This window comes from Bacillus sp. FJAT-14266, assembly GCF_001719225.1.
Classification (GTDB): Bacteria; Bacillota; Bacilli; order Bacillales; family Bacillaceae; genus Bacillus; species Bacillus subtilis.
Genome location: NZ_CP017072.1, coordinates 553084 through 1222500, shown reverse-complemented (window position 1 = coordinate 1222500; position 669417 = coordinate 553084). Strand labels below are relative to the sequence as shown.

The following is a 669417-nucleotide window of genomic DNA, read 5'->3' as shown; positions in this document are numbered from 1 at the left end:
GGTTTCCCCATTCGGAAATCTCCGGATCAAAGCTTGCTTACAGCTCCCCGAAGCATATCGGTGTTCGTCCCGTCCTTCATCGGCTCCTAGTGCCAAGGCATCCACCGTGCGCCCTTTCTAACTTAACCGTTAAAAAGAATCACTATGTGATATCTTGTGTTACTAATTGAATGTGATGTCTACTGTTATCTAGTTTTCAAAGAACACGTTTCGAAGGAATGATCCTTCAAAACTAAACAAGACAGGGAACGTTCTGTTTATAAGACCCAAGGTCTTATATTCCGTATAATATCCTTAGAAAGGAGGTGATCCAGCCGCACCTTCCGATACGGCTACCTTGTTACGACTTCACCCCAATCATCTGTCCCACCTTCGGCGGCTGGCTCCTAAAAGGTTACCTCACCGACTTCGGGTGTTACAAACTCTCGTGGTGTGACGGGCGGTGTGTACAAGGCCCGGGAACGTATTCACCGCGGCATGCTGATCCGCGATTACTAGCGATTCCAGCTTCACGCAGTCGAGTTGCAGACTGCGATCCGAACTGAGAACAGATTTGTGGGATTGGCTTAACCTCGCGGTTTCGCTACCCTTTGTTCTGTCCATTGTAGCACGTGTGTAGCCCAGGTCATAAGGGGCATGATGATTTGACGTCATCCCCACCTTCCTCCGGTTTGTCACCGGCAGTCACCTTAGAGTGCCCAACTGAATGCTGGCAACTAAGATCAAGGGTTGCGCTCGTTGCGGGACTTAACCCAACATCTCACGACACGAGCTGACGACAACCATGCACCACCTGTCACTCTGCCCCCGAAGGGGACGTCCTATCTCTAGGATTGTCAGAGGATGTCAAGACCTGGTAAGGTTCTTCGCGTTGCTTCGAATTAAACCACATGCTCCACCGCTTGTGCGGGCCCCCGTCAATTCCTTTGAGTTTCAGTCTTGCGACCGTACTCCCCAGGCGGAGTGCTTAATGCGTTAGCTGCAGCACTAAGGGGCGGAAACCCCCTAACACTTAGCACTCATCGTTTACGGCGTGGACTACCAGGGTATCTAATCCTGTTCGCTCCCCACGCTTTCGCTCCTCAGCGTCAGTTACAGACCAGAGAGTCGCCTTCGCCACTGGTGTTCCTCCACATCTCTACGCATTTCACCGCTACACGTGGAATTCCACTCTCCTCTTCTGCACTCAAGTTCCCCAGTTTCCAATGACCCTCCCCGGTTGAGCCGGGGGCTTTCACATCAGACTTAAGAAACCGCCTGCGAGCCCTTTACGCCCAATAATTCCGGACAACGCTTGCCACCTACGTATTACCGCGGCTGCTGGCACGTAGTTAGCCGTGGCTTTCTGGTTAGGTACCGTCAAGGTACCGCCCTATTCGAACGGTACTTGTTCTTCCCTAACAACAGAGCTTTACGATCCGAAAACCTTCATCACTCACGCGGCGTTGCTCCGTCAGACTTTCGTCCATTGCGGAAGATTCCCTACTGCTGCCTCCCGTAGGAGTCTGGGCCGTGTCTCAGTCCCAGTGTGGCCGATCACCCTCTCAGGTCGGCTACGCATCGTTGCCTTGGTGAGCCGTTACCTCACCAACTAGCTAATGCGCCGCGGGTCCATCTGTAAGTGGTAGCCGAAGCCACCTTTTATGTTTGAACCATGCGGTTCAAACAACCATCCGGTATTAGCCCCGGTTTCCCGGAGTTATCCCAGTCTTACAGGCAGGTTACCCACGTGTTACTCACCCGTCCGCCGCTAACATCAGGGAGCAAGCTCCCATCTGTCCGCTCGACTTGCATGTATTAGGCACGCCGCCAGCGTTCGTCCTGAGCCAGGATCAAACTCTCCGATAAATGGATCACAGGTTAAGTTCACCGCATCCGCGGCGACACCTGTGTGACCTGCGTCGTGCAGGCCCTAGTTTGACTGACTACGCACATCGCTGTGCGATTTATAAAAATGAATTAACAGGTACGTTTTGTCTTGTTTAGTTTTCAAAGATCATTTCGTTACTTCTCAATGAAGCAGCTTTACTAATATAACATTCAGCTTCTTTTTTGTCAATAACTTTTTCAAGTTGTTTTGAAGCATCTAGTTTGTGTCCGCTGTGCATCAGCGACGTTTAATAATATAACACCTGTATTTATTTATTGCAATAGTTTTTTTAAAAAAATCTATAAAACAAATAAACTATAATCCTCGCCATGATTTCTAAAGCGTGTGTATCATATAACTTTCTTAAAAGAACATATACATCAGTCATGTGATCTTGTTGTTTTTTTCGTTTTCTTGTATAGTAGAAACGAACTAAATACTGATGACCACAAGGGGAGCATTAAAGCTGAGAGTGAGCGGTTTCGTTCTGACCCTTTGAACCTGTTAGTTAACGCTGGCGTAGGGATGTGGCAAAGTCAAATGAATTGCAGATCGTAAAGCAGTGCGTGGAACTTTTCTCATCCTTCCGCGTGCTGCTTTTTTGTTGTCCTTTTGGTTGTCTGTCAATGGAAGGAGATAGATATGAATCAATCTAAGCAACTGGTTCGCCTTATTGAAATTGCCATTATGACAGCGGCAGCCGTTATTTTAGACATTGTCTCAGGAATGTTTCTTAGCATGCCTCAAGGAGGCTCGGTCTCCATCATGATGATTCCGATCTTTTTAATTTCGTTTCGCTGGGGTGTCAAAGCAGGTCTTACTACAGGTTTGTTGACAGGTCTAGTACAAATAGCAATCGGAAACTTGTTTGCTCAACATCCTGTACAGCTATTGTTAGATTACATTGTCGCTTTCGCAGCAATCGGCATAAGCGGCTGTTTCGCTTCTTCAGTCCGTAAAGCCGCTGTATCAAAAACAAAAGGGAAATTGATTGTTTCAGTGGTAAGCGCAGTTTTTATCGGCAGTTTGCTGCGCTATGCCGCGCATGTCATTTCAGGAGCTGTGTTTTTCGGCAGCTTTGCTCCAAAAGGAACACCGGTATGGATTTATTCTTTAACTTATAATGCGACTTACATGGTACCTTCATTCATTATTTGTGCAATTGTCCTATGTTTATTATTTATGACAGCACCCCGTTTGCTTAAAAGTGACAAAGCGTAAAAGTAAAAATCCCCCAGCGAATTCCGCTGGGGGATTTTTCGTTATCTGTTAAGAAGCGTTTTTAAAGCTGAAAGATCCGGCCAGCCAAGACCTACTTCTTTCAGCCTTACTCCGGCAATTTCAAAGTTGTCCTCCGCTACTCTTTCAGGTGAATAGGCCTGATAAAATATAATCGAGGGATTCTGCTCAATAACCCAAACAAACATACTTGAAAAACCATGTTGAAGCAAAAACTCCGCTCCTTTTGCTAAGAGCGCCCTGCCTGCACCTTGCCGCTGGCGCTCTTCCAGAAGATAAATAGCGTATAACTCGCCGTCATAGCCTTCTTGTTCAGAGCGAATAGGTCCAAATGAAGCAAAGCCGAATACTGAACCCATTTCGTCCTGAGCAACAAATACCCCCTTTAACGAGCGACTTTTCCATTTGTCTTCAAATTCCTTATAGTTCAGGCTGTTTAAATAATCAATCGGGATAGTTTCGTGGTATGTTGTCCTCCAGCTGTCTACATGCACTTTTGCAATACCCTTTATATCCTCTAACTTCGCTTCACGTACAGTTACCATACGGTTCTGTCCTTTCCTTACTCTGATTTTTGGACCGTTTTGGCTTCTTTGATTTCATTTGTTAATTCATTGATGCTTTGTTTTACGTTTCCTTTTCCTGAAAAGTTCTCAAGCATTTCTTTTACATCGATTCCCGAGGATGCTTTTAAACTTTCTTGCAGACTTGACATTAAGTTCGTCGCATAGCTGGTTACTTTGTTTGCTCCGCTTGATTCACCGCTTCCTCCTGTATCGACAACGGTGATTTTATCAATATTTGAAAGAGGTGCCGCTGCTTGTTTCGCGTATTCCGGAAGCATTTTGACAATCATATCGAAAATCGCCGCCTGCCCGTACTGTTCAAAGGCAGCCGCAATTTTCTCTTTTGCTTCCGCTTCTGCAAGACCTTTCAGGCGGATAACCTCTGCCTCTGTCTCTCCTTTCGCTTTTTCTGCTTCTGCTTTTGCTAGCCCGTCAATTCTTACTTTTTCCGCCTCAGCCTTTGCCATTGCTTCAATACTGTACTTCTTGGCATCGGCTTCCGCGAGCTGTTTGGCTTTCTCAGCTGCTGCGGACTGCTCAACAGAATAACGGTCTGCATCGGCTTTTTTCTTTACCTCTGAGTCGTATTGACGTTCACGGCGAAGAATTTCTTTTTCTTCTAGCTCTATTTGTTTTTGGCGTTCGATAATTTTAACCTGCATTTCCTGCTCTGTGACTTGCTGGCGCGCTCTGGCAGTCTCTAAATCATATGCCTGATCGGCATTCGCTTTTGCCGTATCTTGTTCTCTGCGGAATTCAGCCATCTTGAGCTGATTGATTTTTTCAGCTTCAGCGATTTCCGTCGCCCGTTCAAGTTCTGATTTTTTTGCGTCTTTATCGGCTTCTGCCCGCTTAATTCGGGTTTCTTTATCAGCCTCTGCTGTTGCGATATCAGCATCGCGTTTTACTTGGGCAATTCTCGGTTTCCCTAATGATTCAAGATAACCGTTTTTATCACGAACATCTTTAATGGTAAACGAGACGATTACAAGCCCCATTTTCGCGAGATCCTGTGAAGCGACACGCTGCACCTCTTGAGAGAATTTTTCTCTGTTTTTATAGATTTCTTCTACTGTCATTGAGCCGAGAATGGAACGAAGGTGGCCTTCTAAAACCTCCCGCGCTTCCTGCTCACGGTCGTCTTTTGATTTCCCTAAAAATTGTTCGGCCGCTGTAGCGATTTCTCCTATAGAACCGCCGATTTTAATAATCGCAGTTCCATCGGCCATTACTGGCACTCCTTGTTCTGTATAGACTTCAGGTGTCGAAACATCGAGTTTGCTTGATAATAAGCTTAGCGGCTCTGCCTGCTGGAAGACGGGAAGGACAAAGGTTCCTCCGCCGCGGACGATTTTAATACGGTTGCCGCCTTCATCGACATGAACATTTTTATTGCCCAGATAGCTCCCTGTTACAATTAACGCTTCATCAGGCCCTGCTGTACGATACTTCGTAATAAACACAGCTATTAGTGCAATTAATAAAAAGAATACAACTCCGATGATCATTATAATCGGCATTGTCATATCAAATTCCTCCTTTTATGTTAAATGGGTTCATGCGGAGTAACCGAAAGAACTCCGTTGTTAATATCTACGACTAACACCGTTGTCCCGTAACTGATCTGCTGATTATCAAAACTGACCGCTGATTTTGAAATGGTCCCGCCTATCCCTTCTATGACCACTTCACCAAACCCGTCAACCGGCACAGCTGTAATCACTTTACCGAGTCTTCCTCTGAGATCATCTTCTCTATATGCCAATGATTCTTCTGCAGATGATAATGGCACCAGTACAAAGATGTGAAGCAATACCACCAGCATGATCGAAAGGATGCAAGATAAAAGCGCAATCAGCAAGCTTGACAGAGGCAATACGAGTTCACCTATATATCCGCCCGCTGAAAAACATGTGAAAAATGAGAGCACTAATGTCGGATTAAGAAACGGAATGCCTTCTGGCAGCCCTGCAAATACATCTCCGAAAAACAGGAATAACAGCGTAAGGCTGCCCGCAATAATAAGCGTATAAAGATAAATTGTTTGTATAGGTACTCCAAATAACTCCAATTTCCTCATCCTTTCTTCATCAATGCATTGATGAACGGCTGCCGTTACCATTAATACGAGACACCCCGGGAAAAGTTTCAAAATTTTAAGACAAGTAACTCATTTGAAGTGCTTTATAAATGATAATTGCTTATATATATGGTAATGTCATTTTAGGAGGAGATATGATGAGTATCTTTAATGAAGCCAGATTAGAAACGTGGAACGAATTGAAAGGACTTTCTGACGAAAAGCTGAACCAAAAGCCTTCTGCTGAAGAATGGAGCATACGGGAAGTTCTTGACCATTTGAAAAAAATCGATATGACCGCACAAAAAATGTTGAAGGAACGTGTACAGGACGCTCCGATTAAAGAAATTGAAGAAAAACCGCTTGAGGTAGCACAGGACAGAAATAATAAACGGAAAGCCCCGAGTCATCTTGAGCCTGCGCATGATTTTATTTCAGGCAGCCAAATGAAACGTGAGCTTGATGTGGTAAGAGAGCAGCTGACTGCTGCGATTGCCTCTCTGAAAGAAGAAGATTTTGAAAGAGTGCTTCCGCATCCTGTGTTTCAAGAGCTGACTGTCAGACAGTGGATCGATTTTATCGGCCATCATGAAAAACGGCACCTCAGCCAAATGAAAGAAATTAAAGAAAAGATAGAAAGGGCCTGATTTAATCAGACCCTTTCTGCTTTTCGTTTGACTTTTCGCTGATAGGAATGAACTTCTATTTCATCACCTGTGTAAACAGCACCAGGTCTCTCCACAATACAGACAATCCCTCTAACGCCCAGTGCGTGGCGGACGAAAGCCGGCGCCAGCTTCGGTTGGTCCGGATAATAAGACTGAATGACTTCTCCCGGCTGGATACACGGATCATTTTCGCCCTCACACAGCAGAGCCGCTCCGCTCGGAAAAATAATCCGGCTTCCTTCTTTTAATGAAGTAAGATCTGGCATACCGCTGACTGCCACATTCGCCCCGAGCCATTCCGGCAAAATCCTCGGCACTCCCATTTTTAAAGCGATTTCGTTGCATTCCTCTATTGAAACAATTGAAATTTGTCTGCGGTTGAAAATTTCAGTCCCTCTTGAAAACATTGGTTCTCTGGCTCCCGCTTTTTTGGTCAGGCCAAAATGCAAGTCGCCGGGGATGCCGCCATAATCAAAATCAAGCTTGTCCATTTGCTTTGTTACGAAGCTTTCTGTATTTGCGATATATAAGCCTTCCGCTTTTGCAGTCATACGCTTCCACATCAGCTGGCACCTTCCTTCTTATCTAAAATTTCCGCCTATGCTTCATTATCCCAAAAAATCCCGCTCTGTAAAGGAGCGGGATTTTGATTATACCGTTTTAGGCGTAAGGTTAAAGCAGCGCTTGTAGATCCAGTTGTATGCTTTTTCATTTAAATCTCTAGGGTTTCCGAAGGTTTGCGGATCTTTCATTGCTTCTTTAGACAAGCGTTCGATCATATCAGGTGATACTCCCTGCTCTTCTAAAGTCGGCACTTCTAAATCTTCGACCAGATCATACATCCAATTGACAGATGCTTTCGCAGCTTCTTCTGTTGTCATCTTGCTTGTATCAATACCGAACGCTTTCGCAATACGCGCAAACTTCTCAGGATAGCCCTTCCAGTTGTATTCCATGACAGGGCCCATCATCGCCGCTACACATTGGCCGTGAGCGACTGGGATAATACCGCCAAGCGTTTGGCTCATCGCATGAGCCGCGCCCGCTGATTCACTTCCGTAAGAAAGACCGGCAAGCATCGCTGCCTGCGCCATTCCGTACCTTGCTTCCAGATCCTCTCCGTCAGCAAATGCCCTCTTAATGTAATGAGCGGCATACTCAATCGCCATTAGGGCAACCGCATCCGTGATTGGCTGTGCAAATTTCATTGTATAGCACTCAATGGCATGGGCGAGCGCATCAATTCCCGTCATAGCTGTTACATGCGGAGGCATTGAAACATGAAGCTCAGGATCAATGATGGTCAAGTGCGCTGCAATCAGCGGACCGCCCGTGTTGAATTTGAATTCTCTTTCTTCATCTGTGATAACCGCCCATTGAGTTACTTCTGATCCTGTTCCAGCTGTAGTGGGAATTGTCGTCAGCGGAGGAATGCGGTTTTCCAGCGGTTTTTTCCCATCTGCCGCTTCATAATCAAGCACGCTTCCTTCGTGAGTCGCTTCTACTCCGATTGCTTTAGCTGTATCCATGGAGCTTCCGCCTCCGACTGCCACCAAACCATTACAGTTCTCTTTTTTGTAAAGCTCAGATCCTTCATTCACCAGACGGACAGGCGGGTTTGGCTCAACTTTATTAAAGAGCACCACTTCAATGCCTGCTTCTTTAAGTGATTCGATTACAGGATCAGCAACACCGGCTTTATAAATCCCTGGGTCTGTGACAAGGAGCGCTTTTGAAACGCCCAGTGCAGCTACTTCCTCACCCGTATGCTTGATGGCTCCGATTCCATGCTTAATCACAGTCGGAATTTCAAATGTGTGGAATTTCTGCATGCTTTCTACCTTCATATTTAATGTCATCATCAATCTCCCCCTCTTATGAATTAAACCAGTTAACCGCTGCCGGTTTTGTATTGCGGTATACATGTTTGACTTCTGTGTATTCTTCAAGGCCTATTTTTCCAAGCTCGCGTCCGAACCCGGATTGCTTATATCCGCCCCATGGCGCTTGTGCAAAGTACGGATGAAAATCGTTGATCCAAACGGTTCCCATTCTCAAGCGGGCTGCTACCCGTTCGCACTTTTCAATGTCTTTTGACCATACCGCTCCAGCCAAGCCATAGATGGTATCATTCGCAAGCTCGATTACCTCTTCTTCAGAGCTGAAGGTTTCGACTGTCAATACAGGACCGAAAACCTCTTCCTGAACGATTCTCATGTCAGAATTACAGTTTGAGAAAATAGTAGGTTCATAGAAAAAGCCGTTTTGAAGCTCAGGATCTTCCGGGCGTTTGCCTCCTGTCTCCAGCTTCGCGCCTTCCTCTATTCCGATCTCTACATATTTTTCTACCTTTGCCCTGTGCTCAGCCGAAATAAGCGGACCGCTTTCTGTCTCAGCATGAAAACCGTTTCCGAGTTTTATGCGTTTTGCCCGTTTGACCAGCTCCGCCAAAAATTGATCATGAATGGCATCCTCAACAAGCAAGCGGGAACCTGCAGAGCATACTTGGCCGGCGTGGAAAAATACAGCGTTTAAGGCCTGATCAACCGCAACTTCTAAATCCGCGTCCTTGAAAACAATATTTGGGTTTTTCCCGCCAAGTTCAAGGGCGATTTTTTTGACGTTTCCGCTTGCCGCCCGCATGATTTTTTTGCCTGTTTCAATTCCGCCCGTAAATGAAATCAAATCGACGTCTTTGTTTACGGCAAGCTCGTCGCCCACTGTGGCTCCCGGTCCAAGAACAAGATTTGCGACACCTTTTGGAACACCGGCTTCTTCCATCAGCTTAAAGACCTTAATTGTCGTCAGCGGCGTGATCTCACTCGGTTTCATAACAATCGTATTACCTGCGGCAAGTGCGGGTGCGATTTTCCAGCTCGCTTGAAGGAGCGGATAATTCCATGGAGTGATCTGGCCGCAAACCCCGATTGGCTCCCTAATAATTTTGCTTTCTGAATCAGGAATTGGAGATGAAATGATCTCTCCGCCATCTTTGTCTGCCAAGCCGGCGTAATATTGAAAAACATTGGCGATATCGTCCATATCGGCCTTGCTTTCTTCGAGTGTTTTTCCTGTATCAAGAGATTCAAGCTCAGCCAGCTCCTCAAGATCGCGTCTGATTAATTCCGCAATTTTCAGAACAATTTTTCCGCGTTCAAGCCCGGATAGCGAAGACCATTCTCCTTTGTCAAATGCTCTGCGTGCGGCTGCGATTGCTTTGATGGCGTCCTCTCGCCCTCCCTCGCTTACAGTTGCAATTTCTTCTTGATTAAATGGGTTGATAATACTGCGGATCTGTTCTTTTTCGGCACTGATCCATTCTCCGTCAATGAATAATGTTTGACTCATATAAGCCTCCTTGACGTAAATAAAGTTTGTTAAATAAAAATTTAATGTTTTTAACAACCTTAATCTAACATATGGTTTTTAAACTGTCAAAGTCCCATTTTGATTTTTCTTTTTGACTTTTCCTCATGTTTCGTTAAGATAAAGAACATAAAGAAATAACTTAACGAATTTAATTTTCTAAAGGAAAAGAGGGTCAGTATGGATGAAAATCCAGAATTTGCAGCTATAGAACAGGCTCGGGATCTTGTTATTGACTCCATTGCTGAAACGATGGATCTTTACGGAATTACCCGCAGTGTCGGGATTTTATATGGGACGATGTATATGAGGGATGAGATGACGCTTGACGAAATGCGTGAGGAGTTGCAAATGAGCAAACCAAGCATGAGCACTGGCGTCAAAAAGCTTCAAGACTTAAATGTAGTGAAAAAAACATTTCACCGGGGCATCCGCAAGCATACATTTGTGGCTGAGAAGGATTTCTTTAAATTTTTCACAAATTTCTTTCCACCTAAATGGGAGCGGGAGGTTCAAGTGAATGTAACAGCGATCGAGGAAGCTCAAGCTGATTTACAAAAGGTTTTATGCAAGGAAGATCTCGATGAGGATATCAAAAATGAAGCACTGCAGTTATATGATCAGCTGGAAAGCTCTAAAGCTTACTATGACTGGCTGAAACGGCTTGCTGAATCGGTGCAGACCGGAGAAATTTTTAAATTTATACCGGTCGAAACAAAGTAAAGCAGAAAACGCCTGGGAAACCAGGCGTTTTTTTGATGTAACTACTACAAATTTGAAAAATACGGGAAAAACACCCCATTTACTTCCAAAATATTTGATGGTAATTTTATGTAGGTAAAATTTGTATTTGGCCTTCAGAGGAGGTGAAAAGCGGGCAGGCCTGTTTAATTTATCATTTTTTAGGGGGAATTTTGTTATGAAACGCAAATTATTATCTTCTTTGGCAATTAGTGCATTAAGTCTCGGATTACTCGTTTCTGCACCTACAGCTTCTTTCGCGGCTGAATCTACATCAACTAAAGCTCATACTGAATCTACTATGAGAACACAGTCTACAGCTTCATTGTTCGCAACAATCACTGGCGCCAGCAAAACGGAATGGTCTTTCTCAGATATCGAATTGACTTACCGTCCAAACACGCTTCTCAGCCTTGGCGTTATGGAGTTTACATTGCCAAGCGGATTTACTGCAAACACGAAAGATACATTGAACGGAAATGCCTTGCGTACAACACAGATCCTCAATAACGGGAAAACAGTAAGAGTTCCTTTGGCACTTGATTTGTTAGGAGCTGGCGAATTTAAATTAAAACTGAATAACAAAACACTTCCTGCCGCAGGTACATATACTTTCCGTGCAGAGAATAAATCATTAAGCATTGGAAATAAATTTTACGCAGAAGCCAGCATTGACGTGGCTAAGCGCAGCACTCCTCCGACTCAGCCTTGCGGTTGCAACTAATGTAAAAGACCGGTTAACGCCGGTCTTTTTTGCGTTTTACCCTCCCCTTTTTCTCTAATTCCCGTTATCTTTTTTCTGGTTTAAAATTTAAATTGACAAACACTAGAAACAGGAGTAAATTCTTGAGTGTTCAATTTCATACAGTCTCTTTTACCGCTTAATCAAACACGAACGGGGGAACCAACGATTGGCTGTTTTTTTAACAGCCTTGGGGTGAATCTTACTAAGTGAGAGGGGGTACTCTGAATCCCTAATCCGACAGCTAACCTCGTAGGCGTATACAGAGAGGAGGTCTATTATCGGCCATTCTTTGCAATGGTCTTTTTTGCTTCAAAAACGTTAATTCACTAAGGGAGATATGAACATTGGGAAGAATTAAAAATAAGCAATTTGCCGTGATCGGGCTGGGCCGGTTTGGCGGCAGCATTTGTAAAGAACTTCATAGAATGGGGCATGAGGTCCTTGCGGTTGATATCAACGAAGAAAAGGTCAATGCATATGCTTCTTACGCCACTCATGCGGTAATTGCCAACGCCACCGAAGAAAACGAATTGCTTTCATTAGGAATACGCAATTTTGAATATGTGATTGTTGCCATCGGAGCAAATATTCAAGCGAGTACGCTGACCACCCTATTATTAAAGGAGCTTGATATTCCAAATATTTGGGTGAAGGCTCAAAACTATTATCATCACAAGGTGCTTGAAAAAATCGGCGCTGACCGGATTATTCATCCTGAAAAAGATATGGGAGTTAAAATCGCACAAAGCCTTTCAGACGAAAATGTTTTGAATTACATTGATCTATCTGATGAATACAGTATTGTCGAGCTGTTGGCTACGCGCAAGCTTGATTCAAAATCGATTATTGACCTGAATGTAAGAGCAAAGTACGGCTGCACGATCCTGGCCATCAAACATCATGGAGATATCTGTCTTTCCCCCGCGCCTGAAGACATCATTCACGAGCAAGATTGCCTGGTGATCATGGGCCACAAAAAGGATATTAAACGTTTTGAAAACGAAGGGATGTAGACAAAGGTGACACTTCAAAAGGATAAAGTGATCAAATGGGTTCGGTTTACACCGCCTCAAGTGCTTGCCATTGGTTTTTTCCTTACCATTATCATCGGGGCTGTCCTATTAATGCTTCCGATTTCCACTACGAAGCCATTGTCATGGATAGATGCTCTTTTTACTGCGGCTTCCGCTACAACTGTTACAGGGCTTGCTGTTGTCGATACCGGTACTCAATTTACGGTATTCGGGCAAACAGTTATTATGGGGCTGATTCAGATTGGCGGGCTTGGATTTATGACATTTGCGGTCTTGATCGTCATGATATTAGGAAAAAAAATCGGCTTAAAAGAACGAATGCTCGTCCAGGAAGCCTTAAACCAGCCGACAATCGGCGGTGTCATTGGCCTTGTCAAAGTCCTGTTTCTGTTTTCGATCAGTATTGAATTGATAGCAGCACTCATTTTATCCATCCGGCTTGTACCTCAGTACGGCTGGTCATCCGGCTTGTTTGCAAGTTTGTTTCACGCAATATCTGCTTTTAACAATGCCGGGTTTTCGCTGTGGCCTGATAATTTGATGAGCTACGTTGGCGATCCTACAGTGAACCTCGTGATTACTTTCTTATTTATTACAGGAGGGATCGGATTTACGGTTCTGTTTGATGTGATGAAAAATCGGCGTTTTAAAGCTTTTTCTTTACATACAAAGCTCATGCTTACAGGAACGCTGATGTTGAATGCGATTGCTATGCTTACGGTCTTTATTTTAGAATACAGCAACCCCGGCACGCTCGGCCACCTGCATATAGTCGATAAACTGTGGGCGTCCTATTTTCAGGCAGTGACGCCGAGAACCGCAGGCTTCAATTCTCTAGATTTTGGAAGCATGAGAGAAGGAACAATTGTATTTACTTTATTATTGATGTTTATCGGAGCAGGAAGCGCATCAACGGCGAGCGGCATTAAGCTGACTACGTTCATCGTGATTTTAACATCTGTTATTGCTTACTTGAGAGGTAAAAAAGAAACGGTTATTTTCCGCCGTTCCATCAAATATCCGATTATCATTAAAGCTTTAGCTGTGAGCGTCACCAGTTTGTTCATCGTGTTTTTAGGGATTTTCGCCCTGACGATCACAGAACAAGCGCCATTTCTTCAAATTGTGTTTGAAACCTTTTCCGCATTCGGAACTGTCGGCCTTACGATGGGGCTTACTCCTGAACTGACAACAGCTGGCAAGTGTATCATTATTGTCATCATGTTTATCGGAAGAATTGGTCCTTTAACGTTCGTGTTTTCATTCGCAAAAACAGAGCAATCAAATATCCGTTACCCTGATGGCGAAGTGTTTACAGGGTGATATCAAAAAAATCCGGCGTGCAGTCGCCGGATTTTTTTATGATTCGATATGAGATTGATTTTGTCTTTTTTCCTGTTCCGCGATGATTTCATTATCCTCCGCGTTATCACGGGTTACTTTTTGTGTAAGAATCGCACCAACTGCTACAAGTATCATAACAGCGATGTAATAACCTTTTTCATTGAGTTCCAGGTTATCAGCATTATAGAGTCCGATACTAAACAAAAATACTCCCGCAAAAAAAGTAAAATAAGCTAATACTGTAAAGGCAACCGTGTTTCTGCGTCTATATTTCTGCACCTTTGTTCCCTCCCGAAAGCATAGTTAAAAAGTGATAACTTCCGTGGAATATTATACCTCAAATTCCCCGTAATGGAACAAAGAATTAAAAATACCAGTAAAAAGGGCTTAGGTTGCCTCCTTTATTTCAACAGCTGAATCATCAATCCAGCCGATAAGTTTATCATTGATTTGGAATTGGTACCATACAGACTGGCCTTTCTGTTTTTTAGACACAACCTTTATGTCTTTGCCGACGTAAGATTGGGCAGAGGTAAGCCTTATGGACCGATCATCAGTAGAGGGCTTGGACCATACGTCTTGAACGGCACTGTCTTTAATAGAGGCGTTTAAATCCACAGATTTGAGGGATGGATTTACCTCATCGTACTCATCTAAATCGTATTTTTCCACAATAGCGCTGATTTTGTCAGCGTAGTCAGGGTCTGTAGCATATCCTGATGTTTGCAGGGCGGTTGCCGCTTCCTTATAATTCCCTGCCTCAAGCACCGGTTTATACTTCTTTTTATTCCACGATGTGCCACGAACGAACAATTGGGCGTGATCATCCATAGATTCAAAAAACGTGCTGTATTTTCGAAACTTCGCGCGAATGGTTTTTCTTTTCCCTTTTTCAACTTCGTCCGTTTCCATCGTGACATGATGGCCTTTATAATTCCCTTTTACGCCAAAAAGGTTGTTGGCCTTAGCAGCCAGTTCACTGTTCCCCCAGTCCGATTCGAGAATGGCCTGAGCAATTGTGATGCTGGGGAGAACATGGTATTTTTCATACAAAATTTGGGCATGTCCGGACAGACTGTCTATAAATACTTGCTGTTCATCGATTTCTTCAGTTTCTTTGGATATTTCAATCGGTTTTGATAAAGTTGTCGCTAAAACAAACAGAGCTAGCGGAATCGATACAAGGAAAAATAGTGAAATCAAGAGTTTACGTTTTTTAAGTTTTTTACGGGCCATGAAAACCTTCCTTCGAATTAAAAGATTACGAATGTAAAAGAATCTACCTTTTAGAATTTTACTTGCACTTCTAATATTTTTCAATTCTTTAGGGATAAAGTTGGGAAAAGATTGCAAAATAAAAACCTTTTCGCTCAATGAAAAGGTTTTTACCATGTTTCTATTTTTGTAAATTTCTGAGTGCATTACGATATTCCGTATCATTTATTACTTTATATGATTTGACAGTTGCCTTCGACAAACCTTCTGCTGAAACGGCCGGTTTTTCCGGAGCTGTTTTCGCTTTATCATGTGGTTTATGTGCCAGCTTGTGCCCCATTCCAGTGGCATTCATACAAAATGACAGGCAGACGAGCAGCACGCTAAGGATAAAAGAAATGAAGAAGAGATCATGATAAGCAGTCATCATAGAATCCTGTTCCGAACCGCTTTGTCTGGCAGCATCTTTTTTCGTGAAAAAGCCGATGAGAATGGGAACTCCCATATAGACAAACAATCTTAAAAACTGAACAGCTGTCATTCTCTTGACCAAATCAGGCAGCGGGCCTCCCATGGCAGCTCCCATCAGCCCTGCGGCGACTGTCAGGCCTGTTCCCGCTGCAAGCATGATAAACAGTGCCGCGAACATATAAAGAGATGATCGATCCTGTATATGCAGCCATTGAAAATTCACAAAAACGAGAATGAGTCCGCCGATAATACCGAGCATCCCTGGTCCGACTTTATCATATAACAGAGCGCTTAAAATGGCCGCGATCGCCACTCCGATTAAAAGAGTCAAGTTTAAAAAAATGAGATGCTCCTGAGAAATATCATACATTTGACGGAGCAAGCCTTGAAAAGCAGACAGGCTGACAGCTACCGTTATCGTCCCTGCAGCTATGATCAATAAGCCAAGCACCGGTTTTGGCAGCAGCATCAGTTTAATAGATATGAAGGGGTTTTTCACTTTATATTCCACAATCAATAGACCAATGAGCAAACATAACGTCACCCCGAAACCAATCCATACATAACCCGATGACAGCCCCCATTTTTGCAGAAAAATGAATGAAACCGCTGAGGCTGCGGCAAGGAAGACAGATAAAAGAATTCCCGCACGATCAAGCGGCTGTTCTTGATCCGCCGCTCCGTGATGCTCATCATGAAGAAAGAAATAGCTCACCGCGACACCGATCAGGGACAAGGTGCCAAAGATGATAAACAGCCATCTCCAATGCCCGCAGCTTGTTGCAATGGTTCCCAGGATTGTACCGATGATAACAGAACCATAGAATCCCCCGATCAGCACAAGCAGTGCATAGTTCCTGCGTTCAATCGGGAATGACAGTACAAGCATTGGAATCATAATCATCAGCATGACGCCTGTTGCCGCCCCCTGTAAAAAGCGCCCTGCCGCCATCCATGCAATATCGCCTGAACATGCGATGAGCAGTGAGCCTAGTATAAAGACAGGTAATGAAGCCAGATAGACGGGACGCGCACCGAATTTTTTCCTCAGCAGCGGTCCTGCCGGAACTAACAAGGCAAAGGCCATATTGCCGATCAATATCGGGTTTACTAATGTGAAGACACTTGTTCCAACCGCTTTCTGAACAAGGCCTTGAACTGACGACAATGCCGTGTTAGACATCAATCCCGGCCCGACCGCTAAGACGGCGAGCAAAGAAATCACCCAATAGTGTTTTGTCTTCATGTTGTCATTCCTTCCTATATGAATACATGCGAAACACATCATTTTTTGAAAACAAAAGAAGCTAATAGATTTTGCATACCATTAGCTTTCATTCTAATATTCTCCCTTTCAGGGGAAATGATATTATTTTATTATAATTATGTGAATGAATGAGCATATAATCAAATATTATTTCAAATCGATTGTGTTTTGTCAATGGAGTAAATTTCAAGCACAACATAGAAAGCTTGAAAGCTTTTCCCCGATATTGTGTCTAGAACTGCACTTATGAATCCCTGCTCGTTCCCTCAAGCGAATTAAAGCAGGCCGTTTTAATCCTTTCAATCCACTATTCCCACTAATAAACTCGAATAAGTTGGTGATAAGACAACATTTTGCCCCCACATTTTTTTGTGTTCACTGGGCGTTTGCCGCCTCTAAATTGTATATGGGTAAATACCATGAATTAACCTATGAAATACCAATGTAAGGAAATTCTAAATATTCCGGGAGGCAAAAACGAATGGAACTGTATGAGTGTATCCAAGACATTTTTAGCGGCTTGAAAAATCCATCGGTTAAAGATTTAGCAACGTCTTTAAAAAAAATTCCAAACGCAGCAAAATTAAGTCAACCGTATATTAAGGAACCAGACCAGTACGCTTACGGCCGAAATGCCATCTATCGAAATAATGAATTGGAAATTATCGTGATTAACATTCCGCCAAACAAGGAGACAACAGTACACGATCATGGTCAATCCATTGGTTGTGCAATGGTGTTAGAAGGAAAGCTTCTTAATTCTATTTATCGCTCAACCGGCGAACACGCAGAACTCTCCAATTCATACTTTGTCCACGAAGGAGAATGCCTTATTTCAACCAAAGGTTTAATTCACAAAATGTCCAATCCCACATCCGAACGAATGGTGTCTCTTCATGTCTACTCCCCTCCTTTGGAAGACATGACGGTCTTTGAGGAACAAAAGGAGGTATTGGAAAATTCATGATTGACAGATAAACTGCTCACTTTGACTTCGCTCAACTGGAGGATTCAGAGAATGAAACCTTTTCCTCAAAACAAAAAAACCCTTATAGAATAAGGGTTTAAAGGTATGGAGCCAAGGGGGCTCGAACCCCTGACCTCTACGCTGCCAGCGTAGCGCTCTCCCAGCTGAGCTATGGCCCCGTATGTAACGTCATGTTTATTATAGATGATTTTATTTTGAAAAACAAGCTGTTTCCTCTTGAATTGACAGAAAAAATAAGGCTCGGAAAAGAGCCTTATTTTTCGACTTACATCATGATCAAAAGTAAAATCACACCGAGAATAATTCGATAGATTGCAAATGGGACAAGTTTGATTTTGTTAATCAGCCTTAAGAAGAAACGGACGACAAACAGTGCGACCACAAAGGCACAGATAAAGCCGACGATGAAAAACGGCATCAGATCCGAACTTAAGCTGTCCCAATGCTTCACGAGGCTTAGAAAGCTGGCTCCCATCATGATCGGCATCGCCATAATAAACGTAAAGTCGGCTGCAGCTCGGTGGTTTAATCCGAGAATAACACCGCCGGAAATGGTTGAACCCGAACGCGAGAAACCAGGCCAAAGGGAAAGACATTGGAATAAGCCGACGGCTATCGCCTGTTTATAGGAAATGCGGTCGAGTGTGTCTGTCGCTGTTTTCCGTTTATTGACCCAGTCAGCAAAAAGCATGAGGATTGCCCCGGCAATTAAACCGATGGCCACAGTTTTAACGGAAAATAAATATTCATCAATGTAATCTTCAAACAAAAAGCCGAGAACAGCTGCAGGCACGAGTCCGACGGCAATTTGGGCAATGCTTAATTTATGTCCCTGCTCCTGGTCGCTTGTAATATTTTTTTTCAAGCCCAGTAAATTTAAAATTCGGTCTTTAAACACGATAGCTACTGCTAAAATGGAGCCTAGCTGAATAACCACCTTGAATGAGTTAGCAGCTTCTTCTGACATCAGATTACTTGATTTTAGCCAGATGTCGTCTACTATGATCATATGTCCTGTCGAAGAAACCGGCGCGTACTCTGTTAATCCTTCTACGATTCCTAAAATGGCGGCTACAAACAATTCCCATAGAGTCATGATTTTGATTCTCCCCATTAGACATTTATTTTTTTACATAACGGGAGCTTCCCATAAATGGAAAGCCCGTCTTATATAACTATAAACGAAAATCACACTTTATGCCCCGGCGTATTTTCATTTTTTTCTTCATCGTATAAATGTGACTGCATTTTAAACCAGTCAAATAAATGTGTCGTAATGACTTTGGCAACCGCATAGCCGGGAATCGCAAGAATGATTCCAACAACGCCAAACAGCTTGCCGGCTGTTAACAGCAGAAAAATAATCGTAATCGGATGGATGTGAAGGTTTTTTCCCATAATTTGCGGAGAGATCAGCTTCCCTTCAATCAGCTGAACAATCGTCCAAACGATCACCAGCTTAAGCAGCATGAGCGGCGATGTCACTATGGCAATGATAATCGCAGGCGTAATGGCAATCGTTGGCCCTAAATATGGAACGATGCTTGTGCAAGCCGCAATGACTGCAAGCAATGAAGCATAATCCAGCCCGATAATCAAATAACCGATAAACAGCAAAAACCCGATACAGAAGCTGACAATGATCTGGCCTCTGATATAAGAGCTTAACCGATGATTCATTTCGCTTAAGACTGTATATGTCTGTTCTTTCAATCGAGTCGGCACAAACTTCAGTATGTAGACCGGTAATTTTCTTCCGTCTTTTAGCAAATAAAATAGAATAAACGGAACCGTGACGATCGAAATGATAATCTCAGTCAGTGCGCCGATAAAATTCCCAACACCGGTAAAGGTGCTGTTCACGATCGTCGCTGCCTGATCCGAAACCTTTGTAGCAAGATCAGATATATTAATGTTCATCGTTTGCTGGGCCTGATTGACGAAGTTGCTGCCAATCAGCTGTTTCGTCTGATTTTCTACGACGTCCACATATCTCGGGATATTGTCAATCAAACTCATAATTTGTTCTTTTAAGAAGGGAATGATCGACACGATCGTGATCGTGATCAGCCCGATAACCAATAGGTATAGCAGCAATATAGAATAGATTCTTCTTATTCTTCTTCTCTCCAGAAAATCGACGACTGGGTTTAACAGATAAAAAACAATGCCTGTCAAAATAATCGGAAGTGATATCGTTTTGAGCAGAACAATAATCGGGGTGAAAATAAATGATGTTTTTGTAAATACTAGAATATTTAAACCAATCAGCAGCAGCACAAGCAAAAATAAAACAAACTTATTATCCAAGAAGAATCGCTTGAATCTGCCGCTCCATGTTTGCAACGTCTCCACTATCGTTCCTCCGTCATACATAGTTTAATTAAATTGTACACTATCGTCCCTATAATGAAAAATAAAAACCGTTAATTGCTGGAAAAGCTTTCACGGTTTTAACATTCTATTTATATCTATCATGTGATTTTGTTCTTTTTAAGCTATAATTTAGCTATATCATGCAAAAGGAGCGATACGAGTGATACGTTTTGCAATAATAGGAACCAACTGGATTACAGACCGCTTTCTTGAGTCAGCAGCGGATATCGAAGATTTTCAGCTGACTGCTGTTTATTCAAGATCGGCTGAACGCGCTGGCGAGTTTGCTGCTAAACACAACGCTGCGCATGCCTTCTCAGACCTTCAGGAAATGGCGGCGAGCGATTGCTTTGATGCCGTATACATAGCGAGCCCGAACGCTCTTCACAAGGAACAAGCCGTTCTCTTTATGAACCATGGCAAGCATGTGCTTTGTGAGAAGCCGTTTGCTTCGAATACAAAAGAAACAGAAGAGATGATCTCAGCGGCTAAGGCAAACGGCGTTGTTCTCATGGAAGCAATGAAGACCACTTTCCTGCCGAATTTCAAAGAACTGAAAAAACACCTGCATAAAATCGGCACTGTCCGCAGATTTACCGCAAGCTACTGCCAGTATTCCTCACGATATGACGCGTTCAGAAGCGGAACTGTTTTGAATGCGTTTCAGCCTGAGCTTTCCAATGGGTCATTAATGGATATTGGCGTCTATTGTATTTATCCGGCTGTTGTGTTGTTTGGCGCGCCGAAGGATGTAAAAGCAAACGGATATGCTTTATCCTCCGGAGTGGACGGAGAAGGAACTGTCATTCTGTCTTACGACGGGTTCGAAGCTGTTCTGATGCATTCCAAAATCTCTACTTCCTATGCCCCGGCTGAAATCCAGGGTGAAGACGGGACGATTGTAATCGATACGATTCACCGGCCTGAACGTGTTGAAATCCGCTACCGGGACGGCCGCCTTGAAAACATCGCGATCCCTGATCCTAAACCGGCGATGTTCTATGAAGCAGAAGAATTTGTCACGCTTATAAAAGAGAATAAGCTGGAATCTGAAGAAAATACATTTGAACGGTCTTTGACCACCGCAAAAATTATGGAAGAAGCAAGAAAGCAAATGGGGATTGTATACCCTGCTGATCAAGCTTAAAAAAATCCGCCCGCGTGCAAATGCCGCGGCGGATTTTTTATTAGACAATCGGAGAAGATGCCTTCCTTTTTAAAAGCACCTGTTGCTCATATTCTTTGATGTCATAAAGCCATGCCTCTTTTACCGGAACGCCCATTTGCTCACAGTAGGAATCCCAGATGGCTCCGAAAGGATATGTTTTGAATTCCTCCATCAGGGCCAGCCTTTCTGTATAGCGGCCCTCTTCCTGCAATTGTTTTAAATATCCGTTCGGGAGAAGCAGGGCATACAATAAAGCTTTGATCATATTTCTCGTTCCGATGGTCCAGGCGGCTACACGGTTAATGCTGGCATCGAAAAAATCCAGACCGATGGCTACCTTCTCAAGAGCATGATTTCGTACAATTTCAAGAGCGATTTCTCTCAATTCATCATCCAAAACCACTACATGGTCGCTATCCCAACGAACAGGCCGCGATACGTGCAAGGCAAGCTTGTCTGTGTAAAGCAGCATGGACGAGATCTTGTTTGATACCGTCTCAGTCGGATGGAAATGGCCTGTATCAAGTAAACAAAGCTTATGATTCGTCAAAGCATAAGCTAAATAAAATTCATGAGATCCGACAACATATGATTCGGAGCCAAGCCCGAACAGCTTGCTCTCGATTGAATCAAGATTGTGTTGTTCACTGATCTCCTCTGAGAAGATCCGATCCAGTGATTCTTTTAGTCTTTTACGCGGTGTCAGCCTATCACTCGGGATATCCTTATAGCCGTCGGGAATCCAAATATTCGTCAAGCAAGGTGTTCCTAATTCTTTCCCGAAGTATTCCCCGATACGGCGGCAAGCGATGCAATGCCTGATCCAAAATTCTCTGATGTCCGGATCAGGGTGTGAAAGGGTGAGTCCGTCAGCCGCTTTCTCATGCGAAAACAAGGTTGGATTAAAATCTAAACCGAGACCAAGGTTTTTTGCCCATTTCACCCAGTTTTCAAAATGCTGCGGCTTCAATTCGTCACGTTCTACCGCTTCCCTGTTTGTTTCTGCGTATATCGCATGCAGGTTTACGCGGTGCTTTCCAGGAATGAGAGAAAGAGCCTTCTCCAAATCTCTTCTTAATTCTTCAGGAGTTTGCGCTTTTCCGGGATAATTGCCGGTCACGTCAATTCCGCCTGAAAGCTCGCCCTTATTTACTTCAAAGCCTTCAATGTCGTCACCCTGCCAGCAGTGGATCGAAATGGGCACTTGCTCTAATTGCCGAAGCGCCTCTTCAACATCAATTCCCCATTTTTCATATGCCTGTTTTGCACTGTCATAATTGGCTTTTATGGTCATACGGCTCTCTCCCTTTATCAGTTTTTCAATCCAAATAAAAAACTTCCTTTAGATCTATCGCAACAGGACTGAAATCCGAATTTGTTTTCATTAATGGCGCCATCGATTTCCACCATCTTTGGCAAACTTCCGTGTCCGCCATCTTTCTCCATTTCTCTTCATCCTCTATTTCTAAATATGCAAAAAGCCTGCCTGTTTCCTCGTCTAGAAAAATGGAATAATGGTGTGCTCCATGAGCTTTGAGTGCTTCTGCCATCTCAGGCCAAATGTCATCATGCCGCTGTTTGTATTCTTCGTACTTGTCTTGATGGACAAACATGATACTGGCTTTTCTTTTCAAACCTTTTCACCTCTTCATCATTTAGATAGCGCTTTCAAAACAGTTTGCTGAAATGACTGAATGATCGTGCTTCTATCAATGTCTTTAGGTGTAAACACTTTGATCGGAAAGGAATTTCTGACGACTTGCCGGGCTTCTTTTATGTCTTTGACTTCTTTGGCAGCAATCATTTGCATCAAAAGATTTCCGGTGGCAGTTGCCTCTATCGGCCCTGCATATACCGCTTTTCCACTCATGTCTGCCGTTAATTGATTTAAGAAATCATTCCGGGCTCCGCCGCCGATGATATGAAATTGCTCGATCGGTTTTTCTGTGATTGTTTCGAGCTCTTTGATGGCTATCGCATAGATGATGGCTAAATTGCTGTAGATGCAGCAGGCAAGTTCGCCTGCAGTACGGGGAATCTTTTGGCGGGTTTGTCTGCAATAATGTTGTATTTCCTTTATCATGTTTTCTGGATTCAGGAAACGTTTATCATTTAAGTTTATAAATTGCTGGAATGGTTCTGTTTTTTTGGCTTCTTCTGCAAGCTGCTGAAAAGAATAATCTGCTTGTAGCTGCTGTTTGACTTCTTGTATCACCCACATGCCGATAATGTTTTTGAGAAAGCGAATGGTGTTGTTTGCGCCGCGTTCATTTGTATAGTTGTTTTCTAAAGCAAGATCAGTTATTATCGGTGTTTTGTTTTCAACCCCGATTAACGACCATGTTCCGCTGCTGATATACGCCCAGCCATCATTTACGCCTGGCGCCGCAATGACGGCCGAGGCCGTATCATGTGTTGCGACTGTCATCACCTTGCACGCCGGGAGATCATAATCCGGGAACCACTCATTTCTTAGCTTCCCGAGTTCACACCCCGGTTCAGTGAGCGGCGCAAATTGCTGTTCCAGAACAGACACGGCTTCAAGCAATTCAGGATCAAGATTTCCCGTTGAGACGTTTAAAAGCTGTGTTGTGGACACGTTTGTGATTTCCGTTACAGCTTTTCCGGTTAAACAATAGCCTAAATAATCAGGAATCATCATAATTTTGTCTGTCTTTTTCAGCAGCTCACGGTCTTCTTCAAACAATTGATAGATCGTGTTGAAAGGCTGAAATTGTATTCCTGTTTTTTGATAAATTGCGGCTTTTGAGAGGGTATGTTCCAGTTTGTCTATTGTGTGATCTGTTCTTCTATCACGGTAGGAGATTGCTTCCCGCAACCGATCGCCTTTTTCGTCCAGTAAGACATAATCGACTGCCCATGTATCAATGCCTACGGTGCAGTGTTCATACCCAAGCGTCTTTACTTTTTGCAGTCCTTGCAGGATTTGTTTTAGCAAATGATCAATATCCCATAAGCAATGCCCGTCTCTTTGACTGAAACCGTTAGCGAACCTGTGAATCTCTTGTATGTCAAGCTTCCCTTCATTCAGTTCACCTACCATGATTCTCCCGCTTGATGCGCCTACATCAATGGCAGTATAAATCATCCTTTCACCCTCTCTTCGAAAGAGGAACAGCTGTCACCTTCACCTTTTTGTCCTCAAGAGCTTTTACCGATGCCGGATCAAGTCCAGAATCCGTAATAAGGCGGCTGACATCTTGCAGCGAGGCAATATGTGAAAACTCGCGGTTCCCCCATTTGCTTGAATCGGCCATCAAAATGGTCTGGTCCGACCTTTCGATCATCCGTTTTTTGAGCAGCGCCTGCCACTCATTTGAATCACTCATCCCGTTGTGTACGTCAAATCCCTTACATGACAGAAAGGTTTTATTGACATGATAGGTCTCAAGTGAACGCTCTGCTAACGGGCCGGCAAACGATAATGATTTTTCCAGCAAAATGCCGCCTGTTGAAATGACTGATATGTTTTCTTTATTGCTGAGTTCAATAGCTGCTTTCATTGAGTTTGTAATCACGGTGAGCTCAATGTCAGGGAGTATTTTTGCCATGTACCAAGCGGTTGTGCTTGCATCGAGAATGATTCGGTCTCCGCTTTTTACATATTTGGCCGCTTCGTGAGCGATGGCTTTTTTTTCGATGACATTCGTGATTTCCCGTTCAGAAAAATGAATTTCTGATTCCTTCTGCTGAATACTGACCGCTCCTCCGTGGCTCCGGCTCAGTTTATGTTCTTTTTCAAGCTTTTCAAGATCACGCCGAATGGTTTCCTCTGTGACTGAAAATATGTCACTTAATTCGGAAACGCGGATGCTTGAACGCATATTTACTATTTCCACTATTTTTTGCTGCCGTTCTGCTACTAGCATCGGTAACGCCCTTCCTCATATCGTAGTCCGTCTTATATTTTTTATCATAGCATATTTCTAACGCGTAAAAGCAGCAGGGACGCCGCCGTCTACCGTGATCATGCAGCCCGTTGTTTTTTCGGCTTTGGAAGAAGCGAAGAATGCAATGGCTTCGGCAATATCCTCCGGGTAAATATTGACGAGCAATGCTGTCCGTTTCCGGTAATGTTCCTCCAGCTGATCCGGTTCAATCCCGTACGCCGCGGCTCGTTCCTCCCGCCAGCTTGAACCCCAGATTGCCGATCCTTGAAGAACCGCATCAGGCAAAACAGAGTTGACCCTAATGCCGAATTCTCCACCTTCTGCAGCAATGCATCTTGCTAAATGGGTTTCAAGCGCCTTAACAGAGCTGTAGGCAGAGGCGTTTTTTCCCGCATAAACTGAATTTTTCGATCCGACAAATACCATGCTTCCGCCTCTATTTTGATGTTTCATCTGTTTAAACGCTTCACGGGCTACAAGGAAATAGCCTGTTCCTAAAACATTCATATTAAGATTCCATTCTTTTAGACTTGTTTCGTCAAATGGGCTTGATGTGGCCAGCCCGGCATTATTGACGACGATATCAATGCCGCCGTAAGCAAGCGCCGCTCGTTCAAAAGCTGACTGTACGTCTTCCTCCTTTGTCACATCCATTTTGACAGCCATTGCCCGTCCTTTTCCGTATGCATCGTTTATTTCCCCGGCAATTTTCTGTGCGCCTTCTATATTCAGATCAGCTACGATCACGTGCCCTCCCTCAGCTGCAAATCGGCGGCATGCCGCACTGCCGATTCCGCCGGCTCCTCCAGTTATCAGCGCTACTTTTCGGGAAAATTCTGCTTCCGGCGGGGCCAGCGTGAGTTTATATAGTTCGAGCGGCCAATATTCGACATGGTAGGACTCATTTTCATGTAAAGAAACAAATTGCCCCAGAGCGGTTGCTCCTTTCATCACGGCGATGGCCCTCCGATATAAAGCCCCGCTTACTTTAGACATGGCATAACTTTTTCCTGTATTCACCATTCCGATTCCCGGAATCAATATCACCCGTGGGGAGGATTCAAAGATTTGATCCCCATCCTGCTGATTTCGTGTAAAGTAAGCCTGATACTCTGATGTAAAGGTCTCGACTCCTGACTTGATCAGATCTGCAAGCTTGTGCACATCTTGAGTTTCCGGATTCCAATCAATGTACAGCGGAACCCGTTTTGTGTGAACAAGGTGATCCGGGCATGCCGCACCGATTTGCGAAAGTGCTGGCGCTTGGACACTGTTTACAAATTCCAAGACATCGTCATGATCATCATAGGAAAGGATCATTTTCTTTTCTTCACTTACTGCTCCTCTGATCACAGGCATGATGCCTGCCAAGATTTGTTTTCTTTTATCCTCCGGCAGCGGCTGATACCTTTTGCCTCCGAATACCTCATGCTGATTGATACGATCGTTAACATACTGCTCGGCTTCTTGAATGATGGATATCGTTTTTTGATAACATGTTTCAGACGTCTCTCCCCAAGTGACTAAGCCGTGTTTCTCCATTAATATAAGCTCGGCGTGGGGATTGTTTGCTACGCCTTCAGCGATCATTTTAGACAAAGTAAATCCAGGGCGAACGTATGGCACCCATACAAATCGGTTTCCGTAAATGTCTTCAGCGATTTGTTTTCCATTATCTGCACAGCATATGCTGATAATCGCATCTGGATGGGTATGGTCAACATGTTTGTATGGCAGAAAAGCGTGTAATAGCGTTTCAATTGAAGGGCGGGGATGTTTGCTGTCTATCATACAATGAGACAGGTAGTCTACCATTTCTTCATTTGGCATTTGGTCCCTTTTAATCAGCGGGCGGATATCATCTAATTTCAAACCGGTAAAGTTATGCGTTTTCATTGTTGCCAAATCCGAACCGCTTCCTTTTACCCACATGACTTCTATTTCACGGCCTCTAAAATCCTTTTCCGTTGTTTTCATAGATGTATTCCCCCCGCCCCAGTTGCAGACAGTGCGGTCTGACCCGATCAGATTGGACCTGTACACCAATTCCTCTACACCTTTAGGCAGCTGTGCAGCTCGCTCTGAATCCCATATATGTTTCACCATATTTGATATTCCTCCATCCCCTTTTATTTGTATCCGTTTTCATTATACATGATTTCTGTTTGTTTTTGAATTGTTTTTGTTTATTTTTGTTTTCAACAAAAAAGAAAGCAGCAGATATGCCGCTTTCTTGTTTTATTAAGATTCAATTTTAAATTTCTTCGTAATGTCCTGAAGTTCTTCCGCCATGTTTGCCAACGTTTCCGCTGAAGAGCTGATTTCTTCCATGGACGCAAGCTGTTCTTCCGCCGAAGCTGCGATATCCTGAATGCCTGCTGAGCTTTCTTTCGCCACTGCAGAAATATCTTCAACAGCACTTGACACTTCCTGTGATCCGGCTGACAGTTGTTCAACCGTCGCGTTCAAGTTTTGCAATTCGCCGGAAATTTGGGTTGTCATCTCATAGATTTGTTTAAAGCTTTCCGCTGTTTGATCCGTAATCTGCAAGCCTTCTTTCACTTCATGATTCACGGATTGGAACATTGAAAGTGAGGTACTGATTTCCCTGACAATCTCTTGAATTAATCCTTCAATTTCCTTGGCGGAGTCTGCTGACTGTACAGCAAGTTTTCTAACCTCTTCCGCAACTACTGAGAAACCTCTTCCGTATTCTCCCGCTCTTGCCGCCTCAATCGCAGCATTTAATGCAAGCAGGTTGGTTTGATCAGCAATGCCATTAATCACATTCAAGATGCTTGTGATGTCTTGCGATTTTGTTTCAAGACCCTTCACAACCGCTTCCGCTTTTTGAACGGATTGGTCAATTGTTTTCATCTGGCCGACTGTATGCTCCACCAGCTTTTCTCCGCTGCCCGCTGCCTCAGAGGACTGAATCGATGATTTCGTAATGGTTGAAGAGGCCTGAGCCACTTTTGAAATCCCCTCGTTCATTTGAGAAAGATGATTTGAGCTTGTTTCCAGTTTCTCGCTTTGCGCCTCGTTGCCATCTGAGAACTGTTCGATGGCAAGTGTAATATGCTCAGTTGCCTTGCTCGTTTGGGCTGCGCTTGCCGTCAGCTCCTCAGAAGATGAAGCAACGTTTTCTACAGACGTTTGAATAACCCCGATTACAGAACGCAATGATGCAGACATTTCATTAAAGCTTTCGCCAAGCTGGCCAAACTCGTTTTTCGAGTGAATGTCAATGACTTCTGTGAGATCTCCGCTGCTGATTTTTGCAGACGTTGAGACAAGTTTTTTTAACGGCTTGGTGATGGCACGAATAATATAGAGTATGAGTATGCCGCCGATTACAATTGACACGCATAGAATGATAACCGCAGTGTTCAGCACCGGACTTGAAGCATCTTGCAATTCACTGACAAAATATGTGCCTGCGATTTTCCAGCCAGTCAGTTTATTTGTCGTAAAGGCCATTTTCTTTTCTTTGCCTTCGAATGTATATTCAAATGAGCCTTCTTTTTTGGAATATACTTGGTTTGTCCAATCGCCGGATCCGGTTGTCCCCGGCTTAATTGTCGGATGGGCGATATATTTTTTGTTGCCAGTCGTAATAAATGCAAAACCTTCTTTACCGATTTTGATTCTTTGTGATGCAGTAAGCACTTCATCCAGGTTTAAATCAAGCGCTATAACCCCTGAACCGTCTTTTAATTGTTTTGAAATTGTGACAACGATATCTCCTGTCGCTTCATCAGTATACGGTTCTGAGAAAACAGCTTGTCCTTTTTCCGCAACCGCCTGTTTGTACCAGTCACGTCCTGTCGGATCAAAACCTTTCGGAACACCGCTATCCGGATATTTATAAAGCTTCTTATCTTCTGAAGCAGCATAGATTGCGCCTACATCGTCGTTAAGTGTCGTGTACTGCTTAAATTTCTCTTTCAGTAATGTTTTGTTTTTGCCTAGCAATATGTCTTTATCGACTGTCTCACTATAATAATCTATTGCTTTTACTTTATCTTCTAATTTATTTTGCAGCGTACTGTTTAGTTCTTCAACATTTCCCTTCGCACTGTTTATGAGCTCTCTGTCTAACGCGTTCCAAGCTGATTGATAACTGAAATATGCTAAAACCCCAACCGGCAAAATAAGCACTGCCAGAAACGCAGCGATTAGCGGTTTGCTGATCGATGGCTGTTTGATCCATTGTATGAATTTTCCCATTCTCGTTGACTCCTCCTTTAAGATAAATCTAATATCGTCAAACTAGGATAAAAGGTTTAATAAAAAAACTAAAAAAAACACCCAAGCGCAACAAGCTTGGGTGTTAAGGCTTATTATTCAATTTTAAATCGTTTGGTCATATCCCGAAGCTCTTCCGCCATAGAGGAAAGGGTCTCTGCAGACGAGCTGATTTCTTCCATGGAAGCTAGCTGCTCTTCAGCTGACGCCGCGATATCTTGTATATGCGCTGAGCTTTCTTTTGAAATCGATGCAATGTGCTCAGACGCTCCCGAAACTTCTTCGGAGCTGGCAGAAAGCTGCTGAACCGTCGCACTCATATTTTGCAGTTCGCCGGCGATTTGGTTCGTCATTTCAGAAATGCGTTTGAAGCTCATTTCTGTTTTATCTGTGATGTCAAGTCCTGTCTGCACCTCTTGATTGACAGATTGGAACATGCCGAGTGATGTATTGATTTCCTTCACAATTTCGATGATTAATCCTTCAATCTCTTTTGCTGAATCTGCTGACTGTACTGCCAGTTTTCTTACTTCTTCCGCTACAACGGAGAAGCCGCGGCCGTACTCGCCTGCGCGCGCTGCTTCAATTGCTGCGTTTAAGGCAAGCAGGTTCGTCTGGTCTGCGATGCCGTTGATCACACGCAAAATGTTTGTAATATCTTTCGATTTCGTTTCCAATCCGCGTACGACTTGCTCCGCTTCTTTAACGGACTTGTCAATGACATTCATTTGGCCGACGGTTTGATGAACAAGCTTGCCGCCTTCACTTGCAATTTCTGTCGATTGAACAGATGAATCAGTGATCACTTCAGAAGCTTGAGCCATATTCGTCAACCCGTCATTCATTTGATAAATGTGCTCTGCTGCCGTTTCAATGTTTTCGTTTTGTTTTTCATTGCCGTTAGAAAATTGTTCAATCGCCAATGTAATGTGCTCTGTTGCCTTGCTCGTTTGCGCAGCTGATGCAGTCAGCTCCTCAGAGGAAGCGGCAACATTGTCTACCGAATCCTGGATGGCGTGTATGAGAGAACGAAGTGACGACGCCATATTGTTAAAGCTTTTGCCGAGCTCGCCCAATTCATCTTTTGAACGGATATCAATGGTTTCCGTCAAATCTCCCTCGCTGATCCGCTTAGAGGAACCGACAAGCTGTTTCAGCGGTGTTGTAATCGACCGAATGATCAATGTCATGACGATAATCCCTATGATAATAGCTGCGGCCAAGACAATTAAAGCAAGGTGAAGGACAGGCTGGGCTGCCTCATGGATTTCATCCAAATACATGGTGCCGCCGATCTTCCATCCCGTCAACTTGTTTGTGTCAAAGGCCATTTTTTTCTTATCGCCATCCATGGTGTATTGAAAATCGCCTTTATCAGCACTCAACATCTTATCGAGCCAGTCGCCTTTTAATTCAGTTCCTGATTGTTCATTAGGGTGTGCGACAACTTTTTTGTCCTTCGTCATGATAAATGCGTAGCCTTGTGTGCCGATGTTGACTTTTTTGGTTGTTTTCAGCAGATTTTCAATCGTCATGTTGATTGCGATAACGCCTGAACCATCTTTTGTCTGCTGGGCGATTGTCACAACCATCGTATTTGTCGACGCGGTTTTATAAGGGTCTGTGATCACGACTTTCCCTTTATTTGCAACCGCTTTTTTGTACCAGTCGCGTTCAACCGGATTATAGCCGCTTGGCATCGGAAGATCCGGATAGCGGGTAAAGTGCCCTTTTGTGTCACTTGTATAAATGGATTCTACATCCTTGTTAATGCTGATATATTGTGAGAATTTCTCTGCAATGCTTGCATTGCTTTTTGCATTGTATTTCTCTTTTGTCAGCCATTCGCTGAAATAATCAGCACTGTTTTCTTTTTCGCCGATGCTGGTGTTAATGATTTCGTTTAATTGCTGTACATTTTCCAATGCGCTCCCCATCATCTGTCTGTCGAGTGAGCTGCTAGCCGATTGATACGCAAAGATCGCCAATATGACAACCGGTATGATGAGGATCGACAGAAAGGAAACGAGAAGCTTCCGTGTAATTGATCTTTGTTTTATGAGTTGGAGTATTTTTTTCATCATTCATTTCTCCTTTTTTATGCTACCCTTCATATCGGCTGGAAATGGGTAAATATATACAGCAAAAAAGAAGAAATTTAACAAAAGTAACTAATTTCCCATAAATAAATAGTATTTTAGACCTATTATTTGTCTACTTTAAATTGTTTTGTCAGATCACGGAGTTCTTCAGACATTCTTTCAAGCGTCAGTGCAGATGAACTAATCTCCTCCATGGATGCCAGCTGTTCCTCAGCTGAAGCGGCGATATCTTGGATGCCATCCGAGCTTTCCTTAGAAATGGCAGTGATATCATTTGAAGCTGCGGAAATTTCTTGAGCTCCCGCTGACAGCTCCTCAACCGTCGCATTCATGTTTTGCAGCTCGGAAGCAATTTGATTGGTCATTTGCGATATATGTTTGAAGCTCTGTTTAGTTTCATCCGTCATGACAAGCCCTGTTTCAACTTCTTTGTTTACGGACTGAAGCACGTTCAGTGATGTGTGAATTTCTTTTACTATTTCACTGATCAGCGATTCAATTTCTTTTGCTGAGTCAGCCGACTGTACCGCGAGCTTTCTCACTTCCTCAGCGACGACTGAGAAGCCCCGGCCGTATTCACCCGCTCTGGCAGCTTCAATGGCGGCATTTAAAGCCAAAAGATTGGTTTGATCCGCAATGCCGTTGATGACACGCAAAATATTCGTGATATCCTTTGATTTGATCTCCAGCCCTTTCACCACTTGTTCCGCTGCTTTTACGGAATGGTCAATTGTGTTCATTTGGCCGGCTGTTTTCTGGACGAGTGTCTCCCCTTTGCTTGACACTTCGGTTGAATCTGCGGATGTTTCTGTAATCACTGCTGCAGCCCGCGCCAGCTCTGCCAATCCGTCATTCATTTCATTAATTTGTTCGGTTGTCGTTTCTATTTTCTCGCTTTGGCTTTCACTGCCGTTTGAAAATTGCTCGATAGCCATCGTAATGTGCTCAGTGGCTCTGCTTGTCTGGTCTGCCGATGCAGTCAGCTCTTCAGACGAGGAGGCAACGTGTTCTACTGAGTCTTTGATCCCGTGAATGAGCGAGCGAAGCGAGTGTGCCATATGATTGAAGCTCTCACTCAGAACGCCGAGTTCATCTTTTGAATTGATTTCAATCGTTTCGGTTAGATCGCCTTCACTAATTTTTTCAGCGGATGCGACAATGCGTCTCAATGGCTTTGTGATGGATCGAATCACAAAATAAATCGCCGTCATTCCAGCTCCGATGGCAATCGCCAGAACGATTGAAGCCATGATCAGAACCCTGCTTGCAGCATCGTGAATCTCGTTTGCATACATCGTGCCGCTGATTTTCCAGCCTGTTGTTTGGCTTGTTGCAAATGCCATTTTTTTCTTTTTGCCTTTGTACGTATATTCAAAGTCCCCGCTTTTATCCTTGTAGAGCTTATCAACCCAGTCCCCTTTTAGCTCTGTTCCCGCTTTTTCTCCGGAGTAGGCGATGACTTTCTTGTTTTGGCTCAAAATAAAAGCATAGCCTTCTTTTCCGATATTGATTCCTTTCGCGGTAGTGACTAAGTCATCAATTTTCATATCAATGGCGACAACGCCTGACCCATCCACCGTTTGACGGGCGATGGTGACGACCATTTTTCCTGATGAAATCGATTCATAAGGCTCAGTGACAATTGTTTTGCCTTTATTGGCCATTGCTTCTTTGTACCAATCTCGTTCCAAAGCATTAAAGTCGCTTGGCATGTCAGCGTACGGATAACGTGTGAAGTCCCCGTCTTTGCCGCTTGAAAATACCGCAGCGACATTATCATTCATTTGGATAAATTGTTTAAATTCCTGTTTCAGCTCTGTTTTCTTTTTATCCTGAAATTTTTCTGCTGTAGCCCAATCGCTGAAATATGCGAGGCTTTTTTCAGTAGTGCTGATTTTATCATCAATGATGTGATCTAATATCTGAACATTTTCCTTTGCGCTTTGCGTCATCTGTACATCAAGTGAGGCAACTGCTGATTGATAAGCGCTAACCGAAAGGGCGGTTATCGGAACAATTAAGATCAGCAGGAAAGAAATAATAAGTCTCCTTGCAATTGATGATCTGCGAATAGTGGTGAGTGTTTTTTTCATTTCCTTTTGAACCTTCTTTCAATAATTTACAAATTATATCGGCGGATCTTCCTTTAAATTACATTGAAAATGGAGGAAAAAATGAAAAATAGTTCTAAATTCACCTGTTAAACTAGGACTTTATTATTGTTTACCATATAAAAAAACAGCGCTTTGATAGCGCTGTTTTTCGGTTTTTACTCGATTTTAAATTGTTTCGTCAGATCGCGAAGCTCTTCTGCCATCTGCGCAAGAGTCGTCGCTGAGGAACTGATTTCTTCCATGGAAGCAAGCTGTTCTTCAGCTGATGCGGCAATGTCCTGGATGCTTGCCGAGCTTTCTTTCGACACGTCTGCAATGCCGCTGACTGCTGCTGAAACATGCTGTGAACGGTCTGACAGCTGCTCGACGGTGGAATTCATCGTCTGCAGCTTGCCCGCGATTTCGTTTGTCATGCTGAAAATGCTCTGGAAGCTTTCTTTTGTATTGTCTGTGACAACAAGTCCGGACTGTACTTCCTGATTGACCTCTTTAAACATGTGAAGAGAGGTGTCGATTTCTGCGACGATTTCTTGGATCAGCTTTTCGATTTCTTTCGCTGAATCGGCTGATTGGACAGCCAGCTTGCGCACCTCCTCCGCTACGACAGAGAAGCCGCGTCCTGACTCTCCGGCACGCGCCGCTTCAATGGCTGCATTTAGTGCAAGCAGATTTGTTTGGTCAGCGATTCCGTTGATGACTCTCAAAATGCTTGTGATGTCTTTTGATTTTCCTTCTAAGCCTTTGACAACAGCTTCAGCCTGCTGAACAGATTGATTAATCGAGTTCATTTGTCCGACTGTCTGCTGCACAAACTTCTCACCCGTTCCGGCGATTTCCGTTGATTGGATAGATGCCTTTGTAATATCTGACGATGTTTGTGAGACTTGCTGGAGTCCTTCATTCATTAAGTTCAGCTGATGAGAGCTGGATTCAACCTTTTCGCTTTGCTCCTCGTTTCCGTTTGAGAACTGCTCAATCGCCATCGTAATATGCTCGGTGGCTTTACTCGTCTGCCCGGCAGATGCGGTAAGCTGTTCGGAAGATGCGGCCACATTGTTCACCGAGTCCTGAATAGCGCTGATCAGAGAGCGGAGAGATTGTCCCATTTCATTGAAGCTTTCCCCAAGCTCTCCAAGCTCATCCTTTGAATGGATTTCGATCGTTTCGGTCAGATCCCCCTGCTGATCGTTTTCGATGATTGAACAAGACGTTTTAACGGTTTTGTAATCGAACGAACGATAAACAGAATTAAAATTCCGCCTGCCACAATGGAAGCAATCAGCACAATCATTCCTGTTGTCAGCACAGACTTTGAGGCATCCTTAATTTCATCCATATACATTGTGCCGGCTATTTTCCAACCAGTCAGTTCGTTTGTAGTATAGGTCATCTTTTTATCTTCGTTATTAAGAGTATACTGGAGTTCACCGCTGTCATTCGCATACATTTTGGCTACCCAGTCGCCTGAAAGCTTTTCTCCAGCCTTATGGTTCTTGTGGGCGACATAGGTTTTGTTTTTTGTTGCAATGAAAGCATAACCTTCTTTTCCGACCTTGATTTGTTTCATTTGTTCTAACAATTTATCAATGGTAATATCCATGGCGACAACGCCAGATCCGTCCTTCAGCTCCTGTGCAATGGTAATGACCATGCTTCCGTCACTCGCAGCCACGTAAGGATCTGTCACGACAATTTCACCGCCGGCCTTCATCGCATCCTGGTACCAAGGCCGTTGTCTCGGGTCGTATCCTTCCGGCAATTTTTCTTTTGGCGCTTGTACATAAGTGCCGTTATCTGCGCCCCCATAAATTCTGGCTACTCCTTGATTAATAGATACATATTGTGAAAATTTAGCTTTGATCTCTTCTTGATTTGATTTCCCTTTGAATGCGGATCTTTTAAGAGATTCACTGAAAAAGGTGACTGCTTTCGCTTTTTCTCCCAGATCATTTGTAACAGTTGTATTAAATGTATCGACACTGTTTTTCGCATTTCCCATAATTTCCTGATCCAGCTTTCCGCTGGCGCTTCGGTAAGAGCTAAATTCTAATATAAGAATAGGGATAATGAGAATCGCAATAAATGAGACGATTAATTTCTTTGAAATAGACGGTTTCTTCAGCCAATTGATAAAAGTCTTCATGTCACTTGCTCCTTCAGGTTTGATACAGTATATATCGGCTGCTTAAAAAAGTTTTAAAATAAAAAATGGAAGAAGTTCTTTTTGGCTGTCTTCTGCCTTTTTAACTTTCATTGCCCAAGCTCTTTGCATATCTTATAAAAAACAAGGGGGGCTAAACATGATTATTGTATCAGGACAATTGCTCCGTCCCCAGGATATTGAAAATTGGCAGATTGATCAAGATCTGAATCCGCTCTTAAAAGAGATGATTGAGACGCCTGTTCAGTTTGATTATCATTCAATTGCTGAACTGATGTTTGAGCTTAAACTGCGGATGAATATTGTAGCAGCGGCAAAGACGCTGCACAAAAGCGGGGCGAAGTTTGCCACTTTTTTAAAAACATACGGGAATACAACGTATTGGAGGGTTTCACCGGAGGGCGCCTTGGAGCTGAAATACAGAATGCCGCCTTCAAAAGCGATTCGGGACATTGCAGAGAACGGCCCGTTTTATGCGTTTGAATGCGCAACCGCAATCGTTATCATTTATTACTTGGCCTTAATCGATACAATCGGAGAAGATAAATTCAATGCCAGCTTTGACAGAATTATTTTATATGACTGGCATTATGAGAAATTGCCGATATATACGGAAACAGGACACCACTTTTTCCTTGGAGATTGTTTGTATTTTAAGAATCCTGAATTTGATCCGCAAAAGGCGCAATGGAGAGGCGAAAATGTGATACTACTGGGGGAAGATAAATATTTTGCCCATGGTCTTGGAATCTTAAACGGAAAGCAAATTATTGATAAGCTGAATTCTTTTAGGAAAAAAGGAGCCTTACAGTCAGCCTACCTTCTGTCTCAGGCGACCAGACTGGATGTTCCGTCTCTTTTCCGCATCGTCCGCTAAAAAGCCCCATCGCCTATTTTCCGGACGATGGGGTTTCAAATGCCTTTCGTTTTCGATAGAAGGGGGCTGTGCCAAAATATTGGTTCGCAGCCCACTCCATTTTTTCAAGGTCATTTCTTGTCACGATTGGATCCTGGCTGCTCCATTTGATAAAGCGGACAAAATAGTAGCCTTTGATAGGAACCATTGTAACTTTTGAGTGAGGCCAGCCTTCAAATACAAACTCAATTTTCCCTCTTTTTTTATAAGAATATTGAAGAATGTTCATATCTGTCACCTCAGTTTATCAAGTTACGTTCGGCAAAGCTCGGTACGTTTACATCCATTGATTAACTATCCCTCATGCAGGCTTTCCGGAAAACAAAGGGTGAGGCGCGTGTCTCTTTCCCTCGCTTTTTATTTCGCATATGGACGAATGCCAAGCACGCCTTCATTCGATAAAGCCGCAGCGTGGGCGGGTGTGACAAGCCCTCCGGCTATCGGCGCTTGTTCAGCGATCATGCTTTTGTCATAAAAAACAGCCTATTATCCCATCATTTTGATATAGCATGTCCGGGTGCGAGGCCCGTCAAATTCGCAGAAATAAATGCCCTGCCACGTTCCAAGAATAAGCCGGCCGTTTTCCACAATGACATGCTGTGAAGCTCCGACCGTACTCGACTTCATGTGTGCAGCTGTATTGCCCTCCATATGGCGGTCCAGCTCATGTTCCCACGGATATACCTCATCAAACCTTCTGAGCATATCTTTTTTGACGTCCGGATCGGCATTTTCATTAATTGTAATGCCCGCAGTCGTATGCGGACAGTAAATCAGCGCTGCGCCGCTCGTTATACCTGTTTCTTGAAGAAACGCTTCCACCTCCCGGGTGATATCTATCATTTCATCTCGTTTGGTTGTTTTGATTTGCAGTGTTTTCAGCATTTGTTTCTCCTTTCGTTTGTCCGCTCTCATCGCTTAATTCGTTCTGTGTTCTTTTTTTTCCTGTTAAACCGCTCTCATAAACCCGATAAAACAAAAAAACTCCAGTCTAAGGCTGGAGTTTAGCACCATAGATATATTCTTGCTTCATACGGCTTTAAGAGTACTGATGTCATATGCTTGTGCGGCTCTGTTTCAATATTTGACAAGACGAGTGCATCTGATGACAATGGCAATCCAGAGTGCCTGAACAACGCCGGTGTTCCTGTCAGATTGGCCGCAATCAGTGCAGTATGGCTCTCGTTTTTCCGAAGATATGCAAAGATTTGCTGATCTTCCGGTAAAATGAGCTCGTATGTCCCGTTAATAAAAACATCATATGTTTGGCGCAGCTTGATCAAGCTTTTGTAAAAATGGTAAACGGATGTTTTATCGTTTTTTTGCGCCTCGGCATTCAGCCATTTGTAATTGTCATTGATTCCGATCCACGGTTTGGCCTCAGAAAATCCGGCGTATGGACCAGCATTCCATTGCATCGGCGTTCGCGAATTGTCTCTTCCCTTTTTCCAGACAATCTTCATCACATCCTCGTGTGATGTGCCTTTCGCTGTTTTTGTTTCATACAGGCGTTTCAATGCGACATCATCATAGTCCTCAATAGATGGAAAAGCCACGTTCGTCATCCCGAGTTCCTGTCCCTGATAAATAAACGGTGTGCCTTTCATGAGAAAATAAACAGCGGAAAGCGCTTTTGCACTTTCTTTCAGGTACACTCCGTCGTCTCCCCACACAGAAACTGAACGGGGCTGGTCGTGATTCTCCATAAACAAAGCATTCCAGCCGATCCCTTCCAGACTGTCCTGCCAGTCAGTTAAAATTCGTTTAAATGCAACGATATCAATACTTTCATTGATCTCTACATCCCACAGGCCGAGATGCTCAAATTGAAAAATCATGCTGAATATGCCGTTTTTTTCTCCAGCCCAATCAGCTGCTTCTTTTGCAGCGACGCCGTTTGCTTCACCAACTGTCATAATCGGATAGCGGGAAAATGTGTTTTCCTTCAGCTCTGTTAACAAATCCATAATGCCGTCAGCATTCATATGATAAGGAAAGGAAGGGACATAGTCCAGTCCCTTTGGATTCGGCATGTCAGGAAACCCTTCTTTTTTCTTAATATGCGTAATGGCATCCACCCGAAATCCGTCAATTCCTTTATCAAGCCACCAATTGATCATGTCATAAACGGCATTCCTCACCTTTTCATTTTCCCAATTCAAATCAGGCTGTTTTTTATCAAAAAGGTGCAGATAATACTGGCTTGTCTTTTGATCATACTCCCAAGCCGGCCCGCCGAAAATGCTTTCCCAATTGTTGGGCGTTTTTCCGTTTTTGCCGTCTTTCCAAATATACCAGTCGCGCTTTTCCGAGTGTATGGATGAACGGGATTCTATGAACCATGGATGTTCGTCGCTTGTGTGGTTCACAACGAGATCCATAATCAGCTTCATATCCAGATCATGAATGTCACCAAGCAGCTCATCAAAATCTTCCATCGTGCCAAACTCGCTTAATATGTTTTGATAATCCCTGATATCATAGCCATTATCGGCATTCGGTGAATCATACAGCGGGCAAATCCATATGACGTCAGCGCCCAGCTCTTTTATGTAAGAAAGCTTGGTTCTGATTCCTTGAATATCCCCGATTCCGTCGCCATTTGAATCTTTAAAACTGCGGGGGTAAATTTGGTAAACTACGGCTTCCTTCCACCAAGCCTTTTTCATACAGCCACTCCTTCCCAGTGTACCGTTCTTATATATCCTATGTAGAAAAAGGTCTTTACAGCATTGCTTTTTAAGAAATGACTTGATGACACAAAAAACAGCCGTTTGTTCCCCGGCTGTTTTTTATCAAAAATCAGTTTTTTTTATTTCTACAAAACGGATGTGGTGATCTTCGGCGTCGAGGATTTTAAATTCACAGCCCTCCGCGTGTATCACATCCCCTGCTTTCAGCTCCATTTTTTGCGTTAGAAGCCAGCCTGCAATCGTATCAATTTCTTCATTTTCAATCGCAATGTCGAGAAGGTCATTCACTTCGTCTATTAGCGCTTTTCCATCCATCACATAATGGTGCTCGCCCTTTTTCAGGATGTGCGGTGTTTCATCCTGATCATACTCATCGCGGATTTCCCCGACGATTTCCTCGATAATATCCTCTACAGTGACAAGCCCCGCCGTTCCCCCGTATTCATCGACAAGAATCGCCATGTGAATCCGCTCCTTCTGCATGCGGATTAAAAGCTGCTGAACAGGAATGCTTTCAATGACTCTGATAACGGGCCTCATGATTTGCTCCAGCTTTATCGGCTGGCCGAGAAAATAAGCTTTAAACATATCTTTGCTGTTGATGATCCCTAAAATATGATCCTTGTCATCTTTGATGACAGGGTAGCGTGTATACCGTTCATTAATGATGTGATGAATTGCCTCTTCAAGCGACTGCTCCAGAGAGATAACCGCAATTTCTGTCCGCGGAATCATAATCTCTCTCGCTACCCGGTTGTCAAATTCAAAAATCTTATTTACATAGCGGAATTCAGACTGATTGATTTCTCCCTTTTCATAGCTTTCAGAAAGGATCAGCCTTAGTTCCTCTTCGCTGATGACAACCTGATGCTCCTTTACCGAATGAAAGCCAAACAATTTCACAAGAAAACTTGCAGAGCCGTTTAATGCTTTAATAAACGGGTACGTGATTTTATAAAACCAGATCAGCGGCTTTGCAATCCATAAGCTTACAGCTTCAGCTTTTTGAATAGAAACCGTTTTCGGGGCAAGCTCCCCCATCACCACATGCAAAAAAGTGACGATGATAAATGCAACTACAAATGTGACAATGTGGTTAAACGGTTCCGGTATGCCTGTCATTGTAAATAAGGGATGAAGAAAACGTTCAAATGTAGGTTCACCAAGCCACCCAAGGCCGAGGGCTGTAATCGTAATCCCGAGCTGGCAGGCTGATAAATACTCGTCAAGATTGGAGATGATTTTATGTGCGGCTAGTGCTCGGCTGTCACCGCTTTCGATGAGCTGATTGATTTTTGAACCTCTGATTTTGACGATCGCAAATTCCGCTGCAACGAAAACAGCCGTAATGCCAATCAAAACAAAAATGGCGATCAATTGTAAAATAAGCAAAAAAAGCCCTTACCATAAATGGTAAGGGGCCACCTCCTTAACGTTAATTCTCATCACGACCGTTTAAGAAAATCATCACAAAACGAAGTAGTTCAAACAGGGAAACCAGGGCGGCGGCCACATACGTTAAGGCAGCAGCACTCAGCACTTTATTTACCCCATTTTCTTCATTGTTTCGGATGAATCCTTCTGACACAATAATCTGCTTCGCACGTGAACTTGCATTGAATTCGACAGGCAATGTAATCAGCTGGAAAAAGACAGCCGCTGAAAACAGTATGATGCCAAGCCCGATCAAATTCAGGCTGCCGAGAAGCATGCCTCCTAAGAAAAGCAAAGGAGCTACACCGGATGCAAAATTCACGACTGGGAAGATTTTATGTCTCAGCACAAGCGCACCATATGACTCCTGATGCTGCAAGGCATGTCCGACTTCATGGGAAGCTACGGATATGGCGGAAATTGAGCGGCCGTAATAGACCGGCTCAGATAAACGCACCACCCGTCTTGTCGGGTCGTAATGGTCTGTTAAAGTGCCTCTTACCGGTTCGACCGGCACGTCGTAAAGACCGTTTATATCTAAAATCCGTCTTGCCGTTTCTGCCCCTGTACGTCCGCTTGAGGCTTCCACTTTTGAATATTTTTCAAAGTTGCTCTTTACTTTAAATTGTGCCCAAAACGACAATCCCAATGCGGCTATTGTTAAAAATATAAACAGCATTTTTTCATCATCCTTTGTTCATGATCATTTCTCTATTACGATTATTTTAATGAGTTTTCTTTCTCGTGTACAGAAATGCGCTTTTTCTTCCGGCTTGGAGCACACAATCCAATCAGCAAAAAGAACAGGCCTGCTGAAAACAAATAAAAGGCGAAACTGCCGGCCAGTTCTTTCAGAAAATGAAGCCAGGAGAAGCTTCCGGAAAAGTGATTATATGAATTCAAATCGAAAATAAACAAAATCACCGCGGATGCCGCCAGCTGCGTACCGATTAAAACCACGATCGTTCTTTGAAAGATCGTCATCTTTTTCATCCTTTTTGTTTTAGTTTATGGAGAAATCCGGTTTTATATGTTTTGTACATTTTTTGAAAAACATCACCGGAAGTGGGACATACTGTTAGAAAAAAGCACGGGTGTGATGGAAGCTATGAAAGTGACGAGTGAGGAAAAGGAACAGCTGAGCACAGCAATCGACCGAATGAATGAAGGACTGGACGCGTTTATCCAGCTGTATAATGAATCGGAAATTGATGAACCGCTTATTCAGCTTGATGATGATACAGCCGAGTTAATGAAGCAGGCCCGAGATATGTACGGCCAGGAAAAGCTAAATGAGAAATTAAATACAATTATTAAACAGATTTTATCCATCTCAGTATCTGAAGAAGGAGAAAAAGAATGAAATCAAATCGGATATTTATTTCATGGCTCAGGTGGCCGTTATTTATCCGAATCGGGGTTATTATTTTATGTCTGATTCTTTTGTTCGGCCAAATCATTTATATACTTGAGCCTAAGCAGTTCACTTCGGTATTCGAAGGTATTTGGTGGGCTGTCGTTACGGTTTCTACAGTCGGTTATGGAGACTATGTGCCGCACACTCCGCTGGGACAGGCAGCCGGAATACTGCTGATTTTGAGCGGAGCAAGCTTTGTCACAGCGTATTTCGCTACGTTATCAGCGGCCGCATTCAGCAGACAGCATCGCTACATTGAAGGAAAAGTTGCTTACAAAGGCCGGGACCACATCATTCTGATCGGGTGGAATGAAAAAACAAACCGGCTTTTGAAGGACCTTCAGCTTGCCGCCCCTTCCAAAACAGTCGTACTAATCGATGAATCCTTAACAGAAGGCCCGCTTATTGAAAACGTTCATTTCATACGCGGGCACGCTGCCGATGATGGGACACTGAAACGGGCCAATATTACTGAAGCGGAATCAGTGATGATTACTGCCGATCAGTATAAAAGTGAAACTGATGCTGATATGCTGTCAGTGCTGACTCTTTTATCTGTTAAAGGTCTTAATCCCCTTGCTTACTGCATCGTCGAGATTTTAACTGACCGTTTTGTCACCAATGCGGAACGGGCAGGCGCAAACCAAATCATCGGAACTTCAGAATTTATCAGCCGGGCGATGCTGCAGCATTACCAAGTCAAGTTACGGCCGTCTAAACAGCAGAACGGAATCAAGCTGACACTTGATCAGCATGTGGAGCTTCTTGCTGTTCCTGACGAACTAAAGGGAGCGGCTTACAAAACCTGTGTTCTCTATTTCCTTGATCACAACACAACAATTATAGGCATACAAAAAAAGGAGGGGCCGATGCTTTCCCCTCCTCTTACATACAAGGTGCTCGAAACAGATCAATTCCTTGCCATCTAGTGTAACAGAACATCCTCCAATTCTTTCACGAGAGAGGCGCCGATATCCAAAAATGCCGGATCAATTTCCGCGTCCCGCCTTTCCGGTTCGGAAAATTGATTAAACAGTGATTGGAAAGGCCCTCCCTCGGCGTGATCGTCAACATCCGCCTGAAACACCTGTCTCAGCATAAATGGCGTTCCGATCCGGACGGCCGCCCCTCGTTCATCGAGACTGCCCTGTACCGCATTGACGGGAATTCTTAAAAATAAATAGCCGTCTCTATCATCAATTTTATAATCAAAGTAGCCATGATCGTATTCCCAGCCGCCGTTTATCACATAACCGAGCGGCTTCATCACTTGTTCCAGTTCTTGAAGCAGAAAAGACTGCCCATCTATCGCGGAAGGTATTGGTATCATCAGAATGCCCCTTTTTTCACTTATCCTGTCCCGCCGAACAAGACTTCATTCAGAGGCGCCTACATGGAAATCGTTGTTTCTTTCGCGCGGCCAACAGGAAAGAAAGCGCATTCAATTAAGAAGTAAACAGCCATTGCCGCTGCAAGCCATACAGCTGAATCCCAAGACACATAAACAACCGTTGCATAGAGTCCTAATTTAGTGAAAAGAGTATGGGTTCGTTTTAAATGCAAAATCCGATGTACCGCATCGGTAAAAAGGGCAAGCGGCAAACCAATGAGAAGAAAGGAGTGGATGAAAAAATGTGACAGCGTGCCGCCAAAGCTTGAAGAAAACTCTGTATACACGGCATCAAAGGAGATAAGGAAACTTAAAATAGCTGCAGAAAAACCGGCAATGATGAGATGTTTAACCAATTGTTTCATGAACATCAGCACCTTTCTGATTTTATAAAAAGCCGACCGGCAAATGCCAGTCAGCTTTCTCACATTAATCTTCCAGACGTTTTTCAAGCTCTGCTTTTTTCTCTTCAAAGCCAGGTTTGCCGAGTAACGCAAACATATTGACTTTATACGCTTCTACACCAGGCTGGTCAAACGGATTGACGCCAAGGAGGTAACCGCTCATCGCGCAGGCTTTTTCGAAGAAATATACAAGGTATCCAAAAGTATATGCATTCAGCTCAGGAATGTTAACGATTAAGTTCGGAACATTTCCGTCTGTATGGGCAAGCATTGTACCTTGGAATGCTTTTTTGTTAACGAAATCAACAGTTTTACCGGCTAAATAGTTCAAGCCGTCAAGATCGTTATCCGCTTCCTCAATTGTCAGTTCATGTTTAGGCTTCTCTACGTTCAGGACCGTTTCGAATAAATCTCTGCGGCCTTCTTGTACATACTGGCCTAAAGAATGAAGGTCTGTTGAATAGTTCGCTGAAGAAGGATAAATGCCCTTCTCATCTTTCCCTTCGCTTTCTCCGAACAGCTGCTTCCACCATTCCGCAAAGTATTGAAGCGCCGGTTCGTAGTTGATGAGCATTTCAATTGTTTTGCCCTTATTATAAAGGACATTGCGAACAACCGCATATTGGTATGCTGGGTTATCTTCCAGTTCAGATGTTGCAAAATCTTTGCTCGCATCCAGGGCGCCTTTCATCATGTCGTCAATGTTGACGCCGCTGACAGCAATCGGCAAGAGACCTACAGCTGTTAAAACTGAATAACGGCCGCCGACATCGTCAGGAATTACGAATGATTCAAAGCCTTCTTCGTTAGAAAGCGTTTTTAATGCGCCGCGCTCTTTATCAGTTGTTGCATAAATCCGCGCTTTCGCTTCTTCTTTACCGTATTTCTCTTCAAGAAGCTTGCGGAAAATACGGAAAGCGATTGCAGGTTCAGTTGTCGTACCTGATTTAGAAATCACATTAATAGAGAAGTCAACATCTTCAAGAAGATCCATGACGTCTCTCATATAAGATGAACTGATGTTGTTCCCGATAAAAATGACTTGCGGATTGCCGCGTTTTGCTTTTGGCAAAGTGTTATAAAACGCGTGATTCAGCGCTTCAATCGCTGCCCGCGCTCCAAGATAAGAACCGCCGATGCCGACAACAAGCAAGACATCAGAGTCAGATTTGATTTTTTCCGCGCTTTTTTTGATGCGCGCGAATTCTTCTTTATCATAATGTTCAGGGAGGTCCACCCAGCCTAGAAAATCGCTGCCCGCGCCTGTTTTCTCATGGATATTATGGTGTGCTGTTTTTACAAAGTCCCGCAGGTATGTAAGTTCATGTTCGTTGAAGAAAGTCAACGCTTTTGAGTAGTCAAAGCGTACATGCGTCATTGCTTGTCCCTCCATAACGGTATAATGTTTTCATCTTTCACTTTATATGAACTTATCTGTGAAATCAAGTCAAGAAGAAAGGGCGGAATGACTGGATTCCGCCCTTTGGGTTTATAGAGACGCGCGAAGGATGGCAAGCACGTCATCTTTGTTCAGTTTTTGGAAGTTGCCGAAGCCCCCGTGTTCCATTTCCTTGGCTGCGATATCAGCAATCAGTTCAAGCTTTTCTTCTCCAATATTGTAATCAGCAAGACGAGAAGGCGCACCGAGGCTTGTCCAGAACGCAGACAGTTTATTGATTCCTTCAAGCGCAATTTCTTTATCTGTTTTGCCTTCAGTATCAATGTCAAACATGTTGAGCATGAGGTTTTTGAAGCGGCCTACATTTGTATCAAGCGTATATCTCATCCAGTTTGGGAACAGTATCGCCAAACCGCCCGCGTGCGGAATATCATACACAGCTGAAACGGCGTGTTCCATTGTATGAGAAGCCCAGTCACCAAAGTAGCCCATTTGGAGCGTGCCGTTTAAAGCGATTGTACCAGCATACAAAATCGTTTCACGAAGCTCGTAGTTTTCCAGATCTTCAAGAAGCTTAGGAGCTGTTTCGATGACCGTCTGCAAAACAGCAAAGCACATTCTATCCTGAAGCGGCGTGTTTTCAACATTATGGAAATATTGTTCGAATACGTGGCTCATCATGTCAACCATGCCGTATACTGTTTGATTTTCTGGAACGGTGAACGTATTTTCAGGGTCTAAAATAGAGAAACGCGGATGAGTGACATTGCTGCCCCATACAAATTTCTCGTTTGTTTCCCAGTTTGTAATCACGGAATCTGGGTTCATTTCAGACCCTGTTGCAGCAAGAGTTAAAACAGTGCCAAACGGCAGCGCATCCTCCGCTGTTACTTTTTTGCTGAAAATATCCCAAGCGTCGCCATCGTATTTGACGCCAGCTGCGATTGCCTTTGTACAGTCAATCACACTGCCTCCGCCGACAGCAAGCAGAAAATCAATGTCATGCTCTCTGCAAAGTCCTATGCCTTTTTCCACTGTTGCAAGACGCGGGTTCGGCTCTACACCTGACAGCTCATGAACAACAGCGCCCTCTTCTTTTAAAATGCCTGTGACTTGATCATAAAGGCCGTTGCGTTTAATGCTGCCGCCCCCGTAAACAAGCAGTACATTCTTGCCGTATTGTTTGAATTCTTTTCTTAATTGATCAAGCTGACCTTTTCCAAAAATCAGCTTTGTCGGATTATAATAAGTGAAATTTTCCATAGTAAAACCTCCAAATGATGCTGGTAAAAAACAGATTTTCCATTGTAACATAAGTTGACAAAAAGAAAAAGGGAAGCAGCCAAACGGCTATTTCCCCTTTTTTATAGAGATGCTTTCAAAATTGACAGCACATCTTCTTTGTTGAGTGATTTAAATTGGCCGAATGTACCGTTAGCCATTGCCTTGTCAGCAATTGTGTCAAGCTGCTCATCATTAATATCATAATCAGCAAGACGGTTCGGAGCGCCAAGGCTTGTCCAGAATGCGGACAGCTTATCGATACCTTCAAGGGCAATTTCTTCATCCGTTTTACCTGCTTCTTCAACATCAAACACGCGAACTGCAAGCTGTTTCATGCGGGCAGGGTTTTCAGACAATGTGTGTCTCATCCAGTTCGGGAACAGAATCGCCAGTCCGCCGGCATGCGGAATATCATAAACGGCTGATACTGCATGTTCAATATTATGAGTAGCCCAATCCCCTCTTGCCCCCATAGAAAGCATGCCGTTTAATGCGATTGTTCCTGTGTACAGGATCGTCTCACGCAATTCGTAATTTTCGAGATCATTAATCAGCTTAGGCGCTGTTTCAATGACTGTACGCAGAAGTGATTCACACATGCGGTCCTGATACGGCGTGTTTGATACATGATGGAAGTATTGTTCGAATACGTGGCTCATCATGTCAACCATCCCGTAGATCGTATGGTTTTTAGGTACTGTGAATGTATTCACCGGATCAAGAATCGAGAATTTAGGGAATACGAGCGGGCTGCCCCAGCCATATTTTTCCTTTGTTTCCCAGTTTGTAATAACAGATCCTGAGTTCATTTCTGAACCAGTCGCAGCGAGAGTCAATACCGTTCCGAATGGCAAAGCATCTTTTGGCTGATGCTTTTTCGTAACGATATCCCACGCATCACCATCATACTTTGCTCCTGCGGCAATCGCTTTTGTACAGTCGATTACGCTTCCGCCTCCGACAGCCAGCAAGAAATCAATGTTTTGTTCTTTACAGATGGCAACACCTTTATTAACAGTCGACACACGAGGATTCGGTTCCACACCTGCTAATTCATGCACGGTCGCTCCGGCTTTATTCAGCTGTTCAATCACTTGATCATACAGGCCGCTGCGTTTAATGCTGCCGCCTCCGTACACAAGTAATACGTTTTTTCCGTAAGGTTTGAGTTCCTCCGGAAGTCTTTCCACTTCGCCGCGCCCGAAAATTAATTTGGTCGGATTCCAGTATGTAAAGTTTTGCATGACATCTCCTCCTTAGATTTTTTATTATGCAGAATGTCCTCACCACATGTAAAGCAATCAGCTCTCACCGATCAGCATACCAGATGGTTTTATTTTGCAAGTTGCTGGGAAAGAAGCTGATATAAGCGAGGGCAGGCCAGCTTCCCTCATATGGAGAATGCATGTATAGATTCTCCAATATGTCACAATCTATAACTGTTTTAATAATTCATGGAGGAGGTTGCAAAACATGAGTACCATTCAAAGAATTTGTCTTGTATTAACCATCATTGGCGCCATTAACTGGGGACTGATCGGATTTTTCCAATTTGACTTAGTAGCGGCTATCTTCGGCGGCCAAGGGTCAGCTCTTTCCCGAATCATTTACGGACTTGTCGGAATCGCCGGCTTAATCAACCTCGGTCTGCTATTTAAGCCAAACGAGGAAAGATCACGTGAAGAAGCAGCAAATCCTGAAATGCGATAGGATATCAATCACGCTGAAATAGGATTTTGCATGAAATCAAAAGCACCGAACATTCCTGTCCGGTGCTTTTTTTCATGCTTATTTTTTGATAAGGTCTTTGCGGTTGGACATTTCGATCCACTCTTCAAGCTTATCTTTTAATGTGTTGAAACCTTGTGGTGTAGAAGCTTCTTCGCTTACTTGAGCAGCTTTAGGTTTTCTTGGTTTGCTTTCTTTTTTCTCAGGCGCAGCTTGTGTCGCACGAATTGAAAGGCTGATTTTGCCTTTTTCTTCATCAACAGCAAGTACTTTTACTTGTACTTCGTCGCCAACTGAAAGGTGCTCGTTGATATCTTTTACGAAACCGTGAGTCACTTCAGAAATGTGTACTAAACCTTGAGTTTCTTCATCTAATGCAACAAACGCACCATACGCTTGTAATCCTGTAACTTTACCAGTGTAAACACTGCCCACTTCAAATTTTGCTGCCATTCATAACAACTCCTAAGTTAAATTAAATATCTGTTTATACGCAATTTAAAATTATATCACACATGTCTTATTTCCGCAAAGAAAACTTTTTCATAAAAAATCAGGTTTATACACAGCAAAAAGGGGGTAAACTGAAAATACCAAAGGCTTTCTAGTATTCCCCCCTTTTATTGGATGCGAACAAAAGGTTCGTATCTTTTTTTATGTTGTTTTGTGCAGGAAGCGTTTCATTCTGACTAACGCTTCTTGAAGCTGTTCAATCGAGGTTGCGTATGAACAACGGATATATCCCTCACCGCTCGGACCAAACACACTTCCAGGAACAACTGCCACTTTTTCCTGCGTCAGTAGCTCCTCGGCAAACTGTTCTGAACTCATTCCCGTGCTTTTAATAGATGGAAAAGCATAGAAAGCGCCGCCCGGATGATGACAGCTGAGACCGATTTCATTGAGCGATTCTACAAACAGATTCCGTCTTCTTCGATAGCTTTTTTTCATATTTTCTACGTCTTCCATGCCGTTCTTCAGGCCTTCAAGGGCGGCAAACTGCGCCATTGCGGGCGCGCACATCATCGCATACTGATGAATTTTAAGCATGGCATCCCGAAGCAAGGATGGTGCCGCGGCAAAACCGAGCCTCCAGCCCGTCATTGCAAATGCTTTTGAAAAGCCTGAGATGACTACCGTCCGTTCCTTCATTCCCGGTAATGCCGCTATACTTGTAAATTCCTCATCATATGTCAGCTCCGCGTAGATCTCGTCGGCTAAGACGATGACATCATGTTTTTTGGCAAACTCAGCAATCTCATTCAGCTCTTCCTTCGAATAAACCGAACCTGTCGGATTCGATGGTGAGCAGATGAGAATAGCCTTTGTTTTTTCAGTGACTGCCGCTTCAAAATCAGCAGCCGTTGCTTTAAATCCTTTGTCTGCCGTTGTATGAACGTGAACCGGGATACCGCCTGCCAAAGAAACAAGCGCATCATACGCCACAAAACACGGCTCAGGAATGATGACTTCCTCACCTGGATTCACAATGGCGCGGATCGCAATATCCAAAGCCTGACTTGCCCCCACTGTCACAATCAGCTCATTATCTGGCGAGTAGCTAAGATCAAACCTGTTGCTCAAATAACGGCTGATTTCCTCCCGCAATGAGTATAAACCCGCATTGGCCGTGTATGACGTATATCCTTGTTCAAGAGAGAGAATGCTTGCTTCGCGGACATTCCACGCGGTAACAAAATCAGGCTCGCCGACGCCTAAAGAAATGACGCCTTCCATCGTTGCCGCCAAATCAAAGAATTTGCGGATGCCGGATGGTTTTATTTGTTGTACATAGTCTGATAAATACGAAGTCATTTACGGTGACACCACGATTCTTTTGTCGTCGTCTCCTGTTTCAAACACTTTGCCGTCATGCTTGTATTTTTTCAGGATAAAATGGGTTGTCGTAGATACAACTGAATCAAGCGTTGAGAGTTTATCCGAAACAAAACGCGCTACGTCAGACATCGAATTGCCGCGAATCACGACAGACAAATCGTATACGCCTGACATCAGGTAAACTGATTCAACCTCTTGGAATCGGTAAATCCGTTCCGCCACTTCATCAAAACCGACGCCCCGCTTCGGCGTTACTTTGACGTCGATCATGGCCGTAACGCCCTCATGTCCGTCTACTTTTCGCCAATCAATCATAGCGGAATAATCGATAATAACCTTTTCTTTTTCCAGTTTGTCAATAATTGTTTTTACTTCATTTACAGGGATGCCCGCCATCTTTGCGATTGTTTCTAAATCGGCGCGGCTGTTTTCGTCTAAAATTTCTAATATTTCTGTTTCTTTTTCTGTCAGTTTCATTTGATTCACACCTTTGCAATGTCAAGAAATCTCATGACATTATATCACGTTTTTTGACGAATGCTAAGAAAAAACGAGGAGAAACTTCCGCTAGAATTTACAATTTCAGGGCATAATACAACCATCAAAAAAAGGGAGTGACACAGAATGGAGGCGGTTTCACCAATAAGGCGGTTTACGGTCGATGGAGTCAATGTATACTACGAACATTATCAAAATCCCGGCAGGCAAACGCTGGTTTGCGTACACGGTTTTTTATCATCTGCATTCAGCTTCAGAAAAGTAATTCCTCTCCTTCGGGACAAGTACGACATCATCGCGCTTGATTTGCCTCCTTTCGGCCAATCTGAAAAATCAAGAACGTTTATCTATACCTATCAAAACCTTGCTAAGCTTGTCATTGGGATTTTGGAGCACTTGCAAGTGAAACAGGCTGTGCTTGTCGGGCATTCTATGGGCGGGCAGATATCGCTGTCTGCTGCTCTCCAAAAACCTGAGCTTTTTTCAAAGGTTGTGCTGCTTTGCAGTTCAGGGTATTTAAAACGTTCACACCCGACGATCATTTTCGGGACCCATATCCCGTATTTTCATCTTTATATCAAACGCTGGCTCTCGAAAGAAGGCGTGATGAAAAATTTATTAAATGTGGTGCATGACAAATCGCTGATTGATGAGGAGATGATTGACGGCTATGGCAGACCGTTTCAGGACGAGCAGATTTTCAAAGCCATGACAAGGTTTATCCGCCACAGAGAAGGAGATTTAGAACCCGAGCAATTGAAGAAAATGAACAAGCCTGCTCTATTGATTTGGGGCGAGGAGGATCGAATTGTCCCAATGGAGATCGGTAAACGGCTGCACGCAGATTTGCCTAATTCCGTGCTGTACTCACTTGGCCAGACCGGACATCTGGTGCCTGAAGAACGGCCTGAACTTGTTTCTGAACACATTGCTGATTTTATCAATTAAAAAAACCGGTGCTGAACCGGTTTTTTTAAGGCGTGCAGGAGCTGCTGTTTTTAATGAATAAAAGCTGGCCAGCCACTTCCCGGCAGCTGTCGATCGGCAGCGTTTGTTCAAAAGAAGTTTCAAATATTTGCTGAATGCTTTTCGCCAGCACGTCAGGATCGTCTTCATCATAGACTGCCTGCACGACATCAACAGCCTCCGTTTCGTAAAACTCTTCTCCATATTTAAACGGGTCCCATTTGGCAATGATCTTAATCATTTCCCTGACCGCTTGACTTTCTTCCATATTCATCACCGCTTATAATAAAATTTGCAGTTCTATCTTATCATAGTGAAGCTTAGAAGAATAAACATACATGAGGGGGTAACAGAATGAACTTTGATAAACGAGAAGAACGCCTTGGCACCCAATCGGTCAAATGGGACAAAACAGGCGAATTATTTGGCGTGACAGACGCACTCCCGATGTGGGTGGCGGATATGGATTTTCGCGCGCCAGAAGCGATAACTGAAGCGTTAAAAGAGCGTCTTGACCATGGTATTTTTGGTTATACAACTCCAGATCAAAAAACGAGGGATGCTGTGTGCGGATGGATGCAAAACAGGCACGGCTGGAAGGTGAATCCGGAAAGCATCACATTCAGCCCCGGCGTTGTAACGGCTTTGAGCATGGCGGTACAAGCTTTTACGGAGCCGGGCGATCAAGTAGTTGTTCAGCCTCCAGTTTATACGCCTTTTTACCATATGGTGGAGAAAAACGGCCGGCACATTTTACATAATCCGCTGCTAGAAAAAGACGGCGCATATGCAATGGATTTTGAAGATTTGGAGACGAAGCTTAGTGACCCAAGTGTTACATTGTTTATTTTATGCAATCCTCATAACCCTTCTGGGCGTTCATGGGGCCGGGAAGACTTACTGAAGCTAGGCGAATTGTGCCTTGAGCATGGCGTCACAGTTGTATCGGATGAAATCCATTCTGATTTAATGCTGTACGGACACATACACACGCCGTTCGCTTCGCTCTCTGACGATTTCGCTGATATTTCTGTGACATGTGCTGCTCCAAGCAAAACATTTAATATCGCCGGATTGCAGGCTTCAGCAATCATTATTCCGGATCGCCTGAAGCGCGCCAAGTTTTCCGCAAGCCTTCAGCGCAATGGTTTAGGCGGACTGAACGCGTTTGCCGTCACTGCAATCGAAGCCGCGTATTCAAAAGGGGGACCGTGGCTTGATGGATTGATCTCTTACATTGAGAGAAACATGAACGAAGCGGAAGCCTTTTTGAGCACCGAGCTGCCAAAGGTCAAAATGATGAAGCCGGATGCATCATACTTGATTTGGCTCGACTTCAGCGCTTACGGCTTGTCCGATGCAGAGCTTCAGCAAAGAATGCTAAAAAAAGGAAAAGTTATTTTAGAGCCCGGGACGAAATACGGGCCTGGCGGAGAAGGATTTATGCGCCTGAACGCAGGATGCTCTCTTGCAACCCTGCAGGACGGCCTGCGCCGCATCAAAGCCGCATTATCGTAAATATAGCTGTTAAACGCCTTTACGTCTTCATTTGTAAAGGCGTTCTTAATAAAGGAATTTTATATTTTACTTCTAATATTTAGTGTTATAATAGATTCATATTTTATACGAAAGGATTTCACACGAATGGAAATTCTAAAAGACTATCTTCTGCACATCTGCTTTATTTTGTTTCCTATTCTTCTTTACCAAGTGTTTTGGCTTGGAAAACCTGCGATTCTTGTGCCAAAAATAAACAGCGGTTTAGTCACGCTCTTCGCCTGCGGCGCCTCCGTTTTATGCATTATTTTCCCGATTCATGAAATGGACTACATACAATACGGCCTTCAGATGATTCCCGTTATCATTTGTTTATTTTACATTAGTACCGCTTCCGGACTTACAGTCGCCGCATCTGTCCTATGTTTTGAACTGCTTTTTTACGAACCTTCCGCAATGTTTGTTTTCACTTTGCTGCCTTTTCTTATCATTATCCCAATCTTATTTCAGAAAAAATGGCCATTCATGTCCAAAGCGAAAAAACTGCTGCTGTCTTTATTGATCAGCTGCGTGGAGATTTTCCTATTTTTCGCCTCAAGCTGGATTCTTTCCGCCTTGAATATTTTAAATTTTCAAAAATCAGGAATTTTCGTTTACGAGGCGGCAGTCTCAGGGCTTTTCCGCTCCAGTGTTCTTCTATTAAGCATCTATATTATCGAAAGCATCGCCGAAAATATCGCCCTGCGCTCACAGCTTATCCATTCTGAAAAAATGACGATTGTGAGTGAACTGGCAGCGAGCGTCGCTCATGAGGTCAGGAATCCGCTGACAGTTGTCCGCGGGTTTGTCCAGCTGCTTTTTAATGATGAAACCTTACAAAACAAGTCGAGTGCAGATTACAAAAAGCTTGTACTGTCAGAGCTTGACCGGGCGCAAGGCATTATTACAAACTATCTCGATATGGCCAAACAGCAATTATACGAAAAAGAGGTTTTTGACCTATCTGCCCTTATCAAAGAGACAAGCTCCCTTATGGTGTCGTACGCCAATTACAAGTCAGTAACCGTCGAGGCTGAAACAGAACCGGACCTTTTGATATACGGAGACGCAACAAAGCTGAAGCAGGCTGTCATCAACCTGATGAAAAACAGTATTGAAGCGGTTCCTCACGGTAAGGGGATGATCCACATATCAGCCAAAAGAAACGGCCATACGATCATGATCAACATCACAGACAATGGGGTCGGGATGACAGACCATCAAATGCAAAAACTCGGCGAACCTTATTATTCCTTAAAAACGAACGGAACGGGACTCGGCCTCACCGTAACCTTTTCCATTATTGAACATCATCACGGGACCATTTCATTTAACAGCAGCTTCCAAAAAGGCACTACGGTGACCATTAAGCTTCCCGCTGATCTTCCTCACTAGCAAATCGATTGGAACTTTAATAGAATAAATGCGAGGTGATGACAGATGAGCACGTTTGAAACAGGCTCTATCGTTAAAGGATTTTACAAAACAGGTGTATACATAGGAGAAATCACGGCTTGCAGGCCGCAGCACTATTTAGTGAAAGTGAAAGCGGTTCTTACCCATCCCGCTCAAGGAGACCTTCATCATCCAAAACAGGCGGATGTGCCATTTTTTCATGAGAGAAAAGCGCTTGCATATGGTGAACAGACCAATATCCCCCACCATATGGTGAAGCCTTATGATGGTGAAGTGCCGGATTATACAAAATCTCTGCGGGAGGCGGCAGCACAGCTGAGAGCCAAATTGAATGAGGATGGTTCGGAGTGGGCAAAGCGCTCCCTTCATAATCTGAACATTTTAGAAAAAGAATATTTTAACCGGCCATAACCCAGTCTGACAAAAGATTGGGTTTTTTACGTCGCGCGCTTCAACAGTTCGGTTAAATCGATTCTCTCGCCGATTGTGGGCGGTTTTGGCTTTTCGAGATACTGCTTATCCTGCTCAACAAGCTTAAAAAGTTTATATGCTGTAAGAGCATCATCAAGCGCTTTATGATGGGTGCCGGTTCCGGAATCTCCATACTCTTCGGCAGCTTTCCATAAACCCGTCAATGTCCGGTCTCCAAAAAAGTTTTTGTATTCAAGCGATAAATCTCTCATTTCTCCCTTAAACGGGAAAGGGATATGGTTAAACATACAGTTTTGCTTCAGCACTTTCATATCCATGTTTCCCCACGTAATAATTGTGCTGTTTTTCTCAGGATCCAGCTCGTTTAGTTTACGGATGAAATCCTCGAATCTCATTCCTTCGTCTACCTGTTTTTGGGTTATTTTTAAAAATGATTTGCAGCGTTTCGTAAGCTTCGGGAACTTTTTCGGTCTAACATAGCTAGAAAACGTCTCAACCACTTCATCATCAATCGACTTTACAATTCCGGCTTCAATGATTTCCGGGAAGAAGTTTTGAGGACTGTACTTTCCATCGGGCATTGTAAATTCGAAATCAATAATGAGTAAGCTGTTTGTCGTCACCTTTTTACACCTGCCTTTCCTCCGATCAGAAAATGCTATCTTTATAGTATATCAATTCCCCTTCTCGACATTTCTTCATTTTCTAAAAATAATGAATTTTCCCAGCCGCTTCGTTTCTTTTAAATTGTGAATCGTTTCTTTATAATTAGTAAGGAACCCGAAATAATAAGAAGGTGATGTTATTTCTATCCGTAAGAAAAACTTTGTCATTGTGTGGCTGGCGAACTTTTTTGTCTCCGCTAGCACAACGATGATCGTTCCTTTTCTCTCCTTATACATTGAGACGCTCAGCTCTTTTTCAAACGGCTTTGTGCAAAGGTGGAGCGGCTATGTGTTCGGCATTACATTTCTCATGGCGTTTTTGGTATCCCCGTTTTGGGGACGGTTCGGAGACAAACGCGGATACAAGAAAATCCTTATGGCAACCGGAACGGGCATTGCCCTCAGCATTTTCTTCATGGGCTTTGTTACATCGGTGTACCAATTGTTTTTTCTGCGTATGGCAATGGGTCTTGTAACCGGATTCATCCCGACTTCTCTTGCGATGATTTCGGCACAGACTCCGAAGAGCTCAGCCGGCAAAACACTTGGCACGCTGCAAATGGGGCAAGTGTCCGGAAGCTTGTTCGGCCCGCTTTTGGGAGGCATGCTTGCTGATCATTTCGGCTTTACGTATACCTTTTTTATCACATCCTTTGTGATTTTCTCGTCTGTTCTTCTCGTGTTATTTGGTGTCAAAGAAAAGCCTCTTGCAGAGAAAACAGCCAAACGTACGTCTTACTCGAGAAAAGAAGTGCTCTCCTATATTTTTCACCAGCCGGCGCTGTGGGTCATGATGCTGTTAACCATGCTGATTCAAACAGGCAATTTCAGTATCCAGCCCCTGCTCGCTTTATATGTAAATGAGCTGCACGGACCTGTCAATCTTGCCTTTTTCTCCGGCATGGCATTTTCAGCAACGGGGCTCGGAAGTTTGCTGCTGGCTAGAAAATGGGGTGATCTGGGCGACCGCTACGGCCACCGCCGCATTTTAATCGGACTTTTGCTCGCCGCCTCTTTCTTTTTTATTCCGCAGGCGCTCGCGTCCTCACTCAGCGTGCTCCTTGTTTTCAGATTTTTATTCGGAATGGCGATGGGCGGTTTGCTGCCATGCATTACGGCAGCGATCCGCGTTCAGGCTCCCGGCAGCATTCAAGGTGAAGTTCTCGGCTACAATGTCAGCTTTCGCTTTTTAGGAAACGTGCTCGGGCCTCTGCTCGGCGGAATCATATCGAGCCACTTTACCATTTCGGCCACCTTTTACGTCACAGCGTTTCTCTTTTTCGCCGGCGCCTGCATGCTTTGGATCATGCAGAAACTTCGGAAAGATTCTTATGCCAAAGCAAGCTGATTCCGAGAAAAAACTGAGGAATCTTCTAAATTTAACCTTCTCGTAATCTCAAAAGAATGGTACGATATGGCTAGAATTTAGGAGAAAAGAGAGTGACCATGTTACGAAAAATAATCGGATGGATTTTGCTCCTTTGCATAATCCCATTGTTTGCATTTACAGTTATCGCTTCCGGAAAAGAAGTAAAACAAATGAAGTCCCTGGATCAGGTGCTTGATAAAAATATTAATCTGAAAGATATCAGCCTTGTTCAGAACAGCTACATGTATGACAGGGACGGCTCCCTTGTCTCGGAAATCGTCAGCGACCACGAAAACCGTGTGCTCGTTCCATTTAACAAGATTCCCGAGGAAGTCAAACAGATTTTCTTAACATCTGAGGACCGCCATTTTTACGAGCATAAAGGCTTTGACTTTATGGGAATGGTGCGGGCTACTGCTTCTAACGTAAAAGACAAGAAAATTGACCAGGGTGCCAGCACCATCACACAGCAGCTTTCAAGAAACTTATATTTGAGCCACGAACGCTCCTTCAGCCGCAAGCTGACAGAGCTCGCGTATTCCTATCAGCTGGAGAAAAAATATACGAAAAATGAAATTCTTGCAGCTTACTTAAATACCATTTATTTTAACAATGGTGTTTATGGCGTCGGTTCAGCAGCTCAATTCTATTTCAGCAAACCGCTGAAATCTCTCACAGTGGGAGAAATGGCTTTTATCTGTGCTATACCTAATAACCCTACATTATATGATCCTCTCAAGCATTTTGACTACACGAAAAGCCGTCAAGAACGTTTGCTTAAAGGGCTAAAAGATGCCGGGGTCATTACGGACAAAGAGCTGAAAAAAGCCGTAAAACAAAAAATCAAACTGGATGTTGAAAAAAGAGAAGACAAATATCCTGACTACGTTTCCTACGTCAATGATGAATTCACTCAGCTGGTGTCTGAATCAGAAGGCTTTGATAAACGCCTTCAAAAAGCATCAGGAAAACAAAAAGAAAAGATCGAGAACGAGCTGTCCGCAAGAGTCAGCACTCTGATGAAAGACGGCGTGAAAATTTATACTGCACTTGATCCGTACATGCAAAATCAAGTTGTGGCACAAATGAATTCCAAGCTCCCGTATGCGGACGTACAGGGCGGAGCGGCTGTGATTAATCACCAGACGCATCAAATCATCGCTCTATCCGGCGGGAAAAACTATCAAAAATATGACTTTAACCGCGCCTACCAGGCGTACAGGCAGCCGGGGTCTTCCATTAAGCCGCTTCTTGATTACGGCCCTTATATTGAACAGACCGGCGCGACAACAAGCAGCACCATTGATGCCAGCAAGTTTTGCAGCAAAGACTACTGTCCGCAAAACTACAATAACCGCACTTACGGCACAGTGACGCTTGATACGGCGTTTAAAAATTCATATAATACCCCGGCTATTAGAATGCTCGACCGCGTCGGCATCCAAAAGGCATTCAGTTATATTGAGCCGTATCATTTTGCCAAACTTGTCGACAGTGACTATCTTCTTCCGGCGGCACTTGGCGGATTTACAAACGGCATGACGCCTCTTGAGATGACAAAGGCTTATACGACATTCGGAAACAGCGGAAGCTATACGCCGAGCCATGCGATTACAAAGGTGACAGACCTTAAAGGAAAAACACTTTATAAATGGAATGATAAAGCGACTCAAATATTCAGCGTCCGCACGAACATGCAGCTGAAAAAACTGATGTCTTCCGTTGTGAAAAGCGGAACAGGGAAAAAAGCATATTTCAATGCGCCTTACATCGGCGGTAAAACCGGAACATCAAATGATTATCACGATATGTGGTTTGTCGGCCTGACTGATACGTATACAATGGGTGTCTGGGTCGGAAAGGATACACCGACCAGCGTTGAATATCTTCACAGCATCAGCCCTCAGCTTTCCATCTGGAAAGGAACGCTGCAAGCGGCTTATTAAAGGATCGGAGGGGATATGGAGTGACTTCAGAACAAATTCCAAATCGCGTTTTGCTGTTTGACGGTGTCTGCAATTTATGCAATGGCGCCGTGCAGTTTATCATTAAACGTGATCCGGACGGATTGATTTCTTTCACATCGCTGCAGTCGGAAACAGGACAGAGCCTGCTGAAAAAAAGCGGGCTTCCGACTGATCGGTTTGACAGCTTTGTCTTTATTGAAGACGGCCAAGTGTACACAAAGTCAACTGCAGCCATTAAGGTTTTCAGGCATCTGCGAGGCCCATGGCGGCTCTTCGTCCTTTTTTTCGCAGTGCCGAAGCCTGTCAGAGATATGGTCTATTCTTTCATTGCCAAAAACCGCTATAAGTGGTTTGGCAAAAAAAATGAATGTATGCTCCCCTCCCCTTCCATTAAAAAAAGATTTTTACCGTAAATAAAAAATGGCTAGGAAGCTAGCCATCACAGATTGTTGACAAAATCCTAAAACGGCTTCGTTTTAGGATTTTGTCATCTATTCAGCGTGATTGAAAACTTTTGAAGTTGTGAAACGGCGGAAACCTGAGAATCTAGCCGCCGTTTTATTGCGTACAGAGCACGAAGCGCAAATCTGACCACCAAACGCTGAAATGGCTAGCTTACACAGGTAAGCTAGCCATTATGCTATTATAAAGCTTGATAAATATGAACAGAATACCGATAACAAAGGTAAACCAAAACAGCAGTTCCAATAGAATGAATCCAACTAATGACATGAGAGAAAGCGTCGAATAAATCCGGTATACGGTAAACACAAAGTAAGCGAGCGTGACGACCGCAAACCAGATCACAATCCAAATGACATTTTGCAAGAGCACAAAGGATAAAATCCCGCCGCCCAAATAAATCATGGAACCCATTCTGAGTTTTTTCAGGTTGTTCCCTTCCGGATCATTAGCAAAAAACAGCAATGACAGCTCGGTCACGGTATTTGCAATTAATTTCAGAGCGGACAGAACCATAAAATATAAAAGTGCAAAGGCAGCAAATAACGCAAGCCTGATTCCTTTCTCTGAAAAATAATCGAGCATTCCATCATACATTCCAAATGAAGACAGCATCTTTAACGCATAAAGTGAAGTTGAGATGGATAAGGACGAACTAAAAAGCAGGATCGCAATCAGCGGAAAATATCCTGTCAAATAAGTATTTTTCATATAAAAAAGTCCCTTTCTATAATCTACCTCATTTATTATGGAGGACTTAAAACACATTGACAAGATAAATTATTCCATTTTTTCTCCTTTTTACGAATTACGGGCCCAAATCTTCACAAAGCAGCATTTTGAGAGTAAAGTAGTACGCAGGAATCATAAAACGTAAGGAAGTTTTATATGAAAAAAACATTAAAACTGCAAACCAGACTCACCATATTTGTTTGTATCGTTGTATTAATCGCATTGCTCATTACGTTTTTTACAGTCGGTGCCCAAACCACCAAACGAATTAGAGATCAGGAAAAGGCCACTGCGCTGCAGACTGCTGAAATGGTAGCTGAAGCGCCGATGACAGCCGCTGCTTTAGAAAGCGGAAAAAAACAAAAGGAACTGCAGAGCTACACAAAGCGGGTTCAGAAAATTACCGGCACGGAATTTGTTGTCGTCATGGATATGAACGGTATCCGCAAAACTCATCCTGACCCGAGCAAAATCGGAAAAAAATTCAGAGGCGGTGATGAGTCCGAGGTATTAAAAGGGCATGTCCATATCAGCACAGCCTCTGGCACGCTCGGGAAATCGCAGAGAGCGTTCGTCCCTGTCTACGCGGAGAATGGAAAACAGGTCGGTGCAGTCGCGGTCGGCATCACCGTAAATGAAATTGATGAAGTGATCAGCCATAGCTTACGGCCGCTTTACTTTATTATTTGCGTCAGCATCTTCGTCGGTGTGATCGGAGCCGTTATCGTCGCCCGTACAGTGAAAAATATCATGTACGGACTTGAACCTTATGAAATTGCGACTCTGCTTGAAGAACGGAGCGCGATGCTGGAATCGACGAAGGAAGGAATACTCGCTGTCGATGAACATGGCAAAATTAAACTTGCCAACGCGGAAGCAAAACGCCTATTCGTCAAAATGGGCATCAACACAAATCCCATTGATCAGGATGTAGACTACATCTTGCCGAAAAGCCGCTTGAAAAAGGTCATTGAGACAAAAAAACCTCTTCAAGACAGAGACGTCCGCATTAACGGGCTGGAGCTTGTGTTTAATGAAGTTCCTATCCAGCTGAAAGGACAAACTGTCGGAGCGATTGCAACATTCCGCGACAAGACCGAGGTAAAACATTTAGCTGAACAGCTTTCCGGTGTTAAAATGTATGCAAACGCACTGAGAGCGCAGTCTCATGAATTTATGAACAAACTGCATGTGATATTAGGTCTCGTCCAGCTGAAAGAGTATGATGATCTTGGAGATTATATTAAAGATATAGCCATACAGCAAAAATCAGAAACAAGTGAAATTATAAATGATGTCAAAAGCTCCGTACTGGCCGGTTTTCTGCTTGGAAAGCAAAGCTTTATACGTGAGCAGGGCGCAAATCTTGATATTGAATGCAACGGTGTCATCCCGAACGCGGCAGACCCTTCTGTCATCCATGAACTTATTACAATCATCGGAAATCTCATCAACAATGGCTTAGACGCCGTTGCCGATATGCCGAAAAAACAAATCACCATGTCCATGCGCTTCCATAACAGCATACTGGACATTGAAATTACCGATACTGGAGCAGGCATGTCTGAAGAAGACCAAGCCAAAGTATTTGAACAAGGCTATTCAACAAAGGGCAAAAACCGGGGATTCGGCCTTTATTTCACACAGCAAAGCATCGAAAATTTAAAAGGCCAAATGATCCTCACAAGCGAAAAGAATGAAGGAACGACATTCAGTATTCGCATCCCGTACGAACCGAAGGAGGAAAATCATGATTAATGTACTAATAGTTGAAGATGACCCCATGGTGGGTGAATTAAATAAACGATACTTAAGCCAAATAGATGGCTTTCAGCTGAAAGGCATCGCTTCTTCCTTTCAAAGCGCTCTGCATATTTTAGGCGAGCACCATATCGACCTCATTTTGCTTGATATTTATATGCCGGGAAAAAACGGGCTGGAACTGCTGACGGAATTGAGAGCCCAAAATGAAGCGGTTGACGTGATTGTCATCTCAGCGGCCAGCGAGCTTGACGTAATCAAGAAAACACTTCGGTACGGAGCTGTCGATTATTTAATCAAACCGTTTGAATTTGAACGTTTCCAAACGGCTCTGTCTGATTACAGACGAAAACAAAAGGTGTATTCAACCCATCGCAACATGAGCCAAAAAGAACTGGACGCCGAGCTTTTTCAAAAGAAAGAAGCAACAGAAAAAGTGCAGCTTCCTAAAGGCCTGACAAAAAGCACGCTGAAGCTGATCTGGTCCAGTATCCAGTCATTTGAAAATGAATCTTTTACGACAGAAGACTTGGCAAAGCACACAGAAATCTCTCAAGTATCCATACGAAAATACTTAAAGTTTCTTGAAGATATACAGGTTCTGAATGTAGAAATGGCGTACGGAACGATCGGAAGACCTGTGTTTCAGTACAACGTCAACAACAGTAACCTTAACGGAATAAAGCAATATCTATAAGAAAAACGCACTGCTTGCTTTGAGCAGTGCGTTTTTCTGTCATATCTCTTGCCAAGATGCTTGATTCTATTGTTGATAAGTTATACAAGAATAACAAAGGGCCTTTCACATTTTTAAGCAAACAATTCTAAAAATATATACTTTTTAAAAAATTATGCGAAATTCTATTTATTTCTTATTAGTTAAATGATAAATTATGATTGGTTAGTTGATCCCGAAAAACTAAGTCATAAGTCTTACTTCAGAAAACGATGTCACGGTTTTCCGCCCGGAACGCCTTCCACATCCTTCTCTTCCCCGCCTTTCGAAGGAAATACTCACACCACGCTTATTCAGGGAAGAATAGAACTGTCTCAGCGCATTCCATTTGTTATTATCAGAAAATTTTATCGATTCTAAGAAATTGTTCAGGACAGCCCATCACATGACTGGCCGGATCAGCTTTGAACCAAATTTTTCTGGGGGGTTATATCTTGAATAAACGAAAAATCGGATTGGCGATGTCACTTGTGATCGCAGCAGGCACCATATTAGGAGCATGCGGAAACAGCGAAAAAAGCAGGGGCTCCGGCGAAGGCAAAAACAAATTCAGTGTGGCGATGGTTACTGACGTAGGCGGAGTGGATGACAAATCCTTCAACCAATCAGCCTGGGAAGGCATCCAAGCCTTTGGGAAAGAGAATGGGCTGAAAAAAGGCAAAAACGGTTACGACTATCTTCAATCCAAATCAGATGCAGACTATACAACGAACTTAAATAAATTGGCGCGTGAGAATTTTGACTTAATTTACGGCGTCGGCTACTTAATGGAGGATTCAATCAGCGAAATTGCTGACCAGCGCAAAAATACAAACTTTGCGATTATAGATGCTGTTGTCGATAAAGACAACGTCGCAAGTATTACGTTTAAAGAGCAGGAAGGCTCATTTCTCGTCGGAGTGGCCGCAGCCCTATCAAGCAAATCAGGAAAAATCGGCTTTGTAGGCGGCATGGAATCAGAGTTAATCAAAAAATTCGAGGTCGGCTTCCGTGCCGGCGTGCAAGCAGTTAACCCTAAAGCCGTTGTAGAAGTGAAATACGCAGGGGGTTTCGATAAAGCCGATGTCGGTAAAGCAACCGCCGAAAGCATGTATAAATCAGGCGTAGATGTTATTTATCACTCTGCGGGCGCCACTGGCACAGGCGTCTTTACTGAAGCGAAAAACCTGAAAAAAGAAGATCCAAAACGCGATGTCTGGGTCATCGGTGTCGATAAAGACCAATACGCAGAAGGCCAGGTAGAAGGAACAGATGATAACGTCACCCTCACTTCCATGGTGAAAAAAGTAGATACAGTCGTTGAAGATGTAACGAAAAAAGCGAGTGACGGAAAGTTCCCGGGCGGCGAAACACTTACCTACGGGCTGGATCAAGACGGAGTCGGCATTTCTCCATCTAAACAAAATCTATCGGATGATGTGATCGAAGCGGTCGATAAATGGAAGAAAAAAATCATCGACGGATTGGAAGTCCCGGCAACTGAGAAAGAGCTGAAAACCTTCAAAGCTGAATAAGAATCGCAGGGATAAGGAGGTCGAGCCCTTATCCCTTGTTTTCTTTTATTTTGAAATAAAGGAGCGGTCAATCAATGGAATATGTCATTGAAATGCTCAATATCCGCAAGGAGTTTCCAGGTATCGTCGCCAATGACAATATCAATCTTCAAGTCAAAAAAGGCGAAATACACGCGTTGCTCGGTGAAAATGGAGCGGGGAAATCAACATTGATGAATGTCCTTTTCGGGCTGTATCAGCCGGAGCGGGGTGAGATTCGGGTGCGCGGCGAGAAGGTGCACATCAACAGCCCGAACAAAGCGAATGACCTTGGAATTGGAATGGTGCACCAGCACTTTATGCTTGTTGACACCTTTACAGTTGCTGAAAATATTATTCTCGGGAAGGAGCCAAAGAAGTTTGGCAGAATTGACCGGAAGCGTGCTGGCCAAGAGGTGCAGGACATTTCCGATCGATACGGCCTGCAGATCCATCCTGAAGCAAAAGCAGCTGACATATCAGTCGGTATGCAGCAGCGCGCAGAAATATTAAAAACCCTCTACCGCGGTGCCGATATTCTGATTTTTGATGAACCGACGGCTGTTTTGACGCCTCATGAAATTAAGGAACTGATGCAAATTATGAAGAACCTAGTCAAAGAAGGGAAGTCCATCATCTTAATCACCCATAAGCTGAAAGAGATTATGGAGATTTGTGACCGCGTTACGGTTATCCGTAAAGGAAAAGGCATCAAAACCCTTGATGTCCGTGATACAAACCAAGACGAACTCGCCAGTCTAATGGTCGGCCGCGAGGTATCGTTCAAAACTGAAAAGAGAGCTGCTCAGCCGGGAGCGGAAGTGCTTGCGATTGACGGCATAACTGTAAAGGATACCCGCGGAATAGAGACAGTCAGAGATTTGTCTCTTTCTGTCAAAGCGGGAGAAATAGTCGGCATAGCAGGCGTCGACGGAAACGGGCAATCAGAGCTGATCGAAGCGGTGACAGGACTCCGCAAAACAGATTCAGGAACAATCACCTTAAACGGAAAACAGATCCAAAACCTGACGCCAAGAAAAATCACTGAATCCGGGATCGGGCATATTCCTCAGGATCGCCATAAACACGGTCTCGTCCTTGATTTTCCAATCGGAGAGAATATCCTGCTGCAAAGCTATTACAAAAAGCCGTATTCTGCATTGGGCGTTTTACATAAAGGCGAAATGTACAAAAAAGCACGCAGCCTGATCAGCGAGTACGATGTCAGAACGCCGGATGAATATACACACGCGCGGGCATTGTCAGGCGGAAACCAGCAAAAAGCGATTATCGGGCGGGAAGTAGACAGAAATCCTGATTTATTAAATGCCGCCCAGCCGACTCGCGGCCTTGATGTCGGAGCGATTGAATTTGTCCATAAAAAGCTCATTGAGCAGCGTGATGCCGGGAAAGCCGTTCTTCTCCTCTCGTTTGAGCTTGAAGAAATTATGAATCTCAGTGACAGAATCGCCGTTATTTTTGAAGGACGCATTATCGCCAGCGTTAATCCGCAGGACACCACTGAACAGGAGCTTGGTCTCTTGATGGCAGGAAGCACGCAAAAGGAAGCGGGGAAAGCAAATGGTTAAACGACTCTCTCATTTACTCGTGCCGCTCATCGCAATCATCCTTGGTCTTGCGGCCGGCGCGTTGATTATGCTTGTGAGCGGCTACAGTGTGGCCAGCGGATATTCGGCTTTGTGGAATGGGATATTCGGAGAAATCTATTATGTCGGTGAAACAATCCGGCAAATTACGCCTTATATTTTATCTGGATTGGCTGTCGCCTTTGCATTCCGAACCGGACTCTTTAATATCGGCGTCGAGGGCCAGCTGCTCGTCGGCTGGACAGCAGCGGTTTGGGTCGGTACGGCGTTTGACGGACCGGCATATATTCACTTGCCGCTCGCATTGATTACAGCGGCAGCTGCAGGAGGATTATGGGGGTTTATTCCCGGCATTTTGAAAGCGCGATTTTACGTTCATGAAGTCATTGTCACCATTATGATGAATTATATCGCGCTGCACATGACCAATTACATCATTTCAAACGTCTTGACAGATCATCAGGACAAGACGGGGAAAATTCACGAATCCGCCTCCCTCCGCTCTCCTTTTCTTGAACAGATCACCGATTACTCACGGCTGCATTTGGGAATCATCGTTGCCCTTCTCGCAGCAGTTATCATGTGGTTTATCATCAACAAAACTACAAAAGGATTTGAGCTCCGGGCGGTCGGGTTTAACCAGCACGCTTCCCAGTATGCCGGCATGAGCGTGCGGAAGAATATCATGACCTCCATGCTTATCTCCGGCGCTTTTGCAGGCCTTGCCGGAGCCATGGAGGGGCTAGGAACATTCGAATACGCCGCAGTGAAAGGCGCATTTACTGGCGTAGGCTTTGACGGTATCGCTGTCGCTCTTCTCGGGGGAAACACAGCCATCGGCGTTGTACTGGCAGCATGCCTGCTTGGCGGGCTGAAAATCGGCGCATTAAATATGCCGATTGAATCAGGCGTTCCATCAGAGGTCGTTGATATTGTGATTGCTATTATTATTCTGTTTGTGGCTTCAAGCTATGCGATTCGTTTCGTCATGGGCAAATTGAAGAAAAAGGGGGCGAACTAAGTGGACATTGTGCAGATTTTATCTATCGTTGTCCCTGCCACACTCGTCTATGCGGCCCCGCTTATTTTAACTGCTCTCGGCGGCGTGTTTTCCGAGAGATCAGGTGTGGTGAATATCGGCTTAGAAGGCCTCATGATTATCGGGGCGTTCACCAGCGTGCTATTTAATTTATTTTTTGGCCCGGAATTAGGTGCCGCCGCACCTTGGCTTTCGCTCCTTGCCGCCATGGCAGCAGGCGCCCTGTTTTCACTGATTCACGCGGCAGCGGCGATTTCGTTTCGCGCCGACCAGACAGTCAGCGGTGTCGCCATTAACATGCTGGCGCTTGGGGCAACTTTATTTATCGTCAAACTGATCTACGGCAAAGCGCAGACAGACAAAATTCCAGAGCCTTTTTATAAGACGAAAATCCCCGGTTTGGGCGATATTCCCGTCTTGGGAAAGATCTTCTTTTCGGATGTCTATTATACGTCTATTCTTGCAATAGCACTTGCCTTTATTTCCTGGTTTATCTTGTTCAAAACGCCGTTCGGCCTTCGTATCCGTTCTGTCGGAGAGCATCCGATGGCGGCCGATACGATGGGAATCAACGTATATAAAATGCGCTACATCGGCGTGATGATCAGCGGATTGTTCGGCGGTCTCGGCGGCGGCGTATATGCCTCTACAATTGCGCTTGATTTCACGCACTCTACCATCTCCGGGCAAGGCTTTATCGCCCTGGCAGCGCTTGTATTCGGAAAATGGCATCCGATCGGAGCACTGGGGGCCGCCCTGTTTTTCGGATTCGCCCAAAGCTTAAGCATCATTGGATCGCTGCTCCCTCTTTTTAAAGACATACCAAATGTGTATATGCTGATGGCTCCTTATGTCTTAACGATTCTCGCTTTAACCGGCTTTATCGGGCGGGCAGATGCGCCAAAAGCCAATGGCGTGCCTTATATTAAAGGAAAAAGATAAAACATTCTCCCCTGGGAAGACGATTCTCAGGGGTTTTTTTCTAATCCAAAAGACCCTCTTAATTTAATTGTTTATTAGTTTTTTAACTTAAAAAAATATGAAGTGTTAACGCTTTCTTGTAGACTGTAACAAACAATACATGGGGGTGTATGACATGGGAGCAATTCCAAAAACGGGGACAATTTCACCTGAGCAAAAAGACTCACAGGAGAAAAACCTGTTTCAAAAAATTTGGTCTTGGGAAATCGGTGTGATTCCTTTGCCTTTATACACAGTATTAGCTGTTATTATTATTCTTGCAGCCTATTACAATGAGCTGCCGGCAAATATGCTTGGCGGGTTTGCCATCATTATGATTCTTGGTGTGTTTCTCGGAGACATAGGCCAACGCATACCGATATTGAAGGATATTGGCGGCCCTGCTATTTTATCTTTGTTTGTTCCTTCATTTTTAGTCTTTTACAATTTACTGAATTCAACATCTTTAGACGCTGTAACCAACTTGATGAAAACGTCTAACTTCCTTTATTTCTATATCGCTTGCCTTGTTGTGGGAAGTATCCTCGGTATGAACAGAATTGTTTTAATACAGGGGTTTATCAGAATGTTCGTTCCACTGGTTGCAGGAACGATCGCGGCCGTTGCAGCCGGCATCCTTGTCGGATTTATTTTTGGCTATAGTGCCTATGATTCCTTTTTCTTTGTTGTTGTCCCGATTATTGCCGGGGGAATAGGCGAAGGAATTTTGCCGCTTTCAATCGCCTACTCACAAATACTGGGCTCATCTGCTGATGTATTTGTGTCTCAGCTGGTTCCAGCCGCAATTATAGGAAACGTTTTTGCTATCATATGTGCAGCCTTAATGAAAAAGCTTGGCGATAAGCGTCCAGATCTAAATGGGAACGGACGTCTCGTAAAATCTAAAAAAGCAAATGAGATTTTCAATCAAAAAGAAGCCGAAGCAAAAATTGATTTCAAATTAATGGGAGCAGGAGTTCTGCTCGCGTGTACATTCTTTATTTTTGGCGGGTTATTGGAGAAATTCATCTTCATCCCGGGCGCGATCTTAATGATTATTTCAGCTGCGGCTGTCAAGTATGCAAATATTCTTCCGAAAAAAATGGAAGAAGGCGCTTACCAGCTTTATAAGTTTATTTCTTCAAGCTTTACATGGCCGCTGATGGTCGGTCTCGGCATCCTCTTTATTCCGTTGGATGACGTAGCGTCTGTGATTTCTATTCCGTTTGTCATCATCTGTATTTCAGTTGTTATCGCGATGATTGGTTCTGGATATTTCGTAGGCAAGCTGATGAACATGTATCCGGTTGAATCCGCAATCGTTACCTGCTGCCACAGCGGCCTCGGCGGAACGGGTGATGTTGCCATTTTATCGGCATCAGGAAGAATGGGCCTTATGCCGTTTGCCCAAATTTCAACCCGTCTCGGCGGTGCAGGCACAGTTATTTGCGCGACAGTGCTGCTTCGTTTTTTCACTTCATAAACAGAAAGAGTTCCGTTTTATGCGGAACTCTTTTTTTATTTATTCACAATCCGAATATACTCTCGGGGACCAAACGGCAGATCCTTTGATTCCATCTCACTCATTCTGGCTGACAGGTGGTGCTCCAGTAAATACAGCTCCCACTCATCACTAGCCGCCACACCGCTGCGCCCGTCATATTGATTCAACATGAATGCCCCTGCAAATACTGAGCAGAATAAACCTGAGCACATCACGACTTTTCTTTTCACATGACCAGCTCCTTTCCTTCAGCTTGATCAGGATTGATTTTAAATATACAAATAACCTCTTTTTTGTTAGACTTATTTTGAGGTCAAAAGAACTCATAAAAACCCATTACAGCAGTTCGAAGCGTGGCAGCTTGCAGAAAAGTGCGATATAATTTGGACTAGGTCGTTTGACCGTATATTTCATACATAGCGCATTTTTCAATTGAGAACGAGAAAAGGAGGTCTTATCTTTGCAGCTCTTACATCTTGCTATTTTATCGCCTTTTTTATTTGCTTTTATCATTCCCTTCTTGGCAAAATACGCAAAAAGAGTGCATACGGGCTGGTTTGTGTTGATCTTGCCCGTCTTGCTATTTATATACTTTCTCCCAATGATCAGGATGACACAATCTGGAGAAACACTTCGATCGGTATTAGAGTGGATTCCGTCACTCGGCATTAACTTTACCGTTTATATAGACGGCCTCGGGTTATTATTCGCCTTACTGATCACAGGCATTGGCTCTTTGGTCACTCTTTACAGCATTTTTTATTTATCGAAAGAAAAAGAACAGCTTGGGCCCTTTTATGTCTACTTATTGATGTTCATGGGCGCCATGCTCGGCGTCGTTCTAGTAGACAATGTCATGGTTCTCTACATGTTCTGGGAGCTTACAAGCCTTTCATCCTTTTTGCTGATCGGCTATTGGTATAAGCGGGAAAAGTCGCGCTATGGCGCAGCCAAATCACTTTTGATTACGGTCAGCGGCGGGCTGTGCATGCTCGGCGGATTTATTCTCCTTTATTTGATAACGGATTCCTTCAGTATTCGAGAGATGGTTCATCAAGTTCAATTAATTGCCGGCCACGAATTGTTTATCCCGGCTATGATTCTCATTTTATTAGGGGCTTTTACAAAATCAGCGCAATTTCCTTTTTACATCTGGCTCCCTGACGCAATGGAAGCTCCGACGCCTGTCAGCGCTTATCTCCATTCAGCTACTATGGTAAAAGCCGGCATTTATGTGATTGCGAGATTCAGTCCTATTTTCGCCTTTTCAGCTCAGTGGTTTTGGATCGTGTCCCTCGTTGGCCTCTTTACGATGGTTTGGGGTTCATTCCATGCCGTGAAACAAACTGATTTAAAATCGATTTTGGCGTTTTCAACCGTCAGCCAGCTCGGCATGATCATCTCCATGCTCGGTGTCAGTGCTGCGGCCCTTCATTACGGCCATACAGAATATTATACAGTTGCCGCTATGGCTGCCATTTTCCATTTAATCAACCACGCAACCTTTAAAGGAAGCTTGTTTATGGCAGTCGGGATTATCGATCACGAAACAGGCACACGGGATATCCGGAAGCTAGGCGGCCTGATGGCGATTATGCCGATTACATTTACCATTTCCTTAATCGGGACATTTTCAATGGCCGGCTTACCGCCGTTTAACGGATTTTTGAGTAAAGAAATGTTTTTCACAAGCATGCTTCGCGTGACACATTTTGACCTGTTCAACGTGCAGACATGGGGCGTTCTGTTCCCTCTTTTCGCCTGGATCGGAAGTGTATTTACGTTTATCTACAGCATGAAATTGCTGTTTAAAACATTCAGAGGAAATTACCAGCCTGAGCAGCTTGAAAAACCGGCTCACGAGGCGCCTGTCGGCATGCTCGTACCACCGGTCATTCTTGTCGCTTTGGCTGTCAGTCTCTTCTTTTTCCCGAATATATTGTCGTACAGCCTGATAGAGCCTGCGATGAACTCAATCTATCCGACACTGCTTGCCGGCCATGAGAAATTCCACGTTCACATTTCACAGTGGCATGGGGTTACAACGGAATTGCTCATGACTGCGGGTATTGTTGTGATCGGAACAATTGGTTATTTGTCGCTGAATAAGTGGAAGGGAATCTATAAACTGTTTCCTTCGAAACTCACACTCAACCGGTTATATGATAAGCTTTTGACTCTGATGGAGAAAGGCTCTTACCGGGTCACAAAACAATATATGACCGGGTTTTTAAGAGATTATTTGCTGTATATCTTCGCTGGTTTCATCATTCTGATAGGCGGAGCTTTTGCCATTAAAGGCGGATTTTCATTTAAAACGGAAGGCATGGCTAAAATCGGTGTATACGAAATCATTTTGACGCTTGTCATGATCAGCGCCACAGTGGCGACTGTTTTTGCTAGGTCAAGACTGACGGCGATCATTGCACTCGGCGTTGTCGGTTATACGCTTGCATTGTTTTTTGTCATTTTCAGAGCGCCGGACTTGGCATTGACTCAGCTCGTCATTGAAACGATTTCTGTGGCACTGTTTCTGCTTTGCTTCTACCATTTGCCGAAACTGAGGCTGAAAACAAAAACGAGAACGTTCCGGATGACGAATTTTATCATTTCTTTAGGCGTCGGTGTTATCGTTACTCTGCTCGGTATCGCATCCTCAAGCCAGCGGACAAAAGACAGCATTGCGTCCTTCTTTGTCAAACACAGCCACGATCTCGGCGGAGGGGATAATGTCGTCAATGTCATTCTCGTTGATTTCAGGGGATTTGATACAATGTTTGAGATTACGGTATTAACGATAGCCGCTCTCGGCATTTACAGCATGATTAAAACAAAAGTAAAAGAGGAGGGGAAAAGCGGTGAATGAACAAAAAACAAATGACTTGATTCTTCAAACCGCGACAAAGCTTGTATCCTTTATCATTTTGCTTTTCTCTTTCTATTTATTTTTATCAGGGCATAACGCGCCCGGAGGAGGCTTTGTCGGCGGACTGATCACGTCCTCTTCCATCGTTCTCTTGCTTCTGGCATATGATTTAAAAACCGTGCGTTCCCTTTTGCCGGTCAATTTCATTTATGTCGCGGGAGCCGGCCTTCTGCTCGCTGTATTAACAGGCGTTGGCTCCTTTGTCTTCGGGGCTCCTTTTTTAACCCACACATTCGGATACTTTCAGCTGCCGATCCTTGGGAAAACGGAGCTCGCCACAGCGACGATATTTGATTTAGGCGTTTATCTTGTTGTCGTAGGCATAACGATGACCATTATTCAAACGATTGGAGAGGAAGAATAATGGAAATCTTAATGGCTGTATTAGCCGGTATTATTTTTATGGCTGCCACGTATTTGCTGCTGTCTAAAAGCCTGCTTCGCGTCATTATCGGAACAGCACTGTTAAGCCATGGCGTTCATTTAATGCTTTTGACTATGGGAGGATTAAAGAAAGGCGCCGCTCCGATTTTGAGCGAGCATGCCAAATCATTTGTCGATCCGCTTCCGCAAGCCCTGATTTTGACCGCAATTGTCATTTCTTTTGGCGTTACGTCATTCATCCTCGTCATGGCCTTTCGCGCTTATCAGGAATTGAAATCGGACGATATGGATCAAATGAGGGGAAATGATCAACATGAATAATTTTGTTATTTTGCCAATCCTGATCCCGCTTTTGTCGGCTATTCTTCTGATTTTCAAGACGAAGAATCTTATGCTCATGAGAATCTTCAGCACGGCGGCATCGGCCATCGGGATTGTGATTAGCGGCATACTTGTACAGACTGTCTTCACAAAAGGCATCCAGACACTCAGCCTAGGCGGATGGAAAGCGCCGTACGGCATTGTGCTTGCCGCAGACCAATTCGCCAGCCTTCTCGTTCTCACAACAGCGATCATCGGTTTATTGGTTGGGCTTTATTCCTTCCGTTCTGTTGGTGAAAAACGGGAGCGCTCCTTTTACTACTCCGGCGTTCAGTTCTTGCTTGCCGGCGTCAGCGGAGCGTTTTTAACAGGCGATTTATTTAATATGTACGTATTTTTTGAGCTTCTGCTTATTGCTTCCTATATGCTGATTGTATTAGGCGGCACAAAAATTCAGCTGCGGGAATCCCTTAAATATATTGTGTTTAATATCGTATCGTCTGCCCTGTTTGTCATAGGGGTCGGCTTTTTATACGCTGTAACCGGTACGTTAAACATGGCGGATCTTAGCGTGAAAATCAGCGAATCAGGACAAACCGGGCTGATCACTGTGATTGGTGTCCTGCTGCTTTTGGTATTTGGCATGAAGGGCGGAATCTTCCCCCTCTACTTTTGGCTTCCAGGCTCTTATTACGCGCCACCGGCGGCAATCTCCGCGTTGTTCGGCGCTTTGCTGACAAAAGTCGGGTTATATGCGATTACGAGGGTTTTCACATTGATTTTTATTCACGATACTGCCTTTACCCATCAGCTGATGATTTGGCTGGCGGCGCTGACTGTGATTTTCGGTGTGATCGGTTCACTCGCTTATTCGAATGTCATGAAAATTGTGATCTATAACATTATTACCGCTGTCGGCGTGATTTTGTTCGGTGTGGCAGTACACACCCCCGCATCCATTCAGGGCGCGATCTACTATCTGATTCACGATATGCTGATTAAGGGTGCTTTGTTTATGCTGGCAGGTACGCTGATCGCATTGACTGGAACCGCGAGCCTGCATAAAATGGGCGGGCTGATCAAACGCTATCCTGTTCTTGGATGGATGTTTTTCATTTCCGCTATTTCTCTTGCAGGCATTCCGCCACTGAGCGGATTTGTCGGCAAATTTAAAATTGCAGAGGGCGGCTTCGCAGAAGGTGAATTTACGATATCCATGCTGATTCTGCTTTCGAGTCTGCTTGTACTGTACTCTGTGCTGAGGATCTTTATACATGCGTTTTGGGGCGAAGAAAAAGAAACGCCAAAACCAAATCATCGAACAGCTAAAGGACTTCTTTATCCTGCAGCTATTTTTCTCTTGCTGTCTCTTCTCTTCGGGTTGGGTACAGAATGGGTGTCGCCTTACGTTGATCAAGCGGCCGAGACGCTGCTGAATCCGGAAAAATATATCGAAGCTGTTCTGAAGGAGTAGATCGCATGGCATTTCAAATTTTATTAAATGTGTTTCTCGCTTTTTGCTGGATGTTCTTGAGCAACAGTCCAAGCGCCGCAGGATTCATTACAGGCTATATTCTGGGAATGCTCTCTCTCTTTTTCTTCCGGCGCTTTTTCACTCGCCAGTTTTATCTATGGAAATTGATTTCTATCATCAAGCTCTGTTTCATTTTTATAAAGGAACTGTACCTTGCCAATGTCAGTGTGATGAAATCAGTCTTATCTCCAAAACTGAATATCAGACCGGGCATTTTTGCTTTTAAAACTGAACTGACGAAGGACTGGGAAATCACCCTGCTTTCTCTGCTCATTACATTAACGCCGGGAACCTTGGTGATGGATATTTCAGATGACAGAACAATACTTTATATTCATGCAATGGATATCGAGGATGCGGAAAAAGCGATTTTTGACATTCGGGAGTCATTTGAAAAAGCCATACAGGAGGTGAGCCGGTGATGTTTACGCTGATCCTGCAAATCGCGCTCGGCATTATGGCAGTGTCTACCTTTTTGTATGTCATTCGTGTCATTAAAGGTCCGACTGTGCCTGACCGGGTCGTGGCTCTGGATGCAATCGGCATCAATCTGATCGCAATCACGGCGCTTGTCTCCATTTTGCTGAAAACAAGTGCGTTTTTGGATATTATTTTGTTGCTGGGGATTTTATCGTTTATCGGAACGATCGCATTTTCCAAGTTCCTGGAGAAAGGAGAGATTATCGAAAATGATCGAAACCGCTAAGGTCGTTGTGGCTGTATTCATTTTGCTGGGTGCTCTTATATGCCTCATTGCTTCATTTGGCGTACTTCGCCTTCCCGATGTGTTTACACGCGCTCATGCTGCTTCTAAAGGCTCAACATTGGGTGTCAATATGATTCTGCTCGGTGTCTTCTTCTATTTGTGGTTTGTGACGGGGGAGCTCTCCGCTAAAATCCTGCTTGGGATTCTCTTTATCTTTATTACGTCGCCTATCGGCGGGCACTTGATCTGCCGTGCTGCGTATAACTCCGGCGTCAAGCTTGATGAGAGAAGCGTACAGGATGACTATAACGGAATCAGAAACTTTGTGATTAAACGAAAAGAGGATTCTTATTTATAAAAATAAGCAGCCGGACAGGCAGAGTTCCGGCTGTTTTTTTATTTCTTGATGACAGCCAGCGTGCATCTGGATATACAGATCAGCCTCTCTTGCTCGTCATATATGTGAATGTGATAGACAATCGTCGTTCTGCCGATATGAACGGGCTCGGCTATCGCCTTTACCGTTCCTTCCTTTACAGATTTTAAATGGTTGGCGTTAATCTCCAAACCGACACAAGCCTGTGTTGAATGATCAATCAGGTTCTGTGCACCTGCGCTCGCCGCTGTTTCCGCCAGGGCCACTGAAGCGCCCCCATGCAAATATCCGAATGGCTGAACTGTCCGATGATCCACCGGCATGACCGCAACGCATCGTTCCGCTGTGTTTTCAACAATCTCTATACCAAGCGCTTCAAGCAATGTGTGTTTCGTATCCATCATCTACACCCCCAACATTTAAAGTACACCGTCTGATTTCGCAATCAAAACCGCTTCCGTCCGTGAACCGACATTCAGCTTATTAAAAATCGATGTCAAGCTGTATTCAATGGACCGCTTGCTTAAATGAAGGGCATCTGCGATTTCTTGGTTTGTAAATCCCTTTTCAACTTCTTGAAGAATCAGGCATTCTCTAGGTGTGAGCACATCTTGTTCTTTTTGAGAGGAAGGAGCCGGCTTTGTTTTTTGCTGAGTCATCAGCTGTTTAAAGTAAGCAAAATCGACTAAAATTTCTCCGTTGAGTACGTGGTATATGTATTGGGTGATCTTTTCTTTAGATTCCGTTTTGCTGATGGCACCGTGCAGACCCGCACGAATCGCTTCCTCGAAATAATCCTCGACCTCATAACCGGTATACACGATAATTTTACAATGAGGATTCTCTTGTAAAATCTGTTTAGAAAGCTCCATCCCATTGACCTCGCCGCCTAGATTCAGATCCATTAAAATGAGATCATATGACGAGAAATCATGCTGCTTGATAAACTGTTCGCTCGGTTCAGGACTGAGACAATCAACAGACAAATTCGAATCCGTTTCCAAAATTGTCTTGGTGCCTTCCATGACAGCCGGATGGTCATCAATCACTAGTATCTTTTTCATGTTTTCCTCCCTTTTACTCACTCTTTTCCATTTTATAAAAAAGACTTGGCCTGTGCCAAGTCGTTTCCGTTATAAATCCATTACAATTCGATTTCAATATCAGCCTTAAAGCCCTTTCCTTCACTTGTTTCAATCCGAAGGCGCCCATCTAAAGCCCTGACTCTCTCCTTAATGCCAGAAAGCCCCATGCTCATGGAATGCTCAGTATTCTTTTCCTGATCAAACCCAACGCCATCGTCCTCATAATGAAGAACGATTTTGTTTTGAATACTGATGAGCATAATCAGCACATCCGTCGCCTGAGAGTGCTTGACCGCATTAGACAGAAACTCTTGAATGATCCGGTACAAATTCAGCTGCGAATCCAGATCAAGGGAAGCCGTAAATCTCCCGGTATTTAAACGAATATGAAACGGAACCCGCTCCTGCTGCTGCGCCACCAGCTTCGACAGCGCCTTGACCAGCCCAAGATCATACAGAAGCTGCGGCCGCAGCTCATGACACGTCTCCCTCGTCATCGAAATCACATCAGACATCTGCTCATTCATCTGTACAAGCTTGTCCTGCACCTCTTCACGGCACGGATTATCATCCTTCTTGAAATCACCCAAAAACAGCTCACACTGGCGTTTTAAGGAAATCAAATCCTGAAGAACCGAATCGTGGAGATCGCGGGCGAGATCCGAGCGTTGTTTTTCCTCGATCGTGTACATGAGTTTTTTGAGCCATACGGGGTTGGATTCTTGTTGTTTTAAATCCTCAAGATGCACCATCAATTCTTCGATTTTCATAACGTTTTCCAATGAGACATTTGTATAAAATGCTAATGTTTGAAGCCATGCAATTTCATCCCTTGTTAACTTAAAAGTATTATAACTTGAGAAACAGAGTACTAAAAATGATCTGTCTCCTCGTTCACCTATTTTAATAATAAAACCTTGTTTAAACTCTTTAATTTTACCGATATCACCAGAAAAATTTTTCACATATTGCTCATGATTTTTATAAGTCAGATCTTTAAAGTTGTTCTTACTAAGAAGGGTGATTTCCCCTTTAGAATTATCATACACGCAAGCATTATCTATGTTTAATACTTCTAGGATTGTATTTTTAAAGTGATTAAGTACTTGATCTACTGATGATGCTTGCTTAATCAACTGAGTAAATTTAAAAATCCCATCTTGATAATTAAATTTCTCTGTAAATCTTTTCAACTTGAAACGAAAATCAATGATTTCTTTAAAGTAAAAAACGGCAAACATAAGAACATATATTGCAATTGTTAGTTTAACTAAATAAAAGATATCCTTTGGTTGCTGAATGTAATTAAAGATGGTCACTACGATAATAGTAGGTGTAATGGCTAAAAAACCGTAGTACTTAAGCCGCCCCACAACAAAGTCGATATTATAAAGTCTATTAGTCATAAATTGATATACTAAAGAAAAAGGTATAACAAGTGTAAAAGCAGCCAAACTAAAAGGTGAGACATACTTCTCGAAAAACACATATGGAACAGCAAAAAAGACAATAAACGGACTGAAAGAAAAGATATTTGTATAAGCAAGGACTTTCAAAATTGACTTTTGCTCTTTTTGTTTAAATTTTCTTATCCCTTTATGGATAAGAATCGATACAGTAAGAACTAGGACAAAAAATGAAATCAAATTCAGATTAGACAAAAAAGCCGAAGATTTTAATCTATTACTCAGAACGTCCTCTAATAAAAGATTTATTAGCGGGAGCATATACATAATGATTAAAATCTTCTTTTCGAATAACTTTGTTCCTAATTCTATAAAGTATTTATATATAAAATGAATATATAACACCGGACAACTGACTAAAGTAAGAACAAGCAGATAAGTGCTTATCTCTTCACCTCTTCTTGCTCCACATGCACTTACATACGCTACTGATACAAATAACAAAAATAAAATTAAAATATAAGCAGAAGTTGATTTTCTTACTTTATTTATTCTATAAATAAAAAATATACAAAATAAACAGATTGAATAAGATATTACAGGAATGAGATACATAAATAAATTTTCTTCACTGATTAGGCTTACATTTTGTAAATGAAATGATTTATTATCTCTCTCAACAATTAAACTTTCTACATTGACCAATCTTCCACTTTTTAATTGAATATCACTGCCTTTCTCCCCATTTACTTCAAGAATGATATCTCCCTTTTTCACACCTGAATAATATTCATCTGTATAATCTAAAACATTGGTGACCTCTAACTTACCCTGTTCATTTATCTTTACATCCGCACCTACGAAGATGTTAAAAGCAAAGCTATACGAGAGGTATATAACATAAATAAAACTTAAAATGATAAAAACTAGAGACAAATATTTATAGACGTTAATATATCTGTACATCACATCATCCCGTAATTAAATCAAACTTTTTCTTTTATCATCCTCAAAAAAATTACTAATAGCTTCTATTGGAGGCCACTTGCTTGTTCTTGGCACCTCTCCTTGTTCAAACGCGTATAATATTGCTTTCTTTTCTTTTTCATTTATATTTAGCAAGGTTAAGTTCCCATTCTTAAATTGATCAAACGCTTCCGGGTTGTTTACTAGATGGCTAATGATTTTATCAATATGTTTCAAATTAAATCCCCCTTAATAATTGAATAAGTAATTTATTTTTTCTTTGTTCATCTAATCTCAGTTTTTTGAATGATTCCTTAAAATTTTCCACTGCTAAATTTTTTATAACATTCAAATATTGTATTACACCTGATTCTCTTAACTTTCCCTTCAAATCTTCCAAATTATTTATCATATGATTTTCTTGCGCATAAAAATTTAATAAGTCAATTGATGATTGGTTAAATTTATTTTTAAGATAATTGAAGGCAAGCGTATGTCTAGTTTTGAAGTCATTATTGTTAGGGTAATAAAGTCCATAGTGATCATTTGCAATTTGCTCGACTATACCTAAATAACGTGAATACTCCTCAACTGTTTCATTATATTCTCCAGTTGCCAGATATACACCAAGAATACTGGGCAATGTTACCAGAGAACCCGACTTAAGTTTAATCATTTCAATATACTCTGATTCTGATGAGGCTGTTAAATTCAAATCTACATGTTGTCCTTGTAAAGATTGGAGTGAATATTGCAAAGTAAGGCTTAAAAGTTTTGGATGATTTGAGACTGAACCTATTACTTGCAGACTTAATGTATAAAGTGCGGTAGCTGCGTTAGTTGCTATAGAAGGATCTAATTTCATCCAAGAAGCCTGAAGATTGTCCTTATCCTCAATATCGTCAAAAATGTCCGCAGATAAAATTAAAAGTTCTATACCTGACGCCAATAACTCAATTGCTTTGTCGTTTTTTCCATCAAATGCTATGTAATGGTAATAAGCCAGTTCTGCAAATGAAAATTGTTTTTTTTCTTTGATAAAAGAAATGAGCTTCACTTTTAAGTCCTCATTTAAAATATTTTCATCCACAATCTCCTTCATTTTCTCCTTGATCCGGACAGAATCTAAACATATCTGCTCAATAACGACTTCCCCCCTCCCATTCCATTTTACTAAATGGGACATTTAAAGGACAGCAGGTTTTTCGTTTTTTAACAATCATATAATACTTTATCCATTTATTGTATCGGTAGAACGAAAAAAAAGACTTGTTTCCAAGTCTTTTTCACGAAATTTTCATTGCATAATTGTATTTATCGAGTTGATCAATGCTTTTGTTAATGTTTCGTAATGAATCTGTCGTTTCTTTAATATCAAGTTCGAGTCGGAATAACAATTGTTTTACTTCTTCAAGTTTCTTTTCCATCGTTTCCACACTCCTTTTTTTGAAAGATCAATGAATTGTGTATGGTGAACGAGTCCTAGGTATTTGATCTGTTACTAATAGTGTATCTGCTTTCGGCTTATTTTTCACCGAAAAGTATACAAAAAAGTCCTGCGTGACACCGCAAATCTAAATAGGTCCTTATACTCAAAGGAATCACAACAAGAACGGGACTATCTTTCTATGTGAAAGAGCGTTTATATGTGCTGAAATTGAGAAAGATTCTTAATCTCCTTGATTTTAACGGGTTTCGCATTTTCACTAAGCAAGACTATAGTCCTTCATACCGTATTTTCAAAATTGAATATGCGATTCTTGGCGTTTCCTGACCGACAAACACCGAAAAAGACCGCAACGCTAAAGTTGTGGCCTTTTCGCTTTGTCATATTCGGCAATTAGGGATCTATACATATAGAAACATCCTTTTTTGCGAGGTGCTCCCATGAGATATCGTTATCCCTGGTTTTACGTGTATCCGTATGAGGTACGCCGTCCGCCCGCTCCTGCCAACAATATTGATACCTTTATCCGTTCAGCGAGGCAGGCCGCAGGGATATTTGCGGATGCCCAGCTCGTTCTCGGCCGCATTGCGGGCTCGCGGGAGCTCTCGCGCCGCATTCTGACCGCAGCCGAGCAGTCCGATAAACAAACCATCAAGCGCCTGATCAAACAAATGGGCGTCCGGCATGAAGTGGATACGGTCTTTAATCCCGACGGCATCTATATCAGCCTTATCGGAACGCAAAGCCGAATCATTCTTGCTTTGCGGTGGTCAGAGGACCGCAATCATTTTGCGTCCATAAGATTATGACACCATTCCAGAGCCTCAAGATAACATTCATACGCTTCTTCTTTGTCGAGTTGATTGCCTAATTCCGAGCAAGTGTCCCAGTTGTTGCTTTCAATTAATTTCACAAGCTCAAGCATTTGGTAGTAGTCGTTTTGATGGCCTAATAATGCTTGCCCGACTTCATCTTTTAAAGGCAATTCTTGAACAATTTCCTCTATTTCTCTATGCAGGAGGGTGTCTATGAGAGAAAACATTCCGATCAGCATATAAGAAGCTGGCTGCGGCCGGGATGTCTTTCTCGCCAGCAGTTCGCAAAGCTTTGCTCTTATCAGAGAAATCTTAATGATTTCGTGCTTGCTGGAATGCCCTTTCCTGCTTAAATCCTTAAAGGAAAGAATATATATCCACCGTTTGATTTCATTAAATCCCAGCAGCATAATGGCCTGTTGAATGCTTTCAATTTTCTGGCTCAAACGGCTGTGGGATGAGTTTAAAAATTTTAAAATTTGATAGGACAGTGATAAATCCCGCTCTATGTACTCTGTCACACGCTTTATGTTAGGCTGCTCTTTACTCAGTTCGTTAAGCAGTTCATAGTAAGAATAGAAATGAGTCGATAGGTCATGCCCGCTGATGATGCGCGGCTCGCTGAAAAAGTAGCCTTGGAATAATTGAAAGCCGTCTTGGACCGCCTGTTTATATTCTTTTCGGGTCTCTACTTTTTCCGCTAAAAAAATCAGGCCGCGGCAGCCGTAGGTTTGCAAAATTGTTCTGCGTTCCATTCGTGTTGTTTTGAGAAAATCAATTTTCAATATATCAATATAGCTCATGAGTTTTTCCAGTAAGTCCTCATCTTGCGGATTTATTGCATAAAAATCATCAAGCGCCAGCATATACCCCATTTTTTTCAATTCTTTGCATCTAGAAATGAGGGCCGGCGTGATCGGTATATCTTCAAGGATTTCAATGACAAGCTGTTTCGGATTGAAGGAGGTGGGAAGATTCGAAAACATCAGGCTTTCCGTAAAATTAACAAAACAGCGTTTCCCTTCCGTCAGCTTCTCAATTCCGATGTTTAAAAAGCTGTTGATCACCAAATCTGTTGTTGCCTGATCGCCGTCTTTAGCGCTATACACGTTCTCTTCGCTTTCTCTATACAGCAGTTCATAAGCAACAACCTGTTCTTTTCTATTAAAAATAGGCTGTCTTGCAACAAACACCCTCATTGATTTATCCCCCTTACAATACGCGCGGCTTTCACCCCTAAGTATATCAAATAATTTGACGAAAATTGTCTAAACATGAAAAATAATATATACATAAAGAAAACTGGCCCTTCGCGAATGAAAGGCCAGTTTTTCTTTATTCTTCCTCAAGCTCTTCTTCAATTCTGCTTTTCACTTCGTGGATCCGCTGCATTTTATTGCTCCAGCAGTCCTCGCTTAAATCAACCGGGTATTCCTCCGGCTTGCTGATTCTCTTATATTCCTCCCAAAGCAGGCTGAGGTTATCCTGCACATACTGCTGTATGTCTGAAATCTCAGGGTTTTGGTAGCAAAGAATACCCTTCTCAAAAATCAGCTCATGAAGATCCTTCGCATAAAAATTCGTGACAAATTTGCTGATGAATGTATGAACCGGGTGGAACATTCTGAGCCGCTTCTGATCATTCACCTGCTCATCATAAAGCGCAATATAGTCGCCTTCAGAATGATGGTTGGACTGATTAATAATGCGGTAGACTTTCTTTCTGCCCGGTGTCGTCACTTTTTCAGGATTGGACGAAATTTTGATCGTGTCAACCATTTTCCCATCTTCTTCAATGGCAACGAGTTTATAAACTGCGCCGAGAGCCGGCTGGTCATAGGCAGTGATCAGCTTCGTACCGACACCCCAGACATCAATGCGCGCTCCCTGAGCCTTTAAATTCATAATGGTGTGCTCATCCAAATCGCTTGAAGCAATCACCTTCGCATCTGTAAATCCTGCTTCATCAAGCATTTTCCGGGCTTTTTTTGACAGGTACGCCAAATCGCCGCTGTCCAGACGGATGCCAATGAAATTAATGCGGTCGCCGAATTCCTTGGCAACCCTAATCGCGTTCGGCATGCCTGAACGAAGCGTGTCATACGTGTCAACTAAGAAGACGCAATCCTTATGTGTTTCCGCGTATTTTTTGAAAGCTGTATATTCATCGCGGTAAGCCTGCACAAGCGCATGCGCATGTGTGCCGGAAACCGGGATGTTAAAGCGCTTTCCGGCTCTTACATTGCTTGTCGCGCTAAAGCCGCCGATTAAGGCTGCTCTCGCTCCCCACATGGCCGCATCCATTTCGTGCGCCCGTCTTGTTCCGAATTCAAGCGCAACTTCATCACCGATGACGCCTTTAATCCGGGCAGCCTTTGTTGCAATTAATGTTTGATAGTTCACAATGTTGAGCAAAGCTGTTTCAATCAGCTGCGCTTCTACCAGGGGTGCCTCCACCCTCATAATCGGCTCATTGTTAAAAACGAGCTCTCCTTCTTTCATGGAGTAAAGTGAACCTGTAAAAGATAAGCCGCGCAAATATTCAATAAAATCTTCATGATACCCGAGTTCATCCTGTAAATAACTCAAATCGCTATCCGTAAACTTGAAATTTTCCAAGTATTCAATGGCTTTTTCCAAGCCCGCAAATACGGCATAGCCATTTTCAAACGGAAGCCTTCTGAAAAACAGCTCAAAAATCGCTTTCTTTTCATGAATGCCGTCTCTCCAGTACGTTTCCGCCATATTGATCTGATAAAGGTCTGTATGTAATGACAGGCTGTCATCTTTAAATCCGTACTCTAACACTGTTTTTCCCCTTCCTTACTCTGCCACTTGCGCTCCGATGCTGTTTGCAAAATGGGAAAGAGCCCATGCGTGCCCCTCCTGATTAAAGCTGGCGACAGCTTGTTTATGCACAACAATCCGAAAACCTTTGTTGTATGCGTCAACAGCTGTATGCAACACACAAATATCTGTGCAGACACCGGCAAGGTGCAGTTCGCCAATCTGCCGCTCTCTGAGTTTGAGCTCTAAATCAGTTCCCGCAAAAGCAGAATATCTCGTTTTTTCCATGTAGTAAACATTAGGCTCATGTTCATGTTTCTGATATAGAGGCAAAAGCTTTCCGTACAGATCTTTTCCTTCCGTGCCTTTTATATTATGCGGAGGAAAAAGACGGGTTTCAGGGTGATATTGATCCCCTTCATCATGAGAATCTACTGCTAATACGACGTAATCACCGTTTGTGATGAATTCTTCAGTTAAATTGACGATCGCCTCTTCAATCATTCTGCCGGGCTCCCCGCAGGTCAATTTTCCGTCACTCGCCACAAAATCATTCGTATAATCAATACAAATAAGTGCTTTTTTCATAGCCGGCCTCCCCGCCATCAGTATGAGAACATTATATCTTATCTCCAGTTGTAAGTGAATTGCCATGAACAAAAAGACAAACGGTCCGTTTGTCTCTTAAGATTTCAGCACTGACCGATTATAAATGTCGTCCTGAATATATATCAATTCACGATTCACAGCGATGTCAGCCGCAATGACGATGCCTAAAGGCGTATGAAACTGAAGATCAGATACAATCTTGAAGGGCACTCCGTACCGGTTCGCCATTTGGATATAAGGAGAGTAAGACTGATACTGAAGCTCTCCATTAATCAAAAGGGTGACGTTATGGCTGTTTTTCAGCTCGTGCTCCGCCTCTTTATACGGTTTGCTTCTAAGCACCTGTCCTTTCGTCAGTGCCAAAACGACTCTTTCTCTTAGAGAACCTAAAAACAAGTGGCGCTCGTCAGGCTTTGTCTCCAAAGGCCCATACATTCCTTGCTGCAAATAGAGATCCATTTTATCTTCACTCAAAAGCCTGTCCTCCCGTCTTGTTTGTCTTCATTATCACCTGATCAGGCAGGAGCTAAACTTTCAAGCGCCGTTTACATTTCTGTTACCCAATGAATGATTTTTTTGGCCAGCTCACCAGCAGGGATTTCCTCTGTATGCCGGCGCAACGACGCTTCCAGCCGTTCAGGCAGAGTTGCTTTATCTTCTTCATAGGAAATGATCGTGCTCCACTCCAGCTGCGGTACCGCTACAAGCGTGCGCAGTTCTTTTCTGTTTTCATGCAGATACACGTCCGTGATCATTCCGGTTTGCGTATTGATATTTGCTTTTCTGATTTTCATAACATGACCTCTCTATTCAAAGACTACCCATATTATACAATAAAAAAGCAACAGCCTCTTGTGAAAAGGCTGTTACCCGTTAAACGAAACTGTTTCATCAGTGATATCGGCATCTTTGAAGAGAGTTTTACTCGTTTGGTTGTTAATCTTCACAAAATCACCAAGCTGAAATGTGCCTGACCCCGCCCCTGAATGAGCGACGCTTTTGGGCGAAATCGCAAATACGTCTCCAAAGCTTGCCGCGGCATTACCCGTAACTGACATGATATAAATCGGCCCCACAATTGCAGGCATTTCCCCACCTCCGCATTGATTTACAGCATCATATGCAAAGAGCCGCTAATGGTGCCCGCCTATTCAGCTGGCTTTGCGTTTTCCTCGAGTCGTGACCGCTGGCGCAGCTTGATCAAGCGGACAATATTCAGGAAGAACGCCTTCACTACCGCATAAACCGGCACCGCTAAAATCATGCCGAGAATTCCGCCGAAGCTTCCCGCTCCGATTAATAGCAAAATAATCGTAAGCGGATGGGTATTCAGCCGCTTTCCGATCACAAGAGGAGACAGCAGGTTTCCGTCCAGCTGCTGAACGATGACGACCACAATAATCGCAAACAGCGCTTTGGCCGGCGAGTCCATAAAACCGACAATGACAGCCGGCGCGGCACCGAGAAAAGGCCCGACATAGGGAATGATATTGGTAATCGCCATGACAATCCCAAGAATCAGGGCATACGGCAGTCCGGCAATTAAATAGCCGATAAAACACGCTGTTCCGACAAAAAGACAGATTAACAGCTGCCCCTGGAAATATGCCGCAAGCGTATCGGATAAATCTTTAAAAATCTTTAAGCCTTCTGTCCGATAAGAAGCCGGTAGAATTTTTACTGCCAAATGCGGAAAGCGGTGTCCGTCTTTCAGCATGTAAAAAAGGATAAATGGAACAGTAATAATAACAAGCGTGATGTTTGTCACGACACCAAACACCGCAGATAAACTGGACGTGATATTTTGCGGCAGGTTTTGGAGAAAACTTGTCAATGACTGTTCAATTTTTGATATCGATACATAATCCTGGTTCATCATCCAGGTAAACCATTGAGAATGGGACAAATCCTTTGTCAGCGCCTGAATCTGTTTTATATAATCAGGAAGGTTGTTAAACAGCCCTGTCACCTGTGAGGTGATGATAGGTCCGACTGACGCTGAAATAAAGGCAAGCAAACCGATAAACAGTAAATAGATCAATAGGATGGATAATGTCCGCGGAATTTTTTTCTCAAGCAGGCGGACGACCGGATTAAATATGAAATACAAAATTCCCGCAATTAGCATCGGGAAAAACAATGTCGAGATAAAAACAATAAACGGCTGAAATACAAATGAAACTTTTGTTGCTACATAAATAATCAGCAAAACAAATAAAATCTGCAATGTCCAAAAATGGACTTTTGATTTCAACAAGCTTTGTTCCTCCTAGTTTTTCTTTGTCTGTCAGATAAAAGAACTTATACCCCATCATTGTAACAAAAATGAACCCATATCAGAACTCTTAATATAATGAAAGGAGTGTTGGTGATGAAGGCCGTGACATACGATACAGATTCAGAACTGGCTTATATCTATGTTCTTCCTCCGAAAAGGAACAGGAATATACGGTCTGAGGAGCTTAAAGTCAATGATTGTATCCTGCTGGATATCAGCCAAGATGGCAAAATTGCCGGATTCGAATGTTTTGGTGAGGCAGCACACCTCTGTGCCCCATTTGCCGGGAAATCCCGGCTATATGTAAAAGATTCAGACGGTTATCATTTTCGGGTCTGCCAGCATGCTTCAGTCCGTTCCTGCTATACAGTGTACGGCGTCACTTTCTGTTTTTCAGATGGTGACTATCAGGAATTTGCCGGTTTTGACCTTGACGGAACAATGTATCATAGTGCGTTTTTACAGCGCTTAACTGAAAAATAGGACGTCCCGGTGTACGCCTATTTTTCATGCGCAAGCACTGTTAGACCCGCTCACTGTAATCTGGGGTGACGGAAATCATGTGCTGGATTCTGATCAAACAAACAGAATTTCGGGCTCCTTCAATTGTGATATGGTCAGGTTTAACATCGATCAGTCTGCCTCTGACCGTATCTCGTACTGTCTGTATAACGAACCTTGAGCCGATGAGCTTTTTAATGGTCTGATAGACATAAGGATCGACTAAAGAGACCAGTTGCGGACTACCTTGGTTGACCATATTTTTATCCCCTTTGTGTGTTTTATCTCAGCTTATGCCGCGCTTATGGATAATGACACAGGCTTACCTGATAAAACAAAGGGGTGCGGAGATTTTAGGAGAATACGTTTGGAAGCGGTGTAAAGGAAGTATCGATGAAGCGGAGACAGCGAAGAAAGCTGGCGCTGTTCCGTACTTATACAGGCTTTATCACGGATGCCTGGGCTTGGTCGATTAATTGGTCCAGCTTTTCTATTTTTTTTCGTGCGGTTGAAGGATCAATTTGGCGGTAATGATGATGGCCGCCCGGCTCTTCATCCAGTTCGTCCGCTTTTTTGACAATCTGCTGCAGTGTGTTTTTATCTAATTCGCCTTCAGGCAAATAGGAATCTGTATGAAGCAAAATGGCTAGTGCAATCTCTTTTGCTGCTTTCGGTTCCTCGCCAAGCCGAATCAGAAGTTTATGCGCCCGTTCCGCCCCTTTAATGGCATGAATGTCATTTCTTTTGTATTTCTCATAATCCCACTTTCCGTCTGTATACCATTCATAATGGCCAATGTCATGAAGCAGTGCCGCTTTTGCTGCTAAATCAGGATTAATGTCAGCCTTCACAGACAGCCTGTATGCATGATAAGCGCAGGCAATCGCATGTGCCACGCCGGAACGCTGAAGATATTTTTGTGCAATTGGATGGGTGAAAACATCCATTAATGTAACCTTTCTCATGGAAACCCCTCCTTTAGATATTTTTAGAATCCTAACATAATTTGCAGAGAAACTCAATTCTTATGTCACATCATTTTGATCTTCTTATCATCATTGTTATACCCTAAAAGCAACGTTTCAGTCAGTATATGCGGCTGTTCAATAAAATGCGCTGGCTGTAGCCTTTTGTATAAAAAAAAGAGCAGAAAATATCTGCTCTACAAAAACTCTTTAATATCATAAATGCGGCCGTTTTCCGTCCCTTTTTCTAGTAAAGAAAGCAGCGTGCCGGCAATAAAGTCCGGACTGCGAAGGCTTCCTGTTTCATTTAATTTCCGGAATCGTTCAATGTGGTGAAAATCCTTTTTCGATGAAGAACGGATGACGGCCTGCATCTCAGTGTCCATCACTCCAGGTGAGAACGAAATCATGTTCACCGGCAGCTCTTCATCCTCCTGTTCAAATCCGAATGTCCTCGTAAACATGTCGAGCCCGGCTTTTGAACTGCAATACGCGCTCCATCCCTTATATGGATTTTTGGCGGCTCCTGAAGTAATGTTGACAACCGTCTTTTTGCCGCTGTATGAAGCAAACCGTTTTGTAAACAGCTGACTCAAAAGCACGGGCGCAGTCAGGTTCAGCTGATAATGGCGCTGAAGCTCGTCAAGAGACGCTTCGCCGGCACGTTTGATCGGCGTTACCATTCCGGCGTTATTGATAAGGGTAATACCAGAATAACGCTCTGGATCGATGGATGAGAGCAATGTTTCAAATTGCTGTTCAGCTTCTTCAAGATTGATGAGGTCTATTTGATGCTGCGTTAGTTTTTCATGAGAGACATCTGTTTTCGTTCTGGATAAGGCATGGACTTCATGCCCCTTTTCTAAAGCCTGTAATGCAACGGCTTGACCCAGCCCTTTTGACGCTCCGGTGATGATATAAAGTTCCATTGGAAACCTCCTTTTCCGTTATTATTGTACGGCACTGCTTTTACACAACACAAGCACGCGGCCTACGCCTTCTTGTTTTCCTGCGCTGTGACTTTTGGGATGAGGAACACGATGCCTGCAATTCCGAGCAGGATCAGTACGACATAGATCATCGGCAGCAGCAATGATGATGTTTCTTGTTCATCTTCTGTTTCCGTTGATGATGTCTTTGTTATTGGTTTTTCTGCAAATGTAATTCCAAGCTGTTTCGACTGGGCCGCAATCGTGTTGGAATCCTCGGCATTTGTTGATGTAAACAAATCTTTTATCAGCTCGGCGTCCTTGTCCTTCGGTTTATCAAAAGTGATATCCTTTTGTTCCTCAGGCAGTTCTGTTTTTTCTTCATAGTAGGTATCTTCATGCAAATAATTCGTATCGATTTCGATGTCTTTTTTCTCATACTGGTTTGGCGCGACATCTGTATTTTCTTCAGTTTGGGCAGCCGCTGCAGAGGGTATGAAAAGGGAAAAGGAGAGCATACAAATCATGATCCCCTTTTCCATGCTGCGATCACGCTTCATACGTTTCATCGCTTTCTGCTGTGTGTTCAGCCATCAGCCGGATAATCAGCGGCAGAGCCGCGGCAATCACCGTAATGATCAGCAGAACTGTTATTCCCATTGTAAACAAGTGCCCAGTACCGTACTGGATGTCGATATATACTTTCGAAACCGGATCTTCAAATGTAAAGTTCGGCATGATCAAATCAATAAGCGGTGCGACATAGAATAGAATCATTGCCGCTGAAGCAACCCAGCCAGGGATTGATCCGAATCTGAATGCCGTCCGGATGAAGGCAGAGCTTGCGACCAGCAATAGAATCGTAAACACCGACCACTTAATCGTCTGATCGTCCGGCAGTGAATAAATATTCAAGCCGAACAAGCTGATCATAAGTCCGACAAGGATATTCAGAATTCCGAATAACGCTCCTTTGACGAGAAGCGGTGCGTTTTGGTAATACGAGCTGAAATAGCCGATTAATAGACTGCTGATCAACACAATGACAAGGATGACAACCGGAGGTACCGTCTGAATTTTTTCTTCCGGAACCTCTCCGCTGATTTTAAGCGGATTCGCTAAGTAATCATATACATAGCCATTGTTTTGCCCGTCTACTAATGTATTTCCGAGTATGCCGTATACGTCATTTCGCACGAGTTTCGTGGAGGCGACATTTTTCCCCCAGTTGTTGTTTAAGGTATCGGCTTTCGCTTGAACATCATTGACGCTTTGCTGCATGTTGGTTGTGTAATCAATGATGCCGGACTGGCGATCAGACAATGAACCCATCATGTCTGACATTTGCAGCACTTCCTGGCCGACCGTATCTTGGACACTCAGTGCCATGGTGCCAGACAGCCCATCGTTGCTGAACGTCGCAGATTCCTGTGTTGCGCCCGTTACAAGCTGTTCTGACGTTTTTGCGGCACTTTCAGAGATTTTCGTCAGTTCGTCGAGAACACCTGCTTGAGAGTCACGGATATAGCCGCTGTAGTCGTCCGCAAATTTGGTCATGCCGTCGATGAAGCTGTTAATATCCTCATCTGTTTGCATCGTGTTGTTTTTGAGAGCTTCCCAGCTGGCTGATTCTTCAGGTGTGAGAGCCAGGACTGATTTGACGTTGCCCTGCTGGCCGTCAATAGCGCCGGCTTTTGCAGCACTGTCAATCGTACCGGATAATACAGAGTCATAAACAGACAAATATTTATAGTATCTCATTAAAGCGGAGATGCTTTCTGTATTGATTTCTCCTGAAAATTGAAGCTGATCTTTATTTTCAAGCTCGCGAATCGCACTGTAAATCCCTTCAAACTCCCGCTTCCGTTTCGCTTCGAGATTTTCAAGCTTACCTTCGAGCTTTTTCACTTTGTCTTTCAGGTCTTCAATTTCATCATTAAGACCTTCCATTTGTACTTTTATTTCCTCTAACTTCTTTTTCAGCTCTTCGTTATGGGCAGTTTCTTTTTCTTTGAGCTCTTCTTCAATTTGCTTGATTCGCTCAGATGCTTTGCTGAGCTGTTCCTTTGCTTTGGCGATATCAGAAATGCCGCCGTTTCCTGGTTGATCTTGGTCCCCAGGCTCCGTCGTATCTTCGCCGCTACCGGTATCTCCTGAATCTCCGGTACCGCCTTCATTTGCCAGCTTGATAAATTGAAGGGCTGAGTCAGATGAAGCAGTCTGTTCGGCAGATGTGCCCGTTTCAGTTTTTCCGCTGTCTGACGCATCGCCGTTCTGCTCCTGACCGTCTGTTCCCTTCTGCTGGTCTTGATCCTGAGTACTGCCGTCCGTTTGTCCGTCATTACCGGTATCACTGCTGTTATTGTCGTTCCCTGTGTCGCCCTGTGTATCATCGGGCTTTGTACTGCCCCCGTCATCAGGTTTTTCTGGATTATCAGTGGACGGATCGTCTGGTTCAGTACCCGGGTCCTCCGGTGTTGGGTCCTCTTTTTCAGGCTCCTTCAGATTGTCTGAAATATCCTGAATATCAGCAGCGATATTTTTCAGTTCTTCACGCTGTTTTTCAAGATCAATTTTGAGTTCTTCAGGATCTTCTTCTTTAGGGTCTTTATCTTTATCATTGTTGTCAGAACCATCGTCTATGACTGGGTCGTCCCCTTTCGCAACTGTCAATGCCTGACGTGCCGGGACAAGCAATTGGTACACCTGATTTAGTGCAGCCTGTCTTGATGCGGCCTGATATTGTTCGATTAAATTACTTTGGATTTTTGCCATGCCAAGTTCCTGCTGGGACACTTGCCCTTCCCTAATTTCCTGGGCGTTTGCCAGCACATTACTGGTTTGTCCGAGCTGTGTCTTCGCTTGGCCGATCCCGGTTGCCAATCCGCTCATGCGTTCACTGAACTGATTCGCCTTTTGCTGTGCCTGGATGGCATCCAGACCTGTCCGGATTTGCTGCTGTGTTGAATCCTGGGCTGCCAAAAGCAGCTTTTTCTGATTCTCTTGATATTCTTTGTACCTTTCAACTGTATCAATGAATTCTTTCAGCGTGTTTTTGGCTTCCTCCGCCGTAGAAGCTTTTTCTTTTGTCGTGCCTTGCGCTTCATTCATTGATTTCTTCAGCTCATCGATTAAGTCTTTTTGCTGTTTGATTTCACCTGCTAAATCATTAGAGCTTGGTTTGTAAAAGTTGTACATGACATTCTGGAATTCAGATTCTTTATTGACGATCTTGTCAAATTCTCCTCTGATGTTGTCCACTTTTTGCGAAACAAAGTTCCAGTATAAGGCCGACATTTTTTTGTTCATTGTCTTTTGGGCATCCTCAAGCTCCCGCTGAACTTTTTCTTTGTTAACCGCATTCAGGTTATCTTGAATGCTGAATTCGAGCGTTGCTTTTTGAGGATGGTCTTTGTCATAGCTCAAAATGTTTTTTGAGAAGTCTGAGGGAATGTAGACGATCGCATCATATTTCTTTGAAGCGAGACCGGTCTCGGCCGCGCTTCGGTTTACGACCGTCCACGAATAATCAGGACGTTCACCCAGAACGGCCGCTACTTCCTTGCCGAACTGGGCGGATTTGTCCTCTTCATCAGACTTTACCTCATCACTCAATACGCCTGTGTCTTCATTCACCACCGCGATTTGCCGGGTGGAATTGACTGCTTTTTTCGTTGGGTCGTCTCCGATAAATCGGAAAAACAACACCGGCAGCAGCAAAATGATAATGACGGCGGATATTAACTTGATCAAGCTTTTTCGTTGTTCTGTCATCTAGCACTCTCCCTTTCAGCAGAACATAAAGGAATTTGAACTTTTTGCTCCTTCCCGTTTTCCACAACATATCCGAAGCCCGGCTGAATCTCCGGCTCCTGTCTTTGGTACGGGAGAGGAATGACATTTTGCTCAGACTTTTTCATCAGCAGAATCGCGTGGCGGATTTGCTTCATCTCAGTCGTCAAGGAGTCATAGCCTTTTGAGAATTCGCTGTGGTTACCACCCGGGATAAAACTGAAGCCAAGATGAGCGTATGATTTCATGAAGTTAGCGAGACGGTCTTGTATTCTCGTATCAATCGTCTGCTGGAATCTCGTTATCCCGTCAATCATCAGCACCACTTGTGAGAATCGAAGATTTTGCGCGTCTCCTTGGCGGACGGCTTCTACATACATGGCTTCTCTTGTTTTGAAAATGTCTTCTGCTGTTTCAATCCACTGCTCAATATCTTCTTTCGTTTCCAAATATGAAACATCTGATTCCTTCGCATAATGAGATAAGCCGCGGTCAATCGAGTCAAACAGGCCGATCATTTCGGTTTCATCATCAATCAGATGTTCGAGCATGACTTTTAGGACGTTTGTTTTCCCGCGCTGAGTCTGGCCTAAAATCAGGCAGTGCTTATGCTTGCCCAAATCAAAATAGACTGGGCTGACTGTTTCTTCATGAAGCCCGATCGGTACAGATAAAGGCTTGCGTTCCAGCTTGAAGCGGAGAGACAATTCTCTCGTAGACAAGCTCTCAGGCAGCATCGGAATCGGTGCCGGCTGCTCCATTGAAGCAAATCGCCCTTGAAGTTTCTGTACGTCTGATTTCAGCTCGTTGAACATGCCGATATCATCATCGGCGTCAACAGGCAGGAACATTTGCGCGAAATAAAGCTCTTCCTTTTGAATGATGACGCGTCCCGGAATCGGCTCAAGATTGAATTTCGGACGGCCGTAAATGGAATATCCTTCTGATTGATCCATGAGATAATGGACAACCTTTGTTTTCAAGTTATTTAACAATGACTGGCGGACAGCATTCACCCTCGTTGCTGTCAGCATAAAGTAGATACCCAAGCTTTGTCCGTCTCTGGAAAGCTGGACAAATTCCGATTCAAGCTCATGCATCTCATCCTTGACAATGTCAAAGTTGTCAATGGTGATAAAAATGAACGGGAGCTCTTCTTCGCTCAGCGCATTGTACATTTTGATGTGGCTGATTTCTTTTTCCCGGAACAAACGTTTACGGCGGTCAATTTCTTCTTTGATGCGAATCATGAACTTTTCAATTTTTCTTGACTGGTCCATCAGGAAGTAATCCGCGGTATGCGGGAGCTTCGCTAATGGCAGCAGCGTTCCGTTTCCGAAATCAAAGATATAGACATGAAGCTCTTCAGGTGTGTATACGTCCGCAAAACTCATCAGGAACGTTGCGGCTGCAATCGATTTTCCGTAGCCCGAAGAGCCGAAGATGCCGATATTTCCATCTTCCATCATCTTATAAGCAATTGGCGCCTGTCTTTGCAGATCAGGTTCATCGACATACGCAAAGTGGAAATGGTCTTTTTCGTTTGAAGGGAAAAGAGTGCGCGGAATACGTTCCGCAAGCGGCGGCAGCCAAGGGCTTGGCAGCTTCTCGATTCCCATTTCATCTTGGATGCGTTCAATTTCGTCAACTACAGCTTCGATTTCGGTTTGAACGTCTTTTTTCGCGTTATCTTCGGTATCAACCTCAGAAAGCGGGATCAGACCCGTATCTGTAACAATCGCGATTTCATCCTCAGTACCGTAGACTTCCTCTAAGTAAGGCGCCCCGCTCCATGCAGATTGGAACAGCTCATACACTTCATTGTTTCCGACCTGCAAATAGCCGCGGCCTGTGACGGTAATGTTTGCGGCATCGCTGTTTTTCAAAATTTCTTTACTGTCGGTGGCATCCTGGACCTTGAGCGCTACTTTAAAGCGCGAGTTACTCCAGATCTGGTCGTCGATGATGCCGCCTGGCTTCTGTGTCGCCAAAATCAAATGAACGCCGAGGCTTCGTCCGATACGCGCGGCACTGACAAGCTCCCTGATAAAATCAGGCTCCTCGCTTTTCAGCTCGGCAAACTCATCAGAAATTAAGAACAAGTGAGGCATCGCCACTTCTGCTTTCCCTTGCTTGTATAGCTTTGTATAGTCATTGATGTGATTGACTTGATACTGGTCAAACAGGCGCTGCCTTTTTTTCAGCTCGCTTTTAATGGAAGCAAGCGCACGCATACTGAAGTTTTTGCTTCCTTCAATATTTGTGATCGTGCCGAGGAGGTGGGGAATGTTGCGGAACGGCTGCGCCATTCCTCCGCCTTTATAGTCAATTAGTAAGAAAGCCGCTTCATGCGGATGAAAATGCACTGCAAGTGACAAGATGTAGGTCTGGAGAAATTCACTTTTCCCTGATCCCGTTGTCCCCGCAAGCAAGCCGTGCGGACCGTGTGCTTTTTCGTGAAGGTTCAGATACACAATGTCATCTTTCCCTTTATAGCCGATCGGCACTGACAGCGACTTCGACGATTCACTTGTCAGCCATCTTTGCTGAATGCCGATTTCTTTTACTTCCTTCGCATGAAAAAGCTCCAGGAACGATACCGTTTCCGGAATGGAATTCGTAATGCCGACCTGGTGGTTCAGCGTCCGCAGTGTGCGTGAAAACCGTTCGTTGTCCTCACGCTGATGATGATCGAGACGGAACGGAATTCTTACCGCTTTTTTCTTTTGTATTAAAATGTCGCCTTCATGCTCATTGATGTAGCGGACAAGAGTCGTAATGTTTTCCGACAAGCTTTCCTTTGTTTCCGCAGCGACAATTGTCGAGATGCCCAGATGCTCATGCTGCCCTTCTAAATATTCGAGAATGACATGCTCAGAGATCAGCTGCTGATTCGTGATGACAAATACAAAATGCGGTTTGAACTGCAGTTTTTCTTTGTCATCTTCGAGATCACGCTCTCTGATCAATTCGTAAAGTGAAGACAGGAGCTGATCTCGGGTTTGCTCATTATAAATAAATCCTTTTGCATAAATATGGGGCATTTGAAATTGCGGAAGCCACTTCATCCACTCCCAGTCTTTATACTCTTCTTCATGAAAAATAAATACAAAACGCAAATCGTGATAGCTGTTAAAGAACGACAGCTGTCCGATCAGCTGGTGAATCTCATTTTTCACAATTTGTGATTTACCGACAAGCCCCATCGGACCTTCTGCCAAATCGACCGTCACCGGCGCATTGCGGATATCTTTATAGACGCGCTGCATGTGCTGCGATTTCTCCATGAGGTCATCGATATCACGATTCGCCAAGTCTCCGCCGCTCATATTGATTTCATAGCTTGACGGAACTGTTCCCGTCCCAAGCCGCAGCTGGAGATAATCCTTGCTTTCAAGTGATTTTTCCCAGATCCGGTCACTGATTTCACTTGTTAAGTATTTCATTTGTTCAAATGAAGGAAAGTGAAATTCAAGAACCTGCTTTTGCTTTTCAGCAAGTGCCTGAAGCTCTTTCCGCTTATTGTCTAAGTAAAGCTTATATACACGCTCCCGTTTTTCCTCGCGTTTTTTCCGCTGGTTTTTATCCCGGAAATATTGCACTGTCGAGGTAATGAGAGTCATCATAAACATGGCCAAAGAAACGAGTATAAATATGCCGCGCGGCTGGATGATGGCAACTACGCCCATCACGATCAGCATCACAAGCGGAGGCAGGATGACGAGCCACAGCCCTCTGTTGGTTTGATCGCTCTCCTGAGAGGGAAAACTGAAAGAAACGCGGTCATCCGGCAGATCGTATACCATCCGCGGCGTTCTTCTGTACTGCGGATATTTTTTCTGCATTTCTGTACTCGGTTTGACCGTTTCTGTTAACGCTGTTTCAAACTGGGCATAATGAACAATTTCTAAAAGGTCTTGTTCCGTCACCCTCATTTGCGTGAAGTTCCAGAATATTTCATCCCCCGGCTTGAGCGGCGTATTGGCGTTGATTTTCTCTCCGTTCAAGAAGATCGTTCCGCTTTCAGGTCGGACCGACCAGCTGCCGCCTGCACGAAGCAAAGAAAACGTGCTTTGTTCTGCAAATGCAAAATCTTGCGGATTCAGATAAATATCTGCATTCTTTTTTTCTGAGGAACATACAATTTCATCCCGATTTCCCGTAAAATATACGGATTTCTCAGGTTCACTGCCCGTCAATATCAAGCGTATATCCTGCTGATCCGTTTGGAGAGTAAATGATATATCCGTCTCAATCGTGCCGAGACAATCATTTCCCAGGAAAACTTCGTATTGGCCGCCGGATTCCTTTCTTTTAAGAGAAACCACTCCGCTATTAAATGGAATGGTGCTGATCGTAACAGAATCCTTCACATCAGGCCCTATGGTCACCGGATGAGACGACAGGAGGTTAGACAGATTTAATTTTTGAACGTTATTTTGGTAAAAAACCCATAATAGACTCAAATGGCGAACCCCCTTACGGTCGAATGGCAGCATGCGATGACCTGCGCTTCATGTCTCACGTTATTTGTCATCTTTTTTCTCATCTTTCTTTTCTGTTTCTTTTTTCTCGTCTTCTTTTTTCTTCTGTTCTTCTTTTTTCGCTTTTTCCTCGACTGCGGCTTTTTCTTCTGCCGCTTTCTCTTCTGCTTGTTTTTCTTCGTCTGTTTGTGTCTGTTCTTCGCTTGTATCGACTAACGATGTTTCAGAATTAGACTGTTTATTTTCTTGACGTTCTTTTTGGGCTTTTTCAAGCTCACTATTTACTGAGTCAAGTTCTTTTTGTATGTCTTCATCATTTGTATCCTCAGATAAAAGCTGCTGTTTATATTTAGCTAGGGCAAAGTAAATATAATCATTGTATTCAAGCTTACGGCCGATACTGATCGCTTCTTTGTATTCTCCTCGACCATAATCAATCCAATACAAGAAATGCTGAGGGTCTGATTGAAGGGTGACTAAGTTATTTTCTATATTTTTGGTTTTTGCACTCCCCAGGTTTTCGACCTCAACATAGGACGTCGCCAGCTGATACTGCACCGATTCAGGCAGGCTTTCCGCATCGTACTTGGACAGTGTGCTGATGACTTCACTGTACTGCTTGTTTAAGAACGCACGGTTGCTGTCCACTATCGCCTGGTGCTTTGGCTGCGCGAAAAATAAGGCGTACATCGAATAAATAAGTGCCGGTACAAGCAAAACAATGAGCCCCAGGCCGATATATCGCTGGATGTTCCACTTCTTTCTCGGGATATGTATGTATGTTTTTGCTTTGGCTTCGAGCTCATCAATATGGGTTCGAATCAGCTCGAGCAAATCATCATAGGATTCAGCATCTAATATCGCCTTTGCCTCTGCGGAGAACGTCAGCGTTTCATTGAATTTCAGGTAGTCTTCAAACGCAAAAGCGCCGTCAACTGCCAAAGCCGCTGCCGCTTTCAGCTCCTGCCATACTCTTTCCTCATCACGCTCGTAAGGAGGAATGCTTTCTTTTACTCCATAATGGAGAAAATAAGGCGTAAGCCCTTTATCGAATACAATGTTTTCAGGAGCGACAATCAAATTCAGCCTCGACAGATTGTGCTGCTGTACGGCTTGAACAAGCTGATAGGCAAACTGCCATTTACTTTTTTTATCCTTAGCTTTCATGAAGCGGAATGCTTTATAGGAGGAGGGAGGTTGGATTGTGATGATTACTTCATCATCCGTCACATCGATTTCTTTATGAAAAAATGGATTTATATCTTTGATCACGTTAGCTTCAAGACCGTCGAGAAGCTTTATTTTTTCCCGTTGAAAGGTAAATGTATAGCCGGCATCTGTTTTCTCGGCAACAGCTTCTAATTGGTTTTCTAAATATGATTTTTGTTTACCTGACATTCAACCAGATCCTTTCATAATATTTCAAGCCGGTCTCCGTTTGTAATGCCGCAATCAGACAGCTTGCATTCTCCGGAAAACACCTTATCCTTGTTCACCACTCTGATCCAGTGCCCTTCGCGCGGAGGCATAGATACGCTTTGGGCCTGCCAAGCAATATCAATTACTTTTTTCACCGGGTGGTAATCTGACAATCTGAGATCAAAGACACTGCCGTTATAATGTTTCAAATCTATTGTAATATCAATATACATTTAGGATCACCCTTACATAGAAAGAGCGCCGTCTTCTTTTGAATCAGGCGCTCCTTCCCTTTCATACTGTTATCCGCGGATTTGATTTGCGATGTCTTGGTCAGTAGACTCAAGTGTATTTGCTGTTTGATCAAGCTGCTGATTCACATCTTGAAGCAAATCTGACATTTTGATAAATGAAGGTTTGAGCTGCTCGTATTGATCTGCGAACGCTTCGCTTGAAGCACCTTCCCACATGCTTTTCAAATCAGAGATCATTCGGTTTAAACGATCAACCTGATTTAATACTTCTTGGCTTTCAACGCCGTATTGCTTCGCCATCGCTCTTAGCTCTTCGGGTGTGACACGAATTAATCCTGCCATATTCCTCATTACCTCCTGTGCCATCAGCCTAAATATGGGCTAATTCACTTATTTTTAGAACGTCATTATTATAAAAACAGTTTTTCGGCATAGTCAAACAAATATGTTTTAATTTTACAAAATGAGTCCAATGGTTTACCCCGAATCACTTAAAAATGACATATACTGTAAAGTAAATAGGTTTATTTTCTTAATCTTCTCTTCATTCTCCGAATAATCCAAAAGACCCAAATAACGCTCCAACTCCCAAAAAAAACCTTTCAGAAAATTTGATGCTACAGCACCATTTCTGAAAGGTTCAGTTTTTTCTTTCCTTAATTAGTCTCGCCTCCGATGACTTTCTTAGAAGATTAATAGGATAAGCTGTCGTATTATATGAGGCATACAACTGTCCTGCAAAAAGGCGATTACACCGCCAAATGTATATAGAACGTTTCTCTCATGAAATTGTTTTTTTGCTTCTGTTCTTTGTTGTTGATTTTCACAAACAACAACAATCATAATAAAAGGAAGGGGATGAGATGTCAAAGAGAAATCAAGCACGAAAAGTAGGGAGATTTATGACCATGCCGAATGATCCGTTTAAATATAGTTTTGACAGACTTGAAGATGTGGCTGATCATATCAGCGACGTTCTGCAGTGCCCGATCACCATAGAGGATGTTAACCACAAGCTGCTTGCCTACAGTACACACAGCGACTGCACAGACCCTGCCCGGACGTCTACCATTATTGGCAGAAGGGTACCGGAGAAGGTGATTAACAAGCTGTGGAAAGACGGGACAATTCCTGCTCTCTTAAAAACGGACCAGCCGATCAGAGTCAAGCAAATCGATGAAGTCGGGCTGAGCAATCGCGTCGCTATTTCGATTTGGAAAAACAAGCAAGTACTTGGCTTCATATGGGCGCTTGAGATCCAAAAAACATTGTCCGATGAAGATCTGCTGACATTGCAAATGGCAGCAAAAGCAGTGAAAAACAAGCTTCTCAAACTTCAAATCAGAAAAACGAAAAATGAAGAACGCAGCCAAGAATTTTTCTGGAAAATGCTGACCGGACACATCCATCAGGAGGATGATATGGCGGATGGGTTCCATAAGCTTGGAATGGCCGCTCCTTCAGAGTTCTCCGTTATGATCATCCGCATAAATGGCGAGCTGACTGAAAAAATCGAACAGCAGCTGCAATATTTACAGGAAACGACCCAGCAGGTTTACGTGCTGCTGGCGACCGTAGATTCCAATGAACTTATTATATTAACCTCACCCAAAACAGATCATCCTTTTCAAGATTTAAAACAGTTTGCTTTAAGTACGCAAAAACAGCTGAAGGAGCGGTATAAAATAGAAGACGTTTCTATCGCTTTTGGCGGAATATACAACTCTATTTCTTTTGTCTCCCGCTCCTATCAGGAAGCATTGTCCGTCTTAAAAACGAAGGAACGGTTCGCTGAAGAGACCAAACATCTTTTCAGCTTTTCTGAGTTAGGCATTTATCAATACTTAGATGTCTTAAATGAAAAACGGAAACAGGCGGGCCATTATAATTACTCGCTTTCCAAACTGGAACAATATGACCAGGATCACCAGTCAAATCTGGTAGAGACGCTAGAGCGCTTTATTGAAGCGGACAGCAACGTGAATACCGCTTCTAAGCTGTTAAATATACACGTTAATACGTTGAATTACCGCCTTAAGCGGATCAGCCAGATCGCTGAAATTGATTTGAAAAATGTGAATCAAAAATTCACCATCTATTTAGATATCAAACTTCGGCACATGGATTTGTGAAATTTCACAAATCCATGTTTTTTTATTTTCTTAATCAAACAAAGAATTTTCCAAAATATCAAGCTACACTAAAAATATCACAGGATACAGGAGGAGACAGATATGATCATAGGGGTTCCTAAAGAGATAAAAAACAATGAAAACCGTGTCGCATTAACACCTGGGGGCGTTTCTCAGCTCATTTCAAACGGCCACCGGGTGCTGATTGAAACAGGCGCGGGCCTTGGAAGCGGATTTGAAAATGAAGCCTATGAGTCAGCAGGAGCGGAAATCATTGCTGATCCGAAGCAGGTCTGGGACGCCGAAATGGTCATGAAGGTAAAAGAACCGCTGCCGGAAGAATATGTTTATTTCCGCAAAGGACTTGTGCTGTTTACGTACCTTCATTTAGCAGCTGAGCCTGAGCTTGCACAGGCCTTGAAGGATAAAGGAGTAACTGCCATCGCATATGAAACGGTCAGTGAAGGCCGGACATTGCCTCTTCTCACGCCAATGTCAGAGGTTGCGGGCAGAATGGCAGCGCAAATCGGCGCTCAATTCTTAGAAAAGCCTAAAGGCGGAAAAGGCATTCTGCTTGCCGGGGTGCCGGGCGTTTCCCGCGGAAAAGTAACGATTATCGGAGGAGGCGTTGTCGGGACAAACGCGGCGAAAATGGCTGTCGGCCTCGGTGCAGATGTGACGATCATTGACTTAAACGCAGACCGCTTGCGCCAGCTTGATGACATCTTCGGCCATCAGATTAAAACGTTAATTTCTAATCCGGTCAATATTGCTGATGCTGTGGCGGAAGCTGATCTCCTCATTTGCGCGGTATTAATTCCGGGCGCTAAAGCTCCGACTCTTGTCACTGAGGAAATGGTAAAACAAATGAAACCTGGTTCAGTCATTGTTGATGTAGCGATCGACCAAGGCGGCATCGTCGAAACTGTCGACCATATCACAACACATGATCAGCCAACATATGAAAAGCACGGGGTTGTGCATTATGCTGTAGCGAACATGCCGGGTGCTGTCCCTCGTACATCAACAATCGCCCTGACTAACGTTACTGTTCCATACGCGCTGCAAATCGCGAACAAAGGGGCAGTGAAAGCGCTCACAGACAATGCGGCACTGAGAGCGGGTTTAAACACCGCAAACGGACACGTGACCTATGAAGCTGTAGCAAGAGATCTAGGCTATGAGTATGTTCCTGCCGAGAAAGCTTTACAGGATGAATCATCTGTAGCGGGTGCTTAATTCACAATGAGCTTGCAGAAAGATTTCTGCAGGCTTTTTTATTTTTTAAAAGGAAAAAAGAGACCATTTCACGAATTATGACTATGAAGTTGATCATAAAGGAGGATTCATATGGCTGTTCAGCAATATGGCGTGTTAAAAGGCATAGTCTTAGACATGAAGCGGGAAACAGATGATGACAGTCCTCATTTCCAAGTCAAAATGCTCGGTGAAGAGAATACGTATTACAGGTGCGCCATCAATGTGATGTCCAGTTCTGAGGAATCTGAAGTATTGTATTTGGCTGACGATCAGTTTGATTCGGGCTCAATTACCATCCTTCCGAACATGCCGTATGGATATACAAGGATCAATGAAGCAAACCGTGAAGTGGCACTGGATTATGTGCGGGGCAATTTGTTTGACCCGCGGGAAATGAAGCCTTTGCCTCATGAAATCACAGGACCTGATAATGATTTAAATGATTTTATTGAAACCTATATGAAGAAAGCACAAGATGAGAAAGCGCCGGTTTATATATTCGGTTCAAAATTCGGCCCTGAACAGGCTGCAGATAAAATATTCGGCTTTACCCCGACTAACGGAATGCACAATATCCATATGAATCAAGGGAATGCAATGGATACGCGCTGGAAAAAAGACAACGGCTCTTGGCATGACGGGGGTATTCTGATTCAGTTTGCAGATCAGTGGGCCGCTGTGTTTTTAGCGTTTTTATCCCAATCTTGGTGTACCGATGAAAACGGAAACCCGGTCAGAGATTGTGATCATACCCAAACGTCTGCGTAAGATTAGAAAAAGAGACTGCGGCGAGCAGTCTCTTTTTGATACGATTACACATTTTCAACAGTCTTTAGGCTGTTTGGCCTCATATCGCTCCAATGCGATTGGATATAGTCCAAACAAGCTTCACGCCCTTTTTCCTCATGAACGACTGTCCAGCCGCTCGGCACATCTATAAAACCCGGCCATAGGGAATATTGGCCTTCTTCATTGACCAGCACCAAATATGTGCCATCCGCATTTTCAAAAGGATTTGCCATTCTATTTCTCCTCCCTTATTTATTCAACTCTTCCAATTTGACAGCGAGAACCTTGCCGATTTGAGCCAGAGGTTCCGGCTGACATAAATCTTTATGACGGCAGTCGATGTCGATTTGTTCAATCTGTCCGTTAATATAAGGCTTCCAAGAGTCAGGTTCAATCGGGTCAAACCATTCAGGAATGATTGTTGATCTGAAAAACAAAACATTTCCACGGAAGGTTTTCGGCTTATAGGAACCTAAAATGCCGACAGAATTGACATACGTATTCTTCAAATTTAAAATGACCGTTTCATCCAGGCTCGCAAGCGCACTGCCGTCACGGCGAAGAATCTCAATCGCCGCTTCAAAATCTAGCGGTTTGTCCCCTAAGCTGTCTGGATCGTACCCGCCTAACGCCAGAAGGGCAATAAGCGCTTCCTCATCATCCGGTGCCTCTTTTATAGGAAGGAAGTGGTTCGGATAGGCGTCCAGCATCACCAACAGGGATACTTCTTCTCCTTGATTTTGCAGCTGGGTAGCCATCGCTTGAACGACATTCCCGCCCAGGGACCAGCCCAGCAGATGGTACGGGCCTTTTGGCTGGACCGTTCGGATTTGTTTAATGTAATCGGCAGCCATGTCATCAAGTGTTTTCGGAAGCTCCTCGCGCTGCCCGATTCCCCGTGCCTGCAAGCCGTAGATTGGATAATCTGTTCCTATATTGGTCATCAAACCGGCATAACACCAGCTGAGCCCCCCTGCCGGATGAACACAGAATAAAGGAGGCTTGTCTCCGCTTGTTCGGAGCGGCAGCAGAACGTCAAGAGCGCTTTGGCTTGATCCCATTTCAAGTCTTTCAGCGAGCCCGGCTACAGTAGGTGCTTCGAACAAGTTGCCGATGCTGAGTTCAACGCCGAGCGCTTCACGAATGCGGCTCATGAGCTGTACAGCAAGCAAGGAATGTCCGCCTAAATCAAAGAAACGGTCATCAATGCCGACACGTGGCAAGTGAAGCACCTCCATAAAGAGGTCACAGAGAATTTCTTCCTGCGGCGTTCTCGGTCCTCGTCCTGTCACTGCCGCTGCGAAATCCGGAGCGGGCAGCGCTTTACGATCAAGCTTTCCATTCGGTGTCAGCGGCAATTCTTTCATCGTCACAAAGGCAGCAGGCACCATGTAATCCGGCAGTCTCTCAGCAGCATATCTGCGCAGTTCCGCCGTATCAAATGTTTCTTCCGAAGGGATGACATAAGCTGCTAACCGTTTATCTCCCGGCTGATCCTCACGAACGATCACTGCCGCATCTTCAAGCTGCGGATGCTGAACAAGCGCGGCTTCAATTTCTCCCAATTCAATCCGGAATCCCCGAATTTTCACTTGATGGTCTGCACGGCCGACATAGTCGAGAGAACCGTCAGCGCGGAGGCGGGCCACATCCCCAGTGCGGTACATCCGGGTGCCTGGAGGACCGAACGGATCAGCTATGAAGCGTTCAGATGTTAAACCAGGCCGGCCTAGATAACCTCGTGCTAACCCCGCTCCTGATACATACAGCTCTCCGGCAACACCCGGCGGGACCGGCTGCAGGCGTTCATCCAGCACGTATACACCAAGATCGGGAATGCCGCAGCCGATCAAGCTGTTTGCCCGTAAAGCTGCCATGCTTCGTTCTAATTCGATATAGCTCACATGCACCGTCGTTTCTGTAATACCATACATATTGATAAGCTGCGGTCTATTTTCAGGGTGGCGGTTGTACCAATCCTCTAAACGGCTGAGTTCAAGCGCTTCTCCGCCAAAAATGACATAGCGCAGACTGAGTGCCTGTCCGAGATCCGGCTGTTCCCGTTCCGCCTGCATAAACTGATAGAAAGCAGACGGTGTCTGGTTCAGAACAGTCACCCCCTCTTTGACAAGCAGGCGCAGAAACGCTTCTGGCGATCTGCTGACGTGGTGAGGCACGATTACAAGACGTCCGCCATGCAGCAGAGGACCCCAGATCTCCCACACCGAAAAATCAAACGCATAGGAATGGAACATGGTCCAGATATCACCTGAGCTGAAACGGAACCAGTGCTCGGTCGCTGCAAATAAACGTGTTACATTTTGGTGAGGAATCATCACACCTTTTGGAACACCTGTTGAGCCGGATGTATAAATGACATATGCCGTATTCAAAGGGGAAAGCGGCTGAGTCCTATCCTTATTTTTTGGATTACCTGCAGGGTACGTGTTTAGTTTCTCTGCCAGCTCGGGATCATCCAGCACGATTTTCGGCACGTTTTCAACTGGCGGAATGTGATTTGCAGCTTTAGTGTTCGTCATGATAAACGCAGGCTGTGCATCTTTTAGCATAAAAGCAATTCGATCAGCCGGATAATCCGGATCAAGAGGGAGATAAGCTGCCCCGGCCTTTAGCACCGCCAATAGGCCGACAGCCATTTCCAACGATCGGGGCAGTGCCAATGCCACAAATTGCTCCGGCCCGACACCTTCACTAATCATCATTCGGGCAAGCCGGTTTGCTCTTTCATTCAGCTCTGCATAGCTCAGTTCCTGATTTTCATATACAACGGCAATGGCATCAGGACGTAAAGCAGCCTGCTTCTCAAATTGCTCTGGCAAACATGCGTGCGGAATCTTTTCAGATACACTTTGCCAATCAGTCACCATGCTGCTGTGTTCCTCTGGCGCAAGAATATCCAGATTTCCGATTTGCTCGTCAGGATCAGACTCGGCAGCCTCCAACAGGCGCATCAATCGGTCAGCAAGAGCCTGAGCAGTTTCCCGTTTGAAAAGATCAGTGCTGTATTCAAGCAGTCCTTCCATTCCGTTTGGTGTCCCGTCAGCAAGGCGATCTTCACTAATTTCCAGCGTCAAATCAAACTTGGCAGAACCGACACTGTTGATTCGCAGGCTGCTCTCCATATCAGGAAGATGCAGTTCAGCGTCCGGTGTGTTTTGGAACGCAAGCATGATTTGGAATAAAGGATGCGTCGCACGCGAACGAGCCGGATTGAGCACCTCTACAAGTCTCTCAAACGGCAGATCCTGATTGTCATAGGCGGCCAGATTCACTTCCCGTACTCTGTCTAGAAGCTCACGAAAGCTTGGGTCACCGGACGTATCAGTTCTGAGCACCAATGTATTAATGAACAGCCCTACAAGATCGCCCAGCGCATCATCATTCCGTCCCGCGATCGGACTGCCGATCGGAATGTCGGTGCCCGCCCCGAGCCTTGTCAATAAAGCGGCGAGACCGGATTGAAGCACCATAAACAGGCTCACCCTATTTGCGCGAGCCAGCTCCTGCAATCGCTTGTGAAACTCGGGCTCAATACGAAAATGAATCGTATCTCCATCATGACTCGGCTCAGCCGGACGTGAATAATCGGTTGGCAGTTCAAGCTGATCAGGCAGGTTTTTCAAGGTTTCTTTCCAGAAAGCAAGCTGTCCGGCAATCAAGCTATTTGGATCATCCTCGTTTCCAAGCAGTTCTTGCTGCCAAAGCGCATAGTCTGCATACTGCACAGCAAGAGGCGCCCATTCGGGAGATCGTCCGTGGCAGCGAGCCGCATAAGCTGTCCCAAGGTCTCTGGTCAGCGGTGTTAAGGACCAGCCGTCCCCGACAATATGATGGACGAGAAGAAGCAGCACGTACTCGTCAGGACCGATCACAAAAAGCTCGGCACGAAAAGCAGGTTCAGCTGCAAGATCAAAGCTGTAGCGTACAGCTTCGGCAAGCCGATCAGAAAGCTCCTTCTCAGCAATTTCAGTAACATGTAACTCGGGACAGGCTCGATCGGCATCTAAAATATGCTGATAGGATGTCCCCTGTGATTCAGGGAAGATCGTCCGAAGACTTTCATGACGGCGGACGAGGTCATAAAGTGCCGCTTTCAGCAATCCTTGATCCAACTCACCTGACAAACGGACAGCAACCGGAATATTATAAGTAGGACTCGGTCCTTCCAGACAATGCAGGAACCATAGCCGGCGCTGGGCAAATGAGAGCGGGATCTTTTCAGGCCGCTCAGCTCTCTGCAAAGCGGGACGTGCACTCTGCGCCAAATCAAGATGGGCAGCGAGTCCGGCTACTGTCGGTTCGTCAAAGAGCTTGGCGATACCAAGTTCGGCTCCCATTACCTCGCGAATGCGGCTCATCAGACGGGCTGCAAGAAGAGAATGGCCCCCAAGCTCGAAGAAACTGTCATCGATACCGACGCGTGCCAAACCGAGAACCTCTGCAAACAAGTCACACAATATCTCTTCCTGAGGAGTCCGCGGGGCCCGATCACTGACAGATGTGCTGAAGTCTGGTGCCGGCAGTGCTTTCCGGTCAAGCTTGCCATTAGGTGTTAACGGCAGCTCGTCCATCTCCACAAACGCCGACGGTACCATATAATCAGGAAGACTAGCCCCCATATAACGACGAAGCTCTGCAGTATCAATAGCAGCATCAGCGACTACATAAGCCGCCAATCGTTTGTCTCCCGGCTGATCTTCCCGTACGACAACCGCGGCCTGTTCAATGTGCGGGTGATTGGCAAGCACGGCATCAATTTCTCCAAGTTCAATTCGGAATCCGCGAATTTTGATTTGATGATCCGCCCGCCCGATATAATCCAAAGACCCATCGGCGCGCCAGCGGGCCTGGTCTCCGGTCCGATACATCCGAGTTCCCGGCGGTCCGTATGGATCTGCAACGAAGCGCTCCGCCGTTAAATCAGGACGATGGAAATAACCTCTGGCCAAGCCGGTTCCTGCAATATAAAGCTCTCCGACAACGCCCGGCGGCACCGGCTGCAATCCATTATCAAGCACATACACCTGCGTGTTCCAAATCGGTTTCCCAATCGGAGGAACGCCCTTCAGCCCTTCTTCAAGAAAAGCTGCGGCAGACCAAATCGTTGTTTCAGTGGGACCGTATAAGTTCGTGACTGAACAATGAAGGTCTTGAAGCGCCTGCAAAAGACCGCTCGGCAGCGCCTCGCCTCCTACAAGCACTCTAAGCCCCCGAAGTTTCTCAGGTTCACTCGTTACCAAAGCGTGCCACAGTGTCGGTGTCGCCTGCATAATGTTAATATCGAAATTTTCAATCATTTGAGCTAATGCCTGCGGCTCACGGATCGTTTCTTTCTTTGCGATCACAATTTGCGCTCCGCTAATCAGCGGAAGATATAACTCCAATGCTGAAATATCAAAAGCGACAGTCGTCACAGCCAACAGCCTGTCTTCTTCTCCTAGAGAAAACGCCTCCTTCATGGACAGCAGAAAATTGCTTAAGCTTTTCTGTGTCACAACGACTCCCTTCGGTCTTCCTGTTGATCCTGAGGTATAGATGATATACGCAGGATGGTCAAGAGAAACCGATACATCCGGATTTTCCGGCGAATAGCGTTTTATAATCTCCTGTGTAACAGCCTGATCAAGCACAAGCTCCGGTACAGCCAGGTTATCAGGCAGACTGGCTGCTATTTCCTCAGTCGTTATGATGCATGAAGGTTTCGCATCCTCCAGCATGTAAGAAATGCGGTCCGCTGGAAACTCCGGATCAAGTGGGAGATACGCCGCACCAGTCTTGAGCACACCAAGCATTGAGGCCACCATCTCAGGGGAACGCGGCAGCGCCAAAGCGACAAATTGCTCCGGACCAATCCCTTTTTCGATCAACAGACGCGCGAGGCGGTTTGCCTCTTCATTGAGCTTTCGATAGTTGACTTGAATGTCATCACACATGAGAGCGATACGTTCTGGCGTAAGAACTGCCTGCTTTTCGAACATGTCCTGAAGGCTGACCAGCTTCTCGGATTTTGCCGTCTCATTCCATTTAGAAATGACTTTTTCTTTCTCCTCTGGCAACAGAAGCTCCATTTGCCCAATCAGCATGTCCTCTCCGGCAGAAGCCGTTTGCAGCAGCTGCAAAATACGCTGCTGATGAAGCTTAATATCAGACTCACTGTATACCTCGGAATTCGCATCAACATCAATTCGCAGCCCGCTGCCGTCTGTTCTGTCATATACATTGATTGATAGATCATCAACAGGACCGGCTGAAAGATTATGCGTTGTGCCCCGGACGCCGGCAAAGTCGAGACCGTAATCAAACGGCATAAGATTGATTTGAGGGCCAAATAATCTATGATTTTCTCCTATCAATTTCAGATCGCGCCTAAGCTCTTCATGGCGATACTTATGATGTCGCCGAATACTGCGGATTTCCCGGGAAATTTGCTGAATCAGTTCAGAAAAGCTCATCGAAGAGCTTACCGTCAGCCGGAGCGGGAGAAGGTTCATCACCATAGCCGGTACATTCAGTGACGCGGACCCTATCCGACCCATCATGGGCAGGCCGAGCACAACATCCTCAGAGCCGGTCATACGGTGCACATAAACAGCTGACACCGCAATCATGACTTCATGCCAGCTTCCTGAGAAATAGCGCGCCGCTTCTTTTAACGCGTTTACATCAGACGGAGGCAGATATGCCGTATGACGAAGAAAACTGTTAGATGTTCTTGGCGCCCGATCAGCCAAGCTCACAACTTCAGGTGCATCTGCAAAACGGTCCAGCCAGAATTGACGATCCTTCTCATACTGCTCTGATCCGCGATAATCTGTATCCTCCTCCAAAATGGCCTGGAGAGACCCAAAGGAACGGCTTTTAGCTGTTTGTCCTTTTATAAGGGCAGTATATGTACTTGCCACACGCTGGGCTATCAGGGAAAAACCGAAGCCGTCGATCGCTATATGGTGAATGCGCTGATACCAAAAGAAACGATCAGGCCCGGCAATAAACAGAGCTTCATTGAACAAAGGGTCATACCCTAAATCAACCGGCTTTGCTAAATCAGCTTTCATCCAGTTTAATGCTGTTTTTTCCGGATCAGGCTCAGAGCTGACGTCAATGACGTGCAGCTGTACATCCGGAGACGGGTTTATCATCTGCCAAGGCCCGTCCATATTTTCACCGAAGCGGACATGCAGCGATTCCGCTTCCTTGATCACGTGCCGCAAAGCTTCTTCAAAAAGAGCAATATTGATTGGTCCATTGATTTCTATATATTCCGCTGTATTGTAGATTGGATTGTCCGGATCAAGCTGCTGAGCAAACCATATGCCAGTTTGCGCCCCGGTCAAAGAATATTGAAGATCTTTTGTATCAGGCATCCGTTTGTTTACCCTCCTTTTATAAATAATCCGCGTTTGGTAGCACTTGCTGGCTGCGGGTTGTGAGCAATTTCTGCCATTCTTCGATCGTTGGGCGTTCAGCCAATTCCACGAAAGTCACCTCTGCCCCTTCACGGCGCCATTGTTCCACCAATGTCATGATCCTTACCGAATCAAGACCACGATCGAGCAAATCCTCTTGATCTGTGATGTCTTCCGGTGTTTCTTGTAGAAGCTCTGCAATTTGTTTACGGATATTCTCACATGTAAACACGTTCTTTTTGTCAGTGTTTGCTGACGTTTTTTGAACGTCTGCCGGCGCATTCTGCAGCTGATCAAGAAGACTGTCAGTCATCACGGTAAACGCACAGCGTCCAGCCGCATAGTCCAGCGCCATTTGATGTTTTTCTAATGAAAAATCAGCAACTGCATCTCCCACAAAAAAGACTTTAATATCCTCCATAAATGCTTCACATGCTGTAACAAGACAGCCGATATGGGCGTAAATTCCTGTAATGATCAGCTGATCGCGTCCCTCTTTGCGCATCATTTCAAGCAGATTCGTTCTCTTAAACGCGCTGTATCTCCATTTTGTCAGCACAAGATCATCATCCTCTGGTGCCAGCTCGGTTATAATTTTCTCCTCATAAGGACCGCTGTTTAATCCCGGGCCCCAAAAGTCTGTCAGCAGCGCACGGTCATCCGGATTTTGGCTTCCCGGCTGTGCGGTATAGACAACAGGAATCCCAAGCTGAACACATTGATTCTTCAGCTTTCGTATATTCGCTGAAAGCTCTGTTACCGGAGACGCTCCCGCTGTGAAAGCATCGACAAAATAGTTTTGCATATCGTGTATTAACAAGACAGCCCGATTCGGATCAGGCACCCATGATACTTTGTTTTGCGGCATATCAGATGCTGTCGGCATTTGATACGGCTGAATGGCAGGTATAGCCATATGAACACTTCCTCTCAAATTGTTGTTTTATTTTTTTAATCCTGCAAGAAGCTTCTCGGAAATGGCTTCACGGAGCGCTTTTTTGCTGACTTTTCCTACTCCTGTCTGCGGGAAGGATTCGACAAATTCAACTCGATCAGGGATTTTATATGCCGCCAGTCCGCGCTCTCTCAAAAATGCTTTAAGCTCTGCGGCTTTTGGGGCTTCATCCCGGGGAATAATGAACACACAAGATCTCTCGCCAAGAAATTGATCAGGCATGGAGACCATTGCCGCATCATGGACAGCCGGATGCGCCAGCAGATGATTTTCCACCTCTTCAGCCGCAACCTTTTCTCCTCCACGGTTAATTTGATCCTTCGCCCGGCCTTCAACGACAATATACCCGTCTCGTGTCAGCCTGACGATATCACCCGTACGGTAAAAACCGTCCTCAGTAAATGAAGCGGCGTTATGCTCTTCTGCCTTATAGTAACCTCGAATTGTATACGGTCCCCGCGTCAGCAGATGGCCTGTTTCACCAGGTTTTACGTCGCGATCATGGTCATCCCAAACACGCACTTCATCATATGGGGACATCGGTTTTCCTTGGGTGTTGACAATGATCTCCTCAGGATCATCCAATCTCGTATAATTGACGAGACCCTCTGCCATTCCGAACACCTGCTGCAGCGTGCAGCCGAAAACAGCTTTTACTCTGCGCGCGGCTTCAGCACTAAACTTGGCACCGCCGACCTGCAGCACTTGAAGGCTGGACAAATCATCACGGCGTGAGGATGCCGCATCCATCCATACCATCGCAAGAGGCGGAACAAGAGCGGTTATCGTGACCTTTTCCCGTTCAATTAAAGGAAATGCGTCATCTGGACTTGGAGAAGGAGATAATACCACTCTTCCTCCAGCGTATAATACGCCGAGAACGCCAGGTGAGCTCAGCGGATAATTGTGTGCCATTGGCAGCGCGGCCAAGTACACCGTGCTGTGGTCGAGCCAGCAGACCTCCACACTCCGCTTCAGGCTGTATATGTAGTCATCGTGGGTCCTCGGAATCAGTTTCGATAGCCCGGTGCTCCCGCCAGAAAGCTGGAGGAACGCCACATCCGATGATTTGACTTCAGGCAGTTTTACAGGTTCTGCATGCAAATCCTCCAGCGGTAAAAATTCCTCTGCCTCACCTGCGACAATGATGTTTTTCAAAGTCGGCAGCTTGCTTTGAACCTGTCTGGCAAGCGAACGGTAGTCAAAACCGGAATAAGCGTCGGGAATGATATATGCAGCCGCTTCAGCAAACTCGCAAAAATATGTAATTTCACTGCTTCGATGAGAAGGCAGTGCGAAGACTGGAAGCGCCCCCAGACGGAATAGCGCGAAAATGACTTCAAAAAACTCTTTGATATTTGGCAGCTGCACCACAACACGATCCATCTGTTGAATGCCGAGCTTTTGAAATCCGGCAGCCAGGCGATCAGCTCTTGTGTCAAGCTCTCGATAGCTCCAATGGGTGTTTCCGCATGTAATGGCAATGCGATCACCATATTTGGCTGCCCGGTCCCTTAACAAATCTCCAAACGTCTCACCGGCCCAGCAGCCGTTCTTTCGATAGGTCTCAGCTAACTCATCAGGCCAAGGCGTAAATCCTTTCAGCATGTTGTATCCCTCCAGCAATTCATTCTGTTCATATGTGATCCACGCCCATTGCCCGCAGCATTGTCCGAAACTTTGCGGACGTCTCCTGAAGCTCGTCCTCGGGCTTTGAACCGGCCACAACACCAGCTCCAGCATACAGGCGGAGTGAGCGTTCTTCTGCTTCTGCACAACGGATGGTCACGATCCATTCTCCGTCACCGGCATCGTCACACCATCCGACCATGCCGGTAAAGAAACCGCGGTCAAATGGTTCAATGCTGAGAATCGCTTCTCTTGCAAGATCAGTCGGTGTTCCGCAGACTGCTGGCGTCGGGTGGAGAGCCGCTGCCAATTCAAGTGCGGTTACAGACGGGTCGGAAAGCTCTCCCTTAATCACGCTGGACAGGTGCCACATCGTTTCCGTTTTGATCAGTGAAGGCTTCTCCGGAACCTCCAGCGTCCGGCAGAAAGGTCTCAGCGCTGCCGCAACCGCGTCAGCGACAACCGCGTGCTCATGAAGATCCTTTGCGGAAGAAAGCAATTCAGCTGCCCGGCGCTGGTCTTCAACAGGATCATTACTGCGCGGCCTTGAGCCGGCTAATGGGTTGGAAACGACCTGTGTTCCCATCCTTGAAACGAGAAGCTCCGGACTTGCTCCGAGCAATGTTCGGCGGGGAGACGTTTCCTCCTGACTGGACACGTCTGCGGCAAACGTGTAGCCATGCGAGTTATGCTGAGCCAGATGGCGAAGCAATTCATCCGTCTGAATCGGTTCAGGCGATGTCAAATGCAGCGACCTGGACAGAACGATTTTGCTGAGTGTTCCATCGGCAATGCGTGCCAGCCCTTGTTCAACACCATTTTTATAATCCTCAGGTTCAGGAACAGGCTTTATGTGATATGTATGCCCAGCCTGCTGTTCCTTTTCCTCATGATCAAATTGAAGCGGTCCTGACCAGCGCACTTCTTCAGGTACAACGAGCCGCGCTGCTTTTACTTGATCAAAAGGAACGGCCCCGACAACAAGCGGCCGGCTTTGCCCTGATTGTTTTGCCTGACGTAACGCCTCTGCAATTCGGCCAGAAAGGGTTTCCATTTGGTTTTGCCCGTCTGCCTCCGGTACGATTTCACATATGCCTTTCGCTAACAGTACACGATGAGGAGACGCTAAGAAAAAGGCGCCCGGCTGATATTCATGAAGCAAATGCTCCGCTTTTGTTTCTGTTATAACGTTTTGATCCAACATTCTCATGAACCTCCTTTAAATTCAGTTACACGCCTAAGGTCGCGCCGCCATCTACGCATAAATTATGCATCGTAATATGCCCTGCCTGGCCAGAAACCAAAAAGAGCACCGCATCCGCAATATCCGAAGGCTTGGCTAGTTTTTTGAGCGGGATCCCTGTTTTAAATGTCTCAAGTGATCCTTTTATGACTTGCTCCGCTCCATTCTCGTCGGCCCATAATGACCACTGCATGTCTGTTTCCGTTGATCCGGGAGATACAATGTTGCAGCGAATATTGTATTCTGCAAGCTCAAGGCCAAGGCATTTCGTAAACATCACAGCCGCAGCCTTTGAGGACGCATATGCCGCCATAGATGTTCTTGGTACACCGGCAGCATTCGATCCGACTGTTACAATCGAACCCGATCTTCGGTCCATCATATATTTGCTGACTGAACGCGAGGCGTTAAATACGCCAGTCGAATTCACTGAGAACGTCGCCTCCCATTCCTCATCGCTAAGCGAATGGATCAGTCCCGGGCGAAGGACACCCGCTACATTCACTAAAATATCAATCGGCCCCATTTCACGTTCGATGCGCGCCGTGATCTCATCAATCGCCGCGCTGTCTCTCACATCCGCAGGAAAAGCTTCTGCATGGCGGCCTTCTGCTTTGAGGCTGCTCACAACCTTTTCCAGCTTTTCAGGATTATAATCAACCGCCGCAATATGTGCGCCTTGACTAGCAAGCGTCCGCGCAACAGCTTCGCCTATTCCTTGGGCAGCCCCTGTTATAAAAGCAATTTTTCCCTCTATACTCTTTGCATTCATATCATCAATTCCTTTCTTCGCTCTAAATGCCGAACAGACATCCAGCGAAAAAGACTGCTGCGCCTTGAAAAACGCAATCTATTGATAATGATTATCATTATCAATTATAAAAATAATCATATCCAAATGTCATGTGACAGTCAAATATAATTTCAGTGACAAATATTTTTTTAAAGGCAAGGCTGAGTATGTCTCAGCCCATTGATAGATGCGGTCCGTCAGGGTGAAGCGCAAAACGCAGCGCCCTGCTGACCAAAACAGGAAGAACTGAAATATGTCCTTCTCCTGAAAACTCGCAAAATTCTGCCCGTATGCCTTGTTCAGATAAAACGGCCAGCCGCTCATAAAGCTCCCTTGCATTATCATTCATCCGGCTTTTATGATGCTGCTCTAATTCTCCTGCGGCAAGCAGGATATTGATAGGCTGATTGTTTTTCTTGGTGAGAGAGACGAAATGGTCCGTTTTCTCGAGAATAAACGGTTTATTCCAATGAATGGACGGACTTCCTGCGATATACGTTTGAAACGCATCGGGCTTTGTTAGCAGCACCTGCAGCACGAAAAGCCCTCCGAGCGAATGGCCAAAGATTGTTTGTCTTTTTTTATCAATCTGGTAATCTCGTTCTATCTCCGGTTTTAAATCCTCTTCAATAAATCTGAAAAAGCCCTCCGCTCCGCCATGCTCCGGCCATTCTCTGCCGTCGGGCCTTTCCGGCAGCTTCGATTGGGCTGTTGGCATTGTAAAATCCCGGTGGCGTGCTGAAGAGAACGGCTCCGCTGTCTCATAGCCAATGCCGACGATCACTGCAGGGATCACCCCGGTTTTTTCGGGTCGGCGTCCCTGTATTCGAACGGCTTCCGTCATCGTTCCGAAGACAGAATTGGCATCCAGCAGATAAATCACAGGATAACCAGTGGGTGGCGGCGGCGTACTAGGTTTCGAGATAAAAATGTGATAGGTACGGTTTTCATTGCGTGAAGACATCATACGCACTTCCGTACCAGGAATCGTAAATGCGTTTGATGTCCCGCTATTTGTCCGGTCTGTTGTTTGCTCTTTCATGCAGTACGACATTCCTCTCCTTAAACTAAACCGCAATGTATGATAATGATTTTCACTATCAACTAGACACCTCAAATAATAGGTTTTCTTCCAAAGAAAGTCAACTTTTTCCCGAATAAAAAAGGCACCTTGATCAAATAAGGTACCTGCAGACTATCAATATGGAAGTAAAAACCTAATAAAGATGCGGATTGTCCTATTTGAAATAGAACCTTAATCCCATGTAAACCTTTGATTTTGCCAAGGGTCGCCTCTCATGTGATAGCCATTCCGCTCCCAAAAGCCAGGGTGATTTTCTTTCGTAAATTGGATGCCGCGCAGCCACTTGGCGCTTTTCCAAAAATACAGATGCGGAAATACACCCCGCAGCGGAAAGCCGTGTTCAGGGGTTAAAGGTTCGCCATTATGCGCATAAGCCAGAAGGGAAGTTTCCGCTAAGAAATCATCAAGCGGCAGATTGGTCGTCCAGCCCTCTTCAGCATGTAAAATGACGTAGCCCGCTTCTTCTTTTACACCCGCTTTTTCCGCTATATCACAAGCCCGCACGCCTTGCCACACATTATCAAGCCTTGACCATCCCGTGACGCAATGAATGTCGTTTTTCGATTCATACCGTGGAAAGGCTTTGACATCTTCAAAGCTTAGCAGCATCGGATGGTCAACCAAACCGTATACTTGAAGATTCCATTTCGTCATATCTTCGTAATATGGGACATCTCCGGTATGAAGCACAGGAAATGAAGTGGTGACGTTTTGATTTGGCGGCACTCTTCCAGATTGATCGGACTGTCTTGTTTTTCCGAAATACATATGGGCCTCCTTTTTGTTAACCTAATTTAAAATCATGTTGACAATCTTTTTGTTCTTTATTACTCTATGATTGTGTATGTCAACCTAAGGGGGAACAACGATGAAACAACGTAAACTTCGTGCGGGAGATATGGCGCTGATTGGCATGTTCGCCGCACTTATGGCTGTCGGGGCCAACATTACATCAGTAGCACCCTTTTTACAAGTAGCCGGCATTCCGCTTTCGATGCAGCCGTTTTTCTGTCTCTTGGCAGCTTTGCTTCTTGGCAGCAAACGGGCAGCGATTGCCATGATTGTATATGCACTTGTGGGATTGGCCGGAGCGCCTGTGTTTGCTCAATTTTCAGCAGGCTTCGCACCGTTTGCAGGGAAAAGCGGCGGGTTTATTATCTCATACATTCCGGCAGCATTTGCAGCGGGATGGTTTTTAGAACGAAACATTCAGCCAAGTAAAATTCGATTTCTCATTGCTTCACTTATCGGAACGGCGATCATGTATCTCATCGGCACTACCTATATGTATCTTGCACTGAAGCTGTGGATTCATACGCCAGTGAGCTACGGCACGGCTTGGGGCTTTATGATTTGGTTTATGGTAAAAGATACAGCGCTGGCTGTGATACTGTCGTTTATCGCACCAGCAATCTACCGCTCTATTCATAAAGCAACCGGCTTTAACAGAAATCACATATCATCTACGTAAAAACCGTTCTATTGGACGGTTTTTTTATCATAACGAGAAAAGGCTCCCCAGTAAAGGGGAGCCTTTTTCCTATAAAACAAGCGCTGCAATCCAGCCAAAGATGACAAGCGGAATATTATAAAATATAAATGTCGGCACACAAGTATCCCAAATGTGGTGATGCTGGCCGTCCGCACTCAAACCTGAAGTCGGCCCAAGCGTACTGTCACTGGCAGGTGAACCGGCATCGCCGAGGGCAGCAGCAGCTCCGATAATCGCAATCGTTGCCATCGGGCTGAATCCTAGCTGCATGCATAGAGGCACGAAGATGGTTGTGATAACAGGAATCGTCGCAAAAGAAGATCCGATCCCCATTGTAATTAATAAGCCGACAATGAGCATCAGCAATGCGCCCAAGGACTGACTGTGTCCGATAAAACCAGCTGACGTTTTGACCAGTGACTCGACATCCCCGGTTTTCGTCAATACGTTCGAAAATCCGGCTGCAACAAGCATGACAAAGCCGATAAAGGCCATTAAAACCATTCCATCAGTAATCAGTGAGTCCGCTTCATCACGCTTCATCACACCGCTGACAAACAGAACAATCAGACCAGCGAGCGCCCCCATAATCATTCCTTCTACTCCCAAAGTCTGAGATAAGTAAAGCTGGACGCCGAGTGACACAACAATGGCTAGAACCGCGATACCAATGCTTTTTCTCGTATATGGCGATGCTTCTGCACCTGAAATGTCTTTTGTTTCATATTGTTTCGGTTTACGGTATACGATCACTGATAAAATAAGACCGACAACCATACCTGCAACTGGAATAATCAGTGCGTACGGAATATCAGCAAGCGGAACGTTTAACCCGGCATCCGCCATATTGTCCTTCAGCATGCCTTGGAAGATTTGGCCGAAACCCACCGGAAGCAAAATATAAGGAGCCGTTAAGCCAAATGTAATTACACACGCGATCAGACGGCGGTCCATTTCAAGTTCATTAAAGATTTTCAAAAGCGGCGGAATCAGCACCGGGATAAACGCGATGTGAACCGGAACGACGTTTTGCGAAAAACAAGATACAATTAAAATAATCAGCACAATCAGCACCTTAGACAGTGCTTTTTTTCGAGAATCTTCTTTATTTCCGATTAATTTAACGGAGGCTTCCACCATTGCGTCCGGAAGACCCGTTTTCGTCAAAGCGGCGGCAAACGCGCCAAGCATGGCATAGCTAACTGCAACGGTGGCATTTCCGCCGAGACCGTCTGTGAAAGCTTTAACCGTTTCGCCAAGACCGAGCCCGCCTGTTAACCCGCCGGCCAAGGCGCCTATAATTAATGCGATAACAATATTGACACGCAGCAGGCTTAATACAAGCATAAGCAGGACTGCGATGACGACTGCATTCATGATGATACCCCTCCAAAAATCCTTTAGTTTGCTAATGTAGTAGATAAATAAAGTACGAACGTATCGTATCATAACCGATCCACTTTAGTCAACTAAAGATTTCGGAAGAAAAAATCCCTGCCGCATCATACAGCAGGGATTTTTCATTACTCGTTTTTATCTTCTTCCAATGTAAATCGCTCCGCAAGTGTAGCCAGTGTTCTTGCCATAACGCCAGTAGCCCCGGCCGGCCCGAAGCAGGTTGCTTTATTGGCAGTCGCTGTTCCTGCAATATCAAGGTGAACCCAAGGTGTTGACTCAGCGAATTCACCAAGAAACGTTCCTGCCATAATCGCATGTCCCTCGCATCCCGGTGAATTGTTGAGATCCGCCATTTGGCTGCTTTTCACGCGTTTTTTATCCTTCTCTGTTATCGGCAGCTGCCAGATCGCCTCGCCGCACTCTTGTGCAGCATCAGCTACCTGCTGGTAAAAGCTTTGATCATTTGTCATTGCACCGGTTGTTTCTGTTCCTAATGCCACAACGACGCCGCCGGTAAGCGTAGCTACATCGACAAGAACTGACGCGCCATGCTGTTTCGCGTATGTAATGCCATCTGCAAGCACTAGCCTTCCTTCAGCATCCGTATTAAGGATTTCTATTGTTTTTCCGCTTAAAGATACGATCACGTCATCCGGCTTCATGGCCCCGCCGGAGATCATATTATCGGTTGATGGAATAACGCACAGCACGTTTTGCTCAGGACGAAGCTCTCCGATCGTTTCCATAGCCCCGAGAACCGCAGCTGCTCCTCCCATATCTGATTTCATGCCGACAATTCCAGATTTCGTTTTAATGGAGTAGCCGCCTGTGTCAAAGGTAATTCCTTTCCCGACTAGTCCGACGACGTCTTCCCATTCCTTTTTGCCCTGATATTTCAACACAATCATTTTCGGCGGTTCGGTGGAGCCTTGGTTTACCGCAAGTATTCCGCCCATACCGAGCTCTTCCATCTCTGATTTCTCCAATATCTCACACTCAAAATCATATTTCGCCGCAAGCTCTTCAGCATACGAAGCGAGGTCAGTCGCTGTCAGCATGTTTCCCGGCATATTCACAAGCGTTCTAGCCGAATTTGTCCCTTGTCCGTATGCCTGGCCGACGCGAAGCCCTGCCTGCACTTCCTGTGTATCTTCATCTGTTACAACATACACGGCTTCAATTTGTTTGTCAGGCTCATTTGATTTGTGCTTATAATCCTGCACCTCATAGGAAGCAAGCAGGCAGCTCTCAGCTAAAGCATGAGCGGCATCGGCTGGAGGCACGTCTTCCGAAATAAACGTATCAAGCAGGACAGCAGTTTCTTGTTTTCGATCTTTATGAATGGCTTGAAAAACATGAGCAAAACGTTCCTTCGCCTGTTCAAACGAATAATTTGCTTCTCTCCCCAGGCCAACGAAATAAATCCGTTTCATACCCGCAGAAGATGGAGGGAATACTTTTGATACTTGATTCGGTTTCGCAGAGACATCACCCTCTTTTAAAAGCTGTGTCAGATGGCCTTCGAGCATTTCATCAATTTCCAGCGCTTTTCCTGTCAGCTGGCTTTTTTGAAAAAGCCCGACCACAAGGGTTTCTGTATGCTCTGATTGTTGAACCGCATAAAACATGAGGCTTACACTCCTAACGTAATGGGTATTTGAAATGAACAATGGTATAATAGGAAAAACATTCTTTCCACTATACTTATTTTAACAAACAACAGTCTAAGACTTGCTTTTTTCTTTTGAAACACGAAGGATTTTTCAAATAGAAAGGATGTCGCCGATGGAACTTTTAACGAATTTTCCTTTATTATCAAGCCTGGCCGCAATTATTTTTGCTCAGGTCATCAAAGTGCCCATACAGTTTATCGTGTCCAGAAAACTGGACTGGTCGCTGGTCACAAGCACAGGCGGCATGCCCAGCTCTCACTCCGCAGCGGTCACTGCACTTTCAACAGGCGTAGCCTTGGAGCATGGATTAGACTCCTCACTCTTTGCGGTTTCCGCCATTTTCGCCGTCATAACCATGTTTGACGCAACTGGCGTCAGACGTCACGCCGGTGAGCAGGCAACAGTCATTAATAAGCTTGTTATTGATTTTAACCGTTTCGTAAATGAAGCGAAGGACTTCCCTAAGGCTGCAGAGAAAGAAAAGCAAAAAAAGCTGAAAGAGCTTCTCGGACATCAGCCGATCGAAGTCTTTTTCGGAGGATTAACAGGTATTTTACTGACATTGGTACTCGCTTACTTTTTCATGTAAAAAAAACGCTCCTGCTTTCGCTGGAGCGTTTTATTCTTTCACAGTTTTATATTGATTTCTGAACACTTGCAAAGATTTTGTTTCATTGAGCTTCTCAAGCTCATCCTCGGTAATCTTTCCCATTCCCTTTTTAATCACATATACATCAAGGGTTTTTTTGCCCCATTCATTGTATACATCTTTGACTGTCTCAAAGTACAGATCAAGGCGGTTTCCCTTAATAGCTGATCCTGTGTCGGCCACAACTCCGAGACCGTAGTTCGGAATGAATAAAATTGTTCCGATCGGGAAAACGGACGGGTCAGCAGCAACCGTGGAATATAAATCCCGTTTCACTTTCACACCTGAATATGTAAGCCCGTATAATGGATCACCGGGATTTTTGCCCGTCGACTCAGCTCCTGCTGTGTAGCCTGTTGCTGTTACTCTTTGGACTGGATATTCATCCCAATCAAATGCCTCTTCTAACGGTTTTGTTTTATCCTCAGCCGCGGACGTGGTTTGTGTTTGTTTCTGCTGCAATGCTTTTAATGTCAGTCCTGCATGCTTCAAGTGCTTTTCCTGATGTTCCTGCACCCATTTTGACAAGTCCTTCGCTTCAATTCCTGACACTGATAAAAATGTCGTGCCAAATGCAAGCAGAAATAAACAGGTCATCAGCAAACGTCTGATCATATTCAACATCATTCACCTCTCCTCCGAATCATTGTTCCCAAGTGGAGAGAGCATTATTCAAAATGGTGAATGAGCTGAACGCATAAAAAAAGCTTTCTTTAGAAGAAAGCGGCATTTAAAACATTTGATATCCTCTTTTTCTGAGCATGTTGATCGCTATACCGGACACGATGGCGCCGGCCAAACCGCTGGCTAAAATCAGCACATCGGCAGCCGCTAATGATAAGACACGATGAAACAGACTGGCAAAGGATTCTCCCGGCGACTGGACATAGCTGATCAGCTTTTCTTTGCTGATAATGAAAAGGCATACAATCGGATAAATCACAGCCATAATCCAAGACATTCTCAGCAGCATGTTTAATAAGAAACCGATTCCAAAAAACAAGACAAAAAACAAAACAATTGAGATGATTACGACTGGCAGACTAATCAACCTATTCCACCCCCCTGCGTTGTTTTTAGTGTAACGCGGGGGCTGAAATAAAGTCAACGGCTGGAAAAAGAATGACTGTCTTTTCCTGTCCCCTGGCAAGACGGACAAGTCTCTGAACCGCCGAGAATCAATTGAAAATATCCTTTCCCTGAACAAAATGGGCATGCATGTGAAGCGGTTGTCGTTGCAGTTTTCATCTAATCATCACCCTTTTTTCTCAATTTTCTGATAATATACCATATCAAGCTGTCAACAATAAAGTCAGATCATGTGACAAATCTTTTGATGTAAGCGGAAACATACTTGTTTTCCTCTCGTTCTCTTTTTATTTTGGCGTTTTTTAATAAAGAAAACCCGCTTCCGCGGGTTTTTAGAAAAACTTGAACTTGCCTTTTTTCAATGTCAGTCCGAGTCCGCCAATCATAAACAGCGAGCGGTTATCAATGACTTTTTTCATAAACGAAGCGGGCGTGCCTTTCAGCTTTCTGCCATAAACAACCCCAACCGCGTTATGCTCGCCAAGAGAAGCCACTGTTCCCTTAATGTCCGGCTTGAATTCCTCAAGCTCTCCGCCTTTAATAAGCCTGCCAAGGTTTTTAGCGACCGTTATGCCCTGCTGCATTGCAATTTGCGCAGTAGGCGGATACGGACGCTCTGTATCTTCATTCATAAACAGCGAGCTGTCGCCGAGAATAAAGACATTGTCATGTCCCGGGGCGCGAAGATCAGGGTTGACTTTCACCCGGCCGCGCATATTTTCAAAACCGGCTTCCTCCACAATCGGATGGCCGCGGACACCTGCCGCCCAAACAACGGTTTGCGATTTGATCTGCTCTGGTTCCTCATCTTTTTTGCCGACTCTGACTCCTTCCGGGGTACATTCTTGTACAGCCGTGCCGATCTTGAACTCAACTCCGTTTTCCTCAAGATAATGTACGGCGTAATCAACAAGTTCCGGATCAAAGCCCGGCAAAACGGTCGGCGCTGCTTCCACACAAATGATGCGGACAAGGCTTCTGTCAACGTCATATTCCTTACAGAGCTCCGGCACGCGAGCAGCCAGTTCGCCAAGAAATTCAATTCCCGTAAATCCGGCACCGCCAACAACGATCGTTAACCTGTCCGGCCGTTTTTCCGCTTCCGTATTGTAAGTCGCAAACTGCAGCTCAATATGTTCCCGCAGCAGGCGCGACGTGTTGATGTTGGCAATCGGAAACGCATATTCTTTTAAGCCTTTAATGCCGAACGTTTCAGGCACGGCGCCGAGCCCGATGACTAAATAATCGTACTGCAGTTCTCCATTCGCAAGCACAACTTTTTTCTCATCAATTTTGATTGCCTTTACGGTATCCTGTACAAAATTCACCCGTGACTGGTTGATTACATCTTTTATCTGATAACGGCAGCGGTCATGATGGAGCGTACCCGCGCTCGCTTCATGCATCCATGTCGTTTCATAATGATAATTGTGTTTATTTACAAGCGTAATGTCAGCATCATTCGGCCCGACATACTTCGTCAGCCTTGTCACCGTCATCAATCCGCCATATCCTGCACCTAAAATCACGATTTTGGGCTTATTCAATGCCATCACATCCACCTTCTCTTTTTTTGCTTTTGTTAGACCCATAATAAAATCATCATTTGTGTTAGCTTCAGCTTATTGGCGGGATTTTATGAAATATATTGAAAAGTTTTTTGTGAAGTCCTTACCCGTAGCACTATTATCATGTTTATCCGGCTGGCCCAAGAAACATTCAGAAAAAGATCATTTCATTTGGTTATTATCGTAGCGGCCTGCGGAAATATTTTCAAGAACGGATGGGCACGTTAGATCCTTACGATTTTTTCTGCTGACTCGTCAATTTGAACGGCAATATGGTATAATTAATAACAATTTTCATTTAGGAGGCAATTTTCGTATGCGAGAGGATACAAAGGTTTATGATATTACAATTATAGGCGGGGGACCGGTCGGCTTATTCACCGCTTTTTACGGCGGGATGAGACAGGCAAGCGTCAAAATTATCGAAAGCCTGCCTCAGCTCGGCGGACAGCTTAGCGCCCTATACCCTGAGAAGTATATATATGATGTAGCGGGATTCCCGAAAATCCGTGCGCAAGAGCTTATCAATAACTTAAAAGAGCAAATGGCGAAATTCGACCAAACCATTTGTCTGGAGCAAGCGGTTGAATCTGTTGAGAAACAAGCGGACGGCGTGTTTAAGCTTGTAACAAATGAAGAAACCCACTACTCTAAAACGGTCATCATCACTGCAGGAAACGGCGCATTCAAACCGAGAAAGCTGGAACTTGAAAATGCCGAGCAGTATGAAGGCAAAAACCTCCATTACTTCGTTGATGATCTGCAAAAATTCGCCGGCAGACGCGTTGCGATCCTTGGCGGTGGAGATTCCGCGGTTGATTGGGCGCTTATGCTTGAGCCAATCGCAAAAGAAGTATCGATCATACACCGCCGCGACAAGTTCCGTGCGCACGAGCACAGTGTGGAAAACCTTCATGCGTCGAAGGTTAATGTCCTGACACCATTCGTCCCTGCGGAGCTGATCGGCGAAGACAAAATCGAACAGCTAGTGCTTGAAGAAGTGAAAGGCGACCGCAAAGAGATTTTAGAAATTGATGACTTAATCGTCAACTACGGTTTCGTTTCATCTCTTGGACCGATCAAAAACTGGGGCCTGGACATCGAGAAAAATTCCATTGTCGTGAAATCAACAATGGAAACAAATATCGAAGGCTTCTTTGCAGCAGGTGACATTTGTACATACGAAGGAAAAGTCAACCTGATTGCCAGCGGCTTCGGTGAGGCACCGACAGCAGTGAACAACGCCAAGGCTTACATGGACCCGAAAGCCCGCGTACAGCCTCTTCATTCAACAAGTCTTTTTGAAAATAAATAAAAAAAAGGAGCTTGTGTCTGCGACACAGCTCCTTTTTTATTTGAAGATATTTATATAATTCAATGCAGTTCCTACAACCAGCGCAATCACAAGGGCTGCGACTACCCAGATCATTGCCATAATAATGCGGTCCTGAATCTTTTGGGACTTCGGTGTTTTTTCTTCGTTTTGGGCCATCTTATTCGCTCCTTTCCTATGTCCATGCCATAAAGAAAGCCTGGTGCTGAACGACCAAGCTTTGCTGAACGTATATCATTCGCGTTTTGATCCGCTCTCTAAGACCATTCGTTAAAACTATGATACCTAAACTCACCCTGCATGACAAGCTTCGGCACTTGCACCACACCTGCCAGCAAATCATAATGTTTGACATCCTAAATAAAACAGAGTACATTATAGAAGGCGAACATTTCATATATTATACTTTTAAATATTCGTTTTTAGGAGTGAAAACCATGGAAAACGTATTTGATTACGAAGATATTCAGCTAATTCCTGCAAAATGCATTGTGAATAGCCGTTCAGAATGTGATACATCCGTACGTTTAGGCGGACGTACATTTAAATTGCCCGTCGTCCCTGCCAATATGCAGACGATTATAGATGAGAAGCTAGCGATTCAATTAGCCGAAAATGGCTACTTTTATGTCATGCACCGATTTGAGCCTGAGACACGAATTGATTTTATTAAAGATATGAACGCACGCGGGTTATTCTCTTCTATCAGCGTGGGCGTCAAAGATGAGGAGTATGAATTTGTCCGCCAGCTGGCAGAAGAAAATCTGACTCCTGAATACGTGACAATTGACATTGCTCACGGGCACTCAAATGCTGTCATTGAAATGATCCAGCACCTTAAAAAACATTTGCCGGACAGCTTTGTTATTGCTGGCAATGTCGGAACGCCGGAAGCGGTCAGAGAGCTTGAAAATGCGGGAGCGGATGCCACTAAAGTCGGCATCGGACCGGGAAAAGTATGTATTACGAAAATCAAAACCGGCTTCGGCACAGGCGGCTGGCAATTAGCGGCGCTGCGCTGGTGTGCCAAGGCTGCCAGCAAACCGATTATCGCGGATGGCGGCATCCGCACCCATGGCGACATCGCAAAATCAATCCGATTCGGCGCAACGATGGTCATGATCGGTTCACTATTTGCCGGACACGAAGAATCGCCAGGCCAAACGATCGAAAAAGACGGAAAGCTTTACAAGGAGTACTTCGGCTCAGCCTCTGAATTCCAAAAAGGCGAAAAGAAAAATGTCGAAGGCAAAAAAATGCACGTGGCGCATAAAGGCTCAATCAAGGATACACTGATTGAAATGGAGCAGGATCTTCAATCTTCTATTTCTTATGCAGGCGGAACAAAACTTGACGCCATCCGCAATGTGGATTATGTGATTGTGAAGAATTCCATTTTTAATGGGGATAAATATTAATCATAAAAAAACGCCAAGTCAGCGGTTCTCCGCTTGACTTGGCGTTTTCTGCTACTTCTTCAGCAAAGTAAGCTTATATTTGCTTTTTGAATTTATTTTCCATCAGTTCTGCCATTTGTTTTGCATTTGGATTTTCTTCATTTTGCAACTGTTCAATGATGTTCATATAATCCGTTTCATTTCGGTTCTGGCTTAATTTATATGCCGCTTGAATGTCTTCCACCTTAATCTTAAATCCAACGATACCTTTCAATTCACGTTCTAAGAGTTTTGGAGAAAGCTTATCCCATAAAACAGGATTGTCACGATGTTTTTCGTATTTCTCCAGCATGATTGTTAATTCTTCTGCTAATTCATCTTTCTCTAACATACTTGCTTTTCCATACATGTGGACAGCCTGATAATTCCACGTCGGAACATTTTCGCGCGAATACCAGGAAGAAGAAATATAAGCGTGCGGTCCCTGAAACATCACAAGCACATCTTCACAGGCTTCAAACGTTCTCCACTGAGGATTTCCATAAGCGAAATGCCCCGTAATATAGTAATGATCATCTTTTTTATTGAATCCTAACGGCAAATGTGTGGCAATTGGTTTTCCTTGTTCTGTTGTGACAACCGTACCAAAGGAGTTTTCTTGTACAAAATTCCAAATTTCTTCAGCATTTGTGACTTTAAAATATTTTGGAATATACATCATCATCCACCCTTCGAAAAATATTATATGAGTGTTTTAGCCATGATTAAATCCGTTTGTTCTTCATCACCCATATAAAAAGAGTGGGCGCCGGTCTGAACAAACCCCATTTTCTTATAAAAGGCAATGGCATTTTCATTTTTTTCCCACACACCTAGCCAAATGTTCGTTTTATTACGTTCCAGCGCAATTTCTATAGCTTTATTCAACAGATGTTTGCCAAGCCCATGTTTTTGAAAGCTGTTCTTTATATAAATTCTCTCGATTTCAAGTGATTCAGCACCCATTTCTTCAGACTGAGCATCATCGATATTGACCTTTACATATCCAGCGATTTCATGATCAAAGTAAATAAAAAAGAATTGCGAAGACATATTGGATAACTCTTTTTCCAGCTGCTCAGTGTTAAATGCGCTTTCTAAATAGGCTTTCATATTTTCAGGTGAGTTCTGTTCTTTAAAAGTGTCATTGAATGTTTCAATACTCAATTGTTGAAGTGTTTGTAAATCTTCCCGGCTGCATTTTTTCATTTTTACACTCATTGTTCGGATTCAGCCCCTTTATTTAAAATTCAATTGTCTTGTGTCCCTTTTTAATATATTTAAACACGGAACAGATACTGACCTTGTTACCATTCCAAAAATCTTCTTCATCATCAACTCCCTATCGTGATTTTGTTGTAAATGCAATAAAATATACTCCGCATTAAATATATCGTAACTTTGCTGTATTTACAACAAAAATCAAACAACAAAGCAGCGTTTCTCTTGCCGAAGTTCCCGGAACTCTCTGCATCATTTCCCCATAATAAAAACGCCTCCCTTAACGATGATTTATCGCTAAGAAAAGCGTCAGTAATAGTTGCTATCCGTTTTTAGTGCTTAGCACTCTTCAGGCTTGCCTGCATTCGTTGCTGTTCTGAACGAAGAACCGCAGCCGCATGAAGCGATGGCGTTTGGATTGTCGATGGTGAAGCCGCCGCCGAGCATGGATTGTTTATAATCAATCACGGTGCCGTTCATGATGTCAAGGCTTTCTTTGTCAACTAGAACAGTGATGCCGTGCTGATCAAACACACTGTCTGATTCACTCTTTTCATGCTCAAAGCCCATGCCGTAAGAAAGTCCGCTGCAGCCGCCGCCTTTGACGCCTACACGCAGAAACGCGTTTTCTTCTTCATGCTCTTTCATCATATCTTTTATATGCAAAGCTGCTGCTTCTGTAATTGTTACCGGGTTGCTCATCATTGTGAACCTCCTTTTAAAAACCGGTTGCTGTCTTTTATTATAAACATGATCGTTCCAATTCTCAAACAAGGTGTTTTACAAGAAATAGACACCCTCACAAACGGTTTCAGCCGGCCCTGTCATCATTACATGGCCGTTATCTTTCCAGTTTATCACCAAATCCCCGCCTGCTAAATGCACCGTGATGTCTTGATTTCGCTTTGATACGCCGTTTAATACAGATGCGACCGCCGCTGCACATGCTCCTGTCCCGCATGCCTGAGTAATCCCTGATCCCCGTTCCCAGACGCGGAAATGCAATTCTTGTTCATTCACGGTTTCAACGAATTCCACATTGATGCCTTCCGGAAATCTCGGATCTTTCTCAATCACCGGCCCCAGTGTCGTTAAGGGTGCCTGTTCAATGTCTGCGATCGGAAAAACGATATGCGGATTTCCCATTGAAACGGCAGTGCCTGTTAGTTCTACTTCACCAAATGCCATCGTTTCATTGATTGTGTGCTCTTCCCCGCCGTCAAGCATCGGGAGCTCGGATTTTGTCAAGCGCGGTTCGCCCATATCGACAGTGACCACATTCACTTTTCCGTTTTCGACTTGAACCTCCGCTTTCACAAGCCCGGAGAGAGTTTCAATCAGAAAAGATGTTTCCTCAACCAGCTTATGCTCATATGCGTATTTTGCGACGCAGCGCAGGCCGTTGCCGCAGTTTTTCCCTTCAGATCCGTCATTATTAAAAATCCGCATTTTAACAGGCGCTTGGTCTGATGGGCATATCAGGATCATTCCGTCGGATCCGATCCCTGTATAAACAGAAGAAACCTGAATTGCAATCTCTGACAGTTTTTCTTCTGGAAGCTGTTCTTCAAATTGATTCACATAAATATAACTGTTTCCCAGGCCGTGCATTTTGGTAAATCGAAATGAGTTCATAGGTGCCTCCAACTTTTTTTCTTTTTCTTAGTATAAAAGCTATTATAAGCGGACACAATACAATTATCCCCCGTTTTTCATACATAAAAGCTCCTTGCACTGACGCAAGGAGCTTTTATCGTTTATATAAACATGCCGGCAATGGCTGCGCTGAGCAGATTGGCTAATGTTCCTGCAAGAACAGCCTTCAGGCCGAGACGCGCGATATCTGAACGGCGGCTGGGTGCTAATCCGCCCAGCGTACCAAGCATAATCGCAATTGATGAAAAATTGGCGAATCCGCATAACGCGAAACTGATAATGGTAGCAGTTTTCTTAGAAAACTCGCCGATGTGCGGACCGAAGTTAGAATAAGCGACAAACTCATTCAGCACCAATTTCTGGCCGATATAGCTTCCCGCCTGCAATGCTTCATGCCAAGGCACGCCAATCAAAAAGGCGATAGGAGAAAACACATAGCCGAGAATGGATTCTAATGTTACGCCTTTTAAACCGAACAAGCCGAAAGCCCCGCCGAGAATACCGTTTACTACAGCGATTAACGCAACAAACGCAAGCAGCATCGCCCCAACGTTTAACGCAATTTGCAGTCCTGTTGACGCTCCCTTTGCAGCTGCGTCAATGACATTGGCTGCGCCTTCGCCTTCATCCATTTTGAAATCGCTTTTTACGGTTTGCGTTTTTTCCGTTTCGGGTATAATCAATTTACCAAAGACTAGTCCAGCTGGAGCAGCCATAAAGCTGGCCGCCAGCAAATATTCAATCGGAATACCAAGAAGCGCGTACCCAAACAAGGTAGATCCCGCAACTGCCGATAGACCGCTCGTCATAATCGTAAACAACTCAGAGCGCGTCAGCCCGGCAATCAGGGGTTTGATCACTAACGGAGATTCTGATTGTCCTACAAAAATATTGGCAGCAGCCGCCAGAGATTCCGTTTTGCTTGTTCCAAGGAGCTTCGACAATCCGCCGCCAATGACACGGAAAACGAGCTGCATGATTTTCAAATGATATAAAACTGCAATCAGTGCTGAGAAGAAAATGATAACGGGCAGTACACTTAATGCAAAGGCCGGACTGTCTCCGACCTTTAGAAGCGGTCCAAAAATAAAACTGATGCCTTCATTCGCATAGTCAATCAGAAGCTGTACACGGCTTGAAAACCATAAAAAAACAGCGCGTCCCGCTTCCCATTTCAACACGATGTATCCAAACGCCACCTGTGTGCATAAACCAACGATGACGGTTCTTATCTTAATATTGCTTTTCTTTTCTGAAAATAAAAACGCGATAGCAATGATCGCAACTGCGCCCAGCAGCCCCCACAGAACATTCATGAATACTCGTACACCTCTTAAATTTTATTTAAAAAAATATCTTTTATACGATAACAATAATATTTTTTGATGTCTACACATTTTTTTAGTTCTTTTGTACGGCAAAATAAAAAAGGGCCCGTCCAGGCCCTTTTCTTTAAAACATTGGATTTTCTTCAATAAAGGTATATATATTCTCAACAAGCTCAGCAGGCGTTTCACCCATGACGACTTCTCCGTTTACCAGAGCGAAAAGCGATTCCATGCATGTCCCGCAGTAGCTTAAGCAGCCATATTCAAGGACATCAAGGTTGGGATCCTTCTCCAAAATCGCCCGGGCTTCCTGAGAGCCGTGAGCCAGATTGCTGACACAAAATTCAATCATTGGATTCATGCGGTTTCACCTCACATATGTCCATTATCGCGAATTTTTCACTATTCGTCAAAGACAACGGATGATTCAAAATTTATTATCGTAACATATTATTTCTCAAATAACGTTTTACTAATTTGTGTTTTCAGGCTAAATTGTAGGTTATTTTGAAACTATTATTGTGATTTTAGATCAAATTCGATATAATTCTAGATGTTATTTTACATAGTTCGTATTTTCTTCAATGTATCTATCATACTCTTCGGATTAAAGGGGAATTCAAATGAAAAAATTGGTCTTGATCGGCGGAGGTTACGGGAACATGCGCGTTCTTCATCGCTTATTGCCAAACCAGCTGCCTGATGATGTTTCAATCACGTTAATTGACAGAAATCCTTATCACTGCTTGAAAACAGAATATTATGCCCTTGCCGCAGGCACAATTTCTGACCATCATATCAGAGTGTCATTCCCAGAGCACCCTCGCCTGGATGTCCAATACGGTGATATCACATCAATTGATATTGTACAAAAACAAGTGCTGTTCCAAGATCGTGAACCGATTTCTTACGATGACGCCGTAATCGGGCTCGGCTGTGAGGATAAATATCACAACGTGCCGGGAGCGCCTGAATTCACCTACAGTATTCAAACCATCGATCAGTCCCGCGAAACCTACCAAAAGCTGAATAATCTGAGCGCTAATGCCACCGTCGCCATTGTCGGAGCGGGCTTAAGCGGCGTTGAGCTTGCAAGTGAATTGAGAGAAAGCCGTGATGACCTGAACATTATTTTGTTCGACCGCGGTAATCTCATTTTATCAAGCTTTCCCGAGCGTTTAAGCAAATATGTGCAAAAATGGTTCGAAGAGCACGGTGTCCGCATTATTAACAGGGCAAATATCACAAAAGTAGAAGAAGGCGTTGTGTATAACCACGATGATCCGATTTCTGCAGACGCCATCGTGTGGACAGCCGGCATCCAGCCAAACAAAGTCGTCAGAGACTTAGATGTGGAGAAGGACGCACAAGGGCGTATTGTATTAACGCCTCATCATAATCTTCCAGGTGATGAACATCTGTACGTTGTCGGCGATTGCGCCAGCCTTCCTCATGCACCGAGCGCCCAGCTGGCAGAGGCTCAAGCAGAGCAGATTGTCCAAATCTTGCAAAAACGATGGAATGGAGAAGCCCTGCCTGAATCAATGCCGCAGTTTAAGCTGAAAGGCGTCCTCGGTTCACTCGGAAAAAAAGCCGGCTTCGGGCTTGTTGCTGACCGTCCGCTGATCGGCCGTGTTCCGCGTATGCTGAAATCCGGCTTGCTGTGGATGTATAAACACCATAACGGTTAATGATAGAGAAGAACCGCTGATCAAGTCAGCGGTTTTCTGTATACCCATGCTTCTCCATTTCCTCATAAACGTCTTTTAATTTTGGATTGCCTTCACCGACAATTTTGTCTTCTACGAGCACAAGCGGATAAAAATACTCGTCATTTCTGATTTTTTCCGCAAGCTCTTTCGCATGTTCATTGTCAGGCGGCTCATAAATATCGATGTACTGCATCTCAAAAGGCTGATTTGGATATTTTCTTTTCAGCGCAGCCTCAAGCCACTCGTATGTATCCTTGGCTGTCGGCATATTGACACAGCTCGCACAAACGGTTTCTGCTCCGTACACGCTTAGCATGACTGGTTTCATCACTTGTAAACGCCCCCTTCTCCTATGTAAGTCCTTTCTTTTAAGTATACAGAGCCAAAGGGCGTTTTTATAGAAAAAAACCGTTTTTGTGTTGAAGTCTGAATGTGCTATAATAGGGAGAGCAACTTTGCAAACCAAACAATAGATTTTTATTGTTACACTGAATATAATGGTTTTATGACGACGAAAGGAGCGAATGTCATGACTGAAGTTGAAATGAAAGAACAGGTGCAGGAAGTACTGGACAAACTTCGTCCGTTTTTACTTCGTGACGGCGGTGACTGTGAGCTTGTAGACGTAGATGAAGGTATCGTTAAGCTTCGCCTTCTAGGCGCATGCGGCAGCTGCCCAAGTTCAACAATTACGCTGAAAGCCGGAATTGAGCGCGCTCTTCTAGAAGAAGTGCCGGGTGTCGTTGAAGTAGAACAAGTCTTTTAATAAAGCAGCCAGGCGGATATTTGATCAGCCTGGCTTTTTTTATTAGAGATATTGGTCAAACCATGAGCTGATATAATTCAGGCGCTTGATCCGCTGTCTTGGGTGTCCGGTGCGTGACAAATTGTGCGATGCTTTCGGAAAACGGACAAGCATGGTTTCCTTGCCCATTTTTTTCAGAGCGATAAACAGCTGCTCCGCCTGCTCGATCGGGCATCGGTCATCCCGCTCGCCATGAAGTATCAAAAGCGGTGTCTCCACGTTTGCTGCGTATTTTAAAGGAGACCGGTCCCAGAGCTTTTCTGTGTCCTCAAACATGTCATGCTCAAGCTGCCAGTCTGTAAAGAAATAGCCGATATCACTGACGCCGTGAAAGCTGATCCAGTTTGATATCGAGCGCTGGGTAACGGCAGCTTTAAAGCGGTTCGTCTGCCCGACGATCCAGTTGGTCATAAAACCTCCGTAGCTTCCGCCCGTGACACCGAGCCGCTTAGGTTCAATATGCGGATCTCGCTTGATAGCCTCATCCACAGCTTGCATCACATCGTCATAATCCTTTCCTCCATAATCTCCTCTGACCGCATTCACAAATTCCTGCCCGTAGCCGTGGCTTCCTCTCGGATTGATATAAACGACCGCGTATCCTTTCGCCGCCAGCACCTGAAACTCATGAAAATATGTATGTCCGTACATCATATGCGGACCGCCGTGTATGTTGAGAATAAGTGGATATGTTGTCTCACCTTCCATTTGTGCAGGCTTCATCAGCCAGCCGTTCACCGTCACGCCGTCTTCTGTAGCATATTGAATCTCTTCAGGTATTGATATCATATGCTCACTGGCAAACTTGTCATTCGCGCCAGTCAGCTGTTTCTCTTCCTGTCCAAGCGGGATACTGTAAAGCTCACTCGGTCTGTCCGGCTTTGTCACACTGGCAATAAAGTGCTGTTCATCAGGTGAAAGAGAAAAGCTATTGATGTACTCTTTTTCCAGACGAACTGCATACACAAGGCCTTCAATCGAAATATAATAGATGCCCGTACTGCCTTGATCTGTGCCGATGACATAAAACCCTTGGCTGTCCTTTGTCCAAATCGGGCGCTGTTCAGCACCACCGATCAATGAATCTCCAATCAGCGCATCCGCTAAATGAACGTCCAGCATCTCAGTCAGACATGTGAGGCGGCCTTGTTCGATATCAAAGAGCCACGCCTTTGAGAGCGTTGCATTCTTATATTCCTTTTCATTTCCAAGCAAAGCAAGATACCTTCCGTCTGGTGAAAATGAACTAGATCCGAATGAGCCGCGATGAGGTGTAACCTGCTTAAGATCTCCAGACTCCAGTGACATTATGTAAACATCATGCGGCTTGCTGGCATCATCTGTTTCAGTTAAATTAGCTGAGAAAACAAGCCATTTGCCGTCAGGAGAAAAAGCAGGATCACCATGATCAGCTTTGTGACTTGTCAGCTCCTTCATCTCACCCGACTTTACGCTGACAAGCACAAGCTGGGCATACGCGCCTCTCGTCAGCCCTTTGCCGTCCCGTTTGTAGGAGAGGCTTTGCACCTCAACAGGTTCATAGCTGTCCTGCTCTGTTTTTTCTCGGTCATCAATGCTTTCTCCCTCTCCCAAACTGACAGTGACCAGAATCGATTCGCCATCCGGGGACCATATTGGCTTTGACACGCCATACGGGATATCAGTCAGTTTTCTCGCTTCTCCGCCTTCAGCGCTCATCATATACAGCTGTGCCGCATCGCCTTCTCGATCAGAAATAAAGGCAAGCGTGCGCCCGTCCGGAGACCATCTTGGGTCGGTGCTTCGCTTTTCTCCATGTGTCCAAGGAACAGACCCGCCCGTTTTCGTTTCATAGATCCATATATTTGATGTATACGAATCTTTCTCTTGATTTACTTGTGATTTTACATATGCGGCACGGGTGCCGTCTGGGGCGTATTGAGGATCGGTCACAGAGACAATCGCTGTGATGTCGTCTGCGGTTATCAGCTTTTTCATATTCATCTCCTCCTTTTTACATGTATTTCGTTTTTCTAAATAAAAACTCCTTTATCTCCAGCAAAAAAAAGCGCCCTCTGCTGACGCTGAGGAACGCTTGGCATGATCTATACACTTTTTACTTGATATAAAGGATTTCGCTCTATTATACTTCCCTCTTTCGGAACGGTCAAAGCGTCTACTTCACAATGAGGGAAATGAAGCGCGAGCTGTTCTTTTAGCTCTTCTCCCTTTCCTTTTTCGGTCATGACGAGAATCGTCGGGCCTGCTCCGCTGAGAGCCGTTCCATATGCGCCCTTCATCTCGGCGACGTGCTCTACTTTTGACAGCTCAGGCACAAGCATCGCCCGGTACGGCTGATGGAACATATCCTTCTTCATGATTTTCCCGACGAGCGGCCAATCCTTGGACATGATCGCAGCAATGAGAATATTGCTGACAGCACTTGCTTTTACGGCGTCGGCATATGGAAACTCCTTCGGAAGCACGTCTCTCGCGTCTCTTGTCAGCACTTCGTAAAAAGGAATGACAACGACTACGTCAATGTCAGCATTCGGGACGCGGATCATTTGGGTCTCGTCATCCTCATGCAGGCCGATCACAAGTCCGCCGACGAGAGAAGCGCCAGCATTGTCCGGGTGTCCTTCTTCTAGACTGGCTAAATGCAGCTTGTCCGCTTCAGACAGCTTTAAGCCGCATAATTCATCAGCCAGTTCAATGGCCGCTACAATCGCCGCGGCGCTGCTGCCAAGGCCGCGTGCAAGCGGGATGTCGCTCCACACCTTCACATGGACAGGAGGCATTTCTTTTCCGTACAAGTCTGCGGTCCGTTTAGCCACTTGATAGATCAGGTTATCTGTACCCGCCGGAATTCCGGCGACTGTTTCTGTTTCAGCCTCAAAAGACCATTTGTCGCTTTCAAAGACGGTCAGCTTCAAATATCTGCTGAGCGCCATTCCGACTGAATCAAAGCCGGGGCCTAGGTTAGCTGTGCTTCCGGGAACAGTGACAGAGAACAGCATGTCGGCTTCGTTCATACACGGGCCGCTCCTTTTACATATTCAAGGATGCTGTCTTCATCAGTCGGCAATGTGACAGGCTTGATTTCTGAAATGTCGACCGCTGTGTTCGGATCTTTCAGTCCGTTTCCTGTTAACACAGCTACGACCTTGCTGCCTTTCGGAATTTCTCCGGATTTCACCTGTTTCAGCACTCCTGCGATAGACGCGCAAGAACCCGGTTCTGCAAACACGCCTTCTACACGGGCGATCAGCTGATATGCGTGAAGGATTTCATCATCAGTGACTTCGTCAATTTTCCCATTGGATTCCTCGGCTGCCTTTACAGCTTTGTCCCAGCTTGCCGGGTTTCCGATACGAATGGCTGTCGCTATTGTTTCCGGATTTTCAATCACTTCATTGCGCACGATTGCCGCCGCACCCTCAGCTTCAAAGCCGCGCATTTTCGGAAGGCCTGTGCCGTTTTTCTCATGATATTCCTTGAAGCCCTTCCAGTACGCAGTGATGTTTCCCGCGTTTCCGACCGGGATCGCTAAAACATCAGGCGCTTCCCCCAGCTGTTCGCACACTTCGAAGGCAGCAGTTTTTTGGCCTTCAATGCGGTAAGGATTGACTGAGTTGACAAGGGCAATCGGTGATTTCTCACAGATGGAACGAACAATTTTAAGCGCATCGTCAAAGTTTCCGTCAATTGCGATAATCTCGGCTCCGTACATGACAGCTTGAGCGAGTTTTCCAAATGCAATTTTTCCGTTCGGGATGATGACAATGCATTTCATGTTAGCGCGGGCTGCATATGCTGCCGCAGCAGCGGAAGTGTTACCTGTTGACGCGCACATAATCGTGTCATTGCCTTCTTCTTTTGCCTTTGCCACAGCCATAACCATTCCGCGATCTTTAAATGATCCCGTAGGATTGACGCCTTCCGTTTTGACATGAAGCTCAATTCCGAGCTGCTCAGACAGCTTCGGCAGGTGAATAAGAGGTGTGTTTCCTTCATGTAAAGTTAGCGCCGGTGTTTGATCTGTTACAGGTAAAAATTCTTTATATTGATGGATAAGTCCTTTCCACATTAGCTCCAACCGTTCCCTTCTACACGATATGTGCTTTTGACTTCTTGAACGACTTCCAAATCATTTAGGTTTTGCAGGATATCACTGAAATCAGCTTCTGATGTATGATGTGTGACAATTACGATTTCAGCTAACTCATCATGGCCTTTAATTGGCAGCTGAAGGATTTTTTCAAAGCTCACGCCCCGCTCTGAGAACACAGATGTAATTTTCGAGAATGAACCGACCTCATCTTTCACATGAATTCTTAAAAACTGCTGTGCATAAATGTCAGACGGCGATTTCATGTTTTTCTCATATTGCGGTCCGACAAAGCTGTTGCCGGTTACACCGAGGCGCATATTTTTCATGACAGCGACGAGGTCAGAAACAACGGATGTCGCTGTCGGCATGCTTCCGGCTCCCGGCCCGTAGAACATCGTCTCACCGACAGCCTCGCCGTATACATAAACAGCGTTAAACTCATTATGAACAGCAGAAAGCGGATGATGGTCAGGAAGCAGTGTCGGCTGTACGCTGACCTCGATTTTGCTGCCGTCACGCTGAGCAATCCCGATCAGCTTCATTGTATAGCCGAGGCGTTTGCTGAAGCTGATGTCCTCGTCTGTAATTTGGGAGATCCCCTTTACTTTGACGTCTTCCAGATCCACGTTCATCGAGAAGCCGAGGCGCGCCAATATCGCCATTTTCCGTGCGGCGTCAAGCCCTTCCACGTCAGAAGTCGGATCAGCTTCGGCAAAACCGAGATCCTGCGCTTCCTTGAGCACTTCCTCGTATGGGCTTTTCTCTTTGATCATTTTGGTTAAGATAAAGTTTGTTGTGCCGTTCACAATTCCCATCATTTTTGTAATTCGATCTGATGAGAGGCCTTCCTCTAACGTGCGCAGAATCGGAATCCCGCCGGCAACACTGGCTTCAAAGTAGATATCGCATCCATTTTCCTTCGCTTCGGCAAGCAGCTCGGAGCCGTACACAGCCATTAAGTCCTTGTTTGCTGTGACAACATGCTTTTTCGATCTCAGCGCGTCGACCAAATATTGTTTTGTCTGTTCAACGCCGCCGATCACCTCGATGACGACATCAACATCTGGATCATCAATGACATCATACACTTCTGTCGTGAGCACTTCCTTCGGCAAATCTACTTCTCTCTTTTTCTCTAAATCTTTTACAAGCACTTTTTTTATCGTAACCGGACAGCCGACCTGATGCATAAGCTTATCCTGATGGTCTTGAATAATTTTAACGACACCGCTTCCGACGGTACCTAAACCTAAAAGCCCTACACGAATCGCTTTCAAAAAAACTCCACCTTTCTTTTGGTTGTCCTCTTGAAAAAGACAATTGTTAACTCAACACAGACATATAAGTTACAAACATTATATAAGCCCGCTCCTGTTTTGACAAGACAGCATTAGGCTGAATTTTGCGAATGTAAACGCTTAACGCATTGATATGACAAGATTCTTTATTTTCTAATTATTTTTGTCAGATTTTCTCCTCACCCTGAGCTGCCTTTGCCGAGCCAGCTGACGCGTGGAACAAACAGCTTCTGCGCCCGCATATTCATGAATTCCTGCGCTGTATTGAGAAATTGTTCATAACGCCCACAGTCATTAAGAATGAAGTTAAGCTGTTCTTCAAAATAATGCTTTTCTGATTCTGATGACATGTAATAGCTTTCTACGATTTCAAAATAATGAAGCGGGAAAAGCAGACGGCTGTATAAAAGGCGTTTCGAAAATGAAGACAGCGGTGTGACTTGCTCGTATTCCTGTAAAAAGAGAAAGCCCTGCTGATTAAAATCTTGTCTGTGATGCAAAAACGTATGCCTCATATATTCAGCCAAATCACGGGAAGCGTGGTCAAACACCCAATCGGCCGGAATCCTGATCAATGATTCCGGTGACCATGTATGCCTTTCCATCCGCTGATGGCATATCGTTCCTGAATCAGCGGCTTGGGGCTTGTCATCCAGCTCAGTGTCCACTAAATATTGTATCGCGTTTTCTGACAGTCCTAAATAATATGGAAATGATTCGATCATTTTTTTATCGAATGGCTCATGCGGAGGGGTCTGAACCTTTCTCTGCCAAAATGCTTCCAGCTGATCAATTCGTTTTCCCCACAGATCCTTCCACTGGCCGATTCTTCCGGCCGCCTTCACCTCATATGGATATCCTCGGCCTTTTCGGTGAAATTCCGCCAGCTCCGCTCCAATGGAGAACGCCCTGTTTGAATAAGGGGGGGCCGCCTTCAGCAGAGCGTACGTTTTTCCCTCATGTTCAAATGTCAATTCACCTTCTTTTGTAAAGATAAAAACCGAAACGTATGGGTCACTTTGTTCTTGTAAATACTGACTCATGTAATAAAGCTCCGCCAGCTCTGTTTCTGAGAATTGGGAAACGGGGACAATCAGAAAGTATGAATTAGGCGTCTGAAAGCATTGATATGTGTGCTGATACATGGAAAGCTGCCTGATGTGAATGCCGTATTTTTCTTTTATTGTACCTTTCACCATGATCACCTGCCTGTTGAATTTGGGCTCATCACATCGTAGTCATACACAGCCGGAATTATGAATACATATTTTAATCCGAAGAAGGCGCAAGAAAAAGTCGTAAACTTCTCAAGCATTTTGTATAAACTAGTAAAAAAGATTGGGTGAAGCTGATGTCAGAAAACGAACAATTCAGTCAGATGGAAGCTAAAGCAAGAGCACGGATGAAGGAGCGCGGCATTGAGGTATCAGACATTGCCGAGCTTGTCTTTTTTCTGCAGAAAAAATATCATCCGGATTTAACCATTGATGAATGCACGCTGAACGTCAATCGTGTTCTCGCAAAACGCGAGGTGCAAAACGCGATTTTAACGGGCATTGAATTGGATGTTCTTGCTGAGCAGAAAAAACTGTCTGAACCGCTGCAAACGATGCTGGAAATAGATGAAAGCCTATATGGAGTAGATGAAGTTCTGGCATTTTCCATTGTGAACATTTACGGATCGATCGGGTTTACGAACTACGGTTACATCGACAAAGAAAAACCCGGAATCCTTAAACGATTGAATGATAAATCAACCGGTGAATGCCATACCTTTTTAGATGACATCGTCGGAGCGATTTCTGCCGCGGCTTCAAGCAGACTTGCTCACCGCGCGCGGCATACAGAATAAGGGCACCCTTTTAGGGCGCCCTTTTTTCAAATGTATGGAATCCATTCAGTCAGAGAGTCAATGGCGCGAGTCGGTTTTTCCATATCGTCTGTTATATGTTCTCTTTTCGTTACGCCTGTGTGAACGAGCAGCGTATCCATACCCGCGTTAATGCCGGCCATAATATCAGTGGCGTAGTTGTCGCCGACCATGAGTGTTTCAGACACATCTGTGCCGAGAACGCGCATCGCCTGCTCCATAATAATTGATTCCGGCTTGCCGATAAATACAGGCTGTACACCTGTAGATACGGTTAACACCGATGTCAGTGAGCCGTTTCCCGGCAGGAGCCCTCTTTCAGTCGGAATCGCAATATCTCCGTTAGTGGAAATAAAGCGGGCGCCATTTCTGATTGCCAGGCAGCCGACAGCAAATTTTTCGTATGTAATGGAACGGTCGATGCCAACAACGACAAAATCCGCGTTTTCTCCGCCAAATGTCAGGCCGTTTTCTTCAATCGCCTGGCGGATTCCTTCCTCCCCAATCACATACACAGACGCGTCTTTTTTCTGCTGTGCAATGTGCTGGGCAGTTGCCATGCTGGTCGTGAAGACCTGCTCTTCTGTTGCCGGAATATCAAAAGACACGAGCTTGTCCGCTACCTGCTTCGGTGTGCGCGAAGAGTTGTTTGTCACGAAAAGATAAGGAACGCCGCGATCTTTCAGCGTTCTGACAAATTCACACGCCTCCTCGATTTTTTCCGTGCCATTGTACATTGTTCCGTCTAAATCAATTAAATACCCTTTATATGTTTTCATATCCAACACTCCTGTGGCTTTCCAGTTGTTATTTAAACGCGGAAACAGGTCCTAGCTCTGTTTCCAAATAGCTTCTGATCCGTTTCGGGAAGTCCTGAAGAGCTGTTTGATGCGCCTTGATCAGCCTGTAAAGCTCGCCGCTGTCAGCGAGCAGATACTGTTGAACCAACGTTTTGCGGTAGGCGATCAATTTTTTGAGCTCATCACCCTCTTTTTCCGTGACAACTTTCTCATCAACAAGTATATCCATAATGTCGTCATAGCTGCCCGGGTCCCGCATAATAAAGCCGTCAATCATGTCATTGCCTGTATCCAAAATGCATTCGATTAACAGATGGCCTATACGCTGAAGTGCCAATTCCCCGATTTCAGACTGCCAGTCTGTTTGTGAGTCAAATAGCGCCAGCTGGTGCTCGAAGAACCCTAGTGTTTTCTCGATTTTGCTTCTGTCAACAAAATACATGACAGCATCCCCTTTGTGTATATTTATTTTCTGATCCGTTTCAAGACAAAATACGCACAGCCGAAATTGCAGTATTCGTAAATATATTCATCTAATGTGCTGATTTTCGTTTCGAAGGTTGCCTTTTGATTCTGGTCGTCAAAGAAGCCCTTGAGCCTTAACTGACCGTATCCCCAGTCTCCCACAATATAATCGTATTTATTTAATATATCGGAGTAGCGGGCTTTAAAAGCCTCTTCGTTGAAGCCGTCTTTGAAATTGTGCACCAATTCAAATTCGGCATTTTGAATAAGAATCATGATCTCACCTCTTTTTCACTCATTCCTATCATAATTCATTGCCCCGTCCCCATCAATTGCTAAAGAATAAATCATGCGATTTGGCTACCCTACACATGAGGAGGGATTGATAAATGAAACGAACCGCTGTCAGCCTCTGCCTTCTGACCGGACTTTTATCCGGGTGCGGAGGCGCAGGATTGGATAATGCCCAAAATGTCCGGAATCAGACGCAGAATCAAACCAAACCCATTCATGTGTCGGACCGCAACGAGGCTTTTAACAGGCATAATGAGAACGAACAATTTGGCTATGTCCGCTATCAAAGAGAACAATTTGACGGAGACCAGCAGAAAACGCCGGTGATGAACCGGGAAGAAACCGCTCACATGATATCAAGTTTAACGGTTCAGCTCCCCCATATTCAAGATGCTGCGACATTGGTGACTGACCGAGAAGCGCTTGTCGTATACAAAACCGATTCTAAAAACCGGGAGCTGACCGCCGATCAAGTGAAGAAAACAGCGGCTTCTGTGATCCCGCGATACTATCATGTGTATATTTCAGATAACCCAAACCATATGCAGTCGATCGAAAATTACAGCAATCTCGGCTCTGGTTCAAGGGATATCAGAGAGATCATGTCGGGGACGATTCAAGAAATGAAAACCTCCCCGCAAGGAAGCCCTGTCTCAGAGAATGAAAATGCCAATGGAGAAACGCGTCAGGACATGAAAATCGATAGGAATGACAAAAACGCCAGATGATCTGGCGTTTTGGCATTATGCTTGTGCTTGACGCTTTTTAGATGCTTCGTTTACTTGTTCATCCGCATGGTAAGAGGAACGGACAAGCGGACCGGCTTCACAATGGCTGAAGCCTTTTTGCATCGCGATTTCTTTTAATTCTGCAAATTCATCAGGATGGTAGTATTTTTGGACTTTCAAGTGTTTCTTCGTCGGCTGCAGATATTGGCCGATTGCCATAATATCCACGTTGTTCGCCAAGAGGTCGTCCATTACTTCAATAATCTCTTCTTTTGTTTCGCCGAGCCCGATCATGATACTTGATTTTGTCGGAATGTCAGGCTGCATTTCCTTCGCACGGCGCAAAAATTCCAATGAACGGTCGTACGTCGCACGCGCACGGACTCTTGGCGTCAGGCGGCGAACCGTTTCGATATTGTGATTCAGGATGTCTGGGCGTGTATCCATTAAGGTTTTTAGGTTATCGTAGTTTCCGCCCATATCAGACGGCAGCACCTCAATTGTTGTGAACGGGCTTTTTCTGCGGATCGCTCGGACCGTTTCCGCGAAAATGCCTGCCCCTCCATCTTTCTGATCGTCACGCGCAACAGCCGTAATGACCGCGTGCTTCAGATTCATAAGCGCGACTGAATCCGCTACGCGTTCCGGCTCTTGCAGGTCAAGCTCAGTTGGAAGGCCTGTTTTGACAGCACAGAAACGGCATGCTCTTGTACAAACAGAACCTAAAATCATAAATGTCGCTGTACGTCTGACCGCCCAGCATTCATGAATATTCGGACACTTTGCTTCTTCGCATACGGTATGCAGGTTGTTTTCCCGCATGAGTTTTTTGAGCCCTGTATAGTTTTCATTTGTATTTAATTTAATTTTAAGCCATTCGGGCTTTCTGAGGTGTTCGTCTTTCTTTGCCAATTCCCATCATCTCCAATATCCAATATACTCAATTTCTGACACGAAACATTCTGAAAACGAGAAAGGTGCAGGTTTTAGTTCTGCAACAAAAATAATGTTTTTCTAACTAAAGAAAGTCTTTTCTTTAGACACTTTAACATAGGAAAAATTTCTCGACAAGGGAAGATGATTACTGACATTTTTAAGCCGGGTTGCCGCAAACTATGTGTATTCAATATGAAAGGAGATTATTTTGTGAAACTTTTGTTATCCGCTCTTCTTCTCCTTTTGTTTGCATTTGAGCCTTCTGCGTCTGGAAAAAAACTTTCAGATCCAGTGCTGTCGAAACGGATGGAATTATATCATAAAATCGAAGCTGTGACGCAGATCCCTTGGTATGCGCTCGCCGCTGTTGATCAATACGAAGAAAACGTGCGGAGCAACCGGAAAGATCTGCCTGACAAGGCGGGAATCATCAGCATCTATATACCCGATGACATCTGGAGCGGGCCTGAAAACCCGAATCCGAAAGACGATGCGCCGTTAAGCATTAAAGTGTTTGACGGAATCGGAATGGATGGCGATGGAGACGGGAAAGCCGAGGTCAGCAACGATGAAGATATTTTGTATACGTTCAGCCAATACTTACTGTCGTATGGCACAGATGAAGACAACATCCGGATCGGGCTTTGGAATTATTACCGGCGTGATCAGACAGTGGGGATCATATCTGAATTCATGAAGCTGTTTAAAGCCTACGGCCATATTGATCTGGGCGAGCATGCATTCCCGCTTCCGATCAGAACCGATTACAGCTATCGAAGCACGTGGGGAGATGCCCGCGGCTTCGGAGGAAGGCGGATTCATGAAGGTACGGATATCTTTGCCCATTACGGCCTTCCTGTCAAATCCACATGTTACGGCGTAGTTGAAATGAAGGGCTGGAACCGCTTCGGAGGATGGAGAATCGGCATCAGGGACATTAACAATACGTATCATTATTTTGCCCATCTCAATGGGTTTGCCAAAGGGATTAAAACAGGACAAATCGTTGAGCCTGGCCAAGTGATCGGATCAGTCGGCAGCTCCGGATACGGCCCGCCGGGAACCGCCGGGAAGTTCCCGCCGCATCTGCACTATGGCATGTACAAAGATAACGGAAGAACCGAATGGTCATTTGATCCATACCCGCATTTGAGGGCGTGGGAGCGATATGAATACCAAAAAAAGAAGTAACAAAAGCCGCCTCTTCAACAGGCGGCTTATTTGCTGCTTTTTTCTTTTTTTGAATCGGCACCGTCTTCTTTGCTGCTCGGAAGCTGGACAGAAGGCGTGACACCCGAGCCGCCGCTTCCATTATAAAACTGCGGCACTTCGCCCTGCACTGCTTTAATTGATACAGGAACATTATTTGTGACGACAGCGGTTTTGCTGGCAAATGGAATGATGACCTTCACTTTAATTTCGACAAAGATGCTGATATCAATAAGTGCGTTATTTATGCCATACGGCTTGATTTTGGTTTTGACATCTGTAAAAGCGTCACCGATTAAATTGAACCGGACCGGGATTTTCGGCCCGAGGTTTCCAAGAAGGCTGTTGCCGGTTACCTGTCCCAGCGGAATGTTGATCATAATGTTTTCACTGGCGCCGCTGTGTCCGGTATGGGTTTCCATCTCTTTCAAATGAGCCTGAAGCTGCTTTGTCACTTTTGTTTTCACACTGTTTACAACCTGTGTATTAAAATCGATTGTCGTTAAGTTTCCGTTTTCATCAGAATTCATTTGAAACATATCTTTCATATTTTCACTGTCAGACATATAGTCCTCAATCGAATCCTGGATCACCTCTGTCGCTATACGCTTCGTTTCCATCTCGCCGATGTCCATTAAAACAGGTTTGATCGAGCCATTGATCATCCAAAGGCTGACCGTTGTTGACAGGATAAAAAAGACAACGGACAGGAGCATCACGTAACGGAAAGGCAAAGGTCCTCTCTTGCGAAAAGGGCCGCGATATCTTGGCAAGAAAATCCCCCCTTACATATCACAATGTATGCTTGTAAGAGGGGACATAGTAATAGCCGGGGCCAATTTATTTTATTTCATCATTTTTAAAAGCGCTTCTCTGCCGCTCATGCCGACTTTGATGCCAAGATCTTCCGCAGCGTACGTGACGGATTCTAAAGGTGCGTCTAACAGCTGGTCAATGGTGCGGACACCAACTGCGCGTCCCGCCACGATGCCGCGCTCCTTTAATTTTTCATTCAGCAGTGCCACATCAAGCGCGCCGCACATAATGTATCCGTGATCATTGGCGACGGCCATAAAATTCGTTTTGGGAAGCTTTACTGTCACAGCTGTAAAAGGCTGTCCTTCTATCATGATCGGTGTCAGGTTTACCACGTCAACCACTCCCTTCATTCATCACTTTATGATGAAGGGCACAGCTTGTTGTGGGCTGACTGCCTTATTGTGCAAGCTTCCAAGCAAGCAGATCCCGCAAAAATTCCGGCATAAAATATTCTTTTTCTGCAGCGTCGCGAATCAACGGAAACAGTTTGCCGAGCGTAAACATATCAAGCACCGCAACGGAGTATTGTTTATGTTTTTCAATATCTTCCCCGTTCAGTGTGATCCGAGTGACGTGGGTGATCCCGTCATCGAGCCGTTTCGTTTCTACCTCAACGCCGGCATACACCATTTTCCCCATCACTTCTCCGCGGAAGCCGAGTCCTTTGATCCGGAGCTGCTCCATTTGTTCGGAAGCGGCATGGACAATGGTTTCCTTCAGTTCTTCTCCCGTCAGGCGGACAGCCACCGGGTTGATCGGATGCGGACAGATGCGGTGCAGATCCAGCTTTGTCACAGGACCTGCTTTTAGCGGACCGAGAATGACACCTGAATTGACCATACTGATGTCCGTCTCGCACCATTCCTTTAAGGCGTATGCCAAAAGCAAAGGCAGCTCTGATTCTTCAAACCACTTCACCTCAGCATCTTGTGCAAGCTCTGCAACGGCATCGGACAGTTTCTCCTCGGCTTCACGTTCTTTTTCATTGAGAAACGCTTTTGTTTCTGCGGATTCTCCTGTCCATTCCGCCATGTTCTGCACAGAAGCCGTTTTGCTGATGATGCTTCGCTGTACGCTGTCCACCGTGATTTCTACACAGCCGACATAATGCCCGTATTTCTCGGCGCTGGCCAGCAGTACCCCATTCACCACTTGTCCATCTTCAAGCAAATGATGGGTATGTGATTCGAGGATTACATCAATCTCAGGTACCGCTTCAGCCACTGCCTGATCATCTAGAATGCCTAAATGCGACAGCAGAACGATAATATCAGCCTGCCCTTTCACTTCCCGAATGGTTTCCTTTATGCTTTCAAGAGCATCCGTTACTGTCCATCCCAGCTTGTCATATACAGGATAATACGGCACAGTTACACCTAAGAAAGCAATGGACATACCGTTTTTCAATGATTTGATATGGTAAGGCACCGCCCAGGACGGACGGTTTCCATTTTTATCAAACAGGTTAGAGACGATGACAGGAAATTCAGCATGATCATATAAGGCAGCAAGCTCTTCATGCGGAAGCGTAATCCCTTCGTTATTGCCGATCGCCGCTCCATCAATGTGAAGGCGGTTTAAGAGATCGACATTCGCTTTTCCGAATGTCGCCTCTGTCACGAATTGAAAACGATCAAGATGATCGCCAATATCAAAAACGAGCGTCTCTTCACCGTCTGACTGATGCTCTTTTCTTTTCTGCTCGATATAATCTACAATTTTCGGCCAGTTTTCAAAATGGCTGTGCAAATCATTTGTATGATATAAGCGGAGCTTCTCCTTCATAATATCTCTCCCTAATCGTTCAGCTGAAAATGCCTTCATAAATGAGCTGGCAGCCGATCAAAATCAATACGATCCGCATGATCATAACGATCGTTTTCGTCTGCATTTTTCTGTTGATGGCGGCGCCAAGCTTTCCGCCGAACCAAGCGCCGGGCACAAGCGCGAGGGCGTACAGCCAATTGACGTGCCCGGAAATCATATGTGAAACAGACCCTGTCATAGAAGACAGGAAAATAATAAACATGGACGTTGCCACCGCAACCTTCGGCGGAAACAGAAATAACAGCATCATCGCCGGAACCATCAGTGATCCGCCGCCTATACCGAAAAGTCCGCCTAAAAAACCGACAACAAAGGCAATGGCAATACCGACAGAGGCCTGATATGAGTACGTATAAGGCTCACCGGCATCATCCTGAAATGTCCGGATAATTCCTTTGTGCGCTTTGTTGATTGGCCGGGCTTTCGCTTTCAGCATTAAGGATAATGAAATCAGAATCATAAAAATGCCAAACCAAACGGAAAACGAGTTTGAATTGAACAGCTTTGACACGTAAGCCCCGATCATGCTGCCGGGACCCGAACCGATAAAGAAAATGAGCCCGCTCTTATAATCAACTGTTTTATATTTAATATAAGCCAAAGTTGAAGAAAGGCCCGTAAAAATAATGACCAAAAGCGAAGTTCCAATCGCAACCTGCGGCGTCACATCCTGAAACAGCTGCGTCACTGTGCTTAAAAACATCAGAGATGGCACAATGACAATTCCGCCGCCAAGCCCGATCAGACTTCCTACCGTACCTGCGATTAATCCCAGTACGACCAAAATCACAAACGACATCAATCAAAACCTCTTTTCTAAAATAAATCGAGCTGTCTCGGAGCAAGTCCGCTGTACTCGATATCAAGCAGTTCAAGCATCTGCTTGCCATTATCCGCAGCGTCACCGCCGGAATTGTTGTTGAACAGGACAAAAACATCCTTACATTGCTGCTGCAATTCATTCAGGTGCTTTTTCCAATCCTCCAGCTCCTGTTGGTTGTAGCGGTATAAGTACCTGACCTCCCGCCAGTTTTTCCCGCCATCAGGCTTCATCCAGCCCTGCTTGTTGCGTCCGTGAAACCTGACGAGCGTTTTGTTTTCATCGGTCGCGCGCAACACGGTCGGAACGCTGCCTTCTCCGATTTGCGGTTCATCACAGACACTGTGAATCCAGCCTTCCGCTTTCATAAATGAAAGCGTCTGCTCATAAAATGGCGGCGAGAACCAGGAACGGTTTCTGAATTCAAGCGCGCAAGGAATATCTCCCATTTGGTGCTTACACCATCTCAAATAGGCGACATTCTCCTTCTTGCAGTCAAACCACGGCGGAAATTGAAACAGCACCATGGCGAGCTTATTGCTATGTAAATATGGCGTTAAAGACACCTTAAACGCATCAAACATCTCCTCTTTTGAGTCAAAGGGAATTTCGCCGCGCTGATGCCCTGTCATGCCCTGATATGCTTTCACGATAAATTGGAAGGTTTCGGGCGTTTCCTTCACCCACTTTTCATTATTGCGCGCCGGCTGAATCGCGTAAAAGCTCGCGTCTAATTCCACGATCGGAAAATGGGAGGAATAGGCCTGCAATTTTTTCTGGCTGGCCGTTTTCGGCGGATAGATGCTGTCATGATCCCCCCATCCCGTCAGTCCGATATAAATCACACTCATTCACCTCTCTTCCAGTTTATCACACGTGTTTTCAGGTTTCCTCGGAAATGCTGTTCATATGGCGGGAAAATGCCTCACGCAAATGCTGATATTGTTCCTCATTCGTATCTAAAAACGCCTCTTCTCTTGAGGAAGGAATGTGCTGATATTCAATAGGCGCCTGAAACTGCTCACTCGTAAAATCGTACACCACACCATTGATGCTGTTATAAAAATGCCAGCTCTCATCGACTCTTGTTTTGAAAATCGTGCCGCCGAAATGGTCTTGAATCACCAATGCCGTCACGCCGCATTGGCCGCATGACGGGCATTCTTCCGTCCATTTAGAGCTCGAATGGCGCGACCAGGATTGCTTAAGTATGTATTTGACATGCTCCATTGCCTCCGCCTCCTTTAAAAAAAGATACCACGTTGATGAGATTTTAAAAACTAGAACGGAGGAAATCAAAAAACCCGGCGGTAAAATCCGCCGGGCTTACGAAGGAACGACCAGAGCTCCGTCAATTTCAGTGATTTTTTCCCCATCATTGTACACGCACCGGCCTTTGCTGTAAGTGGCCGAAATGCTGCAGGGAAATGTATGTCCTTCGTAAATGCTTTTTTTATGCTTTGCAAACATCGATTCTCTTGTAACAGTGTACGGCTCCATGCTGACGAGCACGAAATCTGCATCATACCCCGCCTCAAACCGCCCTTTTTTCTGAAGGCCGAATCGTTTTGCAGGGGCCGCCGCTGTCCATTCTGCGATGGTTTCAAACGGAATCTGATGCCCAAGCGCCAGTTCCAGCATTCCTAATAAAGTGAACTGCCCGCCGCTGATTCCGCCCCATGATAAAAACATGTTATCCTCCCGCTTCAAGGATGGACGGCAGGGGGAATGGTCTGAGGAAACCATGTCAATGTCCCCGGCAATAAGCGTCTCGATCAGCGTCTCTTTTGATTGCCGCGACCGGAGCGGAGGCGCGCATTTTGCGACAGAGCCCCTTTGCCGTAAATCGTCATGGCTAAACAAGACATAATGCGGGCATGTTTCAACCGAAACATCAAGACCTTCCTGTTTCGCCTCTCTGATCAGCCGGACCGCTTTCGCCGTGCTGATATGGACAAAATGAACCGGACAGCCTGTCACCTTCGCATACTGAATCGTGCGATACACCGCTTCAACTTCTGCTTCCTCCGGGCGGGAGGCGGCGTACGCATCCGCATCCACCTTTCCTTTATTGGCCAAAACCATCTGCAAGTAGCTTGTGATCGCGTCGCTTTCCGCGTGGAGAGCGAGGATTTTTCCTGCAGCCGCGATTTCTGCCATGCCTTTGAGCAATGTCCGTTCATCAACAGAGCGGAACTCATCAGTACCTGACTTTGATAAAAACGCTTTAAACCCGATCGCTCCCGCTTCAGCCATCGGACGGATGTCCTCGATATGGCCTGGCACAAGGCCGCCCCATAGCGCAAAATCCACGGCAGATTTTTGCCTGCCTAGCTCAGCTTTTGCGAGAAGATGCTCTGCCGTCACGGTTGATGGAATACAGTTGAGCGGCATATCAAAATAGGTGGTGCAGCCGCCTGCGGCCATCATTTGAGAACCTGTTTCAAACCCCTCCCAATCCTCCCTGCCCGGTTCATTAAAATGAACATGGCAGTCTATCACACCAGGAAACACGTATTTCCCGTCTGCCTGGATGATTTCCGTCCCGCTTGCTTCAATGTCAGAACCTATCTCGGCAATGACACCGTTTTGAACTGCAATATCAGCTTCTATAACGCCATCTGGCGTAACTGCCTTCGCACCTTTTATCACCATATCGTAAGCCATATTGATCCCCCCATGTAAGGATGACGATTTTTCATGTCAGTTTATGTAACACAACCAGTTCTATTTTCAACAGCTTACTGCTACTATGATCGTATTACATCAGCAAAACCGCTAGAATTCCTATTGAAAATTATTCACCTTAACCAATGTTTTTATAGAAAAGGAGAATGCGCTATGAATATTTTTGATGTGATGAAAATACCGGCTTTTGAAAACGCCAATTTAATTGCTGGTAAAGCAGGAGGAGAAAGAGAGGTTCAGCATGTCAATATGATGGACGCTCCGGATATCGCAGACTTTTTGCATAAGAATGAATTGCTCGTCACCACCGCCTATCACCTGAAGGATCACCCGCATCAATTATCTGAACTGATTCAGCAAATGGCAAAACGGGGCTGCGCGGGCCTCGGCATTAAAACAAAGCGCTATCTGGAAGATATCCCGAAGGAAATCATCGAACTGGCCGATTCATATGCGTTTCCGATAATTGAGCTTCCGGAACACATCCGCCTCGGCGATATTGTGAATGCCACACTCAGCCATATTCTCGATATGCGTTCTAACGAGCTGCAGCAAGCCATTTACGCGCACAAAAAATTCACAAACCACATTATGAGCGGCAAGGGGCTGCAATCCCTCCTCAAAAAGGTGTCAGACCTCCTTCAGCTTCCCGTGCTGCTGCTTGACCAGCATGCCAAAATGCTGTCTGCGTCTCATCAGATTTCAGTTGAGACCGAAAAGCTGAAAGGCACCCTGAATACCGTATCCGGGCCATTTTTCACTTGTTTCTCTACAATCTCAGATCAGAAAACATATTCTGTCCTGCCTATTTATAATCACGAAAAAAACTGCGGATACCTGCTGATACCGGACATGGTCCAGGCCGGCGATAAAGGATTGATCCTCACGATTGAACAAGCGGCCAACGTCATTTCCTTTGAACTGCTGAAGGAAAATGCGCTGAAGCAGTTCAGCCGGCGGGCCCGCAATGAGTTTTTCAGCAATTTTATTGAGCGGTCCTTTTCTTCAGATGACGAAATCAAAAACCGGGCGAAAGAATTCAAGCTGCGCTGGGATCAAAAATACATGTGCATTGCCGGCAAACTCGATCGCAATGACGAATCAATCAGCTTTACAGAAAATCAGCTCGCTTCCGACAGCGTATTCGAATTTCTTGAAGGTGAATTATCAGCCTTCCCATTTCCGCCTCACTTCTTTATGAAAGGAAATGTCGGCATTATTCTAATCGAGGCGACAGACAGCTGGAGTGAAATGCACGCCTCGGTGATCAGCTTTTTAGAACAGTTTCAAACACAGGTCAGCACTCAATTTAAACGAACCGTGTCCTTTGGCATCAGCAATATCTGCCAAAAGCTCATTGATGTTCCCGACGCTTTCACAGAAGCTTCTGATGCTCTGCAATCGGGGCATTTGTCAAGAAGCACCGCATTTATCCAGGTGTATCACGCCAAAGATGTGCCTGAGCTTCTGCGCTTGCTCCCGGTTGAGGATTTGAAGAAATTTTACAACTCCACGCTTCAGAGCCTCGCTGAAAAACAGCAGGAGGATCAAAGCCTGCTTCATACGCTTTCCGTCTATTTAGAGACACACTGCCAAATTTCAGAGACGGCAAAGCGTCTGTACGTTCATCGCAATACGGTCATATACCGCCTTGAAAAATGCGAAGAGCTTCTGGGTAAAAGCTTAAAAGATCCTGAAACAACGATGCGTTTGCGGCTTGCCTTACGTATGCAGCGGCTGATCAGCTAATGTTTGTTACATTTTCTTACAAAATGAATCATTTTTCGTCACTTTCAGCAATCACACCTGTCTTTTTCAGCTACTGTATCCAATGACACCCCTCGATCGGCACGATATCATGTTACTAAAGTTCACATACAGGGAGGGACTATAGTGAAAAAAAGATCGTTTAAGGTGTTTACGCTTAGCCTGCAGCATGTGCTCGCCATGTATGCAGGTGCGATTTTGGTGCCCCTGCTTGTCGGCAGGGCGCTGAATGTAACAACTGAACAGCTGTCCTACCTATTGGCGATTGACCTGTTAACATGCGGCGTCGCGACGCTTTTGCAAACCTTGCGCGGAGCATACATCGGCATCGGGCTTCCCGTCATGCTTGGCAGTTCATTTGTGGCCGTCACCCCGATGATTGCAATCGGCAGCAATTACGGCATTCACGCGATTTACGGTTCCATCATCGCGGCCGGTGTGTTCATCTTTTTGTTTGCGCGTTTTTTCGGCAAGCTGACTGTGTTATTTCCTCCTGTCGTAACAGGTACCGTTGTGACCTTGATCGGCCTTTCACTTGTTCCGACAGGTGTGAAAAATATGGCTGGCGGCGAAAAAATAAACGGCAGCGCCAACCCCGAATACGGTTCGCTCGAAAACCTTCTTCTCTCTGTCGGTGTCCTTGTTCTGATCTTAGTCCTCAACCGCTTTCTCAAAGGATTTGCCCGCACACTGTCCGTTCTGATCGGCATCGCCGCCGGAACAGCGACAGCAGCGATCATGGGCAAAGTCAGCTTTTCTTCTGTTACAGAAGCACCGTTCTTCCAAATCCCGAAGCCTTTTTACTTCGGAGCCCCCACGTTTGAAATCGGTCCGATCTTAACGATGCTGATCGTCGGAATCGTCATTATTGTGGAATCAACCGGCGTTTTTTACGCAATCGGAAAGATATGCGGCAGACCTTTAACTGAAAAAGATCTCGTCAAAGGCTATCGAGCGGAAGGAATCGCCATTCTCATCGGCGGGCTGTTCAATGCCTTTCCTTATAATACCTTTGCGCAAAACGCCGGCTTATTGCAGCTGACCAAAGTGAAAACAAGAAACATCGTCGTTACCGCAGGCTGTATCCTTGTCTGTCTCGGACTGATTCCGAAGATTGCCGCCCTTGCATCTGCCGTTCCTGCTGCTGTACTTGGCGGCGCGACCGTCGTCATGTTCGGCATGGTGATTGCCTCCGGCGTCAAAATGCTCAGCACAGCGGATCTCAAAAATCAATACCACCTCCTAACCATCGCATGCTCAATCGCACTCGGCATCGGCGCCAGCACGGCCCCCGGGATTTTTGCTGAATTCCCCGCTCCGATTAGAATTCTGGTCAGTGACGGCACCATCACTGGCAGCCTGACCGCCATCTTTTTGAATCTATTTTTCAGCTTGCGCGACAAAAAAGAATTAACAGCACAGCAAACAGAACTTCCGGTATTAGAACATACACTCGCATTAGAAAAAGAGGTGTAAAAAAGATGAAGGAACAGCACAATGCCTTACAGCTAATGATGCTGGGGCTTCAGCACATGCTTGCCATGTATGCGGGAGCCATTCTCGTTCCGTTGATCGTCGGAGCAGCGATCGGGCTGAATGCGGGGCAGCTGACGTATTTAATCGCGATTGATTTGTTTATGTGCGGGGCGGCAACTCTTTTGCAGCTCTGGAGAAACCGATATTTCGGCATCGGCCTTCCCGTTGTGCTCGGATGCACGTTTACCGCAGTCGGCCCGATGATTTCCATCGGAAGCACTTACGGTGTCCCAGCGATATATGGTGCCATTATCGCCGCAGGACTGATTGTCGTCTTAGCCGCGGGCTTCTTCGGGAAGCTTGTCCGTTTTTTTCCGCCTGTCGTAACCGGATCAGTCGTCATGATCATCGGCATCAGCCTGATTCCAACGGCAATGAATAACCTGGCCGGAGGTGAAGGAAGCAAAGAATTCGGCTCACTGGACAACGTGCTCCTCGGGTTTGGCGTCACAGCATTTATCTTATTGCTGTTTTATTTCTTTAAAGGCTTTATCCGCTCCATAGCGATTTTGCTCGGTCTTATCGCAGGAACAGCGGCTGCATATTTCATGGGAAAGGTCGATTTTTCTGAGGTCTTGGAGGCGTCTTGGCTTCATGTTCCATCTCTGTTTTATTTCGGACCGCCAACCTTTGAGCTGCCGGCTGTTGTCACGATGCTTCTCGTTGTGATTGTCAGCCTCGTTGAATCGACAGGTGTTTACTTTGCGCTTGCCGATATCACAAACCGCAGGCTATCGGAGAAGGATCTGGAAAAAGGCTACCGGGCAGAAGGCCTTGCGATTTTGCTGGGCGGCTTATTTAACGCGTTTCCCTATACAGCTTTCTCGCAGAATGTCGGCATCGTTCAGCTTTCAAAGTTGAAAAGTGTCAACGTCATCGCCATTACAGGAATCATGCTGATGGCGATCGGGCTGGTTCCAAAAGCAGCGGCCCTGACAACAGTGATCCCCACCCCAGTTCTCGGCGGCGCAATGATCGTCATGTTCGGCATGGTCATTTCTTACGGGATCAAAATGCTATCCAGCGTTGACCTTGATTCGCAAGGCAACTTGCTGATTATCGCCTCTTCCGTCAGCTTGGGGCTTGGCGCTACAACAGTTCCCGCGTTGTTTTCATCTCTTCCGGGCGCGGCCTCTGTCTTGGCAGGAAGCGGAATTGTGATCGGCAGTTTGACGGCCATTGCACTGCACGCTTTTTTTCAAACCAAACAGCCGAATGGCACAGACATAAAAACGTAAAGGAAGATGCCAATGTTCACAATGGATGACCTGAACCAAATGGATACACAAACACTGACAGACACACTTGGCTCTATTTTTGAACACTCTTCATGGATTGCGGAGAGATCCGCAGCACTACGGCCGTTTTCGTCCCTTTCTGATCTTCACCGCAAAATGACTGGCATTGTAAAAGCCGCGGATCGCGAGACACAGCTTGATTTAATCAAAAAGCATCCCCGGCTCGGAACAAAGAAAACAATGAGCGGTGACTCGGTACGAGAGCAGCAGAACGCGGGGCTCGGCAAATTAGAACAGCAGGAATACGAGGAGTTTCTCATGCTGAATGAACACTATTATGATCGCTTCGGCTTTCCTTTTATTTTAGCGGTGAAGGGAAAGACGAAACAGGACATTCACCAAGCCCTGCTGGCAAGGCTTGAGAGCGAACGAGAAACGGAGTTCCAGCAGGCCCTTATCGAAATTTACCGAATCGCCCGCTTTCGTCTGGCTGACATCATCACTGAAAAAGGAGAGACGCAAATGAAAAGAACCATGTCTTATGGCAAAGGAAATGTATTTGCATACCGAACGTTTTTAAAACCGCTCACTGGAGTGAAGCAAATCCCAGAATCATCTTTTGCCGGGAGAAGCAATACCATTGTCGGCGTTGATGTGACATGCGAAATTGGCGGAGAAGCCTTCCTGCCATCATTTACAGACGGAGACAATACTCTCGTCGTGGCAACGGATTCAATGAAAAACTTTATCCAGCGCCATCTCGCATCCTATGAAGGAACGACAACCGAGGGGTTCCTACACTATGTAGCTCACCGATTTTTAGATACTTATTCTCATATGGACACGATCACTCTGACTGGCGAAGACATTCCGTTTGAAGCAATGCCTGCATACGAGGAGAAAGAGCTCAGCACAAGCCGCCTCGTCTTCAGAAGATCGCGTAATGAACGAAGCCGCTCTGTGCTGAAAGCAGAACGAAGCGGGAATACCATAACGATTACCGAGCAATACAGCGAAATCATGGATCTTCAGCTCGTCAAGGTGAGCGGCAACTCCTTCGTCGGCTTCATCCGGGACGAATATACGACTCTCCCGGAAGACGGCAACCGCCCGCTGTTTGTCTATTTAAACATCAGCTGGCAATATGAAAATACCAATGACGCATACGCTTTTGATCCAGCCCGCTACGTTGCGGCTGAACAAGTCCGCGACTTGGCGAGCACCGTTTTTCACGAGCTCGAAACCCCTTCAATCCAAAACCTAATCTATCATATCGGCTGCAGAATATTAGCGAGGTTCCCACAGCTCACTGATGTCAGCTTCCAATCTCAAAATCACACGTGGGATACGGTTGTCGAAGAAATCCCGGGCTCAAAAGGAAAAGTCTACACCGAACCGCGCCCGCCATACGGTTTCCAATATTTTACCGTGACAAGAGAAGACGCCGAGAAAGAAAAACAGAAAGCCGCTGAAAAATGTCGGAGCCTGAAAGCCTGATGGGAAAACTGACAACCCATATTTTAGATTTAACCAGCGGCAAACCAGCGGCGAACGTAAAAATTGAATTGAAGCGGCTGGGCGAAAGTATTTTGAAAGAGGTTTACACTAACAATGACGGCAGAGCCAATGTCCCTCTGCTGGCTGGTGAAGAGCTGGTGTCCGGAGAATATGTGATGGAATTTCATGCAGGAGACTATTTTGCGAATAAATACGTGAATACGGTCGACCAGCCGTTTTTAACCATAGTTACCGTCCGTTTTCAGCTTGCAGATCCAGATGCACATTATCATATCCCGCTCTTGCTGTCGCCGTTTGGTTATCAGGTGTATAGGGGGAGTTAAGAAGGAAGCCCGCCTCACCGGCGGTCTTCTATTTGCACTTCAATAAACTTTTGATCAGTACTTGCAGTAATCCCACGCTTAGTGAAACAACAGCTAGAATAAACATTCACCTATATTTTTCAGGATAATTGCCTACGACAAAAATATCCTGTAGTCCTTTCATTTATAAATCGAGGTTTCAAACTAATAAGTCAGCTCTTAGCAGCCGAGCTCCCTTCTCCAATCCTATAAACAGACCGCGTTTTTTCTCGAAAAAATACTCTGAAGACAATTGCTGCGTTTTTAATAGTTTTGATAACGCGTTCTCTCTTACACCTTTAGACAAAATATTCATTTTTTCTTTTTTAGACTTAAATCTATGTCGAAAATGATCGTTGGCATATCTTATACTATCTCCACTAAGGAGGTGACATTATGGGATTCTACAATTCTGGTGGATACAGTGGAAACTCTGGTTACTCAAACGGTTTCGGGAGCTCCTTCGCTTTGATCGTGGTGCTATTCATTTTGTTGATCATTGTTGGAGCAGCTATCTTTAATTATTAAGTTTAACTTTCCTTGCCTAAGCCGTATCCAACACCTCCCTGTCCGACAGACGCCATAAGAAGTTTTTATGGCGTCTGTGCTATGTGCTCACTAATCTTTTTGTAATTCAGAAGCTGTCAAGTTCTACGAGATTTATCGTGTGTTTTCCCACAACGCTTCTGCGTCTTGATCGCGCTGTCTGACTGAGGCTAAAAAAGTCCGGCTTTTAAAAGCCGGACTCCCGTCTACCCCCGTTCAACTCTCTTCTAATCCTGCAAGCTGACCGCATAATCCCGCCATACCCGGTACACCGGCACAAATTCCCCGCCAGCCCTTCTTCTATATCTTCGTCAGAAGGTTGAGGGGTTTCCCGAAACAGTGCTTTAAGCGCAATTATCATTCCTGGGGTACAGTAGCCGCATTGGAAGCCTCCTTCTTCCAAAAAAGCGGTTTGGCAGATATCCAGTTCCTCTTTTTGTACGCCCTCGATTGTTGTAATGGAATGGCCGTCCACTTGATAAGCCATGGTCATACACGCATTGGCCAGCTTTCCGTCGATTAAAATAGAGCAGGCTCCGCAGCGGCCGATTCCGCAGGACACCTTTGTCCCGGTCAGCTGAAATTCCTTTCTAAGCAGGTCACTCAGATGTGTCGTAGGAACGGCAGCAACCTCCCGCTCCTGCCCATTCACGGTCATCCGGAACTGTTCCTTTTTTACAGGAAATGGCCCGGCCTCTTTTACGTCCATTGCTTCAGCCCCTTTCTGTCTATCGCTTCAAGCAGCTCTTCTCTTGAAATTGGCAGCTTGTTTATCCAGCATCCGACCGCATCATGTACTGCCTTTACAATCGCCGGAGTGATGGCGATTGTTCCGATTTCGCCAACACCGCGCGGTCCATATACGTCTCCCTTCATTAAGTCTTCTATTGCAATCACCTTCATGTCAGGAACATCTTTGATTCCGGGAATCAAATAGTGATCGAGATTTTCCGCAGCATAACGGCCATCCGTCATTTTCGCTTCCTCCATCAGTGTGTAGCCGAGTGCCATGGCAGCGCCGCCTTCAATTTGACCTCGATATCCCTGCGGACTGATAACCGGACCTGCCGCAATAGCGTGCTCACAATCTATCAATTTGACATCGCCTGTTAACAGATCTACCTCCACCTCAACGGCAGCCGCTCCAAATGAGTAGAGGAAATGGCCGCCCACCACAGGATCAGGCGTTGTTGGAAAGTCAAATGCCGTTTCCTCTGCCAAAGGGCCTTTTTCAGCCAGCTCCTTATACGTCACCACGAGCGCCTTTGTGTTTTTGTCACGCAAGCCTGCAGCGCCGGGAATAAGATTTTCCGCTGAACAGCCGCTCCATTCTGCCGCCCGTTTTTTCAACTGAGCTAGAAACGGCTTCTTCAAACGCTGGATCGCGTGCCACACCATGCTTGTGCCGCGGGATGCTGTGGAGGAGCCTGACTTCGGCACTTTTGCGGTATCCCCAATAACAATGGAAATATCCTCTGCGGCACAACCTAACTCCTCCATGACAATCTGTTCAATCGCTGCTAGAATCCCCTGTCCGCATTCTTCAAATCCAAACGAAGCAGTGATTTTGCCTTCACTCGAAAGGGACAAACGGCCTCCTGCCGCATCCATTCGGCCAAACCCCAGCCCGCCGCCGTGCATTGTAATTGCCGCTCCCGTGCCTCTTTGCAGATACCCGCAGTTCCGGCTTGTTTTTTTAAGAATGGGAGATTTAGATATGGCATTCAACACCTGTGCCGCTCCGTCAGTTGGTGCAATTCGATGCTCAAGCGGCCCCAAGTCATGCGGTTTTCTGATATTTTTTCTTCTCAGCTCGAGCGGGTCGATGCCAAGCATGCCGCTGAGACGATCGAGATGGGTTTCGAGTGCAAATGTGATTTGGTTGCCGCCAAAGCCCCGAAATTCCCCCGCCACCCCGTTGTTCGTAAATACTGATATTCCTTCAGTCCGGATATTCGGAATACGGTACGGCCCCGCGGCATGCTCGACAGAAAAATCAAGAACAGCCGGTCCGAGCGTAGCGTAAGCGCCTGTGTCCGCCACAATTTTCACGTCGTGCGCCAATAGATTTCCCGAATGATCTGCACCCGTTTTTATCGTAATCTTCATCGGATGGCGCTTAATGCCAGAACGTACAGATTCCTTTCGTGTCTGATGAATTTTGACAGGGCGTCCGCTTTTCAGGGCCAAAAGCGCAGCATACGGCTGAATATTCAGCTCATCCTTCCCTCCGAACGAGCCGCCCATCGGACTTGACACAATTCTGATCTTCTCTTCAGGAATATCAAAAATACGGGCAAGCTGGAAACGGTCTTTATAGCCGTGCTGGGTTCCTGCATACATCGTAAAACCCCCGTCGTCTTCCGGAACGGCTACACCTCCCTCCGTTTCCATATACGTATGCATCTGCCGCGGCAGCTCATAGGTTTCTTCAAAGACTGTGTCAGATGCTTGAAACCCTTCTTCCACATCACCGTTTGAAAAAAATGCGCGGTGCAGGATATTCCCGTCCTCATGCAGTCTTTGCGCATTCGGCCGAAGCGCTTTTTCTGGTGAATCCATGACTTCCAGCTCTTTATACTCAACTCGAATCAGCTCCAGCGCCGCTTCCGCGATTTCTTCCGTTTCCGCAGCAACTGCGGCGATCGCATCCCCGACATACCGCACCCTGTCCTCACATAAAACCGGCTGATCAGGGATGACAATGCCAAATCGGTTTAAGCCGGGAACGTCTTTATGTGTGACGACGGCCTGCACGCCTTCCATTTTCTCAGCTTTTATGGTGCAAACCGACACAATCTCTGCATGAGGATAAGCACTTCTCAGCACCTTGCCATACAGCATTCCTGGAAAGCTGAGATCGGTCATATATTTCAATTCCCCTGTGACCTTATCCCTTCCATCCGGTCTGACTCTTGACGGTTTGTTGATGATCATTTATTCCCCTCCCTCAGCCATCAGCTCTGCCATGATGACGTTGGCAGCGGCTTTTTTTCTGTATGCCGCTGACATAAAAGCATCTGAGGAAAACGACAGCTCATGAATAAGTGTTTTGTACAGCTCATGCGAGTCCCACCCTGGTGCCATCCATTTCGCTTCGCTGTCCAATAATCTCCTAGGAGTGATATCGGCATGGCCAGCGGCGAGGCGAATGCCGCCGTCTTTCAAAAAACGTCCAGCTGCAACAGCAACCGCTCCTGTAAAAGCCTGACGCCTTCCAAGCTTGTGATAAAATACACGCTCTCCCTCCGCCCGCGGGATGATGACACGCGTGACGATAGCCGTTCTAAAGTCTTCCTCAATGAGCCAAGCGCCAAGCGGCAGCCTGATTAGCTTCTTTTGATATACGATAAGATCAGCATCAAGCACAAGCAGAAGCGGAATGAAATCACCGATTTTACTCGCTATGTTGCCGCCAATCGTGGCACGGCTGCGGATTCCCGGTGCGGCGACAGCGGAAGCAGCGTCACTGAAACAGCCAAGCGTGCTCTTGATCAAAGGGTTCTTTCTGCATTCACTCAGTGATGTGAGCGCCCCGATCGACACGTGGGTGTCACTGGCGCTGATCCCTCGCATCTCGTCAATCCCTTCAAGGCTGACAAGGTGCTGTTTCGGTAGAGTTCCTTTGTCCCACTGAAGCTGAAGCAGCGTGCTTCCCGATGCGGCACACACATCCGGAGCAAGCTTCTCTAAAAGCGAATAGGCCTCATCAAGCGCTGCCGGCCTCCATAATTGAATATTCATCCTTGCTTTTGTCACTTGGCCGTTCAAGCCATCGCCCTCCTTACCATGTCATATTCCTCGGGTGTATCAATATCGTCCAACTCGCCGCTATCCTTTGCCTCCAAAACCGCTCCTGCTCCAAGCTGTCCGCTTTTCAGGAGCCTGCGAGCCCCTTCATCTCCCGTTAACCCCTTTACATAAGGAAAACAAGCCGACGAGAAGTAGATTGGCGGGGTGAACGCCCCTAAAAACGATGACACGGCAAATGGCTCAGGGGCCAGTGCCACAAGGGCATTGAGATGATCGACGGAAAGCTGAGGCTGGTCGGCTAACAAAATGACAACGCCGTCCGCCCCCATGCTTTCTGCTTTTCTCACCCCGCTGCTGACTGAATGCCCCTGACCCTTTTCTGCGTCTTGGCAAACGTGCAGGCTCCAGCGTTTTTGAAAAGGCGGAGCGTGATACGGCGCTCCTATCCACTCAAGGGAGGCATGTTCTGTCCGCTCGACGACCAGCACGTGATCAAGGCGGGACGACAGAGCAGTTTTCAAGGAAAGTGAGCCGATGTTTTCTCCTTTTAGCGGCAAAGCCAGCTTGTTTTGACCCATTCTTCTGCTTTTGCCGGCAGCGAGAAACACGCCGATCAGATAGGGGCTTCTCATACAACCGCTATTCGTTTTCTTGTTTGAATGATTTCTGCAACTACACTTACCGCAATTTCCTCTGGACCTTCCGCACCGATTTTCAGCCCGACCGGACTGTAAAAGTGAGACGGAGGATGTTTTCCGTTCAGCAGCCGTTTCGTGCGGTTTGCCGAACCCAACAGTCCAATATAATGGAGGTTTTGAGAAAATAAGAAGTTGATGATCGTTTGATCGTGCTGATAATGATGGGTTGCCACAACAGCTGCATCATGCGGAAAAAATTGAAATTTGCTAAGCATTCGTTCCGGAAAAGCGGTGATCAGCTGATCCGCTTTTGGAAAAAGAGAGGATGTACAATAAGCGGGCCGCCAATCCGTCACGATAACAGAAAACCCTGTGTCAGCCGCCAAATTGGCCAGCGGTACAGTATCCGGTCCCGCCCCAAACAGAATGAGGCGCGGCTTCGGTTCAATTCGCTGAATAAACATGTTAGTGGGTGGATCGAAATGCGGTAAATGAAGCGTTGAAACAGTACGTTGAATATCTTGCAGAGGCGCGTCCGGCCAGTTGCCAAAATGCCCGTTCTCCGTCAGAAATAAATAATGGGAGGATTCAATCTTTATAACAGAAGTGACAGCTTTGCCTGAATGAAGGCAATCCCTCACTTTCTCATAGTGCCGCCTTTTTTCCTGAGTGATTCGCTCTGCATGAACATGAATAATGCCATTGCACCCGGCTCCCATGCCCCAAGAAAGATCGTCCTCCGACCGCATGTCGTAGGGAATCAGCGTTGATGTGAGCTGATCGCCCAGCGCACTGATTCTTTGGAATACATCTTCTTCCACACACCCGCCGCTCAGCAAGCCAATCCGTCTGCCTTTTTTCTTAAAGAGCATAGAGGCGCCTGCTTTTCGATACGCGGAGCCTTCAACTTGAACAATTGTCGCCAGTACAGCCTCCTCCTGGTCTTCCAGGAGCGCATCTAACATCGTGTGAAAATTCCCCAATGCCGCATCCTCCTCTCGAAAATTGCCGTGAGAAACAACTAGTTCAGCGTGATTTTATAGGTAACTTGTATAAAGAATAGACGATGGAAGAAAAAATGACTCATGATTTGTCAGAAAATGAAACACATAGAAAGAGGATTTGTAAAAAGAGTCAAACGAAGAAAATCAGATTGGAGAAAACACGAAATCATATCGTTAAAAAGCTTGCGGAGTTCCGCAAGCTTTTCTTTACACCGCTGCCTGGCGGCCAGCGTTTTCATACACATCCAGCGCTGCTTGGAGCGCTTTTCCTGCTTCGATTCCTGCGTTATGTCTGAGAAGCACAGCCTCTAACCCGGCAAGCACGAATAGCACGTTTTCTTTTCTGCAGCTGTACCCCATCGTGCCGATCCTCCAGATCTTCCCTGCAAGCGGGCCGAATGAGCTGGCGATTTCAATGCCGAATTGTGCCAGCAGCATGTCACGGACAGACTCGCCGTCAATGCCGCCGGGAATTTCGACACAGGTGACAACAGGCATTTTGCAGCTGTCATCTCCAAACAATCTTAGCCCCATTGCCTTTATCCCTGCTGCTAATGCGGCTTCATGGTGCCGATGCCGCTCGAAACGCGTCTCAAGACCTTCTTCAAGCACCAGTCTGACTCCCTCACGTAAGGCGTACAGCATTGTCGTCGCTTCTGTATGATGATTGAGCCGTCTTTCGCTCCAATAATCCTCAAGCTGGCTCAAATCAAAGTAGTTGCTTGTAATTGGCCGATTTCCCGAAAGTGCTGCCCTGTCAGCTTGTGTCGCAATCCCGCGTTCCACCTTTTTGCGAGCTGCAATCACGTCCGCCACCCGCTCATTATATGTAATCGGCGCCATTCCTGAAGGCACAGACAAACATTTTTGCGTTCCGCCGATGGCAGCGTCAATCTTCCATTCATCGACTTTAACCTCGCAGCCCCCAATCGTTGCGACTGCATCGACGATAAACAATGCATCCTCGGTGCGGCAGGCTTCGCCGATGGCTTTCAGCGGGTGAATCCTTCCTGTCGATGTTTCTCCATGCACCATGGCCACAATTTTCGGCTTCACTTTTTTTATCTCCCGTATGATGTCCTCCGGGTCAAAAACCGTTCCCCATTCGCACTCCAGCATATGAACATTTGCCCCATATCGCTCGGCGATTTCAGTCAGCAAATAACCGAAACGGCCGTAAATGGGAATGAGCACATCATCTTCCGGCTCTATCACACTAGCCAGCACTGCTTCAATTCCCGCCCGTGAAGTGCCGTCAATCGGGTATGCCCAGCGGTTTTTTGTTTGGAACAGCTCCCGAAGCATCTCCATCGTTTCATTCATAATACCTGTAAACGCCGGATCAAATTGGCCGACAACCGGGGTGCTCATTACTCTTAATACACGCGGATCAACCTCAACAGGCCCCGGCGTCATAATCGTTCTTAACGGGGTGCATAATTCTCTTCTGCCTGACACAGCCATTCCTCCTTTATCAGTAAGCCAGTTTGTATAATAAATCAGTCAGTGCGCGGACGCCGATCTCAAGCTGTCTGGCTGACGTATATTCCTTCGGTGAGTGGCTGACGCCGCCTCGGCTCGGCACAAACAGCATACAAGCAGGATAGCGCCTTCCGATCATTTGCGCGTCATGCCCTGCTCCGCTCACCATTTCCTCACAGCTGAAGCCGTTTTCTAATGCTGTTTCAAAAGCCGCAGCCTTCAGCCTTTCGTCCATCGGCACAGGCTCTATCCGCATATATTCATCAATCACAGCGCGAATTCCTTTTTGTAGGCAAATGCCGTTGATCAAAGCAACCATGTCTTGATGAAACTGTTCCAGCACATGCTGATGCTGATGGCGAATATCGATTGAAAACTGGACGCGGCCCGGTATGACATTGGCTACATTGGGCTCTGCCGTTATTTTTCCGCATGTCAGACGGAGCTCATCCGGCAGCTCCTCCGACCGCAGCAGCAGCTCATGAATGATACGGCTGCTGGCTGCGAGCGGGTCCTTGCGCCATTTCATGGAGGTGGTTCCTGCGTGATTGCATTCTCCTTCGAGCGTGACGAGATATCGTCTCTGCCCCGCAATACTTGTCACGATGCCGAGATCCCGGCCTGACATTTCCAACGTCTTCCCCTGTTCAATATGCAGCTCAACAAACGCGCTGATATCTGTCCTATATGCTGACTGAAACACACCTTTGCCAAAACCGCTCTCATGCATCGCTGTTTGGAGGGAGACTCCCGACTCGTCTCTTGGCTCTTTTGCATCTTGTTCTGAAAAAACACCCGTCATATTCCCCGACCCCCAATAGGTCATTGGAAAACGGCTGCCTTCCTCCTCACATAAGGAGACCGCCTCGAGCGTTTTTTTTGGCGCTCCGTATGTCTCTTTGAGCCGCTTTATCGCAAGCATCGCCGCCAGAACGCCATAGGCGCCGTCGTATTTTCCTCCATTGATGACAGTATCGATATGTGAACCGGTTACAATGACTTCATCCGGAGACTGGGTGCCCGAAAGCCTTCCAAACACATTGCCGACATCGTCGAATCTTGTTTCAAGCCCGAAAGAAGACATTTCCGTTTTCACAGCAAGCTGTGCGTCCATCCACTCTTTTGTGTATAAAAGCCTCGTTACGCCGCCATCCGCAGACGCACCGTATTGGGCGAGCCATTCAATATAATCTGTGATGCTGTTTTTTACTGAAAGCTTCTGCTTTTCCATGTACTCCCCCCTCTGGCCGCTATGGTGACTTCATTATAGAAGGAAGAACATGATAGTTCATTGACAGATTAACCAAAAAAACGTTTATTTTTTAGTCGCAGTATCTATCCAACAACCAGATTCACCCTATATGTCACAACTATTTTAGTGTAAAGGTCAAAAGAAAACACGGTAAGGAAGAGAGCCAGCAAGAGCGAAAGAGAGGGTCAAGCTCAGCTTGCCAGAGAGGCGATGTTTGCGGAACGGATGAAAACGGAAATGCCGGCAGCTCGCAAAAACAGGACCTAAAGATATGGAACAGGAGATTTCCGCCTCCTCCAAAGGGACTAATTTACAATTTTAATGAAAAATATACAAAATGACACTTCTATCCTTTATTTGAATTTTAGATAATAGACATGATCTGATAAAAGGAGGGCAAGTGATGACAAAAAAAGCATGGTTTCTGCCGCTCGTCTGTGTATTACTGATTTCCGGATGGCTTGCGCCGGCAGCTTCAGCAAGCGCGCAAACCGCATTAAGCCTCAATGACCGATTGGCGTCTTCCCCTTCAGGAACAGGAAGCCTTCTCTCATTAGCCGCCCCCGCTGCACCCTATGCTGACACAGATACCTATTATGAAGGGGCTGAAGGTAAAACAGGAGACTCGCTAAAAAGCACCCTGCACCGTATTATCAGCGGACACACGATGCTGTCCTACAGCGAAGTGTGGAACGCGCTGAAAGAAACGGATGAAGACCCGAGAAATCCGAATAACGTCATCCTGCTCTATACGAATGAATCGCGGTCCAAAAGCCTGAACGGCGGCAATGTCGGCGATTGGAACCGCGAGCACGTCTGGGCGAAATCCCATGGCGATTTTGGTACGAGCAAGGGACCTGGTACTGATATTCATCATTTACGCCCAGCCGATGTTCAAGTTAACAGCACAAGAGGAAATATGGATTTTGACAATGGCGGCACTGAATATGCGAAGGCACCCGGAAATTATTATGACGGCGATTCATGGGAGCCCCGCGATGATGTGAAAGGCGATGTTGCCCGCATGCTGTTTTACATGGCTGTCCGTTACGAGGGTGATGACGGCTATCCTGATCTTGAGCTTAATGATAAGACAGGCAACGGCTCAGCTCCTTATCATGGCAAACAATCTGTCCTGCTCGAATGGAATAAGCAGGATCCGGTTGACGACCGCGAGCGGAAAAGAAATGAAATCATTTATGAAAAATATCAGCACAACCGCAATCCATTTATCGACCACCCTGAATGGGCGGATGAGATTTGGCCGTAAGAAAAAGGTGCTCCTTTTGAGGAGCACCTTTTTCTAATACACAGCCTCTTCCGTTTCCGCATCGAAAAAGACGACGTGGTCCATTTTCACTGAGAGCTGGATTGAATCGCCTGCATCGATTCGCGTGTTTCCGTCCAGGCGGACCTTGAGCCGCTCGTCCCCAGCCATGACATGCACTATGAGCTCCGAGCCCAGATTTTCATTCACTTCCACCTTCGCTTGAAACACTGAATCAAACAACTGGTCATTTCCTGTCATTTGTGTGATGTGCTCCGGCCGTACACCGGCAATCATCTGTTCTCCGGCATATCCCTTTTCCTTCAGCCGCTTTGCTTTTTCTTCAGGAATATGAAGCCGGATCGAAGAATTTGTGAAAAACAGCTCGCCATGCTGCTGTTCTATGATGCCTTTCAAAAAGTTCATCCCAGGAGAGCCAATGAAGCCTGCGACAAACAAATTGGCCGGGTAATGATAAATGTCATGAGGTTTCGCCACTTGCTGGATTTCCCCTTCATTCATGACGACAATCCGATCTCCCATAGTCATTGCTTCGGTCTGGTCATGCGTGACATAAATGATCGTTGCCTCTAATCGCTGGTGCAGCTTGCTGATTTCTGTCCGCATCGTCACTCTTAGTTTTGCATCCAGATTAGAAAGCGGCTCGTCCATTAAAAAGACCTTCGGCTCCCTCACAATCGACCTGCCAAGCGCCACCCTTTGCCGCTGCCCGCCGGAGAGCGCCTTCGGTTTTCTCTTCAGCAAATGTTCAATTTCTAAAATTCTGGCTGCCGCATGAACCCGCTCGGCAATTTCCTGTTTCGCCATCTTTCTGAGCTTTAATCCAAACGCCATATTATCAAAAACCGTCATATGCGGATAAAGCGCATAGTTCTGGAATACCATCGCAATATCACGTTCTTTCGGCGGAAGATCATTGACCCGCTCCCCATCAATAAGAAGATTTCCTTCAGAAATGCTTTCTAATCCAGCCACCATCCGCAGCGTTGTTGATTTTCCGCATCCTGACGGCCCCACCAGCACCAAAAGCTCCTTATCCTTTACATCTAAATCAAAGTCCTTCACGGTTAATTGTGAGTGATATGATTTTTTGACGTGTTCAAATGTTAATGAAGCCATCAGAAAAGTCCCCCTATCTTTTGACCCGTTATTTCGTCACTGGAAACAACTTGGTCTTTCTGTTATTTTTAGAGTAATCGATTCCCATTTTTGCTATATTTCTAAAATAAAAAATGTAAATTTGTATTATAACGTCATAATACATTATAATATAAATAATAGGTTAAAAGGAGGCTACCCTTTGTTAAACAACGGAAGTTCTACACCTTTATACATTCAGCTAAAACAAATCATCACTGATGACATCAAAAAGGGCGTATATTCCCCAACCGCCAAGCTGCCTACCGAAAACGAGCTTTGCACCAAGTATAACGTCAGCCGCATCACCGTCAGGAAAGCCATTCTCGATTTAGTCGAAGAAGGCTATCTGATCAGGCAGCAGGGAAAGGGAACGTTCGTTAAAAGCCCTAAATTAAAACGAGAGCTGATCGCTGTAAACGGCTACTCGGAATTTATGGAATCAACCGGCAAAAAACCGAAGCATCATGTGCTGTCCCATGACATCATTCCAGCGTCAAAACCCATCGCCGAAAAGCTTCAAATCCAACCCGAGAGCCCTGTGGTTGAATTAAAACGGATTTTATATAATGATGATCAGCCTCTCACCTTTGAAGTGACGCATTATCCGCTTGATTTGTTTCCCGGCATTGATACCTTTATTGCTGACGGCGTATCCATGCATGATATTTTGAAACAGCAATACAAAGTTGTACCCACGCACAATACGAAGCTATTAAACGTTGTATATGCCCAACAGGAGGAAAGCAAATACCTGGATTGTGATATCGGGGATGCGCTGTTTGAAATTGATAAAACGGCTTTTACATCAAACGACCAGCCAATCTATTGCTCATTGTTTTTGATGCACACAAACCGTGTCACTTTTACCATCAACAGCCCCTACACATAACAGGCATAAAAAACGAGACACTGCTTATAGTATTCTCGTTTTTTCACTGCTTCCCCCGTCCTCCAAGCGATAAGGATAGCCATAGCCGAAAGCTCCGTACACACCGCATGTTTTCGCAGCCGTTTCGGCGGCCTGGCGCAAAGCGTACGTTATATCCTGCTTCACGCAAAAGGCAGTCAAAAAGCCTGCTATAAAAGAATCTCCCGCTCCAAGTGTATCTATTATATCAGCTTCCACAATCGGCTGATGATAGACTCGATCACCCGCAGACAGGATTGCTCCTTGGCCCCCTCGGGTCATACAAACCATTTTGGCTCCGTATCCATGAGCTGTTTTGGCAAGCTCACCGCATTCCGACTCACTCAAATCGCTTCCTGAAAAAAACGCATACGTCACATAAGGACAGACCCTCCTCAAATAATCATCCTCCCGATTGGTTGAAAAATCAAATGAGACCGGGACAAGCCCGCACAGCTTCGGAAGATCGTTCTCAAGCCTGCTGTACACGCTCGTATGCAACAGATCATGTCCGCTGATAAAGGCTATATCTTTCTCCTGGAACACGAGCCGAAGCCGGGACTGAATGCCGCCTTTATTTGACCTGACAAAAATACGGTCCCCCTGTTCATCAAGGGTGACAATCGCCATCCCGTTTTCCCCGTGCGCCTGGCGGATATAATCTGCATTGACCTGCTCCAGCTTGAGAACGTTCAACAAATGTGCCGCGGCTTCGTCATTGCCGACGATTCCGATATAGGAAGACTCATACCCGAGCCGCTTGGCAAGCACAGCAACGTTTAAGGCATTTCCTCCCGGGTAGAATGTTTCTTGATCCTGGTAATAATCTACAACATTATCTCCAACCGCAATCAATTTCATAGCGCTTCCTCCTTTATCCTTTTACACTGCCGCTTGCAATTCCGCGGACAAAATATTTCTGCATCAATAAAAATAGAATAATAATCGGCGCGGCTGAAATCGTTAACCCTGCCAGCAGGACGCCCCAGTCTGTCTGCAGCGCGTCTCTGAACTGCATCAGCCCGGCTGGAATGGTCCGCAAATTCTCATCATCTATGAAAATAATCGCAAACATAAACTCATTCCATGTATGGTAAGCCGTCAAAATGCCGGATGTCACCAAAATCGGCACGCTCATTGGTAAGAAAATTCTGAAAAATACTCCAAAACTTGTACACCCATCCAAATAGGCCGCCTCCTCCAATTCTTTTGAAATAGAAAGAAAATAAGAGCGGATCAAAATGATGGTGAATGGGATCCGATAAGCCGCATACGGCAGGATTAACGCCCAATACGTATTGTACAGGCCAAGCGACTGAATAATAGAATAAAGCGGCACAAGACTGACCTGCGGCGTCAGCATCAATCCGCCAAGACATAGCACCAAAAAGAATCCTTTTCCTTTAAACTCAAACCGGGAAAGGCCATACGCTGCCCATGCACTGATAAAGACAGTGATCACACACGTCAGCGCCGTAACGATGACACTGTTCATAAAATAAGAAGAAATCCCCTGGTTCCAGGCGGAAACAAAATTTTCCGGATGCCACGAAGACGGCAGCGACCAGCTGTGCTCAAAAATATCGTCAGAGTTTTTAAAGGCGCTCATCACCATCCAGAGAAGCGGATAGGCAATCGCAATCAGATAAAGAAACAGAAAAACCCACACAGACGTTTCTCCGATATACCATTTTCGTCTAGGCTTTCTTTTCACCTCAATGTGCTGGTCAGGCACAGGCTCCAATCTGAACGAATCTGTCTTCTTCTGAGGCAGCATCAGTTACTCCTCCTTTCCGGTTTTAAAGAACTTCATTTGCATGAGCGATAATGCAAGCGTAATGATTAACACGACAGTGGCAATCGCTGAGGCGTAGCCCATCATATCCTTTGTAAAGGCGCTTTTATATAAAAACGTGCTCAAGACTTCTGACGCGTTTCCCGGCCCGCCGCCTGTCAAAATGTACGGCTCATTAAAGACCGTAAAGGCCCCGGTCAGCGTCATGACCACCGCAACAAAAGACATCTCTTTCGTCTGGGGAACAGTAATATGAAAAAACTGCTGAATTTTACCCGCGCCGTCAAGCCGGGCCGCTTCATACAGTTCATCCGGTATTTTTTGAATCGACACAATGTACAGCATCGCAATATAACCGACAGATTGCCACTGGGACACAAAAATGACAGAAAGCATAGCTGTGCTGTCATCCCCGAGCCAGGCCCTCGTCAGCTGATCAAGACCGATGGCCTGAAGCAGCTGATTCAAAAGCCCTGTCTCCGGATTGTAAATAAAATCAAACAAAAGCGCGATCACAGTCATTGAGATGACAACCGGCAAAAAGAAAACGGTACGAAAAAACGGCGACCATTTTCTGACCAGCTTATCCTCAAGCACCGCCGCCAAAATCAAACCGCCAAATACCTGGCATACAATTGAGATCACTGCATAAAGCACATTATTGGTAAGTGCCTGATAGAAGACAGGATCATGAAATAATTCAACATAGTTTTTTAAGCCGATAAACGTTTTTTCCGGAGAAAATGAGCTCCATTGAAACAGGCTGAGGAATACATTCTCAAAAATCGGGATATAAACGAAAAGTAAAAAAACGAGAGCGGGCACCAAAAACAAATAGGGGATTACTTTATTCTGATTGACCAAGGGTATCTCATCTCCTTTATAAAAAGAAAAGGTGCGAAGCTTCACCTTTTCTTTGATTTATTCAGCTGACGCCCTCACCTGCTTTGCTGCCTTTTGAACGGCTTTCATCACCTGCTGCGGTGTCATGTCGCCGCCAAGCATTTGCTGGACACCCGTTAGGTACGCATCTGCGACTTCAACATCGACATCCATATCAAACCATGGAACCATTGATTTGGCATCAACAATATGCTGAACAGCTTCACGCTGAATGGCTGTTGCATTTTCTTCAGTAGCCGTACCTTGCACTGCACTGTATTTCCCGACATCTTTCACGAGCTTTTCGCCCATTTTTTTCGACGTCAAGAACTGCAAAAATTCCATCGCTTCCTTCGGATGTTTTGTTCTTGAGGAAATCATGAATCCTTCCGGCGCTCCCGTTAACGCTTCTGAAGATCCTTTCTGCCCGCTGATTTCAGGAAATGGGAACATCCCAAGATTAACCGGTTCAACCAGCTTGATTTCCGCTGTTTCCGCATATATCATCGCCGACTTTCCGCTCTTAAATTGCTGTCTCACATATTCGTGGTCGACGGAGTTTACATGTTTATTAAAGTAAGGCATCAGCTCTTGAAGCTTTTCAAGTGCTTTTACGTAGCCTTCATCAGTAAATTCACCCGTTTTGGCGTTATAGTCCTTTTCCCGTGTTTTTTCATCGACCATCCGCTGATTAAGCGTGCCGATATAGTGCGAGATTGTCCAAGTCGCCTTTGTTCCGAAGCTGATCGGTGTGTAGCCATGTTCTTTCAGCTTTTTTGACACATCGATTAATTCATCCCACGTCTTCGGGGGATCAAGATTCAGCTTTTGGAAAATGTCTTTATTATAGAAGAATGATTTAGCGTCCATTTGCCACGGCACGCCATATTGCTTGTTTTCATAAGTAAATGGTGTAATTTGCGATTGAACGAGCTGTGATGACCAATCGGTGTCATTTTTGTAGTAGGACGAGAGATCAAGTGCTTTATTGCCTCTGATAAATTTAAAAGCAAACTCATCGCTCCAAGAGAAGTAAATGTCAGGAGGGCTGGTGGTTCCCAGCATGACCTTAATTTTATCTTTATAGGAGTCATTTAAAACGGCTTCAATTTGAATATCGATATCCGGGTGTTCTTTTTCAAATTCCTTAACAACCTCTTCAAAATAACTTTTTTCCGGCTCCTTTGGCCATCTGTGGAAAAATTTCAATGTCACCTTTCCGTCCGCTGAACTGCTTTGGCTCGAACAGCCTGCGATGGTGAGCATACTGACAGCTGCAATGATCAAGAACAACAACATTTTCTTCAAAGGGTTGGCCTCCTCTGGACATTAGACTATAATGTTATATAACATTATAGTCTAATGCATAATGGTTCCTCATTTTCAGATCAATACTCAACTTTCCACATATATCTTCTATGAGATAAAGGATGATTTCTCGCCTCTGCCAGCTCGTCTGCATAGCTTCTCAGCACACGATTGAGAACGAGCGGAGCAAGATAGCCTTTAACTGAATCGTCAATTGCAGTGAAGTCGTAAGATGCAGCATCAAGCACAGTGAGCTTTTTGCCATACTTTTTCGAGAAGGTAAGCGCCCGCTCTTCAAGAGGTCTTGTTTCATCTAAACCGAGCAGGATGATAAACGGCACGGATTCATCAATAATTTCAAACGGTCCGTGAAAATATTCTCCGGCATGAATGGCGTGGGAATGAATCCATTGCATTTCCATGAGAATGCAGATGCTGTAGGAGTAAGCGACACCGTAGTTTGCACCGCTTGCCATGGTATAAATAATACTTTCTTTTTCATGGGCTTTTGCAAATTGCTTGGCGTTGTCAGCTTCCTGCTTAAGGGCTTTTTCATATACAGCCTGCAATTGATCTAAGCCTTCAATTGCTTGTTGGAATTTCGTATTGTTTTCTAATACTTGCAGGGTTCCAAAAACGATTTGATACAAAACGCCATAGTTTGTATTGATCGCAAGCGCCTCATCACCCCAATCGTACTGGGCAACATATTGCGCTTCCTGCGCTAAAGGAGACTCCGGTTTAAACGTCATCGCAATCGTAAGTGCACCCTTGCCCCTTGCAAACGCAGCAGCTTTGACTGTCTCCGGGGTATTTCCCGAATGCGAGCACAAAATAACAAGAGACTTTTCACCAAGCTGAACAGGGTTGCGCTGAATAAATTCGTTGGCGCTGTAGAGGTCGGAGTTTATTGATTTTGACTCTCTGTCAAACACATACTTACTCGGATACATAATGGCAGAAGACCCTCCGCATGCGACAAAGAATACATGATCAATGGTTTTCCCTTTCAAATCCTGCAAGAAAGCTTGAACCTCACGATTTACTTTTGCTGTGGCCTGACTCAAATCCTTCACTCCCCGTTTTTATTATATAACGTTATATAACATTATATATTGTTATATTAAAGTCCGCGGGTGGGATTGTCAATATTATTTTCTGAAATTTCTCAATAATTTATTCGAATGATAGACAAAGGGTCTATATGCGAAAAAATGCCCAAATCAAAAGCCAGAACTTGACTTAAGCTCTGGCTCGCTGTTCAATCCGCAGACTGACGTCTTATTTAAAAAATACCTTGTCTATGTTGTACTTCGAGTGCTGTGTATTGATGATATATGTTTCGTAAATCTCTCTTTCCATTGGATCATCAACTACACATACCTCAATTTTATATACTTCGTCTCTGTGATGTTTGATCGGTGAAACAGTGTCTTCGAAATGCTTCTTAATTCTCTGTCTTAACTTTCTGGCTTTACCGACAAACAGCAGCTCGTCATGAATGTTGTAAAACATAAAAATGCCGCCTTTGTCCCTTGGGATCTGGTGAAAGTCGATGAATCCGTGAATCGGTTTTATCTTCGGCTCGTTATCATTAGCTGACTGCTGTCGTTCAGTGATGGTGACATTCGGTGCGGGTATATCAATTTTTATCAAAATCAGTTCACGTCCTCTTTTTCATTAAAGATAAATGCTAACACATACAGAAAAGAAAAGCTAGAACAGCTTTATTATATTTGTTTGTTATGCTCTTACTTATTATGCAAGTGCTTCGGCTGGATGATAAGGACTAAGGTCTAATTCTGTCTGCTTTCCAAGAACTAGCTTTGCGAGCTCTGCACCCAAGAACGGCCCCATCGTCAGTCCAGAAGCACCCAAACCGTTTGCAGCATATAGGCCTTGAACATTCGGCACGGCCCCTACGACCGGCAGAAAACCCGGTGTAAACGGCCTGAAGCCCACTCTTGTTTCAACAGCAGCCGCATCAGCAAGACCCGGTGCAACGGCTAACGCTTTGCTCAATACTTCGTGCTGGCCTCCGGCTGTCACACGAAGATCATCAAGACCGGCATCGTTTTCGTGTGTGGCGCCGGCTACAATTCTGCCGTTATCAAACGAAAGAATGTACTGATCACTCGGCGGCATTACAACCGGCCACGATCCTGTATCTGCATCTGGCATTTCAAAATGCATAATCTGCGCTTTTTGAAATGACACTTGAAAATGAATGCCAAGAGTCTTCAATATCTCATTGGCCCATGCTCCCGCCGTCACAATGACCGCGTCAGCCGCAAACTGCTTTGTATCTGTTTGCACGCCGGTGACTGTTCCGTTTTCAAAAAGCAAATGCGCATTTCCTTTGATGACCGTTGCGCCGCGTTTCTCTGCAGCGCTTAAAAGCGACCGGCACAGCGCTCTTCCGTTTACACGGGCGGCACCGCTGATATGAACCGATTCATAGCCGTCAGCTAAAATCGGAAACAGCTTTTTCGTTTCACTTGCAGACAAGCGGGTAATGTCGCCGATTTCCGGCGCATCCTCCCGTCTCTTATACGCCCTTTCCTCCATTTTATCGAGTTTAGACGCGTCAGTATGAATGCTGATGGCACCGACACGTTTGTATCCTGTATCCGATTCACCGTCTTTTTCCAATTGATGGATTAAATCCTTATAGTACCGCGCTCCCCCCTTAGCAAGCTGGTACCAATCCTGATTACGGCGTTGCGAGAGCCATGGACAGACGATCCCCGCCGCCGCATCAGTCGCTTGTCCCGGCTCTTTCCGATCAATGACAGTAACGCGAGCGCCTGATTTTGCGAGATGATAAGCCGTCGACGCGCCCAGAATCCCTGCGCCGACGATGATGTACGATTTCATATGCAAACACCTTTTCTATTATAATGTCTATTCATTTTACCAAATAGAATGCTTTCCTTCGACCTTTTGCCCTAATGTGGAAAAACCGCGAAGTTCGTCCAATCTCTTTACTCTCCTATCGAATATCCTGTCACTATCAATAGAGAAAGGATGATACCATGAGCGAAAATCGTCATGAAAATGAAGAAAACAGACGCGATGCGGCAGTCGCAAAAGTCCAAAACAGCGGTAATGCAAAAGTCGTGGTCAGCGTGAATACAGATCAGGATCAGGCACAGGCGCAGTCACAAGACGGAGAAGACTAATGAACGAAAACATCATTCCTCTCAACAGACATACTCAAGAGATACCCACTACTGAATCTGTTATCAAAAACAGCGGCAACTCAGAGGTCCATATCGACATTCACATTGATACAATGCCAATTGCTTTTGCTATATTATGCTCTGCATTAGCCGCAAAGCAGATGACAAAAGAGGAATTCGATATGGCTTATACTCAATTGCGGGAGATGAACAGAGAAAATAACAGCAGATCATCTGTAAAGCAAATTATCAATCAAGAGACAGAAGAAGAGTAAAAAACCGCGGCCCCTCGGCCAGCGGTTTTTCTTCTGCATACAAAAAGGACGCGACTGAAAACCAGTCACGTCCTTTTTATAAAAAAATAATCGATTGAACCTTCCATTTCGAACTTGATTATTTTTATAAAATGGTACGGAATGATTTATAAAAGGGTCACCCAAACCCTTGATTTAAAGCCATTTCTTCAGATGGTTTAAATGATGATAATCTTAACTTGGCACCGTGTTGGCATGAGCTGAAGCCGCATGATATAAGGGTTTACAGTCATAATTCACTGGTGCCGTAAGTTTCATATCTTTTGAAAGTTCTTATTGAAGTAATGCACCTGTTAGTTGAACTATTCCACGGCTTATTTAAACTGTACTAATCTTTTGAAATAGAAATACCGTTCTCAATAAAATGCTTTATTCATATTTAAATTTTTGAGGCTACTAGGCATACATCCAAACCAAGTTTTGACCCTGAGCGTAAACTAGTTAAAAGTCTAATTGCAATAAGGAGTGAACCTCGAATAATGGTATATCAAAGACAAATGACACCCTATGCCCTGAATCCCCGGGATTTACAAAATTGTTTGTATCGTTTCACATATTTGTGGCTTAGAAATAATGATAATTTCTGGTATTTCTTAACGGCTATCGGAGAATCAAGAGTTTATGGATATAGGTTTTTCGGTGGAAGATGGAATAATTATTCCGTTGATTTAAGAGATATTGTTTCCTTCTATTGTTCTCCTCCGACTCCAACTCTATATTAAAACACTGAGCCTGATATTTGCATATGAAGAAAATATTTGTGAATTAAAAAAGGTCAAAGCAAAATGAATTGAATCTTGAAATATCCAGGATTCAAAAAAACAAAGATGTAATCATTTTCTAAAATTACAATAGGCACTATCTTACACATTCGAAACTATCACAAGCTTCAGGGGTTGAATATAGAGGCTTACACGCTTTCAGACACGGTTGGACACTAGAACACTAAAACAATAAGTGAAAAATATTCACACATAACTAAAAAAATCGAACAAGATGAGCTTGCAAAATTTGCTTCTTACTCATCAAGATAACAAAAAGCTTGGCATAAAAATTGGCACAATAGAAACTTGGCATGTGTCGAAAATAAGAAAAACCCTCGATAAACAAGGGTTTTTCGTTAGTTATCCAATAGAACCTTCCATTTCGAACTTAATCAAACGGTTCATTTCTACTGCGTATTCCATTGGAAGCTCTTTTGTGAATGGCTCGATAAAGCCCATTACGATCATTTCAGTTGCTTCTTCTTCAGAAATACCGCGGCTCATCAAGTAGAAGAGCTGCTCTTCAGATACTTTAGACACTTTCGCTTCGTGCTCCAATGAAATGTTATCATTTAAGATTTCATTGTAAGGAATTGTGTCTGACGTTGATTTGTTATCCATAATGAGCGTATCGCACTCGATGTTAGAGCGAGCGCCTTCCGCTTTGCGTCCGAAGTGGACGATTCCGCGGTACGTTACTTTTCCGCCCTGTTTTGAAATCGATTTTGATACGATTGTAGATGATGTGTTTGGTGCAAGGTGAATCATTTTCGCACCTGCATCCTGATGCTGGCCTTTACCCGCAAGAGCGATAGAAAGCGTCATACCGCGCGCGCCTTCGCCTTTTAGGATACAAGCCGGATATTTCATTGTCAGCTTAGAACCGATGTTGCCGTCGATCCATTCCATTGTTGCGTTTTCTTCACAGACTGTACGCTTTGTTACAAGGTTGTAAACGTTGTTCGCCCAGTTTTGGATCGTTGTATAACGGCAGTAGCCGCCTTTTTTCACGATGATCTCAACGACCGCACTGTGAAGTGAGTTTGTTGTGTAAACAGGCGCAGTACAGCCTTCAACATAATGAACGCTTGCTTCTTCGTCAACAATGATCAGTGTACGTTCGAACTGACCCATGTTCTCAGAGTTGATACGGAAGTAAGCTTGAAGCGGTGTTTCAACCTTCACGCCTTTAGGCACGTAGATGAAAGATCCGCCCGACCAAACAGCTGAGTTAAGCGCCGCAAACTTGTTATCAGTCGGCGGGATTACTTTTGCCCAGTGCTCACGGAAAATATCTTCATTCTCTTTCAGCGCGCTGTCAGTGTCTTTAAAGACAATACCTTGCGCTTCAAGATCTTCTTTCATGTTGTGGTATACAACCTCAGATTCGTACTGAGCAGAAACACCCGCAAGGTATTTTTGTTCAGCTTCAGGAATACCGAGCTTGTCGAATGTTTGTTTAATTTCTTCAGGAACTTCATCCCAAGAACGCTCTGAACGCTCAGACGGTTTTACGTAGTACGTAATTTCGTCAAAGTTCAGTGAGTTTAAATCTCCGCCCCATTGAGGCATCGGCATGTTGTAGAAATGCTCAAGTGATTTCAAGCGGAAGTCAAGCATCCATTGAGGCTCTTCTTTCATGCGAGAAATTTCTTCTACGATTTCTTTTGTCAATCCGCGCTCTGAACGGAAAATGGAAACGTCCTTGTCGTGAAAACCATACTTGTATTCACCAATATCAGGCATTTTTTTAGCCATCCATTTTCACTCCAATCCTTTTAATTGCCGCCTTCTTCTTTCGCGACTCCTTTTTCAAGTGCTTTCCATGACAGGGTTGCACATTTGATACGGGCCGGGAATTTTGAAACGCCTTGAAGGGCTTCAATATCCCCGAGATCTATAGAATCATCATACTCTTTCCCTTGCATCATATCCGAGAAAATCTTAGACATGGAAAGGGCAGTTTCAATATCTTTCCCTTTAATCGCCTGAGTCATCATCGAAGCGGATGCCATTGAAATGGAACAGCCTTCCCCTTCAAACTTCGCATCTTCCACGATGTCTCCGTCAAGCTTCATTGTCAGTCTGATGCGGTCGCCGCATGTCGGATTGTTCATATCCACGACAATGCTGTCATTCAAAACCCCTTTATTTCGCGGGTTTTTGTAATGATCCATAATCACCTGTCTGTACAATGTATCTAAGTTTGCATTAAAAGACATTTGTAAAATACTCCTTTGTCTTTTGAAGAGCTTCCACAAGCTTATCAATCTCTTCCTCTGTATTATACAGATAAAAGCTTGCTCTTGCAGTAGCAGTTACATCCAGCCATTTCATCAGCGGCTGCGCACAATGGTGGCCGGCTCTGACTGCGATTCCCTCCGCATCAAGCACAGTCGCCACATCGTGCGGATGAACATCATCAAGGTTAAATGTGACAAGCCCGGCACGCTCTTCCGGCCCGTAAACCGTTACGCCGTCAAGCTGGCGGAAGCGTTCAAGCGCATAAGCAGCAAGCTTGTGCTCATGGCGGGAAATCTCATCAAGACCGATTTCTTCGAGAAAATCAATGGCGGCACCGAGGCCGATTGCTCCTGCAATAATCGGCGTACCCGCTTCGAATTTCCACGGAAGCTCTTTCCAAGTTGATTCATAAAGCCCGACAAAGTCGATCATTTCACCGCCGAATTCGGCAGGCTCCATGTTTTCCAGCAGGGCTTTCTTTCCGTACAGCACACCAATACCAGTAGGTCCGCACATTTTATGGGAAGAAAGCGCAAAGAAGTCGCAATCGAGATCCTGCACGTCAATTTTCATGTGAGGCGTGCTTTGTGCACCGTCCACCACAATGACAGCCCCATTGTCATGAGCGATTTTCGCCATTTCTTTAATCGGGTTGACCGTGCCGAGAACATTAGATACATGAGACACCGCAACAATTTTTGTGTTGCTTGTGACCGTTTCTCTGACGTCTTCTAAAGAAATCGTTCCGTCTTCCTGCAGCGGAATATATTTTAATGTGGCGCCAGTTGCTTTTACAGCCTGCTGCCACGGAATGATATTCGCATGATGCTCCATGTAGGTGATGACCACTTCATCACCAGGTTTCAGGTTGGCGCGCGCATAGCTTAACGCCACCATATTCAGTGATGTGGTCGTGCCTTTTGTGAAAATAATCTCAGCCATTGACTTCGCGTTAATAAACTTGCGGACTTTTTCACGCGCTCCTTCATAACCATCTGTCGCTCTGGTTCCAAGTGTATGGACGCCCCGGTGAACATTGGAATTGTATTGGTTATAATACTTATCCAGTGTTTCAATGACAGCACGCGGCTTCTGGGAAGTCGCCGCGCTGTCGAGATAAACGAGATCATGTCCGTTCACTTGCTGATGAAGGATCGGGAACTGTTCACGTATATCTGTGATATTCATTACTTCACTTTCCTTTCGATAACAGAAACTAATTGTTTCTTAACGCCTTCAATCGGAAGTTCATTTACTACCGGTGCAAGGAATCCGTAAATGACTAAGCGTTCTGCTTCTTCTTTCGGAATTCCGCGGCTCATCAGGTAGTAAAGCTGAATAGGGTCCACACGGCCGACAGATGCCGCATGTCCTGCAGTTACATCGTCTTCGTCAATTAAAAGAATAGGGTTTGCGTCTCCGCGTGCTTTTTCGCTGAGCATCAGCACGCGTGATTCTTGCTCCGCATTCGCTTTAGAAGCGCCATGTTCGATTTTGCCGATTCCGTTAAAGATAGAAGAAGCGGAATCCTTCATCACACCATGCTTCAAGATATAGCCTTCAGAAGCTTTACCGAAATGGATGATTTGTGTTGTGAAGTTTTCTGTTTGCTCTCCTCTTCCGACAACAACCGTTTTCGTATCGCCGTATGTGCCGTCACCGTAAAGGTTTGTTGTGTTTTCGGAAATCGTGTCGCCATCGTTCATCAGGCCGAGAGCCCACTCGATTTTGCTGTCGCGTCCGCGCGCAGCACCGCGGCGGTTCACATAAGTTGTCACACCGCTTGACAGATTATCCACCGCACCGTATGTCACGCTGGCATTATCACCTGTGATGACCTCACTGATAATATTGAAGACAGCGTCTTTCGGGTTTACAGTGCTGATGTAGTTTTCTACATATGTTACAGAGCTGTGGTCTTCAGCCACAATCAGCACGTGGTTGAATAGAGCTGTATCATTACTTTCGTGGACATAAACAGCCTGAACCGGCGTCTCCACCTGAACATTTTTCGGAACATAAAGGAATGCTCCTCCGTTAACAAGAGCCGCGTGAAGTGCAGTTAACTTATGTTCGTCAACCTTCACGCCGTCCTTCATAAAGTATTTCTCCACCAAGTCGCTGTGCTCGCGTGCAGCAGTCAGAATATCAGTGAAGATGACGCCTTTGTCTTTCAATTCTTGAGAAAGAGAAAGATGTGCCGGCGTCTGGTCACGCTGTACGTATAATGTTTTATCTTCGTTTTCAATGTCGATCAGCGCTTTTACTTCATCAGTCAAATCTTCTAATGAAGAAAGCGGTTCGTTATCTACTGTATGCTTCGCGAAATTCGTGAAGTTCCAGTTTGTGATTTTTGTTTTGTCAGGTTTCGGCATCGGCAGATCCTCAGCTTGTTCAAGAGCCTGTAAGCGCAGGTTCTTCAGCCAGGCAGGTTCTTGGTGCTTTTCGGAAAAGCTTTTGAGATACTCCTGATCTACGGATAGTTTTGTACCTAGTGTCATATTAATCCCCCTAACGCTTACGCTTCTTGGCCAACAGTTTCGTCTTCAATGCCAAGTTCTTGTTTGATCCAGTCATAACCTTCTGCTTCAAGACGCTGTGCAAGCTCTGCACCGCCGGATTTGACAACGCGGCCTTGCATCATAACGTGAACAACATCCGGAGTGATGTAGTTTAACAGGCGCTGATAGTGAGTGATCATCAAGCAGCCGAAGTTTTCGCTGCGCATTTTGTTGATCCCTTTTGATACAACTTTCAAAGCGTCAATATCAAGACCTGAGTCAATTTCATCAAGGATGGCGATTTTCGGTTCAATCATCATTAATTGAAGGATTTCGTTGCGTTTTTTCTCCCCGCCTGAGAAGCCTTCGTTAAGATAGCGCTGAGCCATTTCAGGGTCCATTTCAAGGAACTCCATGTTTTCGTCCATTTTGCGGATGAATTTCATGAGAGAAATTTCATCGCCTTCTTCTCTGCGCGCGTTGATTGCTGAGCGAAGGAAGTCGGCATTTGTCACACCGCTGATTTCACTTGGGTACTGCATCGCAAGGAATAAGCCTGCCTGCGCACGCTCGTCCACTTCCATCTCCAGTACATCTTTGCCGTCAAGCGTGATGCTGCCTTTTGTTACTTCATATTTAGGATGCCCCATAATAGCAGCTGATAAAGTGGATTTACCAGTTCCGTTCGGGCCCATTACTGCGTGGAATTCTCCACCTTTTATTTCAAGGTTTACACCCTTTAAGATCTCTTTCCCTTCGATTTCAACGTGAAGATCTTTGATCGTTAATGTTGAAGCAGCCATATCTATACCTCCAAAAATATATAATCATTATTCTCATTTTATTCTCATTCTAATTTTATAACAAATGAAAAGTAAATACAACTTTTTATCGTGCCTTGCACATTCCTCAAGTTTAACAAAGATCAGCACTTTATTAAAGCGATTGAAAAAGAAAAAGAGTGGATTCCCACCCTTTTTTAAAAGATTGATTTTCTCAATAAGCTCCCGCAGAAATCCGCTTGCTTTTTTCATAATCAAGCTCTCTCTGCCGCTCTACTTTCATTCTTGTTTCCAGCCGGCGTCCATATTCCTCGTATCCAATTCCGTGTGACAGCTGCATCGCTTTTTCCATTTCTGACGTATAATCGAGGTTCAGTCTGTCCTGGCTGCTGCAAATAATGAATCAATCCCTTCATATATTTGCTTTTTATTGTACCAGTGCTGCGTTGGATGCCGCAAAAACGATTTGGCGTGAAATAGCGGCAGATGAGACGAAAGCATCCTTTCAGAACAAATGAGAATGGTTTTTCGGAATATTCCTTCTCTTAATGCGTGGTGTTTCCGAATTCCTCAATGCACTGTTGAACGACTGTCACGCCTTGGCTGAAAGCTGCGCCGCCTCCAAATGCCGCTGCCACACTGACGGCTTCGAGAATGTTTTCTTCTGACGCTCCCTGATCAAGACAGCCTTTTGTATGATAGATCATGCAATATTCGTCCTGAGCATTGATGGCAATTCCGAGGGCGATCAGCTGTTTTTCTCTTTCAGTCAGAGAATTCCCGGCAAAGCACTGTTCAGTAAATTCGTTAAATTTTCTTCCCATCAGCGGCATCTTTTGTTCAAATGTACCTAAACCATGTTTATATTGTTTTAACGCGTCCTGCATGCTTCCTCTGTCTTGATTCAAAGAAAATCCCTCCATCTGTTTAACATTCCTTTTTATTATGAACAGCTTTTAGGAAAATACGCGAAAAAACCCCGGATTTCTCATCCGGGGTTTCAGTCTTATTCAGATACAGGAAGCACAGCTCCGTCGTATTTTTTCTCGATGAAGTCTTTGATCTTTTTAGAGTGAAGAACTTCCATCAGCGCTTTGATTTTTGCAGAATCTTCTTCGCCTTTTCTTACTGCGATGATGTTAGCGTATGGGTTGTTTTTCGTTGATTCTACTTCAATTGCGTCTTTTTTAGGATTTAATTTATTTTGGATCGCATAGTTTACATTGATGAAGACCGCGTCTCCTTCTTTGTTTTCATATGCTTTTGCCGTTAATTCAGGCGCTACTTTTTTGAATTCAAGGTTTTTCGGGTTTTTCTTAATGTCTTTCAATGTTGCGTCAACTGTTTCCACTTTAGAATCAAGAGTGATTAATCCAGCGTTTTCAAGCATTGCAAGCATACGGCCTTGTTCAGCAACGTTGTTTGTCAGAATGATTGTCGCACCGTCTGGAAGGTCTTTCAGTGATTTGTATGTTTTAGAGTAAATACCGAATGGCTCTAAGTGAACAGCACCGGCATTCACAAGTTTGTAATCTGTGTTTTCTTTCATTTCTTGCTCAAGGTAAGGAATGTGCTGGAAGTAGTTCGCGTCCACTTCTTTATCAGCTAAAGCTTTATTGTACATTTTGTAATCACTTAGCACTTTCACTTTCAGCGTATAGCCTTTTTCTTTCAGCAATGGTTCAGCTTCTTTTAAAATTTCTGCATGCGGTGTTTTCGTTGCCGCAACGACAATTTCTTTCTTGCCGGATTCAGCGCCGTTATTCGAACCGCAGGCAGCCATAACTCCTGCAAATACAAGCAGTAATGCACCCAAAAATAGCCTTTTCAATGTAAATCCTCCCTTATCGTTTGTCTATAATATTTGTTATTAGATCACCGATGATTTGAATAATAAACACGATGATTAAAATAAACACAGTAGCAACGAAGGTAACATCAGCGTTATTAGACTGATATCCTTCTACGTACGCAAGGTTTCCAAGGCCTCCTGAACCAATGGCTCCGGCAATTGCCGTTGAGCCGATCAAAGCGATGGCAGTAACCGTAATGCCAGAAATAAGAGCAGGCATTGATTCCGGAATCAGCACTTTGAAAATAATCGTAGACGTTTTCGCGCCCATTGATTTAGCGGCTTCAATCACACCTTTATCCACCTCACGCAGCGCGATTTCAACAAGGCGCGCGTAAAATGGTGCCGAGCCGATTACCAGCGCCGGCAATGCGGCGTTTGGCCCTAAGATCGTGCCGACTAAAAATTTCGTAAAACCTAATAGTAAAATAATTAAAATAAGGAACGGAATCGATCTGAATATGTTAACAACGGCCGCAATCGCAGAGTTGACCGCTTTATTCTGCCAGAGGCTTCCTTTGCTCGTCAGAAAGAGCAGCAAGCCGAGGATGACCCCGATGACAAAAGCAAACAGTAAAGAAATCAGCGTCATATAAAGTGTTTCATATGTCGCGTTCCATAATTCAGTTAAATCAACATTCGGGAAGTATTTTTCAAACATTCGTGATCACCTCTGCTTTCACCTGTTTGTCATTAATGAAACGGATCACGTTTTGCACTTCTTCCTCGTCCCCGTCAATGTGGATGAACAGTGAACCGTAAGCCCCATCCTTCGTCTGCGAAATTTTCCCTTGCAGAATATTGACGCTGACATTGAAGTTTCTGATCATCTCTGTAATCAGAGGCTGTTCAGCTGACTCACCGACAAATGTGAGCTGAACCATTTTTCCTGATGCTGTATCATCAAGAAGGTGCTGAAGCGTCTCTTTCGTTTCTTCCGGCTCTGTCACCTGCTGAACAAATCGTTTTGTCATTTGTTCCTTTGGATTTTTAAAGACATCGAGAACCTCGCCTTCTTCGACCACCTTGCCGTTTTCCATGACGGCGACTCTGTTGCAGATTTTGCGGATGACATGCATTTCGTGCGTAATCAGCACAATCGTTAAACCGAGTCTTTCATTAATATCGGACAATAGATCCAGAATTGAATCTGTCGTTTGCGGATCTAATGCTGATGTCGCTTCGTCACAAAGAAGAACCTTCGGATTGTTTGCAAGCGCTCTGGCAATTCCGACACGCTGCTTCTGACCGCCGCTCAGCTGGGACGGATAAGATTTTTCTTTTCCTTCTAAACCTACCAGTTTAATCAGTTCATTGGCGCGCTTGATCCGCTCGCTCTTTTTCACCCCGGCAATTTCTAAAGGAAACATGATATTATCTCTGACGGTCCGCGACCAAAGCAAATTGAAATGCTGGAAAATCATACTGATCTCATGGCGTGCTTTTCTTAAACCGCGTCCATTTACTTCATTAATCTTGGTTCCCGCCACTTCCACGGTTCCTGAGGTTGGTTTCTCAAGGCCGTTCAGCAGACGGATTAAGGAACTCTTACCAGCTCCGCTATATCCTATAATTCCAAAAATCTCACCTTTTTTAATGGAAAGCGAGACATTTTGGACAGCATTGACATCTCCATGTTTCGACTTGTAAACTTTTGAAACATCCTGAAGATTGATCAAAGCAATCACCTGCCTTAACACTATTCTAAGAAATCTTCCGGTTTTTTCTGCAAAAGAAAAGCCTTTCTGCACACTTGAGCAGAAAGGCTTATATAAAATGCCTTTCTCTCATCTTTCAAAGCTGAACGCTTCGTGTGAATTGGCACCATTTCAACAGTGTTGATGGTTGCCGGGCTTCATAGGGCACTTCCCTCCACCTCTCTTGATAAGAGAAATATATAGTCTTTTTCGTCCGGAAATTCTTAATGTAGAATAGCACGGCGAATGATTAAATGTCAATAAAATAAATGATGTCAACTTTTACTATTATAATAATTTATTATTTTTTAATTTTTTATAATCCTCTGAAAAAATCCATTTGTCAGCCAGAGAATGGCTTCCAGTTTTAACAGGGCCCTGAATGACCCCTTTACTTTGAGGCTTCCGCTCTGAATCAGGTGCTGAAGGGAAATGTCTCCGTGCAATAAATCAATAATTTCCGTTTGGTTTCCGTAAAAGGTCAGGTTGGACGTTTGGGGCGGAGAAACTTTTTTCATTTCTCCCTGTTCGTTTATTGAGACGGTTAAGGCTTCTGCTTCTCCTTGGAAGGTAATGAGCAATGTTGAGGCATTCAAAAGGGGTTTTAAAAACAGATGCTGATACTCATCCTCTAAAACTTCCGCTTTCTCCATATGTACAACCTCCTATTTGTTGGTCATACATACACATTTCTCTCTTTGTCGCAAGAACCCCTTTATAAAACGAACGACAATTTCATTGGATATGCTGAGAAATATGTCATAAATGGGATGCGGAAGATGATTTTTGTTTGATCAGCTCATATAAATAAGCAACGGAATGAAATGCATATCCTCTTTCGACCATCTTTCCGCCTTTAAACAGCAGAAAACAAGGGACGCTTTCAATTTGATACGCTTTTGCGAATGTCGGAGAGTAATTGACATTGTTTTGATAGAAGGCGACATCCGGCAGCATTTCTTTCACCACTGTCAGCATTTTGCTTGCAAGCTGGCAGGTGCCGCAAAACGGAGTATATAAATATAGAAGGTACACATCATCTTCAATGTGATCAAGTTCGTGTTCTTGGAGTTCTTTCATGCTATACACCTCGGGACTTTCTTTCAAGAAAAATAGTATGGACATTCAGATTCGCACGCAGTAATACAGAAGCGACATGGTGCCTGGGCGCAGCCGCTACTTCCTTATAGGCTCTGTCGATATGGAGATGGCAGGCTTCATTAAATTCACGCTTCAGCTGTTTTCTCAATTTCTCACCTGATTCATCAGCATCAACTAATATATAGACGTCTTTATCATAAAGCTCGTCAGCCAATTCCTCGAGCCTCAGCTGGCTGATTGTTCCGTTTGTGCAGATAATGCGCACCGGTTCATTCAGGACGCTTTCGATTTTCTCTTTATCTGATTTCCCCTCGACAATCATAACCTTTTCCAGCTCATCCATCTTCATCTTGTTCACCTGCCGCGTCAAATTTGAAACGTTCAGATTGTAAAAGAAGGCAGTGAAATTCACCGCCAACATTAACACCAGCCGTTTTCGTAGTCACAATCTACATATTTTGCGTCGTCTCCAGAGACCACATCGGCTGTCTTATAAAATTTCTCATTTTCAAAGGAATAACCGGACTTAAGCTCATATTCATTCATGCTTGTCATTTGGCCGATCATCTCATTATCATGATATAACGAGAGCCGGCCATTTTGAAAGCGGCCTGTCACGTCATTGGTGACATCGAGCTTTTGTTTGTCGAAAGCCATATTGGACACCTCCCATAACGTTAGCGTGTCCAATTGCTTTTACGGCTATCCTGTTTTAGTCTTCTTGTGTCATCTCTTCGTATTGCTCTGCTGTCATCAGTTTTTCAATTTCAGAAGCGTCAGATGGCTCAACGACGATCATCCATGCTTTTTCGTACGGAGATTCGTTGACGAATTCCGGACTGTCATCAAGATCTTCGTTAACTTCCACAACCGTTCCGTTAATCGGTGCATAAAGCTCAGATACCGTTTTAACGGATTCAACACTGCCGAATGGCTCGTCCGCTTTGATTTCAGCGCCCACTTCAGGAAGTTCGACAAACACGATGTCGCCTAGTTCGGACTGGGCAAAATGCGTAATTCCGATTCTGGCTTTTTCTCCTTCAACTTTTACCCACTCGTGTTCTCCTGAGTAACGCAAATCTTTTGGTATGCTCAATTGAATCCCTCCATTTTTTACAGCACTACAATAAGAAGATACCACACTTTTCAAAAAAAATTTACATTAAGCCCAGTTTTCTTCAAATTGGTCTTCTTTAAATCCGACAGTCACTTTTTCGCCGTCTGTTGTAAGCGGGCGTTTGATCAGCATACCATCTGAAGCCAGCAGCTCGAGCTGTTCGTCCTCTGACATGTGATACAGCTTTTCCTTGAGATTGAGCTCGCGGTATTTCATGCCGCTCGTGTTGAAAAATTTCTTGAGATCCAGCCCGCTTTTTTCATAAAGCGCTTTTAATTCTTCTTTGCTTGGCGGCTGCTCAGCAATATGTATTTCGTTTATTTCTTTCCCATGCTCTTCAAGCCACTTCTTTGCTTTGCGGCACGTTCCGCATTTAGGGTACCAGTAAAAAGTTAACGACATCTTCTTCCCCCTCAATAAAATAATCGAGGTTATTTTAACACAGTTTGTTTTAAAAACCTAAAACAGTGCTTCTTAAAAAAGAGCTCCGCGCATGCGGAGCTCATGGCCAATCAGACAATATATTTCTCAGCCTCAAAAATGCCTGCCGCCGCCTCGCGTTTTTTCTGAATCACGTTTTTAGGCGTTACGCGTGTCAGCTTGCGCAGAGCGGAAAGCATCATGCGGAGTGAATCTCCTTCTTCCATTGCGATAAGGGATTCCTTCGCATGCGCTTCAATTTCGTTAAAGGCCTCTTGAACGAAAATTTCTGTGTACAGCACCTTTTGCGCTGCTTTTTCAGCGCCTTGTGCGGCAATGGCCTTTTCCGTTCTGAGCACGGCTGATTCCATTGCGTATACATTGCTGACGATATCCGCTACGTTCACGAGAATTTCTTGCTCACGATCGATCGCTTTTCCGTATTTTTGCGCGGCTAGGCCGGCAGCAAACAACGCAATTTTTTTGGCTTGCTTGACGATATATTTCTCCTGCTCTAAGACGCCGCTTCCAGGCTCTTCAGGCATAAGCATCATGAGTTCTTCCTGCAGCGACTGCGCTTTTTCGAATAAAGGCAGCTCGCCTTTAAGCGCTTTTTTCAGGAAGGTGCTTGGCACGATTAACCGGTTGATTTCGTTTGTGCCTTCAAAAATCCGATTGACCCTTGAATCCCTATAGGCCCTTTCTACTTCGTACTCCTGCATAAAGCCGTAGCCTCCATGAATCTGCACGCCTTCATCAACGATATAATCAAGCGTTTCAGAGCCGAATACCTTATTCAGAGAGCATTCGATGGCGTATTCCGCAATCGATTTGGCGATTTGCCGGCCGTCCTTGAGATCTTCTGCCGTGAACTGGCTCATATTGTCTTCAAACAGCCCGACGGTTCTGTATACAGAGCTTTCCATCGCATACAGCCTTGAGGCCATTGTCCCGATTTTTTCCTGTGTTAATGAAAAACCAGCAATCGGCGTTTTAAATTGGCGGCGCTGATTTGCGTATGCCGCAGACAGCTCGATGACGCGTTTAGATGCGCCGATTGTGCCAACCGCCAGTTTGTAACGGCCGATGTTTAAAATATTAAAGGCGATGACATGCCCTTTGCCGATTTCTCCGAGCAGGTTTTCCTTTGGCACTTCAGCTTGATCCAGAATGAGGGTTCTTGTCGATGATCCCTTGATTCCCATTTTCTTTTCTTCCGGTCCCGTGGAGACACCCGGGAACTCTTTTTCTACAATAAAGGCTGAAAACTTGTCGCCGTCTACCTTAGCGTAAACCACAAATACATCGGCAAAAGCAGAGTTGGTAATCCACTGTTTTTCCCCTGTTAATACATAATGGGTTCCTGCTTCATTCAGCACAGCTGTTGTTTTTGCTCCAAGTGCATCAGACCCAGAGCCAGGCTCAGTCAGAGCATAAGCGGCGATCTTTTCGCCTGAAGCGAGTCCAGGCAAATATTTTTTCTTTTGTTCTTCTGACCCGAAAAAGACGATCGGCAAGGAACCGATACCGACATGCGCGCCATAAGAAAGAGAAAAGCTTCCCGCACGCGAAAATTTCTCAGTGATGAGTGCCGAGCTGATTTTATCAAGGCCGAGCCCGCCGTATTCTTCCGGCACATCGGCGCCAAGCAGCCCTAGTTCGCCCGCTTTCTTCAACAGTCTGACAGAATGCTCGAATTGATGGTTTTCGATATCATCTATATGAGGGAGAACATCTTGCTCGATATAATCCTCTGTTGTTTTCGCAATCATTTTATGCTCGTCAGTGAATTCCTCCGGTGTATACATTTGATCGTATGTGACATCCTCGATTAAAAATCCGCCGCCTTTTTGTACTTCAGCCGCTTTTTTTGCCATTTGTTTTTCCCCCTTTAGCATAATTCAAATACACCGGCCGCTCCCATCCCGCCGCCGATACACATGGTCACGACTCCAAATTGCTCGTTTCTCCGTTTCATTTCATGGATGAGTGAGAGTGTAAGCTTTGTGCCCGTACAGCCAAGCGGGTGTCCAAGCGCGATTGCGCCCCCGTTGACATTCACTTTTTCTTCATCAATTCCCAATTCCCTGATTACTTGAATGGCCTGTGAGGCAAAAGCTTCATTCAGTTCAAACAAGCCGATGTCCTGCAGCTGAAGTCCGGCAAGCTTCAAAGCGCGTGGAATCGCTTCCACCGGTCCGATTCCCATCACTTCCGGCGGCACGCCGCCTACTGCAAAGGAACGGAATTTCACAAGCGGGGCCAGGCCAAGAGCATCGGCTTTTTCCCGGTCCATCAGCATGACAGCCGCCGCTCCGTCACTTGTCTGCGAGGAATTGCCCGCAGTCACCGTCCCGTCAACGGAAAAGGCCGGGCGCAATGTCGATAAGATGTCTGCAGTCGTTTGCGGGCGAACACCTTCATCCTGAGAAAACACAAACTGTTTTTCCATAGGCTTATGGTCTTCTCCGATTTCTGTCACCGTCACTTCTACGGGTACAATTTCATCTTTAAATTTTCCTTCTGCAAGGGCTTTAGCAGCGTTTTGATGGCTGCGAACGGCAAACGCGTCTTGATCCTCACGGGAGACGCCGTATTTTTTCGCGACTTGCTCGGCTGTGTGGCCCATGCTCATATAATATTCCGGTGCCTTTTCTGCCAAAGCAAGGTTCGGACGGGTAACATGCCCCATCATCGGAACTTGCGACATGGATTCTGCTCCGCCGGCGATCGCTGTATCGTAGGCGCCCAGCATAATTTTTTCTGCTGCATATGCAATAGACTGAAGGCCTGAAGAGCAATAACGGTTAACTGTAATCGCTGGAACCGTGTACGGCAGGCCCGCGAGCGCACCGATATTTCTCGCCATATTAAGCCCCTGCTCCGCTTCAGGCGTTGCACAGCCAATAATCAAATCGTCAATATTGCCTTCGTAACCGCCTGCCCGTTTCAGTGTCTCTTTGACACAAATCGCTCCCAAATCATCCGGGCGAACGGTGGCCAACGATCCTTTTTTTGCTTTTCCAACCGGTGTTCTTGCACCTGACACAATGACTGCCTCTTTCATAAGCTCCCTCCTAATTCCGTAAAGGTTTACCTTTCACAAGCATATGCTGCATTCTCGCTTGAGATTTTGCCTCTCCTGCCAAACTCAAAAACGCTTCTCTTTCGATCTCCAATAAATACTCTTCATCAACCTCTGTACCAAACGGCACTTTTCCGCCCGCAATGACATAAGCGAGTTTTTTCGCGATCTTGAAATCATGCTCAGATATATAGCCGGACAGCTTCATCTGCTCAGCGCCAAGCAAGAGTGCCGCATAACCGGTTTCTCCCGGCACCTTGACCTTTTCTTTTACAGGCGGCCGCCAGCCGGTATCGTATAAAGATGCGGCCAGCTGCTTCGCATCGTATAACAGGTGGTCTTGATTCACGCTGATCTGATCCGTTTCTTTTAAGATGTTCATCTCACGAGCCTCTTGAGCGGAAGCGGACACTTTCGCCATCGCAATCGTTTCAAATGTTTTCATTGCCGCATTCATCGGATCAAGGCCGCGGCGAAGATGATTGATGTACAGCTCTTTGTTACCTCCTCCGCCAGGGATGAGGCCGACACCTGATTCAACAAGGCCCATATAGGCTTCGCTTGCCGCTTGAGTACGCGCCGCAGGCAGGCATACTTCCGTTCCTCCGCCGAGCGTCATGCCAAATGGCGCGGCGACGACCGGTTTCGCACTGTATTTGATCTTCATCATCGTCTCCTGAAAACGGCGGATCACAAAATCAACTTCCAAAAAGTTGTCATCTTGGACTTCCATTAAGATCATGGCGAGATTCGCGCCGACGCAGAAATTTTTCCCTTGATTGCCGATGACAAGCCCCTTGTAATTCCGTTCTGTTTCCTCTAATCCTTTGTGGATCATTTGAATGATATCAAGGCCGATCGCATTGCTTTTCGAATGAAATTCAAGAAGGGCCACATCATCTCCAAGGTCAATTAAGCTTGCTCCGCTGTTTTTCGCAATCACGCCTTTTGTTTCTTTAAGTGCTTGTAAATGAATTCGTTTTTTGTTTTCTTTCACGGCTCTGTATTCGCCGCGGTCATAATAAAATACCGTTCCGTTCTCTTTGATGTAGAAGGTTTCATTTCCTTTGTCCAGCATCTCTTTTATCCAGCCAGGCATATCTGCTCCAAGCTGCTCGAGCTTTTCCGCTGACTGCTTGAGGCCGATGGCGTCCCACATCTCAAAAGGTCCCAGTTCCCAGCCGAATCCCCACTTCATGGCTTGGTCAATCGCATGAATATCATCGGCAATCTCGCCAAGCAGCTCGGCTGAGTAAAGCAGGGTTTGAGATGTGATATTCCACAGCAATCGGCCGGCTCTGTCATCCGAATAAATAAGCGCTTTCATTTTGGCTTTTGTCCCTTTTGCCTGTTTTGCCGCTTCAAGTGCCGGTGTTTTCATTTTTGTCCGCTCGCCGTAAGTAAGCGTCACTGGGTCAAGCTCATAAATCGTTTTTCCTTCTTTTTTATAAAAGCCTTGGCCGGCCTTGCTTCCGATCCACCCTTTTTCCAGCATATCGTTCATGAAGCTTGGAAGGCGAAACACTTCTTTTTCATCGCCATCAGCTTTGTCATACACATTTCGGGCAACGTGGGCGAATGTATCGAGACCGACCACATCAAGCGTTCTAAAGGTAGCGCTTTTCGGCCTGCCGATCAGCGGTCCTGTGATCGAATCAACCTCCCCGACCTGATAGCCGCCTTTCAGCATTTCTTGGACTGTCACGAGAAGCCCGTACGTCCCGATGCGGTTTGCGATAAAGTTCGGTGTGTCCTTTGCTGTAACAACGCCTTTCCCGAGGACATTTTCTCCGAAAGCTGTCATAAACTTTAAAATATCAGGATCCGTTTCCTTAATCGGAATGATCTCCAGCAGCTTTAAATAGCGTGCGGGATTAAAAAAATGCGTTCCGAGAAAATGGGCTTTAAAATCATCCGACCGGCCTTCAGCCATTTCCTGCACTGATATGCCGGATGTGTTGCTTGAGACGATGCTTCCAGTCTTTCGATGTTCATCCACAAGAGCGAAAATTTTCTTTTTGACTTCAAGGTTTTCGACAACGACCTCAATAATCCAATCTGCTTCTTTCAGTTTTTCTGCATCATCCTCCAGATTGCCCGGTGTAATATAGGAGGTATTTTTCGCTGATGTGAGGGGAGCGGGCTTTTGTTTCAGCAGTTTTTTCACCGCCTGCCGGCTCAGCCTGCTGCGCACCTCCGGACTGTCCTTCGTCAGCCCCTTTTTTTCCTCTTCCTTTGTCAAATCGTTCGGCACAATATCTAGCAGCAGGACAGGAATTCCGATGTTAGCCAAATGCGCCGCAATCCCGGAACCCATTACCCCCGATCCTAAAACGGCTGCCTTCCGAATGTGTTTGTGCATGAGATATCCCCCTTGAACATTGAATGAATAGTCATTCATTTTTTGACTAAAAAAAATGAAACCCGTTTCTTCTTTTATCTTAAAAGATTTCCGGTTCGACTTCAATAGCTAATTTGTTATTTTTTTGTATGAAGCCTATAAAAGTCGGGCAACTTAAGCCCGGAGGTGAAGGGAATGGTACGAGAGAAAAAAAATCCGTCTTCAGCGGCAGTCAGCGCGGCGAGCGTAAAGGGAGATGCCGGTCCGACTCAGCATTACGGCGGCGGAAAACGGACAAGTCAAAATCAGCAGTATAAAAAACATAACATGGAACAATCATAATGCAGCTGCTTCCCGCGGCTGCTTTCACTTTTTCAAAATTCCTTTTAACACAAACGCTGCATTGGCAGGCCGCTCGGCAATTCTTCTCATAAAGTAGCTGAACCAGTCCGTTCCATATGGGACATACACACGCATTCTGTAGCCTTCCTTGGCGAGTTCCTTCTGACGCTCCGGCCTGATGCCGTATAGCATTTGAAACTCAAATTGCGACGCGGGGATTTGATGTTCGGTGACAAGCTGTTTCGTAAATGCAATGATGTCATCGTCATGTGTGGCGACAGCCGTGTAGTTCCCGCTTAACAACTGCAGCTTTATTAAGCTCTGAAAATGAAGGTCCGTTCCTCTTTTGTCGGGAAACGCTACAGCCGGAGATTCTTTATAAGCTCCTTTTACAAGTCTGAGATTCGGCTTTAAGTCCCGCATCTTTCTGATATCTTCTGCCGCCCGGTACAAATACGCCTGAATGACCGTGCCGAGCTTCTCAAATTCCTGTTTGCATTGCCTGTAAATAGAAAGTGTCTGTTCATAATGAGAATAGTCTTCCATATCAATGGTCACAGCAACATCATATTGCTTCGCAACGGAAAGAATGGCGCGCAAATGAGTAAGAGCAAGTTCTTCTGAAAGATCGAGCCCGATTGAGGTCAGCTTAAGTGAAAGCTCTGAGTCCAATTGATGTTCGGCAATGGCTTGAATGGCTTTCTTGCATTCCTCTGCGACTTGGTTTGCTTCTTTTTCCGAAGCTGCATACTCGCCTAAATAATCAATTGTTGCACACAAACCGGATCTGTTTAGCCTTTTGACGGTCTTAACCGCCGATTCAATCGTATCCCCTGCGACAAACCTTCGTGCTCCAAGCCGCGTTCCGTATGCTTTTGCGAACTTGGTAAGTGTTTTATTTTGAGATAAGAATAAAAACACATGTCTCAACATCCGACTCCCTCCCGCCGTCATCTTCAAAACACCTGTATATAACTCCCAGTCTGAAGGAAACTATAAAATGAACAGAAACCAAAGGAGGATCACAATGGATAATCAGCAGCAATCTCAAATGCCGCCTTCCGTTATTTCGACAAAGGATCATTTGTATCTCAATGACATGCTGAACTGGAATTTGCTCGCGATGAAGAAAGCGCATTTCATGGCGCAGCAGTGCCAGGATCAAACGTTAAAGCAAGAACTCGACCGCGTCGGACACATGCATCATGATCACTATCAAAGAATATTAAAGCACCTGCAGCCAGGCCAGCAGCAGTCCGGCTACATCCAATAAGGAGGCGCCAGAATGAATCAGCAAAATCAAAAAATCAGCAACCCGCAGACACCTGTACCGACAACATCGGAAATGAATGACAGAGATTTCGTCAACGAATTGCTGACAACCGAAAAATACATGACAACAGCTTATTGCACTGCCTTGCACGAATTCAGCCACGAGTCTCTTTATCAGGATATTCAATCCATTTTTGATGAGTCACAAAAAGCGCAAAGAAAACTATATGATCTCATGTTCCAATATGGATGGTATTCTGTTGAAGCGGAGGATGCACAAAAGCTGCAGCAGTCCTATCAAAAATTCCAGCAGACCATTCAGCAGCAGTCTCCTTATCAGCAATAACAACATTAGTAAAAAGGATACGATGTTCTTTCGGGCATCTATCCTTTTTTTGTGTAAAATCAGTTGACTTTTCATTTACGCTTATTTATATTTAATAAGCATTAACTATTTTGTCATTAAAATATATATACAGTGTATGTAACAGAGGGGAAATGAATATGAAGAGTGCGGATCAGTTAATGTCCGATATTCAATTATCGCTTCAGGCGCTCTTTCAAAAGATACAGCCTGAAATGCTGGAAAGCATGGAGAAACAAGGTGTCACCCCAGCGCAGCTGTTTGTGCTGGCCAGCCTAAAGAAACACGGCAGCCTCAAAGTTTCTGAAATTGCCGAGCGTATGGAGGTGAAGCCAAGCGCGGTGACGCTGATGGCAGATCGCCTTGAACAAAAAAATCTTATCGCCAGAACACACAACACAAAAGACAGGCGAGTGATTGATCTCAGTCTTACTGACGAAGGAGACAGAAAGTTCGAGGAGGTTTTGGCGGGCAGAAAAGCCATAATGGCGCGCTATCTTTCCTTTTTGACGGAGGAGGAGATGCTGCAGGCGGCGCATATTACAGCAAAGCTCGCACAAGCAGCAGAAACGGATGAAAAGCAAAACATGAAAAGAGGAAACGGATGAAAATGAGTAAAGAAGGCAAACAATCAAAACGAACGTTATTAATAACAGGCTTAATTATTGCCATGTTTTTTTCAGCCCTTGACGGTACCATTGTCGGAACGGCCATGCCGAAAATTGTCGGTGATCTGGGCGGTTTGAGCATGATGACCTGGCTGACAACTGCATATTTGTTAACATCAACAACCATTGTTCCAATTGCCGGTAAACTGGCTGATTTATTGGGACGCCGCATTGTCTATGTATCAGGTTTGATTATTTTTATGGCCGCTTCTGCTTTGTGCGGAATGGCCAACAACATGACGGAATTGATTATCTTCCGTGGACTGCAGGGCATCGGCGGAGGCATCATGATGCCGATGGCGATGATTGTCATCGGTGACTTGTTCACAGGAAAACAGCGTGCTAAATTCCAAGGTGTCTTTGGCGCAATTTACGGGCTGGCTTCAGTGATTGGGCCGCAAATCGGCGGCTGGATTGTAGACTCGTTAAACTGGAAATGGGTTTTCTATATTAACCTGCCAGTCGGAATTATTGCGGTTATTTTTATTGCCAGAGGATTACAGGGACGCCAGCAGACTGGTCCGATCAACTTCGATATCGCTGGTATTTTCACAATGATTGTCGGTGTGGTCAGCCTCCTGCTCGCCTTAAGCTTTGGCGGAAAAGATTATGCATGGGATTCATGGCAGATTCTTGGGTTGTTCGCTCTCGCACTGATCGGCATTGTCAGCTTTATCATCGTAGAATCAAAAGCAAAAGAGCCAATCCTGCCAATGTATTTATTTAAAAACAGAACATTTACATTTCTAAACTTGATCGGCTTCTTTATGAGTATCGGTATGTTTGGCGCCATTACGTTTGTTCCTTTCTTTATGCAGGGAATTGTCGGTGTAAGTGCGTCTGAATCGGGTACAATTATGACACCGATGATGATTTCTATGATTATTACAAGTATCATCGGCGGACAGCTTGTTTATAAAATTGGGATTAAACCGCAAATCATTACAGGCATGCTGGTTATGGCCGGCGGATTCCTGCTGTTAACGACATTGGATCTCGACACGAGCAAGCTTGTCGCTACATCTTTTATGGCGATTATTGGTCTGGGAATGGGTCTTGTTATGCCGATTCTGACATTGGCTTTACAGGAAAGCTTTTCGAAGGAGGAGCTTGGAGTTGTCACTTCATCCAGCCAATTCTTCCGTTCTATCGGCGGAACATTCGGCATTACCATGCTGGGAGCCGTAATGAATGCGAGATCAGGAAATCTATTAACAGATAAATTGGTGCCATATTTAGACTCTCTTCCGGCACAGGCAAGCTCGTTTGCCGCCCAGCTAAAGGGTATGATTGATACAAATCCGCAAGGGCTGCTGCAATCGCTGTTCAGTCCGGACGCGGTCAAACAAATCCCTGCGGCTTTCTCATCCCATATTGTGCCGATTTTAAAAACATCGTTGATGGATTCGCTCCACAGCGTGTTTTATACGGGCCTGATCTTTATCGCAGTCGGAGCCGTATTCACCTTGTTCTTAAAACCTATCAAGCTATCAAATAAGAAAACGGAAGACCAACAAGAAAAAGAGAAAGCGGCAAAAGCCGTTGAATCACCTTCCCATTAATAGAGCACCCCGCGGGTATCAATCCGCGGGGTTTTTTATTCAATCATCTGGGCTCTTCCATTTCCGAAAGACCAATCCTCAGCCTGATTTCCGGCCAGCATGATAAACACATCTTCTTTTCTGACGCCAAGCTCGGAATGAATCCGGCTCGCGATTGAGCGGTAAAGTGCTTTTTTCTGTTCAGTTGTTCTTGACTGTTTCAGTGTAAAATGAATGTATATCAGTTCATCAGTACGCTCGACTTGGAGATAAAATGGATCATAAAAAAATTCGCTTTTTTCATATTGTCTGATGACTTGGAAATAGTCATCTTCCGGCACATTGATTTCTTCAATCATCGATTGGTGGATAGTCCTGCTCAGTTTTTGAAGCCACACTTCGCTTCTTCCCGACCGTAAATGAATCTGTACAAATGGCATCTCCCCGCATCCCTTTCTTTACAGCGTCTGTCCGCTGTCAATTGTGATAATTTGGCCTGTGAGTGATTCCTGTTCAATTAGTGAACAAATCAATTTGGCAACATCATCTGGTTCAGCAATACACTGCAGCGGCAAAGAGCCGATCATGCTTTTCATTTTTTCTTCCCGTCCGGCCCACCATCTCGTTGCCACAGCTCCTGGTGCTACACCGCTCACTCTGATTTCAGGCGCTAAGGCGTGGGCCAATGATTTCGTTAAACCGTGCACCGCTGATTTTGATACTGCGTAAGGCATAGATGAGCCGACACCAGTTATCCCTGCGATGCTGCCGACGTTTACGATCGCCCCGGCCTTGCTTTTCTTCATGAACGGAACCACTGCTCTCGCGCAAAAAAACATCCCTTTCACATTGACGGCATACAGCTCATCCCAGACGTCTTCTGTCGCAGCCTCAAGATCATCCATTGGAATATGCCGTGTAATGCTGGCATTGTTGACTAAAATATCAACCGTGCCGTGTGTGCTCACGATTGTTTGAACCATATCCTGCACGTCGCTGTTTTTGGATACATCTGCTTGGATGGCGAAGGCTTGCCCGCCAGCTTTTTTAATCATTTCCACTGTTTCCTCCGCTTCTGATTGCGAGCGTGAATAATTCACCGCCACAATCGCCCCGCGCTTTGCCAATTCCATACTGGCTGCTTTTCCGATTCCTGTGCCGCCCCCCGTTACGAGAGCTATTTTGTTCAAGACATTCATTGCCGCCACTCCTTGCTGTTGACTAAAGTATATTTCTGATTCCATTGTAATCCAGCTTTGATGTTACGTATAATGATTGTTAAAGATACTAGATATCACTTAGATTGATAGCAAACGAACGGAGGAGTTCAAAATGGAAAGCGGAGATTTACGTGTGTTTCAAATGGTAGCTCGTGAAGGAACCATTACGAAAGCAGCCCTGCAGCTTGGCTATGTACAATCGAATGTCACGGCCAGAATTCAGCAATTGGAAGCTGAGCTGGGTACCACACTGTTTTTGCGCCATAATCGGGGCATGACACTTTCTGCAAGCGGAAAATTGCTGCTGGACTACGCAAATAAAATTATCGGCCTGCTTGATGAAGCGTCTAAAGCGCTCTCATCCTCCGCAGAACCAAGCGGGCCGCTTATGATCGGCTCCACTCAGACAACCGCCGCGGTAAGGCTTCCAAAGCTCCTGGCATCTTATTATGAAGAACATCCAAACGTCCAGCTATCTTTAACAACAGGACATACGCAATTTCTCCTTGATAAAGTTCTTCGTTATGAATTGGATGGCGCGTTTATCGGATGCGAATGCCATCATCCTGAGCTCGAATCCTATCCTGCGTTTGAGGAAGAACCAGTAGTTGTTTCGGCTGCCTCCGTGCCCGATGTTGAGGAAGCCATCACAAAGCCGATTCTCGTTTACAGCACAGGCTGTTCGTATCGAGAAACACTTGAAAAATGGCTGCGCTCCGTCGGTGTCACACAGCCGGTCATTATGGAATTTGGGACGCTTGAAGCAATTATCGGCGGGGTTACAGCAGGTCTTGGCATCTCGTTGCTGCCAAGAACGGTTGTGCAGAAACATGAAGCAGAAGGATCAATTCGATTGTACCCGCTGCCTGAAGCGCTCAGCCAGATGAAAACAGAGTTTATTGTTCGAAAAGATTCGTTTATCAGCAGCGCGCTGAGAACCTTTATGGATTCCTTTACGCCAGATAAAACGGCTGAATCACAAAAAAGCAGTCTGCTATAATGAACAGACTGCTTTTTGGCTATTGTTTGTTTCGATGCGCTTCATTTAATTCCTTAATATGCTGAATGATCTCTTTAATGCCCTGCTTCGCGTCGGGGTATGTCGCATTCCAATGCTTAGCGAGCGGAGGCATGCTTTTGGCTATATGGGTGTACAAAATCCATTGCTTCACTTCTTCTTTTAGCTCATCGTTTGTTTCACCAAGCAGAAGCTCAGTATACTTCTCCAGCAATCCATCAAGCTGCTCCTGAAGTTTTTGTTCCATTTTCCATCTTCCTTTCGAAAAAACAGCAAGGAGCTTTCTCAATTGAAAGCTCCTTCGCTGCGTTATTTATCCATGTGATGTGAAAGCCGCTTCCTGGACAATGCATCTGCCCCTGCCATGAGGAATGCAAAGAGGCGTTCCGAAGAGCGGGTCCTGTGTAACCTGACAGTTCATAGAAAACACATTTTGCACAAGATCACAAGTGATGACCTCTTCCGGACGGCCTTCTGCATAAATCCGTTTATCTTTTATGGCCACAAGATGATGCGCATAGCGGCACGCCAAGTTTAAGTCATGGAGAACCATAACAATCGTCCGGTCTTCCTTTTCATTCAGCTCAAACAGCAAATCAAGAATTTCAATTTGATGCGTCATGTCTAAATACGTCGTCGGCTCGTCAAGAAGGATGATATCCGTTTCCTGGGCAAGCGTCATCGCGATCCAAGCCCGCTGGCGCTGTCCGCCTGACAAAGAATCAACGGCACGGTCAGCCATGTCCTCAAGCTTTGTTGCTTTAAGCGCTCTTTCAACTGCTTCCTCATCCTCTTTTGACCACTGCTTCAGCCAGTTTTGGTAAGGATATCTTCCTTGCTTCACCAGCTGATGCACCGTCAGCCCCTCTGGAGCCGAAGGACCTTGGGGCAGGATTGCGAGCTCTTTTGCGACTTCCTTCGTCGGAAGCTTGGCAATCGCTCTTCCTTCCAGCAGCACTGAACCGCCTCTCGGCTTCATCAGGCGCGCTAATGAACGTAAAAGTGTCGATTTTCCGCAGCCATTGCTGCCAATAAATACGGTAATTTCACCTTTGGGAATTGTTAAATTCAACTCATCAATAATAACGGCATCCCCGTATCCTAAGCTCAGCGTTTCTGTAGAAATTGCACTCATACCCATAACCGCTCCTTTTTGCTGGCTTTTTAGCAGCACTATGTATTGCACGTTTTCTATATACATGCTTTTAAGTCAATTGTCATCAATGCAAATGATTCCGATATTCAGCCATTTGATATGGTCATATATCCCTCATTGTAGCAGAAAACACTGACTTTGAAAATCATTTTCAATTAGTTTTATGGACATAATTGACGTTTATGGGTTTTTTATCACAAGATTACTTCTTGATTTCTCTGATGGAGCCGTCCTTCAGCTTCAATTTTAAATCGATATGATCATAATGACTGTCCAGATTAAATGCTGCCAGCACACTGTGTATCACTTCTGTTTCAGCCATTTGGTCTGTCACGGAAAGCTCGCTCAAAATCATTTTCATCTCATCTAACGCTTCTTCTCCTTCCTGATTGACACCGGAGAGCTTATCCTGTATTTCCGCTTTTTCCTGAGTCCCGTTCTTTGTATAGATTCCTTCATAACGGTTATGCTCACCATCCCCGTAGCTCACACGAAGCGAAAAATTACTGTAGGGAACGGACTTCAGCTGGGTGACGGCTGTATTTTCTCCTTCTGCCTGATGCTGGTCTTCATTGAAACGGCAGCCCGCAATCAGAACCACTGCGAGACATACAGCCCCGGCTGCTCTGACCAAATGCATATGTTTCCCCCCTGTAGGATTCCATTTATTTTAGGTATATCCAGAGAATGAAATCCTCATTCAGAGAAGAATTGAAAAAGCCGGGGCATTTAACGCCACGGCTTTTTCTTTAAGATTCGGTCATTTGCAAAAAGGTTTCGGCGTCACGCACAGCCAGCTTGATGGCATTCTCCCAAAAATCACGCTTCGTGATGTCAGCGCCCAAATGCTTCATCGCCAAATCCTCCACTGTCATAGAAGCAGTATCGCGCAATAGCGCCATATACTTCTCTTCAAATGCGTTTTTTTCTTCAAGCGCCAGCGCGTAAATGCCAAGAGAAAATAGGTAGCCGAATGTATAAGGGAAATTGTAAAACGGCACCCTCGTGATGTGAAAGTGAAGTTTTGATGCCCAAAAAAGCGGATGATATTCTTCTAACGCATTGCAGTATGCCTCTCTTTGTGCCTCTTCCATCAGCTCATTCAAGCGGCTGGCCGGTACCACTCCCCGCTTTCGTTCCTCGTAGAATCTCGTTTCGAATAGAAATCTTGCGTGAATGTTCATGAAGAACGCAACACTTCTTTGCACTTTATCCTCCAGAAGAACAAGCTTCTCTTCCCTCGTCTCGGCCTGCTGGACAGTCGCGTCCGCGACTATCATCTCTGCAAACGTTGAAGCTGTTTCTGCAACATTCATGGCGTAGGAGCGGTTTAACGGCCTGACGTCGAGCATTGCTTCCTGATGGAACGCGTGCCCGAGTTCATGCGCAAGAGTAGAGACATTTGAGGCGCTGCCCGAAAATGTCATGAAAATCCGGGATTCCCCGCTGTCAGGAAAACTGGTGCAAAAGCCGCCGACTCTTTTTCCGCTCCTGTCTTCCGCCTCAATCCAGCCGTCCCGAAACGCTTTTTCAGTGAATGAGGACAGCTTTTTGCCAAACGTTGAAAACTGGCTGGTAATGATATTTGCGGCTTCATCATACGAATAGACCTTTCCGTCAGAACCGATCGGTGCCTCGACATCGTACCAGCTGAGTTTTTCAAGGCCGAGCATGGATGCTTTCCGGTTCAAAAACTGAACGAACGGCTTCTTGTTTTCAGTGATGACCTGCCACATCGTATCAAGTGTTTCTTTTTTCATCCTGTTAATTTGCAGCGGTTCCTTCAGGATATTCTCCCAGCCGCGCGCTTTATAGGTTTCAAGCCGGAATCCCGCCAAATGATTCAGCGTGCTGCTGAAAATATCTTGCTTGCTCTCCCAAGCTTGGCGGAAACGTTCATATACTGTTTTTCTGACAGTACGGTCTTGATGGTCCATCATATTCTCCGCCTGACCGACAGACAATTGCTTGTTTTCACCGTTTTCCTCATAGGGAATCGTCATTTTCCCGACAACCATATTGTAGAAGTCACTCCAAGCGTGATATCCGTCCACGGCAAGGTTCCCGATCAGTTTTTCTTTACCGGGGCTAAGCTTTTCGGCAACCCTCTGTCTTCTTTCATTTAATATGTAAGAAACATCGCGCAATCCCGGTTTTGTTAACAATTCATTCCACACGTCTTGATCAATGTCCACAAGTTTATGATCTAATGTAACGAGCGACGATTGAAAATCTGCGGAAAGCCGGTTCATGAGTGCCTGATGCTCTATAGCCTTTTGATCATTGATATTCTGGGCCTGGAGGCAAGCAACAAAAGCGCCGGCCTGCTGAAGCTTGACGGATGTCTGTTCGAATAAATCAAGCAACGCGGTCAGCCCTTCAGCCTCTTCAGGCGATTCAGGCACCTGAAACGCATCAGTCCTGTCTTGAAATGCACGCAGACTTTGTGACAGCTTCTCAATATAACCTTTGAATTCTTCTGATTGGCTCCCGCCCTTAAAAAATGAATCAAGATCCCATCTTTGGCCTACCCCTTGCAGCGCCATATCACAAAACCCCTTTCGTTCTTTCGTTCTATTATAGAACAATTCTGAATTGTTGTATAAAAATTTCTTTTTACAGGCGTCATTTCCTGTTCAGGATTGTACAATAGCTGTAGCAGTTTAATAGGAGGGATAGGATGAATAAAAAAATAGCAATCGTAACGGGAGCGTCCAGCGGCTTCGGTCTGCTGGCAGCTGTAAAGCTCGCCCGATCATTTTTCGTGATAGCCACATCAAGACAGCCTGAAAAAGCGGAACAGCTTCGCGAATTGGCTGCAGCACACAATGTGTCTGATTCTATTCACATTACAGCTCTCGATGTCACCGATGAACAATCTATAGTCTCATTCGGAAAAGCCGTTAGTGCTTACGCCCCGATCGACTTACTCGTTAACAACGCCGGAACGGCTTATGGAGGATTTATCGAGGATGTGCCGATGGAACATTTCAGACAACAATTTGAAACGAATGTCTTCGGTGTGATCCATGTGACAAAAACCGTTCTGCCTTACATAAGAAAGCATGGCGGCGCAAAGATTATAAACGTGAGCAGCATCAGCGGACTGACCGGATTCCCAGCGCTGTCACCATATGTTTCTTCGAAGCATGCATTGGAAGGTTTTTCTGAAAGCCTGCGCATCGAGCTGCTTCCGTTCGGTATCGAAACCGCTTTGATCGAGCCGGGCTCATACAAGACATCGATCTGGTCAACGTCATTATCAAATTTTATGTCGGTGCCTGCTGACGATTCAGCCTATCATCAATACTATAAAAAGATCCTTTCCTATGTTCAAAAAAACGGAGAAGAAAGCGGAGATCCCCAAGAGGTTGCCGACCTCATTTATCAATTGGCAACAAAACAGCACATAAAGAAATTGCGATACCCGATCGGAAAGGGCATCAAGCTCACCCTGCTATTCCGATCGCTTTTTCCTTGGTCTGCGTGGGAGTCTATCCTGAAGAAAAAGCTATTCAAATAACCTGAATTATAATAATTATAATTTAGTATTGATTTTTATTTAGTATATGATATAATTAAAACAACAGATCACAAGGAGGACGTTATCTTATGAAAACTGAAAACGCAAAAACAAATCAAACATTAGTTGAGAATTCACTGAACACACAATTATCAAACTGGTTTCTTTTATACTCTAAGCTCCACCGTTTCCATTGGTATGTGAAAGGGCCTCATTTCTTTACATTGCACGAGAAATTTGAAGAACTTTATGACCATGCGGCTGAAACAGTGGATACCATCGCTGAGCGCCTGCTGGCGATTGGCGGACAGCCTGTTGCCACAGTGAAAGAATACACTGAGCATGCATCTATCACAGACGGCGGAAACGAAGCATCAGCTTCAGAAATGGTACAAGCATTGGTAAACGACTACAAACAAATCAGCAGCGAATCTAAATTCGTGATCGGCCTGGCTGAAGAAAATCAAGACAATGCGACAGCGGACTTGTTTGTCGGATTAATTGAAGAAGTTGAAAAACAAGTGTGGATGCTTTCCTCTTACTTAGGATAAAAAAAGCTGAACCCTATTTGGGTTCAGCTTTTTGTTTTTTTCTTAGCTTGAACTGCTTTCTGTCTGCTTGGTCAGTGTCGCGTTCAACGTTTTCGTTTTTCCCTTTCGCAGCACTTGGATTGTTGTTTTATCTCCGACTTTTAAGTCTTTGTAAAGGATCTGACGGATATCCGCACTGCTTTCCACGTCTTTACCGTTTAGTTTGACAATGACATCCTCAGATTTAATACCTGCTTTTTCTGCCGGCGAATTTGCTTGAACTTCTTTTACATAAACACCTTTGCCCAATTGATCTCCAAACAGGCCGAGCGTATTTTCCTGATAGGTTTCAGGAACTTGTGACATGTCAATCATCTGCACGCCTAAAAACGGACGGTCCACCTTCCCGTTTTGCAGCAGCTGGTCAACAATTGGCTCGACATCATTGCTTGGGATCGCAAATCCAAGTGATTCCACGCCGCTTTCGCTCACCTTCAAGCTGTTGATGCCGATGACCTGGCCGCTTGCATTGATTAATGGGCCTCCGCTGTTCCCCGGATTGATCGCTGCATCGGTTTGCAGCACGTTCATTTCCACCGTCCCTTGTGTTGTATCCACATCAATTGTCCGGTTCAGTCCGCTAATGATGCCTTGTGTCACCGTACCGGAAAACTGCTGTCCGAGCGGGTTACCGATAGCGATTACCTTTTCGCCAGTGCGCAGCTGCGAAGAATCACCAAAGCTCGCCACTTTTTTGACGTTCTTGCCGCTGATTTCCAAAACTGCCAAATCAGTAATGGTATCGCTGCCGACAAGCTTGGCAGTTTCCGTTTCTCCGTTGTATAGCGTAACAGTCAGCTTGTTCGCGCCTTCAACGACATGGTTGTTTGTAATGATATACGCTTTATCGCTGTCTTTTTTGAAAATGACACCTGAACCGGTTCCGCTTTCACTTTCTGAGCTGGAGCCTCCTCCCGTGCCGAATGTGTTATTTTGAGAGGTTTGGATATTTGAGATTCCGACAATCGTAGGCTCTAAATCCTCTACCATATCAGCGATGTTTGATGCGTTCGTTATCGGCGCCGTTGTAAAATTATCAGACTGCACCTGTTTATTTGCGGAAGCGGTCTCGGTCGTCTGATTTTGGTCTGACGGCAGATAAGGCGCGATGCCAAGCATGAGGCCCCCGCCGATAATACCGCCTAAAATCGGGCTCAGCCATGCGGCTCTCCGTTTCTTTTCTTTTTTCACAGCCGTTTCTTGCTTTTCCATTTCTAAAGCAGAAGCCGTTTCCTGCCGTCCCGCTTCATACGACACAGGCGCGTCAAGCAATTCTTGTTCAGAATGTCCAATCAGCTTCTGGTTTTCTGTATTCTGCTGTTCTGTATGTGAAGGTTCAGTTTGATGTTGATCGTTTTGGCCATCACGTCGATAATCCAAGTTCTTACACTCCTTTAACGGTTATTCATTTATCGTTACATATTCATCGCATGTACAAGTTCAATTGTCCCAATAATGAGGAGAAAAGCAAAGCACCAAAATAGAATATGTTTGATCATCCTACATCTTCCTCGCTCTTTTTCTCTTCCTTTCTTCCCTTATACATATCATAAACAAACATTGTGGGATAAAAATGAAAAGAATATGTGAAATTATGAAAATTGCCTGCCGTATGTTAAAACTAGTTTATAATGACGTTGAAAGGATGTGAAGAGCCTTGTCATACACCATTTATCTAGTTGAAGATGAGGATAACCTGAATGAACTGCTGACGAAGTATTTAGAGAATGAGGGCTGGAACATTACATCTTTTACGAAAGGTGAAGACGCCAGAAAGAAAATGACACCGTCTCCCCACCTATGGATTCTCGATATCATGCTGCCGGATACCGACGGCTATACATTAATAAAAGAAATCAAGGCGAAAGATCCTGACGTGCCGGTCATTTTTATTTCCGCCCGAGATGCGGATATTGACAGAGTGCTTGGCTTAGAGCTTGGCAGCAATGACTACATTTCAAAGCCGTTTCTGCCGCGGGAGCTGATTATCCGTGTGCAAAAGCTGCTGCAGCTCGTATATAAGGAAGCTCCTCCTGTCCAAAAAAATGAAATTGCCGTCTCCTCGTATCGGGTCGCTGAAGACGCCCGCGAGGTCTATGACGAAAACGGAAATATCATCAATTTGACGTCAAAGGAATTTGATCTGCTGCTATTATTTATCCATCATAAAGGGCATCCATACTCTCGTGAGGATATCCTCCTAAAAGTGTGGGGACATGACTACTTCGGAACAGATCGGGTCGTTGATGATCTCGTCCGGAGACTGCGCAGAAAGATGCCTGAATTGAAGGTGGAGACGATTTACGGTTTCGGCTACAGGATGATGTCATCATGAAAAACAAGCCGCTCGCGTTTCAGATATGGGTTGTCATATCCGGCATCCTGTTAGCGATATCGATTTTACTGCTTGTGTTATTTTCAAACACGCTGCGAGATTTTTTCACTAATGAAACGTATACGACGATTGAAAATGAGCAGCATGTGCTGACAGAGTACCGCCTGCCAGGTTCGATTGAAAGGCGCTATTACAGCGAGGAGGCGACGGCGCCGACAACTGTCCGCTCCGTACAGCACGTGCTCCTTCCTGAAAATGAAGAGGCTTCTTCAGACAAGGATTTAAGCATTCTGTCATCTTCATTTATCCACAAGGTGTACAAGCTGGCTGATAAGCAGGAAGCTAAAAAGAAACGTTACAGCGCCGACGTCAATGGAGAGAAAGTGTTTTTTGTCATTAAAAAGGGACTTTCCGTCAATGGACAATCAGCGATGATGCTCTCTTACGCGCTTGATTCTTATCGGGACGATTTGGCCTATACCTTGTTCAAACAGCTTCTGTTTATTATAGCTGTCGTCATTTTATTAAGCTGGATTCCGGCTATTTGGCTTGCAAAGTATTTATCAAGGCCTCTTGTATCATTTGAAAAACACGTCAAACGGATTTCTGAACAGGATTGGGATGACCCAGTAAAAGTGGATCGGAAAGATGAAATCGGCAAATTGGGCCATACCATCGAAGAGATGCGCCAAAAGCTTGTGCAAAAGGATGAAACAGAAAGAACTCTATTGCAAAATATCTCTCATGATTTAAAAACGCCGGTCATGGTCATCAGAGGCTATACACAATCAATTAAAGACGGGATTTTTCCTAAAGGAGACCTTGAAAACACTGTAGATGTTATTGAATGCGAAGCTCTTAAGCTGGAGAAAAAAATAAAGGATTTATTATATTTAACGAAGCTAGATTATTTAGCGAAGCAAAAAGTGCAGCACGACATGTTCAGTATTGTGGAAGTGACAGAAGAAGTCATCGAACGATTGAAGTGGGCGCGGAAAGAACTATCGTGGGAAATTGATGTAGAAGAGGATATTTTGATGCCGGGCGATCCGGAGCAATGGAACAAACTCCTCGAAAACATTCTGGAAAATCAAATCCGCTATGCTGAGACAAAAATAGAAATCAGCATGAAACAAGATGATCGAAATATCGTGATCACCATTAAAAATGACGGTCCGCATATAGAAGATGAGATGCTCTCCAGCCTCTATGAGCCTTTTAATAAAGGGAAGAAAGGCGAATTCGGCATTGGTCTAAGCATCGTAAAACGAATTTTAACTCTTCATAAGGCATCTATCTCAATTGAAAATGACAAAACGGGTGTAACATACCGCATAGCAGTGCCAAAATAGACTGTAGATGTTTTGCAGTCTATTTTTTTATGTGAAAGAATAGCCGTTAAAATCTCTGTAATTTGTTTTGAGCGGCTGTTTGCATTGATGAACCCATTTTTTCTCTGACAAGGTCTGCTTCGGATATTTGACTTTCTCCACTTTGATTCCTCTGTTTCGCAAGCGGCTGATCATTTCGTCCAATTCTCTCATTCTAGATTCACCCTTTCGCTTGAGCTTTGACCATTCGGTCATCTCAATTTATAATATAAATAATACATGATAAAAAAACAAGTTACAATAAGGTTAATTTTATAACAGACGGTGTGACTATATGGTCATATCCTAGCAGGCCTCCGGGCTCCGAAAGGGTGGAACCATTGAAGGAAAAAGAAAAACTGATTATTGAAACAGCCTTAAAACTATTTGCCCAAAAAGGATACAACTCAACATCAGTCCAGGAAATCGCAAAAGAATGCAAAATATCTAAAGGCGCTTTTTATATTTATTTTCCTTCGAAAGAAGCGCTTCTTCTCTCTATGCTGAACTACTATTATGATAAAACGTTTACCCGAATTTTAAATATTAAAACGAAGGGCGACAGCCCCAGAACGGCTTACCGTAAACAGCTGACCGTCCTCTATGAAAACATTCTTGAACACAAAGATTTTATCAGCATGCAGTTGAAGGAGGGTTCTCTGCCTTACACAGAAGAAGTGGAGCAATGCGCAAAAAAAATCCGCCAGTCCTCACTTCAATTTCATATCGACAGCCTGCTGAACATCTATGGAAAAAAAGCGGAACCCTACACTGCTGAGCTTTGTTTTTTAATAGAGGGCATCAGCCAGATTTACCTGGAATGCATGATTTTGCTCGGGTACACTGTGAAGCCGTCTCAATTAGCTGATATCATTATGAATCGAATTGATGATATGGTAAAAGGCATGTCTGAACGAAACGATAAGCCTTTCATTACATTGGAAGAGGCGAGCTCTTTATTCGGGCCTCTTACGCACGGACGGCCTGACCCGCTGACTGAATCGATTGTGAAAAGCCTACGTGACAAAATAAACAGCTTAAACACAAACTCCTCTCTTGAATTATCGGAGAGCTTGGACATACTTGAAGCAGAAATGAAGAAAAAAACACCGAAGCTGGCGATCATAAAAGGAATGATTCATAATCTGACGGAGTCTGAAGCTCTCGCCAAAGATGCGGAGCAGCTTAAATATTTATTAAAACAGCAACATATTTAGAAGAACGGCTGCTTAAAAAGCAGCCGTTCTTTCTTTCTATTACGCCTTTGGTTTTACCATGTCTTCCGGCTTAACCATTTCGTTAAATTGCTCCTCTGTCAGCAATTCAAGCTTCAAAGCTGCTTCTTTGAGCGTCAATCCCTCTTTATGGGCAAGCTTGGCGATTTTCGCCGCGTTTTCATAACCGATATGCGGGTTCAGCGCCGTAACAAGCATTAATGAATTTGACAGGTTTTCCTGAATGGTTTCTTTATTAGGCTCAATACCGACAGCACATTTATCATGGAATGAATTCATGCCGTCACTGAGCAGCTGCACAGATTGCAGGAAGTTGTAAATAATAACAGGCTTAAACACGTTCAGTTCAAAGTTCCCCTGACTCGCCGCAAAGCCGATTGTCGCATCGTTCCCCATGATTTGCGCTGCGATCATTGTTAACGCTTCGCTTTGTGTCGGGTTGACTTTACCAGGCATAATGGAGCTTCCCGGCTCATTTTCAGGAATGACGATCTCCCCGATGCCGCAGCGAGGTCCGCTTGCGAGCCATCTGACATCGTTCGCGATTTTCATTAAGTCAGCCGCAAGCGCTTTTAATGCGCCATGCGCATAAGTGATTTCGTCATGGCTTGTCAGCGCGTGGAATTTATTCGGCGAGCTGCTGAACGTTTGGCCGGTCAGCTTAGTGATCTCTTCTGAGACAAGCTCTCCAAACTCTGGGTGAGCGTTGATACCCGTTCCGACAGCCGTTCCACCAATTGCAAGCGCACGCATTTTATCTGTCGCTTCCAAAATCATTTCCTTCGAACGGTCCAGCATGTGAACCCATCCGCTGATTTCCTGTCCGAGGGTCAGTGGCGTAGCATCCTGAAGATGCGTGCGTCCGATTTTGACAATATCATTGTATGCTTTTGCTTTTTCATCCAGTGTATTGCGAAGCTGATCAAGCGCCGGCACAAGCTGCTCGTAAACAGCCAAAACAGCGGCAACATGCATCGCAGTCGGGAATGTGTCGTTTGAGCTTTGGCTTCGGTTCACGTCATCATTTGGATGAATCGTTTGATCAGAGTTCTTCTCTTTTAATAAAGCAGTCGCACGGTTGGCTACCACTTCGTTCATGTTCATATTGCTTTGTGTGCCGCTTCCGGTCTGCCATACGACAAGCGGGAAGTTGTCATCGTACTTGCCTTTGAGCACATCATCACAAACCGCTGCAATCGCTTCTGCTTTTTCAGCATCCAGATTGCCGAGGCGTTTATTAGCTAGAGCAGTGCTTCGTTTTAAAATTGCAAACGCCTTCACAACACGCATCGGCATTTTTTCAGAACCGATCTTAAAGTTCTCCTTGCTTCGCTGTGTTTGGGCGCCCCAAAATTTATCAGCAGGAACTTTTACTTCTCCCATGGTGTCTCGTTCAATTCTGTATTCCATTTATGTATCCCTCCATAACGGTTGCTTCAATAGATCATAATTCGCCAATGACACAAAAAATCCTTTTTATTTTTCGATCTTGGCAGATTTTAATTTTAATTCAAGATATACGCGGGAATCCTTTGAATATTTGTATTTTGGATTTGTCCTGCCGTACTCCTTTGATGTATAAGAGACATCATAATGCTGTTCAAATGATCTAATGAGCTGTTCAATTTCTTCTTGTTTTCCAGCTAGCCTTACCTGTGCCACTTCGTATCCTCCGCTTTCATAAAAAAACTTACTCCATGAAATACTCTAACACAGTATATCATTTTTTTAACAGGAAAAGATAACCTCTACTAAGGTTTTGGATAAGAGGTGACCTCATTGGAACAAACAGAGTTTAAGGAATATATACACGATAATTTAGCATTGGTGCTGCCAAAATTAAAAGAAAACGATGATCTGGTGAAAAACAAAAAAATGCTTGCGAACGGACTGGTTTTTTACTATCTCTATTTCAGTGAAATGACTGATGAGAATAAGGTGTCAGAAGCCATTAAAACTTTGATTAAAGATGAGGAGACCTTAACGCTTGACCAGGTCAAAAAACGCCTTGACCAGCTTGACGCAAGACCTGTTGAAACTGCAAAAAAAACGATTGAATCGATTCTCAACGGCAATTGTGCTGTGTTTATCAACGGATTGGATAAAGCCTATATTCTGACCACAGGAAAGAAAAAAACAAGAAGCCTGACAGAGCCGACAACTGAAAAAGTGGTTCGCGGCCCAAAAGTAGCGTTTGTAGAGGATATTGATACAAATCTCGCTCTGATCAGACAAAGAACCTCTCATCCGAAATTGATCACCAAAAAAATCATGATCGGCGAAAACAAGCTGAAGCCTGCAGCCATTATGTACATTGAAGGCAAAGCAAAAAAGTCCGTCATAAAAGAAGTGAAGGCGCGGCTTAAAAATATCCAGCTGGAAGATATCCAGGACAGCGGAACGCTCGAGGAGCTCATTGAAGATAATAAATATTCACCATTTCCGCAGATACAAAATACGGAAAGACCTGACAAAGTATCTTCAGCCCTGTTTAACGGCCGTGTGGCAATTTTGGTCGACAGTTCACCATTTGTGCTGCTGGTGCCGGTTTCTCTCGGCATCCTGATGCAATCCCCGGATGACTACTATGAACGCTGGATTTCAGCATCTCTTATCCGGTCGCTGCGCTTTGCTTCTATCTTTATCACCTTGTTTTTGTCATCGATTTATATAGCACTTGTTTCCTTCCATCAGGGGCTGCTGCCGACCGCACTCGCCGTCACGATTTCGGCGAACAGGGAAAACGTGCCGTTCCCTCCGATATTTGAAGCCCTGCTGATGGAAGTAACCATCGAGCTGCTAAGGGAAGCCGGACTGCGACTCCCCAATCCGCTCGGACAGACGATCGGCCTCGTTGGGGGCGTAGTCATCGGACAGGCTGCTGTAGAAGCGAATCTCGTCAGTTCGATTATGGTCATTGTCGTCAGTGTCATTGCCCTGGCATCCTTTACCGTTCCTCAATACGGAATGGGTCTGTCTTTCCGGGTGCTGCGTTTTATTTCGATGTTTTCCGCCGCTATTTTAGGGCTATACGGCATTATTTTATTTATGCTTGTCGTTTATACGCACTTAACGAGACAAACGAGCTTTGGGTCTCCGTATTTTTCGCCAAACGGATTCTTTAGCCTGAAAAATACGGATGACTCCATTATCCGTCTCCCAATTAAAAACAAACCAAAAGAGGTGAATAATCCAAATGAGCCAAAAACAGACTCCACTGAAACTTAATACCTTTCAAGGTATTTCTATTGTTGCAAATACAATGCTTGGGGCCGGACTTTTAACATTGCCGCGAGCGCTGACCACTAAGGCTAATACGCCTGACGGCTGGATCACGCTGATATTAGAAGGTTTCATTTTTATTTTCTTCATTTATTTAAACACGCTCATTCAGAAAAAACATCAATACCCTTCACTCTTTGAATATTTGAAGGAAGGGCTTGGGAAATGGATCGGCAGCATCATCGGCCTTTTGATCTGCGGCTATTTCCTCGGCGTAGCCAGCTTCGAGACACGGGCAATGGCTGAAATGGTGAAGTTTTTCCTGCTGGAGAGAACCCCAATTCAAGTCATTATTTTAACGTTTATTTGCTGCGGCATTTATTTAATGGTTGGGGGCTTAAGCGATGTGTCGCGGCTGTTTCCCTTTTATTTAACGGTAACCATTATTATTTTGCTGATTGTGTTCGGGATCAGTTTTAAAATTTTTGATATCAATAATTTGCGTCCTGTTTTAGGCGAAGGCCTTGGACCCATTGCAAACTCCCTTACCGTCGTTTCCATCTCTTTTTTAGGAATGGAAGTGATGCTGTTTCTTCCTGAACATATGAAGAAAAAGAAATACACGTTCAGATATGCGTCTCTAGGATTTCTGATTCCGATTATCTTATATATCCTTACGTATATTATCGTTGTCGGAGCTTTGACCGCTCCCGAGGTGAAAACGCTGATTTGGCCGACTATTTCTCTCTTTCAGTCCTTTGAGCTTAAAGGCATATTTATTGAACGGTTTGAATCCTTTTTACTGGTGGTCTGGATTATCCAGTTTTTCACCACATTTGTCATTTACGGATACTTTGCCGCTAACGGGCTAAAGAAGACATTTGGATTATCGACTAAAACAAGCATGGTGATTATCGGCATAACGGTCTTTTATTTTTCTCTCTGGCCGGATGACGCCAATCAAGTCATGATGTATAGCGATTATCTTGGCTATATTTTTGTCTCCCTGTTTCTGCTTCCGTTCATTCTCTTTTTCATTGTAGCTCTCAAGAGGAGGATTACAACAAAATGAAAATCCGGATTTTATGTATGTTTATATGCACCCTATTGCTGTCCGGATGCTGGGACAGTGAGAATATCGAGGAATTAAGCTTAGTGATCGGAGTAGGGCTAGACAAGCCTGACGATGAAAATTTAGAGCTGACACAGCAAATTCTCGTGCCGAAAATAATCAGCGCCAAGGAGGGCTCTTCATCTGATCCGACACAGCTTTCTATCACAAAGGGTAAAACTGTCCATCAAATGATGAGAACCTCTGCATTAAAGCATAAGCCTACGTTTTCACAGCATTTGCGTCTCATTCTGCTTTCCAAAAGCGTGATTGCGGATCAAATTGGAATGGACGCCATTATTAACCAGTTTGTCAGAGACAACGGAACAAGGAGGAGTTCCTACGTCTTTATCACCAACGGCCGAACTAAGGATATATTTAACATGAATGATGAAGGCGAACCCGCATCCAACGTGATATATGATCTGACAGAGAATAATAAGGTGACGATCAGAACGATGGAGCCAGTTACATTGGGGGAGATCTCAGAACACTTAACCTCTGACGATTCATTCCTCATCCCTCATGTCGGTAAGGAAAACGGCAAGCTCGCGATAAACGGAGCCTCTATCATAAAAAATAAATTATGGCACCGGGACCTCACCCCGATTGAGGTTCAAAATATCAGCTTATTTTCAGGCACTGTCGAGGGAGGCGTCATTGACTTGAAGCGCGATGGCCATCTCTTTTCTTATGAAGTATATTCAAGCAATCGGAAGATCAAGACGGCATACAAGGACGGAAAGTTCAAATTCACCGTTACCCGCAATATTGAAGGTCGTCTATCTGAGGACTGGAATCCCAATGAAGACTCGTTTAAGGATTCATATATTAAAAGTATTGAAAAGACAGTCGAAAAACGAGTACACGAAACAGTAACGTCATTTATTACAGAGAAGCTGCAGAAAGAGATCAAAGCGGACGTAACCGGGCTGGGAAACGAGGTCAGAATTCATTATCCTCAAAAGTGGAAAAAGATTTCAAGAAAATGGGATGATGATTATTTCAGCAATGCGGAAATAGACTACCGGGTCAATGTGATTGTCAGAGACTTCGGAACGAAAGGCGCAAACAAATAGCAGCCGCCTAATTCACGAGATGATTTCGGTGTGCGTACACCGCCGCCTGCGTCCGGTCACTGACATCCAGCTTTGATAAAATATTCGTAATATGTGTTTTGACTGTTTTAATCGTAATAAACAGTTCCTCGCCTATTTCTTTGTTTGTCTTTCCTTCTGCGATCAGGCAGAGTATTTCGAGCTCCCGTTTTGTAAGCGATTCATGCGGGAGCGCGTTTTCACCTGAGTGGCGCAGCCTGGATAATACTTTTCCCGCCACTTTTGACTCCAGCTTCGGCTCTCCCTTGCTTGCGGCGCGGATGGCATCGGCGATTTCTGCCGCTTTTGAGGTTTTCAACAGATAGCTGAGCGCGCCAGCTTCAATAACCGGGTACACTTTGTCATCATCAATGAAGCTAGTGAGCACAATAATTTTCGGGTCGGAAAGCTCCCGGCAAATTTGCTTTGTAGCTTCAATGCCATCCATGCCCTCCATGACAAGGTCCATTAAAATGACATCAGGCGACAGTTCCACAGCAAGCCGAACACCTTCGCTGCCGTCCGATGCTTCGCCGATGACTTCAATATCGGGCTGCGCCTCCAAAAAAGCCGCGAGCCCCATTCTGACCATTTCATGATCATCAATCAATAATACTCGAATCACGTTCGTTCTCTCCTTTTTCTTCCGGAAAAATCGGGACCTTCACTTCGATTTGGGTGCCTTTTCCTTCTACTGAAATCACTTCGGCGACACCGCCGATTTCACTTGCACGTTCTTTCATAGAATTCAAGCCGTATGAGGATGCTTTCACCTGGTCCATTTTAAAGCCTTTTCCATTATCAATCACCTTCAGACGGAGCTGGCTGTTCTTTATGCCCAGAATCACGGTTACTTTTGACGCTTTTGAATGTCTAAATACGTTTGAAAGGGCCTCCTGCACGATTCTGAACAAGTGGTCTTCAACACCCTTGGATATCGCTGTGTCCTGTATATCCCACTCAATATCAATCGGCTGCTTTTTTCGGAACTCGTCCAAAAGCTCCGTAAGGCCCTCCTTCAGCCCTTTTCCTTCAAGGGTAACAGGCCGTAAATGGAGCAGCAGCGCCCTCATCTCATTTTGGGCTTCGCCTGCCATATGCTCGACCATCCTGATCCGCTTGACTGTTTTGTCATCAGCATCCTTGACATGTTCCAGCACGGCTGATGTCATCATCGATATGGCAAAGAGCTGCTGGCTGACCGCATCATGAAGATCTCTAGCCAATCGCTGGCGTTCTTCTGAGATAACCGACTTCTTCATTTGAGCCTGCCATTCCGCACGTTCATTGGAAAGTTTCTGGAGGGATGCGACTTGAAGCTCCACGCGCTTCGCCATTTCGTTCAGCTGATCGGCGGCCAGGCCGATTTCATCATCACCGAGCGGCGGTATCCGATAAGCGAAATTGCCGTTTTCAAAGGTTAAAATGGATTCAATTAATGTATCAATCCTTGTCTTCAACCGGTTGCCGTACATATACCCTGAGGCGAAACCGACGGTCACGCTGATCAGAAGCAAAATCAGGATAAACGGAATTCCGAACCAGCTAGATGACAGCAAAACAAGCGGATCGAGCCGATAGTAAAACATCATAAAGGAAATCAGGCAAACAAAAAGGAGCAGGCTGATTCCCGTTGTCATGCGGATGGCGCGCCATTGGAGGCTGGCAAGCATTTTTTTTCTCATACGTACTTCACATCCACATCACCGATAAATAAGGAAACGGACACTTTTACCCGGCGCTTTGACTCGCTAAAATCAGTTGACGCGGCATATACCTTCGTGCTTAATCCGCTTTTCTTCGAGCCGATCAGATTAATGTCTCCTATAAAAACAGCCGAGCTGACAGCCACTTCAAGGTCCGATGGTACATAAATATCAACGTTACCAATGACTCCGCTAATGACGATTGTACTTTCTCCCTCGGGAATCATCGCTTTAGATAAATCGATTTTGATATCACCGATAAAACCAGAGACATTTAAATCATTCAGGTCAAACGGCTGCTTCATCATTTGCAGCTCACCGATAAAAAAGCTGCGCATGTCGGGATGTTTTACATCTTTTGGCGGATCATGATGTTCTTTTTTATTGAGATTGACCTGTTTCTCATTCGGTTCAAATATCGGCTTCCCTTTGATAAGCCTGTAGCCGGCGTAAATCAGAAATGCGGCAAACGCATAGCCGAATAAATTAAAGGTGATGCTGAAGAGGTTTTTCAAAAATAGAAACGCGGCAAAGATATACATGACGGAGCCAAGCCAATCACGGGAATATTTTTTAAGGAAATAGCCGGCAATCAGAAAAAAGAGCGGCCAAAACAGCAGATCGCCTATTCCGATAATTTGCAAAAACATACTGATGCCGAATAAAGCAATGATCAATCCGAGAAGCTGTTTTTTTGTCATTCCTGGTGTCCGCCTCCTTTCTTCTGCCTAGTGCTACCGTATCGCTAGATCCCCGCTGTCCGTTTTGATGTCGATTGGATGCCGGCCGCTTCCTTGCGTGCCTGTGATGTGATGCTGTTCTTTATGTCCTTTATCAGCAAATGAATACGGCGAACTGACGTCACCGCTTGCTGATAAAGCATTGACTGCAAAGCTGCCATTTTGGGGAAGGCTTACATTAGCATCACCGCTTGTCAGCGTGACAGATACGGGACCGGTTACCTTTTTCAATACAGCATTAAAATCTCCTGAAGTCATTTTCACATCAAGAGAGCCTGATACATGAACCAGATTTGCGTCCCCTGAAGCTAAATCAATGCCGGCTGTTTTGGAGACGGTATTTGAAATGGAAACATCCCCCGATGATGCCTTCACTTTCAGATCTTGAATGCGGACGTCCGTCACGCTCGTATTTCCGCTCGCAGATACTGCGTTCAGCCCGGAAAGCGCAAGATGGTCATTCCCGGCCACAGACACGTCACCGCTTGAGGTTCGTACTGCCAGATCACCTTTATAATCATACGGAAGCCTGACGATAAGAGTTGAACGGTTAAATCCATTCAAAAATTGAAATTCTTTTTCCTTTACGGTCAGCTCCAGTTTTCTTTTGTTTTCAGTAACAAATAACTTTCCTGAGTCTCCTGAAATGCCTGCCGATATGTCACTTCGTTCTTCCGCTATAATCCGGACATCCTTGCTATCCGACTCAATGACCATGCTGTCAATGTCCCGCGGCGATGCGCTGGCTGAATCAGCTTCTGTGCCATTTATGAAACCTAGGCCTGCAGCAAACACATCTTTTACGACGACGGCGAAAAAAACCAGAATACCGGCAGTGATCAACAGTTTGCCAAGCATTTTTTTCATTCGGTTTCATCCTTCTCATTCATTCTATTATAAAGGAAAAGCTTGCGAATTGATACGTGCGGAAGGGAAGGACTTGACCGCAAATCCTTCCCCGTTCCGCTTATTCATTTGCCGCTTTTGTCTGGTCTGATTTTTGCAGTGAAAGTGTCCGCATTTTTTCAATCTCCGCTTCCACATCGTCTGCGAATTCTTTACGTGTAAGTTCTGTGCCGGCTTCCGCTGACTTTGAATAATTCGCGCGGATTTCCATTTCTTCAATACGATTTTCAATACGTAAAAATTCACGATACGCGCTTTCACTGTCAATTTTGTCAAATGTCGTATTCATATGCTCTTTAGCTTTCGCCGCATTTGCCCGCGCAATCAGCGCCTGTTTTTTATCCTTTACGTCCTGAAGCTTTGTTTCAAGTGCAGCCAGCTGCTCTTTCAGATCAGCCAGCTGACTGTTTGCCTGTTCATAGGAAGCTTTATGCTCAGCCGCCTTCCCTTCTAAATACTTCATTTCAGTCAGCGCCTTTTTCGCCAGTTCTTCTTCACCTGCGTCAAATGCGAGCTGTGCCTGATTTTTCCGTTTGCCAGCCACTTCAGCGGCTTCTTCATATTTTTTCTTAAATTGATAGGCAATCGTGTGCTGTTTCACAATTGTTTGCTTTGCTTTTGCGATGTCGCTTTCCATATCGCGTACATATTGATTCAGCATCACCTTTGGATTCTCCATTTTATCAAGTCCTTCATGAACTGACGCAACAAACATGTCTCTGATTCTTTTTAATACCATACCTGATTCCTCCTAATATATTGATATTATTTTTTCTTCAAAAATTCTTCCCATTCGTCATCAAAGTGAGATTGGTAGGCAGCAGAAGCCGGTTCAGGATCAAAAGATGATACACCGTTATCAGCTGATCCGTTTTTCATCAGCTTCCAGCCGTAATACACCATAGCGGCCGCCAATGCGATTCCGACGACAAACGGAAGTGAGCAGATGAGCATAATGGCTCCGATACCGCCCACGATGATTCCCGTGATGGTTTTTCCCGCGGCAAACCTTTTGATTCCTGCGTATGTCATCAAGCTCCCGATGGCGAGCGGGATGATAAAGCCGAAGCTTCCTCCTCCAAAAAAGACGGAGATCCCAAATACAATTAATAAGAATCCGCCTATTGTTTTCTTGTTTATTTTCATGCAGATCCTCCTTTCGTTTTCCTTGTCTTCATCTTATACAAGTTGGAAGATATGCAAAACGAATCAGAGATTGATTTTTATATAAGACCGGAGTCGTATCTCGCACCGGACCCATTGGCACAAAAAAACGCCATGCACGAGGCATGGCGTTTTAAAACCCTTTACAGATGAACACTTGCTTCCCTTTCTTTAATTAGGTCGGACCTTTCTGCTTTGGCCAATTTTGTAAACAGCAAGATTCCGATACCCGCAATAATTTCGACAATCCCACCGACAGCGATCACTTTACCTGAGCCGAAAGCATTAGCGGCATACCCGCAAATGACAGCTCCGGCAGGGATCGAAATATTTGAGATCATATGTATAACGGCGTAAACCTGCGGCTGATCCTCACTATCCACAGACGTCTGGATAATCGTGTACTCAGGAACATTAACAGCACTGACTGCGGCACCAAAGGTAAAAGCAGCGAAAAAGACGAGCGGCAAAAAGGTATTCATCCCGGTAATAAAGAAAGCAAATCCTTCAATAATGCCGGCAGTGACGAATAACAAGCCGTACCTGTTTACCTTGACTTTCGCCAGCACAAACCCTAATAAAAACGCGCCCGCGGCGGTGGTGGCCTTTAAAAGCGAGTATACGATCGGCTGGCCGTTTAAATCTTCCGCAACGTATACGGCAGAGAGCGCTTCCCATGGGGCAGCCGCGAAATTCATAAAGATACAGTAAATGGCGAGCGGATATAAAATCTGGTGTTTTCTGACGAGCCTAAAGCCGCGTTTCAGTCTTCCGATATATGTGCCTCTCTGTGTAACAACCGCAGACTCTGATTGAGATTCAACCGCAGTGTACTTAATAAAAAGAACGAGAAAACCTGACACCAAATAGAGCACAAGTGCGATAAGCATGGTATAAGAAGGACTAATAAATGTAAGAAAAGCGCCGCATAATGTGACAGCCCCAAGCCGGACAATTTGAGCGGAGGATTGCAGCACAGCGTTTGCTTTTTGAATGCCCTGTTCATTGACGATTTGAGGAATCAAAGCGATAGAGGCGGGATTGTAGGCAGCTCCAGTAGCTGAATGCACAATCATAAGCGTCATGACAAACCACAGCGGAGAGAAGCCCGCAAAATGACATAGAGGGATAATCAAAACAATCGCCGCCCTTGTCAGATCTGAAAAGTACATCCAAAATTTCAGCGTGGTCTGTTTCATAAAAGGCCCCGTCACAGGCGCCAGAACGGCTTCCGGCAAAAACGTGACAGCAATCAATAAAGCAGTGCCGATCGCACCTTTGCCGTCATAAATTAAAAACCATAATATTGAATTAAATGCGAACATATCGCCGGATATCTTGACTATTCTTGAGAAAAACAGATAATTGAAATTTCTCTTCCAGATGCTATCACTTTCAATTAAATTCACCATCCATCAGAGCCCCCCGTTGCCTATTTTTTACATCTATTTATTACAATATCTCATTTTTCCATTTTTCAGTCAATAATTCATAAGGTTCATTTTTTGTCGTAAAATGGGAAATTGACAGAGTGAAAAACAAAAAAAGCCGGCATGTATTTGAACACGCCGGCTTTCCTTTTCACTTTTTATGATTCGCTGCTGTTTCGGTCCCGAAACACAATGGCACTTCTTTCATATTCTACATCGCCAATACCGCTTCTTGCATTCACAACCCGGGCGGCGGCAAAGAAATAATCGGACAGACGATTGAGATAACGCAGCACTGTTTCATGAATCTCCTCCGATTTCATCAGCGCCACCACTCTTCGTTCTGCCCGCCTTGTAATGGTGCGTGCGATATGGAGAAGCGAAGCACACTTTGATCCGCCTGGAAGAATAAATTTCTTCAGTTCCGGCGCTTCTGCTGTATAGGCATCAATGCGCGTTTCTAAAAAGGAAACAGATTCTTCCGTTAGTTTATAGTCTTTTCTTTCTGTGACGATTGCCAGATCGCCTCCGCAGTCAAACAGCTCATGCTGGATGGTCAGCAGCTCGGCTGTCAGATCTTCAAAGCCGGGCTGCCCGGAAAGCTCTGCCAAAGCAAGCCCGATAAAGCTGTTAAGCTCGTCAATCGTGCCGTAGCTTTCGACGCGTAGGCTGTCCTTGTCCGTTCTGCCCCCGACTAAGCCCGTTTGTCCCTTATCGCCTGTTTTTGTATATAGTTTCATACCCTGAATCTCCTTTACAGACTTATTCAAACAACTCAGCAGCCTCTTTTATACATTCAGCTGTCCCTTTCTTTATCAATTGGTTCAGCCGCTGTTCTATGTTTTCTGATTGCTGAGTTTGAGTCGCGGCGATGAGAATATCACCTGTGCCTCCTCCGTCTCCCAGCACTTTCGTCCGTTCTGCTTCGGCAGCCATAAGAGCTTTGATGAAGAATTGATCTGCCGCATAGCCGTTAATCAAAATCCAAATCGAAAAGCCGGTCTGAACGCATATGAAAACGGATAACTCTCCGTCTTCATATGTTCGATACACGAAACGGTCAAGTCTTTCTGAAGAAGCCATCGCACACGTCTCCTGCAGTTGAAAACCGCTTTCTGAAAGACAGGCCGTAAGTCCTTCTATCGGATCTGGCTGATCTGGCAGCCGTTTATGGATCAGCGTCCTGCTCCACGAAAACCCTGCACCGATAGGCGTGGAGGACAATGTTCGAAGCGGGATTTCCGTTTGCAGAAGAATGTCATCACGCCCCGCTTGGAGCAATGCTTCAAATGGGATAGACTGCCGCTTCACGCTATCTTTTTCAGGCTGAATCACAATCATCGGTTTAGGTGAGCTTTGATGAACCAAGGCGGTGACATCTGTATCGTACACCGCCTTTATGCTTTGTTCTGTAACAGCATATTCCGGTTTTTGCTTAGGCCCGGCGGTACCGTTTTTCATAAACATGAGCCCATCACAGTACAGGCTTGCGGTGTTCAGATCATGAAAAACGCTGACAGCTGCCAATCCGCTTTCTCTCGTCAGGCGTTTGATCAGATCAAGCAGGTCTTTTTGATAAGCCAGATCGAGAAAATTAGTCGGCTCGTCCAAAAATAAAATACGCGGCTGCTGCGCCAAAGCTTGTGCCAAATACACCCGCTGCTGTTCCCCTCCGCTTAGTTCGCGAATCGGCTTTTGCGCAAAATCGGCCACTCCTGTTTGCTCCATTGCTTCCTGTACAATGGCTTCACCCTTTTCAGTCTGCTGTCTGAACAGCCCCGTTTGGAATGGATATCTGCCAAAGGCTACAGTTTCTTCGACAGTAAAGGTGAAGGCTTGATCCATTTTTTGCGGCAGGACAGCCATGATTTGCGCCAGTTCCTTCGGTTTATAGTCCGCCAGCAGTTTTCCGGCCAGATAAACGCTGCCTTCCTTGGCCGGCAGCGTACCTGTCAGCAAGTGCAAAAGCGTGGTTTTTCCGCTTCCATTAGGGCCAAGAATTCCGAGAAATTCTCCCTTCTCCACGGTTAAGCTGATATTGTTAATTAGGCGGCTGTCGCCGTATCCTCCCGACAGCCCTTCTGCCTTCATCATAAGCTTCTCCCCCCGCGGTGCTGCCGAATTAAAATAAGAGCGAACACAGGCGCTCCCGCCAAGGACGTAATGATCCCGATCGGCAGTTCAATCGGCTCAATGATGGTTCTGGAAAGCAGGTCGGCTAAAACGAGAAATCCTGCCCCGAGCAAGGCGGACAGCGGCAGTAAATGCCGATGGTCCGTTCCCCACAAAAGCCTTGTGATATGCGGAATCACAAGGCCGACAAAGCCAATCGTACCCGATACTGCCACAGCGCTTCCCGTCAAAAGAGATCCGGCTATTAGAATCAGCATCTTCCTCTGCTGAACGCTGACTCCAAGAAGCTTTGCTTTATCTTCTCCATATGTCATCACGTTCAGTTCCCTTCCGTTTATAATCAATAAAATGGTTCCCAAAAGAAAAAACGGGAGAAACAAAATAACATAGCTCCAGCCCCTCATTGAGACGCTGCCAAGCAGCCAATGCACAATCGGAAGCAGGTTGTCTCCTGTCAAGGCGATGATAAGAGAAATAAATGCGCCCAAAAAAGAGTTGGTGATGACACCGGTCAAAATGAGGGTGGAAACAGACATCGAAGCATGAACGAGGCGGCTGAAGAAAAGGACTGCCGCCATCGTGGCAAGTGCCGCGGCTACACTCACAACCGGGAGTGTAAACTCTCCGATGACAGGAAGGTGCAGACCTAAGAACAGAGTCACAACAGCTCCGACTGAAGCACCGGATGACACACCTAGCGTATAGGGATCAGCAAGTGGATTTTTCAACAATCCTTGAAAAGCGGCCCCTGCAATAGAAAGAGCCGCCCCCACAAGGGCGGCCAGCACAACTCTCGGCAGTCTGATATTCATCATAATATTAGTGTACATCGGATCATCAGAACCGATAGAGCCGCCGAAACCTTGATGCCAAAAGATACGAAAAACAGCGGGAATAGGAATATGCAGGCTGCCGCAAGAAATTCCTAAGATGATGCTCACGGCTAAAAATGAGAAACCAATGATATATGCGGCATAACGATTATTCCTTAAACGTATCCGGGTAAATGCTTTCCGCAAGTTCTTCGACCCCTTCGATCAGACGGGGACCGGAACGTGTCACAAGATCAGGGTCCACATCATATACACGATGATGTTTCACAGCATTGATTTCGCTCCAGCCATCGCGTTTTTCCACAGCTTTCGCTTTCACACCGTCCGTTGTAACAATTGCATCAGGATTGAGTTTTACGATCGCCTCGTCTGTCATTTGCACCCATCCTGTCTGATCCGCAGCTGCGTTTTTAGCATGGATGACATTCAGCATTTCATTCATAAACGTATCTTTTCCGGTTGTATAAATGTCAGGATCAGGAGAAACCTCGATAAATACGCTTTTCTCCTCGTCTTTTGAAATGGTTTTCGCTTTTTCTTGAATATCCTTTAGATCTGATTTCATGCTTTTCACGAGCTGATCGGCTTTTTTCTCCGCCCCGCCAGCTTCTCCGATCATTTCGATTGATTTGTACACCTCGGAGAATGATTGTGCATCATTGACAGTCAGCACTGTAATGCCCGCGTCCTTCAGCTGTTTGATGGCATCCGCTGATGCTGACATGGAAGACTCATGGGCCAGAACGAGATCTGGTTTTAGAGAAATGACTTTTTCAACGTTTACATTCATATCTCCGACTTTCTCAACCTTTTTGACTTCCTTTGGATAGGTATCGTTTGTGGTGACACCGACCACTTTGTCACCAAGGCCAAGTGCGTATGTAATTTCTGTGTTGCTCGGCATTAATGAAACAATCTTTTTTGGCTCTTTTTTGATGGTTACATCTTGGTTTGACGCATCATCAATGGTGACAGGAAACGCTTCTGTTTTTTGTTTTGTCTTTGAATCCTTCTGATCCGCAGGATTGCCGCAGCCTGCCAGCATAACAGCAGCCAACAGGAGCGCAGTCCATATCCCGGCTCGTTTTTTCATAATATTTTCCTCCTAAACGAACTAAAAAAGCATCTCTACGACGGTAAAGATGCTGTAAACAACACAAAAAAGCCTATTGTTTACACATCATCTGTCCTCGCAGAATTCGTGCTGATCAAACAGGCAGGTATCCTGGCTCTTGGCGCTTGGCCAATTACAGTGGCGGGACCGCACCGGCTTTTACCGGTTTCCCTTTTAAGCCGGCTGTTGTTCACGGACCGGCACCTATTTGACATTCGTATCCTTTTTTCGGAGTAATTATACTATATGACTGACAGGCTTGTATATGTGTCCTGAATGACTTTTCCCCGTATTGTGTATGGGAGCAAAATCCTCGTAAACACTAAATTTGATCTTGTATACTTAATACCACATCAATCAAAAGGAATGATTCTTATGGATTTACAGCTAAAAGACAAACTCGTCTTAATCACCGGCTCGACGTCCGGCATCGGGAAAGCCGCCGCAAAAAGCTTTCTGCAAGAGGGTGCGGCAGTCATTGTCAACGGACGCAAACAGGAGACTGTCGATCGCACCATTGAAGAGCTTTCTGGCTATGGAACAGTGCACGGTGCTGCTGCCGATTTGTCAAAAACAGATGAAGCAGCGGCTTTTATCGAAAAAGTAAATGAAATCGGTGATATCGATATCCTTGTCAACAACCTTGGTTTCTTCGAGGTAAAAGACTTTGCAGATGTGACAGATGAAGAGTGGAATCAATATTTCGAAGTGAACGTGATGAGCGCCGTTCGGACATGCCGTCACTTCCTTCCAAAAATGCTTGCCAAAAACAGCGGCCGTATTTTAAATATTGCAAGTGAAGCAGGCGTCAAACCGCTGCCAACGATGATTCCATATTCAATGACAAAAACGGCGCTGATCAGCCTTTCAAGAGGAATGGCTGAAATGACAAAAGGCACAAATGTGACGGTTAACTCAGTGCTCCCGGGACCTACTTGGACAGAGGGCGTGGCATCCTATATGGAAGGCGCCGCACAAGCAGCCGGCCAGGATACAGATACATTTATCAAAGACTATTTCAAGGTCAATGAGCCAACTTCGCTTATTCAGCGATACGCGACAGCAGAAGAAGTCGCCAACACAATCGTATTCCTCGCGTCTGACGCCGCATCCGCCATTAACGGCACGGCACAGCGTGTGGAAGGCGGCATTATCCGTTCTCTGTAGTATAAAAAAACGCATCCGTGTTTCGGATGCGTTTTTTTTATACGTCTCCAGCAAATGGTACCGGCTGATATCCGCCTGTTTCCAGTTGTGCTGAAAACAATCCTCCAGCGTGAGGCTGCTCGTATCTCTCTTTTTCTGTCATTTGTTCTGTTGCCGTTGTAATGTAAAGGGTTTTTAAGTCTCTGCCGCCGAACGCGCAGCACGTGACATATTTAGCCGGCACGCTGATTGAATTGATTTCTTTTTTCTGAAACGGGTCAATGTGAACAACGCGGCTGCCGCCAAACAGCGCCACCCACAACATGCCATTTTGGTCAATTGTCATGCCGTCCGGCAATCCGTCTGACTGATCAAAACGATAGACAGGTTCTGGATTCAAAACATCTCCGCTTTGAGGATCATAGCTGTAACGCACAATCTCCTGCGTCGGCGTGTCGATGTAATACATCAAATTCCGCTCGCGGTCCCAATCCAAACCGTTTGATGTGGAGACTTGATCCTTGATTTTGACAAGACTGCCGTCTAGATTCAAACGGTACAGCGACGCCTGTTTTTGCTCGCCTTCCATGCTCGTCGTCCCCGCCCAAAGCCTTCCGTACGGGTCACATTTAGCATCATTAAATCTCAGGCTCTCATGCATGTCCTTCGGCTGTTTAATTTTTTCCAAGCTGTCATCCCGAAGATGATACAGGTAAAACCCGTCCTTCATCGTCATAATCAGTTCATCCTTTGAATATTTCGCAAGCGCCGTCACAAAGGATTTGAATTTGATTGATCGGTTGATTTTTTCTTCAGGGTCAAAGATGTGGAGCTCGCTCCCCAGGATATCAACCCAATATAAACGGCCGTTTTCTTCATCCCATAATGGGCCTTCACCAATCACTGCCCGAGTGTCTGCTTCCAATACTGCATCCATGTGTTACACCTCTTTAGCTTCAGTCTATATATTGTTATTCCCGGCAAAGAGGTGTCCAAACCACTTGATGTTTATTGTTTTTTAAAAAGGATGGTAATGACCGTTCCAATGTTCATTCTGCTGTTCACATGTATCGTTCCGTTATGCAGATGGACAAGCTCCTTGGCAATCGCGAGCCCGAGACCCGTTCCGGCAGTTGAATCTTTTGTGTTCGTCCCTCTGTAGTAACGGTTAAACAAATGGGTAATCGTTTCTTCATCCATTCCTTTCCCATTGTCCTTCACCTTTAAAGATATATGATTTTTTGTTTGCTCCAGAATGACTTGAATCTCTGTTCCTTTGCCGTTGTGCTTCACGGCATTCCCAAGGAGGTTTTCTAATATGCGCCTGAACCACGCTTCATCAAGGGCAAATTCAATATGCTCTTCTTTGGATACAAACGAGATATCATAGCCTTCAGAAAACGGATTTTTCTTAAAATCCTCAATGACATTTTTAAAAAACGGGATAAGGCTAGTGAGATTTCTCTCAATAGGAAGAGCATCATTTTTCAGCCGATACGTTAAATTTAAGTCTTCAATCAGCTTAGACATGTATTCAGATTTTTCTCTGACAACCTGCCCCATTTCTTTCACTTCTTCCGGCGACCAGTCATACTGCTTCGACTCGAGCATCATGCTGTAGCCGTAAATGCTGCTGAGCGGTGTTTTTAAGTCATGTGACAAACCGGCAATCCATTCTTCCCTTGTCGCCTGGATTTTTTCTCTGTTTCTTTTATCCCTTCTCAGCGTTTCAGTCAGCTGATCCATTGATTCAAATATCTCACCGAAGAAGCGGTACGGCTGTTTGATTTTTCCCTTTTTATTTTTGCTGACAGGACGGCCTTCCCGGTTTCTAGGTTCCTCAAGCTTCCCTTTTGACAGATTGACCAGCCATCTAATCGTGTGAAAAATCGGCAGCCCGAATCGGAACATATACCAAACGGTCATCCAAATGATATACATGAACAAAACGGCCATCACGAGAAACATCGCTTTTAATACAACCTTCAGGAATGATTTGTTAAACTCCTGATCGGTTACATAAACTGGGTTTGGCACCGTAGCGACCATCCATCTGTCTTTATTGAGGATCTTAACGGAAATTTCCCGCTTATAGTTCCAAGGCTTAGAGCTGTATTTAAGCAGCTCCAGCTGGTTCATCGTTTTTCTTTCGCTTTTTGTGCTGTTGATGCTGTCGAGAATCTTTCCATTGCTGTCTAACAGGTAAATGGCGCCTTTTTTCCGTTTAATATAGTCGATGGTACTAGACTTATAGTGCGCTAGTGAGTCTATCTTTTGTTCGCGCTTTTCAACGGAAGTCAGGAGCTGTTCACTTTTTGATTTCCAGCCGGACAATAGAAGATACGACTTATCTTCAATATTGATGGCCCAATAATTCAGTTTATAGTTATGAAGCTTTTTGGTTTTATAAATAGACAAAAGCTCTTTCTTGGTATAGGTGCCAGGCACGTCTTTTGGCACGCCGTAGGAATAATCAGTGTTTCCTTCCGAATCAATGATTTGCATCCAGCCGTGCTGTTTATCAACAGATTTCTTCAGGAAATTATCCACTTCCCATGTCCCGTCTTCGTTTACATCGAGATATGCCTCAAGTGTGTCGGTCGTTGCCTTCGTCAGCCCTGAATTGGATTCCGCATCGCTAAAACGAGCGTCTAAATAGAAAAACGACGCAACAAGCATAACCGTAAGCAGCAGGATCACAATCAGCATCTGGCCGAAAAAGTGAAACAAAAACTTCCATCTTAACCTCATGACCGCTTGCCTTCAGGATTTGGGATAAAACGATAGCCGAGACCTCGAACGGTTACAATATACTCCGGATTGCTCGGATCGCGCTCAATCTTCTCCCTAAGCTTGCGAATATGAACCATGACGGTGTTGTTGTCACCGTAGGAAGGATAGCCCCATACTTTTTCATATATTTGATCTTTGGAAAGCACCACGTTAGGGTGTTCACAAAAATACTGCAAAAGCTGCAGAAGCTGGGCTGAACAGGCAACGGCTTCCCCGCCTACGATCAACTCGGCATTTTGCGGAGAAAAAGTAAAGTAATCATATGTGTAGGTTTGATTTGAACTCGTTTCTTTCGATTGATATGTACGCTTGAGATGCGCTCTGATCCGCGCCGCTAATTCCAGCGGATTAAATGGTTTTGTGATATAGTCATCAGCTCCAACCGCAAAGCCCGATAATTTGTCCGCGTCGGATGATCTTGCCGTCAGGAAAAAAATCGGAGCGTCTGAATACTCTCTGATCAATGTGCAGGCTTCAAAACCGGACATTCCGCCCATCATGACATCCAGCACAATCAAGTCAACCTTATTGGCCTTCACAACGGGAATCGCTTCTTCTGCGCTTGCCGCATCCAGTATATTTCGATAACCTTCTTTTTCGAGAACGCGTTTGATCATGTCCACAATCGCTTTCTCATCGTCTACGATTAAAATTGACGCATTTTCCACTTTTATGTTCCTTTCTGTCACTGTTTTTTTCATCTTATCATTATATCGTTTATTTATGGTACATTTTTGAATACATTGGAGCTTGGCAAATCAAAACAGCAAAAAAGGAGCAAACAAGCGCTCCCTTTTGATGTTTTTTCATATGAAAATATTATGAGTTCTCATCTACCATGTACAAAATAAACTCCCAAAACCCCGGTACATCCTGACACAAAAGCATATCAGCCTTTTCAAACATTTTGATCTTCAGCTCTTGCTCTAAATCTTCTCTTTCTTGATAGGACGTATTGCTGAGTTTTTTTCTGATCATCGGTGAAAAGCATGCAATCAGGTGCTCAATGTCATAAGTCTCGTCTTTTTGTTTCTTTTTTTGTTCAAACTGGCCGTTCACAGCTTACTTTTCCCCCTTTTTTTGCGCCGCTAGCTGCTTTCTGATATTCTCCAGCCCCTTTTTATGAATGTTGGAGATGTTTTGTCGGGACTCCCCTAATGAATCTGCAATCTCCTGCATCGTGGCACCGTGAAGATACACTTTCGTCAGCACACTTTTTTGTTTGTCAGTCAGCTTCTGAATCGCTTGGTAGAGCTGATAATCCTGAACATGCTGGCTCAAATCATCCTGCCTGTCTAAAAATTCTTCAAATGCATCGCTTCCTGTTTCGGAAGGAAGCCGGTCTCCCGCCTCCGGATGATCAACCGTCAGCGGATACCGTTTTTGATTTTTGCGAACCCGCTTATCAAAATCAATAGAAAAGATGCGAATCATTGAATTCATATACTTGACGATGCGGATTTCTTTATAAAACTGCTTAAATAGCTCGTCCAATGATTTTGCATCTTTTTCGTTAGGGCTTTCCATTACGTTTTTGAACAAACGGTAATGCTGAGGATTGCTCAAAAAATGCTTCACGATGGGATGCTTCATTATCTCCTTACATTTTGACCGTAAAAGACTTTGATAGTCCATCAAACCGCCTCCCTACTAAATTAAATGAAGGAAAGCAAAAAAAAGTAAACTACTACTTTCCGACTAGTGTCTTCCAAAATACTTTGCAGCAGTTTACGTTTTATCGGTTTTCCTTCACTTACATACATGACTGCAGAAAAAGAAGGGAGGTATTTTCCTATGGATCAGGTTTTTATAGAGGAAGTCGTAAAACAGATCGGCAATTTGGGGTTTCCCGCGCTGATTGCAATGTATCTGCTGACCCGATTCGAAAAGAAGTTTGATCAACTAATAGAACTAATGACAGAACTGAAAGATCATGCAAAAAAATAATTTTTCAATCGAAGTTGACTTTTCACTGTTTTTTTTCACTTAACAAAACAGAAGGGAAAACGAAAGGCCTTTCACCTTCTCTTTCTGCTATCACATTTAAATGTAAGGAGGAAACATTTCATGAAAAAACAAAATGACATTCCGCAGCCAATTAGAGGAGACAAAGGAGCAACGGTAAAAATCCCGCGCAATATTGAAAGAGACCGGCAAAACCCTGATATGCTCGTTCCGCCTGAAACCGATCATGGCACCGTCAGCAATATGAAGTTTTCGTTCTCTGATACACATAACCGATTAGAAAAAGGCGGATATGCCCGTGAAGTGACAGTACGTGAATTGCCGATTTCAGAAAACCTTGCATCCGTAAATATGCGGCTGAAGCCAGGCGCGATTCGCGAGCTTCACTGGCATAAAGAAGCTGAATGGGCTTATATGATTTACGGAAGTGCAAGAGTCACAATTGTAGATGAAAAAGGGCGCAGCTTTATTGACGATGTAGGTGAAGGAGACCTTTGGTACTTCCCGTCAGGCCTGCCGCACTCCATCCAAGCGCTGGATGAGGGAGCTGAGTTCCTGCTCGTGTTTGACGATGGATCATTCTCTGAAAACAGCACGTTCCAGCTGACAGATTGGCTTGCCCACACTCCAAAAGAAGTCATTGCTGCGAACTTCGGCGTGACAAAAGAAGAGATTGCCAATTTACCTGGCAAAGAAAAATATATATTTGAAAACCAACTTCCTGGCAGTTTAAAAGATGATATTGTGGAAGGGCCAAATGGCGAAGTGCCTTATCCATTTACTTACCGCCTTCTTGAACAAGAGCCGATCGAATCTGAGGGAGGAAAAGTATACATTGCAGATTCGACAAACTTCAAAGTGTCTAAAACCATCGCATCAGCGCTCGTAACAGTAGAACCCGGCGCCATGAGAGAACTGCACTGGCATCCGAATACCCACGAATGGCAATACTACATCTCCGGTAAAGCTAGAATGACCGTTTTTGCATCTGACGGCCATGCCAGAACATTTAATTACCAAGCTGGTGATGTCGGGTATGTACCATTTGCAATGGGTCATTACGTTGAAAACATCGGGGATGAACCGCTTGTCTTTTTAGAAATCTTCAAAGACGACCATTATGCTGATGTATCTTTAAACCAATGGCTTGCCATGCTTCCTGAAACATTTGTTCAAGCGCACCTTGACTTGGGCAAAGACTTTACTGATGTGCTTTCAAAAGAAAAGCACCCAGTAGTGAAAAAGAAATGCAGTAAATAAAAGACTTGCGGCTTGCAGAGAGCACTTGTTCTCTGCAAGCCTTCATAAGGAGCTGAACCAGTGAAACATCAAAACCCTTCAAAACGCTTATTGCGGCTCTCCATAAAGTACTTGCTGGCCGCATCAGCAGTGGTGTTGACCTATTTTGCTGTCATCTATATATTGTTTTCTTTAGCGGGAACGAGCTACCGCTCAGCAGCTCATGTCCTGCTTTTTGCCATGGTATTCCTTGTTCTCGGATTATGCTTTGAACCATTTGAACGGCTGATGATACATAGCTTTACATTTTTCAAGACAGGAAAACGTCTATTCATTCTCCTTGCTGGCATCGTACAGCTGCTGTTTTTGTGGATGACTGCTCATACAACAGACCAATTGATCAGCGACATCTGGCTGTCCACCACAGAGGAAATGATTGTCGCAGCCGTTTTTTTGATTTTAGACAAATGCAACTCGGCTCTTCCCAGCTAAAAAAAGAACGCATTCCAATTGGATGCGTTCTTTTTATTCATAGCGAAGCGCGTCTACAGGCTGAAGCTTCGAAGCCTTAATGGACGGAAGCAAGCCGAAGATAATGCCGACTGCCATTGAAAAGATGAGTGCTCCGACAACAGCTGGAATGGAGACGATAAAAGGCATCGGAAAAATGACCGTCAGCAGCTTGGCGATGCCGAAGCCTGCCAGCACACCGAGTATTCCTCCAATGCTTGTCAGCACAACAGCCTCGGTTAAAAATTGAAATAAAATCACACGCCGCTTAGCACCGAGCGCTTTCTTAATTCCGATTTCCCTCGTGCGCTCCGTTACGGAAACGAGCATAATGTTCATGACGCCGATACCGCCCACCAAAAGTGAAATACTGGCGATTCCGCCAAGCAGCAATGCAAATGACTGATTAAAGGACTCCACTTCCTGCGCGATCTCCTGAAGATCCATTACACTGTACTCTGCTTTTTCCAGCTCAGCTTCTGACAGTCCCTGATTTAAAAGATCTGCAGCCATTACACCCGCTTCTTGGATATGCTCAGAAGAATCAGCCTGCACGGCAATCTGCGTTGGCGCGTCAAACCCTTCAATAAGCGGCCACACTTTTTTCGGCACGTACAAAACCGGGTTCGCGTAGTCGCCTTCAAACATGCTTTCCTGTTGATTTTTTTCTTTAAAAACACCGACGACCTTAAACGGCACACCATTCATCTCAATGTTTTTATGCAGAGCTTCTCCGTCTGGAAACAGTTCATCTCTGACAGCTTCATTGATCATCACTACTTGGTGTGTGCTGTTTAAATCGTTTTCCGTCAGCTTTCTCCCTTCGGTTATTCGGATTGGAAACATGTCGAAGTAATCATCGTCCACTCCATACACTTGGGGATACGAAACGTTTGTTAAATGAAAAACGCTCGCGCCTTCTGACAAGTAATATAAGGATAATCCTTTGACCATCGGATCTGATTTGATCGCCTTTACTGTTTCTTCCGCTACAGGCGGCGCGGACGCATACGACACCTGAGGGCCGCCGCTCTCCTCTTCTCCGCCAGACGGCTGGTAGACAACGTTGATCGCGTTGTTTCCCATGCCGATCATACTTTGCTTTAATTGCTCACTTTGGCCCTTCAGCATTGAAACAATCGCGATGATTGCCGCTATGCCGATAATCACGCCGAGCATTGTCAGAATCGATCTTAATTTATGAGAAAAAATGGATTGAAAGGAGATTCGAATATGTTCAAGCATGGCTGATATCCCCTCTCTCATCTAATACCAGCTCTCCGTCTCTGATAAAAACGGTTCTGTCAGCTTTTTTGGCGACGTCCGGGTCGTGGGTTATCATAATAATGGTCTTGCCTTCCCGATGCAGTTCAGAAAACAGTGACAAAATTTGTTCACTTGATTTGGTATCAAGCGCCCCGGTCGGTTCATCAGCTAAAATAAACCTCGGCTGATTGACAAGGGCCCTCGCTATCGCCACCCGCTGCTTTTGGCCGCCGGACAGCTTAGGCGGTTTGTAGGAGACCCTGTCTTTTAATCCGACCTTTTCCAGCGCTTCATATGCCCGTTGCCTTCTCTCTTTTTTCTTCACTTTATTGTAGATCATCGGCAGCTCGACATTTTGCAGCGCGGTGAGACGCGGCAGCAAATGGAAAGTTTGAAACACAAACCCGATTGATTCATTGCGAATTTCGGCTAAAGCCCCGTCTTTCCCTTTCAATATATCGATCTGGTCAAGCGTATAGGTTCCTGAGGTTGGCCTGTCCAAACAGCCGATAATATTCATTAGCGTTGACTTTCCAGAACCGGAAGGCCCCATAATAGCTAAAAACTCCCCCGCCTGAACAGTCAGATTGATATGTTTCAAGATTGGAACTTCTTCTTTTCCCAGCTTGTACGACTTCGAAATATTATTCAGTGTCAGCATTGACTGTAACCTGCTTTCCTTCCTTGACCGCGGGATCAGGATAGATCACATAATCTTCCGGCGTCAGGCCGCTCTTAATTTCCACCATGTCATTTTCATCAGTCTCTCCGATTTCAACAGGCTGCTTAACCGCTTTCTGATTCTCATCAGCTTTCCACACATACGGTTCGCCGTCATCCTGAATGACCATGTCGGACGGCAGCTTGATCGTATCCGCATCAGCATTATCACTCATCACTTCGATATTGACATGATAGCCGACTTCAAGACCTTTATGGCTGTCTAATAAAATGGTGAAAGGATAGTTAGAGGACTGGGGATTCATTTCTTCATCAGCAAAGCTTTCTGATTCTTCACCCTCGCCTGCTCCCGCTGGAAGCTTGCCGATCGAGGTGACCTTTCCTTTCCACTCGCCCTCACCGCCTGTTTTCAGCGTGACCCTGACTTTGCTGCCTTTTTTGATCGTGTCCATTAACAGCTCATTGATTTGGCTTTTGACCAGATATTTGCCCGTCGAAACAATCTGGATATACGGGCCCGTTGCCTGGTCACCTGTTGCACCGTCAGCGATATCCTGATTGACGCTTTGAACGATTCCGTCATGCTTGCTTGTAATGACATTGGAACCTTTGTTTTTCGTCAGGCCAGCCAGTTCTTTTTGATGCTGCTTCAGTTCAAGCTGGCTTGTTTTCAAATCGAAATTGGCTTGATCAAGTTCATCTTGAAGCTGGTTTTTCTCTTCTTTTCCTGCAACTTTCAGCTTTTTTTCCGTTTCCGTTATTGATTTTTGCAAACGGTTGATTTGCAGATTTGTCATTTCAATTTGCAAATTGGCTTGCTCCACTTCATCAGAATGATCCTCGCCCTCATACTCAAAAAGTTTATCGCCCTTTTTAACCTGATCGCCTTCTTTGACGTATGTTTTTTTAATGCTGCCTTTTTCTGAATCTATGTATACTTTCTGCTGTTTCTCAGGTTCAACCTTTCCAGAAAACGTTTGGCCTGATTCTGAATCTCCTCCCATGTATACCGCGACCGATTCAGCATAGGGCTCTGATGATACGGCAACTTGGTTCATGTGGGTAAAAAAGTAAAAACCGCCAGCGCTGATCCCAGCCAATACAAGCACACCGGCACATATCGCACCGCCAATAAGCCATTTTTTCTTCTTGGACACAACGATCTCCTCTTTCTGTAAACTATGTAATATTTTCGAAACATTCTAACCAATATTATCTATTAATTCAAAAAGACTTGCAATCCTTTTATTGAAATGACGGAATCAAATAGAAAAATTGTATTTTCAAAGCCGAATAAAAAAATCCCGGCTTCAAACCGGGATTTTTTCATACAGTAACTAGCTCTTTTTCACTTTTAATCAAGTCATATGTCAAGCATACAGGTTTATTTGTACGGGGATCAGTCACGATTTCTGCATCAATCTGAAATACCTGCTTCAAAATGTCTGGTGTCATGACCTCCAGAGCAGTTCCTTCCTTGATGACCGTGCCTTTTTTGAGCGCGATCATATAATGAGAAAAACGAGCTGCATGGTTAAGATCATGAATGACCATTAAAATCGTCCGCCCTTGCTCTTTGTTGAGTCTGTCAAGCAGCTGCAGAATTTCAAGCTGATGTGCAAGATCAAGATACGTTGTAGGTTCATCCAGCAGAAGCAGTTCCGTCCCTTGCGCAAGCGCCATGGCAATCCACACGCGTTGACGCTGTCCGCCTGACAATGCCTCAATCGGCCGTTCAGCATATTCAGCCATGCCTGTTTCTTTAAGCGCCCATTTGATAATCCGGCGGTCTTCGTCATTTAATCTGCCGAATCCTGATTGATGCGGAAACCTGCCGTACGACACCAATTCGTGCACTGTTAGGCCGCTCGGCGCTTCAGGTGTCTGTGGAAGAATCGCCATATCTTTTGCAATGTCCTTTGTAGACATTTTATGAATCGCTTTGCCGTTTAAATAGACGGCACCTGCATGTGAACGCATAATTCTGGACATTGTTTTTAAAATCGTTGATTTCCCGCAGCCGTTCGGGCCAATTAAGGTGGTAATTTTCCCTTTAGGAATCGATATATTTAAATCCTCTACAATCACCCTGTCGCCATAACCGATACCAAGCTGTTCCGTTGATAATGAATTCATATTCGGCCCCCTCCTCTAATTCGCTTTCATCAATAAATAAATAAAGTAAGGCGCACCTAGCACGGAAATGACAAGTCCGACCGGAATTTCTGATGGTGCCAATACATTTCTCGCCAGCGTATCAGCAAGCAAAAACAGGAATGAGCCGATGAAGGCGGAGACCGGTATCAGCGTCTGGTGACGTGGACCGGTCAGCCTTCTAGCCACATGCGGCGCGATCAATCCGAGAAACGCAATGCCCCCCGCAGCTGCCACGCATGAAGCGGCAAGAGTGACCGCTGCCAGAAGAAGAATCCGTCTTTCCTTTTCAACAGCGGTGCCCAGCCCGGTCGCCAATTGGTCTCCGAGCTGCATAATGTTCAAATAGCGTGCCTTATATAAAGTAAACAGAAGCAAGATCACAATCCAAGGGAGAATCGCCCAGATCATATTCCAGTTCGCCCCCCATATTGAGCCGGATATCCAAACCGCGGCTTGCATAAAATCATGAGGGTCCATCTTAAGCTGAAAAATCAGCAACAGGGCATTGAATCCGGCATTCACCCCTATGCCGACTAAAATCAGCCGAATCGGTGTCACGCCTTTTTTCCATGCCAGAATATAAATGAGAAACGCAGCGAGGATTGCTCCTGCCAAAGCACTGAACGGCAGCATAAATGTTCCGAAAAAGCTGAGATCTGAAGCTGACCCTTGAAAAAAGTATATAAAAAGCACTACAGCAAGTGAACCGCCGGCGTTAATTCCGAGAATACCAGGCTCGGCAAGTTCATTTTGAGACACGCTTTGCAAAATGGCTCCAGCTACGGAGATCCCTGCTCCAACAAGCAAAGAAAGGATGATCCGGGGCAGCCTGAACTCAAATAAGACAAGTTCATCACGCGCCGTTCCTTGGCCGAAAAAGACCTGAAGCGTTTTAAGCGGTGCAATTTTGATAACGCCCAAATTGAGACTGATAAAAAAGACCACCACGATAAGCAAAAAGGTCACAGCCATTACAACGAGCGGTTTGTTTGTTTTTGTTTTCATTACAGCCCTCTCCTTTCACGACGTGCCAAATAAAAGAAAAAGGGAACGCCGATCAAAGAAGTCAGCGCGCCGACAGGCGTTTCAAAGGGCGCATTTACGAGTCTGGCCGCTATGTCAGCAAAAACAAGCAAAACAGCACCGAGCACCGCCGAGCAAGGAATGATCCACCGATAATCCACACCGACCAAAAAACGGGTAATATGCGGAATGATCAGCCCGATAAATGCAATGGTGCCGGCAATGGAAACCGCAGCTCCGGTCAGAATTACTACAATAAGCATGCCCACCAGTTTCACTGCTGATGTATATTGTCCAAGCCCTTTCGCCAGATCGTCACCGAGACTTAACACTGTCACAGATCGGGCGATAAAAAACGCGAGCGTTAAACCGACAGCCCCTGCAATAAGCAAAAGCTGGACCCCCGACCATTTCACACCCGCTACCCCGCCAGCGTACCAAAAGCTGATATCCTGAGCGACATCAAAGCGGATTGCAATGGCAGTTGAAATGCCGGTAAAGAAATAAGTAACTGCCGTACCCGCCAGAGCAAGCTTTACAGGCGTAAGTCCGCCCCTTGAAAACAAGCCGATGCCCATTACCGTCGATGCCCCCAGCCCCGCTCCCGCAAAGGACCATAGCACAAGCCCCATTGCAGAAAGTCCGGGAAAAAAGGCAAACGCAATCGAAACCGCAAACGCAGAGCCTGATGTCACACCCATAATCGAAGGCTCTGCCAAAGGGTTTCTCGTCATCCCCTGCATGATTGCTCCCGACACTGCCAACAATGCGCCTACAAGCGCGGCAGCCGCCGTTCTCGGAAGCCGAAGATCATGTATAATTTGGTGAGATGTCTTTGTCGGCTGATAATGAAAAATGGCGTCCCATACAGTGCGCAAATGAATATCCGCTGCACCGAGGGATATGGATAAAAATGCGCCAAGGCAAAGCAGGCATAGACCTGCAATAAGGACGATGACCGCGCCATATGTCCTTGACGTCCATTGGATTTCTTCTGATGCAGTCCGTATATTTTTATGTTGACTCAACTGCCGTACTTCCTTTCTGTTACTGATAATGATTATCAATTGCTGTTTCAGTATATCACTTTTTTCAGCTGATTTAATAGAGTGTTTTGAACAAAAATGAAAATGCATTTGCAAAAATATCGTGTCAACCGGCACTTGCAGTGGTATAATCACAGATGATAATGATTCTCTTTTTCATCTATTTTTTAGAAAGAAGGTATGAGATATGACCCATATATACAAGAAACTCGGAGCCGCGTTTTTTGCCCTGTTATTGATTGCAGCGCTGGCAGCCTGCGGGAATAACTCAGAAAGCAAAGGTTCTGCCTCTGATTCAAAAGGCGCAGAAACCTTTACATACAAGGCTGAAAACGGAAATGTAAAAATCCCGAAGCATCCTAAACGGGTGGTTGTCATGGCAGACGGCTATTACGGCTACTTCAAAACACTCGGCATCAACGTTGTCGGTGCGCCTGAGAATGTATTTAAAAACCCTTACTACAAAGGAAAAACCGACGGCGTTGAAAACATCGGAGACGGCACTTCGGTTGAAAAGGTCATTGATTTGAACCCTGACCTGATTATCGTCTGGACAACACAGGGCGCTGATATTAAAAAGCTTGAAAAAATTGCGCCGACTGTCGCAGTAAAATACGATAAGCTCGACAACATCGAACAGCTGAAAGAATTTGCAAAAATGACGGGAACTGAAGATAAAGCTGAAAAATGGCTGGCCAAGTGGGATAAAAAAGTTGCGGCCGCTAAAACAAAAATCAAAAAAGCGGTCGGTGACAAAACCATTTCCATTATGCAAACGAACGGAAAAGACATTTACGTATTCGGTAAAGACTTTGGAAGAGGCGGAAGCATCATTTACAAAGACCTTGGCCTGCAGGCTACAAAGCTGACAAAAGAAAAAGCCATTGACCAGGGGCCAGGTTATACAAGTATTTCATTAGAGAAGCTCCCTGACTTTGCCGGGGATTACATTTTCGCGGGCCCATGGCAATCAGGCGGTGATGATGGCGGCGTTTTTGAAAACTCCATTTGGAAGAACCTGAATGCCGTTAAAAATGGCCATGTCTACAAGATGGATCCGATCGGTTTCTATTTCTCTGACCCGATTTCATTAGAAGGACAACTGAAGTTTATTACGGAAAGCTTGACTAAATAAACAAAAGAGCCGCCTGCCCGCGGCTCTTTTGCAAATTTATAAGGAACAGCTCAATTTGAATCATATCAGATATTTTCTTTGAGCCATTCATATTAAGCTGCATCCTCATCGCGATCAGTTTTTTTATGCTGGAGAGACTGAAAAACGTTTTTTGCATATTCGATTGTGCCTTAAAGTTTTTCTTTCGATTTCAGCTTTCCTGTCAGCTAGGTTAACGAACGGATTCCTAACAGGAGAAATTGTGATTTTATAAAAAAGACACCTGAGCAAATCAGGTGTCTTTTCATTATGCTTGTTTTTCTTTCTGGAACTTTTTACTCACAAATGGATAAACGATTAAGCCGACAAAGAATAAACCGATGCCGAGGATAAATGTCGTTAAATCTGCTGTGCCTGTTACGATAACAAACACGGAGTATGCACACGCCAGTATCGCGATCAATCCGTCTCTTACACGGGAGCCTTTCAGCTGGTCATACGTTTCACCTTTGATGACTACCTTCAAGCTGTAGATTGCAGATACCAGATACGGAATTAAATATGCGAGTGTAGCCGCTGTCGTTAAAAATGTAAATGCGTCACTTATTGTCCGGGAAATAACCGAGAAAATGAAGACCTGTGACATGACGTTTGTAATAATGAGTGCAATGACCGGACTTCCCTTTTTATTTGTTTTTGCAAAAAATGCCGGAAAATCTCCTGCTTTAGCGGCTTGGTATGGCACCTCAGAGCCGAGCAAAATCCAGCCGAGCATCGTTCCGAATAAACAAAGGATAGCCAAAAGCGCCATAATCACGCTTCCCGCGTTTCCAACAATCGCATAGAGTACATCAACAAATGGTTTTTCAGAGCCGACAAGCTTATCATGCGGCAGAACACCCATCGTAATTAAAGTCACAATAATATATATGCTCAAGGCAATCAACAAGCCGGTAATTGTCGCACGTTTCACATCACGCTGAGAGCGCGCACGGCCGGACAGGATCACCGCGGATTCAATCCCGACAAACGCCCATAGTGTAGAAATCGCGGCGTTATGAACCTGGCCGCCAATTCCAATGCTTGTGCCGTTTTCCCCTTGAACCGGGAAATAAAAATGACCGAATAATGCCGTTTGAAACACAAATAAACCGGCAACGATAAAGAAGACAAAACCTAATACTTTAGAAAGCGTTGTGACAAAGTTTAATTTACTTGCGCCGTTAATGCTGGCAACAAGAATCGCGTGCGTTCCCCATAACAAGATCGTACATACGGCAAACGTCAGTAATTGGCCGAGTGTCACCTCTTGCCCGCCGATCGAAAACATCTCACGTTTATCAACCAAGATCGGGAAGAACGAAGTCAAGTAACCGGCGAGACTTGTGATGATCGCCACGTTACTGATCCAGCTCGCCACCCAGTAGCCCCACACCATTGTGAAACCGGCAGCGTTGCCTTTTTTCGGGTCAGAAAACAGCGCTCTTGCATAACTTTGCGGTCCCGCTGTCAGTTCAGGCTTGCGAATGGACAAGTGTCCGAACACAAGTGCAATCATCAGCACGCCGGCACCTGTCAAAAGCCAGGCGGACGTAGCTCCAAACGGACTCGCAATTGAAGCAAGCGAGCTCGGCAAGGAGAAAATTCCTGATCCAACCATATTTCCAACGACAAACGCCGTTAATAACCAAAAACCCCATTTTTTTGTCTGTTCCATTCCAGTACCTCCATGATTCTTTGTACGGACCAGACCCCGAGATCATATAAACGCAAAAAAAGCCTGAACAAAAGTCCATGCTTAAAGAAACACACACCCTTGATCTCCGGATAGCCCTCCGCGAAAAAGCACGCGGCAGTCCTGCACTTATTCAGATACAGTCCCAGCATAGAGAAGGATCGGCTTTCTCCACACTTCGGCGCTGATGCCTTTTACACATGTTTAACAGCCCCTGTCAGCCTGGCATGTGTGACTTATCATCCGCGCAACCTCTACCTCACTGAGAAAGAGTGAGGATTTAATTATTCAGTTACTCCCAGAAGGTTATCAAAGAAAGGATGATCTGTCAAAGGGAACAGATGGAAAATACGGATAGAGCCAAGCTCTATCCGCATGTGGTTATCGATTATTTTTCTTTTTTTGCACAGCTTCTTGAAGCGGATCATCTTTTAGAGCTGAACCAGCATCTTCAAGAGCTCCTTGGATTACGTTTTTTTCTTTTTCGGAACGTTTTCCTTTATCTTTATTAAAGAAACCCATTCGTATCACCTCTTTTAAAAAATAGGTACATGTTTAAGATGCCTCTTTCCTGAAAAATTATGCGGGATATTTTTTATCGTCCAAAGTCCTGTTGATCAAACATACATTCTCTTGATATATTTGTAATTCAGAGATTTTTTGCAAAAGATAAAAGGAGAAGCGGCAAATGACAGGAAAAACACACATCATGGGAGGCATCGCTTCTTGTACGGCAGCGGCTTATTATTATGGATTTGATCCAGTGCTTATGGCTGCGTCAGGCGCGGTTGGAGCATTAATACCCGATATCTGCCACACACAAAGCAAAATCGGGAGAAAATTTCCTATTTTATCGAAAGTGGTCAGCTCCGTTTTTGGCCATCGCACATTTACACACAGCTTGCTGTTTATGCTCATCATGTTTTTTATCACTTCTACATACATTCCAGATAAAAACATATCAGCCGGCCTGATGATCGGAATGGCGAGCCACTTGATTCTTGACGCTTGGACGGTGAACGGAATCAAATTATTATTCCCTTCAACGATCCGCGTTCGGCTTCCATTATATATGAAGACAGGCAGTTTTTCTGAGCAGCTCGTGCTAGCCGGCCTGACCCTTGCTTCATGTTACTACTTTTATATGCTGTTTCATGGGCGCATGTTTTAAACACATGAGTGCTGAGACTTGTCTGAACCGGCTGTTTTTAGTAGGTTTTACTTAAGAAGCATTTCATGCAGATGATCAAGAAAACGTGAGGAGTCATATTGATGAAAGGAACCTTTTTTCACAATCAGCGGTTTTTATGTTTTTCGATCTTATTTATGTGGATCAAAACGTATGTGATATATAAACTCGGCTTTGATTTGCAAATCGATACTCTGTTGGAGGAGCTAATGCTGCTGGTCAACCCGCTCAGCTTTATTCTTCCTTTATTCGGTATCGGCCTGCTTCTAAAAGAAAACAAGCAGCGGGCCTTTTTGCTGATTGCCAATTTGGTTCTGACTGTTATCTTGATCTCTAATACGATTTTTTACGGCTTTTATATCGATTTTATTACCATTCCGGTTTTATTTCAGGCCAGCAACATGAGCGATATGGGCAGCAGTGTAAAAGAACTGTTCCATCCTCTGTTTATCGCCCTGTTTGTGGATTTGGTTTTTCTGCTGCTGTTCGCCAGAAAAACCAAACACCCACAGACAAAAGCCGCTCCCCGCACGATCAAACGGTACTATGCAGCTTCCTGCGGCATGCTTTTATGCACGCTGGCACTTGCAGAAGTACAGCAGCCGAAGCTTTTGGCACATTCTTTTGACCGAGAAATGCTAGTCAAAAGCATCGGCCTGTTTCAGTTCCATATTTACGATACAATTTCTCAGACTGTTAATATCAGCGCGAAAGCTTTTGCCGATGAAGACAGTATAACTGCCATTAAAAACTACACAGAGGCTGATTACAGCAAGCCTGATCAAAGCAAATTCGGTCTTGCAAAGGGGCGCAATGTCATCTTTGTAACACTTGAATCGACCCAAAGCTTTGTTCTGAATGAAAAAGTAAATGGAAAAGAAATTACCCCATTTATGAATGATCTCATTAAAAAAAGCTATTCCTTTGATCATTTCTATCAGCAAACAGAACAAGGAAAAACATCAGATTCAGAATTTATCGTCGCTAACTCACTGTATCCTTCCCTTAGCGGCGCCGTCTTTTTCACGAAAAGCGACCATCAATTTCATACGATGTATAAATCGCTGAAGCAGCACGATTATTATTCAGCCGTCTTTCATGCTAACCATAAAACATTTTGGAACAGAGATGTCATGTACGATACATTTGGCATTGACCGCTTTTTTGATGTTGATGATTTTCATGTCACTCCCGGGACATCGACAAGCTGGGGCTTAAAAGACAAAGAATTTTTAGAGCAGTCCGCCGAAAAGCTGAAAAGCCTGCCGCAGCCGTTCTACAGCAGTTTTATCACGTTAACGAATCATTTTCCGTTTGAGATTGATGAAAAGGATCAGCTGATAGATGAATTCGATTCAAGCAGTGATCTGTTAAACCGCTATGTGACCACGGTTCGCTATGAGGATGAGGCATTAAAGCATTTTATCAAAAAACTGAAGGACGAAGGCTTATACGAAAATTCGATGATCGTATTTATGGGAGATCATTACGGCATTTCTGAAGCCCATAACGAGGCAATGGCTGAGTTTTTAGGGAAAGATGAAATCACACCGTATGACAACGTTCAGCTCCAGCGGGTGCCGTTTATCATACATATCCCGGGAATCACCGATCAACAGCCGGAAACCATCTCTGATGCCGGGGGGCAGGTCGACGTCAGGCCGACACTGATGCATTTACTCGGCGTTGAGACAAAAGGCGATATCCAATTCGGCAATGATTTGCTGTCCAGCGACCGCACCCCATTCGCCGTTCTGCGAAACGGCAGCTTTATTACGAACGATTATATATACACAAAGAACACGTGCTATAGCCAAAAAACAGGTGAAGTGCTGGAAAATCAGGATGCGTGCCTCCCTTATAAGGAGAAAGCAAACGAAGAACTGTCTCTCTCTGATAAAATTTTAAATGGTGATCTGCTCAGGTTTTCCGAATGAAAAAAATCCCTCTATCAAGAGGGATTTTTTACGTTTCCAATATCACCTTGCCAGTCAGCTTCGTTTCATAGCCGTTTAATTGAGACAAATTCGCCTTGTATTCCTCAGAATTCAAAATCTCCTTCACGGCCTTCAGCAGCTGCTCATGTTTTTTCAAAACGACAATATCATATTGTTCGTCGATGAGCGGGATAAAATCAACACTGCCCATATGTGCCGCGTGCTGCGCCCCGATTCCCGCGTCAGCCTGTCCGCTTGAAACTTGTGAAGCGACAGCGTAATGATCAGTCACGATATCGCCATATCCCACTACATCAGCCGGATTCACACCAAGCAAGCCAAGCTGTTCATCAAGGAGCACCCTTGCGCCAGAACCCTTTTCCCTGTTGATGATCCGGATATCGGCTCTTTTCAAGTCTTTCCAGCCTTGAATGTTTTTCGGATTCCCTTTTTGCACATACAGTCCTGCTTTGCGGAGAACGACATTGATGAGACAAAACGGTTCACCTGTCAAGATCCGTTTCACATAAGGCGCGTTATACTGGCCAGTTTCTGCATCGTACAAATGGAGGCTGACAATGTCACACTTGCCTTGATACATATCAATCAGGCTGTTTAAGCTTCCTTTGTATTTACGGAGCGGCGTCTCCTGAATGGCATTCTCCAAATGCTTGCTGAGAAGATCCATCGAAATGTCCTGTCCGCTGATCATGACATTCCGTCTGCCGTCCGGCTCAGCCTCCTGCACCTGTTTCGGCGCTTCTGTTGCAGCGATGGGCTGAGACATTCTCATATTCGTTTTATATTGCTTTAAATCTTCTTCATCCACACGCATCTGCCTTCCGACACGATAAGCAGGCAGCACGCCTTTTTTAATCAAATCATAAACGGTCAGCTTTGATACCTTCAGCAGACCTGCAACTTCTTCTATCGTATAGGAAGAGGTTTCATTCATCATCATCACTCTCCTATTTTATTATACCTTTTCGCCGAATGTAAAAAAACCCACATAAACCAAACATAATCAGTTATAATTAGTTATATCTAATGATAAGGGGTGCAATCATGTTTAAGAAGTATTCTATTTTCATCGCAGCCTTAACTGCCTTTCTCCTTGCAGCAGGCTGTTCTTCAAACCAGTCTTCAACGGACAGCGAGAAAAAAGTAACGTTAACCATCTCAGCTGCCGCCAGCGCGCAGGATGCACTTGAGGAAATCCAAAAAAATTATGAAAAAGAGCATCAAAATATTACCATCCAAGATAACTATGGCTCTTCCGGCGCCTTGCAAAAACAGATTTCTCAAGGAGCAGGAGCAGATCTGTTCTTCTCAGCTGCTGAGGATAAATTTAAAAAGCTGGTGGATGATGGAGATATCGCAAAAAAAGACAGCACTGATTTAGTCGGTAATGAAATTGTGCTGGTCGTACCGAAAAACGGAGATTCACCTGTGACAAGCTTCAGCAATCTGGCTGAATCAGAAAAAATCGCCCTTGGCACTCCGGAATCCGTACCGGCAGGAGCTTATGGGAAAGAATCACTGACAAAGCTGTCTTTATGGGACAAAGTGAAGGATAAAATTGTGTATGGAAAAGACGTTCGCCAAGTTCTTTCTTATGTTGAAACCGGCAATGTAGACGCAGGTATTGTTTATAAAACAGATGCCCTGGTCTCGAAAAAGGTCAACATTATTGACGAGGCAAAAGCAGATACACACAGCCCAATTGTCTATCCGTTAGGAATCGTAAAAGATACAAAACACCGTAAGGAAGCGAAGGAATTTTACGAATACCTGCAATCTGATGAAGCAATGAAAGTATTTGAGAAATATGGCTTTACTGCCGAGTAGCATAAGCGCTTCAGAATTTTTCACACCCGTTGCGCTTTCCTTTCAGGTGGCGGCAGTTGCCGGAATTGTTGTCATTATTCTCGGAACACTTGCTGGAGCATGGATGTCACGGGCATCATTTTTCGGAAAAACGGCACTCGAAACATTTTTTATGCTTCCGCTCGTTCTTCCGCCTACTGTTGTCGGTTTTATTTTGATCGTCATTTTCGGAAAGCACAGCCTCATCGGACAAGCCATCGAGTGGATTTTCCAGCAGCCTGTCATTTTCACCTGGTGGGCCGCTGTGATCGCCTCGGCTGTTGTAGCCTTTCCGCTTATGTACCAATCAGCCAAAACCGGATTTGCTGACATTGATCCCGATATACAAGGTGCGGCAATGGTAGACGGCGCTAGCAGATGGAAAGTGTTTATCCATATCTCCGTCCCGCTTGCCTATCCTTCGTTACTGACCGGAAGCATCCTCAGCCTTGCGCGGGCGCTCGGAGAATTTGGCGCAACACTCATGTTTGCAGGAAACATCCCCGGTGTTACGCAAACACTGCCGACGGCGATATATGTCGCATTGGATTCCGGCAACAATACCCTTGCTTGGGCGTGGGTCGTCTGTATTGTTGTCATTTCCTTTTTGATGCTGTTTTTCATTCAACAGAAAAAAACGCACTAAAAAAACTCCCCGTAACGGGGAGTTTTTTGATTAAAACAGAAGCTCATCAGGATTTGGACCGACACGCTCATCTTTATTTAATGCGTCAATTTTGTCCATGTCTTCTTGAGACAATTCGAAATCAAAAATATCAGCGTTTTCGATGATACGGTGTTCTTTAATGGATTTTGGAATGGTTACAACTTCATGCTGCAGATCCCAGCGCAAAATCACTTGAGCCACAGATTTATTGTGTTTTTCAGCAATCTGTGTCAGCACTTCGTTATCCAAAAGCTGTCCCTGCATGAGCGGAGACCACGCTTCCAGCTGAATGCCTTGCGCTTTGCAGTAATCTCTTAATTCTTTTTGCGTCAAACGAGGGTGAAATTCAACTTGGTTCACCATCGGTTTGATTTCAGCATCTTTCAACAGCTCTTCTAAATGATGAACTTGGAAGTTGCTGACGCCGATCGCGCGAATTTTGCCATCTTTGTACAGCTTTTCAAGCGCGCGCCATGTATCTTTATATTTATCTTTGCCAGGCCAATGGATCAAATATAAATCTAAGTAATCAAGCTGTAATCTTTCCAGGCTTTTTTCAAAGGCAGCAAGCGTTGTTTCGTAGCCTTGATCTTCATTCCACACTTTTGATGTGATGAAGAGCTCTTCTCTTGCCACACCGGATTCTTTAATCCCGATGCCAACGCCTTCTTCATTTTTGTAGATCGCTGCTGTATCAATACTGCGATAACCATTTTTAATTGCCGCTTTCACTGATTCAGTCGCTTCATTACCATTTTCTACTTTAAAAACACCCAGACCGAACCAAGGCATTTCAACTCCGTTATGTAACTTTACAGTATCTTTTAAACTTGTTGGCACTTGAACATCCACCCTTTCACTGAAATGTAAGCGTCTATATTATCTCACATTCCTCTCAGCCGATACCAATAATACGCTTAAGACCCTCTTTTTGCTTCTTTTTTCACAGCACACGCAAAGTCAAACACTATTTTTTTCCTATTTTAACAATATTGAGATTACAAATACATTGAGCAGGGTATGCGTGTAGTGTAACCAAATGAAAACAAAGGAGGAAACAACTTGAAACGTATTCGTATCCCAATGACACTTGCTCTTGGTGCCGCTTTGACAATTGCCCCTTTGTCCTTTGCTTCCGCTGAAGAAAATCCTGCTCCGAAGATGTCGCAGACAACTACTGCTGGAACAACTGCCGCTGATGTAGGTTTAAACGTCAACCTGGATGTACTTGGAATTGCCAACCAGATCGCTGATGCCATCAAATCCGCACAGAATAGGGATGGCTTTGTGAAAAACCTCATGGAGTCTTCCTTCTACGCGTCCGGCCAAAAATATAACGTCATGGTCTTTAATTTAAGCCAGGAATATGAAGATCATTTGAACGGTGTGCAATTTTACGGCTCAGCCGTTTACGACGGCATTACGTATGGCATTTGGGTATTTGAAGACGGAACCTTTACAAACAAAGGCGATGGCGGCTGGATCAACTGGGCCTTCAGAGGCTGGTTCGACCGGGATGGCAGCACTGTCGCATTTCATCGCCCTTAATATAGAAAAAAGCTGGCGCTCTAACGCCAGCTTTTTTGCTGCATTTATTCGCCGCCTTCAAGCATGGCGGCTTCGACATCATTAATGTATTGGCGAAGCTCATGGGAGATGTCCCGGGAAATTTCTCTTTCCTCGAAAAGTGTTTGAATTTCATTTCTGATCGCCTGTACAGCCTTCAGCTTCACTTCCAGCTTCTGATTTTCAAAATGGGCGCTTGATTTCAGCTCATGATGGCTGTGCTCCAGCCTGAAAATTAACTGCTTATAGAATGTAATGACAGATAAAAACACTTCTTTATGCTCTTCCGTCTTGTGTTTTTCCAGATATTCTATCGCTGCTTTTGCCGTTTTCACTCTTGTTGCCCGTATCAATCCCGCTTCATTTAAAATCGACATCTCCGGCTTTTTATGTTCACCGAAGAAAATCCAATACATCAGCCTCTTGAGCCTTGTTTTTGATAATCCGACTTTAAACGGGTTCGCATACAAAATTTCCAACTCGTTAAATCGTTCTTGCAGCACATTTGCTGTTTCTTCCGGGATGTCTCCCCGCTCCAGCATTTTCATCAGCGCCTCTTGCTCTGCCTTAACCCCTTGGGCACGGACTTTACGCTCGTGCTTTTTGATGCGATTAGACGATGTATATTGCTGAAAACGAAGATTTTTCATTTTCTCATTGTATTCAGCTATCACCGCAAGAGAGGCCGTTTTGTTTGTCTCATTCATGTCCTCTTTAATCGTTTGAAGGGCTGTTTTGATCAATTTGCGTCTCGCCGTCAGCAGCTTCTTGTTTCGTTCCTCGTCCTCTTCTTCTTTTTCAGTCAGAATCGGCAGCACAACGGTAGCAATGACAAGCGTGCATAAAATGACGCCGGCTGCTAAAAAGAGAATCAGATTTCTTTCCGGAAACGGCGTGCCGTCCTCCAGGAAATACGGAATGGAAAAAGAACCTGCAAGCGTTACTGCTCCACGCACACCGGAAATCGAAATTAACAGCGTCGAACGAAGACCCGGTTTATAGATGTTCTGATCTTTATTAAAGAACCATTTGCCGTTCCAGAAGAACAGCACCCACAGGAATCTCAGGAGCATTAACGTAAATGTGATGACTAGGATATAGCCGATCACCTTCATGTTGCTGATGGCAGTGTCGTTAAAGATAACAGAAATAACATCAGGGATTTGCGTGCCGAGAATAACGAAGACCAGGCCGTTCAAAATAAATAAAATAATGTTCCACGTACTTGAGGAGACAATTTGCAGCTTGATCATCGTTGATTCCAGACGATCCTGTTCAACCGCATGGGTAATACCGCCAGCTACAACAGCTAAAATGCCGGAAACGCCGATTTCTTCAGCTGCCAAATAAATCACAAACGGCGTCAGAATTTGAATCAGCATATGCATCGTGACATCCTGCATGCCAAGGCGGCGCAGAAATAGGCGAAAACGAATAATCAAAAATGAAATGACAACCCCGCACAGCAAGCCTCCGAGAGAAATAAAGACAAAGCTAACAGCCGCTTGTGCTAATGAAAATGCACCAGTCACTGCCGCTGCAATCGCAAACTTAAAGGCCACCAGACCTGATGCGTCATTCATCAGCCCCTCACCTTCCAGCAGGCGAAGAATCCCTTTTGGCATTTTCACTCTTCCTGATAATGCGCTGACAGCGACGACATCAGTCGGTGAAAGAATGGCCGCAAGTCCAAAGGCCGCTGCCAGCGGAATAGCAGGAATCATCCAGTGAATCGTGTAGCCGCCTACAATCACAGTCGCAAATACAAGGCCGAGTGCAAGCAATAAAATCGGAGCCCTTAAATTCCAAAGCTCTGCCCGCGGTGTCCTCTTTCCATCATTAAATAGCAGAGGCGCGATAAACAGAACAAAAAACAATTCGGTATTTAATTCAAAATGAAGACCCTGTGGAAATGAGGCGGCAAGAATCCCAAGAGCCACTTGAATCAGCGGCACCGGAATAAACGGAATAAACCGGTTCACGATATTAGAAATCGCAATAATCGTTAATAATACGAGCACAACTAAAAATATGTCCAAATGCATGACCTCCTTCGTCTGTTGTGTGTCGGCATGATGAGCCAAAAAATCTGTTTGTCTAAAAGCCCTTGAGCTAGGGTGGCCTTGCATACGCTATGTGGTTTCGCAGGAGTTCTCTCCACACTTGTCTTCTTTTATAGTACCCTTTTTAGGGTATTTTTTCTCATAATATGCTCACAGTGAACTTTTTTGCAGCAGAGCAAATTACAGAAAAAAGAGACAGGAAGCTACTCCCTGTCTCTCATCTTTCTTTCTCAATCATGAAAATTCGTACCGTCAGTTGTTGCTTTGATAATGCCCGCGCGGATGACAAAGTCACCGAAGTGCTCGCCTTCCTCACGTTCTTTCGCATAGCGGGAAAGAAGGATGCGCAGCTCGCTTAAAATGTCTGCTTCACCGATGTTTTCACGGTACATTTTGCTTAAACGGCTTCCGTCAAACGCAGCGCCAAGATACATATTATATTTGCCCGGCGCCTTTCCGATAAATCCGATCTCACCGAGTGCATGACGTGCACAGCCGTTCGGACACCCTGTCATGCGAATGGTGATTTCCTGATCACGAAGGCCGTTTTCGTCAATAATCTCTTCAATCTTATCTAACAGGGTCGGCAAATAACGTTCTGCTTCGGCCATTGCCAATCCGCAGGTCGGAAGAGCGACGCATGCCATCGAGCTGCGGCGAAGTGCTGAATAGTGCTTGCCGTCAGTTAGTCCGTACTGTTCAATTAAAGCACTGATTTCTTCTTTTTTATCGCTTGAAACGTTCGCAATCATTAAGTTCTGATTGGCTGTCAGCCGGAACTCACCTGTATGAACTTTGGCGATTTCCCGCAAGCCAGTCATCAGCTTATAATCACCGTAATCCGTTATACGGCCGCCTTCGACAAACAGCGTGAAATGCCATTTATCCTCGATGCCTTCCACCCAGCCATAGCGGTCGCCGTTATGATCGAAATGATACGGCTTCGCTTCTTCCAGGCTCCAGCCGAGACGGTTTTCCAATTCTTCTTTTACGTTTTCTAAACCGAGGCGGTCAACTGTGTATTTGAACCGCGCATTTTTACGGACAGAACGGTTGCCGTAATCACGCTGAATCGTAATCGTTTTTTCAGCAACGTCATACATTTGCTCAGGCCGGCAGAAACCGATCACCTTGGCTAATTGCGGATATGTCGCAGTATCGCCATGCGTCATTCCCATACCGCCGCCGATTGCCACGTTAAAACCGATCAGCTTGCCATCCTCGACAATCGCAATGAATCCCAGATCTTGTGAAAAGACGTCAATATCATTAGACGGCGGAACGGCAATACCGATTTTAAACTTCCGCGGCAGATAGAGCGGTCCGTACATTGGCTCGACTTCTTCCTCCGGCGTGCCGGCAACTCTTTCCTCATCAAGCCAAATTTCATGATATGCTCTCGTCCGCGGCAGCAGATCATCACTTAATTTTTTAGACCACTCGTATACCTCTGAGTGGATTTCAGATTGATAAGGGTTTGATGCACACATGACGTTACGGTTTACGTCTCCGCAGGCTGCGATCGTATCCAAAAGTGCTGAGTGGATCGTCTGAATGGTTTTCTTCATGTTCCATTTCAGAATTCCGTGCATTTGGAATGTTTCACGTGTCGTCAATTTTAATGTGCCGTTCCCGTATTTCTGGGACAGGTCATCCATGACAAGCCATTGTTCAGGCGTCGAGACGCCCCCTGGCATACGCACGCGCAGCATGAACTGATATGCGGGCTCAAGCTTCTGCTTTTGGCGTTCATTTCGGAGGTCGCGGTCATCCTGCAAATAACTGCCGTGGTGTTTCATCAGGCGGTTATCATCATCCGGAATTCCCGCACTGATTCGATCGAGCATCACTTCTTTCAGCGTGCCGCGCAAATAATCACTTTCTTTTTTAATGCGTTCAACATCACTTGGAGAGCCGTCCGGTGCTTTTAGAATTTTGGTCACCATGTTGAAAAACTCCTTTCAAGTCAAATCAATATACATCACGCTGATAGCGTTTTTGCTGCTGCATATCGGCAAGATAAGCCTCCGCCTCTTCGCGGCTCATATTGCCTTCTTTTTCGATAATTTCAAGCAATGTGTGATGGACGTCATGCGCCATGTGCTTTTCATCTCCGCAAATGTAAACAGCCGCTCCTTCTTGAAGCCATTCAAACAATTCTGCGCTATGTTCAAGCATGCGGTGCTGCACATATACTTTTTCTTCCGTATCACGTGAGAACGCCACATCCATTTTTGTCAGCACACCGTCTTTGAGCCAATTCTGCCACTCTGTCTGGTAAAGGAAATCCGTGACAAAGTGCTGATCGCCAAAGAACATCCATGCCTTTCCTTCCGCTCCCGTCTCCTCACGCTCCTGCATAAAGGAACGGAAAGGTGCGACGCCTGTCCCAGGGCCCACCATGATAATCGGTGTTTCAGGGTCTTTCGGAAGCTTAAAGTTTTGATTGTGCTGTACATAAACCGGCAGTGTGTCTCCTGGCTGCAGACGTTCCGCGCACAAAATCGAGCAGACGCCTTTTCGTTCACGGCCGTGCGCATCGTAGCGGACTGCGCCGATTGTTAAATGCACTTCATCCGGATTTGCGGATAAACTGCTTGCAATCGAATAAAGGCGGGCAGGCATTTTTCGCAAAATCGAGACAAACTCCTGCGCAGATACACTAAATGGGCCATAGTCACGGACGAGATCAAGCAAATCGCGCCCTTCAATATAGGCTTTTACATTCTCCTCATTTCCCGGGGCTAAAAGCTCTCTAAGCTCATCGTTCCCTGTCAGCTGGGCTGCCTGTTCAAGAAGCGGTTTTGTGAGAACGGTAATCTCATAGTGAGAAATCAGCGCTTCTTTCAGCGGTCGGACATCACCTTGCTTATTAAGCGTCACAATTTCTTCCGGGTCCCAATTCATTTCCTTAAGGAGCAGCTCGACAAGTTCCGGATCGTTTTCCGGATAGACGCCGAGGCTGTCACCAGGCTCGTAAGTCAGGCCAGATCCTTCAAGAGACAGCTCCACATGGCGTGTTTCTTTATTTGATCCTCTGCCGTTTAAATTTAAATTTTCTAACACTTCAGCCCGAAACGGGTTTGTTCTGGAATACGAAGACTCACCGGTTTGTGACGCAGCCGCCGGCGCAGGCGCGGCGCTTCCGCCCCCAGCTTCATTTAATCCTTTCAATACACCCTCAAGCCATTCGGCTGCCGGTTCATCATAGTCAAGATCGCAATCAACGCGCGGAGAAATCCGTTTTCCGCCGAGTTCTTCTAAGCGTTGATCAAATTCTTTCCCTGTCTGGCAGAAAAATTCGTACGAACTGTCACCAAGCGCCAAAACGGAAAAGCGCAGGTCTTCAAGCTTAGGCGCCCGTCTTCCGTGCAGAAATTCATGAAACGACAGCGCGTTATCAGGCGGCTCACCTTCTCCATGCGTACTGACGACGATTAAAAGATTGGTTACCTTCTTCAGCTGATTCGGCTTAAAATCGCTCATGGATGAGACGGTCACTTGAAAACCGCTCTGTTCAAGCTGCTTGCCGGCATTTTCTGCAAGCCCCTGTGCGTTTCCCGTCTGTGAACCATAAAGAACGGTCACTTCTTTTGAAACGGCTGATGCCGCCGCTTCCGCAGACACAGCTGCCGCCGGCGCACCCGCAGATTCTTGGGCGGAAACAGATTGAGCGGATAAATATCCGCTCAGCCATATTTTCTGGGATTCGGTCAAGGTCGGCAGAAGGCGGTTAAGGAGCTCTGCCTGCTCCTGATTAAACGGACTGTTCATTACCTGAAGTTGCAACGTATCCACCTCACAAAGTTATAAACTGATCGAAAATTGCATCTAATTGAACTTTACCGGAATACTAGGCTTAAGTAAAATATATTTACATGATGATAACTATTAAGAATCCTAATGATAAAACGGCTATGCTTCATGTAAATAGAAAAAAGAGAAGGACTCCCTTCTCTTCATTCAGCCATCTGATATAAGTGAGGCGGCACAGCGGTTACAAACGGACTGGCTTCACCTGTATAAAATACTGCCAGCATGTGCATCGCACGGGTGCACGCAGTATATAAAAGCCTGCGGTCGTGCTCTGTATGATAGTGTTCTTCAGATGCATCATAGACAAGCACTGCGTCAAATTCAATTCCCTTCGCTAAATACACCGGAATCACGCAAACACCCTTTTGAAATGGTTGATTTTCTTTATGAATCAGGCGAACATCTGTATATTCACTCATGTGGGCGTGCGCCTGTATGCATTGCTGCGCAGTCTTGCAGATGACGGCTATTGTTTCGCGCCCTTTTTTCTTGAGCCGGCCAATTTCTTGCGCGAGCTTTTGGCAAAGGCTCTCATGTCCTTCAGTTTTGACAACGAGCGGCATTTCCCCGCTTCTATTAAACGGCTCAATATCCGCTCCATCTTGAAGCATCGCTTTGGTAAACTCGACAATCTGCCTTGTTGATCTGTATGTTCTCTTTAAACGAACATACTCAGCAGGATCATCCTCAAAGCACGCATCCATACGCTGATCCCCGTGTATGGTATGCGCGTAGATGGACTGATTGATATCACCGAGCACTGTCATGCTGGCAGCCGGAAAAATACTTCTCATGTAAGCCATCTGAAACGGTGAATAGTCCTGGGCTTCGTCAATAAATAGATGTTTGATCTTCGTATTTTTCTTTCTGCCCTCAATCAGATCCTGCATATAAAGAAACGGTGCCGCGTCCTCATAGAGCAATTTATTATCCGTAAATGCCGAACGGGTCAGCTCACCTATCACGGCCATCTTCTCATGCTGAAATTTCCCTCCCCAGCCAGAAAACAATTGCAAATACAGCTGTGAAACATCAAGAAATGCAAGGAGCCTGACTGCCTGCTTGAGCGGTTTGAAAGCTTTTTTCACAATGATGGCGGCAAGCAGCTGCTGCTCTCTTTGATAATCGTTAAACGTACTCTCGCTGAACCGTTTCCTTTCCTGCAGTTTTTTGTACACGTCCAGGTAGTCCTCTTTGTCAAGCAGCTCAGCTTCATGAACAACCCAATCCTTTCGCCGTTCCTTTTTCTCAAGCTTGTTAAGCTCACTCAGCAGCCACTTCGCGGTTTGCTCCATCCGATTCGGAATGGAGTGATTTTGATCCAATGAGTAAAAATAGGATTGAATTTGCTCCTTTGTGATCAGCTTTTGTCCGCGGAATATGATATTTTTAAAAATCATCCCTTCAGAAGAAAGCCGTGTGACGTATTCATCAATGAATTGCTGAAAGGATAAACCCGCCTTCCATGTGATTCCCGCAAGCCTTGTTGGAAAATCGCCGTCCTTTGTTTCCGTCAGGCAATATTCGAGCTGATCAAAGGGGCTTTCACATTTGAACTTGCGGCCAAGACGATGCTCGATATATTCCTGAAACGTCGCCTGCTCCATATTCTCTTCTCCTAACTCAGGCAAAACAGAGGATACATAGCTGTTAAATAAGAAGTTGGGAGAAAACAAAACGATTTGTCCGGCATCAATGACGCCGCGGTGCCTGTATAACAAATAAGCGACACGCTGAAGCGCAGCCGATGTTTTCCCACTGCCAGCCGCTCCCTGCACGAACAGGATCTTGCTTTTTTCATTACGGATAATCTGATTTTGTTCTTTCTGAATCGTAGACACGATGTTTTTCATTTGGGTATCGGAGTGATGGCTTAATACCTCTTGCAGCATTTCATCGCCAATCGTCATATCGGTATTAAACATCGCCTTGAGAGTGCCGTTTTTGATCATAAACTGGCGTTTCAGCACCATTTCCCCTTCTATCGTTTCACCGGGCACCTCGTACTCCGCTTTTCCTGGAGAATAATTGTAGTACAAACTTGATATCGGCGCCCTCCAGTCATAGATCAGAAAGTGTTCCTCTTTCTCATCCAAACAGGAAGCTAAACCGATATAAATTCGCTCTGCCTCCGCCTCGCCGTTTTCAATAAAATCAATCCGGCCGAAATAAGGCGATTTTTTCAATTGATGAATTCGTTTGAGCTGCTGATCCATGCGCCGATGATTCTGTTCCCGATCAGACAGCAGCTCTGCCTGCTGCTTAATGCTTGCCATCGTTTCAATCGCTTCATGGGCATCATCAAAATTAACCTTAACATCCTCCCAAAAGCTTTTTCTTAATCCGATGATATCATGCTTCAACCCGCCCGCAGACGTTTCCAGAAACCGCTCTTTTTTTTCGAGCTCCTTCAGCACCTCATCTATTCTCGACTGCTCTTCCTTCCATTCCTTATCCTGCTGATTCATGAACGGCACCTCCAGAAAATAGTTGACAAACATAGATGAAACACTGTAAAATATAATTGGGTACGTATATTAAATATATGATGAAAACTGGCAAATACAATTTATCTTAACACATTCACCCAATACCAATCAAGGTTTGGGTTATTTATATGCAGAAAAAACCGATTTCAACTCGAAATCGGTTTTTTCTCTTATGATTTCACATTGATCACTGTTGGACGTGCTTTTCTTAGGTTGCGAATCTTCTCTTTCATCAGTATCGATTCCTTATTCCTTTCAATCTTCGATATAATATATCTTTTTCATTTTAAAAACACCGCAGAGCTTTACCGTGTTTGTCTGTTCATCTAACGTGAAGAATGACTAAACTTGTTATTGTCATCTTCCATAAAGCGACTACATCCTTGCTATCGTATCTATAGTCGCAGTAAAATAGTCATTTTTCATCCAATTTCGACATATTTCAACAAATTAAAGTTTTTCATTTGGGAGAATAGGACGATGTTACATTATTTCTCTCGGTTTATGATATGAACATGAAGAAAGAACCAGAATTAGTTAGGAGGAAATACTCAGTGAAGAAAAAGCTATCTATGATGTTGCTGGCATTCGTCGTAGCCGTAACAAGTTTTACGGCTATTGACCTAGTAAACAACAAAGCGGAAGCTAAAGATTGGGTTAAAAAAGGTCAAATATGGAGTACTCATTACCATTCGGGCTCATTTAAAAACTATACTTACTCGCCAACTTTTCATATTTATTATCCAGGACAAGGAACTTGGGCCAACATGACAGCAAACGGATCAGGCAGCGGGAAAATTACAGCAACTCTGCAACTAAAGACAAATAAAGGCTGGAAAAATGTTAAAACTTTTTATGCAACGAAAAAAGGCTCTACAAATTTAAGTTACAAACAAGCTTCTAAAAGCTACAAAACAAAATACAGATTCAAATTCACTAACACAGGAACTAAAAAAACCATCAGCTATACCTTTTGGGCTACCTATTAATTTCAAATAGCTTTGTTCTGCGCGGTTTCGAAAAGGACTTTTTTTTGGTCCCGGCAGGCTACCATAAAAGAAACCTCTCCGTCATGGAGAGGTTTCTTTTATTTTACTGACTATCTAAGCGAAAAGAACGGTTTGGCAGCTTCCAATTAAACATATAGGAACAAACCCGGCAAACAACGAGCACGAAAAACAGAACGTATAAGCCGAACGAGTTCCCCAGCCAGCCCAAGCCGACGATTAAACCGCCGAGAGCCGCCCAGACTGCATAAATTTCCGCCTTCAGCACAAGCGGTTTGCGCCCGGCAAGAAGGTCACGGATGATTCCGCCCCCGCTTCCCGTCAGCACAGCAGCCACGATCACGGCACTAAGCGGATGGCCCATTTTGACGGCATACAGTGCGCCTTGGATAGCAAAGGCAGCGAGGCCGATCGCATCTGATAAATTGCCCCACTTATTCCAATGCTTCAGCAGCAGCTTCGGAAACAGAAACACAATTGTAATAGATAAAAGCGCGATTTGAAAGTACGCTCCCTGCTCCCATAGCGCTGACACCGGAACACCGATCAGCAAATTGCGGATCGCTCCTCCTCCAAAAGCTGTGACAATCCCTAATATATAAACTCCTAAAATATCATATTCCTCTTCCATCGCAACAATTGCGCCGCTGACTGCAAACGCAATGATGCCAATCACACTGAGCAGCTCCCAAGCCATTCTGATGACTCCCTTTTATGTTTGTTAAATTTTCTGACGACCTCTAGATTTTATAATCGCTCAAGCGTAAAATCAATAACATTTTTATGAGAAAAAAAGATAAATTTAGAGGCGGCTATTGCTGATGGACATGAGTTTGCGAAATTAAAAAAGCGCCCGGCATACGCGGGCGCTTTTTTTGTTATTCAGATTTTTCGCCTTTCAGCAGGCACATAAAAATGATAATCAGGATAAAAGCAATCAGGGCCAGGAATGGAATCGTAATAAAACCAAACCAGTTAATATATTGGCCCGAGCACGGCACGCCGCTGACACATGGCTTAATGCCGCTAAAGCCGGGCACTTTTTGCTCTAAGTAATGCATGATCGAAATGAATGCCCCAATAATCGCCATCGGGAGCACATATTTTTTCACTCGTGTGTCCCCTTGAAAGGTGGCGATGCCTAAAATCAGGACGAGCGGATACATGAGGATACGCTGGTACCAGCACAGTTCACATGGAATAAACTTTCTGATTTCACTGAAATACAGGCTGCCCAGCATAGCGATAAGAGCCACAACCCAGGAAGCATATAAAAATACGATTCTATTTTTCATATTGTTACTTCCCTTTCAGCTCTTTTTCTATTGTCTCTTTGATTTCATCATAATCCGCAAAATTTTTGATCACTTTATCATTGACATAAATCGTCGGTGTTGCCTGTATGTTCATTTTTTGATTAAGGTCAGAATCCTTTTCCACTTGAGAAGCGAATGTTTCCTTATCAAGATTTTCCTTGAGCGTCTCAGGTTTTATCTTTGTGGTGCTTTTTGCAAGATCACCAAGGAGGCCTGGGGTTACCCATTCCTGTTCCGTATCCGGCTGTTTTTCGAACAGCTTTTCATGGAAATCCCAGAAAGAGTCAGGGTCTTCCTTCCATACTTCTTCAGATGCAAGAGCCGCTAACCTTGAACCTTTTCCATGGAACATGACGTTCACGAAAGAAAATTTCACATCGCCCTTATCAATAAAGTCTTTTTGTATTTTTGGAAAGATGTCACTGTTAAACACCTTGCAAGACGGACATTTGTAATCTCCGAATTCTACTACAGTTACCGGTGCATCGTCCTTGCCAAGCACAGGCTGCCCTTTGATAGACGGCTGTCCGGAAACCGCATCATTGCCTTGTTCCGTTTTGTTATTAATGATGACAATGGCTGCTAGCAATACAACAACCACAACCGTAAGGATGACCGCGAATTTCGCAGAAGACTGCTGTTTCTTTTTCACTCCGACACCTCATCGTTTTAAAATTAAAAAAGAAGCGGATCGCAATTGATCCACTTCTTTATTTTAACAAGACAAGCGCCGATAAGAAAACCCCGAAAAAATGAATTCTCTCCGACAATTTATTTGTTTTTGAGACGCATGACGCGCATAGCGTTTGCCACAGCGAGCAGTGTAACACCGACATCTGAGAAAACCGCTTCCCACATGGTTGCAATTCCAAATGCTCCAAGAATGAGAAAGATCGCTTTCACACCTAAAGCAAAGCCGATGTTTTGCCACACGATTCGCCGTGTCCGTTTCGCAATCCGAATCGCTTCTGCTATTTTTGACGGCTGATCTGTCATCAGCACGATGTCTGCGGCTTCTACCGCGGCGTCTGACCCAAGGCCTCCCATCGCGATCCCTATATCTGCGCGTGCAAGCACCGGCGTATCATTGATGCCGTCACCGACAAAAATGAGTTTTTCACTAGGCAAAAGCTTAGCTTCTAATGCTTCGACCTGCGCGACTTTATCTTGCGGCAGCAGCTCTGCATATACCTCACCAATCCCAAGCTGTTTTCCGACGGCTTCTCCCGTTTGTTTCGAATCACCCGTCAGCATAGCTGTCTGTTTGATCCCAAGCGACTTCAGATCAGCAACCGCCTGTGCTGCGTCTTCCTTTACTTCATCCGCTATGATGATTGCTCCGGCATAGTGTTGATCAACAGCAACGTGTACGATTGTTCCAGCATTTTCATCCGGGACATCCTCAATTTGTTCTCTTTCCATGAGCTTTTTATTCCCGGCAAGGATCTCAGTTCCATTTACCTTTGCAAAAATGCCGTGACCGGAGATTTCTTCGTATGACTCAATCTCATCGGAGGAAAGCATTTTCCCGTAAGCTTTACGCACAGATTCAGCAATCGGATGCTGTGAATGAAGCTCAGCGTATGCCGCCGCTTCAAGTAATCTATCCTTTGTAAAACCTTCCGCAGGTTTGATTTCTGTCACTTCAAAGCTGCCTTTTGTTAGTGTTCCCGTTTTATCAAACACCGCGTATTTGACTTGATTCAAGGCTTCTAAATAATTGCTTCCCTTTACAAGCACTCCGGCCTTTGAGGCCGCTCCGATTCCGCCGAAGAAACCGAGCGGAATGGAGACAACAAGCGCACAAGGACAAGAAATCACTAAAAAGATAAGCGCGCGGTACACCCAATCGGAAAGCGCGGCGCCAGAAAGAACAAGCGGCGGAACAAAGGCCAGCAATACCGCGATGATCACAACAGCAGGTGTATAATACTTGGCAAACTTCGTGATAAAGTTTTCTGTCCGGGCTTTACGGCTGCTCGCATTCTGAACCAAGTCTAATATTTTTGATACTGCTGATTCCTGATAGCCCTTTGTGACTTCAATATGCAGAACGCCGTTTTGATTGATAAAGCCTGACATTACATCTTGTCCTTCCTGAGCTTTTCTCGGAACGGACTCACCTGTTAAAGCAGATGTATCAACCATCGCTGACCCTTGCACGACCTTACCGTCCAGGGGTATGCTTTCTCCCGGATTAACCACAATGATGTCTCCTGTCTGAACGTCCTCCGGGGAAACCTGTTCGATGCCGTTCTTTGTTTTGAGATTGGCGTAATCAGGCCGTATGTCCATTAACGCACTAATTGATTTTCTGGAACGGCTTACCGCGGCTCCTTGAAAAAGCTCACCGATTTGATAAAACAGCATAACGGCGACCCCCTCAGGGTATTGCTGAATCAGAAAAGCGCCGATTGTGGCAAGGGCCATTAAGAAATGTTCGTCAAACACCTGACCGCGGATGATGTTTTTGACTGCGCGGATTATAATGTCACCGCCGATAATCAAATAAGCACCGAGGAAAAGGAAAAATTCAATGGTTCCCGAATGAACCAAATATGCTGCTGCGCCGAGAATGACAGCCGCCGCCATTCTGATCAGCATATTGACCATTCTATTACGATAGCCATCATCAGCTGATTTCTTTATATGCTTTTGGCGAACCGTTACATGCGGATCAATTGATTTCACTTTTTTCTCTACTTTATTCGTGACCCATTGCTCTTCTTTCCCATCGGCTGAGACAGTTAAGGTGCTTGCCGCAAAATTTACCGCGCATCCGTCAATGCCTTTTATGCCTTTGACTCCATTTTCGATTTTTCGGGCACAATTGCTGCAATCCAAACCGTCCAGAACGTATTCCTGTTTCACTAGTCTCACCTTACCTTCCGATTTAGGGTTCCCTTTTCAAAGCGTATCAATGAGTATTCTATTTACTTTACATATATGAGCATATACTCATATATAAGTTACACCTATTATATGTTGTTTTCCAAGAAAGTGTCAATGAAAAACAAAAACCGGCATATAGCCGGTTTTTCATTTTACTTTTTGCAGGCGAAGAGCATTCAGAACAACGGAAACGGAGCTGAATGCCATTGCTGCTCCTGCTATCCACGGTGCTAAAAATCCAAGTGCTGCGATTGGGATGCCGAGGCTGTTATAGCCAAGCGCCCAGAATAAGTTTTGTTTAATGTTTTTCATTGTCAATCTGCTCATGCGGATTGCGTCTGCAATGCTGTTTAGATCGCCGCGAATCAGTGTAATGTCTGCTGTTTCCATGGCAATGTCCGTGCCAGTTCCAATCGCCATGCCGATGTCAGCTGTGGCAAGCGCCGGCGCATCGTTAATTCCGTCGCCTACCATTGCTGTCTGGCGGCCTTCTTTTTGCAAGCGGGCGATTTCCGCCGCTTTTTGTTCAGGAAGGACTTCCGCAATGATATTCGCAATTCCCGCTTCCTTCGCAATGGCTTCTGCGGTTCTGCGATTGTCTCCTGTCATCATGATGACATCAAGGCCCAACTCTTTCAGACGGGCAACAGCCTTCCGCGACGTATCCTTAATCGTATCTGCAACTGCTACTAGCCCCGCTGCTTCTCCATCAATGGATACAAGCATAACTGTTTTCCCTTCGGCCTCTAGCTCTTCCATTTGGGCGAGAAGAGCCCCATGCTCAACCTGTTCGCTCTCCATTAATTTTCTTGTGCCGACGAGAATGCTTTTTCCTCCCGCTTCAGCCAAAATGCCTGCGCCGACTTTTGCTTCAAAGCGGGTAAGTTTCGGTATCTCAAGCCCTTTATCTTTCACGCCAGCAATAATCGCTTCGCCAAGCGGATGCTCTGATCCCGTTTCCGCTGCCGCTGCAAATTGAAGCAAATCTTTTTCTTCAAAACGGCCGAATGGAATGGCATCTGTCAGACGCGGCTTCCCGTTTGTCACGGTTCCGGTTTTATCAAGAACAATTGTATCGAGACGATGTGTTTTTTCTAAATGCTCGCCGCCTTTAAATAAAATCCCGAATTCAGCAGCGCGTCCAGATCCAGCCATTATGCTCGTCGGAGTGGCAAGACCGAGGGCGCAAGGACAGGCAATGACAAGAACCGCAATGAACTTGCTGATCGCTTCAGCAAAATCGCCAGGAGCCGCCCAAAGGTACCAAATGAGAAAAGTGAGAACGGCAATCCCCAATACAATGGGCACAAAAATGCCTGAAATCTGGTCAGCGAGACGCTGGATCGGCGCTTTTGACCCTTGTGCTTCCTCAACAATTTTGATGATATGAGAAAGCGCAGTATCCTTTCCGACGTTGACAGCTTTAATTTTCAGAAAGCCGTTTGCGTTAACGGTTGAACCTGTCACGCTGTCACCAGGATTTTTGTCAACAGGAAGACTTTCTCCTGTAATCATCGATTCGTCAACCGCTGAGCGGCCTTCAACCACTTCTCCGTCGACAGGAATTCGTTCGCCAGGTTTGACGTAAACAATGTCATTAACAAGCACTTCGTCGATCGGGATGATTTGCTCCTGTCCGTCTCTTACAACAGTAGCTGTTTTCGCTTGAAGCTTCATCAGCTTTTTAATCGCATCCGAGGAACGGCCTTTTGCTTTTGTTTCAAACAACTTGCCTAATAAAATCAGCGTCAGCAAAATCGCGCTTGTTTCATAGTAAAGGCCGTCTGTATGCCCGTGAGAGCCAAGGCTTTGAAAAGTAAGATAAAGACTATAAGCGTAAGCAGCCGTCGTACCGAGGGCGACCAATACATCCATATTGGCGCTTTTATTTCTGAGCGCCTTATAAGCACCCACATAAAACGGCCAGCCGATCAGAAACTGGACTGGTGTCGCCAGCGCAAACTGCATCCACGGATTGAGAAATATATCCGGTACCCAAATGAATGATGTAAATGTAAAATGGCTCACCATCGCCCAAAGCAATGGAAACGACAGGACAGCTGAAAAAATCAGTCTCGCCGTTTGCTTCCGTTCTTCTTTCTTTTTAGCAGCAGCCTCACTGTCCTGTTCCCCCTTCAACTTTAGCTTATATCCAAGCTTATCTACCGCTTCTTTCAAATCGCCGACAGACGCTTCTTTTGGATTGTATTCGACCGTAACTGTTTCTAAAGCGAAGTTTACTGGTGCATTTGCGACGCCTTCTATTTTGTTAAGCCGTTTTTCAATCCGATTGGCGCAAGCCGCACAGGTCATGCCTTCAATATCGAATTCAGCTTTTTCTGTAACAACGTGATAGCCCAGCTTTTCTATTTTTTCTTGAATCGCTGCAGTCCCTGTTTCAGCAGGATCGTAGATTACATTTGATGTTTCCGTTGCCAGATTAACATTTGCATCCGTGACACCGGGCATTCGCTTCAGGCCTTTTTCAATTCTGGCAGCACATGCCGCACAGGTCATACCAGAGACCTGCATCGCGATTTCCTTTTGTTCACTCAACATACTCACTCCTTTATATACACCTGGGGGGTATATAAAAATGAAAGAAATATCGCGCCTCCCTAAAGGCGCGATACCTTGAATCACTCAGCTACGTCATAGCCCTGATCTTCTATCGCATCCGCAATATCTTTGACTGATACTTTGTCAGCATCAAACGAAACATCGACTTTACCCGCTTCCAGATTGACATGAACGGCACTGACGCCGTCCAGTTCTCCTACGCTTGTTTCTACTGCTTTGACGCAGTGCTGACAAGACATTCCTTCAACTTGCAATGTTTTTTGTTCCATAATCAATTCCTCCTGTTTATTCTTTCTATTTTCATCCTACCATACCCCCGTAGGGTATTACAATAAAAAAACGCTTTATGATTTTGTGAACTTTTTAAATACGTCCAAAAGCTCAGAAATGGCCTGTTCCCCGTCTCCGCTTTTGATGGCATCTGCTACACAATGATGGGCATGATCCTCAAGCAAATGAAGCGCCACATTTTTCATTGCCGCCTGAACAGCTGAAATTTGCACAAGAATATCTACACAATATCTGTCGTTTTCCACCATGTTTTGAATGCCTCTGACCTGGCCCTCAATCCGCTTAAGCCGGTTTGTAATCTGATCTTTTTCTTTCGAGCTTTTATGGTTTAATGTTTTATGTTCGTTATGCTTTTCCATGCGTACACCTCTGTTTAATGATATTAATTCCCATTATACTGATTGTCCAAACGGTTGTCTAAGCATGCCGACGCAAAAAATGAATCAGTTAGGTTTTACCATTTGATTAGGAGGGTATATACTTCTGTTGATAACGCTTTTAAAGGGGAGAAGGAAAGTGGATACGATCAAGGTTGGAATATTAGGATACGGATTGTCCGGTTCTGTTTTTCACGGGCCGCTGCTGGATGTTCTGGATGAATATCAAATCAGCAAAATCATGACATCTCGGACAGAAGAAGTGAAACGGGACTTTCCAGATGCTGAGGTTGTACATGAGCTTGAGGAAATCACAAATGACCCTGCCATTGAGCTTGTCATTGTCACCACCCCGAGCGGCCTTCATTACGAGCATGCTATGGCATGCATACAGGCCGGAAAACATGTTGTGATGGAAAAACCAATGACAGCAACAGCCGAAGAGGGGGAAACATTAAAAAGGGCTGCAGATGAAAAAGGCGTATTATTAAGCGTATATCATAACCGACGCTGGGATAACGACTTTTTAACGATTAAAAAGCTGATCTCTGAGGGATCTCTTGAAGATATCAATACATATCAAGTTTCCTATGACCGCTACAGACCTGAAGTTCAAGCGCGGTGGCGGGAAAAAGAAGGCATTGCCACTGGTACGCTGTATGATCTCGGCTCCCACATCATAGACCAAACCCTGCATTTGTTTGGGATGCCTAAAGCCGTGACTGCAAACGTGATGGCCCAGCGGGAAAATGCCGAAACGGTTGACTATTTTCATTTAACCCTGGACTATGGCAAGCTTCAAGCCATTCTATACGGAGGATCAATCGTTCCGGCAAACGGACCTCGTTATCAAATCCATGGAAAAGATTCCAGCTTTATCAAATACGGAATTGACGGACAGGAAGACGCACTCAGAGCGGGAAGAAAACCAGAGGATGACAGCTGGGGTGCAGATGATCCGGAGTTTTACGGACAGCTTACAACCATTCGTGGCTCCGACAAAAAAACAGAAACGATCCCATCAGTAAATGGCTCCTACCTTACTTATTACCGCAAAATAGCGGAAAGCATACGGGAAGGTGCTGCGCTGCCAGTCACTGCTGAGGAAGGTATTAATGTCATCCGCATCATTGAAGCCGCGATGAAAAGCAGTAAAGAGAAACGAACCATTATGCTGGAGCACTAAAACAAAAGCCTCCCCAAATAAGGGGAGGCTTTTTCATTAGAATGTTTTTCCTGCTTCTTTCGCACGCGCAATCGCGTCTTCTTTGATTTGCTGTGCTTTATCAGGCTCCGCATTATGTCCCTCTACGAAAATGCCTTCGAATGATGGTACGCCGAAGAAGTTCATCATGATGCCGATGTAGCGGTGTCCCATTTCCATCTCAGCCGCAGGGCCTTCTGAATAGTAGCCGCCGCGAGCTTGGATATGAATTGCTTTTTTATCAGTCAACAAGCCGACAGGACCTTGTTCTGTGTATTTGAATGATTTTCCTGCAACAGCAACAGAATCGAGATACGCTTTCATCACTGGCGGGAATGAGAAGTTCCATAAAGGAGTAACAAATACGTACTTATCAGCTGATGCAAATTGATCGCTAAGCTCTCCCAAACGGCCTACTTTCGCTTTTTCGCTTTCAGAAAGCTCTTCAAAGCCTGTACCTGACTGAAGCTTTCCCCATCCGCTAAATACATCTGCGTCAATGTGCGGAATGTTTTCTTTGTACAAATCGATATGTACAACTTCATCATTTGGATTTGCTTCTTTGTAAGATTCGATAAATGCTTTACCTGTTGCCATACTGTACGAAGTTGCTTCGTCATGCGGATGAGCAGTGATATATAATACTTTTGCCATTTTTACCAGCCCTTTCGTTTTTAAAAATCACACATCAATTATTATCATACAGATGCATAATGATTATTCTGTCTCTCTTAGACTTTATTATAGAGACAAAGAAATTTACTTTCAAGTAAAACATCTCGAATTAAAGATTATTTAACTTTCCAAACAGCTTTCTTTTCAAAAGCTGTTCTCAAGCCGGAATACAGCGCGGACAGTTCTTTACTGATCCGAGGATAATGAGGGACATGCGGCACTTGAATATCCGCAGGCATCCTTTTCATGATAAAGGATTGCTCAGCCTGTTCAAAAAACGCCCGCAGCTGGTTGATCTCTTCATCAGAAAACGGAGCAGGCGGACGGCGGTGAGCTTGCGCCGAGAGCAAATAGTACCCTAAGTGCTGAGCACCGGAAATGGCAGGCCAGAGCGCCTCCGCATTCGCATGAGGAAACTCTCCAAGGGCCTTGTCATACGCATCCCGAAGCCTGACAAGACTCACCCTTAACTTGTGTTCGTCGGCATTCTGCCCGGTTAACAGTTTCTCCATAAACTGCCCTTCCAGCCGGATGACGTTCCTCATCAGTTCAGGCAGTCGCTTCGTTGAAAACCGCCGCCACAAAAGTATTGTTCCCAACAGCCCGATCACGCTGCCGACAGCTACATCAGTCAGCCTCGCTATCATAAAATAACCGGCACCCGCGCCGCCATGCATACTTTCTGTGATAACAAGCGCATTTGCGGTTAAAAAGGGAACAGCCAGCGCATAATTGCGGACGATCAGCATCTCAAGAAGACATTGCAGCGCTGCAATACAAAACGCAATATAAACACCGCCCGGCTTAAAAAACAGGATTGCGCCTGCCAGCATAACACCGATCACCGTTCCGGCCGAACGCTGAATAGCCCTGTGAAGCGTAAAAACAACAGTAGTGCCAAGCATGACCGCTGCTGCCGAAAGCGGAATCCAATAGGAGCGTGCAAAGCCGAATGCGAGGGCAAACATATCGGCGGCAAACAGAACAATTCCGTACTTTAACGCTCTAATTAAAACTGGAGACTTCCAGTCAAAAGCATTTCTCAAAAAGTAAAAAGAGGATGGCAGGCGGCTCGGCTCCCCGTCAAGCTGCTTATCAAAACGTTCTGAAGCGATATTCAAAACCTCATTGATTTCTTCAAACAGCTTCCGCCTAGGCTCAGATTCGTTCTCATTAATCTGAAACGTACCGGAAACCCGTGCATGCGCAAGCATATCTCCGGTTTGGCGAAGTGCCTTTTCAATCTGCGCGGTCTCTCTGTCCGGCGTTTCAGCTGAAAAATGAATAATGGCAAGGAATATGTCGTCAGCTTTTTCAAGGAGGCGGAAAAATCGTTCATCATGCCGCGATTTTTTCCGTCTGTTCCCTTTCCCAAGAACTGTTTGGCGGGCTGTTCTAAGCATGAGCACCGTCTGATGCTGTGCGTTATGAAAACCTGGCGTTCCGACGGCTGAAAGACATGCAGCCAGCTGATGATATGTTTTTTGCAGCACCGCTCCCTCCGGTCCATGTTTGTTCCATAACCATCCGATTAAAGCGATACCCATGGCGAAAATGCCGCCGAGAAACGTCAGTCCCGCTCTGAACAGCGCTTGTGAAGGATCGGGCTGCAAACCGGAACTGACTAAAAAGGCAAGGACAAAAAACATCGGCGCAGGGCCTTGAATGCCGAGCGCGCTAAAAATAAACATCGCCGCTGCACCGATCAGCCCCAAAACAGCCGCCATCATCCAAAGCGTCCCGGACAAAAGCGTCCCTAAACCAAATGAGAGGGCGATCCCAATAGAAACCAAGAGCAGCTTCAAGGCGCGCTTTTTGTACGATTCACCGCCCGCATATAAATAAACAAAGCCTCCGATACTTGCAATTAATCCGTAATCCGTGTGACCTGCCAATGCACCGACCAGCACAGGAAACCCTGAAGCGAAACCTGATCCGATAGCCTTTTTCCAAGGAAATGGATTTGCATGAATGCGAAAGGCATCCTTCACGATAGGCATGATTCTTTGATTGTTCGCAGCAGTTTTGTTCATTTGACAAAATCCTTTTCAATGAATGTGTAGAACTTTTCCCGTTTCTTCGCTTTAGTATGCCCAAAAACGCGGTTAGCTTCTCAATTGGTGCGCACGATAAAAAAACAGAGACTTATACCGTCTCTGCTTCATTACATCAGTTTATTATAAAAGCGGCACCTGTCAGGACTGTTTTGTCCTTCTGCCTTCCTTCAAGAGCAGGTGAATAAAAAATAAAGGATAAATCAATAGATACCCATTAAACAGCCACCACACAAGATCAAAGTCACTGCTGAATGTCCAGAATGATAGCGCCTGCAGACCTGAACAACAGGTCAGCACAAGAGAAATCAGCGCCATCAGCTTCCAGTCAGCTCGATTCACCCGCTGTAGGTACAAGCTGTACAACCCTGTGACAGAAATCAGGATATCCAGCGGAAAAAAAGACCAGTTCCATGCGATCATAAACGGATGGTCATGATGTTTAAAAGCCCAGCTTTCCGGTATGAGCGAAAATCCGGCTGACAGCCAGTACAAGATAAAACCGATATCAGTCACGAGAAAAAACAGCTTCATATATCTCATTTGTACTGCCCGCTTTTATGTACCGGCTCAGACACCGCAGCATGCTCGATCAGGTTTAAAGACACAACACCGGCAATAATCAATCCAATTGAAATGACTTTCATGACACTCACATGTTCTTGAAAAAACAAAAAACCAACGACTGTAATCAGGACAATTCCCATCCCTGACCATACAGCATAAGCAACAGATACATCAATGGATTTAAGCGTAAGCGTCAGAAAGAAAAGACTCCCTCCATAAAAGAAAATCAACAGCAAACTGGGAATAAGCTTTGTAAAACCAGACGATAGCTTCATGCTGACCGTTCCCGCAACCTCAAACAAAATCGCCAAGCATAGAAACACCCAATTCACGTGGCATCAGCCTCCTCATCAGCTGTTATACCGTTAAACAAAACATCTACAATTGATTCAAGCACCTCTCCTGTCGTGAACTGATGTTTCAGTGGATATTCAGGGTCATACACTTGGTTGATGCTCCCTATATACATGTGAACAAACAGGTCCGGATTGATGTTTCTGATTCTCTTTTGCTGTTTGCACTCGTTTAATAATGCTAGGACAATGGCCCATTCTGCCTTAATAAACGTGTCTAATGTAAGCCACGCATCGTAATGGTATTTCTTTAGTTCATTTAATAATCCCATGTTCAGCAGTTCCATCCCCTGTGGAAGGCTGATCAGCATTTTTTTCACCTTTTCAAGCACATTTAAACTTTCATTTTCATAGATGTCTCTTTCTATTTGCTTCATTTCAGCTATAAATTGTTCGACAACCGCCTCAACAAGCTGATCTTTAGATGAATAATATGCATAGAGCGTCCGCTTGCTCGTTCCCAGCGCTGCCGCCAAATCATTCATCGTAAATGAAAATCCTTTCTGCTTAATCAGCCGGATGGTTTCCGCCATAATTCTTTTTTCCACATTAATCCCCCGCTTTCGGTACCAAGAAAACTATTTAGGTACCAATATTATACGGCAGAAATTTATGGAAATCAACAATATATAAAAAACCTCTCCTGTTGGGAGAGGTTTAAAAGACACTGCGGACCAAACCGCCGTCCGCCCGAAGTGCCGCACCATTGATCGCAGAGGAAAGCGGGCTGCTTAAAAATGTAACGAAGTGGGCGATTTCTTCCGGACGGATCAGTCTTTGAATAATAGATGTCGGCCGGTTTTCTTTCATAAAACGTGCCTCAGCTTCTTGAACAGTCAGGTTTTCACCAGGATACAGCGAGTTCAGCATGGTTTCCACACCCTCTGTTAAGGTAGAGCCCGGCATGACGGTGTTGACTGTGACATTCGTGCCGGTTGCCAGCTCCGCCAAACTGCGGGAAATGGACAGCTGCATCGTTTTTGTCGCACTGTAATGCGCCATTTCCTGTGACGGCATAATCGCCGCTTCACTGGCAATGAAAATCACACGCCCTTCCTTTTTCTCTATCATGTTATGCAAATACCTGCGTGTCAGCCTTACACCGCTCATAATATTCACTTCAAAAAAACGAAACCATTCATCGTCGGGAATATCAAAGTACTCCGCCTGTTCAAAAATCCCTAAATTGTTGACCAAAATATCAACCTCTGGATATGCCTGAAACAGCTCATTGCAGCCTTCTTCTGTTCCCAAATCAAATGCAGCCGGATAAAGAACCGCTTCAGCATGTTGTGTTTTCAGTTCATCTATCGTCTGATTCACTTTCTCTTCCCGGCGTCCGTTAATGATCACTGCCGCACCTTCTTCAGCTAACGAAGAGGCAATAGCTTTTCCGATCCCAGATGTCGAACCGGTCACCAGTGCGGTTTTTCCTTGTAAATTCAGTTTCATTATTCATCCCTCCGTTTTTGATTCCTCTTATTTATTGACAGAAATCTGATTGGTGAAACATCTGCTCTGCAATCAGTATGAAACAGCTGGGATTGAAATGGAAGTACGCACTTTTTGGTGCCTGTGGTTTGGAGAATAAATAAAGCAGAACCTCTTGAGAGGTTCTGCTTTATTGTCAGTATGTATGGAGACGGTGGGAGTCGAACCCACGTCCAGAAACATCGATTACTTAAGCGTCTACGAGCGTAGCCTGCATATTTATGGTTTCACTCATCTTCTTGCCTGCGGGCGGGCCTTCCGAGAGCTAGTCTGTTCATCTCTTCTTACGTTCTCAGACAGGAACGCAAGCGTAGCCTACTTGGATGTGCTCTTCACAGACACATAGGCAATGTCAGGAAGAGCTCGCTGCGCTTATTAGGCAGCTAATGCTACGTTTTGGTTAAAACTGTTAGTTTTGCCAGTTATATTTAAGTGCGTGTTTACGAGATCGCCTCTCGGCTCGCAGCTCAAGCTCGATCCATCCCTGTCGAATCCGTAACGTCCCCTTGGTATAAGGGAAATACGGGAGAAAATATCAAGCTCTCACTCAAACTGGCTATAGTCTTATTATAACATGATCACGGCTCTTTTCAATTGTCAAATCCTTCAAATGAATGGCGTCGTGATCTGATCGTGAACACAGTATAGCACAGGCCTGATTTTCGAATCAAGCACTATGCCTTTAGAAGCCTTTTTGACTGTCTCTGAACGCTCTTTCGATTTCCCGCTTCGCGTCCTTGCGCTTCAGATCTTCCCGTTTGTCATAGTTCTTCTTCCCTTTTCCAAGGCCTAGAAGCACTTTGGCAAAGCCGTTTTTTAAATACAGCTTCAGCGGAACGAGAGAATAGCCTTTTTCCTTTGTTAACCCGATCAGCTTATTAATCTCCTTGCGGTGCATTAACAGCTTTCTTGTCCGGAGCGGATCGTGGTTATAGCGGTTTCCCTGCTCATATGGGCTGACGTGCATATTGTGGAGAAACACTTCTCCCCGTTCGATTTTGGCGAAGGAATCTTTAAGGTTTACGCGGCCGGCGCGAATCGATTTGATTTCGGTTCCTTGCAGAACGATGCCTGTTTCATAGGTTTCTTCTATAAAATAATCGTGGTTGGCTTTCTTATTTTGAGATAATACTTTTCCTGACCCTTTTGGCATGCCAGAACCTCCTCTCTCTAAGGAAAAACTGTCCACCTTTTGCGATACGCTCTATTTTACCAAATGTCACGTACCGCTACAATGAAAAGCTGTTTCCGAAAGAAAGCAAATAGAGCGCTGCGGCCCTATTTGCTGGTTGAGCTGCTATTTCTTCTTTTTCCGTTTCTGTTTCGGAGCATTCTGGAAGCCGCGTTTTTTCTTTTTCTTCTTCGGCTTAGTGAACCACTCCCCTTTTTCCTCAGACGGAGCTGGAGAAACAGGTGTATTGGTGCTTTGAACACGTTTTCTGGCAGGCTTTCCGCGTTTTCTGCTCCGGCTGCTGTCCAATTCTCTCGGACGCCGCGGAGTGCCCTTCATGCCGACAATTTCAAAGTCGATATTGCGCTCATCTTTATTGACATCGACAACCTTGACTGTGATTTCATCCCCGATGCGGAAGACGTTGCCTGTCCGCTCGCCAATCATTGCGAAATGCTGTTCGTCAAAGCGGTAGTAGTCATCTGTCATAAAGCTGACATGGACGAGTCCTTCAATTGTATTCGGCAGCTCGACGAACATTCCGAAGTTTGTCACAGAGCTGATCATGCCGTCAAACTCTTCACCGATTTTATCAAGCATGTATTCCGCTTTTTTCAGATCATCCGTCTCACGCTCGGCGTCAACTGCACGGCGCTCCATTGATGATGTATGTTCGGCGATATCCGGCAGTCGTTCAGCCCACTTTTCCTGTGTCGCTTCATCGACTTTGCCGTTGATCAAATACGTTCGGATCAGACGGTGAACGATTAAGTCCGGGTAACGGCGGATCGGCGATGTGAAATGCGTATAGAATTCCGTTGACAGACCGAAGTGCCCCAAGCTTTGCGGGTCGTATTTCGCCTGTTTCATCGAACGGAGCATAACAGTAGATATAACCGTTTCCTCTGGTCTGTCACGCACAGCGTCCAGAATGCTTTGCAGCGCGCGCGGATGAATATTCCCCGCCGTTCCTTTCACCACATAGCCAAATGTCGTCACAAATTCTAAAAACTTTTGCAACTTTTCAGCATTCGGCTCTTCGTGAATCCGGTATATAAACGGGACGTTCATCCAATGGAAATGCTCCGCCACTGTTTCGTTTGCCACAAGCATAAATTCTTCAATCAGCTTCTCGGCGACAGAGCGTTCTCTGATCACAACGTCTTTAACCGCTCCTTCGTCATCAACAAGCACCTTTGCTTCTTTGAAATCAAAGTCAACGGCGCCGCGGTCCATCCGCTTATCGCGAAGAATTTGAGCCAGGCGCTCCATGTCTTTGAACATCGGAACAAGAGGCTCGTATTTTTGCTTCAGCTCTTCATCATCATCAACAAGAATTTTATTCACATCTGAATATGTCATTCTTTCCGTTGTTTTGATGACACTTTGGAAGATCTCGTGCTCTGTCACCTGTCCCTGACTGTTAATTGTCATTTCACAAGAAAGCGTCAGGCGGTCAACCTTTGGATTTAAGGAGCAGATGCCGTTTGACAATCTGTGCGGAATCATCGGGATGACACGGTCAACCAGATACACACTTGTCCCTCTTTCAAGCGCTTCTTTGTCAATCGGCGAGTTTTCGGTTACGTAATGGCTAACATCAGCTATGTGAACGCCAAGCTTGTAGCTTCCATCATCAAGTTTCGTCACGGTAACTGCATCATCCAAATCCTTCGCATCCGCACCATCAATGGTGACAATCACCTGGTCACGGAGATCACGGCGGTCTTTCAGATCTTTTTCATCAATCGTGTCAGGCGTACTTGATGCCTGTTCCATCGCGTCAGCTGGAAATTCTCCCGGCAGGCCGTGCTTATGAATGACCGATAAAATATCAATGCCCGGGTCGTTTTTGTGGCCGAGAATGGTTTCAACCTCACCCTCAGCGTTCATGCGGCCTTCAGGATAGCTCGTCAGCTTGACAACAACCTTATGCCCTTCCGCAGCTCCGTTTTTCCCATTTTTCGGAATGAAGATGTCACTCGTGATTTTTTTGTCATCCGGAATGACAAAGCCGAAGTTTCTCGTTTCTGTATACGTGCCGACAACCCGCTGAATCGCTCTTTCTAAAATCCGTATGACGGTTCCTTCCTGCCTGGAGCCGCTTGACTGTGAATTTAGACGCACCATGACGATATCGCCGTTCATTGCCGTATTTAGCTCATTAGGCGGAATAAACACATCACTTAACGACGTATCCTCAGGCAGCAAAAAGGCGAATCCTTTCGCATGGGCTGAAATCTTTCCTTTTATTAAGTTCATCTTCTCCGGAATGCCGTAGCGGTCGCTTCTCGTCCGTACAATAAGCCCTTTTTCTTCCAAGGCGACTAACGCTTTGACGAGCTCTTTAAACTCCTCGGCTTCCGTAATATTTAACATCTCCTCAAGTTCCTGAACGGTCAGAGGTTTGTACGCCTCTTCCTTCATAAACGAGAGAAGCTTTTCCATAAATGCTTCTTTTTCCATTATCCGACCTCCTGTTGATTACCAATCGAGCTTCTCTAAAAATTCATACACATCCTGATGGACGAGGTCACGTTCTTTGTCGAGTGTAATGACATGCCCTGATTCCTCGTACCATTTCAGCTGTTTATCATCAGTTTCCACTTCGTTGTAAATAATATTGGCGCTTTCGGTATTAATCATGTGGTCATGACGGGCCTGCACCACAAATGTCGGTGAATAAATCATATCGACATTATTCCGCACATCAGCAATTAAGTCTTGCAGCGCCTTGAGGGTATTCATCGGCGTTTTTTCGAATTCTTTCATTTCCTCTTCAATTTGCTCCGGGCTTTTCCCCTCAAACTTTTTGTAATTGCGAGCGTATGAAAGAACGCCTTGATACATGACCTCTTCACTCTTAATATGCATCGGTGCGCACATTGGGACAATTCCCTTTATGGGTACAGTGTAACCCAATTTCAGCGAAAAAACCCCGCCAAGCGACAGTCCGCAGGCCGCAATGCTCTCATAGCCTTCAGATTTTAAGTATTCATAGCCATCCATTACGTTTTTCCACCAGTCTTCGGGCCCCGTATGTACAAGTTCTTCAGGCGGGACGCCATGTCCTTCATATTGAGGCGCGTGGCACGTATAGCCGCGTTCATTCAAATATCGTCCCAGCATCCTTACATCCGCTGTATTGCCTGTAAAGCCGTGCAGCAAAAGCACCGCTTTGTCTCCGCCTTTAAATGTAAATGGTTTTGGTGTCACAACTTTCATGCTCATGTCTCCCTTTCTATCTGCACGATCATTATAGTTTTCCACAGTTTAATCAGAAAAAAACGTTTTGAATATCATCCAGAAACGTGAAAAAGGCCTGACTTCACATCAGACCTTATACAAACATTGCCCTATAGGATATAAGCAAGCGCAATCGTTAACACGAAAAACAAGACTGCCAGCACTACCGTAATGCGGTGCAAAATTAAATCAAGACCTCTTGCTTTTTGTTTCCCGAAGAGCTGCTCCGCTCCACCTGAAATCGCACCAGATAATCCGGCGCTTTTACTGGATTGAAGCAAAACGACAATAATAAGTGCAATGCTGACGATAACCAACAAGGTAATCAAAACTGCGTGCATCCCATACACCTCCAGACTCACTGGCTACATTACTTCTATTTTACATGAAAAGGGTTGGCATGTCACGCTGTATCAGACGCCAAAAGGCCGGATAAGACGTTTTATCTTGGTTACCCTATTCATATGAAAAGGTCAAAGGAGAAAAGCGATGCCGCTTATCAGCATAGACAGCAGGAAACATCTTTTTTATGAAGAATATGGACAGGGAATCCCTATCATTTTTATCCACCCGCCGGGCATGGGACGCAAGGTTTTTTATTATCAGCGCCTTCTATCCAAGCATTTCAGGGTGATTTTTCCCGATTTAAGCGGCCACGGTGATAGTGATCACATCGATCAGCCAGCGTCTATTTCCTATTACGCAAACGAGATCGCGCAATTCATGGACGCTTTGCACATTGATAAAGCTGTGTTATTCGGGTATTCTGCCGGAGGCTTAATCGCGCAGCATACCGGCTTTAACCGCCCGGACAAAGTGTCACACATTATTCTGTCCGGCGCCTACCCCGCTGTTCATAACGTAATCGGCCAGAAGCTGCACAAACTGGGAATGTATCTGCTTGAAAAAAACCCCGGTTTGCTCATGAAAATCCTCGCTGGCAGCCACACAAAAGACAGACAGCTTCGCAGCATATTAACAGACCATATGAAAAAAGCAGACCTGGCCCATTGGCATCAGTATTATCTGGATTCGCTTGGCTACAACTGCATTGAACAGCTGCCCCGCCTAGACATGCCAATGCTGTTTATGTATGGCGGCCTGCGGGACTGGACCTTTACAAACGCAGGCTATTACCGAAGATCGTGCAGACATGCCGAATTTTTCAGATTGGAATATCAGGGACATCAATTGCCGACAAAACAATGGAAAACGTGCAATGAGCTGGTGACAGGGTTTGTGCTGACACATCATTCATAGGAATAGAAAACGCTTGGCTTCCTTGCGTTTTTTGTTACTTTATTGACTTTTGTCAACAAAATCATAGTAAAAAAGATCCTCAAATTTCAAATTAAAATAGTGAAGCATTTTACCGATCACAAGCTGCCCCGGCCGTCTTTCTCCATTCAGCACGCGGCTCAGTGTGGCGGGTGAGACTCCGATTTCCAGCGCAAGCTGATTAAGGGAATAATCGTTATTAACCATATACTGCAAGACATAATCACGTCTAATCTGTATCTTTTCTACTGGCACTTTCCTCACCTTCCATTCCTGAAAAACTTTTTTCTATACTTTTACATTACGGCTTATGTTAACTTTTGTCAATACATTTCCAGTCTACCTATTCCCTTTAGTCAATAAACATACTAAAATATGAGTAACAGTGAGGGACGGGGTGAGATATATGGAAAGCTTTGGCGAACAATTACGGGCATTGCGTGAAGAGAGAAAGTTAACAGTCAACCAGCTGGCGACTTATTCAGGCGTAAGCGCGGCCGGCATCTCCAGAATCGAAAACGGAAAACGGGGCGTTCCCAAACCTGCCACCATCAAAAAACTGGCAGAGGCCTTAAAAATTCCTTATGAGGGGCTTATGTACAAGGCTGGTTACATCGAAGAAGTGCATGAAGCCAGGGCCCCTTACGAAACGAAGTGCAAGCTGCTTGAAAAAGCGGAGGCCTATGACCTGAAAAACCTTGCGCTTCTTGAGAACGAAAAGTGGCAATATCTCAATAAAGAAGATTTGCTCATGCTGGATCATTATTTTTCGTTTATATCAGACGAAGCCAAAAAACGGTCTGCTGATGACTGACTCTTGATAGAAATGTGAGGCGATAGACCATGTCACCGTTCGGACAGCAATTACGGGAGCTGCGCCGCGCCCGCAAACTGACAGTGAATCAGCTTGCGGTGTACTCAGGCATCAGCTCGGCCACCATTTCAAAAATTGAAAACGGCAAACGCGGGACGCCAAAACCCGCCACGATTAAAAAACTGGCAGCCGTCCTGAAAGTGCCGTACGAAAACCTAATGGCCGCCGCAGGCCATATTCAGGCCTTTCCTGAAGAAATCCGCGAAGCATCTGAAAGCTATCAATCCGTTTATAAAATTTACCAGACGGCTGTCACTCGCGGAGCGGAGCACCTCCCGATTTTCAATAGTCAAAAATGGGAACATCTCTCAAAGCAGGATATTGAAAATCTCAGCAAATACTTCGATTTTTTGTCTTCAGAAGCAAAAAAACGCGCCTCTTCCTCATAATCCCCTGTTTCTCTTTCTATATTTTATCAATCACGCTTGCATACCCTCCCTCGTTATTTGCGTTATAATAGTGACAGACGAGGTGAAAAGTATGAACCAATCAGAAATGTGTCCTAGATTTGAAAAAGCAGTCGACATCTTAAGTAAACGCTGGGTCGCTTTAATCGTATTTCAGCTCTTGAACGGGTCTCAGCGATTTAGCGAAATTGAAGCAGCACTTCCAAATCTAAGCGGCAGAGTTCTGTCAGAACGGCTGAAAGAACTTGAGCTTGAAGGAGTAGTGAAGCGGGATGTCATCCCTGAGACTCCGGTTCGCATCGAATATTCATTGACTGATAAAGGAAAGGCACTGGCACCCATTTTAGGTGAGATTTCTAAATGGGCGACTGAATGGATTGACCCTTCCTTTCTTGACTAATTGCTAAAACGGTTCTGATCTCAAAGACGAGAAAAGAGCCGTTTTTTATTTTTTCCCAGGTGAAAAAACGATTTCTCAGCCGATATATAGTACATCCACACATTACGTTTTTAAAGGAGACCACTATATGCGACTGACGATTTCCCGCAAATTCAGCCTGGTATTTTTGACACTGATCCTGATCAATTTACTTGTAGGCGGAATAGGCGTTCTTAATATGCAGCATATCATTCAAAAAACAGATGAAATCAACACAAAATGGATTGACGGCATCAAAGGAATCACTTCAATTAATTATGTAACCGAGCACCTGTCTTCTAAAGAAAAGGACTTTCTGATTTATACAGACAAAAGCAAAATGGATACACTTGATCAAGAAATGAATCAAATCATGGAAGACATTAACCAAAAGCTCGATAACTACGAAAAAACGATCTCCACTGATAAAGAGCAGAAACTGTTCGAGCAGCTTCAAACTGAAGTGAATACCTATATGGATATTCATGCGCAAATTATTGAAAGCGGCCGCACGAATGACATGGACAAAGCAAGAGGTTTATTGGTCCAAACTGAGGCCAGCTTTGAGGATATGAAAAAAACAATCACTCAGCTTGTTGACTTAAATCAAGAAGGCAGCAACACAGCGGTAAAAGAAACGAAGGCCGTCTATCATAAAGGGCTCATTTACACTGCTTTGCTTGCGGCAGCATCGATCCTCATCAGCATTTTCATCTGGCTTTATATCACGCGAAACATTGTAAAGCCTATCATTCGCATGAAGGAATCTGCCAATCATATTGCCGAAGGCGATCTGTCGAACGATATGGAGCCGCTCAACTCAAAAGACGAGCTGGGTGATCTGAATGAAGCGCTGCAAAAAATGGTAGGGAATCTGAGAGATATTGTCGGATATTCTAAAGACATATCAAGCCGGGTTCTTTCTTCTTCGCAGGTGCTTGCTACCGCAACGAATGAAACAAGATCCGGCAGCAAACATATTACTGAAACGATGAACGAAATGGCTGAGGGCTCTGAACAGCAGGCCCAAGACGCGGTGACGATTGCCGAATCGATGAATGAGTTCACTGAAAACATTGATAAAGCCTATAATCACGGCATCACAATCAGCGATACGTCTCAAAACGTTCTCGAACTCGCAGTAAGCGGAAACGAAAATATGGCTACGTCATTACAGCAAATGAAAACCATCCATCATATTGTTCAAGAAGCCGTGCATAAAGTGAGATCACTGGAACAGCATTCTCAGGATATCAACAAGCTCGTTCAAGTCATCAACGGAATTGCCGAGCAAACGAATTTGCTGTCCCTTAACGCCGCGATTGAAGCTGCCCGCGCTGGAGAAAGCGGCAAAGGCTTCGCCGTTGTGGCAGAGGAGGTCAGAAAGCTGGCTGACGGCGTTTCTGATTCCGTGCAGGACATTACCCGGATTGTAAACGGGACACAGCAGGAAATCCACTCCGTTATTAAGTACTTGGAAAGCAGCTTTACAGAAGTCGAAAAAGGAACGGAAAACCTGACAGACACCGGACAGGCTATGCAGCATATCAAACAATCCGTCACCCATGTTGCAGACAGCATTAAGGAAGTAACGGATGGCCTGAAGCAGTTAACAAACCAATCGATTACCATCAATCAATCGATTGAAAATATCGCTTCTGTATCCGAAGAGTCTGCCGCCGGCATTGAAGAAACATTTTCAATTACCGAGCAATCCGCCCATTCGATGGATCAAGTGCTTCTAAATGCTGAGGAGTTGGAGCAGCTGGCCAATGAGCTTAATGAGAAGATGGGTCAGTTTACGATTTAAATAGAAAAAAGAGGCTGGACTCCAGCCTCTTTTTCTATTCTATGCAGCTGATTGAACATGTTTCGCCCCGGTTCTTTTTTTCTTCACCGGACTTAATGCCCGCTCCAGCCAAGCCATGAGCAAATCCGCCCCTACCGCCATCACCGCAGTTGGTATCGCTCCGGCTAGAATAATGGCTGTTCCGTTTGTCGCGTTTGAGCCGCGGACGATCATGTCCCCAAGGCCTCCGGCACCGACAAATGTGCCGATCGCTGTAATTCCAATGGCAATGACGAGAGCCGTGCGAAGGCCCGCCATAATGACAGAAAGTGCGAGCGGGAGCTCAACCATTCTGAGCACTTGGAATTTCGTCATGCCCATTGCTTTCCCCGATTCTAAGTAGGCATGCTCAATACTGATAATGCCTGTGTACGTGTTTCGAATAATCGGCAGCAGGGAATACAGAAATAATGATAGAATCACGGTATTTGCGCCGAGCCCCATAACAAGCATTAAGACGGCCAGCATAGCGAGCGCCGGGATTGTTTGAATAACGTTTGTTACGGCAAACACCCAGGCTGACAAACGGCGAAAATGCGCGATGAGGATCCCGACCGGAACCCCGACGACAGCGGCAAACAATACGCCGTAAGCCGACATCAGAAAATGGCGGCCGAATTCATCCATGACGTAACTGCCATTCTGCGCGTAATACGTCATTAACTGTTCAAGCACGTTCATTGACCTCTTCCCCCTTTCACGATTCGAAATAGCGATGTTTTTCTAAATATTCCTTGGCAACGACAGACGGTTCTTTGAGATTGCCGTCGACTTCATAGTTAAGCTCCTGCATCGTGGCTGTGTCGATTTTTCCGAGCATTTTCTTGATGATGCCTTCAAGCTCAGGATGTTCTTTGAGCACCTTTTCCGGAACAACCGGAGAGCAGTCGTACGGCGGGAAAAATTGTTTATCATCCTTTAGCATTTTGAGACCATAGGACTTGATTCTTCCATCGGTTGAATACGCAAGCACAATGTCCATTTTTCCGCTTTTCACCGCGTCGTACACAAGGCCGATCTGCATCGGATACGTGCCGCCGAATGTCATGCCGTAGGTTTTCGTAAAATCCTGATAGCCGTTTCCTTTGAGCTTCATCCAATAGTTGTCAACGCCCAGCTTTAATTGCGGCGCCCATTTTTTAACGTCTGATACGGTCTCTAAATGGTATTGGTCGGCCAGCTCCTTGCTGACTGTAAAGGCATATGTATTATCAAACCCGTAGGAGTCATACCACTTTAAATCATATCTTTTTTTAAACTCCCGCTGAGTAAGCGCCAGCGCTTTGTCCGGATCTTTTTCAGGTTCCATTCTCAGCGTGCCTGTCAGCGCGTCTCCCGTATATCTTGTGGCCGCAATGTCGATTTCATCATTCATTAAAGCCTGCTGCTGCACCGCGTTGGAGCCAAGATTTTTAATCGTTGTTGTTTTGAGATCAGTATGGTGTTCGATCAACTGGCCAAGCATGCTGGCGATGATTTCTGATTCGCTCATGCTTTGCGCGCCGATTTTAATGGTCTGGTCTGCAGCAGCGCTGAGACCAGGAAGCGAACAGCCGCTCAGCGTCAGCGTTGCCGCAAGTGCCAAACCTATCATTAATTTGAGATATTTTCTTTTCATGAGCCGCCTCCTTATGACAATTCCTTCAATCTCTGCATGCCGGCAGGTGTCAGTTTTCGTTCAGCAACTGCCAGCACATAATCAATCACAATTGCCAATATCGTGACAGGTACCGCGCCCCCGATGATATATTCCGGCTGATATAAATTCAGTCCGATAAAAATGTAATCACCCAATCCGCCGCCTCCGATAAAGGAAGCAAGCGTGGCCCAGCCGATTAAGTAAATCGTCGATGTTCTGATTCCCGCCATGATCACTGGTGCGGCAAGCGGCAGCTCCACCAAGCGGACTTGTTCAGCCGGCGTCATTCCGATTCCTTTACCAGACTCGAGCAGATTTTTGTTGACGCCGCGAATGCCGGTATACGTGTTGCGAAGAATCGGCAATACGGAATAGAAAAACAAAGCCACAATGGCCGGAACCTTCCCTACACCAAGGAGCGGAATAAAAAAAGCGAGGATGGCCAGACTCGGCAGCGTCTGAATGATATTGACAATGCCGATAATGGTGCCGGCTCCTTTTTTCATTCTGGTAAGTACAACTCCGAGGGGGACGGCAACCAGCACGCCCAGGATCACAGCAATGAGCGATATCGTAATATGCTCGTATGTTTTATAAAGAAGCTCGCCCCCATTGGTTTGCAAAAATTGAACAATATGATGCATGACTTATCGCCCCTCCCTATGACAATGCTGCGAGCTGCTTTTCTTCTCCCCAGAGGGAGTCATACACGATGTCGACCAGACTTGCCCTCGTCACAATTCCGATCAGGCGTCGGTCTTCATCCACAACGGGAACATATTTGACACCCCGTTTTAAAATTTTGCGGACCGTGTCGCGCAGCAGTGTGCCGCCCAGTACTGTGTATATATTTTCATGTAAAACCTCACCTACGAGATTGGCCTTTTTCCGGCATTGATCAATGATTTCAACATCGACATAGCCTTGCAGAACGTGCTCGTCATCGACGACCAGCAATGAATCGACCCGTTCCTGCCTCATCAGCTGAATGGCCTCAGAAAGCGTTTTATCCGCGGTGATCGTTACAGGCTGTGTGTTCATAATCTGGTCAACCCGTTCAACATCCGGGCTGGATGACTGAATCAGCCGCTCCTTGCCGATAAATTCCTCAACAAATTCGTCTGCCGGATTTCTTAAAATGTCATCGGGCGTTCCAACTTGAACGATTTCTCCCGCTTTTAAAATCACAATCCGGTCTGCCAGCTTAATCGCTTCATCCATATCATGGGTAACAAATACGATGGTTTTATGTAAGGTTTTTTGCAGTTTTTTAAATTCTTCCTGGAGGGAATCCCTCGTAATCGGGTCGAGTGCCCCAAACGGTTCATCCATTAAGATAAGCGGCGGCTCCGCGGCAAGTGCCCGTAATACACCAATTCGCTGCTGCTGCCCCCGCTTAATTCATGAGGGTAACGGTCTACATATTCTGGCCCCATATCGACCAATTTTAAAAGCTCACGCGCCCGCTCTTTCCGCTGCTGCTCCGGCCATTTCAGCAGTTTTGGGACGAGTGAGATATTCTGCTGAATGGTCATATGGGGAAACAGGCCGATCTGCTGAATCACATAGCCAATTTTGCGCCTGAGCTCTACAGGATCCTGGTCCATGATGTTTTCGCCGTCAATGAAAATCTTTCCGGCGGAAGGCTCAATTAATCGGTTAATCATTTTCATTGTTGTCGTTTTTCCGCAGCCGCTCGGCCCAATAAAGCAGATAAATTCGCCTTTTGCAATCTTAAGATTTACGTTGTTCACAGCTTTTTTGCCGCCCTTGTATGTTTTCGAGACATTTTCTAATGTCAGCAAACATCGCACCTCCAAAATTAAGTTTATTCAATTTGTTCAGTTTAAATTTAATTTTTCAGACAATTGAATGCTTCCCATTATAGAATAAAGTTTATAAAATAAAAAGTTTACAATTTGTTCATATTATTTATAAAGTATGTGTAAACGCTGATTTACCCGCATTGACGTGTGTTGATCTCCTTATTGCTCCAATTTCCTGCCAAATTCTCTTTTGACAGCATTTTCGCCGTATCAAAAATGTGGTATATTGACATCGGAATTGTTAGCTGAAAGGATGAAACCGTTGGAGAAAGATCCGTTAACGATCATTGAACAAGCCGAGGACCATTTTATAGAAAGAATCGCGGAAAACATGCATGCATTTGGAATGCCCTCTACCGTCGGACGAGTGCTGGGCATTATTTATATGAATCGAAAACCGATGACGCTTACGGAATTATCTGAGGCTACCGGCATGAGCAAAACACGCATGAGCCAGGTAGTGCGGGAAATGCTTGATGCCAACATTGCCGAGAAGGTGTTCGAAAAAGGCGTGCGAAAAGATTTATATGAGGTTGAGCAGGACTACTATCAAACATTTATCACGCTGTTTTCAGCCACCTGGAGCAAAGTCGTCAGCAAAAACAAAATGATGCATAAAAAACTCAATCGGGAACTGCTTAGCGTGTTGGATGAAGAGCTTACTCCTGAAGCGGAAGAAAAAGTGAATGAACTGCTGAAAGAATTAAAGGAATGGCTTGATTATTATAATTGGCTCAGCCGTTTGATTGAGTTTTTTGAGAGCGAAGAAATTTTTAAATATGTGCCGAAGCCGTAAAAAACGCCCTGTCATTACAAGGCGTTTTTTCTTATGCGGCACCTGCCAGATTTTTCTTCTTTCTCTTTTTAATCGGGCTTAATGCTCGTTCAAGCCAGCCCATGACCAAATCGGCAATCACCGCCATCAGAGCTGTGGGGATCGCTCCCGCTAATATAATCGCGGTTCCGTTTGTGGCGTTTGATCCTCTGACGATGATGTCCCCGAGACCGCCAGCACCGACAAATGTCCCGATGGCCGTAATGCCGATGGCAATGACAAGCGCGGTGCGCAGGCCGGCCATTATGACAGAAAGCGCAAGCGGAAGCTCGACCATCCGCAGCACTTGAAATTTTGTCATCCCCATTGCTTTTCCGGATTCAAGATAGGCGTGCTCAATACTGATAATCCCTGTATACGTATTTCTGATAATCGGCAGAAGAGAATACAGAAATAATGACAATATCACCGTATTAGCGCCCAGCCCCATGACAAGCATCAGCACGGCGAGCATGGCGAGAGCCGGGATGGTCTGAATGACGTTCGTGACCGCAAAAACCCATCCGCTTAATCTTCTGTATCTGGCTATCAGGATGCCGAGCGGAATCCCAACAATGGCGGCAAATAAAACGCCATACACCGACATCAGAAAATGGCGGTAAAATTCCTGCAGCACGTAACCGCCGTTTTGCGAATAGTATGTGCCAAGCTGCTGTAGTACTTCCATATGATCCACCTCTTTTCTTAGTCAAAATAATGATGTTTCTCTAAAAATTCCTTTGCTACGACAGACGGCTCCTTCAGCTTGCCATCCACCTCATAATTAAGTTCCTGCATCGTTTCCGTGTCGATTTGCCCAATCAGCTTATTGATCACACCCTCAAGTTCCGGATGCGCCTTAAGCACCTTTTCCGGAATCACCGGTGAACAGTCATACGGCGGGAAGAAACGCTTATCATCTTTTAAGATTTTCAGATCATATGCTTTAATCCGTCCATCCGTTGAATAAGCCAAAACGGCGTCCATTTTCCGGTTTTTGACTGCGTCATAGACTAGCCCGATCTGCATTGGATAAGTTGTGCCGAACTCAAAGCCATATGTGCTGACAAAGCCTTTATACCCGTCGCCTTTTCGTTTCAGCCAAGCATTGTCGACGCCTAATTTATATTGGGAAGCATTTTTCTTCAGGTCAGACACGGTGTTAATATGCTCCTTTTCCGCAAACTTTTTTGTTACTGTGAAGGCATATGTGTTATCAAAGCCGTAGGAATCAAACCATTTATAGGAAAAGCGCTTTTGAAACTCGTTCTGCACAATGTTCAGCGCTTTTTTCGGATCTTTCTCCGCTTCCTTGCCGAGGGTGCTTGTTAAATCTGTTCCGGAATAGCGCGTGGCTGAAATATCAATGTCACCGCCCAGCATCGCTTGGTGCTGAACATAGTTTGAGCCGAGGTTTTTCACTAAAGCGGTATTCAAATCTGTATCATGTTCAATAAGCTGCGCGATCATATTCGCTACAATTTCTGATTCTGTCATGCTCTGCGCCCCGATTTTGATCGTGTCGTCAGAAGCGCCGCCGAGACCCGGCAGAGAGCAGCCGCCTAGCAGCATGACAAAGACGAGAGCAAACGCGCCCAGCCATTTGATTTTTGTCATTTTCAACAGTGCCAACTCCTTACGAAACTTCCTTCATCCCTTGCAAGCCTTTCGGCGTCACCTTTCGTTCTGTCACAGCCAGCACATAATCAATAATAATTGCCAGAATTGTGACAGGCACGGCACCGCCAATGATATATTCAGGCTGGTATAGGTTCAGTCCGATAAAAATATAGTCCCCGAGGCCGCCTCCCCCGATAAACGACGCAAGTGTCGCCCAGCCAATTAGGTAGATCGTTGATGTGCGGATCCCCGCCATGATGATGGGAATCGCCAGCGGGATTTCGACGAGCCGAATCTGCTCCCAGCCGGTCATGCCAATCCCTTTCCCCGATTCCAGGAGGTTTTTATTTACACCTTTAATGCCGGTATACGTATTGCGCAGGATCGGCAGCACCGAATAGAAAAATAAAGCGACAATCGCAGGCACTTTTCCTACACCGAGAAGCGGAATAAAAAAGGCTAAAATCGCCAGACTCGGGAGGGTTTGCACAATGTTTACGAAACCGATTACCGCACCTGCGCCTTTTTTCATTCTGGTAAGAGCAACGCCGAGCGGCACTGCAACGATAATGCCCAATACAACGGCTATGAGTGAAATATATAAATGCTCTCCTGTTTTATACAACAGCTCTCCGCCGTTCGTTTGCAAAAAAGTCATCATTTGATTCATCTTAAAAGAGCTCCTCCCCTGGTCAGATCGTCATGAGCTGGTTTTCCTCGTCGCCCCAAATGGAATCGTATACGATATCAACGAGGCTCGCTCTTGTCACAATCCCTGCTAAATGGTTCTGTTCATCGACCACCGGAACATACTTGATCCCCTGCTTCAAAATTTTTCGGACTGTATCGCGAAGAAGCGCCCCTTTTTGAACGGTATATATATCTGAACGGTATACATCGCCAACGATGCTCGCTTTTTTGCGGTTTTGATCAATCATTTCCACATCAACATAGCCCTTCAGCACGTTTTGCCGGTCCACAACGAGCAGCGAGTCAACACGTTTTTCTCTCATCAGCTGAATCGCCTGAGAAAGCGTTTTGTCCGCAGATACCGTCACCGGCGTTCTGTTCATCATTTGCTCTACCCGCTCGATATCCGGTCTTGACTGAATCAGGCGCTCTTTCCCGATAAATTCTTCAACAAACTCATTTGCCGGGTTTCGAAGAATCTCATCAGGTGTGCCGACTTGAACGATTTCTCCCGCTTTTAATATCACAATCCTGTCAGCAAGCTTAATTGCTTCATCCATATCGTGGGTTACAAACACAATCGTTTTGTTTAAGGTTCTCTGCAGTTTTTTGAATTCTTCCTGAAGGGAATCACGCGTAATCGGATCAAGCGCTCCGAACGGTTCATCCATTAAAATGAGAGGGGGTTCCGCTGCCAGGGCGCGCAGCACGCCGATTCTCTGCTGCTGTCCGCCGCTGAGCTCATGCGGATAACGGTCTAAATACTCTGGGCCCATATCCACAAGCTTTAACAGCTCGCGCGCCCGTTCTTTCCGTTTTTCCTCAGGCCATTTCAGCAGCTTTGGTACGAGTGAGATGTTCTGCTGGATGGTCATATGGGGGAACAAACCAATCTGCTGAATCACATAGCCGATTTTTCTTCTCAGCTCAACCGGGTCCTGTTCCATAATATTTTCTCCGTCGATAAAAATCCTTCCAGACGATGGTTCTATCAGTCTGTTGATCATCTTCATCGTCGTCGTTTTTCCGCAGCCGCTCGGGCCGATAAAACAGATAAATTCACCTTTGGCAATATCTAAATCAATGCTGTTCACAGCTTTTTTGCCGCCTTTATATACTTTTGACACTTGTTCCAATTTCAGCAATCCGTGCACCTCCGCAGGTTTCCTTTAAATTTTCTGAAAAGTATAATCCTTATTATAGTTTGAACTTTGTAAAATAAAAAGTTTACAATGTGTTGAAATTATATGTTATTTATAGATTATTTATTGTTATGACCGAGACGGAAAGGGTGTTCTTACAATTACGCCGGATACCTCCCACTTCCTCTGCATTCAGCTATTTTCAACACTAGGAAGAAATATGATATATTGACACCATCAATTGCCATTTGAAGGGATGATCATCTGTGAAAAAAACCGCTCTCGACATCATTGAACATGCTGAAGAGCATCTCATTGAGAAGATTGCCGAAAATATGCATACGTTTGGAATGCCTTCAACTGTCGGACGTGTGCTCGGAATTATTTATATGAATCGAAAACCAATGACCTTAAGCGAGCTCTCTGAGGCAACGGGCATGAGCAAAACACGGATGAGCCAGGTTGTCCGGGAAATGATCGATGCCAATATCGCCGAAAAGGTGTTTGAAAAAGGCGTACGAAAAGACCTTTATGACGTCGAGCAGGATTATTATCAAACCTTCATTTCTTTATTCGCGGCGAATTGGACAAAGGTCGTGAGCAAAAACAAAGTGCTGTATAAAAAATTAAACCGGGAGCTGAGTGATCTTTTACAAAGGGACGGGCTTACCCCGGAAGCGGAAGAGAAAGTTAATCAGCTGCTGAATGAATTAAAAGAATGGCTTCATTACTATGATTGGCTGAGCAGGTTGATTGAATTTTTTGAGAGTGAGGAAGTCTTTCGGTATGTGCCGAAAACAAAAGAAAGCAGCTCTCTAAAATAAGAGAGCTGCTTTTTGCATCATGAGGTTAAGACCGGAAACATGCCTTTCAGCCCGGCACCAATCATCCCGACCGCAACCACGGCTAAGATTAATCCCATCAGTCTGGTAATCACATTCATCTCGGTTTTTCCGAGTTTGCTGCTGATAAAAGCAGAATAGTGGAAAAAGAGAAAGGTCAGGGCAATAACGGCGGCTATGCCGATCGTGACAGCCGCATAATGACCAATGCCGCTATGACCGGCGGAAAGGCTCATTACTGTTGCAATCGTTCCGGGCCCAGCAATGATCGGAATGGATAAAGGTGTGACTGATATATCCGCTTTTTCCTTGCTTTCCTTATGTTCATCATGGTGAAGAGATTGCACGTGTGATTCTTTCGCATTCAATAGATTATAGGCAATGCCGAAAATGAATATGCCGCCCGCCACTCGGAGCGCGTGAATGTTGATATCAAACAGTTTAAAGATAAGATGGCCGAAAACCAAAAAAGCCGCGAGAATAAAAAAGGATAAAATAGCTGCCTTCCGGGCAATCGCTTTTCTTTCCGCTGCAGTATAGCCTTCTGTCAGCGTCAGAAATATCGGTACGTTTCCGATCGGATTCGATACTGCGAATAAAGAAATGAAGACGTGAACGATGAATGAGAACATCTTATACCTCCTTGTTGATAGTCTCTGCACAGGAAATAGAATGATTCTCCACCCTTTTACCCGGAGGCGATTTCCCGGTAAACCTTTATAGCCTGTCAGAAACGCGCCATGCTACAATGAAGTGACAAATTGAATAGGAAGGACGTATACAGATGTTCAAAAAAATTGCGGCAGATGCCTTGGGCTTATCTGATATCGGAAAAATTATCGAACCTCAGGACTATGACAAAACAGACGCAGATGATTATGTCATGCATGAAGATAATGAGAAAATTTATTTCTTGATTAAAACAAAAGCAGACGAGTATTGCTTTACGAACCTGGCCCTGATCCATGTAGACGGCGAACGCGCCACTTCCTCGAAACGAACGTTGAAACGCTATCCTTATTCGCAATATAAAATCTCTGACGTTTTTCTTGAAACTGCCGGAAAAGTCGATTTGGATGTTGAAATAAAGTTTAAGCTAGGCGGAGAACAATTCGACATTGATGTCCACAAAGACCAGATTGAAAAGTTAAAAGACCTTTATAAAGCACTGCTTCGCATCGCTGAAACAACCTATGAAAATGACATTTTAATCAATCAAGCGGAGCAAAGCTTAGATAAAGCAGTGACGATTCTTCACCATACCCGCCCTGAGCAAGTCAATATTGAAACGCAATATAAAGAACTGACCGAATTCGGATTCACTTGGCTGACATCCGTTCGCTCGCAGTATCATATCAAGGATTTTGGGGATGTATTTGAGAAATATAGGAATAACTAGATAAAAAAAGACACAGCTGCTATCGGGCACGTGTCTTTTTTTGTATGAATATTGATTACTTTACAACTTTTTTCTTTTATAATAAAACTATTAGTCTATTTTCCCTATATTACATGTAAAGGAGTTATTTTATGTATTGTCCTCAATGCGGCCATCAAACAGATGGCGGAAATTTTTGTGAGAAATGCGGATCACCGCTCCCCGGTCAATCAGGCCACCAGCATCCAGCTCAAACTGGAGCCGCTGCAAAGCAAGCAGCAAAACAGTTCGGTTCATTTGTCTTATCCGTCCTGAAACGCCCTTATCAGGAATGTAAAGCAACAGGCGGAGAGCAGCTGATCAGCGCAATCATTACGATGGTTCTTTTCAGTTTGCTGACCCCTTTGATGTTTTATATTCTTTTTTCAGACGGTCCCGGAAGCGTAAGCTTTACAGCAATCTTCTTAGAGCCAACCCTTTATTTTATTTTATTTCTATTTGGCCTGCATGCATGCATCTTTTTCGCCCTGAAAATCGCGGGAAACCAAGTGTCTTTCAAGGATTCATTCTCAAGATTCGGAGCATTTCTTATTCCTTTTACGGCTATTTTGATTCTTGCCCTTTTCTTCTTTTTATTACATACAGACATTTGCTTTACTATATTAGCCATTGGTTTAATCGGTGCATTTTTCGCCATTCCTCCTGCGATGCTGAGCAGTTACCAGCATTCATATAAAGGGAAAATTGATGTCATTTACTCAACGATTGTGATTTATCTGATCATCTGCGTTACATTTCAGCTTATTATCGAACACTATGTCAAAGAAATTTTCCGTTATATGCTCTTTTAAAAACAATCCCATCACCTGCTGGTGATGGGATTGTTTTATTGAATAGACGTTAAGTAAATTCTTCCGTTCTTCACTACGCCGGTGTAGGTCCAGTTATATGTTCTGAGCTTTGGACTGCCGCCTGATTTTGTGATATAGAATTCTTCATACGTCTTAATCGTGATAGCCGACCCATTTTGGCTCCAGCTTTTCACTTCATAGTTATTAAAGTCTTCTGTTGTCCCCTCTTTATTTAATTTCGACACGAGATGCTGCTGGTCGGAATAAAGGGAACTGCCTTTTTCAAGGCTGTCTTCCATCAGCGAGAAATTATTTTGATTCACGGCATCTGCCTGACTTTGCAGATAACTGCCCATAAATAATGTCACTTGTTCATCTGTAACATCGCCGCTTGCAGAGCTTTCACTGCCTTTGTTTTTCGAGCCAGCCCAGGCGGAAGTGTATGTCTCTGGTTTATCATTTTTGATTTTCTTTATATTTGTGCCTGCAGATTCGAATGTTGATTCTGCATCTTCGAAAACCCATTTTTTCTGTTTTTTATCATATGAAAGAAGATATTCATAACTCGGACTGTCGTCAGTCATTTCAGATTTTGTATAGTTGTTATACGAAGAAGACTGGTGAAGTTCTTTTCCTGTTACGGATACCTGCCACGTTCCGTCATTTTTCTGAGAGAGAGCAAATGTGTCCAGGTCAAAATCAGTTTCCAAGTATCTATCTTTTAAGTATGAATCCGCGCTTTTCATAGAATCGACGGTGTCCTTCGTCTCCGCCTTCCAATTGGCACTTGCCTCTGTCATCTGGGCTGTATTCCCATCAGATAGAGCTTTGGAGTATTGTTTTGTTGTTTTGACAATTGTGTTCATAATCTGTTCCTGTGTATCTTGATCAGGAATTAACGTTAACTCCATTTCTTTATCATCGATCGGAACGCCGGCAGTTTTTGTTTTTCCCCACGGAAATTCTGCCTCGACTGAAGCTGTCATTGATCCATCTGTCAGCAGCGGACCGTATGTTACGGATTTGAATGGGTCTTTATGAATCGACTTGCCGTTAATCAGCAAATCTCCCTTCCCGCTCTTGATGTCATCCGCTAAGCTGAATGTCACATCGTCTGCTTCCAATGAGAGATCAACACGAAAGCTGTTATCGCCAACCGCCTGAATGTCTTCCTTTTTCACAAGGTCAACGACATCGTTTTTCAGTTTGGCTGAGACTGTATATTCGCCGGGAATGTACGGACCGAGGGTTTGTGCTTGATCTGCTTTCTTTACAGATCCGGCTTCCTCTTTATTGACATATAAATCGGTATTTTTATAATTGCTGCTCACTTCAAAATAAACAGGTGCTACCTTTAAGTCGTAATGGTCAAATACCAGCAGGCTTTTTCCGTCTTTTTCTGCGTATACGATATCCTTCTGGGCTGTTTCCTCACGGAGCGATGCAAAAAGTTCATCTTTTTTGTCTGGATGATCCTTCAAATATGTAAGAAACGGTTTTACATTATTTTTAGTGAGTTTAAGATTGTCATTTACCGGTGTAAGCAGAGTCGCGATTTGGTCCTGATCCCCATCATTTACGGCCTGTTCAAACTTGTCTACTAACCTATCCTTTGAAGTAAAATACGCTCCGGTTTTATATGCGGCGAATAATATAACGCACGCCGCGGCAATGCTGCTCCATAAAATGATGGTTTTCTTAGGGATCGGTTTTCGCGGAGCCTGCCTCGTTTCTGCAGTGCTAGCTGTTTCTTGATTTGCCTGTTTGCTGCCCCCTCCGATCGGGGTGCCGCATTGTTTACAAAACTTGGCTCCTTCATTATTCTGGGAGCCGCAATTCTTACAAAATAACATGACTTTCCTCCTATTCTACTAATTTGATAACATTTACTGCTTTTCATATTTTATAATAAAACAGAATGAAATTGGGAACGAATGAAAAAATTAAATGTCTATCAGACTAAAAAGGTGGAATGAATATGCAAAAGCTCAGGATTGAATTAGGAGAAGAAACAAATGACGAATTATATGATCTATTGCTGCTCGCCGATCCATCGAAAGACATTGTAGATGAATATCTTGAGAGGGGAGAATGTTACACAGCTTGGGCCGGTGATGAGCTTGCAGGGGTTTATGTATTGCTAAAAACAAGGCCGCAAACAGTTGAAATTGTAAATATTGCGGTAAAAGAATCTCTTCAGAAGAAAGGCTTTGGCAAACAGCTTGTACTTGACGCCATCGAAAAAGCGAAGAAGCTGGGGGCGGACACGATTGAAATCGGCACAGGGAATTCCAGCATTCATCAGCTTTCCCTCTATCAAAAATGCGGATTCCGCATTCAGGCGATCGACCACGATTTCTTTGTCAGACATTATGATGAGGACATTTTTGAAAACGGGATTCAATGCCGCGATATGGTGAGGCTTTATTTGGATCTCTGAAAGCATAAAAAAGCCGCCGAGAGAAAATCCCGGCGGTCTTTTTATTACTTGTTTAAGTTGTAGAAAGAGTTGATACCATGGTATTGAGCAGTTTCAGCCAACTGATCTTCGATGCGAAGAAGCTGGTTGTATTTCGCAACACGGTCCGTACGAGACGGAGCACCTGTTTTGATTTGTCCTGCGTTTGTTGCCACAGCGATGTCAGCGATTGTGCTGTCTTCCGTTTCACCAGAACGGTGAGAGATAACAGCTGTGTAGCCTGCGCGTTTCGCCATTTCGATCGCATCGAATGTTTCAGTCAATGTACCGATTTGGTTTACTTTGATCAGGATAGAGTTGCCTACGCCGTTTTTAATACCTTCAGAAAGTTTTTTCGTGTTTGTAACGAAGAGGTCGTCACCAACAAGCTGAACTTTTTTGCCAAGACGCTCAGTAAGAAGCTTGTGGCCTTCCCAGTCGTTTTCGTCAAGTCCGTCTTCGATAGAGATGATTGGGTATTTAGAAACAAGCTCTTCATACCAGTCAACCATTTCAGCAGATGTTTTCACAACGCCTTCGCCAGACAGATGGTATTTGCCGTCTTCTTTGTTGTAGAACTCAGAAGATGCAGCATCCATAGCAAGTTTAACTTCTTCGCCAGGTTTGAAACCGGCTTTTTCGATTGCTTCAACGATTGTTTGAAGCGCTTCTTCGTTAGAACCAAGGTTTGGAGCGAATCCGCCTTCGTCACCTACAGCAGTGTTTAAGCCTTTTGCGCTTAATACTGATTTCAGGCTGTGGAAGATTTGAGCGCCCATGCGAAGTGCTTCACGGAAGTTAGGAGCACCTACAGGCATGATCATGAATTCTTGAATATCCACGTTGTTATCAGCATGCTCTCCGCCGTTTACGATGTTCATCATCGGTACAGGAAGCGTTTTTGAGTTGAATCCTCCAAGGTATTGGTAAAGAGGAATCTGTAAGAAATCAGCAGCAGCACGCGCACAAGCCATAGATACGCCAAGGATTGCGTTCGCACCAAGTTTGCCTTTGTTTTCAGTACCGTCAAGCTCGATTAAAAGCTGATCGATTGCGTTTTGTTCAGTTACATCAAAGCCAAGAAGCTCTGGAGCAATGATTTCGTTTACGTTGTTAACAGCTGTTAACACGCCTTTTCCAAGGTAACGGTCTTTGTCGCCGTCACGAAGCTCAACCGCTTCGTATTCACCTGTAGAAGCTCCGCTTGGCACTAATGCGCGGCCGAAAGCTCCTGTTTCTGTATATACTTCAACTTCAACTGTTGGGTTGCCGCGGGAGTCTAATACTTCGCGTGCATAAACATCAACAATGTATGGCATGAGTTTTGTCTCTCCTTTTGATTTTCAAATTATTTTTGAATTAAAGATGTTCCTGTCATTTCTTTCGGTTTTTCAACACCAAGAAGGTCTAATAACGTTGGTGCAAGGTCGCCTAGGATTCCGCCTTCACGCAGCGTAATGCCTTCTTTCGTTACAATCACAGGGACTGGGTTTGTTGTATGCGCAGTGTGCGGTTCGCCTGATTCTGTAATCAGAATGTCAGCATTACCGTGATCAGCGGTAATGATGGCGTGTCCGCCTTTAGCAAGGATCGCGTCAACGACTTCGCCCAAGCATTCGTCCACTGCTTCAATTGCTTTAATTGTTGGTTCAACCATTCCGGAGTGGCCGACCATATCAGGGTTTGCGAAGTTAAGAATGATCGCGTCATGCTTGTCAGCTTCAATTTCTTTGACAAGCGCGTCCTTCACTTCATACGCACTCATCTCAGGCTTCAAGTCATACGTTGCAACTTTAGGCGAGTTGATGAGAATACGCTCTTCACCCGGGAATTCAGCTTCACGGCCGCCGCTCATAAAGAACGTGACGTGCGGATACTTTTCAGTTTCTGCAATTCGAAGCTGTTTTAACCCGTGCTGAGATAATACTTCTCCGACTGTGTTATCAAGATTTATCGGTTTAAACGCTACATAGCCGTCAACTGTTTCACTGAAGTGAGTCAGGCAGACGAAATACAGGTTCTTTGGATAATTCTCGCCGCGGTCGAAGTCACGGAAGTCTTTGTTTGTGAACGTGTTGGAAATCTGGATGGCGCGGTCCGGTCTGAAATTATAGAAAATCACAGAATCGCCGTCTTGGATTTTCGCAACAGGCTCACCGTTTTCTTTTGTAATGACAGATGGAATCACGAATTCATCGTAGATACCATTTGCATATGAATCATCAACAACATCCAGGGCGCTGCGGTAAGATGGGCCTTCGCCGTACGCCATTGCGCGGTACGCTTTTTCTACACGGTCCCAGCGTTTGTCGCGGTCCATAGAGTAGTAACGTCCGGAAATGCTGGCGATTTCACCCACACCGATTTCCTTGATTTGATCGTTCAACTGGTTGATGTACGTTTTCGCTGTCTGCGGACCTACATCACGGCCGTCAAGGAAGCCATGGATATAAACCTTTGTCAGCCCTTCTTTTTTCGCAAGCTTTAACAGTGCGAATAAATGGTTGATATGGCTGTGCACGCCTCCGTCAGATAAAAGACCGAACAGGTGCAAGGCTTTGTTGTTTTCTTTCGCGTTGCTGATCGCGTCAAGGAATGTTTGATTGCGTTCGAACTCTCCTTCGCGAATGGCAACATTTACGCGTGTTAAGCTTTGGTACACAATACGTCCCGCACCGATATTTAAGTGACCTACTTCGGAGTTCCCCATTTGCCCTTCAGGAAGACCTACAGCCTCGCCTGAAGCAGTCAATGTTTGATGAGGATACTGGTTCCAATAGCGGTCAAAATTCGGTTTTTTCGCTAAAGCGACTGCGTTCCCTACTGTTTCGTTACGTAATCCGAACCCATCAAGAATGATGAGTGCAGCTGGTTTTTTACTCATATTGACCTTCCTCCAATAATTGAACGAATGACTGTGGCTCAAGGCTCGCGCCGCCGACCAAAGCACCGTCAATATCGGACTCTGCCATATATTCTTTAATGTTTGCAGGCTTTACGCTTCCGCCATATTGGATGCGAAGCTTGTCTGCAGCTTCTTGGCTGAAGCTTTCAGCGACGGTTTTACGGATATGCGCACACACGTCATTCGCATCTTTCGCTGTAGAAGATTTGCCTGTTCCGATTGCCCAGATTGGCTCATACGCAATAACAGAAGCAGCAACTTGTTCTTCAGAAAGACCAGCAAGGCCTTTTTTCACTTGGTCAGCAACAAGATCATTTGTTTTGCCGGCTTCACGCTCTTCAAGCGTTTCACCTACACAGATGATCGGCACAATGCCGTGTTTGAAAGCTGCGTGTGCTTTTTTGTTAACTGTTTCATCAGTTTCAGCGAACATTTCACGGCGCTCAGAGTGGCCGATGACGCAGTAGTCAACGCCAAGGTCTTTCAGAGCAACCGGGCTGATTTCGCCTGTGAACGCGCCGCTTTCTTCGAAGTGCATGTTTTGAGCGCCGACTTTTAGGTCAGTGCCTTTCACAGCAGAAGCAAGCTTTTCTAAGAAAAGCGCTGGCGCGCAAACAACAGCTTCAGCTTTGTCTGCTGCTGGAATGGAAGATTTCACTTCTTCAACGAAGCTGACAGCTTCGCCGAGTGTTTTGTTCATTTTCCAGTTACCGGCGATAATTGGTTTTCTCATCTGTTCCACTTCCTTATAGCAGTTTTGAGATTATTTATCGTTCAGTGCAGCTACCCCTGGAAGCTCTTTGCCTTCCATAAACTCAAGGGATGCGCCGCCGCCTGTTGAGATGTGGCTCATTTTGTCAGCAAGGCCGAATTTTTCAACCGCTGCCGCAGAGTCTCCTCCGCCGATGACAGAGTATGTATCTTTCGCCTCTGCCAATGCTTCCGCAACCGCTTTTGTTCCTTGAGCGAACAAGTCGATTTCGAATACGCCCATTGGTCCGTTCCACACGACAAGTTTGCTGTTTTTGATGACGTCAGCATACGTTTCGCGTGTTTTCGTACCAATGTCGATTGCTTCTAAATCACTAGGGATTTCAGAGATCGGCACAATTTTCACGTTTGCATCGTTAGAGAAATCATCTGCAACGAGTACATCTTCAGGCATGTAGAAGTTAACGCCTTTTTCTTTAGCGCGGTCCATAAATGATTTCGCAAGCTCGATTTTATCCTCTTCAAGAAGAGATTTACCGACTTCATAGCCAAGCGCTTTTACGAAAGTATAAGCAAGACCTCCGCCGATGATCAGGTTGTCTACTTTATCAAGAAGACTCTCGATTACACCGATTTTGTCTTTTACTTTCGCTCCGCCGATGATCGCTGTGAACGGGCGGTCAGGATTGGAAACCGCTTTTCCAAGTACATCAAGCTCTTTTTCCATTAAGAAACCTGCAACTGCTGGCAGATGCTCGGCAATTCCAGCTGTAGATGCGTGAGCACGGTGGGCAGCACCGAATGCGTCATTTACATATACATCTGCAAGCTCAGCAAATGCTTTTGCAAGCTCAGGGTCATTTTTCTCTTCACCAGGATAGAAACGTACGTTTTCCAATACAAGAACGTCTCCGTCCTTCATCTCGGAAATTTGTGCTTTTACAGCATCGCCGTATGCTTCATCCGCTTTTTTCACTTCTTTTCCAAGCAGTTCGCCGAGACGTGCAGCGACAGGAGTTAAACGAAGCTCCTCAACCACTTCGCCTTTCGGGCGGCCTAAGTGGCTCGCAAGAAGGACTTTTGCGCCTTGGTCTGCAAGGTGTTTGATTGTTGGAAGCGCAGCACGGATACGTGTATCGTCTGTTACTTCCCCGTCTTTCATTGGAACGTTAAAGTCGACGCGGCAGAATACAACTTTGCCTTTTACGTCGATGTCTTTGAGAGTTTTCTTATTCATGCCTAGGAGATCCTCCTTCAAAATGGTTTGCATACAGCACGAAAAACGTGAAACCGTCTGTTCAAGCGATAACTCCGCTAGGGCAGATCGCAGTCTTTTTCGGCACAGGGCAGTTCGTCTAAAAGCCAGGGCAGCGGCCTTAGGCGAAAGCGCCGGCAAAGCTGCTTAAAACGCGGTCGTTTCTCTATCACAGAGCGTTTTCTGAAAGCCGGTCTTCATGGAAAAAGGGAAAGGGAGTCCGTCCCCTTCCCTTGTCCGCTTTCATTATAGCGCTTCTATTCGAAAGAACCAAGTCAGGTCCTTTTTCAGCTATAAATTAAAGACCTTTTTTTGCGATGTAAGCTGCAAGGTCAACAACGCGGTTAGAGTAGCCGCTTTCGTTATCGTACCAAGAGATTACTTTTACCATGCTGCCTTCCATAACCATTGTAGAAAGAGCATCGATTGTAGAAGAGTTTTTGTTTCCGTTGTAGTCGCCAGAAACTAATGGCTCTTCGCTGTAGCCAAGGATTCCTTTAAGGTCGCCTTCAGCCGCTTCTTTAAGAGCTGCGTTTACTTCTTCAGCTGTTACTTCTTGGTTCAGTTCAGCAACCAAGTCAACTAGAGAAACGTTTGGAGTTGGAACACGCATTGCTCCACCGTTCAGTTTGCCTTTTAGTTCAGGAAGAACTAGAGAAACTGCTTTAGCAGCACCAGTTGATGTTGGGATGATGTTTTCAGCTGCTGCACGCGCACGACGGTAGTCTTTGTGCGGAAGATCAAGGATTTGCTGATCGTTTGTGTAAGAGTGAACAGTTGTCATCATACCGCGTTTGATGCCGAATTTATCGTTAAGTACTTTTGCAAACGGCGCAAGGCAGTTTGTTGTGCAAGATGCGTTAGAGATAACATCGTGGTTAGCCGCATCGTATTTATCTTCGTTAACACCCATAACGATTGTGATATCTTCTTCGTTAGCAGGAGCAGAGATGATTACTTTTTTCGCGCCAGCTTCTAAGTGTTTCGCAGCGTCTGCGCGTTTTGTGAAGAAACCAGTAGATTCAACTACGATTTCAACGCCTTGTTTGCCCCAGCTAAGTTTAGCAGGATCGCGTTCTGCAGAAACTTCAATTGTTTTGCCGTTAACAACAAGGTTGTTACCGTCAACTGAAACTTCAGCGTCTAATTTTCCGTGTACAGAATCATATTGTAAAAGGTGAGCCAGCATGTTAGCATCTGTTAAATCGTTAACCGCTACTACCTCAACTTCAGGATTGTTTAATGCTGCGCGGAATACGTTACGTCCAATACGACCAAAACCGTTAATACCGACTTTTACTGCCATGATTGTTTCCTCCTTTAAATAAGTGAGAGATATTTATATTGAGGGATTATTCATCCCTTAATAACTTCTTTGCGGCTCCTTCGTCTGTGACGAGAACCGTGTTGCGTGGCTTTTTAAAGTAAGCCTCGATCGCTTCGGCTTTTGATGATCCGCCCGCTACCGCAATAATATCGGGAATGGCGTCTATGTCATCCAGCTGCATTCCGACAGAATGCACTTTGTGAACCACTTCGCCGTCCGCGTTAAAATAGTAGCCGAACGCTTCTGTCACCGCGTCGTTATCATCTATTTTCTTTAAGTCTTCTAAAGGCGTGTTTCTGCGCTGAGCCATAGTTTTAGCTTCGCCGATTCCGTGAACCAGCATACTCGCTGATTTAATGGTGTTCAGCACCTCTTTGACTGAAGGCTCTTCAATAATAGATGAATAGGCGCCTTGTGACAGCTGCCCCGGAACAAACAAAAGCCGGTAAGTGCCTGAAGCCTTCTCCGCCATATGCGCGCATATGGTGTTCGCCTGGTTTTTCACGTCTTCGCCTAAACCGCCTCTTGCAGGCACAAACAAAAGCTCGCGGTTTTTAGAATCCGGCGTCATCATTTCGGCGACAGCTTCAATTGTCGTACCGCCAGTTACAGCGACGATATTTTGGCCTGAAAATCTTTTTTTCATACATGCGACAGCCGCTCTTCCCATTTCTTTTTTGACCCATGGGGATTGATCGCTGTCTCCGGATACGATAATGGCATCCTTTAGATTTAAACGTTCTTTTAATGTCTTTTCCAAAAGAGTCAAACCTAAAACATCTTTCATCGTATCTTCCAAAACAGAAAGCAGTTCATAGCCCTCTTCTGTCAATGTCATGCCGTTTGTCTTAATATCGACCAGGTTCTGTTCCTTTAAAAACTGAACCTCGCCCCTCAGCACACGCTCGCTGATTCCGAGACTGGCAGACAGGCTTCTTCGCCCGATGGGTTCTGTCAGCCTGATATACTGCAAGATTTCAAACCTCTTTTGCATAACGAGCAGAAGATCAGGCAATAATTTTTTTTGAGCTTGTATTAACTGGTTCATGACTCAAACGTTCCTTCCTTTTTTGCTGGACATCATATGTCCCGCTATGACAAAAAACGTCCCGTCATAGCCAAAAAAAATCATTTCTGCTTTCTTTAATTATTTTAACAGGGTGGAATTGTTTATTCAACTGTTAAGAGCCAATTCATCGACAATATTCGCAGAGTTTTCATGCCGCGTCGTTTTATCCAGCAATATTTTATCCTATATATCTTTATCTTATACAGAAAGCGCCAAATGGTGCATCCCAATATAAACAGCCCTTCCCGTAGAAAGAGCTGTTTCATTAAAGCGTTTTCATTTTATCCAAAGCTTTTCAATTTCCTCGAGCGATTTGTTCTTCGTTTCCGGACAGATCGTAACGACAAACAGGAAACAAAGGATGTTAATCACCGCAAAGATCCAAAATGTATAGGCGAGCCCGAAAGAATCGATCATCATTGGCACAAACTGTCCGATCGCCCAGTTTGCTCCCCATAAAAAGATGGTCGCAATGCCCGCGGCCCGCGCACGCAGATGGTTCGGGAAGATTTCAGAAATCATAATCCATGTGATCGGTCCGACCGAGACACAGAAAGCAGCGACAAAACCTAATATAAGGACGATCATCATGATCCCGCTTGTTAACTCAAAATAAAACGACGTCCCGATTAAAATCATAAAAATAGCCATAAAAGCAGAACCGATGGACATCAGTTTTTTTCGTCCGACTTTATCAATCAGCAACACCGCAATAACGGTAAAAATAACTTCTACAACCCCGACGATACAAGTCGTCACAAATCCGGCGTTTTGCCCGAATCCCATCATTTTAAAGATTTCCGGCCCGTAGTAAGTAATCGCGTTCATGCCGATGACTTGGTTAAACAGCGCCAGCAGGATTCCAATGACAAGCGCCTTTCTGAGACCCGGCTTAAACAGCTGGGAGAGCGACCCCATTTGTTCTATTTTTAAAGAGTTCTCAATGTTCTTTAATTCTTCTTTTGCAACAGTTTCTCCATTAATACGTGTCAGGATCTTTAAAGCTTCATTTGTTTTGCCCGCTTTCGCCAGCCATCTCGGGCTTTCCGGGACGACGAGCAGGACAAGGAAAAAGATGACGGACGGCACCATTCCGTAAGCAAGCATCCATCTCCAGCCGGTGTGCACGCCCCATTCATATGTTCCAGAACGCTGCACAGCTAGATTAATAAAGTAGGTAGCGGAAATACCCAGTATCGTAAAGAGCTGATATAACGAAGATAAACTTCCGCGTATGGCGGGCGGTGCCGCTTCTGTAATATACGTAACAGAGAGCGATGAGCCCATCCCGATTCCCAGCCCCCCGATAATCCTTGCAATGATTAAGGTGGACACATCTTGAGAAAGCGCTGAAACGATTGCTGATATCGCAAATAACAAAGCGGCTGTCATTAAAATTTTTCTCCGGCCGAATCTGTCACTTAAAAATCCGGATATCCCGACGCCCACAACTCCTCCAATCATAATGCTTGAAATGACAAGTCCCTCCATAAACGGACTCAGGCTGTATAAATCTTTCAGAAAACCGATGGCGCCAGAAATCACTGCCGTGTCATAGCCATACAATAAGCCGCCAAGCCCCGCCGCACATGAGATCAAAATGACAAATCCCATAGAATGGCTTCGTGTTACAGGAACATTTGGTTCTAATTGAGTTGGAGTATTCTTCATTTCCCTGCCCTCCCGAATGTTGAGTAAAGCGTTTACATTATACTTTTCAATTGTACGTACTTATATTAAAATTTAACGAAAATTACATTTAATTAGTACGTACAAATATAGAATAATCTTGTTTGCATTTTCTGTCAATGTTTTCTTACAAAGAACGCTGTGATATACTGAAATTTGTCCGTATACATTTTGGAGGAATGGATATGTTACCAAAATACGCGCAAGTAAAAGAAGAAATCAGTTCTTGGATTAATCAAGGCAAAATACTGCCCGATCAAAAAATCCCTACCGAAAACGAATTAATGCAGCAATTCGGCGTCAGCCGGCATACCATCCGCAAAGCGATCGGAGACCTCGTATCACAAGGTCTGCTGTACAGCGTGCAAGGCGGAGGCACCTTTGTCGCTTCACGCTCTGCTAAGTCAGCGCTGCATTCCAATAAAACGATCGGTGTTTTGACAACCTACATATCAGACTATATTTTCCCGAGCATCATCAGAGGAATCGAGTCCTATTTAAGCGAGCAGGGGTATTCTATGCTTTTGACAAGCACAAACAACAACCCGGACAACGAAAGAAGAGGCTTAGAAAACCTGCTGTCCCAGCATATTGACGGACTCATCGTAGAACCGACAAAAAGCGCCCTTCAAACCCCAAACATCGGCTATTATCTGAACTTGGAGAAAAACGGCATTCCTTTTGCGATGATTAACGCGTCATATGCCGAGCTTGCCGCGCCGAGTTTTACCTTGGATGATGTGAAAGGCGGGATGATGGCGGCGGAGCATTTGCTTTCTCTCGGCCACACGCATATGATGGGTATTTTTAAAGCTGATGACACACAAGGCGTGAAACGGATGAACGGATTTATACAGGCGCACCGGGAGCGTGAGTTGTTTCCTTCTCCGGATATGATCGTGACATTTACAACGGAAGAAAAAGAATCAAAACTTCTGGAGAAAGTAAAAGCCACACTGGAGAAAAACAGCAAGCACATGCCGACAGCCATTCTTTGTTATAACGATGAAATTGCGCTGAAGGTGATTGATATGCTGAGGGAGATGGATCTTAAAGTGCCGGAAGATATGTCTATCGTCGGGTACGATGATTCACATTTCGCCCAAATCTCAGAAGTGAAACTAACCTCTGTCAAACATCCGAAATCAGTGCTTGGAAAAGCAGCCGCCAAATATGTCATTGACTGCTTAGAGCATAAAAAGCCGAAGCAAGAGGATGTCATATTTGAGCCTGAGTTGATCATTCGCCAGTCCGCACGAAAACTGAATGAATAAAAAAAGCAATGTATGGGTCTCCCCGCTACATTGCTTTTTTTATAGTTGTTATCTGTTTTTCCAAACGTCAGCGATGATTTCAAACGAACGCATTCTGTCTGCGTGTTCAAAGGTTTCTGAGTTAACCATAATTTCGTCAGCCTGTGTCGTTTTGACGAAATCTTCAAGCTTCGCCTTCACTTCTTCCGGACCTCCGACAATCGTGGAGCTCAGCTGCTCATTGACCATCGCTTTTTCATACGGGCTCCAGATTTGGTCCATATCCTCAACAGGCGGTTTAAGCTGGTTCGGCGTACCGCGGACAAGATCAAGAAACCTTTGATAATGCGAAGTCGCAAGGTGCTGCGCTTTCTCGTTTGTATCTGCCGCGATAATGGTGACACCGACCATCGCATACGGTTCGTCGAGCACGTCTGACGGCGTGAAGGAATTGCGGTACAGCTCCAAAGCGGGAACCGTATTCGCCGGTGAGAAATGAGCGGCAAAGGCAAACGGAAGACCTAATTCACCTGCCAGACGGGCGCTGAAGCCGCTTGAGCCCAGCAGCCAAATCGGCACGTCTATGCCCTCTCCGGGAATGGCGCGAACTTGATTGCGCACATTTCCTGACGGTTTAAAATAATTGCGCAGTTCCTCTAATTGTTCTGGAAAATCCTCCCCGCTGTTGATGTTTCTGCGGAGTGCTCTGGCTGTCAACTGGTCTGTTCCCGGCGCACGTCCAAGCCCCAGATCAATCCGCCCGGGATACAGTGTTTCCAGTGTGCCGAATTGTTCAGCAATGACTAATGAAGAGTGGTTCGGGAGCATAATGCCGCCGGAACCGACGCGGATTTTCTTCGTGCCTCCGGCAATATGGCCAATCAAAACTGCGGTGGCAGAGCTTGCAACACCTTCTATATTATGATGTTCAGCAAGCCAGTAACGGTGATAGCCCCATTCCTCTGCCCGGCGCGCCAAGTCCATGCTGTTTCGGAATGATTCTGCAATCGTTCCTCCCTGAACAACCGGAGATAAATTCAAGACAGAAAGCAAGGTATCTTTGCGTTGGTTGTTAGACATATTGTTCTCCTTTGCAAATGTGTTATCAGTAAACAGCCCAAAGCTGTCAGGTCATGATTGAAAGAACTTCTATCACACCATAACACAACTGCATTCAGGAATAAAAGAATTTGATTCGATGAAATTCGAACAATGTAAAAAGCATTTATTATACAAATAAATAAAAACTAAAAAATTGTTTCTTCAAACTCACTTTGATTACCAAACTTAAACTAAAAACAGTATCTTCTATTTTTGTTATATATATTTAGTTGTTGATAACCAGAAAACCCCATGATATATTATGGTATATATTAAATAAAAAGGAGATATTTCCTATGAAAAAAACAAGTATAAAAATTTCAGTTATTACAGCATTTACCCTGGCTATTATGTTGTTTTTCGGAAGTTCTAATGCATTAGCAGCCGGCTTTGATTCTGGTAAAATGGAAGATATAAACGTTTGGGGTTATACCGACGCTTCTCATTATACTAAAAAAGCCACATCCGTAGATTTTCTTATCGGTACCAGCTATCCATTTGGTCATAAAAAGGGAACACTATACCTCCAGCGCAAATCAGGGAAATCATGGAAAACATGCAAAAGTAAAACATTTGATTTTGTATATCATGTTGAAAAGTCATTCCCATTAAAAGGATGTTCAACTGGTTATTACAGAATCAAAGCTAAAATTACATATTCTTATAGCAAAGATTATTCATATAATTATTCGAATTCATTCAAAGTAAATCGATAAATTATTAAGCTGTCAGGTAAACTCGACAGCTTTTTATATTATTTAAAAACCATTCGTGTTAGATTCAATTTGTTTTATTACTCCAATATATAGAAGAAACTTCATTAACCAATTTATTGAATTCATTGTTAATAGAAACTAATATAATTAGTGATTTATTTTCCAAACAACTCCTTAGCCATCTCAATAAAGAGCTTAGCCGCCAGAGAAGCCTCCTTTAGCGACGGAACAGCAAGCTGCACATCACGGTATACCTGCGGGTCCAATTCCCGGGTCACCACATGCTCCGGCAGCGGCATCCCCGACATGGACATTTCTGATAAAATGGCCAGGCCCAGTCCTTCTCTGATCATACTGATCGAGGTGTTGATGTTATAGACCGTGAAAGCTGGGTGCAGCGTAGCGCCCGCCTGCCTGAACATATCGACAAATGGTGATTCATAGCCTCCGTCACAGACGATCATCGGTTCATGGTCAAGATCTTTCAGCGTAATGGCCGAATGACTGGCAAGCGGGTGATCGTCCCTGAGCACGACAGCCATTTTGTCTTTTTTCAAATGAATGTACTCCATCTCCTCTGTTGGATACAGAAGAATCCCAACATCTATCATCCGCGTATGAAGCCACTCCTTGACTTCATTTACAGTTCCCTCGTGCAGCACAAGCTCAAGTTTCGGATATTTTTGTTTAAATTCACTGATCAGCTTCGGCATAAAATAAGCCGAGGCAGTTGAGAATGTGCCGATATGGATCGTTCCCAGTTCAAGCCCTTTTTCCGCTGCTGCTACCTGCTCAACTTTTTCAATGCCTTTTAAGACTTCTCTAATGTGTACTAAGATCTGTTTTCCCGTATCTGTCAGCATCAGGCCATTGCGGCGGTCACGAATGATCAGCTTTACATCAAGCTCAGCTTCGATCGCAGAAATCGCATGGCTGACAGCCGGCTGTGTCATGTTCAGCGCCTGACCCGCTTTTGTAAAGCTTCCCGTTTCAGCTATTTTCACAAAAACCTTTAATTGTGTAATGGTCATAACAATTTACTTATGCTCCTTATAAAAAAGATTCATTTTATTTATCTTATGTTCTACCGTATCATATGATGGAAAAGTTCTACAAGGAGTGAATAAACAATGAAGCAGCTCTCAAAAACGCGGACAGCTCTCCTGCTCGCATTTCTCGTCATCATGTGGGGCGTCAATTGGCCGCTGTCCAAAGCCGCGCTCGCCTATTCTCCGCCATTATTGTTCGCGGGCATCCGAACGCTGATCGGCGGGCTTTTATTAGTCATTGTCGCACTGCCGCGTATTCATAAATTACGCTTAAAAGAAACGTGGCCGATTTATCTTGTTTCTGCTCTTTTAAATATTACGTTATTCTACGGCCTGCAAACGATCGGGCTGAATTATCTTCCGGCCGGCCTGTTTTCTGCAATCGTCTTCTTCCAGCCTGTTCTGATGGGTGTATTTTCTTGGCTGTGGCTCGGCGAATCCATGTTTGTAATGAAAGTGATCGGACTCATCCTCGGTTTTGCGGGAGTAGCCGTCATTAGTGCTGCGGGCTTTGGCGGGCATATTTCTGTCATTGGGGTTCTGCTGGCTCTCGGCTCCGCAGTCAGCTGGGCGCTCGGGACGGTATATATGAAAAAAACAGGCAGCCGCGTCGATTCCATCTGGATGGTCGCTCTGCAGCTGACGATCGGAAGCGTGTTTCTGCTTATATCCGGCTTTTGGACAGAAAGCTTTTCGGCGATCCAATGGACAGCTCCGTTTATCACGAGCCTGCTGTTCATCTCCGTATTCGTTATCGCGCTCGGCTGGCTTGTCTTTTTTACGCTTGTCGGTTCAGGAGAAGCAAGCAAGGTCGCATCTTATACTTTTTTGATTCCGCTCATATCAATCGTGGCCAGCTCCATTTTCCTGCATGAACCGCTCACCCTTAGCCTCTTGGCAGGGCTGATGCTGATTGTCACGAGCATCTGTCTCGTGAATACAAAATCAAAAGCGCAGAAAGCTGCGGCGATTGGTATAAACGAGAAAGCTGCACAATAATAAAAACCCTCTTGCCGGATGCGGCAAGAGGGTTTCTTATTTACTGATGCTTGCGTCCTTTGACCAAATATGCAACTGTAATCAAAAGGTAGATCGCCGCAGTAATGCCGGTAATGACAATTGATGTTGTCATGATGACCCCGATTAGAATGGCGAGTAATGCCACAATCGCAAACCATGTCGTGTACGGGAACCATTTTACATAATAGGCCGGTGTTTCCGTTTGCTGTTTTCTCGATTTTAAATGAGCGAATCCGATGATCAGCCAAATGAATAAAACGGTATATCCCAATGATCCCATTAAATAATTAAATGTTTGGCTTCCTGCGAACAGAGAAATCAATACGCCAATATAGAGAGAAGAAGTGCACATCAGAATCGCAAACATCGGTACGTTTTTCGATGAAAGCTTCGAGAAGACCTTTGGAAGCCTTCCGTCACTTGCCTGTGTATACAAAATGCGTGATGATCCGTATAAACCTGAATTCATAGAAGAAATGATCGCCAGCAGGATGACTGCATTCATGATATGATCCGCGCCCGGAATGCCTACCATTTTAAAGACCATCACGAAAGGACTTTCCGGAACGGAATTGACTTGGTTCCATGGAATCAGGCTGACGATGATGAAAAACGGCAGCAGGTAAAACGCGACAATCCGTGTCAGTGTGCTGCGGACAGCTTTCGGGACAACCTTTTCCGGATTTTTTGTCTCTGCAAGCGTTACACCGATAATTTCTGTACCGCCGTAAGAGTAGATGACGACAAGCATCGCCGTGATCAGCCCTGTGCCGCCGTGCGGGAAAAATCCGCCGTGGTCTGTCAGGTTGGAAAATCCGGATGCTGTATGATCACCGAATGATACAAATAAGAGCAGCAATCCCAGAATAATAAAGATAATAATAACGGTAATCTTGATCATTGCCAGCCAATATTCAGTTTCGGCGAAGATTTTAACAGAAAGCAAGTTTACAATCGTGACGATAAGAGAAATTCCTAATGCCAACACCCAGATCGGGCAGCCCGGCAGCCAATATTGAATGAAAATCGCAGCTACAACAGCTTCAGCCGCAATGTTAAGCACCCACATTTTCCAGTAGATCCAGTCCAAAAAGTAAGCGGCGTAATTTCCCAATACCTGCTGGACAAGATCACGGAAGGTTCTGGCGTTACGGTTTCGAACAGCCATTTCCGCCAGCCCCTGCATAATAAACAGCAAAATAATCCCGCCGAGCAGGTATGCGATAATGACAGATGGCCCTGCCACATCGATCGCTGAGCTGCTCCCCTTAAATAAACCTGCGCCGATTGCTCCGCCCAGCGCCATCATCATAATATGGCGGGACGTCATCGTGCGTTTTAACGTTTGATTGTCGTTTTTCATCCTCTTCTACCTCTCCTTCTCGTTTTCAAAAACAAAAAAGCCCGCCGTCTCCTACCTAATCTAATAGATAAAGAGACGACGAGCCTTCGGCTGACCGCGGTACCACTCTTGTTGATTCTTCATAAAGAATCCTGCTTTTGACCTGTAACGAAGGTTAGCCGTTAAAACATAGGGAATATTCAATCTATTCCGTTCCGTCTTACCACTCCCGGGCGAGTTCAAAGAAGAATCAGGCTGCGTCGCACCACCCCGCAGCTCTCTGTTCTGATCACTTTCTTTTACTGCTCCCAATCTATGTGTTTTAGTTTTCTGAAAAACTCAAATTTTATGATCTGAATATATTAACATAATATACGTGCTTCTCTTTTAACTGTCAATAACTTCAGAGAAAAAAGAAACTGTTATTTTGTCCCTTTTCGAATGGCTTTCCAAAAGGATTCTGATTCGTTTCCTAATGCGTAAACTGAAACACCTGCTATTTTATATTGCTTTGCCAGATGGCTTTTCGTTTGAACGGTTTTTTCGTTTTCATACCACACGACATGTTTATGCTTCTTTTTGTCAACATAAGAAAACGTCATCGAGCCTGATTTTTTGTTGAATGCCGGCTTTGCTTTTTGTTTTTTGATGAGGGATTTGAGCTCATTCCATTCCCTTATTGTGCTGGTACTTCCGTCTTTTACATCCCAGTCATAGCCGTACGCAGGGATTCCCATGATGACTTTATTGGCTTTGATCTTTTTGACTGAAAACTGCAGAGAGCTTTTGATCCAGTTTGTGCTTGCCACTGACCCCGGCTCACCCCAAATGCCGTGTTCATCGTAGGTCATGACTTGTACGAAGTCGGCATATTTGCCGATTTTCGCATAATCATACGGCCAGCTCCAGTCATCATTTTTATCATCGGCGCTTTTGGCCGGAACGGATACCATTGTTTTAATATGTTTCTTATTCAAAGCCTGTGAGACATATTGAATGAAGTTCGAGTATGCAGCGCGGTCTTCTGGATTTACTGCTTCAAAATCGATATTGATTCCGTAATATGAGTGCTTTTTGGCCAGTGTAATTAACTGATCTGTGAATCGTTTTTTCGCTGTTTTATTACTCATGACTCGACTCGCTAAATCTCCGTCAAAGTCATAAATGGCATCATTATAGTTTGAAATGACAGCCCATGTCTTGATTTTTTTCTTTTTCGCATATGTCAGCTGCTTAGTTGGGGCATCGCCAATCACATGTCCGTTTTTTTCAAACGCAAATGTATCGGTTGCGATGGCATTCATGTATGTATGATATTTCGTGAGAGAATTGTATGAAGCCGTATCCCCAGTCGTGTAGCCTAGTGTCATTCCGGCTGCCTTCGCTTCTGTTTTTGTATACATAAACAGAACAATCGCAATCGCCAGTGAAACCGCTATGATCAGCCACTTTTTCATCGCATTTCCTCCTATTTCAAGTCATACTCTTCTCATCGGCCAAAAAATTGGAAGTTGAAGTTTTTTCAAGCAAAAAGCCCGGCATATGCCTGCCGGGCTTCCTGAGTTCAGCGGTCAGAGACGAGAATATATGCTGCCTTGACTGGTCCATGCACCCCCACAACTAAATCCATTTCAATGTCGGCTGAGTTACTCGGTCCGGTAATGTAGTTGATACATGAAGGAACAGTGACACCGTTCGCAATGTTTTGGCGGATGATATCACTGGCTTGTGTCATTCTCGGTACAATGCTTGATTTCGGCACGATCGCAATATAAGTCGTTGGCAAAAGGCTGACAGAGCGGCCGATGTCTTTTGAGGAGAAGAGGACAACCGTCCCCGACTCAGCCAATGTAATTTCGCTGAATGTAATCCCTACATTGGCTTGCTCCGCTTTTTTAATATTTTCCTCGCCTTTGTCAGCATCCCACTCCCAGACCGGCGTTCCTTCACTCGGCCAGTCCTTGGTGACCAGGCTTTTCAGTCCGTATTCTTCAAAGCGGGGGTCCTTCGGAATGATGACAGGGCCTCCAGAAAAGCGGCTGACTTGCTCGCGCAGGGCATCGTAAAGGCCGGTTGAATCCGTTTCAATCAGCTCTGTATGGATTTTGACACAATGGTTTTTGAGCACTGTGACTAAGTCATCCGCTGAATAACCTTCAAGTGTTTTATATTGCGGCTGATGCGCCCATTCAGGGACTGCCACGCCTCCTGTTCTTCGTTCACGGCCCAGGCTGGATGCGATTCGGTTTAAAAAGCTCTCTTGATTCTGAATAGTTCCCTTCGTCATCACTGCTCCTCCTTCGTGCGTTCACTTGTTTCTCTGTCCGCAAACCAGTCTCTGAATCTCGATTTATGCGGTGCCGGGAAGTCGCGAATCTGGGTCCAATTTTTAAGCGGGCCGGGCCCTTTCGAAATTTTTTCGTCCTCTGTAAAAGGCGTCATGGCGGCCGGCGCCCATTTTGAGCCCATTTTGTAAAGCGATAAGGAGGATGCGCCAAGTCCGAATGCTTTCATTGCAAGCTTTTCACTGATCGGCGCCCTGCCTTCTTTTTCGACGATATTCTGACGATGCTTGAGTAGCAGCTCATGAAGCGGGATTTTGACCGGGCAGGCTTCTGAACAAGCAGCGCACAGTGAAGATGCGTACGGCAGCTCCTTATAATCGTCATAACCGCCGAGCAACGGTGATAAAACAGCTCCGATCGGCCCCGAGTAGATTGAGCCGTATGAATGTCCGCCGACATGGCGGTACACAGGACAGACATTGATACAGGCGGCACAGCGGATACATTGCAGCACAGACTGGAATTCCGTTCCAAGGATATTGGATCGTCCATTGTCAACGATGACAAGATGGAATTCTTCCGGACCGTCCACTTCACCTTCCAGCTTCGGACCCGTCAAAGCTGTAATATAACTTGTCAGCCGCTGTCCGACAGCACTTCTTGTCAGCATGCTGACAAGCACTTCAAATTCAGAAAATGACGGGACAATCCGCTCCATTCCCATGACGGTAATTTGTGTTTTCGGCAAGGTGCTCACAAGCCGTCCATTTCCTTCATTGGTCACAAGGCTGACAGAACCCGTGTCAGCGATGGCGAAGTTACAGCCGGTAATGCCGATATCCGCTTTCAGAAACTTTTTCCGGAGAATGGCGCGCGCATGCATCACCAGCTCTTCCGGTTTTTCTGTATGTTGATAGTCCAGCCTTTCTTTAAACACATCGCGTATCTGCTCTTTATTTTTATGAAGGGCGGGCGCTACGATATGTGACGGCGGATCGTGATCATCGATCTGCAAAATATACTCGCCGAGATCGGTTTCTACGACTTCACAGCCTTCCTTCTCCAGCACCTCATTCAGATTGATTTCCTCTGTGACCATTGATTTAGATTTCACAATTTTCTTCCCGTTCTTCTTTTGAATGACATCACGAATATAAGAAGACGCCTCTTCCGCTGTTTCCGCGAAATAGACATGTCCGCCTCTTTTCGCCACATTTTCGGCAAGCTGTCCGAGATAGAAATCAAGGTTTTCAAGGACATGCTGCCTGATTTCCTCTGATAATGAGCGCCACTCCTCCCAGTTTCCCAGTTCTTCCGCTGCCTCTAGGCGCCGCGTCCGCAGACGCTCCTGTGCACCTGAAACAGCGCCTCTCATAAATTCATTATCAATCCCCTGTGATACCCGCTCTTTAAAAGCGTCAGTACCAATTTTCATCGCCATGATCCTTTCCCCCTCTGAATCCAGTTTTATCTGCTGTTGAGCACTTCGGCGATGTGCATCACTTTGACATTCTTATCTTTTCGGCCAAGCCGTCCCCCGATATTCATCAAACAGCCGCAGTCAGCACCGATCAGCACCTCTGCTCCCGTTTCCTCCACACATTCGACTTTTTCATCGACCATCTGCTCAGAAATCTGCGCCATCTTGACGGAGAACGTTCCTCCGAATCCGCAGCAGTTATGTTTGCCCGGAAGCTCTGTAAACTGCAGGCCCTTCACATGGCTCAACAGCTTCATCGGCTCCTCCCGAACACCCAGCAGCCTAGTCATATGGCACGACGTATGTAAGGTCGCTTTTGTATGAAGGGTCGCGCCGACATCCTCTACCCCAAGGACGTTCACAATAAAATCTGTCAGTTCATACGTTTTATCCGCCAGCTTTTGCGCTTTATCGGCCCATTTCGGATCATCCTGAAACAGGTGCGGATACTCCCGGAACATCGTTGTGCAGGAACCGGAAGGACTGACAACATATTCGGAATCCTGAAACGTTTCGATCATCCGTTTCATTGCTTTTTTGGCGTCATTTACATAGCCGCTGTTGTAAGCCGGCTGTCCGCAGCAAATCTGCCCTTCCGGAAAATCAACCTCGCACCCAAGCCGCTCCAGCAGCTCAACCGTTGCTTTTCCGACATTTGTTTGAAACATATCAACAAGACAAGTGACAAAAAGTGAGACTTTCATGATGAACCCCTCTCTCATCCCCAATATATGATCAGGTCATCTGATGACCTGAGTTAAAATAACTATATGAATATCGTACACTATTCTGACAATGGAAGGAAAGAGTTTTCTAGGGATATTTTCATTTGTGGCATATCAAAAACACTCCCGATCTCCCAGGAGTGCAGTATATGGTTAGATCCAGCCCTTTTCCTCAGCAATGCTGGCGGCTTCTGTCCGATTTTTCGCATTAAGCTTTTGGATGATTTCTGAGATATAGTTTCGAACTGTGCCTTGAGATAAATAGAGCTCCAGCGTAATGTCTTTAGTTGTCTTGCCTAAAGCCGCAAGCCTCAGAATTTCTTGTTCTCTAACGGTTAGCGGATTTTCGTCTCGCATCATATTAAACGTCAGCTCGGGGCTGAAGACACGTTTTCCCTTTACACATTTTCGAATGGCATCGGCCAGATCGTCAATTTCGCCGTCTTTCAGCAGATAGCCATGTGCACCGGCCTTTACGGCGCGTTCAAAATATCCGGGGCGGGCAAAGGTGGTTAAAATAATGACCTTGCTGACGCAGCCTTTTTTCATTAATTCCTCTGCCACATCCAGCCCGCTTCGAACCGGCATTTCAATGTCCATAATGCATACATCCGGCTCCAGCTTCAAAATAGCATGTAGCGCCTCTTCCCCGTTCAATGCTTGTCCGATGACTGTCATATCCTCTTCTAAATCAAGCAAGGATCCCAAAGCGCCTAAAAGCATGCGCTGGTCCTCAGCAATAAACAGACGAATCATTCTTTTCGTCCTCCAATCATTCTGCTTTTTTAATAAGCGGAATCGTCAGTGCCACAACCGTTCCGTTATGATCTGAAACCGTTAATCCCCCTTCAATGAGCATGAGCCGTTCTTCCATTCCCCACAGGCCATTCCCAAACATTTTCTCCTTCGGCGCTCCCTTTCCGTCATCCCGTATTACGATCCTCATTTTGTCAGCAAATTGAGAAATGGTGATGGCACAGTGGGTTGCTTTGCTGTGCTTGATAATGTTAGTCACGGCTTCCCGCATACACATACTGATAATATTTTGAGTGACGGGAGATATCACTGAAAAGTCGTCGGCTCCTTCGTATTGAAAGGTAATGTTCCCCGCTCTTAATATGTGCTGAATGTTTACGAGCTCCTCTGTTATCGTGACCGTTCTCATATCAGAAACCAGCTCTCGAACTTGCTTGAGTGCGGAGCGTGAACTGGTTTCCATTTCTTTTGCCTCAAGCTTGGTCCGTTCTGGATCAGATGCAGCCAGCCGCTGAATGAGCTGGCTTTTTAATGTAAGCAGCGACAGAGTGTGGCCAAGAGTATCGTGAAGATCACGGGCGATTCGAACACGTTCCTCCCTTTTAGAGAGTTCTTTTATCTGTTCGTTGGCTTGTGCAAGCTTAGCTTCAAGCTCAATCCTCCGAAACATAGAACGAATTCCGAATGGAGAAATGAGCATAATGACGAGAAACGGGAGAACAGAAAAAAGCTCCCGAAGCGAGACCGAATTCGCGATAAATTGGTATAGGCATGGAAAAAGCAGTATAAAGATTAAAGCGCAGAACGCACGGTTAAAATTCGTTTTCTCTTTGTAATAACCAACAAAGTTTGCCGGAAAAAAACCTAAGTATATATAGGTGATATTGTAAAACACACTATACATCAAAATAACCGCCATTTGCACGATAAGCCAATATGTAAACGAAGCTTTGCCCACGCTGCAGAATAACTGGCGATATGCCGCTACAAAAAGGAGCAGCATACCATATCCGATCCCCTGTTTGACCCCTGATTCTTTTAATAAAGAGAGGAACGGCATAATCGTATACACCAGAAAGATATAAGGGAAAAACCCGAATTCCTTCGGGAAAATAGATATTGCCTTTTTCATGTATTACACCGCTTCTTGTTTTCTTCTTATATATTTAGATAGTAGCATGAAGAGCATCATATAAGCGATTAATATCAGAATATTTTTCCAAGTCGGACTCCCCCCTCGGACAAGTTCCCACGCTCCGCTCCCGAAATGATAAGACGGAAGCCACTGGCCAATGCTCTGCATCATGTCAGGCATGACCTCAAACGGCATCCACATCCCTCCGCCTAAAGCCAGCAGCATATAAAGCACATTACTGATTCCGGCCGCTGTTTCTACTTTTCTCATGAGGCCGATTAGTGTGCCTAATGCTAAAAAAGGCAATGCGCCAAACAAAATCCACAGTCCGCTCATCATCCATTCAAACGGTGACAAGGCAATATCATTGATGATTGCGCCGAACAGAAATATGACGGTAATCGATAAAACGTGAATGACACTCTGGCCGATCATCTGAGCTGATAAATAGATATGATCCTGAAGAGGCGTTAGGCGGATAAAGGCGGCCCAGCCTTGTGACCGTTCTTGTACCATTCGGATGCCAAGCGTCATGATAGAGGAACCCATCACGCTGAAGACTGTCATCGACATCAGGTAATGGACTTCCCATGCACGTTGATCAGGGACGTTGGTATTCACTACATTTGTAAAGAAATAATAAAAGGCAATCGGCATGATCAGAGACCAAAGCACAAAGTACTTGTTCCTAAGCACCCTTTTCATTTCAGCGATGCTTTGCTTTTGCAGCATGTTCACTCACATCGCCTCCCTGTTGCCGTCAGCCAGCTGGCGAAATGCCTCATCGAGCGTTGCTTGCTCAATTCGAATATCCCGTGCATGTATGTTTTCTTGAAAGATCAGCGCCAACACTTTGTCTGTATTTGATGTCTGGATGATGGTTCTCTCATGCTCGTGGATCACTCTCTCGACTTCCGGGTGACAAGACAGCCTTTCCAATGATTCACTTGAATGAAGCGTAAAGGAAACAGACTGTTTTTGAATTCTTGAGCGGATTTGCATTGGTGAGCCGTCTGCAACAAGCTGTCCTTCAGTAAAAAATAGGATTCGCTGTGCGGCATCATCTGCTTCCTGTAAATAATGAGTTGAAAAAATAATCGTTTTTCCTTGGTCCGACAGTCCGTGAATGGTCTGCCAGAATCGGTGTCTTGATGAAGTGTCCATGCCGACTGTCGGTTCATCAAGTATAAGCAGCTCCGGGTTCCCGGCAAGAGCCAAAGCAAAGCTCAAACGGCGTTTTTGTCCGCCGGATAATTTTTCTGCTCTTGTTTTCAAATCTTCTTTGGTGAGTGCTGTTAACGAAACGAGTTCTTTCATGGACAACGGATTCGGATAATAGCTCCGGAAGAGTTCAAGGATTTCATCCACCTTAAGGCCCGGCATGACACTTACTTCCTGAAGCATTACACCTATTTTTTCACGAACCTGTTGATCATCGGGAACCCGGTTAAATAGTTTGATTTCTCCCTCACTCGGTTTCAGCAATCCTAATATCATCGAGACGACGGTCGTCTTCCCTGCCCCATTTGGCCCGAGAATGGCTGCAATTTCTCCTTTTTCAATACTGAAGCTGATGTGGTTTACAGCGGTTTTTCGCTGGAAATGTTTTGTCACGTTGCTTACTGTTACTGCTTCTTTCATCACATGAGCACCTCCTGATCGTTTACATTGATTGTAAAATGACGGAGAAGACGATGTTAGTATGGGGTGTCATGATGATGGAGTGACAAATGTCATTTTTTTCTCACCCCGGTGTCTAGGCAATCCTCCTCCTGCATCTTCCAATTCATCCATCTTTTCTATCTCCCATGTCCTCTTTCTTTTAAACTGCTGTGACATTCATAGAAAGATACACTCTTCAAACCATCCGAGTGTTATGATAGAAATATTGAACTTTATATTACTTTCCGGCTGAAAGGAGCCAATCATGAACGAAGCGATTTTGTCTAGAAATCATGTGAAGGTGAAAGGCAGCGGCAAAGCATCTATCATGTTCGCACCTGGTTTTGGATGCGATCAAAGCGTGTGGAATGCCGTGGCACCTGCCTTTGAAGAAGATCATCGGGTGATTTTATTTGATTACGTCGGTTCGGGACATTCAGATTTGCGCGCATATGACCTGAATCGTTACCAGACACTTGACGGCTATGCCCAGGATGTTCTTGATGTTTGTGAAGCTTTAGATCTGAAGGAAACCGTGTTTGTGGGTCACTCCGTCGGGGCCTTGATTGGGATGCTTGCATCCATCCGCCGCCCGGAGCTTTTTTCCCATCTGGTGATGGTGGGGCCTTCTCCTTGCTATTTGAATGATCCGCCTGAGTATTACGGAGGATTTGAAGAGGAGCAGCTCCTTGGCTTGCTGGAGATGATGGAGAAAAATTATATCGGCTGGGCGACTGTATTTGCGGCAACCGTTCTGAATCAGCCAGATCGGCCTGAAATTAAGGAAGAGCTTGAAAGCCGTTTTTGTTCTACTGATCCTGTCATTGCCCGCCAATTCGCGAAAGCGGCGTTTTTTTCTGATCACCGAGAGGATCTTTCGAAGGTAACGGTTCCCTCTCTTATTCTCCAATGTGCAGATGATATCATCGCACCTGCAACAGTAGGTAAGTATATGCATCAGCATCTGCCTTATAGCAGTCTGAAACAAATGGAGGCTCGCGGACATTGCCCTCATATGAGCCATCCAGATGAGACGATACAGCTGATCGGCGATTATTTAAAAGCACACGTGTGATATAGGAACGAAAGGGATAGAGGTGACCCTCTTAGATGGACAAACAATTGAATGATGCACCATGCGGTTTCCTCGCTTTGTCAGAAGAGGGGTCGATCATAGCTGCCAACCGCACCCTTATCAAGATTCTGGATTATGAACCGGAGCAGGTTATCGGCCAGCACATGAATATGATGTTGACCATTCCCGCACAGCTTTTCTGCCAGCTTTATTTTTTTCCGCTTTTGAAATTGGAGCATCACATCGAAGAAATATACATTTCCTTGAAAGCAAGAGATGGAGAAGAAATTCCCGTCCTTATCAATGCTATTGCCAGACACGATAGCGGGGCTTCTGTCTTTGATTGTGTTCTTATTCCAATGCGAAAGCGAAATGAATATGAAAATGAGCTGCTGATAGCCAGAAATGAGGTTCAGGAAGCTTTGCTTGCCAAACAGAAAGCCAATGCGGAGTTAGAAATTGCCTTGGAAACGCTGAAAGCAAAGCAAGAAGAACTTCTTGAGATCAACAAACAAAATCAACAATTTAAATTAAACACCAAAAGAGAGCTTGAACTCGCCAGAAAGATCCAGAAAAACTCGTTGACTGAACCGATTGTAAACGATCAGGTTCAGATTGACTCTTATTACAACGCATCGAGTGAATTGTCAGGTGATCTTTACGGATATTATCAAATCGATGAACACCGTTACGGCATTATTATCCTTGATGTGATGGGGCACGGAATTTCATCTGCATTGATTACGATGTCTCTTCATCCTTTGTTCCAGCGCCAGATCACGCAAGGTCTCAGCCCCGTTAAAGTTATGAAGGAATTGGACCGGCACCTTCACAGCTTGTTTCAAAATGATGAGGAAGCAAGACATTATTGCACTGCTATTTATCTCGAGATTGACATAGCACGGCAAAGAATTGATTATGTCAACGCAGGGCATCCGCCGGCACTTTGGCAGGACGATAGCGGAACTCAACATCTGCTTCACGCGACCTCGCCTCCGATCGGGATGTTTGAAGACTTAGAGTTTCAGTCAAGCAGCCTTTCATACACGGAGGATGGAAGATTGCTTCTGTATACGGATGGCGTGATGGATCCTACGGCTTCATGTTATTTATTTGATTTACTAAAGGATCATCCTGATTCGCCAATCGCTGACCTGAAGGAGAAAATCCTTACATCACTGCAGCATCAAAAGGAAGCTCATCATAAGAGTGATGACGAATGTTTTATATTAGTTGATGTAAAATAAAATGATCCATGAGACATAACAATGATTTGTTACATCTCATGGATTTTTTTGTTTCAGCGTTTCTTTGGAATATGTCCTGACTCCGCATATTGAAACACCTGCAAGGAAGGCAGCGGGTGTCCATTAAAATCAAATAAAGCTTGATTATCTACAGCACTTCCCCCATACCACTTCCCGGCGTCTTCAGGGTCGTATTCAGCAGCATAGCTGGACGCCCACCCTGACCCGTATGTTTCCCATAACACTTTGTTTTTCTCTATCTGTGTCTTCGGCCCGACTGGAATCCACGCCGGCTCCCAGTAGAAAACACCAAGTCCTGCTTTGCCCGTATTCGCCACTGCCTCCATTACATCTCTTACTGCAGTTGCCTGGCCTTGAACAGAAATTGGATATGGCAGCGTCTGCCCGCTTTTTGGTGCTGTATTTCCATGCCCATCGCCATCCTCGGCGGTATAGGTGTACGATGTCTCCGCCACCATGACTTTTTTGCCGTACGTATTGGCAACAGCCTTCAGCACGGAGGTCAAATTTTGTAATGTCCCATGCCAGAAAGGATAATAGGAGCTCGCAAACACATCATAATCCACTTTGTTTTTGCTGAGTGTTTCCGCAATAAATGAATACCTTCCAGCCGTTTCAGGATTGGTAAAATGCAGGGCGACCAAAATATTTGAATTTGTCTCCCTGACCGCTCGGCTTCCTTCATTAAATAATTGGCACATCTTCGTCCAATCAGTCTCACCGGCAAATCCTCCTGTTGTTTCATTTCCGACCTGAACCATGCCGATGTCAACGCCTTCCTTGATCATCTTTTGCAGGCTTTGTTTCGTATACTCATAGAGCTTTGCTTTTTTTGCTTCAAAGCTGAGATTCGCCCAGGCTTTGGGCACCTTTTGTTTCGCTGGATCGGCCCAGAAATCAGAGTAGTGAAAGTCGGCCAGCACCTTCATTCCGTTCGCTGTCGCTCTTTTTCCGATTTCGATGGCTTTTTGAACATCATTGTTTCCCCCGCCATACCCGTTGCCATTTGAATCATACGGGTGATTCCAGATGCGGACGCGAACATAGTTGACCCCAGCCTGTTTTAAAGTTGTAAAGATATCCTGGCGTTTTCCGTTTGTATTGTAAAAGGTGACACCGCTGTTTTCCAAAGCAATAACGCTGGATACATCTGCCCCTTTGATAAAATCCTTGTTCATCCCCTCTACTTTTTTAACAAAAAGATCCTCTGCCCGAAGCTCTGACACGTGCTTCTCCTTCTCAATGGCAGCGGCATATCCTGTTGAACTACATGCACTCCACACGATGGCAGCCGCAAAGAACATTTTCACTTTGCTTTTCATGATTTCATCCCCCCAAGACTTAGCAAGCGTTTTCATTCTATAGAAAAAAGAATCCGCCCATATCGAGCGGAGCATCAGCCTAATGTGTGTTTACGACAATTCTCACTTCATACTTTTCCATCGTCAGGTCGCCTGACAATATGTCTCCTGTCATTATGTCCTTCACACTCTGATCAAACGTGACCAGCTGTTTTTCTTCCGTGAAATTCATGACAAAAATATAATCATTGTCCTGATCCTGCCTCGCTTGTACGGAGACGCCTTTTCCGTGCCGAACCGGAAAAACTGGAGAGAGAGACAGGTCTGTGATCAGACCCTCATAGAAATCACGCTGAAATTGATCCTCCAAACGCGCGCCGATAAAATACGCCTTGCCCTGCTGATACTCATGGCTTGTGACCGCTGGCGTGCGCGCATAAAAATCTTCTTGATACACCGCTTCCACTGAAGCTGTCTTTACATCAATCACGGTTGCATAATCCTTCATTTCATATATTTGGCTGCGGTAGCTGACAGCGTTTCGATCCTTCGGATACAGGGTGTCCGTTTCAAGAGGCTCAACTCCAAATATAGCTTGAAGATCCGGATGCCATCCGCCTGTGTATGTTAAGTCATGCTCATTCACAACCCCGCTGATATACGTCATGACTAAGGTGCCGCCGTCAGCCGTAAACGCTTTTAAACGGGAAACGGTGTCCTCGCTGATTAAATACAGCATCGGGACGATCAGCAGTTTATATGGTGAAAAGTCTTGTTCTTTCGTGATGACGTCGACAGGGATATCGTGTTCCCAGAATGTGCGGTAATGCTGCTGAAGCGTTTGCGGATAACGTTTTGTCGCCTTCGCAAACCCCTGAGCATCCTCGAGCGCCCAATGATTTTCCCAGTCATATAAAATCGCGGTTTGAGCCGGCCTCTTCGTTCCGACAACTTCGGACAGCCGTTCCAATGTCTCGCCTACCTTGGCCACTTCTTGAAAGACGCGGTTCTTCGGGCTATTGTCATGATCCACAACCGCTCCGTGTAATTTTTCTGATGACCCCCGTGATTTGCGGTATTGGAAATAGAGAACGCTGTCCGAGCCGTGGGCAATCATTTGCATGGATGACAGCAGATTCATGCCCGGGCGCTTTGCCTTGTTGACGTTATGCCAATTGACCGCGCTTGGCGTACACTCCATTAATAAGAAGGGCTGCTGCTTCAAGCTTCGGTACAGATCATTGATAAAGCCGACCTTCATCGCCAAATCAGCTGTGCTTTCCCAGTCATTGTGCCAGACAGGATAAGCGTCCCAGCTGATGGCATCGACATGCTTTGCAAATTTGCTGTAGTCGAGGCCCTGATACGGGATCAAATCCGGTGTGTCAGCCATAAAATTCGTTGTGATAGGGATATCAGGCGTCAATTCTTTCAGCGGAATGATTTCATTTTCATAAAACGAAATCGTTTGATCGGTGACGAACCGGCGCCAATCTAAATTCAGGCCATGCAAGCCATTTTCACCGATCGGCGAAGGGCTTTCAATTTGTGACCAGTCATTGAACGTATGGCTCCAAAAAGGGGTCCACCACGCATGGTTCAATGTCTTGAGGCTGTTGTCATATTTCGATTTCAGCCACTCCCGGAAAGCATGCTGGCATAAATCACAGTGGCAATCTCCCCCGTATTCGTTTGAAATGTGCCACATTAACAGCGCCGGGTGATGTCCGTATCGTTCTGCTAATAAGCGGTTGATGTGCCGTGTTTTTTCTCGGTAGACTTTAGATGTGAGGCAGTGGTTGTGCCTTCCGCCGTGCAGCTGTTTGACGCGGGAGGCATTGACGCGCAAAACTTCCGGATAGGTTTGCGACAGCCAGGCCGGACGGGCTCCGCTCGGCGTTGCTAATATGACCCGGCCGCCTATACTGTGAATCCGCTCAAAAATATCATCCAGCCATTCAAATTGATATACGCCCTCCTCCGGCTCAAGTGCGCTCCATGCAAAAATGCCGACAGAAAACGTATTCGTATGAGAAAGCTTCATCAGTTTGATATCGTCAGCTAAAATATCGGGCCGATCCAGCCACTGATCGGGGTTGTAGTCTCCCCCATGGAGCATAAATTTTGCTTTTGTTACGTGCGTTTTTTCAAGCTTTGACATCACATTCTCCTCCTTGTTCTCTTAGCCCTTCGTTCCGCCTGCGGTTAATCCGGACACAAAATTCTTTTGCAGCATAATAAAGATGACGGCAACCGGTATGCTGATAAGCAGGGCTCCGGCCGCAAATGTCGTATAGCTGGCCCCCATGACATCATTCACTAAATTGAATAGACCGACGGGCAATGTATATGATTCAGGCGTTCTCAATATGGTTGAGGACAGCACAAAATCTCCGAGCGGACCGGTAAAGCCGTTCATGGCCACGACTGCCGCCATCGGTTTTGATAATGGCAGAATGATCTGGAAGAAGATTCTGGTGCTGCTGGCTCCGTCAATCTTGGCGCTTTCGTCTAAATCCATCGGAATGGAATCCATGTACCCTTTCATCAAATACGTATTCATCGGGATCAGGCCGCCGATATAAAGCAAGATTAGCAGCCAGTGGCTATTGATCATTCCCAAGATTTGCGCCAGCACAAACAAGGCAATTAAAGCTGAAAACTGAGGAATCATCTGCAGCAATAAAAAGAGCGTTAAAGCGTATTTCCTCCCTTTAAACCGAAAGCGCGAAAACGCATAGGCCGTAAACGTCACACAGAGCAAAGACCCTGCCATTGTAAACAGGCTGATCTTCATAGAGTTGACATACCACTGCACATATTGAAGGCTTTCCTTGCCCGCAAATAATTCCTTGTAATGATCGAATGTCGGATGCTTCGGAATGATGGATGTACTGATTAAGCTGTTGCCGGGATTAAAGCTTGCGCCTGCCGTCCAAAGGAGAGGATAAACAATGATGACCGCCATAAAGGCTAGCAACAAGTAAGAGAAAAGGAGACGGATATATCTTCTGACTTTCATATCTGCCAGCATACCTTATGCCTCCTCTTTAAAAGACTTTGTCTGTCTGAACTGCCACAATGCGATGGAGATAACAAATACAGATAATAAAATGGTTAAAGCCGCAGCAAGTGAATATTGGCTGGACTGCATTGTCAATTTATAAATCCATGAAACGAGGATATCTGTCCCGCCGGCTGTTGATCCGGTTACAGCCGGACCTCCGCCATTGAATAGATAGATAATATTAAAGTTATTAAAGTTAAACGTAAACTGAGTAATGATAATCGGAGCCATTGCAATGAACACCATCGGAAGCGTGATGTATCTCAGCTTTGAAAAGACAGAAGCGCCATCAATCGTAGCTGCTTCATACAGATCGTCCGGGATGGATTGCAATACGCCTGTTGAGACGAGAAAGATGTACGGAAATCCGAGCCAGCCCTGCATGAGAATCAATGCAAGCCTCGACCAATTGGCATCTGTCATCCACGGAAGCGGATCTATCCCGAAGAAAGCCAAGATGTCGTGATTCATCGCACCGAAGCTATCATTAAACAGTCCCGCAAAAATTAAAATCGTCACAAAACCGGGAACGGCCCATGGCAAAATCAGAATCGTCCGAAAAAAACGTTTAAACCGAAGGTCTTTCTGGTTAACAATGATCGCGAGAAAAATCCCCAAGGTGACTTGCAGTGTGGATGCAGCAAGTGTCCAAACCACCGTCCAAGCCAGTACATCAAAAAAAGTCGACCTCCAAATATCAACTGTGAAAATATTTGCGAACGTTTGAAAACCGACCCAATCAATTAATTTTGCAGGAGGAGAATGATACAAATCATAGTTTGTAAACGCTAATGCAAAGCTGAATAAGATAGGAAAGATCACGGCGAAAATTAAAATAAACAAAGATGGGCCGCTGACGACATAAGGATAGCCCTCAGAAATGATATGCTGGTATTGTTCCTTTAAGGAACTTAATGGCTTATTTTCATCACGCTGTTTTCCGCTTTGGAACGCATCGCGAAGATTTACATAATACACCGCAAGGCCAAAGCAGGTCACGATGACAGCAATAATCCCTTCCGCCAGCAGAAAAACGGAATTATCCCGCGGCACTTCTGTTCCCAGTGTAAAGATTCCCCAAAACCCCATATTGAGCAGATCTCCAAAGACCGCAAAAAACGATGCGCCTAAGAAAAGAAAGACAATACCTTTTATCCATTGCTTGTTATAAAATTGCCCGAGTCCCGGAATGATAGAAAGCAACAAAGCGACTTGACGATGCTGCACCGTTTTCACCTCTCTTACAATACAAATCTAGCTTTCTCTTTATTTTCCGCTGTGCTTTGCCTTAATTTGTCCTTTGGCCGTTTCAGCTGCTTGATCCAATGCTTGTTTCGGATCTGCCTTCCCTGTTGCAACCGTCTGTAATGCTGAATCAGCCGGCGTCCATATTTCATTCATTTCCGGAATATTTGGTGTTGGCTCTGAGAAACGGGATTGTTCAGTAACAGCCCGTGCCGCCTCGCTTTTCATAATAGCCGGGTCATTGGCTAGGGATTTCACAGCAGGAACTTCTTTCGTTTCTTCATATCGTGTTTTAGAATTTTTTTCATTTGCCAGGAAAACGGCTAATTCTTGCGCCAGCTCTTCATTCTTTGAAAATGCACTGACGTTGTAGCTTTTGACGCCGATAAAGGAGCTCATGTTTTTCCCATTTTCCAGCTTCGGCAGTTTCGTAATGCCATAATTGATTCCTGCATTCGAAAAGGCTTCTACATTCCATGGACCAGAAATAATTGCGGCGGCTTTTCCTTCTGTGAACAGCGATTCCAACACGTTAATCCCTTGTTCTCCAATAATGCCAGCCGGGAACAGGCCATCTTTGTAAAACTTCTGAATCAGCGCCGCACCTTTGACAGCTCCTTCATTATTGATTCCAATGTCTGACGGGTTATAGCTCCCATCTTTGGCCTTTCCAAAAATGTATCCGCCATATCCGCTCATCACACTTTCTGCATAATAAATTTGATCGAATAGGGCTAAAAAGCCAAATTTGCTGCCGTCAGCAGTCTTTTTGGAATAGTCGTACCACTCTTCCAGCGTTTTGGGCAATTCCTTTTCTGTGATGAGATCTTTGTTGTAAAAAAGCACAGTCGTTTCGACCGCTTTTGGCAGTCCATAAAGCTTTTGATCTACCATTTGAGACTGAATGGAAGCGTCAGTATAAAGTGATTGAACGTCTTTTTTGACATGTAATTCCTTGAGTAATCCTTCCGTGACAGCGGTTCCGATTTGGTCCCCTGGCATTGTTAACACGTCAGGGCCTGTGCCGGCCGGTCCATCCATTCGCAAATCTTCAATCTGCTTGGCATACGGTTTTTCAACGACTTTGACCTTCACATCATGCTCTTTTTCAAATGCAGCCACAGCGTCTTTAATGCCGTTGCTCTTTTCTTTATCCTCCCATACAACAAGCTCTGACCCTTTTGAACTCGATTTGGCGCTGCTGCTTTCCTTTGGGCCGCAAGCCGCCAAGGATAAACTGACAGCTGCGCAGAGCATGAATACGGAACACTTTTTTGCCATTTTCATTGATTGTCACCCTTTCGGTAGGAATGAAAGCGCTTTAAAGATAATATAGCATGCCTGAGAAAATGTGTAAACAAACTATTTACTTCATAGAGTAAATTTTTTTACCTAAATAAAAAATGACTTAGTGTCCTAAGTCATCCTTAATTCATACTCTTCCTGACGATTAATTCTGCGCCCACATATAATGTTTTTACCGTTCTTCTCTTGTCCTGCACTTGTTCAAGCAGTAATTGAACAGCATTTTTACATAATTCATGTATATCAATATGAAACGTCGTCAGAGGAGGCGAGACATACTTCGCGAAGCTGATGTTGTTGATACTCACAATGCTTACCCTGTTTGGTATGGCAATTCCTTTTTCGTTCAGGGCTTGCAGACAGCCCACTGCAATCGGGTCCGCTGCAATCATAAAAGCAGTCGGAAGCTGATCGCCTAATGTGTCGATCGCTGCTGACATCAGGCGGTAGCCGTTTTCTACAGAGAATCCGCGATGACAGAAAATATAGCGCTCGTCCAGCATGGCTTTTTCCCTCATATAGGATCTGAAGGTTTGTTCACGGATGTCCATTTCATCCTGATTGGTATTCGGATTTTTGTATGTGCCGCCGATAAAACCGATGCTCTTATGCCCCTTCTCAGTCAAGATGTTTACCGTCTTCCTTGTCATTTGTGCCAAATCGGGCCTTACCGAGTCAAAATGATCGGGATCAGGAGTTGAATCGATGAACACGCCGTTTTCAGTGAGATTTCTGAGGAAAGCCAGCTCTTCATCTGAAAATGTGCCGACGGCAATAAACCCTTCCGTATGTTCAGGAATGCTCTCGATTCCATCCGCTATTTTATAAGTGGTCATATCGACATTGAATGCTTTCGCCAGTTTCTCTACTTCTAATCTCATCGTTTTAAAATAGACATCTTCTAATTCTTCTTTATCTGTCAGCCAATATAAAAACGCAATATGTTTCACCAGCGGCCTTACTGTTTTTTTGCGGTAATTGAGCTTTTCCGCCGCTTCATAGATTTTCTCCCGTGTTTCATCAGGAACAGAAAGGCTTTCATCGTTATTTAAAACGCGGGAAACGGTTGAGATTGAAAATCCCGCTTCCTGCGCGATATCTTTAATTGTCGCCATTGCATCTGCCTCCATTATTCAGCTCGCATTGTTTTAGTAAAATATTTTACTTTCTTTTTCGCAAATGTCAAGTGCACAAAGCCCTCTGGCTGCCTCATGTAAAAAGACTGAACCATTTGCGGCTCAGTCTCAGTTGTTCGTATCATTCGGAACCGGCGGAATTGCCCGGGAAATGAGTTGGTTATTGCACATTTTCCTCGAAATATCCCGAAAGCACATCTTCCACATTCGTCAAATGCGCCAGCATGGCGGCTTCCGCCTCTGCACCGTTCCCGGCAGCCACAGCATTGTAAATCCGTTCGTGCTCCTCATACAGCCGCTGAACGGAGGTCTTCTTGGAAAACAGCCAGATTTTCCTCGTTTCCCTCATTGTTTCCAGCAGCAATGATGACACGTGATTCATCAAGTGTTTAAGAAGTTCATTTTGAGAAGCGTCCGCAAGCGCAAGATGAAATGCAAAGTCTGCTTTCTCTCCCAGCTCCCCGTCCGCTTCAATGCTGCCCATTTCCTTTAGTGCATCATGAATTCTTTCGAGATCTGCTTCTGTCCTTTTTTCAGCCGCTAGTGAAGCTACGCCGATTTCAAGCAGTTTTCTGACCTCGAGCAGCTGCTTGACGTCCTCTTTTTTCATCAGAAGGGCGGCTGAGAGCGGCTGAGAAATTTGATTGAGCTCAAATTCCTTCAGATACGTGCCTTCTCCCTGTTTCATTTCGACAAGCCCCATCGCTTTTAGCGCAGAAAGTGCTTCGCGAACCGCTGAACGGCTGACTTGAAAGCTCTCAGCAAGCGCCTGAACAGAGTCCAGTTTATCCCCCGGCTTCAATTCGCCGTTTTTGATCATATCTAATAGGGCATCCGCTACTTCTTCATATATTTTTTTTGTTTTAATCTGTTTATATTTCAATGCAATTCACCCCGTAACTTGTAGGTCTGGCTGTTTACGATCTATTATACTCTGTTTTGTGGGCCGCCAAAAGATTTTGACTATTTTGTCAAAAAGTCTTGTACTTTGATTTTTTTCAAAATATAATGCTAGGTAACTGGTCTTATTACCCAGTCATCAGATGATCATATCATCTATAGAAACCGCTTACATATAGCGCCAGTTTATGTTTCAAGGAGGGGTTTGGGATGCAATGGACACAGGCATATACGCCTATAGGGGGAAATTTGCTATTATCAGCGCTTGCCGCACTTGTACCGATTATTTTCTTTTTTTGGGCACTCGCGATTAAACGGATGAAGGGGTATACAGCAGGCTTGGCCACATTGGGGATCGCCCTTATCATTGCTGTATTGGTTTATCGTATGCCGGCGGAAAAAGCGCTGATGTCCGCGACACAAGGAGCCGTATACGGATTGTTGCCGATCGGCTGGATCATTGTGACGTCTGTTTTTTTGTATAAAATCACTGTGAAAACGGGACAGTTTGATATCATTCGCAGCTCTGTTCTCTCGATTACTGATGACCGACGGCTTCAAGCTCTCTTGATCGCTTTTTCATTCGGGGCTTTTTTAGAAGGGGCAGCAGGCTTCGGAGCGCCGGTCGCCATTTCTGCCGCGCTGCTGGTCGGTCTCGGCTTTAATCCTCTTTATGCTGCGGGGATCTGTTTGATCGCCAATACGGCGCCGGTTGCCTTTGGGGCGATTGGGATTCCAATTACAGCCGTAGAAGGGCCGACAGGGATTCCGGCGATGGAGATTTCGCAAATGGTCGGGCGGCAGCTGCCGTTTTTATCCGTATTTATTCCTCTTTATTTAATCATCATCATGAGCGGTTTCAGGAAAGCCTTGGAGGTCTGGCCGGCGATTCTCGTATCCGGTGTTTCCTTTGCCGTTGTTCAATATCTCAGTTCCAATTTTTTAGGACCTGAGCTGCCCGATGTTTTGTCAGCTCTTGTTTCAATGGCTGCACTTGCTGTGTTTTTGAAATGGTGGAAGCCGAAAACAACATTCCGGTTTGCCGGTGAACAAGAGTCGGCCGCCTCAATTGAAACGGCGCGCACAAATCCGGCGGCGCCTGCATACAGTGGCGGACAGATTTTTAAGGCTTGGTCGCCATTTCTGCTGCTGACAGCGATGATTTCCGTATGGGGCATTCCATCTGTCAAATCTGCACTGACCGGGCATTATGAAGGCTCTGCGGTGTTCTTGAAGTGGCTCAATGCAGTTGGAGAAAAACTGACTTTTGCCCCCGGTGTGCCTTTTTTGAACAATCAGATTGTCAATGCTGACGGTACGCCGATTGAGGCGGTTTACAAGCTTGAGGTGCTTGGTTCAGCCGGCACCGCGATATTGATTGCCGCAGTGCTGTCAAAGTTCATCACGGCGATTTCGTGGAAAGACTGGGGAACCGTTTTTAAAGAAACAGTCCAAGAATTGAAGCTTCCGATTTTGACCATTGCTTCTGTCGTTGGTTTTGCCTATGTCACCAACTCCTCGGGAATGAGCACGACACTCGGGATGACACTCGCGCTGACAGGTTCGATGTTTACCTTCTTTTCGCCCGTCCTCGGCTGGCTCGGCGTCTTCATTACCGGCTCGGATACTTCCGCCAACCTGCTGTTCGGCAACCTGCAGAAAGTCACCGCGTTATCGGTCGGTATGGACCCTGTTCTGTCTGTCGCCGCCAACTCTTCAGGCGGTGTCACAGGAAAAATGATTTCGCCGCAGTCGATAGCGGTGGCGTGCGCCGCGGTAGGACTCGCCGGAAAGGAGTCAGATCTTTTCCGCTTTACCATTAAACACAGTCTGTTTTTGCTGCTGCTCGTTTGTATCATCACCTTTTTGCAGCATCACGTATTCAGCTGGATGATTCCTTAAAAAAATCCTCCCGTCTAGAGAGGATTTTATTTATATCGCTTTCTCGCTGCCGATGAAGGAATATTCATTTGATCGCGATATTTTGCCACGGTGCGTCTCGAGATTTGGATGCCGTGTTGTTCATACAGCAAATCGACAAGCTTTTGATCTGAAAGCGGTTTTGTTTTGTCCTCTTGATTGATCAGGTCTTCAAGATGCATTTTGACTGCATAATTCGACGCATCTCCCTCTCCTGAAGCCTCGGCTTTTGCTGAGAAAAAGAGTTTCATCTCAAACAGCCCGTAAGGCGTTTGTATTGTTTTCCCTTTAATGGCCCGGCTCACAGTTGATTCATGAAGGCTTAGACAGTCCGCCACCTCTCTGAGAGTCAGCGGCTTCATTGCGCTTCGCCCTTTCAGAAAGAAATCCTTTTGGCGTGTGATCAGTTCATTGATAATTCTCGTGATTGTCTGTTTTCGCTGCCGCAGCGCGCGGCTCAGCCAGCGCCACTCCTGATATTTCGCAGATAAATAGGAGACAGTATCCTGACAGGAGCCGGATGATAAAAGCGTTCTGTACTGCGGATGCAGATCGATCTCGGGAAACGAGCGGGTATTCAGTTCCGCTGCAATGTGCCCGTTTTTTACGGTGATAAAAATGTCAGGCTCAATATACACATCTTGCTCTGGCCGGGCAAACAGAAGGCCAGGTCTAGGATGAAGAGCCGCGATATCATCTGAGATATCTTGAATGGTATGAAGCGGAATTCCCGTCTCTACTGAAAGCGCTTTCCATTTTTTTTGCGCAAAAGCATCAAAATGAGCTGAAATCAGCATTTCCGCTTGTTCATTTCTGTTCGGCAGCCGCTGTAATTGAAGAAGGATGCATTCCTGCAAAGATCTCGCGCCAATTCCAGCCGGTTCTAATGACTGGAGTTTTGCCAAAACAGCCTCCGTTTCCTTAGCCGATACAGATAGGCGCCGTGCTGCCTCCTCCACATCTTCTTCCAAGTACCCGTTTGAATCAAGCGAATGAATCAGATAATTAAAAATCTTTTTTTCAGTGTTGGTCAGATTCATATCGAGTGACTGCTGTTTTAACGCATCCTGCAATGTTTTTTGCGGATCACTTAATTGAAGGCCCGCTTCCTGTGCATTCATCCTGTTTTTGTTTGTTTTATGGTAAGATAGTGGCGGTGTGTCTGTTTCCTTTCGTTCAATAAGAGGGTTTTCCAGTGAGAGCTCATCAATGTACTCGGCGAGTTCTGCCGAATGATAGCCAAGCAGCGTGATGGCCTGCCTGAGCTCCTGTGTCAGTTGAGGCTTTAATACTTGTACTTGCTGAAGTTTCATATCCATCATGCTCACTCCCCTTTCTTCATTGTACATGATTGAGATCACACCGTATACATTTATGAAAAAGGAGCTGCCAAAGAAATGTCTGAACTTTTTTCCGTCCCTTATTTTATTGAGAATTTAAAACAGCATATTGAAATGAATCAGTCTGAGGATAAAATCCACGCGATGAACAGCTACTACCGTTCCGTTGTTTCAACACTAGTGCAGGACCAGCTGACGAAAAACGCAGTTGTCCTGAAACGGATTCAGCATTTAGATGAAGCATACAACAAAGTCAAACGTGGAGAATCAAAATAAACCTTCCGCTCACATGTGAGCAGGAAGGTTTTCCTTCTTTGAGGCGTGCTGGATGAGACGGGTGCTTGGCACGCCTTCCATCCAGGTATGAAAGTAATTGGCGTTTTTCCCGTAGGAATTATCAATGACCGTGTTTTCTTTTTGAAGAAGAGAAGACAGAATGTGGCCGTGCAGCCTTGATGTTTCCACCGATTCGTAACGGCTGAAAAACCGAATCGCTTTTTGGACGATATAATCCGAGTATTTTTCCCATATATACGCAATGGGCAAAGGGTTGCCTGCTTTTTTATTCAGGACGTTCAGCGTTTGCAGAAAAGCAATCGTCCGGCGGTCTGAAGCTGACAGCACCGTGCGCCAGTCGTAGCTTTCCGCTTCTGCGTGTTCCTGAAGCGCCTGGTTTGCTTCATGATCTGTTCGGATAAATCTCAGCTTTTGATTGGACGGCTGCTGCGTGGGAATGACGGGAAACAGCTGATGAGCCATATCAGGCAGAAGCTGAATGTGATTTCTTGTAAAATAAGCCTGTGCCGTAGCATAGGAGGCTTTTTCCCTTGTCATAATGTGAAGGTTCGCATGCTTAGAAAATATCTCTGCCGTCCGTTTGAGGTTGTCTTTGTTTTGAAAATAAATCGATTGCGGCAGGATCACAATTTTGTGGTTCGGATAGGTTTGGACGATTTTCTCTCTAAAGCCTTGATAATACGGATACAGATCCCCGAAGTTTCCGCCTCCCTGGCAGACGATGATGAGATTAGGATCCAGCTTTCGCCCGACTGGAAAATTGTCAGGATTCCAGCGTTTTCTGACCCGAATCCCGTGTTCTTTAAAGAAGGCTTCTGTTCCTTTCATAATAAATAAATCCCCTACATTCCCATATAGAGGATAGTCAGCATATATAATCTCTGATTGTTTCGGAATGACGTCGAGCAGCCCGGACAGTTTCTGTTTCAGGCTGATCATCGAATGCTTGCTGTCCATTTCTTCACCTCGGCAGTTTGGAATAAGTGCAGTAGCACTTCAATGACCCGGTCTTGCTCATCTTCTGTCATATTGGACCCCGATGGGAGACAGATTCCTCGCTTGAACAAATCTTCGCATACGCTTCCTGTATCTTCATGAGAATAAAATAAAGCCGGATCGAACAGCGGCTGGGTATGGAGCGGCTTCCACAGCGGACGGGCTTCAATGTTTTCTTCAGCAAGACGTTGAACTACGTCATATGGGCTGAGCCCGTTATCAAGTGTGAGCGTGGTGAGCCAGCGATTGGATACGCCTGCTGCGTACTCCGGCATAAAGCGGACGCCGTCTAAGTGACCGAGCGCATTTTTGTATCTCGTGAAAATGGTCCTTCTTTTCTCCACTCGCTCATCCAGCACCTCAAGCTGGGCAATGCCGACGCCGGCTAAGATATTGCTCAGCCTGTAATTATGTCCAATTTGACTGTGCTGATAATGAACAGCCGGCTCTCGTGCCTGCGAAGCGAGAAATCTTGCTTTTTCAATTGCGGCTTCATCATTTGAAACGAGCATCCCTCCCCCTGATGTGGTAATGATTTTGTTCCCGTTAAATGAAAAAATGCCGAAGCGCCCGAATGTTCCGCTTTGCTTCCCTTTATAGACTGTTCCGAGAGATTCGGCTGCGTCCTCAATGACAGGAACTCCGTATGCATCGCACAGGCTTACGATTTCATCCATTTTCGCGCTCTGCCCATATAGATTGACGGCAATAACCGCTTTTGGCAGTGTTCCATTTCTTTTCGCTTCCTCCAATGCTCTTTCAAGGGCTGTCGGCGACATATTCCACGTATCAGGCTCAGAATCAATAAAAACGGGCACCGCTTTTTCATATAAAATCGGATTGGCGGTTGCTACAAATGTGAAGGACTGGCAAAACACGCTGTCACCTTCTTTTACCTCAAGCAAACGCAGGGCGAGATGAATCGCCGCCGTTCCTGAGCCGACCGCAGCTGCTGCTTTTACACCGACTCGTTCTGCCAGCTGTTCTTCAAATGAATTCACGAGCGGCCCAAGCGGCGCGATCCAGTTTGAGCGAAAGGCTTCTGAAATATAGTGCTGCTCCCTGCCGCTCATATGAGGGGGAGATAAGTAGATTTTTTTATGCATAGAATCATCCTTTGTTTGATGTTTGAATGGAAGAAATGATGCGTGCCGGAGCACCGGCCGCCGTTACCCTGTCCGGTATGGGATGGATCACCGCGGAGCCGGCGCCGACAATGCTCCAAGCCCCGATTGTGATCTGCGGTATGACGGATGCACCAGTTCCGACGTGAGCGCCTTCCTGAACGGAAACCGCTCCTGACAGCGTGACACGCGGGGACAGATGAACGTAATCGCTGATTTGATTGTCGTGCTCTGCCACTGCACCCGTATTGATGATGCAATGAGCGCCGATGCGCGCATCCGCCTGAATGATCGCGCCCGCCATAATCACTGTCCCTTCCCCGATGACAGCCGACTTGCTGACGATGGCTGACGGGTGAATCAATGTAATAAAATCATCTTTCCTCAGTCCCAGTCGCTCCGCCAGCTGTTTTCTGACACTGTTCTTCCCAACAGCAATCAGAAACAGCACATCAGGAATGAGCCTGCGCAGTTCAGTAACGGCTTCCGGCGGTCCTGTGTACCATTCTTTTCCGCCTTCGAACGTTTTGAATTTATCATCCAGCACCGCGGCTAAGCGCGTATCTGAGCGGGCGTTTATCAGCTCTCTGATCACCTTTCCGTGTCCGCCGTCACCCACAATGGCCACGTTTTTCATGAGGACACATCTCCGCTTCCGGTAAACCGTTCTGCGGTCACATGATTGGTTTGCTGAATCCCTTCTGAAACAAGGACCTTTCGCACCGTCAAACATAAAATTTTCAAATCGAGAAAAAATGACCGGTTGTCAACGTACCATACATCTAATTCAAATTTCTTTTCCCAGGAAATCGCGTTTCTGCCATTGATTTGCGCCCAGCCTGTGATACCCGGCTTCACCTCATGGCGCCGTGCCTGTTTTTCTGTATAAAGAGGCAGATAGTCCATCAAAAGCGGCCGTGGCCCGACAAGGCTAAGATCGCCCTTCAGGACATTCAGGAGCTGCGGAAGCTCATCAATGCTCAGCTTTCTGATCAGCCTGCCCGTTTTCGTCAGCCGGACTTCATCTGGCAGCAGATTTCCCTCACTGTCCCGTTCATCCGTCATTGTCCGGAACTTATATAGGGTGAACGGTTTGCCGTGCAGGCCTGGCCTTACTTGCTTAAAGAAGACAGGTGATCCTATTTTCAGCCTGACAACGGCGATGGTGAACAGAATGATCACACTCGTACAGCACAACAAAAAAATGGCGGCCGTCAGATCAAAAAGTCGTTTCAGGATCAAAGATTCACAGCTCCTTTCGTTTTTCGAAACCGTTTTAATACCAGCTGTCTTTCCTCTTTTGTACAAACGAGCATAAAAGCGAAAACAGCGTAGAAAAAGCTGACTGTCACTCCCGTCGCTATCAATGACGGCCAGCTGTCAATCTTCACAATGAACTGAATTGCCTTACAGACCGTCCAGGCAAATACAGCGGCTGAAAGAGGCCCGATTATGCCTTTAAAGAACACGTGCTTTTTGTAGCCTGTAATGCGGGATACGTAAAGCGGCGTAAAGATGGCATTTTTTAAAATAAGAGAAATGGCCCCTGCCAATGTTATGCCGTACAGACCGAGATGAGCCGGCCCGCTCAGCGTGACCGCCAGCACCACATTCACCGCACCTAACAGCAGGGTAACAATCGCCGGTGTTTTTTGTTGATTAAAAGCGGTCCATATATAAAACAGCGGCATAAAGGCGAGGCTGACAACCAAGTATCCGGCATGAATAAATAAAAGCGGTGCTATCGTTGAAAAGGACGGTCCGAGCCAGATTGTCAGAAAAGGTCCCGCCAATCCGCCCAATAAGGCAGCAGGAAGTGCAAGCAAAAGACCATTGAGCCTTACTGCCTTATTGGCGTAATTCATCAATCCTTCCATATCGCCTTTTGAATAATATGAAGTCATGATGGGCGCAAACAGGGATGCGACCGTTCCGGCCAAGCTGCGCAAAAGCAGCGGAAACTGGATAATCGCCGCGTATTTCCCGGATGCAGACGCCCCCAGCATCAAATTGGCGGTTAACAGATCAATCTGCAAAAAAAGCAGGACGCCGATTTGATTGACGGAGCTCCATGCGCCCGCTTGAAACAGCTCCTTGCTTGTACGGAATGAAAGATCCTTCATACGAAACGAAAACCACGGAATCAGCTTTTTGAAGAAATAGAAAGACAGCACAGACGCAATAACAGCACCAGCTAAAGCTGCAAGCTGGATCTGCCAGATTTTCGGCGCAAAGCATGCAAACAGGAGCAGCACAGACAGCACCCGTATAAGCATTTGCACCGCCTGAATGGAACTGGTGATATAAAGGCGGTTGGCATAAAATGGTGCAGCGCCGAAGCCCGCCATCAGAAACGTTAAAATAAACAGCAAACTGCCGATTAAAATCGACAAACGCACATCAGCCAAAAGCGCTTGCGGCACATTCATGACGCGGTCAATAAAAAAAGCCGAACCCGCAAGCGGCAGCAAGAGCAGCAATGAAATCAAAACAGAGGCCGCTAAATAATTGCTGATATACGCATTTGCTTTCTCCCGCTCTCCCCTGTGGGCAGCAACAGAAAAGAATCGAACGACAACCGAGCTGAGCGCCACGGTAATAATCGAAAAGTAATTAATCACATTTTGTGTCAAGTGAACAAAGCCAAACGCTTCCACACCGAGCGTTTTGACAATAAAAGGCGTCATCCAAACCGATAGGAAAACGGACAAGAGAAAAGCCGTGAGATTAGCGCTGAAGTTTATTGTGAATTTCATGCTTGCTTCGCACTGCCTTTCATTATCCCCCGATGCTCGAAAAACAGCTTGATAAGAAAAGTGAGCCGCCATTTACACAGTGCTAATACCAAGCGCTCTCCTCTTAATAATTTCTCATGCTGAAACGGTGTATGTCTGACAGCCTGCCGCACCATGTCATAGGATAAAATCTGTCTGATCTTCTTTTTGATGTCTTTCGGCGAATTCGGAGAAGCACAGGCATTTGCCAAAAGCATCGGAAGCTGGTGCCTGCAAATATACACATTCAAATCTTCTTGGCATGCGCCTGCTAAGCCATAGTGATTGTAGAATGCGATTTTAGCTTGATATTGTTTTTGAAGATGTTCATCCATCGCCGGCTTATAAGGGATTTCTGTCAGGCTGTTCGGGTTTTCACGATAAATGTACAATCCTTCATCAAGCATTTTCACCCGCTCCGCTTCGCAAAAAGCGGACAAATTGAAGGGAGAGTCTTCAGCAAAACGGATGTCTTCATCAAACATCAGATTCGCCCTATCAAAAAGCTCACGGCGGTAAAGATAACGCCATACATACCAGATAAATCTCGTTTCGTGAGCATGTTTAAGCCGTTCAGTCATTTCTCGTTTTGTCAGCACGCGGTTTGCCTCAAGCTGCGGCGGCACATAAGTCCGCCTGTCCGATGACTGCTTGTAAAAACCACATCCGACGATGTCGAGCCGATTTTCCTCCGCTTCTTCAGCCAGCCTCTGGAACATGGCGGAAGATACATAATCGTCTCCGTCTACAAAGCCGATGTAAGTGCCCCGCGCGGCCTTTATTCCCGTATTTCGCGCTGAACTAAGCCCGCCGTTTGCCTGATGAATGACCCGGATTCTCGCATCCCGTTTTGCATAATCCTCTGCAATTTCGCCTGAACGATCCGGTGTTCCGTCATTCACGAGGATGATTTCAATATCAGAAAGCGTTTGACGAAGCAAAGAATCCATGCACTCTTCTATAAATGGTTCAACATTATACATCGGGACAATAATGCTGACGAGCGGGGTCATTGCGCTTCACCGCTGATTTTGTCACGCAGACCTTTAAAATACACATCTCTCGGAAAGCCTGCACGGGATGTTTCTTTTGTTAAAAGCTCATTGACTGCGGCTGTTACGCGCTCTGGCTCCGGATGTTCTATCAGCTTCATGAACGGGATGTCTTTAAGCCATTGATAGCCCTCCATCACCTTATGGTCAAAGGAGCGAATGACAACACACGGCGTTCCTGTCAGCGCGCAAAAAATCATGCCATGAAGCCTGTCAGTGACGACGGCTTCTGCGCTTTGCAGCTTAGACCACAGCGCTTCAAGTTCATGTTCGCGTGTATCGCGGCTGACCCGGCGGCCGATCGTTGTCGTAAAGGATTTGATCTCGCCGAATTCCTCACATAGCGCAGCCTTGACCCGGTTCCTCTGCTCCTCCTGAAGCACGCTTTCCTGATCCTCGCGCAAACACATATAAACCCCTTCGCGTTCTGCGGGAGCCTTGCTTCTGTCTAAATACAGCACCATGTCCGGCTGCTTCAAAATTGTTTTTTCTTGAAAATGCTGTTTCATAAATTGATACGTTGTTTCATCCCGCGCCATCAGCAATAGGCCGGGGTGCGCATTATAAATTTTCTGTGCCCGTTTCAGCTCTTTGCGCCCCTTTTTCGTGTCAGAAAAATGAGCCGTTGCCGGAAGCTGGACAACCCGATAGTCATGGAATGTTTTAATGATGAAGCGGCGCGTCCACTCCTCATAACGGTATAAATCCCCCATGTTTCCGCCGCCGATGATAAAGACCATATCCTCCGGATGGCGCGAGCGGATCAGGTTTTTTGCTGATTTGTAAATGTCCTTCATATCGACCTCGACGATGTCAAAGTCCGGGTATTCTTGCTCAAGAAATGCCTTGCTGGCATAAGCAATTGCGTGATCTCCCAAATTGTCATGGGACGGCAGCAGGGTCAGTATGATTTTTTTCTGATGTGCTGCGGCCTTTACCGGTTGATCTGCCGCTCCCAGCCAATATTGGGACGGGTATTTGACCTTTAGCAGCAGCCATTCTGCAAAATTGATTTTCAACGATTGTAACGACATGTCCTCACCCTCTGTTTCTCATTTTGTACTCGATCACCCGCTGATACACAGCCGATGCCATAGCGACGAACGGAATCATTCTGTATTTCGCCATCAGAAGCAGGCATGACCGTTTTGCGTCAAAAGGAGCGGTACCCGTTTTTGAAAGACTTTCTTGAAACACCGGGTCCGCGCATATCACGCCAACATTTCTAAGCTTTTCAAACAGCCGGCGGCTGCCGCTCGTTTTCCATTCATTCAGCATACAGATGCTGCTGTGAAGAACGATAAAGGTATCAAGCTCCTTGCGATACTCCTCCAGTTTGTTGTTCTCCTGTAAAAACGCCGCATTCGCCTCATACAGCGCAAGTCCTGATTCAAACAATTTTTTCTGATAGCGCTGCACAATGGAGGAAAGGTGAATTCGATAATGATAGAGCGGCGTTTTTACGTAGGATACTGAGCGGGCGAAAAAGTGAGCCCTGAAGCTGAAAAACTGATCCTCGACATGCTCCAGCTCGCCTCGGAGCGGAAACGACAGCCGATGGGCTTCAATCATGCTTCTTCTGTACAGTTTGTTCCATGAAAACCCTCTGACCTTCCCTTCGAATAACGCCTTGATATAGTGCTCCTTCGGCTGATCCTGATAGGTTTGGGCAATGTCAGAGTCCATGGTTTTGCCAGTGTACTCAAACTCTGCGGCGTAATTGCAAATGACCAGATCAGTTTCATCGCCTGCTGTCCGGAGCATCTGCTCGCAATAATCAGGCTCAATCCAATCGTCTGAATCGATAAACGCGATAAATTCGCCGCGTGCAGCTTCAATGCCTTTATTCCGAACCGCACCGAGTCCCTGGTTTTCCTGATGAATCACCTTGAACCTGTTGTCCATTTTGGCGTATTCTTCTGCGATATCCGGGCTGGCGTCAGCTGAACCGTCATTGACAATGATGATTTCAATATTGTCCACTGTCTGGTTCCGCAGTGATTCGAGACACGTTCTGATATATGTTTCTGTGTTATAAACAGCGACTAACAGACTAACCGCAGGTGTTTCCATAATGACCGGCTCCTCGTGCATAAATTACCGGGAAAAAATCGTTCTGTAAGGCAGAACCGATGAATCAACCGGCATAAGCAAATAACTGTAAAGAAAATAACAAACAACGATAGCGATATAGATAAGAGCGTTCGATTTTTCATCAAATATCCTGACAAAATAAGGGACTAAGATCATTTGATACAGACCGAAATAAATATTGAATCTGGCAAAAATCACGTCCTTTGTGGCCAAAAGGCCGAACAAAAAACCAAGCAGGCACAAATTAACGACAATATCGATTTGCGGCCACAGACTCCGCAGTCGTTCTTTATAGCAAAATGCAAGGAACAGCGGCAGAACCAACACAGCGATTTTGATCACATTCATTCCATTTGTGTTCGTCATGAGCCATTTTTCATAATGGCTGTATGAGCTGTTTTCAAGTACAACGACAAACACAGAAATAAATTTTTGATATAAAAATGTCATGCCGAGAAATAAAGCGGATAGGCCGAATATCGCCGGTGACCAGGCTTTTCTTCTGACAATAAAGTACACTGGAATCATAATCAGCGCCGACGAATGAAAGAGAGAGCTGACCAGCACAATCAGGAAATATCGCTTCCAGTTCCCGCTGATGATATAACGGATCGCCCAAAACAAAGCAGCTGCGACCATGTATTGCCTGATGCCGTTAAAAGACGCGTAGTAATGAAAGGTTCCCAAAAACAAAAAGACACTCAGCTCAAACGGCCTGCCATAGTCGGCGAGTGTCTTCATAATAAAGCTGTAGGTCACGACCGCCACCGTAAAATACATGATTTGAGGATCTTCCGTGATGAAATTCATCAGCCAAAGGAGTGCGGTAAACCCCGGATCTGTCGCTGTTTTCGCAGTGCCGAAACCGAATATCTGCCACACATTTTGATAATCGCCCGCCAATTCGTACAGCAGCGTGTACGTCTGAAAATCCGTGCCGACTCGATAGCGGAGACCTGACACGAGCACAAGTGAAGCGAGCGGAATCCAGATCAAAAGCTTATTCGGCCGATACCCCGTGGCAAGCGAATCGTCACGGCCGCCGCACATTTTAGCGAACCAAGACCAAATAAATACAATCCCCATATTGACGGCATATACAATCATCGGTCATGGTCCTTTTCCGTGCTGATGTTGTATACATTCAGCAGCGCTCCTACATTTTGCTGTGCATCGTAGCCAAGTTGAGCAAGTGTTTCTTTGATGAACTCACGCTTCGGCCTGCCTGCGGCGGCCGCCCTTGCAATGGTTTCAGCCCAGACGCTGATCGGCTCAGAAAGACTTAATCTTGTGACAAGCCCGAGACCGGCGTCGACTTTTTCTGTAATGCTGTCTGAAATGATGCATGGAAGCCCCGACGCCTGTGCTTCCACAAGCACAACCGGCAAGCCTTCGTACAGAGACGGCATGACAAATACATCAAATGTGCGCATCAATTCATGGATCCGTTCTTCCGTGCCTAAAAAGAGGACGTCTGAAAGCAAATTCTGCCGGCGCGCCTCCTCCTCTATCTCCCCGCGCAACGGCCCGTCTCCCGCCAGAACGAGCTGAAAGCGAACGCCTCTTTCTTTGAGATGTGCGGCAAGTTTCAGCAGGAACGCGTGGTTTTTCACTTCATGAAACCGGGCCACATGGCCAATGATGAGCCGGTCGGCTGCAATGCCGCGTGCTGCTTTTTCTTCATCAGCCGCCTGCCCATTTGGGGCGAACAACTCAAGGTCAATCCCGTTAGGAAGAAGGTGAACACGCTCCCGCTCCATATTGGACTGTCCAAATAAAAACCTGCCCGCATCCTCTCCGCAGGCACACAGCGCTGTCGCATTTGCCAAAATGAGCCGCCTGAACACGAGCAGCTGCAATCGATCCTTCCAGTTGAAGCCGGTCTTCCAAGACGTATTGTGGGAGTGGCATACCCTGACCGGCACTCCGGCGAGCCTTGCCGCAAGGGCGATAAAACCCGTTTGGAAATCCGTGTGCGCATGAACGGCGCTGAACGGCCCATTTTCTTTTATCGCGTTTCTCACATTCCTCACAAATGTAAGGGGATTGCTTTGCCCAATGCTCGGGACATAAAAAAGCCGCCCGCCTAATGATAAAATCTCTTCATCATAAGCGCACGGATCATTTCGATACGTTAAAAAATCAAATTGCACTTTGCTTTTGTCCATCTTCCGATATAAATTCATTACCATGGTTTCCGCGCCGCCCCTGTTCATGCCGCTGAGAACATGGAGCACGCGCTTTTGGCTGCTATTCATGCTTGACAAGCCCTTCCTTTTGGTTCATCACTCTTTTTTTGTGGTAGCGATTCATCACAGCTGCAGGCATAAAGGCGCGAATTAACGGTTTTGCGATATATATGTAATCAGATAAAGGAAGCTTCAAGCGTCTGCACGCCTGATAGACAAGAATGGCATTGTCGATTGAATACGTAAATGACCGCCGTTTGAATGCATCGCTGTCTTCCCTCACTTTATACAAGGCTTCCTGAAGATTATAGCCCCTGAAGCCCTCTTCAAAAAAGCGAAGCCACAAATCAATATCTTCCATTCGTCTCGTCCGCCGCACCGACCGGTAGCCTTTCAGCGTGCGGTAGGCACTCGCTCTCATCATAATCGTGCCGTGGCAAAATGGAGTCCCTTTTGCCATGATGCCCGGCTCCGGAACAGAAGGCAGAATGCGGGTGCCTCTTACGCCAAATTCATCAAACACAAGCATGCCGGTGCCAACCACCTGATAGTGTCGGTGCTTTTCTAAAAACGCGACCTGCTTTTCCAGACGGCGCGGAAACGAAAGGTCATCTCCGTCCTGACGTGCGATATAATCGCCTGTCGCATGCGAAAGACAATGATTTAATGATGCGGCAAGCCGCTTATTTGTTTTGTTTTGAATCAGTTTGATGCGGTCGCTGTAATGAGCGGCATACTGCTTCGCGATGCGGAGCGTGCCGTCTGTTGACGCATCATCGCACAAAATCAGCTCCCAATTTTTATAGGATTGGCTGAGTATGGATTCTATGCTTTCTGCCAAAGTGCGTTCGCAATTATAAATGCCCATAATGACAGAAACTTTCGGTCCTGAGTTCATACGCTTTTCTCCTTTGTATCCATATCCATGTACGCGGAATAAATATCTGCCATTTCTTCCACCGTTCGCGCCTCCGAGAAGCGCAAGGCTGTTTTTCGGCCTTCCTGTCCCAGCTTTCGGCAGAGCTCCGGCTTATGGTAAAGCTGTTCAATCCGGCGGGCAAAAGCAGCACTGTCACCGATTTTGATCAGAAAACCGTTTTCTCCGTCGCGAATGATTTCCCGATGCCCGCGATTATCTGTAGCGATCGCCGGTTTTTCTGCCGCCATTCCCTCAAGCACATTCATACCGAGGCCTTCTCTAATGCTGGATGCGACAGATACATCCGCAAGCTGAATCAACTCATGTATGTCGCTGCAAAAGCCGTAAAAACAGACATTGGCGGAGGCACCAAGCTTTTCAGCTAACGTTTGATACGTATGTTCCATTGCCCCTTCCCCGGCAAACACAAGGCGGAGTGAGGGAATTTTTTCTTTTAGCAAGGCTGCGGCTTCAATTAACTGCTTCTGGTTTTTGTTCAGATTGAGCTCAGCCGGATAAACCAATATAAAATCATCTTCACGGAACCCGTGCTTTTCTCTGAGTCTTTGCTGCTCTATCGGACTGACAGGCCGGAAACGCTCGGTGTTGACGCCAATGCCGTGAATTTTCTGCGTCCTTCCGCCCGGCCTTTGAAGTCCTTTCGCCCGTATGTAATCCTCTTCATTAATCGTAATCAGGCAGTCTGTATATGCTGAAAGCCATTTCTCAACCGGATAGTAAAGAAGCCAATTTTTCATCGGTGCCCCTTTGCAGAAGTGAAATCCGTGCGCTGTGTACAGCACCTTTGTTCCGTGCCGCCGTGCCTGCCTCGCCGCCAGTCTGGCGAGAACGCCGCCGACCGGTGTATGGCAATGGACAATGTCGTATTCATAGGTGTCAATCACTTTCTTCAGCTGCCTATAAACGGCCAGGTTCTGAGGGTGAAAAGGTGACCTGCGAATCGGGATGGAGAATTTCTCATCCACATACGGCAGCTTGGTTTGTCCGTTCGCGGCGACATGAACCTCCCAGCCCATTCGCTTGAACCATTTAAAATAAGGGAGGTGAAAGGCCTTAAAATGATAATCAACAGTCGCACAAAACAATATCTTTTTCGTCATTTTCACTCCCCCTAATGAACGCTGGCAGCCGTCATTTCTTCTGATGTATTGATTGCCGCAAACAGCCTCGCTCTCAGGTCGGCTTCCGGCAACTCATGAAAATCCTCGATAAATCGCATCAGCACCGGCCAATCGCCATCTACCGCTTTACCGATGTGAATTTTTGGAAAGATTTGTTCAGCATGGACTTCATTTTTGTTCAGCAATTCTTCATACATTTTTTCGCCCGGACGAATGCCAGTGAATTCGATTGGAACCTGCTCAGTCGTGTAGCCGGACAAATGAATGAGGTTTTTGGCAAGATCCACAATCTTTACGGGCTCTCCCATATCGAGAACGAAAATTTGACGCCCTTTCGCCAGTGCCCCAGCCTGAATCACAAGCCTTGATGCCTCGGGAATCGTCATGAAATAGCGGGTCATTGCCGGATGTGTTACTGTCACCGGGCCGCCTTTTTCAATCTGTTTTTTAAAAATTGGAATGACGCTGCCGCGGCTCCCGAGTACATTGCCGAAGCGAACAGCAACAAATTTGGTTCTGCTGACTTTCCCAAGATTCATAATAATCATCTCTGCGAATCGTTTTGTCGCCCCCATTACGTTGGCTGGGTTCACCGCTTTGTCCGATGAAATCAGCACGAATGTCTCAGTTCCCGACATATCGGCTGCTTCCGCGACATTTTTTGTTCCGATAATATTGTTTTTGACCGCCTCTTCTGGATTGTGTTCCATTAAAGGCACATGCTTATGGGCAGCTGCATGATAGACAACATGCGGCTCGTATTTTTTCATCAAGGTAAACATTTTATCGCGGTCCTGCACATCAGCGATTTCCGTATGGAACACAATGTGTTTGCCGAATCGTCCGTTCAGCTCTGTATAAATCGAATGAATGCTGTTTTCCCCATGGCCGAGCAGAATAATTTCCTTAGGCTGAAACGCGCTGATCTGACGGCAGATTTCCGAGCCGATTGATCCGCCCGCTCCCGTGACGAGAACTGTTTTTCCTTTGATGCGGTTCGAAATTTCGCTAGTGTCGAGGGTTACCGGCTTTCTGCCGAGCAAGTCCTCAGCTTTTACATCTCTGATTTGTCCTGCAGTTCGTGTGCCAAGCAGCATTTCATCAAAATGAGGCATAATTTTAATGCTTACTCCGGTTCGCACACATTCTTTATATAACACCTGAAGCTCATGGGTGCGGAGTGAAGGAATGGCAATAATAATATAATTAATTTTGAGCTTTTGCACCGCAGGCATGATACTTTCTTTACCGCCGATTACGGGCAGTCCCATAATTTCTAATTTATGCTTCGTTTGGTCGTCATCAATAAAAGCGACAGGTATGATATCAGGTTCATCTTTCGAAAGCAGCTGCCTGACCATCAGAGTCCCACCTGAGCCCGCCCCGATAATCAGCGCGCGGGACGAGGCGCAGCGTTTTTTCCTGATGCTTTCGTTTAATACTCTGGATAAAATACGGGTCCCTCCAATAGACAAAAGCTGAAGCACCCAGCACGCGGTTAACAGACGGAAGAACATCGTGTGATACACAGCATACTGAATGATACCGGTCACAGCGGCGGAAAGCGTAATGCCCTTAAGCAGGACAATCAGCTCGCCAAGTCCGGTGTATGTCCACACCTGTTTATACTGATTGAACAGGAAAGCACACACATGATAGCTGAGGAGCAAGCTGACAGCGGTAAGCAGTAATGCTCCGGAGTCATAAAATTGATAGGAATCTTTTAAAAATTGATATCCTGCAATAACTGAATTTAAAACGAGGTAAGTATCCAGCGCAATAATCATTGACAGTCTTCTCCGGTAACTCAACCTTTTCCCCCCTAATTCTTTTATCGGTTTAGCTGCGGCGGTTTTCGTCTCTCCAAAAAATCGGCAGCAGCTAAACCGACAACACGTCCTATGTATATATCAGATAAGTGGGCATTTAACCCATCCTCACGCCCCGCCAGCGACGACCAGCATCTAAGGCAGCAACTTCAGCTGCCCACAGCAGAGCCGAGTGCCTCCATTGATACAGGTCAGGAGACATCACCTTTACAAAAACTAGTAGGAATAGTGTTCCGATTTTTTCATTTTCTTTTTGTTTAAAAGAGCGCCTAACAGCTTCGCATTGGATTGTTCCAGTGCATCTTTTGCTTTCAGAACGGTATCGGTTTTTGTTTTTCCGCTTAAAACGACGAGCACGCTGCCGTCTGTCTGATTTGCTAGAATCTGAGCATCTGCAACAGCCAAAAGAGGAGGGGAATCAAAGATGACGAGGCTGAATTGTTCATAGATCTCAGATATTAAATCTCCCATTGCTTTTGAAGACAACAGTTCTGCCGGGTTTGGCGGGGTCGGCCCGCTTGTCAGTACATATAAGTTATCGATCGGCGTCTTTTGCACCGTCTCACTGAGTGAAGCATTGCCGACCAGCACATTTGTCAGCCCGGTTACATTATCAACCTGAAACGTCTGATTGATGGTCGGCTTTCTTAAATCGGCATCCACCAGCAGTACTTTCTTTTCCTGCTGCTGCGCAAAGACAGCCGCAAGATTCGCTGCACTGAACGATTTACCTTCACCAGGCACAGAGGAGGTGACGAGGATAGATCGCAAGTTGGTCTGGACAGATGAGAACTCAATGTTTGTCCGAATGGTGCGATATTGTTCCGCAACAACTGATTTATTGTGTAAAACAGATATTTGAGCCAAACCTCGCCTTGCTTTCTTTTTTCTAAAGATCACTCGCTTCACTCCCCGAAATGTTTTATCCCACGATTCCGCCCTTTGTGGACATCAGGAACGGAGCCTAAGCATGGCAATCCGGTTCTCTCGCTGAGCTGCCGTGCGCTTTTGCAAGTATCATCGAGAAAATGCAGAAAAAATGCCAGTGTAATGCCGCCCATGACAGCAGCGCCAAAAGCCATGACCATATTTCGCAGCCTGGCCGGCTTGATCATCGGGCTTTCAGAAGCCTTCGCCTCTGATAATATATGTACGCCTTGTACATTCATTCTTTCATCTACTTCTTTTTCAAACTTGTTCACTAACGTGTTCGCAATCTCAGCCGCTTTCGCCGGGTCGTGATCCTGGACGGCAACGTTGATAATTTCTGATTCATTTTCACTGCTGGTAACCACTTTTCCTTTCAGCGAGGAAGCCGATTCAGATAGGTGCAATTCCGCCTTAACTTCTTCCATCAAGGCAGTGCTTTTCATAATCGATTGGAACGTGCTGCTATACTGAAGATTTCGCTGGATGTCACTGAGATTCGAGTTTTCTTCACCGTCTGATTCATGAACCAGCACCTGTGTCGACGCCTGGTAGGTCGGTGAAATGACCTTAAATTGCACAAAACCCATAATAAGGGTGACGCCGATTGTGATGAGCAGAATCAGCACGAATCTGTGTCTGACAATCGCATATAATTCTTTGAAACTCATATTCTCATTCATGTATTCATAGCCTTCAGCCTTCCCGCGGCTGGCTTCCCGCGCCCCTTTCTGTTAATGATTGGATTATAAAAGAAAACGTTATTATTTAAAAATTGCAAAATAAGCCAATAAGTTCTCTTTAGAGAACAAAATCATGATTTTCCTCTAATTTACTGCACTTCCCTTATTATTTTAAATTTTATAAAGAACGAAAAATTCTTTATAATGAACAAAATAACGACAGGAATAGAGGAGAATTTCATATTATGATTGGAAGAATTATCCGTTTGTACCGTAAAAGAAAAGGCTATTCTATTAATCAGCTGGCTGTTGAGTCAGGCGTATCCAAATCCTATTTAAGCAAGATTGAAAGAGGCGTTCACACGAATCCGTCCGTTCAATTTTTAAAAAAAGTTTCTGCCACACTGGAAGTTGAATTAACAGAATTATTTGACGCAGAAACAATGATGTATGAAAAAATCAGCGGCGGTGAAGAAGAATGGCGCGTACATTTAGTGCAAGCCGTACAAGCCGGGATGGAAAAGGAAGAATTGTTCACTTTTACGAACAGGCTAAAGAAAGAACAGCCTGAAACTGCCTCTTACCGCAACCGCAAACTGACGGAATCCAATATAGAAGAATGGAAAGCGCTGATGGCGGAAGCAAGAGAAATCGGTCTGACTGTCCATGAAGTCAAATCCTTTTTAAAAACAATGGGAAGATGATGATCGGTTAAGGGCTAACGTTCGCATCTATAGGGTAAATCTGTTTATAATGGGGGAAAAAGGGAGAGAACACAATGACTCATCAAATAGTAACGACTCAATACGGCAAAGTAAAAGGCACAACGGAAAACGGCGTACATAAGTGGAAAGGCATCCCCTATGCCAAGCCGCCTGTCGGACAATGGCGTTTTAAAGCACCTGAGCCGCCTGAAGTGTGGGAAGATGTCCTTGATGCCACAGCGTACGGCCCTGTTTGCCCGCAGCCGTCTGATTTGCTGTCACTTTCGTATACTGAGCTGCCCCGCCAGTCCGAGGATTGCTTGTTTGTCAATGTATTTGCGCCTGACACTCCAAGCCAAAACCTGCCTGTCATGGTTTGGATTCACGGAGGCGCTTTTTATCTCGGCGCGGGCAGTGAGCCATTGTATGACGGATCAAAACTTGCGGCGCAGGGAGAGGTCATTGTCGTTACACTGAACTATCGGCTGGGGCCGTTTGGCTTTTTGCACTTGTCTTCGTTTGATGAGGCGTATTCCGATAACCTTGGGCTTTTAGACCAAGTCGCCGCACTGAAATGGGTGCGGGAGAATATTTCAGCGTTTGGCGGTGATCCCGATAACGTAACAGTATTTGGAGAATCCGCCGGCGGGATGAGCATTGCCGCGCTTCTCGCTATGCCTGCGGCAAAAGGCCTGTTCCAGAAAGCAATCATGGAAAGCGGCGCTTCTCGAACGATGACGAAAGAACAAGCGGCGAGCACCTCGGCAGCCTTTTTACAGGTCCTTGGGATTAACGAGGGCCAATTGGATAAATTGCATACGGTTTCTGCGGAAGATTTGCTAAAAGCGGCCGATCAGCTTCGGATCGCAGAAAAAGAAAATATCTTTCAGCTGTTCTTCCAGCCCGCCCTTGATCCAAAAACGCTGCCTGCTGAACCAGAAAAAGCGATCGCAGAAGGGGCCGCTTCCGGCATTCCGCTATTAATCGGAACAACCCGTGATGAAGGATATTTATTTTTCACCCCGGATTCAGACGTTCATTCTCAGGAAACGCTTGATGCAGCGCTCGAGTATTTACTAGGGAAGCCGCTGGCAGAGAAAGCTGCCGATTTGTATCCGCGTTCTCTGGAAAGCCAAATTCATATGATGACTGATTTGTTATTTTGGCGCCCCGCTGTCGCCTATGCATCCGCACATTCCCATTATGCCCCTGTCTGGATGTACCGGTTCGATTGGCACCCGGAGAAGCCGCCGTACAATAAAGCGTTTCACGCATTAGAGCTTCCTTTTGTCTTTGGAAATCTGGACGGATTAGAACGAATGGCAAAAGCGGAGGTTACGGATGAGGTGAAACAGCTTTCTCACTCGATACAATCAGCATGGATCACATTCGCCAAAACAGGAAACCCAAGCACCGAAGCTGTGAATTGGCCGGCGTATCATGAAGAAACGAGAGAGACGCTGATTTTAGACTCAGAGATTACGATCGAAAACGATCCCGAATCTGAAAAAAGGCAGAAGCTATTCCCTTCAAAAGGAGAATAAATATGGGGAAAACAGGATACATTGGTGCTGCCATTGTTGTGGCAGCTTGTATCATTATTTTGTCGGCCGTGGTATGTTTACGGGACACAGTCTATTACCAGCCTATGCGCTGGACTGGCATCATACTGTTTTTCGTGGGAATTGTGATGGTTCCCGCATACTCAGCAAAAAGAAAACCCGGAAAAGAGAAGTAATTCTCTTTTCCGGGTTTTTATGTTTATTATAATCTTCCCGCGCGAATATCGTCTGTCATTCCCTCATAAGGAGCCTTCGAAATCACTTCTTCGTTGTCGACTCCTTCATTTTTCAGAAATGTAATTTCCGCAAATTCAGGTACAACGTATTTTGGATACGTTTCATATTTTTCGCGGGATTCTTCCATCAAATCAATGTGGTCATTTTGGTAGCAAACCGTAATTTCAGGATGTTCATGCACCCATTTCGGGAAGAAAATAATGCCGTGCATGCGTTTTTCATTTGGCATAAAGTTTAATGAAACATCCGTGCCAGTCGGCTCTGTCCAAGACACTTTATATACGCCTTCTGTCAGTTTGACAATATTCACTTCCTGATCCCGAACCCAGCGTCCGGCAACCATTCCGCTATGAATTCTATAATCAATTGTATGGTCATTTTTAATATAAATCTCGTATTCCCAGCCGTTTTCATACGTATAAATCATGTGGCTTCCGATAAAGTTTTCCATTTTTCACACTCTCCTTAGTCTTTTACTGCACTTCATAAATGTCTAGTCGAACGTAATCAGGGGTTCTTTCTGCGGAACCGATAAACAAGCGGTCATGGAGCCATTGATAGACTTTACTGCCTGTTTCAAACGTCGGTACCGTACGAAAATAAACATGCTCCGGATCAATGATTTCCCCGGCTGCCGCTTGTTTTCGAAACGGCTCGCTGACTTGCCGTATTCCATTGTTTTCAATGTAAATCAGTTCATGATCTGCTGTTTCGATCACATACCTGGCAGATAAATCGTTTCTGCCGTCAGCGCGAATCATTTGCGAATCGGCACCGCTCGGCAAAATACGTCCCTTTACTTCCCCGGTTATTGTTCCCGAACGAATCGGAATGAATCGTCTCAGTCCCAGGCCTGTCTCACCAATCGTGATAGGCGGATCAACCTTGATTTCTAAAGAGGCGAATGGTTTTAAAACCGGCTTCTTCACGAGAACCACCTCACCTCCAGAAAAAATCATGTAACTATTTACATGTTTAATTTAACACTATTGCAGTTAACTGTCAAACAATAGGAACATAAAAAAACAAGGACTGTTTGAAGACAGTCCTTGTCTGAAGCTAGCTTTGATATGCAAGATATGTGCTGACAGTGCTTTTTGCAAGACAGGCAGAGGAATCTATAATTGGAATCTCACTTTGAATATGATCTAACACCGCATTTAAATCCGTGCAGGCTGAAATGATGATGTCTGCATGCTGACTGATTTCTTCATATAGCGTCTGCCACAATGCTTGTGTATGCTCCATATGATTAGGCTGTTTGATTGCGGCGATAAGCTGGTTCACAACCTGCTGCCAATGGTCCTTGTGAACAACTTCTTGTCCATTTGCCTTCAGAACTTTTTGGTAGATGGCGGATTGGATGGTTGGCTCTGTTCCTAAAACCACCGCTTTTTTTGCAGGATGCGGAATCTCTTTTATCGTTTCCTCAACGATATGCAACATAGGAACCGACAATGCCTGCTGAATCTCTTCATAGTAGACATGCGCCGTATTACAAGGCAGCGCAATGAAATCCACTCCTGTTTTCTCGAGCTTTACCGCTCCGTCGATAATCGCTTTTTTCATCTCGTCATGGTCAATTGGACGATCTGCATAGAAGGGCGTCGGGCATGAATAGATCATCATGTGCGGGTAGTCAATATCGTTTGAAGCCCCATACAGCTTCTGACAGTAATCAATCACCTTATCAATAAACGGCGAGGTCGATTTCGGCCCCATTCCGGCTAATATTCCGATCATCAAATTCATTCCTTTCTAATTTGTACGGACCGCTTCTTCTTCTGAGCCATCCTCATAGAGGATAAAGCTTTTCGCAGCATCCCCGCCTAACATAAACTCGACTTCAACAGACAATGCTCGCAGAAAGAAACGGGTTTCCGAGGAAGGAAATAACTCCAGTCTCAGCTGTCCGGTGATCTCCAAATAAAGCCGTTCATTCTCGGCTGTCACCTGTGCAGCCGTTCCATCCTGCAACAGGTAGCTGCCAACATAGCGGCTGTATATCGCCGTATCAATTGCTTTTTTCTTTTTATCAGCAGGACGTTCCGGGACCTCATATGGCTGGCCAAATAGAATATGTTCCGCCGCCTTCAGAATCGCTTGTTCATATTCAGTATCCTCTTCCTTATTACTCAAATAGATCAGTGTTTTACGATGATCGATATATCGGATCATCAACGTCGAATAGCCGGGCCATCCTCCGCTGTGGCTGACAATCCGCCCTTTTTCAGGACTATTTTGCAGTACCCAGCCAAAGCCATAATCAATTGTTTCTCCATTGTTGAGGCGCACTGGAGAAAACGCAGATTCCTTAGAAGCCTTGCTGATGAAATCGTCCTGATATAAAGCCTGATCAAATCGAAACAAATCGCTTGTGACAGAGTTCACCGTCCCATCTCCCTGTATGCCATCGAGATACACAACATAGTTCGTTTCCTCCAGCTCATCAGGGAGGACGTATGTTTCGGAATGTACATCATACACATATCCATATGCATAATGATCAATTCGCTCAGGCGAAAGCCTCCTGTTATACACTCTTGTTTCATTCATGCCGATCGGTGAAAAAATACTTGTTTTCATAAAATCCGCATAGCTCATGCCAGATGCTTTTTCAATGATAACCGCCAGCAGCACATACCCCGTATTGCTGTACATCCAGCCTTCATTCGGTTCAAAATAACCAGATAGCCCCTCATTCATCAGCATATCGACAATATCCTGATTCACCGCAATCTTGTGTGAATCCCAATTGGCAAAAAACCATCCCATATAATCAGGAAGCCCTGACGTATGGTTCAATAAATGCCGAATCGTTACGCCCTGATACGGAAAACCGGGCAGCCAGCGATCCACTTTATCCTCATAGCCAAGAATCCCCTTCTCCTCCAGCAAGATGATTCCCAATGCTGTAAAAGGCTTTGACAAAGACGCTAACTCAAACAAAGAGTTGGTTTTCAACGGGCGTTTTTCCGTCATTTCCGCATAGCCAAAAGAGTGGTGATATAAAATATCGCCACCCTCCGCAGCCAGAACCGTCCCGTTAAACTGATGTTTTTCGCCTAATGTCTCAAATAATGTCTGAAGATGCTTTCTTTTATTCTGTTTCATTCCTCCACCTCCCATATCTCTGTACGTTACTAACCTACTAACGTTTCAAATATTTTGAAAAACCCTTCAGTTAGAGATCCTTTTTAACCCATCACATATACCTGCGGTTCACTACTATTTAGTGAAATGAGATATTATGATATTTTCTGAATTATGATTAAAAAGGCAACTTTATGCCCATGCAACAGAAGCTATAAAAAATACAGAGAATGAAAAGAAACAGATAGATTTTTTAGTTCTTTAGGCCCGTAGACCGCAAATCCTTTTATGATTTTCTATCAAACAAAAGAGGAAAATAGACCAGTTGCAATCCAAACGAGAGTCTAATAGAATGAGGTCGAAAAGTAAATCGCGCGGGTTTGTTACTGATAAAGCAGGCAAGACCTAAAATGTGTAAAGGGCAAAGTGTATACTTTGGCGTCACCCCTTACATATTTTAGGTCTTTTTTTATTGTGCGTAACTAACTTGCCATCTTCAAACAGGAGGGCTGGAAGAAGCAGACCGCTAACACAGTACATAAAAAAGGAGACATGAACGATGAACATCAAAAAGTTTGCAAAACAAGCAACAGTATTAACCTTTACTACCGCACTGCTGGCAGGAGGCGCAACTCAAGCGTTTGCGAAAGAAACGAACCAAAAGCCATATAAGGAAACATACGGCATTTCCCATATTACACGCCATGATATGCTGCAAATCCCTGAACAGCAAAAAAATGAAAAATATCAAGTTCCTGAATTCGATTCGTCCACAATTAAAAATATCTCTTCTGCAAAAGGCCTGGACGTTTGGGACAGCTGGCCATTACAAAACGCTGACGGCACTGTCGCAAACTATCATGGCTACCACATCGTCTTTGCATTAGCCGGAGATCCTAAAAATGCGGATGACACATCGATTTACATGTTCTATCAAAAAGTCGGCGAAACTTCTATTGACAGCTGGAAAAACGCTGGCCGCGTCTTTAAAGACAGCGACAAATTCGATGCAAATGATTCTATCCTAAAAGACCAAACGCAAGAATGGTCAGGTTCAGCCACATTTACATCTGACGGAAAAATCCGTTTATTCTACACTGATTTCTCCGGTAAACATTACGGCAAACAAACACTGACAACTGCACAGGTTAACGTATCAGCATCAGACAGCTCTCTGAACATCAACGGTGTAGAGGATTATAAATCAATCTTTGACGGTGACGGCAAAACGTATCAAAATGTACAGCAGTTCATCGATGAAGGCAACTACAGCTCAGGCGACAACCATACGCTGAGAGATCCTCACTACGTAGAAGATAAAGGCCACAAATACTTAGTATTTGAAGCAAACACTGGAACTGAAGATGGCTACCAAGGCGAAGAATCTTTATTTAACAAAGCATACTATGGCAAAAGCACATCATTCTTCCGTCAAGAAAGTCAAAAGCTTCTGCAAAGTGATAAAAAGCGCACTGCTGAATTAGCTAACGGCGCTCTCGGTATGATTGAGCTAAACGATGATTACACACTGAAAAAAGTGATGAAACCGCTGATTGCATCTAACACAGTAACAGATGAAATTGAACGCGCGAACGTCTTTAAAATGAACGGCAAATGGTATCTGTTCACTGACTCCCGCGGGTCAAAAATGACGATTGACGGCATTACGTCTAACGATATTTACATGCTTGGCTATGTTTCTAATTCTTTAACTGGCCCATACAAGCCGCTGAACAAAACTGGCCTTGTGTTAAAAATGGATCTTGATCCTAACGATGTAACCTTTACTTACTCACACTTCGCTGTACCTCAAGCGAAAGGAAACAATGTCGTGATTACAAGCTATATGACAAACAGAGGATTCTACGCAGACAAACAATCAACGTTTGCGCCAAGCTTCCTGCTGAACATCAAAGGCAAGAAAACATCTGTTGTCAAAGACAGCATCCTTGAACAAGGACAATTAACAGTTAACAAATAAAAACGCAAAAGAAAATGCCGATATCCTATTGGCATTTTCTTTTATTTCTTATCAACATAAAGGTGAATCCCATATGAACTATATAAAAGCAGGCAAATGGCTAACCGTATTCCTAACCTTTTTAGGAATATTGCTGTTTATCGACTTATTTCCAAAAGAAGAACATGACCAAAAAACAAAATCAAAACAGAAGCCGGACTACCGGGCGGCATATCATTTTACGACGCCGGATAAATGGAAAAATGACCCTCAAAAACCGATCTATTTTGATGGCAAGTATCATTATTTCTATCTATATAACCGGGATTACCCAAAAGGCAACGGCACAGAATGGCGCCATGCCGTCTCAGAGGATTTGGTGCACTGGACCGATGAAGGCGTGGCGATTCCGAAATATACAAACCCGGACGGTGACATTTGGACCGGTTCCGTCGTGGTTGATAAAGAGAACACAGCCGGCTTTGGGAAAAATGCGCTTGTCGCGATTGTGACACAGCCCTCAGCCAAAGACAAAAAACAGGAACAATATTTGTGGTACAGCACAGATAAGGGAAAATCATTCAAATTCTACAGTGGCAACCCCGTTATGCCTAATCCGGGTACAGACGATTTCAGAGATCCGAAAGTCATATGGGATGACCAGGATAACAAATGGGTCATGGTCATGGCTGAAGGATCAAAAATCGGCTTTTATGAATCCGATAATCTTAAGGACTGGCATTACACAAGCGGATTCTTCCCAGAACAGGCGGGAATGGTGGAATGTCCCGACCTCTACATGATGCGGGCAAGCGACGGAACGAATAAGTGGGTTCTCGGTGCCAGCGCGAATGGCAAACCGTGGGGCAAACCAAATACGTACGCCTACTGGACCGGAAGCTTCGACGGAAAAGAATTCAAAGCGGATCAGACTGAAGCCCAATGGCTTGACTATGGCTTCGACTGGTATGGCGGTGTGACGTTCGAAGACAGCAAAAGCACAGATCCATTAGAAAAGCGGTATGCGCTTGCCTGGATGAACAATTGGGATTATGCCAACAACACCCCGACAATGAAGAACGGCTTTAACGGCACAGATTCTGTCATACGCGAACTCCGGCTGAAGGAGCAGGATGGAACATACAGCCTCGTCTCACAGCCGATTGAAGCTTTGGAGCAGCTGACTGTTTCAACTGACGAAATAGAGGATCAGGATGTGAACGGATCAAAAACATTGTCGATAACAGGTGATACGTACCAGCTTGATACGGATCTTTCTTGGTCAGAGCTAAAGAATGCAGGCGTCAGGCTCAGAGAATCAGAAGACCAAAAACGCCATATTGATGTCGGTATTTTCGCTGAAGGCGGCTATGCTTATGTCAATAGAGCAGCCACAAATCAGCCTGACAAAAGCAATACCTATGTCGAAAGCAAAGCTCCTTATGATGTAAACAAACGTAAGGTGCATTTGAAAATACTTGTCGATAAAACAACGATAGAAGTATTTGTTGGCGACGGGAAAACCGTTTTTTCAAATGAAGTCTTCCCAAAGCCTGAAGATAAAGGAATTACCCTTTATTCTGACGGCGGCACAGCCTCCTTCAAAAATATAACAGTGAAACACTTTGATTCGATTCATGAATAAAAACAGGGGCAGCGCAGGCTGCCCTGTTTTTTTATTAGGAGCGGTATTCTCTGTTACATATTGGGCATTGTAAGAAATATAAGGCTGGTTTCAAAGGAGGAAGCGAATGTCTAAACAAGGAAATTTTCAAAAATCAATGTCGCTGTTTGATCTGATTTTGATTGGGATGGGAGCCATCTTTGGATCAGCGTGGCTGTTCGCTGTCAGTAATGTCGCTTCAAAAGCAGGGCCCTCCGGCGCTTTTTCCTGGATCCTCGGAGGAGCCATTATTTTGTTAATCGGGCTCGTATATGCGGAGCTCGGAGCCGCTCTGCCCCGTACCGGAGGCATCATTCGATACCCCGTTTATTCACATGGCCACCTTGTCGGCTACTTAATTTCGTTTGTCACGATTGTCGCTTATACAAGCTTGATTTCAATTGAAGTGACAGCTGTGCGCCAGTATGTGGCCTATTGGTTTCCCGGCCTGACCATTAAAGGGTCTGATTCGCCGACCATTTCCGGCTGGATCTTGCAGTTTGCCCTATTATGCTTGTTTTTCCTGCTGAATTATTGGAGCGTCAAAACCTTCGCTAAGGCGAATTTCATCATATCGATTTTTAAATATATTGTGCCGATTACCATCATTATTGTGCTGATCTTTCATTTTCAGCCGGAGAATTTATCCGTTCAAGGATTTGCACCGTTTGGATTTACAGGTATTCAGGCTGCAATCTCGACAGGCGGCGTCATGTTTGCGTATCTCGGCCTGCACCCGATTGTATCTGTAGCAGGTGAAGTCCAAAATCCAAAACGCAATATCCCGATCGCTTTAATCATTTGCATCATCGTTTCAACCATCATTTATACTGTTTTGCAGGTCACCTTTATTGGTGCAATCCCGACAGAAACACTGAAACATGGCTGGCCCGCAATTGGCCGGGAGTTCTCATTGCCGTTTAAGGATATTGCGGTCATGCTCGGATTAGGCTGGCTTGCAACGCTTGTCATTTTAGACGCCATTCTGTCTCCCGGAGGAAACGGGAATATCTTTATGAATACGACATCCCGCCTTGTTTACGCCTGGGCGCGTAACGGCACATTATTTGGCATATTCTCAAAGGTCAATAAAGATACGGGGACACCCCGCGCATCGCTTTGGCTTTCGTTTGCCCTGTCCATTTTCTGGACACTTCCCTTTCCTTCGTGGAATGCGCTCGTCAATGTCTGTTCAGTCGCGCTCATTCTTTCATATGCGATTGCACCCATTTCTTCAGCTGCGCTGAGGGTCAACGCGAAGGACTTAAACAGGCCGTTTTATTTAAAGGGAATGAGCATTATCGGGCCGCTTTCCTTTATATTTACAGCGTTTATCGTGTACTGGTCAGGATGGAAAACAGTCTCCTGGCTGCTCGGTTCACAACTCGTGATGTTTTTGATCTATCTCTGTTTCAGCAAATATACGCCTAAAGAAGATGTCAGCCTCGCTCAGCAGCTGAAATCAGCCTGGTGGCTTATCGGGTTTTATATTATGATGCTGATCTTTTCCTACATCGGTTCTTTCGGACATGGTTTAGGGATTATCAGCAATCCCGTCGACCTCATTTTAGTCGCGATCGGCTCACTTGCGATTTATTACTGGGCAAAGTATACCGGGCTCCCAAAAGCCGCCATTGATTACGATAAATAAAGAAGCAAGAGGTTTTCTTGCTTCTTTATTCTTTACAAACATACATACACGCGATAAAATGAATGAGAGTCAGTCATTATCGGAGGTGTTCCTCATGCCAAAACAAACATCGGGCAAATACGAAAAAATTCTGCAGGCTGCCATAGAAGTCATTTCTGAAAAAGGCCTCGACAAAGCTTCTATTTCTGATATTGTCAAAAAGGCCGGCACTGCCCAAGGAACATTCTATTTGTATTTTTCATCTAAAAATGCCCTCATACCGGCCATTGCAGAAAATCTCCTCACCCATACACTTGATCAAATCAAAGGTAGGCTGCATGGGGACGAGGATTTTTGGACCGTTTTAGATATATTAATTGATGAGACATTTCTCATTACAGAACGCCATAAGGATATTATTGTCCTCTGTTATTCCGGGCTTGCGATCGACCACTCCATGGAAAAATGGGAGACGATCTATCAGCCTTATTATTCCTGGCTTGAAAAAATCATCAACAAGGCCATTGCAAACCACGAGGTAACGGAAGGAATCAATTCAAAATGGACGGCCAGAACGATTATCAACTTGGTCGAGAATACTGCGGAACGATTCTATATCGGATTTGAACAAGATGAAAATGTTGAAGTGTATAAAAAGGAAATTTTCACTTTCTTAAAACGGAGCTTAGGTACTGCTTAAAAAATGACTGGGTAACACCGCTCATTTTTTAATGCCCTAAAAATGACTGACGTTCATTCATAAAATAGAGAGGTGTTTCATTTGAATTGGGTTCTTGTTTTTATTGCAGGGCTTTTAGAAGTTGTTTGGGCCTCTTCCCTCAAACATGCCGATTCGCTTTTGGATTGGATCATCATTTTTATCTTAATCGCGGTCAGCTTTATCCTGTTGATCCGCTCTTATCAAAAAATCCCGATGGCCGCGGCGTACACTGTGTTTGTGGGAATCGGAACCGTCGGAACATATCTGACTGGAATTGTTCTGGGCGAATCCTTCTCAGCAGCCCAAATGTTCTTTTTAGCTTTATTGCTGGCTGGCATTTTAGGAATGAAATTATTTACGAAAGAAAGCAAATCTCAGCCGGGAGGTGAACAATAATGGCATGGTTTTTATTAGTGATTGCCGGCATAGAAGAAATTATAGCTGCCATTGCCATGAAATATATAGACGGAACAAGAAAAAAATGGCCAATCATTGTGATGACTGTTGGATTCGGCTTATCCTTTTACTGCCTTTCCCAAGCGATGATCGTCCTGCCTGCCGGAGTCGCATATGCCGTCTGGACTGGCATTGGAAGCATTGGTGTTTCGGCGGTCGGGCTCATCTGGTTTAAGGAGCGGTTTCAGCTTTCACAGGTGATTTCACTTTGCCTTATCCTAGCCGGCGTCATCGGCCTGCGTCTTACGTCATCTTCATAAAATCAAGGCATATACAGCTGTATATGCCTTTGCCATTAAGCTTCGTGATGTTTTTGAAGATGAAGCGGCGGTGGGATGAGCCAGCCTTTGTTTTTTAGCAGCCTTAAGTATTTTGCGCCGGTTGCCGCTTTCGACATATGAAATTGCCCAAACATCATGGCAATATCCTCACGAATCGATTGCCCCATCATTTTGCTGCATGTCACCAGACCTGCAGCATTTTCTGCTGCCGCGGAGGCCGCCACATCCGGATCGAGAAACCGTGCGCCAGGCGGAATGTCGTTAAGATCTGCTGTCGGCGGTTCAGGAGAAGCCGGCGGCAGCGCCACCCCGTTTTCTTTCAGGATCGTGCTGACCTGTTTGATTTCATCTTGGCATTTCTCAATAGACTCACGAAGCAGTTTCTTCAGGTCGTCATCACCGACATGATTCAATAGCATTTGGTAATTGCCGACCATTTTATTGCCCGCCATCACATAACTCCACAAGCCGAATACCTCACCGTAATGCATCGGTTCATCCTGCGGATTTCCGCTTAAAATACCCATGTTCATCCTCCTCCCATATTCAATATTGCACATTTCATAACGTGCCCAAGCGGAGGAACATTTATGTTTCAGCGGAAAAGATTTATGAAATGAAACAAAACAAAAAAGACAAGAGTGGCAAGTTGCCAAACCATTGTCTTTCCTGTTGTTTGATTGGACGCACTGAAGGGATTCGCACCCCGACAGACAAGATACCGGAAACTATTCAAGTGCTTTTTAATATGAGTCATTGATTCTGTCTTTAATAAACTTTAACGAGATGGCGGGATGCTTTGCGGAAAACGAAATACATTTTCGGGGTCATATTTCGCCTTTATTTCTCGAAGCCGCGCAAAGTTTGCGCCATAATATTCTTTTCCGAAGTTTTCAATGTTTTGATCTGGAACATTAACATATGAACCTGCTACATATGGTTGCATCAGCTGACGCACTCTTTCAACTGATGCAAGATTTGAATCTTCTTGTGATTTATTTTTCCAACTAGCCGTCCATTCCGTATAAAATAATGGATGGCGCCAAAAAAAGGCAGTTTCGTCTTTAGGGACTCTGCTTATAGCACCACCCCAATTGATAAAAAAGAAATTGGCTTCTGTTCCAGTAGCATCTTCCAAAAATTTTCTCATGATTGAAATGGGTTCGTCAGACCAAAAATCATGACCCCATGCCGAGGAGAATTTAACACTCTGATCATTTCTGCCAGGGATGGGTTCGTCAGGGTCTAAGAAATCTATAGCATCTGGATAGTATAATGTTTTGATATCTGCTTCTGTTGGAGTTCCCGCATGTAATAAAGGTTTTAATAATCGAATCAATTCAGTTTTCGAACCGAGGAAAATTCCTTCTGCATGACACAAACCATTTATTTTGCTGTAAATTTCAAGGTAGCATCCTAATCGTTCATCTACAAACGGAGCCCATTTCTGCCAAGCTTTAAATACCGTTTCTAATTGTTCCCACGGCCAGATAATATTGAAGACGGTTGCAGTTTTAGGGGCACGATGAACTTTGAATGTATATTGGGTATTATATCCAAAGTTACCTCCTCCTCCGCCTCTAGAAGCCCATAGCAAATCCTCATTGTGAGATTGATCTGCGTGAATAATCCTTCCTTTTGCATCTACCGTTTTCAGCGCGAGAAGGTTATCACTTATAAGGCCAATCGATCGTGAGAGTACACCAAATCCGCCGCCCATCGTAATTCCCCCGATTCCAACTGTTGGGCTATCTCCAAACGGAGCCATAAAACCGTCTCGAGCTAATCCCTTTACAAGCGGGCCAACGGGAATACCAGTTTGAACGGTTGCAATCGCGTTTTCTTCATCTAAGAAAACTTTATTCATGTCACTCACATCAATAACAATTCCTCCACTTACTACTGAAAGGTTCTTATCTAAAGCATGGCGACCGCTTCTGACACGTAAGGGCACTTTATTCTCACGAGCCCATTTAATGGCATTACTTACATCGTATGAATTTTGCGCAAAAACAAAGACAAGAGGATAGACATCCACATAAGGGTTCCAATTCTTAATAGCCTCTGTATAGCCGGGGTCTCCTTTGAAGATTACACGCCCTGTCAACTGTGTTGATCCCATATATTATTTCACTCCCAAAGAAATTCGATTCAGATACTAAAATATGCAGGAGCTGGATAATCGCATAGACAAATGATCTACGAACTATAAATATAATACGCTAAGGCCTTTTTCGTCGGTGAGGTCTGCTGAGAAACATTTTTCAAACAATTTTGAGCAAACTTCCTGTCCAATCCTCCAACAAGCGTTTTTTCTTATCGTTTTTAGGAGCAGTGTCCAGTTTTTTTCGGAGTGAATATTCGTTTAGGCCAAAAGAAAAGAGAGATGAAGAAGTGTTTAGTACCAGAGGTATACATCCATACAACAGACTCTAGATCATCATATACTGAATGTATGTAGAAAGGAGACATCAGCTTTGGCAAAATATCGGATTATGACCTTTGACGGCGGCGGTACCTTAGGTGCTTTAAGTTTACAACTATTAAACAGATTGGCTAGGCAAAACCCGAAGTTAATTAGTCGAACCCATGTATTTTCGGGAAATTCAATCGGTTCATTTACTGCCCTTGCATTAGCAAGCGGAAGATCTCCGAGGGAAACACTTCAGTATTTTGAGGATGAAATCCTGCCCGCATTCAGCATTTCCCGGCCAGGCGGACCTGTTTTCAACCAACAATTACCCTATTCCGGTTTTATTAAAGCGGTAAGAAATTTTTTCCCAGCAGATCTTCAACTTATAGATTTAAGAAAACGAATTGTTGTCCCATCATTCAAATTATACTCTCAAAAACTGGACCGTTGGACTCCTGTCTTATTTCACAATTTTCCCGGCTCTCCCTATTTAAATGAAAAAGTGAGTGATGTCATACTGCGGAGCAGCGGTGCTCCCGCGACGCAACGCGCCTATCAAAACTACGTGGACGGATATGTAGTAGCAACGAATCCCAGTACAGCCAGTATCGCGTTTGCAGTTGGTAAAGCCAACGTGCCATTGGATCAAATTGCGGTATTGTCCATCGGAACAGGTGAAGCCCCGACTCGGTTAAGAAGAGATACGAGGGGATGGGGAATGGTAAGTGCAGATAACATACGTCCCGAAAATCTGAAGAACCTTCCTCCAAATTGGGGAGTCCTTTTGGACAGGTCGCCTAATGAACCTTTACTGCCATTTCTTCAGATGATTGCTGGCGGTAATGGGTACTATGAATCCATGGTCAGTGCGAATCTTCTGGGAGATCGTTTTTTCCGGTTAGATCCGCGGATTCCGAACTTCTCCAAAACGGACCCTGCCGTCGTTCCCGCTGTCATTGAAATTGCGAACAAAACCAACTTACAGCCTGCAATTCAATTTATAGAGAAGAACTGGGGAAGCAAATAAATTTTTATTTTAAAACTATTCTCGCTTATCCAATTTTGTCCGAGAGAAGATTCTCAAAATAAATACAGGCAATGGGTAGAACCGGATTTTTTTAAAGGTTTGTTAATCACAAGCTAATAAGATGAATGAAAAACTCAATTCATACTTCTTCTTTTGAAAGTGAGGGTTCAAACTAAAGAATATAATTGAAATGTTACTCTAAGGTATGCAATTCCCTTTTTCACACAAAAAAGACAAGAGCGGCAAATCGCCAAACCCTTGTCTTTCCTGTTGTTCTATTGGACGCGCTCGGAGGGATTCGAACCCCCGACAGACGTGGTACCGGAAACCACCGCTCTATCCAACTGAGCTACGAGCGCAGAATGACTGCGTTATGAGAACGTCAGCACAACTAATTATACGATAATTCCATTCAAATAACAACCCTCTATTTCGAGAGGCCGTTTTTTAAATAGACAAAGCATCTTAATTGGCAATCTGACATACGATGGTTTGAACCCCTGTATTTTTGGGGAAAATGGGAAAAAGAGACGACTTTGCATATCAGGCCAGCTTTTTGTTTGACCTTTATTGACCAAAAATGTATCATGTAACTACATACTTACCTAAAAGGTGAAGGAGGAGCATTATGAATTTAATACCTACAGTCATTGAACAAACGAACCGCGGGGAAAGAGCGTATGACATTTATTCTCGTCTATTAAAGGATCGTATCATCATGCTTGGATCTGCGATTGATGACAACGTTGCGAACTCCATCGTGTCACAGCTTTTATTCTTAGCAGCAGAAGACCCTGAAAAAGAAATTTCTCTTTACATCAACAGCCCGGGCGGCTCTATTACAGCCGGTATGGCGATCTATGATACCATGCAGTTTATTAAGCCGAAGGTATCTACAATTTGTATCGGTATGGCTGCGTCAATGGGCGCGTTCCTGCTTGCAGCCGGCGAAAAAGGCAAACGCTATGCGCTTCCAAACAGTGAAGTCATGATTCACCAGCCACTTGGCGGTGCGCAAGGTCAAGCGACAGAAATTGAAATTGCTGCGAAACGCATTCTCTTGCTTCGTGACAAATTAAACAAAGTCCTAGCTGAACGTACTGGCCAGCCGCTTGAAGTGATCGAACGCGACACAGACCGTGATAACTTCAAGTCTGCTGAAGAAGCGCTTGAATACGGCCTGATTGACAAAATTTTGACTCACACAGAAGACAAAAAGTAATAACACAACCTGCAAGAGCTGCGTCTCTTGCAGGTTTTTTTCATTTCAAGGAATTGACTCCCTTAAACACTTTTTATTCTATACTGCTCCCATTCCTCATGTAACAGCTCAAGCGTCAAATCACTCGTCTGCCTCACAACCAGATCAGCACCAAGCATCGGCTGTCCTTGACCGACACCAACCGCAAACATCCCCGCAGATTTGATTGCAGAAATGCCTGCTTCTGCGTCTTCTATTGCCGCGCAATCAGCAGGGGAAACATCGAGCATCGCTGCAGCTGTTAAAAAGATGTCAGGATCAGGCTTCCCCTTCGCAAGAGTCGTCGGATCAACAATGGCATCAAAATCATCGATAATTGCCAAGCGTCTTAAAATCTTAGGAGCATTGCGGCTTGAAGATGCTAACCCGATTTTTATATTTTCGTTTTTCAATTGACATAGAAGCCTGCCAATCCCCGGTAAAAGATCTTCCGGCGTCAATTTGCTGATCAGCATTTGATAATCGCGATTTTTCCGATGCATAAGCTCTTGTTTCTCCGCATTTGTATACTTTGTTTCCGCACCGCCAAAGATCAATATGCTTTCAAGTGACTCTTCTCTGCTGATTCCTTTTAGCCTTTCATTCATGTCTCTGTCAAAAGGGATATTGATTTGTTCTGCGATGTGCTTCCAAGCGAGAAAATGATATTCAGCAGTATCTGTTATCACTCCGTCTAAATCAAAAATGACCGCTTTCATATACTAATGCCCATCACAGCTTCATAAGGTTTGAGGCTAATACTCTTTAAGTCAGCCCGCTCCTGCGGATAGTTTGAAATCAGCACTTTCCAACGCTCATGAATCAGTTCTGGAGGCGCTTCGAACAGAGCCTTTTCTTCCGATAAATTCACAACGACAAGAAGCTTTTCCCCTCGATATTCTCGAAGGTAAGAAAAGACCTGCGGATCATTCTCCTGCAACAGCTGATAATCGCCATATATCATAATCTTATATTGCTTTCGTAATTGAATGAGCTTCTGATAGTAAAAGAAAATCGAATCTTGATCTTCCAAAGACTCTTTCACATTGATATCTTGATAGCGGGAATTTACCGGTATCCACGGGTCTCCGGCTGTGAATCCCGCATGTTTTCCGGCATCCCACTGCATCGGTGTTCTCGCATGATCCCTTCCTTTTATCATCACGGCTTTGACAAACTCTTTTTCTGACATCGTTTTGTTTTCGACGACTAGTTCACGATATGCATTCTTTATTTCAAGATCATCATACATCTCCAGCGGCATATCGCTGTTGACCATGCCGATTTCTTCTCCCTGGTAAATAAACGGCGTTCCTTTCATGCCGTGCAGAACCGTTGCAAATGCCTTCGCACATTCTTTACGCAGCTTCCCATCATTGCCCCAGCGGGAAATAACCCTCGGCTGGTCATGGTTCTCAAAATACAGGGTATTCCAGCCGACATTCATTAACCCGGTCTGCCACCTTGTCATCGTCTTTTTTAAAGCAATCAAATCAAACGGCTTGATCTGCCATTTCCCATTTGGCGAGTTTTGTTCTGTATCAATATCCATATGTTCAAATGTAAAGATCATATTCAGCTCTTGCCTGCTTGCATCTGTGTACTTTTTCGCCTCTTCAATATCAGAGCCGTTTGCCTCTCCGACTGTCATGCAGTCGTAATGAGAAAGCACTTCCCTGTTCATCTCTTGAATAAACTCATGAAGACGTGGGCCGTTAGAGTGATAACGGCCGACAATATAGCTGCGGCTGTGATCCGTTTCGTAGTCCGGAAAATCGGTGTATTTAGAAATAGAGCCGATCACATCCATCCGCCAGCCGTCAACGCCTCTATCCATCCAGAATCTCATTACATCATAAACTTCCCGGCGAACGGCTTCGTTTTCCCAATTTAAATCAGGCTGTTTTTTCGAAAAGTAGTGCAAATAATACTGCCCTGTTCCTTCATCGTATGTCCACGCTGAGCCTGAAAAGATCGATCCCCAATTATTCGGCTCTGAGCCGTCCGGTTTAGGATCTTTCCAAAAATAATAATCCCGGTAAGGATTGTCCTTCGACTTGCAGCTTTCAGCAAACCAAGCATGCTCATCTGATGTGTGGTTCACGACCAAATCCATGACGATTTTCATTCCGCGTTTATGGGCTTCATCAATCAGCTGAAACATATCTTCATTTGTCCCAAACTTTTCGTACATGTTTTTGTAATCGCTGATATCATATCCGTTGTCATCCTGCGGGGAATCAAATACCGGGGAGAGCCAGATGACATCCGCCCCGAGATTTTTGATGTAATCCAGCTTTTGAATCACACCTTGCAAATCCCCGAATCCATCTCCATTGGCATCATAAAAACTGCGCGGGTAAATTTGATAAACGACAGCTTCTTTCCACCATTCACTCATTAGGCGTTCTCCTTTCACATCGTCCCTGTAGGACAACTGGTTCCTCATAAACGTTCATGTGCAGCGGCTCGCCTTTTACAAGCTCAAAAATAACGCGCTTTTCGTCAACCGTCACATTGATTAATCGATTTCGATAATTGATGTTGAATGAATATTCGTCCCATTCTTTCGGCAAAAACGGAGCAAATGACAGCGTCTCATTCGCGGTGCGCATGCCTGCAAAACCATGAACGATTGCCAGCCAGCTCCCCGTCATTGAAGTAATATGCAAGCCTTCTTCCGTATCATGATTGTAATTATCAAGATCAAGCCTTGCTGTGCGCTTATATAATTCGAGCGCTTTCTTTTCCAGCTTGAGTTCGGCTGCGAGAATCGCATGGACAGAGGGCGATAGGCTTGATTCATGAACAGTCATCGGCTCATAAAATTCAAAGTTTCTCCGTTTTTCTTCCATTGTAAAACGGTCATTAAAAAGATAAATGCCTTGGAGAACATCTGCCTGCTTAATAAAATTGGAGCGGAGAATCTTGTCCCATGACCATTTCTGATAAAGAGGCCGCTCCGCTGGATCTAATTCGTCAACTGCTTGCAGATCTTTGTCCAAGAACGTGTCATGCTGAATGAAAATTTGCAGTTCTTCACTATACGGATAGTACATGTGCTGGATGATTTCTCTCCAGACTTTCAATTCTTCTTCCTGCACATCCAGAAGGCGGCGTTTCTCCGCTGAGATACTTTCGAGACTTTGTAGAGTATACTCCAACGTCCAAGCCGCAATGACATTCGTATACCAATTGTTGTTAACGTTGTTTTCGTATTCATTCGGCCCAGTGACGCCATGGATCATATACTTATTTTTTCGTTTCGAGAAGTGAACACGGTCGGCCCAAAATCTGCTGACTGCCACAAGTACGTCTATCCCGTATTCTTCCATATAGTCTCGGTCGCCTGTATAATTGATATAATTGTAGATCGCATAACAGATCGCGCCATTGCGGTGAATTTCTTCAAAGGTGATTTCCCATTCGTTGTGGCATTCATCACCGGTGAACGTCACCATCGGATAAAGTGCCCCCTTCATCCCCAATTTTGCAGCGTTTCGTTTGGCAGCCTCCAACTGATGAAAGCGATACAAAAGCAGGTTTTTCGTCACCTCCGGCTCGGCTGTCGCCAAATACATCGGAACGGCGTACGCCTCAGTATCCCAATATGCGGCACCTCCATATTTCTCGCCAGTAAATCCTTTCGGCCCGATATTCAAACGGGCATCGCCCCCGTAATATGTCGAGAATAACTGAAAGATATTGTAGCGGATTCCTTGTTGAAGCTCCTCATCTCCTTTAATCTCAATGTCCGCTTTTGCCCATCTTTCCTTCCATCGATCAGTGTGCCTCCGTTTTGCATCTTCATAGCCGTTCTCTACCACATCCGACAAAAGCTCCTTGGCTTTCGATAAAAGCTCTTCCTCCCGAAAATCACGGGAAGTCGTGACAATCACAAACTTTTTCAATGATGCTTTCGTTTGATAACTGTAGCGATTCTCGACATACATTTCATTCGTTTTAAAGCTTCCATTGACAAAACCCTCCGTCTCGTTTGCCATCGCGGCTAAAACCGTGAAGCGCGGTGTTCCAAATGGATTTTCGATCGTTTTTGCCGCTAAATGGCCGCTGTGAGAATCAGCACCTTTCGCTTCCTCCTGCCAAAACTGTTCTTGGTAGTTAGAATCTTCATTTGCCACATTTCCATCCAGGTAAGGAACAAGCGTAATGACAGCATGTCCCGTCAGGCACTCCGCTTCATAATGAATCGCACAGAGTTCTTTTACAGCAAGGCTAAGAAACCGCTCTGACCTGATTCTGACGGTTTTATCTTGAATGCGGACAACAGCTTTTCGCCGCAGAATCCCCTCTTTCATATTGAGTTCTACCTCAAATGATTCGATTGGGTTTTGATGGAGATCGATTTTTTCACCGTCAACATATAGGCCTATGCCCATAAAGTTCATCGCATTGATCACTTTTCCGAAATATTCTGGATACCCGTTTTTCCACCAGCCTACTCGCGTTTTGTCGGGGAACCACACGCCTGCAATATATGTGCCTTGGTGACTGTCGCCTGAATAGCCTTCTTCAAAATTTCCTCTGACCCCCATATAGCCATTGGCAAGAGACGTCAGGCTTTCCAGCAGCCGTGTATGCTCCTTATTAAATGTATTTGTTTTGATTTTCCATTCATCAATCTCAAATAACCGCTGATTTATCATCATTTCCTCCCGAATGTAAGTTTCCATTATCACGGCGGGTTTTGGTCAAATATCTAAATGCAAAAGAAATCATCAAAGTAACGCCACACGAATGGATCATCAATACAGTAATCAAATCAAAATGAACCATGCCGATAGCAGCTGCCGCAAATGCCGGCAGTGCCGAGGCGCAAATCGCCGTAGATACTGCTTCCTTGAATGACGCAATAGAGATCATGTTTGATATTTTTGTGATCCAGAGGCCACCTGCAAGAACAAACGTTAACAAAAGCTGGATCATAAAGATTACCGCATATGCCAGCATCATGATCAGCGGCTTATACTGTGCCAACCATAATGTATCGATCAAAACCTCTACATCATGGACGTTTGGTTTCTCGAGCTTAACGTCCATTTTCGCATAGCCAACAGAAAACCCCGTTTCGTTTTGATCGGTGATCACCAGTTGATCAGGTTGAAATATGACGGCGTTTTCAAATCCAGTTACTTTCAATCGCCCATTTTCACCGCTTGTCTCATATTCATGCTTCATATCAACTGCCATCACATTCTGCCCATCTTCAATCCTCTCAGAGCTCTTCCCGCCTGTTAGTTTTCCGTTCCTGATTTGAAAACCCTGCAATTGATCAGCAAATTGATCATTAACTCCTTGAATCGCTGACGGCATGAAAGATGAAACGCTGAAGCGATCCATTTTCACAAACGAAACCGCTAACGGCGCCATTAAGCAGGCCGTTAAAAACATAAAGAGAAAAGAGAGCTGCAGCCAGCTGAAGGTATTCCCATAGCTGCAAACACCTGATGGAGATGCAGCCGCCTTCAGGCAGCGGATGATAAAGCTTTTATTCTCGGAATTCTTCATTGAATTACCCCTTTGTTCCGCCGGCTGTCAAACCGGACACAAAGTTCTTTTGGAGAAAAAAGAATAGAACGCATATCGGCAGTGCGGCAAGGATGGCACCAGCCGCAAATAGAGCTACTTTTTGCTGCTGCGGATTAGAAATAAAGGATTGTAATCCTACAGCAATGGTCAGCCTTTCCGGTGAGCGAAGCAAAAACTTTGCCAGCAAATAATCGCCAAACGGTGCCATAAATGCCCAAAGCGCTTGTACCGCGAGCATTGGCTTAACAAGCGGCAGAACAATTGAAGCGAAAATCCTCAGATGTCCCGCTCCGTCAATTCGCGCGGCTTCATCAATTTCTCTCGGCACAGTATCAAAATAACCTTTCATCAGCCACGTGTTCATCGGAATTCCGCCGCCGATATAGATCGCTGTTAAAAACCAGTATTGATCGAGTGCGCCTATCAGCATCGCCAAGACATAAAAAGCAGTCAGCGCCGCCATTGTCGGCACCATTTGAATGATTAAAAAGAATATCAGGCTCTTTTTTCTGCCTGCAAACCGATAGCGGCTGTACGAGTACCCGGCAAGTGTCACGATTGTAACCTGCAAAACCATGACCGATAGCGCGATGACAAGTGTATTGCTGTACCAATTGAGATAAAGCGTTTCGTCAAATAGCCGCTTAAAATGATCCAACGTCCAAGAACCCGAAAAATCGAGCTGAAAAGCCGCCGAATTTCCCACACGGAAGGCTGATGATGCCGTAATCAGCAACGGATATATAATGACAATACTTAAAAGCGTCAAAAATAAATACGTACAGATTTTATTAAGCATTCTGGCAGTGCTCGCGTTCACCTACATAACCTCCTCATTGCCAAAAGCATTCGATTTTTTGAAAGCAATCAGTGAAATTCCAATGACAATTAAAGAAATTAACAGTGTCACAGCCGCCGCAACGGAATATTGGGGTGATGTGCCTGTTGTCAGTTTATAAATCCACGAAATTAAGATATCGGTCGATCCGGCCCCGGCTCCCGCACTGCCTGGCCCTCCCTCATTAAATAAATAGATGATCGAGAAATTATTGAAATTAAACGTATACTGAGTAATCATCACGGGTGCTGTGGCAAATAAAATCATCGGGAATGTAATATGCCGAAAACGCTGAATAAAAGTGGCCCCGTCAATCTTTGCCGCTTCATACAATTCACCTGGAATCGCCTGAAGCACTCCCGTTACCATGACATAAATATATGGAAAGCCGAGCCACGTCTGAATCATAATGAGGGCTGTCTTTGTCCAGAAAGGATCAGTCTTCCACGCGATCGCAGGCAGCTCAAGAAACGGCAGGTGATTGAATAATGGTATCACCTGTGCATTCACCGCTCCTATGCTGTCGTTAAACATGTTGGAAAAACTCATGATTGTAATAAACGCCGGAACAGCCCATGGAAATAAGAAAATCATTCGAAATATCCGCTTGCCTTTTATAAAATCCTGATTGACGAAAAGTGCCGTCACAATACCTAAAATGATTTGCAGCGTTGTTGCACAGATTGTCCAGATAACCGTCCAGCCCAGTACATTCACAAATGTTTCACGATAGGAGCCAAGGAAAAAAATATTTAAGAAATTTTTAAACCCGACCCAGTCAATCAGACGATTAGGCGGAATATGATAAAAATCATAGTTTGTTAATGCAACAAACAGAGTCACCAAAACCGGAAAAATAATCACAAACACCATCATGATATATGCCGGAAGTGTAAATAGATATGGAAACCCTTTATCGCCCGCATGACAGATCATATCCTTGGCTGTTGTATTGACTTCCAAACCCGCCGCTTTCATAGCGGCGGTCTTACGCGAATCATGGATATTAAAGATATAGAACATGAGGAAAATCACCGTCACGATCAATTGCAGCGTGCCTTCAATCAGCATAAACAGCGAGTGATCTTCACCGGGAACACTTCCCAATGTCATCAATCCGGTTAGCGCCTGTATACCGAAAACGCATAATTCAAAAGCAAACAAGCCTGTGATGGCAAGAAATAAGAGCCCCTTTGACAATTGCTGATTCGCAATCTGCCCAAGTCCTGGAATGATCGATAAAAGCCCTGCCTTTCGTTTTTGCTTTGCAAGTGTGTGATGTTTATTCATTTTTTCCGCCCTCTATTCTTCCGGACGCTATCCCGCCGTTTTATTTCACATACTTTTCTTTAATATTTTCCTTTATGACGTTTACAGCATCATTCGCTGATGTTTGTGTCGATTTTTTTCCTGAAGCTGCATCAAAAATTAAACTTTCCGCTCCTGTCCATACTTCAGCCATTTCCGGAATATTTGGAGTCGGCGTTGCTGTTTCATATTGTTTAATTACAGCTGACGTCAGTTCATTCTTTTGCTCATCGGCTTTCTTCCTTGCAGCCGTGTTGGCCGGAACTTCGTTTGTATCCTCATAAAAAGCGTAAGCATTGGCATCATTTGCAGCATACTCAAGCCATTTTTCAGCCAGCTCGGGCTCTTTTGTATATTTCGAGGCAACCCAGCCCTTCCCGCCAGCAAAAGGGGCGTATTCTTCTCCATTTGGCAATGTCGGAATGGGAGCCGCTCCGTAGTTCAATTTAGCCTCTTTATAGTTGGCAGCTGACCAAGGACCGCCAATGATCGCGGCCGCTTTGCCTTCTAAAAACATCTGCTGAATAAAGTCTTCTGCGCTTGAATTGTCTTGCATTCCTTTCGGCCAATATGTTTCAAACCATTTCTCCGCATATTTCACCGCTTCTACAGCTCCTTTATTGTTCAGGCCGATGTCCCCGGAATCTGTGCCGTTTTTTCCAAACACATATCCGCCGTATCCAGCCAATAAGCCGTACGACATATAAAAGTCAGTCCATTTTGCTAAAAATCCGGTTGATTTTCCTTTTTCCGAAGCAAACGCGAATCGAGGATCTTCCGTTAACTTTTCAAGGTCTTTAAATGTTTTTGGCGCTGTTTTTAAAAGATCTTTGTTGTAATACAAAATAAGTGTCTCAATGACTAGCGGCATTCCGTACACTTTGCCGTCAACTGTCACCTGCTGCATTTCTTTATCACCAAAGCTTTTTGTATGAGATGGCTTAATGTCAAGCAAATGTCCTTGCTGTCCCAAACCGCCGATCCGGTCATATGCAGCAAGCATAACATCAGGCGCATTACCCGCCGGGCCATCAAGAGGAAGCGCCTCCAACTGTTCGAACATTTGCTTTTCAACAATTTTTACTGTGACATCATTCTCTTTTTCGAACTTTGTTTTTATGCTTTCAATGTATTCTTTATACGTTTCTTCGACAGACACAGTCAGCACCTTTTTGCCATCAGCGCTTGCTGGATTTTTTGAACTTGAGCAGGCGGCAAGGCCGATTGCCAGAAATGATGCCGCCAATATGGCGAACCCCTTTTTAAAAAGAACCATCTCTTTTCCCCCTTCTATTTACGAAACTATAACAATTGTATTGTCCTAGAGAAAGCGGTTACAACAACTTTCGATTTGTTACCGATAACAGAATGTTATACAGGGGCGGCAGCACTCAAAATCAAAAATTCTCCCGGCTGAACGGCAATGACATCGTGATGCTGAAGCGGCTGCTCTGTCCATGCATCACAGATCCTCTTATTCCTTTCAATATTCAAATCCAGTAAACTGACATGTTGAACCGCATTCCCTTGATTAAAGAAATAAATCAGTATTTTTTCATCAAGAGTCCGTGAAAAGCTAATAAAATCGTTTTGGTCATCCAGCAGATTCCACTCAAGATGTCCTTCAGTCAATAAAGTGTTTTCCTGCTTGCGTAAAGCAATTAACCGTTTCATAAATTGCAGCATGTCTTGGTTTTGCTTCTCTTTTTCCCAAACCATACATTTTCGGCATAATGGATCATTTTCGCCGTTCAGCCCGATTTCCGTTCCGTAATAAATGCATGGTGAGCCTGTCTGGGCAAACATAAAGGCCAGCAACGCGCGTGCTTTCTTCTCATCATTGCGGCATCTGGTCAAAAGGCGCTTTGTATCATGGCTATCCAGTAAATTAAACATCACCTCATTGGCCTGCTTCATTCCATTCATCAAATGTGCATTGACACGGTGAGCCATACGTGAAGCTGAGATCGTCTGGTCAGCAAAGTATTCAATCATAGGCTCTGTAAAAGGGTAATTCATCGCCGCATGAAATTCATCCCCTCTAAGCCAGGGTTCGGCAGAATGCCAGATCTCACCTAAAATATAAACATCAGGCTTTTCAGTAGATACAGCCTGCCTAAATGTCTTCCAAAAAGCGTGATCCACTTCATTTGCGACATCCAAACGCCAGCCGTCAATGTCAAATTCGCGAATCCAGTACAAAGCAATATCAAGCAAATATTTCTGCACCTCGGGATTAGCCGTGTTTAGCTTCGGCATATCAGCTGTAAAAGCAAACCTGTCATAATTGTCGTCTGTGACGGGAAAAGAGTGAATATGGAACCAGTCTTTATAGCGGGATTGATCTCCGTTTTTGACGACATCCTGCCATTGCGGAGACGCGCTTCCTATATGGTTAAAAACCGCATCAAGCATAATTCTCATCCCCCGCTGATGCAGCTGGCTGACCAATGTACGAAAAAGCTCAGGATCCCCGAAATGCGGATCAATAGAAAAGTAATCCAGCGTGTCGTATTTATGATTAGAAGGCGCGGAAAAGATCGGTGTCAGATAAATGCCGTTCACCCCTAAATCCTCTAAATAATCAAGCTTGTCAACAATTCCTTGTAAATCCCCTCCAAAAAAATCATTGACGCCCGGGTCCTTGCTCCCCCACGGCAATGCATTCTTCGGTGACAAGTCTTCTCTTCCATTTGCAAAACGCTCCGGAAAAATTTGATACCAAACCGTTGACTTGACCCATTCAGGCGCTTGAAATGTATCAGCCTCGTGAACAAACGGAAATTTAAAGTAATAATGAATCGTTTCCAGTGTTTTTTCGTTATAAGGGCATACACCCGAACTTCCGAAAAAGATGTCTTCATGATCGTCTGTTACAACAAACGCATATTGTAAACGCCTAAATGGCGGCACCACTTCAGCAAACCAATAGTCATGCATTTCTGTAGCAGCAATTTTCCTCATCGGCTGCTCGTTTGCCGACCACTTGCCGTCGTTGTACTCATAGGGATCACCCCAAATGAATCGAATGTGATCTGCATCACCTTTTTTTGTCCGAATCTTGATATGCACAGCCCGCCCATCATAAGAATAAGCATCTGTGCTGAATGGCTGGTGGTGAATCGCTGCATATTCCATCATGTTTCCCCCTTTGATTTCCGTTTTATTGAAGCCGGCTCATAGTTTGAAAGTATCATGATGAAATTGTGGGAACAATCCTTTTCACCCTGTTACCGATAACAGAATAAGGCGCTTACAGCGTTGATTCTCGTACAATTAACTCTGGTTCAAAAAATAGACTTCCTTGTGCAGCACCGTCTTCATTCATTTTTTTCAGCAACATTTTCGCACAGGCTTCCCCCATTTCAACAACAGGCTGTCTGACCGTAGTCAAGCGCGGCGAGGAGATGCGATCAAGAAACACACCGTCATTCCCGGTAACCGCAACGTCTTCCGGAATTCTCTTTCCAAGGGATTGCGCCGCACGAATGACGCCGAGCGCGATTCGATCAGATGCGCAGACAAATGCGGCTTGATTGTCCATGGATTTCAGCAGTTCTCTTGCAAGGCCCTCACTTTTCTTAGAACTGTTGTCGATCCGAAACATATTCGATTTTTTAAAGCTTTTATTCATCGCCCGTATATACCCCTGTTCTCTTGCACGTTCGAAAGGCTCATCTAAATCAATGCCAAAAAAGACAACTTCCCGCTCCCCCAGCCCCATAACATGGCGGGTTGCCATAAAAGTGCCTTTCTCGTTATTCACATCGATAAAGTCATAGCCCATTTCATTTTGTCCAAATACGACGAGCGGCTTCTCAAACGCTTTTATTACACCTTCAAAATCGTTCTTTCTCAAGCCGGTGGCAATAATGCCGTCACATTGGCCAATATTAAGAGAATTTCTTGTCACAAGCTGGAGAGCATAGTGATTGCGATCCAGCTCCCTGCTGATTCCTGTCAGCAGGTTCATGTAATATGGTTCTGTCGTATCCATTTCCTCAAGTATCAATAGTTTCACAACCTGTGTTCTGTTTTGCACGAGCGCTCTCGCCGCATAATTAGGGATGTAATTCAGCTCTTTCATCGCAGAATGAACAAGCTTTTTCAATTCATCTGTCACCGTCTCAGGGTGATTGATCACTCGTGATACCGTCATTTTCGAAACATTTGCTTTTTTTGCCACATCTGACAATGTTGCCATTTTCATCCCCTCCTTATCTGTGCTTATTATCCAAACTAGTGATAAAGTCCTCTATTACTGTTAAATATACGATGCAGGCAAAAGAGAAATAAAAAAGAGATTTCCCTTAAGGAAACCTCACTTTGTTAAAAACTCTCGATTTTTCATGGATTCATACGCTAGGTGGCAGACTCATTCTCTCCACTTCCATGAGAAAGTCTCTTTTTTAAATTTCTGTCCACTTTTTTTCTAAAATCGGATAAGAATAATTTTGCATTTGCTCAATTAACTCATCCGGCCGTGACGAGCTGTGAATCAGTTTTAGGTGCGATTCGTTAGAAAACCCTTCTTGAATGCTGTATTTCACCATTTTCATCATTGGTTCAAAATATCCGTTTACATTGTACAGTCCGATTGGCTTTTGGTGGATGCCGATCTGTGCCCAGCACAGCACTTCAAATAATTCTTCATATGTACCAAAGCCGCCCGGCATCGAGATAAAGCCGTCCGCCAGCTCGCTCATTTTAGCCTTTCGTTCATGCATCCCGTTTACTTCAATCAGCTCAGTCAGATTCTGATGGACAACCTCCCCGCTGAACAAACCGCTCGGCATGACCCCGATTGCAGTTCCGCCGTTTTCCATAATCGCGTCGGCAATCGTGCCCATCAAGCCGACGCGGGAGCCCCCATAGACAAGGCCGATTCCCTGCTCAGCCATATACACGCCAAGCTCTGCCGCTTTTCTTTTATACGCTTCATTTCCCCCAGGGTTTGATCCCGCAAATACACAAATGGTTTTCATCTTGTCATCTCCGCATCTATATATCGTGTTAAACATTCAAAAACACACTATATATTGTCCCATCTTCATGTGATAATATCAATATGAAATACATAAAGAATGCAGGAGTGATGAGGTTGCAGCTGGCTGATGCAGAAAAATGGATGAAAGAGTTTTACGAAAAAAGAGGCTGGACAGAATACGGACCTTTTATTCGCGTCGGCTTTTTAATGGAGGAAGCCGGAGAATTGGCCCGGGCTGTCAGGGCGTATGAAATCGGCAGAGACCGGCCGGATGAGAAAGAATCGTCACGCGCTGAGCAAAAACAAGAATTGATTGAAGAAATGGGAGATGTCATCGGAAATATCGCCATTCTTGCTGATATGTATGGTGTCTCTTTAGAAGACGTCATGAAGGCCCACCAAGAAAAACTGACAAAACGATTTGAGCATGCATAAAAAAGCGGCCGCGATGGCCGCTTTTTTTAACCTGTGATTTCATCATGGTGATCAAAGAAATGCTGCTTTCCTATTTTGTGAAAAAGGCCTGTTTTATGCAGCAGCTCCTTTGGCTGCGATTGCAATCCTACAATCATCAGCTTTCCATTGTGGCGTTTAATCCGATTCATAATGTTCCCAAGCACCGCTTCAGCTGACGTATCCATATAGTGCACCTTATTCATGAGCAGAATGAGGGTTTTCGGTTTTTTCTGTACATGCTCCAGCAATGACGATTCAAGGGAATCAATTGATCCGAAAAACAACGGTCCTTCTATGGCATACATGCTGACAGATGGATCTTCTCTCTTCGCCAGAACAGGATGCGATTCCTGATTGTGGATGCGGGTCGCTTCGCTCATTCTTCTGATAAAGAACACAAATGCAAGCAGCAATCCGGTTGCCACACCGATGATTAAGTCAAACAGAACCGTAAGGGCGAAGGTCGCCGCCAAAATAAAGGAATCAGCGTTTTTCAGTCTCAGCATGTTTGCGACTTCCTTGCGCTCACTCATATTCCATGCGACCACCATGAGAATCGGTGCCATACTGGCGAGCGGCACATGGGACGCATAAGGCGCAAATACAAGCAGGACAAGGAGAACGACTACGCCGTGAACGACGCCGGAAACTGGGGAAACCGCTCCGTTTTTTATATTGGTCGCCGTTCTCGCAATCGCTCCTGTAGCCGGGATTCCGCCAAACAGGGGCGCTGCCATATTCGCAATTCCCTGGCCGACAAGCTCCTTATTGCTGTCATGCTTTGAGCCCTTCATGTTATCAGCGACCATTGCGGACAAAATCGACTCAAGTCCTCCAAGAAGCGCGATGACAAGCGCAGCCGGAAACAGCATAACCATTTTATCCAAAGTAAGCTCAGGAAACTGAAATTCAGGCAAATGGCGGGGGATTTCTCCATAAGTTGACCCAATCGTTGCCATGCGGTCAGGGAAAAAGACAACCGCGACCACTGTGGAAATAAGAAGCGCCAACAAAGCGCCCGGCACTTTAGGCATCACCTTGGCGGATACAAGCAAAATGACGAGCCCGATCACAGCTGTCAAAATGGCATATACGTTAAAGGTGCCGAGCTGCTGTACAATTTCAAACATGTTGTGGTGAAAGTTCTCATGTTTTTCAACATTTCTCAATCCGAGAAAATTAGCGATTTGTTCCGTAAAGATCAGCACGGCAATTCCGGCTGTAAAACCGACGATAACGGGTTTAGGCACGAATTTCATTATTTTTCCGAGCTTAAACAGCCCAAACAGCACCAGCATTACCCCTGCCATAAACCCTGCGATCAGCAGATTCTCTAATCCGTACTGCATGATAATGCCGAACAGTATCGGGACAAAGGCGCCTGTCGGACCGCCAATTTGATATTTAGATCCCCCGAACAAAGAGATACAAATCCCCGCTATAACAACAGTGTACAGCCCGTATTCGGGCTCGACTCCCGAGGCAATGGCAAACGCCATTCCTAAAGGAATTGCCACGACACCTACTACGATACCTGCAATTAAGTCTTTCTGAAATTTCTGTAAATTGTATCCCTTGAATCTCCCTGAGAATCGCATATTTTGTTATAACCTCCCTTATGAGTGATTGTTTATTAGCTCAGTTTCATAACCGTTAATGACCACATCAAGTTTTCCTGTTTCAGGGTGAATGACAAGCCCGTGAACCGGCACTTTTTTCGGAAGCAGCGGATGGTTCTTAATCATGTTCACACTGTGGGAAACGCTTTCTTCCACGCTGTGAAAACCAGTCAGCCACGTTTTCAAATCGAGTCCGGCACTCGTCAGCAAATTCAGGCAGCTATCCTCCACCCCGCGTTCCTTTGCTTTCTCAAGAATCGAGGACGCATTCAGCCCTGACATTCCGCATTCATGATGGCCGACAATGCATACCTCTTCAGCCTGCAATTCATAAATCGCGACCAGTATGCTTCGCATCACGCTTCCAAATGGGTGAGAAACGATGGCTCCCGCGTTTTTTACAATTTTAGCATCACCGTTTTTAAGCCCCATTGCTTGCGGAAGAAGTTCTGTAAGCCTTGTATCCATACAGGTGACAATGACGAGCTTTTTCGAAGGAAACTTTGTCGTTTTGTACGGTTCATACTTCTTCTCACTGACAAACCGCTGATTGTGTTCCAAAATTGATGTTAAAGAAACCATTTGATTCATCTCCCATCCATATGATTTTGCAAGCCTTCTTACCCAGCTTACAGTAAGGAATTATAGCATAGGAATAAGCCAAGAAAAGGCTTTCAAAAAAAGACACTATAATTGGACTGTAGAATCAAAACATAAACATTTATATCTTTCAAAGATAATAAAATTTATATTTAATGAATCCTATAATCCGGCTGCAGCTCGCATATTGATGATTTGTCTGACAAAAAATATGGGTGAATTCTGATAATTAAAAAACTTTTTTAAGCAGATATAGCTGTTCGATCTTCATTTTAAGTTCAAAAGAACCAGAAACTAAAAAAACGCAGCTATATTTTTAACACCTATTTATTTTCGATATAATGAAATAGACAACAGCCATAAAGGGGGAGCCTTGTTGAAACCATTTGTATTTATCACAAAACCGATTCCTGAAGAGATTGAAGCATTCATCGGTGAACATTGCCGTTATGAAGTATGGCAGGAGGATACGCTTCCGAGTGACGTGCTATTTGAAAAATTAAAAGAAGCGGAGGGACTTTTAACATCAGGGACGTCCGGGCCGTCAATCAATCGTGAGTTGCTGGAACACGCGCCTAAGCTCAAAGTGGTCAGCAACCAATCAGTAGGCTACGATAACTTCGATATAGAAGCAATGAAAGAAAGAGGAGTCGTCGGGACTCATACACCTTATACACTGGATGACACAGTTGCAGATCTGGCTTTTTCACTGATTCTGTCTTCCGCCAGACGTGTTGCCGAACTGGACCGTTTTGTCAGAGCAGGAAAATGGGGAACCGTGGAAGAGGAAGCGCTTTTCGGAATTGATGTTCATCATCAAACGTTAGGCATTATCGGCATGGGCAGAATTGGAGAACAAGCAGCGAGACGCGCCAAATTTGGTTTTGATATGGAAGTGCTTTATCATAACCGACATCGCAAACAAGAAACAGAAGACAGCATCGGCGTTAAGTATGCAGAGCTTGATACATTGCTGGAGCAATCTGATTTTATTCTTCTCATTACGCCGCTGACTGATGAAACCTATCACATGATAGGAGAACGCGAATTTAAGTTGATGAAGGATTCAGCAATTTTCGTCAATATTTCCCGGGGAAAGACAGTTGATGAAAAAGCACTGATTCGCGCTCTTCAGGAAGGCTGGATCAGGGGAGCCGGCTTAGATGTATACGAAAAAGAGCCTGTCACCCAAGATAATCCGCTCCTGCAGCTGGATAATGTCACGCTGCTTCCTCATATCGGTTCAGCAACAGCTAAAGTGCGCTTCAACATGTGCAAACAGGCCGCCGAAAATATGCTCGCAGCGATCCAAGGGCAAACACCGAAAAATCTTACAAGAGAATTTCAATAAATCAAAAATCCGGTCTGATAACAGACCGGATTTCATATTACATACGCTGAAGAACAGCACGCTTATAAATATGACGGGTGACGATATAATAAAGAGCCTGGAATACAAAATAAATGAAGATGACAATTACGGCCTCAAGAAATAAATTGGAATTCAGCATATTACTTAACGCTGCATACGCAAAGCCCGCGTGAATCGTACCTGCGATAAATGGGATGAAGAATAAAAATCCTATTTGCTTTCCAAGGATCGAGTGAATCTCTTTGTCCGTAACCCCTATCCTCTTTAACGCTAACACCTGCACTCTCGTATCTTCTATTTCCGTAAACATCCGCAAATACAGCATGCTTCCTTGCACGATAAAAAACAGCACGCTGACAAACAGACCAATAAACAGCATTAATGCAACTCCCTGCTTCACAATTTGATAACTAGGAGCACGTGTTTGAAAATCAGATGTATGTTCTTTCGGCACCATGTTTTCAAGCTTTTCAGAGACATCCACCGTCTCCTGCCAATGCTCAAGCTCATAACCTACCATTCTCATCTGTTCCTTCAGCGGCACATCCTGTGACAGACTGTCAAAGCTCTTTTCGCTGACAACCAATAAACGGCTGACTCCATCGACAGACATCAATATCCCTTTGTTTTGCTGCTTTTTCATGACATAGGAAAGGGTTTTTCCTGACTTCATATGAAATGCTGCTGTTTCCCCTTCTCCAAATGTGTCTTTCACCATCATTTGAAAAGAAACATTAATAAATGCTTCATTTTCTTGTAAATGAATAACTGGGAACCCTTTTTCCTTTGCGACTTGATTATAGACTTTTTCTGAAATCAGCAAAGCTTCAGCTTCCATCTTCTTATTTCCATACGGCAAGTCTGACTGAAAAGTGACAGGAATCCCTGTGGCATCCACCTTATACTTGATAACAGCATGAGCTTTTTTCAATGTATTCTCAGCTGTCTCAGGCTTCATGACCTGAAAGCGGGAAGCATCCTTTTCCACCCAGGAAACAGACTGAGGAATGCTTTGCTCCTCCTGCCTTTGTAAATCGGAATAAAACATATAGATGACACCTGTAGCTGTTAGTATGACCGCTGTAATGACAGAGGTTAAAAACAGCATGCGTGCATGATCCTTCAGCCTGAATATCATGTTGGAACGCACAATGATATTCGTGCCTTTGTAGAAGCTGTGTTTCTTTCGGTACAGCATGCGGAAAAACGCCACACTGCTTTGTGTAAAAAAGAAATACGTGCCAACTAACACTAAAATCAAAATTGGAAATACCCGAAACATCATGTCAATGGCATTGGCTGTTGCAGATAGATAATAACCGCTGCCAAGACATAGCAAAGACAATACAGTGAGCCATTTCGAATAAACCGGCAAACTTTTCGGCTTTTTGGCCGATTTAATCAGTTCAATGATTTCCAGCTTCCGAATCCGTCCCAGTGATAAAATGAGCAGCGTCTGAAACAGGATGAGAAAGCCGGCAATTGTCATCACAAACGCTTTCGGCACAATGGCAAACGAAATCGGCACCTTCACGCTGAGCATCCATGTCATAATCATAAAAAACAGTTTTGAAAATAACAGGCCTGCTCCAATGCCGGCCGCAATCGCCGCAAGAGAAATAAGTGACTGCTCATAATAAATCATCTTGCGAAGCTGCTGCTTTGATGTGCCAAACAGTGTCAGCAGCCCAAACTCTTTCTTTCTTGCCTGCAAAAACGCTGAATTGGAATATGTGATGAAAAATATACAAAACACAATGATGACGACAAGAGCTGCGCTCAAGCATGTTTTGACAAGGCTTCCGCCATATATATTGTCTTCATTGACATCAGGATGAAAAATAAATGATGTGAAGACAAAAAACACCGAAACGGCAAACACACAGCTTAAAAAGTAGGCCACATACCGTTGCAGATTCCCAAGAATGTTTTTACGGGCGATAGTTCTCAAATTCATGAAAATCGCCTCCCAACACACTCAAGGTATCCAATATACTTTGATAAAACACCTGCCTGTTTGTTCCTCTGTGAATCTCTGAAAAGAAACGTCCGTCTTTAATAAAAACAATTCGTTTACAGAAACTTGCTGCTGTGGCATCATGCGTAACCAACAGAATCGTCGCTTCCTTTTCCTCATTCAGCTGAGCCAGTGTGTTCATCACTTGCTTTGCCGATTTTGAGTCGAGGTTTCCTGTCGGTTCATCGGCAAGGATGAGCGCCGGATTGTGAATAATCGCTCTGGCACAGGCTGCCCGCTGCTGCTGTCCGCCCGAAACCTCATATGTGCGATGATCGAGAATGTGCTTGATTTGCAGCGTATCCGCCAGTTCATCCAATCGGGCTTCCATTTCTCTCAGCTTTACCTTATCCAATGCGAGCGGCAAGAGAATATTTTCACGAATCGTCAGCGTATCAAGCAGATTAAAATCCTGAAAGACGAAGCCGAGTTCTCTTCTGCGAAACAAAGCCAGCTCTTGGTCCTTTAACGTTTTCGGCTGAATGCCGTTGATCATCATCTCGCCCTGGGTCGGCTTATCAATGGTAGCCAGCAAATTCAAAAGCGTGGTTTTTCCGCTTCCCGACGGCCCCATAATCCCGACAAATTCCCCTTTTGACACACTGAGATCAAAGGCGCTGAGCGCTTGGTATGATATTGTTCCTTTATTTGAATAGTACGTTTTCGATAGGTTCGTTGTTTGCAACACGTTCATGTTCTGCTCCTCCTTTTTCTTTATTATAAAAAGGAAGTCAGCATCCTCCCATCGAACTTTCTTGCAATTCCGCTCCCCAACCTTACAATGCTGTCACATTCACGAGGGTGTCACTTGAAAACACGATGGTCATCACAGTGCCAGCCCCTTCTTTTGATTCCGCATACAGCTTATGGCCGAGACGGCTGCACACCTGTTTTGCTAAATAAAGGCCCATTCCAGTTGCCTCTTTCATGGTTCGTCCGTTTTCTCCGGTAAAAAACGCGTCAAAAATCCGCGGCAGATCCTGTGGCGGTATGCCGATTCCTTCGTCGGCAACCGACAATCGCGTCTCATGTCCCTGTGTTTCAATCCGGATTGTAATAGGGTCTCCCACACCTTGCTTTGAATATTTTAAGGCGTTGAAAAGGATTTGCTCGACAACAAAGGAAAGCCACTTTTGATCACTGGAAATCTGAACGGCATTTGGCGGCACATGTAATGTTGGAAAAAGGCGCCGTTTAATAAACTGACGTTTTTCCTGATTGATCAGTGAACGAACCATTTCTGCCAAATCAAAGGTTTGCGGCTTTACATCAAATGCAAATTCCTCCAGCCGAGCCGTTTGCAGCATCATATCAAGACCGTAACGAAATCTCTCATTCTCATCCTCCAGCTCCTCTAAGAACGTCGGAAAAGAGGATGAGGTTCCGTTTTTTCCTTCCTGAATCATTAAGGATATGACGGATACCGGTGTTTTCATATGGTGGACCCATTGGTTGGTGAAGGTGTAATGCTGTTTTTGCTGATTGATATATTGTGAGAGCCTGCTTTCGTATTGCTGCCCGAGTGCGTTGATCATCTTCGTCCAAAGCACTTGCTCTCCTGTTCTTGGCTTTCTGGCTTTCAAAGACTGTCCGATGTCATTCGAAGAAGAGGCTTGTTCTGCAAGCTTTTTAACATATGTGAGAAAGGAAATTTGCCGAACATAATCAACAGCAAAACCTGCGGCTAAAAGAGTACCGGGCAAAATCCATATGTACATCATATTTTCTTTGGAAGGTTCTGCGCCGCTCTCTACAATGCTTAAATACGCAATCAGCATGGCGGACCCTATCCCTAATAATGAAAATAGAATAATGGCTAAGCGGTCGATGAGATAAGTCTTTAACACTCCGCTTCATCCTTCCGATTGACTTGAAATTGATAGCCTTGTCCTCTGATTGTGGAAATGCAATCTGTCAGTCCTGCATTCTCCAGTTTTCTCCGCAGCCGGTTGACATTGACCGTTAACGTATTGTCATCGACAAAATCAACGTCATCCCATAACGCCTCCAATAGTTCATCACGAGAGACAATTTTTTTATGCTCCCTCACAAAAATAGAGAGAAGCTGAAATTCTTTTTGGGAAAACAGAATACGGACGCTGTTCCATTCGGCCTCATTTTGATCAGGATAAATCGTCAGCCCGCCAAGCTCCACTATTCTAGATTCCTGCGGCAAAGAGGGCGAGTATTCACCATATGTGCGGCGCAGGACGCTTTTGATTTTGGCCATCACTACCTCTAAATGGAACGGTTTTGTGATATAATCATCGCCGCCATTTTCAATCGCCATTACCTGATTCAGCTCATCGGTCCGTGCCGATATAAAGATAATCGGCGCATTGGAAATGGTACGGATTTGCCTGCACCAATAAAACCCGTCAAAAAAAGGCAGGTTGATATCAAGCAGCACAAGATCAGGCTTCATTTCTGCAAATTCCAATTTTATATCATTCAGCTGTTCAGCAATTTTCACTTCATATCCGTATTTTTGAAGATGACCGCCCAGCAAAGAAGCAATCCGCTCATCATCTTCCACAAGCAAAATCCGATACACGTTGATCCCCCTTATATGTACATCACGATGATTTTTCTAGAAGATTCCAAAATTATTATAGCATGTGCGGAATAGTAAATCGGTCTTTTTCTTTTTGTTATGATAGAATGATAAAGGTAAAATTTTCATAATAGGCAGGTGTCGTGATGAAGAAAATCATGCTGTTTCTGGCAATGACGTCAATTCTTTCAGCATGTCAGCCCAACTATACCGGGAAATACATAGAAATTGGGGATACACTAACTGACTATACCAAAGAGTGTTTTAAAGAGAATGAAATTCCTTATAAATACGAAAAGGGAAAACTGTATATCCCAGAAGATGCATTTGATACAGCGATCTACACTTGTTCATAAGAAAAAGCTTGCAGATAACCTGCAAGCTTTTCACGTTACAAAAAATGAGTATTTAATTTCTCTTCAAATCCTGAAGGGCCGATGTCGCTTTTTTGAATGTCACCGCCGTTTTCATGAATCGTAAAATGGCGCTCTGACATGACCATCCTTCCGCTCGGCGTCAGCTTTGAGGCAAGCAGGGATTTGTTAAAAGGAGATTTTTCATGAGAGTGAATGATGTCCTTCATGTTATCTAAATCACCGAGATCACTCTCTTCAAGAGTAAAGGCGTACCCGATTTGCCAGCCTTCTCCCTTGTCCATCAGCAGAACATGGCTGCCCTTTTCTGTCTCTTCTCTTTTGATTCGGAATGACCCGACTGGTGACTGTACCGTTTCTCCGGAAAGCGGTATCGGCTGGAGCGCCAGGTTGATGCCGAAACCGATATCAACGAGGTAATCGCCGTTTTCCGCAGACAGCCATACAGCAGCATGCGTCCCTTCTAGTGCCCATCCCTCTTGATTGCCTGCATAAACCGTTCCTCGAATGAGCTTCACGTGAAACCCGGCCTCACGCAAGACAAAATAAAGGAAACCATTTAGATCGTAGCATAGGCCGCCGTGCTGATCTTTGAGCAGACGTCGCCATAGCTCTTCTTTTGTGATCTTATAATTCTCTTTTGCAAGTACGGCACGGTTTTCGAATGGAAAACGGTATGCCATTGCTTTGAGAAAAAGGGGAAGATCGCCGAAGCTGACATGATCTTTCTCCCAGCCAATTTTCTGAAAGCAGTCTTTTAGAAAGTCACTCATTTTTATCACCTAAACTTCTTCTTGAACGTAAGCAGCCAGCTTCTCCAGCGCCTCTTGTTCATCTTCTCCCTGGGCAATCAAGGTAACCTCAGTGCCTGTGCTTACCGCAAGGCTCATCAGCCCCATGATGCTTTTGGCGTTTACTTTTTTCCCATCCTTCTCAAGAAACACATCTGACGTAAACCGGTTTGCTTCTTGTACAAACAAAGCAGCAGGACGTGCTTGCAGTCCTGTCTTTAATCGAACTTCCACTTTCTGTTGAACCATAAGATCTCCCCTTTTCTTTACGGTTATTTTAAAGTGACGGTTTGCCCTGTCCGCAGCTGTTCTGCGATTTCGTCAAGTTTTCTCAGCCTGTGATTGATCCCTGATTTGCTGATTTTCCCGCTTGCTACCATTTCCCCCAGCTCTTTCAGCGTCACTTCCTGATAATCAATCCGAAGCTGCGCAATTTCCCGAAGTTTTTCAGGCAGCGCCTCCAGGCCGATTCTTTCATCGATGTATTTAATATTTTCCACCTGTCTCAGCGATGCGCCGATCGTTTTGTTTAAGTTGGCTGTTTCACAATTGACGAGGCGGTTGACCGAATTTCTCATGTCCCGAACGATTCTGACATCCTCAAATCGCAGAAGCGAATTGTGAGCACCGATTACGTTTAGAAACTCTGTAATCTTTTCAGCCTCTTTTAAATAGGTAATGTAGCCTTTTTTCCGTTCAAGCGTTTTGCTGTTTAACTGAAACTCATTTAACAGGTCACATAATGAATCGTTATGCTCCTTATAAAGAGAGAAGATTTCTAAATGATACGAGGAGGTTTCCGGGTTATTGACCGAACCTCCTGCCAAAAATGCTCCTCTCATATAAGAACGCTTGCAGCATCTCTTTTTGACCAGCTCTTTCGAAATACTTCGTTCAAACACAAAATTCTCCCCGAGTATTTTTAAATCCTCTAAGATCGCTTTTGCATTTTCTGAAAAACGCACAATATAGACGTTATTCTTTTTCAGCCGCATTTTCTTTCTGACCAGCAGCTCGACCGACACATCATATTGTTTTTTCAGCAATGTATAGATGCGGCGGGCAATCGCCGCGTTTTCGGTTTGAACATCGAGTACGAGATGGCGGTTTGTAAATGATAAAGCTCCATTCATCCGAATGAGTGCAGACAGCTCGGCATTAATGCAGCAGTCCTTCACTTCCAGATTCGTTAATTCTTTTTTTGTTTCTGATGCAAATGACATATAGCCACCTCATTTCAAGGCTTCATTCTTTCAGTAAATCAACAAGAAGAGAGGCCACTTTATGTGTATCGTGACGTATTACGTCATTTTTATACGTTACAATTTGATCTCTGATGACTTCAAGCCCCATCGCTTTCAGCTCTTCGATATCAAAATCAACAGGACGCGCCGATTCCATTTCGTACTTACGTTTTATTTCGTCGGGAATGTCTTCACTGTTCACTAATATCGTATCAATAAAACCGCAGCCCATATGCTGATTGAGCGCTTTCACATGATCAGCAGCGGTGTAATGGAGCGTTTCGCCGGGCTGAGTCATCACGTTGCAAATGTATACTTTTTTCGCCGGCGCCTTTATCACTTCTTCCCCGATTTTTGGGACGAGCAAATTGGGAAGAATGCTGGTATAGAGGCTTCCCGGGCCGATAATAATCAAATCCGCTTCCCTGATTACGTCTATTGTTTCCGGCAGCGGATCAATCTGTTCAGGCGTGAGAAAAACACGCTTAATGCGCTGTCCGTATTCTGGGATCGTTGACTCGCCTGAGACCACGCGGCCATCTTCCATCTCAGCATGCAAAACGACACTGGCATTGGCAGCCGGCAAAACCTTTCCTCTGACATTCAGCACCTTGCTCATTTCTGTGACAGCGTGAAAAAAATCACCGGTTATATTTGTCATCGCTGCCAAAATCAAATTCCCGAGAGAATGGCCTGTTAAGTCATTCCCTTTATTGAAGCGGTGCTGAAAAAGATCTTCAACAAGCGGCTCCACATCGGATAAAGCGGCAAGCACATTTCTGATGTCTCCGGGAGGCGGAATTTTCAGTTCATTCCGCAGACGGCCAGAGCTTCCGCCATCATCGGCAACTGTTACAATGGCCGTGATGTCAACAGGTTTATGCTTTAGGCCCCGAAGCAATACAGAAAGACCTGTACCGCCGCCAAAGATTGCAATTTTCGGCTTTTGTCCCATCTTATTTCCGGCTTCTCTTTTCAATGTCCCGGTGAGTAACATGAGTATAGTAATCCTTTTTGAAATAATCAGCTAAATTCTCGGCTAATGTCACAGAGCGGTGCTGGCCCCCTGTGCAGCCGATCGCAATGACAACCTGGCTTTTTCCTTCTCTTTTATAAGATGGAAGCATAAAGCTCAGCAGATCAATTAATTTCTCATTGAACTTTTGTGTTTCATTCCACTTCATGACGTAAGAGGAAACTTCTTTATCCTTGCCAGTCAGCGGCCGCATGCTTTCGATATAGTACGGATTCGGCAAAAATCTGACATCAAAGACGAGATCTGCATCAATTGGAATACCGTATTTAAAACCAAATGACATGACATTTACGGTAAATGTCTCTCCTTGGTTTGTCGCAAAGTGCTTCACGATTTTTTCACGCAAATCACGCGGCTTCATGTCAGACGTATCGTAAATGATTTGAGAGCGGCCTTTTAATTCCTCAAGCAGCTCTCGTTCCAGCGCAATGCCTTCAAGCGGCAGGCCAGTCGCTGCCAGCGGATGCGAGCGTCTCGTTTCTTTATATCTCGTGACGAGAATGGAATCCTTCGCGTCCAGGAATAAAATTCGCGGTGTGATCCACGGATTTTCGGCCATTTCATCCAGCGCTTCAATCAGCCGGTCAAAAAATTCGCGGCCGCGCAGATCCATCACGAGCGCAACTTTGCTCATTTTCGAATTTGATTCCTTCATCAGCTCTAAAAACTTCGGAAGCAATGAAGGCGGAAGATTATCGACGCAGAAATAGCCCAGATCTTCAAAGCTTTGGATCGCGACAGTTTTCCCCGCTCCCGACATTCCAGTTATAATGACAAGCTGAATATCATGTGATTCACTAACACTCATCTTTCTCCCCCCTGACTTGTCTTTCTATTTGATGTGCTGCGGGTCTAAACGATAACTGAGTAGCTCAAATTCCGGTGTATACGTAAATGTGCCGTGCAGCAGCCCTTGTCCCTTCATCATAAAATCAAGGATATGGCCGTCTCCAGGGGCCATAGGCAGGTTCTGAATGTCATTGACATCGTGCCACTGCAGTTTGCCCTCCTCTGATTCAGACACATTTTGTCCTGTATAAGAATCAGCGACAAACGTAAACATCATCCACTCGGAGACAATGTGGTCACCGTCTTTAATAATAAAGGTAAAAACGCCTTTTAATTGAGGATTTATGATATAGATACCAGTCTCTTCTCTGTACTCTCTGATGACGGAGTCTCTGACTGATTCTCCGCTCTCCATCTTGCCGCCCGGCGCGACCCACCAGCCGCGTCTCGGCTTTTGAAGCAGAAGAACTTTGTCATCCGTCTGAAGCACACAATTTGTCACTCTTTGCAAGTACGTCACCTAACCTTCGTCCTGTCATCGTCTCTTTATTATACCGCTTCAAGATGCCTCCCACAATGAAGAGACATTGACAATCTTTTCTTCTATTTTACAGCATATTCATTCCTTAATTCAGATGATTTTGCTGTAACTGGAATTCTCTTTTATTTATGGACAAAAAAAGGACACGGATAACTGGAGAATCCGTGCCAAAAAAGTGTATTCATTATAAAAAGGGGGTCAATTACTTTATTAATCATAACCGAAAAGCATTACACATGTGTTACAGCGGAATTAAAACCCAGTAACGTAATGTGAAACTCGTATGACAGCCCTTTTTATTTTAAGGTTTTCAGCGTTTCTTGGAGCTCTTCGACATAATGCTGTACGCTTTGTGCCGCAATGCTTCCGTCTCCTGTAGCCGTTACGATTTGGCGCAGTGATTTTTCGCGGATGTCTCCGGCAGCGAAAATCCCTTCAACCTTAGTTTCCATGCGGTCGTTTGTTTCGATATAGCCTTCTTCATTCGTAATGCCCAGGTTTTCAAACGGTTTAGACAGAGGAAGCATGCCGATGTAAATGAATACGCCGTCTGTTTTGAATTCACTTTCTTCACCGGTTACCGTATCGACAAGCGTTACGTTACCGACTTTGCCGTTTTCCTCATGAATTTCCTTCACGGTTTTGTTCCATAGGAAGTCAACTTTTTCATTATCAAATGCTCTCGCTTGAAGAATACTTTGAGCACGGAGTTTATCACGTCTGTGAACAATCGTTACTTTTGAAGCGAAACGAGTCAGATATACGCCTTCTTCAACCGCGGAATCTCCGCCGCCAACAACGACTAGTTCTTTGCCTTTAAAGAAAGCGCCGTCACATACTGCACAATAAGATACACCGCGTCCGCCCAATTCTTTTTCGCCAGGCACGCCGATTTTTTTATACTCCGCACCTGCAGCAATGATGACAGCACGGGCTTTATATTCTTTTGAACCAGCTTTGACTACTTTGTACTCTTTGCCGTCAACGACTTCTTTAATATCGCCATAAGCGTATTCAGCGCCGAATTTTTTCGCGTGTTCAAACATTTTGTTAGAAAGCTCAGGCCCAAGGATACTTTCGAATCCAGGATAGTTTTCTACATCTTCCGTATTGGCCATTTGTCCGCCAGGAATTCCTCTTTCAATCATTAATGTCGATAAATTCGCTCTTGATGTGTATACAGCGGCCGTCATCCCAGCAGGGCCCGCGCCGATTATAATCACGTCATAAATTTTTTCTTCTGACACACTATTCACTCCTTAAACCATCTTTTCAAGTTTGGGCTCTTTCTTATAAGATAAGAATCCCCATCAAACGTATTCCTTACCCATATCCTATAAAATCTCATGGTGATACGCTATTTTTTTGCTCAACACGATTAAATGTATTCGAAAAGGGTATATGTTAATAAAGAAAGAGCCTTCTGTTTTAGAAGGCCCTTGTCATATTTATTATTGAACAACACGTCTTACAACGCCTTTAAATGCTGCTTTCCAGTAAGGATTGCTCATAGAGTCAACAGATACGCCATGAGATGTATTGTCGTTTAGGAAAGTACCGTTTCCTAAGTAGATTCCTACGTGTCCATTTGTTTTGTAAGTGTCAAAGAACACAAGGTCTCCGCGTTTCATTTCAGACGCGCTGACAGCTTGTCCTCTGCCAACTAACGTATCAGTAGTTGTCCCGCCTACAGGTCCAAGGTTAACACCTGCAGAAGCGTATGCCCAGCGTACGAATGATGAGCAGTCAAAAATACGGTTGTTGATATCAGATTGGCTGCGTCCGCCGCCAAACTTGTACGGAGATTGTCCTACAATGCTTGAACCAACGCTGATCGCGCCTTCAATTCCGCCAGAGTTGCTGATAACAGTGCCGCCTGAATTGCTGTTTGAGCCGCTGCTCTTCTTAGAAGATGAGCCGTTTGACGAACTGTTTGATGAACCGTTAGAAGAATTGTCTGAAGAATCATCAGATGAGCTTGCTTTTGCTGATTCAGTTGTCGCCGTTTGACTGTCATCTGTTTGTGTTTCATCAGATGCTTTTTGTGCTTCTTCCTGCTTTTTGATCAAAGCAGCCGCTGCTTCTTGTTCTTTTTTGATGCGTGCTTGTTCAGCTTCAGTATTTGCTTTTTGATTTGCAAGTTCAGATGCCTCTGATTTTAATTCAGAAATCGCTTTAGCCGTTTTCTTTTGGCTTGCTTTTGCTTCGTCGAAAAGCTTGTCTTTTTCATTAAGCTGTTTATCAAGGTCTTTTTGCATTGTTTCTAATTTAGCCAATGCAGCTTGAACTTCTTTCAGCTTGTCATTCAAATCCGCTTCAGAATCTTCGAGCTTCGCTTTATCCTGCTCTTGCTGTTTGATTAAATCTTTGTCTGCGTCCACAATAGATGAAACCGCAGTCGCACGAGAGATAAAGTCACCAAAGCTTGTTGATCCTAAAAGAACATCTATGTATCCTTGAGATCCGCCGCTTTCCTGTAAAGAACGAACGCGTTTTTTCAGGATTTCATTGCGTTTTTCGATGCGTGCTTCAGTTTCTTTAATCTCTTTTTTCAGTTTTTTGATTTCTTCTTTTGTTTTATCATTTTCTTCTTTTTTATCTTCGATCTTGTTGCTTGTATCAAGCGCCTTAGCGTTAATGTCTTTCAGTTCTTTTTCAATCTTTGATTGATTTTCCTGAAGCTCAGTTAATTCTTTTTCCTTCGCTTCAATGCTGGAAGCAACCTCAGATTGCTTGCTTTCGATTTTTTGTTTCTTTTCATCTAATGTTTCCGCCGATGCAGTTTTACTTGTAAATGGGATCAAAAAACTGCTTGTCCCGATGACGGAAGCCAAACCAAGTGTAATTAAACTCTTTCTCACTTTTTATATCCTCCCTTTTACTGTGAACCTGTCCTCATTTGGAATCGTATTTTGAACATCAAGTTTCGTTCCTCATACTCTACGAGGAATGATGGTTGTTTATGGTTAATTATTCTGTGCATCTCTTATTCTGGTTGTATAGCGTTTATTTCACATCATATGTAAAAAACACTAATTCCTTATGTACGAGAATCATTATACCATCAAGTTTCGACAAATTAGCGATAAATTTTATTACATTTATGTTTCAAACAGATGTCAAGTCACACATCATTTGTCATTTTTCTTAAGCGTGTAAAAAAACTGTCGATATTATTTTCTCAATATAATCTATCAAACAAAAAAAGAGTCGATTAAATAAATCGACTCTTTAAAATTTACTATTCTAGAATATCATCAATATATTTCATATATTTCGTCAAAGTTGCCGGAGAGATGCCGAATCGGGCCGCTGTGTCTTTTTTCGTGTCTTGCTTGCCATGGGCTTCTTTCCAAATATAACAGATGGCTGCTGCCCAGCCTTTCTCATTCTTCAACGGAGCAGCTGCACGAATTTGCTGGATGACATGGAAAACCCAGCAGCTCATGACTTCTGTTTTCATCTCTTCTTTTTCAGCTTGCTCTAATAATTTGACCGTTTGATAAGCGAAAAGTGCATCCTCTGAAACGTCAGCAGCAGCAGAATCTCCATTCAGAAGCAGCTTTACAAAATGATTTTCAAAAGGAGCGGTAATTCTCTTTGAGCGTATCACCGCTTCAAGATGCTCCGTTTCTCCCTTTGTGCTGCTGATATAATAGGCTGCGAGACGCTGCTCCACAGATGAAGGAAGAGCTTCCCTCCGCTCAATCCAAGGCGCCGGGCGGTCTTCGCCGGGATATTGCGACTCGACTTTTCTCCAGATCGTCTCGGCAAAGTCGGTATGTCCCGTAAAATAAGCAGAGCAGGAAAGCCAGTAAAAGAAGGTGTCGTCACCTTCAAAGCCGGTTTTATATAATGATTTGAGCCATTTATATCCGATCTCGTAGCGGCCGACAAGCGCCAAAGTAGCACCCAATTTATAACGCTGCTCCAATAGCATCGGATAGACATTGGAGAGCTGATCACTCAATTCCGCCACTTTTTCGTCTTCTCTTTCATAATAGTAGAAAACGAGAAGATTGCATAAGGCGTGAAGATTTCCTTCATTATGAGAAAGCACTTCATAAGCGGTTTGCTTCGCTTTTACAACGTTTCCTGAATAGAAATAGGCAAGCGCGAGATTGTTGTATGCTGACCAAAGCTCCGGATATTCAGCTGTGATTTCCTCAAGCGCCGCAACCGCTTCAGCAAGCTGGCCGCTTTCCAGCAATGACTTTGCCCGATCCTGTTTCACCAGCAGTTCATCCTGATCATACAACGAATCTTCAATGCCGTCGTCTCCTAAATCGAGCAAATCAAGCAGACTATCGTTTTCTTCGGCGAATTCACCATCCGGGTCCGCATCAGAATAAGCGGCCGCTTCTTTATAAGCTTCCTGGAAGAGCCCCAGATGGGCAAAGTTATTCGCTTTAAAGTAATGGCACTCCGGCATTTCGGCCTCCAGATTTGCCATGATATAGTCAAGAAGATCGTTCGACTCTTGATACTGGCCCATTTCCGAATAAATGACCGCAAGCTGTGAAAGCATCTCTGAATCCTCCGGCTCCAAATGAACCGCGCGCTGAATCAGTTTGCTTGCCCGTTTTAGATTGCGCTCTTTATAGGCTTTCAAGCCTTTATGAAAAAAATATTGTCCATCTTGAAGCAGCTGGACAATTTGTGCGTGATTTTTATGTTCAGAAGTGTGTTTTCCCACAACTACCCTCCGTTTTATACAATATTACCGTCAGTAGTATACCATAAATCGTAAGCCCCTCAATAGTTCAAAAGGAAGGATTAGGAAAATCCCTCCTCTTTTTTATTGGCTGATTCGACCAAAATTTACCCGGCTTTGTTTTCTAAGTCCGCATTCATTTTCAGCTGCTGTTCAGCAAAATCCCTATAAAGACCATGGGAAGCCATTAACTCATGGTGTGTTCCACGACCGGTAATTTCCCCTTTTTCAACAAACAAAAGCTGGTCCGCATCTACAACGGTAGATAGGCGGTGAGCGATCACAATCGTTGTGCGGCCCTCCATCAGCACCTCAAGCGCCTGCTGAACTGATTTTTCAGATTGGCTGTCGAGACTTGAGGTCGCTTCATCGAGCATAAGAATGCTTGGGTTACGGAGAAGCGCTCTCGCAATTGCGATTCTCTGCCTTTGTCCGCCTGACAGCATAATGCCGCGTTCGCCTACTTCTGTATCAAACTGATTCGGCAGCTCCTTTATAAAATTGAGCGCATATGCCATCTCCGCGGCTTTTTCGATCTCAGCATCCGTCACATCACGTTCTAACCCGTAGCAAATATTTTCTCTGATTGTCCCGGACATTAACGGGCTTTCCTGTGATACATACCCGATGTGCTCCCGCCACGATTCAAGCGAATAAGTATCAATCGGCTCGTCCCCCAGCCGAATGGACCCTGCAGTCGGAGAATAAAAACGTTCAAGCAGCTTAAACAGCGTCGTTTTCCCCCCGCCGCTCGGACCGACAATCGCTGTGACTTTACCTGCTTCAATGACAGCGCTGACCTCTTTTAAGATCAGCTGATCAGGCTTATATCCAAAAGACACGCGATCAAGCTGGATAGGGAGATGCGCATTTTCAATTTGTTTTCCTGTCACTGTATCTTCCTCTTCCTCTGCCAAAATCTCAATCATTCGTTCTGTTGCACCGATTGATTTTTGCAGCTGTGTGAAAAACGTTGTAATCTGGCCCATCGGCATAATAATTTGAAACAAATATAAAATAAAAGCCACGAGCGCTCCGGCTGTGAGCTCGCCTGATGAGACCTGCATGCCGCCATATCCGATCACTGCGACAAGCGCTGCCATTAGCACGAGTGAGATAAGCGGGCCGACAAGTGATTGAACCTTGGCTTCACGAACGCCAAGCTTAAATAATGAGGAAATCCCCATCTTCCCGCGCCCATATTCGACATCCTCCGCATTTGAAGCTTTGACAAGTCTGATTTCCGGAAGAATTTGATTCAGCAGGCCTGTAAAACGGGCTGTTTCATCTTGCGTTTCTCGTGAGATAGAAAACATCTTGCGGCCAATCGGCATTAAGATGAGAGCGGCCAGCGGAACGACCACTAACACTAGCAGTGTCAGCTTCCAGTTCATAATAAACAAGATTGTCAATGATCCAATGACAGAAATGATGCCTGTAATAAATCCGCTGATATGGGTTGTAATCAATTCTTTGACAACCATCGTATCGTTCGTTACACGGCTGACTGTTTCTCCGGAAGCATTTGTATCGAAATAAGAGACAGGCAGCTTAATTAATTTCTTCCATAATAAATCCCGCAGCCCGGAAATGATTTTTTGTCCATTATAGTTAAGCGCATAGGTGGCATAAGCGCTTAAACCCGCCTGAACGAAAAACACCAGCGCGATCAAACCGATTTGCGTGCCTGACAGATTTGACATAGAAAAACCATCGACAAGCTGCTTCGTTAATAATGGAATGAGCAGGCTGACCAGCGTGGTTACTACACTGAGGGCAAGCGCAAAGGCGAGCTTTCCATAAGAAGGATTGGTCCGTCTTACTAAGGCAAAAAAGGGTTTCAATTTACTTTTAGATTTTTGTTTCTTGTTTGGCATATATTTTCCTCCTGTTTCAGCGTTCAGAAAGGTGAAAAGTCATAGCAAAAGGATGATTTTTACTCTTTCTCAATCATATCAATGGCGAGAGACTTTTTCAGTATATTTTTGCCGTGATGAAAATAAAAGATCTCCCACTCATTGTTTGAATAGGAGATTTTTTATGTTAGAGCACTGGCTTCTTTTTTCTGTAAGTCAATGTTACATCCTGCTGCCGCAGGTCTTCTATTATCATTTTGTACCGATCAACTTTTGCGGTATGTTCTTCTTTTATCATCTCAAGGGCAGCTTTTCGTTTTTCGCTATTAGACTCAAGCTCTTTTTTTATTTTTTTTACAATCAACCCTTTTTGCCCTTTGATTTCCTCTTTTAATGAAGACTCAAATTTCTTTGTCAGGCTGAGAAAGTCGTTGATCGGTTGATTGAGGGTGCCCGCTTTCCCCTTCATTTCATCTTGGGTAAGAAACATATAGGTCGTTGATACAATTTCTGTTTCACTTTCTGAAAATAAGGAAGTCACTCTTCATATTCCTCCTAAGGCTGAAAATCAAATAACTGAGAAATCATTTCTTCTTTTTCAAACAGCTTTTCAATACTCTCGCGGATATTTTTGATAAAATCTCTTTTTTCTGTTGTCTGTTTTTTTAATTCAGCAACAATTCCATCATTAGCAGGAAGCGCACCTGTGTGGAATGATTCATGAACTGAGATTTTCTCCAATTTATCGAATGTGTGGCTGAAACCAGCTGCAAGCCGGAATTGAAGATCGAAGGCATAATGCAAAGGGTTTTCTTCCATATGATGAATAGCCGTGATGATCGCCTGCTTTTTGTCTATGAAGTCTTCATCGATTTCCTGACTGTAAACCTTCTGGTACTTAGAAATCGCATCTTCCATATCTTCAACGATTTTCATACCGTTTTGATAGATTCTGACAGCGGATGAGAGATTGACTTGAATCGTTTCTCCCGAGCCGCTCTTCCCTGTAAAATAAATATCGGAGCCTTTATAGCTGAAGCCTTTTTCCTTTGACAAGGCGTTGAGCATTTGAACGATACTGTGGCCGTCGACGATAAGTTTTAGTGCGTCTTTTGTTTCTGTGTCGAGTGTTTTCAATGAGGATAGAATTGATTTTACATAGTCCACTATTTCACCAACGTCTTTTAAAGCTTGCATAAATTGGCCATGCTTTAAATGGTCAATGAAATGTTCGTACCGTAATTCTATGCCTCGCATACTCGCATTAATATTCGTTAATTCTTTTTTGATGACTTTCTTTTGCGTTTCATCAATATAACCGTTTTCAGCTAACTGATCTACGACCGGTCCGCTGTTTCTCAACAAGGTATGAAGAAAACCTAAAAACGACGGCAGTTCCTCTTTTATTCGGCCATACATTTGCTTAACATCATCAAAATGCTCATATAGGACACTTACTTTCTTTAAAGCGCCGTCTGTGTTTTTCACTTTTTCAATCAGGTCTATGTCTATCCCGCTGGCTGCCTTTATAAAACCGTTCAAGCCGTCTTTTTCATAGTCATCCTTATATTTTTGAAGGAATTTTTGAATTGACCTCACATCTTCGTCAGGAACCCCATCCATAATATTTCGAATGCCTTTTACACTTGTATTTGTATCTGCCATCTTCACATCACCGAATGTAATGAAATCGGCCTTGCCGCTGACTCCATACAGCGGGTCATCTTTTGAGATGCGTTGGGTGATGTTTGCTGTTACGCCTTTGTCTTCATAATATTTTTGGATTTCTTTTTTTAACTTTTCTGGCGGGATGGAATCTATATCTTCATATTTATAACTAAATTTCCTAATAACATATCTATATAAACTTTCATCAGTTTCAAGTAATTGATCAATATTGACTTGAGCTCCATTTACCCCATAAACTCCATCATATTCTCCATCAATCAATTGCACCATAACTTGGTTATTATTTGCAAGTGAATGTCCTAAGGCGAATGTTTTTAAATCCTCAGAGTTACCTGCTGCTTTCTTTGCTTTGTTAGTAAACTCCTTTGTAGCCTCATACTGACTATGATCAATTCCTAAAAAAAGACCAAAAAAGTTATATGACCAATCCTTATTATCGGCACTACCTTCTGAAATAATCTGAAGCTGATCAATATGTTTTTTCTCATCTATTATATGGATTGCCGTTCCATCGTAACCTGATTCTCTGGTCGAACTTTGTATACTTGTATTCTGATTTACAAGTTCATTGGAGGTGTAAATTTCAATTTTCATATTCTCAGGAAGATCGTGGTGGGTTTCCTCTTTATAAATTCTGCGTATATCTGCTTCGAAATCCTTCTTAGCTTTCTTAACTTCACTCGCAATAGTTGAGGCAAACTTTTGTTTATAGTCATATTCTAAATCAATTAACCTTAACTTTACGTTCTCATTCTCAAATACATTTTTATTTCCCATCTTATTTCTCCTTTTTATCTATTAAAAAGGTGATAGAATTAATTAATTTCTCAACTTTATTTTTAGCCTTTTCTTCATCTAAGGAGCATGGTTGATTTTCATTTTTGCATCCAAGGGTAAAGGCGTATTCTACTCCTAGGTTATCTTCCTCTGTAGACTTAACATATCCAAAATAACTGTATGAATAATTATATTTTCTATCAATATCGTCAAAGATGTCTTTTTTCTTGGCAGTGTAAATATCCGTTTTCTTTTTGCTGCTTTTTTTGTATTCGCCTTTATAATCATTTTTTCCACTAACAATATCTAGCATTGTCTTAGGTTCATTCGCAAAACTTTCTTCTTTGTAATATGTTACATGGCCATCAAACATTACATTGGTGTCTTTATCATAACTATTAAATCCAATACTTTCTTTGTTTTTCCCGGTTAACGATGATCTTCTTGATAGATACTTTCCATCCTCCGGAAACAACATCCTAAACCCTTTCAGCTTAGATTCCAGCAAATAATATCCTGGTTCCTCTTCTTTTGTTGACACCATGTACTCTCTCGTTTTCTCGTCCTGAAACGCAGGTACTTGAGGCAGATCCTTGGGATCCATGTCTTTTGGTTTTACCGCTTCTGTTTTATTGTCATTTGTGCTGTTTTTATCATTGTCATTCATACTGCATCCTCCTGTCAGGGCAAGTAATAAGCTGAAGCAAATAAAGATGATCTTTTTCATTACGAACCTCCACGGGTTTTGTGAGAATAGTATTCTATTTTTATATCAAAAATAATTCTATTGACCTGGTTAAGAGATGATTATTTCATCCTTTTTCATGTTACATCATGGCGGAATTTGGATAAATAGGAAATGAGACTCGGTTTTGATCTCCTTTTATTAACTAATCATATATAACACCCAATATAAATCTAAATACCTATTACTTTTTTCACAAAACAAAAAGAGCCGTATCATCCGGCTCTTTACTCTTCAATCTCAGAATGGCGTTTTTTCAATACGTCAAGCACATCATCCAGCGGCAGGGATTGTTCTCTGAGCAGGACAAGCAGGTGATACAGCAGGTCTGCCGCTTCCCATTTGAGTTCCTCATGATCCCGGTTTTTCGCGGCGATGATGACTTCGGATGCTTCTTCTCCGACTTTTTTCAAAATCTTATCGACGCCTTCACGGAAGAGGTACGTGGTGTAAGCTCCTTCAGGCATTTCCGCTTGGCGTTCCGCGATCACCCGCTCCAGTTCGTTCATGATGCCGAATCGGTCCGCGGCCTGTTCTTCTGTTTGTTCCTTTGTAAAACAGCTGTAGCTGCCAGTGTGGCATGCCGGGCCTGACGGTTCTACGAGTACGAGCAGCGCGTCTTGATCGCAGTCATACCGGATACCTTTGACGGCTTGCGTGTTCCCTGAGGTTTCTCCTTTATGCCATAACGCTTGGCGTGAGCGGCTGTAAAACCATGTTTCCTTCGTTTCCAGCGTTTTTTCGTACGATTCCTTGTTCATATACGCAAGTGTCAGCACTTCTTTGCTTGCCGCATCCTGCACGATAGCAGGAATTAATCCGTCCTCGTTAAAACGCAGTTCATCTGCCTGTTTCATCTCACATTCACCCCGTACTCTTTCAAGTATGATTTCACTTCTTTAATCGATGTTTCTTTATAATGAAAAATTGAGGCGGCCAGCGCGGCGTCGGCTTCTCCTTTTGTAAAAGCCTCAAGCATATGCTGTGCGTTTCCCGCGCCTCCCGAAGCGATAACAGGGACGGGGACAGCTTCGGAAACAAGCTTTGTCAGCGTGTGGTCGAAACCTTTTTTCTCACCGTCGGAGTCCATGCTTGTCAGCAATATTTCTCCTGCCCCGCGTTTGACGCCTTCTTTTGCCCACGCGGTGACCTCCCAATCTGTTTTCTTTCTGCCGCCGTGCGTATAGACCTTATATGTGTCAGATTCTTTGTCATACTTGGCATCAATGGCAAGAACGATGCATTGCGAACCGAAAAACTCGGCTCCTTCTGCAATCAGCTCAGGGCGGAGAACAGCTGCCGTGTTCACCGACACTTTGTCCGCTCCGGCACGCAGTATCGTTTTCATATCACTGAGCTGATTGATGCCGCCGCCGACTGTAAACGGAATGGCAAGCTTCGCGGCAACCTGCTCCACAACGTCAACCATCGTTTTGCGTCCTTCATGCGAGGCAGAAATATCAAGAAAAACGAGTTCATCCGCGCCTTCCCGGTCGTACACTTCCGCCAGTTCAACTGGGTCACCGGCATCCTTCAATTCGAGAAATTGAATTCCTTTGACAACGCGTCCTTCTTTGACATCAAGGCATGGAATAATCCGTTTTGTGATCATTTGCGCTTCACCCTTTCAAGCGCCTCACACAGCGTAAACTGATTGGTATACAGCGCTTTTCCGATGATCGCTCCAGAGACGCCGTCCGCCTCAGAGCGGGCGAGAGCTTCGAGATCCGCGACGGAGCTGACTCCGCCGGAAGCGATCACCGATTTCCCCGTTTCCTTAGCAAGCTCGACCGTGCTTTTAACATTGGGGCCTGACAGCATTCCGTCTGTCGCGATGTCAGTAAAAATAAAGACTTCCGCACCTTCATTGGCTAGCTCTTTGCCCAGTTCAGTTGCCTTAAGGGTTGATGTTTCCAGCCATCCCTCTGTTGAAACAAAACCGTTTCTCGCATCCAGTCCGATTGCAATTTTCTCGCCATATTGTTTCAGCATTTTTTTGACAAACGGAGGGTTAGAAACTGCTGAGCTTCCCAGGATCACCCGATCGACTCCTGCTGATAAATATTCATAGACGTCATTTTCGGAACGGATCCCGCCACCGATTTCGACTTTCAGGTTCAGCTTTTGCGTAATCTCAATCACATGGCGGTCATTCACTCTTTTCCCTTCTTTGGCCCCGTCGAGATCAACGAGATGGATCCATTCGGCACCCTCTTTCGCAAATAACTCAGCCATGTCGTACGGTGAATCGCCATATATCGTTTCCTTATTATAATCCCCTTGAACAAGGCGGACACATTTGCCGTTTCTCATATCAATTGCCGGATATAATGTAAAAGCACTCATTTTTTCACCTTCTGTTCTGCTGCCATTTTCGTAAATTGAGTTAAAATAGACATTCCGACCGTGCTGCTTTTTTCCGGATGAAATTGGGCGCCGAAGACGTTTCTTTTTCCGACTACAGCAGGCACTCGTACACCATAATCGGCGCTTGCCAGAAGCGCGTTCTCCTCCATCCCGTCAATGTAATAGGAATGAACGAAGTAAGCGTAGCCTTGTTCTGTTTCAGACAGCAGCGGAGATTCGTTATGAAAGGAAAGGAGGTTCCAGCCCATATGCGGAACCTTCAGCTTGTTTCCTTTTTCATCTTCTGCTTTCAGCCTGACTGCTTTTCCTTTTAACAGCCCGAGTCCTGAAGCGGTGCCGTTTTCTTCGCTTTCTTCAAATAAAAGCTGCATGCCGAGGCAGATCCCGAGAAGCAGCCTTCCCTCTGAGACCATATCGTGAATCAATTGATCAAGCTTCGTGTAGCGCAAATTGTCCATCGCGTCTCCAAATGAACCAACTCCCGGCAAAATGAAGGCATCAGCTTCTTTCAGCTCCTCCGGCTTTTCAGAAACAAAATACGGCACGCCGACACGTTCAAGCGCCTTTGAGACACTGTATAAATTCCCCATTCCGTAATCTATCACGCCGATCATTTACAGCATCCCTTTCGTTGACGGTATTCCTTTAACTCGCGGATCGATCGTTGTCGCTTCATCAAGCGCACGTCCCAGTGCTTTAAAAACGGCTTCAATCATGTGGTGGGTGTTTGTGCCATAATGAACGATGACGTGCAGGTTCATTCGAGCTTCGAGCGCCAGCTTCCACAAAAATTCATGTACAAGCTCCGTATCGAAAGTTCCGACTTTAGCAGCCGGGAAATCAGCGCGCATTTCTAAGTGCGGCCGGTTGCTTAAATCAATCACAACTTGAGCAAGTGCCTCATCCATCGGCACAAACGCCGATCCGTAGCGTTTGATTCCTTTTTTATCGCCCAACGCTTTGAGCAGCGCCTGCCCTAAGCAGATGCCGATATCTTCAGTCGTGTGGTGATCATCTATATCAACATCGCCTTTTGCGTTAATGGAAAGATCGAATTGGCCGTGTTTCGTGAATAAATCCAACATATGTGTCATAAACGGCACATCTGTTTTGATATCCGCTTGTCCCCCGCCGTCTATTGTAAATGCCAGTTCAATATCTGTTTCGTTTGTTTTCCTGACGCGTTCCGCTTTTCTCATTTAGAAATCCTCCGTTCTCTCGCTTCAATTGATCTGGCATGGGCTTCTAACCCTTCCAGTCTGGCAAAAGCCGCGATGCTTTCGGCATGTTCTTCAAAGGCTGATTGACTGTAAGAAATAATGCTCGATTTCTTTTGAAAATCAGTTACGTTTAATGGACTTGAAAATCTGGCTGTTCCGTTTGTCGGAAGCACATGGTTCGGTCCGGCAAAATAATCACCGACAGGCTCAGGGCTGTATCTGCCTAAGAAAATTGCACCCGCATGTTTGATACTGCCAAGCAAAGCTTCCGGAGACTGTGTTATGATTTCTAAATGCTCTGGCGCGAGTGTATTGACAGTATTAATCGCTTCCACCATTGTTTCCGCCACATATATACAACCGTAATCTCTCACTGAAGCTTCCGCTATTTCTCTTCGCGGCAAGGTTTTCAGCTGCTTACTCACCTCGGCTGAAACCGCCTCGGCCAGCGCCATGGAATCTGTGACAAACACACATGAGCTGAGCTTATCGTGTTCCGCCTGTGACAGCAGATCGGCTGCAATTTCGCTCGGAATCGCTGTTTCATCAGCCAGCACGACGATTTCACTAGGTCCGGCAATCATATCGATATCGACATCGCCGAACACTTCTCGTTTGGCAAGCGCGACATAAATGTTGCCCGGACCCGTGATTTTATCCACCGGTTCAATGGTTTCTGTTCCGTATGCTAACGCCGCAATCGCCTGAGCGCCGCCCATTTTGTAAACATCTTTTATGCCCAGCTCGGCTGCTGCAACCAAAACTCCAGGAGACAGCAGACCGTCTTTTCCCGGAGGCGTGACGAGAACGATTCTTTCAACGCCCGCTACGAGCGCCGGAATCACATTCATCAAAACAGATGAAGGATATGCGGCCGTTCCCCCCGGCACATATACACCGGCGGAATCCAGCGCCGTCACTTTCTGCCCCAGCATTGTGCCGTCCTTTCTGTGATAAAACCAGGAGGATTGCAGCTGTCTTTCGTGATATTCCCTAATATTTTCGATTGCCTGCCTAATCACCTGAAGAAGACGTGAATCCAGTGAGGTGTATGCCTCCTCAAATTCTTCTTTTGTGACCAGCGGACTGTCTATTTCGATGCCGTCAAATTTCGCCGTGTAGCTGCGAACCGCCTGATCACCGTTTGCTTTAACATCTTCTATAATGGACCGGACCGTCTTTCTTTGCTCTTCCGTTCCGGCATCGATGGAACGCTTGAGAGAAAGCCGTTCCGCTCCGCTGATGGTTTTGATCTTCATTTTGCCGTCTCTCCTTCCACAACGAGAGATAGGCGGGATGCCATTTCGTCAATCACATCGTCTTTCATGCGATAGCTTACCGGGTTGACAATAAAGCGAGAGGTAATGTCACAAATGTGCTCCGTTTCAACAAGCCCATTTTCTTTCAGCGTCTGTCCTGTGGAAACAATGTCCACTATCCGATCTGCAAGCCCAATGAGCGGAGCCAGTTCAATTGAACCGTTGAGCTTAATAATCTCGACTTGTTCTCCCTGCTCTCTGAAATAACTGGAAGCCACATTCGGATACTTTGTCGCGATTCTTGGCGCTACTCCGCTCCAGTCTGTATTCGGAAGTCCGGCGACAGCTAAGTGGCATTTGCTGATTTTTAAATCCAGTACCTCATACACGTCGCGTTCCTCCTCCAGCATGACATCCTTGCCCGCAATTCCGACGTCTGCCACGCCATGCTCCACATACGTAGTTACGTCCATCGGCTTCGCTAATATGAAACGAAGATTTTCCTCCGGCACATCGATGATCAATTTTCTCGAATCTTCAAACTCCTCAGGGAGCCTGTAGCCTGCCTGCCTCAGCAGCCCTGCCGCTTCTTCAAATATCCGGCCCTTTGGCATCGCCATTGTGAGTAACTTACCCATTTTGCTCTTCCTTTCTGGCACCGATAAAATAAGTGACGTTTGCAAAAGATTTTGTCATCTGGTCGATATTTTCTATTCCCGATAAATCTTGAAGAACCACTTTGTTCCCTTTCATGCGTTCTTCATTCGCATAAGCGATGGCTTGCGCCCGCTGCTCTTTGCTGAAAATAACAGCGTCTATATCACAAGATTCTTCTTTCATATGAAGGGCTTCAATCAGCCGGTCGATCCGAAGCCCGAAGCCTGTTGCCGGTGCAGGTGAATCAAAATGGCCCAGCAGCTTGTTGTAACGGCCGCCGCTTCCAATGACAAAACCGACATTCTCGGCGTACACTTCAAATAAAATCCCTGTGTAATAGCTCATGTGGCTGACCATATTCAGATCCAGGCGGACATTTTCCGTACATCCGTAATCCTCAAGAATGTCCCACAGCGCCTTCAGCTCATCAACCACGCTTTTTCCTTGTGCAGAATCGACGATTTCCTCAGCACGTCCGCATACTTCTATGCCGCCCCGCAATTCGAGGAGCTCAAGCAGTCTGCTTTTATCAATGGAGGAAAGCGGGAGAGACTTGACATGCTCTCTGTAGCCGACGTAGTTCTTTTCATATAAGAACCTCCGCAGCACATCAGCTCGTTCAACGTTTCCGAGCACCTCAACAAACAAAGCATCCGCAATGCCGGCATGGCCGATGGCAATTTTAAAGGATGCCAGCCCAGCGTTTTTTAATGCCCCGACGACTAAAGCAATGACCTCCGCATCCGCGCTCGTCGTGCCGTCACCGATTAACTCCACTCCGACCTGCTCGAACTCAGCCGGACGTCCGCCTTCACGCTCCTGAGCCCTGAATACATTTGCCGCATAGCCGACTCTTAGCGGATGACCGTGTTTCAGAAGCTTCGATGCCGCCACCCTTGCAATCGGCCCCGTCATATCCGGGCGAAGCACCAATGTCTTGCCGTCCTGATCAAGTAGCTTAAACAGCTGCTGCTCTTCAATTGCTGACTGGACGCCAACGGTATCGTAAAACTCCAGTGTCGGCGTTTCCATAAATTGATATCCCCATTTATCAATCAAATCGGTTAACGATCGTCTCACCTTTTTTTTCGTTTCGTATAAACCGGGCAGTGTATCTCTCATGCCGTGCGGTTTTTCAAACATAAACATCAACCCGAGCACCTCCGCTGTTATCTTATGAAGGAAAATTCCGAATCCTTTAGTTCGCTAATATGATAATATGTTAGCAGATGAAAGAATGAAAATCAACGCTTAACTTCAGTAAGGATATTTTTAGTTCAAATATCCTTCTCCTCATTATGAAAAAATCATGAATAATGTATTAAAGGTACGTAATATCTCAAATTCTTTATGTTTGGCATGCTATAATACAAATCAAATAGAGAACAAGGAGATAAAGATGAAAACACTGCGAACTCTATGTGTCCTGATGATTCTTTCAGGCGTTATTTTTTTCGGACTTAAAATAGATGCAAAAGATATAGATATTCCTTTTTTGAACAGCCTTAAAAAAGTGGTTTCTGATAGCGATACAGACTCAGCTGCGAATAGCAAAAAGGAGCTGAAGGGAAGCGCAAAACCGCTGGATGTCATCCTTTACAATCAAATGGACGCACCCCGGCTCTATAACGGCTGTGAAGTAACAAGCCTTGCGATGGTGCTGAATTATGCGGGATACGACGTGACAAAAAATACCCTGGCAAATCAGGTTGCCACAGTGCCTTTGACATACAGCAGCGGATTAAAGGGTGATCCGAATGACGGATTTGTCGGGGATATGGCGAATGGCCCTGGTCTCGGTGTCTACCATCGACCGATCTATCAGCTGGCGAAAACCTATGCGGGAGACAAAGTGTCTGATCTGACTGGAAAAAGTATTTCCGCTGTTTATCAGCAGCTTGAAAAAGGCAATCCAGTTTGGGTTATTACGACAGCCAACTTTACGCCAGTTGACAACATGCAGACATGGAAAACGCCAAACGGAACGATAGAGATTACGTACAGCGAACACAGCGTCGCCGTTACGGGATATGATGATAAATATGTGTATCTCAATGATCCGTATGGCTATAAAAACAGAAAAACCGATAGAACAAGCTTTGAAAAAGCGTGGAAACAAATGGGCAGCCAGGCCGTGGTTATTCAAAAGTAAACACCTGAAGCCTCACTATGCTCTATCCTGAGCAAATACGACAATATTCATGCTTTTTGTTTCAATCGGTAAGATTGATTCATTTTCCATTTATCATCCAGAATTATCTTTACTTTCAGGCTATCTGTTTTTATGATTAAAGCAGATTCAGCCTTGCCCCGATCTATGCGAGAGAAGCCGGTGCAAGTCGCTGACGCTTCTCTTGCAAAAAATGAAAGATATCCGGGGAGGATTTATCATTGAAAAAATTCGTGTCTATCCTATTTATGTTCGGTTTGGTTATGGGGTTCAGCCAGTTTCAGTCATCAACCGCTTTTGCAGCAGACAAAGTGGTGCACGAAACAATTATCGTACCAAAAAATACAACATATGACGGGAAAGGACAGCGGTTTGTGGCAGGGAAAGAATTAGGCGACGGAAGCCAGTCAGAAAACCAAGACCCTGTTTTTCGTGTGGAGGATGGTGCAACCCTGAAAAATGTGGTGCTTGGCGCCCCTGCCGCTGATGGCGTACACACTTATGGAAACGTTAACATTCAGAATGTGAAATGGGAAGATGTTGGTGAGGATGCGTTAACGGTGAAGAAGGAAGGAAAAGTGACGATCGACGGCGGTTCTGCACAAAAAGCGTCAGATAAGATATTCCAAATCAATAAAGCCAGTACATTCACAGTGAAAAACTTCACGGCAGACAATGGCGGAAAGTTCATAAGACAGCTTGGCGGTTCAACCTTCCACGTTGATGTGATCATCGATAAGTGCACCATCACAAACATGAAGGAAGCGATATTCCGGACGGACAGCAAAACAAGCACGGTCAGAATGACAAATACACGCTACTCTAATGTCGGTCAAAAATGGATTGGTGTTCAGCATATTTACGAAAACAACAACACTCAATTTTAACCAAAAAAGTCCGCTGATGTTATTCAGCGGACTTTTTCAATCTTTCTTGCATTTCTTCCTTCGTATAGATGATCCTCATCGGATTTCCGCCGACAAATGCGCCGGCAGGCACGTCTTTATGGACAAGTGTTCCGGCGGACACAACTGCGCCATCTCCTATTTTCACCCCGGGCAGAATGGTCGTGTTGGCACCAATCATCACTTCGTCTCCGATCAGAACTGTGCCGATCCGGTATTCGTGAATCAAATACTCATGGGCCAGAATGGTCGTATTGTACCCGATGATTGTATTTGTTCCGACTGAGATCTTTTCCGGAAACATGATATCTGGCATCACCATGAGGGCAAAGGATGTCTGATTTCCAACCTTCATCCGCAGAAATGTACGGTACAGCCAGTTTTTCATCCCTATAAACGGCGTATATCTCGCAATTTGAATGACAATGAAATTTTTGACGACCTTTAAAAAAGGTACCGTTTGATAGACATGCCACAGTGAGTTGGCCCCCGAGACCGGATGACGATCTGTTTTTCTCACAGATTACTTCACTCCAACGATTTGTAATAGATCACTCATTTTCTCAAGCATAAAATCCGGCTCATGCTTCGCCAGCATTTCCGGCCCTTTAATCGTCCATGCGACTCCTGCCGTTTTTGTACCGGCGTTTTTGCCTGCCAGCACATCGTGGTAATTATCTCCGACCATAATGGCTTCCTCGGGCTTGCTTCCTAACTGTTTCAGCGCTAACAGCACAGGCTCGGGATCAGGCTTTGCATTTGTCACATCATCAAGGGTGACAACTGTTTCAAAGAATTCGCCGATTCCCGTGAGCTTGAGGCCCATATTGACAGTATCTCTTAATTTTGTTGTCACAATTCCTAATGTAAAGCCGGCTTTTTTTAATGCATCCAGGGTCTCATATACCGTTTCATATTCAGTCACGAGTGAATCATGCATGTCATGATTGTACGCTCTGTACATAGCGATCATATCCTCGCATTTATCAGGGTCCATCGAAGAGAACGTTTCAAAAAGAGACGGCCCGATAAATGCAAGGACATCTTCTCGTTTATACTTGCTCGGATAATAATGCTCCAGTGTATGCAAAAAGGACGCGATAATTAATTCATTCGTATTAATAAGCGTTCCGTCTAAATCAAACAGAATCGTCGTTACTTGTTTGTCACTCATATTGCTTCCTTTCCAACCGCTGAGGGTTTCCATTTTTTCCACGTGTGCGCAATAGCCATTGTCAGCAGAACTGCTGTGGTGACACGAATCAAAAGAAGCGGCCAGACTGGTATGCCGAGCGGAATAAAGACAAGTGTATCTTCCACGACCGCGTGGCAGGCAACGAGAAATATAAATGCCAATGTCATATCCCGCTTGCTCACGCCGTCATCCTCGACAGCTTTGATCATGACACCCGCTCCGTAGGCCAGACCAATCGTCAGTCCCGCCACCATCGTCATAGACGTATTTTTATTCATGCCAAGCAGCTGCGTAAACGGCGACAGCCACCTGGAAAACCGATGCAGCCAGCCTAAATCTCTTAAAAACTGGATGATAATCATCAGCGGGATCACTATTGCCGCCAGCTGCAAAACACCAAGTCCGGCTTTCGTTAATGCTTCTGCCAACATTCCTAGCCAGCTGTCTGGCGCCGCGCTCTTCGCAGCGATAAAACCGTACTGCGCCGTTTCCTTTCCGCCATGCCAAATGAGGTTGATGACGATGGCTGACACAGCGGCCAAACCGATGCGCACGGCCAATATGACGCCAATTCTGATACCAACCTTTGCGGCAACTGTCGATTCGATAATCAAGTTATGACAGAAAGAAAGCATAACAGCTAAAATAAAGACTTCTTTCACAGATAAATCCAATGTTAAAATCCCGGCAATTCCCGCATACAGATTCAGCATATTTCCCAGTACAAGCGGAATGGCCGCTTCACCAGAAAGCCCGAAGAGACCCATTACCGGTGTGATCAGCCGTACAAGCCAATCCATGACAGGGGTATGCTGAAGCAAAGTGACCAATAGCGTTACCGGGAAAATCACTTTACCCAGCGTCCATGTTGTTTGAAAACCTGCTGCAAGACCGGCCAGAAAGATCTTCTTCATCCCTCATCCCCCTTTGTTGACGTCTACTCCGCGTACCGCTCCTTCGAATATCCCTTGACGCGTCTGAAGATGATGGCTGCCACAGCCAAAACAATCAATACGATTGAAATCACCTGAGCGATGCGAAGTGAATCAGTCAGCATTAAGCTGTCAGTCCGCATTCCTTCAATAAAGTATCTTCCGATTGAATACCAAATGATATAGATCAAGAACATCTCGCCTCTACGCAAATTCACTCTACGCAGCAGCAGTAAAACAATGACGCCGACAAAGCTCCATAGTGATTCATATAAAAAAGTAGGATGATAATATTGCCCATTGATATACATTTGATTGATGATAAATTCAGGCAGGTGCAGGTTTTCTAAAAAGGCTCTGCTGACAGCCTCGCCGTGCGCTTCCTGATTCATGAAGTTCCCCCAGCGCCCGATCGCCTGGCCGAGCAAAATGCTGGGCGCGGCAATGTCCGCAAGCTTCCAGAACGAAAGTTTTTTCACTCTCGAAAACACATAACCCGTTAAAATGGCGCCGATTAATCCGCCATGAATGGCAATGCCGCCCTTCCAAATCTTAATGATTTCTCCCGGATGTGCCGCATAATAGTCCCATTCAAAGGCAACGTAATAAATTCGCGCGCAAATAATCGCAATTGGAATGGCAAACAGGACAAGATCAATAAACGTATCTTTCTGCAGCCCCCGTTTTTCACTTTCCCTCATCGCAATCCACAGCCCGAGCAAAGCACCGAGACCGATAATGATTCCGTACCAATGGACGGCTAACGGCCCCAGCTGAAATGCTATCGGATTGAGTGGTTCTATCGCTTCATTCATTTAACGCCAACTCCTATTCTTCTTGTTCACCGTCTTCAATGACGTCCGCCAGCTTGTTGGTAAATTGTTCAGCGGCATTCAGCCCCATCCGCTTCAATCTGAAGTTCATTGCTGCCACTTCGATGATGACTGCAAGATTTCGGCCTGGGCGGACGGGAATCGTCAGTTTTGTAATTTCTGTATCAATGATTTTCATGGTCTCTTCCTCAAGTCCGAGCCGGTCGTATTGCTTGCCCTGCTCCCAGAGTTCAAGATTCATGACAATCGTGATTCGTTTATTGCTTCTGACCGCGCCAGCGCCAAATAGCGTCATCACATTGATAATGCCAAGGCCCCTGATCTCAAGAAGGTGCTCAATTAATTCCGGAGCGTTTCCCACAAGAGTATCCTGATCCTCCTGCCGTATTTCAACGCAATCATCGGCAACAAGGCGATGCCCTCTTTTCACAAGCTCCAGCGCTGTTTCGCTTTTTCCGACGCCGCTCTTTCCTGTGATCAGCACGCCGACACCATATATATCGACTAGAACGCCATGAATTGCTGTGGTAGGCGCCAGCCTGCTCTCAAGGAAGTTGGTTAAACGGCTTGACAGTCTTGTCGTTTTCAGCGGCGATCTGAGGACAGGCACCCCATTTTTCTCGGAGGCGTCAATCAGCTCCTGCGGGATGGGCATATCTCTAGAAAGAATAATAGCTGGTGTTACATCAGTGCACAGAGAATCCATTCGCTGTTTTTTCTCCTCTTCAGGAAGCTGTTCAAAGAAAGAAAGCTCTGTTTTTCCGAGAAGCTGCACGCGCTCTCTCGGGTAATATGTAAAATATCCGGCAATTTCAATGCCTGGTCTTGATAGGTCACTCATTGTAATCGGGCGGTTAATTCCTTCTTCTCCGCTGATTAATTCCAAATTGAACTGTTCCATTACGTCTTTTGTGCGAACCTTTGCCACGATATGTTCCTCCTGTTCCGGGCTGCCCCGAGCTTGCTCACAATACTTTCATTTTATCACTTTCAGGCTTGAACCTAAAACAGATTTTATAAAAGGCGGGAAAACACCTCAGCTGGTCTAGATCACTAGTCTGAAAAAGAGTAAAATAAAGGTATTCAAATTCCAGAAAGGCGGATCATCTATGGCAGAGAGTCTTCTTATCAAAGACATTGCGATCGTGACAGAAAATGAAGTAATCAAAAACGGCTATGTCGGAATCAATGACGGAAAAATCAGCACAGTCTCAACAGAACGGCCCAAGGAGTCATATTCAAAAGAAATTCAAGCACCTGCGAATTCCGTTTTGCTTCCCGGCATGATTGACATTCATATCCACGGCGGCTATGGTGCAGATACGATGGATGCAAGCTTTTCTGCGCTCGACATCATGTCGTCAAGACTGCCCGAAGAAGGCACGACGAGCTTTTTAGCCACAACGATTACCCAAGAGCATGGGAACATTTCTCAAGCTTTGGTGAACGCAAGAGAGTGGAAAGCGGCTGAAGAGTCCTCTTTATTAGGTGCAGAACTGCTCGGCATTCATTTAGAGGGCCCCTTTGTTTCGCTTAAAAGAGCCGGAGCGCAGCCAAAGGAGTGGATTAGGCCTTCGGATGTTGCGCTTTTCAAAAAGTGGCAGCAGGAGGCAGGCGGACTGATCAAAATTGTTACACTTGCGCCGGAGGAGGATCAGCATTTTGAACTGATCCGCCATTTGAAAGACGAATCGATTATCGCATCCATGGGGCACACGGATGCCGATTCCGCATTGCTGTCGGATGCCGCAAAAGCAGGGGCGAGCCATATGACCCATCTGTACAACGCGATGAGCCCGTTTCATCACCGAGAGCCCGGAGTGATCGGAACGGCGCTGGCCCATGATGGGTTTGTGACAGAGCTTATCGCCGATAGCATTCACTCCCACCCTTTAGCTGCAAAGCTTGCTTTTTTGGCGAAAGGCAGCAGCAAGCTCATTTTAATTACCGATTCCATGAGGGCAAAAGGCCTGAAAGACGGCGTATATGAGTTCGGCGGCCAAAGTGTGACGGTAAGAGGACGAACAGCTCTTCTTTCAGACGGAACCCTTGCCGGTTCGATCCTCAAAATGAACGAAGGCGCACGGCATATGCGTGAGTTTACAAATTGCTCTTGGACGGATATAGCTAATATAACTTCTGCAAACGCGGCCAAACAGCTGGGCATCTTTGACCGAAAAGGCAGTGTGACTGTGGGAAAAGATGCAGATTTGGTGATTGTCAGCAGTGATTGCGAGGTGATTCTCACCATTTGCCGCGGAAACATTGCATTTATATCCAAGGAGGCTGACCAGATATGAAAGTAATGGAATGTCAAACGTATGAAGAGCTAAGCCAAAAAGCAGCCAGAATAACGGCAGATACAATCAAAGAAAAACCTGATGCCGTTCTCGGGTTAGCGACGGGCGGCACACCGGAAGGCACTTATCGCGAGCTGATCCGCCTGCACCAAACTGAGAATCTCTCATTTCAAAACGTCACTACAGTTAATTTGGATGAGTACGCCAGACTTTCAAGCAATGACCCGAACAGCTATCACTTCTATATGAATGACCGTTTATTTCAGCATATCGACAGCAAGCCTAGCCGGCATTTTATTCCGAATGGAAATGCAGACGATTTGGAAGCCGAATGCAGACGGTATGAACAGCTAGTCGAGTCCCTCGGCGGCACTGACATTCAGCTTCTCGGCATCGGCCGAAACGGACACATCGGCTTTAACGAACCGGGAACCTCTTTCAAGTCGCGAACTCATGTTGTGACATTAAATGAGCAAACCCGCCAAGCGAATGCCAGATATTTTCCTTCCATAGACAGCGTTCCGAAAAAAGCACTGACAATGGGAATTCGAACGATTCTCTCAAGCAAACGCATTCTGCTGCTCATTTCTGGAAAAAGCAAAGCGGAAGCTGTTCGTAAGCTGTTAGAAGGAAACATAAGCGAAGATTTTCCCGCATCTGCTTTGCACCTGCATTCCGATGTTACGGTTTTGATTGATCGTGAAGCCGAGTCATTAAGACCTTGAAAGGAACATGCTGACTTATGAATATCAATAAACAATCGCCTATTCCGATTTACTATCAGATTATGGAGCAATTAAAAACCCAAATTAAGAACGGAGAGCTGCAGCCGGATATGCCTCTTCCTTCCGAGCGCGAATATGCCGAACAATTCGGGATCAGCCGGATGACAGTTCGCCAGGCGCTTTCTAATTTAGTTAATGAAGGCTTGCTCTATCGCCTGAAAGGACGGGGCACCTTTGTCAGCAAGCCAAAAATGGAACAAGCACTTCAAGGGCTGACAAGCTTTACCGAGGATATGAAAAGCCGCGGGATGACACCGGGCAGCAGGCTCATTGATTATCAGCTTATTGATTCAACTGAGGAGCTCGCGGCTATATTAGGCTGCGGGCACCCCTCCTCTATCCATAAAATCACTCGGGTGCGGCTGGCAAATGATATTCCAATGGCGATTGAGTCCTCACATATTCCGTTTGAGCTTGCGGGTGAATTGAACGAATCGCATTTTCAGTCGTCGATCTATGATCATATTGAAAGGTACAACAGCATACCGATTTCCCGTGCAAAACAGGAGCTTGAGCCAAGCGCTGCCACCACGGAAGAAGCGAACATTCTTGGTATTCAAAAGGGAGCGCCGGTCCTATTAATCAAACGAACAACATATCTGCAGAACGGAACTTCTTTTGAGCATGCAAAATCTGTATACAGAGGCGACCGTTATACATTTGTCCACTATATGGATCGTCTTTCATAAAAAAAAAGCCTCCAACCCTTTTTAAGGATTGGAGACATGGCGAAAATCAAACTGGTCTGGTGCTGGACGATATGTCTCTTTTTTCGTCTTGAACTTCCAGATCGGTGATTTCGTTTTGCCATTAAAACTGTCTTCCACTATAATGTACCAATAATAAACAGACTGCGGTTCAAGATGATCCCAGCGGAATTCAGCTGTATCCCCGCTCTTCACTTGCTCCCGTTTTCCGAGCTCTTCATTGGTATATACGTTACATTCAAAATAATCGGTTTCCACCTTTTTGATTCTTGGCTTCAAATCAAGCGAAAGGGAAAATTCATCCTTGTTGCCATAGGTATCCGTATCATAGTAATTCTTATCCTTTACATACGGAGAATACGTCGATACGTGCACCATGTCATTGGCCTGGTCAAATTGAAGCAAACGCAAATACCCTTGACCGCCTTCTGGCCCGCCCTGATAATCGGCCAGCATTTGATGCACAAGACGATCCGGCTTCCCATCACCATCATCATCCAGCTCATCTGTTTTTCTCATCGCACTATGATAATGCCCGCTCAATACCATCACGACATTCGGGTTCGGCTTTACGATTTCTTTGAATATTTTCTCTCCGATTGGGCTTCTGTTTCCGCTGACCAGCAAATACTCATGAAAAGCTAAAATGGCCATCCGGTCAGGGTGTTTCTTCAGCACCTGATTCATCCACGCGATGTCTTCATCCGTAATGCCCCATCCCATGTACAGCATGATATAATCATTGCCGTTGCTAGAAATCAGGTCATAATGTCCGCGGTTATTTTTATAGGAACCGCCATAATGCAATTTTTTATCAAAACGATCGCTGCCAAAATATTTGCCAAACACCCTGTAGGAGCCGTCCTTATGTCCGACATCGTGATTGCCGGCCAGCACTCCGTAAGGAATTCCGCTCTTATCCAGAACGGACATTGACCGATCAGCGTTTTTCCACTGTCTGATATCGGCGGAATCATCTACAATATCACCCGTGTGGAACACATATTTGATATTGAGCTGCTTTTGATTATCTTTTATCCATTCGGTCTGTTTATCAAAAATATGCGGATAGCTTTCGGCGTAATACTGTGTATCAGACATCCAGACAAATGTGTACATATCCTTCGCAGGAGGAATTTCATCCTGTACAATCACATTCATTTTCGACTCCCGTACAAAATCGGCGGCAATCACAGACGCTTTCAGCGTAAACGGTTTGTCATCCTTCGCGACGAAGCTGTCAACAGGCTGCCATTCGTTTGTCCGATAATTCCAAGCATACATCGTCACCTTTCTCCCCGGCAAAGAACTGCCCTTCCAGACCGCTTCTGCCAGATCATTCTCATCAATTGATGGATCAACCGTCACTTCAAAGCGATGATAAGGGAAAAGCTCTTTGTTTTCTGTCGATACTGTTTTTCCATCAGCAGCTGATACCCGCTCCAATTCTTTATTCGTAAATGGGGTCTCCCTTTCCGGCACAAAGCTTTTCGGCGGTTCAGTCAGTGACGCGTGCTTAAATATTTTCACATGATTGCGCGCTGTATATTGAAATCCCCTATAAAAACCAACATCCATGGCGTCATTCGTCGGATCTTTCACCCGTACAGAAAGCTTGGCCTTATGCGTGTCGGCTTCGCTGTCTATAACCTCCGGCTGGTCCGGATGCTCTCGTTCGGTTTTAAATATCCTCTCAATCACTGTTTTATTGCCCGCGAGATCCGTTGCTGTCACTTTTAGAGAATGTTTTCCCGGCAAAAGGTCAGAAGATGATGTATGATATGGGAGTGTAATGCTTTCTCCATCTAAAGACGCTTCCGCTTCCTCAATTTTGCTCCATTTATCATACATATCCGCCTGCAGGATAAGGTTTCCTTTATACGTTTGCCCCTCGGTGATATTCGGCTCAATGTGAGGTCCTGAATTATCTACCCGTACAACCAGGCTGACATTTTCCTTGCCGTCGCTTGCTTGAATATGGTGAGCGCCTTCAGAAAGCTTTGATGTATCCCACTCCAGCAGCTGTGATGTAAATAGTCCGTCAGGCAGATTGAACTGAAATTGCCAGCTTTTATTCGAGCGCTGATTATCGCCAATAAAGAGTTCCTTCTCAGGAGACACCCTCTGATCTCTGATCACCGTTCCATCCGATAACACCAATCGGGCGTTTTTGACTAAGAAGTCATCACGGTTTTCAGCCGTATCAAACGGAGACACCTTCGAACCTGAACGTATCGTAATACGCTGCAGCTGCTTCCCTTTCCGAAGCAGTGTCTCTGGCAATGGAACAGAATAGGTGCGGTATTTATTTGTTGTATCATCGAACACCTTCAGCACTTTGCCTTCCATCGTTACCGCGTTTTTAAAATAAAGGTTCGTTTTCCTCGTATCGAATGCAAAATATACTTCTTTTTCCATCGCGGGCTCTGTCACTTGTTTTTTCCCGTCAATCCACAGCTTAATGCTGTCAGCTCGCCCTTCTGTCGTGGCTTTGAGAAATTGAGTTCCCGACAGCGTGTCTCTGTTTTCAATATTCATCCGCAGACCGTGCGCCTTGCTTGTTTGTTTAATATCAATCATTTTGACCGGCGTTCTCGCTTCATTGATCCCGTCCCCGGCCGCCACATAATACTCTAGCTGATCCTTCCCGATCAATTCAGGCGAATACACAATATAATGGAAGAGATTATCGTTGCGGTCTTTTTCAGCAAGAATTCGCTTAAACGGTTTGTTCTCATCCGTCCGGTAGTAAAAGGCCGCTGTTTTCACTAGGCTTCGGTCCCGTATGTCAGCCCGCAGCTCAATGCTTTCAGCAGGGCGGACAGGCTTGCGGTCAGTCCAATCCTCAATGACCGGCTTTTCTTTATCGAGCTTGATTTTCCGTTTCTGCTCGGGCACCTGTGCCTGTAATACGGTTCCGGGAGACGGATTCTTTTCTCCGATTGAAATGTTCAGAAGTTCTGCGGTTCCGTTCAACGGATACTTATAAAGCACTGATGACAGCCGGCGCAGCGCATGTTTCCGATAATGCGCAACCGAAATGTCCTTTCCTGTATTCGTTGATATCACAACGGCCCGCGGCCTCGTATTGGCCATACCCTCTGTCTCGTCTATCACCGCGAGATTTTTTCCTTCCGTTAATTGTGTCTGGTAATATCGATTGAAATCCTCCGCCGTCAATTCTGGATGCCCGGCAGGCTTCAGCCAGACGACAAACGTTTCGCCGGATGGTATCAAGATCCTTTCATCAGGTCTCCAAATCAGATCGGAGTCAGGCCCTTCTTTTGGGTAGCGGTAACGGATATGGTAGTCTTTAAAATCAATCGTTCTGTCAGTCGTATTAAAAATCTCAATAAATTCATAACCGTCTGCGCGTCCTATATTCTTCGTATCAACCGCCAGCTCTGTGATCAGAAGCTCCGGAATATGGGCAAGGTCAGCCTGGTATCCTTCAAGCTTCAGTTTCTTCGTCTCCGACTCAACCCGCTGCTTCCCATTCGACATCACAATGTAATACTCAAGCTCGCTGTTCCAAATCAAACGTTTCGGAATTTGTGCCAAAAACTTGCGGACCGCTCCGGGGGTCGGGTCCATCGGCACCATTTTGTAGCCCAGCTCATTACTTTGTTTATAAAAAAGAAAGGCGGAAAATGCTTGATACGAATTATCGCGAACTTGAGCCTCAATCATTAGATTGCTTCTCATTTCAGCTTTCACATCAATTTGAGGAGGATTTTCAAGCAAGGGTATGTAATGAGGCGTCTGAAATGGTTCCTGCTGAACAACAGGAAAAGCTTTCGATTCATGATGGCCGCCAGACAAAACGGAAAGAAAAGACAATAATATAGAAGCAATAACCGTGTATTTCCTCATCAAAGCACCTCCCTTTTCATGTATTTTGCGTCTGAACAGGGAAGCTTATGAGTTCATTTTTGTGCATAAAGAACAAAAAAACGTCTGTCTCTTGAAAATTCCACTATTACCCAGTAAACTAAGGATAGTTAACCAGTTAACAATTAAATCAGAGAGGCAAATTGATGGACAACAGCATTCATGATGAATTATTTCAAGCTATACAACAATTCGCATTAAAAAGGGATAAACGCGTCTGGCAAAAGGTGCAGATACCATCCATTGGCATATCCTCACAACATCACGATCACCTCAAAAAAGACTGGACTTTGACCCAGCTTCACATTGTTTCCTGCATACATACCAGCCAAAATGTGAACAACAGCTTCTTAGCATCCCGTTTACACATCTCAAAAGCCGCTGTTTCAAAAGCGGTTCATGCTTTGTTGAAACACAATATCATTACAGTGACAAAAAAGCCTGGCAACAAAAAAGAAATTTTTTATACGCTAACTGATAGCGGCAGAAAATTGGCGGCATTACATGAACAGCTTCATGAGAAAGCAAAGGAGCAATATAAACAGCTTTTCAATGAATTTTCAATTGATGATTTAAAAACAGTGACTGCGTTTTTCAACTTGTGGATCAAATATATGTAAAAAGAGTCTCACCCGCATGGGAGAGACCTTTGGAATTCTATTATGCCCCGTCAAACGCAACGAGAAGTGAAACAGGTCCGCGTGTATACAGACCGGACTCAGCATAACAAAAATCTTCCTCTAATCTGATATTCCGCATCTTATCCAGCACAATATTAGCTACAATTTCGATTTCGTTTTTGGCAAAAGCTGCTCCTACACAGTTATGAATGCCGGATCCGAAAGCGAGATGCCGGGCGGCGCCGCTAAAAGCGCTCTTGATACCAAGATCTTCCCGATGAATATTAAACACGTCAGGCTGTTCAAATGCTTCAGGGTCCCGGTTAGCCGCACCGATCATACAAAAAACAATCGTATCTTTTTTGATTTCCATACCGCCGACCACTGTATCTTGGGACAGCTGCCGCGGAATCAGCTGAACCGGCGGTTTATAACGCAATGTCTCCGCAATGGCTCTCGGAACTAACGAACGGTCAGCCAAAACATCATTCATCTGCTCAGGATTGTTGAGCAAATGGTAGATCATCAGTGCCAGCGTCTTATCAGCCGGTTCCGTTGCGGCTAACAGCACATTAAGAATCAGTGCGAGTATATCCTTGTCCGACAGCGCCATGCCTTCATATTCAGAAGTACATAGGATCGAAATTAAATCTGATCCCGGATTGACGCGACGTTCTTTAATGACCGGCATCAAGTATTGGGAAAGCTGTTCGCTGCACCATAACGAATGTGCCCGCGCTTCAGGAGATTGAGAGATACTCGTGATAAAATCGGCAACTCCGCTGTGCCACTCAGAGATTTTTTCATGGTCTCTTTTATCCAGCCCGAGCATGTCCATCGTGACGCACACCGCAAACGTCTTTCCAAAATCATTGACGAGATCAATTTTCCCTCTTTCAAGATAAGGCGCTAACAAGTTTTCTGCATTTTGTTTAATCAATGGAGACAGATGATCCAGTGCGTCACCGATAAAGCTTCTCACTACAATTCTTCTTTTGGCAGAGTGTTCTTTTCCATGCATTTGGGCCAGCACAGGGCCTCGCATGACTGGTTCGGCACGCTCAACAAGTGATTTCGTCGTGAAGATATCCGGATGCTGAAGGATATAGCGGACATCATGATAGCGGCTGATAAAATAACTGTCTATCGACTCTTCATAATGAACCGGATCTTCCTCCCGCAGTTGTGAAAAATAAGCATATGGATTGTTTTGAAATTGATCAGAAAGCACACTAAACAATTTAATCGATTGGCTCATGTTTTACTCCCCCTATCATCCTTCAGATGTGATCCGTTTCTCAGAAAGCATCTGCGCCATTTCCTGTACAATGAGATACCCTTGATTCGGCCGCATACAAATAGAAAATTCATGGTTACTGATCTTCTCACCCAGCTTCCACGGACGATGATAAGCAAGGAGTGTCTCTTCCACCTCTAAAATATCCGGAGCTCCGATAAAAAACGGCAGCTCAGCTATGACATATTCCACAGCCAAATTCAGCATATCCTCACTGACTTCTTCCATCATCAAACTGACGCCCCGCGCACGCCCGATTATCGCTTCACGAGACATGTCCAAACAAGCATGTCGAAAATGAGGCTGCTCAAAAAATGCATGTTCAACTTCTTGTCTCAACAGCTGGTAGGCTTTGTTATCTATAAAATCAGAAAATGTATGAATCGCCTTCGGATCCCCGCCATGAGCCACAAGGGCTCTTTCTGCAAATCTCCTGTTTCGTGATACCTCTTTCCTTACTTTTCGTTCAGCCTTTCCTCTCGGAGTTCCAAGCGCTTCTAGAAGATTAGCGGCCTCATGCCCCGCAAGTAAAACAGAAACGCTTTTAAATTGAGCTTTCGCCCATCCAATTAATCTGTAAATATAATCCTCTGAAAACCTGCTGTTAAATGGGCTGATCCCCACCAAAACATGCCTGCGCCGTTCAAATATTTCTCTGCAGTTTTCCGTTAATGGCTCAGCAATAAAATGCACAGACCTTCTTTCCGTTACCATTCCGGTCATCTCATTCACCCCTAAAACTTATCCCGCTTTAAGTCATCACCCTCAAATACAAGATGGAATAGCTAGAACAACTGAACAAGACGAATGGCAGGCATCACTTAAAGTTTCCAAATGTTTTTTAAGATTTTAATAATCATTTTCAATACCCATATCATGATAAATGTTTACTAGTAAACATTAGTCATTTTATCCCTTTTCCTTCCAAACGTCAATATGATCTGTGCCCAAATATTTGAAAATAAATGTAAACATCACATTTTCCACACACTTTTTACACGCATATTCAGCATGACATATCAACAAATAGTCTAAACACCAACAATTGACAACGAAAACAAGAAAAGATAAAATAAAATTGTTCACCAGTAAACGATTTGTTTTATTGTTTCATCGTAAACTATTATTCCTAAGAAAGAAGGTAGCCTATGTCTGATTTGACAAAACAGATGATATACGACATATACGTGAGACTGCTGCACCTTAATGAACAAAAAGCGAACACTTCACTTCAGCAATTTTTTAAGGAGGCCGCAGAAGAGGATGTAGCTGAAATTCCCAAAAATATGACAAGCATTCACGTCATTGACTGCATCGGCCAGCATGAACCCATTAACAATGCGGGGATTGCCAGAAAAATGAACTTATCGAAAGCGAATGTAACGAAAATCAGCACAAAACTGATCAAGGAAGAATTCATTAACAGCTATCAGCTGACAGATAACAAAAAAGAAGTTTATTTTAAATTAACCCGTAAAGGCAGACGGATTTTCGACTTACATGAGAAACTGCATAAAAAAAAGGAGCTGGCTTTTTACCAATTCCTCGATTCATTTTCACAAGAAGAACAAAAGGCTGTATTGAAGTTTCTAGAGCAGTTGACGTCAACACTTGAAGCAGAACAAACCGATGGGACTCCGGACAAACCTGTAAAGTAAACAAAAAGGCGGTGTACACTTTGGCTCATACAAAATCAAAGGCAGTATTGATCTTATACACTGTTTGCTTCAGTGCATTATTTGCATCTTTAAGCCAGAACATTTATTCACCTATTCTTCCGATCATTAAAGAATCATTCCATGTTTCCACAGCTATGGTGAACCTGTCAGTCTCAGTTTTTATGATTGTGACAGCAATAATGCAAATTATATTAGGAGCGATCATTGATTTTAAAGGCGCTCGGATCGTCTTGATTACCGGTATTCTGGCAACGGCAGCAGCCAGCATCGGCTGTGCGGTGACTACTGACTTTACTTTGTTTCTGATATTCAGAATGATACAGGCAGCCGGTTCCGCAGCACTGCCTCTTATTGCTGCCACAACGATCGGACAGCTGTTTACAGGCAATGAACGCGGGAGTGCAATGGGAACGTATCAAATGCTCCTGTCTGTCGCACCGGCTATTGCCCCAGTTCTAGGAGGATTCATAGGCGGAGCAGCCGGATACGAAGGGATTTTTTGGATACTTGCGGCCATCTCGATCGTTTTGCTGGTGACAAACAGCATCACCTTTCCTAAAGATTCTCCAACTGAATCTATGCAGCAAGCCAAAGGCAATGTGTTCGCTCATTATAAATCAATATTTACAAATCGAACAGGGAACGTCATTTTGACTTTAAGTTTTGTTCTCTTTTTCATTTATTTTGCAGTAATTGTCTACCTCCCAATATTGCTGACAGAGCATTACCATATAGATGTGGGTATAGCAGGACTGTTATATTTGCCGCTGGCGCTGAGCACGATTGCAGGTACGTTTCTGTTTAAAAGAATACAGGCAAAAATCGGGCTACACACCTTGTTTATCGGAAGCAATGTGATTGCCGCCTGCAGCATCATTTTATTTGCTGTTACACATTCCGTTTCTCTCGTTCTCATGGCTCTGACGCTGGCACTGTTTGGCATCTCGATGGGGGTTATTCCTCCCTTGTACTCTACAATGATTACTAATGAATTTGAGCACAACAGAGGGAGTGCAATCGGAATGTTTAACTTTATCCGATATACAGGCATGGCAGCAGGTCCGATGGTATCTGCCTACTTGCTCACAATGATGCCGTCTGCCATTTCCTTTAGCCTCCTAGGCCTTGGATTTGCCGCATTGAGCTTTTGCCTTCTTCCGCCAATGTTTTCGCCGCAGAAGCGCACGAAACAAAAAAAGCACCACATGTAAAAAAGCTGCCTTTGCGGGCAGCTTTTTTTATTTTTTTCTAAGCGGCTCTAAAATGCCTTTTTGAATCAGCAAATGGAAGACCGACAGGATAACGGAGGCCCATATCGCTGTGCCGAAGCCGTCGATTTGAAAGCTGTCACCCATAATGGACGCGGTCATCATAAGCGTGATGGCGTTAATCACAAACAAGAAGAGTCCAAGCGTCACCATCGTGACCGGCAGTGTAAATATAATTAAAAGCGGTTTAATCAGCACGTTTAAGATCGATAAAATGAGGCTGGCGATAATCGCTGCCCCAATGCTGCTGATATGGATGGAGTCAATATATCCATCAATGACGATTAATAACAATGCATTGACTAAAATGCTGACTGCCCATTTTACCATGTCATTTCATATCCCTTTCTGACGGGACGATAAAAATCCAAATGATATAAATGAGCAAAACCGGCAAGACACTTGTCATAATGGCTAAGATGACAGTTATGACTCTGAGGAGTGATGCGTCCCAATTGAAATATTCCGCGAGACCTCCGATAACACCGGCGATTTTCTTATTTTTTTCTGAGCGATAAAGCTTATTCATTCGATCACCTCTGTGAGTACTTTAGTTTGATGGCGCCTGTTAGTGATTCTGAGAAGACGGTGATGTTTTGATCATGTGCCTGATTTGAAGTGAACATCATTTCTTTTTGAATCGTATCATTTTTTTCCTTCAGCATCTCTACATCCATTAATTCATGGGACAGCGTACCAAGATTGCTTTTCAGCTCTGCCTTCACTGCGAGATCGTCCGGAATTGCAAGCTCTACATTTCCAGTCGTTGTTTTTGCATAAATGGAGCGGCAGTCTGATTCTGTTACGTTAATCGCAATATTTCCGTTAAAGCTTTGAACGTCAATGGATTCGCTTTTCCCTCGGAGATCGATCAATCCGTTAATGGTTTCCGCTTCTATCGTACCGCAGCTGTGGCTTGCGAGCTTAATTTGCCCGTTGGCCGTTTCAGCTATGGCTTTTTCGGCTGTTAAATACGAGAACGACAGCACGCCGTTTGTCGTTTTCGCTGAGAACTCTTTTACATGTAAATGTTCCCCTCTGACCGGACCGTTAAACAGCTTCACCCGAATCTTATCATACTCCTTCTGAGGAATATACAAAGTGACATTCGTTTTCATCGTCTTTTTCTCAGTACGGATAAAAAACTTATTACCTTTGATTTCACATTCAATATGCTGAAGAAATGCGTGTCTCGCCGCATCCTGGTTGTCAGCGCGATATACCTTCGCCTGGCATTCCGCTCTGATATCGTCATCTTCCCAAGGGACGATATTTACGCTGCCATTGGCAATTTGCAGCTCAACACTGGAAAAGTCAGTATCTTTAAATTGAAAAATGTGCTGAACATCATACGCATGGCCAAAGTTTAAATCAAGGTCAACTTCCTTGACCTTTTTCACAGCAGAATCAATCCAGTCAAACAGCTTGGCTCCTAAAGACGGTTTACCGCTTTCTTTTTTTGCCGTTGTAAATGGCTCTTCCTCGTCATGAACGTGAACTGAGAGCGCTGTGATTTTCTCTTCTTTTTCCTTGTAGTCGCTGTCAAGCTTTTCAATCAGTGTCAAAGCTTCTTGTGCTGTAAGCTTTCCTTCCTCAACAAGCTTAAGGATTCGTTCCTTTTCTTGCTTCATTACGATCTCCTCCCCATTGTCTACTTATGCTGCACGCAGGACCTTAATGCCCTGAATCACATTCCAAATGATAATGCCAATGACAACTAAGAAATAAATAACCGCTCCCCCGATGATTACAAATACAGGAAGCAAGCTGTCTCCATCAATCGCAACGGCTCCGCCAAGTAAAGCAATAAAAAGGAACAGCCAGCCGACAAACGGAACAATGTGAGAAATAAGAGAGCGTATCGCATGGCGTTTTGTTTCTTTCTCATTTACAACAAAATATGCGACAATCGGCACAATGATTGGCGCAATGAACACACTGAAATAACAAAGTGATGCAATAATAGCTTGATTACGGTTCAATTCATTCCACACTCCTATTGTGAATTGTCCATGACAAAAGATCAGGGACGTTTTACTTATTTATACGTTTAAAATCTCTTCAGGTTTCAAATTCATTCTTTAGACATGCTCCGATTTACGGAAATTGGATTTTAAAAAGTTTTAGAAGTAGAATCTTCCGGCTATACCGATTACAATATGTAAAAAGCTTACGGCAACCAAGGAGGCTGGACAAGCAATGGAGAAAGATCCCAGTGACTATACAGTAACACAAGAATCAGTGTTAAAGCTGATTCAGGAACAAAAAAGAATGAATCGTGAAATGATCACCGAGCTTGAGCAGATTCACGGACCCTTCCCGATCTCTCACGATATCCAATATATAAAAGTGCTGCTCGACAGCAGCAACACACATATTGTTCAAGATTTAATGAGTGTAAGTAAGCAGCTGTATAAGAAGACTTTGTAATTGCGGAAAACATATCATTCATTATAACTGAAACAAAGCTAAAGGTTAGATGACAATATCTTGCCTTTTTTGTTTTGAAAAAACAAGTGATTCCCTGGCTGTCACAAAATGATTGTAACAAAAAAAGCCTGCCGGCACATCCAGTTAATGGACTCTGTCGGCAAGCTGTAACTATCAGAAAGAGATAGCCGTTCAAAATTAACGTAACAATTGAAGCACGTTTTGCGGCTGTTGGTTTGCTTGAGCAAGCATCGCTTGAGAAGCTTGAGAAAGAATGTTGTTCTTTGTGAAATCGCTCATTTCTTTCGCCATGTCAACGTCACGGATGCGAGACTCAGCAGCTGTTAAGTTTTCAGAAGAAGCACCAAGGTTGTTGATTGTGTGCTCTAGACGGTTTTGTACCGCACCAAGTTTAGCACGTTGGTTTGAAACACTTGTAATTGCACTATCGATTTTAACAATCTCAGTGTCAAAACTAAAATCATCTGCTGAAACATCGATACCTTTTACTCCTAAAGTTGTTGCATCCATGTTACCAATTGTAACATTAATATTTTGGCCAGCATTTGCACCAATTTGGAATGTAAATCCTGCTGTTTCACTACCGTCTAAAAGTTTTTTTCCGTTAAATTCAGTACGTTGAGAAATTCCATCGATCTCTTCAGTTAAAGCATCCATTTCATCTTTAATTGCAGTTAAATCTTCAGTTTGCTGTGTACCTGTGTTTCCTGCTTGAACAGTAAGTTCACGCATACGTTGAAGGATTGCATGGGTTTCAGTCAATGCACCCTCAGCTGTTTGGATAAGAGAAATTCCGTCTTGAGAGTTTTTAGAAGCCATTTCAAGACCTCTGATTTGTCCTCTCATTTTTTCAGAGATCGCTAGACCCGCAGCGTCATCTCCCGCACGGTTGATGCGAAGACCTGAAGAAAGTTTCTCCATGTTTTTTGAGCTCGCACTGTTGTTTGAAGACAAACGGTTTAGTGTGTTAAGCGCTGCAATATTGTGGTTGATTCTCATGTGAAAAATACCTCCATGTGTATATGTTTTTGAAATCAAAGACTTCCTTTTCTTTGATTTCTGGCGTATCAGATTCCAATAAAGCTTCTAACCTATGTAGATTCAGTTATTGCTTAAGGATGCCTTTAAGCCCCTTAATAGGGTTTGTCTGCTTAATTTGGAAATCATCATCCGCCTTTCAATTCATATATCGACAGCAATTTGTAAATGTTTAGGCGTTTTCCCAAAGAAATTATACCAAAGACGAATCTAAACCTATTATGCCGTAAAGAAAAAGCTTGCCTGCTAAGCCCAAGGATGGACTTGCTGACAAGCTGTCCCCTCTTAACAGAGGTTTTTTTAAGATGTAGCTGTTTCTTTCGCTTTCAAGAGCGATTTCATGCGTGTTTTGTCACGTTCGATAACAGGCTTCAAATAACGGCCTGTATACGATTCTTCCACTTCAGTGATTTCCTCAGGCGTTCCAGACGCGACAATGGTTCCGCCTCCGGCTCCGCCTTCCGGGCCCAAATCCACAATGTAATCGGCCGTCTTAATGATATCAAGGTTGTGCTCAATAACCAGTACAGTGTCTCCGTTGTCTACCAACCGTTGCAGCACGACAAGAAGCCTGGCGATATCGTCGACATGCAAACCTGTCGTCGGCTCATCTAAAATGTAGAGCGTGCGTCCGGTTGAGCGTTTGTGCAGCTCTGACGCGAGCTTCACGCGCTGCGCTTCTCCGCCTGACAAGGTCGTCGCCGGCTGGCCGAGCGTAATATAACCTAAACCAACATCATAAAGGGTTTGGAGCTTGCGTTTGATTTTCGGGATATTTTCAAAGAAAGAAAGAGCATCTTCAACCGTCATATCAAGCACATCAGAGATGCTTTTTCCTTTGTACGTCACTTCAAGCGTTTCACGGTTATAGCGTTTGCCGTGACACACCTCGCATGGAACGTATACGTCAGGAAGGAAGTGCATTTCAATTTTAATAATCCCGTCTCCGCGGCAGGCTTCACATCGTCCGCCCTTCACGTTGAAGCTGAAACGGCCTTTTTTATAGCCGCGGACCTTCGCTTCATTTGTCTGCGCGAATACATCACGAATGTCATCAAATACACCGGTGTATGTCGCAGGGTTGGATCTCGGCGTTCTTCCGATTGGCGCCTGGTCAATGTCAATGACTTTATCTAAATGATCCAAACCTTTAATCTCTTTATGGCTGCCGGGCTTCGCTTTCGCTTTATGAAGCTTTTGCGCCAGCGCCTTATGCAAAATTTCATTAACGAGTGTACTCTTTCCTGAACCGGAAACACCTGTAACTGCTGTAAACGTCCCAAGCGGGAACTTGGCATTCACTTTTTTCAGGTTGTTTTCTGAAGCACCTTTAATTTCAATGTAACGTCCGTCCGGCTTTCTTCTTTCAGGAGGCAATGGGATAAACTTTTTCCCTGATAAATAGCTGCCCGTTAATGAGTTTGGATCTTCCATCACTTCTTCCGGCGTACCCGCAGATATCACCTGTCCGCCGTGAATGCCGGCTCCCGGTCCAATGTCTATTAAATAATCTGCTGCCATCATCGTGTCCTCATCATGTTCGACAACAATCAGCGTGTTCCCGAGGTCTCTCATATTTTTCAGAGCGCTGATCAAGCGGTCGTTATCACGCTGATGCAGACCGATAGACGGCTCATCTAAAATATAAAGCACACCGGATAAACGCGAGCCAATTTGTGTCGCCAGCCTGATGCGCTGCGCCTCTCCCCCGGACAATGTACCCGCTGCCCTGCTCAATGTCAGGTAATCGAGGCCGACTTTGTCCAGAAAGCTTAAGCGCTCCACAATTTCGCGCAAAATCAAATTGGCGATCTGCATATCCTTCTCAGAAAGGGTAAGGTCTTTGAAAAAGGCAAGTGCGTCGGCGACAGACAGCTCGGTAATTTTTCCGATGTGGCGGCCGTCAATCAGTACGGCAAGCGCCTCTTTCTTTAACCGATAGCCTTTGCACGTTGGACAAGACTTCTGAGACATATACTGCTCCATTTGCTCACGTATGAAATCGGAGCCTGTCTCCTTATAGCGTCTTTCAATGTTGCGCAATACGCCTTCAAATTGAATTTCACCTTCGCGGATTTGTCCAAAATCATTTTCATATCGGAAATAAATCAGGTCATCTCCGCTGCCGTACAGCACTTTATCCAGTTGATGCTTCGGCAAATCTTTGACCGGCACATCCATATCAATCCCGTAGTGGGTGCAGACTGCCTCAAGCAGCTGAGGATAATATTGTGAGCTGATCGGTGTCCAAGGGGCGACCGCATTCTCCTTCAATGACAAATCTTGATTGGGGATGACAAGATCGGCATCCACTTCAAGCTTCATTCCGAGACCGTCACACGTCGGACACGCCCCGAACGGACTGTTAAACGAAAACAGACGCGGCTCAAGCTCACCAATTGAAAATCCGCAGTGCGGACAGGCATGATGCTCGCTGAACATCAGCTCTTCCTCACCGATGACATCGATCATAACCCGTCCTTCACCTAAACGGAGCGCCGTTTCCAATGAATCTGATAGCCGGGCTGCCACTCCTTCTTTCACGACAATCCGGTCAATGACAACCTCAATGGAATGCTTCTTATTCTTTTCTAATTCGATATCGTCAGAAAGCTCAGCCATCTCGCCGTCAATTCTGACTCTGACATAGCCTTGTTTTCTAATCTGTTCAAGCACTTTGACATGAGCGCCTTTTCGGCCTGAGACAATCGGCGCCAGCACCTGAAGCTTCGTCCGTTCCGGGTATTCCAGAATTCTGTCCACCATTTGCTCGATGGTCTGGGATGTAATCTCAATTCCGTGCTCCGGACAATGAGGCTTCCCTACTCTCGCATATAAAAGACGCAGATAATCATAAATCTCAGTTACCGTACCGACAGTAGACCTCGGATTACGGCTTGTTGTTTTCTGATCAATGCTGATGGCGGGAGAGAGCCCCTCAATTGCATCCACATCAGGCTTATCCATTTGCCCTAAAAACTGGCGGGCATAAGCAGACAGCGACTCGACATACCGTCTCTGTCCTTCAGCATATATCGTGTCAAAGGCAAGGGAGGATTTACCTGATCCGGACAAACCCGTGACAACGACAAGCTGATCTCTCGGAATCGTTACATCTATATTTTTCAGGTTATGCGCCCTGGCTCCCTTCACCTCTATCCGATCCATAGCCATTTGTTCATCATCCTTCCGCTTTTAGCTCTAAAAGTAAATCGCGAAGCTCCGCGGCTCTCTCAAAGTCAAGCGCCTTGGCGGCTTCCTTCATTTCATGCTCCATCTGTTCAACGACTTTCTGGCGTTCTTTCTTCGTCATTTTCGACAGCTTCGGCGCGGCTTTTGTTTTGTATTCCGCTTTATCCTCAGCTGCTACTGTGGCACGAATGACATCGCGAATTTCTTTATTTATCGTTTTCGGCGTAATGCCGTGCTCTTCATTAAACCGCTCCTGCTGCTCGCGGCGGCGTTTTGTTTCATTAATCGCAATTTCCATAGACTTCGTTATTTTATCGGCGTACATAATGACGCGGCCTTCCGCATTTCTCGCTGCCCGTCCGATGGTCTGGATCAGCGACCGCTCCGAACGAAGGAAACCTTCCTTATCCGCATCCAAAATCGCAACAAGGGATACTTCGGGAATGTCCAAACCTTCCCTCAGCAGGTTGATGCCGACAAGCACATCGTACTTGCCAAGGCGCAGGTCGCGGATAATTTCAATCCGTTCAAGCGTCTTGATCTCAGAATGCAGATAGTTTACTTTAATGCCGATTTCCTTTAAATAATCGGTCAGATCCTCTGACATCTTCTTCGTCAAAGTTGTCACAAGCACCCGTTCATTCCGCTCGATTCTAGCTTGAATTTCGCCGATCAAGTCGTCAATCTGACCTTCGATTGGACGGACGTCAATAAGCGGGTCAAGAAGCCCCGTCGGACGAATGATCTGTTCGACCATTTCATCTGTATGTTCAATCTCGTACGGCCCTGGTGTTGCTGATACATACACGATATTGTGCATATGCTTTTCAAATTCCTCAAAACGAAGCGGACGGTTATCAAGCGCTGATGGAAGCCGGAAGCCGTGATCCACGAGCACCTGTTTCCGCGCCTGGTCTCCGTTAAACATGCCGCGCACCTGAGGAATTGTCACATGCGACTCATCCACCACGATCATAAAATCGTCTGGGAAATAATCAAGAAGCGTATACGGCGTTGAACCTGGAGGCCGCAGCGTCAAATGTCTTGAATAGTTCTCGATGCCGGAGCAGAAACCCATTTCACGCATCATTTCAAGATCATATCTTGTCCGCTGCTCTAAACGCTGCGCTTCAAGGAGCTTTCCGTTTTCATGCATGACCTTCAGCTGCTCCTCAAGCTCCTTCTCGATATTTTGAATCGCCTTCTCCATTTTCTCGGCTCGCGTTACGAAGTGGGATGCCGGGAAAATCGCAACATGATCTCGGTCGCCGAGAATTTCTCCTGTCAGCGCATCCACTTCCCGAATCCGTTCGATTTCGTCACCGAAAAATTCAACTCTGATACAATGCTCATCACGGGATGCCGGAAAGATTTCCACTACATCCCCGCGCACACGAAATGTACCGCGCTGAAAGTCGATATCGTTGCGGGCATATTGGATGTCTACAAGTTTTCTGAGCAGCTCGTTGCGCTCAATTTCCATTTCAGTCCGCAGTGACACGACCATTTCCCGGTATTCCTCAGGCGAACCGAGGCCGTATATACAAGACACACTCGCAATAATAATGACATCTCTACGCTCAAACAAAGCTGATGTGGCGGAGTGTCTCAGTTTATCAATTTCATCATTAATACTAGCGTCTTTCTCTATAAATGTATCCGTTTGAGGCACATACGCCTCCGGCTGATAATAATCATAGTAGCTGACAAAATACTCGACAGCATTGTTCGGAAAAAATTCCTTGAACTCACTGTAAAGCTGTCCAGCAAGGGTTTTGTTATGGGCAATCACGAGAGTCGGCTTATTAACTTCTTTAATCAAATTAGACACCGTAAATGTTTTCCCAGTTCCTGTTGCACCCAGCAGAGTCTGATGCTTCTTGCCCTCCTGAATTCCTTTCACAAGCTTTTCAATGGCTTTCGGCTGATCTCCCTGGGGCTGATATTTCGAGACTAACTCAAAGCGATCTTTCACAAAAATAAGCCTCCGTTTCTTTAACGAAATCTTCCTATAGATATAGTAACACAATGGAAAGCAAAATCACTAAAAATACGAACTAAAGTTCGGTGGTTTTTTATTTCCAGCTGTTTTTGTGTATAAAAAACCTGCTTTTAAAACGTAAAAGCAGGTATTCGGTCTTTATATTCATTATGTCCGATTTATTCTTCTTTTTTCTCTGCAGCTTTTTTGGCCATATACAGTCCGCCAGCCACAAGAGACACAACATCCAATCCTACAATAAAATACGTTTCTGTATAGCCTTTTAAATAAGAGGCAAACAGCAATGCAGCTGTTAAAGCGATCGCCACATAATGATTAAAGGTGACTCTAGTAAATAGAACAACAAGCATAAAAGGGAAAAACAATGCAAAAACGGCTTTTGTAATCAACAAAAACCCTCCTCAGGGATTCTTCATCTGATCTGATTATAGTAAAAAATGAAGAATCGGACAATCGTGCATTCGCTCCCTCTACTACACCATACCCCTTTTCAGCCAAAATCAATCACCATATTTGCATTTTGGTGCCGGTCAAAACTTATTCCATGGTGCCGCTGTTCTAATCAGCGGCACTTTTTTTATTACATCATCAAGTCCGCCGCCAGATTCCGAGAATAAAAGAAAATAGGCATACAGTACCAGTACGGCCGCATTTTTCATGATAATCTAACTAACTTAACTATTCATTTTATTTAGGACTTTCTGCGTTTGACAGCATTTTCCTGAAAACCTACAATTGAATGATAGTGTTTACTATCATTTTTTAAAACACAGGCTCCGCAATAAAAAGACTAGAGAGAAAAACAAAATGAATGAAGAAAAGAGGGGTTTCAAATATGTATTCTGTTTTATTTCGCCAGGCAGAAGAGTCCAGCCAGCTGGCTGGAGCAAAAGGAATGAATTTGATTAAATTGACCAAACACGGTCTTCCTGTTCCGGACGGGTTTATTATTCAAACGAATGCGCTCGCACGTTTTATGGAGGACAACCAGCTTCAAGAGACTAGTGAAAACGTCGAAGGCGGGATCATTTCCGGAACATTTTCGGATGAGCTGAAAGATGAGCTGACTAGTTCCTTTTATAAGCTTAGAGAATCATATCGATCCGTAGCCGTGCGTTCTTCGTCTGCTTCGGAAGATTTAGAAGGCGCCTCATTCGCGGGTCAATATGAAACCTACTTAAATATCAAAACAGAGGAAGAGTTTCTGGCTAAAGTGAAAGAATGCTGGGCCTCATTTTTTTCTGTGCGGGTCAGCAGCTATAAGAAAAAAATGAACAATCAAATCGCAGAGCCGTTAATGGGAATAGTCGTTCAGGGGCTGATCGATTCAGAAATGTCAGGTGTTATCTTCAGCCGCAACCCTGTTACCCATGATGATAGAGAGCTTTTAATCAGCGCCAGCTACGGGTTGGGTGAAGCTGTTGTTTCAGGAAGTGTTACCCCAGACACGTTCATTGTTAATAAATCTTCGTTTGAGATTCAGAAAGAAATAGGTGCAAAGGAAATCTACATGGAGTCTGCGGCAGAAGGAATTGCTGAAAAAGAAACGAGTGAAGACATGCGCAGCCGTTTTTGCCTTACAGATGAACAAGTGATTGAATTGGCTGAAATCACAAAAAAAACCGAAGACCTGTACGGATATCCTGTTGATATAGAATTTGGAATTGCTGATCATCAAATATACCTTCTGCAAGCTCGCCCGATTACAACCATTGATCAGGACAAAAAGGCGGCAGAAGAAAAACGCAGCTTCATGATTACCGACACTGATATGAATGATTTCTGGCTTAACATGGAGTCTAATATTGAAGGTCCGGTGAGTCCGTTATTTTCATCCTTCATCGTGCCGGCATTGGAATATGGCTTGAAGAAGAGCATGCAAAAGTTTCCGATTGGTGTAGTTGTTGATGAAGTAAAACTTTATCGCGGACATATTTATTCCAAAAACCAAGGTGGACAGCAGCCTCCTTCTGAAGACTGCGGCAAAGAGCTTTTCCCGATTTTATCGGAGCATATGTATGACATCATCAATCACACATACCTCCCTTTTTACCGGACACTGGACCAGCTCGCACAAACTGAGCATACCGCAGAAAGCGCACTGGATGCTTTTCAAAAACTAAAGGCCTTTTATCTCACGGCTTATGAAGAGCACTTCAATATCGTTTTCCCGCAAATCCTTTTAACAAACAAACTGCAAGCGATGTATCAGGACATTCAAGGAGAGTCCGAAAACGCTCATTTTTACGAGATGCTGACAGGAAAAATGAACAAATCACTGGAAACGGACCGTTGCTTATGGCTATTTTCTGTGGAAGTTCAGGAGAACCCGAACCTTCTGACCATTTTTGAAAACAACAAGCCTGAACAGCTCCTGGAGAAATTAGAACAAACAGATGAGGGGAGACACTTCCTGAAGAACGTCCATGAATTCTTGCAAGAATACGGATGGAGATCTGTTAAAAGTCATGATCTGATTGAACAAATCTGGGTGGAAAATCCGTATTTCGCTCTGGCTAATATTCAAAATTATGTCCGTAATGGCTATCATTTTGACAATGAATTTCAGAAAACGAAAGAAAAACGAGAGAAATTATACAATGAATTCTTGGAAAACATAGAAGATCCCGGTTTGCGCACCGAATTTGACCGCTATTATCAATGGACACTGAACTCTGCAAATATAAAAGATGACCACCACTTTTATATTGACGCCATGCTGGATGCCAAGGCGAGAATCTTTCTGCTGAAGATAGGTGAATTGCTGGCGGAAAACGGTGTCATTCAAGATCGTGAGGACCTTTGGTTCTTATATGATGACGAAGTGGAACAAGCGCTTCTTCACCCTGTATCCCTGCAAGAAAAGGCTGAAAAACGCAGACAGATTTTTCATGAGTATGAGCTGGCCCAAGCCCCGGCCTACCTCGGCACCCCGACAAAAGAACAGCTCAAAGCAGCTGAAGAAATTGTCGGCGCTGTGATAGAGGATGAAAAAAACACAGAGAATCATATTTTTGGCATTGCGGCATCAAGCGGCATTGCGACAGGTCCGGTGAAAATCATTCGGGACGCCAATGAATTTTCTCAATTCGCGCCTGGGGACGTACTCGTTTGCAAGATGACCACACCGCTATGGACCAGCCTGTTTCAAGACGCCAAAGCGATTATTACAGACACAGGCGGCATTTTATCTCACGCTGCGATTATTGCCCGTGAATACGGCATTCCAGCCGTTCTCGGCACACGCACGGCAACCGAAAGACTGCGAGACGGTGACATCATCACTGTTGACGGAAGCAGCGGCAAAATCACAGTTGTCAGCCGGTCCTGATGCGTCCCCCTCTTTCTTATACAAGCGGGGCGGGTGTATACTTGTCCTGCCAGTATACTCGTGAGGTGAAACGTATTGAGACCGACAAACAAGAGAATCCTTGACGCTGCCATGCAGCTGCTCGTCAAAAAAGGATATCGCGCAACAACTACAAAAGAAATTGCAGAAAAAGCAAATGTAAGTGAAGCGACGATTTTCAGGAACTTTAAAAACAAACAAGGACTAGTTGAGGCTTTGCTTTCTCAGCATTCTTCAAACAGAGGCAGCATTTTGGAACAAACAGAAGGGGATTTGTACAAAGACCTGCTTCATATCGGAACCTGTCTCTTGGAGGAGCTCGACCATAGAAAAGATATCATTAAAATCAGCTTTCGTGAACCGGCCATGTTTCAGGATGTCATTAACCACGTCACTGAATATCCCCAATCTATGAAACAGCTATTGGTTGATTATCTCAAAACAATGGGTGAGAAAGGGGTTATTCAGACAGGAAATGAAGCGGAGCATGCCGACGTGTTCATGTCGATTATCTTCGGTTATTTCATTCACCGTCTCCACTTAGGAGACCGGGTCATATCAATGCCCCAGGAAAAAATGCTGGAGCACAGCACAGCTCTATTTGTCAAAGGAATTTCTGCTGATTAACTCCTTGGCATAATAAAAAGGAGGATCCCAATGAGCTCAAGAAAAGAATGGGCGCTGATCGTCTCGCTATTATTGGGGGCCATTCTAGTTCCCATTAACTCAACGATGATCGCGGTCGCGCTCTCATCTATTTCCCATACGTATAACGAGTCCATCGCAAGCATCACTTGGGTGGTTACCGTTTATTTAATCGTGATGGCAGTCACACAGCCGATTGCAGGGAAGCTCGGTGACATGTACGGCAATAAAACAATGTACTTATGGGGAGTCGGCCTTTTTCTAATCGCATCTCTAGGCTGCGCCCTTTCACCGAGTCTGCTCCTGTTAATTGTCTTTCGGGCATTGCAGGCTGTCGGCGGGGCATTGCTTACGCCAAACAGCATTGCCATTATCCGGCATGTTGTTTCTGAAAAACGCCTACCGAAAGTGTTTGGATTTTTCGGACTGGGTGCGGGACTTGGTGCAGCACTCGGGCCTTTTATCGGCTCTATACTGATTGACAGCTTCAGCTGGCATTCGATTTTTTGGGTCAACATCCCGTTCCTCGCCATTGCTTTATTTACGGCATTAACGATGTTTCCTCAATATAAAGAAAATAAATCTGACGCGCCGCTGGATATCATCGGCTCTCTCTTGCTTGCAGGCAGCATAGTTTCAATTATCCTGCTGACGAAAAATGAGGCTCCATGGGGATATGCGGTATACAGTGTATTGATACTTCTTTTTGTTCCGCTTTTTTTCAGAAGAGAAAAACGTACCAAGCACCCCATCATTGACTTTGCACTGTTTAAAAGCTCAACCTTTACAAATGCGAATCTATCAGTCTTGTTAAGCAATTTGATGATGTATGCCGTCTTATTGATTATGCCGTTATTTATGACGAACCAATTTGGGCTTAATACGTCTAACAGCGGGATGGCGCTTTCTGTATTTTCGATCTTCATGTCAGCCAGCAACTGGGTGGGCGCGCAGCTCCATCACAAATGGGGAGCCAAAAAAATCATTTTTCTTTCATTTGCCATGATGGCTGGTGCGAATCTATTATTTTTGCTGTTAAGCAGCTCGCATTCTGTCTTGTTCCTCATGGTCTCTCTTATCCTTGGCGGGCTCGCTTCCGGAGTCGGTCTGACCAGCATGCAGGTTTCATCCCTTGCCACAGTAGACCCCGGTATGTCAGGAGTGGCATCTGGGATTTTCTCGACCTTCCGTTATTTCGGAAGCATCATTTCATCAGCCTTAATTGGCCTGATTTCGGGATATCACATCCTATTTATGATTCTCTTTGCTGTATCCATCATCGGCGTTTTTGTTTCATTGGGCATCAAATCTGATGAAACGGCACGGATAGAAAAAAACTCAGCGTAACACAAAACAGCCCGGCATCGCATCTTCCTGCGGTGCCGGGCTGCCTTTTATGATCCCGAAGCGGCTGCTTCGTCTTCACGGTCATCCTTTACGAAGAGGATGCCCAATTCATGATGTTCTCCTTCATAAGAAGCTCGCTGGTCAAAACGAATTTCTCCATTCAAACCGATAATTTCAAGCTTTACATATGCACGGTTATGCTGAAGCGCTTCATAGAAATCAGAAACGTTCTTAACCGGTATGCCATTGACTTTCGTTATGATTTCCCCGATTTTCAATTCCAGATCCTCAGCCGGCGTATTGGGGATAATCCCAAGCACCATTAAGCCCTGATCCCTTTTCGAGAAATAAAACGGAGCCGCGTTATCATTCACTCTTTGCTTTATGGACAGAAAAATGCGCCCTAACAAAGCAGTACAGACCGCTGCACCCGCAAGCGGCGTCCACAGTAAGCTCGCTGCACCGAGAACTGCAACGGCAAGACCGAGAATACAAACGCGTTTCGCTGTGATCCTTATACTCGTTTCAGGCAGCGATCCCTGTACCCTTTGTCCAAATCCGACAAAGTAAGGAATCCATAGAAAATGGAATGAGCCGCCGGGAACAGTAAACACGGGCCACCAGCTAAGGTGCGATTCTAAACCATTGCCGGGCACGAGAAGGAACAGCGGCAAAAGCCAAACCCGGTTTGCCAGCTGCTGTCCGATCGGCAAACCACGGCTGCTTACGACAAGTGCCGGTGATGTTCTCACATGCGCAGAACGATAAGCAACCGCTCCTTCAGTGATAATCAGCAGACCTAGGAACACAGCCACAGCCGGCCAAACAACTGCAAATCCTTGCGGAAATCTCTCCAGAAAGGGCTCCGCCTGATATATTTGCAGTCCAAAACCTATCAGCATACTCACACTGACGATATATGCAGCAGACATCCAGTTTGCGCGAAGAGTGAACGCTGCCGCTGCAGTGATAACGGCAATAATCGCAAGTAAACCGAGAGGAATCGATATTCCGAGTCCACCTAAAATAACTGACAAAAGAAGACCTGGAATCAGTCCCTTAGTATATGTAAATTTCAGATCATCATAAATATCTGCTATTCTTGTATGAAAGGTTTTTCGTTCCCGTTTGATTCTTACATAGCCGAAAGCCAGGGTTATGATGATAAAAAACCAGAAAAGCGGGTGTAAGAAGAACAAGCCCGCGCTTTTTAACAGTTCAATTCCCCATTGAACAGACACTATCTCTCACCGCCTCAAGCCAAACATGTTACTCATATTCTATCAAATATTAAATGGCTTGGATATCCTCAGGAGAGTTTATCTCTCTTGCGTCATCCACAGCGTGACATTCGATAGTGAAAAATCCTTTAAATAGTGGTTTACATCCACATCCAATAACCCGCTGATTAGATGCATCGACCTTTTTATATCTGTCAGATTAATTCCTAATCGCTTATGGTTTTTCATTAAGTAGTTAAAATAATGTTTGGCGCATTCCTCATTAATGTCATTTACTGATTCGACATTGGTGTAATTGACCAAATATCTGCTGAACAGCATAAGAAGACTTAGTGCTTTTGTAGCTGAAAATGTTACGTCTTGTGTTCTGTCTTTTAATTGTTCCACTAATTCATAATATTTTTTTTCACGCACAATACTTGCCCTCTTCAATTGTGAACCCCCATTTTCTTTATACAGATAAGCACGGGCCAGTATAAGCAGCAGTACTGGAGTGCTAACAAGCATTCTCGCTAACGTTACTCTTTAAATACCTGTCGTTCAGCTGCCATTAACCTGATTACTGTTCTTTTTAGAACCTTCTTATATTGTATGAAGTAAACAAAGACTAGGCAACTTGCAAAAGTTTCATTTTAAATGCATATTAACTCGTTAGAAAGTCTCTCTCATATATTGATATCGGGTAATAACAGTCCTTTATAAATGTTTATTTGTGAAAATTTTTTTAATTTCTTGTCAAAAACTCATTTTTTATGTGACTTATGATCCATAATCTCTTTAAGCACAAAGAAACAGGAGATGGAATACCATCTCCTTTAATTGACAAATAATGATTTCAATGCTGTTTGAAGCTGCAAATCATTTTTTTCATCTGATTTTTTCTTTTCTATCTGCTGATTTAATGTCTCTGCAGTGCGAGTGTCGATCACACCGGTTTTATTCAGCTTGTTTTGATCCTGAAAAGCCATAACCGCTTTTTTCATGTCTTTGCTGAAATAGCCATCCTCACGTCCCGGATCAAAGCTGAGACCTTTTAACAATACCTGCGCATGCTTGACGTCTTCATTGTTCATGTCCACTTTAAGCGGCTCTTTCAGCTGTAAAGGCCCGGCGGAAAAATAATCGGGCTGCTTAATCGCAATGGTCGGTTCAATTCCTTTCTTATGAATCCAGTTTCCATTTGGCGTCAGCCACTTGTAAAGCGTTAATTTGATGTTGCTGCCGTCCCCCATTGGCACAGCCTGTTGAACCGTTCCCTTTCCAAAAGACGTATCGCCTACAACATCATAATGGCCAGCTTCCTTTAATGCGCCGGCAAGAATTTCTGATGCAGAGGCACTTCCTTTATCCGTAATCACATTGACAGGGTACGCTTTTTTATGGGTCAATGTTGAAAAATAACGTTTTTTATCCCCATTGCGTTCAGCAATCTGAATATACGGCTGATCCTTTGTAACGAAATGCTTAAGAATTTCTTCCACACTTTGAAGATATCCGCCCGGGTTGCCGCGTACATCAATGACAAGTCCTTCTATTTCTTTTTTCTCAAGCTCCCTCAGCGCTTTTGCAAAATCCTCTGCGGTGTGCTCAGAAAAAGTAGAGATGGCAATATATCCGACAGAATGCCCCTGTACTTTTTTCTCTGATGCAAAAACCGTTTCGAGCGGAATCTCAGCTCTCTTGATCCGGAATGACAGCTGCTTCTTCGTTCCAGGCCGCTGAATCTTCATTGAAACGCTGGACCCTTTTTTTCCTCTTATTTTTAACACAGCGTGGTTTAAATCCTTGCCGGCCATCGATTCTCCATTGATGCTGATAATTTCATCATTAGGCTTCAACCCGGCTTTTTCCGCTGGCGATTTCTTGAATGGGGAAACAATAATAATTTTGCCGTCTTCCATGCCAACCTCAGCCCCGATGCCTTCAAATGAGGAATCAAGAGAATCAGAAAATTGCTTAGCTGTCTGCTTGTCCATGTAAACAGAATAAGGATCATTTAGCGTAGACAGCATTCCCTGGATGGCTCCCTCGAGCAGCTTTTCTCTATCTACTTTTTCTACGTACTCATTCGAAATTAACTCATACGCTTTTTCGATTTTGTCCATAGCTTTATCCCGTTCAGAGTCAGCTTGTGCCGTCGCGGGAACTGCTGCAGTCTGGGGCTTATCCATCTCAAGCAGGTTGATTCCCGCATATACACCGGCGCCTCCGAACAGCATGCTCCCTGCTGCTATCACAGCCATTATTTTTTGATTCATCCTTTACTCCTCCTGTATGCCAGACTGTCTTTACCAAAACCTAGAGATAGTATATGTAAAGGATGGAGATTTCATGTAATCATAGAAGAAAAAGAAGGCAAATGAAAAGCCGTCCCGAAAACGGAACGGCTTTTTCACTTTATACTCGCAGAAACTTGCGGATGGAAGTCAGACTTCCCCATACTCCAATTACTGCGCCGATTGCAATCAGCACTAGCGAAACTTGGAATACAAATGGATTATAAGGAAGAAGAGAGACAAATGATCCTTGAACCTTTGGAACGACCCATCCGATAACGTATTGGTAAGTGCTCAGCACCAGTGCAATCGGAATCACAGAACCGAATACGCCTAGCAGCAATCCTTCAAGGAAAAACGGCCAGCGGATAAACCAGTTTGTCGCACCGACAAGCTTCATGATTTCAATTTCTTTTCTTCTTGCGAAAATTGTAATTTTAATGGTGTTGGAAATTAAGAACATCGCCGTAAATACCAGACCGATAATTAACGCGATTCCAATGTTGCGGGAAACGCCGACCACTTTAAACAAACGGCTGACCTCTTCTTTTCCATAAGTGACTTTATAAACATGATCCATTTTTTCGATCTTTTTCGCCACGTTCGGCGTATCATGCGGATCTGTCGTTTTGACGACAAACGCATCATTAAGCGGGTTTTCCTGATCCTTCATTGTCAGGGATTTTCCGCTGTCACCAAAACTGTCAACCAGCTGGTCAAGCTCTTTTTCTTTAGATGAAAAAGTGACACTCTGAATGCCCTTCAGTTCCTTAATATCGTTCTGAAGCTTGTCCTGTGCCTTCTGATCTGCAGTCAGATCAACCAGCACTTTGATTTCGACTTGTTTTTCTGCATTCGTGGCCATGTTATTCAAATTCAGCATAATCACTAAAAACACGCCGACTAAAATCAGCGTAACGGTTACAGCACTAATGGATGCAAATGTCATCCATGTGTTTCTCCCGAGAGATTTAAAACTCTCACGCAAGTGGCGCCCGAGAATTTTAATCATATGAACCATACTCCCCTCTTGACTCATCACGCACAATGATACCATCTTCGATTGCAATGACACGTTTCTTCATGGTGTTTACGATTTCTTTATTATGTGTCGCCATCACGACTGTTGTCCCGCGGTTGTTAATTTCCTCCAGCGTCTTCATGACTTCCCAGGACGTATCCGGATCAAGGTTTCCTGTCGGTTCATCAGCAATGACAACATCAGGGTTGTTCACAATTGATCTGGCAATAGATACACGCTGCTGCTCCCCGCCTGAAAGCTGGTCAGGAAATTGTCGCGCTTTATGCTTCAGCTGCACGAGATCAAGCACTTCAAGCACCCGTTTCTTAATAACAGACGGCTGTTCTCCAATCACTTCAAGGGCAAATGCCACATTTTCAAAAACAGTAAGTTTCGGAAGAAGCTTGAAATCCTGAAAGACAACGCCTATTTTTCGGCGCACGAAAGGAATCTCTTTTTCTTTAATTGTCGCGAGATCTTTATGATTGATTAAAATTTGTCCTTTTGTCGGTTTTTCTTCTCTGTAAATCATTTTAATAAAAGTAGATTTACCTGCTCCGCTCGGACCAACAACATACACAAACTCGCCGGGATGAATGGTAACAGAAATCCCATTGAGCGCTTTTACGCCGTTCGGATAGGCTTTATATACTTCCTTCATCTCTATCATGAAATCACCTAATCTTTTTATATCATTTTATCTATCACACGGTCATACTCTTCGAATGCATTCGACAATTTATGACCCATTCATTTGTAAAAAGATGAAAAATCTGAAAGTTCCCTTTTTCAATACACTTCATTATACGTCAAATTTAGACATAATACTATTACAGTTTCTTTTCATTCATATTGTCAAGGCATAAAAACATCCTTGCCGGCACTCGGCAAGGATGTTTTTATCTTACTTTTTTTCTGACAGCCATTTGGCAATAACAGCGGCTTCGTTATCATCTACAAGCCCCTTTGGCATATTGCCGCGGCCGTTTTTAATAATGCTTTCAATTTTGTGTTCATCGTATTTGCCTCCGACCTCTTGGAGATTAGGCCCTGACACACCTTCTAAATCCTTGCCGTGGCAGCCTACGCAGCTTTGCTGATATAATTCTTCCCCTTCAGATGCAGTGGCTTCCGTCTTGCTGCCAGTGTCTGTCTTCTCTTCTTTTGCATCGTTTGATCCGCAGGCAGCCAACAGAACAGAAAGCGCAAATCCAATCATTAGTATCGATAACTTTGATTTCATGTTGAGAAGCACAACTCCTTTACGATCTCTTCCATATTATAACCTCGTTTAAGCGCGTTTGAAACCCTCGCCCAGCACCTCGCTCGCGTCTGCTACAATTACAAAAGCTGACTCATCAATCTGTTTGACGATTTGTTTCAATTTGGTGAATTCAGTTTGCCCAACCACGCACATTAAAATCGGACGGTCATCGTCAGTATATCCGCCGACTGCAGAGATTTTTGTCACGCCTCTGTCAATCTTCTGTAAGACAGCCTCCTTGACAGCCTGCTCCTGCTTTGTAATGATGAGCGCCATTTTTGAACGATTAAAGCCGACTTGCACAACATCAATGGTTTTGCTGGATACATAGACGCCAAGCATGGCATATAAGCCTTGCTCAATATTAAATACAATCATAGCCGTAACAACGATCATTCCGTCAATGATGGCGAGACACTTCCCCAATGACAGACCGGAGTACTTATGAATGATCTGTGCAGCCAAGGCTGTTCCTCCCGTCGATCCTTTCCCTAAGTACACAATACCAATTCCGATACCTATCCCGACACCGCCAAAAATCGCCGCCAGGAGTTCATGATGAGTGGCGGGCTGAATATCCCTTGTCAGAAACACTACTAGCGGCAAAAACACAGAACCTGCAAGCGTCTTTAGCCCAAATTTCCCACCGAGCAAAATGACGCCAGCAATAAATAAAGGGATATTAATAATCCACTGTACATACGCTGCTTCAAAACCATATGATTGTAAAATCGTACTGATCCCGCTGACACCGCCGGCGGCAATCTTGTTCGGAAGCAAAAATACATTAAAGGACACGGCCGTAATCGCTGCTCCTATCAATATGTATACATAATCCCGCAAAATCCACAATGTTTTATTCCGTACGTCCATCATATATCCTCCGTTTCTTCCAATACTCTCCGATAGCATTTTAATCCTTCCCTGATTAGATGTAAATAACACCCAAATACAGTGGTAATATGCTAAAGCAGCAGTGAAATCAAGGATATAAGGAATTAAAAAAACACACCCGTATGCATCAGGTGTGTTTTTCAGCTTATGAAAGCTTAGAACGCAGGTAGGCATCAATAAACGTATCAATGTCACCATCCATTACAGCTTGAACGTTCCCCATTTCTGTATTGGTCCGATGATCTTTTACCATGGAATACGGATGGAATACATAAGAACGGATTTGGCTGCCCCAGCCGATTTCTTTTTGTTCACCGCGAATTTCATCCAGCTCTGCCTGCTGCTCTTCAATTCTGCGCTGATACAGCTTGGCCTTCAGCATTTTCATGGCTCTTTCACGGTTTTTAATTTGTGAGCGCTCCGTTTGGCATGTCACAACTACGTTCGTCGGCAAGTGAGTAATCCGAACAGCTGAATCCGTCGTATTGACGTGCTGTCCGCCCGCGCCGCTTGCACGGTACGTGTCAACTTTAATATCCTCCGTACGAATATCAATATCAATTTCATCGTTAAATTCAGGCATGACTTCACATGAAACGAAAGATGTGTGGCGGCGGCCTGATGAGTCAAATGGTGAGATCCGCACAAGACGATGGACACCTTTTTCTGCTTTGAGATACCCGTAAGCGTTGTGTCCTTTGATGAGCAATGTCACTGACTTGATTCCCGCCTCGTCACCTGGAAGGTAATCGAGTGTTTCTACTTTAAAGCCGCGGCGCTCTCCCCATCTTGTATACATTCTAAGAAGCATAGAGCCCCAGTCCTGTGACTCTGTACCGCCAGCACCAGGGTGCAGTTCTAAAATCGCGTTATTTTTATCATACGGCTCGCTGAGAAGAAGCTGAAGCTCAAACTCATTGAACTCTTTTGTTAATGATTTTAGTTCTTTTTCAAGCTCAAGCTGGAGATCAGTGTCCGGCTCTTCTTTCAAAAGATCATGAGTCATTTGTAATTCTTCGTGGGATTCATTCAATTTTTTATACGAATTGACATAATCCTTTAAACCGTTTGCTTCATTTATAACCGTTTGAGCTTTTTGCTGATCATTCCAGAATTCCGGATCAGCCATTTGTTCATCTAGCTCAGCAATGCGGGCCTCCTTTGATTCGAGGTCAAAGAGACCCCCTAAAGTCCGCTAAACGAGAAGCCATATTTTCGAGCTCTGCTCTAATTTCTGATAATTCCATTTCATTCACCTCATTAAAAGATCCGCAGGCGCCTGCAGGCGCCGCGGTCAGTAAACTTGCCGGGGCGAACTATTCAGTACGGCCGCAGCAATTTTTATATTTTTTCCCGCTTCCGCAGTGGCATGGGGCATTTCGTCCGATATCAACCACTTTGCGAACCGGTGCTTTCTTTGCTTTTTTGTTATCGTCGCCTTCTTGCGGCTGATGAGCTGTTGTTTGACCTTGTACAACCTCTTCACGCTCCAGATTGTTTTCAATCTCAGCTTTCATCACAAATTTTGCGACTTCGTCCTCAATTGATTCAATCATATGCTCAAACATCGCAAAACCTTCCATTTGATACTCACGAAGCGGGTTCGTCTGCGCGTAAGCACGAAGGTGAATCCCTTGGCGGAGCTGATCCATCGCATCAATATGATCCATCCATTTAGAATCAACGGCACGAAGAACGATAACTTTTTCGAATTCGCGCATTTGCTCTTTGCCGAATTGCTCTTCCTTCTCATTATATTTTGTGATGATGCGATCCATAATGAGCTCAAGCATTTCATCCGGTTCTTTGCCGAAGATATCGCTCTTCTCAAGCGCACCTTCATCAAGATAAGTTGTGTTGATAAGATCAACTAGACCGTCAAGCTTCCACTCCTCAGGAAGCTCTTCTCTTGGCGTATAGGCTGCAATTGCGCGTTCGAGAGAAGACTTGATCATATTTTCAACGATTTCACGCAGGTTTTCAGAGTCAATGACTTCAAAGCGCTGCTTATAAATGACCTCACGCTGCTGGCGGAGAACATCATCATATTGCAGAAGCTGTTTACGCGAATCGAAGTTATTGCCTTCGACGCGTTTTTGAGACGATTCAACCGCGCGAGATACCATTTTGCTTTGGATTGGAGTAGAGTCGTCCATGCCGAAGCGGTCAAGCATCGCCATTGTCCGCTCAGCTCCGAATCTGCGCATCAATTCATCTTCCATAGAAAGATAAAATTGAGTAATCCCCGGGTCTCCCTGACGTCCGGAACGACCTCGAAGCTGATTGTCAATCCGGCGTGATTCATGTCGTTCTGTTCCGACAACAGCGAGCCCGCCAAGCTCTTTTACACCTTCGCCAAGCTTAATGTCCGTTCCGCGCCCCGCCATGTTAGTCGCAATCGTAACTGCGCCTTTTTGGCCGGCCTCTTCAATGATCTGCGCTTCACGTTCATGGTTTTTGGCATTTAACACTTGATGCGGAATTCCTTTGTTTTTAAGCAGCTTAGAAATCAATTCAGATGTTTCAACGGCAACCGTACCGACTAGAACAGGCTGTCCCGTCATGTAACGCTGTGCGACATCCTCCGCAACTGCCTTAAACTTTCCTTCCATCGTGCGGTAAATTAAATCCGGGCGGTCATCACGGACAACAGGCCTGTTGGTAGGGATCGTGACAACCTGCATGTTGTAGATGTTGCGGAATTCTTCTTCCTCTGTCTTAGCTGTACCCGTCATACCGGCAAGTTTTTCGTACATTCGGAAGTAGTTTTGGAACGTAATCGTCGCCAAGGTCATGCTTTCGTTTTGAATCTCAAGCCCTTCCTTTGCTTCAATCGCTTGGTGAAGCCCCTCACTGTAGCGGCGGCCTTTCATCAGACGTCCCGTGAAGGAATCAACAATAACAACCTGTCCGTCTTCCACTACATAGTCAACGTCCTTTTGCATCGCAACGTGAGCTTTTAAGGCCTGGTTGATATGGTGGTTGAGCGCGACATGCTTCACATCAAAGAGGTTATCGATGCCGAACGCTTTTTCCGCCTTCGTCATTCCTTCTTCAGTAAGCTGTACAGCTTTTGTTTTGATATCGTACGTGTAATCCTTCTCCGCTTTTAACGTGCGGACAAAAGCATTTGCCTGTACGTACAGCTTAGTGGATTTTGCAGCTTGTCCAGAAATGATAAGCGGTGTTCTCGCTTCATCAATTAAAATAGAGTCAACTTCATCTATTACCGCAAAATGAAGCGGGCGCTGAACCATCTGCTCTTTATAAAGAACCATATTGTCACGCAAATAGTCGAAGCCAAGCTCGTTGTTTGTGGAGTAAGTAATATCAGCGGCATAAGCTTCCCTTTTTTCGTCTTTTGACATTGAGTTTAAATTCAAACCGACAGTCAAACCGAGAAACTCGAAAATTTTCCCCATTTGCTCAGCGTCACGGCTTGCCAAGTATTCGTTGACAGTCACGACGTGTACGCCTTTACCGGTTAACGCATTTAAATAAACAGGCAAGGTAGACGTTAATGTTTTCCCTTCCCCCGTTTTCATTTCCGCTATATTTCCGTCATGAAGCGCCACGCCCCCCATGAGCTGGACTTTAAACGGAAACATGCCTGTTACGCGGCGTGAAGCTTCTCGAACAACAGCGAAAGCTTCAACAAGAAGATCATCCGTTGTCGCCCCTTTTTCAAGACGCTCTTTAAATTCAATTGTTTTATGTTTCAATGCGTCGTCAGAGAGATTTTCATAGTCTCCGCGAATCGCATCAATATCGTTAGCAATTTTTTCGTATCTATTCAGCGTACGTTTTGTTGGATCAAACATTTTATTTAAAATTCCAAGCATTTATAACGCTCCTCTATCATCACATGCCTATTTTAGAGGCATGTATAAATAATTTACTAGTCCATGTATACCTCTCATTATCATATCATACCTTTTGTTATTTCCAAAGAATTTGCAAATAAGAAAAACAAAAACCTTCCGCGGACATCACGGAAGGCTTCTCTTCATTATTCAGTCGGTTCAATTAAGCCATATTTCCCGTCATTTCTGCGGTACACGACATTTGTAAGGTTTGTTTCCGCATTTGTGAAAACAAAGAAATTATGGCCGAGCATATTCATTTGCAAGATCGCTTCTTCACTATCCATCGGCTTTAAATTAAAGCGTTTCTGACGGACGATGTCCAAGCTCTCCTCCTCTTCTATGTCATCCTGAACCGCAATATCTGTATCAGAGCCAAGACCGTTTGCCAATAAATATTTTGGAGAGCCCTGCTCACGGAATTTACGGTTTACTTTCGTTTTATGCTTACGGATTTGACGTTCCAGTTTGTTTGTTGCGAGATCAATTGCGTTGTACATATCCTCGTTATGCACCTCGGACCGAAGCGCCAGATCTGTCATCGGAATCGTAACCTCAACCTTAGACTCCTTGTCATTGTAAAACTTCAAGTTGACGTTCACATCAGCATCCACGCTATGGTCAAAATAGCGCTCCAGCTTGCCGATCTTCCTCTCGACATGATCCTTTAACGCGGGTGTCACTTCAATATTTTCTCCTCTGATGTTATAGTTCATCAAAGAACGCCTCCCTTTTATTAAGGATATGTATCTATTTCTCTTTTACCCTTTACAATTCCTGCTGAAACATAAATCTTTTGTGAAAATTCAGTGAACTTTGTCGAATTTTGTTTGTATTTGCTCTGTTATTGGCGGTTCGGAGGTATATGTATATGCTGATTGAACGAAACAAATACCTCACACACGCCTAATTGATTAAAAAGGGTTCCATACATTGATGAATAGACAGCATCCATTTTCTATAATGAATCAGAAAATGTTCCTTTAAATACTCACAGAACTCATGAGAGGGAAAAGAGAAAGAGACCAATTGATCAAACTCCGCAAAAATTTGGTCAAATGCTTTCACACAAATTTCAGCACACCGCGAATCCATAATGAAGAGAAGTGTTGAATGTGTTGAATCCAAATAAAAAAAGGCTTGGATCAGATCTTGGTAGATCCGATCCCCTTCTGTTTTTGATAAATTCTCTTCAGCCTCTATCAAATAACACAACCCCTCTTCGATGGTAAAAAGAAGATGATAATAAGCTGATAAAAGCGTATAATCTTCAATGCTCTTCAAGGCACTCACCTATTTACGCTTGTCATAATATGTGCCGTCAATCGTAATGTTGTTATAAGGGTTTAAATACGTCGTATGCATCACACGTTTTCTTTTCATCTGCTGAAGTTCTGTTGCGATTGACTGCTTCAGTCTTTCCATTTCCTTCACAATCAGCTGATCCCATGTCAAAATAAGTTTCATCTGCTTTCGCTCTTCTTCTGAAAGCGGCAGAGATATCTCCTGAATCAGTTCAGACCGTGTAGCCACAAAGTCTTCAATTTGCTTTAAAAGTTCATCGCTTTCCGGCGTATTTTGTATGTGTGACAGCATACTCTTCGTCTCAGTGTATAGTTGATCTATATTATTCATGCGATCCCGCCTGATCCGTGCCGGTCCTTCCGTTCACTTTGAATGGCTTGTTTCCAAGCATCGCGAAAATCTGTTACATAACCTTCAACCTCAGCCAGCATGCCCGTATCATTTTTGATATTTGCCTGTACCAATCTGCGATACATATAATCGTACATCGCACCCATAGAAACGGAAAGCTCTATGTTACGGTTAAGTGTAAAATTTAATTCCTGAATAATATTTTGCGCTTTAATCAGATTTTCATTTTTACGTTCCATATCATCATTCTCAATGGCCTGAGCGGCAAATCTTATAAATTTCAAACAGCCATTATACAGCATAAGCGTCAGCTCACCGGGTGTAGCCGTATTCACTGAATTTTGCTGATAGGCTGTATAAGGATTTTGGATCGCCATGTGTCATCCTCCAAATTACATTTATTGTGCTAGAAGCTGTGATAAATAGGACGATTGTTCGTTCATTTTTTGAATCGCAGAATCCATTGCACTGAATTTTGAATAATAGCGGTTTTCTATTGTGGTCAACCGGTCCTGCATTTTGGTAATATCAGTGCTGATCGTATTTAAATTTTTACCGATTGAATAATCATTGGTTCCCATTGTCGAGTTGCCGGCTTTTGCTTCAATGCTCTTCACCGTACTTTTCAGGGTGTCACCGATGCGTTTCATAATCCCTTTATCACTATAGGCGCTGCTGTTCGATCCACTTGTAAATAAAGCGGCGACACTTTGCGGATCTTCTTGTATTTTAGCTTTCAGTTTGTCTTCATTAATTTCTAGATGTCCTCGCATTTGGTAAGCACCAGACGTTGTGATGCCAAATTCAGTTAATTGATAGGTTTTTCCATCCGCACTAACTTGAGAATAAAAATCAGTCCGCATTTGATTCGTACCAGTGCTTATGCTGGTATCATTTTTCAGCAAACCGCTTTTTGCCTTCTCTTCCCAGAGTTCTATCTCTTTATCGGACATGGCTTCTTTTTGTTCACTCGTCAGCGGCGCATAGTCTCTGTATTTTTCTTCTTTCAACTTTTCATTCAGGCTGTCAACCAGTTCATTGTATTTATTCACAAACTCTTTAATTTGGTTGTAAATCCCGTCAACATCAGTAGATACAGATGTGGTAACAGGGCCTGTGGCTGCAGTTGTATTTTTGATCGAATAAGTAACGCCATTCACTGTGAAGTTGTTTGACAGCTTCTCCATTTCAAAGCCGTTGATGGTGACTTTTGCATTCGTTCCTTCTTTGTAAGCAGTAATCTTATTATCAGTGTCCAAAGAAAAACCTAGCTGGCCAGACATAAAATCTGCTGTAGCAGAGTCTGCTGCTTGTATACTGCCTCCTGCACCTGTTGCTTTAGAAGAAAACGCAATGGTTTCCACATACTCTGTACCATTCCAAATTTTATCTTTAAAAGCTGATACTCCTAGATCTGAGCTGTTAAGTTTAGAAATCACATTATCAATCGTATCAGCGCTCGTCACACTAATGTTCACTGTTTTTGCGGCTGTCTCACCAGGCGCAACAACGTTAAATGCCAAATTATAATCGCCCTGTGTGTATCCTGTATAATTGTTTGCCTTATATGTCGCAGCAGTTGCCAAACTTGCTACTTCAATAGTAGATGAAGAGTTTGCTGCACTTGCAGTTCCTGTAGCAGTTAACACAGATTCGTTTGAGCTTGATACGGTTTTACTCTGAAACGTACTCGGATATGTCAGCTTATTATTAGACATATAATCTTGGAATTCTTTTATTTTCGAGTTTACTTCACGATAGCTATCACGCTGCCATTCAAGAGTCTGCTTTTTTTGTGTTAGCTTATTAAGCGGTGCTCTTTCTGTCTGCATCAGCTTTGATACAATATCATCTATATCCATTCCTGACGCCAGACCTGTTATTCTCGTGACCATTTCAAACCACTCCTAATCTACTTTTTTTCATCTACAAATAACCCAAGAAATTCAGTCATAGCTGCATAAAAATCTAGCCACCGCCTTGGCGGAATTTCACGGATCACTTCATTTGTAGAGTCCTCTATTACTTTTACATAGTATTCATTTAACTTCTCATGGAGCTCAAACTTCAGATGAACTTGCGAAGGTTCCAAAAACTTGTTCATTCCCTCTACCATTTCAGCAAGGTCGGTATATGAAACTTGATGAACAGGAACCTCACTCTCATGATCTTTCTGATTATGTATTTGAGTATCATAACGATCCCAAACAGGTTGTAACGTAGTGAGCCTTTCAATGTTCAATTGATCATCCCCTATGCCCCAATCTATCGTTTATATCGACTAAATCGAGATAACATTACACATATTTTTGGAAAAAATCTCATCCGTTTTAGATTTCTTAGTTTGGAAATACGTTTATAAAAAGTAAGTGGAGAATCCGGTTATTATATCATGATTTAATAACAGCAAGTGGAATGATTCGGAGTTAGAAATATAAATAAAAGACCTTGGCAACGCCAAGGTCCTCTCTAAAATTAACGTAACAATTGAAGCACGTTTTGCGGCTGTTGGTTCGCTTGAGCAAGCATTGCTTGAGAAGCTTGAGAAAGAATGTTGTTCTTTGTGAACTCGCTCATTTCTTTCGCCATGTCAACGTCACGGATACGAGACTCAGCAGCTGTTAAGTTTTCAGAAGAAGCACTAAGGTTGTTAATTGTGTGCTCTAAGCGGTTTTGTACCGCACCAAGTTTTGAACGTTGGCTTGAAACGCTAGTAATTGCAGTATCGATTTTCGCGATCTCAGTGTCAAAACTAAAAGTAGCTGATGAAACATCGATCCCTTTTACTCCTAAAGTTGTTGCATCCATGTTGCCAATTGTAACATTAATGTTTTGGGTAGCATTTGCACCAATTTGGAATGTAAATCCTGCTGTTACACTACCGTCTAAAAGTTTTTTTCCGTTAAATTCAGTACGTTGAGAGATACCATCGATCTCTTCAGTTAAAGCATCCATTTCATCTTTAATTGCAGTTAAATCTTCAGGTTGCTGTGTACCTGTGTTACCAGCTTGAACAGTAAGTTCACGCATACGTTGAAGGATGGCATGAGTTTCAGTCAATGCACCCTCAGCTGTTTGGATAAGAGAGATTCCGTCTTGAGAGTTTTTAGAAGCCATATCAAGACCTCTGATTTGTCCTCTCATTTTTTCAGAGATCGCAAGACCAGCTGCGTCATCTCCCGCACGGTTGATACGAAGACCTGAAGAAAGTTTCTCCATGTTCTTTTGTGCTGCACCGTTGTTTGAAGACAAACGGTTCAGTGTGTTAAGCGCTGCGATATTGTGGTTAATTCTCATTTTTATTTCCTCCCTGAATATGTTGTTTAGGCACGTCCTTGTGCCTCAATTTTGTAATCGGCGAGCCATTTGTGCCCTCTCCCGGCTACATCATTAATATCGGATTGTCTCTGATTTTGTTAATATAAAAATAAAAAAATCCTCACTTTTTTTGTGAGGATAATGCGGAGATCACATCGCTGGATAACGACGCCGCACGGTTATTTTCTTCCTGAATGGTTAAATAAATCTCTTTCCGATGAATATCAATATGCTTTGGGGCTTCAATTCCAAGCTTCACTTGATCCCCCTCAACCGCAATCACTTTTACTTCAATATCAGCACCTATTTGAATCGCTTCGCTTATTTTCCGCGATAAAACTAGCATGATTCTCCTCCAATCGGATGCTTTGTCGTATATGAGGAGTCGTGTAAAACGACTTGCTTAGCCATCATGTTCTTGCGATTCACAATAATGGGAGCCAATAAATTAGCAGTAGATTTTTCGAATGGCTCTGCCATGGTCAATATTGTCATGACTTCTACGTCTTGAATATTATCGATCTCCAAAAGTTCAGCAGTTGATTCATCAAGATCAAATTCATAATTCTTAAAAAAGATAAACGGACTGACGACGATAAACGCAAGATTTTCTGAAGTGACGGACTGCAGTGCCACGAATGGAGAGTCTTCTGAAAGCGGAAGTATGACAAATTGTTTTTCTTCTAAAAAGCCTGGAATCCCGCTTTCAAAAAGAATGATTTGTTCTTCTTTTATGTTCATTTGGCCATGGTACTTCGTATGAATGATCATTGTTCACGATCCTTTTCTTTTTACTTTTCGGGTGATTCTTTCGGGTATTCTACATCTATATTTAAATCAGGGTATTGGAGCATGTCAACCTTAACATTTCCTGGCGTATATTCAACAATTGGCTTATGCGGCTCAGCCTGAATAACAGGCTTTCGCGGCGTAATCTGAACATCAAGCTGTGACGGAGTATATTGTATTTTCACCCTAGATAGAGAAGGAGCATAATTTTCGCCTAATTGAATTTGGTGCATTTCAGAGTTCCTCCTTGCTTGTGAAGCGATTGGGTTCCCCTTATTTTCAATCCTCATAAGCTCGTCGCCTTCTTCTGCCGTGCGCGCTATTCCCTTCATTACATCCTCATGCCCTTGTTGGGCGGCTTCTTCAATTCTCTTGAAAACATGCTTTCTGTCTAATTCTTCCCATGCTTGTGTCTGGTCAATCGTGAGTTTTCCAGGTGTCACCGATATTTCCATTTCCGCACTCGGCTGTTCGATCTCTAGATCAGCTTGAGGCTGCTCCATTTTTAAGCTGGCAGGCGTCGTTGTTAAACCAATTTTTCCTTGAACACTATGCATAATCAATCTGGGAATCTGCATAACTCTACCTCCTGAACTATAAAAAAAGCGAACTCCTAAGAGCCGCTTACTTTAAAAAGTCAATCAATGTAGGCTGAACAATTTGCGCATTAACAGCCAGAGTAGCCCTGTGCACACTTTGCTGCGCAATAAATTCAGTTATTACTTCTTCCAGTTCTACATCTTCATTGTCTGATAACACTTTGGTAGCTGTTTCTTCTTGCGCTGACAGTCTTGTATTAACCAGTTCAAGACGATTATATCTCGCTCCAAGATCAGATCGTTCAGCGCTCATGCCGTCAGAAAAATGATCAATATCATCTAAAACACTGTCCATGCCATCTAGCGAACCAGAATTTAGTGCTTTCTCAAAAGAATCAAGCATTTCAAATACATTCTGCCCGCTTTCAGAAGTGCCTCCAAAAGCTGACTTTGGATCTGAATTCACTTTCAATGACATATTATTTGATATATTGACTACGACATCAGCTGTATCAGAAATTGTATAAGTTCCGTCTCCGTTATCTGTAACCGGAGGCTTATCTGAATTTGTGCCATTAAAGATATATCTGCCGTTCACTTGTGTATTCGCAATATTTAAAAGCTGTTCCTTTAACTGCTTTACCTCTACGCCAATCGCTTGCCGCTCCGACTCGCCGTTTGTATCATTTTGAGCTTCAACCGCTAATTCTCTGACCTTTGACAAGATGTCAATTCCTTCTGTAATGTTTGTTTCTGTGTTTTCGAGCCAGGTAAAGGCTTGAGAAGCATTGCTTTTGTACTGCTGCACTTGAGACAGTTGCGTATTATACTTTAAGCTTTTCATTGCTACTACAGGATCGTCGGAAGCTTTTGAGATTTTTTTCCCTGAAGAAATCTGCGACTGGAGTTTATCCAGCTTCGAGTAGCTCGAACCGATATATCTCAGTGAGTTTTGCTGTATCATGCCTTGTGTTACTCTCATGTGACTCTACCTACCTTCCTCCAACACCCATGCCGTTGATCACTTTATCAAGCAATTCGTCTTGTAAAGTCACCATTCTTGCAGCTGCATTGTATGCGTGTTGGAATTGAATCATATTCGTCATTTCTTCGTCTAAAGAAACTGCGCTCATTTGCTGACGGTTTATGTCAGCATCATTCAGCTGTGTTTCTGTATTAGACGCCAGTCGATTAGCCTCTTGAGCTTCGATCCCTAGCTCGCCAATCAGACCCGCATAATAATCTAAAACACTAGTTTCTTTACCGTTAATGGTTATTTTACCGGTTAAAACATTTGCTAATTTTGTAGCATTTGCGTTATCGTTGGCTGCGCCAGTCAGTGAGAAAGCAATGTTTGCGCCTTTTGAATCTATTATGCTGTCAGCCACTTTGATCTTGCCCGCCGCGCCCTTGGCAGGTTCAGTTTCACCGCCAGTAAAATCAAAAAAGTCTCCGCCTTGTTCACCGCTCTTGGTCACACCATTTCTGTGCACTTCATTGAAAGCTTTCGCGAATTCAAGCGCCATATTGTCAAGATCAGAAAGCATTTCCGGGTATACGCCCTTTTCTTGGCCATCTGCTGTTATATACCCATAAGACTCTATAAACCCTAAAAGGGATCCCTTGCTGCTAAAGGACTCCGCCTGCACAGCTGTATCCCCGATTGAAATACTTGATACTAACCCAGTTTCATTATCATAGTTGGCTGCAAGTTCTGAAACCTCGTAATTTTTACCGTCCAAAACAGTTCCTAGCGACTGTTTATTTTTATCAAGGATTTCAATTGATACAGTTCCTTCAGCAGATGCAAGTGCATTCCCGCCTGATTTGTTGTAGCTGACTTTGATATCAACCATTGAGGATAATTTATCGATCAGCAAATCTCGCTGGTCATATAAGCCATTCGGAAGAAGCCCGACCGGCTCTACTTGTGCAATTTGCTTATTTAAACTGTTTAACTGAGAAAGCAGAGAATTGACATCCAACACAGTTGTATTTAGCTCTGCTTTTAAATTCGATTGGACATTTGTAAGTGATTCAGAAATATAATTAAACGTTTCAGCTACAGCTTGTCCTTTTCGAGCAACAACAGAACGTGCACTTTCTTCATTTGTATTATTCGATAATTCCTGCAGAGAATTCCAAAACGAATTGAGCACACTGTTCAAGCCGCTGTCATCCGTTTCATTTAAAACGCCTTCCATTTGGGACAGCGCTTTTGCCTTCGTGTCATAGTATCCGGCACTGTTGTTTTGAAGACGGTATTGGTAGTCAAGAAAGATATCTCTTATTCTCTCAACTGATTTTCCTTGAACGCCCGTACCCATTTGTCCCGCTGTTTTTTCTGCGTTTTTAGATACAGCAGGGAAATAGTCCGTTGCCTCCAATGAGACCCGCTGTCTTGTATAACCATCAGTATTGGCATTTGCCACGTTATTTGCAGTAGTGCTTAAAGCTGCCTGCTGAGCGCTTAACGCCCGCCTTGCAGTTTCAAGCCCCATAAAGGTAGATGTCATTTTCTGAATTCCTTTCTGCTAAGCTTTTGAATCAAACAGTTTCATTTGGCTGCTTTTCGGCAGCTCAGCTTTAATTGATTTGCTGTAATTGAAGTTATTTTCCTTAGGAACCAGCATATCGTACGAAATAGAGATGAATTGCAGCGCGTCTCTTGTCAGCTGCCTATTCATCTCATTTACTTTTTTCAGACGTCCGAGAACTTGAGAAAGAGATTCGTATAGTTGTTCCAGCTCTTCCTTTTCACTGCCTGAGGTTTTGGCGATACATGCGGAAATAGTATTATTTTCGCTATATCCGAGAAAGGCCGAAGTTGTTTTGATCCGGTCATCTTCTGTCTGCGTGATTGCTTGAATATATTTTTGCTCTTTTGTCAAAATGTTAGAAAGCTCTTTTGTTTTGCCGGCTTTGAGCGCTTCCGTCTTTTCTTCAGACAGCGTGAGCAGGTGCTCATGCAGAACGCAAAGTCGCTTCAATTGTTCAATAATTGCCTTCGCTGACATGGGCTTTCTCCTTTTTTATTGCTTTTTATAAAAATTAATCATATTTTTCGCAATATGATTTGCGTCTACTTTGTATGACCCGTTTTCAATTTGCGCTTTAAGCTGCGCAATTTTTTCCTGTCGTGAACCAGTGACTGCGTCGGATGCATGTTGCATTTCTTTAGCCTGTGATGAAATTTCAATTTTATCTTGAGGCTGTGCAGCAGTTTTTTGCACCGCTTGCTTATCATAATTTTTTTGATATGGATTAACGGATTGTGTTCCAAATTGATTGATTTTCATAGGATTCCTCTCGCTTTCCGTTGCAGTCTTTAAACAATCTTAACCCTTTTATCGACTGCGTTTTCAGTTAGTTTAGGGAATCAGCTGTTTTTGGTATTATAGGCATAGTATGTGTCTTTTTTACTATTTTCTTTCTCGATTTTCAGAGCATCCTCGTGGTTCAAATGATCCATTTGATCCTTAATATCGGACTGGCAAGCCTTGCAGAATTTGCCTTCTCTAATCGATGTCCCGCACCTTTCACAAGGGTATGCCAAATTAGGAAGATGAGTGATCTGAATTCGCTTCTGCCTGATGAATTTCAATATCAGCTCTTCTTCCACACCTGTTTCTTCAGTTATCCGGCTCAAAGTTGATTGCCGGTTTTCCTGTTTTCTTAAAAATTTATAGACAGTCTCAAATGATTTTTCTTCTTCCTTAATACACGCCTGACATACGGTTTGCAGCTTTGTTTTTAAAAATAAAGCATTGCATTTCGGACAATTAGCCAGTTCTCCCATCTTTTTTTCTCCTTATTAGATAATATGCCTGTGTCAATTTCTAGTGATTATATCGGCATAAAAACAGAATCATTTAGCTTCTGATCAAGGTAAAAGATGACACTGAAGCGGCTTTTCCTTTTTCTAATAAGCAGCGGGCTGCGAAGTGCAAGGTGGCACCTGTTGTATAAAGATCGTCTATTAAAATGATATTCATACCTGCTGCTGAATTATTTTTTGTATCAAAAATGCGCTCTGATAGCAGGCGTTCTGTTTTCTTTTTCTTTGACTGTTTCTCATTATTCAGGCGAATGAGGGGATGGTGGGAAGGCCGGTCTAAACATTCTGCCAAGAGCTGTGCCTGGTTAAAACCGCGCTCTTCTTCCCGTTCCTTGCTCAGCGGAATAGGTACAAGAACAAAATGCTTATCGGGGTAAACCTTAGAAAAGGTTGAAGAAAAATCACTTTTAAATGCATTTATGATTTCTGCATCTCCTCTAAATTTAAAACGGGAGAGCGCTTCTTTCATCATATCATTATATGTGTAAACTGAACGGTTTTGACGCAATAGCAAACTGTCTCTGATCCTTGTTCTCCACACCTCGCAATCCCTGCATACGGCATGAACAGATTGAGGTCTGCCGCACAGGGGGCAGATATGTCCTGTGATTTTCTTTAATTTGCTTCTGCAAGAATAACAAACCTTTTCATCAGGCTTTAGTAAAAAAAGGGCTCTCCATGTAACATCTTGAGAAAATTGCGAATCACATAATAAACAGATCAGTTTATGAATGCCTCCTCCTGCTTCGTTTGACATAAATCGCTTGGACTCTCTGAAACTACTGCAGCAGATTCAGCCAAAATGACAAGCATTGCTGTGTTTTTTTGTTTATCTACCAGCTCAGCTTTCGTATATGCGATCTTTTTAAGATCAGTAACGTAGGATGGACTCACTTTGTTTAAAGAAAGTGCCAATACATCGTTTTGGCATACTTGGCAAGTACAGGCCATATGAAGCTGGTCCATATATCGGTCGAGCAGTTCTTTCATTACGATTTCTTTTGAATTGACAAGCATTTTTACAGCTCCTCATCATCGGTTATATGAGTATACTGTACCACGTTTTCAAATAATGGCTAGTCTGTACATTCAACTTTTGCTGCCAATTTATTCATTTCTTTTATATGCTTTCTTGCATCGAGCATACTCTTTGTTTTGCCGAAGTGAAAGTAAATGACATCGCCGTCCGCATATTCTTTATGCCGGCCGGTTCTTCCTGCAATTTGAACAAGTGCGCTTTCCGTAAAGATAGACGATTCCGCTCCTAGTACACCCGTTTGCACCTTGGGGACTGTGACGCCTCTTTCCAGTATTGTTGTTGTGATTAATAGATCGAGCTGACCATCTCTGAATTGCTGCACTTTCTCCTTTCTATGCTTGTCTTCCGCGTGCACAGATGCGGTTCGGCAATGAACACCTTTAAAGCACGCAGCAGCCTTTTCCAGAATAGAAACGGAAGGAACGAATAAAAAAACAGGCCTCCCTTCTTTTACATGAAACTCTATCCATCTTTTCACCGCTGGCGGAATTTTATTTCGGTTTAATTTCTTCTTCCAGTTTCCACACCATACAAAGCGCGGTTCGGGTAAAGGTTTCCGGTGGTGTCTTGCGGGGATGCGAACTGAATGTAACTGTCCGTTCAATGCTTTTCTTTTTAATTCTTTAGGAGGTGTTGCACTTAAATAAACGAGGGTGCTGTTTTTCTTTCTTGCTTTTTGAACAGCGAATTGAAGGGTTTGATCAGCAGAATATGGAAAAGCGTCAACTTCATCAATGATCATAACATCGATTGCATCTTTATATCGCAAAAGCTGATGCGTAGTGGAAATCATAAGCGGCGATAGCCGCCCTTTGTCATCGCTTCCTCCGTAAAGCGCTGAAATGTCAGCACCCTGAAAGGCAGCCTTGAGTCTTGGAGCAAGCTCTAATACAACATCGGTGCGAGGTGTTGCAATACATACACGCAGTCCTTGATTTAACGCTGATTCTATACCAGGAAACAGCATTTCTGTTTTGCCAGCGCCGCAAACCGCCCAGATGAGGAGCTCTTCTTTTTTTGATATTGCTTCAATTAAAACATTGGCGGCTTTTTGTTGTCCGCTTGAAAGCTTGCCGTCCCATGTCAGTTTAATTGACTGCCAGTTTGGTTCATTTTCCTCTTCCCATGAATATAAGGGAACCTCCTCACTCACTCTGCCCATCATGACACAGGAACGGCAATACAGCTTATTCTTTCCAGATGAGTGATAAAAAGAAAAATACCGCTGATCAGTTTGTCCGCACCTATTACATCTATATCTCCGTTTATTTATGGATATAGAATTTTCAGCAGTGATATATCCATTCTTGATATGCCATTCAATCATCTCATCGGAAAATGAGAGCTCAGTCCTGAGCAAATGACGGCTTCGAAGCGTCTGCTGCAATTCTTTTGAAAAGGAACTGTTTTTTTCAACTGGCACATTCACATAGCACGCCTCCTTTCGAGACAGTATGCCTGAATGAATATTTTCTGTCCAACTATTAAAATAAGAATATAAAAAAATCTCCGCTCTAAAAACGGAGATTTGGCCTTATTTAAAACACCAGCAAATTCCTAACGCACCTTCACCCAAATGAGTGCCGATTACCGCGCCAAAATAGCTGTTATAAAATTCAACATGAGGATATTTTGCAGAAAGCTCTTCAATGATTTTCGCTGCTTCTTCCTCTCGATTAGCGTGGATAACAGCAGCTCGCATAGGCAACCCTTTACTCGCATCTTCGTCTAAAAGCTCATAAATTCGCGAAATTGCTTTTTTACGTGTGCGAATCTTCTCAAAAGGCACAATTACCTTATTGTCAAAATGAAGGATAGGCTTTACCTTTAGAAGACTACCAATGAAGGCTTGGGCGCTGCTTAATCGCCCGCCGCGCTGAAGATGAGCTAAGTCATCTACCATAAAATAAGCTCGAACTGTTTTTTTCATTTCTTCCAGTTCTTTTATAATATCTTCCGGCGATGATGCTCCGTTTTTGATTAATTCAGCAGCTTTAAGGGCATAAAAGCCTTGAGCCAAGCAGCTGATCTCTGAGTCAAATGGATACACATCAATATTGTCGACCATCGAATCAGCCGCTGCTGCACTGCTGAATGTTCCGCTGATCCCGCTGGAAAGATGGATACTGATAACCGCATCATAAGACTTGCCAAGCTCTTCATACAACGCAACCAGCTCGCCGATTGGCGGCTGAGAAGTCGTCGGGAGCTCATTATGTTTTTTCACTTCTTCATAAAAGCTTTTCCAGTCCAACTCAATTTCTTCACGGTAAGTCTCCTCCCCAAAAACAACCTGGAGAGGGATCATATGTATCTGATGTTGTTCACGCATTTCTTTCGGAATATATGCCGTGCTGTCTGTTACGACTGCAATATTCATAGCTTCGATACCTGCCTTATTGCTTTATAACTCTATTGTAAGGGAAACGGCAGCCTAAAAAAAGACCTGCCTAGTAAAAGGCAAGTCTCCTATTATACTATCTCATTTCTACCCAGCCATTTTTAATTGCGACCACAACGGCTTGCGTCCGGTCGTTTACATTCATTTTTTGTAAAATATTGCTGACATGGTTTTTAACGGTTTTCTCACTGATAAACAATGATTCACCAATACCGCGGTTGCTTTTTCCGTCTGCAAGCATCTGCAGCACTTCACATTCCCGCCTAGTTAAAATATGTAATGGTCTGCGGATTTCAGGGTAAACCTCATGTTGAGGGTGTGCAGAAACTCCGCTTGTTGCAAGGCGGCGGAATTCGTTAACGAGGTTGTGAGTAACCTTCGGATGAAGGTAAGATCCGCCCTCAGCCACTACTTTAACCGCTTCAATTAATGTATCAGCATCCATCTCTTTCAGCAGATAACCTCTTGCACCTGTTTTCAGGGCATGTGTTACATAATTTTCGTCATCGTGAATTGATAGAATAATTACTTTAGATTCAGGATACAGCTCTACAAGCTGTTTTGTAGCTTCCACACCATTTACGTTTGGCATATTGATATCCATGATCACAACATCAGGATGATAGTGCTCAACAATACGAGCCGCTTCGTCTCCGTCATCACCTTCGGCTACCACTTCAAAGGTAGGTTCAAAATCCAATATCCGTTTAACACCTTCACGAAATAACTGATGGTCGTCGATAATAACAATGTTTACTTTAGTCACAAGCCACGCCTCCTTGTATTATTGTTCTATATACTCTAGCATTCGGTCAATATGCCTTTTGGCTCTATTTTACAAATCATAGTCAAAGAGATAACGGAACCTTAATCATAATAAATGTCCCAAGACCTATTTTCGAATCTATTGTCATCGTTCCTTCCAATAAATCTACTCTTTCTTTCATGCCCAGCAAGCCGAATGATTTGTTTTTCTTCTCTTTCGCTTCCTTCAGGTCGAACCCTTTACCGTTATCTTTTATCATTAAAATCACAAAATCCTTTGTGATCTCAACTTTGACTGTAATTTCTTCAGATTCAGAATGCTTTAGCGCATTAGACACAGCTTCCTGTGCGAGCCTGAAGAGCGCAACCTCAAACTGAGGCGCTAGCCTCTGATCCTCTGTTTCTCCAATGCACTGAAAATGTATTTTGACCTTCCCGTTATATTCCTCGGTTGTATATAGATATTTTCTTAAAGTTGGAATCAGGCCTAGGTCATCAAGGGCCATCGGTCTTAAATCATATATAATCCTTCTCACTTCGTAAAGGGCATTCCGAACATTTTGGCGTAGATTTTTAATTTCTTGGAATCCGTCCTCTGCGCCCCGGTCACGGAAAATCCGCTCGATTAATTCCGATCTCATCATAACATTCGCCAGCATTTGAGCGGGTCCGTCATGGATTTCTCTTGAGACTCTTTTTCGCTCTTCTTCCTGCGCCTCAATAATTCTTAAGCCGAAATCCTGTTTTGCCTGAGCATCAGCAAGAAGCAGTCCAACTTCGCGCAAATCCTGATTCAAGTAGTTGAGCACAACTGTAATTTGGCTTACTAATGATTCTGACCGCTCAATGATTTCCTGAAGCCCTAGCAATCTGCGCTCCAAATCGTCCCGCCGTTCGCGCAATTGCTTCTCACGCTGCTGGATCATCGTCAATTCTACCTGCAGCTTATGGGCTTTTTCATAAGCATTGCGGATTTCCTCTTCACTGAATCTATGAAAATTACGGCTGACCTCGGATAAACGGTTTCTCGCATGGCGAGTTTGCACTTCAAGTTTATCGCCAAGCTCGATCACTTCATACACCTGCTGTTTAATTTGTTTCAGTTCTTCGACCAGCTGTTCATACTGCTGGCGTGACTGCTCCCCGATTTGAAAAACCTCGTCCTTGCTCCCGTCAACGGTTTTCAGCATCTTCATCAAAATAGAATCCAGCACTTTGGAATCCATCTTTGTTTTATTCATAATTTCCCTCCGTCACGGCGTTGTCATATATTTTTATTATAAATGTAATTGATCTGCAAATTATGTCGAATTATAATGAAAGAATGCGTATATTCTAGAAAAAAACATTTTTATATACTATCTACTCTTTATGATACCAAAATACGCACAAAAATTCTAAAGACTGTACGAATTTGTATAGGCAGTCTTTTATGCTTAGCAGGAGGGTCAGCTAGCATGCTGCACAGCTATTTTACTGTGAAAGAAGCAGGAGAACACGAGATTGTTATAGAAAAATCGCGTTTTATCTGTCATTTAAGCCGTGTTTCTACCGAACAAGAGGCACAGGAATTTATACAGAAAATAAAGAAACAGCACTGGAATGCGACTCATAATTGCTCGGCTTATGTTATTGGCGAGAATGATCATATCCAAAAAGCCAATGATGACGGGGAACCAAGCGGTACAGCGGGAGTGCCGATGCTCGAGGTTTTAAAAAAACGCAGGCTGAAGGATACTTGCGCCGTCGTTACACGCTACTTCGGAGGCATTAAGCTTGGTGCTGGCGGATTAATTCGCGCTTATGGGAAATCAGTGTCTGAAGGATTAAATCATATAGGTGTTGTAGAACGGAAGCTTATGCGAATCATGCATACTTCTGCAGATTACACATGGCTTGGCAAGATTGAAAATGAATTAAGGGAGTCACAATTTCTGTTAAAGGAAATCCATTATTCAGAAAATGTTGAATTCGAAACATACGTGGAAGAAAAGGAAACAAATGCTTTTTCTGAATGGATGACAGAACTGACAAATGGAAAGAGTGATATTAAAGAGGGAGAGTTGACGTATCTTGAAAAAGCCGTCAATCACATAAAGGAGACTGAATAATGGCTGAACGCGTTAGAGTGCGTGTGCGAAAAAAGAAAAAGAGCAAACGCAGGAAAATTATAAAAAGAATAATGTTATTGTTCGTCCTCGCATTATTAGTAGTTGTGGGGCTTGGCGGGTATAAACTTTATAAAACCATTAACGCTGCGGATGAATCGTACGATGCCCTATCCCGCGGGAATAAATCAAATCTTCGCAACGAAGTTGTCGACATGAAGAAAAAACCGTTTTCTATTTTATTTATGGGAATAGAGGATTACGCGACTAAAGGACAAAAAGGGAGATCAGACTCTCTTATTGTTGTTACCCTGGATCCCAAAAATAAAACCATGAAAATGCTGAGCATTCCGCGTGACACACGTGTGCAATTAGCTGGTGACACAACGGGAAGCAAGACGAAGATTAATGCCGCTTACAGCAAAGGCGGTAAAGATGAGACAGTTGAAACTGTTGAAAACTTCTTGCAAATCCCGATTGATAAATATGTCACAGTTGATTTTGACGGATTTAAAGATGTGATTAATGAAGTCGGCGGTATTGATGTTGACGTGCCTTTCGATTTCGATGAAAAAAGTGATGTAGACGAAAGCAAACGGATTTACTTCAAAAAAGGCGAGATGCATTTGAACGGCGAAGAAGCCTTAGCATATGCCCGGATGAGAAAACAGGATAAACGCGGAGACTTTGGCCGTAATGACAGACAAAAACAAATCTTAAACGCGCTGATTGACCGCATGTCAAGTGCAAGCAACATTGCTAAAATTGATAAAATCGCAGAAAAAGCCAGCGAAAACGTTGAAACCAATATTCGCATTACTGAAGGTTTAGCGCTTCAGCAGATTTACAGCGGCTTTACCAGCAAAAAAATCGACACATTGAGCATTACAGGTTCTGATTTGTATTTAGGGCCTAACAACACATATTACTTTGAACCTGATGCTACAAATCTCGAGAAAGTCAGAAAAACGCTTCAAGAGCATTTAGATTATACTCCTGATACAAGCACTGGCACTTCCGGTACCGGAAGTGCAACAGACGGGACTGACAGCTCAAGCAGTTCTGGCAGCACTGGCACAACAACTGACGGGACGACGAGCGGAAGCAGCTATTCGAATGACAGCAGCACAAGCTCAAACAACAGTACAACGAATTCAACAACTGATTCATCCTATTAAAAAATGCCCGGTCCTTTTAAAGGATCGGGCATTTTTGCGCAGAAAAAAACTCCGGCACATAAGCCGGAGTTTTTAATTCCTTTTCACCAGCCGTTTATAAAACTTTGTAAACGGCTTAAATTTTTCATTCACGAGTCCTGTCACTTCTGCTATGATTTGCATAAAAATAATCAAAATGAAGATAATAAACAAAGAAAGCCAAATTGTGGCACTTTTAAGTACAATCGCACTGATACTGAAAATAAATCCAATTAAATAAATAACTAAGACCGACATCCGATGTGAAAGGCCAAAGGCCATCAGTCTATGGTGAATATGCGACTTATCAGGCGCTGAAATCGGCTGTTTGTTTAATATTCTCCTGATGATAGCAAAAGTTGTATCAAAAATCGGGACGCCTAATATAATAATCGGGATAACGATACTGAACAATGTGACACTTTTATACAGGCCTAATAATGAAAGAATCGAAATACTATACCCTAAAAACAGTGATCCCGTATCTCCCATAAAGATTTTTGCCGGATGGAAGTTGTAAAACAAAAACCCCAGCGTGCTGGCAATAACGACTAATGAGAGTGACAGAATGAGTACTTTTCCGCCGGATAGCGCCATGACAGCAATCGTTGACAGGCCGATAACAGAAAGACCGGCAGCAAGGCCATCCAATCCATCAATCAGGTTAATTGCGTTCGTGATGCCGACAATCCATAATACCGTCAGCGGATAAGCCATCCATCCTAACTCAAATCGTTCTGTTAAAAAAGGTACTGAGAAAAAGTCCATTTTTAAGCCAGTGCTTACAATCATAATGGCTACACCTAATTGAATCAAAAACTTAACTTTTGCACTTAATTGATATTTATCGTCAAGAATACCTAACACAATAATGATGAATGCTCCGACTGTAATTGCCGTCATCCTTGTTTCTGTGTAAATACCGGATGCAAGCACGCCTGCAACCACCCCGATAAATATGGCCAGCCCGCCCATGCGGGGCATGATTTTGTCATGTACTTTTCGATTGCTGGGCTGGTCAACTGCACCTATTTTAATCGCAATCCTTTTTACGATTGGGGTTATGATTAAAACTGTCAGCAGCGAGACAATAAACGCAACAACAATGCGAATCATGCGTTCGTCAAGCATAAAGAAGTCTCCTTTGGAATTAAATGAAGTCTTTATTTATATAGAGAACCGTTCCTTCCATTATACCTTCTCCTTAGTTATTATAACAAGCTTCATCAAAAAGAAACACGTATAATCAAAAAACGCGCATCCCAATTTATAGGACTACGCATGTTTTTGAATCCCTGTATATTTCATAATTTGTCTAAATAAGCAATTCCAATCTTGTGTGCGAGCGATGTTTCGGCGCATTTCTTTATAGGTTTCGTCTCCGTTTTGTCCGAGAACTTTTTCACAAGCTGCTATAAAATCAATTGGATGATCACCTTCTACATATTCGTATACATACGGCTTTTGCATTTTTGAGGTTGACGGAAGATTAGTGCCTACAACAGGTTTTCCTGCCGCTAAAAATTCAAATAGTTTCAGCGGAAACACAGCTTGATTATACGGTGATTGTTTATATGGCATGATGCCAATGTCGATAAGCTCCATATAATGAGGCACTTCTTTTGGATCTGCCGGACCGGTCCATATGACATTGGGAAGCCTCAGCAGCTCTTGAAACGAAACATCACCATTGGTGGCATCCGGGCCAACCCATAAAAATGTCCAATCAGGCTTTTGCAGTGCCGCTTCTTTAATCATTTTAAAATCGAGCTTCGGTTTAATCCCGCCAATAAAGCCTAACACCGTTCCTTCTCTCCCCTGCAGTATACTGCGATCGGGAGCTTGTTTATGTGCAGAAAACAGCTCATACTCCACACCGTTTTCCACAGTATGAACCTTTTCTCGTCCTGCAGTCAGTTTTTTGTCTACTTCCTTGTGAAGATAATCTGATGAACAGGTTATTGAATCTGCTCGTTGTATAATTCTCAGCTCTGCCGTTTTAATGACTTTTCGCCGGAATTCAGACAGCAGATTTGATCGGCCGCTGATCGGCGCCGCCCATAAGTCACTGCAGTCATAAATGACCTGATCCCAAGGATACAGCGAAGACAGCAGCGGGAATCCAGGAAACGTGTACCATAAACAGCAGCGTTCACCGTTTGCAGAAGCAGGTGTAAGCTCATCGAGTAATGGGGAGAGCTTATGTCTGTAAAAGACATCTGTATATCGTCCGAAACGAAACATTTTTTTCTGCAGCAGGTCTTTGACAGCGAATTGCCTGATGCCAGAATGGACTTCCTGAAACTCTTTCCCTTGGGCACGCGGAGCCGGGCATACCCAAATAACTTCCTTCGTTTCCTCCTGAGCAGCTAAAAATTCTGCCAGCCGGTGCCTTCTGTATCTCAATTGGTCTTTTCCCCATTCAGCAGTGGCAACGATGACATGAATGATTGCTTCTTTTGTTTCCACCTTCATCACCTTTTCTCTCTGTTTGCGGCTATAATCTTTTTTTCACCGCGTTTTTTGCATATTGAACAAAACACCATGTTGCTTTCATAAAATGAAGCCGTTCGATCTCCCTGTAGACAAACCACGTTTTTTTCGCAGCCTTCCATTTGTTGCTGGAAATTGAGTTATTGACAAGCCGATATTCAGCCAGGCATTCATTCATTCCATAGGCAGTAAATCCTTTTTTTAAAAGAGACAGCCATGTGGCTAAGTCCTGTCTCGTTCTGATATTCGGCATTTGGATCTGTCCCGTTTGCTCCCTGTCAATCATCACCGTCAAGCAGCCGATAATTGTATTTTTCAGGGCATCATCGTACGTCAGGCTTTCCGGCGCATGAATAAATTTATCGAGTGGGGTCCCGTCCTGCGCCATTAAGCTGTAGCCCGTGAAAGAAAACGCACAGGAGCGCTCCATCATAAATTCAAGCTGCTTTTCCAGTTTGTCTTTTTTCCATTTGTCATCACTGTCCAAAAATGCTACGTAGCGCCCTTGAGCGCGTTCCAACGCTTTGTTGCGAGCAACCGCAGCTCCGGAGTTCTCTTCCAGATACACCACATGAATTCTTTCGTCTATTTTTTCATACTGCTGTAAAATGTCGCGGGTCCCATCCGTTGAGCAATCATCCACGATAATCATTTCCCAATGAGGATGGCTCTGATCTAATACCGAATGAACCGTGTCTTCAATATAGTCACGCGCATTATAGGAAGGTGTAATGACAGATACGAGAGGTTTCCAATTGGTCATGATCACATCTCCATCGTATGATTTTAAAAGGATTCCCTGAAAAATTCAGGAATGACAACGAACATAAAGGCAATCGTAAGGCCAATCATAACGCCGAGAACTGCTTTCTTTTTCGGAGACATTCCGCCGCCTGCTGTCTCACTTACGGTTTCGGAATCAGTAATACTTGCCGCTTTCAGGTTAAGCTGTGTGTTTTTGAGCTCATACAAAAATCTCTCTTTATCCACTTTGGAATCCTCGCTCACCGACTCGCCTTCAAGCGCGTCTATGCTGCTGCGGATGACGGCTTCTCTTTCTGCATACAGCTTTTGATCGTTTTTGAGGAAGGTGGAGGATATGGCGTTTAAGACAGATTCCGTTTTATCCTTATCCTCGTCACTATAGCTTAAAGTCAGTAACGATTTGGATTCCGTTTTGATGGTAAGCTTCTCTTTGATTTCTGCTACATCTTCATCCTTTTCATCAGGAAGCGCCTCCTTCAAAAAAGAGTCGCTCTTAAGCAGAAGCGGAATCTCTTCTGTGCTGTTATAAACCGGATGATCATAGCTCCCCACAGCCAAAGTATCTTCAGCTGTATAGCTCTTTTGATCAGCGATCTGTGACGGCAGGATATACCCCGCCGCACCTAATATAATTGGCACCGCTATGATCCAAATGATATTTTTTTTTATGCGACGGGCTATTCTTATCAATATATCGTTCATATAAGTCTCCCTGCTTTTTGTAGTCTGTTTATCTGTACATCGGCTCAGGCATTTGTCTGGATCGCCTTAACACATTCACGGCGGCGATGACGAGCGCCATAAACACCCAATGGAAAAATAAATTTGAAACAGAGCTTGGGCTGATACTTGATACCAGGAAACTGACCATAGCGGTAATAAGTCCTTCTGTGATCAGTTTTGACTGATTTTCTAATTTTCTTTCATAAAACTTGTAAAGCACCCATATGAGGTAGGCATAAACGGACAGATATCCCAGCATGATGAACAAGCCAAAATTAGCAAGAATTTCAACAAGCCAGTTATGCACCTCTGCCACATTGTCAGTATCATATACAGCATAATGCTCAAGATAATAGGATACATTTCCTGCTCCGACTCCGAATCCGTATGAATCAAGGAAAAAATGCCAAGCGTTTTTCAGCAGATTTGCCCGAGCCACATTTGATGGAAGCCTGTCATGAAATGAATGCAGCGTCTGCGGGGCCAGAAACAGCTCCCAAAACTTTGAATAGATTTTGCTGGCGAAAAGAACTGCGAAAAGAGCAATTCCCGCCGCCGACAGCCATATAGCCATTTTCTTTAAAACAGGCGGCAATACAATGAAGATGTAGACAGCAATACCTGCAAAAATACCCAGAAGGCTGGCTCTTGAACCAGTGGCAAAAATTAAATACAACGCACAGAGCGAGAGCACAAGGCCAATTGCCTTGATGTATCCATTCTTAATGTTTTTCATCATCGTGATGTAAAAAAAGAAGCTGATGGATAAAAAGGTCGCAAAGTCATTTTGATTAAAAAAGACCGATGTCGGATAATGCTGCTTATACTCCGGTCCGCTGTACAATGTGGAACTCGGAAGATGATGGTGGGTGATATGATTGTAAAAACCAATGATCATCAGAAATACCGTCATCACCAGCCAAATGGCATAAATAATCATCAGCCGCTCCATTTTTTGCACGTACATGACAATAAGATAAATGAAGAAAATTCCCATTGCCAATAAGGCTAAATACTTGAGGCCAACTGTTACCGACTTGGCCCACAGCAGAGAAACAAGGCCATATATAAACCAAAAGGCGAAAAAGAGCAATATCCCTTTTACTTGCAGCCCATGCCATCTTTCAATATGGGTTCGATTCCGAACCATGCCGAAAATATGAAGGCAACCCGCTGCAATGAGCAGAAGCCGGTAAAGGAACAAACTGAAAAATCCAAGATGAATAGCGAAAAATGCATTATTTAAAAAAGTGCAGGCGATCAAAATATAGATTACAGCCATAAAGAGCCGTTCTTTTGTTGTAAATGCGGTTGCAAGCGTCAGTAAAAACAGGCCAATTGCCAACACCGCAAGCACAGCAGCCATCTGCATGAAACCTATATCTTTATGGATGGCTCCCAGCAATAGGACGACTCCAAATATAGCAGCGGCCAGTAACGCTAGCGTATGGACCGCTGATCGTTTGATACTCACATGTTTAACCCCTTTCCTGATGTTTCAGGAGCCGGCGGCCGAGCCTAGCAGCCGGCAGCTTCAACCAAGTAACACTTTTTCTTTTTATAAATTGACGCTTCCCAAGTCTTTAGCCAATTCTTCAAGCGGCAAGCCCGGAAAATACTTGTCAGAGGGTTCCGTTCCCCGAACAGCGGGACGGCCGATAGAGTGATAAATGTATCCAGCTGCCTGCATCTCTTCAAGTGAAAATAAATTTCTGCCGTCGATGATGACTGGCTGTTTTAAGAGGTTTTTTACTTTTACAAGCTCCATTTCTTTTACTTCCGGCCAATCCGTTAAAATCAGGCATGCATCAGTGTCTTCAATCGCAGCATACACATCTGTGTAATACTCGACCTGTTCGCCAAGGATCGCTGAAGCTTCAGGAATAGCAATCGGATCGTATGCTTTTACATGGGCGCCCAGCTGCTGCAGCATTGGGATAATATCAAGCGCTGGAGCGGATCTCACATCGTTCGTATTCGGTTTGAAGGCTAATCCCAGGACTGAAATGGTTCTCCCTTTGACGCTTCCCATAACAGTCAAAAGTTTATCTACAATATGAACACGCTGCTTTTCGTTCGTTTCAATGACAGCTTCGATGAGCTTGAATGGATAGCCTGCCGATTTTGCGATTTGAAGCAACGCGGTTGTATCCTTTGGAAAACATGAACCGCCGAATCCAATACCCGCTTTAAGGAACTTTCTGCCGATACGGCTGTCAAGACCAACACCATCAGCAACTTTTGAAACGTCTGCGCCGACTCGCTCACAAATGTTTGCGATATCGTTGATAAAGGAAATCTTTGTCGCCAGAAATGCATTCGCGGCGTATTTAATCATTTCTGCACTTTCTAGGTTTGTTTTAATGACAGGAGCATGGAATGGCTGATGAAGTTCCTCAATGATGGCAGCGGCTTTATGACTTGTTGAACCAATCACGGCACGCTCCATATTCATCGTGTCATGAATCGCTGACCCTTCCCGAAGGAATTCAGGGTTAGATACAACATCAAATGAGTATCTCCCCTTTGAGGCTTTTTGAACGATAGATTGCACCAGTTTCCCTGTTCCAACCGGGACTGTGCTTTTATTTACGATCACTTTGTAGCCGTTAAGATGCTCACCGATTGTTTTCGCTGCCGCTTTGACGTACGTTAAATCAGCTTCACCTGTTTTGGACATAGGCGTTCCGACTGCAATATAAATAATATCTGAGGCCCGAATGGCGGACGGGATATCGTTCGTAAAGGTCAGGCGCTGATCCAGCACATTTTTTTCAACTAAGTCTGCAAGCCCTGGTTCATAGATTGGGATTACCCCATTTTTCAGACTTCTGATTTTTGATTCATCGATATCACAGCAAACAACTTTATTGCCGATCTCCGCAAAGCAAGTGCCTGATACGAGTCCTACATAACCTGTTCCAATGACAGCTATTTTTTTCACAGCGCTCATCCCTCTCCTGTAAAATGATCTTCCTATTTATATTGGTCGCAGTTTCTTACGATTAAACGGACGTTTTCGTGACCGTCTGATACTGATAATGCAAGGCCTTGGCGTTTTTTCCTGCGTCAAATTGAGCCTGCACGGTTTCATACAAGTCATCTGCTACTTCCGGCTTCCATATTTGCTCATGTTCGTACCGAGTGATCGCTTCTGCCAAGGCTTGAGCGGATTTCGGTTTAATCAGCAGATGTTGGTGCTTTCCGAATAAAGACGACACTCCGCCAACATCCGTACAAATAACAGGAACCCTTAGCGCCAGGGCCTCAATCACAACAGTCGGCATCCCCTCACTGTAAGAAGGAAGTACGAATAGATCTGCCGCAAGTAAATAGTCTCTTACCTGATGATTCGGGACTTGGCCTGTGACAATATGCCCCTTCTGTGTCAGCATCGATTTTGCGGGACCATCCCCGACAAAGACTGCCTTAGGAGAGTCCTGCAGCGATTCGATCGCTTCAGACAGTTCAAAAATGCCTTTCTCTCTGACCAGCCGGCCGACATAGACAGCCAGACGCTGATCGAGCGGGAGTCCGAGTCTTTTTCTGATTTCCTCTTTCGTCTCCTCATTCTCCTGAAAACGGCTGAGCTGTATGCCGATTGGCAAAACCGAGCTGTCAAAGCCCGAAAGCTTTTTGGCTTCTTCCTGAAGCTTGTGGCTGACTGCTAAAACAACTGATGCAGAACCTACGGCACGCTTGAAGGCTTTAAACGCTCCTTTGCTATAATGCGGATAGACATTCACATCACTGCCATGCAAGGTCAGGACATAAGGAATTTGCGCGGACTCTGACACGACTGCCGCAGCCCCGCCCGATGGCATGGCAAAATGCGCATGGATCAGATCCGGATATAGGTCACATTGTTTCATGGTTTTTAAAACGGCTGATGCGATTCTCCGATGAGGCTGCGCCCACTTCAGCTGGCCGGGAACTGCCCGATAGAAAGGCCGGTAAACCGGTATTCCCTTTCTAATCTCATACTCCGGTCTGGCATCCTTTTTTCGATATGTCTTTTTCAGCATGCGGACAGGCGCTGAATGAAAAGGCCGTGGGCATATCACAGTGATATCAAGCCCGAGTTTTTGCAGCTCTTGCACTTGTGTCTCATGAAACACACCCTCACCGGGTTTCATACTGCTCGGATATACGCTTGTGATCCACAAAATCTTCATGACAAACGTCCTTTTCTTAGTAGTTTGCTTTTCGTTTGAGGGTACGCTTTTACCAAAAGAAAGAGATAGCACAGCGCCCCAGCCGCAACTGAAATGGCCAGCCGCATTTCTGCCTGCATACTGAAGTGTTCGGTACTGAGGCTTACACCAAACGCGATGATGCCCATCGCCGCAGTAATCAGAAATGGCTTCATAATCGACTGGAAATAAGCTGAAAGGTTAAGCTTGATGACATATGCCAAAAGCCAGCGCCCGATCAGGAAATTAACAACACTGATAATGGCATACACCCATGCGACTGTCAGCAGGCTTCCCGTCTGTACAGCTGCAAACAGTGATAATCCGTACAGCAGCAGCACGCCAGAATCCCAATAAAACGCTAAGTCAGCTCTTCCTTTAGCCAGCAACACAGATCCATTTGGATTCATAAGCACTCTTAGTATTCCGACAATCGCCAGAACATTTAGGATCGGAACAGCAGCAAGCCACTTTTCTCCGAAAACCGCTGTGATAAAGGCGTCTGACACAGACACGAGCCCGATTAACAGCGGAAACGAAACAAGCGCCAGCATTTTTGTCATATTCAGAAAGCCTTCTCTGATCACGCTGTTTTCATATTTGTTTTTTGCGAAAACAGGGAATGCCACCCGTGTGACAATCGGATTGATCTTCAAAACCGGAATGGTGACAATCTGATAAGCGAGGTTATAAATCCCCAATGCTTCAGCACCAATAAACCGGCCGATCAAAATCATGTCGATATTTGCTCCCAGTCTGTTCACAAGACGGGATGAAAGCTGAAAGGCTCCAAAAGAAAAGAAATCCTTCATGCCTCTCAAATCAAAAACAAAAGCAGGATGCCACTTTTTTCGGTATACAGCCCAATATAAAATCCCTTTACTGGACTGCAGCAGGACTTGAGAAATCACATACGCCAAAATCGCATCCATCATAAAAACCGCTATCGCTAAATATCCGAATGACAATACATTTGAAAAAATCTCTATTTTGCTTAACGTATTAAAATGCAGCTGCTTTTGCAGCATATACTGATATTGCTGTCCAATTGGCGCGATCAAAAACATAATCGCCAGAATCCGAACCAGAAACACCAGCTCTTCTCTTTGATAAAATCCCGCAATGACAGGACTGCTCACATATAAAAGAACAAACAGCAAAACGCCCGTCATAATGTTAAGCCAATACAATGTTGACAGCTGGCGCTCCGTCGCGTCGTCTCTCTGAATTAATGCTGCGCCAAAACCCATATCGAGCACAATCTGGGCGAAAACTGTAACCGTTGTGATCATGCCGACAAGCCCAAATTCTGTTAAGGTCATCATATTTCCAAGCAGGGCAAACTGAACAATTTGTATGATTGTAATACACATGGTTGAAATACTTGTCCACTTTGCACCGCTCATGATTTGTTTTGTAATACTTGGCATCATATTCCCTACTTCTTTTTAAGCTCAGATTGATGGTGAATAATGGCATTCCGTTTTATCTTGCACCATCACCCGTCCAAACTACTTTACAAGTTTTTAACATAATTTTTAATTCTAAAGTGAAAGTCAGATTGCGAATGTAATATAAATCAAATATCAGCTTTTCCTTCGGCGTCATATCGTAACCGCCGTTCACCTGAGCCCAGCCGCTCAATCCTGGTTTAACAGCCAGACGCTGTGTAAAGCCTGGAATCTCATTCTGGAATTTTTCCGTAAATACGGGCCGTTCCGGACGAGGGCCAATCATACTCATATCGCCTTTCAGCACATTAAACAGCTGAGGAAGCTCGTCAATTCTCGTTCTTCTGATAAAAGCTCCGATCCTTGTCACCCGCGGATCTTGCTTCTGTGCCCAAACCGCCCCAGACTTCTCGGCATCTATTTTCATGGAACGAAGCTTATAAAGCTTAAATGGCTTCCCGCCTTTCCCTACGCGTTCCTGCGTATAAATGGCAGGCCCCGGCGTCTCCAAACAAATCAAAATTGAAAATACCGCAATCATTGGCAGCGCAATCGCCAACCCAATGAGCGCAAACCAAATATCCATTACGCGCTTTATTGCCAAATAACGAGCCGTCTTTTCAGATAATGTAAAAGAATGTATTTGTTGAACTGAGAATTCACGACTCACATTCATGCTTTTCTCTGCACTCACTGACACACACCTCACGATTTGTTTGGGATGTTATGATGACCTATGCCAGTCAGTTTAGCAGACGGATGTTAATTGGATGTAAATGGTATGTTAAGAAGTGTGAATTTGTTATTTTTTCTGACATTTATCCGTAAACTTTTTATTGTTTTAGACACTTTTTTTAAAAATTAAGCATATTGTTTAAAAAAAGAGACAAATCATTTTACTGATTTGTCTCTTTTCGTTGTGAAGCATTTAATATTGAAAATAAAACTTTGATTTAGAGGTTAACAGCTTGTATTGAACCTCAACCATTTTACTAAAGAATAACATGGATTTTCGTTCCACATTCCTTGTGTCCAGGACAATTGCTTGGTTATCCACTTTTGCACTGATTTTATTTTGAGAAGTGTTTATCGCAAATTCAATTAATCGCTCTTTCTTTACATGAGCTAGCTGTTCAAGCAAACTCTGCACGTTTACCGTCAATTTTGTGCAATTAGGCTCTAACTCTATACGTTTTACCGGTAATGAGATTTCAGACTGTCCGGTATTCACAATCATTTTTGAATGATTTGGCAAACAGATTTGCTTATCTTTAAAAATAAATGATAAATCTTTTGATTCAGTTTCATATGAAAGTTCTGCTTCTGTATAGGCATGTTTCTTTATATCAATCGAAAGATTATCGTAGTTCATTGTGAAATATGGTCTTGCACTGAAGACAAACAACGCATTATGCCCTAAATACATCGTGTTTGTTGAATACTTATACGCAGCACGCTTGTTTCCGATTCTCGCCCTTAATTTATAGCCATCTATTGACGATTCAATAAAGAAATCCCAAACGCCTAAATCTTCTTCTGCAGATGCCAGTTCATCAAACTTGCACTCAAATGTAAATGTTGAATTTTCATACTTAGCCGGCGCAATGTATTTTTCCGCCTTTGTATCGCGATGAACAAATACTCCTGTCAGAGATTGATTTTGATTCGTTTCATCATTCAACAATTTGTGTTTAATGGTTCCTTGAATGCTGAGGCTGTGATCACTAAATTCAATATTCTGCAGATAATGTTCAAGCTTATTTTTATAATTTACTTTTAATAACTCTTCAGAAATTTGATAACGTTCTAAGCTCGGATAACGTGCAATTATATCCCCGTTATTTACAACACAGAACTTTTTAATGTCTTGTTCTTCACGCTCATACTGGGTTAACCCCTGCAAATCATTATTCCGAATAAACAGCAGCCGCAATTTGATATGCGGAAGCAAAAATTGATCAGCCTCTTCAGGTACTGCATGAATAAATGAAGACAAATATTTAAACCATTCAGCTCTTTCTTCATCTGTCTTCATTTTTATTGTGACATTTTTTGTCCGTGAAAAATCGAAATGCCTGTTTAAAAATACTGCCATCAGTTTAATTTTTCTTGCTTCTTCCAGGTCACTAGCCTTGATAGCAGAAATAATATCTTCTATTGCTCCATAAAAGTTCTCTGGGGGAACATAAGCAACACTCATATGCTCACCGTCTCTTTTGACCAGATAGTAATAATCATAGTCAGCTGAAACAGAAATCTTCTTTGCTTTTAAATAAGCGTTCATTGTGAAGACCTGATCTTCCGCTGCTTTTATGTGAGTAGGGAAGGTAATTTTATTTTCTTTTAAAAGTGAGGCTTTAAACAGTTTTTGGGGTCCCAATGTAAAAACAATTTTGGAATCAACCAAATCAACATCCGGGTTCGTTTCCTTAAACATTGATTTGGGAACACCTCGGCCGTTTATCCCTTTTAACTTACCTAAAGTAATATCTGAATCATTCTCTTTTGAGAAATTGTACCATCTTAACAATGCTTCATTGCCTAGATAGTCATCGGAATCAACAAACAGGATGTATTCACCTTTGGCAATTTTTATTGCATCATTCCGCGGCGCACCTGGACCGCCTGAATTTACCGTTCTTTCAATAACAACTATATTTTCATATTTCTTTTTATATTGATTCAAAATGTCTAAAGATGAATCCGTAGATTTATCATCAACACATATAATCTCATAATCCTCTTTTGGCATCGTTTGATTAACTAAGCTGTCAAGACATTCGGAAATAAGATCTTCTGAATTATATACAGGGATAACAATGCTTATTTTCATCGATTACCTCACTACCCTAATGGTTCGGTTATATTTTTGCCTGATAATTATATCAAAAACATCTGTCAATAAGAATAGGTCTAACCTTAAATTTTGTTAAACTTTTACATAGCATATGTGGTTTAAAATTTTTCTCATTTTATCGTATAAAAAAGCTTGCCGGCAATTCCTGATGGGTTCTGCCGGCAAGCCGCTATTGATGTCTACTAATTTAATCCCCTAATAATATCCAATGATTCCTTCATATATTGCTTGAGCTGCTTTTTCTTGATACAAAGCACTCTTTAACTTACTTGCGTCGTTCGCATTTGAAATGAACGCCAGCTCCGCTAAACTGCTCGGCATCGTTGATTCTCTGATGACATGGAAATTCCCGATTTTCACGCCGCGGTTTTGAGTATTGAGTGCTTTATAGAGTCTGTTTTGTATTTCTGTCGCAAGCCGTTTGCTATTCGCTGACTCATACTTTGTATAATAGTAGGTTTCAGTACCTGTTGCAGCAGGAGTTGCTGAATTGGCGTGAATACTCACAAACAGGTTTGCATTATTGCTTTTTGCTTTTGCAACCCGCTCTGAAAGCTCTAAGAAAACATCTGTAGATCTGGCCATAATCGGAATGGCTCCACCATTGGAAAGTTTGCTGTTTACAAGCTTAGCAACGGCAAGGTTAACATCTTTCTCTTTTAAACCATTACCTACCGCGCCGCTGTCATAACCACCGTGTCCTGCATCCACAAATACCTTTTTGCCTACAATTACATTTTTAAGCTGGTTCACGACATTTGTTGTCACTGAAATAGTTCCCCCAAGAACTGTGAAGGTATTCTTGCTATTTGATCCGATGACTGTTCTTGTCGCAGTCGGCAATGAACCGGCGTCAGTAAATAGCATTGGGCGATTTTGCTTCGCCGCCAGCACAGAACCCGCTAAAGCATCTGCATATTGATAGCCATTGCTGACAAATGCAGCTTTTGATGAAGAATAATACTTTTTCGCTATGTTGGCAGCCACTTCAAAACGGCTGTTCCCGCCGATTCTTGTTGGTGATGGCAACTGGCTGTAAACGCTTTTTGAGACACTGATTTCTCCCCCGACCACAATAGTCGATGTTGTTCCTTTGCTGTTCATCGCATTTTTCGTTGGTTCGGGAATAGAGCTTGCAGTCGTCAGTAGAATTGGAATACCGTTACGGGCAGCATAAGAACCGATTGCCAGACTGTCAGCATATGCCATTCCATTTGCGATTACTGCTTTTGAATTTGAAGACAATTTTTTAGAAATATTTTGAGCAACTTCATAGCGGCTTCTTCCGCCGATCCGTTCCACATTGGAAATACCCAATTTTTTAATGTCGCTTACAACGTTGTTAGAAACACTGATCGTTCCGCCAATGACGATGACCTTGCTCGGTTTAAGCTGGCTGATTCTGTCTTTAGTCGGTGTAGTCAGTTTAGATGATTCCGTCAATAGAATCGGAGCATTGTATTTGTAAGCCAAAGGTGCAGCAGTTAATACATCTGCATACGCTGTTCCGTTTGCTATAACAACCGTGCCCGCACTGCTCCAGCCTTGTTTTGATACATTTACTGCAACCTCATATCTGCTTGCTCCATCCAGCCTTGTAACAGAGTTGGCCGCAAACGCATTTGGTACAAATAACACGACTCCTAGTATCAGCATAGGTATGCTTTTAAGAAAGATCCGCAAAGATAGTCCCTCCAAAGATTCATAATGATCCATAAATCAAATAACGAACAAAGGAGGCATCTCGCCTCCTTTGACTCTAACAATCTTTTAATAGCTTGATAGAGTTGTTCCCGGATAGTAAAAACTTAAAATTGTTGTATAAGATTGTCCAGCAGCTGCTCTGGCATTGGCTCCGTACTGACTCATGCCTATGCCGTGTCCGTATCCTTTACCGCTAATGAGAAAGGCGTTTGTATTGCTTGAGACAGAAGCATATGTACTCTTCATATTGGAAGCGCCAAGCATCGTTCTCAGCTCTGTTGCAGGTACAGTAATTGTTGCTGTTTTTTCACTGAGGCTTCCATTTGACAGGATATAGCCATTTGATTTTTCTTTCACGAAATATGAGAATGTGACGCTTGCTGTTTTCGGCCGCTGACCGGCAGTTTTCTCCGTGCTGAATTTCACACTGGATATTTTCGTGATTTTGATAGACTCGGCATTGCTGTATTTATTTTTAATAAACCATCTTTTCAAACCGCTCAAATATGATGAGTTTGTTTCATTTTTAGAGCTCCACCATGAACCCGGGCTTTTCAGATTCAGACTGCTCTTATCAAGCTGGGTTTTATTTAAAGACAGAGACCAGCTGATTTGCGGGTCGTACGTATCTTTTTTGGCGATTAAATAAGGAAGCTGGCTGCTCCACACCTCACCGCTCGCTTCTGTGTAGCCGCCGTTGCTTGAGGAATACGTAGCTGAAATCAAATTCCCATTGTATTTCAAAACTTTTCCTTTTGTAGCTTCGACCACTTCTGAAGTTTTTGAATTCCAGTCATATCCGCCATATACCTGAAAAGCGGTGGTGTCTTGTACTTCTTTTCCGGCCGAATTAATGGAATAAGTTCTCGCTGCGACAGCTTGGGCTTTAAGCGCTTCTTTCTGCCAGCTGGCCGGCATTTCATGAGGCACAACACCCTTTAAATAATCTTCAAAGGGGATATTCACATTGATTGGCCGAACATATTTGCCTGACTCTATTGTAAATTTCATGTTTCCGAGATATGGCGTTCCGTTCAAACTGATAGAATTTGTAGTTGCATATTTTTTAGGCTGTGCTGCAAAAGACGTTCCAAGCGTCTTGATTGCAGTACTGTTTTTATAAAGCACTAGGTTTCCGCCGGTTAACTTGACTGTATATCCAGTTCCTGCAAAAGTATCTGCCAGTTTGTTCTTTAGCGTATCACTGATGGAAATGCTTCCTCCAAGCAGCGCAAATGACTGAGTTCCTTTTGACGCTACTACATCAGCGACTGGTGACGGCAGGCTGCCTGATTCAACCAGCAGTAAAGGGCTTCCCTGCTTTGCTGCAAGCACAGATCCCGTTAATGCATCCGCGAATGTTTGGCCGTTTGACATAAATACCTTTGTTGCTTTCATATTTAATTCTTTAACGATATTGGCAGATACCTCATATCGGGAAACGCCGCCAATCCGTTTCACAGTTGCCTTCTTTTTTAATGCAGCTTCCACACCAGTGCTGACACTCAACGGACCGCCGACAATTGTAACCTTGCTTGGAATTTTGTAATCACTGCGGATGTTATTGTCTCCCGCAAGTAAAATCGGATAACCGTTCATTGCAGCATATGGCGCGATTGACAGGGCATCCGTAAAGACCATGCCTGTGGCCACTACTGCCTGGCTGTAATTCCCCATCCGATCGGCTATGTTTTTAGAAACCTCGTAACGGGTTGCTCCGCCAATCCGATCGATAGAACCATATTTTTTTAATGTATTTTCTACATTTTTAGAAACACTGATTGTCCCGCCAATGATGAGAATATTGTCAGGATTTAATTTTGCAATTTCGCTTTCTGTTTTTGGTGTTAGCGAATCTGCGTCTGTTAATAAAATCGGTGCATCGTACTTTTTGGCAAGCGGGGTTGCTGAGAGCGCATCGGCAAAAGCGTCCCGATTCACAATGACCACAGTCGTTGGATTTGTCCATCCGGCAGAGGCGACATTATTGGCAACATCAAAACGGGTTGATCCTCCATATCGCTCCGTATCCGCAATTCTTGAGCCGGGAATTTCATATCCGCCTGTGATATCGACATCCAAACTTGATTTGCTGCCTACATAATTACTCAGCTTAACCGAAATGGTTTTATCAGCGGCTTTCGCAGTCTGCATAAACGCCGGACATGCTACAGCCGCCGCAGTGACTGACGATAGAAGCAAGAGCTTCATTTTTTTCAAAACATGGAACCCCCTAAGAGTTTTTTATTACTTTGTCTCAAGATCCTTAAGCATTAAAGCGCCATTTGAATCTTTTGTATATTTGACAACAACTTTTTGCCCTTCTGAAATGCTGTTCATTTTGTCCTGAAGGTCTGAACCAACCTGAATCGACGTCTCTTTATCATCAATAGTGACTGCAATTGTATGGCTGTCCGCCAAACCGGCAAAAGTGCCTTCCTTCGTTACTGTCTCTTCTGCAGCTGCTTCCTGGCTGTCTGAATTTGTTTCTGCTCCTGATGAGTTCTGAGCTGTGCCGCACGCAGACAAAAGAAGCAGCATTGAGAACATTAAAATAGCAATTTTTTTCATTCCTATATCACCTCTCCACTTTTTATCGACAATTTTAAGCTTATTTTAAGATTTCTTTCAAAACAACGAAAAATTTTTGCGGATTTTCTTAAAATACCGAAACATTTGTTACAAGGAGCCGTCTATTGTAAAGAATCAGACAAATTTTAGTTGTTTTCAAATATTAAGAAACTTATAATCGTACTAGATTACAAAAAAGCGAGGACTTATTATGAGAGCTGAAAAAAGAAAGAAAAAAAGAAAGGCATTACTTGTCATTTTAGCCATTGTGGCCGTATTTGTACTCGGAACTGGCGGCTATGCATACTACTTATGGCATAAAGCAGCATCAACCGTGGCAAGTATTCATGAAAGCATTGATAAATCGAAAAAGAGGGATAAAGAGGTCAGTATCAATAAAAAAGATCCTTTTTCCGTCTTAATCATGGGTGTGGATGAACGCGACGGTGATAAGGGCCGTGCCGATACGCTCATTTATATGACCGTTAACCCAAAAACGAATACAACCGACATGGTCAGCATTCCGCGTGACACGTATACAAAAATTATCGGAAAAGGCACAATGGATAAAATCAACCATTCATACGCTTTCGGCGGCACGCAGATGACGGTAGACACTGTTGAGAACTTCCTCGATGTTCCGGTTGATTATTTTGTGAAAGTGAACATGGAAAGCTTTAGAGACGTTGTTGATACACTTGGCGGCATTACAGTTAACAGCACATTCGCGTTCAGTTATGACGGTTATTCGTTCGGCAAAGGAGAAATCACGCTGAACGGAAAAGAAGCGCTCGCTTATACCCGGATGAGAAAAGAAGATCCGAGAGGCGACTTCGGACGCCAGGACCGCCAGCGCCAAGTCATCCAAGGTATTATTAATAAAGGCGCTAATATTTCTTCCATCACGAAATTCGGAGATATGTTTAAAGTTGTTGAAGATAATGTGAAAACGAACTTGACCTTCGATAACATGTGGGATATCCAGTCCGATTACAAAGGTGCGCGGAAACATATTAAACAGCACGAACTAAAAGGTACAGGCACGAAAATCAATGGAATTTACTACTACCAAGCTGATGAAAGCGCCCTTTCCGATATTACAAAAGAGCTGAAGGAAAGCCTCGAAAAGTAAAACAAAAAGAAGCTTCGCACAATGTGCAAAGCTTCTTTTTTATTTGCCTGTAAATGAATCCGGTTGTTCTTTCCGGTACCCGTAATGAAACAGCAATTCTTCCACAATCCGGCGGGAAGCCTCTCCATCTCCATACGGATTAGAAGCCTGGGACATTTTCTTGTACTCATCAGGATCAGTTAACAGCTGTTTTGCCAGCTGATAAATGTTTTCCTCATCCGTCCCTGCAAGTTTCAGCGTTCCCGCTTCCACTCCTTCAGGCCGTTCCGTCGTATCACGCAGAACAAGCACCGGTTTCCCGAGAGATGGGGCTTCCTCCTGCACGCCGCCCGAATCTGTCAATATAAAATGCGATTTCGCTGCAAAGTTATGGAAATCAATCACCTCTAAAGGTTCAATTAGATGTACTCTGCCAGAATCACCAAAATGCTTATGAGCCGCTTCCCGGACAACAGGATTCAGGTGCACAGGGTAAACGACTTGTACATCTTCAAATTCCCCTACAATTCTGCGGATAGCCTTGAACATATTTTCCATTGGCTCACCCAAATTCTCCCGGCGGTGAGCGGTCAAGAGAATCATTTTATCCTCACCCACCTGATCGAGAACAGGATGTGAGTAACCATCCCTAACCGTTGTGTTGAGTGCGTCAATCGCTGTATTGCCCGTTACAAAAATAGAGTCGGCCTTTTTGTTTTCTTTTAATAAATTGTCTTTCGCCTGGCCTGTCGGAGCAAAATGCAAATCAGCAATCGCCCCTGTCATCTGTCGATTGAGCTCTTCCGGAAACGGGGAATACTTATTCCCTGTACGGAGCCCCGCCTCCACATGACCGACAGCAATTTGATGGTAAAAAGCGGCTAGGCTTCCGGCAAACGTCGTCGTCGTATCACCATGGACAAGCACAATATCGGGTTTGATATCTTTAAACAACTCATCCAATTTTACAAGTGCGTTAGACGTAATCTCTGCCAGTGTCTGCCGCTCCTTCATAATGTTCAAATCGAAGTCAGGCTTGATGTGAAACGCATCTAACACCTGATCGAGCATCTGTCTGTGCTGTGCAGTTACCGTTACATAGGAATCTATTTCAGGATATTTTTTCAATTCAAGCACAAGCGGTGCCATCTTGATCGCTTCAGGCCTGGTCCCGAAAACAGTCATAACTTTTAGTTTTTTCATATTTGTCACCTGGTTTCTTTGTTTAACGGGCTGTTAGATAGAATTTCGATTGGTCCGATTGTATAAATAGATCTACTTTCTTCTTTATTTTAAAGCACCATAGCTTTTTTTCAATATTTTTACTGCAAAAGTACACACTGACATCCTTTTTCGGAACCAATGTGGTTTTATAAGAATTAATGGATAAAACAATATTGGTGTTTTGTAAATAAGCCGGAGCAAACTTTTGCTGAACGAGATTCCGATCAACCTGTATCACTGTCCCATCAACTGAACTGATTTGATTTTTTATTGGTATTAAAAACTCTTGGTTATTGCATTCGAGCAATAATAAAGATTGCTTCGGAAAAAACAATTGGCTTCCAGGAAATACGAACGTTAAATGCTGGTCCGAATCATTATCTCTGAATTCGACTTTCAGAACTTCCTGCTTTCTGATATCCACCGACAAATTATCATAGGTTTTAGTAAAGTACGGCCGTGCGCTGAAAGCATATTCCCCGTTATTCCCAATATATTTAGCATGTTTTGAATAAGGATACGGTTCTCTGCTGCTGCCAATTCGGACGCGTTTTTTATAGCCGTCTATCCCCGATTCAATAAAGAAATCCCACACACCAATATCTTCTTCATGAATAGCCAAATCAGTAAACTTCGTGAGAAATTCAAATTCTCCGTCCTTGGAATACACTGGAGAAATGATTTTTTCAGTTTTTCTATCACGGTGCACCCAAATGCCGTATAAAGTTTGCATAGCTTGATGCTCTGGTTGTAAAGCCGTGTGGGTAACCGACCCTCTTAATGTGAAAGTGTTGTCCTTCATTTGAAATTCGCTCACGTAATGACTGATTTTGTTTCTGTCATCAACAATCCGTTCATTCTCTGCCAAATGATATGAGATAAGGCTGGGATAGTTTGCTATGATATGACCATTTTTAACTGACGTATATTGGGCCATATTTTCTTTATCAGCTTCAAACTGCTTTAAGCCCTTTAGGTCATTATGGCGTACAAAGTGTAATTTTAACCGCGTATGAGAATGAACAAGTTTATCAATTTCCCGTGGTATATTTTGTTCAACAAAATGATGCAGCTCTGTCATCCATGTTTGCTGCTCCCGTTCGTCCTCGATTGTTACGGTAAAGTCCGTTGTTCTGGAAAAATCAAAATGACGATTCAAAAATTTCGCCATAAACTTCATTTTGCGATTATGTGAAAGACGGCTATTACGAATCATATCTATGATTACCTTCATTGCGCCATAGTAGCTTTGAGGCGCAACGTATGCAAACGTCATATGCTCGCCATCATGCTGTACAGCATAGTAATAATCATAATCGGCCAAGACAGAAATTTTGTCCGCTTCTAAATAAGCCTGCATGACAAATACCTGATCCTCTGTAGCCTGTATATTAGAGGGGAAATATATGTCATGCATTCTAAGCAGTGAGACTTTAAAAAGTTTTGTCGGTCCTATTGAGTAAACAAGCGGAGATTTTACAAGATCCGCCTCAGGTTTCGTTTCCTTAAAAATAGCTTGCGGGACCGATCTGCCGTTTACACCGACCATTTTCCCAAGCACAATATCTGAATCATGCTGTTTTGCAAATTGATACATTCTCTCGAACGCTTCGATTCCTACATAATCATCGGAATCAATAAAAAAAATGTATTCACCGTTCGCAGCACGTATCGCTTGGTTTCGCGGCTCCCCCGGCCCTCCCGAATTTTTTTCTCGTTCTATAACCGTTATATTAGAATACTGTTCACTGTACTTTTTTAATATTGAAACCGTGCCATCCTGTGAACAATCATCTACACAAATAATTTCGTACTCATTATTCGGCATGGTTTGTTGAACCAGACTATCCAGGCAGCGGGAGATAAAATGTTCTGAGTTGTATGTGGGTACTGCTGCAGTGATTTTCACCATGACACCTCTATCCTTATCCGCTTCTATTTCATTCGCAAAAGCTCATATAATGAACAAAAATGATGCAAAAACGTACTATTTCGTTATTTCAAATACTTCTTCCCATCTTTCAAATAATCGGGCTTCACTATATTCAGTATCCATTAAGTTCTTTGCGTTTTTTCCATATTGAATGGCTCTCTCAGGGTTGTCGTACAAATAAATGATACTTTCAGCAAGCATGTCAATATTATCAGGTTCTACAAGCATTCCCGTTTCGTGTTCTTTTATGAGCTCCCTCGGGCTGTATTTCACATCAAAACTGATAACAGGGGTTGCGCACGAAAACGATTCACAAATCGCGAGACTAAACCCCTCAAATTTTGATGTTAATAATGTGGCAAGCGCCTGCTGATAAAATGGAGCGGGATTTGCGACATATCCTTTTAAATGTACATTATCTAACTTAAGATCATCGATCAATTGCTGGTATTCCTCATGGCCGGGACCGCTGCCATATATATTCAGGACAATATCCGGCCGGGATTTTTTTACGATTCCCATTGCTTTTATGACCTTATCGATCCCTTTTTCCTCATGATATCTGGCCACCATGACAAATTCGTTTTTCTTCTTTTCATACGTTTGTAATTTTTCAAGCCTTCTTGGTGCATGAGGAATAACAAAAATATTATTGTTCGACTCAAAATCCTTCATGATATCTTCTTTTTGTTCATTCGTTAATACGATCAGCCCGTCATAATCCTTAATATGCTCCATCGCATATTGATGATTGGTTCGAACTTTGCTGCCTAACGTATAAGGATAATCTAAATGATTTGAGTGAACACAGTAAAATCGTTTTGCCAATCCTGCACGCATTTCATTTACTTTTGAAGCACTTCCGACTCCATCACAGATGATAATAGGGTCCTTTTCTTTCTCACATAACGTTTCAAGCCAATGTGTATGAAACTGGTGCTTGTTTTTGAAAAATACAGCTTCCTTTTCATCACGGCCAAACAGCATAACTCCTTGACTGGCTCCTGTTTTAAAATGGTACCATTCTGTTAAATAACAAAAACCGTCGGGTGCTGTGTAGTGAATTTGATTGATTTTTCCGCTTCTTGTATCGAAAATCACAGTTTTATTTACATAACCGCCTTGAAAGAATTCTCGCTTTGTCATTTGCATATTTTCATTGAAATGATCTACATATAAAAGATTATCCGACTCATCCCATTTTTTCTTTTTTATATATAAGCCATTCTTGAAGTATTCCGTTTCTAATTTTTCCTCATTATGATACGCAGCATATGGTTCTTCAAAGCGATTACGATTTTGATCATAGTAACTTTGCTGCACTTCCCCAATTTTTATATGCTTATGCTGATTTTTATAGTCATCATAAATATTGAGGATATTTACATCAGCATGCAGCCTTCCAGCGCTCTTCAGCACTTGCTCAATTTGATCATAATTGTCCTTATAATCAAGTGTAACCAAATCGATTTTATGGCCGCGCTCCGCAAATGTAAAAGATCTTGACATCATAGAGCTTGTAATGCCGCCTTTTTCAATGTCTATTTCATATATAAGTGAAAAGATCCTTCTCATCTTCAAGCTCCTTCTTCTGGTAAAACCTTGTCTGCTATTTTTTTACAAACAGCCGTTTCATTAATTTTCTCCGAAATCCCTCGGCAGTCTGAACACGCAAATAATTATTTTCTTTTTCTAAAGTAACTTGCCAGCCTGAAATACTTTGTTCTGATAATGGAATTTCCTTTGAATCGGTTATTCGCACACCTGATGCAAAGAAGCTATTATCCCACTCGGAACAGAGATACAATTCAATGGTGGACAACTGATCTAATACAGAGTGAACACGAAGTGTACCGCTTACGGTAAATATTAGTTCTTCCTCGCTGTTTACTTTTGCGTTAAACGTGCTTTCAGTGCCGCTCTTTTTATTTTTTAATTTCCAATACATTTTATGACGGCCAACAGAATGGGGAGGAATGCAGCCTTTAAATTCAACCTTGGCTGACAGATATAAATCGGATTTTGATTGCCATTCTGCCATTAACAGCTCAACATTCATATCCTTCAATTGATTATTAAATGGCACCTGATCTATTAGTTTGTCCACAAAACGCTTGCGGGTAAACGGCTCTTCAGAAACGTAATAAATATTTGTGCGAGGCCCCGTATTTTTAATTATGTCATGATATCTCTTCAAGGAAGGAACCACAAAAGCATCAAGGTGGCCTATTTCCTTTTCAGGGTTTTCCAACATCTCATTCGTCTCTATAAAACCTAGATACATGGAAGAATATTCAACTGAAAGAGATTTTAATGTAGTATATAACTCAACTTCAGAAGTCATAAATAAATAATCCGCTTCCTTTATCAAGCGGCTCAGAAAATAACGGGCAAGTTCATTTTCTGAATACAATACACTGACTATATTCTCTTTTTCGTCAAAAATGACAATTTTTTCAGTTGTTCCATCATTCTTATACCATTTTGTCATATAACAAGTGCCATCTGCCCTTAAATAAAGATGCTGCTTCGGTTTGTTAGTGTCCAGATCCATGTACATTAAGCTGTGTACATATCCAGACAAATCATATTCTTCCCTTTTAAATCTTTGCCTGCTTTCATTAAAGTAATCAATAACAGCAAGTTCTCCTGATGCTGTAAACCTTTGATATTTGATATAACGTCCATTATTGTAATAACGATAAATTGGCTTATTTGGTTCTTGAATATATGTTAAACCTTCTTGTTCAATCGGATGCTTGATTTTATCTTTCTGAGGTTCAGAACCTTTAAAGTAGCTGTACATATTAATAACAGCAGTATCTTTAAAAGAAGAAGGCCCATTGGGCTCATGATGTAAAGTGACAATTTCCATTGGATAATTCCAATCGATCGTATTGATACTAAACTTTTTTGCAGCATTCAGCTCTTGACAAACAAATGCTAATTTTGGAGTAGAAACCTTAATCGTCATCATCTATTTATTACCTTTCGAATAAATTCGTACAGTCACATTTTCAGAACTACATTATATCACTTTTGCTGAGCAGGCTCTAGAGATGAAGAAGCTGTTATATTTCTTGAAATACCGGATCAGGTGAAACTGTTTTATCTATCAATTAATGATATTTTTTTGTATTTCTTCAACCCCAAAGTCACTGAATTGACTCTTGTTTAATATTGGTTTTTCTTATATGATTAAATGTGTTTAACAGAATGAAAATAGGGTATTGATGAGAAAAGAAACTCAAACATTTTAAATACTCTGCATTCAAAAGAGTGACCCTAAATCTGTTCTTAAGGAAGGTGCTTTGAAATTGAAAAAAGTACGTAAAGCCATAATCCCTGCCGCAGGTCTCGGAACGAGATTCTTGCCGGCTACGAAAGCAATGCCGAAAGAAATGCTTCCTATCGTTGATAAACCTACCATTCAATACATAATTGAAGAAGCTGTTGAAGCCGGTATTGAAGATATTATTATCGTAACAGGAAAAAGCAAGCGTGCGATTGAGGATCATTTTGATTACTCTCCTGAGCTTGAAAGAAACCTAGAAGAAAAAGGAAAAACTGAGCTGCTTGAAAAAGTGAAAAAGGCTTCTAACCTGGCTGACATTCACTATATCCGCCAAAAAGAACCTAAAGGTCTCGGACATGCTGTCTGGTGCGCGCGCAACTTTATCGGCGATGAGCCGTTTGCGGTACTGCTTGGAGACGATATTGTTCAGGCTGACACACCAGGGTTGCGCCAATTAATGGATGAATATGAAAAAACACTTTCTTCTATTATCGGTGTTCAGCAGGTGCCTGAAGAAGAAACACACCGCTACGGCATTATTGACCCGCTGACAAGTGAAGGCCGCCGTTATCAGGTGAAAAACTTCGTTGAAAAACCGCCTAAAGGCACAGCACCTTCTAATCTTGCCATCTTAGGCCGTTACGTATTCACTCCTGAGATCTTCATGTATTTAGAAGAGCAGCAGGTTGGCGCCGGCGGAGAAATTCAGCTCACAGACGCCATTCAAAAGCTGAATGAAATTCAAAGAGTGTTTGCTTACGATTTTGAAGGCAAGCGTTATGATGTTGGTGAAAAGCTCGGCTTTATCACAACAACTCTAGAATTTGCGATGCAGGATAAAGAGCTTCGCGATCAGCTCGTTCCATTTATGGAAGGTTTACTAAACAAAGAAGAAATCTAAACAAAAAGGCTATTGGACATTCATCCAATAGCCTTTTTTTATTTCAACATCAAAGTCAGTGTATGCTCTTCATTATCAACTGTGAAGACAAGATCAGCTGTATTCACAAGAAAACGATCCTTGCTGCTGTCATACAATACATCGCTATCACTTAAGGATAGTGACGCCGGGTTGATAGGAGAAATGTTATGAAAAATAAGCTCTGTTGCTTTATCATTCTCCAGCACATAGCTGATTTTTTCATAATCAAAATCTAACGTTTTTCTGCCGTCAGCCGTATCCCCTTCAGTATATCCATTCAATTTGGATTGAATGCTGGTTCTGCTGTCTCCCAGGAATTTCAGAAAGTATTCATAGGAAGAAGCTGCGTTTTGCGAGACATAAGACGTAAATGCAGCGGCATGCAATTCAGCATGTTTCATGTTAGCTGCAACAGCGCTCTTTTTCACAAAATAAGACTGTCCGTTAAACTTTATTTTCGCTGCCTGTTTGCCTTTTGCAGCTACCGACACCTCTGTACCGAATGGCAGTGTAACGTCAGCCTTCTGTTTCAAACCCTGATCTTTATAAGCAGCCGCTTTTTCATTTGCTATAAACCCTTGCTTATTGACTGCGGTTAAGCGTTCATCTGACTTGCCCTTTGCATTGCCATGATGATTCTTCACTTCATTTTGCGGGATAGCACCAAACGAAGCAATTGTACGAAGCGGAGCATTAAAGAACATCGTTCCTGCCATGAATACAGTCAGGATAGACAAAATAGCAATTTGAACCGCATTAGCCAATGATTTCGGCTTTTTCTTCTTTTGGCGGAAACGGGCAAACGCTTCAGGATCTTCTTTCTTCCTCTCTTCCGTCTGCTCTTTTTTATATGTCTCTTTTTCTTTTTTAGACAGCTTATTAAACCAGTCAATAAACGCTTTATACTCTTTGACAACCGTTTTTGTTTCATCAAACATACGAAGCTCACCATAGTGCATCCAAGCGACGCGGTCACACATCTTTTCAATCTGGCCGATCGAGTGGCTGACAAAGAAAATCGTTTTCCCTTGCTTTTTAAAATCATTTATTCTGTCTACACACTTCTGATAAAACGTTTGGTCCCCTACAGAAAGCGCTTCGTCAATAATTAAAATGTCAGGGTCAATATGCACGGAAATCGCAAAACCGAGACGCGATTTCATCCCGCTGGAATAGTTTTTAACCGGCTGATTAATAAAATCGCCAATCTCAGCAAATTCAACGATGCTGTCATACATATCATCAATTTCTTTATTGGTTAACCCCATCATCAAACACTTGAGCCGGACATTGTCCCGGCCCGTTAATTGGTTATTTAAACCGGCAGCAATCGCAATCAGCGACGGCTGGCCGTTCATTTCAATTTCACCGCTGGTCGGTGGAATAATTTTAGCCAGCAGGTTAGACATGGTTGATTTCCCTGATCCATTTATCCCTACAAAGCCGATTGTCTCTCCCTCATACACGTCAAAGGAGACATTCCGCACAGCAAAAAAACCATTATCCTTAGCCGGAAAAAACAATCCTTTTATCTTGTCCGATTGTTTTTTATACAAATGATATTGCTTTGAAACATTTCGAAACGAAACTTTTAGTTTCATCGTACAATCTCCTTACGTATTAAAGAAAGTCAACAAACTTGTCTCTGAATTTCATATGCAGAATAGAACCCACTAACAATAAAAGGAATGTGAACAGCCAGAAATACAGCGTGTACTTCATGTCTTGGAAAAACCATTTTCCGTCTAAGAAGCTGTTCCTAAATCCTTCTATCAGATAAAAAATCGGATTCAGCTTAAGCACAGGCAGAAGATTCGGGTGATTTTTCCCGAGCTGCTCTGAGATATTCCAAAAAATCGGAAGTAAAAAGAACAATAATCTGGTTACGGCCTGCAGCAGAAATTGATAATCTCTGACAAGCACACTGATTGTAGAGTTAAACAAGCTAAATGAAAACATAAACACAATCATGCAGATTAAATAGTAAATATATTGTATCCAATGCAAGCTAGGGTAAACACCGCTTGCTAAAAGGACAATGACATAAACACCCATCATTACAAAATAACTAAATAAATTTGAAGCAATCACTACAGAAGGCAGTGAACTAATCGGAAAATTCATTTTCGCAACCATATTGATCCGTTTAAATACACTGTTTGATCCATCCAAAATCGTCGGGCTAATAAAAAACCACGGGATCAAACCAGCCAACATCCAAACAATAAAAGGAACTTCTCCAATACCTGTTATGACTGGCTTGCTGTTACGAATCCCCATACCAAATACAAACCAATACGCCAGCATTTGAATGAGAGGATTGAGAAACTGCCATAATACGCCAAGATAATTCATCTGATACTGAGACTTTGTCTCATACGAAGCTAAGCGCAAAATTAAAGGAAACGATGTCACTTGCTCTTTTACGATTCTTACTAATGCATTCATTGTTTATCTTCCTTAGACTTAAATGATTTTTTGGATCTTTCGGTTAAAGAAATTTGAAAGCACCGGTGAATATTGTAACAGATATTCATTCATTTTTCATGTAATAGTCGACAGACCCACTTGTTAATTTAAAAATCCAATATACAACTAATATAAAAAGAATAGTTCTAAAAAAAGATAAGATAACAACAACCTTATTTTAGAACTATTCATGTAATTAATTTTTCATTTGGTCTTCTGATGTGATTTTCAATAATCTGTTAAAAAATTCTCTGTAGTAATCTGATTCATAATGAGAATAAGATAAACCATAAGGATATCTTTCATCTCCTATAAACTTTGTATCAGACAAATCTATTACCTTTGCTGAAGGGGCAATAGACAGGAAATAATTATCTAATTTATCCCAAAAGTAATTATTTCTCCTTATCATTGGAATATCATCAAATGTTTTTATTTTACTATCCATTCCATAATATGTTTCGGTAAATCTGCCCTTATTCAATATAATTTTATCTTCAGGAATAATGGTTTTTAACTTATCGAGAAATTTACCAATATTTTTCTTCCAAAGCTCAAAATACCTCTGATTTTCATGATGATTTATGATGTGTATGTTATCCCAATTTGATAAGAACTTACTTACTTCAATAAAATAGTTACAAGTCACATAATTATTTTCCTGAGTTCTAATGACCGGCTTACTCGCGTCGCAATAAAAATCAATAATAATGTAATCAGGGTTTGCTTCTTTCAACTTTACAAAGAAGTCTTTTTTAAAATCCGTTTCTACCCATGGCCGATCACTTTCTTTAACATCATTAAATTGATTAAAATCTATATCTACAGGATCAGACATCAAACTGATGACTGATGAATGGAATTGTGTATAACAACATTTATAAAATTTTTTGTAATCAGGGTTAAAAAATGATGACGAATTGAATGCATTTCTGCTAAAACAAGTACCTAAAACAGCTATATTAAGTGTATCTGCATCTTTATTTGAGTCAAAAAGCATATACAAAGATAATCGATTTCCACCATTTTTAAAGAACTTCACTTTATATCCATCAGCTATATTAAAATAATCAGTCTCAATATTTTCATTACAGCTAATATAAACATAGTCTTTACTATCAATTAAAATGAACACGTCCCATACACTCGCATGATCTTTTCTTAGCAATTTTAACAAATTTCCTTTGTCTATCTCACAAAAAAATCGATCACCGTTATTTAGAAGACTGTATTCTTGAGAAAAATAATATTCGAAACCATTTCCTTTTTTCTCTCTTTTTCTAAAAACTACTTTACATTGTGAATTTATCTTAGTATTTATCTTAATATAAAGCCTTACAATCTTGTCATTTTCTTCAAATGAGGTTAATTGAGCAATATTTGTATCTTTTCGATATGTGTGCAGAGATAATGAGTTGCTTCCTGTTTTGTTTAATTTGACATAATGAAATGGGTGGCTTCTCAGTGCACTTAATTTATCAAGAGAACTTGGCAATTCTTTATCAACTAAACAAGAAAGCAAAATAGATTCAGAATTATTGTCTAATTTGATATAAAAATCCCAAATGTTTGAATCGTCAACAATAATATTATCCGGAAGATTATATAAATCAAGGTCAACCTCAAAGTGGTCATCAGCTTGAGACAGTTTTCCAAGTTCTATTTGTTCTTCATGAAATTGATAAAGGGTTCCATGTGGCCTACGTGAAAGAACGAATAGTAAATCGTTGTTTTCAAATAATTTATGCTTCTCTCCCTTTATTTGAAGTTTTAAATGAAGCTTGTCAGGTGAATTACCCTCTTCAATACTAAATATACTGAATTTTGCATTGTCAGGCTGTACTGTAATGACTAATTTATTATTCACTAATGAGCAGGCCCCAAAATACAAAGAATCTGGTTGCTTTATTTCTAGTTTGTGTTGACCATCGAGACAGCTAATTAGTAATTGGGCATTTTGGTTTAATACTGTCAATTCCCACTCATTAGAGAAGGCGAGTTTTTTCGACTTTATTATATGAGCAAATTTCACTTCACATAAGAAATAACCTTCCTTATGCATATAAGAATAAGGAAGCTTTATCTGAATAGGCTGCTCAAAGGCTATGTTATTAGTCTTTAATTTTAAAGCCAGGCCCTCAAATTCCTCGATTCTGTGTGTATGACCAAAGATTATCCACCCATCATTTTTAAGATTTACAGAAATGTTCATTATCTCAATTTTCACGATGAATCCTCCGTATACTATTTATTTAAAGACTGAGTTTTTTAACTGGTCCAAAAAATTGGTATAGTAATCCATTGTATAATGAACATAAAATTTGCCCCATGGATGGTTTTCATATGAATTATATTTTTTATTTTCGAATAAACTTATTGCCTCTACATCACTGAAGCTGTCTAACACGTACGCATCAAATTTGCTCCAAACACTATTATAATAATCAACATCAATTATCTTGATGTTTCCTCCATTAATAAGCAACTTTTTCTTATCTTCTTTATCAAAAAAATGATGAACATTTCTTGCACTATTTAAGATAATTTTGATATCGGGACAATTTAATTTCACATAGTTATAAAAAAGATTAAACTTTTGTTTCCATAGTGAAAAATATTTTTCAAAATGATCTTCAATATTAAAGCTTTGCTTTTTATTTTGAATTGAAAGTTTATAATAATTTGTTTTAGGAAGTGTCCACCTGTTATTTGTAATATACTGATTGCTAGAAATTTCCACGTAACCAAAATGCACATCTGCAAAAAAATCTAAAATTAATATATCTGGCTGAATAGATTTAATCTCGGTTAGAAAGCTATTCTCAAAATCCGTCTTTAAAGTGTTTTTTTCATGATTAGACATGTTCTCATTATCAATAACAATGTAGTTAGGTTTACTCATTGTTGAAATAATGGACGATTGGTTTTGGGTCAATACACAATCAAAAAAATTTTTATAATCAGCATTAAATTGAGAGTTAAAATTATCCCGTGTAACACAACTACCGTAAACCGCTACTTTTTTCATTTCTTTATTCCCTCTTTAATATTAGTTCCTAGACTAATAATTTGTTGATAAACACGTTTACAGTTTTCTTTATCCGTATACTTATAAAATTGATTTACTCTATCAATATATTTGGCATCCATTATACAATCGTTTTCCATACAATTTATCAGCTTATCAACTAAAGCATCTTTATCAGCAATTACTTCTCCAAACCCCATTGAATTGTAATCAAAATACCCTTTTTCCAAGTGATTTTTTTCGTATTGGAAGTAAAAAACAGGTTTTTTAAGATAAGCAAAGTCAAATGCAACGGATGAATAATCTGTAACTAAAATCGCACTATTATTGAAATGATCTCGATAACTTTCATTAATGTCCGCAATCCTCACTGAACTATTTTTGTTGAAATCTTTCAACTGCTGAACAATATTTGGATGCGGGAAGAATACGATCTCGTATCCTTTTTCATTAGCCTCATTAATAAGTTTAGCATCATTTAATAAATTATTAAGTTCATTAAAATAAACTGAGTTTTTAAAGAGTGGTGAATAATCTCTTTTCCCTGTTTGCGGATTTATTTTTCCTACTAAATGATTTCTCCATGTTGGCATAATTAATATCTTTTTATGATTATGATTAACAAGCTTATCAAATCTAGGAAATCCAGTTAGAATTACTTCTCTTTTTGAATAATTATAATGACCATTAATTATAGACTCATACTCAGGTTGAGCGGCTGTTATAAATAGTCTAATATTTTTCTTATACTTATTAAGCCATCCCGAAATATCATCTTTCGTAATTCCATGTTGAAGAAAAACAAAGTTAAATTTAAATAAGTCCTTATAATATTTCCTCATATTCACAAACGGGTTGACTACATAATCATCTGCATGTGAAGAGATAATTTCATCGGCAAGTAAATGTAAGAATTTGTGCTTAGGTGACCCGTATGCAACAACTGGTCCTATTTTTTTCAGCCTGTTATAATCTGGACTATCTTTACTGATAATAAAATATTTTTTGATGCCGTCATTCTGCTGCATTGCATATTCAAATAATGCTTCAGCATTATCATCGGCCTTGTTGATTCTATCCATAAAAAGCCATACTCTTTTATTTTTCTTTATTTTATAGAGGTGTTCCATAATCTTTCTTACATTTGATGCTTTCTCAGCACCTATTTTATTAAAGGTCTTAAAACGTCTTTGAGCCCGCTTTTCTTTTGCTCTAATAATCTGATTTTTATCTTTTAGAACTACTAAATTATTAAGTTTATGATCGAAATAAATCCCTATACCATTTTTGGTATAGAAATCAACTATATGTTTATCCAGCGGGAATAATCGTCCAAAGTTAATTTTTACTTTTATTAGTTTTCCATTTGATGAAATCATCATTTCAATATTCGAGTTATTTGCAAGCTCACCAACTGGGATATCAACCTTAAAGCCCAGGTACTCTTTAACTGGCTTATTTAAGCAATATAAGTTGTGTACTGTTCTATCAATTTTTTCGGCATGATATATTTTGTCATTGACACATGCTTTCACTTCTAATTCTGCGGCATCAAATAATGAACCAAAATTACCTTCAAGGGTTAAAATCCCCTTTTCAATGCTTAATAGCTCCATTGTTATAGCTTCATATCTCATAGAATTAATTAATTTCTCTTTAAAATATAAATTCACATTACGATTCAAAAAGATCTTTTTAAATACATTTTTTTTATTTCGATATTTCAATTTGATTAAAAAATATTTTCTGTGCAAGTTTAGAGATTTTTGTTCAAAGATTATGTCGTCATCTATAAATGCAAGTATTCTTTCTAGCAAGTCAAAAAACTCTTCAACTTCGTTATCCGTCAAAACATCAGTTCTGTCTTCTATATTTATTCTCCACTGCAAGTCATAGGCAATCATATACTGAATGTATCTTGGAACGTATCCTAATGTTGTAATACTATGATTAATTAATTCTCGAGAGAAATTCTTCAAATAATCTACATACCATTTTTTATCATTTTTACCTGTTTGAGTTGCAGATGACGCATCTTCTCTTCGTCGATAATTATATTGTCCTTCTGACACAATACCGTATACTTGGCGCTTCATTATAATTTTAGTCAGCCATTCACTATCTTCAGCGTAGGCCATATCTTCATTAAAAAAGTGATTTTTAACAGCTTCTTTTTTCACGAATGAACTTGGTGCTGATAATTGAATTCCTGTATGTTCTTTCAAGATATGAACTAGCCTAGTTTTATCAAATTTATAATTTAATAAGTGTGGACCACTTGTTTTACCAAACATCATCATTGGAATAGAAACTACATCGACTTTAGAATAATTCTTTTCAAAGAAATCATATACTTTTAAAAGGGTCGAAGGGGACAATGTATCATCAGGATCTAAGAAATTAATATATTTACCTTTGGCATATTTTAAACCCTCATTACGCGCACTACTTGCTCCGCCATTCTCCTTATCGATAAAGACTATATTTTCTGGATACGCTTCTTTATACTTTAAGCAAATTTCCCCTGATGCATCAACACTTCCATCGTTGACTAAAATCAACTGTATATGATGCTCAAAATCAAGTGCCTGATCAATTATGCTTGTTATTGCTTCATCTAAAAATTCTTCAACATTGTAAATTGCCATTATAATAGAAAAGAAAAAATTCTTTTGTTCCAAGTTTTCATTCTCCTTTTGAATTTTGTTTTATAGAAAAGAATTAGATTCGTATTAACCTCTTAAATAATTTATTTAAAACATTGACTTTTTGGAGATAAACATAATGATTATCTTTTTCAACTATAAACCTAAAAAAAATAACTCCTAAAGGAATTTTTAATTGGTAAGAAGAATATTTTCTATCTCTAACAGTAGTTTTCCAAATAACAATATTCTTTTGTGTTTGTTCGTTTAACTTGGCCCTTATGAATTTTTTTCCATAAGAGATGTAAACATTATTTTCATCTTTAATTGCAGATTCTTCATTACTCAAACTCACAATTAGCTCAATAGAAAATTTATTGACTCTCCATGAAGTAATTACAACTTTTTCGTTTTCAATTTTTCCTATTTGAATAAGTTTATTAACAGGATAACCCCATCGTTTAAATGAAATCAGATATTCTTTTAAGTATGTTTTCATTTTTTGATTGATAATTAACTTTTCATCCATATATTTTAAAATTTTATATAATTCTCTGAAGAATTCCAGTTGTTCTGTCTCATCTAGTACTTCATAAATCAAGTTATTGTTTTTTTGAATAATAAATAACTTTACATGATTTAGAATTAAGCATTGAATATAAGGTATTACCTCACCGTATTCCTCTAATGATCTTTTGATCATTTCCTCATAACCATTTTTAAGTAAAAAAGTATACCTATTTTTTTTATACCATGAAGTGTCTACGAGAGAATTTTCCTCTTTTCTTTTTCTATAGAAATACTTAGCATCAGGAATAAGACCATATTTTTGTTCTTTAATTAAAAAAGTATTAATAAATAAAACATCTTCCCAAAAATCCATCTGTTCATTAAAAGAAATTCCTAAACGATCTATTGCTTTTTTCCGAAAAAATGTTCCACCAATGTGATAGTGAACAGAAGAGTAATTATCAGTTATGTTTACAATGTTTTTATTACTTTTAAATCTATAATTAAGTGAATGCTCTCCATTTTTATTGTCAAAGAAAAATAGCGGCAGCACCGCTAAATTAATATCGGTATGTTTTTTAAAAAACTTTAATACTTCTGCAATAGCATTTGGTGAAATTTTGTCGTCTGAATCAATAAAGCCTATAAATTCACTATTTTCACAAAATTTTAATCCATTATTTCTTGCTAAACTGACATTTGGTGTATCTTGATAAATAATTTTTATATTATTCGGAAATGCTGTTGCATATTTTTCACATATGTTTTTCGAATTGTCGATACTATTATTTTCAATTAATATAATTTCGATGTTTTCTTCAAAATTAAAAGTTTGATCAATGATACTGTCAATGGCTTCACTTAGATATAACCCCGAATTATAAACAGGCATTACAATTGAAAACAACATTTCAAGTACTCCTTTAAAAGAAAATGTTTTTATCCAAGTATTTCTTCAACAACTTTTTTAGATGAATCACCTTTTTCCAAATAACAAAATTGATCATAAAACGAAGTAAGGTTTTCATCCTGCTTATAGTGCTTTGTTTTGTGTATGGCTTCAATTACTTTTTCTGTTGTTTTAAGAAGAGGTCCCGGAGCACATTTTTCAAAATCATAGTAAAAGCCTCTTAGTTTATCTCTATAAAATTCAATATCAGGAACATAAAAAAGGATCGGCCTTTTTAAACCGGCAAAATCAAAAAACACCGAAGAATAATCTGTTATTAATATATCTGATATTAAATATAGCTCTCTAATATCATTATGATTTGAAAAATCATAAGCAAAACCCTTGTACGCAGTTAAGTTAATATTCTCAGATACAAGATAGTGCATCCTTAAAATAAGAATATATTCATCACTTAATTGGTCTTTAAGACTTTCTAAATCTAAAACCATATTAAATTTATATTTACCTTTAGCATAAAATGAGTTGTCTCTCCAAGTTGGGGCATACAAAATAATTTTCTTATCTCTATCAATACCTAATCTGTCTTTTATTTTTAGCATTTCTTCATATTTATTTTCTTTATGTAAAAAGTCATTCCTCGGATAGCCAGATTCAATAAAGGTTCTTTTAAACTGAAAAGCACTTCTAAAAATCTCCGTAGAGTATGCATTAGGGGAAATGAGATAATCCCATTTACTAGCTTCTTTCAGGAAGTTTTTTTTATATTGTTCAGTCGTCGTGCCGGGCATATGTACTTCGTCCATGTCATTTGCAAGTTTTTTTAGGGGAGTTCCGTGCCAAGTCTGCACATATGTGGTTTTTCTCGGTTTTGGGATCCATAACGGCAAGCGGCTGTTTGTTATCCAATATTTCGCTGTAGCCATATACCATAGCCATTTGAGAGAGAATCTTTTTAAATATTTCACATCTAAATTATCAAATAAATCTTTGTTTCTTTTATCTATACTCCAGATTAATCGGTAATCATATTTATCTTTATTTTCCTCAAGATACTCAAAAATTGCTCGTGGATTACAGCTGAATTGTTTGCCGGAATAGCTTTCGAAGATGATTAATTTTTCATTCCTGGGCAAAAGCCCAATTGTTCTAAAAGCAATTGAGTATACTCTGACCAATAGACTTCTATATTTCATTAAAATCTTTGATTTCATTTTAGACTCCTTAAATGTCGAACAATTAAATACTTATCTCAGCAAACAAGAAAAAAAGAAGCAACTGAATTACTTCAAGCCTCTTTAAGTTAGTGCTTCTATAAACTAGCCATGTCTTTTTTGATTTGGGTAGTTGAAATGCCTTCTGTTCTCGGAAGGTAAATGACCTCACAATATTCCTTTAAGAAGTCAAATTTCCCTTTCCAATCATCGCCGATCACAAATGTATCTATATCGTACTTTTGAATATCTGAGATTTTTTGTTCCCAGTTTTTTTCGGGAATCACTTCATCCACAAAATCAATTGTTTCTAAAATGAATTTTCGATGTTCATAGGAATGATGCGATTTTTTTTGTTTTTGAAGATTAAATTCATCTGTAGATAATCCCACGATTAAGTAATCACCCAGATTTTTTGCTCTTTGCAGCAGCTTCATGTGTCCATAATGAAATAAATCAAATGTTCCGTACGTTATCACTTTCTTCATCAGATAACATCACCTTCCAACCGTTTTCAACTGAGAGTACCAGAAAAAAACCACAAACCTTAACAGATTGTTTATAATTTCGACACATTTTTTACGTACCATTAATATTGAACAATAATAGCATAAGTTCCTATAAAAGTTAAGGCTCTTTAAAAATGTCAATCACCAGCATTTTTTGGTATCATCGTTGTATTGATGTATAATTTTTACAGGTCTAATGCCTTATCCATACCCATTATAACAAGTTTTCTTTTTCGAAAAAATCGAATCTTTTGTCGCGTTTTTAAGTGAAACGATTTTCTTTCTGCTGCGTCATTTATTTTGTACGCCCCTCCTCATATTAATTCATCGTCAAAACGTGAAGGAATTGTAATGTGAATGTTAAAAGTTCCTAAAGATTTTTGTGGTAAGATAGAGTAAAATGTTTTCAGACAAAGAGTCTTTAATCAAACTATACGAATGACACGTGTTTTTTATAGACATATAGATGAAAAGGAGGGTTGATACGATGCAAACGAAACCCATTAATCAATTAGATTTTGTAGACGGTGAACTGACTTCATTTGTATCACATTTAGAAACGTCATTTTTGGACCAGAATAAAGGTGCGTTCATCGTAACAGCGAATCCTGAAATCGGATTTGAAGCGATGCAAAATCCGCGTTATGAAGCGGTTCTTTCATCTGCTGATTTTATTTTGCCGGATGGCATTGGTGTTGTGTTGGTTTCCAAGCTAATTGGTAAGCCGCTTCAATCCAGAATCGCCGGTTATGATTTGTTTACGTCTTTGCTTGAGAAGGCTGATCAAAAGAAAAAACGGGTTTTCTTTTACGGTGCAGCTAAGCATGTGATTGCTCAGACAATCGAGCGAGTCGAACGTGATTATCCTGGGATTGAAATTGCCGGATATTCTGACGGTTATGTGAAAAATCAACATGAGGTGGCAGACAAGATCGCAGCCTCAAATCCTGACATGGTATTTGTTGCTTTAGGTTATCCTAATCAGGAGTTCTTTATCCATAAATACCGACATCTATTCCCTCAGGCTGTTTCTGTAGGGCTGGGCGGAAGCTTTGATGTGTTCAGCGGCAATGTCAAAAGAGCGCCCTCATTTTTTATCCGTTTTCACCTTGAATGGATGTACAGGCTGATCACAAACCCTGCGCGCTGGAGAAGAATGCTTAGCATTCCTAAGTATGTTACAGCCGTGCTGAAACATGAACGAACTTCAGCAAAGCCGCAATATACGGGACAGGTCAAAGATCAATCACGCCATCTGTAATGGGCCTTAAAGGAGCTATGGTATGTAATGAAATGCATGAATCTTTCACTGTGCCTGCCGACAATCCGTGGCAGCCGTTTTGAGCTGATGACAGATTGAAATCCTGGTTTGCGTTTTTTTACTATGTGTTCATCAAAGTCATCGGCGCATTGCTGTTTTGGGTCAAACCGGGAAGTCAAGTGACCCTTCTTGTTTCCTTTCCTGATAATGCCCGGGCAATATTAAAGGAATATCAGATGGGACACTACTCATTTCCCATTCATGTACTTCTGACCCAGCATGCCAAATCGCTGGAAACAGAATTTCCTGAGCTTACTGTTTCAGTTATTAACGAAAAACACCCGCTTCATATATATAAAGCGGTCTTTTCTATGCTGAGCAGTAAAGCTGTGATTGTTGATAACTATTTTGTTTTGACAACCGTTTTGACCTGCAGACCTGATATCGAGTGTATCCAAGTTTGGCATGCAAATGGAGCGTTTAAACGATTTGGGTTAAAGGATATCAACACACAGAATCGTTCGCGGGCTGACGTGAGACGCTTTCGCAAAGTGTATGCTTCATTTGACCGGATTGTCGTCGGTTCTGAACATATGGCTGACATATTCAAGGAATTCTTCGATATAAAAGGTGATAAATTTCTTCGGTTTGGCGTGCCTTTAACCGATGCTTACTATGAGGTGAAGGAAAACAGCAGTGACCTTAAAAGCAAATATCACCTGCCGGCAGAGAAAAAAATCATCCTGTATGCACCAACCTTTAGGGATCATCAGTTTGAAAGCTTTTCGCTGCCGTTTTCAGAAAAACAGCTGCAGCATGATTTAAAAGGAGAATATTTACTTGCAGTAAAACTTCATCCTGTTATGAAGCAATCTGCTCAATTGCATGGGGATAGTGCGTGGATAAAAGACGTATCAGATCTCCCTCTTGCAGACCTTTTAAAAATGAGTGATCTGTTAATATCAGATTATTCTTCTGTCCCTTTTGAATTTGCTTTGCTGGACAAACCCATTTTGTTTTATACGTATGATATGGAGGCTTACAACAGAACCCGCGGTTTAATCCGCCATTATACAGAGGTAATCCCCGGGGTTCCTTGCCGTGATTCAGGAATGCTCTTGGACCAGCTGAAAGATATGAACAGGCTTCAAACTGAAGTGGAGCGCTTTTCACGTGAATGGAATCTGTACTCAAGAGGGAATGCCAGCAAGCTGCTTTTAAGCTATGTAAATGAGAAATCAAACTGATCTTTATATATAATAGAGATCGGTATTGCAAATAATATGAAAACCTTTTATAAAACATTATGAGTTGTAGTAAGGAAGGAGTCATTTTATGATTTATGCTGAGATTCTAGCCGGTGGAAAAGGTTCCCGCATGGGGAACGTCAATATGCCAAAACAGTTTTTGCCGTTAAATAAACGCCCAATTATCATTCATACGGTTGAAAAGTTTTTATTAAATGACCGTTTCGATAAGATTTTAATCGTCTCCCCTAAAGAGTGGATTAACCATACAAAAGACATTTTAAAGAAATTCATCGGGCAGGATGATCGCCTGATTGTCGTTGAAGGCGGCAGCGACCGTAATGAATCTATTATGAGCGGCATCCGCTATATTGAAAAAGAATTCGGTATTCAGGATGATGACGTGATCATCACTCACGATTCTGTGCGTCCGTTTCTCACTCATCGCATTATCGATGAAAACATTGATGCTGTTCTTCAATACGGCGCGGTTGATACTGTTATCTCAGCCATTGATACAATTATTGCTTCAGAAGACCAGGAATTTATTTCTGATATCCCTGTCCGCGATAACATGTATCAGGGGCAAACACCGCAAAGCTTCCGGATCAGCAAATTGGTCGAGCTTTATAATCAACTGTCCGATGAGCAAAAAGCTGTCCTTACTGACGCTTGCAAGATCTGCTCGTTAGCAGGTGAAAAAGTGAAGCTGGTCCGCGGTGAAGTCTTTAACATTAAAGTAACGACACCATATGACTTAAAAGTGGCTAATGCCATTTTACAGGAGCGAATTTCACAATGATTAATCAAACATATCGTTTAGTTTCTGCCCGACAATTTGAAGTGACATATAAAGATAAAGTTGTCCATTCAGATAAGGTCGTCGTCCGTCCTACCCATTTATCCATCTGTGCTGCAGACCAGCGTTATTATACTGGCTCACGCGGCAAAGAAGCGATGGACAAAAAGCTGCCGATGGCTCTGATCCATGAAGGGATCGGAAAAGTCATGTTTGATCCGACAGGCACATTTAAAGTCGGAACCCGGGTTGTTATGGTGCCAAATACACCGGTTGAAGAGCATGAAGTCATCGCGGAGAATTACCTGCGGTCCAGCAGATTCCGTTCAAGCGGTTATGATGGATTTATGCAGGATTATATGTTCATGGCGCCTGATCGGCTTGTTGAGCTTCCAGACAGCATTAATCCGCATGTCGCAGCCTTCACTGAGCTTATTACAATTGCAGTTCACGCGCTTTCCCGCTTTGAGCGCATGGCGCATAAGAAGCGTGACACATTCGGTGTCTGGGGGGACGGAAATCTCGGATTTATCATGACGCTTCTACTGAAGAAAAAATATCCAGACAGCAAGGTGTTTATTTTCGGAAAAACACCTTACAAGCTTGATCATTTTTCTTTTGTTGATGCAGCTTATCAAATTAACGACATTCCTGAAGATGTCAGAATCGATCATGCCTTTGAATGCGTGGGCGGACGCGGCAGTGAAAGCGCAATTGAGCAAATCATTGCCCATGTCCATCCTGAAGCGTGTGTAGCGCTATTAGGCGTATCTGAATACCCTGTTGAAATTGAAACAAGAATGGTGCTTGAAAAAGGGATTACGCTGATCGGCAGCAGCCGAAGCGGACGCGAGGATTTTGCCCGTACTGTAGACTTTTTAGCTCAATACCCTGAAGTCGTTGATTATTTAGAAACATTAGTTGGCGGACGCTTCCCGGTACGCAGTATTGAGGAAATTACAAACGCGTTTGAAGCAGATTTGACTTCATCTTGGGGAAAAACTGTTATTGAATGGGAAATTTAAACAGTGAAAACATTCCTTACACGAATTGTAAAAGGAGTATTCGGCACTGCTTATCAACTATTGAGCGCTTTATTACCAGTACAGCACAACAAAATTGTCATAGCTTCCTATCGTGAGGATCATTTAAGTGATAATTTTAAAGGTGTCTATGAAAAGCTGAAGCAAGATCCATCTCTTCGCATCACCCTGCTGTTCCGCAAGATGGATAAGGGGCTGATCGGACGAGCTGCATATTTGCTTCATCTTTTCAGCTCGTTATATCACCTTGCAACATGCCGCGTGCTTTTGTTGGATGATTATTATTTTCCTTTGTATGTTGTGCCAAAACGAAAGGAAACTGTTGCCATCCAGCTTTGGCATGCTTGCGGCGCGTTTAAAAAATTTGGCTACAGCATTGTGAACAAGCCGTTCGGCCCTTCTTCTGATTATTTGAAGATTGTTCCCGTGCATTCAAACTATGATTATGCCATTGTCAGTGCACCCGCTGCCGTTCCGCATTTCGCCGAAGCCTTTCAAATGGAGCAAAAGCAGATTTTGCCGCTCGGCATTCCAAGAACGGATTATTTTTATCATAAGGAACATATTCGCACTGTACTGGATGAGTTTCATCGAGTTTATCCTGAACTGAAGCATAAAAAAAAGCTTTTGTATGCTCCTACTTTTCGAGGCAGTGGACATCATCAAGAGGGTGACGCTATACCGCTTGATCTGCTACAATTAAAATCGGCGCTAAACCATAAAGATTATGTCGTGATCCTCCATCTTCATCCGTATATGCGCAAACATGCGCACACGGAAGAGGATGATTTTGTGCTGGATTTAACTGATTCGTACTCTTTGTACGATTTGATGGCAATCTCTGATGGGCTGATAACCGATTATTCTTCAGTTATTTTCGAGTACAGCCTGCTGAAACGTCCGATGTATTTTTACTGCCCGGATTTAGAAGACTACTTGGAAGAACGTGATTTCTACTACCCGTTTGAATCGTTTGTACCCGGGCCGATTTCGAAAGACGTTCCATCGCTTGTACACGATATCGAGAGTGATCACGAGGCTGATACGAAACGTATTGAAGATTTTTCACAGGCATTTATCACCCATCAGGACGGCAAATCTTCAGAGCGGGTAGCCGATTTTATTTCATCATTTTTAACATCTGGTGCCGATTAGGAGAAAGTGAGGTACAAAGTGAAGCTGGCAAGAAAGATTAAGAACAGACTTTTCAGATCAAAAAAGAAAACGCAAAAAGAAAATGCAGCTGTCATTGTCCATCCAGCTGATAACAGGGTTTTTTCTCTATTTGATAAAACGAAGCGAATTGAAGAAAACCAGCAAGTCCCTGTCAGAAAGATTTCTGAGTTTTCTTGGAATGGGTCAATTCTAAAAATTGCGGGTTATATGTATATCAAGGGCCTGCCGCTTCAAAAAGAGGATCAGGTTCGAAAACGTTTATTATTGGTGAACAACGGTGTTTTATTTACAGCTGTTTCACTGCGGGATGTTCCGGTAGATAAGCTGTCAATTGATACTTCAAATGTGCCAGGAGCCTATAAGTGGGCAGGATTTTCACAGCAGATTAACTTTTCTAAGCTGATGAATGACAAACCTCTTCCGCAGGGCGAGTATAAGCTGTTTCTCGAGATTGAAGCTGTAGATGACCAAAATGTAAAACATCAGGAAGTGCATACAGTCGGAAATGTAAGTAATTTCCTTTCTAATGATGTGTATGCCACAAAAATGGAATTTCATTCTGCTAAAAAGCTGATGAAGTTCAATTTAATCGTTAATTATGATGAGGGCGAAAAGACGATTAATTTGTCTTGCAACAAACTGCAGGAAATTGATCCGAGCCTTTTGGAGCTGGATACTGGAAAAGAGGCAAACCGCTTTTTGCGCAAGCTGAATACAAGCTTATTCCATTTTGCTTATGATGTATTCCGCCTGCTTCCAATTAAGTCTAATAAAATTGTCTTTGCTTCTGACAGCCGGCTTGATATGACAGGAAACTTCGAATTTGTTTATGAAGAGCTGCTGAAACGTGAAGAAAATTTTGATTTCAAATTTTTCTTAAAGAGCAGCATTCGAGATAGAAAAAGCCTGTCTGAACTGATGTCGATGGCTTATCATTTTGCGACAAGCAAAATCATTTTTATAGATGATTTTTATCCGATTATTTATCCGTTAAAAATCCGTAAAAATGCGGACCTTGTCCAGCTGTGGCATGCTGTCGGCGCCTTTAAGACATTCGGCTACAGCCGAATCGGTCTGCCAGGAGGACCGTCACCGCATTCGAAAAACCATAGAAACTACACGAAGGTTATTGTCAGCTCTGAAAATATACGGAAGCACTACGCAGAGGGCTTTGGGGTAGACATTGAGAACGTCATTGCTACGGGCGTACCGCGAACAGACTTTTTCTTTGATGAAGCGAAGAAGGCATTTGTAAAAGAACGCCTTTACACGGAATATCCGTTTCTAAAGGACAAAAAGGTCATTCTTTTTGCTCCAACCTTCCGCGGAAACGGTCAGCAATCAGCTCATTATCCTTTTGAAGTGCTTGATTTTGACCGTCTGTATCGAGAGTTAAAGGATGAATATATCTTCTTATTCAAAATTCATCCATTCGTACGAAACGATGCCAATATACCTTATCAGTACAGCGATTTCTTTTATGATTTCTCTTCGTTCAGAGAAATTAATGAGCTATTGCTCGTAACAGATATTCTGATAACGGATTACTCTTCTGTTTGCTTTGAGTATGCTTTATTAAATAAACCAATGATCTTCTTCAGCTATGATGTAGATGATTATATTCGCAAACGTGATTTCTATTACGATTACTTTGACTTTATTCCTGGCCCTCTTGCGAAAACGTCTGAGCAAATGATTTCGATCATTAAAGAAGAGAAGTATAACTTTGAGCAAATTGATTCATTTGTTCATTATTTCTTCGATGATCTTGATGGAAAAGCAAGTGAGCGAGTCGTCGATCAAATTGTTTTCCCTCAGGAAGAAGAGCCATCAGAGGATAAAGTTCTTAAAAGATAAATCAAAAACACCTTTTGCAGCCGCAAAAGGTGTTTTTTTTATTGATATTCCGGAACATCAAAATAAAGTGTATAGCCGTCCAGCAATGAATACAGGCTGTACATGCGGTTTACTTGTTTGTACGCCCAGCCGATGTCTGTTGCGTATTGATGTGTCGCTGTAGCTGACCATCTCATTTTGTACAGTGTGTCCTGATTGTAAGCTGTGTTGTGGATATACGATGAGCCTATGAATTTAGCTCCGCCGATAATGGCCGCTTCAGGTGTGAACCAGCCCTGCTCGTACGCATATTTGGCTCCGTAGTAATTCGGATTGCTGTCGTATGCTCCAATTCCATACATGTTGTATACGGTTTTTCCGTTATAGGTTAATCCATTGGCTAAGGCGGATGTCCCGTTTCCTGTTTCAAGAAGAGCGTGTGAGATTAAATACAGTTCGTTGATGCTATATTGATTGGCGGCATCGATAAATGCCTTTGCTCTCCCTGTCAGGATGCCTTTACCCGCAAGCACTTTCTGATTGACCTCAGTAACGCTGAGACCCGCTGTCTGTGACAGCTTGAGAAATTGGAAGTAGTATTTGCTGTCTCTGGAAAAGTTATTCGGATCCACGTATTGAACTACTTCATCACTGCTTGCGTTTCGCCAGCCCAAATTGATCTTAGCCCAGCCGTTTATCTGTCCGATGATTTTCACTTTATCGCCTTTTTTAAATTGGCCGATCACGTTTGTCGGGCTGACTTCCGGCGTTGACCGGATATTTAGTACATCAGCCGTAACGGTTGATGTTGCTGTATTAATGTACGTGAGCGATACGTAAGCCGCTCCGTCTGTTTGCGGACTTACTGTCATTTGTTTTTGGACCATATCACGAAGCGAGAGATTGTAATTTGTTTTCATGATTTGCGGACCGTTTTTGATCTTCACGATAGATGATGTCCATCCGTATAATTGTTTTAGCTTCGTTGATGCCGCAGCAGCTGTATCATTGCCTGTGAACTGCTCATTTACGCTGATTTTATAAAGCGTATTGCTTTTCGTTGTGTAGCTGGGGGTTACACTTTTCGATTTAAGATAGGTTAACCCATTGTTCAATGCTGTTTTGCTGCTGAGCTGTGTTGTCACGATTTTGTATTGTGTATATGCAGTCTGGCCTGTTTTTGATGTTGTGACTGCGATTTTATTTTGTTTGAAAAATGTTAAAACGCGGTCAATCTCTTCTTGGCTGATGATAGCTTCAGTTGTGATTTGATAGCTGCTCGCAGCTGTCTGACCGGTTTTCTGGCTTGCTGCTGATATATGATTCGATTTGAAAAACGTGAGTGCCTGATTGACTTTCGTTTGATCAAGCAGAGATTCGGTTGTGATTTTAAACGTGTCAGCTATTTGTTTTTTGACGGATTTCGCAGAAGCACTCAGCTGATTTTTCTTTAATATGTTCAAGCCCTTTGTGACTTTTGCTTGATCTGATGTTTCTTCTGAGATGAGCTGATATTGATTTTCTGCTGTTGATCCAGCTGCTGTTTTTGCAGCTTTTACTTTTTTCTGAGCAAAGAAGGCTGCTGCTTTGTTTGCTTGCTGCTCGCCTAAAATCTTTGCCGTCGTGATTTGATAAGCTGCAGACGTTGTCGTTTTTTTGACGCTGGATGACGTGTAATGCCATTTTTTCTTTTTAAAGAAAGTGTCTATTTTTTGGAGCTGCTGTTTTGTTATACCCTTCATATTCACGGTATATGATGTGCTTTTTCCAACCTGTTGATAACTGCCGGATACGCCAGTGTTTTTCTTGATTTGGCTGATGGCGTCCTTTACTGTACTCAGCCCTTTGAAATAAGCTGATTGGACATTGTATGACTCAACGGTTGTTTTTTGATTGATGGACTTGTAGCTGCCTGTGATGCCAGTGCTCTGTTTCAGCTGCTGCAATAGAGTTTTGGCATTGGCTTCACCTGAAATGGCGGCAGTTGTGAACGTATAATAGGCTTGCCCTTTCACTGTTTCCTTTAATGATGCCTGCAGCCCAGATTCCTTTTGGAAGGCGTTTTTGATCTGCGCTGCTCTGCTGTCTCCCACGATTGTGCCAGACTGAATGGTTGTGACAGACACCGTGTGTGTGATGGGCTGATACGAGCTTTTAATCCCCGTTTGCTTGGCCAGGCTCTGGATAAGCGCCTTGACTTTTGTCTCATCAGCAATGTCTGATGTCATGACGTTCATATAGGGCTGAGCTGCTCCGTAAGCTTTTACAGCGCCAGCCACTCCCGTCTCCTGTTTCAGCTTTGCTAGGATAGTGTTGGCCTGTTTTTCTCCGGAGATGGCACCTGACGAGATGGTGACATATGGCTGTTTGCTTCCAACAGGACTTGACGTTCCTGTAATTGATGTCTGTTTGGCGAGTCCGCTCAGTATTGCTTTCGCTTCTGATTCGCTATGAATGCCTGAGGCGGAAATTTGGTAGGTCGTTGTTGTGCCTGAAGCCTGATAGGATGCATCCCAGCCAGTATCTTTTTCCAGTTTGGCGACAGCTTGTGAGGCTTGGCTTTCTGTACTGAACGTATTCGACGGCTCTACTTGATATAGTGAGTAGTCGGTATACGCGGCTGCCTGGGCAGAACCAGATATGGCAAAAAAGGCAAGGGACGCGGCGGATAGAAGCATAGGTGCGATTAGTCTCTTTTTCATTCCTTCTCCTCTTTCTTATTCTATGAGTATATAAAACTAGTTTATTTATCGGCACGCGCATGCTTCATTTATAGGTGAATCACTTCCATTTTCTAATAAAAAAAACTTAATCTCGAAGTGAGATTAAGTTTAAATATGAGACACGATAAGGGTACAAGTTCCTTTTATCGTAAAATCGGGCATTTGAGCCGGCAAAATAAAGTGATCACCTTTTTTGAGCGGACATGTTTTGTCCTCATACTTGAGCAAACCGCTTCCTTCTATCACGCTGCAACTCAGAAAGGATTCATCCTGAGTCATTTCAGCTTCGCCATTGATGTCCCATTTATACACCGAAAAATATTCCCCTTGGACAAACGTTTTAATGGTTATGCCTTTTCTTGATTCTGTCGATTCATCTATATACCCGTCCACATGGGGAACCGTGGCGGCATTGACCGCTTTGGCAAAATGAAGCTCTCTCGGACTTCCGTTGCTATCAAGACGGTCATAATCGTACACCCGGTATGTGGCATCTGAATTTTGCTGAGTCTCTAAAACAAGGGCCCCCTTGCACAATGCGTGCAGCGTTCCGCTCGGCACATAATAGAAATCACCCGGTTTAATTTTGATTCTTCGCAGCAGGCCCTCCCAGTCACCGCTGTTGATCATTGTGACAAGTTCGGTTTTTGAGCGGGCCGTATGCCCGTAAATGATTTCTGCGTTTTCCTTACAGTCGATAATGTACCAGCATTCCGTCTTGCCGAGTTCTCCCTCTTCGTTTTCTCCGGCATAGTAATCATCAGGGTGAACTTTAATTGACGTATCTTCCTTCACATCCAGCAGCTTTGTCAGAAGCGGGAACCGATCCCCCTCTACGCCGCCGAATACTTCACGGTGCTCTTCCCAAAGCTCGATCAATGTCTTTCCTTTATACGGGCCATTTGCAACAGTGCTCGGTCCTTTTGGATGAGCGGAAATGGCCCAGCATTCCCCCGTTGATTCTGAAGGAATACTGTATCCAAATCTATCTCGTAAAGCGGTTCCGCCCCAGATTTTTTCTTTAAACACAGGCGTTAGAAAAATCGGTGATTGCGTCATGATCCGTACCCCTCCCCTGTAAATAACTGATCATCATTTTCCCGGTGCGCCCCTCTTACAAACGCCCGTATAAGCTGCCTTTTTCCGATGACAACATATGTACAAAGCATCATCTTTTCATTACCCCTTCAAAGAAAACGCTTCCTATCTATTATATCACGTCGAAAAGAAGCTTTGTTTCAGCCTTTTCCTCGATAAGAATAATTCTCCTTTTTTGATACAAATTAATAAAAACCGTCAATCTGTTTACGAAGGAGAGAAACTATGCAAATCGACTCTGATCTCCAGAACAATTTAGACAAACTGAAAAAAACATTGGGACAAAACGACGATATGATGTTTTATACATTTGCTTTCGGAGATAGCAGACAAAAGGCGTGTTTACTGTATATTGACGGTCTGACAGAGAATAAAATGCTGGCGCAATACGTCATTTCTCCTTTACAAAAAGAGGCGTTAGCCCATAAGGAATGCTCGATTGAAGACTTATCCGCCTTTTTTTTCGGCTTTCACCACAGCGTTGTTTCTACAATGAAAGAAATAGAGCAGCTCGTTTTTTCAGGGCAAGCCATTTTGCTCGCTGATGGCTATCGCGGAGGATTAGCTTTCGACACCAAGTCAGTCGCAACACGCAGTCTTGATGAACCCTCCTCCGAAGTCGTGGAACGCGGCCCTAAAATAGGATTTATTGAAAAACTGCGGACAAACACGGCGCTTTTGCGTGAACGGACGAGTGATCCTAATCTCGTCATCAAAGAAATGACACTCGGAAAAAGGACCAAAAAGAAAATCGCTGTCGCTTATATTCAGGATATCGCCCCAGATTATGTCGTCAAAGAAGTGTTTAAAAGGCTGAAATCAGTCAATATAGATAATTTGCCGGAATCGGGGACGCTTGAACAGCTGATTGAAGACGAACCATTTTCAATTTTCCCCACAATATTAAGCACAGAACGACCGGACCGGGTCGAAAGTTCTCTATTAGAAGGGCGAGTGTCCATATTAGTGGATGGTACGCCGTTTGCTTTGATTGTACCGGCTACGGTTGACGAATTTATTCATTCGCCCGATGATTACAGCCAGCGCTGGATCCCAATGTCACTTGTACGCCTTCTTCGTTATTCCAGCATCCTGATCACCATTTATTTGCCCGGTCTGTATATTTCTCTCGTTTCTTTTCACACCGGGCTATTGCCGACTAGAATGGCCATTTCCATTGCAGGCAGCAGGCTTAACGTACCATTCCCGCCTTTTGTAGAGGCCTTTATCATGATCTTTACGATCGAATTGATTCGAGAAGCCGGATTAAGGCTGCCTAAGCCGATTGGACAGACAATTGGCCTTATCGGCGGCGTTGTCATCGGACAGGCAGCTGTTCAGGCGCAAATTGTCAGTGCGCTTATGGTCATTGTCGTTTCTGTCACAGCACTGGCATCCTTTACCGTTCCTTCATACGCCTATAACTTTCCGCTGCGGATCATTCGGATCGGGGTTATGATAAGTGCAACAGCGCTTGGCATGTATGGCGTTATAATGGTTTATCTGTTTGTGATCGGCCATCTCATGCGCCTGAAAAGCTTTGGACAGGATTACATTATCCCGATCATGGCGCAGCCTGGACAGGATTTGAAAGACACAGTCATCCGTATTCCCACGATGTTTTTAAAAAGAAGACCGACACGAAACGATCCCGAAGATAACATCAGACAAAGGTGATGGCTATGAGGAAATCAGAGCATAAACTGACATTTATGCAGACGCTCATTATGATCAGCAGCACATTGATTGGTGCCGGGGTGCTGACCCTTCCCCGCTCAGCCGCCGAAACCGGCAGTCCGAGCGGATGGCTAATGATACTGCTCCAGGGCGTTATTTTTATTATCATCGTTCTGCTTTTTTTGCCTTTTCTTCAAAAAAACAGCGGAAAAACTCTTTTTAAGCTCAATAGCATTGTAGCTGGAAAATTCATCGGCTTTCTATTGAATTTATATATCTGTCTATATTTCATTGGGATTGTTTGCTTTCAAGCTCGGATTTTGGGAGAGGTTGTCGGATTCTTTTTGTTGAAAAATACGCCAATGGCAGTTGTGGTGTTTATATTTCTTGCAGTTGCCATCTATCATTTAGGCGGAGGCGTTTATTCAATTGCAAAAGTATACGCTTATATTTTTCCTATAACCCTTATTATTTTTATGATGCTTCTGATGTTCAGCTTTCGCTTGTTCCAGCTTGATTTTATCCGGCCGGTATTTGAAGGAGGCTATCAAAGCTTTTTCTCTTTATTCCCAAAAACATTATTATATTTCTCCGGATTTGAAATCATTTTTTACCTGGTCCCCTTTATGAGAGATCCAAAGCAAGTGAAAAAGGCTGTTGCTCTGGGCATCGCGACTTCCACATTGTTCTACAGCATTACTTTGCTCATTGTGATTGGCTGTATGACTGTGGCTGAGGCAAAAACGGTGACATGGCCGACCATTTCCCTTATTCACGCATTAGAGGTTCCGGGTATTTTTATTGAACGATTTGATTTGTTCTTACAGCTGACCTGGACAGCCCAGCAATTTGCCTGTATGCTCGGATCCTTTAAAGGCGCCCATATCGGGTTAACGGAAATCTTTCATCTGAAAAATAAAAACAATGCATGGCTGCTGACTGCAATGCTGGCTGCGACGTTTTTCATAACGATGTATCCCAAGGACTTGAATGACGTGTTTTATTACGGGACGCTTCTTGGATATGCTTTCTTAATTGTGATTACAATTCCATTCTTCGTCTGGTTTTTAAGCTGGATACAGAAAAAAATAGGGAGGGGGCAGCTGCAATGAAAACAGCATCAAAATTCTCCGTCATGTTTTTTATGCTGCTGGCCCTCTGCGGCTGCTGGGATGTCAAAGATATCGAGCAACTATCCTTCGCCAGAGGGCTGGCGATCGATGAGACAAATGATCACCAGTACAAACTGACGTATCAAAACCTTCTTCCCCAAAGCGAAGACAGCCAAGCATCCGGAAAACCCGAATTTGTTAATGTAACGTCCCACGGGAAAACGATTCTGGAAGCAGTCAGTGATGTATCCATCAAGGACCCTCCTGTTTATAGCGATCATTTAAAAGTGATCCTTCTGGGAGAAAAACTGATGAGGAATCAAAATGTAGACCAAGTCCTCAACCACTTTATCCGGGATGATGAGCTGCGGCGAAGCAGCTATTTGATGGCAGCCAGAGGGAATGCAGCTGATGTTTTCACAAAAGGAAACCCCAATCAGCAGCAGCCGATGCCCTCCGAAAAACTGATTGATTTGACAACTCACAGCGGATATAACGGTAAGATTATGATACCGCTGCGCATCGGCAGAGCATCTATATACTCTCAGAACGGGTACAGTTATCTTATTCAAGCCGTGAAAAACGAAAAGGGAAAAGCCAAGTATGACGGAGCAGGCATTATCAAAAGGGGCAGCAATAAACTCGTTGGGTTTCTTTCAGCTGATGAAACCCAAACACTGTCATGGGTCATGGGGACGATCCAAGGCGGTGTCATGCCGACGACAGATAAAGGACATCCGATTACGTTTGAAATCAAAAAGTCGAAAACCAAAATTAAGCCTATCATTGAAAACGGAAAGCCTATCTTTCATATTTCTGTTAAAACGAAGGGCATCCTGACAGAAGACCAAAACCCGAATGAAAACTCCTTTAGCAAAAGTTATTTGCACAGGCTGGAAAACATTTTTGAAAAAAAGCTTGAACGAGATGTAAAGCAGGTAATGGATAAACTGCAGCACGAGTATAAAACCGATCCGGTCTTTTTATCAGACCACATAAGGATTCAACACCCTGACTACTGGAATAAAGTAAAAGGGCATTGGGATGAAATATTTTCTGAGACTGATTTTAAGTACGATATTTCTTTTAAAATCATTAACTTTGGCACGGTGGGAAAGTAAGCAATCAAAAGGGTGCGCATGATCGCGCACCCTTTTTTATGTTCCGACAGTCTGCTGTTTTCCGGCCGATCCTCCCTGTCCGTTTTTGTCCCGTAAATCCTGCTCAATTTCTTCAAGGCTTTTTCCCTTTGTCTCTGTCACTTTAAATCGGACAAATAAGAACGCCATGATACCGATCGCGGCATAAATCAGGAATAAATAACTGATTCCGATCGCTTCCATTAATATTGGATAGGTTAATGAAACAATCAGTGTCCCAACGTGCAACATTAAGGTCGAAACACCGGTCCCGATTCCTCTGACGTGAAGCGGGAACAATTCAGGAAGCATCACCCACACAACCGGTCCCCAGCTGACCGCAAAGACAACGATAAACACGCCTAAACAAATGACGGTCGTCCATGAGGCAGCCGGAGTGTTATCGAAAAAGAGATTTACTAAAGCGAGAACGATCAAGCTGATCACCATGCCCGCATTCCCGAATAGCAGTAACGGCTTTCTTCCAATCTTGTCGATAATTTTAATCGCTACTAATGTCATGAGAACATTGACTGTGCCGATTCCGACCGTGCCTAAAATCGAAGCGGAGTTTCCGAATCCGACGTTTGTAAAGGTCTTTGGCGCATAGTAGATGATCGTATTCGTTCCGATAAATTGCTGCAAAAAAGCGAGTCCCAAACCTGCAATAAGCGCTGGGCGCACCCATGGATCGAACAGCTCCTTCAGGCCGCCTTCATCCTGCTTTTCCGCTTCTTTTATATCATGTATTTCCTGATCAATATCTTTTGTGCCACGCAATTTTTCAAGAATTTTCTTCGCTTTGCTTTCTTCGCCATTCGTGAACAGCCAGCGCGGGCTCTCCGGCATAAACAAAATGCCAATAAGCAAGAGCAAGGACGGCACAGCAGCCAATCCAAGCATCCAGCGCCACGCTTCGGCATCGGCAAATATGTAATTGACAATGTAAGAAAGAAGGATGCCGACCGTGATCATCAGCTGATTCAGTGATGACAGCGCCCCGCGTTTATGTTTTGGCGCCAGTTCAGATAAATAAAGGGGCACGATTGTCGTCGATGTTCCGACTGCAAGTCCCAAAATGATGCGAAACAGCACCATGACTCCTGTATTTGGGGCCAGTGCCACACCAAGACCGCCTATACAAAACAGCAGCGCGGCTGCCATAATTGCTTTTTTTCTTCCGAAACGGTCAGTCAGCTTGCCGGCCGCTCCTGAGCCCAATATCGCCCCAACCAGCAAGGAGCTGACAACAAGACCTTCTGTAAACGCGTTTAAGCCTAACTCCTTTTTCATAAATAAAATAGCTCCGGAAATCACTCCGGTATCATAGCCATATAACGCGCCTCCAAGAGCTCCGAAAAAATAAAGCCATATATTTGACTGCTTTTTCATAAAGATGACTCCCTTTCTCCATCAGCTGCAATGACATTGTCTGTGGGATTTTTTTAGAAATCTTTTAGCCTCTTTTTCCGGCCATTAAACCTTTTTATTTTGCTGATCATAAGTTTTCCAATCATTTACTTGTATTTTTTTCAATGTCGCCGAAACATTTTACCTGCTGCGGCGTCCAATATAAGGTGATTCAGTACATCATCGTTATCAATTTTCAAAAACAAGAACTTATAAATATAGGAATATTTATCGAAAAATGTCTTTCGAGTAGTTGCCCCATGGCAAATAGAATGGTACGCTTCAAATATTAAAGAAACGTGAGGTATTGATATATGGAAGAACGATCACAGCGCAGAAAGAAAAAAAGAAAACTAAAAAAATGGGTGAAAGTTGTTGCCGGATTAATGGCTTTTTTAATCATTGCAGCAGGCTCTGTCGGCGCCTATGCTTTTGTAAAGCTGAACAATGCTTCTAAGGAAGCTCACGTCAGCCTTGCACGCGGAGAACAATCTGTAAAACGGATCAAAGAATTTGATCCTGGAAAAGATTCTTTTTCTGTATTGCTCTTAGGAATTGATGCCAGGGAGAAAAACGGCGAGACCGTCGATCAGGCAAGAAGTGACGCGAATGTGCTGGTTACATTTAATCGGAAAGAAAAAACAGCTAAAATGCTGAGCATTCCGCGTGACGCCTATGTAAACATCCCAGGTCACGGGTATGATAAATTCACACATGCTCACGCTTACGGCGGCGTTGACTTGACTGTGAAAACAGTTGAAGAAATGCTGGATATTCCAGTCGATTATGTCGTAGAAAGCAATTTCACGGCTTTTGAAGACGTCGTAAACGAGTTAAATGGCGTCAAAGTAACTGTAAAAAGCGATAAAGTCATTCAGCAAATCAAAAAAGATACAAAAGGTAAAGTCGTTCTTCAAAAAGGAACACATACGCTTGATGGGGAAGAAGCGCTCGCTTACGTAAGAACACGTAAAGCGGACAGTGACCTTTTACGCGGGCAAAGACAAATGGAAGTGCTGAGCGCCATTATAGATAAATCAAAATCATTGAGCTCAATTCCGGCATATGATGATATTGTGGATACGATGGGGCAAAATTTAAAAATGAACTTATCCCTTAAAGATGCCATCGGCCTATTCCCGTTCATCACTTCATTGAAATCAGTTGAGTCTATTCAGCTGACGGGTTATGATTATGAACCTGCCGGAGTCTATTATTTCAAATTGAATCAGCAAAAGCTGCAGGAAGTTAAAGAAGAGCTGCAAAACGATTTAGGTGTATAATGAACGGGATGGCGATTACGCCATCCCGTTTTACATATTTCCTTGTTGAAAATTATCAAAGTAACGATTAGCCTTAATTTATATGGATTATGTTTCACAGGCAAGCTGAACATACTACACGAAGCAGCTTCATTTTTAAGGAGGTTCCCCTACATATGAAATGTATTGCGATTGATCTAGACGGAACATTACTGAATAAAGAAAGCGTCATTTCTGCGGAAAACAGAGAGGCGATCAAGCGGGCCGTTGATGCCGGCATCCTCGTCACCATTTGCACGGGAAGAGCGACATTTGATGTAAAAGCGCTGCTGAATGACTTGGACATCCCTATCATTGCAGCTAATGGCGGCACGATCCATGACACGGGTTACCGTTTGATCAGCCGGACATTAATGGATCAGGAAGCCGGTAAAGCGATTGCTGATTACTTACTTTCAAAAAACATTTATTTTGAGGTATATACAGATGACCATCTGCTTTCTCCTTTTGACGGCGAAGCTAAGCTGCACGCGGAGCTTGACATTCTAAAGAGCGCAAACCCAAACGAGCAGACGGATGAATTGTGGCAAGGAGCCATGACTCAATTCAAACAGTTTGGCATTAAACCAATCCCTCATATCGAATCGGTTTTTGACGGGAGTGAAAACATTTATAAGCTTCTTTGCTTCTCCTTTGATATGGACAAACTGAAACAAGCGAAGGAAGAACTGAAGCATCATAAAAAACTGGCTCAAACCTCTTCAGGAAAACATATTATCGAAATCCTGCCGGCCTCGTCAGGAAAAGGACGCGCGTTAACAAAGCTCGCTGACCTATACGGAATTGAACCACAGGATATCTATGCGATCGGCGATAGTCCAAACGATTTATCCATGTTTGAAGTCGCCGGACACCGTATCGCCATGGAAAATGCGATTGATGAATTAAAAGAAAAAAGCACCTTTGTCACAAAAAGCAATGACGAAAATGGTGTGGCCTACTTTATAGACCAGCTTCTTTCAGGACAATATGCATAAAGAAAAGACTCCAGAGATTGGAGTCTTTTTCTTTTATTGCACCCGTATACTTCCTGCGTATTTATCCTTCCAATATGTGCTCGTGTTCATATTGGTGATGGTCACGCCGTTTGATAATGTGACATGAACAACTTGTCCGTTTCCGATATAGATGGAGGGATTTAAGCTTGTTGATTGAAAGAACACAATGTCTCCCGGCTTCAGGTCCGCCTTCTCAATCTTAGTTCCGGCATTGTACTGGCTTGTTGCGTATCGAGGCAGGGAAATGCCAGCTGCTTTCTGGTATACATATTGGACAAATCCAGCTGTATCAAATCCTGTCTCAGGTGTTACTCCGCCCTGTTTGTAAGGCACTTCTCCGACATAAAGCGTCGCTTCGGAAACAATCGGATTTTCTTTCGGGATTGTCAGGTTGTCAAATCGGCGAATACCCGTCATCTTCGATTTCCAGTAATCCTCTGACAAATACGAAATGGTTACTTTTTCTGACCGGCTTGCCTGAATGAACCTGCCTGCGCCCGCATAAATGCCTGCATGTGAAATTCCCGTTTTATACGTATTGCTGAAATAGACGACATCACCAGGCTTTATGTTCTGAGGGGCTACCTTCTCGCCCACTGCCCACTGCTGTTCGGCTGATCGCGGCAGATAAATGCCGAGTGCCTGTTGAAACACATATTGCACAAGCCCCGAGCAATCAAAGCCCTCTGACGGCGTGCTTCCGCCAAACACATATGGGACACCTATATATTTTTCAGCCTCCTGTACGACAGGAACATCAGCCGTTGCCGGATCGGCAGCGATTCGTCTCGCCCCGATATAAGTTCCGCTCCAATAGCTGCTTTTTTTGTAATTGGTGATGATAACCCCTTTTGACTGTGTACTGTGAACCATTTGGCCGTCTCCGATATAAAGGGCGTCATGTGTCGGAACAGTGCCGGTGCTTCCCTCTTTCTTGAAAAACAAAATATCACCCGGCTTCAGGTTTTCCGGCTTTACAGCTGTTCCGATTTTATACTGGTCGTTTACAGATCTCGGCAGATGAATATCAGCCTTACTGAACACATATTGTATCAATCCTGATGGATCGAAACCCTCTTTCGGCGTTTCCCCGCCATATTTATACTGATATCCAAGCAGGTTTTTTGCTTCGCTGACAATCAATTCTGATGATGTATCAGCTTCCGCAATCTCCGCTTTTGTCATAATTGGAACCAAAAAACAAATGATAACCGCCACAAGCAAAAACTTCTTCCAGTTTGCCAGTGTGTTCACTTTTATTATCTCCTCCTCTTTTTGCAGTTTTAACATCGGTATTTTTTTGAATATGTTAAGAGACTTTTTGATATTTTTACAGAATGAATATGCTGGGCAAATAAAAAGAGAGTGTCTCATCAGACACTCTCTTTTTTGAATTATTTATTGGCGTTTACCGGTTCTTCCTGCTGTTGGATTTTATTCATTTCCATATCAATCTTCTGTTTTTCCTGATCTGTCAGCTGATCATTGAATTTAAAAGCTGACATAAACATGAACACGATGGCTACGGCAACAAATGGCCAGATGGCTTTGACAAATTTCATCTTTATCACTCCGTTTATTTAGATTTTAGTTTGTCACTATGATCAATATCAAACGTCAGTTTTCCGTCTTCTACTTTCCAAGCGAAATTAGAGTCTTTCGTCAGTTCGCGAATAATGGTTTTCTGTTTAAGGCTGTCTTTTTTCACAGGTGCAGGTGTCGCTTCATGGATATCGATCGGTGTCACTTCAAAGCGGCCTGTTCCATTTTTCTTCAGGTGATACTGAACCAGTGCACTGTCTCTTGTTCTCGTCCAGCCTTGATCAAAGACAAAGTTGCCGAGGCTGTAGAAAATGACGGTTCCGTTATATACTTCAATCGGTTCTAAAACGTGCGGGTGATGGCCGACGATGATGTCAGCTCCCGCATCAGACATGGCTCTTGCAAGCTGGCGCTGGCGGTCATTTGGATCATTGTCATACTCTTGTCCCCAGTGTGACTGCACAACAACAATGTCCGCATGTTTTTTCGCTTCTGAAATCATAGGGATGAAGATTTCAGGATCTGCGGGCAGCACGCCCGGCGTATTCTTTTTAGCCGCAAAACCTTTCCCGGACACATCGGTAAAGCCAAGCGTCGCAATCGTTACCCCGTTGACTTTCTGGTACGAAATTTTCTTTTTCGCATCACTTAAGCTGTATCCCGCTCCAACGATATCAAGGTTTTGCTTCGCAAATTCTCCAAGTGTATCTTTCATGCCCTGAACGCCGTAATCCATTGCGTGGTTGTTGGCGCTGTTGAGAACTGTGAAATTCATGTCCTTCAAGACTTTTACTGATTCCTTATTCGTCTGCAGATGAATCTTTTTATCTGCTTGTTTATAATTCTTTTGATAGGTTACCGGGTTTTCAAAGTTTCCTGCTACATAATCCGAAGCTCTAAAGATCGGTTCAACATATTGAAAAATACTGTCTGCCCCTTTTTGCTCCGTTACTTTTTCAACATAGCGTCCCATCATAATATCGCCTACAAATGAGGCTGAGAGTACGTCGTCAGAATACGTTTTGACCTTCGGCGTTTCCGCTTTTCCCGCCCACATGAAAGCGAACATAAGGACAAAAACGATCGGAATGGCAATAAATACGTGCTTATTGGTTTTCTTTTTTTGCTGTTTTGTCAGCTTTAGCAGCTTTTCATGAAAGCTCAGTTCTTTTTTCATCGTTTGACACACCTTACATTAAATTAAGTAGTAAACAAACATGATTGCAAAGGTCGCTCCGCTCAATAGCAGCGTGCTTCCGAACGTAATGGTTAAACCTTGTTTCTGAATGGTATTGGCAATTAAACCTGGCACGATGATGCCGATTCCTCTAAATTCTGCGATTTCAAATGGTACAATCGGGTATAGAAAATCAAACGCGATTTTCAGGACGATCCCTGTTATCAGCATAGCAGCGAATTTTCGGCGTCCGTACAAAATCATAAATTTGGATAAACCGTATTTCACAATGACATAAGTGAGCAAGCTCACTAGCAAAACAAGTAAAATAAAGACCGGCTGATTAAACACAAGTCCTAAATATCCCGGTACAACAAGTCCTGCCGGCACGATCCCTGTTTTTTCCGCAAAAATTAAACTGAGTAGTACACCTAAAATTAGTGCGATGTATAAATCTGATCCGAACATGTCTGCATTTCCCCCTAGCTTACGAGCTGCTTTACCTTGTATTCGTGGATTTTTTCAATTAAAGGCTCTGCGGCACCATGAATATTGCCGACGCCATATATGACACGGTTGTGCATTCTTTTCTTTAACAATTCCATAATTTCATCTGTTGACTTATACTCTAGATCATGCAGTTTGTCTGCAGGAATTTTGCCTTCTTCGTAGGCTTTTACGATCGGTTCTGTTGTTTCACCGATTAAGATCAGTTCACTTGCTTCAATATAAGGCAATACGTCATTTGCGAATTGCTGTGTCCGATCGACACGGTCTGCGCGGCAGTTCATGATGATGATCGGATCATCGGTCGGGTAACCGATTTCTTTTACACGTTTCCATATATTCAAAGTAGAAGAAGCGTCGTTAGCGGCAAACCCATTAACAAAGTGCCCAGGCTCGCTCGGACTGATCAGCGGAAGAATTCTCATTGCTCCCGGATCTGGCGGCGCATTCAGCATTCCCTTAAATGCTGTTTCTTCGTCAATGCCGAGTGCTTGAGCCACACCCAGCGCCAGAGAAGCGTTATCAGGGAATACCATGTATTCAAATTTACGTAAATATTCATCTGTAATTTTTGAGTTATCAGCAATGATGACTTTTGTGTTTCGTTCTTTTGCTTTTTGTTTAAAGAACTCGGTATATTCACTATCTGTAATGACAAGATGGCCATTATAAGGAATTGTAGCGGTAAACGCTTCTGCAATTTCATCAAGCGTCGGCCCCATGACATCCATATGGTCTTCTAAAACATTCACAATGACGCCGATATTGGCCTGCAGAAGTTCTTCCTGAAAGATGATTTGATAATCTGGGTTAACAGCCATGCATTCACTGACAATCGCGTTAGCCCCTCTTTCTACTGTTTCTCTCATGACTTCTTTTTGCTCTCCGATATTCGGCCCCTGAGGTTTCCGTTTAATCGGCTTTTCCTCCGGTGTGTCCCAGTAAATCATTCTTGCATCTGTTCCTGTTGTTTTTCCAACAGTCTTGTAACCGGCTTCTATTAATATTCCGGTTGTCAGCCTTGTCACAGTCGATTTTCCGCGGATGCCGTTAATATTCACCCGAACAGGGAGGGCATCAATGTTTTTCTGATGTCGTCGTTTTTCTAATATTCCGATGACCAGTATGACAGCACAGGCTATAATGAGTAACCACATTGCTTTTCGACATCTCCTTCTATATTGTTGTAAATTCATTCATCAGTATATAGAATCACTATGAATTCTCAATCGGCATTATGTAACATAATCTTCCCTAATCGACTAAGCCAAACTTCTCTTTTGAAAGAGATTTTATACCTACAAACTGTTTTCTATTTTTGGAAAACAGCAGGACTTACACCTTATCACTTTTTTTAAAAATCGAAGAGAATGCGCTTTCATTTTTCTCCTGATATCCTTCTGGACGTATAGTCACACCCTGCTGTTTGTATTTAATATGCATTTCAAATCAATCTTTTTTCAGCCTGTGTTATCAAGCATCTCCTGCTATCATGCGTGTTTCCGGTTCTTATGAACACAAAATAGTTTTATCCTGTTTCTTAAGGACAAGGTCATAATGTCATCCTTTCTGCATGGAAGCGGCAATATGAGGCCCATTCCAAAATGACTAAGGAGGTTCGAGATGAAAACGCTAAACATACGAGTCCGAATTCTCTAACATAATTAAACATTTTCTGGGATGATAGTCTTTTCTGTTTCTCACCATTTACAGGTCTAAACGCATGACTTTGAAACAATTTTAATAAAACTTAATATTTGTTCAAGAAATCTTCATCCATATTTGTGAAGACTTTGTCAAAAAAAGAGTGAAAACCTTAAATTTTTCAATTATATATACAATTTACAATTAGATTTCTTTTGATATTTTTATTGCTAACTTCGGATTGTTCATGATAATCTATCTATGTAAACGGTTACATAAACAAGGAGGAGCTGTTTTGGCTACAATTAAAGATGTCGCCGGAGCGGCGGGCGTTTCAGTTGCGACGGTTTCCCGCGTCCTGAATGATAATGGCTATGTACACGAAGAAACGCGAACGCGTGTCATAGCGGCGATGGCGAAGCTGAACTATTACCCGAATGAAGTCGCCAGATCTCTATATAAAAGAGAATCCCGACTGATCGGACTTTTGCTCCCGGATATCACAAACCCTTTCTTCCCCCAGCTTGCCCGCGGTGCGGAGGATGAATTGAACCGGGAAGGCTATCGCCTTATTTTCGGCAACAGTGACGAGGAATTGAAAAAAGAACTTGAATACCTTCAAACCTTTAAGCAAAATCATGTCGCAGGCATTATTGCCGCAACGAATTACCCGGATCTCGAGGAATACAGCGGCATGAATTATCCAGTTGTTTTTCTGGACAGAACACTTGAAGGGGCTCCTTCTGTGTCCAGTGACGGCTATACAGGAGGAAAGTTAGCCGCCCAGGCTATCATTCACGGAAAAAGCCAGCGCATTACGCTCTTGAGAGGACCCGCTCACCTGCCGACCGCTCAAGACCGCTTTAACGGCGCTTTGGAAATCTTAAAGCAGGCTGAAGTTGATTTTCAGGTCATTGAGACGGCTTCATTTTCAATTAAAGATGCACAATCAATGGCGAAGGAGCTGTTTGCCGCTTATCCAGCGACAGATGGTGTGATCGCGAGTAATGATATTCAAGCCGCTGCCGTTTTACATGAAGCATTGCGGCGCGGAAAAAACGTGCCGGAGGACATTCAAATTATCGGCTATGATGACATTCCGCAAAGCGGACTTCTGTTCCCGCCACTTTCTACAATTAAACAGCCCGCATATGATATGGGGAGAGAAGCTGCCAAACTGCTTTTGGGTATCATCAAAAAACAGCCTCTGGCAGAAACGGCAATTCAAATGCCTGTCACCTATATAGGAAGAAAGACGACAAGAAAGGAAGATTAAGATGCGTAATATTTGTGTGATTGGTAGCTGTTCTATGGATTTAGTGGTCACCTCGGACAAACGCCCAAAAGCCGGTGAAACGGTTCTTGGCACGTCATTTCAGACTGTGCCGGGCGGCAAAGGAGCAAATCAGGCCGTTGCCGCAGCCAGACTTGGGGCTCAAGTGTTTATGGTCGGCAAGGTTGGAGACGATCATTATGGAACAGCTATTTTGAATAATCTCAAAGCTAACGGCGTTCGCACTGACTATATGGAACCGGTTACACATACGGAAAGCGGAACCGCTCATATTGTGCTTGCTGAAGGCGACAACAGCATTGTCGTTGTCAAAGGCGCGAACGATGACATCACCCCAGCGTATGCGTTAAACGCGCTCGAACAGATTGAAAAGGTCGATATGGTGCTGATTCAGCAGGAAATCCCAGAAGAAACGGTTGATGAGGTGTGCAAATACTGCCATTCTCACGATATCCCGATCATGCTAAACCCAGCACCGGCCCGCCCGCTCAAGCAGGAAACAATTGATCACGCTACCTATCTGACGCCGAATGAACACGAGGCTTCGATTTTATTCCCTGAGCTTACCATTTCTGAAGCTCTGGCGCTTTATCCGGCAAAGCTCTTTATTACGGAAGGAAAACAAGGCGTCCGCTATTCGGCTGGCAGCAAAGAGGTGCTCATCCCGTCCTTCCCTGTAGAGCCCGTTGATACAACCGGAGCCGGTGATACGTTTAACGCAGCATTTGCCGTGGCCCTGGCTGAGGGAAAAGACATTGAAGCCGCATTGCGGTTTGCCAATCGTGCCGCTTCCCTTTCTGTCTGCTCCTTCGGTGCCCAAGGCGGAATGCCGACAAGAAATAAAGTAGAGGAGCTGCTGTCATGAAAAAACACGGTATACTGAACAGCCATCTTGCCAAGATTTTAGCCGACCTTGGCCACACTGATAAAATTGTCATCGCGGATGCCGGACTGCCGGTTCCTGACGGCGTTTTGAAAATTGATCTTTCACTGAAGCCGGGCCTTCCGGCTTTCCAAGATACAGCGGCAGTGCTCGCTGACGAGATGGTCATCGAAAAAGTCATTGCTGCAGCTGAAATAAAAGCATCCAATCAGGAGAATGCGAAATTTCTAGAAAATCTTTTCTCTGAACAAGAGATTGAATACCTTTCTCACGAGGAGTTTAAGCTGCTGACAAAAGAAGCAAAGGCAGTCATAAGAACAGGAGAATTCACACCATATGCCAACTGCATCCTGCAGGCAGGTGTGCTTTTCTAGAAAGGAGGATGAAACATGCAGATTGAAATGAAAGACATTCATAAAGCATTCGGAAAAAATCAGGTGCTGTCAGGCGTTTCCTTTCAGCTCATGCCTGGCGAGGTTCACGCATTAATGGGAGAAAACGGCGCCGGCAAGTCCACGCTTATGAACATTTTGACAGGCCTGCACAAAGCAGATAAAGGTCAAATCAGCATAAACGGAAACGAAACGTATTTTTCCAATCCAAAAGAAGCGGAACAGCATGGAATAGCCTTTATCCATCAGGAACTGAATATCTGGCCGGAAATGACCGTTCTTGAGAATCTATTTATCGGTAAGGAGATATCCTCCAAGCTGGGCGTTTTACAAACAAGAAAAATGAAAGCGCTAGCAAAAGAGCAATTTGACAAACTCTCCGTCTCTCTTTCTCTTGATCAAGAAGCCGGCGAATGTTCCGTCGGACAGCAGCAAATGATCGAAATCGCAAAAGCGCTTATGACAAATGCCGAGGTCATCATTATGGATGAACCGACCGCAGCGTTGACTGAACGTGAAATCAGCAAGCTCTTTGAGGTCATTACAGCGTTAAAAAAGAACGGCGTCTCCATTGTCTATATTTCGCATCGCATGGAAGAAATTTTTGCGATTTGCGACAGAATTACCATCATGCGTGACGGAAAAACGGTAGATACAACAAACATCTCAGAAACTGATTTTGATGACGTCGTCAAAAAAATGGTCGGACGGGAGCTGACTGAACGATATCCAAAACGCGCTCCTTCTCTCGGTGACAAAGTATTTGAAGTGAAAAATGCCTCTATAAAAGGGAGGTTTGAGGATGTCAGCTTTTATGTTCGTTCCGGTGAGATCGTCGGTGTTTCAGGATTAATGGGAGCCGGCCGGACAGAAATGATGAGAGCGCTGTTCGGCGTTGACAGGCTGGACACGGGTGAGATATGGATCGCTGGGAAAAAAACGGCTATTAAGAACCCGCAGGAAGCCGTGAAAAAAGGTCTCGGCTTTATTACAGAGAATCGCAAGGATGAAGGGCTTCTGCTCGACACCTCGATCCGCGAAAATATTGCCCTGCCCAATCTGTCCAGCTTCTCACCAAAGGGTCTCATTGATCATAAGCGGGAGGCTGAATTTGTCAATCTGTTAATCAAACGACTCACTATCAAAACAGCATCACCGGAAACGCACGCACGCCATTTATCAGGAGGAAACCAGCAAAAAGTGGTGATAGCCAAGTGGATCGGCATCGGACCGAAAGTGCTTATCTTGGATGAGCCGACCAGAGGTGTGGATGTTGGCGCCAAACGAGAGATTTATACGCTGATGAATGAGCTGACCGAACGCGGCGTCGCTATCATCATGGTGTCATCAGAGCTTCCTGAAATTCTGGGAATGAGCGATCGGATTATCGTTGTCCATGAAGGCAGAATCAGCGGAGAAATCCATGCGCGAGAAGCAACGCAAGAACGAATTATGACACTTGCCACGGGAGGGCGGTAATATGAAAACGGAACAACTGCAAACAGAACAAAAACGGATTCACTTCGACGGAGTCATGCAAAAACTCGGCCCGTTTCTTGGTTTATTTATTCTCGTTATCATTGTATCTATTTTAAATCCCAGCTTTCTTGAACCGCTGAATATTTTAAACCTGCTTCGCCAGGTCGCAATTAACGGATTAATCGCGTTCGGGATGACCTTTGTCATTTTGACAGGCGGCATTGATCTTTCTGTCGGCGCTATTCTTGCCCTGTCCAGTGCTTTAGTTGCGGGGATGATTGTGTCCGGTGTCGATCCGGTTCTCGCGATCATCCTTGGCTGTATCATTGGTGCCGTACTAGGCATGATCAACGGATTATTGATTACTAAAGGAAAAATGGCGCCCTTTATCGCCACGCTTGCGACCATGACTGTGTTTCGCGGACTGACGCTAGTGTATACAGATGGAAATCCGATTACCGGACTTGGCACAAACTACGCTTTTCAGATGTTCGGACGCGGTTACTTTTTAGGCATTCCTGTACCGGCGATTACGATGGTTCTTGCCTTTGTCATCCTTTGGGTGCTTCTTCATAAAACACCATTCGGACGCCGGACGTACGCAATCGGCGGCAACGAGAAAGCCGCGCTCATTTCAGGCATCAAAGTGACGCGCGTGAAAGTGATGATCTATTCTTTAGCCGGGCTTTTATCCGCTCTTGCAGGTGCCATATTGACTTCCCGCCTGCATTCGGCCCAGCCGACTGCGGGAGAATCGTACGAACTTGATGCTATCGCGGCAGTCGTCTTAGGCGGAACAAGTCTTTCTGGCGGCCGAGGACGCATTGTCGGCACGTTAATCGGGGTACTGATCATCGGCACACTTAATAACGGGCTTAATCTGCTTGGCGTCTCATCATTTTATCAGCTGGTTGTCAAAGGGATTGTTATCTTGATTGCGGTATTATTAGACCGCAAGAAGTCAGCTTAGGAGGGTTTTCACATGAAAAAGGCTGTATCCGTCATTTTAACGTTATCATTATTTTTGTTAACCGCCTGTTCGCTTGAGCCTCCCCAATGGGCAAAGCCGTCAAACTCGGGGAACAAAAAGGAATTCACCATTGGCTTGTCCGTCTCAACACTTAATAATCCTTTTTTTGTCTCATTAAAAAAGGGTATCGAAAAAGAAGCTGAAAAACGGGAAATGAAAGTCATCATTGTTGATGCACAAAATGATTCATCGAAACAGACGAGTGACGTGGAAGATTTAATTCAGCAAGGTGTTGATGCATTATTAATCAACCCGACTGATTCTTCGGCGATCTCAACGGCAGTAGAATCTGCAAACGCAGTCGGTGTGCCCGTCGTAACAATCGATCGATCTGCTGAACAAGGAAAAGTTGAAACCCTCGTTGCTTCCGATAATGTAAAAGGCGGTGAAATGGCCGCGGCGTTTATTGCCGACAAACTTGGAAAAGGAGCAAAGGTGGCAGAGCTTGAAGGCGTCCCCGGCGCATCTGCCACACGGGAACGCGGCTCAGGATTCCATAACATCGCAGACCAAAAGCTCCAAGTTGTCACAAAACAATCAGCTGACTTTGACCGCACGAAAGGCCTGACTGTCATGGAAAACCTGCTGCAGGGACATCCTGATATCCAAGCTGTTTTTGCTCACAACGATGAAATGGCGCTCGGTGCTCTCGAGGCAATTAACAGCTCGGGGAAAGACATATTGGTGATCGGTTTTGACGGCAATAAAGATGCGCTCGCTTCCATTAAAGACGGAAAGCTGTCAGCAACCGTCGCTCAGCAGCCTGAGTTAATCGGTAAACTGGCTACAGAAGCAGCAGATGATATTTTGCACGGAAAAAAAGTGCAAAAAACAATATCCGCGCCTCTCAAACTAGAAACACAAAAATAATTGTCTGATGTTTAGGAACCTGCGATAACGTGAATAGAGTTATAGAATGAATTATTTCTCTTACGTGAGGAGAGGAACGGCATGAACAAACCAACAAAACTATTTTCAACTTTAGCACTTGCGGCTGGAATGACTGCGGCTACTGCAGGGGGCGCTGGAACGATCCATGCTCAACAGCCAGAAACAACGGTAAGCATTGATGATTTATACAGTTATCCGATTGATTCTTATTTGGTATCAGCAGAGGCTCTAAATGTCAGAACGAAGCCTTCCGCATCAAGCCAGAAAGCCGATACGCTGCACTTAGGAGATAGCCTAAAGCTGATTTCCTTCTCAAATGCTGACTGGGCAAAGGTTCAGTATAAAAATGGAAAAACAGGCTTTGTCTCCACTCATTATATTGTAAAAGCAGCAACAACAGTAAAAACCAAGACAAAAACGAAAGTATACACATCCACTGACGGAAAGAGCATTAAGACTCTTCCAGCAGACACAAGCGTTTCTTTTTTAGGCTGGAGTAAAACGAATAAAGGCGGTTTTGATTTTGATTGGGTATTCGTTGATTACGGCGGTGCGACAGGTTATATGAAATCAAAGGATTTACACATGACAAAATAACTGAGAGGGATTCCGCATTTATGCGGAATCCCTTTTATTATGAATTGATTTGTCACATTCCCAAGATATTTCTCAGGAAATATTGTCGTATGCTGTGTCGAAACCTTACATGATCATCGACATTTTTGTTCACGCTAAAAAGCGGAGGTGTAAATATGGATCAATTTGAAGCAGCATATGAATCGTATAAAGCCCGGCAAACAACTGTCGATCAAGAAAATGTTCCATCTGGAAAAGAAGAAATTATTGCGGTTAGAAGAAATGAGGAAGACAATATTATCGCAGTGAAAACCAATACAGGAAGAGAGCTCGACTATCCTACTGCGCTGTCAGAAGCAAAATCAGGAAAACTCGCTCATGTTGATGTCTTCCATAAATACGGGCGTGACATTTTGCGAAGTGAACCGGACGGCATCAAGGAAAATAACCTGTCTGAGCTGCCGGATTTTTAAACAAATACAGCCCTGCCGTATGTTGGACAGGGCTGTATTTTAAACAAAAGGCTGCTGGATGTATTCGGCTAACCGTTTTGCACTGTGAGAAATATCCTCTGTAGCTGCATAATTCACGCCATAGAACACATATGGAGGCAGATACTTCATGCCGATCAGATTACTCGTGGCCTGAAATGGTTTCAATAGCTCACTGATCGAGTAATGATTTGCTCCGCCCGCTTGATATTTTTCCGCTTCGCTCCCTGTTGATACAGCCAACATCAGCTCCTTGCCATGCAAGGCATTTCCTTCTGAACCAAAAGCCCAGCCGTAAGTCAGCACAAGATCCTGCCATTTTTTCAAGAGCGGCGGAGAGCTGTACCAATATAGCGGGAATTGAAAGACAATCCGATCGTATTCCTCGCACAGCTGCTGTTCCTTCGCAACATCTATCGCTTCATCCGGGTATTCCTTATAAAGATCCCGTACTGTGATATTGTCATGTTTACTCAATTCCTCAGCCCACGCCTTATTAACAACTGAGGTCTCCATATGAGGATGCACTGCCAAAACCAATATTTTCATCAGACCACACCTTTACTGTTTTGATGTTATTTTATCTAAAATCAGGAAAAGAGCCAAATAAAAAGAAAGCCCTGCTAAAAGGGGCTTTCTTTTTTTCTTTTATTCAGGGCTTCCTTCAGTTGTTTCGATATCTTTCGCAAAATCAGGGTTATCCAGATTCGCATTAAAGAAATCCGCTGTGTTCGGAAGTCTGAGATTCATGTTCATTTTTTGAGAAATCGTAACCGTGCAATCCTCAAGCACATAGTCAAAAACGTGTCCGCCTGAATTGCGTCCTTCGTCAATGAAGTGCAGGTGATAGCCAGAAACGGCGATTCCGTTTGCATAAGCTGGTGTCAAGAAACCTACAATCGTTCCTCTCACGTTGTCGAAGTTGAAAATCGGCTGTGTTTTGACCGCTTCAACCATTGGCACGTAAGGTTTTTCTTGAAGTTCTACTGTTCTTGTCTGCACCTTTTTAAACAATCCGTCAATGCGAATTGCATAAAATAAGTTTCTGCTTGGCAGCATGCTGTTGATCTCTTTTTCAAAGTCTTCGCGTGTCATTTTCGCATCAATTTTGTGCGTCATGTCCGGTGTAAAGAACGTAAATGAACAGAACGGTGAACGGTCTCCATTTTGGACCGGTGTCGCGGTTCCGTCTGAGCGAAGACGGTAAAATTCGCCGTCAAACCCAATCAGCTCTCCGTCAAGCTTGTTAAAGGTTCCGATACCGAAGTCTCCATATTTCGGAATCTCTGACAGTTCAAAATCTCCGTCATATACTCCGTCTAATAGAGAAGTCATTGTTGATACTTGATAAATCTGGCTCACAGGCTGATCTTTTTGACCACGGCTGAGCACTTGAATGTTGCTTTCTCGTTTCATATTTCCCTTCACTCCTTTTATTTAGTGCTGTTCATAAAACAGTGTCGTGATGCGCAGAGTGCTAGAGAGCTTTCGTTTTCATGAGTTCCCCGAATTCTTTCGGAAGCTTGTCACTTGCTAAATTAATGTTATCACTGTAGTCAACCGGGACATCGATGATGACAGGACCTTCAGCGTTCATGCCTTGACGCAGAACATCTGCCAGCTGGTCTGGTGATTCTACGCGCAAGCCAGTTGCTCCGAAGCTTTCCGCATATTTCACGATATCGATATTTCCGAAATCGACCGCAGATGTACGGTTATATTTTTTCAATTGCTGGAATGCAACCATGTCATATGTGCTGTCGTTCCATACAATGTGTACAATTGGTGCTTTTAGTCGAACTGCTGTCTCTAATTCCATTGCTGAGAATAAGAAACCGCCGTCACCAGAGACAGAAACCACTTTTTCTCCCGGTTTCACCAATGAAGCGCCGATTGCCCAAGGAAGCGCAACGCCGAGTGTTTGCATACCGTTACTGATCATTAATGTTAACGGCTCGTAGCTGCGGAAATAACGTGACATCCAAATGGCGTGCGAACCGATATCGCAAGTTACTGTAACATGATCATCGACTGCATTACGCAACTCTTTAACGATTTCAAGAGGGTGCGCTCTGTCTGATTTCCAATCTGCAGGCACCTGCTCACCTTCATGCATATATTGTTTTAAATCAGAAAGGATTTTCTGCTCACGCTCTGCAAATTCTACTTTCACAGCATCGTGTTCGATATGATTGATCGTGGACGGAATGTCACCGATCAATTCAAGATCAGGCTGGTAAGCATGATCAATGTCAGCGATAATCTCGTCTAAATGGATAATTGTCCGGTCTCCATTGACATTCCAGAATTTCGGATCATATTCAATCGGGTCATAGCCGATCGTCAGAACAACATCTGCCTGCTCTAGCAGTAAATCGCCAGGCTGGTTGCGGAACAAACCGATACGGCCAAAATACTGATCCTCTAAATCTCTAGAAAGGGTACCGGCAGCTTGATATGTTTCAACAAATGGAAGCTGAACCTTTTTCAAAAGCTTGCGAACCGCTTTAATTGCTTCCGGTCTTCCGCCTTTCATGCCGACCAAAACGACAGGAAGTTTTGCTGTTTGGATTTTTGCTATGGCCGCACTGATTGCATCATCTGCTGCAGGACCGAGTTTTGGCGCTGCAACAGCACGCACGTTTTTCGTATTTGTGACTTCATTCACAACATCTTGCGGAAAGCTCACAAAAGCGGCCCCAGCCTGCCCTGCTGACGCTATCCTAAATGCATTTGTAACAGCTTCCGGTATATTTTTTACATCTTGAACTTCTACACTGTATTTTGTAATCGGCTGGAATAGCGCCGCATTATCCAAAGATTGATGTGTCCGTTTTAAACGATCTGCACGGATCACGTTTCCAGCAAGCGCAACGACAGGGTCTCCTTCAGTGTTCGCTGTCAGCAGGCCTGTTGCCAAGTTAGAGGCACCCGGTCCTGATGTGACTAACACGACTCCCGGTTTTCCAGTTAAACGGCCGACTGCTTGGGCCATGAATGCTGCGTTTTGTTCGTGCCGGGCAACGATAATTTCAGGTCCTTTATCTTGTAAAGCGTCAAATACCGCATCAATTTTTGCACCTGGAATGCCAAATACATGTGTGACACCTTGCTCCACTAAGCAATCAACAACAAGCTCCGCCCCTCTGTTTTTCACAAGGGATTTTTGTTCTTTTGTTGCTTTTGTCAACACCCTCACTCCTTATTATGCATTTTAAACGTAAAATTTTAAATATCTTGTGATAAGTTTCACTATACACTCTTTGGAAATTGACCTCCAATATCGATTCGCCTTATGATTAATATGTAATACGAATTATTAACCTATGGAAAGGAATGCATATTGAATGGAGCTTCGCCATCTTCAATACTTTATCGCAGTAGCCGAAGAGCTTCATTTCGGAAAGGCTGCCCGGCGGCTGAACATGACGCAGCCTCCTCTCAGCCAGCAGATCAAACAGCTGGAGGAAGAAGTCGGAGTTACGCTTCTGAAAAGGACAAAACGATTTGTCGAGCTTACCGCAGCAGGAGAAATCTTTTTAAATCATTGCCGCATGGCATTGATGCAAATCGGACAAGGAATTGAACTGGCACAGCGGACGGCCCGCGGCGAGCAAGGCCTTCTCGTAATCGGTTTTGTCGGATCAGCTACATATGAATTTCTGCCGCCGATTGTCCGGGAATATCGTAAAAAATTCCCATCTGTGAAAATAGAACTGCGTGAAATATCCTCGTCTAGGCAGCAGGAGGAGCTACTAAAGGGCAACATTGATATTGGTATACTTCATCCTCCCTTACAGCATACAGCTTTACATATCGAAACCGCCCAAAGCAGCCCTTGTGTTTTAGCTTTGCCTAAGCAACACCCATTGACTTCTAAGGAATCAATTACGATTGAGGATTTAAGAGATGAACCAATTATTACTGTTGCTAAAGAAGCATGGCCTACTCTATACATGGATTTTATTCAGTTCTGTGAACAAGCGGGCTTCAGACCCAACATTGTCCAGGAAGCCACAGAATATCAAATGGTGATTGGTTTAGTCAGTGCCGGAATTGGTATGACATTTGTTCCTTCCTCAGCCAAAAAATTATTTAATTTGGATGTTACTTATCGAAAAATGGACCAAATACAGCTTAATGCAGAATGGGTTATCGCTTACCGCAAAGACAATCATAATCCGCTTATAAAGCATTTTATTCATATTTCAAATTGTCAGCAGACAAGAACTAAAGAGAGTGATGCAGGTACATGAACAATACTTGCAATCTCTTTTTTCTTTTGGGATTCTTATGGAATTTTTATTAATTTAATATAATCGCTTAGTACAACTTTATATCAGTATACGTATACATACAGTACAAATAGTTGGCAAGGACATCAGTAAGCGCAGGACATTAGTTTGATTTTAAAAATGAAAGATAGAGAGGTGAAGTAAATTATTGAGTTCACCGGCATATTCACATTGCTCGCTTTTTTCGTAACAATGATTTTTATTTTCTGGAGACCAAAAGGACTAAATGAAGCTATCCCCGCCACATTTGGCGCTTTAATGGTTTTATTGTGCGGAAGTGTGTCATTGGCAGACTTAGGGGAAATCGGAACAAAAGTCACGGGTGCATCGGTTACAATCCTTGCCACTATGATTATGGCCATTGCACTAGAAAGCTTTGGTTTCTTTTATTGGGTGGCTGCAAAACTGCTCCAACAATCCAAGGGTTCAGGCATCAAGCTTTTTTGGCTAACCAATTTGCTCTGCTTTCTCATGACCATTTTCCTGAATAATGATGGGAGCATTTTGATCACAACTCCAATCCTTTTGCTTGTACTAAAATATTTAGGTTTAAAAAAACATCAAAAAGCCCCATATTTATTAAGCGGTGTTTTAATAGCCACAGCCTCTAGCGCACCGATTGGCGTAAGTAATATTGTTAATTTAATTTCTCTCAAAATCATTGGAATGGATCTATATCTTCACACCGCCATGATGTTTGTCCCTAGTATGATGGGACTCATTTTTATGACTTGTCTACTGTTTATGTTCTTTTATAAACGTCTTCCCAAAAGCCTGCCAGATATACCGGGCCATTTTCAGTCTCTGCGGCATAGAAGGTACCATCCTCTTCATTCGCCATCAGCTCCTTTACCAGAACGAAATCAAACAAAAATCATGTTGTTTGTGCTTGCATTTGTTTTTCTCGTCAGAATGAGTCTATTTGCAGCATCATATACCGGTATTTCTGTTCCTCTAGTCGCTGTCATCGGATCTTTTATCCTGTTGAGCTGGAGATGGATTTATTTCAAAACCTCCCCAAGAGACTTGTTATATAAATCGCCTTGGCACATTTTTATATTCGCTTTTACTATGTATGTCTTAATTTATGGTCTGCATAATATTGGATTCACAGAGTTACTTGTGAGTTATTTTGAACCTGTGGTTTCTGGAAGCCTCGCCCATGCAACTTTCGCATCAGGTATCTCTACTTCAGTTTTTTCTAATCTCTTTAACAACCATCCAGCGTTAATGATCAGTACTTTTACCTTAACTGAAATGACCCTGAATCCTTCAACAACAAAAATCATCTACTTGGCAAATATTATCGGCAGTGATATCGGTTCATTATTATTACCTATGGGAACCTTAGCAACGCTTATTTGGATGCATATATTAAAACAGCATGATGAAAGTATTTCATGGGGCGAATATATAAAAACGACCATTATCATCATTCCGCTGACTGTTCTTTTTACGTTAACATGTTTATATTTTTGGATCAGTTGGTTATTTCTTTAGCACAGTATGAAACGAAAAACTGCCTTCTGCTTTTCAAGAGGGCAGTTTTGTATACACTAGGGAAGATGCATTGTCTTTAGATGATTTAACTTCCAAATGACTGGCTCTCCACTTGCGTTAATAAGCTCAATGATATTATTAGAGACACCCTTTAATAGTCCGACTTTTTCTGGCACCTCTCCCATATCAAATATGACCAATTCACCAATATTTTTTTTGATCTGCTCCTCAAAATTACGCACAAGAGGAACTTTGGAAGGCACGACCGGCAATTGTGAGTTGTCAAGAGTATACGGTGTTTGTTCAGTTGAATAAGGGGTAAACCATTTTAAATGATGCATAGATATAAAAAGTATTTTAAATACGGGTGAGAAAAATACAATATAATCGTTTAAAACATTTGTAACATATCCATGGATCGATCGACCCCCAGTTACATAAACTTCAATAAACTGGCCTTTGACCTTGTTTAATGTATTTCTATATGAAAAAGCTAGAGTTTCTGCCTCTATCATTGGATCTTCCGGATTGATCAAAAATGGCTTCTCAGTACTGGTCATTATTTTCGCCTTGTTCATTTGATGAAGATGCAACAAGGGAATATAAAGATAATTGCAGCCATCAAAAATAACAAAAATATCCTGTCCGATATCTATGAGGGTGCCGATAAACCTTGTATCTCCTGAAATGACAACCTCAACATCTGTGTTAAGGAATTGATTCAAACCTTTCACGATTCTCCTCCTTTAACTGAAAAAGGGCATCACTTAATCTGATGCTCCTCCATTATCTATTAAAATTTACGTTTCCAGTGATAGTCTATCGTTCTGACAATCGTTTCATAGCTATAATCTTCCTTTTGTTTTCCTGAACTTTTTATTGAACTTGAATAACCTGGTGATCTTGATGATTGATAATCTGATGATCTTGGTGATCGTTTAGATGATTTTGATGATTGATAATCTGAAGATTTTAATGATCGTTTAGATGATTTTGAAGAACTTTTTGAACGTGACGAACGGTCAGATTTGGATGATTGATAATCCGAAGATTTTAGTGATCGTTTAGATGATTTTGAAGAACTTTTTGAACGTGACGAACGGCCAGATTTGGATGATTGATAATCCGAAGATTTTAGTGATTGTTTAGATGATTTTGATGAGCTATATGATTTTGAAGAAATGAACGAATTGCTGTCCTTATCATTATTGTCTTCCTGACTTTGTTCATTTTTTTGATCCTCTTTTTTGTACGACCCTTTTGGACCTAAGCTAATGCTTTTTATGTGAAAAGGATAGATGCGAAGCACCTCTTGATTTTTCACTATAGTATAATGGCCGTCGGCATTATCTACAAGGATACCCTCAATGGCTTCCGGACCTCCACGATTAATTGAAACCCATTTATGAGTCAGACTCTTAAAAACCTCGCTTAAATCATCAGCTTCCAAAACTCCAACTGGCGTCTGCTCTTCTATTTTCAAATCAGGCTCGTGTTTACTTATACTTTTGATGTGATGGATATTAAAATACACTACCCCATCCTCATTTGTGTTTAACGCAGCGTAATCATCTCCCAGCCAGACCAATCTTCCTTTTTTAGATTCCGGACCCCCTTGGTTAAATTGAACTGATTGGTTTATTAAATGTCCGATTAAGCTATGAAAATCATCAGCATCGAGCATTTCCTCAGTCTCAATTGTTGTGGTGCTATTATTGGTATCCTCAGTAATACTTTTCACATGCTCCAACTGATAATAAATTATTTTTTTTTCAGCTTGTAAAGCTATATAATCTGATTTTACAGCTGTTAATTTTCCTTTTTTAGATTCCGGACCTCCACGATATACAGTAACAATTTTATCTTTCATTGAGTGCAAAAAGTTATAATACGATATTTCATTATTTGAATGATATTTCATTCTCCTCTTGCTCATTCAAATTCCTCCTAGTCACTTATACATAGATGATAAACATACTGCATATATACGTGTCACATTTATTTGTTGAACTAATTCAATAGCCTAATTGTCGCTTTTTCCGCGAATACCCATTTTCACGCATTCATAAAATACTTAAATGATCTTTGAGGTATTGTGAACGGTTTTTAATATACTCGCAGATCACATCCGGCTCACGGTCAAAACGCTCAACATCATTCTTTTTATATGGGTCCATCAAGATAAAAGGCCTAATCCGCTCATACATCGCCATGATTTTCGGTTCCATATATTCTATTGTAAAAAGAGATTGGAGCGTTTTTTCTAACAGGCGCCTGTAGGACTTGCGAAACTCGGATTCATCCAATATCCGGGCGGTTAGTGTATTAAATCCTTGAATTCTTACATAATCGGCAGCCATCCGCTCTCCATGGATATCCCTGCCCCAAGTCGCATCATAATCCCAAGGAATCACCTCAAATAATCCGGTTTCCCCGCTTCTGTATAATGCGTAGTTGTGGACAAACCCGTCATAGTTTGAGGTGAATACAATACCGGCAAGCCAGCGCAAATACTTGTCGACATCCACATGCTTTGTCACTTCTGACTTAAACTGAGCTTTAGGGACCGTATTAATTTTAAAAATCATATCCTGTAAATAAAAATCATCCTCCTCAGTCCCTGTTTTCTTTTCATATCCAAGCTCCAGCGATGTTTTCGTTTCCCTTTCTAAATCGCTCATCAGAGAAAAGTTGGCATCATCATCCACCGCATAAAAAATCGCGCCATCAGCCAGCTTCCTTTTCGCCAAATAATATTCATCTACGGATTCAAGTTCAAGATAAACCCCTTCATTCTTCCCATTCATCTTTACAAACACAAACTCTGCCTTTGGAGACAGTGTCCCTAGCTCCGAGAAAAAATCCAGAGACAATTTGTTTCTCATCAAGGAAGGATCTTTATACTCCGCATTTAAGTGAATCTCTCGCGCGCCGCGGAATGTTTTCGGCTGATAAAAGGAAATATGGTATGACTTCTTTTTGAAGTCTCTGATATGTGATCCCCGATAAGCGATATCAATATCCAGCCTTTTTTGATTTACCTTCATCACAGCTGGCACCGGATCATCGTCCCATATATCCTTTTTTAATTCACGCAAGTCTTTTGGATGAACAAACAGCTGATAAAGCGGTAAATTGGATTGATTCTTCATCCATAATCCTCCTTACAAATTTTAGGCTTTTATTTTTATAAGATCTCAGCGGAACACTTATACACTTTTTAAAACCGCGCGTACTATGAGGGTAGTAAGGATCTTCATCCTTAACATATTTTTAAAAGGAGGATTTCAAATTGGGCCACTATTCCCATTCTGACATCGAAGAAGCGGTGAAATCCGCAAAAAAAGAAGGTTTAAAGGATTATTTATACCAAGAGCCTCATGGAAAAAAACGCAGTCATAAAAAGTCGCACCGCACTCACAAAAAATCTCGCAGCCATAAAAAATCATACTGCTCTCACAAAAAATCTCGCAGTCACAAAAAATCATTCTGTTCTCACAAAAAATCTCGCAGCCACAAAAAATCATACTGCTCTCACAAGAAATCTCGCAGCCACAAAAAATCGTACCGTTCTCACAAAAAATCTCGCAGCTATAAAAAATCTTACCGTTCTTACAAAAAATCTCGCAGCTATAAAAAATCTTGCCGTTCTTACAAAAAATCTCGCAGCTACAAAAAGTCATACTGTTCTCACAAGAAAAAATCTCGCAGCTATAAAAAGTCATGCCGCACACACAAAAAATCTTATCGTTCCCATAAGAAATACTACAAAAAACCGTACCACCACTGCGACGACTACAAAAGACACGATGATTATGACAGCAAAAAAGAATACTGGAAAGACGGCAATTGCTGGGTAGTCAAAAAGAAATACAAATAATCTAAGTTTTCATTGTTTCAATAGGCTGCCGGCGGAGGTACGGAAGCCTATTTTTTTATTTGCCCTGTATTAGATATATGTCATGACATAACATATGCAACCCGCATCATTTGGTTTCCTTTAAACCATTTCGTTATAATCAAGGTATCCTAACGATAAAGGCGGTTGTTGCTATGTACATATTTCAAGCTGATCAGCTTAGTGCCAAAGACACATACAAGCTATTGTCAGGTACCGTTATTCCCCGCCCCATTGCATTTGTGACAACACTTTCTTCAGGAGGAGCGGTCAATGCCGCGCCTTTCAGTTTTTATAACGTTGTCAGCTCAGATCCTCCGCTTCTCAGTATTTCTGTTAACAGGACGGAAGGACGCCAAAAAGATACAGCGCGAAACGCAGTGGAGAACGGAGAATTTGTCGTTCATGTCAGTGATGAAGCCATCATTGAAGATATCAATGAAACAGCTGCAAGCTTAAGGCCGGATGAAAGCGAGCTTACACGCACCTCGCTTCATCCTGTTGAAAGCAAAGCTGTTTCAGTTCCCGGCATTAAGGAAGCCCGCGTTCGCTTTGAGTGCAAATTAGAGCGGCATATTACCTTTGACAATGATCAAGGCGTCACTACAGCAGATATGCTCATCGGAAGAGTTGTCTGCTTCCACCTAGATGAAAAGGTGTATGATGCAGAAAAGGGATATATTTTAACGGATGAATTAAAGCCTGCCTCACGATTGGCGGGAAATCACTATGCTAAACTCGGGGAAGAATTCACACTGATTCGTCCCAGCTGAAGAGAAGGACTATTTAAATAGAAGAAACTAGTCAAAAAGACCTTATGATTACAAAATATCGCCTGTAAATAACTAAAAAAATATCAAAAAAAGAACACCCAGAGTAAGCTCGGGGTGTTCTTTTATGAAACGTTTTTCCTTTTTCTTCGTATAAAGGTAGATTAGGAGGAATTGGAATGACAAACTTTTGGATTTTAATGCTGATCGCTATTACCATCAGTCTCGCCTCTCAATTTTTTATAAAGAAAAAATACGGTATTGATAAATCCGGCTGGCGATATAAGCATGTCAGCAATACACACAAATGGATCGAAATCACTTTACTTATTTTGTTTGTGTTTTCACTCTCCTTTTTTCCCGTTGAATATTTGCTTCTTTTATTTTTTATTGTGATTGACTCAATACGAATTTTTATGGAGTGGCATTATAGACCTGAAGATAAACAGTATATGTACCACATTGTAGAGGTCTCCCTTATGTTTATGCTTTTGATTTATATTTGTACCCTATAGTTATTTAAATCCCCACAGCCGCTCCGTCTCCCCGAGGATCGGCTCCGCCTTGGAGAAAGCCTTCTTCATCAACTTTGATTGCAGCCGCTTGTCCCATCAGCGGATCATAGTCACCGACAACCTCCACGAGATGCCCGCTGTCTTTCAGTTTTTGGATTGTTTTGTCTGTGAATCTGCCCTCGACTCTGAGACCTTCGTATTCCTCTCCCCACGTTCTGCCCCATACCCAGCGCGGTTCGCTGATTGCCTGCTGTGGATGCATTCCGTAGTCCAGCATTCGGGTAATGATGGCCGTCTGAGTCTGCGGCTGGCCTTCGCCGCCTTGTGTGCCGTACAGAATTTTTGGCTTTCCGCCTTTACAGACCATAGCCGGCATCAACGTATGGAAGGTGCGCTTTCTCGGTTCAAGCGTGTTGACATGATTTTCATCCAGTGAGAAAAATGATCCGCGGTTTTGCAGTAATATGCCTGTATCACCGGCAGTGACTGCCGAGCCAAATTCAAAGTACAGGCTTTGAATGAATGACACTGCGTTGCCATCCGCATCGATTACGGCCGCATATGCCGTATCACTTCCCACCGGCCTGCTTTCTGCCGGTTCTGCCAGATAGCCGATTTCTCCCGCCAATCGTTTCGCATAATTTTTATCTAAAAGCCTTTCAAGCGGAATGTCAGCAAACGCAGGGTCAGTCAAAAAGGCATTCCGATCTACAAAACTCTTTTTCAACGCCTCCACAAGCACATGATAAAACTCAAATGAACCGTGCTCGATTTGGGTGAAATCATAGTTTTCCAAAATGTTCAGTGTTAATAAACCGGTAAATCCCTGAGAATTCGGCGGCGCCTGATACACACTGTATCCTCGATAATCACTTGATACAGGCGCTGCCCACTCACTCCGATGCGCTTTAAAATCATCGATTGTCATGTAACTGCCGTTATTCTGTAAATGTGAGACAATCCGCTGAGCGAGATCTCCTTCATAAAATGCGCTTCTTCCTTTTTCAGCAATCACATTCAGACTGTCTGCAAGCTCTTTTTGCACAAACCGCTCTCCCGGGACAGGTGCTTTGCCCCTTCTCGTGAAGATGTCAGCCGTGTAAGGCGTGGAAGCCAGCAGTTCAATATTCTTTTCTGTGTGACGACACTGATCAGCTGATACAGGAAACCCATTTTGGGCATAATCGCGTGCGGGCTCCAATACATCTGCAAGAGACAGACGCCCGTACTCCTTCAGGACCGCATCCCAGCTATCAACCATTCCCGGCACGGTAATGGCACTGTCAATTCCCCGTAGCGGAATCACGCTTTTTCCCTTATATACATCTCTCGTTACGTTTTTTCCTGAACGGCCGCTGCCATTGTAGACTTTTACCGCCTTTGTTTCCTGGTGAAAGGTCAGCCAAAAGGAATCCCCGCCAAGTCCGGTCATATGCGGGTACACAACCGCAAGACAAGCACTCACCGCAACAGCGGCGTCAAACGCGTTGCCTCCCTTATCCAGTATGCGGTTTCCGGCTTGAGAAGCGAGGTAATGCGGACTGACGACCATTTGCTTTGTACCGATGACAGATTTGTTCATCACAAGTCCCCTTTTTTAAGAAATTTTCTTCAGTATAGGGAGCCTGATTTTTCACATCTACTGATCCGGCAGAAAAACTGACGAACTTTCTTCTTTTCGCAAATAATAAGATATTTTTACATTCATTTCGAAAACAAATGAAAAATTATCATTTCGATACGTAACTTTTATGATAAAATGATTGCTAAAAGGCTACGAAAGCAGGTGGAGCAATTGAGTCATGAATATCAAATCCCCAACCTTGTACTTGATGAGACTGATAAACAAATTCTCACGATTTTGCATGAAGAAGGCAGAATTTCTTATACGGATCTTGGCAAAAGAGTCGATTTGTCACGGGTCGCCGTGCAGGCCCGTATCAACCAATTAATTGAAGCCGGTGTTATTGAAAAATTCACCGCTGTCATCAATCCCGCTAAAATCGGCATTCATGTTTCCGTGTTTTTCAATGTCGAGGTAGAACCGCAATTTTTAGAAGAGGTCGCTCTTAAGCTTGAGGAAGAGCCTGCGGTCACCAGCCTTTATCACATGACAGGCCCGAGCAAGCTGCATATGCATGGGATCTTTGCCAACGATCAAGAAATGGAAGAATTTTTAACAAAACGGCTGTATCCATTGCGAGGCGTCGTCAGTGTTGATTGCCAGATGCTGATCAAACGATACAAAAGCCGTATGGGAATGAAGCTGTAAAGGAGAGAAACGAATGAAAAACCATCCTTATCGGGATATGACGTCCGCAATGGTTCGCACCGGCATATTAGGGTTCGGCGGCGGACCTTCCGTGATTCCGCTGATCCGCCATGAAGCGGTCAATAAATATAAATGGATTGACGATGATGAATTCGGAGAAATATTAGCAATCGCTAATGCGCTTCCCGGACCGATTGCCACCAAAATGGCTGCTTATCTGGGCTTTAAGCTAAAAGGCACATTAGGTGCAATTGTGGCGACCCTCGCCCACATTCTGCCTACATGTCTTGCGATGGTGGGCTTGTTTGCGGCTGTAAATGTGTTAAGCCATTCAGCAATTGTTGCAGGTATGATTGGTGCTGTCACGCCGGTAATTGCCGTCATGCTCGGAATCATGGCGTACGAGTTTGGCCAAAAAGCGCTTAAAGGTTTCGGCTGGGTCACCGGCATCCTGTTTTTTATCATCGCTTTTATCGGCCTGCAAACTTTACAGATTAATCCCGGCCTTGTCATTATCATTTTCTTAGCGTACGGGGCGTTTCATTTTAAACTGAAAGACAAAATCACAAATAAACATTCAAAAGATAAAGGAATGTCAGCCTCATGATATCGATCTATTTATTTATGGCGTTTTTTATCGCAAACCTACTGGGATATGGCGGCGGACCTGCGTCTATCCCGCTAATGTTTGAAGAAGTCGTAAACAGATACAGCTGGCTCTCAAACGATCAATTCTCAAATATGCTCGCACTTGCGAACGCATTGCCGGGCCCGATCGCCACGAAAATCGCTGCGTATGTCGGCTACAGCGCAGGCGGGTGGCCCGGCTTCCTAATTGCCCTGATCGCAACCGTCGTACCGTCGGCGCTCGCATTGATCGTCCTGCTGCGCATCATCCAGCGCTTCCGCCAATCACCTGTCATCAAAGGCATGACGCTGTCCGTCCAGCCTGTCATCGCGGTCATGATGCTCATTCTTACCTGGCAAATCAGCGCAGACGGCATCAAAGCGATCGGCTGGATCCAATCGATCGTGATTGCGGGAATTTCGCTCCTTGCCATGACAAAATTCAAAATGCATCCGGCATTTTTGATTATCGCTGCGTTTTTATATGGGGGCCTTGTGATCCCTCATTTATAGAAAAAAGCACCTTGACAGGTGCTTTATTTATTTTGGCCCAGAAATGCCGTTTGATATGACAGCTGTTTCTTCTCCTGCGTCACTCTTGATGATGTGCTTGACTTGCAGCGTGGTTCCTGCCATTCTCACATATTGCTTCAACTGGGACGAATTGGTTTCAACTTGTATCCAAACAGGAGGCTGGACCTTCCAAAATAAAAAGAATGCAAGAATCAGCATGCCAGCAACGACCGACAGCAAAAACTTCATATCGCATCGCTTCTTTTCAGTAAGCGGCTCGCAGCGGATAGCGCCTGATGATCACGAAGAATATCGCCTGGACGATTGCCTTCACCCAGCACATAACCTTTAAAGGGCATTCCCATAAAATGAAAAATATGTTCGAATTGCTGAATCAGCGGCAGCCCTTTTATTTTTGGATTGTCTCCGCCCACTGCTATTACATATGCCTGTTTCACTGACATTTGCTGTTTAAAATCAGGAAATCTCGGATCTCTCAATGTCTGTGACCAGCGATCAATAAACAGCTTTAATGTCCCTGACATGCCAAACCAATAAATTGGGGTGGCGAATACAAGAATATGGCACTGCAATATCCGTTCAATGATAGAATCGTAGTCATCTTGAACAGGACGAAAGCCGCCTTGGGCGTGACGCAGATCTTCAATTGGCCGAATTCGATATTTCTGCAAATAAATGTGCTCCGCATCGAATCCTTGAACAGCCTTCTCCGCAAGAACATCCGTATTTCCGCCAGACCGAGTTCCGCCGTTAATAACCGCAATTTTCATGATGCATCTGCTCCTTTGTTTACGAATGATTTTCTTCATCTTATAATGGATTCATCAATCAAGACAGATGATTATTTCGATTAATCCAATCGCTAAAACCGATTTAGAAAGGAAGAGAACAAGTGGAATTGAAGCAGCTGATCACCTTTATTACGGCGGCAGAACATGTAAACTTCACCCTAACCGCCAAAATGCTTAATTATGCACAATCAAGCGTTACCTCTCAGATCAAATCACTTGAAGAAGAAATTGGGACGCCTTTATTTGAACGGCTCGGCAAGCGGCTTATCTTGACAGAAGCAGGAAAAACGTTCAAATCTTATGCACAGAAGATCATTGCGTTAACAGAAGAAGCGAAAATGGCCACAAATCAAGTAAGAGAAACAACCGGAACCTTAAAAATCGGGGCGACAGAAAGCCAGTGCACATACCGCCTGCCCCCTATCATAAAAGAATTTAAACAGGCTTTTCCCCAAGTAAAGCTCATATTCAAACCATATATCTCCAATGAACAAGCGAAAGAACAGCTCTTACAGGGCCAGCTTGATATCACCTTCATCTTGGATGTGAACCGGATGGAAGACGCACTGCACGTTGAATCTTTGATTCAGGATGAGATCAAAATGGTGGCTGCTAATGACCATCCTTTTCCTGCGGATTTACCAATAACATTGAAGGATCTTCAAAACGAAACTCTTCTGCTGACAGAGGACGGCTGCTCGTACCGCACGCTCTTTGAGAACAATTTGCATGACTCCGGTGTCTATCCTAACAAATTGGAATTCGTCAGCATAGAAGCCATCAAACAATGCGTGATGGCCGGACTTGGGATTGGAATCTTGCCTGAAATGACAGTAAAAGATGATATTGCAGCAGGCCGGATGAAAGAACTCAATTGGCAGAGTGATTGCCCCGTTTTCACTCAATTAGCATGGCATAAGGACAAATGGATGTCTGCGCCATTAAAGGCTTTTATCGATTTGACACGGAAAACATTCAAATAAAACCTCTCCACAAGGACGACAAGGTTTTTGAGACCAGGAAAGCACACACATACAAAAAAACACTTGATGACTTAGAGCCCCAAGTGTTACATGTGATTTTTCTGATAAAACGTTCGCAAAACATGCGTTTCAAGGTCAGCCAGGCGGACAGGGATCGGCAGCCTGCTTTCTTGATTGATCAAGCTCATCGTGATCTGATAGCTGCTGTCTAAATCAATATAATTACCGCAAGACAAGAAAATAGGCTTCACGTCCCGCCGCGTTCGCAGCGCCCGGCCATATACCTCGCCGTCAATGAGAATATCGGTGTATGCACCGACTTCATTTTCAGGCATCACGAAATCATAGCCTTTGATTTTGAGATAGGTTTTCGCAATCCCAATCGTCGGCTTGCCCAGAAAAAAAGCCGCATGGGTGGCAACGCCCATATGATTGTAATGCAGATATCCGTTGCCATCAAACAAGAAGACATCCGGCTCCGTCTCCAGCTTTTTCGCCGCCTCGATAATCAAAGGCAGCTCACGAAACGCAAGAAAACCGGAAACATACGGCACGCTGATTTTCCCCATGCTGTGCACTTTTTCAATGACTTCTTTTGTATCAGCGTCAATCACGATAATACTGCACACTCCGTATGGTTCTCCGTTCTGCTCCCAATAGGCGAGATCGACGCCTGCGCAGGTGTTGATGGAGTTGGGATGGATCGTGTGGGATAGGTTGATACGATTTCTAAGGGATTGTTGTGTTTGAACAAAATCCGATTCATCTTTTAGATGAAAATCGTGTATTTGATGTATTTCCATTTTACTTGTTTCCCTCTCTTCGCGCTCAATTGTCCTGCATATCGATTCTAGCAATGACACCAAATTATATCATTGAAACAAACAGATAGGATAATCTGCTTTTTTATTACTATTCATTTTTCATTTCTTTCATAAAAATATAATCCAATTGTTTAATTAATTCTTTAAGTTCAGTACACATAATATCCTCTAAAGGATTTTCCCAATCTTCGTTTTTTATCAGTTCAATCCCATAGCTTCCGGCTGGATCACCTTCTGGGTACCACCCTACGTCAAGCAGCAAATTTTTTGTCTTATGAGAAATCTGCAGGAGATCTTGATTAAAGTCAAATAACCAAGCATCATCATTTGCCTCTAGCGTCTTAGGATCAGTATCTTTTAATGTAATATAATCAACAGTCCAACCAGCCGGTATCTTTAGCCTTAAAAAATTGGGAATCTGTTGGCTTAGTGGCTGCAAACCCTCTAAAACCCCGCTTCCCACACTCCAGATTTGATATTCTAACTCTTCTAATAATTGTTCTATCTCATTAAAAGACTCATCTTCATAAATCTTATCTGTTTTTAAGCCAGCTACGTTGATATGGTATTGATTATTTTCATAACTTACCTTAATAAAGGCCTTACGTTCTTCATTTTGCAGTATTAGTAATTCACATTTTTCTTGCATTCTTTTTTCTGAACATAAATTGTTCAGTACTACAGACCAGCCATTGCAGATTTTTAATGGCTGCAATTGAGAAATATGGTCTCTTTCCATCCCGCTTCTCCTTGTCCTTCATTGGCCTATCTCTAAAAAGCCTCATTACTGTAAAAAAACTTGCCGATGACAACACGGCAAGTTTAAACTACAGCAATTCTAATACATCAGTAAACAAGGCATCTCCTAATGTTAATCTCCTGTTGAAAGGCTGTATATGCGGCAATTCACTCCACTCATACACAGTATCGTAGTAATCATATAAATAACTGAGTTCAATAAACCCTTTCTCTTGCATTATTTTATTAATATAGTTCGTTCCCTGAATGAATTCTAAAGATTCAGCGGTGCCTACAATATCATAAGCGCCATCGATTAAATCGTGTCTTAGGGAATAACTATAATCTAATACATAAACAGGAACCAATTTAGATACTTTCATATTGATTTGCTGTTCTAAATGAAAATCATTTTCCCCAGAAAGATCTTGCAAATGGATATCAATTTCTCCTGAAGGATTGTTTAAATCTCTAACTTCAATTTTTTTCAAACCTTTTATTTGATTAAATTCATCAGGTACTTTTATTTTCTCTGCGCATTTGTTCTTGTACCATTCGTCTAATTCCCTATTCACAAATAGACGATAAAGCAACTCACCAATTTCAGGATATTCGTTAATAAACCTGATTCCATGTTCCATAAATAGTAACCATTCCATCCATTAATTAAGAATCATTAAACTTCATTCCACCAAGTAGTTGTTACTTGTTTTAAATGATATTCAATATATAAAATCACTTTTTTATAGTCATCTGATGAAAATTCTTTAATAGGATCTTCCCAATCATTATCTTTGACTAGTAAAACCAGATAATTACCTTCAGGAGAAATGTCAGGAACCCAGCCTAAATCAAGCGTTATTGAGGATTGTTCATGATAAAGCTGCAACAAACTGTCTGTGAACAAAAACCAGGAATCATCATTCGGTTCTAATGTTCTTGGATCTATTTCAACAAAATGATTATAATTTACTTTCCAACCTTGTGTTATTCTTAAGGGATGTATATTAGCTTTTGGAACATCTAATTTAACATGTTTTCTCATTTATATAACCTCTTTAGAGAGCCGTTATTCTTAAAGTCTGTTTTTAGATAACTTGTCAACCAACTATTTGAGTGGGAGACCTGAAAGGTGAAAATGTAGATTATGAATAATATTTACTTAGCTGTACGAACTTCATTTTACAAGGCTGCCCCTTGCATCTATATTCATCTTACTAATTATCTTATAGATCAGTTTCAATGCAAAAATTTTAAGTTTAAAAAACCTCGAGAGGCAAGCGCCAATCGAGGGAAGGTTAGTTTTTTTCTACTTACTTGTAAAAGGATTAAAACTGATATTCTTCCAGAAAAACGTTATGAGAACATTAGCTGCATCTCACATTATCTTTCCTCTCTGCACAAGTGATTATATTCACCAAATTTAGGGAAATCATCCCAGTTGCTCTTAAGGTTGTCGCTAGTCTCACGCTCTTCGACCGAACCGGTCTTGAAATCTGTCTTCTCCATTGCTATATGACCATCTTCGCGAAAGCCTATAATCAAACTGCTAACTTCATTATCAGTTGCATCATCATATTCCCAATACATTGCTGTTCTTAAGAAGATTTTACCATCACTTATAACTTCAAAATCATAATTCAGATACTTACGAGTCAAGTCATCATAAAAACCCACTGAAACCCATTCATTTGTTACATTTACAACATATTTAGGTTTTTCGCCTTCGGTTAATACCGCAGTATATGGTTCATGTTTTTGGTGATGTAAGTATGCGGTACAATCATCAAGAATATTCCAAGGCTGTTTTTTTATGTCCGACCATTCATCACAATAATAAACTTTCATAGTCAATTATACACCTTCCCATTTATATCCCTAATAATAATCCTATTTTTTGTTGCTTCATCAAGAATTTTTTGTGGAATAGCTTTATTTTGAACAGGTACTTCTAATATCAATTCACCTTTCAGTCGTCCGCCTTTAAGAGCTTTTGGATTAAAAGGACCATTTGATATTTTAGACCCTGAAGAATATTTTTTAGTAATCTCGTTCAAGTAACTCAGTGCTGTCTTTTCTTGAACGTCACTAAGTTGAGTATACTTCCTGGAAACTATCTCCTTATTTGGAGAATATGAATCAACTACGTACTTTTTGCCACCTGCTTCTTTTGCTTCTAGCTCTACTTCATTATAAGGGTAACGGGGGCGATTTTCCTTATTGAAATTATTTCCTGCTTCCCACCGTTCTTTAAGCCAAGACGGTAATGGATTCTTATTAGATGACTTACCCGTACCCTTAATACCTTTACCACTACTAACCATCTTCACAATCCCAAGATCCTTAACAGCCGTCTTTTCCACATCTACACGTACTGTCGGGATTCCGAATGTGAAGCCCTCCGGAGTTACTGGGCGTTCTGCGTACACGCGGACGTTTGTTGGGACTTTGAATTGTTTTACTTTCTCTAGTGTTTTGTTTGCTTTTTGGACTTTTGAATGGGTTGCAAGCGGGATGCCTTTATCAATATGTTTCGCCAGTGCACCGGCTCCAACCAAGCTCAATGCCGCTTCGAGCGCCCCCTGCTTCCGCTTCTCCTCAGACACTTTGTTTCCAAACATATCCCGTCCCGTGACGGCTTCTGAGAATCCGTTTGACGCAACAAGGCCGTATGCGCCCATTTCTGTCATTTTGAGAATGTCTAAGGATTTGCCTGTTTTGTAGGCGTCTAAAGCGTGTTCAGCCGCGATAGCTGCTTTTCCGGTTTTGTAGATGGCTTTTCCGCCTTTGAAGGCCCGGCCTGCCCAGCCGACGACTGGTATGAATCCGGCTGCGGCCATAGCTCCTGCTGTCACACGTTCTGCGGTGGAGAGTTTTTCTCCGGTAACCGGATCAACGCCTTCAGTTGCTCTTTTATAATCATAATAGCCAGTGACTTCTCCAGTAAAGTTGCAAACTCCATCCCATGTTTTTTCGTACCACGGTTTGTTTGCTTCTTCCTCGGCTTTTTCCTGGAGCCGTCTTGCTTCTGCTTGCTGGGTTTTTGCATCGATATAGGTTGTTCCTTGATTTTCTACTTCAATGACGCTTTTGTAGACTTCATTGCTGTGGAAGGCTTTTTTGTCATAGTACATAGGAGAAGCGCTCTTCCCGTTGCTGGTGGCCTGCATGAGAACGGAATATTTGGTGAGCACTGCGTTGTCCAGAGATTCTAAATTTTGATATTCAGTGGTCAGGGATTCATCAAGCTTATCGACAGCTGTGATCGTGTCACGTCTGATTTTTTGGGCATCGCCCATCTTATCTGCATAGTCGTCAAGCGTATACATGTCGAGATCAATAATATCGCTGATGCCTGACAAAATAGAATCGATTTCTTCTTTATGAGCGGAGACCATCTCTGAGGCTTTCAGGTCTCCATTGGGCAGCTCATGATCCAAAAAAGAAGTTTCCACATATGAATCATTCAGTTCTTGATCTTTAATATCTCCTGAAATGCCATTTAAAAACGCAATTTGAGCAGAGACAAGCGTCAGCCAGCTGTCTACGATTTCCGCCTGCCCCTGAAAAAAATCTTTAATATTATCCGCGCCTTTGCCTTTAAAATTATCGCCTAAATCTGCAACTCCCTGAAACGCTTTTTTCAGCGTATTCAGCTGCTCCTCAAGCGTCTCATATTGCTTTTTTCTGCTCTTCGCTTCTTCGATTAAAGATTTAGATTCAAATACTTTGCTCATCGCACTGCCCTTTCTGTTCTATTTTACCGCTATCGCCTCGTCCTGCTCTTTGAGTGAATCTACATTATCCTTTGTATCCTCGATATTTTTCTGTACCGCTTTTTTGTAATCTCCGAGCATGGTTTTGATGTTCTCCTCACGCTCATGATATTTTTTCGTATAATCGAGTTTGTTTTTTCCATTGGACCCCGCGGCGCCGATTGATACGTCAGCAAGCGCATCTTTGACAGACTCTAATGTTTTGATTACAGCATCGTATTTCAATTTAATTTCTGACATAAAAAAGATCACCACAATTTAATAGATTTAATTTGATTAACAGCATCCTCCAAGAATTCTTCACCCTTAGCAAGAGTATGCCCAGCAAAATTCGCTAGCTTTAATTCTTTGTCATAGAGAAATTTCATAGATTCCAACTGAATAATCTCCATCTGAATCGATGCCATATACTCGTTATATTTATCATTCACAATCTTAGATGCTTCCGATTTCGCCTCTTCTCTTCCCTTGTCGAAATCATCGGCTTTTGTTCCCGTCCAATGCTTGCCCAATTCCGGTTTCACAATTTCTTTGATTTCAGTGATTGCCTCTTCTTGCAGTGTGTCTATGTCCTTTTTTGCTTTTTTCAGCTTTTCGATCTTGTCTTCCACGTCGGAAATTTTTCCGTTGAGCGAACTTTTGATATCCGCCAGCATACTTTCATAACCCATCTGAATCACCTCTTAATACTCAAAAAGTCGTATGGAGGGGCTGATGAAGATAGACTTTTCCATACTTTATTTCCATATATTATATTTTAAAATAGCCAGAAGGCGGCTTAAATAGGGTAAATGGCTTAATTTAGGCATATAACGCTCTTGGAATGTAGGTATTTAATCTTGTTTTTGTTCGTTATACAGTTAATGAAAACGTTTTATCAAATAAAATCACCTAAAGTCATAGTTAAAAAGGCACTTGAAAGAGACAGATGCTGTTGATCTGCCTCTTTCGGCGCTGAGCTTATTGTTCATGTTTATGTTCTTCATCAGGTCGATCACGTCTGATTTTGTCTTTGGCTTCTATTATTCCCCGCTTCTGACCCTTTAGATCAAAAGCTTGTATTAGCTGCAGTCCCAGTTGTACAGAACGTTTGAAAAGTCTTTTTTCCTTAGATCGTCAGGTGTGATGAAAAAATTGGCGATGCCGACGTCTCCCCACATTGAATCGATATCATCGTCTGAATCAATTTGTAAAAGCATGATGGTGTGTTCTTTATATGCGTATTCCCGTGGATCATGCTGGGTAAAAGAAGCGTATCCGCCGATTTTATGGCCAAATCCGTTTTCAGCCAGTTCATTATAAATGTCTTCTTCATCCTCGCCGAACTGACCAAAGAACTCCATTGTTTCCATGCCCGTATACTGCTCAAATTGAAAATCTGTAGGCAGCACCCATTCCGAAGATTTCACAGGCTCGACTGCCGCTTCTGATAAAATCGGAAAATCACATTCGCCTGTGCCGATAAATGAAAAATCAGAAACAAGCTCGTCTTCGTTTTCTATGATATTTTCAAAATAGATCACTCTGAAATTCTTTTGTTCACATCGATCGTCAAAATTTAGTCCATAGACGTCATCATGAAGAGAAATGTAGAACTGCAGGATACCTGAAGAAGGGTAGCCGTCAAGCTGGGGAATGTGTGAGAAATTAATCTGTGCCATAAGCTTCATCGGCTGTCCATTTTCATCAGTCGGGTATGTTTCATGCTTGGGGAAATAGGGATCACCGGCAATTTTGCTGTCATATCGTCCTGTTTTCCCTTTTCTCACATTCAGTTTCACGTATTCTTTCGCTGATTTCTCCATCAAGTCGCGGTACGGTCTCATTTTTTCGGGCAGATGATTCATCAGATTCTCTCCTTTTCCGGCATCTCCAAGGTTTTATTTTCTGGTTTTCTTCGTTTCTTCTAATGTTTTTCAAACGATTGTTTAAAGAAGCCCTACTTCTGTATAATTTTCCAAACAATAGTTAAATAGTAGCAAATGTATTCAGCACCCCGCAATAGATGAAAAAAAGACTGGTGCGCAACCAGCCTTTCTTTTTCATCTATTGAATTGCACCTGATGGAACAACCGCCTTCCGACCGACAGAATAATACTCCACTCCTGCAGCCGCAGCCTCATCCAATGTGTAGCAGTTTCTGCCGTCAAAAATGAGCGGCGTTTCCATCAAATCCTGATAAGCCGCTAACGGAAATTGTTTAATGTCAGCCCAGTCGGTCAAAATCATGACGGCGTCAGACCCTTTGACAGCTTCCTCGATCGTCTCTTTATATTCAACAGCTTGCGGGAGAACATGCTTTGCATGGCTAACTGCAATGGGATCGTAGGCTCTGATACGGGCGTCGAGCACAGCGAGACGGTCTGCAATAACAATTGACGGCGCTTCTCTCATATCGTCGGTATTCGGTTTAAATGACAGGCCTAAAAGGGCAATCGTTTTTCCCGTCACCCCGCCGAGCCTGTTCAGCGCTTTATCAACCAGCATCGCCTGCTGATTGTTGTTGACTTTGATAACCGATTTCAGCAGTTCAAAATCATGCTCGACATTGCCGGCAATTTGCACGAGGGCGTTTGTGTCCTTTGGAAAACAAGAGCCGCCGTAGCCTATGCCCGCTTTCAAAAACTGGCTCCCGATCCGCTTATCCTGTCCCATCCCGTACGCGACTGCTTCAATATCGGCGCCGACCTTTTCACATATATTCGAAATTTCGTTTATAAAACTGATCTTAGTGGCCAGAAAAGCATTTGAGGCATATTTGATCATCTCGGCGCTTCTGATATCCGTTTGGTAAATCGGGATTTGAAACGGACGGAAGAGCTCCTCCAGCGTATTTGCTGTTTTCTCATCGGCCGTCCCGATCACGATCCTGTCACCATGAAAGGTGTCATAGATCGCCGACCCCTCACGCAAAAATTCCGGATTGGATGCGACCGAAATACTGACAGGCTCCGCTAGATGTTCAGTGATCAGTCCATTAATCAAATCGTTTGTCCCAACGGGTACTGTGCTTTTCGTTACCACGACTGTATCTCGTTTGACATGCTTTGCGATGCGTTTGGCCGCATCTGTAATTTGCTCCAGATTGGCGTGCCCATCGCTTTTCTGCGGTGTGCCGACCGCTATAAAAATGATGTCTGCCTGTGCCAAGCCTTTCTCATAGCTCGTTTCAAAGTTCAGCCGTCCATCAGCTGTATTTTTTCTCATCAGCTCTTCAAGACCTGGTTCAAATATGGGGGAAATGCCCTTTCTCATTTCATCAATCTTGTGAGCGTCAATATCAATGCAGGTTACATGATGTCCAATCTCAGAAAGAGAAACACCTGTCACAAGACCGACATAGCCTGTTCCGATGACTGTTATATTCATTGTTTCCCTCCAACAGTTAAATTGCTGCTTTGCAGCTTCCGTAATATCGTATGAGAACATCCTATCATGAATGCGAATGATCTCCCGCATAGCCTGTCGGGTACAGCCTGTACAGATTTCTGAAATGTGATTCAACCATACAATACACTATTATATCGCTCTCAAAAAGAAAGTGGTGAAATGAGAATCGGCTGTTAAAAAAGACCAAACAATTTTCTTCTTTTGACCGGTTGCGGAGGCTGTCTGAAGATGGTCTGATTCCGCAAGAGAAGCTCTGCATTTTCCGTCAGCATATAAGGAAGTTCCGAGCCGAATTCTTTCTCTAGAACATAAAGGGCCTCTTGAGTGTGAAAATTTCTCGTTTTCACATTATGGGCATCTGAGGCTACGAAATGGATCAAATTGGCTTCAACCAGCCGGAGAGAAAATGCTTTCAGCTGCTTGCCGAAGGTCCCCGCAAGACTTCCTGAAGTAATCTGAGATGCTGCTCCTTTTTCCACAAGATGATACAGCAAGAACGGGTTTTCGCGAATTTCCCTGTTGCGTTCAGGATGGGCGATAACCGGAATATATCCTTTCAGCTGCAAATCATAAAAAAGCTGCTCCGCATATCGGGGAACGTGATCAAACGGAAACTCAATCAAGATGTGTTTTGTATCATTCAGCGAAAGCAGCTGCTGTTTGGCAAGGTCTTGTTCCACCTCGCCGTAGATTCTGATTTCCTGTCCCGGAAGCACATGTAAAGGAATGTCTTCTTTGATTAAACGTTTGTTTAACTGATTTGCTGCTTCTCTGACTGCGGCTGGCTCGTTTTTATACACACCGTTGTTATGATGAGGTGTCGCAATGATCGTCCGGATTCCCTGACGAACAGCGGCTCTTGCCATTTCTATGCTGTCGGCCGAATCACCTGCCCCGTCATCCAATGCGGGAAGAATGTGACAGTGAATATCGATCATGTCCTAGCCCCCTTTTTTCGCAAAAATAAATAACGGGCACGATGCACGTTATTTATTTTGCATGAAATTGTCCTTGTTTCCGTAATATCCGTATTCAGAGTGCTTCGAAAGCTTTTTGCCGTTCATAATCGCCCCAAGAAGCTTGCTTTTGCACGTTTCAAGCGCCTCTTTCGCTTTTGCGGCTTGTTCTTTTTCTGTTTTCCCGCTTGAAATAACCAGTACAGAACCGTCTGCCACGTTGCCTAAAATCTGTGCATCTGCTACGGCAAGAATAGGCGGCGTATCAAAAATGACCATATCATATGCCGCACACGCTTCGTATGCAAGCTCCTTCATCCACTTCGAGGAGAGAAGCTCGGCCGGGTTTGGCGGGATCGGGCCGCTCGTCAGCACGTCAAGATGTTTTTCATTCGATGCTTGTACAGCCTGCTCCATAGAGCTTTTTTTTAATAAAACAGATGTTAAGCCAACCGTATTTTCAAGAAAAAAGGCCGTATGTACTGTTGGTTTTCGCAAATCAGCATCAATCAGGAGCACTTTTTTTCCCTGTTGGGCGAATACGACAGCCAGATTGGCGGCCGTTGTTGATTTTCCTTCCCCCGGACAAGCCGATGTAATCATGACTGATTTCATTTGCCGGTCCACTGAAGCAAATTCTATATTCGTGCGAATCGTCCGATATTGTTCAGAGTTCAAGGATTTCGGCTCTGTCATTGCAATGACATTTCTCCGCATCCGCGAGCCTCTGTTTTTTCTAAGCGCCAAAATGTCCACTCCCCGTTTTTTCAGATTGGAAACCCTGTAAGGTCTTTGCTGTTTTCTGCTCATTCGCAATGGTGGAAACTGTCCCTAAAACAGGTATGTCCAGCAAGGATTCGAGCTGCTCTTCCGATTTGATCGTATTATCCAAATGCTCAAGCAGGAAGGCCAGTCCGATGCTTCCCGCCAATCCGGCCGCAAACGCGATGGCAATGTTTAGTAGCGGCTTTGGCGATACAGGGGACGGATGTTCTGAAACCTCGGCTTTTGACAGAATGCTGACATTGTCAACATTCATAATGGATGTGATTTTGTCTTGAAAAACAGATGCTATAGTATTGGCAATATGAGCCGCTGTTTCCGCGTTTTCATCCCTGACTGATATGTTGACCACTTGGGAGTCCTGTTCGCTGGATACGGTAATTTTGTCATTCAGTTCTTGGGATGTCATCGACAGGCCCATTTCTTTAATGACTTCATCTAAGATGGCAGGGCTTTTAATGATGACATTGTACGTATTGATTAACTGAAGATTGGTTTGGACATCGTTAAATTGAACTTCTTTTCGTTCATTTTTCGATTGGTTGACCAGAATCTGAGTTGAATTTTCATAGATGGGTGTAAGTGCGAAGAAACTAATGAGTCCGCCGGCAGCAGTGGCAGCTGCGGTTACAATCATAATCAAAAGTATGCGTTTTGTTAACGTTGATAATATCTCTTTTAAGCTAGTAGATTCTCCCATGATACCTCCAAATCTCTTATAACATCCTTTTCCATTTACGATTATACAACGTTGAAACCGCATTTCTCCAGCTTTTCACGTGACATAATTCGACATTTTTTTACAAAACGATATGCTAATCTTTTTTATGTAAGCGTTATATTTACTGTGTTGACAGTGCTGTCTCATTTTCTCTTATTCGTGCAGTCACGTCATCTCGCATAAAAAAATCCCGCTAAAGGCGTGCGGGATTTTTATGTTGCATATCCATTTTTAATATGAGAAATCAAATTTTCAAGCATTTCCTTCGTCGTCATCTCAGATGACTGCTCACCAATTTCATGTGCATGCATCAAAATTTTCAGAAATTCTTCTTGATTCAATTTCTTTTCACTCATCTTTTTTTTCCTTTCAGCTTCCATTAAGTTGAAAACACGATTATTATATGATGCTGGTTATCAATTTGCAATCTCTAATACATCATTCGACACATCCCATTTTTTATGTCCTTTTTTAGGAAAAACTTTTTAAGGCCGATGTGTTGCGATATAATAGAGAAATTGGATCTTTTTATTACGTGACTCGGTTAGGAGCGATAATCATGCTTCAGAATATGATTTCCAAAGACGATGTGCTGGCATCTGCTGAACAGTTAAAAGAACTTCTTCCTTACAATGAGGAAAATGTTCAGCTGATCAAAAAAGCCCTTATTTTATATCGGCAGGATTCAGTCTATCGTTTACAAGCAGTGAGTCCGACGGAAGTTACGGCTTACGTGCAGGATGTTGTGCCTGTGCGGGTCACATTGAACTTGTTTGTCATAGTCAAAAGCGGCTGTTCATGTCCGTCCGGAAGAATCTGCCGCCATATGCTGGCTGTGTTTTTATATGTATATGCAATGTTCGAGCGAGTGGGTACTTTTACAGAGTATTGGCTGGAGAGGGAAAAGCTAGAGGAAAGCAAAGAGCTCGTCCGCCGCCAGTTTCAGGAAAAGGTGCTGCCTAATGAAGAATCACTTTCAAGCTGGCTTGCTTTTTTTGATTCAGAGTTTTCTCTCTGGCAGGCACGTACGCCAGAAGGCAGCCAAAACATGCAGGGCCTCTATTACGGCTACCTGTCCGCATTAAAAAAACATGCGCCGAACAAGCCGGAGCTGAAAAGCCTGTACCAAATTCATTCCGCGATTGCGGTTTGGCTTCGCATGTTCACATTGATTGAAGCAGGCAAGCTGAACCCCGAACAAGATTTTTATTCCCTCAATCCGTACGTTGAACAGCTGATGGATACAATCTACAGCTCTATTGATAAATTAAAAACATACGCGCTGTCTTTTGCGCTTGATCCGTTTTTGGATAAAACACCGGATGTTATCCGACATTTGCTGTTGAAAGAAGAAATTTTCCAATATGAACGCATCCGCGTCTTCGGTGAAATTTGGAGTGCGCTGCTTTCGCGTCCAAAATGGGTGGCACGCGAACAGGAGATGTTGAAAAAAGAAGCAGGACGGCGTTTTTCTCCCGAATTGCAATTCGGGCGCCTGCATTTGGAATTCCTGCAAAAGAATGATGACGTTATTTTTGCGGAAGCGGATCAATTCCCGCCGGAAGCGCTCCCTTATACGTTCCAATGGCTGAGTGAAATGACTGCCAAGAAGGACTGGAAACGGCTTAAAACATGGTACCAGCAAATTGAGCCAATTGCGATGGGTTATACGAAGCTGGATAAGCCGTTTAAAGAGATGCGCGATGTGATCGGCGAGTTGTTCCTTCTGTTGAATGCCTATGTGCAGCAAACCAATGATCAAGCGCTGTTTGAGCGCTTTGCCGCGGGCTGTCTGCCGTATACGTTCACAGAATACAGCCATCATTTATATGAAAAAAAACGCTATGCCGAGTGGATTGAAATTCATAGCCTTGTCGGCTTTTCCATCAATGAAATGGATAAAATGATGCTCAAGGAAATTGCAGCGAGCGACCCTGAGGCGCTTATACCGGCTTACCATAGAGAAGTGGCTTTTTTCATTGATCAGAAGAACCGCAGCTCGTACAAGGAAGCCGCCCGGTATTTGAAAAAATTGCGCACCCTGTACAAAAAAGCGAAAAAGCAGAAGGTGTGGGAGCGGTATATTCAGCTGCTGAGCTCGCATTACAAGCGCCTGCGTGCGCTTCAAGAAGAACTGCAGAAAGGAAAGTTGATTGATGGCGAGTCTTAAAGAAATTCTCATCCACGTCGAACAAATGGAAGATGGGTCATTTACGCTCTCAGCCTTTGATGAGAATGAGCAGCCTCTTCCCTACAGCCATATGAAAAAGCATTTGTTCCAATGGCATGAATCCTCATTTTACGGAACCTTTCTAGAGGATGTCAGCTTCATCGGGACGACTGCTGTCCTGCTATCTCCATGGATGACTGTAGAGCTTCTCGGCAAAAACTCGTTCAACTCATTCAGCTCCGTGCAGCTTACAGAAGAAACGGAGCCGCTGATCGAGGCGGCATCGACCATCTACGAATTTATCGCGGACGGCGATTTTATGCCTGACTATGACGCATGGACAAACGGTGTTTTTCGCTGGAAGGACCGCGATAATATACTGGAGGGCTTTACTGCGGAATGGTTTTCCGCTGCCGTACAGGATTACATCCAGTACGACGATGACCTGCGGGAGAAATGGGAACATATCAAGGAGAAATCGCCTGCGGTTACGACATTCCGCGGCCATTTTCTTGATGAAGAGGATTTTCTGGAAGGCATTGGCTGGATTGACGACCAATCTCCATTTACTGTCGGCTTGCGCTTAAATGAACCGGACTTTGACGGAGACGAATGGAAGATCGAGATGTTTTTACGCGATAAAAAGAGCGGCGCTGTAGAATTCTTTGACGGACTGAAAAGCCTCAAAAAATCGTGGCAGGCGTACAGCGATAAAATCGCGCGTGAGCAGGACCGCTTTCACAGAACGGTTCCGTGGCTGTCGTTTGATTCCGGGACAACGCTGATCTCGGAGGAAGAAGCCTGGATCTTCCTGTCAGAAGCAAGTGAGACGCTTGTCGATATGGGGGTAGAAATCCTCCTGCCGTCCTGGTGGCAGATTGTCAGAGACAGCAACATGATGCTGAAAGCAAAGGTGTCGTCCTCCCCGCGCGGCGAGTCATTTGTCGGCATGAATGCACTGCTTGATTTCAACTGGCGGTTTGCGACAAATGGAATTGAACTGACTGAGGCTGAATTTAATGAGCTTGTCGCCAGCAACAGGCGCCTTGTTAATATCCGCGGGCAATGGGTTAAAATCGATCCGCAGTTTATCAAACAGATGAAACGCCTGATGGAAAAAGCAGAATCAGAGGGACTCCACATGTCTGATATTCTGGCGCGTGAGCTAATGGATCAGCAGGATGGCGGACTTGAGGATTCGGATCTGATTGATACATCCGCTTTCGCAGGCATTCAGTTTGATCTGTCTAAACAGCTCAGGTCACTGATTCGAAAGCTCACTGCCGCGGAAAACCTGCCGGAGCACGAAGTCAGTCCTTCTTTCAAAGGAACGCTCCGCCCTTATCAGAAATACGGCATGAACTGGCTGCTGTTTCTGCGGGAAAGCGGTTTTGGCGCCTGTCTGGCTGACGATATGGGGCTTGGGAAAACGATTCAAATGATCGCCTATTTCCTTCACGTGAAGGAAAGCGGCCGGCAAAAAACGCCTCATTTGATTATTGCGCCGACATCCGTACTTGGCAACTGGCAGCGGGAGCTTCAAACCTTTGCCCCTGATCTGTCTGTCGCGCTCCATTATGGGCCGCGCCGGCCAAAGGGTGATGATTTCGCCGCGCATTATGAAAACGCAGACGTGGTGCTCACTTCATACGGTCTGTCACATGCCGATACTGAAGAGCTTACTTCTGTGACATGGAACACGATCTGCCTTGATGAAGCGCAAAATATTAAAAACGCGCATACGAAGCAATCACGCGCAATCAGGAAGCTGAAGGGGCTTCACCATATCGCGCTGAGCGGCACGCCGATGGAAAACCGACTGACTGAGCTGTGGTCTATTTTTGACTTCATGAATAAAGGCTACCTCGGCAGTTTGACCGGCTTCCATAAACGCTATGTGCTGCCGATCGAAAAAGACCGGGACGAAAAGAGAATCGGACAGCTTCAGCAATTAATCCGGCCATTCCTTCTCCGCCGGACGAAACGGGATGAAGAGGTCGCGCTTAATCTTCCTGAGAAGCTGGAAGAAAAAGAATTTATCCCTCTGTCAGCCGAGCAGGCATCCCTTTATGAGCAGCTCGTCAAAGACACTTTTGACCATATGACATCCCTGACCGGCATGCAGCGAAAAGCGCTGATCCTCAGCATGCTTGGACGGCTCAAGCAAATATGCGATCATCCCGCGCTTTATTTAAAGGAAGAGCAAACCGAGCTGCTGGCCGGCAGATCAGTCAAGCTCGAAAAATTGCTGGAACTGATGACAGCGATCCGCTCCCAAAACGAAAGCTGCCTGATTTTCACGCAATACATTCAGATGGGGAACATGATGAAGCGGCTGCTTGAAAAAACGTTCGGGGAACCTGTGCAATTTTTAAATGGGAGTCTCTCCAAGCAAGAGCGGGATACACTCGTTGAGAAATTTCAAAGGAAAGAATATCCGACACTGATTCTTTCACTCAAAGCTGGAGGCACCGGACTTAATTTGACCGCCGCCAATCACGTCATCCATTATGACAGATGGTGGAACCCGGCGGTTGAAAATCAAGCGACTGACCGTGCATACCGCATAGGCCAGGAGCGCTTTGTCCACGTTCATAAAATGATTACGACGGGAACAATCGAAGAAAAAATTGATGTCATGCTTGAATCCAAGCAAACCCTGAACGATCAAATTATCCAAAGTGAAAACTGGATTACCGAGCTTTCCACACAGGAGCTTGAAGAACTGTTTACATTAAGCGCTACAGCGCAATGATCATGACTAAAAAAGCTGGCTCTGATAGAGCCAGCTTTTTTCCGTTCATAGCCGTCACGCCGAATCTCCAAAAAATCCGTTACGCCGGTTATATCAACAGGATGCGCTTTTGGAGCAGCACATATACCTACAGCAAATGTTTCATCATATGTGCGACACCATGTTCGTCATTGGTTAAGGTGACAGCATCGGCTATCGATTTGATGTCTTCCCGGGCATTGCCCATCGCTACACCTTTTCCCGCAGCCTCCAGCATCGATTTGTCATTTAAACTGTCACCTACAGCAGCGGTTTCCTCGAGCGGAATATTCAGCTGTTTTGCAAGCCTCTTCAGCGCCTGCCCCTTGGAAGCTTTGCGGGAAGAAAGCTCAAAGTTGTGCTCAGCCGAACTGACAAGCGTCAAATCTTCGGCATGCTCATATCTTTTCCAGCCTGCCTCAAGCTTTTCTTTGAAGAAAGAAAAGCCGAGAATATTGTAAAAATCGATTGGCTGATCGGCTTCAAACAGCTCTTGAAAAGAGTTAATGTAAGCAAAGCCCGATTGGCTGTATTGCACCTCGGCCGCCTGCTTAAGGACAGAAAGATCTGTTTCCGGGTTTGCGCTTCTAAATCTGTCCAGCTCAACATCAAGAAGTTCTCTGCCGTTTTGAGGCGTATAAATCGCTGAACCTGTGAATACCTCATAATAATAGTTTTCCGACTCAAGCCATGAGAGAATGTCATACGCCCGTTTCGTATCAATCGTTTCGTGATGATAAAGCCTGCCGTCGGGATCGTGAATGACGGCGCCGTTTGCACTGATCACCCATGTTTTGATCCCCAGCGGTTCAAAGATTGACATGACGTCAAAATGAGCGCGCCCAGTTGACACCACCACTTCAATGCCGTCCAGCTGCGCCTGCCGCAGTGCGTTTTCATTTTCCAAGCTTACCTGATGCTTGCTGTTGAGTAAGGTTCCATCTAAATCAATCGCAATTAATTTCACGTTTGTCAGTCCTTTCCTTCATCCTGCTCTGTCACGAGAAGCTCAACGCCGTTTCGGTCAAGCAAGTCACAAAATGCCTGATTCGGCAGCCTGTCTGTAATCAAAAGGTCGATTTCATTCAGCTCCGCATACTGATAAAAACTGGTGCTGCCCAGCTTCGAATGATCTGCAAGCGCGATGACCTGCTTTGCCTGCTGTATCATTTTCCGCTTCACCATGCCATCCTCTTCATGCGCAATTGTAATGCCATGTTCGGAAATACCGACCACACCAATCAGCGCTTTATCAACATGGTAGCTTGAGAGCTTTTCAATCACAGAGGACCCGTACAGAAAGCGGTGCTCCTTTTCCAGCTTGCCTCCCAGCAGATAAATTTCAATTCCCTCTTTATCGGACAGCACATCCGCAAGATTAATCGAATTGGTGATTACCGTACAATCAACCGCATTCAAATGCTTTGCACATGCCTGAACAGTTGTAGAGGCGTCTAAAATCACCCGGTCTCCATCATGAATAAGCGATGCTGCAAGCCTGCCGATCTTATTTTTTTCCTCAGACACTGTTTTCAGGCGGCCGGAATAGCTTTGAATTTTCTGATGCACAGTCGGTAAAATGGCGCCGCCTCTTGTGCGGATGATGGCATTCTGTTCCTCAAGTTTCACAAGATCTCGTCGCGCTGTATCCCTTGACACTTGCAGGAGCGTACAGATCTGCTCCGTTGTAATTCGGTTATGCTGTTTTAAAAAATCCAAAATCGCTACTAATCTTTCTTCTTGGTACACGCCCTCATTCCTTTTCTCAGCAATCATTTATAAGTAATTATAAGTTTTTATTTGATTTTATTCAACATTAATAAGTGATTTTAAGTAAAAATGCGTCGAGAGAACCAATTTTTCCTAAGTAGGCAAAAAGAAAGAACCAGTCTGGTCGACTGGTCAATTTTGAGGGGATGATGCGAAGATCCGGATAATAGTGAATGGATAGATAACGGGAGGAGCAGGGGTGTCAATCAGCAGCTTTTTCCCGGGGTTTAGGGTCCATAAAACGAACAGTGTCAGCCAACACTTCTGTTACATACACGTTAACGCCTTCCTCGTTTTCATAGCTTCTTGTCTGAATCCGTCCGCTTACGCCGACGAGAGAACCTTTTTGGCAATACAACGCCGTGTTTTCAGCTGTTTTTCTCCAAAGTGTGCAATTGACGTAATCAGCTTCGATTTCACCTGAAGCATTCTTGAAGCTGCGGTTCACCGCGAGCGTAACATGTGCAACTGCCGCACCGGCGGAAGTGTAGCGAAGATCAGGATCTTTTGTAAGACGTCCGACAAGCATGACCTGATTGAACATGCGATTCCTCCTCTCCTTGCGGTTGTATGTATTGTAAATGATGCAACAAGAAAAGAAAAACGCTTAAAAATGGCTTTCAGCCTCTGTTTTTATCTTTCGTTTTCATTTTTCCTTCAGCTAAAAACATCTTTTGCTTTTTTCCTTTGAAGAAATATGTACTTTTTAAAAAACAGAAAAAGATTTGCTTTGTCAGCCAGTTTTGCGTATTCATGCGCACATAGGAAGAGCCATCCCACGCAAACCACTGAAAGCTCAATTTTTTTTCCGGCATTGACAGCTTGATTTTATACTGCTCCATGCCATCTTGTGTTTCGTATAAAAAACTTATTCTTCCTTTTTTGTTCAGATGAACCTCAAACACTTCTTTACGGCTTAACATATATGTTACTTCCTTTTGAATCAAATGGCTTTCAGAAGGAGCGCCGTCAATATAAATTTCTTTTAAACGAAATTGATTCATACCACATCTCTCCGTAATCCATAGTCAGTTACAGTATAATGAAAAAATAGAAATTATTAAATGTTTCGCTCATACAAAATTCTTTAGCCCCAGCATTGCAGGATTTTTTCCTCGAAAACGTTTATGTTATAATGGAAGGCAAGAAAACTTTGGAAGTAATCGGGGTGAGAAGAAATGAAAACCTTTAAACTGGTTGACCTGAATGTGGAACGAGTGGACAAGGAAGAACAATCAATCGAACAGTTTCCCCTTATTGACGGACTGATTATAAATAAAGAAGACGGTGAAAATCACTGGCTGATTGAGGCGCTTGTACAGAAAGAACATCTGTCTTTTTTTGAACAGCTTCTAAACAGCCAATCTGAAGCCAAAGTATTTGTAACGATCACGAAAAAAAGCAATCGCCCCGCCCAGCTGACAGCAGCAGTGAAAAATATCGTCAAGCTGGAAGAAAGCATCCAGGTTTTACTCTATGGACAAATGGTCACAAGAAAACAGCAGGGCACTGAAACCATTCTCGAGTCCCTTGTAAAAGAGGGCTATACAGGAACAAAACTCATTGAGGCATTTAAACAAAAGTTATAAATATGAGGGGGCATGTTCCCCAAAACAGACACAGAACCGAAGAGCATCACAATAGACATTTAGAATAGATATGTTCTGCATGAAAAAAGCTGCCGTTTTGAACGGCAGCTTTTCTTTTCGTGCTTTCACTCTTGCATATTTAATTTGTATGGCCAAAAGAATCAACCAATTCCCCTTTCACAACAAGGCGCCCTTCAGTTTTGACCGCCTTGTCACATGTGATTAACGTAATCTCTTTTCTGTTTGTCTCACGAATTACATCTGCATCCATTTCCGATATGATGTCTTTAGATGTTACAGAATAGATATAATCCTTTTTAAAATCCGTGATGACAATTTGGGCACCTGTTTTTATGTTTTCCAGAGGTCCGAACAGAAGATTCTTTTGCTTCAAATGATGGCCCGCCAACGGATAATTTCCCTCACCCATTTTTTGATCCGGGCGCATTGTTGCCGCCCCTATCAAAAGATTTTCATTGGTTGTGCCTTTTACGATCGGAAGCTCCAGATCGACACTTTTAATTGTTATCCGCCGCCTTGATTGTGAAGTGAATCACGTGCTTTCGACGTTCTCCACTTGACTGGAATGCTTTAATGGCGATCCCGGCATCTGTAGCTTCAGGCTTTCCTTCAGAGGAATCAGAAATCTCAAACTCTATTTTCTCAGTGTTCAGCACATAACCGGCTGGCGCTTTCGTTTCAACAAAAGCGTATTGTCCCGGTGCAAGGCCTGAAGCTGTGACTTTATGATGCCGGATATGACTGGTTTCGAAGTCTGTATGAAAATTCGCGAACGATTCAGCATGGTGGATCTTCCGGTTCTGATCATTACAGCTGCCATTATCGGCCATGACAAATACAAGGCTTTTCATGCCGGAGCGAATGACATTTTGCAAAAACCTTATCATTACTCTGAATTTATGGCGCGTATTCAAAACCTGATCATGATGAAACATACAGCAAATCAAGCCACAAGAATGGAAATGGCGTTTCTCCAGTCGCAAATCAAGCCTCATTTTCTTTATAATGTATTAAACACGATTATTTCTCTCACTCATTTGGATATTGAAAAGGCCCGGGAGGTAACAGAGGAATTTACCAACTATTTAAGAATGAGTTTTGACTTTCAAAATACATCAGCCATCAGTTCCTTCAGACATGAGCTTTCGATTATCAATTCCTATCTTTCTATAGAAAGACGCGATTCGGTAATCGGCTTGAGGTTCTTTTCGATATAGATGAAGACATTGACTTTATCCTTCCGCCTTTAATGATTCAGCCCTTGGTGGAAAATGCCGTTCTTCACGGTGTCAGCAAGAAAAGAGGCGGAGGATGGATCAAACTGACAGCTAAAAAACAAAGCAAAAATGAGTATCACATCAAAGTAGAGGATAACGGTGCGGGGATGCCTCCGGAAAAACAAAAAGATCTCTTATCTGCGGATTTCGATCGCAGCGTCGGGTTGAAAAATATCAATCAGCGGCTGAAACATTTTTGCGGAAGCGAGTTGATGATCATCAGCACTCCGGATGCAGGCACCTCTGTCTCAATGCTCATTCATCTCGCTGAAACAACAGAAAGCCCCGCGGGACTGAAGGACATAGAACGAACCTAAACGAAAATTGAGATAAAAAAAAGACGCCGTTTATAACGGCATCTTTTTTATTCCGGCGACTTTGCTTGCTGCTTCAGCAGGTCTCTGATTTCTTTCAGCAGCTCCTCCTGCGCATCCACCGCTTCCTCCGCAGCCTCTTCTTCTGCTGCTTCTTTTTTGCGCCTTAACCCATTCAAAGTCCGAATGACGATAAAAATGGAGAACGATATAATTAAGAAGTTCACAATCGTCTGTATAAAGCTGCCATACTTCACTACAGCATCGCCAAACGTAAACGACAGGCCTGAAAAGTCAAGCCCTCCCAGCAGCAAACCGACCAAAGGCATAATGATATCATTTACTAGAGATGTGACGATCTTTCCGAAAGCGCCGCCTATCACAACACCAATCGCAAGGTCTACGATATTCCCCCGCATGGCAAAGGCTTTAAATTCATTCCACATACAATCACCTGCTTTTCTATATTTGTAAAGAAAAAAAGACAAATGTGCCGCTGGCCATCTGCCTTTTTTCAATTATTCTCCGAGGGCAAAAGTCAGTTCTACTTCGCAAACGACTTCGCCATCAACTGTGGCAACGCCTTTTCCGCGCCCGATTGTGCCGCGGGCACGAATGATTTCAACCTCAAGGTGAAGCTGGTCACCAGGCTTGACTTGTTTTTTAAAGCGGCAGTTATCAATGCCTGCAAAAAAAGCCAGTCTGCCGCGGTTTTCTTCTTTAATCAACATCGCAACAGCTCCGACTTGAGCGAGTGCTTCTACGATTAATACGCCGGGCATAACCGGGTACTGAGGAAAATGTCCGTTAAAGAACTCTTCATTAGCGGTTACATTTTTATAGCCTTTTGCCCGTTTGCCCTCTTCAACTTCCGTAATCCGATCCACAAGCAAAAACGGATAACGGTGAGGAATAATTTCTTTAATTTGCTGAGTATCAAGCATTGTCTTGACATCTCCTTCATCTGCATTAGTATGTATAGCAATCATCAAAGATCCAATCTGTACATTTGAAAAGTATATTATGAATTAATCTCTTTTTCAACCGCGCTAAAATGTAACCAACTGTCAATGAGAGCCGTCAAAAGTTATGATATGATAATTATAGATTTTACCAATAGCAAAGAGGTAGGAAAATGATTTCGAAGTTTATTGAAAAAAGAATGCTAAACATGTTAGACGAGTGGTATTCCGCAATGAGCAAACGCAAAATGAATCACGTTTGCACACTGAAAGAGAAAATTGATCAGCACCTTCCAAAGATCAAAAAGAACACAAAACTTTGGATGCGTTATCAATTGTTTCAGGCCCGCCATCAGCTGCTTTTTGAAAACCAGAACGGACTCGATTCATTGTTCGATGACCTATATGGCCTGGAAGACAAAATGGATGATGAATTGAAATATTATCTGTATTTTTTCTCTGGGTTATATGAGATGGTAAAAACAGCTCCGAAACATGCAGTACATCATTTTAAAAAAGCTGAACAGTACCTGGCCGCCATTCAAAATACGTTTGAAGCCGCTGATTTATATTATCAAACCGCCGGCGCCTATTACTTGATGAAATCACCGCCGCTTTCCATCCAATACGTCAAAAAAGCATTACACATCTATTTGCACCAATTCGGCTATATCAAAAAGGTAATCACCTGTAAACTTTTGCTCGCCGTGAATTATATTGATCAAGAACGCTATGAAAAAGCTGAACAGCTTTTCAAAGAAATCATTAAGAAAACCCAGCAACTACATGACGAAAACCTGCTATGCCATGCTTATTATAACCTTGGCTTTTTAAAAGCGACCGAGAAAAAAGACCAGGAAGCGCTTCTTTACTTTAGGAAAGTATTAAAGAATCAAGAATTTGAAATGAATTCACCAGTCTCATATCTTCATTGTGTGTACGAGTCTGTCAGAGCGCTTTTTAAAACAGGGAACATCACAGAAGCTAAAGCCGTCCTTCAAAAAGGAAAAGAATTATCTGAAAAGGTAGACATTCAAACCATTTATTTAAAATTAAAAACGCTTGAAGCCCTCTACACATCAGCCGAAGACCCTTATGACCAGCTGCTCGAATATGTGCTTGAATTAGAAAAAATCGAGGCGTGGGTGGATTTAGAAGTGCTGTTAGAAGATATTACGGAATACTACAAAAAAAAGGACGATTTCGAAAAAGCCGCTTTTTTTATCATGCGCGGCTGATTGAAAAACGCCCATTTTCTTATTATCTGACTGAATTGATTAAACCGAGCATTTGATCTCCCATTGTGATCGTTCTGCTGTTCAGCTGATATGAACGCTGGGACGTGATCAAATCTGTCATTTGTTCTGAAATATCGACATTGGACATCTCAAGTGAGCCCTGCTGCATGCCGATGTTTTGTCTATTAGCGCCGTTTAGCTCTTCAAAAGCTGCCGCATTATCAATAGAGAAAAGGTTATTCCCTTCCGATTTCAGCTCTTGAGGGTTATTCACTTGGACAACGCCAAGATTAAACCGCTGAACCGCGTTTCCATCAGATGCGGTTAAGGTGCCGTTCTTATTGATGGTGATATTCTTCATTGAGCTGTCGATGTTCACTGTATTGCCGTTCTCATCAAGTACGGGATACCCATTTCCAGTGACGAGCTGCAGCTGGTTGGCATTCGCAGCGGACGGCGTTACATACAGCGCCCCGTCCCTCGTATACTGGCGGTTTCCATTTACATTTACCTGAAGATACTGGTATGGAGACGTAAATGCGATATCCAGATCGCGATCGGTCTTCTGAATGCTTCCTTGATCAGAGACCAGGCGTGAATTCATCATCGCTCCGACGCCAAGGCGCAAGCCGGGCGGCGTTTTTCGGGCTTTTGCCACTTCCTCGTTTTTTTCATCAACCTGATCGAATTGCTGTCTGACAAGCTCAGAAAAATTCGTATCTTTTGCCTTATAGCCGGTTGTGTTGCTGTTTGAAAGGTTGCTGCTGATTGTGTCAATCTGCTGCTGCAGCTGGTTTAAGGTTGTTGATGCCGTTAGCATTGACCTGAGCATAGTTGATGTCCCCCGTTTTTTCTTCCGTTATCTTAAATTTTTCCAATTTCATTTGCTGCTTTATCCATACTTTTATCGTAAGCCTGAATAACCTTCTGATTCGCCTCAAACGATCTGTATGCTTCAGTCATTTCTGTATAGGCGCTTGTCACATCCACGTTTGAAAGCTCTGAGACGCCTTGTTTTAATGAATAGGATACCTGATTATTTCCGGCTGCGCTTGGCAGATCATTACCGTCCGCCGTGCTGTACAAATCATTTCCGTCCCGTTTGAGATTGCGGACATCTTCCGCCATTCTGACATCAATCTGGCCGGCTGTGCGTCCGTTCGTTGTCACAGTACCGTTTTCAGACACAGTGAAATTCTCATTATCAACAGTGATTGGCTGGCGATCCGTCGATAAAATAGGGCGTCCGTTGATCGTCAGCTGATTGTTCTCATTTAGTGAAAATGTGCTGCTTTTTGAATAACGAATTCCATCCGCTGTTTGAACCGGATAAAAAAGAGCAGCTTTTTCATTGGTTTCCGCATTCATCGGAACTTGATTTTCGATCAATGCAATGTCTGTAGGCTGGTCTGTGGACTTCAGGCTTCCCTGTGTAAAGAGAGGCTTGAGCTCCTGCATATATACTCCGGTATTCACGGAACCGATTTCCGCCCTTGATGTCCTGGCCGGAGATTTTGATTCTATTCTGCTGAGCAGCATCTCAGGGAACGCGCGCATAGAGCCTTGATCAGCTTTATATCCTGATGTATTTGCGTTAGCAATATTATTTGAAAGCATTTCCGTTCTTCGCTGCTGGGCAATCATTGCGGATGTTGCTGTATATAATCCTTTTAACAAATTTCCCACCTCTAAAAATGGCATTTTTTCCAGTTGTCATATAGGAACGTTCGTTCTATAATAAAAACTCAGTATTTTATCCTATTATCGTCATTTAACATCTTTTCGTGAAGGCTTTTTCATAAAAAAACCTCATTCTTTTTCAGAATGAGGTTTGTGAAATCAGCTTAGTTTGCGTTTAGGAAGCTTGTCCATATTATCAAGCATGACACCTGTGCCGATGGCTACGCAATCCATAGGATTTTCAGCAACGAGGACCGGTACCTTCAGCTCTTCAGCAAGCAGCTGGTCAAGGCCGTTTAAGAGCGCGCCTCCGCCGGTAATAATAACGCCGCGGTCAATAATATCAGCAGAAAGTTCAGGCGGTGTTCTTTCGAGCACTTGTTTCGCAGCCTGAACAATAACAGCGACAGATTCACGAAGGGCTTCTTCAACTTCTTTACTGTTTACTGTAATTGTTCTTGGAAGACCGGAAACCATGTCCCGTCCGCGAATGGAAATTTCCTCGTGACGTGCGTCTGGGAAAACAGTTGCGACTTTAATCTTAATATCCTCCGCAGTACGTTCGCCGATCAGCAGCTTGTACTCGCGTTTGATATAATTTAAGATTTCCATGTCAAACTTGTCCCCAGCCATTTTAATAGAAGAGGAGGTGACAATATCGCCCATTGAAATAACCGCGATATCCGTCGTCCCGCCTCCGATGTCTACAACCATGTTACCGCTTGGCTGGAATATTTCCATACCCGCGCCGATAGCGGCAACTTTAGGTTCTTCTTCAAGGTACACATGTTTCCCGCCGCTTTTTTCTGCAGCTTCTTTGATTGCTTTTTGCTCAACGGATGTAATATTCGTCGGGCAGCAAATGAGCATGCGCGGCTTTGAGAACAGGCCTTTTACATTCAGCTTGTTAATAAAATGTTTCAGCATTGCTTCTGTTACTTCAAAGTCAGCAATAACTCCGTCTTTCAGCGGGCGAATCGCAACAATATTCCCAGGTGTACGTCCAACCATTCGTCTTGCCTCTTCGCCAACCGCCAGCACTTTGCCGCTGTTTTTATCAAGTGCAACAACGGAAGGTTCATTCAGAACAATTCCTTTACCTTTAACATGGATCAGTACATTTGCAGTACCGAGGTCAATACCAATATCCCTTGCAAACATCTATTTATATCCTCCTTGAAAATCTGTTTCACAGTAAATATCCACATTGTGCCCTAATTATATATATTATCATAAAATATAGAAAAAAAGTTGGAAGCACAATAAGTTCTTTACAAATTTTTGCGGATGTTTTATGAACGATTTCAAGAAGGCAATGCCAGGTGATTACGATTGCTGAACAGGCTCTCCTTCGAGAATTTCATCTTTTTTATATTTGAGCTTTGTCGCTTCTCCTCCTCTTAAATGCCTGATGGATTTATGATAATCGAGTATTTCTTTCACTTCGTTTGCCAAGTCGGGGTTAATTTCAGGCAGACGCTCTGTTAAATCCTTGTGTACTGTACTTTTGGAAACACCAAATTCCTTCGCAATGACACGAACGGTTTTCTTTGTCTCCACGATGTACTTCCCTATCTTGATTGTTCGCTCTTTGATGTAATCGTGCACACCACTCGACCTCCCTAAAATGGATGTGAGAAGTGTGAAATGAGATCCGTATTCTGTAAAGAGTCGTTCATTATGCCGCTTCTTCGTTGTATGGTTTTAAAAGTAAGTTTGTGAAATATGCCCACGATCCCTCACCTCAAACACTCTCTTTGTTAGGTTTGTAACAGTGTATTAGCATTCTTTTGGGAATATGCTAAAAACTCAATAAGGACAAGGGGTGAAACGAACTTTTTCAAATTCAGCAAACTATTTCGCGTCACTAAATTTTCATCTTTACAACTATTGATCGCTCCTGTAAAATGAAATAAGCAATTAGTTACTTAGGTAAGTTTTTTAGAAGGAGACCGACATGTCCTACGTCAACAGACACCTCATTCATCAAATCAACCAAAGCGCCCGCCTGATTGCCAAGAAAGCCAATGAACAGCTAGAGCCATTCGGCCTTTATTCATCTCAATGGTCAGTTTTATATTGTTTGCGTACGATCGGACCAATGACTCAAAAAGAGATTTGGTCCTATTTAAATGTGGAAGCGCCGACTGTGACTCGGACGATCAAACGCCTGGAGGAGAACGGCTGGGTTCAGAGACGGCAAGGTGAAGACAAACGGGAAAAACTTGTTGTCCTCACAAAAGAAGCCGAGAAAAAATACGAAGAAATTAATGTGAAAATGCTGAAATTCGAGGAAGAGCTGCTTGCTGATTTCCGGGATGAAGACAAAGAAGCTTTTTCTCATTTATTCCGCATGTTTTTACAACAATGAAAATAAGGAAGTGACATACATTTGAAAAAAGCGGATGCGATATGGACCAAGGATTTTATTATGGTCCTGCTTGTCAATTTATTTGTGTTTGTGTTCTTTTATACATTTTTAACTGTATTGCCGATCTATACGCTGCAAGAGCTTGGCGGCACAGAATCACAAGGCGGGCTTTTAATCAGCCTGTTCCTTCTGTCTGCGATCATTACACGGCCTTTCTCCGGAGCCATCGTTGAGCGTTTCGGGAAGAAAAGAATGGCGATTGTATCAATGGCGCTCTTCGCCCTATCATCTTTTCTGTATATGCCGATTCATAACTTTTCCCTGCTGCTCGGATTGCGGTTCTTCCAAGGAATTTGGTTCAGCATTTTAACGACTGTTACAGGTGCAATTGCCGCTGATATTATTCCAGCCAAACGGCGCGGTGAAGGGCTTGGATACTTTGCCATGTCTATGAACCTCGCTATGGCGATCGGGCCTTTCCTTGGTCTGAATTTGATGAGAGTGGTAAGCTTTCCTGTATTCTTTACAGCCTTTGCGCTGTTTATGGTTGCGGGCTTACTTGTTTCGTTCTTGATAAAAGTGCCGCAAAGTAAGGACAGCGGTACGACTGTATTCCGTTTTGCGTTCTCGGATATGTTTGAAAAGGGCGCACTCAAAATTGCGACGGTCGGTTTGTTTATTTCTTTCTGTTATTCAACAGTCACATCATATCTGTCTGTATTCGCCAAATCAGTTGACCTTTCGGATATCAGCGGATATTTCTTTGTTTGTTTTGCGGTGACAATGATGATTGCACGCCCGTTCACAGGGAAATTGTTCGACAAAGTCGGACCGGGCATTGTCATTTATCCATCAATCCTGATTTTCTCTGTTGGACTCTGCATGCTGTCCTTCACACATAGCGGCTTAATGCTTCTGCTTTCAGGGGCGGTTATCGGTCTTGGCTACGGATCAATCGTTCCTTGCATGCAAACATTGGCGATTCAGAAATCTCCGGCTCACCGCTCCGGTTTTGCAACGGCAACGTTCTTTACCTTCTTTGACAGCGGAATTGCTGTAGGATCTTATGTATTCGGATTGTTTGTAGCATCTGCCGGCTTCTCTGCCATTTATTTAACAGCGGGGCTGTTCGTTTTAATTGCCCTGCTTCTCTACACGTGGAGCCAGAAAAAACCTGCTGAGGCTGAAGGAAAAGTGTCTATTGCAGAATAACTTGTCAGACTGCCGGGAAATCCCGGCAGTCTTTTTTGCATATAAAAAAAGGCGTCCTCTTAGAGAACGCCGCTTATAGCAGTTATTCAATGACAGGCCGCGCAGGTGAATCAGGGTCTAACGAAAAATCATAGGACGCTTCATCACGAAACATCGGATCGGCATAAATGGATTGCTGATCGTTTTTTGTTGCTTTTCGATACGAAGAAAATGAATCATATTCTTTCTTTTTCCACATCCATATGCCGTCTTGATCCGCTTCCTTGTGGTACACGTTATGATTGACCGTATTTCCTTCATTTTCTGTAAAATCGTTTCCGATAAATAATCTGGAATCACCGGCCGTCAATATATTCTTTTCAATTGTGTTGTTTTTCGTATCGTACTGCAGCAGCAGCTGTCCGCCGTACAGTCCCTTTGTGTCATTCCGGTACATAATATTGCGGGCAATCAGAGAATTGCTGGTGCCGCCCCGCTTTTTGTCATATCCTCCGATTGAAATACCGGTGTACGCATTGTTGTACACTTTGTTGTCTGTGATCTGAATGGCATTTGCATACTTTCCTTTGTGTTCAGACGTTGCTTCAATCCCAATATCGTTATCGTAAACTGTGTTGTTCTTAATTTCGATATCGTGTCCTCCATCGACATAAATCCCGCCCGCTGAGTATTCATCTCCATAAGCAGGATTGCCGTAAGTCGAGTTTTGATAAACTGTATTGTTTTCTACGACTCCGTTTCGCACGTAATCGTTTTTATCCGCGGTTCCCTCATAACCAATTAGATCAATCCCGATGTTATTATTGTTGCGGACCACATTGCCTGCAACTGTGAAGCCGTCGATATTACCGTTCAGCACAACTGCTTCACTCGCTCCAAGCGTCAGTTTCTCAACTGTATTGTCCTCGATTCGGATGTCTTTCATGCTGCCAGTCCCATAAACTGCGATTCCGTGAGCATTTCCTTCATCCGCAGTTGTCTTAATCCCCCGGATGTGATTATCCTTAATGGCGATATGACCGCTGGACCCTGATACATAAATCCCTATAGCAGTTGCTTCCTCAGATGAAACAGAAAGATCTTGAATTGTTAAACCGCTGATGGCAATATCATGTTTATCGTGAATACGAATAAGCGGTGTTTCATATTCAGCGTTCGCAACGGATTCACCGCTAATCACGACGTTTTCATTTTCATAGTTTCGGAATGTGATAGGCTTTCCGTCCGTACCGCTGTGCTTTACATCAAGGATTTCATGATACGTGCCCTCCCGAATCATGACAGTTGTGCCGGCAGCAGCCTTCTCAGATGCGTGTGCCAATGTACGAAACGGCTTTTCTTTTGTTCCTTCATTTTGATCACTGCCATTTGGCGAAACATACAGATAATCCCCAGATCCTTCCTCATTCGCTTTTGTCTTATCATAAACGAAAGCGAGGATGACAGACGTTAAAACACCCGCCAAAAGAATAAAATACCATTTTCTCATTTTCGATTCCCATTTCGTTTTAGAATAGATTTTAAAACAATTATAAATGTTCTATTTATGGAAAACCATTCAAAAATATGAAAATATACCGTCTAAATAGATCTTATTCAGCCTGGCTGACCTGCGCATGTTCAACCGTTTCAATTGCCAATGATGCAGGCGGGTGAACACGCATCAGAACAATGTAGAAAAGAAAGGAGATCAGCACACCTACAAACCAAGAAATATCGTATAAGCTTTTCAATGCAGGAACATACATGCCAATCAGCGAAATCAGCGCTCCTAACATTGTGGCTGCAAACGCACGGTAATTGTAGCCCTTCCAATACACATACCGTCCTGTTTCGGAATACAGGTCATCTACCGAGAGCTCACATTTGCGAATGATAAAATAGTCGGCCATCATCACGCCTGCCACCGGTCCAAGCATGCCGCCTATTAAGCCAAGAAACGCATATACGCTTGTCGCGCTCTCCATCAGCTTCCACGGAACCGTAAATAAAGCGAGCAACGCTGTGATAAAGCTGCCACGTTTGAAATTGATATATTTCGGCAGGGCATTCGCTATATCATAAGCGGGCGATACGATGTTCGCCGCGACATTTACAGAGATCGTGGCGATGCAGAGCGTGATCACGGACAAGACGATGACATAAGGGTTATCAAATCGCGCCAAAATATCGACAACATCCCAAATCGGCTCTCCGAACGCGACCTGCGAGCCGGAGGTCACCGTAATACTTGCGAATGCGAACAGCGCAAACGTTCCCGGTAAACCGTAAAATTGTCCTTTGATTTGCTCTTTTTGTGTTTCAGCAAAGCGTGTAAAATCAGGTATATTTAAGATCAATGTCGCCCAGATGCCGATGATGCCAGTAACTCCGGCAGCAAACGGCCAGAATGTTTCTGAAAACGTATGAAACTTTCCTGGTTGAGAGTATATCGGGCCCAATCCTCCGGCAATATCAACGGCCCACCATACCATGCCGCCAAATACCAGATACACTAAAGGCCCTGCCCACACCTCAAAACGTTTAATCGACTCCATGCCGTGATGCAATACGAGTAAATGAATGGCCCAAAAGAATACAAAGGAAAGCAAACCAGACAAGTGAATGCCGAGAATGTTCCACTCGCCGCCAATTTCTCCCCAGCCCGGCCACATATTCAAAAGCAAAATGTTCAGTGCCGTGCTACCCGCAAAGGTCTGGATGCCAAGCCACATGATAGCTGTAAACGCCCTTAGAAGCGCGGGGATATTCGCGCCGTATATCCCGTAAGAAGCCCGAATGATCACGGGAAACGGCAGCCCGTATTTTGCCCCCGCATGGCCGTTTAAGGCAAGAGCGCCAAATAGGATAAGTGATGCCGTAATAATGATCGCCAGCACCTGCCAAGGCGAAAGGCCGATCGCAATTAATCCTCCCACCGTCGCGTAGGTCGGTATGTTATGTATACATCCCATCCAAATGGAGGCAAAGTTCATTGCTTTCCACGTCCGTTTTTCCTGTCCCAAAGGCACCAGATCTTCATTGCTCAGCCTGTTGGATTGCTGCTGACTCTCTTTTAATTTCATAGCCGGCTCCCCTTTCCATATTGTCTATATGTCATCACGTTATGTTTTTTGACATCAGATGTCACTTAATATAACTGAAGAGTCAGACAATAACACTGGCTATGATATACAATTTTCCCGTTTGTATTTGAACAGCTTAAACAAGAAAAAGAGACAGACCTCAGAGCCCGTCTCTTTCTCAAGATGCAGTTTTCATTAATGCAGCAAACCTCACAGCCATTAACAGGCTTGCTCCGCCCGCTATGATCATAATGATTCCCATCATATCAAAATGGGCTGCCGTGATTTCTTTACCAAAAAGAATGCCAAGGATCACCGAAGACAAAATCGATCCTAGGTAACGGCAGGTTTGAAACAGGCCTGAAGTCGTTCCTACCATGTTGGAAGGACTCGTTTTTAGCATCGCTGCCTGAAGCGCGACATTGCCCAGTCCGTAGCCTATACCCAAGAGCGACAGAATGAGCCCTTTACCGATGGTCTGGACATTGATAAAAAAGATGGTTAAGAGCACGGCTCCAGCCGTCATCAAAAGTGCTCCCGCAAAGATCGGCTTGACGACACCAGATCGGTCGATCCATTTGCCGGTTAGAGGTGACACAACGATGCTCATTCCAGACATAAACAGCATAAACAGGCCGCTCGTTTGAACAGAAAGATGCATTTCATCCTGAAAGTAACTTGGCAAACCAAAAAATAAACAATAGAAGAAAACATTCAATAAAATAAACTGAACATACACGGCTGACAGGTTTCGCTGTGTTTTAAACAGACGGACATCAATAAACGGCTTATCCGTTTTCAGTTCGCGCCAGACAAACGCACAGAGCAGAAGCAAGCCAAGCACACCTTCAACCGCATGCGGCGACGTGCTGAACGACAGCAAAAAGGATAGAAGGAAAATGATTCCCCCGGCAAATAAAACAATTCCAAGAATGTCGAGCTGCTGAATAATGGTTTTGATTCCTGCCCCTTTTTTCTGATCTTTCGGGAACATATACAGGCCCAATAAGAAGCTGAGGATAATAAACGGCAAATTAACGATAAAGATCGCCGGCCAGCCTCCCCATACAATCAAAAACCCGCCGACTGTAGGCCCCAGCGCCGTCATGGCTGACGCAAAAATAGAGAGTACAGCCAAGGCTGAAGCTTGGCGTTCATGAATATGATTCCGAATCAAGCCGACACCTGACGGATAAATCGCACTGCTCCCCACCGATTGAAACAGCCGCATGACCAATAATGTCATAAACGTCGGCGCAAACGGCGCCCCGATGGCAGAAACCGCAACAAGAATAAGCCCGAATAAAAACAAGCGTTTCCGCCCAATCAAATCACCGAGCTTCCCCGTTACGGGCTGTGCCACGGCACTCGCCAAGTAAAACGAGGAAATCAGCCAGGAAACCGTTGTAAACGAGAGGTGAAACTCATGCTGGATGCTATGGAGCGCAAGAGAGATCATAGACGAGTTCAGCGGATTCAGCATTGTTCCCGAAGCCACCGCTGTTAAAAAAACAGCCCGGCTTTTTTTCGATAACATCATTTCACTTGTTCCAGAAACTCTTCCGTTGTCCGCGATTTACCGATTCTCGGGAAAATAAAGCGCAGTGTGGCTTCATGCTCTTCATCGCTAAATGTGGACATGGCATCTGTAATAAAAATCTGCTGATAGCCAAGCTGAAATGCCTCCCGTGCTGTGCTTTCCACCCCGATATTCGTTGCGATGCCGCACAATACAATCGTATCAATGCCGCGGCGTCTGAGCTGCAAGTCTAAATCTGTGCCAAAAAAAGCACCCCATTGCCGTTTTGTCACAGTATAATCGCCATCCTGCACACCGATTTCCGGAACAAATTCGGCCCAGTCCGCAGGCATTTTCCCTGAACCTCCCTGCGCAGGCTCATCCGTTTGCGGCTTCAGGGCGTCCGCTCCATCATGAAAGGCTACATTTACAAAGCTGATGAACCCGTTATGTTTCCGAAATTCATCTACGAGCTTTTTCGCGTTCGGGACAACCTGGCCGCTTTGATCAATCGGCACAATTCCCTTTTGTAAATCAATGATAACCAATGCTGTTTTTTGAAAATCAATGTTGAGTGTATTCATCATACGTCTCCTCCTGATACTGTTAGTGTTTCTCACATTGCATATTTTACTCTTCACACTGCCTAAGTTCTTTTATGATGCTTGTGAAATTCTCAGAAGGAGCGTTTTCTCATGATTTTTCTTTTATGTAGTAGTAACAGGTTGTGCATACGAACAAACCGGCAAGCACAGTAATCATAAGGGGCGTCATCGCTTCATCACCTGCCTGCTGTCTATCGGTTCCTGCCTAAAAATGCCCATGAATTTGCGGCGGTCCATCCAAAGCAGAAGAAGACACATAACCATTAATATCGTGCTAAGATCCTGCACGCCAATATCAAAACAATAGTTAATCAAGACGATGTTCACAATAATGGGCATAAAAATAACCGCCCCTAATGCAGCCGTTCGCGGAATCAGTAATAAAACAGCTGCCAGGATTTCACCAAAACCTATAAACAGTTCATAGACATGAGAATAACCGAAAAATGTCCACGCGATCGTAAACCCCTTCCCGGCAGCCGCCTCGATTTCAGGCGTCACCTCGCCAAACTGGCCAATTACCACTTTCGCCAGACCGTACACGAAAAAATTAAAGGCTAAAAACAATCGGAACGTCGCGGGAATCGACTTGCGTAATGCTCTCCTCAGCCTGCCGCCTTTATTCATCATACATCCCCCTCAGTGTATTATTTGATGTAGTACACTTAATACAGTATAGAGTATTCTAATTAATGTCAATTCCCTTTTCTGCTCATATGAATAGCTTCTTTTATAGATATAAAGTCTTATATAGTGAAAAATGCCGCTCTCCTTTCTTTCCGTCCCTCGATAACATTCCTTAAAAACCATGTCAGGAAATCTTACATGAAAATGTTTTATCATTCTTTTTTCTCTATAATGAAGAAATATAATAATTGCAATTTAATTCTGAAAGATACGGAGGAATGAGACATGCAAATGGGCGATACAGTTTTTATGTTCTTTTGCGCTTTACTCGTGTGGCTGATGACCCCGGGATTAGCGTTATTTTATGGAGGAATGGTAAAGAGCAAAAATGTGCTGAGCACTGCCATGCACAGTTTCTCTTCCATTGCCATCGTTTCCATCGTTTGGGTGCTGTTCGGATATACACTTGCCTTCGCACCAGGCAATTCAATCATCGGCGGGCTGGAGTGGGCAGGCCTCAAAGGGGTCGGATTTGATCCGGGAGATTACAGCGATACCATCCCCCACTCGTTATTTATGATGTTCCAAATGACGTTTGCCGTTCTGACTACAGCGATTATTTCCGGGGCCTTCGCAGAGCGGATGCGATTCGGCGCTTTTCTTTTATTCTCGGTTTTATGGGCCTCTTTGGTTTACACACCCGTAGCGCACTGGGTATGGGGCGGCGGCTGGATCGGCCAGCTTGGAGCGCTCGATTTTGCTGGCGGCAATGTTGTTCATATTTCCTCCGGTGTGGCAGGACTTGTTCTTGCCATTGTGCTCGGCAAACGGAAAGACGGTACAGCGTCTTCTCCGCATAACCTCATTTACACCTTCTTAGGAGGAGCTTTGATTTGGTTCGGCTGGTTCGGCTTTAACGTCGGCAGCGCTTTGACTTTAGATGGTGTAGCCATGTACGCGTTCATCAACACAAACACCGCGGCTGCAGCCGGGATCGCCGGCTGGATCTTAGTAGAATGGATCATTAACAAAAAACCGACAATGCTCGGAGCGGTATCTGGCGCAATCGCCGGGCTTGTCGCCATTACGCCGGCTGCCGGATTTGTCACACCGTTCGCTTCTATTATTATCGGCATCATCGGCGGGGCAGTTTGTTTCTGGGGAGTATTCTCGCTTAAAAAGAAATTCGGATACGACGACGCGCTTGACGCCTTTGGCCTGCACGGGATCGGCGGCACATGGGGCGGAATCGCAACAGGATTATTCGCAACAACCTCTGTTAACTCAGCGGGCGCAGATGGGTTATTTTACGGTGATGCAAGCTTAATCTGGAAACAAATCGTCGCCATCGCCGCCACTTATGTTTTTGTATTTATTGTCACTTTCGTTATTATTAAATTTGTAAGCCTCTTCCTTCCCCTTCGCGCAACTGAAGAAGAAGAGTCACTTGGGCTTGACTTAACGATGCACGGGGAAAAAGCATATCAAGATTCTATGTGAGGAGTGACGCTATGAGCGGTCAAATGTTCAAGGTAGAAATTGTAACGCGTCCGGCAAATTTTGAAAAGCTGAAGCAGGAACTCGGAAAAATCGGAGTGACCTCTCTGACTTTCTCCAATGTACACGGCTGCGGCCTTCAAAAAGCACATACGGAGCTCTATCGAGGGGTAAAAATAGAAAGCAATGTATACGAGCGTTTAAAAATAGAAATTGTGGTCAGCAAGGTTCCTGTTGATCAAGTGACTGAGACCGCTAAAAGGGTGCTGAAAACGGGATCACCGGGTGACGGTAAAATATTTGTCTATGAAATCAGCAATACGATCAACATCCGCACAGGCGAAGAAGGACCTGAAGCACTTTAATATCGGTACGAGATTCGGACACTCCGGATCTCTTTTTTTTGTGCACAGAATCCCCCCCAGAAACCGCGATTCCTCTTCGAATTCTCTTCAAGCGCCGCTATTTCAGACAATCTCTATTTTTATTTGAAACTTTTCATGAGTAAGATTAGTCTACTAAATATAAAAATGTAAAAGGTGATTATTTGAACTACGAAATTTTTAAAGCAATCCATGGACTATCTCATCACAATTCAGTTCTCGATTCCATTATGGTCTTCATCACGGAATATGCCATTGTCGCCTATGCCCTTATCCTATTGGCAATCTGGCTGTTTGGGAACACACAAAGCAGAAAACATGTGCTATACGCAGGCATCACAGGAATTGCAGGCCTTGTGATCAACTATTTGATTACGCTTGTTTATTTCGAACCGCGCCCGTTCGTTGCGCATACAGTGCATACACTGATTCCGCATGCTGCGGATGCTTCATTTCCAAGTGACCATACGACAGGTGCATTAGCGATTTCTATTGCGATGCTTTTCAGAAACCGCAAAATCGGCTGGCCGCTTGTCATTTTTGGGCTTTTGACAGGCTTTTCGAGAATTTGGGTGGGACATCACTATCCGGTAGATGTATTGGGCAGCCTCGTTGTCGCCATCATTATCGGGTTCCTTTTCTTTAGATTTTCAGATCTGCTCCGCCCGTTCGTCGATTTGGTCGTAAGGATTTATGAAACCATTATCAATAAACTGACGAAAAAACCAACCGATCAAAATTTCTAAGAAAGACAAAAGCCGGCGTCTTTAACCAAGACAGCCGGCTTTAATATTTCTCATACATCTCTTGTTTTCTTCGCTTCGCCAACACATATAAACCATAAAACAATCCAATTCCAACAGCATCGATGAGCACATCCCGGATACAACCATTCCTGCTGAAGAAGAGCTGAAGAACTTCTGTGAAAAAAGCAAACGCGAATGAGCCGGCTGCAGCTGATCTTATGCTGCCCCGCTGTTTCCACAGCAAATAGGTCAGCACAAAGAAGGAAAACGCGTGCCCGATTTTTTGAATAAGCGCTTCAGGTATAGCAAGCTCTGTAAAATCCATGTCTAAAAAACGAGACATATCAGGGTGCGGCTGAAAATGAAAAGCCACCGTTTGTGACACGACCATGCCGCTGAAGCTTTCCGTACAGACAGAGAGCAGGATAAAAAAGATCCAGCCTGCGAGCAATAGGCGGTTCATGACATAACCTCCTTTATAACGTACGTGCCTACATGTAACTACATAGACGGTAAAACAAAGCAAAAAGTAACAGAAAAAAACGCCCATCACAAGGATAGACGTTTTATTCATTAAGACTGTTCAGTGTCTTCTGTTGTGCTGCTTTCTTTAGAACCAGATTTGTCAGTCGAATCATCCTTTTTCTCACCGGATTTTTCTTCTGTTCCTTTTTCAGTTGATCCGTCCTTTTTCTCGGAAGATTGCTGAATGGATTCTTCTGTTTCTTGGGTGGCAGCTTTTTCTTCAGCAGCTGCTGCTTTTTCAATAGAAGAAACTGGTTTGTCCATAAAGTTTAACGGATTCATTGCGACCCCATCTTTACGGATTTCAAAGTGCACGTGGTTTCCGCTGTCTTCACTGTAAAGGTTCTTGCCAGATTTTCCGATCACTTGATTTTGTTTTACTTTGTCACCTTGCTCAACGCTTACTTCGGAAAGAGATTGATACACAGTCGATAAACCGTCGGCATGTTCTACTTCCACAACATATCCCAGCACTGGATCTTTTTCAGCTTTAACAACCGTACCGCTCAGAGAAGCAGAGACATCGAAATCTTTCCCGTCTTTCTCAGCTAAGTCAATTCCTTTGCTTAGGCTGTACGTGTTATTATAGGTAACGAGTGCTGCTTCTTTCTCTTCTTTTGCGGCATCGGTTTCATAGAACTTTTTCACAACAGAAACGTTTTCAGAATCAACAACCGGCATTGCGACATTTTCCATTGACTTTCCTACTTCAACTGCATCGTCGTTGTTGTCATATGCGGATTTTCCGCCGTTATCAGCCAACTGATCCTTTACCTCATCATTTGAAACTGATTGATACCAAAGGACAGCTGTTAAAATGACGGCCGCACTGACTAAGTAAATTGCAGGGAACACCCAGCGTTTACGAAAAAACTGCTGAAGTTTTTTGACTTGAGAAGTTTTCTTTTCTTCCTCTCTCATTGTTTCATCACCTCAGCAACATTCTGAACACTTTTCTGAAAATATATACAACCTATCCAAAAAAACTTTTTTAGATGTAGTTTGCACAGACTGAACGAAAATATGTATTTTTTTTGAGAGGAGTGCCAAAAACGTATGAACATGACATTGCGTCTTGCTGAACATAAAGACTTGGAGGCTGTTGTGGCGATTTATAATTCAACGATTGCTTCTCGAATGGTAACAGCCGATACCGAACCGGTAACTCCTGAAGACCGGATGGAATGGTTTTTGGGACATACAGAGTCACGCCCGCTCTATGTGGCCGAGGACGAAAACGGAAACGTCGCTGCCTGGATCAGCTTTGAAACATTTTATGGAAGGCCAGCCTATAATAAAACAGCGGAGGTCAGCATATACATTGACGAAGCATGCCGCGGCAAAGGTGTTGGATCATATTTGCTTCAAGAAGCGCTCCGCATTGCCCCGAATCTTGGCATCCGCTCACTTATGGCCTTCATTTTCGGGCATAATAAACCAAGCCTGAAGCTGTTTGAAAAGCACGGGTTTGCAGAATGGGGACTATTCCCCGGCATCGCCGAAATGGACGGAAAAAGATACGATTTAAAAATTTTAGGGAGAGAGCTTTCATGATTAGTCTGGATAAAGATGAAAACGAAATTGAAAATCATAATGAAGAAAATAGCCTTGTTGAACAGGAGACCCGCCAGCTGAGCGCCTCCGCTGTCAAGTCGCTATCCGACATTGCCAAGTGGGGCAAAATTTCTGGCATCTTGTTAATCATTATGGGATCGCTTGTCACTCTGTCTGCTTTGATGACAGTGATTGGCGCCATCCCGGGCGTACTGCTCATTATATCAGGCGTATTTTTGATGCGCTCAGCAAAAGCAGCCGCGGAAGCCGAAGGAAATCTAGCCGGCAGCGCTGGCGAAAGCATGCTTGAAAATTACGGGACATTTATAAAAATGCAGCTGTTTTATGCAGCATCCAGTATCGTTACTGTCCTGATCGGGATCATTGTAGCCATTTTCGTGCTGGTGGTAATCGGCATTGCTGCTTTTGAGAACACGCCTTCGTATGAAGATCCGGATTCCTATTATTATGAGGATGATCCGGTGTTTGAATAATGATGAGACAGGACAGGGCATGCGTTCCATATAAACGGAACCATGCCTATTTTATTTGACTATTCAAAGCAGGCCGGCGTAAACACCAAATCCTGAAGCAAGCATACAATAGACATCTCTAGTAGTGGAAATCAACAAAGCAACGCTGTTACCCAGAAATGAATATCAAAAAAACGGATGAAGTCGGAATCAATCCGAAACCGCACTTTTTATTTCGGGTGTCTGCATGCAAAAAAACACACCCGGATCGTCTGGAAAATCCCAGAAATCCGGGTGCATCTCTTCTTTAATACATTTTTTTGCGTCTGTCTTCCTCAGTCAAAAATTCAACAAAACTCCGCATCGCAAAAGGCTCTTCCTTTATTTGTCGTGCGTAGGAGCTTTTCCGCTCTTCTGAAAGGATTTCGCTCTTTTTGATCCTGTTCAGCATATAGATGTGAACCGTTTTTTGGATTTGTTTATGCTGATAGCCTGCCTCTTTAAAAAATGCGAGCCCGAGCGCCGCCAAAATGGCGAATATGCCTGCGCTGATCAGGGACTCCCTGTCAGCTGAAGCATGAAATAGAAAAGCAGCTAAATTAAAGAGAGAGAACGCAGCAAGCGGAATAGCAAGAAAACGGTAAATGACGGTTTTTTTCATGAAAGGCTGTACGGCCTTTTGAATTTTTTGCATTTCTGTTTTGATGAACCCCGGCATTTGTTCGACTCTGTAAAAGTTCATATAATCCTCCCCCTTTATTTGATGTTTCAAGCTTCACGAACGTTACATATGTGTTTATTTTAACGCAGGTGCAAGCTGGTTTTAAAGAAATCTGCCCGTATTTTTCACGAAGAATCTGGATCGCCGCTCTTTATTCTTTTAAAATGTGAGTGTTATAATTTGTAATGGGAATCAGATCACTGTTATTCATGGAATACTAATGGCAATCTTCTTGATAAATATGAATGAGCGGGGTTACAAAGTGAGTATTTCTTCCATCCTTTTATCACTTTTTTTCATTTTAAATATTCTTTTGGCCATCATTGTCATCTTCAAAGAACGGCGCGATGCCAGTGCATCTTGGGCGTGGCTGCTTGTTCTTTTCTTTATTCCCGTTTTAGGCTTTATTTTATACTTATTATTCGGCCATAATCTCAGACGCAAGCATTTGTTTCAATGGGAAGACCGGAAAAAGATTGGAATTGAAAGGCTGCTGAAGCATCAGCTTGAAGATTTAGAAACCAAGCAATTCCAGTTTAACAACCGGGCAACCTTTGATAACAAAGATTTAATTTATATGCTGATTATGAATAACCATGCTGTGTTTACAGAGGATAATTCAGTTGACGTCATTACAGATGGACGGGATAAATTTCAGCGGCTGCTGAGTGACATTTCAAAGGCTAAGGATCATATCCATTTACAGTATTATATTTATAAAGGCGATGAATTAGGCAAAAAATTGCGGGACGCTCTCATCCAAAAGGCAAAAGAAGGTGTTCAGGTCAGAGTGCTTTATGATGAACTCGGGTCCAGAACGCTGAGAAAAAAGTTTTTTAAAGAGCTTCGCGAGGCTGGCGGGCATGTGGAGGTCTTTTTCCCGTCAAAGCTCAGGCCGATTAACCTGCGGCTGAATTACCGAAACCATCGAAAGCTTGTGATCATAGACGGAATGACCGGTTATGTCGGAGGCTTTAACGTCGGAGATGAGTATCTAGGGCTTAATCCGAAATTCGGTTATTGGCGGGATACGCATATCCGACTGCAAGGAACGGCCGTGCACGCCATCCAAACACGATTCATCCTTGACTGGAACCAAGCTTCTCATCACCATACGCTGACATATATTCCAAATCACTTTCCTGATTACGGCCCAAAAGGCAACGTCGGGATGCAGATTGTCACAAGCGGCCCTGATTCGGAATGGGAACAAATTAAAAATGGCTACATCAAAATGATTTCGAACGCCAAGCGTTCCATTTTGATACAAACACCTTATTTTATCCCAGATGCAAGCCTGCTGGATGCTTTAAGGATCGCTTGCCTTTCGGGCATTGACGTTAACATTATGATTCCGAACAAGCCCGATCACGCCTTTGTATACTGGGCGACACTTTCGTATATCGGCGATCTGCTGAAAGCCGGAGCCACTGTCTATATTTACGATAACGGCTTTATTCACGCGAAAACCATCGTGGTGGATGACGAAATCGCTTCAGTCGGCACAGCGAACATTGATGTCCGAAGCTTCAGGCTGAATTTTGAGGTTAATGCATTTATTTACGATATCACCATTGCTAAAAAACTGGTTTCAACTTTTAAAGAAGATTTGCTAGTATCCAGAAAATTCACCTATGAGGAGTATCTGCAGCGCCCGTTGTGGATTCGAATAAAAGAATCCGTCTCGCGGCTGTTGTCGCCGATCTTATAAGATGCGAAAACCCCCAGCCTTTACGGCCGGGGGTTTTCCTGATGGTCACAGTAAATGATGATCGCCTCCCGCAAAAAAGCGGCAAGACCTTCTCCATATTGATTGATTGAATCGGTAAATCGCTCGTCAGTGATATACACTTCCCCGAGTCCTCTGAAAATGTCGAGTGTGCAATCGTAATGATATTGGCAAATATGATCGCGAAATGCCCCCACTGCGGCCTGAACCTCTGCATCATCGGGCCCATGCTTCATTCGCGCCGCAATTCGTCTGTAAATCGAATCAAATTCAGCCATGATCGAGCGCCAATCATCTGCCGAGTATGCAGATGTCCTTTTCTCTGTTTCTTCTGCGATTTCCTTTCCATACAGCTTTCTGACTTCATCAGCGTATGTCTGCTGGTGCTCTTCAATGTCTTTCATGCTTAATCCGGCAAATAAATCTCTCTTATTCATCGTTTCCCCTCCATCAACGGACAAAAGCGTCCTGTCAATTGTTTGAATCATCTCATCCATTCTTTGTTTTTTCTTCATCAATATCTCCTTTTGCGACTGAAGTGCCGCTTTCCGGTCAAAATTCGGATGATCCAGCATCTCTTTAATTTCATCCAAACGAAACCCGATTTCCTTGAAAAATAAAATCTGTTGCAGTCTTTCCAGGTCTGCGTCACTGTACAAACGATACCCAGCATCAGTAAGCGCTGAAGGATTCAGAAGCCCAATATTGTCATAGTGATGAAGCGTCCGAATGCTAACGCCTGATATCTCCGCCACTTGTTTAACTTGATATTTCATACATAACACCTCCTCTTTTTTATCGTAAACAATCACGCAACGTTAGGGTCAATCCCCAAAATGTTATTTTCTATATACAAAACTTCTCACAAATAGTGTATAAAAGAAAAGTGAGTATTTTTTTGTAAAGGGGAGCCAGTATACATGAATCCTGAAACAATGAACAAAACCCTCATCAGCATTTCGAAATGGGGAAAAGCTACAGGCATTTTATTTATTATTATGGGCGCAATTACCGCGCTTTCAGGCGCGTTCATTTTTCTAATCGGTGCCGTGCCAGGCGTACTGCAAATTATTTCCGGTATCTTTTTGATGAGGTCAGCTAGGGAAGCAGGCCAAATGGCTGAACACAATAGCGGACAGTCTGAAGACTTAATGCTGGAGAATTACGCGAAATTCGTAAAGATGCAAGGGATTTATTTGATCGTAAGCATTGCTGTATCCATTCTTGCGATTATCGCCTTCTTCATCTTTTTAATGCTTGGGATTGCTGACGGCCTTTTCAGCGATACGTACAGCACTTATTAATGAGAAAAACCCGGAGCTGGCTCCGGGTTTTTTATTATTCCGCTTCGCTTACCACTGTGAAGCGTTCATTTTTGTGTTCGGGATGTTCAAGCTCGTCCAACACGGCAATGGCATAATCTGCATAGCTGATATAGCTGTCGCCTTTTGCATTTACGATGACATTGTCTTTTCCTTTTTGGTAAGAGCCAGTCCGTTTTCCTGCTGGATCAAAAAATGCCGCAGGACTGAGGAACGTCCAGGAAATGGAGTCTGTCTGCTGCAAATCTTTCAGGTTCTCGCCTTGATTTGATGCGGTTGGCAAATATTCTTTCGGAAATTCCGGCGTATCCATTAAACGGGTTGTTTTGGCTTCATCAACAAACAGGCTTCCCGCTCCGCCAACAACAAGCAATCTTGTGTGCTTCGCGTCCTTTAAGATGTTGATGAGTGCTCTTCCTGCTTCAACATGAAGATGTTCTTGGCCGGGTGCTGCTCCAAAAGCGTTTACGACTGCGTCGAAAGGCTTGATGTCTTCCGCAGTCAGTTCAAACACATCTTTTTCCAAAACCGCTACGTCCTGCCCCTGCACTTTTGAAGCGTTTCTGACGATGGCTGTCACTTCATGGCCTCTTGTTTTCGCTTCTTTCAAAATCTCGTTTCCCGCTTTCCCGCTTGCGCCTATAATACCAATTTTCATTTTTCATTTCCTCCTTATTTGTAACAATTTCAGTTACATGTTAACGGTGAGAAGTCATCCCTTTTGATTAAAAGAGATGATTCATAACATCTTTTAATGACTTGCTCGCCAGTTCATTTTCCATCGCTCTTTGCACACTTTCAAACGTTTCATCCAGAGCGTTCTGAATTTTTTTCCCTACCGGACATTTCGGATTCGGGTTTTCATGAACCGCAAAGAGTTCTTCTTGCTTTTGGACAGCCCGGTACACTTCTAAAAGAGAAATATCAGCAGGATCTTTTTTGAGGCTTGCACCCGGCACCCCGGCGCGTGATGTGAGAATATCAGCTTTTTTCAGCAGGCTGATCATTCTTCGCACAACTACCGGATTCGTGTTGACACTGTCTGCAATGATTTCTGAAGATGTTTTTTCATCCATCGAGATGAGGGATAAAATATGAATGGCAACAGCAAGACGGCTGTTAATCATGTTTTTTCACCACCGTTGTAACTATAATAGTTACATTTGATTCGTTTGTCAACATCTAATATACACTAAATACACTTGTTTTGTGCACCGTTTTTAGTCAATAGAACGGCCGGATGCACTCCGGCCGCGTCTTATCAGAATAAGAAATATCTTTGTCCAAGGGGGACATAATCGACAGGCTGGCAAGACAATTCCTCCCCGTCAGCAAAGACCTGATAGGTTTTTGGATCAATCTCAATCTTCGGCAAAGCCGAATTCAGCTTCATATCCAGCTTGCTCAGCTTTCTGATATTTTTGACTGGAGAAATCCTTTTTTCCAGCCCTAAGCTTTCCGCCACACCACGCTCTATGCTTGCCTGAGACATAAATGTAATCGAGGTTGAGCGGTTGGCTTTTCCGTAAGACGCATACATTTGGCGCATGAAAACCGGTTCAGGAGTCGGGATGGACGCGTTCGGATCTCCCATTTGCGCACGTGCAATCATGCCGCCCTTTAAGACCAGTTCCGGTTTTACGCCGAAAAATACCGGGTCCCACAGAACGAGATCAGCAAGCTTCTCTTTTTCCACCGAGCCGACTTCATGGCTGAGCCCGTGCGTAATTGCCGGATTAATCGTGTATTTGGCAATGTACCGTTTTGCGCGCACATTGTCATTTCCGTTTTCGCCGGCAAGAGCGCCGCGCTGTTTTTTCATTTTATCGGCTACCTGCCATGTTCGGATGATCACTTCACCGACCCGCCCCATCGCTTGGGAATCCGATGATGTCATGCTGATCGCACCGATATCATGGAGAATATCCTCCGCGGCAATCGTCGCAGCCCTGATTCTGGAATGGCTGAACGCCACATCTTCAGGCACTTTCGCATCTAAATGGTGGCAGACCATCATCATGTCAAGATGCTCATCCATCGTATTAACGGTATAAGGAATGGTTGGCGTTGTAGATGACGGCAGAATGTTCGCGTAAGAGGCGAGCTTCATAATATCCGGGGCATGGCCGCCGCCTGCACCTTCAATGTGATAAGTATGAATGACCCGATCCCCGATTGCGTCGAGCGTGTTTTCCAAAAAGCCCGCTTCGTTAATCGTATCGGTATGGATGGCAACTTGAATATCAGCCTCGTCCACGACTTCCATACACGTTTTAATGGCGCTTGGCGTCGTGCCCCAGTCTTCATGGAGCTTAAGGCCGATGGCGCCTGCTTCCACCTGCTCGATCAGCGGCGCTTTATCGGATGCATTCCCTTTCCCTAAGAAGCCGACATTGATCGGAAACTCCTCGGCCGCTTCCAGCATCCTCGCCATATACCACGCGCCGGATGTACAAGTTGTCGCTTTGCTGCCTGTCGCGGGTCCAGTTCCGCCTCCCAAAAGGGTCGTCACACCTGAAGAAAGCGCAACTTCCATCTGCTGAGGACAAATAAAATGAATGTGCGTGTCCACTCCCCCGGCTGTTAAAATTTTGCCTTCACCGGAAATCACCTCTGTACCCGCTCCGATGACCATGTGCGGATCGACTCCATCCATGATATCAGGATTTCCGCTTTTTCCGACACCAACAATCCGGCCGTCTTTCACACCGACATCCGCTTTGATAATGCCTGTGTAATCCAATAGCACGACGTTGGTGATAACCAAATCCAAAGCGCCGTCCTTCCCTGTGATTCTGCCGTTTTGGCCCATGCCGTCTCGGATAGTTTTTCCGCCGCCAAAGATCATTTCTTCACCGTATACTGTGAAATCCTTTTCGACTTCGATCCATAAATCCGTGTCGCCCAATCTGATTTTATCGCCCGTTGTCGGGCCAAACAGTTCCGCATATTCCTCCCGTGACATTTTCATCGGATTACACCCTCCATCCAGCCGGCTTGTTTTAAGTTGGCCAACGTTTTTTCTTTGCCGCGTTCATCGATAAACGTGTCGGCCATTCCGTTCAGCCCTCTAATTGTCTTGCGTCCTCTGATTTCCACTAGTGAGACCGTTTTCTGCTCTCCCGGCTCAAAACGGACCGACGTGCCTGATGGAACATCAAGACGCATGCCGATCGCCAGCTCACGGTCAAATAATAAAGCCCCGTTGGCCTCCGCAAAATGAAAATGCGAACCGACTTGAATGGAGCGTGATCCGGTGTTTTTTACCGTTACCTCCCGTATCTCACGGCCTTCATTAATCGTAATGGTTCCCTCAGCAATTTGAAATGCTCCCGGCTTCATGACTTCACCTCCGCAGAAATTGGCTGATGTACCGTAACAAGCTTTACACCATCCGGAAATGTGGCCTCCACCTGAATGCTGTCCAGCATCTCAGCGACACCCTCCATCACATCTTTTTCCGTTAATACATGGCGGCCGGCTTCCATCAGCTCTGCTACTCCCTTCCCATCACGTGCGCCTTCCATAATAAAGCAGGTGATATAAGCAGCAGCCTCAGGATAGTTCAGCAGAACGCCCCGCGCCTTTCGCTGTTTGGCTAATTCCCCCGCTGCAAAAATGAGCAATTTTTCTTGTTCAACCGGTGTCAGTTTCATCTGTAGTCCTCCTTCTTTTGTCATATAAAGCAGATGCGGCTACTACGAATTTGCGGAACAGTCAGGCGGGACATCACCTCCCTTTCTTCGAGAATGGGGGTCATACGGTAAGATGCCTTTCAAAGCGGCATGCCGTTTCTTTAGGCCTTCCCATGGTAACAGCCGTTCCCCTGTCGATCACAGAAAGATAGTCAGCACAGATTAACGCGTTTTCCAGACTGCGCCCGACTAAGATAACAGAAATGTCTTTTTTTCTGGAAATTTCTATAATAACTTGTCTGACTAGTTCGACAATTAAAATCTGAATTCCTCCCAATTGTTCATTAAGTAAAATATTTTTCAGATTTACCATCAGCGCTCTGGTGATTGCAAGCTGCTGCTGTTGGCCGCCTTTTCGTTTTGAACAAACGTTTGATTAAAATAAATAGCCCCCCCTGTTTAGCCGGAGTCGGCCTAATACAGCAACAATCTGCCCCGGGTGAACCTCCATGCTAAGGCTGTGCTAAACCATCGATTGGTCATAACCAGACGTTACATTCCTGATGGCAGCCTGTTGTTTTGCTCCGCAACCGGAAGCATGGCATGGAAGCCAGTCTGAGGCGCCGCCCTCCACGATACCGAGAACCCGACTATTGCCATTAACTCCGTATCATGGACGGTCACTTCGCTGATCGCCACCGTTCCTCTTAACAAGTGAAGAATTCCGGCCTTCACTGAATCCCCGCTTGTGTCGATATCAACTGTTTTTTCGCACTCCCGTGGCTTCCGACACTTTCTTCGGTGCAGTACATTCCGTCATCAAAACCCCTTTGTTTGATTTCTCAAATGATGTAATAAAAGTTTACAACTTATGTCATTATTATATAGAAGAGGCCTATTAATTCAAAGAATATTTAAAAAATTTAGTTACCTTGACCAAATCAGCTTCTTTTTTTGTTATATTTATTCACATCAGAAAAATCGAACAAAAAAAGACAAGAAACATTTCGTTTCCTGCCTCTTCCGTACGATTAATCTTTATCTGAAAATTTATCCTTGGCTTTCCCGATATCCTTTTGGATTTCGCCTTTCGCCTTATCTTTTTTGCCTTCAGCCTGCATGTCCGTTCTGTCAGCCATATCTCCGACTTTATCCTTCACTTCTCCTTTGGCTTTATTAAAGCCGCCCTTCATTTTGTCTTTTACACTATCGTTACCCATGTTAATTCTCCCCTCTCAATTATGTGTGTACTTGTTACCTTCCCGATCTGAGAGGCAATAAACATTCTAATGTTATTTATCGATTTCGTAGCGCTCTCCGTAACGGAGCACCTTGTATATCGCCAGCCCGTCTGATGACTTTTTCTCCGAATATCGGACCGGCAGCAGGGCAAAAAACACATAATACGTAGAAAAATAGACAAACTGATAGAAAAACACATTCGGCTTTAATACACTGTGTATAATCAGCAGATTGATTGCAAAAATCGTGATGAGGTTAAACAAGCAGCCCCCTGCATACACGAGTGCATTTGAGAATCGATTGTCAATTTTCAACTCCCCGTACCGGCAAAAAGAATCGATAAAATAAATCGTTCTGAACCGTATGGGTCCAATTTTAAGCAGCGTTTTTCCCATGCCTATATCCAACGATCCTTTTCCGCCAAAAATAAAAGCCATAAAGCTGTGCCCTGAAACATGTATAATCTGTACAAGCGGCAAAACAATGAGGAAAGACCACAGAAACTTCACCATATCATTAAAACCAAACATTGAATTCCCCCTCACGTGCAGATGCATCCCAAAACGGCTTTTGTTCAAAAAACAGTGCTGTAGCGATTTTTCCTGTTCTCCCCGGAAATAAACGTTCCGATGCTCCCCTTTTTTTGCATAAAAAAAAACCATCTGCCAGCAGATGGTTTTGTCTCATACTTCATATAAACAATCGTTCCTTTGAATCATCTCTCTCATGCTGACCGCTTTTTCATAAAAATACACCGCTTCTTTATATTGTTCGCGATGACTGAAATAAGAGGCAGCATCTAAAGCAAATTCTTCAATATATACATACAGGCCCTTTTCTTCCATATAATCAAATACTTCTTGAATCATATCCAAATTGACAGATTCCACATATAATGCCTGCAGAAATTTATATTTTGCCAGACTGAAGAAGTCGTTTCGTTTTTGGGCAATGGCAATCCCTTTTTCATAGTACCGTATCGCGGCTTCGCTATCTTGTTTTTTGAAAAGAACGCGAGTCAGGCTGAAGAGCGCTTTTGGAAGCTGTTCCAGCTGATAATCCTCGAAGACAGGAAGCGCTTTTTCAAAGTATTCGGCGGCCTGATCCAGCTCCCCCTTGTCATCATAGCAATTACCAATATTATAAAGGGCTGATCCGATCAAACGGGGCTGTCCTTCCAATAAAGCAAGGCGATACGCGTCATCTAAATGTTCAAGCGCTTTTTCATAATTTCTGTAGTCAATGTAGTTTCCTGATATGACGAAATGGCATTGAATTCTTCTGACTCTGTAAAAATCGTGAGCCTTATACGTCTCCAGCGCCTGTACGGCATGGTTCATGGAAAAGTGCGTCTGCTTCATAATATAAAAGACTTCCGCCACTTTAAAATGAAATTCCGCTCTTTCAATTTCATCTTCTACAAACGCAAGCATCTTCTCAGCTTTCCGATAAAAGGATATAGCCGAGATGTAATTGTTCTGTTCAAATTCGTACATTCCTCTAAACAAGTGAAAATAATACTCAGATAATCCGGAGATGCTGTCCTGATTGCTTTCCAGCGTTTTGATCAATTCACGATATTGAAGCTGAGATTCCTCGTGCAGGTCAGGCTTTACATAATCCAGCATAATTTGGTGCCGGTAGCTGATCAGCTGATAATACAGGAGAAGCAGCTGATCCTCTTCCATCTGTTCGATATCTAGATCAATTTCTTCTTTCAGTTTTACGGCATCAGCCACTTGAAATGCTAAAATGTGCTTATACCACTTATTGATTTTCACTCCTACTTGAGATGACGGGATCTCGTACGCGGCCATGCCCCTCCAACCCTTTCTATTTTCTAATTGGTTATATTTTATCATAATGTATGGCTTTGGAATTAAATTTTCTTACAATGATTCCTTCTTTATGCCTATCCTTATATATTTCGGTTTTTCTACGTATTTTTTGCACTCGGATTCTAATAAAAAAGCTTACCGGACAGTGCCGATAAGCTTTTGACTTCAAATTAACCGCCAATATAAGACATTTCCACTTTCTTTTTGCCAGATGCTTTTGATAGCGTACGATCGACTGAATACTGATCGATCCGATTTTTCCATACTGTCCCGATCATTTCTGATAGTTCGTCATCACTTAATTCCTGGCGAACCGGAGCTCTGAGGTCAAATCCGCTTGAAGCGAATAAGCAGGTAAACAGCTCTCCTCTCGCAGAAAGACGGGCTCTGTTGCAAGATCCGCAGAATGCATCAGATACAGATGATATGACGCCAATTTCTCCGGAGCCGTCCAAGTAGCGGAATCTGGAAGCCACTTCGCCTATATAATTAGGCGCTATCGGCTCAACCGGCATGTGTTTATTGATCAAATCTATGATTTCCGCCTTTGTCATGACGTCTTTCTTTTCCCATTGGTTGGTGTTGCCTACGTCCATAAATTCAATGAATCTCAGGATATGCCCTTTTTCTTTAAAATAACGGGCCATAGGCAGTATATCTTTTTCATTGACGCCCTTTTGAACGACCATATTGATTTTAACACCGAGCCCCGCTTGCTTCGCCGCTTCAATGCCTTCCAGCACCTTGCTGACAGAAACACCGCGCCCGTTTATCTTCTTAAAACGCTCGTCTTCTAAAGAATCAAGGCTGATCGTAACCCTTTTCAGCCCAGCCTCCTTGAGCCTCTTAGCATAAACAGGCAGCAGTGATCCGTTTGTCGTCATCGCGATGTCACGAATACCCGGTATGCGGGCCAGTTTTTTGATTAATTCCGGCATATCCTTTCTCATGAGGGGCTCTCCGCCGGTCAAGCGGATTTTTTCAACGCCAAATCTTGTGACAAACAATGTCGCAAGCCGTTCCAGCTCCTCAAATGAAAGCAGCTCCTCTTTCTTTAAAAAAGGATAATCCGGGCCGAATAATTCGGCGGGCATACAGTACGTGCATCGGAAGTTGCAGCGGTCTGTAACAGAAATGCGAAGGTCTCTCAGCGGTCTGTTTCTTTTATCCAACATCTGACGCGACTCTGTAATCATAGCTACAGCCCCTTCCTACTCCCTGATTCTCTCAGGGTGTGTATATACATTAAATGATCCGTTTCTGACAAATCCAATCGCTGTGATATTCAATTCTTCAGCCATTTGAATCGCAAGCTCCGTCGGGGCCGATTTGGAAATGACAATCGACACGCCGATTTTGGCCGCTTTTAACAGGACCTCTGATGAGATTCTGCCGCTGAACACAATCAGTTTGTCGCGTACGGACATCCCGTTTAGAAGGCAGTGTCCGTATAGTTTATCAAGTGCGTTGTGCCGACCGATATCGGTGCGCATCAACAGAAGCTTCTCTGTGTCGCAAAGCGCCGCATTATGGACGCCTCCCGTATCCTGAAACGTCCCGCTCCCTTGCTGCATGTCTTTCATAAGCGCCAGACATGCCTCAGGCGATATCTTGATTTGGCTGACAGCCGTCTTGGCTGTTTTGACATCCTGCTGAAAATAAAAATGACGGCCCTTTCCGCAGCATGAGCCGATCACCCGTTTCGTATAATCCTTTTGATCCAATGTCTCAGGGTGAACGAGGTCGACATATACAAAACCGAGACTTTCATCTATTGTAAACCTTTTAATTTCTTTTTGAAATCGTATAACACCCTCTGATGCGAGAAATCCGATGACAAGCTCTTCGATATGCTCAGGCGTACAAACGAGCGTCACAAATTCACTGCCATTCAGTATCACTGTCAAAGGGAATTCCGTCACCATCCGGTCTTCTACTTTGCTTATTTCCCCTTGTTCATAGCGCCATACATCCCTGACCGCAGTTACTTTATCGTTCAATGTCTATTCCCCTCCGCAATGTTCCTGCCTTTATATTTTTTCACACTCCTCGGATTTTGTCGAATTCTGAGACATAAAAAAGAGCCCTCTGTATAAAGGGCTTTCACAGGATGTGATGACGGCGGTGTTTAGGCAGGGCGCCTAAGCATTTAGCTGCCGTTCCTTTTATACCACGTGAGCACCAATGTGCATTGACAACGAACGCGGGGTTTGTCGACACGCTGAGACACCTCTGTATAAAGGACTCTATGTTTGATTATGCTGATTCTTTTTCAGAACCGTAAACAGCACAATAGCTGCGATCAAGGTGAGAATGCTGACAAAAAAGAAGGCTGCCAGTTTTAGAAGAACACCAAGCAATATGAATGCAACGGTTGCTATAAGAAAAATCATTCCGAATAATTTCATATGTTCAACCCCTTTTTAGGGTATCATTCCCGCCCAAACTGTTTTTAAACCAATAAAAAAAGGCGCCTGGGGGAGCGCCTGATCTTTAGGTTCCTTACTCAGTAAATTTTTGTGCTTCTTTTTCCCAAGCCTGTTCGAACTCATCCGCACTGTTCGCTGAAATATATTCTCCACCGCCAGCGACAGCTGCTTGTTTCAACTCTTCATTACCCTTGACATCAAAGTTGAAGCCAATGATGTTTACAATCGTATCCACATTTGATGCACGGAGCTTTTCGATTTCTGCCGCAGGGTCTCCGCCGCACGTTTCTTCACCGTCAGTGATTAAATACACCACGTTTTTCCCGTCTGCGTCAAATGCCTCAAATTCTTTTCTTGTGTCTGCAAGTGCTTTGGCAATCGGTGTCCATCCAGTCGGCTTGAGCTCACTCAATGAATTGTCAAACAGGGATCCTTCATATGGATGAAGGCCGTAAATAGTTTCCGTCGTACTGCACGAAAGGGCTTTACCGGACAGTTTATTATTCCCTGCATGCCCGAAAACGCGAAGCATAAGATTTGTATCCTTCGGAAGAAGTTCGGCAAAAGATTTTACTGATTTTTTGGCAATGTCTATTTTGCGCTCTCCTCCTGTTTTTTGAACCATACTTCCGCTTCCGTCAAACAAAACAGCTACATTTGTATCAGCCTGTTTCTCAGCGGCAAAAGACGGGGAGGCAATGGAAACAGTCAACAATCCAATGATACCGGCAGCCAGCAATTTTTTCATATGATTACTTCCTTTCTTTTTCATATTTTCCAACTATATGTTGGATTCTTCTTTATGCTAGAATACGAAAATGCAAAAAGATATAGGACATGCTGCCTTTTGTGCTGCTTTCACGATCTGTCCAAAATCGCTTGAAATGCCGTTCATTTTTAGCCATTTCCGCCCAGAAAGCATAAACAGCTTGTGTGATCATTCATTCTTTTTTCGCCTTGATTATGACAGAAAAACGGAAATCTGCTACTATGCTACAGGCAGACAGCTAATTAGTTTTGAAGTTTTTGTTACATACAAAAAGAGGCTGACCATCACCAGCCTCTTTTTTCTTATTTAGATAACATTAGTGATTGCTGAGTGAAAATTTTCTCAACATCTTTTTGGGTATAAGCCGGGAAGTATTCACCGCCGCCTACTTTCGCAATTGCGTTCAGCTGGCCTTTGTATCCCTCTTTATAATCAAAGCCGATCACATTAACAGTGATATTGTCTTTTTGCAGTTCCTTTGCTGTTTTAATCGGGTTTCCTCCGCACGTTTCCTCACCGTCTGTCAACAGATACACCACTTTTTCCCCTTTTGCATCAAGCTGGTCAAAAGAAGATTTCGCCTCGTTCAGCGCTTTGGCAATTGGCGTCCAGCCAGTCGGCCCAATTGTATTGAGAGAATTGAGGAAGCTTTGCTCGTTAAAGCTTTGGAAGCCGTATACGTTGCGAATGGCTTCACATGACTGAACTTTTCCGGAATTTTTATTGTTTCCTTCAGAGCCAAACACGCTCATTTTCACCTGAGTTCCTTCTGGCAGTGAGCTCGCAAACTTTGAAATTTCTTTTTTGGCTGAATTAAATTTAGATACACCGTCTATTCTTTTCGCCATACTTCCGCTGGCATCAAGCAAGACCGCCACGTTCGCCGGCGCTTTAGCCTCCGTTTCTTTCTTTTCAGCTGCAAAAGCAGGTGAAGTTAATCCAAAAAGCAATCCTGTCATCATGATCAGTGAAAATCTTTTCTTCATGTTCGTACCCCTTTACCAATTTGTTTCTGCGTGCAGATGTTCAACGCTGAACATAATCTATCGTAATCAACAAAAACCGAGAAATAAATAGGGCGGGCTTCCCCATTGCTGTTGTTTACTTTTGCATAGAAACCTATGTTTTTATTAGTGATTTCCACCTAACGCCCCTATGAAAAGAGAAGATTGTCCGCCTTTCGGCTTTCGTTATATGAGTCTGTCGAAGTCTGTCGACACATGTGGATGACTTTACCACAATCTCAAAGCCTGAAATCAGGAAAAAAGGACTGATCCTTAAAGACGGTCAGAAGCTCCTCTAAACCGTTTCAGCTGCTCTTAGATAAAAGACATTCAAGAACAGAAAAAGACGCCCAATGAGCGTCTTTTTCTACTTTTTCGCCATATATTTATTCAAAAACGCATCTGCCTCAGAAATTTGTGTGCCTTGGTAATAGTACTTTACAATGTCATCAACCGTTTTGCCTTCTTTGGCCATAAAATTCGCTCCGTATTGGCTCATCCCCACACCGTGGCCAAATCCTCTCGTCGTGACTGTAATTGTGTCTCCATTTCGCTTCCATTCAAAATCGGCGGAGTTGAGACCCAACTTTTCACGTATGTCTCTTCCTTTCAGCGTCTTGCCGTTAATGACGGCAGTTGCAACCTGGTGGCCCGGTGTCTCGCCGGTAATCTTCCCTACTGCGCTAGATCCATCCAGCTTGACGCCAAGCTTTTGCTGAAATTCTGCCGCTGTAAAGGTTTTCGTTGCCTTATATTTCGGAGACTTTTTATCCCATGGGCTTTTGACGCTTTTTAGATATGGGATAGCACTTGTCCAATATGCTTCTGCATTCTCTGTGTAGCCGTTGCTTGTGGAGAAAAAGGAGGCTTCAATCGGCTGGTTGTTGTACGTTAAGATTTTGCCTTGCGTACTGGCTACCGCAGCTGTGATTTTCTTCAGTTTTGTCTCATAGCTTGTGCCCCACTGTTTTTTCAGCTCCGCTTTGTTTTTATACACCTGGAACATCTGTGTATCATCCACCAGTGAGCCTTTAGGAGCCTCAACCGCTGAATTTGACACCATCAGTCTGACAATAAATGTTCTGGCGGCGAGGGCCTGGGCTTTCAGTGCTTCAGATTCAAAGGTTGCCGGCATTTCGGAGGCGACGACTCCAATCACATACTCTTCAAGCGGAATGTTTTCTACGGATTGATTTGCGGTTCGATAGACGGGAATAGAAACAGGTGATGCTTTCAATGTTTCTGCTCCTTTCGATGCTGGTTTCGTGCTGACTGCTGTCTTTTCTGATTCTACGCTGGCCCCCGCTTCCTTATTATGCTGGAATGGCATAACCAAGAGTGTGGGAACCAAGAGAATCAATGCACATAGTACGGATAGTGTGATTGCGAATTGTTTCATATTCAGCTGCCTCCTGCTCGGGATTCGACTCTAGTCTAGTCTATGGGCAGGGACAAGCTAATATGACTCTCGTTTTGGACAGAAACTTTATTTGTCATTTACGTATTCTTTTTTGCTATTTTGCGCATAATGATGATAATACACAAAAAATAAAAAACCAGTATGCCAGAGTGACATACTGATTTTCAAGTAAGTTTATGCATTTAAGTCAGAAACGACTTCTTTATTCTCTTGCTCAGAAGCAGACTCATCATTTACACGTTCGATGTCTGCGCCCAGAGCGGCAAGCTTCTGATGGAAATCAACGTAACCGCGGTCTAAGTGCTTCAATTCAGTAACACGTGTGTGACCTTCAGCCACTAACCCCGCAAGAATCAGCGCTGCACCTGCACGCAAATCAGTCGCTGCAACTTCAGCTCCCTGAAGCTGTACAGGACCGTTAATGATGACAGAACGTCCTTCAATCTTGATATCACCATTCATACGGCGGAATTCTTCCGCATGCATAAAACGGTTTTCAAAAACGGTTTCTGTAATCATGCTTGTGCCGCTTGCACGAAGCAGAAGCGCCATCATTTGTGACTGCATATCAGTCGGGAAGCCCGGGTGAGGCATTGTTTTGATGTCAATCGGTTTAAGTTCTTTCGGGCCGATGACACGCAGACCTTCACCTTCATCCTTAATTGTTACACCCATCTCTTCCATTTTTGCAATTAAAGAGGTGAGGTGTTCAGGAACCGCTCCTTTTACTAATACGTTTCCTTCAGTGATTGCAGCAGCAACCATAAATGTGCCCGCTTCAATACGGTCAGGAATAATATGGTGTTTTACGCCGTGAAGCTTTTCGACTCCTTCAATTTTGATGGTGCCGGTGCCAGCTCCGCGGATTTTTCCGCCCATGCCGTTGATATAGTTTGCTAAATCAACGATTTCGGGTTCTTTTGCCACGTTTTCCAGCGTTGTTGTTCCTTCAGCTAGAGCGGCTGCCATAATCAGGTTCTCTGTAGCTCCTACACTTGGGAAGTCCAGATAAATTTTTGCGCCTTGCAGTCGGCCTTTTACTTCAGCTTCAATGAAGCCATTACCGACTTTGATTTTTGCGCCCATTGCTTCAAAACCTTTTAAATGCTGATCAATCGGTCTGGAACCAATTGCGCATCCGCCCGGAAGTGCAACTCTTGCATGACCTGTACGCGCAAGAAGCGGCCCCATGACAAGCACAGACGCACGCATTTTACGAACATATTCAAAAGGTGCTTCAGTTTGCAAAGCGTATGAAGCATTTACAGTCACTTCATTATTTTCAAAATGCACATCTGCTCCTAAATGACGCAACACTTCGTTAATTGTATATACATCGGAGAGCGTAGGTACATCACAAATTACGCTTTTTTCTTCACTTGCTAATAAAGATGCAGCGATAACAGGTAAAACGGCATTTTTAGCGCCTTCAACTTTGACTGTGCCGTTTAACTTCTGACCGCCGCGGACGATGATTTTTTCCAAGGTATTCCCCTCCGCGTCCCTAAATTCTCTATATTAATATTCAGTCGTAACGATTGGTGTGCCAACCGTAACGGTATGTTTTCCGCCCATTCCTGCACTTCTAAGTGCAATTTGCAAATTCATTTTATGTTTCGAGGTCATAATGTACTCTTCCCACTCATCTGTAAACGCAGAAATAGAAACGAAATTTGGCTCAACTACATGTTCTACTGATCTTGCTTGAAATTCATTTAATAACTGATTTGCTTTTTTTTGCAAAACAATATTCATATTATCATCTAAGTGACCATTTAGACAAGTAAAAATAACTACTTTTTCTTGGAATATCCCAAGTGTCTCCCGTTCAAACTGTTCATATGTATCATTCCAGCTATCCGGTGTCTCTAGACTCATTTGCTCATATAATAAATACGAAGTTGGATTGTGTTTTTTGAGGGTTGTGACAAGCTGCAGTCTAAAAGAAGTACGATTTTTTTTGTCAGTATATGTGCCAATTGCCTTTACGACTTTATCTTCCTGTGCAATCGTCCAATCATATTGACGATACTCTGATTTTAAACGTTGCACTTTTTGATAAAATTCTTTTTCGGTCAGTGACATGTTTTGTTTTGCATGCAATGTCCACTTATCTATTGACACATCTTGGCGTTCCATCCCCTCTGCCATTTGTGCTAACGGCGTTAATTCACTCGCATGAATGGTATGGAAAACAGCAATGACGAAGCTTAACATGACGGAAATGATAATAGCGTGGCTTACTTGTTTTTTCTTCATGTTCATCTCTCCCCCTTATCCCCAGTTTTACCGGAGGCAAGAGGCGCCATACGTAAAAATCTTCGTCAAAACTCGAGCTATTGCTTCAACCCGCTTCCTGCAACCATTCCCATGATGACGATGGTCAAAACCTATTAAAATAGATAGGGAAGCTGCTGTGAATAATTGAGATAATCTAAAAAGAAATTGGCAACGGCCGTTCCAATGGCAATTGTCAGCAAAATCATCAGGAGTCTTGCCTGCACGACTTTGCCTTTTTTGATTAACGGATCTATATTGACGGCTTGCAACGCCCACCAAGTCACTGCTATAAAAATCAGGTGAACGACAATGCCGATTGCAGCCTGCTGTCCCAATACACTCATCTATTACACTCCTTTCTCTGCGTTCATACCCTTTCTTATTATATAAGAAGCACAGATAAAGATGATACATTTTATACAGAACGGAATAATCAGCCAAATCTAGGGCTAATCCCCGCTTAAAGTGCGATTCTTTTACATGGTATACTTTATTGGAAAGGAGCTGGCAAATGTGAATCATTCTTTTTTTCAGCCTGAAAAGCAATATGGTGAGGACCTGCCAATTTTTGATCAGGAATGGGAAGCAATTGCATTCTATTATGATTATAGACAGTCACAGATTGAAGAACTGAATGAATTGTGTCAGTTTTTTAACATTTCTCTTACCTATACGAGAGAAAGCCTTGAAGAGCTTGAAAACCTTTATTTTCAAAGTATACAAGAGCTTTTGCTTGCTGATTGGAATCTTCCTATTGAAGAATTCGAGAAAATGATCAGTGTTTATCTTATAGATTGCGTGATTGCCCGCCATGAAGATGCTGAATGGGTTGTAAAACCTTATCCCTATAAAGACGGCGCTTATACACTTGGCTTTAGAAGACATCACAAATCGTGGCATACAATGAATGCCTGTGATGGTTTATACCTGCGCCAAAAAGAGAATCGCCCGCTGTTATCGCTGTTTGATTCTCTTGTGCGTTCATAAAAAAATCCTTCTCTTTATGAGAAGGATTTTTTCTTATTTCCCTGCTACATCCAATCTGTTCAAAGCCCGCTGTAACGCAAGCTCAGCCCGACGAATGTCAGTATCATCTGATTGAGAATTCAAACGCTCCTGCGCCCGCTGGCGTGCAGCTTCAGCGCGCTCTTTATCGATGCCTTCTGCTGTCTCGGCAGCCTGGGCAAGGATGGTGACCTGATCAGGACGGACTTCGACAAATCCGCCGCTGACGGCAACCATTTCAGTCTGCCCGTCTTTTTTCAGACGGACAGCGCCGATTTTAAGAGGAGCCACGGTTGGAATATGGCCTGGCAAAATACCGAGATCGCCGCTTTCGGCTCTCACACTCACCATTTCGATATCCGCATCGTATACTGGGCCGTCGGGAGTAACGATATTGACTTTAACGGTCTTCATGCTTTTACCCTCCTAGGACCAGATTAAACTTCTACACCCATTTCTTTTGCTTTCTCAACAACTTCTTCGATACGGCCTACAAGACGGAACGCATCTTCTGGAAGATGGTCGTATTTACCGGCTAAGATTTCTTTGAAGCCTTGTACCGTCTCTTTTACAGGCACGTAAGAACCTTTTTGTCCAGTGAACTGTTCAGCCACGTGGAAGTTCTGAGAAAGGAAGAACTGGATACGGCGTGCGCGGTGAACGACAAGTTTGTCTTCCTCGCCTAATTCATCCATACCGAGAATCGCAATGATATCTTGAAGCTCTTTGTAACGCTGAAGCGTTGACTGTACTTCACGCGCAACTGCATAATGCTCTTCTCCGACAATTTCAGGAGCAAGGGCGCGTGATGTAGATGCCAACGGATCAACCGCAGGGTAAATACCCATTTCAGTTAATTTACGCTCAAGGTTTGTTGTCGCATCCAAGTGAGCGAACGTTGTCGCCGGCGCCGGGTCAGTGTAGTCATCGGCAGGCACGTAGATCGCCTGGATAGATGTAACTGATCCAACGTTCGTAGACGTGATACGCTCTTGGAGCTGACCCATCTCAGTTGCAAGCGTCGGCTGATAACCAACCGCTGAAGGCATACGGCCAAGAAGGGCTGAAACCTCTGAACCCGCTTGTGTGAAACGGAAAATGTTATCGATGAAGAACAGTACGTCCTGTCCTTGTACATCACGGAAGTGCTCAGCCATTGTAAGGCCTGTCAAAGCAACACGCATACGTGCGCCCGGCGGCTCGTTCATTTGTCCGAATACCATGGCTGTTTTGTTGATTACGCCAGAGTCACTCATTTCGTAGAAAAGGTCGTTCCCTTCACGAGTACGCTCTCCTACGCCGGCGAATACAGAGATACCGCCGTGCTCTTGTGCGATGTTGTTGATTAATTCCTGGATTAATACGGTTTTACCTACACCGGCACCACCGAACAATCCGATTTTACCGCCCTTAATGTAAGGAGCAAGCAAATCAACAACTTTAATACCTGTTTCAAGAATTTCAACTTCTGTTGAAAGCTGATCGAATGAAGGCGCCTGTCTGTGAATCGGATCCTTTTTCGCATCCGCAGGAACCGGCTCATTCAAATCAATATTTTCTCCGAGAACGTTAAATACACGTCCAAGTGTTACATCACCAACCGGTACTGAGATTGGCGCTCCTGTATCTACAGCTTCCATACCGCGCTGAACACCATCCGTAGATGCCATTGCGATTGTACGGACTGTATCATCACCTAAATGAAGAGCGACCTCAAGCGTTAAATCAATACCTACTTCGTTTTCACTTGCAGCTGGCTGTGAAATTTTAATCGCATTATAAATTTCAGGCAAGTGACCGTCTTCAAAACGCACGTCGACGACCGGTCCTAATACCTGGCTAACGCGTCCTTTCTTCATCGCTATCCCTCCTGACAAAATCTTTCTATTCTAAAGCGGCTGCTCCGCCGACAATTTCCGTAATTTCTTGTGTGATGGCTGCTTGGCGAGCGCGGTTGTAAGAAAGCGAAAGTGAATCGATAAGTTCCTTCGCGTTGTCTGTCGCATTTTTCATCGCCGTCATTCTTGCAGCGTGCTCACTTGCTTTACTGTCAAGAAGCGCACCGAAGATTAAGCTTTCTGCATATTGAGGAAGCAAAACCTCCAGAACCTCCTCTTCAGATGGTTCAAATTCATAAGACGCCGTTCTTTTTCCGCCGCCGCTGCCCAAATCAGATAACGGCAGAAGTTTTTTCTCCGTTACTTCTTGAGTAATGGCGCTGACAAAATGGTTATAAACAAGGTGCAATTCATCAAACGCACCGTCTATAAACATTTGGATCGTTTGACGGGCAAGATCTTTAATTTCTGTAAACGTCACTTCATCCCCAAGTCCTGTTAACTCGGAAATGATCGGAATCTCACGTTTCTTAAAGAAATCACGGCCCACTCTTCCGATGGCAATCACCGCATACTCATCCTTAGACTGATGACGTTCTTGCATGGCCTGATAAGCACTCCGTAAAACCGAACTGTTAAAAGCGCCGGCAAGACCGCGGTCAGACGTAATGACAAGGTATGCCGTTTTTTTCACTTCTCTGCTGAGAAGCATCGGGTGCTTCACGTTGCCGGAAACTCTTCCGACGTTTGACACAACCTCTTGGATTTTATCCATATATGGCACAAATGATTTTGCATTGTTTTCAGCACGATTCAGCTTAGCCGCAGATACCATCTGCATGGCTTTTGTAATCTGACTTGTTTTTTTCGTTGACGTGATCCTTGACTTAATATCGCGTAATGAGGCCAAAGATTTCACCACCTTTTCTCTTCATCTGCGTAAAAAGAGAGAAAAAGAGAACCTTTTTCTCTCATCAGCATTCGAGTTAGTTGCTTGGTGCAAATGTGCGTTTGAAGCCTTCGATTGCAGCTTTGAAGTCTTCATCAGCAGGAAGGTTTCCTGTTTTCGCAATTCCGTCAAGCAGGTCTTTATGGTTTTGGTCAAGGTACATGTAGTACTCTTCTTCAAAACGTCTGATATCCGCCACAGGAATATCATCGAGATATCCTTTTGTCAGCGCATAAAGAATGGCTACTTGCTTTTCAACCGGAAGCGGCTTGTTCAGATCCTGCTTCAGCACTTCAACTGTACGCGCACCGCGGTTCAGTTTTGCCTGAGTCGCTTGGTCGAGGTCAGAACCGAATTGAGCGAATGCTTCCAGCTCACGGTATGACGCAAGGTCAAGACGCAAAGTACCTGATACTTTTTTCATCGCTTTGATTTGCGCTGAGCCGCCGACACGGGATACAGACAATCCGGCATTGATCGCTGGACGTACGCCTGAGAAGAACAAATCAGATTGCAGGAAGATCTGTCCGTCGGTGATGGAAATGACGTTCGTCGGAATATAAGCAGAGATATCTCCGGCTTGTGTTTCTACGAACGGCAGAGCTGTAATTGATCCTGCGCCTTTCGCGTCGCTAAGCTTTGCTGCACGCTCAAGCAGACGGGAATGAAGATAGAATACATCCCCAGGGAACGCTTCACGGCCTGGCGGACGGCGAAGAAGCAAGGACAGCTCACGGTAAGCGGCCGCTTGTTTAGAAAGATCATCGTATACAACAAGAACGTGCTTGCCGCTGTACATAAATTCTTCTGCCATTGTAACCCCAGCATACGGTGCCAGGTACAGAAGCGGTGCCGGCTGTGAGGCAGACGCCGTTACAACAATTGTATAATCAAGCGCGCCGTGTTTACGCAATGTTTCTACTACGCCGCGGACTGTTGATTCTTTTTGGCCGATCGCAACATATACGCAGATCATGTCTTGGTCTTTTTGGTTCAGGATCGCATCGATCGCAACAGATGTTTTACCTGTTTGACGGTCACCGATGATCAGCTCACGCTGGCCGCGGCCGATTGGAATCAGTGCATCGATCGCTTTGATACCGGTTTGAAGCGGTTCATGAACGGATTTACGGTCCATAACGCCTGGTGCAGGGCTCTCAATCGGACGAGTTTTGCTTGTCAGGATCGGGCCAAGTCCGTCTACCGGCTGGCCTAACGGATTTACAATACGGCCGATTAACTCTTCACCAACAGGAACCTCCATGATGCGGCCTGTTCTTTTTACTTCGTCTCCCTCACGGATCTCACTGAAAGGTCCTAAGATGACGATACCTACGTTTGATTCTTCAAGGTTTTGAGCCATACCCAAAACACCGTTTGAAAATTCGACAAGTTCACCGGCCATACAGTTGTCAAGGCCGTGCACACGTGCAATACCGTCACCGACTTGGATGACTGTACCTACGTCTTGAACTTCAATATCAGATTGATAATTTTGTATTTGCTGTTTTATCAGCGTGCTAATCTCTTCAGCTTTGATGCTCACTTAGGTTTCACCCCTTCTATCGATTTTCCCCGGCTAATTGACGTTCAATGCGCTGAAGCTTCCCGCTTACGCTGCCGTCATAAATCCGGTTTCCAATGCGGACTTTAATGCCGCCTATTAAATCCGTCTGCACTTCATTTCTGATTCTCAGTGAAGCGACTCCGGCTTTTTTTGCAAACACTTGTGATAATGGTAAAATTTCAGCATCCGTCAGCGGTTTCACTGAATATACGATTGCGTCTTCTGTTTGACGGGCCTCATTTGCGAGTTTGATAAACTCATCTGTGAGCTCAGGCACAATCGCGGCACGATGGCGGTCAATCAAAAGAAAAATCGTATTAAGCACGGACTGTGACAAAGAGCCAAATGCATTTTGGATCAGCTCTTTTTTCTTCGCAGCCGGCACCTTCGGATGGTTCAACACATCATTAAGCGCTTTTTCATTTTGAAATACTTGTTTTACAACAATTAGCTCTTCTTCTACTTGATTCAGCTGAGCGGACTCATTGGCTATATCAAAAAGAGCTGATGCATATCGTTTAGAGACAGCTGATCCACTCATCGGCTTTCTCCTACCTCTTTAAGATAGTCCTGGATCAATTTCTCTTGCGCTTGTTCATCCAGTTCTTTTTCGATCACTTTCGACGCAATCATGACAGAAAGAGACGCTACTTGCTCACGGAGAGCAGAAACCGCCTGTTCTTTTTCCTTCACGATTTCAGTTCTTGCTGCTTCTTTCAGACGTTCAGATTCTGCACGTGCAGCCTGAATAATCTCTTCTTTTTGCTTCTCTCCCAGTTTCTTTGCGTTTTCGATAAGAGTTTGGGATTCCTGTCTTGCTTCTTTTAAAAGAACGCGCTGCTCTTCAATCAGCTGCTGCGCTTCTTTATTTTTTCCTTCAGCAGACGTAATTTCTCCAGCGATGTGGTCTTCACGCTGTTTCATTATGTTTAATAGCGGCCCTAAAGCGTATTTCTTCAGAAGCGCTAATAAGATTAACATAGCTAACAGTTGGAACAGGATATCTCCGCCGTTAAACGACAATCCTAGTTCAAGTGGTAATTGAGACATCTACTACGGCAACTCCCTTCTGCAGGTTTTTCTTTGCTGATCCAGCAGCCGCACTTGTCTCTTTTCAGCCGGCAAGGCGGGATGCTTATCAGACATAAAGCAATGGCGAAGGTTCTCTTGGAATGATCTTCGCCATTTTTAGTTCATATAAGGCTTTTATGCTTAGCCAAAGAACGCTAAGAATGCGATAACGACAGCGATAATAGGAAGGGCTTCAACTAATGCGATACCCATGAACATAAGAGTTCTCAGTTCTTTACCTGCTTCCGGCTGACGGGCAATCCCCTCTACCGTACGTGAAACAATCAAACCGTTACCAATACCTGCACCAAGTGCGCCTAAACCAATTGCAATCGCAGCTGCTATTAAATTCATGAAAAAGTTCCTCCTTTAAAATGTTATCCGTTTGGATATAATGTTTTAATGATCATGACTGATTTTATGAGACATGTACACCATCGTCAGCATTGTAAAGATAAATGCCTGGATAGCACCAATAAATAAACTGAATGCTTGCCATGCCAGCATCGGCAGAATGGCACCGATTGTACCGACAAGACCGAGAGCCACGCTTTGCGAATAATGGCTTGTTGCTAATCCCGCAAGCAGGCCGAGAAGAATCTCACCGGCGAAGATGTTACCATATAGCCGCAAACCTAGAGTCAGCGTATTCGCAAACTCTTCGATGATTTTCATCGGGAGCATGAATGGAACAGGTCTTAAATAGTCTTTGGAATATTCCTTGAGCCCTTTCATCTTCACACCATAGTAGTGGGTTAAAGCAACAACCATCACGGCTAGCGTTAATGTAATGGCAGGATCGGCTGTCGGAGACTTCCACCAGAGCTCATGTCCGATTGTAATAGAGAACGGCAGCCCCAGCATATTCGACACAAATATGTACATCAGCAATGTGACACCAAGTGCCAAGAAGTTAGCCCCTGTTTTTAAATCCATTGTACTGCCAATAATATTGCGGACGAAATCAACAATCCATTCCATAAAGTTCTGGGCTTTTCCGGGACGGATCGAAAGCGTTCTTGTCGTCAATATAGCAATCAATAAAACAATCACACTCGCCACAGTAATCATCAGAATGTTTGTCAGATTAAAAGTAAGACCTAGAAATTCTATAGTTCTGTAACCATGATTCAAAGGGTTTTCACCTCTCTTCCATTGATGAACGTTTAAGCTGGATAAAGGAATCTATCATAATGACAGGGTATATTGTCATTAATCCAATAACTGTACTTGCCATATGAAAGTATTCGGGATTTTTATAGGCAACAGCCACAGCAAGAATCGCATTGCACCACCGCGCTGCGCTCCCGAGAGATCGTATGGACTTTCCTTTCTCAACAGCTCTGTCAAAAGCATTCATTCTTCTGACGAGCAGTAAAAAATTAAACAAACTGAAAACAGTTCCCAGAATAAGGCCTAAAAAAACGGTTTTATACGCTGTTAAACCATAACCCAGTACATACACTGCCAAAATGAACAATAAATATTTGCGTTGTCTGCTAAATGTAAGCTTGGGATCGTCCATCAATTATCTGTCTCCTGATGAAAAAATAATGTATAGCTTGGATACGGCAAAAATCAGCGGTTAACCCTTAGTAGAAGACCTTTTTTGACCGGCAAAACGGGCCTGTTCGAAAAAATCATTCATCCGCAAGCCTTGCAGGGATGCTGTTTCATTCGCTTAAATAAATCCTCATAATACGGGTTTGCTGAGAGGATTTACATTGAGGATGAGGACTATAATGAAAGCTATGAAAACCTTCTCATAATACCCTCGTTTAGCATACAATAGCCCCTAACATGTGTCAATCTGTTTAAAGTTAAAAAACTTTTTATACTTTACGTCTCCACAGAATGTTCACATTTTCACCTATAATTGTATACAGATTCACCGAATAGCAAAAAACTGGATAAAAAAATGAAACCCCCTTTTGGGGATTTCATTTTTTATTTTGTTCCAAACATGCGGTCACCCGCATCTCCGAGACCTGGAACAATATAACCTTTTTCATTTAATTTTTCATCTAGCGCCGCAATGTAAATATCAACGTCCGAATGATGCTTCTGCAATTCTTCCACACCCTCCGGCGCTGCTACAAGACACATGAAACGGATATTTTTCGCACCGCGTTTTTTAAGGCTGTGAATGGCTTCAACTGCGGAACCGCCTGTAGCGAGCATCGGGTCAACCACGATGAATTCACGCTCTTCCACATCAGAAGGAAGCTTGACATAGTATTCCACGGGTTTTAAGGTTTCTGGATCACGGTAAAGGCCGACATGTCCCACTTTTGCCGCAGGAATCAGCTTTAAAATGCCGTCAACCATTCCCAATCCTGCTCTGAGGATAGGAACCACTCCGAGTTTTTTCCCTGAGATGACTTTCGATTTCGCAGCCTGAACCGGTGTATTGATATCCACTTCTTCCAGAGGAAGATCGCGGGTAATTTCAAATGCCATGAGTGTAGCCACTTCATCTACTAACTCTCTAAAATCCTTCGTACCTGTATTTTCATTCCGTATATATGTCAGCTTATGCTGAATTAAAGGATGATCAAATACATAAACCTTTCCCATACTGTGTTTCAGCTCCTTTTTTATTGTCCCATCAACAATTACACACTTCTATTGATTCTACAAAAAAAGACATTGAGTTTCAAGAACATCGTCAAAAAACCCGCCGGGCATAAGCCCAAGCGGGTTTTAGGATCTTAATAATCTAATTCTTTATATAAAGGAAATTTATCAGTCAGAGCAGCTACACGCTGTCTTGCTTCTTCAAGTTTTCCTTCGTCTTCGTGGTTTTTCAATGCAAGCGCAATGATAGCACCGACTTCTTCTAATGCGTCTCCGTCAAAACCGCGGCTGGTTACAGCAGCTGTCCCAAGACGGATGCCGCTTGTTACGAAAGGTTTTTCAGGATCATATGGAATCGCGTTTTTGTTAGACGTAATACCGATTTCATCAAGTACATGCTCCGCAACCTTACCAGTCAGTCCGAGCGAACGAAGATCAACAAGGATAAGGTGGTTGTCTGTTCCGCCTGAAACGAGCTGGATGCCCTCTTTCGTTAAGGCTTCAGCCAGACGTTTCGCGTTTGAAATGACGTTTTGTGCATATGTTTTGAAATCGTCCTGCAATACTTCACCGAATGAAACAGCTTTTGCGGCAATAACGTGCATCAGCGGGCCGCCTTGAATTCCAGGGAAGATCGATTTATCAATTTTCTTGCCAAACTCTTCACGGCAAAGGATCATACCGCCTCGAGGACCGCGAAGTGTTTTATGTGTTGTTGTTGTAACGAAATCAGCGTAAGGAACCGGGTTTGGATGAAGGCCTGCCGCAACAAGTCCTGCGATATGTGCCATATCCACCATGAAGTAAGCGCCGACTTCATCAGCAATTTCACGGAATTTCTTAAAGTCGATTGTACGAGGATACGCACTTGCTCCTGCTACGATAAGCTTCGGTTTATGAGCGAGGGCTTTTTCACGCACGTCATCGTAATCAATATATTGAGTTTCTTTATCTACGCCGTACTCAACAAAGTTATATTGAACACCGCTGAAGTTGACTGGGCTTCCGTGTGTTAAATGGCCGCCGTGGGAGAGGTTCATCCCAAGTACAGTATCGCCTTGCTCCAAAATCGTGAAGTACACTGCCATGTTTGCTTGTGCGCCTGAATGAGGCTGAACGTTTACATGCTCCGCTCCAAAGATTTCCTTCGCGCGGTCACGGGCGATATCTTCAACGACATCGACGTGCTCGCATCCGCCGTAGTAGCGTTTGCCCGGATATCCTTCTGCGTACTTATTTGTCAAAACAGATCCTTGTGCTTCCATAACCGCTTCACTTACAAAGTTCTCAGAAGCAATCAATTCGATCTTAGTCTGTTGGCGTTCACGCTCATTTTTAATGGCGTTAAACACTTGTTCGTCTTGCGCAGGTAAATGTTTCATCAGCGAGATCCTCTCCTATCCGTATCCTGTTCTTTGTTTTTACCATCACTATTGTACATGGTTTTTAAGGCCGATGTAAAAGATTTTTTTTAAAAAATCTAAATTTTTATTGGTAAAAACGAATATTAATAACTTAAATTTAATTTAAAGTTCGGAATTTATTTCACTGTCTTAAAATAAAAGAAAAGACTGGCTATGCAGTCCTTTCATTCGCACTCATAAACCGCCCGCACTCCGCCGATTAGTTTCGGCCGTGTACGCGCCAATGTCACATGAGCTGAACCGAGGCTGTTTTGAGAGACACGCACAGGGACAGCCACCGGCTTCAGATGCATGCCGATAAACGTATCGCCTATATCAATTCCGGCGTCAGCCTGAATGGCTTCAACAAGAACAGGAGACTTCATCTGCTTAAACGCATAAGACGCCATCGCTCCGCCCGCTTTTGGAACGGGCACGGCAGAAACGGTTGGAAGCCTGAACAGCTTGGCTGTTTCTGCTTCGACGACAAGCGCTCTGTTTAAATGCTCGCAGCATTGAAACGCCAGATGGATTCCCGTTTTTTCCCGGAGCTCAGCAAGTCCGCTGTAGATGCTTTCAGCGATATCTACACTGCCCGATGTGCCGATCCGGCTGCCGGCCACTTCGCTCGTGCTGCATCCAAGGACGAAGAGCTGATCTTGTTTCAATTCCGCTTGGTCCTGAAACTCAGACAGCATCGTCTTCCACGTTTGTTTCAACTCATTCATTAAACAGCACCCCTACAGGTTTTTCTCTTCATAATCTGAGATTTTCCCAATACGCGTTTGGTGTCTTCCCCCGGTAAACTCAGTAGTCAGCCAGATTTTTGCGATTTCCCGAGCCAAACCAGGTCCGATCACCCGTTCACCCATCGCAAGGATGTTTGTGTTATTATGCTCCCTCGTCGCCTTCGCGCTGAAGGTATCGTGCGCCAGCGCGCAGCGAATCCCTTTTACTTTATTAGCGGAAATGCTCATGCCGATGCCTGTCCCGCAAATTAAAATGCCTCTGTCAACTTCGCCGCTAACCACTTTTTCGGCCACCGGAAAAGCATAATCCGGATAATCGACAGAGCCGCTGCCGCAGTCACAGCCCATATCAATATATTCAATTTGCAATTCGTCCATTAACTCTTTGATTTCATTTCGAATGTGAACGCCGCCATGATCCGATGCAATGGCTACTTTCATCTGCTTTTCCTCCCAGCGTGTGTGATGCGGCCCGCCCGCTTTATTGACCGCGCAGCCTGTCCGCTCTTTGACTCACACCATATGATGTGCTTTTCACTATATTCTACTCCTTCACGCAGGATTTGCAAATGACCTGTTTACAGATTTTCTGACAACTTATCTGCGGTCTTTTTTCAGCTGTTTTGCCAGCTGCCGAAGAAGCTCTTCAAGCTCATCTCGCGTTTGTTTATAGATGTCAATTGAGCCGCCGAACGGATCGATGACATCACCATGGCTGCCTGTGACATATTCTTTTAACGTAAACACTTTATCACGATAACGTCCAAATTGGCTGGCAATGATCTGCTTGTGCTGATGGGTCATAGCCAGAACCAAATCAGCCGACTCCATATGTTCTTCAGTTAATGGAGAAGACACATGATTAAGGGCAATGTGTTTTTCAAACAGCGCTTCGACTGCATGAGGCGTCGCTTTCCCATTAGGTGAAGCAAACACGCCTGCCGAGCGGACATTGACATTCAGCCCTTCCATTTCTGCAATTGATTTAAAAAGCGCCTCAGCCATTGGGCTGCGGCACGTATTTCCAGTACAGACAAAAATAATATCCATGTCAGTCACCCCTTATTTTTCTCTATTATATATGAAGAAAAAAGAAACGGCGACTTCGTTTCTTTTATTGGTATATTAAATTGGCAAAAGCAGCTTTAATCCAAACACGATTAATATGATGCCCCCGAGCGCTTCGCTGTATGTGCCAAGCCATGACTGCACTTGTTTTCCGACCAGCAGGCCCAGCCATGTCAACATCATGCTGAACAGCCCGAACAGGGTAATTGTGAGGAGCGGATGCGAGCCGTATATCCCCAAGCTCAAGCCGACGGAAAAGCTGTCAAGGCTGACGCCGATGGCAAACAGCAATAAGCCCGGCCCTGCCGGTGACATGAATCGTTCTTCTGACTGTTTAAAAGAGGCCATAAGCATTTGAACCCCAAGAACAAAAAGCAGCGCCCCACCGATATAAACCGCTAACACGCCGAGGAGCCCTGACAGCATGTTACCGGCCGCCATCCCTGCGAGAGGCATGATGACGTGAAAGAGGCCGATGATGAAACCAATATAGAATATCTGCTTCTTTCTAAGTTTGACCATGCCCATTCCAAGGCCGACAGAAAAAGCATCCATCCCTAAAGCAAACGCCATGATGCTTAATGTAATCAGTTCGCCTATAAACAAATCCGACATACATAAATAACCCCCTTGGACACGCCCCGCTTTTTTAGCCTATGCGTGTCCAAAAAGGGTTAGAACATCTGACTGCTTTCAGCGAATCACTCTTCCTCCGGCGGCTTTCATCAGCCTGTTCATAATAGCAAGACCGACACCTGTATCCGGAAAGGATTCCGCTATAATGAAATCCACCTTATTCTCATCAAAGCTGCGCAAAGCATCATACAGCCCTGCCGCAACAGTCTCAAGCTGAGCCCGTCTTCCGCAGCTCTTCACATAATCAGCGGAATAAACGCCCGCGTTTTCTTCTGTCGTCAGGACACCGACCCGTCTTCCGCCCTGTTGATATTCTTGAATGAGGTGCTGAATGCGCTCTGGGCTGCCTTCGCAAATGGCAAGAGGCGCTGTCGGCGCATAATGTGTATATTTCATCCCTGGAGAAATCGGCTTCTCGTTTTGGTCGCTGAGCCCTTTATCCACATGAATCGGCCCGATCACCGCTTCAATTTGTTCCTTCGTAATGCCGCCCGGACGCAGGAGAACAGGGATGTCGTCCGCACATGAAAGCACGGTTGATTCGACCCCGATTCCGGTAGGGCCTCCATCCATAATACCGGCTATGCGGCCATCCAAGTCGTGTGCCACATGCTCTGCTTTTGTGGGACTTGGCTTGCCTGATAGATTGGCGCTCGGTGCTGCAATCGGCAGTCCCGATTCGCGAATCAATGCAAGGGCAAGCGGATGATCCGGCATTCTAATGGCAACCGTTTCAAGACCTGCCGTTACACGAGGTGAAAGCGCACCAGGTTTGCAAGGCAGTATGAGCGTAAGTGCTCCCGGCCAAAACCGTTTCATCAATGTTTTCGCCTTTTCCGGCGCTGGGCCCGTTAAATCCTCAAGCTGGCTGATATCCGCAATGTGGACAATCAGGGGATTATCGCTCGGCCGCCCTTTCGCCTCATATATTTTTTTGACGGCATCCGTATTTTTTGCGTTTGCGCCTAGGCCATATACTGTTTCTGTCGGAAAGGCAACGACCTCATTTTCTCGGAGCAAAGCGGCTGCTTGTGCAATTTGTGGATCATTTGTGGATAACTCGTCAGTTACATCCACAAACCATCTTTTCGTTTTCATTTCTGACCAAACTCCTTATTCACAACAATAAAACGATTGTTTTACGCGTGTAATCCTTTTGAAAGTATAAAAGATGTCCTGTAATAAAACAAGCGTTATCCACAAATTGTGGACAACGCTAATGAAGAAGTGGATAAGTATGTGTATAAACTGCACTTATCCAGACGCTTTTTTCATCAAAACGGCTCCTTCTGTTTGCCGCGATTCACAGAAGTGATCAGAAGAAAACAGCTCCTCCGGTACACTTTCAGCTCTTTCAAAACCCATGGCCGTCAGAAAGTCCGCAGAGGAATGCTGATTCGCTACTAGGTACACGGTTTTGATCTGATGCTTTTCGCACAGCACCTCCATGCTTTGAAAAAGCGTGACGATGTGGCCTTGGTGAAGCTTGTCCGATATGACAAGTGATCGCAGCAGCCCCTGGTCACAGCTGATTTTTTCAATACCGAGGCATCCGGCAATGTTTTTCTCACTGTCCTCCAGCATAAGAAATTGAGTGAAGCCTTCTTTCACGCCTTCATAGCTGGTTTTCGCCTGTTTTAAAAATTCCTCGAGCACATCTCCGTCTTTTTCCCTTGCCACCCGCAGTTGATAAAACATCCGTTCACCCCGTTTTTGCGTTCTTTCTTCCAATCTATGAGGCAAATCTATTTTTAGACCAGATGATTAGGAAAAAAGGTCGGAAATCCATTCGACTAAAAAGAATTTCACTTCTGTGCCGTCTTCTTTTTCTTCATTCTCTTCTTTTTTGGCTTTTTCCGCTTTAGCGGTTACGTCCTCAAGCACTTTTTCAGTCTGCTTTTTTGAGGCTTCTTTATCTTCTTGTTCTTTGACGGCTTCCCCGTTAGAAAAATCAAGAAAGCAGAGGGGCGGGAACAGCACACACCACCAGTTGGCGCCGTCTCCTTTTCCAAGCGTAATCAAAATCGCTTCATACTCACCAGCGGGATATACCATGTTGCCGTAAAGCTTTGTCGGAAACGAGATTTTGTCAAAATCAACGGATATCGACTGATTCGCTCCTTCTTTCTCCATTGTTTCCTTTGCAATTGCTTTGATTTCAGGCAGCTTTGAACGAATCACGCGACGCGCTTCTTCAATAGAAGTAATATCCTTTACCCAAGTTGTGATTTCTTTATTCACCGCGTCTCTTATATGACGTTTTAATTGCTGGTCTTGATCACTATCGCTGTTTGCCAATATTCTCAAACGAATCGCCTGATCCGGTATGACCACCGGCTGATTTTCCGATTTCTGTGCCGTCTCTTCTTTTGCCAGCCCTACGAGCGCTCCAGATAATAAAAGAAGGATATATATACAAATGATTACTGTTTTTTTCATCGGTCCCCACCGTTCCTCTCCGTGCTTTGTTTCTAGCCCTATTATGGACAAGGAGAGCCGGGGGTAAACGTGCAGGGTGAAAAAAATCTAGCAAGCTGTTAATCTTATTTATGGTACGATAGTGTTTTAGGAGGTTTAAGATGAAATACAATTATACAGTGCTGTTATCAGCATTCACGATGTCCGTTCTTTATTCAGTAATTTATATTCATTCATTTATCATTGCCGCTCTCATCACAATGGCATTTTATTTTCTGTTTCCTTATTTGATCTTCGCACTGCCGCTTCAAATCATGATGAATAAAAAGCCGAAACGGTTCAGCCCTTTGTATCTGCTGTATTACCTTGTCGCTGCTTTTATTGCCAACGCGATCATTTTCGGCGTGCTTCAGCCTTCGGGACAATCTTTGTTTCAAAATACAGCCTTCTATCTTTTCGCTGTATTAACAGCTCTTATCTATTGGATATGGGATTCTGTTTTACTGCAAAAAAAGGAAGCCTAAGAGGCTTCCTTTTTTATTAAAACAAAATCGTCAGCAAATAACATAGAATGGAAGGTATCGCCGCAACAAAGAAAGCGGCCGCCATTTTCATGCGAGATGTACGGCCTTCTTTGGTTTCTGAATGGTAGTTTGCCCGCTGATCGCTTCCGCTTACAGCCAAACCCGATATAATGATCGCGAGCCCCACTAAAACGAGAGACGCAACGCCAAAAATCGCTTCATATGAAAGAGCCTGCGGAAAAATGGTGCCAATCATGCTCTCAATCGCAATGAGCAGGATTCCTGCTGTCAGGGCCTTTTTCATGTTTACATCCCCTTTGCTGGTGTTAAACAGCTTGATCCATTCACTCGCCAGCAAGCTGCTTATTTATTTTTATGAATCAGAGCGCATATGGTTCTGTCTTTTCCATTAATATCTTTCAGCACTTCCACTTCCGCCCCCTTAAACGCCTTGAGGATCAGGTCTTTGACCGCCGCTCCCTGTTTCCAGCCGATTTCAAAAACAACAAATACTTTATCCTTCATGACAAGCGGAATGTCTTCCATAAACCGCTTATAAAATTTCAGCCCGTCTCCGCCATCGGTGAGTGCGTGCAGCGGCTCATGAAAACGGACAATTTCCGATAAATCAGCCATTTCTTCCTCTGAAATATATGGCGGGTTTGAGACAATGATATCCGCTTTTTTTCCCGTCTTAATAAAAGGCTCAAGTAGATCGCCCTGATAAAAGCGCACATTCGCTCCGAGTTTTTCTGCATTGGCAGAGGCGACTTGCAGCGCCTCTTTCGAAATATCGACCGCGGACACAGAAAAGCTTTGGTTTTCAAGCGCAAGCGTGACGGCTATTGCGCCGCTCCCTGTACCAACGTCAACAACTTCGAGCTTGCCGTCTTCAGAAAAGACACTCCGATATTTTTCAAGCAAATGAAAGACAACTTCTTCAGTTTCCGGCCGCGGGATCAGCACATCATCATTCACCATAAATTCCCGTCCATAAAAAAACTCTTTTCCTATAATGTATTGAACCGGCACGCCCTCTTTATGCATCTCAACGTGACGCTTAAAGCGATACAGTTCGTCTTCACCAATCGGTTCCTGTAAGCTTGCGAGCAGTTTGCTTCTCTCCATTCCGGTATCATAAAGCAATAGGAGCTCGGCCGCATTTTCTTCTCTTCCCGCTTCGGTTAAATAAGAAGAAGCCCATTTCAGGGCTTCGAATATCGTCTTCATCTTAACCTTCCGACTGCTGAAGCTTGCTTGCCTGATCTTCAACAATCAGCGCTTCAACCACTTCGTCAAGTTTTCCTTCAAGAATCTGATCAAGCTTTTGAATCGTCAAACCGATTCTGTGATCCGTCACACGGTTTTGCGGGAAGTTGTATGTGCGGATACGTTCAGAGCGGTCACCAGATCCGACTGCTGATTTCCGTGTTTGATCATATTCAGCCTGGGCTTCCTGCTGAAATTTATCATAGATTCTGGCACGGAGAACCTTCATTGCTTTTTCTTTGTTCTTAATTTGAGATTTTTCGTCCTGGCATGATACAACAACACCTGTCGGCAAATGAGTCAGACGAACCGCAGACATTGTTGTGTTAACGCTTTGTCCGCCCGGTCCGCTTGAAGCAAACGTATCGACACGGATATCCTTCTCATGAATGTCAACCTCTACCTCTTCTGCCTCAGGAAGACATGCCACTGTTGCAGTAGATGTATGGATACGGCCGCCGGATTCCGTTTCCGGAACACGCTGCACGCGGTGGGCGCCGTTTTCATATTTGAGTTTAGAATACGCGCCGCTTCCCGTAATCATAAAGATGATCTCTTTGTAGCCGCCCGTTCCGGTTACATTCGCTTCCATGACCTCTGTTTTCCAGCCTTGAAGCTCAGCATAACGAGAATACATTCTGTACAGGTTGCCCGCGAATAAAGCGGCTTCCTCGCCTCCCGCAGCCCCGCGGATCTCCATAATAACGTTTTTGTCGTCATTAGGATCTTTCGGGATCAGGAGCACCTTCAGCCGTTCTGACAGTGTTTCCGTTTCCTTCTGAAGTTCAGAAATCTCTTCCTTCACCATGTCGCGCATCTCAGCATCCAGCTTCTCTTCAAGCATCGCTTTTGCATCAGCCAGCTGTTCTGACGCATCTCTGTATTGTCTATATACGTCAACTGTTTCTTGTATATCAGATTGCTCTTTTGAATATTCTCTTAGCTTTTTCGGATCGTTGACTACTTCTGGATCGCTCAAAAGCTCATTTAATTTCTCGTATCGTTCTTCAATTGATTTTAAACGGTCTAACACGGTCTTCACCTCTGTTTTCCTGTGCGTAACATTCTCATTATAGTATAGTGATTAACCCCAGTCAAAAGCATTTCAATCCCAGCTGGAAAAGCTCCCTCTGCTATACTGGAATTCGAGGAGGGATGATGTTGCTGAAATCCATACATCATATTGCAATCATATGTTCAGATTACGAAAAGTCGAAAGCTTTCTACGTACATAAGCTTGGTTTTCAGGTGATTCAAGAAACGTACCGCGAAGAGCGCGGCTCCTATAAGCTTGATTTGTCGCTTAACGGCTCGTATGTCATTGAGCTGTTCTCGTTTCCCGATCCGCCCGAACGACAAACCCGGCCTGAAGCCGCAGGCCTGCGCCACCTCGCCTTTACAGTCGGCATCTTGGATAAGGCGGTTCAGGAGCTTCATGAAAAAGGAATCGAAACAGAGCCAATCAGAACAGATCCGCTGACCGGCAAGCGTTTCACCTTCTTTTTTGATCCTGACCAGCTTCCATTAGAACTGTATGAACAATAACAGTTTTTGAAGAAAAAAAGGAGATACCCACTTTCTTTGCCGAATCTTTTCTTGTTTTGTCTAACGGGAAGGGAACCGCATTCTATGGTCGAATACCTAGCTTAAAAGGAGGTATGGGATCATGAATACAAATATGGTAGCAAGTGAACTCGGCGTCTCCGCAAAAACGGTGCAGCGGTGGGTGAAACAGCTGAATCTTCCGGCCGAACGCAATGAGCTCGGACACTATTCGTTCACGGCAGAAGACGTGAAGGTTCTAAAATCCGTTCAAAAACAAATCTCTGAAGGCACGGCGATTCAGGATATTCATCTGCCAAAAAGCGCTAAAAAGCGCACAGGCTTCCTTGTCCAAAAAACAAGTAGCGACACAGAACGAAGAATCGAGCAGCTTGAACAAAAGCTGGACACCCTTTTACAGCAAAGGCAGGACGAAAGCGAATTGATGGCAAGGATGTCGGAGCTGGAACGCCAGCTGAAACAAAAAGCCGATGAAGGTGTATCTTACCAGCTGCTTCAGCACCGCAGAGAAATCGATGATATTCTTGCAGATCTGCAATCACTGACCTCACAAATGAAAGAATTCACCGCTCAGCCGATCCCCGAGACCGCTGCTGCTTCTGAAAAAACCAAAACGAGAAAAAAACCGCTGCTGTCACTGTTCAAATTTCAAACCTAAAGCAAAAAGCTCCCGTAAAGGGAGCTTTTTTTGTTACGCAGTAAGCGCGATAATGATTGGAAGTGAAATCAATGACAGAATCGCACTGACCACAAACGCAGTTGCAGTTTCTTCTTCTTGTTTCTCGAAACGAGTCGCAATCATGGCTGCAACGGCAGAACCAGGGAACGCAACAAGAAGGATTGCTTTTGTTGTTTGGTCAGCCGGAAGTCCGATAGCAAGAGCAATCAAGAACATTAATGCAGGCTGAACCGCAACTTTTAGTAACGCAATACCGATAGCCGGCATACTGAGTTTAATTTTACGAATACCAACGGTAACACCGACAGCAAAGAGAGCAACACCAGATGTTGTGCTTCCAAGCTGATCAAGCATTTTAACACCCAGCTCAGGAAGAGTGAAATTGAAAACCAGCACCAAGATCATACTGATTAACGGAGCAGCTGCAAGCGGCTCACAAAGACCATGCAGGATTGATTTTCCTGTCATCTTCCAGAAGCTGTCGCCACTCTCTTCGTTTTTCTTAGAAGACTCACCAACAGTAGCGATAATGATCGCGAGCGGATCAAGAATCGCGTTAACCACGATACCTGTGACCGCGATCGGAATCGCAACTTCATTTGCTCCGAATAAGCTTCCCAATACCGGGATACCCATAAATGCGAATGTCGGCTGTGCAGAGTTCAAAGAAAATACAGATGAGTTCGTTAAATCATACTTGAAAATAAATCTGCAAACCAAAAGAATGATGATATAGAAACCAACAATCCCAATAATTAAAGAAATCATTAAAGGTACTTGTGATAAAAATTCACTTCTGGAAGTTGTCAAAATACCAGCGATAAAGTGAGCTGGAAGTGCGTATTTCGTTACTAACGTACTTACCCCTTTTGCCGACTTGGCATCATAACTTCCAAAATGTCCTGCAAACCAACCCAGCACGATAACAAAGAAGATCGGCGCCAGGAGGATTAAGATATCTAAGATGCTCAAAATATTCTCCTCCAAATCCTATGTCCGTATACTTTAGCTTTACAAAAAGCTTTCCCTCGGACAGAAAAATTTACTCGCTAATTATTTCGCGATGACTTTTTTGTATTCAGGTGTCCACATTGCATCAAGTACCGCTTGTTTCACATCTTCAGGCTGACGATTTGCCACGCCGTCTTTAATTGCTGCTTCAGCAACGGCAATCGCAACTTGGATAGAAACCTCTTGAAGCTTATCAATGCTTGGAAGCAATCCTGCTCCAGGTGTTTCAAGATCAACCATTTCAGCAATCGCATCAGCAGTTGCTGCAAACATAGCAGGTGTAATGATACGCGCTTCAGCTACAATTGAACCAAGTCCAAGACCAGGGAACGCGAATGCGTTGTTAGATTGTCCGATTTCATAAGAAACACCGTTGTATTCTACATTGTCAAATGGGCTTCCTGTTGCAATAAGCACTTTTCCGTCAGTCCATTTGAACAGATCTTCAGGAACAGCTTCAGCAAGGTGAGTCGGGTTAGACATCGGCATGATAACCGGACGGTCTACGTGAGATGCCATTTCTTTTACAATTTCCTCTGTGAATGCACCTGAAACCCCTGAAGTACCAATCAAGATTGTTGGTTTCGCTTGACGAACAACTTCATCGAATGGAATTTGACCTTTTTCATCGCGCTTCCAGTCTTTCACTTCATCCGCATTGCGAAGGTAAGGTTTTTGGAAATCAAGGATGCCTTCGATGTCTTCAGTCAGCAAGCCTCTGTAATCAAGTGTGTAGAAACGTTTGTTAGCTTCTTCTTCAGATAATCCGGCTAGCACCATTGTGTCACGGATTTGGTCAGCAATACCGATACCAGCAGAACCAGCACCGAAGATAACAACACGCTGATCTTTAATAGAAGCGCCGGTTTTCTTCATAGCAGCAAGCACACCTGCAAGTGTAATCGCGCCAGTACCTTGAATATCATCATTAAATGTCAGGATTTCATGATTGTATTTTTTCATGATGTTGCGTGCATTTTTGTTGCCAAGGTCTTCCCAGTGAAGAAGCGCTTTAGGGAAGAATTTCAATGCAGCTTTTACATAAGCGTCAATGAAAGCTTCGTAGCGTTCACCTTGAACACGTTCATGCTTGTTACCAATATATAAAGGATCGTTTAGAAGTTTTTCGTTGTTCGTACCGACATCAAGCACAACCGGGATAACACGGCTAGGATCAATACCAGCTGCAGCAGTGTAAACAGCCAATTTACCGATTGCGATATTAATACCGCCTACACCCCAGTCACCGATACCGAGAATGCTTTCGGAGTCAGTAGCAACGATAAGATCAATATCGCCTGCTGTCGCATGAAGGTTTTCAAACGCTTTTTCAATACCGTCAATGTTATCGATTGATAAGTAGATTCCTTGAGGTCTTCTATATTCATGGCTGTATTCCTGAATCGCTTCACCAACTGTTGGCGTGTACACAACAGGAAGCATTTCGCGAAGATGGTTTTTCAGCAATTTATAGAAAAGAACTTCGTTACGGTTTGCAAGATCACTTAAGTAAACATTTTGACGAAGGCGGTCAGGCTGCGCTTGGAATTGCTCGTACGCGCGTTGTGCTTGTTGATCAAGAGAAAGTACAGTTGGCGGCAGAAGCCCTTCTAAGCCGAGTTCTTGTCTTTCTTCTAGTGAAAAAGCAACGCCTTTATTTAAAGTAGGAATAGATAAAACTTCTTTTCCTCTAAGAGTTGTTTCTAAGTGGCCTTCTTTCGTTTTTTTTATGTTATTCAAGCAAATCTCCTTCTTTCTTGAAATAGTTAACCAAGTTAAGTAATAACCCATCTAAAATATGACCGATCATGATCTTTATGCGACTTTGTGACAATTATTCGAACAATGTCTCAAAACTATTTACATTACGTAAGCTATTGTATGCCTGTCAAAATCAAAATTCAAGGGAAGAAAATTACTTAATTTTTTAATATACTTATTTAAATTTTTTAATTGCATATTATCAGAATATAAAAAAAACACCGGTGTTTTTAGCCGGTGCATTCTATCTTTATACCCATGTTTTGGACTATTTTTTAGATTTACCTGGGACTTCGTGATGATGTCTGCATCTTGCTTCATATGATTCAGATGCACCAACCAAAATGACCGGATCATCGTAAGAAGCAGGTTTGCCGTCAATGAGGCGCTGTGTTCTGCTCGCCGGTGATCCGCAAACAGAACAGACGGCTTGCAGCTTTGTCACACTTTCCGCAATCGCCATGATATTCGGGACGACACCAAACGGCTCTCCCCTAAAATCCATATCAAGGCCTGCTGCTATCACACGGTAGCCTTTATCGGCAAGAGATGATAAAACCTCAACAATTTCCTGATCAAAAAACTGCACTTCATCAACCGCAATCACATCTGTACTTTCACTGATGTGATCCCAAATGTCTGCAGCAGACGAAATGGCATAGCTCGTCATCGATGTTCCATTATGGGAGACAACAGCAGCTTCGCTGTATCGGTTATCAATTACAGGCTTAAATACCCTGACTTCCTGCTTGGCATAAGTTGCTCTCTTCACTCTTCTGATCAGCTCTTCAGATTTCCCCGAGAACATGCTGCCGCAAATCAGCTCAAGCCACCCGCTTTGTTTCATTATGTACATAGGCTTCGCTCCCCTCTCTCTGCCAGCTGTGTTTTAGACAATATAAAAAACAGGCAAGACTGCTGCTTGCCTGTTGAGAAATCTATTATTACTTAAGACCGTATTTTTTGTTAAAGCGATCAACACGACCATCAGCAGAAGCGAATTTTTGACGGCCAGTGTAGAATGGGTGGCATTCAGAGCAAATCTCAACGCGTACCTCTTCTTTTACTGAGCCTGTTTCAAATTCATTTCCGCAAGCGCATTTAACTGTTGCTTTTTTGAAATTAGGATGAATTCCTGCTTTCATTGTATCCATCTCCTTCCGCCCTGAATCCCGTGTGGAAACAGAGTTATTATTTCGGAGCATTGTCCGAAACGCATATGAGAAAATTATATCAGTGATTTACTTCTTTTGCAAATACAATTTACCTTCTTGCGGATGATAGATTTGCCTGTTTCCATTCTTGATTGAGAATATCGAAAAATTCCTGGTTTGTTTTGGTTTTTTTCATTTTTCTCATGAACTTTTCTGCGAAATCAGGTGAATCAGACATCGTTTTGCGGATAGACCATAAACGATCAAGATGCTCTTTAGGCACAAGCAGCTCTTCTTTGCGCGTTCCTGAACGGCGGATATCGATGGCAGGGAAGATGCGGCGCTCGGCAAGAGAGCGGTCAAGATGGAGCTCCATGTTGCCTGTTCCCTTGAATTCTTCATAAATGACATCGTCCATACGTGAACCTGTATCGACCAGAGCCGTAGCAAGGATGGTTAAGCTGCCGCCCTCTTCGATATTTCTCGCAGCCCCGAAGAAGCGTTTCGGACGGTGGAACGCCGCTGGGTCAATCCCCCCGGAAAGCGTTCTTCCGCTTGGCGGAATCACTAAGTTGTAGGCGCGGGCAAGCCGTGTGATGCTGTCCATCAGGATAATGACGTCTTTTTTGTGTTCCACGAGACGCATTGCACGTTCAAGCACAAGCTCGGCCACTTTGATATGGTTTTCCGGCACTTCATCAAACGTTGAGCTGACGACATCCCCAGCTACAGAGCGCTCGATATCGGTTACTTCCTCAGGTCTTTCGTCAATTAAAAGCACGATCAGCTCTGCTTCGGGCTGGTTCGCTGTAATGCTGTTGGCAATTTCCTTCAGCAGCATCGTTTTTCCGGCTTTCGGCGGCGCAACAATCAATCCGCGCTGCCCAAATCCAACCGGCGCCATCATGTCCATAATTCTTGTAGACAAGAAGTTCGGCTTTGTTTCAAGCACCATTTGACGATCCGGATAAAGTGGCGTAAGAGCCGGGAAATGCACACGCTCTTTTGCAGATTCGGGATCATCCCCATTTACTGCTTCAACGTGCAAAAGTCCATAGTAACGCTCATTTTCTTTTGGCGGGCGAACCTTGCCTGATACTTTGTCTCCGTTCCGCAAATCGAAACGGCGGATTTGTGAAGCTGAGATGTAAATGTCTTCTGAGCTTGGAGAGTAGTTGATCGGTCTCAGGAATCCGAAACCTTCAGACTGGATGATCTCAAGAACGCCTTCCATAAACAGCAGATCTTCCTGTTCTGCATTCGCTTTCAGAATGGCGAAAATGAGTTCTTTTTTTGTCAGTTTGCTGTAATAGGAGATTTTATAATGTCTTGCAAGTTCATAAAGCTCTTTCAATTTCATATTTTCCAAAGAGGAAATAGATACGTCTTTCATAAAAACACCACGCTTTTCATAGTCAATATCTTACTCTGAACATGTCATCTGCTGCTTTTGCACAACATCCGCCAAAGCACATTCTTTTTTTAACATAAAGGAACTTCTATCGGTAACACTTCCACCCATGATCGGCGCTTTTGTTAAAAGGATTGTCTTAATGAGTTTTGAAGGAAGCGAGGACAAAAACATGAGAAGATCAATACTTATATCGTCTGTATGCGGTAGAAATTGAAACTTTCCTAGTGCTTAAAAGAAGGTATTACGCAGTAAAATTCGCAGCACTCTTTATTTTTACCTTATTTCAAAAAATTATTCAACTGAAATAAGGTTTTGACACGGAATTGATAGAGTTGACGCTTTTCTGCAAAAGTTAAAGCGGGCTCACACCCGCTTTTTCTGTTTGTTATGGACGGATTACAAGATTTGGTTTCTTTTTCAAGCTGTGTCTGCCGTCAACGAAACGAACAGTGCCCGATTTTGCACGGATAACTAAGCTTTCAGTTGTACCGACAGAGCCTTTGAATTGAACTCCTTTTAACAGCTCGCCGTCAGTAACCCCTGTAGCTGCAAAAATCGCGTCATCACCCTTCACAAGGTCTTCCATGCGAAGGACTTTGCTTAAATCAAGGCCCATTTTGTGACAGCGAGTGATTTCTTCTTCGCTTTGCGGAAGAAGTTTACCAATGATTTCTCCGCCGAGTGCTTTCAGCGCAACAGCTGAAAGCACACCCTCAGGAGCGCCGCCTGATCCGAACAGGATATCAACGCCCGTGTGGTCGAAAGCCGTGTTGATGGCGCCTGCGACATCGCCGTCATTGATCAATTTGATTCTGGCGCCGGCCTCACGAAGTTCGGAAATGATTTTTTCGTGTCTTTCACGGTTTAAAATTGTGGCAACGACGTCCTCAACGTCCTTGTTTTTCGCTTTTGCCACCGCTTTAAGGTTGTCAATGACAGGTGCTTCGATGTCAATGCAGCCCACCGCTTCCGGACCGACTGCGATTTTTTGCATATACATGTCAGGAGCATTCAGCAGAGTGCCGTGGTCTGCGACCGCGATCACCGTCAGCGCGTTCCAGCCGCCGCTTGCTAAGATGTTTGTGCCTTCAAGAGGGTCAACTGCGACATCAACGCGAGGTCCGTACCCGTTTCCGAGTTTTTCCCCGATATACAGCATTGGCGCTTCGTCCATTTCCCCTTCACCGATTACAACGGTCCCTTTCATCGGCACTGTATCAAAAACGTCTCTCATTGCACTTGTTGCCGCTTCATCAGCCTCATCTTTTTTTCCCCGGCCCATCCATCTTGCTGATGCCAATGCCGCAGCTTCTGTCACACGTACCAATTCCATTGATAAACTTCTTTCCATTTCAACACGATCTCCTCTCACAAGAAACCATTATGAATTTTGAAGCTGTTCTATTTCTTCGTCAGTCATTCTTTCACGCCAAATTGTCGCTCCAAGCCCCTCAAGCTTCTTCTCAAGGCTGCTGTATCCGCGGTCAATATGCTCCAGTCCCGTAATTTCCGTGACGCCATCAGCCATCAGTCCGGCTACCACCAAGCAGGCTCCGGCACGCAGATCACTTGCCTTCACTTTTGCGCCTTGAAGCTCGACAGGACCTGTGATGATGGCAGATCTGCCTTCTACTTTCATATTGGCACCCATTCGTCTCAGCTCATCAATGTGCTTGAATCTTGCCGAGTAGATGGTGTCTGTGACGACACTCGTCCCTTTCGCCCTTGTCAGGAGCGCCGTCATCGGCTGCTGTAAATCAGTCGGAAACCCCGGGTATACGAGGGTTTTGACGTCAACCGGCTTTAAGTTCTTCTGCCCGCCAACAATGAGGAGCTGGTCGTCGCTTGTTTCGATATGATAGCCCATTTCTCTCAGCTTTGCCGTTAACGACTCAAGATGAGTAGGGATGACGTTATCGATAATGACTTCCTTGCCCATTGCAGCCCCTGCAATCATAAATGTCCCGGCTTCAATTCTGTCCGGAATGATCGTATGCTTGCAGCCGTGCAGTTCCTTCACGCCGTCGATTCGAATCACATTGGTGCCCGCACCTTTGATTTTGGCGCCCATGCTGGTAAGCAATGTCGCGACGTCAATGATCTCAGGCTCCTTGGCAGCGTTTTCGATGATCGTTTTCCCTTCTGCCAAAACAGCGGCGAGCATAATGTTAATCGTTGCCCCAACGCTTACGACATCTAAATAAATCCGTGCGCCTCTCAGCCTTTCAGCTCGCAAATAAATGGCGCCTTGTTCATTGGTTACTTCAGCTCCGAGTGCTTCAAAGCCTTTGATATGCTGATCAATCGGACGGGGCCCTAAGTGACAGCCGCCAGGCAATCCAATGACCGCCTGCTTGAAGCGGCCGAGCATCGCCCCCATTAAATAATATGACGCGCGAAGCTTTTTTACTTTCCCGTTAGGAAGCGGCATGCTGATCATCGACGTAGGGTCAACAACCATTTCCCCATTCTCAAAATGCACGTTGCCGCCGATTTCCTTTAACAGGTCACGCAGCGTTTCAATATCTGAAATCTCTGGAAGCCCTTCAATTGTCACCTCGGAATTTGCCAAAATGGTTGCAGGTATTAACGCAACAGCGCTGTTTTTAGCGCCGCTGATATGTACTGTACCGTTTAACGAGTCACCGCCGGCAATATTCAACTTTTCCATGATAGTCTCCTTCCATAAGAAGATAGCTGCGGAGCTAAATAAAATGTCATTTTATTCTGTCTCTGCAAATAAAGCTCATGTCCAAAATCTAGCCAATTCGAAGAGAAAGAATACAACACATTGTAAAATATCAGGAAGAAAATAGCGAAGCTTTGGGGGGTACAGGTTTCAAAAGATGCACAGAGACCCGCCGGCTCGAGAGACATCGTCGTCATCCGGCAAAAGCAGTACGCATACCCTTCATTCCGATATCAGCTTCTGCAGCCCAATGATTCCTTCTCTGTAAAGCGGCGTCAGCATCTGAAGATCCGCTGTATCAGGTCGGTGAAATACAAAGGCCGCGGCAAACAGGCATAAAGCTGTTTGCCGCCCCTTTCATTATTTGTTCCAGTCTGCCAGGAATTGTTCGATTCCTTTGTCTGTTAACGGGTGTTTAGTGAGCGCATGAATGACTTTCAGCGGCATTGTGCCGATATGAGCCCCTCTAAGAGCAGCTTCTGTCACGTGCTGCGGATGGCGGATTGACGCTGCAATGATTTGCGTGTCAAGGCCGTGAATGTCAAAAATCTGTTTAACTTCTGAAATCAGGTCAAGCCCGTTGTGGCCGATGTCATCTAAACGTCCCAGGAATGGAGAGACATATGTTGCCCCCGCTCTGGCAGCAAGAAGCGCCTGGTTGGCATTGAAGATCAATGTAACGTTTGTTTTGATGCCTAAGTCAGTAAGTGCTCTTACCGCTTTTAAACCGTCAGACGTCATTGGGATTTTCACCGTAATGTTCGGAGCGATCTTCGCCAGTTCTTTTCCTTCCTCGATCATTTCCTCAGCTTTCAAAGAAATAACCTCTGCGCTTACAGACCCTTTCACGACGTCTGTGATCTCGCGAAGACGGTCGTGGAATGATACGTTAGCTTCCTTTGCTACTAAACTAGGATTCGTCGTTACACCGGCGAGAATTCCTAATTCATTCGCTTCTCTAATTTCATCGATATTGGCTGTATCAACAAAGAATAACATTTTCAAAAAGCCTCCCTGATTAAGAAATTTTCTGAACTGTGAATATGATTGCGCTTTCTAAAGATAGACGGAAAACCGCCTGTCAAGCTGTCAGGCGGCTATAAAAAGTTCCAATTGAATTAAGCTTGGTTTGAAGAACCAAATTCACGCATTTTACCGATAACTGTTTCTTTGATCGCTTCACGAGCTGGTCCAAGGTATTTACGTGGATCGTACTCGTCAGGCTTAGCTGCCAATGTTTCGCGAACAGCTTTTGCAGAAGAAATTTGGTTTTCAGTATTCACGTTGATTTTAGCTGTACCAAGTGAAATTGATTTTTTGATGTCAGCAGTTGGAATTCCAGTACCGCCGTGAAGAACTAGCGGAAGACCAGTTGATTTTCCGATCTCTTCCATTTCTTTGAAGCCAAGGTTTGGCTCACCTTTGTAAGGGCCGTGAACAGAACCTAATGCAGGTGCAAGGCAGTCGATGCCAGTGCGCTCAACAAGCTCTTGGCACTCTTTAGGATCAGCGTAGATTACGCCTTCAGCGATAACGTCATCTTCTTGTCCGCCTACTGTTCCAAGCTCAGCTTCTACAGATACTCCGTGGAAATGAGCAAGCTCAACAACTTTAGCAGTTGTTGCTACGTTTTCTTCAAATGGATGGTGAGAAGCGTCGATCATTACAGATGTGAAACCTGCATGAATCGCTTTCGCACAAGATTCAAAGCTTGAACCATGGTCTAAGTGAATCGCAACAGGAACTGTCACTTTGTACTCTTCCATAAGTGCTTTTACCATAGCAACGACTGTTTTGAAGCCGCCCATGTAGCGTCCCGCACCTTCGGAAACACCAAGGATCACTGGAGATTTTTCTTCTTCAGCTGCTTGTAAAATCGCTTGAGTAAACTCAAGGTTGTTTAAGTTAAATTGTCCTACAGCGTACCCTTTTTCTTTAGCTGTATTCAACATTTCCGTCATAGAAACTAAAGGCATGTCGAATGTCCTCCTTATGTAGCCTGATTGTCTTCTAGCGAAAAAAGCTTTCCACCCTAGCATGACCCATATATTGCTGTCATATGTAAATACTCAGATCGCTTTTTCTCCATAACTAGGATACCAACTTTTCGACAAATCGGCAACATAATGACATGATTCATTTGTTTCTTCTTTTTGTCAGTTAGACTTCAGGGGCAGATATTTTTTGACGGCGTCTCTGATTTCGTCGATGTCAAACGGCTTGGCAAAGTGCGTCAGAGCGCCCAATTCCTTCGATTCCTGGATCATGTCGAGCTCTCCGTATGCCGTCATGATAATGACCCGGATGTTTTCGTCAATGACCTTCATCCGTTTTAAGATTTCGATTCCGTCCATGCCGGGAATTTTCATGTCCAAAAGCACAAGGTCGGGCCGTTCTTTTGTCACAATGTCAAGCGCCTGCAGGCCGTTCGCAGCCTGAAACGTCTGGTAGCCTTCTTTATTGAACACTTCATTTAGCAAAATACGAATGCCGTATTGATCATCAACGATTAAAATTTTTTCATTCATCATTTTACACCCCAATATTATGATTTTCGTCAAAAGTAAGCAGTATTGTATGTATTCTGTTTGATTTTCCTATTTCCTTTAATTATAATAGTCTACTTTACGACATTTTCTGAGCATTTTCTCTTTTGTTGTATACTGATATTGTACGTTATAAAGGAGGATTCACTTATGTTGAAAATATTCACGACGCAGTTAACAGGTATTTTTTCCCGCATTCAGGATAAGGAATCTGACGCGATTGAAGATGGGGCGCGGCTGCTTGCTCAAGCGGTGATCAGCGGGCATTCCATTTATTTATACGGAGCGAATGAGCTTCAGGGCGTCTTTTATGAGGCCACCGAAAGCAAAGAACCCTTCCCATCTGTCAAAGCCTTTCCAGAAAACGCTGAGGAAGTGACAGAAAGCGACAGGGTGCTGATGTTTTGCTCAGGGACGGGCACAGCCGAAGAACAGGCGCTCGCAAAAGAGCTTTATGAAAAAGGTGCGGGAGTCGTATGCGTATCGCCCGCAGCCAAAGACAGTGCGGGAATAGAACAGTATTGTGATGTGCATATTGATTCTAAATTAAAAATGCCGCTTGTTCCCGATGAAGACGGCACCCGTTACGGGTTTCCCTCTTTAATGACAGCACTGTATGTCTATCACGCTTTATCGTTTACACTAAAAGAAATTCTGCAAGAGTATGCATAATATCTTATTGTACATGCTGGAACTTGCCGGAAACAAATAAAAAAGACTTGCCCGCTTTTGACAAACGGCAAGTCTTTTTTATTACTTCTGATTTGCAGCTTCGACAGACGCTCCGATAAAGCCTTTGAATAGAGGCTGAGGTCTTGTCGGTCTTGACTTGAACTCTGGGTGGAACTGAGAAGCCACGAACCAAGGGTGGTCTTTCAGCTCGATGATTTCAACAAGGCGTCCATCAGGGCTTGTGCCTGAGAATACGAAGCCTTGCTCTTCCATTTGCTGTCTGAATTCATTGTTAAACTCATAGCGGTGGCGGTGGCGCTCGTACACCACTTCATCCTGATACACTTCAAAGGCTTTCGTGCCTTCTTCAAGCTTACAAGGGTAAAGGCCGAGACGAAGCGTTCCCCCAAGATCCTCAACATCCTTTTGTTCAGGAAGAAGATCAATGATCGGGTATTGAGTTGACGGATCAATTTCCGCTGAGTGAGCGCCTTTTAAGCCCAATACGTTTCGTGCGTATTCAATAGACGCCACCTGCATGCCCAAGCAAATGCCCAAGAACGGAATGTTGTTTTCGCGCGCGTATTTTGTCGCGACGATTTTTCCTTCAACACCGCGGTCTCCGAATCCGCCCGGCACAATGATGCCGTCTGTTCCGCTTGTGAGTTCTGCGATATTGTTTTCTGTCACTTCTTCCGCGTTGATCCACTTCACTTTTACATCTGTGTCAAACGCATAGCCCGCATGGCGGAGAGACTCGACAACAGAAATGTATGCGTCAGGAAGCTCAACGTATTTGCCGACAAGGCCGATTGTAATCGTTTGAGACAGGTTGCTGACTTTGTTAACAAGCTCTTTCCACTCGGACATTTCCGCTTCTTTGCATGCCAATTTCATGTGCTCGCAAACAAGCTTATCAAGCCCTTGTTTTTGAAGCTCCAGCGGAATGGAGTAAAGGTTGTCCGCATCTTCACATTCAATAACCGCTTTTGTATCGATGTCGCAGAAAAGCGCGATTTTATCTTTCATATCTTGAGAAATCGGCATTTCTGTACGAACGACGATGATGTTTGGCTGAATGCCCAAGCTGCGCAATTCTTTTACGCTGTGCTGTGTCGGTTTTGTTTTTAATTCGCCAGCAGCTTTAATGTAAGGCACGAGCGTACAGTGGATGTACATTACGTTTTCACGGCCGATGTCGCTCTTCATTTGGCGGATCGCTTCAAGGAATGGCAGTGATTCGATGTCTCCGACAGTACCGCCAATTTCTGTAATGACAACATCTGCGTTTGTCTCTTTCCCTGCGCGGTAAACACGGTCTTTCAATTCGTTTGTGATGTGCGGAATGACCTGTACGGTTCCTCCAAGGTAATCTCCGCGTCGTTCTTTTTTAAGAACTGTTGAATAGATTTTACCTGTTGTCACGTTGCTGAATTTATTCAGGTTAATGTCGATAAAACGCTCATAGTGACCAAGGTCCAAGTCTGTTTCAGCGCCGTCATCCGTTACGAATACTTCACCGTGCTGGTACGGGCTCATTGTTCCCGGGTCAACGTTGATGTATGGATCGAATTTTTGAATCGTCACGTTCAGTCCGCGGTTTTTCAGCAAACGCCCTAATGAAGCTGCTACAATACCCTTTCCAAGTGAGGATACAACTCCCCCGGTTACAAAAATATATTTCGTCATTTCGTTTGCTCCTCTCTTCGCTCTTAGCTACATTTTTAAAATGTACTATTTTATAAAAAATCATTTAGCCTTTTAAATGATTTATAAGAAAAATGAGGGGTGAAAATAAGAAAGCTCCCTTTCAATTTCTTGAAAGGGAGCATAACGTACTATGTTCTCTCTTCGTTTTTGAAGAGCCCAAAATACATACTACCTAGTTCGACTATGAAAGTCAAGATCGTTTTGAAGATGAAATCTGATACTATTTAATTTCCTCTTCTTCATCATCATAGTCTTCATCATCTTCATCAACAATATCTTCTTCGATCTCAAGATCGTCGTCGTCTTCGTCAAGATCTTCATCGTCAAAATCGTCGGCTTCAAGATCGAGTTCTTCCTCAACTTCATCCAAATCAAGGTCGTCTTCGTCGATCTCTTCAAACTCGTCAAGATCAAGATCTTCTTCGACTGCTTTCTTCGCTTTTTTCTTTTTCGCCTTGACTGTCGGCTGAGTTTCTTCATCAAGCTGATCATACGGATACCAGCTGCGAAGCCCCCACGTCTGGTCAGAAAGCGCCAGGAAGCGGCCGTCAATGTTTAAATCTGTATAAAATTGAGCGATGCGGTCTCCAAGCTCTTCTTTTTTCACGCCGAGCAAAGATGCGATTTCATTTAAAAGCTCCTGAAAAGGAACTGGTTTTTTATGTTCTTCAAATAATTCGTGAGCGATTTCAACTAAAGCCATTTCCTTTAGCTCTTCCTGTGAATATTGTTTGATACCCAAGGTCGGACACTCCCTTTCTATTACTTATATGTATCTGTTTTATCAATAATGAAAGCGATTTTGTATCGTTCTTATACAAACCATACCTCTCATTATAAACAAAATAAAACAGAATATGCTACCCTTAACAGCGTTAATTTAAATAATTTTACAAGAGTGATCCGACTGAGAGATGTTTTCCGTTAATCCGCGAGCATTCTGGAGATGACCAGTCTTTGAATTTCTTGAGTGCCTTCATAGATTTGCGTGATTTTTGCATCACGCATATAGCGTTCCACCAGATAATCTTTTGTATAGCCGTAGCCGCCGAAAATCTGCACAGCTTCGGTCGTTACCTTCATCGCCGTATCCCCAGCCATCAGTTTGGACATGGCGGAAGCTTTTCCATATGGGAGGCCCGATGATTCTAACCACGCAGCCTGATAGGTCAATAGCCTTGAAGCTTCTATCATTGTCGCCATATCCGCGAGTTTAAAAGCGATGCCCTGCTGCTCGGCGATCGATTTTCCGAATTGCTTTCGCTCTTTTGCATATAGAAGCGCCGCATCAAGCGCTCCTTGGGCGATGCCTACGGCTTGTGCAGCTATGCCGTTTCTGCCTCCGTCAAGCGTCTTCATCGCGATTTTGAAGCCTTCTCCTTCTTCTCCGAGACGCTTTGATGCGGGCACTACACAATCTTCGAACATGATTTCCGTTGTCGGTGAAGAACGGATGCCCAGCTTCTTTTCTTTCTTGCCTGTAAAAAATCCTTCAAAATCCTTTTCTACTATAAAAGCGGTAATGCCTTTTTTCTTTTTCTCGGGATCGGTGACGGCAAAAACAATGTAAATATCAGCAACGCCGCCGTTTGTGATAAACACTTTGGAACCATTTAACACATAGTCATCGCCGATTCGTTCAGCAGTTGTTTTCATGCTGCCGGCGTCAGAGCCAGACCCTGCTTCGGTCAAAGCGAATGCGCCGATTTTCTCTCCGAGGGCCAGCTGTGTTAAGTACTCTGTCTTCTGTTCCTCTGTCCCAAAGGCAAACAGCGGCCAGCTGCAAAGAGAGATATGGGCGGAAAGCGTCACACCGGTGGAGGCGCACACTTTTGACAGCTCCTCCACCGCGATAACGTAGGCTAAATAGTCACTTCCGATTCCGCCGTAATCTTCAGGCCACGGAATTCCCGTCAGCCCCAGATTTGCCATTTCCCGAAACAACTCGCGATCGAAGCGTTCTTGTTCGTCCCGTTCTGCCGCTGTCGGGGCCACCTCATGCTTCGCAAAATCGCGCACCAATTTTCGTATCATCTCATGTTCTTCTGATAATGAAAAATTCATTGCTTCTCCCCCATTTTCAGATCAGCGCCTAAAACGGATTGAGCCAGAAGCTCGACGACATCGTACGTTTTGACTTGGTCTTCGGCTTCCTTCGCCTTTGTGCCGTCCCCAAGCATCGTAAGACAATACGGACAGCCAGAACTGATCACCGATGGGTTGACTGCGAGCGCTTGCTCTGTCCTGGCGACGTTAATCCTGTTGCCTGTTTCTTCCTCCATCCACATTAATCCCCCGCCGGCTCCGCAGCACATGCCGGTTTCCCGGCTTCTCTCCATTTCAACAAGCTGCACGCCCGGAATGGCTTTCAAAATCTCTCTCGGCGGATCATAGACTTCATTGTACCGGCCCAAATAGCACGAATCATGGAAGGTAATCGTCTCATGAAGCGGGTGCTGCGGTCTTAATTTTCCGTTTTTCACAAGCTCGGCCAGCACTTCTGTATGATGATAAACCTCGCCTTCAAATCCGAAATCCGGATATTCGTTTTTAAATAAATTGTATGCATGGGGATCGATCGTAACGATTTTTTTGACATCATTTTTTTCAAATTCAGAAATATTCTTCTCAGCCAGCTCTTGGAACAAAAATTCATTTCCGAGGCGGCGCGGCGTGTCTCCTGAATTTTTTTCTTTATTGCCGAGGATCGCGAAGGACACGCCCGCGTGATTGAGCAGCTTGGCAAAGGAAATTGCGATTTTCTGGCTTCTGTTGTCGTAAGACCCCATGGAGCCTACCCAGAAAAGGTACTCAAATTCTTTTCCTTCTTTTTTCATTTCTTTTACAGTCGGAATCTCAGCATCCGGCGCCTCGTCACGCCAATTTTCACGTTCCTTGCGGTTGAGTCCCCACGGATTCCCCTGCCGCTCAATACTTGTCATTGCGCGCTGGGCGTCACTGTCCATTTTTCCTTCTGTCAGTACGAGGTAGCGGCGGAGATCGATGATTTTATCCACGTGCTCATTCATGACCGGGCATTGATCCTCACAGTTTCGGCAAGTGGTGCATGCCCAAATTTCTTCCTCTGTGATGACGTCGCCGATCAAGCTTGGATTGTAATCAAGCGCCGCTGCGGCTTCCTGCGATCCGCTGCCCGCTGACGAAGCAGCCAGCTGATTGCCTCTCGTATGCCGAAACGCTGCTGCGGGCACCCATGGGGAGCGCGAGGTGACGGCAGCGCCTTTTTCCGTGAGATGGTCTCTGAGACGCAAAATCAAGTCCATCGGAGAAAGCATTTTTCCGGTGCCTGTTGCAGGACACATATTTGTACAGCGGCCGCACTCGACACACGCGTACAGATCAAGCAGCTGAGACCGTCTGAAATCCTCAATTTTTCCCGCTCCGTAGCTTTCTTTCGTTTCGTCGGTAAAATCAATTTTTTCAAGTTTTCCGGCAGATTCCATTCGATTGAAAAAGACGTTTGCCGGGCCGGCGATTAAATGGGCATGCTTCGACTGAGGCACGTACACTAAAAAGCTAAGCAAGAACAGAAGATGGATCCACCATGCGATATAGAAAATCACCGCCGCGCCTGTTTTCCCGACACCGCTAAGCATAAACGCAATACCTGAGGCAATTGGCTCGCTCCAAGAAAGCCCATGCTCATGCCAAATCAGATTCATCCCGTTCCCAAGCAGAACGGTCAGCATTAATCCTCCGATAAAAATGAGAACGAGTCCGGCTTTGAAACCGCGTTTCAGCCTCACGAGCTTTTCGATATAACGTCTGTAGAATGCCCACCCAACAGCAATTAAAATGAGAAACGTAACAATTTCCTGAAAAAAGGTGAAGGCGGGATAGACCGGGCCAAGCGGCAGATTCCGGCCGGGAGCCAGTCCTTTGATGATAAAGTCAATTGCTCCGAACTGAACCAATATAAATCCGTAGAAAAACATGACGTGAATGATTCCGCTTTTCTTGTCCTTGAGCAGTTTTTTCTGTCCGAATACATTCACCCATATGGCGTGAAGCCTTTCCTTGAACCGTTGATCAAATTGTTCTTTCTGGCCGAGCTTGATGTAGGCCAGTCTCGTTTTGACCAAGTACACAAACAAATAGACAGCGTAAGCGGTTACAATCAGAAATAATAATGCATTTGCGATGAGAAAGCCGCTCATTCCAATTCCCCCTTTTTACTGATAAAGACCGCGATCCCCTACCCCCGAATCTGTATAAGATTATCTTTATGATAAATAATGAATGAGTGTTCAGTCAATAATTAAATTCCTGCTGTTCGGGCACACTACCTTTACTACGGAAAGGAGTGCCGGTATGAAGGTATTTATCGTGATTATGATCATTGTCGTTATTTTCTTTGCCTTGATTCTGCTTGATATCTTCATGGGCCGTGCCGGATACAGAAAAAAGGCGTACGAGCCTGTTTTTTCAAAAAAGAAGAGTGACATCGAATTGATCCACTGCGGCGCTGATCTCGTTGAGCGGATGATGAATGATATTCGCCAGGCCGCCTCTTCTGTTCACATGATGTTTTTTATTATGAAAAATGATGATGTCAGCCACAATATGTATACCTTGCTGAAAACAAAAGCCCAAGCTGGCGTATCCGTTTATTTGCTTCTGGATTGGGCGGGCTGCCGGGCAATTAAAAAAACGGCGCTGCAGACGATGAAAAATGCCGGCGTCCATGTCCATGTGATGAATCGTCCCCGTTTTCCTTTTTTCTTTTTTCACATGCAAAAACGGAATCACCGGAAGATTACGGTGATAGACGGAAAAATCGGTTATATCGGCGGATTTAATATCGCCGAAGAATATCTTGGAAAGAAGGCGAAGTTCGGCAATTGGGAGGATTATCATCTGCGCATGATGGGAGAAGGCGTACATGATCTTCAAACGCTTTTTGCTTCTGATCTAAAACGTAATACCGGAATCGTTCTGGGTTCGGATGTTTGGCCAAAGCTTCAGCAAGGGGCTATTTCTCACAAGATATATGCGACCGACGGTTATTCCCTTGAAAACATATACTTGGCCAACATTGCACAAGCGAAGAATCGCCTTACGGTTTGCACGCCTTATTACATTCCATCAAAACCGCTTCAAGAGGCCCTTATTAATGCAAGAAAAAACGGCGTATCCGTGAGAATCATTGTACCGATGAAATCAGACCATCCGCTGGTACGAGAAGCAGCTTTTACGTATTATTCGGAGCTCTTGGATGCCGGCTGTCTTATTTATCGTTATTATCAAGGATTTTATCATGTAAAAGCCCTCATCATAGACGACCATCTCAGCATAATCGGAACAGCCAACTTCGATAAACGGAGCCTGTTTTTAAATGAAGAGGTGAATGTCGAAATTGATGACGAAGCGTTTACAAGTGAAGTCTATGCCACGATTGAGGAGGATATGAAAAAGTCGGAGCTGCTGACGATGGAGGATTTCAGCAAGCGCACATTCAGGCAGCGCCCGGCGGAATGGCTCGGCAGGGCATTATCTTATTTCTTATAAAGGAGAGTTCCTATGATTTTCAGATTCGGGTTCGTTTCAAATGCGATGAGCCTTTGGGATGCGTCTCCCGCTAAAACATTGACATTCGCGCGTTATTCAAAGCTTTCAAAGACTGAAAGAAAAGAAGCGCTTCTGACTGTGACAAAAGCCAATTTGCGTAATACGATGAGAACCCTTCACTATATCATCGGCCACGGCATTCCTTTGTACCGTTTTTCCAGTTCGATTGTGCCGCTGGCTACGCATCCCGACGTGATGTGGGATTTTGTAACACCGTTTCAAAAAGAGTTTCGGGAGATTGGAGAGCTTGTTAAAACACATCAACTGCGAACAAGCTTTCATCCAAATCAATTCACTCTGTTTACGAGCCCGAAGGAATCCCTCACAAAAAATGCGGTAACCGATATGGCGTATCACTACCGCATGCTTGAGGCCATGGGCATTGCTGATCGCTCCGTTATCAACATTCATATTGGCGGCGCTTACGGAAATAAAGACACCGCCACTGCACAATTTCATCAAAATATAAAACAGCTGCCGCAGGAGATCAAAGATCGGATGACACTTGAAAATGATGATAAAACATATACAACGGAAGAAACGCTTCAGGTCTGTGAGCAGGAGGATGTTCCGTTTGTCTTTGACTTTCATCATTTTTACGCCAATCCAGACGATCACGCCGACCTGAATGTAGCACTGCCCCGCATGATCAAAACGTGGGAGCGGATCGGCCTTCAGCCAAAGGTTCACTTGTCTTCCCCAAAATCGGAGCAAGCGATACGCAGCCACGCCGATTATGTTGACGCCAACTTTTTGCTGCCGCTGTTGGAACGCTTTAGGCAATGGGGAACGAATATTGATTTCATGATTGAAGCAAAGCAGAAAGACAAGGCGCTTCTCCGCTTGATGGATGAATTAAGCTCCATCCGCGGTGTCAAACGCATCGGGGGCGGTGCGCTGCAATGGAAGTCATAAATGTGCAAAAATAGGTTTACGACTTGTCAGCTTTGGGAACTTAGCCTATATAAGACAACAATCGATGGAGGAGAAAGATCATGAAAAATATCAAGTCTCTGAAAGTAGCCGCACAGGCCTTTACTTTAAGAAATTTGATTCATCTTTATAAAATGTGCCATTCCGGAAGCCACGAGGTTTATATTTATTCAAAGAAAACGATGTGCAAAATCAAAAGCTTAATTGAGCTTGAAACGTTCCGCATGGCTCATAATGAAAAGGAATATCTGATCGTAGTTGAAGGAACAAAAGCATCACAGCTCATTGAAAAATTCCAAAATCTCATCGAGCCTGCTGAGAGAGAAGCGCTCTAACTTACATACAAAAAAGGATAGACATCTGTCTATCCTTTTTCTTATGCTCTTACATAATGGAGCTGAACCGCTTGTCCAAATTGTTTTGTCCCTTTTAACCGCAGTTTTGTTTCATTTGTTAGTTCGTGAAACAGCGGGATGCCGCTTCCTAAAACGACGGGAATAACAGTGATGATGAATTCGTCGATGGCATCTTCTTTCATAAAGGCATTCACAAGCTCTGCCCCGCCAGCTATCCAGATGTTTGAGCCTTTTTCCTGTTTCAAACGGGCAGTGAAGGCTCTGGCTCCCTCATTGATAAACGTCACATGTTCATCTTGATAACTGTCGGGCGATCCTGTAAAAACATAGCAGGTTTTATCCTGATACGGGAAAACCGGTGTTAGCACTTTAACGTGCTCATATGTGCTCCGCCCTAGAATGACTGTATCAACAGTCTGATAAAAATCACTGTAGCCGTTGTCACCTTCACCTTCAAATTCATCCAGCCAATCGATGCTTCCATCTTCTTTTGCGATCATCCAGTCCAATGAAACAGCAATGTACAGCACAGTTTTTCTTTCCATGTTCTCCTCCTATCGATGCACCATTTGCCCGAATTGCGCTTGATGCAGCCTGCTGTATAGGCCTCCGGCTTCGATCAGGTCTTGATGACGGCCTTGTTCTTCAATACCGTTGTTTGTGACGACTACAATTCTGTCCGCGTCTTTGATCGTCGCCAGCCTGTGGGCGATGACAAGCGTCGTGCGCCCCTCAGACAACTCTTGAAGCGCCTTTTGGATCGCCGCTTCCGTCTCTGTATCAAGAGCTGAGGTGGCTTCGTCGAGAATCAAGATCGACGGATTTTTCAAGAACATCCTTGCAATTGACAGACGCTGTTTTTGCCCGCCGGAAAGCTTCACGCCGCGTTCGCCAATCATAGTATTCAACCCATCGGGCATGTTATGGACGAGCTCTTCCAGATGCGCCTGCTTCACAGCTTGCCAAATGTCTTCTTCTGATGCGCCTAGTCGGCCGTAGGCGATATTTTCTCTAAGCGTGCCCGAGAATAAGAAAACGTCCTGCTGCACGACTCCAATCTGCCCGCGCAACGAAGAAAGCGTCATGTCTTTTATACTGATGCCGTCAATCGTAATGTCGCCCTCTGATGCTTCATAAAAACGCGGAAGCAGACTGCAAAGCGTTGATTTCCCCGCACCTGACGGACCGACGAACGCCACCGTTTCCCCCGCTTGAATGGATAGGTTGATGTCATTGAGGACATTGTGATGGTCATCATAGCCAAACGAAACATGTTTATAGCGGATATTGCCCTTCAGGCCGGAAACATCTTTCGCATCAGGCGAGTCCTGAATATCCGGCTCTGTCTCCATGAGCTCCATATAGCTTTTGAAACCCGCGATCCCCCTCGGATACATTTCGATAATGGCATTAATTTTGTCAATAGGCCTGAACAGCACATTCGTCAGGAGCACAAACGCCACAAATTCCCCGTACGATAAGGAGCCGCGAATGACAAACCACGTCCCGCACAAAAGGACAAACAGCGTGACAAACCGGGTCAGCATATAGCTGATTGAACCGTTTTTCGCCATGATTTTGTAGGAAGAAAGCTTTGTGACACGAAAACGCTGGTTATTGACGGCGAAACGTTCTTTTTCAAACGCTTCATTTCCGAACGCCTGCACAAGCCGGATGCCGCCGATGTTATTTTCTACACGCGCGCTGAAGTCTCCGATATCCTTGTTCAGCGTGGTAAATGCTTTGGTCATTTTTTTGTTGAAATAAAGCGCTAGCCAAATGACGATCGGCATAATGATAAACGTTAATAAAGCAAGCTGCCAGTTAATAAACAGCATCACTCCGAACGCCCCGAGAATGGTCATGACCGCAATGAATAAGTCTTCCGGACCGTGATGGGCGACTTCACCGATATACATTAAATCGTTCGTGAGCTTCGACATCAGCGTTCCCGTCTTGTTGTTGTCGTAAAATTTGAACGAGAGCTTTTGCAAATGGTCAAAAAGCGACTTTCTCATATCAGTCTCAATATTGATACCAAGCATGTGTCCCCAGTAGGTCACGATATACTGAAGAGCCGAGCTGAGCGCGTACACCGCAAATAACCCGATTGAGGTCGCGATGATAAGTCCCCAGTCCCTGCCCGGCAGCAAGGTATCAATAAAATAATTGACGATCAAAGGAAAACTCAGCTCCATTAAACCTCCCGCGATCGCTGAGAAAAAGTCGAGAAAGAACAACGTTTTATATGGTTTATAATATGAAAAAAATTGCCGCAGCACCCTATCTTCCCCCAATGTATAAATAACTGATAATATTTCTCAATTATACTATACACGGGCTGTTTTGAAAGATCAGATTTCTTTTTTCTTACAGAACACCTGAAAACAGGCGGGCAAATGACTCTTTTGTCCGGTCAGCCACGCCTCTTTTATAAAAGCCGACAGGGCTGAGCTTTTCACTTTCCTGCATATCTTCTTCAAAATGGGCCTCAAGGGTTCGGATCGCTTCGGCATCCGTGAAGAACACATTCACTTCAAAGTTGAGCTGAAAGCTGCGCATGTCCATATTCGCGGTACCGACGGAGGCGAGATCGCCATCAATGATCATGACTTTTTGATGCATGAAGCCTTTTTGGTAGGAGTACACTTCAATGCCCTCAAGGAGCAGCTCCGGGAAATAGGACCTCGACGCGTATTGGGTCAAAAAGCTGTCGTTCTTCTCCGGCACCATAACCCTTACCTCTACCCCCTTTGTCGCCGCTGCTTTTAGCGCCGTGCGAATGGATTCATTGGGGACAAAATAGGGCGTGGCGATCCATATTGATTTCTGCGCTGAAGAAATCATTTCATAATAAAGATCGCTCATGCTTTCCTTCATGTCAGGGCCTGTCGCGACAATTTGATAAATGCCTCCTCCTTCCACGGGAACCGGGGTATTGTACTCCTCTTGATCAATTAACACTTCATTGGAGACGTATTCCCAATCCAGCATAAAGATAGCGTGGAGCGTTTGCACAATTTCCCCCTCAAGCCGCAGGTGTGTATCTCTCCAAAATCCGATGTACGGATCTCTGCTGATATATTCCTTCCCAACATTTAATCCACCCACAAAACCGGTTTTCCCATCGATGATCACGATTTTCCGGTGATTTCTGAAATTCAGCTTCTGGTTGAAAAACCCGTATTTCAGCGGAGAAAACGGGACGATGTCCACCCCCGCTTGTTTCATTCTCATAATATCTCTTCTTGCTAGCTTCATGCTTCCTGCCGCATCGTATAAAAACCTCACCTCGACACCCTGGCGCGCTTTCTCCATCATAATATCCATCATGCCGCGTCCGAGCATGTCTGATTTAAACATGTAGTATTCAATATGTATGTAAGATTCCGCTTTTCTCATTGCTTTGAAAATGTCCGGGAAGGTTTCTTCGCCGTTTTTCAGCACTTTGATGTTGCTTTTCGTATTGATATTCATATGGGCAGCCCTGATGGAATATGTAAAGAACCTCTCTTGATTGTCCTTCAGCCCTGTCACTTCGGGCGTTTCCTCCTTGTCAAACAGCTTCCTGAGCTTTTCCCTGTTGTACATTCGTTTTGTCTTAAACAGCTTTCCCTTTACATAAAGCTGTCCCGAAAACAGATAAAACACGTAGCCGACGATTGGAAAAAAGACAAGAATATGGATCCATAGCAGCGTGTGCTGCGAGGTGCGGTTTTCAAGAATTAATGAATAGATGCTGAACAAAATAATGCTTATATAGCAAAGCAATCCTCCGTAAAACTCAAGCCTGGAAACCGGAAAAAACCAAATGACATATGCCCCGATGAGCATCATATATAAAAAGAAAAATTCCAGTCTCCTTTTCAGCATCCTGATTCTCTCCAATCTGATTCAATTACCTCTGTATTACCTCTTTTTTCTAATCGATAAACCTTGTAAGTAAAAAACCTCTCCGCCAAAAGAGGAGAGGTTTAGAGAAAACTAACTGTCAGGGAATTCATCCGCATCGTTTCTGCAGAAATAAAGCAAGACTATTGGCAACGCCGAGTGACAACATGAGCGGCAGGCCGAACCCGCTCAGCACTCCGGCAAGCGCCGAAAAGAAGGCGGCGCTGTGACTGCAAATACGGTGGATAGAGTAAATTTGATACCCATTCTGATGAGAAAAATATATAAAACGGGATATTGATCAGAAAGAAAATAAGGAGTTAGTCAGGCTGAGTCATAATCTGCTGTTCCGCCGGTTTAAAATGAGTAAAATCCGTTTTATTCTTGATGTTATTTCCAAATACAAACACAACAGGATTCCCGGCCGCCCAGCCATTACCTTTTCAGAAGATATCTTATGTTTTCATCAAGATAAAAAAATCCCCCTCTTCAAGGGGGATTTTCACGAGCGTTTCCGATATACAACGTAGCTGCGGGTCAGATACTTGAGCGGCAGACTGAACACATGAACCAATCTTGTAAACGGCCACAGGATAAAAACGACGTAGCCTATCACAATATGAAACTTAAACCATAGCGGGACACTCTCCATCAAAGAGGCGTCAGGCCTGAACAAAACGATTTCCCTGAACCACGGCCCGACTGTGGTCCGGTAATCAAATCCTTTCGAATCAATGTTGAGAAACGTGGCCGCAACGCCCGACAGCATCATGAACAGCAGCAGGAGCAGCGTAAGGATATCGGATGGCGAGCTCGTTTTGCGGATTCTTTTGTCAAACAGCCTTCTGTACGTCAGGATGACAAGTCCGGTACATGCCGCAATGCCCGCCGTCAAGCCAGCGCCAATCGCCATTTTGTGATACATATGCTCTGAAATGCCAAGGGAAGCATACACGCCTTCCGGGATCAGAATCCCCATGACATGCCCGCCGACAACGCACAGCAGTCCCCAGTGAAAAAGTGTGCTGCCCGCCGCAAGTTTTTTCTTTTCTAACATCTCGCTTGATTTCGCCGTCCAGCCAAATTGGTCATGCTGGTAGCGGTAAATATGGCCGCCGATAAAGATTGTCAATACAATGTATGGCATAATACCCCAGAGGATCTGCCCGCTCATGCCTGAACAGCCCCTTCAACGCTTTCACGTACGCCAATGTTTTCAAGCGCGGCCAGCAGCACGTGCAGCAGTTCAGCGTATATACTGTCATTTTTTTCGAGACGGGATGCCAGCTCCCTCACATTGGACAGATATTTCTCAAACACGCTTCTCGCTGCTTCAATTTCTGCAGCCGCAGCAAATTCCAGCATCAGCGGCAGATAATCAGGCAGCTCTTTCTCTGTCGGCAGGAAACCGGATTGCTCGTATGTGTTTTTTAAATGCAGCAATTCAACGCCGCGTTCCCTTTGCTCGCCCGAGTTAAAGTAGGTGACATACATATTTGTTTTTTTCCCAAAGTCGAATGTATAGACATAGTGTTCAATCAGCGCTTCCGGTGAAAAGCTGGCTGACGCTTCGAAAAAGTGCAGCAGCTTCTCCCGGATTTGCCGGTTGCTGATTTCATGGATAAGAGCCTTCCAATCGGGAATCTCGGCTCTCCACTCTTCATCCGGATAAGAGAGAAGAGTGGAAAGAGCGGAGAACGTCATTTGCCGGTCTGTGGTGTTCATCTTGTTACACCTCATTTATCAAAAGTTAGAAACAGGAGCCGGGGCCGCCTGAAAATGATAAGCCGCAGCTCCCTTGTTCAGCATATAAATCTGAAACTTCTTCTCGATGACTGCTCGGTATCACAAAGCGGTCATCATATTTGGCAATCGCAAGCAGCCGATACATATCTTCAATTTGCTGTTCTGTTAAGCCGACACTGGAGATCAGTTCCGGGTCGATTGATTTATTCGTCTGGATCGCTCTCATATACTGGCGCATGACAGACATTTTCTTCAACGTTGACCGAATATGATCCGTATCACCGGCTGTTAACAGCTGCGCCAAATAATCTATCGGGATTCTCATTTGGTCGATAGCCGGAAAAATATCTTCCGCGGATTGCCGGCTGCCTTTTCCTTCAAAGAGATTCATAATCGGGCTGAGCGGCGGAATGTACCACACCATGGGCAACGTGCGGTACTCTGGATGAAGCGGCAGCGCAATCTTCCAGTCAATGATCATTTTATAGATCGGCGATTGCTGCGCAGCCTCTATCCATTCAGCCGGAATGCCTTGTTCTTTTGCCAGCTTGGCAACCTCAGGATCATTTGGATCAAGAAAAACGTCCAATTGGGAATGGTAGAGATCCTTTTCATTTTCAACAGATGCCGCTTCCTCCACTTTGTCCGCGTCATACAGCATGACGCCGAGGTAGCGGATTCTGCCAACACACGTCTCAGAGCAGATGGTTGGCAGTCCCGCCTCCAAACGCGGAAAGCAGAGTGTGCATTTTTCCGCTTTGTTCGTTTGCCAGTTAAAATAGACTTTTTTATAAGGACAGGATGAGACGCAATATCTCCATGAACGGCATGCATTTTGATCCACAAGCACAATGCCGTCCTCCTCGCGTTTGTACATGGCGCCGGATGGACAGGATGAGACGCACGCCGGGTTGATGCAGTGCTCGCAAATACGGGGCAAATACATCATAAAAACCTCATCGAATTCTGTTTTGATCGATTCCTCCATCTTTTGTACATTGGGATCTTCAAGTCCCGTTATGTGGCCGCCCGCGAGATCATCCTCCCAGTTCGGACCCCATTCGATATTCATGAAATCCCCCGTCAAGGACGATTTCGGGCGTGCTACTGGCTGGTGTTTTTTCTGCGGGCTGTTCGTTAATGTTTCATAATCATAGTTCCAGGGCTCATAGTAATCATCAATCGACGGCTGATTCGGATTATAGAAAAGGCCTGCAAGCCGATTGGTTTTCGAGCCCGATTTCAGCTCGAGCTTTCCTTTTTTCAATGTCCAGCCGCCTTTATATTTGTCCTGGTCCTCCCATTGCTTCGGGTAGCCGATGCCCGGCTTTGTTTCTACATTATTGAAGTACATATATTCCGCACCGGAACGGTTTGTCCACGTGTTTTTGCAGGTGACGCTGCACGTGTGGCAGCCGATGCATTTATCCAAGTTCATGACCATACCGATTTGCGCTTTAATCTTCAAGCCAATCGACCTCCTTCAGCTTGCGGATGACGACGTTCAGGTCGCGCTGATTCCCCGTTGGACCGTAATAATTAAAGCCGTAGCTGAGCTGGGCATAGCCCCCGATCATCTGGGTCGGCTTGACGTGTATCCTTGTCGGGCTGTTATGGGTGCCTCCGCGGTTATTCGTCAGCTTTGTGCCGGGCACGTTGATGTGGCGGTCCTGGGCATGGTGCATAAACGCCATTCCTTTAGGAATCCGATGAGACAAAACGGCTCTCGCGACGACAACACCGTTTCGGTTAAAGCATTCAATCCAATCGTTGTCTTTGATATCCGTGTCCTCTGCATCATCTTTATTCATCCACACGGTCGGCCCGCCGCGGAACAGCGTCAGCATCGGCAGAGAATCAAAATACATGCTGTGGACAGACCATTTATTATGCGGCGTCAAATAATTGAGGACGATTTCTTTTCCCTCTTGATCAGGCCGCTTGCTCAGAAACGGGCGATGCTGGAGGATCGGTTTGAATGTCGCCATCGTTTCACCGAATTCCATCATCAGTTCATGATCGACATAATAGGATTGTCTGCCTGTCAGCGTCCGCCACGGAATTAATTTTTCAACATTTGTTGTAAACGGCGAATACCTGCGCCCTCCTTTTTCAGAGCCGGAAAACGCCGGAGACGTGATCACCGTTTTCGGCTGGGCTGTAATTTGTTCGAACGTAAAGCATTCTTCCTCGCGTTCTTCCGCCAGGTCTTTCAGCTTCAGGTTTGTGATGTTTTCAAGTGATTCCCATGCTTTTACGGCGACCTTTCCATTCGAAGTGGATGATAGGGTTAAAACCGCTTCTGCCGCCTGCTTTGCTTCACTTATATTTGGACATCCCTTTGCCACGCTGTCTGAGGTGATTTCTCCCAGTCTCTGTTTGAGTGATTCATATTCATCGGCTATTGACCAGCTCATCCCTTTTGTTCCGCTCGGCTTTAAAGCAGCGTTAGGACCGAGTGCGGTCATTTTATGAAAAATGTGTTTGTAATCCCGTTCAACGACTTGGATGTTCGGCATCGTTTTTCCCGGAATGGCTTCACATTCGCCCTTGCTCCAGTCATTGATTTTGCCGAATGGCTGGGCCAATTCCTGCATGGTGTCGTGGAGCAGCGGCGTCGCAACCACTTCTTTCACCGGCTCCATATTGACTTCTTCTGCCAGATCGGAAACGGCTTTTGACAGCGCCTTGAAAATATCCCAGTCTGACTTCGATTCCCACGGAGCTGAGATCGCCGGAGCAAATGGATGAATGAACGGATGCATATCTGTGCTGCTGAGATCGTGTTTTTCATACCATGTCGCCGCCGGCAGCACGATATCGGAATACAGCGCCGTACCGGCCATTCGGAAGTCAAGATTGATTAACAAGTCGAGCTTTCCTTCCGGCGCCTGCTCCCGCCATTTGATTTCTTCAGGGCGGATGCTGTCGCTGTCGTCATTCATCAAGCCGTTCGTCGTCCCCAGCAAATGCTTGAGAAAATATTCATGCCCTTTTCCTGAGCTTGAGATCAGATTTGCCCGCCATACGAAGAGATTTCTTGGAAAATTCACTTCATTATCAGGATCTTCAATCGCGAATTTCAGTTTTTTCTCTTGGAGCTGTGAGGCCACGTACGCACCAACGTCTTCAGGTGTTGCTGCCCCTGCTTTTTCAGCTTCTTTATACAGATCGATGCCATTTTGATTGAAAGTCGGGTAAGACGGAAGCCACCCCAGCCGCGCGGCCAGCACATTGTAATCAGCGTGGTGCTTGTAGCGGGATGACGCAGCAATCGGTGATGCCAAATCACTGATCGGCTGGTCCTCATAACGCCACTGATCTGTCGCAAAGTAGAAAAATGAGGTGCCGTTTTGCAGCTTGGGCACGCCCTCCCAGTCCTTTGCAGTTGCAATCGTCTGCCACCCTTCAGCAGGTCGGAGCTTTTCCTGCCCCACGTAATGGGCCCAGCCTCCGCCGTTTACGCCTTGGGCGCCTACAAGTAAAACAAGATTTAACACTGCTCGGTAGATCGTGTCGGAGTTGAACCAGTGGTTAATGCCGGCCCCTACGATAATCATGGACCGGCCGTCTGTATCGATCGCATTTTGGGCAAACTCTCTGGCAATCTTAACGACAGCTTCTTTTTTGATTCCTGTCATTTGTTCCTGCCAGGCAGGCGTAAACGGCTCAGGGTCATCATAGGAGACAGCCGATCGTTCGCCGATGCCCCGGTTCACGCCGTAGTTAGCCAGTATCAAGTCAAACACGGTCGTGATGTACGTTTCTTCACCGTTCAGGTTCATTTTTTTAATAGGAAGATCCCGCTCGAGCACTTTGTTTCCGTCATTTGAAAAATACGGGATGCGCACCGTGCCGATTTCGTCCTCTATTCCCAGCACAGAGAGACGGGGTTCAATCGGTTCCCCGGTTTCTTCATCAATCATGTGCAGGTTCCATTTCTGCTGCCCGTCCCAGCGCGAGCCCATTGTCCCTTGGGGTATGGCAAATGAACTTGTCTGTTCATCCCAAACCGCAGGCTTCCACTGATCATGCTTTGTCTTCCGCCCGATGTCCTTCGCATGCAGAAACCGTCCCGCTGTGTATACGCCATTTTCTTTTGACAGAGTGACGAGAAATGGAAAATCAGTGTATTGCTTCGCGTACTCAATAAAACGTTCAGTTTCTTGGTTCACGTAAAATTCCTGCAGAATAACGTGACCCATCGCCATCGCAAGCGCCCCGTCAGTCCCTTGGCGAATACTCAGCCAGTCATCCGCGAACTTTGAGGATTCCGCAAAATCTGGACTGATCGAAATGACCTTAGCGCCTTTATAGCGGGCCTCCGCCAAAAAATGCGCGTCAGGCGTTCTCGTTAACGGAACGTTGGAGCCCCATGTGATAATATAGCCGGAATTGTACCAATCACTGCTTTCCGGAACGTCCGTCTGGTCACCCCAAATTTGCGGGGATGCTGGAGGAAGATCCGCATACCAGTCATAAAAACTGAGCATAGGGCCTCCGATTAACGACATAAACCGGGAGCCTGATGCGTGGCTGATCATGGACATGGCCGGAATCGGAGAAAAACCGACGTTTCGGTCAGGCCCGTATTTCATCACTGTATACAGCAGAGAGGCTGAAATCAGCTTCAGCACCTCCGGCCATTCAGCACGCACAAAACCGCCTTTCCCTCTCGCCTGTTTATAGGACTTCGCTTTTTCAGGGTTTTCGACGATCGATTTCCAGGCTTCCAATGGATTTTGATGTTCTTGCAGTGCCTCCCGCCATAAATTAATCAGTACACCGCGCACGTATGGATATTTCACACGCAGCGGGCTGTAGATATACCATGAAAAACTGGCCCCCCGCGGGCAGCCTCTCGGTTCAAAATCAGGCATATCCGGGCCTGTTGATGGATAATTCAAATTTTGCCCTTCCCACGTGACAATTCCGTTTTTCACATAAATATTCCAGCTACAAGACCCTGTACAGTTAACGCCGTGGGTGGAGCGAACGACTTTGTCGTACTGCCATCTGTTTCTGTATACATTCTCCCAATCGCGATCTTCGCGGGTGGTTTGGCTATGTTTATTTGAATGGTGTTCGATAGGAGAGAAATAATTCAATCTCCTAAACAACGGACTCCTTTTCTTTTTCTTCATGAGAGTTCACTCCTTCCGAGTCAGGTGATGCTAAGTTCACTATAAACAGAGACAGCGTGTTTCCTTGTGAACTATGTCACACACTCCGCTTTTTTCACAAAATGTTCACACAAAGGAGAAGGAAGGCTGCGTTCAGGCAGAACGCTTGGGTCATTAGCCGCCTTTCAAAGATCAAAAAAACCGGCTCTATTTAAGAACCGGGCTCGGCGTTTTCATCCTGTGATGTATGCAAATACCGCAAAAATAATTGATAGGAACAAAAAACATTTTGCTGAAGCATAGCCAAAAAGTTCATTTGCAGCTGCGGATGATAAGACATCATTTTCTTAAATATGTAATATGGGATGTTGAGAATCAGAATGTCTGAAGTGGCATTGACTGAGATAAAGGGCGATAAATAAAGCCCGCCTTTTTCATCAATCGGCAACACATCGCCTTTTTCCCACAGCGCAACGGTTTTCGACCCTTCAGGGAGCCTTGTGTCCATAAAACGGACACTGCCTTTTAATACAATATAAACAGATTGAGAATGAAGAAAAGATGGAGACTGATCACATGAACCGCGGATAAACGTGCCGTTTTTCAGCAAGGTTTCGACAATGGATAGAGGCACTTCATTAAACATAGGAAGTTGTTTCAGAAATAATAAATAGTCACACTGATTCATAGGAAAACCTCCTGTGCTAAGGATAGCTTTAGTGTAGCTCGACTGAGCCTGTACAGCAGTGATGTATTTCACAGCCTGTATGATGAATGTCACTTATCAGGAGGGTGAATGCATTTATAATGAAAGAAAAAAGGAGGATTTCGATGAAGGCGCTGATTCCGAAGCAGCACGGGGCGTGGGCGATGCTGCTGATCCCATTTTTACTCGGCATGGTCAAGGGAGGCCCCGTTATTTGGCATATTCCGCTCTTCCTTGGTTGGCTTTTCCTATACTTAGCGGTTTATCCCGTTACGCTTGCCTTAAAAAAGAAACAAAGCAAACCATATCAAAAGTGGATGTGTTATTACGGTTTTCCCGCCTGCTGCTTTTTGATGATCTCGGTCTTTCATAAGCCGCCTCTCATCTGGGTGGGCGTTTCTTTACTGCCGCTGTTTCTCATACATATGTATTTTGCCCGCAGAAAAAACGAACGAGCCTTATTGAATGATGTTGCAGGTGTCTTGTTCTTTTGTTCGGGCGGGTTTGCGAGCTGCTGGCTGGGGATGGGAACCCTTGACGGCTGGGCTTGGTTTATTTTCTTGCAGTCTGCTTTATTTTTTATCGGGAGTTCCTTTTATGTGAAATCGGTGATCCGCGAGAGAAAAAACAGGGCATTTGCATACTGGTCATGGGGATATCACCTGCTGCTCCCCTTTTTATCCGCTCTTTTCGGAGCAGGATGGGCGTTTCTCGCTTTTATCCCGAGCAGCTTGCGGGCATGGTTTTTTCATGGAAGGGATTGGCCCGTAAAAACGATTGGCATTCTTGAAATCGTGAATGCCTGCTTCTTTCTTGCCGTCATGTGCCTGTTTATCACAAGGTAAAAAAACAAGGACACCGCTGTCCTTGTTTTTTTCAGTCAATATTGCAAATCTCCAGCGGGCAATTTTCACACTCAATCTCACATCGTAAATAGTCCCGCTTGTGCAAAATAATTTTTCCGGATTCGTCTATCGAAATAACCCCTTTTTTGCGGAGATCTCCGAGCATACGATTGACGCTTTCCCGTGCAGCCGCGCAAAACTTTGCCAAATCCTGATTTGTCAGGACAATGTTAATCAGAATGCCGTCGCTTCGCTCCACTCCGTAGCTGTTTGATAAGCGGATAAGGGTAGAATAGAGCGCCCCCTTTTTGCCATGAAGAAGCAGATCCCTGATTTTGGACTGAATCTTCCGGAGGTGCGTGCTCATCCATTTCATGAACTCAAATGTCAAAGCGCCGTTTTGGATTAATTCTTTTTCCAGCTTATTTTTATTAATGACGAGCACCTCGCCATCCTCTAGTACTTTTGCACTGAGCATATACCTTGGTTCTTCAGTGAAAAGTGTTAATTCTCCGACGATATCATGCTTTTGGCAGATTCTAAGCGTCAGGTCTTTTCCGTCAGATGTCAGCTTGCCGATTTCAATGAGTCCTGATTGAATCAGATAAAGCTCTTCTGCATCCATTCCTTCCCGAAACAAATACGTGTGTTTTTCCATTTTTCTTTTCGTGCTGATCGATTCCAGCAATTCATACAGATCGCTGGATATAAGATCACTATCAGATGGTCGAACAGAGAGAAAATTCATGAGCTCACCTCGAAGAAAGTCACGTTGTGTGTTTATTGTAACGTGAATTGATTTGTACCCATCGAGAAAAAACTAACAATCTTGTGAATGCCCCAGTGTTAGTTGATGCTCTGGCTGTTTCTCTCCGTGTGTGTTTTCATTCTTTCCTGCCAATACATCCATATGACAAGGACAAAACTGGCTAACGCCACCTCTGAAAGCGCCATAAACCCGATCGCGTACTGGCCTGTTGCCTGAAATACACTCGCCAATATGAGCGGAGGAAAAAAGCCGCCTAAACCGCCCATGGCAGACACAATCCCATTGGCAATCCCCGCTTGCTTCGAAAAATAGAAAGGCACCAGTTTAAAAACAGTTCCGTTTCCTATGCCTGAGCAGACGGCCACGGTTAATGATCCAAACGTATAAAGGCCGATTGTCGGCGAGAACGATAGGATAATGCCTGATAATGTAAGCCCGGCAAAAACAAACATCAAGATGCGGAGCGGGCTCATTTTATCAGCCAGGAATCCGCCCGCAGGCCTGAGCAGCGTAGAAACCGCAATAAAGCCAGCCGTCCGCAAGCCGGCATCTGCAGGATTCAGCCCAAAATGCTCCACCAGAAAGTTCGGCAGATAGATAGTGAAGGCGACAAAGGCACCGAACGTAATAAAATAAAACAGGCTCAGAAACCATAGCACATGATTTCGGTAAACGGCTTTGATTTGAGTCTTAACAGAAACTTTGACCTTCTTCTCATGCCTGTCGCCGAACAAAACGTGCAGTAAGGCAAAGACAGCCAGCAAAACCAGATACATCTGCACGGTTGATTTCCACCCGACGGCTTGAGCGATAACCGGCGCTGCAAATGTCGTAACGGCTGTCCCGATATTTCCTGCACCGTAAATCCCATTGACGACACCGTGCTTTTCTTTCGGATAATATTTCGGGAGGGAGGTCACTCCAATGGAAAACACCGCTCCCCCGATCCCTAAGAAAAAGCCGCCTGCGATTAAATCAAACAGAGAGTCCGCGATACTGATCCAAAATACAGGAAATAAAAGCAGGATGAAGCTGACCATAAACATGAGCCGCGCGCCAAACCTGTTCGTTAAATACCCTAAAGGAATGCGGAGAAGCGACCCGAGGATCACAGGAATCGCCGTCACCAAAGAAATCTCGCCCTTGCTTAAATGAATATCTAATGTGATTTGGGAAATGAGTGATGAAATCAGCACCCAAACCATAAACCCTGCCACCAAGCTTAATGACTGTAACGATAATTGAATGTGTTGACGGTTGATCATTTGGCTTGCCCCTTTCAATGATTCAATAATCAGTCTTATCATACAAAAACTCGCCAAACAGGATTGTGAATTACATCACACGTTTTTCTCATAAAAAAAGGACAAAGCCCGAAGACTTTGTCCTTTTGATCGTGATTACATTTTTTCCGGAGCCGATACGCCGATCAGCTGAAGCGCATTGTTCAGCGTAATTTGCGTTGCCTTCATTAAAGCCAGGCGCGCGCGGCTTTTCTCTTTATTTTCAGGGTCGATGACTTTCTCTGCGTTGTAGAAGCTGTGCAGAGCAGAAGCCAGATCATAAATATAGTTTGTGACACGGTGCGGAATTCGTTTTTCTGCTGCTTCCGCCACTGCCTCTGGGAAGCCGCCGATCGTTTTCAGCAGATCATATTCTTTTTCTGATTGAATATGGCTGAAATCAAGATCTGCCGCCGGTTTAAGTCCCTGCTCTTCCCCTTGGCGAAGCATGCTGCAAATACGGGCATGCGCGTATTGTGCATAATACACAGGGTTTTCGTTAGATGTTGATACAGCAAGATCTAAGTCAAAATCCATATGGGTGTCTGCACTTCGCATTGCAAAGAAGTAACGCACGGCATCCAAGCCGACTTCTTCAATCAGGTCACGCATCGTTACGGCTTTACCGGTCCGTTTGCTCATTTTCATTTTCTCGCCGTTTTTGTAAAGGTGAACGAGCTGAATGATTTCTACTTCAAGCGTTCCTTTTTCATAGCCCAGCGCTTCGATTGCCGCTTTCATACGCGGGATGTAGCCGTGGTGATCGGCGCCCCAAACGTTGATCAGCTTATCAAAGCCGCGGTCAAGCTTGTCCTTATGATACGCGATATCAGGAAGAAGGTACGTGTACGTGCCGTCCTTCTTGATCAATACGCGGTCTTTATCATCGCCGAAAGTCGTGGAACGGAACCAAGTCGCGCCGTCTTCTTCATAGACATGGCCTTTTTCGCGGAGCGCTTCAAGCGCCTTGTCGATTTTTCCATTTTGGTACAGTGAAGTTTCTGAATACCACACATCAAACGGCACACGGAAGTTTTCCAAGTCCTTGCGAAGCTTTTCCAGCTCGTATTTCAGGCCGTATTCACGGAAAAACGCGAGGCGTTCACTTTCCTCTTCGTTAACGAAACGATCACCGTATTCCTCAGCGAGACGCTTTCCGATCGCAATGATATCCTCACCGCGGTAGCCATCCTCCGGCATCGGTTTTTCCAATCCGAGTGCTTCAAAGTAACGGACTTCAACAGAAAGCGCCAGATTGTTGATTTGGTTTCCCGCATCGTTAATGTAGTATTCGCGGCTTACATCGTAACCCGCTTTTGAAAGCACGTTGCACAAGGAATCGCCGACAGCCGCCCCGCGCGCATGCCCGAGGTGAAGGTCTCCCGTCGGATTCGCTGATACGAATTCTACCTGAACTCGTTCACCGTTTCCGATGTTCGTTTCCCCGTATGCTTCCCCTGCTTCCAGTACAGACGGAATCAGCTTTGTTAAATATTGATTGTTCATATAGAAATTGATAAAACCCGGGCCGGCGATATCCAGTTTTTCAATCGAAGCCTTTCCTTTATCAAAATGAGCGACAATCTCTTCAGCGATTTGACGCGGCGCTTTTTTTGCCACTCTTGCCAACTGCATCGCCATATTCGTTGAGTAGTCGCCGTGTGTTTTATCTTTCGGTGTTTCTAAAACAACATTGGGAATCTGGCTTTCTTCAGCCAGTCCCGCTTTCAGAACGGCCGCTTTGATTTCTTCTTTCAGCACGTCCTTCATTTGTTCCGCAATGTTCATGCGTGAGTTCCTCCCTCATACGTGATCGTCATATTATGTAAATGCTCCTGCTCGTCTCCGACATGCATGTCATATGCGATGCTGATACGGCCTTTTTCTTCATCGAGATCAGATTGAATCGATTTTGTGCTTGTTTTCAGCTCAAGCTCACCAAATGACATTTTATATTTAGCAATTGTGGAAGCTCCCGTTACGAAACGCTGATTCATTTTGACAGCGCCTGACCTCATGACCAGGACTTCGCCTTCGCTTACTTTCACAATCGTTTTGACTTTGCCTAAGTCGTGTTCTTCATAATAAGATAGATACACTTTATTTTGTTTTACATAGTAAAATCCGGTGGTGCGGAATTCGATGACTTCTTGGTTTCCGTCATCCTCGATCACAGACTTCACATGGAGTGTTATCGGTGTCTCTTGCTTCATTCTGACACGTCCTTTTCATCATTCCACTTTGACTTGAATAGTATAATCATTCGGTTTGTAAACTTCAACTGCTTCTATCTTACCATCATTGCTCATCAGATTTGAAGATAAACCTCATAAAAAGCATTTCCTTATATAGAAGAGAAAATCATATCACTAATTACCTTTAGGAAATGTTACATTTTTCCGAAATCTATCATTTCCTTTTCACATTTTTTTCAAAATATATGTATTGAATTAGTAATTTGATAGTTTTAAGATAAAAGTACAACATAGATCTGCTAGAAAAACAAAAAAAGGGAGGATTCAATTATGAAAAAAGCTGTCATTGTAGAAAACAAAGGTTGTGCAACATGCTCGATCGGAGCCGCTTGTCTAGTGGACGGTCCTATCCCTGATTTTGAAATTGCCGGTGCAACAGGTCTATTCGGTCTATGGGGGTAAGGATCTCCCAAAAGGGCATAGTCATTCTACTATGCCCTTTTTAAGTAAATTACAATTTTTAACTAAAATCTACCTCTTGGATATACATACACAACCGTTTTTCATTTGAATCATATGTATAGGGGATGGTATTTTGTTTATAGAGCAGATGTTTCCATTTATTAATGAAAGTGTAAGGGTTCACCAGCTTCCTGAGGGTGGCGTGTTAGAAATCGACTACTTGCGCGATAATGTCTCCATTTCTGACTTTGAGTATTTGGATCTCAACAAAACGGCTTACGAGCTCTGCATGCGCATGGATGGCCAAAAAACAGCTGAGCAGATTTTAGCTGAGCAATGTGCAGTGTATGATGAATCACCGGAAGACCATAAAGATTGGTATTACGACATGCTCAACATGCTCCAGAACAAGCAGGTGATCCAGCTTGGAAACCGGGCCAGCCGCCATACAATCACCACGAGCGGAAGCAATGAATTTCCGATGCCCCTGCACGCCACCTTTGAACTGACGCACCGCTGTAATTTGAAATGCGCCCACTGTTATTTGGAAAGCTCACCTGAAGCGCTCGGCACCGTGTCGATTGAGCAATTCAAAAAAACGGCTGATATGCTGTTTGATAACGGTGTATTGACATGCGAAATCACAGGCGGGGAAATTTTTGTCCATCCAAACGCCAATGAGATTCTTGACTATGTGTGTAAAAAGTTCAAAAAAGTCGCTGTCTTAACAAACGGAACACTCATGCGAAAAGAGAGCCTGGAGCTTTTGAAGACTTACAAGCAAAAAATCATCGTCGGCATTTCTCTTGATAGTGTCAATTCCGAGGTCCATGACTCCTTTAGAGGGAGAAAAGGCTCTTTTGCCCAAACTTGTAAAACGATAAAATTGTTGAGTGACCACGGTATATTTGTCAGAGTCGCCATGTCTGTCTTCGAAAAAAACATGTGGGAAATCCACGATATGGCCCAAAAGGTTCGGGATCTCGGGGCGAAGGCGTTTTCTTACAATTGGGTTGACGATTTCGGAAGAGGCAGGGATATTGTCCATCCAACGAAAGACGCCGAGCAGCACCGCAAGTTTATGGAATACGAGCAAAATGTGATTGATGAGTTTAAAGATCTGATTCCGATTATTCCTTATGAGAGAAAACGCGCGGCAAATTGCGGCGCTGGCTGGAAGTCCATTGTGATCAGCCCGTTCGGCGAAGTACGTCCTTGCGCCCTCTTTCCAAAGGAATTTTCATTGGGAAATATTTTTCATGATTCCTATGAAAGCATCTTTAACTCCC

659 protein-coding genes, 2 tRNA genes, 2 rRNA genes, 1 other RNA gene, 9 pseudogenes, 5 riboswitches and 1 other annotated feature (2 of these 679 cut by a window edge) are annotated in these 669417 nt (G+C 44.2%); of the genes and pseudogenes, 187 read left to right on the top strand and 486 right to left on the bottom strand.

What is annotated here, in order from left to right; all coding sequences use genetic code 11:
• Both BGM23_RS06290 and BGM23_RS06285 read right to left on the bottom strand, forming a co-directional pair.
• Positions 1 to 128 (bottom strand): 23S ribosomal RNA (locus BGM23_RS06290) (it extends 2800 nt beyond the left edge of the window).
• Positions 129 to 298: 170 nt separating this feature from the next.
• Positions 299 to 1848: ribosomal RNA gene (locus BGM23_RS06285) — 16S ribosomal RNA — on the bottom strand.
• Together the 16S and 23S rRNA genes form the textbook arrangement of a ribosomal RNA operon.
• 463 nt (positions 1849 to 2311) lie before the next feature.
• A riboswitch (TPP riboswitch) is annotated at positions 2312 to 2413 on the top strand.
• Positions 2414 to 2512: 99 nt separating this feature from the next.
• On the opposite strand from BGM23_RS06285, the gene thiT reads away from it, so the two are divergent.
• The gene (gene thiT / locus BGM23_RS06275; protein ID WP_003228966.1) at positions 2513 to 3091 is read left to right on the top strand and encodes an energy-coupled thiamine transporter ThiT; all 579 of its coding nucleotides are present in this window, start codon (positions 2513 to 2515) and stop codon (positions 3089 to 3091) included.
• Between the two features lie 41 nt (positions 3092 to 3132).
• Here the strand turns inward: thiT and BGM23_RS06270 are convergent, their stop codons facing one another.
• Genes BGM23_RS06270 through BGM23_RS06260 form a run of 3 tightly spaced genes read right to left on the bottom strand, consistent with a single transcriptional unit; the run spans position 3133 to position 5746 of the window.
• A complete protein-coding gene (locus tag BGM23_RS06270) occupies positions 3133 to 3654 on the bottom strand; it encodes a GNAT family N-acetyltransferase (RefSeq protein WP_015714591.1) in 522 nt (173 codons plus the stop codon).
• Positions 3655 to 3671: 17 nt separating this feature from the next.
• A complete protein-coding gene (gene floT, locus BGM23_RS06265; protein ID WP_014477772.1) occupies positions 3672 to 5201 on the bottom strand; it encodes a flotillin lipid rafts scaffold protein FloT in 1530 nt (509 codons plus the stop codon).
• A 20-nt stretch (positions 5202 to 5221) separates the two neighbouring features.
• Positions 5222 to 5746, bottom strand: a complete 525-nt coding sequence (locus BGM23_RS06260; RefSeq protein ID WP_015251368.1) for an NfeD family membrane protein — start codon at positions 5744 to 5746, stop codon at positions 5222 to 5224.
• A gap of 167 nt (positions 5747 to 5913) precedes the next feature.
• On the opposite strand from BGM23_RS06260, the gene BGM23_RS06255 reads away from it, so the two are divergent.
• Positions 5914 to 6402 (top strand): DinB family protein, encoded by a 489-nt coding sequence (locus BGM23_RS06255; RefSeq protein ID WP_015714594.1) that lies wholly within the window; start codon positions 5914 to 5916, stop codon positions 6400 to 6402.
• A 5-nt stretch (positions 6403 to 6407) separates the two neighbouring features.
• Here BGM23_RS06255 and BGM23_RS06250 read toward each other — a convergent pair whose 3' ends face one another.
• The 3 genes from BGM23_RS06250 to betB all read right to left on the bottom strand — a co-directional run bounded on the left by BGM23_RS06250 (position 6408) and on the right by betB (position 9771).
• Positions 6408 to 6986, bottom strand: coding sequence for an MOSC domain-containing protein (locus tag BGM23_RS06250; RefSeq protein WP_015714595.1), 579 nt, complete (start codon positions 6984 to 6986; stop codon positions 6408 to 6410).
• Positions 6987 to 7073: 87 nt separating this feature from the next.
• The gene (gene gbsB / locus BGM23_RS06245) at positions 7074 to 8282 is read right to left on the bottom strand and encodes a choline dehydrogenase (protein ID WP_003243227.1); all 1209 of its coding nucleotides are present in this window, start codon (positions 8280 to 8282) and stop codon (positions 7074 to 7076) included.
• A 16-nt stretch (positions 8283 to 8298) separates the two neighbouring features.
• Positions 8299 to 9771 carry a betaine-aldehyde dehydrogenase gene (gene betB, locus BGM23_RS06240; protein WP_003243430.1) on the bottom strand — a complete coding sequence of 491 codons (1473 nt, stop codon included), beginning with the start codon at positions 9769 to 9771 and terminating at the stop codon, positions 8299 to 8301.
• Between the two features lie 198 nt (positions 9772 to 9969).
• Here betB and gbsR point away from each other — a divergent pair, with 198 nt between their 5' ends.
• From gbsR to ktrB, 4 genes are all read left to right on the top strand, one after another.
• Positions 9970 to 10512 (top strand): transcriptional regulator GbsR, encoded by a 543-nt coding sequence (gene gbsR, locus BGM23_RS06235; RefSeq protein WP_003244320.1) that lies wholly within the window; start codon positions 9970 to 9972, stop codon positions 10510 to 10512.
• 196 nt (positions 10513 to 10708) lie between these two features.
• A complete protein-coding gene (gene bslA / locus BGM23_RS06230; RefSeq protein WP_003243556.1) occupies positions 10709 to 11254 on the top strand; it encodes a biofilm surface layer hydrophobin BslA in 546 nt (181 codons plus the stop codon).
• A gap of 144 nt (positions 11255 to 11398) precedes the next feature.
• Positions 11399 to 11547, top strand: a riboswitch (cyclic di-AMP (ydaO/yuaA leader).
• 72 nt (positions 11548 to 11619) lie between these two features.
• Positions 11620 to 12288 (top strand): potassium uptake protein KtrA, encoded by a 669-nt coding sequence (ktrA, locus tag BGM23_RS06225; RefSeq protein WP_003228942.1) that lies wholly within the window; start codon positions 11620 to 11622, stop codon positions 12286 to 12288.
• Between the two features lie 6 nt (positions 12289 to 12294).
• Positions 12295 to 13632, top strand: coding sequence for a Ktr system potassium transporter KtrB (gene ktrB / locus BGM23_RS06220; protein ID WP_003228940.1), 1338 nt, complete (start codon positions 12295 to 12297; stop codon positions 13630 to 13632).
• Between the two features lie 36 nt (positions 13633 to 13668).
• Here ktrB and BGM23_RS06215 read toward each other — a convergent pair whose 3' ends face one another.
• From BGM23_RS06215 to BGM23_RS06205, 3 genes are all read right to left on the bottom strand, one after another.
• Positions 13669 to 13932 carry a YiaA/YiaB family inner membrane protein gene (locus tag BGM23_RS06215; RefSeq protein ID WP_003222348.1) on the bottom strand — a complete coding sequence of 88 codons (264 nt, stop codon included), beginning with the start codon at positions 13930 to 13932 and terminating at the stop codon, positions 13669 to 13671.
• Between the two features lie 108 nt (positions 13933 to 14040).
• Complete coding sequence (gene lytG, locus BGM23_RS06210; protein ID WP_003228938.1) at positions 14041 to 14889, bottom strand: exo-glucosaminidase LytG; 849 nt, start codon at positions 14887 to 14889, stop codon at positions 14041 to 14043.
• Between the two features lie 160 nt (positions 14890 to 15049).
• On the bottom strand, positions 15050 to 16585 hold the full coding sequence (locus tag BGM23_RS06205; protein ID WP_029726531.1) for an MFS transporter: 1536 nt from the start codon (positions 16583 to 16585) through the stop codon (positions 15050 to 15052).
• 502 nt (positions 16586 to 17087) lie between these two features.
• Between BGM23_RS06205 and cdoA the strand changes: the two genes are divergently transcribed.
• On the top strand, positions 17088 to 17573 hold the full coding sequence (gene cdoA / locus BGM23_RS06200; protein WP_029726532.1) for a cysteine dioxygenase: 486 nt from the start codon (positions 17088 to 17090) through the stop codon (positions 17571 to 17573).
• 106 nt (positions 17574 to 17679) lie between these two features.
• Here the strand turns inward: cdoA and BGM23_RS06195 are convergent.
• The 3 genes from BGM23_RS06195 to BGM23_RS06185 form a co-directional block, all read right to left on the bottom strand.
• A tRNA-Ala gene (locus BGM23_RS06195) sits at positions 17680 to 17752 on the bottom strand.
• A gap of 107 nt (positions 17753 to 17859) precedes the next feature.
• Complete coding sequence (locus BGM23_RS06190; protein ID WP_003243397.1) at positions 17860 to 18690, bottom strand: undecaprenyl-diphosphate phosphatase; 831 nt, start codon at positions 18688 to 18690, stop codon at positions 17860 to 17862.
• A gap of 92 nt (positions 18691 to 18782) precedes the next feature.
• On the bottom strand, positions 18783 to 19949 hold the full coding sequence (locus BGM23_RS06185; protein WP_003244365.1) for an AI-2E family transporter: 1167 nt from the start codon (positions 19947 to 19949) through the stop codon (positions 18783 to 18785).
• Positions 19950 to 20130: 181 nt separating this feature from the next.
• Here BGM23_RS06185 and iolU point away from each other — a divergent pair, with 181 nt between their 5' ends.
• Positions 20131 to 21117 carry a scyllo-inositol 2-dehydrogenase gene (gene iolU, locus BGM23_RS06180; RefSeq protein ID WP_003228926.1) on the top strand — a complete coding sequence of 329 codons (987 nt, stop codon included), beginning with the start codon at positions 20131 to 20133 and terminating at the stop codon, positions 21115 to 21117.
• A gap of 40 nt (positions 21118 to 21157) precedes the next feature.
• On the opposite strand, the gene rhaA is transcribed toward iolU, so the two are convergent.
• From rhaA to mcpB, 9 genes and pseudogenes are all read right to left on the bottom strand, one after another.
• Complete coding sequence (gene rhaA / locus BGM23_RS06175; RefSeq protein ID WP_003244294.1) at positions 21158 to 22432, bottom strand: L-rhamnose isomerase; 1275 nt, start codon at positions 22430 to 22432, stop codon at positions 21158 to 21160.
• 25 nt (positions 22433 to 22457) lie between these two features.
• Positions 22458 to 22772 carry an L-rhamnose mutarotase gene (gene rhaM, locus BGM23_RS06170; protein WP_003243762.1) on the bottom strand — a complete coding sequence of 105 codons (315 nt, stop codon included), beginning with the start codon at positions 22770 to 22772 and terminating at the stop codon, positions 22458 to 22460.
• A gap of 17 nt (positions 22773 to 22789) precedes the next feature.
• Positions 22790 to 24247 carry a rhamnulokinase gene (gene rhaB, locus BGM23_RS06165; RefSeq protein ID WP_003243094.1) on the bottom strand — a complete coding sequence of 486 codons (1458 nt, stop codon included), beginning with the start codon at positions 24245 to 24247 and terminating at the stop codon, positions 22790 to 22792.
• Positions 24248 to 24251: 4 nt separating this feature from the next.
• Entirely contained in the window at positions 24252 to 25028 is a 777-nt protein-coding gene (gene rhaR, locus BGM23_RS06160; protein WP_009968057.1) for a rhamnose catabolism operon transcriptional regulator RhaR, read from the bottom strand.
• A gap of 57 nt (positions 25029 to 25085) precedes the next feature.
• A complete protein-coding gene (locus BGM23_RS06155; RefSeq protein WP_019712496.1) occupies positions 25086 to 27155 on the bottom strand; it encodes a bifunctional aldolase/short-chain dehydrogenase in 2070 nt (689 codons plus the stop codon).
• A gap of 135 nt (positions 27156 to 27290) precedes the next feature.
• Positions 27291 to 29279, bottom strand: a complete 1989-nt coding sequence (tlpB, locus tag BGM23_RS06150; RefSeq protein WP_019712495.1) for a methyl-accepting chemotaxis protein — start codon at positions 29277 to 29279, stop codon at positions 27291 to 27293.
• 113 nt (positions 29280 to 29392) lie between these two features.
• Positions 29393 to 31378: a methyl-accepting chemotaxis protein gene (gene mcpA, locus BGM23_RS06145; protein WP_003244077.1), complete on the bottom strand. Its 1986-nt coding sequence runs from the start codon at positions 31376 to 31378 to the stop codon at positions 29393 to 29395.
• A 125-nt stretch (positions 31379 to 31503) separates the two neighbouring features.
• Positions 31504 to 33492 (bottom strand): methyl-accepting chemotaxis protein TlpA, encoded by a 1989-nt coding sequence (gene tlpA / locus BGM23_RS06140; RefSeq protein ID WP_003243846.1) that lies wholly within the window; start codon positions 33490 to 33492, stop codon positions 31504 to 31506.
• Between the two features lie 176 nt (positions 33493 to 33668).
• A pseudogene (mcpB, locus tag BGM23_RS06135) lies at positions 33669 to 35656 on the bottom strand (methyl-accepting chemotaxis protein McpB).
• A gap of 157 nt (positions 35657 to 35813) precedes the next feature.
• Between mcpB and BGM23_RS06130 the strand changes: the two are divergent.
• On the top strand, positions 35814 to 36551 hold the full coding sequence (locus tag BGM23_RS06130) for a protein-glutamine gamma-glutamyltransferase (RefSeq protein ID WP_003243977.1): 738 nt from the start codon (positions 35814 to 35816) through the stop codon (positions 36549 to 36551).
• A 13-nt stretch (positions 36552 to 36564) separates the two neighbouring features.
• On the opposite strand, the gene BGM23_RS06125 is transcribed toward BGM23_RS06130, so the two are convergent.
• From BGM23_RS06125 to BGM23_RS06100, 7 genes are all read right to left on the bottom strand, one after another.
• Complete coding sequence (locus BGM23_RS06125) at positions 36565 to 36819, bottom strand: hypothetical protein (RefSeq protein ID WP_003244393.1); 255 nt, start codon at positions 36817 to 36819, stop codon at positions 36565 to 36567.
• 257 nt (positions 36820 to 37076) lie between these two features.
• Positions 37077 to 37475, bottom strand: coding sequence for a secondary thiamine-phosphate synthase enzyme YjbQ (locus tag BGM23_RS06120; RefSeq protein ID WP_003243483.1), 399 nt, complete (start codon positions 37473 to 37475; stop codon positions 37077 to 37079).
• A complete protein-coding gene (locus BGM23_RS21760; protein ID WP_003243642.1) occupies positions 37435 to 37569 on the bottom strand; it encodes a hypothetical protein in 135 nt (44 codons plus the stop codon). The genes BGM23_RS06120 and BGM23_RS21760 overlap by 41 nt, the downstream gene beginning before the upstream one ends.
• Positions 37570 to 37594: 25 nt before the next feature.
• Positions 37595 to 39259, bottom strand: a complete 1665-nt coding sequence (locus BGM23_RS06115) for a glycoside hydrolase family 13 protein (RefSeq protein WP_019712494.1) — start codon at positions 39257 to 39259, stop codon at positions 37595 to 37597.
• Positions 39260 to 39385: 126 nt separating this feature from the next.
• Positions 39386 to 40675, bottom strand: coding sequence for a hemolysin family protein (locus BGM23_RS06110; protein WP_019712493.1), 1290 nt, complete (start codon positions 40673 to 40675; stop codon positions 39386 to 39388).
• Positions 40676 to 40718: 43 nt separating this feature from the next.
• Entirely contained in the window at positions 40719 to 41396 is a 678-nt protein-coding gene (locus tag BGM23_RS06105; protein WP_003228889.1) for a zinc metallopeptidase, read from the bottom strand.
• Between the two features lie 41 nt (positions 41397 to 41437).
• Positions 41438 to 41701, bottom strand: coding sequence for a YuzI family membrane protein (locus BGM23_RS06100; RefSeq protein WP_003243434.1), 264 nt, complete (start codon positions 41699 to 41701; stop codon positions 41438 to 41440).
• Positions 41702 to 41747: 46 nt separating this feature from the next.
• Here BGM23_RS06100 and mstX point away from each other — a divergent pair, with 46 nt between their 5' ends.
• Both mstX and kbfO read left to right on the top strand, forming a co-directional pair.
• Positions 41748 to 42080 (top strand): biofilm formation protein MstX, encoded by a 333-nt coding sequence (gene mstX / locus BGM23_RS06095; RefSeq protein WP_003228886.1) that lies wholly within the window; start codon positions 41748 to 41750, stop codon positions 42078 to 42080.
• Complete coding sequence (gene kbfO, locus BGM23_RS06090; RefSeq protein ID WP_003242502.1) at positions 42077 to 43063, top strand: potassium channel protein KbfO; 987 nt, start codon at positions 42077 to 42079, stop codon at positions 43061 to 43063. The genes mstX and kbfO overlap by 4 nt, the downstream gene beginning before the upstream one ends.
• Here kbfO and BGM23_RS06085 read toward each other — a convergent pair.
• The 5 genes from BGM23_RS06085 to BGM23_RS06065 all read right to left on the bottom strand — a co-directional run bounded on the left by BGM23_RS06085 (position 43060) and on the right by BGM23_RS06065 (position 47855).
• Entirely contained in the window at positions 43060 to 43464 is a 405-nt protein-coding gene (locus BGM23_RS06085; protein WP_003228878.1) for a YugN-like family protein, read from the bottom strand. The two genes, kbfO and BGM23_RS06085, sit on opposite strands and share 4 nt — an antisense overlap.
• A 59-nt stretch (positions 43465 to 43523) precedes the next feature.
• A complete protein-coding gene (locus BGM23_RS06080; RefSeq protein WP_082359942.1) occupies positions 43524 to 43895 on the bottom strand; it encodes a hypothetical protein in 372 nt (123 codons plus the stop codon).
• Between the two features lie 58 nt (positions 43896 to 43953).
• A complete protein-coding gene (locus BGM23_RS06075) occupies positions 43954 to 45306 on the bottom strand; it encodes a glucose-6-phosphate isomerase (protein ID WP_003243401.1) in 1353 nt (450 codons plus the stop codon).
• A gap of 111 nt (positions 45307 to 45417) precedes the next feature.
• Complete coding sequence (locus tag BGM23_RS06070; RefSeq protein WP_029725856.1) at positions 45418 to 46590, bottom strand: iron-containing alcohol dehydrogenase; 1173 nt, start codon at positions 46588 to 46590, stop codon at positions 45418 to 45420.
• A 101-nt stretch (positions 46591 to 46691) separates the two neighbouring features.
• Positions 46692 to 47855: an iron-containing alcohol dehydrogenase gene (locus BGM23_RS06065; protein ID WP_003228869.1), complete on the bottom strand. Its 1164-nt coding sequence runs from the start codon at positions 47853 to 47855 to the stop codon at positions 46692 to 46694.
• A gap of 229 nt (positions 47856 to 48084) precedes the next feature.
• Between BGM23_RS06065 and BGM23_RS06060 the strand changes: the two genes are divergently transcribed.
• The gene (locus BGM23_RS06060; protein WP_003220771.1) at positions 48085 to 48321 is read left to right on the top strand and encodes a DUF378 domain-containing protein; all 237 of its coding nucleotides are present in this window, start codon (positions 48085 to 48087) and stop codon (positions 48319 to 48321) included.
• 78 nt (positions 48322 to 48399) lie between these two features.
• Here BGM23_RS06060 and yugI read toward each other — a convergent pair whose 3' ends face one another.
• The 3 genes from yugI to BGM23_RS06045 form a co-directional block, all read right to left on the bottom strand.
• Positions 48400 to 48792 carry a S1 domain-containing post-transcriptional regulator GSP13 gene (yugI, locus tag BGM23_RS06055; RefSeq protein ID WP_003228864.1) on the bottom strand — a complete coding sequence of 131 codons (393 nt, stop codon included), beginning with the start codon at positions 48790 to 48792 and terminating at the stop codon, positions 48400 to 48402.
• 201 nt (positions 48793 to 48993) lie between these two features.
• Complete coding sequence (locus tag BGM23_RS06050; RefSeq protein ID WP_029725857.1) at positions 48994 to 50154, bottom strand: aminotransferase; 1161 nt, start codon at positions 50152 to 50154, stop codon at positions 48994 to 48996.
• Positions 50155 to 50655 (bottom strand): Lrp/AsnC family transcriptional regulator, encoded by a 501-nt coding sequence (locus BGM23_RS06045; RefSeq protein WP_009968070.1) that lies wholly within the window; start codon positions 50653 to 50655, stop codon positions 50155 to 50157.
• 147 nt (positions 50656 to 50802) lie between these two features.
• Here BGM23_RS06045 and BGM23_RS06040 point away from each other — a divergent pair, with 147 nt between their 5' ends.
• Positions 50803 to 51624, top strand: a complete 822-nt coding sequence (locus BGM23_RS06040) for an alpha/beta fold hydrolase (RefSeq protein WP_014480683.1) — start codon at positions 50803 to 50805, stop codon at positions 51622 to 51624.
• A gap of 25 nt (positions 51625 to 51649) precedes the next feature.
• Here BGM23_RS06040 and BGM23_RS06035 read toward each other — a convergent pair whose 3' ends face one another.
• A complete protein-coding gene (locus BGM23_RS06035; RefSeq protein WP_014480684.1) occupies positions 51650 to 51910 on the bottom strand; it encodes a YugE family protein in 261 nt (86 codons plus the stop codon).
• Between the two features lie 86 nt (positions 51911 to 51996).
• On the opposite strand from BGM23_RS06035, the gene patB reads away from it, so the two are divergent.
• The 3 genes from patB (at position 51997) to kapB (ending at position 55005) form a co-directional block, all read left to right on the top strand.
• Positions 51997 to 53160 carry a cystathionine beta-lyase PatB gene (gene patB, locus BGM23_RS06030; RefSeq protein ID WP_029725858.1) on the top strand — a complete coding sequence of 388 codons (1164 nt, stop codon included), beginning with the start codon at positions 51997 to 51999 and terminating at the stop codon, positions 53158 to 53160.
• Positions 53161 to 53286: 126 nt separating this feature from the next.
• Complete coding sequence (kinB, locus tag BGM23_RS06025; RefSeq protein ID WP_003228853.1) at positions 53287 to 54573, top strand: sporulation sensor histidine kinase KinB; 1287 nt, start codon at positions 53287 to 53289, stop codon at positions 54571 to 54573.
• Positions 54574 to 54618: 45 nt separating this feature from the next.
• A complete protein-coding gene (gene kapB / locus BGM23_RS06020; RefSeq protein ID WP_029725859.1) occupies positions 54619 to 55005 on the top strand; it encodes a kinase-associated lipoprotein KapB in 387 nt (128 codons plus the stop codon).
• A gap of 26 nt (positions 55006 to 55031) precedes the next feature.
• Here the strand turns inward: kapB and kapD are convergent, their stop codons facing one another.
• Both kapD and BGM23_RS22090 read right to left on the bottom strand, forming a co-directional pair.
• A complete protein-coding gene (gene kapD, locus BGM23_RS06015) occupies positions 55032 to 55649 on the bottom strand; it encodes a 3'-5' exonuclease KapD (protein WP_003228846.1) in 618 nt (205 codons plus the stop codon).
• Between the two features lie 75 nt (positions 55650 to 55724).
• Positions 55725 to 55928 carry a hypothetical protein gene (locus BGM23_RS22090; protein ID WP_003243502.1) on the bottom strand — a complete coding sequence of 68 codons (204 nt, stop codon included), beginning with the start codon at positions 55926 to 55928 and terminating at the stop codon, positions 55725 to 55727.
• Between BGM23_RS22090 and BGM23_RS06005 the strand changes: the two genes are divergently transcribed.
• The 3 genes from BGM23_RS06005 to BGM23_RS05995 all read left to right on the top strand — a co-directional run bounded on the left by BGM23_RS06005 (position 55831) and on the right by BGM23_RS05995 (position 59440).
• Complete coding sequence (locus BGM23_RS06005) at positions 55831 to 57039, top strand: multidrug efflux MFS transporter (protein WP_224913148.1); 1209 nt, start codon at positions 55831 to 55833, stop codon at positions 57037 to 57039. The two genes, BGM23_RS22090 and BGM23_RS06005, sit on opposite strands and share 98 nt — an antisense overlap.
• 92 nt (positions 57040 to 57131) lie before the next feature.
• Complete coding sequence (locus tag BGM23_RS06000) at positions 57132 to 59006, top strand: transglycosylase domain-containing protein (RefSeq protein WP_072692756.1); 1875 nt, start codon at positions 57132 to 57134, stop codon at positions 59004 to 59006.
• Between the two features lie 20 nt (positions 59007 to 59026).
• Entirely contained in the window at positions 59027 to 59440 is a 414-nt protein-coding gene (locus BGM23_RS05995; RefSeq protein WP_003228839.1) for a thiol-disulfide oxidoreductase DCC family protein, read from the top strand.
• 202 nt (positions 59441 to 59642) lie between these two features.
• Here the strand turns inward: BGM23_RS05995 and BGM23_RS05990 are convergent, their stop codons facing one another.
• The gene (locus BGM23_RS05990) at positions 59643 to 60200 is read right to left on the bottom strand and encodes a YufK family protein (protein ID WP_003228837.1); all 558 of its coding nucleotides are present in this window, start codon (positions 60198 to 60200) and stop codon (positions 59643 to 59645) included.
• A 177-nt stretch (positions 60201 to 60377) separates the two neighbouring features.
• On the opposite strand from BGM23_RS05990, the gene maeL reads away from it, so the two are divergent.
• The 7 genes from maeL to maeN all read left to right on the top strand — a co-directional run bounded on the left by maeL (position 60378) and on the right by maeN (position 69339).
• Entirely contained in the window at positions 60378 to 61979 is a 1602-nt protein-coding gene (maeL, locus tag BGM23_RS05985; RefSeq protein ID WP_029725862.1) for a two-component system sensor histidine kinase MaeL, read from the top strand.
• Complete coding sequence (gene maeM / locus BGM23_RS05980; protein WP_014477821.1) at positions 61972 to 62679, top strand: two-component system response regulator MaeM; 708 nt, start codon at positions 61972 to 61974, stop codon at positions 62677 to 62679. Before maeL ends, maeM begins: the two co-directional genes overlap by 8 nt.
• A gap of 473 nt (positions 62680 to 63152) precedes the next feature.
• Positions 63153 to 64232, top strand: a complete 1080-nt coding sequence (nupN, locus tag BGM23_RS05975) for a guanosine ABC transporter substrate-binding protein NupN (RefSeq protein ID WP_046663917.1) — start codon at positions 63153 to 63155, stop codon at positions 64230 to 64232.
• A 74-nt stretch (positions 64233 to 64306) separates the two neighbouring features.
• Positions 64307 to 65839, top strand: a complete 1533-nt coding sequence (gene nupO / locus BGM23_RS05970; protein WP_046663918.1) for a guanosine ABC transporter ATP-binding protein NupO — start codon at positions 64307 to 64309, stop codon at positions 65837 to 65839.
• Complete coding sequence (gene nupP / locus BGM23_RS05965; protein WP_029318495.1) at positions 65832 to 66878, top strand: guanosine ABC transporter permease NupP; 1047 nt, start codon at positions 65832 to 65834, stop codon at positions 66876 to 66878. Before nupO ends, nupP begins: the two co-directional genes overlap by 8 nt.
• Positions 66879 to 67838 carry a guanosine ABC transporter permease NupQ gene (nupQ, locus tag BGM23_RS05960; protein ID WP_046663919.1) on the top strand — a complete coding sequence of 320 codons (960 nt, stop codon included), beginning with the start codon at positions 66879 to 66881 and terminating at the stop codon, positions 67836 to 67838.
• 154 nt (positions 67839 to 67992) lie between these two features.
• Positions 67993 to 69339 carry a sodium/malate symporter MaeN gene (gene maeN / locus BGM23_RS05955; protein WP_046663920.1) on the top strand — a complete coding sequence of 449 codons (1347 nt, stop codon included), beginning with the start codon at positions 67993 to 67995 and terminating at the stop codon, positions 69337 to 69339.
• 35 nt (positions 69340 to 69374) lie between these two features.
• On the opposite strand, the gene BGM23_RS05950 is transcribed toward maeN, so the two are convergent.
• Positions 69375 to 69590: a hypothetical protein gene (locus BGM23_RS05950; RefSeq protein ID WP_015251336.1), complete on the bottom strand. Its 216-nt coding sequence runs from the start codon at positions 69588 to 69590 to the stop codon at positions 69375 to 69377.
• Between the two features lie 230 nt (positions 69591 to 69820).
• On the opposite strand from BGM23_RS05950, the gene BGM23_RS05945 reads away from it, so the two are divergent.
• The 7 genes from BGM23_RS05945 to mnhG are packed head-to-tail and all read left to right on the top strand — an operon-like array spanning position 69821 to position 75589.
• Positions 69821 to 72226: a Na+/H+ antiporter subunit A gene (locus BGM23_RS05945; RefSeq protein WP_019712489.1), complete on the top strand. Its 2406-nt coding sequence runs from the start codon at positions 69821 to 69823 to the stop codon at positions 72224 to 72226.
• Positions 72219 to 72650, top strand: a complete 432-nt coding sequence (locus BGM23_RS05940; RefSeq protein WP_003228819.1) for a Na(+)/H(+) antiporter subunit B — start codon at positions 72219 to 72221, stop codon at positions 72648 to 72650. Before BGM23_RS05945 ends, BGM23_RS05940 begins: the two co-directional genes overlap by 8 nt.
• On the top strand, positions 72650 to 72991 hold the full coding sequence (locus BGM23_RS05935; protein WP_003220730.1) for a Na(+)/H(+) antiporter subunit C: 342 nt from the start codon (positions 72650 to 72652) through the stop codon (positions 72989 to 72991). Before BGM23_RS05940 ends, BGM23_RS05935 begins: the two co-directional genes overlap by 1 nt.
• Complete coding sequence (locus BGM23_RS05930) at positions 72984 to 74465, top strand: Na+/H+ antiporter subunit D (RefSeq protein WP_046663921.1); 1482 nt, start codon at positions 72984 to 72986, stop codon at positions 74463 to 74465. Before BGM23_RS05935 ends, BGM23_RS05930 begins: the two co-directional genes overlap by 8 nt.
• Positions 74466 to 74470: 5 nt before the next feature.
• Positions 74471 to 74947: a Na+/H+ antiporter subunit E gene (locus BGM23_RS05925; RefSeq protein WP_003228815.1), complete on the top strand. Its 477-nt coding sequence runs from the start codon at positions 74471 to 74473 to the stop codon at positions 74945 to 74947.
• On the top strand, positions 74947 to 75231 hold the full coding sequence (locus BGM23_RS05920) for a Na(+)/H(+) antiporter subunit F1 (protein ID WP_003228814.1): 285 nt from the start codon (positions 74947 to 74949) through the stop codon (positions 75229 to 75231). The genes BGM23_RS05925 and BGM23_RS05920 overlap by 1 nt, the downstream gene beginning before the upstream one ends.
• Positions 75215 to 75589 (top strand): monovalent cation/H(+) antiporter subunit G, encoded by a 375-nt coding sequence (gene mnhG, locus BGM23_RS05915; RefSeq protein ID WP_003244302.1) that lies wholly within the window; start codon positions 75215 to 75217, stop codon positions 75587 to 75589. The genes BGM23_RS05920 and mnhG overlap by 17 nt, the downstream gene beginning before the upstream one ends.
• 38 nt (positions 75590 to 75627) lie before the next feature.
• Here mnhG and BGM23_RS05910 read toward each other — a convergent pair whose 3' ends face one another.
• The 6 genes from BGM23_RS05910 to degQ form a co-directional block, all read right to left on the bottom strand.
• Positions 75628 to 76008, bottom strand: coding sequence for a hotdog fold thioesterase (locus tag BGM23_RS05910; protein ID WP_017695528.1), 381 nt, complete (start codon positions 76006 to 76008; stop codon positions 75628 to 75630).
• Positions 76009 to 76026: 18 nt separating this feature from the next.
• A complete protein-coding gene (gene comA, locus BGM23_RS05905) occupies positions 76027 to 76671 on the bottom strand; it encodes a two-component system response regulator ComA (RefSeq protein ID WP_003220716.1) in 645 nt (214 codons plus the stop codon).
• Positions 76672 to 76751: 80 nt separating this feature from the next.
• Positions 76752 to 79064, bottom strand: a complete 2313-nt coding sequence (locus BGM23_RS05900; protein WP_032722435.1) for a histidine kinase — start codon at positions 79062 to 79064, stop codon at positions 76752 to 76754.
• Between the two features lie 15 nt (positions 79065 to 79079).
• Positions 79080 to 79301 carry a competence pheromone ComX gene (gene comX, locus BGM23_RS05895; RefSeq protein WP_014480704.1) on the bottom strand — a complete coding sequence of 74 codons (222 nt, stop codon included), beginning with the start codon at positions 79299 to 79301 and terminating at the stop codon, positions 79080 to 79082.
• 1 nt (position 79302) lies between these two features.
• Positions 79303 to 80166 (bottom strand): polyprenyl synthetase family protein, encoded by an 864-nt coding sequence (locus tag BGM23_RS05890; RefSeq protein ID WP_032722437.1) that lies wholly within the window; start codon positions 80164 to 80166, stop codon positions 79303 to 79305.
• A 184-nt stretch (positions 80167 to 80350) separates the two neighbouring features.
• Positions 80351 to 80491: a degradation enzyme regulation protein DegQ gene (gene degQ, locus BGM23_RS05885; RefSeq protein WP_003220708.1), complete on the bottom strand. Its 141-nt coding sequence runs from the start codon at positions 80489 to 80491 to the stop codon at positions 80351 to 80353.
• A 221-nt stretch (positions 80492 to 80712) separates the two neighbouring features.
• Between degQ and BGM23_RS21755 the strand changes: the two genes are divergently transcribed.
• Together BGM23_RS21755 and BGM23_RS05880 are read left to right on the top strand one after the other, a co-directional pair.
• The gene (locus BGM23_RS21755) at positions 80713 to 80838 is read left to right on the top strand and encodes a hypothetical protein (RefSeq protein ID WP_003228793.1); all 126 of its coding nucleotides are present in this window, start codon (positions 80713 to 80715) and stop codon (positions 80836 to 80838) included.
• A gap of 113 nt (positions 80839 to 80951) precedes the next feature.
• The gene (locus BGM23_RS05880) at positions 80952 to 81320 is read left to right on the top strand and encodes a YuzC family spore coat inner layer protein (RefSeq protein WP_014477834.1); all 369 of its coding nucleotides are present in this window, start codon (positions 80952 to 80954) and stop codon (positions 81318 to 81320) included.
• Here BGM23_RS05880 and pdeH read toward each other — a convergent pair.
• From pdeH to BGM23_RS05845, 7 genes are all read right to left on the bottom strand, one after another.
• Positions 81296 to 82525 (bottom strand): cyclic di-GMP phosphodiesterase, encoded by a 1230-nt coding sequence (pdeH, locus tag BGM23_RS05875; protein ID WP_003243525.1) that lies wholly within the window; start codon positions 82523 to 82525, stop codon positions 81296 to 81298. The genes BGM23_RS05880 and pdeH overlap by 25 nt on opposite strands.
• 136 nt (positions 82526 to 82661) lie before the next feature.
• Entirely contained in the window at positions 82662 to 84134 is a 1473-nt protein-coding gene (locus BGM23_RS05870) for a nicotinate phosphoribosyltransferase (protein WP_003228788.1), read from the bottom strand.
• A 15-nt stretch (positions 84135 to 84149) separates the two neighbouring features.
• On the bottom strand, positions 84150 to 84701 hold the full coding sequence (locus BGM23_RS05865; RefSeq protein WP_014477836.1) for a cysteine hydrolase family protein: 552 nt from the start codon (positions 84699 to 84701) through the stop codon (positions 84150 to 84152).
• Positions 84702 to 84797: 96 nt separating this feature from the next.
• Positions 84798 to 85196 carry a YueI family protein gene (locus BGM23_RS05860; RefSeq protein WP_015251331.1) on the bottom strand — a complete coding sequence of 133 codons (399 nt, stop codon included), beginning with the start codon at positions 85194 to 85196 and terminating at the stop codon, positions 84798 to 84800.
• 71 nt (positions 85197 to 85267) lie between these two features.
• Positions 85268 to 85516 (bottom strand): YueH family protein, encoded by a 249-nt coding sequence (locus BGM23_RS05855; RefSeq protein ID WP_021480501.1) that lies wholly within the window; start codon positions 85514 to 85516, stop codon positions 85268 to 85270.
• 72 nt (positions 85517 to 85588) lie between these two features.
• The gene (locus tag BGM23_RS05850) at positions 85589 to 85810 is read right to left on the bottom strand and encodes a spore germination protein (protein WP_014477839.1); all 222 of its coding nucleotides are present in this window, start codon (positions 85808 to 85810) and stop codon (positions 85589 to 85591) included.
• 59 nt (positions 85811 to 85869) lie between these two features.
• Entirely contained in the window at positions 85870 to 86979 is a 1110-nt protein-coding gene (locus BGM23_RS05845) for an AI-2E family transporter (protein ID WP_015483636.1), read from the bottom strand.
• Positions 86980 to 87093: 114 nt separating this feature from the next.
• Here BGM23_RS05845 and BGM23_RS05840 point away from each other — a divergent pair, with 114 nt between their 5' ends.
• On the top strand, positions 87094 to 87483 hold the full coding sequence (locus BGM23_RS05840; RefSeq protein WP_032722441.1) for a DUF2283 domain-containing protein: 390 nt from the start codon (positions 87094 to 87096) through the stop codon (positions 87481 to 87483).
• 40 nt (positions 87484 to 87523) lie between these two features.
• On the opposite strand, the gene BGM23_RS05835 is transcribed toward BGM23_RS05840, so the two are convergent.
• From BGM23_RS05835 to BGM23_RS05795, 9 genes are all read right to left on the bottom strand, one after another.
• Complete coding sequence (locus BGM23_RS05835; protein ID WP_003220677.1) at positions 87524 to 87760, bottom strand: YuzF family protein; 237 nt, start codon at positions 87758 to 87760, stop codon at positions 87524 to 87526.
• A gap of 175 nt (positions 87761 to 87935) precedes the next feature.
• On the bottom strand, positions 87936 to 88466 hold the full coding sequence (locus tag BGM23_RS05830; protein ID WP_003244444.1) for an HD domain-containing protein: 531 nt from the start codon (positions 88464 to 88466) through the stop codon (positions 87936 to 87938).
• A 197-nt stretch (positions 88467 to 88663) separates the two neighbouring features.
• Positions 88664 to 89395 (bottom strand): (S)-benzoin forming benzil reductase, encoded by a 732-nt coding sequence (locus BGM23_RS05825; protein ID WP_046663922.1) that lies wholly within the window; start codon positions 89393 to 89395, stop codon positions 88664 to 88666.
• 62 nt (positions 89396 to 89457) lie between these two features.
• Positions 89458 to 89913: a type VII secretion protein EssA gene (essA, locus tag BGM23_RS05820; protein ID WP_015251327.1), complete on the bottom strand. Its 456-nt coding sequence runs from the start codon at positions 89911 to 89913 to the stop codon at positions 89458 to 89460.
• 31 nt (positions 89914 to 89944) lie between these two features.
• The gene (gene esaA, locus BGM23_RS05815) at positions 89945 to 93169 is read right to left on the bottom strand and encodes a type VII secretion protein EsaA (protein ID WP_046663923.1); all 3225 of its coding nucleotides are present in this window, start codon (positions 93167 to 93169) and stop codon (positions 89945 to 89947) included.
• Positions 93166 to 97653: a type VII secretion protein EssC gene (gene essC, locus BGM23_RS05810; protein WP_046663924.1), complete on the bottom strand. Its 4488-nt coding sequence runs from the start codon at positions 97651 to 97653 to the stop codon at positions 93166 to 93168. Before essC ends, esaA begins: the two co-directional genes overlap by 4 nt.
• A gap of 60 nt (positions 97654 to 97713) precedes the next feature.
• Complete coding sequence (essB, locus tag BGM23_RS05805; RefSeq protein ID WP_046663925.1) at positions 97714 to 99069, bottom strand: type VII secretion protein EssB; 1356 nt, start codon at positions 99067 to 99069, stop codon at positions 97714 to 97716.
• Positions 99070 to 99083: 14 nt separating this feature from the next.
• The gene (gene yukD / locus BGM23_RS05800; protein WP_003228763.1) at positions 99084 to 99323 is read right to left on the bottom strand and encodes an ESX secretion system protein YukD; all 240 of its coding nucleotides are present in this window, start codon (positions 99321 to 99323) and stop codon (positions 99084 to 99086) included.
• A gap of 69 nt (positions 99324 to 99392) precedes the next feature.
• On the bottom strand, positions 99393 to 99686 hold the full coding sequence (locus tag BGM23_RS05795; protein ID WP_003220661.1) for a WXG100 family type VII secretion target: 294 nt from the start codon (positions 99684 to 99686) through the stop codon (positions 99393 to 99395).
• A gap of 521 nt (positions 99687 to 100207) precedes the next feature.
• On the opposite strand from BGM23_RS05795, the gene adeR reads away from it, so the two are divergent.
• The 3 genes from adeR to BGM23_RS05780 all read left to right on the top strand — a co-directional run bounded on the left by adeR (position 100208) and on the right by BGM23_RS05780 (position 103504).
• Positions 100208 to 101476 (top strand): sporulation transcriptional activator AdeR, encoded by a 1269-nt coding sequence (gene adeR, locus BGM23_RS05790; RefSeq protein ID WP_046663926.1) that lies wholly within the window; start codon positions 100208 to 100210, stop codon positions 101474 to 101476.
• A gap of 102 nt (positions 101477 to 101578) precedes the next feature.
• Positions 101579 to 102715, top strand: coding sequence for an alanine dehydrogenase (gene ald, locus BGM23_RS05785; RefSeq protein ID WP_046663927.1), 1137 nt, complete (start codon positions 101579 to 101581; stop codon positions 102713 to 102715).
• Between the two features lie 111 nt (positions 102716 to 102826).
• Positions 102827 to 103504, top strand: coding sequence for a YukJ family protein (locus BGM23_RS05780; protein WP_003228755.1), 678 nt, complete (start codon positions 102827 to 102829; stop codon positions 103502 to 103504).
• 44 nt (positions 103505 to 103548) lie between these two features.
• Here the strand turns inward: BGM23_RS05780 and BGM23_RS05775 are convergent, their stop codons facing one another.
• From BGM23_RS05775 to BGM23_RS05740, 8 genes are all read right to left on the bottom strand, one after another.
• Positions 103549 to 103758: an MbtH family protein gene (locus tag BGM23_RS05775; RefSeq protein ID WP_029725880.1), complete on the bottom strand. Its 210-nt coding sequence runs from the start codon at positions 103756 to 103758 to the stop codon at positions 103549 to 103551.
• Between the two features lie 15 nt (positions 103759 to 103773).
• The gene (dhbF, locus tag BGM23_RS05770) at positions 103774 to 110910 is read right to left on the bottom strand and encodes a non-ribosomal peptide synthetase DhbF (RefSeq protein ID WP_029725881.1); all 7137 of its coding nucleotides are present in this window, start codon (positions 110908 to 110910) and stop codon (positions 103774 to 103776) included.
• A gap of 19 nt (positions 110911 to 110929) precedes the next feature.
• Positions 110930 to 111868, bottom strand: a complete 939-nt coding sequence (locus BGM23_RS05765) for an isochorismatase (protein WP_029725882.1) — start codon at positions 111866 to 111868, stop codon at positions 110930 to 110932.
• 27 nt (positions 111869 to 111895) lie between these two features.
• Positions 111896 to 113515: a (2,3-dihydroxybenzoyl)adenylate synthase gene (locus BGM23_RS05760; RefSeq protein ID WP_029725883.1), complete on the bottom strand. Its 1620-nt coding sequence runs from the start codon at positions 113513 to 113515 to the stop codon at positions 111896 to 111898.
• 28 nt (positions 113516 to 113543) lie between these two features.
• Positions 113544 to 114740 carry an isochorismate synthase DhbC gene (gene dhbC / locus BGM23_RS05755; protein ID WP_003243699.1) on the bottom strand — a complete coding sequence of 399 codons (1197 nt, stop codon included), beginning with the start codon at positions 114738 to 114740 and terminating at the stop codon, positions 113544 to 113546.
• Between the two features lie 25 nt (positions 114741 to 114765).
• Positions 114766 to 115551, bottom strand: a complete 786-nt coding sequence (locus tag BGM23_RS05750; protein WP_014480725.1) for a 2,3-dihydro-2,3-dihydroxybenzoate dehydrogenase — start codon at positions 115549 to 115551, stop codon at positions 114766 to 114768.
• Positions 115552 to 115744: 193 nt separating this feature from the next.
• Positions 115745 to 116614 (bottom strand): ferri-bacillibactin esterase BesA, encoded by an 870-nt coding sequence (gene besA, locus BGM23_RS05745; RefSeq protein WP_029725884.1) that lies wholly within the window; start codon positions 116612 to 116614, stop codon positions 115745 to 115747.
• Positions 116615 to 116827: 213 nt separating this feature from the next.
• Positions 116828 to 117424: a sulfite oxidase-like oxidoreductase gene (locus BGM23_RS05740; RefSeq protein ID WP_003228739.1), complete on the bottom strand. Its 597-nt coding sequence runs from the start codon at positions 117422 to 117424 to the stop codon at positions 116828 to 116830.
• A gap of 100 nt (positions 117425 to 117524) precedes the next feature.
• Between BGM23_RS05740 and BGM23_RS05735 the strand changes: the two genes are divergently transcribed.
• A complete protein-coding gene (locus tag BGM23_RS05735) occupies positions 117525 to 118127 on the top strand; it encodes a biotin transporter BioY (RefSeq protein WP_003228737.1) in 603 nt (200 codons plus the stop codon).
• Positions 118128 to 118196: 69 nt separating this feature from the next.
• On the opposite strand, the gene BGM23_RS05730 is transcribed toward BGM23_RS05735, so the two are convergent.
• Complete coding sequence (locus BGM23_RS05730) at positions 118197 to 119525, bottom strand: Na+/H+ antiporter family protein (protein ID WP_003228736.1); 1329 nt, start codon at positions 119523 to 119525, stop codon at positions 118197 to 118199.
• Between the two features lie 146 nt (positions 119526 to 119671).
• Positions 119672 to 121174 (bottom strand): leucyl aminopeptidase, encoded by a 1503-nt coding sequence (locus tag BGM23_RS05725; RefSeq protein ID WP_046663928.1) that lies wholly within the window; start codon positions 121172 to 121174, stop codon positions 119672 to 119674.
• Positions 121175 to 121331: 157 nt separating this feature from the next.
• Between BGM23_RS05725 and BGM23_RS05720 the strand changes: the two genes are divergently transcribed.
• Positions 121332 to 121808: a divergent PAP2 family protein gene (locus tag BGM23_RS05720; protein ID WP_003244337.1), complete on the top strand. Its 477-nt coding sequence runs from the start codon at positions 121332 to 121334 to the stop codon at positions 121806 to 121808.
• A 30-nt stretch (positions 121809 to 121838) separates the two neighbouring features.
• On the opposite strand, the gene spsC is transcribed toward BGM23_RS05720, so the two are convergent.
• The 4 genes from spsC to BGM23_RS05700 form a co-directional block, all read right to left on the bottom strand.
• Positions 121839 to 122495 carry a stationary phase survival protein SpsC gene (gene spsC / locus BGM23_RS05715; protein WP_072692762.1) on the bottom strand — a complete coding sequence of 219 codons (657 nt, stop codon included), beginning with the start codon at positions 122493 to 122495 and terminating at the stop codon, positions 121839 to 121841.
• Between the two features lie 103 nt (positions 122496 to 122598).
• Positions 122599 to 122919 (bottom strand): YuiB family protein, encoded by a 321-nt coding sequence (locus BGM23_RS05710; RefSeq protein WP_003228728.1) that lies wholly within the window; start codon positions 122917 to 122919, stop codon positions 122599 to 122601.
• 53 nt (positions 122920 to 122972) lie between these two features.
• Positions 122973 to 123116 carry a YuiA family protein gene (locus BGM23_RS05705; RefSeq protein ID WP_003243733.1) on the bottom strand — a complete coding sequence of 48 codons (144 nt, stop codon included), beginning with the start codon at positions 123114 to 123116 and terminating at the stop codon, positions 122973 to 122975.
• 173 nt (positions 123117 to 123289) lie between these two features.
• The gene (locus BGM23_RS05700) at positions 123290 to 124510 is read right to left on the bottom strand and encodes an NAD(P)/FAD-dependent oxidoreductase (protein WP_010886605.1); all 1221 of its coding nucleotides are present in this window, start codon (positions 124508 to 124510) and stop codon (positions 123290 to 123292) included.
• 331 nt (positions 124511 to 124841) lie between these two features.
• On the opposite strand from BGM23_RS05700, the gene yumC reads away from it, so the two are divergent.
• On the top strand, positions 124842 to 125840 hold the full coding sequence (yumC, locus tag BGM23_RS05695) for a ferredoxin--NADP reductase 2 (protein ID WP_003220618.1): 999 nt from the start codon (positions 124842 to 124844) through the stop codon (positions 125838 to 125840).
• Between the two features lie 36 nt (positions 125841 to 125876).
• Here the strand turns inward: yumC and BGM23_RS05690 are convergent, their stop codons facing one another.
• Complete coding sequence (locus BGM23_RS05690; protein WP_003228723.1) at positions 125877 to 126017, bottom strand: hypothetical protein; 141 nt, start codon at positions 126015 to 126017, stop codon at positions 125877 to 125879.
• Between the two features lie 278 nt (positions 126018 to 126295).
• Between BGM23_RS05690 and guaC the strand changes: the two genes are divergently transcribed.
• A complete protein-coding gene (guaC, locus tag BGM23_RS05685; RefSeq protein WP_029725886.1) occupies positions 126296 to 127276 on the top strand; it encodes a GMP reductase in 981 nt (326 codons plus the stop codon).
• Positions 127277 to 127349: 73 nt separating this feature from the next.
• Here the strand turns inward: guaC and paiB are convergent, their stop codons facing one another.
• From paiB to BGM23_RS05655, 6 genes are all read right to left on the bottom strand, one after another.
• The gene (gene paiB, locus BGM23_RS05680) at positions 127350 to 127973 is read right to left on the bottom strand and encodes a protease synthase/sporulation negative transcriptional regulator PaiB (protein ID WP_014480733.1); all 624 of its coding nucleotides are present in this window, start codon (positions 127971 to 127973) and stop codon (positions 127350 to 127352) included.
• A 23-nt stretch (positions 127974 to 127996) separates the two neighbouring features.
• Positions 127997 to 128515: a spermidine/spermine N(1)-acetyltransferase gene (gene paiA, locus BGM23_RS05675; RefSeq protein WP_029318471.1), complete on the bottom strand. Its 519-nt coding sequence runs from the start codon at positions 128513 to 128515 to the stop codon at positions 127997 to 127999.
• A 339-nt stretch (positions 128516 to 128854) separates the two neighbouring features.
• Complete coding sequence (locus BGM23_RS05670) at positions 128855 to 129217, bottom strand: HesB/IscA family protein (RefSeq protein ID WP_003244166.1); 363 nt, start codon at positions 129215 to 129217, stop codon at positions 128855 to 128857.
• 78 nt (positions 129218 to 129295) lie between these two features.
• On the bottom strand, positions 129296 to 130150 hold the full coding sequence (gene dapF, locus BGM23_RS05665; protein WP_003243745.1) for a diaminopimelate epimerase: 855 nt from the start codon (positions 130148 to 130150) through the stop codon (positions 129296 to 129298).
• Between the two features lie 122 nt (positions 130151 to 130272).
• Positions 130273 to 131487 carry a NupC/NupG family nucleoside CNT transporter gene (locus tag BGM23_RS05660; RefSeq protein WP_003228710.1) on the bottom strand — a complete coding sequence of 405 codons (1215 nt, stop codon included), beginning with the start codon at positions 131485 to 131487 and terminating at the stop codon, positions 130273 to 130275.
• Positions 131488 to 131623: 136 nt separating this feature from the next.
• Positions 131624 to 131860 (bottom strand): YuzB family protein, encoded by a 237-nt coding sequence (locus BGM23_RS05655; protein ID WP_003222913.1) that lies wholly within the window; start codon positions 131858 to 131860, stop codon positions 131624 to 131626.
• 262 nt (positions 131861 to 132122) lie between these two features.
• On the opposite strand from BGM23_RS05655, the gene BGM23_RS05650 reads away from it, so the two are divergent.
• Positions 132123 to 133190 carry an NAD(P)/FAD-dependent oxidoreductase gene (locus tag BGM23_RS05650; RefSeq protein WP_003228707.1) on the top strand — a complete coding sequence of 356 codons (1068 nt, stop codon included), beginning with the start codon at positions 132123 to 132125 and terminating at the stop codon, positions 133188 to 133190.
• Positions 133191 to 133215: 25 nt separating this feature from the next.
• Here BGM23_RS05650 and BGM23_RS05645 read toward each other — a convergent pair whose 3' ends face one another.
• Positions 133216 to 133542: a YuzD family protein gene (locus BGM23_RS05645; RefSeq protein WP_014477874.1), complete on the bottom strand. Its 327-nt coding sequence runs from the start codon at positions 133540 to 133542 to the stop codon at positions 133216 to 133218.
• Positions 133543 to 133641: 99 nt separating this feature from the next.
• Here BGM23_RS05645 and BGM23_RS05640 point away from each other — a divergent pair, with 99 nt between their 5' ends.
• Entirely contained in the window at positions 133642 to 133977 is a 336-nt protein-coding gene (locus BGM23_RS05640) for a NifU family protein (RefSeq protein WP_010886606.1), read from the top strand.
• A gap of 42 nt (positions 133978 to 134019) precedes the next feature.
• Here the strand turns inward: BGM23_RS05640 and BGM23_RS05635 are convergent, their stop codons facing one another.
• The 5 genes from BGM23_RS05635 to cotNH all read right to left on the bottom strand — a co-directional run bounded on the left by BGM23_RS05635 (position 134020) and on the right by cotNH (position 140606).
• A complete protein-coding gene (locus BGM23_RS05635) occupies positions 134020 to 135993 on the bottom strand; it encodes a S9 family peptidase (protein WP_029725887.1) in 1974 nt (657 codons plus the stop codon).
• 107 nt (positions 135994 to 136100) lie between these two features.
• Positions 136101 to 137030: a homoserine kinase gene (gene thrB, locus BGM23_RS05630; RefSeq protein ID WP_003228699.1), complete on the bottom strand. Its 930-nt coding sequence runs from the start codon at positions 137028 to 137030 to the stop codon at positions 136101 to 136103.
• Complete coding sequence (gene thrC, locus BGM23_RS05625) at positions 137027 to 138085, bottom strand: threonine synthase (RefSeq protein WP_003228697.1); 1059 nt, start codon at positions 138083 to 138085, stop codon at positions 137027 to 137029. Before thrC ends, thrB begins: the two co-directional genes overlap by 4 nt.
• A complete protein-coding gene (locus BGM23_RS05620) occupies positions 138085 to 139386 on the bottom strand; it encodes a homoserine dehydrogenase (RefSeq protein WP_003228694.1) in 1302 nt (433 codons plus the stop codon). Before BGM23_RS05620 ends, thrC begins: the two co-directional genes overlap by 1 nt.
• Positions 139387 to 139586: 200 nt before the next feature.
• Complete coding sequence (gene cotNH / locus BGM23_RS05615) at positions 139587 to 140606, bottom strand: spore coat-associated protein CotNH (RefSeq protein ID WP_014480751.1); 1020 nt, start codon at positions 140604 to 140606, stop codon at positions 139587 to 139589.
• A gap of 152 nt (positions 140607 to 140758) precedes the next feature.
• Here cotNH and BGM23_RS05610 point away from each other — a divergent pair, with 152 nt between their 5' ends.
• Complete coding sequence (locus BGM23_RS05610; RefSeq protein ID WP_029725888.1) at positions 140759 to 141259, top strand: phosphatidylglycerophosphatase A family protein; 501 nt, start codon at positions 140759 to 140761, stop codon at positions 141257 to 141259.
• A gap of 26 nt (positions 141260 to 141285) precedes the next feature.
• Here the strand turns inward: BGM23_RS05610 and nucF are convergent, their stop codons facing one another.
• The 3 genes from nucF to BGM23_RS05595 are packed head-to-tail and all read right to left on the bottom strand — an operon-like array spanning position 141286 to position 142818.
• The gene (gene nucF / locus BGM23_RS05605; RefSeq protein WP_003228686.1) at positions 141286 to 142056 is read right to left on the bottom strand and encodes a 5' nucleotidase NucF; all 771 of its coding nucleotides are present in this window, start codon (positions 142054 to 142056) and stop codon (positions 141286 to 141288) included.
• A 28-nt stretch (positions 142057 to 142084) separates the two neighbouring features.
• On the bottom strand, positions 142085 to 142519 hold the full coding sequence (locus BGM23_RS05600) for a DUF86 domain-containing protein (RefSeq protein ID WP_003228684.1): 435 nt from the start codon (positions 142517 to 142519) through the stop codon (positions 142085 to 142087).
• Between the two features lie 23 nt (positions 142520 to 142542).
• Entirely contained in the window at positions 142543 to 142818 is a 276-nt protein-coding gene (locus tag BGM23_RS05595; RefSeq protein WP_003228682.1) for a YutD family protein, read from the bottom strand.
• 113 nt (positions 142819 to 142931) lie between these two features.
• Between BGM23_RS05595 and BGM23_RS05590 the strand changes: the two genes are divergently transcribed.
• A complete protein-coding gene (locus BGM23_RS05590; RefSeq protein WP_003228680.1) occupies positions 142932 to 143564 on the top strand; it encodes a YhcN/YlaJ family sporulation lipoprotein in 633 nt (210 codons plus the stop codon).
• Between the two features lie 15 nt (positions 143565 to 143579).
• Here BGM23_RS05590 and lipA read toward each other — a convergent pair whose 3' ends face one another.
• Complete coding sequence (gene lipA, locus BGM23_RS05585) at positions 143580 to 144476, bottom strand: lipoyl synthase (protein ID WP_003222888.1); 897 nt, start codon at positions 144474 to 144476, stop codon at positions 143580 to 143582.
• A 234-nt stretch (positions 144477 to 144710) separates the two neighbouring features.
• Between lipA and lytH the strand changes: the two genes are divergently transcribed.
• Positions 144711 to 145691: an L-Ala--D-Glu endopeptidase gene (lytH, locus tag BGM23_RS05580; RefSeq protein WP_029725889.1), complete on the top strand. Its 981-nt coding sequence runs from the start codon at positions 144711 to 144713 to the stop codon at positions 145689 to 145691.
• Between the two features lie 26 nt (positions 145692 to 145717).
• Here lytH and yunB read toward each other — a convergent pair whose 3' ends face one another.
• The 7 genes from yunB to BGM23_RS05545 all read right to left on the bottom strand — a co-directional run bounded on the left by yunB (position 145718) and on the right by BGM23_RS05545 (position 151842).
• A complete protein-coding gene (yunB, locus tag BGM23_RS05575; RefSeq protein WP_024573524.1) occupies positions 145718 to 146482 on the bottom strand; it encodes a sporulation protein YunB in 765 nt (254 codons plus the stop codon).
• 72 nt (positions 146483 to 146554) lie between these two features.
• On the bottom strand, positions 146555 to 146860 hold the full coding sequence (locus BGM23_RS05570; RefSeq protein ID WP_003242587.1) for a YunC family protein: 306 nt from the start codon (positions 146858 to 146860) through the stop codon (positions 146555 to 146557).
• Positions 146861 to 146924: 64 nt separating this feature from the next.
• Positions 146925 to 148313, bottom strand: coding sequence for a bifunctional metallophosphatase/5'-nucleotidase (locus BGM23_RS05565; protein WP_029725890.1), 1389 nt, complete (start codon positions 148311 to 148313; stop codon positions 146925 to 146927).
• A gap of 19 nt (positions 148314 to 148332) precedes the next feature.
• Positions 148333 to 149154, bottom strand: coding sequence for a sulfite exporter TauE/SafE family protein (locus BGM23_RS05560; RefSeq protein WP_003228670.1), 822 nt, complete (start codon positions 149152 to 149154; stop codon positions 148333 to 148335).
• Positions 149155 to 149171: 17 nt separating this feature from the next.
• Positions 149172 to 150020 carry a DUF72 domain-containing protein gene (locus BGM23_RS05555; RefSeq protein WP_003243895.1) on the bottom strand — a complete coding sequence of 283 codons (849 nt, stop codon included), beginning with the start codon at positions 150018 to 150020 and terminating at the stop codon, positions 149172 to 149174.
• 37 nt (positions 150021 to 150057) lie between these two features.
• Entirely contained in the window at positions 150058 to 150405 is a 348-nt protein-coding gene (locus BGM23_RS05550) for a YunG family protein (protein ID WP_003242865.1), read from the bottom strand.
• A gap of 96 nt (positions 150406 to 150501) precedes the next feature.
• Positions 150502 to 151842 (bottom strand): allantoinase, encoded by a 1341-nt coding sequence (locus tag BGM23_RS05545; RefSeq protein ID WP_046663929.1) that lies wholly within the window; start codon positions 151840 to 151842, stop codon positions 150502 to 150504.
• A 174-nt stretch (positions 151843 to 152016) separates the two neighbouring features.
• Between BGM23_RS05545 and pucR the strand changes: the two genes are divergently transcribed.
• From pucR to yuzJ, 6 genes are all read left to right on the top strand, one after another.
• Positions 152017 to 153612, top strand: coding sequence for a purine catabolism transcriptional regulator PucR (pucR, locus tag BGM23_RS05540; protein ID WP_029725891.1), 1596 nt, complete (start codon positions 152017 to 152019; stop codon positions 153610 to 153612).
• A 144-nt stretch (positions 153613 to 153756) separates the two neighbouring features.
• Positions 153757 to 155106, top strand: coding sequence for a uric acid permease PucJ (gene pucJ / locus BGM23_RS05535; RefSeq protein WP_029725892.1), 1350 nt, complete (start codon positions 153757 to 153759; stop codon positions 155104 to 155106).
• Positions 155107 to 155111: 5 nt separating this feature from the next.
• Complete coding sequence (gene pucK / locus BGM23_RS05530; protein WP_014480761.1) at positions 155112 to 156404, top strand: uric acid permease PucK; 1293 nt, start codon at positions 155112 to 155114, stop codon at positions 156402 to 156404.
• 12 nt (positions 156405 to 156416) lie between these two features.
• Positions 156417 to 157901: a factor-independent urate hydroxylase gene (gene pucL / locus BGM23_RS05525; protein WP_029725893.1), complete on the top strand. Its 1485-nt coding sequence runs from the start codon at positions 156417 to 156419 to the stop codon at positions 157899 to 157901.
• The gene (uraH, locus tag BGM23_RS05520) at positions 157901 to 158245 is read left to right on the top strand and encodes a hydroxyisourate hydrolase (RefSeq protein WP_029725894.1); all 345 of its coding nucleotides are present in this window, start codon (positions 157901 to 157903) and stop codon (positions 158243 to 158245) included. Before pucL ends, uraH begins: the two co-directional genes overlap by 1 nt.
• Before the next feature lie 414 nt (positions 158246 to 158659).
• Positions 158660 to 158791 (top strand): YhzE/YjcZ family sporulation protein YuzJ, encoded by a 132-nt coding sequence (gene yuzJ / locus BGM23_RS05515; protein ID WP_009968115.1) that lies wholly within the window; start codon positions 158660 to 158662, stop codon positions 158789 to 158791.
• A gap of 205 nt (positions 158792 to 158996) precedes the next feature.
• On the opposite strand, the gene pucE is transcribed toward yuzJ, so the two are convergent.
• The 7 genes from pucE to allC all read right to left on the bottom strand — a co-directional run bounded on the left by pucE (position 158997) and on the right by allC (position 166917).
• A complete protein-coding gene (gene pucE, locus BGM23_RS05510) occupies positions 158997 to 159518 on the bottom strand; it encodes a xanthine dehydrogenase subunit E (RefSeq protein WP_015483659.1) in 522 nt (173 codons plus the stop codon).
• A complete protein-coding gene (gene pucD / locus BGM23_RS05505; protein WP_038427897.1) occupies positions 159509 to 161746 on the bottom strand; it encodes a xanthine dehydrogenase subunit D in 2238 nt (745 codons plus the stop codon). Before pucD ends, pucE begins: the two co-directional genes overlap by 10 nt.
• A complete protein-coding gene (pucC, locus tag BGM23_RS05500) occupies positions 161747 to 162580 on the bottom strand; it encodes a xanthine dehydrogenase subunit C (RefSeq protein ID WP_038427898.1) in 834 nt (277 codons plus the stop codon).
• Entirely contained in the window at positions 162577 to 163194 is a 618-nt protein-coding gene (gene pucB, locus BGM23_RS05495; RefSeq protein WP_038427899.1) for a xanthine dehydrogenase accessory protein PucB, read from the bottom strand. Before pucB ends, pucC begins: the two co-directional genes overlap by 4 nt.
• Entirely contained in the window at positions 163191 to 164183 is a 993-nt protein-coding gene (locus BGM23_RS05490) for an XdhC family protein (RefSeq protein WP_038427900.1), read from the bottom strand. Before BGM23_RS05490 ends, pucB begins: the two co-directional genes overlap by 4 nt.
• Before the next feature lie 228 nt (positions 164184 to 164411).
• Positions 164412 to 165662 carry a (S)-ureidoglycine--glyoxylate transaminase gene (pucG, locus tag BGM23_RS05485; protein ID WP_003244520.1) on the bottom strand — a complete coding sequence of 417 codons (1251 nt, stop codon included), beginning with the start codon at positions 165660 to 165662 and terminating at the stop codon, positions 164412 to 164414.
• A 16-nt stretch (positions 165663 to 165678) separates the two neighbouring features.
• Positions 165679 to 166917 (bottom strand): allantoate deiminase, encoded by a 1239-nt coding sequence (gene allC / locus BGM23_RS05480; RefSeq protein ID WP_046663932.1) that lies wholly within the window; start codon positions 166915 to 166917, stop codon positions 165679 to 165681.
• Between the two features lie 224 nt (positions 166918 to 167141).
• On the opposite strand from allC, the pseudogene BGM23_RS21750 reads away from it, so the two are divergent.
• Both BGM23_RS21750 and BGM23_RS05470 read left to right on the top strand, forming a co-directional pair.
• A pseudogene (locus tag BGM23_RS21750) lies at positions 167142 to 167260 on the top strand (hypothetical protein); the annotation flags it as partial.
• 81 nt (positions 167261 to 167341) lie between these two features.
• Positions 167342 to 168208 carry an endonuclease I family protein gene (locus BGM23_RS05470; protein ID WP_046663933.1) on the top strand — a complete coding sequence of 289 codons (867 nt, stop codon included), beginning with the start codon at positions 167342 to 167344 and terminating at the stop codon, positions 168206 to 168208.
• A 33-nt stretch (positions 168209 to 168241) separates the two neighbouring features.
• Here BGM23_RS05470 and BGM23_RS05465 read toward each other — a convergent pair whose 3' ends face one another.
• Positions 168242 to 169345: an ABC transporter ATP-binding protein gene (locus BGM23_RS05465; RefSeq protein WP_024572486.1), complete on the bottom strand. Its 1104-nt coding sequence runs from the start codon at positions 169343 to 169345 to the stop codon at positions 168242 to 168244.
• Between the two features lie 181 nt (positions 169346 to 169526).
• On the opposite strand from BGM23_RS05465, the gene frlR reads away from it, so the two are divergent.
• Positions 169527 to 170255 carry a transcriptional regulator FrlR gene (frlR, locus tag BGM23_RS05460; RefSeq protein ID WP_003228628.1) on the top strand — a complete coding sequence of 243 codons (729 nt, stop codon included), beginning with the start codon at positions 169527 to 169529 and terminating at the stop codon, positions 170253 to 170255.
• A 24-nt stretch (positions 170256 to 170279) separates the two neighbouring features.
• Here frlR and frlD read toward each other — a convergent pair whose 3' ends face one another.
• The 7 genes from frlD to BGM23_RS05425 form a co-directional block, all read right to left on the bottom strand.
• Entirely contained in the window at positions 170280 to 171134 is an 855-nt protein-coding gene (frlD, locus tag BGM23_RS05455; RefSeq protein ID WP_046663934.1) for a fructosamine kinase FrlD, read from the bottom strand.
• Between the two features lie 13 nt (positions 171135 to 171147).
• Positions 171148 to 172050: a carbohydrate ABC transporter permease gene (locus BGM23_RS05450; protein WP_014477909.1), complete on the bottom strand. Its 903-nt coding sequence runs from the start codon at positions 172048 to 172050 to the stop codon at positions 171148 to 171150.
• A 3-nt stretch (positions 172051 to 172053) separates the two neighbouring features.
• The gene (locus BGM23_RS05445; protein WP_041056026.1) at positions 172054 to 172932 is read right to left on the bottom strand and encodes a carbohydrate ABC transporter permease; all 879 of its coding nucleotides are present in this window, start codon (positions 172930 to 172932) and stop codon (positions 172054 to 172056) included.
• A gap of 57 nt (positions 172933 to 172989) precedes the next feature.
• A complete protein-coding gene (locus BGM23_RS05440) occupies positions 172990 to 174258 on the bottom strand; it encodes an ABC transporter substrate-binding protein (RefSeq protein ID WP_046663935.1) in 1269 nt (422 codons plus the stop codon).
• A gap of 80 nt (positions 174259 to 174338) precedes the next feature.
• Positions 174339 to 175325: a fructosamine deglycase FrlB gene (frlB, locus tag BGM23_RS05435; protein ID WP_015251278.1), complete on the bottom strand. Its 987-nt coding sequence runs from the start codon at positions 175323 to 175325 to the stop codon at positions 174339 to 174341.
• Positions 175326 to 175539: 214 nt separating this feature from the next.
• A complete protein-coding gene (locus tag BGM23_RS05430) occupies positions 175540 to 175914 on the bottom strand; it encodes a nucleotide excision repair endonuclease (RefSeq protein WP_003228617.1) in 375 nt (124 codons plus the stop codon).
• Between the two features lie 102 nt (positions 175915 to 176016).
• Positions 176017 to 177135, bottom strand: a complete 1119-nt coding sequence (locus BGM23_RS05425; RefSeq protein ID WP_046663936.1) for an NAD(P)/FAD-dependent oxidoreductase — start codon at positions 177133 to 177135, stop codon at positions 176017 to 176019.
• A gap of 158 nt (positions 177136 to 177293) precedes the next feature.
• Here BGM23_RS05425 and sspG point away from each other — a divergent pair, with 158 nt between their 5' ends.
• Complete coding sequence (gene sspG / locus BGM23_RS05420; RefSeq protein WP_003228613.1) at positions 177294 to 177440, top strand: acid-soluble spore protein SspG; 147 nt, start codon at positions 177294 to 177296, stop codon at positions 177438 to 177440.
• Positions 177440 to 177715 carry a hypothetical protein gene (locus BGM23_RS05415; RefSeq protein WP_003243521.1) on the top strand — a complete coding sequence of 92 codons (276 nt, stop codon included), beginning with the start codon at positions 177440 to 177442 and terminating at the stop codon, positions 177713 to 177715. The genes sspG and BGM23_RS05415 overlap by 1 nt, the downstream gene beginning before the upstream one ends.
• A 1163-nt stretch (positions 177716 to 178878) precedes the next feature.
• On the opposite strand, the gene sufB is transcribed toward BGM23_RS05415, so the two are convergent.
• The 19 genes from sufB to BGM23_RS05320 all read right to left on the bottom strand — a co-directional run bounded on the left by sufB (position 178879) and on the right by BGM23_RS05320 (position 195679).
• The gene (gene sufB / locus BGM23_RS05410) at positions 178879 to 180276 is read right to left on the bottom strand and encodes a Fe-S cluster assembly protein SufB (RefSeq protein ID WP_003228608.1); all 1398 of its coding nucleotides are present in this window, start codon (positions 180274 to 180276) and stop codon (positions 178879 to 178881) included.
• 20 nt (positions 180277 to 180296) lie between these two features.
• Positions 180297 to 180740, bottom strand: coding sequence for a Fe-S cluster assembly sulfur transfer protein SufU (gene sufU / locus BGM23_RS05405; protein ID WP_003222809.1), 444 nt, complete (start codon positions 180738 to 180740; stop codon positions 180297 to 180299).
• Positions 180730 to 181950 carry a cysteine desulfurase SufS gene (gene sufS, locus BGM23_RS05400; protein ID WP_015251273.1) on the bottom strand — a complete coding sequence of 407 codons (1221 nt, stop codon included), beginning with the start codon at positions 181948 to 181950 and terminating at the stop codon, positions 180730 to 180732. Before sufS ends, sufU begins: the two co-directional genes overlap by 11 nt.
• Positions 181950 to 183263, bottom strand: coding sequence for a Fe-S cluster assembly protein SufD (gene sufD / locus BGM23_RS05395; protein ID WP_003228602.1), 1314 nt, complete (start codon positions 183261 to 183263; stop codon positions 181950 to 181952). The genes sufS and sufD overlap by 1 nt, the downstream gene beginning before the upstream one ends.
• Positions 183264 to 183280: 17 nt before the next feature.
• Positions 183281 to 184066, bottom strand: coding sequence for a Fe-S cluster assembly ATPase SufC (sufC, locus tag BGM23_RS05390; RefSeq protein ID WP_003151872.1), 786 nt, complete (start codon positions 184064 to 184066; stop codon positions 183281 to 183283).
• 193 nt (positions 184067 to 184259) lie between these two features.
• Positions 184260 to 184397: a YuzK family famiily protein gene (locus BGM23_RS05385; RefSeq protein ID WP_003228600.1), complete on the bottom strand. Its 138-nt coding sequence runs from the start codon at positions 184395 to 184397 to the stop codon at positions 184260 to 184262.
• 193 nt (positions 184398 to 184590) lie between these two features.
• On the bottom strand, positions 184591 to 184968 hold the full coding sequence (locus tag BGM23_RS05380) for a carboxymuconolactone decarboxylase family protein (protein ID WP_003228596.1): 378 nt from the start codon (positions 184966 to 184968) through the stop codon (positions 184591 to 184593).
• Positions 184969 to 185051: 83 nt separating this feature from the next.
• A complete protein-coding gene (gene metQ, locus BGM23_RS05375) occupies positions 185052 to 185876 on the bottom strand; it encodes a methionine ABC transporter substrate-binding lipoprotein MetQ (RefSeq protein ID WP_015251271.1) in 825 nt (274 codons plus the stop codon).
• A 13-nt stretch (positions 185877 to 185889) separates the two neighbouring features.
• Entirely contained in the window at positions 185890 to 186558 is a 669-nt protein-coding gene (gene metP / locus BGM23_RS05370; RefSeq protein ID WP_015251270.1) for a methionine ABC transporter permease MetP, read from the bottom strand.
• Positions 186551 to 187576: a methionine ABC transporter ATP-binding protein MetN gene (metN, locus tag BGM23_RS05365; RefSeq protein ID WP_003242531.1), complete on the bottom strand. Its 1026-nt coding sequence runs from the start codon at positions 187574 to 187576 to the stop codon at positions 186551 to 186553. Before metN ends, metP begins: the two co-directional genes overlap by 8 nt.
• A gap of 105 nt (positions 187577 to 187681) precedes the next feature.
• Positions 187682 to 187788, bottom strand: a riboswitch (SAM riboswitch).
• A gap of 114 nt (positions 187789 to 187902) precedes the next feature.
• A complete protein-coding gene (locus BGM23_RS05360) occupies positions 187903 to 188247 on the bottom strand; it encodes an SCP2 sterol-binding domain-containing protein (protein WP_015251269.1) in 345 nt (114 codons plus the stop codon).
• A gap of 106 nt (positions 188248 to 188353) precedes the next feature.
• A complete protein-coding gene (locus tag BGM23_RS05355) occupies positions 188354 to 188674 on the bottom strand; it encodes a thioredoxin family protein (RefSeq protein ID WP_015251268.1) in 321 nt (106 codons plus the stop codon).
• A 1-nt stretch (position 188675) separates the two neighbouring features.
• Positions 188676 to 189038 (bottom strand): toprim domain-containing protein, encoded by a 363-nt coding sequence (locus BGM23_RS05350; protein ID WP_015483668.1) that lies wholly within the window; start codon positions 189036 to 189038, stop codon positions 188676 to 188678.
• A gap of 77 nt (positions 189039 to 189115) precedes the next feature.
• A complete protein-coding gene (locus BGM23_RS05345; RefSeq protein WP_003228581.1) occupies positions 189116 to 189352 on the bottom strand; it encodes a YusG family protein in 237 nt (78 codons plus the stop codon).
• Positions 189353 to 189407: 55 nt separating this feature from the next.
• On the bottom strand, positions 189408 to 189791 hold the full coding sequence (gcvH, locus tag BGM23_RS05340) for a glycine cleavage system protein GcvH (protein WP_003222781.1): 384 nt from the start codon (positions 189789 to 189791) through the stop codon (positions 189408 to 189410).
• Positions 189792 to 189857: 66 nt separating this feature from the next.
• Positions 189858 to 190214, bottom strand: a complete 357-nt coding sequence (locus tag BGM23_RS05335) for an arsenate reductase family protein (protein WP_003222779.1) — start codon at positions 190212 to 190214, stop codon at positions 189858 to 189860.
• A gap of 110 nt (positions 190215 to 190324) precedes the next feature.
• Entirely contained in the window at positions 190325 to 192109 is a 1785-nt protein-coding gene (gene fadE, locus BGM23_RS05330; protein ID WP_046663937.1) for an acyl-CoA dehydrogenase FadE, read from the bottom strand.
• A 14-nt stretch (positions 192110 to 192123) separates the two neighbouring features.
• Complete coding sequence (locus tag BGM23_RS05325) at positions 192124 to 193299, bottom strand: acetyl-CoA C-acetyltransferase (protein ID WP_003228574.1); 1176 nt, start codon at positions 193297 to 193299, stop codon at positions 192124 to 192126.
• A 10-nt stretch (positions 193300 to 193309) separates the two neighbouring features.
• On the bottom strand, positions 193310 to 195679 hold the full coding sequence (locus tag BGM23_RS05320) for a 3-hydroxyacyl-CoA dehydrogenase/enoyl-CoA hydratase family protein (RefSeq protein WP_029725907.1): 2370 nt from the start codon (positions 195677 to 195679) through the stop codon (positions 193310 to 193312).
• 174 nt (positions 195680 to 195853) lie between these two features.
• On the opposite strand from BGM23_RS05320, the gene BGM23_RS05315 reads away from it, so the two are divergent.
• Entirely contained in the window at positions 195854 to 196000 is a 147-nt protein-coding gene (locus BGM23_RS05315; RefSeq protein ID WP_003240817.1) for a YuzL family protein, read from the top strand.
• Between the two features lie 24 nt (positions 196001 to 196024).
• Here BGM23_RS05315 and BGM23_RS05310 read toward each other — a convergent pair whose 3' ends face one another.
• Positions 196025 to 196933 (bottom strand): proline dehydrogenase family protein, encoded by a 909-nt coding sequence (locus tag BGM23_RS05310; protein ID WP_015714674.1) that lies wholly within the window; start codon positions 196931 to 196933, stop codon positions 196025 to 196027.
• Between the two features lie 94 nt (positions 196934 to 197027).
• On the opposite strand from BGM23_RS05310, the gene BGM23_RS05305 reads away from it, so the two are divergent.
• The 4 genes from BGM23_RS05305 (at position 197028) to mdtP (ending at position 199866) form a co-directional block, all read left to right on the top strand.
• Complete coding sequence (locus tag BGM23_RS05305; protein WP_003228567.1) at positions 197028 to 197273, top strand: hypothetical protein; 246 nt, start codon at positions 197028 to 197030, stop codon at positions 197271 to 197273.
• A 12-nt stretch (positions 197274 to 197285) separates the two neighbouring features.
• Positions 197286 to 197618 (top strand): spore coat protein, encoded by a 333-nt coding sequence (locus BGM23_RS05300; protein WP_003222766.1) that lies wholly within the window; start codon positions 197286 to 197288, stop codon positions 197616 to 197618.
• 158 nt (positions 197619 to 197776) lie between these two features.
• On the top strand, positions 197777 to 198244 hold the full coding sequence (gene mdtR, locus BGM23_RS05295; protein ID WP_015251263.1) for a MarR family transcriptional regulator MdtR: 468 nt from the start codon (positions 197777 to 197779) through the stop codon (positions 198242 to 198244).
• Positions 198241 to 199866 carry a multidrug efflux MFS transporter MdtP gene (gene mdtP, locus BGM23_RS05290; RefSeq protein ID WP_015384597.1) on the top strand — a complete coding sequence of 542 codons (1626 nt, stop codon included), beginning with the start codon at positions 198241 to 198243 and terminating at the stop codon, positions 199864 to 199866. Before mdtR ends, mdtP begins: the two co-directional genes overlap by 4 nt.
• A gap of 35 nt (positions 199867 to 199901) precedes the next feature.
• Here mdtP and BGM23_RS05285 read toward each other — a convergent pair whose 3' ends face one another.
• Together BGM23_RS05285 and BGM23_RS05280 are read right to left on the bottom strand one after the other, a co-directional pair.
• Positions 199902 to 200285, bottom strand: coding sequence for a tautomerase family protein (locus BGM23_RS05285; protein WP_029318438.1), 384 nt, complete (start codon positions 200283 to 200285; stop codon positions 199902 to 199904).
• 18 nt (positions 200286 to 200303) lie between these two features.
• Positions 200304 to 201044, bottom strand: a complete 741-nt coding sequence (locus BGM23_RS05280) for an SDR family NAD(P)-dependent oxidoreductase (protein ID WP_015714675.1) — start codon at positions 201042 to 201044, stop codon at positions 200304 to 200306.
• Between the two features lie 133 nt (positions 201045 to 201177).
• On the opposite strand from BGM23_RS05280, the gene BGM23_RS05275 reads away from it, so the two are divergent.
• Entirely contained in the window at positions 201178 to 202065 is an 888-nt protein-coding gene (locus tag BGM23_RS05275) for a LysR family transcriptional regulator (protein ID WP_015714676.1), read from the top strand.
• 19 nt (positions 202066 to 202084) lie between these two features.
• Here BGM23_RS05275 and BGM23_RS05270 read toward each other — a convergent pair whose 3' ends face one another.
• The 4 genes from BGM23_RS05270 to BGM23_RS05255 form a co-directional block, all read right to left on the bottom strand.
• A complete protein-coding gene (locus BGM23_RS05270) occupies positions 202085 to 202372 on the bottom strand; it encodes a YusU family protein (RefSeq protein WP_003228549.1) in 288 nt (95 codons plus the stop codon).
• Positions 202373 to 202396: 24 nt separating this feature from the next.
• Positions 202397 to 203224 carry an ABC transporter ATP-binding protein gene (locus BGM23_RS05265; protein ID WP_010886609.1) on the bottom strand — a complete coding sequence of 276 codons (828 nt, stop codon included), beginning with the start codon at positions 203222 to 203224 and terminating at the stop codon, positions 202397 to 202399.
• A gap of 217 nt (positions 203225 to 203441) precedes the next feature.
• The gene (locus BGM23_RS05260; RefSeq protein ID WP_029725909.1) at positions 203442 to 203879 is read right to left on the bottom strand and encodes a YusW family protein; all 438 of its coding nucleotides are present in this window, start codon (positions 203877 to 203879) and stop codon (positions 203442 to 203444) included.
• Between the two features lie 109 nt (positions 203880 to 203988).
• Complete coding sequence (locus BGM23_RS05255) at positions 203989 to 205785, bottom strand: M3 family oligoendopeptidase (RefSeq protein ID WP_029725910.1); 1797 nt, start codon at positions 205783 to 205785, stop codon at positions 203989 to 203991.
• A gap of 134 nt (positions 205786 to 205919) precedes the next feature.
• Here BGM23_RS05255 and BGM23_RS05250 point away from each other — a divergent pair, with 134 nt between their 5' ends.
• Together BGM23_RS05250 and mrgA are read left to right on the top strand one after the other, a co-directional pair.
• The gene (locus BGM23_RS05250) at positions 205920 to 206762 is read left to right on the top strand and encodes an oxidoreductase (protein ID WP_029725911.1); all 843 of its coding nucleotides are present in this window, start codon (positions 205920 to 205922) and stop codon (positions 206760 to 206762) included.
• A gap of 89 nt (positions 206763 to 206851) precedes the next feature.
• Complete coding sequence (mrgA, locus tag BGM23_RS05245; protein WP_015714679.1) at positions 206852 to 207313, top strand: metalloregulation DNA-binding stress protein MgrA; 462 nt, start codon at positions 206852 to 206854, stop codon at positions 207311 to 207313.
• 42 nt (positions 207314 to 207355) lie between these two features.
• Here mrgA and htrB read toward each other — a convergent pair whose 3' ends face one another.
• Positions 207356 to 208732 carry a serine protease Do-like protein HtrB gene (gene htrB, locus BGM23_RS05240; protein WP_029725912.1) on the bottom strand — a complete coding sequence of 459 codons (1377 nt, stop codon included), beginning with the start codon at positions 208730 to 208732 and terminating at the stop codon, positions 207356 to 207358.
• A 277-nt stretch (positions 208733 to 209009) separates the two neighbouring features.
• Here htrB and cssR point away from each other — a divergent pair, with 277 nt between their 5' ends.
• Together cssR and cssS are read left to right on the top strand one after the other, a co-directional pair.
• Positions 209010 to 209687 (top strand): two-component system response regulator CssR, encoded by a 678-nt coding sequence (gene cssR / locus BGM23_RS05235; RefSeq protein ID WP_003228529.1) that lies wholly within the window; start codon positions 209010 to 209012, stop codon positions 209685 to 209687.
• Positions 209684 to 211039 (top strand): two-component system sensor histidine kinase CssS, encoded by a 1356-nt coding sequence (gene cssS / locus BGM23_RS05230; RefSeq protein ID WP_003228527.1) that lies wholly within the window; start codon positions 209684 to 209686, stop codon positions 211037 to 211039. The genes cssR and cssS overlap by 4 nt, the downstream gene beginning before the upstream one ends.
• Before the next feature lie 27 nt (positions 211040 to 211066).
• Here the strand turns inward: cssS and spxO are convergent, their stop codons facing one another.
• Complete coding sequence (gene spxO / locus BGM23_RS05225; RefSeq protein WP_003221681.1) at positions 211067 to 211231, bottom strand: anti-adapter protein SpxO; 165 nt, start codon at positions 211229 to 211231, stop codon at positions 211067 to 211069.
• Between the two features lie 167 nt (positions 211232 to 211398).
• Between spxO and BGM23_RS05220 the strand changes: the two genes are divergently transcribed.
• Positions 211399 to 212274 (top strand): TetR/AcrR family transcriptional regulator, encoded by an 876-nt coding sequence (locus BGM23_RS05220; protein ID WP_003243192.1) that lies wholly within the window; start codon positions 211399 to 211401, stop codon positions 212272 to 212274.
• A gap of 39 nt (positions 212275 to 212313) precedes the next feature.
• Here the strand turns inward: BGM23_RS05220 and fumC are convergent, their stop codons facing one another.
• Together fumC and BGM23_RS05210 are read right to left on the bottom strand one after the other, a co-directional pair.
• Entirely contained in the window at positions 212314 to 213702 is a 1389-nt protein-coding gene (gene fumC, locus BGM23_RS05215; RefSeq protein WP_003228523.1) for a class II fumarate hydratase, read from the bottom strand.
• A gap of 66 nt (positions 213703 to 213768) precedes the next feature.
• Positions 213769 to 213954: a YvzF family protein gene (locus BGM23_RS05210; protein WP_003244599.1), complete on the bottom strand. Its 186-nt coding sequence runs from the start codon at positions 213952 to 213954 to the stop codon at positions 213769 to 213771.
• 117 nt (positions 213955 to 214071) lie between these two features.
• Between BGM23_RS05210 and gerAA the strand changes: the two genes are divergently transcribed.
• The 3 genes from gerAA to gerAC are packed head-to-tail and all read left to right on the top strand — an operon-like array spanning position 214072 to position 217704.
• On the top strand, positions 214072 to 215520 hold the full coding sequence (gene gerAA / locus BGM23_RS05205) for a spore germination receptor protein GerAA (RefSeq protein WP_003243555.1): 1449 nt from the start codon (positions 214072 to 214074) through the stop codon (positions 215518 to 215520).
• On the top strand, positions 215489 to 216586 hold the full coding sequence (gerAB, locus tag BGM23_RS05200) for a spore germination receptor protein GerAB (protein ID WP_009968145.1): 1098 nt from the start codon (positions 215489 to 215491) through the stop codon (positions 216584 to 216586). Before gerAA ends, gerAB begins: the two co-directional genes overlap by 32 nt.
• Complete coding sequence (gene gerAC, locus BGM23_RS05195) at positions 216583 to 217704, top strand: spore germination receptor protein GerAC (protein ID WP_003243203.1); 1122 nt, start codon at positions 216583 to 216585, stop codon at positions 217702 to 217704. Before gerAB ends, gerAC begins: the two co-directional genes overlap by 4 nt.
• 7 nt (positions 217705 to 217711) lie before the next feature.
• On the opposite strand, the gene liaR is transcribed toward gerAC, so the two are convergent.
• From liaR to BGM23_RS05140, 11 genes are all read right to left on the bottom strand, one after another.
• Entirely contained in the window at positions 217712 to 218347 is a 636-nt protein-coding gene (gene liaR, locus BGM23_RS05190; protein WP_003243201.1) for a two-component system response regulator LiaR, read from the bottom strand.
• Positions 218325 to 219407, bottom strand: a complete 1083-nt coding sequence (gene liaS, locus BGM23_RS05185; protein ID WP_003244464.1) for a two-component system sensor histidine kinase LiaS — start codon at positions 219405 to 219407, stop codon at positions 218325 to 218327. Before liaS ends, liaR begins: the two co-directional genes overlap by 23 nt.
• Entirely contained in the window at positions 219404 to 220129 is a 726-nt protein-coding gene (gene liaF, locus BGM23_RS05180) for a LiaRS two-component regulatory system accessory protein LiaF (RefSeq protein ID WP_014480832.1), read from the bottom strand. The genes liaS and liaF overlap by 4 nt, the downstream gene beginning before the upstream one ends.
• 33 nt (positions 220130 to 220162) lie before the next feature.
• Positions 220163 to 221035 carry a LiaG family protein gene (gene liaG, locus BGM23_RS05175; protein WP_003244420.1) on the bottom strand — a complete coding sequence of 291 codons (873 nt, stop codon included), beginning with the start codon at positions 221033 to 221035 and terminating at the stop codon, positions 220163 to 220165.
• A 100-nt stretch (positions 221036 to 221135) separates the two neighbouring features.
• On the bottom strand, positions 221136 to 221813 hold the full coding sequence (gene liaH / locus BGM23_RS05170; RefSeq protein ID WP_003243047.1) for a stress responsive protein LiaH: 678 nt from the start codon (positions 221811 to 221813) through the stop codon (positions 221136 to 221138).
• 26 nt (positions 221814 to 221839) lie between these two features.
• Positions 221840 to 222220 carry a cell envelope stress-induced membrane anchor protein LiaI gene (gene liaI / locus BGM23_RS05165; protein ID WP_003243447.1) on the bottom strand — a complete coding sequence of 127 codons (381 nt, stop codon included), beginning with the start codon at positions 222218 to 222220 and terminating at the stop codon, positions 221840 to 221842.
• Positions 222221 to 222381: 161 nt separating this feature from the next.
• On the bottom strand, positions 222382 to 223650 hold the full coding sequence (locus tag BGM23_RS05160; RefSeq protein WP_003244338.1) for an MFS transporter: 1269 nt from the start codon (positions 223648 to 223650) through the stop codon (positions 222382 to 222384).
• 176 nt (positions 223651 to 223826) lie between these two features.
• Entirely contained in the window at positions 223827 to 224408 is a 582-nt protein-coding gene (locus BGM23_RS05155; RefSeq protein ID WP_003228501.1) for a cob(I)yrinic acid a,c-diamide adenosyltransferase, read from the bottom strand.
• A 22-nt stretch (positions 224409 to 224430) separates the two neighbouring features.
• Positions 224431 to 225759, bottom strand: coding sequence for an ABC transporter ATP-binding protein (locus tag BGM23_RS05150; protein ID WP_080477788.1), 1329 nt, complete (start codon positions 225757 to 225759; stop codon positions 224431 to 224433).
• Positions 225759 to 226820: a FecCD family ABC transporter permease gene (locus BGM23_RS05145; protein WP_029725913.1), complete on the bottom strand. Its 1062-nt coding sequence runs from the start codon at positions 226818 to 226820 to the stop codon at positions 225759 to 225761. Before BGM23_RS05145 ends, BGM23_RS05150 begins: the two co-directional genes overlap by 1 nt.
• Entirely contained in the window at positions 226783 to 227727 is a 945-nt protein-coding gene (locus BGM23_RS05140) for an ABC transporter substrate-binding protein (protein WP_046663939.1), read from the bottom strand. Before BGM23_RS05140 ends, BGM23_RS05145 begins: the two co-directional genes overlap by 38 nt.
• 105 nt (positions 227728 to 227832) lie before the next feature.
• Positions 227833 to 227971: riboswitch (cobalamin riboswitch) on the bottom strand.
• A 152-nt stretch (positions 227972 to 228123) separates the two neighbouring features.
• Between BGM23_RS05140 and BGM23_RS05135 the strand changes: the two genes are divergently transcribed.
• A complete protein-coding gene (locus tag BGM23_RS05135; RefSeq protein WP_046663940.1) occupies positions 228124 to 228915 on the top strand; it encodes an SDR family NAD(P)-dependent oxidoreductase in 792 nt (263 codons plus the stop codon).
• A 37-nt stretch (positions 228916 to 228952) separates the two neighbouring features.
• On the opposite strand, the gene BGM23_RS05130 is transcribed toward BGM23_RS05135, so the two are convergent.
• From BGM23_RS05130 to sigO, 5 genes are all read right to left on the bottom strand, one after another.
• Entirely contained in the window at positions 228953 to 229831 is an 879-nt protein-coding gene (locus BGM23_RS05130; protein ID WP_029318419.1) for an SMP-30/gluconolactonase/LRE family protein, read from the bottom strand.
• Between the two features lie 71 nt (positions 229832 to 229902).
• Positions 229903 to 231645, bottom strand: coding sequence for a two-component system sensor histidine kinase YvrG (gene yvrG, locus BGM23_RS05125; RefSeq protein WP_046663941.1), 1743 nt, complete (start codon positions 231643 to 231645; stop codon positions 229903 to 229905).
• Positions 231642 to 232355, bottom strand: a complete 714-nt coding sequence (gene yvrH / locus BGM23_RS05120) for a two-component system response regulator YvrH (protein WP_003243545.1) — start codon at positions 232353 to 232355, stop codon at positions 231642 to 231644. The genes yvrG and yvrH overlap by 4 nt, the downstream gene beginning before the upstream one ends.
• 151 nt (positions 232356 to 232506) lie before the next feature.
• Positions 232507 to 232746, bottom strand: a complete 240-nt coding sequence (rsoA, locus tag BGM23_RS05115) for a sigma-O factor regulator RsoA (RefSeq protein ID WP_021480583.1) — start codon at positions 232744 to 232746, stop codon at positions 232507 to 232509.
• Between the two features lie 3 nt (positions 232747 to 232749).
• Positions 232750 to 233280 carry an RNA polymerase sigma factor SigO gene (sigO, locus tag BGM23_RS05110; protein ID WP_014477957.1) on the bottom strand — a complete coding sequence of 177 codons (531 nt, stop codon included), beginning with the start codon at positions 233278 to 233280 and terminating at the stop codon, positions 232750 to 232752.
• 201 nt (positions 233281 to 233481) lie between these two features.
• Here sigO and BGM23_RS05105 point away from each other — a divergent pair, with 201 nt between their 5' ends.
• The 3 genes from BGM23_RS05105 to rsiO all read left to right on the top strand — a co-directional run bounded on the left by BGM23_RS05105 (position 233482) and on the right by rsiO (position 235383).
• Positions 233482 to 233634 (top strand): YvrJ family protein, encoded by a 153-nt coding sequence (locus BGM23_RS05105; RefSeq protein ID WP_003244090.1) that lies wholly within the window; start codon positions 233482 to 233484, stop codon positions 233632 to 233634.
• A gap of 120 nt (positions 233635 to 233754) precedes the next feature.
• Positions 233755 to 234912 carry an oxalate decarboxylase gene (gene oxdC, locus BGM23_RS05100; protein ID WP_014477958.1) on the top strand — a complete coding sequence of 386 codons (1158 nt, stop codon included), beginning with the start codon at positions 233755 to 233757 and terminating at the stop codon, positions 234910 to 234912.
• Between the two features lie 60 nt (positions 234913 to 234972).
• A complete protein-coding gene (gene rsiO / locus BGM23_RS05095) occupies positions 234973 to 235383 on the top strand; it encodes an acid stress-sensitive anti sigma factor RsiO (protein WP_046663942.1) in 411 nt (136 codons plus the stop codon).
• A 33-nt stretch (positions 235384 to 235416) separates the two neighbouring features.
• On the opposite strand, the gene BGM23_RS05090 is transcribed toward rsiO, so the two are convergent.
• From BGM23_RS05090 to BGM23_RS05065, 6 genes are all read right to left on the bottom strand, one after another.
• A complete protein-coding gene (locus BGM23_RS05090; protein ID WP_014480847.1) occupies positions 235417 to 236646 on the bottom strand; it encodes an ABC transporter permease in 1230 nt (409 codons plus the stop codon).
• Positions 236639 to 237328, bottom strand: coding sequence for an ABC transporter ATP-binding protein (locus BGM23_RS05085; RefSeq protein ID WP_014480848.1), 690 nt, complete (start codon positions 237326 to 237328; stop codon positions 236639 to 236641). Before BGM23_RS05085 ends, BGM23_RS05090 begins: the two co-directional genes overlap by 8 nt.
• On the bottom strand, positions 237312 to 238505 hold the full coding sequence (locus BGM23_RS05080) for an efflux RND transporter periplasmic adaptor subunit (protein WP_015714694.1): 1194 nt from the start codon (positions 238503 to 238505) through the stop codon (positions 237312 to 237314). Before BGM23_RS05080 ends, BGM23_RS05085 begins: the two co-directional genes overlap by 17 nt.
• 169 nt (positions 238506 to 238674) lie before the next feature.
• On the bottom strand, positions 238675 to 239484 hold the full coding sequence (locus BGM23_RS05075) for an ABC transporter ATP-binding protein (protein ID WP_015714695.1): 810 nt from the start codon (positions 239482 to 239484) through the stop codon (positions 238675 to 238677).
• Positions 239485 to 239499: 15 nt separating this feature from the next.
• Entirely contained in the window at positions 239500 to 240510 is a 1011-nt protein-coding gene (locus BGM23_RS05070) for a FecCD family ABC transporter permease (RefSeq protein ID WP_003228452.1), read from the bottom strand.
• Positions 240510 to 241556 carry a FecCD family ABC transporter permease gene (locus BGM23_RS05065; RefSeq protein WP_032677074.1) on the bottom strand — a complete coding sequence of 349 codons (1047 nt, stop codon included), beginning with the start codon at positions 241554 to 241556 and terminating at the stop codon, positions 240510 to 240512. The genes BGM23_RS05070 and BGM23_RS05065 overlap by 1 nt, the downstream gene beginning before the upstream one ends.
• Positions 241557 to 241761: 205 nt before the next feature.
• Here BGM23_RS05065 and BGM23_RS05060 point away from each other — a divergent pair, with 205 nt between their 5' ends.
• Positions 241762 to 242709 (top strand): iron-hydroxamate ABC transporter substrate-binding protein, encoded by a 948-nt coding sequence (locus BGM23_RS05060; RefSeq protein ID WP_003228448.1) that lies wholly within the window; start codon positions 241762 to 241764, stop codon positions 242707 to 242709.
• A 286-nt stretch (positions 242710 to 242995) separates the two neighbouring features.
• On the opposite strand, the gene BGM23_RS05055 is transcribed toward BGM23_RS05060, so the two are convergent.
• Positions 242996 to 244405, bottom strand: coding sequence for an amino acid permease (locus BGM23_RS05055; protein ID WP_003228445.1), 1410 nt, complete (start codon positions 244403 to 244405; stop codon positions 242996 to 242998).
• Positions 244406 to 244508: 103 nt separating this feature from the next.
• A riboswitch (Lysine riboswitch) is annotated at positions 244509 to 244688 on the bottom strand.
• Between the two features lie 116 nt (positions 244689 to 244804).
• Positions 244805 to 244945 (bottom strand): small acid-soluble spore protein SspJ, encoded by a 141-nt coding sequence (sspJ, locus tag BGM23_RS05050; protein WP_003221612.1) that lies wholly within the window; start codon positions 244943 to 244945, stop codon positions 244805 to 244807.
• A gap of 166 nt (positions 244946 to 245111) precedes the next feature.
• Here sspJ and BGM23_RS05045 point away from each other — a divergent pair, with 166 nt between their 5' ends.
• Positions 245112 to 245594: a metal-dependent hydrolase gene (locus BGM23_RS05045; protein ID WP_003228444.1), complete on the top strand. Its 483-nt coding sequence runs from the start codon at positions 245112 to 245114 to the stop codon at positions 245592 to 245594.
• A gap of 101 nt (positions 245595 to 245695) precedes the next feature.
• The gene (locus tag BGM23_RS05040) at positions 245696 to 247549 is read left to right on the top strand and encodes an LTA synthase family protein (RefSeq protein ID WP_003228441.1); all 1854 of its coding nucleotides are present in this window, start codon (positions 245696 to 245698) and stop codon (positions 247547 to 247549) included.
• Between the two features lie 28 nt (positions 247550 to 247577).
• Here BGM23_RS05040 and BGM23_RS05035 read toward each other — a convergent pair whose 3' ends face one another.
• A complete protein-coding gene (locus BGM23_RS05035) occupies positions 247578 to 248504 on the bottom strand; it encodes a substrate-binding domain-containing protein (protein ID WP_029725916.1) in 927 nt (308 codons plus the stop codon).
• A 110-nt stretch (positions 248505 to 248614) separates the two neighbouring features.
• On the opposite strand from BGM23_RS05035, the gene modA reads away from it, so the two are divergent.
• Together modA and modB are read left to right on the top strand one after the other, a co-directional pair.
• Positions 248615 to 249397: a molybdate ABC transporter substrate-binding protein gene (gene modA / locus BGM23_RS05030; RefSeq protein WP_003228438.1), complete on the top strand. Its 783-nt coding sequence runs from the start codon at positions 248615 to 248617 to the stop codon at positions 249395 to 249397.
• Positions 249369 to 250061, top strand: a complete 693-nt coding sequence (modB, locus tag BGM23_RS05025; protein ID WP_121572477.1) for a molybdate ABC transporter permease subunit — start codon at positions 249369 to 249371, stop codon at positions 250059 to 250061. The genes modA and modB overlap by 29 nt, the downstream gene beginning before the upstream one ends.
• A 30-nt stretch (positions 250062 to 250091) precedes the next feature.
• Here modB and pgoN read toward each other — a convergent pair whose 3' ends face one another.
• A complete protein-coding gene (gene pgoN, locus BGM23_RS05020; RefSeq protein WP_015483687.1) occupies positions 250092 to 250922 on the bottom strand; it encodes a glyoxal/methylglyoxal reductase in 831 nt (276 codons plus the stop codon).
• 222 nt (positions 250923 to 251144) lie between these two features.
• Between pgoN and yvgO the strand changes: the two genes are divergently transcribed.
• On the top strand, positions 251145 to 251630 hold the full coding sequence (gene yvgO, locus BGM23_RS05015; RefSeq protein WP_003243913.1) for a stress response protein YvgO: 486 nt from the start codon (positions 251145 to 251147) through the stop codon (positions 251628 to 251630).
• Positions 251631 to 251674: 44 nt separating this feature from the next.
• On the opposite strand, the gene BGM23_RS05010 is transcribed toward yvgO, so the two are convergent.
• From BGM23_RS05010 to helD, 4 genes are all read right to left on the bottom strand, one after another.
• On the bottom strand, positions 251675 to 253687 hold the full coding sequence (locus BGM23_RS05010; RefSeq protein ID WP_015714699.1) for a Na+/H+ antiporter: 2013 nt from the start codon (positions 253685 to 253687) through the stop codon (positions 251675 to 251677).
• Between the two features lie 254 nt (positions 253688 to 253941).
• Positions 253942 to 255657 carry an assimilatory sulfite reductase (NADPH) hemoprotein subunit gene (gene cysI / locus BGM23_RS05005; protein WP_029725918.1) on the bottom strand — a complete coding sequence of 572 codons (1716 nt, stop codon included), beginning with the start codon at positions 255655 to 255657 and terminating at the stop codon, positions 253942 to 253944.
• A gap of 25 nt (positions 255658 to 255682) precedes the next feature.
• Positions 255683 to 257500: an assimilatory sulfite reductase (NADPH) flavoprotein subunit gene (locus BGM23_RS05000; protein WP_029725919.1), complete on the bottom strand. Its 1818-nt coding sequence runs from the start codon at positions 257498 to 257500 to the stop codon at positions 255683 to 255685.
• Between the two features lie 170 nt (positions 257501 to 257670).
• Positions 257671 to 259995 (bottom strand): DNA helicase IV, encoded by a 2325-nt coding sequence (helD, locus tag BGM23_RS04995; RefSeq protein ID WP_029725920.1) that lies wholly within the window; start codon positions 259993 to 259995, stop codon positions 257671 to 257673.
• A gap of 575 nt (positions 259996 to 260570) precedes the next feature.
• Here helD and BGM23_RS04990 point away from each other — a divergent pair.
• Entirely contained in the window at positions 260571 to 261005 is a 435-nt protein-coding gene (locus BGM23_RS04990; RefSeq protein ID WP_046663943.1) for a hypothetical protein, read from the top strand.
• A gap of 103 nt (positions 261006 to 261108) precedes the next feature.
• Here BGM23_RS04990 and BGM23_RS04985 read toward each other — a convergent pair whose 3' ends face one another.
• The 7 genes from BGM23_RS04985 to csoR form a co-directional block, all read right to left on the bottom strand.
• Positions 261109 to 261720, bottom strand: a complete 612-nt coding sequence (locus BGM23_RS04985) for a trimeric intracellular cation channel family protein (protein WP_003228419.1) — start codon at positions 261718 to 261720, stop codon at positions 261109 to 261111.
• A gap of 181 nt (positions 261721 to 261901) precedes the next feature.
• The gene (locus BGM23_RS04980) at positions 261902 to 262318 is read right to left on the bottom strand and encodes a disulfide oxidoreductase (RefSeq protein ID WP_003228417.1); all 417 of its coding nucleotides are present in this window, start codon (positions 262316 to 262318) and stop codon (positions 261902 to 261904) included.
• 4 nt (positions 262319 to 262322) lie between these two features.
• Positions 262323 to 262991, bottom strand: coding sequence for a disulfide bond formation protein BdbD (gene bdbD / locus BGM23_RS04975; RefSeq protein ID WP_003228414.1), 669 nt, complete (start codon positions 262989 to 262991; stop codon positions 262323 to 262325).
• 119 nt (positions 262992 to 263110) lie between these two features.
• Entirely contained in the window at positions 263111 to 265219 is a 2109-nt protein-coding gene (locus tag BGM23_RS04970) for a heavy metal translocating P-type ATPase (RefSeq protein WP_121572478.1), read from the bottom strand.
• Positions 265220 to 265378: 159 nt separating this feature from the next.
• On the bottom strand, positions 265379 to 267787 hold the full coding sequence (gene copA, locus BGM23_RS04965) for a copper-exporting P-type ATPase CopA (protein ID WP_029725922.1): 2409 nt from the start codon (positions 267785 to 267787) through the stop codon (positions 265379 to 265381).
• Positions 267788 to 267870: 83 nt separating this feature from the next.
• Positions 267871 to 268080 carry a copper chaperone CopZ gene (gene copZ, locus BGM23_RS04960; RefSeq protein ID WP_003228406.1) on the bottom strand — a complete coding sequence of 70 codons (210 nt, stop codon included), beginning with the start codon at positions 268078 to 268080 and terminating at the stop codon, positions 267871 to 267873.
• Positions 268081 to 268155: 75 nt separating this feature from the next.
• Positions 268156 to 268461: a copper-sensing transcriptional repressor CsoR gene (gene csoR / locus BGM23_RS04955; protein WP_003228404.1), complete on the bottom strand. Its 306-nt coding sequence runs from the start codon at positions 268459 to 268461 to the stop codon at positions 268156 to 268158.
• A 127-nt stretch (positions 268462 to 268588) separates the two neighbouring features.
• On the opposite strand from csoR, the gene iolW reads away from it, so the two are divergent.
• Positions 268589 to 269665: a scyllo-inositol 2-dehydrogenase gene (gene iolW, locus BGM23_RS04950; RefSeq protein WP_029725934.1), complete on the top strand. Its 1077-nt coding sequence runs from the start codon at positions 268589 to 268591 to the stop codon at positions 269663 to 269665.
• Between the two features lie 36 nt (positions 269666 to 269701).
• Here iolW and azoRB read toward each other — a convergent pair whose 3' ends face one another.
• The 11 genes from azoRB to secG all read right to left on the bottom strand — a co-directional run bounded on the left by azoRB (position 269702) and on the right by secG (position 279581).
• On the bottom strand, positions 269702 to 270337 hold the full coding sequence (azoRB, locus tag BGM23_RS04945) for an FMN-dependent NADH-azoreductase AzoRB (RefSeq protein ID WP_003228400.1): 636 nt from the start codon (positions 270335 to 270337) through the stop codon (positions 269702 to 269704).
• Between the two features lie 137 nt (positions 270338 to 270474).
• Positions 270475 to 272391, bottom strand: a complete 1917-nt coding sequence (locus BGM23_RS04940) for an FUSC family protein (RefSeq protein WP_029725935.1) — start codon at positions 272389 to 272391, stop codon at positions 270475 to 270477.
• 162 nt (positions 272392 to 272553) lie between these two features.
• Positions 272554 to 272955: a YvaD family protein gene (locus tag BGM23_RS04935; RefSeq protein ID WP_003242541.1), complete on the bottom strand. Its 402-nt coding sequence runs from the start codon at positions 272953 to 272955 to the stop codon at positions 272554 to 272556.
• Entirely contained in the window at positions 272952 to 273311 is a 360-nt protein-coding gene (locus BGM23_RS04930; protein ID WP_003228392.1) for a DMT family transporter, read from the bottom strand. Before BGM23_RS04930 ends, BGM23_RS04935 begins: the two co-directional genes overlap by 4 nt.
• Entirely contained in the window at positions 273308 to 273880 is a 573-nt protein-coding gene (locus BGM23_RS04925; protein ID WP_003228390.1) for a TetR/AcrR family transcriptional regulator, read from the bottom strand. Before BGM23_RS04925 ends, BGM23_RS04930 begins: the two co-directional genes overlap by 4 nt.
• 109 nt (positions 273881 to 273989) lie before the next feature.
• A complete protein-coding gene (locus BGM23_RS04920; protein ID WP_029725936.1) occupies positions 273990 to 274784 on the bottom strand; it encodes an SDR family NAD(P)-dependent oxidoreductase in 795 nt (264 codons plus the stop codon).
• A gap of 182 nt (positions 274785 to 274966) precedes the next feature.
• Positions 274967 to 275329, bottom strand: a transfer-messenger RNA (tmRNA) gene (ssrA, locus tag BGM23_RS04915).
• Between the two features lie 176 nt (positions 275330 to 275505).
• Positions 275506 to 275976: an SsrA-binding protein gene (smpB, locus tag BGM23_RS04910; protein ID WP_003220025.1), complete on the bottom strand. Its 471-nt coding sequence runs from the start codon at positions 275974 to 275976 to the stop codon at positions 275506 to 275508.
• Between the two features lie 144 nt (positions 275977 to 276120).
• Positions 276121 to 278460 (bottom strand): ribonuclease R, encoded by a 2340-nt coding sequence (rnr, locus tag BGM23_RS04905; protein ID WP_003228386.1) that lies wholly within the window; start codon positions 278458 to 278460, stop codon positions 276121 to 276123.
• Positions 278461 to 278478: 18 nt separating this feature from the next.
• Positions 278479 to 279219 carry an alpha/beta hydrolase gene (locus BGM23_RS04900; protein WP_003242610.1) on the bottom strand — a complete coding sequence of 247 codons (741 nt, stop codon included), beginning with the start codon at positions 279217 to 279219 and terminating at the stop codon, positions 278479 to 278481.
• Between the two features lie 131 nt (positions 279220 to 279350).
• A complete protein-coding gene (gene secG, locus BGM23_RS04895; RefSeq protein ID WP_003220028.1) occupies positions 279351 to 279581 on the bottom strand; it encodes a preprotein translocase subunit SecG in 231 nt (76 codons plus the stop codon).
• A 148-nt stretch (positions 279582 to 279729) separates the two neighbouring features.
• On the opposite strand from secG, the gene BGM23_RS04890 reads away from it, so the two are divergent.
• Positions 279730 to 280500, top strand: a complete 771-nt coding sequence (locus BGM23_RS04890) for an alpha/beta fold hydrolase (RefSeq protein WP_038427911.1) — start codon at positions 279730 to 279732, stop codon at positions 280498 to 280500.
• A gap of 39 nt (positions 280501 to 280539) precedes the next feature.
• Here the strand turns inward: BGM23_RS04890 and BGM23_RS04885 are convergent, their stop codons facing one another.
• Positions 280540 to 280773, bottom strand: a complete 234-nt coding sequence (locus BGM23_RS04885; protein ID WP_009968172.1) for a helix-turn-helix domain-containing protein — start codon at positions 280771 to 280773, stop codon at positions 280540 to 280542.
• 151 nt (positions 280774 to 280924) lie between these two features.
• Here BGM23_RS04885 and rghR point away from each other — a divergent pair, with 151 nt between their 5' ends.
• From rghR to BGM23_RS04865, 4 genes are all read left to right on the top strand, one after another.
• Positions 280925 to 281332, top strand: a complete 408-nt coding sequence (rghR, locus tag BGM23_RS04880) for a transcriptional repressor RghR (RefSeq protein WP_003220034.1) — start codon at positions 280925 to 280927, stop codon at positions 281330 to 281332.
• A 29-nt stretch (positions 281333 to 281361) separates the two neighbouring features.
• On the top strand, positions 281362 to 281781 hold the full coding sequence (locus tag BGM23_RS04875; RefSeq protein WP_038427912.1) for a helix-turn-helix domain-containing protein: 420 nt from the start codon (positions 281362 to 281364) through the stop codon (positions 281779 to 281781).
• 91 nt (positions 281782 to 281872) lie between these two features.
• Positions 281873 to 282199, top strand: a complete 327-nt coding sequence (gene catR, locus BGM23_RS04870; protein ID WP_003242888.1) for a catDE operon transcriptional regulator CatR — start codon at positions 281873 to 281875, stop codon at positions 282197 to 282199.
• Positions 282200 to 282326: 127 nt separating this feature from the next.
• Positions 282327 to 284027, top strand: coding sequence for a methyl-accepting chemotaxis protein (locus BGM23_RS04865; protein ID WP_038427913.1), 1701 nt, complete (start codon positions 282327 to 282329; stop codon positions 284025 to 284027).
• A gap of 39 nt (positions 284028 to 284066) precedes the next feature.
• On the opposite strand, the gene opuBD is transcribed toward BGM23_RS04865, so the two are convergent.
• From opuBD to opuBA, 4 genes and pseudogenes are all read right to left on the bottom strand, one after another.
• The gene (opuBD, locus tag BGM23_RS04860; protein WP_038427914.1) at positions 284067 to 284747 is read right to left on the bottom strand and encodes a choline ABC transporter permease OpuBD; all 681 of its coding nucleotides are present in this window, start codon (positions 284745 to 284747) and stop codon (positions 284067 to 284069) included.
• A gap of 16 nt (positions 284748 to 284763) precedes the next feature.
• Positions 284764 to 285684: a choline ABC transporter substrate-binding lipoprotein OpuBC gene (opuBC, locus tag BGM23_RS04855; protein ID WP_038427915.1), complete on the bottom strand. Its 921-nt coding sequence runs from the start codon at positions 285682 to 285684 to the stop codon at positions 284764 to 284766.
• Between the two features lie 11 nt (positions 285685 to 285695).
• A complete protein-coding gene (gene opuBB / locus BGM23_RS04850) occupies positions 285696 to 286349 on the bottom strand; it encodes a choline ABC transporter permease OpuBB (protein ID WP_003228370.1) in 654 nt (217 codons plus the stop codon).
• A gap of 16 nt (positions 286350 to 286365) precedes the next feature.
• Positions 286366 to 287510: pseudogene (opuBA, locus tag BGM23_RS04845) on the bottom strand (choline ABC transporter ATP-binding protein OpuBA).
• A 283-nt stretch (positions 287511 to 287793) separates the two neighbouring features.
• Between opuBA and BGM23_RS04840 the strand changes: the two are divergent.
• Entirely contained in the window at positions 287794 to 288327 is a 534-nt protein-coding gene (locus tag BGM23_RS04840) for a GbsR/MarR family transcriptional regulator (protein ID WP_014478002.1), read from the top strand.
• A gap of 31 nt (positions 288328 to 288358) precedes the next feature.
• On the opposite strand, the gene opuCD is transcribed toward BGM23_RS04840, so the two are convergent.
• Genes opuCD through opuCA form a run of 4 tightly spaced genes read right to left on the bottom strand, consistent with a single transcriptional unit; the run spans position 288359 to position 291800 of the window.
• Entirely contained in the window at positions 288359 to 289033 is a 675-nt protein-coding gene (opuCD, locus tag BGM23_RS04835) for a glycine betaine/carnitine/choline/choline sulfate ABC transporter permease OpuCD (protein ID WP_014478003.1), read from the bottom strand.
• 17 nt (positions 289034 to 289050) lie between these two features.
• The gene (gene opuCC, locus BGM23_RS04830) at positions 289051 to 289962 is read right to left on the bottom strand and encodes an osmoprotectant ABC transporter substrate-binding lipoprotein OpuCC (RefSeq protein ID WP_080265404.1); all 912 of its coding nucleotides are present in this window, start codon (positions 289960 to 289962) and stop codon (positions 289051 to 289053) included.
• 19 nt (positions 289963 to 289981) lie between these two features.
• Positions 289982 to 290635 (bottom strand): glycine betaine/carnitine/choline/choline sulfate ABC transporter permease OpuCB, encoded by a 654-nt coding sequence (gene opuCB / locus BGM23_RS04825; RefSeq protein WP_003228349.1) that lies wholly within the window; start codon positions 290633 to 290635, stop codon positions 289982 to 289984.
• 22 nt (positions 290636 to 290657) lie between these two features.
• Complete coding sequence (gene opuCA / locus BGM23_RS04820) at positions 290658 to 291800, bottom strand: osmoprotectant ABC transporter ATP-binding protein OpuCA (protein ID WP_003243370.1); 1143 nt, start codon at positions 291798 to 291800, stop codon at positions 290658 to 290660.
• Positions 291801 to 292063: 263 nt separating this feature from the next.
• Between opuCA and opcR the strand changes: the two genes are divergently transcribed.
• Positions 292064 to 292621, top strand: a complete 558-nt coding sequence (gene opcR, locus BGM23_RS04815; RefSeq protein WP_003228345.1) for an opuC operon transcriptional regulator OpcR — start codon at positions 292064 to 292066, stop codon at positions 292619 to 292621.
• Between the two features lie 17 nt (positions 292622 to 292638).
• On the opposite strand, the gene BGM23_RS04810 is transcribed toward opcR, so the two are convergent.
• The gene (locus BGM23_RS04810; RefSeq protein WP_029725941.1) at positions 292639 to 293271 is read right to left on the bottom strand and encodes an NAAT family transporter; all 633 of its coding nucleotides are present in this window, start codon (positions 293269 to 293271) and stop codon (positions 292639 to 292641) included.
• Positions 293272 to 293423: 152 nt separating this feature from the next.
• Between BGM23_RS04810 and BGM23_RS04805 the strand changes: the two genes are divergently transcribed.
• A complete protein-coding gene (locus BGM23_RS04805) occupies positions 293424 to 294038 on the top strand; it encodes a PH domain-containing protein (RefSeq protein ID WP_038427920.1) in 615 nt (204 codons plus the stop codon).
• A gap of 131 nt (positions 294039 to 294169) precedes the next feature.
• Complete coding sequence (locus BGM23_RS04800) at positions 294170 to 294868, top strand: zinc ribbon domain-containing protein (protein ID WP_038427921.1); 699 nt, start codon at positions 294170 to 294172, stop codon at positions 294866 to 294868.
• A 35-nt stretch (positions 294869 to 294903) separates the two neighbouring features.
• Here the strand turns inward: BGM23_RS04800 and BGM23_RS04795 are convergent, their stop codons facing one another.
• Positions 294904 to 296721, bottom strand: a complete 1818-nt coding sequence (locus BGM23_RS04795) for a zinc ribbon domain-containing protein (RefSeq protein WP_038427922.1) — start codon at positions 296719 to 296721, stop codon at positions 294904 to 294906.
• Positions 296722 to 296840: 119 nt separating this feature from the next.
• Between BGM23_RS04795 and BGM23_RS04790 the strand changes: the two genes are divergently transcribed.
• Entirely contained in the window at positions 296841 to 297308 is a 468-nt protein-coding gene (locus BGM23_RS04790; RefSeq protein ID WP_072692768.1) for a GNAT family N-acetyltransferase, read from the top strand.
• 44 nt (positions 297309 to 297352) lie between these two features.
• On the opposite strand, the gene eno is transcribed toward BGM23_RS04790, so the two are convergent.
• The 7 genes from eno to araE form a co-directional block, all read right to left on the bottom strand.
• Positions 297353 to 298645: a phosphopyruvate hydratase gene (eno, locus tag BGM23_RS04785; protein WP_003228333.1), complete on the bottom strand. Its 1293-nt coding sequence runs from the start codon at positions 298643 to 298645 to the stop codon at positions 297353 to 297355.
• Positions 298646 to 298674: 29 nt separating this feature from the next.
• Positions 298675 to 300210 carry a 2,3-bisphosphoglycerate-independent phosphoglycerate mutase gene (gene gpmI / locus BGM23_RS04780; RefSeq protein ID WP_003228330.1) on the bottom strand — a complete coding sequence of 512 codons (1536 nt, stop codon included), beginning with the start codon at positions 300208 to 300210 and terminating at the stop codon, positions 298675 to 298677.
• The gene (tpiA, locus tag BGM23_RS04775) at positions 300203 to 300964 is read right to left on the bottom strand and encodes a triose-phosphate isomerase (RefSeq protein WP_003243394.1); all 762 of its coding nucleotides are present in this window, start codon (positions 300962 to 300964) and stop codon (positions 300203 to 300205) included. Before tpiA ends, gpmI begins: the two co-directional genes overlap by 8 nt.
• A gap of 30 nt (positions 300965 to 300994) precedes the next feature.
• The gene (locus BGM23_RS04770; protein ID WP_003243051.1) at positions 300995 to 302179 is read right to left on the bottom strand and encodes a phosphoglycerate kinase; all 1185 of its coding nucleotides are present in this window, start codon (positions 302177 to 302179) and stop codon (positions 300995 to 300997) included.
• 316 nt (positions 302180 to 302495) lie between these two features.
• Positions 302496 to 303503 carry a type I glyceraldehyde-3-phosphate dehydrogenase gene (gene gap / locus BGM23_RS04760; RefSeq protein ID WP_003219957.1) on the bottom strand — a complete coding sequence of 336 codons (1008 nt, stop codon included), beginning with the start codon at positions 303501 to 303503 and terminating at the stop codon, positions 302496 to 302498.
• 46 nt (positions 303504 to 303549) lie between these two features.
• Positions 303550 to 304572, bottom strand: coding sequence for a gapA transcriptional regulator CggR (gene cggR / locus BGM23_RS04755; protein ID WP_003228324.1), 1023 nt, complete (start codon positions 304570 to 304572; stop codon positions 303550 to 303552).
• Positions 304573 to 304869: 297 nt separating this feature from the next.
• On the bottom strand, positions 304870 to 306264 hold the full coding sequence (araE, locus tag BGM23_RS04750) for an arabinose-proton symporter AraE (protein WP_003243899.1): 1395 nt from the start codon (positions 306262 to 306264) through the stop codon (positions 304870 to 304872).
• A gap of 203 nt (positions 306265 to 306467) precedes the next feature.
• Between araE and araR the strand changes: the two genes are divergently transcribed.
• Positions 306468 to 307556: an arabinose utilization transcriptional regulator AraR gene (gene araR, locus BGM23_RS04745; RefSeq protein ID WP_003243070.1), complete on the top strand. Its 1089-nt coding sequence runs from the start codon at positions 306468 to 306470 to the stop codon at positions 307554 to 307556.
• 48 nt (positions 307557 to 307604) lie between these two features.
• Here araR and BGM23_RS04740 read toward each other — a convergent pair whose 3' ends face one another.
• Positions 307605 to 308615, bottom strand: a complete 1011-nt coding sequence (locus BGM23_RS04740; RefSeq protein WP_003228318.1) for an LLM class flavin-dependent oxidoreductase — start codon at positions 308613 to 308615, stop codon at positions 307605 to 307607.
• A 317-nt stretch (positions 308616 to 308932) separates the two neighbouring features.
• Between BGM23_RS04740 and BGM23_RS04735 the strand changes: the two genes are divergently transcribed.
• Positions 308933 to 309352, top strand: a complete 420-nt coding sequence (locus tag BGM23_RS04735) for a hypothetical protein (protein WP_029318390.1) — start codon at positions 308933 to 308935, stop codon at positions 309350 to 309352.
• Between the two features lie 155 nt (positions 309353 to 309507).
• On the opposite strand, the gene BGM23_RS04730 is transcribed toward BGM23_RS04735, so the two are convergent.
• Complete coding sequence (locus BGM23_RS04730) at positions 309508 to 310383, bottom strand: LysR family transcriptional regulator (RefSeq protein WP_029725944.1); 876 nt, start codon at positions 310381 to 310383, stop codon at positions 309508 to 309510.
• Between the two features lie 99 nt (positions 310384 to 310482).
• On the opposite strand from BGM23_RS04730, the gene BGM23_RS04725 reads away from it, so the two are divergent.
• The gene (locus tag BGM23_RS04725) at positions 310483 to 311400 is read left to right on the top strand and encodes a DMT family transporter (RefSeq protein ID WP_015714729.1); all 918 of its coding nucleotides are present in this window, start codon (positions 310483 to 310485) and stop codon (positions 311398 to 311400) included.
• A 40-nt stretch (positions 311401 to 311440) separates the two neighbouring features.
• Here BGM23_RS04725 and BGM23_RS04720 read toward each other — a convergent pair whose 3' ends face one another.
• From BGM23_RS04720 to BGM23_RS04680, 9 genes are all read right to left on the bottom strand, one after another.
• Complete coding sequence (locus BGM23_RS04720) at positions 311441 to 312784, bottom strand: amino acid permease (protein ID WP_003228313.1); 1344 nt, start codon at positions 312782 to 312784, stop codon at positions 311441 to 311443.
• A gap of 68 nt (positions 312785 to 312852) precedes the next feature.
• Positions 312853 to 313088 (bottom strand) — a binding site (T-box leader).
• Positions 313089 to 313185: 97 nt separating this feature from the next.
• Positions 313186 to 314220, bottom strand: a complete 1035-nt coding sequence (locus BGM23_RS04715) for a glycosyl hydrolase family 18 protein (protein WP_029318387.1) — start codon at positions 314218 to 314220, stop codon at positions 313186 to 313188.
• A 107-nt stretch (positions 314221 to 314327) separates the two neighbouring features.
• Positions 314328 to 315050 carry a lactate utilization protein LutC gene (gene lutC, locus BGM23_RS04710; RefSeq protein ID WP_046663970.1) on the bottom strand — a complete coding sequence of 241 codons (723 nt, stop codon included), beginning with the start codon at positions 315048 to 315050 and terminating at the stop codon, positions 314328 to 314330.
• The gene (gene lutB / locus BGM23_RS04705; protein WP_046663971.1) at positions 315050 to 316489 is read right to left on the bottom strand and encodes a lactate utilization iron-sulfur protein LutB; all 1440 of its coding nucleotides are present in this window, start codon (positions 316487 to 316489) and stop codon (positions 315050 to 315052) included. Before lutB ends, lutC begins: the two co-directional genes overlap by 1 nt.
• Before the next feature lie 26 nt (positions 316490 to 316515).
• Positions 316516 to 317232, bottom strand: a complete 717-nt coding sequence (gene lutA, locus BGM23_RS04700; RefSeq protein WP_024573483.1) for a lactate utilization iron-sulfur protein LutA — start codon at positions 317230 to 317232, stop codon at positions 316516 to 316518.
• Positions 317233 to 317406: 174 nt separating this feature from the next.
• Positions 317407 to 318009 (bottom strand): two-component system response regulator YvfU, encoded by a 603-nt coding sequence (gene yvfU, locus BGM23_RS04695; RefSeq protein ID WP_015251201.1) that lies wholly within the window; start codon positions 318007 to 318009, stop codon positions 317407 to 317409.
• A gap of 16 nt (positions 318010 to 318025) precedes the next feature.
• On the bottom strand, positions 318026 to 319141 hold the full coding sequence (yvfT, locus tag BGM23_RS04690; protein WP_003228300.1) for a two-component system sensor histidine kinase YvfT: 1116 nt from the start codon (positions 319139 to 319141) through the stop codon (positions 318026 to 318028).
• Positions 319142 to 319144: 3 nt separating this feature from the next.
• Entirely contained in the window at positions 319145 to 319882 is a 738-nt protein-coding gene (locus BGM23_RS04685; protein ID WP_015714732.1) for an ABC transporter permease, read from the bottom strand.
• A complete protein-coding gene (locus tag BGM23_RS04680; protein ID WP_072692770.1) occupies positions 319883 to 320788 on the bottom strand; it encodes an ABC transporter ATP-binding protein in 906 nt (301 codons plus the stop codon).
• Between the two features lie 283 nt (positions 320789 to 321071).
• Between BGM23_RS04680 and rsbQ the strand changes: the two genes are divergently transcribed.
• Together rsbQ and rsbP are read left to right on the top strand one after the other, a co-directional pair.
• Complete coding sequence (rsbQ, locus tag BGM23_RS04675) at positions 321072 to 321881, top strand: sigma factor SigB/phosphatase RsbP regulator RsbQ (protein WP_003228292.1); 810 nt, start codon at positions 321072 to 321074, stop codon at positions 321879 to 321881.
• Positions 321882 to 321916: 35 nt separating this feature from the next.
• Positions 321917 to 323128 carry a phosphoserine phosphatase RsbP gene (rsbP, locus tag BGM23_RS04670; protein ID WP_029725950.1) on the top strand — a complete coding sequence of 404 codons (1212 nt, stop codon included), beginning with the start codon at positions 321917 to 321919 and terminating at the stop codon, positions 323126 to 323128.
• A gap of 53 nt (positions 323129 to 323181) precedes the next feature.
• On the opposite strand, the gene ganB is transcribed toward rsbP, so the two are convergent.
• From ganB to lutR, 7 genes are all read right to left on the bottom strand, one after another.
• Positions 323182 to 324471, bottom strand: coding sequence for an arabinogalactan endo-beta-1,4-galactanase (gene ganB, locus BGM23_RS04665; protein ID WP_003243128.1), 1290 nt, complete (start codon positions 324469 to 324471; stop codon positions 323182 to 323184).
• Positions 324472 to 324550: 79 nt separating this feature from the next.
• Positions 324551 to 326614 carry a beta-galactosidase GanA gene (ganA, locus tag BGM23_RS04660; protein ID WP_010886616.1) on the bottom strand — a complete coding sequence of 688 codons (2064 nt, stop codon included), beginning with the start codon at positions 326612 to 326614 and terminating at the stop codon, positions 324551 to 324553.
• 18 nt (positions 326615 to 326632) lie between these two features.
• A complete protein-coding gene (gene ganQ, locus BGM23_RS04655; RefSeq protein ID WP_003228283.1) occupies positions 326633 to 327484 on the bottom strand; it encodes a galactooligosaccharide ABC transporter permease GanQ in 852 nt (283 codons plus the stop codon).
• Between the two features lie 3 nt (positions 327485 to 327487).
• On the bottom strand, positions 327488 to 328744 hold the full coding sequence (gene ganP / locus BGM23_RS04650) for a galactooligosaccharide ABC transporter permease GanP (protein WP_003243623.1): 1257 nt from the start codon (positions 328742 to 328744) through the stop codon (positions 327488 to 327490).
• A gap of 39 nt (positions 328745 to 328783) precedes the next feature.
• Complete coding sequence (ganS, locus tag BGM23_RS04645) at positions 328784 to 330049, bottom strand: arabinogalactan oligomer ABC transporter substrate-binding protein GanS (protein WP_003228280.1); 1266 nt, start codon at positions 330047 to 330049, stop codon at positions 328784 to 328786.
• Positions 330050 to 330189: 140 nt separating this feature from the next.
• Positions 330190 to 331182, bottom strand: coding sequence for a galactan degradation operon transcriptional regulator GanR (ganR, locus tag BGM23_RS04640; RefSeq protein ID WP_003244199.1), 993 nt, complete (start codon positions 331180 to 331182; stop codon positions 330190 to 330192).
• A 181-nt stretch (positions 331183 to 331363) separates the two neighbouring features.
• Positions 331364 to 332086, bottom strand: a complete 723-nt coding sequence (lutR, locus tag BGM23_RS04635) for an L-lactate utilization/bacilysin biosynthesis transcriptional regulator LutR (protein WP_015714739.1) — start codon at positions 332084 to 332086, stop codon at positions 331364 to 331366.
• A gap of 227 nt (positions 332087 to 332313) precedes the next feature.
• Between lutR and lutP the strand changes: the two genes are divergently transcribed.
• Positions 332314 to 334005, top strand: coding sequence for an L-lactate permease LutP (lutP, locus tag BGM23_RS04630; protein WP_015714740.1), 1692 nt, complete (start codon positions 332314 to 332316; stop codon positions 334003 to 334005).
• A gap of 26 nt (positions 334006 to 334031) precedes the next feature.
• Here lutP and rpoN read toward each other — a convergent pair whose 3' ends face one another.
• On the bottom strand, positions 334032 to 335342 hold the full coding sequence (gene rpoN / locus BGM23_RS04625) for an RNA polymerase factor sigma-54 (protein ID WP_029725951.1): 1311 nt from the start codon (positions 335340 to 335342) through the stop codon (positions 334032 to 334034).
• 78 nt (positions 335343 to 335420) lie between these two features.
• On the opposite strand from rpoN, the gene yvfG reads away from it, so the two are divergent.
• Positions 335421 to 335639, top strand: coding sequence for a protein YvfG (gene yvfG, locus BGM23_RS04620; protein ID WP_003219905.1), 219 nt, complete (start codon positions 335421 to 335423; stop codon positions 335637 to 335639).
• Positions 335640 to 335648: 9 nt separating this feature from the next.
• On the opposite strand, the gene BGM23_RS04615 is transcribed toward yvfG, so the two are convergent.
• The 15 genes from BGM23_RS04615 to BGM23_RS04545 all read right to left on the bottom strand — a co-directional run bounded on the left by BGM23_RS04615 (position 335649) and on the right by BGM23_RS04545 (position 351389).
• Positions 335649 to 336617: a polysaccharide pyruvyl transferase family protein gene (locus tag BGM23_RS04615; protein ID WP_015714742.1), complete on the bottom strand. Its 969-nt coding sequence runs from the start codon at positions 336615 to 336617 to the stop codon at positions 335649 to 335651.
• The gene (locus tag BGM23_RS04610; protein WP_053581877.1) at positions 336596 to 337762 is read right to left on the bottom strand and encodes a DegT/DnrJ/EryC1/StrS family aminotransferase; all 1167 of its coding nucleotides are present in this window, start codon (positions 337760 to 337762) and stop codon (positions 336596 to 336598) included. The genes BGM23_RS04615 and BGM23_RS04610 overlap by 22 nt, the downstream gene beginning before the upstream one ends.
• 4 nt (positions 337763 to 337766) lie before the next feature.
• Positions 337767 to 338417 (bottom strand): acetyltransferase, encoded by a 651-nt coding sequence (locus BGM23_RS04605; protein ID WP_029725954.1) that lies wholly within the window; start codon positions 338415 to 338417, stop codon positions 337767 to 337769.
• On the bottom strand, positions 338414 to 339022 hold the full coding sequence (locus BGM23_RS04600) for a sugar transferase (RefSeq protein ID WP_014480945.1): 609 nt from the start codon (positions 339020 to 339022) through the stop codon (positions 338414 to 338416). Before BGM23_RS04600 ends, BGM23_RS04605 begins: the two co-directional genes overlap by 4 nt.
• Positions 339019 to 340536 carry an MATE family efflux transporter gene (locus BGM23_RS04595; RefSeq protein ID WP_029725955.1) on the bottom strand — a complete coding sequence of 506 codons (1518 nt, stop codon included), beginning with the start codon at positions 340534 to 340536 and terminating at the stop codon, positions 339019 to 339021. The genes BGM23_RS04600 and BGM23_RS04595 overlap by 4 nt, the downstream gene beginning before the upstream one ends.
• Positions 340533 to 341567, bottom strand: a complete 1035-nt coding sequence (locus tag BGM23_RS04590) for a glycosyltransferase (RefSeq protein ID WP_046663973.1) — start codon at positions 341565 to 341567, stop codon at positions 340533 to 340535. The genes BGM23_RS04595 and BGM23_RS04590 overlap by 4 nt, the downstream gene beginning before the upstream one ends.
• A complete protein-coding gene (locus BGM23_RS04585; protein WP_046663974.1) occupies positions 341564 to 342640 on the bottom strand; it encodes a polysaccharide pyruvyl transferase family protein in 1077 nt (358 codons plus the stop codon). The genes BGM23_RS04590 and BGM23_RS04585 overlap by 4 nt, the downstream gene beginning before the upstream one ends.
• Before the next feature lie 4 nt (positions 342641 to 342644).
• The gene (locus tag BGM23_RS04580; RefSeq protein ID WP_046663975.1) at positions 342645 to 343679 is read right to left on the bottom strand and encodes a glycosyltransferase family 2 protein; all 1035 of its coding nucleotides are present in this window, start codon (positions 343677 to 343679) and stop codon (positions 342645 to 342647) included.
• Positions 343680 to 343703: 24 nt separating this feature from the next.
• Positions 343704 to 344807, bottom strand: a complete 1104-nt coding sequence (gene epsG, locus BGM23_RS04575; RefSeq protein WP_015714749.1) for a biofilm exopolysaccharide biosynthesis protein EpsG — start codon at positions 344805 to 344807, stop codon at positions 343704 to 343706.
• Positions 344804 to 345958, bottom strand: a complete 1155-nt coding sequence (locus BGM23_RS04570) for a glycosyltransferase family 1 protein (RefSeq protein WP_015714750.1) — start codon at positions 345956 to 345958, stop codon at positions 344804 to 344806. The genes epsG and BGM23_RS04570 overlap by 4 nt, the downstream gene beginning before the upstream one ends.
• Positions 345951 to 346787, bottom strand: a complete 837-nt coding sequence (gene epsE, locus BGM23_RS04565) for a glycosyltransferase EpsE (RefSeq protein ID WP_003228255.1) — start codon at positions 346785 to 346787, stop codon at positions 345951 to 345953. Before epsE ends, BGM23_RS04570 begins: the two co-directional genes overlap by 8 nt.
• The gene (locus tag BGM23_RS04560; RefSeq protein ID WP_046663976.1) at positions 346784 to 347929 is read right to left on the bottom strand and encodes a glycosyltransferase family 4 protein; all 1146 of its coding nucleotides are present in this window, start codon (positions 347927 to 347929) and stop codon (positions 346784 to 346786) included. The genes epsE and BGM23_RS04560 overlap by 4 nt, the downstream gene beginning before the upstream one ends.
• A gap of 11 nt (positions 347930 to 347940) precedes the next feature.
• Positions 347941 to 349761, bottom strand: a complete 1821-nt coding sequence (locus tag BGM23_RS04555) for a polysaccharide biosynthesis protein (protein ID WP_171518537.1) — start codon at positions 349759 to 349761, stop codon at positions 347941 to 347943.
• Positions 349762 to 349995: 234 nt separating this feature from the next.
• Positions 349996 to 350679, bottom strand: coding sequence for a protein tyrosine kinase EpsB (gene epsB, locus BGM23_RS04550; RefSeq protein ID WP_003228249.1), 684 nt, complete (start codon positions 350677 to 350679; stop codon positions 349996 to 349998).
• Positions 350680 to 350684: 5 nt separating this feature from the next.
• On the bottom strand, positions 350685 to 351389 hold the full coding sequence (locus tag BGM23_RS04545; RefSeq protein WP_003228247.1) for a YveK family protein: 705 nt from the start codon (positions 351387 to 351389) through the stop codon (positions 350685 to 350687).
• A 245-nt stretch (positions 351390 to 351634) separates the two neighbouring features.
• Here BGM23_RS04545 and slrR point away from each other — a divergent pair, with 245 nt between their 5' ends.
• From slrR to BGM23_RS04530, 3 genes are all read left to right on the top strand, one after another.
• The gene (slrR, locus tag BGM23_RS04540; protein ID WP_003228245.1) at positions 351635 to 352093 is read left to right on the top strand and encodes an HTH-type transcriptional regulator SlrR; all 459 of its coding nucleotides are present in this window, start codon (positions 351635 to 351637) and stop codon (positions 352091 to 352093) included.
• Between the two features lie 74 nt (positions 352094 to 352167).
• Complete coding sequence (gene pnbA, locus BGM23_RS04535) at positions 352168 to 353637, top strand: para-nitrobenzyl esterase (protein ID WP_015714751.1); 1470 nt, start codon at positions 352168 to 352170, stop codon at positions 353635 to 353637.
• Positions 353638 to 353639: 2 nt separating this feature from the next.
• Positions 353640 to 353831 (top strand): hypothetical protein, encoded by a 192-nt coding sequence (locus tag BGM23_RS04530; RefSeq protein WP_015714752.1) that lies wholly within the window; start codon positions 353640 to 353642, stop codon positions 353829 to 353831.
• Between the two features lie 26 nt (positions 353832 to 353857).
• Here BGM23_RS04530 and padC read toward each other — a convergent pair whose 3' ends face one another.
• The 4 genes from padC to BGM23_RS04510 all read right to left on the bottom strand — a co-directional run bounded on the left by padC (position 353858) and on the right by BGM23_RS04510 (position 357006).
• Complete coding sequence (gene padC, locus BGM23_RS04525; protein ID WP_003228238.1) at positions 353858 to 354343, bottom strand: phenolic acid decarboxylase; 486 nt, start codon at positions 354341 to 354343, stop codon at positions 353858 to 353860.
• Positions 354344 to 354365: 22 nt separating this feature from the next.
• On the bottom strand, positions 354366 to 354821 hold the full coding sequence (locus BGM23_RS04520; protein WP_029725958.1) for a DUF3237 domain-containing protein: 456 nt from the start codon (positions 354819 to 354821) through the stop codon (positions 354366 to 354368).
• 130 nt (positions 354822 to 354951) lie between these two features.
• Positions 354952 to 355635 (bottom strand): broad specificity amino-acid racemase RacX, encoded by a 684-nt coding sequence (racX, locus tag BGM23_RS04515; RefSeq protein WP_029725959.1) that lies wholly within the window; start codon positions 355633 to 355635, stop codon positions 354952 to 354954.
• 15 nt (positions 355636 to 355650) lie between these two features.
• A complete protein-coding gene (locus BGM23_RS04510) occupies positions 355651 to 357006 on the bottom strand; it encodes a serine hydrolase (protein WP_029725960.1) in 1356 nt (451 codons plus the stop codon).
• A gap of 538 nt (positions 357007 to 357544) precedes the next feature.
• Here BGM23_RS04510 and sacB point away from each other — a divergent pair.
• From sacB to BGM23_RS04480, 6 genes are all read left to right on the top strand, one after another.
• Entirely contained in the window at positions 357545 to 358966 is a 1422-nt protein-coding gene (sacB, locus tag BGM23_RS04505; protein WP_001022105.1) for a levansucrase, read from the top strand.
• 73 nt (positions 358967 to 359039) lie between these two features.
• Complete coding sequence (gene levB / locus BGM23_RS04500; RefSeq protein WP_003243729.1) at positions 359040 to 360590, top strand: 2,6-beta-fructan 6-levanbiohydrolase; 1551 nt, start codon at positions 359040 to 359042, stop codon at positions 360588 to 360590.
• A 106-nt stretch (positions 360591 to 360696) separates the two neighbouring features.
• Positions 360697 to 362259, top strand: coding sequence for an aspartate/proton symporter AspP (aspP, locus tag BGM23_RS04495; protein WP_003228228.1), 1563 nt, complete (start codon positions 360697 to 360699; stop codon positions 362257 to 362259).
• A gap of 94 nt (positions 362260 to 362353) precedes the next feature.
• Positions 362354 to 362938 carry a TetR/AcrR family transcriptional regulator gene (locus BGM23_RS04490; protein ID WP_003244443.1) on the top strand — a complete coding sequence of 195 codons (585 nt, stop codon included), beginning with the start codon at positions 362354 to 362356 and terminating at the stop codon, positions 362936 to 362938.
• Between the two features lie 81 nt (positions 362939 to 363019).
• Entirely contained in the window at positions 363020 to 363355 is a 336-nt protein-coding gene (locus BGM23_RS04485; RefSeq protein ID WP_014480966.1) for an SMR family transporter, read from the top strand.
• Positions 363355 to 363675, top strand: coding sequence for a QacE family quaternary ammonium compound efflux SMR transporter (locus tag BGM23_RS04480; protein ID WP_003228222.1), 321 nt, complete (start codon positions 363355 to 363357; stop codon positions 363673 to 363675). The genes BGM23_RS04485 and BGM23_RS04480 overlap by 1 nt, the downstream gene beginning before the upstream one ends.
• Positions 363676 to 363710: 35 nt before the next feature.
• Here BGM23_RS04480 and BGM23_RS04475 read toward each other — a convergent pair whose 3' ends face one another.
• Complete coding sequence (locus tag BGM23_RS04475) at positions 363711 to 364223, bottom strand: DUF3231 family protein (RefSeq protein WP_003243249.1); 513 nt, start codon at positions 364221 to 364223, stop codon at positions 363711 to 363713.
• A gap of 251 nt (positions 364224 to 364474) precedes the next feature.
• On the bottom strand, positions 364475 to 365818 hold the full coding sequence (locus BGM23_RS04470) for an FAD-binding oxidoreductase (RefSeq protein ID WP_003228217.1): 1344 nt from the start codon (positions 365816 to 365818) through the stop codon (positions 364475 to 364477).
• 355 nt (positions 365819 to 366173) lie between these two features.
• Here BGM23_RS04470 and cotR point away from each other — a divergent pair, with 355 nt between their 5' ends.
• Entirely contained in the window at positions 366174 to 367136 is a 963-nt protein-coding gene (gene cotR, locus BGM23_RS04465; RefSeq protein WP_015251166.1) for a sporulation hydrolase CotR, read from the top strand.
• 283 nt (positions 367137 to 367419) lie between these two features.
• On the opposite strand, the gene BGM23_RS04460 is transcribed toward cotR, so the two are convergent.
• A tRNA-Arg gene (locus BGM23_RS04460) sits at positions 367420 to 367495 on the bottom strand.
• Between the two features lie 269 nt (positions 367496 to 367764).
• On the opposite strand from BGM23_RS04460, the gene clpP reads away from it, so the two are divergent.
• Entirely contained in the window at positions 367765 to 368358 is a 594-nt protein-coding gene (gene clpP / locus BGM23_RS04455; protein WP_003228214.1) for an ATP-dependent Clp endopeptidase proteolytic subunit ClpP, read from the top strand.
• Between the two features lie 62 nt (positions 368359 to 368420).
• On the opposite strand, the gene pgmB is transcribed toward clpP, so the two are convergent.
• The 10 genes from pgmB to BGM23_RS04405 all read right to left on the bottom strand — a co-directional run bounded on the left by pgmB (position 368421) and on the right by BGM23_RS04405 (position 381057).
• Positions 368421 to 369095 (bottom strand): beta-phosphoglucomutase, encoded by a 675-nt coding sequence (pgmB, locus tag BGM23_RS04450; RefSeq protein WP_046663977.1) that lies wholly within the window; start codon positions 369093 to 369095, stop codon positions 368421 to 368423.
• Positions 369092 to 370777, bottom strand: coding sequence for an oligo-1,6-glucosidase (gene malL, locus BGM23_RS04445; protein WP_015714759.1), 1686 nt, complete (start codon positions 370775 to 370777; stop codon positions 369092 to 369094). The genes pgmB and malL overlap by 4 nt, the downstream gene beginning before the upstream one ends.
• Entirely contained in the window at positions 370770 to 373043 is a 2274-nt protein-coding gene (mdxK, locus tag BGM23_RS04440) for a maltose phosphorylase (protein ID WP_015714760.1), read from the bottom strand. Before mdxK ends, malL begins: the two co-directional genes overlap by 8 nt.
• Positions 373021 to 373905 carry a DUF1189 domain-containing protein gene (locus BGM23_RS04435; RefSeq protein WP_046663978.1) on the bottom strand — a complete coding sequence of 295 codons (885 nt, stop codon included), beginning with the start codon at positions 373903 to 373905 and terminating at the stop codon, positions 373021 to 373023. The genes mdxK and BGM23_RS04435 overlap by 23 nt, the downstream gene beginning before the upstream one ends.
• A 4-nt stretch (positions 373906 to 373909) precedes the next feature.
• Positions 373910 to 374746 carry a maltodextrin ABC transporter permease MdxG gene (gene mdxG, locus BGM23_RS04430; protein WP_015251161.1) on the bottom strand — a complete coding sequence of 279 codons (837 nt, stop codon included), beginning with the start codon at positions 374744 to 374746 and terminating at the stop codon, positions 373910 to 373912.
• Positions 374747 to 376054 (bottom strand): maltodextrin ABC transporter permease MdxF, encoded by a 1308-nt coding sequence (gene mdxF, locus BGM23_RS04425; RefSeq protein WP_046663979.1) that lies wholly within the window; start codon positions 376052 to 376054, stop codon positions 374747 to 374749.
• Between the two features lie 40 nt (positions 376055 to 376094).
• Positions 376095 to 377348 carry a maltodextrin ABC transporter substrate-binding protein MdxE gene (gene mdxE, locus BGM23_RS04420; RefSeq protein ID WP_015714763.1) on the bottom strand — a complete coding sequence of 418 codons (1254 nt, stop codon included), beginning with the start codon at positions 377346 to 377348 and terminating at the stop codon, positions 376095 to 376097.
• Between the two features lie 95 nt (positions 377349 to 377443).
• Positions 377444 to 379213, bottom strand: coding sequence for a maltogenic alpha-amylase (gene mdxD, locus BGM23_RS04415; RefSeq protein ID WP_032678700.1), 1770 nt, complete (start codon positions 379211 to 379213; stop codon positions 377444 to 377446).
• A gap of 112 nt (positions 379214 to 379325) precedes the next feature.
• On the bottom strand, positions 379326 to 380276 hold the full coding sequence (locus BGM23_RS04410; protein ID WP_029318349.1) for a LacI family DNA-binding transcriptional regulator: 951 nt from the start codon (positions 380274 to 380276) through the stop codon (positions 379326 to 379328).
• A 205-nt stretch (positions 380277 to 380481) separates the two neighbouring features.
• Positions 380482 to 381057 (bottom strand): LOG family protein, encoded by a 576-nt coding sequence (locus BGM23_RS04405; RefSeq protein WP_003228180.1) that lies wholly within the window; start codon positions 381055 to 381057, stop codon positions 380482 to 380484.
• Between the two features lie 116 nt (positions 381058 to 381173).
• Here BGM23_RS04405 and BGM23_RS04400 point away from each other — a divergent pair, with 116 nt between their 5' ends.
• Positions 381174 to 381494, top strand: coding sequence for a MazG nucleotide pyrophosphohydrolase domain-containing protein (locus tag BGM23_RS04400; protein ID WP_003242570.1), 321 nt, complete (start codon positions 381174 to 381176; stop codon positions 381492 to 381494).
• Between the two features lie 26 nt (positions 381495 to 381520).
• On the opposite strand, the gene BGM23_RS04395 is transcribed toward BGM23_RS04400, so the two are convergent.
• Positions 381521 to 383113, bottom strand: a complete 1593-nt coding sequence (locus BGM23_RS04395; RefSeq protein WP_003228175.1) for a SulP family inorganic anion transporter — start codon at positions 383111 to 383113, stop codon at positions 381521 to 381523.
• 18 nt (positions 383114 to 383131) lie between these two features.
• Entirely contained in the window at positions 383132 to 383725 is a 594-nt protein-coding gene (locus BGM23_RS04390) for a beta-class carbonic anhydrase (protein WP_010886620.1), read from the bottom strand.
• Positions 383726 to 384107: 382 nt separating this feature from the next.
• Here BGM23_RS04390 and BGM23_RS04385 point away from each other — a divergent pair, with 382 nt between their 5' ends.
• Positions 384108 to 385085: a 2-hydroxyacid dehydrogenase gene (locus tag BGM23_RS04385; RefSeq protein ID WP_015251153.1), complete on the top strand. Its 978-nt coding sequence runs from the start codon at positions 384108 to 384110 to the stop codon at positions 385083 to 385085.
• 37 nt (positions 385086 to 385122) lie between these two features.
• Here the strand turns inward: BGM23_RS04385 and psdB are convergent, their stop codons facing one another.
• The 4 genes from psdB to psdR all read right to left on the bottom strand — a co-directional run bounded on the left by psdB (position 385123) and on the right by psdR (position 389677).
• A complete protein-coding gene (psdB, locus tag BGM23_RS04380) occupies positions 385123 to 387063 on the bottom strand; it encodes a lantibiotic ABC transporter permease PsdB (protein WP_029725972.1) in 1941 nt (646 codons plus the stop codon).
• Positions 387038 to 387817 (bottom strand): lantibiotic ABC transporter ATP-binding protein PsdA, encoded by a 780-nt coding sequence (gene psdA / locus BGM23_RS04375; RefSeq protein ID WP_003228167.1) that lies wholly within the window; start codon positions 387815 to 387817, stop codon positions 387038 to 387040. Before psdA ends, psdB begins: the two co-directional genes overlap by 26 nt.
• A gap of 82 nt (positions 387818 to 387899) precedes the next feature.
• Positions 387900 to 388970, bottom strand: coding sequence for a two-component sensor histidine kinase PsdS (psdS, locus tag BGM23_RS04370; protein WP_029725973.1), 1071 nt, complete (start codon positions 388968 to 388970; stop codon positions 387900 to 387902).
• Entirely contained in the window at positions 388964 to 389677 is a 714-nt protein-coding gene (gene psdR, locus BGM23_RS04365; RefSeq protein WP_003244535.1) for a two-component system response regulator PsdR, read from the bottom strand. Before psdR ends, psdS begins: the two co-directional genes overlap by 7 nt.
• Before the next feature lie 146 nt (positions 389678 to 389823).
• Here psdR and BGM23_RS04360 point away from each other — a divergent pair, with 146 nt between their 5' ends.
• Positions 389824 to 390033, top strand: a complete 210-nt coding sequence (locus tag BGM23_RS04360; RefSeq protein WP_003243327.1) for a lipoprotein — start codon at positions 389824 to 389826, stop codon at positions 390031 to 390033.
• Between the two features lie 35 nt (positions 390034 to 390068).
• Here BGM23_RS04360 and BGM23_RS04355 read toward each other — a convergent pair whose 3' ends face one another.
• The 21 genes from BGM23_RS04355 to BGM23_RS04255 all read right to left on the bottom strand — a co-directional run bounded on the left by BGM23_RS04355 (position 390069) and on the right by BGM23_RS04255 (position 410885).
• Complete coding sequence (locus BGM23_RS04355; protein ID WP_072692779.1) at positions 390069 to 390833, bottom strand: arylamine N-acetyltransferase family protein; 765 nt, start codon at positions 390831 to 390833, stop codon at positions 390069 to 390071.
• Positions 390834 to 391091 carry an HPr family phosphocarrier protein gene (locus tag BGM23_RS04350; protein WP_003219835.1) on the bottom strand — a complete coding sequence of 86 codons (258 nt, stop codon included), beginning with the start codon at positions 391089 to 391091 and terminating at the stop codon, positions 390834 to 390836.
• Between the two features lie 23 nt (positions 391092 to 391114).
• The gene (whiA, locus tag BGM23_RS04345) at positions 391115 to 392065 is read right to left on the bottom strand and encodes a DNA-binding protein WhiA (RefSeq protein WP_003243775.1); all 951 of its coding nucleotides are present in this window, start codon (positions 392063 to 392065) and stop codon (positions 391115 to 391117) included.
• Between the two features lie 22 nt (positions 392066 to 392087).
• Positions 392088 to 393041, bottom strand: coding sequence for a gluconeogenesis morphogenetic factor (gene mgfK / locus BGM23_RS04340; RefSeq protein ID WP_003244450.1), 954 nt, complete (start codon positions 393039 to 393041; stop codon positions 392088 to 392090).
• 1 nt (position 393042) lies between these two features.
• The gene (rapZ, locus tag BGM23_RS04335; RefSeq protein ID WP_003243903.1) at positions 393043 to 393930 is read right to left on the bottom strand and encodes an RNase adapter RapZ; all 888 of its coding nucleotides are present in this window, start codon (positions 393928 to 393930) and stop codon (positions 393043 to 393045) included.
• 24 nt (positions 393931 to 393954) lie between these two features.
• Entirely contained in the window at positions 393955 to 394431 is a 477-nt protein-coding gene (locus tag BGM23_RS04330) for an 8-oxo-dGTP diphosphatase (protein ID WP_010886622.1), read from the bottom strand.
• A 317-nt stretch (positions 394432 to 394748) separates the two neighbouring features.
• On the bottom strand, positions 394749 to 395699 hold the full coding sequence (trxB, locus tag BGM23_RS04325; protein WP_003228139.1) for a thioredoxin-disulfide reductase: 951 nt from the start codon (positions 395697 to 395699) through the stop codon (positions 394749 to 394751).
• Positions 395700 to 395903: 204 nt separating this feature from the next.
• The gene (gene cwlO, locus BGM23_RS04320) at positions 395904 to 397313 is read right to left on the bottom strand and encodes a peptidoglycan DL-endopeptidase CwlO (RefSeq protein ID WP_021480679.1); all 1410 of its coding nucleotides are present in this window, start codon (positions 397311 to 397313) and stop codon (positions 395904 to 395906) included.
• A gap of 380 nt (positions 397314 to 397693) precedes the next feature.
• A complete protein-coding gene (locus tag BGM23_RS04315; RefSeq protein WP_015251148.1) occupies positions 397694 to 399148 on the bottom strand; it encodes a tetratricopeptide repeat protein in 1455 nt (484 codons plus the stop codon).
• A 125-nt stretch (positions 399149 to 399273) separates the two neighbouring features.
• Positions 399274 to 401043: a multidrug resistance ABC transporter ATP-binding protein/permease BmrA gene (gene bmrA / locus BGM23_RS04310; protein WP_046663982.1), complete on the bottom strand. Its 1770-nt coding sequence runs from the start codon at positions 401041 to 401043 to the stop codon at positions 399274 to 399276.
• 166 nt (positions 401044 to 401209) lie between these two features.
• Positions 401210 to 401563: a hypothetical protein gene (locus BGM23_RS04305; protein ID WP_014481007.1), complete on the bottom strand. Its 354-nt coding sequence runs from the start codon at positions 401561 to 401563 to the stop codon at positions 401210 to 401212.
• Positions 401564 to 401577: 14 nt separating this feature from the next.
• A complete protein-coding gene (locus BGM23_RS04300) occupies positions 401578 to 403488 on the bottom strand; it encodes a DUF6792 domain-containing protein (RefSeq protein ID WP_046663983.1) in 1911 nt (636 codons plus the stop codon).
• Between the two features lies 1 nt (position 403489).
• Positions 403490 to 404215 carry a lipoprotein gene (locus tag BGM23_RS04295; RefSeq protein ID WP_003244157.1) on the bottom strand — a complete coding sequence of 242 codons (726 nt, stop codon included), beginning with the start codon at positions 404213 to 404215 and terminating at the stop codon, positions 403490 to 403492.
• A 245-nt stretch (positions 404216 to 404460) separates the two neighbouring features.
• Positions 404461 to 405090, bottom strand: coding sequence for a bifunctional phosphoribosyl-AMP cyclohydrolase/phosphoribosyl-ATP diphosphatase HisIE (gene hisIE, locus BGM23_RS04290; RefSeq protein WP_003243045.1), 630 nt, complete (start codon positions 405088 to 405090; stop codon positions 404461 to 404463).
• Positions 405087 to 405845, bottom strand: a complete 759-nt coding sequence (hisF, locus tag BGM23_RS04285) for an imidazole glycerol phosphate synthase subunit HisF (RefSeq protein WP_015384749.1) — start codon at positions 405843 to 405845, stop codon at positions 405087 to 405089. The genes hisIE and hisF overlap by 4 nt, the downstream gene beginning before the upstream one ends.
• The gene (gene hisA, locus BGM23_RS04280) at positions 405842 to 406579 is read right to left on the bottom strand and encodes a 1-(5-phosphoribosyl)-5-[(5-phosphoribosylamino)methylideneamino]imidazole-4-carboxamide isomerase (protein ID WP_015714778.1); all 738 of its coding nucleotides are present in this window, start codon (positions 406577 to 406579) and stop codon (positions 405842 to 405844) included. Before hisA ends, hisF begins: the two co-directional genes overlap by 4 nt.
• Complete coding sequence (hisH, locus tag BGM23_RS04275; RefSeq protein WP_015714779.1) at positions 406576 to 407214, bottom strand: imidazole glycerol phosphate synthase subunit HisH; 639 nt, start codon at positions 407212 to 407214, stop codon at positions 406576 to 406578. The genes hisA and hisH overlap by 4 nt, the downstream gene beginning before the upstream one ends.
• Positions 407215 to 407799 carry an imidazoleglycerol-phosphate dehydratase HisB gene (gene hisB, locus BGM23_RS04270; RefSeq protein ID WP_015714780.1) on the bottom strand — a complete coding sequence of 195 codons (585 nt, stop codon included), beginning with the start codon at positions 407797 to 407799 and terminating at the stop codon, positions 407215 to 407217.
• The gene (gene hisD / locus BGM23_RS04265) at positions 407796 to 409079 is read right to left on the bottom strand and encodes a histidinol dehydrogenase (RefSeq protein WP_046663984.1); all 1284 of its coding nucleotides are present in this window, start codon (positions 409077 to 409079) and stop codon (positions 407796 to 407798) included. Before hisD ends, hisB begins: the two co-directional genes overlap by 4 nt.
• Positions 409076 to 409717 (bottom strand): ATP phosphoribosyltransferase, encoded by a 642-nt coding sequence (hisG, locus tag BGM23_RS04260; RefSeq protein ID WP_015251138.1) that lies wholly within the window; start codon positions 409715 to 409717, stop codon positions 409076 to 409078. The genes hisD and hisG overlap by 4 nt, the downstream gene beginning before the upstream one ends.
• Positions 409710 to 410885, bottom strand: a complete 1176-nt coding sequence (locus BGM23_RS04255) for an ATP phosphoribosyltransferase regulatory subunit (RefSeq protein WP_046664048.1) — start codon at positions 410883 to 410885, stop codon at positions 409710 to 409712. Before BGM23_RS04255 ends, hisG begins: the two co-directional genes overlap by 8 nt.
• 250 nt (positions 410886 to 411135) lie before the next feature.
• On the opposite strand from BGM23_RS04255, the gene BGM23_RS04250 reads away from it, so the two are divergent.
• Both BGM23_RS04250 and pelC read left to right on the top strand, forming a co-directional pair.
• Positions 411136 to 411888, top strand: a complete 753-nt coding sequence (locus tag BGM23_RS04250) for a C39 family peptidase (protein ID WP_003243552.1) — start codon at positions 411136 to 411138, stop codon at positions 411886 to 411888.
• 239 nt (positions 411889 to 412127) lie between these two features.
• A complete protein-coding gene (pelC, locus tag BGM23_RS04245; RefSeq protein WP_015251135.1) occupies positions 412128 to 412793 on the top strand; it encodes a pectate/pectin lyase PelC in 666 nt (221 codons plus the stop codon).
• 19 nt (positions 412794 to 412812) lie between these two features.
• Here pelC and hprF read toward each other — a convergent pair whose 3' ends face one another.
• From hprF to hprK, 5 genes are read right to left on the bottom strand one after another with little or no spacing between them, the layout of a single operon-like run.
• Positions 412813 to 413331, bottom strand: coding sequence for a heptaprenylglyceryl phosphate O-acetyltransferase (gene hprF / locus BGM23_RS04240; RefSeq protein WP_003228107.1), 519 nt, complete (start codon positions 413329 to 413331; stop codon positions 412813 to 412815).
• 3 nt (positions 413332 to 413334) lie between these two features.
• Positions 413335 to 413985, bottom strand: coding sequence for a pyrophosphatase PpaX (gene ppaX / locus BGM23_RS04235; protein WP_014481021.1), 651 nt, complete (start codon positions 413983 to 413985; stop codon positions 413335 to 413337).
• Positions 413982 to 414920 carry a nucleoside recognition domain-containing protein gene (locus BGM23_RS04230; RefSeq protein ID WP_017695286.1) on the bottom strand — a complete coding sequence of 313 codons (939 nt, stop codon included), beginning with the start codon at positions 414918 to 414920 and terminating at the stop codon, positions 413982 to 413984. Before BGM23_RS04230 ends, ppaX begins: the two co-directional genes overlap by 4 nt.
• Positions 414921 to 414943: 23 nt before the next feature.
• Entirely contained in the window at positions 414944 to 415753 is an 810-nt protein-coding gene (lgt, locus tag BGM23_RS04225) for a prolipoprotein diacylglyceryl transferase (RefSeq protein WP_029725975.1), read from the bottom strand.
• Positions 415754 to 415766: 13 nt separating this feature from the next.
• Positions 415767 to 416699, bottom strand: a complete 933-nt coding sequence (hprK, locus tag BGM23_RS04220) for an HPr(Ser) kinase/phosphatase (RefSeq protein ID WP_003228097.1) — start codon at positions 416697 to 416699, stop codon at positions 415767 to 415769.
• Positions 416700 to 416880: 181 nt separating this feature from the next.
• Between hprK and nagA the strand changes: the two genes are divergently transcribed.
• Genes nagA through nagR form a run of 3 tightly spaced genes read left to right on the top strand, consistent with a single transcriptional unit; the run spans position 416881 to position 419545 of the window.
• Complete coding sequence (gene nagA, locus BGM23_RS04215) at positions 416881 to 418071, top strand: N-acetylglucosamine-6-phosphate deacetylase (RefSeq protein ID WP_029725976.1); 1191 nt, start codon at positions 416881 to 416883, stop codon at positions 418069 to 418071.
• Positions 418068 to 418796, top strand: a complete 729-nt coding sequence (gene nagB, locus BGM23_RS04210) for a glucosamine-6-phosphate deaminase (protein WP_029725977.1) — start codon at positions 418068 to 418070, stop codon at positions 418794 to 418796. Before nagA ends, nagB begins: the two co-directional genes overlap by 4 nt.
• 17 nt (positions 418797 to 418813) lie before the next feature.
• Positions 418814 to 419545: an N-acetylglucosamine utilization transcriptional regulator NagR gene (nagR, locus tag BGM23_RS04205; protein ID WP_029725978.1), complete on the top strand. Its 732-nt coding sequence runs from the start codon at positions 418814 to 418816 to the stop codon at positions 419543 to 419545.
• Between the two features lie 21 nt (positions 419546 to 419566).
• Here nagR and BGM23_RS04200 read toward each other — a convergent pair whose 3' ends face one another.
• Entirely contained in the window at positions 419567 to 423436 is a 3870-nt protein-coding gene (locus BGM23_RS04200) for a lamin tail domain-containing metallophosphoesterase family protein (protein WP_029725979.1), read from the bottom strand.
• Positions 423437 to 423600: 164 nt separating this feature from the next.
• Here BGM23_RS04200 and BGM23_RS04195 point away from each other — a divergent pair, with 164 nt between their 5' ends.
• A complete protein-coding gene (locus tag BGM23_RS04195) occupies positions 423601 to 424074 on the top strand; it encodes a MarR family transcriptional regulator (RefSeq protein ID WP_003228083.1) in 474 nt (157 codons plus the stop codon).
• Between the two features lie 40 nt (positions 424075 to 424114).
• Here the strand turns inward: BGM23_RS04195 and cypX are convergent, their stop codons facing one another.
• Both cypX and pchC read right to left on the bottom strand, forming a co-directional pair.
• On the bottom strand, positions 424115 to 425332 hold the full coding sequence (gene cypX / locus BGM23_RS04190; protein ID WP_017695292.1) for a pulcherriminic acid synthase: 1218 nt from the start codon (positions 425330 to 425332) through the stop codon (positions 424115 to 424117).
• Positions 425333 to 425347: 15 nt separating this feature from the next.
• Complete coding sequence (gene pchC / locus BGM23_RS04185; RefSeq protein WP_029725980.1) at positions 425348 to 426094, bottom strand: cyclo(L-leucyl-L-leucyl) synthase; 747 nt, start codon at positions 426092 to 426094, stop codon at positions 425348 to 425350.
• 425 nt (positions 426095 to 426519) lie between these two features.
• Between pchC and pchR the strand changes: the two genes are divergently transcribed.
• Together pchR and BGM23_RS04175 are read left to right on the top strand one after the other, a co-directional pair.
• Positions 426520 to 427029 carry a pulcherriminic acid biosynthesis transcriptional regulator PchR gene (gene pchR / locus BGM23_RS04180; protein WP_003228073.1) on the top strand — a complete coding sequence of 170 codons (510 nt, stop codon included), beginning with the start codon at positions 426520 to 426522 and terminating at the stop codon, positions 427027 to 427029.
• Positions 427030 to 427049: 20 nt separating this feature from the next.
• Positions 427050 to 428261 (top strand): MFS transporter, encoded by a 1212-nt coding sequence (locus BGM23_RS04175; RefSeq protein WP_029725981.1) that lies wholly within the window; start codon positions 427050 to 427052, stop codon positions 428259 to 428261.
• A gap of 27 nt (positions 428262 to 428288) precedes the next feature.
• Here BGM23_RS04175 and BGM23_RS04170 read toward each other — a convergent pair whose 3' ends face one another.
• The 4 genes from BGM23_RS04170 to yvlA are packed head-to-tail and all read right to left on the bottom strand — an operon-like array spanning position 428289 to position 430300.
• Positions 428289 to 428648 (bottom strand): phage holin family protein, encoded by a 360-nt coding sequence (locus BGM23_RS04170; protein WP_003228066.1) that lies wholly within the window; start codon positions 428646 to 428648, stop codon positions 428289 to 428291.
• A 1-nt stretch (position 428649) separates the two neighbouring features.
• On the bottom strand, positions 428650 to 428847 hold the full coding sequence (locus BGM23_RS04165) for a PspC domain-containing protein (RefSeq protein ID WP_003228065.1): 198 nt from the start codon (positions 428845 to 428847) through the stop codon (positions 428650 to 428652).
• A 4-nt stretch (positions 428848 to 428851) separates the two neighbouring features.
• Positions 428852 to 429949: a DUF4097 family beta strand repeat-containing protein gene (locus BGM23_RS04160; protein WP_029725982.1), complete on the bottom strand. Its 1098-nt coding sequence runs from the start codon at positions 429947 to 429949 to the stop codon at positions 428852 to 428854.
• A gap of 24 nt (positions 429950 to 429973) precedes the next feature.
• On the bottom strand, positions 429974 to 430300 hold the full coding sequence (gene yvlA / locus BGM23_RS04155; protein ID WP_003244375.1) for a protein YvlA: 327 nt from the start codon (positions 430298 to 430300) through the stop codon (positions 429974 to 429976).
• A 217-nt stretch (positions 430301 to 430517) separates the two neighbouring features.
• Between yvlA and BGM23_RS04150 the strand changes: the two genes are divergently transcribed.
• A complete protein-coding gene (locus tag BGM23_RS04150; RefSeq protein WP_003228059.1) occupies positions 430518 to 430748 on the top strand; it encodes a hypothetical protein in 231 nt (76 codons plus the stop codon).
• A 198-nt stretch (positions 430749 to 430946) separates the two neighbouring features.
• On the opposite strand, the gene hag (BGM23_RS04145) is transcribed toward BGM23_RS04150, so the two are convergent.
• From hag (BGM23_RS04145) to BGM23_RS04130, 4 genes are all read right to left on the bottom strand, one after another.
• The gene (gene hag, locus BGM23_RS04145) at positions 430947 to 431768 is read right to left on the bottom strand and encodes a flagellin Hag (protein ID WP_029318328.1); all 822 of its coding nucleotides are present in this window, start codon (positions 431766 to 431768) and stop codon (positions 430947 to 430949) included.
• A gap of 339 nt (positions 431769 to 432107) precedes the next feature.
• On the bottom strand, positions 432108 to 434981 hold the full coding sequence (gene uvrA / locus BGM23_RS04140) for an excinuclease ABC subunit UvrA (protein WP_003228057.1): 2874 nt from the start codon (positions 434979 to 434981) through the stop codon (positions 432108 to 432110).
• A 7-nt stretch (positions 434982 to 434988) separates the two neighbouring features.
• A complete protein-coding gene (uvrB, locus tag BGM23_RS04135; protein WP_003228054.1) occupies positions 434989 to 436974 on the bottom strand; it encodes an excinuclease ABC subunit UvrB in 1986 nt (661 codons plus the stop codon).
• 185 nt (positions 436975 to 437159) lie between these two features.
• A complete protein-coding gene (locus BGM23_RS04130) occupies positions 437160 to 437390 on the bottom strand; it encodes a CsbA family protein (protein ID WP_003228053.1) in 231 nt (76 codons plus the stop codon).
• 446 nt (positions 437391 to 437836) lie between these two features.
• Between BGM23_RS04130 and BGM23_RS04125 the strand changes: the two genes are divergently transcribed.
• The 3 genes from BGM23_RS04125 (at position 437837) to BGM23_RS04115 (ending at position 442342) form a co-directional block, all read left to right on the top strand.
• Positions 437837 to 440332 (top strand): PEP/pyruvate-binding domain-containing protein, encoded by a 2496-nt coding sequence (locus BGM23_RS04125; protein WP_046663985.1) that lies wholly within the window; start codon positions 437837 to 437839, stop codon positions 440330 to 440332.
• 75 nt (positions 440333 to 440407) lie between these two features.
• Complete coding sequence (locus BGM23_RS04120) at positions 440408 to 440977, top strand: TetR/AcrR family transcriptional regulator (protein ID WP_003228051.1); 570 nt, start codon at positions 440408 to 440410, stop codon at positions 440975 to 440977.
• Between the two features lie 30 nt (positions 440978 to 441007).
• Complete coding sequence (locus tag BGM23_RS04115) at positions 441008 to 442342, top strand: MFS transporter (RefSeq protein WP_003228043.1); 1335 nt, start codon at positions 441008 to 441010, stop codon at positions 442340 to 442342.
• Positions 442343 to 442389: 47 nt separating this feature from the next.
• Here BGM23_RS04115 and minJ read toward each other — a convergent pair whose 3' ends face one another.
• The 30 genes from minJ to degS all read right to left on the bottom strand — a co-directional run bounded on the left by minJ (position 442390) and on the right by degS (position 468487).
• Positions 442390 to 443583 (bottom strand): cell division topological determinant MinJ, encoded by a 1194-nt coding sequence (gene minJ / locus BGM23_RS04110; RefSeq protein ID WP_003228042.1) that lies wholly within the window; start codon positions 443581 to 443583, stop codon positions 442390 to 442392.
• A gap of 78 nt (positions 443584 to 443661) precedes the next feature.
• A complete protein-coding gene (gene swrA / locus BGM23_RS04105) occupies positions 443662 to 444015 on the bottom strand; it encodes a swarming motility protein SwrAA (RefSeq protein WP_015251121.1) in 354 nt (117 codons plus the stop codon).
• Positions 444016 to 444398: 383 nt separating this feature from the next.
• The gene (gene ctpB, locus BGM23_RS04100) at positions 444399 to 445841 is read right to left on the bottom strand and encodes a carboxy-terminal processing protease CtpB (protein WP_003228041.1); all 1443 of its coding nucleotides are present in this window, start codon (positions 445839 to 445841) and stop codon (positions 444399 to 444401) included.
• Positions 445842 to 445980: 139 nt separating this feature from the next.
• A complete protein-coding gene (gene ftsX / locus BGM23_RS04095) occupies positions 445981 to 446871 on the bottom strand; it encodes a permease-like cell division protein FtsX (protein WP_015251119.1) in 891 nt (296 codons plus the stop codon).
• Positions 446864 to 447550: a cell division ATP-binding protein FtsE gene (ftsE, locus tag BGM23_RS04090; protein ID WP_003228039.1), complete on the bottom strand. Its 687-nt coding sequence runs from the start codon at positions 447548 to 447550 to the stop codon at positions 446864 to 446866. The genes ftsX and ftsE overlap by 8 nt, the downstream gene beginning before the upstream one ends.
• A 234-nt stretch (positions 447551 to 447784) precedes the next feature.
• Positions 447785 to 448123: a cytochrome c551 gene (cccB, locus tag BGM23_RS04085; RefSeq protein WP_003242725.1), complete on the bottom strand. Its 339-nt coding sequence runs from the start codon at positions 448121 to 448123 to the stop codon at positions 447785 to 447787.
• Positions 448124 to 448171: 48 nt separating this feature from the next.
• Positions 448172 to 449017: a YitT family protein gene (locus tag BGM23_RS04080; RefSeq protein WP_003242677.1), complete on the bottom strand. Its 846-nt coding sequence runs from the start codon at positions 449015 to 449017 to the stop codon at positions 448172 to 448174.
• Between the two features lie 166 nt (positions 449018 to 449183).
• A protein-coding gene (gene prfB / locus BGM23_RS04075; RefSeq protein ID WP_010886623.1) for a peptide chain release factor 2 occupies positions 449184 to 450285 on the bottom strand; the annotation gives its coding sequence in 2 pieces (ribosomal slippage) (positions 449184 to 450212 and positions 450214 to 450285; 1101 coding nt in all).
• Positions 450286 to 450354: 69 nt separating this feature from the next.
• Positions 450355 to 452880 carry a preprotein translocase subunit SecA gene (gene secA, locus BGM23_RS04070; RefSeq protein WP_003228033.1) on the bottom strand — a complete coding sequence of 842 codons (2526 nt, stop codon included), beginning with the start codon at positions 452878 to 452880 and terminating at the stop codon, positions 450355 to 450357.
• Between the two features lie 167 nt (positions 452881 to 453047).
• Positions 453048 to 453617, bottom strand: a complete 570-nt coding sequence (hpf, locus tag BGM23_RS04065) for a ribosome hibernation promotion factor (RefSeq protein ID WP_003228031.1) — start codon at positions 453615 to 453617, stop codon at positions 453048 to 453050.
• A gap of 190 nt (positions 453618 to 453807) precedes the next feature.
• Positions 453808 to 454185, bottom strand: a complete 378-nt coding sequence (locus BGM23_RS04060) for a DUF8042 domain-containing protein (RefSeq protein ID WP_003244377.1) — start codon at positions 454183 to 454185, stop codon at positions 453808 to 453810.
• Positions 454186 to 454194: 9 nt separating this feature from the next.
• Positions 454195 to 454536: a flagella biosynthesis regulatory protein FliT gene (fliT, locus tag BGM23_RS04055; RefSeq protein WP_003242603.1), complete on the bottom strand. Its 342-nt coding sequence runs from the start codon at positions 454534 to 454536 to the stop codon at positions 454195 to 454197.
• Positions 454533 to 454934, bottom strand: coding sequence for a flagellar export chaperone FliS (gene fliS / locus BGM23_RS04050; protein ID WP_003228027.1), 402 nt, complete (start codon positions 454932 to 454934; stop codon positions 454533 to 454535). The genes fliT and fliS overlap by 4 nt, the downstream gene beginning before the upstream one ends.
• A 21-nt stretch (positions 454935 to 454955) precedes the next feature.
• Positions 454956 to 456452 carry a flagellar hook-associated protein 2 gene (locus tag BGM23_RS04045; protein ID WP_003228025.1) on the bottom strand — a complete coding sequence of 499 codons (1497 nt, stop codon included), beginning with the start codon at positions 456450 to 456452 and terminating at the stop codon, positions 454956 to 454958.
• Between the two features lie 17 nt (positions 456453 to 456469).
• A complete protein-coding gene (flaG, locus tag BGM23_RS04040) occupies positions 456470 to 456799 on the bottom strand; it encodes a flagellar protein FlaG (protein ID WP_029318316.1) in 330 nt (109 codons plus the stop codon).
• 233 nt (positions 456800 to 457032) lie between these two features.
• Positions 457033 to 457854 carry a flagellin Hag gene (gene hag, locus BGM23_RS04035; RefSeq protein ID WP_029725988.1) on the bottom strand — a complete coding sequence of 274 codons (822 nt, stop codon included), beginning with the start codon at positions 457852 to 457854 and terminating at the stop codon, positions 457033 to 457035.
• 142 nt (positions 457855 to 457996) lie between these two features.
• Positions 457997 to 458221, bottom strand: a complete 225-nt coding sequence (gene csrA / locus BGM23_RS04030) for a carbon storage regulator CsrA (protein ID WP_029725989.1) — start codon at positions 458219 to 458221, stop codon at positions 457997 to 457999.
• Positions 458215 to 458646: a flagellar assembly protein FliW gene (fliW, locus tag BGM23_RS04025; RefSeq protein ID WP_029725990.1), complete on the bottom strand. Its 432-nt coding sequence runs from the start codon at positions 458644 to 458646 to the stop codon at positions 458215 to 458217. Before fliW ends, csrA begins: the two co-directional genes overlap by 7 nt.
• A 20-nt stretch (positions 458647 to 458666) precedes the next feature.
• Positions 458667 to 459242, bottom strand: a complete 576-nt coding sequence (locus BGM23_RS04020) for a DUF6470 family protein (RefSeq protein ID WP_014481045.1) — start codon at positions 459240 to 459242, stop codon at positions 458667 to 458669.
• A 46-nt stretch (positions 459243 to 459288) separates the two neighbouring features.
• The gene (gene flgL, locus BGM23_RS04015; RefSeq protein WP_015714797.1) at positions 459289 to 460185 is read right to left on the bottom strand and encodes a flagellar hook-associated protein FlgL; all 897 of its coding nucleotides are present in this window, start codon (positions 460183 to 460185) and stop codon (positions 459289 to 459291) included.
• 10 nt (positions 460186 to 460195) lie between these two features.
• Complete coding sequence (gene flgK, locus BGM23_RS04010) at positions 460196 to 461719, bottom strand: flagellar hook-associated protein FlgK (protein ID WP_003228001.1); 1524 nt, start codon at positions 461717 to 461719, stop codon at positions 460196 to 460198.
• Positions 461720 to 461737: 18 nt separating this feature from the next.
• Positions 461738 to 462220 (bottom strand): flagellar protein FlgN, encoded by a 483-nt coding sequence (flgN, locus tag BGM23_RS04005; RefSeq protein ID WP_014481048.1) that lies wholly within the window; start codon positions 462218 to 462220, stop codon positions 461738 to 461740.
• A 15-nt stretch (positions 462221 to 462235) separates the two neighbouring features.
• Complete coding sequence (gene flgM, locus BGM23_RS04000; protein ID WP_014478128.1) at positions 462236 to 462502, bottom strand: flagellar biosynthesis anti-sigma factor FlgM; 267 nt, start codon at positions 462500 to 462502, stop codon at positions 462236 to 462238.
• 80 nt (positions 462503 to 462582) lie between these two features.
• The gene (locus BGM23_RS03995) at positions 462583 to 463002 is read right to left on the bottom strand and encodes a TIGR03826 family flagellar region protein (RefSeq protein WP_003227995.1); all 420 of its coding nucleotides are present in this window, start codon (positions 463000 to 463002) and stop codon (positions 462583 to 462585) included.
• Positions 463003 to 463075: 73 nt separating this feature from the next.
• Positions 463076 to 463798, bottom strand: a complete 723-nt coding sequence (gene comFC / locus BGM23_RS03990) for a comF operon protein ComFC (RefSeq protein ID WP_029725992.1) — start codon at positions 463796 to 463798, stop codon at positions 463076 to 463078.
• A complete protein-coding gene (gene comFB, locus BGM23_RS03985; protein WP_015483764.1) occupies positions 463762 to 464058 on the bottom strand; it encodes a late competence protein ComFB in 297 nt (98 codons plus the stop codon). The genes comFC and comFB overlap by 37 nt, the downstream gene beginning before the upstream one ends.
• A gap of 59 nt (positions 464059 to 464117) precedes the next feature.
• Complete coding sequence (comFA, locus tag BGM23_RS03980; RefSeq protein ID WP_029725993.1) at positions 464118 to 465509, bottom strand: ATP-dependent helicase ComFA; 1392 nt, start codon at positions 465507 to 465509, stop codon at positions 464118 to 464120.
• A 105-nt stretch (positions 465510 to 465614) separates the two neighbouring features.
• The gene (locus tag BGM23_RS03975; protein WP_003227986.1) at positions 465615 to 466460 is read right to left on the bottom strand and encodes a DegV family protein; all 846 of its coding nucleotides are present in this window, start codon (positions 466458 to 466460) and stop codon (positions 465615 to 465617) included.
• Positions 466461 to 466557: 97 nt separating this feature from the next.
• The gene (gene degU, locus BGM23_RS03970) at positions 466558 to 467247 is read right to left on the bottom strand and encodes a two-component system response regulator DegU (RefSeq protein WP_003219701.1); all 690 of its coding nucleotides are present in this window, start codon (positions 467245 to 467247) and stop codon (positions 466558 to 466560) included.
• A gap of 82 nt (positions 467248 to 467329) precedes the next feature.
• On the bottom strand, positions 467330 to 468487 hold the full coding sequence (gene degS, locus BGM23_RS03965) for a two-component sensor histidine kinase DegS (protein ID WP_003227983.1): 1158 nt from the start codon (positions 468485 to 468487) through the stop codon (positions 467330 to 467332).
• Between the two features lie 216 nt (positions 468488 to 468703).
• Between degS and BGM23_RS03960 the strand changes: the two genes are divergently transcribed.
• Together BGM23_RS03960 and tagV are read left to right on the top strand one after the other, a co-directional pair.
• Entirely contained in the window at positions 468704 to 469357 is a 654-nt protein-coding gene (locus BGM23_RS03960) for a YigZ family protein (RefSeq protein WP_003227979.1), read from the top strand.
• The gene (tagV, locus tag BGM23_RS03955; RefSeq protein WP_003227977.1) at positions 469357 to 470532 is read left to right on the top strand and encodes a polyisoprenyl-teichoic acid--peptidoglycan teichoic acid transferase TagV; all 1176 of its coding nucleotides are present in this window, start codon (positions 469357 to 469359) and stop codon (positions 470530 to 470532) included. The genes BGM23_RS03960 and tagV overlap by 1 nt, the downstream gene beginning before the upstream one ends.
• Before the next feature lie 72 nt (positions 470533 to 470604).
• Here tagV and BGM23_RS03950 read toward each other — a convergent pair whose 3' ends face one another.
• The 13 genes from BGM23_RS03950 to BGM23_RS03890 all read right to left on the bottom strand — a co-directional run bounded on the left by BGM23_RS03950 (position 470605) and on the right by BGM23_RS03890 (position 487307).
• A complete protein-coding gene (locus BGM23_RS03950; RefSeq protein ID WP_003227975.1) occupies positions 470605 to 471681 on the bottom strand; it encodes an MraY family glycosyltransferase in 1077 nt (358 codons plus the stop codon).
• A 144-nt stretch (positions 471682 to 471825) separates the two neighbouring features.
• A complete protein-coding gene (gene tuaH, locus BGM23_RS03945; protein ID WP_072692828.1) occupies positions 471826 to 473019 on the bottom strand; it encodes a teichuronic acid biosynthesis protein TuaH in 1194 nt (397 codons plus the stop codon).
• A gap of 28 nt (positions 473020 to 473047) precedes the next feature.
• Positions 473048 to 473806: a teichuronic acid biosynthesis protein TuaG gene (tuaG, locus tag BGM23_RS03940; protein ID WP_003242619.1), complete on the bottom strand. Its 759-nt coding sequence runs from the start codon at positions 473804 to 473806 to the stop codon at positions 473048 to 473050.
• A gap of 23 nt (positions 473807 to 473829) precedes the next feature.
• On the bottom strand, positions 473830 to 474510 hold the full coding sequence (gene tuaF / locus BGM23_RS03935; protein ID WP_015251112.1) for a teichuronic acid biosynthesis protein TuaF: 681 nt from the start codon (positions 474508 to 474510) through the stop codon (positions 473830 to 473832).
• 28 nt (positions 474511 to 474538) lie between these two features.
• The gene (gene tuaE, locus BGM23_RS03930) at positions 474539 to 476005 is read right to left on the bottom strand and encodes a teichuronic acid biosynthesis protein TuaE (RefSeq protein WP_003227966.1); all 1467 of its coding nucleotides are present in this window, start codon (positions 476003 to 476005) and stop codon (positions 474539 to 474541) included.
• 84 nt (positions 476006 to 476089) lie between these two features.
• On the bottom strand, positions 476090 to 477475 hold the full coding sequence (gene tuaD / locus BGM23_RS03925) for a UDP-glucose 6-dehydrogenase TuaD (RefSeq protein WP_074794403.1): 1386 nt from the start codon (positions 477473 to 477475) through the stop codon (positions 476090 to 476092).
• A gap of 61 nt (positions 477476 to 477536) precedes the next feature.
• Positions 477537 to 478706, bottom strand: a complete 1170-nt coding sequence (gene tuaC, locus BGM23_RS03920; protein WP_029725995.1) for a teichuronic acid biosynthesis protein TuaC — start codon at positions 478704 to 478706, stop codon at positions 477537 to 477539.
• Entirely contained in the window at positions 478703 to 480154 is a 1452-nt protein-coding gene (tuaB, locus tag BGM23_RS03915) for a teichuronic acid biosynthesis protein TuaB (RefSeq protein WP_029725996.1), read from the bottom strand. The genes tuaC and tuaB overlap by 4 nt, the downstream gene beginning before the upstream one ends.
• A gap of 55 nt (positions 480155 to 480209) precedes the next feature.
• Positions 480210 to 480869 carry a sugar transferase gene (locus BGM23_RS03910; RefSeq protein WP_003242561.1) on the bottom strand — a complete coding sequence of 220 codons (660 nt, stop codon included), beginning with the start codon at positions 480867 to 480869 and terminating at the stop codon, positions 480210 to 480212.
• Positions 480870 to 481103: 234 nt separating this feature from the next.
• Entirely contained in the window at positions 481104 to 483008 is a 1905-nt protein-coding gene (gene tarQ / locus BGM23_RS03905) for a (poly)ribitol-phosphate teichoic acid beta-D-glucosyltransferase TarQ (protein ID WP_046663987.1), read from the bottom strand.
• A 219-nt stretch (positions 483009 to 483227) separates the two neighbouring features.
• A complete protein-coding gene (locus BGM23_RS03900; RefSeq protein WP_046664049.1) occupies positions 483228 to 484715 on the bottom strand; it encodes an N-acetylmuramoyl-L-alanine amidase in 1488 nt (495 codons plus the stop codon).
• Between the two features lie 87 nt (positions 484716 to 484802).
• A complete protein-coding gene (locus BGM23_RS03895) occupies positions 484803 to 486956 on the bottom strand; it encodes a SpoIID/LytB domain-containing protein (protein WP_046663988.1) in 2154 nt (717 codons plus the stop codon).
• Positions 486957 to 486983: 27 nt separating this feature from the next.
• Positions 486984 to 487307 (bottom strand): hypothetical protein, encoded by a 324-nt coding sequence (locus BGM23_RS03890; RefSeq protein WP_046663989.1) that lies wholly within the window; start codon positions 487305 to 487307, stop codon positions 486984 to 486986.
• A gap of 211 nt (positions 487308 to 487518) precedes the next feature.
• Between BGM23_RS03890 and tagU the strand changes: the two genes are divergently transcribed.
• Positions 487519 to 488439, top strand: a complete 921-nt coding sequence (gene tagU / locus BGM23_RS03885) for a polyisoprenyl-teichoic acid--peptidoglycan teichoic acid transferase TagU (protein WP_015251104.1) — start codon at positions 487519 to 487521, stop codon at positions 488437 to 488439.
• A 39-nt stretch (positions 488440 to 488478) separates the two neighbouring features.
• Here tagU and wecB read toward each other — a convergent pair whose 3' ends face one another.
• From wecB to BGM23_RS03865, 4 genes are all read right to left on the bottom strand, one after another.
• Positions 488479 to 489621: a non-hydrolyzing UDP-N-acetylglucosamine 2-epimerase gene (gene wecB / locus BGM23_RS03880; protein ID WP_038427953.1), complete on the bottom strand. Its 1143-nt coding sequence runs from the start codon at positions 489619 to 489621 to the stop codon at positions 488479 to 488481.
• A gap of 22 nt (positions 489622 to 489643) precedes the next feature.
• Positions 489644 to 491554 (bottom strand): glycosyltransferase, encoded by a 1911-nt coding sequence (locus BGM23_RS03875; protein WP_038427954.1) that lies wholly within the window; start codon positions 491552 to 491554, stop codon positions 489644 to 489646.
• 75 nt (positions 491555 to 491629) lie between these two features.
• On the bottom strand, positions 491630 to 493150 hold the full coding sequence (locus BGM23_RS03870) for a glycosyltransferase (RefSeq protein WP_029726001.1): 1521 nt from the start codon (positions 493148 to 493150) through the stop codon (positions 491630 to 491632).
• A 34-nt stretch (positions 493151 to 493184) separates the two neighbouring features.
• A complete protein-coding gene (locus BGM23_RS03865; protein ID WP_029726002.1) occupies positions 493185 to 494552 on the bottom strand; it encodes an alpha-glucosyltransferase N-terminal domain-containing protein in 1368 nt (455 codons plus the stop codon).
• Positions 494553 to 494892: 340 nt separating this feature from the next.
• Between BGM23_RS03865 and galU the strand changes: the two genes are divergently transcribed.
• Positions 494893 to 495771 carry a UTP--glucose-1-phosphate uridylyltransferase GalU gene (gene galU, locus BGM23_RS03860; protein WP_017695322.1) on the top strand — a complete coding sequence of 293 codons (879 nt, stop codon included), beginning with the start codon at positions 494893 to 494895 and terminating at the stop codon, positions 495769 to 495771.
• A gap of 38 nt (positions 495772 to 495809) precedes the next feature.
• Here the strand turns inward: galU and tagH are convergent, their stop codons facing one another.
• The 8 genes from tagH to tagD all read right to left on the bottom strand — a co-directional run bounded on the left by tagH (position 495810) and on the right by tagD (position 507056).
• The gene (gene tagH, locus BGM23_RS03855) at positions 495810 to 497393 is read right to left on the bottom strand and encodes a teichoic acids export ABC transporter ATP-binding subunit TagH (protein ID WP_029726003.1); all 1584 of its coding nucleotides are present in this window, start codon (positions 497391 to 497393) and stop codon (positions 495810 to 495812) included.
• Between the two features lie 19 nt (positions 497394 to 497412).
• Complete coding sequence (gene tagG, locus BGM23_RS03850) at positions 497413 to 498240, bottom strand: teichoic acids export ABC transporter permease subunit TagG (RefSeq protein WP_014665585.1); 828 nt, start codon at positions 498238 to 498240, stop codon at positions 497413 to 497415.
• 217 nt (positions 498241 to 498457) lie between these two features.
• Positions 498458 to 500488 (bottom strand): DUF6270 domain-containing protein, encoded by a 2031-nt coding sequence (locus tag BGM23_RS03845; RefSeq protein ID WP_029726004.1) that lies wholly within the window; start codon positions 500486 to 500488, stop codon positions 498458 to 498460.
• A gap of 21 nt (positions 500489 to 500509) precedes the next feature.
• Positions 500510 to 501289 carry a DUF6270 domain-containing protein gene (locus BGM23_RS03840; protein ID WP_029726005.1) on the bottom strand — a complete coding sequence of 260 codons (780 nt, stop codon included), beginning with the start codon at positions 501287 to 501289 and terminating at the stop codon, positions 500510 to 500512.
• Positions 501286 to 503970, bottom strand: coding sequence for a bifunctional glycosyltransferase/CDP-glycerol:glycerophosphate glycerophosphotransferase (locus BGM23_RS03835; protein ID WP_029726006.1), 2685 nt, complete (start codon positions 503968 to 503970; stop codon positions 501286 to 501288). Before BGM23_RS03835 ends, BGM23_RS03840 begins: the two co-directional genes overlap by 4 nt.
• Before the next feature lie 40 nt (positions 503971 to 504010).
• Positions 504011 to 505354 carry a glycosyltransferase family 2 protein gene (locus tag BGM23_RS03830; RefSeq protein WP_029726007.1) on the bottom strand — a complete coding sequence of 448 codons (1344 nt, stop codon included), beginning with the start codon at positions 505352 to 505354 and terminating at the stop codon, positions 504011 to 504013.
• Between the two features lie 29 nt (positions 505355 to 505383).
• Positions 505384 to 506568: a CDP-glycerol glycerophosphotransferase family protein gene (locus BGM23_RS03825; protein ID WP_029726008.1), complete on the bottom strand. Its 1185-nt coding sequence runs from the start codon at positions 506566 to 506568 to the stop codon at positions 505384 to 505386.
• A gap of 98 nt (positions 506569 to 506666) precedes the next feature.
• Positions 506667 to 507056, bottom strand: coding sequence for a glycerol-3-phosphate cytidylyltransferase (gene tagD, locus BGM23_RS03820; protein WP_029318766.1), 390 nt, complete (start codon positions 507054 to 507056; stop codon positions 506667 to 506669).
• Positions 507057 to 507564: 508 nt separating this feature from the next.
• Between tagD and BGM23_RS03815 the strand changes: the two genes are divergently transcribed.
• The 6 genes from BGM23_RS03815 to BGM23_RS03790 all read left to right on the top strand — a co-directional run bounded on the left by BGM23_RS03815 (position 507565) and on the right by BGM23_RS03790 (position 514460).
• Positions 507565 to 508338, top strand: a complete 774-nt coding sequence (locus BGM23_RS03815; RefSeq protein ID WP_029318765.1) for a WecB/TagA/CpsF family glycosyltransferase — start codon at positions 507565 to 507567, stop codon at positions 508336 to 508338.
• A 95-nt stretch (positions 508339 to 508433) separates the two neighbouring features.
• The gene (locus BGM23_RS03810; RefSeq protein ID WP_038427956.1) at positions 508434 to 509585 is read left to right on the top strand and encodes a CDP-glycerol--glycerophosphate glycerophosphotransferase; all 1152 of its coding nucleotides are present in this window, start codon (positions 508434 to 508436) and stop codon (positions 509583 to 509585) included.
• A gap of 88 nt (positions 509586 to 509673) precedes the next feature.
• Positions 509674 to 510387 carry an IspD/TarI family cytidylyltransferase gene (locus tag BGM23_RS03805; protein WP_015384812.1) on the top strand — a complete coding sequence of 238 codons (714 nt, stop codon included), beginning with the start codon at positions 509674 to 509676 and terminating at the stop codon, positions 510385 to 510387.
• Positions 510384 to 511409, top strand: coding sequence for a ribitol-5-phosphate dehydrogenase (locus BGM23_RS03800; RefSeq protein ID WP_003235523.1), 1026 nt, complete (start codon positions 510384 to 510386; stop codon positions 511407 to 511409). The genes BGM23_RS03805 and BGM23_RS03800 overlap by 4 nt, the downstream gene beginning before the upstream one ends.
• 3 nt (positions 511410 to 511412) lie before the next feature.
• Complete coding sequence (locus BGM23_RS03795) at positions 511413 to 512582, top strand: CDP-glycerol glycerophosphotransferase family protein (protein ID WP_029726010.1); 1170 nt, start codon at positions 511413 to 511415, stop codon at positions 512580 to 512582.
• Positions 512583 to 512600: 18 nt separating this feature from the next.
• Positions 512601 to 514460: a CDP-glycerol glycerophosphotransferase family protein gene (locus tag BGM23_RS03790; protein ID WP_015384814.1), complete on the top strand. Its 1860-nt coding sequence runs from the start codon at positions 512601 to 512603 to the stop codon at positions 514458 to 514460.
• 38 nt (positions 514461 to 514498) lie between these two features.
• Here BGM23_RS03790 and lytD read toward each other — a convergent pair whose 3' ends face one another.
• Both lytD and manA read right to left on the bottom strand, forming a co-directional pair.
• Positions 514499 to 517141, bottom strand: a complete 2643-nt coding sequence (lytD, locus tag BGM23_RS03785) for a beta-N-acetylglucosaminidase LytD (protein WP_029318762.1) — start codon at positions 517139 to 517141, stop codon at positions 514499 to 514501.
• 129 nt (positions 517142 to 517270) lie between these two features.
• Positions 517271 to 518221, bottom strand: coding sequence for a mannose-6-phosphate isomerase, class I (gene manA, locus BGM23_RS03780; RefSeq protein ID WP_029726011.1), 951 nt, complete (start codon positions 518219 to 518221; stop codon positions 517271 to 517273).
• Positions 518222 to 518485: 264 nt separating this feature from the next.
• On the opposite strand from manA, the gene gerBA reads away from it, so the two are divergent.
• Genes gerBA through gerBC form a run of 3 tightly spaced genes read left to right on the top strand, consistent with a single transcriptional unit; the run spans position 518486 to position 522170 of the window.
• On the top strand, positions 518486 to 519937 hold the full coding sequence (gene gerBA, locus BGM23_RS03770; protein WP_046663991.1) for a spore germination protein GerBA: 1452 nt from the start codon (positions 518486 to 518488) through the stop codon (positions 519935 to 519937).
• A gap of 5 nt (positions 519938 to 519942) precedes the next feature.
• Positions 519943 to 521049, top strand: coding sequence for a spore germination protein GerBB (gerBB, locus tag BGM23_RS03765; RefSeq protein ID WP_029726013.1), 1107 nt, complete (start codon positions 519943 to 519945; stop codon positions 521047 to 521049).
• Entirely contained in the window at positions 521046 to 522170 is a 1125-nt protein-coding gene (gerBC, locus tag BGM23_RS03760; protein WP_029726014.1) for a spore germination protein GerBC, read from the top strand. Before gerBB ends, gerBC begins: the two co-directional genes overlap by 4 nt.
• Before the next feature lie 36 nt (positions 522171 to 522206).
• Here gerBC and BGM23_RS03755 read toward each other — a convergent pair whose 3' ends face one another.
• A complete protein-coding gene (locus BGM23_RS03755) occupies positions 522207 to 523580 on the bottom strand; it encodes a sugar porter family MFS transporter (protein WP_015251080.1) in 1374 nt (457 codons plus the stop codon).
• A 332-nt stretch (positions 523581 to 523912) separates the two neighbouring features.
• Here BGM23_RS03755 and tagT point away from each other — a divergent pair, with 332 nt between their 5' ends.
• Positions 523913 to 524881 carry a polyisoprenyl-teichoic acid--peptidoglycan teichoic acid transferase TagT gene (gene tagT, locus BGM23_RS03750; RefSeq protein ID WP_015251079.1) on the top strand — a complete coding sequence of 323 codons (969 nt, stop codon included), beginning with the start codon at positions 523913 to 523915 and terminating at the stop codon, positions 524879 to 524881.
• Positions 524882 to 525036: 155 nt separating this feature from the next.
• Positions 525037 to 525897 (top strand): 5-amino-6-(5-phospho-D-ribitylamino)uracil phosphatase YwtE, encoded by an 861-nt coding sequence (ywtE, locus tag BGM23_RS03745; protein ID WP_003227900.1) that lies wholly within the window; start codon positions 525037 to 525039, stop codon positions 525895 to 525897.
• A 33-nt stretch (positions 525898 to 525930) separates the two neighbouring features.
• Here the strand turns inward: ywtE and pgdS are convergent, their stop codons facing one another.
• From pgdS to pgsB, 5 genes are all read right to left on the bottom strand, one after another.
• Entirely contained in the window at positions 525931 to 527172 is a 1242-nt protein-coding gene (gene pgdS, locus BGM23_RS03740) for a gamma-DL-glutamyl hydrolase (RefSeq protein ID WP_003242751.1), read from the bottom strand.
• A gap of 140 nt (positions 527173 to 527312) precedes the next feature.
• Entirely contained in the window at positions 527313 to 527480 is a 168-nt protein-coding gene (edmS, locus tag BGM23_RS03735) for an extrachromosomal elements maintenance protein EdmS (protein ID WP_003227896.1), read from the bottom strand.
• 14 nt (positions 527481 to 527494) lie between these two features.
• Positions 527495 to 528637 carry a capsular polyglutamate synthetase PgsA gene (pgsA, locus tag BGM23_RS03730; RefSeq protein ID WP_003227891.1) on the bottom strand — a complete coding sequence of 381 codons (1143 nt, stop codon included), beginning with the start codon at positions 528635 to 528637 and terminating at the stop codon, positions 527495 to 527497.
• 18 nt (positions 528638 to 528655) lie between these two features.
• Positions 528656 to 529105: a poly-gamma-glutamate biosynthesis protein PgsC gene (pgsC, locus tag BGM23_RS03725; protein ID WP_003227889.1), complete on the bottom strand. Its 450-nt coding sequence runs from the start codon at positions 529103 to 529105 to the stop codon at positions 528656 to 528658.
• Positions 529106 to 529119: 14 nt separating this feature from the next.
• A complete protein-coding gene (gene pgsB / locus BGM23_RS03720; RefSeq protein WP_003227883.1) occupies positions 529120 to 530301 on the bottom strand; it encodes a poly-gamma-glutamate synthase PgsB in 1182 nt (393 codons plus the stop codon).
• Positions 530302 to 531083: 782 nt separating this feature from the next.
• Here pgsB and BGM23_RS03715 point away from each other — a divergent pair.
• From BGM23_RS03715 to BGM23_RS03680, 8 genes are all read left to right on the top strand, one after another.
• A complete protein-coding gene (locus BGM23_RS03715) occupies positions 531084 to 532064 on the top strand; it encodes a LacI family DNA-binding transcriptional regulator (RefSeq protein WP_015714821.1) in 981 nt (326 codons plus the stop codon).
• A 1-nt stretch (position 532065) separates the two neighbouring features.
• Positions 532066 to 532947: a ribokinase gene (gene rbsK / locus BGM23_RS03710; protein ID WP_015714822.1), complete on the top strand. Its 882-nt coding sequence runs from the start codon at positions 532066 to 532068 to the stop codon at positions 532945 to 532947.
• Entirely contained in the window at positions 532944 to 533339 is a 396-nt protein-coding gene (rbsD, locus tag BGM23_RS03705) for a D-ribose pyranase (protein WP_003227877.1), read from the top strand. The genes rbsK and rbsD overlap by 4 nt, the downstream gene beginning before the upstream one ends.
• Positions 533340 to 533354: 15 nt before the next feature.
• A complete protein-coding gene (gene rbsA, locus BGM23_RS03700; RefSeq protein ID WP_003227875.1) occupies positions 533355 to 534836 on the top strand; it encodes a ribose ABC transporter ATP-binding protein RbsA in 1482 nt (493 codons plus the stop codon).
• A 1-nt stretch (position 534837) separates the two neighbouring features.
• Entirely contained in the window at positions 534838 to 535806 is a 969-nt protein-coding gene (gene rbsC, locus BGM23_RS03695; protein ID WP_003227873.1) for a ribose ABC transporter permease RbsC, read from the top strand.
• A 12-nt stretch (positions 535807 to 535818) separates the two neighbouring features.
• Positions 535819 to 536736 (top strand): ribose ABC transporter substrate-binding protein RbsB, encoded by a 918-nt coding sequence (gene rbsB, locus BGM23_RS03690; RefSeq protein ID WP_003227871.1) that lies wholly within the window; start codon positions 535819 to 535821, stop codon positions 536734 to 536736.
• Positions 536737 to 536817: 81 nt separating this feature from the next.
• Entirely contained in the window at positions 536818 to 537354 is a 537-nt protein-coding gene (locus tag BGM23_RS03685; RefSeq protein WP_046663992.1) for an SH3 domain-containing protein, read from the top strand.
• Positions 537355 to 537509: 155 nt separating this feature from the next.
• On the top strand, positions 537510 to 537806 hold the full coding sequence (locus BGM23_RS03680; protein WP_003227867.1) for a DUF3892 domain-containing protein: 297 nt from the start codon (positions 537510 to 537512) through the stop codon (positions 537804 to 537806).
• A 39-nt stretch (positions 537807 to 537845) separates the two neighbouring features.
• Here the strand turns inward: BGM23_RS03680 and BGM23_RS03675 are convergent, their stop codons facing one another.
• The 3 genes from BGM23_RS03675 to alsS form a co-directional block, all read right to left on the bottom strand.
• The gene (locus BGM23_RS03675) at positions 537846 to 538373 is read right to left on the bottom strand and encodes an NAD(P)H-dependent oxidoreductase (protein WP_003227865.1); all 528 of its coding nucleotides are present in this window, start codon (positions 538371 to 538373) and stop codon (positions 537846 to 537848) included.
• A 99-nt stretch (positions 538374 to 538472) separates the two neighbouring features.
• Positions 538473 to 539240, bottom strand: coding sequence for an acetolactate decarboxylase (gene budA, locus BGM23_RS03670; RefSeq protein ID WP_003244457.1), 768 nt, complete (start codon positions 539238 to 539240; stop codon positions 538473 to 538475).
• A gap of 61 nt (positions 539241 to 539301) precedes the next feature.
• A complete protein-coding gene (alsS, locus tag BGM23_RS03665; RefSeq protein WP_014478171.1) occupies positions 539302 to 541014 on the bottom strand; it encodes an acetolactate synthase AlsS in 1713 nt (570 codons plus the stop codon).
• Positions 541015 to 541171: 157 nt separating this feature from the next.
• Between alsS and alsR the strand changes: the two genes are divergently transcribed.
• Both alsR and BGM23_RS03655 read left to right on the top strand, forming a co-directional pair.
• Positions 541172 to 542080 carry an acetoin biosynthesis transcriptional regulator AlsR gene (gene alsR / locus BGM23_RS03660; protein ID WP_003227859.1) on the top strand — a complete coding sequence of 303 codons (909 nt, stop codon included), beginning with the start codon at positions 541172 to 541174 and terminating at the stop codon, positions 542078 to 542080.
• A 210-nt stretch (positions 542081 to 542290) separates the two neighbouring features.
• Complete coding sequence (locus BGM23_RS03655; protein ID WP_010886626.1) at positions 542291 to 543619, top strand: arsenic transporter; 1329 nt, start codon at positions 542291 to 542293, stop codon at positions 543617 to 543619.
• A gap of 56 nt (positions 543620 to 543675) precedes the next feature.
• On the opposite strand, the gene BGM23_RS03650 is transcribed toward BGM23_RS03655, so the two are convergent.
• From BGM23_RS03650 to cotH, 3 genes are all read right to left on the bottom strand, one after another.
• Positions 543676 to 544353, bottom strand: a complete 678-nt coding sequence (locus BGM23_RS03650; RefSeq protein WP_029726017.1) for a DUF2642 domain-containing protein — start codon at positions 544351 to 544353, stop codon at positions 543676 to 543678.
• Between the two features lie 59 nt (positions 544354 to 544412).
• Positions 544413 to 545555, bottom strand: coding sequence for a spore coat protein CotB (gene cotB / locus BGM23_RS03645; protein ID WP_029726018.1), 1143 nt, complete (start codon positions 545553 to 545555; stop codon positions 544413 to 544415).
• A 127-nt stretch (positions 545556 to 545682) separates the two neighbouring features.
• Complete coding sequence (cotH, locus tag BGM23_RS03640; RefSeq protein ID WP_015714831.1) at positions 545683 to 546771, bottom strand: spore coat protein CotH; 1089 nt, start codon at positions 546769 to 546771, stop codon at positions 545683 to 545685.
• 140 nt (positions 546772 to 546911) lie between these two features.
• On the opposite strand from cotH, the gene cotG reads away from it, so the two are divergent.
• From cotG to BGM23_RS03625, 3 genes are all read left to right on the top strand, one after another.
• On the top strand, positions 546912 to 547499 hold the full coding sequence (gene cotG / locus BGM23_RS03635; RefSeq protein WP_072692783.1) for a CotG/ExsB N-terminal domain-containing protein: 588 nt from the start codon (positions 546912 to 546914) through the stop codon (positions 547497 to 547499).
• 173 nt (positions 547500 to 547672) lie between these two features.
• Complete coding sequence (locus BGM23_RS03630) at positions 547673 to 548290, top strand: flavin reductase family protein (RefSeq protein WP_029726020.1); 618 nt, start codon at positions 547673 to 547675, stop codon at positions 548288 to 548290.
• Positions 548291 to 548466: 176 nt separating this feature from the next.
• On the top strand, positions 548467 to 548802 hold the full coding sequence (locus tag BGM23_RS03625; protein WP_014481121.1) for a DUF4181 domain-containing protein: 336 nt from the start codon (positions 548467 to 548469) through the stop codon (positions 548800 to 548802).
• Between the two features lie 4 nt (positions 548803 to 548806).
• On the opposite strand, the gene ggt is transcribed toward BGM23_RS03625, so the two are convergent.
• Positions 548807 to 550384, bottom strand: coding sequence for a gamma-glutamyltransferase (ggt, locus tag BGM23_RS03620; protein ID WP_029726021.1), 1578 nt, complete (start codon positions 550382 to 550384; stop codon positions 548807 to 548809).
• 213 nt (positions 550385 to 550597) lie between these two features.
• Between ggt and chrS the strand changes: the two genes are divergently transcribed.
• From chrS to chrA, 3 genes are read left to right on the top strand one after another with little or no spacing between them, the layout of a single operon-like run.
• Positions 550598 to 551074: a chromate efflux transcriptional regulator ChrS gene (gene chrS, locus BGM23_RS03615; RefSeq protein WP_014478181.1), complete on the top strand. Its 477-nt coding sequence runs from the start codon at positions 550598 to 550600 to the stop codon at positions 551072 to 551074.
• Between the two features lie 13 nt (positions 551075 to 551087).
• Entirely contained in the window at positions 551088 to 551681 is a 594-nt protein-coding gene (chrB, locus tag BGM23_RS03610; protein ID WP_029726022.1) for a chromate efflux transporter subunit ChrB, read from the top strand.
• The gene (gene chrA / locus BGM23_RS03605; protein ID WP_029726023.1) at positions 551678 to 552214 is read left to right on the top strand and encodes a chromate resistance efflux protein ChrA; all 537 of its coding nucleotides are present in this window, start codon (positions 551678 to 551680) and stop codon (positions 552212 to 552214) included. The genes chrB and chrA overlap by 4 nt, the downstream gene beginning before the upstream one ends.
• Before the next feature lie 27 nt (positions 552215 to 552241).
• Here the strand turns inward: chrA and BGM23_RS03600 are convergent, their stop codons facing one another.
• Positions 552242 to 552463 carry a hypothetical protein gene (locus BGM23_RS03600; protein ID WP_024572835.1) on the bottom strand — a complete coding sequence of 74 codons (222 nt, stop codon included), beginning with the start codon at positions 552461 to 552463 and terminating at the stop codon, positions 552242 to 552244.
• Positions 552460 to 553005 carry a flavodoxin family protein gene (locus BGM23_RS03595; RefSeq protein WP_024572836.1) on the bottom strand — a complete coding sequence of 182 codons (546 nt, stop codon included), beginning with the start codon at positions 553003 to 553005 and terminating at the stop codon, positions 552460 to 552462. The genes BGM23_RS03600 and BGM23_RS03595 overlap by 4 nt, the downstream gene beginning before the upstream one ends.
• Before the next feature lie 122 nt (positions 553006 to 553127).
• On the opposite strand from BGM23_RS03595, the gene BGM23_RS03590 reads away from it, so the two are divergent.
• Complete coding sequence (locus BGM23_RS03590; RefSeq protein WP_029726024.1) at positions 553128 to 554009, top strand: LysR family transcriptional regulator; 882 nt, start codon at positions 553128 to 553130, stop codon at positions 554007 to 554009.
• Between the two features lie 86 nt (positions 554010 to 554095).
• On the opposite strand, the gene BGM23_RS03585 is transcribed toward BGM23_RS03590, so the two are convergent.
• From BGM23_RS03585 to BGM23_RS03520, 15 genes are all read right to left on the bottom strand, one after another.
• Positions 554096 to 554812, bottom strand: coding sequence for an endonuclease V (locus BGM23_RS03585; protein WP_029726025.1), 717 nt, complete (start codon positions 554810 to 554812; stop codon positions 554096 to 554098).
• Positions 554813 to 554921: 109 nt separating this feature from the next.
• Positions 554922 to 555572 carry a hypothetical protein gene (locus BGM23_RS03580; protein WP_029726026.1) on the bottom strand — a complete coding sequence of 217 codons (651 nt, stop codon included), beginning with the start codon at positions 555570 to 555572 and terminating at the stop codon, positions 554922 to 554924.
• Positions 555573 to 555660: 88 nt separating this feature from the next.
• Positions 555661 to 556212 (bottom strand): hypothetical protein, encoded by a 552-nt coding sequence (locus tag BGM23_RS03575; RefSeq protein WP_029726027.1) that lies wholly within the window; start codon positions 556210 to 556212, stop codon positions 555661 to 555663.
• Positions 556213 to 556247: 35 nt separating this feature from the next.
• Entirely contained in the window at positions 556248 to 556616 is a 369-nt protein-coding gene (locus BGM23_RS03570) for a hypothetical protein (protein ID WP_029726028.1), read from the bottom strand.
• A gap of 338 nt (positions 556617 to 556954) precedes the next feature.
• Positions 556955 to 557419, bottom strand: a complete 465-nt coding sequence (locus BGM23_RS03565) for a hypothetical protein (protein WP_021480770.1) — start codon at positions 557417 to 557419, stop codon at positions 556955 to 556957.
• A gap of 2 nt (positions 557420 to 557421) precedes the next feature.
• The gene (locus BGM23_RS03560) at positions 557422 to 559308 is read right to left on the bottom strand and encodes a ribonuclease YeeF family protein (protein WP_029726029.1); all 1887 of its coding nucleotides are present in this window, start codon (positions 559306 to 559308) and stop codon (positions 557422 to 557424) included.
• Between the two features lie 18 nt (positions 559309 to 559326).
• The gene (locus tag BGM23_RS03555; RefSeq protein ID WP_024572843.1) at positions 559327 to 559587 is read right to left on the bottom strand and encodes a YwqI/YxiC family protein; all 261 of its coding nucleotides are present in this window, start codon (positions 559585 to 559587) and stop codon (positions 559327 to 559329) included.
• An 8-nt stretch (positions 559588 to 559595) separates the two neighbouring features.
• Positions 559596 to 560018 carry a YwqH-like family protein gene (locus BGM23_RS03550; RefSeq protein WP_017696586.1) on the bottom strand — a complete coding sequence of 141 codons (423 nt, stop codon included), beginning with the start codon at positions 560016 to 560018 and terminating at the stop codon, positions 559596 to 559598.
• Between the two features lie 216 nt (positions 560019 to 560234).
• A complete protein-coding gene (locus BGM23_RS21745; protein ID WP_120363587.1) occupies positions 560235 to 560333 on the bottom strand; it encodes a hypothetical protein in 99 nt (32 codons plus the stop codon).
• A 75-nt stretch (positions 560334 to 560408) separates the two neighbouring features.
• Positions 560409 to 561194 (bottom strand): YwqG family protein, encoded by a 786-nt coding sequence (locus BGM23_RS03545; protein WP_038427963.1) that lies wholly within the window; start codon positions 561192 to 561194, stop codon positions 560409 to 560411.
• 199 nt (positions 561195 to 561393) lie between these two features.
• Positions 561394 to 562716 carry a UDP-glucose 6-dehydrogenase UglF gene (uglF, locus tag BGM23_RS03540; protein ID WP_038427964.1) on the bottom strand — a complete coding sequence of 441 codons (1323 nt, stop codon included), beginning with the start codon at positions 562714 to 562716 and terminating at the stop codon, positions 561394 to 561396.
• Between the two features lie 194 nt (positions 562717 to 562910).
• Positions 562911 to 563675 (bottom strand): tyrosine-protein phosphatase, encoded by a 765-nt coding sequence (locus BGM23_RS03535; RefSeq protein ID WP_038427966.1) that lies wholly within the window; start codon positions 563673 to 563675, stop codon positions 562911 to 562913.
• A gap of 48 nt (positions 563676 to 563723) precedes the next feature.
• Entirely contained in the window at positions 563724 to 564440 is a 717-nt protein-coding gene (gene ptkA / locus BGM23_RS03530; protein WP_038427967.1) for a tyrosine-protein kinase PtkA, read from the bottom strand.
• Positions 564430 to 565176 carry a protein-tyrosine kinase activator TkmA gene (gene tkmA, locus BGM23_RS03525; RefSeq protein WP_003227811.1) on the bottom strand — a complete coding sequence of 249 codons (747 nt, stop codon included), beginning with the start codon at positions 565174 to 565176 and terminating at the stop codon, positions 564430 to 564432. The genes ptkA and tkmA overlap by 11 nt, the downstream gene beginning before the upstream one ends.
• A 233-nt stretch (positions 565177 to 565409) precedes the next feature.
• Positions 565410 to 565553 carry a YwzD family small protein gene (locus BGM23_RS03520; protein ID WP_003242876.1) on the bottom strand — a complete coding sequence of 48 codons (144 nt, stop codon included), beginning with the start codon at positions 565551 to 565553 and terminating at the stop codon, positions 565410 to 565412.
• A 203-nt stretch (positions 565554 to 565756) separates the two neighbouring features.
• Between BGM23_RS03520 and BGM23_RS03515 the strand changes: the two genes are divergently transcribed.
• Both BGM23_RS03515 and BGM23_RS03510 read left to right on the top strand, forming a co-directional pair.
• Positions 565757 to 567367: an SWIM zinc finger family protein gene (locus BGM23_RS03515; protein WP_038427968.1), complete on the top strand. Its 1611-nt coding sequence runs from the start codon at positions 565757 to 565759 to the stop codon at positions 567365 to 567367.
• Positions 567354 to 570122, top strand: coding sequence for a DEAD/DEAH box helicase (locus tag BGM23_RS03510; protein ID WP_038427969.1), 2769 nt, complete (start codon positions 567354 to 567356; stop codon positions 570120 to 570122). Before BGM23_RS03515 ends, BGM23_RS03510 begins: the two co-directional genes overlap by 14 nt.
• A 127-nt stretch (positions 570123 to 570249) precedes the next feature.
• On the opposite strand, the gene ywpJ is transcribed toward BGM23_RS03510, so the two are convergent.
• The 4 genes from ywpJ to ywpG all read right to left on the bottom strand — a co-directional run bounded on the left by ywpJ (position 570250) and on the right by ywpG (position 572914).
• Positions 570250 to 571107, bottom strand: a complete 858-nt coding sequence (gene ywpJ, locus BGM23_RS03505) for a phosphatase YwpJ (protein WP_038427970.1) — start codon at positions 571105 to 571107, stop codon at positions 570250 to 570252.
• 5 nt (positions 571108 to 571112) lie between these two features.
• Entirely contained in the window at positions 571113 to 571889 is a 777-nt protein-coding gene (glcR, locus tag BGM23_RS03500; RefSeq protein ID WP_003244075.1) for a transcriptional regulator GlcR, read from the bottom strand.
• Between the two features lie 223 nt (positions 571890 to 572112).
• Positions 572113 to 572454 (bottom strand): single-stranded DNA-binding protein SsbB, encoded by a 342-nt coding sequence (ssbB, locus tag BGM23_RS03495; protein ID WP_003227798.1) that lies wholly within the window; start codon positions 572452 to 572454, stop codon positions 572113 to 572115.
• A 76-nt stretch (positions 572455 to 572530) separates the two neighbouring features.
• Positions 572531 to 572914 (bottom strand): DynA interaction protein YwpG, encoded by a 384-nt coding sequence (gene ywpG, locus BGM23_RS03490; protein WP_015714843.1) that lies wholly within the window; start codon positions 572912 to 572914, stop codon positions 572531 to 572533.
• A gap of 174 nt (positions 572915 to 573088) precedes the next feature.
• On the opposite strand from ywpG, the gene BGM23_RS03485 reads away from it, so the two are divergent.
• On the top strand, positions 573089 to 573499 hold the full coding sequence (locus BGM23_RS03485) for a YwpF-like family protein (protein ID WP_014481144.1): 411 nt from the start codon (positions 573089 to 573091) through the stop codon (positions 573497 to 573499).
• A 139-nt stretch (positions 573500 to 573638) separates the two neighbouring features.
• Here BGM23_RS03485 and BGM23_RS03480 read toward each other — a convergent pair.
• Positions 573639 to 574031 (bottom strand): annotated as a pseudogene (locus BGM23_RS03480) (class A sortase); the annotation flags it as partial.
• Positions 574032 to 574092: 61 nt separating this feature from the next.
• Positions 574093 to 574245 (bottom strand): annotated as a pseudogene (locus BGM23_RS22370) (prealbumin-like fold domain-containing protein); the annotation flags it as partial.
• A gap of 33 nt (positions 574246 to 574278) precedes the next feature.
• On the opposite strand from BGM23_RS22370, the pseudogene BGM23_RS03475 reads away from it, so the two are divergent.
• A pseudogene (locus tag BGM23_RS03475) lies at positions 574279 to 575114 on the top strand (sensor histidine kinase).
• Between the two features lie 47 nt (positions 575115 to 575161).
• Here the strand turns inward: BGM23_RS03475 and mscL are convergent.
• Positions 575162 to 575557 carry a large conductance mechanosensitive channel protein MscL gene (gene mscL, locus BGM23_RS03470; protein ID WP_021445844.1) on the bottom strand — a complete coding sequence of 132 codons (396 nt, stop codon included), beginning with the start codon at positions 575555 to 575557 and terminating at the stop codon, positions 575162 to 575164.
• A 72-nt stretch (positions 575558 to 575629) separates the two neighbouring features.
• Positions 575630 to 576055 (bottom strand): 3-hydroxyacyl-ACP dehydratase FabZ, encoded by a 426-nt coding sequence (gene fabZ, locus BGM23_RS03465; protein ID WP_003221796.1) that lies wholly within the window; start codon positions 576053 to 576055, stop codon positions 575630 to 575632.
• Between the two features lie 191 nt (positions 576056 to 576246).
• Between fabZ and rapD the strand changes: the two genes are divergently transcribed.
• Positions 576247 to 577311, top strand: a complete 1065-nt coding sequence (gene rapD, locus BGM23_RS03460) for an aspartate phosphatase RapD (protein ID WP_029726041.1) — start codon at positions 576247 to 576249, stop codon at positions 577309 to 577311.
• Between the two features lie 22 nt (positions 577312 to 577333).
• Here the strand turns inward: rapD and flhP are convergent, their stop codons facing one another.
• From flhP to BGM23_RS21240, 5 genes are all read right to left on the bottom strand, one after another.
• Entirely contained in the window at positions 577334 to 578143 is an 810-nt protein-coding gene (gene flhP, locus BGM23_RS03455; protein WP_014478212.1) for a flagellar hook-basal body complex protein FlhP, read from the bottom strand.
• 32 nt (positions 578144 to 578175) lie between these two features.
• Entirely contained in the window at positions 578176 to 578988 is an 813-nt protein-coding gene (gene flhO / locus BGM23_RS03450) for a flagellar hook-basal body complex protein FlhO (RefSeq protein WP_029726042.1), read from the bottom strand.
• 162 nt (positions 578989 to 579150) lie between these two features.
• The gene (gene mbl / locus BGM23_RS03445) at positions 579151 to 580152 is read right to left on the bottom strand and encodes a cell shape-determining protein Mbl (RefSeq protein ID WP_003227776.1); all 1002 of its coding nucleotides are present in this window, start codon (positions 580150 to 580152) and stop codon (positions 579151 to 579153) included.
• 165 nt (positions 580153 to 580317) lie between these two features.
• Positions 580318 to 580599 carry a sporulation transcriptional regulator SpoIIID gene (spoIIID, locus tag BGM23_RS03440; protein WP_003221804.1) on the bottom strand — a complete coding sequence of 94 codons (282 nt, stop codon included), beginning with the start codon at positions 580597 to 580599 and terminating at the stop codon, positions 580318 to 580320.
• Positions 580600 to 580613: 14 nt separating this feature from the next.
• A complete protein-coding gene (locus BGM23_RS21240; protein WP_010886628.1) occupies positions 580614 to 580724 on the bottom strand; it encodes a protein usd in 111 nt (36 codons plus the stop codon).
• 224 nt (positions 580725 to 580948) lie between these two features.
• On the opposite strand from BGM23_RS21240, the gene BGM23_RS03435 reads away from it, so the two are divergent.
• Together BGM23_RS03435 and BGM23_RS03430 are read left to right on the top strand one after the other, a co-directional pair.
• The gene (locus BGM23_RS03435) at positions 580949 to 581362 is read left to right on the top strand and encodes a MarR family winged helix-turn-helix transcriptional regulator (RefSeq protein ID WP_003227771.1); all 414 of its coding nucleotides are present in this window, start codon (positions 580949 to 580951) and stop codon (positions 581360 to 581362) included.
• Between the two features lie 21 nt (positions 581363 to 581383).
• Positions 581384 to 582574: an MFS transporter gene (locus BGM23_RS03430; protein WP_003227769.1), complete on the top strand. Its 1191-nt coding sequence runs from the start codon at positions 581384 to 581386 to the stop codon at positions 582572 to 582574.
• A gap of 82 nt (positions 582575 to 582656) precedes the next feature.
• Here the strand turns inward: BGM23_RS03430 and BGM23_RS03425 are convergent, their stop codons facing one another.
• From BGM23_RS03425 to BGM23_RS03405, 5 genes are all read right to left on the bottom strand, one after another.
• The gene (locus BGM23_RS03425; protein WP_029726043.1) at positions 582657 to 584063 is read right to left on the bottom strand and encodes a right-handed parallel beta-helix repeat-containing protein; all 1407 of its coding nucleotides are present in this window, start codon (positions 584061 to 584063) and stop codon (positions 582657 to 582659) included.
• Positions 584064 to 584166: 103 nt separating this feature from the next.
• A complete protein-coding gene (gene pucI / locus BGM23_RS03420; protein WP_029726044.1) occupies positions 584167 to 585639 on the bottom strand; it encodes an allantoin permease in 1473 nt (490 codons plus the stop codon).
• 178 nt (positions 585640 to 585817) lie between these two features.
• The gene (locus tag BGM23_RS03415; RefSeq protein ID WP_029726045.1) at positions 585818 to 587176 is read right to left on the bottom strand and encodes an MFS transporter; all 1359 of its coding nucleotides are present in this window, start codon (positions 587174 to 587176) and stop codon (positions 585818 to 585820) included.
• Entirely contained in the window at positions 587176 to 587745 is a 570-nt protein-coding gene (locus tag BGM23_RS03410; RefSeq protein ID WP_015251033.1) for a hydrolase, read from the bottom strand. Before BGM23_RS03410 ends, BGM23_RS03415 begins: the two co-directional genes overlap by 1 nt.
• A 183-nt stretch (positions 587746 to 587928) precedes the next feature.
• Positions 587929 to 588393: a hypothetical protein gene (locus BGM23_RS03405; RefSeq protein WP_074794341.1), complete on the bottom strand. Its 465-nt coding sequence runs from the start codon at positions 588391 to 588393 to the stop codon at positions 587929 to 587931.
• Between the two features lie 282 nt (positions 588394 to 588675).
• Here BGM23_RS03405 and amtB point away from each other — a divergent pair, with 282 nt between their 5' ends.
• The 3 genes from amtB to bcrC all read left to right on the top strand — a co-directional run bounded on the left by amtB (position 588676) and on the right by bcrC (position 591016).
• Positions 588676 to 589890 (top strand): ammonium transporter AmtB, encoded by a 1215-nt coding sequence (amtB, locus tag BGM23_RS03400; protein WP_015251031.1) that lies wholly within the window; start codon positions 588676 to 588678, stop codon positions 589888 to 589890.
• Between the two features lie 11 nt (positions 589891 to 589901).
• A complete protein-coding gene (locus tag BGM23_RS03395; protein WP_003221829.1) occupies positions 589902 to 590252 on the top strand; it encodes a P-II family nitrogen regulator in 351 nt (116 codons plus the stop codon).
• Between the two features lie 182 nt (positions 590253 to 590434).
• Positions 590435 to 591016 carry an undecaprenyl-diphosphate phosphatase BcrC gene (bcrC, locus tag BGM23_RS03390; protein WP_024573494.1) on the top strand — a complete coding sequence of 194 codons (582 nt, stop codon included), beginning with the start codon at positions 590435 to 590437 and terminating at the stop codon, positions 591014 to 591016.
• A gap of 40 nt (positions 591017 to 591056) precedes the next feature.
• On the opposite strand, the gene BGM23_RS03385 is transcribed toward bcrC, so the two are convergent.
• Positions 591057 to 591479, bottom strand: a complete 423-nt coding sequence (locus tag BGM23_RS03385; protein WP_029726047.1) for a VanZ family protein — start codon at positions 591477 to 591479, stop codon at positions 591057 to 591059.
• A 110-nt stretch (positions 591480 to 591589) separates the two neighbouring features.
• On the bottom strand, positions 591590 to 592462 hold the full coding sequence (gene spoIIQ / locus BGM23_RS03380; RefSeq protein ID WP_029726048.1) for a stage II sporulation protein SpoIIQ: 873 nt from the start codon (positions 592460 to 592462) through the stop codon (positions 591590 to 591592).
• Between the two features lie 141 nt (positions 592463 to 592603).
• On the opposite strand from spoIIQ, the gene BGM23_RS03375 reads away from it, so the two are divergent.
• From BGM23_RS03375 to BGM23_RS21735, 3 genes are all read left to right on the top strand, one after another.
• Positions 592604 to 593095, top strand: coding sequence for a GNAT family N-acetyltransferase (locus BGM23_RS03375; protein WP_072692832.1), 492 nt, complete (start codon positions 592604 to 592606; stop codon positions 593093 to 593095).
• Complete coding sequence (locus BGM23_RS03370) at positions 593092 to 593589, top strand: DUF5362 family protein (protein WP_029726050.1); 498 nt, start codon at positions 593092 to 593094, stop codon at positions 593587 to 593589. The genes BGM23_RS03375 and BGM23_RS03370 overlap by 4 nt, the downstream gene beginning before the upstream one ends.
• Positions 593590 to 593747: 158 nt before the next feature.
• On the top strand, positions 593748 to 593879 hold the full coding sequence (locus BGM23_RS21735) for a hypothetical protein (RefSeq protein ID WP_032678712.1): 132 nt from the start codon (positions 593748 to 593750) through the stop codon (positions 593877 to 593879).
• Here the strand turns inward: BGM23_RS21735 and BGM23_RS03360 are convergent.
• Complete coding sequence (locus BGM23_RS03360; protein ID WP_015251026.1) at positions 593876 to 594310, bottom strand: YwnF family protein; 435 nt, start codon at positions 594308 to 594310, stop codon at positions 593876 to 593878. The genes BGM23_RS21735 and BGM23_RS03360 overlap by 4 nt on opposite strands.
• A 241-nt stretch (positions 594311 to 594551) precedes the next feature.
• Between BGM23_RS03360 and cls (BGM23_RS03355) the strand changes: the two genes are divergently transcribed.
• Positions 594552 to 596000 (top strand): cardiolipin synthase, encoded by a 1449-nt coding sequence (gene cls / locus BGM23_RS03355; protein WP_003243311.1) that lies wholly within the window; start codon positions 594552 to 594554, stop codon positions 595998 to 596000.
• Between the two features lie 20 nt (positions 596001 to 596020).
• On the opposite strand, the gene mta is transcribed toward cls (BGM23_RS03355), so the two are convergent.
• A complete protein-coding gene (gene mta, locus BGM23_RS03350) occupies positions 596021 to 596794 on the bottom strand; it encodes a transcriptional activator Mta (protein WP_029726051.1) in 774 nt (257 codons plus the stop codon).
• A gap of 144 nt (positions 596795 to 596938) precedes the next feature.
• On the opposite strand from mta, the gene BGM23_RS03345 reads away from it, so the two are divergent.
• Positions 596939 to 597322 carry a DUF5362 family protein gene (locus BGM23_RS03345; RefSeq protein ID WP_014478231.1) on the top strand — a complete coding sequence of 128 codons (384 nt, stop codon included), beginning with the start codon at positions 596939 to 596941 and terminating at the stop codon, positions 597320 to 597322.
• Positions 597323 to 597356: 34 nt separating this feature from the next.
• Here the strand turns inward: BGM23_RS03345 and BGM23_RS03340 are convergent, their stop codons facing one another.
• The 20 genes and pseudogenes from BGM23_RS03340 to BGM23_RS03245 form a co-directional block, all read right to left on the bottom strand.
• Positions 597357 to 597998, bottom strand: a complete 642-nt coding sequence (locus BGM23_RS03340) for an NAD(P)-dependent oxidoreductase (RefSeq protein WP_029726052.1) — start codon at positions 597996 to 597998, stop codon at positions 597357 to 597359.
• A gap of 67 nt (positions 597999 to 598065) precedes the next feature.
• Positions 598066 to 598467, bottom strand: a complete 402-nt coding sequence (locus BGM23_RS03335; protein ID WP_003227734.1) for an Rrf2 family transcriptional regulator — start codon at positions 598465 to 598467, stop codon at positions 598066 to 598068.
• Between the two features lie 134 nt (positions 598468 to 598601).
• Positions 598602 to 600311, bottom strand: coding sequence for an urease subunit alpha (ureC, locus tag BGM23_RS03330; RefSeq protein WP_046663993.1), 1710 nt, complete (start codon positions 600309 to 600311; stop codon positions 598602 to 598604).
• Positions 600308 to 600682: an urease subunit beta gene (gene ureB / locus BGM23_RS03325; RefSeq protein WP_003227726.1), complete on the bottom strand. Its 375-nt coding sequence runs from the start codon at positions 600680 to 600682 to the stop codon at positions 600308 to 600310. Before ureB ends, ureC begins: the two co-directional genes overlap by 4 nt.
• Entirely contained in the window at positions 600679 to 600996 is a 318-nt protein-coding gene (gene ureA / locus BGM23_RS03320) for an urease subunit gamma (RefSeq protein WP_033884912.1), read from the bottom strand. Before ureA ends, ureB begins: the two co-directional genes overlap by 4 nt.
• A gap of 191 nt (positions 600997 to 601187) precedes the next feature.
• Positions 601188 to 601348, bottom strand: a pseudogene (locus tag BGM23_RS21730) (hypothetical protein).
• A 278-nt stretch (positions 601349 to 601626) separates the two neighbouring features.
• Positions 601627 to 601795: pseudogene (locus BGM23_RS22330) on the bottom strand (urea ABC transporter substrate-binding protein); the annotation flags it as partial.
• Positions 601796 to 602006: 211 nt separating this feature from the next.
• Positions 602007 to 602195, bottom strand: coding sequence for a stress response protein CsbD (csbD, locus tag BGM23_RS03305; RefSeq protein WP_003227718.1), 189 nt, complete (start codon positions 602193 to 602195; stop codon positions 602007 to 602009).
• A 72-nt stretch (positions 602196 to 602267) separates the two neighbouring features.
• Complete coding sequence (locus BGM23_RS03300) at positions 602268 to 602747, bottom strand: hypothetical protein (protein WP_003244390.1); 480 nt, start codon at positions 602745 to 602747, stop codon at positions 602268 to 602270.
• Positions 602748 to 602900: 153 nt separating this feature from the next.
• Positions 602901 to 604034 carry a response regulator aspartate phosphatase RapB gene (gene rapB, locus BGM23_RS03295; protein WP_015251020.1) on the bottom strand — a complete coding sequence of 378 codons (1134 nt, stop codon included), beginning with the start codon at positions 604032 to 604034 and terminating at the stop codon, positions 602901 to 602903.
• A gap of 191 nt (positions 604035 to 604225) precedes the next feature.
• Positions 604226 to 605251 (bottom strand): GTP 3',8-cyclase MoaA, encoded by a 1026-nt coding sequence (moaA, locus tag BGM23_RS03290; RefSeq protein WP_003243488.1) that lies wholly within the window; start codon positions 605249 to 605251, stop codon positions 604226 to 604228.
• 15 nt (positions 605252 to 605266) lie between these two features.
• Positions 605267 to 606055 carry a formate dehydrogenase accessory sulfurtransferase FdhD gene (gene fdhD / locus BGM23_RS03285; protein WP_003227709.1) on the bottom strand — a complete coding sequence of 263 codons (789 nt, stop codon included), beginning with the start codon at positions 606053 to 606055 and terminating at the stop codon, positions 605267 to 605269.
• A 246-nt stretch (positions 606056 to 606301) separates the two neighbouring features.
• Complete coding sequence (locus BGM23_RS03280; RefSeq protein ID WP_003227706.1) at positions 606302 to 606463, bottom strand: hypothetical protein; 162 nt, start codon at positions 606461 to 606463, stop codon at positions 606302 to 606304.
• A gap of 94 nt (positions 606464 to 606557) precedes the next feature.
• The gene (locus BGM23_RS03275; RefSeq protein WP_029726055.1) at positions 606558 to 607232 is read right to left on the bottom strand and encodes a vWA domain-containing protein; all 675 of its coding nucleotides are present in this window, start codon (positions 607230 to 607232) and stop codon (positions 606558 to 606560) included.
• Between the two features lie 52 nt (positions 607233 to 607284).
• Complete coding sequence (locus BGM23_RS21725) at positions 607285 to 607425, bottom strand: hypothetical protein (protein WP_003227702.1); 141 nt, start codon at positions 607423 to 607425, stop codon at positions 607285 to 607287.
• 130 nt (positions 607426 to 607555) lie between these two features.
• Positions 607556 to 608239 carry a vWA domain-containing protein gene (locus BGM23_RS03265; RefSeq protein WP_024571497.1) on the bottom strand — a complete coding sequence of 228 codons (684 nt, stop codon included), beginning with the start codon at positions 608237 to 608239 and terminating at the stop codon, positions 607556 to 607558.
• A 385-nt stretch (positions 608240 to 608624) separates the two neighbouring features.
• The gene (gene spoIID / locus BGM23_RS03260) at positions 608625 to 609656 is read right to left on the bottom strand and encodes a stage II sporulation protein D (protein ID WP_029726056.1); all 1032 of its coding nucleotides are present in this window, start codon (positions 609654 to 609656) and stop codon (positions 608625 to 608627) included.
• A gap of 195 nt (positions 609657 to 609851) precedes the next feature.
• Positions 609852 to 611162 carry a UDP-N-acetylglucosamine 1-carboxyvinyltransferase gene (gene murA / locus BGM23_RS03255; RefSeq protein ID WP_029726057.1) on the bottom strand — a complete coding sequence of 437 codons (1311 nt, stop codon included), beginning with the start codon at positions 611160 to 611162 and terminating at the stop codon, positions 609852 to 609854.
• Positions 611163 to 611195: 33 nt separating this feature from the next.
• Positions 611196 to 611936 carry a YwmB family TATA-box binding protein gene (locus BGM23_RS03250; RefSeq protein ID WP_019712590.1) on the bottom strand — a complete coding sequence of 247 codons (741 nt, stop codon included), beginning with the start codon at positions 611934 to 611936 and terminating at the stop codon, positions 611196 to 611198.
• Between the two features lie 134 nt (positions 611937 to 612070).
• Positions 612071 to 612301: a DUF1146 family protein gene (locus BGM23_RS03245; protein WP_003227691.1), complete on the bottom strand. Its 231-nt coding sequence runs from the start codon at positions 612299 to 612301 to the stop codon at positions 612071 to 612073.
• 169 nt (positions 612302 to 612470) lie between these two features.
• On the opposite strand from BGM23_RS03245, the gene BGM23_RS03240 reads away from it, so the two are divergent.
• Positions 612471 to 612944, top strand: a complete 474-nt coding sequence (locus tag BGM23_RS03240; RefSeq protein WP_032678717.1) for a hypothetical protein — start codon at positions 612471 to 612473, stop codon at positions 612942 to 612944.
• A gap of 33 nt (positions 612945 to 612977) precedes the next feature.
• Here BGM23_RS03240 and BGM23_RS03235 read toward each other — a convergent pair whose 3' ends face one another.
• From BGM23_RS03235 to spoIIR, 18 genes are all read right to left on the bottom strand, one after another.
• Entirely contained in the window at positions 612978 to 613376 is a 399-nt protein-coding gene (locus BGM23_RS03235; protein WP_014478254.1) for a F0F1 ATP synthase subunit epsilon, read from the bottom strand.
• Between the two features lie 23 nt (positions 613377 to 613399).
• Positions 613400 to 614821 (bottom strand): F0F1 ATP synthase subunit beta, encoded by a 1422-nt coding sequence (gene atpD / locus BGM23_RS03230; protein WP_003227686.1) that lies wholly within the window; start codon positions 614819 to 614821, stop codon positions 613400 to 613402.
• A 25-nt stretch (positions 614822 to 614846) separates the two neighbouring features.
• The gene (gene atpG, locus BGM23_RS03225; protein WP_003244388.1) at positions 614847 to 615710 is read right to left on the bottom strand and encodes an ATP synthase F1 subunit gamma; all 864 of its coding nucleotides are present in this window, start codon (positions 615708 to 615710) and stop codon (positions 614847 to 614849) included.
• 76 nt (positions 615711 to 615786) lie between these two features.
• Complete coding sequence (atpA, locus tag BGM23_RS03220; RefSeq protein ID WP_014478256.1) at positions 615787 to 617295, bottom strand: F0F1 ATP synthase subunit alpha; 1509 nt, start codon at positions 617293 to 617295, stop codon at positions 615787 to 615789.
• Between the two features lie 16 nt (positions 617296 to 617311).
• A complete protein-coding gene (locus BGM23_RS03215; protein WP_029726059.1) occupies positions 617312 to 617857 on the bottom strand; it encodes a F0F1 ATP synthase subunit delta in 546 nt (181 codons plus the stop codon).
• Positions 617854 to 618366, bottom strand: a complete 513-nt coding sequence (gene atpF / locus BGM23_RS03210; RefSeq protein ID WP_029726060.1) for a F0F1 ATP synthase subunit B — start codon at positions 618364 to 618366, stop codon at positions 617854 to 617856. Before atpF ends, BGM23_RS03215 begins: the two co-directional genes overlap by 4 nt.
• 162 nt (positions 618367 to 618528) lie before the next feature.
• Complete coding sequence (gene atpE, locus BGM23_RS03200; protein ID WP_003151167.1) at positions 618529 to 618741, bottom strand: F0F1 ATP synthase subunit C; 213 nt, start codon at positions 618739 to 618741, stop codon at positions 618529 to 618531.
• A gap of 45 nt (positions 618742 to 618786) precedes the next feature.
• Positions 618787 to 619521 carry a F0F1 ATP synthase subunit A gene (gene atpB, locus BGM23_RS03195; RefSeq protein ID WP_003242621.1) on the bottom strand — a complete coding sequence of 245 codons (735 nt, stop codon included), beginning with the start codon at positions 619519 to 619521 and terminating at the stop codon, positions 618787 to 618789.
• Positions 619522 to 619528: 7 nt separating this feature from the next.
• Positions 619529 to 619912, bottom strand: coding sequence for an ATP synthase subunit I (atpI, locus tag BGM23_RS03190; RefSeq protein WP_003243159.1), 384 nt, complete (start codon positions 619910 to 619912; stop codon positions 619529 to 619531).
• 422 nt (positions 619913 to 620334) lie between these two features.
• Positions 620335 to 620964, bottom strand: a complete 630-nt coding sequence (gene upp / locus BGM23_RS03185) for a uracil phosphoribosyltransferase (RefSeq protein WP_003227670.1) — start codon at positions 620962 to 620964, stop codon at positions 620335 to 620337.
• 134 nt (positions 620965 to 621098) lie between these two features.
• Positions 621099 to 622346 carry a serine hydroxymethyltransferase gene (glyA, locus tag BGM23_RS03180; protein WP_003227669.1) on the bottom strand — a complete coding sequence of 416 codons (1248 nt, stop codon included), beginning with the start codon at positions 622344 to 622346 and terminating at the stop codon, positions 621099 to 621101.
• 206 nt (positions 622347 to 622552) lie between these two features.
• Positions 622553 to 623095, bottom strand: a complete 543-nt coding sequence (locus BGM23_RS03175; RefSeq protein WP_029318713.1) for a TIGR01440 family protein — start codon at positions 623093 to 623095, stop codon at positions 622553 to 622555.
• Between the two features lie 12 nt (positions 623096 to 623107).
• Positions 623108 to 623557 carry a ribose 5-phosphate isomerase B gene (gene rpiB, locus BGM23_RS03170; protein WP_029318712.1) on the bottom strand — a complete coding sequence of 150 codons (450 nt, stop codon included), beginning with the start codon at positions 623555 to 623557 and terminating at the stop codon, positions 623108 to 623110.
• Between the two features lie 156 nt (positions 623558 to 623713).
• Positions 623714 to 624166 carry a protein arginine phosphatase PrpB gene (gene prpB, locus BGM23_RS03165; protein ID WP_015384897.1) on the bottom strand — a complete coding sequence of 151 codons (453 nt, stop codon included), beginning with the start codon at positions 624164 to 624166 and terminating at the stop codon, positions 623714 to 623716.
• A 75-nt stretch (positions 624167 to 624241) separates the two neighbouring features.
• A complete protein-coding gene (locus BGM23_RS03160; RefSeq protein WP_003227661.1) occupies positions 624242 to 624799 on the bottom strand; it encodes a manganese efflux pump MntP in 558 nt (185 codons plus the stop codon).
• A gap of 78 nt (positions 624800 to 624877) precedes the next feature.
• Complete coding sequence (locus BGM23_RS03155; protein WP_015251011.1) at positions 624878 to 625918, bottom strand: L-threonylcarbamoyladenylate synthase; 1041 nt, start codon at positions 625916 to 625918, stop codon at positions 624878 to 624880.
• Positions 625919 to 626074: 156 nt separating this feature from the next.
• On the bottom strand, positions 626075 to 626518 hold the full coding sequence (locus tag BGM23_RS03150; RefSeq protein WP_029726061.1) for a GNAT family N-acetyltransferase: 444 nt from the start codon (positions 626516 to 626518) through the stop codon (positions 626075 to 626077).
• 66 nt (positions 626519 to 626584) lie between these two features.
• Positions 626585 to 627259 carry a stage II sporulation protein R gene (spoIIR, locus tag BGM23_RS03145; RefSeq protein WP_029726062.1) on the bottom strand — a complete coding sequence of 225 codons (675 nt, stop codon included), beginning with the start codon at positions 627257 to 627259 and terminating at the stop codon, positions 626585 to 626587.
• Positions 627260 to 627399: 140 nt separating this feature from the next.
• On the opposite strand from spoIIR, the gene BGM23_RS03140 reads away from it, so the two are divergent.
• On the top strand, positions 627400 to 627762 hold the full coding sequence (locus BGM23_RS03140; protein ID WP_014665730.1) for a UPF0715 family protein: 363 nt from the start codon (positions 627400 to 627402) through the stop codon (positions 627760 to 627762).
• A 16-nt stretch (positions 627763 to 627778) separates the two neighbouring features.
• Here the strand turns inward: BGM23_RS03140 and BGM23_RS03135 are convergent, their stop codons facing one another.
• Genes BGM23_RS03135 through prfA form a run of 3 tightly spaced genes read right to left on the bottom strand, consistent with a single transcriptional unit; the run spans position 627779 to position 630064 of the window.
• Complete coding sequence (locus tag BGM23_RS03135) at positions 627779 to 628066, bottom strand: DUF5316 family protein (RefSeq protein WP_029726063.1); 288 nt, start codon at positions 628064 to 628066, stop codon at positions 627779 to 627781.
• 59 nt (positions 628067 to 628125) lie between these two features.
• On the bottom strand, positions 628126 to 628992 hold the full coding sequence (prmC, locus tag BGM23_RS03130) for a peptide chain release factor N(5)-glutamine methyltransferase (RefSeq protein WP_046663995.1): 867 nt from the start codon (positions 628990 to 628992) through the stop codon (positions 628126 to 628128).
• Position 628993: 1 nt separating this feature from the next.
• Positions 628994 to 630064 carry a peptide chain release factor 1 gene (prfA, locus tag BGM23_RS03125; RefSeq protein ID WP_003227645.1) on the bottom strand — a complete coding sequence of 357 codons (1071 nt, stop codon included), beginning with the start codon at positions 630062 to 630064 and terminating at the stop codon, positions 628994 to 628996.
• A gap of 125 nt (positions 630065 to 630189) precedes the next feature.
• On the opposite strand from prfA, the gene gloA2 reads away from it, so the two are divergent.
• Entirely contained in the window at positions 630190 to 630576 is a 387-nt protein-coding gene (gene gloA2, locus BGM23_RS03120) for an SMU1112c/YaeR family gloxylase I-like metalloprotein (protein WP_082359939.1), read from the top strand.
• A 121-nt stretch (positions 630577 to 630697) separates the two neighbouring features.
• Complete coding sequence (gene racA / locus BGM23_RS03115; protein WP_015251007.1) at positions 630698 to 631252, top strand: chromosome-anchoring protein RacA; 555 nt, start codon at positions 630698 to 630700, stop codon at positions 631250 to 631252.
• A gap of 33 nt (positions 631253 to 631285) precedes the next feature.
• On the opposite strand, the gene BGM23_RS03110 is transcribed toward racA, so the two are convergent.
• From BGM23_RS03110 to spo0F, 11 genes are all read right to left on the bottom strand, one after another.
• Positions 631286 to 632245 (bottom strand): AEC family transporter, encoded by a 960-nt coding sequence (locus tag BGM23_RS03110; RefSeq protein ID WP_003242497.1) that lies wholly within the window; start codon positions 632243 to 632245, stop codon positions 631286 to 631288.
• A gap of 81 nt (positions 632246 to 632326) precedes the next feature.
• Positions 632327 to 634024, bottom strand: coding sequence for an oxaloacetate-decarboxylating malate dehydrogenase (gene malS / locus BGM23_RS03105; RefSeq protein WP_003244309.1), 1698 nt, complete (start codon positions 634022 to 634024; stop codon positions 632327 to 632329).
• A 289-nt stretch (positions 634025 to 634313) separates the two neighbouring features.
• The gene (locus tag BGM23_RS03100; RefSeq protein WP_014478269.1) at positions 634314 to 634901 is read right to left on the bottom strand and encodes a thymidine kinase; all 588 of its coding nucleotides are present in this window, start codon (positions 634899 to 634901) and stop codon (positions 634314 to 634316) included.
• An 88-nt stretch (positions 634902 to 634989) separates the two neighbouring features.
• On the bottom strand, positions 634990 to 635190 hold the full coding sequence (gene rpmE, locus BGM23_RS03095) for a 50S ribosomal protein L31 (RefSeq protein ID WP_003151132.1): 201 nt from the start codon (positions 635188 to 635190) through the stop codon (positions 634990 to 634992).
• Between the two features lie 118 nt (positions 635191 to 635308).
• On the bottom strand, positions 635309 to 636592 hold the full coding sequence (gene rho, locus BGM23_RS03090) for a transcription termination factor Rho (protein ID WP_003221939.1): 1284 nt from the start codon (positions 636590 to 636592) through the stop codon (positions 635309 to 635311).
• Positions 636593 to 636622: 30 nt separating this feature from the next.
• Positions 636623 to 636784, bottom strand: coding sequence for a hypothetical protein (locus BGM23_RS21720; protein WP_003227632.1), 162 nt, complete (start codon positions 636782 to 636784; stop codon positions 636623 to 636625).
• 214 nt (positions 636785 to 636998) lie between these two features.
• Positions 636999 to 637964: a class II fructose-bisphosphatase gene (glpX, locus tag BGM23_RS03080; RefSeq protein ID WP_014481197.1), complete on the bottom strand. Its 966-nt coding sequence runs from the start codon at positions 637962 to 637964 to the stop codon at positions 636999 to 637001.
• A gap of 30 nt (positions 637965 to 637994) precedes the next feature.
• Positions 637995 to 639284, bottom strand: a complete 1290-nt coding sequence (locus BGM23_RS03075; protein WP_003227628.1) for a UDP-N-acetylglucosamine 1-carboxyvinyltransferase — start codon at positions 639282 to 639284, stop codon at positions 637995 to 637997.
• 378 nt (positions 639285 to 639662) lie between these two features.
• A complete protein-coding gene (gene fsa / locus BGM23_RS03070) occupies positions 639663 to 640301 on the bottom strand; it encodes a fructose-6-phosphate aldolase (protein WP_003227626.1) in 639 nt (212 codons plus the stop codon).
• 119 nt (positions 640302 to 640420) lie between these two features.
• Positions 640421 to 641278, bottom strand: coding sequence for a class II fructose-bisphosphate aldolase (locus BGM23_RS03065; protein ID WP_003243339.1), 858 nt, complete (start codon positions 641276 to 641278; stop codon positions 640421 to 640423).
• Between the two features lie 180 nt (positions 641279 to 641458).
• Entirely contained in the window at positions 641459 to 641833 is a 375-nt protein-coding gene (gene spo0F / locus BGM23_RS03060; RefSeq protein ID WP_003227621.1) for a sporulation initiation phosphotransferase Spo0F, read from the bottom strand.
• Positions 641834 to 641998: 165 nt separating this feature from the next.
• On the opposite strand from spo0F, the gene BGM23_RS03055 reads away from it, so the two are divergent.
• The gene (locus tag BGM23_RS03055) at positions 641999 to 642520 is read left to right on the top strand and encodes a DUF2529 domain-containing protein (protein ID WP_029726065.1); all 522 of its coding nucleotides are present in this window, start codon (positions 641999 to 642001) and stop codon (positions 642518 to 642520) included.
• An 81-nt stretch (positions 642521 to 642601) separates the two neighbouring features.
• On the opposite strand, the gene pyrG is transcribed toward BGM23_RS03055, so the two are convergent.
• From pyrG to BGM23_RS03035, 4 genes are all read right to left on the bottom strand, one after another.
• Positions 642602 to 644209: a glutamine hydrolyzing CTP synthase gene (gene pyrG / locus BGM23_RS03050; protein WP_003227612.1), complete on the bottom strand. Its 1608-nt coding sequence runs from the start codon at positions 644207 to 644209 to the stop codon at positions 642602 to 642604.
• A 241-nt stretch (positions 644210 to 644450) separates the two neighbouring features.
• Positions 644451 to 644972 carry a DNA-directed RNA polymerase subunit delta gene (rpoE, locus tag BGM23_RS03045; protein ID WP_014665742.1) on the bottom strand — a complete coding sequence of 174 codons (522 nt, stop codon included), beginning with the start codon at positions 644970 to 644972 and terminating at the stop codon, positions 644451 to 644453.
• A gap of 182 nt (positions 644973 to 645154) precedes the next feature.
• Complete coding sequence (acdA, locus tag BGM23_RS03040) at positions 645155 to 646294, bottom strand: acyl-CoA dehydrogenase AcdA (protein ID WP_029726066.1); 1140 nt, start codon at positions 646292 to 646294, stop codon at positions 645155 to 645157.
• Positions 646291 to 648408 (bottom strand): heterodisulfide reductase-related iron-sulfur binding cluster, encoded by a 2118-nt coding sequence (locus BGM23_RS03035; protein WP_029726067.1) that lies wholly within the window; start codon positions 648406 to 648408, stop codon positions 646291 to 646293. The genes acdA and BGM23_RS03035 overlap by 4 nt, the downstream gene beginning before the upstream one ends.
• A gap of 154 nt (positions 648409 to 648562) precedes the next feature.
• Here BGM23_RS03035 and cls (BGM23_RS03030) point away from each other — a divergent pair, with 154 nt between their 5' ends.
• The 3 genes from cls (BGM23_RS03030) to BGM23_RS03020 all read left to right on the top strand — a co-directional run bounded on the left by cls (BGM23_RS03030) (position 648563) and on the right by BGM23_RS03020 (position 651087).
• Positions 648563 to 649759 (top strand): cardiolipin synthase, encoded by a 1197-nt coding sequence (gene cls, locus BGM23_RS03030; RefSeq protein ID WP_029726068.1) that lies wholly within the window; start codon positions 648563 to 648565, stop codon positions 649757 to 649759.
• A gap of 12 nt (positions 649760 to 649771) precedes the next feature.
• Positions 649772 to 650734 carry a UV DNA damage repair endonuclease UvsE gene (gene uvsE / locus BGM23_RS03025; RefSeq protein WP_029726069.1) on the top strand — a complete coding sequence of 321 codons (963 nt, stop codon included), beginning with the start codon at positions 649772 to 649774 and terminating at the stop codon, positions 650732 to 650734.
• 80 nt (positions 650735 to 650814) lie between these two features.
• On the top strand, positions 650815 to 651087 hold the full coding sequence (locus BGM23_RS03020) for a hypothetical protein (protein WP_003227597.1): 273 nt from the start codon (positions 650815 to 650817) through the stop codon (positions 651085 to 651087).
• A 41-nt stretch (positions 651088 to 651128) separates the two neighbouring features.
• On the opposite strand, the gene BGM23_RS03015 is transcribed toward BGM23_RS03020, so the two are convergent.
• From BGM23_RS03015 to arfM, 9 genes and pseudogenes are all read right to left on the bottom strand, one after another.
• On the bottom strand, positions 651129 to 651653 hold the full coding sequence (locus tag BGM23_RS03015; RefSeq protein WP_029726070.1) for a dihydrofolate reductase family protein: 525 nt from the start codon (positions 651651 to 651653) through the stop codon (positions 651129 to 651131).
• Between the two features lie 9 nt (positions 651654 to 651662).
• A complete protein-coding gene (locus tag BGM23_RS03010; RefSeq protein ID WP_029726071.1) occupies positions 651663 to 653390 on the bottom strand; it encodes an ABC transporter ATP-binding protein in 1728 nt (575 codons plus the stop codon).
• A gap of 88 nt (positions 653391 to 653478) precedes the next feature.
• Positions 653479 to 654981, bottom strand: coding sequence for a cardiolipin synthase (gene cls / locus BGM23_RS03005; RefSeq protein WP_003242612.1), 1503 nt, complete (start codon positions 654979 to 654981; stop codon positions 653479 to 653481).
• Between the two features lie 130 nt (positions 654982 to 655111).
• Positions 655112 to 655316, bottom strand: a pseudogene (locus BGM23_RS22085) (YitT family protein); the annotation flags it as partial.
• Between the two features lie 185 nt (positions 655317 to 655501).
• On the bottom strand, positions 655502 to 656173 hold the full coding sequence (gene narI / locus BGM23_RS02995; protein ID WP_046663996.1) for a respiratory nitrate reductase subunit gamma: 672 nt from the start codon (positions 656171 to 656173) through the stop codon (positions 655502 to 655504).
• Positions 656170 to 656724 carry a nitrate reductase molybdenum cofactor assembly chaperone gene (gene narJ / locus BGM23_RS02990; RefSeq protein ID WP_017696266.1) on the bottom strand — a complete coding sequence of 185 codons (555 nt, stop codon included), beginning with the start codon at positions 656722 to 656724 and terminating at the stop codon, positions 656170 to 656172. The genes narI and narJ overlap by 4 nt, the downstream gene beginning before the upstream one ends.
• Positions 656725 to 656749: 25 nt before the next feature.
• Positions 656750 to 658213 carry a nitrate reductase subunit beta gene (narH, locus tag BGM23_RS02985; RefSeq protein ID WP_014481212.1) on the bottom strand — a complete coding sequence of 488 codons (1464 nt, stop codon included), beginning with the start codon at positions 658211 to 658213 and terminating at the stop codon, positions 656750 to 656752.
• Complete coding sequence (locus BGM23_RS02980; RefSeq protein ID WP_046663997.1) at positions 658203 to 661889, bottom strand: nitrate reductase subunit alpha; 3687 nt, start codon at positions 661887 to 661889, stop codon at positions 658203 to 658205. The genes narH and BGM23_RS02980 overlap by 11 nt, the downstream gene beginning before the upstream one ends.
• A gap of 190 nt (positions 661890 to 662079) precedes the next feature.
• Positions 662080 to 662556: a Crp/Fnr family transcriptional regulator ArfM gene (gene arfM / locus BGM23_RS02975; protein ID WP_046663998.1), complete on the bottom strand. Its 477-nt coding sequence runs from the start codon at positions 662554 to 662556 to the stop codon at positions 662080 to 662082.
• 143 nt (positions 662557 to 662699) lie between these two features.
• On the opposite strand from arfM, the gene BGM23_RS02970 reads away from it, so the two are divergent.
• Entirely contained in the window at positions 662700 to 663419 is a 720-nt protein-coding gene (locus tag BGM23_RS02970; RefSeq protein ID WP_014481214.1) for a YwiC-like family protein, read from the top strand.
• Positions 663420 to 663450: 31 nt separating this feature from the next.
• On the opposite strand, the gene fnr is transcribed toward BGM23_RS02970, so the two are convergent.
• The 4 genes from fnr to BGM23_RS02950 form a co-directional block, all read right to left on the bottom strand.
• Positions 663451 to 664167 carry a fumarate/nitrate reduction transcriptional regulator Fnr gene (gene fnr / locus BGM23_RS02965; RefSeq protein WP_003243241.1) on the bottom strand — a complete coding sequence of 239 codons (717 nt, stop codon included), beginning with the start codon at positions 664165 to 664167 and terminating at the stop codon, positions 663451 to 663453.
• Between the two features lie 98 nt (positions 664168 to 664265).
• Positions 664266 to 665453, bottom strand: a complete 1188-nt coding sequence (gene narK, locus BGM23_RS02960; protein ID WP_014478287.1) for a nitrate transporter NarK — start codon at positions 665451 to 665453, stop codon at positions 664266 to 664268.
• 135 nt (positions 665454 to 665588) lie between these two features.
• Positions 665589 to 667259: an arginine--tRNA ligase gene (gene argS, locus BGM23_RS02955; protein ID WP_029726075.1), complete on the bottom strand. Its 1671-nt coding sequence runs from the start codon at positions 667257 to 667259 to the stop codon at positions 665589 to 665591.
• The gene (locus BGM23_RS02950; protein WP_003243604.1) at positions 667256 to 667684 is read right to left on the bottom strand and encodes a YwiB family protein; all 429 of its coding nucleotides are present in this window, start codon (positions 667682 to 667684) and stop codon (positions 667256 to 667258) included. Before BGM23_RS02950 ends, argS begins: the two co-directional genes overlap by 4 nt.
• Positions 667685 to 667996: 312 nt before the next feature.
• Between BGM23_RS02950 and sboA the strand changes: the two genes are divergently transcribed.
• The 3 genes in view from sboA to albA are tightly spaced (at most 24 nt apart) and all read left to right on the top strand, a layout consistent with a single transcriptional unit that may run on beyond the window.
• Positions 667997 to 668128: a subtilosin A gene (sboA, locus tag BGM23_RS02945; RefSeq protein ID WP_003222002.1), complete on the top strand. Its 132-nt coding sequence runs from the start codon at positions 667997 to 667999 to the stop codon at positions 668126 to 668128.
• Complete coding sequence (sboX, locus tag BGM23_RS21230; RefSeq protein ID WP_010886632.1) at positions 668085 to 668237, top strand: bacteriocin-like protein SboX; 153 nt, start codon at positions 668085 to 668087, stop codon at positions 668235 to 668237. Before sboA ends, sboX begins: the two co-directional genes overlap by 44 nt.
• A gap of 24 nt (positions 668238 to 668261) precedes the next feature.
• On the top strand, positions 668262 to 669417 hold the 5' portion of the coding sequence (gene albA / locus BGM23_RS02940; protein WP_024573031.1) for a subtilosin maturase AlbA. It continues 191 nt past the right edge of the window; 1156 of the gene's 1347 nt are visible here — the first part of the coding sequence; the start codon lies at positions 668262 to 668264; its stop codon lies off the right edge, out of view.

Excerpts from the sequence above, each read along its gene's own strand:
- thiT (WP_003228966.1), top strand. The coding sequence starts at position 2,513 with ATGAATCAATCTAAGCAACTGGTTCGCCTTATTGAAATTGCCATTATG.
- BGM23_RS06270 (WP_015714591.1), bottom strand. The coding sequence starts at position 3,654 with ATGGTAACTGTACGTGAAGCGAAGTTAGAGGATATAAAGGGTATTGCA.
- floT (WP_014477772.1), bottom strand. The coding sequence starts at position 5,201 with ATGACAATGCCGATTATAATGATCATCGGAGTTGTATTCTTTTTATTA.
- BGM23_RS06255 (WP_015714594.1), top strand. The coding sequence starts at position 5,914 with ATGAGTATCTTTAATGAAGCCAGATTAGAAACGTGGAACGAATTGAAA.
- BGM23_RS06250 (WP_015714595.1), bottom strand. The coding sequence starts at position 6,986 with ATGTGGAAGCGTATGACTGCAAAAGCGGAAGGCTTATATATCGCAAAT.
- gbsB (WP_003243227.1), bottom strand. The coding sequence starts at position 8,282 with ATGACATTAAATATGAAGGTAGAAAGCATGCAGAAATTCCACACATTT.
- betB (WP_003243430.1), bottom strand. The coding sequence starts at position 9,771 with ATGAGTCAAACATTATTCATTGACGGAGAATGGATCAGTGCCGAAAAA.
- gbsR (WP_003244320.1), top strand. The coding sequence starts at position 9,970 with ATGGATGAAAATCCAGAATTTGCAGCTATAGAACAGGCTCGGGATCTT.
- bslA (WP_003243556.1), top strand. The coding sequence starts at position 10,709 with ATGAAACGCAAATTATTATCTTCTTTGGCAATTAGTGCATTAAGTCTC.
- lytG (WP_003228938.1), bottom strand. The coding sequence starts at position 14,889 with ATGGCCCGTAAAAAACTTAAAAAACGTAAACTCTTGATTTCACTATTT.
- BGM23_RS06205 (WP_029726531.1), bottom strand. The coding sequence starts at position 16,585 with ATGAAGACAAAACACTATTGGGTGATTTCTTTGCTCGCCGTCTTAGCG.
- cdoA (WP_029726532.1), top strand. The coding sequence starts at position 17,088 with ATGGAACTGTATGAGTGTATCCAAGACATTTTTAGCGGCTTGAAAAAT.
- BGM23_RS06190 (WP_003243397.1), bottom strand. The coding sequence starts at position 18,690 with ATGACTCTATGGGAATTGTTTGTAGCCGCCATTTTAGGAATCGTAGAA.
- rhaA (WP_003244294.1), bottom strand. The coding sequence starts at position 22,432 with ATGACCATAAAAGCCAATTATGACAGTGCAAAACAGGCATATGAAAAA.
- rhaB (WP_003243094.1), bottom strand. The coding sequence starts at position 24,247 with ATGATTTATACTGCCATTGATGTAGGCGCATCAAGCGGGAGAATCATG.
- rhaR (WP_009968057.1), bottom strand. The coding sequence starts at position 25,028 with ATGCTAGTAGCAGAACGGCAGCAAAAAATAGTGGAAATAGTAAATATG.
- BGM23_RS06155 (WP_019712496.1), bottom strand. The coding sequence starts at position 27,155 with ATGGTGAAACATATATGGGATTCAGAGCGAGCTGCACAGCTGCCTAAA.
- tlpB (WP_019712495.1), bottom strand. The coding sequence starts at position 29,279 with ATGGGAAAATTCATACAATGGATCAAACAGCCATCGATCAGCAAACCG.
- mcpA (WP_003244077.1), bottom strand. The coding sequence starts at position 31,378 with ATGAAAAAAATACTCCAACTCATAAAACAAAGATCAATTACACGGAAG.
- tlpA (WP_003243846.1), bottom strand. The coding sequence starts at position 33,492 with ATGAAAAAAACACTCACCACTATTCGCAGATCATCAATTGCAAGGAGA.
- BGM23_RS06130 (WP_003243977.1), top strand. The coding sequence starts at position 35,814 with ATGATTATTGTATCAGGACAATTGCTCCGTCCCCAGGATATTGAAAAT.
- BGM23_RS06125 (WP_003244393.1), bottom strand. The coding sequence starts at position 36,819 with ATGAACATTCTTCAATATTCTTATAAAAAAAGAGGGAAAATTGAGTTT.
- BGM23_RS06120 (WP_003243483.1), bottom strand. The coding sequence starts at position 37,475 with ATGCTGAAAACACTGCAAATCAAAACAACCAAACGAGATGAAATGATA.
- BGM23_RS06115 (WP_019712494.1), bottom strand. The coding sequence starts at position 39,259 with ATGAAAAAGGCTTGGTGGAAGGAAGCCGTAGTTTACCAAATTTACCCC.
- BGM23_RS06105 (WP_003228889.1), bottom strand. The coding sequence starts at position 41,396 with ATGCTGTTTATATTTTTAACAATAGCCGCATTGGGATTGTCGTTTTGG.
- BGM23_RS06100 (WP_003243434.1), bottom strand. The coding sequence starts at position 41,701 with ATGACGATCTTTCAAAGAACGATCGTGGTTTTAATCGGTACGCAGCTG.
- mstX (WP_003228886.1), top strand. The coding sequence starts at position 41,748 with ATGTTTTGTACATTTTTTGAAAAACATCACCGGAAGTGGGACATACTG.
- kbfO (WP_003242502.1), top strand. The coding sequence starts at position 42,077 with ATGAAATCAAATCGGATATTTATTTCATGGCTCAGGTGGCCGTTATTT.
- BGM23_RS06085 (WP_003228878.1), bottom strand. The coding sequence starts at position 43,464 with ATGATACCAATACCTTCCGCGATAGATGGGCAGTCTTTTCTGCTTCAA.
- BGM23_RS06080 (WP_082359942.1), bottom strand. The coding sequence starts at position 43,895 with ATGTTCATGAAACAATTGGTTAAACATCTCATCATTGCCGGTTTTTCT.
- BGM23_RS06075 (WP_003243401.1), bottom strand. The coding sequence starts at position 45,306 with ATGACGCATGTACGCTTTGACTACTCAAAAGCGTTGACTTTCTTCAAC.
- BGM23_RS06070 (WP_029725856.1), bottom strand. The coding sequence starts at position 46,590 with ATGGAAAATTTCACTTATTATAATCCGACAAAGCTGATTTTTGGAAAA.
- BGM23_RS06065 (WP_003228869.1), bottom strand. The coding sequence starts at position 47,855 with ATGCAAAACTTTACATACTGGAATCCGACCAAATTAATTTTCGGGCGC.
- BGM23_RS06060 (WP_003220771.1), top strand. The coding sequence starts at position 48,085 with ATGAGTACCATTCAAAGAATTTGTCTTGTATTAACCATCATTGGCGCC.
- yugI (WP_003228864.1), bottom strand. The coding sequence starts at position 48,792 with ATGGCAGCAAAATTTGAAGTGGGCAGTGTTTACACTGGTAAAGTTACA.
- BGM23_RS06050 (WP_029725857.1), bottom strand. The coding sequence starts at position 50,154 with ATGACTTCGTATTTATCAGACTATGTACAACAAATAAAACCATCCGGC.
- BGM23_RS06045 (WP_009968070.1), bottom strand. The coding sequence starts at position 50,655 with ATGAAACTGACAGAAAAAGAAACAGAAATATTAGAAATTTTAGACGAA.
- BGM23_RS06040 (WP_014480683.1), top strand. The coding sequence starts at position 50,803 with ATGGAGGCGGTTTCACCAATAAGGCGGTTTACGGTCGATGGAGTCAAT.
- BGM23_RS06035 (WP_014480684.1), bottom strand. The coding sequence starts at position 51,910 with ATGGAAGAAAGTCAAGCGGTCAGGGAAATGATTAAGATCATTGCCAAA.
- patB (WP_029725858.1), top strand. The coding sequence starts at position 51,997 with ATGAACTTTGATAAACGAGAAGAACGCCTTGGCACCCAATCGGTCAAA.
- kinB (WP_003228853.1), top strand. The coding sequence starts at position 53,287 with ATGGAAATTCTAAAAGACTATCTTCTGCACATCTGCTTTATTTTGTTT.
- kapB (WP_029725859.1), top strand. The coding sequence starts at position 54,619 with ATGAGCACGTTTGAAACAGGCTCTATCGTTAAAGGATTTTACAAAACA.
- BGM23_RS22090 (WP_003243502.1), bottom strand. The coding sequence starts at position 55,928 with ATGTATAAGGAGAGAAAAGGAACGATCATCGTTGTGCTAGCGGAGACA.
- BGM23_RS05990 (WP_003228837.1), bottom strand. The coding sequence starts at position 60,200 with ATGAAAAATACTTATTTGACAGGATATTTTCCGCTGATTGCGATCCTG.
- maeL (WP_029725862.1), top strand. The coding sequence starts at position 60,378 with ATGAAAAAAACATTAAAACTGCAAACCAGACTCACCATATTTGTTTGT.
- maeM (WP_014477821.1), top strand. The coding sequence starts at position 61,972 with ATGATTAATGTACTAATAGTTGAAGATGACCCCATGGTGGGTGAATTA.
- nupO (WP_046663918.1), top strand. The coding sequence starts at position 64,307 with ATGGAATATGTCATTGAAATGCTCAATATCCGCAAGGAGTTTCCAGGT.
- nupP (WP_029318495.1), top strand. The coding sequence starts at position 65,832 with ATGGTTAAACGACTCTCTCATTTACTCGTGCCGCTCATCGCAATCATC.
- maeN (WP_046663920.1), top strand. The coding sequence starts at position 67,993 with ATGGGAGCAATTCCAAAAACGGGGACAATTTCACCTGAGCAAAAAGAC.
- BGM23_RS05935 (WP_003220730.1), top strand. The coding sequence starts at position 72,650 with ATGGAAATCTTAATGGCTGTATTAGCCGGTATTATTTTTATGGCTGCC.
- BGM23_RS05930 (WP_046663921.1), top strand. The coding sequence starts at position 72,984 with ATGAATAATTTTGTTATTTTGCCAATCCTGATCCCGCTTTTGTCGGCT.
- BGM23_RS05925 (WP_003228815.1), top strand. The coding sequence starts at position 74,471 with ATGGCATTTCAAATTTTATTAAATGTGTTTCTCGCTTTTTGCTGGATG.
- BGM23_RS05920 (WP_003228814.1), top strand. The coding sequence starts at position 74,947 with ATGTTTACGCTGATCCTGCAAATCGCGCTCGGCATTATGGCAGTGTCT.
- mnhG (WP_003244302.1), top strand. The coding sequence starts at position 75,215 with ATGATCGAAACCGCTAAGGTCGTTGTGGCTGTATTCATTTTGCTGGGT.
- BGM23_RS05910 (WP_017695528.1), bottom strand. The coding sequence starts at position 76,008 with ATGGATACGAAACACACATTGCTTGAAGCGCTTGGTATAGAGATTGTT.
- comA (WP_003220716.1), bottom strand. The coding sequence starts at position 76,671 with ATGAAAAAGATACTAGTGATTGATGACCATCCGGCTGTCATGGAAGGC.
- BGM23_RS05900 (WP_032722435.1), bottom strand. The coding sequence starts at position 79,064 with ATGTACAGATATATTAACGTCTATAAATATTTGTCTCTAGTTTTTATC.
- BGM23_RS05890 (WP_032722437.1), bottom strand. The coding sequence starts at position 80,166 with ATGAAGGAGATTGTGGATGAAAATATTTTAAATGAGGACTTAAAAGTG.
- degQ (WP_003220708.1), bottom strand. The coding sequence starts at position 80,491 with ATGGAAAAGAAACTTGAAGAAGTAAAACAATTGTTATTCCGACTCGAA.
- BGM23_RS05880 (WP_014477834.1), top strand. The coding sequence starts at position 80,952 with ATGAGATATCGTTATCCCTGGTTTTACGTGTATCCGTATGAGGTACGC.
- pdeH (WP_003243525.1), bottom strand. The coding sequence starts at position 82,525 with ATGAGGGTGTTTGTTGCAAGACAGCCTATTTTTAATAGAAAAGAACAG.
- BGM23_RS05865 (WP_014477836.1), bottom strand. The coding sequence starts at position 84,701 with ATGAAAAAAGCACTTATTTGTATTGATTATACGAATGATTTTGTGGCG.
- BGM23_RS05855 (WP_021480501.1), bottom strand. The coding sequence starts at position 85,516 with ATGAAAATCAGAAAAGCAAATATCAATACGCAAACCGGAATGATCACG.
- BGM23_RS05850 (WP_014477839.1), bottom strand. The coding sequence starts at position 85,810 with ATGCCTGCAATTGTGGGGCCGATTTATATCATGTCAGTTACGGGTAAT.
- BGM23_RS05840 (WP_032722441.1), top strand. The coding sequence starts at position 87,094 with ATGAAGGCCGTGACATACGATACAGATTCAGAACTGGCTTATATCTAT.
- BGM23_RS05835 (WP_003220677.1), bottom strand. The coding sequence starts at position 87,760 with ATGGTCAACCAAGGTAGTCCGCAACTGGTCTCTTTAGTCGATCCTTAT.
- BGM23_RS05830 (WP_003244444.1), bottom strand. The coding sequence starts at position 88,466 with ATGAGAAAGGTTACATTAATGGATGTTTTCACCCATCCAATTGCACAA.
- BGM23_RS05825 (WP_046663922.1), bottom strand. The coding sequence starts at position 89,395 with ATGGAACTTTATATCATCACCGGAGCGTCAAAAGGGCTGGGTCAAGCC.
- essA (WP_015251327.1), bottom strand. The coding sequence starts at position 89,913 with ATGCTCTCCTTTTCCCTTTTCATACCCTCTGCAGCGGCTGCCCAAACT.
- esaA (WP_046663923.1), bottom strand. The coding sequence starts at position 93,169 with ATGACAGAACAACGAAAAAGCTTGATCAAGTTAATATCCGCCGTCATT.
- essB (WP_046663925.1), bottom strand. The coding sequence starts at position 99,069 with ATGTCAGGTAAACAAAAATCATATTTAGAAAACCAATTAGAAGCTGTT.
- yukD (WP_003228763.1), bottom strand. The coding sequence starts at position 99,323 with ATGTATATTGATATTACAATAGATTTGAAACATTATAACGGCAGTGTC.
- BGM23_RS05795 (WP_003220661.1), bottom strand. The coding sequence starts at position 99,686 with ATGGCAGGATTAATTCGTGTCACACCCGAAGAGCTAAGAGCGATGGCG.
- adeR (WP_046663926.1), top strand. The coding sequence starts at position 100,208 with ATGTCAAAGAGAAATCAAGCACGAAAAGTAGGGAGATTTATGACCATG.
- ald (WP_046663927.1), top strand. The coding sequence starts at position 101,579 with ATGATCATAGGGGTTCCTAAAGAGATAAAAAACAATGAAAACCGTGTC.
- BGM23_RS05780 (WP_003228755.1), top strand. The coding sequence starts at position 102,827 with ATGGCTGTTCAGCAATATGGCGTGTTAAAAGGCATAGTCTTAGACATG.
- BGM23_RS05775 (WP_029725880.1), bottom strand. The coding sequence starts at position 103,758 with ATGGCAAATCCTTTTGAAAATGCGGATGGCACATATTTGGTGCTGGTC.
- dhbF (WP_029725881.1), bottom strand. The coding sequence starts at position 110,910 with ATGCCTGATACAAAAGATCTTCAATATTCTTTGACCGGGGCGCAAACT.
- BGM23_RS05765 (WP_029725882.1), bottom strand. The coding sequence starts at position 111,868 with ATGGCTATACCTGCCATTCAGCCGTATCAAATGCCGACAGCATCTGAT.
- BGM23_RS05760 (WP_029725883.1), bottom strand. The coding sequence starts at position 113,515 with ATGCTGAAAGGATTTACGCCTTGGCCTGATGAGTTAGCTGAGACCTAT.
- dhbC (WP_003243699.1), bottom strand. The coding sequence starts at position 114,740 with ATGTTGGATCAAAACGTTATAACAGAAACAAAAGCGGAGCATTTGCTT.
- BGM23_RS05750 (WP_014480725.1), bottom strand. The coding sequence starts at position 115,551 with ATGAATGCAAAGAGTATAGAGGGAAAAATTGCTTTTATAACAGGGGCT.
- besA (WP_029725884.1), bottom strand. The coding sequence starts at position 116,614 with ATGAAAGAGCAAACAACAGACCGGACAAATAGCGGGACATCAAACGCA.
- BGM23_RS05740 (WP_003228739.1), bottom strand. The coding sequence starts at position 117,424 with ATGTATTTCGGAAAAACAAGACAGTCCGATCAATCTGGAAGAGTGCCG.
- BGM23_RS05735 (WP_003228737.1), top strand. The coding sequence starts at position 117,525 with ATGAAACAACGTAAACTTCGTGCGGGAGATATGGCGCTGATTGGCATG.
- BGM23_RS05730 (WP_003228736.1), bottom strand. The coding sequence starts at position 119,525 with ATGAATGCAGTCGTCATCGCAGTCCTGCTTATGCTTGTATTAAGCCTG.
- BGM23_RS05725 (WP_046663928.1), bottom strand. The coding sequence starts at position 121,174 with ATGTTTTATGCGGTTCAACAATCAGAGCATACAGAAACCCTTGTGGTC.
- BGM23_RS05720 (WP_003244337.1), top strand. The coding sequence starts at position 121,332 with ATGGAACTTTTAACGAATTTTCCTTTATTATCAAGCCTGGCCGCAATT.
- spsC (WP_072692762.1), bottom strand. The coding sequence starts at position 122,495 with ATGATGTTGAATATGATCAGACGTTTGCTGATGACCTGTTTATTTCTG.
- BGM23_RS05705 (WP_003243733.1), bottom strand. The coding sequence starts at position 123,116 with ATGAAAACTGCAACGACAACCGCTTCACATGCATGCCCATTTTGTTCA.
- BGM23_RS05700 (WP_010886605.1), bottom strand. The coding sequence starts at position 124,510 with ATGGCATTGAATAAGCCCAAAATCGTGATTTTAGGTGCAGGATATGGC.
- yumC (WP_003220618.1), top strand. The coding sequence starts at position 124,842 with ATGCGAGAGGATACAAAGGTTTATGATATTACAATTATAGGCGGGGGA.
- BGM23_RS05690 (WP_003228723.1), bottom strand. The coding sequence starts at position 126,017 with ATGGCCCAAAACGAAGAAAAAACACCGAAGTCCCAAAAGATTCAGGAC.
- guaC (WP_029725886.1), top strand. The coding sequence starts at position 126,296 with ATGGAAAACGTATTTGATTACGAAGATATTCAGCTAATTCCTGCAAAA.
- paiB (WP_014480733.1), bottom strand. The coding sequence starts at position 127,973 with ATGTATATTCCAAAATATTTTAAAGTCACAAATGCTGAAGAAATTTGG.
- paiA (WP_029318471.1), bottom strand. The coding sequence starts at position 128,515 with ATGAGTGTAAAAATGAAAAAATGCAGCCGGGAAGATTTACAAACACTT.
- BGM23_RS05670 (WP_003244166.1), bottom strand. The coding sequence starts at position 129,217 with ATGAGCAACCCGGTAACAATTACAGAAGCAGCAGCTTTGCATATAAAA.
- dapF (WP_003243745.1), bottom strand. The coding sequence starts at position 130,150 with ATGAACTCATTTCGATTTACCAAAATGCACGGCCTGGGAAACAGTTAT.
- BGM23_RS05660 (WP_003228710.1), bottom strand. The coding sequence starts at position 131,487 with ATGAATGTTCTGTGGGGGCTGCTGGGCGCAGTTGCGATCATTGCTATC.
- BGM23_RS05655 (WP_003222913.1), bottom strand. The coding sequence starts at position 131,860 with ATGAATCCAATGATTGAATTTTGTGTCAGCAATCTGGCTCACGGCTCT.
- BGM23_RS05650 (WP_003228707.1), top strand. The coding sequence starts at position 132,123 with ATGAAAAAATTGGTCTTGATCGGCGGAGGTTACGGGAACATGCGCGTT.
- BGM23_RS05640 (WP_010886606.1), top strand. The coding sequence starts at position 133,642 with ATGTGCTATAATAGGGAGAGCAACTTTGCAAACCAAACAATAGATTTT.
- BGM23_RS05635 (WP_029725887.1), bottom strand. The coding sequence starts at position 135,993 with ATGAAAAAGCTGATAACCGCAGACGACATCACAGCGATTGTCTCTGTG.
- thrB (WP_003228699.1), bottom strand. The coding sequence starts at position 137,030 with ATGAACGAAGCCGACATGCTGTTCTCTGTCACTGTTCCCGGAAGCACA.
- thrC (WP_003228697.1), bottom strand. The coding sequence starts at position 138,085 with ATGTGGAAAGGACTTATCCATCAATATAAAGAATTTTTACCTGTAACA.
- cotNH (WP_014480751.1), bottom strand. The coding sequence starts at position 140,606 with ATGGTGAAAGGTACAATAAAAGAAAAATACGGCATTCACATCAGGCAG.
- BGM23_RS05610 (WP_029725888.1), top strand. The coding sequence starts at position 140,759 with ATGTCAGAAAACGAACAATTCAGTCAGATGGAAGCTAAAGCAAGAGCA.
- nucF (WP_003228686.1), bottom strand. The coding sequence starts at position 142,056 with ATGAAAACATATAAAGGGTATTTAATTGATTTAGACGGAACAATGTAC.
- BGM23_RS05600 (WP_003228684.1), bottom strand. The coding sequence starts at position 142,519 with ATGTATTTTGTTGACAGAAGCAAAATCGAGAAAACACTAGGGTTCTTC.
- BGM23_RS05595 (WP_003228682.1), bottom strand. The coding sequence starts at position 142,818 with ATGATTCTTATTCAAAATGCCGAATTTGAATTGGTGCACAATTTCAAA.
- BGM23_RS05590 (WP_003228680.1), top strand. The coding sequence starts at position 142,932 with ATGAAACGAACCGCTGTCAGCCTCTGCCTTCTGACCGGACTTTTATCC.
- BGM23_RS05565 (WP_029725890.1), bottom strand. The coding sequence starts at position 148,313 with ATGAAGGAGAAGCTCCGCTTATATCATACAAATGATTTGCACAGCCAT.
- BGM23_RS05560 (WP_003228670.1), bottom strand. The coding sequence starts at position 149,154 with ATGTCGTTTGTGATTTTGGTCGTACTGGGATTAATCGCAGGTACGGTA.
- BGM23_RS05550 (WP_003242865.1), bottom strand. The coding sequence starts at position 150,405 with ATGGAGCATGTCAAATACATACTTAAGCAATCCTGGTCGCGCCATTCG.
- BGM23_RS05545 (WP_046663929.1), bottom strand. The coding sequence starts at position 151,842 with ATGGCTTACGATATGGTGATAAAAGGTGCGAAGGCAGTTACGCCAGAT.
- pucR (WP_029725891.1), top strand. The coding sequence starts at position 152,017 with ATGAATATTTTTGATGTGATGAAAATACCGGCTTTTGAAAACGCCAAT.
- pucK (WP_014480761.1), top strand. The coding sequence starts at position 155,112 with ATGAAGGAACAGCACAATGCCTTACAGCTAATGATGCTGGGGCTTCAG.
- pucL (WP_029725893.1), top strand. The coding sequence starts at position 156,417 with ATGTTCACAATGGATGACCTGAACCAAATGGATACACAAACACTGACA.
- uraH (WP_029725894.1), top strand. The coding sequence starts at position 157,901 with ATGGGAAAACTGACAACCCATATTTTAGATTTAACCAGCGGCAAACCA.
- yuzJ (WP_009968115.1), top strand. The coding sequence starts at position 158,660 with ATGGGATTCTACAATTCTGGTGGATACAGTGGAAACTCTGGTTACTCA.
- pucE (WP_015483659.1), bottom strand. The coding sequence starts at position 159,518 with ATGGACGTAAAAGAGGCCGGGCCATTTCCTGTAAAAAAGGAACAGTTC.
- pucD (WP_038427897.1), bottom strand. The coding sequence starts at position 161,746 with ATGATCATCAACAAACCGTCAAGAGTCAGACCGGATGGAAGGGATAAG.
- pucB (WP_038427899.1), bottom strand. The coding sequence starts at position 163,194 with ATGAGAAGCCCCTATCTGATCGGCGTGTTTCTCGCTGCCGGCAAAAGC.
- allC (WP_046663932.1), bottom strand. The coding sequence starts at position 166,917 with ATGGAAAAGCAGAAGCTTTCAGTAAAAAACAGCATCACAGATTATATT.
- BGM23_RS05470 (WP_046663933.1), top strand. The coding sequence starts at position 167,342 with ATGACAAAAAAAGCATGGTTTCTGCCGCTCGTCTGTGTATTACTGATT.
- BGM23_RS05465 (WP_024572486.1), bottom strand. The coding sequence starts at position 169,345 with ATGGCTTCATTAACATTTGAACACGTCAAAAAATCATATCACTCACAA.
- frlD (WP_046663934.1), bottom strand. The coding sequence starts at position 171,134 with ATGAAATTGATTGCGGTTGGAGATAATGTTGTAGATTATTACCAGGAT.
- BGM23_RS05450 (WP_014477909.1), bottom strand. The coding sequence starts at position 172,050 with ATGCTGCCTCAGAAGAAGACAGATTCGTTCAGATTGGAGCCTGTGCCT.
- BGM23_RS05425 (WP_046663936.1), bottom strand. The coding sequence starts at position 177,135 with ATGAAATCGTACATCATCGTCGGCGCAGGGATTCTGGGCGCGTCGACG.
- sspG (WP_003228613.1), top strand. The coding sequence starts at position 177,294 with ATGAGCGAAAATCGTCATGAAAATGAAGAAAACAGACGCGATGCGGCA.
- BGM23_RS05415 (WP_003243521.1), top strand. The coding sequence starts at position 177,440 with ATGAACGAAAACATCATTCCTCTCAACAGACATACTCAAGAGATACCC.
- sufB (WP_003228608.1), bottom strand. The coding sequence starts at position 180,276 with ATGGCTAAAAAAATGCCTGATATTGGTGAATACAAGTATGGTTTTCAC.
- sufU (WP_003222809.1), bottom strand. The coding sequence starts at position 180,740 with ATGTCTTTTAATGCAAACTTAGATACATTGTACAGACAGGTGATTATG.
- sufS (WP_015251273.1), bottom strand. The coding sequence starts at position 181,950 with ATGAATATCACAGATATACGTGAACAGTTCCCGATCCTTCATCAGCAA.
- sufD (WP_003228602.1), bottom strand. The coding sequence starts at position 183,263 with ATGACACTAGGTACAAAACTATCCGTAGATCAGGAGTATCTCAAAAGC.
- sufC (WP_003151872.1), bottom strand. The coding sequence starts at position 184,066 with ATGGCTGCTTCAACATTAACGATCAAAGATCTTCACGTTGAAATCGAA.
- BGM23_RS05385 (WP_003228600.1), bottom strand. The coding sequence starts at position 184,397 with ATGGAAAAAGCGATGCAGCTGTCACACGGAATTGGATACGAGGAATAT.
- BGM23_RS05380 (WP_003228596.1), bottom strand. The coding sequence starts at position 184,968 with ATGGAGGGATTTTCTTTGAATCAAGACAGAGGAAGCATGCAGGACGCG.
- metP (WP_015251270.1), bottom strand. The coding sequence starts at position 186,558 with ATGTTTGAAAAATACTTCCCGAATGTTGATTTAACTGAATTATGGAAC.
- BGM23_RS05360 (WP_015251269.1), bottom strand. The coding sequence starts at position 188,247 with ATGGAGAAAGCGGAAGTTTTAGAGGATGAGTATCAGCATCTGTTTTTA.
- BGM23_RS05355 (WP_015251268.1), bottom strand. The coding sequence starts at position 188,674 with ATGAAAGAACTCCAAGAACACGAACTTGATCACATTGAAGATGATGTG.
- BGM23_RS05350 (WP_015483668.1), bottom strand. The coding sequence starts at position 189,038 with ATGGATGAGCTGGAAAAGGTTATGATTGTCGAGGGGAAATCAGATAAA.
- BGM23_RS05345 (WP_003228581.1), bottom strand. The coding sequence starts at position 189,352 with ATGGCTTTCGACAAACAAAAGCTCGATGTCACCAATGACGTGACAGGC.
- BGM23_RS05335 (WP_003222779.1), bottom strand. The coding sequence starts at position 190,214 with ATGTCGTTAACTTTTTACTGGTACCCTAAATGCGGAACGTGCCGCAAA.
- fadE (WP_046663937.1), bottom strand. The coding sequence starts at position 192,109 with ATGGCAAAAAAAGCGGCTGAAGTACAAAAAGGCGGCGGATTTTTAATC.
- BGM23_RS05325 (WP_003228574.1), bottom strand. The coding sequence starts at position 193,299 with ATGAAAGAGGCAGTCATTGTGTCAGGTGCAAGAACACCGGTTGGAAAA.
- BGM23_RS05320 (WP_029725907.1), bottom strand. The coding sequence starts at position 195,679 with ATGCACAAACACATTCGGAAGGCAGCCGTTTTAGGATCGGGGGTAATG.
- BGM23_RS05315 (WP_003240817.1), top strand. The coding sequence starts at position 195,854 with ATGGTACGAGAGAAAAAAAATCCGTCTTCAGCGGCAGTCAGCGCGGCG.
- BGM23_RS05310 (WP_015714674.1), bottom strand. The coding sequence starts at position 196,933 with ATGTTGAGACATGTGTTTTTATTCTTATCTCAAAATAAAACACTTACC.
- BGM23_RS05305 (WP_003228567.1), top strand. The coding sequence starts at position 197,028 with ATGGATAATCAGCAGCAATCTCAAATGCCGCCTTCCGTTATTTCGACA.
- BGM23_RS05300 (WP_003222766.1), top strand. The coding sequence starts at position 197,286 with ATGAATCAGCAAAATCAAAAAATCAGCAACCCGCAGACACCTGTACCG.
- mdtR (WP_015251263.1), top strand. The coding sequence starts at position 197,777 with ATGAAGAGTGCGGATCAGTTAATGTCCGATATTCAATTATCGCTTCAG.
- mdtP (WP_015384597.1), top strand. The coding sequence starts at position 198,241 with ATGAAAATGAGTAAAGAAGGCAAACAATCAAAACGAACGTTATTAATA.
- BGM23_RS05285 (WP_029318438.1), bottom strand. The coding sequence starts at position 200,285 with ATGCCATTTGTACAGATTCATTTACGGTCGGGAAGAAGCGAAGTGTGG.
- BGM23_RS05280 (WP_015714675.1), bottom strand. The coding sequence starts at position 201,044 with ATGAATGTCTTGAACAAAATAGCTCTCGTAACGGGGGGCGGCACAGGA.
- BGM23_RS05275 (WP_015714676.1), top strand. The coding sequence starts at position 201,178 with ATGGAAAGCGGAGATTTACGTGTGTTTCAAATGGTAGCTCGTGAAGGA.
- BGM23_RS05265 (WP_010886609.1), bottom strand. The coding sequence starts at position 203,224 with ATGGGTATGAGTGCAATTTCTACAGAAACGCTGAGCTTAGGATACGGG.
- BGM23_RS05260 (WP_029725909.1), bottom strand. The coding sequence starts at position 203,879 with ATGCATTTGGTCAGAGCAGCCGGGGCTGTATGTCTCGCAGTGGTTCTG.
- BGM23_RS05255 (WP_029725910.1), bottom strand. The coding sequence starts at position 205,785 with ATGGCGCTGCAAGGGGTAGGCCAAAGATGGGATCTTGATTCATTTTTT.
- BGM23_RS05250 (WP_029725911.1), top strand. The coding sequence starts at position 205,920 with ATGAATAAAAAAATAGCAATCGTAACGGGAGCGTCCAGCGGCTTCGGT.
- mrgA (WP_015714679.1), top strand. The coding sequence starts at position 206,852 with ATGAAAACTGAAAACGCAAAAACAAATCAAACATTAGTTGAGAATTCA.
- cssS (WP_003228527.1), top strand. The coding sequence starts at position 209,684 with ATGAAAAACAAGCCGCTCGCGTTTCAGATATGGGTTGTCATATCCGGC.
- spxO (WP_003221681.1), bottom strand. The coding sequence starts at position 211,231 with ATGAGAGAATTGGACGAAATGATCAGCCGCTTGCGAAACAGAGGAATC.
- fumC (WP_003228523.1), bottom strand. The coding sequence starts at position 213,702 with ATGGAATACAGAATTGAACGAGACACCATGGGAGAAGTAAAAGTTCCT.
- gerAB (WP_009968145.1), top strand. The coding sequence starts at position 215,489 with ATGAGCCAAAAACAGACTCCACTGAAACTTAATACCTTTCAAGGTATT.
- gerAC (WP_003243203.1), top strand. The coding sequence starts at position 216,583 with ATGAAAATCCGGATTTTATGTATGTTTATATGCACCCTATTGCTGTCC.
- liaS (WP_003244464.1), bottom strand. The coding sequence starts at position 219,407 with ATGAGAAAAAAAATGCTTGCCAGCCTCCAATGGCGCGCCATCCGCATG.
- liaF (WP_014480832.1), bottom strand. The coding sequence starts at position 220,129 with ATGACAAAAAAACAGCTTCTCGGATTGATCATTGCTTTATTCGGCATC.
- liaG (WP_003244420.1), bottom strand. The coding sequence starts at position 221,035 with ATGAAAAAAATGCTTGGCAAACTGTTGATCACTGCCGGTATTCTGGTT.
- liaH (WP_003243047.1), bottom strand. The coding sequence starts at position 221,813 with ATGGTATTAAAAAGAATCAGAGACATGTTTGTTGCGTCAGTTCATGAA.
- liaI (WP_003243447.1), bottom strand. The coding sequence starts at position 222,220 with ATGAAAATAAACAAGAAAACAATAGGCGGATTCTTATTAATTGTATTT.
- BGM23_RS05160 (WP_003244338.1), bottom strand. The coding sequence starts at position 223,650 with ATGGTGAATTTAATTGAAAGTGATAGCATCTGGAAGAGAAATTTCAAT.
- BGM23_RS05155 (WP_003228501.1), bottom strand. The coding sequence starts at position 224,408 with ATGAAACTATATACAAAAACAGGCGATAAGGGACAAACGGGCTTAGTC.
- BGM23_RS05150 (WP_080477788.1), bottom strand. The coding sequence starts at position 225,759 with ATGAAGGCAGAAGGGCTGTCGGGAGGATACGGCGACAGCCGCCTAATT.
- BGM23_RS05140 (WP_046663939.1), bottom strand. The coding sequence starts at position 227,727 with ATGAAAAAACGAGCCGGGATATGGACTGCGCTCCTGTTGGCTGCTGTT.
- BGM23_RS05135 (WP_046663940.1), top strand. The coding sequence starts at position 228,124 with ATGGATTTACAGCTAAAAGACAAACTCGTCTTAATCACCGGCTCGACG.
- BGM23_RS05130 (WP_029318419.1), bottom strand. The coding sequence starts at position 229,831 with ATGGATGCAGTATTGGAAGCAGACACTCGGGCAGTGATTGGTGAAGGC.
- yvrG (WP_046663941.1), bottom strand. The coding sequence starts at position 231,645 with ATGAGGTTAAGATGGAAGTTTTTGTTTCACTTTTTCGGCCAGATGCTG.
- sigO (WP_014477957.1), bottom strand. The coding sequence starts at position 233,280 with ATGAAGCATCCCATCGTGAAGCATTTTTTGAGCAATCCTCAGCATTAC.
- BGM23_RS05105 (WP_003244090.1), top strand. The coding sequence starts at position 233,482 with ATGGATCAGGTTTTTATAGAGGAAGTCGTAAAACAGATCGGCAATTTG.
- oxdC (WP_014477958.1), top strand. The coding sequence starts at position 233,755 with ATGAAAAAACAAAATGACATTCCGCAGCCAATTAGAGGAGACAAAGGA.
- BGM23_RS05090 (WP_014480847.1), bottom strand. The coding sequence starts at position 236,646 with ATGCTTGAACATATTCGAATCTCCTTTCAATCCATTTTTTCTCATAAA.
- BGM23_RS05085 (WP_014480848.1), bottom strand. The coding sequence starts at position 237,328 with ATGCTGACACTGAATAATATTTCGAAGTCGTACAAGCTGGGAAAAGAA.
- BGM23_RS05075 (WP_015714695.1), bottom strand. The coding sequence starts at position 239,484 with ATGAATTCATTATCAACGGAACAGCTTGGTATCGGTTATGGCGACAGG.
- BGM23_RS05070 (WP_003228452.1), bottom strand. The coding sequence starts at position 240,510 with ATGAAAACAAAAACAAACAAACCGCTCGTTGTAATGGCTGTGACCTTT.
- BGM23_RS05060 (WP_003228448.1), top strand. The coding sequence starts at position 241,762 with ATGACCCATATATACAAGAAACTCGGAGCCGCGTTTTTTGCCCTGTTA.
- BGM23_RS05055 (WP_003228445.1), bottom strand. The coding sequence starts at position 244,405 with ATGGAACAGACAAAAAAATGGGGTTTTTGGTTATTAACGGCGTTTGTC.
- sspJ (WP_003221612.1), bottom strand. The coding sequence starts at position 244,945 with ATGGGTTTCTTTAATAAAGATAAAGGAAAACGTTCCGAAAAAGAAAAA.
- BGM23_RS05045 (WP_003228444.1), top strand. The coding sequence starts at position 245,112 with ATGACAGGAAAAACACACATCATGGGAGGCATCGCTTCTTGTACGGCA.
- BGM23_RS05040 (WP_003228441.1), top strand. The coding sequence starts at position 245,696 with ATGAAAGGAACCTTTTTTCACAATCAGCGGTTTTTATGTTTTTCGATC.
- BGM23_RS05035 (WP_029725916.1), bottom strand. The coding sequence starts at position 248,504 with ATGAATGAAACCTCTTCCTATACGATAGAAGAAGTTGCAGGTCTGCTG.
- modA (WP_003228438.1), top strand. The coding sequence starts at position 248,615 with ATGTTTAAGAAGTATTCTATTTTCATCGCAGCCTTAACTGCCTTTCTC.
- cysI (WP_029725918.1), bottom strand. The coding sequence starts at position 255,657 with ATGGTGACCAAAATTCTAAAAGCACCGGACGGCTCTCCAAGTGATGTT.
- helD (WP_029725920.1), bottom strand. The coding sequence starts at position 259,995 with ATGAATCAGCAGGATAAGGAATGGAAGGAAGAGCAGTCGAGAATAGAT.
- BGM23_RS04985 (WP_003228419.1), bottom strand. The coding sequence starts at position 261,720 with ATGGCTTGGGAGCTGCTCAGTGTGATTGGCATCATTGCGTTTGCAGTC.
- BGM23_RS04980 (WP_003228417.1), bottom strand. The coding sequence starts at position 262,318 with ATGAAAAATAGAATCGTATTTTTATATGCTTCCTGGGTTGTGGCTCTT.
- copZ (WP_003228406.1), bottom strand. The coding sequence starts at position 268,080 with ATGGAACAAAAAACATTGCAAGTTGAAGGAATGTCTTGTCAGCACTGC.
- csoR (WP_003228404.1), bottom strand. The coding sequence starts at position 268,461 with ATGGAAAAGCATAACGAACATAAAACATTAAACCATAAAAGCTCGAAA.
- azoRB (WP_003228400.1), bottom strand. The coding sequence starts at position 270,337 with ATGGCAAAAGTATTATATATCACTGCTCATCCGCATGACGAAGCAACT.
- BGM23_RS04940 (WP_029725935.1), bottom strand. The coding sequence starts at position 272,391 with ATGAACAAAACTGCTGCGAACAATCAAAGAATCATGCCTATCGTGAAG.
- BGM23_RS04935 (WP_003242541.1), bottom strand. The coding sequence starts at position 272,955 with ATGAGATATATGAAGCTGTTTTTTCTCGTGACTGATATCGGTTTTATC.
- BGM23_RS04920 (WP_029725936.1), bottom strand. The coding sequence starts at position 274,784 with ATGAAACTGAATTTACAAGGAAAAACCGCACTGGTGACCGGTTCGACA.
- smpB (WP_003220025.1), bottom strand. The coding sequence starts at position 275,976 with ATGCCAAAAGGGTCAGGAAAAGTATTATCTCAAAATAAGAAAGCCAAC.
- rnr (WP_003228386.1), bottom strand. The coding sequence starts at position 278,460 with ATGGAAAAAGAAGCATTTATGGAAAAGCTTCTCTCGTTTATGAAGGAA.
- BGM23_RS04900 (WP_003242610.1), bottom strand. The coding sequence starts at position 279,219 with ATGAAAGTTGTGACACCAAAACCATTTACATTTAAAGGCGGAGACAAA.
- secG (WP_003220028.1), bottom strand. The coding sequence starts at position 279,581 with ATGCACGCAGTTTTGATTACCTTGTTGGTTATCGTCAGCATTGCACTT.
- BGM23_RS04890 (WP_038427911.1), top strand. The coding sequence starts at position 279,730 with ATGCCGCTTATCAGCATAGACAGCAGGAAACATCTTTTTTATGAAGAA.
- rghR (WP_003220034.1), top strand. The coding sequence starts at position 280,925 with ATGGAAAGCTTTGGCGAACAATTACGGGCATTGCGTGAAGAGAGAAAG.
- BGM23_RS04875 (WP_038427912.1), top strand. The coding sequence starts at position 281,362 with ATGTCACCGTTCGGACAGCAATTACGGGAGCTGCGCCGCGCCCGCAAA.
- catR (WP_003242888.1), top strand. The coding sequence starts at position 281,873 with ATGAACCAATCAGAAATGTGTCCTAGATTTGAAAAAGCAGTCGACATC.
- BGM23_RS04865 (WP_038427913.1), top strand. The coding sequence starts at position 282,327 with ATGCGACTGACGATTTCCCGCAAATTCAGCCTGGTATTTTTGACACTG.
- opuBD (WP_038427914.1), bottom strand. The coding sequence starts at position 284,747 with ATGAACGTGCTTGAACAGTTAATGACGTATTACGCGCAGAATGGCAGT.
- opuBC (WP_038427915.1), bottom strand. The coding sequence starts at position 285,684 with ATGAAAAGAAAATATCTCAAATTAATGATAGGTTTGGCACTTGCGGCA.
- opuBB (WP_003228370.1), bottom strand. The coding sequence starts at position 286,349 with ATGCATCATATTGTTCAATTTTTGCAAACCAATGGGGGCGAGCTTCTT.
- opuCD (WP_014478003.1), bottom strand. The coding sequence starts at position 289,033 with ATGGAAGTACTACAGCAGCTTGGCACATACTATTCGCAAAACGGCGGT.
- opuCC (WP_080265404.1), bottom strand. The coding sequence starts at position 289,962 with ATGACAAAAATCAAATGGCTGGGCGCGTTTGCTCTCGTCTTTGTCATG.
- opuCB (WP_003228349.1), bottom strand. The coding sequence starts at position 290,635 with ATGAATCAAATGATGACTTTTTTGCAAACGAACGGCGGAGAGCTGTTG.
- BGM23_RS04810 (WP_029725941.1), bottom strand. The coding sequence starts at position 293,271 with ATGTTCTCATTCATCGTTCACGTCTTCATTTCTTTATTCGCAGTATCG.
- BGM23_RS04805 (WP_038427920.1), top strand. The coding sequence starts at position 293,424 with ATGTTCAAAAAAATTGCGGCAGATGCCTTGGGCTTATCTGATATCGGA.
- BGM23_RS04800 (WP_038427921.1), top strand. The coding sequence starts at position 294,170 with ATGTATTGTCCTCAATGCGGCCATCAAACAGATGGCGGAAATTTTTGT.
- BGM23_RS04795 (WP_038427922.1), bottom strand. The coding sequence starts at position 296,721 with ATGTTATTTTGTAAGAATTGCGGCTCCCAGAATAATGAAGGAGCCAAG.
- BGM23_RS04790 (WP_072692768.1), top strand. The coding sequence starts at position 296,841 with ATGAATATGCAAAAGCTCAGGATTGAATTAGGAGAAGAAACAAATGAC.
- eno (WP_003228333.1), bottom strand. The coding sequence starts at position 298,645 with ATGCCATACATTGTTGATGTTTATGCACGCGAAGTATTAGACTCCCGC.
- gpmI (WP_003228330.1), bottom strand. The coding sequence starts at position 300,210 with ATGAGTAAAAAACCAGCTGCACTCATCATTCTTGATGGGTTCGGATTA.
- tpiA (WP_003243394.1), bottom strand. The coding sequence starts at position 300,964 with ATGAGAAAACCAATTATCGCCGGTAACTGGAAAATGAACAAAACACTC.
- BGM23_RS04770 (WP_003243051.1), bottom strand. The coding sequence starts at position 302,179 with ATGAATAAGAAAACTCTCAAAGACATCGACGTAAAAGGCAAAGTTGTA.
- gap (WP_003219957.1), bottom strand. The coding sequence starts at position 303,503 with ATGGCAGTAAAAGTCGGTATTAACGGTTTTGGTCGTATTGGACGTAAC.
- cggR (WP_003228324.1), bottom strand. The coding sequence starts at position 304,572 with ATGAACCAGTTAATACAAGCTCAAAAAAAATTATTGCCTGATCTTCTG.
- araE (WP_003243899.1), bottom strand. The coding sequence starts at position 306,264 with ATGAAGAATACTCCAACTCAATTAGAACCAAATGTTCCTGTAACACGA.
- araR (WP_003243070.1), top strand. The coding sequence starts at position 306,468 with ATGTTACCAAAATACGCGCAAGTAAAAGAAGAAATCAGTTCTTGGATT.
- BGM23_RS04740 (WP_003228318.1), bottom strand. The coding sequence starts at position 308,615 with ATGTCTAACAACCAACGCAAAGATACCTTGCTTTCTGTCTTGAATTTA.
- BGM23_RS04735 (WP_029318390.1), top strand. The coding sequence starts at position 308,933 with ATGAAAAAAACAAGTATAAAAATTTCAGTTATTACAGCATTTACCCTG.
- BGM23_RS04730 (WP_029725944.1), bottom strand. The coding sequence starts at position 310,383 with ATGACCATTACACAATTAAAGGTTTTTGTGAAAATAGCTGAAACGGGA.
- BGM23_RS04725 (WP_015714729.1), top strand. The coding sequence starts at position 310,483 with ATGAAGCAGCTCTCAAAAACGCGGACAGCTCTCCTGCTCGCATTTCTC.
- BGM23_RS04720 (WP_003228313.1), bottom strand. The coding sequence starts at position 312,784 with ATGAAAAACGACAATCAAACGTTAAAACGCACGATGACGTCCCGCCAT.
- BGM23_RS04715 (WP_029318387.1), bottom strand. The coding sequence starts at position 314,220 with ATGAAAAAGTGGCTGATCATAGCGGTTTCACTGGCGATTGCGATTGTT.
- lutC (WP_046663970.1), bottom strand. The coding sequence starts at position 315,050 with ATGACGAAGGGAACTATTCAGAATCAAGAGAGCTTTTTAAACCGAATC.
- lutB (WP_046663971.1), bottom strand. The coding sequence starts at position 316,489 with ATGGCGATGAAAATTGGTACTGACGCTTTTAAAGAGCGGGTATCACAG.
- lutA (WP_024573483.1), bottom strand. The coding sequence starts at position 317,232 with ATGAAAGTCTCACTTTTTGTCACTTGTCTTGTTGATATGTTTCAAACA.
- yvfU (WP_015251201.1), bottom strand. The coding sequence starts at position 318,009 with ATGATTCGTCTGTTTATTGCTGAGGACCAGCGCATGCTTTTAGGCGCT.
- yvfT (WP_003228300.1), bottom strand. The coding sequence starts at position 319,141 with ATGAAAAAGGCAATATCTATTTTCCCGAAGGAATTCGGGTTTTTCCCT.
- rsbQ (WP_003228292.1), top strand. The coding sequence starts at position 321,072 with ATGAACGAAGCGATTTTGTCTAGAAATCATGTGAAGGTGAAAGGCAGC.
- rsbP (WP_029725950.1), top strand. The coding sequence starts at position 321,917 with ATGGACAAACAATTGAATGATGCACCATGCGGTTTCCTCGCTTTGTCA.
- ganB (WP_003243128.1), bottom strand. The coding sequence starts at position 324,471 with ATGAAAAGCAAAGTGAAAATGTTCTTTGCGGCTGCCATCGTGTGGAGT.
- ganQ (WP_003228283.1), bottom strand. The coding sequence starts at position 327,484 with ATGCTGGCAGATATGAAAGTCAGAAGATATATCCGTCTCCTTTTCTCT.
- ganS (WP_003228280.1), bottom strand. The coding sequence starts at position 330,049 with ATGAAAATGGCAAAAAAGTGTTCCGTATTCATGCTCTGCGCAGCTGTC.
- ganR (WP_003244199.1), bottom strand. The coding sequence starts at position 331,182 with ATGGCGACAATTAAAGATATCGCGCAGGAAGCGGGATTTTCAATCTCA.
- lutP (WP_015714740.1), top strand. The coding sequence starts at position 332,314 with ATGCAATGGACACAGGCATATACGCCTATAGGGGGAAATTTGCTATTA.
- rpoN (WP_029725951.1), bottom strand. The coding sequence starts at position 335,342 with ATGGATATGAAACTTCAGCAAGTACAAGTATTAAAGCCTCAACTGACA.
- yvfG (WP_003219905.1), top strand. The coding sequence starts at position 335,421 with ATGTCTGAACTTTTTTCCGTCCCTTATTTTATTGAGAATTTAAAACAG.
- BGM23_RS04615 (WP_015714742.1), bottom strand. The coding sequence starts at position 336,617 with ATGGACAGCAAGCATTCGATGATCAGCCTGAAACAGAAACTGTCCGGG.
- BGM23_RS04610 (WP_053581877.1), bottom strand. The coding sequence starts at position 337,762 with ATGCATAAAAAAATCTACTTATCTCCCCCTCATATGAGCGGCAGGGAG.
- BGM23_RS04605 (WP_029725954.1), bottom strand. The coding sequence starts at position 338,417 with ATGAAAAACGTGGCCATTGTGGGTGACGGCGGACACGGAAAGGTGATC.
- BGM23_RS04595 (WP_029725955.1), bottom strand. The coding sequence starts at position 340,536 with ATGAAATTCACAATAAACTTCAGCGCTAATCTCACGGCTTTTCTCTTG.
- BGM23_RS04590 (WP_046663973.1), bottom strand. The coding sequence starts at position 341,567 with ATGACCCCGCTCGTCAGCATTATTGTCCCGATGTATAATGTTGAACCA.
- BGM23_RS04585 (WP_046663974.1), bottom strand. The coding sequence starts at position 342,640 with ATGTCGTTACAATCGTTGAAAATCAATTTTGCAGAATGGCTGCTGCTA.
- BGM23_RS04580 (WP_046663975.1), bottom strand. The coding sequence starts at position 343,679 with ATGGAAACACCTGCGGTTAGTCTGTTAGTCGCTGTTTATAACACAGAA.
- epsG (WP_015714749.1), bottom strand. The coding sequence starts at position 344,807 with ATGATTGTATATGCCGTCAATATGGGGATTGTATTTATTTGGTCTTGG.
- BGM23_RS04570 (WP_015714750.1), bottom strand. The coding sequence starts at position 345,958 with ATGAATAGCAGCCAAAAGCGCGTGCTCCATGTTCTCAGCGGCATGAAC.
- epsE (WP_003228255.1), bottom strand. The coding sequence starts at position 346,787 with ATGAACTCAGGACCGAAAGTTTCTGTCATTATGGGCATTTATAATTGC.
- BGM23_RS04560 (WP_046663976.1), bottom strand. The coding sequence starts at position 347,929 with ATGACGAAAAAGATATTGTTTTGTGCGACTGTTGATTATCATTTTAAG.
- BGM23_RS04545 (WP_003228247.1), bottom strand. The coding sequence starts at position 351,389 with ATGAATGAGAATATGAGTTTCAAAGAATTATATGCGATTGTCAGACAC.
- slrR (WP_003228245.1), top strand. The coding sequence starts at position 351,635 with ATGATTGGAAGAATTATCCGTTTGTACCGTAAAAGAAAAGGCTATTCT.
- pnbA (WP_015714751.1), top strand. The coding sequence starts at position 352,168 with ATGACTCATCAAATAGTAACGACTCAATACGGCAAAGTAAAAGGCACA.
- BGM23_RS04530 (WP_015714752.1), top strand. The coding sequence starts at position 353,640 with ATGGGGAAAACAGGATACATTGGTGCTGCCATTGTTGTGGCAGCTTGT.
- padC (WP_003228238.1), bottom strand. The coding sequence starts at position 354,343 with ATGGAAAACTTTATCGGAAGCCACATGATTTATACGTATGAAAACGGC.
- racX (WP_029725959.1), bottom strand. The coding sequence starts at position 355,635 with ATGATCGGAATATTAGCCGGAATGGGGCCGAAATCGACCTCGCCGTTT.
- BGM23_RS04510 (WP_029725960.1), bottom strand. The coding sequence starts at position 357,006 with ATGAAACAGAATAAAAGAAAGCATCTTCAGACATTATTTGAGACATTA.
- sacB (WP_001022105.1), top strand. The coding sequence starts at position 357,545 with ATGAACATCAAAAAGTTTGCAAAACAAGCAACAGTATTAACCTTTACT.
- levB (WP_003243729.1), top strand. The coding sequence starts at position 359,040 with ATGAACTATATAAAAGCAGGCAAATGGCTAACCGTATTCCTAACCTTT.
- aspP (WP_003228228.1), top strand. The coding sequence starts at position 360,697 with ATGTCTAAACAAGGAAATTTTCAAAAATCAATGTCGCTGTTTGATCTG.
- BGM23_RS04490 (WP_003244443.1), top strand. The coding sequence starts at position 362,354 with ATGCCAAAACAAACATCGGGCAAATACGAAAAAATTCTGCAGGCTGCC.
- BGM23_RS04480 (WP_003228222.1), top strand. The coding sequence starts at position 363,355 with ATGGCATGGTTTTTATTAGTGATTGCCGGCATAGAAGAAATTATAGCT.
- BGM23_RS04475 (WP_003243249.1), bottom strand. The coding sequence starts at position 364,223 with ATGGGTATTTTAAGCGGAAATCCGCAGGATGAACCGATGCATTACGGT.
- BGM23_RS04470 (WP_003228217.1), bottom strand. The coding sequence starts at position 365,818 with ATGGGATCAACACAGTTGACAGGGCGTGTAATCTTCAAAGGAGACCCC.
- clpP (WP_003228214.1), top strand. The coding sequence starts at position 367,765 with ATGAATTTAATACCTACAGTCATTGAACAAACGAACCGCGGGGAAAGA.
- pgmB (WP_046663977.1), bottom strand. The coding sequence starts at position 369,095 with ATGAAAGCGGTCATTTTTGATTTAGACGGAGTGATAACAGATACTGCT.
- malL (WP_015714759.1), bottom strand. The coding sequence starts at position 370,777 with ATGAGTGAATGGTGGAAAGAAGCTGTCGTTTATCAAATTTACCCGCGC.
- mdxK (WP_015714760.1), bottom strand. The coding sequence starts at position 373,043 with ATGATAAATCAGCGGTTATTTGAGATTGATGAATGGAAAATCAAAACA.
- BGM23_RS04435 (WP_046663978.1), bottom strand. The coding sequence starts at position 373,905 with ATGAAGAATTCCGAGAATAAAAGCTTTATCATCCGCTGCCTGAAGGCG.
- mdxF (WP_046663979.1), bottom strand. The coding sequence starts at position 376,054 with ATGAATAAACATCACACACTTGCAAAGCAAAAACGAAAGGCAGGGCTT.
- mdxE (WP_015714763.1), bottom strand. The coding sequence starts at position 377,348 with ATGGTTCTTTTTAAAAAGGGGTTCGCCATATTGGCGGCATCATTTCTG.
- mdxD (WP_032678700.1), bottom strand. The coding sequence starts at position 379,213 with ATGATGGAATATGCAGCGATTCACCACCAGCCATTCAGCACAGATGCT.
- BGM23_RS04410 (WP_029318349.1), bottom strand. The coding sequence starts at position 380,276 with ATGGCAACATTGTCAGATGTGGCAAAAAAAGCAAATGTTTCGAAAATG.
- BGM23_RS04405 (WP_003228180.1), bottom strand. The coding sequence starts at position 381,057 with ATGAAAACCATTTGTGTATTTGCGGGATCAAACCCTGGGGGAAATGAA.
- BGM23_RS04395 (WP_003228175.1), bottom strand. The coding sequence starts at position 383,113 with ATGCGATTCTCAGGGAGATTCAAGGGATACAATTTACAGAAATTTCAG.
- BGM23_RS04390 (WP_010886620.1), bottom strand. The coding sequence starts at position 383,725 with ATGAATCAAATGGTTTCTTTAACATCAATTTTGGAACACAATCAGCGG.
- psdB (WP_029725972.1), bottom strand. The coding sequence starts at position 387,063 with ATGAATTTGAGAACTATCGCCCGTAAAAACATTCTTGGGAATCTGCAA.
- psdA (WP_003228167.1), bottom strand. The coding sequence starts at position 387,817 with ATGAACGTGTTGCAAACAACGAACCTATCGAAAACGTACTATTCAAAT.
- BGM23_RS04360 (WP_003243327.1), top strand. The coding sequence starts at position 389,824 with ATGAAGAAAATCATGCTGTTTCTGGCAATGACGTCAATTCTTTCAGCA.
- BGM23_RS04350 (WP_003219835.1), bottom strand. The coding sequence starts at position 391,091 with ATGGTTCAACAGAAAGTGGAAGTTCGATTAAAGACAGGACTGCAAGCA.
- whiA (WP_003243775.1), bottom strand. The coding sequence starts at position 392,065 with ATGTCATTTGCATCAGAAACAAAAAAAGAATTAACGAATCTGGAAGTG.
- mgfK (WP_003244450.1), bottom strand. The coding sequence starts at position 393,041 with ATGGGACAAAAGCCGAAAATTGCAATCTTTGGCGGCGGTACAGGTCTT.
- rapZ (WP_003243903.1), bottom strand. The coding sequence starts at position 393,930 with ATGAGTGTTAGTGAATCACATGATATTCAGCTTGTCATTATAACTGGA.
- bmrA (WP_046663982.1), bottom strand. The coding sequence starts at position 401,043 with ATGCCAAACAAGAAACAAAAATCTAAAAGTAAATTGAAACCCTTTTTT.
- BGM23_RS04300 (WP_046663983.1), bottom strand. The coding sequence starts at position 403,488 with ATGGGAAATAAAAATGTATTTGAGAATGAGAACGTAAAGTTAAGGTTA.
- BGM23_RS04295 (WP_003244157.1), bottom strand. The coding sequence starts at position 404,215 with ATGAAAAAGATCATCTTTATTTGCTTCAGCTTATTACTTGCCCTGACA.
- hisIE (WP_003243045.1), bottom strand. The coding sequence starts at position 405,090 with ATGAAACAGGCAGATGAACTGCGTTTTAACGAGGACGGATTAATTCCT.
- hisF (WP_015384749.1), bottom strand. The coding sequence starts at position 405,845 with ATGATCACAAAACGGATTATTCCATGCCTTGATGTCAAAGAAGGACGC.
- hisA (WP_015714778.1), bottom strand. The coding sequence starts at position 406,579 with ATGAGTGCTTTTACATTATATCCGGCAATTGATATGAGAAACGGCAAA.
- hisH (WP_015714779.1), bottom strand. The coding sequence starts at position 407,214 with ATGATCGGCGTGATAGATTACGGAATGGGGAATTTATACAGTGTCTCA.
- hisB (WP_015714780.1), bottom strand. The coding sequence starts at position 407,799 with ATGAGAAAAGCGGAACGCGTCAGGAAAACAAACGAAACAGATATTGAA.
- hisD (WP_046663984.1), bottom strand. The coding sequence starts at position 409,079 with ATGAAGATCAAAACCATCAGCGGAGCGGAACGGCTTTCTCTCAAGCGT.
- hisG (WP_015251138.1), bottom strand. The coding sequence starts at position 409,717 with ATGGGTAAGTTACTCACAATGGCGATGCCAAAGGGCCGGATATTTGAA.
- BGM23_RS04255 (WP_046664048.1), bottom strand. The coding sequence starts at position 410,885 with ATGTTTATGTTTGAAAAACCGCACGGCATGAGAGATACACTGCCCGGT.
- BGM23_RS04250 (WP_003243552.1), top strand. The coding sequence starts at position 411,136 with ATGAAAACACTGCGAACTCTATGTGTCCTGATGATTCTTTCAGGCGTT.
- ppaX (WP_014481021.1), bottom strand. The coding sequence starts at position 413,985 with ATGAGTGACAAACAAGTAACGACGATTCTGTTTGATTTAGACGGAACG.
- BGM23_RS04230 (WP_017695286.1), bottom strand. The coding sequence starts at position 414,920 with ATGAAGAAGATCTTTCTGGCCGGTCTTGCAGCAGGTTTTCAAACAACA.
- lgt (WP_029725975.1), bottom strand. The coding sequence starts at position 415,753 with ATGAATGAAGCGATAGAACCACTCAATCCGATAGCATTTCAGCTGGGG.
- nagA (WP_029725976.1), top strand. The coding sequence starts at position 416,881 with ATGGCAGAGAGTCTTCTTATCAAAGACATTGCGATCGTGACAGAAAAT.
- nagB (WP_029725977.1), top strand. The coding sequence starts at position 418,068 with ATGAAAGTAATGGAATGTCAAACGTATGAAGAGCTAAGCCAAAAAGCA.
- nagR (WP_029725978.1), top strand. The coding sequence starts at position 418,814 with ATGAATATCAATAAACAATCGCCTATTCCGATTTACTATCAGATTATG.
- BGM23_RS04200 (WP_029725979.1), bottom strand. The coding sequence starts at position 423,436 with ATGAGGAAATACACGGTTATTGCTTCTATATTATTGTCTTTTCTTTCC.
- BGM23_RS04195 (WP_003228083.1), top strand. The coding sequence starts at position 423,601 with ATGGACAACAGCATTCATGATGAATTATTTCAAGCTATACAACAATTC.
- cypX (WP_017695292.1), bottom strand. The coding sequence starts at position 425,332 with ATGAGCCAATCGATTAAATTGTTTAGTGTGCTTTCTGATCAATTTCAA.
- pchC (WP_029725980.1), bottom strand. The coding sequence starts at position 426,094 with ATGACCGGAATGGTAACGGAAAGAAGGTCTGTGCATTTTATTGCTGAG.
- pchR (WP_003228073.1), top strand. The coding sequence starts at position 426,520 with ATGTCTGATTTGACAAAACAGATGATATACGACATATACGTGAGACTG.
- BGM23_RS04170 (WP_003228066.1), bottom strand. The coding sequence starts at position 428,648 with ATGGTAAAATGGGCAGTCAGCATTTTAGTCAATGCATTGTTATTAATC.
- BGM23_RS04165 (WP_003228065.1), bottom strand. The coding sequence starts at position 428,847 with ATGAATAAGCTTTATCGCTCAGAAAAAAATAAGAAAATCGCCGGTGTT.
- BGM23_RS04160 (WP_029725982.1), bottom strand. The coding sequence starts at position 429,949 with ATGAAGCAAGAAAAGGAACGAATCCTTAAGCTTGTTGAGGAAGGAAAG.
- BGM23_RS04150 (WP_003228059.1), top strand. The coding sequence starts at position 430,518 with ATGGAGAAAGATCCCAGTGACTATACAGTAACACAAGAATCAGTGTTA.
- hag (WP_029318328.1), bottom strand. The coding sequence starts at position 431,768 with ATGAGAATCAACCACAATATTGCAGCGCTTAACACACTAAACCGTTTG.
- uvrA (WP_003228057.1), bottom strand. The coding sequence starts at position 434,981 with ATGGCTATGGATCGGATAGAGGTGAAGGGAGCCAGGGCGCATAACCTG.
- BGM23_RS04125 (WP_046663985.1), top strand. The coding sequence starts at position 437,837 with ATGTATTCTGTTTTATTTCGCCAGGCAGAAGAGTCCAGCCAGCTGGCT.
- BGM23_RS04115 (WP_003228043.1), top strand. The coding sequence starts at position 441,008 with ATGAGCTCAAGAAAAGAATGGGCGCTGATCGTCTCGCTATTATTGGGG.
- ctpB (WP_003228041.1), bottom strand. The coding sequence starts at position 445,841 with ATGAATCAAAAAATAATGGCTGTGATAGCAGCAGGGAGCATGCTGTTC.
- ftsX (WP_015251119.1), bottom strand. The coding sequence starts at position 446,871 with ATGATTAAAATTCTCGGGCGCCACTTGCGTGAGAGTTTTAAATCTCTC.
- ftsE (WP_003228039.1), bottom strand. The coding sequence starts at position 447,550 with ATGATAGAGATGAAGGAAGTATATAAAGCCTATCCGAACGGCGTAAAA.
- cccB (WP_003242725.1), bottom strand. The coding sequence starts at position 448,123 with ATGAAATCAAAGTTATCGATACTAATGATTGGATTTGCGCTTTCTGTT.
- BGM23_RS04080 (WP_003242677.1), bottom strand. The coding sequence starts at position 449,017 with ATGGACGTACGGAATAAAACATTGTGGATTTTGCGGGATTATGTATAC.
- secA (WP_003228033.1), bottom strand. The coding sequence starts at position 452,880 with ATGCTTGGAATTTTAAATAAAATGTTTGATCCAACAAAACGTACGCTG.
- hpf (WP_003228031.1), bottom strand. The coding sequence starts at position 453,617 with ATGAACTATAACATCAGAGGAGAAAATATTGAAGTGACACCCGCGTTA.
- fliT (WP_003242603.1), bottom strand. The coding sequence starts at position 454,536 with ATGAATAATATAGATCAACTATACACTGAGACGAAGAGTATGCTGTCA.
- fliS (WP_003228027.1), bottom strand. The coding sequence starts at position 454,934 with ATGGCGATCCAAAATCCTTATACAGCCTATCAGCAAAATTCAGTGAAT.
- BGM23_RS04045 (WP_003228025.1), bottom strand. The coding sequence starts at position 456,452 with ATGGTCACGAGAATAACAGGTCTGGCGTCAGGAATGGATATAGATGAT.
- hag (WP_029725988.1), bottom strand. The coding sequence starts at position 457,854 with ATGAGAATTAACCACAATATCGCAGCGCTTAACACACTGAACCGTTTG.
- csrA (WP_029725989.1), bottom strand. The coding sequence starts at position 458,221 with ATGCTAGTTTTATCGCGGAAAATAAGCGAAGCGATTCAAATAGGTGCT.
- fliW (WP_029725990.1), bottom strand. The coding sequence starts at position 458,646 with ATGATCATTCATACGAAGTACCATGGCCAAATGAACATAAAAGAAGAA.
- BGM23_RS04020 (WP_014481045.1), bottom strand. The coding sequence starts at position 459,242 with ATGCAGATTCCCAGATTGATTATGCATAGTGTTCAAGGAAAAATTGGT.
- flgL (WP_015714797.1), bottom strand. The coding sequence starts at position 460,185 with ATGAGAGTAACACAAGGCATGATACAGCAAAACTCACTGAGATATATC.
- flgK (WP_003228001.1), bottom strand. The coding sequence starts at position 461,719 with ATGACATCTACCTTTATGGGGCTTGAAACTGCAAGGCGGGCGTTAAGC.
- flgN (WP_014481048.1), bottom strand. The coding sequence starts at position 462,220 with ATGTCAGCGAAGGCAATTATTGAACAATTGAAGCGACTTTGCGTTCTG.
- flgM (WP_014478128.1), bottom strand. The coding sequence starts at position 462,502 with ATGAAAATCAATCAATTTGGAACACAATCCGTTAATCCATATCAAAAA.
- BGM23_RS03995 (WP_003227995.1), bottom strand. The coding sequence starts at position 463,002 with ATGGGAGAACTGGCTAATTGTCCGAAATGCAATGCTTTATTTTTAAAA.
- comFC (WP_029725992.1), bottom strand. The coding sequence starts at position 463,798 with ATGTCAAACGAAGCAGGAGGAGGCATTCATAAACTGATCTGTTTATTA.
- comFB (WP_015483764.1), bottom strand. The coding sequence starts at position 464,058 with ATGCTTGTCAATTCAAAAGAAATCGTAATGAAAGAACTGCTCGACCGA.
- BGM23_RS03975 (WP_003227986.1), bottom strand. The coding sequence starts at position 466,460 with ATGAATATTGCAGTCGTAACAGACAGCACGGCATATATTCCGAAAGAA.
- degS (WP_003227983.1), bottom strand. The coding sequence starts at position 468,487 with ATGAATAAAACAAAGATGGATTCCAAAGTGCTGGATTCTATTTTGATG.
- BGM23_RS03960 (WP_003227979.1), top strand. The coding sequence starts at position 468,704 with ATGCTGCACAGCTATTTTACTGTGAAAGAAGCAGGAGAACACGAGATT.
- tagV (WP_003227977.1), top strand. The coding sequence starts at position 469,357 with ATGGCTGAACGCGTTAGAGTGCGTGTGCGAAAAAAGAAAAAGAGCAAA.
- BGM23_RS03950 (WP_003227975.1), bottom strand. The coding sequence starts at position 471,681 with ATGCTTGACGAACGCATGATTCGCATTGTTGTTGCGTTTATTGTCTCG.
- tuaG (WP_003242619.1), bottom strand. The coding sequence starts at position 473,806 with ATGACCAATTGGAAACCTCTCGTATCTGTCATTACACCTTCCTATAAT.
- tuaF (WP_015251112.1), bottom strand. The coding sequence starts at position 474,510 with ATGAACGATATATTGATAAGAATAGCCCGTCGCATAAAAAAAAATATC.
- tuaC (WP_029725995.1), bottom strand. The coding sequence starts at position 478,706 with ATGAAGATTTTGTGGATCACAAGCGTATATCCGAGCAGTATGAAACCC.
- tuaB (WP_029725996.1), bottom strand. The coding sequence starts at position 480,154 with ATGCCAAGTATTACAAAACAAATCATGAGCGGTGCAAAGTGGACAAGT.
- tarQ (WP_046663987.1), bottom strand. The coding sequence starts at position 483,008 with ATGAAAATAAGCATTGTTATCCCTGTATATAATTCAGAAGATCTTATT.
- BGM23_RS03890 (WP_046663989.1), bottom strand. The coding sequence starts at position 487,307 with ATGAAAAAAATTGCTATTTTAATGTTCTCAATGCTGCTTCTTTTGTCT.
- tagU (WP_015251104.1), top strand. The coding sequence starts at position 487,519 with ATGAGAGCTGAAAAAAGAAAGAAAAAAAGAAAGGCATTACTTGTCATT.
- wecB (WP_038427953.1), bottom strand. The coding sequence starts at position 489,621 with ATGAAAAAACTAAAAGTTATGACTGTTTTCGGGACCAGGCCTGAAGCG.
- BGM23_RS03875 (WP_038427954.1), bottom strand. The coding sequence starts at position 491,554 with ATGGTGAAAATCACTGCAGCAGTACCCACATACAACTCAGAACATTTT.
- BGM23_RS03870 (WP_029726001.1), bottom strand. The coding sequence starts at position 493,150 with ATGAGAAGGATCTTTTCACTTATATATGAAATAGACATTGAAAAAGGC.
- BGM23_RS03865 (WP_029726002.1), bottom strand. The coding sequence starts at position 494,552 with ATGATGACGATTAAGGTTTCTACTCCAAAATTAGCATTTGTTTGTCAA.
- tagH (WP_029726003.1), bottom strand. The coding sequence starts at position 497,393 with ATGAAACTAAAAGTTTCGTTTCGAAATGTTTCAAAGCAATATCATTTG.
- tagG (WP_014665585.1), bottom strand. The coding sequence starts at position 498,240 with ATGAATGCATTAGTAAGAATCGTAAAAGAGCAAGTGACATCGTTTCCT.
- BGM23_RS03840 (WP_029726005.1), bottom strand. The coding sequence starts at position 501,289 with ATGAAAAAAGTAGCGGTTTACGGTAGTTGTGTTACACGGGATAATTTT.
- BGM23_RS03830 (WP_029726007.1), bottom strand. The coding sequence starts at position 505,354 with ATGTTGTTTTCAATTGTAATGCCTGTTTATAATTCGGGGTTATATCTA.
- BGM23_RS03825 (WP_029726008.1), bottom strand. The coding sequence starts at position 506,568 with ATGAAATCAAAGATTTTAATGAAATATAGAAGTCTATTGGTCAGAGTA.
- tagD (WP_029318766.1), bottom strand. The coding sequence starts at position 507,056 with ATGAAGAAAGTGATAACGTACGGAACATTTGATTTATTTCATTATGGA.
- BGM23_RS03815 (WP_029318765.1), top strand. The coding sequence starts at position 507,565 with ATGCAAACGAAACCCATTAATCAATTAGATTTTGTAGACGGTGAACTG.
- BGM23_RS03805 (WP_015384812.1), top strand. The coding sequence starts at position 509,674 with ATGATTTATGCTGAGATTCTAGCCGGTGGAAAAGGTTCCCGCATGGGG.
- BGM23_RS03800 (WP_003235523.1), top strand. The coding sequence starts at position 510,384 with ATGATTAATCAAACATATCGTTTAGTTTCTGCCCGACAATTTGAAGTG.
- lytD (WP_029318762.1), bottom strand. The coding sequence starts at position 517,141 with ATGAAAAAGAGACTAATCGCACCTATGCTTCTATCCGCCGCGTCCCTT.
- manA (WP_029726011.1), bottom strand. The coding sequence starts at position 518,221 with ATGACGCAATCACCGATTTTTCTAACGCCTGTGTTTAAAGAAAAAATC.
- gerBA (WP_046663991.1), top strand. The coding sequence starts at position 518,486 with ATGCAAATCGACTCTGATCTCCAGAACAATTTAGACAAACTGAAAAAA.
- gerBB (WP_029726013.1), top strand. The coding sequence starts at position 519,943 with ATGAGGAAATCAGAGCATAAACTGACATTTATGCAGACGCTCATTATG.
- gerBC (WP_029726014.1), top strand. The coding sequence starts at position 521,046 with ATGAAAACAGCATCAAAATTCTCCGTCATGTTTTTTATGCTGCTGGCC.
- BGM23_RS03755 (WP_015251080.1), bottom strand. The coding sequence starts at position 523,580 with ATGAAAAAGCAGTCAAATATATGGCTTTATTTTTTCGGAGCTCTTGGA.
- tagT (WP_015251079.1), top strand. The coding sequence starts at position 523,913 with ATGGAAGAACGATCACAGCGCAGAAAGAAAAAAAGAAAACTAAAAAAA.
- ywtE (WP_003227900.1), top strand. The coding sequence starts at position 525,037 with ATGAAATGTATTGCGATTGATCTAGACGGAACATTACTGAATAAAGAA.
- edmS (WP_003227896.1), bottom strand. The coding sequence starts at position 527,480 with ATGAAATTTGTCAAAGCCATCTGGCCATTTGTTGCCGTAGCCATCGTG.
- pgsA (WP_003227891.1), bottom strand. The coding sequence starts at position 528,637 with ATGAAAAAAGAACTGAGCTTTCATGAAAAGCTGCTAAAGCTGACAAAA.
- pgsC (WP_003227889.1), bottom strand. The coding sequence starts at position 529,105 with ATGTTCGGATCAGATTTATACATCGCACTAATTTTAGGTGTACTACTC.
- pgsB (WP_003227883.1), bottom strand. The coding sequence starts at position 530,301 with ATGTGGTTACTCATTATAGCCTGTGCTGTCATACTGGTCATCGGAATA.
- rbsK (WP_015714822.1), top strand. The coding sequence starts at position 532,066 with ATGCGTAATATTTGTGTGATTGGTAGCTGTTCTATGGATTTAGTGGTC.
- rbsD (WP_003227877.1), top strand. The coding sequence starts at position 532,944 with ATGAAAAAACACGGTATACTGAACAGCCATCTTGCCAAGATTTTAGCC.
- rbsA (WP_003227875.1), top strand. The coding sequence starts at position 533,355 with ATGCAGATTGAAATGAAAGACATTCATAAAGCATTCGGAAAAAATCAG.
- rbsC (WP_003227873.1), top strand. The coding sequence starts at position 534,838 with ATGAAAACGGAACAACTGCAAACAGAACAAAAACGGATTCACTTCGAC.
- rbsB (WP_003227871.1), top strand. The coding sequence starts at position 535,819 with ATGAAAAAGGCTGTATCCGTCATTTTAACGTTATCATTATTTTTGTTA.
- BGM23_RS03685 (WP_046663992.1), top strand. The coding sequence starts at position 536,818 with ATGAACAAACCAACAAAACTATTTTCAACTTTAGCACTTGCGGCTGGA.
- BGM23_RS03680 (WP_003227867.1), top strand. The coding sequence starts at position 537,510 with ATGGATCAATTTGAAGCAGCATATGAATCGTATAAAGCCCGGCAAACA.
- BGM23_RS03675 (WP_003227865.1), bottom strand. The coding sequence starts at position 538,373 with ATGAAAATATTGGTTTTGGCAGTGCATCCTCATATGGAGACCTCAGTT.
- budA (WP_003244457.1), bottom strand. The coding sequence starts at position 539,240 with ATGAAACGAGAAAGCAACATTCAAGTGCTCAGCCGTGGTCAAAAAGAT.
- alsR (WP_003227859.1), top strand. The coding sequence starts at position 541,172 with ATGGAGCTTCGCCATCTTCAATACTTTATCGCAGTAGCCGAAGAGCTT.
- cotB (WP_029726018.1), bottom strand. The coding sequence starts at position 545,555 with ATGAGCAAGAGGAGAATGAAATATCATTCAAATAATGAAATATCGTAT.
- cotH (WP_015714831.1), bottom strand. The coding sequence starts at position 546,771 with ATGAAGAATCAATCCAATTTACCGCTTTATCAGCTGTTTGTTCATCCA.
- BGM23_RS03630 (WP_029726020.1), top strand. The coding sequence starts at position 547,673 with ATGTACATATTTCAAGCTGATCAGCTTAGTGCCAAAGACACATACAAG.
- BGM23_RS03625 (WP_014481121.1), top strand. The coding sequence starts at position 548,467 with ATGACAAACTTTTGGATTTTAATGCTGATCGCTATTACCATCAGTCTC.
- ggt (WP_029726021.1), bottom strand. The coding sequence starts at position 550,384 with ATGAACAAATCTGTCATCGGTACAAAGCAAATGGTCGTCAGTCCGCAT.
- chrB (WP_029726022.1), top strand. The coding sequence starts at position 551,088 with ATGAAAAACCATCCTTATCGGGATATGACGTCCGCAATGGTTCGCACC.
- chrA (WP_029726023.1), top strand. The coding sequence starts at position 551,678 with ATGATATCGATCTATTTATTTATGGCGTTTTTTATCGCAAACCTACTG.
- BGM23_RS03600 (WP_024572835.1), bottom strand. The coding sequence starts at position 552,463 with ATGAAGTTTTTGCTGTCGGTCGTTGCTGGCATGCTGATTCTTGCATTC.
- BGM23_RS03595 (WP_024572836.1), bottom strand. The coding sequence starts at position 553,005 with ATGAAAATTGCGGTTATTAACGGCGGAACTCGGTCTGGCGGAAATACG.
- BGM23_RS03585 (WP_029726025.1), bottom strand. The coding sequence starts at position 554,812 with ATGGAAATACATCAAATACACGATTTTCATCTAAAAGATGAATCGGAT.
- BGM23_RS03580 (WP_029726026.1), bottom strand. The coding sequence starts at position 555,572 with ATGGAAAGAGACCATATTTCTCAATTGCAGCCATTAAAAATCTGCAAT.
- BGM23_RS03575 (WP_029726027.1), bottom strand. The coding sequence starts at position 556,212 with ATGGAACATGGAATCAGGTTTATTAACGAATATCCTGAAATTGGTGAG.
- BGM23_RS03570 (WP_029726028.1), bottom strand. The coding sequence starts at position 556,616 with ATGAGAAAACATGTTAAATTAGATGTTCCAAAAGCTAATATACATCCC.
- BGM23_RS03565 (WP_021480770.1), bottom strand. The coding sequence starts at position 557,419 with ATGAAAGTTTATTATTGTGATGAATGGTCGGACATAAAAAAACAGCCT.
- BGM23_RS03560 (WP_029726029.1), bottom strand. The coding sequence starts at position 559,308 with ATGAGCAAAGTATTTGAATCTAAATCTTTAATCGAAGAAGCGAAGAGC.
- BGM23_RS03555 (WP_024572843.1), bottom strand. The coding sequence starts at position 559,587 with ATGTCAGAAATTAAATTGAAATACGATGCTGTAATCAAAACATTAGAG.
- BGM23_RS03550 (WP_017696586.1), bottom strand. The coding sequence starts at position 560,018 with ATGGGTTATGAAAGTATGCTGGCGGATATCAAAAGTTCGCTCAACGGA.
- BGM23_RS21745 (WP_120363587.1), bottom strand. The coding sequence starts at position 560,333 with ATGAAGAACATAAACATGAACAATAAGCTCAGCGCCGAAAGAGGCAGA.
- BGM23_RS03545 (WP_038427963.1), bottom strand. The coding sequence starts at position 561,194 with ATGAATCATCTGCCCGAAAAAATGAGACCGTACCGCGACTTGATGGAG.
- uglF (WP_038427964.1), bottom strand. The coding sequence starts at position 562,716 with ATGAATATAACAGTCATCGGAACAGGCTATGTCGGTCTTGTGACAGGT.
- BGM23_RS03535 (WP_038427966.1), bottom strand. The coding sequence starts at position 563,675 with ATGATCGATATTCACTGTCACATTCTTCCCGCATTGGATGACGGGGCA.
- tkmA (WP_003227811.1), bottom strand. The coding sequence starts at position 565,176 with ATGGGAGAATCTACTAGCTTAAAAGAGATATTATCAACGTTAACAAAA.
- BGM23_RS03520 (WP_003242876.1), bottom strand. The coding sequence starts at position 565,553 with ATGAGTGAAAAGAAATTGAATCAAGAAGAATTTCTGAAAATTTTGATG.
- BGM23_RS03515 (WP_038427968.1), top strand. The coding sequence starts at position 565,757 with ATGCTTCAGAATATGATTTCCAAAGACGATGTGCTGGCATCTGCTGAA.
- BGM23_RS03510 (WP_038427969.1), top strand. The coding sequence starts at position 567,354 with ATGGCGAGTCTTAAAGAAATTCTCATCCACGTCGAACAAATGGAAGAT.
- ssbB (WP_003227798.1), bottom strand. The coding sequence starts at position 572,454 with ATGTTCAATCAGGTCATGCTTGTCGGACGTCTTACAAAAGATCCTGAT.
- ywpG (WP_015714843.1), bottom strand. The coding sequence starts at position 572,914 with ATGAATCAATTTCGTTTAAAAGAAATTTATATTGACGGCGCTCCTTCT.
- BGM23_RS03485 (WP_014481144.1), top strand. The coding sequence starts at position 573,089 with ATGAAAACCTTTAAACTGGTTGACCTGAATGTGGAACGAGTGGACAAG.
- mscL (WP_021445844.1), bottom strand. The coding sequence starts at position 575,557 with ATGTGGAATGAATTTAAAGCCTTTGCCATGCGGGGGAATATCGTAGAC.
- fabZ (WP_003221796.1), bottom strand. The coding sequence starts at position 576,055 with ATGCTTGATACTCAGCAAATTAAAGAAATTATTCCTCACCGTTATCCG.
- rapD (WP_029726041.1), top strand. The coding sequence starts at position 576,247 with ATGATTTCGAAGTTTATTGAAAAAAGAATGCTAAACATGTTAGACGAG.
- flhP (WP_014478212.1), bottom strand. The coding sequence starts at position 578,143 with ATGCTCAGGTCAATGCTAACGGCATCAACAACCTTAAACCAGCTGCAG.
- mbl (WP_003227776.1), bottom strand. The coding sequence starts at position 580,152 with ATGTTTGCAAGGGATATTGGTATTGACCTCGGTACTGCAAATGTACTG.
- BGM23_RS03435 (WP_003227771.1), top strand. The coding sequence starts at position 580,949 with ATGTCCTACGTCAACAGACACCTCATTCATCAAATCAACCAAAGCGCC.
- BGM23_RS03425 (WP_029726043.1), bottom strand. The coding sequence starts at position 584,063 with ATGAGAAAATGGTATTTTATTCTTTTGGCGGGTGTTTTAACGTCTGTC.
- pucI (WP_029726044.1), bottom strand. The coding sequence starts at position 585,639 with ATGAAATTAAAAGAGAGTCAGCAGCAATCCAACAGGCTGAGCAATGAA.
- BGM23_RS03415 (WP_029726045.1), bottom strand. The coding sequence starts at position 587,176 with ATGTTATCGAAAAAAAGCCGGGCTGTTTTTTTAACAGCGGTGGCTTCG.
- BGM23_RS03410 (WP_015251033.1), bottom strand. The coding sequence starts at position 587,745 with ATGATGAATACACTCAACATTGATTTTCAAAAAACAGCATTGGTTATC.
- BGM23_RS03405 (WP_074794341.1), bottom strand. The coding sequence starts at position 588,393 with ATGATGAATAAAGGCGGCAGGCTGAGGAGAGCATTACGCAAGTCGATT.
- amtB (WP_015251031.1), top strand. The coding sequence starts at position 588,676 with ATGCAAATGGGCGATACAGTTTTTATGTTCTTTTGCGCTTTACTCGTG.
- BGM23_RS03395 (WP_003221829.1), top strand. The coding sequence starts at position 589,902 with ATGAGCGGTCAAATGTTCAAGGTAGAAATTGTAACGCGTCCGGCAAAT.
- BGM23_RS03385 (WP_029726047.1), bottom strand. The coding sequence starts at position 591,479 with ATGAACCGCCTATTGCTCGCAGGCTGGATCTTTTTTATCCTGCTCTCT.
- spoIIQ (WP_029726048.1), bottom strand. The coding sequence starts at position 592,462 with ATGAGAGAGGAAGAAAAGAAAACTTCTCAAGTCAAAAAACTTCAGCAG.
- BGM23_RS03375 (WP_072692832.1), top strand. The coding sequence starts at position 592,604 with ATGACATTGCGTCTTGCTGAACATAAAGACTTGGAGGCTGTTGTGGCG.
- BGM23_RS03370 (WP_029726050.1), top strand. The coding sequence starts at position 593,092 with ATGATTAGTCTGGATAAAGATGAAAACGAAATTGAAAATCATAATGAA.
- BGM23_RS21735 (WP_032678712.1), top strand. The coding sequence starts at position 593,748 with ATGAATATCAAAAAAACGGATGAAGTCGGAATCAATCCGAAACCGCAC.
- BGM23_RS03360 (WP_015251026.1), bottom strand. The coding sequence starts at position 594,310 with ATGAACTTTTACAGAGTCGAACAAATGCCGGGGTTCATCAAAACAGAA.
- mta (WP_029726051.1), bottom strand. The coding sequence starts at position 596,794 with ATGAAATATCAAGTTAAACAAGTGGCGGAGATATCAGGCGTTAGCATT.
- BGM23_RS03345 (WP_014478231.1), top strand. The coding sequence starts at position 596,939 with ATGAATCCTGAAACAATGAACAAAACCCTCATCAGCATTTCGAAATGG.
- BGM23_RS03340 (WP_029726052.1), bottom strand. The coding sequence starts at position 597,998 with ATGAAAATTGGTATTATAGGCGCAAGCGGGAAAGCGGGAAACGAGATT.
- BGM23_RS03335 (WP_003227734.1), bottom strand. The coding sequence starts at position 598,467 with ATGATTAACAGCCGTCTTGCTGTTGCCATTCATATTTTATCCCTCATC.
- ureC (WP_046663993.1), bottom strand. The coding sequence starts at position 600,311 with ATGAAAATGTCACGGGAGGAATATGCGGAACTGTTTGGCCCGACAACG.
- ureB (WP_003227726.1), bottom strand. The coding sequence starts at position 600,682 with ATGAAGCCGGGAGCATTTCAAATTGCTGAGGGAACCATTACGATTAAT.
- ureA (WP_033884912.1), bottom strand. The coding sequence starts at position 600,996 with ATGAAACTGACACCGGTTGAACAAGAAAAATTGCTCATTTTTGCAGCG.
- csbD (WP_003227718.1), bottom strand. The coding sequence starts at position 602,195 with ATGGGTAACGATAGTGTAAAAGACAAAATGAAGGGCGGCTTTAATAAA.
- BGM23_RS03300 (WP_003244390.1), bottom strand. The coding sequence starts at position 602,747 with ATGTTTGGTTTTAATGATATGGTGAAGTTTCTGTGGTCTTTCCTCATT.
- rapB (WP_015251020.1), bottom strand. The coding sequence starts at position 604,034 with ATGGCCGCGTACGAGATCCCGTCATCTCAAGTAGGAGTGAAAATCAAT.
- moaA (WP_003243488.1), bottom strand. The coding sequence starts at position 605,251 with ATGATTACAGAGTCGCGTCAGATGTTGGATAAAAGAAACAGACCGCTG.
- BGM23_RS03280 (WP_003227706.1), bottom strand. The coding sequence starts at position 606,463 with ATGAAATTATTCGGAATGATTTTTCTTATAGCAACCGTTGCATTCATA.
- BGM23_RS03275 (WP_029726055.1), bottom strand. The coding sequence starts at position 607,232 with ATGAAAAAATTGCTGGCTGCCGGTATCATTGGATTGTTGACTGTTTCC.
- BGM23_RS21725 (WP_003227702.1), bottom strand. The coding sequence starts at position 607,425 with ATGATCACACAAGCTGTTTATGCTTTCTGGGCGGAAATGGCTAAAAAT.
- BGM23_RS03265 (WP_024571497.1), bottom strand. The coding sequence starts at position 608,239 with ATGAAGAAAAGATTTTCACTGATCATGATGACAGGATTGCTTTTTGGA.
- spoIID (WP_029726056.1), bottom strand. The coding sequence starts at position 609,656 with ATGAAACAATTCGCAATCACACTATCCGTACTATGTGCATTGATTCTC.
- BGM23_RS03250 (WP_019712590.1), bottom strand. The coding sequence starts at position 611,936 with ATGAAGAAAAAACAAGTAAGCCACGCTATTATCATTTCCGTCATGTTA.
- BGM23_RS03245 (WP_003227691.1), bottom strand. The coding sequence starts at position 612,301 with ATGAGTGTATTGGGACAGCAGGCTGCAATCGGCATTGTCGTTCACCTG.
- BGM23_RS03235 (WP_014478254.1), bottom strand. The coding sequence starts at position 613,376 with ATGAAGACCGTTAAAGTCAATATCGTTACTCCCGACGGCCCAGTATAC.
- atpD (WP_003227686.1), bottom strand. The coding sequence starts at position 614,821 with ATGAAGAAAGGACGCGTTAGCCAGGTATTAGGACCGGTCGTCGACGTG.
- BGM23_RS03215 (WP_029726059.1), bottom strand. The coding sequence starts at position 617,857 with ATGAGTGGATCAGCTGTCTCTAAACGATATGCATCAGCTCTTTTTGAT.
- atpF (WP_029726060.1), bottom strand. The coding sequence starts at position 618,366 with ATGTCTCAATTACCACTTGAACTAGGATTGTCGTTTAACGGCGGAGAT.
- atpE (WP_003151167.1), bottom strand. The coding sequence starts at position 618,741 with ATGAATTTAATAGCAGCTGCGATTGCAATTGGTTTAGGCGCACTTGGT.
- atpI (WP_003243159.1), bottom strand. The coding sequence starts at position 619,912 with ATGGACGATCCCAAGCTTACATTTAGCAGACAACGCAAATATTTATTG.
- upp (WP_003227670.1), bottom strand. The coding sequence starts at position 620,964 with ATGGGAAAGGTTTATGTATTTGATCATCCTTTAATTCAGCATAAGCTG.
- glyA (WP_003227669.1), bottom strand. The coding sequence starts at position 622,346 with ATGAAACATTTACCTGCGCAAGACGAACAAGTGTTTAACGCCATTAAA.
- BGM23_RS03175 (WP_029318713.1), bottom strand. The coding sequence starts at position 623,095 with ATGAATGAGTTGAAACAAACGTGGAAGACGATGCTGTCTGAGTTTCAG.
- rpiB (WP_029318712.1), bottom strand. The coding sequence starts at position 623,557 with ATGAAAGTAGCCATTGCATCGGATCATGGCGGCGTTCACATTCGAAAT.
- prpB (WP_015384897.1), bottom strand. The coding sequence starts at position 624,166 with ATGGATATTATTTTTGTCTGTACTGGAAATACGTGCCGCAGCCCAATG.
- BGM23_RS03160 (WP_003227661.1), bottom strand. The coding sequence starts at position 624,799 with ATGTCGGATTTGTTTATAGGCGAACTGATTACATTAAGCATCATGGCG.
- BGM23_RS03155 (WP_015251011.1), bottom strand. The coding sequence starts at position 625,918 with ATGAAAACGAAAAGATGGTTTGTGGATGTAACTGACGAGTTATCCACA.
- BGM23_RS03150 (WP_029726061.1), bottom strand. The coding sequence starts at position 626,518 with ATGTTTTATCAACTGCGGGTGGCAAGGGAAAAAGACGGAGATGTGCTC.
- spoIIR (WP_029726062.1), bottom strand. The coding sequence starts at position 627,259 with ATGAAAAAAACAGTAATCATTTGTATATATATCCTTCTTTTATTATCT.
- BGM23_RS03140 (WP_014665730.1), top strand. The coding sequence starts at position 627,400 with ATGAAATACAATTATACAGTGCTGTTATCAGCATTCACGATGTCCGTT.
- BGM23_RS03135 (WP_029726063.1), bottom strand. The coding sequence starts at position 628,066 with ATGAAAAAGGCCCTGACAGCAGGAATCCTGCTCATTGCGATTGAGAGC.
- prmC (WP_046663995.1), bottom strand. The coding sequence starts at position 628,992 with ATGAAGACGATATTCGAAGCCCTGAAATGGGCTTCTTCTTATTTAACC.
- gloA2 (WP_082359939.1), top strand. The coding sequence starts at position 630,190 with ATGTTGCTGAAATCCATACATCATATTGCAATCATATGTTCAGATTAC.
- racA (WP_015251007.1), top strand. The coding sequence starts at position 630,698 with ATGAATACAAATATGGTAGCAAGTGAACTCGGCGTCTCCGCAAAAACG.
- BGM23_RS03100 (WP_014478269.1), bottom strand. The coding sequence starts at position 634,901 with ATGTACATAATGAAACAAAGCGGGTGGCTTGAGCTGATTTGCGGCAGC.
- rpmE (WP_003151132.1), bottom strand. The coding sequence starts at position 635,190 with ATGAAAGCAGGAATTCATCCTAATTTCAAAAAAGCAACAGTTAAATGC.
- rho (WP_003221939.1), bottom strand. The coding sequence starts at position 636,592 with ATGAAAGACGTATCTATTTCCTCTTTGGAAAATATGAAATTGAAAGAG.
- BGM23_RS21720 (WP_003227632.1), bottom strand. The coding sequence starts at position 636,784 with ATGTTTTTGTCCTCGCTTCCTTCAAAACTCATTAAGACAATCCTTTTA.
- glpX (WP_014481197.1), bottom strand. The coding sequence starts at position 637,964 with ATGGAAAGAAGTTTATCAATGGAATTGGTACGTGTGACAGAAGCTGCG.
- BGM23_RS03075 (WP_003227628.1), bottom strand. The coding sequence starts at position 639,284 with ATGGAAAAGTTGAATATTGCCGGCGGTGACTCGTTAAACGGTACAGTA.
- fsa (WP_003227626.1), bottom strand. The coding sequence starts at position 640,301 with ATGTTATTCTTTGTTGATACAGCCAATATCGATGAAATTAGAGAAGCG.
- BGM23_RS03065 (WP_003243339.1), bottom strand. The coding sequence starts at position 641,278 with ATGCCTTTAGTTTCTATGACGGAAATGTTGAATACAGCTAAAGAAAAA.
- spo0F (WP_003227621.1), bottom strand. The coding sequence starts at position 641,833 with ATGATGAATGAAAAAATTTTAATCGTTGATGATCAATACGGCATTCGT.
- BGM23_RS03055 (WP_029726065.1), top strand. The coding sequence starts at position 641,999 with ATGTTGAAAATATTCACGACGCAGTTAACAGGTATTTTTTCCCGCATT.
- pyrG (WP_003227612.1), bottom strand. The coding sequence starts at position 644,209 with ATGACGAAATATATTTTTGTAACCGGGGGAGTTGTATCCTCACTTGGA.
- acdA (WP_029726066.1), bottom strand. The coding sequence starts at position 646,294 with ATGAATTTTTCATTATCAGAAGAACATGAGATGATACGAAAATTGGTG.
- BGM23_RS03035 (WP_029726067.1), bottom strand. The coding sequence starts at position 648,408 with ATGAGCGGCTTTCTCATCGCAAATGCATTATTATTTCTGATTGTAACC.
- cls (WP_029726068.1), top strand. The coding sequence starts at position 648,563 with ATGAAGGTATTTATCGTGATTATGATCATTGTCGTTATTTTCTTTGCC.
- uvsE (WP_029726069.1), top strand. The coding sequence starts at position 649,772 with ATGATTTTCAGATTCGGGTTCGTTTCAAATGCGATGAGCCTTTGGGAT.
- BGM23_RS03020 (WP_003227597.1), top strand. The coding sequence starts at position 650,815 with ATGAAAAATATCAAGTCTCTGAAAGTAGCCGCACAGGCCTTTACTTTA.
- BGM23_RS03015 (WP_029726070.1), bottom strand. The coding sequence starts at position 651,653 with ATGGAAAGAAAAACTGTGCTGTACATTGCTGTTTCATTGGACTGGATG.
- cls (WP_003242612.1), bottom strand. The coding sequence starts at position 654,981 with ATGCTGAAAAGGAGACTGGAATTTTTCTTTTTATATATGATGCTCATC.
- narI (WP_046663996.1), bottom strand. The coding sequence starts at position 656,173 with ATGAGCGGGCAGATCCTCTGGGGTATTATGCCATACATTGTATTGACA.
- narJ (WP_017696266.1), bottom strand. The coding sequence starts at position 656,724 with ATGAACACCACAGACCGGCAAATGACGTTCTCCGCTCTTTCCACTCTT.
- BGM23_RS02980 (WP_046663997.1), bottom strand. The coding sequence starts at position 661,889 with ATGAAGAAAAAGAAAAGGAGTCCGTTGTTTAGGAGATTGAATTATTTC.
- arfM (WP_046663998.1), bottom strand. The coding sequence starts at position 662,556 with ATGAATCAGTGTGACTATTTATTATTTCTGAAACAACTTCCTATGTTT.
- BGM23_RS02970 (WP_014481214.1), top strand. The coding sequence starts at position 662,700 with ATGAAGGCGCTGATTCCGAAGCAGCACGGGGCGTGGGCGATGCTGCTG.
- fnr (WP_003243241.1), bottom strand. The coding sequence starts at position 664,167 with ATGAATTTTCTCTCTGTTCGACCATCTGATAGTGATCTTATATCCAGC.
- narK (WP_014478287.1), bottom strand. The coding sequence starts at position 665,453 with ATGATCAACCGTCAACACATTCAATTATCGTTACAGTCATTAAGCTTG.
- argS (WP_029726075.1), bottom strand. The coding sequence starts at position 667,259 with ATGAACATTGCGGAACAAATGAAGGACGTGCTGAAAGAAGAAATCAAA.
- BGM23_RS02950 (WP_003243604.1), bottom strand. The coding sequence starts at position 667,684 with ATGAAGCAAGAGACACCGATAACACTCCATGTGAAGTCTGTGATCGAG.
- sboA (WP_003222002.1), top strand. The coding sequence starts at position 667,997 with ATGAAAAAAGCTGTCATTGTAGAAAACAAAGGTTGTGCAACATGCTCG.